This window comes from Streptomyces sp. NBC_01689, assembly GCF_036250675.1.
In the GTDB taxonomy this organism is placed as follows: domain Bacteria; phylum Actinomycetota; class Actinomycetes; order Streptomycetales; family Streptomycetaceae; genus Streptomyces.
This window is the reverse complement of record NZ_CP109592.1, coordinates 518,160-1,440,905: the sequence shown is the minus strand read 5'-3', so window position 1 is coordinate 1,440,905 and position 922,746 is coordinate 518,160. Positions and strand designations below refer to the sequence as shown.

Genomic DNA, 922,746 nt, shown 5'->3' with positions numbered 1-922,746 from the left:
CCGCCGAGCAGTCGTACACCGTCGTGCCGTACGAGAACGTCAACGTCCGCCAACTGCCGACCAAGGACAGCGCCTATCTGGCCACCTTGACCGCGGGCCACTCCTACCAGGCGTACTGCTGGACGCACGGCCAGACCGTGACGGACCACGGCTACACGAACGACATCTGGATCGGGTTCGCCGACGGCTACAGCAGCGCGGTCTACTTCAAGGGCGACCAGTACGCCGGCCTGCCCGCCTCCGCCCAGTGCTGAGCCGGGAGATCCTCATGCCGAACAGCCGGCCCATGGCCCGCGCCGCCCTCGCCGCAGCAGCCCTCGCGCTCGGACTGCTGACCGCTCCCGCCGCGTCGGCGGCACCGGCCGGGACCGGCACCGCCGTTCCCACCGCCGCTTACACCGTCACGGCCCGCACGGACACGTACGTCCACGCGGGTCCCTCCGGCTCGTCCCCGCGCCGGGGCCTGCTGCGCGCCGGACACGCGTACGCCGCGGACTGCTGGCTCATGGGCGAGGCCGTGACCGCCGACGGGCGGACGAGCGCCGTGTGGGTCCATGTGCTGGGCGACAGGGACACCGCCGCAGGCTTCGTCGACGTGGTGTTCCTTCTGGGGGACGACCGCGCGGGGCTGCCCGCCTCGGCCGGGTGCTGACCTCACGCGCACGGGCCGGGACGAACGGCCCCTGAAGCGGGGTGCCCGCGCGGCTCAGCCCTTGTCGGCGCGGAGTGCGGCGAGGGCCCGGTCGGCGTGGGCGCTCATGCGCAGTTCGCTGCGGACGACCTCCACGACCGTGCGGTCCCGGCCGATGACGAAGGTGACGCGTTTCGTGGGGGCCAGCGAGAAGCCGCGCTTGACGCCGAACCGTTCGCGGACCGCCCCGTCGACGTCGGACAGCAGGGGGAAGCCCAGGCTGTTGCGCCCGGCGAACTCCTGCTGCCGGTCGACGGGGTCACCGCTGATGCCCACCGGCCGGGCCCCGGCGGCGGCGAACTCGGCGGCCAGGTCGCGGAAGTGGCATGCCTCGGCGGTGCAGCCGGCGGTGAGGGCGGCGGGGTAGAAGAACACCACCACCGGTCCGTCGTCGAGCAGTTCGGACAGACTCCGCTCCGTGCCCGTCTCGTCCGGGAGGACGAAGTCCTCCACTTTGTCGCCCACTTCCACCGCACGGCTCATGACCGGCCCTTCCCACTCCTGGCGACGCCGCGTGCCCACAGCACCAGCGGTACCTGCAACGGAAGCCGGGCGAGCGCCGCGGCCTTGAGCGGCGCGGGACGGTGACGCCAGTCCACGGCCATCTGCACATTGGCGGGGAACACCCCGACGAAGAATGCCGCCGTGGCCAGCGCGGCGGCGCGCCGGGTACGGGGCAGCGCCACCCCCGCGGCCAGCGCCAGTTCGGCGGCCCCGCTGACGTAGGTCCAGGCGCGGGGAGCTCCCGGCAGCACGCGGGGAACCGTCGCGTCGAACCGCTCGGGCGCCGCGAAGTGACCGACCCCCGCGGTCGCCAGCAGACCGGCGAGCAACAGGGCTGAGCGTTCCGACCGTGGCACGGTTCCTCCTCCTGGAGTCTCCGCGAGATATTACTGGACGGTAGGCGGAAGCGTGACGGGTGGTTCCGTATCCGTCGTCGAGGAGGAGGGCACGGCCGGCGCTCCGGGGAATCGCTCGCATCGCTCGACGTGGGCCGGTGCGACCCCCGGTCGAGGTGCGGGGTTGGAGTGCGCGGTCGAGGTGTGCGGTCGAGGGGCGTCGCGGGACCCGCGGCGGTGGCGCTCAGAGGAGGCTGCCGCTGCCGTGGGGGGCGTAGAGGTCGAGCAGGCGGGTGCGGGCGCAGCGCAGACGGTGGGCGAGGATGCCGCCCACCCATTCGGCGACCGCGAGACCCAGGGCGGGGTCGTCGTGGCACATCGCCCGCACGGCGGTGGCGTCGAACTCGTGGGCGCGGACCGGCGTCGTCGCCTCGGCGCCCAGGTGGTACGCGTGCGGCGCGAACAGCCAGGACCAGCCGACGAGTTCGTTGTGGCGGAGGGACTCGATGACGGCGGCCCGGCGGCCGGGCACACGCATGTCCAGGTCGACCGTGCCGGTGCGGACGATCCAGAACCGGTCGGCGGTTCCGCCCTCCTCGAAGAGGCGGGCGCCCTGGGGGAAGGACACCTCGCGGGCGATGCGCATCAGCCGCTGCCGGTGCTCGGCGGGCAGGGCCCGCAGCATGCTGGACGTGGGGGAAGCGTTCATGCCGGCCTCCAGGACGGGCGGACGGACCTGTCGCCTCCAGCATGTGCCTCTGTCCCGTTCCCCACCAAGGGCCTGTCGGCCCCGGCTTCGGGACGTCCGGAACCGTGCCGTCAACGGCCCCGCCCCGAAGCCGAATCGGCCGGGGCGCCGATCGGTCGGTGCGCCGCCCGGACGCCGTCGAGCGCGACGGTGAGGACGCGGTCGCGCTGGGCGTCGTCGAGGAAATTGGTCGAGGTGATCCCGGCGACCATGCGCAGGAGATCGTCGAAGTCCATGTCCGTGCGTGCCTCGCCGGCTTTCTGGGCCCGCTCGAACAGCGGGCCGCCCGCCTGGTACATCGAGTCCCGGCAGGCGAGGAAGATCTCCGACTCGTTGTTGAGCGCCTCGCGGATGGCCCGCTTCGTCACGGTGTAGTCCACGAACCGGCGCAGCCACGAGGTCAGCGCCGCCCAGGGCTCCTCGCCGGCGACGTCCTGGGCCACCCGGCACAGGGCGTCCACCTCGTCCGCGTAGACGCTCTCGAAGAGATGGCGGCGGGTGGGGAAGTTCCGGTAGAGCGTGCCGATGCCGACCCCCGCACGGCGGGCGATGTCCTCCAGTGAGGCCTCCGCGCCGTTCTCCGCGAACGCCTCGCGCGCGGCCGCCAGCAGGGCGTCGTAGTTGCGCGCGGCGTCCTTCCGGTGCGGGCGCTGGGACGCCACGATTCCGCTGATGGAGAGCGGCTGGGCCGTCACGAGTGCCTCCCGGCAGCGAAGTGGTTGAACCGGAGGTTGGCCTCCGGTACAGTGGAGGTATACCTCCACTTTAGCAGTCGGGGCTAGCTTCCCGTCGATGCGTGCGGCCGCGCGCACCGACGACCTGTCCGCGCCCTCCCTGCCGACGAGCGGCGGGCCCTGTCCCGTGCCGCCCGTCCCGGATGCCCTGTTCCGTCCTCTTCCCCCTGGCGACCGCTCCGTGCGGACGCGCCTTGTCCACGGCCGCCCGTCGGCCCTCCCCGTCGTACGACCGCGGCCGGCCGATCCGGCCGCATCCCGTTCCGAGAGGCCTTTCCATGCCCAGGAAGTCCACCCGCCTCACCTTCGCGGTCCTTGCGACCGGCGCGGGGGTGTTCTCCATGCTCCAGTCGCTGATCGCGCCGGCCCTGCCGACCGTGCAGCACGCGATGCACACCTCGCAGTCCACCGTGACCTGGGTGATGACGGCGTACCTGCTCTCCGCGTCGGTCTTCACCCCGATCCTCGGCCGGGTCGGCGACCTCGTCGGCAAGAAGCGCACGCTCGTCGCCGTCCTCGTGACCGTGACGCTCGGGTGCCTCCTCGCCGCGCTCGCGCCCTCCATCGGCGTACTGATCGTCGCCCGGGTCGTCCAGGGCATAGGCGGCGCGCTGTTCCCCCTGTCCTTCGGGATCATCCGCGACGAGTTCGCCGCGGCCGAGGTCGGCCCGAGCATCAGCAACCTGTCCGCCGTGATCGCGGCGGGCGGCGGTGTCGGCCTGGTGGCGGCCGGGCCCATCGTGTCGGCCCTCGACTACAAGTGGCTGTTCTGGCTGCCGGTGGGCGTCGTCGCGGTGACCACCGTGATCGCGCTGCGCTGTGTCCCCGAGTCCCCGAAGCGCGCCGAGGGGCGGGTCAGCTGGCTCGGTGCCGTACTGCTCTCGGGCTGGCTGGTCGCGCTGCTGCTCCCGCTCAGCCAGGCGACCCGGTGGGGCTGGGGATCGGGCCGGGTGATCGGCCTGTTCGTCGCCGCCGTGGCGCTCTTCGCGCTGTGGCTGTACGCCGAGGCCCGCTCCACCAGCCCGCTGATCGACCTGAACGTCATGCGTCTGCCCGCGGTGTGGACCACCAACGCCGCCGCCCTCCTGTTCGGCGCGGGCATGTACGCGATCTGGTCCTTCCTCCCCGGCTTCGTGCAGACCCCCCGCTCCGCGGGATACGGCTTCGGGGCCAGTGTCACCGGGGCCGGGCTGCTCATGCTGCCCATGCTGATCGCGATGTTCTGCTCGGGAGTGCTCAGCGGCCGGCTGGAGCCGGTGCTGGGGGCCAAGAGGCTGCTCACGACCGGTGCCGCGCTCGGCGCCGTGGCCTGCGGCTCCCTCGCGCTCTGGCACGACCGCCAGTGGCAGGTGGCCTTCGCCGCGGGTGTCTTCGGCCTCGGCATCGGACTGGCCTTCGCCTCGATGGCCAACCTGATCGTCGGCAGCGTCCCGGCCGAGCAGACCGGCGCCGCGACCGGCATGAACGCCAACATCCGCACGATCGGGGGCTCGATCGGCGCGGCCGTCACCAGCGTCCTGGTGACCGGCCGACTGCAGCCCTCGGGCCTGCCCTACGGGTCCGGCTACACCCACGGGTTCAGCCTGCTCGCGTTGCTCTGCCTCGGCGCGGCGCTGGCCGCACTCCTCGTACCGGCCCGCCGGACGGGCCGTATCCCCGCCGCCCGTGCCGCCTCCGACCTGCCGAGCCCGGAGACCGAGGCCGTCGCCTCCGGCGCGCGGAACTGAGACGCGGGGACCCGTGGAACGCCGTGGGACGACGAGCGGTGACCGCGCGGGGCGGCGGAATGCTTGTCCTACGGTGATACCGGGCCATGACTCCGAACGGGCGGCGCCCTCACCCGACCCGGTGAGTGGCCGCACCGGCGCGTACCACCGGCGTACGCGTCGCCGTTGCTCCGTCATGGACAGCACACACACGGCCCGGCGGCGCCGTCCGGAGGAGGGCAGCGCGGGCCGGCCTCACGCGGAGCCGGCGGCCGCCCACCAGGCGCAGCCGCCGATCTACGCCCAACTGGTCGCGGAATGGCGGGCGAAGGGCCGTACGGTCCCGGGGAACCGCGAGGTCTTCGAGGTGCTGTGGGCCACCTTCGCCGCCCCCGACCCGCTGGGGAGCGAGCCGTGGCCGGCCGTCTCCCGGGCGGACCGCCGGCCGGCGGGACCGCAGCCCCGGCCGTCGGCCATCCGGACGGAGCGGACTTCGCGTGAGACGGAGTCGCGCGAGACGGATCCGGCGCCGGGCAGCGGCGCGGGTGATGCCGGGGGTGAGGCGGAGGCCGCCGTCGAGGGCAAGGCCGAGCACGTGCCCGCCGTGCCCGTACCGCGTGGCCTGCCGGGCGACTGACCCCCTGCCCGGGACGGCCCCGTCGAGATCGTCCGGGTGGTCGCCCGCGCTGTTCGGCGCCGTGCCCCAGGGGGTGTTCCCTCCGGTGTCCCCGATGCCTCAGCACTCCTCCGAGGGAGCCAGGACGGCGAGAGTCCCGTTGGCCTGCTGCAGGGCCAGTTCCAGTCTGGTGGCGGAGTGGAGGTCGCCGGTCCCGTCGGGCGGGATGAGCCACTCCAGGGCCCGCGCGGAGCGGTAGGGCGGTGGGACGGCGACCCACGACCCCCTGCCGACGTACCGGATGCCGGATCCGACCCAGCGGCTCTCGGGGTCCGGTGCCAGGAAGAAGCCGACGCGACGGGCGGCGGTGTCCACCAGGGTCGGGCCCGGGGAGTCCAGGGGGTCGTGCCACAGGATGTCCAGGGCGAGCAGCCCGAGTTGCTCGGGAACGCTCAGGACGTCCCAGAAACGGCCGGCCTCCATCAGTGCCGTCCCCGGCTCCTGGTCCCACGCCCGCTTGCAGGCCCTGGGGTCCGAGGCCGCGGCCGCGAGCCACTCGACGGCTTGCCTCCATGCTGCATCCGGCATGACCAACTCCCGTGTCTTCACAGGCTGTTCGAGCGTGTGCGAAGTGCCGCCCGGCTGCGGGCCCGCACCCGGGCGGCGACCCGGCGTGCTCATGCTGGTAGATATTTCTATTCTTCGGAAGGGGTGGCGCGCGCCGGCGTTCACCGTGGGTCGGCCTGGACGTCGTTCAGGCGCCCCGGCCCCGGCCCTGCGACCTGCGCGAACGGGGTCCGCGACGCCCCGCGCAACAGCCGTGCCGGGAAGCCGGGTTCGGGGCCGGCGAGCCCCGCGGTCCGGCGAAGTCTGTTCGGCTCGGCGACGTCTGTTCGGTGCCCCGCCCCGGCGCGTCCACGGTCCCGCGACACGGAGATGACGCGTCCCCGGTTCCGTCCGAGCGAAGTCGACGCGTCCTCAGTCCCGCGCCACGGCGATGCTGAGCGCGTTGGCGGCGACGACGGCGCCGATGCCCGCCCATTCCGCCGGGCCCAGCCCCTGGCCGAGCACGAGCCACCCGACCAGTCCGGCGAGCACGGGATTGACACTCATGAAGAGACCGAAGGCCGGAGCCGCCACCCGGCGCAGGGTGAACAGGTCGGCGAGGCAGGGCACCGCCGAGGACAGCACCCCTGCGGCGACCGCGTAACCGACCGCGGCGGGCGTCGGCGGATGCCGCAGTGCCACGGTGAGCCCGACGGGCAGGAACACCAGGGCCGACGCCGCCGCGGCGGCAGCGGGCCCACCGGCTCCGGGGACGCGGCGCCCGACCGTACGGTTCAGCAGGATGTACGCCGCCCAGCACCCGGCGGCGAGCAGCGCCAGACCCATCCCCGGGAAATCGGCGGAAGGCCGCGGGCGCATCAGCGTGACGACGCCCGCCACCGCGACCGCCGCACAGCACGCGTCCACCCGGCGGCGCGAGGCGGCCAGCGCGATCCCCAGCGGGCCCAGGAACTCGAGGGTCACCGCGAGGCCCAGCCCGATGCGGTCGACGGCGGTGTACAAGGACAGGTTCATCGTCCCGAACACCAGCGCCAGCAGCAGGACCGGCCACCACTGCCGCCGGGTGAAGGTCCGCAGCCCGGGCCGGCCGACGGCGAGGAGGACGACCGCCGCGACGTACTGCCGTACGGCGACCACACCGACAGAACCGAGCACGGGGAACGCCAGCGAGCCGATGGCGGCACCCGTCTGGTTGGACAGGGCGCTGCCGACCATGGTGGCGACGCCGGACAGCCGCGTGCCGCCGTACGGCCGGACGACGGGGGACACGGGCCCGGGGTGAGTGCGCCGGGCGACGGCTTCCGGGTGTGCGGAGGGTACGCGCATGCCCCGATCGTCGGACCGGGCCTCCCATGCGCACAATGCATCCGCCCGCACCTGCATACGCTGGACTCATGGATGTCGAACTGCGGCAGCTGCGCTGTCTCGTCGCGATCGTCGACGAGGGCACCTTCACCGATGCCGCCATCGCGCTCGGTGTCTCCCAGGCGGCGGTCTCCCGCACCCTGGCTTCGCTCGAACGGGCCCTGGGCGTAAGGCTGCTGAGGCGCACCTCGCGCGAGGTCACGCCGACGGCGACCGGACTGCGCGTGCTGGCGCACGCCCGGCGGGTCCTGGGCGAGGTGGCCGATCTTGTCCAGGAGGCCACCACGGGACGTGCCTCGCTGCGGATCGGGTACGCGTGGTCGGCGCTGGGCCGTCACACGCTCGCCTTCCAGCGCGAGTGGGCGCGTGCGCACCCCGGGACGGAACTGCGGCTCGTACGGGTCAACTCCCCGACCGCCGGGCTCGCTGAGGGGGCCTGTGACATGGCCGTGCTGCGCAGGGTGCCGGACGACCGCCGTCTCGACACGGTCATCGTGGGACTGGAACGGAGGCTGTGCGCCCTGGCCGCGGACGATCCGCTCGCCCGGCGCCGTTCGGTGCGGCTCGCCGACCTCGCCGGCCGGGTCCTGCTCGTCGACCGCAGGACGGGCACGACCACGACGGATCTGTTCCCTCCGGACGCCCGCCCCGCCACCAAGGAGACCCACGACGTCGACGAATGGCTGACCGCGATCTCCACGGGCCGGTGCGTGGGCATGACCGCCGAGTCGACCGCGCACCAGTATCCGCGCCCCGGCGTCGTCTACCGTCCGGTGCGCGACGCCGAACCCCTCGCCGTACGCCTCGCCTGGTGGCGCGACGACCCGCACCCCTCGGCCCGGACGGCCGTCGAACTGGTCTCGGAGCTGTATCGCGCCGGCTGAGCCCGCTCGGGACGTCCCGGAGCCGGGCGGCGACAAATCTGTTGAGAGCGCCGCTCCTGCCGGAGATGATCTCCGGCATGTTCTCTCGCAAGCTCCGCCGACCGAAGTCCGCCGACCCGCTGAAGGCATGGGAGTGCCTGGACGCCGGAGACATACCCGGCGCCCTGCGGCTGCTGAAACCGGGCGCCGGGACCCAGCCGCTCGCGGAGACGGCACTCGTGGTCGGCCGCGCCGCGGAGATGGCCGGGTTCGACGACCTCCGCGAGGCCGCGGCCGCGCTGGTCGCCGATCCCGGGAGGGGACAGGCGCTCTACGACTTCGGATACGCCTGCGTCGAACGGGGACTCCCCGCGCTCGCGATCCCCGCGCTGCGCGAGGCGCTGCTCGGAAACCCGGGCGCGCTGACGGTGATGCGTGAGCTCGTGTCCGCGTACGAGCGCGAGGGCCGGCACGGCGACGCCGTCGAGGTGCTGACCCGGCACGAGAACGACTTCGCGGCGTGGCCGGACCGCTACCTCCTGGTCCACAACGCGATCATGTCGGGTGACCTCCCGCTGGCCCGGAGCCGGCACGGGCTGCTGCCCGACCCGGCGGACGCCCTGTGGGAGCCCCCGCGCGACCGGCAGAACCGCATGCTGGAGCGAGCCGCGAGCGCGGAGCCGGTGAGCGGGCTCGGCCCGACGGACCTGCGCGGCTGGCAGTTCGTGCTGGGCGGCACGGTCCTCGGCACCCTGTCGCCGTTCGGCTTCGGCGCCGGGATGACCGGCCGGTACGCATGGCTGCAGGACTCCTACGCACTGTGCCTGGAGGGTCTGCTGCGGCTGAGGGCGCTGCTGGACGCCGCGGAGGTGTGCCCCCGGTCGGTGTCGCTGCTGCCCGACCGCGACAGCCGGATCCTCGGACTGGCCGCCGCCGAGGTGCTCGGCCTCCCCGCGGAGGCGTTCGCCCCCGGCCGGGAGGACACCGTGGTGGTCGCGTACGACCTGAACGGGGTGGCCGAGACCGATGAGGGCCCGCAGATCCTGAAACAGCTTTTCGCCCGCGTACCGGGACAGGTGCTCCATGAACACGCGAGCAACTGGACCGACGCCCCGGTGATCACCGCCGACAGCGTGACGCTGCTGCACCAGTCGGCCGTGACGCCCTGGGGCGAGCAGATGCGGGTGGGCGACGACGGCGACGTGGAGCGCGGGCCCGCCGACGGCCGGCCGGCCGAGCGGATCGCCGCCGGGATCGTGGGCGCCGATCCGTCGCCGGAGGCGGGGGACGGCGGGACGCCCGCGGACCCGCTCTCGTCCCTCACCGACTTCGCCGCCGCGGTCCGCGGCTCCTGGCTCCGCGGCGACCGGGCCCGGCTGACCTCCACCGGACCCGTTCCGAGCGCACGTTTCGCCTGACCGCGACCGGTTCCCGGTACGCCCGGCACGGCGGGAATGCGACGCGGGGGTCCGCTGTTACACCCCACGTAGCTGACATGCGCGAGTCAAGATCCTCGCGGTGTGGGCGGAAGGAGGACCTCATGGCACGCAGCAGCGCGCGTCCCGTCGTCACGCTCAGGTCGACCGCCGGGACCGGCGTCACCTACGTGACGCGCAAGAACCGTCTCAGCGACCCCGACCGGCTCGTCCTGCGCAAGTACGACCCGGTGGTCGGCGAGCACGTTCCGTTCCGCGAGGAGCGCTGAATCGACCCCGGCCCGGCCGGGAGGACAGTGGCAAGGAGGGAACACGCATGAGGCCCCGTATTCATCCCGAGTCCAGGCCGGTCGTCTTCCGCGACCGGTCGGCGGACGTCGCGTTCCTGACGCGTTCGACGGCGAACTCGTCGAGGACGATCGAGTGGGAGGACGGCAACACCTACCCGCTGATCGACGTCGAGATCTCGTCGGCCAGTCATCCGTTCCACACCGGGAAGTCGCGGGTCGTGGACAGTGCGGGCCGGGTGGAGCGCTTCGAGCGCCGCTACGGCCGCGCGGCCTCGCCGCGCCACTGAACGCGGCGTGTCCGGCAGAAGGAGAGCAGAGCTGTGAAGGTACGTAATTCCCTGCGTTCGATGAAGTCGAAGCCCGGCGCCCAGGTGGTGCGCCGGCGTGGTGTGACCTTCGTCGTCAACAAGAAGAACCCGCGCTTCAAGGCCCGCCAGGGCTGACGGAGCGCACGGGGGCGGACATCGAGTCAGGCGGCCGGCCCGGTCCTCGCGCGAGGACCGGGCCGGCCGTTCGCGTACGGCCGCGGCGACCGCGCGGCACGGAACCCGCCCGCCCGTCGGGAGCCCGCAGTCCCGTCGGGAGCCCGCGGCCCTCTCGGGAGCCCGCTGCCGCGGACGGGAGCCCGCCGGATTCCCGGGAGCCGCCGGGTACTCACCGGAGCCGTACCGAGGCGGGTTGAGTAGGGGTACTCATGTCCGGCGGTCGCGGCGGGCCACACCATGGACGTCACACGGCACGACAAGCATCCACTGACTGATGGACCGTCAGCCACCTTTCGGTCACGAGGATTTGTCGTGCTCCGTGCCGAACCGACGCCGCGTGTGCGGTGGTCGGGCCGCGACCGACTCCTCCTGGGGGAACCACATGTCCAAGCGCCTCGCCGTCTCCGTGCTCGCCGGTGCCGTCGTCCTGGGTGGCGGCGCCGCTGCCACCGTCGCCCTCGTCGGGACCGCCGACGCGGCCGGCCCGACGGGGAAGCCGGTGATCGGGAAGTCCTCCTCGGACCCGGTGGTCCTGGGAGACGGCGGGAGCGACGCCCTCACGTTCACCACGACCGTGTCCGACGACTCGGGCATCAGGAGCGTGAAGGTGCTGGCCTGGCCGAAGAGTTCGCACCTGGCCCCCAGGGCGTCGGAGATGGTGTCCGTGGAGAGCGCCACCTGCGAGGCGTCCTCGGCGACCACGTCGGTGTGCGCCTACCGGACCCCGGTCGCCGGCCGGAAGGACGTCGCCGACATCCCCACCGGCACCTGGTACATGGCGGTCCTCGTCACCGCCGAGGACCACGGCGCGACCTTCTCCGCCAAGGCGTCGACCTTCACCGTCACGCGTCACGCGGGTTGAACGCCCCGGGGGCGCCCGGCGACGGGTCCTGAGCGGGGAACGGGCCCTCCTCCCCTTCGAGTTGTGAACCGCGGCGCCTCTCGGCTATGGTCGATCTTGAGCACGCCGCCGGATCTCCGGCAGCGGGCCCGGCGTTGGTGGTCCAAGGAAAGACGCCCCGCTTCCTGCGGGGAAATGCAGGTGCAAGGCCTGCCCGGCGCTCCACACAGCCCCGTCCTCCCATCCCGAGGGCGGGGCTCAGTCGTTTTCCGCAGCCTTCGCGGATTCCCGTGCCCGGCGCATTCCCGCCACATCGATCGTGCCAGTCCGGTGCGAATCCGCACGAACACCCGTGGGACGCTTGGCCGGTTCGGCACCCTCGTCACCGACGCCGTCCTGCCGGCGCGCATGTCGGCAACATACCGGACAAAATTGTTGACAATCTTCGCGGCCTGGTTCTACGTTCGACAGGCACTCACATCAGGGAGGGCACGATGCCGAAGGAAGCCCGTCCGGGCACCGGCGAGCAGGCCAGGAAGCACGCACTGGCCCAGCTGCGGCAGGCGATCCTGCTGGGCGAGATGGTGCCGGCCCAACGGCTGGTGGAGAACGAACTCGCCGAGCGGTTCGATGTCACCCGTGCCAGCGTCCGGGCGGCCCTGATCGAGCTGGAATCGGAGGGGCTGGTCGAGCGGATCCGCAACCGCGGCTCGCGGGTGCGGGTGGTGACCGTCGAGGAGGCGGTGGCCATCACCGAATGCCGTATGGCTCTCGAAGGCCTGTGCGCGGCCAAGGCCGCCGTCGCCGCCACCGAGGACCAGCTCACCGAACTGGCCGAGCTGGGAGCCGCGATGTCGAAGGCGGTCGCCGAGGGCGAGCCGCTGGTCTACTCCGGGCTCAACCACGAACTGCACGGCCGGATCCGGGAGTTCTCCGGCCAGCAGGTCGCGGTCGAACTGCTGGAGCGGCTCAACGGACAACTCGTGCGTCATCGTTTCCAGCTCGCGCTGAGGCCCGGACGTCCCCAGCAGTCCCTGAGTGAGCACCTGGCCATGATCGACGCGATCAGGGCCCGGGACCCGCAGGCGGCCGAGGCGGCCGTCCGCGGCCACCTCGCGGGGGTCATCGACGCACTGCGCCGATGACCCCCGCGAGGTGGGCCGACCGGTCCGTCCACCAAGGAGCTGTGAGCCATGACGCACGGCAAGGCGCCCATCGCACGATCGACTCTCGTCATCACCGCACACGCGGGGGACTTCGTCTGGCGGGCCGGAGGGGCCGTCGCCCTGGCCGCCTCCCGCGGAGAGAAGGTGACCATCGCCTGCCTCACCTACGGGGAGCGGGGTGAGTCCGCCCGAGCCTGGCGCGAGGGACGGAAGCTGGCGGAGATCAAGGAGATACGCCGGGCCGAGGCCGAGGCGGCGGCACAGGTCCTCGGGGCCGAGGTCCGTTTCCTCGACGCGGGCGACTACCCCCTGCCCGTGACACCGGAGTTGACCGACCGTCTCGTCCGGATCTACCGCGACACCCGGCCCGACGTGGTGCTGACCCACCCCCCGGACGACCCGTACAACGGCGACCACCCCGCCGCCGCACGGATGGCGCTCGACGCGCGCGTCCTCGCCCAGGCCGTCGGCTATCCGTCCGACGGCGAGGTCATCGGCGCCCCTCCCGTGTTCCTCTTCGAACCGCACCAGCCGGAGATGTGCGGCTTCAGGCCGGAGGTCCTCCTCGACATCACCCCGGTGTGGGACACCAAACGCGCGGCCATGGAACGCCTGACCACCCAGCAGCACCTGTGGGAGTACTACACGGACCTGGGAAAACGGCGCGGCGTCCAGCTCAGGCGGAACGCGGGCCCCAACCTCGGTCTGCCCCACACCGCTTACGCCGAGGCCTACATGCGCCCCTACCCGCAGGTCACGGAGGTACTGGCGTGAGCGGTCTCATCATCACCGACCCGCCCCGCGCGCACGCCGAGGACGTCGAGGCGCTGGCCGGCCACGGGGTGGCCACCGTGCACGAGGGCATGGGCCGCCGGGGCAGCCTCGGCCCCGGGTTCCGGCCCGTCCAGCAGGACGTACGCGTCGCGGGCACCGCGGTGACCGCGCTCTGCGCCCCCGGCGACAACCTCATGATCCACGCGGCGGTCGAGCAGTGCGCGCCGGGGGACATCCTCGTCGTCGCCACCTCCTCGCCCTCCACCGACGGGATGTTCGGCGACCTGTTCGCCACCGCGCTCAGCCATCGCGGGGTGCGCGGTCTGGTCATCGACGCGGGCGTACGCGACACGGCCGGGCTGCGCGCGATGGGCTTCCCCGTGTGGTCGACGGCGGTCTGCGCGCGAGGCACCGTCAAGGCCACGGCGGGCTCGGTGAACCTGCCCGTGGTGCTCGGCGGCCAGATCGTGCGGCCCGGGGACGTGATCGTCGCCGACGACGACGGAGTGGTGTGCGTGCCCCGCGAACGGTCCGGTGCGGCGGTCAGAGCGGCCGAGGCACGCGCCGCCAAGGAGGAAGCCACCCGGATCGCCTTCGCCGGGGGACAGTTGGGCCTGGACCGCTACGGCCTGCGGGAGACCCTCGAACGGCTCGGCGTGCGGTACCGCTCCTACGAGGAGTGCGCCCCCGACGTCCGCGACGGCACCGTGTCATGAGCGCCGGCGAGGAAGTGCGCTGCATGCTCATGCGCGGAGGCACCTCGAAGGGCGCCTACTTCCTGGCGGACGACCTCCCGGCCGCCCCCGGCGCACGCGACGACCTGCTGCTACGGGTCATGGGCAGCCCCGACCCGCGCCAGCTCGACGGCCTCGGCGGAGCGCACCCGCTGACCAGCAAGGTGGCCGTGATCTCCGCGTCGGCCGCCCCCGGGACGGACGTCGACTACCTGTTCCTCCAGGTCGGAGTCGACCGGCCCGAGGTCTCCGGCAGGCAGAACTGCGGCAACCTGCTCGCCGGGGTCGGCCCGTTCGCCGTCGAACGCGGACTGGTGGGAGCGGGGCCGGAGCGGACCTCCGTACGGATCCGGATGGTCAACTCCGACGACCTGGCCGTCGCCACCTTCGCCACGCCGGGCGGGCGCGTCGACTACGGCGGTACGGCCGAGATCTCCGGTGTACCCGGGACGGCCGCGCCCGTGCTCATCGAGTTCCCGCCGGGCCCCCGTCCGCTGCTGCCCACCGGTCACGCCCGCGACACCGTGGCGGGCACCCCGGTGACCTGCGTGGACAACGGGATGCCGACCGTACTGATCGCCGCGTCCGCCCTTCAGGTCACCGGCTACGAGGAACCCGGGGACCTGGAGGAGGACCGCGCGCTCGCCGACCGGCTGCGCGCGATCCGGGGTGAGGCGGGGAAGCTGATGGGCCTCGGTGACACGACGGCGGCCACCGTGCCCAAACTCAGCCTGCTCGCCCCGCCGTTGCACGGAGGCGCCGTGATGACCCGTACCTTCATCCCGGTGCGCTGCCACCCCTCGATCGGTGTGCTCGGCGCGGCCGGCGTCGCCGCGGGCCTGCGCGTCGCGGGCGGCGTCGGTGAGGGACTCGCCCGGCTTCCCGCGCACGGGGACCTGCTGCGCATCGAACACCCCACGGGATTCCTCGACATCGAGGCCGCCATCGATCAACGACCGGACGGAGCAGGCCCGGTGGCCCGGCGCACCACCGTCGTCCGCACGGCACGAAAGATCTTCGACGGCACGGTCTTCCCCCGGCCCGCCGCGACCGCAGCCCACCCGTGAGGAGTCCTGGATGGCCCCGCCCCTCGGCGACATCGCCCACCTCGGGCACGTCGAACTGCTCACCCCGGAACCGGACGCGAGTCTGCGGTTCTTCACCGACTTCCTCGGCCTGACGGTCAACGGCAGCCGCGGCGACTCGGTCTACCTGCGGACCTGGGACGACTACGAGCACCACAGCCTGGTCCTCACCGCGCACGGGACCTCGGGCCTGCGCCGCACGGCACTGCGGGCCTCCAGCGAGGAGGCACTGCGACGCAGGATCGAGGAGTTGACTTCGGCGGGCCACGAGGGTCGCTGGACCGACGACGAACCGGGCCTCGGCCCCGTGTACGTCACCGCCGATCCCGACGGCCACGAGACCGCGCTGTACTGGGAGTCGGAGTGGTACCGCGCCCCGGACACACTCAGGCCCGGCCTGAAGAACCAGCCCCAGGCCAAGCCGGCCCACGGCGTGGGCGTACGCCGTCTGGACCACGTCAACTACCTCGCGGCCGATGTCGCCGCCAACGCCGACTTCCACGAACATCTGCTCGGCGCCCGGCCGACCGAACAGATCCGGCTCGACGTCGGCAGGATCGCCGCGAAGTGGCTGACGTTCACGAACAAGTCGTACGACGTCGTCTATACCGAGGACCGGACGGGGTCGCACGGGCGCCTGCACCACATCGCGTTCGCCACCGACACCCGCGAGGACATCCTGCGCGCCGCCGATCTGGCCCTCGACACCGGGGTGTTCATCGAGACCGGCCCGCACAAGCACGCCATCCAGCAGACGTTCTTCCTGTACGTCTACGAGCCCGGCGGCAACCGCGTCGAACTGTGCAACCCGCTCACCCGCCTCGTCCTGGCCCCCGACTGGCCACTGATCACCTGGACGGAGGCCGAACGGGCCAAGGGCCAGGCATGGGGCCTCAAGACCATCGAGTCCTTCCACACGCACGGCACTCCGCCGGTGGATCAGTCCGGGAACACATGACACCTCGATCGGGTCCGATCGGAGCGGGGTGGATCCTGATCGTTTGTCGTTGAAGTGTGATCACGGGCCCGGCGTTGCGGGTGAGACGGTCCGCGGGTGGGGAGACTGGGGGCGCCGGCGCCTCGCAGGGCTCCGGCCGGCACCGCTCGGTGCCGTGGCACGTCAAGAAGGATCAGGATCGATGGCAACTGGCACCGTGAAGTGGTTCAACGCCGAGAAGGGCTTCGGCTTCATCGAGCAGGAGGGTGGCGGACCGGACGTGTTCGTCCACTACTCGGCGATCAACGCCAATGGCTTCAGGTCGCTGGAGGAGAACCAGGCGGTCGCGTTCGATGTCACCCAGGGGCCCAAGGGGCCGCAGGCGGAGAACGTCACACCGAGGTGACCACCGGTTGAACACCCGTCCCGCCGGCCGCGTCCGGCGGGACGCTCCGCTCCGGTGATCGCGAGTGGGCGCCAGGTGGACGGTGGCGGCGGACGCAGTGGGACGACGACAGCCGCTCCGGGCCCGCGACACCCGCCGACGGCACGGGGCGCCCGCTGTCCGCCGCGCCGGACCAGGAGTTCCGGAGCGCGCCGGACCAGGAGTTCCGGAGCGCTTCCCGTCGTCCGCTCGCGGTCAGACGGTCCTGCGCGGGACGACCAGCCCGCAGTCGTAGGCCAGGATGACGGCCTGGACCCGGTCGCGCAGTCCGTACTTCTCCAGGATGTGGGCGACGTGCGTCTTGACGGTGGTCTCTCCCACGCCGAGTTCGAGCGCGATCTCCGCGTTGGACAGCCCCCGGGTCAGGGCGCGGAGCACGTCGAGCTCGCGGCCGGTCAAGGCCTCCAGCCCCGACGGCACCTGAGGTGTCTCCGGCGCGGCGAGTCGGGCGAAGCGGTCCAGCAGCCGGTGGGTGACGCGAGGCGAGAGGACGGCCTCACCGGAGGCCACCGTGCGGATCGCCCCGACCAGGGAGTCGGCGGGACCGTCCTTCACCAGGAATCCGCTGGCCCCGGCCCGCAGGGCGTCGACCACGTGCGCGTCCAGGTCGAACGTGGTGAGGATGACGACACGGCTCGGTGACCCCGGACGCGCGATGAGACGGGTGGCCTCCACACCGTCCCGGTGCGGCATCCGGATGTCCATGAGGACCACGTCGGGTCTGAGGGCCTCGGCGCTCTCGACGGCGCCGATGCCGTCCGAGGCCTCGCCGACGACGGTGATGTCCGGTTCGGCCTCCAGGATGAGCCGGAATCCGGTCCGGATCATGGGCTGGTCATCGACCAGCAGGACGCGGATGGGTGTCATGCGGGGAGTGCCCTTCGTGCGGATGGGGATCGGGGGAGGGGACGGGGACGACGGCGTGGACGCAGTAGCCGCCTCCGGGCCGGCCGCCGGTGTGCAGGGAGCCGCCGACGGCGCCGACGCGCTCCCGCATGCCGACCAGCCCGTGCCCCGTGCCCCGCGCCGGGGCGGGCGGACGCGTGGACGTGCCTCCCGGCGGCGGACCGTCGTCGCAGAGCCGGACGGTGAGCCGGTGCCGGTCGGGCTCCCAGGCCACGCTGAGGGCGGTGCGGGTGCGGCCGGCGTGCTTGAGCGTGTTGGTGAACGCCTCCTGCACGACGCGGTACACGGCGAGTTGTGATCCGGCCGGGAGGTCGGCGGGGGTACCCGTGGTGCTGAACTCGACCCGCAGGCCGGCGGCGCGCACCGAGTCGACCAGTGTGGGCAGGGCGCCGATGGTGGGCTGCGGCGGTTCCTTGTTCGGGTCGGTCTCCGCGTCCTCGTCGGTGCGCAGCACGTCGAGAAGCCGGCGCAGCTCGGTCACGGTGGCCCGGCCGGTCTCCTCGATGGTGCCGTGCAGTTCGTGGGCCTTGTGCCCGTCACGGTCCTGGACCCGGTCGGCGGCGATGGTCTGCACGACCATGAGACTGACGTTGTGGGCGACGATGTCGTGCAGCTCCCGGGCGATCCGGGCGCGCTCCGCCATGACGGCGGCCCGCGCGTCGGCGGCCTGTTCGCGTTCGAGCGCCGCGGCCCGCTCCAGAGCCTCGTCCCGGATCGCGGTACGGGCCCGTGCGAGCCGTCCCAGCGCCCACGCCGCGACCAGCAGCACGGCGTCGGTGAGCAGCGTGGTGATGCGGTGCCCGTCCGGCGCGAGGACCGCTTCGGCGACGGCCGCCGCCGGGACGAACCCCGTCACGACCCAGGTGCCCGTCCGCGGAGCGCACCGCACCGCGGTGAGGAAGACCCCCGTGGCCACGGCCGTGTAGGTCGGGCCGATGGACATCCCGCCGTCCCCGGAGAGCGGTGGCACGTAGTGGCGGCCCTGAAGCGTGGCGGCCGCCGCGGACATCACCAGCAGCGCGGGCACCGGGAACCGGCGGTGGACGGCGAACGGCACCGCGGACACCAGGACGAGCGGCAGCCACCAGCCGTCCGGCGCGCGCAGCTCGGGCCCGTCGGGCGGTATCGCCAGGGGCAGTACGACGCACGCGGCGGTGAACAGCAGGGCCAGACCCGCGTCGACGACGGCCGGCGGCACGCGACGCCCGGCGAACGAGTCCATCAGGTCCATGGCCCCCACGGTAGACGCCCGCCCGACGACGTCGCCCTGCCCAGGGGTTGAGACCGTGCGGCCGGTCTCCTCCCTGACGGCATCGTCCGGAAGGAGGAGACGCCCCACGGGACCGGCGGTACCGGGGGCCGCGGTCTCCTTCGTACGGCGGAGCCCGGACCGCGACCTCACCCGGCCGGCGGAGCCAAGGGTTCGACGGTCCGGCGGAGGCCCTGCCCGGTCGCCGCCGATGCACTGGAGACAGCACACGAGGGCAACGGAAGAACTCGTACGAGGAGTCACAGTGCGGTCTTGGGACCAACAACCGGCGGACCCCGCCGACGGGCGGTACGCGGTGCGACTGAAGGACGTGACCAAACGGTTCGGACAGGGACCGACGGCCGTACTCGCGCTGGACCGGGTCGGCGCGGACATCGCGCCGGGTACGTTCACCGCGGTGATGGGACCCTCGGGCTCCGGCAAGAGCACGTTCCTGCACTGCGCGGCGGGCCTGGACCGCCCCACCTCGGGAGTGGTCCGCCTCGGCCCGCACGATCTGTCACTGCTCAGGGAGCGGCGGCTGACCGAGCTGCGGCGCACCCGCGTCGGCTTCGTGTTCCAGGCTTTCAACCTCCTTCCCTCGCTGACCGTCGAACAGAACATCAGGCTGCCGCTCGGACTGGCCGGGCGGCAGGCGGAGGCCGACTGGTTCGACCACATCGTCACGGCCGTCGGCCTGGCCGGACGGCTGACCCGGCGGCCCGCCCAGCTGTCCGGCGGCCAGCAGCAGCGGGTGGCGATCGCCCGCGCCCTGGTCACCCGCCCGGAGGTGGTCTTCGCCGACGAGCCGACCGGCGCACTCGACCCGGAGACCGCGCGGGACATCCTGGACCTGCTGCGGCAGGCGGTCACCGACCTGCACCAGACGGTGGTGATGGTCACCCACGACCCGACGGCCGCCGCGCACACCGACCACGCCGTCTTCCTCAGCGGCGGACGGATCGTCGACGGTATGGACGCGCCCAGCGCGGACCGCGTCGCCCACGTCATGTCCGGCCTGCGGAGGGCCGCCTGATGCTGCGTCTCGCCCTGCTCACGCTCAAGGCCCGCAAGGGCGGCTTCGCCGGCACCTTCGTCGCCCTGCTCCTGGGAGCCGCCGTCCTCAGCGCCTGCGGCATCCTGCTGGAGTCCGGCATCCGGGCCGGTTCCTCCCCCGAGCGGTACGCGGCCGCGGACGTCGTCGTCGCGGGACGTCAGGAGGTCGAACTCACCCTCCAGGACATCGACGGGACGACCGTCAGGGAGACGCAGCCACTGCCCGAGCGGGTCCCGCTGCGCCCCGCGACCGCCGACCGGCTCACCGCCGTCGACGGAGTGCGGTCCGTGATCACGGACCGGGCCGCCACCGTACGGCTGGTGACCGCCGCGGGCCGGCCGGTACCGGGACGCCACGGCGCGCCGGTCGAGGCGCACAACTGGTCGACGCTGCGCCTGGGAGACCTCCGGCTGACCGCCGGTCACGCGCCGCGGAGGGCCGGGCAGATCGTCCTGGACACCGACACCGCGGCCCGGGCCGGCGTCCGCCCCGGCGACGGAATCCGCCTGATGAGCGCCTCGGTGCCGCGCGCCTTCGAGGTGAGCGGACTCGTCGCGCCGCGGGGCGGGCGGTCACCGCGCCGGTCGGTGGTCCTCCTGGGCGACGACGACCTGCTCCGCTCCCTCCCCGGTGCCTCCGTCGAGGCCTTCGGCGTCCTCGCCTCCCCGGGCACCCCGCCACAACGGCTCGCCGACGCCGTCACGACCGCGCTGCACGACGACACCCTCGCGGTGCACACGGGCCGGGACCGCGGGAGGGCGGAGTTCCTCGACGTCACCCTCGGCGGCTCCGACCTCGTCGTGCTGGCCGCCGCGGTCGGCGGCAACGTCCTGCTCGTCGCCGTCTTCGTGCTGTACGCCACGACCTCGCTGTCGATCCGGCACCGCCGCCGGGAGATCGCCCTGCTGCGCGCGATCGGCACCACACCCGGCCAGATCCGGCGCATGGTCGCCGCCGAGGCCGCGGCCACGGGCCTGGCCGCCGGTGTGCTGGGCTGCCCGGCGGGGCTGCTCCTCGTCCACTGGCTCCGTGACCGGTTCGCCGGACACGGCATCGTGCCGCCCGACTTCGGTCTCGTCGTCAGCCCGCTGCCGTTTCTCGCGGCGGCGCTCGTGACCGTCCTGACCGCCCTGGTCGCGGTGGTGTCCGCGTCCCACCGGGCGACCCGGATCCGGCCCACGGAGGCGTTGGGCGAGGCCGCCGTGGAGACACCCGGTCTCGGCCGCGGACGCCTGATCACCGGCTTCGTGCTGCTGGCGCTGTCGGCGAGCCTCTTCGTCACCGGCACCGTCCAGGACACCGACTTCTTCACCCTCGTGGGCCTTGCCAACTCGCTCGTGCTCCTCCTCGTGATCACCGTCGCGGTCCTCGGGCCGCTGGTCGCCCGTACCGCCGTACGCCTGCTCGGTCCGCTGGTCGCAAGGACCGGTGTCACCGGCCGTCTCGCCGCTGCCAACACCCGGGCCAACGCCGTCAGGCTGGCCGGGGCGATCACCCCGCTGGTGCTGGCCGTGTCCTTCGCGTCGACCGTCGTCTTCGCGCAGACCACCGGACTCCGGGAGTCCGCCGAGCAGGTGCGGTCGGGGCTCCTCGCCGACCACGTCCTGACCGCGCCCGCCGGGGTGTCGCCCGAACTGGCCCGCAAGGTGCGCGGTATGAAGGGAGTGGCGTCGGCCACCGGGCTGGTGACCTCGAAGGCCGTCGGCGCGGGCAGTCTGATGGGCGCCGACGAGGCCGTCTCGTTCAGCGTGCAGGGCGTCGAACCCGGGGCACTCGGCACGGTCCTCGACCTGCGGCGGGAGAAGGGGGACATCGGGGCCCTGTCCCGCGACACCGTGGCGATCAGCACCACCGCGGCCTCCTGGCTCGGTCTCGGGGTCGGGGACACCGCCCGTCTCCATCTGGGGGACGGCACCCCGTTCCGTGGGAAGGTCGTCGCCGTCTACGCACGGGGCTTCGGGTTCGCCGACCTGACGATGGACCACGATCTGCTGCTCGCCCACACCACCGGGAAGGCCGACGGGTCGGTACTGGTCCGCTCGGCCCCCTCGGCGCCCGGGCTGACGCGGGAGCTGTCGCACGCGGCGAAGGAGTATCCCGGCACCGTGGTCGAGGACGGTCTCGCCGTCGACGACCAGCTGGCCGGGCAACGGGCGAACGCCTGGGTCAACTACCTGGTCGTCGGCGTGATCATCGCGTACACGGCGATCACCGTGGTGAACACGCTGGCGATGAGCACCGCCGCGCGCCGGCGCGAGTTCGCCCTGCTGCGGCTGTCCGGCACGACCCACCGACAGGTCCTGGGCATGATGCGACGGGAGGGCGTCGTCGTCATCGGGACCGGAGTGGGCGTCGGGCTACTGGTTGCCGTGTTCCCGCTGGTCCTCGTCGCCCTGGCGATGACCGGCTCGCCGTTCCCGGCCGTGCCGGCGCTCGGCCTCCTGGCGATCTCCGGCACGGTGGCCGTCCTCGCGGCGGCCGGCACGATGGTCCCCACCCGACTGCTGCTGAGGATCAGACCGGTGGAGGCGATCAGCGCGAGGGAGTGACGGGGGAGCGCGGCCGTGGACGCCGACGACGGGAGGGGCGAGGCCCGCTGGGGCTGGGGCTGGGCGTGACGTCGCCGTCGCGCCCCAGCCCAGCCCAGCCCAGCCCCGCCGGTCAGTCCTTGAGCCGGTCGATCTGGCGGATCTTGTTGGTCGCGTCCAGGGCGGCGACCTTGTAGGACTCCGCGAGCGTCGGGTAGTTGAACACCGCGTCGACCAGGTAGTCGACCGTGCCGCCGCAGCCCATCACCGACTGGCCGATGTGGATCAGCTCGGTGGCACCGGTGCCGAAGCAGTGCACGCCGAGCAGCTTGCGGTCGTCGGGGGAGACGAGGAGCTTGAGCATGCCGTGCGAGTCGCCGATGATCTGGCCCCGGGCCAGTTCCCGGTAGCGCGAGACGCCGACCTCGAAGGGCACGCAGTCCTCGGTGAGCTGGTCCTCGGTGCGCCCGATGAAACTGATCTCCGGGATGGTGTAGATGCCGATCGGCTGGAGGTCGTGCATCGGGTGCACCGGTTCGCCGAACGCGTGGTACGCCGCCGTACGTCCCTGCTCCATCGAGGTCGCGGCCAGGGCCGGGAAGCCGATGACGTCGCCCACGGCGTAGATGTGCGGGACCTCGGTGCGGTAGTTCTCGTCAACCTTGATCCGGCCGCGCGGGTCGGCGGACAACCCCGCCTTGTCCAGGTCGAGTTCGTCGGTGAGACCCTGTCGGCCCGCGGAGTACATCACGGTGTCCGCGGGGATCTTCTTGCCGCTCTCCAGGACGGTGAGCGTGCCCCGGGGGTGACGCTCGACCGCGGCGACCGTCTCACCGAAGCGGAAGGTGACGGCCAGGTCGCGCAGGTGGTACTTCAGCGACTCGATGACCTCGACGTCGCAGAAGTCGAGCATGGAGGCCCGCTTCTCGACCACCGTGATCTTGCTGCCGAGGGCGGCGAACATGGAGGCGTACTCCATGCCGATCACACCGGCGCCGACGATGACCATGGAGCGCGGCACCCGCTCCAGGTTGAGAACGTTGTCCGAGTCCATGATCGTGCGTCCGTCGAACTCGACGGAGGCGGGCCGGGCCGGCCGGGTGCCGGTGGCGATCACGATGTGCTCGGCGGTCAGCAGTTGTTCGTTGCCGTTGGCCTCGGTCAGGGCGACGGTGTGGTCGTCCACGAAGCGCCCGGTGCCGGCGAAGAGGGAGACGTGGTTGCGGGAGAGCTGGCTGCGGATGACGTCGACCTCGCGGCTGACCACGTGCTGGGTGCGCGCGGTCAGGTCGGCGACGGTGATGTCCTCCTTGAGCCGGTAGCTCTGCCCGTACATGTCGCGCTGGGTGAGGCCGGTGAGGTAGAGGACCGCCTCGCGCAGGGTCTTGGAGGGGATGGTCCCGGTGTGGATGGACACCCCGCCGACCATGTCGGGCCGGTCGACGACGGCGACCCGGCGGCCGAGCTTCGCCGCGGCGATGGCGGCCTTCTGCCCACCGGGGCCGGATCCTATGACAAGCATGTCGAAGTCGCGCACTCTCCGGAGTCTGTCAGGCCGACGTCCTTCCCCGGAAGGGCGCAGGGGCAACGGACCACGTCGCGCGGGGAAAAATACGGTGGTCAACGCCGCCCACGGCGGCGGACGCCGGACGCGCGACGCCCGCCCCGCCGAACGCCGACACCCCGACGATCGCCCCCCGACGGCCGACCGCCGGAGGTCACCGCACCAGACACGGACGCTTGCCGTCGAACTCCCAGCCAGGGATGAGGAACTGCATTCCGGCGGCGTCGTCGCGCGCCCCGAGTGCCTTCTCCCGGTAGAGCTCGTGGGCCGCGAGGAGCCGGTCCATGTCGACGCGGACCCCGAGCCCGGGGGCGTCCGGGACGGCGATCTCCCCGTCGACGATGCGCGGCGGCTCGACGGTGAGCCGCTCCAGCCCCTCCTGCCAGATCCAGTGCGTGTCCAGGGCGTTGTACGCACCCGGTGCCGCCGCGCCGCAGTGGGTCACCATGGCGAGCGAGATGTCGAAGTGGTTGTTGGAGTGGCAGCCCCAGGTCAGTCCCGTCGCGTGGCAGAGCTGGGCGACCCGTACGGAGCCGCGCATCGTCCAGAAGTGCGGGTCGGCCAGCGGGATGGAGACCGACTGCAGGGCCAGGGCGTGGGTCAACTGCCGCCAGTCGGTGGCGATCATGTTGGTCGCCGTCGGCAGACCGGTGGCGCGCCGGAACTCCGCCAGGATCTCCCGCCCCGAGTAGCCGTCCTCGGCCCCGCAGGGATCCTCGGCGTAGGCGAGGGTGCCGACCAGGGGCGCGCACAGCTCGACGGCCTCGCGCAGCGACCACGCTCCGTTCGGGTCGAGGGTGATCCGCGCCTCGGGAAAGCGGTCCTTCAGCGCGCGAACGGCCTCGACCTCCTCGGTGCCCGCCAGCACACCGCCCTTGAGCTTGAAGTCCCGGAAGCCGTAGAGGTCGTACGCGGCCTCCGCCTGGCGCACGATCGCCCCGGGGGAGAGGGCCTCCTCGTGGCGGATCCGGTACCAGTCCACGGAGGCGTCCGGTTCGCGGACGTACTCCAGGCCGGTGCGGTCGGGGTCACCGACGTAGAACAGATAGCCGAGGACCCGTACGGAAGCGCGCTGTTGGCCGTCGCCGAGGAGGGCCGCCACGGGTACGTCGAGGTGCTGTCCGAGGAGGTCGAGCAGCGCCGACTCGACGGCGGTGACGGCGTGGACGGTGGTCCGCAGGTCGAAGGTCTGGGCGCCGCGTCCGCCGGAGTCCCGGTCGGCGAACTCGGCCCCGATCTCCCGCAGCACGCGCTGGTAGTCGCCCACCTTCGCGCCGACGACCAGTGGCCCGGCGTCCCGCAGGGTCCGGGTGATCCTCTCCCCGCCCGGGACCTCGCCGAGCCCCGTGCGGCCCTCCGAGTCCGTCAGGACGACCACGTTGCGGGTGAAGTAGGGGCCGTGCGCGCCGGAGAGGTTCAGTTCCATGGAGTCCCGCCCCGCGACCGGATAGACGTCGAAGGCGGTGACGGTCGGCTGGCTGATGCCCATGTCTTCGGGGTCCTTGTGTACGCGGTGGGTGGGGGCGCGGGGAGGAGGGGAGGCGGAGAGGAGGGGAGCGCCGGGGGTCAGCGTCGGCCGGGCGCGGCTTCGGTCAGGAGCTGTCCGGCGTCGAGGATCTTCGCGAGGAGGGCGAGGTCGTCCGGGCCGGGGTCGGTGAGCGGTGCCCGGACCGGGCCGACGGGCAGGCCGCGCAGCCGGGCGGCTGCCTTGACCAGCGAGACGGCGTAGCCCGGCACCCGGTCGCGCAGTTCGACGAGCGGGACGTAGAAGTCCCGCAGCAGAGCGGTCGTGCGCTCCTGGTCGTCGTCGCGCAGCGCGGTGAAGAAGGCGTTCGCGATGTCCGGTGCGAAGGCGTGGACCGCGGAGGAGTAGGCGGGCACGCCCACGGTGGCGTAGGCGCGGGCCTGGACCTCCGCGGTCGAGGCGCCGTTGAAGAACAGGAAGCCGTCGGGGGCGGCGAGCGTGAGCCGCTGGAGCCGGTCGAGGTCGCTGTGGCCGTCCTTGAGGCCGACGACCGTGGGGATGTCCGCGATCCTGCGCAGACTGTCTGCGCTGAAGGCGACCTGTCCGCGCTGGTAGGCGATGAGGGGCAGGGAGGTGCCGGCCGCGATCCGGCGCAGCTGCTCCACCAGGCCGTCCTGCGGGGCGGCGACCAGGTAGTGCGGCATCACCAGGAGGGCGTCCGCGCCGGCCTCCTCGGCGATCCGGGCGAACCGCAGCGCCTGTGCCCAGCCGTAGCCGATGCCCGCGACCACCGGCAGCCGCCCGTCGGCGATCTCGGCCGTGGCCGTGACGACCGCGCGGTACTCGTCCTCGTCCAGGGAGAAGAACTCACCGGTTCCGCAGGCGGGGAAGACCGCGCCCGGCGCGGTCGCGAGCTGGGCGGTCAGATAGGCGCGGTACGAGTCCAGGTCGAGGCCGCCGTCGTCCCGGAAGCTCGTGAGAGGGAAGGACAGCACGCCGCCCGCCATGCCGTCCCGCAGTCGCCGTGCCACGTCCTCGGCCTCCGTGCTGAACCGCTCCATGATGCGCATCCCCATATGCAGATGGTGTTTATGTATGCAGATGAAGGTTAGGTGGGTGAACCATCGCGGGTCAATGGGGGGAGGCTCGGCGGTTTTACGATGGGGCCCATGTCCGAGAGCAGAGGCGTGCGCGCCGTGAAGTCGGCGTCCCGCACCGTCGCCCTGCTGGAACTGCTCGCCGGGCGCGGCGACCGGCCGGCCCGTCTGGACGAGCTCGCGGCGGAGCTGGAGGTGCCGCGCAGCAGCATGTACCAACTGCTGCGGACCCTCGTCGACTGCGGCTGGGTCCGCACCGACACCACCGGCTCGCTCTACGGGATCGGGATCCGCGCCCTGCTCACGGGCACCGGCTATCTCGACGCGGACGCCCATGTCCGCGCGGTGCGCCCCCGCCTCGACGAGGTCTCGGACACGCTCGGCGAGACGATCCACCTCGCGCGGCTCGACGGGCCGGACGTCGTCTACCTCGCGACCCGGGAGTCCCACGAGTACCCGCGTACCCTCAGCCGGGTCGGCCGCCGGGTCCCGGCCCATGCGGGCGCCCTCGGCAAGGCGCTGCTCGCCGAACGCCCCGACGACGGACTCCCGCTCCCCGCCGGCCCGTTGGCGGCCCTCACCGGGAACACCCACACCGACCGGGCCGCGCTGCTCGCGGACCTCGCCGGGGTGCGCGAGCGCGGCTACTCCGTCGACCGGGAGGAGACGGTGCCCGGCATCGCGGGATTCGGCTTCGCCCTGCGCTACGACACACCGGCCGTCGACGCCGTCAGCTGCTCGGTGCCCGTCGCCCGGCTCACGGACGAGCACGAGGCGCGGATCGTCTCCGTCATGCGGGAACTGCGGACGACGATCGAGACCCTCGCCGCCCCGGCGCCGGGCGCCCCCGACTGGCGCTGACCGGGGAACTCCGGCCCGGCGCCCGCGCACCTCAGACCAGGGCCTGGTCGAGATAGCACCAGCGCCAGTCCTCACCCGGTTCGAACGACTGCACGATGGGGTGACCCGCCGTGGCGGCGTGCGCCCGCGCGTGCTGGAGCTTCGAGGAGTCACAGCACCCGATGTGTCCGCAGGTCAGGCACATTCTCAGATGCAGCCACTCGGACCCGATGTGCAGGCACTCGTCGCACCCGTCCGGGGTGCGCGGTGTCACGGAGCGGATGTACGGCAGATGCGGGTCGGGCAGCGCCTCGGCCATGGCGGGTCTCCTTCCTCCCCCTTCACGGGGGCCGGGCTTCACGGGGCCCGGTTCATCGGCGGACGGCCAGGCTCTCCTCGACCCACCCCCTCAGCGCCGGCGCGGGAGCCGCCCCGGTCCTGCGGGAGATCACCTCACCCCCGTCGAGCAGCAACAGGGTCGGCACGGCCTGCACCTGGAACCGCTGGGCGAGCCGCGGGCTCCGGTCGATGTCCACCTTGACCAGCTTCACCCGTCCGGCGAGTTCGTGGGCGACCCGCTCCAGCGCGGGGCTGACCGTCCGGCAGGGCCCGCACCAGGTGGCCCACAGGTCGACGAGGACGAACGGCTTCGCCTGTTCGGCGACCTCGGCGAAGTCCGCGTCACCGGCCTCGGTGATCCACGCCAGGGGGGAGTGGCAGTTCCCGCACCGCGGGGTGCCCGCGGCGGCCGCCGGCACCCGGTTGCCGCGGCCGCAGTGGTCGCAGGTGACCGTCCCGGCCGATGTCGCGCCCATCGCGCTCACGCCGCCTTCCGGACGTCCGGCACCGCCGGTTCGCCGTAGGTGACGACCAGTTCGCCGTGCTGCGCGTCGACCCGGATCGTCGACCCGTCCTGCACGTCACCACGGATCAGGGCCCGGCCCACGAGGGTCTCGACCTCGTGCGAGATGTACCGGCGCAGCGGGCGCGCCCCGTACACCGGATCGAAGCCCTGCCGGGCGATGAGTTCGAGCGCCGCGGGCGTCAGCTCGACGCTGATCTGCCGCTCGGCCAGACGCCTGCGCAGGTCGCTGAACTGAAGCTCCACGATGCGCTCGATCTGCGGCAGCCCCAGCGGCTTGAACAGCACGATGTCGTCGATCCGGTTGAGGAACTCGGGCCGGAAGTGGCTCTGCAGCTCGCCCAGCACCAGGGCCCGCGCCTCCGGCTCGATCTCGCCGTCGGCGGTCACCCCGTCCAGCAGGTGCGCCGATCCGATGTTCGACGTCATGATCACCACGGTGTTGCGGAAGTCGACCGTGCGGCCCTGCGAGTCGGTGATCCGGCCGTCGTCGAGGACCTGCAGCAACGTGTTGAACACATCGGCGTGAGCCTTCTCCACCTCGTCGAACAGGACCACGGAGTACGGCTTGCGGCGCACCGCCTCGGTGAGCTGGCCGCCCTCCTCGTACCCGACGTAGCCGGGAGGGGCTCCGACCAGTCTGCTGACGGTGTGCCGCTCCTGGTACTCGCTCATGTCCAGCCGGACGATGTTCTCCTCGGAGTCGAAGAGCGCCGCGGCGAGCGTCTTGGCGAGTTCGGTCTTCCCGACGCCGGTGGGGCCGAGGAAGAGGAACGAGCCGATGGGCCGGCGCGGGTCACGGATGCCGGAACGGGCGCGGATGATGGCGTCGGCGACCAGTTTGACCGCCTCGTCCTGGCCGATCACCCGCTCGGTGAGGATCTCGTCGAGCCGCAGCAGCTTCTCGCGCTCGCCCTCCTGGAGCCGGGTGACCGGGATGCCCGTCCAGGCCGCCACGATCTCCGCGATCTCGTCCTCCGTCACCACCTCGCGCAGCAACCGGTTGTCGCCCTGCTTGGAGTCGAGCCGCTCCTCCTCGGAGGCCAGCCGGCGTTCCAGCTCGGTGAGCCTGCCGTAGCGCAGTTCGGCGGCGCGGTCGAGGTCGTAACTGCGTTCGGCCTCCTCGGCCTCCTGCCGCACCTGTTCCAGTTCCTGGCGCAGTTCCTGCACCCGGCGGATGGCCTGGCGCTCCGCGTCCCACTGGGCGTGCATCGCGTCGGACTCGGCGCGCAGATCGGACAGTTCGCGGCGCAGCTCCTCCAGACGCTTCGCGCTGGCCGGATCGCTCTCCTTCGCGAGCGCCGCGTCCTCGATCTCCAGACGGGTCACCCGGCGGGTGATCCCGTCCAGCTCGGCGGGCATGGAGTCGATCTCCGTCCGCAGCCGGGCACAGGCCTCGTCGACCAGGTCGATGGCCTTGTCCGGCAGGAACCGGTCGGTGATGTACCGATGGCTGAGGGTGGCCGCCGCGACCAGGGCCGTGTCCTGGATCTTCACCCCGTGGAAGACCTCCAGCCGCTCGCGCAGCCCGCGCAGGATGGAGACCGTGTCCTCGACGCTCGGCTCGTCCACCAGCACCTGCTGGAAGCGGCGTTCGAGAGCCGCGTCGGACTCGACGTACTTGCGGTACTCCTCCAGGGTCGTCGCCCCGATCATGTGGAGTTCGCCGCGGGCCAGCATCGGCTTGAGCATGTTCCCGGCGTCCATGGCCCCTTCGGCACCGCCGCCCGCGCCGACGACCGTGTGCAGTTCGTCGACGAAGAGCAGGATGCGCCCCTCGGCCGCCTTGACCTCGCTCAGCACGGCCTGCAGCCGTTCCTCGAACTCGCCGCGGTACTTGGCGCCCGCCACGAGGGCGCTCATGTCGAGCGAGAAGATCGTCCGGTCGCGCAGCCCGTCCGGCACGTCACCGCGCACGATGCGCTGCGCCAGACCCTCCACGATGGCCGTCTTGCCCACGCCCGGGTCGCCGATGAGCACCGGGTTGTTCTTGGTCTTGCGGCTCAGGATCTGGATCACCCGGCGGATCTCCGCGTCCCGGCCGATCACCGGGTCCATCCGGCCGCCGCGCGCCTCGGCCACCAGATCACGGCCGTACTTCTCCAGGGCCTCGTACGACGCCTCGGGGGTCGCCGAGGTGACGCGCTGGTTGCCGCGGATCCGGGTCAGCGCGGCCAGGAACGCGTCCTCGGTGACGCCGAACTTCTTGAGCAGGCGCCCCGCGGCCGTCCGGGACCCCTCCTCCGCCAGCGCCAGCAGAAGGTGCTCGACCGACACGTACTCGTCCTTCAGTCGCTTGGCCTCCTGCTCGGCGGCGTCCAGCACCCGGGCCAGCCGCTGGGTGACGTACACCTGTCCGGGCGTGGCGCCGGGCCCGGTCACCTTCGGCCGGCGGGCCAGTTCCTCGGAGACGGCGGCGCGCAGGGCCTGGGTGTCCGCACCGGTCTGGTCCGCCAGCCGCGCGATCAGACCGTCCGGCTGGTCGAGCAGGGCGAGCAGCAGATGTTCACCGTCGACCTCGGACTGGTTCAGCCGGCCGGCGATCGTCTGCGCCTCCTGCACCGCTTGCTGGGACTTCTGGGTGAGCCGGTTCATATCCACGATTCATCACTCCTGGAGCCGGCGTCGCTGCGCCTCAGCGCGTCCTCCAGCTCACTGATCCGGTCGAGCAGGTCGACCACCAGACCCAGGGAGGCGTAGTTGAGGGGGAGCGCGGCCCGTAGACGTTGGATGCGGGCGAGGGCGGCGGGGGCGGACGGCGCGAACCACAGCCGGCCCGTCGCGTCCCGGGTGGCCTCGACCAGGCCGAGGGCGACGAACCGCCGGACGAGATCCGGGTGGATGCCGGAGCGGAGGGCCACGGCGTCCAGACCGAGCCGCAGCGGTGGACCGAGGCCGGCGGCGCGCACCCGGACGGTGAGAACCGGCGGCGCGTCCGGTGCGGCGGTGCGGCGGGCCGCGCCGCCGGGACGGGGGGCGGTGGTCATCGGGGCCTCCTCGGGTCGAACGAGGACACGGCGGCCAGCTCCTCGAAGAGCTCGCGCTCGCGGGCGGTGGGCTCGGGCGGCACCATGATGCGGATCTCCGCGTAGAGGTCGCCGTCCTGGCCGCGCGGGTTGGGCATGCCCTCGCCGCGCAGCCGCAGCCGGCGGCCGCTGGAGGAGTTCGCGGGGACGGTGACCTTTACCGTGCCGCCGGGGGTCGGCACCGGCACGGTCGCGCCGAGGGCCGCCTCCCACGGCGTCACCGGGACGACCACATGGATGTCCCGCCCCTCCAGTCGGAACCGTCCGTCGGGCTTGATGCGCACCCGCAGGTACAGGTCGCCCGGTGGGCCGTCACCACTGCCGTGGCCACCCTCTCCCGCCAGCCGGATGCGCTGGCCGTCCACCACACCCCGGGGGACGGTGACGTCGTAGCCGCGCTGTCCGGCCGGGCCGCCCAGCGTGATGCTGCGCCTGCCGCCCCGGTACGCCTCCTCGACGCCGAGCTGGATCTCCGCCTCCTGGTCGGCGCCGGGCACCGGACCCCAGCCGCCGCCTCCTCCGCCCCGTCCGAACATCCCGCCGAACAGGTCTTCGAAGTCGACACCGGAGCCGTCGAAGCCGGCGCCGTCGGCGGTCCGGAAACGGACACCGCCGCCTCCGCCGCCGCCCGCCCAGGCAGCCCGTCCGCCCCGGGCCCCGGCCGCCGCGGCCACCCGCTCGTCGTAGTCCTCCGGGATCTGCCGGAAGTCCTCGCCGAAGCGGTCGTAGCGCTGCCGGGTCTTGGGGTCGGAGAGCACGCTGTAGGCGTCGTTGAGCTCCTTGAAGCGCTCCTCGGCGCCCGGATCCTTGTTGACGTCGGGGTGGTGCTTGCGCGCCAGCGTGCGGAAGGCCTGCTGGATCTCCTCGGCGCTCGCGGAGCGCGGCACCCCGAGCACGTCGTAGTAGTCGCGTGCCATGTGGCGTCACTCCTGCCGCTTGCTGACCATGACGAACGCGGGGCGCAACTGGCTGCCGTCCGACCCGTAGCCCGGACTCACCACCTGGGCCACGGTGTTGGGCTCGGCGCCGGGATCGTCGACGACCCCGACGACCTCGTGTCTGGTCGGGTCGAAGGGCACCCCGGTCTCCTCGTGGCGCGGGTAGCCGAGGCCGCGCAGCACCTCGACCGCCTGGTCGCGCACGGTCTCGACGCCCTTCAGCACGGCCGACGGGTCGGCGTCGGCGTGCGCCAGGGCCCGTTCCAGGTTGTCGAGGACCGGCAGCCAGGCCGCCGCGGTGCGGGCGCGCTCCTCGCCGCGCACGCGCTCCAGCTCCTTCGCGTGACGCTTGCGCAGGTTGTCCAGATCGGCGAGGGCGCGCCGCCAGCTGTCCCGCAGCTCGTCGAGCTCCGCGGACCGGTCGGCCGCCTCCGGCCGCGCCGCGGCGGCCGGAGGGGGCGGTCCGTCGGCAGCCGGGTCCTCGACGCGCCGCTCCTGTTCGGGAGGCGTCACAGGCTCCTGTCCGGTGGCCATGACCGCACCTCAGCTCTTGTCGAATTCGGCGTCTATCACGTCGTCGGAACCGGTCGGGGCGCCCGTGGTGCCCGGTGCGCCGGGCGCGGCCTCGGAGGTCGTGCCCGCGCCCGCCTGGTGGGTGGCGAGCGAGGCCAGCATCTGCTGCAGCTCGGAGGTCATGGGCCGGACCTTGTCCGGCGGCGCGTCCTGCCGCACGGCCTCGCGGGCGTCGGAGACGAGCATGTCCGCACGGGCCCGCTCGTGTTCCGGCGCGGCCTCGCCCAGCTCGCTCAGACGGCGCTCGACCTGGTAGGCGACCGCGTCCAGCTCGTTGCGGGCGTCGACGGCGTCGCGCAGTGCCTGGTCCTCGCCGCGGTGCTGCTCGGCCTCCTGGACCATCCGCTCGACCTCGCCCTGGTCGAGGTTGGAGCCCTCGCTGATGGTGATGCTCTGTTCCTTGCTGGTGTCCTTGTCCCGCGCGGTCACGTTCAGGATGCCGTTCGCGTCGATGTCGAAGGTGACCTCCACCTGCGGCTCGCCGCGCGGTGCCGGACGGATGTCCTTGAGCTGGAAGCGGCCCAGCACCCGGTTGTCCGCGGCGAGTTCGCGCTCACCCTGCAGCACGACGACGTCGACGGCCTCCTGCCTGTCCTCGGCCGTGGAGAACGTCTCGGAGCGGCGCACCGGGATCGTGGTGTTCCGCTCGATGAGCTTCGTCATGACCCCGCCGCGGGTCTCCACGCCCAGCGACAGCGGGGTGACATCGAGCAGCAGTACGTCCTTGACCTCACCCTTGAGCACGCCCGCCTGGATCGCCGCGCCCAGCGCCACGACCTCGTCGGGGTTCACGCTCATGTTCGGGTCCTTGCCGCCGGTCAGCCGCCGGACCAGGCTCTGCACCGCCGGGATGCGCGTCGAGCCGCCCACGAGAATGACCTCGTCGATGTCGTTCTCGCTGACCTTGGCGTCGCTCATCGCCTGCTTGACCGGCTCCAGGGTCCGTTCCACCAGGTCGGCGGTGATCTGGTCGAACTTGGACCGCATGATCGTCTCGGTCAGGTGCTTGGGCCCGGACGCGTCCGCCGTGATGAACGGCAGGCTCACCTGGGTCTGGGTCACCGAACTCAGCTCGGTCTTGGCCTTCTCCGCGGCCTCGAACAGCCGCTGCAGGGCCTGCGGGTCCTTGCGCAGATCGATGCCGTTCTCCTGCTGGAAGGTGTCGGCGAGCAGGTCGACGATCCGGCGGTCGAAGTCGTCACCGCCGAGGTGGCTGTCGCCCGCGGTCGAACGGACCTCCACCACGCCGTCGCCGACGTCCAGGATGCTCACGTCGAAGGTGCCGCCGCCCAGGTCGAAGACGAGCACCGTCTCGTGCTGCTTCTTCTCCATGCCGTACGCCAGCGCCGCCGCCGTCGGCTCGTTGATGATGCGCAGCACCTCCAGGCCCGCGATCCGGCCGGCGTCCTTGGTCGCCTGGCGCTGCGCGTCGTTGAAGTACGCCGGTACGGTGATGACCGCTTCGGTGACCCGCTCGCCCAGCTGCTTCCCCGCGTCGTCGGCGAGCTTGCGCAGCACCTGTGCGCTGATCTCCTCGGGCGAGTACAGCTTGTCGCGCACCTTGAAACGGGCGACGCCGCCCTCGCCCTCGACGACGTCGTAGGCCACCGCCTTGGCCTCGGCGGACACCTCGTCGTAGTGCCGGCCGATGAACCGCTTCGCCGAATAGATGGTGCCCTTGGGATTGAGGATCGCCTGCCGCCTGGCGAGCTGGCCCACCAGGCGTTCGCCCCCTTCGGCGAAGGCGACGATGGAGGGCGTCGTCCGCGAGCCCTCGGCGTTCGGTATGACAGTGGGTTCACCGCCCTCCCACACGGCGATCACCGAGTTGGTGGTGCCCAGATCGATTCCGACTGCCTTGCCCATGAGGAACTCCTTCGCCTGCCGCCCCGGCGTCCGCCCCTGTCCGGTGACGGCGGTCGTGTTCAGGTCGGGTCCGCCCGGCCGTGGGCGCCCCGACGCGCGTCGGGCGCCCGGAGCGCACCCACGTCGTGGCTTCCGTCCCTGCCAGACTGTTACGGGGCGCGGGGCGGCGCCTGCGCCCGGCGGGGTGAAATTCGGGCTCCGGCCTCGACCTGTCAGGACAGGGTTGGCCGGCCCGCACGGCAGGCGGCCGAAAGGTGCGAACGGTACGATTGACGCATGCCTGGCATGGCCGACGACGCCTCCGGTGCGGGGCACCAGCGCCTCGGACCGCGCGGCTCACCCAGCCAGGTGCCCTCCACCGCTCCGGCCTCCTGGGGCCGCAGACAGCTGGCGAGCCTGTACGACGTGTTCGTGCTGGTCGTGACGATGCTGGACGCCCCCGAAGCACAGGAGATCCTGCGGCTGGCCATGGACGCGGTGCCGCGCCTCACCGGATGCCGGCCCGAGGGCTGCTACCTCCTCAGGGACGGACGCTTCGAGCTCGACGCCACACCGGGCGCCTCCGCGCTCGACGGCCGCGCCACCAAGGAGCTGCCCGCGGCGATCCGCCAGCTGAGCGCGCTGGACGGGGAGGACGGCACCCTCCGGTTCCGGGAGGGCGGCTGGGGATGGGCGGCGGGGCTGCGCAGCTCCCGCGGACTCCTCGGCTATCTCGTCGTCAGCGCCCCCGAGCCACCGTCCGACGACGAACGCTTCCTGCTGTACGCCCTCGCGCGGCCGACCGCAGCCGCGCTCTACAACGCCGACGCACGCAGCCGTGACCGTGAGTACGCCCGGCAGCTGTTCCGGGCGATCGAGGAACGGGACACGGTCAACGAACGGCTGACCGCGCTGGTCGCGGAGCTGGAGGCGCAGCACACCGTGCACGACGTCCTCGCCCGCGCCCACGACGGCGACGCGGGGGAGCGCGGTATCGCCGAGGCGGTGTACGAGCTGACCGGGCTCGCCACCTGCATCGAGGACCGCTTCGGCAACCCGCTGGCCCGGGCGGGACCCTGTGTGGACACCAGCCACGAAAAACCGGACCCGACGCTGCGCGAACAGCTCCTGCACCGCGCGATGCGGACCCCGGACCCGGTCCGCCACGAGGGACGCCTCATCGGGGTGGCGCGCCACCACGGCGAGATCCTCGGCACGATCGAACTCGTCGACCCGGCCTGCGCGGCGGGCGACGCGGAGGCGTTCGCGCTCGGCCACGCGTGCACCGCGCTGGCCCTGGAGCTGGCCCACCGCCGCAGCCTTGCGGAGGCCGAACTGCGCATGAGCCGCGATCTCGTGGAGGACCTGCTCACCGGAGCGGACGAGGGCGGCGCGTACGCCCGGGCCGAGGCGGTCGGGCACGACCTGCACGGACCGCACCATGTCGTGGTCGCGCAGTGGCAGGCGACGGCCGCCGACGACCGGTTCCTGGCCGTGGTCGACCGCTCCGCACGGGGACTGGGGATGCGGTCACTGCTCGCCCGCCGCTCGGACCTGGCGGTGCTGGTCGTCCAGGGGGAACCGCGCGACCCCGGGCTGTACGGCGCGGTCGCCGGCGAGCTGGGCTCGTGGCGGGGCGTGGTGGGCGTCGGGAGCCTGTGCGAGACGACGGCGGGCCTCCCGCACTCCTACGAACAGGCCGTCAGCGCGCTGCACGTGCGCCGGCAGTCGCAACCGCCGTACGGCACCGCGGTCTACGAGGAACTCGGCCTCTACCGCATCCTGGCCAGGGGAACCGACGCCCGGGACGTCACCTTCTTCGTCCGGGAGTGGCTCGGCCCGCTCCTCGACTACGACGCCACCCACGGTACTGACCTGGTACACACCCTCACCCGGTACTTCGACCACGGCGGCAACTACGACGAGACGGCGCGGGCCCTCGCCGTCCACCGCAGCACCCTGCGGTACCGGTTGCAGCGTATCCGGGAGGTCGGCGGACGGCGGCTGGACGACGTCGACAGCCGCTTCAACCTCCAAGTGGCCACGCGGATCTGGAAGGTGAGCGGTCCGGCGTCCGGGGGAGGCGCGCGCTCCGACTCCCTTCCCGGCGGGGAGACCCGGTGACGACCGTGCGTACGGGCGGACGTTCGACGCCAACGGCTTCGTCCGGCAAGAAGGTTCACCCTCGTCGCTCGTGACGGGGCGACACCTGCGACACCGGAGTGCCCCTAACGCCGAGGCCTCTACGGGGAGTTCGGCCGGGTGCCAGGCTCGCGGAGGCTACTCGAACCGTGCCGGATCGCCCGCACCGCGGCGTACGATCTCGGGCTCTCCCTGCGAGAAGTCGATGACCGTCGTCGGCTCGACGCCGCAGTCACCGGAGTCGAGGACCGCGTCCACCACGTGATCGAGCTCGTCCTTGATCTCCCATCCCTGGGTGAGCGGCTTCTCCTGGTCGGGCAGGAGGAGCGTGCTCGACAGCAGTGGCTCACCGAGTTCGGCGAGGAGCGCCTGGGCGACGGCGTGGTCGGGAATCCGGACGCCTACCGTCTTCTTCTTCGGGTGCAGCAGTCTGCGCGGGGCCTCCTTCGTCGCCGGGAGGATGAAGGTGTAACTGCCCGGGGTCGAGGCCTTGACCGTGCGGAACACCGAGTTGTCGATGTGCACGAAGTGGCCCAGCTGCGCGAAGTCCTGGCACATGAGGGTGAAGTGATGCCGGTCGTCGAGCCGGCGGATCGAGCGGATGCGGTCGAGTCCCTCCCGGTTGCCGAGCTGGCATCCCAGCGCGAAGCAGGAGTCGGTCGGGTAGATGACGAGACCGCCGCCGCGGATGATCTCGGCCACCTGGCTGATGATCCGCGGCTGGGGGTTCTCCGGATGAACGTCGAAGTACTTGGCCATGGACCGAGCTTAGATCGCCGGGGCGAGGCGCTCAGGCCCGCCGGGCGGACGGTCGCGGCTCTCCCGGCCGCTCCCTCCCGCGGTGGCGCCTCCTGGCAGCCGTCGACACGGCTCTCGCGGACAGTCGCCCGGGAGGCGAGCGGCGAGGGGCTGTCGGCGTGCGCGGTCGCCCCCCATGGCTGTCCCGTGATCCCCGGCGGGCGCACGACCACAGCCACGCCACCGCGCCGCGTCGTCGCACCGCCCGCATACGCCCGGTACGAGGACGGCCCGCCGGTGTGCGGCGCACCGTGTCCGACGCCGCGCGCCGATCCGCCGGGGATCACGGGACAGCCCCCAGTCCGTCCGGCGGCGGCCGAAAAGAGCCCCGGGCAGCGGTGAACGTCCAGCAAGCAATGGTCAATTTCAGCCTTAGCTTTGTCATCGCCATGACAAAGACCGGGTCGTGATGCCAATCTCTTCATGAACGTTCACCGTTCCTTCACCTCCCCCCACCTCTCGCGCGCCGCCGAGTTCGAGAACGCCTCCGTGCGTCACCTCGTGCGGCGCCCTTTCCTGCTCAGCGCGCTGCCCGCCGGCCCCACCCCGCCGGCCCGCTCCGTCGGCCCCGACCACAGGCCGATCGTCGCCAGAAGGAGAAGCCCTTGTCACGGCCACGCCACCCCTCGAACCGCCGCAGATACACCGCGGTCCTGGCGCTCACCACCGCGAGCGCCCTGCTCGCGGCCGGTTTCCAGGCCGGCGCCGCGTCCGCCGCCCCCCGGGGCAACGGTCACGCGAAGATCACCGCCACCCCCCGGGCCGGTGCGGCACCGGCGAAGCTGTCCCCCGCCCAGCACGCCTCGCTGCTGAAGAGCGCGACCGCCGCGGTCGGCGACACCGCGAAGACCCTCGGCCTCGGCGCCAAGGAGAAGCTGATCGTCAAGGACGTCGCGAAGGACGCGGACGGCACCACGCACACCCGCTACGAGCGCACCTACGCGGGACTTCCGGTCCTCGGCGGCGACCTCGTGGTGCACACCAGGAGCGGCCGCAGCACCATGTCGGAGGCCACCAGGGCCACCATCAAGGTGCCCACGCTCACCGCCGGGGTCGCGTCGGGCACCGCCGCGCGGCAGGCGCTCGCGGTCGCCAAGAAGGCCGACGCCACCCGTCCCGAGGTCGACGGCACCCCCCGGCTGGTCGTCTGGGCCGCCGGGGCCGAACCGACGCTGGCCTGGGAGTCACTGGTCGAGGGCACCCAGGACGACGGCACCCCGAGCGAACTGCACGTCATCACCGACGCCGCCTCGGGCAAGGCCCTCTCCCACTACGAGGGCGTGCACACCGGGACGGGCACGGGCCAGTTCAGCGGGACGGTGCCGGTCGGCTCCACGCTCTCCGGCTCCACCTACCAGCTGGTCGACGGCGACCGCGCGGGTCACCGCACGTACGACCTGAACCAGGGCACCTCGGGCACCGGGACCCTGTTCACGGATGACAACGATGTCTGGGGCGACGGCACCCAGAGCAACCGCCAGACGGCCGGAGTGGACGTGGCCTTCGGAGCCGCGGCCACCTGGGACTACTACAAGGACGTCTTCGGCCGCAACGGCATCCGCAACGACGGGGTGGCCGCCTACAGCCGGGCCCACTACGGCAACGGGTACGTCAACGCCTTCTGGTCCGACACCTGCTTCTGCATGACGTACGGGGACGGCGCCGGCAACACCCACCCGCTGACCGCCCTCGACGTCGCCGCGCACGAGATGAGTCACGGCGTCACCGCCGCCACCGCCAATCTCACCTACTCGGGGGAGTCGGGCGGCCTCAACGAAGCCACTTCGGACATCTTCGCCGCGGCGGTGGAGTTCCACGCGAACCTGGCCGCGGACGTCCCCGACTACCTCGTCGGCGAGAAGATCGACATCAACGGTAACGGCACCCCGCTGCGCTACATGGACAAGCCCTCCAAGGACGGGGCGTCCCGCGACTACTGGGACTCCTCGCTGGGCGGCGTCGACGTCCACTACTCCTCGGGACCGGCCAACCACTTCTTCTACCTGCTCTCCGAGGGCAGCGGCGCCAAGACCGTCAACGGGGTCTCGTACAACAGCCCGACCTACGACGGTGTACCCGTGACCGGCATCGGCATCGAGAACGCGCAGCGGATCTGGTACCGGGCCCTCAGCACCTACATGACCTCCAGCACCAACTACGCCGGCGCCCGCGTCGCGACGCTGCAGGCCGCCGCCGACCTCTTCGGCGCCTACAGCGACACCTACCTCGCGGTGGCGGCCGCCTGGGCAGGCATCCACGTCGGTGACCGGATCGCCCTCGGCGTCAACGTCTCCCCGATCGGCGACCAGATCAGCGGCGTCGGCCAGCAGGTCTCGCTGCAGACCAGCGCCTACACCACCAACTCCGGCGCCGGTCTCTCGTACGAGGCCACCGGGCTGCCGGACGGCCTCTCCATCAGCGACACCGGACTGATCTCGGGCGTCCCGACCACGACCGGGACCAGCGCCGTCACCGTCACGGTCACCGACAGCACGGGGGCGTCCGTCTCCACCGACTTCTCCTGGCGGATCGCGAACATCTACGTCAACGGGGCCCGCGTCGACATCCCCGACAACGGGCCCGCGGTCGAGTCGCCGATCACCGTCACCGGCCGCGACGGCAACGCCTCGGCCACCACTCAGGTCTATGTCAAGATCATCCACACCTACCGTGGTGACCTGACGGTGGACCTCGTCGGTCCGAACGGCACCGTCTACTCGCTGCTGAACCACAGCGGCGGATCCGCCGACAACGTCGACCAGACCTTCACGGTCGACGCCTCCGCCCAGCCCGTCGACGGCACCTGGATCCTCAGGGTCCGGGACACCGCCTCCATCGACGTCGGCTACATCCAGCAGTGGCAGCTCACCCCCTGACCCCGGCCGGCCCGCACCGGGCCCGCTCCCGCTGACCCGACCCGCCCGTCCGGACCCGCCCTGCGCGGACCGGTCGGGCGGGCTCGTCGGCCCCCGCGCCGGTTCAGCCGGTGACGTGCTCGGTCCGGGGGGTGAGGACCAGCATCGTGACGTCGTCACGCACCGCCCCGCAGAACCCCAGAAGGTCCTCCCAGAGGTGGGTGGTGAGCTCGGACGGCGACTCCTGCGCGAACCGGGTCAGCCGTTCGGCCAGGGGATAGAACGCACCGGAGGCGTCCCTGCTCTCGGACATGCCGTCGGACCCCAGGAAGAGCCGGTCGCCGGGTTCGAGCAGGACCGTGCGGACCCGGGGCGGCGAGAGCCCGAAGAACCCGAGGCCCAGCGGGGCACCGGGTTCGAGGTCCAGTTCGAACGCCTTCCCGCCGCGCAGCAGATACGGATGCGGGTGCCCGCACGAGGTCATGCGTACGGTCTCCGCGGCCGCGGAGAACTCCAAAACCAGCGCGGTGGCGAACAACTCGGCGTGCTCGGTCCGCGACGAGTCGACGATGAGCCGGCGGTCCAGACGGGCCGCCACCTCGGTCAGATCGCGCTGGTCGAGCACCGACTCGTGGAACGCGCCGAGGAGCGAGGCGACCGTACCGACGGCCGACAGACCGTGCCCCTGCACGTCCCCCATCACGGCCCGCACCCCGAAGGGGCCGTCCCGCACGTCGAAGAAATCGCCGCCGACCAGGGTCTCGCGTTGCGCCGCGCGGTACAGCCCCACGCAGCGCACCAGACCCACGGACTCGGGAAGCGGTGGCAGCACGGCGAGCTGGGCCGCCTCGGCGACGGTGCGCACCGTGACCAGGTCGGCGTCGCGACGACTGCGTACCAGGGACAGGATCACGCTGAGTCCCGCGATGAACACGATGGTCAGCAGGTCGGTGTTGCCCGGATGGTTCAGCTGGAACACCGGAACGACCAGCAGGGCGACGACGACGACGCCGTACAGCGCCGTCACCAGCGGCCCGTAGGAGAGCACCGCCAGGGACGGGATGACGCCCAGCAGGAATCCGATGTCCACCGGACGCTTGCTCGCCAGTTCCGTGCCGCAGACCACCACCAGCAGGACCGGCGGCAGCACCCGCACCCAGCGCGGCGGTGGTGCTCCGCGCAGCCAGCCTCGCTTCCCGTTCTCGCGTAGCCGCGGGACGGCCGCGCCCATAGGCACTCCTCCCTCCTCCACCACGCTCCTACGTCATGCGCCCGGGCGCATCACGGTGGCCGATTTCATGAGGCCGAACGGAGTGGGTGAGGCCGAACGGAGTGGGCCCAGGAGGTGGTTGACATGCAGAATTTCCCGTCCGCGTTCCGTCCGCGCCGAAAGTGCGGCGGGGACGGAGGTGTCGCGGCCGGATCAGCGGACACCCGGTTCCCCGAAAGCGCACTAGCACCGACGCGGACCGCCACGGGACGCGTACCCGCGCAGAACGTGGTTCCACGGAGAACGGGACCCGCGGGGACCAAGGGAAGGAATGCTGCGTGAACGAGAACCTGTGGGCCTACGCGCCGACCGCCGGTCACACCCCGGACGCCGATCTGACCGGGTACCGGGTGGACGCGAGCGACGGCCACATCGGCAAGGTCGACAAGCACTCGGGAGAGGTCGGTTCTCAGTACGTCGTCGTCGACACCGGCGTCTGGATCTTCGGGAAGCGGGTCCTGCTCCCCGCCGGGACGATCACCGCCATCAGCCACGACGAACGGACCGTGCACGTCTCCCGGACCAAGGAGGAGATCAAGGCGGCGCCCGAGTTCGACGAGGAGAAGCACCTCGGCGACCCGCGCTACCGCGACCAGCTGGGCGGACACTACGGGTCCGGTCACTGACACCGCCCCAGGAGGCCGCCTCCCCGACGCGGACGCCGGTGCCACCCCCGGGACGGCACCGGCGTCCGTGCGGTCGCGGAGTCCCCCGGTCGGCCGCGCGAAAGGGTGATCCACGCGCCGGCGCATCCGGGCGGCCGGTACGACGGGTAGACCGGTTCAGGAGAGTGACGTGCGGCCCGGTCCGGGAGCGTGCGGGCTCGTGCCGTCAGGGCCGAGTGCCCCGGCGCCCCGTGCCGACGGAGCCGCCCAGCGAAGGAGAGCCCCATGGCCGCCACCCGCGGTGAACCCGATGTGCTGGTGGTCGGCGCCGGTCTCGCCGGCCTCGCCTGCGCCCACGACCTCGTACGGGCCGGACTCGGCGTCCGCGTCCTGGAGGCGTCGGACGGCGTCGGCGGGCGCATGCGGACGGACCGCCACGAGGGGTTCCTGCTCGACCGCGGCTTCCAGGTGTTCAACACCTCCTACCCCCAGGTCCGGCGCCGCCTTCCGCTGCGGGAGCTGCGGCTGCGGCCCTTCACCCCCGGCATCCTCGTCCACACCGACGAGGGTGTGCTGCGCTTCGGCGACCCGACCCGGAAGCCGCACCGGCTCGGTGATCTGCGCCCCGGCCGGTTCGCCGGCGGCCGGGACCTGCTCGCCCTGGGAGTCCTGTCGGCCCGCGACCTGCTCGCCCCGGTCCGCTCACCGGCGACCGGCGACGACCGCACGACGCGCACCGCCCTGGCGGAGGCCGGATTCTCCGAGGAGTTCGTCGAGAACTTCTTCCGTCCGTTCCTCTCCGGGGTCTTCCTGGAGGACGAGCTGGAGACCTCCAGCAGGGTCTTCCACCTGGTCTGGCGCAGCATGCTGCGGGGCACCCTCTGTCTGCCGTCCGCGGGCATCGGGGCGGTGCCGGAGCTCCTGGCCGCCGCGCTGCCGCCGGGAACGGTGAGCCTCGGCGCCCCGGTGGCCCGGCTCACGGACACCGGGGTCGCGCCGGCCGACGGCGGTGAACTGCCCGCGCGGGCCGTGGTGGTGGCGACCGGACCGGTCCCGGCCGCCGCTCTGCTGCCGGGGCTGGACGTACCGGAGTACCGAGTGGTGACGACGTACTATCACGCCGCCGAGCGCTCTCCCCTGGCCGAACCCACCCTCCTGACGGACGTGCGCCGGAGGTTCCTCAACACCTGCGTCCTGAGCGAGGTGGTGCCCGGCTACGCTCCGGCCGGCCGCGCGCTGATCGCCACGTCCGTGCTGGGCGACGACCACGGGGACCGCGAGAAGGAGACGCGCGCGGCACTCACCGAGGTGTACGGGACCGATGCCGGCGCGTGGCAGCTCCTGCGCGCCACCACCGTGCCCGACGCGCTGCCCGCCATGCCGCCGCCGCACCCGCTGAGCCGCACCACCCGGTTCGCTCCCGGCCGGTACGTGTGCGGTGACCACCGGGCCACCGGCTCCGTGCAGGGGGCGCTGGCCTCGGGGGCCCGTGCGGCCCGCGCGGTGGCGCGGGACCTCGCGTCGTGACCGTGCGGCAGGACCCGGGGCGGGGCCGCTCATGAGAGAGCCCCGGCTGGACGGGGGAGACCAGCCGGGGCCGTACGAGGTGGCCGGCGGAGGGCGGTCGCCTCTCGGCGGGGGGCTCCATGGGGCTTCAGCCGGACGATCGTCCCCATGGCCTTCGGTCGGGCCCGGGGACACTGTCCCCTCCGCAGCCACACCTCTTCCAACGGCCGGGCGGCGGCGGTTGTTCCCGTCCCGCGCCCGCCGCCGGTGTGAGGTGCGGAACAGGCCCGGACGGGCCCGCTCAGCCGAGGAAGTCGGCGACGAGCGCGGCGAACTCCTCGGGGCCGGCGAGCCGGATGCCGAGGTCCTCGGCCTTGGCGCGCTTGGATCCCGCGTTGGCTCCTGCGACGACCAGGGTGGTCTTCCTGGAGACGCTGGAGGAGGAGCGGCCGCCCGCGCGCTCGATGAGCTCGTTCATCTGGTTGCGGCTGAGCTTCTCCAGGGCGCCGGTCATGGCGCCGGTGACGACGACCGTCATCCCGGCCAGGGGACCGCCGCCCGCGGCGCCCTCGCCCGCGGCGTCCGCGTCGCCGTCGGTCGCGTCCCCGGTGGCGGCCACGGGGGAGGGCGGGGTGGCGCCCGGTTCGGTCATGTTGACCCCGGCGTCCACGAGTCTGTCGATGAGCGGTGCCAGCTCGGCCAGCTCGGCGACGATGGAGGGGGCCTTCTCGGTACCGATCCCCTCGACCCGCTGCAGCTCTTCGGCGTCGGCGGCGCGGATGAGGTCCATGGTGGCGAAGTACCGGGCGATACGACGGGACATGGAGCGCCCGGTGCCGCGCACACCCAGCGCGCACAGCACCCGTGACAGCGGCTGAGCCCTGGCCGCGGCGATCGCGGCCAGCAGGTTGTCGGTGCTGGTCTCGCCCATCCGCTCCAGGCCCAGGAGCTGCTCGCGGGTGAGGGCGAACAGATCGGCGAGGTCGGCGACCAGGCCTGCCTCGACGAGCTGCACGACACGCGTGGAGCCGAGGCCCTCGATGTCGAGCTGGTCGCGTCCGGCGGCGTACGAGAGGGCCGCCACCAGGTGGCAGTTGCGGCCGTTGGCGCAACGCCAGCGCTGCTCACCGGTGTCGATGGCCGATCCGCACCGCGGGCACACCTCGGGGAAGACGATCGGCTCCTCCTCACCGGTGCGCAGGTGGGCGACCGGCGCCTCGACACGGGGGATGACGTCACCGGCGCGGTGCACCATGACGTGGTCGCCCAGGCGCAGGTCCCGGCGGGTGATGTCCGCCGGGTTGTGAAGCGTGGCGTAGGTGATGGTGGAGCCGTCGATCTCGACCGGCTCCAGGACGGCGCGCGGGGCGATGATGCCGGTACGGCCCACGTTCCACTCGACGCCCACCAGCCGGGTGATCTTCTCGACCGCGGGCAGTTTGTAGGCGATGGCCCAGCGCGGGGCACGCGAGCCCGATCCGGCGGCCCGCTGGTCGTCGGCCAGGTCGGCCTTGACCACGATTCCGTCGATCCCGAAGGGCAGTTCGGCCCGCAGCGCCGCGATCTCCTTGACGCGGGCCAGGACCTGCTCGGTGGTCTCGGCGGTGATGCCGGGCACGGCGGTGGTCGCGGTGGTGCTCACCCCGTACGCTCCGGCAAGCGCCATGAGGTCGCTGTGCGCCGGCCCGGCCAGGCGCTCGGCGAGCGCGCTGTCCGTGTCGGGCAGCGGCAGCAGTCCGTACCCGAAGAAGGTCATCGGCACGGTGTAGGCGCGGTCCTTGGCCCGCAGGGTGCCCGCCGCGGCGTTGCGCGGGTTCGCGAACGGCTGCCCGCCGTGCTCGGTACGCACCTCGTTGGCGTACTCGAACTGCGCGGTGGACATCAGGACCTCACCGCGCACCTCCAGCGTGACCGGCTCCGCGAGCCTGAGCGGGAGTCCCTCGATGGTCCCGATGGCGTGCGAGACGTCCTCCCCGGCCGTCCCGTCGCCCCGGGTGACGAGTCTCTCCAGACGGCCGCGGGTGTACCGGGCGGCGATCGCGAGGCCGTCGAGCTTCGGCTCGACGCTGAACCGGGTCGCCTCGTGGCCGATCCGGCGGGCCAGGGACGCGGTCCACGCGGTGAACTCCTCGGCGGAGAAGACGTTGTCCAGGCTCAGCATCGCCACCGTGTGCGGGACGTCGCCCTCCACGGCGCCGCCGGCGACCTTGCCCGACGGCGAGTCGGGCAGCACCTCCTCGGGGTGCTCCGCCTCCCATGCCGCGATACCGCGCACCAACCGGTCGTAGGCGTCGTCGTCCAGGACGGATGTGCCGCCTGTGTAGTAGGCCGCCGACGCCCGCACCGCGTCCTCGACCGCCTGTGCGTAGGCGACGGCATCCACGATCACTGCAGCTGGTGTTGTCATACCCGTCATCCTGCACGCCACCACTGACAACGCCCTGGTGCGGGCGCCGTCGACCGGGCAGGGCACGGGGCCCGTGGCCGGGAGAGGGGGCGTCAGGCAGCCGGGGCGACGGGTGTCACGAGGGCCGGGGGCGGGCGTCACCGACGCCGGACGGCGGGCGTCACGAGGTCGGCGGGCAATTCTCACCGGGCCCCGGGGTCAGGAGGTCACGTCGGCTTCGAGATGCGCGGTGAGTTCCTCCACGACGGCGGGGATCTCGCGGCGGAACGCTGCGAGATCGAGTCCCTCGTCGGCCACGACGACGAGCAGCGCGCGACTGCCGACCGCCGTGACGATGACGTGCCCGGTGCCGCAGCGGGCGCTCATCTCGCGCAGGGCGCCGGTGCCGCCCTGTTCGGCGAGACGGTGTCCCAGCGAGAGGGCCGCCGCGGCGACGGCCGCCATCGACTCCGGGTGCGTCTTCTCGGCGTCGGCCGCGACGAGCAGTCCGTCCGCCGTCGCCAGGACGCTCTCGGTGACGCCCATCACGGTGTCCCGCAGGGCGGCCAGGACGCCGTGGACCGGGTCTGCTGTGGCTTCACTCATGGCTTGACCTGTTTCCTTCTGCATGGAGGACCCGTCGCCCGCCCTCATGTGGCCGAGGGCGGAGTGACGGTCGTACGAGGCGTGGCTCAGTGTGCTGCCGACGGAGGTTCCGACGACGGTTGGAGGGAGTTGCCGCCGGGGACACGCCGGGGAAGCGCGCCCGTCGCGGGAGTCTCCGGGAAGGGCGTGCGCGCGGGCAGCGAACGCGGCGCGGTGCTGGGGCGCCTGGGGACGGGCACGCGGATCTCCCGCTCGACGAGCCCGTCGTCCTCCAGTCGCCTCAGGTCGAGCAGGACGGGATACAGGCCGCGGCCGAGCGCGAACGCGATGTCGCGGGAGGTGCGCCGCCCGTCCGCCGCGTCCAGGACCGCCCGCACGCGCGCCGGGAGACGGCGCGGAACGACCGTGCCCTCCGTACCGTGCTCGGCGGCCGAGGTGCGGCGGACCCGGGAGCGCGCCCGTTCACCGGCCGAACCCCGCGCGTCGGAGAGCACGGCGAGACGGTTCGAGGACTCGCGTATCAGCCGCTCGGGCCGGACGGTCCGTCCGGACCGGACGACGGGCGTGGCCTCCGCCACCTCCCAACTTCCCGGCGTGGTGAGGGAGAGGGCGAAGGCCCCGTCGAACACCGCCGCGGTGCAGACGACTTCGAACTCTCCCGCGCCGACGAGTCCGCGACCGGCCAGTTCCGCGGCCGTCCGCTCGTGGTGGGGGTCGGCCGCGCAGACGGCGGCCCACGCCTCCTCCGTGACACGGCCGGAGCGCAGGAGCAGGCCCTCCACCGTGGGCGCACCCGGCGTCTCCACGGCGACCACCAGGCCGTCACGCAGATGGATCGCCCCACCGGGCGAACCCGCGACCAGGACGGTGCAGTTACGTTTCTGCTCCCCCAGGGAGTTCAGCAGGGACGAGACGTTGCGGGGAGCGGCCGACTGTCCGGTGTGCAGATCGGTCATGTCAGAAGAGCGTCGGCGCGCTGGGTCAGGTCCTGCAGCGCCCAGGCCACACTCGTACGGGAGCGGTCGACCGTCGCCGTCAGCAGCAGGGGGTCGCCCTGCCGCCCGAGACGCAGGACCACTTGGTGTTCCCGTTGCGTGGACACGATCACGCTCTCCACTTCACCTTCGAAACCCGCCCTGTTGAGACGGTCGCCGGCCAGAACGGCGAGGTCGTGCGAGTCCTCGCCCGTGTGCGTGTCACCGGCCGCCGCGTAGACGAGACCCGTCACCGCGTCCACGAGTGCGGCACCCGTGACGCCGGGCGCCGCGAGGAGACCGCTGAGTCCTTCTTCGAGCGTCGGCATCGGCTCCCCCCTTCACTGATCGCTCCATGCGCAGTACTTTAAGGGATAACTAGCGCACCAGTGAACGAATGTGACGTTCCTTGGCCTCTTGCGCAACTCCCCCAGATCGACGTCTTCGACGGTTCTGACACCCCGAAGGCCAGGAAACGAGGGCAACCAGGTGAACATCGAGACCACTCTCAAGGAAGCCATGGCCATCGACGGGGCTCTCGGAGTCGCACTGGTGGACTACGACAGCGGTATGGCCCTCGGAGTGCTCGGCGGCGGCCCCGGTCTCGACCTGGAGCTCGCCGCCGCGGGCAACACCGAGGTCGTCCGGGCGAAGCAGCGCACCCTCGCCTCCCTGAACATGACGGACTCGATCGAGGACATCCTGATCACCCTCGGTGAGCAGTACCATCTCATCAGGCCGCTGACCAGCGCGAACGGCACCCTCTTCCTGTATCTGGCGCTCGACAGGGGCCGCAGCAACCTGGCCCTGGCCCGACACAACCTCAAGCGACTGGAAGCGGACCTCGACGTCTGATCCCACGCCCCCCTTCCTCATCTCGCGCCTGCCCACGGAACGTCGGCAGGCCCCACACCCGGCCCGGACCCCCGCCGCAGGACCGGCGGGCGGTCCCGCGGGGCGACCAATCCGTACGGCGCGCGGCGACGGATGACGTGGGGGCGGCGGGACACGGCGTCCCCACGACCGAGCCGGGCCCGAGGAAGAGGTGCGATGGACAGCCGTACGCGCAGGACTCCCCAGACCACGCCGGGTCACCGGCCGGCCGGAGACCGACCGGCCCTGGTGCCGCTGAGGCCCCGGGGGCCGGCGAGCGCGGCCGTGCTCTTCCTGCACGGAGGCAGGGCCGACGGCCTGGAGCCTTCACGGCCCTGGCACGTCGCGGCACTGCGCATGCGGCCGGTCGCCCGAGCCGTCGCCGCGGCGGTGCCGGACGGAGGGGTCTTCCTCGGCAAGGTCCGCTACCGGCACCGGGGATGGAACGGTTCCCGGGCCGATCCGGTCCAGGACGCCCGGCGGGCTCTCGCGGAACTCACCCGGCTGATCGGCGAGGTGCCCGTGATCCTCGTCGGGCACTCGATGGGAGGCCGCACGGCGCTGCGCGTCGCCGACGCACCACAGGTCGGGGGAGTGGTGGCGCTCGCCCCGTGGTGCCCGGACAGCGAACCCGTGACCCAACTGCGGGACCGCCGTGTGCTCGTGCTCCACGGCGACCGGGACCGGATCACCGACCCCCGGGCCTCCGTCGCGTTCGTCGACCGTGCGCGGGAGGCCGGTGCGCACGCCGGGGTCCTGCTGGTGAAGACCGGCGGCCACGCCATGCTCCGCCGGGCCGGCACCTGGCATCGGTCCACTGCCGTGGCGGTCGCGGAACTCCTGACGTCCGGCGCCCCGACGGGACCGCCCGGCGGCCTGCTCGCCACGGCTCTGGCGACGCGCGGGGCCGGCGTGCTGTGACGTTCGCGGGGGATCGGGCCACCCGGGTGCGTGAACTATGACGAAGGACGAGCGTCCGCGGGGGCAACGACCCGCATGCCCCCGGCCCGGCGTCAGCGCCTCGTTCGGTCCGTATCCGTGCACGGCCACGAAAGCAGCGGCCTCACCACGCGCAGGGTTCGAGGCCTGCTGGAGTCCCACGGACGAACCGAACGGGCGAGCGGCCGGTCCCACCGGCCTCACGTCGGGCGGGCTCTGTTCATTCGTGTGCAGGGAGGATCTCGGCAAGGTAGCGGGAGGTGAGGTGACCCGCAGCGAACATCCCGGAGGACGCTTTTATCCTGCCCGCCCCTGGCGACGGGATGAATGGGAGGGGGCGTGGACTCTGCCCGCCCCTGGTCGGGCCTGCCAGCTCTGTGGTGGGGAGCGACCCGGCCATGGACGGAGTCTCACTGCCGGGTATCGAGTCTGCCATGGCTCTTTCCTGAGGTGACATGTGTCCTGCTGCTGTTTTCTCTCGTGCGCCGGCGGGCCTGTCGGATCGGGCCTCTACCGCTGTGCCGCCCATGACCGGTGCCGACGGCGCCGCGTGGTACAGCATGGCGGCGATTTGAGCCCGTCAGGGGCGTTACCGCATGGAGCGCCGCAGGGCGATCACCCGAGAGGGCAGACGACATGAGTCCGGCTAGTATGCAGCATCCTGGCAGCCGTTCAATCTGCAACCTAGCTCAAGTCCCTTGTAACGTAGCCAAATTGACGTGCGGTTCCTTTCGCGACGCTGTCTCGGCGTCGAGGCTGGGTCGGGGACCTTGCGGTGGACGTCGTTGACGCCGACGTGGTGGCGTCCGGCAACCGCACTGCGGCCACGATCTCGCGACACGCTGGCGGCGGTCGGACTGCGAAAGGACAGAACCCGGCACGCCGGACTCGGTGGACCAGGAGTGGTGCGTGCTCCACGGTTTGGTGGAGGACGACACCCGGGCAAGAAGACACACTCAAGGTAGTGACAGGGCGGCATGACATCGTTCCGCCACGGCCCGTGCGGAAGAGAGCACACCGTGGAACAGCAACTCGCCCCCGGAGCAATCGTGTTCGATCAGCCGCGGGTCACCGTCGGGTGCGGGCGTCGGCGGCCGCCAGCAGTTCGTGGGCGGCCGCGTTGACCGGCTCGGGAGAGCCCTGGTAGTCGAAGCGGAACAGCACGGTCCCGCTGGTCTCCGCCCAGGTGCGGGCCTGCGAGGTGTAGCCGGCGAGGGAGAAGAAGACACCGGTCTTGCCCTCGTGGACACAGACGCCGTGAAGCTGTTGCACGACGGGTCTGCCCGTGGGCCTGGCCTCCATCTTGACCTGTGCCACGGCGCGCGAGCTGGTCACGTCGATGCCGCCGTCCGCGCCGACCGGGGTGGCCACCGCGTCCTCGAAGCCGAGGTAGCGCATCCACTCCACGGCCACCAGCTCGGCGTCCCGGGCCTCGCGGATCAGACGCCCCGGCGGCCGCGCCGCCGACACCGCCTTCCTGGAGCGGGAGGAGGAACGCGAGGAGGCGGCGAGCGCACGGGCGGCCACAGCCACCTCCAGACCGTTGTGGTCCTTGAAGAAGAACAGACGCGGGCCGGAGGCGAGGTACCCGTACCCGCCGGGTCCGAGGCGCGGCTCCTCGTCCCGGTAGGCGACGCCGCCCTCCTTCACCACGAGCGCGCGGTCGGTGAGGATCGCCAGCAGCGGGACACCGCGAGCAGTGGAGCCCTCCGCGACGACCAGCGCGAGGATCCGCTCGTCGGCGGCGACGTGAGCACGGGCCAGCTTGGTGAACCGCACGGACAGGGCCTGCGGGTCCGCGTGGCCGAGCCGCACCATGCACGCCGCGATCGCGTCCTCGGTCGTCGAACCCAGCGCGGGCAGCTCTTCGAGAAGCCTCCGCGCCTCCTGCCCGACGTCCCGCGCGACAGGCTCCACCACGGGGTCGGGCGTGGTTTCGGACTCCCGCTGGACGGCCTCGATCGCGCGCCGGTCGGCGACGGCCACCCGGGCGGCGGGAGTGCTGGCCCTGACGGCGTAGACGGCCACCGCGACGAGCAGACACAGCCAGAACACCGGCCAGGAACTGAAGGTGACGCCCGCCACCGCACCCACGGCCAGCGCCGCACAGCCGAACGCGCCCGGCTTCAGCTCACTGCGCTCCTCGGGCAGACACCGACCGCCACCCGCCCGCTCGTGCTGGGCCAGACCCTGCCGCGTCGCCGATACCTGCTGCCCGCACAGCGGACAGGCCAGCCTGGCCATCCGTCCCCCCGATGACATGGTGCCCGTAACCCGTCTTCTCCCCGGTCCGGAGGCTAACAGCGGACAGCACACCGAAAAAGCCGAGATGAGCGAACCGACAGCAAGACGACACCGGGCCGGGGTTCATGCCCCGTCGCGGACACGGGGCCTGTACAGAGCCCCGGGAGCGGCCAGGTACGTTCGCCGCATCACCCGATCCGGTGTTCAGCGAAGTGGGGAGTTCCAGGAAGCGCCGGGCGTGCTGTCGACTGGGGCCGGCCCCTTGTGGAGTGCGCGAGACGAAACCTCCGGCAGGTTCCGCGTGCCGTGCTGACTCGTGAGGAATCGTCCAGAGCGCTGGTCAGGCTTCAGTACGGCCGATCGGCCGTGCCCAGGGCAACGAGGTCGGTGCTGTCCAGAACCTCCGCGAGCGTCCGCGGTGCGCCGCGCATGTGGCAGTAGTCCCACTGTGCGCGGCGGATCACCTGGTCCGGGTGGTTGAGAGCAGCCAGCACGTCCCAGTGCAGCGCTTGGGCCCAGACGTACCCCGGCTCGCCGTCGACGTCCATGTCTTCCGCGTCGATCGGGGTGTCCGCGAGCGCGGAGGCCAAGCGGTGGCTGTCCACCGGCCCGGTGGCGAAGTCCAGGAAGGCAGTGGGATCCGCGCCCACGGGTGCCCGGTTGGGGTTCTCCTCGTCACGGTCCGGCCAGGAGTCGTACCGGTGAGCGCGGACTCCGTCCCGCCAGACCTCCAACTCCAGTCGGTCGCCGTCGTACTGGAAGGCAGCCAGCGCCGGCACGCCCAACTCGGCACTGACCGGCCCGGCGAGCGCGAAGGCACCATTGCCGTCGACGAACCGGTCCGGATGGGCGAGGCAGAATCCCGGCCCGGCAGGGGTGGCATAGCCGGCCTTGCAGACCTTGCGCAGGACGGCGGCCGCCTGTCCGAGCGGCACGGGAATCAAGATTGTGCCGTACGTGGTCACGGCCTCACCTCCTGGGACGCAGTGACCGTATGAGGCGGCCACGCCGCACGGCAAACGAAATTCGCCCACTTCAGTAGTGCGCCTCACGCCCGTCCGACGGCCTTTCCAGGCGGGGAGATCCATCGCGCCGGTCGGGGGATCCTCGTTCAGGAAGTGGCCGCCTTCAAGGCTCTGTCCGCAGTTTCGTGGCGGCGAAGAGCCGACACATACCCCACGCTGGGCAGGCTTTGTCGGACCGGTTGGGAGGCATGGGGAGAGCCCCGCAGCTTTCTCCGCACAGGTACGTACCGCGACGGCGGCAGCAGCGAAGACTGGTAGGAGCGATCCCACCATGCACGGGAGCGGCCGGGCCCCCGAGAGGGGCTGCTCCCCGCCTCCGCGAGGATGACACCACGGAGGCGATGAAACCGACGCAAGCCGGATCTGCCCCACGCGTCCGCAGAGACAGTCCCGACGTGCTCCGCGGGGGCCGCGGTCGCGCTGGCCCGTAGTGCTTCGTAATTCTGCGGGCCGGCCGGACCGGATGGGGGCGGCGTACGGTCCCTGGCGCCTCGGGCACGGCCGCAACGTGGTCTGACGTTGCCTCTGGGGAGCCGGACACTGTGGTGAACGGGCTTTGCCGGTCGCCATCGGGTCCCACTGCCGCACCGGGGCCTACTGCGCCAGAGGCGTCGGCATCGAACCGCCTCGGCCGGCTGGCGGGGGTGAAGTCCAGAGGTGGCCGACGATCTTCCCGCAGGTGCGCCTGAGCCTGCGGCGCCCGCAGGGAGCGCCATGTTCCACGTGCTCCCACTCCGCTCCCAAAGGTGTGCGGCGTCGTGCATCCCGGCGGCGCGACCGAGGTGGCCGCGCGTGTGGGTGGCACCCACCGGCGGTTATCGCCCCCTATGCCCTGTGTTCAACCCATCGTGGAGTTTGGGCGGTTATCGCTTTTGCTGGCTGTTCGCCGCCGTGACCGTAGCCAACCGAGAGGCTCCGCTTCGCCGGAGCTCACGGAACGAGAGGACATGCGTATGCGAGGCAAGCAGGCGATCGGCGCGGGCGCTCTGGCACTGGCCCTGGTGTCGGGACTCGGCTGGGCCGCCCAGGCGACCACCAGCGAAACCGCCACCGGTCAGGCCGTTGCGGCCCAGGCGCCGGCACGGGCCGCGGCCGTGGACGGCTATCAGATCGTCCAGCTCCCCAACGCCGGCGTGCCCAACTTCCAGCGCCGCACGGTGTACTGCCCGGCGGGCAAGAAGGTCATCGGGGGCGGCGCCGAGGCCCAGGGCAACGGGGCGGTCCTGGTCGGCAGCTTCCCCACCCCGGACGGCACCGGCTGGATCGCGCTGGGCCGCCAGGACGGCTACTCCACCGTCGGCATCAGCGTGTACGCCATCTGCGCCACACCCTGACCGGCCAACAGGCCCTGACCCGGGGGTGCTTCCTGTCGGCCGGCAGGAAGCGCCCCCGCGTCCTGACGATCCGCCGTCCTCGTCGGCTGCCGGCCGCAGTGCACGGCCCGGACACCGGCGCCCTCGTGACAAGACGGTCCCGCCCGCTCCGGACCTGGTGATGCGTGACTCAACGGCGGACACGCTCAACACCGGGGGGTGCCGCAGCATCACGTACGCCACCGTCGGACCGGACTGGCTGCATCCCGCCACGATCATCGACATCCGCCCGTGGCGCGTGATCGGCCCCCGTGATCGTGATCCTCGCGCTGCGGACCGCGACCCCGAGCCCTTCGAGCGGCGCGACGCGCTCGATCTCGCGCGACGTGATCTTCGGCACTCGGGCTACCGCCGCAGCGTCCGTCGGCGCCTGGGCGTGCCGCTCACCGGCTGGAGGGGCGAACTGTGCTCGGTGCGCTCTTCAGCTGCCTTCCCGGCCCTCAAGTAGCCCGGAAATCGGCTGATTTGAGCTAGTATGCAGGGCCAATAATGTATGGAGTACGTCCACTTCCAGTGGAGTTCGCCCCGGTCAAACGGGGCACGATCGGCGCATTGGTGACCCTTCGGCGGTCGCGCCGAAGCGGTGATTCCGTGTACCGGAAGGGCGCCCTTGGGACGACAGCGAGGTGACGCTCCGTCAGGTCTGTGATCTTCGCGTGATCGGTACTGCATCGACTTGTAACCAGCGTTCGTGTGTGACTACCTTCACCCATCAGCACGGCACCTGCGCACTCACTCGGCAGGAGCCGCGGTGCTCCCTGCTGTCGCTCGAAAGGCTCCTGAATGCTCTCCGGGAACGGCCGTCACCGTCGCCCTCGCCAGGCTCCGGCTCTCATCGTCGCCGCAGGAGTGACCGGATCGGCGATCGTCATCCCGCTGCTCGCCGCCGCAAGCGCGAACGCGGCCGACGGGACCACCTGGGACCGGGTGGCACAGTGCGAGAGCGGTGGCGCCTGGAGCGCCAACGAAGGCAATGGGTACTACGGCGGCCTCCAGCTCGACCAGGACAACTGGGAGGCGCACGGCGGCCTTGAATACGCTCCGACGGCCGACCAGGCCAGCCGCTCGCAGCAAATAGCCGTCGCCGAGAAGGTGCTCGCCGACAAGGGCCTCGCGGCCTGGCCGGCGTGCGGGCCGCTCTCGGGGCTCACCAAGGACTCCGGCGGGGTCAGTGTCGATACGGGCCTGGCCGGCGACTCGTCGAGCGCCGGCGGCGACTCCGATCCGTACATCCCGTCCGGCCTGGCGACCTCGCCCAGCGCATCTCCTGATTCGTCCGGCTCGAGCGACTCGTCCGACGCAGCCGGGAGTTCCGGCACGTCCAGCGGTTCGCAGGGCTCCGACGGCTCGGGCACAGCGACCGACAACGAGTCACCCAAGTCGGGTCAGGAGAAGGCCACTTCGACGCCCTCCGAATCGCCGAGTTCTGGGGTCGGGCGACACCGCGGTGGGAGCGTGGTGGAGGGTACGGCCGACAGTCGGACCGGCAACTCCACCGGGCGTCATGCCGCGAGCCCCGAGGCTGACGCCTCCGACGACCAGTACGTCGCACAGGTCAGAGGGAACGATGCCTTTGGCTTCGGAAGTGGATGGGGTGACCTGCCCCAGGTGGACACGGGCTCGGTCGACACTGGTTTCGGCCTCCTCATTCCGGGTCGGAGTATCGCAGACACGGCCGAAATGGCCCAACAGTAGGAGAAGTTCGGTTCGTCACCGCGCCCGCAGGACACCGTCACTGTCGGGCAGGACCGCGGTGAACAGAGGGAGACGTTCGCCAAGAGCCAGGGACAAGGCTATGCGGCACGGACGCCGGCTACTCGATGGCAGGGCCGGCCGGGGCGGGCGAGAGCCGGTACGCGCCCTCGTGAGCGACGCCTGGCCGGCTGTGGGCAGTGCGAAGTGGGTACCCAGGACGAGGGAATCTGTGTCAGCGAGTGAGCCGAGCAGAGTTCGGCGTCAGACTTCCGACTGGCGAGGGTCGATGCAGGTGTCGGAGCCGGGTAGGCGAACTGAGCGGGACGGTGGACGCAGTCGCCGTTGATCACCAGGTCGGCCGACTCTGGGGAGAAGCCGGCGGCAGTATGGTCCCGGTGGTGAACACGCCGGGCGCGAAGGGTCTCTGGAGTGGGCGAGGGCCGATACGCCCGCCTCCTGTCAGGATGGAAGGGCGGTCGGTGAAGGTTTCACCGGGGGTGGCCGCACGCACCGCCGTCACCCCGTCTCGTCGATGCGGTGCACGACGACGTTCCGGAGGGCCCGAGATGCTGGATCATGGCCGGCAGTCGGGGGGCAGGGCTTTCGAGAATGCACTGCCGCCGTGCGTCGTCAGGGCGCGAGCTGGGTGTCGAGCCAGTCGAAGGTGCGCTGGTGGAAGAGGGAAATGGCGCCTTCGTGGCAGTGTTCGCCTGCGCCTTCGTCCTCGCGGAAGAGGATCAGTTCCTTCTGGCAGGTCATCTCGTCGAACAGGCGCTGTGGCTGGCCCTTGAAGAACTGGTCATTCTCAGCGTCGAGGACGAGGGTCGGGCAGGTGATCCGGTCGGCGATGCCGGCCATGGTGTAACCCTCGACGGCCTCGACCATCTCCTCGAGGCCGGAGAAGCCCAGGGTCCACTCGCCATTGCGCACCACCCAGCGCACCTGGGTGTCCCGCGCCATCATCTCTTCGATGCCGCCGGGCGTCTCAGCGGCGCGGTCGGCCAGCTCCGCGACGACTTCGTGGAAGTCGTAGACACCGTCGTGCAGCACACACGCCGCGATGCGGTGTTCGAAGGCGGCCGCTCTGGCGGCCAGGTACCCCCCGAGACTCGTGCCGATCAGAACGAGCTTATTGGCGTCGAGTTCGGACACGGTGAGCGCGAAGTCGACGGCCGGGGTGACCACGGCTTCCCAGTCGGGCCGGAAGTGCAGGCCTTGCTCCCGGACATTGCTGCCCTGGCCGGGTCCGTCGAAGGTGAGGACGTTGTAACCCCGCCGCAGGGCGCCTGCGGCCAGGGCCAGGTAGTTCTCCTCCAGGGTGGAGTCGTACCCGCCGTGGTGGACCACGGTCGGACGGGAGGCACCTGAGTCGTCGACGAAGAACAGGTAGCCGGGCAGCGTGGTGTCCTCGTACGGAATGCGCACGGCGCGGGCCGGGGTGTCGAGCAAGGCGGCCGCATCGGCGAACGCCTGCTGCGAGGCCTTGGCCAGCCGCGCGGACTCGGTGTCGGCGGCAGGGTTCTCGCGGCGGTAGAAGTCGGCACACCGGTAGTAGTTGGATGCGCGCAGCAGCGCCTCGCGCGCGCTGATCCTGTGGCCTGCGGTCAGCGCGTCCCGGCCGATGTGCTCGACGCGCGAGGCGGTCGCACTCCATCTGGCCGACCAGGCTTCCTCGTCGCCCTCGGGGATCTCCCGGCAGGTGACCAGGACCTCGCCCAGGTCGGCGCCGCCGTAGGCGGCATAGCCCGCAGCCCGCAGGGCCTCGAAGGAGAAGGACTCGTCGTCGTAGAGAAACTTCATCACGGCTCCCTTCGATGTTTGGAACGGAACGAGACCGTTCCGTTCCAATATAACATGCGGAACGGTACCGTTCCGTTCGATATGCTCGGGGGCATGACAGGGCAGCAGAAGAAGGGCCGGGCGGCGACCGGTGGGGCGGTCCTGCGGGAGCGGGTGACCGAGGCGATCACGGAGGCGGCCTTCGCCGAACTCGCGGAGGCCGGTTACGCACGGTTGTCGATGGAGGCGGTGGCCCGGCGTGCCGGGGTGGGCAAGGCCGCGCTCTACCGGCGCTGGGCCTCCAAGCCGGAGATGATCATGGATCTGGTCCGCGGCAGAGTCGCCGACTCGCTACCCTGCATACCGGCCACCGGTGACCTGCACGCCGATCTGCGTGCGCTCCTCGCCTCCTACCGCAGCCAGCTGGCCAACCCACTGCTCGCCCTGATCGGGGCTGAACTGCTTGCGGAGTCCCGCCGGGACAGCACCCTCGCACAGATGCTGCACACGGAAGTGGCCGCGCCACGGCGGCTCGCGGCACTTGCGATTCTGCAGGTCGCGATCGATCAGGGCGAACTACCTCCCACGTTGGACGTGGAACTCGCCACCGATCTCCTTATCGCGCCGCTCGCCTTCCGCATGGTGATCCTGGACGAGCACGGTGACAACGACTACCTGGAGACACTGACCACCGCGACACTCGCGGCACTGAAGGCGGCCGTCCGACGGCCCTGATCACGGGGAGGGTGGGCGACGGGCCCGCAAGCGGCGTTTACGAGCGGAATTGACCGTCACCGGACTCAGCGCCGGGCCGCGGCGCAGCACGGGCAACCGCCCGGGACAAACGCCAGTCAAGGAGCCTCGTGGTGCCCGTACCAAGGGCCGGGGGACCTGGACGCCGGAAGCCGCTGGGACATGGCCGGCCGCCAAGCCCATCGAGGCTAGGGTTTCCGCGGCATCACCACCAGACACGACTGACCGCCATCTCCTACGAGGCGGCGGTCAGTCTCGTGTCATTCCTGCTCAGGGCGAGATCAGCTTGAAGACGAACCCTGGTGCGAGGTCACCTTGAAGGTGCCATGGCGGTTCACCTTCAGATAGACATAGCCCGATGCAAAATGTCCTTGGGTGACTCCCGCCGCCGCGGCGAAGGACCCGTGGCGCCAGATCAGCTGACCGTTGACCCTCACGGTGCCGGTCCGGCCGGACACCGGGACGGCGATGGTGCCGGTGGTCCCCTTGGGGGCGTTGACGGTCAGGCTGAACTGGTTCTTGTCCCTGTTCGCGGTCCAGTTGACGCTGAGGTCTCCGTGCGGGGTGGGAACACTTCCGCGGGTCCAGGTGAGGTCTCCGGGGTGGGGCTGCACCGTCCAGGTGCTGTAGCCCGCCGTGTCCGGACGTACGCCCAGGACGTAGCTGGACAGGGCGGACGTCGGGGCCGTGGACCAACCGTGGGACAGGCTCGCTCCCGACCCGAGGCCGGGTGTGCCATCGTGGCCGGAGATGTTCTCCCACATGGTCCCGGTCTGATTCGGGCCGGGAGCGATCATATGACCCCACACGTTGTGCAGGAGCTCTTGTGCGTTGGCGGTATCCCCGGTAGCCAGACGCGCCTGGAGTTCGAACCCGCTGATGAAGGGGCTGACCAGTTCCCTGTTGCCGGCGTCGGAGGAGAAGGGAAGCGGTCCGTAAGGGGTGCTCCACAGCGACGACTTGAGCTTGGACAGGATCTCCGCCTGCTTCGCGGCCGGGGCAACTCCGTACAGGACCGCCAGTGCGTTGGCGTCCTGCGCGACTCCGGACCGGGTGTCGCTGATCTTGTAGAGGCCGCTCGTCGGGTCGTAGAGACGCTCGTTGATCCGCTTCCGCAGCGCTTCGGCGTCGGCCCGGTAGGCAGCGGCTTGTGAGGCGTCTCCGGCCGCTGTGGCCAGTGCCGCACCGTCCAACAGCGCCTTGTAGTAGAGGATGTTGTAGGCCGAGACCTCGCCGCCCTTGTCGCCGTCGTAGAAGTCCCAGTCCGCTCCGTCGACCCCGGCGCGGGTCGAGAACAGGCCGTTCCCGTCCACCCTGGTCGCGTTCCATGCGAGTTCACGCTTGACGACGGGCCATTCCTTGGTGACGAATTCCTTGTCGCCGGTGTGGAGGTAGTAACTTGCCAGATCCGCAACGAAGTACATGGAATACGTGGCGGAGTAGCTGGCCGTCTCGCCCGGGGTGAGCGGGCCGAGGTGCGTCACGCTTGCCGGGTGGAGAGCGCCGGGTACGAATCCGCTGGAAAGCTGCCGGCTGCCGAGCAGGTCCAGCGACTGTTTGATGTACTCCGGATTGTTCACGGAGTAGTAGTCGGTGAGGCCCTCCACCAGGATGTCGCCGCTCCAGATCGCGCGATCGCGCCGGGCGCCGTCGAGAACCGATGCCACCGCATTGGATCCCGGCGGAGTGAAGGCGGCGAGGGAGGCGGACGCGGTCAGCGGATTGCTGTAGAGCGCCTTGCCTTGACTGCTGACGACGGTGAGGTCCTTGAAGGACGCCTCTTCGTCGCCGAATTCACGAAAGCCGATGGTTCCGGTCGGATAGGCCACTGCGTCGGAAGGCAGCGACGAGGTGTCGACATGATCGATCGGCTGGCCGTCCAGCAGGATTGTGATGCTGGTTCCGGACACCGTGGTGGCCACGGTATGCCAGGTGCCCTCGGTCAGGGGCGACGGCAGAGCCACGGACCCGAGGTTCGTGTAGGCGCCGTCGTGGACGTCGAGTTTCTGCAGGGTGTTCGGGGCGCCGCCTGTGTCAGTGCTGTCATCGAGGATGAACAGGTAGCCGTTCTGCGAGTTCTGCGCGCGTACCATCCACCCGGCCTGGTTGTGGAGAATCCTGGTCCGGAAGGTCGTCGTGTAGTCGCTCCAGGACGAGCCGCGATTCAGGACGCCGGCTCCGTCATTCACCCTCGAACCGCCGGCACTCAAAACACCGTCCTGGATCGACCAGCTCCCGGGAAGCGAGTTGGCCGGGACGAGATCGGTCTGCAAGGTGTAGGCACCGGCGTACCAGATCTTGTTCAGCTCGTCCGAACTCGACAGGAAGTGACCCTGGTATCCGCTCGCCTGAGTACGGTCGGCGATGTACTTGATTCCGACCTTGCTGAGCGTGACCCGACCCGGGTCGGAGAGCGTTATCTGCTCGTACCGCTCGCCTCCTTGCGCGGCGCGGTTGGTGATCGTGCCCGGACCGGAGACCTGGTAGGTGTCGAACCGTGAACTGTCACCGTCCGCCCAGGGTGCGGCCCCGTCACCGGACGGGCTCATGTACTCCAGGCCCTCGCTGTACGCGGCCTTCAGAGTGGGGGACCCGGACTTGGTGGAGACGGTGAAGTAGGGCTGGCCGCCCGTCTCTTGGCCGTAGTCGAGAAGAATGGTGGGCGCTTCTCCGCCGACGGTGTAGGTCAGTGTCGTGCTGCCGGTGCCGCCGCACAAAAGGTTCCGGGCGCCTTCAACCGACCCTGTCGTGCTGACCACGGAAACGGGGCAGACGTCGGAGCGCTTCGGGGCCTGGACATACTGCCGCCAGTCACTCGAGGTCCGGGGTGTTTCGGTCTGTGTGGCGTGTCCCGTGGCGGACACGGCCACAGGCTGGGTGAGCATGGCCACGATGAGGGCAAGGCCCAGAGTGAATGTCGCGCCGGCCCACCTGCGTGTGCGTGACGGACGCCTTCTGCCGGAAATGATCATAGGAACTCCGAGGGTGCGAGTGCTGCTTTGACGGCTCTCAGGTCAGCGGCGATCACCGAAGAACGCGCAGGCCAGGGGTGGCGATGACGGCCCGAACTTGTTTGAAACGTTTCAATTCCCTTCCGCAGAAGGCAAGGTATGCAGTAGCCATGAGCGCGTCAACCCATGGCGCACAACTTGGCATTCGCCCTACGCATGCGCTCCTCGCGGCATGGCACGTTCGCGGCGGCCCCACTCGCCGTCACCACCACCATCGCCCACGCCTCCGACACCGCGAGCAGGGCGACCCCGGCCGCAGTGAAACTTCAGACCGGCCAAGGCCGGCGCGGGCAGCGGCAGTGGGACTTCCGCCCGGGCGACTCGTGACCCATGAGTTCACGGTGTGGGCCGACCCGGTCGTCCCCGACGCGAGCGGTAGCGTGCGAGCGGTGGAGAACCCCAGGTACCCGACGACGCCGTGGCGAACGCTCGGCGGTCGCGGTGCGGGGCACCGGCTCGCCGACGTCCAGCCCGTCCGGCTCCGGGGCGTGAACCAGCAGCGGGGCGACGACTGGAGGCGGGCTCGCCGCCACGGGCGCGGACAGGGTCCTGCCGAGGGCGGCCACCGCCGTCCTGCCGGTGGCAGGCGGTGCGTTGGTGTTCCTGACGGCGCGGAGGCTGCGGCCTCGCCGTGGCCGATGAGGCATGCCGGCACCCCGCGAACCGCATTCCGTCCGTGACCCGTCCATGCCGCCGGGCGCCAGGGTCACACGGCCGGGTCGGGCAACTGGCCGGGAGAGAGGTGCGCGCTCCGCGGTGTGGGCAGCTCGCTCCGCGGTGGACACGCCTGCGTTGGTGCACGGTCGGGGCATCTGGTGCCTCACGCTTGACGGGTCCGCGAATATGACATTTCAGATGGCGTGATCTCGCGGCAGTCTGGGGTGATGACTGCTGTGCCTGTCGAGCGAGTGGCGCCGGAAGAGCTGTGGACGTCGTTCCAGCGGGTGGTGCCGCCGGCACCGGTTCGTCCGCAGGGTGGAGGGCACCGTCGGCGAGGGGACCGTGAGGTGCTGGCCGCGATCGTGTTCGTGGCCACCTCGGGCTGCTCGTGGAACCAACTCCCGCCGGGGTTCGGGCTGTCGGGGGTCACTGCTTTCCGGCGGTTCACCGAGTGGACCGAGGTCATGGTGTCGGCCAAGCTCCACCGTCTGGTCCTGGACGAACTCGGCGCCCGGGGCGAGCTCGACTGGTCCCGGTGCGCGATCGACTCCGTCAGAGTCCGGGCTCTCAAGAGGAGCAGCTGACAGGACCGAATTCGAGCGACCCTGGCAAGAAGGGCTCGAAAATCCACCTCATCGTGGACCGCAAGCAGGTCAGGAGCCAGACAGCGGCCGAGCGGAGTGAGGTGCGGCATGACGTTGCGCCACAGGTATGAGGAGGTCGGGTTGCCGTGGAGAAAGACGATCGGATCGCCCTGCCCCGCCTCGACGTACGCGATCTCGGCGCGCCCGACTTCGATGTACCGCTGTCGCCGGTCTCGGTGGTCATCTCGACTCCGTCCCGGCGACCTGTCAGTGGCACATATTCAATCTGCCGTTATGTCAATATGAGGCACTTGTGTGGCATAACGCCGGACCCTCTGACCTTCTCTGCTGGGGTGGCGGGTTGCGGTCCTCAGGCCCCGCAGGTCTATCCGCCTGCCGGGTCGCTCGAAGCCATTTGAGTCACGTTGCGGTTGAGGGAGGCGTGAGGGCGTCTCGGGTCGCCGCTCAGCCGTAGGCGGAGATGGTCGGCGCGTCGTCGGGTTCCTGACGGGACCATTCGTGAGGGCCGTGTCTGTGTGCGGATGCGGGGAACAAACCCGCCTCTCTGGCCGCATAGCGCTTCTATCATCACTTATGGTTGCTTTTCGCGTACCGGCGCGCGGTGCGGCGATTCTCGGGATGCCAGGCGGGACGGGTGGGACTGTGGTCGTGAGTGGTGGGCCGAGTGGGCTTCCCCGGTTGCTGACGGCCGCGGAGACGGCGGCGCCGGTGGACGCGGTTGATGTGATCGCGGAGGACCTACGGCGGCGTTTCGAGGCCACGAAGGTCTGTTTCCTCATCGTGGACCTGACGGGGAGGGCGGTGGCGCGGCTGTCGACCGCCCCTGCGGAGGAGGGGCGGGGGGTGGAGCGGATTCCTTTGTTCGGCAGTGTCTACGAGGAGGTGATCCGTACGCAGCGGTTGTACCGGGAGGCGGCCGGACAGAGTCAGCGGGTGATCGTGCCGGTCACCAACCGGGGGGACGCGATCGGGCTGCTGGAACTGCTCGTGCCGGACGATCCCGGCGAGGACGTCCTCGACGAGGTCCGGGAGGCGGCCCATGTCCTGGCCTACATCGTGATCGCCAACGGGCGTTTCACCGACTTCTACACCTGGGGCAAACGCTCCAGACCACCCACCCTGGCAGCGGAGATCCAGTATCAGCTGCTTCCTTCGTCGCTGTCGTGCGAGGCCGCGCAGTTCACGCTGTGCGGCAGCCTGGAGCCCTCCGAAGACCTCAGCGGCGACACTTTCGACTACACCCTGGACCGGGACACACTGCACGTGTCGGTGACCGATCCGATGGGTCACAACCTCAATGCCGCACTCGCTGCCACGGTCCTGGTCAGCGCCCTGCGCGGCGCCCGTCGTGCAGGAGCAGGCCTGGCCGAACAAGCCCACCGCGCCGACCAGGCACTCGTCCAACACGACCACGGACACGCCACTGGGCAACTGCTGCGCATCGATCTCCACACCGGCCGGGCCCATCTCGTCAACGCCGGACACCCCTGGCCACTGCGCATGCGCGAGGGAGCTGTGGAGGTGATCACCTGCGAAGTGGATCACCCCTTCGGACTGTCCGAGTTCGCCACCCTTCCCTACCGTGTTCAGGAGATCGACCTGCGCCCTGGCGACCGTCTGCTCATGTTCACCGACGGCATGGTCGAACGGCATGGGGAGAGGGTCGACGTTCCCGCCCTGCTGGAGCGCACTCGGGGGCTGCATCCACGGGAGACGGCGTTGATGCTGACATCCGCGGTCCGGGAGGCTGCAGAGGGTCGGCTCGACGACGATGCCACCGTCATGTGCCTGGACTGGCACGGCCCTCAGGTGACCCAACGGCGCGTCAGCTCCGGCGCGGACACCCAGCAGGCCTCGGCAGGCCGCGCGAAGGAACAGCCGTGAGCAGAGTGGCTTCCTTGGGCGCAACCCGCCGGGCCGCCGCTGGCTCCCCCTGGTCTCGTGCCTCTTCGGTATCACCATGATCCCGCGCTGGACAGATGACGGATAGCAGAGGCTGGCAGAGTTCAGGAGGACGGTTCCGATCCGGACAGCGAGGCGGCCCGCGGCCGGCTCCTCGGCTGTGGCCCGCCCGCTCGATCTGCTGGAGTGCGGCCCGAACCGCGGTGCCGAACGCATCCGAGCGGGTCGGCGGCTCAGAGGTTCAGCGCATCCTTGAAGGCTAACGAAGGGGAGAGCGAGAGGAAGGGCGGAGACTGGGATGGAGCGTCTCGGGAAATGAGCGCAGGTGGGCGTGATGGTGCGTCCGGCGTCAGTGCGGTGCACGGCGACCGCGAGGATTCCCGATCCGGGCGAGGCGACTGACGACCCCGTGCGTGAGTTCATCCCGCCGGCAGTCCAGGCCCGGTCTCAGGGGAGGGGAGAAGCGAGTGACGTGCAGTCGCGTGCGTCGCGCGCTTCGCTGGGTGCATTCTCCGTGCCAGCATCCTGGCAGACACCCTGCCACGCACTGCACTGCAGGGCATGTCCAGCCACGCGCGGTCTCAACTCGCTCTAGTGGGCCGCGCACGGCGCCTGTCACGGGACCGCCTGCTCGCTGGAGGGTGCGTGCGGTGCGTGCCGGGTGAGCTGTTGTTCGAGCTCGGTGCGGATGCCGGAGCACAGCTGCCCAGTGCGGGCCCACTCGATGGTCAGTTCTGACACTGCCGGATTTTGATGTTGGTCGCCATGGAGACGCTTCCCAGCACCCCCCACCGCTGGTCGGGTGTCAGGCCCCGACGGCGAGGATGACGCCCGATGGCCCGGTCCACCACAGCGGGGGAACGCACCGCGTCTTGAAGCTGCGCGCTTTCGCCCTGCAACTCATCCACGCGGTGCTCCGCGCGTCCCGGGCTGCCGACTCCGATACACGTGGGACCGTCACCGTGCCTCCCCAGTCCGCTTTCCGGCTGACCACCAACTGTGTCACCCCTGCTGCTCCGGTGGGCGGGTTGGACCGCCTGCGCCGCAGTGTCCAGAGCTCTGGATCATCACTTCGGAGCAGAGGGGCGAAGGGAAACGGAAGGTGCCTGACCGTTGTTTCTCATCCCGTGCGGGGATCAGGTTCCGGCCGATGGCGACTTGAGGCTTCCGGTCGTGGGCCGGACCTGCGCGGGTACCGATCCGGCCCGGGCCGCCGGAGAGGGTTCCGGCTGGCCTACCCCTGCCCGCAGGGCCACGCGTTGCCACAGGTACGGCAGGGAGGTGTAGAAGCGGTCGGGGAGGAACGCGGCGTCCGCGATGATCATCGCGCCGGAGAAGAGGGGCAGTCCCATGAGCACCGCGATGCCGAGGTGCATGCCCAGCAGCATGGCGAGAACGGGGTACTTCAGCCTGCCGAACAGCACGAACGGGAAGGCCACTTGCAGGAGCACCGTCATGTAGCCGGCGACCGCGATCAGGATCGTGTGCTGGTCCACGAGGTGGGACAGCGCGGGCCAGGGCTGGAAGAGCCGGAGGTTCAGGACGAAGTGGAGAGCCGTGCCGGCGCCCCAGGAAGCGCCCTGGACCTTGAACAGGCCGGCTGACCCGTAGAGGAAGCAGACCTGGACCGCGATGACGAACATCCCGCAGTTGTGGACCACCGTGGTCAAGGTCGCCCGGGACTCGCGGAGTTGCCGGAGAACGGGGCGCTTCACCAGCTGCGCCGGGGCCTCGGTACGAGCCGCTCTCAGCCGGACCCTCCGTGCGTCCAGGGACCAGCGCCGGCCGCACGCGGTGAAGGCGAGGTAGATGGCCATCAGCAGGACGAGGTTGTCGCCCCCGTCCGTCATGAAGATCGCCCGGGCGTGGAAGGAGATCACCACGACGGCGAAGAGCACGGACAGGACGCGGGTCCGCCACCCCAGCGCGAACAGCGCGGACGTGGCGAGGGCGAGCGCGTAGCAGAGCTCGAAGTAGGCGCGGCTGTCGGACAGGGTCAGGATGCTGTTCCACCCTGTCTGGTCGAAAAGCTCTCGCGCCAGCGCGGGCGTCCACGGGGAGCCGGGGCCCCAGATCTCGTCACGGTGCGGGAACTCGCGCAGCAGAAAGACCAGGTAGAGCAGTCCGTAGCCGATGCGCAGCATCGACGCCGCGTACAGGGACACAGGCCGGCCGGTCAGCAGCTCCCCCGCGGCCACGGCCCGGTCGACGAGCCATCCGACGGGGCCGCAGCCCTCGGTCTGCTGGTCTCCCGAGCGGCCGGGTGCGGGTGCTTGGGGGGCGATCCGGGGGATCTGCTCAGTTCCCATGGGGGGTCACCTTCCACCAGGGCAGGAGCCGGTTCTCGGTCGGTGCCGGCGGCCGGCTCCCGACCGGGGTCCCGGGCGCGGCGATGGGCCGTGTGACGACCCGGAGCTGAATGAAGTCGAACGTGCCGCCGTTGTGGGCCGCGACGCGGTCCGCGGCGATGTTGCTCAGATACTTCTGCATCATCACGGCGCGCTCCGTGTGGGCCCTGTCGTCGCCACCGTGTGTCTCGACGTAAGAGGTCCAGGAGCGCCGCAACAGGTTCTGCGCCGTGTGACTCGGGAACGGGTCGCGCTCGACGGCAGAGTTGTCCACGGCTGTCAGATCGAACCAGGAACTCACATGAGCCGACTTTCCGGTCCCGCCCGCGGTGCGCACAAGGATCTGCCGGTTCACCGCGTCGGGGTCCGGGGCGAACAACCGCCAGTTCTGCTCGAAGAACGGGTACACCCACGAGTTGATCACTGGGCTGTACCGCTTGGAGACGGTGTTGGCCGGAGCGACCTGAAGGAACACCAGAATGACATGGACGAGAGCCGTCGCCACACACAGGATCACTGCCGTGGACAGCACTGTTCTCAGTGCCCGAGCGCCCTTCGGCAGCTCGACGGGCGTCGGCACGTCGTCGGCACAGTCCTGTGCGGCCGGACCGGAACCGGGGTGCGGGACTTCCTTCACGCCCGCTGAATCACTTCCGCTCGACACCGCCCACCCTGTCTTTCTCATATCAGCTACTCATGTCTGGCCGTATTCTCGGACTGCCACCGGCTGGGCGCGGCGGAATCGGTGAGGATTCCGCCGCGCGCTGTCAGCCGACGAGCCGAGTCACTGCGGGTGCTGTTCAGCCCTGGTAGTTCTTGGCGTATTCGAGGGCGGCGTCGCGGCTGCGGGGGACGTCGGCGTAGCCGTAGTTCTCCTCGGGCTTCTCGCCGTAGGAGGGCTTGCCGTGGTCCACGTCGTGCCCGTGATGGGGCTTCTCGCCGTGGTGAGGCTTCTGACCGTGGTGGGGCTTGTGGCCGTGGTGGTGGCCCGGCTTGTTGTCGTGGTGGTGCGGCTTTCCGGGCTTCCCGCCGTGTCCGGAGCCACCGGTGGTCCCGCCGACGGTGTTCCCGCCGACCGTGTTTCCGGCGGTGCCGTTCCCGGCCGTGTTGCCCTGCGTGTTCCCGGACGTGCTGTTGCCGGCGGTGTTGCCCACGGTGTTCCCGGACGTGTTGCCGGCGACGTTGCCCGAGGTGTCACCACTGGTGACGCTGACGATGGGGCCGCCCAGGAGGCCGCCACTGACCAGGCCACCCGTGACCAGACCACCGGTGAGCAGTCCCCCGCTGGTGGTCGTTCCGGTGGTCGTTCCGGTGGTCGTCCCGGTGGTTGTGCCTGACGTCGTCCCACCGGTGGTGGTCGTCGAGCAGCTGTTGAGGAAGATCCTGTTGTTGTCGAGCGTGACGGAGCCGTTACGGGCCAGGGCGCGGCCCTCGATGTTCGTGCCCGTGGTCACGCTGATCGAGGTCAGGGCCATGATGGTGCCGACGAAGGTGGAGTTGGTGCCGAGGGTGGCCGAACTTCCGACCTGCCAGTACACGTTGCACGCCGAAGCGCCGTTCGTCAGCAGCACCCGGCTGGACGACGCCGTCGTCAGGGCCTCGGGGATCTGGAAGACCCAGACGGCGTTCGGGTTTCCTCCGGCGTCCAGGATCAGGTCGCCGGTGAGTCCGACGCCGGCCGTAGCGGTGTACACGCCCGGGTTCAGCGTGGTGCCCGTGGTGATACCCGCGGGCAGCGCGAAGTCGGTGGCCTGGCCGGCCGCCTGGTTGTAGGCCGTCACCAGGTCGGACTTGGCCTGCAGCGCGACGGCGTCGGCGGCGTGCACGGTGCCGAGCACCTGACCGGGCGGGAACCCGGAGATGGCCGGGTTCGGGCTCGTCCCGAGGTCATGGCTGATCACCGACGGGCCGGTGTTCGTTACTCCCTGACCGGACAGAACCGAGAAACTCGCGGCAGTGGCCAGAGGCACGGGCGTGGCGATGGCGAGCGCCTGCGTCGGGGTCAGGGCGACCATCGTGGTGGCGACCGTGGCGGCAAGAGCCGAGGCCATCAGGCCGGACAAACCGCGGCCGCGAGCCGCGTGGGGGAACTTCAGCTTCATCTAGAGGCCAATTTCTGTGGGGGCCGGGGCATACCCTTACCGATTACCCGGGTAGCCCTGTTGCTGTTTCGGCATATTACGCACGAAAAAACACCCCCAAGCAAGTGCGGGAGAGAGAAACTGAATTATCCCTCTGTATGGCGCAACGGGCATTAGAAGAACCTATTTTTCATTCCCGGTCATCTGATATTTTTGCCGAGTGAGTCAGGTGAGAGCAGGAATTCGTTGCTGAATCCATTCTGCGCCCAGCCGCGGAGGTTCCCCTCAGTCGCCGCGGCGGGCGCCGGGGACACGGAAGGGGGTGTACACGTGGACACTGCGGCCTAATCCTCAGGCTCAAATCCAAGTGCATGCAGGTAATTTGATGAGTGCATAGCATGCACTTGTTGTTAATGGTGAGGCGGCCTACCTTCGGAGTGCGGGCGCAAGACAGCCGCTCGCAGTCGGCCTAACCCCAGGGAGTCTTCGTGAGTGCAGCCATGCCCTTCGAGGGCGGCAAGCTGCTCACCACCTGCTTAGGCATAACCCCTTTGAACGGGCAGGGAACACCTCGCATGAGTTCCATCAGTATCGACGGCGTCCGGATGAAGTACCACGTGGCGGGAAGCGGACCTGTGCTCGTCGCCCATCCGGGAGGCCCCGGCTTCGGCTACGCCTACCTGCGCTCTCCCGAGCTGGAGAAGCACTTCACCGTGGTCTACCCGGAGCCCGTCGGCACGGGATCGTCAGACAGCCCGACGGCCTACGGCCTGGACACCTACGTTCACTTCCTGGCCGCCCTCATCGACCACCTCGGCGAGCCGCGGGTGCACCTGCTTGGCCACTCGCACGGGGGCTTTATCGCCCAGCAATACGCCCTGGATCACCCGGACCGGCTGGCCGGCCTGGTTCTGTACCACACCTCACCGGTCGCGGGCCCAGACTGGTGGACGGCCGCGATGGCAGGGCTGAACGCCTATCCGGATCTCTACCCCGACCAGCCCGAGGCGGCCGGCGTTCCCCGAGCCTTCCAGAGCGCGCTCGACGCAGCCGACGACGAGCAGGTCAGCAGGAGACTGCGCGAAGCACTGCCGGTCTACTTCGCCGACTTCTGGGCCCGACGGGAGGAGTTCGCCGACTTCGTGTCTGGCATACGTATTGCCGCCGAGCCGGCCACCGCGCCCAGCTCGGAGCCGTTCGACGTCCGCGACCGGCTGGGCGCGGTCACCACGCCGACCGTCGTGATCGCCGGACGGCGGGACTTCATCTGCGGCCCGCGCTGGGCCGTGATGCTCCGGGACGCCATTCCCGGGGCTCGGTTGACAGTGCTCGAACACAGTGGCCACTTCGGCCACGTCGAGCAGCCGGCCGAGTTCACCCGCGCGATCACCAGCATGCTTCAGAACCGGTCCTGAGGCAGAGGGCCCGTTGCGGGCCGGCGTTCTGAACATGCCGCGTGGCGTGTGGCACCCGGTGTACACCGGCCGGAAACCCTCTCCCCGTAAGTTGCTCTCGGAGCGCAGGCCCACCTCGCCACCGACCAGGCGCAGTACCCGAGCAGCTTTCGCGGACTCTGGCAGGCGCGATATGCCCCTCAAGCACAAGCCGCGGGAGACATTGAACGAGGTGACCTCCGCGCGTCGCCCAAGCACCCGCCGCCCGCGCTCTTCACGGTCACTGGACGAATTCCCGCAGACCGCGCCCTCGCCGCCACCCGGCCCGGGGCGGCGGAGCGGCAAGCACCGGGAGCGTCGGTGTGCACAAGCGCGGCGCGCTTCGACTGGTGCGCCCTTCGCATCAGCATCCTGCTACGTACGCATTGCAGGGGTGCCCAGCCGTGCGCGGCCGCCAAGTCGGCCTGGCGGTCCGCGCATGGCGCCTCGCTGAGCGACGGGTCGGTTACACGCTGGCGGACTGCTGAGTGAGCTGGTGCCGAGCAGATGGGGGAGCAGCGACCGAGTCGGGGAGCCAGGCCCTTCTCCCACACGACGAGCTCGCCGTCGAGCGCGGTGGCGTCCCGTGGCTGCGCCGCGGCCGCCGCGATGTCCGGGAACACCGGCCTCACTGCGGTGCCGCGGCGGGAACGCAGCACCGCCCGGCCTGCTTTGGTGTGGAGCAGCGCGCGAATGCCGTCCCATTTCGGTTCGCCGACCCGTCCCGGCGGCAGGTCCGGTGTGGGTATGGGTGGTGAGCATCATGAGCAGCCTGCACCTGACCGAGGAACAGGCATTCGCTGCACTGCGCCGCTACTCGCAGGACAACGACGTCAAGCTTCGGGAGGTGGCCCGGCAGGTGTGCGAGAAGGGCAACCTGCCCTGACCTGGCACTGCCCGGCCGTGGCGGGGGCGGTTCCCCTGGCACGTGGCCGGACCATGGGCACCTGGACCGGGGCAGGCCGTCGCGGGGAGCGCTGCACACAGATGGCCCTGCTCTACGAAAGTCCCCTGTCCCGGAGCGTTCACACGCTGTGCCGGACCACGACGCGGGTCGGCGACGCCTGAGCCTGCGGGCCCCTGTCATGGCGCACGGTGTGGCCTGTCCGCCGCCCACACGGTGCGGTCGCTCCGCCGGCTGCGCAGGGGAGAGCATTTCGTGCGGCTGGTGGGGGCGGTGGTGTGGACCCAGCACCGCCCCCACCAGTGCGGTCCTTCCGCCTGCGTCCGGTCGTTACGCAGTCTCACCGGTCGGGCTGTGCGTGGTGCGCACCGGCGGTGCAACGCTGCTGCCTGCTGCAGTCGGGCCTGTGGTCGGGCCTCGGCGGCGCCGGGCTGTTGCGCAACGGGGCGGTTCACGAGCAGGGTTGCAGGTGGGCGGCCGACTGCGTAGCTGGTCCTCGCTCACCGGCTGCTCCGCGTCTACAGGAGCTTCATCCCCTTCGGCGCTCTCCTTTGCCGTCTCTCCCGGATGGTCAGGACGGGAAAGGAGAGCGCCTCGGGGGATCGAGGGCCTGACGAGGTGAGGCTGCGTGTCGGCCGGCGGCCTCCGCGCTGCGGCGGGTCGGTGCCCGGGCTCGTGTACGGGCGGCAGACTCCCGCCATAAGCACCAAGCGACGCCGACTCGGCACGGGCCCGACGACCATCAGGAGCACGCCGATCCCGGGGCGGGCCCCACGGCTTTTGCCTGTCGGCACCGCTGGCCGCCTTCCCCTGCAGGTTGGGGCAGCTTCGGCGCCGGCCGGGGCCATCTGGCCCCTTCGAGCCCCAGGACCGAACAGGTCCCTGGAAGGGCATCCGCCGACTCGGCACCTGGCAACAGCTCCCCCGAGGGGTCCCGCAGCTCCAGAAGGTGTTCGTCTCCGGGCCGGATATCGTGATCCGCCCGGCGCCCAGGGCGGAGAGAGGGAGTCACTTCAGCCGGGGAAGCGCCCCGTGGAGCGTAGGAGCCAGCGACGTTCGGCGTACGCGAGGTCATCGCGCCACAGCCTGCCGGCCGCGGCTCGCATGAGCGGCCTCAGGACGGTGGCCACCGAGCGCGCCGCGGCGAACCCGCAGCGGTCCGAGGTCGCCACGATCGCCTCGATGACAGCCGTCCGCGGCCTGTCCAGAGAGTCAGGGCCCAGCGGCGTTGCATGGGTCTCGACGACGGAGCCCTGCCCCTCGCCCCCCGTGATGCGCATGACGACCGTACGCGGCTCGGGGGCGGTGAACACAGCTCGTACGGGGACGACGAACCGTCCGGCGAGCTTGAAGGAGACATTGACGGTGAAACCGTCTTCGGCATGTCCTGGCCTGCTGGCGTCCGGCACTTCGGTGACGGTCAGATCCACGAAGGAGTAGGGGTGCAGCCAGGCGCCGTGCCAGGGATCCAGCCGGTTGGCGACGATGTCCTGGGGGTCGCAGGTCCCCACCCCCACATACACGGTTGACAGCGCATCCGGGACCTTCGGCCTGATGGGTACCACTGGTGTGTCGAGGGGCGGCTCGCCGCCGATGCTGTCGAGGCGCACCCACGTGAGGACGCCGTCGTCGTGCACGGGAAGGGGTTCCCAGCCCGCGAACGGTGCGCCTTCGAGGCTGAGTCCGTGCCATCGGCACACGAGTACTCCGCAGCGCACGGGGCTTTCTCGGAGGGGTGCGCCGAGATGAGGGCAGGCGCCGGGCCCGGCGACGAGCCGGCCGTCCGCCCCGCGCCACACGACCACCTCCAGGCCCGCGACGGTCCGAGCCAGGGGGCGATCGCCACGAACATCCTGGGTGGCCCCCACGACGTACCAGTTTCCCGAGGGGCGTGCTTGCGCCCGCTTCAGCGCTTGGGCGATGACGGCAGGTCGGGCTTCGCGCCAGGTCGGGCGCTGGCGGTCCCACGCCACCGGGCCCCTGCGGAAAGACAGCGGAAAGAATCTGCGTGGTGGGATGCGGTCGGAATTCATGCGACCACCTGAGGTGCCGGTTTGGACGAAGGCTGGGCAATTTCGGCGACGGGCAACCGCTGTCGATCCGAAGTCGTGGCCCGCCAGGCCCCCGTTCGGGCAGCCGCGAGGCGCACCAGCCCGTCCAGAGCCACAGCGGCTCGTCGTCGGCGAGGAACGACGGCGCGGTGGTGCACAACCGTGTAGCCGCTCTCGGCGATGGTGTCCAGAATTGCGCCGTAGAGAACGAAGGCAGTGCGGATGCACGGGCGGGACGCCGGGTCGAGCATTGTCAGTCCCGGCGCCGCCTCGCGGTAGACCTTGCGGGTAAGGTCTTCGGCTGCCCTCAGGGCCTGGGTGATGCGCTGGTCATGGCGGCCGGTTCTCCTGCTCCAGTACAGCAGTTCCCGGTCGGCGCCGTGCGCCTGCAGCAGATCTGCGGGCAGGTAGACCCGGCCTCGGTCGAGGTCCTCGCCCACGTCCCGCAGGAAGTTGGTCAATTGAAAGGCGATGCCGAGGGCGGCCGCGTGGGGTGCGGCCTCATCACGGGGGACCACGGTGCCGAGGACCGGCAGCATCTGTAGCCCGATGACCGCAGCGGAGCCGTGCATGTACTTTTGCAGGTCGTTGTATGTCGTGTAGTTGGTGACGGTCAGGTCGCTGCGCATGGAGGCCAGGAAGTCGCTGAAGTGCCGGTGATCGATGGCGTACCGGCGAGCTGTGTCGGCGAGCGCGAGGACGAGCCCCTGGGCACCGTCGGCATGCAGCAGTCCCTGCTCCAGGGCCGCTTGGAGACGGTCAAGCTCTGCCGGGCGGTCGTCCTTGGCGACCGGGGTGTCCGGGGAGTCGACGATGTCGTCGGCCCATCGGGCGAAGCCGTACAACGCGTGGACGGCTGGGCGGCGCGCGATCGGCAGGAGCCGGGTGGCGAGGAAGTACGTTTTGCCGTGCCGGGCGTTGAGCTGTCGGCAGTGGGAGTAGGCGTCGCGCAGAGCCTGGTCGGTGATGCCGGCCGCATCGAGTTCGCGGCCGGTCATGCGGGCATCCCTTCCGCTACGGGCTGTCGGCTGCGTCTGGTGCGGTTCGTCCGACCGGTGATGCGGGCCGCGGCGAGTTTGCCGGACAGCAGCACAGTCGGTACGCCGACACCTGGCGTGGTCCCGCAGCCCGCAAGTACGGCGTTCTCGGTGCCGTGGACCAGGTTGCGCGGGCGGAACGGGCCGGTCTGCGTAAAGGTGTGGGCCACTGAGAAGGGTGTGCCCGATGCATGTCCTTGGGCTTGCCAGTCGGCCGGGGTGACGAGGCATTGTTCCTTGATGGCGGAGCCGATGCCGTCCAGGCCGCGCTGTTCCAGTTCCTTGAGGATGCTGTCGCGATACCGCGGCGCCAGTGCTCCCCACTCGGTTGCGGCCGGCCCGATGTCCGTGTTGGGGCAGGGGGCGAGGATGTAGTGCAGGTGGTGGCCGGGCGGGGCGAGGCCGGGGTCCGTGGTGGTGGGGCGGGAGATGAGAAATGACGGATCGCTCATGAGTTCGCCGGTCTTGGTCAGTTCCTCGAACGTACGGTGCCAGGCCCCGCCGAACGAGAGGGTGTGGTGGGCCAGCTCAGGCCAGGTCCGGTCGGTACCGACGTGCAGGACGACGGCTGACGGAGAATGTTTGATCCGCAGCGGTCGGCGTGGTCGGCGGCCGAGGAGGAGGTAGGCGACGGGCAAGTCCGGTGTGAGGACGATGGCGTCGCACGGGATGCGGTCCTGGGCGGTCACGACCGCGGTGACCCGGCCGCCGGAGCGTTCCAGCCGCGTGACGTTCTGTCCGAAACGCAGGTCGGCGCCGGCTTCGGCGGCGGCATCAGCCATGGCCCGCGGTACGGCGTGCATGCCGCCCCGGGGGAAGTACACGCCGGCGACGGTGTCCATGTACGCGATGACGGCGTAGGCGGCAAGGGCTCGCGCCGGTGATACGCCCGCGTACAGGGCCTGGAAGGTGAAGACGCGCCGCAGACGCTCGTCGTGGAGGTAGCGGGCGACGTGGGCGTCCAGCCGGCCGAACCCGCCGAGAGCCGCGAGCCGGGTCAGGTCGGGGGTCAGCAGCCGGAGCGGGGAGTCGAAGTTGACGTCGATGAACTGGCGCATTTGCATCCGGTACATCTGCTCGAGCCAGTCGCGCAGGCGACGATAGCCGGCTGCCTCAGCTGCGCCGGCGAAGCGCTCGATCTCCTCTTCCATGGCGTCGGGACCGGTGTGTACGTCGAGGCTGCTTCCGTCGGCGAAGCGCGCCCGGTAGGCCGGGTGGAGGGGGATGAGGTCGACACGGTCACGCAGGCTCTCGCCGACCGCGGCGAACGCTTCCTCGGCGAGGTCGGGCATGGTCAGCACCGTGGGACCGGTGTCGATGTGATACCCACCGCGCACCAGGCGCCCGGCGCGCCCGCCGGGCAGCGGGTCGCGCTCGACCACGGTCACGCGGCGTCCGGCGCCGAGCAGGTGGAGGGCGGCCGAAAGCCCGGAGAGGCCGGCGCCGATGACCACGATGTGGTCCGTGCGTCCTCGGATCGTCCTGGTCATCGGGGGGCCCTCTCGGCTACGGCGGTGAGCAGGTGTGACACAGGCATGCCGACCTCGCTGCCGGGTGATCCGGACGGGTGCGGTGGGGTGGCCGACGTGACGACGGAATGCATGAGGTCGCGCAGGCGTCGGAGGCCGTCAGGGTGCAGTCCCGCCGTGTCGAGGTGGCGTATGGCCTGGGCGGCCAGCCGGTCGATTTTCGTCTCTACCCTGTCGCGCGCACCGGTCGACACCAGGACGTCCCGCACTGTGGAGAGGCCGGACTCGGACAGGTCGGTGCAGCCGAGCGAGTGCCGCAGGACCGCGAGCGCACGGTGGTCGTCTTCGGCCTCGGCCCGTGCTTGCGCGACGGCGACGAGGTAGGTGGGTTTGCCGAGGCGAATATCGCTGCCCGAGTGTTTGCCGGTCCGCTGCGGAGCGCCGAATACGTCGTGGAGGTCATCGCGCAGCTGGAAGGCGATCCCCACACACCGGCCGGCCGCGCACAGGCTCGCGGTCGTGGCCGTGTCCGCGCCCGCGAGGGCGGCCCCGAGCGCCAGCGGTCGCTCGACCGAGTACAGGGCGCTCTTGAGGCAGGCGGCGCGGATGGCCCGCGCCGAGGAGCGCGACGAGGTGGTCTGTCCATGGATGTCCATGTACTGCCCGGCGACCATCTCCATGCGCATGGAACTCCACAGGCCCCGCACCCGCCGCCCGGTGTCCGCCGTGAACTCCGTGTCGGCGAGCACGTCGTCCGCCCAGGCCAACGCCAGGTCCCCGGCGAGGATCGCTGACGCCTCGCCGAAGCGCGTGCCATGTGGGGGAGGGGTCGCGTCTGCGTACTGGGCTTCAACGTCCGCGTGCAGAGCGAGCCGCCCGCGGCGCAGCCGGGAGCCGTCCATCACATCGTCGTGGACCAGTGCACACGTCTGGATCAGTTCCAGGGCCGCGCCGATCCGCAGTGCGGCCTCCGTGTCGCGGGCCTCCCCGCCACCTGCGCGCAACGCCCACCACGCGAACTGGGACCGGATGCGCTTGCCGCCGTTCAGGGTGAAGCGTGCGACCCGTGCGGCCAGGTCATGGGCGAAGACCGGGTCGAGAAGGGTGGCCTGTGCGGTGCGCTGGGCCAGGAGGTGGCCGAGAAGGCGTCCTACAGCCCCAGGGACATCATCGTCGATGATGGAAACATCGTGCACGTCCGTGGGAGCGCGCACGTCGTCGTGTCGGCGGGCCGGAGTTTCCGCGGTACTTGCGAGGTACGTGTGTCCCGCGGTGGGGGACGCGGAGGAAGGGTGGCGCGCCGGCTCAGCCGCATGCTGCTTCTCCGCCCTGTTGGAGCGCATCCCGGTGCCTCTCGACGTGATCGGATCTGCCTTCTGTCTGAACGCATTCCGCGTCGGCGGCGGACTCTGATGCGCCATACGGGGGAAAGTGGGGCGACTCGATGCCGGGCGCAGGGGGACCGAGGTCGTGGGACTCCGGGAACGGGCACCACGGGGTCCCACGACCTCGGTCCTGGTGATTGCCGTGGCCGGGCGCGGGACTCCTCCGCTCGGTCTACTCGCCGGCGTGGCCTGCATCCGGAGGGTGACGTGAGGAGGGAAGCTTGCGACAGCGCCTGTGGGGACGCGCCGGAGGAGGGAGCACTCGTGCTCGAGGCGGACATCGCCATCGTGGGCGCAGGAGCCGCGGGTCTGTCCCTGGCGCACCGGCTGTCGTGTCCCGCGCCTGGATCACGTCGGCTGTCGGTGGTCCTGGTCAACGCTCCGCCGGGGCCACTGCGTCCGCCCAGCCGTACGTGGTGCTTCTGGGAGCCGGACCGTGGACTGTACGACGCGGCCGTGACCGCCTCGTGGCAGCAGCTGCGGGTGCGCACACCGAGTGGTCAGGCGATCGTGGGCGGCATCGCGCCCTTGCGGTACAAGATGATCCGCTCGGACGACTTCGAGGGCCTGATCGCTCGTGACCTCGCGGAGAGCGGCGATGTCCAGCGCATCGAGGCGTCCGTGGAGGCTGTGGAGGGTATCGCCGGCGGCGCGCACGTCCACGCCCGTACCGCTGACGGACGTCCACTCACCGTGCGCGCCAGCTGGGTCTTCGACTCCCGCCCACTCGGTAGCCTCCCGGCGGCCCGTACGACACTGCTGCAGCACTTCCATGGCTGCTTTGTCCGCTCCGACAGGCCGATCTTCGACGTCGGCACCGTGGAGCTCATGGACTTCCGGACGCCGCAGCCCCCGCGAGGCCTGTCGTTCGGCTACGTCCTGCCCACCTGCCGCCGCGAGGCCCTTGTGGAATACACGGAGTTCTCTTCCGCCGTTCTTTCGCAGCCTGCTTACCAGAGCGCGCTGCGGCACTACACCGAGGTGGTTCTCGGTCTGACCGGGCTCGAGGTCGTCTCGGCCGAGACGGGCGTCATCCCCATGACCGACGCGCCGTTCGCCCGGCAGACCGCGCCGACCGTCTTTCGTATCGGCACCGCTGGAGGCGCGACCCGGCCGTCGACCGGCTACACCTTCACGGCCGTGCAACGTCAGACCCAGGCTGTCGCCGGTGCTCTGCTGGCAGGACGGCATCCGCTGCCGCCGCCCGCCCATTCCGCGCGCTCCCGCGCCATGGACGCTGTCATGCTGCGTGCCCTGGCGAGCGGCCGGGTCGAGGGCGCCGCCTTCTTCGCGCGCTTGTTCTCGCAGGTGCCGATGGAGCGGCTACTGCGCTTCCTCGACGGTCGCACCCGCCTCCACGAGGACCTTCTTGTGGGGATGCGCACTCCCCTGCTGCCCATGCTCCGCTCTGCCGCAGAACTCCTCTACCTGCCCCGCCGCCCCTTTCCCGAGCCGTGAGCGCGCCGACCGGCCCGCCCGTGCACCCGTTCAGGGAGACCGCATGACCTTGCTGCGCGACGAGGATTTGGCCTCCGCGTTCAACCACGCCTCTCGCAGATACGACATGCTGGTGGCCTTCAACCCGGGATACCACCGTGACCTGCGCCGCTCCGCGCGCCGGCTCGCTCTGCCGGACTGTGGCCGGGGTATGCGCGTGCTGGATCTCGGCTGCGGTACCGGCGCCTCGACTGCGGCCCTCGCAACCGTGTTTCCCGCCGCGCAGATCACGGCGGTCGACGCTTCCGCCGGCATGCTGAAGCGGGCAGTCACGAAGCCGTGGACCGGCGGTGTCACCTTCGTGCACACGCCGGCGGAACGGCTGGCGGAGGCAGGGGTCGAGGGACCGTTCGACGCAGTGTTCGCCGCTTACCTCGTCCGTAACGCGGCCAACCCGGACGGTGTCCTCGCTACCGTGCACGACGTACTGGCACCACACGGGCGACTGGCGGTGCACGAATACATGCTCAGTGGCCGGGCTCCCCACCTGTGGGCGTGGACCCTGGTGTGCGGCGGCATCGTGCTGCCTGTGGCCACCGCCCTCGGAGACGGACAGCTGTACCGCCATCTCTGGCGCAGCGTGGTCGACTTCGACACGTCCGGCCAGTTCGCTGCCCGCGTCAGTTCGGCCGGCTTCGACCACGTCCGTGTCCTGCCCCTGCCGGGCTGGCAGACCGGCATCACGCACACCATCGTGGCCAGGCGTGCGGTCGACGGCACGGCCGGTGACCGGTGAGGACCCCGCAGCCCCAGGACGCGGAGCGTCCTGGCAAGGACCGACGGGCCCGGATGCTGGCTCCCCGGCCCGGGGCGCCGCGGGTCGACGGTGAACGACGGCCGACAACCGCTGTCGTGGGCGGCGGGATCGCCGGCCTGGCAGCCGCGACCGTCCTGGCCGAACGCGGTGTGGGCGTCACGCTCTACGAGCGTGAACCGGTCCTCGGGGGGCGCCTCGCCGGCTGGCCGGTCCGCCTCCGCGACGGCAGCACGGCGACGATGAGCCGCGGCTTTCATGCCTTCTTCCGCCAGTACTACAACCTGCGCGCATTGTTGCGGCGCACCGATCCCGGCCTGGAGCGCCTGACCCGCCTCACCGACTATCCGCTGCGCCACAGGGGAGGACTGGAGGAGAGCTTTCGCCGCGTGCCGAGGACCCCGCCCTGGAGCGCGCTCGGATTCGTTGCCCTCAGTCCCACTTTCGGTATCCGCGATCTCGCCCGCATGAACCCGGTCGCGGCACTTCCCCTGCTCGACGTCCGCGTCCCCGACGTGTACGAGCGCCTCGACGCCCTCAGCGCCCAGGAGTTCCTGGAATCAGTCCGTTTCCCGGAAGCTGCGCACCATTTGGCATTCGAGGTGTTCTCCCGCAGCTTCTTCGCCGATCCCCGGGAGCTGTCGGCGGCGGAGATGGTGCTGATGTTCCACATCTACTTCCTCGGTTCCGCCGAGGGACTCCTCTTCGACGTGCCCGACGAGCCCTTCCCCGAAGCCCTCTGGGGACCGCTTGGCGACTATCTGCGGAGCCATGGCGTAGACGTACGCACCTCCACAGCCGTTGACACCATCGAGCCCACACCAGACGGCTGCTTCGACGTCATCACCGGCGACGAAGAGCAACGTCACGACACAGTCGTGTTGGCCGTGGACACGGCCGGCCTGCGATCCGTCGTCAGTCGCTCCCCGCGCCTTGCCGATGCCCCGTGGCGCGACCGAGTGGCCCGACTGCGCAACGCGCCGCCGTTCCTGGTCTCTCGGCTCTGGCTCGACCGGCCCGTGGCCCGTGACCGGCCCGGCTTCCTGGGCACGAGCGGCTACGGGACACTGGACAACGTCAGCGTCATGGAGAGATGGGAGGGCGAGGCGTCCCGCTGGGCCGCCCGCACCGGAGGATCAGTGGTGGAGCTGCACGCCTATGCGCAGTCCAGGGGCGCGGCCCGGGATGTGGAGCAGAAGCGCCTGCTGGCGCAGTTGCACACCGTGTATCCGGAGACCAGTGCGGCAACGGTCGTCGACGAGCGGCACGAGTGGCGGGCCGACTGCCCGCTGTTTTCGGTCGCGGCGTACACCGACCGTCCGGCCGTCCGAACTTCCGACCCAGGCCTGATGGTTGCCGGTGACTTGGTCCGCACGGAATTGCCGGTGGCGCTGATGGAGCGCGCGGCGACGAGCGGCTTCATGGCTGCCAACGCCCTGTTGGAACGCTGGGGGGTGAGGGGCCAGACTCTGTGGACCGTCCCCGATCGAGGAAGCAACGCGGCTCTGCGAGGGCTGGCTCGATGGGGGCAGCACCGACGGACCCGTGCGCGTCGATCTTCACCACAAGACGGTGTTGTCCTTCCGCCGTGAACTGGCACCGGCTTCGAGGGGAGGGCACGACTTGCGTGCAGCGTCCGGCTGCGGATCCGGGAGAAGCCCAGGGCGTTCACACTACGGAGCTCGGCGAGGAGGTCCTCTCACACCCGACGCCTGACCCGGGCAACACGACAGCAGCTGCCTCAAGTTGACGCACCCGGGCAGCACCCGGCTTTCTCGGGAGCAGCCCTCGGTTCCGACTTGTGCGGGGCACCGCGGCCGACGGATTTGCGTGACCGCAGGCCGGCGGATAGCCGGTCGCCAGAGCTGAATCGAGGTCTTGGTGCTTTCGACGTCCGACTTCCGAAGGGGGGAACAACGTGCGGAGGGTTCCGTGCGCCGCCCGCCTCAGAATGCCCTTGGCCTGTCGTGACGGTCGCTGCTGCTCACCATGAAGTGCGTTGATCGTGACGATTCCCTCGGTCAGCGTCCACTTGTCCCAGCCGGAACTGGCGATCCCTGCCGTCGTGAGCTCGGTTGTGCCGTGGCCGCAACGGCGTCGCGCATCCTCCGCAGGTGTGCGCGGCTGCGCCGAAGCCGTCCAGCGGTGCGGACAGGGGCCACGGTACCGCTCATCCTGCCGCTACGCCGAGCACGGCTGCCGTAGCCGGGGGGCCCGAGCAGGCCGGCGGGTGGGTGGTGCGACCGTCTGCACACGGACGCGAGCCGCTGCGGGCCAGATGCCGGCCCATCCTTGCCCGTGTACACGGGACCACCGCTCGGCCGGTTTCGCCGCGACAGTGCAGGCGATGGCTTTCGTCTGGTTGACCACTTCCATCACGGGTAGTCGAAGGGGGCAAAATGCATAAGACAGGAGAAATTGCCATGGGTATCGAAGGCACCCCCCACTACACCGTCCCGGGCCTCGCGGCGCAGGACGCCGGCTCGGTGATCGAGCTGTTGCAGCAGCGCCTGCACGCGCTCAACGATCTCCACCTCACGCTGAAGCACGTCCACTGGAATGTAGTGGGCCCGCACTTCATCGCCGTGCACGAGATGCTTGACCCGCAGGTCGACCGCGTCCGTGACATGGCCGACGACGTCGCCGAACGGATGGCTGCACTCGGAGGCGTTGCCTATGGCACGCCGGGTGTACTGGTCGAACAGCGAACGTGGAAGGACTACAGCGTGGGCCGCGCCGATGCCATCGCACACCTCGGCGCGCTCAATCTCGTGTACACCGGCGTGCTCGAGGATCTGCGCGCACTGATCAAGACCGTGGCGGAGATCGACCCGGTCACTGAGGACTTGTTGATTGAACAACTCCGTGACCTGGAGCAGTTCCAGTGGTTCGTTCGTGCCCACCTGGAAACCGCGAGTGGCAATCTCACCACGGCCGGTGCCACCACCGAGACCGAAGCCGCCCGACAGTCCGTCCAGTGAGGCCTGAATCCCAAGCACCGGCCATGACCCCTGCAGCCGAGATCTCAGCGCTGTTCGCCACGCGAACACCACCCCACCGTCACCGCCGGTCCCGCACGCTCGTGAACGGCGACCGAGACGGCACGCGGCGCGGCCGGAGGATCAAGGAACGCTGAGCGCTCACCATGCGTCTGCGGCGGAGACTGCGCGTATCTCGCGGTCCATGGATGCGGTGAGTTCCGTCCACCCGGCCTCGAACTCGGCCAGCCCCTCGCGTCCAGAGCAGGCGCTGGTACCGGTCGTGGTCGTAGCCGGTCAGCGGGCAACGCGTCGGGGGGGCCTGCGCGGCCTGCCGACGCGGCCCGCGACGGGCGGGATCTTGCAGTAGCAGTAGCAGTAGCAGGTGCTGGGTGAGGTCGTTGCGGTTCCCGTCGGTCAGTGACACCGCGAGCGGGATGCCCTGCCCGTCGACGATGAGGTGGTGCTCGCTGCCCGGCCGCGCTCGGTCGACCGGGCTCGGCCTGCTTCGGGCCCCGGCCGGCGGCCCTGACACGGGAGGGACCGATCACCGCCCGGGACCAGTCCAACTGGTCCTTCGACCGCAGCTTCTCCAGCAGCAGCACGTGCAGTTGGTCCCGGACGCCGGCCTCGTTCCAGGCGGCCGGGCTCCGCCGGCACGTCATGCCCGACCCGAAGCCCAGCTCCTGACGCAAGTTCTCCCATTCGAGGTGTGAGGCGGCATCGGCAGGTAAGGAGAGAGGGAGGAGCAAAGACGGGACAGTGCCTTCAGCTGACCTGCGACAACAGAGGGGGTCCCGTGTTCGAGGCCGAAGACATCAGGGAATGGCGAGGCCACGACGTGATCGACCACGACCGGCACAAGATCGGCGTTCTGGAAGCGCTCTACGTCGACACGGCTACGGACCAGCCTGTTTTCGCGACTGTCACGGTCGGCCTGCCGACCCGGCACCGGCTGGTGTTCGTCCCACTGCGCGCCGCGGCGGTCGGTCCCGGGTATCTGAAGATTGCCTACGGCAAAAAGCAGGTCAAAGAAGCCCCCTCGATCGGCACGGACGGCGAACTGCTCGCAGAGGACGAAAAGGCGGTCTTCGCGCACTACGGGCTCGCCTACCAGATGGGTGCGGGCGGCGAACGTCGGCTCGCCCGCCGCTGATGCTCCGTCAACTTTTCCCGCCACGAGGTGACACGGATGGCGCTCTTTCTCCTGATGGTCATTGTGGCCATCGTGCTCGGCATCATTGGAGTGGTCGCGAAGGGCCTGTTCTACCTGTTGGTTCTCGGCGTGGTGGTCCTGGTCGCTGACTTGGTCATCCTCGGGCTGCGCCTCGGCCGCGGCCGAAAGCGCCTGCCCCGGTGAGGTGTTACGCGGGATATGGCGCCCGCTCCGTTCTCCCGATGACCGTTCAGAGGTGGATCGAGGCGGAGGACAGGAGCAGTCCTCGAGACGTCGCTCTTGGGTGGTCTGCTCGGTCAGCGACGATGTGAAGGCTTCGATAATGGTCGCGTCGGCCTCCAGGCGGCCGAACCGCAGGTGAAGTGGCCAAACGCGTCCGGAAAAGGACGAGGTGCCATGGAGATTCGCCCGCTTCGGACCCCTGCTCGCCGGTACCGATCGAGGGCACGCCTGCCGCGCAGGTCGTTGCGAGTTGCCTACCCGTGGCCTGTCCGGGTCCGGATCGGCCTCTTCACATGCAGATCACGATCTTTCCCCGGGTGCGCCCGTACTCGGCGTGTGCGTGGGCTCCGGTGATCCGCTCGATCTCCGGGCCGTGCTCGCCGAGGTGAGCGGGATCCGGGGCTCTGGCGGTCGGCGCTGCGGGGTTGCTTTCGTGCGTCGATGACGAATTCGCTGACGATCATCTGGACGATCTGTACGCCTACGCAGAATTCCAGGCCAAGGAAGACGTCAGGGTCAAAACACTGCTGCTCCGCCCGTGATCCGCATCGGCGAAGAGACGACGCCGAAGGAGGCGGTCCCGCCGCCGCTGAGTGGCATCCACCACCCGCCCTGGTCCGCCTCGCCCTCGGAAGCACCTCAATTGCTGGCGTTCCGCGCGCACGAAAGCGCGTCACCTACGAGTACGACGGCGTGCACGGGACAACCGCCGTATACCGCTATGCCCCACGGCTGAGCCCTGACGCGGTGGCCGAGCGGTCGCGCGAGCATGCCGCTCACCAGGCGGCGAAGAAAGGAGTTCCCGTGCGCCTGAACGTCATGATGATCGAGTGCCCGTACTGCCACGTGCAGTTGCCTGCCCGAATAACCACGGTGGCGGACGTCGACCTTGCCCGGGACGACCTGCCGAACGCGGTGCCCGTCACGCAGACCGTAGACCTGAGGCCCGCAAAGACGCACGCCGAGACCTGCAGGAGCAGGACGACCCGGTAGTGGAGAGCGAGTCCATCCGCGTCGAAGACAGGCAACAGCGAGTCGAGGGCAGGCGCCGGTGGCACGTTTTCGTTTCGCGACAGCGCAGTGAAGGGCCATCTGAGTGGGCGCACGGAAGGACGGAGCGGGCGCGAAACTCGTTCAGGCGGCGGCTGACGTTGAGCGCATCCTCCACGTTCATACCCGCCCACAAGCGACGTGGAGGCTCTCTGGCATGCCGTCGCCGTCACGCGGACGTGGAAGTGGATTTCCTGTCTTTGACGAAGGTGTACAGCGGCTTGCCGTCGTAGGCCCACTGCATGGTGCCGTCGTCCCGCGTGATGTGGATCCACTTCTTCATCAGCTCGCCGGGGTGTGGTCCGGCAGGGAACGACGCCCGTTGGAGGACGGCCTCGCCGGTGTACAGACTCCTGCCGTCGTGGTGCCTGCCGACCGTGTTCAGGTTCATCCCGTCATGGTCGCCCGACAGGCTCACCCTCTCCACCGTGATTGCGAACCCGTCCTGCAGTCTGCGCCGCATCGGGTGGGCCGACGGACGGGCCGGGCACGCCTCGTTTGCCGCTGGACGTGTGCGCCGAGACCCTGTGATCGGCTCGTGGAAGTTCCCGCTCGAGGGGAGTGGCCAGCACCTGGGGACAGGTTCTCATCAGGGCATCTTCAGCGAACGGGTGCACGCGCAGGCCCATCGGGCCAGTCAGGCGATCGGACGCGCTTCGACTCTCACGGCGCGCCCTGCCGCCAACGGCTGCAGAAACCGGGGTCGGGCGCCGTCCAGGTGACATTCCGTGCAAGGATGCCGAGACAGCCAGACGGGTGCCGCAGGATCGCTGTGGAGCAGATCGACCCTGGGGACGTGCGATTTCCGACCGGTGGTGAGCCGGGCCCCGGGGCCGGCCCAGGAGCCGGGGCCCGGGGTCGTGCGCCTCGAAAGGACGAAAATGGCGCTGCCGTCCCCAACGCGGTGACGGATCACCGCGTCACGGCCGGGCGAGGGTAATCCTGGACATGGAGTCCCCCTCTCACCCGGCTTGCTCCTCTACACGGCAGTGGGTCTGTCGGGTCTGTGCGTGACGGTGATGGATGCCGGCGCAGGCTTCTTACTGGATGCAGGGTGGGGCCTGGGCGCCGGGCTGACCTGGGCGTGGGCCTGTTCCTGGTGATCGTGAAGGCGACGGTCCTGCTGTGCAGCCTGCGGACTCGGAGACCCCGCGCAGCCTCACGCAGGACGACCCCGAGGGGGAGGCGGCCGCGCCCATCGTCCTCCACGCGGTCGCCCTCTACGAGGCCGCGGCGTTCCCGCCGGAGTTGACGGAGTTCTGCAGGTCATCAGAGGCGCCCCAGCCGGGCGGATGAGCGGATCCGCAACACCTCGGCCAGCGTGCTGGGACGCTGGCCACGGGCAGGGGATCGCCTAGTGGTGGATTCCGCAAATTCTGTAACCATATCGGCGTCGTAGTCATCGGGTCGGGGGTGTCGGTCTGCCCCAGATCCATGGCTTCGCGCGGGAGTTGAGTTGGCTGGTCGCGAGGGTGGTGGCGTATGCGATGTCGTCGGGGTTGGCGAAGGATCGGCCGGCGAGGGCGGCCTTGCGGAAGATGCGCCACCAGCCTTCCTGCAGGTTGAGCCAGCACGCTCCGACGGGGATGGATGCGTGGTGGATGCGGGGGTGGTCCTCGAGCGGTCCGGGTGGACAGGCTGTTGTGGCTGGACAGGTTGTCGGTGACGATCCAGATCTGGCCGGTCGGGTTGGCATCCTCGACCTGCTGCAGAGACCGCTGGTGGAAGTCGCTGTTGCGGGAGGACGCGGTCATGGTGAGGGCCTGGCCGTCGGCCGGTCGCAGGCCGCCTTAGACCCAGGTCTTCTCCGGTCCGCGGCTGTAGTCGAGCTCCGCTTTGATCCGGTGCCCCTCGGGTGACCAGGCGGGTGTAGGCGAGAACGTTCGTGGGATCACAGGCCCCAGCTCGTCGGCGCAGATCACCGTCACGTCGTCGGGCGGCTGGGTGCAGAGGCCGATGATCCTTGTCCTTTTGGGACGAAGTCCGGGTCCTTCGACCGCATCCACGACCTGGTGCGACGCCATCTCACCCCCTCGGCAGGCAAGATGCGGCGCACCTGCGAGCGACCCACCTCAATCCCTTCATCCTGTGCTGCCGCGGCCAGAGAGTCCAGCGTCCACTCGGCCGGCCCGGACTCGTCAAAGGCCCACAGTTCCCCGACGGGCTCCCACCGCAGCCGCCCCGGCGGCACGGTCTTGACCAGGGAAATGATCCGGGACCGCTCCTGCTCGGTGATCCGCCTCTTGCAGCCCTGCCCGCCCAGATCCTCCAGCCCCAGCAGGCCGGCGCCGTTGAAGCGGTGTAGCCCACAGCGAACTGTTTTCTGGCTACAGCCCAGCTCCGCAGCGATCGCCGGCACCCGCTGCCCCGACCAGCTCAACCCGATCATCCGGGCCCGCATCACCACATCCCGCGGCGCCTTCCGTGCCCGCGCCAGCCGGCGGACGACAGCCCGCTCATCCCCGTCACGTTCCGGCCGTGCCCACAAAACCATCGCCCAGCACCCGCCCCCGAGCACCCGCAACTACCCCGCCACCAGGACATATACCCAGCCAAAGAGGAATCCAGCACTAAAGCCTGTCCGGTGGATCACGAGAGTTCGGCCTGCCCTGCCGTGTAGTTGGTCATGGGTCGTGGTGATCTGACGAACGAGGAATGGCACCGGCGCAGGGGCAGGCCGAAGCGCTGGCTGTGCGGGCCGCCGCCCACGCGCCCCGCACGAACGGCTTTCTACAGCTCGTCGGCGAACGCCGCGGCAAGCTCACGCCATTCGGCCCGCGGCAGACCGGCTCCGCTCTCGTCGGCGGTCAGCACCTGGAGAGCGATGTGGTCGGCGCCTGCGTCGAAGTACTCCCGGGTCCGGGCGCGCACCCGCTCGGTGTCGCCCAGGGCGAAGAGGGCGTCCAGGAGACGTGCGCTGCCGCCGTCCTCGAAGTCGCTCTCCGTGAAGCCCAGGCGCAGCAGATTGTTGGTGTAGTTGGGCAGTTGGAGGTACCGGCTCAGCATGTTCCGCGCGGTGGTACGGCCCCGGTCGAGATCGGTGTCGAGTACGACGGACAGCTCGGGGGCGAGCAGTGCGTCCGGACCGAGTGCCTCGCGTGCCTCCGCCGTGTGCTCGGTGGTGACGAGGTAGGGGTGTGCGCCGAGCGCCCGGTCCGTCGCGAGCCTCAGCATCTTCGGGCCGAGCGCCGCCAGGACCCGACGACCCCGATCCGCGGACGGGGCGACGGCGTCGAGGGCGTCGAGGTAGGCCACCATCGCGCTGTACGGCTTCGCGTACCGCGGCGCCAACTGACCGTGGCTGACACCCAGGCCGAGGACGAATCGTCCATGCGCGCTCGCGTCGAGCCCCGCGAGCCGCGCCGTCACCTCCTCAGCCGTGTGCTCCCAGATGCTCAGGATGCCGGTGGCCACGGTGACGGTACGGGTGGCGTCGACGACCGCCGCGGCGTCGTCGGGTGAGGGGCTGCCCCCGAGCCAGAGCGTGCCGTATCCCAGATCTTCGAGCTCGGCGACCGCTTCCTCGATCGCTTCCCTGCCCGCGTCGTCGACCCGCGATCGGTGCAGCGCACCGCTCCAGATGCCGATCCGCCCGAATTCCTCGCGTGTCTCAGAAGCCATGGACCGATCAACCGCGATTCCGTCCCTGATGTTCCCGGCCGGCCGGCGGTTCGTTCGTATGGGCGCACCGTGCCCGGACGGCGTTTCGGATGCGCCGGCCCACCTTCCGTCGCTCGGTCGCCGGATGACCGGAGCAGGGGTGGCCCTTGAGCTGGATGGGCGCACCGTGCCCGGACGGCGTTTCGGATGCGCCGGCCCACCTTCCGTCGCTCGGTCGCCGGATGACCGGAGCAGGGGTGGCCCTTGAGCTGGATCGGGGTGTGGGCGTCAACCCCGTCGATCACGCGGTCGATCGTCGCACCCGTAGCGCTCCGCCGACACCGCACACCAAGGAGCCCCTGTTCGCGAGGGTGCGAACAGGGGCTCACAGGTCGAGCCGAGGCCCGACTCGCCTACTTGAGACCGAAGGCGCGGATCACGGTCTGGCTGACGCTGTTGCCATGGGTGTCCCGTGCGGTCGTCCGCAGGCTCGCGAACCTCGCCTTGGAGGGGGCGTCGAGCGACGTCTTCCAGTCCGTCCCCGAGTGGCGCAGGGTCGTCCGGTGCCAGGTGGCGCCGTCGTCGTAGGAAACCTCAAGGCCCACGGTGCGGACCGAGGCGGCACCCGTCGCGCCCTTGAAGTGCGAGGGAGTGACGGTCAGCGCGCCGTGCCGGCTCGCCCGGCCGGAGAGGTCGGTGTCCACCGCGTAGTCCAGCTGGATGAGCGGCAGAGGGCTGAGGACCCTGTAGTCCGTGGTGCCGGAGGTGAATCCCCATTCGGTACGGGTCCGGGTCGAGTACGGCCGGCCCGGCAGATCACGCTTACCCTCCACCACGATCCGGTACGGCAGCGGATCCGTCGGTAGGCCTTCGACGGTGACGATCCGTTCGTTGACTTCTTCGCCGAGCAGCTGGTCACCCTGGTAGAGGGAGATCGTCGAGGTGTCGCCGTCGGCGTAGGCGACACCCGCGTGGCTGTCGGAGTCCCCCCACGCGGAGATCGATGACGTGCTGATGATGTCGCCGATCCTGAAGGGGGCGCGGTGGGCGCTGTCGTCGAGGAGCCGCGGATGCTGGACGGGAGAGAACCAGACCTCGCCGGAAGTGCCGCGCCCCTTGTACGAGTGTGGAGAGCCCTGCTGGCTGAGGTCGCTGACGGCGGCCTGGGTCACCCATGAGACGCCGGGATCGGCTGTCACCCACGAGGTGAGGGTGCCCTGGGCCGGGACGGGGGTGGCGTTGCTGTTCAGCGGCCGACCGGAGTCGACGGTGAGGTCGTACCGTATCTGTACGGCCTTGCCCTGCTTGGTGTCGCGGAACGACTCGTCGATCCTGGCGAGATCGCCCGGACCGGGCCGGTACGTCAGGCTCCGGGGAACCGCGCCGTCGTAGTGCCGCACCAGGTCGTACAGATAATGCGGCTGGGGGTGCGAGACCACCTTCAGCAGTCCTGCTCCGGGCCAGTGAAGGCCGCTGCGCAGACGGACGCTGTCGTCGGTGCCGAGCGAGGCCACCGGCAGTGGTGCGGCGTCTGGCAGGTCGGCCCAGGGATCCAGCTTTCCGTAGCCGTCGTTGAGGATCAGGAGCAGCTTGGCGCCGGCCTTCGCCGCGGCCGTGGCCTGGTCAGGGGCGGACACGGAGTCGCTGCGGCGGACGACCGCCACCTGGCCACGGATCTTGAGCCTGCCGAAGTCCGCGGCCGAACCGTCCCCGGCCCAGACGGCCCGGTACCGGTTGCTGCCCTCGGGCAGCATGGGGGACAGGCTCTGCACGACGGCGCTCTCGTACGTCTGGGAGCCCAGTGAGAAGGTCAGTGGCCGCTCGATCTGCCGCCAGCGCGTCGCGAAGGTGTACGAGCCCCGTGTCACCTTGGGTGTCGCGGCCGCCCAGAGGCTGTCGTAGCGCCAGTACTCGGGCATGTAGCTGTCCAGGAACGGGAGCATGCCGCCGTTCGACCGGTACTGGTCCACCCGCATGAAGCTGTTGGCGGTCGGCTGCGGCGTGAGTGCCGCGGCCTGGTGGAGGTCGGCTGCGTCGAAGTGGAGCGCCCGGTCGTCGGCGAGGTCGACCTCCGGTGCGGAGAACAGGCCCAGGCCCAGGGTGTGCGTGCCGTCGATGCCGGGGACGTCGGCGTACATCCAGGCCGCGTAGGTGCTCGGCACCAGGCTGAGGTCGAGGGTGCCGGAGGAGTCGACGGTGTACACCTTGGGAACGGTGTTCCGGTCGATGTCCTTGAGCACGAGGGAGCCCGGCAGCCCCCCGCCCTTGCGGTCCTTCGCGGTGACCGACAGCTTGACGCGCCGGCCCTCCTTGTTCACACCGACCGGGGTACGGGCGCGAATCGTGCCGTCGGGGCCGGTGGCGGTGAGCTGACTGGTGTAGGCGGCGTTGTCCGCGGCCCGGTCGAGGTGGGTGATCACACCGACGGTCGCGGTGCCGTGGGCGGGGACGGTCGGACGGGGGTCGGTGAGGGTGAACAGCCCGTCGGGGATGTTGTCCGCGACGAGACCCAGGTCCAGGGTGACCGGCTCGGCCGCGAAGTTGCTGTAGGTGACGTCCTTGCGAACCGTCTGTCCGGGTGGATACGGGTAGTGGACCTGGGCGAACGCGGAACCGGAGGCGACCACGGTGGCCTTCACGGCCGCGGCGATGTCGAGCCGCCCGCTACCGCCCTGGTACGGGCTGGACTGCCGCGTACTGGCGGTGGTGCCGACCAGCGCGTCCTTGAGCTGCCGTCCGTTCCAGTCCGGATGCTTCTGCGCCAAGAGGGCTGCGGCGCCCGCGACATGGGGCGTCGCCATCGACGTGCCGCTCATGGTCTGGTACGCGCCCTCGCCCTCGGGCGCGTACTGCGACCGGGCAGCGAGAATGTCGACGCCGGGAGCGGTCAGGTCGGGCTTGACGGCGTTGTCGCCGACGCGCGGCCCGCGGCTGGAGAACTCCGCCAGCTGGTCCACGCCCTTGCCCGGACCGTTCACCGCGCCGACCGTCAGCGCGGCGTCCGCCGCACCCGGCGCGCCGATGCTGTACGCCTCCGGGCCGGAGTTGCCCGCGGCGATGACGAACAGCGCCCCGGTCTCCTCGCTGAGCCGGTTGACGGCCTGGCTCAGTGGGTCGGTGCCGTCGGTGGGGTCACCGCCCAGGCTCATGCTGACGATCTTCGCGTGCTGGTCGCGGGCGGCCCACTCCATGCCGGCCAGGATCCAGGAGTCCTGGCCGCTGCCATCGTTGTTCAGGACCTTGCCGATGTGCAGCGAAGCGCCCGGAGCCACCCCCTTCTCCTTGCCGTCGGACGCTGCGCCCGTGCCGGCGACGGTCGAGGCGACATGCGTGCCGTGGCCGTGCCGGTCGGTGACGTCCTGTCCCGGCACGAAGCTCTCCGACGCGGCGATCCGCCCCGCGAAGTCCGGGTGCGCCGCGTCGATTCCCGTGTCCAGCACGGCGACGTCCACGCCTTGGCCGGTGTCCCCGCCCGCCCAGACCTCAGGTGCGCCGATCTGCGCGGTGGTGTCGGACAGCGTCGCCTTGGCCTTGCCGTCCAGCCACACCTTGGCGATCCCGCCCGTCAGCCGCCCGGACGGGTGCGCGTTCGCGGTCGAGCGCGCTCCCGCCCCGGCCCCCGCGCTGCCGGTGAGGGAGGTCCAGAAGTCCGTCGTCCGCGCGTGTTCGGTGGATATCGCGGCGCCCTGGATGCTGCTGAGTGTCAGGGTCCTGCGCGCACCGTCCGGGGTCTTCGCGCTACGGGAACGGGCGGCGGCATCGGTGTAGGTGACGATCAGCGGCAGTCGGTCGCTGTGGCTGTCGTCGTAGCCGTCATCGAGCAGTTCGTTGACGTTGAACAGCCGCTCGTCGAGTGCTCCTGACGCGATGTAGGGCAGTGCCGCGTCCGGGTACACGTAGGTGTCGGGGCCGACCGTCATGACATGGGCGCCGCCGGGCCTGCCGTGCGGATCCGTGACGCTGGCGCTGGTACGGCCGTTGCTGACGGTCACCGCGACCTTGTCACCGGTGATCAGCGTGACGGTACCCGTGGCCTGCGGACGTCCGGCGGCGGATGTGGTGGAGGAGAGGGGAGTTCCGGCCGAAACGGCCGGTCCGGTGGTCGTCAGTGCCACGAGCACGGCGACCGCGACAGTCAGCCCGCGTCTGGGCGACGGAGGTATGCGCAAGGGAACCTCAAGAGCTAGGCGTGCGAAAGATGTCCGTAGTCAGTCAGTCTTTTGCTTCGCTGTAAAGAACTCGTCATGTCCCTTGAGTGCCATTGTCCTCAAGTGGACAAGTGGCGGTGGGATCACAGGAATTCCCTGGGTGGACACGTCGCGCCACCCGCTCCCACGTGGGCGGGAGTACCTCTCTTTCGCCCGAATTGATGTGACGTCAGTTCCCTTTGATTATGCGTCGGTTGAGTTATCACGCGGAGTGTCGCACCTGCGTTCGGTGCGAAGCCGGACGCGTGCTCAGACCCAGCCGCGGCGCGCCGCCGCGACGCCGGCGCCGAACCGACTGGTCGTCCCCAGTTCCGCGTAGAGGTCCTGGATGCGCCTACGCAGGGTCCGTGACGAAATCCCGAACTGGCGGGCGATCGCCTCATCCTTGACACCGGCCGCGAACAGGGCCAGGAGATTGCGTTCCTCGTCCGTGGGCTTGCGGTCTTCCTCCGGGAGAACGGCCGGCGGCGGCACCCGGGCATCGGGACCGGGGTCGCGTGCCAGCGGGGACGCGACCGCCCAATAGCGTTCGAAGAGTTCCGCGAGAGCCTCCAGCAGCGGCGGCGCCTCGGTGTAGAGGCACTCGGTGTTCCCGGCGGAAAGACTCAGGGACACCATCGCGGCCGAGCGGTCGGCCATGGAGAGCTTGACCGGCAGCGTCGGCGTGATCCTGGCCTCTTCCCCCCTCGACACCAGACTGCCCAGTTCCGGCCATCCGCCGTCGGCGACGAAGCTGGAGGCCGCGTAGACGGCGCGGACCCGGACACCACGGCCCACCACCGCCTCGTCGAGCGGCGCGTTCGGGGCCAGCAGGAACGGGGGACGGTCGAGGGAACAGATCTCGGCGCGCGCGGCCTGCTTCAACCGGTAGTAGCGGTCGCCGACCACCTCCGGCCCGCTGATCACGATGGTTCCGTGGCCACCGTTCCTGGCCCGTTTGGCGGTGTCGAAGATCGCCCCGAGAGAGCCCGCCGCATCACGCACGGAGGCGAGTTGGCGTTCGCGTGACTCCACCAGCGCCCGCAGCGCGTGCCGCGGATCCACGGTGAGGAACTCTCCCGAGGTACGCCGGGTGACCAGGCCGAAGCGGTGCAGCCGTTCGACCAGCGCCAGCCCTTCCTGGTACGTCACGTCGAGCGCCGCCATCACGTCGTCGACGGTCCCGCCACCGCGCGCCAGCAGATGGCGATAGGCCCTCTCCGCCTCGGCGTCCACCCCGACCAGCTCCAACGGCGCAGCATCCTCCATCGAAACCCTCCAACTCACCGACGACCGCATTCGAAAGCCGATCAAGAACGTAGCAAGCCTGTGTGTCGGCCAGTGACCGATTCCCGCTCCTCTGTCGCTCGTGCGTCGGACGCCGCCTCTCAGCGGCTAAGGACCGTCTCTCGCTGCATGTGCGACAGCTGCTCGGGATTGCGGACGACGTAGAGCCCGGTGATGAGGGCGCCTCGATGCCTACCGCCAAGACCGTGTCGATCGCGTCGTCGAGCCGGAGGATCAGCACCGGGCAGGCGTTGACCTGCGCGGGCCGCAGTGAGGCCGCGGTGGTCCTGCCGCCTGCGGCGGTCAGTAGGCGGGCCACCTTCTCGGCTCCGAGGCCGGGTCGCAGGAGGGCTTGCTTGAATCCGCCGCCGTCACCAAAGAAGAGGACCACGTGCTACCTGAATTCCCGCTTGAGCCGGCTGAGGGCGTTGGCAACCGCTTCCGGCGGGCGGTGCTGGGCCGCAACACGGTGTACCGCCGCCCGAGTTCGAGCCAGGACACCCGGTGTCGACGGGGCGGCCGCTGTGGCTCGGTGCAGGCGGCGGTGGGACGCTTACCCGGCATCGCCCTTTCGGACCAGAAGCCCGCAGTGAACGTGCCGGGTCCGCCGGGGGAGGCCGACGTTGCGGAAGACGCCCTCACACTGTGCCGTGTGGGGGGTGTGTGACGGCGCGGGTCAGGGCCGTTGTTCGCGGCAGTCCTCTTCGTTGCACTTGAGCGCGATGAGGGTCTCGTCAGCCTGCTCGCTGGTCAGAGGAGGTTCGGGAAGGGGGTGGGCGCCTTGGGCTCGGAAGCCGTCGAGCATCAGGTAGAGGTGACGGCGCCAGGCCCGGGGGGCGACGGTGCGGGTGGCCTGGATGATCCCGGCCTGGGACCAGATCACGAAGGCGATGTCCTGCGGAGTGACGTCGTCGCGCAGGACGCCCTGTTCCTGGGCGCTGCGCATGACCTGGGTGCAGATCTCCTTGGCGCGTTCGTGCATCTCGCGGCCGGCCGCGTGCAGGGGCAGCCGCGCCGAGACCAGGTCGTTGAAGGCGCGGTCGCAGGCCTGCAGCTGGCAGAGTTTCTCCATGTAGCGGCAGAACCCCTCCCAGGCGTCGTCCAGGACCGCGGCCTCTTCCGCAGTGGCGAGCAGTTCCGTGTACTTCGCGTTGAAGAGCGTCTCGACCAGGTCGAGCCGGGTGGGGAAGTGGCGGTAGAGGGTGCCGATCGCGACCCCGGCCTCGCGCGCGACGCCCTCCAGGGACGCCCCGAGGCCCTGCTCGGCGAAGGCTGTGCGGGCGGCGGCCACGATCGCCTCCCTGTTGCGCTGTGCGTCACGGCGCAGGGGTTTCGCCGGAGGCTCGCTCAGGGACGGGGCGTGGTGGTGGCTCATGTGCTCGACAGTAACATGAGGCACCCCTCCAATTGGAGCAATTTCGTGTTTCCGATCGCAATCTCACGCCGTTGACGTGCTGTGACGATGCTCACCGCAAACATGAGGCATCCCTCGGGTACGGTGGCGGAGTCAAACGTGAGGTACCCCTCCGGATGACCTTGAAGCCAGCCGACCGACCCGGGATTTCCGGATCTCGGTTCACATGCAAGCGGCGCCCGCCGGATCGGCGGAGCCGCGGCAGTTTGTAAGGGAAATGACCATGAGCAGCATGACGAAGCGCCTCTCGATCGCACTCGCCACCACGGCGCTGGCCGGCGGAGCGCTTCTCGGGGCCGGCTCGGCGTCGGCCACCACCGCTATGGTGCCCGCACAGCACATGCAGCACGTGTCCGTGCAGGCCGCGGACCACCAGGGCGAAGCGACCTCGTTCCACGGCGTCACCGCCGCCCGCTGGTACCAGGACCAGGTCGACGAAGCGACCTCGTCGGACAGCGTCATCACTCCCGCCCGCTGGTACCAGGACCAGGTCGACGAAGCGACCTCGTCGGACAGCGTCATCACTCCCGTCCGCTGGTACCAGGACCAGGTCGAGTGGTCCCTGAACCACAGCTGAAACGGCCCGGACCGCCGCAATACCGTTGTCCTGGCCGCGCAACGCGGTAACCGGCCTTCGGAGTTGGCCCGACTACCTCCCCTTGTCGAGTGCATGGCCCGGGAGGGGTGTCACCCAACTCCGAAGGCACACTGACAGACCGCATCGGGGGCATGACCGCAGGGCCGGGCTCACCCACCGTTCCTCGTGGCTCGAACCGCGACGGCGAACCACCCGCGGTGGAAAGGCCGTTGATCCGGCTGAAGGCAAGGCCGAGTGTCTGTCGCCGTACGAGCTCTTGTCAGGCGACGTTTCTCCGCTCATGCCAGGCCGTGGGGAGATGGGTCCGCCCGGCTGCTGAGTGAATGGTCGGCGGCCGGGCGGTGGGGTGGTGTGGGGGTCAGGCGCGGGTGCCCGTGGGGTGGTCACCGATCTTGTTCACGACGGCGCGGGAGAGGACTGCGCTGGTGCCGGTGAGCATGCCGGCCTTGCCTTCGGGGGTGTCCTTGATGAGGTAGCTGCGCTCGCCGAGGAACAGGTGGGTGTTGCGGTCGAAGATGTATTCGGTGCGTTCGCCGCCTGCGACGTGGGCGATGGCTTCGCCGTGGCGGCCGGCCGCGTCGGTGGCGTCCTTGACGAGGACGACGCCGGGGATCTTCGCGGCGGCCCGCCAGATGGAGGAGGCGACGTCACCGGGGACGATCGATTCGGACACGGTCTCGCCGACCCAGTTGAACGCGGCGGCGTCCTTGCCGGGGGCCTGGCCGCGGGTGGCGGTGTAGATCTGCTTCAGCAGTGTGTCGGGGTCGGTGGACAGTGACGCGATCTGGGGGACGGTGCCGGGCCTGGGGGGCTGGGACGCTTCGTCGGGGTTGACCACGCCCGGGCCGCTGTTGTGGATGGTGATGTTCTGGCCGCCCTCGTGGATGAGGCCGTTCTTGGAGGGGTCTGCTGCGAGCCATACTTCGCGCTGGTGGACGGCGTCGAGCTTGGCCGGGCCGCCGATGGTGCGCTGTTTGACCTGGTGGGTGAAGCCGACCTTGCTCTTGATGTAGATGAACTGGTGGGCGCCCACGGCGGGTGTCTTCTGCTTGCTCGCCGCGTCCGCGACCTGGCTCAGGAAAGCCGTGGCGCCGTGGGCCGAGGCGGGCTGCACCGTGATGACCGACGCCATGGCCACACTGTCGTCGGGGCTCATGCCGTCGCCGGAGCCGGTGACGCTGACCGCGACCGCCGCGGCGACGGCCAGGGCTGCGGCCGGTGCGGCGATCAGGCTCCAGCGCGGCATACCACGCTTCACAGCGGCGGCGGGGGCCGCCTGTGCCTGGGTGCCGGCCTGGGTGACTTCCTGCATCAGATATTCCTCAAGACGTTGAGACCGGGCGGGAGAGAGACCTGGTGTGCCGGGGCGCGGCAGCAGGTGGGACAGCTCCTGGCGCTCGACCTCGTCACCGTGTTTCGGAGCGTTCATCGGGCTTTCTCCTGTATCGACCGGACCGCGGGTGTGCGGTCGCCCTGTATCTGTCGGACGGGCGCAGGGGGTTCCACTCTTTTTTTCGCGCGCTTCAGTTCCTGCTCGGTGAGTTTGAGCAGACGTCCTCGTGCGCGAGACAGGCGGGAGCGGACGGTACCGACCGGGATGCCCAGGGCCTGGGCGGCCGCGGGGTAGCTGAGGTCGGACCAGACGCACAGCATGAACACGTCGCGGTCCGCGCGGCGCAGTCTGCCCACCGCGGCTCTGGCGGCCGCGAGCCTTTCGGTGTCGTCGATGCGCTCGGCGACCTCGTCGGCGAAGTCCGGGACCGTCTCGGGTGCGGGGAAGCGGGTGAGGGTCTGCTGGTGTTTGCGCGCTGCGCGGCCGCGGTTGCGCAGGACGTTGGTGGCGATGCCGTAGACCCAGGGGCGGACGCTCTCGTCGCTGTCCTCCAGCCGTGCGCGCAGGCGCCACACTTCCAGGAAGGTCAGTGACACGGTGTCCTCGGCGGACGACCAGTCGCCCGTGGCGCGGTAGGCGTGCGCGTAGATCGCCTGGCCCAGTTCCTGGTACAGCTCGCGGAAGGCTTCTGGATCGCCGGCTCGCAGACGAGCTCGCAAGGATTGCTTCACGCAGGTACCTGTCGAATACACGGGGGCAGTTCCCGTGAGGTGGATCACAGCCGGATCGGGCGCAGCAGGACTCGGCAGCCACTGGTTCTTCCCGATCAGGGGCCCCTCGCGGGGTCAACCTTCCCGCGACGAGGTCCGGGCGCTCTCGTCGATGAAACGACAGTCCCGTTGCTGTCGACCGTGGTGGCACCGCCACAGTGTGTCGTTAAATTATAAACTGTCTTGCTGGATGCCTGATAGCGGCACCCTCGGCGCGACTGCACCCGGTAGCGACGTTGGCAGGCGCTACCAGCGACCCAGGGGTCAGGGAAGTGACCTGCGCAACGAGTAAGATCCCGATCTGCCCATGGTGCATCAGGCATGACTCTGAAGTCGGTACGTCTCGAGCAGGCGCAGCCAGACCTCGCTGGCGGTGGGGTAGCTGGGCACCACGTGCCACAGCACGGGAAGCGGGACCCTTGCGACAATGGCCGTCGTGGCGGAGTGGACGAGATCCGCGACGCCCGAACCGACGAACGTCGCGCCCACAACCGTGTCGGTTGCTCGATCAATGACGAGTTTGGCGCGCCCGAGGTAGTCATCACGCATGACATACGTGCCAGCGAGGGCAGCCATGTCGTACTCGGCCGTTGCCACGTCGAGTCCCGCTTCGCGGGCCCGCCGCTCGGTCATACCGGCTGATCCGACCTCCGGGTCGGTGAACGTCACCTGCGGGTTGCCGCGATGGCCGTCGGCAGCGCCCCGCACACCGCTCTGAGCCCCGGCCACGGAGTGGCCCGTGGCACGAGCAGCGATGACCTCGCCGGCGACCCGCGCCTGATACTTGCCCATGTGAGTCAGCAACGCGCGCCCGCAGACATCACCGACCGCGTACAGCCAATGCCCCCTCACCGCCCGTACGACTTGCTCGTCGTCCACCTCGAGGAAGCCGTCGTCGGGGCATCCGACGGACGACAGGCCGATGTCCTGAGTGTTGGGCGTACGACCGGTGGCGAGCACCAGTTCGTCGCAGACGAGTGTGCTGCCGTCGTCCAGCCAGACGGTTACCTCTCCGCCATGGGGCAGCCCGACCCCCATCTCCCGCGGGTCGTCGCGTCCCACCTTGGTGATCGACCGCCCGGGAAGCAGACGTACCCCTGCCTCCCTGAGCCGGTCGCCGACCATACGCCCGGCAAACGGTTCCTCTCGCGGCAGCAACTCGGTCCGCCGGTACACGACGCTCAATTCGGCCACGCCCAGCGCCCTCAGCCAGGTCGCCGCCTCGCACGCGACCACCCCGCCGCCCAGGACGACGACCCGGCGCGGTACCTCGTGCAGGTTGGTGACATCGCGGGAGGTCCACGGGCGGGCCTTTGCCATGCCCTCGATCGGCGGCACGGTGGTGCAGGACCCTGTGTCGATCACCACCGCGTGCCTCGCGGTGAGCACACGGGTGCCGCCCGCTGCCATGTCCACCGCCACTGAGCGCTCCCCGTCGAGACGCCCGTATCCCCGGACCACATCGATGCCGGCACCGAGCGCCCATCCGATCTGTGAGGAGTCGTCGAGGCCGTTCACGACAGTGTCCCGGCGAGCCAGCGCCGCCGGCACGTCCAGCACGTGACCAGTCAACAGCGACGCCACACCGGGCACATGCCGCGCGTTGCCCAGTACGTCAGCGGGGCGCAGCAGGACCTTGCTGGGCATGCAGGCCCAGTACGAGCACTCGCCACCCAGCAGTTCGGCTTCCACGAGCACCGCGTCCAAACCCGAGAACTGTGTGGCGTATTGAGCCGCGTTCTCGCCCGCTGCGGCGCCACCCAGCACGATGACGTCCCACTCGGAGCGATCAGGATCCACGCGTCCAGCCATAATCGCGCCTCTCTCTTTCGTTGCGAAGAAATCGGGAAGGACGAACTGCTGGAAGAATTGCCTTTCGCGGGAAATGTGTGAGGCACGGCATGTGCAAGCGTTCCGCACTGGGCGTTTTTGCGGGCAGACGCCTCCACATGTCATGGGAGGAAATCCTGGGCCTCCGGCCCGGTTCGGGAAACTGTTGGCGAATGGCCCCGGAGGCATCACCACCGCCCCGACCGCCTACCGCTTCCAGGAGATGACTCAGGTGTACGACACCACACTCAAGGCTCTGATCCATAAGCGGTTCCGACTGGGTGGGGCGGGATTCCGCTGCCCGAGGGTGCGATGTGCCCCCACGAAACCGACGGATACCTGCCCCCACAATGGCCGCCGTCGCGGTCCTGCACGGATTGAACTGCCAGCGGGAGAGCGAGGCGAGCCCTCGCCAAGCGCCGGAGAGATCACGGGCGAAAGACATCGGGCGACCGGATGCCCGCATGTCCCCGTTCAGGAGCTACTGGTCCGGCGAGAAATTGTAACGGCCGCCGTGCGTCAGATAGTGGAATCTGACGGGTGTTGAGGACTTGGCGGCGGCGGTCTTGAAGTCGTCGAGCCCGGAGCGGAACACCGAGAAGTCGTTGTAGTGGATCGGGATCGCGGTGTGCGGCCTGACGATCTCCGCACAGCGGACAGCCTGTGCCCCGGTCATAGTTACCGTAGTCAAGAAGAGCGTCGTCCCACCTGCGTGGAAGAGCCCCAGACTGATGTCGGGATAGTTCCGGGGGATGTCATGCAGGCGGTTGTGCAGCATGGTGTCACCGCTGATGTAGAGCCGGAAAAGCCGTTGTTCGCCGTTGTAGAAGTCCAGCAGACTGCCGTTGACGGGCATCAGCAGGTCCGCCATCTCGAAGTCGCTGGTGTGTTCGGCCGGCATGGCCGTCACTACGAGTCGGGCATCGCCCTTTCGGACGGTCTGGCTCTCCCACGTGTCCAGCGCGCTACCGTTGCTGAAGCCAAGCGATCGCAGCTCCTCGATTGCGTGCTTCGTGCTGACTACCGGTATCTCTCTGTTCAGGTCCCGAGCCGCGACGTGATCGAAGTGATCGGCATGGTAGTGGGACAAGACGATCAGATCCAGTGCGGGCAAGTCGGCTACCTGGCAATCTGGCTCCATCTCGCGCCGAGCATAGATACCGTGCCCGAGATGGACATGGTCCCCCTTATGCAGGAACGCAGGATCCGTCAGAATGGCGAACCCTGCAAAACGGATCAACGTTGTCGCGTTCCCAATGAAGTAGACCTCACCCGAGTGGAAGTCCGGCTCCTCCCCTCGCGGGAGCGTGAGCGTTGCGTTCATCAGAACCTCGCTTCCACAGGACACGCCGACCAGCATGAGCGCGCGGTATCAGGTGCGGTCATACGCATGGATGAAGGCCGCCCTCATGGTGGGCATATTTTTAGGCAGCCCGAGGACGCGTCTAGGAGCCGTACACCGAGAATGTCGATGCGACCTTTGGGCCGACGGACACCTCCCTGGCCAACTCCGCCGCGCCCGACGTGCCCCGTCTCTCAGTATCTCGCGGTCCTTCGGTTGATGCACCCCCTCTTCGGCGCAGGAGCATTTGCCGGGATCACGACGACTCAGCCGCCCGGCTCGTACAGCGCGGCCTGGTCGTCGAAGAGCAAGAGGAGGGCGGACGCCGCCGCCGAGCGCTGTCTCTCACGGAGGAAGGGCGCCAAGAGTTGCGCCAGTGGCTCACCGCCCCGACGCGGGCGATCACTGGGATCCACGACGAGGGCCTGCTGCGTCTGTACGTCCAGCCCGTCGGCCCCGGGGACGTGAGCGGCACCGGCGATGATGCGAACAGCACGATCGTCCGGCTTGCCGCGGAACAGTTTGAAGCCCACGAAACTCGTCTCGCCGAGTACAAGCGGCTGGTGGAGTCCGGAGAGCTGCTGCCCGGCTCTGCTGGTGGCCGGGTTGGCAACGGTTGGGGACCGGGGCGGCGAAGTCGCGTCCACCAGGTCCGGGGCACGTTCCGCGCTCGCGTCGGCCACGGTGGTGATCCATTTCCGGCCGCGGACCGCACCGTTGATCCCGAGGTCGCGCATGAGGCGCTCGACGGTGCAGCGGGCCACCGTGACGCCCTGACGGTTCAGATGCCGGCAGATCTTCCGGGCGCCGTAGCCGCGGTGGTTGGCTTCGAATGCCTGGGTGATCAGGGTCTTCAGCCCGGCGTCGCGCAGGGTGCGGGCCCCGGGCGGGCAGGCGCCTTTGGTGGGCGTAGTAGGTGGGTCGTCCCCGGACGCTGCCCGGAGTCGATGTCGTCCCGCCTGACCCAGCTCCGCAGCGTCCCGGCGGAACCGATGCCGAGCTTCTGAGCGACCGCCTTCAACGCTGCCGACTGGTTCGGATAGTCATCGCGGACCTCGGCGACCATACGGACCGCTCGTTTACGCAGCTCAGCAGGGTAGGAAGAGGGACGTGTCATGACTCGAACCTTTGATGGAATCGAGTCTCTACCGAACCCTACCGAACCCGGAACGGTTCAAGGGCCATGCCCAGGACGGGACGAGCTGGAGCAGGTTCTGCGCTGCCAGCGGCGAAGCGCTGCGTGTTCGGCTCACGCGGTCGAACCTGGGGAAATCCGCAGCTGACCTCAGTACGCTGCCAGTTGACCAGGCACGAACATTGGCCGAGTGCTGCAGAAGTTGGATCACGGTTGCGAGTTCTGCGGGCTGTCGGCGTGGACGCATTCCTGCCTGCCTGTCGGGGGTGTGAAACAGGCTCGCAGGCCGGTCAGGTCGCCGGCGTCGGTCATGGGCGTGAAGAGGGCATCCTCCGCGTCAAGGGTGTCGGCCACCCTGACCTGTTCCACTGCACCCCCGGGGACCGACAGCTCGAACGCGTCACCGGCGCGGGTGTTCCATCCCAGCGCCCACGCGGCGTGGCACCGTGAGCTGAAGACAACCACCAGGTGGGCCCCGGTGCTGGACCGGTACGGCGGGCCCAGGCGCCGGGTCTGCCCCGGTGCCGCGCAGCCCATTGTCTGCGGGTCCGCGCCCGTGCACGTCTGGGCGCGGCACGCCGGTGCGGGCGCACGGGAGGGTGCGGTTCGCTGTCCGGCGTCCTCGGCGTGCGTGCCGGGGGAAGTCGTCATCCAGATGGCAGCCACCACCGTGATCGCGGATGCCGCCGCGGCGAGCGCCCATCGTCGCCGCCGAGTGTTCCAGCGCACTGCGGGGCCGTCGGCGGGCGCTGCGCCACCCGCAGGCCGGCCGGGGGGCGGTGGCGGCGCGGCCGACGTTTGGTTGCGGCCGCTCCACTCCAGCTCGGCCAGTTCCCACAGCGCCTCCAGACGTCCCGGTGGCTGCCCTGCCATGGTGCACAGCGCCTCTACCGCCTCGCGGGGCGGGAGTTGCCTGCCGTTGAGGTATCGCGCCCAGGAGGACTTGCTGTACGTGGTGTGCTCGGCCAGAGCGGCCAGGCTCAGTCCGGTCCGGGACCTGAGGTCTTGAAGCGCCTGCGCCAGCCGCGTGCACGCGGGTCTGGCGGCCGGGGGTGCCGTGCCCGTCATTTCCGCAGTACCTGCCAGGTCTGTGGGCCCACGACTCCGTCGGGCGGCAGGTCGGCCTTCTGCTGCAGGCGCTTGACGGCCCGTGTGGTTTTGGGGCCGACGACGCCGTCGACGTCGCCCGGGTCGAAACCGTGATAGCCCAGCAGGCACTGTGCTTCCACGACGTCCCAGTCCGGACCGGACAGCAATGCAGTGCGGGTGTCGTTGTAGCCGGCGGACAGCCGGCCGTCCTCCCGGCGCACCGTGCAGGGATAGGTCTTCCCCGCCTTGTACGCGAAAGCGCCACGGGACGCCGGTGCCGAGTTGTACCGGGCCGCAGTGGAGCCGTTCTTGCCGTGTCCGCCGTCTTTCCACGGCGCCGCGAGCAGCGCGCCGACGAGGATCGCGCCGACAGCGACGACCGCGCAGACACCGATCAGTACCACTCGCCGCCGCGCGTTCGGCGGTTCCGGTGTGTCTGAGACCGGCGCCGCTGCGGTTTCCTGGCTCCACGCCTCCTCGGCGAGTTCGTGGAGCACCAGGAGCCGTTCAGGGTCCAGGCCGCTCACCCGCGCCAGTCCCTCCACCGCCTCGCGCGGCGGCAGGGCCCGCCCACTGAGGTAGCGCTCCCAGGACGAGCTGCTGTAACCGGTTTTGGTCTGGAGCGACGCCAGGCTCAGCCCGCTGCGGTCCTTCAGCCGGCGCATCTGGACGACCAGGTTCCGCACCCGTTCGTCGAGCGAACTCGGTAATTCCTTCCAGCGCGGCATGTTCCACCCCACACCCGTTGCGCCCCGCGGAGGCGTGCCTTTCGCCTCCTGGCCAGTTGTTATACGACTGTTCGCGCCGCGGCAGGTGATCGGCGCGCCCCGCAGAGCGCGTTTCGGCCAGCTCACCGCCGCCCGACGTGCGACGCCGCGTCCCACGGCTTCGTCATTCACCACGGCATTTGCACAGGTCAGGGAGTGGGACGGTCCACAAGTTCATCAACCGGCGGCAGATGCTGTGAGGGCCCGGGAATGTCCGGCAACGTCGGTGGTGCAAGCCGGGCGGCGCGGTCCACCCCGCGCCGCTCCCACCACAGGACAGCAAACCTCGGCAGGAGAAGAGGACATGACGACACTCAAGCACAGGGCCGCATGGGCGGCGATCGGCACTCTCGCCCTGGCGTGCGGGACGCTCATCATCGGCCCCGCGCAGAGCGCGTCCGCCGCGAACTGCAGGAGCTGGGGTACCACCGACACGGCCGCGGACATCGTAGGGGCCTACACACACGGGGAGGGATGCACCCTGGACAGCGGCAGGGTCCAGATCGATGTCACCATCGAGGACACCAGGGCCGACGGCAAGGGGGCCTGCGCGCAGCTCCACGCCACGTACGCCGATGGCGGCACCAGGGACGAGTGGGTGTACGTCGCGGGGGCCGGCAACACGCTGGACAGGTCCTTCAACTATGCCTCCAGCGTGCGCAACATCTGGGTTCGCGAGGGTCTGGGCAACAATGGTGTGTGCACCGAGATGGCCGGGGGCACTCACAAGGTCTGGCCTAAATAGCCGGGGCCTGTATCCCCGCGCGTGGCCTTCCGGCCGCCCGACGCCATCTCCCGGTGTCGGGCTCGGAGGTTCCCGAGCAGGTGGAGTTCGCCACCAAGCCCCGCCCGGCCCAGGGGAGGCAACGGCCAAATTCTTTCACCCGGTCGTGCGCGGTATCCCGCCGCCGAACGAGGGGAGATGCACCGCCACATCACCCTGTTCATGCTCGCGCAACCAGGTCAGGGACCGGCTCCGGGGGTTCGAGGACGGCTGCAGGTCAGTGACGGTCCTCTTGCCGCGCAGGGCATCCCCGCCGGCTGGCGAGAGGCCACTCCGGAAGAGTACGAGCAGGCGTCGAGGCCGTCCGCCAGGCCGCCGACGAGTAGGCCGCCGCGTTCATCGCCGGCGACGGGGATGTCCCCGCGCGGGAGAGCAGCGAGGGGCCTCCTCCCGCCACGATGCCGATCGCTGATGCACGCGCGGCTCTGGCCGCCGTGAACCCGAACCGGGAAGATGACAACGGCCTGATGGAAGGCCAGGCCGCACGCCGAGTTTCGCCTGGGGGAAGGTTCGATGAGCGAAGTGGACAAGACCAGGGCCGTCAGGTTCTATGTCATCGCCGGTATGGCCACCGTGGTCATAGGGCGGATAGCCCTGTTCAGCCACAGTGTCATCAACCGTGCCGGCGCCATCGTGATGCTGATCGTGGTGGCGCTGTGCACGGTGAACATGATCTCTCTCCACCGGCGCAGCAGGGGATAGAGCTTCTCCGACCGGTTGCGGGTCGAGCTCGTGGAACTGGCGCTGTGGCTGGCTGTGCTGGTCACAGCCGCTGGGAAGTGCTGCCGCCCGCCATCAGAAGTGCTGGGTTCACAAAATCCGGAACGTGATGAACGCACTGCCGACCGGTGTCGCGGGCGACGTCGGCGCTGACTTCTACCACGAGGTCGGGTTCGACAAGGGTGACGTCGACGGTTTCCCGGCCACCTCATCTCGTGGAGAACGAATCGCCTGTCCACGGGCGCCCGGGCCGCGCGAAGGTGAGGAGCTCGCTGACGTGGCTGCCGGCGCTGCGGGGCACAGTGCCCATGGAGCGTTCAGGCGCCGGGCGGTGATGACGGCCTCGAGCGCGCCTCTGCGCCGATGGTACGGCCAGCCGGTGGTGCCGGTACCGTTCGGGCGCGGGAGACCGAAGGCGACGAAGCGCGCCCGCCACGCGTCCTCTGCCGCCTGCCGGGTGCTGGTGCCGCGTCGCTGCACACGGCGCTGGCGCGCTGGAAGGCCGGCCGTCCTCCCACACGACTCTCTCGCCGTCGACCGCGGTGCCGTCGGACAGCTGCGCGGCTCCCGCCACGATCTCCGGGAACGCCGTCGGCTCACCCTCGGCGATCGACCGGCGGCCCGTCAAAGACTTCTCCGCGCGGCCCGGCCGGGCGGTCGAGGAACCGGCGCAGGCCCCTCTGTACCCCGTCGGTGGGCACGGTGGCCGCGAACCACGCCGCCTCGACCGCGAGTCCCTCGTCGATGGACAGGTTGACACCGCGGGTGACCGCGCGCAGGCAGGCCTCCACGGCAGTCGGCGCGTGCCGGGTGATGCGCCTCGCCAACTCCACTGCGGTGGGCAAGAGTTCGTCTGCGGGGACGACGGCGTTGACGAGGCCGGTGCGCTCGGCACACCGGGCGGAGACGGCGTCGCCCGTCAGGATCATCTCGAGGGCGCGCTTGCGGCCGACGTGCCTCGGCAGCCGCTGCGAGCCACCGAAGGGCGGCGGGAACCCGAGGGAGACCTCGGGTTTGGCGAAGGTGGCGTGCTCCGCGGCGATCGCCAGCGGGGCCGCCTCCGTGATCTCGCAACCCCCGCCGTAGGCAAGCCCGTTGACGGCGACGATCACCGGCTTGGGGAATTCCTCGATGCGTCGGGTCAGACCCTGACCCCGTCGTACGATCTCGCGCAGCGCGCGTTCGGGGCCGCCCGCGATGCTGTCCGCCAGGGCCGGGATGTCCGCGCCCGCGCTGAACGCCCGGTGTCCGGCGCCGGTCAGGACGACCGCGCGCACGGAGTCGTCGGCCTCGACGCGGTCGAGGGTCGCGAGCAGCGCGTCGATCGTGGGGTAGTCGAGCGCGTTGAGCTTGTGTTCCCGGTCGAGGGTGATCGTGACGACACTCTCGTCCCGGTCGATCCGCAGGGTCATCGTCCCGCTCCGTTCCGTCTGTGCCCGGACGGGTCGAGGCTAGGAGTCGTAACCTGTGACGATCCACTCATCGTCCTAGATACAGTTTGGTGCGGGTCACCGGTGCGGCCACCCTCCTACAAAGCCGTCGTCGACGAGTTCGCCGCGTCCATCCGGTCCGGAAGGCTCCCCGCGGGCACCCGCCTCCCGACGCACCGCGCGCTCGCGCGCGAGCGCCGGATAGCGCTGGCCACGGCCACCCGGGTCTATGCCGAACTCGCGGCCATGGGGCTGGTGGTGGGGGAACCCGGACGCGGGACGTTCGTGCGGGTGCGGGCGGACTACGACGGCCTGGAGCCCTCCCGTGCCCTGCCCGTGCCGAGGGTCGCCGACCTGTCGTTCAACCAGCCGCTGTCCGAGGGCCAGGCGGGTCTTCTGCGGCGGGCTCTGCGGGCGCTCTCCGTCGCGGGCGAGGCCGAGGCGCTGCTCCGGCAGGACCCGCCGGGCGGTCGCCCGCACGACCGGGCCGTCGTGGCCACCTATCTGCTGGACCGGGGAATCGACACGCCGCCGGCGAACGTCCTGCTCACCAGTGGCACCCAGCAGGCGCTCGACTGCGTGCTGCGTTCCCTCACCCGGCCCGGTGACGTCATCGCGGTCGACGCGGTCAGCTACCCAGGCATCAGGGTGCTCGCCTCGGCCCATGGTCTCGAACTGGCCCCGGTCCCGGTCACGGCGACCGGGCCCGACCTTGCCGCGCTCGACCGGCTGTGCCGCACGCGCCCCGTCCGGGCGGTCTACGCGATGCCCACCCTGCACAACCCGCTCGGATGGGTCCTCGACCGGGAACGGCGTGACCGGTTGGTCGCCGTCGCCCGCGCCCATGACGTCCTGATCGTCGAGGACGGCACCTACGCCTTCCTCGATCCGTCGGCGCCCCCGCCCCTCCAGTCCCTGGCCCCCGAGCGGACCTGCTACGTCGCCGGTCTGTCCAAGAACGCGGCTCCCGGACTGCGGTTCGGTTTCGCCGTCGTGCCGGGCGGTCGGGTGGAATCGGTAGCCAGGGGCCTTCGGGTGGCGGCCTGGGGCGCACCGGGTCTGATCACCGCGCTCGCCACGGGCTGGCTGGCCGACGGCACGGTCGCCCGGTGGGAGGAGGACCGGCGGGCCGACGCCGCCGCCCGGCAGCACGTGGCCCGCTCCGCGCTGGCGGGGATGTCCCTCACGGCGCATCCCGTCTCCTACATGGTGTGGCTCGGTCTGGAGCCGCACCAGCGTCCGGACGAGGTGGCGGCGCGACTCGCAGCGGCGGGCATCCTCGTGTCCACCGGCGACGCCTTCGCCACGGGTCCGTACCGCCCCCGCGCGCTCCGCCTGGCCCTCGCCACCCCTCCCCGGGACGCACTCGCGGGCGCGCTGCGGCGCCTGCGGGACGTGTTGGACGCCATTCCTCCGTGAGCGGCGCCGCGGGGGCCGGAGGGGGCACCCCCGGCGGTGGACGGACGCCTCGACCGCCGAGCCCGGCCCACTGGCACGGCGGTTGCTTGCGCTCCCGTGCCCGCTCGCGTGCTCTTCCTCCTCGCTCTCGCCGGACACCCGGACCGGGCTCCGGGAACCCGCCAGGAGCCCACCGTCCCCCGAACTCCTGCGATCCCACGGGCGATTCAGCAGCCGGTGGGCGTGAGCCGCGGCCGATTCCGACCATGCGGAGCTATCCCTCGGGTGGGATCCGGTAGACGGAGACGTGAGAACGCGAGTCGGCGGTGAATCGGGCACCGGCCCAGTCCGCATGCCTGGTTTCCAGTTCGAATCCGGCCAGCCGGGCCATGAGGTCGAGCTCGGCCGGCCAGACGTAGCGATGAGGGCTGCGGAACAACCGCGCCTGCTGGGTCTCGTCGAAACGGAAGTGGTGCGATACGACGTGCTGGTGGAGGACGTCGTAGGTGTCCAGCCCGATGTAGCCGGGTTCGGACTGCCAGACGGTGGCCGTCCGGCCCGGCGGGAGCTGGCGCAATTCGGGTACCCAGAGCTCGATGACGAACCGGCCGCCCGGTGCGAGGTGGCTGGCCGCGTTGCGGAAGCACTGCACCTGCTCATCCTGGGTGAGCAGGTTGGAGATCGTGTTGTACACGAGGTAGACGAGGGCGTACTTCCCAGGAGCGACGGTCCTCGCCATGTCACCGATGATCACAGGGATCGTTGCTTCATCGGCCTTGGTTCGCAGTTGCTCCACCATCGGGAGCGACAGCTCGATGCCGGTGACAGAGACTCCTCGCCCGGCGAGCGGGACGGCCACCCGGCCTGTCCCGATGGCGAACTCAAGCGCTTCTCCGCCACCTGCGAGCTGGGCGAGACGGTCCACGGCCGGTTCCAGGACCTCGGGCGCGAACATTCCGGAACCGGGCGTGTCATAGCGCTGGGCGGTATCGGCGTCCCAGATTTCCTGCTGCTGCATTCCGCCAACGCTTGCCGCCGGCCCATGCGATGTCCACCGAGTTTTTCAAAGCGCTTGTCATGAAGGCATCAGGAACAGGCACTGACCATGTCTCATATTGTCTGAGCCACGGGAGGATGCCCAGCCGGGCCGACGCACTGGGCGTCATCCTGCTCCGGCCGGAGATGAAACGCGGGCATCGACGTCACCACCGGACGTCAGTGCTCGGCGAAACGGAAGTGCCGTGAGCAGGACCAAGATGCCGAAGAGCGTGATCGAAACCAGGTCTGTCGGACGGAGAAACGCGGTGGGACGCGCCATGACCGCGCTCCAGGTAACGCTCCCGGTGCCGATCACGTCCGCGAGCACGACCGTGGCAGCCAACAGCGGCCCACCGGGGCGGGCACGGATGATCATTAGTGCGGCCAGAGGATCCAGCAGCAAGAGCACGTGGAAGAGCAGTCGGACGAGTATCGGCGCGTAGTTGTAGGCGTTCAGCCCGTCCGTCAGCAGAAAGTATCCGTGCGCTCCCGTTTTTTCGAGGAACCCGACCACGTACACCGTGGCCGTGCACCGGATCCAAGCCGGGCGGTTCCCCCATTACTGGTGGCGACGTACTGGCGCACGTACTTGACGTTGCGGCAGGTGGCGCCGTTGTTCGGAGTCTCGAAGCGTGCGGCGGACCGCATCCTCGATCACCTGGGCGCCCTTGTTGGCCCTCTCGCCGGCCCGTCGGCCGCGTAAGGACACCGTCGACATCGTCGACGGCGCTCTCGTGCCGACGCGTGATCGCGGCGTGAACCGCCTCCGGCAAGAACTGTCGGTACTCGACGAACTTGCAGGTCGTGATCGACGCCAACAGCCGCCTGGTGGTGGCGATCGGCCTGCCGCTGCCCTGCGGCCGCAACGACTGCCGGGCGTTCACGGAGTCCGGAGTGGACCGGGTCTGCCGCGGCGTCTCCACCATCGCCGACGGCGGACACCAAGGCACCGGCCTGCTTGTCCCGCACCGCAAACGACCAGGTCAGACGCGTCTCAGCCCAGACCGCGAAGCGGCGAACGCCGTCCACCGCCGGGCGCGAGTCCGGGTGGAACACGCCCTGTCGCGGTTGAAGAACTGGAGAATACTGCGTGACCGCCGACTCAAGGGCGATGACGTTCACCAGGCCATGCTCAGCATCGCCCGACTCGACAACCCTGGCCCTCACCCCGTAACTCACACCCCATACGGGACATCCTCCGGGGCCACGCTCCCGCCCGCCTGCCACTGGGCAAGTGACGTGAAGTCACCCGCCGCGCTTCCTGCGGAAACAGTCCGGCTAATGTGTCGCGACAATCGGCGACGCGAGGGGTGGTACGGCATTGTGGACAGAGGGCAACGGGAATACCGGAAACGCAGGAGCATGCCACGGGCAACCAAGGTGATCTTGGTCTGTTGGATGCTGTTGACGGCAGTCAAACTGATCGGACTCGACAGCGACCACCCTTGGCCGGCGTGGTTCGAGGCAGGCATGGTTTTCGCCCTGCTCGTGCTCTTCATCTGGCTGCTGGTACGTCTGCGGGTCGGGCGCACCCTCGTCGGGCCGGCCGGGGTGACCACTCGGGGAGCCGTGATCAGCCGCCACCGGGCCTGGCCCGACCTCTACGACATCAGGATCGAGCCGAACCCGGCCGGGCTGCGCAGTCCCGCTCACTTGACATCGGCCTACTGCATGGACGGGCGCCGCTTGCCGCTCTTCTTCCTGGACAGCCGGCAGTGTGACGACCTCCCCGCGGAGGTGGAAGCCATCCGCACCGGTGGTGCCGCGTGGCGCGGCATGCCCTGGACCCGCCTGCCGGAGGTGGAGGAGAGGATCCGCCGCCGAGCGATGCGGTGGATCATTTGGAACAGGGCCTTCATCTGCATGCTGTACTCATACTTGCCTGCGCTCTTCGTCGTCTTGTGGCGTGTCTCCCATGGAGAGGACAGCCATCCGGCCCTGTGCCTCGTATGGGGGCCGCTCGTGGTCCTGCTCGCTTGCCTGTCACTGTTCGTGGTGAGGGAGTCCCGGCGACCGTCCCGTCCGGAATGAAAGGCTCGTACGAAGAGTTGCCGAGGCCGGCGGGGCCAGTCGTCGTGGGTCCGGGGCCAGGAGAAGCCGATCACGGTCGCGGGAGTCGCTGTACTTCGTCGCTGTGGTGATTGCGAGCTCACTCGGCAGGTACTCGGTTCCCCGCCGAGGTGGAACGCTTGCCCGGATTGCGCCAGGCGATGGCGCCCGCAATCGGGAACAGGACCATGATGATCGACCGTCCGGCCTTCCGCATCATCTGCGCGATCACCGACAGCGTCATGCTCTTGTGAAACCTGCGACCCATCAGCGTCTTGATGCGCGCCAGTGTCCACGTCGGGTCCGGCCAGCCGTGCGCGACCGGCCCCTTGGCGAGCCTGCTCGAGCACCGTGAACGGGGCCTCACTCAGCTTGGGCCGTGAGACGGGCCCGGCAGACCGCAGCCCCTGGGTGCCGGCGTCCTGCCAGGCTCGGCGCCAGCGCCGCCCGGGCGCACGCTCACCCGTACGTCCTTGGCGACCTCGACGTTGGCGGCACCCGCAGCAAATCGCTCCGCGGCCTCCGGCCGGATCCGCTCGCGTAACGCCTGCCGTTCAGGGGTCAGTCCACCACCCTGCGGACATCTCGCACAACTGGCTCACCGCGACGATCACACATCATCAGCCCCCAACGGCATCACGTCGAAGAGCTCAGTAACGGTCGATCTTCCTCTTTTTTTAACAATCTCTCTCAAGTCCGGCTTGTTGTCACTACAGCCTCTTCGAGAGTAATGGGCGGAAAGTAAGATTTCCGCCTCATGTCCGCATTGGCTTCGCTACGCTCCACATCTCATCGCCCAGGAGTGGACGGGAGGGTCCGTTGGCGGCCCAAGTAACAATCAATGAGAGTGTGTTGTGGGTAGGTGGCGAGGCCTATCCGCTGCGCAACATCTCCCATGTCGGTCAGAGGAAACTGACGGTCGACAAGGGTGCCGCATGGAAGAAGTTCATCCTCCAGAGCCTGGGCTGGTTCATCCTGGGCGGCATATTTGCCTCTGCCGTCGGCACCGTGGGAACGATCCTCTTCCTCGCCGTCGAGGCACTTCTTGTCTGGAGACTGGTCTCGGCCCTGCAGAAGCCCCCGGTGTACGGCCTGATCCTCAACACCTCCGGCACCCAGCGTGAGGCCATCTGGTCCACGCGGCAGGAGGAGATCCAGCAGCTGGTCTACGAGATCACCAGGGCGATCGGCAACCCGGACATCGCACAGACGGTTATCAACGTCGCCCACGCGGTTCAGGGTGACGTCATCCACCAATACGGCCAGGGCAGCATCGGCAAGGCCCAGCACAGCGGCAGCGGGAACATCGGGGGATCATGAGCAGCGACCAGTTTCATCAGTACGGCTCGGGCAGCATCGGCAAGGCCGAGCACACCGGTTCCGGTGACATCGTGGCCGGTGGCAAGACCGTCGGCCTGACTGAAGGGGGGCCTGCGGTGGAGGCCCTCCTGCGGGAGATCGAGAAGCTGCGCCCGCACCTGGACGAGAAGGACCAGGCAGAGATGGATGGGGCGGCCGACTCGATCGCCGAGGAAACGTCTGCTGAGCGCCGGCGTGGCTTGGTACAGCGCATTTCCGGAATCGCGGCGCTGGTCGGCGAGGTGGGCGTGCCGGTGATCGCGGCCGCGAAGGCGCTGTTGGCGGGCTAACAGCGGCTGACACAATGACGTGGATCGGCGCTGCCGGCCGTGTCCGGTCGACGCGTTGGGCGTTGTCCGGGTCATGGGGGCTTCGCCGGGGATCGTGCCGGACGACTTGTGGGAGCGGATCGCGCCGCCCCAGGAGCTCGGATTCGGCTCGGGCATGACGTGTTGGAGACGGCCGCGGGACCGGAACGAGGCCGGCGTCCGGCAACAACTGCACGGGGTACTGCCGGCCGAGCTGACCTCAGCCTCCAGGGCAGGCCAACATTCGCCTCGCACCCTCGCGGACGATGCCGTCGATCAGCGAGCCGGTCTCGGTCGCTGCATCGGCATTGACTAGGCTCAGCACGGGGCGTGCCTTCCCGACCGACGGTGCAACGTCGGCCTACTCGATGACCAGAAGTCGATCATCTGGACGGTACGCCCTTCGCGTCCAGCCCGAGACCGGTCCACAGGTCGTGAGCATTACTCACGGCCCCACGGAGACTGGCACGCTGCCGCACAGAGGAACCCCTTCAACCGCATGCTCGGCCAGCTCTACCACTGCCTTCAGCACGGACACTTTTCGGGGAGGCCGTTCCCTTCCCCCTCGCAACCGAGGCTCTCGCAGCATGAGATACCTCAGCCACCGGTCGCGAGGGACCAGCGCTCTTGGATGACGGCCTGCTTCCGCTCAAGTTCCGCATCCATCACGCGATTGGTGAGGGTCCCCGGAATCGTGAGCGAGCGCCCATGGGTCCTGATGACATGAAGGTCCGACCTGGTTCTGCTCCGTGACACCCGCTGCCGCTCCTCGATGCGCGCGACCTCGCTCCAGGGAACCACTCGCCTGCTGACGAAAGCACTAGCGAGATCCACGCCCGCCCCGCTTCACATCGCCGCCCAGCGGCGGAACAGGTGGGCCCGCAGGTGAACGATGGATCCTCTGGACGCTGCCTACTACAGCGCTGGCAGCGTCCATCAGGTGCTCAGGTGCTCAGGTGCTCAGGTGCTCAGGTGCTCAGGTGGTCGGATGCTCAGTCGTTCAAGCAGGAACCGCCTGGTCCAGGAGGGTCTGGAGGTACAGGCCGCGGTGGGCGTCGAGTTCCGCGGGGACGCCGGTGCGGACCGCGGTGGCGAACTCGCGGCGCAGGATCGGCCAGCACTCCTCGTGGTCGATGCCGGTCGTGTCGTAGGACAACGGCTGTTGCGCGCCGAAGAGTTCGACCCGGGTGAGGGCCTTGGGGACCTGGACCGCGCCGGACAGGGACGCCTGGCTGACCGCGCCGTTGGCGTGCTCGCAGGTCAGTTCGATCCAGCGGCGGGGATCGCCGGTGCCGCGGATCGAGGTAATGGGGCCGACGGCGGCGTCCAGGAGGTCCAGCAGATGCGGGCCGAGGTCGAGCAGCGCGCCGTGTTCCAGGCGCCAGCCGGTGGCGAACTCCCCACCCAGGAAAGCACCGTGGAGGTAGTGAGAGCGGGCACCGGAGATGTCGAGCCCGCGGGCCGCGTCCAGGAAGGCCCGGGTGGTGGGGTGGTAGCGTTTGGTGAGGACGAGCTGTGAGACGACACCTGCCTCGGCGATCGCGTCGGCCACACGCCGGGCCGCGGTGATGGCGGGGCCGAGCGGTTTCTCCAGAAGCAGGGCCTTGCCTCGCTTCGCGGCCAGCGGGGCGAGTTCGGCCTGGACCGCCGGCGGGACGGCGAAGGCCACCGCCTCGCAGTGGTCGAGCAGTTCCTCGAACTCGGCGGCAGCGTACGCGCCGTAGGGGGCGGCGGTCTCGCGGGCCGCCTCGTGGCGGCGGGCCCATACGGCGGTCAGGCGGGTCTCGGGTCCGGCGGCCAGGACGCGGGCGTGCATGGCGCGGGCCCAGGGGCCGGCGCCGACGAGCCCGACGGCGACGGGTTCATCGCTCCAACTGGTTGCTGTGGCGGTCATGATGGGCGGCTTCCTGTCTGTGCGGAGTTCGGCGGGCGCCGGCGAGGACCGGTCGGCGAGGGCCGGTCGGCAGGTCCGGTCGGGGAGGACCCGCCGGGGTGGCGGTTCGGTCTCGGCGGGGACGTCACCGTGTCAGGTGGGCCAGCCGGGCGTCCGCGCTCGCCGGGGAGTAGAGGCATTCGACGACCATCGCTCCGGCCCCGAGCAGGCCGGCGTGGTCGCCGAGGTGGGAGGTGAGGACCTGGAGGTTGGCTGTGGCGCGGGGCATGGCGCGCTGGTAGAGCAGTTCGCGCACCCCGGTCATGAAGGGGACGCTGGACAGGTCGCCGGCGAGCATGAGTACGCCGGGGTTGAGCAGCGTGACGACGGTGACGAGTACCTCGCCGACCCGGCGTCCGGCCTCCCTGGTGAGGCGGATGGCGTCGGGGTGGCCCTCGCCGAGGAGTTGCCTGACGTCCTGGCCGGAGGTGGTGTCCAGGCCGAGCACGGACAGTTCATGGGCGATGGCCCGGCCGCTGGCCACGGCGGCGAGGCAGCCGTAGCCGCCGCACATGCACAGGGCGTCCGGGCGGTCGTGCAGCCGGATGTGCCCGATGTCGCCGGCACCGCCGTCGACGCCGCGGAACACCTCGCCGCCGATGACGACGCCTGCGCCGATGCCGGTGGACACCTTGACCAGGACGAAGGCCGAGCAGTCGCGGTGGCCGGCCTGCTGCTCGGAGAGTGCCATCAGGTTGGCGTCGTTGTCGACGAAGACGGGCACAGGCCCGCCGTCGGCGCGTTCGGCGTGCACGTGTTCGGCGTAGGCGTGCTGGAGCCGTTCCCGTACGGGGTAGCGGTCCCAGCCCGGCATGATGGGGGGTTCGATCACGCGGCCCGACTCCCAGTCGACCGGCCCCGGCACGGACAGGCCGATGCCGGCCACCCGGGCCGGGGTGGTTCCGGCCCGGGTGATCAGATCGGGGAGCCAGGTGGCGAGCCGGTCCAGGACCGGCTCGGGGCCGTCGGTGATGTCCAGTGGTGCGGTGGTCTCGGCCAGGACGGTGCCGGCCAGGTCGAGCACGGCGACGCGGGCGTGCCGGGTGTCGAGGTCGACGGCGATGACCGAGGCGTGCCCCGGGTCGAACTCGATCCGGCTGGAAGGCCTGCCTCCGGTGGAGGTTCCGGAGACATGCCGCAGCCAGCCGACGCCGCCCAGCAGGTCGAGCCGCGCTCCGATGGTCGAGCGGGACAGCCCGGTGACCCGTTGCAGGTCCGCACGGGTGTTGGCCCGGCCGCTGCGGATGATCTGGAGCAGTCCGCCCGCGCTGACCTGGCTCGGCGTGATCATGGTGTCTCCCCCTGAACTCAGCTTTTGTCCGCGCCGCTGGTCAGGCCCTCGGTGAGCATGCGTTCGGCGGCGAAGAACAGGACTACCACGGGGATGGTGAGGACCACCGATCCGGCCATGAGAATGGTCTTGGGTACCTCGACGCCGTTGGACAGCTGGGACAGTCCGAGGGACACGGTCCACCGGTCGGGGTTGGCTGCCAGGAACAGCAGAGCGAACAGGAACTCGTTCCAGGCGATCATGAAGACGTACAGTCCGGTCGCCATCAGGGACGGCAGGGCGAGCGGCAGGATGACCTTGCGGACGGTCTGGAGTCTGCTGGCTCCGTCGATGGCGGCCGCCTCCTCGATGGAGGCGGGGATGGTCACCAGGTAGTTGCGCAGCATGTAGATCGACACCGGTACGGTCTGCGCGATGTAGACGACGGCCAGGCCTATGAGGCTGGAGGACAGGCCGATCTTGGCGAAGATCACGAAGAGCGGGACGGCGAGCAGGGTCGAGGGGAAGAGGTAGACGGCGAGGAAGAGCGCGCTGATCTGGCGGTGGCCGAAGAACTTCAGCCGGCTGACGGCGTAGGCGCCGGGCACCGCGGCCAGCAGTGTCAGCACGACCGTGCCGAACGACACGAGCGCGGAGTTGATCAGGAACTTCAGGAAGCCCTGGCCGCCGTCGGAGGTGGGGCGCAGCACGTCCCGGTAGGTGGTGAGTGTGAAGTCCTTCGTCGAGACCCACAGCGAGCCCGGGTCGAGGAGCAGCGAGTCGATGGGCTTCAGGGACAGCAGCACCATGTAGTAGAAGGGCAGGATGGTGATCACCGCGAGGAACGCGATGACGACCCAGCGCAGGACCCCGAAGAACTTGTCCTCGAAGCGGGCCCGGGTCAGGGCGGGCCTTGCGGCCGCGGGCTTGGTGGTCACGATTCCTCCTGCACCTTGTTGCCGAAGAACTTGAAGTAGAGGCCGAGGAGGATCATGAGCGCGACGGCCAGCACCATGGCCTGGGCCGCGGCTGCTCCCACGTCGTAGCGGGCGGTGAGGAAGTCGTAGACGCGGACGGCGGCGACATCCGTGCCCGCTCCTCCACCGGTGAGCAGGTAGACGTCGTCGAACTTGTTGAACGTCAGGATGAAGCGGAGCACGCACAGCAGCGCGATGACCGGCATGAGCTGCGGCAGCAGGATGTGCCGGAAGCGCTGGGTGAGGGTGGCGCCGTCGACCAGCGCGGCCTCCTCCAGCCCGTCCGGGACCGCCTGGAGGCGGGCCAGGATGAACAGGAACGCGAAGGGGAAGTACCGCCAGCATTCGAAGGCGATGACGGTCAGCAGGGCGAGCGGTATGTCGAAGTGCATGCCGAGGAGGTGGACTTCGTACGCGCGGGTGGAGAGGAAGGCGATCGGGTCGTCCCAGCCGAACAGCTTGTGGCCCCAGTTGTTGACGATGCCGTACTGCGGGCTGAGCGCGACCTCCCAGACGAACGAGACGGCGACCACCGGCGCGACGTAGGGGAGCAGCATCGCGGCGCGCAGCAGGCCCCGGCCGCGGAACGGCCTGCGCAGGGCGAGCGCGGCGACGAGGCCGAGGGCGACGGAGCCCAGGGTCCCGCCCGCGGTGTAGAGGAGGGTGGTGCCGAGGCTGGACCAGAATCCGGCGGAGCCGAAGACCTGGTCGAAGTTGCGCAAGGACCAGTTGCCGAACAGGCCCATGCCCTGAATGTCGACGAGCCTGGCCTTCTGGAAGGCCAGCAGCACCGTCCACAGGATGGGCAGGATCACCACGACGAGGACGACGATGAAGGTGGGCGTGACGAAGGCGAGGCCCGCGCGGTTGGCGCGCCGGCTCGCGGTCATCGGGCGGCGGGTCCGTGCGGGGGAGCGGTGAGCGTCCCGGTCGCCGGTCCGCGGGCGCTCGGGCGCGCGGGTTGGAGCTGTAGTCATGAGGGACCTTCGGTACGTGCGGCGGGCGGCTACTGCAGGGACTTCTTCAGGGCGGCGACGTCGTCCTGGGCTTCGCTTGCCGCGTCGGCGGGGGAGATCTGGCCGCTGGTCATGGCGCTGATCGCCTTCGGCACCGGCAGTTCACCGTTGGTGGCGCCGACGAGGGCGCCCTCGCCCTGGGTGATGCCCCAGCGGCGCATGTTGCTGACGCCGGCGACGAGCTGGTCGAGGAGGCTTTCGGGGTACACCTGGTCGAAGGGCTTGCGGGTGTCCACGCCGATGTCGGCGTGGCGCCAGGCGTCGATGTACTCCTGAGGCGAGGCCGCGGTGCCGTCCCGGACGGGGATCTTGCCTTCGGGGGCCATGCCGATCCACGCCTTGTAGCCGGGACCCATCATGTACTCGATGAACTCGCGGGAGGCCGCGGTCTCGGCCGTCTTGGTGGTCACCCAGGAGGTGACCTCGCCGAACTGGGCGGGCTGTGCCGCGTCGGGGCCCTTCATCGCGGTGACGATGCCGGTGTGGGCCGCCAGCCAGGCGCGGTCCTTGTGGCACTGCGGGCAGCTGGGCAGCGCGTCCGACCGCAGTCCGGCCAGCTCGTCCAGGAGGAACGTCGACCAGATGATCTGCGAGGACTGCCCCGCGAAATAGGTGGCGCGGGTCGAGTCGACGGTCTGGGTGCCGGGTGCGCCGTAGAGGTGGGCGAGGGCGTCGTAGGCCCTGAACGTCTGCGCGCACTGCGGTGAGTCGAGGGCGACCCGGTGCTTGTCGTTCACGAGCTGGCAGTCGTTGGCCAGTGCCGTGCTCTCGAAGCTCTGCGAGGTGAAGGCGTCGTTGGGGTCGGTCGCGGCGGCCATGCCGTAATTGCCCCGGCCGGTGAGCGCCTTGGCGGCGTTCACGGCGTTCGCGTAGGTGTCCGGGACGGGCAGGTGCTTCGCGTCGAACTCGTCCTTGCGGTACAGAAGCAGCTGGAGCCAGGCGTCGGAGGGCACCCCTAGCGTGGTCTTCCCGTCCGCGGTCAGGCGCAGCGCGTTGGCGTTGAACGTCCCCGGGCCCAGCTCGGAGACGATCTGCCGGGGGATGCTCGTGTTGAGCATCCCGTTGGAGTACATCTGCCAGACCTGGCCCATCGGGGCCGCGCCTATCACGTCCGGCAGCGTGCCCGAGGCCGCCGCGGACATGATGAGCTGTGGCATCTGGCCTTCGTCCACGCCTACGAGGTGGACCTTGATCCCCGTCTTCTTCTCGAACCCGTTCACGACCTTCTGCGTCACGGCCATGCGGTCGGGCAGGTTCTCCTGCGACCAGACGGTGATCTCGCGGTCCGGCTTCCCGGGCCCGGTACTGCTCGCGCAGCCCGTGAGCAGCCCGAGCCCCAAAGCGGCCGAGACGCCCACCGCGGTCATCGTCGACCGCCGGCTCCTGGTGTGCATGCTGTGTCCTCGTGTCGGCTTACGTCTACTGGTCACGCATCTCAGCATCACTTTTGCTTGTTGACAAGACATAAGTTGCGGATATCGTCGTCACAACCCGATCGAACATCCCCCATCCGGAGTCATCCGTGGAACGCGTCGTCCAATTCACCGGCCCCCGCCAAGTAGAGGTCGCCGAGCACGTCAGGGCCGAACTGCCCGCGGGTCACCTGAGGGTCCGCACCCGCTACTCGGGCATCTCCGCCGGCACCGAGCTCACCGCCTACCGCGGCACCAACCCGTACCTCACCCGCACCTGGGACCCCGAGGCGCGCCTTTTCCGCGACGGCGCTCCCGGCATGGAGTACCCGGTCGCCGGCTGGGGCTACTCGGAGGTCGGAGAAGTCTCCGAGGTCTCTCCCGAACTGGCCGCGACCCCGGGCGTACCGGCCGTCGGCGACCTGGTGTGGGGCATCTGGGGCCACCGCAGCGAGGGCATCGTCCCCGTCGAGCGGATGATCGGCCACACCCTCCCTGCCGGACTGGAGCCGCTGGCCGGAGCCTTCGCCCGCGTCGGCGCCATCGCCTACAACGCCGTGCTCGCGGGAGACATCCACGTCGGCGAGGACGTCACCGTCTTCGGCCAGGGCGTCATCGGCCTGATCACCACGCGCCTCGCCCAGCTCAACGGCGCCCGCGTCACCGCGGTCGACGCACTCGACGGCCGCCTGAAGACCGCCAGGCAGTATGGCGCTTCTCACACCCTCAACGCCCGCACGGACTCCGTCGCCGAACGTGTCCGCGAGGCCACCCATGGTCTCGGTGCCGACCTCGCCATCGAGATCAGCGGCGCCTACCCGGCCCTGCACGAGGCGGTCCGCTCGGTCGCTGTCGGCGGCCGCGTTGTCGCCTCCGGCTTCTACCAGGGCGACGGCATCGGACTCCGCCTCGGCGACGAGTTCCACCACAACCGGGTGCAGCTCATCGTCTCCCAGATCGGCGGCGTCCCCCCGCAGCTGTCGAACCGCTGGACCGTCGAGCGCCTCCAGCAGACCTTCCTGCGGCTGGTCGCCGAGGGTCAGGTCGACGTCGCCTCCCTCGTGAGCCACGTCGTCCCCGTGGCCGACGCCGCCGACGCCTACACACTGCTGGACGAGCGCCCCGCCGACGCGCTCCAGGTTGTCCTGGAATTCTGAAAGGCTCCCGATGATGCTCAAGACCGCCGCCCAGGAGCAACTCCTGCCCGGAGAGACCCTGCAGGCCAAATGGGAGTTCGCACAGGACGCCGGCTACGACGCGATCGAGCTGCGCGCCAAGGGGGACTTCCACTTCGCCTCCCGCCTTGACGAGCTGAAGCAGGCGCAGAAGGACGGCGTCGTCATGCCGACCGTGTGCGTCGAGATGCTGCACTTCTTCGGCGCCTTCGACGACGACCTGCGCCGCGACGCCATCGCCCAGATGAAGTCCCAGCTCACCGTGATCGGCGAGTTGGGCGGGCTCGGCGCGCAGACGCCCGCGTCCTACGGCATGTTCTCGCGCCGCCTGCCTCCCTTCGAGCCGCCACGCACCGAGGAGGAGGACCGCCAGGTGCTCCTGGCGGGGCTCACCGAACTCGGCGAGCACGCCCGCAAGGAGGGCGTCACCCTTTTCCTCGAACCGCTCAACCGCTACGAGGACCACATGGTCAACCGGCTGGAACAGGCCGCTGACCTGATCCGCGAAGTCGGCCTCGACTCGGTCAGGATCGGCATCGACAGCTACCACATGAACATCGAGGAGAGCGACCCCGCCGCCGCCGTCGTCGCCCACGCCGACGTCATCGGGCACGCCCAGGTCTCGGACTCCAACCGCTTCCAGCCCGGCGCCGGACACCTCGACTGGGCCGCCTGGCTCGGCGCCCTGCACACCATCGGCTACGACGGCTACCTCGCCGCCGAATGCCGCCTCACCGGCGACCCCGTCGCCGCCGTCCGCTCGGTCCCCGCGTTCCTCAAGAGGTCCGGCGCGTGAAGACCCTTCTGGACCGGCCCGCGCCCACCGCTGCCGCCGACCTGACACTCCGGCGCGGTGCGGCGCGGGTCCTGCTGGACAACTGGACCGGCACCTCCACCGTCCCCTCCCGCACCCTCTACCCCCACCAGTGGAGCTGGGACTCCGCCTTCATCTCCATCGGGCTGCGCCACCTCTCCGTGCGCCGGGCCCAGCAGGAACTGGAGTCGCTCTTCGCGGCGCAGTGGGCGGACGGCCGCATCCCGCACATCGTCTTCAACCCCGCACTGCCGCACGACGCCTACTTCCCGAGCCCCGCATTCTGGCGCTCCTCCACGGCCGGCCGCACCGCCGGGGCACCGGCCGCCACCGAGACCTCCGGCATCGTGCAGCCACCGGTGCACGCCCTGGCCGCGCTGCTCGTCCACCGCGCCGACCCCGACGAGTCCCGCCGCCGCGGCTTCCTCGCCCGCGTCCACCCGCACCTGACCGCGTGGCACGACTACCTCCTCGTCCACCGCGACCTCGGCGGCGCGGGCCTGGCCGCCGTCGTCCACCCCTGGGAAGCGGGTACCGACAACAGTCCCTCCTGGGACACCGCGCTGACCCGTGTCGAACCCATCGCCCCGGACACCTTCCGGCGCGCGGACCTGAACCACGGGCAACCCACCGACCGTCCCACCGATCTCGACTACGGCCGCTACGTCCGACTCGCCACCGACTACCGCACGGCCGGCTACGACGACCGCGCCACGCGGTTCGCCTTCGCCGTCGAGGACCCCTGCTTCAACGCCCTCCTCATCGCCAGCGAGTACGCACTCGCCGAACTGACCGCGGAACTCGGCGGCGACGGCGGCCACCACCTGCACCGCGCCGCCACCCTCACCGAACAGCTGCTCACGCGGCTCTGGGACGAGAACGCCGGCCTGTTCAAGGCCCGCGACCTCACCAGCGGCGAACTCGTCGACGAGCGCACGATCAGCGGCCTGGTCCCGCTGATCGTGCCGCACCTCCCGCAGAACGCCGTACGGCACCTGGAACAGGCGCTGCGCGGACCGCACTTCGCCGCCCCCGGCACCTGTCTCGTCCCCAGCTACGACCTGACCGGCCACGCCTTCGACCCGCAGCGGTACTGGCGCGGACCGGCCTGGTTCAACACCGCCTGGCTCGTCCACCACGGCCTGCGCACCCACGGCCTGCACTCCACCGCCGCCCGCCTGCGCGAAGGCATCCTCACCGAGGCGGCGCGCTCGGGATTCGCCGAATACATCGATCCCGTCACCGGCGACGCGCGCGGCGCACGGAACTTCTCCTGGACCGCCGCCCTGGCCCTGGACCTGCTCAGCTCCACCGGGGCCGGGGCCGGGCTGGAAGAATCCGCCGCGCTGCGGGAAGCGGCCGTGCTGCCCGCTCTGCGGACCGTCGTCAAGGAGTCCCCGGCATGACCACCACAGGCACCCTGATCCAGCTCGTCCGCGACGCCACCTTCGCCCACCTCGGGCCGCAGGGCAGCATCAGCGGAACCCGCGGCACCACACCCGACGGGATGTTCGCCCGCGACGCCCGGCATCTCAGCCGCTGGCAGCTGGCCGTCGACGGCGACGCACCAGTCGTCCTCAGTCCCGCCGTGCAGGAGTCCGACGCCACCCTGACCTGCGTCCTCACCCCCCAGGGCACCCGGGACGAACCCCCCGCCTACACCGTCTTCCGACGCCAGAGCGTCAGCGCCGGCGCCTTCACCGAACACCTCCGGCTGGTCAACAACCGCCCAGGACCGGTCACCGCCCACGTGACGCTGACCGTCGACTGCGACTTCGCCGACCTCTTCGAACTCCGCTCCGACGGCCGCCACTACGACAAGGGCGACGCCCGCCACACCACCCACAGCACCCCCGCCGGCGTCCGCTTCACATACCGGCGTGCCGACTGGCACTCCACCACCGACCTCACCTGCCGGCCCGCACCCGACACTTCGGAGATTCCCGTCGGCACACAGGACGACCCGACCGGGCGCGTCCTCGGCTGGAGCCTGCGTCTGGACGGCCACGGCGAGGCCGAACTCCACCTGACCGCGCACGCCCGCCCCAACGGCCGGCCTCTCACGGAGACCGCCCGCCCCGCCCCCGGAACCGCCGACAGCCGAGTCGGCGACGACCTCGACCGGGCCTGCGCCCGGGGCCTCGCCGACATCGACCTGCTGACCGTCGCAGCCCCCGGCGTCGACGGCGATGACGTGTACGTCCCCGCGGCCGGCATCCCCTGGTTCCTCACCCTGTTCGGCCGGGATTCCCTGCTCACCTCCTACTTCCTGCTGCCCTACCGGCCAGAGGCAGCCGCCGCCACCCTCAGCGCGCTCGCCGCGGTGCAGGGACAGCACCACGACGCATTCAGCGGGGAACAGCCGGGCCGCATCGTCCACGAGACACGCCACGGCGAACTGGCCCACTTCCGCCAGATCCCCTACGGCCGCTACTACGGCTCCGTGGACGCCACCCCCCTCTTCCTCGTCCTGCTCCATGCCCACCACCAAGCGACCGGCGACCCGTCGTCCGCTCTCCGCCTCGAACACCATGCCCGGCGCGCGGTCGACTGGATGCTCACCGACGGCGGCATCGGCGAACACGGCTACCTCGTGTACCGGCCCGACCCCGGCGGCCTGGTCAACCAGAACTGGAAGGACTCCGCCGGAGCCGTCTGCTTCGCGGACGGCACCCAGGCCGAAGGCCCCATCGCCGTCTGCGAGGCCCAGGGATACGCCTACGACGCCCTCGTGCGCACCGCCGAGCTCGCCGAACTCGTCTGGCAGGACCGGGCGTACGCCCAGCAACTGCGCAAGCACGCCGACGCGTTGCGCTCGCGCTTCCTGACCGACTTCTGGATGGAGGAAGCCGGCTTCCCGGCGCTCGCCCTGGACGGCAGCGGCCGTCAGGCCGACGCCCTCGCCTCCGACGCCGGACACCTGCTCTGGTCCGGCATCCTCGACACCGAGCACGCACACCGGGTCGGGAAGCGCCTGCTGCGGCCGGACTTCTTCTCCGGCTGGGCCGTCCGCACCCTGGCCGCGGGCCAGAAGCCGTACCACCCGCTCTCGTACCACCGCGGCAGTGCCTGGCCGCACGACAACGCGCTCATCGTCCTCGGTCTCGCCCGCCACGGCCTGACCGAGCAGGCGGAAACCGTCACCGAGGGCCTGATCACGGCGGCGGCCCACCACGGCGACCGGCTGCCCGAGGTCATGGCCGGCTACGCCCGGACGGACACCGGGCGCCCCGTCCCGTACCCGCACTCCTGCTCACCGCAGGCATGGGCGGCGGCGACACCGCTGGCCCTGCGTTCGGCCCGAGAGGGCCGGATCCAGTGACGAACCGGTGACGGTCGCGCGGCAGGTGACGGCCGCCCCGGCGGCCCTGGCAGCCGTTTGGTTCCTTCACCCGTTCGGACGACGGGGGCTGTTACACACTTCCGCGGACCCGACCTCCGCCGTCCAGGCTGCTGGCGGCCTGGAGGGCGTCGATGCGGGTTTCGATGCCGGCGGGGCCGGTGTCGGCGAGGGCGAACAGCAGTGGGGGAAGACGGGGTAGCGCTTGTGCCACTCCTCGGGCGGGGGTTCCTGGCCGATTACATGAGCGCATCGGGGATGACGGCTTCTCCGCTGCCGAGGGAGTGGTGGACTTCGGGTATCCGGTCCAGCGGGCGGAAGAGGTCGCCGCGTGCACCTGCTCGGTCGTCGCCATCTGGTACGCCCGAAACGCCACCGCCGCGCCCCGAGTGGCCTGGCACCTGTGGGAGAGCCCCGGCCCGGGGGACCGGCCCTCGTGCGCGGGCTCATCGCCCGCCCGGACCCTGAACGCCGCAGCCGCAGGCGGCTTGCACCGCGACAGCTCCACCCCACACCGGTCCCTACACCGCCCTGCACCAGGGCCCCGACCACCACGGCGACCTGCGACAACGCGGAACAGGGTGGGGGAGGGCGGGGACCCTGAAAGCGGGGTTGGCGACCAGTGGTGACACCGGTCCGGGACGGAGTTGTCGGAACGTGACCGTGGTCGGCTCTTCGTGGTCGCCAAACCGGTCGGGGGCGGCTGCTGCCCTGTCCCGACGCGGCGGCGCCGCATCAGGTGCGGAGGCAGGCCGACGATGACGCACGTGAACCCCGACGCGGGCGTAGCAGACCGGCTCGCACTTGTGGTGCCGGCACGGGCGCGTTCCTCGTGTCAGCATCCTTCGGGGTGCTCTGTGCACGGGGTGCTCAGCCGTGCGCGGCCGCTTCAACTCGCTCTAGTAGGCCACGCACGGCGCCCGGCAGGGCAACCGGCTATTCATTCGTCCGCGGGTGCGGGTGGTGCGTGCTGGGTGAGCTGGTTCTCCAGGGCGGTGCGGATGTCGGAGCAGAGCTGTCCGGTGCGGGCCCAGTCGACGATCAGTTCCGACACGTGCCGCAGCTTGATACCGGTCGCCGTCGAGACGCCGTGGAGCACATCCCGGCCCTGCTGCGGGGTCAGACGACCCGTGGCAACGATGACTCCGATGGCCTGGTCGACGACGGCGTGGGAGCGCATGTCTTCTTCGAGCTGCGCGTTTTCGTTCTGGAGTTCTTCCGTATGACGCTTGGTGTGTGACGTCAGTGCGTCGCGTCGTGCTGGTTGCGCATGGTCGGCCTGGACCCTCACCGTGCCTCCACATCTGGTCCCTGGGCGTACACCTGTTCCATGATTTGTGCTGCCCTCAGGGGGCGGGAAGCACCCCTGTCGGGCAGCGTTCAGAGACCTAGATCACCACGTCGGAGCAAGGGCGGCGACCCGGACAACGGTGTGCCGCGGAGTGATGAGAAAGAGAAGGAGCGCTCACCGGGCCCTCGCCGATACCGGGCGTGGGGTGAGGGCCCGGAGTCAGGGCGGAGCCCGGGCCCTCAGTCCCGCCCAGCGGCAGTGGTGGTACCTGCGTGCGTTATCCGATCAACGACCGCCGCAGGCGCCAGACACGCCGCGCCCCTCCTTCCCCTGACGGCAGGAGGGGTATCCCCGCTCCGGACGGGGCCGACCACCGCGTCGACAACCCCGCCCGTAACGGTCCGCGCCCTCCAGCACTTTGCATTGCGTCGCTGCAGGGCACTGCCATGGTCGGGCTGGCCTGGCGAGCCCGACATCCCTCCCTGGACTCCCGACTGGCCCCACTGCCTGGGCCCGGAGCGGTGGTGAGCCTCCCTCATCTGCCGACGGGTACTCGCCAGGAGGTGAGGTGCCCACGGCCGACCACCGCATGCCACTACTCGGCGTGGCGTCCTGTCCAACCCGGGGCGCCCGCCCGTATGCAGCCCGTCGTCGTCCGCTCTGGAGCTGCGCGCGGCACCCGGGCAAAGCCTTGTGAGCCGGGCCCGGGGCAGGGTCCCGTGGCCCGGCTCGCCCGCCGCACGGCGGGCGGTGGTCCGGAGCTGCCGTGGACAACCCGGCAATCAGGCTTTGAGCCACGGCCGACCAAGCCGTCATCCGGTCGCCGTGTTCACCGCGGCACGATCCGCGGACCGGTGCCACGATGCTGGCGGGAGCCCTGCCACGCACTGGACAGTCACCAGGGGCGCCCTTCACGCGCCGTGCGCGGCCGTCAACCCCTCGTGCGGCCGCGCACGGCGTTCCCGCTCTCCACCCTGCGCCCCTGCGACATCATCGTCAAGATCACCACTACCAATATCTGTGGTTCGGACCTGCACATGTACGAGGGCCGCACCTCGTTCGAGACTGGTCGCACCCTGGGACACGAGAACCTGGGGCAGGTCGTGGAGGTCGGCCCGGCCGTCCGCAAGGTCCAGGTCGGCCAGTACGTGGTCCTGCCCTTCAACATCGCCTGCGGCTTCTGCAAGCAGTGCGAGCGGGGTCTCACCAATTACTGTCTGACCATGCAGCCGGAACCGGCCCTCGCCGGAGCCGCCTACGGATTCGCCGACATGGGCCCCTACCAGGGCGGCCAGGCAGAACTGCTGCGCGTGCCCTACGGCGACTTCAACGCGCTGCGTCTGGGCGAGGACGCCGCCGAGCGGCAGACCGACTACGTGATGCTCGCCGACATCTTCCCCACCGGCTATCACGCCACCGAGATGGCCCACGTCAAACCGGGCGACCAGACCATCGTCTACGGGGCCGGTCCCGTCGGGCTCATGGCGGCCTACTCCGCCCTCCTCAAGGGCGCCGGCCGCGTCTGGGTGGCCGACCACCAGCCCGACCGGCTGGGCAAGGCGGAGGAGATCGGGGCCATCCCGATAAAACGAGGTCTGACCGATCATCCGCCCCCGCCACGGACAGACGGGCAGCGCACGGGACCGTTCCCCGCCCCGCGCGGTGGCGTTCGCAGCCGTACTGCGCGGCCGCGATGTCCGAGTTTGATGTTGGTGTTCTGACAGGCAGCTCCAACAGCTGAGGAGCGCAGCCCGGCCGCCCTGTGGGGCATGGGCGCCGCTGGCCCGACCACGCCTGCTTCCGGGCGCCAGCGCCTCTTTCAACGGGTACTCGCGTGCACCTCGTCACGTATGGCGACCCCAATAGAAGGTCAATACCAGGTCAAGTAGGGGGTGCACGAACGCAGAGATCGGGGGTACATGCCGACACGGACGACGACATCGGGAGGGGCCATGGCAGACGACAGAGTTGCGGAAGCGATACCAGGGGCAAGGCGCGCAGCAGGAGTTGAGCAGGCGCGACGGCAGGAGTCCGAGGCTGAGCGCGCCGACAGGCAGTGGAACGAACTGATGCAGGAGATTCGTGTAGCGCAGACAGGTGTCCAGATCCTCTTCGGATTCCTGTTGAGCGTGGCCTTCACTCCGGCTTTCGGGCACCTGTCCGACACGGACCGGATCATCTACATCACCACCGTCGTCCTCGGCTCGACCGCGACCGGCGCACTCATCGCACCGGTCCCGTTCCACCGGTGGGTGTCCGGCCGCAGTATCAAGGCGCAAGCGGTGCGGTGGGCCGCGCGGCTCACCTTCCTCGGCCTGACACTGCTGGTTGCCACGCTCACCTCGGCTCTGTTCCTGATCCTGCGGGTGGCCACGCATGACGCCTTCGTACCGTGGCTGGTGGGCGGGGTAGTGGCCTGGTACGGCGCGTGCTGGATGGTGCTGCCGCTGTGGGCGCGGCAGCGGTACACCTCCCGGACAGTGGATGCCAACTGACGACGTACTGCCGCTACAGGCACCCGCACAACAGGGCGGCCCTTCGCCGCCGACACGTGCCGAAACCCAGGCCTGTCAGACGACCCAGCCTCGCCGCATCGTCAGCGACCCAAGGCGAGGACGTGTCCAGATCGTCGGCGGACGGGGTGGCCGGTCAGTGACCACGGTGGGGCGCTTCCCGGGCCTCAGTCGAAGTCGGTGATGCAGCGATGGGTCGACGTGTTGCAGACCCTGGCCTCGCTCGGTATCTCCGGGCCGTAGTAGCCCCACTCAACGAACGTCACCGTGCGGTCCGGCACGAGTCGGGCCGCCGCCTGGTGGATGACGCCCCGGTGGTGGCCGGCCCCCGTGAGACGGAAGGGGCCGGCGTCGTCCACGATGACGGCGAGCGAGTAGTAGTACTGGTGGCGTGAGTTCGTCGACCGCAGCAGATCGTTGAACCCCTGGATCCGGCCGATCTGCGTCGCGGGCTCGTAGCCCGCCCGGGACACGGGCACGGTGGCGCTGCCCGTGTCCGGGCCACAGGTGAGGGACATCGCATTCTGGAGGGAGTGCCCCAGGCAGTAACGGTCGCCGGAGATCCATCCGAAGGCCCTGGCGCCCTCGCTGTTCCGCCGGACCACCACCACCGCCTCCTGGGGTGGTCGGAGGGCGTCGGCGGGGAGGGTCGCGGCGCTGAGAGCCCTGGCCAGGACCTCATCCGCCGGTCCGAGCCCCGCCGCCGCGTCCACCGGGCGAGCCGGGCCCGCGACGGCCGCCGGCTTCGCGGCAGCCGACGCACGGGCCGTGGTGGCGGGCGGGCGTGCGTCCTGTCGTCGGTGTCCGTCGCCGTCGGTGCATCCGGGGAGGGCGAGCAGGAGCACGCCGCACACCGCCGACCGTCTCATCGATCCAGCTCTCACTGGTGCCCCCTGGGTAGTTCTCCCCTGCGGGTAGTAGGGGGCATGTACATGCGTGGTTCGAGGGGGCGCGACGGCTCACGCCCCGACGTGGGTGTGCGAGGTGGCCGCCCTCGGAGTGGTCGCACGGGAACACCGACGACTGCACCCAGTTCACCGCCGTGATGGAGGCGATACGGGTGCCCCGCCTCGGCCCCGCGTGCGGCCCTCCCATGTCCTGGGCGGCAAGGGCTACAGCTCGGAGGGCCATCCGTACTTGGCAGCGACGCCGGGGTATCAGCCACACCATCCCCGAGCGGGCCGACCCCAGGTCCGCAACCGGCACCGACGCGGCAGCCGGGGCGGTCGCCCGCCCGCCGCTCTTCGACAGGCAGCTCGGCAAGCGGCGCAACGTGGTGGAACGGTGCTTCAACCGCCTAGAACAGGGGCGCGGTATCGCGACCCGCTACGACAAGACCGCCGAGTCCTACCAAGTAGCCGTCAGCCTCGCATCGCTGTTGATGTGGGCGTGACATTTGAAGAGAACTCCTAAGGGAGCTCGAAGCAGTAGACCCACCCTCCCGGCCTTCGCCTTGATCGGTGCCCCTTGGGCGGGGCACATGATCAGACGAAGGCCGGGCTCACGTCCCGGAAACCCCCGGCACGGCGATCATGTTCGATACACAGTTCGAGGCCAGCTGTACTCGGCGATCCCGGGGCAGAATGAGGTCGCTATGGATACGGATACCTTTCAACTCACCGCTCATGGCCTGGTACTTCGCCAATGGACGAGTGACGACCTCAATGTCATGCAAGAGCTGTTCGACGACCCCGATGTCGCTTATCGGACGCCCTTGGAGTCGCCGTTCGACCAGACCGCCGCGATGCGATACCTGCACAGCGCGCAACAAGCCCGACGTGGGAACGAGCGGATCCACCTGGCCATCACCACCGACGGGCAACAGGCCCTGGGGGAAGTCCTCCTCAACCAGGTCACCGGCAGCATCGGCTACATCGTGGGCGCCGCCCACCGGGGACAGCGGCTGGCAGTGCGCGCTGTCCAGGCGGTGACCGAGTACGCGCACACCAGCGCCGCCCTGCCGCGGGTGATCCTGGAGATCGAACCCGACAACCACCCCAGCATCGCGGTCGCGCGGTCCGTCGGCTTCCACCCCGCCAACTCGGCACCCGAGACCGTCACCGACAAGGGCCGGACCTACGAACTACTCGCCTGGGAACACCACCCGACAGCCAGCCGAGGTTGAAAGACATGCTGAGCGGCGGGACGTACTGGCCCGAGGTCGGCGACTTCAAGCGCGTTGCCGGCGATCTGGCGGCCCTCGCGCGGCGCGAGCTCTGCGACGGGCTGAGCCTGACGCCGCCGGAGCCCGACCGGGCCCTCCTTTGGATGGGACCTGCTGCCGGCCAGGATGTGCGGATCTTCGACACCGTCGTCGGAGACTTCGTCGCCTACGGGCAGGGCGATCGCGCCGCGGTCATCGCCGGAGTCCGCCGGATCCTCAGCTCCATCAAGGCAGAAGGGCCTCTGTGGCCCGATGATGACTTCCTGCCGCCCTTCGGCGGTCGTGCCTGAGGCTCCCAGCACATCTGCCGGCGACGGCGTCGACGTGTACGGAAATTCAGTGCGAGCGGGTACGCGGACACGGGCGCGGCAGCGGCTGCTCTCGTCAGGTCACCGCGAGACCTGTCGCCGTAGGCCCTGCGCCGGTCGGGGACGGCGAATCGATCACACGCCATCCGACCGTCGAGCAGGTCCCAGCGACGCGCACGTAACGTGTGAAACCCACCACTATCCACCCATCAAAACCGTCGAATAGGTAAAAGTGGCCTGTTGGAGACGATTGCCCCCTCTGTGAATCGGCTGTGGGCTTCAAATACCGACGGCATGGGAGAAGCGTTTGATCACCGCACGCAAGCGACGCATCGTACTGATGGCTTCGGCCGGGGCGCTGACGCTCACGGCCCTGGCCGGTACCAGCTACGCCGCCACCGGCGACACCGCGGCTCGCCCGGCAACGCGGGCACAGGCGGATCAGGCGGACACCCAGGACGCTTCCGATGCCCGAATAAAGATCACGCCTGGTGGGGCCTACGGCATCGGAATCAACTACCCCGTGAATGTCACCGTCAGTGACGGCGTGCTCACCAAGGTGACCATGACCGCCGTCGCGACCGGCACCGAGGTTCCGGGCACCCTGTCCGCGGACGGCACGTCCTGGAAGCCGAACGGCCTACTGAAACAGGCCACCCGGTATCAGGTCGCCGCGGAGGCCGAGGATGCAAAGGGCCGCTCTGCCAACGAAAACGCCGCGATCTCCACAGACTCCCCGGCCAACGACTTCCTCGGACACCTTTCACCCGAGAACGGCTCGACCGTCGGTGTGGGTATGCCCGTGACCTTCAACTTCGACAAGGCGATCGGCGACAAGGCCGCCGTCAAGTCGATGATCCAGGTCAGCTCCAGCAGCGGCGAGCAGATTGTCGGTCACTGGCTCAACAACAGCCGGCTGGACTTCCGTCCCGAGCACTACTGGAAGCCCGGCTCCACCGTCACCGTCAAGATGAACCTCGACGGTGTCCAGGAGACGGCCGCGTTCAAGATCGGCCGGAGCCAGATCAGCACCGTCGACGCCAAAACGAAGCATATGTCCGTCGTGCGGGACGGCAAGACGATCAAGACCATCCCTGTCTCGTCCGGCAGCGCCGAGCACCCGACGTACAACGGCCAGATGGTCATCTCCGAGAAGTACCGGCAGATCCACATGAACGGTGCGACTGTCGGCCTCACGGAGAAGAACGGCAAGCCCTCATACGACATCGAAGCCGTGCCACACGCCATGCGCCTGACCGCCTCGGGCACGTTCATCCACGGCAACTACTGGGGAGGCGACGCCGTCTTCGGCAAGGTCAACACCAGCCACGGCTGCGTCGGCCTGAAGGACGTCAGGAACACAGGCGAAGGAAAGCAGCCTGCCGCATGGTTCTTCGACAACTCGATGACCGGTGACGTCGTGATCGTCAAGAACTCCGCGGACAAGGCCACCCTGGCCCCGGACAACGGCCTCAGCGACTGGAACATGCCGTGGAGCACGTGGGTCTCGGGCAGCGCGTCGAACTGACGCCGCGTCGCTCACGCACGCGAACCTGAACCTCCCATCAGGAGGCGGCCGACACATCACCGCCTGCCTCGGTCCTGACGACGTCGCTTGTGAAGGGCACTTGCATGCGACGGGTGGAGCCCCGCCCGGTCTTCGGGCGGGGCTCCATGAGCGATGACCGGCCCGCGCTGGGTCAAAGTCCATTACGGGCGCGGCGGCGGACCGCGTCATACCGGCCATCGTGCAGTCTTCGGGCCCGAGGGGGCAACGAGCTCACGCAGTGCGCAGGGCGCCGACTGCTTCATCCGAGGGCCGGCGCGAAGCCGCCCAGAAGGAAACATGCGAGGGAAGCGACGGGCCCCAACCACTCCGGGAGTCCAAGCGCGCTGCGCTTTTCGAAGCCATGTCCGGCCCTTGGGACGGCGGCGTCGCGGCGGCGCAGCAACTCCTCTGCAACGGCGTCCCGCTTGGCCTTGCCCGTGAGAGGAGCGGCATCGAGTGCGGCCACCGGCAGGCGGCCGTATCCCGATACGACAAGGATGAGGGCAGTCCGTCCCTCCAGTGCCGTGATCGAGTGGTAGGGGACGAGGTAGCGCGTGAACAGGTTGTTCACGCGGAAGCGTTCCTGCCCGAACGATACGTATGGGGTCAGGAACAGCCGCCACGTCACGTACAGGCCGAGCAACGTGGGAGACAGCAGCATCAGCCGAGAAGGGCCGACAGTAGTGAAGGCCGCGGAAAGCGGCGTGATTCGGTTGTCGTCACCGAGACGGCCCGTCCGCTGTCTCCTCACGGGAGTGGCGCCGTGCCTGTCCCCATCCTGACGTCCGGTCCGGTCGTACGGCCACGGCATCGGATCGCCGGGAGAGCCAGGAACAGGACGGGCTCTTCATGGGGCAGGTGGTCGTGCACGACGTCGAGGACCGTCACCGCGGCGTCGAGCAGCCCGGCGCGACGCGCCGCCTCATCCGTGGGACGCCGCACCGTTGCGAGCCCCGCTGCCGGCTGTCGCGAGCGGATCATCGCGGGCGTCTTCGCCGGTGCGGACGGCGACTCCGGCCAGTAGGTCGAGTGCCGCGCCCAGTTGCCTGCTCGTCGGTCAGTGAGTCCAGGGCGTTGACGGCGGCCGACGCTTTCGCGGATCAGCCGTGCATGATAGCAAAAACAACGGCGAATCCCCGGTCTGCCGGAGCTGTCAGCCGCGACTTGGGTCGTGGGCAGTCTGGAGGGGTGAGACCGAGTCGACTCGGTCTCACCCCTCCAGACACTCGTGTGGCGCGCTGTAGGCGGCGGCCCATCGTCCTCCCGGTTGTTCCAGGCAATCTGAGCTCGGTGTCGCGGCGTGGGCGGGATTACCAGGCGCTGGCTCCGCCGTCGACAGGGTAGTTGGCGCCGGTGATGAAGGACGCCCGGTCGGAGGCGAGGAAGGCAGCGAGTTCGACGATCTCCTCGGGTTGCGCGAAGCGCTTGAGGAGCGTCTTGCTGGTGATGGCATCCCTCATGGCCTGGTTGTCGCCGAGGTCGCGGTCGCTCGCCGGGGTCAGAACGGGACCGGGGCTGATCGCGACCGCGCGGATTCCGTGAGGCGCGCCTTCGAGGGCGAGCTGTCGTGTCATTCCGATGACGCCTGCGTTGGCCGCCGTGTGGGCGACCATCGGGGGAGTGGAGCCAGCTATCAGGCCGGCCTCCGACGCGACGTTGATGATGACTCCGCCACCGCGTCGGACGAGGTGCGGCCATGTGTACTTCGACACGAAGAAGGGGATGTCGAGTTCGCCGGCTTCCGTCGCGCGCCAGTCTTCGACGGAGAAGTCGGGCATGGCCCCGAAGCGCTGCATGGCTGCGTTGTTGTAGACGACGTCGAGCCCGCCGTAGGCGTCGGCGGCCGCGTCGGCCATCTGATGGACCTGGTCCGGGTCGGTGAGGTCGACTGGTGCGATGCTTGTCATCTCGCCCCCGGCGCGACGTACGAGGTCGGCCGTTTCAGCGTTGCCGCGGGCCTGGATGTCCACGCCGACGATCCTCGCGCCTTCCCGGGCGAAGATCAGCGCGGCGACGCGCCCCATCCCTCCACCGGTGCCGGTGACGAGCACTACCTTCTCGTCGAGAGTTCCCATGGTCTTCTCCTGCTTTCGATACCTGTTCCGTCAGGTCTGTGCGGGTGGGATCAAGATGCGAACGCGCCGGGCGGGTCCGTCCTCGGCAGAGCCATCGCCGAGGACGGGCCGCCGCGGAGCGTTACCTGGTGCTGGTACTGGGGGTGGCGGAGCCGGGGTCGGACACGCCGCGGAGCGCGTCGAGGAACCGGCCGAAGTTGCCTTCGGACCAGTGCTCGACGGACTGGCCGTGTATCACGCGGTCGATGGAAATGCCGCTGAGCGTCACAGATCGCCCGGATGCGGGAATCCCGAAGACAGTGCCGGTGTGGACACCTTCGAAGCTCCAGCGGGTGACGACCTTGTCGCCTTCGACGATCTGGTCGAGGACGGTCATCTTGAAGCCCTTGAGTCCGGCCTTGATGTTGAGATCGCCCTTGATCCAGTCCTCGCGCTGCTCAGGTCCGTTGAACCCGTGCAGGACCAGGTCCTTGGAGATGTAGCGGTCGAAGCCGGCGGCCAGGTCGCCGTTGTAGCTGGCGTAGTAGGCCGAAGTGACCTGCAGTGGCGACAGGTAGTGATGCTGCGCCGAGTGTCCTGAAGAGGCCTTGTCCGAGTCCTGGCCCTGGGCCACGGCCGGAACGGCTGCGGCGGTCAGGGCGGCCGCGACGACGAGACCGGTGACCAGACCCGTCACCTTGCGCCGCCCGGTTGCTGCGGTGGAAAGGGCGGAGACTGCTCGGTCATTCTTGGTGGTCATGGCGCTCCCCTGAGAGATGAGTCGGCGGCTGTGAGCACCACCGAAACTTACTTGACGCGTCAAGCATGTTCCTCGATCTGACAACTGTCAAGCGGGTCGTCCGCGCTTTCCCGGCGGCCCGCGACGGGCACGTAGGATCTGCCTGACACGAGTCCATCGCCGGCCCGACTCGACACCCTTGTGTCGGGGCCGGAAACCAGGACGACAGGAAGCGAGAACAACCCGGACAGCGGGCTGCGGCTAGGAATGGCGGAATGACCGACAGGAACCGGAAGGCGGCGAAGCTGCCCACGCGGGGCAGATATGCCCCTACGCAACTGGACGAGAGTGAAATCCTTCGGCGGGGCCTGGAGACTTTCGCGGAGCTCGGATATGCCGCGACCACGGTGCGCGAGCTCGCACGGCGCCTAGAGGTCAGTCACAACTTCATCAATGACCGCTACGGGTCGAAAGGTGAGTTCTGGCGTGCGGTCGTGGACTTCGCGCTGCTGGATGACCAGAAGGAGTTCGATCACCGGCTGGCGGAGTCCCGCGATGACGGCGAACGCCTCAGCAGCGTGATCGTTCAGCTCTACCGGCGATCGGCTAGCGCCTCAGCCATGAACCGTCTGCTGGCTGATGAGTCGACCCGCGACTCCGAGCGCCTGGACTACCTGCACGAACGGTTCATCAAGCCGTTCTGGGACAGTATCGAGCCGGCCATCGACAGCCTCACGGCCGCCGGTCGCATCCCGCGGGTGCCGCCGCACGTCCTGTACACGGCCATCACCGGTCCAGCGCTGGCCCTCGCGCACGATCCGATCGCCGACCGACTGGATCCGGCTGCCGCACCAGCGGCAAAACAGGACAGAGACATCCTGGCTGATGCACTCTCCGGCCTCGTCCTCCACGGATTGCTCCGTCCACCTGCGAAGTGACTGGCGCACGTGGCCACGGAGCCGGACGGAGGGCACAGACGTCGGGCAAGCAGCCCAGCGTGTCACGGCCCGCTCCGGTACGCGGTGATGGCGGTCGGCGGCCGCGCCGGCTGCGGGTCACCCGCAGCGTCAGATGGGGGGGGACCCGCTGCGCGTTGTGCGCGGCGAGTTCTCGTGCGGGCCTGCAGCACTTGGACCTCTGCGTCCCCCCGTGCGGAGGCGATTCGCTTGCGGATGCAGGAGGGTGCCGACATCCCGAGGCGTTCCTCAGGTGGCGACGCTTCCCAGAGCGGCCGCGAGCTTCTTCAGGTCCACATCCTTCAGGTGGTCCAGGAAGTGTCGGCGCACCGCGGCCAAGTTGCTGGGCCAGGCCCCCTCCAGGCGGACAAGGCCCTCGTCGGTCAGGAAGGCGTGCCAGCTACGACCGTCCGTGCCGCACTGCCTTCGCTCGATGTACCCCTCACTCTCCAGTCGGTGCACGATGCGGGATGTGCCGCTGAGGGACAGCTCGATCGCGCGGGCGAGCTCGTGCATGCGCAGACGTCGGTCGGGTGCCTCGGACAGGTGCATCAGCGTCAGGTACTCCGTGTTCGACATCCTCTGCTCCCGCTCCATGTCGGCGTCGATGGCACGCGGCAGGGCGTAGAGGAGCAGAGGGAGAGCCCGGACGACGGCTTCCTCGTCGGGAGTGAGTGGCTGCGGCGCCTCGGTGGGCGGTGCGGGCTTCGGTGTCATGGGAAAACCTCGCCGTTGTGTGAGGGCCGGGGGTGCCGCCGGCGGGGGCGTGAAACGTCACACGCGGACCCGTCACGTGCGGTTACTTGCTTGACGTAACAACCTCTTGCTAACTTGCTTGATGCAGCAAGTGTATCTCTCGACCGACTGTCAGGTCCACATGCTGCCCAAAACGGGCACATGGCCACCTTCACGAAGGGTTCTTGACGTGACCAAGATCGGAATCATCCTCGGCAGCACCCGGCCCGGACGTAACGGCGAGGCTGTCGCCCACTGGGTGCACGACATCGCCTCGAAGCGGACCGACGCGGAGTTCGAGCTGGTCGACCTCCTCGACTACAAGCTCCCGCACCTCGACGAGGCACTCCCGCCGTCGCTGGGCCAGTACTCCCAGCCGCACACGCAGGAGTGGGCGAGCAAGATCGCCTCGTTCGACGGCTTCATCATGGTCACGCCCGAGTACAACCACTCGACGTCCGGCGCCCTGAAGAACGCCATCGACTACCTCTACGCGGAGTGGAACAACAAGGCGGTCGCCTTCGTCGGCTACGGCGGCCTGGGCGGCGCCCGCGCGGTCGAGCACCTTCGCCTGATCGCGGGTGAGCTGCAGATGGCGGACGTGCGTTCCCAGGTCTCGCTGTCGCTGTTCCATGACTTCGAGAACTTCAGCGTGTTCAAGCCCGGCGACTTCCAGCTCGAGGCCCTTAACGCCACCCTGGACCAGGTCCTGGCCTGGAGCAAGGCGCTCGCCCCGCTGCGCGCCGCGTAACGCACGCACCTCACGCGCCTCCTTCGGGCGGTGGCGAAGCCCATGGCGGGCGCACGCCGCGTCAGTGCGGCCAGGCGCCGCGACTGCCGCGCGGACAGCGCCCCAGGAGTCCGCCGGGCCGATCCGTCATCCTCGACAGGACTCGGCGGTGGCCCGGCGGGACGCCCCCACCCAGACGCCATCCTCGCCGGACACCGGCACGTGTCGGCACGTCCAAGGCGGTTACGGCGGAGGCACGTTAGGACAGTTCACGGCCCGCCGCCCCGGGGGTGAAAGCAACAACCGTGGCCGGAGCAGCCACATCCCGCACGGCGCAACCCCAAGCCGCCGCGGGAACGGGGGCCGCACCCGTTCGCGGGGGCCCGCACCACTTCCTGCCCCGCGGTCCCCGCAGGGCAGACAGGTGAGCCCTCCCCTACCCATCCATCTCCATCCAAGGAACCCTCGTGTACATCGCTGCAGTCATCCTCAGCGCTCTCCTTGCCCTCGTCTCCCTCGCTGCCGGCGCACCCAAGGCGCAGCTCAAGGGCGACGTCCCGGACGGTCTCGTCGCGAAGGGCCTCAGCTCCGCACAGGTCCGTCTCATCGGACTCGCCGAGGTGGCCGCCGCAGCGGGGCTCGTGGCGGGCATCTGGTGGCAACCGCTGGGTATCGCCGCTGCCGTCGGAATGGCCGTACTGTTCCTCGGCGCCATCGGCTACCACGTGAAGTGGGGCGACTACCGAGACAGTGCCGCGCGCGGCGGGGCCATGGCTCCCGTCGTGCTCGTCCTCGCGACGGTGGCGACGGCTGTCACACTCGCCGCGTCACAGTGACCGACGCCGTCGCTGCACTCCTTCATACCGACGTGCCGCATGCACTGTTGGCACAGCGCCGCCTCGCTGGGAGAGGACGTCAGAGCTAGAGGTTGTCCCGTAACCCGTGGGTCCGTTGGTGCGTTGGCTGGGCATGGGTGGGGTGATCTCAGCAGATGATCCGAAGTGGATCCCGCGCCGTGTTTGTGTCCCCAGTGCATCGCCGCGCACGACAGGGGCCGCCCCTAGCCCCGCCCGCGGTGCTGCGAGAGCACGCCGAAGAACTGCGGCAGGAGGCGGACCATCCCGGCAGCGTCGGACATGCTCTCCATCGGACCAATGGCGCCAGCCACTCGACCGGCACGCAGCACAGTGAGGGCCGGCCCGACCTTCCCGGCGCGCACCTGCGCGTTCAGGAAGGCGAACCCGTCTGCGAGTGGCACGTCGGCGAAGTCGCCGAACCCGGACCCGCCCCGGAGCAGGTGGTGCTCCCGGGCCGGGCCGGCGGCGAAGCCTTTGCGTTGCACGCGGATTCCGCCCTTGGCGACTACCTCGGGGCGGTCGGGCTCACAAGAGCTTCCTCAGACCTCCGCGACTTCCAGGTCATGGCATCGGTCAACTTCGACCACCGCGATCCTTCGCTTCTGACAGCACTCACCTCGACGACATCCACGCCGGGCCTGAACAATATCGACTTCTGCGCCGTGCCACCGGAGTGAGTCGTCACGGACGCCTTCCGCCCGCCCTACTACAACCGCAACGTGAGCGCCGACTTCGTCGGCGTGATCGAACAGGCCCAGCACGTCACCGCGGGTCTCGGTTGGCCCTCTGCCGCGGACGGCTACGTCCAGGGCATGGCTGCCATCGTCAACCTGATGAATCCCCACGGTCCTGGGGCGGATGCCTGGGACGCCGGGACCAACGGCGACCTCTCGCCGATGCAGACAGACGGACTGCTGTTCGTGGTCGAGACCCAGTGGCCGATGAGCGTCACCGCGCAGGCCAGTCAGACGACCGGGAGACCGCTGACGAGACACTGAGCGGCAATTCGACCCTCCGGTGTGGCGGTGAGGTCGGGTGCCCTGGACTGGTGACCGGCCGATGGCACAGCCGGCATCGGCCGAACCGGTCGCCGAAGACGGCCTGAAGCATGAACGCACCAGTGATCAGTAGGCGGGCGCTCCTTTCCCGCTCGAAACGAGCCACTGGCTGGGGGCGGGCTTGCTGCCGATGGTCGGCAGGCACACATCAGCTAGAAGCGGCCGTCCGTACACGGCTTCGCTCGTCGGTGCTGATTCGAGCGATGAACGGCATCACGCGGCGCCTCCAGGTCTCAGCGCAGCAGGCTTCGCCTCACGGCCTACTGTGCGACGTGAGGTGCGGCTGTGCGGCCGGGACTGCCAAGGGCACGGACCTCGGGTTCGTGCCCGCAGGCACAGAGGAAGGTAAAAAGGCCTTCTGGGGACACCGCAGTCGTCGCGTCGTTGCGCAGCGGATGGAAAAGCAGCAGGTTTTGCTCAGTCAACCTGGCGTCTATGACGACCCTGAGCATCCCTGGAGCGGCGTTCATCAAGGCGAACGGTGTCACCGCCCCGGGTGTCACGCCGAGAACATCCTTGAGAGCCTCCGGTCGGGCGAAAGACAGCCGGCCCACGCCCCAGTCCGCAGCCAGAGCCTTCAGATCTACGGGGGTGTCCTCGTCCGCGATGAGCAGAATGAAGCGTTTGCGGCGGTCCCGAAGAAAGAGGTTCTTCGTACCCCTGCCACCGAGTCCCGTCACCAGACTTCGCGCCTGCTCGACTGTGAACACAGGAGCGTGCCGCTCATTCGTCCAGGCAATCCCCAGTTCGTCCAACCGCGCCAAAAGTCCAACTTCGGCCTGGTCCAGGTCGCGCATCGTCATCCCGTCAGTGTCGTTCATGCCACTTCACTGACGCCAGCACGGCCTCTGCTCTTCGACCAGGCCGGCCCGTTCCCGGTTGTCAGCAGTCAGCTGCATGCAGAGCATCCATGCGTCAAGTCGCAGCGACCAGCCGCCCCCGTCAAACGGGCAGCGCAACAGGCGCAGGACGCACCTCTACAGCCTGTCCCGTGACCTTCGTACTGACTCGACGGGATGGGGCAGTTCGCACCCCCGCCCCGCTTGCTTCAGGGCAGTGACAGCGTTTCCGCGTCAACTTGGGCGAGCTGGGCGGCGAAGATCCGAGCGCCGCCCTGGGCGGGACGGCGTACTCGTATCGCTGCGACGCTGTTGCGGGCGAGGGCCCCTGGGCCTTGCGGCCGACTCCAACGATGGTCCTGATCTGGAAGGCGGCCGTCAGTGCGACGGCGATGGGCGTGCCGCCGCGATCTCGGCGGCACGCGGGGGGCGTTTGGTGGCAGGGCGGCCGGGCTCGTGCGGGTGATTCGGGTACACGGGCCAGAACATCGGCAGCGCGCCGCGCAGTGCGGCCACGGTGCGCCACACCACAGTCGAGGAGGCTTTCCACAGGGCCGGCGGGTAGGCGGGGATCTCGAAGCCGTCTCCGTCCGGGTCGCCGGTGATCAGCTCAACCTCGGGTCGCTGCCGCGCGGCCACCCGCCGGTCTCCCGGAACCACTCACGAAGGCGCTCCAGGAGTTTCTCAGGCTGCTCCTCGGCCATCCAGTGACCTGAATCCTCGACCGGTCGCACCGTGACGTTCTCAGCAACCTCCGACAACGCGAGCCGCCAGTCACTGTCGGCCCTCCTATCGCGTCGGGGCAGCCACCTGTGACCAGCCCTTGGCCGGACTTCGCGCCGGGGCCGGCTCTCGTGCGAGGTTGTGGGCGGGATGTCGACGGGGGTGAACCGGTGCGGGGGTGATGCCGGGGGCGCCGCCACGGGGCGTGGCGGGCGACATCGGCGTCGGCTTACGCCACCAGCCGACGTCGCGTGACGTCCAGGATCTCCCGGCCGCCCCTGCCGGTGGAGCGCGAGCAATGCGCCGGAGCAGCAGTCTGCGGGGAGCACCAGGGAGCCTGTGTTGGCACCGGCGGTCACCCTGGTCGTCTCACGGGACGTGTACTTGGATCAGTCCCTACAGCCGCCTGGCAGGGAGCGTCCACCCGTTGCGGGCGACGCATCCGGTACCTCGGACGCTCAGGTCAACCATTCGCGTGGGGGTGCCCGTGCTGGCGGCCGACGAGCGCGGTGTCCGTGACGCGGTCAGCGGAAGGGGGGGCTTGCGCTGTGCCCCGGCGAGGCATGCCGCGGAGAACGGCGTCGGGCCGGGCAGGATGTCCTGCCCGGCCCGACCGAACGGCGGTTCGGCACCATTCAGGCCTGCGCCCGGAAAGCGGTGGGGGCCAGCCTCGAAGCCTGATCCCCCTAGAGGCGGCGGATGGCGGTGGCCTCCTGGTGGCTCAGCCGGAGTTACCGCGGGCCTGAGACGAACGCTGTCGCGATGATGAGAAGCGTCATGCCGATGGCTACGAGTCTCGCGGATTTGCCCTGGCTCAAGGCCTGGGCTCGAGGTGGACTGAGAGGCACTCTGCCACTCCTTGATTTCGGGGACCGAGACGGCTTCCGCTTCATTCCCTCCTGCACAGAGGGGGCGACAAGACTTAAACGGTCGGTCGTCTTACGGTGCAAAATGAGCTTAACGGGCAATTTGACTAGTCAAGTGGATTTGTCTGGGGTCCTCAGGAGCGGGGGCAGCCCGGGGGCGGCCCTTGAGTACTGTCTGGCGCACGGGCCTGCCGGGGGATCACTCAGGCCTGACGTCACCCAGGAGTCAACATGTCTGAGGACCCCGGGCCCCTCAGCTGCCGGGAGCGCTCGGGCGGGGGTCCGGTGCGGTGTCGGTCGTGGAGGCGTTCCAGCTGCTGAGGATGCGAAGGGATTCGGCTGTGGCGGAGTCCGGCTCGGGCAGGTAGACGCACAGCGTCTGGTTGTCATCGCCGGGCAGGTGCATGAACTCGTAGGAGAAGTGCAGGTCGCCGACGAGGGGGTGCCAGTAGTGCGCGGCCCCGTGGGTGTGGCGCAGGACGCGGTGGTCGTTCCACCAGGTGCTGAACTCCGGCGAGTTGAGGGTCAGTTCGCCGATCAGGTCGGCGAGCCGGCGGTCTCCGGGACAGCGGCCCGCTTCCAGGCGCAGCATGGCCACGGTCTCGCACGCGACCTGCTCCCAGTCGCCGGTGCGCTCGCGGGCCTTGGGGTCGAGGAGGTAGTAGCGGGCGAGGTTGCGGCGGGGGACGGGCAGTGTGTCGAAGTCGGTGAGGACGGCGCGTGCGAGGCGGTTGGACGCAAGGACGTCGGTGCGGCGGCCGATGACGAAGGCGGGCACATGGTCGAGGGTCCGCAGCATCAGGTGCAGGCCCTGGCGGACCCGCTGTGGGTTGACCGGGGCGCGTCGCGAGCCGGGGCGGGCGAGGAGGTCGGTGAGGTGCTCGCGCTCGGCGGCGTCCAGGCGCAGGGCGCGGGCCAGGGCGTCGACCACCTCGGGTGAGGGGCGGGCGGCCCTGCCCTGCTCGAGGCGGGTGTAGTACTCGGTGCTCACGCCCGCGAGGCGGGCGGCTTCCTCGCGGCGCAGGCCGGGGACGCGGCGAGCGCGTCCGTCCGCGGGCAGTCCCGCCGACTCGGGGGTGATCCGCGCACGGCGGGTGCGCAGGAAGTCGGCGATCTCGCGGCTGCGGTCCATACCTCCAGTCTGGACCGGCCGCACACCGCCGACATCCTGCTGGGTGGTACTGGCGGTACCTGTCTGACCAGGGCCATCTCCAGGCCGTTCCAGCCCTTCCTCCGGTGGTCAGCTTGAAGCCGAGGAGCCGCCGCAGACGTCGGAGGCCCCGCTTGGAAACCCACTGATCTTCCGGAAGGTGTCATCCCATGACCATCGAGACTTCTGCCCAGGCCCCCACCAACCCCCTCGATGGCCGGGTGGCTGTGGTCACCGGCGCGTCGAGCGGTATCGGTGAGGCGTCGGCCGAGCACCTGGCATCGCTGGGCGCCAAGGTCGCCGTGCTGGCCCGCCGCGCGGACCGCCTCGACGACCTCGTCGCCCGCATCGTCAAGAACGGCGGCACCGCGCTCGCGATCACCGTCGACGTCACCGACGCCGCCGCCGTCCAGGCCGCCGCGGACCGCGTGGAGGCGGAGCTGGGCGGTGCGGACCTGCTCTTCAACAACGCCGGCGTCATGCTCCCCGCACCCGTCGAGGAACTGCGCGCCGACCAGTGGCAGCGCCAGATCGACCTGAACATCTCCGGCCTGATGCACGTCATCGGAGCCTTCACCCCGCAACTGGTGCGGGCCGCCGCGGAGCGCGGCGTCGCCGACCTGATCAACACGTCGTCGAGTGCTGCGCGGAACCTCTACCCCACCTTCGCCGTCTACGCCGCCACCAAGGCGTTCGTCTCGCACCTGTCGAAGCACCTGCGGGTCGAGCTGGGCCCGAAGAAGGTGCGGGTCTCGGCGATCGAGCCGGGCATCGTGGGCACGGAGCTGCAGTCCCATGTCACCGACGAGGGCGCGAGCGCGTGGCTCGAGGGGTCGAAGGAGACCATCGACTGGCTCCGGTCGGAGGACATCGCGCAGACGGTCGGCTTCATCGCCTCCCTGCCGCTGCGGGTCAACCTCCCGCAGGTCTTCATCATGCCGACCGCCCAGCCCAGCTGACCGGGCAGGTCGACGCCGCACAGGACACAGAAGCGGCAAATCTTTACAGATGCCCGTAAGCGCTCCCAGAAGGGGTGAGGGTGGTCGCGACTGTCCCTCACCCCTCACAGCAAATCACCTCACACGAATCCATGGGACGGCCTCGGCAGTGCCGTCGAAGCCGTCCCGAGGAGCACGGCCTGTCACAAGACCGGAAGACCATCGGCAAGGCCCCGCCCTCGAAAGGCAGTTGATCCGCACCACTCGCCCGCCCACGGACCAGTCGGAAACGGAGCATCACCGATGCGCGCAGCTCTCATGTACGGCGCCGGCGACGTCCGCGTCGAGAACGTCGCCGACTCCGTCATCAAGTACCCGACCGACGCCCTCGTGCGGATCACCGACTTCGTCTCCGCCCGCGGCGCGAACGGCGTCGAAGCCGTCCGCGACCTCACCGGCGGAGAGGGCACGCATGTGGTCGTGGAGGCCGTCGGCACCAAGCCCCCCTACGAGCAGGCCCTCGGCATCATCCGCCCGGGCGGAACCATCAGCCGGCTCGGGGCGCCGCAGTACGAGGAGGCACCCGTCGGCTTCGGCAGCCTCTTCCGCCACAACATCCGGCTCGCCGGCGGCCCTTCGCCGGTCCGCGCCTACATCGAGGAACTGATGCCCGACATCCTCGACGGCACGATCCAGCCCGGAAAGGTCCTCGACGCCACCACCGACCTCGACGGCGTCCCCGCCGGCTACCAGGACATGGCCGACCGCAAGAGCCTGAAGGTCCTCGTCAAGCCGTAACCGGAGAACTCAGGTGGGGGTGCGGCATAGGCCGCCGCACCCCCAACCTGACAGCCGACCTCGGGGACATACTGCCTCCCACCACAGGACACAACGTGAAGAACATCGGATTCCTCTCCTTCGGCCACTGGTCCCCCAACGCGCATTCCCGGGCCCGGTCGGCCGCGGACATGCTGCACCAGTCCATCGACCTCGCCGTCGCCGCCGAGGAACTCGGCGTGGACGGCGCGTACTTCCGGGTGCACCACTTCGCCCGGCAGGCGGCCAGCCCCTTCCCGCTGCTTGCAGCCGTCGCCGCACGGACCTCGAAGATCGAGATCGGCACCGGCGTGATCGACATGCGCTACGAGAACCCGCTCTACATGGCCGAGAACGCGGGCGCCGCGGACCTCATATCGGACGGCCGGCTGCAGCTGGGCATCAGCCGCGGCTCACCGGAGCAGGTGATCGACGGCTGGCGCCTGTTCGGCCACCACCCCGCACCGGGCGAGACGGACGCCGACATGGCCCGCCGCCACACCGAGGCGTTCCTCACGGTCCTCGCCGGCAAGGGCTTCGCCCGCCCCAACCCACGGCCGATGTTCCCCAACCCGCCCGGACTGCTGCGCCTCGAACCGCACTCCGAAGGACTGCGGGAGAGGATCTGGTGGGGCTCCGCGTCGAACGCGACCGCCGTCTGGGCCGCGGAACTGGGCCTGAACCTGCAGAGCTCGACACTGAAAGTCGACGAGAGCGGCGAGCCGCTCCACGTCCAGCAGCGCAAACAGATCGAGGCCTACCGCGAGGCCTACAAGAACGCCGGTCACACCCGCGAGCCGCGGGTCTCGGTCGCCCGCAGCGTCTTCGCCCTGACCAACGACCTCGACCGCGCCTACTTCGGCCACGACCGCAACTCCCGCGACCAGGTCGGCACCCACGACGACGTCACCCGGTCCGTCTTCGGACGCTCCTACGCCGCCGAGCCGGACAGACTGGTCGAACTGCTCCGGGACGACGAGGCGATCCAGGCCGCGGACACCCTGCTCCTCACCATTCCGAACCAGCTCGGAGTCGACTACAACACCCACGTACTGGAGAGCATCCTCACCCACGTGGCACCGGAACTCGGCCGGCGCTGACCATCCGTCGACTGACGACCTCAACCGGCGGGCCGGCGCGCTCCGCAGCCAGAGGGCCAGCCTGCCGCTGCCCCCTTTGAGTCGCCCGATCTCCACCGTCTCCATACCGGTGCGCAGGCGGGCGTAGAGATACCTGCAGCAGGCCGTCGCGCTTCAGGTGCTGGACTGGCTGTCATCCCGGAACAGGGAAGGAAGATTCACCACGACCGGCTCCTGGGTACTGCGCCAGGGCTTCGGCGTAGTCCAGTCTCGCCCTTTTTGATCATGTGAGGTCGAGAAGGGTGAGGGGTCGGGTTTGGTCCCGGGCTGCCTGGCGGAGGCCGGAGGCGATGTTGCGGACGCCGGCCGGGCGGAGAGCACCGATCGCGAGGTTGCTGCAGGCCGCCATCGCGCGACGAGCGTTCCCTATCTGCAGTTGGGAGGCGTCCTCGGCGAAGGTCACGTCTCTCACGTGTGGTGCAGGGCCTCCATGGTCCAGTGCCGCCGGATCAGTGTGGCGAGTTGAGCGGGGGTGGCCTGTTCGGCGGTGAGGCTGGTGACCGCGTAGACAGGCTTGAGGTTGATCTTCCCGGTCTTGCGGCTGACGCGGCGGCGGACGATCTGGATGGCCTGGCGGGCGCTGGGGAAGAGCAGGTTGCTCACCGTGCAGACCTTCAGCCGCCGGATCTCGTGGCGGCCGTGACCGGTGGTCCGAGTTCAGTCCTGAAGCGGGATCCGCTCCCAGGGAAGAGACCTGAGCTGCTTGCGAAGCTTTTTCCGGTTGCCCTTCGCGATCACGATGTAATGGGCGTCCCGCTTGAGCAGGTAGGTGGCGTGGTCGTCCTGGGTGTGCATCGCGTCGCTGGTCACGACCGTGCCCGCCAGGTCCGGGAGTGTGTCCAGCAACGGTTGGAAGCAGGTGATCTCGTTGGTCTTCTCGCCGACGTCCAGCTGGGCGAGGACCAGGCCGTTCCCGTGGTCGGACGCGGCCAGGAGGTGGATCTTCCGTCCCTTCGCGCGGGCCGCACCACGCGGCGACTTCCCGTCGACGGCCGGCCCGCGCAGCCCATCGCTCTTGGCCTGCCGGTCGGCGAGTCAGGCGCCGACCGCGTGGTCCAGGGTGTCCGCGTCGACCCTCGCGAGCAGGCGCCGGATCATGGATTCCGCGGGCCAGGCCCGTTTCGGAAACAGCGGGTCGACCCTGCCGCCGAGCCGCTCGAGCAGGGTGGGCGGCGCGTCGGCGACCCATTCGCCCACGGCCAGCAGGGATCTCGCCCCGGCGAGGACCGCGCACGCGGTCAGGGCGAGCACCGTCACCAGTGGGTGCCGCACTCCGCGTGGATCACGTGGGTCGGGGACCTGGGCGAGGCGTTCCAGCAGGCCCGGGACCTCGGTGTCGGTGGCTGCCGGGTGCGGGCCGAGCTGGTCAAGGGCAGGAATGATCAGGGATGATGCGTCGGCAGGCACGGGCCTTCCAGGGTCACAGAGCGTAGAGAACTCCATGATCACGGACGCCCGTGCCTGTCTTGCGTTCGGCCGAGTGAGCCCGCCCCTGCGCACGCCGGGGGCCGTCGCCGGCACACGACCCGGGCGCTTCGCTCTCCCGCACGACACCCACTCAGACGAGGAACTCGGCGAGCGGGAAGGAGCGGTGGCGGCGTGGTGGAACCAGATAGTTCTGCCGGTGGGTCGTGTACAGGACCGAGTTGATGCCGGCGTGGGGACTGCGCGGTTCCATGGGGAGTGTCCTGTCGGGATAGTAGCCGTCCATCGCGAGCCGAACGCGATTGAAGATTCCAATGGTCGGCTGGAACGCAATGAAGTGCAACCCGGCCGCTTTCTTGTTGCTGTAGTGGTCTCCCGCCGGATCAGATGTGTAGTGGAACGGATTGTCCAGCGTGTCGAAATCTCCGCGTACGGGGATGGTCGTCCCCGCGGGATATTTCTTCTTGTAATTGCTGGTCGTCGGTGATGTGGTGCTGTCCACCTGCGACATGCTCCCCGTGTGGCCGTAGGCGTGGTACCGCTTGACCCCTTGCTCCACTTCGGCCTCAGTTTGACCTGGTGGTTGGAAGGCATACGTCCCCGGCGCAGGCGAGAGGCCGGGCTGGAGCATCGCCTGGACGCGATCCGCGTACGTGGTGTACTTCTGTTCGTACCAGGCCACCAGGTCCTGAAACAGGTGCGAGAGATGCATGGTGGTCCCCTGTTTGAAGTAACCCTTGGGCCACTGATCGGTGAGGCCGGGCAGTGTCTCCAGGCTCACGATGTTGCCGGGTCCCATGTTCGAGTCCAGGGTCGTGGCGAAGCCGAGGAAGCCCTGCGCCTGTCGAGGGATATGGTGTGCGCCGGGGATATTGGCCCTCAGTGCCAGCTTGCTCGGCAGGCCCTGTTGCCCGTAGAAACCGCCCCCGGAGAATCCCTGGCGGATACTCGTGACCTTGAACAGGCTGCCGGCCTGGTTGCTTCCAAGCCCGAAGAGGGCCTTTTGGACATCCTTGATTCGGTCGATCGAGTCACTGCGGAGGAGCACGGCCACGTCGTTCTGTTCCAAGCGGACCGGCCCGAAGCCGGGCGGGGGCTGGTCGCTGGGAAACGTCCTTGCCTCCTGCAGCGCATATACGGTGCGGTGCTCCGTCTTGGAGGTCTGCAAATCGACCGGCAGATACGCTGGGTAACGTGTTCCCGCCTTGAAGAAGTCTGACGTCTTGCCCAGGACTGGGATGTAGTGGTGGAAGTAGGGGAGTCCCCAGGCTACCGTGATGGCCACTCCTGACGGAGTGGGTGGAAAATGGCGTTCCAGATCCAGGAGGGCGGACTCGAGGTGGTGCGCCGCCTCCTGCAACGCTTTGGCTTTCGCCGGTACATTCAGCTTTGCGGTGATGACATGATCGTGCAGGGCCGGCACCCGGGCCGCGATCGTGCCCTTGCTGCTCTTCACGCCCGAGCCGTCGATGTTGATCACTTGCTCGTTCTGCAGGATGTATTGTTCCTGGATGTTGTCGGCGGCAGTGGCCCGGTCCGGTGGTGTCACAATGCTGTCGATCATCTCGTAGATGCCGGCGGATGCCAGAGCGGCGCCGAAGGTGCCCGCTGTCCCTTGAAGAAGGAGTCGCCTGCTCAAGTTCCCGCGTGATCGTTCCGCGCGCGCATTTTCGTTGTCATCTGTCATGGAATGAATTCCTCTCACTCATGCGCATCGGGGGGCAGAGGAAATGGAAAGCGAGGACCCTTCGCTGTGGCGATATGATCACACGTGGCCTGGGTGCCTTGAAGTCAACACGCTCAGGGCTTCGGCGTAGTCCAGCCTCGCCCTTCGTGATCATGCGAGGCCGAGGAGTGCGAGGGGGCGGTGAGGGTCGCGGGCGTTGTGGCGGAGGCTGGCGGCGATGTTCTTGGTGCCGTGCGCTCGTAGGGCTCCGATGGCGAGGTTGCGCCAAGTGGCCATGACCCGGGGTGCGTTGCCGGTCCGGAGCTGGGAGGCGTCCTCGGCGAAGGTCGTGTCTCTCACGTGGTGCAGGGCCTCGACCTGCCAGTGGTCTTTGACCAGCTTCGCGAGTTGGGCGGGACCGGCCTGCTCGGCGGTCAGGCTGGTGACCGCGTAGATGGTCTTGATCGTGGTCTTGCCGGTCTTGCGGTCGGTGCGGCGGCGCTTGATCTGGACGGCCTGACGGGCTCCGGGGAAGAGCAGGTTGTTCACGGTCGCGACCTTGCTCCGGCGGATCTCGGAGCGTCCGTGTCCGACTCCCCTGGTGCCGCCCTGGAGTGGGATGTCCTTCAAGGGAGGGGACTTCAGCTGCCGGTGCAGCTTCTTCTGGTTGCCTTTTGCGATCACGACGTAGTGGGCCTGCCAGCCCCGGAGGTACTCGGCGTGCTCGCGCTGGGTGTGGAGCGCATCGACGGTGACCACCACTCCGGCGAGGTCTGTGACCGTGTCCAGCAGTGGCTGGAAGCGCGTGACCTCGTTTGTCTTCTCGCCCACGTCCAGCTGGGCCAGGACGGCGCCGGTGCCGTGCTCCAGCGCGGCCAGAAGGTGGATTTTCCGGCCCTTGGCTCTGGCGGCACCGCGCAGGCTCTTACCGTCCACGGCCAGCCCCCGGAGGCCGTGTGCCGGTGGGCGGCGGTCGGCGAGCCAGCTGCCGACCGCCCGGTCCAGCGCGTCGCCGTCGATGCGGGCCAGCAGCCGGCGGGCCGTGGTCTCCGAGGGAAGCGACCACCGGGGCTGGAGCGGATCGGGACGGACGCCGAGCCGGTCGAGCACGTGCGCGGGAGCGTCGGCGATCCACTCGCCGACCGCTAGGAGCGAGGTCGCCCCGGCCAGTACGGCGCACGCGGTGAGGGCCAGTACGACGGCGAGCGCATGACGCACGCCGCGCGGATCACGCGGGTCCGGCACCTCGGCCAGACGTTCCAGCAGGTCCGGAACCTCCTCGGAAGCGACCCCGGGCTGCTGCCGGAGCTGGTCAAGAGCAGGCGGGATCAGGGATGATGCGTCGGCAGGCACGGTCTTCCAGTCGGATCACGGGGCGTCGAGAACTCCATGATCTTGGAAGCCCGTGCCTGTCACGTTCCCCGGCCGCCACCGCGCCAGCGGATCACCACGAACCGGACATCACCCGACTACGCCGAAGCCTTGGGTACTGCGCGCGATCACCACGACGGCTTCCTCGTCCGAATCGGGGTTCTCCTCCCGGTGCGCAGCATGGAGTTCTATAGCGACCGTTTCGTTCATCGCGGCGGAAACAACGGGGCGATCACCGGCGGACTCACGCTGCATGTCGCATTCGGCGACCGTGCCGTCGAGCAAGGTGTACCGCGCGCCGGAGGTTCTCAAAAATCCGGTCAGCGGGCGCCCGGCCGGCTAGAAGTTTCACGCCGATGCTGACGTAGGCGTGGGAGAGTTGTTTGAGGTCGTGATAAATCTTGCCCTCGTTTCGCAGACGGCAACGCCCGGCGGGGTTTATGTCGCCTGAGGGGGAGTGGTGAACTCGGGACCGACCCGGCTTCCGTACGTGCCCCGCGAGGGATTGAACGAAGTATTCATGGTGGCGAGCAGTCGCAGGCGCTCCTCGGATTCGCTTCCGGGGTCCGCGTGATAGGTGATCAGCGCCTGCATGTCGGTCCCGGGAATCAGAAGTTTTTCGTAGTGCAATTCGAGGGAACCTACTTGCGGGTGGTTGAACGGGCTGGTTCCGGTGGTTTTGTGTGTGACGTCCTGGCGTGCCCAGAGCTTTCGGAATCGTTCGCTGCGCAAGGAAAGTTCCCCGACGAGTTCGACCAGACGGGACTCTTCCATATCCGCACCGACGATGGAGCGAAGGTAGGGCACGACACGTGCCGTCATCTCATCCCAGTCGCTGTGTAGCTCGCGCATCTCCGGTTCGAGGAAGGCGGCGAGAATACCGTTCTGGCCGGGAGCGTTATAGGGAGAGAGGGCGATGGCAAGACTATTGGCCGCGAGCACGTCCATGTACCTGCCGTGCACGTAGGCAGCGGTCAGAGGCCAGCTGTTGATCAGAGTGTGAATCCCGTCACTGACCCTTTCGGGCTTACGGGGCCGCTTACGCCCGGATGCTTTGGGTTTCGCGATTTTGATCAGGTACCGGGTGGCTTCCTCATCCAGTTGAAGAGCGCGCGCGATGCTGCGCAATACCTGCTCGGAGGGGTGACGGTCCCGGCCCTGTTCCAGCCGTACGTAATAGTCCGAACTGATCCCCGCGATGAAGGCGACCTCCTCGCGACGCAGACCCGGGACACGGCGGTTTCCCATGTCGGACAGTCCGACCGCGTCGGGCGTCACGAGGGACCTGCGGGTCCGCAAGTACCGCCCCAGGGGATTGGCGTCGTCAACGTTCGGCATAGGTCCAATTTAACTTCGTCCTCGGGGGTGTGGGTGGACCTGCCAGTCCCAGTCTCAAGGGAGCCTGGTCGGTCCGTGGCAGCCACCGCATGGTGGAGGCACGAGCGACATTGACGTATGACGGACATCGGAGAATTTCATGTCTCAGCTTTTCCAGAGCCCCTTCGACCGCAACTCCACCGCGAATGATGTGACCAAGGGCGTCGACCTGTCCGGCAAGCGTGTGATCGTCACCGGTGCCACCTCCGGAATCGGGGTGGAGACCGCGCGGGCACTGCTGGCCGCTGGGGCAGAGGTGACTCTGGCGGTGCGGCGTCCGGAGGCGGGCGAGCAGGTAGCGGCCGACCTGCGGGCACAGACCGGAAACGACGCGGTCCGGGTCGGCCGTCTCGACGTGGCGGATCTCGACTCGGTGAACGCCTTCACCGCCTCGTGGCGTGGCGCACTGCACATCCTGGTCAACAACGCCGGCATCATGATGCCGCCCGAGCTCGAGCGCGGCATCCGCGGCCACGAGCAGCAGTTCGCGACGAACTACCTGGGCCACTTCGCGCTCACCCTCGGCCTGCACTCCGCGCTCGCCGAGGCCCAGGGCGCGCGTGTGGTGTCCGTGTCCTCGGGCGGCCACCTCTTCTCGCCGGTCGTTTTCGACGACCTCGACTTCCGCTTCCGGCCCTACGACGCTCTGACCGCGTACGGGCAGTCCAAGACGGCGGAGGCGCTGCTCGCCGTCGAGGCCGACCGCCGCTGGGCCGGTGACGGCATCAGGGCCAATGCGCTGAACCCCGGCGCCATCGCAACAGGGCTGCAGAAGCACACCGGTGGCCTGCGGACCCCCGAGCGGTACCGCAAGACGATCGAGCAGGGCGCGGCGACCTCGGTGTTCCTTGGCGCTTCCCCGCTGGTTGACGGCATCGGCGGCCGCTACTTCGAAGACGTCAACGAAGCCCCCCAGGTCGATGCCCGGCCCACCGAGCTCGGCGTGACGGCGGTGGCCGCCTACGCCGTCGACCCGGCCAACGCCGAGCGCCTGTGGAACGTCGCCTCCGGCATTCTGCGCTGAAGGACCTCTAATCCGCCCTGTGAAGAAGGACAGCCCCATGCACAAGCAAATCAGTAAGGTCGGCTTCATCGGTCTCGGCGACCAGGGCGGTCCGATGGCGGAAGCGATCGGAGAACGCGGCTTCCAGCTCCACGTGTGGGCCCGCCGCCCCGCCTCGCTCGCCGCGGTGGAGAAGGTTCCCCACCAGGTCCACGAGAGCGTGGCCAGCCTCGCGGGATCGGTGGAACTCCTCGCACTGTGCCTACGCGACGACACCGATATCTGGGACGTCCTGGACAACCAGGGCCTCCTGGCGAACATCGCACCGGGCACGATCATCGTCAATCACGGCACCGGTGACCCCGTCGAAGCGGCCCGGATCGCAGCGCACATCGCCGAAGCGGGAGGCGTTTACCTCGACGCCCCGGTCAGCGGCGGCAGCCCTGGTGCCCGCACCCGTACGCTCACCACCTTCGTCAGCGGCACCCCGGACGTATTCGAGGCCGCTCGCGCCGTCTTCGAGACGTTCAGCGACACCGTGAAGCTGATGGGAGCCGTCGGTGCCGGACAGTTCACCAAGCTGTTCAACAACGCACTGACGATCACTAACATGAAGAACGTGGAGGACGTTCTCGGCCTGGCCCACCAGGTCGGTCTCGACGTCCCCGCTCTCATCGACGTCATCAGCACGAGCAGCGGCGGCAGCGCTGCACTGCGTGCCCTAGGCCATGACATTTCGCCGGAACTGGCTGAGCACGTCCACACCCTCATGCAGAAGGACATGCATCATTTCGCGGACGCCGTGCGCGCCCGCGGCGGGAACCCCGAGCAGCTCCTCGAGCGCGGCATCGCCGGTGCCCTCGGACTGGTCGCAGCCGCACAACTCGTCGCCGCCTCCCGCGACGACGCCGAATCCAGGGCCCGCTGATGTCAGCCATACCCGCAACCAGCCGCGCCGCCGCCCTCGTTCAGCCTGGCCAGCCGCTGGAAATCATCGACGCCCAGATACCTTCCGTGATCGAACCCTCCGCACTGCTCGTGCGTATGACGGCGGCCACCCTGTGCGGCACGGACATCCATGTCGCACAGGGCACCGCCGGTATCATCGGAACAGGCCTGCCCTTGATCCTCGGACACGAGATGGTCGGGCAGATCGTCGCCTTCGGGGACGGTCCACGCACCGACTCCGTCGGCCAACCCCTTGCCGAAGGGGACAGGATCATCTGGACCCATGGCATGTGTGGCCGCTGCCAGGCCTGCGTCATCAACCAGGAACCCAGCCTGTGTGAGAACAGGCGCCGCTACATGACGGAGAGCGCGAACTCCTACCCGTTCCTGCACGGAGGCTTCTCCGAGTACGGCTACGTCTATCCCACGGCAGGCCGTGTCCGCGTCCCCGAGGACGTACCGGACGCCCTGGCTTCGGCCGCAGCGTGTTCGCTGCGCACCGTCATGCACGGCTTCGAGCGACTGGGCAGGATCGCTGCCACCGACACGGTAGTAGTCCAGGGAGCTGGCCCCGTCGGCCTGTTCGCGGTTGCCAAGGCCGTAGCCGAGGGGGCCGGCCGCGTCATAGTGATCGGCGGCCCCGCGGACAGGCTGGAAGTGGCCAAGCGCTGGGGTGCAGACCTGTGCATCGACATAAACGATGTCACTACAAACCTAGAACGCCTCTCACTGGTGCGGGAGTTGACACGCGGCCACGGGGCGGAAGTCGTACTGGAGATGTCCGGGATACCGGCAGCCTTCTCCGAGGGCGTCGACATCCTGCGCCCCGGCGGGCGCTACCTCATCGTCGGCCAGGCCCATGAGCGCACGGTGCCGTTCAACCCAAGCGTGATCATGCACAAGCAGGTCATGTTCATCGGCTCCCGCTCAGCGGGAGTCGACCACTACTGGAAGGCGCTTGAGTTCCTGCGCGCTTACGCCGACCGGTTCACCTGGGACGACTTGATTTCCCGTCACTACGAGCTTGACGAGATCAACGAAGCGTTCGAGCAGATGCGTTCCTGGAACGAGATCAAGCCTGTCATCGATTTCACCCAGGACTGACCTTCGGAGGATTCTCATCGACACCGTGACACGACCGCGCACGGTGCCGGGCCCCGCCCTGGGCGGGGCCCGCCAGACTGCCGGTCTTTTGACCATCACCCTCGTGGGCGCCGTCGTCAGCAGCCTCGGCGCCCCCCTCATCCCGGCGATCGCCACCTCCACCTCCGTCTCCCTTGCCTCCGCGCAGTGGACACTCACGATCACCGTGCTCGTCGCGGTAGTAGCGACACCCCTCATGGGTGCGCTCGGCGACGGCCGCCACCGACGCCCTGCGGTACTGACGGCACTGGCTCTCGTCGCCGCAGGTTCCGTCATCGCAGCGCTGGGCACCACCAGTTTCCCAGCTCTCTTGCTGGGACGAGCCCTCCAAGGCGTCGGCCTGGGCCTGGCGCCCGTGACCATTGCGGTAGCCGGCGACGTCTTCAGCGGGGAACGTCGCACCCGGACCGTTGCCACGCTGTCCATCGTCAATGCCGCCGGCGTCGGGCTCGGCTACCCGCTCACCGGCGCACTCGCGCAACTCGCCGGCATCTCGGGGGCCTACTGGTTCGGTGCAGCGGCTGCTCTGATCGCCCTGGCCGCCGCCTGGATAGCAGTACCCTCCACCCGCAGCCGACCTCGGAAGCGCATCGACCTGCCCGGCGCCCTCCTGTTCGCCCTCTCCATCACCGCCCTCCTCGTCGCAACATCACAGGGTGCAACCTGGGGGTGGACCACGCAGCGCACCATAACCCTCACCGCCTTCGCGCTGATCATCGGAGCGTTCTGGATCTGGCTCGAGTCCCGCACCACGCACCCACTCGTCGATCTCAAACAGCTGCGCCTGCCGCCTGTACTCACTGCTCACGCCACCGTTCTTCTCGGCGGCATCGGCATGTACCTGCTGCTGTCTCTGAGCACTCGCCTCGTACAGGCTCCAGCAAGCAGCGGTGGCCTCGGCAAGACGGCGACAGTGGCCGGCCTCATGATGGTGCCGCAGTCCATCGGCAGTTTCACCGCCCCGTGGTTCAGCCGCCGGGCGAGCGGCTTCCTGCCTCGGCGCTTCCGGCTGCCGGCGGCCGGGTTCGTCATGATGCTCGCCATGGGACTGTTCACGCTGTGGAGTCACAGCATCCCCGGACTCGTCGCATCCATGCTGCTGGCAGGCACCGGCATCGGCATGGTTTTTTCCACCGTGCCGAGCCTGATCGTCGACAGCGTCAACAGCGACCAGCGTGGAAGCACACTCGGCTTCAACCAGATCTTCCGCTACGTCGGCTACAGCATCGGCAGCGTTCTGACCTCGATCATCCTGACTGCTCACACACCCGCCCGCTCGCCCTATCCCACCAGCAGCGGCTACGTCGTCGCCGCGCTGACCGGCGTCGCCATCTGGGGAGTCGTCGCCCTCACCAGCGCGGCCACCGGAAGCCTGCGCTCCGCCTCCAACTCCGAAGGGCAGAACTCAGCATGACTGCACAGCCCGCGGCCGCCGAACTGAAGCGGTTGGGATCCCTGACCATCGGCTACCTTCCCGACGGCGTCATCCACGCTCATCCCGGCCACGCCTACCCTCAGCACGCACACCTTGCCCAGGCACCCGAGCTGGATTTGCTCGACGACCGCGGTCAACTGCTGCTGAGTGTCGGTGCCCTTTTTGTGGAGAGCCCGGACTTCCGAGTCCTCATCGACGCAGGTATCGGTCCGCGGACGATCGCCACACCCTCGCCCGACCCCTCGACCCCTGCCGGTGCCATGACCGGTGGGCAACTGCTGGAAAGCCTCGCCACAGTCGGCATGGTCCCCAGCGACATCGATGCTGTTCTCCTCTCGCACTTGCACGCCGATCACGTCGGATGGATCACCCCTGGCGACGCACAGACGCAGGCGACCTTCCCGAACGCCGAATACCTTCTGGGGGAAAACGAGTTTGCTTTCTGGGGACGAACAGAGAACGCCTCTCGCCTGACGGCGCCCACAAGGCAGCAGTACGCCGTCATAGGCTCACGCAGGCGCGATCTTCGAAACGGCGACAGCCCCCTGCCGGGCATCACCGCCCTACTCACCCCCGGCCACACACCAGGACACACGAGCTTCATCCTGGACGGTGGCAACGGCGAGCGCGCCGTCGTCATCGGCGACGCCATGCACACAACAGCCGAGATGGCGCATCCGGAGATGTGTTGGACCGGAGACCTCGATCCCCAGACTGCCATCGCATCACGCCACGCCCTGGTCGCCGAGCTCGCCAAGCCGGGCACGTATGCCATCGGTCCGCACTTCACCGGAACTGTCTTCCCTGACGCATGACTCGTTGCCCGGCTCCAAGTGCTGGCCCATCCGACCACGTCGTCTTTCCGGCTCATCGTAGGGCCGCCCTTCATCGCCTGAACGACGTCCCGGCCGAGGATTGCTGCAGATGGCCACGCCGAAGGGGCGTCCAGCGGACAGGGGCGGATCACGATGGCGCAGTCGGTTGTTCGCGGCTACGGGAGGCGCCAGCGGATGAGCCGCAGAACCAGCCCGCGGTCGTCGTCCAGTGCAGCGAGGCTCCGGGTGTCAGGTGCGGCGCGGCCCGCAGCCACCGGCTGGGAGCAAGTGCGAAGCGGGCAGCTTCGGGCCTTGCGCTGGGTCTGCGGCCGCAGCTACAGCGCAGTCGAGGCCGATTCAGCCGAGGCATCGTCACGTAGGCGGGCTGGCGTTGATCAAGCCTGTACACGACCGAGAAAGCCGCGGATGTAGTCCGTGATCTCGGGTCCGTGTGTTTCCAGGGTGAAGTGGCCTCCGTCGAGGAGGTGTATTTCTGCCTCGGGCAGATCCCGGGCGTAGGCGTGTGCGTCTTCTGCGCCGAAGATCTCGTCGTTCTCGCCCCAGGTGATCAGTGTCGGCGGCTGACGCTGGCGGAATTACTCCTGGAATTCAGGGTGGGCGGGCAGGTTGAACTGGTAGTCCGGAAGGGCTGCAATTGCACTTCCTTGCTGCCCGGTCTATCCGTCAGGGTCTGGTCACGCGTCCATGTGCTCGGATCGACACGGTCGAGTCGATCGGCTCGGACGCCATGTGTGTACGGTCAGTGTGTCTTCTCTGGTGTCAGGTGGGCGCGCTTCTTCCTTGCAGCCGCAGCCCGGTCCTCGGCGTGAGCGAATCATATATCCCATAATGGGGCGAAACCCTCCATGTAGGCGTTGTCCGACTGTACAAGCAATGCGGTAACGCGGCCCGGGTGGCGGCTGGCTGTGCGCAATCCTATTGGCGCTCCGTAGTCGTGAATGTAAACAGCGAATGACCTGATCCCGAGTTTGTCGAGTAGCACGAGGGTGGCAGCGGTGAGGTTCTCGAACGAGTACTCGTATTCATTCACGGGTGGTCCATCGGAGAACCCGTAGCCGATATGGCCGGATGCTATGACGTGGCAGCGGTCAGCCAGCTCCGGAATGAGTTTGCGGACATGTGGGATGACGTGGGGAAGCCGTGAAGGAGTCAACGCGCGACGAGGGGCCGGGCTTGCCCAGGCCCTTGATGTTCGAGGCAGCCTTGAGGGAGATCACTGGCAGGATGCGACGCCTGGGCAGCTCGCGCCGATTGGGGTTGCTGTCATATCCCTTGTCGCCGAGCAGGCGTCGGGCCGGCGGCGGGGCCGACCGGGCTTCCCAGCGACCGGCGGGACGCCGTCGATCAGGGCTGGGTCAGCTGGGCATGGAGTGGTGCGCCCGGGCGAACTGTTCCACGATGGCGGCGCAGAAGGCGGGCAGGTCGGCCGGGCTGCGGCTGGTGACCAACTGTCCGTCGTCGACCACCTCCTGGTCGACGACCTCCGCGCCGGCGTTGCGCAGGTCGGTGCGGATGCTGGGCCAGGACGTCAGACGGCGGCCGCGCACGGCGTCGGCTTCCACCAGGGTCCACGGGCCGTGGCAGATCGATGCGACCGGTTTCCCGCTGGCCATGAAGTCCTTGACGAACTGCACCGCGTCGCGGTCCATGCGCAGTTGGTCGGGGTTCATGGTGCCGCCGGGCAGGAGAAGGGCGTGGTAGTCGTCGACGGAGGCGTCGGCGACCAGGCGGTCCACGGGGAAGGTTCCGGCCGCGTTGAGGTCGAACTGGCGGGCCTGGATCTCGCCGGGGTGGAGCGAGACGATCTCCGTCTTCGCGCCTGCGCCCTGCAGCGCACCGCGCGGTTGGTCGAGTTCCACGCGCTCGACGCCGTCGGTGGCCAGAATCCCCACCCGCATCCCCCGGAGTTCCTGTGTCATGGCAAAGTTCCCTTCACGAGTCGCTGATTGTGACGTTGCCGGTAGGGACACCCGGCAGGGCGAAGTCCCCACCTTCCGCCCCCGTCCGGCATCGCGGTGCAGTCCGGCGACACGCTCCGGATCGCGACTGCTACAGCAGCCGGTCGAACACCGCGGTCACGTGAGACCGCCGATGATCTCGGGGTAACGCTCTTCGGTCTCCTCGGTGGGTGTTCTGTCGAGGGGAGGATGCCCGGCGAGCTGTTCCAGGATCGGCTTCAGTTCGACCTCCTCGTCGAGCCGCCGGAACCGGTGGATGCTCTCCTGCAGGCCCTTGGTGATCGGTAGATCCCACGGTTCGACGGTATCCCTGCCGTTGGCCTTGGCCGACGCCTGGCCGGCGACCAGGAGGTCGTAGAGCTTGGCGTCGACGAAGTCGCCGTACCGCTTCAGGTCGTTCCTGTCCACGTCGAGGCTTGCGGCGGCGCGGAAGAACCTCTCGAATTTCGACACACCCGTCACGGTCATGCCTTCTCGCCTCCTCACCGGAACGGACGGCGTCTCTCCTGCCCGCGCCGCCATCGGCGGTTACCCGGTCGAGAATCGCAGAGCCCCCTGCTGAGTGCCTCGGCACCCCAGGCCGAAAAGGGGCGCCCCCTCTTCCTCCGGCAGAGCAGCATGAAGTGCGCGGCACTCGTCGGCCGGCCATGCGTCTGTCCGTCCCTCCGCAGGAGGCTGCACGGCGTTGCGATGCCTCGGACGAGAATTGCTGACCGGACGACACGACCAGCTCCGGGGAGCGGGTCTGTAGGGGGGCACCCAGCCGAGACGGGAACAGGGCTGGGCTCGGCGCAGGGGGTCGCTCTGAAGAGTAGGCAGCGGCAGCCGTTCCTTTCCGGACTGCGAGGTGTCTCCCGAGGCACCGGCGACTGAGCTGCCCCTCTTGCCGCCAGGCCATTGGCGTATGTCCGGTGAGGCGATCTACGCGAAGCTCGGTGAGCCACCCCTTGCATGAGCAGACAAGGTATGACGCCGGCCTCTTGGGGCCGAAAACTCCAGGACGGCCGGAACGAAGGCGTGACGACCGTGCGCGAGGCCCTGGTTATGCATGGCACACGAGGACCGGTCACGGTGCGTCGCGGCCGGTCAGCAAGAGGCGGCGGTGTTGCGGACGAGAGCCGGCGGGAGCGTGCGGGGGCGCGACATCCTGTCAACTTCTTCAGAGCATCTCCAGGGGCGTGGGCCCGCTGGGCGGCGGGAACGCCTCGTTGAGGGCGTCGAGCGCGTCGGTGGGAAGGTGGAGGTCCACCGCACCGCGGTTCTCCCGAACGTGGTCGGGTGATCCGGAACGCGGGATCGCGGCCGCCCCCTGTGCCAGCACCCAGGCGAGTGCCACCTGGGCCGGTGTGGCTCCGAGGGCCCGGGCCACAGCACTCAGAGCCTCGACGTTCAGCAGCCGCCCCTGCTCGATCGGGGAGTAGGCCATGACCGTCACCCCAGCCTCGCGGCACCAGGGAAGCAGATTCCACTCGACGCCGCGCCGGGAGAGGTTGTACAGCACCTGGTCGACTGCCCCCGCGTCGCCGCCGGGAAGGGCGGTCAGCTCGACCATGTCGGCGACGTCCAGATTGCTCACGCCCCAGTAACGGATCTTCTCCGCCTCCATCAGGTCGGTGAATCCCGCAAGGGTCTCCTCGAGTGGCCACCGTCCCCGCCAGTGAAGCAGGTAGAGGTCCAGCCGTTCCGTACGGAGCCGCCGCAGGCTGCCCTCGCAGGCCGCGACGGTACCCTTCCGGTCGGCGTGGCCGGGCAGCACCTTGCTGACGAGGAAGACATCCTCCCGGTGTCCCCTGAGGGCCTCCCCGACGAGTTCCTCGGCTGCGCCGTCGCCGTACATCTCCGCCGTGTCCACGACGGTCATGCCCAGGTCCACGCCCAGCCGCAGCGCGGCGATCTCCTGTTCACGCCGGGCCGGTTCCTCGCCCAGGTACCAGGTGCCCTGCCCGAGCGCCGCGATCTCCTCGCCGGAGGGGAGCGCGATCATTCTGGCCGATTCCGCAGACATCTCGGGCCTCCCGTCTGCCGCGGATCCGAGTCACGCGCGCCCGAGGCGAGTACCCGGGTCCGCGCCTCCCAGACAACCGGTGCCGCGTGCGCCGCAGGGAGGTCAGGAGGGGCGAGCGGACTGCGCCGAGAGCGTGCCGGGAGCAGGTGCGCGGTCGCGCAACGCGACGGCTCGTTCATCTTCCTCGGGCCCACCGGCGTCGGGAAGACCGAGCTGGCCAAGACCCTCGCCCGGACCCTGTTCGACACCGAGGAGAACATGGTCCGCCTCGACATGAGTGGGTACCAGGAGCGACACACCGTCAGCCGGCTCATGGGCGCACCGCCCGGATACGTGGGCTACGAGGAAGGCGGCCAGCTCACCGAGGCCGTACGCCGCAAGCCGTACTCGGTCGTGCTGTTCGATGAGATCGAGAAGGCGCACCCCGATGTCTTCAACACCCTGCTGCGGATCCTCGATGACGGCCGCATCACCGATGCGCAGGGCCGGACCGTCGACTTCCGCAACACCGTGATCATCATGACGTCCAACATCGGCTCCGAACACCTCCTCGACGGCGCCACCGCCGAGGGTGAGATCAAGCCCGACGCCCGAGCCCTGGTGATGGGCGAACTGCGCGGGCACTTCCGCCCGGAGTTCCTCAACCGCGTCGACGACATCGTGCTGTTCAAGCCGCTCGGTGAGCGGCAGATCGAGCGGATCGTCGAGCTGCAGTTCGACGAACTGCGGCAGCGGCTCGCCGAACGCCGCATCGCCGTCGAACTCACCGACGCGGCCCGGGAAGCGATCGCTCACCAGGGCTACGACCCGGTGTACGGGGCCCGGCCACTGCGCCGCTACATCTCCCACGAGGTCGAGACACTGGTCGGCCGCGCCCTGCTGCGTGGCGACGTCCAGGACGGCGCGACGGTCCGCGTCGACGCCGAACACGGGGAGCTGGTGGTCACCTACGACCAGTCCGAGGACGTGAAGGGAGCGCGGGTGGCATGAGCATGATGCAGGCGACGACCGTTAATTGTCCCAACTGCGGGGGCACCAATCGAGTGCCCGTGGCCGCGGAGGGCCGCCCCAAGTGCGGCCACTGCGAGCAACCCCTACCGTGGATGGTGGACGCGGGCGACGACGACTTCACCGAGGTCGCCGAGCGGGCCGACGTCCCCGTCGTGGTCGACCTGTGGGCCACCTGGTGCGGCCCCTGCCGCATGGTCAGCCCGGCGCTGGAGAAGGTCGCCACCGACCTCGCCGGCCGCATCAAACTCGTCAAGGTCGACATCGACAAGAACCCTCGGCTGTCGCAGCGTTTCAAGGTCCAGGCCGTACCGACACTGCTCGTCCTCGACCAGGGCGAGACGGTCGCCCGGCAGACGGGGGCCGCGCCCGCCCCCGCGCTGCGCCCGTGGGTGGAACAGTCGATCCCCGCCCGGGAAGGGTGATCCGGATGACCCTGCACGCTGACCCCCACCTCGCACTTGTCCGACCGGTCCAGCCGCTGACCCCAGAAGGGTGTCAGGAGTGCCTTCTGCTCGGCTCCCCGTGGGTCCACCTGAGGCTCTGCCTGACCTGCGGGCACGTCGGCTGTTGTGACTCCTCGCCGAACAAGCACGCGCGCATACACGCCGCTGCCGACGGCCATCCGATCGTGCAGTCGTTCCAGCCCGGCGAGGAATGGCGCTGGTGCTACGTTCACGAGGCGTTCGTCTGATGTCCGGCGACCAGTCGCTGCCGGCCGGAGAACCGGTGCGGGAGGAAGCGTCCCAGGCCGTCTTCCGGGAGACCCCGGACGCCTGCGGCGCGTATCCGCGCCTTACGGAGGACCAGATAGCACGTCTGGCGGAGCATGGGCAACGACGGAGCATGGCTCCGAACGACGTGCTGCTCCGGGAGGGGGAGCGCTGCGAGACGTTCTTTGTCGTCCTCAGCGGTACCGTCGCCGTCGTCGAGGACCACGGCACTCCGGAAGAGCGCCTGCTGCGCGTGCACGGCCCCGGTCGTTTCATCGGCGAACTCGGGCTGCTGCACGGCCAGGTGGCCTTCTACACCGCTGTCGCCAGGGAGCCGGGCGAGGTCCTCGTCGTCTCCCTGGACCAATTGCGGCACCTCGTGGCCCAGGACTCCTCCATCGGGGACGTCGTGCTGCGCGCCTGTCTGGGCCGTCGCGCGCTGCTCGTCGGACAGGGCGCCGGCTTCCGCATCATCGGCTCGCGCTACTCACCCGACACCCGGCGACTGCGCGAGTTCGCCATCCGCAACCGGCTGCCGCACCGATGGATCGACCTGGAGACCGACGAGGAGGCCGAGGAGTTGCTGCGCCGCTTCGGCGTCGGCCCGGAGGAGACACCGCTCGTCATCTGGCGGGACACCACCCTGTTGCGCAACCCCGGCAACGCGGAACTGGCCCGGCTCATCGGCCTGCCGTCACTGCCCGCCGGACACCGTCACGGCGACGTCCTCATCGTCGGCTCCGGACCCGCCGGCCTGGCTGCCGCGGTGTACGCCGCCTCCGAGGGCCTGAGCACCACCGTGGTGGAGGCGATGGCCACCGGCGGCCAGGCCGGCACGTCGTCCCGCATCGAGAATCTGCTCGGCTTCCCCGCCGGCATCTCCGGCGCCGAACTGACCGAACGCGCCGTGCTCCAGGCCGGCAAATTCGGCGCCGGGATCAGCATTCCGGTGGAGGCGACCGGTCTTCACCCCAAGGACGAGGACCACTACGTGGTGGCATTCGCCGATGGCAGCGAGATCGCCGCCCGCGCCGTCGTCCTGGCCACGGGGGCCCGCTACCGCCGGCTCCAGGTGCCCGGTATCGAACGTCTGGAGGGAACGAGCGTCCACTACTCGGCGACCTTCTACGAGGCCAAGCAGTGCCGCACCGACCCGGTGGCCGTCGTCGGCGGAGGCAACTCCGCGGGCCAGGCTGTGCTGTTCCTCGCCGGGTACGCGCCGAAGGTGCACCTGCTGGTCCGAGGCCCCAGCCTTGAGGCCAGCATGTCCCGCTACCTGATCGACCAGGTCGAGCGCCATCCGCGGGTGGAGGTCATGCTGCACACCGAGGTCGCCGAGGTCATCGGCCAGGAGGCGCTGGAGGAACTGGACCTGGTCGACAACCGCACGGGCGGACACCACCGACTCGCAGTAAGGGGCCTGTTCGTCTTCACCGGCGCCGACCCCCACACCGAGTGGCTGGCCGGCATCACCGCCCTCGACTCCCGCGGCTTCGTCCTCACTGGCCCGGAGGCCCGGGAAGCCGGCGCCCACCTCGAGGTGTGGCACAGCCGCGGGCGCTCGTGCATGCCCCTGGAGACCAGCCTGCCCGGGGTCTTCGCGGTAGGAGACGTCCGCAGCGGCTCGGTGAAGCGGGTGGCCTCGGCGGCCGGTGAGGGCGCGATGGCCATCCACTTCGTGCACCGGCACCTGGAACACTCGGCCGCAGCCGGGACCACGGGCACGTCCGCCGCCGCGGGCAGCTCGGACGTCTCCCCACACCTGCGCCACAAGGAGTCCGCATGGCTCGCATGACGAATGGCGGGCGCTGCGGGCCGGGGAACCCCTGGTACTTCCCGCTCAAGGAAGCGCGGCGCTCCCCGTCGCCGGCGCCGTCACTCACCCCGGGGCGCGGTTCCTGACCCGTCACCTTCCGCCGCAACGGCCGCCCGCACCCGCTGCTCCTCGCGAGCGCAGCCGACGTCCCGTTCCAGGGGTGTGCAGCTCACGGCTGTGGCGAGGTCCTCCAAGGCCCGCTTCTGCAGTTCCGCCCCGCGCACCACCGGGCTCCGGTCCCCGGCGGCGGCGCCCTCCCACGCGTGGAGCGCCTCCTCCACGCGCCCCCAGTCCGGATTTCTGCGCTCGCGCACGTCGACTGCCGCCTGCTCGGTGTCGGCCTCCAGGGCATCGGCGAAGCGCTCCGCCTCGGGGACGAAACGGCTGTCCGCCCGGGGGAAGCTCTCCATGAGCATCGCCGCCCGGCCGAACTTCTTGAGCGCCTCCTGTGCCTCCTGCGCCTCGCGCGACGTCAGGCCCCTGGGGCGGACCGGTTCCTGTCTTGCCCGGTCGTATGCCTCCTGCCAGGCTGCACGTGCCTCCCTGCTCGCCAGCAGTGCGCTGCGCAGGTCGGCGTGATGCTCCCGGGTCGGTTCGGCATGGCTGCGGAGCACCGCGGCCGCATAGCGGCCGTTCGCCGCGAGCCAGTCCGCGAGCCGGCCCGGCAGCCGGGGCGTCTCCCATGCGGGGAACACCACGTACGCCAGCATGGCCAGGGCCCCGCCGAGCACGGTGAGCACCACCCGCTCCGGGACCGTCTGCTCCCATGCCTGGCCGCCCATGCCGAGCAGGAAGACGACGTACGCGGCAGTGAAGCACTGGGAGTAGGCGTAGCCGGTACGGATCAGCGTGTACGACAGACCTGCCGAGACCACCGCCAGCGCGCCGGACACATGGGCGTCCGGGCCCAGGGCCCGCACCATCCCGGTGGCCAGCGCTACCCCCGCCAGGGTCCCGGCGAGACGGGCCACCGCACGCGCGTACGTCCGGTGGAAGTCCGGCCGCATCACCATCACGGAGGCGATGGGCGCCCAGTAGCCGTGGCCCAGGGGTAGCTGGGCGGCGATGACATAGCCGAGCGTGGCCACTGCCGCCAGACGGACGGCGTGCCGGAACACGGGCGAGTCCCGGCGGAGCTCAAGGCGGACCGCCCGGACGACGACCGGGACCAGCCGGAACATTGTCGGGCGCACCAGGAACTGGGCGTCCGCGGGGCCGGGCGGCGTGGGCGCCTTCCCGCGCGCGCCGCCGCTCCCGGCGATCTCCAACGCTTCGCCGAGCAGTTCCACGAGCCGCTCGGCGGCTTGCCGCGCGGGCTCCTCCAGCACCTCGTGCTCCTCGTCGACGCGCAGGACGTCCGTACTCCCGGGCGGCACCTCGGCCGGGGTGCCGCGGCGGATCGAACGTGCCGCCGCATCCAGGACACCGGCGGCCGCGTCGAGCAACTCCCGCGCGCGGTCCCGCCCGGGGCCTTCCTCCGGGGCGCCGACGTACGGGTCGGCGAGCGCGGCGACAACCGGCCGAATACGCTCGGCGAGCCCCCGGGGGCCGTGGAGGACGGGGGGCCGGGTGCGGGCCTGTGACGGCGTCACGGAGGCCGCGTCCCGGGCCGTCATCAACGGCTCCGGGTCAAACGGGGCGGTCGGGTCGTGCCGCAACCGGCGGGCGTAGTCCGCCACGGCGGCCAGGGCGTCGGCCAGCGCGTCACGATGCGCCCCCCAACGGCGGATCGGGAACAGCAAGATCAGCACGGCCTGCGCCACGCCCCCGAGTGCGATGACCCCTGCGTGTTCCAGGGCTCGCTCGACGCTCGTGGGAAGGGTGATGGTCACCAGCATGCTGCCGACCGTCGTTGCTGCGACGATGCCGGCGGTCGATCCGAGGGCCCACGCCATCCCCGCGGCAAAGGCCCATACGGCGAGCAGTGGGAGGAACGTCACGAGTCGCCCCGCCGCCAGGTAGCCCACGAAGGTGCTGATCGCCAGACCCGCGCCCGCGGCGAGCGCGATCACCTTGCGCGGACGCCAGGTGCGCTGGAAGGTGGCCCCGCCCGCGGAGAAGGCGCCTAGGGCGGCGGACGCGGCATACGCGGGGGAGACCAGCCACAGAGTAGGCCCGACGACGATCGCCACCCCAACTGCCGTGCGCAGCGCGAGCAGGGGTTCCAGCCGCGTCTCCTCGATCGTGAGCCCGGAGCGCACGACCTCCCTGAAGGCTCGCGGCCACGTCACGGGCGTGAGCCTGGTCGGAACACCCTGCCGGGTCGCGTCGGCCCGGTCGAGGTGCGGCAGCCGTCGGGCAAGGAAGCCTCCCACACGCCCCGGGACAGACTGACGGCCGCGGCCGGTGGACGGGGCGCGGCCACTGCGGACACTGCTGAGCGTCCGCCGTCCGTCCTCCTGGCCGGAGGACGGGCAAGCCGTTGGCTCAGGTCCGACCGGAGGGCGGGCGTTTGCCCCCAACCCCGGCCGGACGACGGGCAGATGGCCACCCGTCCCCGGACCGGTCCGGGTGAACCGGCGGGACGGCGGCCTCGGGTTTCTTACGGCTTGTGGCCGTTGCCGTGTCCGTTGGGATGCAGGACCACCTTGGTCCAGCCTTCGTCCCGGGCGTCGAAGTGCTCGTAGGCGGTGGGGGCCTCGTCCAGGCTGAGTTCGTGGGAGACGACGAAGCTCGGCTTCGCCTTCTCGCCGGCGATCAGGTCCCGCAGCGCCCGGTTGTACCTCTTCACCGGTGCCTGCCCGGTGCCCATGTGCTGTCCCTTGAACCACATCGTGCCGAAGTCGATCGGGACCTTGCCGTGTGCCTCCAGTTGTCCCTGGGCCTCCGCGCCGCCGGGGTCCTCGGGCAGGAACACGCCCACCACGCCGATGTCGCCCGTGAACCTGACCGAGTCGATCAGTCCGTTGAGCGTGAGACTGGCGTCCTCGTGGCCCGCGGGGTCGTGTGCCTGGTAGCCGACGCACTCGCAGCCGTTGTCGGCGCCCAGACCGAGGGTGGCCTCCTTGACGACCTCCGCGGGCTCCTGCTCGGCGCTGTTGATCGGGATGGCCCCGATCTCCTCCGCCTTGCGCAGCCGGTCGGGCTGGTGGTCGGCCACCCAGACGCGGCCGGCGCCCTTGAGGAGGGCGGAGTAGGCCGCCATGAGCCCGACGGGACCGGCCCCGTAGACGATGGTCTGGTCGCCCGGTTTGACGTGGGCCATCTCGGTGGCGTGATAGCCGGTGGGGAAGATGTCGGCGAGCATCACGTAGTCGGTCTGCCGCTCGGCGGCGTCCTCGCCCAGACGCAGCGCGTTGAAGTCGCCGTAGGGCACGCGCAGCAGTTCTGCCTGGCCGCCCTGGTAGGGGCCCATGTCGGCGAATCCGTAGGCGGCTCCGGCGAGGGCCGGTTCCGGCTGCATGGTCAGACAGTAATTGGTGAGACCCCGCTCGCACTGCTTGCAGAAGCCGCAGGCGATGTTGAAGGGCAGGACCACGTACTGGCCGACCTGGACCTTGCGGACGGCCGGGCCGACCTCCACGACCTGCCCCAGGTTCTCGTGTCCCAGGGTGCGGCCAGTCTCGAACGAGGTGCGGCCCTCGTACATGTGCAGGTCCGAACCACAGATATTGGTAGTGGTGATCTTGACGATGATGTCGCAGGGGTGTTCGATCTTCGCGTCCGGTACGTCCTGCACGGTGACCGTTCGCGGGCCTTCGTATACCGCTGCTTTCATGATGGCTTCCTTTGGCGCCGCGGCATGACCGCAGCACGGCAGGGGAATGGAGACGGCGCAAAGGACCTGACTCCAGGGAGTGGGTGCGACGGGCTCCGTGGCTCCGGCATGCCTCTGGGGGATTCACCCGGTTCAGGCGGAAAGGCGGTGCCACCGCCGGCAGGCGGAGTCCCGGCGCTCCGGTGGCGTACCGTCCGAGTCCCCGTGGGCCCTCGATGTGAGTCGGCTACGCACGCTTCGGGCTCGGACGACCACCAATCAACGACGCATCTCCAACTCACCTTACCAGCTAGTCATCGTGGTCGCCCTGGAGCATGTGGCGGCGTTCCTGTTCGCGCTTGGAGTAGGCGGCCGCCCGGATCGCCTCGTCGCTCTCCAGGCCCGATCCCAGCGCGCCGCCCACCGTGGCGACCGAAGCCACGAACCATGACAACGTCAAGTATTCCGCCGCGTGCAGCGGGGTTCGTGTCACGGAAGCGAACACTCGGCCGTTGATGATGAACAGAGCCCACACCAAATTGATGACGATCAGACCGCCGTAGCAGACGAGCACCCCGATACCCACCGTCACGACCGTCGAGGCGTTGTAGAGCCTCGCCCGCTGCCTCGCCTCCGGCGAGCCCTCTGCTGAGCGATGCCAGAGCTCCGCGTCGATGATCAGCCAGCCGACCATGAGCGCGACAGACCCGACCGTGGCGATCACGAGGCGTGGCGCGCTCAGGGTCTCGGCCAGGCTCCAGATGGTGGAGTTCACGGTGGCGACTGCTCCCGTGGCGAGCGCGGCCGCCAGGGCTTTCGACAAGCCCGGCACCAAGCGCCACGGCCGGTTGGCGCGGACCATGCCGACGAGCACCCTCAGGTGACCGCGCGGTCCGCTGACGACGTACCGAAGGTCAGCGGTCTCCTCCTCACCGACCTGGCCCGGGTGAACAGGCGCGAGACGACTGCCGAAAGGCCCCAAGAACGGCTGACTCCGCGGAGGTCCCTCGGCCCCGAAGGCCCGCAGGCCCGCCAAGCTGAGCACGGCTTCCTCCACGGCCCGCCGGGCCCTCGTCTGCAGACGCAAGCCCCCCAGGGGAGGAAGAGACAGCAGCGCCAAACCGTGCTCGTGACTCAGATCCACCACGAGCTTGCGCCCGTGTGAGTGCAGCGGAAGGTCGGTGAGGGCCACGACGATGTCCCAATTCTCCGCTCTTCCACGGTCCATGATCCGGCGCATCAGGGTGGGCGGGTCATCGGTCCCTGCGGTGAAGGGCTCACTGACCACCTCGACGTGGAACTTCCGCCTCTGGCCCGACTTGTCGGCGAGCCGAGTGGGAAGTATCCGGGCCATGCGCTGCGCGATCTCCGTGGGCGCGTCGGGATCCGCCAGGAGAGCCACGACCGTTACGCCCTGAGACGACACCCGCATGGCTCCTTCTCGTCGGCTGCCCCCAGACCGCCCGTGCCCACAGGATGCCCGCGAGGTATCGCCCACGCCGCGCGACACGCTGGCCCCAGCCGGCAGTGCGGGCGGTACGGCCAGATCTCCTCGTCCTCCCCGCGCAGGGCCTGCTCCACCACCGGACCACGGTTGTGTACGCCACCACGAACACCAGCTCCGCGCCACCCCGGGCACCGCGACGAGCGAGGCCCGGTGACGGCGCCTGTCGCGCGGTTCCCGGCGCGATCGGGTAGTCAGGAACGGTGGACAAGGACGCGACCGACCCCTTCGTGCATGTCCGGGGCGCCAGTGAGAACAACCTGCGGAACATCGATGTCGACGTTCCGCGGGACGCGATGGTCGCCTTCACCGGCGTCTCCGGTTCGGGCAAGTCCTCGCTCGCGTTCGGCACGCTCTACGCGGAGGCCCAGCGGCGCTACTTCGAGTCCGTGGCACCGTACGCCCGAAGGCTGTTGCAACAGGTCGGCGCACCACACGTGCAGGAAATCACCGGACTGCCACCGGCCGTGGCCCTGCAGCAGCGACGCGGGTCGCCCAGCTCGCGCTCGACGGTCGGCACCATCACCACGCTGTCCAATCTGCTGCGCATGCTGTACTCCCGCGCCGGCACCTATCCGCCCCGGGCAGTACGGCTGGAGGCCGAGTCGTTCTCACCCAACACCGCGGCCGGCGCCTGCCCGGAGTGCCACGGACTGGGCGTCGTGCACGACGTCGCCGAGGACCTGCTCGTCCCGGACCCCTCGCTGAGCATCCGCGAGGGGGCGATCGCCGCCTGGCCGGGCGCATGGCAGGGCGCCAACCTGCGCAGTGTCGTGAGCGGCCTGGGGATCGACATCGACCGGCCGTGGCGCAGGCTCAGAAAGAAGGACAGGGACTGGCTGCTGTACACGGACGAGCAGCCCTCCGTGTACATCGAGCCGGAGGAGGACCGCGTCGACTACGGCTACCAGGGAAAGTTCTGGAGCGCCCGCAAGCACGTCATGCACGTCCTCGCCGATTCCAAGAGCGAGAAGATGCGCGAACGGGCGCTCCGGTTCGTCAGGAGTGTGCCCTGCCCCGAGTGCCACGGCAGCGGACTGCGGCCTGAGGCGCTCGCCGTGACCTTCACGGGACGTTCCATCGCCGAGATCAACGCGATGCCGCTCACCGAGGTCGTGGCGCTGCTGCGGCCCGTCGCAGGGCGGTCCGAGGCCGACGCCACCACGTCGACCGCCCGATCCGGGGAGACGACCGAGGTCGCGGTCCGGATCTGCGGCGATCTGGTCGCGCGGGTCGACGTACTGCTCGACCTGGGCCTCGGCTATCTCAGCCTCGGGCGCCGCTCGACGACCCTGTCGCCCGGTGAGGCGCAGCGCCTGCGGATCGCCACACAGCTGCGCTCGGGGCTGTTCGGCGTCGTCTACGTCCTCGACGAACCCTCTGCGGGCCTGCACCCGGCTGACGCGGAACCGCTGCTGGACGTGCTGGACCGCCTCAAGGCGGCGGGCAACTCACTGTTCGTCGTGGAGCACGACATGGACGTCGTACGGCGGGCGGACTGGGTGGTCGACATCGGCCCCGGTGCGGGTGAGGGCGGCGGGCGTGTGCTGTACAGCGGCCCGGTCGCCGGTCTTGAGCGGGTCGGGGAGTCGGCTACGAGCCAGTATCTGTTCGGGCGTGCCCAGCCGCTCGATCACCGCCCGCGCACGCCGCACGGATGGCTGCACCTGAGCGGTGTTTCCCGGCACAATCTGCACGACGTGTCCGTCGACGTACCGCTCTGTGTACTGACGGCGGTGACGGGCGTGTCCGGTTCCGGGAAGTCGACGCTGGTGACGCAGGTGCTCGCCGAGGTCGTCCGCGGCCACCTCGGACTCGCACCCGAGGAGCCCGACGAGGCACAGTTGGAGGTCGACGTCCAGGACGCGTCGGGGGTCGAGTCGTTCGACCGGCTGGTCCTGGTCGACCAGCGGCCCATCGGCCGGACTCCCCGGTCCAACCTGGCCACGTACACGGGGATGTTCGACGCGGTGCGCAAGCTGTACGCGGCGACGGACGAGGCCAGGGCGCGCGGCTACTCGGCCGGGCGGTTCTCCTTCAACGTGCCCGAAGGGCGGTGCGAGACCTGCCAGGGCGAAGGATTCGTCGCGGTCGAACTGCTGTTCCTGCCCGGCACCTACGCGCCGTGCCCGACCTGCCAGGGCGCCCGGTACAACGCCGAAACGCTGGAAGTCACCTACCGCGGCAAGAACATCGCGGACGTGCTGGAGCTGTCCGTCGACGCCGCCGCCACGTTCCTGTCCACCGTCCCGGCCGCCTCCCGCAGTCTGGAGACGCTGCGCGAGGTGGGACTGGGATACCTGCGGCTGGGTCAGCCCGCGACGGAACTCAGCGGCGGTGAGGCGCAACGCATCAAACTGGCGACCGAACTCCAGCGTGCCCGCCGCGGGCACGCGCTCTACCTGCTCGACGAGCCGACGGCGGGGCTGCACCCCTCGGACATCGCGCTGCTCCTGCGACAGCTGCACCGGCTCGTCGACGCAGGCAACACGGTCGTCCTCGTCGAGCACGACCTGGACACGATCGCCACCGCCGACTGGGTCATCGACCTCGGGCCCGGCGGTGGCGACGCGGGCGGGCGGGTGGTCGCGGCGGGCCCGCCGGCCAAGGTGGCGAGGGCCCGCCGCAGCGCCACCGCGCCCTATCTCGCAGCCCGGCTCGCGCGCTCCTGACGACGGCGCGAGGGGCTGCCCCCAGTCAGCCGCGTTCGGGGCGCAGGGTCGTCACCTGCCCCTGCTGCGGCGAGGGTTGGGCCCGGGACAAGCTGCAAGACGCTCTGTGCATGCTTCCGCCAAGGGCCGCCGGCGAACTCCGGGAGCAGGTCGAGCGTCTGGACGCGGTGCTCCTCGGGCGAACGCATCACGAGCCGACGAAAGACCCGGGGCTAGCGTGGTGGCATCGCAGATGCTGACCGTACCCATGTCACTCACTGGTTCGTCGGCTCTTGCGTGACTGGTCGGGGGGATCTGACCGAGGCGGAGTGGCGACGTCTGGAGCCGCTCCTGCCCCCGGACAACAATCGCTGCGGGCGGTGGCGCGATCACCGTCAGGTGATCAACGGCATCCTGCACCGGGTGCGGACCGGTGTGCAGTGGCGTGACCTGCCTGAACGCTACGGGCCATGGAAGACCGTCTACGAGCGCCACCGACGCTGGTCAGCCGGCGGAACCTGGGGACCGCTACTCCAGCAGAGGTGCAAGCCCAGGCCGATGCCGCCGGTGAGATCGACTGGGACGTCTCGGTTGATTCCACCTCGATCCGTGCCCACCAGCATGCGGCCGGCGCGCGGAAAGCTCCGCCGCCCGCCGCGTCAAAAGGGGCGGCCGCGATGGCAAACCAGAGCGGAAGACCGTGGGCGAGAGTGTGCGCCCGCCTGGCGGAGGTGGTGCAGGAGGTGAGACGCTCGGCCGCTCCCGAGGAGGCTTCACCACCAAGACCCACCTGAGTGCCGACGGGCGTTGCCGTGAGCTCTCACTGTTGCTGACGGGCGGACTGCACACAGTTCGGGCCAGTCATGGAACGCATTCGAGTGCCTCGACTCGGGCCAGGCCGCCCGCGCACCACGCCAGACAGCGTGAGCGCCGATAAGGCATACAGCAATCGCCGGACCTGCCGCTACCTGGGGCGGCGCGGCATCCGCCACGTCATCCCCGAGAAAAGCGACCAGGCCGTGAACCGCGTACGCCGGGGCCGGGCAGGAGGTCGCCCACCCGGCTTCGACAAGGAGCGGTACAAGAAGCGCAACACCGTGGAACGGGCGATCAACAAGGTCAAGAACTACCGAGCCGTGTCCACCCGGTACGACAAGCGCGCATACGTCCAAGCGGCGCACGATGTCTCGCACGCCTGCCGGCCATGATCAGCGCCCTCCACGGGATGCGGAGTGAGATAGGACCGGCCGGACGAAGAATCAGGAGCGGCGGCTCCAGCGTCGCCGTGTTCCGATCGCAAGCCAGGCAAGAAATACTGCCAGCCCGGCGCCCTTCCCGCAGACGATCAGTACACGCCGGGCCTCTCCATGCACCATGCTGAAGATCAGAGCAGGACACGTCACCACCGCGAAGACGGTCCCGGCCATGCACAACGCACAGATAAGGGCGAACATGGCCTCGACGGTCGCGGCATCCCTCTGCTCCTGCGTCCGAGGTTCCCCCATGTGCGCTCTATACCCGGGCAGAAAGGCACTCAGTCGCGTCGTCGGCGAAACCCATACCCCGTTAAAACGTCAGAAGGTACTACTGGGGGGTCTATCAATCGAACGGCCCTGTCTCACATTCGGTGCTGACGGAGAGTTGTCAGGGTCGTTGACCTTCATGTGATGAGTGTCAACGAGCTTGTGCCGACGGTGTTTTCGGGTCTGTCCCCGCTGGTCATCGAGGACGTTGCCGACGAGGGTGAGCGGATCGTGGTGCGGGCCCGGACGCTGCTGGACACCGCGGTCTGCCCGGTGTGCGGGGCCTCGTCGGGACGGGTGCACGGCACTCGTCGGGACGGGTGCACGGCTATCACTGGCGGACGGTGGCCGACGTTCCGGTCGACGGACGACGGGTGGTGGTCCGTGTGCGGGTGCGGCGTCTGGTGTGCCCCACGCGAGGCTGCCGCCACACCTTCCGCGAACAGGTGCCCGGGGTGCTGGAGCGATACCAGCGACGCACCGCTCGTCTGACCAGGCAGGTCAAGGCCATGGTCAAAGAGTTAGCGGGCCGGGCGGGATCACGTTTGCTGGCGATACTCGCGGTGGTCCTGTCCCGTCACACGGCCCTGCGCACCCTGCTGCGCATCCCGTTGCCCACCGGGCGGGTGCCCCGCGTGATCGGCGTCGACGACTTCGCCCTGCGCCGGCGCGACCGCTATGCCACCGTGGTGATCGACGCCGAAACCCATGAACGGATCGACGTACTGCCCGACCGCACGGCCGACACGCTGGAAGCCTGGCTGCGCGAGCATCCGGGCATCGAGGTCGTGTGCCGCGACGGCTCAACCACCTACGCCGAGGCCATCCGCCGCGCTCTGCCTGACGCGGTGCAAGTCGGTGACCGCTGGCACTTATGGAAGAACCTGTGCGAAGCCGCCCTGAGCGAGGTGAAGGCACACAGCACCTGCTGGGCTACCGTACTGGACGCGCCGATCTACGACGGGCCCCGCGCCCAGACCACCCTCGAACGCTGGCACCAAGTCCATGGCCCGCTCGGGAAGGGCGTGGGCCTGCTCGAATGCGCCCGCCGCCTCCAACTGGCCCTGAACACCGTCAAACGCTACGCCCGAGCAGACCGGCCCGAGCGCATGCTCCGCGTCCCCAAGTACCGTGCCAGCCTGGTCGATCCCTACCGCGAGCACCTGCGCAAACGCGGAAGTGAAGAGCCCGGCGTCCCCGTCCAGCACCTCTTCGAAGAGATCAAGACCCTCGGCTTCACGGGCTGCCTGAACCTTCTGCACAAGTACATCAACCAAGGCCGCACGGGCGCCGACCGCAGCCATATCTCGCCACGCCGGCTCGCCCGGATGCTGCTGACCAGACCCGACAACCTCAAGCCCGAGCAGCACAAACTCCTGGCCAAGCTCACCGCCGCCTGCCCCGAGATGACCCAACTGGCCTCAGACATCGGAGAGTTCGCCCCGCTCCTTACCCCACACACCCACAACGCCCATGCGCTCACGCACTGGATCGCCCAAGTCCGAACAGCCGACCTCCCCCACCTACACGCCTTCACCCGGGGCCTGGACCGGGACATCGACGCCGTGATCGCCGGGCTCACGCTTCCGTACAGCAACGGCCCCACCGAGGGCGTCAACACCAAGACCAAACGGATCGCGCGCCAGATGCACGGACGAGCAGGCTTCACCCTGCTCCGGCACCGCATCCTCCTCGGATAACAGCACGCTCCGTCACCACCGAAGGCGAGACAGGGCCAATCGAACAGTGTAACCAGGGTGTTCAGGATTATTGGTGGGCTGCGGAGAGTCGTCCGTCGAAGGTGGTGTCGAAGGCGTTCAGGGCGCTTCCAGCGCAGGGTCCAGCGGGCCTGACCTCGGCCGGTGGGGTCGAGTGACGTGATCGCCATATAGACGCGCTTCAGTGCGGGCCTGCTCTTTGGGGGAGTTCCCGCGGGACTTGACCGCCCGTCGGATTCGCGCGTTCACGGACGCGATCGCATTGGTGGTGCAGACGATCCGGCGGATCTCGGTGTCGAACCGCAGGAACGGGGTGAACTCCTCCCAGGCGTTCTCCCGCAGCTTCACGATCGCCGGATACTTCCTGCCCCAGGCGTCGGCGAACTCGGCGAGCCGTTCCAGGGCGGCATCCTCGGTCGCAGCGGTGTAGACGGGCTTGAGAACCTTGGCGATCTTGTCCCAGTCCTGGCGGGCGGCATAGCGGAAAGAGTTCCGCAGCAGGTGGACCGGGCAGGTCTACACGACCGTCCTCGGCCAGACGGACTCGACCGCGTCGGGCAGGCCCTTCAGGCCGTCGCAGACCAGGATCAGCACGTCGCTCACGCCGCGGTTCTTGATCTCGGTGAGGATGTGCAGCCGGTGCCTGGCGCCCTCACCGCCGTCGTCGGCCCACAAACCGAGGATCTCGCGCCGGCCCTCAACGGTGACGGCCAGTGCCACGTAGACGGGCCGGTTGGCGACGGCGCCGTCGCGGATCTTCACGTGGATCGCGTCTCTGAAGACCACTGGATAGACGGCGTCCAGCGGCCGGTTCTGCCATTCGGCCATGCCGTCGAGGACCTTGTCGGTGATCGTGGAGATCGTCTGGCGCGAGACGTCGGCACCGTAGACCTCCGCGAGGTAGGCCTGGACCTCACCAGTCGTCAGTCCTTCGCGGACAGGGAGATGACCATCTCGTCCACGCCGGGCAGGCGCTTCTGCCGCTTCTTGACGAGCTTCGTCTCGAAGCTGCCGTCGCGGTCGCGGGGCACGGATATCTCCACTGGACCAACGTCGGTCAGCACGGTCTTCGCGCGGGCCCCGTTGCGGGAGTTGCCGCCGTTCTTCCCGGCCGGATCGTGCTTGTCATAACCGAGGTGGTCGGTGATCTCGCTCTCCAGGGCGGACTCCAGCAGCCGCTTCGTCAGCTGCTGCAGCAGCCCGCCCTCGCCGGTCAGTTGCAGGCCCTCGGCGGGAAGGGGGATGGGTGCTCACAGACTTCCGCCTCACGGCGCAGGCTGCGCAAGCCGCCCGTGCGGGTTGTCCACTGTCGTCACTCCGAAGCGGCCGGAGCCCGGTGTTGTCGGGCCTGGACTCCGGCCGCTTGCGGGGGCTACTTGAGGCCGAAGGCCCGGTGGACGGTCTGGCTGATGCCGCCGCCGTTGCGCTGCTCGACGGTGACCCGAAGGGATACGTAGTCCGCCCGGGCAGGCGCATGGAGCCGCGTCTGCCAGCTGCCCTTGTCCTCCTTCAGCGACTGCCTGTGCCAGGAGGCGCCGTCGTCGTAGGACACTTCCAGCTTGACCGAGCCGGCCGCGTCCCGAGCGGCATCGCTGCCGACGACGACGGGCTTGACCGAGAAGCCTGACGCGCGTTCTGCCCGCCCGGCGAGGTCCAGGTCGGTTCCGTAGTCGAGTTGGACCAGCGGTATGGCCTCGTCCTCGACGTTGCCGGAGCTGAATCTCCACTCGGTGTGTGTGGTGGTGGAGTAGGGGGTGAGGTCGGTGTTGCCCTTCGTGTCGGCGACGAGTCGGTAGGGGAGTTTCTGCGGGGCCAGGTCCCCGACACCGAAGTCGGGTCGCGGGCCGTTCTGCATCAGCAGTCGATCCCCCTGGTAGAGGGAGAAGCTCCGGGACATGAGGCCGGTGTCACCGCTGTGCGCGGATCCTCCGTCGCCGAACCCCGCGAGTATTCCGCCCATGGCGTTGCCGACACGGTGCGGGACCTCGAAGCTGACCATGCGCGGGCGGGTGATGGGGCCGAACCAGTGTTCGCTCTGCACGCTGCGCGGCGGGTGACTCGCGATGTCGGTGAAGGTCGACCATCCGTCGATGGTCGCGTACTGCTGCCACTTGATGCCGTTCCCGGCGGAGACCCAGTCGGTGCGGTGCCCAGGGGCGACGGGCTCTCTCGGGAACGGGGGGACGCGCGTCCCCCCGTACACGGAGTAGGGATAGGCGGCCGGCCAGTACTCGTACGACGGGCTGTCCTCCCGGCTTTCGAGGATCTGCTTGCCGGCGGGCGGGGCGAAGGTGTTGTCGATACGGGCGAGGCTTCCGGGACCGGTCGCGGCGGACGGGTCGTCCGGCACACCTCCCTGGTGGTAGTCGGCAAGGTCGTACAAGTACTCCGGCGCGGGATGGGCCTCGACCGTCAACTTGACCTTGGTCTTTCCCGCGGCTGCGAGGGTCTTGATCAGTGCCTCGCCGTCGTCCTTGGTGACCGTCGCGACCGGGAGGGGGCCGGTCGTCTTCTCGTCCGGGTCGCCGTACCAGTCGTTCTTGCGGCCGTCGCCGTCGTTGACGACCAGGAGCATGGCCGCCGACGCGGCGTGCGCCGCGGCCGCCTGGTCCGTCGGGGCCACGGCCGCAGTGCTACGGACGATCACGGCCTTGCCCCGTGCGTTCAGGCCCGCGTAGTCGGCCGGCGCGCCGCTTCCGGCGAATACTGCGTCGACGCGTGTGCTGCCGCCGTGGAACCGAGCAGATCCTGGTTGCACCAGCAGTGTGTCGTCGAGGACGTGCCCCCTGTAGGTGATCATCAGTGGGGTCTGCTTGGCACGGATCCGGGTGGTGAAGACGAAGCTGCCCTTGGTCACCTTGCCCCTGGTGGGAAGGGCCCAGAGGCTGTCGTAGGCGGCGGAGGGCATGAGGATCTCGTGCAGTGCCTGCCCGTCGGCGGGCGTGGGCTCGCTGGAGGTGAAGGAACGGAAGAGGTCGATCCTGCTGGTGGAGACGGACGTGGGCTTGGGCGTCGCCACCTTGACCTGGCGTATGCGCGAGGCGTCCAGATCGACATCCTTGTCGGACGTCAGTTTGAGCTCGGGGACGGTGAGGACGGCGAAGCCCAGGGAGTGCGGTCCGTGGCGGCCTTCCACGTCCAGCGTGGAGACGACGGTGTAAGAACCGGGTGCCCAGCGGCTGGTGAGTGTGCCGTCCGGGACCCACATCACGGTGGTCCTCCCGTCGGCACCGGTGATCTCGACCTCACCACTGACAGGCTTGCCCGCCCGGTCCTTCAGGTGGACTGTCAGAGAGTACTTCTCCGACTCCACGGACAGGCCCACGGCAGTGTGCACGGCGCCGGCTGCGGAGCGGGCGGTGACCTGAGCGGCGTACTGGCCCGGGGCCAGGCTCTTCGGGTCGGCTACGACTCCGATCGACGAGGTTCCGCGCGCGGGTACTGTGACGTGGTCGGCCGCAAGGGCGAACACTCCCGCGGGCGAGTTGCCGTGGTCCACCGTGAGGCGCAACGTGATCGGGTGGCCGGTCGTGTTGGTGTAGACGATCCGCCGGTCGACCGGTTTCGGCTTCTGACCGCTGGACCACGGGACGAGTCCCGCGTCCACGGATCCGCTCGCGACGACCTGGTCCTGAAGGTAGGCGGTGCCCACGTCCAGCCGGCCGGCTCCGGCCTGGTACGGACTGTAGTCAGGGGTCAGGGCGCTGGTGCTCATCAGGGCGTCCTTGATGCGCTGCCCGGTCCACGTCGGGTGCTTCTGCGCCAGGAGCACCGCCGCTCCCGCGACATGTGGCGCAGCCATCGAAGTACCGCTGTCCGAACGGTAGTAGCCCTCGCCCCAACTCATCTGCTGCGAGCGTGCGGCCAGTACGTCCACGCCCGGGGCGGTGAGGTCGGGCTTGAGGGCGTCGTCGTTCATCCGCGGCCCCGCGCTGGAGAAGTCGGCGAGACGGTCGGAGGCGTCCACCGCACCCACGGTGAGAGCGGCGTCCGCGGTTCCCGGCGCACTGACGCTGTACGGGTTGTTGCCCGAGTTGCCCGCGGCGATGACGAAGAGTGCGCCCGTCTCCGCACTCAGCTGGTTGACCGCCTGGCTCAGCGGATCGTCCTGAGTGTGCCAAGCCGGCGTACCCAGGCTCATGTTGATCACCTTGGCGTGCTCGGTCCGAGCCGCCCACTCCATGCCCGCGATGATCCCGGATATCGGACCGGACCCGTTGTCGCCGAGGACCTTGCCCACGAGCAGATCGGCGCCGGGGGCGACACCCCGTTCCTTTCCGTCGGAGGCGGCCCCGGTCCCGGCCACGGTGGAGGCGGTGTGCGTTCCATGTCCGTTGTGGTCGACGACGTCCTCACCCGCGACGAAGCTGCGGGTTCCCACAACGCGGTCGACCAGATCCGGATGAGTGGTGTCCGCTCCGGAATCGAGGACCGCGACCCGGACACCTGCGCCGGTGCCCCCTGCTTCCCAGGCTTTGGGGGCACCGATCTGCGCCGTGGTGTCGGCAAGGTCCGCCTGCGCCTTGGCGTCGAGCCAGACCTTGTCGACACCAGCGGCGAACGACGGTGCCTTCACCTCGTCCGGGCTCACGCCGGTGGCCCCGGTGGGCCGCAGTACGTCCTTCCCGCCGGTGCCGGTCAGGGCGGACCAGAAGGCGGAGGCCTTCGACCGCCGGGCTTCGACGGCTTCACCGTTGACGGACGGAAGACCCATCGTTGTCTTCGACCCCGGCAGCGGTACGTCGGGCAGTTGCCCCTCGCCGGAAGCGCCGCTCTTGAGAGCGGACGCGCCTTGTGAGCGAGTGATGATCAAAGGGAGCGCGCTCGCGTGGGTGTCGTCGTACCCCTGGGCCATCAACTGGGTGATGTTGAAGAGCTGTTTGTCGAGCCGGCCGGACGCGATGTAGGGCAGGGCGACATCGGGGTACACGAAAGTGTCCCTGCCCTCAGTGGCGACGCGTACCGATCCTTCGGCTCCCGGCGCGTGCACGACCTCGTCCACCGACACCGTTCCGCCCGGCTCCTGAGTTGCCGTCACCTTGTCGCCAGTGATCAGCGTCACCGGGACCGGCGAGCTCCGTGCACCGCTGTGTTCGCCCGAAGTGGCGTGCGGGGACGGGGAAAACGCGGTGGCATGGGCCGTTGCAGGGGCCGCCATGGTGCCAACAAGAACTGCGGCGACGGACGCCGCGGCTCTTCGGGCAAATGGGAGCAGCACATTCCCTCCAGAGTCAGTGATCGACTGATCCGACCACCTCTGCAGAAGAAATGTAAGTACTTGAATTCCTGACTATCTGCCTGTAGATGCGAACGGCTCCGCCGTCACTGCGTGGACCGCCTGCTGAACAACAGCCATGAAGCCGAACTTAAGGCTCTCGTCATGGAGTTGTCGGGTGGTGATGTCGGCCGTATGGGAGGCGGTTCGCGGCGGGGGCATGGTCGTACGAGGCTGCAATCACGAGACGCGGCCGTATCTCGGAGACTCTGCCGCGCAGTTACCCGGCGTGATGTCACCGTGCCGCCACGGCCCCCGAGCGCGCCGCAAAAGCGGCAGGCCGGGCGCGGCCGGGCCCTGGAGGTCCGGTGCGTGATGATCTGTTCGGCGCGGCACAACTGGCAGCAACGGCTCGATCCGCGCCCACAGCCCGCCGGCACGATCCACGGCGGATCGGCGTCTTCGTAGCCATGCCGTTGTGGAAGGAGAACCAGACCCGCTCGTACTGGGACCACCCGGAGTTGGTCGCGAGGCCGTTGTCGTCGCCGCATCCCCGCTCGGCCACAAGGGCCCGTACGTCCTTCTCGGCGAACTGCTTGTTCTTTCGCATCATCTCCAGAGCGGGACGGAGCAGACGCACGCTGGCCTCCCCTGCTGCCCGGTTGGCGGGGGCGGGTTCCCCGGCCAGGCGGTACGCGTGGTTCTCGTCGTAGTGCGGATTCTCCGGAAGTGCGCTGCTGCCCGGAGCCGTCGTCACGGCCTCCGACGATGATGATGCCGACGGCGCGCGCTGCTGGTGGTTCCCGTCTCCGGCACGAGCGCCTGAGGCGGCCGCTGGAACTGATGGCGAGGCGGGTCAGAGGAAAAGCGGATGCCGACTCATGGGTCGTGCGGGCAGCATGCCCGCATGTCCACCGAAGTCAGCGGGATGATCGAGTGTCGACCGGGTGCCCGCCTCTGGGGCCCCGACGACGAGGACTCCGTGTGGCACGCTGCCATCGACCTCTCCCTGCTCAACAACGGCAACGCCTACGACGCCCTCGCCTGCATCTTCGGCATCCGGAACTCCTTCGGCTTCCGCCCTCTGACCGAAGGCCGCGGCTTTCCGAGCGACGCGTCTGAGGATCTGCAGACCGGATACGCCGCGTACGGCGGACCTCCTGACGTCCACGGCACCACATGGATCACCTGGGCCGAGCTTGCCTCCACCGACTGGCAGGAGACGGAGAGTTCCGGCACGCGAAGCCGAGAATCGGTCGCCGGAGACACAACCCACTGGGGGCCGGTCCGGAGCGTGATGCGGACACTCAGCGAACTCCACGGAGCAGACAATGTGCGACTCGTTGCCTGGTTCCACTGACCCGGGCTCCGCGGCGAAGCGCCGCTTGACCGATGGGAGACAGCCGTGACCGAACGCGACGTCATACTCAACGAACTTGCCCAGGGGCTCCGCCCGATGTCACAGGGCATGGCATGGTTCGACGCACTCGATCCGGAGGGGCGATCCGCGGCGCTGCTGTTTCTGCGCCACCACTGTGTCCAGGCACGCGCCGTCGTCGAGGACGGAGCGGAGAGCATCCGCCGTGCCGGTCTGCGCCCCACGCACACACCGGCGGTCCTGATCACACGCGGTCGGATCGACGATCAACTGGGGAAGATCGCTTCCCTCACTCCGCGCGACGAACGCCGTAAGGCGTTCCGACTGCTGGTTGCGGTGCTCGCGATCGCCGACGGACGACGTCGCGAACGCACTTGCGCGAGCGGGTGCGGTCACTGGTGGCACAGGCTGACCACCGCTGACTGATCCCTCCGTCGGCACCTGTGCACGACGCCGCTCGTGCGATCAGGCTCGTACCTGGCCAGGTCGGCAGCGGCATCGAGACATTGCCGCGGTGGCACGGTGGGATGCCGGTTCACGTGAAGGTGGCCTGCATCCCGCCCTCGGTCAGGACTTCGAGCACCAGGGCGACCAGGTCGTACTGTTCGCCCTCCGGCGCCAGGAGGCAGGACAGGTGCCTGCGCGCGGTCGCGGCGTCCCGCCAGATCAGGGGTGCGGGGGCGGTATAGCCGAGTCGCCGGGCAGACAGTCCACAAGGGCGACCGGGCAGCGGCCGAAGTAGCCGCCCGGCCCGTTGGCGGCCTCGCCGAGTGCCAGGTAGAAACCCGGTCCGTCGGTGATGTGCCGGCCGCCCAGCTCGTACGCGCGTCCAACCGGCCGGCCGCTCCTGGTGCCTGAGCCGGCAGCCCCGCTCCCGGACGAGATCGAGCCAGGCTCCGTGCTGGCGGGTGCCGAGGCCCGCCCAGGCGCCGGCGGCAGCCGGCGGGCCAGCGTTCCCAGACAGGCCGGGCGTATCCCGGTACGGGTGCGAGGTAGCCGTCGAGTTCCGGATCTTCACCGGGCCCGGATCAGCCGACGGCTCCCTTGAACGTCTTCGTTACGGCCCGCACCAGCCGGTCCGCGTACTCTCGCTCGGCTTCCCTGAATTGCGGGTACTCGGTGACGAAGTGGTTCCACTCCACGTACCCGACTGCCTCCGCCACGTCCTCGAGCAGGATCTTTTCGCGGTACGGATACGGCCACTCGCCCGACAGCCGGAATACCTCGTGCAGCAGCTCGTAGCGGAGCGGATGGCGCTCGGCCAGCAGCACGGCGTCGTACAGATCCTTGCCCTGCGCGTGCGTGTCGTTGATCAGCCACATCAACTTCCAGGCCAGGGACAGTTCCGGCGTGGCCGCCTGCACGACCGTACTGCCCGGCAGCTGTGCCGGCTCGGGCCCTTCGGGCAACTGCTCGTTGAATACGAAGTCGAGCTGGACATGGCCGCCCGGCAGTCCGGGCGAGACCCACGGCAGCACCATGCGGCAGCCCGGTACCCGGTCGTAGGTCCAGATGTCCTCCACCACCGCGCCTCGCGCCGAGATTCCCACCTCGCCTCCGCGGGCGTCGGCCAGCGTCTGAGCCGCCGCGGCGATCCCGCGCAGCATCCGGTCCGTACGGCCGTCGTCGATCCGCCAGGTGTGAGGGACGACGACGAAGTCCAGGTCACCGGGCTCGCGGGCGGCGTCCGGGAACCACACCGACATCAGCACGCTGCCCCTCAGCACCAGCGCGTCCACCCACTGCGACGCGGCGATCGCGTCCAGCACCAGATGCAGGGCCCGGCGCCGGGCCGCCCGCCACGTCTCGCCGCGCGCCGGATCTCCGAACCGCGGGTCGGTCGCGCGGTAGGCGTTCTGGTGGTGCTTCAGCGACGGGTCGAAGACGGGACGCTGCACCACGTCGTCCCCCGGCACCCACTGCAGCGTCTTCGGCAGGTCCTCGGCCATGAGGGTGGCCTCGTCCAGCGGTTCCCGAGGCAGCTCGGTGCTCCGCCAGCAGAACCCGTCCCACGCCGTACCGCTCATGTCCGTACCCCCACAGGCTCCTCGATCCAACCGTCGTCCACGGACAGGTCACTGTCATAGAGCACGAACTCCCGCTCCACGCCCAGCACCACGAACCCGCCCAGCTCCGTCAGCAACCGCTCCAGTGCCCGCCCCGCGCCGCCGGCTCCCACCTCGCGGCACCGCTGCGTCACGACCCGCTCGTGCCGTGCGCTGCCCCGCACCCGCAAGGCGTTCGACGACAGATGGGCGCCGTGCGGCACCACCCGGGCAGCGAGCGCGGCCAGGTCCGTGTCCGCGTCGAGCAGCAGCTTCACATGGTGCTCGAAGTACCGTTCGTCGTCCCCGTCTAGCCGAGCTGGGGGAGGTGGACGAGTTCGCGGACGGCCTGCTCGGGTTCGGTGATCTCGGTGAGTGCGCGGTGGATGGCATGAGCCGGCACGACGGTCGACAGGCCGTCGGAGCAGAGCACGTACTCCCTGGACTTACCAGCGCCCGGTCCTGCTGACCGACATCGATGTCGGCGTCCTCCAACTCGACCTGGCCGAACCCCGCCTGGTCCGCGGCACCGACGGGGGCCTTGAAGGCAGGTGGTGTCGCCGCCCCGTGGACAGGCGGTCAACCGGATGTGTCGTGCTCGGTAGCCGGCGCTGGGGGCAGCCTGCGTACGGCGTTGTCGCGGAAGGACGCGTGGATTGGCACGAGGTCTGAGCTGCTGGTGTCGCCGAGGGTGGTGACGTTGATGGCAATCTCCGGGATGTCGCTGTCGATCGCCGCGAGGTGGCTGCCGCAGGTCGGGCAGAAGCCGCGCTTCGCCTCGCCCTCGAAGGTCTCGTGCAAGGTCAGCGTCTCGTACCAGGTCAGCTCGCCGCCCTCGCCGGTCCAGGTGACCGACCCGAATCCCGCCGCACAGGCAACCGCCGGTACGTTCGCGAGCTGTTCCGGCTCCTTGGGCGTCGGCGGCGGGGGAGTCGTTTTGGTGATCTCTCCTGCTTTATGGGCGAGTTGGACCTATGAGTGTGCATCGCTTCCATGATCGGCAGGACGTTGTTGGCGGCTCTGACGGTGCCGTGTCCTCGAACGATTACGAGTGGGTGCGGTTACCGTGCCGGGCGCGGGTCTGGGCAGCGGTCGGCCCCGGCGGCGCTCCACGGGGGAGGGCGGCGCGGGACCGAGCGCGGCCACCTTAACGTGGGGTCAGGTTAGGGGGATGACGTAGGCGCGGGCGAAGTGGGTGCCGATGTGTGCTTCGTGGAGGTGCCCGGCGACGGCACGGTCGACTTCGGTGCCCATGACGACGTGGATGTGGGCGAGGCCGTTGCGGATTTCGCCGGTGCCGGTCATCTCGCCGGGCAGGTCGTACTTGGTGATGTTGTCTTCGAGCGCGTCGCCTTCGGGCATGGTCGAGACGGTGAAGGAGTCGGCGGCCCCGATCAGGGAGACGATCGCCGCGTCGGTGATGCCGCCTGCGGCGGCCTGGCGGTTCAGCTCGTCGACGAGCTCGCCGGAGGGGACTTCAAAGACGATCATGCAGGACTCCGTCCGATCATGGGGCTCAGCTCCCGCAGCATGACCGAGGAGCACCAGCGGGCGCCGGGGTCTCGGGGGTTGAGGGCCTCTCTGGCGAAGCGGGTGGCGAGGAAGTGCGCGCGGTGGGCGTAGGCGGCGGGCTGGGAGGCGAGCCGGCCGGCGGTCGTCCAGTCCACTGCGCACACGCGGGAGGTGACGGCCGTCATGTGGAGGTTGCGGACTTCCTCGTCGTGGGACAGGCTCTTCAAAGCTGGACTGGCAGCGGCTACAGAAGCTCCCTCGTAGAACTGGTCCGCAAGGCCCGGATGACACGGCCCGATAGTCACAAGACGATAACTCGCCGCAACCCTCGACTAGTTGGCGTGTCTAGCAGATCATGAAAATATCTTTCCTGATTCATAACGCTTACGGGATAGGAGGTACGATCACCACCACCTTCAACCTCGCTCAGGCACTGGGAGAGCGACACTCAGTGGAGATCGTCTCTGTGCTACAGCACAGGGAGCAGCCCAATTCTGCATTAGACGGCCGAGTTTCACTGCGCCCGCTGGTGGACCTGAGAACTGAAAAGGAACACCCTCTACACCTCAGACCAGCCCGGGTCTTCCCCTCCTACGAGTATCGCTATCACCAATACAGCGAGCTGACCGACCAGCGTATCGGCACGTATCTGGAGTCGACCGACGCCGACGTGGTCATCGGCACCCGCCCTGGACTGAATGTGCACCTGGCGCTCCAGGCCCCGGACGGTGTCGCCCGCATCGGACAAGAACACCTCACCCTCGACAACCATCCGCCGGGACTACGTAGAACTCTGCGCCGCGCCTACCGCCATCTCGACACAGTGACCACAGTCACGGATGCGGACGCCGCGTCCTACCGACGCAAGATGCGCCTGCCAGGAGTCCGGGTGGAGGCACTACCCAACTCCGTTCCAGATCCCGGCCTGCCGCCCGCGGACGGCAAAGCAAAAGTGGTGGTCGCCGCCGGCCGCCTGGTTACGGTGAAGCGCTACGACTTGCTCATCGAAGCGTTCGCCCAGGTCGCCGCCGCTTACCCCGACTGGCAGCTGCGCATCTACGGCAAGGGAGTCGAGCAGGAGCGGCTGCGGCAGATCATCATGGAGCTCGGCCTCAGCAACAATGTCTTCCTCATGGGAGCAGCAGCCCATATGGAGGCGGAGTGGGTGAAGGGATCGATCGGGGCGGCGGCGTCGAACTTCGAGCCGTTCGGCATGACCATCGTCGAGGCGATGCGGTGTGGGCTGCCGGTTGTGAGTACAGACTGCGCGTATGGCCCTGGAGAGATCATCCAGCACGGGGTCGACGGTAACCTCGTCCCGGTCGGAGACCGCGACGCACTGGCAACGGCCCTCATGGAACTCGTTCGTGACGACGAACGGCGTCGCCGTATGGGCCGTTCCGCTCTGCACAACGCCCGCCGGTTCGCTCCGGGTCCCGTGACAGAGCAGGCCGAGCGCCTTTTCGCCGAGGCGATCGAGGCCAGACGCTCCGGACACCGCACAAATCCGGGCCGCGCCAGGACGAACCAGAATCTACTCGATCGCAGCTTTGCCGCTCGCGACACCCTCTACACCGCGGGGAGCAGGGTTTTGCGCACCATACGGAGGGCGCGATGAGCTCGGCAAACCACACTGAGCCTCGTGCCGGCTGCACGGTGGATGCCGGCGGCCGGATCACCTTCGGTCTCCGACCAACCTCGGTTCCCCGCCCACAACTGCTCCTGCGGTTGCGCCCCAAGAAGGGGCAGCCGGAAGAGGTCACACACTTACTCGACGTGGAGGCCGGTGACGACGGCCGCCTGATAGCCGTTCTGCCGGCCGGGCTGACGCTCTGCGAAGGGCGATGGGACGCCTACGTACTTCGGGAGCCTGACGGTCAACGAGTCAGGGTACGCCCCGGGGCACGTGACCTTCGAGCCCTCGTTGACGGAAGCAGCCGTGACCGATCCTCGCCCATCGCCGTCCGGGTCCCGTATGTGACCAAAGACGGGTACCTCGCAGTGCGATCGTGGCTCCGGACCGTGCACGCAGAGGTCGAACGTATCCAGGCCGCCGACCACTCCATGACAGTCACCGCCCGACTACACGGTAGGTCACTCCGCCGAGGGGCCGCCGTACGTCTGCGTTTGCGCGGCACCAGCACGGCTCGGACCCTCGAGCCCGAGGTGGAGGACGACCGGAGGGGTTTCTCCTTCACCGTCGGCAGCAGTGAGCCGGTGGACGTGGGGCGAGACAGCGGCGTCTGGGATGTCTTCGTCCAAGCCGAGGAGAACGCACCTTTGGCTCGGATCGGCCGCCTGCTGGATGACGTGGCGGACCGCAAGGAGATCTTCGTCTACCCGTCGATCACCCTCGGCGCCACGCAGGTCAGGCCCTATTACACGGTGGACAACGACCTGTCCTTGGAGGTAGCCCGACAGAACTGACATTCCTACGAGCCATCACGTAATGAAGTGATGCCAGCCGGTGCCTTTACGGGGCCGGCATGCCTGGTTGGGGTACCAGCTCCGCGCAGCCGGCTGCTCCGATGGGGGCCTTGTGCCGCTCGTTCGCGGGTCGGGTCTCATTCGGGGTAAGTCAGGTAGCGGGTGGTGGGGCCTTGACCCTTGATCTTGTACACACGAGACACTGGATCCTGAGGATGAGGACGGACATCTCGTGGTCATGAGGAAAGGCCGTGGTCGAGAAGTTCCCGGGTGGATGGGCGGCGGTGAGGGGGGGCCGGAGCGTTCGCTGCAGCGGTCCACCGGAGCGTTCGCTGCAGCGGTCCAATGGACGCGAGGGGGATGAAGCCTGGGCCCGGCAACCGTCCCAAGGTCAATGTCGCCGAACGCGTGGCCCGCGTAGGCATCGACGTCAAATCGATTCCACCGCCGAAACGAAACGGGCCTCGGTGGACCGACTCGACGATGGCGTGGTCGGGTGGACGTACTCCTACGCGCGACGACCGCGCAGCATCTATTACCGGTGCTTCACCGATCCGGATGAGCGCGGCCTGTACCCGGCGGACGATACTGCGACGGACCGCCGGACGTCGTGATGCAGCAGATTCATTCCCGCACGGCCTTCGTACTGGTCAAGTGTCCCTTTCGTCGGAGCACAGGATCAGACGAAGGCCGTGTTCACGTCCCCGGAATCCTCGTACGAGCGAGCACGTTCGGCACCTCGTTCGAGGGCAGACCGTAAAGAACGGGATCAGCGGAAGGTGACTGTCAGTGGGGTGTGGACGGAGTGGTGGGGAAGGGTGATCGTCAGTGTGTCTGTGGCGGCATCCCAGGTGTAGGCGTGGGCGGACAGGGTGGTGCCGGCGGCCGTGACGCGGGTCGGTGCCTTCGTCCCGCGGACCGACACGGTCCAGGTGCGCTGTCGGGGCTGGCCGTGGAACGTTCCCTTGGCCCCGCCGATGGACAGGGTGCGGACACCACCGGACTCCTTGTAACGGATGGCGGTGGTGGCACTGCGGGCTCTGCCGACGGCCTTGCCATCGTCCTCGTAGAGGCTGGTGGAGCCCGAGGCCCCGGCGGCGACGGTGAGGGTGACGTCGGTCAGAGGGCTGAGATCGTCCGCGGCCACGTCGTGGGTCCGGGTGGGCAGGATGCCGCCGGCCTTGACGAAGACGGGCATCGAGTCGAGACCGCTCGTAACGTCCTGGGTCGTACCGCCGGTGTAGGTCTTGCCGGTGAAGTAGTCCGTCCACTGGCCCGGCGGGAACCACACCGAGGTGGTGGCCGAGGTACCGGCGGCGGTGACGGGAGCGACGAGGACGTCGGAGCCGTAGAGGTACTCGCTGTCGGCGGTCGTGTACGCCTTCGCCTCCTCCGGGTATTCCAGGTACATGGGGCGGACGATCGGCAGGCCTGTGCTGTTCGCCTGCTCGGCGAGTGTGTACGTGTACGGGACCAGCGCCTCACGCAGGTTGAGGAACTTGTCCGCTGACTTCCGGGCCGCCGTGCCGTACTGCCAGGGCAGCCGGTCGCTGTGGTTGCTGTGCAGGCGGTCGATCGGCTGGAAGGTGCCCAGCTGGACCCAGCGGGCGTAGAGGTCGTCGGGGAGCTTGTGCGTGGTGTAGGTCCTGCCGTCCGACGTGTAGGTCTCCGAGCCGGTCAGGCCCGTGGTGTCGTTGTGGCCGCCGATGTCGTGGGTGATGGCCGCCATGCCGGTCGCCGCCGATTCCCCCGGCGTGTAGCCGACTTCGAGCTTCAGCGTGCCCCAGGTGGACGACGTGTCGCCGGTGAAGTGGACCGTCGTGCGTTTGTCCGCCCACGGTCCGGTGGGCAGCCCCTGCTGACCGCTGTAGCCGCCTGCCTGGAGCGATCCGTAGGCCCGGGAGAGGACGAACCCGCGCCCGATCCGCTGCGCGGTGGCGGTGGCGTACTGCTGGTTGATCCACGCGTCCGGGGTGACACCGGGCAGGGACGAACGGGCAGCGTCGCAGCACCAGTCGAGCCACCAGAAGTCATTGCCCTGGTCGTCCATCGTGCGATGCAGGTCCATGTACGCCTTGAGCTGGTCGGGGTCGCCGAAGTCGAAGGTGTAGCAGTCGTCGCCGGCGCCCGAGGCGCAACCGCCCTTCGTCAGCTTGCCCTTGGCCGTGGCCTGCGCCTTGGCGAACTGCGGGTCGGACGCGAGGATACTGGGGTGCACGTTGAGCGTGTTGTGCAGGCCCTCGGCGGCGGACCAGTCGAAGAAGCCCTTGGGGTCCGGGAACTTCGCCGGATCCATCTCCCAGCCGCTCCAACTGTTGACCGCCTTGAAGTCCGTGTCGGTGACCAGTACGTCGAGTGGGACTCCCTCGGAGCGGAACGCCGGCAGGATCGTGTTCCGGTAGTCGGTCGCGGTGCGGTCGATGTACTCCGAGTACCAGACTCCGTAGGCCCATTGGGGAAGGAGGGCGGGGGGCCCGGTGAGCGTGGCCAGGTCGGCGAAGCCCTGCTTGTAGTCGTGCCCGTACGCGAAGAGGTAACCGTCCTGGTACGGGGCCCCACTGTGTCCGGGACGCGGGGTCACCTTCTGCGTGCTGGTGTCGTAGAGCGCCGAGGACGTGTCGTCGAGCAGGTACCAGCCGTCGCGGTTGAGCAGACCCGGTGTGGTGACGAGGGGGCCGCCGTTACCGGTCACGCCGTCGAGCCCGCGGCGGTAGCCGCCGAGGGCGATGTGTGGGGGCGGGGCGGCGCCGGTGGACGTGGTGACCGCGAGGGTGTCCGCGTTCACGTGGCAGCTCGTGGCCTCGGGGCAGCTGAGCGTGATGTCGTCGGCTCCGGCCTTCAGGGTGACGGGGACTGCGGCGGTGTCCCACGTGTCCCAGTCCGCGGTGGCGGGAAGCGACAGCGTGCGGCTCGCGCCGCTCGCGGAGACCGTGGCGGTACGTGTCCGGTGCGCGCCGTCGCCGCCGGTGCCGTTGGCATAGCGCACGTGCAGGGTGTAGTTGCCGTCGGCGGGGACGCCCACCACGTGGGTGGTCAGGGTCGATCCCTGGTTCAGCTCGGCGACGAAACCGCCGCCGGCGTACCCCTTGTGGTCGGTGGCGCTGACGGCGGTGCCGCCGGTACGAGCGGCCTCCGCCTCGCAGCTCACGGCGAACCGGCAGTCGGCCGCGGCCGTGTTGGATGCGGGCGGGTACGGGTCGCCGGGGCGTACGACGGCGACGCTGTCGACGTTGACGTTCCCGGAGTCCGTGGCGGTCCGGGTGAGGGCGAGCGTGTGATGTCCGGCCTCGAGGTGCAGGGACGCGGTTGCGAGCTTCCAGGTGTCCCAGTCCGCGGTGGCCGGCAGGCTGGCGGTCTGCGGGCTACCGCCGTCAACGGTGACGGACAGCGTGCGGGACTGCGTCTGCCCGTCGCCGCCGCGGGAGTTGGCGTAACGCAGGCCGAACTGGTAGTTCCCCGTGGTGCTGACATCGATGTCAGAAGTGATGGAGCCGCCGGTGCTCTGGAATCCCGCGGCGAAGCCCGTCCCCGTGTAGCCGGTGTGGTCGTTGGCGACGGAGACGCCGTCGAGCCGGAGGTTCTCCGCCTCGCACAACTCGCCGGTTCCGCAGGTGAGATGCTGCCAGGGACTAGCGGTCACCGGGACGCTGCCCGCTGTGGTCGCGACGGAGAGGTTTCCGGTGTCGAACTGCCCCGAGCCGAGCCGATAGCGCAGGGTCATTGCGCTGGTCCGGACGGTCAGCCAGCCGTCGGACCTGTCCGTCGTGTAGGCGGTAGGGGTGAATCCGGCGCGTCCGATGGCGTTGAAGGTCGGGGCGTCGGTGAACTTGCCGTCGCCCGCGTACTCGGTGCGGATCAGCGTCGGCGAGAGTATCTCGAAGCGCGCGTCCCCGGCGGTGACGGACGGGATCCGCAGATGGGGGCTGCCGGCCGTGCCCGTAGCGCCCTGGGCCGACGCGGCCGACGTACCGGAGAGGGTGACGACGGCGGCCGTGCCCAGAGCAGCGGTGATCCCGGTCCACCGACGTAGGGATCTCGGCCGCCGTCTTCTCTGAAGGGACCTCATGAGCGACTCCGTTCTCAGTGCGACCGGTGAAGGGCCCCCACAGCACCCGTACGGGTGCGTCCCCTTTGGTTACAACGATGCAAAAGTGCAGAGGCATCACAACACACCTCCCGTTGATACATCTAGTGCTGCGTCAGCCAACGCTCGCCCCGGGTTGTCCCCGTCTCCGCACCGTTCTGTGCGCCGGCAAGCTACCGGTGTCTGCTGGGAGTTGGAGGGAGGGCTCGGAAGGCTTCGGCTTAGATCCTGATCCCACATCTACCAGGTCAGGAAAGACGCTGGATCGTGGAGCACGTGAGTGATCACCCGGAAGCGGCTGTCCCGCCTGTCGAAGCCTATGAACCCCCTTACTACGTAGCTGTCTTCGCTACAGTGCGAGGTCATGGAAAGAGCGGCTCCAATGAGACCAACGCCCGCCTGGACGACCTGGTGAAGGCGGTTCCGGGGTCCTGGAGTTGGGCCCGCGCAGACTCCTGGTGGGCTGGGCATCACCGTCGGGGCGGGTGACGTCCGGGCTGGAACGGTCGGTGAATTCCTTGACCGAGAAGACCGGTAGGTTGCCGCGTGCGCTGTCGCGCTCGTTCTGCAGCCTGCAGCGGTTCCAGGACCTGGTCGAACGGTGACTTCTTGTTGTCGTCTGTCGCGCTGAGCAGCGTGTAAGGGGTGACTCCGCTGTGGCGGGCGAGGGTGGCGTACAAGACGCGTCCGAGGGTCTTCCCGGCGCCCCCGAGGGCGAGGGCCCAGGCGGCTCGGGAATTGGTGAAGCCGCGTTCGAGCAGGAGGGGGACCAGGTCGACGACGACCGCGTACACGGTGAATGCGGAGAGGGCCAGGGCGCAGGCCGGTGGTCGGTGAGGGCTGCGGTGGTGGGGGCGAAGCGGTGGAGGCGAGGCCGCCGGCGAGGGTGACGACGGTCAGGGCGCGGACGTGGTCAGGGGCGTACCAGCGGGTGAGGGCGGCGAAGGCGGGCGGGTGGAAGGTGGCGACCATCGCGGCTCCGGCGAGCAGCCAACCCGCAGTGAAGACGGGCAGGTCGGGTGCGGCGGCCACAAGGAGGAGGCTGAGTGCACCGAGGAGGGAGTCGGCTGTCATCACGGTGCGCGGTCCGTGGCGGTCGATGATCCGGCCGACCCGGATTCCGGCGAGGGCGGAGACCGGCAGCGCGGCGGAGAACGATGCGGTGGTGGCGCCGGTGGGCCAGCCGGTGGTGGCGGTGATCTGGGGGTTCAGTACGGGGAAAGCGTCGTAGAGGATGCCCCATGGTGATCTGGGTGGCGCACAGGGCAGGCGGCGCGGCGCGGGGCCGCGACCGGACCCCCGTTCCGGTCGCGGCCCCGCTGGTGTGGAGTTCGGTCATCGGCGGATCAGCAGCAGCCGCCCGCGGGGACCGCTGTCGTATCGGTTGCGGCGGGGGCCGCGCAGCGGGTGCTGCCGTGCTGTCTGGCGAGGGAGCCGGCGTCGGCCTTGACGACGTAGACCTCCCACGGTTCCTGGCCGGGGCCGTGGACCCAGACCTTGTCCTGCACGGCGTAGCAGCAGGTGGTGTCGTTCTCCACGTCCGTCGCGAGGCCCTGGTCTGCCAGGCGGGTGGTGGCCGCGTGGACGGCTTCGGTGGATTCGACTTCGACGCCGAGGTGGTCCATCCGTGTGGCCTCGCCCGCGGTGCCTTCGATCAGGACGAGCTTCAGTGGGGGTTCTGAGATAGCGAAGTTGGCGTAGCCGTCGCGGAGTTTGGCGGGCTCGGTACCGAACAGCTTGCTGTAGAAGGCGATGGACGCGGCGAGGTCGGGGACGCGGAGGGCGAGCTGTACGCGGGACATGACGATCCTCCTGCGGTAGGGGTGGTGGCGCCCCGGCCCGTGGAAGCCGGGGCGCCGGTGCGGGCGCGGTTCAGCAGCACCCGCCGGACGAGGACCCCTCGCCGGCGGCGGGGGTGGTGATGCCGATCTGGACGAGCTGGGGCGCCGGAGCGCAGCAGCCTCCCTCATGCGCTCCGGCGGCCGGGGCGCCCGTCAGGCCGCTGCCTCTGCATACTCCGGTCTCCGGCAGGATGAGTTCTACGCGGTCGGCGACATCGAGGTCGCCGGCGATGGCGGCGGTGACGGAGCGGACCTGCTCGTAGCCGGTCATGGCGAGGAAGGTGGGGGCACGGCCGTAGGACTTCATGCCGACCAGGTAGATGTCCTGTTCGGGGTGGGACAGTTCGCGGTGGCCGTGCGGGTAGACGGTGCCGCAGGAGTGCTGGTTGGGGTCGATGAGCGGGGCCAGCGCGAGAGGTGCCTGGAGACGTTCGTCCAGGCCGAGGCGGATCTCGGAGAGGAAGGACAGGTCGGGCCGAAGGCCGGTCAGCACGATCACCTCGTCGACCGGGTCGAGACGGCGGCCGTCCTCACCGGTCAGCACGAGGCGGCCGTCGGTGTCGCGGTCGATGGATTCGGTGCGGAACGCGGTGACCGCGTCCGCGTACCCGTTGTCCACGGTGGCCTTCGCGGCGAGCCCGAGGGCGCCGCGGGCGGGGAGTTCGTCGGCTGCACCTCCGCCGAAGGTCGAGGCGCTGATGCCGCGGCGCAGGATCCACACGGCATGCGTTCCGGGTTCGTCGCCTGCGAGGTCGGCGAGGCCGGCGAGCGTGGTGAAGGCGGAGGCGCCGGAGCCGATGACGGCGGTGCGCCTGCCCGCGTAGCGGGCCCGTACGGCGGGGTCCCCCAGGTCGGGCAGGCGGTAGGTGATGCGGTCGGCTGCTGCCCTCTCGCCGAGCGCGGGCAGGCCGCCGGCTCCGGCTGGGCTGGGCGTCGTCCAGGTGCCGGAGGCGTCGATGACCGAGCGGGCGATCACGCGCTGCTCGGCACCGTCGGCGGTGATGAAGTGCACGGCGAAGGGCTGCCTTTCCCGGTCGGCGTCGACGACTCGATCACGTCCGGCGCGCGAGACGCCGGTGACCCTCGCGCCGAAACGCACGCGGTCGCCCAGAACGTCGGCCAGGGGCTTGAGGTAGAGCGCGGCCCAGTCGGCGCCTGAGGGGTAGGTGGTCGCGTCGGGCTTGATCCAGCCGGTCGGCGCGAGGAGCTTTTCCGCAGCCGGGTCGGTGACCTCGCCCCAGGTGGAGAACAGCCGGACGTGGCCCCACTCCCGTACCGCGGCCGCCGCTGCCGGTCCGGCTTCCAGAACCAGGGGTTCGATACCGTGCTCGACGAGGTGTGCCGCGGCGGCCAGTCCGACCGGTCCCGCTCCGATGACAACGACGGGAAGCTGGTCGCTCATGGCGCAAGGTCTCCTCAGACGCAGAGTGTTGGCAGGTGGTGCAGGGGTATCGGCCGCGGGGCGCAGGCAGGAACGCTCGCCGGGACCGTTGCCGAGTGGTGGCACGTGAGACATGACCGGGGTCACGCAGGAGCGGATCACGGGGCTCGTTGTCCGCAAGCCGCCCTCTTGTATCGACGTTTATCGATGTCTTTCGATACGCGAAGCTTGCCACTGGTATCGATGAGTGTCAACATAGACGCATGTCGAATTCTCAGGTGGTGGAGCTCTCGGTGCTGCCGGCCGAGCCGGTCGTCCCGTGCTGCCCGCCGATCACGTCGGCCGAGCTGTCCCAGGCGGACGCGGAGAAGATGGCCGTCATGTTCAAGGCACTCTCCGACCCGGTGCGGCTGCGCCTGTTCTCCAAGGTCGCCTCGCATGAAGGCGGCGAGGCGTGCGTGTGCGACATCCAGGACGTCGGCGTCTCGCAGCCAACCGTCTCCCACCACCTGAAGAAGCTGCGCGAGGCTGGCCTGCTGACGTCCGAGCGGCGCGGCACCTGGGTCTATTACCAGGTAGCGCCGTCCGTGGTGGCGGCCATGTCCGCCATGCTCGACCTGCGCTCCTGACTTCCGCCTCACCGGGGCGTGCGGCGGTTCCGTTCGCGCTGGCCGGTGGCGACGGGCCCGCGGATGCTGCGCAGAGGGCTTATCCCGGATCATGTGCGGAGCCAGATCACGAGTGCTGCGAGGGTGACGGTGCCGAGGTAGATGTGTCTACCGGCGGCGGAACGTCGTCGAGCGCCGCTTCAACCGGGACCTCTTAACCGACGCGCGCGAGGGGTGCCACGGGCCCGTGGCACCCCTCGCGCGCGTCCAGCGCCCGGCAGGCCGGGCTTACTTGTGGATGCGCGTCACGTTGTGGCCGCTGACGTTGACCTCGTTGTGGATGTCCCCGACGTGGAAGTCGATGAGGCCGCACAGCAGGCAGCCCGGGTTGTTGGCCGGGGGAACCGGGGTTTGGGACACGGTGACGGTGGTGGTGTCACTCGAAGCGCCGCAACTGTCGTCGCCGTTGTAGGCGGCGGTGATGGTGTGTGTTCCGGTGGTCGTGAAACCGGTGGTCAGTGAGGAGTGTCCGTCGGCGGAGACGGGTGCGGTCGCGAGGAGGTCCGGGCCGTCGAAGAACGACACGCCGAGGCCGCCGCTCGGGTCCGAGCTGCAGGTCACTGTCGCGTCGAGGGTCACCAGTTGCCCGGTCGTCGCCGAGGAGGGCGTTGCCTGGACCGTGGTCGACGACGGATCGGCGGCGGCAGCCGACGGAGCGATGAACAGCACTGTGGCCGCTGCCGCTACAACGACCATGACTCCGGCTTTGCGCGCACGACACGCTTTCACTGAGGGGCCTCCTCGGTCTGATCGGCAGGCGGGGATTCGCCGTAACCGTTCGGTGCGTGACCTTAGGCCGCTTTTGATGGCATATGCGGGAGGCGCGGGTCCCGGCGGCCCCACCTGAGTCATCGGCTCGCTCGAATGGGCTGGAGCGGGCCGATGGCGCGGGGTAGGCGCGGGCCAGTGGCGCCGATGCCGAGGTACTGGCTAGATCGCGGGAGGCGCGACCCGTTGGTAGGCGAGCGAGTTGCTGGTGCCGCCCGACGTCGTGACGCTCACCAGCACCGGACCCGCCGGACCTGCCGGGGCGATCGCGATCGCTGTCGTGTCCGACACCACGGTAAAGGCCGCCGGTGCGGCGCCGAAGTGGACCGCGAAGGTCGTGGTCAGCCCGGTGCCTGTCAGGGTCACGGCGGCGCCCGCGCCCGTCGGCCCCTGCGCGGGCGACAGCGTGGTGAGTGCCGGCGCTGCGAGGTAGGCGTAGGTGACGGAGTTGCTGGTGCCGCCGGGACCGGTGACGGTGACCGCCACCGTGCCGGTGCCGGCCGGGGCGACTGCGGTGATCTGGGTGGCGGAGTTGACGGTGTAGGAGGTCGCGGGGGTGCTGCCGAAGGTGACGGCGGTGGTCCCGGTGAGGCCGGTTCCGGTGAGGACCACGCTCGTCCCGCCGGTCGCCGGGCCCTGGGCAGGCGAGACGGACAGCAGCGAGGGCGCGTTGAGGTAGTAGAAGAACACCGGCCCCGAGGTGCCGCCTACGGTGGTCGCGGTGACCGCCACCGCGCCGGTGCCGGCCGGGGCGACTGCGGTGATCTGGGTGGCGGAGTTGACGGTGTAGGAGGTCGCGGGGGTGCTGCCGAAGGTGACGGCGGTGGTCCCGGTGAGGCCGGTTCCGGTGAGGACCACGCTCGTCCCGCCGGACGTCGGGCCCTGGTTCGGCGCGATCGCGCTGAGGGTCGGCGTGGGCGCGTAGGTGTAGGCAACCGTATTGCTGAGCCCAGCGGGTGTGCGCACGGTGACGTTCACCGTGCCGGTTCCGGGCGGGACGGTCGCCGTGATCGTCGAGGGGGTGTTGACCGTGTACGAAAGTGCGGCCGCGGAGCCGAACATGACAGCGGTGGCGCCGGTGAACTGGCTTCCGTTCAGGGTCACGGGATTGGTGCCCGCCGCCGGACCCGTGTTGGGTACGACCGAGGTGAGGACGGGAGGGGCCACGGTGACTCCAAGGGGTGTGGTCGGCCTCGCTGGGCCGCGAGCTGGGCGGTCACGGAAGCGGTTCGGGCGGGCGTACGCGAGTTCGCACCGCTTCCGCTGGGCACGGGCCGGTGGACCGGAGCGGACCTGAACCGTGCGCAGCCGTGCGTCCGGGACACCGTCAGATGCCGGGACCGGACACGTAGGTGAATCCGCCGCTGGCGGTGGCGCTACCGCCCTCGGTGGTCACGACGACATCGACGGACCCAGCGGCGCCCGGCGGTGTGACGGCCACCAGCGTGGCGTTGTTCAGCACTGCGAAGGACGCGCTGGTACCGCCGAAGGTGACGGCCGTGGTGGACGCCAGGCCGGTGCCGGTGACGGTCACCGAGGTACCGCCGGACGTCGACCCCGAGGCGGGTGTGAGCGAGTCCAGCGTCGGCGTGTCGACGTAGGCGTAGGTGAGCGGAGCGGTCGTGCCCCCGGTGGTGGTGACGGTGACGTCGACCGAGCCGCTGAAACTGCCGGCCGGAACGACCACCGACAGCTGGCTGTCCGAGATGACCGTCGGCGTCGCGCTGTTGGAGCCGAAGGACACGGCGGTGGCCGTGGAGAGTCCGTAGCCGTTGACGGTGACCGTGTTGCCGCCCGCAGTGGGACCGGAGCCCGGGCCCACGGACACCGCGATCGGTGGGCTGATGTAGAAGAAGGAGATCGAGTTGCTGGTCCCTCCCGGGGTCGTCACGTTGACATCGACGACGCCGCAGCCCGCGGGGTCGATGACGGTGATCGAGGTCGGCGTGTTCGCGGTGATCGTGGCCGTCTGGGACCCGAAGTGGACGGCGGTGGCACCGGACAGGTTCACGCCGGTGATGGTGACGGTTGTTCCGCCGCTGGTGGAGCCTTGGTTGGGACTGATGGGCATGAGGGGGTTCCTCCTCACTCGGAAGTCTCTCCGAGCAGCGACTGGGTGTCCCGATCCACGGACGTCCCGAACCGGCCCAGGCCGACGCGTCCGGCCGCTGGCGGATGGGGATGTGCGGAGGCCCGTCCGGACGGGATGAGTTCAGTCCCGGGAGGGAGGCTTGTCCGCGGCGACTCGATGGACCATCGCCCATTGATGCAGACACCTGAATTAACCCATCCGAGTGATCGCCCCGCCAAGAGAATTGGCACGGTATCAACCGTTTGGCGGAGCGCGTTTGGCGTGCGACGGCGCGTTCCGGTGGTACACGGTGACCTGTCGGGCCATCACGACCACGGAGGATTCCACGACGTGCGCGCCACCCGCACCGGTGTGCGGGCATAGACGGTGTAGAGCAGGGCAACGGCGACGTCGACTCCGAAGACGGCCCGAATGTCGACGGCCGCGGCGGTCTTGGCGACCGCACGGCCCCGGCGACGGTGTTGCGGTTGGTCAGCGCGGGCGCGCCTTCATCCCACGTGCGCGCTGCCTGGCGGCGCCCTGCCCGTTCTTGGAACATCGAACATGCCCCCGGTGCACGGCGCCTGGAACAGGGACAAAGATCGTGTCGACCATGCGTCTGCAGCGATCCGCGCACCGAGGCCAGTGCGGTCCAGGCAGCGCGTCAGCTCGCCTGCGGTGCCCGTGTCAGCTGCTGTGCGGCGCTGAACTTCCGCCGCCAGGCCAGGGAGACGTAGACGAGCGCGACCAGGACCGGGACCTCGATGAGGGGGCCGACGACTCCGGAGAGAGCCTGGCCGCTGGTGACTCCGAAGGTGGCGATGGCGACCGCGATGGCCAGCTCGAAGTTGTTGCCCGCGGCGGTGAAGGCGAGGGTGGCGGTGCGGTCGTAGGCGAGGCCGATGACCTTGCCGAGGGTGAAAGTCCCGAACCACATGACCGCGAAGTACACCAGTAGCGGCAGGGCGATGCGGGCCACGTCCAGCGGCTGCGAGGTGATGGTCTCGCCCTGCAGGGCGAAGAGGATGACGATCGTGAAGAGCAGGCCGTACAGGGCCCACGGGCCGATCTTCGGAAGGAAGCCGGTCTCGTACTTCTCGCGGCCGAGCTTGCGTTCGCCGATGCGGCGGGTGAGGAAGCCGGCCAGCAGCGGGACGCCGAGGAAGATGACGACGTTCAGGGCGATCTTCCACATGGAGATGTCCAGGTGCTGGCCGTTGTCCAGGCCGAGCCAGTTCGGCAGCAGGGCGAGGTAGAACCAGCCGAGCAGGCCGAAGGCCAGGACCTGGAAGACCGAGTTGAGGGCGACGAGGACGGCGGCGGCCTCGCGGTCGCCGCAGGCCAGGTCGTTCCAGATGATGACCATGGCGATGCAGCGGGCCAGGCCGACGATGATCAGGCCGGTGCGGTACTCGGGCAGGTCCGGCAGGAAGATCCAGGCCAGCGCGAACATGACCGCCGGGCCGACGAGCCAGTTGATGACCAGCGAGGAGACCATGAGCTTGCGGTCGCCGGTGACTGCGTCGAGTTTGTCGTAGCGGACCTTGGCCAGGACCGGGTACATCATGATCAGCAGGCCGACGGCGATCGGCAGGGAGATACCGCCGATCTCCACCTTCGCCGTGGCGTCGTCGAGGCCGGGGATGAGCCGGCCGAGGCCGAGGCCGACGGCCATCGCGGCGAGGATCCACACGGCGAGGAACCGGTCGAGCGTCGACAGCTTCGCGACGACCGACGAGTCCTCGGTGGTCGCGGGTGCTTCGGAGGGGGTCACGGGCAGGCCCTCTTGTTGTCGGCGGCGTTGCGGGCGGACTCGGCCAGGTCGGCGAACTGTCCGGCGAGGCGGGCGATGACGTCGGCGCGCAGTTTGTAGTACGTGAAGCGGCCGCACGGCTCGGTCTCCACCACTCCGGCCTCGCGCAGCACTCTCATGTGGTTGGAGAGGTTGGTCTGCTTCGCCCCTGTCTCCTCGATGAGGTGCGTGGTGCAGAGCGTCTCCTCGGCCAGGAGGGAGACGATCTGGAGACGGAGCGGGTCGGCCAGAACCCGCATCAGATCAGTGTCGACTGACATCAGCATGGACTGATATTCTCACAGCATTCCCGACCGATACCAGTCCGGGGTGATCTTCGGGACCCGCATCCCCACACCCGTGGGAGACCCACACCCCGAAGGGGCGTCCCGTGACCCCATCCCCACCGCCCGTGCTGCCTGACGACCGGCCGGCCTCCGGCATCACCCGCCTCGCCCTGCGCTACCGCGGACGCTTCTCTCCCGAGACCATCCAGCGCCTGGTCACCGACTCCTACGAGCGCCTGGCCGAACACGCCCGCGTCCGCACCCACCTGGTGCTGCTGGCCGAGCACCTGGTCGTTGAACGCCTCGAGGCGCTTGCGCACATCGGGGGCGCCCCGGGCGTGGGCCTGCCCCGAGTGCTGTTCGTGTGCGGCCACAACGCCGGCCGCTCCCAGATGGCAGCCGCCCTACTCGCGCATCGCGCGGGCGGCCACGTGACCGTCTTCTCTGCCGGGACTCTCCCGGCCGCCGACGTCGAGCCGGTCGTCGTGCAGGTGCTGACCGAGGCCGGAGTGGACATAGCCGGCGCGTTCCCCAAGCCGCTGACGAACGAGGTCGTACAGGCGGCGGACATCGTCATCACGATGGGCTGCTGGGACGCCTGCCCCGTGCTGCCCTGCCGCCGCTACCTGGACTGGCCGGTCACCGACCCCGAGGGCGCCCCGATCGCGACCGTCCGTGGCATCCGCGACGAGATCGACGCGCACATCACCGAACTGCTCGACTCCCTGCCGGGCGCCTGAACTTCACCTCTGCACCACCCGTACCACCGCTCCATCACTGACGAAGGAAGAACCGATGTCCTCCAGCCCGCTCGCCTCCGTGCTGTTCGTCTGCGTCCACAACGCCGGACGCTCGCAGATGGCCTCCGGATTCCTCAACCACCTAGCGGGCGACCGGATCGAGGTCCGCTCCGCCGGCTCCATCCCGGGCGACCAGGTCAACCCCTCCGCCGTCGAGGCGATGAAGGAGGTCGGCATCGACATCTCCGGCCAGAAGCCGAAGATCCTCACCACCGAGGCCGTCCAGGCGTCCGACTACGTCATCACCATGGGCTGCGGCGACGCCTGCCCCATCTTCCCCGGCAAGGAGTACCTTGACTGGGACCTGGAGGACCCGGCCGGCAAGGGCGTCGAGGCCGTCCGCCCGATCCGCGACGAGATCAAGACTCACATCGAGGCCCTGATCGCCGAGATCGACGCCCGGCAGGAGGCGTGACCTCCGTGACCGACACCGGCATACGCGAGGTCATCGGCTCCGGCCCCGCCGGGTACACCGCCGCCCCCAACACCGCCCGCGCCGACCTCAAGCCGCTCGTCTTCGGCGGCGTCATCTTCGTCGGTGGCGCACTGACCACGACCTCCGATGTCGAGAACTTCCACGGCTTCCCCGACGGCATCGAAGACCCCGACCTGATGGCATATGCGGGCCCAGGCCGAGAAGTTCGGCGCCGAGACGGTCGACGACGACATCGTCGAGGTCGACCTCACCGGTGACATCGAGACCGTCACCGACACCGCGGGCACCGTGCACCGCGCGAAGACAGTGATCGTGGCCACCGGCTCCGCCGACGTCATCCTCACCCTCACCGCACACACCGACAGTGGCGAAGCCGACGTCACGGTCGCCGAACGCGACCTGGGCGTCATCGGCCACGCCCGCCTGCGCCCCGACCTCGCCCGCGCCCGATTCCTCGACACCGACACCCCGGCGCGTGCCACCACCTCGACGCCCAGCACCAGCTCGACCGTCGGTGCAGCGGCGGCTGATGGTCAGGTGGCCGGGGACGTCATTGGCGCTGGAGCCGACCACGTACTAGCCGCGGCCGCCTTGCCTCTCGCCTCCGGCGCCCTGCAGGGTCATCGAGCGCGGCGCGTTCATCCCGGAAGGTGACGACTGATGGCCGGCCCCACCGGGCACGGCGCCTCCCTCGACGACCTCCTGCGCGAGCAGGTCACGCCCCGCCACGCCTTGCCTCCTACAGCGCGAAGCACTGGCACGCCCAGCTCAGTCAGCTCACCGGCACCCGCCGCGGCTACGAAGCCCTCGACACTGCCGGCCTCGACGTCCGCCCCGACACCCTCATCAAGTGGCTGTCCGACCCTGAGTGCAACGTCCGCCGCAGCTACCGCGACCTCATCCACACCGCGTACGAGAACGTCGCCATCGTCCCCGCCGACCCCCTCCCCGACACCGTCAAGGACGGCCAGTTCGAGATCAGCGGCCTCGTCAAGACCGGCAACGACGAACGCGAACGCGGAACCCGCCGCGCCGCACCCCCCCTGCGCATCGACGCGAGCCGCGGCGACTGGAGCGACATCGAAGCCCTCTGGCAGGCAGGCGACCTGCGAGACGACGACTTCGAGGACCGCTTCATCGACGACATCATCGTCGCCGACATCGGCGAAGGCACCGACGGCTGGGAGTTCAGCGGAAGCTCGTATTCGGTCGAGCTCGGGTGACATACAACCCGGAAGCACGACATACACCGGCCATCAACGGATCTGGGCGCCGCCGTCAGTCTGTGGGACGGTCGCGATTGGCACCTTGATCTGTGGAGCGCCAAGTGGTTGCTCACCTGTACAGCTCACACCGATTGTTCCCGAAGGCGTCGAGACCGAACATGGCCTTCGCCGATCCCCGAACGGTGTGAGCTCGTGAAGCCCATGCGCGGCCTCGGCCTCATCGGTAGTCCTCCTGATGGCCCTGCATCCAGGTATTGATCTTGTCTCGCGTTCCGGTGAGCAGGTCCAGGTGTCTCCTGGGCTTCTCGAAGGAACTGTCGTCGCCCAGCACGGCCCGCAGATTCACGATCCAGGCGAGGGGTTCCTTGGAGAGCCCAGGGCCCTGGGGGTCCGCTTCCATCGCCTTGTCGAGACTGTTGAGCTCATCGAGCACCCGCCCAGGGTGTACTCGCAGTTACCCGGGGTAGTGCACGCGTCGTCGTAGGTGGCCTGTAAGGGCCGAATGCATCGCGGACCTTCTCGCTTCCGGTTCCGCCGCGCTCGGGGCGGCCGGCTCCTCGGTCGCGGGGGCCGATACTGCCTTGAGGCGCGTCGACTGGCCGTCTCTAGGAGGCGAGCAGCCTGACGAGCGTCAACGCTGTCGCACAGACGACCCGCGGCTTCCTCCAGCCCGGTCCCGAAGCCAGGCGGTTCAGCTTTCTCAAGCACACCAGGCCGCCGACAAGGCCCGCGCGCTCCGCAGCAGGAAGACGACGGTGTGCACTGGGTGCCTGCAGGCGCCTTCGAACGGAAGGGAAGGTTAGCCCTGGTAGAGGTCGCGTGGCCGGTCGGCCCTGCACCGCCCTCCTCGCTGACCACGGCCTCGACCCTTGGGTACTGGGGCACGGCACCTGCACGACATGCCCTCAGCACTCCCGTGGCACGGGATCCGTGCCGTGGTCGAACTGCCCTGGAACTGACAACTGCTCTGGAACTGCTACCCACCACCTCGTTGTCCGGCCGGAGGGTCTGTGCGGCTCGTCAGTCGAGAAAGCCCTGCCGACGTGCGGCATCGGTGAGGATGCGAATCAAGCGGTGTCGCCCGTAGAACAAGCGGAACGCCGCGATTTCATGGGGTATGTCGAGGATTTCCGCGACCTGGCTCGGGGAGAAGTCCTCGACGTCCGCGAGATGGACAACGATCGCCAGCCTTCGGGGAAGTCTCCCGAGCACCGTCCTCACCTCGCGGACGGACAGCCGTTCCAAGGCCTGGGATTGAGGCATCTGAGGGGCACTGAGCCTCGGAGGGCGTTCCACCGTCCACCAGCGGCAGGGACATTCTGCCGAGGATCTCGAACGTGTCGAGCGTTCCCGTCCACCAGGGGCGTGGAGCGCCGCGGTGTCGGCCAGCAGGTGGAACAGCCAGAGCTTCAGGCTCGTGCCGCCGGTGAACGCCCCGAACGCGCTGAAAGCTCGGACATACGTCTCTTGCACCCGTCTTCGGCGTGAGCGCGGTCGTGGGTCAAGTGCGTCGCGGCCGCGTACAAGCGGCTGAGGAACGGCATGGCCTCGCGTTCGAAACGTACGAGGAGCGGGTCTTGATCCGGCGCCGCTGCGTGAAGACCGTCCGAGGCGCGGGGGTCCCGTGGAGTCAGGATCCGCGTGCCGGGGTCACTGCCGGAAGGGATGGATCGCCGCTGGAGCGGATGAGGGCTGTTCATCGTCGCAATCTCGTAGACCAGCTGAGCACCCACTCGTGGAGCAGCAAAGTCCGTCTGGGGAAAGGGCCGGGGAAAGGGCCACAGAGACATGGGGCGGCCGAGTGGGCCTGGAGCCGGTTCGCTCGGCCGCCCCGTCGTGCCGGCGTCTGTTCAGGCGTCGGTCGCGGTCGGCTAGCGCATGGAGCGGAAGCCCGTGCGGAGCTCGTTCACGAGGAGCTCCGGCTGCTCCCAGGCGGCGAAGTGCCCGCCCTTGGGGAGCCGGTTGTAGTGGACGAGGTTCGGATAGGCCTGCCTGGTCCAGCTCTTGGGGGCCTCGTAGAGCTCGTCGGGGAAGACGCTCACGGCGACCGGGAGCTTGACCCCGTTGACCCCGAAGAACGGAGTCGTGTTCTCCGCGTAGAGACGGGCCGCGGAGACCGCGGTGTTCGTCAGCCAGAACAGCGTGACGTTGTCCAGGACGTCATCACGGGACAGACCCTCGCTCACACCGTGGAAAGCACGGGTGATCATGGCCAGGCTCTTCGCGTCGTGGTCGAGCAGGAAGGACGCCAGACCCACCGGGGAGTCCGCCAGCCCGGTCAGGGACTGCGGCCGCGAGCCCATCATGTACGCGTAGTAGACATGCCGGTACACGAAGTCCAGCTGGTCCACCGCGGTCCGTTCCTCGTCGGACAGCGTCAGGCCCTCGGGCAGCGGGTTGCCCTTGGCGAGCGCGGCGTCGATGTCGGTCGGAATCACCTTCGGCATGTTGGTGTGGATGCCGACGAGGCCCTCGGGCTCCTGTGAACCCATCAGGTCGGTGACGATCGCACCCCAGTCGCCGCCCTGCGCGACGTATTTGGTGTAGCCCAGGCGCTTCATCAGCTCGCCCCATGCGGCAGCGATGCGCTCCGGGCTCCAGCCCTTCTTCGCGGGCTTGCCGGAGAACCCGTAGCCGGGCATCGACGGAATCACCACATGGAAGGCGTCCGAGGCGTCGCCGCCATGAGCCGTCGGGTTGGTGAGCGGCTCGATGATCTTCAGCTGCTCGACGACCGAACCCGGCCACCCGTGCGTCACGATCACCGGCAGGGCGTTTGCGTGCTGGGAGCGGACGTGAAGGAAGTGGATGTCCAGCCCGTCGATCTCGGTGATGAACTGCGGGTAGGAGTTCAGTTTCGCCTCGACCTTGCGCCAGTCGTACTCCTTGGCCCAGTACCGGGCAAGTTCCTGAACAGTGGAGAGCTGTGTGCCCTGGGACTGGTCGGCGACGGTCTCCTTCTCGGGGAAACGTGTCGCCTCGATGCGCGCGCGAAGGTCCTGGAGCTCCGCCTCGGGGAATGCGAAGGTGAAGGGGCGGATGGCCGTCGATGCGGCAGTGTCAGACATGTGGGGAGGTTCTCCTTGCAGTGGTCAGCGGCTTCGCGCCGCGGGACTCGTCCACAGTGGATGCCGTTGGCGCGCGTCGCCCCAGGGGAACCCCCGGGGTCCACCCCCGGGTCCGGCCCCGGGGTCTTCCCTGCCCGGGGGCCGGTTCCGAGCCCCCCACGCCTTACTAAAATCAACAGAAGGGGAATAAGGTCATATGGCGGGGTAATCGGCGTATCAGGGAGCGATCCATGGGAGTGCCCGCCGTCGATTCACCGGTCACACTCCGTGGCCGGATCCAGGAGAAGGCCGCATTGGAGCGGGTGCTGGACAGGGCGCGCGCGGGGAGCAGCGCTGTCCTGGTGCTTCGCGGTGAGGCGGGGATCGGGAAGACCGCCTTGTTGGGCTATGCGGCCGGCCGGGCCGATGGGTTCCGTACCGCCGCCGTCGCGGGCGTCGAGTCGGAGATGGAGCTCCCGTTCGCGAGCCTTCAGCAGTTGTGTGCTCCCCATCTGGGCTGGCTCGAAGGGCTGCCCGGACCGCAGAGGGACGCGTTGTCCGTCGCGTTCGGGCTGCGGGAGGGGGAGGCGCCCAACCAGTTCCTGGTGGGCCTGGCCGTGCTTGGTCTGCTGGCCGGCGCCGCCGAGGACCGGCCACTGGCCTGCCTTGTCGATGACGCGCAATGGCTCGACGACGGTTCCCGGCAGGTGCTCGCATTCGTCGCTCGGCGATTGCTGGCCGAACCAGTGGCTTTGATTTTCGCCCTGCGGGATTCTGCCCATGCTCGTGAACTGGCGGGTCTGCCGGAAATGCTCGTCTTGGGCATGAGGGAGCCCGAGGCGCGAGCCCTGCTGGCATCGGCTGTAGGGGTACCGTTCGATCCCCTGGTACGGGAGCGGATCCTGGCTGAAGCACGTGGAAACCCGATGGCTCTGCTGCAGCTGCCGCGCGCGCTCGATCCCGTCGAGCTGGCGGGCGGCTTCGGATTCCCCGGCAATGGCCCCGTGGTCGGCAGCATCGAGACTGCACTCCGCCGGCGCTTCCGTACGCTGCCCGATGAGAGTCGACGGCTGTTGATGACTGGCGCGGCCGAGCCGACCGGCGATGTGGACCTCCTGTGGCGTGCGGCCGGCCTGCAGGGGATACCCGGGGACGCCGCCGCGGCGGCTGAAGCCACCGGTCTGGTCACATTCGGCGCCGGGGTCCGCTTCCAGCATCCCTTGGTGCGCTCGGCCGTGTACCAGACGACATCCGCCCCGGAGCGCAGGGCGGCCCACCAGGCACTGGCGGAAGCCACCGACCCGCACCACGACCCCGACCGCAGGGCCTGGCATCGCGGTCACGCCGCGGCCCGGCCGGACGAGGATGTCGCCTTCGATCTGGAACGCTCCGCCTGCCGGGCGGAGCGCAGAGGTGGCGTCGCCGCGGCAGCGGCCTTCCTACGGCGGGCCGCCGAGCTCACGCCCGACCCCGAGCGCCGCGTCAGCCGCGCGCTGGCCGCTGCCCAGGCCGCGATCGACGCCGGCGGAGGCGACCACGCCCACAACATGCTGGCGATGGCCGAGGCCGGCCCCCTCGACGACCTGCAGAGCGCCCGCTTGGAGCGACTGCGGGCGCGGCTGGTGTTCTCCGAAGTGCGCGGCAGCGAGGCGCCCGGGCTCCTGCTCGACGCCGCGAATCGGCTGGTGCCCCTGGATGGGGTCCTCGCCCGCGACACCCTGCTGGAGGCGACCGGCGCGGCGATCTTCGCGGGCCAGTTGAACGGGGGACCGGGACTGCGCGAGGTGGCGGAGGCGGCCCGCGCCGGACCACCGCCTTCGACACCGCCCAGGATGGTGGATGTCCTTCTGGACAGCTACACCAGCTTGATCATCGACGGGTACACGACTGGCGTCGGCGCTCTGAGGCGTGCACTGCACGTCGTGCTGCAGCAACAGAGATCCTGCGCGGCTGATGCCGACGGGCGATGGCTGTGGTTGGCCTTTCGGGTCTCGCCCGAGGCCCTCGCACCGGAGCTGTGGGACGACGAGGCGTGGTACGAGTTGGCGGGCGGCGCCGTTGCCGCCGCGCGCGGGACGGGAGCGCTCGGTGTCCTCCCGATGGCACTGAGCTACCAGGCATGCCTCAACGTGCACACCGGCCGGTTCGACACCGCGGCAGTCCTGATCGACGAAGGGACGGCCATCTCGGAGGCGATCGGCGGCGCGCCCATGATGTACTCGGAACTCGTGCTCGGCGCCTGGCGAGGCAGGGAAACCGAGGCGCTGGACGGCATCGAGAAGACCATCGAAGAAGTGCGCGCCCGAGGTGAGGGTCGCGTTCTCAGCCTGGCCGAGTACGCGACCGCCGTGCTCTACAACGGCCTCGGCCGTTACGAGGACGCGCTCGCGGCCGCGACACGTGCCTGCCGGTTCGAAGACCTGGGATTCTTCGGCTGGACTCTGACCGAACTCATCGAGGCAGGCGCCCGCAGCGGGCAGCCGGAGGCCGCCGTTCCCGCGCTGGCCAGGCTCAGCGAACGCACTCGTGCCTGCGGCACCGAATGGGCCTTGGGCGCGGAGGCCTGCTCGCGCGCGCTGCTGAGCGACGACCGGGCCGCCGAGGCGCTCTACCAGGAGGCGATCGAGCGTCTCGAGCGTTGCCGGGTCACCGTCCACCTGGCCCGCGCCCGGCTGCTGTACGGCGAATGGCTGCGCCGCCGGAACCGCCGCCATGACAGCCGCACTCAGCTCCGTACCGCCTACGAGACGTTCAGCCGGGTCGGCGCCGAAGGATTCGCCGAGCGCGCCCGCCGGGAACTCCTCGCCACCGGGGAGACTGCCCGTAAACGGACCTTCGGCACCGACTCCGAACTCACCGGCCAGGAAGCCCAGATCGCCGGGCTCGCCAGGGAGGGGCTCACCAACACCGAGATAGCCGCAGAGCTCTTCATCAGCTCACGCACAGTGGAATGGCACCTCGGCAACGTCTTCGCCAAGCTCGGGCTCAGCTCCCGCAGGCAACTGCGCTCCGCGTTGCCTGCGCCGTGTCGGGGGACATAGGCGCTGAGCCTTGAGCTGGCCTCCGAGGGGGCAGCCCTCGGAGGCCGGCTCAAGGTGAACACGGCGAAGGATCGAGGCCGATGCTGCGTGCGAGCTGTTTGGCCGTGGCTGCGTTTTTCAGCAGCCTGACAGGCAGCTGCCCGGTACGGAGGCTTACGGGGTGGAGGAGGTGTCTACTCGAAGGCGTCTTCGATGACGTGGGAGTAGAGCGCGGTGTTGTGGGTGTAGTCGACCATGACGTCCACGATGGAGGGGCCGGGTTCCGCGAGTGCTGCCTGCAGCGCGGGGGCGAACTCCGCGGGCGTGCGCACGCGGTGGCCGTGTGCTCCGAACGAGGCGGCGTACTGGACGATGTCCAGGTCGCCGAGTTCGCACCCGAAGTCCCGGCCGAACTTGAGGATCTGCTGGAACTTCACCATGTCGTAGGAGTTGTCGCGCATGATGACGTGGGTGAAGTTCGATCCGAGCCGTACGGCGGTGTCCAGTTCCATGGACGAGAAGAGGAAGCCGCCGTCACCGGAGATCGAGACGATCTGCTTGCCCGGGTGGGCCAGGCCCGCGGCGATCGCCCACGGCAGGCCGACGCCAAGGCTCTGCTGTCCGTTGCTGATCAGCAGGTGGCGTGGCTGCCAGACACGGAAGTGCCGGCACACGTAGATGTAGTTGGAGCCGACGTCGCTGGTGATCAGGGCGTCGTCGTCGAGAAGCTCTCGGAGCTGGAGGACGAGGGCTGCCGGATTCATGCCGGACGGCCCGTGCTCTCCCCTCTTGGCCACGTCGTCGATCTCTTCGAGCGCGTGGCGCTGGGTGGCGAGCTCCGAGGTGTACGCGGCCTGGAGGGTCAGGCCCTGGAGTGATCCGGCCAGCGCCTCGACCGTCGATGCGACGTCACCGCGCAGTTCGAGAGCCGGGTGGTAGTGGTTGTCGATCTGTGCCGGCAGGGCATCGATGTGCACGATCTTCGGGCTGTTCACGTTCCACAGCTGCGGGTCGTACTCCACCGGGTCGTAGCCGATGGTCACGACGACGTCGGCGCCACCGAGGACCTCGTCGCCGGGCTGGTTGCGGAACAGTCCCACCCTGCCCAGGTAGTGATCTTCGAGTTCCCGGGACACGATCCCCGCTGCCTGGAACGTCTCCACGACAGGGAGACCTTCCACCGCGGTCAGTAGCTTGCGCACAGCAGCGCACGCCGCGGGGTCGGCGCCGCGCACACCTGCCAGGATCACCGGCCGTCGCGCCGAGCGGATCAGCTCTGCGGCCCGCTCGACGGCAGCGGCCGGCGCCGCCCCCAGCTCACCGACGGTCAGCGCCTGGGTCGCCGTCTTCGCGGTCGGAGCCGCCATGACGTCGTTGGGCAGGACGATCGCGGCTGCTCCGCGAGGCTCCGTTGCGGCAGCGCGCAGAGCGTTGGCCACGACTTCCGGCACGTTGTCCGGATCGTTGACCATGCCGGTGAACTTGGTGACCGAGCCAAGGAGAGCTTCCGCATTCATGGACTGGTGAGTCCGCTTGAGGAGGTCAGCCCGGGGCACTGCGCCGCACAGGGCCACGACCGGGTCGCCCTCGGTGTTCGCGGTGACGAGGCCCGTGGCGAGGTTCGAGGTTCCGGGCCCTGAGGTGGCGAGCACAACGCCGGGAATTCCCGTCAGTCGCCCCATGGCTGCAGCCATGAAAGCGGCGTTCTGTTCGTGACGACACAGGACGACCTGGATACTGCTGTCGGCGAGGGCATTGTAGACCTGATCGATCTTGCCGCCGGGAACGGCGAAAATGTACTTCACGCCCGTCTCTTCGAGCGCCTCAATAACACGTTCGGCGCTGCGCACTGCCTCTTTTTCTGCTGTAGCCATTCCGTTGCCTCACTCGACGTGTGAACAGGTGGGGGTTCCCCAGACTTGACGAAACTGAGTCTCAGTGGGGGGATATCCGGTAGGTTCAGCGTAACCGTCTCGGTCATTGTCTCCGCTGCTGGACACTGCAGTTGGACACCATGTCGGATCAGAGCTGCCTGGAATTTCTTCTACCGCTGACGGATGTCGTATCCGACATAGACAGGGGGCATAGGGTTTGGTGTTAATCCGCTACACCGTCCGTGCATATGTAATCCTAGAGCTGGGCCGTGGTTGCTCCTCAGCCGCCTTCTGCCTGCCGGATTTGGCTCTCCAGATTGGTGGGCGTCAGATCGGAGTTCAGGAACTGGTCTGTCGTGGGAAGAATCAACTGCAGTTCCGCCCGCTCAGCGAGTTCGATCTTTCCGTGCTCGAGCGTGAAGTCCAGGTCGTGGCCTCCGCGGCTGTGGGATGAGTCGATGAAGTGCAGGTGGTATCCGGCTACGGAGATGCCCTGCTCGTAGTCGGGTGTGCGGTAGCCGACGAGGGTTCCCTCCACATCCGTGAACGTTGTCTCGGCCTGCCCCGCGGCTGCCTCGGTCAGGGGCGGGTACGGAGGCTTCTGCTCCTTGACGGTGCGCGTGGCGACATGGCTGAATCGGCCGGTGATCTTGACGGCGTAGACCAGGTTGCTGCTGCGGATCGCGCTGTCGATCAGTGCCGTGACCTCCGGGCGTGTCATCGGAGATGACACTTCCTTGGTGGTGTCGGCGCTGAAGCGCGTCAGTGCCGCGAACGGCGACAGATCGCCGGCAGAGGCGACCTCCACCGAGCCGTCGGCGTGCAGGTGGTAGCACACGCCGTCCAGGATCAGCATTTCTCCGTCGAGGTGGTTGAAGGTGCCCAGCCCGAAGTCGCCGTGCTTGAGCAGCTCCCCGATCGTGACGTCGCCGTCGTACACGCCTTGGAGGAGCGCGCCCATGGTGGAGCTCTGGTAGACCGCCCGGGCCCGCTCAGGGTCGTGCTGGTCACCCTGGCCGCCGTTCCAGTGCGCGAGGACGGTACGGACGAACCGCCTGAACCGTTCCACCGGGTGTTCTTCAGTAGCCATCTTCATCTCCCTTGCTGTGACGAGTGGTGGAGTGACCGGACAGGGCATCCGGCGCCGGGCCGGACAGCGTCCCGGCTGTGTGAGCCGCGGGCCGGCGGCATCACATGGGCTCGGCGTAGCCGTCCGGCCGGTGCGGAAATCACGGTCCGCGGGGGCCGTGGCCGGGCGGCGGACCACCGCCCGGCCACGGCCGAGAAGAGCGCGGGCAGTGCGTTCAGGTGGAGTAGAGCGTCTCGATGTTGTTGTGCAGTTGCTCGGCCATCGGGGGAGCTTCGTACGTGGCGGTGACGACCTCGATGTAGCAGCCGGAGTTGGCCTTCGCCGCGGCCTCCATGGCCTGGTCGAGTTCGGCGGTGGTGGTCACGCGAGCGGTGAACCAGCCGTCGCAGCCCAGGACTTCCGGCAGCTCGGAGTACCGCCAGTTGGCGAGGTCGTTGTAGGAGATGTCCGGGTGCGCGCACAGAAGGCGCTCGATCAGGTAGCCGTTGTTGTTGAGGACGAACACCACCGGCCGCAGGCCATTGCGGCCGAACTGGCTGATCTCCTGCGCGGTGAGCTGGTGAGATCCTTCGCCGGTGATCAGCACCACGCGCCGGCCGTCCTCTGCGGCGACAGCGGCGCCCACCGCTGCGGGGGTGGCCCAGCCGATCGATCCCCACAGGGTCTGATTCTGGAAGGTGGCGTTCCGGGGAAGCCGGGTGAACGCCATGCCCATGGAAACGGTGCCGGTTTCGGCGACCAAGATGTCGTTGGGCTTGAGGAAGCTCTCCCAGCGGGGGTACAGATTCTCCGCGGTGATGGGATTGTCGCCACTGCCGCCGGCCGCGGGCATGCGCACCACTTCTGCCGACGGACGGGGCCACTGCTTCCGGGGGAGCTTGTCGGCGAGAGCGTCGAGGAGGTCCTTCATCTCTACGCTCTGATAGGTCATGCCGTCGACCCGCACGTGGTGGTGCCGGATGTCGATCGTACGGCCGGGGTCGAGGTTCGAGGTGAACGCTCCGGTGTTGAAGTCGTTCATCAGCGTCCCGGCCATGATGACGACGTCACCGTCCTCGACGAAGCGGCGCACACCCTCGTTCATGAGCTTTCCGTCGTACATCCCGACGAACGAGGACTGCTCCTCGTCCAGGACCCCCTTGTCCGAGATCATCGTCGCGAAGGGCAGCCCCGTTGCGTCGAGGAACCGCTGGAGATCCTGATTGAGACCGGCGCGTGAGACCAGGATCCCGGGCAGGACACAGGCGCTCTTGGCCTTGCCGAGCATGTCACTGATGGCCTGCACGGCAGCGTTCACCTGCGCGGGGTCACTGGCCGGGGCGGGGATCGGCTGGGCCTCACCGACCACGGGCATGGTCGCCAGGTCGGAGGGAAAGGCCATGTAGACCGGGCGCCGGTGGTAGAGCGCCGCCGCGATGAGACGCTCGGTCTCAGCGGCCACATTCTGCGGAGTCATGATCGCGCTGGCGCAGACGGCCGGCTGCGCCATCTGATGGAACAGGTTGAACTCGCCGTTGCCCAGGGTGTGGTGAACGGTCGTGTGGTGCGCCTGGACCGGCATCGCGGGCATGCCGACGAGGTGGAACAGGGGGAGGTGCTCGGTGTAGGCGCCGGCGATACCGCACAGGGCGCTGAGCTCTCCGACACCGTAGGTGGTGCATACCGCCCCCACACCGTGAACGCGAGCGTAGCCGTCAGCGCTGTACGCCGCGTTGAGCTCGTTGCAGCTGCCGACCCACGCGACGTCCGGGTGCTCGGCGATGGCGTCATTGAGGGGGAAGGCGTAGTCGCCCGGAACCCCGAACACGTGTTGCACACCGATGTCCCTCAGCCGGTTCAAGACGTGCTGGACCACAGATGTCACGGGAAAGCTCCTTCTGTCGCGGGCAGCCACCGCTGGAGAACCCAACGCGGATGTCGTGGGACACGAACAGCAGGCGTCGACGGCCCTGTTCGAATGGTCGTCAGACGGGCCGCGCCGGGAAGACCACGGCAGTAGCCGGTCGCATCCACGCGCATCACTCTTGGCCGCGCGTGGCCGAGCACGCACCCGTCACTTTTCGCGCCCTTCCGGTTCGGCCTCGGGCTCTGCGCACATCACCTGACCCAGACAGCTGCACGAAAAGCTCCATAGCGGACATATCCGTGTATTACATCACAAGGTGGTTTCGCCAGAAACCCGTCCACCGAACACGCTGCGAAGCGCAACCCGAACGGTGCGGCCCACGGTCACGCATCAACCGTGTACGGCGACTCAGCGCTAGGGACTGAAGCACCGCACCACCACGTTGCGCCGCTTGTACAGCTCCCGATCGAATGTCGGTGGGCGTCCGCCGCCGCTTCCCCGTCGGTGGCGGTTTGCGACCTGCTCTGCCCGCTCAGGGATGGTGTGGGCGATGCCTTGTCTTTGCAGCCAGGCGCGGATCGCTTTCGAGCTGTAGCCCTTGTCACCCAGGACGTGATCGGACCGGACTCGGAGCCGTCCGGGGCCGATCCGGGGCACCCGGATCGCTTCCATGACAGCGGTGAACTGGGTGAAGCAGTTGGTGTTCCCGCTTGGATCATGTGAGAAGGGCGAGTCACCGAAAGCGGAACGAACCAATTCGCCTCGAGCTCCGTCATGTTCATGAATTGATCGGGGACGCCCCCGGGGGTCCGAACCTCCATGAGCTACGCGGCACCCGGTGAGACGGAGCGCGCACGCTCCGGAAGGAGCCCACTGATGCGAATCAGAACTTCACCCCGACGCGACGCCGACATGTCCAGGCGGTCACGGCGGCTGCCGTTGTACTCGGGCATGATCATGGCCGTGGCCGCGTTGACGACCGCCTGTTCAGCGCAGGGCAGTGGCGGGGAGGCCGAAGGGTCATGCGTGATCGCTGCCATGTACGGGGGCCGCACCTATAAGCAGGTGGCCAACGTCGGGTTCACCGTAGGCAGAGCACTCGGCCCCGCCGAGTTCCCGCCCTGTGGTGACACACCGGGCCACAACGACGATGCAGGGCCTGAACCGACGACGGCCTATGCCGTCGACGGCTTGAATCCACGCATCGCCATCGCGGTGCGGTACACCTCGGACGAGGTCATGCTCCTCGCCGTCCAACCGGGTGGCAGCCTCCCTCCGGAGGTCAAGGCCCTGGCACGAGGCTAGCGGCCATGACGCGATCACCGCAGCGGCGAGATGTGCCCGCTGGCCTTGCGCCGAGGGGCCGCGGGCAACGGGCTGACCGCGCAGGCACGGGTGACCACCGCGTTCCTCATCACCTCGACGATCGCCACCCCGATGTACGGCAAGCTGTCCGACCAGTACGGACGGAGAGCGTCGACGGTCTGGTAGAGGGTGGGGCTGGTTGTGGTGCTTTTGGGGCGAGGCGCTGTTCGGTGAGGAAGGCGTGGGCGGCGGTCACGAGGGTGACGTGGTGGTGCCAGCCGGGCCAGGATCGGCCTTCGAAGTGGTCCAGGCCCAGGCCGTGCTTGAGCTCTCGGTAGTCGTGCTCGATGCGCCAGCGGACCTTGGCCAGGCGGACCAGATCGGCGATCGGGGTGTCCGGCGGGAGGTTGGACAGCCAGTATTCGCTGGGAGCTTCGGCGTCGACGGGCCATCCGGCCAGGAGCCAGCAGTCGGGCAGGACCCCGTCCCACCAGCCCCGCTCGGCCGAGGCCTGCTTTGACCGGCCGTTCGACGGCTTTGCCGGCCGGCCGCACGCGCACGGCCGCGAAGCGGGAACGCAACTCCCCTTTCGAGCCTTGCCGCCATGTGAGCGTGGTGAACGCTTCCGGTCCGAAGCCTGTGGCGAGGACTGCCACTGATGGTGCCTTCTGGCGGTAGCGCGGCTGGGGCCAACAGCCCACATCTCCCTTGCGGACCGGAGCCACGGGCTGTGCGTCGAAGGGGTGGGCGCTCACGTCCGACCGGATGGGCAGGACATAGGTGAGTCCTCGCGCCGACAGACCGGCCCGCAGGTGCGCGTTGGTGCCATAAGCGGCGTCGGCCACCACCGCCGGCGGTGTCATCCCCCAGAACGCGAGAAACAGCGCCTGAGGTTTAACTGAGTTGACCCTTGGGATTGTTGTGCCTTGTGATGCGGGTGGGATTTCCTTACCTACGCTCGTCTACCGCGCGCGCTACCAACCGGCCGTGTTCTTCGAGCTCGCCGGGCGCGACTACGCGATCACCGTGGCGACCGCAGGGGGCAAGGATGCGGTCACCACGACCGCCGCACACCCCGCTGCACGAACTCCTGACGCAAGAGCCCTCGGAGGCCGCGCCAGCGCTGACCCTGACGGCCCGGCTGAGCCGATCCCATCCAGCACGATTCCCCTCACGATCGTTCGAAGGCGCTCGTCCGCAGGTCGTTGCGCATGCTGCGTCCTGCCCGTGCGCCGTCGACTACCTGTTGCATGTGCTGGGGGAGGCCGGAGCGGCGTCGGGGGAGGCCCCGACCACGAGCCCTGTTTGTGGCGCGCCGATGACCGTTCGGGCCACCGCTGCGCGCAGTCGGACCGCCTCGGCCGGTTCCTCCGGTCCGGCTGTCAGCTGCGGTGCGAGCGGCGGTGGCGCGCGTCGCGTAGTTTCCTGGTCACCAGTCCTACCTCGTCACGCATGTGCGGCGGGACCAGCGCTTTGGGCACGTTGAACCACGTGATCAGCAGCCCCAGCAGCACGGAGGTGAGCGTCAGGCCGACAGAGGCCATGAAGGCCCACAACAGGTTGGCGTCGTTGGCCGTTGTTTGCTGTTGCCACAGTGCGCCGCAGATCAGGCCGCCGCCGAGCAGGAACATGTTGGTGGTCATCAGGACGGTGCCTCTGACCAGCCCCCGGCGCACCTCCGGTCCGAAGGGAAAGCCCGTCAGGTTCTCCGTTATACGGCGGGCCTGCTCGGGATCCCGCCAGATCCGCGGGGTGCCCCGGAAGGCGTGGTATACGCCCGCGATCAGGAAAACCGCCCCGAGAATCAATGCAAGCATGTCTGAGCTCCTCGCGTGGGCCGTCTCACCGGGATCATCCGAACACCCTGTGCCATGCGTAGTCCAGCTCCGGGTGCGGTGTAGGTCCAAGACCGAGACCGCACCCGGCCGGCCGACAGCCCGCCGGGCCGACTCGTTCGGATAGTCATCGCGGACCTCGGCGACCACGGACCGCTCGTTTGCGCACCTCAGCGGGGTAGGAAGAGGGACGTGCCATGACTCGACCCCTTCATGGAATCAGGCGGGCCAACGAGATCCTGAAGGCTGCTGCGTCTTGCTTCGCGGCCGACGTCGACCGGCGGTCGAGGGAGCGGGCCAAGGAACCCTGACGTCGGGGGCGCCCTTCCCGATGTGGACGATCCCGCTGGTCGGCCACGTGCGCATGGCCGGCTTCGTTCCGCCCGCGCTACCCCGAGCCCTGAGCGCGTCAGTGACCAGTGAAGTCCGCAACTTCCTCACCCGGCGGGTGCTCGATCACCGCGCGGTCCCGGCCCTGCGACGCATGGCAGGGCTCGCAGTGCGATGCCAACTACCGCGGCTACGGCGCCCGGAAAATCTGGCGGCACATGAACCGTCAGGACGTCACGGTGGCTCGGTGAACCGTCGAGCGCCTCATGCGCGACCTCGGGATCAACGGTGCGGTCCGCGGCCGGAGAAGGATCACCACCGTGGCCGACGCGAGCGCGAAACGGGCCTCGGACCTGCTGGACCGCGACGTCGTCGCCCGGCCCCCAACCGTTGCTGGGTAGCCGACTTCACCGACGTCACCACGTTCGCCGGCGTCGTCTACGTCGCCTTCGTCGTGGACACCTCCCCCCGAGAGGGCCCTGTGGTAACGCGAACGCGACCAACACCCCCATGAGGAAGGCGAGTTACTACATCACGGTGATGCCGAGTCGCAGTCTGGAGGACGCTGTCCCAGGTCGCACTCGCGACGGCCGCGTGGGTCGACTGGTACTGCCACCGCAGACTCCACGGTGAAATAGGGCACATTTTACTCGCTGAATACGAGACCAACTATTACCTCACCAACGTGAAACCGCAGGTTACAAACACAATCTGAAGTCTCTACCGAACCCGGAACGGTACTGAGGTGCTGAACCGGGATCAGTGCCAGCTGACAGCAATCACTTCCCACCAAATCCCGCACAATAACAAGATCAAGAAAGACCCAACGGAGGCCCATTAGTATCACCTTGAACCGGCCAATGCGGTCCCGCGCATCGTTTATACGCCGCGCGGAACGTCGCACACATTTCCGGCCGGGGCGATCAGCGAACAGCGGGCCGACTCCACGCAAAAGGTGTCACTTGAATTCCAGCTCGGTGCCCCTGGGGACGATCTGGACGTTGAGTTCGATATTGATGTTGGAGCCAACGACTGCGATGCCGCGGGCCAGCATCGACTGCCAGTTGATCGTGTAGTCCTCGCGGTGCAGCTCGGTGGTGGCCCGGATTGCCGCACGGGTCTCACCTTCCATGCCGACGCGCAGACCGCCGTATGTAGCGTCAAGGGTTACCGTGCGCGTGACTCCGTGCAGCGTGAGTCCGCCGGTGATCGCCCAGTTGTTTCCGCCGCGATGAACGAAACGGTCGCTGTAGAAATCCATGGTCGGATACTGGTCCACGTCCAGGAAATCCGCGGACCGCAGGTGCTCGTCACGCATCTTTACATTGGTGTCGATCGAGGCGGCGTCGATAACGACATGCATGGCCGTCTCTTCCATCGACTCCCCGACCCGAATCGCCCCGGAGAAGTTGTTGAAATGGCCGAAGACGCGGCCCAGTCCGATGTGCCGGGCTGCGAAGGAAATTCGGGTATGAGCTCGTTCGATTTCCCATTCGCCGGGGGTTGGCAAGGGGATCGACGGTGCTGCCTGGAGCAGAATATCTTTCACCCCGGTGCACTTTCCCTCTTCTATGACAGACTCGTTTCCCCGGTACGGGCTGAAAGTTTCTGACGAGACAGCCAGCCGGTATTCCCCAACGGGAACCATCGCCAAGATCATGCCGAAGGGGTCGGTCTCCCCACCCACAACCCGATGACCGTTTCTGTCGCTCACAGTGAATTCGGCGTGCCTGACCGGCCGAGTCGCAGAATCGAGAACGCGGCACGCGAGAAGACCTGCACCGGACGGCACGGAAAGTCCAGATATGGAGTTTTGCGCGTTCGCGGTTATCGGGCGAACCAGAAAACGACGGATCATAGTGCATGTACCCCTGTGTAATGAAGTTTCGCGGCCCTTACGGTTCGACCAGTCGTCGAAGGGCCGCTGTTTGAGACGTTATTCGATCACTTGGCGCCGGTCGATGCAAACGGGTCGACAGAGAGAGGTGCTCATGCATGCAACCTGCACGCAGCCTGACGTTCGTGACACTCACACCTGGTGTCCGCAGCCCGAACAGACGTTACCGACCAATGCTCCGCGCAGCGACCCACATCTCGGTGCGTGGGTGCGCGTTGGCTGCTCTCCGGACGAGGTCCTCCGCGGCAGCGGTTGCTGACGCCGGCGAATCTGGACGGCGGCAAATGAACTAAATCCGTTTTGCCCTTGAAGTTTGAGGATCGGAGTGACTGACGCCATCCGGAACTCTTGACAATCCCTGCACATACTTCTCGATGACCGAGCGAAATGGCATTTCATGGAACCCCCCGCCTGCGGCTCGCGGAGAACTGGGCGCAGGCTGTCACCCCCCTCGGCGGCGAGCCCCGCAGGTGACAGTTATTCAGGGAGCCTTGGTACGCAGATGTCCGCTACGTGGGTGTCTGACCTGAGCCTGGCCGCCGTCGGCAAACAGTCGGCGCTGTTGACGAAGCTGGAAGCGTCGGAAGTGTCCCCGAGCCGAGCGAGGAGGTGATCCTTGCCTGGCCCACCATTGCGGGATTTCTGGCGAAAGGCTCTTCGGCTCCCCGGAGCATATTGCCCAGCCCGGCTCACTTCTGAGCTCGGAGATGCTTCTTCGCCCAGCTGCCCAGTTCCTTGAGCGCGGGCTCCAGGGCGGCGCCGGCCGGTGTCAGACCGTACGAGACCCGCAGCGGCGGTCCTTCGTCGACGTCGCGCACGACGAGTCCCGCGGCGCCGAGTTCCATGAGCCGGTCGGAGAGCATCCGTTCGCTGATGCCGGGGATCGCCCGGCGCAGGTCGGCGAAGTGGACGGGGTGCGGCAGCAGCACGGCCACGATCAGGCCCGTCCAGCGCTTTCCGAACAGCTCGAAGACCCGGGCCATGCCGTCGTCGACCTTCTGGCACGGCCCTGCGTCCTGTGCTCCCGGCTCTGGCATGTGCGTACTGCATTCCTTTCGCGGACAGAAAATCAGGTAGCCAAGCCAGCTGTCGGGCATGGACAAGGATCCTTTGCGCTAGCGCATCGGACATGTTGTTTGCGTCAAACTCCAGCCTGAGCCTGTGACATGGATTCTCATCCGCTTCTTCACTTCTCCTGGTCGGTGGTTCATCGTGCGCTCGCGAGTCCGGGGTGCATGGGTGTCTTCCTCTGCGCGCGCCGCGGTGCATATCAGTTGGTCCATGGCAGCGTGACTCAAAGGAACGGACAGTTCAGGCAGGGCGATCGTCACGGAGTCGTGGCTCGACGAGACCAGAGGATCGGCCGCCAGTCGAGGAAGCTCTGTGGAGACCCGGGCCGCTTCGTTTTCGGTCGGCCCAGCGAACAACAAGTCGACCGCAGTCTGTATGTTTGCTGCGATATCGACGAGTCGCGGCAGTGATGTCAGGTTCCCGCCGGACCAGAAGTAGACACGAATCTTCCGCAAATCCATCCCGGTCGCAGGCTCACCCACCTGAACCACACTGGTGGAGGGGATCCCACATGCCGATATCGCAAGAGAAATGAGCAGGGCAATGAGAGCCATCGGGTGAGAGTGGAGCTTTCGTGCCGGGGTTCCTCGGTATCGCATCAAGTGGTACTGGGGATGTTTCCGTTCGATCGGTGGACTCCTGCGGCGGTCAGGACGTCTTCGGCGAGACGGTAGGCGACGGCCAGGGAGGTTGTTTCCTCATTCGCGCTGTCCTCCAGTATCCGTGTGGTGGCTTCCTCGATCGAGGCGAGCCGCTGCAGGGACTGAGCCGGGGTGAGTTGGTGAAGCTCCAGGCCGGACGCATACATGACCCCGCCGGCGTTTGCCACGAAGTCCGGCGCCCAGGTGATCCGTGCCTTGGCCAGGTCCTGTGCCACCGTGTCGTGGGCCAGCTGGTTGTTGGCCGAGCCGACGATCGCCCGGCACCGCAGTGAGTCGACCAGCTCGGAGGTGAGAACGCCGCCCAGGGCGCAGGGCGCCAGAATGTCGGTCTGAAGGGTGTAGGCGCCGTCCAGTTCTACCCACTGCGCTCCGGACGTTTCTACGGCCGAGCGTCGCTCGGGGTCGACGTCGGCCGCCCGTACGTGGGCGCCCTGTGCGAGCAGGCGCTTGGTGAGCTCCTGTCCGACGCCGCCGAATCCGATCACCACTGCGTCACGCCCCCGCAGATGGGGCGCTCCCCACAGGTGTGCGGCGGTTGCGTTCATCGCGTGCTCGACGCCGGCGGCGGTTCCGAAGGTGGTGGCGCCGAGTCCGTCGGCTGTGGCGGAATAGCCGCCCACGTAGGGCGTACGGCGGCGCATGAGCTGGATGTCGGCGGAGCTGGTGCCGACATCGGGGGCCACGTAGTAGGCGCCGTTCAGCTCGTGGACAAGTTCGGCGACATCGAGCAGCAGGGCTTCCCGGAGTTGGCCGTCCAGTCGCTGAGGGCCCCCGGGCAGGAGCGGGACGACGGTCTTTCCTCCGCCCGTGCCGTTGCGGACCGCGGCGGCCTTGTAGGTCATCCCGCGGCTCAGTCGGAGACAGTCCACCAGTGCGTCGGCGGGGGAGTCGTATCGGGCGATCCGCATCCCACCGACGGCAGGACCGAGGCGGGTGGAGTGAATGGCGATGATCACTGGCAGCCCGGAGCGGCGTCCCTGCCTGACCAGGAACCCCTCATGATCGAGCGTGGTCTCCAGAGTGCGTGACGGCATGGCCAGTCCCTCCAGCTCAGATACGGGCTGACTTAGCAGTAGGTAAGTCAGGGCTGGCTTAAGCTAGCATAAGTCTGCTGCTGCGCTAGACGGGATGGTGTGATGTCGGCACTCATTGGCTCGCTGACAGACCGGGACAGCTGGAGCGAACACCGCTGCTCCGCGGCTCGGGCCCTGGAAGTACTCGGAACGCCCTCGAATCTGTTCGTGCTGCGCGAGGCCTTCTACGGCACGACCTACTTCAACGACTTCGTCCGCCACACCCCTCTGAGTGCACCCGCCACGGCTAAGCGGCTGAGAGAGCTCGTCGAGGTCGGACTGCTGCGACGGACCCCCTACCGGGCTCCGGGACAGCGAACACGCGACCGCTACGAACTGACCGGACCTGGCCAGGAGCTCCTGATCGCCTACTTCGCGCTGATGGAGTGGGGCGATCGCCACGCCACCCCGGGAACGGAGGGCGGGCCGGTTCGCTTGCGACACCGGGACTGCGATGCCCCCGTGCACGTGGAACTTTCCTGCTCCGACGGCCATACGCTCGTTCCCAGCGAACTCGAGGTCGTTCCAGCCCCCGGACTGTCGCAGAGTGAGACGGCAGACTGATCCCACCGCCGGACGGCCCCGGGTACGCAACTCATCCCGGCAGAGCCCTGGCGACGTTGATCGGCTCCAGTCGTAGCGGGATCAGCTCAGCTTCTGGACCGCCGCGGCCGGCCCTCGCGCGCCGCGGGACACTCCGATGACTTCACGCATGGATGCCTCAAGACCGGCCGCATCTCAGTCGAGGACGCGGCCCAGGAACCCGTGGATGTAGCCGCTGATGGCGTCGAGGCGCGTCTCCAAGGCGAAGTGCTCAGCCGGCAGCAGGTGAACTTCCCAGTCCGGCAGATCGCGGGTGAAAGCCCGGGCCCCGTCCGGTCCGAAGATCTCGTCGCCCGCACCCCAGACCGCAAGCAGCGGGACCTGACTGGGGGTCTGTCGAACGAGCAATGTAACCGGGGTTATTGGGGTTACTGACGTGCTGCGGAGAGCCGGCCGTGGAAGGTGATGTCGAAGGCGTTGAGTGCGGTCTTCCAGCGCATGGTCCAGCAGGCCTGGCCCTTGCCGGTGGGGTCCAGAGACATGATCGCCATGTAGACGCACTTCAACCCGGCCTGCTCGGTGGGGAAGTGACCGCGGGCTTTGACCGCCCGCCGGATCCTGGCGTTGACGGACTCGATCGCGTTGGTGGTGCAGACGACGCGGCGGATCTCGGTGTCGAAGCGGAGGAACGGGGTGAACTCCTCCCACGCGTTCTCCAGCAGGCGCACGATTGGCGGATACTTTCGGCCTCAGGAGTCGGCGCACTCGGCGAACCGCTCGAGTGAGCCGTCTTCGGTCGCCGCGGTGTAGACGGGCTTGAGTGCATTCGCGATCTTGTCCCAGTCCTGGCGGGCGGCATAGCGGAAGGAGTTCCGCAGCAGGTGGACCGCACAGGTCTGGACGGTGGTGCGGGGCCAGATGGCCTCGACCCCTTCGGGCAGACCCTTGAGCCCGTCGCAGACCAGCATCAGCACGTCGCCCACGCCACGATTCTTGATCTCGGTGAGGATGTACATCCAGTGCTCGGCGCCCGGCGGGTGTCAGCCCGGGAAGTCGAGGCTCTGGTAGCTGAACAGTTGGCCGTCGAGTGTGCCGGCGGTCCACCACTCCATGTGCCGGCGTTCGAGCACGGCCTGCGCCGTCTCCCGTGTAACTGCGGCGTCGCGGCGGTCCCGTAGGAGCTGCCTTGGTCGGGGGAGCTCGGGACGAAGAGGTGGCTGGACGCGGTCCGCATGGCCTCCTCCACGTGCGGCGTGCGCGCATGCCCTTCCGAGACCAGGTGGTTGGTCGGTTTGGAGCGTAGGCGGTCGGCGGAAGGGGCATCGGTGGTGTCACTGAGCATTTTCAGCGTCGCTTCTCCAGGGTGAGGACGGCTTTGGTGATGACGCTCATGCGGTTGGGGCTGACGCGGGATCTGCGGAAGATCTGCCCGGACTTCAGCCGTGCCATGCCTCGTTCGACGGGTGCCCGGCCCGCGGACACGGCCCGGTTCATGGCCCGCTCGGTGAGGGTGAGTTCGCCGCCTGGTGGGCGGCGCTCGGCGGTGGTGGCCCGGTCGCCCGCACCGATGTAAGCCATGTCGGCGAGGATCGGGACGCCTTGGCGCGCGCATATCCGGAGGATCTTGTGGGTGCGGGCGGCCGTCAGATCGTGGGTCCGGCCCGGCAGTCTCCAGGACCTTCCGGCGGCGTTGTCCAAGCGCCACACCTGAGCACCCTACGGATACCCCGACCACGGCCCCGACCACGATTTTCAGGCGGATGACAGCGGGCCCCGGAGGTCCGCTTAGGTGTCCCGGGCCCCGGTTCGGGGGGTGCACTATCCGATGATGCCCGGGGTGGGGCGCGCCCCTGGTGAGGGTCGTCACTCTGGATGATGATCATAATCTAGATGTGTACACTCGCTGCTGTGGGCCTGCGCAAGTCCGCGACGAGTCTCGTGGTGCCCTTCGAGGCGGCCATTTCTCTGACACGGACACGATCCATCAGGCGCCTGGAGAATTATCCGGAAGGAATCCATGGCACTGCCTCGCCTGGCTTACTTCCATCTGATGAAAAGGAGTAACATGCTAACCCAATCGCCACTCCCAGTGCTGGGTCACGGCAGAACCAACAGGCTGCTCACTTCGATTGTGGCCCTCATTTTGGCTGCAACAGCCTTTGCCTTTTCGGCGGGGCCGGCCAAAGCGGACACGCCAGGTGGTCAAATCTCTCACCTGTGGATAGATATTAGCGGAGGGCCCAGCAGCAACGCTGTCATCCAGTACTCTACGTTTCTGGCCAGCATTCGGAATGCTGCGGGTCATGGTCTGGGCTCGGTGTACACAACGCAGAATGCGTCGACCTCGCTCATCCGGGCGGACATCAACGTGAATGGGAACAGTCTGAGGCTTTGGATTTCCCCCCACAACCTGTATCTTCGCGGATTCACCAATGAGGCCAACGAAACGTACTACTTCAGGCCGGATTCCACGGAGCAGTACAACCTGGCAGAGGTCATGCAAAACCTGAGCCACACGGCAGGCTCGGGCACTGGTCTGCTCCCTCCTCTGGGTTCGATGCACCAACTTCCTTACGGTGGCGACTACAACGATCTGCTGTCGTACACCGGGAAGGTCAATAACAACCCGTACGACAGGTCGCAGATGGATGAGAGCTTCTATGGCTCATACGGACTGAATAACTCGGTCTGGAACCTCTTGTACGTGAATTCAGGAGACATCTACGGATCGACCATGGCTCGTTCACTGCTTTTCATGATCCAATACACTTCCGAAGCGTCCCGCTTCAACGATGTGGAAGGTGGCATGAGAGGCGTGATGGCTGGTACTCAAAATGTGGGAATCCCGGCGGCTCAGCAGGAACTTGAAAACCACTGGAGGGCGATTTCACAGTCCCTGAACCAGGCGTACGCCAACCAGGGGTTCTCACCGGTTTACGTCGGCCCCCACGTCGGCACCCTGAACAATGCCAGTGACGCGACACGCTATCTCAGGATGGGCCTGGGGAATGTTCTCTACGTCAATCCGACCGAGGACTGGTGGCACACAGAACTGTAACCCGGTTCCGTGCCCGCCCAGTAGCACTGAGCGTTTTCAGCGGGGCCACTGACGGGTGACGGGGCGGTGTGAGGTCGGGATGCGCAACGGATAGGGCTCCCGTGCCGTTGAGGGAGGTGTTCGACGTCTCAACTCAGCAGCACAGGAGTCCTGTTGGTTCCGTATCCTGCCGTACTCGACCTGCCTCACGCCCTGGTCGAGTGGGTCACGATGCTCATCGTCGCCCGTGAGGGTGACCGGCGGTGCAAACTCCCGCCGCACCGCCGTGCGCTGGTCGCACTCGTGTATCTGCGTCGCCACCACACACTCGCCCGTATCGCCGCGGCCTTCGGGATATCCGTCGGCACCGCCCACGCCTGCGTCACCGCGGTCACCGGTCTGCTCGCCGAGCAGGCGCCGGGCCTGCTGAAGACGCTGCGCGTGCACGAACCGGACTTCGTCCTCCCGGACGGCACACTCGCAGAGTGTGACCGCGTCGGCGACGGCAGGGCCGACTACTCCTCGAAACACAAGCGGCACGGGGTGAACGTGCAGTTCGTCACGGACCCGGCCGGCGAGATTCTGTGGCTGTCGCCGGCACTGCCGGGCCGGACCCACGATCTGACGGCCGCCCGCACCCACAAGATCCTCCGGATCTGCGCGCCAAGGCGTCCCGATCCTCGCCGACATGGCCTACATCGGTGCGGGCGAAAGCCGGGGCAGGTCTGGTACGACACGCTGACCGGCAGCCGCTTGTCGGCTCAGGCGCAGTTCGCCAATGTCGCGGCGGGCACCGTCGCCGCGGCGACGGTGTGCTAGGGGAAGGGCGAGAAGGGCCGCGCGGTACAGGCCGCCTGGCAGGAGGTCAGTGTGACGCGAGCGGGGGCCGCAGGCCTGCTCCGGCAGCAGTCGGGCCAGCCACAGGAGGTGTGAGCAGCAGCCATGTGTATCGAGGTGACTCGGTCCGGCAGCTTCGCGGGGCTGGCCCGGCAGGCCGTCCTGGACACCGCCACGCTGCCGGACGCGGAGCACCTGGAGGCGCTGGCCGAGGCCGGGCTGTGCGCCCCGCCGAGCGTCTCGGACCCCGTACGGGACGGCTACCCCGGCGCCGTGGACGGCCGCACGATCGAGTGCGTCGATCCGGTCCTGAGGCCTGCGCGGCGTGAGCTGGTCACGGAGTTGCTGAGCGAGGGGCGTAAGAGCAGGTCGGACGCGTGTCCCGCCCCGGTCTGCGGGGCGGGACACGCACCGCCGGGCGGACCGGGATCTTGGGTTTCCGGCTACTTGCGCGTCGGGTCCCGGACTCCTTCTGGCAGCAAAGCCGGATCACTGTCGGGATGGCCCCCGACACGAAGGAACCGAGAATGTCCGCTCTTTCCCGCAGAAAACTCCTGGGCGCCGCCGTCACCGTCACCGGTGCGGCCGCCCTGGGTGCCGCCACCCCCGGCGTCGCCGGTGCGGCGTCCGAGGAGGGCCTCAAGCCGGGCAAGGGCCACGAGCCCGAGCACGGCCACGGCGGCCACACGTACGGCGACCTCCGCGACATCAAACACGTCGTGGTGATCATGCAGGAGAACCGCAGCTTCGACCACTACTTCGGCTCCATGAAGGGCGTGCGCGGCTTCGGTGACCGCGCCACGATCCAGTTGCCCGGTGGCAAGTCCGTCTGGGAGCAGCCGAAGACGATCGCGGTGGGCGCGGAGACGCAGTTCCCGTGGCGGCTGAGCGGCGCCAAGTCCTGGAGCGGCAACACACCGCCGAGCGCAGAGCTCGGCGCGGCCAACTACCCCGGCACCAGCCACGGCTGGACCGACCAGCACGGCGCCTGGTACGGCGGCCTGATGAACGGCTGGTACTACGCCAAGGGCGGCCCGACCACTCTCGGTTACCTGGACCGCAAGGACCTGCCGTTCCACTCCGCCCTCGCCGACGCCTACACGGTCGGCGACGCCTACCACTGCTCCGTGCTCAGCGCGACGGGCCCGAACCGCACCTTCCTGTGGGGCGGCACGATCAACGCGGACAAGAAGCACGGCACGTTCACGGCCAACGACGGCGGTGACGAGCGCGGCAAGTTCCTGCCGTGGGAGTCCTACGCCGAGACGCTGCAGAAGGCGGGCGTCAGCTGGCGCGTCTACCAGTGCGACGACGACTACGGCGACAACGGCGCGGAGTACTTCGACACCTTCGCCAAGCTCGACCCGTCACAGGGCGGCACGGCAGCCCCGGGCAACGTCTACTACGACAACGGTGTCAAGAACGTCCCCGAGCCGGCCACCGGCCTCGCCGGCAACGCCGACAACATCAACGCCGCGATCCGCGCCGACGTACTGAACGGCACGCTGCCCGAGGTCAGCTGGGTCGTCAACAACCAGTTCTTCTCGGAGCACCCGGTCACCGCCCCGAGCAACGGCGCATACTTCCTGCGTGGCGTCCTGGAGGCCCTCAACGCCGACCCCGAGGTCTTCAACTCGACGCTGGTGATCCTCAACTACGACGAGAACGACGGCCAGTTCGACCACGTCGCCCCGCCGGTCCCGGCGCCGGGCGAGGGCGACGAGTTCGTCGCGGGCACCATGGCCGAGTACGGCGTGACCGAGCCGTTGCCGGTCGGCCTCGGCTTCCGGGTGCCCCTCATCCTCATCTCGCCCTGGACCCGCGGCGGCTGGGTGACCTCGGAGGTCTCCGACCATACGTCGGTCATCCAGTTCGTGGAGAAGTGGACCGGCGCGCTCGGCAAGCCCGCCGTCTCCCCCAACATCAGCGCGTGGCGCCGCAAGGTGTGCGGTGACCTCACCGGCGCCTTCGACTTCGCCAAGCCCGTCTACGGGATGCCCGAGCTGCCCAAGACCGGGGACCTGATCCCGGAGACCCGCTACACCCCGCTACCGGGCGACAACACGATGCCCGCCCAGGAGAAGGGAAGCAAGCCGGCCCGCCCGCTGCCCTACCAGCCCAACGCCAACCTGACCGGTTTCGCAGGCGGTGCGGCGATGCTGGAGTTCGCCAACGAGGCGCCGTTCGCCACCAAGGCGGCCCACTTCGCCGTCTACGACAACACGCTGACGGCCGTCCCGACGCTCGCCCAGTACCCGGCCGCCTTTCCGGGCCAGTACACCGTGGCCGCCAAGCACACGGGCACCGGCACCGGCCCCGTCGGCGCCGGCGCCGGCGACACCGCCTACGACCTGACGGTCACGGGCCCGAACCGTTTCCTGCGCCGCTTCGCCGGCGACACCGCCGCCGCGGGCAGGGACCTGGTCGTCGAGGCGGCCTACTACGCGGGTAAGGCCAACGGCCACCCGAAGTTGCTCCTCACCCTGCGCAACGACGGCAAGAAACCGGTGACCTTCACCGTCCGCCACAACCACTACATCTCCGGCGCCCCGCACCGGGCGCACGTCGCCCCGCACGACAAGGAGACCTGGACGGTCGACGCGGTGAAGCTCAGCGAGGGCTGGTACGACGTGACCGTCACGGTCGACAGCGACTCCTCGTGGTCCCAGCGCTTTACCGGCCACCTCGAGACTGGCAAGCCCAGCATCACCGGCTGACCCCCGAGCCGACGGCAGCTGAACCGCCCGCCGGGCCGTCGCGCCCTTGCGGGCTCAACTCCGAGGGGAGGGCCGTCCCTGCGCCCTGTTCAGGGCGCAGGGACGGCCACTCAGCCCGAAACCGGCGCTGCTACGAACCAGACCCCGCCGTGAACCACAGCAGCGGCTTCGTCGGATCGGCGAGGCGTGCAGCGAGGGTCGCCTGGGCAAGGCGTGGGCAGGGGGAGTTCAAATATACCGGTAGTTCGTTAATCCGGTGGTGAGGTGGGTTGACGGTAGTTCGGGTCGGTCGTAGGCCGGTCGGAGGAGTCAACTGTTCCGTCGGGGCTGAAGATGACTGCTCACTGTCCGTGTCCGCCCGCGCCGGTCCATTGGAGGGGTACGCGGCTGACGCAGTCACCACCGGACAGGGCATTGACCTCTACCTCCGGATTTAACGAACTACCGGTAACGAGCTGGCCTGGCGGACACGAGACGGCCGTGCTTCTTCGCTGTTCACGCCAAAGCCCGCGAAGATGCGGTGCCGTGGACATCTTGCTCGTAGCCAGCGCGTTCAACAGCCTTTCGCAGCGTCTGTACGTCGAATTGTCAGGGCACGGACACCGTGTGGAGGTCGTGCTCGCCACTCATGGCCCGGCCCCGGTCCGCGCTGCTCTACACGTTATGCGGCCCGGGCTGATCGTCGCGCCGATGCTGAAGACGGCGCTTCCCGAGGACGTATGGCAGGAGCACACGTGTTTGATCGTCCACCCGGGTCCGCCCGGCGACCGGGGTCCGTCCGCGCTGGACTGGGCCGTGGACGCGCGAACGCCGTACTCGGGTGTGACTGTGCTGCAGGCGGGAGCGGCGATGGATGCGGGCGCGATCTGGGCCGCCGAGCGCTTCCGAGTGCCACCCGTCGGCAAGAGCGACCTGTACCGGGGTGAGGTCACTGACGCTGCGGTAAGAGCCGTCCTTGTGGCGGTACGACGCTTCACAGAAGGCACTTACAAGCCCCTGCCGCAGACAGACGCCTCGGTGAACGTTGTCTGGCGCGATGCCTTCCGGCAGGAGCGGCGCCGTATCGACTGGCATCATGATGACACCGAGACGGTGGTGCACAAGCTTCGCGCCGCCGATTCGCAGCCGGGCGTGCTGGATCAACTCGTCGGCCGGGAGGTGTTCCTCCACGGAGGGTATCCGGAAGACCAGCTGCGCGGTCGCCCTGGTGCACTTCTCGCCCAGCGCGCCGGTGCCATCTGCCGGGCCACCAGGGACGGCGCGGTCTGGATCCCCGAGCTCCGGCCTCGCAAGAACTCGGGCGATCCCGCTCCCTTTCGCCGTCCGGCCACGTCTGTTCTGGCCAGCTTCACCGCAGGCACCCGGACCGCACTGCCGCAAGCCGTCCTTCCCTTCGACGTGCCGGCCAGCCGGCGCACATGGAGCGACATCCGTTACAACCAACACGGCGGTGTCGGCTTCCTGACCTTCTCCTTTCCCGGCGGCGCAATGAGCACCCAGCAGTGCCGGCGACTGCTCGCCGCTTACCGGTTTGCGCTCTCCCGCCCGACCCGCGTCCTCGTCCTCGGCGGCAAGCGAGACTTCTTCTCCAACGGCATCCATCTGAATGTCATCGAAGCCGCCCCCGATCCAGGCCGAGAGTCCTGGGCCAACCTCAACGCCATGGACGACCTCGTCGAACAGATCCTGCTCACCACCGACCGGCTCGTGGTTGCCGCCGTCGGCGGGAACGCTGCTGCCGGCGGCGCCATGCTCGCCCTCGCCGCAGACGAGGTCTGGTGCCGCACCGGCATCGTCCTGAACCCGCACTATCGACGCATGGGCCTGTACGGCTCCGAGTACTGGACGTACACACTGCCCCGGCGGGTCGGCCCCGGACACGCAGAGCGACTCACCGCCGAGGCCCTGCCGGTCAGCGCGGTCGACGCCGAACGGCTCGGCCTTGTGGACCGGCTTGTACCAGCCGCACCGCAGGAGTTCACTGCCGAGATCGAGCGACTCGCCGTCGAGATCGTCGCCGATCCTGGACTGGACCGGCGAATCGCCGCCAAGGCCGTCGCACACTGCGCGAGGGAACGCACACGTTCCCTCTCAGATCATCGAAATGCCGAACTTGCCCGTATGCACGCCATTTTCTTCAACCCCCGCGCGCCCTACCATGACTTGCGCTCCGCCTTCGTTCGCAAGACCCCAAGCCATTCGCCCTTCCCACTCACCAGGCCCGCCGATCTTGGATGACACCTCATCCGCCGACGACCACCGCCAGAAAACCTCTCCGCAACGTCCTCACCCGCGCGACCTCAATAGGACCGCCCGCCTCGACATCAGTATTGGACTCGTTCGTCGCCGTCGCAGAACGAGCCTCGATCGCCCGTCGTTCGCTCAGCAAATCCGAAGAGAACTGTCAGACTCCGTGCGGTCATTCCCGGCGCCTTGCAGTGTCGTCTTCTGCGACACCACCGTCGAAGCGGGCGAGACCGAGGTGAACGGAGAGCACGAACCAGTACAGCGGTTCTCCAGCCGCCTTCACAGACCGCCCCCTCCCGGCCCGGCACCGGCCGTGCAGGGCAGCTGCTGCACGTGTGTGCTGCCCGTCCAAGAGACTCTGCGGGCGCGCAGCACCCGTTCTCTGCGCCCTGCACCGCGGCGAGAGCCTGCCCTCGTCCGCCTGCAGGCGCCGGCACCGGCCCCACACGACGATCTCCAGGGATCCCGCGCTGCTAGTGCTCTGACCGCATAGGTTCACCGGGTCGGTGGTCGTGGCGGTTGGATGGGGGGTGATGTCCAATCCGACCGCTGGAGGCGCGGTGGCCGAGCCCGTCCGTGTGCGCAGACTGACCGGTCAGGAGGGGCAGAAGCTGCGGCAGATCGTGCGCCGGGGAAGCACCAACTCAGTGCGCTATCGGCGCGCGATGATGCTGCTGGCCTCGGCCGGTGGGAACCGGGTACCGGTGATCGCCCAGCTGGTGCAGGCCGACGAGGACACCGTCCGAGATGTGGTCCACTGCTTCAACGAGATCGGCCTGGCCTGCCTGGACCCTCGGTGGGCGGGAGGCCGTCCCCGCCGACTCAGCCCTGACGACGAGGACTTCGTCATCCGGACGGCCACCACCCGCCCCACCAAACTCGGCCAGCCCTTCACCCGCTGGTCACTGCGCAAACTCGTCGCCTACCTACGGAAAATCCACGGCCGGGTGATTTACATCGGCCGTGAGGCGTTACGCGGCCTGCTCGCCCGCCGCGGTGTCACCTTTCAGCGCACCAGGACATGGAAGGAATCCCCGGACCCCGAGCGCGAGGCGAAGCTGGACCGGATCGAGGAGGTCCTTGACCGCTTCCCGGACCGGGTCTTCGCCTTCGACGAGTCGGGCCCCCTCGGGATCCGACCCACCGGCGGCAGCTGCTGGGCCACGCAGACCAGGCCCGACCGGGTGCCGGCCACCTACCACCGCACCCACGGAGTGCGGTACTTCCACGGCTGCTACTCGGTCGGCGACGACACCCTGTGGGGCGTCAACCGCCGCAGGAAGGGCGCCGCCAACACGCTGGCCGCACTGAAGTCGATCCGCGCCGCCCGACCCGACGGCGCCCCGATCTACGTGATCCTGGACAACCTGTCCGCCCACAAAGGCGCCGACATCCGCCGCTGGGCCAGGAAACACAAGGCCGAACTGTGCTTCACCCCGACCTACGCCTCCTGGGCCAACCCGATCGAAGCCCACTTCGGACCACTGCGGCAGTTCACCCTCGCCAACTCCCACCACCCCAACCACACCGTGCAGACCCGGGCCCTGCACGCCTACCTGCGGTGGCGCAACGCCAACGCACGCCACCGCGACGTCCTGGCCGCAGAACGCAAGGAACGCGCCCGCGTCCGCAGCGAGAAGGGCGTCCGCTGGGGCGGACGCCCCCTCGCCGCCGCGGCCTGACACCGCCCAACGGCCAGTGACTCAGAAGCCCCGAAAGACGCCGTCCTCGTCGACGGCGCCGGCGAACTCCTCGAAGTCCATGTTCGCGCCCGAGAGGTTGTTCTCAATGCTCCACAGCTGGGCTGCCACAACGCGGACACCACACCCACGCTCACCCTGCAGGTCCAGCACGAGGAGCGGCCGTTCAGCCGAGGCGAGGGCTACACAGTCCGCTAAGACAAGAAGCGGATGCTGGTACTCCGCGGGGATCAGGTCGAGGGCCTGGTCGGACGTCAAACCCTCGTACCTCCGGTCATCGACGACTGCGACGTTGGCCAAGAAGCCGTCCTTGCTGGGCGAAAACAGCGCCACCCGCAGAGCGTCCCAGGCACCGTCTGCCGAGAAATCGGTGCGCACAACGAGGGCTTCCAGAGTGCAGGGGAGCTGATTCATGCGCGGACAGTACCGCCAACCCGGTGAACCAATCCGGTCACAGCACTAGCGTGACATCTCCGACAGCCCCCGCCGCCCGTCTCGCGGCCGCTCTGCTGGGCCTCTCCATAGTGATCGCCATGCCGAACGAATTGCAAACAGCGTGCCCGGGCCACGGGTCGATGTGGCCCGGGAATGGTTCGACGCATACCGCCAGGACTGGAAACAAGAGAAGGGCGGCCACTGGGCGATCACCCGCGACGGTGACGAGGTACTCGGCCGGATTGCACTACGCGGACTGGATTTAGACGACGGCGTAGCCGGCGCGGCCTACTGGGTGCTCCCGGCCGCCCGCGGGGCCAAAGTGGCCTCGTACGGCCTCGGGGCGCTCACGGCCTGGGCCCTGAACGAGATCGGCTTCCACCGGCTGGAGCTGGACCACTCCACCCGCAACCACGCCTCCTGCAGGGTCGCTACCAAGTCCGGCTACCTCCTGGAAGGCACCAAGCGAAGCGCCGCCGTGCATGACGACGGCCGACACGACATGCATCTGCACGCCCGCATCCGAAGCGACTGAGCCTTCCCAGTCTCGCGGCGAGCGCCGCCATTGAGCGCTCAGTTCTGATCAACCGCCTGCCGGGACACCCCACCGACACCGTCCTGCGGTCTCAGATCAAACCGCTCTGTGGAGCCACTTCACATCGCCTGATTTTCACGAATCAATCGTGCACTGATAACAGTTGGGGTCGGGACTCGCGCAGCTTGTGGCTCGGCACGGTCGCGGCGACGAGGCGATCGCCGTGATGCGCGCACAGACTGAGGCCCGGAACGATGACGAATTTGTGATCCACACTCTGTCCGAATTGTGCCCCGACCAGGATCGGCCTGCCGAAGGCCTGGCACACCTCGACGCCCTCGCCGCCCAGCGCGAGCGGAAAGAAGAATGGGAATTGTCGCGGATGCGGCTGCCGCTGACGGCAGCCTGCGGCGGGGTCGATGAGGCGGTCAGGCGGGCCCGAGCCCACCCCGAAGGCACCACCTGGCACGCGGCGGGGCACATCGCCCATCTCCTTGCTGGCGCCGGCCACACCGAGGAAGCCGTGGCCCGTCCTCCAGCAGTACGATGGTAAGAACCTTTACGACCTTGCTCGCTATCTCATCGACCTCGCACGCGTCTGGGAGGCCTTGGCCGTGTACCAACCTTCGAGCCTCCCGGCACCGCTGGTAGCGACGACACGCCTGCGGTCGGAGGATCCACTGTTCTGAGACCCTGACTCCGACCTATTTCGGAGAGCGACGTTCCGTCAGGTGAGACCAACGGTGCGCCGTGCTCGCTCGATCTCGACCCGCGTGAACGTAGCCACCATCTGCTGCGGGGCGACGCGGGCAAAGCTTTCGGCGTGGTAGTGGAACATACTCTCAACGATCTTCCATAGGTGTGTTGTTGAAGGTGCACCTGGTGGAAGCGCACCGAGTGGTCCCGGTGGCGGGCGTGGGTCGGCACGTTGACATTCTCCGAACCTGAGGGTGCGTGATGCGGAATGCTCTGGCCATGAGCGATGAATCCGAGCGGCTGGCGAAAGCTCTCATGGAGTTCCGGGAAGCCCGGGGCATTTCCGTGAGCGAGCTCGCACGTCGCACACAGTTGAGTCAGGCGACCATCAGGCTTCACGAGAGTGATCGCGGACGCCCGCCCGTTCCCTTCGCGGCCCGCCGTTTCGAGGAGGTTCTCGGCTGGGTACCGGGCAGCATCCCGAGCACTGCGCACGAGCCGACGGATCGCGAGCCGCCGCCGGACTCCAGTCCTGTCACTGGACAGGTCGAGCAGTCAGGACTGCTGGCGGCGCGCCGCTTGATCGACGAAGGCGAACAGTCCTTGCTCGGGTCTCGGCCAGGATTCCCCGCCACCGAGGCGGACGATCAGAGGGTATTGGACCGCCCGGCGATCTGACCGAAGGTGGGCAGGCCCAGGTGGACTACCGAGGGTTTGAGTGCGGCATCGAGCTGGGTCAGCTCTCCTCTGCGTCGGCCAGGCTGATCTCCAGGCCGTCGACCTCGCCATGCCGGCCTTCTCGCTGGGCTTCGGCGATCCGATCGAGCATGTGGTCGCGGATCTCGAGCTGGCGACCTCGCTGGGACGGCTCGGCGCGGAGGAGTGAGCATCGGACGCACGCTTCTCTGAACCATCGCTTGCTTCCCTCCGAATGAGCTGTCGGGGCTCAGCCATGCCGGTGGGCGCGGGCCTCACGACTTCAGCACATCTTCCCGATCCCCAAGGCCCGAGCTCGCTCTCCACACTTCTCCGGGCGGATCCGCTCGGCCAGGCAGTGCCGGTGGGAGATGTCGGTGTGATCAGGGTGTGCCGGGGGAACGGTGCGTTGATTCAGCCGGAGGGTCGGTGACATCCACTCGGACGGACAACTGACAACCGACAAAAACCGTCAGAGCCATCCTTGCGAAAACCATTGGTGCCCGGCTTGCTCCGCTGTTGGACTGACGTCCTACCGTGAGTCTGCCGCGTGACGGAGGTAGTGGATGTGACAGGTTATGACGTGCTCGCCGAGGTGTACGAATGGCTCATCTCGGATGCAAAGTTGCCTCCAGCCGAGTTCGCTGCGTCGTTCGACGACGTCCTCGATCTCCTGCCGTCGCACGCTCGCGTCCTCGACTGTTCGTGCGGAACCGGACAGTTGGCGGTTGGCCTTGCCGGTCGTGGCATGCAGGTTGTCGCAACTGACGCCAGCGAGGCGATGGTTCGTCGGACTGCGGAGTTGTCTGAGGAGTTCGGGGCGTCCGTGCGGGCCGTACGGGCGAACTGGGAAGAGTTGCCCGACCATTTCCAGGACAACACGTTCGACATGGTGTTCTGCGTTGGTAACTCGCTTCACCATGCCAGGGGCGCGACAGGCAGGGGTGTTGCTCTGGAGTCGATGTCACGGCTCCTGCGTCCCGGCGGGCGCTTGGTACTCACGTCCCGCACTTGGGAACTCGTGAGGGCCAGAGGTTCCCGGCTGGAGATCAGTGACCGACTCGTCCGCCGGAACGGTCGCGATGCCGTCGTGGTCTACCGCTGGGAGATTGCGCCGCATTGGGAGGAGGAGCACCACATCGAGATTGCGATCGCGCAAGTTGATGGGACCGGGTTGGTTCTTGTCCGCTCGGAACTGCTGTCCTGCTGGCCCTACCGGTACGAGGAACTCGAGGTCGAGTTGCACCGGGTCGGACTCCAGACGGAACTGAGCACGTTCGATCTTGAGGCCGAGAACTACATGGTGGTCGCGAGCAAGGTATGAGCACCGGACTCTCAGCCTCTGGCCGGACCGCGCGGTTGCTCGCAGGACGCCGGCGTTCTCTCATCGGTGCGGGTGGCATCGGTTCGGGCAGGGAATGGCGACGATGGCGCGTGATCTGCCGGCGCAGCCGTCGGTGGATGCGACGCTGGAGCACATCACGGGCAGCGCGGTGGAATTGGTGGCGGGCTGTGATGCCGCGGGGATCCTCATCGTCAGTGGTGGGGAGGTGGAGACGCTGGCTCCGACCGAGCACCTCGTGACGGGTCTGGACGGCCTCCAACAGCGACTGGGGCAGGGGCCTGTTTGGACGCGGCTCGTCATGGTGTGCGCGAACGGGTTTTCCGGATCGGGGACTTCACGGAGGAGGAGTCGCGGTGGCCGGCGTTCGTGCCGGAGGCGCTGGAGCGCGGGATGGGCAGCACGTTGGGGTTTCTGCTGCTCACCGATGATGAGGACTTCGGTGCGCGCCTGGCGTTGTAGACGATGGCGGTTTCCAGGCTGCAGGCCTCCTGGGCCAAGCGGAATGGTTTGGGTGCACCGGTCGGGGAACCGGTCTTCGCGTGCAGGTTGATCAACACTCTACGACGCGGGCGGGCGTGAGCTCGTTCGGTTCGGTGGGCGTCCCCAGAGCCTGCGAAGGTCGGTGGCCGGTGGTGGGGCAAGTCGGCACTGGGCGTTCTTGCCGACTCTTTTGGCATGGGCGGGCTAATGGCAGGCCAGGGCATGTCCGCCGGGCGGGGAACGTGGCGGATCCGGTGGCTGAGATACTCGATGATTCTGCGGGGTATGCATGGGTGAACGACGATTGCACGGATGTCTCGGCACGATGGCGGGGCTTGCTCTCGCCCTGCTCGCCGCACTGCTTCTCGGTAGAGCACTGGGCGCCTGTGGCGGTGGCATCAACTATGCGGCTAACAGTACCTTCCTCATCGTCCTCTTCGTTCCTCTCCTTTGGGTTCTGCTGGTCCTGAGTTGGGTGCTGCTGGGCGTTCTTCTGGGGAAACGGCCTCGTCTTCACGCACTCGCTCTCGCGGTGGTCCTTCTTGGCCTGTGCTGGTGTGCCGTCTCCCTTTTCTGGAGCGGTGACACGTATGAATGCCCCAGCGGCGTACCCCCGTGGTGGCCGGGGTTTCTCCCCGCTCCCGGATTCTGAGTGGAGCTCAATTCCGCACAGTGGAGGGCGCGCCGGCCTTCCTCCTCGCTCGGGACGGGGAAGGGCTGTTGCTCCCCGCGGGCGAGGGAGCAGTCGCTTCGCGCGGGCCGTACTCCGCCACGCGTTGTCAGAGCACATCTCAGCTTGTCGTTTTGCGTCCGGCTTCGAACGGGAGGGTCTGACGATCACGGGTCCGTCTTCTGCGCCAGAAGGGCAGGTCTTGTGCTCGCCACACGGTACGAGGGCAGTCCGTCGGTACAGCTGTCGGTCCGCTCGGGCGTGATCGGGTCAGTTCTGGCGCAGCGGTGAGGTGGTGTGTCGTGGGCGACTGGCGGACCGATCCGACCTCCGCGATGTGTCTGGCGCCGGTGGTCGGGGCGGGACCGGTCTCGTTCGCGGGCGGTCCGTTCTACGTGCGCGCGGTGGTGGCCGGGATCAGGCACGAGACCGAGTCGGCCGTCGCGGGTGCCGTCCCGCACGCGGCCGCGTAGGAAGGCAAACCACTGCGGGGCGTCGCCGAAGTCGTCGGAGACGCCTCGACGCACCGGTGGTTTTGCTCGGCGAGGAAGAGGCCGCGGCCACTGCTGATGGATCCTGCGATTCGCCCGCCGGGAGAACCCGGCTTCGAGGGCGTTGTTGTCGATCGGAAAACGGTGACCGAGCGGACCGGCACCACACCATCGCCCGCTTCACACCCCCCGTCTCAAACAGCTGTCGCGCCAGGCCGGGGGCCTGGTGGTGTGGGTGCTGTACTCCGGGCCCGGCACCGGCACCGGCGACGTCTTCGACCCGGCCCTCGGCCATCTCCGGCTCATGGAGGAGCTGAAGCGAGCGGACGGGGTGCAGATATACCACCACCCGGTCAGCCGGGGCCCGTACTGCACCGGTGCGTCACCCCGGCGGGAGCATTTGCGCAGGTCGTCGTCGCGCATCCGCACCGCCGCGCCACGAGCCGGTGCTCGACAACCCGGGAAGTTGCCCATCACGCTGCCGAGAGATGATCACCCGCCAGGCCGACACGGCACGGCCCCCCCCCGCCGCCAATGCGGTGTCAGGACAGGGGCCAGTGGCGCAAGGCTGCGTCGGCCAGCTCCTGCAAGTCGTCGCGGGCGACGCCGCTCGCGGCTTGGACGGCGATGCCGTAGGCGAGGGTGGTGAGGTAGCGGGCCAGGAGGCCGGGGTCGGTCTGCGGGGGCAGATCGCCGTCATCGACCGCGCGCCGGAACCGCTCGCGGATGCGGGCGTATCCGGCACTGCGCCAGTCGACGAGGAGGGCGCGGACATCCTGGCCGGAGTCGCTGGTGGTCAGGGCGCTCTGGACGCCCAGGCAGCCGTGGGGGTGGGCCGCGCGGGTGGTGGTGCGCACGGTGCCGGCCAGGATGGCGGTGGCGACGCCAAGGGCAGTCGGCTGCTCCAGGGCCTGGGTCAGGTAGGCGCTCGGGCCGTCGGTGTAGCGCTCCAGCACCTTGCGGAAGAGCTGCTCCTTGTTGCCGAACGCGGCGTACATGCTGGTGGTGGAGATCCCCATCGCATGCGTCAGGCCGGCGGTGCTGGCCCCCTCGTAGCCATGCTGCCAGAACACCAGCATGGCGCGCTCAAGGGCGGCGTCGGCGTCGAATCCTCGCGGTCGGCCGATCGGGCCGGTCGGTTTCGTCTCCACCCCCACACCCTACCCCTTCCGCAGTGTTCGCTGCGGAAGTGCTACGGTCCACTTCTGTAGTGACTGCTGCAGAAGTGGAAGGGGCGGCACACATGGGACTACTCGACGGAAAGAGCGCTCTCGTCACCGGGGGCAGCGCCGGCATCGGCCTGGCGAGTGCGGTCCGGCTGGCAGCTGAAGGCGCGCACGTCTTCATCACCGGCCGGCGCGCGACTGAACTCGACGCGGCCGTCGACCTGATCGGTCCTGCGGCCACTGCGGTGACCGGCGACATCGCGAACCTGGACGACCTGGATCGGCTCTACGCCACCATCCGCAGCCGGGGCGGGGGCCTGGACGTGCTGTTCGCGAATGCCGCCATCGCCGCGCTCGCTCCGCTGGAGCAGGTCACCGAGGAGCACTTCGACACCCTGTTCGGCATCAATGTGCGCGGTCTGCTGTTCACCGTCCAAAAGGCCCTGCCGCTGCTCAACGACGGCGCCTCGGTGATCGTGAACGGCTCGACCAACGGGGACGTCGGCGATGCGGAGCTCGGCGTGTACGCGGCGACCAAGGCCGCCACGCGCTCGTTCGCGCGGACCTGGGCAAACGAACTCAAGGGACGCGGTATCCGGGTCAACACCCTCACCCCCGGCCCGACCGACACCCCCGCCCTGGCGGGGCTGACCCCCGACCCGGAACGGTTCAAGCAGCACCTGATGACGCGGGTGCCGCTGGGCCGGCTCGGGCGCCCGGAGGAGGTGGCCGCCGCCGTGGCCTTCCTGGCATCCGAGCAGAGCAGCTTCATCACCGGTTCGAGCCTGTACGTCGACGGCGGCCTGAACCAGATCTGAGAGGCGGACCCCATGCCCACCATCGGGATCATCGGCGCCGGCGAGGTCGGCAGCCAGATCGCTCGGGCGGCCCTGGCCCACGGCTACAGCATCGTGATCGCCAACTCGCGAGGACCGGAAACCCTGCAGCATCTGGTCGCGGAACTCGGCCCGTCCGCGCGGGCCGCCCGCGCCGCGGACGCTGCAGCCGCCGGCGATTTCGCCGTCGTGGCCGTCCCGTTGAAAACGGTCAACAACCTGCCGGTCGACGCCCTCGCCGGCAAGATCGTATTGGATACGAACAACTACATGATCTGGCGCGACGGTCACTTCGCCCGCATCGACTCCGGCGAGACGACCGTACTCGAGCTGCGCCAGGAGCACCTGCCCGCCTCCCGGGTCGTCCAGGCGTTCACCCATATCCAAGCTCCCCGCATCACCACCGCCGGCCGCCCCGCGGGCGCCCCTGACCGGCTGGCACTTCCGACCTCCAGCAACTTCCCCGACGCCGCGGACCTCGTGACCCGGCTCTACGACCAGTTCGGCTTCGACACCGTCAACAACAGTCCATTGAGCGCCTCGTGGCGCACGGCCCCCGGTCAACCCGCCTGGACCGCGCTGGCGCACCAAACGCGCGACGAGCTCATCGCCAACCTGAGCCGAGCACAGCGCCTTGGTCCGACGTGACCATGACCGGCGGCCCCCCTCCGCAGTCGCGGTCGTCCGGCGCGGCCGCAGCGGCATTCCCGCTCCGACCCTCCACGCGCGGCCCCGATCCGGAGCCACCCCACAGAAAGGCCCCTCACATGTCCGACAGTGATCTGCGCACGTTCTACCGGCGCTACCTCGAAGCGCTCAACGCCCACCAATTCGATGGCATGGACGCATTCATCAACGACCGGACCACGTTGAACGGGGAGCCCGCCACCCGAGACGACCTCCTGGCCGTGCAACGGCAGGACGTGGACGCGGTACCGGACCTGCACTGGGAGTTGCAGGAGCTGCTCTTCGACGGTGACCGTCTGGCTGCGCGCCTGGTCAACACCGGCACCCCCGTGAAGCCCTGGCTCGGCGTGGCTCCCACCGGCGCCTCGTTCGAGATCACCGAGTACGCCATCTACCAGGTCCGCGACGGGCGGTTCGTGCACATGACAGCCCTGCACGACGCCGGTGAACTGCGCCGGCAGCTGACCGGCTGACCCGCAAGTTCGCGCCTGCCCCACTGAGACATGTCCGCATACCGAGAACGGCCCGCTCGGGCACTTCACTTGCGAGGATCTGCATGACCATCACACTGATCACCGGGGCCAACAAGGGCATCGGCTTCGAGACCGCCCGACAGTTGCTGGCGGTGGGCCACGTGGTCTACCTCGGCGCGCGGGACGTCGAGCGCGGACAGCAGGCCGCGGCGGCGTTGGACGCGAAATTCGTGCAGCTCGACGTGACCGATGACGCCTCCGTGCACAGCGCGCTGGCGGCCATCGACGCGGCCGAGGGCGGGCTCGACGTCCTGGTGAACAACGCAGGCATCTTGGGGGACGGAGCCCTCGACGGCCCCACCGCCCTGCGCGCCTTCGACACCAACGCGGTCGGCCTCGTGCGGGTCACGGAAGCGGCGCTGCCTCTGCTGCGCAAGTCCGCGAACCCCACCGTGGTGACCGTCTCCAGCAGCGCCGGATCCTTCTGGGCCGTGACCAACCCGGACCGCCCGGAGTACGCCTTGCCGCTGGCGCTGTACTCGGCGTCCAAGGCCGCCGCCACCATGCTCACCGTCCAGTACGCCAAGGCCCATCCGGGCATCAAGTTCAATGCAGTCGAACCCGGCACCACCGCGACGGACCTGACAGCGGCCTTCGGTGTCGGCAGGACGCCGGAGGAGAGTGCGAGGGTCGTCGTACGTCTCGCCACACTCGACGCGGACGGCCCGACCGGCACCTTCCAGGACGAAAACGGGAAGGTGCCCTGGTAGGCAGGCCAGCGCGGCTGGGAGGGCCCAGCCGCGCCCAGGCCGGCGGGTCACCGGCCAGATCCATGCGGTGTCCCGTCCCTGCGGGCGAGCAGCGCCGGACACATCCTCGACGTCGTGCACGCCGACCGCCTCGCCCCCGCGCATCCACGACAGCGCTCTTCGCCATGGACCTCATCGCCCGCCACGCACAGCGAGCTCTGCACGTGGTTCTGCTGACCCTGCCCGATGACACGGACGTCTGGGATGCGGCGCCCGCCCTCGTTGGGGGTCGACTCCTCAGACGACGCGTACCCGGGTAACTGGCAGCTGCCGGTCTGATCGAGACCGGTCCGTTTCGGCTGCCTGCGATCGCGGCGGCATGGCACGTGATCAGCAACCGCTGCCCCATGGCAACCTTCGGTCCAGCACAGTGACTTGGAACCGGAGGTACTCCGCGCGTGGCGTCGAAGACCAATCCCACCATCAAGAGGCGCCGTCTGGGGGCTGAGCTGCGTCGGCTGCGCATGGACAGCGGGCTGGAGAGCAGGGAAGTCGCCGAGAGGCTCATGGTCTCCCAGCCCAAGATCAGCCATCTGGAGAACGGCAACCGTGCCATCAGCCCCCGCGACGTGCGCGACCTGTGCGCGCTCTACGGAGTGACGGACCCCCAGGTCTCGACTCGCTGACCGAGATGGCCAGGGAATCCGGCCAGCGGGGCTGGTGGCACCCCTACGGCGACATCCCGAACAGCGTCTACATCGGCATGGAGACAGACGCCGCCTCCCTCCATGCCTACGAGCCCATGGTGATTCCCGGTCTGCTGCAAACCCCCGCCTACGCCCAAGCGGTCATCGAAGAAGCCATCCCCCAGATCACTGTCGAACAGGCCGCCGCACGCCTCAAGGTACGGCTGCGCCGCCAGCACCGGATCTACAACCCGGGCTGCCCATTGCGCCTGTGGGTCATCCTGGACGAATCAGCGCTGCACCGCGTTGTCGGCAGCCCCGACATCATGCGCGACCAACTGGAGCACCTGAAGGCCCTCAGCACTGAGCCGCACATCACCGTGCAGGTCATCCCCTACGCGGCAGGCGCCCACCCGGGCCTGTCCGGACAGTTCTCCATCCTGACGTTCGCCGACAGCGCCGAGACAGGAGTGGTGCACCTGGAACGGTTCACCAGCGACCTCTACCTGGAGAAACCCTCCGACGTGCAGTACTACAGCGTGATGCACGACAAGCTCCAGGCCCAGGCCCTCGACCCCGGCGCCAGCCGCGACTTCATCACCGACGCCATCAAGGCGTTCATCGACGCGGCGAGCCGCCCTCAGTGCTGGCCGCAGGAACTGGTGGCTGCCGGACCCCTCCTGTTGACGCGGGCCTGTCCGCCTTACTGATCGTTTCAGAATGAAGTTCTGAGTCTTCTCAAGCAGATGATGCTGCAGGCGAGTTGGAGTAGTCCGAGGTGGAGGTCGGCACGTATCTCGTAGCTGATTCGGAGTCGTTTGAACTGGTGGAGCCAGGCGAAGGTTCGCTCGACGACCCAGCGGGTTTTGCCCAGGCCGGAGCCGTGGGAAGTGTCTTTGCGAGCGATCTTCGGCGTGATGCCGCGGGCCCGGATCAGTCGGCGGTACTTGTCATAGTCGTAGCCGCGGTCGGCGAACAGCCGACGTGGCCGGTTGCGAGGCCGGCCTCGAACACCGCGGACGCGGGGTATCGCGTTCAGCAACGGCATCAACTGGGTCACGTCGTGACGGTTTCCGCCGGTCGGCGAGACAGCCAAGGGGGTGCCGTGCCGGTCGACGATCAGGTGGTGCTTGCTGCCGGGCCGGGCCCGGTCGACCGGCGAAGGTCCGGTGTGAGCCCCCCTTTGAGAGCCCTGACATGCGAGCCGTCGATCGCCGCGTCATCCATGTCCAGCAAGCCCGCCGCACGCAACTCTGCCAACAGCACCTCGTGCAGTTGCGGCCAGACACCCGCCTCGGTCCAGTCCCGCAGACGCCGCCAGGCCGTCACACCACTGCAGCCGACCTGATCAGCCGGCACGTCCCGCCGGCTCACACTCTTGCACAGCACATAAACGATGCCCCGCAGCGCAGCCCGGTCATCCGCCGGCAACCGCCCGGGGTACCGATACCGCCTCGCCGGACGAGCCGGCAGCAGCGGAGCCACACGCTCCCACAGATCATCGGGCACAAGATCAGCAGACACCCAACAGATCCTGCCGACATGACACCCAACTGCCAAGCCCCATAACGAACTTCATCCTGAAACGATCAGTTAGTCCGGTGCCTTTCGGACTTTCACCGGCTGGGCGCGGCGGAATCGGTGAGGATTCCGCCGCGCGCTGTCAGCCGACGAGCCGAGTCACTGCGGGTGCTGTTCAGCCCTGGTAGTTCTTGGCGTATTCGAGGGCGGCGTCGCGGCTGCGGGGGACGTCGGCGTAGCCGTAGTTCTCCTCGGGCTTCTCGCCGTAGGAGGGCTTGCCGTGGTCCACGTCGTGCCCGTGATGGGGCTTCTCGCCGTGGTGAGGCTTCTGACCGTGGTGGGGCTTGTGGCCGTGGTGGTGGCCCGGCTTGTTGTCGTGGTGGTGCGGCTTTCCGGGCTTCCCGCCGTGTCCGGAGCCACCGGTGGTCCCGCCGACGGTGTTCCCGCCGACCGTGTTTCCGGCGGTGCCGTTCCCGGCCGTGTTGCCCTGCGTGTTCCCGGACGTGCTGTTGCCGGCGGTGTTGCCCACGGTGTTCCCGGACGTGTTGCCGGCGACGTTGCCCGAGGTGTCACCACTGGTCACACCGCCCGTGACCAGACCACCGGTGACCAGGCCACCGCTAGTGGTCGTCCCACCGGTGGTGGTCGAGCAACTGTTGAGGAAGATCCTGTTGTTGTCGAGCGTCACGGCACCGTTACGGGCCAGGGCGCGGCCCTCGATGTTCGTGCCCGTGGTCACGCTGATCGAGGTCAGGGCCATGATGGTGCCGACGAAGGTGGAGTTGGTGCCGAGGGTGGCCGAACTCCCGATCTGCCAGTACACGTTGCAGGCCGAAGCGCCGTTCGTCAGCAGCACCCGGCTGGACGTCGCCGTCGTCAGGGCCTCGGGGATCTGGAACACCCAGACGGCGTTCGGGTTCCCTTGGGCGTCCAGGATCAGGTCGCCGGTGAGTCCGACGCCGGCCGTAGCGGTGTAGACACCCGGACTCAACGTGGTGCCCGTGGTGATGGCCGCCGGCAGCGCGAAGTCGGTGGCCTGGCCGGCCGCCTGGTTGTAGGCCGTCACCAGGTCGGACTTGGCCTGCAGTGCGACGGCGTCGGCGGCGTGCACGGCGCCGAGCACCTGACCGGGCGGGAATCCGGAGATCGCCGGGTTCGGGCTCGTCCCGAGGTCGTGACTGATCAGGGACGGGCCGGTGTTGGTGACTCCCTGACCGGACAGAACCGAGAAACTCGCGGCAGTGGCCAGAGGCACGGGCGTGGCGATGGCAAGCGCCTGCGTCGGGGTCAGGGCGACCATCGTGCCGGCAACCGTCGCGGCAAGAGCCGAGGCCAGCAAGCCGGACAAACCGCGGCCGCGAGCCGCGTGGGGGAACTTCAGCTTCATCTAGAGGCCATTTCCTGTGGGGGGCCGGGGCATACCCGGGCCCTACCGATCGCCCGGGAAGCCATGTTGCTGTTGCGGCATATTACGCACGGAAATGCACCCGTCGGCACACATAGCAGAAGGAAACTCAATTGTCCCTCTATGTGGCGCAATGGGCATCAGAGGAAACCAATCTATGATCCCGATCATCGGATTTTTCTGCTGGGCGGTCATTTGAAAATCGAATCCCCGGCGCCCCTCGCGTTGGAGGGCTGCGCAAGGCGCCTCGGCTCACTGGGCTGGTTGGTAGCGAGGGCTGTGCTCGCAAGCAGACCCTGAGGTGACAGCGCCTCTCACTCCGGACGAAGAGGTCGTCACCCGCTTCCTGTATCGCGCCCTCCACGCCCTGCCCCGCGCTCTGGAATTCGATCTGCTCAACGAACAGGGCTCCCGCTGACCGAGACCATCGCCTTGATGCGCCTGTCAGAGGCGCCCGGACATCCGAGCCACCGCCCTGAACAACGCCGTCCGCCTCCTCGGTCCCGCCGGCGAACCCGTTCTGATCCAGGCCGCAGACGACTCCCAGCCAGCTGTCCACGGACCCGCACGAAACACCCTCACCAACGGGAACGGACCAGACAGTCGGGAGAAGGCTGTTCCGGCAAAAAATCTTCGCCGATCCAATGTGACCTGCAACATCCTGATGTCGTATCGGCGCTGTGGGCCCTCGGCGTCCCAGCCAGAGGAGTTCCGGCATCGAAGCGGGCGAACCGAGTCTCCGCACGACCGTGCCCTGCAGTTTCCCCGCCGAGTACTGGATGCAGCTGCGGGCCACGAATCCGGTTCCTGCGACGGGATCGGGGCGACGTCGGCGCCGACCTCTACCGCCAGTTCGGCATCGTTCACGGTGTGACGTCCGAGGCGCCGGGTTGGCCGCCGCGGGAGGCCGTGTACAGGCAGCCGGTGGGGCGGTTGTCAGGGAGTGGGGTGCGCGGTGAGCCAGTCCTGGAGTTCCCGGTGGCGGAACTGGTAGGCCACGCCGGAGATCCGCAGGAGTCCTGCCTCGTAAGCCCAGTTCAGGAACGTGCCGAGACGCCAGGGCAATCGGCCCCGTATACAGAGCAGGAAGACCAGGTAACGACGGCCAGCCCCAGAGAGCCCGTACAGACCGATCGTAGGCCCGATCACAAGCCCGCCCAAGAGCCCGCCCAAGAGCCCGATCCCGATCACGAGCCCGCTCGTGAGCCCGACCACGAGCCCGCTCGTGAGCCCGATCATGAGCCCGAACGCGAGCCCGAGCACGAGCCCGACCGTGAGATCGTCCCGCACCGGATGACGCGGGTCTGTCGGCGGAGCATCTTTCAGGCGCTTGACGAGCCCGACCGCGAGCCCGACCGCGAGCCCGAACGCAGGCCCGACCACGAGCCCGATCACGAGCCCGATCACGAGCCCGATCACGAGCCCGAACGCGAGCCAGACCGCTACCCCGATCACGAGCCCGAACGCGAGCCCGACCTCTAGCCCGCCCACAAGCCCGAACGCGAGAGTTCCGGCGAGCTGGCGGAGGCGGGTTGGGCTGCGCAGCCGCTGGAGCTGGAACGTTTGAGGCTCGGGGACGAGAGGACGACTGGCCTGCCAGATAGATCCCAGGGACATGCCCACTGGAAGGGCGAACAGTTGGGGGGCGGGAAGCCCATGTAGACCAGGGACAGGAGCAGGGTGGTGAAGGCGAGAGGGAGGAGGACGCAGAGCAGGGTGTCGGCGGTGCGGACGCGACGGGGCCCGGCCATGGGCCAGAGCTGGTGGAGGACGATGTCGGTGCTGCTGGCGGTGGTCATGGGTGTGGTGGTGGCGAGGTGGGCGGCGAGCGCGGCGAGCCAGCGGTGGGCCTGATCGGGGCGGTAGTGGTTGGGGCGGGTGGGGTGCTGGTGGGCGGCTGCGGGGAGGTAGAGGGCGAGGAGGTGGTCGCGGACCGCGCTGGGGGAGGCCAGAGTGAGCAGGTGGTCCGGTTCACGGAGGTAGGCCAGGGTGTCGGTGTGGCGTTCTTCGTAGGTGGTGGCGGCCAGATTGAGGCGCCAGGGGGTGGCGAGCGAGCGGGCCAGAGTGCCGCCGGGCGCGGCCGTGAACGTGTCGATGACCGGCCTCCAACGGTCGGGGCTGGTGCTGCGGGCGGTGAGATACGCGGCGGCCTGGCCGGGGCTGACGTCGTCGAGCTGGATGCGGGCCGCCTCACGCATCCGCAAGTCCAGGCCGCCCAGATCCTCGTACTGGGTGGTACGGCAGGTCAGGACGACCGGGGCGATGCCGGTGGGGTCCTGGTAGGCGTTGAGCTCCTGCAGGGCGCGTGCGGCGCGGCGGCGGCCGGCCGGTGTGGCGTCGGTGTCCATCTCGTCCAGGCCGTCCAGGACCGGCACGACGCGGTATCCGTTCACCAGTGTGCTGGCGTCGGCGAGGGTGATGCCCTGGTCCCGGAACTGCTGGTGGACCTGGTGGGCGAGCCATTCCTGAAGAGGTTGCTCGGTGTTCCAGTCGGCCAGGGAGAAGCGGACCGGGACGGGGTCGGTGTCGATGCGACCGGGGTGGGTCAGCAGTCCGAGGATGAGGTCCAGGGCGAGCAGGGTCTTGCCGGCGCCCGGTTCACCGGTGATGGCCAGGCGGCCGGGGCGCAGGTTCAGGTAGTAGGACACGATGTCGGTGAGGCGGCCGTGAGCTGCGGGGCCGGTCGCGTTGTTGGCGGGCTCGGTGCGCTGGTGGAAGGTCACGTCGATGCGAGGGGCGCCGGACCCGATCAGCTGGGCGCGCTGCCGGGTCTCGGCCGCGGCCACGACGCCGGCCAGCGTCTTCACCTTCGCATCGGTGTCCGCCGCGGCCTCGCGGCGGTCGTCACGGAAGGCGGCCCAGGCCAGATAGGCGCCGGGCAGGGTGGGGGCCAGGGCGACGAGCGTGGCGGCCAGCCGCGCCACCTGGAAGTGCTTGGACAGCCACAGAGCCAGCAGCACGGTCACGGCCTGAAGGACGGCATAGATGGCGGCTGGCCGGCGGGTCCGTGATCGTGTCATGCGACGTATGGTCGCCAAGCCGCTCCGTAGCGGGCGGACGATCGCCACCTTCGATTCTTGACTGTGACACGGCATCACATATCGGCGCCGCACCGGACCTGAGTCAGTGACAGGGCATTTCAACGGCGCGGGAGCGCGAGAACTTGACGCACTGAGCTCCCGATCCCGCGTCCGAGGATCGAGTTCCACTACAGCTAGAGTGCCGCAATGAAGTTACGCGGAGTGTTCGTCACGCTATTCCTGGTCCCGCTGGTGTGGGGGGCGATCACCCTGCTGAGGGCCGGTGCGGCCCACGGCATCCCGGTCTGCCCGGGATACCAGCTGAACTCGGAGGGCGAGGACGAAACCGGCCCGATGCGGTCGAACTCTACCTGCGCGCTCGGTTACAGCACCCACGGCGGCGATTCGACCGGCACGGCCACGTACGAGCAGGTCAAGTACGGTCAGAAGGTAAAGCGCGGCGAACTCCTGGGCAGCGGCCTGCTGTACATGCTGTACGGAACAGCGGGCATGACCGCTACCGTGATGGCCACCCGGAACCGCGCCGCCGGACGCTAGGTCGGCTGCCGGCCAGGCGCTGCCCTGCACCACGCGGGTCTGTGAACGGGGAAGCCGTCCCCTGTAGGAGGGCATGTCGGTGCGGTGTGCGGCCCGTCTGCCCTCGTACGGACACGACCCTCGATTACGGTCGGCTCCGCCCCCGCGCCGATCCGACGCTCCCCGAACCGGGTGCCGTACGTCGGGTGGAACTCATCCTGGCCCGGATGACAACCCTGCACATTCCCTCGGCGAGGCGCTGCAGGAGAAGGCCGGCCGCCAGTCGCGCACTGCACAGGGTGTGGACGGGTCTGGGCAGAGGGAGTGATCGCGGCGTAGCCTCGAAGATCCGATCATCCGGAGGGCGCACGTGGACGACCTGTGGGCAGCGCTGATTGCGGGCGCGACCGGACTTTTCGGTGCTGCCATCGGCGGCTACTTCGCGAAGTCGGGTGCCATCAAGGGTGCCGAGACCGCAGCAGCAGCGCAGCAACGCCAGGTCGTCCAGCAGTAGGAGCACGAGAGAAGGCAGTGGACGCGGCAGGAGCGAAAGGCGGACTACGACGCCGTGATTCGGTCTTAGACCGTGTCCTACGTGGTGAGGCGAACGAGCTTTTTGTAGCAGCAGAGGGCGGCAGCAAGGCCGAGAAAGGCCAGGTAGTTGCGGGGGTGGCGTTCGTAACGGTGGTTGAGTCTGCGGTAGCCGGTCAGCCAGGACATGGTCCGTTCGATGACCCAGCGTCGGCGCCCCAATCGTTCGCTGGACTCGACTCCCTTGCGGGCGATACGGACACCGATGTGCTTTCCCCACAGCCATTTTCGCAGGTGGGGGATGTCGTAGGCCTTGTCTGCGTGGAGACGTCGGGACTTGAAGTACCGGCCACGGTGGGGGTCGTGTCTCGTTTGGTGACCCATGATCATGGGCTTGAGGGCGAGGCTGTCGTGGGTGTTGGCTGCCGAGAGGCCGACGACGGTGGGCAGTCCGTTCGCGTCCGACAGAACGTGCATCTTGGAACCCGGCTTGCCCCGGTCCACGGGACTCGGACCTGTGAGTTCGCCCCCTTTTTCGCCCGCACATGAGCTGAGTCGAGGACAGCTCGGGAGAGGTCGAGCAGGCCGGCATCGTCCAGGCGGTGCAGGATCTCCTCGTGCAGCCGGCCCCACACACCCGCCCGCGACCAGATCAGGAACCGACGGTGCGCGGTCGACTTCGATATCCCGAAGCACGGCGGCAGAGCCCGCCAGGCGCACCCGCTGACCAGCACATAGATGATCGCCGCGAACAGCGTCTCATCAGGCGTGTCCTGCGTACCGCCGCCCTGCGGCCGCACCTTCGACGGCGGGATCAGCGGCTCCGCGATCTCCCACAACCCGTCCGGAACAATCCAACTCCACGTACCCCGCCCCATAACCAAGCCCAACGACCCAACCCCACGTAGGACACGGGCTTACGACCAGTTCGCTGCCCTCCTGGCAAAGTTCCGCACGGCCCTGAAGACTGGTCAGGACCTGGTAGCTCTCAACGCGCAGTTGGACGACGCGTACATCGATCTCCCGCTCGCCGCTGACGGGGTGCACCTCCTTGGACCCGAGGAGGTGTGGGATGCGGCCAGACAGCTCGCAGCGAGGAGCCGGGAAACGCTGGTCGTCCACCGCGATTTCGCTGAAGCGTTGCGCACCAGGAACGACCACTCGCTGGGTATCCCGTGGCTCGATCTTCAGCCAGCACGGAACGCGAGCGGAGACGCGCTGGCCGAGTTCTCGACCGCCTGTCGATCAGTACTTGGGGGAGAGAGGTAGGGCAGTTCGTGGTGACGGCGCGAGCCGGGCGGCTGCCGGTGGGCTGACCTAGACGACCTGCGAAGCGTCGAGTTACCGTTGCAGTGGCCCGCGCCGGACCACGAGTGCAACGCGCTCTCGACGAAAGGTTCGGCCATGCCCATCACTCTCACCACTGCACGAACCGCGCGCCACTTCGCAGACATCGAAGCGCAGCAGCAGACCCTCCTCGCGACCTGCCAGCCGGCCCCGCTGCCGCACTGCCCGCAGTGCGCGCACCGGCTCTCCGCGATCGGCCTCGACCCGGACGGGACACGGATCGACTTCGACTCCTGCGGTCACCGGTTCATCCTCGGCCGCGCGGCGTCGACCGCCGGACTCGCGGCGCACCGCACGGCCCACGTGGGCCTCCCCCGTCCGATAGTGAACGATCAGCCTACTCGTCGCGGGCCGGCAGACCACGCCACGGAGCATCCCCCAGCAGCGGCACAGCTCGTAGAGGTCGTCCCACCATCGGCGTCTTCGATTGCCATCCGGTAGCCGCCCGGCACGCCTCAGGCTACAAACCGGCGTCTACTCATGGCTGCTCCCCCGGCCGTGGCAGCCGCAGGGTTTCGTCACGGCCTCCCTTGTCCTGGTCGGCGGTCAGTCCCCGTTTCCTGTGTGTCTGCGTTGTCGTGGCTGTCCCAAAGGAGCCGCTCAATAATTGGGCCGACCTCTTCATGCTCGACCCACGCCTGCGAGTTGCCGGCCGGCTGCGGCACTTCGAGACCACGACTCCGATTGCGAGCCACGAAGGCGCTGCCGCCCTTCGGTCCTAGAGCTCACAGACATACTGCCTGTGGTGAGGTCGTGCAGGAAGAGGTCAGATCACAGCTCGGGGGGAGACACAACAGCAACACCCGACAGGGGAGTTAAGTTTCACCTCCCAGGCCGCCGAAAAGTCCGGGAGGCGCGCAGCAGATGCCGCGTGCGCGTTCACCTCGGTCCCGTCAGCCTCGCAGACCCGTCCGCCTGAGCGCGACCTTCGACAGGTCAGCGATGACGTCCTGGTCCCCACGACGCCAGGCGTCGGCGAGTCCGCCGGGCGGAACAGGCACCGCGGACAGCGCGCGCTGCGGTCCGGCCAGGACGCGCAGGGCGAGCAGGTCGGCGCCGCCGGGGGCGTCGAGCAGACGGCGGGTGGCGGAGCTGCGCCGGACCCAGAGCAGGCGCGGGGGGAGCCACAGCAGCAGCACCAGGACCACGGAGAAGACGATCAGCGCGACTGTGGTCAGCGTGGCCACGTGGCCGACGGTGGATTGAAGGGACTGTCCCGCATCGGACAGACCGGTGCCGGCCTCGGCAGCGGACCGCAGTGGCTTGCGCAGGGAGTCCCCGACGAACGGCACCTTCGAGGCCGCGTCCCCGGCGTCACCGAGGCCACTGGCGAGAGTGTCGCCGGCGCTCTGCGCCTTGCGGCCCGGTTCGGCCAGCAACATGATCGCGTGATGGACGGCCAGGGCGAACTTCACCGCGGCCGCGATCACGACGACAGCGACCAGGTCCGCGACGATCTGACGGCTTCGGCGTCCAGGGGTCTGGGCGTATAGACGCATGAGCGTGCTCCTGTTCCAGCGATGCCATCGAAGCGGGACCGGCTCGGCCGCACGAGGCGCGCCACCCCCCGGCTCGGGGAGAATCCGCTCCCGCTGTTCCCGTCAGATCTCCGTACTTCCCCGAAGCCTTACCCCCGAAGACAGGGGTCACGGCAGAAAATCTCCTTGGGTCACGTCTCCCTGCCGCAGGGTCAGGCGAGTTGTGTCTCCGTGCGGCTTTCGTGAACGACTCGTCCGGCACCCGTGCGGGCCGCTCTACCCGATTATCTCTGACGGAACCGCCGAGGGCCGCTCACCGCCCATCGCGGTCGCTGCCGATCGCACGTATCGGGGGCGTATCGGAAAGCGCAAAGGTCACCGCAACGGACCCCCACTCCCACGGGGGCAGGAACCAGGATCAGTCCCCGATCGCCCCGCCGCAAGGTGACCTTCGGCCTCTGGGTCCTCGGCGCGGCGGGCGTCCGGGTCGTTCTGAGGCGGCCGCTCATAATGTCCGCCCCGATGTGCATGACCGGGCGCAGGCACCGTTGATCAAGCTAGCGTGCGGGCCGGCATCCCGGATCGTCGACGACGACGGCGTTCGACGGGATGACCACTGTGTCGTCGTCCTCCTGGTGTACGGACTTGGTGGTGACGTAGCCGCGCCGACCGGGGCCGATGCACTTGGTTGCGAGGTTGCCGAACCCGTCCGGGAAGTTGTAGACCTCGGCCGGAGTGTCCTCGCCCGCTCGCCCGGTCACCGGTGCGTCAGCCTTGCCCCGCTTGTCCTGGTACTCCCGTGAGCATCCGGCGACCATGGCGAGGAGCAGTACCGCGAGCAGAGCGGCCGTCGTCCCCCGTCTCAACTCGCGCATGTCTTGTCCGGCACGATCTCGACGTTGGACGGCCCGCTGGCGTTCGTCGTCACGTAGGCGCGGAATCCGTGGCCCACGCATTTCGTGGCCAAGTTGCCGAACCCGTCCGGCATGTTGAAAACCTCGGCAGCTGTGTTGTCTCCCATGCGCCCCTGCACGGGCGCGTCGCCCTTACCTCGCTTGTCGTTGTACTCCTTGGAGCACCCGCTAAGGATCCCCCCGACTATCAGCACAGCTACCAGTGACGCGACCGCGCGTCCTTTTCTTCCCGCCATCGAGACACCCTTTTCACGGAAACGGATGGACATCAGGGAGGACTGCCGGACCGCCGTCGCCGGTTCCACGCTCTGCGCTTCAGCGCGGACCGACTCGAACAGGGCTGCCTGCTCGGCCTGTAGCGGCAGCAGGGCACGCATTTCCGACAGTGTGCCGCCCTACTGAGATTTCTCATGGGAGACGGAGTCAACGTCATCGTGGTCCGCTGGTGCGGCGTACATGAGCTTTACCGGATCGGCTTGTCGGTCGGCGTCGACCTGGGCCCGCTGGAAGGGCCGAGGCAGGTTCTGGCCATGCTTCCCGGACTCCGTCAAGACGGCTGGTGCTTGGACGACACCATGGCCCAGGGCGGATACTGCTCGACCTCGGCCGGAAGGTACTCCTGTTCTGAGCTGCCCCGAGTACCGTAGCGGCCAGTTTGCATGGTTTCAGGCGGCTTTCAGTGCTGCCTGGGATCGGTAGTGCTGGGTCTCGAGTTCCTCGGGTGGGAGGTAACCGCGTGCTGAGTGCAGGCGCTCGCTGTCGTACCAGCCGACCCATCGAACGACAGCACGTTCGACCTGATCAGCGTCCCGCCAGGGCCCTTGATGCTCGACCAGCTCGGCCTTGAAGGAACCGTTGAGGGCCTCGGCCATCGCGTCTTCATAGCTGTCCGCAACGGAACGGACGGAGGCGGTCGCGTCGGCCTCAATGAGCCGCTCAACGCACCGAATTGATGCATATTACGGGCCTCGCAGTTGGCGGCCGCCCTGGCAGGGCGCGATCCACACGGAGGCTCCCTGGCCTGTGCGACGATGCTCCGGGTGCCCCACCCACCCGCGGGGCGCCTTCCTGTGCAGCCTGCAGACGCGCCAGAATCTCCGATCCCTGACAAGGGGCGATCCGGCGGGGGAGGCGGCCGCACACATGCTCCTGCACGCCGTCTCCTGTACCAGGCGGCGGTGTTCCCGCTGCGCCCTGGTGGAGTGAGCGCGGAGGAGCGTGATCTCAGGCGCCTGATCGCGTACCGGCTGCGGCCCGGGAGAGTCTGCCGCAGCAGGTGAGAGTGGCCGCAGCGGAGGCACTGGGAGTGATCGAACAGAGCCAGGACACCCAGCAGGCGCAGGCGACGGTGTGGACCGTGAACGAAGCAGTCCGCGACTGCCGCCCCGGCTACATCTCCCTCCACGACGACCACACCCCCTGAAACCACCCGTCATCCGGACGCCGTGTCCAACGCGGCACGAACCCACGGCCCCTGCCACGATGCCGGTGGGTGTCCTGCTACGCACTGCACAGCACGGGACGCCCCTTCTCTCCGTGCGCGGCCGCCACTGCCCCGAGCTGGCCGCGCACGGTGCCACCCGCACCCGGCGCGAGCCCCGCCGGCCGCGGAACCGGGCGTTGTTTGAGCGTGATGTTCAACCGCGGAGCCAGGCCCGCGGGTGCCGTGGAGTCTGCCGCTGGTCGCTGGCTGCCCCGCTTCGGGAAGCCGGCTTGGCTTTCCTGGCTTGTAGGGGGAGCCGGTGTTCGTCGGCTTCGTGGATGAGTTCTTGGGAGCGGATCTGGTGCAACTCGAAGTGCATGCCGCTCGCCTCTACTGCTGGAGTTCTGTGACGTCGGCGATCACGCAGCTGACGTTGTCGGGGCCGCCGGAGTCGTTGGCGAGGTGGACGAGTTCGCGGACGGCCTGCTCGGGTTCGGTGATCTCGGTGAGTGCGCGGTGGATGGCAAGGGCCGGCACGACGGTCGACAGGCCGTCGGAGCAGAGCAGGTATCGGTCTTCCCGCTGGGCGTCGTAGAGGCGTATGTCGGGGGTGGTGTCGGCTCCCTGGCCAAGGGCCCGGATCAGCAGGGATCGCTGAGGGTGGGATGCGGCTTCTTCCGGGCTGAGGCGTCCGTCGTCGATCATCGACTGGACCACGGTGTGGTCGTGGGTGATCTGGAACAGTTCTCCATCGCGCAGGAGGTAGATGCGGGAGTCGCCGATGTGGACGAGGGCGAGCTGTGATCCTGTCCAGAGCATCGCGGTGAGTGTCGTGCCGGTGTCCTCGGGCGAAGTGCCGTTTTCGGCGATGTCACGCACGGCTTGCGTGGCCTGTTCGATGACGTCTTCGAGGACGTTGAGGAGATCGCCGGCAGGGATGCTGTCGGTTTCGAGGTGCTTGAGCGCGTCGACGGCGGCTGCGCCGGCGGGGGCTCCCAGGCTGCCGCAGCCGTCGGCGACGGCGAGCAGCCGGGGGCCGGCGTAAGCGGTGTCCTGGTTGCTCGCGCGGACGAGGCCGGTGTCGGAGAGAGCGGCGTAACGGATTCCCAGGGGTTTGGCGGTCGGGGACATGGCGGGGTCCTTCCGTGACAGGTGGTCGATGAGGAAGGTGGCCAGGTCCCGCCGTGCCGCGGTGTCGGCCTCGACCTGGGACCAGAACGTGCGGACTTCCTGGGCTGCCGCGGCCGCATCCATCCTGCGGACGTGCTGGATGCGGGCCAGGGGCATTCCCAGGCGGCGGAGCCAGGCGACAAGTCGGGCCTGTTCCAGCTGCTCTGTCGCGTAGAGGCGGTAGCCGGTCACCGGGTCGACGCGGGCGGGGGTCAGCAGGCCGAGCTCGTCGTAGAGACGCAGTGCCTTCGGCGACAGCCGGGACGCCTTCGCGAACGCCCCGATGGTCAGCAACCCCATACCCATCCGTTCCTCCTCATGCCGAGCGTGTCGCCCGGCCCCACTGATGCTGCGGGCTCACCCAGGGTGAAGGTCAACCACAGCGGGCTCAGAGCCCCGTGTGATGGTCTCCCAACAAGCCCAGGTCGGGTTCGGCCAGGGCCTTGGCGTGGACCACAGGAGGCAAAGCTCGGTGCGGGTCTGGCTGAGGACGAACCCTCCGACCGGTTGGGCGGAATCGTCGGCCCTGACGGAAAGCCAGTACGACCGCTGGCACCTGCGGCACAACCTCGCCGAGGCCGTCCGCAAAGAAGTCGCCGCGCACAGCACCTGCTGGGCGAAAGCAGGCCCGCCCCCGGCTGAAGGGAGACAGGCCGCCACCACCGGGGAGCGCTGGCACCAGGTCCACGCGCGCGAGCGTGGAGTCGGGCTTCTGGAGTGCGCGCGCCGCCTGAACCTGGCTCTCAACACCGTCAACCGCTACGACCGCGTCACCGAACCCGCGCGCCTCATCCGTGCCCCCAAGTACCGGCCCACTCTCGTGGATCCCTACCGCGATCACCTGCGCCGACGTCGGCTGGAGAACCCGGCCGTCCCTGTCACCCATCTCCTCGAGGAGATCAGGGAGCTGGGCTACACCGGCAGCTCGAACCTGCTGGTCCGCTTCATCAACCAGGGCCGTGTCGAGGCCGACCGGCCCGCCCTCTCGCCCCGCTACCTGCTCACCCGCCCCGGCCGCCTCAAGGACCACCAGCGAGAACGCATCGAGGCCGCCCGCACCGCCTGCCACGAGATGACCGCTCTGGCCGGCCTCATCCACCGCTTCGCCGTGCTGCTGGATCCCGCCGACAACAATGCCGCCCTGCTGAGCACCCGGATCACCTCGGTCCAGGCCGAGGACCTGCCCCACCTCCATGCCTTCACCCGGGGCCTCGAGAAGGACCGTGGATCAGGCCGCCCAGGCGCAGGAGGAACTCGCCCGCAAGGCTCACGTGGGAAACCTGGGCGTGCGCATCGCGGAGCCGATGACCTGTGCGTTGTGCAGGTCTCCCTGGCGGGCCAGGTGCATGAGGAGCTCGAAGTGAGATCGTCCTGCGCCCATAGAGCCTCCGGAGCTGCACCGCAGTGTCAGCTCCGGTGATGCGTATGCGTGCGCTCGACTCGTGGCCCCGACCTGCTTGCGCAGCGCCGCGATCCCCACCGGCAGCCTCCACCACGGCGTTCGAATCGGTCAGGCGGCCGGCTGCCCGGTGGATGGGGCCGAGAGACGGTACGTAGGGTCCGGGCGGTCGGCCTCGGTCGCGAGACGGCCGGGGTGAACACAACGGAGGCGGAGCTGATGCCGAGGGGCGGCCAGAGGCTTCGAGTGTGTCGTTGAGCACGGCAAGCTCGGTGCGCAGAGCGCCAGCCTGAAGGCCACGGTGATCTGCGCAGCCTGTAGACGCGAGAGACGGAGTGTTGCCCTGGCGGCTCACTTGTCCCCGACTGCACGCTTCAACCAGGCAGCGCTGTACCCTTTTCGGCCCGGCCGTTGAGGGAGGGCCAGGAACAATTGCGCCCAGGTCGGGGGAGATGTCGACATCTGCTGAGTGGCGATCCGGCGGGGGCGCCGTGAGTTGCGCCTGGCCGTATGCCGACGGCACAGCGGCGGGGGCGCGGTCTCATCCGGCCCTGTGCCATCGGGTCACACGTCGTCACCGGTCGGCGGAGCAGACGCGACGCCTGGCCAAGGGCCCCGCTCACCGTTGATGATAATGCGGGCGACACGGCCCGTGCCGCCAATATTCCGCGCCGGGACGGCACGACCGACCAGGGACGGCCGAAACCCCGTCGACACAATTCCGCGCGGTCCCGGACGCACAGCCCTGATCGCGTGGATGTGGTCCTCACCAAGGCTGAAGCTGTGCGCGGAAGCCCCGCGCATCTCAGCTCGACGAGGGGACTCCTGGTGACTGACCTACGGACACACGCGGCATGGCCCGGACCGGCACGGACCGGGGTGGCGTGCGCCGTCGCCGTGGTCGTGGCCGCCGCCGGAGGCTGGTTCGGCTCGTGGGGCGACGGCCCGGAGAGGCACGCGTACAAGAGGGCGACGGTCGTCGGCCGCCTGCACCTGCCGTGGCCCGACGAGGGCCAGGCGAGCATCGAGGCGGAGGGGCTCGGCACGCTGGGCTCCACCACCGGGCAGCGTCCTCTGCCGATCGCCAGTGTCACCAAGGTGATGACCGCGTATGTGATCCTCAAGGAGCACCCGCTGGCCCGTGGCGAGCAGGGCCCCGCCGTCGGGGTGGACGCGACCGCCGCGCAGGAGTCGCACTCGCTGACCGAGTCCACCGCACCGCTGCGCGAGGGGCAGCCGCTCTCCGAGCGCCGGATGCTGGAGCTCCTGCTGCTCCCGTCGGGCAACAACGTAGCCCGGCTGCTGGCTCGTTGGGACGCGGGCAGCCAAGCCGCGTTCGTGGCCAAGATGAACCGGGCCGCGCGCGACCTCGGGATGCACCACACCACGTACACGGGTGCGAGCGGGCTCGAGGCCACCACCGAGAGCACCGCCGACGACCAGCTCAAGCTGGCCCGGGAGGCCATGAAGGAGCCGACGCTGCGCGCCGTCGTCGCCATGCGGAGCGCGACCGTGCCAGGCGCGCCCGACCTCGTCGTCAACACCAACCGGCTCCTCGGCCGGCCCGGTGTCGTCGGCCTCAAGACGGGGTCGAGCACTCCGGCGGGCGGAGCTCTGATGTGGGCCGCCAAGACGGGTACTGGCGGCACGCGCCATCTCGTACTCGGTGTGGTGCTCGGCCAGCGGACAGGGACCACCCCCGCCGAGGGGCTCGAAGCGGCCTTCGAGAAGAGCGCCGCGTTGATAGAGGCCGTGCAGAAGGAACTTCCGGCGGCGCTCGGTGGACGGGCGGACCGGACGTGATTACGACCATGGGCCCCCAGGGGCCGGCAGACGCGACAGCCGACCGCACCGACGACTTCCCGGGCGGCAGTGGCTCCCGGCCACCCCGCACCAGGTCCCGGCTGTTCCGGCGCGGCCATCTCGTCGCGTCCGTGGCCGTGCTCTGCGGCATCGGCATGGTCGTGGCCGCACGGCTCCCCACCTCGGTGGGGGGCATCGGGAGCCTGCTGCAGACGTTCCTGCCCTGGTCGGGTGCGGGTACGCTCGCGCTCCTCACCGTGGCCGCCGTGCGACGGTCGGTGGTTGCCGCCGTCGCCGTACTGCTCCCGGCCGCGGTTTGGTGCTCCCTGTTCGGCGGGAAGCTCCTCGACAAGCGAGGCGGGGCCGGGGATCTCACCGTCGTCAGCCACAACGTGCACGACGGAAACCCCGACCCGACGGGCACCGCCCGCTCCCTCGCCGCCTCCGGCGCCCGGCTGATCGCGTTGGAGGAGCTGTCGCCGCGCACGGCCCCGGCCTACGAACGGGCGCTGGCCGACTCCTATCCCTACCACTCGGTGCAGGGCACGGTCGGACTGTGGAGCGTCTACCCCCTGCACGACGTGCGGCCCGTCGCGATCATGCCGTGGACCCGCGCCCTGCGGGCCAGGGTCGACACCCCGAAGGGTCCGCTCGCCGTGTACACCGCCCATCTCGCCTCGGTGCGGGCCGACCTCACCAAGGGCTTCGTCACCGCGCGCCGCAACGAGGCGGCCGCCCGGCTCGCCGACGCCGCACGGGCCGAGCCGCTGGACCGGGTCGTCGTGGTCGGCGACTTCAACGGCACCACCGACGACACCGCCCTCGACCCGGTCACCACGGGACTCCGCTCGGCGCAGGACGAGGCCGGGGCGGGTTTCGGCTTCAGCTGGCCCGCGTCGTTCCCTGTGGCCAGGATCGATCAGATCCTGGTGAAGGGCGTCACCCCGGTCTCCGCGTGGACGCTGCCCCGCACGGGGAGCGACCATCTGCCGGTCGCGGCCTCCCTGCGATTGTGAGGAAGGCGAACGGCGCGGGCGGGACGGGATGGTGGACGCGGCCCCGCCCGGTCAGCGGATACCGTTGGAAGCAGCAGCACGGCCCTCAGACGAACATCGACAGACACCTACAAACACTCACGAAACGACCTCAGGCGACCACATGCGTGACCAGCCCGCCCCGGTGCACATCCTCCTTGTCGAGGACGACGAAACGATCCGCAGATCCGTGGGCCTGTCCCTGGAGCGCTACGGCTACCGGGTCTCGGCCGCCCCCGACGGCCTGACCGGCCTGGAGATGTTCAGGGAGACGGAGTACGACCTGCTGCTCCTCGACATCATGCTGCCGCACCTCGACGGGATCGGACTGTGCCGCAGGGTCCGCGAGACCAGCCAGGCTCCGATCCTGATGATGTCGGCCCGCGGCGACTCCCCGGACGTGGTCGCGGGCCTGGAGGCGGGCGCCGACGACTACGTCGTCAAACCGGTCGACACCACTGTGCTGCTGGCCCGCATCCGCACCCTTTTGCGCCGCGCCACCTTCACCGCCCTCGCCGAGCCCGCCCCCGCGGACAGCACGGGTCTACTCGCCTTCCGCGGCCTGACCGTCGACACCCGCGGCCTCGAAGTCCGCAAGGACGGCAGGCCGCTCGCCCTTACCCCCACCGAACTGCGTCTGCTCCTGGAGTTCGTAGTCGCGCCCGGGATCGCCCTGCAGCGCGCGACCCTGCTGCGCAATGTGTGGGACTACGGCTGGGACGGAGACATCCGGGTCGTCGACCTGGCGGTGCAGCGGCTGCGCAAGAAGATCGGCGCCGACCACATCGAGACCGTGCGCGGCTTCGGTTACAAGTTCCGCCGCTGAATGCCCGGTGGGCCGAGAGAGACGTGAGCGAGTAATGGACCCCGCGATCCCGCCCGGAGACACCGGCCGGTCCCTTTGGCGTCTGGCCGACCCTAGATCCCTGCGGTGGAAGATTGCCTCGGGGGTCGCCGCCGCAGCGTGCGCGATGGCCCTGGGCATCGGCCTCCTGGTCCACCGCAGCACCGAGACCCGTTCGATGAACATCGGACGGGTCGACGCCCTGCGCGAACTGGATGTCGCCGAGGCCGAGTTCAGCGGTACCCGGCCCAGCAGCTCGCCGCCGTCCGGGTACCGCACCGGCGACGAGGTACCGGGCCATCTCCTCGCCCTGCTCGCTGCCGGACCGGCGCCGGTCACCTGGTACGACGTCAGCAAGCCGGCCCGCGGCCCGTCCATGTGGGCGGCCACGAAGGTCGACGGCACCCCGATCGCCGTCGACGTCAACATGATCTCCGACCTGCTCAGCCGCCAGGCCCTCGACCGGCACATGCGCTACGCGGCGATCGCCACCCTCGCCGTCGTCGTCCCCCTCACCCTGCTCGCCGCCGAACTGGTGGTGCGCCGGCTGCGCCGGGTTGCCGGCACTGCCCGTCGCATCCGCCACGGCGACCTCGACGCGCGGACCACCGGCCGGGGGCACGACGAGATCAGCGAGATCTCCTCGGCCGTCGACCACATGGCCGACGCGCTCCAGGGCCGCCTCCACGCGGAGCAGCGCTTCACCGCCGACGTCGCCCACGAATTGCGCACCCCGCTCGCGGGGTTGGTCACCTCCGCCGCGCTGCTCCCGGAGAGCGAGGCCAGCGATCTCGTGCGCGACCGGGTGAAGGTGCTGCGCGCCCTGGTCGACGATCTGCTGGAGATCTCCCGCCTCGACGCGGGCGCGGAACGGGCAGAGCTGCAGCCGGTACCGCTGGACGAACTAGTCGAGGAGTCCGTACGGCGCACAGGGCTCGATCCCCGCCTCAACGTCACCGGTCACTCGGTCGTCGTGACCGACCCCCGCCGCGTCGACCGCATCGTCAGCAACCTGGTCGTCAACGCGCATGTCCACGGCGGCCCGCCGGTCGAGATCACGGTCGAGGCCGCCACCGTCGTCGTCCGCGACCACGGCTCCGGCTTTCCTGCCGAGCTGCTCGCCGAAGGCCCGCAGCGTTTCCGCACCGGCACCGCTGAACGCGGCCGCGGGCACGGCCTGGGCCTGACCATCGCCGCTGGCCAGGCCCAGGTGATCGGCGCCCGGCTGACGCTCACGAACGACGGCACCGGCGCGGTCGCCACCCTCGACCTGCGGCCGGGGCAGCCGTGAAGAAGCAGCCGACACACGTGACACTCATGTGACGGGGGGTGCTCCTATGTCTTTGGTCAAGGTGGTCCGGTGTCACCCTGTCCGCCATGAGCGATGAAACGTGTGTGGAGGAGCAGGTCGGTGAGGGCATGCGGCCGTGCGTCTTTTGTCATCACCCTGTCGTGATGGACTCGCTCGACGAATGGGACTGCCCTGTGTGCGGCGACGCTGGTGGGGGTCAGACAGCTGTGGCTGGCCGGGATTCGTAGAAGGTTCCGTCGCGGAGTATCGCGAAGAGGACGTCGGCTCGTCGTCTGGCGAGGCAGAGGCGGGCCTGGACGTGGTGCTTTCCCTGGGCGATCTTTTTGTTGTAGTAGGCCCTCGATCGTGGATCGGTCAGAGCGGCGAACGCGGACAGGAAGAAGGCCCGCTTGAGCTGTTTGTTTCCTCGCCGGGAGTGCTGTTCGCCCCGGATCGAGGAGCCCGAGTTGCGGGTTGCCGGGGCGAGTCCCTGCGTAGGCGGCGAGGTGGGTGGCGGTGGGGAAGCTGCTGCCGTCGCCGACCTCGATGGTCGACAGATTACAGCCTCCAGGCCCCCTCGTACGACCCGGACGGCCTCGTCTGCGGCCGAGAGGGAAGCCCCGGACCCGGGCCCCACAGACTCGACTCCTCTGGCGCGTGCGCTCGGCCTGGACCGCAACGTCGCCATTACGCCCGACCTGCGAGTTGCCCCCGCCGTATTCGGGCGGCGGGTGCTCTTTCGTAGCCCTGCGGTCTCCTGGTATCAGTCGGTTCCTCCGGAGCGGTCCCCAGGGGCCGGATCGGCGATATCGTGGGAGCAGACGCCAGTTCTGCCTCTGGAGCCGTCGATGAGCGAACAGCCGGTCCCCGCCGACCACGGCCGGCAGCAGCTGGAGCCCGCGGCTGCCGACGCGGTCCGCGCGTACGCGGCCAGGACCCGCGAGAGCGCCGACCGGCTCGCCGCCGTCCTGGAGGACATCGCCGCCAACGGCCTGCCCGCAGCGGAGGACTGCACGCCCTGGGAGGAGCTGCGCGAGGCACACCTGGCCCGGCTCTCAGCCCAGCGCCCGGCCGTCGCCTGATGGCCCACGGACCAAGCCGCGTCGGCGCCGACGTCGCCCGCCATCCCGCCGCAGGAAACTCGAGAACCACAACCGGAACGGAAACGCCGTAGGACGGCGGGCGTCACTGCGTTGCCCCATCATGGGCTGGCACACTGGATGCCGTGATACACACCGGCTTCTTCGGTACCGGGCCGGACGGCAGCCCGATCCACTCCTTCCACCAAGAGCCCGCTGGTGGTGCTGCGCGAACCACGTCCTCGCCCTGACGTTGGAAGCAGACAGGCAAGGCGCCGCGGTGCACGAAGCCGGCCACCTGGTGACCGCCCTCCTCGTCGGTATCCACGTCATTGACGTCACCCTCACGCCCGAGAACGCTCAACACCCCTGCGGCCCGACCTCCGGTGTCTCAGGTGACACCCAGATCGGCCGCGTCGCCGTCCCGCCGCCCGACTACCTGACGATGCCGGCCGCCGGAGAACTCGCCCACCAGCGCTGGCTACGAGAAGCCGGCCTGTACACGCCGGCCAGAGCGTGGGCGGTGGAACGCGGCGCGCTGGACGACACGACCAAGGCCATCGGCGTTCTACGCACGTACTACCCCGGCGTCGAAGACAACGGCTACCGCCAGGTCTTCTGGCAGTACCGCCCCGGCGCCCAGGACCTCCTGGACGCCGACTGGCAGCGCGTGCTGGAAATGGCCGCACCCCTCGCGGCCCACGGGCACTTGAGCGGTGACGAGGCATCATTCAGCCTTGCAGAACCGGGCTTCACTCACCGCGGTGTCGCCGGTACGGGTGGCCTGTACATACATGTTCAGACCATCCAGCCCCAGATCGCCGCGACAGCCCACCACCGAGCCCCGGTCCTGCCTTTCCGCGAGGTGGATCAACGCCGTGTCAACGGTCGTGACGTTTGTGCCGATCAACGGGATGTTCTCGAATTCGACCTGGGGGCCGGTGCGGCCGTGGACGGTGACAGCACCGAGAGTGGGGGACCAGCTGTGGCTGCTGGAGTAGTGGGCGGTCACGCCCACGCGGTCGAAGCGCTCCTCCTCCGGGATCCACTGCCCCATGCCCTCCCATGACGTTCCGAAGGGGTAGCGGCCGTACCGGGTGGTGGGCTCTTCGCTCAGCGCGTCAGCCACCTCCTGCGGGCTCATGCCGAATCGGAGAGGACCCACCCCCGTACTCGAACAGCCCGCTGGAGCGACAACCGCTCTGTGTGGGGTGCTGAGAACGAATTAGGCTTCGTGGATGTCGTCGCGTATCTCCCAGCGGATCCGCAGGCGGCGGAACCAGTGCAGGTGGGCGAACGCACGCTCCACGACCCAGCGTTGAGCGCCGAGTCCCGATCCGTACTCGGTGCCGCGGCGGGCGATCTTCGGTTTCACGCCCAGCGCCCACACCAGGCGGCGGTACTTGTCGTGGTCGTAGCCGCGGTCGCCCAGCGCCACGTCCGGGCGGCGCCGGGGCCGGCCGCGCTTGCCCCGCACCGGCGGAACCGCTTGAAGGAGTGGGATGAGCTGGGTGACATCGTTGCGGTTTCCGCCGGTCAAAGTGGCCGCGAGCGGGATGACGGTGGCATCGGTGATCAGGTGATGCCTGCTGCCGGTTCTGGCCCGGTCGAGGGGGCCCCGTCCCGTCTTGGAGCCCCCTTATAACGCTCGGATATGGGAGCCGTCGACCGCCGCCCGGGAGAAGTCCAGGGCGTTCGCGCTGCGGAGCCTGGTGAGCAGGACCTCGTGCAGCCGGGGCCGGACACCAGCCTCGGCCCACCCGGCCAGACGACGCCAGCAGGTCATGCCCGAGCCGAAACCAAGCTCCTGCGGCAGGTGTTCGCAGGCAATCCCGGCACGCAGCACGAACAGGATGCCCTGGAACACCAGCCGGTCCGGATGCCGCTTGCGCCCCGGGTGCCGAACCCCACGCTCAACCTTCGGCACCAGCGGTTCGATCACCGCCCACAGATCGGCATCGACATCCCACGGCTTCGGCCGAGCCACCCCGCACCCCCAGATCAACAGCCCCGGGGTGATCCAACCACCTCGAAGATCATTTCCTTGGGGGTTGTAAAGGCTTGCCCCGGGATCGCCGTCTCAGGACTCGTCGGCGAGGAAGTGCTCAGCGAGGGGGGTGTTGGCGAACTTCTTGTTCATCTCGCGGGAGAAGAGCAGCAGCGTGTTGCGCGGCCGATGGAGCACCGCGAGTTCCTGGGCCTGTCCGGCGGCGTTGCGGGTGACTGTGACGACGACCTTCATGGGTTCGCCGAGGACCGAAGCGTCGTAGATCTCGAGGAAGCCGCTGTCGCCGAAGTCTCCGGTGAAGCTGAAGTCCTGGAACTCGTACAGTTCACGGGCCTTGACCACGATGGCGCGGACCGCCTCCGCGCCACGCGCGGTGCCGTTCATGGCGGCGCCTTCCAGAGTGACGTCGTCGGCCAGGCTGTCCAGCCACCATGGGTAGTAGCTGAGTCCCTGGCGACCGCTGTCGCTGTTTTCCGCGTTCGTCATGTCGTATCTCTTTCGGAGATCCGGCGCCGGCCGCTCACGTATGGACCGGCTGCCGGTGATTCCAGTGAATAAATATGAGCATATGCTCCTATGTTTCCGACGGCAAGTCTGCGAGTCGGCCGACGTGGCGCCACCAGGGCTGGCCGACCCCGGCACAGCCGCAAGCCGCGAGTACATGGGAGCAGGGGCTCCAGGACGGGCTGCCGGCTAGCCTGGCTTCGGTCGATGTGCGCCCATGTGCCCCCGGCCGGGTCGAGGTCGGGCACACGCCCGGGCCCGTCACCTGCAGTACCCACACTGTGTACGGCCTCACTGCATGAACACGTATGCAGCCCTCACACACCCGGAACCGTGAGCTCGCATCCGGGCGTCCACAACGCCCTCGGGCCTTGCTACTCACAGTCGGCACGCCGCGGACCAGCCGGACGACGCCGACCCGGCGACCGCCACCCCACCACCTGGCGCGCCGCCGGCCCCCCTAGGCAGTCAGGATCCATCCGGAAGGCCGCACGACCGCTCACCCCCGGTCGGCGGGGCCGGCACGGAAAGCCGCCGTCGTGTGCGTTGAGGACGGCTGCCCGGGATGGTGTTGACGAGCTTGAGCACGTGGGTATGGAGTGGGCTCTTCGCGCCATGCCGGTGCCGGTCCACGGGATCCACAACATGGTCATGGCGATGAACAGTTAAATGGGCTCGCATCACAGGACGCGGAAGTACCACTGCTCGAGAAGCAGCTATCCTCACGCACCGACCTCGCGACCGAACGCGGGCCGGATCCGGGGGCGACACGACCAGGCATGACAGTGGCGTCACGAGGTATGGACCTCCCCCCTTCACTCCGGTGTGACGCTGCTTCCGGGATCGGCGCTGTCAGGCGTGGTCTGCAAGGTTCTTTGCTGGCCTGGCCCGGACGAGCTCCTTGACGCGGCCTTCGCCGGATGGTGGTCCATGCCTGTGAAGGGGCCGAGACGGCGTTCGTTGAGCCCGCAGACCCTGAGTAGCGGGAGGCGCCGGTGCCGGTGCCGGCCTCTAGGCCTTCGCCGGCGGTCAGATGACCTGGGTAAAGCAGCTCAGGGTGACAGCTATCGAGAGCACTGCCAGCGAGACCGCCATGAGGGGCTTGGGCACGTGCATGGGAATCCTCCATTTCTGATGTAGCTCACAGGCAGTTCCGAACGAGCCACTCGTCGGCGTTGTATGTGCTCATCGCCGGGTTCGGCATCGTGGCCGCTCGTTCTTCGATCATCTCCTCGGGGAGGATTCGCTTCGGCAGCTTGCCAAACCGGGCGGGCGCATCGGGCGGGCGGCGGCTGGTGAGGTGGGGCTTCGGAGAGAGTGTCGGCTTACGTACGGGCGCGGATCTGATGGGGGTTTCCATGACAAGGCTTTCGGGTGGAGGCGTGCGAGACTCGCTGGAGGGGCCAGGAGGAGGCATCACTCGATAAGTGTGAGCCTTTGCTCGCATTTATCTTGATGGGGAGAGCGGGCGGTTCGGGGTGAATTCGGTGACCGTTGACGTCAGAGTGACTGGTCGCATTTGAGAGTACTGCTCATATCGCGGGTGGGTGAAGCTCCGGAGGAGACAATGACCATTGCGCCGACAGATCCAGGCGACTCGTGCAACAACCTCGCCCTGCGCAAGGCGGCCCGGTACCTTGGTGCGACCCTACGACAAAGCCCTGGCCCCGGTCGATCTTCCTGCGACGCAGCTCAGGACCCTGTGGGAGCTGAGTGTGCGCGGAGAAATAGCGATCACCGGCCGACGTGATCGCCATGGACCGCACGACGATGGCCTCAAACCGCAAGCGGCTTGTCCGCGAGGGTCTGGTGACCGTCGAGTCATCGGCGGCCGACTGCCGCGCACGGATCGCTGCCATCACGCCGGACGACCTGATCCGACTGAAGGCGGGCGCCACCACTGTGGAATGCCGTGCAGGCGCAGTTCGACGAGAACTTCGGCGCCGACGGGGCAGCCCATCTGCGCGCGTACCTCGAAGCCGTCCTTCACACCGGATTCGAGCCCTGTGTCGAGTAGGAGACGATGCTTCTGGCGCTGCTGAGGGCTGACGCCGGTCGCGCTGACGTCACCGAAGTGCCCGTGAACACGCCGGGCGTGATGGACCCCTGCCCTCTTGACGCGGCTGCTTCCCTGAGCGGGCGCATGGGGGCGGGGGTGTGTGAGATCGGGCGTCGACGGCAGGGGTTCGCTGTGCCGCCTGGACAGGCAAGGTCATCACGGACCGACTCTGTCGGCCGCGACGCAGGAACTGATGAAGATCCGGGCGGCCAGGTCAACGGCTGATGCTTCTGCACCGACATGCACACCAAGGGACGTCCCGCACGGCGGGGAGACCTGGGTGCGTCTCAACCTGATCGCGACTGAGGCCACGGTGTTCACCGAGGTCGAGCGGGCGCCCTTGGAGCTGGCGGAACAGGGCACGCGCATCGCCGACGCAGCCAGTGGCGTCACCGACAAGGCCTGGGTGAACGTGGCCAACCGCTACGACGAGGACCAGTTGGCCGGGTTGGTGTCTCTCATCGGCGTGATCAACGCTGCGACCGCACCGCATGAACGTCATCATCCAGCGGCCGGTCCAGCGTCGACGACGCCTCCACCGTCAATTTTCCAGCCGGCGGCAGCCACGGCATCACGCCCTGCATCGCGGCCTTCGCTTCCTTGTTCCCCAACCCCATCCACACCCGATTGCGGAATCGATCTGAACGCCGAGGGCAAGGTCCGCCGTTCCGCAGGTCACCCCCTCGGTACCCGGCGCCCCGGAACCGGCGTGTCACTACGAACAAGTATCCCGTGGCGTTCTACGACCACTCGCGCAACCAAGCGGGATCTGGTAGGACGCACACATCTGCGGCAATGCTGTCAATCTGCGGCCTCCCGGGTTCGTCGTAAGCAACTGCCTTGGCCGCCGACGGTCAGCCGCTCCTTGAGAAGGGGTTCGTCAGAGTCAGCTGACGGAGATGTCAGCGGGGGCGTCGAGGGGGGCCGGGGTGAGGCCGAGAGGGGACGCCTCGCTGTCCGGGCTTCCGCCTGGACCGCTGGTGCCGGTGCGCTGCCGGCGGCGGTCGTTGTACCAGGCGATCGCGCACGCCGCGAGGTACAGCAGGCTGATGGGGGTGGCGAGCAGCAGCATGCTGAGCGGGTCGGTGCTGGGGGTGGCGAGCGCCGCGAAGGCGGCGATGGCCATGAACATGCCGCGCCACCAGTCGGCCATTCGGCGTGCGCTGATCACGCCGCCGAGGTTCAGCAGCACGAGGAGGACGGGGAGTTCGAAGGAGAGTCCGAAGACGAGGACCATGCGGGTGGCCAGGTCGAGGAAGTCGTCGACGGGCAGGAGGCTGGTGGCGTTGTCCGGGGTGAAGGAGATAAGTACCCGCGCCGTGGTGGGCAGGGTCCAGTACGCCACGGCGGCACCGGTCGGGAACAGGGGGATGCCCGCCCCGAGAAAGGCCAGAGTGTATTTCCTCTCGTTGCGGTGCAGTCCTGGTGCGACGAAGGCCCACAGCTGATAAAGCCACAGCGGGCTCGCGGCGACCACCCCCGCGGTGATCGACACCTTCAGCGCGAGGGTGAAGGGTGACAGGAGGCCGTTGAGGGAGATCACGCCGCATCGGCCCGTGTCGTCCGCGGCGGCCGGTTGGCCAGGAGCGCAGCCGGGCAGGGGATCGATGAGGAATCCGATCAGCTGCTTGTAGAACAGAGCCGCAGCGACGGTGATGAGCAGGATCGCCCCGACGGCCTTGAGCAGGCGGTTGCGCAGCTCGCGCAAGTGCTCCCCCAGGGACATAGGTGCGGCGTCATGTGCTGGTTGGATCGGCATGGGCGGTCCCGGTCCCTTCAAGTGCAGCACCGGCTGGATGCTGGTCGGTGGCTTCGGCGGTTCAGCGCCGGTGGGAGGTGTCTGCCTCGGTCGCGTCCGGGGCCGTGTGTCGGCTCTCGGCCGCGAACTGGTGGGCTGCGGTGCCGTGAACGGTCGGGGGTTCGTCTGCGTCGTCCTTCTGCATGGCCTTGGTCTCGCTCTTGAGGATCCGCAGCGACTGCCCGAAGGCGCGGGCCATGTCGGGGAGCCGCTTGGCGCCGAACAGGAGCACGACGACGAGGATGATGAGGAGGATCTCGGGTGCTCCGAGCCTGCCGAACATGGGAGTTTCCTCTCCGAGGGTCTGAAAGCGCAGGGGCGGTGCTCCTGCGTTGTGGCCTGGCTGCGGACGGATGTTGCAGCCAGCCCCTGCGTGCCGGTCGGTGCGTTGACGGGCCGGGCCGACGGCGAGGCTCCCGTGGTCCTTTCCGGTTACAGGCCGTCCCTGTCGAGGCTGTATCGCCCCGCGCTGGTGGCTTCCCGAGGCCCGTGGCCGGTGCCCGCGGGGAGCGGGCCGGGTGCGGCGGCCTTTGCGAGGCCCTTTGAGGTGTTGGTTCCGGCGCTGTAAGGCGGTTCGTCCTCCAGGCCGAGGTCGGCGGTCAGGTCGCCCAGGCCCTGGCTCTGGTCGCCCAGCAGTTTCTTGGCCACAAAGGTCGTCGGGTTGAGGTCATCGAGATTCAGGTCCTTGAGTTCGGTGGGGAGTTCGTCTCGAATGCTCGCCTGAGCGCTCTGCGAGAACTCGCGGAGCTTGCGCAGGGTCCGCATGGTGTCGGACACCGTCTTGGGGAGCTTGTCGGGCCCGACAAGAATGACGGCCAGTACTATCAGCGTCACAACTTCGAGTGGGCCGATGTCGGAAAACATCCATGCCTCCCGTCGGGGATGGTGAAGGTTCCGCCGCTCCTGGAAGGAGGCGAAGCGTGGCGTGCCAGTCGTCCGAGGGGGCGCCTGCGAACGAAGGCAGGCCGCACGACGGCGTGCGGCTGTCGGGGGCTGACCATCTCGGGTACAACTACGCAAGAGCGTTCGCTCTGGTCCTGCCCGCCGGGACACCCGGCGGGCAGGACGACCTCGGTCGAAGGCCCCTGCGGTGGGATCAGCGCAGGAGCCGGGCGAACGTACGGGGCTCTTCGCCAGTGAGCTCGGGCTGCTCGATAGCGGTGACACTGCCGCCCGGTCGAGCGCGTGGCGTCATGCCCGGGGCATGCCCGGACGTCTGGCCGTCCGATAGCGGGATGGGTCGGCGCCGCGGTACGGGGTCAGGAAACGGGTCAGCTCCGTGAGCAGTTCCGTGGGGGCCTGCTCGGCGACCCAGTGGCCGGCGCCGGGGACGACCACGCCCTGCACGTCGTTCGCGAGGGGCTTCATCGCTCCCGCGACAAACTCGTGCCAGCTTTCCTTTCCGCCGATCGCCAGGACCGGCATGGTCAGTTTCGTCTGGGCGCGTTTGTCGTTCTGGTCGAGGGTGGCGTCCCACGCTCGGTAAAGGCCGAAGCTGCCGCGCAGAGTCTCAGGATCGGAGAACATGCGGTAGTAGTACTCACGGGTGCGGTCGGGGAGCCTCTTTCCTCCCTGGATGTCGAACTCGTATCCGAAGAAGACCTCTTCCCGGCCCCGGACCAGCTTCTCGGTCGCCGGGTGGTTTACCCGGTTGAAGGCGATGTGCCAAAGCCGGTCGTTGTCGGCGGCGGCGCTGAACAGCGACGGCGAGGGGTTGTGCATCGGCGGCCCGGGGACCTCCAGGAGGGCCACCCGAGCGACCCGCTCGGGGTGGTCCGCTGCCAGGGCGTAGCTGATGACCATGCCGGTGTCGTGGCCGACCACGGCGAACCGGTCGTGTCCCAGGGCATCCATGAGGGCCGCCAGGTCATTGGCGAGGGTAGCGGTGTCGTAGCCGCCCATGGGCTTGTCGGTCAGACCGATGCCGCGCTGGTCGACGGCGATGACCGTGTAGTGCCGGGCGAGCTCCGGCATCACCATGCGCCAGGCGTACCAGTTCTGCGGCCAGCCGTGTACCAGCAGCAGCGGCGGCCCGTCGCCTCCGATGACCGCGTGCTGGCGCAGTCCGCCGGCCTGGATGAACCGGCTGGTGAACGTTTTGGTGAACCCGGCCGGAAGTCCCGGAGCCGTGGAGACTGAACCGAAACCCCTCGGCCCGCGCACGGCGGGGGAGGCAATGGCGGACGGAGTCAATCCGCCTACCAGCGAGAGACCGGCTGCGGCAGCGGCAGAAGCAGCCGCGCCGCCGACGAAGCCGCGTCGGGACAACCCGCGCCGGGCACGGTGTGACACCGGCTTTGATCCGGGGCCTTCCTGCGCGGGCGGCTCCATGGGAGACATGGTCATGAAAATTTTTCCTTCGAACGTTGCTCGAGCGTCAGGGCGGAACCAGGACCTCAAGACTAAGGAGCATATACTCGTATATATGTCGGGTTCGGGATCCGACTGTTGGTGTGCAGGGGCTGTGTTCCCGGGCTGATCGGGGTCGGCCGCCCTGCGGGCCGGTCGGCGCCCGTCATTCCCGGGTGGCTGACGAGATGTCAGCGACCGGGGAACCGCTCCATGATCTCCTGGAGCACCCAGCCGTTGCCGTCCGGGTCGCTGAAGGTGGCGAAGGAGCCGTAGGAGGCGCGGTCGGGGTGCAGGCCAGCCAGGCGCGCCTGTCCCTCGACCCGGTGGGTGACCTCTCCGGCCTCATGGCCGTGGTAAAGCAGTCCTGCGGCGTCGTGGAAGACTTCGCCCACCTCGATGCCGCGACCGACGAGTTCCGTGCGGGCCTCCTCGATGTCGGAGACAGCGAGGTACAGGCCTTGGGCCGATCCGGGTGCGGCGGAGGTGATCCCCGTGCCGAACATGATCGAGCACTCGGAACCGGGCGGCGTGAAGTGCACCGCGCGCCAGTTCTCGCTGGCGGGCATGTCGATGTCCAGACGGAATCCCACCTGCTCATAGAAGGCCTTGGCTCGATCGACATCGGAAACAGGCAGCACGGTGACTTCGAGTTTCATGTACATGTAGGGAACTTTCTCTCTAGATGTCGGTGAATCTCACACCTGCGAGTCACCAGTTCATAGGGGTGGGGGCGGCGGAGCAGTGCGAGCTGCACACCGGCTCGGGGATTGCGATCCGGAGGGTGGACGATCGGGTTCCAGGTGGCGCACGCCTGCTCGAAGCCGCCGCTCTTGAGGTGCTCCCCGGCCAGGTCGAGCGCGACCCTCCGACCTGCAGAAGCGTCAGATGGGCGCGCTGTGGCGGCGAGGGCGTAGGACAGCCGACCGTCAGCGATTCAGGTGGACGGTGAAGTGCCTCTCGGCGTCACCGGCAGGAACAGTGCGAACAAAGCCCCGGGCGTTGCGGTAGTCGCCTGATCCGCCGGTGATGCCGACGTCAACGTAGGACGGGGCGGGCAGGTGGAGCAGCGCCTGCGCGGCGAACTGTCCTTCAGGCAGAGAGAAGGTGCCCAGGCACTGGAGCGCGGCCGGATTGACGCGGGTATAGGTGCAGACGACGCTGTGATCGCCGACCTTTTCACCGTCGCGGTAGAGGTTTTCGTGGATGACGCGCTGGTCACCCGGGCTGATTCCCGCCCGGCCCAGATCGAGGTCTTCGAGCGAGGTCTGTTTGCCGACCAGTTCGAAACTTTTCGCGCGCTGGTCAACGGCGTGCGCACTGGTGGAAGTTGTCATCTCGGCCGAGGCCATCGGGGCGATGGCGAGGCCACCGGCGACGACAGTGGCGATGCCGGCGGCTGCGTACAGGTAACGCCGCTTGTTGATCTTCGATGCAGTCGGCAACTTGCCGCTCCGTTCTGTGGTGTGTCGATTCGGTGGCGCCAGGACCTCGGCCTGGATGCGCGGGGCTGCCGCCTGCTCCGATCGACTTGTGAACTACCTATGTGGGGTGGCATTTCGGCACTCGCACGACCTATGTCACCTGTCAAAGAGGTGACGGATGGTCCGGTCGTGACTGCCCTGGATACCGAGCTGCACATCTTGCCGATGTGGACCGTGTGCGGCGCCGCGTTGTTTGCGCTTGTTGACGAGGTCCGCCCGTGTCGGGGCTATTTCGTCATGACAGGGCCTGTCGGTATGGACAGTAAGAGCATATGCTCCTACTTCTGGAATGGCAAGGGATGGGTCTTGAGTGACACCTGTCGTGACCCCCGGTCCATTGCCGGGGGTACGGGCGCGTGACGGTCGAGTCGCCCCCGTTATGTTTTCCGCGGTCCTGCAAGAGGGCCGCTGGCCTCCGGGTCCGGCATGACTGTGTCCCCCTGTCGAACGGATGACCTGGGGGTGTCACAGGGCTCGGGTGGTGCCGTCGGAGACGTTGATGAGAGGTCCGGCCACCACCCGGTCCGGCGCAACGCCGGACAGCTCGCGGGCGGCAGGTCTGCATAACGTGGATGCGCGCGTACGGCACCACTGCCGGGGCCGGCACGTTCAACTCTCCTGGAAGGGGGCGATGTTCGACACCGAAGATGTGGGCGTGTTCCTCGGCCTGGACGTCGGCAAGAGCTCTCATCACGGGCACGGGCTGACTCCGGCCGGCAAGAAGGTCTTCGACAAGCAGCTGCCCAACAGCGAGCCGAAAACTTCGGGCCGTCTTCGACAAACTGGCCGCAAAGTTCGGTGCTGTCCTGGTGATCGTGGACCAGCCCGCATCCATCGGAGCCCTCCCGCTCACGGTCGCCCGGGACGCGCGCTGCAAGGTTGCCTACCTGCCCGGACTCGCGATGCGGCGGATCGCCGACCTGTATCCGGGCGAGGCCAAGACCGATGCGAAGGACCTGCGGTCATCGCGGATGTGGCCCGCACCATGCCGCACACCCTGCGCTGGAACTCACCGACGCGATCACCGCCGAACTCGCGGTCCGCGTCGGCTTCGACCAGGACCTCGCGGCCGAGGCCACCCGCACTTCCGACCGGATACGCGGATTGCTACCCAGTTCCACCCGTCGCTGGGGCGCGTGCTGGGCCCCCGCCTGGACCGCCAGGCCGTCACCTGGCTGCTGGAGCGCTACGGATCCCCGGCCGCACTGCGTAAAGCCGGACGCCGCAAGCTCGTCGAGCTCATCCGGCCCAAGGCCCCGCGCATGGCCCACCGGCTGATCGACGATGTCTTCGAAGCGTTGGACGAGCAAACCGTCGTGGTCCCGGGGACCGGCACCCTCGACGTTGTCGTGCCCTGCCTGGCCTGCTCTCTCGCGCTGTCCACGTACAGCGCCGAGCCCTGGAAGCCTGGTCAACGCCCTGCTGGAGGCCCACCCTCCTTCCCGGGTCCTGACGTCGATGCCCGGCGTCGGCGTCAGGACCGCCGCCGTCCTGCTGGTCACCGTCGGCGACGGCACCAGCTTCCCCACCGCCGCCCACCTCACCTCCTACGCCGGACTCGCCCCGACCACGAAATCGTCGGGGACCTCGATCCACGGCGAACACGCGCCCGAGGCGGCAACCGCCGGCTCAAACGCGCCATGTTCCTGTCCGCCTTCGCTTGCATGAACGCCGATCCCGCCTCCCGCGCCTACTACGACAGGCAACCCGCCCGCGGCAAAACCCACACCCAGGCCTCCTCCGCCTCGCCCGCCAACGCACATCAGCGTCCTGTTCGCCATGCTCCGAGAAGGCACGTTCTACGAGTCACGCGTCTTCGAAGCAGCCATCGCATGACCGACCCCGGTCTTGAGATGGCTGAGCGTTCATTCGGCCGCAGAGCGTTGCACTGGTCGGCTGAGCCCATGGAGCCAAACGGCCTCACAGGCAGTCGCAGCCTGTGGCGTAGAGCAGCAGGAAGAGGGCCGTCATGGCGGCCACAGTGAAGCCGCCAGCGGTCAGGGCGGCGAGGCCCCGACGGGCGACCCTTCTAGGGAGTGCGGAAGGTCTGCAGGCACCGTGGGCGAGGAAGAAGCTGAGCAGCCCGACCCCCGCGACGGTGAAGCGTGGGCTGAAGGACCAGCTCAGGTAGGCGATCAGAGCCAGGCAGCCGAGCAGGGCGCACGCGAGCAGGCTGAGGATCACCTCGGCGACGGCTTCTCCCACCATCTCGATCAGGAAGTCGCCAACGTCTTTCGCTGCCCTGCGGACCCTCACGGCGCTCCTCCACCCTCCCGTCCCGTCCGATGGCCCCGAGCGGGGTCTGGTAAGGATGACTCCCGCCGAGCCGAAGTGGTTGCCGAGGTGCTCAGGAGCTGCCAGCTACGGCAGGGCGCCGCGATGTGCGCCCGGGCGACTCGGCGTCGCCGAGTCGCGAAAGGCTTCGGAAGGATCCGCTCCTTGCCGACTAGCCGATAGGAGCATATACTCCTATTGGTTGGCGGGTCGCCGCGGTTCGCGTTAGCCGCAAGTAATCACATAGCGGCAGCTGGAGTTGTCCGCTCGGCCGGGCCCCATCCCTCCTGGACCGCCCCTATATCGCGCGCCTGTACGGGCACGCGCGGCATCGCCAGGCCGTACCGACGGAACATTTGCAAGGAGTATCACCATGACTGTCGTAAAAGCCGCTGCAGTCCAGATCAGTCCCGTGCTCTACAGCCGCGCGGGCACCGTCCAGAAGGTCGTGAAGAAGATCCGCGACCTGGGTGAGCAGGGTGTCCAGTTCGCGGTCTTCCCTGAGACCGTCGTTCCCTACTACCCCTACTTCTCCTTCGTGCAGCCGCCCTACATGATGTCCAAGGAGCACCTGCGCCTACTTGATCAGGCGGTGACCATACCGTCCGCCGAGACCGACGCGATCGCCGAAGCTGCCCGGGAGGCCCACATGGCCGTCTCGATCGGCGTCAACGAGCGTGACGGCGGCACAATTTACAACACGCAGCTGCTATTCGATGCGGACGGTACGCTGATCCAGCGCCGCCGTAAGATCACACCGACCTATCACGAGCGGATGGTCTGGGGCCAGGGCGACGGATCGGGCCTGCGTGCGGTCGACAGCGCCGTCGGTCGCATCGGCCAGCTCGCATGCTGGGAGCACTACCTGCCGCTGGCGCGCTATGCCCTGATCGCCGATGGCGAGCAGATCCACGCCGCGATGTATCCCGGCGCCTTCGGCGGCCAGCAGTTCGCCGAGCAGATGGAGGTCAGCATCCGCCAGCATGCGCTGGAATCGGCGTGCTTCGTGGTCAACGCCACCGCCTGGCTCGATGCCGACCAGCAGGCGCAGATCGCCAAGGACACCGGCGGCCCCGTCAGTGCGGTCTCCGGTGGCTTCTTCACCGCCATCGTCGATCCCGAGGGCCGTATCGTCGGCGAGCCGCTGACATCCGGCGAAGGTGAAGTGATCGCCGATCTGGACTTCGCGCAGATCGACGTGCGCAAGCGCCTAATGGATGCGCGCGGTCACTACAGCCGCCCGGAACTGCTCAGCCTGCAGATCGCACGCACGCCGGCGCCTCACGTCCATGAGCGCAGCACTCGCGTGCCGGTGCAGACCGCCCGGGCGGCTGAAGAAGGCCGCCCCGTCGAGGCCCGGTAATCTGTTTGCTGAGCCTGGAGGTCCTGCACGGGGCTTGAACCAGACAGTGACTCATGTCGCCCATTGTCAATCTGAGACAAGAGGAGATGAGCGGCATAGACGCTGAGGCTTTCCATTAATGGCATATATTCCTAATGCGTCGCGATGTCGCGAATCCGTTTCCTGTTTTTCCTGCCGTACCTGGGAAGTGCCCGGATGAACGGCTGAGCGACAAGTGCCGGATCAGTGCCGAAGGGATATGGTCCCGGTCAACGACGCCGAGGCCAACCTCGGGCTCGCTGACTGCCAGGGCTGCTGGTCCATGGAGGAGTTCCACGTTTGACCGGATGCCCGAGGCCGGCCGAAGGCCGCCCCGCGCACAGGAGAGGACCGGGCGCCTGGTCGGCGCCGGACGGGAATAAATGTGCGGCGACAAGCTTTGGGTCGAAATTCCCATTGCGCATCACCGCCGCTCGTAACGATGGCACGGATCAAGCGAGGCTGAGGGCGGCCCTGTGATTCGTCCGGCCATGCGAAGAGGAGGAACCCATGACTGAGTCAGAAACTGAGAAGCAGCGCGTTGACATCGGAAAGCAGCACCCGGCCAATTACAAGGCTCTTGTCGTCCTGTCCTCGACAGTGGAAGGCACCGCCACCGCGGCAGGCCTTGACCCGCTTCTGGTCGAGCTTTTGAAGATCCGCACGTCCCAAATGAACGGCTGCGCGTTCTGTCTTAAAATGCACACCCGCGACGCGCTGAAGAAGGGCGAGAACCCGGACCGGATCGCAGTGCTGCCCGCGTGGGAAGAGACTGGTTACTTCTCCGAGACCGACCGCGCGGCCCTACGTCTGACAGAGGCGATCGCGCGCGTGTCCGAGGGGCACGTGAGCGACGACGACTACAACGCGGCAGCAGCCGTGCTCTCCGCGGACCAGGTCTCGGCGGTCGCCTGGCTGTCAACGCTGATGAACGCCTTCAACCGCGTCGCGATCACAAGCCGATACCCGGTCACAAGCGACTGAACCAGCTTGCAGTCCGTGCGGGCACATGGGTGCCGTCGCCCCAGGACGAGTCCTTCAAGTTCGGACAGTCCCATTCGCCACGTCAGCCCTCGCCCGTCGGCTCAGACTCCCGCGTCGTTTCAGTCACGCCGGCGCCGCCAGCGCCAGCCGGAGCCGAAGCCCAGCTCCTGGGGCAGGAACTCCCACGGAATGCCGGTGTACAGCACGAACAGGATGCCCGACAGCGCCTTCCGGTCGTCCAGACGCGCGCGCCCGGGATAATCCGTTCGGCGCGGCACAGTCGGCAGCAACGGCTGATCCGCGCCCACCGCCGATCCGGCACGATTCACGACGGTTGCTCACCCCTTCTCATGTGCAGAACACTAGGGACTTAGGGCCTGCCGGAAATTAACGTGTCGGTTTGATCTTTGTGGGGACGCCGTTCGCGAGGAACGCTGTGACGTCGGTGGGTGTGCGGAACCTGGCTGTTGAGGGTGAGATGGTGCGGCTGTGTTCGGCCAGGAGGGGCTGGACTTGGTGAATGGCCCTGGTGAGGGTGCTGCCGCTGACTTTGAAGAGTTGGGCCAGGAGGTCACGGGTGCCGATTTTGCGCAGGTAGAGCACGGTGGCCAGCACCCTGGCGGGGTTGGTCAGCTTGTCCTGGCCTCCTGCTCCTCGAGCACGCAGTCGCTCGCCTCCTCGTTGTTGGGATCGGGCTCGCTCACGTAACTCCTCGAGTGGCTGGGACAGTTGGTTGATGAGTTCGTCCAAGGCGGGTTCGGGCATGCCGGTGAGTTCTGGACTGCGCAGATATCCGGTGCAAGGCTGCGGGCAGGGGAGGCTGGTCGACTGTGGGGCTTGGACCGCGGTGGTGCTGTCGGGCCGAGGTTGCAGGGTGTAGTTCCAGTCGCCGTGGAAGCGGTGCCGGTGTATAGGCAGGGCGCCGATGTCACTGTCGGTGACCTTGATGCCGGTGTCGTAGGTGCGGGTGTCGAGCTCGGCGTGGACGGTCAGCCCGGTGCGGGTGGTGGTCGCTGCGATGCTGTCGATGATGACGTCGTGGCTGGTCAGAGGGCGTCCGCGCCAGTTCATGGAGATGTGTGAGAACAGCCGGTGCTCGATCTTGTTCCACTTCGAGGTGCCCGGCGGCATGTGGCAGACGGTGATCTCGAGGTTGGTCTGGGCGGCCAGGGCGGCGAGTTCGGTCTTCCAGGTGCGGGTGCGGTAGCCGTTGGAGCCACCCGCGTCCGCGGTGATCAGCAGGCGTGCGGCGGCCGGGTAGTCGTGCCGGCCTCGGGCCTGCCACCAGCGGCGGATGGAGGCGACGGCGAAGGCGGCGGTGTCGTGATCGGTGCCGACGCTGACCCAGCCGGTGTTCGCTGTGAGGTCGTAGATTCCATACGGGATCGCCTTTCCCGGTCCTTGCCGGTCCAGGAAATCGTGTGTCTTGACCCGCGCCGGCTCTCCGGCTGGCCGCCACTGGCGGCCTGTGTTCTTGTAGTCGCCGATCAGTTCCTTCTTCTTCGCATCCACGCTGATCACCGGCTGGCCGTCGGCCATGTGTTCTTTGGCCTGTTCGTTGATGTACCGGAACTGGGTGTCGCGGTCCGGGTGTTGCTTGCCCTCGAGGGTTTTTGCGCCGGCCTGCAGGCTGAAGCCCTCATCGCGCAGCAGGACCCCGACCGTGTCCGCACCGACTCGGTGTCCTTGCCGGGTGAGCTCCGCTGCCAGACTCCTGGTCGACTTCACCGTCCAGCGCAGCGGCGACATCGGATCACCGCGCTCGTCGGCCAGTGCCAGCAGCGCGTGCCGCAGCCCGGGGTCAAGATCCGCAGCCCTCTTGCGACCGCCGCCGGACTTGCGTACCCGGCCCAAAGGGCCTTCGCCGGATTCCAGCTCGGCCACACCTTTACGAACCGTTGTCTCGCTGACCTTGGCCGCCCGTGCCACCGCCCGAACGCCTCCGTGGCCCAGTATCCGGGCCTCGGCTCCCATCAGCAGCCGCCGCTGCCGCTCGTCCAGATGCGGAAACAACACCTCGAACTTCACGGCAAGTTGATCGCGAACTCCACCAGTCACACCCATACCAGGTCAACGACCTGAACGGCGCGAAGCAACATGTTAATTTCCGGCAGGCCCTTAGGGCTCGCAGAGAATCAAGGTGTTGCTTCCCGTGATGCGGCTCGTTGTTGTGGTATGAGCGTCTCCGATGAGGTCCGAAGTCAACTCGCTGTGAAGTTCGGGGTGTTGTTCCCGCACCTTGATGAGCGGCAGCGGCGGCTGCTGATGGGGGCCGAGGCCCGGGTCCTGGGGCACGGTGGTATCCGGGCGGTTGCCCGGGCGGCCGAGGTCAGTGAGACGACGGTCCGCAAGGGCGTGAGCGAGCTGGAGGCCGGCGACGAGCCTCTGGGCCGGGTACGCAGGCCCGGTGGTGGGCGCAAGAAGGCCGTGGACCTTGATCCGGGGTTGCGGCTCGCACTGCTGGCACTGGTGGAACCCGATGAACGAGGCGATCCGATGTCGCCGTTGCGTTGGACGGTGAAGTCGACCAGGAATCTCGCGGCTGAGCTCTCCCGCGAGGGGCACAGGGTGAGTGCGGACACGGTCGGGGACCTGCTGCGTGAGGAGGGCTTCAGCCTGCAGGCTGGTGCCAAGACCCTCGAGGGCAAGCAACACCCGGACCGGGACGCCCAGTTCCGCTACATCAACGAGCGGGCCAGGCAGCACATTGACGGCGGACAGCCGGTGATCAGCGTGGACACCAAGAAGAAGGAGCTGGTAGGCGACTACAAGAACGCGGGCCACCAATGGCGGCCTGCCGGTGAGCCGGTGCTGGTCAAGACGCACGATTTCCTGGACCGGCGGGGACCGGGAAAGGCGATCCCGTACGGGATCTACGACATCGCCGCGAACACCGGCTGGGTCAGTGTCGGCACCGATCATGACACCGCAGCGTTCGCTGTTGCCTCCATCCGCCGTTGGTGGCAGGCCCGCGGTCGGCACGACTACCCTGCCGCCACCCGTTTGCTGATCACCGCGGACGCCGGCGGGTCCAACGGATACCGCACCCGCGCTTGGAAGACCGAGCTCTCAGCCCTTGCCGCCGAGACGGGCCTGGACATCACGGTCTGCCACATGCCGCCGGGCACCTCGAAGTGGAACAAGATCGAGCACCGGCTGTTCTCCCACATCAGCATGAACTGGCGAGGCCGCCCGCTGACCAGCCACGACGTCATCGTGAACAGCATCGCGGCGACCACCACCCGCACCGGGCTGAGAGTCCACGCCGAACTCGACCCGGGCACCTACGACACTGGCATCAAGGTCACCGACAGCGATATCGATGCTCTGCCCTTGCACCGGCATCGCTTCCACGGCGACTGGAATTACACCCTCCACCCACAGCCTCGCGACAACGCCAACGCATCAGCCGGATGCTCGCCCCCGGGGCCCTGCAGGGGATGTCTGCGCAACCCGGAGCTGACCGGCATGCCCGAACCAGCGCTGGACGAGCTCGTCAACCAACTAGCCGAGAAGCTGGAGGAGTTACGTGAGCAGGCACGGCTCCAGCAAAGAGGAGGCGAACGCATCCGCGCTCGCGGTGCGGGGGCCCAGGACAGGCTGACCACCGCCGACAGGGTGCTGGCCACCGTGCTCTACCTGCGCAAACTTGGCACCCGAGACCTGCTCGCCCAGCTTTTCGGAGTCAACGGCAGCACCCTTACCAGGGCCGTGCGCCAAGTCCAGCCCCTCCTCTCCGAGCACGGTTACACCGTTCCATCCTCGACAGCCAGGTTCCGGACACCCGCTGACGTCACCGCGTTCCTCGCAAACAGCAGCCCCACGGAGACCAAATCAGCATGTTGATTCTCTGCGGGCCCTTAGAGGTCCTAACAAAGGCGTTGGACGTGGCGGTGGGTGATGAGGCAGGTGGCGAGGCCGAGGAAGGCTTCGTGGATGTCGTCTCGTCGTTCCCAGCGGACGCGTAGGCGGCGGAAGCCGTGCAGCCAGGCGATGGTCCTCTCGACGACCCAGCGGAAAACGCCCAGGCCGGAGCCGTGTTCCACACCTCGTTCGGCGATGACCGGGCGAATGCCGCGGTCCCATAGCAGGCGGCGGTACTTGTCGTGGTCGTAGCCGCGGTCGGCGAGTAGTGCGTCGGGGCGGCGTCTGGGCCGGCCGACGCGTCCGGCCACGGCCGGAACCTTGTCCACCAACGGGAGCAACTGCGTGACGTCGTTGCGGTTTCCGCCGGTCAGCGACACGGCGAGGGGGATGCCTTGGGCGTCGGTCAGGACGTGGTGCTTGCTGCCTGGTCGTGCGCGGTCGACCGGGCTGGGTCCGCTTTTGGGCCGCGTCGGGCTGCCCTGACATGGGAGGAGTCGATCACCGCCCGCGACCAGTCCAGCTTGTCCTTCGACCGCAGCTTCTTCAGCAGCACAAGATGCAGCGCGTCCCAGACTCCGGCCTCGTTCCAGGCGGCCAGACGCCGCCAGCAGGTCATGCCCGAGCCGAAGCCCAACTCCTGCGGCAGGTACTCCCATTGGATCCCGGTGTGCAGGACGAACAGGATCCCGCACAGGGCCTGCCGGTCCGGCACACGCGGTCTGCCCTCCGCCAGCTTCGGTGCCGGCACGGGCAACAACGGTTCGATGAGCGACCACAGTTCATCCGACACGATCCACGGTCGCGACTGACGCTTTCCCACGACCAGACCAACGACCATCCCAACCGAAAGTCACATGATCAACAGCTTCTGTTAGGGCCTCTTAGTGCGGCCAGATCGCCTACGAGCGTGGCGGTGTCGTAGCCGTCGCGGGGCTTGTCGGTCAGGCCGATATACGTTGGTCGACGGCGATGACCGTGTATTGCCGTGCGAGCACCGGAATGACCATGTGCTAGTAGGACTCCGTTAGGTCTTTCGGTTTGCGCTGATCAAGAGCATGTTGGGTGTGTGGACTTGCGTGAAGTGAGGCGTGTTCGGGCGACGTTGGCGTTGTTCGTGGCCGATGTGTTTGCTTCGGTGCCGCGGAAGGACCAGCGGGCCAAGGGTGACTGTTATCTGCGGGGACTGATGCTGGACGGCCGTCGCAAGTCGATCCAGGCGATGGCGGAGCGGCTGCCGGACGGCAATGAGCAGAATCTGCAGCAGTTTGTGAACCAGTCGACGTGGGATCCGGTGCCTGTGCAGCGGCGGATCAATGAACGGCTGCTGCCGCTGGTCGACCCGGTGGCGTGGGTGATCGACGATGTGTCGATGCCGAAGGACGGGCGGATGTCGGTCGGTGTGGCTCCGCAGTACTGCGGAGCTCTGGGCAAACGGGCGAACTGCCAGGTCGCCGTCCGTGTCCATGCCGCCAGTGACACTGCCTCGTGCCCCCTGCAGTGGAGGCTGTTCCTGCCCGAGGACTGGGCCGCGGACAGCCACCGCCGCACCAGGACCCAGATTCCGCCCGAGGTCACGCACCGGGAGAAATGGCGGCTGGCACTCGACATGCTCGACACTCTCGCGGACTGGGGAATGACACCGCCGGCGGTGGTGGCCGACGCCGCTTACGGCACCAACGCACACCTACGAGCCGCCCTCTCAGAACGAGGACTCACCTACGTCCTGTCCATCCGGTCGGACGTGAGCGCCCACCCGCTCGACGCGGAACCCATCGCCCCGGATCGCAAGGGAGATATCGGCTGCTGGCCCCAGCCGCGATACCGCCAGAAGGCGCCGTCAGTGGCGGCTCTTGCCACGGCTCTGGGGCAGGAGGCATTCACCCCGCTCACGTGGCGCAAGGGTACGAAAGGGGAGTTACGTTCCCGCTTCGCGGCGGTGCGCGTGCGTCCTGCCGGCAAGGCCGTCGAACGACCGATCAAAGCATCGGCCTCGGCCGGACAGGGCTGGTGGGACGGGGTCCTGCCCGACTGCTGGCTCCTGGCCGAATGGCCCGCCGGAGCCGAAGCCCCCAGCGAATACTGGCTGTCCAACCTCCCGCCCGACACCCCGATCGCCGATCTGGTCCGCCTGGCCAAGGTCCGCTGGCGCATCGAGCACGACTACCGAGAGCTCAAGCACGGCCTGGGCCTGGACCACTTCGAAGGCCGATCCTGGCCCGGCTGGCACCACCACGTCACCCTCGTGACCGCCGCCCAGGCCTTCCTCACCGAACAGCGCCTCGCCCCAAAAGCACCACAACCAGCCCCACCCTCTACCAGACCGTCGACGCTCTCCAAGACACCCTGAGGTGCTGGACCGGGATCTGCAGCAGCTGCCAACAACCCCTCCCCGCCAGAGCCCGCACGACAACAAGATCAAGAAGGACCTAACGGAGTCCTACTAGGCCGTACCAGTTCTGAGGCCAGGCGTTTATCAGGAGCAGGGGAGGCCCGTCACCGCCGATGATGGCGTGCTCACGTATTCCGCCGGCGTGCATGAGCTGGTTGGTGAATGTCTGCCGAAACCCTGCGGGGAGCCATGGGACGCCGGATACCGAGCCGAATAGCTTCGGTGTCTGCCGGGGAGTGGCCGCGGCGGGCAGCGCTGCAACTCCGGTGAGTGCGGCACCAGCGGCGACCGCGGCCGCGCCGCCGACAAACCCGCGGCGGGAGACCCGTGGTGAGGGCTGGCCCATGCGACGGCGGCGTCGCGCCAGTTCTGCCTGGTTGTGCGATTCGAATGTCGACGGGTTGATGCTGGTTCCTTTCACGGAGTTGCTCAGGTTCAGCAGCGCAGCGCTCAGGCTCAGCGCTCGGATCGGTGTTGCTGCGCGGAAGCCGCGTAGTGTTCCGACTCCGGTATAGGTGGACCACGCAGGTTGTCTTGCGCGCGTGACCTCCTGTGCACGTCTGGCGGCTCTTGGTACAGGCGTCGAGACGATGACGAAAATTAGGGATATATACTCGTATTGCGGAAGGGGTAAGAGCTGCGCGCCTGAGGCTCTCCGCCTCTGCGGTGCGCGGGGGCACCTTGCACTTAAGAGTAATTGCTCGTATAGTGCAGATGAGCTCTGGAGGAGACGATGAATGCTGTAGCGTCGAAGGCTGATGAGTGCAACAACCTCGCGCTGCGAAAGGCATCGAGATATCTCGGCGCGACCTACGACAAGGCGTTGGCGCCGCTAGGCCTGCGGGCCACGCAGTTCAGCATCCTGCAACAGCTCAGCGTGCGCGAAGAAATGACGATCAGCGGTCTCGCCGACGTGATCGCCATGGACCGTACGACGATGGCGTCCAACCTCAAGCCGCTCGCGCGTGAGGGGCTGGTCACCATCGAGACGGCGGCCGCCGATCGCCGAGCGCGGAGCGTGATGATCACGCCGGAGGGTCTGGCGCGGATGAAGGCGGCACTTCCCCATTGGGAGGGCGTGCAAGCCGAGTTCGAGGGAAAGTTCGGCGCTGAGCCGGCGGCTCAGATGCGCACTCTTCTCGAGAATGTCCTCGGCACTGGCTTCGATCCCTGGGCCGAGTGAGTGTTTGCGGCTGCCTGGGAACGCGCACTGCTGGCTGGGCGGCACCCTTGTGGAATGTGGACGCCCTGGGTGCGTAACGCCACCGGATCGTATCCATTGGCGGAGTGCCTCGTCCGTGCTGACGTCCGGGATCACGCACCGTGTTGCATGTATCCAGATAGCAGCATTGAATGACGGCCTGCGTAGGTGGCTGGGCACCCCGCGAGCGAGGAATAGACGGGGCCGTCGTTGCTGCTCGCGCTGAGACTTCCGCTCTGAGTGCCACGGAGAATGTGACGCAGATCGACTGGCTCAACCGGCTGTGGACGTGACCGGACCTGCTGAATCGTTCGGAGCTTGCAGCGGCGGTCACCCTCACGGGTGACGATCAGCATGGTGACCCACTCCACGAGGGGTCTGTAAAGCGAGCGGGTCTGGCCCGTAGTCGGCGGTGACGCCGAGTAGCCATCCGCGATCATGATCTTGTGATGGATGTCAACTGGGACGGGCCATCCCCCTGCTGGAAGCCACCCTCGCCCAATGCGAGCAGGTCCTGGGCGACACCCACCCGACACGCTGAACAGCCGCAACAACCTCGCTAGTGCTTATGAGTCGGCGGGGAATCCGGGACAGGCCATCCCCCTTTACGAAGCTACCCTCGCCCAGCGCGAGAAGGTCTTGGGTGACACCCACCCCCACACTCTGTCCAGCCGCAACAACCTCGCCCACGCCCGTCAGAAGGCCGAAGCAGTACAGCGCGGAATACAGCAACCTCAGCAACCGAAGCTGTACCTCTAAAGCCGTCCACGACTGATTGAGCAATCCGAGAACCACCAATGGCCTTCCCGCCGTTTTCGGGACGAAGAGGTCATCACTTATGTCTCGGCGTCGTGACTGGCCCGGGGTACGCGATGCTTGGGGTATGGCCCCTGAAGCTAGCGCTACTCCGTCGATGAACACTCGCGTGAGCGCGGCGACCGATGGAATCACCAGAGTTTCCACGTGGGAGGAAGGCGCGCGCATCGAGGTCCGCAACCTGGGTGGCGAGATCGTCATTGAGGCAAACGCTGCCGGGTTGAAGACTCTGGCCGGCCACCTCCTCACTCTCGCTCAGGACGGCACGCCGGACGGCACTCACCTCCACCTGGAGGAGAACAACGGGCTCGAACAAGGCTCCGTGGGAATGGTCTTGGAGAGATACGACGACGAATGACGCGTGCCAGATCGTGCGGGGAACCACGAGGAACAGCGGGCAACCGATCGACCGCCTACCGCGTGCTCCCGCCTCTCCGCCGCAGGTCAGGCCGGGAGTAAGCCCTAGATGCCCTTAGCTTCCCAAGTTGAGGACTCTGACCACCGGAGCCAAGGGGGTACGTTGCAGGGATGTCGACCGAGTCCGTACCGACCTGTCCCCAGTGCGGTGGCCCGTTGAAGGCCGGCGCGATGGCACTTTGTCACCGCGAGGAGGACGACCGCCGCACCTGCCGTCTGGTCTGGGGGTGCTCCAACCAACACGTCTGGTGGAAGTGGGCTGACCGTCCGACCGCCGAGCTGGAACTCTGCCCTTACCCGGATCTGATGGACAGCTGACATCCACGGCTGACATCAACGACGCCGAACGAGGGCGTACGCCAGCGACTCTGTCCGGCCGCCGCACCAGTCGTCGGCCGCATCCGGAGCGGGCTCGCATCGAACTTACAAGGCGGCGCTCACCGGTCCCAGGGCCGGCGTGCCAAGTAGGGTCCGCGCGTGACTACTTCTCCTGAGCACGTCGACACCAGAGAAGACCTGGCCGCCTTCGTTCGTTCGCTGCATCGCAGCCACGCCGAGGACGGAAGCGCGTGGGAGAACGCGGACCTCCCGAGCTTCCTGGAGGCCTTGGCGGCATGGATCGACGACGCGGACGGCTGGTACAGCACCACCGGCCGCGAGGTGCCGGCCAGCGGTGACTGGAGGTTCTTCGCACGAGCCCTGCAAGCGGCGACGATCTACGAGTGATCTGGGCCGCGTCGAATGCGTGTCGAAGTCGAGTGGCAGCCCGTCCTCGGCGCGCGTGATTGCCCAGGCGACGGGCCGATTCCAGGTGAACGCACCAAGCGCCTTCTAAGAGGTCGTTTTCATCTGTTTCGAATAGGTATGGGGCGAATCTTGGAGTGCGGGATGGTGGTGCGGAAGGGGCGGTGCGTGTGGTCGGGCCCTGTGTGCCCAGAGGGGTGACGGGCGGGGTGGGATGCGACTCGTTTCTGTCTCATCCCAGAACGCCCGGTTCTCGAGATTGTTTGCTTCGGGCGCCGATTCGGTGCGACTGGGCGCATTCACTTCGGGGCAGTACGCCGGAAGCATGGCCAGGCGACACCCTTACCCAAGTGATCTGTCCGATGCCCGCTGGGAGTTGGTCGAGCCGGTCCTGGCGGCGTGGCGTTTCGAGCGCCGCGGCAGGGCCCTCGACTTCGGCCGGCCGCCCGAGCACGACCTGCGCGACATCGTGGACGCGATCTTGTATGTGGACCGGACCGGCGTCCAGTGGCGCTACCTCCCGCACGACTTCCCGCACTGGAACACGGTCTACGGCTACTTTGCCCGCTGGCAGCAGGAAGGCGTGTTCGCCCAGCTCAACGGCCTGCTCAGGCAACTCTTACGACAGAAGGAAGGGCGGGAGGCCGAACCGTCGGCCTGCGTGATCGACGCGCAGAGCGTGAAAACCTCCACCAGCGTGCCCGCCTCATGCCAGGGCATCGACGCCGGGAAGAGGATCGTCGGGCGGAAGCGGAACATCGTCACCGACACCATCGGCCTCCTGCTCGCCGTGCTGGTGACCGCGGCGAGCGTGCAGGACTCCATCGCCGGCACCCAGCTCCTGGACCAGGTCGCCGCCGAACATCCCCGCGTCCGCAAAGTGTGGGTCGACGGCGGCTACCGCCAGCACCTCGTCGAGCACGCAGCCGCCCTCGGCATCGACATGGAAATCAGCCAACGCAAGCCCGGGACCAGAGGCTTCACTCCCATCCCGAAACGCTGGGCGTTTGAGCGGACCTACGGCTGGCTCATGCTCCACCGCCGCCTGGCCCGCGACTACGAAACCCACCCGCACCGCTCCGAAGCCATGATCCACATCGCCATGACCGACCTCATGGCCCGACGCCTCACCGACCATCTCCTGGCGCAACTCGACACCACTGAATCAAAGCCGCAATCCGGGATAAAACAACGGGAGAAAACGACCTCTCAGTCGTTCCATCGGCATTCACTACGCTCAGAACGGGGCGTGCTTTCCCGACCGACGGTGCAACCCCGGCGTACTCGATGAACAGAAGTCGATCAACCGGGGAGGGTACGCCCTCGCGTCCAGCCCGAGACCGATCCACAGGTCGTGAGCATTGCTCGCCATCGAGTCGTCTGTGGACGAAGCTGCCTGCCACGGAGGCTCGGCAAAGAGGCTCTTGTCGGTTCTCACGTGGGGTGATGTTCGCTATTTTGCGTGACGCCAGGGGGTGCAGCAAATTCCGGTTCCCGTCAGCTGGCCATTCACACGAGGGAGCATCTTGAGTTCCTCGGCGTGAATCGCTTCGCACGGGTTTGTAGTGAGGACAGTGACTGAGTAGTGGGCTCTACTCAGTCATGCGGAACTACTGCAACCGAGCACGATGCATGGTGAAGCACTGCGTGGGCGATGGCCCCGAGATGGTGCGGGCCGACGGCGCGTCGACGCCCCACAACGACAAGGTCTGCGCTCTGGGTGGCATCGACCAGTACCTCATCCGCATGTCCGACAGTGATGGCGGCGTCGACCCGAAGCTCCGGGAACTTCTCAGACCAGCCCTTGAGTATTCGTTCAAGCGCTGGGCGTTCGCGACTCTCCAACTGCACTCTCTCCTCGGGACTCACCGGTACGAAATGGTGCAGTGGGAAGACCGGCGGAGCTGCGGCGACAACGATGCGGAGGCTGGCCCCGGCCGCTTGCGCTGTACGGAAGGAGAAATCAACCAACTCGTCTGCCTGACTTTCCGGATCGAGGCCCAACACCACGGTGGAGGCACGCGCGGAGCCTCCCGCAGCGGTCTCCTCAGGTTTCCGAACGATGATCACAGGCCGGTCCGAGTGAGCAGCCAGGTACAGCCCCAGACTCCCTGGAAGGAAGCCTTTCGTACTAGTGAGGGGTCGTGAGCCGAGTACAAGCATCTCAGCATCAGCAGCCTCATGGAGAAGCACCCTGCGCGGATTTCCTGCCAACTGGACAGTCAAGACATCCAGATCGATGTGGATCATGTCTCGATGAGTCTTCTCCGAGATCAGCCGGGATACTTCGCCCTCAGGTGAAGAGGTTGAGACCGGTATCGCTTCTCGCGGTGGCTGTGCGCAACTCACGTGCACCAGGGACAAGGGCACCCTGCGGTACAAAGCTTGCCGCGCTGCCCAGTCCGCCGCTGCCAGGCCAGCCTGCGAACCGTCGATTGCTGCAATGATGCGCCGATTCATGTCACCTTCTCCTCTCAGCGGGAGGACCTGGGCGCCGACTGCGTCCGCACATCGAGGTGGGATCAAGTCGGACGACCGACATCGCGATGCCGACGCTCGCACCAACAGCAACAGCCTCCCTGCACCAGGCCTGCGACAACAGGGCCAACCGGACCTATCGTCGTGACAAGCGGCCAAACACTTCGGCAACGACGTCCAGCTGAATCCGTCGTAACGACCCGGCCGCGTAAGCCGTGGCGGACCAGCCGCGGCAGACAGCCGCAATGGTGGCACGCGTGATCGCGACGCCCTCGATGCCCCCCGCGTCGCAGGTCAGGCCGCGCCAGCTGCGTCGGCGAAGGTCGGCGAGGCCCTGGAAGAGGCCGCAGTCGATCAGGACCCGGGCATGGCCGCTCTCTGGATGTGGCCGGGGTTCCCCGGTCGGGTGCGCGCCGACTCCCGGACGACGGTCAGGCTGTGTGGTCCCAAAGCCGGATCAGCCGTCCCGGATCGAGGTCGCACTCCGCGAGTACGGTGCCCGGCGGGAAGGGCCTCTCCAGCGTCCGCTCGCGCAGGCGGGACAGCACCGCCCGGCCGACCCCTTCGTCGTGCCGGGACGGGTCACCGACCGCGATGACGGCGATGCGCGTGGAGACGCTCATGATCGTTCTCCCTCCACTGCGGGTGTGTCCAGCGTGCGTGGACCAGCGGGCGGGGCGCACGGGGCCGAAGACTCCCGACAAGGGGGCGGGGCGGCCCATTCGAGTGAGCGGCACCGGCTCGGGTCGGGTGTATGGGGGCCGACCCGGCGACGCACCGCGCGGTATGAGCCGAAGGGCCCACGGCCCGGTCCGGGCGGCCCGTGGCGTCGGCGGCCGAGGTCGCGCAGGCTGGGATCGACAGCCCAGGAAGGGAGCCGGTGCGATGACCTCCGCGACCACCATGAGCACGGCGCTCGAGCCCGTGCACCGCGAACGGCTGATGCGCCTCGCCCGCGAGGTCTCCTTCGAGGCCGGGACGCGCCTGTTCGAGGAGGGCCGGCACGCCGACCGCTTCTGGATCGTCCGCACCGGAACCGTCGCCCTCGATCTGCATGTGCCCGGTCGCCGCCCGGCCGTGGTCGAGTCACTCGGGCACGGCGAACTGGTCGGCTGGTCCTGGCACTTCCCGCCACATCTCTGGCACCTGGGCGCCGAGGCGATGACCCCGGTGCGGGCCTGGGAGTTCGACGCCGAGGCGGTGCGCGCGATGTGCACCGCGGATCCGGCGTTCGGGCGGGCCGTAGCGGTGTGGGTGGGACGCGTGGTCGCCCAGCGGCTGCACGCCACCCGGGTCCGGCTGCTCGACCTCTACGCGCCCTACGGCAGCGGTGACCTATCGTGACCGCGCGCACGCTCCGTCCGGCCAAACGGCCATGGGAGGACAGCATGGACAGCAGCCCCCACCGGGTGAGCGACGTGATGACTCATGCCGTCCTCGCGATCGGCCGCAAGGTTCTGTTCAAGGACATCGTCGAACGCATGGAGCAGTGGAGGGTCAGTGCCCTTCCAGTGCTGGTGGGTGACGGGCGGGTGATCGGGGTGGTCTCCGAGGCCGATCTGCTGCTCAAGGAGGAGTTCCGGGACAGCGATCCTGATTTCACTCAGCTGCGCCGGATGCCCGACCTGGCCAAGGCCGGGGCGGTGTCCGCCGAGGAGCTGATGAGCAGCCCGGCCGTCACCATTCATGGAGACGCCACACTCGCCGAAGCGGCACGGATCATGGCGCTGCGGCATGTCAAGCGGCTGCCCGTGGTGAATGCCGAGGGCGTCCTCGAAGGCGTGGTCAGTCGCGGGGATCTACTGAAGGTGTTCCTGCGTCCCGACAACGATCTGGCGGACGAGATCCGACGCGACATCGTCGATGTTCTCTTCCCGGCCCCGGTCGAGCCCGTCCACATCGTCGTCAGCGACGGCGTCGCGACCTTGACGGGACGCATCGGGGACGCCGCGCGGATTCCACTGGCCGAGCGCCTGGTTCGGGGCGTGGAAGGGGTCGTTGGCGTGGACTGCCGACTTACCGCCGCCGACTCCGACGCCGGGTGACGCCCTCGGCGAAGCCGATCGGCATGCGCCGATGCGTCCGGCCGTCCAGCTCAGTCGACCGTGGGGCTGAGCCTTCGCTGCGTCGGTACCGTGGGACTGCGCCTTGGGCCATGGTCCCGTGCCTGCTGATGCCGGGCGCGCCGCGGCCGGCGTTTCACGGTCATGGGAGAGGTCCGTGTCATCGGCGTGCCCCTCCTTCGGCTTGCGATCTGCCTCCGTCAGTCAGGTGCCGACCGTTGCGGGTCCGGCAGGTCCGGGTCGAGGTCCGGATGGCGGGGCGTGCCGCTGAGCGCACAGTGCACGTCCACCACGCCCGCGACGGATCGCGCAAGGGGGGCGGCGAGCGGAATCAGAGCGGTTTCGCGGACCCGGCCGGTGAGGGTCACGACACCGTTGCGCACCTCGATCCGGATCGCACCGGCGTGTGCACCGAAGAGCCGTGCGACGACCTCGTGCCGGACGTCCTCGGCGATTTCCGAGTCGTCCCGCAGGAAGACGCTCAGCAGGTCGGACCGGCTGACGATGCCCTGGAGAGTCCCGTCGGAGCCGACCACCGGTAGCCGCTTGACCCTTTTGCGAGCCATGACGCGCGCGGCGTGGGCGACGGTGGCGTCGAGTGTCACAGTGACAGCCGGAGCGGTCATCAGCTCGCCGGCGGTCACCGCGTCCGCCTTGCGGCCCTCCTGCCCGTACCGGCCCGTGGCGCCCTCGATGTACTCCTCCTTGGGCAGCAAATCGGCCTCGGAGACGACACCGACGACGTGTCCACGGTCGTCCAGCACGGGGAGGGCGCTGACCCTCCACTCCTGCATGGTCCGCACGATGTCTTTGAAGACCGCGCCCGTGCGCAGGGCGACGACCGTGCGGGTCATCACGTCACTCACGTCGGTGGGAGTGCCCTTCATGGCGTCCTCCAGGGAGCCGAGGTGCCGTCTCACGACGCCTTCAGGCTGCACCGGCGAGCGGTCGCGGAACATGGGCCGAGTGGGCCGTCCCTGGGCCCCTTGCCCGTGTGGTGCGCCAACACGGCCTGCCGGACTCCGCCCCCGCGCCAGGGAAGTGTCCGCTTCCTACGTGGGGGGCAGGGGCACCCGCCAGCGCAGTGTGGCACCTCCTCCGTCGGGGCCAGCCACGTCGAGGTGCCCGCCCAGTTGCTCGGCGCGCTCGGCCATGTTGCGCAGCCCGCTGCGCCGTCCGCCAGGCGGGATGCCCACACCGTTGTCAGCGACCGTGAGAGTGACCTCCCGGCCGTCGGTCGTCAGTACCACCTGTGCCCGCTCGGCGCGGGCGTGACGGGCGATGTTGGTGAGGGCCTCGGAGAGGACGACCACGAGGTGGTCGGCAATTTCCTGCGGGACATCGGTGTCGAGCAGACCCTCGATGCGAACGCTGGGTGTGAAACCCAGGAGCGGGATTTTCTCGCCGACGACGTCTACGACCCGGGCTCGCAACCCGGCGTCGACGGCGGCCGCACGGGCGCGCAGCCCGAAGATGGTCGAGCGGATGATCTTGATGGTCTCGTCCAGGTCGTCCACGGCCCGCAGCACCCGCTCGGCGGCCTCGGGATGCTCGATGAAGCGGCCCGCGCTCTGCAGCGTCATGCCCGTCGCGAAGAGCCGCTGGATGGCCAGGTCGTGCAGGTCCCGGGCGATCCGGTCGCGGTCCTGGAGAACCGCGATCTGTTCTGCGTCCTTGCGGCGCTCGGCCAGCTCCATCGCGATCGCGGCCTGCGCGGCGAAGCCCTGCAGCTTCTGGGTCTCCTCGCCATAGAAGACCGGCGCGCCGGTGTTGCGCGCCACCAGCACCACGCCGCGCACGCCCTCATCCCTGGTGCCGATGGGGACGGCCACAGCGGGGCCCAGCCCGTGGAAACGCGGCGGATCTGGGGAGATCCTCTCGTCCTGGTGCACGTCGTCGCTGGTGACGGACGCGGCAGCGGAGAAGGCAAGGCCCATCAATGTTCCGGACAGGGGTAGCACCAGCCCCCGGTGTGCCGCCGCGTCCACGCCCACGGCGATCTCCACGGTGAGGGACTCGGTGGCCGCCATAGGCATCGCCACCGCCGCCAGGGCCGACCCCATGATCTCTCGTGCCCGCTCTGCGATCAGTTTCAGGGTGGCGGCGTGTTCGCTGCCGGACATCAGACTGTGGGTGATCTCGGCGTTCGCCAGCAGCCAGCGCTCGCGCAGCCGGGACTCCTCGTACAGCCGGGCGTTGTCGATCGCCACACCGGCCGCCACGGCCAGCGTGGACAGCACCGACTCGTCCTCCTCGTCGAACTGCGCACCCCCGCGCTTCTCCGTCAGGTACAGATTGCCGAAGACCTGATCCCGGACCCGGATCGGCACACCCAGGAAGCTGTTCATCGGCGGGTGGTGGGCCGGGAGGCCGTACGAGGCCGGGTGCTGGGAGATCTTCTCCAGTCGGAGCGGCTCCGGGTGACGGATCACTTCTCCGAGGATGCCGTGGCCCTCCGGGAAGGGGCCGATCTCGGCGATCTGCTCCTCGGTCACCCCGACGGTGTGCAAGGCCGAGAGGGATTTGCCGTCGGGGCCGATGACGCCGAGGGCGGCGTATTCGGCGTCCACGAGCACGGCGGCTGCCTCCACGATGGAGTGCAGTGCCTGTTCGAGGTCCAGTTCGCGGCCGACGGAGAGCACCGCCTCCAACAAGCTGTGAACCCGGTCCCGGGTGCCGCGGGCCGCGTCGATCCGGGCCTCCAGTTCCTCCAGCAGCTCGTCCAGCTTAAGCTGGGGCAGTCGTACACCAGGCTCTTCTCCGCTTGCCACGCCGCTCCTCCAAGCCCCTCGCACACGAGTCCGGACTGTCGCGGTCACTGCCCACGCTACCCGTCCTCTGCCGATGCGAGCAGCACGGCCGTACCAGTGGCCGAGGACCGCCTCGCGGCGTCCGAACGGGCCGCGTCCCCGGCGCTCAGGGCCGGTCGGCCCACGCCATGGGACGGAGGGCACCTGCCCCGGCGCGGCACTTTCTTCCAGGCTGGAAAGCACAAGACCTCGGAGCCGAGGAGTGGCGTCATGGTCCGCTATGTGTACGACTTCCAGGACGGTGGCCGTGACCTGGCCGGCCTCCTCGGAGGCAAGGGCGCGAACCTGGCCGAGATGACCCGGCTGGGACTGCCCGTACCGCCGGGATTCATCGTCTCCACTGAGGCCTGCCGCGCGTTCCTGGCCAGCGGCGAGGAACCCGAGGGCATGTCGGCGGAGGTCTACCGACACCTTGCGGCGCTGGAGACGGGCGCCGGGCGGCAGCTCGGGCAGGGTGACGACCCGCTGCTGGTGTCCGTCCGCTCCGGGGCACGCTTCTCGATGCCCGGCATGATGGAGACGGTCCTCGACATCGGCCTCAACGACGACTCCGTGCTCGGCCTGGCCAAGGTGTCTGGCAGCGAGCGCTTCGCCTGGGACTCCTACCGCCGGCTCGTCCACATGTACGGCAGCACAGTGCTGGGAGTCGATCCGGTCCTGTTCGAGGAGGCCATGACCCTACTGAAAGACGCCCGCGAGGCCCCCGACGACCTCCATCTCGACGCGAGCGACCTCGCATGGCTCGTGGAGACGTACAAGAGCCTGATCCGGGACGAGACCGGCCGCGACTTCCCGCAGTCCCCCGCCCAGCAGCTCCAGCAGGCGATCCTCGCCGTCTTCCGGTCCTGGAACGTCGAACGCGCCGCGCTGTACCGACGGCGCGAGCGCATCCCGGACGACCTGGGAACGGCCGTCACCGTGCAGCGCATGGTGTTCGGCAACCTCGGCCCCGACTCGGGCAGCGGCGTCGCCTTCACCCGCGACCCGGCCACCGGGCGCCCCGGCCTGTACGGCGACTACCTGCCGGACGCCCAGGGCGAGGACGTCGTGTCGGGTGTACGGGACGCAGTACCGCTGGCCGAGCTGGAACGGTTGGACCGACGCTCGTACCGGCAACTGCGCGATCACGCACAGACGCTGGAACGGCACTACCGCGACCTGTGCGACATCGAGTTCACCATCGAGCGCGGAACGCTGTGGATGCTGCAGACCCGGGTGGGCAAGCGCACCGCCGAGGCCGCCTTCGCCATCGCCACCGAGCTGGTGCAGGAAGGTCTCATCAGTTCCGACGAGGGCCTGGCGCGGGTGAGCGGCGAAGGGCTGGCCCGGCTGATGTTCCCGCGCTTCGACACCACCGCCGCGGGCGAGACGCTCGCCCGCGGTGTGCCGGCCTCGCCGGGCGCTGCGGTGGGCGCGGCCGTGTTCGACTCCGCGGAGGCCGTACGACGTGCCGCGGCCGACGAGAAGGTGATCCTCGTCCGCGAGGAGACGACGCCCGACGACCTGCCCGGGATGGTGGCCGCGCAGGCGGTGCTGACCGGCCGCGGCGGCAAGACCAGCCACGCGGCCGTCATCGCCCGGGGCATGGGCAAGGTGTGCGTGTGCGGGGCGCAGGACATCACCGTCAACGCGGAGGCGCGGCGTTTCACCGCCCGTGGCGGCATGCTCGTCGAGGAGGGCACCGTCATCTCGGTCGACGGTTCCACCGGTGACGTGTACCTCGAGGCAGTCCCGTTGGTCGCGTCGGCGACCATGCGCTACTTGGAGAGCGGTGAGCAGGCCGACAGCGTGGTCTGCGCGGTGGCCCGAGCGCTGGACCACGCCGACTCGGTACGGCGGTTGGACGTGCGCGCCAACGCCGACACTCCTGAAGACGCTGCCCGGGCCCGGAGGTTCGGAGCCAGGGGCATCGGACTGTGCCGCACCGAGCACATGTTCCTCGGCGAGCGGCGCAAGCTGGTCGAGGAGATGATCCTCGCCCGTACGGATGCCGACCGCGCCCGCGCGCTGGAGGCTCTGCTGCCGCTCCAGCGGCGGGACTTCACGGGCATCCTGGAGGCGATGGACGGCCTCCCGGTCACCATCCGGCTGCTGGACCCGCCGCTGCACGAGTTTCTGCCCGACCGCACCGACCTGGCCGTCCGCATCGCCACCGCCATGGCCACGGAGCAGCAACCGGACGCGCACCATGTGGAGTTGCTGGCAGCGGTGAACCGGATGCACGAGGAGAATCCGATGCTCGGCCTGCGTGGCGTGCGGCTCGGCCTGGTGGTTCCGGGCCTGGTCGCGATGCAGGTCCGGGCGATCGCCGAAGCGGTCGTAGAGCGCACACGAGCGGGTGGATCTCCGCATGCGGAGATCATGGTGCCGCTCGTCGGCGCCGTCGAGGAACTGCGGCTCGCCCGCGAGGAGGTGGCCCGCGTTCTGACCGAGGTCGGCGAGCAGACCGGCACCCCTGTCCACTGCCCTGTCGGCACGATGATCGAACTGCCCCGGGCGGCGCTCACGGCCGGCCGGATCGCCGAGGAGGCGGCGTTCTTCTCCTTCGGCACCAACGACCTCACCCAGACCACCTGGGGCTTCTCCCGGGACGACGTGGAGGCCGCGTTCTTCTCGGCCTACCTGGACAAGGGCGTCTTCGCCGCATCTCCCTTCGAGACGCTCGACCGGGAGGGCGTGGGCCGACTGGTCCGGATCGCCGTCGAGGAGGGTCGTGCGGCCCGCCCGGACCTCGAGACCGGCGTCTGCGGTGAGCACGGCGGTGACCCGGAGTCGATCCACTTCTTCCATGAGGTGGGCCTGGACTACGTCTCCTGCTCGCCGTTCCGGGTCCCGGTGGCCCGTCTCGAGGCGGGCAGGGCAGCGCTGGCGGGCATGGACACGAGTGACAGCAGGTGAGGGCGACGCACGGTCGCTTCACCGGTGCGGGCCCGACTGGCAGCGGAAGGAGGCACGTCAGCGGATCAACCTCGACCGTGCCGAGGCGCTGCGGTTGCTGGGCAGCGTGTCCCTGGGCAGGATCGTCTTCACCCGGCGAGCCCCGCCCACCGTACGCCCGGGCAACCACGTCCTGGACAACGGGGACATCGTCATCCGTACCCACGAGGGCGCCGCGCTGACGTCTCACGCGCAGCCAGCCGACAGCACGGGCGTCGTCGTCGCGTATGAGGCCGATGCCATCGACCCGGACACCCACCGCGACGGGCGGAGCGGCGAACACAACCGGCTGACGGCTGACGTGCAGGTGTATACGCGGCGGCGGAGGAGGTAGGAGTGTCGAGCCACTCCTACCTCCTCCGCCATGCTGAAACAGCAGACGCTCACACGGTGATCCGGCGTCCCGTGACCACAAGAACCACATCTCACGGCCGCTGGCCAAACTGGGCGTGCAGCGCCGTGTCCAGGCTGCGGTCCTCGCCTCCCACTTGGATCAGCACGAATCCGGCCCGCAGCACTTCCAGTACTAAGTCAAGGATCGTTCCTCCTGCTGAGGGCGGCCGGAATCAGGCGGCTGTGAGCAGGTTCTTCACCTCGACGACATCGGTGAGCTCCTCCACCTCCGCCACGAGCCGGGCCAGTGTCGTCGAGGGCAGTCGCCCGGTCAGCTCCACGATGCCGTCGTGCACGGCCACCTCCACGTTCTCTCGGTCATCCGGTGGGCAGCACGCCGCGATCGTTGCGTCCACCTCCGTCCGGATACCGGCGTCGTCCCTGATGAGCGATTGCAGCAGCGTTTCGCGGCGCACGACGCCCACCAGGCGACCTTCGCGGTCGGCGACAGGCATCCGCTTCAGCCGGGACAGCGCGGCGAGCCAGGCCGCCTCGGCAACAGTCGCGTCCGGCAGCACCGTGATCGCGGGACTTGTCATCAGGTCGGCGGCCAGGTCACCACGGGCCTTGCCATGGATCCGGCGCTCACGCAGCCTGCCGATGGGGCCGGGCCGGTGACCGGATGCCTCGAAGGCGACCTTGGCCAGCAGGTCGGACTCCGAGACGACGCCGACCACATGGTCCTCGGCGTCCACGACGGGGAGCGCCCCCGCGTGCTCGCGCGTCAGCGAGCGGGCGATGTCGCGGTACGGCATGTCTTCGCGCAGGGAGGCTGCTGGCACGTCCATGACGTCCCGCACCAGGGGGAGTCCCGGTTCGGGCGGGGACGTGGACTGTGGCATGAGCGGGGCGGACGGAGTCGCTGGGCGTGCCGTAGCGCTCGGCAGAGTCGTCGGAGCCTGCGCTTCCGTACCCGCGTGCTTGGCGGCGGCGCTGGCCGCGGCACCCAGGTAGCGGAGCAGCGTGTCCTGCCGTGCTGTTTCGCCGGGGCTCCAGGGGCGAGAGGGCACATCCCGCCGGACTTCGGCCCCTGCGGAGAAGTTCTCGTGCTCGTTCACGGCCGCCTCCTGATTCCGTCGAGTTGCCTGTCGTCCCAGTCTTTCGCCCTCACTGCCCGTGCCTAGAGCCGAACGGCCCTGGTGGAAGGGCGTGACGGCACTATCCGGTGCGGGCCGGGGCGGCAACGGTGAGACTGAAGGGGCAGCCGATCGTCAGGAGGCCGGCGATGAGCTTGCGGGACTTCCTGGAGCGGTTCCGTCCGGCGGGCACGCCGGGAGCAGCCGCCACCGGCGTGCCCGCCGACCGTACGGCGGAACGCGCCGCGGAGCTGGAGCCCGCCCTCACCCGGCTGGCAGACGTTCAGCAGGAGGCGGCACGGATCCGGGCAGCCGCTGAGCAGGAGGCCGAGGCCTTGCGGCAGAACGCCGCGCGAGAGGCGGCACGCATGGTGGATGCCGCGCGCGAGCACGCCCCCGAGGTTCGCCGGCAGGCCGTGGAACCCCTCCTGCGGGAGGCGCGGCAAGAGGCGGACGCCCTCCGCGCCGCCGGAGACCGCACTGCTTCGGCGATCCGCGAGCGGGCCTTTCAACGTATGCCCCACCTGGTGGATCTCTCTGTGGCGGACGCCCTGCGCCTGACGGGCGGGAAGCGGGATGAGCCATGAGTGCCGGGTGGGTCGCCGGCGCGGTGCGGGCGAAGGCCCTTGTCGGCAGGTGCCCGGGAACCGTCGGGGCGCGGGAGGTCGCGGGTGGGCCGACGCTCGACGACGCCCTGCAACGCCTGGCGCCCACGCCCTACGCGAGATACACGCGGTCGGCGGGGGACCTGCGCCAGGCCCAGCGGGCGGTGTCCGCCACCCTGCTGTGGCATCTGCGGGTACTGGCCGGCTGGCTGCCCCGTGGCGGTGCCCGCCTGCTGGTTCCGCTCGCCGCCGGGTTCGAGATCGCCAACGTGGCCTCTCGGCTCACCGCATCTGATGGTCGCCGCGCGGAGGCGGCGCCGGAGCCTTATCGGCTCGGGGCGCTGGAGACCGCCTGGCGAAGCTTGGAACGCGCCGCGACACCCGCTGAGACACGGGCGGCGCTCACGGCGTCGCCTTGGGGCGACCCGGGCGGCGACACGCCGTGGGTCCTGGTCACCGGCATGCGGATGGCCGCCGCGCGCCGCACCGCCATCGCCGTACTGCCCGCGTGCCGCTGGGCACAGGGACGCGCTGTCCTGCTGGCGACTCGTGAACTGTTCGTACATCACCGCTCTCTTCCGGAGCCCGTACTGCGCGATGCGGCACGGCTGCTCGGGAGGCGGGCGACAGCCGCCGCCACGTACCAGGAGTTCCGCGAGCGTCTGCCCTCGTCCGCGGGTTGGGCGCTGGAGGGCATCGACGAACCGGGTGAGCTATGGCGGGCGGAGGCCCGCTGGTGGCGGACGGTGGAAGCGGACGGTGCGGCGCTGCTGCGTGTGGGCCGGTACGGGCCCCCAGTAGTCGTTGGTGCGGTGGCGCTGCTGTCCGTGGACGCCTGGCGGGTGCGGGCGGCCCTGGAGTCGGCGGCTCTCGGGGGACGGCTCAGGGAAGTGTTCGATGCCCTGGTCTGAAGCGGTGACGCCGGTCCGGATGCGCCGTGTGGCGGTGGTCGTCCCGCAGGCGGCCCTGCGGGACGCTCTGGTACGGATAGCCGAGCAGGGCTGCGTAGAGCTGGACCGCGCCGAGGAAGTGGCTCCCGGGGCAGCGGCCGTGCGACTGCAGCGGCTGCGGGGACGGGGCGCGAAAGCCGGGACCGAAAGCGCCGCGACAGCAGTCCTGGCCACCGCCGCGCCCGACCTCGACCTGCTCGAACGCGGTGGAAACGCCGCGCTGTTGGCGGGCGAGGCCCAGCTGGAGGAGCGCGCGGAGGGTGCGGTACGACAGGGAGAGGTGGCCGCGCTGGCCGGGTGGTGCCCGGCCGGCGAGGTATCCCGCGTCGCGGGACGCCTGGCCGCTGCGGGAGGCGCGCTGCTGCCGCTGCCGTCCCCGCGCGGAACCGATCCGCCGACGCTGCTGCGGCCGGGCCGGGCCGCCTCCTTCACGCCGCTGGTGACGACGTACGGGACACCCGCCTACGCAGACGTCGATCCCTCGTGGCCGGCGGGCCTTGCCTACGTCGCGATGTTCGGGATCATGTTCGGCGACGTCGGGCACGGGGCGCTGCTGGTACTCGGCGCGGTCGCGTTGCGCCTCGGGTGGCCGCGCCGGTTTGCCGGGCTGGGCCGGTTGTGGCCGTTCCTCGCGGGTGCGGGCGTCGCCTCCATGGCGGCGGGTGCCGCCTACGGCGAGTTCTTCGGGCCGACGGGCCTGCTGCCGGTGCTGTGGCTGAGCCCGCTGGAGAGTCCTGCCCGTCTGCTGGCCGCCGCCGTGGTGTTCGGTGCCGGTCTGCTGGCCCTCGCACACGCTGCCGGAGCGGTGAACCGGGTGCGTGAGGGCGGCTGGAGCTCGGGGCTGTACGCGGCAACGGGCTGTGCCGGGCTGTTGTTCTATTTGGGCCTCTCTCTGGCCGCGGCGGGCCCGGTGCTGCACCGGCAGGCTCCGGCCGTCACCGGAGCCGCTCTCGCCGTCACTGGGCTGGCGCTGGTGGGGTTCGGCCTGTTCCGGACCAGTGCGGGCGGCGGCGCGGGACTCGCCGAGACGGTGGTGCGGCTGTTCGACGTCGTCGTGCGGACCGGCACCAACACCCTGTCGTTCGCCCGGCTGGCCGCCTTCGGCCTGACCCATGCCGCTCTCGCGGATCTTGTGTGGCGCGGTACCACCGGCCTGGCCGGGCGTGGCGCCGCTGGGGTCGCGGGCGCCGCCCTGCTGTTCGTCGTGGGCACGGCCGTCTCCTTCGGCCTGGAAGCCCTGGTGGCCGGTGTGCAGGCGCTGCGGCTGGAGTTCTACGAACTCTTCTCCCGGCTCTTCGAGACGGAGGGCCGACCGTTCCGTCCCTGGCACGTTCCCCCGGCGGAGCCTGCCGATCCCGCTACGAAGGTGATCCCATGCTCACCTGGCTGATCGTCCTACCGGTCCTGGTCGCGATGCTCGGCGCCGTCCGGCTGCTGCGGCGGCGCCGCACCAGGCATGCCTTCCGCTGGCTCCTGGCCACGAACGTCGCCCTGCTGGGCGGCGCTGTCGTCGTCCTCGCCACGGCGTTGGCAGGTCCGGCGCAGGCCTCGGCGCAGGCCGCCGCGTCCGGTGGGGTCAACGGATCCGCCTTGATCGGGGCGGCCATCGCAGTGGCGGGCGCGTCGATAGGGGCCGCGATCGCCGTCGCCTACACGGGTGCCGCGGCGCTGGCCGCGCTGAGTGAACGGCCGGAGATGTTCGGCCGGGCCATGGTGATCGTCGGTCTGGCGGAGGGCATCGCGGTGTACGGGCTGGTGGTCGCGATCCTGCTGATCGGAAAGGCCTGACGATGGGCACCGTGGCCGCCATCGGCGCACGGACAAGGGTGTCCGGTCTGGCCCTGGCGGGGGTCGACGTCCTCGTCGCGGAGGATCCGGACGCCGTCCGCAGCGCCTGGCGGACGCTGCCCGGAACGGTCGGTCTGGTGATCCTCACGGCCGTGGCCGCCGAAGCGCTGGGCAGCGCGGCGACGGGGCCTGACCCGTCCCGGCCGCTGACGGTGGTGATGCCCGGATGACTGCGCCTGTGGACGCACTGAGCCCCGTCCGCACAGAGTTGCTGCGCGCGGCACGGGCCTCGGCCGACGCGGTCGGGGACCGTGCGCGCGCCGACGCGGAGGAATCCTTGCGCTCAGCCCGCGCCGCGGCCGAGGCAGTGCTCGCCCAGGCCCGGGACCTCGGCAGGGCCGACGGTGCCGCCGAGGCGGCTCGGGAACGGGCGCGGGCGGTCCAGGACGCCTGGGCGGCGGAACTCGCGGCCCGCGCCGAGGTCTACGCGGCCCTGAGGGCGTCGGTTCGCGCGGGTGTGCGAAAGGCGTTCTCGGAGGACGCGTCTCTGCAGTCGCGCTGCGCGGAGGCGGCGCGAGAGCTCGTCGGTCCGCAGGCGAGGGTCACTGCAGCCTCGGGGGGCGGGGTGACGGCCGAGGTGCCCGGCCGCCGCGTCGTCCTGGCGGCGGACGCCCTTGCCGATCGCGCCCTGGACCGGCTGGGTGTCCTGGCCGAGACGTTGTGGGAGCCGGCGTGACCACCGTCGGCCCTCCGTCGGACTCGTTGGAAGGGCCCACGCTTCCGCAGATCACGCCCGGCACTCCGCCGGACGGCGCGGACCGCCCACGGATCCTCCGTGTCGCCGGGCCCCTCGTGGAGATCACCTGCCCGCCCACGGTGGCCATGCACGACCTGGTCGTGCTGGGTGCTGCCCGGCTGCCGGGCGAGGTGGTCGCCATCCACGGCGACACCGCCACCATCGAGGCGTACGAGTACACCGGCGGACTCGCACCCGGGCACCCCGCAGAGCCCCAGGGGCGCCCCCTGTCGGTGCAGCTGGCACCGGATCTGCTCGGCGGCGTGTTCGACGGACTGCTGCGCCCTCTGGCCGGCATCGGCGACCTTCTCACGGCAGGCGGACCGACGACCGTTGAACCGGACCGGCGCACCTGGTCGTTCACACCACAGGTGGCTGAGGGAGCAACGGTCGCGGCCGGTGCCGTCCTCGGTGAGATCGGCGCGGGTGTGCAGCTGCGGGTCCTGGTGCCCCCGAACCTGTCGGGGGAGGTGACTTGGGTTGCGGCGGCCGGCGATCACCCCTCGGACATCGCGCTCGCCGTGGTGGACGGTCAGGAAGTGTGTATGGAGCAGTCCTGGCCGGTACGGAGACCGCGACCCGTCGCGCGGCGGTTGCCGGCGGACGTGCCCGTGAACACCGGGCAGCGTGCCGTCGACCTGCTCTTCCCGGTGGCACGTGGCAGCACCGTCGCCGTGCCCGGTGGCTTCGGCACCGGCAAGACCATGCTGCTGCAGCAGATCGCCAAGTGGTGCGACGCCGATGTCATCGTCTACGTCGGCTGCGGTGAGCGCGGCAACGAGATGGCAGACGTCATCGAGGAGTTGGCGGAGCTGACCGATCCGCGGACCGGGGGTCGTCTGGCGGAGCGGACTGTGACGATCGCGAACACTTCCAACATGCCGATGATGGCCCGCGAGGCCGGCGTGCACACGGGCGCGACGGTCGCCGAGTACTTCCGCGACATGGGCCTCGGCGTCGTTCTGATCGCCGACTCGACCTCCCGCTGGGCGGAAGCGCTGCGCGAGTTCGCCTCCCGCATGGGCGAACTCCCCGCCGAGGAGGGCTACCCGGCGGGGCTCGCCTCGCAACTGGCCGCGTTCTACGAGCGGGCCGCCGCCGTGCGCACCCTCGGCGGCGTGACCGGCTCGGTCACGGTGATCGGCGCGGTGTCTCCCCCGGGTGGTGACCGCACCGAGCCCGTCACCGCACACACCGAGCGCTTCGTGCGCTGCTTGTGGAGCCTGGACCGCGATCTCGCCTACGCGCGCCACTATCCCGCGGTGTCCTGGTCGGAGTCCTTCTCCCGGGACGCCGCCACACTGGCCACCGCCCATGCGCGGGCCGGTGACGTCGGGTGGGCCGAACGGCGTGGACGTGTCGCGCGGCAGCTCGCGGAGGCGGACCGGCTGGCCGACCTGGTCGAACTGGTCGGGATCACGGCTCTGCCACCCCGTGAACGGATCAGTGTGCTCGCCGGACGGCTGCTGCGCGAAGCCGCGATCCAGCAGAACGCGCTGTCTCCCGAGGACGCCTATTGCGCGCCCCAGAAGACGGCAGCCCTCGTGGAGGCCGTACTGGCGGTCATCGACCGGTGCCTGGAACTGGTGGATTCCGGAATCCCTGCGGACGTCGTCGAAGGGGTCGACTTCACCCCGCTGCTGCGGGCGCGCGAGACGGCGGGCCCCGCCGAGACCGCTCCGGTCGCCGTGGCCCGCGACACCGTGCTGGCCCGGCTCGAGGAGGCGGAATGACCGGCGCCGTGCGCATCGAGTACACGGGGGTGCGGGATCTGCGCGGTCCCCTCCTGTTCGTCGAGGGGGTGAGCGGGGTTGGGTGGGACGAGTTCGCCACGATCGTCCTCGACTCGGGTGAACGACGGCACGGCCTGGTCCTGGAAGTGGACCGGGACATCGCGGTGGTGCAGGTCCTTCAGGACACCGCCGGCATGAACCGCATCGGCACCCGCGTCGCCTTCTCCGGCACACCACTGCGGATCCCGGTCGGGACGGGCTGGCTGGGGCGGGTGTGCAACGGCCGGGGCGAACCGGCCGACGGTGGGCCACCGGTGCTGGGCGGGGCGTACGCGGAGGTCGTCGGCACACCGATCAACCCGGTACGCCGGGAACCGCCGAGCGAGGCGGTACTCACCGGCGTGGGCGCCGTGGACGTGCTCACCACACTGGTGCGGGGCCAGAAGCTGCCGGTGTTCTCGGCGGCCGGGCTACCACACTTGGAACTGGCCGTGCAGATCACCGCCCAGGCGACGTGCGGGGGTGAGCCGTTCGCCGTCGTGTTCGCCGGCATGGGGCTCACCCACGCCGACACGGCGTTCGTCCGCGAAGGGCTGGCGGCCCGCTCGGCCGCGAGGGAACTGGTCCTGTTCCTCAACACCGCCGACGACCCGGTGATCGAACGGTTGCTCACCCCGCGACTCGCCCTGACCGTCGCCGAGCATTTGGCCTTCATCGAGGGCCGTCACGTCCTGGCGGTCATGACGGACATGACGGCCTACTCGGAGGCGCTGCGCGAGGTGTCCGCCGCGCGTGGCGAGATTCCGGCCCGCCGGGCCTATCCCGGTTACCTCTACAGCGACCTCGCGTCCCTCTACGAACGCTGTGGCCGCATCAGGGGGCGGTCGGGGTCGGTGACCATCCTGCCCGTTCTCACCATGCCCGCCGGCGACATCACCCACCCCGTCCCGGACCTCACCGGCTACATCACGGAAGGTCAGATCGTGCTCTCCGGCGAGGTACAGGCGGCAGGTACGTATCCGCCCGTGGATCCGCTGGCTTCGCTGTCGCGACTGATGCGCAAGGGAACCGGAGCGGGACGCACCCGCGCGGACCATCCCGCCGTCGCGGCGCAGTTGATCGCCGCGCTGGCACGGTCCCGGCGGGTGCGAGAACTCGCCGACCTGATCGGACGCTCGGCGCTCAGCCCGACCGATCTGCACCATCTGGAGCTGGAGGACGCCTTCCGGCACCGGTTCCTGGCGCAGGGCACCGACGAGAACCGGTCGCTGGACGACGCCCTGGACCGGGCCTGGGAGGTGCTGCTGACCCTGCCGCGCAGCCAGCTCGGCATGCTTCCGGCCAACCTGCTCGACGCCCACGCTCCGCCGCAGGACCAGGAGGCACGATGAGTCCGCGGGCGCGCCGGGTCCCGGCGGGACGCGCCGGGCGCCTGCGACTGCGTCGCAGTCTCGCCACGGCGGTTCGCGGAGCGGACCTCCTGGAACGCAAACTCCGGCTCCTGCTGGACCGGGAGCGCACGGCACGGCAAGCGACCGAGGACGCGGACCGGGTGTGGCGACAGAGGCTGGCCGAGGCGGAATCATGGCTCGTGCGAGGAGTGCTGCTCGGCGGCGAAAGCGCACTGGCCGAGGCGGCACCGGCCGGGCGGGCGCGTGTCGACGTCCAGTGGGGCGCGCTGATGGGCGTGCGCCACCCGGCGGTGGTCACCTTAACGGACCCCGTCCGCTCTCTGGGAGAACAGACACCGCCCAACACCGCCCTCGCGCACGCCGAGACGGCCTATCGTGCAGCCGCCCGTGCCGCGGCGGAACTCGCCGCCCACCAGGCGGCCGCCGAGCTTCTGGCCGCCGAGGCAGTACGGACCCGACAGCGGGTCCGCGCCCTGCGCCGGCATTGGATCCCTCGGCTGCAGGACGAACTGGCCGAAGCAGAGTTGGCGTTGGAGGAGGCGGAGCACGAAGAAGCGGTACGGCGCCGCTGGGCCGCTGGGCACGGCGGCACCTGAGCATTCCTCGCGACCGGCCGCGGATGGCGGGCCCAAGGGCCCGCCGTCCGCGGCCGGTTCGGCATCAGTTCCCGTGCCGGATCTCCACGTGCTTCGCCTCCGCCTTCTCGGCGCCCAGACTCACGCTGACGGTCAGCATGCCGTCTGTGTAGTCGGCCTTGACGCCGTCCTCGTCGGCGCCCGGCGGCAACGTGACGCTGCGGCTCATCGCGCCGTACCGGATCTCGCCGTGGTTCTTCGTGACGTCCTTCTCAGTGCGTTCGGCCTGGACGGTGAGGATGCCGTCGCCGATGAAGACATCGATGTCCTCGGGCGACATCCCCGGCAGCTCCGCCCGCATCACATAGCGGCCGTCCTCCGTGTCGTCCTCGATCCGGACCGTGTATAGGTCACCCATCAGGGGCATCGCGAACCGGGCCGGAAGGTTCTCGCAGCAGTCCGACATCTCCGGGAACGCGAACCTCTGCTTACGTGCCACCGTGGTCATCGCCGTACCTCCTCGGCTGTTGTGCGGCCTGCCGACACCTCCGGTCCAGCGCGCACGAACCCGTACCGCCGAGGTCGAAGAACCCTTCCCTCGGGACCTGAGGTCTCTTTCGTGCTAGGGCGTGTGTCGGAAGTGCTCTAGGTTGGCTGACGTGAACGCGCGGGGGCGGAGTTACCGATATGTCGGACCGGCTGAGTTGAAGGCTGCGGTGCGGCCCGGTGACGGCGGCCGTCGGATCGGCTCGGCGGCTGACTTCGGTGGCTGGATCGTGGAGCAATCGGCGGCGGAACTGACCGAACCGTTCACCTTCGTGATCGATGTGGACGGTGTGCTCCGGCTGGCCCCGCGGCGAAGTGAGCACGTGGCCTGTGCCGGCGGAGACATGGTTCTGAGTGCCGGCGAGATCAGCTTCATGCGCGAGGCGGACCGATGGACCGTGAGCGAGGTCAGCAACCAGTCCACCGGGTACTGCCCGGACGTCAACTCCTGGGCGGAGGTCGCCCAGGCTCTGGACGCTGTAGAGCTCCGGCGGCCTTCCGGCTTCACTCACGAGGTTGTATTCCGGCGGTGCCCCGACTGCCAGGAGCACAGCATCGTGCGTGAGGACGACTTTATCTGCGTCTTCTGCGGCAGCGATCTGCCCGCGACGTGGAACGTGGATCCCACCGCGTGACGGCCGGGGGTCAGAGCCACTCGTTGATGGCAGCGACGAGCACGATCGCCTCGTAGCGGACGGCGAGCTTGTCGTAGCGTGTGGCGACAGCGCGGTGTCTCTTGAGCCGGTTGATCCCGCACTCGACCGCATGGCGCTCGCGGTAGTCGGCCGGGTCGAAGCGCGGAGGTCGGCCGCCGCGGGAGCCGAGCTTTTGGCGGTTGCGTGCCTGGTCAGCCTTGTCCGGGATGGTGCACCGGATCCCGCGGCGGCGCAGATAGGCACGGTTCTTGCGGGACGCGTACGCCTTGTCGGCCCGCACGCGATCGGGGCGGACGCGCGGCCGGCCCAGTCCGATGCGAGGCACACGAACCTTCTCCAGCACGGGTTCGAATTGCGGTGAGTCTCCGCGCTGTCCTGCCGTCACCACAATCGACATGGGCTTCTGACCTTGCTCGACGGCGAGGTGCAGCTTGGTGGTGAACCCGTCGCGTGACCTTCCTAGCCCGTGATCATGGGGCTCGGTGAACACGCCACCTGGTGGTTCCTTCTGCAGATCGCCCTGGTTGCGGGCCCCGGCCGCGTGCTGATGGGCGCGGCAGACCGTGGAGTCGACGTTCAGGTCCCACGTGATCTCGCCCTTCGCGTTGGCCAGAGACTGCAGCCGGGTGAGGATCCGGTGCCAAGTGCCGTTCCGCTGCCATCGGCGGAACAGGTCGTAGACCCGGCCCCACGGCCCGTACTCGACGGGCATGTCCCGCCACGGGACACCGGTACGGACCCGGAACCGTATGCCGTCGATCAACTGCCGCCGAGGCCAGACGGGCGGCCGCCCCGCCCTGCCCCCCTTCGACAACAACGGCTCCAGCACCGCCCACTGCTCGTCCGTGAGATCTCCCCGCCCCATGAACCGTGATCATTCACAGTCCAAGATCGAGTTTCGATACACGGCCTAGGCGGTCGCGGCCAGACTGGGAACCAAGGAACCAAGACACCCGGCGGCGATCACCATGTCCGACGTCACCACCACCGACCTCTACGAAGTGACCATGGCCATGTCCTACCTCCGGGAGGACATGCGGGCCCCAGCTACCTTCAGCCTCTTCGTCCGCGACCTCCCGTCCGGCCGGGGCATCCTGGTTGCCGCGGGTCTGTAGTCCGCCCTGGACTTCCTGGCCCGCTACCGCGTGGAGCAGGACGATATCGAGGAGTTCGCGGACGCCCTGCACCGGCCTGCCCAGGATCTCGAACCGCTCCTCGTACTCTCCTTCGAGGGTGTTGTGCTCGCCGTGCCGGAGGGCCGTGTGGTGTTCGCCGGAGAGCCGCTGCTGGAGGTGACCGCCCCGCTCCCACAGGCCTAGCTCGTCGAGGCGTACCTGCTGAACCAGCTGTGCCACCAGACGGTGGTCGCATCGAAGGCGGCGCGCTGTGTCCTGGCTGCGGCCGGACGACCGGTCGTGGACTTCTCCCTGCGCCGCGCGCACGGCCCGTGGGCGGGTCTGCAGGCCGCTCGTCTGGGCGCCCTGGTGGGGTTCGCGGGTCCGAGCAACGTGGCCGCGGCAGCGGCCCTCGTCATCCCGGCCTCGGGCACCATGGCGCATTCCTACATAGAGGCGTTCCCCGGCGAGGAGGAGGCGTTTCGTGCGTTCGCGTACGCCCACCCCGGCCCCGTCATCTTCCTCGTCGACACCTACGACACCGAGGAGGGCCGTACGCATCGCCACCCGGGTCCTGGCCGAGCCGCTGCGCGGGCCCGGCTGCGCGATCCGCCTGGACTGCGGTGACCTCGACGCACTCGCGCGCCGGTCACGCGCCATACCCGGGTCCTGGCCGAGCCGCTGCGCGGGCCCGGCTGCGCGATCCGCCTGGACTGCGGTGACCTCGACGCACTCGCGCGCCGGTCACGCGCCATCCTGGACGCCGCCGGACCGGCCGACGTGCGGATCGTGGCCAGCGGCGGGCTCGACGAGTACGGCGTGGACCGCCTGGTACGCGCCGGCGCCCCGATCGATGTCGCGGTGGGCACGACGGTGGGGGTGGCAGCGGACGCCCCCTCCCGGGACGCCGCCTACAAGCTCGTCGAGTACGACGGCGGGCCCGTGATGAAGCTGTCCTCGGCGAAGGTCACGGCCCCGGGCCGCAAGCAGGTCTTCCGCCGCACCGGGCGGCCCGACGTGATCGCCCTGGCCGGGGGAGAGCCTCCGGATTCCGCTCAGCCGGTGGTGTGCACGGTCATGCGCGGCGGGCGGCGGACCTGGTCGCCGGACCACTGGCACGACGCCCGCAAGCGATTCCGTGAGGACGTCGCCGCTCTGCCCGGCCCGGCACTCCGGATCAAGGACCCCGAACGGTCCTGCCGGTATGGTCCGACGCTCTTGCGCGGCTCACCGCCTCGGTGCGTGCCGACATCGAAGCCCGACTGGGCCCACAGGCGCACGTCGTACCCCCGGACACAGCGATCTCCCGCTCTGTCCCCCTGTCGGCGCACACACACTGACCGGTCCCCGCGCGAGGGGAGGGCCAGCAGGGCCGCCATCGGGACCATTGGCCCCTGGCAGGCCGACAGCGCCGAAGCCTTCCATGGAATCGGCGGCGGCATCGCTCCGCGCCACCGCAGGGAGGAGGCGAGGACGATGTCCGTTCCCCCACCACTGAAGAAGAACGACCAGGCCGTACCGGTGTCGGGCCCCGAGGCGACAGGCGCCTCGGCGCTCGCCCGCGTCGGCGACGAGGTCGTCGTACGGGGGACCACGGCCGGAGTCATCGCACGAGACGGCGAGATCGTCGGCCTCCATCACCCGGACGGCAGCCCGCCCTACGACGTGCGCTGGGCCGACAGCGGACGGGTGACCCTGTACTTCCCGGGCCCTGACTCCTACATCCGCCATCTGGTGACCGGGGGCGACCATGTCCCGACCCGTTGACCGTCGGCCGATCGTGGTGGGTCTCGATCCTGAGCCCGGCCATCGGATGGCACTGGCCTGGGCGGCCGACGAGGCCGCCCGGCGGCGGTTGCCGTTGCGCCTGGTCCACGTCGAGGGCGTACCCACCAGCGGCTACCGCGGGCAGGAGGTCCCACCGTCGTGGGAGGAGTGGAACGAGGCGCTGCACAAAGCCGGCCAGCGGGTGCTGGAGGAGGCAGCGGCCTTCGTCGCGGCCCGGCAACCGCAGCTCGAGGTGGACGTCCTGCTCGCGGAGGGCGACCCGGTGTGGGTGCTGCGCGAGCAGAGTCGCGGCGCCGCCGCCGTCGTGCTGGGATCACGGCACCTGAGCCGCAGGAAGGAGGTCTTCGGCGCGCACTCGGTGGCCCTGCCGGTCATGGCCCATACTCGCTGTCCCATGGTGGTCGTTCCCGAGCCGGAACACATCACCCAGGAGCCGGCGTACTTCGTCGTCGGCGTCGACGGCAGCGAACACTCCGCCGCGGCGGTCGACATGGCGTTCGAGGAGGCGGCCCTGCGTGGCGCCGAGCTGCGGGCCCTGCTGGTCTGGGAGCCCGGACCGCTCCGGATCTTCGACGAGCACGAGCCGCAGCAGGAGTGCCGCCGCCTGCTCTCCGAGATCGTGGCAGGCCGCCATGCCCGCTACCCCGAGGTCGACCTGCGGCACGAAGTGGCCCTCGGGCATCCCGTCAAAGTTCTCACCGATGCGTCGGCGCATGCGCTGGGCCTCGTGGTGGGAACCCGGGGCCGTGGGGGCTTCGCCGGCCTGTTGCTGGGGTCGGTCAGCCAAGGCGTGCTGCACCACGCCACTTGCCCTGTCATCGCCGTCCCGACACCTGGGTGAGTCCCAGGACCCTCACGAAGGGGAGCCGCCGTGACCGCAGAACCTCTCGACGTGAACGTCGTCACCGCACTCGTGGCGGACGCCGCCGCGGCGCCCTCGCTGCACAACGCGCAGCCCTGGACCTTCCGCTACATGCGAGACATCGGAGTCCTCCGTCTGTACGCCGACCTGGAGCGCACCCTGCCGCGAACCGACCCGGACAATCGGGGCCTGCACATCGGTTGCGGCGCCGCACTGCTGAATCTGCGCGTGGCCGCCGCTGCGGCGGGCCTGGCGCCACTCGTCCGCCTGCTGCCCGACCCGGCCTACCCGGAGTTCCTCGCCGAAGTGCATCTGTGCGGCATCGGACCACCTGACAGGGCGCTCGCCCAGCTGGGCCCTGCCATCCGGCGCCGCCACTCCAGCCGACTGCCCTTCCGCGACGAGGAAATCCCCGCCGCCGTGCGGCGGAGGCTTTACGACGCGGCCGGGGCCGAGGGCGCACAGTTGCTGTTCCCCGGCGGCTGGCACGTGCAGACCATCCTGGACCTGGTTCGGGACGCCGAGGGCAGGGAGGCCGTGGACCCTGATATACGGGGGGAAACACTACAGTGGACGCGCACGGAGCCGTCGGCTGTTGCCGGGGCGGCCGACGGCATCCCCGGCGATGCGTTCGGTCCTCGGCAACGCGGTACCTCGGTCCCCGTGCGTGACTTCGCCGTCGGCCGCCCGATGACCGAGCGCGGCTGCGCGCCCTTCGAGAAGCATCCGAACATCGCCCTGCTGGGTACGGCCCACGACGAACCCGCGGACTGGCTCTGCGCCGGTCAGGCGCTGGAACGGGTCCTGCTCCGGGCCACAGCGGACGGGCTCGCCGCCTCGGTCACCTCCCAGCCCCTGGAGTGGCCGGAAATCCGGTGGACCGTCCGTGACCCCGTCTCGTCCATGGCGCACGTCCAGATGGTGATCCGGCTGGGCTACGGCCCCGAGAGCCCGGCGAGTCCACGGCGGCCGGTGGCCGATGTGCTCGATGTCCTCTGACCGGACCCATCGGACAGCGAGGAGGGGACACGTGGAGGTCTCCGAGGTGATGACCGCTCCTCCGGTGTGCGTCGCACCAGACGCCTCCCTGGTCGAGGTGACCCGGCGGATGGCCGAATGCGCCGTCGGTTCGGTCCTCGTGGTCGATGACGGAACGCTGCACGGCATCGTCACCGACCGCGACCTCGCCGTACGCGGCATGGGCGGCGGCCTGGATCCGGAGGCCCGGGTGGACGCGGTCATGTCTCCCGGTGTCGTCCGGGTGGAAGCGACCGATGATGTGGAGGTGGCTTATCGGACGTTCCGCCGTACGGGGGTCCGCCGGCTTCCGGTTCTCGACGCAGGCCGGGTGGTGGGCGTGCTGACGATCGACGACCTCTTCCTCGAAGTCTTGCGGCGGCTTGCCGACCTGCTGGGCCCGGTCGCCTGGAGCATCATGCAGGAGCCGCCCGGCCCGCCTTCGCAGACCGGAGCCCCGCATGAGCCCTGAACCGGCTCGGCAGGCGACGGCCGCTCTCCGCGAGGGCGGACCACCGACCGGCGTCACGACGACGGCGCCACCGGATCGGCGAAACACCTCCGCCTCGTCGATCCCCGCAGTACCGGTCTCCGACGTCCTTGCCGCCCTGGAAAGTTCTCCGCGCGGTCTCACGTCGGCCGAGGCAGCTACACGCCGGGACTGTTATGGCCCCAACGAGCTGCCCGGCGTGCGGCGGGGCCAGGTGTGGCGTCGCCTGGTGGCGCAGTTCACCGACCTCTTCGCGGTGGTTCTGCTCGTCTCCTCGGCGATCACGTTTCTCGCGTACTGGCTGGGGCAGCCCCGGGATCCGTCCACCCTTCAACTTGCCCTGGCGATCCTCGGCGTGGTGCTGCTGAACGCCGGCATCGGTTTCGCGCAGGAGTACTCCGCCGAACGCACGGCCGAGTCCCTGCAGGCGATGGTGCCGCGCACCTGCCGCGTGCTGCGCGATCGCGAGCGGCGCGAGCTGCCCGCGCGGGACCTGGTGCCCGGCGATGTGGTGATCCTTGAGGCCGGGGACGCGGTGCCTGCCGACTGCCGGCTGGTCGAGGTCCAGGAAGCCGCCGTCAACAACGCTGCGCTCACCGGCGAGAGCGATCCGGTCGCGCGGGTCGCGGCACCCGTAGCGCCGGGACCGCCGCTGCAGGCCCGCAACTGCGTGTTCATGGGCACCGACCTGGTCGCGGGCACCGCGAAGGCCGTCGTGTTCGCCACGGGTACGGCCACCGAGTTCGGGCGGATCTTCCGGCTCACCGCCGCCGCCCCGAGGCAGCGGACCCCGCTGCAACGGCAGGTCGCCGTCATGGCCCGCCGGGTCGCGGGCGTGGCGCTCGCGACCGGCGCTGCCCTGTTCGCTGTGCGCCTGCCCAGCGGGCAGCCGTTCGTCGACACGTTCGTCTTCTCGCTCGGTGTGATGGTCGCTCTGGTGCCGGAGGGCTTGCCAGCCACGCTCTCCGTCTCACTGGCGATCGGTGTACGCCGCATGGCTCGCCGGCACGCGCTCGTCAAGCAACTGCTGGCCGTGGAGGCGCTGGGTTCGACAAGCGTGATCTGCACCGACAAGACGGGCACCCTCACGCAGGCCGAGATGACCGTCGTCCAGGTGTGGGCGGACGGTGCGTCGCACGCCGCGTCCGGAGTGGGGTACGCACCGGTCGGTGAGATCACCGACGCGGGGCCCGTACGGGAGCTGCTTCGAGCGGCTGCTCTGTGCAGCAACGCCCGGCTGGTGCCGCCGACCGGGCGGGACTCCTGGCGCGTGCTCGGAGACACCACCGAGGGGGCCCTGCTGGTGGCCGCCCGGAAAGCCGGCTTGGATCCGGCGCGGGAAGAGGCCGGTACACCCCGGGTGGCGGAGCATCCCTTCGACTCCGCGCGCAAGCTCATGAGCACCGTGCACCGCGACAGCGACGGCCGGTTCTTCGCTTACGTCAAAGGCGCCCCGTTCGAACTGCTCGCCCACTGCGATGCCATCGACCGCAGCGGCACGACGGCACCGCTGTCCGATGCGGCCCGCACCCAAGTGGCGGCGGCCGCGGACGGCATGGCCGGACAGGGCCTGCGCGTACTGGCGGTCGCCCGGCGGCCGGTCTCCGGTCCACGGCCCTCGCTCGGAGACGTCGAGTCGGAGCTGACGCTGCTGGGGCTGGCCGGGATGTACGACCCGCCCCGGCCGGAGGTGCGGGACGCGGTGGACGCGTGCCGGCGGGCCGGGATCCGCATCATCATGGTCACCGGAGACCATCCCCTCACCGCGGAGGCCGTCGCCCGCCGTGTCGGCATCGTGCGCGAGACGGGTCCGGCCGTGGCGACGGGCACCCAGCTCGACGCGCTGGACGACAGCGGCCTGGACGCCCTGCTGGCGAACTCCAGCGAACTGCTGCTGTGCCGGGTCAGCCCCGAGCACAAGATGCGGGTGGTCACGGCACTGCAGCGGCGTGGCGAGGTCGTCGCCGTCACTGGCGACGGGGCCAACGACGCCCCGGCCCTCAAGCACGCCGACATCGGCGTCGCCATGGGTGCCTCGGGCACCGACGTCGCCCGTGAGGCGGCGGTGATGGTGCTGCTCGACGACTCCTTCGCCTCGATCACCACCGCGGTGGGACTGGGTCGCTCGGTCTACCGCAACATCCGCAAGTTCCTGATCTACCTCTTCAGCCACAACATCGCCGAACTCGTACCGATCCTCGCCGCGACCTCCGCCGGCTTCCCGCTGGTGCCGATCACAGCGGTACAGATCCTGGCCATCGACCTCGGCTCGGACGTGCTGCCCGCCCTCGCGCTCGGTGCGGAGCCGATGGAGCCCGACGTCATGAGCATCCCGCCGAGGCCCCGACAGGAGCGACTCTTCTCGACTGCGGTCATGGGCCGCATCCTCTTCCTCGGCGGCATCCAGGCCCTCGGCGTGTGCGCCGTCTTCTTCTGGCACATCCACGCCTCCGGCATCCCCTACGCGGACTTCACCAAGGACAATCCCGTCTACCGCGAGGCGATCACCATGGTTCAGGCCGGCATCGTCGTCAGCCAGTTCTTCAACGCCCTCGCCGTGCGCACCGACCGGCAGAGCGTCTTCCGGGCTGGCCTGCTGACCAATCCCTGGCTGCTGGTCGCTGGCTGCTTCGGCATCGGGCTGATGGCCGCCATCAGCTACGCGCCACTGCTCCAGGCGGTCTTCCACACCGCGCCGCTGGCCCCCGCCGACTGGGCGGTTCTGGCCGCATTCGGAGCGCTGCTGCTGGCCGCCGAGGAACTCAGGAAATGGGCGCTGCGGCATCGGAGGACATCCTCGAAGGGAGGAAGGTGAATGAGAGTGATCATCGCGGGTTGTGGCCGGGTCGGGGCCACCCTGGGCGCACAGCTCGTCGCCGAGGGCCACGATGTTCGGCTCGTCGACCGGCAGCCGAAAGCGCAGAAGAGGCTGGCACCGGGCTTCCCCGGCACCTTCCACATCGGCAACGGCTTCAGCCGCTCCGCGCTGGAGACGGCCGGAATCGCCCACGCGGACGCCTTCGTCGCGGTCACGTCCGGGGACAACAGCAACATCGTCAGCGCGCGGACCGCCAAGGAGGCGTACCGGGTCCCGATCGTCCTCGCCCGCATCCATGATCCGCGCAGCGCCGACATTTACCGGGAACTGGGCATCCCGACCATCTCCAGCGTCCGCTGGGCTGTCAACCGCATCCACCAGATGCTGCTGCACCGGCACCTCACACCCGAGGTCTCCTTCGGCAACGGCGAGACACTCCTCGTCCGCTCCCAGCTGCCGTCTTACGTCTCCGGACGACAGATCACCGAGTTCGACATCGACGGCGAGATCCGCGTCGTGGAGATCACCCGTGCCGGTCGGTCACTGCTCCCCGCCCATGGTGTCCTCGCCGAGCCCGGTGACCTGGTCACCTTCAGTGTGGCCGCCACGGCGCTGGGCCGGCTGAGCGGCTTCCTCGACAAGGAGCTGGGAACGTGAAGGTCCTGATCGCGGGCGCGGGCCGACTCGGCACCCAGATCGCCCAGGTGCTGTCCGCCGCCCGCAACGATGTCACCCTCGTCGAGTACGACGACGACCGCGTGGCCGAACTCGAAGACCTTCCGCACGTGCGCGTCGTAGCCGGGGACGCCTGCGAGCCGGCGCTCCTCGAGCATGCGGGAGCCCTCGCCTGCGACCTGGTCATCGCCGCCACCGGCCGCGACGAGGACAACCTCGTCATCAGTCTGCTCTGCAAGAGGCAGCTCGGAGTGGGGCGGGTGGCCGCGCGCGTCAACGAGGAGGAGAACGCCTGGCTCTTCGACGGGCGGTGGGGCGTGGACGTGGCCGTGCCCGCTGCCACGCCCCTGATCTCCCTCATCGAGGAGGCCACCGGTGCCACGGACACGGTGGCGCTGCTGAGGCTGAGCAAGGCGGGCGTCGAGGTCATCGAGACCGCGATCACCGAGGAGTCCCGGGCAGCGGGACGCCGGCTGGCCGAGATCGAGCTGCCCGTCGGCACCGTGGTCGCCACCGTCGTACGCGAAGGCCGGCCCACGGTCCCGGGCCCCGAGGTGCGGCTGCTCCCGGGCGACGAGCTCCTGCTCGTGTCACACGAGGCGACCGAGCAGGAGATTCACGCGGCATTCCAGTGAAGTGGCCCCACACTGGCCCCGGCCTCGGGTCACTGCTTCTGGGAACGCACGATCACGACCGGGCAGCTCGCATGCTGCGACACATGCTGACTGACGGAGCCGAGAAGGGCACGAGCGAACCCGCCCCTGCCCCGGCTGCCCACCACTAGGACCTCGGCTCCCTCGGCGGCCCGCAGCAGGACGTCGGCGGCGTTGCCGTGCACCACGTGGCTCCGCACCGAGCCCGCGGCCTCCGCGCCGAGCACGTCGGCCAGCTCCTGGCTCATCTTCTGCAGGGTCTCTTCCTCGTCGACGTCCATGTCCACGGCGGGCCCCGACCAGCCGTACAGGCCCGGCAGCTCCCACACCGCGACCGCTTCCACGGTGCCGCCGACCAGCCCGGCGTAGCGCACGGCCCAGCGCAGGGCCTCGTACGAGGACTGCGACCCGTCGACGCCGACCACCACCCGCGGCTCCGAGACATCCGTGTCCATGCGTCCCACTCTCCTTCGGTGTCTGAGCCCACGGGGCCGGCCCGCCCCTGCTCTCCACGCTGCGGGACCCATCGCCGCACCGCTACAGATGAGCAGCCGGCGGCATGACGGGGCGACGGGGGCGGCGTGCCGTCAGCAACCGTGGCGCGTGACCCAGCCAGGGCTCCACGCGTTCCCACGGATGCTGGTGCCCGACGGCACGTGGCGACACGTCGAGACCATCAGGGTGCGCGATCTGTTCGGCTGAGAGCCTGGCGCAGATGGCGCCCCCCGACAACTGTGGACCGGCAGGCATGCCTAGGAGCACAGTCACTGCCGTTCGGGCACGACCGCGACCGGACACTGAGCATGGTGCAGCAGCGCATGGCTCACGCAGCCGAGCTGGAATCCGAAGTGACCCGTCCTACGGTGTGCCCCGACGATCACGAGATCCGCGGCCGCCGACCGGTCCACGAGGATCTTGCCGGCCGGTCCTTCGACGGCCGACGGGCGCGTCCGGACATGCGGATGCTCGGCGCTCGCCGCCTTGAGAAGAGCGTCGAGCACGACGGAGGCGTTCTCCTCGTACGTGTCCGCCTGTCCGCCGCGCTGCAACCGGTCACCGTGTCTGTCGTAGGCAGGCCTGCGCCAGGCCCGTACGACGTCGAGGACGCACCCTCGCACCTCGGCCTCGCGGAAGGCGAAACGCACAGCCTCCGCAGTCGTGTCCGATTCGCCCAGGCCGAGCAGGATCCGCTCGTGCTCACCCGCCAGGCCCACGCCATCACCCCGGACCACGAAGACCGGACAGTGCGCCCGGGCGGACACGCCGAGACCGACCGACCCGAGCAGCAGCCCCTCGAGCTCACCACGGCCACGCGAACCCGTCACCAGCGCGAACGCACGGTCGCCCGCGCTCACGAGAGCGGCCGCAGCGTCCTCCGGAACGATGTCGGTGGTGACCTTCACATCCGGGTTGCGCCGTTCGGCCCGATCGGCCGCAGCGGCCACGATGTGCTCGGCCAGCACCTGCTCGGAGGGTCGCCTCAGGTCCACCGAGGGAAGATCCGCCTCGTAGCGCGCCCACAAGGAGGCGTACACCAGCCTGAGCGAAACACCATGACGCGCGGCTTCGTCCACGGCCCAGTCGACCGCCAGCAGGGACGAGTCCGATCCGTCCACCCCCACCACCATGGGAAGTGTCATTGTCCCCACTGCCTTTCATGGAGCCGCCGACAGTGTGCGGCATTGGGGGTGAACTTCACCTTCCCACTCCGTGTCGGTAGTCGCGAGGGCGCTTCGGCTCGCGCAGAAGGACCATCGGCCCCCTACTGCTCGTGGTTCGCTCCGTGTCCCTGCCGAACGGACGCGGCGACCCGGTCGATCAGTTCAGGGAGCGCCGACCGCACTGCTTCACTCAGGGGCGCACCGAGTTCGACGTCCGCCACCTCCACGGCGTGCACCACGAGCCTCTGCGGCAGCTGCCCGAGTGCCTCCGCCAGGGCAAGGCACTCCCCGAGGCCGAGCGCATGGGTGCTCGCAGTAGCTGCTGTCTGGGAGGCCGCGTCCGCCGCCGTGAGGGTGTGCAACTCCCCGGGCCGGGCCGGCCGTGCGCGGAGGGCTTCCACCACGACCACCGTGTCCGCGCCGCGCCACACATCGAGCATGCGTGCAGGTTCGCCGTCACTGACCGTGAGGACGGTTCCGTCCGGGACACGGCCCCGCAACGCCTCCACCGCAGCCGGGCCGACGCCGTCGTCGCCGCGTAGGGGATTGCCCACGCCGATCACCACGACCCGGCGGCTCATGTGTGCTCCACGGTCACGTCGAGGAAGTGGGCGGCGCAGGAGATACAGGGGTCGTGGTTGCGGATGGCCCGTTCGCACAGATGGGTGAGCTCCTCGTCGTCAGCGGCGGGCCCGGCTGTCTCCAGGCGCGCCTGGACCGCCTTGCGCACGTCTTCCTCAATGGCCGTCTGGTTCTGGGCCGTGGGCGGGACGATACGGGCCTCGGTGATCGTGCCGTCCTCGGTGAGGGCATAGCGGTGGTACAGCAGGCCCCGGGGCGCCTCGGTGGCCCCGGTGCCGGAAGCCTGGCGCGGCGGCACCTCGACGGCCGGTCGGGGAGGTCGTTCGTATCCGCCGATGATCCGCAGGGCTTCCTCGATGGCCTGCACCACTTCCACGGCGCGTACGACGATGCTGCGGAAGGGGTTGTCGCAGACGGCACCGGTCAACGGGTCGCCCAGGCCGGCGTCGCGCGCCGCCTCGGCGGCCACGGGGTGGAGCCAACGGCCGTTGATCGCGTAGCGGGCCAGCGGCCCGGTCAGGTAGCGGCGGCCGTCGAGTGCGGCCGTGCGAGCCGTGGAGTGCGGTACCTGCCCTTCCTGGACGTGCTGTTCGAAGTCGGCCAGGGGGAACTCGCGCAGCGCCGGGTCTTGGCCTTGAGCGGCCATGACCGCCGGTGTTCCGGAGTCGATCGCGTAGCGGCCGGGGTCGCGCAGTGCTAACAGGTCGTGGTCGCACACGGCGTCGGGGAAGTCGAACGCGGCCGCCCAGCGGACGGATTCCAGCGCGTCCTCCCGGGCCTGCCGCAGCCGTTCGGCCAACGGACGCAGCTCCTCCCGCCCCGGAGTCCGGTAGAAGCCGCCCACCCTGACGTTGACCGGATGGACGGGGCGGCCGCCAAGCTGTTCGACGATCGCGTTGCCGGCCTGTTTGAGCCTCAGACCGCGTTCGACGGCGGCTCGCTGGTCGCGGGCGAGCTCCACGACGTCGGCACGCCCCAGGAAGTCCGGGGCATGCAGCAGGTAGATGTGCAGAGTGTGGCTCTCGATCCACTCGCCGCAGTACAGCAGGCGCCGGAGTTCCGCGAGGGGGCCGTCCACCGTGACCCCGCAGGCGTTCTCGATCGCCCGGCAGGCGCTCATCTGATAGGCGACCGGGCAGATACCGCAAATCCGGGCGGTGATGTCGGGAGGCTCGGTGTGGCCGCGGCCGGTCAGGAAAGCCTCGAAGAAGCGGGGCGGTTCATAGATGCGCAGCCGCGTCTCGGCGACCGTGTCACCCTTGACGCGAAGGTGGAGGGCGGCCTCGCCTTCCACCCTGGCCAGCGCGTCCAGTCGCAGGACGCGTGTTCCGCGATCGTTCATGCGCGCCTTCCGGGCGGGGGGCCTTCAGGCCGGAGGGCTCTGCTGCTCCTCGGCCGCGAGGTCGGGTACGGGGGCATATTCCGGCGACGCGGCGTTGAAGGTGCGGAAGACACGCTGGATGTCCCGCTCACTCATCCCGTCGTGGCGCAGTTGCGCGATCATGGAGCGCAGATTGGGCTTGCTCGACGGTCCGAAGCAGCCGTAGCAGCCTCGTCCGTAGGCGGGGCAGATGGCACCGCAGCCGGCGTGTGTGACCGGGCCGAGACAGGGGGTGCCGTGGGCCACGGTGATGCAGGTGGTGCCGCGCCTTTTGCACTCGAAGCAGACACTGTGGTTCGAGATCTGGGGTTTGCGACCGGCCAGGTAGGCGTTGATGACTTCGAGAAGCTGGCGGCGGTCGATGGGGCACCCCCGCAGTTCGAAGTCGACCGGCACGTGGGCCGAGATCGGTGTCGAGGTCTCCAGGGTGGCGATGTACTGCGGCTGGGCGTAGACGGCGGCGAGGAAGTCGTCGACGTCGGCGAAGTTGCGCAGTGCCTGAATGCCGCCCGCAGTGGCGCAGGCTCCGATCGTCACCAGGTACCGGGAGATGCGGCGGACGTGCTGGATCCGCACGGCGTCCTCGGCGGTGGTGATCGACCCCTCGACCAGGGACAGGTCGTAGGGCCCTCGGCCCGCCGGCCGGGCACGCTCCCGGTCTGCGCCCTCGGCCGGTGTCATCTCCACGAAGTGGTCGATCCGGACGCGTTCGGTGAGGCCGAGGAGTTCGTCCTCACAGTCCAGGAGGGTCAGCTGACAGCCGTCGCACGAAGCGAACTTCCACACCGCGAGTGTCGGCCGTGTACGAATGACCGGGCCGAGGTCGGTGACCATGTCACAACTCCCTCACGAGGAGCAGATCTACCACACGGACGTAGCCGACGACCGGGCCGTCCCGGCACAGCAGGAGCGGGCCGAGCTGGCAGTGGCCGCAGTGGCCGGTGGCGCAGTGCATGTTCCGTTCCAGGGACACCTGGACGCGGTGCGGGACCAGCCCGCGGGTCACGAGATCGCGTGCGGTGTGCCGCATCATCACCTCGGGTCCGCACACCAGTGCGCACGTCCGTTCGGGACGCAGGGCGAGACGGTCCAGAAGCGTGGTGACGACGCCCACCGCGCGCTGCCAGCCCGGACCGGGGCGGTCGACGGTCACCTCGACCTGGGCCGGGCCGCGCCAGCTCTCGATCTCGTCCTGGAAGACAATGTCGGCGGGGGTGCGGGCGCCCACCAGGACGGTGAGCCGGCCGTAGTCCGCCGGCCGATCCAGGACCGTGTGCACGACCGGCCGCAGCGGAGCCAGGCCGATGCCGCCGGCGACCACCAGAACGTCGTGTCCGGCTGCCGCTTCGAGGTCCCAGCCGGTGCCGTACGGCCCGCTGAGTCCGACGCTGTCACCCGGGCGCAGCCGGTACAGCGCGGTCGAGACCGCGCCCACCGCGCGCACGGTGTGCACAAGACCCCCGTGGCGGCCGCGCAGGGCACTGGCGGAGATGGGCACCTCGCCGACCCCGAACGCGTAGATCATCGCGAATTGTCCCGGTGCGAAGGGGGCGAGTGCCTCCCCGGTCGGTACCAGCTCGATCGACCGGGTGTCGGCGGTCTCGGCCCAGGTGGCGGCGACGCGATAGGGCAGCGGGGGCGGCACGGTGGTCATCCCCCCCGAGGCTCCGCTGCCGTCCATTCGTGCAGGGCAGCCGCTTCCTCTGTGATGTCGATACCGACCGGGCACCACACGATGCAGCGCCCGCAGCCCACGCAGCCCGACGAGCCGAACTGGTCGTACCAGGTACCGAGTTTGTGGGTCATCCACTGCCGATAGCGGCTGCGCGAGGAGGCGCGGACCGGACCGCCGTGCAGCTGGGAGAAGTCCAGGTCGAAGCAGGAGTCCCACAACCGCCACCGCTCGGCGTGGTCGCCGGTGAGGTCCGTGACGTCCTCGGTGGTGGTGCAGAAGCAGGTGGGGCACACCATGGTGCAGTTGCCGCACGTCAGGCACCGCCCGGCGACATCGTCCCAGCGGGGCGCGTCGAGCGTGCCGGCCATCAGCTCCCGCAGATCCGCCTCAGGCATGGTCCGTCCCATGCGGTCCGCGGCGGCTGTGACGGCTGCGCGAGCCGTCTCCCGGGTTTCCGGGTCGGCCGGACGGGCGGGCAGTTCGGCCAGGATCTCCGCGCCTTCCGGGCTGCCGCTGCGAATCCAGAAGCGGTGGCCGTCCTCGTCAACCACCTCGGTCATCACCAGGTCGTAGCCGGGACCGGCAGCGGGCCCGGTGCCCATGGAGACGCAGAAGCACGTGGCGCCGGGCTCCGTGCACTCGACCACGATCAGCAGGGCCCCGGAGCGCCGCCCCTGGTAGGTGGCGTCGCGGTACGCGCCGCCGGTCAGTACCTGGTCCTGGATGGCGATGGCCCGCAGATCGCAGGGGCGCACACCCAGGAAGGCGTACCGCGGGGGCGGGGCCTGGTCGGCGGTGAGGACCAGCTCCCCCTCCACCCGGTCGGCGCTCCACTCCCGTATGCGCGCCGGATGCAGGAAGGACTTCCAGGACTGGGGACCCGCCGCGTTCGCGAAGGCCGCGCCATCCGACCGCTCCCGCAGGCGGTACCGCCCGGCCTCCAGCTCCACGCCCCATCCGTACGGCAGCTCGTCGGCCGACAGCAGCTCCGCCAGCACGATCGCGCCGTCCCGCACAGTGGGTCCGACCACGGTGAATCCGCGCCGGACCAGCACGTCCACGAGCGCGCCCATGCCGTCCTTGCCCATGACGAGCTCGTCGGATGCGGGTGGCCGGGGGGTGTTCACCTCGGCGTCGGCGCTCATGACCGACCTCCTTTATCGCAGCGGACGGCACATCGAACCACGCCGTCCCCACAAGCCCACGATGTCAGCATTTCCGGCATGGTGCCGCGCCGACAGAGCCACCCGGGCCCGTACGCGGGATCCATTGGTTCCGTTGCCCCGAGCCACCGCAGCGCCGGGTGGCGGGAGGTGGATCACGGCCGACGGCCACACGACGTGCCGATCGGCTCGGGAGCGAGGCCGAATGGCCCGTGGTGACGCAGCCCGGCGGAGGCTCACCATGACCACAAGGGACGCTGTTCGAAATCACGCAGGGGAGGTGGCCCGGATGTACTGGTACGGCGGCTGGGCCTGGATGACGTTCATGCCTCTGCTGTGGATCGCACTGATCGTCCTCGCCGTGTGGGCCGTGATCCGTCTGACGCACGCCATGACCGATGGCGCCTCTCATCGCAGCCACAGCTTGGCGGACGACGAGCCCCGGGAGACCCCGGAGGAGATCCTCGACCGGCGCTATGCCTCGGGAGAGATCGACACGGACGCCTATACCGAAGCCCGCGAGCGCCTCGCTGCCCATAGGCCGAGGCCTCGCTGATCGGACTCTGCAGGTGCCGGCGGCCACTGGCTGTGCTGTGGTAGGAGCAGGCCCGAAGGAAGGAGGGCCGCCATGCCCTGGGAGACCATCCGTAAGGATGCCCCGCCGCGTGTCGCCCCCAATCTGCGCGACTACGACAAGGAGTGCGCGGACTTCTCGTGGCAGGCGGCGCGGAGCAGGCTGGAGGGGCTGCCCGGCGGGCGGGGACTGAATATCGCGCACGAAGCCGTTGACCGGCACGTGGCATCCGGCCATGCAACGGCGGTCGCGCTGCGCTGCGTCGGTCGGGACGACTCCGTCACCTCGGTGACTTATGGTGAGTTGGCCCGTTCGACGGCACGTTTCGCCAACGTGCTCCGCGGCCTCGGGGTCGGTCACGGCGACCGGGTGGTGACGCTGCTGGGGCGCTGTCTCCAGCTGTACACCGTGGTACTCGGCACCCTGAAGAACACCGGTGTGCTGTGCCCGCTGTTCTCGGCGTTCGGGCCGGACCCGGTGTTCCAGCGGATGACGCTGGGCGACGCGCAGGTGCTGGTGACCACGGCGGACCTGTTCCGCAGGAAGGTCGCCGCGCGACACCGCGGCCTCGCCACCCTGCGCTACGTGCTGATCGTCGGTGACGGGGCGGACGAGCTGCCTGGCACCCTGTCCCTCGACACGCTCATGGCCGACGCGGCCGACCACCTTCACCATCCCGCCGACATCGCCCCACGACATGGCCCTGTTGCACTTCACGAGCGGCACGACGGGGGTCCCCAAGGGCGCGGTGCACGTGCACGAGGCGGCCGTAGCCCACTACACGACCGCGCTGTACGCCCTCGACCTCCATGAGGACGACGTGTTCTGGTGCACGGCCGATCCGGGGTGGGTCACCGGAATGTCCTACGGGGTCATCGCCCCGCTCATGCACGGCGTGACGGTCGTGGTGGACGAAGGCGACTACGACGCCCGCCGCTGGTACCGGATCCTCGCCGAGCAGCGGGTGAGTGTCTGGTACGCGGCGCCGACGGCCCTGCGCATGCTGATGCGGACCACACCGAGGACCGGTCCGTACGACCTGTGGCTTTGTTCATGAGAACGGGTTCTTGTCCAACTTCTGTGGTGTGCCTACTCCCTGTGACTGTTGATCTTGCTGGTAGATCTCGCGGGATCGTCTGGAAACTGCTGGTGCCGACGACATCCGGGCTGATGGTTCTGGGCTGTGCGCGAGGTACTACTCCGGCTGGAAGAGCTGCTCTTCCTGGCGGATCCGGGGATCAGGGTGGAGTCGGTGCAGGACGATGGCGAGGTGATTCGGGTCGGTGTCAGATGTCGGACGGCTGGGGCTCGGTGCCCGGGTTGTGGGAGCTGGTCAGGGCAAGTGCACGGCTCTTACCTGCGGTTTCCTGCTGACCTCCCCGTAGCGGGACGGCGGGTGGTGCTGCGACTTCGTGTCCGGCGCTTCACGTGCAAGGACGTCTCCTGCGTGCGCCGGACGTTCGTCGAACAGGTCGCGGGCCTGACCCGGCGGTACAGCCAGCGGACCGAACGCATGCGGTCAGTCCTGGCCGAGATCGGCCTCGCATTAGCCGGCCGTGCCGGTGCCAGGCTGGCCGACATCTTCGGGGCGAAGATCAGCCGGAATACGGTCCTGCGGCTGGTCGATGCCCTCCCGGAACCCCAGCCACAGGTCCCACGGGTGGTCGGTGTCGACGAGTACGCGATGCGAAAGGGCCGTGTCTACGGGACTGTGCTGGTCGACGTCGAGACTCGCAGGCCGGTTGACCTGCTGCCGGATCGTGAGGCGGGCACTGTCGCGGCCTGGCTGGCCGAACGCCGGGGGATCGAGGTCGTCTGCCGTGACCGTGCTCCGTTCTTCGCCGAGGGGGCCAGGATCGGGGCGCCCACTGCGGTCCAGGTCGCCGACCGGTTCCACCTGTGGCGCAACCTCGGCGAAGCGGCCGAGCGGTGTGTCTCCCACCACCGCCGGTGCCTCCGTGTGACCTTCGTAGAGTCGGTGCCGGAGAAGGCGCCGGCCCCGGTCGAGAGCGGGTCGCCATGGCCAACCGGGCACCGTTTCGCCGATCGGACCCGGGCCAAGCACGCCACCGTCCACGCGCTGCTGGTTGCAGGCCACAGCCGACGCTCGATCCAGCGCCAGCTCGGCATGACCTACCGAACCGTCCAACGGCTGGCCGACGCCGCCAGGCCGGAAGACCTCTTCCAAGGGCAGTGGCAGAACCGCCCGACCAAGCTCGACGACTTCAAGCCCTACCTGCACGAGCGATGGGCCGAAGGCTGCACGAACGCCTGGACCCTCTGGGAAGAGCTCAAGGCTCACGGCTACACCGGCGGCTACGGAGCCGTCCGCGCGCACCTCCAACCGTTCCGCACAACCCCAACTGCACCAGCATCCCGCCCACCGTCCCCACGCACGGTCACCAGCTGGATCCTGACCCACCCCGATACCCTGCCGGAGAGCGAGCGCCTGAAGCTCAAAGCCGTCCTCGCCGGCTGCCCCGAACTGGATGCACTCACCTGGCACGTCCGCGCGTTCGGAAAGATGCTCACCCAGCTCCAGGGCGACCAGCTGCCTCAGTGGATCAAGGCGGTCCGCGCCGACGACCTACCCAGCCTCCACACCTTCGTCAACGGCCTCGAACGCGATCTCGCCGCCGTCACCGCCGGCCTCACACTGCCGTGGAGCTCCGGCGTCGTCGAAGGCCACGTCAACCGGATCAAAATGATCAAGCGCCAGATGTACGGTCGGGCCGGGTTCGGCCTCTTGCGGAAACGAGTCTTGCTAGCGTCCTGACGGGCCTGTCACGAGCTCTGTTGGAGTCGCTCCGCGGCCTGAGCAGGGGTGTCGTAGTAGCCAGGCCGTGCCAGCAGGACCGAGCTGAAGTGGTAGCCCTGCTCTTCCTCGGGCTCATCGTCGGCTGCGAATGGACGCCAGAAGCTCAGCAGCAAGTCCGGGGCAATGAATGAAGCAACGTCGTCAGGGTCTTCCTCGATCGAGGTGAACTCGCCCATGCGCTGGACAACCTCACGGGCCGGAAGCGCGAACACGTCCACACCCTGAAACAACACTCGGTCCGTCTGGGATGACGGCCTTCCCAACTCGATGGCCTCAAGCATGTCTCGCATGCAGTCGATGCTGATCATCAGCCCGCTGGGACGGAAGACGTGCTGCCCCGGCCGATCAGACTCCGAGATCGCAGAGAGATCGCGGAGCGAGTCCAGCGCCGCGTTGGCCGCGTGCCGAGTCATACCGATCTGCAACGGGCCAACGCCAGTCGGTGGGGCGAGGTCGAAGTCCATGTGGGCATGATCCCAAACAGGTCTGTCAACGAGTCACGAAGGGCCATCCAGTCCCGGCAGGTTACAGAGCGTGAGAGCTCCACAGAAGTTGGACCAGAACCTGAGAACGGGCAGCAGATGTTCACCACTTTGGGAGGCACCGCTGTCCGGCGCTGTTCGATTGCGGAGCAAGTCAGAGACCGACTACCGGCACCTTGTGGGCAGTCCGCTAGAAGAGGCCAGCGTGCATGTGCTGCGTAAGGTTCTCGAGGATCTCCCGAAACCACGAGCTGCGGACGGCCGGTAGCCGGACCAGGGTGTGCTGAAACGCGCCAGGATCGGCCCGGAACAAGTACCGGGGACGCGGTGCGGGCGGGTCGTCGCGGAGGACGCCGTCGGGCATGCCGCCCGACGCGGGAACTGGCAGGTGCGGCTTGGGGAAGGCCAGCCACAGCCACACCCCGAACGGCACAGGCACCGGGTACGCCTTAGGGGCAGGGTCTGCCAGCTTCCAAGTCTCTCCGGTCTGCGGATGGGTCGGCACGAGGACGATGTCAGGGTCCGCGTGGGGGGTGGGCTGTCCTGGTCCGGCCAGGACAGCGCGCCGTGCCGGCGGACCCGCGGGCAACAAGGCGTCGAGGGCGCGTTGGAACACCTCCTTGCTCAGACCGTCCGGGACGGTTACCCGCCGGCCCTCCGAGGCCGCTAGCAGGTGAGCAAGTGCCCGACCGGCCGCGGCCTCCCACTGCGGACTCCACGACCAGAAGTGGTTCGGCCCGAGCCGCGACCCCCATGTGGCGACCGGCTCGAACGGAGGAGTGCACATCCCCTCCTCCAACAGCTCTGCCCGGGAGAGTGGTGCGGAGTCGCCGCCGTCGACGCGGATGCGGCGCACGGCTTTGGGGGCAAGCCATACCGCCTGCCAGAGTGAGCAGTCGTCGATTCGGCTCGCCACGGGCAGGCCGCACTTCTCACATGCCATGTTGGGACCGTCTGCCCCGTCGAGGCCGCAACAGTAGCCGCCGGCCCGCTCCGGGATCAGCAGGGTGCCGCAGGCGTCGCCAGGTGCGATGACGATCGAGCCGGGGGCGCCGTCGGAGAGGACGTGTACCGGCGCATAGATGCCGCGGGCCACCGCCTCGTCCGGATGGATCTCCTCCCATCTCCGCCACGGCGGTCCCCAAGGCTCCGGCTCCACGGCGAACGTGCCCGATTCCATCAGCACTGGGAGCTGAATTCCGTTCCCGTACTTCTGATGAGCGTGGGCCGGCAGGGCGACCCGGGACAGTGGGTTGGTCACCTCAGCGCCGCACCCCGCACACACGAAAACGAACAAATGCCCTCCGCGAGAAGCAGATGGCATCGTCGCAGCTTCGTGGCAGACAGGCCAAACTTCATCAGCTCCAGCAACCACGGGGTGGACGAAACGAGCGCTCGCACCGACTTCACTCCTCGCTCCACCCACTCCACGGTCACCCCCCACTGTGTCCACGGGCAACATGGCCGCCCGTGCACCTCAGTCCGGCTCCATGTACGGGCGACGGAAGACCGGGGCCTGAGCGTTGCGCCACGGGCGTACCGCCGTCAGAGCCCGGGCGACGGCAGATTCCAGCGCGCCACTCGTGTCGACCGGGACGGCTGCAGGCCACGGCGGTTCCTTCGCAGCCATGGCGCCGGCGATCCCGGCGTCGGCGTCGGAGGCGCCGGGAGCGCGCGTGCTCAGGCGGGCTGCGGACACGTCGGTCGGCACATGGCAGTGCAGGGCCACCAGGTCGGCGCTGGCGCGTTCGGCCACCTGCACCGCTGCCTCACGCTGGAGGGGATCGGACCAGGTGGCGTCGAGGACGACGGACTCGCCGGAGGACAGCAGCAGGGCTGCGCGGTCGAGCAGGGCGGCGTACGTCCTGGCCGTCCACTCGGGCCTGTACAGCCCTTCCCCATAGCTGGCTGCGGCGGACTGCTCCGCCGGGATGCCCGCGAGTTCTTTGCGGATGCGGTCGCTGCTGAGCAGGGTCACCCCCAGCCGGTCGGCCAGCGCTCCGGAGAGCGTGGACTTCCCGCTGCCCGGCAGTCCGCCGACGAGCGTGAGGCCGACGGTGGAGGTGCGCAGGTGGCACAGTGCCATGGCGGCAAGGCTCCGGGACGATGCGTCCGCGCCGGGCGCTCCCTGGCGGCCCTGGATCACCGAGACTTTGGCACGGACGAAGGCTCGGTAGGCGATGTAGTGGTGCCACAGGGAAGGGGGCGCGGGATCCGCGGAGTACTCGCCGTACCTGGCCAGGAAGTACGCCGCGGCGTCCGGGAAGCCGAGCCGTTCCAGGTCCATGGCCAGGAAGGCGGTGTCGTCCAGGCCGTCGACGTAGCGGAGACGGTCGTCGAACTCCAGGCAGTCCAGGACCCGGGGGCCGTCATCGAGGCAGAACACGTCCTCAGCGAGAAGGTCGCCGTGGCCGTCGACCACCCGCCCCTGCTCGATACGGCTGTCGAACAGCCGCTTACGGCCGCCGAGATAGCGGTGCACCAGCCGCTCGATCTCCGTCACGTGCTCCGGCACTGCTCCCTCCGCGGCCAGCGCGTGCAGCTGTGCGAAGCTCGCCTCCCATCGTGCCAACAGCGCGTCTCGCGTGCCCTGTTCGTCCACGTCGCGACCTCGGGGTGCGGCGGCATGCCACGCCGCCAGGTGCCGGGCGAGAGTCCGAAGGACGTCGTCCACGGGAACACCTGCTCGTACGAGACGGGAGAGGCGGCGGTCCTCCGGCATGCGGCGCATGACCACGACCGGTTCAGGCGCCTCCGCATCCGGGCCACGGAACTCGCCCAGGCCTACGTAGACGTCGGGAGCGAACCGGCGGTTGAGGGTTACTTCGCGCTCACACGCGGCCCGGCGCGCCTCGACCGTGGTGTAGTCCAGAAATCCCAGGTCAACCGGCTTCTTGGCCTTGTAGGCCCGATCGCCGACGAAGAACAACGTCGCGGTGTGGGTCTCGCACACCCCGGCGCGCCGGGGCGGCTCGCTGTCGTGCCTGGCGGCCGACTGCAGCGCCGACGCGTCGGCCGGAGACGCGCGGAGGCCGGACTCGGTCATGAGGAACGGCGGCGACTGGGAAGCGCCCGTGGTGTGCGGCGTCCTCGTCCGTGCGGTGGCGGCCCAGCGGGCATCGGCCAGGCTCGCCGACGTGCCATGAGGCCTGCGGTGACGACTGCTGGTGGCATGGCGACGGCCTCCGTCTCGTAAGAAGCTGGAGGGGGCGGCGGACGAGTCCGGCCAGATGCATGGATCGTGCGTCACCTGCATACCGGGCGCGAGGCCTCTCTCCCTTCGAGGATCCCTTGTGCTTCACCGTGGCGCATGCGGGGGCCGCGGTGGAGCGGCGAGATCGTGGAATCCGGCACGAGAGGAGACGGGCGGTGACGATTCCCCTGGTGGTGGGCGTCGACGGATCCGAGGCGAGTCTGGAGGCGGTCGAATGGGCCGCTGCCGAGGCGGCCCGGCACGGGGTCCCGCTCCATCTGCTGCACGCGGCGGCCGGAGAGCTGGAAGCGTCCCACGTGATCAGCGCCGCCTCCGCGCGCGCTCAGAAGTGCGCTCCAGTGGTCCGGTTGTCCAGCGAGGTCTCGAACGAGGACGCGGCTTCGGCTCTGGTCGGCAAAGGCCGCAATGCCTTCGCGCTGGTGCTGGGGTCCAGGGGACTCGGAGATCTCGACGGCATGCTCCTGGGTTCGGTCAGCCTCGCCGTCGCGGCATGTGCCGATTGTCCGGTCGTCGTGGTGCGCGGATCCCCGGAGCATCGAGCTGCCCGGTTCGGAAACGTGGTCGTGGGCATCGAGGACGGGGAAGGCAGCGGTACGGCCGTCGACTTCGCGTTGCGCGAGGCGCATGTACGAGGCTGCCCACTCGTCGCGGTGCATGCCTGGAGTGCACCGTCCGGTGCTTGTACGACCCCACAGGCCCCGTCGTGGTTCCTGGAGGCCCACCGGCGCCCGCCGGCGCAGGTCCTCGACGATGCTCTGCGCCACCCTGCTCAGCGTTACCGAGACTCGGCGGTGAGCAGGAGGCTCATCGAGAAACCGGCTCGCTCAGCGCTGCTGGAAGCCGCGTCGGCGGCGGATCTGTTGGTCGTCGGCGCCCGTCGACGACTTGGACACACAGGCCTGCAGCTCGGCCTGATCAACCACGCGCTACTGCATCACGCACCGTGTCCCGTCGCCGTCGTCCCTCAGCTGTGAACCCCCCTACCGCGGGGGGAACGGGACGCAGTCGGCTTCCGGAGTCGGTCGCCGGTTGGTTGGGGACTTTCGGCCCTGTGGCCGATGCGCGCTGGAGTCTGGTCGCGGAAAGACCGGGGGCCGCCCAGTGGCCGACTGGATGCCACCCACCCCCAGTTTCCAGACGTCCCACCCGTCCGTTGCGGTCGCCTGGAGCGCCGCTGCTCCACTCGAGCCGCTCGCGAACACGCAGGTAAAGGAGAGAACGATGTCGCACACCGGACAGTGGAGCGTGCGTCTCCACCTCTTCGAAGACGACCACGGACGACGAAGGCACAGATCACGCTGGCACCGGCACACGGCGCTCACCGGGCACGGAACCGCGCAATGCAGTCCGGCGGACACGAACGTGCCGGGGATCGGCGACGAATTGGCGGCAGGGAGGGCTGTGCACGACCTCTCGCCCACCAACTGCTGAACGCCACCGAACGCGACGTCCAAGGCATGACGGCGGCCCGTCCCAGCATTCCTCAGACCGTTGGGCGCCCCGCTTGAACTCGGGGACTGAAGGCGGCCCGACTCAAGTGTCGGTGGATGCCTTCCGGGAGTCGTCCTTCTTGTAGGAGAGATTCCCCGAGACCGACACCACGCCGTCGACGCCACGGCACAACTGGTCGACTACGGGGATCAGACTCCGGTAGCCGACGGTGCCGGCGAGGGTCACCCGCCCGTCGCGCACCTCCGCGCTCACGTCCCGTGGATCGAGTCCCAAGGTTCGCCGCAACAGGTCGCCGGTGATCTCCTCACGGATGGCCTCGTCACGGCGGAGGAAGACCCGCAGCAGATCGCCGCGGCTGACGATGCCGAGGAGCCGGTCCGTCTCGTCCACCACGGGCAGTCGTTTGACGTTCTGGGTCTCCATGAGGCGGGCGGCCTCGACCACGGTCCACTCCGGACGTGCGCACACCGGGGGAGCGGACATCAGTTCCTCGGCGCGGGAGCCCTCGGCCTTGGCCTGTTCCCAGGCCTCCAGGTGCGGGATGGGTGTCCTGCCCGAGGGGTCGGCCTGGTCGGCGCTCTTGCGCAGCAGGTCGGCCTCGGACACCACGCCCAGAGGACGGTCCAGCTCGTCCACCACGGGCACGGCGGTGACGCCGTTTTCCTCCAGCAGTCTGACGAGCTCCTTGAAGGGCGTGTCACGCCGCGCCCGGACGACGTCCCGGCTCATCAGCTCCTCGACCGTTCGGTGGTGCATGTCGCCTCCCGGAAACGGGCCCGCCCACCTCGCGGAGACGCGGCCGCCGCCGCCTCGTGCGGCGGTTTGGTCCGCGTGGCAGGTTGGATACAGCACCATTCTGAGGAGAGGGCGGCGATCATGCGAGCTCACCTTGGCGATCAACTCGTCGTCGAAAGTCCGGCGACCGGCGCAGCCAGCCGCGATGGCGAGATCGTCGGACTCCACCACGAGGACGGAACACCTCCCTACGATGTGCGTTGGTCGGACACGGATGAAGTGACGCTCGTGTTTCCCGGGCCCGACGCCCACATTCACCATCTCGGACATGAACACTCAGGGGCCGGGCCTGAGCCGCTGCCAGACACACACGAGACGGAGAGCGTGTTCACCGCCCCGTGGTCGGCCAGAGCGGCCAATCCCGGCGACATCGGACGGCGTGTGGGGGTCGAACGCCGACGGCAGGGGCTGAGCCTTGTAGAAGCGGCACGCCGTGCCATGATGTCGCCCGACTACCTCGCCTACCTGGAGGAGCAGCCCTCTGACCCGAGTCTGGCGACTCTCATCCGGCTGGCCGACGCGCTGGGCACGACGGTCGCCGCACTCCGTGGCGGAAGCATGGATCTTCCACCCGGTCAGGGACATGCATTGCTCCACCCCCGGCTGCGGAGCCTGGCCCCGGAGGAGTGCCGGACCCTGCTGTCCACGCACGGCGTGGGGCGCGTCGCGATGTCGGCATCCGACGGCCGCCCAGTGGTCGTCCCGGTCAACTACGAGATGGTCGACGACGCCATCGTCTTCCGGACCGCGCCCGACTCCGTGGCGGCCCCGGCAGCGGGGACGGAGGTCGCCTTCGAGGTCGACCACGTGGACGACGCCATGAGCCAGGGCTGGAGCGTGCTCGCCGTCGGCCCCGCGAGCGTGGTGACGAAGCCGGAGGCCGTGCGCAAGCTCACCCAGCATGCGCACACCACCCCCTGGGCCGGCGGTGAGCGCGAGACGTGGGTGTCGATCCGGCCCACGAGCATGACGGGCCGTCGCATCACGCCGGCTGATCAGTAGACAGCCACCCAGGTGAACCGGAGTGTGCCCCCCCGTGCCCGCGGGGCGGGGGGGGTGCCTCTATGTCTTTGGTCAAGCGAGGCGTGGGGTTCTGGGTTCGTAGAAGGTGCCGTCGCGGAGCATGGCGAAGAGCACGTTGATGCGTTGTCGGGCGAGCCGGAGGAGGGCTTGCGTGTGGGTCTTTCCTCTGGTGCGGCATTTGTCGTAGTAGGTGCGGGAGGCGGGATCGTGCAGAGCGGCGAACGCGGACAGGAACATCGCGCGTTTGAGCTGCCGGTTGCCGCCTCTGGGCGCGTGTTCGCCGTGGATCGAGGTCCCCGACGACTTTGTTGTCGGGGCGAGGCCGGCGTAGGAGGCCAGATGGGCGGCGGTGGGGAAGCTGGTTCCGTCGCCGACGGTGACCAGCAATGCAGCGGCGGTCCTGACGCCGACGCCGGGCAGCGACGTCAGGACCTTGGAAAGAGGGTGATCCTCCAGCAGGGCTGTGATCTGGGCTTGTGCCGCCCGTCTTTGTTCGTGAACGGCGCCGAGCGAGCGGGCCAGGGATGGGATCACGATGTCGAGGGTGCCGGTGCCCGGGACCACGACGGTCTGCTCGTCGAGTGCGTCGAAGACGTCGTCGATCAGGCGTGTCGCCATGCGCGGGGCCTTGGGCCGGATCACTTCAACAAGCTTGCGTCGCCCAGCTTTCCGCAGGGCCGCCGGAGATCCGTAGCGTTCCAGCAGCCAGGTCACGGCGCTGTGGTCCAGGCGTGGGCCGAGGACCCGCTCGAGGCTGGGGTGGAACTGGGTGAGCAGGCCGCGGATCCTGTTGGATGTGCGGGTGGCCTCGGCGGCGAGGTCCTGGTCGAAGCCGACGAGCACGGTCAGCTCGGCTGTGATCTCGTCGGTGAGTTCCAGCGAGCGCAGGGTGTGCGGCATGGTGCGGGCCGCGTCCGCAATCACCGCGGCGTCCTTCGCGTCGGTTTTCGCCTCGCCGGGGTAGAGGTCGGCGATCCGCCGCATGGCCAGGCCGGGCAGATAGGCGACCTTGCAGCCGGTGTCCCGGGCGACCGTCAGCGGGAGGGCGCCGATGGAGGCGGGCTGGTCGACGATCACCAGGACGGTGCCGAACTTGGTCTTCAGCTTCTCGAAGACGTCCCGCAGCTTCGGTTCGGTGTTGGGCAGCTGCTTGTCGAAGACCTTCTTGCCGGCCGGGGTGAGCCCGTGCCCGTGGTGGGTGGTCTTGCCGACGTCCAAACCGAGGAAGACGTCTGTCTCGTCGCTGTCGTTCAAGCCGTCCTCCCGAACGGATGTCGTGTGTGCTGGCCGGGGCGTTGGCGTCGTGCGCGCATCCACGTTATGCAGACCTGCCGCCCGCGAACTGCCCGGCATTGCGCCGGACCGGACGGTGGCCGGACCTCTGATCAGCGTCTCCAACGGCGCCTCTCGGGCCCGGTGGCACCACCCCCCAGGTCATCGGTTCGACAGGGGGGAACAGCCATGCCGGGCCCGGAGGCCAGCGGCCCTCTTGCAGGACCGCGGAAAACATAACGGGGGGGGGAGGGAGGGAGGGGGCACTCCGCCGGGCAGGGGCCGACCGGGCTCGGTTCCTCTCCACTCAGTAGCGGCTCGACACCCACCGCGCCCTCCAGCCCGCGGACGAGGCGCTCGGCGACCCAGATGAGCGAAGCGTCGTGGACGGGCCTGCGGAGCGTGACGATCCCGTCCCGCACGGACACGTGGATGGCTTGAGCGTGCAGGGGGAACAGGTGGGCACCACCGTGCGGCGGACCTCCTCGTCGCCGTGGCTGACGACCCCGCACAGCCTATCCGCGTCGTCGACCACCGGCAGGCGCTTGACGTGCTGCACGGCCATCAGGCGAGCCGCCTGGGCGAGGGTATCGTCCGGTCGGACCGTGACGGCGGGCGTGCTCATCACCTCCCGGCGGTCATGCCCTCCGTCTTGGTCAGGTCGGACCGGCGTCGGATCCGCTCGAAGCGGGTCGGCTCGCGGTTCCGGAATTCCTCCTTGGGCAGCAGATCGGCCTCGGACACCACACCGACGACCTTCCCTTCACCGCTGACGACCGGCACGGCACTCACGTGGCGCTCGTCCGTGACCTGCACGATCTCCTTGAAGTGCGCGTCGCGCCCGACGGCGACAGGCATGTCCTGAGTCCTCGGCGGGTTTCGGAGGTGGTTGGCTCGGCCACCCCTCCAGCATCACGGCCGGCGCACACGCCGCAAACCGGCCGGGGACCGACCAGTCCGCCTGGTGGCGTGTCGCGGCGCCGAGCAGGCAGTGCGACGGTATTCACAGGGGGCTCTCGGCTACCGGGCGGCGAAGGCGGTGACGGCGATGGACCTCCCACTGGTCGTGGGTGTCGACGGATCGGACTCCAGTCTGACGGCTGTCGACTGGGCCGTGGACGAGGCGGTACGGCACGGGCTGCCCCTTCACCTCGTCCATGCCTCCCTCTGGGAGATGTACGAGGGAGCCCAGCCGTCCTTCACTACGGACCGCCCGGCCGAGGAGGTCATGGCCGAGCACATCGTCGCCTCCTGCGTGGAACGGGCCCGCCGCCGCCACCCCGAGCTGAAGGTCTCGGGTGAGGCACTGGCCCAGGACGCCGTGTCCGTGCTGCTGCGGGCGGGCCCTGAGGCGTTCGCTCTGGTCACGGGCTCACGCGGGCGAGGCGGGATCGCCGGGATGCTCCTGGGGTCCGTAAGCCTTGCGGTTGCGGCACGCGCCGTCTGCCCGGTCGTCGTGGTCCGAGGCGCGGAACCCAACCGCCGGGGAGCCTTTGGCCGCGTCGTCGTGGGTGTCGGTGACGCGACCGGCAGCGCGGCGGCGGTACGGTTCGCCGTCCGTGAGGCGGAGGTGCGAGGCTGCGACCTGACGGCCGTACGGGCCTGGCGCAATCCGTCGCAGGAACCCGTGGACCACATGCTGATCGCCGACGACGCTGCCAGGCTGCGCGAGGAGCGGGCTGCCAACGTCCTCGACGACGCACTGCGTGAGGCCGTACGAGAGCACCCACGGGTCGATGTCCGACGTCAGCCGCTCGAAGGCCCCGCCCACCGGATTCTCCTGAAAGCGTCGGCAGAGGCCGACATGATCGTCGTCGGCGCCCAGCGGCGACACGGACACTTCGGTCTGCAGCTCGGGAGGGTGGCTCACACGCTCCTGCACCACTCGGACTGCCCGGTCGCCGTCGTTCCGCAACCGGTCTGAGACACGCCGCGCATACCTGAGCTTCCAGAGCCTCGGGAGGAGAGGGAAAGGTTCCTCGGCCGTGACGACCGTGCGCAGCGCTGCCAGATGCGGATCCCACATGTGCACCAAGTGGATTTGTTCGGCCCTGAGTACTGGGGATGTTCCCGTTCGATCGGTGGGCTCCCGGTCAGGCCTCCCTCGCGCTCGGCCCGCCAGCGGCGGACCCACTTGTGGGCCGTTGCTCTCGAGACGCCCGTTTCGGCGGCCACATGAGCGACCGGGCGGCCCGCGCAGACGCGTTCGACCAGCAGCCGCCTGCCCTGAACGGTCAGCCGGGCACTACGGTGGGACACGAAGACCTCCGTGCGTGGTGTGGAGCCTGGACACCTCCACCACACCGGAGGTCTTCGCCATACCGGCGAGTGCCAACAACGCTCGTGATCAATACAGCTAGGGCGTGTGGCCGGGGACCGTTCGCCTCCGCCTGCCCTGATAACGACCCGGGTCAGACCGCGATCCGGCGTCCCGTGACGGCGAACGGATCGATGCGTACCCACAGATCGCGTCGGCCGCCCGCCCATGGCGCGCTGTGGGCCTGGTCAGCGACCCGGAGCCGCTCACCGAGATCCGTCACCCGATGTGCGTGTCCGCGTACCAGAACGCTCCACCCCTGACTGAACGCGTCGTCGATTCGGTCGACCTCGAAGGCTACTAGGCAGCCGGAGGCCAACGAGGGTGTCGCTCCGCGGGCGGTCCGGAAGACTATCGTGCCGTCTACAACGCTGTAGTTGACCGGCACGATAACCGGCCCCGTGGCCGTGGGCAGCGCGAGCCTTCCCACCCCATGTGTCGAGAGCAGGTCGCCGCACTCGGTCCTGCTGAGTTCGGTGAACTTGGGAGCGTACCCAGCCTGCCCGAAACCGGGTGGCAAATCGACGTCGCCTCCGGCGAGCGCCGAGGCAGTGGTCTTCAGCGCAGCCGCCAGTTTGAGTAGCGCACCACGGCTCGGCGCGGCACCGGGATGCTGTTCAAGGTAGCGAAGATAGCCAGTGGCCATGTGGGCCCGGGCGGCGGTCTCCCCCCGAGACAGCCCGAGTTCGACACGGCGCGCGGCAATTCGGCGGCCCAGGTCGCCCGCTGGCGGGGCGTCTATCTCCTTCGTCTGTGCCTGTTTGGTCATAGCTCGTCATCTCCTCTGGTCAGGCCGCGCGAGCGGCGACAACGACGTGCAGCTTCTCGCTGAGCACCACCTCGAACACGCCAGGCCGGCGTCCCGGCCGAAGGCGTCGTACGCCCCCGCCAGCTTGGTCCCGCTGGAAGGTGGGGATCATCAACTGTGTGTGGGCAGCCGGCCAGTTGCTGGCAGGCGACAGCAGCAAGAGGGTGGAGTGGGTCTCCTCGAGACCGGCGGTGATGGTCACGTTCTTGATCCACAAATCTTTCAGGCGGAGCGTGACGGGCTTGGCCTGGACGCCGATGTCGGCTACATGGCCACCGAGTCGCACCACGCACCTGCCCAGCTCGGAGCTATCCGGCACGCCGACTGCTTCGACGACCACGTCCGCGCCGAGCCCGGCTGCGGGATCAGCGATCTGCTGTTCGGGATTCCTGCCCGCGTCGGTACCCACCCGCCGCGCCGCCCCCAACCGGGCCTCGAACAGATCTACGGCGACCATCCGCTCGGACGCGAACAGTCGCGCTGAGGCGATCGCCACGAGACCGATGAGCCCCGATCCGACGACTGCCGCGGTGTCGCCCGGGCGAGCGCACCCATTGGGCACGCCCACCCCATACGAGGACGGGAATATGTCCGCTAGCGGGATGACGTCCTTGCTCTCCACCACGCATGGCAGCGCGTACACGGACTGGTCAGCGAAGAAGACGGGGAGATACCCGACCTGGGTACCGTCGACCAGAAGGCCCAGGTTCCAGCCGCCACCGTCCATGCACCGGCGGCATGCGCCCTCGCGGCAGTAGCGGCAGCGGCCGCAAGCGCCAATGCGGGAGACCAGCACTCGGTCGCGCGGTCGTAGCGCCTGCACGTCACTGCCGACCCCGACGATCTCACCGACGGCCTCGTGGCCCCCGACGGTGCCCAGCTGCACCCCGGGCACATCGTCCTCAAGGGTATGCAGGACCGTTCCGTAGATCGTGACAAGGTCCACGCGTACGGCGGCTTCGGAGGGCTTCCCGACGGCGAGGTCCGGGACCTCCTCCCAGGCCGTCTGCCTGAGGTCGTGGACGACGTGGCCCTTCATGACGCTCCTGAGCCTCCTCAGACCGGGTGCCGTGCTGCCCCACAGAACCAGCTTGTCCAGCGATCGTCGGCATCGCTTGGGCCGTCCAGCCCCCGTCACCCCGCCGGACGGCCCTTACGCTGCGGCCGACGACGGAGCGGGCGCCGGGCATGTCGCGCCGACCAGTTTGAAGCCGTTGCGGCGTTCCGTCTCCGGGATCAGACGCAGCAGGCGGCGTCTTGGAGAAGCGCAGCGCGACGCCTTCCGTGCCGGCCGCTTCGCGCACCGCCAGAGTGAGCGGCCGAAGCGAGTACGGAAAGCAGCTGCTGTGCTGCGCCAGCAAGCGGCTGTGCGGCATCCTCACCGCTGAGGACCTGGTCAATCGCAAGTTCCATCGACTGCGCCCCGACGAGTTGTGGGTCACCGACATCACGCGGCATCGGGCCAGAGAGGGATAGGTCTACTGCGCGGCGGTTCCGGATGCGTTCAGCCGCAGGATTGTGGGCTGGTCCATCGACTCACGGCAGGACTCCACCCTCGTCGTCAACGCGCTGGACATGGCCATCCGCAACCGCCGCCCCGAGCCGGGCGGGATCGTTCACGCCGATCACGGCACCCAGTTCACCTCCTGGGTCTTCGGGGAACGGATCCGCTCCGCCGGCCTCCTGCCGTCGTTCGGCACCGTCGGGGGCTGGCCCTCGGCTGCCTCGCCGAGGTCCTCGCCCTGGACATCCTGTACGGGGTAATCGTGGTCGACGGCCTGTCGGTGGCCGAGCTGCTGACATGCAGGCAGAAGACAGTGCGCTGCTGGCTGCATCGCTTCGACCACTCGGGACTACAGGGGCTGGGTGATTGCATCGTGCCGCCGGGGGTCTGCGCTGGGAGCCCTTCAAAGAACTGTAGGCCTTCGACGATTCCGGACCGGCCAAGTGGACGCTGGACTCCCGCGCCGCGGCAGCGCGGGCGGAAGGGATCGAGGGGGGCCGCTCCCAAGTACCCGCACTCTGATCGCGGAAGGTATGTCCTGACGTCGCACTCCGTCGTGGATCTGGTCGAAAGAACCAGACTTGCCCCAAAAGGACAAGGACCGTCTCCTCTTTGACCACCCGTTAATCGGAGCGACGGCAATTTCGTGCACCGATACCAGAACTTTTCCTCTTCCAGCGGACATGCCCACAGACTCTCCGGCTGTAGACGAGCACCATCCTAAAAGATCAAGATAAAGCGCGTTGCAGAATGCCGTGGTTTTGCAGGTCAGGGTGCGACTCCGGCTGTTCTGATCATGCGGTCATGGCGAGGTTGTGCATGTGGGCGACGGCCTGGACCGCGTGGTGGAGGCCGTCTCCGTGCTGCCGGCAGTCACGGAGGATCTTGTAGTTCTTCAATCGGCCGATCGCGTGTTCGACCCGCGCACGGGCACGGCGATGCTCCTTGTTGTCGGCTTCTTCGCCGGGCAGCAGAGGCCGGCCTGGTCGTTTGCGGTGCGGGACGACCAGGCCGGTGTTGAGGTAGGCGCCGTCGCCGAGCATGGTGACGCCCTGACACTGCTCCGGCAGGCCGGAACCGCGCCAGACATGGGCATCGGCTTTGTTGCCCGGGGCCCGGCGGGCGGTGGCCACGACCAGACGGGTGTCGGCGTCGATGATGACCTGCACGTTCGCCGAGAACCGGCAGTTGCGGCTCGATGCGCCGACCTTGCGGTCCCGGACCGGGACCAGTCTGCCGTCCACGATCCACAGCCGGTCCGCAGCATCGACGGGGCGGGCGACCGGCCCGAGCGCGAGGAGCGGCCGCAGCCGCTGGATGACCCGGCACACCGTGGCCGGCGAGACACCGAACAGCGGCGCAAGCTGCCGCATGGTCAGGTTGGTCCGGTAGTAGACCGCCACCATCAGCACCCGATCGGCGAGCGGCAGCCACCATGGCCGCCCGATGCGCGGGCCATCGCCACCCCGCTCCCGCACCGCCTTCAACAGTCCCTCGAACTGCTTCATCCGCAGCCCCGTGAACGTCTCCACCCACAACGGCTCAACCTTCAACCCACGCATACAGAGAAAATGCCCAGATCACGGCATTCCGCAACGCGCTTTAGGCTCGTGGATCCGCTATCGGTTCAACCGCGCAGAGATCCGGGCACGGTTATCACTGGGCATTCCGCTCGGTGCAGGAGGCCATGCACCACCGATCCAATTCTCATTCCCGAGTATCCTCCGCTCCCGTGTCTGCCTACGACTACCGCAAAAGCCCCGAGCGAAGCGAGAGCGAGTTGTTCCACCGGGTTGCCCCGGATTACCTCGCAAGAGATCTCCACATCCGGGTATTTATTCGCCCACCCTGACACAGTCTCAGACAAGATCCCGCGCCGTTCCTCAAGCCCCACCGCTTCGTCACCGAGGGACACCACCGGCCGCCGCCACACCCATAGGGCGCGCAAGGCGACACCATGCAGTGCTGCCTCGTCTGCAGCGAACCCCACGGCGATCCTGGATGACTCGCTGCCATCAACGCCAACGACGAGATGTGGATCCCGCTCCCACGCATGCTCCGCCTCCCTGACCACAACGGCCGGGCAGTCCGTCCGGGCGCTGACTGGAACAGCCACTGAATCCCAGCGCACGAGCTCCTCCGGCCGACTGAGACGACGAGAACCGACAACGACCATCCTGGCCTGCCGCGCCCGCTGGCATAGCACCACTGGTGGCATGCCGTCTACCAGCTCAGTCATTACAGGTACTTCAGAGTGCAAGCTTCGGGCTGTGGCAGCCGCCTCGGCGAGCGCCGTCTCGCCCTCGACCCTCAGCATCGTGCGACGCCAGGGTGCGTCTACGTGCTGGCCGCCTGGTAGAGGCGGTACGGCCACGACCAGACGCAAGCACGCCCCCCTATAGGCCGCCTCCTCGACGGCCCATGCGAGTGCAGGAAGAGATTGCTGGCGCGGATCGATCCCGACCATCACCTCATTGCCTACTACGCCGTTCTTCATGGCTCCTCCTGCCGCCTCGTACCGTGTGGCGGGGTGGTGGATGCCCCGCCCGGTTCGGCATCGCAGTGAATGCCCTCGGTCATGTCCTATCCAGTCTCGCCTGGACGCGGCGTTCGTTCACGCTGTCACTACGACCACCGGAGAACCAGAGCCCTGGGGGCCACACCCATGGGGCCGAAAGTCCTGGGCTAGCCGGCCCTCTATCTTCTAGCGGTGGTTTGTTAGACCGGGCAGTAGAGATCAAGAGGTCTGCCGCTGCCGACGGTGTTGATCAGTTCCTGGAGTGCTGTGGGCGGGGGCTTCGTCGACCATGCCCGCCAGTAGCGTTGCAGCGTGGCCCAGGGCGTCAGCCAGCCACGGACGGCCCGCAGTGCCTGGGGCCAGCAGGCCGGCTGGGGCTGGTGGGACCCCGGTTCTCCCCCTCTCTAACGGGCCTGGCAGTGCGTCAGGCCCGGATGGCTGATCGGCTTGAACGGGCGGGGGCGGAGCGAACCAGGTGTTCCAGCAGAAGCTGAAAGCGCAGTTCACGAGGGTCTGGTGGCGCCGGATGGCGGCATCGGAGCGGACCTGGAAGTCGGCCCAGCCGAGTTCGTCCTTGACCTGTTTGTAGCTCTGTTCGACCCAGTGCCGCAGCCCGTAGATCCGCACGATTTCGGCGAGGGCGGCGGGCGGGTAGGGCGATTCGGTGACGCGTGGGGAGCCCGGGCGGGGCAGGTCGGTGGCCAGGTACCAGGTCGCCTTCGCCGGCAGGGTGGCCGGGTCGGCGGTGGCCACCACCAGGCGGACGTTCCCGTCCGGGCCCCACCAGCCCAGCCGGGCCTCGGCGGCCCACCACGTGGCGGTGTGCCCGTCGCGGAACGTGCGCTCGATGCGCGACCAGTCCCCGGGATGTTCGGGGTCCCGCCAGGCCAGGAGGCGGGCGGCGTCGACGGGTGTGTGGACGTCGGGGCCGTAGGCCCAGGTGCCGTGCCGGGGCTTGAGCGCCATCACGAACGGCAGGCCCGCGTCGTGCAGGCTTGAGCGGAAGCTGTCCTGGTCGCCGCAGGCGCAGTCGGCGGCCACCGCGCGGAAGACCAGCCCGGCCGCCTTGGCCTGAGCGGCCAGGTCGGCCGCGATCTGCAGTTTGGTGCGGAAGCCCGGGTCGTTCTTACCGCGGGGGAAGTGATGGGCCGGGGTATAGGGGCTGGCGTGCACCGGGTAGTAGACGCGCTCGTCCGCCCAGCAGGTGGTCACGGTGACCACACCGCGGTCGATCTTCCCGACCGAGCCGAGATACTGCTTGCCCACGTGTGCGGTCGCTGTCCCGTCCTTGCGGTCGCCGGAGTCATCGACCACCAGTACCCCGCCCGGGTGCGGGGCGGTGGCCGGGTCAGCCATGAGCAGTTCCAGGCGGCGGGCGTTGACCGCTTCCTGGCTCCAGGTCGACTCGGACAGGAAGAACTGCAGCCGCTGCACCGCTGCATGCTGGGCACCGGCCACCGGTTCAGCGCCGGCCAGACAGGTCAGCGTCTTGTTACGATCGCGGGGCAGCAGCAGCCCGGCCAGGTACTCACGAACCCCCCGCCGCTGGGCCAGCGTCCCGAAGAGATCATCAAACCGGACAGCGTACGCTTCCAGCGGACCTGGTGCGGGTGGACACGGCAGCCGCTTCGTCATCTCGGGCTCCCCAGACCGTAGTTGACGCCTTCACCTCACGGCCTACTCCCACACAGACCCGCCGTCAACAAACCACCGCTAGAGCCAATGCCGTTGCTTTTGCTGTCGGCGTAGGCTGGTTGGGAGTGGGTCCCGGGGGTGGGTGGGGTGGCTTCGAGCGCGTCGGATTTATCGGGTCTTGGTCTGCTGACGTGGGTGTATCCGCCGGGGTTGGTGGACCGGGTGGTGGCCGCGTGTGGTCGTGCGGAGCAACGCAGACGGCTGCTTCCTGCGCGGTTGGTGGTGTATTTCGTTCTCGGGCTGGCGCTGTTTTCGCCTGCTCCGTATCTCGAAGTCATGCGGCATCTGGTCGCGGGGCTGCGAGGGCTGGGACTGCTGGGCGACTGGCATGTCCCGGCGAAGTCTTCGCTGTTCAGAGCCCGGCAACCGCTCGGCTTTGAACCGCTTCAGGTGTTGTTCGCGGCGACTGCGAAGCCGATGGCTGACGAGGGGACGTCGGGCGCGTTCTGGCGGGGTCTGCGGGTGCTGGCGGTCGACGGAACCTGCTGGGACGTCGCCGACACGGAAGCCAACCAGGCCGCTTTCGGGCGTCCCGGCAGTGGCCGCGGGGCAATGCGCAGTGCGTTTGTCCAGGTGCGGATGGCGGCGCTGGTGGAAGTGGGCAGCCATGCCGTGCTGGATGCGGAACTCGCCGGCTGCCCCAGGACTTTGAATCAGCCCTGCATCACGTACGGGAAGTCCAGCCCGAGACCGGTGACGGTGAGCGTGCGCACCGAACGGGTCTCGCGCCGCCCGTGTCCCGCCTCGCGGTCGTAGCGGCGTGCGGTCACCTCCTTCCACGGCAACGAGCGCAATGCGTCGTGCAGCGTCGGCTGGTTCCGCTTGACGACGAGCAGGTAGTGCGCCTTCTTCGCCTCCACCAGCCATCTGGCGTGGTCACGGTGGGTGTGCAGGGCGTCGGCGGTCACCACGACCCCGGCCAGGTCGAAGGGGGCCAGCAGCTTCGTGAAGCCGGTGACCTCGGTGGTTTTGTTCGGCACCCGTAGCTGGCTGACGGTGCGTCCGCCTTCCAGGACGGCGGAGAGCAGATGGGCGGCCGGGCCGGTGTCCGTGCGCGAGCCGCGGGCGGCCTTGCCGTCCACGGCCAGGTGCCGGGCGCCCGCGGGATCGCATCCGAGCAGGTCGGCAAGCCCGCCAGGACATACCAGGGTCAGGAGGCGGCGGATGGTCGAGCTCGACGGCGCGCGGCGCACGCCCAGCGGGCCGGCGGCGTGCACGCCGAGGCGGGCGAGTGCATCCAGGGGCGCGTGGCGGGCCCACTGGCCCACGGCCAGATAGGAGCGAGCCCCGGCGAGCACCGCGCAGCAGGCGGTGAGCAGGACCGATACCAGCGAATGGCGCCGTCCCCGCCGATCCCGCGGATCGCGAAGAACGGCCAGCCGTTCGGCGACACCGCTCAGGCCGCGCTGGGCGGCAGTGGGCGACTTGGTCAGGCAGACAGTGGCAGACTGGCGGCACATCGAAGCTCCGGACGGGCAGGGCGACTTGGCAAGGTCACCCCGTCAACCGGAGCTTCGTTGTGTCCGTGACGGTCTTCCGCCGGATCGTCACACCTCAGCCACCTGCACGTTTACATGATCCACAGGACTTTGAATCAGCCCTGGGCCTGGCGCAGACAGCTTCAAGCGACAGCCCGGCGAAGCCACTACCGAAGACGGCTCGCCGCATCCTTGAACACCTAGATCACAAAGTCGCACTGGAGTATTAGCCGCTCCGAACGCCCGCAAACAGTTCAGCTCGGCCGAGCGTGCTACTCAATTCAACAAGCTATATTCCGCAAGAAGGCGTCAGTAGTTCCGTATCATAAAAGCCGAGAAGTGCCCCAGTCCACCCGGCACGGTCGGACACACCAATAAGATTATCTCCACAGATGTCCCCGTGGCTAAACCAGAGGTAGCGTAGCGGCCGACTTTCAGAGATCGCATCAACTTCCGCTCAACGCAGACACTCGATGCGCTCCGCAGCGAACACGACGCTAGCCCTTACAATTTCACCGCTACATAACGTTAGGAACGGTGTGAGAAGCGTGATTAATCTGCCAGGCAGCCCACGGCGCCATCTTGCGCTCGGTGCAGTCCTAGCCGTCGCACTCGTCGCGCAGTCGATTGCACTGATTGCCCAGCAGATCCAGATCGAAGGCCTACAGACACAACCCATCGGCTTCAAGGAGCACCTCGAGCCCGGCCCCTCTGGGCCGTCTGGCCCGTCTGGCCCTCCTGGTCCGGACGGAGAAATCGGCCCACCAGGAAAGGACGGGGCCGACGGCCAGGACGGGCAGGACGGGCAGGACGGGCACGAGGGGAAGGACGGGACCGACGGCCAGGACGCGATGGCCCAGCCAGAACCAAGCTGCCCTTCCTCAGATTCCAAAAGATAGTCGATCCCCATATGGCGAGCCCAATCTAATCGTAACGACAGATAGTCCCCGCGGCGACCCGAATCCCGCAAGATGCAATACGACGCGCCAAACTTAAAGGCGGACGTGCTAGCCGAACACACCGGTTATGTCATCAGTTGACCATTCCGGGTTGCCCTTTTCTCGAATCAGGACGATGCATGCCGAGCGGAGCCCCTCCGCAGATCGAGACCAGCAAGCGCTCACCATCCTCCCATTGAACCGTCAATTAGGCAGGTCAATATCGCATTATTCACTCACCCGAATTCACGAATGCCAGAAAAAGCCTGCAAAATCGGGACTCTCGGCGCAAGCTTATGGTGAAAGTGAACGCCTATGATTTGCCGCCTATTGCAGCCCCATTGTCACACGGCGTGAGGAGTATTGTGAGAAGCGTAGGAGAAATGTGGCAAAGCCCGCGGTGCCGGTTGGTAATTAGCGCCCTATTGACCAGCATCGTCGTTGCGCAGTCAGCGGTAACCGTCGCCCACCAAGGGTAGATCGACGAACTCCGAGAGCGGCGCATCGAATTCCAGGGAAATGGCACTGAGCTTGGCCCTCCAGGACCACCGGGCCCATCAGGCCCGTCGGGTCCGCCTGGCGCAACCGGTCCGACTGGCAGAGCAGGACTACGCGGGAAGGATGGCCACCACGGCAAGAGGGGCCACCATGGAAGAAAAGGGAAAAATGGCAGGAACGGGCGTGTGATTTTTATTGAATCATAACCGTCTCCGTATGAGAAAAATTGTTCTCAGGAGGCATATACACGCGACCTGCCAATTGGTAGATCCCAACTCTAATACCCGGTAGGTTCCACGTCGAGTCGGCCTCTGACACCGAAGCGGCTATCCGGCCGCCCCAGGCCACTCGAACCAACCGCTGCTGCCGCGACCCGGCCCGCCCAAGTGACATCGAGCCCGAAACAACTGGGGCCATCCCACCAGGCTCCGCGACCGTGTGGGAAGAGGCAACGCAACTACCACCCGGTTATCTGCACACGGCAGTGTTTCGGTCTCCGTGTCCCCCATTACCTTCTTTAGACCGTGTCCTATGTGGGGTTGGGTCGTTGGGCTTGGTTATGGGGCGGGGTACGTGGAGTTGGATTGTTCCGGACGGGCTGTGGGAGATCGCGGAACCGCTGATCCCGCCGTCGAAGGTGCGGCCGCAGGGCGGCGGGACGCAGGACACGCCTGATGAGACGCTGTTCGCGGCGATCATCTATGTGCTGGTCAGTGGGTGCGCCTGGCGGGCTCTGCCGCCGTGCTTCGGGATATCGAAGTCGACCGCGCACCGCCGGTTCCTGATCTGGTCGCGGGCGGGTGTGTGGGGCCGGCTGCACGAGGAGATCCTGCACCGCCTGGACGACGCCGGCCTGCTCGACCTCTCCCGAGTCGTCCTCGACTCCGCCCACGTGCGGGCGAAAAAAGGGGCGAACTCACAGGTCCGAGCCCCGTGGACCGGGGTAAGCCGGGTTCCAAGATGCACGTTCTGTCGGACGCGAACGGACTGCCCACCGTCGTCGGACTCTCGGCAGCCAACACCCACGACAGCCTCGCCCTCAAGCCCATGATCATGGGTCACCAAACGAGACACGACCCCCACCGCGGCCGGTACTTCAAACCCCGACGTCTCCACGCAGACAAGGCCTACGACATTCCCCACCTGCGAAAATGGCTGTGGGGAAAGCACATCGGTGTCCGTATCGCCCGCAAAGGGATCGAGTCCAGCGAACGATTGGGGCGCCGACGATGGGTCATCGAACGGACCATGTCCTGGCTCACCGGCTACCGCAGACTCAACCACCGATACGAACGCCACCCCCGCAACTACCTGGCCTTCCTCGGCCTTGCTGCCGCCCTCTGCTGCTACAAAAAGCTCGTTCGCCTCACCACGTAGGACACGGTCTTAGTACTCATAGAACCGCAACTGTGGGCTGGTTGGCTCGGCTATGCATCCACGATACCTCCCACGACCCTGGCGAAAATGCGTAGCGCGCTGGACTGCACCGGTATAGAAACGGCAATAGGAAGATCCTACCGCGGCGTGCGGGGTTTTCGTCGTTCATACTTCGAGCATGCCGTGTGGAGAGGCTACGAGAAGCTCTAGCTGTTGGCTCTCCCAGCCTCTCTTACGGCGAAATGACTGCCGAGTCTCTTCTCCTTCAGAAGGTCGCCCACGGTAGTTCGTATGCCCACGATCAGCTCGCATACCTCGCTGAGGATACGCGTCGAGCAGCAGACATTCGAGAGACTCTTTATGTGGGGCTACTGACCGGGTCACAGATAAAAGCCTCTGTCGAGCTCGGCATTCACGAGAATACGGTCAGATTGTGCCTAACTGCTATAGCCGGAATTCTCGGCGAAGATTACCTCAACCGGCGCACCGAACTCCTAATGGCTCTTCGGATAATTCGCTCCCTAGGTGCTGCGAAGATCGATCAGCAGACCGCAAGCGGAGTGGATTCTTGGTGAAAGCAAGTGGAAGTATCCACTGTAAGTGCGGCAGGTCCCTGTCGATACGAGGGGATCGAAGTGAGGCGCACGCAGGGCAACGCCTGGGGCCAATCGCTCGCTCAGCGCCGGAGCCCATAAGCTGAGAGTGAAACGATGACGAGAACACCGCAGAAGCCGCGGTGCGTCTCCGCGCAAGCATCGTGCGCTGCAGCGAAAGACACTGCACGCGCGAAGCGAGAAGGTCGTCGTAATGGCAGCATGACTGTCAAAAGAAGCATTGTCTTTATGACGATCGCCAAGAATGCTCGCCGCGTGCAACCGCATGGGCGAGTCACACAGCTGGGAGCACCTAATGAAGCAACTCGAGGGCAAAGTAGCGGTCGTGACCGGCGGCTCGCTGGGGATCGGGCTGGCCAGTGCCCGCCGGTTCGGTGAGGAAGGCGCCCACGTCTATCTGATGGGACGGCGGCAAGCGGAGCTCGACGCGGCGGTCACCTCCATCGGGCCGAGTGCGACTGGTGTCTGTGGCGATGTCGCCGAGCCGTCCGATCTCGACCGTCTCTACAACCGAATCTCGACGGACGGACGCTGCGTGGACGTTCTCTTCGCAAACGCCGGAGTTGGGGAAGCGTCTCCTCTTGCGGACGTCACAGAGAGGCACCTGAACCTGCTCCTCGACGTGAACGTAAAGGGCACCGTGTACACAGTGCAGAAGGCACTGCCTCTGCTCAGTGAGGGCGCGTCCATCATCCTGTCGGCCTCGATCTGGACTGTGGAGGGGCCTGAGGGATTCGGAATTTACTCAGCCACGAAGGCGGTTGCGCGATCTTTCGCTCGCACCTGGGCAAACGAGCTCAGGGATCGGGGAATCCGGGTCAACGCCATCAGTCCGGGGACGATCGACACCCCTGGGCTCGACGGAGCGATCGGCGGTGGCGATACAGATCAGGGCCGACAGGTGAAGAGTTTTCTCATTTCCCGGATTCCCCTCGGCCGGATCGGTGTTCCTGAGGACGTGGCCGATGTAGCTCTCTTTCTCGCGTCCACTCAGAGCCGCTTCATCACTGGCTCTGAGATCTTCGTCGATGGTGGCACCGTTCAGGTCTGACAACCTGTCGTCACTTCGAGTAGTTGGGCTGGACCGGATCTCGGCCACTCTCCTGTCAGGCCCAGGACGTTGGGGCAGAGGCCAACGCGCCTTCTGCCCCGACGTATTCGTACTTGCCTCAGCGATGAGACATCGAGGGCGGGTGTTGATCACGGTCGTGGCGCGACGCACGATGTGTAGTAATAGGCAACCGCGGTCACACCCGGGCGGGAAAGGATCAGGAACTTACCGCGTCTACCCCCACGAGTTCTGCTGAGCGATTCCAGAGCTGGCGGGCGAGACTGGCGTCCCTGGCTTGCGGGTTGTTGCGCCGCGCGGGCTTTCCGTTCTCGTAGTAGGTGCCAGATTGCCAGTCAGTGCCGGGTGTGGTTGCGGCCAACCACACCAGCTGGCTGGCTCCCTTTTCGGGGCTAATCATGAAGAGCCTGCTGAGCGGATTGCCATAGATCCGGCGCATGAAACTCTTGCTGCCAGCGGCAAAATTGCTGGCAACAGCACCTGGGTGGAAGGCGGCTGCAGACACGCCGCGAGAGGCGTATCGGGCGTGAATTTCTTTGGTAAAGAGAATGTTCTCCAGCTTCGCTGTACCGTATGCCCGATGAGCAGTGAAACCGTTGTCGGTTTCGAGGTCGTCAATGTCGAGCTTACCGAAGAGGCGAGCTCCGACGCTAGAGGTCTGGATAACCGAAGCCTTGCTGGAGATGAGCTTGTCCATGAGCAAATTGGTCAGGAGGAACGGTGCCAGGTGGTTGACCTGAAGGGTTTTCTCGAAGCCGTCGCGAGTCTTATCACGATCGCCGAAGATGCCTCCAGCATTGTTGACCAGGACGTCGATTCGCGGGTATGTGGCATTGAGTTCCGCAGCAACTTTCCTGACGTCGGCCAAGGACGTGAAGTCGGCGAGGAAATGATCGGCATTGAGTTCCGCAGCAACATTAGAGGTCTTCTGTTGCGACCGGCCGACGATGACAACTTGATGCCCCTCTTGGTGCAGTAGACGGGCGCCGGCCGCGCCGATACCGTCGCTGGCGCCGGTAATAATGATCGTCTTCGGCATAGTGATGGATATCCGTTCTCTAGGGGGCACCACGGGGCGCCATATAGGGGTACTGCTTCCTGATCTGGCGTTTATGCGAGAGGGTCAGTCCCTTATCAGCGAAGACAGGGGAGACGCCGCGGCATGTGGCCCTCAGATGAAACCCGCATATAGAGGGGCCATTAGGTCCCCAGGTGCTGGAGCGAGCAGGGATGCCGTCCCGCCCCACTATGGTGGTGGTGGCCGCCCAGAGGGTCATGCCGGGCGGTGTCAGGGAGAAGTGTTGTCAGCCAAGGCGGGTAGATGCGGGACGAGTACCAGTGGACGTCGGCTACGGCGGTGCCATCCGTAACTGACTGGATTCATGCGTTCACTGCTTTGCATGGTGCGAGCGAGATCACGGTGCCGGATCGCACTACGCCGTGGACAGGGCAGCTTGACTCTCAGCAGTCTGCGAGGTACGCCATCGCCCTGTGCCGCGGCGGTCAGGAGACCGTTACCCGGAACGCTCGGCACATCTCTTCTGACCCTCGTGGCAACTGCGAGCTACTCATTCCCTTGGCGGGTGCCGCGTGGGTGGAGCAGGGGTCTTCGTCCGGAGAGATCAGTGCCGGCGCCATGGCGTTCTGCGACATGGACCGGCCGCTGACTTTTGCCCACGATGACGACTTTCTGTCGATCGCTCTGATCGTTCCTGCTCGAGAGGTGGCTCATCGCAGTCCTGTCGCCGTCCGTGAGCCTCAGATGCTCAGGGCAGACAGCGGTTTGGGACGGGTCATCCGAACCATGGTGACCACCCTGCAGGAGGAGCGTGAGTTGCTGTCCGAGGCGACCTTTGATCTCGCTTGCGAACGCCTCCTCGACCTCGTATGCCTGGCTGTGGAAGGTGCGAGCGATACCGCGCCGGCAGGGCAGCGGGCGACGGTCGAGGTCGAGATTCGTCGCTACATCCGACGTCATGCGTCTGATGAGGACCTCGACACCACCGTCATCGCACGCGCTCTCGGCTGGTCTGCCCGCTACATTCAGCACGTGTTGCAGGCTGCGGGCACGACTTCGCGCGAGCTCATCCGCCGTGAACGGTTGGAACTGGCCCGGGCGCGATTGGCGAGCGCTCATTGGGCAGGGCACTCGGTCGCTCACATCGCGTATTCCTGCGGATTCGGCAGTCATGCGTCCTTCAGCACCGCTTTCCGTCTCGAATTCGGCATGACTCCTCGGGAAGCCCGATCTAATGCGCTTCCTCAATCGGATTTAGGCTAAGATGCTTCGGCTCTAGCACGGATATTCATCCCGTGAATATCCGCTCCGCAGTGTCCCGCTCGGTGTGCAGGTCCCAATAAATGGGAGAGATCTGATCGGGCGTAGCTCGTGGCTGGCCGTAGAAGGTCGACTGGCCTATATTTACATCCAGGGCAACGTGGCCAGCGTAAACCCCTGTGCCTGTAAGCTCCTGATGCAGGCCCAGCACCCAGTTTCTCAACGCGGCTGCCGCGGCGCTGACGTCGGCGGCGGCCGGAGTCGCGAGGCGATCGGTACCCATTCCAGTGGTGTAGAGCAGGGTCCCCGTCTTCGCCGCGCGCATTGCGGGCAGCACCACCTTGGTGGCGGCGATGGCCCCGTAGAGCTGCATTCCCATCTGGTGGTGCACGTGGGACTCGTATATTTCTGAAGGCAACGGCGAGACGTGTGCGTCCGATACGGAATACTCCAGGACGTCGATGCCGCCCAGACTTGTGGCAGCGCTCTTGAGGGCTTGGGTGAGTCCAACACCATCGCGCACATCTGCGGGAAACGCAGCGGCGGCCATGCCCTCGCGAGTGAGTTCGATGACAAGATCGTCGAGCTGGTAACGATCAGAGTCGATCAAGGCCACGTCGAAGCCGCGGGCTCCGAAGTGGCGAGCGATAGCCAAGCCAAGTTCGGTGCTGGCTCCGATGACGGCAATGCTCGTCACAGCAGTTCCTTCATGGGTTGAGAGAAGAATTGGTGGTGGCTAAGCATCCGCGTGGGGCGGTGCATATCGTCGCATCGAAATGGGCTTTGGTTACCAACGACCGTGGTTGCAACTGCCGAAGACGACGCCTCGCGCCGCACCTGGCCTGCGTCATATCGACGGGACTCGGATGCCACGGCTTCCAGTCTCTGCCGAGGCGCACGCAATGTCTTTCGCCAAGGCGCGCGGTTCTTTGCCTGTAGGCGCAGCCCCCTTCATGCTGCGAAAGACATACTCGCCTCGATCAGACGTTTCGCCTGCGCTGCGGGCGCGCACTGTCGACCTTTGATCCGAAGCAGCCAGGACCAGGGGCGTACGGCGTGGCAGGAGGAGGCCTGCTGTGAGGCACGTCGCTCATAGCACCTGGCCGAACGAGGTCGCTGACAACGTGGAGGCGAGAGGGCAGGTGAGGTGTTCCATGAGGAAGACGGTGAACCGTCAATACGAGCCGGTGATAGCCGCCGGGCGGACCCGAGCTGTCCCCGCGGCACGGGATCTCGCGGCCGGGATTGAGGGGTATCCCGGTGATGAGCTTGGCCTGAGGCCCTGCCGGGACCAGACGTCCTGGGATTGCCTTGCGTAGGCCGGCCTGCCTACACGAGCACGAAGTCACAGCCTGCGTGGAGCTCGGCCGGCGCAATGAGGAGTCGACCCCAACGGACCATTCCGTTAGGTGTGTGCGTACCTGCAGCGTTCGTCCCGCGGAGCGGTGGGCGAACGCCGACATTAGACTGGCCCGAACAGGTCGCCTCGACCACGGGTCAGTTTGAAGACAAGCGTCAACTGTCGCCATTGTGGTCCAAGCCAGTGAATTCGACATACAGCAGTAGCCGTACGCATCTGCAAGAGCCGGTGCGGTGACGGAGAGGCTGTCGGCGTGAAGAAGCTTCTGGGCCCGAACGTCCCCGCTATCGGGCGCCCGCCGGGCCTCCCTCAGCCGGACGCCATCAGCGCGGCGCATGCGGGTGGTACGCCTGGAGAACTGAAGCGCGATCTTGTGGGGCTGCTCGGCGAAAGCCAGGTGCTCCACCGCATCTCGGACCTCGTCAGGTACGCCTCCGACGCCAGTCCATACCGCTACCTGCCTCAGGTCGTCGTCCAGCCACGCAACGTCTACGACCTGCAGAAGCTATTCGGATACTGCCGCCGGAGCGGCCGGCATGCCACTTTCCGTGCTGGAGGGACAAGCCTCAACGGCCAAGCTCAATCCGATGACATCCTGATCGACGTCCGCGAACACTGGAGCGGCATGGTCGTGGAGGGTGACGGCGCGCGCCTGCGGGTACGACCGGGTACGATCCTCGGGCACGCTGCGGCAGCACTTCGTCGGCACGGTCGGCGCCTTGGGCCGGATCCTGCCTCGTCAGACGTTGCCACGATCGGTGGGGTTCTTGCCAACAACGCTGGCGGCATGCGCTGCACACTGGAGCGCAACGCCTACCACACGGTGGCGTCGCTGACCTTTGTTCTGCCGTCCGGTACGGTCATTGACACTGCGGCACCTGATGCTGAGGCACGATTCGCTTCGGCGGAACCCGAACTGGCCTCCGGTCTTACCGAATTGCGCAATCAACTGCTTGCCGACTGCGAGCTCACCGGGCGCGTGCGCCACAAGTTCTCCATCCGCAACACCACTGGGTACACCCTGGCGGCCCTACTCGACAGCGACACACCGCTCGAGATCTTCCGACGGCTACTCATTGGCTCAGAGGGGACCCTTGCCTTTATCGCTGAGGCAGTGATCAACACCCTGCCAGCGCCCACTACGGCCACAGTCACCTGGATCTCGCTTCCCTCTGTGAATGAAGCTGTCGCCCTGGTGCCGGGGCTCGTGAACCTCGGCGCCGAAGCCGTCGAACTCATGGTGGCGCCTGCCCTTACCGCTGCGGCTCAGGCTTTCCCCCACACTCCCGAGTACTGGAAGACCCTTGACCCAGAGTCGGCGGCCTTGCTGGTCGAGTTCACCGGCAACAGCACCGCTGACCTTGACCAAGCGGAAGCACGCGTCGCGGAACTTGTCGATGGTGCCAATCTGCTCGCTCCGTTGGCCTTCACCCGAGACCAGGAGCTCATCGAGCTCGACTGGCGAATCCGCGAGGGCTTGCTCGGCCTAGTCAGTCAACTGCGCCCGAAAGGCACCGCCGTGGTTAACGAGGACGTTTGCTTTCCCCCTGCCCGCGTGGCCGAGGGCGCGAGCGACCTGCACGGCCTTCTGACCAAGCACGGCTTCCTGCCAGGAGTCGCCGGGCATGCCGCATACGGAAATCTTCATTTCACCCTCACTCCGAAGCTGGCCGACCCTGCCGACCGTGACAGATATGCCGCCTTCATGTCCGACCTCGTAGAGCTTGTTATCGACAAGTACGACGGATCACTCAAAGCCGAGCATGGAACCGGTATCAACATGGCCCCGTTCGTGCGTCACGAATGGGGCGACAAGGCGACCGAGATTATGTGGCGCATCAAAGAGCTCGCTGATCCAAAAGGAGTTCTTGCACCCAACGTCATCCTCACCGAAGATAATGATATTCATCTAAAGTCTTTCAAGTCGACGCCTGACATCGAAGACGTCGCGACGCATTGCATCGAATGCGGCTACTGTGAAGCCGTTTGTCCGAGTCGTAACGTCACCACCACTCCACGTCAGCGCATCGCGCTGCGCCGAGAAATGGCACGACAACCGGGGGGATCGGCGCTGCTCGTGCAACTGCTGGCCGAGTACCAGTACGACGGAATCGAGACCTGCGCCGTCGACGGCACTTGCGCCATCCCGTGCCCTGTCAACATCAACACCGGGGCGCTGATCAAGGAGTTCCGGTGCACTGAGGCGACAGAACAGCGCGAGAGGATCGCGCTGAGAATCGCCGAACTATGGAGAACAGTAGAGGAACTTGCCCGCGCAGCCATGAGCGCAGCCGACATTATCCAACGGACGGTCGGCTCGAAGGTACTCACGGAGCTGACAGCCGGGGTACGGCTCGCGATCAGCAATGACCTCATGCCGGCGGTGCCAGGCCCTATGCCACGTGCCGCGATGGGCAAACTGCCCAAGACGCAGCGTGAGGGGGCAGCAGCCGTATACTTCCCGGCCTGTGTCAATCGTATATTCGGTCGTGACCCTGGAATGCCTCGACATCCCCCTTTGCCGCAGGCCCTGATCGACGTCTCGGCACGAGCGGGCAAGCAGTTGTGGATTCCTGACGACGTGACCGGTAAATGCTGCTCCACGCCGTGGAGCAGCAAGGGCTACACCCGTGGGCACAAGTGGATGGCGGCTACTACCTGCGATGCTCTTTGGGCGTGGAGCGGACAGGGCACGCTGCCCGTGGTGATTGATGCCGCCTCATGCACCAATGGCCTGCTCGACGACGTGAAGAACTACCTTGACGACGAGCGTCGATGGCGACTGGACCAAATCCACCTTCTTGATTCGATTCAGTGGTGCTCCGACCTGCTCCCGCAATTGACTGTCGTCAGGCGCGTTAACCGGGCGGCTGTGCATCCGACCTGCTCGACGCAGCATCTGGGCCTCAATGAGGCCCTGGTGGCCATCGTCGAGCAACTTGCTGAGGAGGTCCTCGTGCCAATCGGCGCCACCTGCTGTGGCACAGCTGGCGACCGCGGACTCCTCCATCCTGAGCTCGTCGTGTCCGCAACACGGGACGAGAAGGTCGTACTAGACCAGTGTCCGGCGGATGCCTATCTCTCGGCGAACCGCACCTGCGAGATGGGAATGCGTCACGCTACCGGCCGTCCCTACGAGTCGTTCATCTTTCTTCTTGAAGAGCTCACCCGCCCATCAGTCAACCAGTAGAGCGCAATGTAATTGACTCAGGTCGACTGGCGTATTGTTTTGAGTTGTCCGAACGATCCACTGATAGGTAAAGCATGCAAACACAATTACTGCGGCGCCGGGCCGTGAGGCATCCCTGCTTCCTGAGAGGATATGTGCGACCTCGTACATGCAAGTTGCCCACTCCGCGCAGAGAAACACTATTCATGGCTCACTGAAACTGCTGTCCTGCACTGCTAAATTCTCAACGCGAGTACTGGGGTCAGTGCCGCATCGACCGCAGCCCTAGTGCCGGCGGCCGGCCAACTGGGTGCACAAACGTACCAGTCACTCGTCGGTACATGTATAGGCTCATCATGCGATGAAGGGATAATTCTGTGCCGACGGTACGTCAAGCTACCATCGATCTCCTCAGGCAGCACGGCTTGAACACATGGTTCGGCAATCCCGGTTCGTCAGAGCTGAGCCTATTGGAGGATTTTCCGAGCGACTTTCGTTATGTTCTCGGCCTGCAGGAAATGGTCCCTGTGGGTATGGCCGACGGGTTTGCACAGGTCACTGGGCGTCCCGCCTTGGCCAATGTGCACACCGCACCGGGTCTAGGTAATGCAATGGGCGCCCTCTACAACGCCTATTTGAACAAGACACCGCTCATCGTCACTGCTGGCAACCAACGTCGCATCATACAGAATCAGAAAAGCCTCCTGACTAACGAAGACGCCATTCTGGTTCCGCGTCCCTTCGTCAAATGGTCCGCCGAACCGGCCACGGCCAGTGAAGTGCCAGCAGTTCTCGCACATGCCATCCACGTGGCAGTGTCCCCGCCTACGGGGCCAGTCTTCGTCTCTCTGCCGATGGATGACATGGCTTACGAACTGAACGATGCCCAGGTCGCTGACATCGAGGTGATCCGGAAGCGCCAGGTCACTCAGGCCGGAGGGTTTCGGCGGGACCTGGCGAAGGAGATCGCCGGCCGTCTCACCGCCGCGAAATCGCCTGCCTTCGTCGTCGGCGGTGACCTGGAACATTCCGGCGCCTGGGACCAGGTAGTACAGCTGGCAGAGCGCAGCAGGGTAGCCGTGTGGACGACGCCGCTGCCCGGTCTGTCCGGCTTCCCTGAGAACCATCCGCTCTATCAGGGGCTACTCCCGCCCGGTGCTGGTTGGGTCTCCGAGGCTCTCAAAGGACATGACCTCGTCCTCGTCCTCGGGGGACCTGTTTTCCGCTACTACCCCTACATCCCTGGCCCGTACCTGGGTGCTGATACAGCTCTGATCCACATCACGAGCGATCCTGACGAGGCTGCTCGCGCCCCTGTCGGCGATGCCTACGTGGCGGACGTTCGGGCTGCCGTGGAGGCTCTCCTGGAGGAGGTCTCCGAAGACTCTCGCGAAAGCCCCGAAGCGCGCCCAGGGGTACCACGTCCGGAGCGCACCGCAGCACCGCTGCAGGCTTCCGACTTGTGGTCGGCCGTCGGTCACGCTGCACCGGAGAACTCGTTGTTCGTGAGCGAGGCGGGTTCCAACGAGGTTGCGATCACCAGGTACGTGCGTCCCAGCAAACCCCTCTCTCATATGTCCGCGGTCGGAGGCGGCCTGGGATTCGGACTGCCAGCTGCTATCGGCGCACAGCTCGCTGCTCCCCAGCGCCCAGTGATCGCTCTCATGGGCGACGGTTCGATGCAGTACGCGATTACCTCGCTGTGGAGCGCAGCACAGTACAAGGTTCCGCTGACGATCGTGGTTGCTTCCAATGGAGAATATGGCGTACTCAAGCAATTTGGTGACATCGAGGGCGCTAATGGCGTTCCGGGGCTGGATCTTCCGGGCCTAGACATCAAGGCGACGGCGGCAAGCTATGGCGTAAATACCTACGAGGCCACCGATACCGATCAGGTCGCCGAACTACTCCGCGCGGGAGTAGCGGACCGGGAGCGCCCCACACTTATCAATGTCGTCATGGAGAGGGTGAAGAAGGTGAGTTCTCGCCTGACATGACCGGCCTGATCACCATGACACCTGTCGGCCCACGTCGGCAGGTGTTTCCAGAGGCGACGCAATCCCCTCTCCTCGTCGATCGCTTCGGCATCCCTGCGTCTTCCGGGTCGGGCCGCAGAGGGATCTCAGCCGCGTCTGCTACGAAGGCCGAAGGCCGCGGGGAGCCTGGACGCCCGCGTGATCGCCGCCTCGTTCTATGCCAGTACCAACCTCCCCGGCAGCGGGTCGATCCGGCAGCGGTGTCCCAGAACTGCTCCCTCACCAGCGGTACGCCTGCCAGCTCCAGCGCGTAGGGAAGGTCGCGCGCGGTGCTCAGTTGCCCGGTGAATGGCCTGGAGGCAGTCTCTGGTTGCTCGGAGATCAGGCAGGAGGCAAGCTGAATGAGGTGAGCAGTGCGCCGATCGTCGTGCATCCGCCCTCCGTTGAAGGGGGCAGCCAATGGTGATGCGTGGATACGACCTCCACAAGATGCTCGGCACTGCACACAGCGAGCACGACTGGTAGTGGTCCTCGAAGGCGTCCGGCATTTCCGACTCGGGGCTCATTCTGATGATCAGCAGCAGGTCGAATGGCACGGCGGCCGCCCGCATAATTTTTCGGGACTGTCCGAAACGGCCTCAGCCCGGAGGTTATCGCTGCGTCGCAATCCGGTTCAAGTGGCCGAAGTGGAGGCGTGGTGCAAATGTCCAGCGACGATCTACTGATGCGAATTGATGGCGACGGTCGCATCGTCAGTTGGTCCCTCGCAGCCGCGAGACTATTCGGGCGGCCTCAATCACGGGTAATCGGATCTGACGTAACTCGACTACTGAGAGGGACGAATGATGAAGAGCCGGTGATTCCTCTTGCGGCCTGCGACTCGCTGACGGTAAGACCGGTTCTTTCCGGTGCAGCGCTTACCTGGGAGGTGAGAATAGCAGAGTCCGACCTTATATCCGCTGGCGATCTTTCCATCTTGCGAGCATTGTTCACCCACTCCCCGCTTGGTCTATATCTGCTTGACCAGGAGTTGCGCATCGTCCGGGTCAATGACGCCGTACGTCGATCTCCTGTCTATGAAAGCGGCTCTTCGATCGGTGAAACCTTCCCCACTATTGGACTAGAGGACCCGGCAGGGGAGCGGAAAATAGCACACCAGGTTCTCACCACAGGAGTGCCAGTGCTCAATCGCGTCGTGCGGACGGCACACAGGAATGGTGTCAGGAGAAGGTCCCTCGCTCTCTCGTATGTGCGTCTTGAAGGAGAGAATGGCGAGATCCTCGGCATCGTCGCTTCCGCCGTTGATGTGACGGCTCGTGAACGAGCGCTCCAGTCCATCTTTGTCCTCGAGCAGCTGAGGAGCGTTGCTGGCGAGCAACTCGAAGTCACAGCTGTTTGCAGGGAACTTGCCAACGCTGTAGTGCCTGCATTTGCGGGAATCGTGGTGATCGAGGTTATCGACGACGTCATACGCGGCGATGAGCCGCCTGTCGCCCCGGTAGATCAGGACGTGCCGCTGCGGCGTACCGCATTCCAAGGCTTGGTGTCGGCGTACTCAGTGGGCGACGTGCGCCAGTTGCCAGCGGGCACCCCTTTCTCGCTGGTTCTCATCGACTTGCGGGCGCGGCTAGTTCGCGTGGAGAAGGACAGCCCGTGGCTGCCTGCTGATCCGGCTCGCGCCAACGCCATCGCAAGGTCAAATGCTCATTCTCTGATTGTCGCTCCGCTAGCTATTCGAGGGCAGGCTCTGGGATTGGTCAGCTTCTACCGACACAGAGATGAAGAGCCTTTTGACGAGGAAGATATTGCAGTGGCGGAAGACATCTGTTGCCATGCGGCTGTTCACATCGACAATGCAAGGCGCTACACGCGGGAGCGGACTATTGCTGCTACTTTGAAGCGGCGACTGCTACCGCAGAGACCGGTAGCACCGTCCACCGCGGCTGTCTCTCACCTCCACGTTCCAGGCCAAGGAGGCGGCGGCGCCTGGTTTGATGTCATCGAGTTGGCAGGTGGTAGGACAGCTCTAATTCTCGGTGACGTAGCCGGGCGGGGTATTTCTACTGCCACGACTATGGGCCAGTTGCGTACAGTAATCCACTCACTAGCGGCGATGGATCTCGAACCAGACGAGCTTATGGCTCGGCTTAACGACACCGCCACTCGCTTGGCCACCGAGCGTGCAGCCCTTCCGGCCGGGGATCCGCAACACCGGGAACCGCTGACCGCAGGATGCCTTATTGCAGTCTACGACGCGGTCGATCAAACGTGCACGTTTGTCCGGGCTGGCCTGACGCAACCGTATCTAACGCTGCCGAACGGCGATTCGGGCGACATTGCGGTTCCAGCAGGACCGTTGCTCGCGGGAAACGATCATTCCCCTTTCCCTGCCGCCACAATCGAGCTTCCCGCCGGCAGCACCCTGGCAATAGGAAACGAAGATATACTAGAGACTTCAGACCAGATACGCGGGCTCGTCCGTACCAGCACAGATCGGCGCTTGGAGGAGGTGTGCGACGAGCTTTCCTACATTCTGGGAGACAAGGCCGACACCGAGAAGCTCCTGTTGCTGGCTCGAGCAAAAGGACTGCCTGCCGATCGAGTACTCACCCTGGGATTCGATGATGAATTTGCGGCTGCTCCGAAGGCGCGCGACGCGACGCGCAGAAAGCTCGAGGATTGGAACGTCGACCAGGATGCGGCTTTCACCACGGAACTCATCGTCAGTGAGCTCGTCGGGAATGCAGTCCGCTATGGGACGCCGCCCTATCGATTGCGCCTCATTCTGGACAACCGTCTGACGTGCGAGGTCCGTGACGCCGGCAACAATGCACCTCACCTCAAACACGCACGTACGATAGATGAGGGTGGTCGAGGTCTTTTCATTATTGCAACTATTGCTGACAGCTGGGGTACCAGGTATCACGAGGTAGGGAAAACAATCTGGGCGCAGCAGGACATCGGCTCGGCACTCGGACCCCCTGCTAGCTCCCCATGAAGATTCTCCGCACGGTCCGGCCTTCTGGCGGGAGTCGCGCACGCATGAGGGCACCGCGTCGTTTTGTGCATTTGTGAAGCGATCGGGAAAGTAGCCTCGATATTGCAGCCCAGGCGGCGTCTCGGACGTCGGCCTCGACAGCCGGTGTGCATGCCGTGAGCAGCGTTACGAGTACGCGCAAGGTGTTGGTGATAGTAATGCCGACGGAGCAGGAGAGCCATCGGCGAGCCAGCTCACGAAGCCGTGGGTGCCGTCGGCGCAGTCGTTGCCGATGCGCGTCCGGTTCGCGTTGGTAGGACCCGAGCAGTTGAGTCAGAGCCGGTTGGGTGGTGGTGATGTGGACGGCGGCCGTGTTGCTGCCTGCGTTGCCGGGCCCGAGCAGAGCGGAGACTGAGCCTTTTCCACCCTCACTCTGAGCTGGTCAGATGAAGGGTCAGGACGGCCTGGACGAGTTTGGTGATCCGGGTGGTCGAGCACCGGAGTTTGCGGAGGAGCCGCCAGGACTTGAGGGTGGCGACGGCCTGCTCGACGAGGGCCCGGATCTTTGCGTGGGACCGGTTCACCGCCTTCTGGCCTGCGGAGAGGGTCTCCCACCGTCCCCAGCACGGGATGCGGACCGCGCCGCCGGCACCTCGGTAACCCTTGTCGGCCCAGCATGGGATGTCGGCTTGGGCGAGGGCGTCGACGATGCCGTGTTCGCGAGCCGCGCGGATGTCGTGGACGGCGCCGGGCAGGGCCGGTGAGGCCCACCGCAGTCGGCCGAAAGGGTCGGCGATGACCTGCACGTTCATCCCATGCTTCTTGTGTTTGCCGGAGTAGAACGGCCGGTCTGCAGCCATGCGGTCGATCGGCAGGAGCGTGCCGTCCAGGATCAGATACGCCTTCACCGATGCGGTCCTCACCGCGTCGGCCAGGCCGGAGGCGAGAGCGGCCAGGAGCTCGACAGCCTCGGTGACATAGCGGTAGGCCGTCGTGGTGCCGACGCCGAACCCGGCCGCAAGCTGGGCATACGTGTGCCCCATCCGCAGGTGGGCGAGTGTGAGCAGAGCCTGGCGGCCGGCGCTCAGGCGCCGCCGGCGGGAGCCGATCGTACGGCGGTGCTGCCGGAACTGCTGCGTGAGGAAGCGGAGGGCGGAGCTGGACACGTCGACGCCCGACGGGTAGACAAGCACGTGAAGCCTCTGGTGGAGACGGTTCTCTTGGTCGAAAACCCATCTACCAGGGGCTTCACCACGTTGTCAGCCCAACTACCGGACCAGGGCGTCAGGTTGGAAAGGGCTCACTGACCAGCTTTACCGGGATGGTCACCAGGCCGAAGCTGATGGCACCGCTCCACAAGGGTCGGGGCATGACGGACCTCCATGACGGCCCCGAGCCCCACCAGCGTAGGAGCCGGGCCGCGAGTCTGCTTCCCGGAGCGCCCTGCGAGCAGCACGGCTGCGGTCGTCGCAGGCTGGACGGGTGGACTGGCCCGTGTCCGTTGCCCTCGCCCAGCCTGTTCCGGCACTGCCGACCGGGGCGGGGTGGGTGTTCGAGATGAAGGTCGACGGGCATCGCACGGTCATGTGGCGGACCGATGGCGGGGTGCGGCTGCAGGCCCGCTCGGGACGTGACGTCACCGCGGTGTGGGGCGACCTCGCCCTCGCCAGCCTGGCGCTCCCGCCCGGGACCGTCCTCGACGGGGAAGCCGTCATCGTCACCGAGGACGGCCGGATCAGCTTCGAGGCCGCGCAGGGCCGGGCCGCATCCTCACCATCCCGAGCCCGCCTCCTGGCCAGCCGGCGCCCCGCGCACTACATAGTCTGGGACGCCCTGCAGCTGCCCCTGCCCTTCGGAGACGTTCGTGCGCGCCCGTACCGCGAGAGGCGCGCCGCCCTCCTCGATGTCCTGTCCGCACTGCCCGCCAACTCGCCGATCCAGGCCGTGTCCGCCACCAACGACCGGCACATGGCGCTCACCTGGTACAACACCCTCCAGGGCCAGGGAGTCGACGGGCTTGTCGCGAAACGCGCCGCCTCCCCATACCGCGCCGGCCGCAGCAGCGCGTGGCAGAAGATCCGGCACGCGGAAACCGTCGACGCCGAGGTCGTCGGCTATACCGGCCCAGCCGCACGGCCCCGCGCCCTGGCCGTCCAACTCCCCGACGGACGAACCGCACTGACCCAGAGACTCGCCACGCCACTCGCCGCGCGGATCGGCCGGCTCCTGGCGGCCGCCGGGCCGGGACCGACAGGGCGCACCAGCGCCGGTCTGCCCTACACCGCCGTTCCCCACGGAACGGCGGTCGTCGAAATCGCGGCGGGAACCACCCGGCACGCCGTCGTGACCGCTACCCGGCTACGCGGCCCGTGACGCCGGGCTAGGGTGCCGGTTCGTACTCCACCGGCTGCTGGCCGCACCCTTCGGCCAGGGCCAGGGCGGCGCGTTCCCGGTCGTCGACGGTCAGCTGCCAGCGGAGCCTCGCCCGATACTCCGCACCAAGCCGACGAGCACGCGTGGGATGTGGTCCCCCTGCCCTCAGACGCTTCGAGGTGCACGCTCATCGACGACCCGTCCCCTTATAGGTCGCGGGTCTCCGGCTGCAAGCGCGCGAGAACGGGCTGGTCAGCTCACCGTGTCACGCGCATTATCATGGCCAGGAAGAGAGTGGGGCCAGTCAGTGCCGCACACACGCGGGCAGGCGCCCCAGGCACAGCAAGGCATCCAATGACCTCAGTACTGGTCTATGCAATCTACCTAATAGTTGCAGCGTTGTACGTTTACGCCCTAATTGATTGCTTCAGGACACCTACGGCGAACATCCGCTTGCTACCCAAGGCCGGATGGCTGATCATCATGGTCCTATTCCCGATTTTGGGCGCAATCACTTGGCGCAATCTGGGCACGCGCTCCGTCTCGGTGAGGAACTGAGTATCTACCGTGTGAGCCCGGGCTCACCGATCCCTGTGGCGTTTACTTCCATTGCTTTGTGGCGACAACTCCATTCCATTTAAAGCAATTCGGGTCCGTCTTCCAAGACCTTCAGCAGATGGCCATAGCCGGATCCTATGGCGTCATGAACTCCCCTAGAGGCCCCTATGGCGGCCGTGGTGGCTTATGCCGCGAGCGCGTGTTCGCGGTAGTGCTTGAGCTGACTGCGTGCGGTGGACCGCTCGGCCGGCTCGACCGTCGCCCAGAAGGCATGACAGACGATCAAGGCGGCCAATTCGACTTCCCTCGCCCGCAGTACGCCGTAATCCCGCTGGTCCGCAGCTACCCAGCCCGGCGAATCAGGGCGGGAAGACAGCCGCCACGAGTTCTCGTGCGAGCTCCAGGCCGGCAGCGGCTCGACAGACCACGGCTGCCGTTGCAACAGGCGCTGCAGGTCTCCGCCACCAGCTCGACGTCCCCGCCTCGTTCGGCGACGGTCTGATGTGCCTGATCGACCGCAACGGCTCCTTCCCCTCCGCCTGCTCCGCGGTCCCGCTCGCCCCGAACAGGCTCCTGCACACCGGTCCGCTGGAGGCGTTCGACAAGACCAAGGCCGGCATCTACCTCATCGAGATCCCCGCCTGGACGCGCACGGACATGCCGCACCCGTTGGGCCGGATCATCGAGCGGCCCGACAAGCAGGGACGGGTGTGGGTGACCACCCCCCACCTCAAGCAGCTCGAACGCCTCTACCGCGACGGCCACCTCGCCGAAGCGGTCGTCATCCACGACTCGTGGACGGGCAAGATCAACGAGTCGCTGTTCAAGCCGTTCTACGAAGCTGCCAGGTCCGCCCGCACCGACCTGATCAAAGTCGGCGGCGAACCGTACAAGAACTACAAGACCCGCCTGTCGATCGCACTGCGCCTGCTGTGGCCCAAACGGCCCGACTCGCGCTCCCCGTTCTGGCGGCCGGACTGGCGCATGAGCATGGTCGCCGAAGCCTCGGTCCGCCACTGGACCGTCGCCTTCAAGGCCGTTCAGGCAGGTAACCGGCTCATCGCCCTGCGCAATGTGGATGCCGCGATCTTCTGGGTCCCCGACGAGACGGCGCCCGACACGTACCGGATCGGGACCGGGTTCGGCGAGGTAAAGGCCAAGTTCATCCAGCCCGGCACGTTCATCCCGGAAGGTGACGACTGATGGCCGGACCCACCGGACACGGCGCCGCCCTCAACGACCTGCTACGCGCGCAGGTCACCCCCCGCCACCGCCTCGCCTCCTACAGCGCCAAGCACTGGCACGCCCAGCTGAGTCAGCTCACCGGTACTCGCCGCGGCTACGAAGCCCTCGACGCCGCCGGTCTCGACGTCCGGCCCGAGACCTTGTTCAAGTGGCTGTCGGACGCCGAGTACAACGTCCGCCGCTCCTACCGGGACCTCATCCATACTGCGTACGAGAACGTCGCCATCGTCCCCGCCGACCCCATCCCTGACGTGGTGAAGGACGGTCAGTTCGAGATCAGCGGCCTCGTCAAGACCGGCGCCGACGAACGCGAACGCGGCACCCGCCGAGCCGCACCCCTCCGCATCGACGCAAGCCGCGGAGACTGGAGCGACATCGAAGCCCTCTGGCTCGCAGGCGACCTGCGCGACGACGACTTCGAAGACCGCTTCATCGACGACATCATCGTCGCCGACATCGGCGAAGGCACCGACGGCTGGGAATTCTCCGGAAGCAACTACTCCGTCGAGCTCCGCTGACAGACGTGTGGTCTGAAGGCCTCTTGGGGTGGTCAGGCCACAGCGCGAACCGATCCGGCCGCGCCGCGCACTGCATGTTCAACTCTGCGGCCGAATCGTGCCTGGCTCAGCAAAGGTGTCAACCGCGCTGACGCAGTCGGTTCCGGGCCTGCGGAGCGGTGCAGGCCCTGCGTCGGGATTCAGGTTCGAGGCTGGACTGAACGCACTCATGGCGGCTTCTGGGTCCGAGACGTCAGTGCAGGGGCTTCGTCTGCGGTAGGGAACCGGCGTCGAGGCGATGTATCTCCAGTCCATGGCTGTGCTGGTCGGCATGACGACGATGCGAGCGGGCGAGGTGCCGAACAATTAAGTTGTGCGCAACTGAGTTGCACACGACGAACATCGTGGCTAGATTTCTCTCTGTGGGCAGCGCCCACGGCGAACCGGCAGAGAATCTCGACTTTCAGGGAGAACGACATGAACGACGTCACTGTCCGTCCCGCCGCGAACCGACCCACGATCGTGCTCGTGCACGGCGCGTTCGCGGACTCTTCCAGTTGGAACGGTGTCATAGGGCACCTGCGGAAGGCGGGGTATCCGGTGCTGGCACCGGCCAACCCACTGCGAGGCCTGGCCAGTGATGCCGCGTACATCGCCAGCGTGGTGGACAGCGTGGAAGGCCCCGTCGTGCTCGCTGGCCACTCCTACGGCGGCGCCGTGATCAGCGAGGCTGCTGCAGGGCAGACAAGGGTCAAGGCACTCGTGTTCATCGCTGCTTTCATTCCTGAGAGGGGCGAGAGCGCCCTGGAACTGTCGAACAGGTTCCCCGGGAGCACGCTCGCCTCGGCGCTCAACGCCGTTCCTTTCCCGACGCCTGACGGCGGAACCGGGACCGACCTCTACATCAAGACCGACAAGTTCCACGACCAGTTCGCCGCAGACGTGCCGCACACCGCCACCGACCTGATGGCGACCACGCAGCGGCCGATCGCCGCCGCAGCCCTGGAGGAGGGAGCCAACGCGACCGCCTGGCAATCGATCCCCACCTGGAGCCTGGTCGCCACCGCGGACTACAACATCCCGCCGGCCTCTCAGCGGTTCATGTCCGAGCGCGCCAACGCCAGCACCGTGGAACTCGATGCCTCCCACGCCGTCTCGGTCTCCAAGCCCTTGGCGGTCGCCCGCCTCATCGAGGACGCGGCCGAGAGCACCCGATAGCAGCTCCCCGCAGGCAACGCGACGCGGGCACGGCAGCCTGCGGCAGCCCGTGCCCGCGCCACACCAAAGCATCCGGTGCTCTATGCGGGTGAGGGGATCAGCCCGGGATGATCTCGTACATTCCCGCGCCGTCCAGGAAGCGCAGGGTGTTCAGGTCACGCCCCAGCACGGCGTCCACAGAGTGACGCAACGTCAGGGTGACGGGGTACTCCAGATCCCACGTGGTCGCAGTGATGACTTCCCCCGGTTTGACGATCACGGTCAGATCATCGAAGCTCTCAAGACGCCTGACCTCGTCGAGGGCGCAGTACCGCACCAGGCGACCGGAGACAGGGGAGGCCAGGGCCGCCCAGGCGAACGCGCTGCGCCGCTGATATGCCCTGCCGACGCGGGCCCGAAAGCGGTCGGGCCGGACGAAAGCATCGACCGACCACTCGAGTTGGCCCTCACCTATGACGTCCGCAACGAAGTAGGGGAGCCCGGAGGGGCGGGCGCCGGCTTCGACCAATCGCGGACCGTCGGGCGTCAACTTGATCTCAAGATGCGCCGCACCGTAGCGAATCCCCAGCGCGTCCAGCACCTGGTGGGCGAAGGGCACCAATTCGCCGGTCACGGAATCGTCGGCCGGGAGCAGGACCTGCGCGACCACCAGGTCTCTGACGCCGTTCGCGGTGATGCGGTCGGTACTCCACACGTCGGTGACCTGGTGCTGGCCTTCGCAGCTGACGGTGTTCACGATGTACTCCGCACCGACCAGGTACTCCTGGGCGACCACGTGGCTGATCGGTTCGCCGAGGGAGGATGTGCGGTTCCTGACCTGGGCCAGGGCGATAGCCGACTCCTCGGGAGAGTCGCAGAATCGCACCCCGTCGCCGCCGCCGCTACGGAGCGGCTTGACCACGACCGGACCCCCCACCTGCCGGTGCCATGCCTGTAGCTCGGTTTCGTCGTCGGTTCGGATCTGCCGCATGGCGGGAAGACCGCAGGATCTGATGCGTTCGATCTGCGTGAATTTGTCCCGCCGAGCCGTGCTGAGCTCGGTGCCGTTGGACGGCAGACCCAGCCGCTCGGAGAGCAGATCGGCGAGTTCCACCCCCGATTCGCGGCCTGCGAGCACAGCGCGCGGCCGCAGGGCCGCGATCTTCTCGGTAAGGGCATCGGTATCTCCGTCGTGGACGACGGTGTGGCTGAACTTCGCCGGGTCGACGGGAGTGACGCCGGGAAGCAGATCAACCGTGCTCTGCACCTGGATCACGCCTCCGCCGACTGCACCGAAGGCGGCCGCGAAGCCGGAGGTAGCCCCGAAAGCGTCAACGACAGCCACCTGGAACTCAGGCACGTCACTTCCTCCGCTCGTCAGCCGCGGCCTCCGCATGCGAAGCGATGCTCCGACGGGCTGCCAGCAACCTGTACACGGAGTTGGTGAGCACGTTGCGGACGCTGAACCCTGAGGTACCCAGGTTGTCCTCGTTGAGGATGTCGGCCTCGCCCGCCTGCTGGGCAATCCCCCGCCGCGTGACGGTGCTCCCCGGCGGAAACGCTTCCGGGATCGCCTTCCTGGTGACTCCGAGGTGAACCATGCGAAAGTCTGCGAACTTGTCGATCACCGCGAGCAGCGCAGAGATGCCTTCATGGTCGAGCTTCAAACGGCCGTCAAGAACAGACTGGACAACGTTGTCACCCCGCGTGGACGTCTCGCGCGCCTCCGCGATGAGCGAGCGGGACCACAGGGGGAAGTAGGGCATCGACTGATCGAGGTAGACGCCGTGCTCCGCGGTCGGTGACAGAAGGGCGAGCTCCAGCAGCTGGACACTGGGCATGAACGCGCCGCTGGCTCCGCGGGGACCTCCGGGATGCCCCATGTGGTACCGGCGGAAGGAGTTGAAAGCGTCGCTCGGGAGCCGGTTGTACTGCGCCATGTAGAGCCTGAAGTCGTCCAGGTCCCGCACGGCACCTTCGAGGACTTCGGTCTTGTCGACCGCGTCCGGCTCATGGATCAGCGTCAGTATGGAATCGGCAGCGGCCCTGATGGTCGGCTCGGCCAGATGGTGGCCGAGGTAAAAGTCTCTTTCAAGCAGGCCGAGCTCCCCCTCGGTGAAGACCCGCATATTTCCGCTGCGGTTCCATTCGGTGCTGTTGACGTCTATCAGGAGTTCATAGCTCATGTGTGGGTCAAGGCTCGGGAACCTCGCACACTGGGCGCGTATGGCATCCATCACGGCGCGGGGGGCTATGTGGGGCCCGGCCGGCAGGAAGCCCCCACGCATGAACAGGAGGTCGAGCTGGATCGCGCACGCTTGCGGCAGGTCGTCCACGACGAGGGCATCCGCACCAAGAGCGCTCAGAACCCCGTCGTGCTTCTCGGCTAGCTGTCCGTACGTCATGCGCCCGTCCTCAACGGCCGTCAGGTCTATCGGCAGGGTGTCGAGCACGTACGAGCCGAGCGGAGACGACCAGGCGAACTCAGCCACCTCCGTGACGCCCTTCGACGAAGCCTTCGAGCCGGTGAACAGCTGTTCCTTCTTCACTTCCACTCCAGAGTTGCGGGTGAAGCCCGCAGGGCGGGAGGAGGCCCTCAGCGCGTGGTCCCTCCGCGTTCAAGCGGCGTGAGCTCCTACTGCATCTGCTCCGCGCCGTGCGATGCGTCACTCGGGCAGGTAAGTCCTCGCTCCCGGGAGGGAGTTCGAGACAGACCCGGACATGTACTTGCTACAGCAAGTAGATGGAAAACTAATTGCCCAGTCAAGTTGGCGGATCGCCGTGCCGCCGATGTCACTGCATGATGCAACGGGTCCGATATGCCCTACCCTTGGGCATCTGGCAGGCGAGCTTCCTTGAATTCACAGAGTGCTGACAGGAAGATTCAGCCGCCGGCCAGGAGCCGCCGCGGGATGTACATCACGACCGGCCACCACCGATCACTGCGGACCGTTAGCACTAAGACCGTGTCCTACGTGGTGAGGCGAACGAGCTTTTTGTAGCAGCAGAGGGCGGCAGCAAGGCCGAGAAAGGCCAGGTAGTTGCGGGGGTGGCGTTCGTAACGGTGGTTGAGTCTGCGGTAGCCGGTCAGCCAGGACATGGTCCGTTCGATGACCCAGCGTCGGCGCCCCAATCGTTCGCTGGACTCGACTCCCTTGCGGGCGATACGGACACCGATGTGCTTTCCCCACAGCCATTTTCGCAGGTGGGGGATGTCGTAGGCCTTGTCTGCGTGGAGACGTCGGGGCTTGAAGTACCGGCCACGGTGGGGGTCGTGTCTCGTTTGGTGACCCATGATCATGGGCTTGAGGGCGAGGCTGTCGTGGGTGTTGGCTGCCGAGAGGCCGACGACGGTGGGCAGTCCGTTCGCGTCCGACAGAACGTGCATCTTGGAACCCGGCTTGCCCCGGTCCACGGGACTCGGACCTGTGAGTTCGCCCCTTTTTTCGCCCGCACATGAGCGGAGTCGAGGACGACTCGGGAGAGGTCGAGCAGACCGGCGTCGTCCAGGCGGTGCAGGATCTCCTCGTGCAGCCGGCCCCACACACCCGCCCGCGACCAGATCAGGAACCGACGGTGCGCGGTCGACTTCGATATCCCGAAGCACGGCGGCAGAGCCCGCCAGGCGCACCCGCTGACCAGCACATAGATGATCGCCGCGAACAGCGTCTCATCAGGCGTGTCCTGCGTACCGCCGCCCTGCGGCCGCACCTTCGACGGCGGGATCAGCGGCTCCGCGATCTCCCACAACCCGTCCGGAACAATCCAACTCCACGTACCCCGCCCCATAACCAAGCCCAACGACCCAACCCCACATAGGACACGGTCTAAGTAGTGAGCGTGCAGCGCATGCTCCGATCAGCTTGATGAGCGAGAGGCCACCCCAGGCCTGAAGTCATGCGCAGGAGAGGATGCGGCCGAGACCGGCATAACCGGACACGAGGGTGGACTGCCGACAGTGAAGGCTGAATGTCGCGAAAAGTAGGTCGCCTACCCCGGCACCCCGCGTTCAGTGCGTCCAACTGCTATAGAAGAGATGACTTCAGCACCCCGACTGGCCAAATCAAACGCACTCCTAGCGGATGGGCAAGAAAACTTAGTGAATGGCGCGTGAACAAATCAAGCTGACTACCAGCGTAGTAACTCTGACGTGGCACACGAGGAGCAAGCGCGCATAACGCACCGCACACCGCCTCAACTGCGCACAGTGGCACGTTGCGGTCAACTAAAACAAAAATGGATGATCTGAATAATGCCCAGGAATCCCGCCTTCTCAGGTCAAAAATTGACGGATCAAGTAGTGCTAGCATCCATTCAGTCGGCGGAGCAGGTGGCGCTTGACCGCGAACTGCTACGCGTAATGGGTAGACGCTGGCGACTCGCTATTTGATGCACCACGCGGTAGGTGTCGTCGGCGACGTAGTCGACGTCGAGACGAAAGCCCGCCTGCTCGTAGAAGGCCTTGGCCCGGTCGACGTCGGAGACGGGCAGCACCACAACTTCGAGTTTCAGATCCATGTTTGCTTCTTCTATTCGCGGGTGGGAGGTTTCGCGATGTGTGCGTCACCGGTTCAACCGGTGAGATCATGGCATCATCATGCGTAACCGGTCAAGCAGGTGACGCAGGAAGGTCGCCCGGCCGCCGACGAGGAGGGTGGCGGCGAAGGCCGGCGGGGGTCGTGCGGGAGGCGGCCGTCAGGGATGCGGCCGAGCGGCGGCATGTGACGAGAAGTCATCTCGGCGCCCACTGGGGCGAGTCCGCTCGGGGGGCTCGCCCCAAACGTATATGAATGCTTGACCATGCAATGGAATGTGTTGGCCAATTCACTTGCTGATCATTCTGTGCGAGGAGTATGGCACTCCCTGCCCGGCATTCCCATCGCTTGCGAGGTGTGTCGGCGGCCTCCGGGCCGATGCTCCTGGGTGACCGAGATCGCACCTGTGCGGGTTGCCGCGCTGTCGGCTCCTGGACCGCGCACGCAGCCGGAGGGCGCCGTCGCGGCCCTTGCGCACGGCCTTGGCGGACGGAACGGCCTGCCGCACAGGCCGCTCTCGCGGAATGCCGGGCGATCTGCGCCGACGTCCGCGGGGAGGCCGGGCCGGCGTTACCGGCAAGGGGTGAGACGGCACGGGCGGCCCGGCCTCCGCTTCCTGGCCACGAGGCACGGGCCGCGGAAGGTGCCGAGCGGTGTGCTCGCGCGGTGCGCGGCGAACGCCGGCGTAGCGGTCGCCGCTGATACGGGAACCGGCTCACGCCCCGCGAGTGCGAAGTGGTGCGACTGCTCGTACGGGGTATGTCGAATCGTCAGGCAGCCGGTGACCAGGCGAGGTCCTGCACCGTCGGCGCGCAGCCGAAGTCGGCGATGGGCGAGTACGGAGTGACCACGGGGACGGTGTGGGCCGTGATCGTCAGCCGGTCGGATCGCGACTGAGGTCTACCTGTCCCCGCCTGCGCCCTCGGCGCCGGGCGCAGGTAGGTCACGGAGTGCCCGCGGCCGGTTGTGCCGCGTCGATCAGGACGGCCGCCGCGGCGCGGGCGGTCGTGGCGGCGGACAGGTCGCGGTCCATCCGGGCCGACTGTCCCGCCCCGTCGTACAGCAAGTGCAGCTGCCGGCCCAGTACCTCGGGGGCGGCGTAGCCGGATGCCGCGGCGAGTTCGGTGAACAGGCCGCGGATCCAGAGGCGGTAGTCGTCCGCGACCCGGCGAATGAAACTGTCCTCGGCGGTCTCGGCGGTGGCCCGTACGAAGGCGCAGCCGTTGTATGAGGGGTCGTTGATCGCCTCGTCCAGGGCGTCGAAGACACCGAGCAACTGCTCGCGCGGGGTGCGGAAGCGGTTCAGGGCCGTGGTGATCCGGTCCCTCATCCGCGCGAAGCGCAGCTCGAGGTAGGCGCAGACCAGCCCTTCCTTGCTTCCGAAGGTGTTGTAGAGGGATGCCTTGGCCACCCCGGCGTGCTCGATGACGCGGTCGATGCCGACGGTCTGCACGCCTTCACCGTAGAAGAGCTCGTTGGCCGCTTCGAGGAGCCGCTCGCGTGCGGACGGCTTGGTCGCGGTTCTGGTCGCCATGGCCACACCTTTCAGACAGACCTGTTCATTGTAGTGCCGGAGGTTTCCGTCATACCTCTGAGGGCTGGGCCACCGGGGCCGCCTCGGACGGGATGTCCTGGGAACGCACCACCGTCACCCGCTGCACCGTGTCGACCTGGCAGCCGCGGGTCAGCAGTCCCGCCAGGGCAGCCAGAGCCAGCACGATGACGGCGATGCCGTACTCCCGGGAGGTCTGGACCAGTCCGCCGCCGTGCACGACCAGGACGCCGGCGATCACGGCCGGCACGCCCAGGCCCACGTAGCACACGACATACAGCAGGGACAGGACACCGGCGCGCTCATGCGGCTCCACCTGCGGAATGACCAGCCGGATGCCGCCCTGGAACCCGCTTCCGAAGCCGACGCCGGAGATCGCGCCGCCCACGAAGAAGCCGATCACGGAGAGCGAGCCGCCGGTGCCCGAGCCGATCGAAACGAGGGTGATCGTCACGCCGACGACCAGGGTGCCGATGCTGATGAGCATCATGGTCCGGGTCGCCGCGCTGCGCATCGCGATGACCGAAAGGCCGGCGCAGCCCGCGATGACGAACAGCGGCAGTCCGCCCCAGACGACGGAGTCGGAGTGCACCAGGGTCCGGGTGATGGCCGGGCCGAGTGCGCCGTACAGGCCGGCCAGAGCCCATACCGCGAAGATCACAGGTGCGGCGATGGCCACCGACGCGCGGGCGGACCTGGGCAGCTTGAACTCGGGAACCATGCTGGCCAGTGCGCCCGGCTTGCGGGTCACCGTCTCGTTCAGAGCGAGTACGCCCAGCCCCTGTACGACGAAGACACCGAGGAGCACCACGTAGACGAGATGGGTGGGGGCGGGCAGGTACTGCACGATCAGTCCCGAGGCGAAGGCTCCGCTCGCAGTTCCCATCGTGGGGGCGAAGGAGTTCAGGAAGCTGCCCTTGCGTGCGTCAATGTCCAGCATTCCGGCGCCGAGCGCGCCGACTGCCGCGCCGGTGCTCAGACCTTGCAGGACTCGGCCGACCAGCAACGTCGCCACGTCCCCGGCGGTGATGAACACGACCATCCCCAGGATCTGCACGAGGAGGGCCATCAGCAGCACCGGGCGCCGGCCCACCTGGTCGGAGACCCTGCCGAAGACCAGGAGGGCGGCCAGGACGGCCACCGCGTAGGTGCCGAAGACGATGGTGATGGTGATGGGGGAGAAGCCCCAGTGCTGCTGGTAGATCGCGTAGAGCGGGGTGGGGGCGCTGGACGACGCCAGCAGCGATATGAGGATCGATGCCAGCAGTCCGATGGAGGCCTTGGGCCCGAGACCGAGGACCCGGCGCCGCGGCGCCGCGTGCGCGCCGGACGCCTTGGCCGGAGTACTCGGCGAGGTGGGCGGACGCGTGGAGGATGCGTGGCTCATGGGTCTCTTTCCGGATACGGCTGAGCGGACGTCATCATGTTAGACAGACCTGTCTGTCTAATGCGGCCCGGGAAAGGGTGATGTGTGTCGCAGCGACCTCATGTGCGCGGTCCGTTGCCGTGTGTGCCGGGGAGCCGGCGCCGCCTCCCCGCTCCCCCCGCCCAGCAGTTGCTCGAACGGCACGGGATGGCGGCACGGGTCCACGAGTGCGGGCGGCTCCCTGCCGGCGGCCGCGACGGCGATTTCCCGGGCCGCTCGTGCCACGCGCTCGAGCAGCGCTCCCTCGGTGGTGGTCAGTGAGCGCGGTGCTTCGCGCGTCGCCGCAGGCGCGGTGATGATCAGTGATTTGAGCTGGTTGATGGTCTGGGTGCGGGCCTTGATGGCGCTGCCACATACCACGCGGAGTGTGCGGATTGCCTCGACCGTGCCGTCGCGGTCCTTCGGGGTGCCGTTGGCGCGGCCGGAGAGCACCGCGGTGGCGGCGGCGTAGGCGTCGACATAGGCGATGGGGCGGGGTGTCCCCGCTCACGTCCACGCCGAAGCGATCCTCAGCGCCCTGCAGGAGGCCCGCCCCGCCGGACTGACCGTCACCCAGCTGATGGCCGCCACCGAACGCACCCGCGCGCAGATCCACACCGGGCTCGCGCACCTGCGCCAGGTCGCCGCCGCGCGTGGTCTGCCGCCCGTGACCTGGGACAGGAAGTGGGGATATCGGCTGCTGGACGACGCGCCGGAGGTGTGGATCGGCTACGAGCGGGCTTTCTTCGGCACCGTGCACCACCGCGTCGCCAACTTCATCGCCGGGATCCTCCTACCGCACCAGACCAAGACCCCCGACGACCCCTATATCCGCACCGTCATGGCGCAGATGGGCGCGATCGAGTCCACCCTTCAGCTGCTGGCCAACCTGGAGTGAACCAGAGCAGGAAGGCAGGCAACAGGCCGCGACCGCACCGCAGTTGGCTCCTGACCCTCAGATCGCGGCCCCACCCTCGTGATGCTGCCGAACTACCGCTACCCCTCCGACACCAGTGACGTGGAATGGTTCCTGCTGGAGCCCCTTCTCCCCGTTCCCGCATGCCAGACCCCCAAGGGTGGCGCCCCGGAGAAGTGGCCCCGGCGCCGTGTGGTCGACGCGATGGGCTCCTGTGCTGCTGAGTTGAGACGTCGAACACCTCACTCAACGGCACGGGAGCCCTGCTCGTTGCGCACCTCGACCCCGCACCACCCCGTCACCCGATCAGGCACCACGCTGAAAACGCTCAGTGTTTTGTCCCGGCGAGGTTGTTTGGTTCGAGGTTCAGGTGTCGCGCCAGTTGGGGGTGGATTCGCGGGTGAGTCTGCGGCTCATCAGGTCGGTCATGGCGATGTGGATCATGGCTTCGGAGCGGTGCGGGTGGGTTTCGTAGTCGCGGGCCAGGCGGCGGTGATGCATGAGCCAGCCGAAGGTGCGCTCGACGATCCAGCGCCGCGGGATCACCTTGAAGCCTTTGACGCCCGGCTTGCGTTGGACAACTTCGACGTCGATGCCGAGTCGGACGCCGTGGTCGATGGCTTTGGTGCGGTAGCCGGTGTCGGCCCATGCTTTCGTCACGCGTGGATGAGTGGCGGCCATGTGGGACATCAGGTGTATGCCGCCGACGTTGTCGGAGACGCTCGCCGCGGTGACCCAGACCGCCAGCAGCAGGCCGAGGGTATCGACCCCGATGTGGCGCTTGCGGCCTGCGATTTTCTTGCCGGCGTCGGGCAACACCTCGACGTGCTCGAGGATCATGTATCCCGACAAGGAAGTCCCGGCAGCGGCGCACGAAGTCGTGCGGATCCGGGACGGCGCCGGACGCGGCGGTGACGAACACGGCCAGGCAGTCGCCCCCCCTCTGGATCCCTGGTGATAACGCGCACGGGGTCCGCGACGTCACTCCGACAGGCCAGGATCGCCTCGATCTCCCCGAGTTCGAAGCGGTGACCCTTGACCTTGAACGGCGCTGGCGCCTGTGTCTCAAGCCACACGCGGCGCACGACGATCCCAGGAAGATCCTGGTACGTGGTGCTCGCGGGCACCATCGGCCAGCACCGCCTTGCCGATGCCGGAATGTTGCGCGCCGACCGAGCCGCCTCGCTTCCCGCAGCCGCACCACCATGTGGTCCGTGTCAGCCATCGTCAATATGCCCCGACAGGGATCAGCTTCCGCTGGCAATCTTCTCCGCGTCCTTGTCCGCCTTCGCCAACGCCGCTCGCGCGTCGGCTGCGTCCTTCCGTGTCGTCGCGTCGGGGGCGGACGGGCTCGTGCCGTCCATGGCGTACTGCGTGATCTTCGCGTTGGCTTCCCCGTTATTCGAACGCCACTGTTCGAGGAGCTTGGTCGGTTCGTTGTCGGCGGTGAAGTAGGCATCCGCTTTGTCGAAAGCTGTCTGCTTCATGTCCAGACCGACGGTCGCCTTCTGGTACCAAACAGTGAACTCTGGTGTGCCGGTGACGTCTTCGCCCTTGGCGAGGAAGGTGCGGAAGTCCTGGTCCTCTTTCTCCAGGACAGCTGCGGCCTTCTTCCGGGCCTGCGTCGTGGGCAGCTTCTTGGCCGCAGGCTTGGCTGGTTGGCTGCTCGCAGCAACCGCGTGGGAAGCCGGGGCTTTCGGCTTGTCGTTGGTGATCGCGGGGCTGCTGCTGGAGCAGGCAGAGAGACAGGCGGTGAGTAGCAGGGCGGCGGCGCTGGCGGCGAGGTGTCGTTTCATGGTGTGCCTCAGCTCAGCCTGTTGGCGGCGGACTCGTACGCGCCGGCCTGCTTCGGCGTGAGGTAGTGCGACACGCGGACTACGACGGTGCCGTGGACGTAGTCGTACTCGGAGAGCGCAGGCATGCCCTTGGTCACGGCCTGGATGTACTTGGCCCGGGCCGCAGCATCGGCGGGCGAGTCGAAGGCCTCGATGGCGCCGCCGCGGCTCACGTCGCCCTTGTCGGTGCCCGTGACGTCGTCGGCGGAGATCTGGCTGTCAGTGAAGGTGATCTTCGACGTGTACTGGTTCGGGCGGCCGAGGAGTTCGTTCGGGTCGTTCTCCGCCGTCACTGTGCCGGACAGCTTCGCCGTGCTGATCTTGCTGGACAGCTGAGAGAAGGCACCGGCGGCGTCGAGGGGCTTCGTGTCGGCGCCGCCGCCCTTGTCGTCGGAGTCGTGGCCGGTGGCGATGCTGCACGCGGTGAGCGCACCAAGGAGGAGCGCGGAGGCCGCAGTGGCGATGAGCGTTCTGTTCATCGCGCGATCATGACTTATGTGAGGTCCGAGTGGTGATGATGTGACTGTTCTGTGACGGCATGTTCGGATCTGGAAGTCAACCGGCAGCCTGAACTGCCGCCGCAGGCACACCAGAAGGCGGTAGCATCCCGCACCGCATGCGACGTTTTCGGGTCACCTGGGTAGTTTGTGATGGGAGTTCGGCTGTCAGGCGGTCTCGGTCCATGGAGGCTGTCGGCGCCGCTGCTCCCGGCAACAGGCGGCCTCGTCAGCGGGATCTCGTCCCTGCTCAAGGGGCTGATCTACCTGATTTGGTTCGAAGTGATGCTCTGCTACTGGCTGTTCATCGGCGGCTGGTGGCTGCTGTGCACTGTGTACTGGGAGGCGCCGCGAGCCGGGTACCGGTGGTGGCAGAGGCGCCGGGCAGCCGCGCTGGGTGTGCATTGACCTGACACGGAGGAGCGCGCCCCGTGGATCCTTTCGGTGCGGCGGGTGGCCGTACGGTCAGGCGCTGGCCCGGTACGGTCCCCACCCGGCACACATCATGGGATTGGTCGGGCGGTCCTCCACTTCCACGGGCAGGTCGGACCAACGAGATGTGTGATGCCGAGGTCCAAGCGGCAGCGACGCGGTAGTGGCCGTCGCGGAACCGCGGCCGTCCGTTGCAAGTGCAGATTGTGGTGGGGAAGGGCGATGCGGTCACGGCGGATCTTTTCCAGCAGTGCCGCGCAGTACTTGGAGCGGCGCGCTTGTCGTCGAGGACGATGCGGATGGACCCGCCGTGCTGCCGGGTCTCGCCGGCAGAGCACGATGCAGTCGGCATCGTCATCGTTGACGTGGTGGAGTATGCCGGCGAAGGTCCTCGTTTTGAGATCTTCGAGCCTGTTAGGGCGGAGCGCTGGTGACCGAGGCCCTGTGACCGGGGTCCTGCCTGACCGTGGCGCCCCGTATGTCCTTGTTCGCCTGATGTGTGAGACGGGTCGGGTGCGAGAAGCTTCAACCCGACGCGACAGCCGGGCGCTCAACCTGCCCAGACTCCGCCCCCTCAAGGGGTCCGTCAGCAAGTTGACGGGCCCTCATGAACGATCGAGTCTAGAACCCGCAGGTGAGGACGAGCCTAGCGGAGTCCTATCAGGACTTCGCTAGGAATGCGTCGATGGCCGCCCAGGTCGCGTCCGGGGCCTCGAGGTGCGGGAGGTGTCCGGCTTCCGGGATCTCGACGAACTGCGCGCCGGGCACCGCATGCGCGACGGCCCGCCCGTATGCCGGGGTGACAATCCGGTCGCTCTCGCCCCACACCACCAGCGTCGGGACGTTCACCGCACCGAGCCGACCGAGTAGCGTCGGGTCGCTCATGCTCGTGCCGGCGACGGCGGCCATCGTGCGTCCGTTCGCCTGCTGGATCGCGCGCTGCTCATCGGTGAAGCCGCCTGGGTCGACGTATCCGCGCGCCGGGTCGTGCCAGGCGGCCTCGGCGAGCCCGCGGGCGTCGAGGGCGAAGAAGTCTGCGACGGGCTCGCCTTCCACTTCCGCTCCGACGCCGTCGATGTCGACCACGGCTCCGATCAGTCCTGCGTAGCGTTCGTCGTGGGCGGCCTGCGCCACCATCTCGAGTGCAATCCACCCGCCGATTGAGGATCCGATCAGGACGACGTCATGCTCTTTGTGCTCAAGCAAACGCGTGAGGTAGGCGGCCGCGAGCTGTGCAACCGAGGTGAGGGAGTCGGGGCGCGTTGTGCCGTCCCAGCCGGGATGTGTCGGCGCGAAGGCGTGCATTCTGGCGGCGAGGTGCCCCACGACGGGCGCGACGGTCCGGGGCCCGCCCCCGCCGTGCAGCACGAGTGCTGTGCGTGACTCGGGCGGGCCGGCCTGGATGACGGGAAGGTTCTCGGGCAGGGCGATGCGCATGATGCTCCTTGGTAAATAAGCATGTTGATATAAACCTGTTGATACAGTAGCAGGATGACGACCGACCTGGAAGCTCTCGGATTGGCGATCAAGCGGGCGCAGTACCGCAATCACCGCACGATGGATGCCGCGCTGAGCGAGATCGGGGTCAGCCTCGTCCAGTGGGATGCTCTGCGCGCCATCGAGCGGATGCCAGGGGCCTCCGGGCATGAACTCGCCGTCGCGACGTTCCAGAGCGATCAGGCGTTCGGCACCCTGGCGAGCCGACTGGTGGAGCGTGGATTCATCGTCCGCTCCGCAGGCCAAGGGCGACGCGTCGCGCACACCCTCACCGAGGCGGGGCACACCGCACTCGTCGAGGGCCGACAGTTGTCGATCGGCGTACTGCAGGACCTCTTCGCACCCCTCGACGACGCGCAACGCACCGAATTGCTTCGATCGCTGCGGAAACTCACCGAGGGCATGTGATCCGGCATCACGCGGCCCTAAAGCCAACGCCAATTTGCTTTCGGATCATGAGGGAGCGCCAGCATCAGCATGGCAGCAACCCAACCCGGTCCGCAGGTCGACAACCAACGCACTCGAACACAACCCGCACCTGCAAATCGGAGACCGGCAGTTGGAGAAGCGACTCAGCGGATGGTCGCGGGCAAGGATCGGTCCTGACAGCCCGCCCCAGTTCTTCGATGGCGTCCCGCTGTGTGGTGTAGGGGATCTCCGCGGTTGAGTGCGCGGGTTCTGGGCACCGCGAGAAGACGATGACCACGCAGGCTGGCGACCTGGAACTCGCCATCCCGAAACTGCGGGCCGGAGGCTTCTTCCCCAGCCTCCTCGAGCGTCGGCGGCGCATCGACCAGGCTCTCTACGCGGTCATCATGGAGGCATACGTCCACGGCGTCTCCACCCGCTCCGTCGACGACCTCGTCAAAGCCCTCGGCTCTGACACCGGGATATCCAAGAGCGAGGTCTCCCGGATCTGCGCGGACCTCGACGCTCTGGACCCGCCCGCTGGACCACATCCGGTTCCCCTACCTGTTTCTCGACGCCACCTACGTCAAGGCCCGCGTCGACCACCGCATCGTCTCCCAGGCGATCGTCATCGCCACCGGCGTGAGTGTCGGCAGTTGGCTCCGCTCCGAGGCATGGCGCAGATCCAGCGGACCCGGTACCCGGTGGAGCGAATTGCGCCGTAGACCCGCACGTGCTCGTGACGGGCGGCCCGCGTCGCCGCCGTCGCTCGGCATACTCCCCGGGGAGTACCAGGGCCCGTTCCGCACCCCTGGCAGTAACTCCGGGCTCCGCCCCGGGTCCGACGAAAAGCCGTGCCTGCCCCGGAAGTCTGGAAGTGATCAGACCGCCGGCCCGGAGGGAGGCCCACCATGGGGGCCCCGAGCACTGAGACCACATCTACCGCCGCGCCGCCGCCGACGCGAGGGCGGGGGAGGAGCCGGGGTGTCCGCGCGATCCCCTGGGCGGTGCTCGCGCTGTGGATCGCCGTACTGGCGCTGGCGGGCCCCCTGGCCGGCAAGCTCGCGGATGACCAGCAGAACCGGGCAGTGGACTACCTTCCGGCGAGCGCAGACTCCACACTGGTGGCCCGGCTCCAGGACGCGCTGCCTGGCGGCGAGGCCACCGAACTCGTGGTTGTCTACCACCGCGACGGCGGGCTGACCGCCGCAGACCGGGACAAGGCCGCCGCTCAGATCGCCGGTGTCGCGCGGGCGCACCAACTCACCGGCGGCGCGCCGCACGCCGCCCTGTTGCACGGGGACACGCTGACGTACTCCGTGGCGAGCACCGAGCCCGGCCAGGACGACGGGGCCAAGGACGCCTTCGTCGCCGACGTCCGCGACCGTGCCGAGGGCGGTGGCGGGCTGACCGTCCGTGTGGGCGGACCCGGCGCGCTCGGCACCGACATGCAGGAGGTCTACTCCTCGCTCGACGGGCCGTTGCTGTGGACCACGGTGGCCGTCGTCGCCGTCCTGTTGATCCTCATCTACCGCAGCCCCCTGCTGTGGCTGCTGCCTCTGCTCGTCGCGGGCGTCGCCGACGCCGCCGCGATGGCCGGCGTCCACGGACTCCACCAAACTCTCGGGATCACCGTCACCGGCCAGAGCCAGGGCGTGATGACCATCCTCGTCTTCGGCGCCGGCACCGACTACGCCCTGCTGCTTGTCTCCCGCTACCGCGAGGAACTCCGGCGCGTGCCGCGCCCGTACGACGCCATGCGCGCCGCCCTGCGCGGTTGCGGGCCCGCGGTCCTGGCCTCCTCCGGGACGGTGGCCGCGGGCCTGCTGTGCCTGCTTGCCGCCGACCTCAACAGCAGCCGGGGCATGGGCCCGATCGCCGCGGTCGGGGTGCTGTGCGCGCTGGTGGCGATGACCACCCTGCTGCCCGCGCTGCTGGTGCTGCTGGGACGCCGGGTCTTCTGGCCGCTGGTACCTGCCTACGGCAGCGAAGTGCCGCGTCCGCGCGGCCTGTTCGCGGCGATGGGCGGCTCGGCCGCACGCCGCCCGCTGGCCGTGCTCACAGGCGGCGCGGTGCTGCTCGGCGCGCTGGCGCTCGGGACCCTGGCGCTGCCCGGCAGCCTGAAGAACGACGACGCCTTCACGAGCGTGCCGGAGTCGGTCGCCGCCATGCGCACCCTCGCCGAGGCCGACCCCGCTCGCTCCGCCCAACCGATCACCGTCATGGCGCCCACCGGCCGGGCGACCGAGGTACTGGCCGCGGCCCGCGGCACCGAGGGCGTCGCCTCCGCCGAACGCGGGCGCAGCGGCGGCGGCTGGACGGAGGTGTCGGTGACCGCCGAGGCGCCGCCCGAGTCGCCTGGCGAGACCGCGACCATCCACGCCCTGCGCGCGGAACTTGATGGCCTCTACGGTGCCCACGTCGGCGGGCCGGGTGCCCAGCAGGCCGACCTGGCCGACACCAGTTCGCGCGACCGGTGGGTCGTCGTCCCGCTCGTCCTTGCGGCCGTGCTGCTGATCCTTGTCGTGCTGCTGCGCAGCCTCCTCGCGCCGCTGCTGCTCGTGGCGGCCGTGATCGCGGTGTGGGGTGCCGCCCTGGGGATCGGTGGGCTGGTCTTCGGGCCGCTGTTCGGCTTCGAGGGCACGGACCCGGGGCTGCCGTTGCTGTCGTTCGTCTTCCTCGTGGCGCTCGGCGTCGACTACGGCATCTTCCTCATGCACCGAATGCGCGAGGAGTCGCTGGCGGGAGCAGCGCCGACCGCCGCGGCCGTCACCGCACTGCGCACCACGGGAGGGGTGATCGCCTCGGCGGGGCTGGTACTGGCCGCCACCTTCTCGGTACTGGTCAACATGCCGTTGGTGTCGCTGGTCGAGATGGGCTTCGTCATCGCCGTGGGCGTCCTCCTGGACACCTTCCTCGTGCGCACCTACCTGGTCACCGCCGCGAGTGTCGCGCTGCGCGAGCGGGTCTGGTGGCCCGGGCGGCTGAGCCGGCCGCGCACGGGCCCGTGAACCTGTCTGTCCCGGTGCCGACCCCGTAACGGAAGATGGAGCCGTGTCGAAGCCGTCACCCCTTCCGCCCGCCGTCCACGCGCACAAGGACGCCGCCCTCGCCCTGGGCGTGCTCGTGCTGCAGAGCGCCATGGGCGCCCTCCTGCCGTCCGGACAGGGGCACCGCCCGGACGCGGCGGGATGGGCGCTGCTGGTGGTCACCGCGCTCGTACTGGCGGCCCGGCGGCGGTGGCCGATGACTGTGATGCTCGTGATGGTCGCGGCCGTCGCCCCCTACCACGCCATGGATAACCTCCACCTGGCCGTGGTTCCGGCCAGCATGGCGGCGGTCTACGCGCTGGCGGTCGCCGGGCCACCGCCGCGGACGTACCTCACCGTGGCAGCGGTCGTCGCGATCATGGCCGGGGTGATGTCGGCGACCCCTGACAGGCACGCGGCGACCGACATGCTGCGTAGCGGCGGCTGGGTGGTGGCGGTGGCACTGACCGGCGAGGCGGTCCGCATCCACCGTAAGTACGTGGCCGCCATCGTCGAGCGCGCCCAACGCGCCGAACGCACCCGCGAGGAGGAGGCAGCCCGGCGCGTCGCCGAGGAGCGGCTACGGATCGCCCGCGACCTGCACGACCTGCTGGCCCACAGCATCACCGTGATCGGCGTGCAGACCTCGGTCGCCGCCCACGTGCTGCTCGCCGACCCGGACCGACTGGACCGCACGGCCGTCGCCGGGGCCCTGGACAACATCGCTGGCACCTGCCGCGACGCCCGGGCGGAGCTGCGGGCCACCCTGCAGGTACTGCGCGGCGACGACGAGCGCGGCCCGCTGCCGGGCCTGGACGGGGTCGGCGACCTGGCCCGGTCGGCGGAGGCCGCCGGGGTGCGGGTGGAACTGGAGGTCGCGCCCGGTGCGGACGGGGTGCCCAAGGCCATCGGCGCGGCGGCATACCGAATCGTGCAGGAGGCCCTGACCAACGCGGTGCGGCACGCGGGCGGCGGCACCCGGGTCCGGGTCGGCCTCGCCCTCGACGCCGAAGCGGCGGCGTTGCACATCGCCGTGACCGACGACGGCCCCTGCACCGGGACACAGGCGCAGGCCCCGGAGCAGGACGGCAGGTGGCGGCCCTGGCGGGCCATGACCCCCGCCCTGCCGCGAGCGGAGGAGCCGGCCCCGGCCGGCTACGGCCTCATCGGGATGCGGGAGCGGGCCCGCAGCGTCGGCGGCACTCTGACCGTCGGACCCTGCCCGGAAGGCGGCTTCGCCGTCGCGGCCGTCCTCCCGCTCGCGGGCGACGGCGCGCTCGCGGGGAGCCCGGCGTGATCCGCGTCCTGCTCGCCGACGACCAGACCTTGGTCCGTGAGGCCTTCGCGATGCTGGTCGAGTCCGCCCCCGACATGCGGGTCGTCGGGCAGGCGGCCACCGGGCGGGAAGCCGTGGAGGCGACCCGCGCCGCCCGCCCCGACGTGGTGATCATGGACATTCGCATGCCTGACCTGGACGGCATCGAGGCCACCCGGCTCATCGCCGCCGACGACGACATGGCCGGGGTCCGGGTGCTGGTACTCACCACATACGACAGCGACGACCACGTCGTGCCCGCGCTGCAGGCCGGCGCCAGCGGCTTCCTCGTCAAGGACACCCGACCTGCCGACCTCCTCGACGCCGTACGCACGATCGCCACGGGCGAGGCACTCCTATCACCAGGGCCGACCGCACGGCTCATCGCCCGGGTCCTGCGCCTCCCGGAGGGCCCGCCGCCGGCCGGCCCGGCCCCGGAACGCCTCGCCACACTGTCCGCACGGGAGCGGCAGGTGCTCACCCTCGTCGCGCGAGGCCTGAACAACATGGAAGTTGCCGGGACGCTGGACCTCAGCCCGCTCACCGCCAAGACCCACGTCAGCCGGATCATGGGTAAGCTAGGAGCCCGTGACCGCGCCCAACTGGTGATCGCAGGGTACGAGTCGGGACTGGTCGCGCCCGGCGGGACGGCAGGGCGCAGCGGCTGACAGCCCAGACCAGGTCCGCGGCGACGGGCGAATGGTTCCGAGAGGCCGTCCGCCAAGTGCGTCAGAGGCCTCTCCCCGAGCACGCTGGATGGTCCCGGGTTCGTCGCTGTGTTCACCGCGGCACGGGCCGGCGAGCGGTGTCATGATGCTGCTGGGTGCCGGTCCTGCACTGCACACGGCACCCCGCGCCGTGCGCGGCTTCCCCCGAGGCTGCTATGTCGTGTCAAGCTGCTTGAGTAGGTTCCTCGATACTCCCCCTCTTGGTGCGGTCAGTTCGTTCGAGAGCCTTGAAGATCGAGCGGCAGATAACTCGCCTGAGGCCTCTCTGTGCGTCGCGAGGGGTCTTCCCCTCGGTGATTCTGCGGGCGATGTACGCCTTCGTGGCGGGGTCAAGCCGCATGCGGATCAAGGTGATCGTATGCATGGCACGGTTGAGTCTCCACTCCGGTTGAGGCGGTGTCGGTCGGTGAGCCCGGAGGAGGCAGGGATCGGCGAGACGCCGGCGAAGGACGCGAAGGCAGCTTCCGAGCGGAACCGGCCGTGGTGGGACCAGCTGACCAGGATCTGAGCTGCGGTGATCGGCCCGACGCCGAGCAGGCCGATGAGCTCTGGGGCGACCCCCGGACCAAGGTAAGGATCTCCTTCTCAAGGTCCTTGGCCTCAATCTGCAGGGCCTGGACTTGCTGGGCGGTGGATCGAAGGGCCCGTGCTGTCATCCGGTGCTCAAGGTCCTGGGCCGGGCGGTCCCGGAGCTGGGCACAGTGGGTGACCTGGGCCGAGCGTTTGAGTTTCCGCAGCTCGGCGCGGAGGTCGTCGGGCGCGGAGACGATCAGGGCCTTGTGAACCGTTCCGGGTTCGGTAGGGACTCGATCCTCTCAAATGATCGAGTCCCTACCGAACCCGGAACGGTTTAGTGCCGCTGGTCCGCAATCCACGCCCCCAGCGGATTCAACCGGGGTCAGGTTGGCTTGATCATGTCCGTGTGATCACAGACTTCGGGGGAACTATCCGGACTTTTATACGAATGCTGTGGCAACGTGCGGTGTTCCGGTGGTCGATGGGGCTGCCGTGATTTTCCTGTGGGGGGAATGTGCGCACGCGTGCTTCCGGCATGCCGATTCGGCGTGCCCGTAAAAAGTCCTCAGTTGTCGCTGTCGTGACGGCCGCTGCTCTTGCTACGGCTGCCCTGCCGGCAGCGACCGCTGTCGCCGCTGATGGCAAGGGCGGTTCGGTGTGGGGTAGGCACAGCCCGCGCTTCACGATGCCCGCGGTGAAGGTCGGTGCGAACCGGCCGGTGAAGTCGAAGCCGTCGAAGACTCCGACCGACGCGGCGTATCTGCCGTGGCTGCGCGAACAGCGCGCCCGCGCTGACGTCTTGGCCTCCGGCAAGGAGAAGACCGCGGCGTCGGCGGCCGGTGCGGCGGTCATGAACCTTGTGCCCGAGGGACAGGGCGATGTCCCCTGGCACCGCACCACCAGCTTTGCGATCACCGACGCGCTGGCAGCGAAGATCGACTACTCGACCGGTGACCTGATGCTGACCGGCACCGACTTCGACGTCGCCGGTGTGGGACAGCATCTGCGCCTGGCGCGGACTTACAACTCGCTGGACGCGCCCTATGGCAGCGTCTCGCAGCGCTGGTGGCAGCAGTACGAGCGCTACCTCTCGCTCTCCTCCAGTGAAGCGATCCTCTACGACGACTCGGGCGCGACCGTCCGCTTCAAAAAGAACAGCGACGGCACCTACACCACGCCGACCGGCTACTCGCAGGACCTGAAGAAGAACAGCGACAACACCTTCACGCTCACCCGATGGAAGTCGGGGTCCACGGAGACCTACGACACCAGCGGGAAGCTGACGAAGGTCACCGACCGCAACCACGGCACTATCACGGTCGCCCAGCACACCGGCGGCGGATTCAAGCTGACCGAGACCCGCTCGGGACGCTGGATCGACCTGACCAAGACCAGCGCCACGCTCTGGCAGGCCAAGGACAACACGGGGCGCGCCGCCTCCTACACCCTGGACGCGAGCGGCAACCTGACCGCCACCACGGACACTGAGGGCAAGACGGTCACCTTCGGCTACGACACCTCCAACCGGGTCACCAAGATCACCACAGCCGAGGGCCGCATCACCGCCTTCACCTACGACGACGTCAACCGCGTCACCTCCATGCTGCGCGCGACAACATTCAACGGTTCCGCCGATACCGGCCCGACGTGGACCTACAGCTACAGCTCGGCGTCCGCCACGGCCGCGGGCACGACGACGGCCAAGGACCCCGAGTTCCACTCCACCACGTACAAGCACGACGGCGACGGACAGGTCACTGACGTCACGGACGCCAAGGGCCACAAGCGGTCCACGAAGTTCGACGCCAACCACAACATCGACACCGCCACCGACGCGATGGGCTCGGGCACCACGCCGGGCAACGTCGTTGACTACGGCTTCAACTCCCGCAACAACCTCGACACCGTCACGATGCCCACCGGCGGCACCACCACCAACCACTGGCAGACCATCGCCGGCGGCGACGTCCCCAAGGACTCCACCAACCCGGACGGCGAGAAGACGGACTTCGGCTACGACACGGTCGGCAACACCACATCGGTGGCCCAGACCGGCACCGGCGGCGGCAGCGTCACCTACACCTACAACAAGTCGACCCCCACCTGCGGCGGCTTCGAGGGTCAGCGCTGCACCCAGCAGACGAAGATGTCGTCGACGAAGACGGTCACCACCGACTTCCACTACGACGCACAGGGCAATCTCGACACCGTCACCCCGCCCGCCCCGCTGGCCAAGACCACCTACACCTACGACGGCCTTGGCCGCACCAAGACCGTCACCGACGCCCGCGGCGAGACCGTCTCATACACCTACGACAACCGCGACCGCATCCGCATCGTCGACACCACCAACCACGCACGCGTCGAGTACTGGTACGACGGCGACGGCAACCTCCGCCAGCGCACCGATAGCACGGGCACGCTCTCCTACGAGTTCGACCCGCTGCAGCGTGAGACGGTCCGCCACCTTCAGGACGGTTCGCAGACTCTGCTCGCCTACACGCCAGCGGGCAACGTCGACTACTACACGGACCCGTCCGGCACGATCGACTACACCTGGAACGAAGTCAACAACCTCCGCCAGCTCAAGGACCAGCAGGGCCGGATCACAACGTACGACTACAACAACAACGACGTCCGTACCACCACCACCTACCCCGGCGGCACGGTGCAAACGGTCGACCCGGACAAGTCCAACCGGCCCACGAGCATCAAGGTGACCTCCGACCAGGGCACGCTGGTCGACCTCGCCTACACCTACGGGTATGGCACGAATGCGGCCACGGACGGCAGCAAGATCCGCACCTCCACCGACAACGTCTCCGGCCTCAAGCGCACCTACAGCTACGACAGCGCAGGACGCTTCTCCTACGCCAAGGAAGAGCAGAACGGCACGATCGCCGACTCCTGGCAGTACTGCTACGACCTCGCCGGCAACCTTACCTCCCAGGGCACCGACCCCGGCTGCCCGCGCGGCACCACGTACACGATTAATGACGCCCAGCAGATGACCGGCAAGTCCACCTCGACCGGCACCTGGTCCTACGACAAGATCGGCAACGAGACCGCCGCCGACTCGACCCCGGACTACACCCGCATTGGCGAGACACCGACCAGAGCGAACGCATCAAGCTCGGCGACACCGTCTTCCACAACGGCCCACTCGGCCTGTCCGCGAAGACCACCGCCGGGGCGGACATGGGATTCAACCGGGAACCCGGGGGCACCTTGAATTCCATGACGACCGGGGGCAAGACGTACTTCTACCTCACCGACGCGCTCGGCTCGGTCGTCGCCCTCGCCGACACTGACGGCAACAAGGTCGACTCCTACACCTACAGCCCCCGCGGCGTCCGCATCCTGGCCCAGTCCACCGAACCGGTCGCCCAGCCCTACCGCTTCGCCGGCAACTACCAGGACCCCACCGGCCTCTACCACGTCCAGGCCCGCTACTACGACGCCAACATCGGCCGCTTCACCCAGCCCGACCCCTCCGGCAAGGAACAGAACCCCTACCTCTACGCCGAAGGCGACCCCGTCAACCGCATCGACCCCAACGGCCTACTCAGCCTGGGCAGCATCGGGGACGGACTCGGCATCGCGACCATCCTCTACGAGGGATTCACCGGCGGAACAGGAGCGGCCGAGAAGGCAACCGCAGGCATGATCGCCGACATCGGCATCACAGGTCTCTGTGAAGCTGGAGCCGCGGTGTTTACCGGACCGGGTGCCGTCCCCGCCCTGCCCTACTGCATGACTATCGGCGCGGCCGCAGGCGGCTACATCGGTGCCACCTACAAAAGCTGACGGGTCAATCTCGGGTGCTGGAGCCTGTATTGCCCTGCGCCAGCACCCCGAGCTATCGAACGGAGAGAATGAGTGATCAGACCAGGAAGAGGGGCTCAGATCCTGCTCTTCGGCACGCTGGCTCTCGTCTGCGGTGCACTTCTTCTGGCCATCTCTTCCGGCGGCCCGGCAGGAGCGCTCGGGTGGCTGCTCATTGCGGGGGGTGCCCTCTGTCTGCCTGCGGGGCTGATCAGCAACAAGAAGGGGCGAGATTGATGTGGTCTCTTTCTGCCCCGCCGTTGCTGCAGGATGGACAATCAGCGCTCTTCTTCACCCTCGGATTCATCGTACTGGTAGGGGTCGCTCTGTTCCTCTTCGGCAAGAGGAACCGATGAGATCTCTCTGAGGCCATAGCGCAATCGCCGCCAGCGCGGCCAACCCAAAGGTACTCGCACACCAAGACACGTAACGCGGGAGCGAGCGATATATGCAGCGCTTCGGCTGGGAACTGCCAGCCGAAGCGCTGCTGCGAGTGGACCGCCTCCCATACGCCGAAGGCGACCCCGTCAACCGCATCGACCCCACTGGACTCTTCAGTTGGTCTGACGCGCTCGACATCGGTAGTGACATTTTCGGTGTGGTCACAGGATGCCTATCCGGAATTGCCGCAGCGTCCACGTCCGGAGTCACCGAATTTGCAAGCATTTTCGGACCAGCTGGCACTGTGGCGGCGGTTATAGGTAGCTGCGCTGTCGGAGGAGTCGCCGATCACTACGGGGCGGACATAATAGCCTACGGTTAACCGACGCCGCGATGGCTGGCGAGTCGGAAGTCATCTGAATCGTCGGCGGTTACGACCAGTGGCACGAAACTGCTTAGCAGCCTCCGCTGGAGATGAAAAGGAAAAGGATTGATCAATGCTGAGATTGAAGGTTGCAATCGCGGTGATGTTCCTGGTCGGGGCTGCTGCGATCGTACTGAGTGTGACCGGGAGTGGTGGTCACATACCGGTTATTCCACTCGTCCTGGGAATCGCTGCCGTGATCTGTGGAGCCATTCTGGCGGCGCTTATGATCCGCGGCCCCCGCAACTCATCGCCTAGATGAGATCAGGCAGTAGCCAGTCATGACGCCTAAGCGCTGTCCGGTAATCCCCAGTGGATCAGCGCGCGGCGTCAGATACTCGCCAACTACGACCTGGGCGAATTCCAGAAGTTGGCTGAGACGGCGGCAGCACACGGATCCGGTAGGCGCCGCCGGGTCGTGCTGGGAACCGCGGACCATGACCTCTCAAGATATCTTCCCGGAGACGAGACCTCGTCCTCGTGCCTTGCTGAACGGGGATTCGTAAATCGCCCAGCAGCGCTGCTTGCGGCCCGGGACCGCCTGCGGTTGCGGGATCCTGAACCGCGGAGTGTCCGCCAGCGGAGACCGGTCGGCAGGGGATCGCGGCTCGGGCCCTGCGATCTAGACAGTAACGCAATTTCGGGGTGACTCAGATCCGGGGTACGGCAGCAGTCGTACCCCGGACCCCCTATTCATTAGGGAGAAATCATGTCCGGCCTTGAGTCAAATGTAGGGCAAAAAGCCGCAATCCGACGCTACTTCCAATTCGCAACCGGACTGCTGCTCGTCGGAATCATTATCGGCATCGCGGCAACTTTCAGCGGTTTTCCGCGGGCATGGATCGGTGTTGCAATTATTTTTCTGATATGGGCGATGTTGGCTTCATGGTATAGGTCCCAAAAGAGCAAGTGAATGCGAGGGGCATCCCGGCGAGGCGGTCTACTTCGTCGGCAGGACACGAATGTCGCATAACTTCGACCGAGGAACTGGTAGCGGTGAGCTGAACCGGATCCTGTAGTGGCCCTGAAGCCCGGCATGTCCGCCTCGCTAGATCGGAGCGGACCCCGCGGCAGCTTGAGCTGAGCACGTCGGTTGGGCCTGTTGCACGCCACCCGCCCGTGCCGGGTGCGGGCCGCCACCGTGCGGGCCACGGGCGCCTCGCAGTTGGCCCTGGAGGCGGCAGGGAAGTTCGCGGAGTTCTGCCCTCGCCGGGTGGTCCTCACCAGGTGCGGGATCGACATGGTGTGGCTCGATGCGGCCGTGGCAGGGTGTGTGTCCACCTGGCTGAGCAGCGGTGGCTCGCCAGATGCGGGGAGCATGCAGATCCTGCGCGAGGGTGTCGCGGACCTGGACCACGTCGTGCGGGTGATCACCAGGGCAGAGGAACTGCGGTATACCCGGCGCTTGCGGGAGTTGGCCGTGCTCATCGTCGGCGACGAAGCTCCTCCGGCCGGCTGACGCGGGCCTGCGCAGGGGCCGCAAGCTCGTGCACGCTGCGCTGGATGCTTTTCCAGGGGTGGTGAATCGTCCCAGACACAGCACCAGGGCCCCTCTCACGCCGGCGCGATATGGGCACCCGGAGGCCGGCGGAGCAGGTGCAAACAGACGACCGAGGCGACGACGGTCCGCCGTTCGGAGGCGTCCAGGCGAGGGTCCATTTCGACAACGTACTGCTGCAACCCCATCCACGAGTCGATGGTGCTCACCGTGACCCGGCCGAGAATCTCCGGCGCTGGGCCCCCTTCCGGATCGGTCTCCGTGAGATGCCATTCGGCGAACAGGAGACCCGGCCGTGTGAGGAGTAGTTGGCGTCCCTGCTCCGACTGGAGGCCCAGCTGCCGGGTCTTGATGAGTCCAGAGGCACCGGCGGTGCCGACCTCCCGGTCCGCGGCGTCGGTGAAGCGGAATTCCACCGGCCCGAGCTGCTCGATGCCGACAATGAACTCACCGGACGTTTTCGTGAGGAGGGAGTACGTGTCGTCGGAGTACGTGACCCAGGCGAGCGGAGTCCCCTTCACGGTGGACACGGCCAAGGCGGGGCCCGCATACCTACGCCACCGTGAACGCTTCGGCTGCCGCACCACAACGGCTTCCAGCTCGAACAGACCGGGTTCCGTCATCGGTCCTCCTTCCCCCGCCACGGCTTCCCCTCGGTCGAGTACGTTCACTGTGACGGAGAACCTGCCCGACTCCCATCTCTCGGGCGGACATCGACGCCAACGGTTATGGCGCAGTCGACCTGGGGACTTGCACACACACTCTTCCCTGCCTGGGGCAGATCGCCCTGGGCTTGTGCCACCCGTCGTTGTGCGGTCTGAAGGGCTGTGCACGGCTCGGGGCGAAGCCGTCCGTCATCCGGCCGCTCTGTTCAGCGCGGCGCGCTCACATGGCCGGTGTCACGATGCTGATGGGTGTCCCGGTACGCACCGGACCGGGACACCCGATGCCGGGCGCGGCCTTCCCGCTCGAGCGCAAGCCCGCGCCCGCCCGACGCAGACCCCCGCCAGCGTCACGGATCGGGTCATCATCCCAAGCTCGTCGAGTTCCGCACACACGTTCCGCGGTGAGTTCGCTGGCCCTGCGGCGGGTGTTGTCGAGGGACGCTCCGAATTTGATCCGTTCGCCCGCGACGTCTTTCACCGTCTTCCTGGGAACTTTAGGTGGCCTTCGCGGGCGTGGAACTGGCGGGCGGCGGCGAGGTTGGCTGCCCACCGGTCGTCCTGGGTCCGCCGAACCGGGGCGAAGGCCGGTGTCAACGCCGTTCAGACTGGCAGCTTGGGCGAAGGGCTCCAGCACGTGTGACGCGCCGGAGCCTCTCGCGGACAGCAGCACGAGTCAGGTCAGTAAGCGATCGATCCCTTGGTGCTGAACTGGAATTGCACTATGAATCTGGTGCCGTCCTTGACGTCGGTGGCTGCCAGACTCCAGGTTCCGACCGTGATGTCGCGGTAGGCATTGCAGTAGGAGCTGCCGCTCGTGGGGTAGAAACAGGTGCGCACGGGCACGAAGTCGAACCCGCCGCCGGCTGCGATGGACGGCTTGACGTTGATGTCGTTGCAGTTGGACGTGGCGTAGGCATAACCGGATGCGGGCCACACGTATTCGTTCCCGTTGTCAACGGGATTGAAGCTCTTGGCAGTACCCAGGCATGTTGCTGCGCTGGCTGGCGTGGTGGTCATGGCAGTGAGCCCACCAGCCGCCAGAGTCGCGGCCGCCATGGTTGCGAGGATCCGACGTGCTGACATGTGCGTTCCCTTCTCGATTCGTGTCCGGCGCACCCGTTCCGCCGGCACCTCGAAGATCAGGCGGCATTATGTCGTGGACACGATCGTTTGGAGAAGAGTTAGATTCAGCCGCTGTCGACGGGTCGGCTCTCGGAAGTCGGCGCGACCTCCGGCGCTGCTCTTGCCACAGGTGCAAGGCGCTGACCTTGGGTTTCTTGTTCCTCCAGCTCGACTTTCGACGTTTTCGTCGATCGTCGTGTCGGTTGCTCGGGCGGGTGATGCAGCACCGACCTCGGGCCTCCCTGACCCGCTACGAAGCGTCCTCTGTGTTCCCGTCGCTCGGCGGCATCGGGACCAGTGGAGATCCCTTGCCCGCGGTGACGAAGGCAGTCGATCATGAGGTGTCCCCCGGAGTGTGGACACAGGGGTTCATGCGGCGAGTGTGAGTTTACGTCCTCGCTGGTGCTGCTGTTCGAACTCGGCTGGCGAGAGGTAGTTGAGGGCGCTGTGGCGCCGTCGGGCGTTGTAGTAGGTCAGCCACTGGAAGATCTCCAGCCTCGCCTGACGCACCGTCGAGAACATCCGCTGGTGCATCGTCTCCCTCTTGAGCCCCTGCCAGAACGACTTGGGTTCTAGGGTCCGTCTTCAAACTGATCTTGCCCAGAGCAGGAATGATGCGAGATTGACCGCTGCCTCGTAGGAGGTGGCGGTCTTGTCGTATCTGGTGGCGATGCCGCGGAAGCCTTTGAGGCGGTTGAAGCAGCGCTCAACTACGTTGCGGCGGCGATAGATCTGTCGGTCGAATGCCGGTGGCCGGCCGCCGCGACGGCCGCGGCCCAGCCGGTGTCGCTGCTGGTCGGCTTTCTCCGGGATGGTGCACGCGATGCCGCGTTTGCGCAGGTAGGCGCGGAATCCTCGTGAGCTGTAGGCCTTGTCGGCGATGACCTGGTCGGGTTTGGAGCGGGGCCGGCCAAGGCCGGTCCGCGGGACGCGGATGCGTTCCAGGAGGGGACGCGCGCAGATGCTGTCGTGGCGTTGGCCGGGTGTCAGCAGGATCGCGAGCGGGCGGCCCTTGCCGTCGCAGGCGAGATGGATTTTGGTGGTCAGGCCTCCTCGCGATCGGCCGAGGGCGTGATCGTCCGGTTCGTCCGGTGGGTGGTTCCCCCTTTTCGGCCGGTGGCGGCGGCGTGCTGGTGGGCGCGGACGATGGTGGAGTCGATCTGGACGAGCCAGTCGATGTCGCCGGCCGCGTCCGCGTGTGCCTGGATCTGCTGGAGGGCCCGGGTGAACACGCCGTCCAGCGCATAGCGGCGGAAGCGGGTGTAGACCGTCTTCCATGGCCCGTAGCGATCCGGCAGGTCACGCCAGGAGATCCCGGTCCGGATCTTGTAGACCATCCCGTTGATGACCTGTCGATCCTCCACACGCGGACGGCCCGTCGCGGCCCGCGGTATCAACGGAGCGAGTAACTCCCACTCCTGATCGGTGAGTTCATGGCGACGTATCACCCCACCATGATCCACTATCCGATGATCTTTGAAGACGGACCCTAGTAGTCGTTGCAACACCCCAGCTCAAGGGGTGCGATGGACTTCGAGATCCGTGAGGACAGAAGCCCGGGGCTACGGCAACGCGGAAGCGTGCAGAATCGTCGGGGTCAACCGTCGGACCGGCAAGAGATGGCGCAACGGGTACCACTCGCCGACCTTCGGCAAGCCGAGGCCACCGATCACGGCCGGCCCTCCGGCTACCGGCCCCTCCCGCTACCTCCGGGAAGCAGACCGCATCCACATCGCCGACCGGCTGCGGGAGAAGGCGTCCATCCGGCAGATAGCCGCCGAGCTGGGCCGCAGTCCCTCCACCATCAGCAGGGAGATACGCCGCAACGGTGCGCTCTGGCGCGGCAAGGACTGGGTCTACCGGCCGCACGCCGCACACCGACGGGCGGAGGAGCGCCGTCCACGGCCCAAGACAGGAAAGATCGGCCAGAACTCCGAGCTGCGGGAATTCATCCAGCACCACCTCTCCCTGCGCTGGAGCCCGGAACAGATCTGCCAGGCTCTGCGGACCGCCTTCCCCGACCGGCCGGAGATGCACGTGGTCCACGAGACGATCTACCAGGCCCTCTACGTCCAGGGCCGCGGAGAACTCCGCCGCGAGCTGGCCAAAGCCCTGCGGACAGGCCGCACGATGCGCCGGCCGCACCGCCAGTCCTACAAGCGCAGGCCCCGCAATATCCCGGACAAGGTGATGATCAGCGAACGGCCTGCCGAGGCCGCCGCCCGCGCCGTCCCCGGCCACTGGGAGGGCGACCTCATCATCGGCAAGGACCACAAGTCGGCCATCGCCACACTCGTCGAGCGCAGCACCCGCTACGTGATGCTCGCCCATCTCCCTGACGGCTACTCCGCCGCCAGCACGCGGGACGCGCTGGTCCAGACCGTGCAGACGCTCCCGCCGCATTTGCTCAGGTCCCTGACCTGGGACCAAGGGTCTGAGATGTCCCGGCACAAGGAGTTCACCATCGCCACGGACATCCCCGTCTTCTTCTGCGATCCCGGCAGTCCCTGGCAGCGCGGCTCGAACGAGAACACGAACGGCCTGTTGAGGCAGTACTTCCCCAAAGGCACTGACCTCTCCCGCCACAGCCGCGAGCACCTGGACGCCGTTGCCGCCGAGCTGAACAGCAGGCCACGCAAAACGCTCGGCTGGGAAACCCCAGCCGAGCGCCTCGCTAAGCTCCTGGCAACAGCCAGTTGATCACTCGTGTTGCAACGACTCCTGGAATGCGCCTTTCCGGGCGGGGGCGGCGTCCTGTGCGATGGGGCTGCGGGCACCTCGTGGTGCGGATCTGCGGATATGCGCAGGATCGGCTGGTGCTACGAGCCGTCGGGATCGTTGATGGGCGACCGGTTGATGTTTCTGCTCAGTTGTTTGAGGAAGACGTCGATCTCTTCTGAGAAGTCGATCCAGTTATCGGCGAGGGGGTATGGCCCGTTGAGCTGGCTATGGAGGGCTTGCTCGCATTCGCGCTTGTGGGTGGTGTAGAGCGGGGTCTGCTGCCGTGGCTCGTCTTTCACGCGGAGCTTGATTCGCCAGACGGCGAGGCCTTCGCCGACGATCTGCTCGCGGCACGTGTCGCAGATGACGGCGGGGGAGTAGGCTCCTGGCTCGCCGCTGTAGGGCACGTATTCGATCATGATCTATCCCAGGTAGTTGATCTGCGGCACGGTGATCGTCTCCGAGTGTGTTTCCGAGGAGCGGTACAGCGAAAGCCTGCTCCGTGACGATCATGCGCACCATGCCGTCACCCTCGCCGTAGGGCTCGGTGGCGCCACGCGGCTCGTGACAGGCGTGGGCTAACGCAAGGGTAAGGGTTTCACTGGCGGCTGGCGGCATCGCTTCGTGGACGGCTTCGGCGGCCGGGTCGTACTTGGGGCGGTAGGTCATGCGTCCTCTACGACGGGGCGCCAAAGGGCGCACAGGGCTGGTATCAACCCCAGAACGTGACGTCCGTGAGCAGGCCTGGCACGGAGCGGAGCAAGCATGAAGGCCTCGCCGGCGCGCGACCACAGACCAGACCGAGCCGATCCTCCGATGCACCGGTCCGGTGAAACCAGGCGCTGTGCCTCGACCCGCCCCCCGATCGTGGTCGAGGCACAGGAGTACCGGTGACGCTCAGGATTTTTCTGTCGACCACACGATCCAGGCGCGCCGGTTTCACCGCCGCCACGCTCCCGCAGCTCGCCGCGTTCGTCTGGGCTGCATGACCCGCGGCGGGGAAGTTGGTGGCCGCGTTCCGCGGCGACGGGCTCGCCCGGTGCGGGGCCGTGCGCGGCCTGTTCGGGGGCGTCGGCCGCGCACGGCGTGGGGCGCCGTGTGTAGTGCAGGGCGGCCGCCCCGTCAGCATCGTGACACCGGCCAGCGGACCGTGCTGTGGTGAACACGGCAACTGGATGACGCTTGCCCCGGGCGTTGACCAGCTTCGTTGCCAGGACGTACTTGACCCGGTAGCCGGCCACCGCGGCCTCCGTGCCGAGCGCGATCAGCAGGTGAGACTTGCCGGCACCGGTGCCGGTGCCGGTGTCGGTGCCGGACGGGCGCCGCAAGTCGATTCAGGCGATGGCTGCGCGACTGCCGGACGGCACGCGGAAGGCCCCGCCGGAGTGGGGCCTTCGCTGCGCCGTCAGGCCCGGTGACCGTAGTTCGGGTCCTCAGGTCACGTCGACGTAGTCACCGGAGGAGTTGCTGGCACCGGTGGTGGTGTTGCCTCCGTAACTCCAGCGCCAGGTGCCGTCCTGAGAGGCTGTCACGGTGGTTTTCAGGGAGCCCGTGCTGCCGGCGGTCACTGTCTTGACCGTCGCGTAGGTGCTGGAACCGGCGGGCTTGAACTGCAGCTTCACCAGGCGCCCGCCGTAGTTGTCGTAGCGGTGCTGACTCCAGTTGGCGTGCTGCACAGTACCGGTCACCGTGATCTGCTTACCCTTGGCGACGGGCTCCGGGGACGCGTTCGTGTTCTGGATGCGCGAGGCACGCAGGAGACGGGTCGTCGCAGACAGGAGGTCGGTGTCGTAACCGCCGTTCTTCTTGATGCCGGTGCCGAGGGTCTTCCATTCGGCGGCGTCACTGTTGACCAAGTGGTTGCCATTGCCGCCCGGCATGGCGTCCGGGTCGATCGACATCGTCTCGTCGCAGTCGCGGAAGGTGTAGCCCCCCGCCGAGGACGACTTGCAGGTCCACCGGGTCGTGGAGATCGCGAGCAGGTACTTGGTGGAGTTGTTGCTGCGGTACGCCTCGACCCACCAGTCGTCGAGCGACACACTGCTCTTCACCGTGTAGGTCATCGGGACCTCGACCTCGGCACTGATGCCGACGACGATGGGCTTGCCGTTGTTGATGACGACCTTCGAGAACGAGATGTCGCCCTCGGCCGCGTGGGCGGTCGGCGCCGTGAGCCCCACGCCCACCAGCGCCATACCCCCGGCCACCGCCGCGGCGGCGACGCGCCGCCCGGCCTGTCCACTCCGCTGCAGCGCAGCAGATCGTGCAGTGATCAATACCCACCCCTGAGTCGAGACCTGTGCGGCGGGTCGACTGCCCGCCCGCCGGAACTCTAGATCATCCAGGGGTGGCACCCGGCGCCGCTCCGCAACCACGGCGGGGCTGCACACGAACGGGGCCTTCGCAGCGCGAGGTGGGACATTCTGAAGTCGGCTGCCAGGCCTTTGCTGAAACGGCACTCGCAAAGGACTGCGGCACCGGTGGTCTGGTCACCCTGCACCACCTGGCTGTCGCAGCCGACTACGAATGGCTCACCATCATCCAACTCCTCTCCTGCAGCCCGGACCTGAACCCCGTCGAAGGCATCTGGTCCCTACTGCGGTGAGGGCGGATGGCCAACACCACCTTCACCGACCCCGACCACCTCACCCGGACCCTCCGCCGAAGACTCGCCCACACCCAGCGCCATCCCGAACTCATCGACGGCTGCCTCACCGAACCTGGGACTGACCCTCACCCCGCACCACCCGAAGGCAATCCGAAAGGGTCAGTAGGCTCCCGACCATGACTAACGATCACGGTTTCAGCTGCTCGTGCTGCGGGGCGCACCACACGGAGCTCCCGATGAACTACTCGGCAACCGCTCCCTACGTGTGGGACGAGAGTTTCTCTGATCGTTCGGCCAGCATGCTGTCCTCAGATCAGTGCGTCATCCAGGCCCAGCACTACTTCGTCAAGGGTCTGATCGAGATACCGGTCATCGGCAGCGACGACGAGTTCTCCTGGGGTGTCTGGGTCTCGCTGAGCCGCGAGAGCTTCACGCGCGCCGCGGACAGGTGGGACACCCCCGGCCGCGAGGCAGAGGAGCCGTCAGCGTCCGGACCTGCTACGACCGTGCCGTCAGCGAGTCGTACGGTGCCTTCCAGGCGCTGTCGGACGTACTCGCGCAGACGGTCGTTGGTGACGCGTTTCGCGACCTTGGGACGCTTGGCCGCCTGCTGAGCCTTCCACTGCGCGACCGTCGCGCGGTACTTTGCCCCCGCCCCCGGGCGGGCCTGCTGGCCGCTGCCGTCCAGCTTGGCCTGTGCGGCGTCGCTCTGGGCCCCGCCGCAGGCCGCAAGGGTTATGGCCGCCAAGCATGCGATCGCTACCGCTCCCGCCTCGCGCATGTTCCCCACCTGGGTTCTCGTAGATGTCAGGGCGGGTTCTGACACAGATTGATCACCGACCCGATCGAGTTGGCGGGCTATGGGGGGGCGAGGGCGGGAGGAGGGGGAGCGGCAGGCGGTGCGCGGGTCCTGACTTTCTGTCAGGCGGTTCGGGGAAGCCGGGACACGAGAGCGGAAGTCCGCGTAGGACAGAAGGGGTACGGGTTTCCTTGTCGGAGGCATCGGCTAACTTGCGGGACATGGGAAATTCAGGCGGATCATTGACAACCCGGTCCACGGGGGAACTGCACCAGTTCATGCGGGTAGCCGGGTTCACAGGCATCGACGCCACGAGCGCGATGGCGGAGGGTTGGCAGGTCGCGGACTTCGCTGACGCCGGACGACGCAGCCTGGCGAACCTCGTCCAGCGAACGGGGGAACCGGCCGTTATGGTGTCCTTCCTCGACAGCGATGTGGGCTTCATCGAGGCCCTCACGCCTGAGGGCAACAGCTGGGAGGGCCTGCTCAACCGGGAGATGGCGAAGAGCTACGAGATACCTCTGGAGCACTTCCCTATCGAACCCGCTGTAGCCGGCGCTCTCGCCTGGTCGGCCGCCGCGGGACTGACACCCGACGAGGAAGCCATCCGGCAGACACTCACCGTGTCGGCCCTCTTCGCGGAAGAGCTTTCCTCAGCCCTCATGGTCGCCTTGGGCTTGCCGGACGCAACCTAGGGTCCGTCTTCAAACTGATCTTGCCCAGAGCAGGAATGATGCGAGATTGACCGCTGCCTCGTAGGAGGTGGCGGTCTTGTCGTATCTGGTGGCGATGCCGCGGAAGCCTTTGAGGCGGTTGAAGCAGCGCTCAACTACGTTGCGGCGGCGATAGATCTGTCGGTCGAATGCCGGTGGCCGGCCGCCGCGACGGCCGCGGCCCAGCCGGTGTCGCTGCTGGTCGGCTTTCTCCGGGATGGTGCACGCGATGCCGCGTTTGCGCAGGTAGGCGCGGAATCCTCGTGAGCTGTAGGCCTTGTCGGCGATGACCTGGTCGGGTTTGGAGCGGGGCCGGCCAAGGCCGGTCCGCGGGACGCGGATGCGTTCCAGGAGGGGACGCGCGCAGATGCTGTCGTGGCGTTGGCCGGGTGTCAGCAGGATCGCGAGCGGGCGGCCCTTGCCGTCGCAGGCGAGATGGATTTTGGTGGTCAGGCCTCCTCGCGATCGGCCGAGGGCGTGATCGTCCGGTTCGTCCGGTGGGTGGTTCCCCCTTTTCGGCCGGTGGCGGCGGCGTGCTGGTGGGCGCGGACGATGGTGGAGTCGATCTGGACGAGCCAGTCGATGTCGCCGGCCGCGTCCGCGTGTGCCTGGATCTGCTGGAGGGCCCGGGTGAACACGCCGTCCAGCGCATAGCGGCGGAAGCGGGTGTAGACCGTCTTCCATGGCCCGTAGCGATCCGGCAGGTCACGCCAGGAGATCCCGGTCCGGATCTTGTAGACCATCCCGTTGATGACCTGTCGATCCTCCACACGCGGACGGCCCGTCGCGGCCCGCGGTATCAACGGAGCGAGTAACTCCCACTCCTGATCGGTGAGTTCATGGCGACGTATCACCCCACCATGATCCACCATCCGATGATCTTTGAAGACGGACCCTAATGTTCGGTGCCGGGTTCAGGTCCATGGCCTCACACACGCCCGCGCCCGTAGCGGGCCGTCTACCTGAGCGAAGACCGCCATGATCCTTTGGTGGGCCGCCCCGTCCGGCAGCTCTGGGGCGGAGTCGTCCGATGCGGGCCGGGGATCTATGCAAGGCACTCGACCTGCCGATCCTGCCGAAGAACACCGAAGGCATCCGGTCTAAGCCGAAACGCCTGGTCACAGGGGGCATTCCCACCGAATCCGAACCCGCCTGCCCGCTCAACCTCGCACCTGGGTACCAGTCCGCCCCGCCGGCCGGGACCCCTCGCCCAACCCCAACCGTCAAACCGACATCAGGCCACGTACCGCACTCTCACGCGAGCGCTGCACGGCGATCAGTGGTCAGGCCCCTGTCCGGACGCCTCAGTGACGCGGTGCGTCAGCTCGGACCGAGTCCGGCGTTCTCGAGTTTGGCCCATATGCGGATGAGGGCGGCGATGTCCTCGTTGTCGAGAGGATCGACGAAGTACTTCTTGACCGTTCCTTCGAAGGTTCGCTTGATCGTCTCGGCGTAGAGCCGTCCGCTCTCTGTGAAGCGGATGAGCGATACCCGCCCGTCGCCCTGATCGGCGCCGCGCTGGAGGTGCCCGGCGTCGATGAGGTCCTGGACCAGCCGTGATGCTCTGGTGGGGCTGACGCTGACGAGCTGGCCGGACAGGGCTCGGACCGACTGGGGCTCGGTCTCCAGGAGCCAGCACAGGATCTCGACGGTGCTGAAGGAGATCTTGTGCCGTTCCATCAGCGCCGCATGGATCCGCCCGGTAACCGTGGCATGGGTGAGCAGGAGGGCAAACCATCCCCTGACCTGGTCCGGGGAGATGACTTGCAGGTTCGATGCGGGAGCCTTCACATCCGTCAGCATACCGCTAGCAGAGCGCTCACAACTAAGTGCGAGCACATTTGCATGCGTGCGCACCTACATGTTAGCGTCGTTTCGTAGCTTGAAGAGTTCCTCTAGTGAAGTCCGACCTCATTGAGGAGTGCGCTTCCGGCCACTGGCGCTGTCCCGCCGGCCGTGCATGCCCCGGAGGCCCGCTTCAGCGGCTCCTGGCTTCGGGCTGAGGCGTCCTCGCGGACGGAGCCCGCATCCCCGATCGACCCCGGGTCGACAGAAAGGCAAGTTCACCATGTCCAAGTTGGATGGCAAGATCGCAGTGATCACCGGAGCCACGTCCGGGATGGCGCTGGCAACGGCCAAGCTGTTCGTGGCTGAAGGCGCCCACGTCTTCATCACCGGGCGGGACAAGGACCGACTGGACGAGGCGGTAGCCGCCATCGGCCACGACGTGACGGGCGTGCAGGCGGACTCAGGAAATCTGGACGACCTCGCCCGCTTGGCCCAGACCGTGCGAGAGCAGCACGGACGCGTCGATGTCCTGTTCGCCAGTGCTGGCCTCGGCTCGGTGTCCGACCCGCTGGGCAGCATCACCCCGGAGTCGTTCGACGCGATCGTGGGCGTCAACTTCCGGGGCACCGTGTTCACCGTTCAGTCCTTGCTGCCGCTGATGAGCGACGGTGCGTCGATCATCCTGAATGGCTCCACCAGCGCGACCAAGGGCGTCCCCGGCGCCGGCGTGTACTCAGCCAGCAAGGCGGCCGTTCGCTCACTCGCGCGCACCTGGGCGGCGGAGCTGAAGGACCGGGGCATCCGGGTGAACGTCGTCAGTCCCGGCTCGATCGACACCGCGCTCTTCAGCACCGTCACTCCCGAATTCCGGGAGCAGATCACTTCCCTCATCCCCCTGGGACGGCTGGGAACCAGCGAGGAGATCGCAGCTGCCGCGCTGTACTTCGCCTCCCCGGACGCCGGCTTCATCACCGGCGCAAACCTGGTCGTCGACGGCGGGTTCAGCCAGATCTGACGCCCAGCGGCTGGGCGATCGGCCCCGGCCCGCCCCGCCAACGGAAAGCAGAACCCAGACCACCGAAAGAGAAGGACTCTTCCATGAGCAACGTCAGCTTGATCGGACTCGGAGGCATGGCCCGCGCCATCGCCACCCGCGCGGTTGAGGGCGGCAACGCCGTCGAGGTCATCGGCCGCGACGCGGCCAAGGCCAAGGAACTGGCCGCCACGCTCGGCGGCGGCGCAACGGCCGGGACATTCGCAACGGCCCCGGCCGGCGACCTCGTCGTCCTCGCCGTGCCCTACGCCAGCGCCGCGCAGGTCGTCGCCCAGTACGGGGAGGCGCTGGCCGGTAAAGTCGTCATCGACATCTCGAACACCTTCAACGCCGATGCCACCGCGCTGGTCACCCCGGACGGCACGTCCGGTGCGCAGGAGATCGCCAAGGCCGCCCCGGCAGGCGTGCACATCGTGAAGGCGTTCAACACCGTCTTCGGCCACGTCCTGGCGAAGGGTGGACCGCTGGACGTGTTCATCGCCGGCGACGACCCGCACGCCAAGGCGAGCGTGTCGGCATTCATCGAGAGCCTTGGACTGCGCCCGCTGGATGCCGGCGGCCTCGCGATGGCGCACTGGCTGGAGGCCGCGGGTCCGCTCCTGATGGGCGTGGCCGGCCATGGCGCGGGATTCGACATCAGCCTCGGCATCAACGCCTCGGGCTGAAGGTACCCCGGCCTCCGGGGCAAGCTGCGCGCACCGGCGACCCTCTCGGGCAGGCGCGGGTTCGGCCTGCCCGAGACACCGGTCGGCCGATGCGCCATCCGACGTGCAGGCAAGCAATCGGCCCTGAACTGCTACGGCCCGCGTCCAGCAGCGGCGAAGGCGCCATCGTGCAGGTCGGCGACGCCTCTCATCGAACGGCTGGCCACATACGACTGGCGGAAGAAGACACCCATGCCTGACTACGGTCATCCTCTGCGTTTCGCAACGTTCATCGCACCCACCAACTCTCCGGCGCATCGCCCGGTCGAGTTGGCCCAGCTCAGTGAGCGGCTCGGTTTCGACTTCGTCACCTTCCAGGACCACCCCTACCAGTCGAGCTTCCTCGATACCTGGACTCTGCTGAGCTGGGTGGCAGCGCGGACCGAGCGCATCGGCGTGTCCGGCAACGTGCTGAACCTGCCGCTGCGCCAGCCCCCTGCCGTGCTCGCCCGCGCGGCTGCCAGCCTCGACCTGCTCTCCAATGGCCGGATGAACCTCGGGATCGGGGCCGGCTACTTCTGGGACGCCGTGCACGCGGTCGGCGGGCGCCGGCTGACGCCACTTCAGGGCTTGGCGGCGCTTGACGAGGCGATCGACGTGATCCGCGGAATCTGGGACGCCGACGCGTCCGGCCCCCTGACTGCCGACGGCGAGTTCTACAAGGTCGACGGCGCCGAGCGCGGACCCGCGCCCGCACACACAATTCCGATCTGGCTCGGCGCCCACAAGCCGAAGATGCAGGACCTCGTCGGACGCAAGGCCGACGGGTGGCTGGCGTCGCTGCCGGTCATGAAGCCCGGCGCCCTGCCGAGGGGAAACGCGATCATCGACGACGCCGCACGGGCAGCGGCACGTGACCCCCGCGAGATCACCCGTCTGCTCAACATCGTCCCGGGCCAGCAGACCCCCGAAGCACTGGCCCACATGGCCCTCGAGGATGGTGTCAGCGTCTTCCTCTTGATCAGCGACGACCCATACGTGCTCGAACGCTTCGCCGCCGAAACAGCACCCGCCGTACGCGAACACGTCGCCCGCGGTCGCACGTAGCGCGCGTACCTCTCCGTCCAGTAGAGGGCCCTGTCTCCCTCCAGACGGTGGCAGAGAGTGCCTGCTACCCAAGGAGTGCGGACGGACGAGGGCGAAGTCTGCTCCTCCGTCCGCCTGGCGGACGATCCGTTTGGTCTTGGTGCTGACGCACGCGGCGGCCGCAGAGCCCGCGGAGACGACGGGACGCGAACAAGAAAGTGCCCGGCCGCAAGCGGGGACTCGCCGTGGACGTGCTGGGCCAGGTGATCGCTGTGGTCGTGCTGGCCGCCTTCGGGACAGCACCATGGCCGCTAACTTCGCCCCGGCCGTCCTCGACGAAAAGCTGCACCTGCTCTACCCCGCGGGCCCCAGCTCCACCACCCTGCTCCACTCCAACTTCGACGGCACCTACTGGAGCGACCCCGCCCACCTCGGCGACAGCCACGCATCCCGCCGCAGCGCAGCCCTGGCCTCCTACGACGGCAAACTCCACGCCGTCTACCCCTCCAGCCAGGACGACACCCTGCGCCGACCGGCTCGACGCCGAATCCCGATTCCGGACCACGACCGGTCTGTCGTCGGATGGCAATGCGGGATGCGCGGGGACAGTGCCAACCAAACGGTCCACGTCCCTGACGTGCCTGCAAGCTTGGCTCCCCCCTACTTGGAGATTTGCTTGACAGGTGCAGATAAACCCGGTCTCGACGGTCCAGTTCGGGCTCTACGACGTCTCCGGCCGAGTGCACCAGCTCACCGGCGTTGCCGTGTTCGGCGTTCCAGTCAACACCGCCGTGCTGACCCGACCCTTCCCTGACCTGCGGCCTTTCACCGAGTCCGTCGAATGCCAGCGCTTCGTGCTCCTCGATGAGTGCCCCGGAAATTCCGAGAGCTGGTTCCTCGCGCGCTGCCACGCCGAACTGCACGCCCGCGGAGTGCGAGGGGTCGTCTCCTTCGCCGACCCGGTACCACGGCGCACCGCTTCCGGAACTCTGGTGATGCCCGGGCACGTCGGGACCATCTATGCCGCGACGAACGCCGTGTACGCCGGCCGGGCCACCCCCCGCACCGTGAAACTCCTTCCCGACGGCACCGTCTTCCACGAGCGGGCCGCACAGAAGATCCGCCGCCAGGAGCAGGGCTACCGGTACGCGGGGGAGCAGCTCATCGCGCTCGGGGCGCCGCGACCGCGGCCCGGCACCGATCCGGTTGTGTGGCTGCGCGAGGCCCTGGCCGCCGTCGGCGCCCGCAACGTCCGCCACCGCGGCACCCACCGCTGGCTTTTCCGTCTCGGCCGCACCCGCCGCGAACGCGACGAGATCCGCCTCGGCCTCCCCGCCGTGCACCCCTTCCCGAAACAGCCCGACCCCGTCCCCGCCTCTCTCTGACATCGGCCTCCGCGGCGACGGACCCCACGCGCCGCCGGTCACAGCTCAGGCCCTGCCTCTCTCACCCCCATCACCTTCTGGAGACGTCATGCCTTCCTCTACCGCCCACCGCCCCGCCTGCGAACCCGATCTGGCCTCCTACGACCTGCTCGCCCCACAGCTGTCCGGCGGGAAGGACTCCGCGGTCATGAACTGCGTGTTCATGGACGCCGCCGAGCGCGCAGGGGTCGCGGACCGGGTGATCTCCTACCACGCCAGTCTCGGCGTGCTGGAGTGGCCGGCCGTGGTCTTCGACGGCGTCCGCTACCCGGGAGTGTCCGAGCTCGCCGCCCTGCAGAGCACTGCGTTCGGCATACCCGCCAACCGGCACGTCGAGGTCACCCGCACCCTGCCCGCCCCCGACGGCACGCGGATGGTCCACAGCCTGCTCACCGAGATGGCCGCCTACGGCCGTTTCCCCCGCATGGGCAGCCCCTACTGCCGCAAGGCCGCCAAGGAGTCCGTCGTCTCCGCGGCCTGGACGCCGATAGTCACCCGCATGAAACGCGAACTCGGCCGCCCCGTACGGATCCTGAAGGTCATGGGCCTGCGCAGCGACGAAGGCCCCGACCGCAAGAACCGGGCCGCTTTCCGCAACATCCAGACCAACAGCGCCCGCATCGTCGACGAGTGGCTGCCCATCAAGGAATGGTCCACCGCGGACGTGAAAGCCTGGCACGCGACAGCACCGGTCCCCTACAGCTGGACGTACGACTCCGCGCCCGGCGCCGGCGACTGGGCCGGCACCTCCCGACACGTTGACCGGACTACGGGCCGACACAAGGGCGTGTTGCGGCGTGTCGTTCGTGCCGCGTCGGTAGGAAGTCACGCAACCCGAACGGAGGGATCTGCGTGGCAATACCGAATGAGGGGGAGCGTGACGTCGATGCGATTCGGCTCCCGCGGTGGGGCCGGGTCGTCGAGACCGGCGGCGTCGTGCCGTACGAGGTACAGGACAGCTTTGGGCGCCCCATCGAGCCGATCCGCCGGTACCTGCGTGACTTCGTCGCGCAAGGCCGGCGCACCGGAAGCGTCCGAAGCTACGCCCACGACCTGCTGCGGTGGTGGCGATGGCTCCTGGTCGTCAATGTCGAGTGGGACAAGGTGACTTCGGCTGAGGTGCGTGAGTTTGTGCTGTGGCTGCAACGCACGACGAAGCCGCGCAACACACCCAGGAGGAAGACAGCGTCCACCGTCGGCACGATCAACCCGATCACGCGCAAGCAGCACCCGGGAGACCAGTACGCCGTCCGCACAATCCGGCACAGCAACGCGGTGATCCGCAGCTTCTACGAGTTCTGGATCGAGCGGGGAGCCGGTCCGCTGGTCAACCCGGTGCCCCAAGAACGCCGCAGGGGACGACGCCCAAACGCGCACCACAACCCCCTGGAGCCGTTCAGGCCCGAAGGGCGACTGCGCTACAACCCGCCCCTGCCCAAACGCCGCCCGCGAGCAATGCCCGATGCGCAGTGGGACGCCTTGTTCGCGGCCCTGCGCTCGGACCGTGACCGGGCCCTGGCCTCGCTGGTCATCAGCAACGCCAGCCGCGCCGCCGAGGTCCTCGGCATCCGTTGCGGTGACCTCGACTGGGGTGACCAGCTCGTCCGGGTCCATCGCAAGGGAACCGATGCCGAACAGTGGTTGCCGGCGAGCAGCGACGCCTTCGTCTGGCTGCGGCTCTACCTTGACGGCGTCGGCCCTCTGTCTCCGAGTGATCCGGTCTGGTGGACCTTGCGGCGACGGCGCCACGGTGATGGACCACTGGCCCGTCAGCCGCTGAACTACGACGCCCTTCGGGCCGTCCTGCGCCGCGTCAACGATGTTCTCGGCACGAACTGGACGACGAATGACCTCCGGCACACCTGCGCCCGCAGGATGCTGCGGGATCGCAATCTCTCGCTTCGCGACATCCAGATCATCCTCGGCCACGCACACCTCTCCACCACACAGCTCTACCTCGAAGAGGAACCCGAGGAAGTCATCCGCCGGGTGCACCAACACCTGTTGGACCTCAAGCAGGCCGAACAGGCCGTCCCGCAAACCGTTCCATCCCCGGCCCGCGGTTACGACGCCGCGGACCTGGCCGTGCTCTTCGGAGGGGCACCGCGATGACTGCCACGACCAGCACGCCCGCCCAACCCGTGCGGGAAGAGCGTTTCCCAGCCTTTATCGGCGCCCAACAGGCAAGTCCAACTGTCCGTCGCGTCGGACCGATCGACACCCTTTCCAGCCGCGAGGTGATCCAGAAACTGCCCCAGCTGCGAACCTGGGCCGAGCTGCCCGCTGTTGAAGTGCGCGCAAGACTGCGCGCCGCCGAACGGATGCTGGAGTGGCTAACGCAGCGGCCCGGTGACGGGTGGCAGGAGCGATGGGAGTCCTGCGAAGCCGACCCAGGGCCGTTGAGCTGGGTCGCCAGCGCCGCCGAGGCCGAAGGACGCGCACCGAGGAACTTCCGCAATGAAGTCACCGACGGCTTGGCCGGCCTCTTACTCAGCCGCCTCGTGCTGCCCAGTTACGACTTCCTGGTCGGCTACGGCGCAGTCCGCCTGTTCGCCGACGTGCGCACCGAGTTGTCCGTCGAGACGTTCACCCGCGCAGAGGAAGCTGCTCGCGCACGTGGCATGGCCGGACGCCAGGTTGCGGAAGTCCTCACCATCCTGTCCAAGATCGTGCTCCATACCGGCAAAGAGCTCCCCCGCATCACCACGGAGGATGTGCTTGAGTTCCGCGCCTGGAACATCAGCCGCTACTCCCGCCACAAAAGCGGCCTGCACGGAGCCTGGGACGTACTGCGCGACATCGGCATCCTCGATACGGACAAGAGCCTTCGCGCCGCCATCCGGCTGGGCCAGCTCACGACCGAGGAACTGATCAGCCAGCACAAGATCCAGTCCGCTCCGGTCCGTGACATGCTGATTCGCTACCTCAACGAGCGGCGCCCCGGCATGGACTTCAGCAGCTTCCGTCAGCTCACCAGCACCCTGGCCGGCACCTTCTGGGCCGACATCGAGCAGCATCACCCCGGCATCGACACCCTCGACCTTCCTTCCGACGTTGCTGACGCCTGGAAAGCCCGGCTCGCCTTCACCTCCGGCAAGCGAGGACCGAAACGGCCCCGCAAGGGACGCCTGGAAATCCTCGGCCGCGTCCGGACTCTGTATCTCGACATCCAAGAGTGGGCGCACGAAGACCCCTCCTGGGCACCATGGGCAGTCCGCTGCCCGATCCGCCGCAGCGAACTCGAAGGCGTCTCCAAGCGCAACCGCGCGCGGAAAGCGGAAGTGCACCAACGGATCCGCGAGCGCCTGCCCCACCTGCCCGTGCTGGTCGACACCGCGGAGAAGCACCGCGACGACCAGACCGTCCTGCTCGCTGCCGCGCGCCAGACTCCCGTCGGCGAGACCTTCGAACACGCCGGGAGAACCTACCGCCGAGCCCAATACCGGTGGGACACCCGCAGCGAGACCCAGCACGGCCCGGACGCAGTCCTGGTCACCGATGAGGAAAGCGGCGAACGGATCGAGCTGCTCCGCAAAGAAGAGGACGCGTTCTGGGCTTGGGCGATCATCGAGACGCTGAGGCACACCGGCGTCCGCGTCGAGGAGCTGCTGGAACTTACCCACCTGGCATTGATCTCCTACCGTCTGCCCGACAACGGCGAGGTCGTTCCCCTGCTGCAGATCGTGCCGTCCAAGAGCAACGAGGAGCGACTGCTCCTGGTCACCCCCGAATTGGCCAGCGTCCTCGCCACCGTGGTCTGCCGGATCAGGAGTGACGACGGCCGCGTCCCTCTGGCTGCCCGCTATGACCCACACGAACGCGTCACCGGCCCGATGTTGCCGCACCTGTTCCAGCGCAAGATCGGATGGCGCCGAGAGATCATCAGCACCCGCGTCGTCCTCCGACTCCTCAACGAAACCCTGGAACGAGCCGGGCTTACCGACCGGGCCGGCCAGCCTCTGCGCTACACCCCGCACGACTTCCGCCGGATGTTCATCACGGACGCCGTCACCGGCGGCCTGCCCGTCCACATCGCAGCGAAGATTCTCGGCCACCACAGCCTCAACACCACCCAGGCATACCTCGCGGTCTTCCAGGAGGAGTTGATCAAGTCCTACCGGGCGTTCCTCGACACCCGGCGCGCTGACCGCCCAGCCGCGGAATACCGGGAACCCACCGAACAGGAGTGGGAGGAGTTCCAGAAGCACTTCGAGCTGCGCAAGGTCGAACTGGGCACCTGCGGGCGCCCCTACGGCACCCCCTGCGCACACGAGCATGCCTGCGTTCGATGTCCGATGCTCCGCGTCGACCCACATCAGCGGCGACGCCTAGAAGAGATCATCCGCAACCTCGGTGACCGCATCGAGGAAGCCCGCGCCAACGGCTGGCTCGGCGAGGTCCACGGACTCCAGATCAGCCTGGACGCCGCGCGAAACAAGCTCGCCTCGCTCGACCGCCTCACCCGGAACCGAACCGCACCCCGGTCACCCTGGGCATGCCGATCATCCCCGGAGAACCCTCATGAGCCCTGCTCTTCCCCAGAGAATGTCGGCGTCAAGCCGATGTGGAGTCGCCAGGGTCGACACCGAAGGCGCTGCCTGCAGTGAGGTTCTCGACGAACACCCTGAAGTCACTCGCAAGTGCGAGTTCGGTGCCGAGGTCGGTATCGAACCAGGTGACCGATGGCTCACCGTTCGGGCCGCAGTCTCGGTAGTCGAGACTGATCCAGCAGTGCCCGTCGCCAGAGAGAAGCACGATCGACGATGGCAGCTCCCATTCTTCGACCAAGTAGGGGGTGTCGAGCAACGATGTCATCCGCTCGCGTCGCCCGATGCCCATCAGATCTTCGAAAGGGACGTGGTCTTCACTCCACGAAGTGGGCCGGTTGGTCGGGAACGCGTTTAGACCAGGGGCAACGCTGCCACCGTTTTGGACACGGAGGAGGTCGAGCAGCACGGCGGGCAGCGTCACGCCGAGCACGCGCTCAGCCTCCCGCACTGCTTCCTCGGTGAGCGGTAGTTGGACGCCGTAGTCGCCGTCACTCCAGAATGCCGCCCTGACCTCGTCAAATCTCGCCATGTCAAGCAGCCTAGGCCCGGCCGATCTGGTTCGATCATTCGCTCCCTCACTAGTGCCGCATCAGGCAACGTTCGCCCTGTCGACCACCTCGCGGAGGCGTGCGTCGGCGGCGTGCTTGTTCCGCCAGAGGATGTAGCGGCGGATCATGCTGCCCTGCTCCTTGTGACTGGCGTGGTCCGTCCCGTCCAGTGCGAAGTAGCGCAGGGCGGTGAACTGGGCCTCGATACGGTTGAGCCAGGAACTGATGGTCGGCGTGCAGGCGAATTCGACGTTGTTGGCCGCGGCCCAATCGCCGACTCGGGTGTCCTTCTTCGTGGTCAGGTGCGGGGAGAAGTTGTCGAGCACGATCGCGATGCGGATTTCCGGCGGGTAGAGGCTGCGTAGGTAGCGGCAGAACTCCAGGAACCTCGTCCGGTTCTTCCTCGGCTTGATGTGGCCGTAAAGCTTGTCCTTGCCGAGGTCCAGAGCGGCGAACAGGTGCCGGACCCCGTGCGGGCGGGTGTAGGTTGCCCGCCTGCGGCGCCTCGGCTCCCGGTCGGGGTCCCTGTGCCGTCCGCCGCGCTCGGCCCACTGCCGCCCGGGGTGGGGTTGGAGGTTGAGCGGGCCGAACTCGTCGAGGCATAAGACGACCTCGGGTTCGCCGTCCTCGGGTATGACCTCGCCGTCGGCGATCGCGTAGAGATGCTCGACGCGGGCCTTTTTGGCGGCATAGTCGGGATCGCGGGAGGTCTTCCAGGTCTTTATGCGTTGAAAGGACACGCCCTCCTCACGGAGCAGGACCCGAAGGCCCTCGTGGCTGATGTCGTCGACCACCCCCTCGGCGACCAGGAAGTCGGCCAGCTTGGCCAGGCTCCAGGTCGAAAACGGCAGGTCGTGCTCGGCTGGCTGGGACTTGACGATCTTCTTGATCTCACGTCGTTCGGGCAGCGTGAACTTCTTGGGCCGGCCTCCCTTGTACTTCGGGTAAAGGGTGTCGAAGCCGTCAGCGTTGAAGTTGTGGATGACATCCCGGACCCGGTCTTCACTGGTGAACGTCACCTCAACGATCTTCGCCACGGTCATGCGCTGCGCGGACAGCAGCACCATCTGAGCCCGCCGCCAGGTCACCACCGACCCGGTGCCCCTGCGGACGATACGCAGCAAGCGCCGCCCCTCGCCGTCATCGAATCCGCGAACCTGTACCTGCTCTGCCATCCGCACATGATCTCGTTCAGCGCACGGTCATGCGGGTATTCCGGGCGGCGCGTAGTGGCGCAAGTAGTCACGCAACTGAGGCTCGAGCCCGGACAGGTCATTTCCGTTGAGGGCATGCCACAGACGGTTCTCGATCCAGAACCGATGGGCGAACTCCTCGAACGAAGGTGCACACCAGAGGATTGCGGCCCTTTGCTCCTCCGGATCGTCGAGATTGGTCTCCGTCTCTTCCCCATCGCGCCGTGCCTCGTACTCGTATTCGTAGTCGAGATAGGAGTGCACCACGAACGCCTCACCCGAAGAACGGAGGTAGAGGTACCAGATGACGCAGTCCTGTTGATCCCGCAGGAATCGCACGAGGAAGGCTCCAGGATCGACCGGACTAGGCAAGGGCTCTGAAATATCGGTCCAGCAGCCGGTCACCGAGACCTCGTCCAGCGAGTAGTGCAGCTTCGAGTCGGCCTGGAAGGTGGCGAAGTCCCGCGGCAGCGTCAAGCCTCTGGCCGACACGTCCTCTGCCAAGCGATTGAGCGCCGTGACCTGTTCGGGAACAGGTTCGCCGGTACCACCGAGCCATTGAAAGACGCCCGTGAACTGGGTGGAGTCGAGAGGTGGCAGACTCTCGTACGGGTAGTACTCGTAGGTGTAGCGGCAGGTCCTGTATGCACCCAGGTCCGTGGCACACCACTCAGAGTCGAAGCCGACCGAGGACAAGTCAGGCCCTGATCGTTCACCAGGCATCGGCCCCCCCTTTGATCATCGTGAGCGGAGTTGTCGGCGTCAGCATCGCACCGCCCACTGACACCCCTTGCAACGGGTGGGCGAAGCCAGCTCTCACTGGTGAGGGCGAACGTTGCCTGATGCGGCACTAGGGTCCGTCTTCAAAGATCATCGGATGGTGGATCATGGTGGGGTGATACGTCGCCATGAACTCACCGATCAGGAGTGGGAGTTACTCGCTCCGTTGATACCGCGGGCCGCGACGGGCCGTCCGCGTGTGGAGGATCGACAGGTCATCAACGGGATGGTCTACAAGATCCGGACCGGGATCTCCTGGCGTGACCTGCCGGATCGCTACGGGCCATGGAAGACGGTCTACACCCGCTTCCGCCGCTATGCGCTGGACGGCGTGTTCACCCGGGCCCTCCAGCAGATCCAGGCACACGCGGACGCGGCCGGCGACATCGACTGGCTCGTCCAGATCGACTCCACCATCGTCCGCGCCCACCAGCACGCCGCCGCCACCGGCCGAAAAGGGGGAACCACCCACCGGACGAACCGGACGATCACGCCCTCGGCCGATCGCGAGGAGGCCTGACCACCAAAATCCATCTCGCCTGCGACGGCAAGGGCCGCCCGCTCGCGATCCTGCTGACACCCGGCCAACGCCACGACAGCATCTGCGCGCGTCCCCTCCTGGAACGCATCCGCGTCCCGCGGACCGGCCTTGGCCGGCCCCGCTCCAAACCCGACCAGGTCATCGCCGACAAGGCCTACAGCTCACGAGGATTCCGCGCCTACCTGCGCAAACGCGGCATCGCGTGCACCATCCCGGAGAAAGCCGACCAGCAGCGACACCGGCTGGGCCGCGGCCGTCGCGGCGGCCGGCCACCGGCATTCGACCGACAGATCTATCGCCGCCGCAACGTAGTTGAGCGCTGCTTCAACCGCCTCAAAGGCTTCCGCGGCATCGCCACCAGATACGACAAGACCGCCACCTCCTACGAGGCAGCGGTCAATCTCGCATCATTCCTGCTCTGGGCAAGATCAGTTTGAAGACGGACCCTAGTACAGGGCCAGTGCTTACCCTGAGTATTGGGCAGACATCATGGACTGTGGCACCTCACCCAAGGGTCGATACGTGCGGCTGGTGATCCGTATGTGATCCGGTCCGGTCGGCTCAGCCGATAACAGCTGGCTTGCGCCCCGCCCCTGACCTCAGAATGCTCGGCGTGACAGACACGGGACCCACCGAAGAAGAGACGCCGGACGGACTCCTGGGCTGGTGTCTGGTGGCCAACGTGGCACGGGAGACCTCGCACGGCGAGAGCGGCCTCGACATCCAGCACGGCACGAAGCACTTCCGCGCCGGCACCCTGCTGTGGATCCCGCCCGCCATCTGGGACCCCGGCGACCCACGTCGACACGCGGTCGGCCGGCACCGGGGCAACAGCCGCCGGTACGTCAACATGGTCGTCCACCTGGAGGACCTGGAGAACTTCCGGGTCAAGGGTGTCTACGGCGAAGCCCTGGTGCGCAGCCTCAACAGCTACGGCCACGACCCGGCCGCCCCACGGACCCTGCAGAACCCGTGGACCCGCGAGCACGCCCAGAGCTGGGCGGACAGCTGGAACCGGCACCTGGAGCCCCTCTTCATCGAAGGCCACCCCTACGCCCACCCGCGGATCTCCGTCCCCAACCCCCCACCGGCCGAGATCCAGCTCGACGGCGAAACCCTCCACCTCGCCCGCTACGGCACCACAGGAGCCCACTACAGCCGCACCCCTCCACCCGCGGAATGGATCCCCGAGCCGTGATCCGCGTATTCGAACGACAGTGCGGGGAAGTTGGCGCCGCGGGTGGGTAATCACGTGACGCTCCCCACGGGGACGCGGACCACGTGCGCGGTGTGGTCCAGACGCTGCACCGCGAGGTCCGCGCGTGCCGCCCGGTGTACATCCACGTCTCCAGCGGCCAGACCTTCTAGAAGACCAGGTCCGCCGCCCGCCGTCGGGCTCACCGCGACGGGCCCGAGCCCGGGCCCTGACACTCCCGGGTAGGCGTTCTACGTAATCGGTCCAGGCCGCTCCGGTGCGGTCGATGCTGGACCAGGCATGGCACAGCAGGTCAGCGAAGCGGTCGCTTCTTCAGCATCTGCGAAGTCTCCTCAAGATCCGTGCGGGCAGGGATTCACGCTGACTGGATGAGTGCCGATCTGCAAGCGGACGGAACCTCCGCTCACAGCCCGCGCCAGAAACAACGGCACCTCTGTCGCGTCCATCGGTACTGGAATGCGCACGGCCAGCAAACCCCGCACCGTCCACAGCCGGCTCGGGCCGCTGCGCCTGGCGCCCATGGCTATCGTTCCAGCCGGGCCGCCTGGCGGGCGCCGGGCGGAGCCCACGGAGGACCAGCCCACTCGCCCAGCGGCGGCCGCCTTGTCGCCGGGCGTAGATGCCCTGCGAATACGGACCGCCACTGCGCCGCGTCCGTGAGCAGCGGAGCCGCCACCGAGGATCATTGCTCCGCCACAGGTAGTCAGCCGGTTCGGGCTTCGGCCCTCTGCTGCGCGGTCTGGCAGGTCATAATCGAGGCATGGCCTTGAGCTCGTCCCGTTTCCCGGTGCCGAACGCGTTTGAGCTGCTCCGCGAGCAGTACGCCAAGCGGCTGCCCGCCCGCCTTCAGGATCTGACGGGCCCCACTCGCGGCTCGGTCGACCTGCCGCTGCACGTGTCGTGGTCAGGACGCCGCTCCTACGAGGTGGAGCAGCCGCGCTCGCGGATGAGTCTCTACCGCACCGTCCTGGCCGAAGGGCAGCGCCAAGACCTGGTCGCCTTTTTGAACCGGGATCTGCTGCTCGAGCAGTGGCCGGTCCTGCGTACCCTGATCAGCAGGCCGCTGCGGGAGGCATGGGAGGCCGCCTTCCCTGAGCTGGCCGCCGTCCGGAGCATGCCGGCCGCGTGAATCTGACCGACCTGCACCGCCGGCTCCTTGCCGATGTACTCGCGATCGGCACCCCCTACCCCTTGGTGATCACAGGCGGCTATGCCGTCCAGGCCCACGGCCTGGTCGACCGCCTCAGCCAGGACCTCGATGTAGCCACCGACAACCCCGCCCCGATCGCCGAGATCGTCGCTGTGGTCAGCGACGGCCTAGCCACCCGCGGCTGGAGCATCCGCCAGATCGAGACCAGCGCCCTCTCCGGCCGTCTGATCGCAACCGACCCGAAATCCGGAGAGGAATGCGAGGTGGACGTCCTCAAAGAGGCATTCTGGAATCCGCCCACGCAAACCGAATACGGACCGGTCCTGGCCCTCGACGACGTGATCGGCACCAAGGTCCGCGCGCTCGCGGACCGCGGAGCAGTCCGCGACCTCATCGACGTCCACGCCGCCTCCCAGCACCGCACCACCGCCGACCTCGAAACGCTCGGCCGCCGCCACGCACGCTACGAGTTCAGCCTCGAAGACCTGCGCGACCGCCTCAACGGTGCCGAATGGTGGGACGACAAGGATTTCACCGACTACGGCCTCAATCCCGGCCAACTGACCGACCTGCGCGCCTGGGCCCTTGCCTGGGCAGCCGAGCTCGACGCCCGCCTATACGCCCAGGAGAACCCGGACGAGGTCTGAAGACCGGCGCTGCACCGAGGCTCGGCCCGGGGGCAGCACCACTGGAGGTCCCACGGACGCTCAGCCGGCTGCGGGTTCCTGGGTGGCCGGGGCGGTGTAGACGTTCTCGTGGGAGACCAGACCTCGAAGTTCCGCACGATCTAAGCGATCTCGGCCCCGACCACCGCATCATCGCCGTCGCCGCAGACACCGCACCAGTTCTCGGGAGGACCGACGAGAAGATCCTCGACAGCCCGCAGGTGGCGGCGGAAGGACACCGGCCCCCCGCAGGCAGGCGAGGAGGAGCCTCAGACGTCGTAGCGCTCTGACTTCGGCGTCCGGGACATCAACGCCGCGGCGGCGTCCGGGACAGACACGGCCCCTGCGATGACCGCGGAGACCACCTCGGTGATCGGCATCTCCACACGGTGTGCGGCCGCCAGGTCGAGGACCGCGCGGCAGGACATCACGCCCTCCGCGGTCTGCTTCGTCGCCACCGTCGCCTCGTCCACGGTCAACCCCCTGCCGAGGTGTTCGCCGAACGTCCGATTCCGGGAGAGCGGGGACGAGCAGGTCGCGATGAGGTCCCCGGCGCCGGCGAGCCCGGCGAACGTCAACGGGTCCGCGCCCATCGCCGCGCCCAGCCGCGCGGTCTCCGCGAGCCCCCGAGTGATGAGCAGCGCGCGGGCGTTGTCGCCGAGGCCGAGGCCGGTCGCGAGGCCGACCGCGAGCGCGATCACGTTCTTCACCGCGCCGCCGAGCTCGCACCCCACCACGTCCGTGCCCGTGTACGGACGGAAGTAGTGCGTGTGGCACGCCTGCTGCAACGCGGCCGCGGCGCTCTCGTCGGGGCACGCGATGACGGCCGCCGCCGGCTGCTGGGCGGCGACCTCCCGGGCGAGGTTCGGGCCGGACAGGATCGCGACCCGCTCCGGGCCGATGCCGGTGACATCGTGGATCACCTGCGTCATCCGCAGACCGCTGTGGGTCTCAACGCCCTTCATCAGGCTGACAACCACCGCGTCCGCACCGATGTGCGGAGTCCACGCGGCCAGGTTCGTCCGGAGCGTCTGCGCCGGGATCGACAGGACCACGTGCGCCGCACCCTCCAGGGCCTCCGGTGCGCTGGTCGTCGCGCGCAGCCGGTCCGGGAGCGTCACACCGGGCAGATAAGCGGGGTTCTCGCACTGATGGTTGATTGCGTCGGCGACTTCCGGCCGCCGCGCGTGGACCGTCACGTCGCTGCCGGCGTCCGCGAACACCTTGGCCATGGCCGTGCCCCACGACCCCGCGGAGAGCACCGCAACCCGAACCATTCCCAGAACCCCGCCTCATACCATCGCTGTTCTGCGGACCCTACCCGGGCCTGGCCGGTCAGGGCCTGCGGAGCGTCACCACCGGAGCGACGCGTCCCGGCAGACGCGACGTCATCCCCTCCGCCTGCTCCTTACCGACCTCGTGGCGGAGATCCGCGGCCCGGGCTTGCCACCACAGGCGTTACAGCCGCCCCCACAAGGCTGGTTCCTTCGGCCGGACCTCCACGTCCGGCGGACGCGGCCTGGCCTGCTACACGTTCACGCAGGCCGCCCCTCCCGGCCCGAGTCATCACAGCACGGCCACCAGGTTGCGGGCCGAGAGGGCGTCCGCGTCGGTGTAGGTCGACAGCCCAGGCCGCAGGCTCCCCGACAGCGGGCACCGCCAGGGCGGCACGTTCGGCCTGCCTGGGTCGCCATCAGGTCGCGGTTGACCACAGCCAGTGCAAGCTCCAGCTCCCACCGCATCCACCATCTTGATCATTTGGGGACCATCCTCGCCTGCGCGGAGAGCAGCTAGCGTTGTAGCTAGTTGTCCCCGTCCCCGCGTGCACGGGGAACAGAAGAACTCCAAGACCGAACCGTTGGCCTAGTAGAGACCATCCCCGCGTGCGCAGGGAGCAGGCCATCAGTGCGACGGCGTCGGCGGCGTTGTCGGGACCATCCCGGCGTGCGCGGGGAGCAGACCGGACGGCCGTTAGGCTGGAATACGTGCCCGGGACCATCCCCGCGTGCGCGGGGAGCAGCGCTTCTGGCCTCGAGACCGTGAAGTCCCTCTGGGACCATCCCCGCGTGCGCGGGGAGCAGGTCTCGTCCCATGTGGACAGGTGCAGAAGCCAGGGACCATCCGCGCGTACGCGGGAGCAGGGCTGGGCCGCATCGTTCATCGGCCTCCACAAGGGACTATCCCCGCGTGCGCGGGGAGCAGAAGGTGTCCGCGTTCCCGGCCGTGGGCACGCCGGGACCATCCCCGCGTGCGCGGGGAGCAGCGAGTGATCGACGGAACGGCGATCTCGTTGTTGGGATCATCCCTGCGTGCGCGGGAGGAGCCAATCAGCCGGATCGGTTTTCACTCCTTGGTGTTGGCTGGATTGTTAGGTGTGGCGGTCTACGGCTGAACCTTCCCCTTGATCGTGGACACCTGGAGACTGGGACCTGAGGTTCCAGAGGAAGTAGCGCCAGGTGGGAAGCAAATACACGAAGCGGTACACCGAGGAGTTCAAGCGGGACGCGATCGCGCTCGTCGACTCTTCGGGCAAGACGGTCACGGCGGTCGCCCGGGATCTCGGCATCAGCTCCGAGTCCCTGCGCGGCTGGTACCGCCAGGCCAAGGCAGACCAGGGCGAGGGAGCCCCGGGTGATCTCACCACGGCCGAGCGTGAGGAGCTCAGGCGACTGCGTCGGCAGAACATCGAACAGGCCAAGACGATCGAGGTGCTGCGAAAAGCCGCGGTCTTCTTCGCGAAGGAGAGCGATCGGTGAACGACACGTACGCGTTCATCGAGGCGGAGAAGACCACCCACGGCGTCGCTTTCCTCTGCAGGCTGCTGAAGGTTGCCCGCTCCTCCTTCTACGTCTGGCTCGCCGCGGCCAGGACCCGAACGGTCCGCAAGGCCGCCGACGAGGCCCTGGTACACGAGATCACCGTCATCCACGTCGGCTCACGCCAGACCTACAGCGTCCCGCGCATCCATGCCGAACTCCGGCGTTTGGGGCGGCGCGTGAACCGCAAGCGGGTCGCCCGCCTGATGCGCGAGCACGGTATCCAGGGAGCCCATCGCCGCAGGCAGCGGTCGCTGACCCGGCCGGACAAGAAGGCGAAGCCGGCGCCGGACCTGATCGGCCGCGATTTCCATGCCGAGATCCCCGGCACGAAGCTGGTCGGCGACATCACCTGCCTCCCAACCGCCGAGGGCTGGCTCTACCTCGCCTGCCGGCTGGACCTGGCCACCCGCGAGGTCGTCGGCTACTCGATGGCCGACCACCACCGCGCAGACCTGGTCGTGGATGCCCTGAAGATGGCCGCCGGCCGTGGGCGGCTCCGGCCCGGCTGCATAGCGCATTCGGACCGCGGCAGCGAATACACCAGCAGCCAATTCCGCAATGAAATAAGCGAGTTGAACCTCCGGCAAAGCTGCGGACGCACCGGATCATGCTTCGACAACGCCGCCGCGGAGAGTTTCTGGGCCCTGCTCAAGGAAGAGATCGGCACCAGAGTCTGGCCCGACCGGGCCACCGCCCGCGCCGACGTTTTCGACTTCATCGAGACGTTCTACAACCGCCGCCGACTGCGCAAGCACAAGGTCTTCGGCTACCTCACCCCAGCCGAGACCCGGCAACGGCACCAACACGGCCTCGCAGCATAGAGATCAAGTGTCCAAGAACACGGGGAAGCTTCAGTCCCGCACCCCGTCACCCGCTGGGCCTTTCCCGCCCCTACCGAACGGACACCATGCCGACGCCGCCGACTTCTCGCACGCACAAGCGCATTCCAGCCCTCAGCGCACCGGCTGCGGGGCTCGCCGCAGGCCTCGTCCTCGGCCTGCTCACCAACCTCGCTCAGGGCTGGCTGCCCGGCTCCTTCAACCAGATACCGAACTCGGGGGCTGTCTGGTCCGCCGCCGCTTTTGCCGCCGGCGTGATCCTGGCCCACCGGGCCACCCCCGTTCTCGCCGCAGGAACAGGGCTGCTCACCGAACTCGGACTGGTCATCGGCTACTACGGCTACGCAGCCTGCGGGCGAGACGGCATCGGCGCCCTCACCATGCCGCTCCTCTGGGCGGCCGCGGCCTGCGTCGCAGGTCCTCTTTTCGGTGTCGCAGGTTTTTTGTCCCGCAACGGGTCGAGCGCTGCGCGACGCATCGCCGGGACCGCGGCTCTCGCCGGCGTCTTCGGGGGAGAGGGCTTCTACTACGCGCGGGTGCTGCACCACTCGACCGAAGCGACGGCCTGCATCCTCGTTCTCGTGGTCCTCTCGCTGCTGCTGCCCCGCACCCTCAGGGACCGCACCCTGACCCTGGCGGCCGCGGTGGGGCTGTCCCTGCTGTCCTTCGTTGTCGTCGGTGCGGCCGGGACCGCGATCAGCAGCGCGCCGGCATTCGACCCTGCAGTCGTTCCAGACCGCGAGAGTGTCCTGCGGGTGGACGCGGCGGTGCAGCAGACAGAGATGTTCTCGGCGGAGACTCAGCTGTTCCGCGGCTCCCCGACGCTGCCGGGCGACATGCTGCCCGGTACCTCTGCGGGTGGCGGCCTGCACAGCAGAAATGCGGACAGAGCGTAAGCGGACGACTACCGTCCTCTTGTGCTAGTCTGCGGACGGGGAATTCCCACCCGCTTGCTCGAAGCAGGCGCTGTGCACGCACGAAAAGGCCACATGGTGAGTGATCGCAAGGAGATAGTCCGTCGATCCGGCCGGTTGAAGACCGAGATCCAGGTGCCACCCAGTCTGGGCGCTGCACCGGTCGCTCGGGCAGATGCGCAGCGTAACCGGTGTGCGCTGATCGTTGCGACGCGGGAGGCGATCGCCGCTCGCGGGCTCGAGGTTTCGGCCCTGGACATCGCGAAGGCGGCCGGCCTGGGTGTCGGCACCCTCTACCGGCGTTTCGGCACCAAGGAGGCGCTGCTGGGCGCCGTGGTACTCAGCTTCTACGACGAACTGTGCGTTCTCGCGCGGGAATGCATGGAACGAGAGGACCCGTGGGACGGGCTGGTCGAGTTCGTGATGCAGCTCGCAGGCGCGCACCGCGACAACATCGGCCTGGCCGAGGTCACCGCAGCATGCGAGGGGCCGCCCTCGCCCGAGCTCGCGGAGCGAACCGCCGCGGTACAGGAAGCCGTCATCCAGCTGACGGACCGGGTGCGTGCTACAGGTGTCCTGCGTGACGATGTGACCTGGCAGGACATCATGATCTGTTCACGCGCCTCGCTGGATACCGATCATTGCCTCGGTGTCGACGCAGGCCCTGACGGATGGCGCAGGGTCATCACACTACTGCTCGACGGGATGCGCGCCCCCGCACACACTCCGCTCACAGGGCCGGGCCCCCAGGTCCGCCCCTGACGCGCGCAAGAGCGCTGACGACGATTCTCGGTCTCGGACACGACTTCACACTGGCCGTCGGTGCATTGTTGTGAGCACCCCGTTCTCCAGGGGAGGACGGCGAGGAGTGACATGTCGGGGTGCATCGGCGGCCGCCCCCGTCGTCAGCGTGACGTTCCCGAGCGGTCACGGCTGCGGCGCGGGGTGTCGTGGCGCAGCGTGATCCGCACGAAGACCGTCGGCGACATGACGGCGTGCGGGGCGATGATGACGGGCTTGCCGTAGCGGAGGGCGCCCGGCCGTCCTGAACACAGGATTGCCATCGCCGCTACGCGCTTCGCCCGGCTGCACGGCCATCGCATCCCGTACTGCGCTCAGCGCACGGGGCCTGCGACCGAAGCGTGCCCCGAGGGCGGGGGAGCCGATGATCCCCCGGCGCGAGCCGTACAACGACACCCCACGCCGGCCACCGGCGACGGCGCAGCCAGGGCCATCGGACAGCAGGCTCATTCGTGCGCCGCGCATCAAGCTGGCCGCGCGGTGCCGGCTGCGCAGTCGCACCAGTGTCAGCGACAGCGCCATCCCGCAGCATTCGAGGCTGTCCCGGCGCCAGTCAAGGCTCGTATCACTGCGGGGCCACAGCGGCTTCCGTACCGGGTGGCCGAGGTTCTATGCGCCCCGTTTTTTCGGGGGGTCGCCAGCAGGCTGCCGGAGTGGCGGACGGATGCAGATCCGCTCGGCTGCAGTTCCGAATCGACGTCGTTGGCCATCGCCGGACATTAAACGGACGATGACTGTCCTCTTGTGGTACATTCGCAGAAGCGGATGGATATCGTCCGCTTGGCGGGTGGTCTTCTGCACAGAGGCGCGGTGCGTCCCCTGAGCGAGTCGGCCCCTGGTCATCCCCAATCTCATGACCGGCCCGACCGCCAGGCCACCGTCCGCCGGGGCCGAGGCCGTCTGCGGCTGCATCGTCTGGGAGCTCCGATCTCCCCCGTCCGTTTCCGAGGAGCCACCTTTCCCATGGCCGCAACCCCACACCCGCATCCCCGGCGCTGGGCCGCGCTTGCGTTCATCTCCATTGCCCAACTGATGGTCTTTTTGGACAGCGCGATCATGAACATCGCACTGCCGTCCGCCCAGCAGGCCCTGCACTTCTCCGACGGCGGCCGCCAATGGGTCATCACCGCTTACGGCCTGGCGTTCGGCGGGCTGCTGATCCTCGGCGGGCGCCTGGGCGACCTGCTCGGCCGCAAGAGGGCCTTCACCATCGGGCTGATCGGCTTCGCCCTGGCCTCCGCGCTCGGCGGAGCCGCGAGCAACCTAGGCGTTCTTCTGGTGGCCCGAGCCGGGCAGGGCGTCTTCGGAGCGCTCCTGGCTCCTGTCGCTCTCGCCCTGATCTCACTGACCTTCACCGACGCCAGGGAACGGGCCAAGGCCTTCGGCATCTACGGTGCCATCGCCACCGCCGGGGGCGTACTGGGCCTGCTGCTGGGCGGCCTGCTCACTGAATACCTGAACTGGCGCTGGTCGATGCTCGTCAACATCCCCATTGCCGTCATCGGGATCATCGGCGCGATGACTGTCGTGCAGGACATTCCCACCCAGGGCAAGCGCACCCGCATCGACATACCCGGCGCGATCCTGGCCACTTTCGGGCTGGTGGCTCTGGTCTTCGGCTTCTCCGAGGCCGAAAGCCGCGGCTGGGGCTCCAGCCTCACCATCACCCTGCTCGTCGCAGCCGTGGCTCTGATCCTGGCCTTCTTGATCACAGAGAAGAAGATCACGTCACCCCTGCTCCCGCTGCACGTTCTCACTGAACGCAACCGGGCCGGCGCCTACCTCTCGGTGGGACTCGCAGTGATGAGCATGTTCGGGATGTTCTTGTTCCTCAGCTACTACCTGCAGTTGGTCAAGGGCTACTCCCCAGTGATCACCGGCGTCGCGTTCGTACCTCTGGGCGCCGCGCAGGCCTTCGGTTCCATGGTGCTTGGCACCCGCCTGTCAGGCAGGGTGCGCCCCGGTCTGCTGATGGCCGGCGGCTACCTCGTGACAGCGGTCGGCGTCGTCCTGCTCGCCCTGCTGCGGGCTGACAGCTCCTACGCCCTGCTGGCCGTCGCCGAGATCATCACAGGCCTCGGCATCGGTACCGCTTTCATGCCCGCCATGAGCCTGGGCACCCACGGCGTCGACCCCCAGGACGCCGGTGTCGCCTCCGCGATGGTCGGCACCTCCCAGCAGGTCGGCGGCTCCGTCGGCACCGCCCTCCTCAACACCATCGCCGCCAGTTCCACCACCACCTACCTTGCCACTCACGGGCACAGCCAGGCAGTTGCCGACGTCGCACTGGTCCACGGATTCACCGCGGCGTACTGGTGGGCCTTCGGATTCCTGCTTCTGTCAGCGCTGATCTCCCTCTTCGCGGTCAACGCTCCACGCCCGGACCACAGCGTGGCTGCCAGTGGAGCGACAGCCGCGCAAGAGCCTGTCCTAGCGCACTGACCTTCCCCGAGCGACCGCATCAGGCTCTCAACCTCCCCTGCACACTCCCCAGTCACGCCCGAAAGCAGTACCAGCAACGCAGAACCGCAAGGGTCGGCACGGCCCTTCCGATCACCGAACACACGTTGATCGTCCCGGCGTAGTAGTCACTTCCACGCCGGGCAACGAAAGGAAATCCCATGTCCAACCGTCTGCAGTCCAAGGTCATCGTCGTCACCGGAGGTACCTCCGGAATGGGTTCGGCCTTCGCCAAGCGAGCCGTCTCCGAGGGAGCGACTGTGCTCATCGGCGCCCGCGACAAGGCACGGGGCGAGGCCACGGTGGCCGACATCACCGCAGAGGGCGGCACGGCCCTGTTCGTCCCCACCGACGTGACCGTCGAGGAAGAGGTCGCCCACCTGGTCGATGTCGCCGTCAAGGAGTTCGGAGGCCTGCACGGTGCCTTCAACAACGCCGGCGGCGGCAACAGCCAGGGAGCAATCCGTGACATCGACAAGGCCTTCTGGGACGGTGTCATCGCGCTCAACCTGACCAGCGTGTTCTACAGCCTCAAGCACCAGATCCCCGCGATCGTGGCCAGCGGCGGCGGCTCCATCGTCAACAATGCGTCCGTGGTCGGCGTGGTCGGCGATCCCGGTGCCGCCGCCTACGCGGCCGCCAAGCACGGCGTCGTGGGCCTCACCCGCTCCACGGCACTCGACGCAGCCAAGGAAGGCGTGCGCGTCAATGCCCTGGTGACGGGGCTGGTCAACACCCCCCTGTGGCAGGGCTTCACCGCCAGCAACCCGGAAGCCGCAAGCGCCCTCCTCAACCAGCAGCCGACCGGGCGGGCCGCCGACGAAGCGGAGATCGCCGCCTTCGCCACCTTCCTGCTCAGCGACGAAAGCCCGTTCATCACCGGTGCGGCTCTCGCCATCGACGGCGCACTCACCGCCGGCTACTAGGCCTTCCAGCGCCACGCAGTCGCGCTCGCACTGTGCCTTCGCCGCGCGACGGCCATGCGCCCCGCCCGCCACTGCACGGCGAAGGGACAGGCCCCGCCGAATCCGCAACCAACTGATCCTCACACCATGTGCACCGTTCGCCATCGCTCCAGCCCTGCGAGACACCCGCACCTGCGGCAACGAAAAGGAACCACATCATGAACGAGCAGAGGACCCGCACATCCGCCGTCTGGCGCTCGCGGATCACCGGATCCGCACTGGCGGCCGGACTCCTGATCGGCGGCGGCGCCGCCACCGTAGCGTTCACTTCCTCGTCCGCCAGCGCGACCGACCAGTCGCGGACCTCCTACCCGCAACTCGAGGCCAAGGTCCAGCGCCTGGACGACATCGAGGACATCCGTCAGCTCAAGTCCCGCTACTTCCGCTTCGTGGACGAGAAGAACACCGACCAGCTGGCATCGCTGTTCACCCCCCACGCAAAGATCGTCACAGATGGCACCGCGTTCAAGTCGCCGCGAGACTTCGCGAAGGTGATCCATGACATCATCGGTGCTGCACCGACGGCCCACTCGGGCTACATGCCAGAGATCACCATAGCGGGACCCCACACAGCGACCGGTATCTGGTCCATGCAGGACGTCATGAACATTCCGGCGGGCACCAAGGGCATCGAAGGCCACCACGGATACGGCCAATACCGAGAGACCTACGAGAAAGTCCACGGCACGTGGCTGATCAGCTCGGTGAAGCTGACCCGCTTCTGGATGGAACCGCTGCCCGCCTGGACCCCTCCCGCTGACCAGTCCGCCAAATAGCGACGAACTCCCGTTCATCGTCAAGGCCCCCTGCCCATGCGGCATGCACCTGCATGAACGCCTGCTCCGCGGACTGAAATGACACGGACGTCCGCACACAACGGGATCATGCCGGGCCGCCGGCTCGAGATCGGCGAAGCCGGGAAATCAAGGGCGTCCCCACCACCGCTCCTCGAGATCTCCGAGCGCCGCCCTCATCCGCCGCGGCTACCCGCAGACACGCTGGAGCGGGACGCCGAACGCTATGGCCGGCGGTGATGCCCCACCACACAATTCAGAGCGTCGCCGCCGGCGTAAAGCCAGCGCAGGCCTGCAGGCAGCGCCACGCTGCCACGTCGACCAGGCCATGCAGCCACAGTCCCGCAGCCAGCACAGCGGGGCCCTCGCAAAGCAGCGAGGCAGATCACAGCGGCATCCCGTGCCCAGCGGTACGGCTGACCGCGCGCATCCCTACAGAGACGAGAAGAAACAACAATGAAGGCTGTAGGAGTTTTCCGCTACGGCGGCCCCGAAGTACTCGAGGCCGTCGAGCTCCCGATCCCAGAGGTCGGACCGGGTCAGATCCGCATACGTGTACATGCAGCGGCCGTCAACCCCGCCGATGTACTGCTGCGCATGGGATACACCGACCAGATGCTTGCCGGCCGCCTGACCCCGCCCTACCGGCCGGGCATGGATGCAGCGGGCGTGGTGGACGCCATCGGCCCGGACACAATCACTGGTCTCAGGGTCGGCGACCGCGTGATGGCCATGGTCATCCCCATCGACTCCTCCGGCGGCGCATACGCGCAGTTCCTCGTCCTGGATCCCCGGCAGATCGTCCGGGCCCCCCGCGGATCCACCCACGCCGAGGCGGCCACGCTTCCGATGAACGGGCTCACCGCACGCCGCGCCCTCGACATCCTCGGCCTGGCCCCCGGCAGCTGGATAGCGGTCACGGGCGCTGCAGGCGCTCTGGGCGGATACACCGTCCAACTGGCCAAGGCCGATGGCCTGCGCGTCGTGGCTGACGCAGCTCCCACCGACGAGGAGCTGGTACGCACGCTGGGTGCCGATCTGCTCGTCGACCGAGGACCAGGGGTCGGCGAGTGCATCCGCCACGTCGTTCCCCACGGCGTGGATGCCGCCGTGGATGCCGCGATCATGGGCCCCGAGATACTGCCCGCTGTCCGGGCCGGCGGCCAGATCGCCCTGGTGCGCAGCGACGGGGAACCCGGAGTCACCCCTGTGGACGGCCAGGAGAACGTGATGACGCACAACATATTCGTACCGGAGTACCGCTATGCCCACGACAAGCTCGATGCTCTGCGCGCACTGGCGGAGGACGGCCAGATCTCGCTGCGGGTCGCGGAGGAGTTCCCGGCCCACCGGGCAGCCGAGGCGCATCGCCGATTCGAAGCGGGCGGCGTTCGCGGCCGGCTCGTTCTCACCTTCTGAGCCGTCCAGCCAGGGTGGTGGTCGCCCGTCCTTTGTCGGCGGCCCCACTTGTTCAATCAGCTTGTCGATTCCGCAGCGCCCCCGCGCTCGGACCCTCACGAGATCTGCCGGGCCGCAGCCGGAACAATGGCAATGAACACAGGCATCGGGGAGGGGCGCAAATCCCGTCCCAGGGCCGACGCGCTGCTCAACCGTGAACGCATCCGGGCCGCTGCCTGCGAGGCATTCGCCCAACAGGGCCCGGATGTCTCGCTGGACGAGATCGCACGCAGGGCGGGCATCGGCAATGCCACGCTCTACCGGCACTTCACGAACCGGCGCGAACTCGTCCGTACGACCGTGCTGTCGCTGCTCTCGCATACAGCAGATCGGGCAGAGGACGCACTCGCCACGGAGCTGCCCCCGATGACGGCCCTACGACACTTCGTACACCGCGCGCTGGACGAGCACTTCGGCGCGCTGTGTCCGATGCTCGCCGATTGTTTTGATGCCCGGGACCGGGAGCTCTGCCGGGCACGCTCACGGGTTGTGCGTGCGATATCGAACCTCGTCCAGGCTGCTCAGCACTCGGGCAGGCTTCGCCCCGATGTCACCGTGACAGATCTGACCACGGCCGTCGCCAGATTGGCACGGCCTCTGGCTGGTCCGGTTCCCGAGGGGAGCGACCACTGCGTTCATCGCCATGTAGAGGTGCTGCTGGACGGCTTCAGCACATGACGTCCCTCCGAGCCGTCGTACACCAGAGCCAGGGAGTAACGGCCGTTTCAAAGGGGCGCCACCATGCTGTCCGAGGCGTCGCCTGGGATGGTGCCCAGGCGATCGCGCTCGACATCCGGGTCGCCGACCACCAGCGGCAACGCGAGGTTTTCCACGTACTCGCCCGGCGCCGGTGGCACGGCGCCTACCGCGGCCCTCCGTGACCCGGCAGCGCACACAGCCGTCCGTTCAACTCCTCCTCAGCTTTTCAGGTCGCGACGAGCGAGGTTTGCGGTGCGGCCGACTGCATACGCATACGTAGCCAGTTGATCTGTGCGGTGGTTTGCGCGGAACACTCTTCGATGACGCGGATGAGTTCGCGATCACGGATAGCGCGGGCTGCCTGCCCGACGAGAGTCCACGTGATGTCGAGGAGATTCGCGAGTTGGTGGAGGTCCTGAGGCACTCGCCAAACAGGCAGACCCGAAAGTCGCGGCGCACGTGCACGACACCACGTCGTCGCTGGAAGATGCCCTCTGCGAAGTGATCGCCGAAGCGCAGGAGCAGGGGCAGCTCGCCGCGGAGCGCGATGCCCGCGACTTGGCCCGTTTTCTGATGATGTTCATGCAGGGGCTTCACGTCCCGGGCACCATCGACGGCGACTGCAGCGCCCTGATGGCCACAGTGGAGGCCGCGCTCGCCCTCGTCGGCAAACCCTGAGCCCTGCGGACGTCCCCGTCACTTCCAGGGAAACCCGCGCTTCAGGAGTGGAACCTGTCCTCCAAGGCCATCCGCGGGTAGTACTGACGCCGGGTTGCGGTGCGCAGCGGTCTCCGGCCGGCCGCGGCCCTTCCCAGGGCGCTCGGGTTCAGAACGCTGGATTGACGCCGCCATGGTGCGGGTCGGCGAGGTGTGCGGACAGGAGTACACCGGGCCAGCTGGCCGAAGGCGCCTTTCCGGGAGAGCGCATCGCCTGCTCCACCACGGCGTCGCCGAGCACGGTTTCGATGCTCAGGCGGGGAAGCTCGTCGAGTGACGCTAGCAGCTGCTCGCCGGCGGACTCGATCAGGTCGGAGCGGCCGAAGTCTGCCAATACGCCCAGGCGGACGAGCCTCGTCAGGCCTCCCATACGCTCCGCGATGCCGGGGGAGGTGTGCAGTGCGATGGCCTGCCATACGTCCTGCAGCAAAGGCTCTGGCCACGCCGCGCCGTGCTCGGCCAGGAACATGCGGGCCGCGTCGGCCCCTTCCACCTCGAACCGTTGCGGTCCGTCGTAGCGTTGTGCTGTGCCGGCGTCGTGGAACAGGCAGGCCACTGCCAGCGCTTCGCTTTCGAGCCCGTGGAGTCCCTCTCGGCGGGCGAGATGATCAGCCAGGAGCCAGACCCGGACGCTGTGATTGAAGATCGCCGGTTCGAGCGCGGACCGCACATGGCCGTACGCGCGCTCCACGAGCGGCCCACCTGGAACCATCACGTCACCACACCTCTCACCGCCGGCCGGCCACATTGGGTCTGGCCGGCGTTCTCCGTACGGCGGAAACAGAGCCGCGCGACAACCGGACATCGTGCGAACACCTCCGCGTCGAGCCCGTCAATCCCCCCGCTGAAACCGCCTGGTGAGCCGCAGCGACCGCCTTCTCCGACCGCGCGCATCGTCGGCGGCACCCCCATTAGACAGTACGTTGGACACTGTGTCCGGCAGGGTCTAATGTCGCAGACACGCCGGATCGGGCAGCGCTGGGGAGGCATGGGCAGTCGCGTGGGTGGCATCGCGGCCCTCGCCGCGTGCTTGATTCCGCGGCCCCGGCAGGACTGCTCGTCCCAGCCCCCCGGACCGGACACCGGCCAGGGCCATGCCCGGTCGCCCCGCACCTCCACCCAGCCGGAAGCCTTGTGCCCGGCGGCGGAGAGGGAGCGGCCACATCGTCCGCCGCTCCTACCGCGACCTCATCCACACCGCCTACGAGAACGTCGTCATCGTCCCCGCCGCCCCCCTCCCCGACACGATCAAGGACGGCCAGTTCGAGATCAGCGGCCTCGTCAAAACCGGCAACGAGAACGCGAACGCGGCACCCGCCGCGCCGCCCCCCTCCGCATCGACGCGAGCCGCGGCGACTGGAGCGACATCGAAGCCCTCTGGCTCGCCGGTGACCTGCGCGACGACGACTTCGAGGACCGCTTCATCGACGACATCATCGTCGCCGACATCGACGAAGGCACCGACGGCTGGGAATTCTCTGGCAGCTCCTACGCCGTCGAACTCAGGTGACACATGGTCCGTAAGGAGCCGTGCTGCTCACCTGAGTGATCGTGGGGAGGGAGGGGAAGCCGGCCGTTCTGTGGCGAGGCCTGCAGTTGACGAAGCGGCCGTGGTCAGGCGGATGCGCCGGGGCCTTGGCTGTTCTGCTTCTGCCACTGCGCGAGGTTGTCGCGGACGACGAGGGTATGGGGGTGGTCGGGGCCGAGCAGGCGCACCATGTCGTCCAGTACGTCTGCGAAGGTGGCCGCTTCTCCCTGCTGTGCGCGCCACCGTGCAAGGTTGCCGCGCGCGACGAGCGTCTGTGGGTGATCGGGTCCAAGTACTCGGGTCACATCGCCGAGGAGGTCGGCGAACGCGGATGCGGCTTCAGCCGCAGCCCCGGCTTCCCCGCGCCAGTGCGCGAGGTTGCTGCGAGTGGCGAGAGTGTCAGGGTGATCGGGCCCCAGGATCCGCAGATGGTCGTCCAGCACCGCGGCGCACGCCACTGCGGCGCCGTTCGCGTCGCCCGCCCGGCCATGCCATCCGGCAAGGCTGCTGCGCGTGGCGAGGGTGTTCGGGTGGTCGGACCCCAGCACTCGGATGGTGTCGTTCAGTAACTGGGCGAAGGCGGCTGCGGCACCGGGTGCGTCCCCGGCCGCTCCGCGGTTTTCGGCGAGGTTGCCTCGCACGGCCAGAGTGTTCGGGTGATCAGGGCCCAGCACCCGCACCATGTGGTCCAGCAGGCGCGCGAACTCGGACACTGCTCCGGCCGCGTCTCCTCCTTGCGCCCGCAAGTGAGCGAGGCTGCCGCGGGTAGCGAGGGTGTGGGGGTGGTTGGGACCCAGGACCCGCAAGCGATCCTCCAGCAGGTCGGCGCACGCTGGCGTGGCACTTGCCGCGTCGCCTGCCTTCCCGCGCCAGTAGACAGCGTCGTGACGGAGGGAGAGGACGTAGGGGTGGTCTGCTCCGAGATGCGTCGTGCTGGCGGCCCGCTGGCGCTGGAAGTAGTCGGCCGCCGCCGACGCCTGGCCGAAGTTGCCCAGGCTGTTGCCGGCCCGGAACAGAACGTGATGGGTGTGCGGCCGGTCGAGGCAGCCGGTGGACGAGGCGTGGGCGGCCAGGGCCGCGGTGTTGGCGCGCAACGCCTGGGCGAGATCGGTGTCGCGTTCGACCTTGGGCCAGACGCAGAGCAGGGCGTCGGCGGCCGCGTGGGCGCCCTCCTCGTAGTCGCAGGAGGCCAGAGATTCGCGGGTCGTTCGCTGGACCAAGGCGTGCACGCGAACGGACTGGTGAGGCGACTGGGGAGTGTGGTCGATCAGGTTGAGGCGGTGCAGGAGTCGTGCGGACTGGTGGACCTCCTGCCCGGTCACCGCTCTCGGAGGTGAGGCCCACCGCCACCACTTCCGGCGCGGCGGCGTGCGGGTGCTGTTGGCGGCGAGGTAGTCGCGGGCGGGCCGGGATGTCAGGACGGATTCGGGGATACCGTGGGCGTCGAGCATGGATGCGAGGGCGAGCAGGGGCCGAGCAACGCCTGCAGGGTCCTGTCGGTCTGCGAGGTCGACCGACAGTGTCCAGGTGGCCGTCAACGGACCGCGTTGGTCGTCCGGGAGCGCCCCGGGCCCGGGTAGGGAAGGCGCGAGCGCGCGGTCGGAGAGCAGGCTTCGGTACGCAGCGACATCCAGCGCCTGATCGGTGACGTAGGCCGCTGCCTGGGACAGAGCGAGCGGCAGGTGTCCGAGGTCCTCGGCCAGCCCGACCAACTCATCGACCGGCTCGCTGCGCCCGTGCGCGGCCAGTGTGGCCGCCAGATACCGGGTGGCATCGCCCGTCGTGAACAGCCCGACGTCGATCCGCTTCCGCCTGGTGCCGGTCAACACCGCATCACGGCGCCGGGTCGTCACCAGCGTGCGGCCCTCGGGTCTGTCCGGCGGCCACAGTCCCCTGAGATCCGCGGGGTCCGTAAGGTCGTCCAGCACGATCAGCCACCTGTGGTTCTTCGCCTGCAGCCACGCCAGGAACGCCTCCGCGGCCTGTTCCGGGTCGCCGAGGTCGGCACCGCACAGGTCCGCCGCGGCATGCGCGTAGGCATCCACGATCGCGGTACGGGCAGTCGCCGTGACCCACATCAGCACTTCCAGCCCACCCTCACTCCACGCGCGGAGCGCGTGGTCTGCGGCGAGCTGTGTCTTACCGGCCCCGCCCATCCCGGCCAGGACCTGACACGACACCGCGCTGCCACCGCTCGAGAACGCCTCCCTCAGCGCCCCCGCCTCCGCCCGCTCCAGAAAGGACTGCGCACGCGAGGGGACCACTCCCACCTGGTGCGGCAGCGACACCGGTGCCCGCGGCGCAGTGTGGAAGTGGCTGTGCTGCGTGTTGTGATCGCCGACCTGGAACGCCGTCGGGCCGTGGAAGGTGCCCCCAGCCACGGGTCACGACCCGAACGTGTTGGTCTGCGTGTTGTGGTCGCCGACCTGGAGCGCTGCTGGACCATGGAACACGGGCCCGTAGACCGCCCTCGCCCGGGCGCCCGCGGTCTGCGCAGCCTGCCCCACCTTCATCACCGCCTGCTCCACCGACCGGGCGAACACGACGTCCTGCCCGGCAGCCTCCTCCACAGCCAGCCGCAGCCGCGCCAAGGTAGGCTCCGATACCCCGTCCGGACCCGCGGCCGCCTCCACCGCGGCCTGCTCCAGCACCGGGTTCCCGCCCAACCGGGCCGCCACGACATCGTGCAGGCGGTCCATCCCGGCATCCAGCAGCGTGTCCACCTCGGCGTCCGCTCGGCCCGCCACCCGCCGCGCCTTGCCCACTGCCCACGCGATCAGATACCCGACCGCCAACTCCACACCCACCACGAAGCCCCCAGCGTCCGCAGCCAGTCATCCACCAACGACCGTACGCCCGATGCCCTGCCCGCGGGCACCGATCTCAGCCGCCGGCTTCATCCGGCCGCCAACCGCCGACTCCACGGATGGACAGAGAAGTACGCCACCGTCTGGTGCTCCTCCCGCGCGCTGGTCCCGGCCGTACGTGCAGAGACGGCTTCCGCCAGGCCGCCAAGCCAGCTGACTGTACGTTGAGATCCACCGGAGCGAGGGACGGAGAGGGGCGACTCGCTTCTTCTCGCTGAGTGCAATGGACCGTCGAGCCTCAGCACAACGAACAGGTCCGGGCACTCACCACCCTGCAAATCGGTACTGCAGGGGTCAGCCAAGGCTCCTGGGTTCAGGTGGGTTTCGCGTTCAGTGCGGACGGTGACCTTGCTGATTCGGGGAAAGCGTGGGACGTGAAGATCTAGGCAGGCCGGGGAAGCGTGAGGTTCGCTTTCTCACCGGCGCCTCATAGTTGGAGCGCCCGCAGGGGGAGAGGGAAGCCATGACGAGTGCCAGGGCCGAGTGGCGGGAGAACGCCGCGTGCGGCAGTTCCGACGCGGACGACCTGTTCGCGGACAGTGCACGTCAAAGGCAGGCCAAGGTGGTCTGCGCAGGGTGTCCCGTGCGCACTGAATGTCTCGCCGAAGCGCTTGATGAGCGGATCGAGTTCGGGGTGTGGGGAGGGATGACGGAGCGGGATCGCAGAGCTCTCCTTCGGCGTAAGCCGAACGTGGTCTCCTGGCTCTCCGTCCTGGAAACAGCCCAGGGCAGGATGGCGACCCGTGCCGGCTAAGACCGTGTCCTATGTGGGGTTGGGTCGTTGGGCTTGGTTATGGGGCGGGGTACGTGGAGTTGGATCGTTCCGGACGGGCTGTGGGAGATCGCGGAGCCGTTGATCCCGCCGTCGAAGGTGCGGCGGCAGGGTGGCGGGACGCAGGACACGCCTGATGAGACGCTGTTCGCGGCGATCATCTATGTGCTGGTCAGTGGATGTGCCTGGCGGGCTCTGCCGCCGTGCTTCGGGATATCGAAGTCGACCGCGCATCGCCGGTTCCTGATCTGGTCGCGGGCGGGTGTGTGGGGCCGGTTGCACGAGGAGATCCTGCACCGCTTGGACGATGCCGGCTTGCTCGACCTCTCCCGAGTCGTCCTCGACTCAGCTCATGTGCGGGCGAAAAAGGGGGCGAACTCACAGGTCCGAGTCCCGTGGACCGGGGCAAGCCGGGTTCCAAGATGCACGTTCTGTCGGACGCGAACGGACTGCCCACCGTCGTCGGCGTCTCCGCGGCCAACACCCACGACAGCCTCGCCCTGAAGCCCATGACCATGGGTCACCAAACGAGACACGACCCCCAGCGCGGCCGGTACTTCAAAACCCGACGTCTCCACGCAGACAAGGCCTACGACATCCCTCACCTGCGAAAATGGCTGTGGGGCAAGCACATCGGTGTCCGTATCGCCCGCAAAGGGATCGAGTCCGGTGAACGGCTGGGGCGCCGACGATGGGTCATCGAGCGGACCATGTCCTGGCTCACCGGCTACCGCAGACTCAACCACCGTTACGAACGCCACCCCCGCAACTACCTGGCCTTCCTCGGCCTTGCTGCCGCCCTCTGCTGCTACAAACGACTCATCCGCCTCACCACATAGGACACGGTCTAAGTCGGACCCGGGGCTGCCTGGTGAGCCGCAGCCGCAGGGTTCATCCCTCGGACAGGCGGTGCAAGGCGTGAGCGGTCGGTGTGTGGGGATCGGCAGTCATGAAAAGCACTTGCTGGTCGTCCTCGGGGAGGGTGAGCACGTCGCAGTTGATGCGGAGTTCCCCGAGTTCGGGATGGACCATGGTCTTCCTGCGATGCCCGGGGATGCGCAAAGCGGGCGAGGCCCAGATCTCGCGGAACTCCCCGCTGCCTGCTTCGAGGTCTGCCAGGAGGCCGGACAGATCCTTGTCATGGGGATAGCGGTCGGCAGCAGTGCGCAGACGGGAGACCGCGATCTCGGCGAAGTCCTCGTGGCCGGTGGTCAAGATCTGTTCGCGGAGCAGGAAACGGCGGCGTGCCAGGTTCGGACGGGAGTCGAGGTCGCCGAGCAGTGCCTGGGCCAGCGGGTTCCAGGCGAGGACATCGTAGTTCGCAGCGGTGACCAGGGCGGCCGTGTCCGGCAGTCGATGGATCAGGTCGGTGATGTGACTGCGTACCTGCCGCGGGGGTGTCGTGGGCGGACGGGGCGTCTGGCCGGCCAACTGGAACATGTGGTTGCGTTCGGCCGGAGCCAGGCGGAAGGCCATGGCAAGACCGTCCAGAATCCGCGGGGAGGGGCGTGGCCCGCGTGCCTGCTCAAGGCGCACGTAGTAGTCGACCGACATGTGCGCGAGGTCTGCGATCTCTTCCCGTCGCAGCCCGCCGGTTCGGCGGCGTGATCCCGGCGGCAGGGCCACGTCCTCGGGGCGCAGCCCCGCGCGGCGGACACGCAGGAAACGGGCCAGTTCCTCTCGGGCCACCTGTACCTCTACCTCCTCGGCTGTGTCTGGCTGGTATCGATTGTCCCTGGTTGCGTGCCGGGCCGGCCCGGACACTGACAGCATGGATATCTCGACAGCGCTTGTCACGGGCGCCAACAAGGGCATCGGCAAGGAAATTGCCCGGCAGCTGGTCCAGGCGGGACTGACCGTCTATGTGGGCTCGCGGGATGCGGAGCGCGCGGAACGTGCCGTCGCCGACATAGGCGGCGATGCGAAGCCACTGGTCATCGACGTCACCGATCCGGTGAGTGTCGGTGCGGCTGCGGAGCGCATCCAAACCTTGGACGCCCTGATCAACAACGCGGGCGTCTCCCCGTCGGAGGGCAAGGGAGCACAGGACGAGGACGTCGACACCTTCCGCCGTGTCTTTGAGACGAACGTGTTCGGCGTGGTCGCGGTGACCAACGCCTTTCTGCCGGTCCTCCGGCGCTCGGCTCACCCCCGGATCGTGAACATCTCCAGCGGGACCGGATCGCTGGACGCCGCGGTCACCGAGCACGCCGGCTATCGGGGTCGCTTCGCCTCCTACCGTTCGTCGAAAGTGACCCTGAACGCGCTGACCGTGTTCTACGCCCAGAGCCTCGCCGAGGACGGCTTCAAGATCAACGCCCTGGCACCCGGACTGCGGCGGACCTCTCTGAATGCCGCCGCGGCCGCCGCGGGCGGAGACCCGGCCGAGGCAGCCGCCGGCGCCGTCCGGCTCGCTTTGCTGTCCGACGACGGACCCACAGGCGCATTCTTCTCCTGGGACGGGACACCCGTCGCCTGGTAGCTTTCGGGCTCCGTGGCTGTCCGACCTGTGTTCTCAGGGTGGACCTGTCCCAGGCCAGCGTCGACTCCACCACCGCACGCGCTCACCACGACGCCGCCGGAATGCACCTGAGCCAGGACGTGCTCACCGCCCTGGAGAGCCGCCACCGAAGAGGACAAGGCTAGGTCAAAGAGGGCGGCCCGGAAGGACAAAACGGGCAGGATGGAAACGACCCCGGGCGATGGTGCGCGGCCACCAGTTCGGCGGGGCGGCCGACGGTTGCCACGCGGATCCGCCCACTATGCCCAGGTCAGTTCGCCCATGGTGGGGACGAGTGAGTCGAGCTCGTTGAAGACAGGATTGGCAGGTCGAAAGATGTGCTGGTGAGCGCAGCAAAGACTGAGACGCAGCAGCCGGTGCCGGGTCTGCAGAGTTCAGATATCGCACAACCATTCGATTGAGAATCCGCCAGTTGGATCGGCGCTTTGGCCAGGCACCAGGGAGTGGAGGTCAAGACGCTGCTGGGCGAGTTTCACCTGAACAAACTGGGCGGCCTGTCGATGGTCCAGACTCGGCTCTCGGATCCGGTGACCCGTTGGATCCACCGGATGACCGGGATCGACGAGCCTGCGCTGCATTCGATGACCTTCGCCCGATACGCAGGCAATGCCTTGCCGCACCTGCCGGTCCACCCGTGGACGGACACAGCTATGGACATCCCGCATCCGCGCCTGACCCGGCTCGCCCTCGTCGCGCTGGTGGACCTCTGCCGGCTCACTGTCCTTCTCACCAACCAGCGCCATCGTCGGGCACCTGGGCCCCGCCAAGCTCGCCGGGCTCGGCGCAGCCGGAGCCCCTGAACACGCTCGTCAACGTGTGCAGCTTCCTCGCCTACAACACCACCGCGGTGTGGGCTGCGGGCCGGCCAGGCACCGACGCGCTGGCCGCGAACATCATCGCCGCGAACCTGTGGATCACGCTCGCTCTCGCGCTCGACGTCCTCGCGATCGCCGCGCAGGCACTGGTCGGGCACGAGCTGGGCGCGCCCGGCGGATCGGGCAGACGAGGCGGGTGGTCGCACAGATGAACTGGTGGGGGCTCTGGTTCGGGGTGGTCACCGGCGTCGGATTGGCGGCGCTGGGCCCGGTGCTAGCCGGGGCATTCACCAGCGATCAGGCGGTGGCGCGCGTGCTGATGCTGGGTTCGATCGTCGCCGCGGTCTTCCAGCCGGCTGCCGGGGTCGTGTCCGTGCTCGACGGCGTGCTCATCGGCGCGGGCGACGCGGTGTTCCTGGCGTGGGCGTCGCTGGCGTGCACGGCCGTGTTCCTGGGACTGAGCGTTTTCAGTGTTGGCTCTCCGGGGTGAGGACGGTTTTGGCGATGGCGGTCATGTGGTTGGGGCTGATGCGGGATCTGTGGAAGATCTGCCAGGCCTTCAGTCGTGCCATGCCTCGCTCGACAGGTGCCCGTATTGCGGACAAGGCCCGGTTTCCGGTTCGCTCGGTGGGCGTGAGGTCGCCGCCTGGCGGGCGGCGCTTGGCGGTGGTGAGCCAGGCGCCAGCACCGATGGAGGCCATGTCGGCGAGGATGGGGACGCCCTGGCGGGCGCTGCCGGCGAGCCCCCGGATGTGACGCAGGGGTCGGCATTGATGCACACAGCGTGATGTTGACGCGCTTGGCTACTCCGATTAGCTTATGGCTAACGCTTCTAGCCATTGGAGAACGGCCATGACTGAGTACCTCACCATCGACGACGGCGAGATCGCCTACGAGGTCACCGGAGAGGGGCCGCTGGTCGTCCTCGTCCCGGGCATAGGGAACAGCCGCAACGCATACCGGTTCGTGACGCCGCGGCTGGTCGAGGCTGGCTACCGGGTCGCGGTCGTCGACCTGCGCGGTTGCGGTGAATCAAGCGCGCAGTGGCCCTCCTACACCCGCACCGACATCGCCGGCGACCTGATCGCGCTGATCCACCGGCTCGGCGGTCCGGCGGTGCTGGTGGGTCACTCGATCTCCGGCGGTGCCGCCACCATCGCGGCCGCCCAGGCACCCGATCTGGTCACCGGCATCATCGAACTGGCACCTTTCACTCGCAAGCAGACGTTCACGCTGGGCGATCTGCGGGTCAGCAGCTACCGCAAGGGCATGCTCCGGATGCTCGGCACCATGCTCGGCTCTCTGACGTCCTGGAAGAGCTACCTCGCCCTCGCCTACCCCGGGAGGAAGCCGGCCGACTGGACCGCCGACCTGGCCCGGACGGATGCCATGCTGCGCGAGCCCGGCCGGATGAAGGCACTGCAGAAGATGGCGCAGGCCGCACCGACCGACGCCGGCGCTCAGCTGGCGAACGTGCACTGCCCGGCTCTTATCGTCGAAGGCTCGCTCGACCCCGACTGGGCCGACCCGCGAGCCGAGGGCGAGGCGATCGTGGCCGCCATGCCGGCCGGAACGGCCCGCCTCGCGATGATCGAGGGAGCCGGTCACTACCCGCACGTGCAGCACCCCGACGAAGTGGTTTCCCTCGTGATCGACTTCCTGCAGGTCAGCGCCCGTGCCTAGGGCAGGACTCACTCCAGCCACGGTCATCGAGGCCGGGGCGGCGCTCGCCGACGAGGTCGGCTTCACCAACCTGACCATGGGCCTGGTGGCTGAGCGGCTCGGCGTGCGCACACCATCGCTCTACAAGCACGTCGATTCTCTCGACGCCCTTCGTCGCGGCATCGCCATCCAGGCCAAGCGCGAACTCACGCACGTCCTGGCCCGGGCGGCAGTCGGCAAGTTCGGCCCCGATGCGGTCCGCGCGTTCGCCGACGCCTACCGCCGTTGGGCCCTCGACCATCCGGGCCGCTACGCCGCGACCATTCGGGCCCCCGCAGCCGATGACGAGGAGGACAAGCACGTGAGCAACGAAGCGGTGCGGGTCCTGTACGACGTCCTTGCGGGCTTCAAGCTGCCCGACACCCGTTTCGTCGACGCCGCCCGATCACTGCGGGCAGCGATCCACGGCTTCGCCGCTCTTGAAACCGCCGACGGCTTCGGTCTGAATCGCGACGTCACCGGCAGCTACCACTTCCTCATCGACAGCCTGGTCGCCGGTCTGCAGGCCGACCAGCTCGGTCGCGCCGCACCCCCAGAGGACGACCAATACCCCTCCAAGCACCGCTATCACGAAACTGGGACGCCGCCCCCCAGCTGAGAGCGACCGCCCGGTGCCCACGGCGGGACCCTGCGGTCTCATCCGGTGACTTGCGGTTCGGCCGTCCTGTTCGAGGTGAATTCCCTCGGACCGATCGGCTCCGATTCACGATCACGGATCGGGCATACCCGTAGGCATCCACCGCGCCGCACCGCATCGAGACGCTTGAAGCAGCCGCCGGCGTCCAACTCGGCACCCACATCGACGCCGGCTTCACCCGGCGATCGCCTTCGGTCACGGCCTGCGGGCCGCCACCGATCCCCTCGACTCCAGACCGGACCCTCAGCGCCCGGTCGCGCTGATCAACGACAGGCGGACATCATGATCGACACAAACACCACCACGAGACAACCCGGGCACGACTACCTCCGAGGCGGCCTGCGTTTCACCACCGAGCTGATCGCCTGGGTGGCCACCCCCTGGGCCCTTTGGCCATACTCCATCCCGCTGGCGATCGGCGCCGTCGTGCTGCTCATCGGCCTGCCCACCCTCTTCAGCACCCCGGGCGACCGGCCCGGCGGTGACTCACCCGTCGCCGTGCCCGGCACCGTCACCATCCTCTTGGTCCTGATCCAGCTGGTGGCGGCGACAGCGGCCGCATGGGCGCTGTGGCCCACCTGGACCGCCGCAACAGTGACCTTGCTGTGCCTGATCGTGCCGTTCTCCGAACTACCGCGCTGGCGCCACCTGATGAGCGCGACCGGTCAGTGAGCCGTTTCAGGATGGCCACTGATCGGGTGACGGCACAGGGTGAGTGTCGGGGTGCGCAACGGACTGAGCTCCCCTGCCGTTGAGGGAGGTGTTCGACGCCTCCACTCAGCATCACAGGAGCCTTCTTGGTTCCGTATCCCGCCGCGCTGGACCTGCCCCCCCGCTCTGGTCGAGTGGGTCACGAAGCTCATCGTCACCCGTGAAGGTGACCGGCGGTGCAAACTCATGCCGCACCGGCGTGCGCTGGTCGCATTGGTATACCTGCGCCGCGACGACACTCTCGCCCGCATCGCGGCGGGCTTCGGGATATCCGTCGGCACCGCACACCCCTACGTCACCGCGGTCACCGAGCTGCTCGCCGAAAAGGCGCCGGGCCTGCTGAAGACGCTGCGCTCGCACGACCCGGACTTCGTCCTCCTCGACGGCACGCTCGCCGAATGCGACCGCGTCGGCGACGGCAAAGCCGACTACTCCGCGAAGCGCAAGAGGCACGGGGTGAACCTGCAGGTCGACCCGGTCGGAGAGATCTGTGGCTGTCCCCGGCCCTGCCGGGCCGTACCCACGACCTGACGGCCGCCCGCACCCACAAGATCCTCCGGATCTGCGCCCACCAGGGCGTCCCCGTCCTCGCCGATATGGCCTACGTCGGTGCTGGCGCCTGGCTCGCCACCGCCAGGCGCCGCGCGCCAGGCGGCGAGGTCACGCCCACCGAGCGAACCGGAAACCGGGCTTTGTCCGCAGGACGGGCACCTGTCGAGCGAGGCATGGCACGACTGAAGGCCTGGCAGATTTTCCACAGATCCCGCATCAGCCCCAACCACATGACCGTCATCGCCAAAGCCGTCCTCACCCTGGAGAGCCAACGCTGAAAACGCTCACTGCTCGCGATCCTGTTCGCGGCGCACGGCGATCTGACCTGGCTGTGGATCGCGGTCGGTGTCTCACCCTGGCGCGGCTCGCATGCCTGTGGTTCCGGGCGCGGGGCACTGCGTGGATGCGCGTCGGCGCGCAGCCGGAGCCCTAGGGCGTGTGTCGGAAGTGCTCTAGGTTGGCTGACGTGAACGCGCGGGGGCGGAGTTACCGATATGTCGGACCGGCTGAGTTGAAGGCTGCGGTGCGGCCCGGTGACGGCGGCCGTCGGATCGGCTCGGCGGCTGACTTCGGTGGCTGGATCGTGGAGCAATCGGCGGCGGAACTGACCGAACCGTTCACCTTCGTGATCGATGTGGACGGTGTGCTCCGGCTGGCCCCGCGGCGAAGTGAGCACGTGGCCTGTGCCGGCGGAGACATGGTTCTGAGTGCCGGCGAGATCAGCTTCATGCGCGAGGCGGACCGATGGACCGTGAGCGAGGTCAGCAACCAGTCCACCGGGTACTGCCCGGACGTCAACTCCTGGGCGGAGGTCGCCCAGGCTCTGGACGCTGTAGAGCTCCGGCGGCCTTCCGGCTTCACTCACGAGGTTGTATTCCGGCGGTGCCCCGACTGCCAGGAGCACAGCATCGTGCGTGAGGACGACTTTATCTGCGTCTTCTGCGGCAGCGATCTGCCCGCGACGTGGAACGTGGATCCCACCGCGTGACGGCCGGGGGTCAGAGCCACTCGTTGATGGCAGCGACGAGCACGATCGCCTCGTAGCGGACGGCGAGCTTGTCGTAGCGTGTGGCGACAGCGCGGTGTCTCTTGAGCCGGTTGATCCCGCACTCGACCGCATGGCGCTCGCGGTAGTCGGCCGGGTCGAAGCGCGGAGGTCGGCCGCCGCGGGAGCCGAGCTTTTGGCGGTTGCGTGCCTGGTCAGCCTTGTCCGGGATGGTGCACCGGATCCCGCGGCGGCGCAGATAGGCACGGTTCTTGCGGGACGCGTACGCCTTGTCGGCCCGCACGCGATCGGGGCGGACGCGCGGCCGGCCCAGTCCGATGCGAGGCACACGAACCTTCTCCAGCACGGGTTCGAATTGCGGTGAGTCTCCGCGCTGTCCTGCCGTCACCACAATCGACATGGGCTTCTGACCTTGCTCGACGGCGAGGTGCAGCTTGGTGGTGAACCCGTCGCGTGACCTTCCTAGCCCGTGATCATGGGGCTCGGTGAACACGCCACCTGGTGGTTCCTTCTGCAGATCGCCCTGGTTGCGGGCCCCGGCCGCGTGCTGATGGGCGCGGCAGACCGTGGAGTCGACGTTCAGGTCCCACGTGATCTCGCCCTTCGCGTCGGCCAGAGACTGCAGCCGGGTGAGGATCCGGTGCCAAGTGCCGTTCCGCTGCCATCGGCGGAACAGGTCGTAGACCCGGCCCCACGGCCCGTACTCGACGGGCATGTCCCGCCACGGGACACCGGTACGGACCCGGAACCGTATGCCGTCGATCAACTGCCGCCGAGGCCAGACGGGCGGCCGCCCCGCCCTGCCCCCCTTCGACAACAACGGCTCCAGCACCGCCCACTGCTCGTCCGTGAGATCTCCCCGCCCCATGAACCGTGATCATTCACAGTCCAAGATCGAGTTTCGATACACGGCCTAGTCAGCGGGACGTCGGTGGCTCTATGCGTGCCGTCACTGCCATGTCTCCACGAATACCGCGAACCCTCGATCGGTCAACGGGAAGGGCTGCGGGCGTCACGCGGTCGGGCCTGCGGCGGGCAACTCGCTGTTGCGGTTTGCGCTGCTTCCGTCCCCGGGACTTGGCCATGCCCGGGAGCCTAGGTGTTCTATCCACGGAGGTTGGTGACAGCACCTGGTCGATGGGCGCTCCGATGAAGCGGCGATGTCGACCGGACCGCAGTACGACAAGGGCGGACGCGGCGATCGACCGGCTTCGCGACGAGGGCAACATGTACCCTCACGGCAATGTAGTTTGCGTCGCGCACTAATCGGTACAGTGGTCGCATGACCAGCAGGCAAGCGGCGGCGCACGCGACCGACGTCATTCCCGCGAACGCCATAGTCGACGCCCTCGTTCAGCTGTCCTTCCGGGTGCACCAGGTCCTCGGAAAGGTCGGCGCGGAGCGGGACCTATCCGTGGTGCAGATCCGGATGTTGGGTGTGCTGCGCGACCGCGAGCCGAGCATGCTTGCCCTGGCTGACCACCTCGGGCTGGACAAGTCGTCCACCACGGGGCTCGTCTCCCGCGCGGAGAAGCGCGACCTTGTCCAACGGGCCCGGGATCCTCGTGATGGGCGGTCCTTCACCGTCAGTCTCACCACCCGCGGCCGAGCCCTCGTCAATGCTTGCGCGCGCGACGTCGAGCGGGAGATCAACGGGCTCGTTGCCCCGCTGTCAGACCACGCCCGCCAGCAGTTCGTGGGTCACATTTCCGAGATTCTCACCCCTCGCGACGCCGACTGACTCGCTCGCTGCCTGCGGCGTCGGATATCCGCACGTAGACGCGCTCGGCAGCCAGCGCAGTCCACAAGGATCAGGCAAAACACCCATTTGACTTAGTGCGTGCCGCAAACTATCTTCGAAATTAGTTTGTGGCACGTACTGAATGGCGTGCCTGATCCGCTGCCGGCTCACATGCCGGACCCCAGATGGGAGACGCGTATGCACGCGGCCGTTGTCAGGTCCTTCGATGCTCCGCCTCGTTATGAGACATTCCCAACCCCCTCCCCGCGGGGCGAGCACGAGGTCCTCGTCGATGTCGTGGCCGCCGGACTGCACCCGCGTGTGCGGTCCGCAGCCGACGGCTCTCACTACACCTCCGACGGCTTGCTGCCCATGGTCCCGGGCATCGATGCCGTGGGCCGCACCAGCGATGGGGAGCTGCTGTACTTCGTCGTCTCGGACGACGCCGTGGGCACCATGGCCGAGCAGGCCGTCGTCGACCGGCGGCGCGCCATCACCCTGCCCGCCGACACCGATCCGCTCGCGGTCGCGGCGGCAATGAACCCCGGCATGTCGTCCTGGGTGGCCCTGCGCAGCAGGCTGAGCTTCCAGCCCGGCGCCAGCGTGCTCGTCCTGGGCGCCACCGGCAACGCCGGACGCCTTGCCGTGCAGATCGCCAAACTCGTGGGCGCCGAACGCGTCGTGGGAGCGGGCCGCTCACCCGAGCGCCTGCAGCTTCTCAAGAACCTCGGCGCCGACGCGGTTGTCTCCCTCAACGGCAGTGACGAGGAGATCGCGAACGTGCTCGGACGCGAAGCGGGCGACGTCGACATCGTCCTCGACTACCTGTGGGGCAGGCCCACCGAACAGGCCATCCCGGCGCTCCTCAAGGCACGCACCGACCGATCAAAGGCGCTGCACTGGGTCCAGATCGGTTCCATGGCCGGCCAGGACATCTCTCTCCCCTCCGCATTCCTCCGTGCAGGCAACCTCAACCTTCTCGGCAGCGGTCAGGGATCCATCGGCATCCACGCCATCCTGGCCGAACTGCCCACGCTCGCCCATGAAATCAGCACCGGCGCACTGACCGGCGAGTCGGTGGCCATTCCGCTGCAGCAAGTACACAAAGCCTGGGACATGCACATCTCGCCCAGCCAGCGCATAGTCCTGACCAACAACTGAGGGCGCACCTCCGTACGCACCACCCCCAAGAGCTGCAAGCTGCTTCACCCAAAGCCACGCAAACGCGGACAGCGCCCACCTCGCGGCCGGGTGCACGAGACACCACTCGTGCACCCAGCCGTCGTCATCCTCCGAGCCGGATAGACCCACATGGCCCACCGCAACGCACCCCTGACCGCAACCGGCCGCCTGCGCCTGGCGCAGTGCCTGGTCGATGATCAATGGCCGCTCCGTCGCGCGGCTGAACGATTCCAAGTATCACCCCCCACGGCGAAGCGGTGGGCCGACCGCTACCGCGAGCAGGGGCCTCCGGGATGACGGATCGCGCCAGCCGCCCACATCACAGTCCGAGTCGCACGCCGACCCGGACCGAGAGGCGCATCATCAAAGTCCGTGTACTGCGCCGCTGAGGCCCAGCCCGCATCGCCTACCTGCTCGGGCTCAACCCTTCCACCGTGCACCGCATACTCAGTCGCTACAGCATCGCCCGGCTGTCCCAAGAAGGCGCCGATGCTGCGCCAGCCCGGCAGGACCGGGAAGACACCCCCGCTGCATGAGGGCCGCGCCCCGCGGAGTCGACGGACAGGGCCGGGCCTGCTCGGTTCCGACCGGGGCATCCGCAGGGCCGGCAACGCCGCGCGCCAAGAGCCGCGCCCGGGATTCCGGGCGCGATGGCGCTGACGGACTTCGATCCTCCCGACGGTCAAGAACCGGACCGCTGCGACGAGGGCAGAAACGCGGCCCGGTCGAACGCGTGCGAGCCCGGGAGATCCGGGTGTGTGACTCGGGACTGGTCGTGTCAGGCGAAGCGTTTCCACGCGGACTGACGGCGCATCCCGAGGGCTGCGCCGATACGGTCCCAGGACATGCCGCGGCGGCGGACCTCGCCGACCCAGGAGCGCAGGTCGTCGTCGATTTGATGGCGGATGGCCTCGATGCGTGGTAGCTGGGCAAGAAGGGCATCGTCATCGACGCCTTCGAAGGCTTGGATGGTGCGCTTCGGCCCGGGCCCGGAAGCATTCGGTCACGGTACCTCGCATTGAGGTGCGGGGGCCGACGCAGACCCGGGTCAGACCACGTAGTCGAACCACTTGCAGGTGTCTTCATTGAACGTGGTGACGGTATAGATGGCGGAACCGACGCCGGAGAAACTGAGGTACGAGTGGTTCTGGTTCTGCATGAACTTGCCGTCAGCCGTCCAGAACTGTCCGCTTCGACCGTTGCCGCACGGTGCCACGTAGACGTCGTTCTTCGAAGCACCGGAGTCAGCCGTGAGGCAGCCACCGTTGGCGTTGCTCACGAGCCGTTTCATCGTGTGCCCGTCCCACTGGTTCGACTCCGTCCCCCAGTGCCAGAGCGGGCCGGCGCCGCAGTCGGTGTCCACCCACGCCCTGTTGCTTGCGGTCGACCCGAGGAGACACTTCTGGTTGTCGGCGTCGCTGAAGAACACCCAATCGGCTCCTGCCGCGGATGCAGGCGTCAGAGCGCCGGCGATGCTCAGCATGAAGGCGGCGGTTCCCATGGACAGAGCCAGCCTCCTCGAGGCGTTACGAAAAATCATGATCGACAGAGTCCATGGATCCCACGAACTACCTGTATGGACCCGCATCGTTGTTGACAGGTCGGCGGGAACCGCTTTCGTGGTGGGCGGGGATACGGTGTGGCACCCCTTCATTTCGCCTGCCAAGCTCCTGGGCCCTGGCCTTGGAGGGCGAATTCCTTGACGTGCGCGAAGGGCAAGGATGGGGTGTGGCCTTGGCGTGGCTACTGCAGCGATTGTCCAACATCCTGCTCATCCCCGGCACCTCGTCCGCCGCCCACCTGCAGCAGAACATCGCCGCAGCCCGCCTCATGCTGCCCACCGACGCTCTGGCCGAACTCGACGCTCTGACCGCCCTGTAGACCAAGGAGCGCCCCAGGCCGGGGCTGCCGCCTCCACCGGCCTGGGGCGCGCATGCAGCCCTTTCGGGCGCACGGTGTCGAGTGAGCGCCAGGTTGAGTGACTGGTCACTCTCTTATATGGTGGGGGTATGGCCAGACCACGCAGTGAGGAACGGCGCCAGGCGATCCTGTCAGCTGCCGCGCGCGTCATCGCCTCCCAGGGGATTGGCGCAGCGTCTACAGCGGTGATCGCGAAGGAGGCTGGTGTCTCCAACGGCTCACTGTTCACCTACTTCGACACCAAGACGCAGCTGCTCAACGAGTTGTTCATCGCGCTCAAGACCGAGATGGCCCAGGCGTCACTGGCTGGCCTTCCGCCCAGGGGTGAGCCACGCGAGCAGGTGCGTCACATGTGGGAGCACTGGGCGCGCTGGGCGACCGGCAATCCCAACAAGCGCCGGGTCCTGGCCCAGCTCCAGGTCGCCGACGAGATCACCGACGAGAGTCACCAGCAAGTGGGCCTGGTCTCGGTAGGGATCGCCGATCTGCTGGAGCGCGCCCGGGCCGGCGGGCCGGTGCGGGACGTGCCGCTCGGCTTCGTCCTCACCCTCGCCAACGCCCTGGCCGAGGCCGCGATCGACGAGATGATCCGGGATCCCGACCGGGCCGCGGCCAACGCCGAGACCGCGTTCGAAGCCCTGTGGCGCGTCCTGGCCGGAACAGGCATACCGGGCCGGACCTGACCCGCTCTCACAGCATCCTTCGACAAAGGACCTTCAGCCATGAACGCTCAGCCCCGCAAGGCATGGATCATCACCGGCCCCACCTCGGGCATCGGACAGCGCACCGCGCTTGACCTCGCCGCCCACGGCACCCTCGTGCTCGTCGGGCGCAGCCCGGCCAAGCTCAAGGAGGTCGAGGCCGAGATCAACGCCCGGCCCGGTGGCCACGCCGTCTCGGTCGTCTGCGACTTCGCCGACCTGGCGAGTGTGCGCCGCGCCGCGGAGGAAATCGCCGGGCTCGGTCTGCCGATCGCGGGCCTGCTCAACAACGCGGGCATCATGCCCACCGCCATAACTACCACCGCCCAGGGCTGGGACCTGGCCTTCACCACCAATCACCTCGGCCCGTTCGCCTTCACCGAGGCCCTGATCCCGCACCTGCCCGACGGTGCGAACGTCGTCTTCACCTGCTCGGCCGTCGAAGACCCCCAGCGCGGCCCCGCCGTCAAGGCCGGATTCCGCGGCGCCCGCTACCTCACCGCCAAAGACAGCCTGCACGGCCACTGGGAGCCCGGCGGCTCGGCCAAACCCAGCTACGACGCCTACGCCACCTCCAAGCAGGCCAACCTCGCCACCGTCCTCGCCTTCGCCCGAGAGACCCCCCGTCTGCGGTTCAACGCCGTCGAACCCGGCTTCAACCCGAGCACCGGCCTGGCCCGCGACGCCAACCCCGTCCTGAAACTGCTCGCCACCTACGTCATCGGCCCGCTCGCCCCGCTCATGCCCGGCGGTAGCACCCCCAAGCGCGCTGCCCGAATGATCACTGGCGTTCTCACCGACACCTCCAAGGACACGGGCGTCTACCACGACGAGAAGGGCCACCCCATGCGCGGCTCCGCCCAGGTCCAGGACCCCGCATTCCAGGACCGCATCGTCGCCGAGACCCGCGCCCTACTCAAGGACCTTTCCTACTGATTCCTTGAATGCGTGATGTCGTTATGGTGGCTGGCGTCGGAGCCCGGTGCCGGTGAGGCAGCCGTCGAGGACATCGGGACGGTACTGGAGCTGGCGTAATCCGCGCCGGACGGCAGTGATCAGGTCATCGGGGTCGGCGAAGGCGCGGTTGGCCGTGGTGGTGCGTCGCAGGACGGACCAGATGTTCTCGACCGGGTTGAGGTCGGGTGCGTAGGGCGGCAGTTGGAAGACGGTGAGCCAGTCGCGGTCGGCGATGTAGCGCCGCATGCCGGCGGTGAGGTGGGTGTTGAGGTTGTCCCAGACCAGCACGATCGGGCCGCCCAGCTGCTGGTGGGCGGTCTGGATCAAGTCGCGGTAGTCCTTCCAGGAGAAGCTTTTGCGCCCGTCGGGCCGGGCGTCCGGGCAGGGCCGGTAGATAAGCCGCGAGGGTTCACCGGTCTTGTAGCAGGCCAGAGCGGCCACGATAAGCGGCGACGGGAACGGCCCCGGACGCGGACCACCGGAGTGTGGCCGCGGCGGGACCAGGTGCGGGTGGTCGGCGGCGTCATCGAGAATCCGGCTTCGTCCTCGAAGACAAGCCAGGCGTCGAGCGCCGCCACGGTCCTTCCACCTGGGGCCAGGTCTCCTTCATCCAGCCGGCCACGGCCGCCTCGTCTCGCTCGATAGCACGACGAGCGGGAACCTGGCAGGTCCAGCCATGCCGTTTGAGCAGCGCGGCGACACCCTGGACGGTGTAGCTCTTGTGGAACCGGCGCCCGATCAGGGTCTTGATCCGCGACAGCGTCCAGGTCTGGTCCGGCCAGCCATGCGCGACCGGTCCCTTCAGCAGCTCTCGCTCGAGGACGGCGAAGAGTTCGTCGCTGAGCAACGGCAAGGACGCCGGCCCCTTCGAGGCCAGGGCTCTCGGCCCCTCCTGCGACCAGGCCCTGCGCCACCGTTGTACCGACCGGACACTGACCCGCAGGTCGTGAGCGATGACCGCGTTCTCGTCGCCCTGCTGGAAGCGCTCAGCCGCCTCCAGCCGCAACTTCTCGCGAAAGGCCCGCCGTTCGTCGGTCAGCCCGCCCCCTTGCGCATACCTCATGCACTTGGCGTACCGCAGGGATCATGACCCGTCAGCCCCACCGACACCACGCTTTGAAGGTCAGTAACTGCCGCTCCTCTGCGCCTGTCCTGTATCCCGACGCATCGTTCCGCCGGACAGGCGCCCGAAACCTGGATGGCTGGACCCTGTCCGACGAGGACGGCCACACCTACACCTTCCGCCACTACCGCCTCGACGGCCGCTCCACGGTCCGCGTCCACGTCGGTGTCGGCCGCGACACCTACCGCGACGTCTGCCAGGACCGCCGCAACTACGTCTGGGACAACCGCTCCGACACCGCCACCCTCCGCAACGACCACGGCCGGTTCATCGACGACGCCTCCTGGGGCCGCCATCACCGCGGCGGCTACAACAGCAACTACCACGACCGCCGCCTCTGACCCCCGTCCATCCGTGACCATTGGGCCGGTCACCAACACAAGCACCGAACGGCGGTGCGTGGCGGCCCATCACGGCCGCCACGCACCGTGGACTCCGCCCTGCCGCAGGGCTCTTCCCGAGGCGGATGGCGACGGGACGCCACCCGAAGACCGCGACTTCCTGACCCGTACGGGCACCACCCCCGGAACCCGTCCGGTCCTGGACCCACCCACGGTCCCCTCCACTTCGCTATGTCAGGTGGTGATGAGGGCGCCCGCGGTGAGTGGTGTCGCTCCAGTTGTATCCCTGTCGGATGACTCCTCTGGCACCGTACCGATGCGATCCGTAGTACCGTGTGCATCGGTAGTATCGAAAGCTACCGATAGGAGTGCAACATGCCCGCAGCAGGAGAGGTGGAACGTGCACCCAATGTTGCGCAGCCGGTGTGGGAGGCTGCCGGAGCACGGGCTCAGTCAGAGGGCCTGACCCTCACATGGATCATGCGTCGCGCTCTTACCGAGTACGCCGCCGGAACATTGCCTCTACCACGCGTCACCCCCGATTCCGGCGCGGGGAATCGTCGTGGTCGAAGTGTCTTCGCGACTAACGATTTGTGGTCTCGTGTCGACGAGCGACGCACACAGGATGCGGTCCGCTCCATGTCCGCTCTCTGCGAGATTCTGCTGGATGCGTACGCCCGCGGCGACATTCATGCCTACGCCCGCATGATCACTACCGCTCAGCGTGACGCCCTGACCGCACAGCCCCCATCTGACAGCAACGGAGCCGACGGCGTGACAGCCGAACCTCTAGTTGCCTGATCTCATGGCCTTGAAGGAGCATGCACAGTGACCGCTTCCACCGTGGGCATGCAGGGACCAATTCCCCGCATGCCCGAACGCACACCTAAGGCACTGCGGGCCGCTATCGCACAGCACACGCCCAAGCTCCTTCCTGACTTCGACAATAACTGGCGTGAGAAGATCGCCGACACTTACGACCTGGCCCCCGTGCCGGCCTTCATGGCCCGCTGGTGGGCAGAGTTCGCCCTTGCCCGGGACCCGCAACTCGAGAACAGAGTCCACAGCCTGGAGGACGAGGCTTCCCAAGCCACGGATAGCGCCCGAGCTAAGAGCCTCGTAGAGCAAGCGGGACGACTGCGCCGCGAAGCCAGTGGGGTGGAACCCGGCCAGTGACAGACGGATTTATGGGACCGCCCTGGCAGGCAGACTGGACGAAGGAAGCCGAAGACAACAGAAACGCCCTCCCAGCATCGGCGCGCACCCTGGTTGACGCTGCTCGGGCTGAGTTGGTCATAGCCAAAGACCCGTACTTCCGGGGCCTCGATGTAGCTGCAGATCTTCCCGCTGGCATGAGCGTCGAACCCGTCCAGTCCACGCGCCCCAGCGGCGCTCACGTCCTGTACTTCGATCATGGACGGGGATGGCTACGGTATGTTTTCACTCCTCGCACGACCGACCCGCAAATCGTCATCGACGAGTGCATCTGGCTGTAGATCCGAAAGTATTGCCGGTAGTTTGTTATCTATGTCCTGCCACGGAACACCTGTCCGGCCCCGGAACCGTATGCGGCGATCAGTTGCCGTCGAGGGCAGACGAGCGGACGAGTTGCTCTACCATCCTTTGGTAGTAGCTGTTCCAGTACCGTTGGCCCGCGGCGCTGCCGCGCACGCTGTGCTCGATGACTCTTTGCGCCGCCGAGTTGCGGGATGGGCTGTTGCAGTCTGGGGCCGACGACCAGGTCACGGCGTTGGAGTAGCACCTCGATGCGGACGAAGGTACCCAAGATTATTGTCTCTTGGCGGTCATGCGCAGTGGTCGACGGCGTCGGGCTGCAGCCTCAGCTCTTGGACTTGATAGCAGTCTGAGTAGAGGGTGGCGATGATCTCGCCGCAGGTGCATGCGAGGTTGGGCCCCCACTCACCGTCCATGCCACAGCAGTAGCCGCGGCGCATCACGATGTCGGGGTGTGCCTCCAGGCCGAGACTGTCGCTGGGGTTGAGCACGATGGTGCCATGGGGGCCGGCTTCGACCAGGAAGCCGGACAACTCGACCAGTACGTAGGGCGGTCCGGAGGGGTCGGGATCGATGGCAAAGGTTCCCGGGGGCATCCGGACGATAGGGAGTGCTGAATGCCCGCCCGCGTCCGGGGGCGATGCCTCCGGTCGGTACCACCCTTCATCCACGTCTTCGGCCGGCAGGGGCCGCTCAGCGACCGTCCGCGTTACCGCACGGTGGCAGCTACGGCACTGGAATGCGGTCATCAGGGAGCTCTTTTCCTCGTTCACCGTCGGCGAAGGTACCGCCGGTCGGCGGGGTCCAAAGGCCGAGTCTGCCCGGCGGACGCCTTGGCTGTCGCCGGATTTCGACCTGTGACCTCAGCAGGTCGGTCACGAGGGGCCGTGGATCTTGGCCGAACCGTTCTGGTCCTCGGCCTGCCGTCTGCCGGCGTTCGGGGTCGACCGCCCGAGCCCGCCCCTGTTGGTGTGCGGTGTTCGTGTCCGCGGTCGAGGGTGACGCTGATGAGGGAGGCCCGTCAGTCAGTGACCTTGTGATGAACGGCCTGCTGTCCGGTCGCGTCACCAAGCTGCTGTGCGACCTTGGCAGCGATCAGATCCGCCAGTCCGGACGATTCGGCGCCTTCGACGGAGACGTACCAGGTACCCGCGAGTTCCCAAGAGACGCTGGCGACGGCCTTGCCAGCGCGAAAGGTCAACACATCCGTGTCGTCCACGATCTTGCATTGCAGCGACTTTGGCACAAGGTGATGGGAGAGGTTCCCAGCGGGCAAGGCGACCCAGTCGCTTCCGCTCTGTGTGCTGATCGTGTACTCGGGCATGGCTGCATCCTGCCAATTTGGCGTTGCTGACGACCCACCCTGACCGGGAAACGATTCAACAGCGAGAGCGACGCGGATGAAGATCTCTACCAACGGCTCCGCCGGAACCTGTCGAGGGTCTGCGCTGGCGCGGCGGCCGAGTCGACACCCTCTGCGACCGGAACCTATGGTCAGGGCTCGCCCGGCAGGGACTACTCCGGCGACAGCTGTCGTTCTCGGCGGGAGCGTGTCGGTCTTCTCGACGTCGGCGCTTCAGGGTGATGGTGGGGGGTGGGGGAGAGGACGGTTCTCGCGAGGAATCCGCCTCTTGGAGGGCTGTTTGCCGCGAATCGAGGACCCGGAGCTGCGGGTCGCCGGGGCGAGTCCGGCATAGGCGGAGAGGTGGTCGGCGGTTGGGAGGGCGCTGCCGTCACCGACCTCGGTGAGGGTACGGCTCCGGTCCTGACGCCGATTCCCGGCATCGAGATCAGGACCTTGGAAAGAGGGTGGGCCTAGGCGCGCGCGAATACGACCCCACAGCATCGGTAGCTGACCACCGGCCAAGGCACGTGGAGCGCCCGTTGCGTGGAGACACGCACGGGCACGCGGCGGGCGGGTCGGGGAAACGGACTGGTCGCAAGGCCAGTAACGCGCCCCGGCCCGACCCAGCCGCAAACGGGCGGTGTCGCGTCCCGCGACGTGCGGCGGGGTTCTCACCCTCGTCGCCCTGATCACCACGGCTCTGACGACTCCGCTGCTGCGCGCCATCGGCTTCGCCCCCGCCGATGGCCGCTCCGCGCTACTGAGCACCGCCCGGCAGGACGACGCCCACCTGCCCGCGTCGGCGCCCGAACCGCCGGGCGCAGTGCCGACGCCGTCAGGCACGCCCGGGGCGCCGCAAGACGGTGGTCACGAGGCCGGCGATCACCGGGCCGACGGCTGCTGAGGGTCCGCTGGGGACGGACGCTCCAGCTCCCCGGCCGCGCGGTGCCGACCGGGGTGCTGCCCACCAGCGGAGACGAGGCGGAAGAACTCCAGCGTCCACGCGCGCTGCTCCTCGGTGTCCGGCACCCTCGTCCCCCTGGCTCGTTCCATGGCCGTCCAGGCGGCCTCCGGCGCGATGTCCAAGAGGATCATCAGGGAGACCGCGATCAGGGAGGACCGTCCGATGGCGCAGCGGCAGTGCGCCACGACATGGGCGCCGGCCCGCAGCTCCGCGGCGAGCTCCCGCAGCGCCGGCAGCACGACGGGGATTGACGGGACCGTGAAGTCGGGGATGGGCAGGGCGACGAACCGCAGCCCGGCGGCCACGGCGAGGCGGGGCTCGTCGGTGAGCCCGAGTTCGGCGCGCTCAGCGTCGGGGAGGGCGCAGACGAGGATGTCGGCGCCGGCGCCGCGCAGGGCCGCCATGTCGGCGGCCAGGAGCCCGTGACCGCGGGGCCGGACCATGGTGCTCAGGCGCCCCGGTCCCCGCGGACCGGCGACAGTGAACAGGACGGGGGCGGACGACTCGGTCATCGGGCGGACGAGCCTGGCGGGAGCCAGCGGTAGCAGTCGCCACACTCGTCGGCGAGCCAGCCGTTGAGGCTGCCCAGGCCCCGCTCGTTGATCTGCCCGTCGTGGATGCCGTAGGCCCGTTCCGGCTGGACGGCGCGGACGAAGTCGATGGCCTCGTCCGTCTTCATCCATGACCCCTGCAGGGGAACCAGCAGGGTCTCCACCGGTCGGTCGGGAGGGTACAGGGAGTCCCCGGGGTGGTAGACGCGGTCCTCGACGAGGTAGCCGAGATTGGCGCAGTCCGGGAGGTCGCCGTAGATGCGCGCGTGCCGCCCGCCCTGGGCGGTCACCCGGAAGCTTGCCGCGGTGAACTCCTCGCCGGGGACGACGCCGGTGAAGTCCAGGCCCGGGATCCGCGCCGACTTGGGGGCGTAGACGGGCACGCCCAGCCCCTTCAGCCGCAACAGGTCGACGTGATCGTTGTGCTCGTGGGTCACCAGGACCGCGTCCGCGCCGGCGAGTGCCTCGGTCTCGCTCCAGACGCCGGGATCGATGACCAGCGTGCCACCGCCGTCGTGCTCCAACCGGACACAGGAATGGGTGTACTTGGTAATCCGCACCCGCGTGAGCATAGTCCGGAGGCTTTGCGAATTCCTTCGGCGAATGGCTGGAAAATGTCGGCCGGACGCATCCGGGGGTGTTCCTGGGTGAGCAGCGACGACCAGACGTCCCGTGCGTTCCGTGGAGTCGATTCTCGTCAACTTCCCTGTGGACACCAGGAGTTCACCTTGTGGTCAGAAGTGCTCGCTGTTAGCGTCGGAGCATGGACATAACAAACTCGAATGTCGAGGAGCTCGCCGACCTGGCCGAGCTGGAGTTCTCTCCGATCGCCCCGGAGGATGCCGCTGACCTGGACGACCGTGTGTACCTGCTCGGTGTCCGCCCGGAGTTCGTGAGCCGGTAAAGTCCGCTCGTCAACCCGCCCCCCGCCTGTGCCGGGGGCCTGTTGTCACCAGAGGTTCACCACCGGAAACGGTGCCGGGCCTCGGCCCTTGGGGATGGGGATTCAGCGCGTGGTCATGGATCGTCTGCCGGTCGTCTTTTCTACTGATTCAGTGCTGTGGCTGCCGGTCGACGCCGCTGACGACACCATTCATGAGGCGATCGTCACGCTCGATCCCGACCGTCGTCTCGGGAGTGCGAAGCGCCCCGTCTTCCTGACAGCATGGCTTCCCTGCCTGAAGGGAAGCTGTCTGTCGTTTCTCGGTCTGAGCCCTGCCAGTTACCAGTGGCTGGTAGGGCTCGCCGGTGACGGCTTTGCCGCGGCACGCCGGGCCGAACTGACCGCCGCGCTGGCCGTCGCGGACCCCGGTGCCGCGTTGCCGGACCACCCGCTCGAGCAAGTAACCGCCTTGGTGCGGGCGTTGACCAGGGCCGAGACCGGTCCGGCCCAGTTCGGGCTCGGGCGACAGCCGCTGTGGTGCGGCCCTGACGGAGGCAGTGGACTCGCCTGCTCCTGCGATCCGTCGACCGGCCGGCCCGGCGTGACGGGCTCCTTTCTTGCCGGGGGATCAGGAGCCCAGCTGCTGACAGCGGGCGGCGCGGATCTCGCCGAACTGATCGACACGCAGCCCTGGGGCCCGCAGGTACGGGAGGCGGTCCAGGCCGCCGAGGCCGAACTCGACTGGCCGGCGAGGGTGGAGTTCCTCGTCGAGGAGGGCAGGTCCCACATCGTCACAAGCACCCGAGCATCCCTGCGCGGTGCCGCTCTCCTGCACGCTGTGGCCACCCGGTACGAACGCGGCCGGCTGACCCCCGCGCAGGCGGTGTCGCTGGTGGAGCCGCTGGACGTCGAACAAGCGCGTTCTGGGGTGGCGCAATCCCTCGATCTGCCCGTGGCGGCGCGCGGCCTCGGCGTGTCGCCCGGCATCGCCTCCGGCACCGTCGTTTTCAGCGCGACCGACGCCGTTGCCGCGCAGGCGAACGGCGGGCAGCCGGTGCTGGTCCTCACCGAGTCGAGGCCGGAGGATCTTCCGGGTCTGCTGGCCGCGACGGCCGTCGTCACCGAGCGGGGCGGACAGACGTCGCACGCCGCGGTCGTGGCGCGCGGACTGGGACTGCCGGCCGTCGCCGCCCTCGTCGACGGTGTCCTGGACGCCGACGCCAAGGTCCTGCGCACCAGGCACGGCGACACCGTCCGCGCCGGCGACCTGGTCACGGTGGACGGCCACGCCGGAGTGATCCACCTCGGCGGCCGCACGGGGCCCACCGCCGAAGGGCAGGTCGCTCCGGAGCTGCCCGGCTGGCTGGACGAGGCGCTGTCGGGGCTGCCCGGCATCGCCGTGCGGGTGAACGCCGACACCGGCGCGGACGCCGCCGCCGGGCGGGCACTGGGCGCCGACGGCGTGGGACTGTGCCGGCTCGAGCACATGTTCCTCGGCGAGCGCCATCAGATGCTCCAACGGGTCCTGATGGCCCGGCCCGGTCCCGACATGTCGGAGGACCTCGCCACCGTGCACGCCCTCCTGCGGGCGGAGATCACGGACATACTTGCCGCGATGGACGGACGGCCTGTCACGATCCGTCTGCTCGACCCCCCGCGCCACGAGTTCCTCCCCGACCTGACCGAACTCTCCCTGACCACGGCGGCGACGGGCGCCCCCGCCGACCGGGACCGCCTCGACATAACCCGCCGCCTGCACGAGCACAACCCCATGCTGGGAGTGCGCGGCGTGCGGATGGGAGTCCTGCTCCCGGCGCTGACGGCCGTACAGATCAAGGCGCTGGTGGAAGCGACCCTCGCGTTGCGCCGCGCCGGCCGGGACCCGCGGCCCGAACTCCTGGTCCCCATGGTCAGCGCGCCGGCGGAACTGGACTTCGTCCGGGGCATGCTCGACGACGTCTGCGCCCACCTGGGAACCTCCCGGGCCCAGGCGGGCATCTCGCTGGGCGCCATGATCGAGACCCCGCGGGCCGCGCTGCTGGCCGGGTCGATCGCCCGCCGTGCGGACTCCCTGTCTCTGGGCACCAACGACCTCACCGCACTTGTCTGGGGCCTGTCCCGCGACGACGCCGAACAGCACCTGCTGCCCGCCTACCAGGACGTGGGCCTCCTCGCCGAATCCCCCTTCGCCCGGCTGGACGTCGAGGCGGTCGGGACCCTGGCACGCCAGGTCGCTGCCGAGGCACGGGCCGTACGCCCCGACATCACGCTCGGCGTCTGCGGCGAGCAGGCGGCCGATGCGGCGGCCGTGCGGTTCTTCGCCGAGGCGGGCTTCGACCACGTCTCGTGCGCGCCGCCACGGATCCCGCTGGCCAGACTCGCCGCCGCGCGGGCCGCCGTCGCACAAGGAGCGACGGACGTTCATCCGACGGGGGCGGGGCGTTGAGCGAGCCGGCGATCGTCGTGGAACGGCTCGGCCGTATCTTCATCGACCGCGGCCGCGAACTCGTGGCCCTGCGGGACGTCAGCTTCCAGGTCGGGGCTGGCGAGATCGTGGGCCTGCTGGGCAGCAACGGCGCGGGCAAGACCACCCTCACCAAGATCCTCGCCACCCTGCTGCTGCCCACGGCCGGTGCCGCCCGGATCTTCGGCCACGACGTCACCCGCGATCTGCGCGAGGTGCGCCGTATGACCGGCGTCGTGCTGGGCGGCGACCGTGGCCTCTACGCCAAGCTGAACGGCCGCGACAACCTGCGGTTCTTCGCCATGCTCGCCGGCGTGGGCCGGCGCGGCCTGAGCGCGAAGCTGGACGCCGCGCTGGAGGAGGTCGGCCTGGTCGGCGCGGCAGACCGCGCGGTGGAGACGTACTCCAAGGGCATGCGCCAGCGCCTCCACATCGCCATCGGCATGATCGCCGAGCCGCGCGTCCTGCTGCTCGACGAACCGACCGTGGGCCTCGACCCGGTCGAGGCCGAACGGCTGCGCGGCACCGTCGCCCGCCTGCGCGACACCGGAGTCTCGGTCCTGCTCACGAGCCACTATCTGCTCGACATCGAACGCCTCGCCAGCCGGGTGATCATCCTCGCGGACGGCACATTGGCGGCGGACCTACCAGTCGAGGAGTTCGCCCGGCAGGCCGGCTACACCGCCACGGTGACCGTGCGCGGCACCGGCAGCCCGCCCGACGGCGGCGCCCTGTCGTCCCCCGACATCGCCGTCGGCGGCGTCGAGGTGGCCGACGAGTCGTGGACCCTCCGGCTGCACGTCCGCGACTGGAGTGTCGGCTCGTTCGGCCTGCTGGAGCAGGCGTTGGTGCACGTCAGCGTGCTGGACGTGCGCATCGACCCGGTGCGGCTGGAGGACGTCTACTCGCACGTGGCCGCGCGCCTGGCCGACGGCCGCCAGGTCGGTGGAGTGAAGTGAGGGGCGCCGCGTGGATGTTCCTGACCGCGTTCCGCATGGAGCAGCGGGCCATGCAACGCAATCCGCTGCTGCTGGTCAACTCCGGGATGCTGCCCGCCGTGTTCCTGGTCATCGCGGTGGAGACCGGCCGCCCCGGCTCCGACGGCGCGGCCGAACTCATCGTGGCCGTGATGCTGACCGCGCTGTGGGGCTCCACGGTGTGGATGAGCGGAGGAGTCCTGCGCCGCGAGCGCACCTTCGGCACCCTGGCCCGCTGTGTCTCCGGAGTCTGGTCGCCCTACCTGGTGCTGCTGGGCAAGAGCCTGGGCGCCACCGTCACCAGCGTCGGCGCGATCCTCGTCAGCACCGGCGTCACCGCGGCGGCGCTGGAGCTGCCGCTGAGCGTGTCGCACCCGGCGTGGGCCGTCGTGTCGCTCGTGGTGCTGGTGTGCTCGGGCACCGCTCTGGGGGCGCTGGTGTCCTGCCTCTTCCTGGTGACCCGCAACGGGCTGGTGTGGTCCCACGCGCTGATGTACCCGGTCTTCGCCCTGGGCGGACTGCTCATCCCCACGGACGCGCTGCCCGAGTGGCTGCGCTGGGCGCCCGAACTGCTCAGCCTGCACTGGATCAAGGACTGTCTGGTCGATGCGAGCACCGGGGGCGTCACGCTCGCCCCGCTGGGCGTCGCGATGCTGTTGACCCTCGCCTACTTCTCCGCCGCGGGCTTCGCCTACCGCCGGTCCGTCGAGAGGTCCCGGAAGGAGGGGACGCTTGACCTCGCATGACATCGCCCCCTCGCACGCCGCAGCCCCGGCCCGCGCCTCCCTGGCCTGGCGGTCGGCCGAGGCGGCCCGCATGGGCTGGCTGGAGTACCGGGTGCTCCAGACGCCCGCCGGTCTGCTCGGCGCGACCCTGCCGCGCGGGGTCCTGCAGATCTTGTTCTTCACGACGCTCGCGGGCGTCCTCGCGGGTCCCGGACATCGCGAGTACGCCTTCGCCGGATCGTTGGTGCTGGCGCTGAGCAGCACCAACGTCAACGGCGTGGTCGCCGTGCCCGTCCTGGACAAGCAGTACGCCACCTTCGCGCGGGTCCGCACCGGCGCGCTGTCGCCCACCGTCACCCAGATCGCCCGGGTGCTGCCCTACCCCGTCATGGGCTGGGTCCTCCTGGTCGTCCAGGGCGCAATCGCGGCGCCCCTGCTCGGCATGACGGACTTCGCCCTGCGACTGCTGCCCTGGGCGTGGGTGTACGCGCTGATCGCGTTCACGCTCAGCGTGCTGGGGCTCGCCGGGGCGACGATGACGGTCGGCAAACGGGCCGACGTGGTGGCCCCGAACGTCCTGTCCTACCTGGTCATGCTGTGCAGCGGCGCGATCGTCCCGCCCGGCCGGGTGGGATGGGTGGACGCGATCGGCCAGGTGCTGCCGGCGCGGCACGGCCTGGACGCCGTCCGCGCGGGGATGGAGGGCAGGCCGTGGCTCGGCGACCTGGGCCTGGAGGTCGCCGCCGGTCTCGGGTTCACCGTCCTCGCCGCGCTGTCGATCCTCCTCCAGGCCCGGCGCGCGAGCAGATACGGCCACGACGACTTCGAGTGACTGATGCTGCCCAGACCCGAGGGGAAACCGATGAGCATCATCCGCCTGCCCCTGGCCGTGCGGACCGAAGCGGACCACGCGGCGTCCGCTTCACCGCCCGGCAAGGCTCTGCGTGTCGCCCTGATCAACATGCCTTGGGCGCGCATCCATGCGCCCTCCATCCAGTGCGGACTGTTGCAGTCGATCACCCGCGAGGCCGGGCACGAGTGCGACAGCCACTACCTCAACATCGAGTTCGCCTCCTTCTTCGGCAGCAAGGCCTACGACACCATCGCCAACGTCGCCTCGGAACGGCTGCACCTGATGGGGGAGTGGCTCTTTTCCTACGCCGCGTTCGGCGAAGTGACCCCGGACGACGACTACTTCGCCGAATATCCGGAAGTGAAGTCCATCTGGGACGAGCTCACCGGAAAAGGCCTCGAGGACCTCGTGGAGATGCGCCGCAAGACGCTGCCGGACTGGATCGCCGCATGCGCGGCCAAACCGGTGTGGGGAGAGTACGACGTCATCGGGTTCACCTCCACGTTCATGCAGAACACGGCGTCCCTCGCACTGGGGAGGAAGATCAAGGAATTCCACCCCGGTGTGACCCTGGTCTACGGAGGCGCCAACTTCGACGGGGAGATGGGCGCCGAGTACGCGAGGAAGCTGCCCTGGCTCGACTACGTGGTGGCCGGCGAGGGCGACATCGTGTTCCCCGCCCTGCTGAAGAACATCGCCGACGGCACGGACACCCCGATTACCGGCGTCCTGCGGCATGCCACCACGCACGCGCCGCAGGCCGCCGACGCGCAGCGTCCGCAGGCCCTCGACGACCTTCCCACCCCGGACTATCGGGACTACTTCGCCTGGCTGGAGCGCTTCGACCGCGCCCGGCTGCTCGGCCGGGCGCCCGTACGACTGCCGGTCGAGTTCTCCCGGGGATGCTGGTGGGGCCAGAAACACCACTGCACCTTCTGCGGTCTCAACGCGCTCGGCATGGCGTACCGCTCCAAGTCCGGCGAGCGCGCGTTCACCGAGCTCAGCGCGCTGCTGCGCGACTACCCGGTGGTGCATGTCGACACCGTCGACAACATCCTGGACATGGGGTACTTCTCGTCGCTCTGCACGCTGCTGGCCCGAGAGCACTGGGACGTGAACCTCTTCTTCGAGGTGAAGGCCAATCTCACCCGGGAGCAGCTTGCGACCCTGAAAAGCGTCGGGATCCTCCGCATCCAGCCCGGCATCGAGAGCCTCAGCACCCATGTGCTGCAACTGATGCGCAAGGGCGCGAGCAAGCTGATCAACATCCGGCTCCTGAAATGGGCCGGTTACTACGGGATCGACGTGGCCTGGAACATCCTGGCGGGATTCCCGGGGGAGACCGAGGAAGACTACGCCGAGCAGCTGCGCCTGCTCCCGCTTCTGCACCATCTGCAGCCGCCCGGGGGCTGCGGAAGGATCTGGCTGGAACGCTTCAGCCCCTATTTCACCGACCCGTCCTTCCCCATCGACAAGGTCCGGCCCCGGGCCAGCTACGGCCATGTCTACCCGGCCTCGTTGGACCCCGAGAAGATCGCGTACTTCTTCGACTACGAGGCGTCCGGCACCGTGTCCCACGAGACGGTCACCGCGTTAAACGCCGCCGTCTCCACATGGCAGACCCGCTTCGCCGAGTCGAAGCCCAGCCTCGTCTACCAGCGGCTGCCCGGGAAGCTGACGCTGATCGACCGCAGGACCGACCAGCCCAAGCGGGCCGTCCTCGCGGGCTGGAAGGCGGAAGCCTACGAAGCCTGCGGAGACGCGCCCCGTTCAGCGGCGGCGATCGCCCGCCTGCTGGCGGCACATGACGTGTCAGTCTCCGAGGACGAGGTGACGGCCTTCCTCGAACAGTGCTGTCGCGCCGACGTGATGGTGTCGGACGACAGCAAGTACCTCGGGCTCGCACTGCCGGAGAACCCCGGCTGGTAGCCGTCGTGGCCCCGTGCCAAGGAGGGATGAGCGCATGACAGCAGTTGCATCGGCCCAAGACCGAGTGCGCCTAGGCAGGAGCATCGTGTCCCGCCTGGCCGCGTCGACACACGCGGACGCCGCGTTCCTCGCCGGCAGTTCGGCAGTCGGGCTGGGCAGCGCCACCAGCGACATCGACGTCTATCTGGTCGGCGCCCCGGCGGGAGAGAAACGGCAGCAGATGTTCGCCGACGACATCCGTGTCGACGTACAGCATCTCTCCCTGGACACCCTGGAGTCGCTCGTCGACCGAGTCCTTGGCACGGGACTGCACTCGGACCCGGCGGGGGAGACGCTGTCGGACCGTGAGATCGCGCTGACCGTCCGGCTGCGCACCGGTGACATCGTGACCGACTCGGGCACGCTGGCCGCGCTGCGTAAACGACTCGACGAGCATCCTCTGCGGCTCTCCCGACTGGTCATGAACAACTGGATGCTCGCCGCGTTCTTCGCGGCCGAGGACTGCCTCGGACTGCGCCAGTCGGACGACCCGTCCGACCTGGACGCGGCCGCGCTCGCCGGTCGGCGCGCCCTCGTGTGCGCGGGGAAGGCGCTGGCCGCGGCAGGCGGGGACCTCTACTTCGGCGAGAAATGGGTGTGGCGGCAGCTCGCCCGCAGCGGCCCCGACGGGTTCCCTTTCCCGGAGTTCCAACGGCTCTTGCGGGACGACCCCCTGGCCGTCGACCCCTATGCAGGCCTGACCGCGCTGACGTCGTTCGCCCAGACCTGCCTGATCGCCACGGCCACCCTCGGCTGGCAGGGCGTCGACGTCTCCCGCTGGCCCGCCTGGCCCGCGGGGAGCGGTCCGCTGCGCAGGTCCCCAGCGTTTCTCCCGCGCGCCTACGACGACATGGTGACGCTGGTCCAGCCCGCTGGCCGGCACTTCCGCCTGCCGCCCGACGCGGCGCTGGTCTGGGGCCTGAGCGACGGGCGTTCTGCGCAGACCGTCACCGAGCACTCGCTGCGACTGTCGAAGGAGGCGCCCGCGTTCGCCGGACTGACCGACGAGCGGTGCCGGCGCATCACGACCGAGTTGCGGGAAGCGGGTCTGCTCACCGAGACGGGCGGACATTGGGGAGCGATGTGAAGTTCCGTCAGAAGCGCAGCACCACCCTCGACCTCGCACTCGCCCTGCAGCGCGAGCTGATCGGCCGCACCGGCTCCTGGGAGCCCAACTTCCTGCCCCGGCCGGTCACCCCGGAGACGGACCCGTTCCTTGACGGACTGCGGTCATGGGCGCGGACCGTCGGCTCCGGCCTGCCCGCGTTCCTGGCCGCCGCCCGCCAACCGGAGGACCTCATAGCCCTCGTCGACGACGACCGCCTTCGTCCCGGAACGGAACTCGTCACCACCGCGCTGACCGCCGCGGCGCCGACCCTCGCCGAGGCGCTCCACCGGTTCGAGGACGTCCGCAAGCAGGCGACTGCGGAGATCAACGACTTCCTCCCGCCCGAGCGTTACCTGGCTCCCCTCTGCGCGGCGCTGGGCACCAACGAGACTGAGCGGACGCTGGACCTCCACCTCGTGCCGCTCGCGCCCGCCCCGCCAGCCACGGGCTTCCTGGTCGACGCGGGCAAAGCCACGGGCGTCTACGTTGACTGCCGCCGCTTCCGTGGATCGACGCTCGCGGACGCCGTCCTGACCATGCTGGGCTGGGCGCAGCTGAAATCCGGGGCCGTCCCCGACTGCCACCTGTCCACCGAGTTGGTCCGCCGCATGCCCGGTAGCTCTCCATACCAGCGCCGGCTGCGGGTTCTCCTCACCAAGATCCTCGTGGAAATGACCGCCGGCCATTTGGTACGGGCGGTGGACTTTGCCCACCGTCCCTGTGCCGACGTACTCGGCACCAAGTGGCGCTACGCGCGCCTGTACTCCGTAGCCGAACGGCACTGGCCCCGATACCTCGACGGCGACGTCGACCGCGCCGAAGCCCTGACCCTGATGGCCGAGAACCTCGCCGCACACAGCCCGCGCTGGTTCGTCGACTCCGTCGACCCCTCCTCGCTCGCCGCCGACTTCTACCTGCTGGAATGGCTGACCGCGGCGGGCGACCGCACGGCCAGAGCACGACTGTTCCGCTGGCTGCCCCATCTGTGCGCTGAACTGGCGGGGCATCTGGACAACGTGATCGGCAACGAGCTCGGACACTACGAACGAGCCAGAACGCACCACCATCCGCAGGAACTGGCGGACTTCATCACGGAGATCAACCAGGGCGACAGCCGTGTCACATGGCAACGGCTGCGCCGCGAGATGGGCCACGGTCGGGCGCTGCAGCTCGCCACGGAGGCATTCGCCGGTCCGGGCGTCGAGTTCGGCGGAGAAGCGTGGGCACCGGTGGCCGCCATGGTCCGGCGCTACGTCCGGCACGAGCTGCCCGACCGGGTCTTCGTCGACCAGTGCTTCACCCTGGAGCACAACAACGGCTCGCTCTTCGACAAGTACCACGACACAACGACCATGCGTGAGGTGCTGGACGCCCAAGCGGCGACCGATCTCGACACCCTGCTGACCCACGCCTCGGCCGAAGTAGGGGAACTGTGGCAGGCACAGCGCCTCGACTCGGCGGAGGGCCATCCGATGTGGCTCGGGTCGCGCCCGGCCGCGCCGGCTGAGGTCCGTACCGACCCATCGGGATGGAGCGCAACCGGCCTGTACGCAAACGCACCGGGCACGGTCGGATGCGGCGACCGCAGCGACCGGGGCGTGTTCGCCCCCCTGAGTGACCCGCTGCGCGACTCCCCAGTACGGATTCGCCAGACGCCTGCCCGCCGTCCCTTCTCCTCCTCCTTGAGGACCTACCGATCCCTTGCCGCGGTCCTGCGCACCGAGCTCGGCGACATCCACCTCGAACTGCGCCCCGACGAAGCCCCCTACACCGCGGACAACTTCGTGGGCCTGGCTACCGGAAGCCGCACCTGGACCGACCCCCTGACCGGGGCCACCGGAGAGGGCGGTTTCTACAACGGCACGGTCTTCCACCGCCGTGTGCCGGGCTTTGTCGTCCAGGGCGGCGATCGGCTGGGCACTGGGCAAGGCAGCGCCGGATACCGGATACCCGACGAAATCCATCCGGACCGTTCATTTGAGCGGCCGTTCCAACTGGCCATGGCGAATCTGGGCCGGGACAGCACCGGCTCCCAGTTCTTCATCACCCTTGCTCCGGCGCCCCATCTGAACGGGCAGTACACGATCTTCGGAGAGGTGGCGGACGACCGGTCGAAGGACGCGGTCGGCGCCATCGCCTCGTCGCCGACGGCTGTCCAGCTCGACCGCGTGACGATCTTGGCCACCTGAAAGCGTCTCTTGTGCCAAGCGGCTCTCCGATGCCCCGATCCGAGCACGTCCCGAACGCTTACGTGACGCGTTAGACCAGGTCAGCATCGATACCGCCAGTCGCCCGGGAACCTTCCCCTTGATCGTGGACACCTGGAGACTGGGACATGAGGTTCCAGAGGAAGTAGTGCCAGGTGGGAAGTAAGAGCAACCGCAGCAGGCAGTACACGGAGGAGGTCAAACGGGACGCGGTCGCGCTCGTGCACTCGTCCGGGAAGACCGTGACCGAGGTGGCCCGCCGGCCCGGGGTCTGCGCCGAGGGACTGCGGAACTGGGTCAAGCAGGATGCGACCGACCGCGGGCAGGGGGCGCCGGGAGAACTGACGACGGCCGAGCGCGAAGAGCTGCGCCGGCTGCGGAGGGTGGCCGCCGAGCAGGCGGAGACAATCGAGGTACTGCGAAAAGCGGCGGTCTTCTTCGCGAAGGAGAGCGATCGGTGAGCGAGGTGTACGCGTTCATCGAGGCGGAGAAGACCACCCACGATGTTGCTCTGTCGTGCCGACTGTTGAAGGTGGTCCGCTCCTCCTTCTACGCGTGGCTGGCCGGCGGGCGAAGCAGGCCGCCGACGACGCCCTGGCCCACGAGATCACCGTGCTGCATCGCGCCTCCCGCGGTGCCTATGGGGTGCCGCGGATCCATGCCGGGCTGCGGCGGCTCGGACACCGGATCAACCGCAAGCGCATAGAGCGCGTCATGCGTGAACGCGGCATCAGCGGCGTCACACGGCGCAAGCGCCGCAGCCTGACCCGCCCGGCGAAAAGGGCGGTGCCCGCCCCGGACCTGCTCGGCCGCGACTTCACCGCGAGTGCGCCGGGGATGAAGGTGGTCGGCGACATCACCTACATCCCCACCGACGAGGGCCGGCTGTATCTGGCGACCTGGCTGGACCTCGCCACCCGCGAGATCGTCGGCTACTCGATGGCCGACCACCACCGCGCATCCCTGATTGTGGATGCGCTGAGGATGGCCGCCGGACGCAGTCGGCTCCAGCCCGGATGCATCGCCCACTCGGACCGCGGCAGTGAATACACCTCCGACGAACTCCGCCGTGAGATAAGCCGGCTTAGGCTCCGGCAGAGCATGGGGCGCACCGGCTTGTGCTTCGACAACGCCGCCGCCGAGTCGTTCTTCGCACTGTTGAAGGAGGAGATCGGAACCCGCCGCTGGCCCGACCGGGCCAGTGCCCGCGCGGAGATCTTCGCCTTCATCGAGACCTTCTATAACCGCAAGCGTCTGCGCAGGCATCCGGTCTGGGGTTACCTCACCCTGCTGGAGACCCGACAGCGACACGAGCAAGGACGCGCCCTCGCAGCGTAAGCATCGAGTGTCCAAGATCACGGGGAAGCTTCACTTGGCCGTACCACCGAGACCCGACAGTATGACAGCGGCAGCCCGTCGGGCTCCTACACGTCCATCAAGTACAACTACGACCAGAAGAGCCGTCTCAAAGAGGTCGTCGACAATGACGGCAACACCTGGTCCTACGGCTACGACCTGATGGGCCGCAACACCTCCTCCAGTGACCCGGACACCGGCACGACCAACACCGTCTACAACGACGTCGATCAGGTCGCCTCGACCACCACCGCCGTCGGCACCAAAGACGCGAAGACCCTCAGTTACACCTACGACGTCCTTGGCCGAAAGACCGGCCTGTACGACGGCACCGTCCAGGACGCCGACCACCAGCTCGCCAGGTGGACCTATGACTCCCTGATGAAGGGGAAGCCGACCTCAGCGATCCGCTACGTCGGCGGATCCGGCACCGCCGGCAAGTCGTACATCAGCCAGATCGGCTCCTACGACGCCCTGTACCGGCCGACCGCTACCCGGGTCACCATCCCCTCGGTCACCGGTGAGAAGCTGTTTCACATCCTCTTTTCGCAGGTCGCAGCGTGTGAAGGGTGGTAGTGATCCCACTTGCCGTTCGGTTGGGCGTCGATGGTCGCCGCTCCGAACGGCAGCAGCAGCGCGCTGGTCTTCATGCGGCTGCGAGGGTGACCGTCGGTGCCTCGGTCTGGCGGCGGGGACGGGCCAGGCGCCGGGTCATGAGAGTGGTGAATGCCCATTGGATGTGGGCCTTCGGCGTGGGACATCAGACGTTCGTAGTCTCTCGCGTTGCGCCGGGCCCGCATGGTCCACGAGTTGCTCCGTTCCACCACCCACCGCTTCGGCAGCAGAACGAAGCCCTTGGCGTCCTTGGGGCGGGGAACGACCTTGATCGTGATGCCCAGGGTGTCCCGGGCCCAGGTGCTGAACTCCTCGCCCCCGTAGCCGTTGTCCGCCCAGACCAGGACGATTTCGGGGTGCTCGGCGTGGAGGCGGGTGAGCAGGATGCGGGCCGCGTCGCGGTCCTGAACGTCGGCGGGGGTGACGAGCAGGTCGACGAGCAGGCCGTCCTGGTCAACCAGGAGATGCCGCTTCCGCCCATTTATATGCTTGTTCGCGTCGTATCCGCGCGTCGCGTTCGACACCGTCTCCGCGCCTTTGACGGACTGGGAGTCCACGATCACCCGGACCGGCCAGGGACAGCGTCGACGGCGCAGCCGCTGCCGTCGGCGGAGCTGGTCGAGGATCCGCTTGAGAGCGCCGGCCTTCGCCCAGCGAGCGAAGTACCCGAACACGGTGCGCCAGGGGATGCCGAAGTCGGCAGGCAGCGCCCTCCACTTCGCCCCGTTGTCGGTGATGTAGCGGATCGCGTCGACCACACGGCGCCGGGGCCACTTCTCCGGGGCGCCGCCCTTGGGGGTCTGGCATGCGGGAACGGGGAGAAGGGGCTCCAGCAGGAACCATTCCACGTCACTGGTGTCGGAGGGGTAGCGGTAGTTCGGCAGCATCACGAGGGTGGGGCCGCGATCTGAGGGTCAGGAGCCAACTGCGGTGCGGTCGCGGCCTGTTGCCTGCCTTCCTGCTCTGGTTCACTCCAGGTTGGCCAGCAGCTGAAGGGTGGACTCGATCGCGCCCATCTGCGCCATGACGGTGCGGATATAGGGGTCGTCGGGGGTCTTGGTCTGGTGCGGTAGGAGGATCCCGGCGATGAAGTTGGCGACGCGGTGGTGCACGGTGCCGAAGAAAGCCCGCTCGTAGCCGATCCACACCTCCGGCGCGTCGTCCAGCAGCCGATATCCCCACTTCCTGTCCCAGGTCACGGGCGGCAGACCACGCGCGGCGGCGACCTGGCGCAGGTGCGCGAGCCCGGTGTGGATCTGCGCGCGGGTGCGTTCGGTGGCGGCCATCAGCTGGGTGACGGTCAGTCCGGCGGGGCGGGCCTCCTGCAGGGCGCTGTGCTCCATGCGCTGGAGCTGCGGGGCAGCCTCCTCGTGAACGAACTGGGCCTGCTGACGGAAACGGTCGAACTGGGCTTCGTTGACCGCGTGCCGGGCCGTGTCATCGGCCATGGCCTTGTCGGCGACTGCCGGACGGCGCAGGAAGTCGGTGGTCACCACGGCCGCGACCGCGTCGTCGGTGGCCAGGTCGTGGATCGCTTCGACCTTCTCCTGGACGCTCTCCGGGGAGTCGACCTTCGCGCGCCGCCTGTGCCAGGCCCGTTTGCGGCAGCCGGGAGAGCAGTACACTGCCGAGGCAGGACGTTCGACCCCGACCGTCCACGACGCCCCGCACTCCGGACACCTGGATGTCACACCAGCCTGGACCGCCTCGGTGCTCGCCCGAGCCCGCCGCATCCGCCGCCAATGCCGCGACCGGCAGGCCGACGAGCAGAACACCGCCGTCACCTTCGCCGACGGCATCAGCGGACCACCGCACCCCCGACACAACCGCGGCCGCGCATCGTCGTCCGTGACCACGACCAGCCGCAGCCGGGGCATCCCGTCCCTGCCCATACGAGCACCGTGTGAACCGAGAGCGACCGCTGGGAATCCCCGACTGGGCAGCCGGTCTGCATTCCCAGCAAGGACATCAAGCTCAAGGGCCAGATTGGGATCCACGCTGTTGCCGGGCGAGATGTCGTTGCAGGTCGATGTGGCGAAACTGGTAGACCGTACCGACTTGGCGCAGAACGCCGCGATGCTCATGGGCGTCCTGGAGAAACGCCATCAACGACCAAGGCCCCATCAACGACCATGGGAGTCGGCTCGACACCGTGAGGCAGGCCGTTGCTACAGCGAACGCCGCCCATGCCGTCTCCCTGCATCCGGCAGCGAATCCGTACGCGAATCCAGCAGTGAGCCCGACGGCCAGCCCTCCACCGATCCCGAACGCCGGTATGCCCGGAAATGGGCCCGTCAGCCCGCACAGAAACACGCCTAGGAGCCCGAAGCCGAGAGAGTATATCAGCACGATCTGGAAGAAGCTACGGCGATCTTGTGCAATCAGGACCTCCGGACCGACCCTCTCGGCCAGGTCAGCCCTTCCCAAGGTCAACTCTCCTGCCAAGGCCGCGAACGCGGCTCCGACGATCACGCCGACGTACTGGGCAGCCCGGCCACCAACGAACACATACGCAAGAAGCGCTGTTACGAGAGCCGCCATGAGCCCAAGCATTAGGCCGGAGCGGTATCGGCGGCTTGGGTATTGCCCCGGTAGTGCGCTGTCGAACCCGTAGAGGGAGGCGCACGCGGCCACGATGCCACCGGCCAGCATCCCAACAAGCCCCAGCACGAACCCGAAACTGACGCCCACAACGAGACCGACCGTGACAGCACCGATGAGGCCGGGCACAAGCGCCGCAGTGAGGAACTGAGGCGCTGAAGGGGCCGTGGAACCGAGTTCCCACCAGGCCAGATCGGTACTGCCTCCCCGGTGTGCTTCCAGATGCCGGGCAAGGACAGCGAGGGCCTGCTGAGCCTGGCCAACAGACCAGCGGGGTGGCCGGCGATGGTCGGGGCCATAGGCAGCAGGGATAAAGGCGTTGAACAGGCGGGTGTATACGGCGGCGCGGGTGGGGAACACCCTGGTGTTGCACAGTTCGTCCGGATGCGGGGGTTCGAGTACGGATGCGGCTTGTGGGGTAGGGGCGTAGATCGTACGAGCCAGGAACAAGCCCAGCGGGGTGCTCAATGCCTGCCCAACTGGGGTATCGGTGCCCAGGCAGGCGATCACCCTGTCCCACCGGCGAGCGGCGCGCGCGTCGGCGCCCCGGCGCAGATAGGCCGCTGCGTGCGGCGGCTCCAGGGGGAGCAACTGGATGGCAGCAGCACCTTTGATACCCATCCAGGTATCAGGGTGGGCGGCCACGGCAGTCCGGTAGGCAGCGGTTCGGCTGGCTAGGACCAGGGGCTGATCGGTGGGCAGCGCCCAGTTGAGGGCCTTGAGCGCTACCGGGTGCAGGTCGGGGGGAAGTTCGTCGAAGCCGTCGAGCAGAGGCAGGATCCGGCCGTGGTCGACCAGTGCCTGTGCCAGGTCACCGGGACCCTCTCGGGGAGTGGTGAGCAGAGTTGGCGCGGTGTTACTCAGGCGCTCATACTCCCGCCGCAACTGTTCGGCCAGCCAATCCTTCAACGGCTGGCGGGGGTTCCAGGAGGCGATGGAGAACAGAACGGGCACCGGGTCGCCGTCGCTGCGGCGTCCCATGAGGTCTTGGAGCAACCGGACCAGCAACACGCTCTTGCCTGCGCCAGGCTCCCCGAGGATCACCAGTCGGCGGGTGGGCACCTTTCCAAAGAAAATGTCGCCGATTTCGGCATCCTGCCCAGATAGCCCTGCAGCGTCCTGCGCCCACTGGGCCTGGTCGCCGGGCCCTCCCCCCGGCCAGGACCGAGCCAAATCCGCCACATCCGGCCAGTGCTCCGTCAAGTCCTCGGCCGCTGCCCGCCAGGCCACCGGCAACGGCCGAGATTCGTAGATGCGGCGAAAGCGCGCCTCCTCGTTCAACCACTTCGTGACCGCCTCGGCCAGCTTCACGGCGGCCGTGTCTTCGTCGATGGCGGCCGCTTCCACCCGGTCGGCACGGAAGGCTGCCCAGGCGAGGTAGACCGCAGGCAGGCCCAGCACCACTCCAACGGCAATCGCGGGTGTTTCCAGTTCGTAGATCTCAGACAGTCCCAGCGCCACGGCCGAGCCCGACACGAACAACACCAGGTACCACACACTCACACGTCTTGGTCTGCCGCCAGCCCCCCCATGTCCCATAGCGGCCATTGTGCCGGGAACTGGCGAAAGATCACGGCATAAATAGGGAAGACCCGCTTGGCATGCCAGGCTCAGACACAGGCTCTCAGCTTGTTCTTTTTCTTCTGGCCTCGAACGGTGGCTCGTACTAGGGTCCGTCTTCAAAGATCATCGGATGGTGGATCATGGTGGGGTGATACGTCGCCATGAACTCACCGATCAGGAGTGGGTGAGGTGTCCCCCGGAGTGTGGACACAGGGGTTCATGCGGCGAGTGTGAGTTTACGTCCTCGCTGGTGCTGCTGTTCGAACTCGGCTGGCGAGAGGTAGTTGAGGGCGCTGTGGCGCCGTCGGGCGTTGTAGTAGGTCAGCCACTGGAAGATCTCCAGCCTCGCCTGACGCACCGTCGAGAACATCCGCTGGTGCATCGTCTCCCTCTTGAGCCCCTGCCAGAACGACTCGGCGAGGGCGTTGTCGTAGCTCGAGCCGACCCGGCCCATGCTCCTGCGGATCCCGAAACGGTCACAGACCTGCGCGAACGCCGCCGACGTGTACTGGGCTCCCCTGTCCGCGTGGAAGATCACTCCGGTGACGTTGCCGCCGCGGGTTGCGACCGCCATCGTCAGAGCGTCGATGACCAGTTCGGCGCGCATGTGGGTGGCCCATCGAGTAGCCGAGCACCCGGCGTGAGCAGATGTCGATGACGCAGGCGAGATACAGCCATGTCCCGCCGACTTGCACGTATGTGATGTCGCCGCACCACTTCTCGTCCAGCCGGGCGGCGGTGAACCGGCGTTGGACGAGGTCCGGGGCGGGCGGTGCGAGCCGGTCCGGGACGGTGGTGCGCTTGCGGCGCCGCAGGTGCCGTCCCTCGACGCCGTGCCGTCGCATCAGCCGCTCGATGCGCTTGCGGTTGACGGTGCGCCCGAAGCCGCGCAGTTCGGCATGGACGCGCCGGACACCATAGGTTCCCTTGTGCTCGGTGTGGACCTCACGGATCTCCACGAGCAGGGCGTCGTCGGCGGCCTGCCGCTCCTGGCGGGTCTTCGCACCGGCGATCCACCGGTAGTAGCCCGAGCGCGAGACCCGAAGGACCCGGCATATCCGCTGGACGCCGAAGGTCTCGGCATGGGCGGAGACGAAGTCCCAGCGGCGGGTCTTCACTTCATCTCCTTGGCGAAATAGGCCGCCGCCCGGCGCAGGATCTCCCGCTCGAGCTCCCACTCCTTCTCGGCCTTGCGCAGTCGGCCGTTCTCCGCCCGCAGCCGGGCCAGTTCCTCCTCCCGGCCCTCCACGCTCTGCTCGCCACAACCGTGATCGCGGCCGGCGTGTTCGTCGGCTTGGCGCACCCAGCTCCGCAGCGTCTCGCCGGTCACCCCGACGTCCGCCGCGACCGCCGCATACGTGCGCTTCCCGCCCGCCGAGCGGTACAGCGCGACGGCATCGTTCCTGAACTCCTCCGGATACGGAGACTTCCGTCCCACCAGGACACCCTTCCTCGGATCTGCAAGATCCATTGTCGGTGTGTCCACACCGCCGGGGTCACCTCAGGTCCGTCAGTTCCATCAGACCGAGGCATGGATCGATGAGCTCGAGGCCCTGCTCGACCGCTACCTCCCGAACAGGTGAGAGCTGCGGAATCACCGCCACGGAGGGCATGGGGGTCGCGAAGCCGTCGCGCCGTCACACTCGCGGCAACCAGTCTCACCCGGCGACGCGATTTCTGGAGGAGCCCGCTCGTCGTCGCGGTGCCCGAGCGCGTCTGATCGTGTCGAGGGCGCGTGACGGCATCCGATGGCGGCTGACGTTCGTACGCGAAGCGCGGCTGAGGCCTGAGGGTGCGGTGGTCCCTCCGAGATCGTTCCCGCGGACACGATCGTCGCCGGGGGCGTGATCACCGCCTGTTGCGGCACTGCACCCGCGTCCAGGTCCGCTGGTTCCAGGGGCACATCGGACACGAACTCGACGAGACCGCCGACGACCTGGCCGGTCTCGCCCTCCGTCGCGCGGGTGGCCGTATCGCCCCTGCCTCGGCGCGCAAGGAGGAGGCGCGGATCCCGCGCTCGCTCGACTCAGGGGGCGGTCCGCTGTCGATCGCCGCCTGAGTCCGCGGCTCGTGGCGGCGGGCGCCAGGCCTCGGAACCGGGTCGGGGGCGCGGGGGCGCGGGGCACAGTCTCGCGCTCTCGATCCGTGTTCCGTTCGTTTCACTTGGTCAAGTGAAGTCAAAAAAGCAGTAGTTCTTGCGAACTTTTCTGGATGTATCTGCAACTCACTGATCTAGTTCGGTGGCTGGAAAAGGTCATCGGGGCGCCGCGTCGTACGCGTCGGGCTCCCGGCAGGCCGGACCGGTCACCGCATCAGGCACGGAGTGTGCTGCTGCAGGCAAGACGTTAAGAGGAGTTGACTTGTTCATATCCCGGAGATCCGAGCCTCGCGGGCGAAGATGGCCGAAGGCCGCCGCGGCGGTCCTGAGCACCGCCGCTCTGGCTGCGCTCTGCGTGCAGGTCCCCGCTCAGGCCGACGCCCCCGAGAAGACGGCGAAGCCCTTCACGGTCACACGTGAACTGCCCGGCCATGCCGAGCCGTTGTGCGGTCCGCCCAAGCCGCACGAGTTCACCTGCTTCGGCCTGCGGCGCACCGACATCACCCCGCACAAGGGTCTGCGGACGGCCGGCGCGGCCCCTCGGGGATTCGGCCCGGCCGATCTGCGCGGCGCCTACGACCTGCCCTCGGACGGCGGCGCGGGCAAGACCATCGCCATCGTCGACGCCTTCGACAACCCCAACGCCGAGGCCGACCTCGCCGTCTACCGCGCGCAGTACGGGCTGCCGGCCTGCACCAAGGCCAACGGCTGCTTCACCAAGGTGGACCAGCGCGGCGGCACCGACTACCCGGATCCCGACCCGGGTTGGGCCGGTGAGATCTCGCTCGACCTGGACATGGTCTCCGCCGTCGCCCCCAACGCGCGGATCGTGCTGGTCGAGGCGGACCGGGCCTCTTCCGAGGACCTGGGCACCGCTGTCGACCAGGCGGTCGCACTCGGCGCCGGGTACGTCTCCAACTCCTACGGCTCCAACTACGCGTTCTTCCCCGAGGACCCCGCGGAGTCGGCGGGGGACGTGCACTTCGACCACCCGGGCGTCGCGATCGTCGCCTCCGCCGGTGACAGCGACTACGGCGTCGCCTACCCCGCCGCGTCGCCGCACGTCACCGCGGTCGGCGGCACGACCCTCACCAAGGATTCGGGTACCGCGCGCGGCTGGTCCGAGTCCGTGTGGAGCCACGACGGCGCCGGCACCGGTTCCGGCTGCTCCCTCTACGAGCCCAAGCCGGCCTTCCAGAAGGACACCGGCTGCGCGGGCCGCAGCGTCGCGGACGTCTCCGCCGTGGCCGACCCGGCCACCGGCGTCGCCGTCTACGACACCTACGGGCAGTCCGGGGGCTGGGGCGTCATCGGCGGCACGAGCGCCTCGGCCCCGATCATCGCGGGCGTGTACGCGAACGCCGGCACCCCGGTCGCCGGGACGTACCCCAACGCCTACCCGTACGCCGGTTCCGGCGCCGGGCTGCACGACGTGACGAAGGGGTCGAACGGCAAGTGCTCCCCGGCGTACCTGTGCACCGCGGGCACCGGCTATGACGGCCCGACCGGCCTCGGCACCCCTGACGGCCTTTCGGCGTTCCGCATGGGCGCGCACGGCACGCTCTCCGGCAAGGTCACCGACACGGCGACCGGCGCACCCCTCGCCGCGGCCAAGGTGACCTCCGGCGTCTACACCGCCACCACCGACAGCGCGGGCCGCTACACCCTGCCGCTTCCGGTCGGCCGCCACCAGGTCCAGGTCGCCGCCTACGGCTACGCCTCCGGCAAGGCGGCCGACGTCCAGGTTGGCGACAACACCGCCGTGACCGCGGACTTCGCCCTGCGCAAGCTCGCCACCCACCGGGTCTCCGGCACCGTCACCGACGGCTCGGGCCACGGCTGGCCGCTGCACGCGAGGATCAGCGTCGACGGCGTGCCGGGCGCACCCGTCTGGTCGGACGCCTACACCGGCGCCTACCGGCTCGACCTGCCCGAGAGGCAGACGTACACGCTGCGGGTCGTCAGCGACGACAGCGACTACCGGTCCCTGGTGAAGAAGGTGGCCGTGGGCACCGCCGACCAGCGTGTCGGCGTGGCGCTGCCGGCCGACACCTGGGCCGAGGGCAACCCGGCGTACAGCCTCCGCGTGGACACCGTCGACACCCAGACCTTCGACGCCACCGACGGCGCGCCGCAGGGCTGGAGCGTCGTCGACGCGCCCGCCACGGCCAAGGGCTGGTCCTTCGACGATCCGGGCGGCCGGGGCAACAACACCGGCGGCACCGGCGGTTTCGCGGTCGCGGACAACGACCACGCCGGCTGGGACACCGCGCTCGACACCCAGCTGATCAGCCCGGTCCACGACCTGCGCCGCACCGGCGACCCCGAACTCGCCTTCGACACCGACTACGAGGGCTCCGGGGACCAGGTCGGTGACGTGGACGTCACCACCGACGGCGGCCGGACCTGGACCACGGTGTGGCACCAGACGCAGCTGTGGGGAACCGGCCGGGTGGAGATCCCGCTGACCGAGTACGCGGGCGAGCGTGCGGTACAGGTGCGCTTCCACTTCACCGGCCCCGGCATGCTCTGGGCCGTCGACGACGTCACGGTCGCCGAGCGGGTCCTGAAGCCCGTCCCCGGCGGCGTGCTCAGCGGTACCGTCACCGACGCGAACACCCGACGGGGTCTGATCGGCGCCACGGTGAGCGGCGGCGGGGCCTCGGCGCCGACCCTGGCGACCACCGGCGACCCGCGGGTCGGCGACGGCCTCTACCGGCTCTTCGTCCCGGGCGGCGGCCGGCACGCCTTCACGGCGGCCAAACCCTCCTACCGCGACGCGTCCGGCAAGGCCACCGTGGCCCGGGACGCCGTCGCGAAGACCTCGTTCGTGCTCGACGCCGGACGCCTGGCGGTCGGCGCCGGACGGATCGACGCGACGACCACCCCGCACGGCACGGTGACGCGGAAGGTGACCGTACGCAACACCGGCACCGCCACCGCGACCGTCCGCATCGGCGAGCGCACCGGAACCGGTCCCGGCACCTCCGGTCCGGGCACGTCCTGGCAGCATCTGCCGGACCTCCCCGCCCCCGTGATGGACAACGCGGTGGAGAGCCTCGGCGGCAAGGTCTACTCCGCCCTCGGCACGTCGGACGGCTTCACCCCCTCCGCCGAGCTCTATGTGTACGACCCGTCGGCGGGCGCCTGGACGCGGGGCGCCGACGCCCCGGAGCCCCGGCAGGCCACCGCGCACGGCCTCATCGACGGACGGCTGTACACCGCGGGCGGCTGGGGCCCCGACGAGGTCGTCAGCCGCACCACACAGGTGTACGACACGGTCCACGGCACCTGGACGAAGGGCCCCGACATGCCCGAGGGCCGGTTCGGGTCCGCGAGCGCGGTGCTCGACGGGCGGCTCTACGTGGTCGGCGGCTGCGACAACACCGACTGTTTCGGCAGCGTGTACGTCCTCGACCCGCGCTTCGGCGTCTGGTCCGAGGCGGCCGACTACCCGCAGTCCATCGGCTGGGGCGCGTGCGGCGCTGTCAACGGCAAGCTGTACTGCGCGGGAGGCACCCACGACTACGTCGAGACCGGCGCCGGCTACGTCTACGACCCGGCGTCCGACAGCTGGCAGCCCATCGCCGACATGCCCGTCGGCCTGGCGGCGGGCGTCCACGCCGCCGCCGACGGACAGCTCCTGGTGTCCGGCGGCTTCAAGCGCGTCGGCGTGAACCGGGTGCTCACCGCCGAGGGTTACGCCTACGACCCCGGCACGGACACCTGGCGCAGGCTGCCCGACGCGCCCACCGCCGTCTACCGGGGCGGAGCCGCGCCCGGCATGTACCGGGTGGGCGGCAGCGCCCAGTCCCGCTTCCCGATCCCGGTGGCCACGGCGGACCTGCTCCCTGGCTACGACCAGACCGAGTCGGACGTGCCGTGGCTGTCGGAGAGCGTGCACCAGCTCAGGCTGCGGCCCGGGCAGAGCACGTCGTTCACGGTGACGCTGGACGCGCGCGAGCTCGGCCGACCCGGTGACTGGACGGCGTCCGTGATCCTGCGCGGCGACATCCCGTACTGGGTGGCACCGGTCCCGGTGTCCCTGCACATCGTCAAAAGCCACACCGAGTAGGACTGTTCACCCCGCACGCCGCGCCCCCGGGAAGCCGCCACGGCCGCCCGGGGCGCGGCGCCGCCGGCTGCTGATTCGTCCCGCCCTCCGCGCAGCGCAGCACGATCCTGGCCCGCAACGCGAGGAACTGCGCGGTCTGCCGATCGGTACGGAGTCCGGCTTCACCGGCGTGGAGGACCTGCCGCGCATGCGGGCGTCCGTCTGGACCGACGGCCGCGACACACCCGAGGAAGGCCCGGTGCCCGAGACGCTGCGCGCCGAGGCCGAGCGCCGACGACGACTGCTGGAGGAGGCGGTGGCGGAACTCCACCCCGCCGCGCTGGAGGAGTTCTGCGCCGAGGGAAGTGTCACCGTGCCGACCCTGGTCGCCGCCCTGCGCGATCTGACCCGGTCCGGTGACGGCGTCGTGGTGCTGTGCGGCTCGGCCTACCGCAACCGCGGAGTCGAACCGTTGCTGGACGCGGTGGTGGCCTATCTGCCCTCGCCGCTGGACGTCCCCGCGGTGCGCGGCACCCGCGACGGCGCGGAACGGGAACGGGCCGCCGACCCGCGGGCGCCGTTCACGGCACTGGTGTTCAAGGTCAGCGCCACCGGCACGGGACGGCTGACGTACCTGCGGGTCTATTCGGGAACGGTCGGGAAGGGGGAGACGGTGTGGGAGTCGGGCGCCGGGCGCGTCGAGCGGATCGGACGGATCCTGCGGGTCCAGGCCGACCGGCACGCCCCGCTGGAACGGGCGGTGGCCGGGGACATCGTCGCGGTCGTCGGGCTGAAGTCGGCCCGCGCCGGGTCGACGCTGACCGCACCCGGGTCCCCCTTGGTACTCGAACCGCCGACGGTCGCCGAACCGGTCGTCTCGGTGGCCGTCGAGGCCGGCGGGACCACCGAGGCGGACCGCCTGATGCCGGCGCTGGCCCGCCTGGCCGAGGAGGACCCGTCGCTGGTCGTCCGTACCGATCCCGTGACCGGTCAGACGGTGCTGTCGGGTCTGGGGGAACTGCATCTGGAGGTGGCGGTGGAGAAGATCCGGCGGGCCCACGGGCTGGAGATCCGTGTCGGCAGGCCGCGGGTGGCCTACCTGGAGACCGTCGTGCGCGGGGTGTCCGGGCTGGTCCACCGGCACGTCAAGCAGGACGGCGGCGCGGGCCAGTTCGCCCATGTCGTCATCGATGTGGAACCGCTGGAGGCCGGCCGGGACACCCCCGGCGACGTGGCCGACGACGGCGCGGCACGGTTCGCGTTCCGCTCGGCCGTGGTCGGCGGGCGGGTACCTCAGGAGTACGTCCGCGCCGTGGAGGCCGGATGCCGGGACGCGCTCGCCGAGGGTCCGCTCGGCGGCAACCCGGTGACCGGGGTGCGCGTCGTACTGACCGACGGATCGACCCATCCGAAGGACTCCTCGGAGATGGCGTTCCGCACGGCCGGACGGAACGGGCTGCGGGAGGCGCTGCGGGCCTGCTCGATGGTGCTGCTGGAACCGGTGGTGGATCTCACGGTCACCGTGCCCGACGACGCCGTGGGCGCGGTGCTCGGCGACCTCGCGGCACGCCGCGGGCAGGTCTCCGGCTCCGTACCGCGTGGGGGCGCCGTGGTGATCAGCGCCGTCGTGCCGCTGGCCGAGCTCTTCGGCTACGCGACGCGGTTGCGCAGCCGGACCCGGGGCCGCGGGGTCTTCACCACCCGGCCCGCCGGTCACGCCCCGGCGTCGGGCACGGCGCCCCACGGCACACCGATGCGCTGACCCACCGAGCGGCGGTTCGCCGACGGATACGCGGACCGCTCCGCGCCGGGGATGCGACGGCGCCTGGTTCGTACGGCTCCGGAGCCGGAGCGCTCCTGCCGGTCCCGCCCCCGCCCGGGCGGAACCGGCGGGAGCGCCACCGCGGACCCAGGTGCCCGGCCGGCGCTCCGCGCCGCCTGCTCCGAGTCCTGCGGTCCGGACTTCTTTGAATTGCCGCGCATGCTTCGCTTCGGGCGGGGCACCCGCAATCACAGACCGCTCGAGGAAGCCACCCCCCCCAGGCGACCCCGAGCCCCCGGCCCCGTCCTCAGCCACCCCCCGGCTGCGGGCGGGGCCGCGCTCTGTGCTGGGCGGGCGCACGGGCGAAGGCGGCGCGACATCTCCGGTGACATGTCCCGTAGGCGCGGGCTGATCAGAAACGCGTCGTGCCGTGGCTGTTGCCCGCACCGGAATTCCGGTGCGGGCAACAGCCACGGCACGAGGGCCCCTGGAGGGAGCCCGGGGTGTCAGGCGACCGACGGGTCGAGCAGCCCGCTGCGCAGCCGCTTGAGGATGCGGGTGATCAGGCGCGAGACGTGCATCTGCGAGATGCCGAGCTCCTCGCCGATCTGGGCCTGGGTGCGCTCCTCGACGAACCGCATGTGGATGATGCGACGCTGCCGCTCGTCGAGACCGGCGATCAGCGGCGCCAGGGAGTTGAAGTCCTCGACCAGTTCGAGCGCCGGGTCGTCCTCGCCGATGAAGTCCGCCAGGACGCTCTCGCCGTCCGCGCCGTTGTCGGCCGTGAGCGCGGCGTCCAGGGACGAGGAGTTGTAGCCGTTGGACGCCTTGCGGGCCTCGATGACCTCCTCCTCGGAGAGGGACATCAGCTCGGACAGCTCACGCGTGGTCGGGGTCCGGCCCAGGCGCGTGCGCAGCTCCTCCGTCGCCTTGGCCAGCTCGATACGGGCCTCCTGCAGACGCCGGGGCACGTGGACGGCCCAACTGGTGTCGCGGAAGAAGCGCTTGATCTCACCGACGATGTAGGGCACGGCGAAGGAGGTGAACTCGACCTCGCGGGTCAGCTCGAACCGGTCGATGGCCTTGATGAGGCCGATCGTGCCGACCTGGACGATGTCCTCCATCTCGTCCTGGTTACGGCTGCGGAAGCGTGCCGCCGCGTACCGCACCAAGGAGAGGTTCATCTCTATGAGGGTGTTGCGCGCGTACTGGTATTCGTGGGTGCCTTCCTCCAGCACGGCCAGCCGGTCGAAGAACTGACGCGACAGGGTGCGCGCGTCCTTCGGGCTCACCTTCAGAGGCTCGTCGATGAGAGGGAGCGACTCCCCCTCGGTCGTCACCGCGTGCCGCGCCGTGTCCGTTGCCATCGCTGCCGTCACGGCTGCCATGCGATCCACCCCACATCGTCCGAAGGAACTGAAGACACGGCTCGTCTGCCCTGCCTTATGCGAGTCATGCCGGCCGACACCACGAAATTCTGGAACTTGTTCGTCCGGGGTGCGCCCGCATGTCTCCCAGCACCCCTTCCGGCCTCACTGGCCCGCCGGATGCACCCGGTTCCGGCGGGTGACCGTGCCGGGGGAGCGCGTCCGACCCGTGGCCGGCGGTCGGGCGGTGCGCCGGGAACGAGCTCCCGGCCGCGTGGTCGGGGAGCGGGTCCGGCACCGCCACCGTACGCGGCCGGGCCGGCCCCGCGCGGGGCCGCCGGCACCCGGCGCCCCGCGCCGGGATGGGGCGAGGGCCCGGACCCGTCGCACGGGTCCGGGCCCTCGCCCGGGGGAGCGTCCCCTCCCTACTGCTGCCCTTCACCGCTGCGGCCGGCCAGCTCAGCCGCCTGACCCTCCGTCCGGGCGGTGGCGTTCGAAAGGGTTCCGCCGGAGCTCTCGAGATGGGCGCGCACGAACCACTGGAACTGCTCCAGCGCGCGCAGCTGTCCGATGAGCAGGTCCTCGGTCACCGGATCGATCTTGCCGATCTCGGCGACGGCCGCGCGGTGTTCCTCGACGATCCCCGTGTAGACCAGGTCGAGGGCGCCGAGATGGGCGATCGCGTCCGCCCGGCCGACGCTGTAGTCGTCCCAGGTGCGCTCGGCCACCAGCGCCCCCGGTGTGCCCTGCGGCACGCCGCCGAGGGCGGAGACGCGCTCGGCGGTGTCGTCGGCCATGCCCCGTACGGCCTCCACCTGCGGGTCGAGCATCTCGTGCACGGCGATGAAGTGCGGGCCCACGACATTCCAGTGAATGTGCTTCAGGGTGAGGGAGAGGTCGTTGAGAGCGTGCAGCCGGGTACGGAGCAGATCGATGATCCTGCCGCCGTCACTCGTGCTGATCCCGGGAATCGTGTAGTTCGGGGTCGTGACAGAGGCCATGATGTCCCTCTTTCCTTCTTTCGTATCGTATGTCCCTGCGGGAGGTTCGCGGATGCCGTGCCGGCGGCGTGGCCACCAGTGGTATCGGCGACCACGGCGGCCGCCGGGCGCCCCGGGTCGTCCCACGAAACCGAGCAGCCATACGGCCGGCACGATGACGGCGATCCGCCACAGCGGCTGAACGGCGAGGTCGGCGCCGAACAGCGGAAGGGCGAGCGGAAGAACCACGATCAGGGGAGCCGATCGGTATCAACCTCCAGGACCGCGAGTGCCCCGGTTGCTGTGGGTCACACCTTTCCCTGGAGACGCCGCTGCCGGTCCGTGCCGAGCCGCCGCGAGCGACCGCAAGTGTCATTCGAACGGCTGAACGGCTTTCTGCCGACTGGCTCGTTGTCCATGCGTGAGCATCGTCGATGCGGAGATGAGGAACCGATGAGCCGACATCGCAAGGGGCGCAGGCACCGCACGGTGAACATGACGCCGCGTCCGGTCGGACGGGCCGGGGCGCCGCGAGCCGTGCCACCGGCGACGGCCGGTCGTGAGGAGATGGCGGCGGGCCGGGTGACGTCGCCGGCCGGCCGTGAGCAGAAGGCGGCGGGCCGTGGGGAGCCGGCGGCCGGACGTGCGGAGGCGCGCGCCGGCCACGAGACCTCGCGTCACGGGGACGAGGGCGTGTCGACGCCCGCCCACGCGCCGCTTCCCGGGCAGAGCCAGGGGGGCGAGGAGTACCCCGCGGTCCTGCGGAGGGTGCGGGAGAGCGGGCTGAGCCGTCACGCGGTACGTACGTGGGAGCAGTTGGCGAGCGCGGGTGTGAAGGGGTCCGGTCTGGACGAACTCTGTGCGGCCGTCGGCTTCCAGGAGGCCACCGTCCTGCGGCACCTGAAGGGGCTGGCGGACCAGGGGCTCGTCGTCCGGGAGGAGGACCGCTGGCGGGCGACCGGCGCGGGCGGGGAGCCGGGAGCCCCGGAGCGCGAGGGGACGGCTGAACCCGCCGTCTCCTAGCGGCGCGCCGGGGTGCGCCCGGCGGGGATGTCTCCGTCGCCGGGCGCGCCTCCGGTCTCCCGTGGTCCGAAATGACCGCATTGCTCGCAGGCCGCGGCAAGGGCGGCGGCGAAGTTGTGTCGGCCGGCGTGTTGGGGGCATCCGGACGTCATCATCACTTCGGAAGAGGAGACATCATGCTCGGCATCGTCGCGGCGGTCCTGCTGTTCATCGCTTTCCTGATCAACGCCGCGGACATCTCTACGAATGACGTGTTCACGTCAACGAATGTCATGCTCATAGGACTGGCCCTGCTCGCCCTGCACGTGGCCGGGATCGGCAGCGGCTGGGCGGCCCGCGGTCGCAGGCGCTGACACCGGTGGGGCCGGAGGGGCGGGGGAGCGGAGGATACGCCGAACGGGGTGCGCCCGTGGGGCTTGACGAGACTTGTGGTGGGCGACTTGCAGTGATGCGGCCCGGCACGAGATGGTTGCCGCAAGGAAACTGTTCTCGTTCTCGGAAAGAAGGTTGTGGGCACGCAGTCACGCGCCCTCGCTCGTGGACACTTCCCAGCAGCCTCCCGCCGGCCCGCGCGGTATCACCTCCGATACGGCGTGGGGCGCCGCCCCCTACCCCGTCCTGATCGCCGACCCGTCCGGTGATGTCGTCGAAGTGAACGCCGCGGCGGCCGCCCTGTTCCCGGCCGCCGTTCCCGGCGCCTGGCTGCGCTGTGTGGTCCCGGAGTGGATCGCGGACGCGCACGCCGGAGCCGGCTCGCCCGACGAGGAGAGCGGGGACGCGGAGTCCGGACCCCCCGCGTCCCCCGCCCACGGAGCAGTCGGCGACCGGACCTTCGAAGCCCGTCCTACCCGCACGGACAGCGGTGACGTGATGTGGTGGCTGGTCGACGACACCGACCGGCGCCTTGCCGAGGACGCCCTCGCGAGCGAGCGCCGGCGCACCGCCTTTCTGGCCGGAGCCTCCAGCGCGCTGCTGTCGTCACTGAACGCCGAACGCTGCATGGAGATCACCGCTCGCCTGGCCGCCGAGCACCTCGCCGACGCCGCCGTGATCGTGGCACCACCGCGCGGGCGGAAGGCGCAGTTGACGTACTGCGGACCCGACGGCGACGTGGTGCACCGGCAGGTCCAGGCAGACCTGGAACAACTGCCCGGTCTGACCGACGCCCTGCGCGGGTTCCCGCCCGTGCCGTCACGCTGGATCGATCCCGCCGCCGTTCCCGAGTGGGCCGTCCCGGACGGGTTCACCGGCCCGGTCCGTTCCGCCGTCGTGACACCCCTGCCCGGCCACGGAGTCCCGGCGGGTGCGCTCGTCCTGCTGCGCTCCGGGCGCCGGTCGGCGTTCACCGAGAGCGAGGAGGTCTTCGCCCGCCTCTTCGCCTCCCGGGCGGGGGCCGCCATGTCCGCGGCGCGCATGTACGCGGAGCAGGCGGCCATCACGACCACCCTGATGCGTGAACTGCTGCCGCCCCAGCTCCGCAGCGTGCACGGCGTGGAGTTCGCCGGGAAGTACCTCCCCTCCGGCCAGGCGGACCGCGTGGGGGGCGATTTCTACGACGTCCACCCCGGCACCGACGAGGGGCAGGAGGCCCTCGTCGTCCTCGGGGACGTGTGCGGCAAGGGACTGGACGCGGCGGTGCTCACCGGCAAGGTCCGCAACACGGTCCAGGCGCTCCTGCCGCTGGCCGACGACCACCAGCGGCTGCTCGGACTGCTCAACGGGGCGCTGATGAACTCGCATCACACCCGCTTCGTCACCCTGGCCCTGGCCTCCGTCGTGCGCAGCGGCGGTACGGTGCGGCTGCGCGTCACCAGTGCCGGTCACCCCGCGCCCCTGATCGTCCGGGCCGACGGCACGGTCGAGACGGTGGGGACACGGGGGACCCTGGTCGGCGCCTTCTGGGACATCAGCTCGACCACCGCGCGGGTCGAACTGGCCCCGGGGGAGACCTGCCTGTTCTTCACCGACGGCATCACCGAAGGCCGGGGCGGGCCGCTCGGCGACGAGCTGTTCGGTGTCGAGCGGCTCGAGTCCGCGCTGGCCCGGTGCGCCGGCCTGCCCGCCGAGGCCGTCGTCGAGCACGTCCAGATGCTCGCCGCGCAGTGGGTCGGGCGCGGCGCCCACGACGACATGGCGACCGTGGCGGTCACGGCGCCGCACCACGCGCACCTGAGCGCGGTGAACGGGCACACCCGGGGCAGGTACACCGCATGACGCGTCTGTCCCTCCCCGGCGAACAGCAGGGCGGCACCCTGCTCGAACACGTCCGGGAACGCCGGTGGACGGCGGTCCGCCCGGGAGACGAGCACGGTGCCACCACCACGGTCTCCGACACCCAAGGACCCGCCACCGGCGCCGAGTCCGTCCTCCTCGACGCGATCGCCCCCGCACAGGTGAGGTCCGGCGCGACATGGCCGGCGAACCGGCTCACCCTTGCACAGGAACACACCGCCATCGCGATCCACGAGGCGGTCGTCGCCGCGCCGGCCCCCCGCCCCGGCCGACGGAACGAGACCTCGCGAGGCCTCCTCACCCCGGCCCGGGCGCGTGAGGCGCTCGCCGGCCGAGCCCCGACACCCCGACTCCCCGGCCCCGGAAAGCCCGCATGACCCCTTCGCATCCCACACCGCTCACGCTCACCGTCGAGGCCGAGGCCGGCACCGTCCTGGTCCACGTCGCCGGAGACCTCGACTTCGAGTCGTCCGACGAACTGCTGAAGACCGTCGAGCGGTGGCTCGGCGAGCACCGTGACACCGGCGGAGAACCGGCCGACCTGCGTATCGAGTTCTCCGCACTCGACACCATCGACACCATGGGCCTGTCGACCCTGCTGATGATCCGTCGGATGACGGACCTGGGAGGCGTCCGCCTCCATCTGGACGAGCGTCCCCCCGTCCTGGAACGGCTCCTGAACGTCACCGGGACGCTCCACCACCTCACCGCCCCCCGCGCGCGGATCCCCGGTGAGCAAGGCCCCGTCGAGCAGCAGCCCGCGGACCGGCCGGCAGGTGAGCAGCGGCCCGGTACGGGCTGATCCATCGAACAGCCGTACGCGGCGGTCACGCGCCACGGCGAATACGCCCGCGCACCGGGATTTCCGCCGAATGCGATCCGGATAGCAGGGTAACTGCAGCTCTGGAGCACGCTGGAGAGGTTTTCCCCCTCCCGCGTGCTCTCTCCGCCGGGTGTCCCCACGGGTGAGGTTCCGGCCGAGCGAACCGGCCACGCAGGAGGAAGAAAAGATGACGATCGAGAGAATCTGGTCGTACGCGCCGCATTTCCGCAGCCCGGAGGCGCAGGACCTCACGGGCTACGCCGTCGAGGCGACGGACGGGACCATAGGGCATGTGGACCGGCAGGCCGACGACTCCGGGATGCGCCATCTCGTCGTCGACACGGGGGTGTGGGTGTTCGGGAAGAGCGTCCTCGTACCCGTGGGCGTCGTCGCGGACATCGACTCGCAGGCGCAGAAGGTGACGATGGCATGCACCAGGGACGAGATCAAGTCGGCTCCGCGCTTCCGGACCGACAGCGAGACGCTGGACCCCGAATACCTCGCCCGTGTCGGCACCTACTACCGGAGCCTGCCGCCGAGGCAGCCCGCCTGATGGCGGCCGCCGAGAGCAACCCCCGGGCCCGGCGCCGCCGGCGGTACGCGGCGCGGCCGCCGCACGGCCCGGTCCCACGGACTGGACGTCGTGTCCCAAGGCGTGCATCCGGATACTTTTCCCGTGCCGAAGCGCACAGGGGACATGTGATGCCCGTGATGCGCGGCCGGAAGGATGCCGTCGCACCACCAGACCAGAAAGAGTGTTCAGATGCCCGACGAGTTGGAGGCCACCGTCACGTACGCGGAGGCCCAAGACGCGTTCGTGGTACGAGTCGGCGGCGACATCGACCACGAGAGCGCGCCCCAACTGGAGGAAACCCTTGATCTCGCACGACGGGTGGGCGCCGCGCGCACGGTCGTCGACCTGTCGGGGACCCTCTTCGCGGACTCGTCGATCCTGCACGTCCTCCTGGAAGCGCAGCGCGCCCATCGGGCCTGCGGCACGTTCATGGTGGTGTGCGGGCCCTTCAGAGACATCGTCCGGAGGCTGTTCGACGTGACCGGTACGGAGGGCTTCTTCGTCCTCGCCGACAGCGTGGAGACGGCGATGAGCGTGCCGGACCCGACGGCCGGGCGATGAGGACCGCCGACCTCCCGTGGCAGGGCGCGACCCGCGAGGAAACCGTATGAGAGCAGCCGAACGCAGGGACATCACCATCACGGACCAGAACGACGCACTCCAGCGGGCCACTCTCACCGGGCCGCCCGCCTCGCCGCCGGCCTCCTTCGAGGCCCGGGCGGCCGAGGTGACGAGCCCCGCGGCGGCACGCCGGTACGTGCGGGACCTCGTGGACGAGTACGGGAGACCTGGAGCCGGGGTGCGCCAGGAAGCCGTCGTGGACCTGCTCCTGGTCGTCTCGGAACTGGTCACGAACGCCATCCGGCACGGTGGGGGACTGGCCGGATTCCGGGCCACACCGACCGACGGGGGCATCCGGCTGGCCGTGCGCGACAACAGCGACATCGTGCCGGCCGGAGCCTTCGGCTTCGCGTCGATTCCCGAGGGGCACCGGCCGAACGGGTACGGCTGGCCGCTGATCTTCCGGCTCGCCCGCGAGGTCACCGTCGAACCGTCCCCCGGCGGCGGCAAGACCATCCGGGTCCTCGTCCCCCTGACGTGACGGACCGTCGTCGGGCTTCCCCGGGGCACGGGCGGCCCTCCCGGTCCATCGGCACTCCGGAGGCCTGCCGGCACGGCGTCCGCCCGCGGGACCGGGCGGGTCCCCGCGGGCCGGGAACGCGGTCCCGTCTTCCCGGGCACGCGACGGCCTGCGATGATCGTCGCCGACGGTGCCCGCGCCCGCGGGCGGTCGCCTCCCGGACGTGTCCGTGCGGACGGGGCGGGAGCCGACGTCGCCGAGGAGGAGCCCGAGTTGACCTTTGACGTCGGTGCGCTGCGCGCCCAGATCCCCGCCCTGCGGGCCGGACTCGCCCACTTCGACGGCCCCGGCGGCACCCAGATGCCCGCCCCCGTCGTCGCGGCGATCGCCGGCGCGCTCGAAAGCCCCCTCTCGGTCCGGGGCAGCGTCGCCCCGGGAGAGGTGAACGCGGAGACCCTCGTCAGGGAATTCCGGCGGGCCATGGCCGACCTGCTCGGCGCGCACCCCTCCGGGATCGTCTTCGGCCGCAGCGCCACCCAGCTCACGTACGACTTCTCCCGCACGCTGGCGAAGGACTGGGCGCCCGGCGACGAGATCGTGGTCAGCCGTCTCGACCACGATGCCAACATCCGCCCCTGGCTGCAGGCCGCGCAGAGTGCCGGTGCCGTGGTCCGGTGGGCCGACTTCGATCCGGAGACGGGCGAACTCCCCCCGTCGGCCGTGGGCGACCTGCTCACCGAGCGGACCCGGCTGGTCGCTGTGACCGCCGCGTCCAACCTCATCGGGACGATCCCCGACGTCCCCGCGATCGCCCGGCTGGTCCACCGCGCGGGCGCCCTGCTCCACGTCGACGGGGTGCACTACGCCGCGCACGCCTTCGTGGACCTCGCGGAGCTCGGCGCCGACCTCTTCGTCTGCTCGCCCTACAAGTTCCTCGGCCCGCACCACGGAGTGCTCGCGGCCTCCACGGATCTGCTGGAGACACTGCGGCCGGACAAGCTGCTGCCGTCCACCGACCTGGTCCCGGAGCGTTTCGAACTGGGGACGCTGCCCTACGAACTCCTCGCCGGCACCCGGGCCGCCGTGGACCTGCTCGCCGGTCTCGGCAGCGGCCCGGCGGAGGGACGCCGGGCGCGCCTCCGCTCCGCGCTCGAGTCGATCGACCGGCACGAGCGCGAGCTGCGGGACCTGACGGAATCCGGACTGGCGGCACTCGACGGCGTCACGGTCCACTCCCGGGCCGGCCAACGCACGCCCACCCTGCTCCTGACCTTCGACGGGCGCGACGCGGCGGAGGCCTACCACTTCCTGGCGGAGCGCGGCGTCCACGCGCCCGCGGGCTCCTTCTACGCCCTGGAGGCGTCGCGGCACCTCGGACTGGGCGACACCGGCGGCCTGCGCGTCGGGCTCGCGCCCTACAACGACCAGGGCGACGTGGCACGGCTCCTGGACGGACTGGCGGAGTTCCTCAAGTCGTGACCCGCCCCGGACACGCACGGGACAGCTGTGAGCGGGTCCGGCAAGCCTTCGGCCGGGGTTCCGGCAGGTCCTGAACCGTCCACGACGAGGCCCGTTGAACCAGGGCCGCGGTACCCGTGACAGGCTGCCGGACGAGGGGAGGGCCGGCCGACGCGACCGCCGCCAACCGTGCCGGGCGGCTAACGCTCCGGCGCGACGAGCATCCGCAGCGCCTCGTCCAGCAGACCCGGCCGCAGCAGTCCGGGCCCCGGGTCCGCGTCCCAGCCGGGACCGGCGAGCAGGACCCGGCTGTGCGTCCGCGCTCCCCGTACACCCCATCGTGTCCCGGCGACATGCCGGGCGAGGGGCAGGTTCGCCGTGGAGCGCGACTGCGACCACAGCACCACCGCCGAGGGACCGACCCGCCGTACCGCCGCGATCAGTGCCTCGGCGGGCACGGCACCGCCGAGCATCAGGGCCGGTGCCCCGCGCTCGGTGAGCACCGCGCCGAGCGCTTCGAGGGGCAGCGTGTGCGGTTCGTCCGGAAGGCAGGCCAGCAGGACGGGCGGCGCCCCCGGCGATGCCGTCCGGGCCGCCGACACGTACAGATGGCGGAGGGTGGCGGAGACGTGCCAGGTGAGCAGGTGCTCGACCTCGACGTACCGGTCGCCCGAGGACTCCCACTTCCTGCCGACCGCACGGAGCGTGGGCACCATCACCTCGGTCCAGGCCGTCGCGAGCCCGTGCGCCTGGACCGCGGCCGTCAGCAGGCCCTGGACGGCCGCCGCGTCCAGTCGTACGGCGGCGCGCGCGAGGCCCCGGCACTCCTGCCACGCGTCCCCGAGCGGCAGTCCGGTGCCCGACCGCGAGGCCATGGCGCCCGGCGGGCAGGCCGGCCTCACGGGAGGCGCGGGGGGAGCCGGCGATCCGGCGGGGAGCCCCGGGAGCGTGAGCGCCGGGGAGCGCGCGCGGCCGCGCGCCCGTTCCTTCGCGGCGCGGGCGGCCTCGGCGGGCGGCAGTCCCGCGGCCGTGAGGCGGCACATCTCCTGGAGCATGGCCACGTCCTCGGGCGTCCACCGCCGATGGCGGCCGTCGGTCCGCAGCGCGGGTCCGATCCCGTAGCGGCGGTCCCAGGACCGCAGCGTCGTCGGCGACACGCCGAGCTTCCGGGCCAGGGAACCGGTGGTCACCCCCGCCTCCGTCCCGTGCGGCGGGGCCTGCGCGCTCACGTCCACGGCGCGGCCCCCAGGGGGACGACGCCGGGCGGCGCCTGGGTCCGGGAGCACGGCGTCGTGAGGCGCCCCGGTGGGCGGAGACAGCGGATCGTCACCAGTGGTTCGCCTCGATTCGAGCACCGTCCGGGAGCGGCGGTCCGCCCGGTTCACCGGTACTTCGCCGCCCGGGGCCCGCGCGGATGCACGAAGACGGCCGCTCCCGACCGGAGTCGGTTCAGGAGTCCCGGACGGGGCCGTCGAGCAGCGCCCGCACCACCACCTCGGGGTCGCAGAGCACCGACCGCAGGCTGGCCTCCTGGTACGCGTCGCCCAGGAGCGAGCGGGCGGTGTCCTCGTACCGCTCACGCACCGGGCCCAGCTCCGGCGTTCCGCGCTGCGGATGTCCCACGGCGGACCAGTACACCTCCCCGGCCCCGTACGCGGCGACCGCCGTCTCCGCGTCGCCCCGGGCGGCGAGTGCCGACGCCAGCAGGTCCAGGCCGAGGGCGAGGCCGAAGCTGTCGCCGATGTGCCGCTTCCCGTCCAGCATCGACAGCGCGTGGCGGGTGGCGTCCTCGGGCCGGTCCTCGAAGAGGGAGATCAGCGCCAGCTGGTAGTCCGTGTACGAACGGGTCCACCACTCGCCGAACTCGGCACAGTCGGCCCGCAGTCTCTCAGCCTCCGTGCGCGCCTCCTTGAGCAGTCCTTCCGCGGTCAGGGCGAACACGCGCACCAGCCGGCACATCGCGCGCCCCATCGAGGAGAACGGCGGCCCGCCCATGGTCGCCAGCGCCCGGTCCACCTCGCTCCGCGCCGTCATCGGAAGACCCTGGAGCAGATGGGTCAGCCCCAGCAGATACGCGGCCAGCAGGAGGCCCTCGTCGTCATCCTGGGCCTGCGCGCGCCGGTGGCAGTGTCCGGCGAGGGTGCGCGAGGGGTCACGCTCGCCGCGCAGGACACGGGTGATGCCGAGCGCCCACATGGCCCTGGTCCTGGCCGGCCCGGACTCGTCGGACAGGGCGAGCGCGTCCTCCAAGTACGAGGCGGCCTCCCGCAGATGTCCGCAGCAGCTCCAGAAGAAGCCGACCAGACCGGCGAGTTCGAGCGCGGCGTTCGGCCGGACGGCCAGCAGATGGTCGAGCGCTGCGCACAGATCGGCGTTCGCCCGGTCGATCCGCCCGTACCAGCGGGCCTGTTCCGGCCCCGGCCAGCCCGCGTCGGCGTGCCGGGCCAGCTCGAGGAAGTGCCGGGCGTGCCGGTCCGACAGCTCTGCGCTCTCGCCGAGTTCGTCGAGCCACATGCGTCCGTACTCCCGGACGGTGTCGAGCATCCGGTGGAGGCCGCCGTGGCGCGACAGCACCGACTTCCGTACGAGCCCGGCCAGGGCCCGGTCCACGTCCGAGGCGAGGAGCGGGCCCCCGGCACACACGGCGCGTACCGTGTCCGCGTCGACCACGTCACGGAACACGGACAGACGGGCCCACAGCAGACGCTCCTGGGGCGTGCAGAGTTCGTGACTCCAGCCGACCGAGGTCCGCACCGCCCGGTGCCGCGCGGGACCGGACGGCAGGGCGTTCCCGTCGTCCACCGCGATGTCCAGCCGGGACCCGAGCTCCCGCTCGACCTCCCCGAGCGTGCGGTGCGAGAGCTGTCCCGCGGTCAACTCCAGCGCGAGCGGCATCCCTTCAAGACGTCGGCACAGCCGGGCGACGGTCACCAGGTCAGCCGGGGCCGTCAACGCCGTTCCCGCGTCGGAGGCCCGGCGGCAGAAGAGTTCCACGGCGTCGGTGGCCGGGGGCAACGGCCCCACCGGGACGACGTGTTCGTCGGGCAGGCCGAGCGGCTCCCGGCTGGTCACGAGCACGCTCAGCGCGGGGCAGGCGGCGAGCAGACCGGTGATCACCGGACGGCAGGCCGCGATCAGGTGTTCGCAGGAGTCCAGCACCAGCAGGACGTCCTTGTCCGCCAGCCAGGTGCCCAATGCGTCCAGCGGCACGGTGGTCGTGTGGTCGGAGAAGTCCAGCGCGTCGGCCAGGGTGGCGACGAGCAGCCGGTCGTCCTGGAGGGGCCACAGGTCGGCCCAGGCCACCCCGCGGGCGCCGGTGCGCAGGACGTGTTCCGCCGTGTGCAGCGCCAGACGGCTCTTGCCCACACCGCCGATCCCGGTCAGGGTGACCACCCGGTGCCGGCCCAGGGCCTCGGTGAGGTGGGTGAGTTCGTCGCGGCGTCCGACGAAACCGGGCGGAGCTTCGGGCAGATTTCTCAACACGCCGGACAGTCTGACGCCCTTCGCGCTCCGGCGCCGGGGGGTTGACCCGCCCGGTACCCGGACTTGAGGAGTTCGGCCGCCTCGACGTACGGATCCGGCCACGTCACGTACCGGTGGGTCCGTCACTCGACGGCGGAGTGCAGCCTGCTCCGTGACGGCGCGAGCGCCCACCGCACCACCGAGGTGACCGCCCCGCCGAGGGGACGTACGAACAGCCCGTCCACCAACGGGAGCCGGGGCAGGCGGAGTTCCGCGGCGGCCCAGGAGGGCAGCAGGGAGACGGCGTTGGCGGCGAGAACCCCGTACGGCACCCGGGCGACGAGGGGCACGGGCGGTTCGAGCAGCAGGAACCGCGCCGTGGCCCGCGCCTCCGCGGTGGCCCGCAACTCGCCCCGGTACGCGTTCAGTCCCGCCGCCAGCTCCGCGCGGTCGGTCGGCGGGTCGGGGACGCCGAGCGCGACGGCGACCCGGGCGGTGTCCGCGACGTACGCGTCGCACTCGGCGCCGGACAGGGGCCGGGCGCCGTAACGCTGGTGCGCGCGCAGGAAGCTGTCCGTCTCCGCGAGGTGGACCCAGCCGAGCAGTCGCGGGTCCGAGGCGTGGTACGGCGTGCCGTCGCCGGTGATCCCGCGCACCCGCTCGTGGACCGCGCGCACCCGGTCGCAGGCCTCCCGCGCGCTGTCGGCGGTGCCGTACGTCGTCACCGCCAGGAACGTGCTGGTGCGCTGCAGCCTGCCCCAGGGGTCGCCCCGGAAGCCCGAGTGGGCGGACACGGCGGCCATGGCGAGCGGGTGGAGCGACTGGAGCAGCAGGGCCGAGAGTCCGCCGATGAACATCGACGCGTCCCCGTGCACCCTGCGGACGGGACGGTCCGGGCCGAACCACCGGGGTCCGGGTGTGCCGTGGATCCGGGCGCGGTTCTGCGGGCCATCGGGTCCCGCCACCCGGGCGAAGAGGCTGTCGCCCAGGCGTTCGCGCAGGCTGGAGCCATGCGCTCCGGTCGGTCTCGTCATGGTGGCCTTCCGTCGGGCGGTGTTCCCGTCGGTCCCGCCGTGCGGGCCTTCCGCCGTCGACGGCGGAAGGCCCGGGGACCACGGTCCATTGTCCCGTCGAGCGGGGACGCAGCACCGTCCCGTGACGCATTCCGTGCCCCGCACGCCCTTGGATGCGAGTTAGTCGATGCAGAGTCGATGCAAGTTGCCGCCGTGCATCGAATCTCAGCATGGTGGCCGGGACGGAACGGCTCCGAACGACTGGGGCCCCCGACACCTCCGGGACGGCAAGCCCTGACGGCGGGGCGGACCGTCCCGGAGTCGGGGCTGATTCCGCCCGGCACGAGGAGCAGTCACCATGACCGCACAGCAGACCACCGAGCGGACCGAGCGGACCGAGCTGTCCGGGTCTGCCGAGCCGACCGCCGGCGCCGCGGGGGAGAGGTCCGGGTCCCGGCAGTCGCCCGGCGCGGGTGGCGAGCAGCCGGGTGACGAGGAGCTCGCCGCCGGATTCGCCGCCGGCGACGAGGAGTGCCTCGCCGCGGCGTACCACCGCTGGGGCCGCCTCGTGTACACCCTGGCCCGGCGTTCCCTCGGGGACGCCGCGGAGGCGGAGGACGTCACCCAGCTGGTCTTCCTCGCCGCGTGGCGGGGACGGACCGGGTTCTCGCCCGAGCGCGGCGCCCTCGCCGCCTGGCTCGTCGGGATCACCCGCCGAAAGATCGCCGACGCGCTGACGGCCCGTACCCGGCGCGCCGACCTCGTGGCGGCGGCGGGCGCGGCGATGACCGTGAGCGCCCACGACTCCGTGTCCCCGGCCGACAGGGCACTCGACCGGGTCCTCCTCCGCCGCGAACTGGCCCGGCTGCCCGCCCCGCAGCGCCGGGCACTCAGCCTCGCCTTCTACGACGACCTCACGCACACCCAGATCGCGCAGCTCACCGGGTGGCCCCTCGGGACGGTCAAGAGCCACGCCCGGCGCGGGCTGCACCGGCTCGGCAGCCGGCTGCGGGAGGAAGCGGGCACCGGCGGCCGGCACGCCTGACCCGCACACGCGGCGGGACGTCCGGACGCCTCGGGGAGCGGGCGGCCCCCCGGCTCCTGTCTCCGTTACGCCGCGGGCCCTCCGGACGACGTGGTCTGCCGGGACGACGCGGTTCCCGGCGCGGCGACGGCCTCGCCGGTCGAGACGGGGACGCCGAGCGGTCGGGCCAGGCCGACCACGCCCTCGTCCAGCCGCTGCAGATGCCGGATGACCCGGGTGGTGACCCGGTCGTGGCGCGGGCCGTCCGTCCCGTCCGGCTCCAGCAGGGCGGCGAGACTGGCGCCGGTCTCGGCCACCCCCTCCGTGTCGTCGTCCTCCACGCGGGCGACGAGGACCTCGATGTTGTGCGCGATGCGCCGGCCCGCCCTCCTCAGCCGCGGATCGGCGGCGACGGACTTGCTGTGGGGGAGAAGTTCCGCCGTCGCCGCGAGGGACCGCGCGTGATAGGCGCACGTCTCCAGGAGGGCCACCAGATAGCGCGCCGTCTGGCGGCGGGACCGCAGCGGGGTGATCGGATGGGTCAGGGGCTGCACGGAGGACCGCAGATCGTCCAGCGCCTTGTCGAGGTCACGCGCCCGGTCCAGCAGGTCGAGCGAGGGGCCGCCGCTGAGCTGGTCCACCGCCGCGCCGGTGACGTCACCGAGCCGGCGCAACACCGTGGCCAGCAGCTCGTCGGTCCGGCGGTCGGTGTGCACCGGCAGGATCAGCGCCGCCGCGATGACCCCGCAGACGGCACCCAGCGCGGTCTCCTCGATGCGCAGCACCAGCACCGCGGTGCTGTAGGTGTCGAGCAGGGTGTACAGCAGACCCAGCATCGCCGTGACGAAGAACGACATCAGGGCGTAGGACAGCGGCGCGGTGAAGAACATGGCGAAGATGAACAGCAGGACGAGCCCGAACGCCGTCCAGGTGTGGGTGCCGACCAGTCCCGCCAGCAGGGCCCCGGCGACGACCCCGAGGACGGTGCCGATCAGCCTGCGGTAGCCCTTGACGAGGATCTCCCCGGTGGAGGCCGTGTTCAGGAACACGACCCAGCAGGTCAGCACCGCCCAGTACCAGCGCTGACTGGAGAGGAACTCGCCGCCGACGATGGCCAGCGCCGAGCCGACCGCCACCTGGACCGCGGTCCGCGTCGTCGGACGCTCCCAGCCCCTCGGCCCGCCGTCCCCCCGTTCGCTCTCCTCCCGCTCGGCCTCCTCCGACCCGGCGATGGACAGGTTCTCGGCGTCCAGTTCCTCGCGGGAACGAGTAGTCGAGGGCGTGTCGTCGGACTCGTCCTGAGGCCCGTCGAGAGCCAGCCGCAGACCCATCACGGAGCGCGCCGTCTCACCGATGCCGCGGAACACGTCCTGGACAGCCGTGGAGGCCTGCGGCAGGTTCTCCTCCTCGCGGTAGCCGAGGAGCCGGTTGCGGAGATGGGCCAGCGCGGTGCCGCGGTCGTCGGTGATCGGGCGCTGGACCAGCAGGCGCAGCGCGTCGAGGTCGCGGCGCAGGGTGGCGGTGACGGAGTCCTGGGCCCGGAGGCGGTTGCCGGGCTCCGGCACCGGGGCGTGCGGCAGATGCAGGGTGAGCGTGTCGGCCCGTCGCGCGCTGCGGGCGGTCAGCAGGAGCACGCCGAGGCGCTCGGCGGCGATCTCGGCGTCGGCGACCCGGCGCTGCACCAGCGAGGCGGTGGCGCTGTCGCTGGTCCCCTCGGCCAGCCGGCCCTGGATCATCATGGCGCTCTCGTGGAGCCGGGCCGTGTGACGCCGCAGATCCTCCAGGGCCTTCTCGGCACGGTCGGGCCCGGCGTCGAGCAGGTCGATCTGCGCGGACACGAGCTGGGCCAGGCGAGCACGGAACGCCTTGCGCAGCCGGTGCAGGACGCGTTCGGGCGTCTCCGGCACGACGACGAACCGCACCAGCGCGCTGCACACGAACGCCACGGCGAGCGTGACGCACAGGCCGGGCAGCGCGGAGAAGGTGGCCCGGACGAAGAGCGAGACGAAGTAGACCTGGAACCCGATGAGGCCGAGGGCCGTCCCGCGGTCGCCGAACCGGCGGCTGTACACGGCGGCGAAGATCAGCGCGATGAAGAAGAGGTCGCCCACCACGACGGTCTTGTTGAGCAGGGCACCGAGCGTCATCGCGGCCAGGGCCACGGGCAGTCCGAGCAGGAGCGTCAGTGCCTGGCCGCGGCGTTGTGTGTCCTTGACGGCGAAGGTGCCGACCATGGCCGCCATGGCTCCGGCCACCATGTGCGTCACATTCGCGCTCAGGACGGCCAGGACGGCGAGCGTGAGTGCGATGGCGCCCACGGTCCGCAGCCCCGCCATGAGCCTCAGCAGCCCGGGATCCGATGCCTCGAATCGGTCCCAGATCCTTGTCCGGCGCGGCCGTGTCGCTGTCCTCACGCTGCCTTCCGTCCCCGCTCTCCGCCATGATCAGCGTCTCCCAGCATGGCACGGGTCGGCCACCTCGCCGCCGCGCGGGGCTCCGGGCCGCCGGTCCGCGACGGTGTCCCGGGAGCGGTGCCGAGGGGCGGGGACCGGATCGATGGCGGTGCCCGCGGTGGCGGGTGGCGCCGGCCGTCTCAGCGGTGTTCGAGGAAGACCTCGTCGCTGTAGCACCACGCCCAGGTCTCGCCGTACTCCGCCGACCGGGCGATCGGATGCCCGGTCCGTTCGTAGTGCGCCGTGGCGTGCTGCCCGCGGGAACTGTCGCAGCAGCCCAGGTGACCACAGGTGAGGCACAGCCGCAGGTGCACCCACCGCTGCCCCCGGGCGACGCACTCCGCGCAGCCCGCCGGGGTGCCAGCGGGTCCGCCCCTCCCGGGTGACGCCTCGATGGCCGGCACCACCCACTCCAGGTGGGAGCAGCTCCTGCCGTCGGGGCGGCCCCCGTCGGCGGCGACCGACCATGTCTCCATCGCTTCTCCTCGGCACGCGGTGTGCGGAAACTCCCGCCGGGCGACGGTGCCCGGCCCCGCCCGCTCAGAAAATCACGGTGGCCCATCGGTTGGCCCACCCGGAGTGCTCGCCGGCGGGGCCGCGCCCGGCCGCGTCCCGGCGTTCCGGAATCCCGCTCGTGACGTCCTTGCCGCGCCTCGCCACCGGTCCCGCGGACGCCGTCGGCGCCGAGGTCGATGCCCTGCGCCGCGAACCCTGAACTGGTGATTCGTTGATCGGATCAGCTGGTGACATGCCCGGACAACGAGTGAGCGCGAGGGAAGGAAACGCCTCCCGGGCCCCGGGGGCCCTTCCCGTGAAGCGGAGCGGCGGCCTGTCCGGCCCGTCCGAGCTGCCCCTGTCAGACCTCTGTTCCAGCGCCCTACCGGCCGGTATACAAGCGATGTTGAATCCGCAAGGGCAGCGTTCTCCTGGCCGTGGTGGCGCCCGGCGTGGCCGGAGCGTCGGCGAGGGCCCTGACCGGGCTTTGCTGTGTCAGCGACGACGGAGGAGAGTTGATGAACCATCACATGGTCCCGAGCGGCACGGCCCCACGACGACGGCACGCCCTCGCGGTGGGAGCGGCCCTCGGCTGCGGCGTCCTGCTCCTGGGGGCCGTCGCCGCGTCCCCCGCCGCGGCCGACGGAGGGCACGGACACCGGGGCGAGAAGTACGTGGCGCTCGGCGACTCCTACACCTCCGGTCCGCTGATACCCCGTCAGGTCGACGCGAACTGCGCCCGGTCCGACCAGAATTACCCCTCGCTGGTCGCGGCCGCGCGGAAGCCGGGCACCTTCACGGACGTCAGCTGCAGCGGGGCGACGACCGAGAACATGTGGAAGGCCCAGGGGACCAACGGCCCCCAGCTCAACGCGCTGGGACGCTCCACGGACCTGGTGACGGTGCAGATCGGCGGCAACGACGTCGGCTTCAGTTCCATCATCGGCACCTGTGCCGCCCTGAGCGCGAAGGACCTGACGGGCGCCCCCTGCCGCCAGTACTACAACGCGACGGGTGTCGACCAGCTGACCCTGAGCATCCTGCAGACGGCTCCCAAGCTGGCGCGGGTGCTGCGCGCCGTCCACGACCGGGCCCCGCACGCCCGTGTCCTCGTGGTCGGCTATCCGGACCTCCTGCCGGACGACGGCAGCGGCTGCTACCCGTCCGTCCCGTTCGCCGCGGGAGACTTCCCCTACCTGCGTGACGTGGGCAAGCGGCTCAACCTGGTGATGCGCGCCGTGGCGCTGTTCCACCACGCCGGCTACGTCGACACCTACAAGCCCACGGTCGGACACGACATGTGCAAGGCGCCCGCCGACCGCTGGATCGAGCCGCTGAAGCCCGCCTCACCCGCGGCCCCCGCGCACCCCAACGCCAAGGGCGAGGCGGCCATGGCCAGGGCGGTTCTCGCGCAGCTGTCCAAGGGCGGCGGGCACCGGCACTGAGTCCGCACCGCCGCGGCGTCACGGGCGCCGGCCGAACGCCCCCCGCGCCCCGTCCGGCGCGGGGGGCGTCGTCGTGTCGTCCGCCCTCCCGGACTGCCCCGGACGGGCGGGGACGCTAGAGTCCGAGTGCTGGAGGCCACCACGGCCGGACCCGACGCCCGTCGGCCCGGCGGTCCGATCCGTGGCCGCGGCGGCCGACGACGACGTCGGAGCGTGCCGTGCGGCCGTACACCGGATGCCCGTCCGTTGTCCGTGCGGTACCAGGACACCTGCTCAGCGACCTGTCGCCGGCGACGACCCTGTGGGAGATCCCTTCATGACCACGGCCAAGGACCTCTTGATCATCGCCATCGAAGTGGACCCGAGCGGGCCGGTGGGGCAGGGCGACCTGTCCCTCGCGCTGGCCGGCGCCGAACTGATCGATCTCCTGGGCACGCGGGCCGTCACCCTGACGGGCGACCGGGTGGTGCCGGCCGGGGACGCCGTGCCGGAGGACCGGCTCCTGGCCGAGGCCGTGGCCTCGCTCGACCGGGAAGCTCCGTACGAGACGGTCGACGACTGGCTGTGGCGCAGGGGACGCGACCTGTTCGCGGCTTACACGGCCGTCCTGGAGGAGGACGGGCAGCTGACGCGGGAACGCCGCCGCCGGATGTCGTTCGCGGCCCCCCGGACGACGGTGGCCGAATCGGCGGCCCGCCGCCGTGCCCTGCACCGCTGGGCGGCGGACGAGCCGGTGATCCTCGCCCTCGCCGCGGCCGTCGGCATCGAGAGCGAGCAGACCGAGGAGGAGGCGGTGGTCACCAATGACGCGGTGACGACCGTACTGGCCGCCGTCCACGACGCGGTCATGGAACTGGAGGCCGTACGGCGACGCCGGTCCTTCGAGAACGCGGCGTTCGCCAACGTGTGGCGCGGAGCCTGAGCTCCGCGGGCGTCCGGGGACGGCCCGCACGGTCGTACGTCTACCCGGCCGTGCCGTGCTCGTCACCGGACGTGCTCGGTCCGTCCCCGGACGTGCGGAGCCGGTCCGCGGCCGCGCCCGGTCCGGCCCCGGGGGTGAGGGACCCGTCCCCGGACGTGTCGAGACCGTCCCCGGACGGGTGGGGCCCGTCCCCGGGCGTGCCCGCAGCCGGGGCGGCGACCTCGCCGCGCGCACGGCGGGGGCGGATGGCCCCGGTGAACCGCTGGAACGTCCGGGTCAGCTGCTGCGGCAGCCCACCCCCGTCCATGTCGCCGGACGAAGCCTGGGCACGGGACGCCGCCCCGCGGAATTCCTTGATCTCGGCGAGTGCCGCATGCGCGAGTTCGGTCGCCTCGCGGTACTGGTCACGAGACCTGGTCATCGCCTCGAGCGCTTCGGCGTAGGCGGCCACCAGCGCGCGGGCGCGCTCCAGCTCCTCCTCCATCGTCAGCAGCTGCCACTTCTCCCGGAGCGCGGTCACGGCCTCGTCCGCCTCGCCGTTCAACGGCCGGGGCAGAGCGGCGAACCCAACGACCTTCTCCAGCAGCTCCGTCGGCTCCGACCCGTCGAGGAAGACACTGCGCACGGTGAAGTCCCCTTCCGTGTAACCGGTCCGGGCGGGTGAACCGGGCAGGATCACGGCACCGCCGCGCGGCACCCGTACGCCCAGGTCGTACAGGGCCCAGTTGACGGCCTGGAACTGGTCGGGCGCGGCGCGGTGTTCGACCACGCGGTGACGCAGAGCGGGCGGCAGCAGGCGCACCAGGGGCAGGCGGCCGCGCTCGTCGGTCGTCATCGCCTCGTGGACGACCACGTTGATGCTCCAGCTGTGCTGGGCGGCCTCGCGCAGCAGCCGGCGCAGCGCCTTGTCCTCCTGGGGAAGGGGGTTGATGTCCTGGAGGGCGAGATCGCCGACCACGTCACGGTCCCAGCGGACGACCTCGCCGTCCGCGGGCCAGAACATCGTCGCGGGGGAGGACCAGGAGAGGTCCCAGGGCCGCTCCGCCTCGGCGGCCAGCGTCCAGCGCCGCTCCTCGTCCACGTGCGGGCGTCCGTCGGTCGTGAGGCGGGCCCGTACGGTGACGGTGTCGTCGACGACCCAGCGTGCCTCGAAGACGTGCGCGTCGGGTTCCGTGGTGTTCCCGGTCTCCGCGTAGTCGAAGATCGTCCCGTCGGCCTTCAGTCTCCGCAGGTTCTCCCGGAGGATCTCCTGCGGCGCGGGCCCGGCCTGGCGTCCTCGGGCCAGCCAGACGGTGTCCGGAGCGGTGGGGCGGGCGGTGCTGGACTTGGGCATGAGTCACTTTGCGGGTGGGAGGCGGCGTGCGCTCCCAGTATGGTCGCTGCGCGCCGCGAGCGGCGACGCGAGGGCCGTGTGGATCACCGACCTCCGCTCCCGTCACCCTATGACCGTTTTCCGCATTCCGTGCACCCTTGGGCGCACGGAGCGTGATATGGACGCTTGTGGTCCGCTAAACGTGTATTTCGCGGGCGGGTGTCCGCGAAAACGAGAAGCGGCGGAAAAATAGATCGCTCCCCTTTTCCCGACGTGGTCAAACCATGGATTTCCGAGGGGGTTCACCGCGACCAATGGGCGACCCGGCCGGCCGTGCCGCGAAGTCCGTCCAATGGGTGCGTCGCACTCGCAATCCGCGAGGGCGGGGGAGAGGTGTCCGGGGCCGGCGAGGGCGGTCCCGGGCACCCGGACGCGATCGCTCCGTAGTAGCCGAGCTGGTACTCCGACGGCGCTAACGAACTGGTGAACCCGTGTCACGAGGACCGGCCGGACCCCGTCCGCGGGCCTGTCGGCTTCCGGCGCCGAAAGCCCCCGGCGCGGATCCCGGGCCCGCGAAATCACATCTGTTAATTCGGCCCCGCCGGGGAAGACGGTCGATACGGAGAGGCGCCTCCCGTGACTTGACGCTTATTTGGTGAACCGGCGGAGAATCCGCGACCCGCATGCGCACGCGGCGGCTCGGGGATTTCGGCGACCCTGAAATAGGGGCCATTGACAGGCTCTCGTGAGCTGATCAATTATCGCCGTGCATCCCGGTGGCCGGTTTCGGCCCCGTGGTCGGACGGCGTGCCGGTGTTCGAGCGGCGCCCTGAGCGAGAAGGCTGGTACGGAACATGCCGGATGGCGGTGATACGGGCAGGGGTCCGTTACCCCCTGGCAACGTTGTCCCCCCGGCGGCGGCATCCGGGCTCCCGGCCCGCCGCACCCGGCATCTCCCTTCGTTCCCCTTCCGCGCGGCGGGGCGGCGACCGCCGCACCACCCGTCGCTCCCCCGAGGAGCCGTCCGAGGCCGGGGCATCCCCCGGCGACGCTCCTTCCGAACGGTACGCAGGGCACGACAGTGACGTCTCCCTGACGCGCGTACCGACCGAACAGCATCCGTGACTCTCGAAACCAGTACCCCTGCAGACGGGAAGAGCCAGCTTTGTCGGTGCAACAGCCCCCCCACGTCCCCACGCCCCACCGACTCGTGGACCCAGTGTCCCAGGACGGCCCCGTGTCCGAGGACGGTCCCGTGTCCGAGCGGCCGGACCCCTCCGACCTCGCCCCGGCCTCCTTCGCCCAGCAACGACTCTGGTTCCTCTGCCAGTTGCCGGGCGCGAACGAGGCGTACAACGAGCCGATCGCCTTCACGCTGCGCGGCCCTCTGGACCGTGCCGTCCTCGCCCGGGCCCTCGACGCTGTGGTGGACCGCCATCAGGTGCTGCGCACCCGCCTCACGGCCGTCGACGGAGAGGTCTACCAGCGGATCGGCCCGCCGGGCGCGGGGTTCCCGCTCACCACCGACGACCTCTCCGGCGTGGCAGACGCCGAGGCCCGGCTCGACGCGCTCCGGCTGGAGGAGGTCTCGGCCCCCTTCGACCTCGCGCGGGGCCCGCTCGGCCGCGGCCGGCTCGTCATCCTCGCCCCCGGACACCACGTCCTGCTGCTGACGATGCACCACACCGTCTTCGACGGCCGGTCGATGAACGTGATGATGCGCGAACTCGGCACGCTCTACACCGCATTGGCCGAAGGCGACCCCGACCCGCTGCCCGCACTCCCGATCCAGTACGCGGACCACGCCCGCGCCCAGCGCGCCCGCGTCCTCGGCGGCGAGCTCGCCGCCGAGGCGGACCACTGGCGCGAGACCCTGCGTGGAGCGCCGCCGCTGACCGGACCTCCCACCGACCGGCCGCGCCCGGCGGAACAGGATCTGCGCGGCGGACGCGTCGAGTTCACCCTCGACGCCGACCTGACCGCCGCCCTGCGCGCACTCGCACGACGCCACGGCGGCACCCTCTTCGTCGCCGTCCTGACCGGATGGACCCTCCTGATGGCGCGGCTGAGCGGCCGCGACGACGTCGTCGTGGGCACGCCGACGGCCAATCGCCCGCGCGGGGACGCCGCCGGACTCATCGGCTTCTTCGTCAACTCCCTCCCGCTGCGCGTCGATCTCTCCGACACCCCCGATGCCGCCGAGGCCCTGCTCCGGGTCAGGGCCGTCCTGCGCGCCGCCCTCGACCACCAGGACCTGCCGCTCGAACGCATCGTGGAACTGGTCAACCCGCCGAGGAGTGTCTCCCACACCCCCCTCTTCCAGACGATGTGCGCCTGGGTGCCCGAACGCGGCGGCCTGCTGAGCCTGCCGGGCGTCGACACCGAACCGCTCGACATCTCCTACGCACCGGCGAAGTTCGACCTCGCCCTGTCCGTCACCGAGTCGGACGGGCGCACGGTCGGGCATCTCGACTACGCCCGGGCGCTGTTCGACCACGACACCGCGGAGCGCTACGTACGCCAACTGCGCCACCTGCTGGCCGACATGGCCGAACGGCCGGACGCACCGGTCGACACGCTGGACCTGATGGACGGGCGGGAGCGGCGGGAACTGCTCGCCGACTGGGACGCCGCCGAGGGAACGGACCCGGTGCCCGCGACGCCCGGCCTCCTCGCCCGCTTCGACGAGCAGGTGCGGCTCCGTCCGGCGCGGACGGCGCTGGTGTGCGAGGACGAGGTGCTCGACTACGCCACCCTGGACCGGCGGAGCGACCGCCTCGCCCGGGCCCTCGCGGCGCGCGGGGTGCGATCCGGCCAGGTCGTCGGCCTCCACACCGGACGCTCCACGGGATACGTCGTCGGAGCTCTCGCCATCCTGAAGGCGGGCGCCGCCTATCTGCCACTGGACCCCGCGCAGCCACGGCTGCGGCTCGCCGCCATGGTGCGGGACGCGCGGCCCGCCCTGGTCCTCAGCGACCGGCCGGAGGCGGACCGGCCCGCCGACTGGTGCGCCCTCACGGAGGTCGAGGCCGCCGCCGACGACCTGGCACCGCCCCGGCCGGACCACGATCCGGAGCGGCTGGCGTACGTGATCTACACCTCCGGCTCGACCGGCAGCCCCAAGGGCGTGGCGGTGACCCACGGCAGTGTCATCAACCTGTTCGACAACTGGCTGACCCGGATGGGCTCCGCGCCGGGTGAAGCCGCCTCCGCGTGGTCGAGCATCGGCTTCGACGCCTCCGTGCACGAGCTGCTGATGCCGCTCACCACCGGCGGCGAACTCCATCTCGTCCCGGACGACCTGCGCGGCGACCCCGAAGCGCTGCTGCACTGGATGCGCGAACACCGCGTCGTGCAGGCCTTCCTGCCCCCGTCCTACATCAGGTGGATCGACGAGGATCCCGGAAAGCGGCTGCACGGACTCGCGTTGCGTCAGGTGCTGACCGGCGTGGAGTCCCTGCCCGAGGCGGCGCTGCACCGCATGCGGCAGCATCTGCCCGGACTGCGGATCTGCTTCGGCTACGGGCCGACCGAGGCCACCCTCTACAGCACGGCCCACTACGACCCGCAGCCGCTCGACCGGCCCTGCCCCATCGGCCGGCCCCTCGCGGGAACCCGGCTGTACCTGCTCGACCACCGGATGCAGCCCGTGCCGGTGGGCGTCGCCGGAGAGGTGTACCTCGGTGGCGCGAGCCTCGCCGCGGGCTATCTGCACCGGCCCGACCTGACCGACGAGCGGTTCCTGCCCGACCCGTTCGTCCCCGGTGAGCGTGTCTACCGGACCGGGGACCTCGCCCGACGGCTGCCCGACGGGACCGCCGTGTACCTCGGACGCGCGGACGACCAGGTCAAACTGCGCGGCTTCCGCATCGAACCGGCCGAGGTCGAGGCCGCCCTGCTCGACGTGCCGGGAGTGCGTGAGGCCGCCGTGCTGCTGGACCGGGAGTCGGCCGCCGAGCCCCGGCTCGTCGCGGGCGTCGGCCGCGGCGACACTCCCGCCCGCGCACCGCACGAGTGGCGCGCGGCCCTGGCCGACCGACTGCCCGACTACATGATCCCGGCGGTCGTCGTCGAGATGCCGTCCCTGCCGCTGAGCCGCAACGGCAAGCTCGACCGGGAGGCCCTGCTGCGCCAGGCGGGGGAGACCGTCCTCGGCCAGGTCAACACGGCCAGCCCGCGCGACCACATTGAGTTGACGCTGTATCAGATATGGCGGGAGATCCTGCTGTTCCCCGACATCGGCATCAGCGACAGCTTCTTCGACATCGGCGGCACCAGTCTCTCGGCCATCAAGATGGCCCACCGCGTACGCGACCGCCTCGGCGCCACGATCCCGGTCCGCGACCTGATGCTCCACCCGACCATCGAAGCGCTCGGCGGACTCGTCCGGCAGGAGCGGTCGGGCCCCCCGCCCAGCAACCTCATCGAGTTCAGGGCCGGTTCCGGCCAGGGGAACGTCATCTGCGTCCACCCCGCCGGCGGTACCGCGTTCTGCTACCTCTCCCTGGCCGCGACCCTGCCCGAACAGGTCGGCCTGTACGGCATCCAGTCCCCGGGGGTGAACCCGGGGGAGGAGTTCCTGCCCAGCGTCGAAGCCATGGCCGAGGCCTACCTCCGGCTCGTCGCCCCGCTCGGCGACGGTCCCCTCGTCCTCACCGGGCTCTCGTACGGCGGTCTCGTCGCGCACGAGATGGGACGCCGTCTGGCACGGGCCGGCCGCCGCGGCGTCGGTGTGGTGCTCCTCGACACCCAGGCCACCGACGATCCCGCGGCACGCGCGGCGGTCGAGCCCGTGGACCTGGCCGAGTTCAAGGACAAGCTCGTGAAGTTCAACGGCATGTACCCGGGCATCGACGACGAACAGATCGACCAGTACTTCCGCATCTACAACCACAACCGGATGACCGCCCGCGACCACGTCCCGGCCCCGTCGGCGGCGCGGCTGGTCCTGGTCCAGGCGGTCGGCGGCGAGCCCGATCCGGTGTACGTCTCGGACGTCCGCGCCTTCTGGCAACGGCGTGCCGAGGGCGACTTCCGCGTCGAGCCACTGGACTGTGACCACTGGGAAGTCCTGGAGAACACCGAGGTCCCGCACGTGGCCCGGCAGATCGAGACGGAACTCGCCGCGCTCGGCGCGGTGTTCGCCACCCCCGGGGAGGAGGCGTGATGAACGACCAGGACCCCGGCGCCGCGCAGCCGCCGACGCTCGCCGACGCCGTCCTCGCGCAGGCCCGCCGCCGTCCCGCCGCCACCGCCGTGATCGACGGCGAGCGCGCCCTCGACTACGCGGAACTGGACCGCCGCAGCCTGGCCATGGCCCGAGGTCTGCGCGCGCACGGCGTCCGCCCGGGGCAAGCGGTCGCGGTGCGGCTGCCCCGCTCCTGGCAACTGGTGTGCGTGATGCTCGGCATCCGCCGGGCCGGTGCCACCGTGGTGCCGCTCGACGCGCAGAGCCCGGCCGGGCGCCGACGCCACATTCTCGACGACTCCGGAGCCCGCGTCCTCGTGCTGGACACCGACACGGAGGACCCGGAGGTCCCCGCGGCGGTGCGGCACCTGCACGCCGCGGACCTCCTCGACACGACCGGCGCGGGCCCCTCGGCGGAGCCCGTGGCGGACGTCGGCCGGGGTGACCGGCTCGCGGACCGCCTCGGCAACGAGCCGGCCACCGGCACCCGTACCGGTGGCCGTACCGGTACGGGTTCCGTCTCGGGCGGCGACGACCCCGTGGCCTTCCTCTTCTACACCTCGGGCACCACGGGCCGCCCCAAGGGCGTCGAGGTACGGGACGCCGGCGTGCTGCGCCTGGCTCGTCCCGGCCCGATCCGCCTGGCTGAGGACGCGCGGTGCGCGAGTCTGTCCAACCCGGCCTTCGACGCGCTCAGTTTCGAGGTCTGGGTGCCGCTGCTGAGCGGCGCGACCTGTGTGATCCTCGACGACGCGCAGGCCCGTGACCCGCACCTGCTCGCGGACGGCCTGCGCCGGGCCCGTATCGACGCCGTGTTCGTCACGACCGCCCTGTTCAACGCCGTCGTCGACAAGGTGCCCACCTGCTTCGACACCGTCGGACGTGTCCTCGTCGGCGGCGAGCAGCTCAACGCCGTCCGCATCCGGCAGTGGTACCGCGACAACCCGGACGCCCCGACCCGTCTCGTCAACGTCTACGGCCCGACCGAGTGCACCACCTTCGCGCTGGCCCACCCGATCCCCCGCGACTTCGACGGGGACGTGGTCCCCGTGGGACGCCCCCTGCCGGCCACCGGAGCCCTGCTGGCCGTCGACGGCTCCCGCCCGGCGGAGACCGGGGAGGTCGGCGAACTCCTCCTGTCGGGCGAGGGTTTGGCGATCGGCTACCGCTCGCTGCCCGAGGAGACCGCGCGCCGCTTCGTCCGGCTGCCCTGGCACGACGGCGGCCGGGACCTCTGGTACCGCACCGGCGACCTCGTCCGCCGCGACACCTCCGACGACATCACCTACGTCGGCCGCACCGACCGACAGGTCAAGGTCCGCGGCTTCCGCATCGAACCGGGCGAGGTGGAACGGCAGCTCACCGCCCATCCCGCCGTCCGCCAGGCCCATGTCTGCACCCTCCGTGACGTCGACGGCGCCCACGAACTACTGGCCTACCTGGTCCTCGGCTCCACGATGACGTTCGAGGAGTACGACCGTCATCTGGCCGCCGTCCTCCCGGCGTACATGCGTCCGCACCGCACCCACCTCGTGGACGCCCTGCCCCGCAACCCCAACGGCAAGATCGACGAAGCCGCGTTGCTGAACTCACCGGCCGAGCCGTGGCGGCGCGTCCGCACCGACGACCCCGAGGTGACCGAGGACCAGCGGCAACTGCTGGAGCTGGCCGGGACCATGCTCGGCATGTCCGGCCTGCGGCCCGACGACCGCTGGATCCCCAACGGCGGTGACTCGCTGAAGGCGCTCCGGCTGTGCTTCGAGATCCGTGACCGCTGGCACGTCGACCTGCCCCAGTCCCTCGTCCTGCAGGCCGACTTCGCCGCACTGAGCGACGCGATAGCCGACGGTGGCGAGCGATCACTCCCGCACCCGCCGCCGGTGGCGGCACCGAGCGGGCTGCGCACCGCACCGGCCACCTCGGAACAGCAGCGCCTGTGGCTGCTGCACCGGCGTGACCCGCACAGCCGGGCCTACGACGTTCCGCTCGCCTTCCACCTGGAAGGCCCCGTCGACGAGGACGCCCTGCGCGCCGCCCTGCGCCGACTCGTCGAGCGGCACCCCGCGTTGCGGACCTCCTTCCGTGCCGCGCCGGATGGCCTGCTCCAGGAGATCGGGGATCCGTACGACCCCTGGCAGCCGCCGGACGGGCTCCGGACGCCGACCGCGTCCGCCGTCCCCGACCCGCCCGCCGTGTCCGGCGCGCCGCACCCGTCCCATGCGCCCGCCGAGTCCGTCGTCCCTCACCCGCTCGCCGTGTCCGCCACGCCGCGCCTGTCCGTAGCGCCCGTAGCGCCCGCCGAGTCCGCCGCGTCCGCCGTGCCGACCGCCGCAGAGGCGGCGACGGCGTCGGACAGGCCCGCCGTGACCGGCTGGCGGGAAGCGGCCCGTCACTTCTTCGCCCCACCCTTCGACCTGGGCACACCGCGCATGCTCCGGGCGGCCCTCGTCCAGGACACCGAGGGCTCCGTCCTGCTGCTGCACCTGCACCACATCGCCGTCGACGGCTGGTCCCTCAGCACCCTCTTCCGCGACCTGTCGGCCGACTGCGCCGAGCCGGCGGACGGCACGCGCGACACCCGGTCCGAGGACAGCACGGCCGTCACCACGGCTGCCACCGCGTCCGTCACCCCGGTGGACTTCGCGCTGTGGCAACGGGACTGGCACGGCAGCCCCGCCTACCGTCACCAGCGTGACACGCTCCGCCGCCACTACGCCGCCCTGGAAGCCCCCGCTCCCGTCCCGCCGACGGAGGCCGGTACTCCCCGCGCGCGCCTGCTGCGCACCTCGCTCGACCTCGTCCGTCGCTCCCGGCTCGACCGGCTGGGCGCCGACCTCGGGCTCACCCGCTTCCAACTCCTGCTGGCGGCCTACTCCTGGAGCCTGTACGGAGTGACCGGCGCCACCCGTCCGCTCGTCGCCGCGCCCGTCGCGGGCCGGCCCCGAGCCGAATTCGACTCCACCGTCGGCATGTTCGCCAACACCGTGCTGCTCCCCACGGAACTCGCCCCCGGCCGTCCGCTGCGCGAGCAGCTCGCCGCGCAGGCCGCCGGGGCCCAGGAGGTCCTGCGACGCCAGGACGTGGCACTCTCGGATGTCCTCACCGACCACCGTTTCGGCGGCGACGGACCGCCGTTCGACTTCATGTTCGTCCTGGAGAACACCGACTTCGACGCGTTCTCCCTGCCGGGCTGCCGCGTGCGCCCCCTCTGGGTGGAGGCCACCGAGGCGAAATGCGCGCTCACCCTTTCCGTGGTGGAGCGCGAGGACGGCTTCGACTGCCTTTGGGAGTACGCCGAGGAGCGGATCGACACCGAACGCGTCACCGCCGCCGCGCGGTTGTTCCGGCGAGCGGTGGACCTGCTCACCGAGGACCGCGCCGACACCCTCACCGACCTCGTGGCCCCCTACCGGCGCGCCCTGCCCGAACCAGGGCGCGGCGCCGAGACGACGCCCGCCTTCACCACGGTGGCGGAGGGATTCGCGCGCCAGGTCCGCCGCACCCCCGACGCACCCGCCGTCACCTCCGGGGACCGCACCCTCACGTACACCGAACTCGACGCCCGTGCGGCCGCCTTGGCGGCCGAACTGCTCCGCGGTCACCCGGTTCCCGCCGACCCGCGGACGCCTGCCCGGATCGCGCTCCACCTGCCTCCCTCGGTCGAGCACGTGGTCGCCCTCCTGGCCGCGGCACGCCTCAACCTCACCGTCGTCCCCCTGGACCCCGCCTACCCTCCCGCCCTGCTGCGCGAGGTGCTGCGGCAGATCGACCCGGTCTGCGTCCTCGTGGCACCCGGTGGGGACGGGAACCTCGCCGCGATCGCGCCGCCGGACCTCCACCGGCACACCGTCGACCTCGGGGACCTCGGGGCCCTCGCGGCCCGCGACCTGTCCGCCGGACCGAACGAGCCCGGACCGGCCGAGCCCGGACCGACCCCGCACCCGGGACTCCGGCCGCTGTACACGCTGTTCACCTCCGGTTCCACCGGCACCCCCAAGGGGGTCGACGTCCCGGACCGCACCCTGTGCAATCTGCTGCACTGGCAGGCCGGCGCGGGCGGCCTGCCCGGCGCGGCGGTCACCCAGCAGTTCTCGATGCTCTCCTTCGACGTGTCGTTCCAGGAGGTCTTCACCACGCTCTGCTCGGGCGGCCGGCTGCAGCTGGTGCGCCCCGAGTGGCGACAGGATCTGCCCGCCCTGCTCGACCAGTTGGAGAGCGCCGGGGTGGAGCGGCTGTTCCTGCCCTGCGTGGCACTGCAGCTCCTCGCCGAACACGCGGTCCACAGCGGCCGGTTCCCCTCCCGGCTGCGTGAGGTGATCGCCGCGGGGGAGCAACTTATGTGCACCGACGCCGTCCGCGCCTGGTTCGCCGGCATGCCCGGCGCCCGGCTGTTCAACCACTACGGACCCACCGAGACGCATGTCGTCAGCGCCCTCTGCCTCGACGGCGATCCCGCGGAGTGGCCGTCGCGTCCGGCCGTCGGACGGCCCGTGGACAACGCCGTCCTGCGGGTGGTCGACGAGAGCGGCGAGCCGGTGCCGCCGGGGGCCACCGGAGACCTGCTGATCGGCGGTGCCATGGCAGCGCCCTGCTATCTGGGCGACAACGACCTCAACCGCATCCGCTTCGTCGAGCTGCCCGGCGCCGGTACCTTCTACCGCAGCGGCGACCACGCGCACTTCGACGGCGACGGACTGCTCCACTACGACGGACGCGCCGACGATCAGATCAAACTCAGCGGTCACCGGCTGGAGTTGGGCCAGGTCGAAGCCGCGCTGCTGAGCCACCCGGCCGTCCTCGGCGCCCTGGTGGTCCAGGACGGTGAAGGACTCGTGGCCCTCCTGCAGTGCCGGGGCGACGACGACCCGGACCCCGCGGAACTCACCCGTCATCTGGCCGGACTGCTGCCCCCGCACGTACGCGTCCGTGACTTCCGCCGCGTCGACGCGCTGCCCCGCACCCCGAGCGGCAAGCTCGACCGGCGGACGGCGCCCACGACCGGAAGGGAACTGCGAGCCACCGGCGCGGCCCCCGAACACGCCACGGAACGGGAGGCCCGGCTCTGCGCGCTGTTCCTGCGCGTCACCGGCAAGGCCGTCGCACCCGACCAGCGCTTCTTCGACGCCGGGGCCAGCAGCCTGGACCTGATGCGCTTCCACCTGCGCTGCGGTGCCGACCTGGGCCTCGTGTTCACCGTCGCCGACCTCTTCGAACACGTCACCGTCCGCAGCCTGAGCCGCCATCTGGACACGGTGAACGGCGCGGCGCCCCCGACCGGCCCCGGCCACGACACGGCCGGCGGACCCGGGGCCCGCCCCGGGGCCCCGACGCCGGCCGGGACGGCACACGGGCAGGAGACGACCGAGCCCGTCGCCGTCATCGGCATGGCGGTCCGCCTCCCCGGCGCCCCCGACCTGGCCGCCTTCTGGCGCATGGTGGAATCGGGCGGCCGAGGCATCACGTACTTCCCCGCGGCCGAGGGCCGCGTGGGCGCGCGCAGCCAGCTGGACGGCCCGCTCGCCTTCGACCCGGAACGCTTCGGCATCAGCCGCCAGGAAGCCCGGCTGATGGACCCCCAGCAGCGGCACCTGCTGATGAGCTGTGTCGAGGCACTCGCCCACGCCGGCATCGCGGACCCCGGCACGTCGCGCACCGGTCTGATCGCCGGCTGCGGCGAGAACACCTACTTCCAGTCGATGCTCCGCGAGGCCGACCCCGCCGAACTGCCCGACAGCTTCCGCATGGCCCTGCACCACGACAAGGACTTCCTGGCCACCAAGGCGGCCTACCACCTGGGCCTGACCGGGCCCGCCTTCACCGTGCAGGCCGCCTGCGCCAGTTCGCTGGTCGGAGTCCATGTCGCGGCCGGACTGCTGCGCCAGGGGGACGCCGACATCATGCTCGCCGGGGGCGTCCTCGTCGACCCGCTGCTGACGGACGGCTACACCTACCGGCCCCAGCACATCTTCTCCCCGGACGGTCACTGCCGCCCCTTCAGCGACGACGCGGGGGGCACGGTCGGCGCCAGCGGCGTGGGCGTCGTCGTACTGAAGACCCTGAGCCGGGCACGGCTAGACGGCGACACCGTGTACGCCGTCATCACCGGCTCGGCCGTGAACAACGACGGCTCCGAGAAGCTCGGTTACAGTGCCCCGTCGGTGACGGGCCAGCGCGAGGTCATCCGGACCGCCCTGCGCCGCAGCGGCCGCACCGGCTCCGACGTCGGATACGTCGAGGCGCACGGCACCGGCACCCGCCTCGGTGACCCCGTCGAGGTCGGCGCGCTGCGCCAGGCCTTCGACCTGGCGGACTCAGCGCACTGCGCACTGTCGTCCGTGAAGAGCCAGATCGGTCATCTGGGCGCGGCGGCGGGCGTAGTGGGCCTGGTCCGCGCCGCTCTCTCGGTCCACCACGGACTGATCCCGCCGAACATCGACTTCCGGCGGCTCAACCCGGAGATCGGGTCGGATCCGACGCCGTTCCACGTACCCGCCACCGCCCGCGCGTGGCCGGACGGGCGGCCGCGCGTCGCCGGGGTGAGCAGTTTCGGCATCGGCGGCACCAACGCCCATCTGATCCTCGAACACCCCGACACCCCGCCGTCGGAGCGCGCACCCGGCACGATCCCGTGTCTCGTGCTGTCGGGCGGGAGCGAGCGAGCGCTGCGCGCGGACGCCGGACGCGTCGCCGAGTACCTGACCGGCAGGCCGGAGACGTACGCGCAGGTGCTGCGACACCTCCAGGCGGGCCGCCCGGCACTCGCGTACCGGGCGGCGACCGTCGCCCACAGCCCCCAGAGCGCGATCAGTTGGCTGCGCGGGCTGGCCGACGGCGACGTACCCCTGACCCCCGACGAGGACACCACGCCGCCTTCCCACCCGGACCAGCGGCGGGCGAGCGGCCCCGGCGGAGCGCCGGACCTCCGCAAGGCGGAGCCGTCCGACCACGGCCTCCGCCCTCGGCCCGACGCCGACGACTCACGGGCCCGGGAGACGTCGCGCGCCTGGGCGGGAGGTGAGACCCCCGCCTGGCCCGAGGGCCCCGCGCCGGCCCCCTGGGACTTCCCGCCCCCGTCCTTCGACCTGACCGACCACGACTTCCCACGCGCCACCCCCGCACCCCGCACCGCGCCCGAGCCACCACCGGCGCTCTCCGGCACGGGGGCGCCGGACAGGGCACCCGAGGAGCAGTGGCTCCACCAGACCATCTGGGCACGGTCCCGGCGGGCCGTCCCGGCCGACGGGCCGCCCTCGCACCGGGTCGTGGTCGTCGTCGCCGACGGGTCCACGGCACCGGAGGACTGGCGAGGTCTCGAAACGGGCCACACCCGCGTCGTGCACGTCACCGCCGCGTCCGCCTACGCCCGGGTCGCGGACGACCGCTACGAGGTCGACCCGGCCGATCCACAGGCACTCACCCACCTGCTGAAAGTGCTGACACGGGACGCCGACGACGGGGTGGAGTGGCTGCACGCACTGCCCCTCGCCGTCCGGGGACCGGTCGACGAAGACTCCCTCGAACACGCCCGGCACGCCTGCCTCGACGCCCCCGCCGCGCTGTGCCAGGCCCTCGCCGGGCTGCCGGCCCACCTGCGGCCGCGCGTGTGGTGGCTGTCCCACCGGGCCCAACCGGTCACCGGCCCGGTCGACCGTCCCGAACTCGCGCTGCTGGCCGGGGCGGTCGACGTGCCGCGCCAGGAGATCGGCCTCGACACCCGCTGGCTCGACCTGCCCGGCGGCGAACCCGCCGACTGGGCCCATCTGTTGCCCCTGGTCCTCACCGACGAACCCGCGGCCAGCCGACCGGAACCGCGGCTGGCGCTGCGCGGCGGCTACTGGTGGCGTCCCGCGCGGCAGCCCGTACCCCGGCCGCTCCCGCACGGTGGCGCCGCCCTCGCCCGCGGCACCGGCACCCACCTGATCCTCGGCGGGACCGGAGGCATCGGCGCGAGCATCGCGGCCTGGCTGCTCGAACACACCGAAGGCCGCGTCGTCCTGCTGGCCCGCCGCCCCCACCTGCCGCCCGCGCTGAGCGCGCACTCGGCGCGGGTCACCCTCGTCGAGGCCGACCTCGCCGAAGGGAACCGCGACGCCGTACTGGACCTGCTCGCCCCCCACCTCGGACGGCTCGACGGCATCGTGCACGCGGTGGGCACCGCGGCCGGAGCGCTCCTCGCCCGCCGGGACGGCCACGCCCTGCGCCACGCGACGGAGGCCAAACTGCGCGCTGCGCTGCTCACCGAGCGGCTGATCGCCCTGCACCGTCCCCGCTACGCGGCCTACTGCTCATCGCTGTCCGCCCAGTTCGGAGGCGTCGGCCAGTTCGACTACGCCGCCGCGGGCGGAGTCCTGGACGCCTTCGCGCACCACGATCCGGACCCCTCGGACTCCGCCACCGTACGGCTGGGCATCGGCTGGGACGTGTGGCGGGAGACCGGCATGGCCCTCGACTCGCTCACCACCGACGCACGCCACCAGGAACACCTGGCGGTGGGACTCTCCTCGGCCGAGGGACTGCGCGCCTTCGCCGACGCCCTGGAGGCACAACTGCCGCACCTCCTCGTGTCCACCACTCCGCTCGAAGCCTCCCGGTACTTCTACGAACCCCCGCCACGGACCGGCACGGACCCGGCGACGGCCCGGACGACGCCCACCGCATTCGACGAACTGACCCAAGCGGTATGCCAGTTGCTCGGCGTGGACAGCTTCGACCCGGAGACCTCGCTGTACGATCTCGGAGCCGACTCGCTCACCCTGCTGGACCTGCTCTCCGAGGTGAAACGGCTGTACGGCGTCGACCTCGACCTCGCCCGCCTCGGCCACCGGGCCAGCCTGAACGAGATCCTGGCCCAACTCGGCCCGCCCGCAACGCCGGACACCCCCGACGACCCCGTCTCCGTGGAGATCTGGCAGCGGGGCGACGGCGCGGACGTGCTGTGCCTGATCCATCCGGTCGGCGGCGACATCCAGGCCTACCGGCCCCTGGTGTCGGCGCTCGACCCGCACACCACGGTCTGCCTGATCCCCGACCCCGCGCTGCGCGACCCCGGCCTCCCCGGCTGGTCGGTCGACGAACGCGCCGCCCGCTACCACGCGGCGCTGCGCGCCCGCTTCCCCGACCGGGACACCCGACTCCGGCTCGCCGGATGGTCGTTCGGCGCCCTCGTCGCCCTGTCCATGGCCGCCGAGGCGGAGACGACCGGCCGTACCGTCGCAGGGCTTTACCTCCTCGACCCGCCACCCGCCCACGGCCCGGCACGCACCCACGGCTACGACGACCACGACCTCCGTACCGTCTTCGAACACGAACTGCGCGGCAACGGCGCCCAGTCGCCCCTCGCCGGAGCCGGACAGGCCTACGCCGAACGGCTCGCCCACTGCTGCCGGGCGAACCTCGACGCGATGAGCACCCACACCCCGCCCCGGCTCACCCGCACCCCGAGCACCCTGTGGCTGGCGACCAACGCAGTCACCGACCTCCCCCCGGCCCCGGACGCCCGGTCGACGGCCGGGGAATGGCGCGCTCTCCTGCCCGACGGCTCGGCCGTGCACCGACTGCGCGTCTCGCACTACGAGATCGTCACCGGCCCGCACATCGAACGCGTCGCCCGCACGATCAACGACGGGGCGCCGACGCGACACCGCCCCGGCGGCGGAGCAAGGCACCCCCGGCCGTCCACCGCCGCTCCCACACCGCCCCCGCCGGCGAACCACTCCTGAACTCCCCGTACCAGGAAGAGAACCCATCGTGCACCCCTACGAGTCCCTCCCGGAGCGCTCCTTCTGGCGCACCGCGGTCGCCGAGCGGGCCGCTCCCGCCATCACCGACCTGTGGACACCCGCCTTCGCCCTCGACCCCGACGAACCCGTCCTCACCGCGGGCTCCTGCTTCGCCCGGCACCTCGGCCCCGCGCTGCTGCTGGAGGGCATGAACTGGTACGAGGCCGAACCCGCGCCGCCCGGGCTGACCGCGGACGAACGCGAAGCCCGCGGCTACGGCCGCTTCTCCTTCCGCACCGGCAACATCTACACGGCCGCGACCCTGCGGCAGTGGCTCAGCTGGGCGTTCGAGGAGTCGGCACCCCCGGACGAGGTGTGGGAGGAGGACGGCCGCTTCCACGACCCGTACCGGCCGGCCCTGGAACCCGGCGGCCACGCCACCCCCGACGCCGTAGGGGACGCCCGGCAGCGCACGCTCGCGGCCATCCGCACGGCCGTCTCCTCGGCGGGCTGCCTGATCTTCACCCTGGGCCTGACCGAGACCTGGACCGACACCGTCACCGGCACCGTGCACCCGGTCTGCCCCGGCACCGTCCGCGGCTCGTTCGACGCCGGGCGGCACGTCTTCCGCAACGCCACGGTCGCGGAGGTGCACCGGGAGCTGACCGAGTCCGTGGCCCTCGCCCGGCGCGCCAACCCCGCCCTGAAGATCCTGCTGACCGTCTCACCGGTGCCACTGACCGCGACCGCCACGGGAGGCCACGCCCTCGTCGCCACGACCTACTCCAAGTCCGTGCTGCGCGCGGCCGCCGGTCAACTCGCCCAGGAACTCGGCCACGTCGACTACTTCCCGTCGTACGAGATCATCACCGGCCACCCTTTCCAGGGAGCCTTCTACGAGTCGAACCGACGCACCGTGAGCGAAGACGGAGTCGCCTTCGTGATGCGGCACTTCTTCGACGCGCTGCACGGCCGCCACCGGCCGAACCGTCCGGACGTCCCCCGAACCGCCCGCCCCGACACCGGAGAGGAGCAATGGTGTGACGACGCCGTCCTCGACTACTACAGCCACGGCCCGGTTCCTCCTGCTCGGTGACTCCCACGCTGGCCCCCTCGGACGAGCCGCCCGGGCCGCCGGACTGCCGTTCCTCGGCGGTCCGGTCGGCGCGGGGCGGGAGTTCAACGCGGACTTCTTCGACGTGCGGGGCGACGACGTGGTCTTCCGTAAGGAAGAGGCCGAACGCCTGTACAGGGGTTTCCTCCAGGACCTCGGGGCGCCCGGCCTCGACCGGCTCACGGTTCCCCTCGTCGCCACCTTCGGACTCAGCGCGCACACCCTCGCGACGACGGAGAACTGGCGGGTCTACCGGGACCACACCGGTGGCCTCGCCCCCGGCTTCCTCACGAGCGCGCTCTTCGCGGACATCGTCCTCGCGATGGTCCGCGGCGCCCTCGCCTTCTACCGGCACGCGCTCGGACTGGGCCTGCGCGTCCTGGCCGTGATGCCGCCCCAGCGTGTGCCCGGCATGTCCGACCAGGACGTCTTCCTCGCCGCGCAGGAGGTGGTCCGCGCCGAACTGGACCGCCTCGGCGTCGAGATCGTCGACCTGCGCCCGCGGGTCACCGACGACTCGGGCCTGCAGCGCGCCGCCTTCTGCGAGGCCGACGACACCATCCACGGAAACCTCGCCTTCGGCCGTCTGATCCTCGCCGACCTCCTCGCCCGCGGCCTCTGAACCCACCCGCCGCACGACCCTTCCGCCACCCGACAGGAGACCCCCATGGAACAGTTCGCCCTGGACGCCGTCGAGCGCCTCACCACCCGGCCGAAGGTGCCGTACGAGACCCTCGCCGTCGAGCAGTTGACCCCCGTCATCGGCGCCGAGATCACGGGCATCGATCTCTCCCGGGAACTGACACCCCGACAGGAGAAGGAGGTCAAGGAGGCTTTCCTCGCCCATCATGTGCTCGTCTTCCGCGACCAGCATCCGACGCCCGAGGACCACAAGCGGTTCGCCGCGCTCTTCGGCCCGCTGCATCCCGACTCGCTGCCGGTGGAAGGCTCCGACCCCTACATCCTGGAGATCAGCGCGGACAGGAACTCCCGCGACGTGGCGGGCAACGGATGGCACGCCGACGGGACTGCGGACCCCGAACCGTCCCTCGGCTCGATGCTCCACATCACCCGGATCCCGGAGACCGGCAGCGGCGGCGACACCCTGTTCGCCAACATGCACCTGGCCTACGACATGCTGTCTCCGGCGATGAAGAGCCTCCTGGACGGCCTGACCGCCGTCCACGACGGAGCCCGGCCCTGGCTGACCCAGGGGCTGACCCCGCCGGCCGAGTACGACGTCCCGCGCAGCGAACACCCCGTCGTGGTCCGGCACCCCGACACCGGCCGCAAGCTCCTCTTCGTCAACGCGCCCTACACCTCGCACATCCCGCAGCTCTCACGCTCCGAGAGCGCGGCCGTCCTCGGCATGCTGTACGAACACATCGCCCGTACACCGCTGTTGCAGTGCCGGGTCCGCTGGCAGGAGAACACCCTGGTGTTCTGGGACAACCGCTGCGTCCAGCACCATGCCGTCTGGGACTACTACCCGCACGCACGCCACGGCCGCCGCGTGGCCATCGACGGCACCAAGCCCCACGCATGACCGGGCTGCCGTCCTGGATCACGGAACTGACGGACGTGCTCCGCACGGACCGGGCCACCCTCTCCGGTGCCGACGAGTCCCGTCCGGCACGCTCCTCCGTTGCCGCGGCGCGGTGGCCCGGCCCGGCCGCGGAGGGCCGTCCCGACGCCGGAGCCGTCACGCTGGACGTGGTCCACGAGTGGCATCTGCGCACGGTGCTCCCGCTGTTGAGCGAGGCCACCGCGCTCTCCGGACGCGCCACGGCGCCCATCGCCCGGCTGGCCGCCGCCCACGAACGGGCCCGGGAGACGGAAGCGGTCGGCGAGGAGGAGTGGTTCGAGGTGCTCGAACCGGTGCTCCGGCAGGTCTACCGGGACGCCTACGGCTTCCAGCGGGCCTTCGCGGCGGCGTACGAGAACGCCCGTGCCTACGCGCTCGCGAACGGCCACGGTGCGGCCGGGGCGCACCGGTACGCCACCGACTACGCCGAGCTGACCACCGAGCCCAACACCCGTGCCTTCGCCGAGGCCAACGCCCTGGCGAACGCGCGGGCGGTGGCGGCGGCGTACGCGACCGGCGACGCCGAGGCCTTCGCGCGGACGTATCCCGCCGCCCGCACCCGTGCGTACGCGCGGGCGCTGGCCACCGGGACGACGCGGGAACCACGTGCCGACGACGCCCTGTTCGCGTCGGCGTACACGGAACTCGTGGAGGGCCTGCGGTCGGCCCTGCACAGGGCGCCGGTCGGACCGCCGCCCTGACGCGCGGAACGGGGACGGGCGGTCGTGGTGGGGCAGAGCCCTACGTGTGACCCCCGTTGTTCGGGGCGGGACCCTCTCGGTCGCGCCCCGAAGAGCGCCGCCCCGAAGAGCCCTTCCTTCGGGGAGACACGGTCCTTCGCCCGGGAGGTCCGGACGGCCGGGAACCCGGGCCGTCCGTGACGGGAAGCGGGCTCCCGAGGGGGAACCGGACGCGTGCGAGCACGTGGCACGCGGCCGAGTCCGAGGGATCACATGGTCAAGTCGGTCCGCCCTCAACGGAGTCGGGCGCCCTGACCGCGGGTGAGACGGCGCGTGCGCCGGAATCGCACGTGAGCCCCTGCACGGCGAGTGCGTCGGGTGGCGGCTGAACGGGGACCAGCTGAGCGACCGGCCCGTTGCCGAGGGCCGCCGTGGCGGTCGGCCGAGGCGGCCGCCCGAAGGCCTGCGCTTTCAGGAGGCCGGGCTCGCGCTGCCCTGGGTGAGGGCCGGCCGGACGTCGGCCTGGCGGAGCTCGGCCAGCAGTTCGCTCTGGCCGACGAGGAGTTCGGTGAGGATGCGGCGGGCGGCCCGCAGGAGTTCGGCGACATCACCGCCGGCCAGCGCGTAACTGACGGTGGAGCCTTCCCGGATGGACACCACGATCCCGGAGCGGCGCAGCACGGCCAGTTGCTGGGAGAGGCTGGAGGGTTCGATCTCGATCTCGTCGAGGAGGTCGCGCACGGGGACGGGGCCGTTCTGCAGCAGTTCCAGAACGCGGATGCGCACGGGGTGCCCGAGCATGCGGAAGAACTCGGCCTTGGCCTGGTAGAGGGGGACCTGCATGGTGATCGTTCGCTCCCTACCGCGGTGGACGGACGGTGCCCGGGCCGGCGCGGCGGCCGCTACGGGCCGCCGCGGGCGCGGGCTTGGCTGACCGATGACCGATCCTCGCGTCTCCCGCCCCGCACACCCATCGGATTGGCCTGATCTGGATGTGCCCAGATGAAGAATTCTTCAATTCGTGGGCGTGCGGAGGCAGGGAGAACGCGAGGCGCTACACCTCCAGTTCGGACTCGATCCGCTTGAGCTGGTGGCGGGCCATGGCCAGGTTGGACTTGCCCTTGTCGAGCACGAGATAGAGGAACAGCCCGTTCCCGTCCTTGCCCTTGAGGGGCCGGATGAGGTGGTACTGGTGCGAGAGGGTGATCAGCATGTCCTCGATGTCGCTCTTGATGCCCAGGTGTTCCATGGTGCGGGTCTTGGCACGGATGACGTCCGTGTTGCCCGCGGCGGCGATCGCCAGGTCGAGGTCCTTGCCACCGCCTAAGGTGCCCAGCGCCATGCCGCTGGTGTAGTCGACGAGAGCGGCTCCGAGGGCGCCCTCGATCGACGTCATGGTCTCCTTCAGAGAGATGTCCACACTTGCCATACCGGTGTCTCCTCGCAACGCGCGGCCCGGATGCCCCGGGCGGCTCCGTGTGCCGGACCCTACGGACCGTGCGGTGCGGTCGGCCGAGTTGTTCCGGGACTGACGGAAGGTGCGTCAAAGAGGTCAACACCCTGATCTCTTCCGACCGGTTCAACGGCTGGGACCGTTCATATCCCGGGGTCATATCCCGGAGGTCAGCTCTGACCGGTCGGCCGACCGCCGGGGAACGAGGGCCGGATCGCGACCGGTGGCGGGCTTTGGAACCGCGGGGGCCGGAACAACGGCCGGCCCTCGCGTGACGCACCCGATCGCCGTCCTCCAGCTGACCCGGTCGCCCGGGCCGGCCGGCGGCCCGAGGGGCCACCGGCCGGCTGTCACCGTCGGCGTCGGTCGCTGATCACCGGGCGATTCCCGCGGCGCGGACGACGGTCTGCGTCACCGAGTTGCCGAGGCTGTCACCTGCCCGCACCCGCAGCGAGACGAAGCGGGCGGAGGCGGGGGCGTGCAGGGAGAAGCTCACCGCGCCGTCACCGAGGCCGCTGAGACGGGCCGTCGACCACGTGACCCCGTCGTCGTAGGACAACTCCACCTTGCTGGTCCGCAGGGCCGCGTCCGGGCCGCCGTCGAGATGAACCGGCGTCACGGTCAGCCTGGCGCCGGAGGCGGCCTTGCCGTCGTCGGCGGTCGGCACCGTGTAGTCGACCTGGACGAGCGGCAGTTGGCGGCTGCCGTCCGCCCCGCCGGGTGCCGCGGAGCTGAACGTCCACTCGGTGCGTGTCGCGGTCGAGTACGGGAAGGCGGCCGTGGCGGTGCGGGTCGCCTTGTGCACCAGGCGGTAGGTGTCCCTTTTCGCGGGCACGGTCGCACTCACCCCGTCACCGCCCGTGGCCACCAGGGTGCGGCCCCGGTACAGCGATGTCTCCTGTGTGGTCTCCTCGCTCGCGAACGCCGAGTAGTTGGCGTGGTCGCCGCCGGAGTCGCCCCACGACGGTACGGCGACGTCGATCCGGTCCGCGGTCCGCAGGGGAGCCGTCACACTGCCGTTGATCCGGGGCCGTACGACGGGTCCGAACCACTCCACGTCCGTGGTCCGGCCCGCCTGGTAGCGGACCGATCCGGAGACGCTGGAGGCCAGGGACTGGAGTTCTCCTTCCTCGGTCCAGGTGAAGCCGCCGTCGGCGGTGACGTAGTCGGTGCGGTGCGCGCCCGCCGTGCTGAGCCGGTTGCTGCCGACCCGGTATGTGGTCCAGGGGTGGATGTCGTAGCGGTTCTCGTAGACCTCGCGTCCCGTGGGGTTGTGGAACGAGGTCTCGACCCGGGCCAGTCGGGAGTCGCCCGGCGCGTAGACGGGGTTCGCCGGTATCCGGCCCTTCCACGTGCGGACCAGGTCGTACAGATAGTCGGTGTCGGGCCGCGAGACGGCCCGTAGGGCGACACCCGCGGCCCCAGCGGCGTCCGCGCGGGAGATCAGCTTCTCGCCCGTCGTGCGGGAGAGGCCGGCCACCTCGACGGACGTCCTGATGACGGGCTGGCGGAGCCGGCCGTCGAGGTCGTTGACGAACAACAGCAGTTTCACGCCCGCGGCCTGAGCGGCCCGGATCTGCTCGTCCGAGACGTCCTCGTCATCGGAGTTCCACCGCAGCACGGCGGCCTTGCCGACGGCGTCGACGCCTTCGTAGTCCTCGGCGAGGCCGTCGCCGGGGTGGATCACCTTGAGGTCGTACGTGTCCTCGGGCAGTTTCGTCGAACCCGGCATGATCCACAGGTCGTCGAACTTCTGTCCCCCCGAGGTGGCCGTCAGGAGCGGTTCCTGATCACGCCAGCGGGCGGTGAAGTACTGCTCGCCGTCGCGGACCGCCGTGGTGGGTGACGTCCAGACGCTGTCGTAGCCGTCCGGGACCAGGGTGCTGTCGGTGACCGAGGAACCGTCGCCGAACTCGCGGTGGTAGTCGAGGCGTCGGGAGAAGTTCTCCGTCGTCCGCGGTGTCACCTCCTTGACCTCGCGCAGGGTGGTGCCGTCCAGGACGAGGTCGGTCGGGCCGGTGACGTCCACCTGCGGAAGGACAAGGCGCGCGTAGCCCGCCGACGCGGCGCCGTGCGTGCCTTCCACCCGGAAGTCGGCGTAGACGCTGTACCGCCCCGGCGGAAGCATCTGGTCGGACCCGCCACCGCCGTAGAGGTAGGTCCCGGCGTACTCGTCACCCCTGCGGTAGAAGGTGAGGACACCGTCGGTGTCCTCACCGGCCCGGCCGGTGATCCTGGTGCGCACGTGGAAGAGGCGCTGGCGGGTGCTGACCCCGAGGAGGGTGCGGGTCAGCACCTTCCCGTCCGCGCTCGCGGTGAGGCGGCCCGTCCATCGCTGTCCGGCCCCGGCCTTGTCGAGGTCGGTGGTGACCGTGGTGGTCACGGTGCCGTGCGCGGGAACCACGACATGGTCCGCGCCGAGGGAGAACACGCCGTCGGGGACACCGGGCGCGTCCACGGCGAGGGTCGCGGTGACCGGCCGGTCGCCGGTGTTGGTCCAGGTCGCCGGGGAGGTGACGGCGCCGTCGTCCGTGCCCGGGGAGTGGATGCCCGCGTCGATCGTGCCGGTGGCGGTGAGGGACGCCGTCGCCGCCGCGGCGGCATCCACCCGGCCGTTGCCCCCGTCGTCCGCGCCGATGTCCGGCGTGGCCTCGGCGGTACTGACCAGTGCGTCCTTGATCCGGCTTCCGGTCCAGTCCGGGTGGGCGGCGGCGACCAACGCCGCCACGCCGGCCACGTGCGGTGTCGCCATGGAGGTGCCGCTGGCGCTCATGTAGAAGCCGGAACCGTCGCCGATGTACTGGGATCTGGCGGCCAGGATACCGACGCCCGGCGCGGTGATCTCGGGCTTGATGGCGTCGTCGCCGTAGCGCGGGCCGCGGCTGGAGAAGTCCGCGATGGCGTCGGAGGAGTCGACGGCACCGACGGTCAGGGCCGCGTCGGCGGTGCCGGGCGACCGGACGGTCTGGGCCCCGGGACCGTCGTTGCCCGCGGCGATGGTGAACAGGGCGCCGGTCTCCGAGCTGAGCTCGTCCACGGCCTGGGCGAGGACGGTCTCGCCGTCGGCGTTCTCGGCGCTGCCCAGGCTCATGCTGATGACCCGGGCGTGCACGTCGCGGGCCGCCCACTCCATGCCGGCGAGGATCCAGGAGTCGTAGCCGTATCCCTCGTCGGCGAGGACCTTGCCGACGTGGAGGCGGACACCGGGAGCGACTCCCCTCTCCTTGCCGCCGGAGGCGGCACCACTGCCGGCGATGGTGGACGCGACGTGCGTGCCGTGCCCGTTGCGGTCGGTGACGCTCTCGCCGGGGACGAAGCTGTCGCTGTCCCGGACCACGTCCCTCAGGTCCGGGTGTCCCTCGTCGTAGCCGGTGTCCAGGACGGCCACGTCGACACCTTCACCGGTGTTGCCGCCCGCCCACACCCCGGGCGCGCCGATCTGGGCGACCGAGTCGCTCAGGGTCGCCCGGGCCCGGCCGTCGAGCCATACCTTGGCGACGCCGCCGGTGAAGGCTCCCGCCCTGAACGGTGCCCCGCCGACAGCCGCCCTGGTCCCGCTCGCCCGCACACCGTCCGTGTGACGTCCGGTGAGCTTGCCCCACAGGCCCCTCGTCTCCGCACGGTCCGCGGCGAGAGCCACGCCGTTGACACTGGTGAGGGGCCGTACGCCGGTGAGGTCACCACCGGGCACGGCGACGGCGCGCTTGCGCAGAGCGGACGCGGAGGCGTCCTTCCCGCCGTAGGTGACGATGAGGGGCAGACGCGGCAGTGAGGCGTCGTCGTACCCGTCGGCGATCAGCCGGGTGACGTCGAAGAGCTGGTCGTCCAGGGCACCGGACGCCGTGTAGGGCAGGGCGGATTCGGGATAGACGTAGGTGTCCCCGCCCACGGTCAGCACCCGCGCGGCGGCAGGTCCGCCGTCGGGCGCCTGCACGGTGACCGAACCCGGCCCACCGGGCGTGGCGGGGGTGACGGTGACCTTGTCACCGGTGATCAGGGTGACGACGGAGGCGGCAACGTTGTCAGCGCCGTGGGTCGCGCCGGCCGTGCCGCTGGTCCGCGAGGTGGCTGCGACGGCGGTCACCTGCGGGGTCGCCGCCGTGACCAGGAGGGCTGCCGCCAGGACCAGCAGGCGGTGCCCTCTTCCGGACAGATGGAGTGTCAAAGGATTCCCTCGACTTGAATGGTTGTTCCGGCCGACGGGAATCTATGGCGTGATCGGTGATCTCGGGAAGAGGTCGACGCCACTCGCCTCTCATTGGCAACAGGCAAGTAACGCAAGGGAGTTGAAGGGACAGGAGAGGGGAGCGGTCAGGCGTGCGCGGTGGGCGCGAGGACGCCTGACCGCCGGTGCCGGCCCGTCCCCCGTGTACCTTTCGCCCACCACCCCACGGCCGGGGACGAAGCGGCTGGTAGCGTGACGCGAAGATCGACTCGACGGATCCGGACGCTCGGTCGGGTACCACGACCGGCGGGTGTCCTACGCGCCGTCCGCACCCGGCCGACGCGGATCCACGGCTCGGACCGCTCTCCCCGATCGACATGAACCCCGGCCCTCCTGGAGTTTCCGTATGTCCCACCGCATCGGCCTCGTCCTCGACTTCGGCGGAGTGCTCACCACGCCCCTGCTTCCGGCGGTGCTCGCCTTCGAGAAGCGTGAGGGGCTGGCCGAAGGCGCGTGCCTCACCGCCCTGTACCTGGACGAGGAGGGAACCCGGCTCACCCACGCGCTGGAACGGGGGGAGATCACCCAGGACCGGTGGAACCGGGCCGCGGCGATACGGCTCGGGGTGGCCCCGGAGAACCTGATGGGCCGGATCTTCGCCGACCTGCGCCCCGAGCCGCTGGTGATCGACGCGGTCGCGGCGATACGACGAGCCGGGATCAAGGTCGGCATCCTGTCGAACTCCGTCGGACTCGCGCCCTGGAACCTCTACGACGGATACGACCTCGACGCGCTGTCCGACGCCGTGGTGATCTCCGAGCACCACGGGGTGCGGAAGCCCGACCCGGAGATCTTCGAGGCCGTGCTGAGGCTTCTGGAACTGCCCGCCGATCAGTGTGTCTTCGTGGACGACACCGCCGAATACCTCCCGGCGGCCGAGAGTCTCGGCTTCGCGACGGTCCACGCGCAGGCACCCGAGCGGACGATCGCCCGGCTCGAGGACCTGCTCTCGCTCTCCCTGGCCGACGAGGTCCGGACGGCGCCCCGGGGATGACGCCTCGAAGCGGGCACCCGGACGACGCGTCCCGGTGAACTCGGCCGGTTCGCCCGACCAGCCACCGTCGCGCTTCGCGACCTCCCTCGCCCTGGTGGCGGCGCACGATCAACTGAGGTCCGCCACCGTGAGGTTGATCTCATGACACGGCGCCACGACGGCCGTCCGGGGCTGCTCCCCGGACAGGGCCGCGAGGCCGGCCGGACGGCCGACGCGCCGGCCGACCCGACGGGCTCGCGCCCTACGGTCGGGCCGACCGCCCCGGCCGCGTCCGCTCGCGGCGGCCGTCGTCACGACCCCGTGGAATCCCCGGCCGGCTCCGCGTCGTCCTCGCCCTCCTCCAGTAGGTTCGCCGCCGCGCCCACGATGCTGGGGTCGGGGCTGCCGACGACCTCCTCGTCCTTGTCGGTGTAGGCGAAGCGGGCCAGGACGCTGCGCATCGCCTCGACGCGGGCCCGCTTCTTGTCGTTGCTCTTCACCACGGTCCAGGGCGCCTGTTCGGTGTCCGTCTCGCGGAACATGGCGACCTTGGCCGCCGTGTAGTCGTCCCAGAGGTCCAGCGAGGCCAGGTCCATGGGGCTCAGCTTCCACTGCCGGACCGGGTCGACCTGACGGATCGTGAAGCGGGTGCGCTGTTCGCTCTGGGAGACCGAGAACCAGAACTTGACCAGGTCCACGCCGTCGTCGACGAGCATCCGCTCGAAGGCGGGAGCCTGCCGCATGAAGCGCCGGTACTCGTCGTCACCGCAGAAGCCCATCACGCGTTCCACACCGGCCCTGTTGTACCAGGACCTGTCGAACAGCACGATCTCGCCCGCGGTAGGGAGGTGTTCCACGTACCGCTGGAAGTACCACTGTCCGCGTTCCCGCTCCGTCGGCTTCTCCAGCGCCACCACCCGGGCGCCACGCGGGTTGAGATGCTCGGTGAAGCGCTTGATCGTGCCGCCCTTGCCTGCGGCGTCGCGTCCCTCGAAGACGACGACGAGCCGGCGGCCGGTCTCCTTGATCCAGCTCTGCAGCTTCAGCAACTCGATCTGCTGGAGCCGCTTGTGCCAGTCGTACTCCTTGCGCTCCATGCGCTGCTCGTACGGGTAGTTCTCCCGCCAGGTGTCCACCGGGCTGCCGTCCGGACGGATCAGTACGGGGTCGTCGTGGTCCGAGTAGTCGACCCGCATGCCAGTCAGCAGTTCCGTCATCCGGCCCTCCCGGTTCCGTGCTCCGCGTTTCCCGTCACCGAAGTCCTTCCCTTCGAGTCAGTGGAACTGCGGCACGATCAGATAGATGCCGTACGCCACCACGGCCGCGCAGGCCAGGAAGCAGAGCCCGGCCTGGGCGAACCCCAAGGCGTCACCGCTGCCGTCGTCGCGCGCGGTCTCGACCCGGGCGACCCCGAGCACACCGAGGGCGAAGACGACGACCACTGCCACGGTGACTCCGACGCTCACCGCGGCGACCTCACCGAGTGTGTTCCAGTCGAGATGCATGTCGGGAACTCTCCCTGTTTCAGGCGGGCGTACCGACGCCGGCCGGCGTCGCGGTACGGACGGAGACCTCGTGGTGGTCGTTGACGTTCGAGGCGTGCACCGGGTTGCGGCGCGAGGCGGCGACGATGAAGGCGGCGACGGCCACCGCGACGAGCGCGATCACCACGGTGCCGAAGGTCCCGCCGTGCTTCACGACGCTCGCCGACACCCCGCCGACCAGCGCGGCGGCCGGCAGCGTCACCAGCCAGGCGACCGCCATCCGGCCCGCGGTGCCCCAGCGGACCTCGGCCAGCCGCCTGCCGAGTCCCGCGCCGAGGATGCCTCCGGAGCAGACCTGCGTGGTGGAGAGCGCGAAACCCAGGTGGGCGGAGGTCAGGATGACCGTCGTGGAGGCGGCCTCGGCCGCGAAACCCTGCGGGGACTGGATGTCCGTGAGCCCCTTGCCCATGGTCCGGATGATCCGCCAGCCGCCCAGGTAGGTGCCGAGCCCGATGGCGAGACCCGCGGACGCGATGACCCACACCGGGGGACCCGCGTCATGACCCAGCGCGCCCGCCGAGATCAGCGTCAGCGTGATGACGCCCATGGTCTTCTGCGCGTCGTTCGTGCCGTGGGCCAGCGACACCAGGGAGGCCGAGGCGATCTGCCCGAGCCGGAAGCCCTTCGTCACCGACTTCTCACGGGCCCGTGCGGTGATCCGGTACGCGAGGTACGTGGCCAGCAGCGCGGCGAGACCGGCCACGACGGGCGAGGCCACCGCGGGGATGAGGATCTTCTCGAGCACCTTGTCGAAGTGCACGCCGTGCGCACCCGCTCCGACCCACACCGCGCCGATGAGGCCGCCGAACAGGGCGTGCGAGGAACTGGAGGGCAGTCCGAGCAGCCAGGTCAGCAGGTTCCACAGGATCGCCCCGACCAGGCCCGCGAAGATCATGCCCGGGGTGACGAGCGTGTCGTCGACGATGCCGCCGGAGATCGTCTTGGCGACCTCGGTGGACAGGAAGGCACCGCCCACGTTCAGCACGCCGCTGATGAGGACCGCTGTTTTCGGTTTGAGCGCGCCGGTCGCGATGGACGTGGCCATCGCGTTCGCCGTGTCGTGGAATCCGTTGGTGAAATCGAAGGCCAGAGCCGTGACGATGACGACCGCCACGAGGAACGTGATGTGGTCCATTCCTCGATGGAAGCAATCGGAGGCGTACGCAGGGAGAACCGGAGGCAAAGCCCGTGCATGGGCGAAGGGAGGTGAGCGTGTGTTCGGGGGCGTATCGGACGGCCTCCGTGCGCGGGACGGTCACAGCGCGGGCCGTCGGCGGGGGGATCAACTCGCGCGCTCGATGCCATGATTGGGACACGCGTGTGAATTGGTGCAGGGGAGTGAGTCGTGTCCTACGAACTTGCGAACCGCCTGGTCATCGGCATCGCCTCCAGTGCGCTGTTCGACCTGGCGGAGGCGGACGCAGTCTTCCGTGAGCAGGGGGAGGAGTCCTACCGCTCGTACCAGGAGGAGCATCTGGACGAGACCCTGGGACGGGGGGTCGCCTTCCCCTTCATCCGCAGACTGCTGTCGCTGAACGACCTGAGTTCCCCCGACGATCCCCTGGTCGAGGTCATCGTCCTGTCCCGCAACGACCCCGACAGCGGGCTGCGGGTCATGCGCTCCATCCAGTCCCACGGTCTGCCGATCAGCCGGGCCATCTTCATGCAGGGCCGCTCGCCGTACCACTTCATGCCCGCCCTGAACATGTCGCTGTTCCTGTCGGCGAACGAGACCGACGTCCGGGAGGCCGTGGCCCTCGGGCTCCCCGCGGGCCGGGTGCTCGGCGCCGCGACGGCCGACGAGACCGACGACCAGGACCTGCGGATCGCCTTCGACTTCGACGGGGTGCTCGCCGACGACGCCTCGGAGCAGGTCTACCAGGCCGACGGTATCGAGGTGTTCCGCTCGCACGAGACGACGAACGCCGCCACCCCGCACGACCCGGGGCCGCTGCGGGACTTCCTGGCCAGTCTCAACCGGCTCCAGCAGCGCGAGGAGGTGGAGCGGGCCGAAGACCCCGCCTACAAGATCCGCGTCCATGTCTCGCTCGTCACCGCCCGCAACGCCCCCGCTCACGAACGCGCGGTACGCAGCCTGAAGGGCTGGGGTGTCACCGTCAACGACGCCTTCTTCCTCGGCGGCATAGACAAGAGCACGATCATGAACGTGCTCAAGCCCCACATCTTCTTCGACGACCAGGTCGGTCATCTGGCCGGAACATCCCTCAACACGCCCAGCGTGCACGTCCCGTTCGGGAAGATGAACGAACCGGGCCGCGAGGTGCCCACCGCCGCGAGCGGCTGAGTCGTGCGGCGAAGACGGCCGATGCGAGGCCCGGCCCTCCGCTCCACCGGGGGAGGTGACGTCGACCGCTCCGCCGGCTCACGGCGGGGTGTCGCCGCGGCGGGCCGCCGCGTCCAGGAGTTCGGGCAGGTCCTTGAGACGGTCGAGGCCCTTGACGGCCTGCGCGGTACGGTGGTTGGCGGCGAGCCGGGCACGGTGGCGGTGCAGGAAGGCCCAGTAGCCGGCGGTGTAGGGACAGGCGCGTTCGCCGGTCCGGTCGGTGGGGCGGTAGGCGCAGGGGCCGCAGAGATCGCTCATCCGGTGGATGTACGCGCCGCCGGAGGTGTAGGGCTTGCTGGTCATGAGGCCGCCGTCGGCGTACTGGGACATGCCGACGACGTTGGGGAGCATGACCCAGTCGTAGCCGTCGACGAAGCAGCGGTGGAACCAGTCGGTGACCGCCGCCGGGTCCCAGCCGTCCTGGAGCGCGCGACTGCCGAGGACCATGAGCCGGGGAATGTGGTGGGTCCAGCCGGTGTCCCGCACCTGGGCGAGGACCGTGGAGAGACAGCGCGCGGTGACCGCGTCGGCGTCCAGGCCGAGGAACCAGTCGGGCAGGGGAGCCGTGTGGCGCAGCGCGTTGCGGTGGCGGTAGTCCTCACCGAAGTGCCAGTAGAGATGCCAGACGTACTCGCGCCAGCCGGCGATCTGCCTCACGAAGCCCTCGACGCTGTTGAGCGGCGCGTCGCCGGCCCGGTAGGCCTGTTCGGCGCGCTCGACGCACTCCGCGGGATCGAGCAGACCGAGGTTGAGCGGCGCGGACAGCAGGCTGTGGCTCATCACCGGGTCGGCGGTGAGCATGGCGTCCTCGTAGCGGCCGAAGTCGGGGAGGCGGTGGGTGACGAAGTGGCGCAGCGCGGACAGTGCCTCACGGCGGGTGGCGGGGAAGAGTCGCGGGCCGTCGCGGCCGACGAAGGACACCTCGCCGTCGCGCTCCCAGCGGTCGAGGTCGTGGCGGACCTCCTCGTCGATGGAGTCCTCGCGCGGTCGCCAGGGAGCCCGCACGTCGAGGGTGTCGTGTCCGCGCGGCGGGGGTTCACGGTTGTCCTGGTCGAGGTTCCACCTCCCGCCCGTGGGCCCGTCGCCGTCCATCAGCAGGTCGTGCCGTTCACGCACCCAGCGGTAGAACCCCTCCAGCCGCAGACCGCGCCCGGTGCCGCGGTCCGCCCAGGCGGCGAACTCGTCGTGCGGCATGAGGAATCCCCGCGCCGGAAGGATCTCCACTCCGTCGAGCGCGCCGACGAAGTCCAGGGCCCGGCGCGAGGTCGGGTGACAGACCGTCAGACGGGGACTGCCATCGGGTCGTCGGGCGGGCTTGGGGCTTCCGTGGTGAGCATCGGACCGGTGTGACACCCGGCGTCCGAGAGCCTGTTCCAGGCCCTCGGCGTACGTCCTCGACCGGACGTACGTGACCCGGTCGCCGAGTTCGGCGGCGCGGTGCCGCATGGCGGACAGGACGAGATGGGCTTTGGCGCGGTGGAAGCGGCGACGGCTCAGCACCGAGCGCGCCTCGATCATGACCACCGGCGCCTGGGCATCGGGGCCACCGTGTGGAGGGCTGAGGAAGTGCGGACCGAGCTGGTCCCCGAAGAGCCAGTGGGGTCGTGGCGTCATACGGTCTGCCTCTCGCGGTCGTTGCCCCGCGCGCGGACGGGCCGATGGGACTGGGGTCCCACCGGGCGTAGGGCCAGGGGAAGTCGACGCTCCGGGCCGGTTGCCGCCGTCCGGTCGCGGCGGGTGGTCCGGTGGCCGCCTCCGGAGACGGCCGGTACGCCGCGGCGGGCGGGACGCCGCGGGGCGCCCGCCCGGACAGATGCTGTCAGGACCGGTCCGCGCACGCGTGCCGACGCTCCGGCGGACGGTCGGGCGAGTTCGCCGGAGCTGTACGCGTGCCGACGATCCGCGTGACGGTGTGACGGTGTGACGGTGTGACGGCGTGGCCGTGCGGGTGGTCGTGCCGCGGCCTGACAACTTCCTGATATCCGCACGTCATGGTGGCTTCGTGTCCCGTCGAGGAGTCGCACGCCGTCGCGACCGTGCGTGCCTGGCGCACGGCCGCGGGTCGCGCGTCGGCACACCGCGCCGCGTCGGCACCGCGCCGTTCGCACCGGGCCGCCGACCGGTCCCGGTGGGACACACCACCCGACGCGAAAGACGGAGCCTTCATGCACCACACCCGCCCGGCCGCGGCCCTCGCCGTCCTGTCGATCTCGGTCTGCCTGCTGGCCGGCTGCAGCGCCGGACACGGACCCGGAGCCGGGGGAGACGGCGACCGCCCGAAGGCGTCCTCCGTCGCGGCCGGGGCCGCGGACACCCCGCGCATACGACTTGACGCCGCCGACGGGCAGAAGCACGTCTCCGTCAAGCGCGGCGGCCTGGTCACCGTGGAGGGCGGGAAGATCACCAAGGTGACGCTGGCCACCACGAAGGGTGGTGTCGTCCACGGCGCGCTCTCCTCAACCGGCCGTGCCTGGGCGCCCGATGCGGACCTCGACCACGACACCGCCTACCGGATGACGGTGGTCGCCGCGGCGGGCGGCGGCCGTACGACGACGAAGAGGATCGGGTTCACCACGGTCGCCGCGTCCGAAGGGTTCACCGGGACCTTCACCCCCGCCGACGGGTCCACGGTCGGAGTGGGGATGCCCGTCTCGTTCACCTTCGACAAGGCGATCACCGACAGGAAGGCCGTGGAGTCGGCCATCGAGGTCGCCTCCAGCAGCGGACAGCCCGTCGTCGGCCACTGGTTCGGCGCCCGGCGTCTGGACTTCCGTCCGCGGGAGTACTGGAAGGCCCACTCCGTCATCACCGTCAGGATCCGCCTCGACGGGGTCAGGGGCGCGGACGGCGCGTACGGGCGGCAGGACAGGACGGTCCGCTTCACGGTCGGCCGCCGGCAGGTCTCCACCGTGGACGCCGCCACGCACCGCATGACGGTCGTCCGGGACGGCAGGACGCTCAGGACGGTTCCCATCACGGCGGGCGCCCCGAGCTCGACCACCTGGAACGGCCAGATGGTGATATCGGAGAAGCTGACCAGCACCCGGATGGACGGCACCACGGTCGGGTTCGCCGGCCAGTACGACATCCCCGACGTCCCGCACGCCATGCGCCTGTCCACCTCGGGCACGTTCGTCCACGGCAACTACTGGGGCGCCGACTCGGTCTTCGGCCACTCCAACATCAGCCACGGCTGCGTGGGACTCAACGACGTCAAGGGCGGCCACGACTCCCACCAGGACGGCGCCTGGTTCTTCGCCAACTCCCTGATCGGCGACGTGGTGGTGGTGCGGAACTCCGACGACCGGACGATCGCCCCCGACAACGGCCTCAACGGCTGGAACATGGCGTGGGAGCAGTGGAAGGCGGGGTCCGCACGCTGACCCGTGACCCGGCCCGGTCCCGCCGAGGACCCCGCCGGCGTCGCCACTCCGATGCCGGGGCTCCGGACCCCGTACAGGGTCGCGGCCGGCCGTGTCCTGATCGCCATGTGGCGGACGGACGGCCTCCGCGCGAAGCCGGGCCGAGTCCGGCCGAGTCCGGCTGTCCCCGGGGCGGCCACCCCCGAGGCGGCCACCCCGGGCCGCGATCCCGGGCGGCCCGCCCCGGGCCGGGCTCCCGGGCGTGAAGATCGCCCGAAAGGCCCGGAAAGGCTGTTCGGGCGCCGTTCACCGCGATGCCACGCCCATGTCCCCGCGGCCTGAATGAGTGGTTCCGCTCAGTGAGTCACTCGGAGGCACCGGAGGGCTGCCCCATGACCGGGAACGAACCCGAGTCCACCATCAACCGCCGTCGTCTTCTGATCGCCTCGGGCGCCGTCGTGGCGGCCGGCGCGGCCGGATCGGCCGGGGCGTTCCTGCCCCGGCCACGCCGCGCCCAGGCGGCGGAGCCGGTCGTACCCGCCGCCGCCCCGCGGCCCGCGCCGCACGCGACGACCACCCTGGAGACGACGGCCCGCCTCGGCGGAGCCCCGCACACCGGCACCTACCGGCGGCTGGAGTCCGGCCCGGGCTGGCCCGTCGTCGTACGGCAGGACATCGCCCCGTCGCGGGCCGGGCGCGCCGACCGCCGGACCCCGCTCGCGTGCTTCGTGCAGTTCACCGACCTGCACATCGCCGACGTGCAGAATCCGCTGCGCACCGAGTTCCTGCGCTCCCACACGCCCACCGCGTGGCGCGCCCAGGAGGCGCTGACCGTCGCGGGGGCCGTCGCGCTCGTGGAGAAGGTCAACGCGCTCGGCGACGGCCCGCACTCGGGACTGCCGCCGGCGTTCGTGATGACCACCGGTGACAACGTGGACAACAACTCCGCCATCGAGCTGGAGTGGTTCCTCACCGTGATGAACGGCGGCCGGATCACCCCCGGCACCGGGGACCCGAAGACGTACGAAGGCGTCCAGAACTCCGGACTCCCGCTGTACTGGCACCCGGGCGACCCGGCGCTGCGCGATGTCGACAAACGGCGCGGGCTGCCGCTGATCCCCGGTTTCCTGGACGCGGCCACCCGCCCCCTCACCAGCCCGGGCCTGCGGATCCCCTGGTACTCCACCGTCGGCAACCACGACGACCTGCCCGGGGGCTGTCTGTCGCCCGCGCTCGGGGAGATCGCCGTCGGTTCCCGTAAGCTGCTGTCGGTCCCCGACACGGACGCGGCCGCCTACGCCAGGGCGCTCGGTTCCGGCGACGACCCGAAGAGCGAGGTGCTCACGGCGATCCTGAAGAGGCACGCCGCCTCCGCGCGGACGGTCACGCCGGACGAGCGGCGCCGCCTGATCACCCCGCACGACTACCTGACCGCCCATCTCGATCCCGCGCACGCCGGTGCCGGACCGGCCGGCCACGGCTACACCCCGGACCACCTCGACGGCGACCGCATGTACTACGCCTTCCAGGTCGCGGAGAACGTCATCGGGATCAGCATCGACACGACGTACCGCAGCGGCCACTACGAGGGGTCGCTCGGCGACGACCAGATGCGCTGGCTGGAGAAGACCCTGGCGGCGCACAGCTCCCGGTCCTACGACGAGGATGGCCGTCTCGTCCGGCGTCCGGGGGCCGACGACGCCCACATCCTGGTCTTCAGCCACCACCACGGTCCGAGCATGACCCGCCGGCCCGACGCGGCCCGTTCGGACGAACCGCGTCACGACGGAGCCGAGCTCGTCGCCCTGCTCGGCCGTTTCCCGAACGTGGTCGCGTGGATCAACGGCCACAGCCACGTCAACCGGATCACCCCCCATCCGCACGCGACGGCCGCCCGCTCCTTCTGGGAGGTCAACACAGCCTCGCACGTGGACTATCCGCACCACGCCCGGCTGTTCGAACTGGTCGACAACGAGGACGGGACACTGTCCCTGTTCACCACACTCGTGGAGTCCGCCGCTCCGCACCGCACGGCTCCGGACTTCGACGACCTCTCGGCGGTCGGCCTCGCGTCGCTGTACCGGGAACTCGCCTACAACGCCCCCGGACTCGCCGACAGCATGCGGGCGGGCGTCCAGGAGGGATGGGCCGGCGGCGCGGGCGACCGCAACACCGAGCTGCTGAAGACCGTCTCGTGACACCCGCCCGACGGCTCCCCGTGCCTCCGCCGGAAAGAGCGCGCGGGGATGTGCGACCGGCGGGGGCGGGCGCCGGCGGAGACCGTGGCTTGTCTGAAGAATCGCCTGTTGGCGTACAGATTTCTCAAGCTTGTTTGTTCGGTAACCGATGGAAGCGCGGAAAGGACTCCTCCACGAAAGGTTGATGGTCGTGACGTCAGCATCGGTGCGACAACCGCTGGATCTGCTCTCGGTCGCCGTCGACGATCTCCGGGCCGGGCGGCCGGTCGTCGTGGTCGACGACGCGGACCGGGAGAACGAAGGCGATCTGGTCATGGCCGCCGAGTTCGCGACCGCCGAGACCCTGGGCTTCTTCGTCCGCTGGACCAGCGGACTGATCTGCGCGCCGATGGCGCCCGAGGTCGCCGACCGACTGGACCTGCCCCTCATGGTCCCGCCCGTTCCCGGCACCGGCACGGCGTCCACCGACACGACCGCGTACACCGTGTCGGTGGACGCCGTCGGGGTCGGCTCGGGGATCTCCGCCGCCGATCGGGCCCTGACCGCGCGGACGCTGGCGGATCCCGGCACCCGCCCCGACCGGCTGTCCCGCCCCGGGCACGTGTTCCCCCTGCGGGCCCGTCCCGGCGGGGTCGCCGAGCGCCGTGGTCACACCGAGGCGAGCGTCGACCTGCTGCGGCTGGCGGGCCTGTCGCCGGTCGCGGTGATCAGCGAGATCTGCGAGGACGACGGCTCGGTCGCCGGCTCCGAGCGGCTGCGCGCCTTCGCCGACGAGCACGGTCTCACGCTGGTCTCGGTCGAGCAGTTGGCGAACCGGCTACGGCTCTCCGGCACGGCGACGACGTGACCCGTGTGCTCCGGGCGACGGTCTTCGACCTGGACGACACCCTGATCGACACCGGTGACGCCTGGGCGCGGGTGTGCGCGGACTTCGTCGCCTGCCACGGACACCACTGGCGCGCCGAGGACACCGCCGCGCTGCACGGGAACGGCGGCTGGGCGTCGTACGTCGCGGGCCTGTGCGGTGGTGCGGCGGGTCCCGCCGAAGTGGTCGAGGCCTGCGGGGCCGCGATGGCCGCCGCCTGCGCGGCGGGACGGGTGCGGGCGCTGCCCGGCGCACTGGACCTGGTCCGCGAGGCCGGACGGCACGGACCGGTGGGCGTGGCCACGGCCAGCCCCCGCCGCTTCGTCCTGGCGGCCCTCGAAGGGCTGGGTCTGTCGACGATGCTGCGCACCGTCGTGTGCGGCGAGGACGTGGTCCGGGTCAAACCCGCGCCCGAGCCCTACCTGCGGGCGGCCGCCGGGATCGGCGTCCCGCCGTCCGGGTGTCTGGCCGTCGAGGACTCGGCGAACGGCATCCGGTCGGCGGCCGGCGCCGGAATGAGCGTCCTGGCCGTCCTGCGCGCCGGCACGACGCTCCCGCCGGAGGTCGACCTTCTGCCCGTGGCACGGACCCACGGCGCGGCGGAGGCCCTGCCGGTGCTGACCCGGCTGCTCGCGCCCCAGCCCGAGCTCGTGGCCGGGCCGGGCTCCTGATTCCTGACGTTCACCGGGGTGCCCGGCCGGACCGTTCCCGTCCGGCCGGGCACCCCGGCGTCGTCCCGCGACCGACCGTCAGCCCAGGGCGAACTTCTGGGCGGCGGCTCCGTTGCAGTCCCAGATCCGCAGCCGGGTGCCGTTGGCGGTGGCGCCGTCAGGAGAGTCCAGGCAGCGCCCCGACTGCGGGTTGAGCAGCGAGCCGTCGGCCTGTTGCTGCCAGACCTGGCCGCCGGCTCCGTTGCAGTCCCAGAGTTCGACCTGGGTGCCGCTCGCGGTGCCGTTGCCGACGATGTCGAGGCAGCGGCCGAGGGCGTGCAGCCTGCCGTCCGAACTGTGGAACCAGTGCTGGTCCACCGCATAGGACTGGCAGCCCCACAGCTGTACGGCGGTGGCGTTGGACCCGTTGTCGTCCCCCGCCACGTCGACGCAGGTACCGCCCGGACCCACCACGGGGGCACCGCCGTTGACGGCGAACTTCTGGGCGGCCGACCCGTTGCAGTCCCAGATCCGCAGGCGGGTGCCGTTGGCCGTGGCACCGTTCGGTGAGTCCAGGCACCGTCCCGACTGCGGGTTGAACAGCGAACCGTCCGCGCGCTGCACCCACTTCTGGCCGCCGACCCCGTTGCAGTCCCACAACTCGACCTGGGTGCCGTTGGCGGTGCCGTTGCCGATGATGTCGAGGCAGCGGCCGATCGTGCCGAGGGAACCGCCCGCGTTGTGCGTCCAGTGCTGGTCCTCGGCGTAGGACTGGCAGTTCCACAGCTGTACGCCGGTGCCGTTCACCCCGGTGTCGTCCGCGGCCACGTCGACGCACTGGTTCCCGGGTCCGGTGACGGTCCCCTGGGGGCCGTTCGGCACGTCGGTCCGGCCCGCGTATCCGACCGAGACGATGTTCGCCTGCACGGCGTTCTCGGCCGCGTCGGTGGGATAGCCGGAGACCATGACGCCCTCGAAGAAACTGCCCATGTTCCAGTTGCTGTTGTCGCCGCCCGTGCCCAGGATGATGCCGCCCTCCTGCTGCATGGGCCGGTATCCGCCCCGGGAGGGCAGGGCCCCGTCCCACCAGGTCGTCAGGCCGCCGGACTGGGAGTTGCCTCCCTTCAGGGCGTAGGCCGTCTGCCCGTTGTTCTTCAGGACCGCCGTCACGTACGTGCTGTTGTTGCCCTTGTTCGCGGTGTTGGAGCCGTTGTCACCCTGGAACATCCCGTTCTCCAAGTCGGCCTCGACCCAGGGGCCGGAGCCGCTGCACGGCGCGAAGTAGCAGGTGGTGGCGATGGATACGGCGTCCATGTGGCCGTTGCCCGTATCGGCGGGCGTGGACTCGGCGTTGCCGTAGTCGAAGCAGCAGGCGGAGCCGACATGGGTGCCGCTCGCGACCATGTAGGCGCCCTCCGGCTGCCCGTTGACGGCGACACCCGACGCGGCGCCGTGCGACCGGTAGCCGACGCCGGGGGAGATCCAGATCCCGTACACCTTGTGGCCGCCCGCGGTCACCGAGAGCTCACTCGCGTCCGCGCCCCGGTCGGCGCCCATCCCCGCCGTGCCCGCCGGGCCGGGGAACAGGTCGTTGTGGCGGGACGTCTGGTCGTAGACCTTGGAGATGCTGCACGTGGTGTCCGCGCAGAAGGTGTCCTGCCGGCCCGCGTCGGCGTAACCGCCGGCCGACAGCGGTCCGATGTCGGTGCTCGCGCCGTCGGAGACGCGGGTGACCTGATAGAGCGGTCCGCCGTACGCGCCGAACAGCGCGCGGGTGGTGCTGTGCGCGGCGACGCAGGGGGTACCGGCACCGGCGTAGATGTCGCACGGCTGCGAGCCCGCGGCCTGGGCGACGCCGGGGAGGCCGACCAGGGCGGTGACCAGCAGGCCGATGGCGGCGGCGACCGACATCAGGGCCTGCGCCAGTCGGCGCGCCGGCCCGGCGGTGCGCGGGGGGCGGAGACGCGAAGGGGCAGATCTTCTGCTGCGCATATGTGCTCCCAGTGGGGTGATGGAGCTACAACTCGCCCTTCGGACAGCCGAGTTCGCGCGCTGCCTGGCGACTGAGTCGGAAGCTACGCGCGCTGGTCGATTGCGTCAATATTTGTCGCTTTTCATTTTTTCCCTGCTCTCCACCGTGTCCGAACGTGTTGCTTTGCGGCGGCCCTCGGGCGGGAGGGGCGCGGGCCGCGGGCAACCCGCCCCGGCCCGCGGCGGAGACGCTCCCGTGGACGGCCACGAGAGAGGGGGCGAGACCCCGTCGTGCGGGTCTCGCCCCCGTCACCCGGGCGTGGACGCTCAGGTCACTTCAGGCCGAAGGCCCGGGTGACGCGCTGGTCCACACTGTTGCCCCGGGCGTCGCGCGCGGTGGTCCGCAGGGTGACGAACCGTGCCGTGCGTGGCGCGTCGAGACTCGTGCGCCAGCCGTCCCCGACGTGCCGGAGCGGAGCGGCGCGCCAGGTCGCGCCGTCGTCGTAGGAGACCTCCAGACCCACCGTGCGGATCGCCGCGGTGCCCGAGGACGCGGACAGGTGCGACGCGGTGACCGTCAGATCCGAGTGCCGCCCCGCCCTGCCCGAGACATCCGTGCCGACCGCGTAGTCCAGCTGGATCAGGGGCATTTGAACCAGCTCGCCCGCCCCGCCCGCGCGGGAGGTGAAACCCCACTCGGTGCGGGTGGACGTGGAGTAGGGCCCCGCCCACGCGTCACGGTCGTTCTCCGACACCAGCCGGTAGGGCAGCGGTTCGGGCGCGAGGCCCGCGACCGTCATGCTGAGCTGATACCTGCTGGTCTCCTGCACGAGCCGGTCGCCCTGGTACAGCTTGAGGAGGTTGCTGACGCCGAAGTTGCCGTAGGTCGCCCCGAGATGCCCGTTCCCGGAGTCACCCCACGCGGGGATGCCCACGTACAGCGTGTCGTCCTGCCGGACCGGCGCGTCACCGTCGCCCAGACGCGGCCGCTGGACGGGCCCGAACCACCGCACGACGCTCGTCGTCCCCGCGCGGTAGGACTCCGGCTGCGCGTACTGCTGCTGCTCGCCGGGGATCTGGGCCCTGGCCGCCCACCGCTCGCCCGCGGTCACGTAGTCCGTGCGCTCGCCGAGCGCCGGGGCGATCGACGGGTTGAGCGCGCTCGGCCCGGACCGTGCGACGTCCTCACGGTAGTCGAGTGCCCGGCCGGCCCGGAAGTTGCGGAAGGACACGTCGACGCGGGCCAGTTCACGCTGTTCGACCCGGTGGACGGGTTCCGCCGGGACGGCCCCCTTGTAGTCGTGGACCAGTTCGTAGACGTAGTCGGTGGTGGGGCTGGAGCTGACGTCGAGCCGGGTGCGGTTCCTGCCCAGCCCGGCGATGAGCTGTTCGCCCTCGTCGCGGGTCAGGCTCGCGACCGTCAGCGGTGGCGGGTTCGGCGTCCCGTAGGGGGAGTCGTTCCACGGGTCCAGGCGGCCCGTTCCGTCGTTGACGACCAGGAGCAGTCCGGCGCCCGCGGAGACCGCCGCGGCGGCCTGTTCCTCCACCGGCACGGTGTCGTTGCGGCGCACCACGACGGCCCTGCCCCGGGCGTCGAGGGAGCGGTACGCGGAGGCGCCGCCGTCCCCCGCGAACACCGCGTCGAGCCGGTGGCCGCCCCGCGCCAGCGGGGTCGCGCCTCGGTGCACGAGCAGATCGCCGAAGGTCCGGTCCCCCGAGGCCACCGTGAGCGCGGGCTCCTCCGTCCGCCACCGGGTGCCGAGGACGAACTCACCCTCCGCGACCTTCTTGGTGGGCAGGGCCCACACGCTGTCGTACGCGGTGCCGGGCCAGCGCGAGGAGGACGACCAGTCGTCGTCGGCGAACCCGCGGTAGTACTCGATGCGGGAACCGTCGACCGTGCTGGGCCTGGGGGTCACTGTCCTGACCTGGCGGGCCCGGGTCGCGTCGAAGACGGCGGTGCGGTCCTGGTCGAGGACGACGTCCGAGACGGCCATCAGGCCCAGCCCCAGCGAGTGCGGGCCGTGGGAACCCTCCAGGTCGGCCTCCATCCACGCGGTGTACGAACCCGGTGGCAGCCGCAGATCGAGGGTGCCGGACTCGTCGATGCGCACCGGCAGCCACAGCTTCTTCGCGGTGAGGATGACGGTGCCGCCGACCGGCTTGCCGCCGCGGTCCTTCGCCTTCAGCGTCAGCTGGTGGCGTTCGCCCTCCTTGCCGGCGCTGAGCGACGTGCGGGTGAGCACCGTGCCCGACGGACCGGTGGCCGTCAGGAATCCGGCCACCACCTGGTCCTTCGCTATCGCGTCGTAGTGCGCCGTCACCGTCACGGAGGCGGTGCCGTGCGCGGGGACGGTGACCCGCGAGGCCGACAGGGTGAACGGGGCGGCGTCCGTGCCCGAGGCGCGCGCCGTGAGATCGAGAGCGACCGGGTCGCCGGAGGTGTTGGTGTAGGTCACCTCCCGGTCGGTGGACGTCCCCGCGGGCGTCGGCCAGGTGCGGAAACCGAAGTCGGCGCTCCCGGTGGCGAACGTGGTCGCGGTCGTGGTCGTGGCGATGTCCAGACGCCCCGTGCCGCCCTCGAACGGGCTGTACTTCGGCGTCGCCTCGGTCGTGCTCACGAGCGCGTTCTTGAGCTGACGGCCCGTCCAGTCCGGGTGCGCGGCGGCCAGCAGCGCGGCGGCACCCGCGACGTGCGGGGTGGCCATCGAGGTGCCGCTCATGGTCTGGTACGAGCCCGAACCCTCGGGGGAGTACTGGGAGCGCGCCGCCAGGATGTCCACACCGGGAGCGGTCAGGTCCGGCTTGACGGCGCCGTCGCCCGCCCGGGGACCGCGGCTGGAGAAGTCGGCCAGGGAGTCGGAACCGTCCACGGCGCCCACGGTCAGCGCGGCGTCCGCGGCGCCCGGCGCGCCCACCGAGTACCGGTCGGGACCGGCGTTGCCGGCGGCGATGGTGAACAGCGCCCCGGTCTCCTCGCTGAGGCTGTCGACCGCCTGGCTCAGCGGGTCGGTGCCGTCGGTGGGGCCGCCGCCCAGACTCATGCTGATGATCTTGGCGTGCTGGTCGCGCGCGGCCCATTCCATTCCGGCGAGCACCCACGAGTCCTGCCCGTAGCCGTCGTCGGAGAGGACCTTGCCGATGTGCAGCTTCGCGCCGGGCGCGACACCCCGCTCCTTGCCGTCGGAGGCGGCGCCGGTACCGGCGATGGTGGAGGCCACGTGGGTGCCGTGGCCGTTGCGGTCCACGACCGACTCGCCGGGCACGAAGTCCTCGCTCGCGGCGACCTGGCCGGACAGGTCGGGATGGTCCGCGTCCACGCCGGTGTCGAGGACGGCGACATCCACCCCCTTGCCGGTGTTGCCCGAGGCCCATACCTGCGGGGCGCCGATCTGCCGGGTGCTGTCGGCGAGGTCCGCCTTGACCCTGCCGTCCAGCCACACCTTGGCGATACCGGCCTTGAGGGCGGGCCGTGCGCCCGTGTCCCGGGCGGCCGCTTCGGCGCCGCCCCCGGTGACCGACGTCCAGAAGGCGTCCGACCGGTCGGCTCCGAGCGCGGCGCCCTGGATGCTGTCGAGCGCGCGGACCTTGTGGGCGCCCTTCGGTACCGCCAGGGTGCGGGAGCGCGCGGCCGCGTCGGTGTAGGTGACGATCAGCGGCAACCGGTCGCTGTGCGCGTCGTCGTAGTCGTCCGCCAGCAGCCGTGTGACGTTGAACAGTTCCTTGTCCAGGAGTCCGGCGGCGACGTACGGCAGGGCGCTGTGCGGGTAGACGTACGTGTCCTTGCCGGCCTGGTTGGTCTCGAAGCCGGTGTACCGGCCGTCGGGGTCCCTCACGGTCCGGCTCGACGTGCCGTCGGCGGCCCGGGTGACGGTGACCTTGTCACCGGTCACCAGGGTGACGCTGCGGGCGGTTCCGAGTGCCGTGGGCACGTCCGCCGCCGATGCGGTCGAGCGTGCGGGCGAGGGAGGCGCGGGGGCCGCGGAGGCCAGGGCGGGCGTGACGGCCAGCACCGCGGTGGCGGTGCACAGCGCCATCAGCCGGCGTCTGCGGAAGGGCGGAAACGACAAGAGGAACCTCATCATCGTGCGTCGGGACGGGATGCCGAGGATTATGCGATCGCTCCCGACCGCCCGAACTGCCCGCCGCGTGACACAGTTGGGCCATGTCACAGAGCGGACACGCGGGACCGGGGCAAACCGGTGCCATACCCGCCGGTGACGCCGCCAGGGCGCCGGCCCCGCGATCCGGTGCGATTGCGGTCGTATCCGCACGATGACGGCGTGATCGCTCACGGCCCGTCAGAAAGCCCTCGAACAGGGGGATTTCGCCGCCATGGACGTGAGGGTCAGGTCGCCCGGGCGGCCGAGTCGCCGACCCGGAAGGTGTCCTGCGGGACCGTTCGTCCGAAGCCGCGCGCTCGCGTCGGACGCCCCCGATCCGTGGCCGCCGCGCTGTCCGCGCCGGCCCGGGGGCGACCCGCGCGCAGGCATCATCGGCGGCCGCAGGGGTACCTGCGTCCCATGCCACCCCTGTGCATGGAAACGAGGACGTCATGAGTGAACGTCGTGCGGCAGCCCCTGGGGACGGCGGGGGAGCGACGCCGAAGCCGATCCCCAGGGACCTGCCGGATCAGCAGGCGGGGGCCGACGAGGACCCGTGGGACGTCGTCGGTACCCCGGCGCGGGTCGCGGACCAGCGACCGGACCCGGAGATTCCCGACACGGACGAGGCGGGTACCGGCCGTAGGGGCGCGCCGCACTCCGGCAGTCCGCGCCCGGCGTCTCCCGTGCCCGACGAACCGTCGGCCTGACCGTCCGGCGCGCGGCGGGAGTTCCCGCTGTACGACCGCCACGGGGTCCGCGCGGAGCGCGTCCGCTCCGGGGACCACGAGCGGGCTGTCGTGCCCCAGCCGAAAGGAGTGTGACCCGATGGTCACCGTGTCCCTCTCCGGAGCGTCCCAGGAGGACGCGTCCACCGTCTTCGACGTCCTGAGGACGGCGTTCCCCGTCGACCGCCCCGCGGACCCGGTGCCGCAGGAGCAGCCGGGGGATCGCCCCGCCGTGTGGACCGCGGAGTTCGTGCCGACGCAGGAGCGCATCCCCACCGGGCCGACCCCGCTGGCGGGCTCGCTCACCGCCACACTCCAAGGGGGTTACGTCGCCGTGGACCAGCTCCGCGAAGCCCTCAGGGCCGCTTTCGCCGTGGACGAGGAGGGCACGGCGTCGGGGGACCAGGAGAAGGAGGTCGACCTGGTGCTCCGCACGAAGCGGTCGTGACCCTGGGCCGGCACGGCCCGCTCATGCCACGACACGACACGACACCGCACAGCACGACACCGCACCGCGTGCCACGGCACCGGTGTGGACGCGGCACCGGACGAGGCCTCCGTGACGCGCGGAGTGCGCCGTGGGTCCCGCGGGCCTGAAGCGTGTCGACGGCGGACGCCGGCGGTGGGGGTCACGTCTCCTGGACGGTGGTCAGGTCGGCGAGGCCGGAGAACTTCAGGACGGGAGTGAGCAGCGGGGCGCTGATGAGCTCGATGCGGTCCGCGTGCGCGAACAGGACGCTCAGCCCCGCACTGTCGAGATATCCGATGCCCGTGAGATCGACGACGACGTGCCCCGGCAGGTCCTCCAGAGCGGCGGACAGCGCGGCGGTGTTGCTCATGTCGATCTCACCGGTGGCTTTGAGGAACGCGGTTCCGTCCGGCCGGTGCCCCGGGGTGAGGGTGAGCGGTGTGGTCATCAGGAGATCCTCGTGTGCATGTCGACGGTGGTGCCCACCGGTCCGGGGGTGATGGTGACCTGTTGCATCATCGCGCGCATCAGGGCCAGCCCACGGCCGCGATGCGCGTTGGCCTCGGGCCGCGGGGTCTTCCAGCGGCCGGTGTCGGCGACGGTCAGCCGGAGGTCGCCCACGAGGGCCTCGGCGCGCAGTCGCACGGTCTGGCCCGGGGCGTGACGGTGACCGTGCTCGATGGCGTTGGCACAGGCTTCCCCCACGGCGACCAGTACCCGCTGCGCGGTGTGCGGCGGAAGGTCGCACTTGGCCAGCCAGCCGCGCAAGGCCTGCCGCACCGGGGCGAGTTGCTCGGACTCGGCCGGGAACGTCAGCTCCAGGGGCGCGGGATGACGGTAGAGGAGGAGCGCCACGTCGTCGTCGTAGCCGTTCACCGGGGCGAGGCGCGTCATGACCTGGGTGGCGAGCTCGTCGACCGCGGTCTCGCGGCCGTCCTGGACGGCCTCTCCCGCCTGGTCGATGCCGGTGGTCAGCGGGCGTCGGCGGCGCTCGACCAGCCCGTCGGTGTACAGCAGCAGGGTGGCACGGGCGGGCACCGTGCACTCCGCCTGCGGGCGCCGGGCGCCTGGGCGTACGGCCAGCGGCGCGTACCGGCCGCCGTCGAGGAGCTGGGTGGTGCCGTCGGGATGGGCGAGGATGCCGGGCGGATGGCCGGCGCTGGAGTAGGTGAGATGACCGGTCTCGGGGTCGAGCACCCCACAGAAGACGGTGGTGCACACGGCACCCGGCACCCCGGCCGCGAAGTGGTCCAGGGCCATCAGCGTCCGGCCCGGGTCGGAGTCCTGGAGCAGCAGCGCCCGGCAGGCGCTGCGCAGTTGGCCCATCACGGTGGCGGCTTCCAGGCCGCGGCCCACGCAGTCGCCGACCACGATGCCGATCCGGCCGTCGCGCAGGGCGACGGTGTCGTACCAGTCGCCGCCGACCTCCAGCGGGCGGGCGGCGGGCTCGTAGCGGACGGCGAAGCCCTCGGGCAGCTCGGCCGGGCCGAGGATGGCCCGTTGCAAAGCCAGAGCGGTCTCCCGCTGCTGATCGATCTGATGTGCCCGGGCGAGACTCTGCGAGAGGTGGCCGCCGAGCAAGGCAAGCAGGAGCTGGTCCTGGTCCGTGAACGGCCGCCGCCGGTCCAGGTCGAGCCGGACGACCAGGGGGCCGTCGGGGTGTTCCAGGGTGATGCCGGCACCGGTGGCGTCGGCCAGCGGCGTCAGCGTGGGGCCGTCCCGCAGCGTGATGAGCGCCGCCCGTGTGGGCTCGTCCAGCGTGCCCCAGGCCGTCGACGTGGCCGGGCCGGTGAGCCGGGGTTCCTGGTGCGGGGGGAACACGGCGGCGACGACACGGTGGGCGTGCCACAGCGTCTGGAACTCCTCCAGTGCTCCCGCCAGGGTCTGGGGCAGACTGGTGGCCCGGGAGAGACGCATGCCGAGTGCGGCCAGAGCGGTCTCCCGCTGGATCGCGTAGTGCTCCGCGGTGACGTCCCTGAAGGTCCCCACGGTGACCGTGCGTCCGGTGTCCGGGTCCTGTGCCCGGTTGAAGGAGGCACTCGCCCACAGCCGGTGTCCGTCGCGGTGCGTGACGGGGACGACGCGGTTGCCCCGGTCCTCGGCCAGGAAACCCGCGAAGGCCTCCGCGACCTGCCGGTGCGCGTCGGCGTCCACCTCGGCGTCCGGCCACCAGGGGTGGACGGGCGCGTAGGGCAGCCCCTCGGGTCCGTAGCCGAGGATGTCGGTGAACGCGCTGTTGATCTCGATGACCGCGCCGTGCTCGTCGCAGACGAAGAACGCCTCCTGCAGGGAGTCGACGAGCGCGGTCCGCCAGCGGGCGTGGTGGTTGCGCAGCCGCGCAAGGTCCAGGTTGCCCCGTACACGGGCGAGCAGTTCGGCCGCGGCGAAGGGCTTGACGAGATAGTCGTCGGCGCCCGCCCGCAGTCCCTCGACGGACGCCTCCTCGCCCGCGCGGGCGGAGAGCAGCAGGACCGGGACGGCCGCGGTGCGCGCCTCGGCACGCACCGCCGCGACCAGGGCGAGTCCGTCCATCCGGGGCATCATCACATCGCTGACGACCAGGTCCGGCGGCCGGGCGCGTACGGACTCCAGTGCCGCCACGCCGTCGTCGACCGTGGCCACCTCGTATCCCGCTCCGGTCAGCAGCCGGGTGAGGTACTCCCGCATGTCGGCGTTGTCGTCGGCGACCAGGACTCTGGCGGCCGAGTCCGGTCCGGCCACGGACGCGCCGACGGACATCCCCTCGATCCCCTCGGCTCCGTCGGCTCCGTCGGGGACGGTGTCCGTCCGCTTTCCGGGCAGCCAGCGCAGGGCCTCGGCCACGAAGGGGGCCGCCGTGGCGGAGGCCGTCTCGCGTCGGGTGCCGGAGACCAGGCTGTCCGGCGGCAGGTGCGCCGTGCCGAAGGGCAGCCGGATGACGAAACGTGTGCCCTCGTCCACGGCGCTGGACGCGGTGATGGTGCCGCCGTGCAGGGTGACGAGTTCCTGTACGAGGGCGAGACCGATGCCGCTGCCCTCGTCGGAGCGGGAGCGGGCGTTCTCTATGCGGTGGAACCGCTCGAACAGGCGCGGCATCTCGTGGGCCGGGACACCGACTCCGGTGTCCGTGACGGTCACCACCGCCTCCCGGCCGTCGGCACGCAGGGAGACTCCGATGGAACCGTTGAAGGTGAACTTCAGCGCGTTGCTCAGGAGGTTGAGGACCACCTTCTCCCACAGCCCGCGGTCGACGTGCACCGGGTCGTCGAGCGTCGGGCAGTCGACCGTGAAGGTCAGCCCGGCCTTCTCGACCGCCGAGCGGAAGACGCTGGAGAGTTCGGCCGTGAGAGCGGCCAGGTCCACCGGCTCGTACCGGGCCTGCATCCGGCCCGCCTCGATACGGGAGAAGTCCAGCAGACTGTTGACCAGCTTGCCGAGCCGCAGCCCGTTGCGGTGGATGACCTCCAACTCCTCGCGGACCTGGGGGTCGGACGTGGCCAGCCTGCCGCGCAGTTCCTCCACCGGGCCCATGATCAGCGTGAGCGGGGTGCGGAACTCGTGGCTGATGTTGGAGAAGAACGCGGTCTTCGCCCGGTCCAGTTCGGCGAGCACCTCCGCACGCCGCTGCTGTGCCTGGAAACTGCGCGCACCCGCGATGCCCGCCGTGATGTGCCCCGCGGCGAGCTCGACGAAGCCCCGGTAGCCCTCGTCCAGCGGCCGGTAGCGGTTGAGGGCCGACACGAGGAACCCGTAGGGGGCGCTGCCCGGCTGCACCAGCGGTACGGCCAGGGCCTGTTTCGGGGGCTCCGGCCAGTTCCCGGTCGGCAGCCCGGACGACGGGACGCCGTCGAGGTCCGTCAACACCGTGTCGCCCCGCAGGAGTTCGGCGACGGGCCAGACCGCCCGGGGATCGTCCGCGGACAACGTCGGCGGAGCCACGGGATCTTCCGAGCCCACACCGGTCGAGGCCGCCAGCCGGGCGGAGCCGTCGTCCTCGAAGAGATAGGTCAGGGTGAAGGGAAGGTCCTGCGGGTTGTGCTCCAACTGCCGCCCGGCGAAAGCCAGCATCTCCCGCTCGGTCCGGACCGCGCTGGGATCGGAGCCCAGATCGCGCAGGGTGCTCATCCGGCGCTCGCCGATGACCCGCTCGGTGTCCTCGCTCACCACGCAGAGCATGCCGACCACCCGGCCGTCGTCGTCGTGCAAGGGGCTGTAGGAGAAGGTGTGGTACGACTCCTCGGGGAAACCGGAGCGCTCCACGAACAGCAGGAGCGCCTCGTCCCAGGTCGCCCGGCCCGTGGTCATCACCGTGTCGATCCGCGGCCCGATGTCCGGCCAGATCTCCGCCCACACCTCGCGCGCCGAACGCCCCAGGGCCCACGGGTACTTCCCGCCCAGGGTGTCGCTCCGGTAGGCGGCGTTGCAGAAGAACGTCAGTTCCGGACCCCACGCCATCCACATCGGGAAGCGTGAGGACAGGAGGATACTCACCGCGGTCTGCAGACTCTGCGGCCAGCCGGACGGTGAACCGAGCGGCGTCGCCTCCCAGTCCACCGAGGCGAGGTCACGTCCGACCTCGCGGTCGGCGGCGAAGACGTCGGCACCCGTGGCCGGTCGTGTTCCGCGCCCGAGATTCTCGGTGCCCACTCGGCATCCCTTCGTAGCTGTCTGCCGACACCGTCGAGCGCGTGCGCGTCCCGACGACCGGTACGACCCGTACGCACGACCGTCTCGCCCTCGAGGCGCCCAACCGCTCGGCGTCACCCGGGAGTCGCCGCCACGGCCGTGGCGGCGTGGCGCAATCCGTAGGATAGGACAGCCACTCTCACCACGGGCGTGGGGCGAAGGACAGGAGCCGACGGTGGCTGTGCGGGACGAGGCCCGTTCTCCTCACGCGACGACCTCTCTCCGCCGACGGCTGCCTCCAACAGGCCGGGCGGCCGCGTGCCGTCGGACCGGCACGCCGCGGCCGACGGCCCTTTCGACGCCTTCGACCACCGGTCGCCCGGTCCGCGGCGGACCGGCCGCGCAGACTTCCGCCGCGTCCCTCCGGGGCCGGCGTGGGACGGCCGGTCCGGTCGCCACCGTGGGGCGCCCGGCCTCCTCCCTTCGCGCACGCGCCGTCCAGCAGGCCTCCACCGGTGTCCGCGACGGCACCGCGTTCCCCCCGGACCTTCTCCGTCCCGCCTCCCCACGACGAACCGATGCCCAGGAGCTCCAGTGACCCAGCGCACCCTTGTCGCCGCCTCGACGGCTCATTCCTCCGGTGTCACCGTGCTCACGGCGACCGGTGAACTCGACTACCACACCGCGGGGGAGCTGCGCGCGGCGGTGGACGACGCCGCGTTCACGGCCGACGGCACGGTGCTCGACCTGAGCGGGCTCACCTACTGCGACTCCACCGGCCTGACCGTCCTCGTCACCGCGTACCAGCGGGCGGAGGCCGCCGGATCGCCCCTGGCCCTGGCCGGACTGAGCGCGGATCTCACCCATGTGTTCGAGATCGTCGGACTCGACCAGCTCTTCACCCTCTCCCCGACGGTCGAGGAGGCCATCGCGTCGCTGCGGCCCTGACACAGGGGCGCGGCGGCCTTGGCCGGACTCCGGCGTCCTGTGCCCGGGGCACGCTCAGCCGGCCAGGGCCTCTTCGATCGTGGGGTGGCAGGCGATGACCGAGTCGAGTCCGACGAGCTCGATGACGCGCAGGACGGGTCCCTGGGCTCCGGCGATGCGCAGCCAGCCGTGGGCGTCGTGGGCGGCCTGGTGGGCGGAGACGAGGACGTTGATCCCGCTGGAGTCCATGAAGGTCACGGCACTGAGGTCCAGCGCGGTACGGGGCGGGACCTGGCCGTCGGCCGGCAGTACGACGCCGCGGAGGGCGTCCGTGACATCGTGGTCGATCTCACCGCCCAGCGTGACGACACGGATTCCGTCCACCGTGTGCTCTTCGACGGACAGCCGGTCCGGCCTGTCCGTTCCCTGGGTGCTGGTCACTGTCTCCTCGTTCGCGCTCAAGGCCTGCCGGGTCCACCGCGTGGAGATTGTGCCCCAATGCCGTGCGCGGATGCAGCCGAACGGCTGTGTCGAAGAGCACGTTGTGATTACGTGATTGAGTGACGGGTACACGAGGGCTGTAACAGACGGGGAACGAGGGAGTCGGGATGGGAGCCCGGACCGGCGACGAGCACGGTGTGGGGCATGGCACCCCGATCCAGGCGAGTTACGCCCTGGGCGACGACGACGGCAGCATCGCGGACGCCCGCCATCTCGCAACGGCCTTCCTGGAACAGGCGCGTACCGCGCACGGCTTGGCCGTGTCCGCCCGGGTCATGGATCTGACGCAGCTGGTCGTGAGCGAGTTGGTCACCAACGCCCGCAAATACGCCCCGGGTCCGACGCTGATGCACCTCCGGATCGCCGACGGCATCGTGGACGTCGCCGTCTGGGACAGCGACCCCACCGTCCCGAACGCCCGGACCGCCGACCCCGGCAGGATCGGCCAGCACGGCCTGGAGATCGTCAAGGCCGTGGCCTGGCATCTCGATATCGCGCAGGAGTCGGTCGGCAAGCGCATCACCGCCCGGCTGCCGCTGGCCGACACACCCCGGACCGGGGCCACCGCGCTCCGTCTGCCGTGAGGATCCGTCAGGCGGGTTTCTGAGAAACCGGGTTCCCTGCCTCAGTCATCGGTGCGGTGCGGTGCGGTGCGGTGCGGTGTGGTGCGTGACGTGGCGTTCGGAGCGGCACGAGGAGCGAGGCGGGCCCCGTGCCGCGAGCCCCGCCCCCACAGGCAGGGAGCCCTCCCCCCCCCACGGAGAGAAGTTGCCTCGCGCACGCAGCGAGAAGCGGGGGCCGGCCGAAGGCAGTTCGGCCGGCCCCCGTCCATGGGGCGCTGCGGTGGGATCAGGCGCGGCGGTGCTGCTGGTAGTACGTGCCGACCTGCTCGTGATAACCGGCGTCGCCGATGTGCTTGTCCTTGTCGAACTCGGGGGAGTCCTTGATCTGGTCCTTGGTGAGAGCGACGTAGATCTTCTTCTCGGCCTGGTCGATCGTGGTCACGGTGCCGGCCGGCAGCAGGACGTGCTTGCCGAAGATCCACACACCGGTGTCGACCACGAGGTAGGAGGAGTGGACCTCGTCGGAGTGCTTGTCGACCTTGCCGATGCTGCCGTCGGTGGCCTCGACCTTGTAGCCGATCAGGTCGGTACCCGCGGCGTGGCCGGTGGTGGGCTGGTAGCCCCAGATGCTGTCGCTCATAAAACGGCTCCTTCTTCGATATTTTTCGCTTCCCCGCGGTCAGGAATTGCGAGGTCGTACAGGCGTCATCGAATTCGGTGACGTTTTCTCGGAACGGCGGGTGCCCGGTCCTCCGGGCGCTACACATCGAATGTTCAGGAGATTCTGGAGCGACGTGACCGATGTTTGCCCTGTGGAAACTTTCCTGGTTTGGGAGCCGTGAACCGGGTGAGACGGGGGGTGAAATCGTGTGCCGATGACGACAGGGAGTGAGTGACTGTGGCTGCGGACGAGAAGGCGCAGGCCAAGGGCGAGCAGGCCGAGGGCAAGGTCAAGAAGGTCGTCGGCGGTGCCGTGGGGAACGAGTCCCTGCGGGCCGAAGGACGTACCGAGGAGACCAAGGGTGAACTGCGGGAAGCCAAGGAGAAGGCGAAGGACGCCATCAAGCCCGAGTAGGAGCTGGTGCCACGGCGCAATCCGCGGCGCCGCCCTCCGTGCCGGGTCCCGGCAGCCCCCGTCTCCACCGGGCTGCCGGGATCACCGGCGTCCGGGCACGGGAAGGCGTCGGTCCCGGCCCCGGAAAGCTTCTGTCCGTCCCGCGAATGTTTGAGCGGCGCTGAGACGTGCACGCGTCTCGTATGACCCGTACGAAGCGAGACACAGAGAGAAAGTACGAGGCTCCCTCGGCCGATGACACCACATGGCTTCCCGATCTTGAGGTGGACGGCGTCGCGTCGGTCGTGGGAAATGACCTCGAGGAACGGGACGCGGTGTATTACGACACCGCCGATCTACGGCTGGCCGGGGCGTCGGCGACCCTTCGGCGACGGACCGGCGGCGGTGACGCGGGCTGGCACCTCGAACTGCCCCTGACCGGGGACAGCCGGGAGGAGGTGCGGGCGCCGCTCTCCGACACCGTCCCGGCCGCTCTGCGTGACCTGACCCTCTCCCGCAGCCGTGGGGAGCAACTGAGACCGGTCGTCCGTATCCGGTCCCGCCGCAACACGCGGCATCTCCTCGATCCCGAGGGCGCCGTCCTCGCGGAACTGAGATTCGACCGGGTGCGTGCCCAGTCGCTGTCCGCGGGAAGGACACGGGCCGCGCACACCTCATGGACCGAGCTGGACGTCGAGCTCGCCGAGGAGACGGATCCCGCCCTGCTCGACGCCGTGGACAGGACCCTGCGCGAGAGCGGCATCGGGCGTGCGGGAAGTCCGTCCACACTGGACCGGGCCCTGGCGGAGACCGGAGCGCGGGAGCCGCGGCCGCCGCGGGAGCGCGCCGAGAACGCCCAGAGCGCTGTCCCCGGCTCGGCCGCCGAAGAGGTCCTCCGTTACGTGGACGGCCAGGTGCGCGGGATGGTGGACCTCGATCCCGCGGTACGCCGCGGGCTGCCCGACGCGGTGCACCGCATGCGTGTCCACTGCCGTCGGCTGCGCAGCGTCCTGCGCACCTCTCGCGCCGTGCTTGCGCGCGGCGTGACCGATCCGATCCGCGACGAACTCAAGTGGCTGGGCAACGAGTTGGGTGCCGAACGCGATCAGGAGGTCCTGATGGAGCGGTTCGGCACGCGCATCGGGGACCTGCCGCGCGAGCTGGTCCTCGGGCCCGTGGACGCCCGGTTGCGGGTGTGGGACGTGTCGCGTTCCTCCGCGGCACGGCAGCGTACCCTCGACGCCCTGCGCTCCCCGCGGTACCTGACGCTGCTGGACTCCCTCACCGGACTCACGGAGCAGCCGCCGTTGGGTCGCAAGGCCGCGCACGAGCCCGGGAAGGTGCTGGGCAAGGCGGTCCTCAAGGAGTTCGGCCGGCTGGCCGGCCGGATGGAGCACGCGCTGGAGCCGGCTCCGGGGACGGACCCGGACATCGCCCTCCACCAGGCCCGGAAGGCGGCCAAGAAGACGCGGTACGCCACCGAGCCGGCGCGTGCCTCGCTCGGCGAACCCGCCAAGCGGCTCGGCAGGCGCGTCAAGGACGTGCAGAAGGTGCTCGGGGAGCACCAGGACAGTGTCGTCGCGCGCGCCACCCTGCGCGACCTGGCCCTGGCCGCGCACGCGGCGGGCGAGACCGGCTTCACCTGGGGCCTGCTGTACGGGCAGGAGAAGGCCGTGGCCGAACGGTGCGAACGGGAACTGCCGGCCGTGTGGGCCGCGGCGTCGAAGCCGGGACCGCGCGAGGCGCTCACCCGTTGAACGGTGGCCGCCCCTCTCCTGTCCGGCCGACGGTGCTGCGCCATGCTCGCGCGCCCCTCGGCGGACCCGTGGCGGACCGTGCTCCTTCGCGGCTGCCCCGCCGCCACCTCGTCATAGGGCACCTGCCGCAGCCCGCCCGGCGCCCGACGCGCGCACAGTCGTGCAACGTTCACCTAATTCTCGCGGTAACACCTTGTCCCACTCTTCGGTGATCGCATATATCTGAGCGTCCGTATGGCGATGAACACGGATGGTTCTGGAGAGATGCATATATGAACGGCACCGTCGACGGCTTCAGCTACGGACTCGTCACGCCCGTGGCCGCCTACGTCATGGCCTGCCTGGGGGCGGCGCTGGGGCTGCGCTGTGTGGCCCGAACCCTCCACTACGAGCAGGGGCGAAGGGCCGCCTGGCTGGCGCTGGGCGCCGCGTGCCTGGGCTGCGGCATCTGGACCATGCACTTCATCGGGATGATCGGCTTCCAGGTCGTGCAGACCTCCATCACCTACAACGTCCCGCTGACGGTGCTGAGTCTGGTGGTCGCGATCGTCGTGGTCAGCGTCGGTGTGTTCATCGTCGGCCACCGCGGCGCGACCCCGGTACCGCTGACCGCCGCCGGTGTGGTGACGGGCCTCGGAGTCGCGGCCATGCACTACCTGGGGATGGCCGCCATGCACCTCGACGGCGAACTGCACTACAGCGCGCCCGTGGTCGCGCTGTCCGTGCTGATCGCCGTCGCCGCGGCGACCGCCGCTCTGTGGGCCGCCGTCACGATCCGCGGCTTCCTGCCCTCCCTCGGCGCCAGCCTGGTCATGGGCATCGCCGTCTCCGGCATGCACTACACCGGTATGGCGGCCGTGAGCGTCCACCTCGACGCCACCGCCGGGCACACGTCGCAGGGACGCACCCCCACCTCGCTGCTGCTGCCGATGCTCATCGTCCCCGTGGTCTTCCTGCTCGTGGCGGCGGTCATCGTCATGTTCGACCCGGTACTCATCCTCGGCGACGGCGAGTGGAGCCGCGGCAGTCGCGCGGGCCGGCGGGAACAGCCCGCGCCCGTGGAGCCGAGCGCCTTCGAACCGCGCTCCGCGGCTCCGTCCCGGCCGCAGCCGCACCGGCGTTGACGGACCCGGGCACGTCCCGGTGACGGGGCGAAGTGCCGGGGAATCCGTCGTGAGCCCTCGAACCGCGCCCCGTTCGACGGGAGATGAAGGTGAACACGGGCTGGCCGGAACCGGAGCGAGACGCCCCTGATGGTCATCCGGCCCATCCGGGGGAGAAACCTGTGATCCGCCGCGACGGCGTTCGCCGGTGCCGCGACCGGTGCGGGAACGGCCTTCGGTTCCACCGACGCCGTGGCCCCGCACGGCCGACCGGCGGACCGGAACTGGCTCCCGGCCACACCGGAGAACTGGCCGCTGGTCGTCGACCATACCCGTACACCCGCCGAGACCGTCACCCGCGGTCCGCGGCACTACGGCGAGACCTACGACACCGTGGGCGGCCGCCGGCACATCCAGGTGCTCGAGGCGGATCTCTCCGACCCGAACCTGAGGGTCGGTGCGGTGGAAGCCGGTGACACCTTCACCGACCCGGAGGACGAGACCCCGTCCTCGACGGCCCGGCGCAGGCACGCGGTGGCCGGTGTGAACGGCGACTACTTCGAGATCCACGCGGGCGGACGCCCGCTCGGCGGTGTCGTCTCCGACGGCCGCCTGCTCAACAGCCCCAAGCCGGGTCTCGCCTCCCAGTTGGGCGTCAAGCCCGACGGCACCATGTGCGGGCCTGAGGTGATCCGAAGGCGGCGTCGGTGGATCCGTCCACCGGAGCCCTGACCGCCCACCGCCACGGCACGGTCACCGTCTCGGTGACCTCCGGCGGCGTCACGGGCAGCACCCAGGTCGTCGTCAAGTGACCTGATCCGTCACGGGAAGCCGGGCCCCGCCCGCGCGGCCCACGACACACGTGCGGGGAAGGAGACGACTCCTTCCCCGCACTGCTTTCCCAACGTCTTTTCCACGAAGGGTCGTTGACCACGCTGCGGCGCTGACGGCCGTCCGGTCGGGTGGCGTCCTCCTGCGTCACCGCCCACGACCGCCCGGATCCGGCGTCTCTCACGGACGGGTACAACCATCCGAACGCGTCGTGGGTCACACAGGGCAGGAGCAACCAACTCCAACGACAACAAGGGGGAAATATGCGATTCAACCGATCTGTCATGACCGGCGCCGTGTTGGCGGCGCTGTCGGTGGGTGCCGCGACCGCGATGACGGCACCCGCCTCCGCCGCGGCCAACACCACTCCGCAGAAGGTCTGTGGGAGCAGCTACCGGACCGTGAACTCCGCGCCCGTCGGGTCGCTGGGCACGGTCTACCTGACGTACAACGCCTCGAACGGCAGGAACTGCGTAGCGACCATCCGCAGCACCCCTGGCGCCCTGAAGGACATGTCGGCATGGATCTACGTGTCCGCCACCGACGAGGGAGCCCAGGACTACGGCCGGTACACGTCGTACGCCGGTCCGGCCTCCGTCTACGGCAAGGCCTACTGCGTCGACTGGGGCGGCAACATCGCCAACGTCTACGTGCAGGTCACCGGCTCCAACTGCAGCGCCCTCAAGGAGCACCGGGTCACCACGACCCGCTGACCCGCTCCCGTCCGGCCACCGGATCCGGTGCGCCGCCGTCACCGGGGGCCCGGCTCTCAGGACGTACGGGCTGACCCCCGTCCGGTGACGAGGTCCTCGCGGCGGGCCGCGCGGGAACCCGCACCATCCCACTCGCCCCGGCGGAACCTGCCCGGTTCCGCCGGGGCGAGGTCCGTCGTCCCCGGCCGCGGGACGGCGCGGCCGGGACCTGGCCGCCCGGTGACCCCGCCCCTCCGGTGTGCCGGCTGACCGGCACGGGTCCGTCCCGGTCAGCCGGCCGTCCCGGTCATTCGGCCGTACCGGTCAGTCGGGCATCGCGGTCATTCGACCGTGCCGGTGAGCGGACCGCCGGGGGCGAAGGCCAGCGCGGCAAAGCGTTCGCCCATGCGGCGGTGGGTCGCCGCGTCGGGGTGGAGCCCGTCGGGGAGCGGCAGTCCGGTGGCGTCCGCCTCGCCGTACAACTCACGGCCGTCGAGATGGTGCAGACGCGGGTCCTCCGCGGCCCGCTGCCGGACGATGCGGTCGAGTTCGGCCCTGATGATCCGCAGGGTGAGCTTTCCGGCGGCGGTTTCCGCCGGATCGCCGACGGCGCGGAAACGGAGTCGTCCGGTGCTCAGCGCGCTGAGGTCCGGGGCGCTCGGGCCCGGCGTGTCCTCGTGGAGCAGACACAGGATGGGGGAGACGACCAGCAGGGGAGTGTCGGGGTGGCCCTCACGGATGGTGTCGAGGAAGCCGTGGACGGCCGGAGCGAACGCGCGCAGCCGCATCAGGTCCGTGTTGACGAGGTTGATGCCGATCTTGACGCTGATCAGGTCCGCGGGGGTGTCGCGCAGCACGCGCGCGGTGAACGGGTCGAGCAGGGCGCTGCCGCCCAGCCCGAGGTTGATCAGTTCCACGCCACCGAGGGCCGCTGCCAGCGCCGGCCAGGTGGTGGTGGGGCTCGCCGCGTCGGAACCATGGCTGATCGAACTGCCGTGGTGCAGCCACACCGGGCGGCCCCGGTCGGGCACCGGCTCGACGGGCGCGTCGGACCGCAGGTCGGCCAGTTCCGTCGTCTCGTTGTGCGGCAGCCAGATCTCGACGTCCTTCGTGCCGGCCGGCAGACCGTCGAAACGGACGGTGCCGACCGGTCCGGGTGTGGCCGTCGTGGATCCGGTGGTCATGTCGACGGTGAGGACGTTGCCGCCCGTCACGCTCGCGCGGCCGGACAGCCGGCCGTCGACGAGCAGGTCGTACACGCCGTCCGGACGCGCGGGAGCACCCACGTAGGCGCGCTTGGTGGGCAGCGTGTCCAGTTCGACGACGGTGGCCCGGGTCCGCAGCGCCAGCCGTACGCCGGACGGCTGGGACTCCGCGAGGGCCAGCTGGCCGTCGTCGCACTGGGCGCGTGCGCGGGCGGGCAGCCGGTGCGGCAGCACACCGTGCTCGGTCCGCTCCAGTTCCAGGGCGCCCCGCAGGAGGTCCGCGGTGAGGGGCGTGGAGATCAGGGTGTCGTCGCTCATGGTCGGTGCCTGTGCCTGTTCGCGTCGGTGCGTGTGGTGTGTCCGGTCGTTCCGGTGCGGCCGGGTGCCGGTGCCGGTGCTGGATGTGTCGGTGCCGGATGTCGGGCGTGGGACGAGCGGCGCCGGAGGTTCCTGGCGGGTCGGACGGGTCGCGGGAAGGCGCTGCGCGGGTCCGTACGGCGGCAGCGGGAATGCCTACCGGCCCTGACGTCAGGCCGGTGGGTCCGGCGGGCCCTCCGCGGGTGCGGACCAGGTGCGGAGCAGGGCGTCGAGCGCGTCCACGACCCATGTCCAGGATTCCTGGGAGCCGGGGGCGCTGTGACTGAAGCCTCCGCTCATCTCCAGGGTGACGTAGCCGTGGAAGGTGCTGCCCAGCAGTCGGACCGCGTGCGTCTGGTCCGGTTCCGTCAGGTCGTAGCCGCGCAGGATCGCCCGCGTCATCTGCGCGTGCCTGACTCCGGCACTGGCCGCCGCGGTCTCCGGGTCGAGCCTCAGCTGCGCCGCGGCGTAGCGGCCGGGGTGCTCGCGCGCGTAGTCCCGGTAGGCGTTCGCGAAGGCCGCGAGGGCGTCCTTGCCGGCCCTCCCGGCCAGGGCGGCGGCGACCCGGTCGGCCAGTTCCGCCAGGGCCAGCAGGGCGATCCTGACCTTCAGGTCGTGCGAGTTCCTCAGGTGCGAGTAGAGGCTCGCGTCCTTGACGCCGAAGCGGCGGGCGAGCGCCGCGACGGTCACCTTGTCGAAGCCGACCTCGTCGGCCAGCTCCGCGCCCGCCAGCGTCAGACGTTCCGCGGACAGCCCGGCTCTTGCCATGGCCACTCACCCATCAGTCGGAGTCATTTAATGATTTGCCTAGGTCTCCTAGGCAATTTACCTTACTCCCATGGAACCGCTGACCGAGCAAGAGATCCGTACCGCGTTCGTGAACTGCAGCAAGGGCGAGGCCAAGCGCCTGTCCGTCCCGCGCGACCTGGCCGACCGTCCCTGGGACGACCTGGACTACCTCGGCTGGCGTGACCCCCAGGCGCCCGACCGTGCCTACCTCGTCAGTCCGTCCGACGGCGGGCTCCGGGCCCTCGCGATGCGCTGTCCGAGCCCCGGCGCCCAGCACATGCGCCGCAGCATGTGCTCGATGTGCCTGACCACGCACACCGGAGGCGTGTCCCTCATGGTCGCGCCGAAAGCGGGCAAGGCCGGGCAGCAGGGGAACTCGGTGGGTGCCTACATCTGCAGCGACCTGGCCTGCTCGCTGTACGTGCGCGGCAAGAAGGACGCGGGAGTCGGCGCCCGCCTCCAGGAGTCGCTCACCCTGGAGGAGAAGGTCCGGCGGACCGTGTCCCACCTCGCCGCGTTCATCGACAAGGTGACGGCGTGACCGCGGGGGGTGAGCCGTCTCCGGCGGGCGCCCCCGTCACCGACCTGCCGTGCGGGCGCGCCGTGACCTTCCGCGGGGCTGTGCCCGCGGCCCGCTGTTCACGTTCCGTTATGGGCGGACTCACCCGGAAGTCATTTCCCTTTTCCCTCTGATTTCCCTCTGACTCATGGCCGAATATCGGGATGGCTTCGGCATTTTTTTTCGCGCGGTACAGAGGGCAACCAATTATTTGTTCCGGGGGTCACACGAGTGTTCTCAAGAACTCACTTCCGCTCTCGGAGGCCATGCAATGCCCTCTTACCTCATGAACCGCCGGACTTTACGGGCCGCGGCGCAGACGCTGGTCGTCGGTGCGGGGCTGACCGGTCCGCTCGCCCTGGCCACCGCGGCCGGAGCAGCGGTGCCGTCGGTCATGGCCACGGCCGCCGTCAACGACTTCGACTGGCAACTCACGTACACGGCCGCGGCCCATCAGACCAACAAGGTGACCATCGCCGAGTCGTACACCGGCGGGTACGAGGCCATCACCTACGTGATCGACGACGACGTCCCGATCCGGGCCGGCCACGGCTGCTCCCACCCGGTCGGCACGGACCGCACCAAGGTCTCCTGCACGGTCACCACGCTGGAGAGCCAAGACCCGTACGCCGCCCTGGAGATGAGCCTCGGCGACGGCCGTGACACCGTCACCTCCGACAACACCACAGGTCAGATCTACTACTTCAACAGGATCGACCTCGGCTCCGGCGACGACAGACTGACCGACAACACCGGAGTCGACGGCAACGAGGTCGTCGGGGGGACCGGTGACGACACCCTCAGGGTCGGCAGGCTGGCGACGGTCGCCGCGGGGGACGGCAACGACACGGTCGACGCGGCCGGCGGGTACAACATCGTGAACGGCGGCAAGGGCGACGACCTGCTCCGTGGCGGCGCGGCCGACCAGATCCTCAACGGGGACGACGGCAACGACACGCTCTACGGCGGGACCGGCGCCGACCTGCTGTACGGCGGAAAGGGCAATGACGTCCTGTACGGCAACAGCGGAGACGACAAACTGTACGGGAACAGCGGCGACGACAAACTGTACGGCGGTCCCGGCCGCGACACGCTTTCCGGTGGTCCGGGCCGGAATGTCGTCCGTCAGGACTGACGGTTTCCGTCGCGCGGGGAATTGCGCGGTGTCCGCGCAATTCCCCGGACGCGCGCCGCGGTCACGCGGTCGGCTCCCGTCGAGCTCCGCCTCCGGGAGCGAGCGGTCAGTCGGAGACGGACTCGGACACCTCGCGCCACTTCTCGTCGGACTCGGCGATCGCCCGGGCGGCGGCCTGGGCGATCCCGTAGGCCTGGGCGCCGAGCACGATCCGGACCGGGGCGTCCTGCCGTCCGGCCAGATCGCGCACCACCCGGGCGACCTTGACGGGGTCGGACTCCGCGGAGCCGGACGCCGCACTGCTCCTGATCATGTCGGCGAAGCCGCCCACCGTCCGCCGGTAGGGCTCGCTGACCGGCGGGATCGTCATCGACGATCCGGCCCAGTCGGTGCGCATCCCGCCCGGCTCCAGCACGGTGACCTGGATGCCGAGCGGGGCCACCTCCTGGGCGAGGACGGTGGAGAATCCGCCGACCGCCCACTTCGCGCTCTGATAGGCGCTCAGGCCCGCCGAACCGACCCTGCCGCCGACCGACGAGACCTGGAAGATGTGTCCGGCCCCCTGCTCGCGGAGGACGGGCAGCACGGCCTTGGTGACCTGCACGACGCCGTAGAAGTTGGTGTCGATCTGGGCACGGAAGGCTTCCGGTGTGACGTCCTCGACGGAGGCGATGTCGCCGTAACCGGCGTTGTTGACGACGACGTCGTAGCGGCCGAAGGCGTCGAGGCCCTCCCGGACGGCCCGGCGGACGTCGTCGTCGCGGGCGACGTCGAGGGCCAGGGGGAGGATCCGGTCGCCGTGGCGGACCACGAGGTCGTCGAGCTGGGCGGGCTTGCGGGCGGTGGCCACCACCCGGTCGCCGGCCTCCAGTGCCGCCTCGACGATGGCGCGGCCCAGGCCGCGGGAGCTTCCGGTGACGAACCAGACCTTGGACATGGACGTTCTCTTCTCTTCCAGGAGGTGGGGTGCGGGGATGTTCCGCCCCGGCCGGAGCGGAGCCGGTGGCTCCGTCGGCTTTCCAGGGGGCGGCGGGGCCCGCGGGGTCTGCGGAGACGGCGAGGGGGCATATTGCAGACCGCCGGTCTCTTCCGTGGATACCGTAAGGGACCGCCGGTCTGATGTCAAAAGACCGACAGTCTGTAATATGGCGGCATGACGACCTTCCAGCGTGCGCGCAGCGAGGAGCAGCGCGAGATCCGTCGACAGGCGATCCTCGACACCGCCGCCGCGATGCTCGACGAGATGTCGGTCGGCGAGGTCAGCCTCAACGAGCTGAGCCGTCGTGTCGGGCTGGCCAAGTCGAACGTCCTGCGGTACTTCGAGTCCCGCGAGGCGATCCTGCTGGAACTGCTGGACAGCGGCTGGAAGCGGCTGATGGGCGACCTGCCCGGTCTGCTCGCGGCCGGCGTCCGTCCGGAACACGGTGTACGGCAGCGGGGGGACGCGTTCGCCGCGGTGTTCACCCGCTCGCTCGCGGAGCGCCGCGTGCTGTGCGACCTGCTCAGCGCACAGGCCGGGGTCCTGGAGCACAACGTGTCCGCGGTGGTCGCCGCCCGGTACAAGCGTGCGGCCATCGGCAACGTCGACGCACTCGCCGCTCTCGCGCGTCAGTACCTGCCCGAACTGGGCCAAGGCGCAAGGTTGTTCAGCGCCCAGGCCTTCATGATGGCCGGTGCCGTCTGGACCCACGCCCGGCCGTCGCCCGGCATGCTCGCCGCCTATGACGCGGACCCGTCGCTCGCGGCCCTGCGGATGGACTTCGCCGCCACCCTGCAGGAGATGGTGGCCACTCTCCTCGCCGGCATCCTCACCCGTACGGCGAACTGACCGCCGTCCCACCCCCCCGGGAGCATTCATGCGCGTGGCCCTGTTCGGAGCGTCCGGAATGGTGGGGCAGGGCGTCCTGCACGCCTGTCTTCAGGACGCGGAGGTCGAGGAGGTGGTCCTCGTCGTGCGCACGCCCCTGTCGGTGGAGCACCCGAAGGTGCGGGAGGTCGTCCACACGGACTTCACCGACTTCGGCGCCGTCCGGGGCGAGTTGGAGGGACTGGACGCCTGCTTCTTCTGCCTGGGCGTCTCCTCCGCCGGCCGGAGCGAGGCGGAGTACACCCGGATCACCTACGACGTCACGCTGGCCGCCGCCCGCGCCGTGAGCGCGGACAACCCGTCCCTGACGTTCACCTATGTGTCCGGCGAGGGGACCGACCCTACGGAGTCCGGCCGTTCGATGTGGGCACGGGTCAAGGGCCGCACGGAGAACGCGTTGTCGGCGATGCCGTTCCACGCCTACCTGTTCCGTCCCGGGTACATCCAGCCGCGCAACGGAGCCGTCTCCAAGACGCCCGCCTACCGTCTGCTGTACCGGCTGACCTCGTGGCTCCACCCCGTCCTGCGCAGGCTGGCTCCCGGCCACGTGACCACGACCGAGCACCTGGGCCGCGCGATGATCGCCGTCGTCGCCCTGAAGGGCGGGGGCCCGTCGGTGCTGCACAGCCCCGAGATCAACCGGCTCGGCGCGGTGTGACACCGGCGGGACGACGACGCGACCGCGGGGGTGGGGACGCCTGCCCCGCCCAGGCCTCGACCGGACGGAACCAGGCCGGACGAGCCGAACCGGACCGGGCAGACCGAACCTGGATGAGCCGAACCCGGACGCGCGGAACCGGACCGGGGCACGGGACGGCCGGACCCGGCCGGGTCCGGTGCCGTAGCCTCGCGGTGACGTGTCGTGACGGCGGGAGGCGCGGTGATCGAATGTGTCCGGGCGGTGCTGATCACGCCCGAGGACCGGCTCCTGTTGATCAGACGGACTTGGCCGGGCGGGACGCCCCACTGGGTCTTCCCCGGCGGTCACGTCGAACCGGACGACCCGGGCCTGCGAGCCGCCCTCACGCGTGAGATACGTGAGGAGACCGGCGGAGAGCCGCGGATCACGGGACTGCTGCACGTCCTGGACGACGGGCACCGGCGTCAGCACTTCTACCTGGCCCGCATCCGGACCTGGTCGGAGGCCGACCGCACGGGTCCGGAGTTCGACGACCCCGACCGCGGCGAATTCCACCTGGAGGACGTCCCGTTGACCTCCCAGGCGCTCGACGTCCTGCGTCCCGATCCGGAAGAGATCGCCGCGCTGCTGCGCGACGCGCTGGCCGCCGGGACCGAACTGAGCAGCCTGGCCGACCCCGCGCGGTGAGGGCCGCAGGGCCCGGATTCCATCAGGATCGAATCGATCGACCCGGGGTGTGCGCGCTCGCCATAGTGGTCGCGTGCGTCGGCGTCGGCGCACCCGACCGTTCACCCCTCGGTGGACGCCGACTACGGGGGAACCTATGCGTGTTCACAAGAAGCTCGGTACGGCGCTGGCGACCGCGGCGCTGGCCGTCGGGTTCGGTGCGGCGGCGGCCCCGTCCGCGCACGCCGCCGCCGGCTGCTGGACCACCGACGGCGGCATCAGGTGGTACTGCAACAACGTCTCGGGCGCACCCGTCTACGGGATCATCGGCAACAACCACTCCTACCCGGACCCCGGCACGATCGTCGGCCACATGTACTCCAACCCGAGCTGGTTCTACTGCAAGGAGGACGGTCAGGCATGGGTCGGCGGGCCGCACCCGACCCGCTGGCTGATGACCGTGGCCGACAACGGACAGCTGGGGTTCATGAAGGACACCGCCGTCTACAGCGAGACCGACCCGGTGCGCGACTGCTGAGCAGGCCTCCAGGCGGTCCCCGGGCGTTGACAGGGGTCCGTCCCTCGGGCCCGGCGGGCGGCGCGGACCGCGACAGCCGGAACCGCGACGGCGCGAGGGCGAGGGGCGCGACCGATGGTGGTGTGCTGGACCGGAACACGGAACTTCCGGTCCAGCACACCACCGTCGTAAGGCTCGCCGCACCGGTCCGGTCTCCGGGGCTCTGGCTGCCCGGGGGCGCGAGGACATCGCCCGCGGCCGGGCTCCTTCCCGACCGCCCGCGCTCGGGGCATGATCGTGGCGACGGAGGACGCAGGTCCTCGTCGCTCGCGGATCCCCTGAGAGGAGGCGCTCGTGACGACGTCGTCCGAGCCACGGGTAACGGGTCTGGAGATCCGTTCCATCGACTACGTCCCGCTGGACGAGCGGCACGGAAAGCTGTGGCACCTGGGGCCCCTGTGGTTCATGTCCAACGCGCAGATCGCCACCCTGGCGGTGGGCCTCATCAGCATCACCGGCGGCGGCAACCTCGTCTGGTCCCTGATCGCGATCGCCGCGGGCACCGTCCTCGGCACCTTCTTCATGGCCTTCCACTCCGCGCAGGGCCCGCAACTGGGACTCCCGCAGATGATCCAGTCCCGGCCGCAGTTCGGCTACGTCGGGGCGCTGCTGGTGTGGCTGTTCGCCTACGTGCAGTACGCCGGGTTCAACGTGTTCAACACGATCCTGGCCGGTGAGGCCCTGCACAGCACGGTGCACGGCGGGGTCAAGCCCTGGGTCGTCGTGGTCACCCTCGTCGGGTTCGTCGTCGCGCTGGTCGGCTACGACGTCATCCACCGCGCCGAGCAGTTCCTCACCTACGCCTTCCTCGTCATCTTCGGCGTCTTCACGGTGGGCATCCTGGTCACCCTGCACTACCCGGCGGGCTCCTTCGACCTCGGCGGCTTCAAGTGGACGCCGTTCCTCGCACAGTTCGGCGTGGTCGCCGGCTACCAGATCAGCTGGGCCATCTACGTCTCGGACTACTCCCGGTATCTCCCGCCCGACGTGACCGTCCGCAAGACGTTCTACTGGACGTACTTCGGCTCGGCGCTCGGCGGCATCTGGCTGATGACCCTCGGCGCGCTGCTCGCCGGCTGGGCGGGCAAGGACTTCGAGACGATCCGCTCCATCAACGCGGCGGGCGACAAGGTCTTCAGCGGGTTCGGTGCGATCGTGCTGCTGTTCGCGGCCCTCGGCCTGGTCTCGGTGACCGCGCTGAACATGTACGGCGGCTCCCTCACCCTCATCAGCGCGATCGACTCGTTCAGAAGAGTCCGGCCGACCGTCGGCGTGCGGCTCCTGACGATCGGTCTCACCGCCGTGCTCTCCGTGGTGGGCGCGCTGGCCGCGACCGCCCATTTCCTGGAGAACTTCAACGACTTCCTGCTGCTGGTGCTCTATCTGTTCATCCCGTGGACCTCCGTGAACCTCATGGACTACTACGTGGTGCGCCGCGGCCACTACGCGGTCGCCGAGATCTTCAACCCCCGTGGGATCTACGGCCGTTGGGGTTGGCACGGCATCGTCGCCTACCTCGTCGGCTTCGCCGTCATGGTGCCGTTCTTCTCGGTCGGCACGCTCTACGTGGGGCCCGCCGCGCACGCGCTCGGCGGGGCGGACATCTCGCTGTTCATCGGGCTGCCCGTCGCCGCGGTGCTCTACTGGCTGTTCACCCGCTCGATCGACGTCGAGGCCGAGACCCGGCTGGCCGAAGCGGAGCTCACGGATCTGGAATCGGCGGCCCACGACCACCGGGAGCCGTGACCTCCGCCCGCGACCGCCGCCGGCGCACCCGCTCCCCACGGCGCCACCCCCCCATCCGGTCGCGGACGGGGGGTGCGCTATGCTCGATTCAGAGCTCACCGGACGAACTCCGGTCGCCGCTCGATGCGTTGGTGGTCCAAGGAAAGACGTCCCGCTTCCTGCGGGGAGATGCAGGTGCAAGGCCTGCCCGGCGCTCCACTCGACCCCGTCTCCGATATTCCGGAGACGGGGTTCTTGCTGTCTCCCTGATCACCGGGACCGTGCGCCATGAGGTCCGGGCGCGCCGGTGGTCACGTGGATCCACGTCGACGCGGCGCCGCGCGAGCTCACAACACGGTCCTGCGGGCCGTTCGGGTGGGGATGCGCGGGAGTCCGGACACGCTCGCGCAGACTGACCGCGCCGACCGCGACCGTGCGGCATACGAGAACCCCGAAGGAGTCCCCGTGTCGAACGTCCCGAACGAGCTGAAGTACACCAAGGACCACGAATGGGTGCGGGTGACACGTGAGGGCGTGGTGCGGGTCGGCATCACCCACCACGCCCAGAAGGAACTCGGCGACATCGTCTTCGCGGAGCTTCCCGCCAAGGGCACGGCCGTCTCCGCGGGGGACCCGTTCGGCACGCTCGAGTCGGTCAAAGCGGTGACCGAGGTCTACGCGCCGGTGTCGGGCGAGGTGACCGCCCTCAACGACGAGCTCGACGACAGCCCCGAGACGGTCAACGAGGATCCCTACGGCGACGGCTGGCTGATCGAGATCACGTTCACCGACCGGACCGAACTCGACCGGCTGCTCAGTGACGACATGTACGAGAGCTACATCCGCGAAGGCGCTGAATAGCTCCCGGCGGGCACGTCGGCGCGGCGACGCGGGGCTCCGCGTACGGGCCGGCCCCCGCCGTCCCTCCGCTCGACGCCGGGCCCCCGGGACCCCACGCGGACGGTCCGGTTTCGCCGGTCACCGCGAGGGGTCCCGCCCTCGTCCGTCCGTCAGGACGCCTCGACCGCGGCCTTGATCCGTCGGCCGAACGCGTCCGCGTCCTTGCGTGCCGCGCTCAGCGCGAAGCCCACCAGGAGCTTTCCGATGCCGTGGCCCTCGAGCACGTTGAAGATCCTCACGTGGGTCGTGCCCGCACCGGTGGACTCGAGGTCGTAACCGCCCTGGTCGGCCGTCACGACGTTCTTCGAGACCTCCGTCCAGCGGATCCGCCGCGGCGGGTCGAACTCGGTGATCCGGAACTGCCGGCCCGTCTTCATGCCCGCGTCCTTGACCGTGCTCGTGAAGACGGTGCCCACGGCCGTCGGGCCCTCCGGCGTTTTCTTGATCTCCTGCACCCTGGGGCTGAACTTCGGGTCGTTCGTGCCCTCGGCCAGGAAGGCGAAGACCTCCTCGACGGGGCGGTTGATCTCGGCTGTCGCCTCGAACTGACCGGCCACGGTTCCTCCTGATGCTGCGATCGCCGGGCTCCGGCCGAGTGCACGCGAGTCTGCCGACAGCCTCAGCGTACGGGCCCGGTCCCACCTGCGCGTCCTGTTGCCCGGAGCGGATCCGCCCCGCGGGGACGGCCGGCGCCCGACACACCCGAGAGAGCCCGGTTTGACCCCGGCCGGTCCACAAAGGGTAGTAATGGCTGGATGCACGTATGTGGCTTCGATCCCCTGGGCCGAGCGGATCCCTCCGGGCGCACGGAGGCTGGTGTGAGGCTCCCCACGAGGCCGGAATGAACCAGGACGAACAGGTAACGCTCCCCTTCATGCCTTCCACGAACACCCCTCGGCAGGTGACGCGATGACATCGGCGACCGGGACGACCCGGGCGCCGGCCCCGACAGCGACCACGGCCGAGGCCACTCCCGCGCCCCGGCCGTCCTCACTGCCTTCGCTCACCGGACTGCGCTGGGTGGCGGCGGTGCTGGTCTTCGGGCTGCACGTGCACAACTTCGGCTACTTCGGGGGCACCGGCGGCCGGATCATGGCGTGGGGGTTCGGGGCGGGTGCCAACGGTGTCTCGTTCTTCTTCGTCCTCTCCGGCTTCGTGCTGATGTGGTCGGCACGGCCGCGCGACCGCGCCATGGCCTTCTGGCGACGGCGCGTCGCCCGGATCTATCCGGTCCACCTCGTCACCGCCGCGATCGCGCTGGTCATGGGGTTCACACTGTCCCGCCAGATGAGACCCACCCCGACCTCGGCCCTGGCCAACCTGCTGCTGACACACTCCTGGTGGCGCCCGTGGTGGCAGACCCTCGACCCGGTCAGCTGGTCGCTCGCCTGCGAGGCCTTCTTCTACGCGGTCTTCCCGCTGCTGGCCCTCGGGCTGCGCCGACTCGGGGCGCGCGGGCTGACCGCCGTCGCCGGACTCTCCGTGCTGACGGTGGCCGCCCTGGCCTGGTCGGACGCGCACCACTGGCTCAGCCAGCCGGTGTACTCCTTTCCCGCGGCCCGCCTCCCCGAATTCGTGCTCGGCGCCGCGGTCGCCCGGCTGGTCTCCCTGGGGCGCTGGCGCGGGCCCGGCACGGAGGCCGCACTGGGGCTGACGATCATCGGGTACTTCCTCGTCCCCCAGGTCACCCCCGGCTACGCGGCCACCGTCTGCACCATCGTCGGCTTCGCCCTGCTGATCCCGGCGGCCGCCGTCGCCGACCTGCGGGACCTTCCCTCGCTGTGGCGGCACCGGCGGCTGGTGCGGCTCGGAGAGCTCTCCTTCGCCTTCTACATGATCCATCTGCTCGTCCTGCGGGCCGGTGTCAACCTGCTCGGGAAGTCCCCGCACTTCGGCGTGGCGGCCGGACTGACCGCCACCGCCGTGGCGTTCACCGTGGCTCTCGGACTGGCCTGGCTCCTGTACGAGGGCGTCGAGCGCCCGGCCCGGGACCTGCTGCTGCGCCGCCGGAGCGGGAAGCCCCGGGCACGCGTCACCGCGCGGGCCGGAGGCGTCGTCCACCGAGGGCAGGGGCGGTAGACGAGGCCGACCGGGCGAGGGACCGGCTAGGCCGGCTGGGTGAACCTGATGTTGTTGCCGAAGGGGTCACGCAGGCCGCAGTCGATGCCGTACGGACGCTCCGTCGGTTCCTCGGTGAACTCGACGCCCCGGGCGAGCAGCGTCTCGTACGTCTTGCGGCAGTCGTCCGTGCTGAAGATGAGCGAGCCGCCGGTGGCGCCCTTGGTGACCAGCTCGCGGACCTGCCGCGCCGTCTCCTCGGACAGTGCGGGGGGACCCGGCTTCTCCAGCAGGATCTGCCGGTCGGGGTGTCCCGGGACGTTGACGGTCAACCAGCGCATGAAGCCGAGGTCGACATCGGCGTTGACCTCCAGGCCGAGCTTTCCCACGTAGAAGTCGAGGGCCTCGTCCTGGTCGAGGACGTAGATCTGTGAGTGCGTGATGGCGTTGAACATGTACGTCACGCTACCGGCCGGGCCGGACGGAAACTTGTCCAAAACTGCTCAGTCGGCGGGCCGCCCCTGTGGTTCCCGAGCTCTGCCCGCCGAGCCTGCTGTGCGTCGTGCGTCGTGCGTCGTGTGCCCGTGCCGGTGGCCGCGGCGGGGCCGGGTCAGCCGGCCGGCCGCAGCCACGCCTTGGCGAAGCAGGTCGGCACGTTCGCGGGGACCGCCTCCTTGCGGTAGGTCCGCGGAGACCGGCCGACGATGCCGTGGAAGGTGCGGCTGAAGGTTCCCGGGCTGCCGAAGCCGACCGCGAAGCAGATGTCCGTCACGCTGCGGTCGGTCTCCCGCAGCAGGAACATCGCGCGCTCGACACGGCGGCGCTGCAGATAGCGGTGCGGTGTCTCGCCGAAGGTGGCCCGGAAGGTGCGGGTGAAGTGGGCCGGGGACACATGCGCGATCCGGGCGAGCGCCGGGACGTCCAGCGGCTCCGCGTACGCGCGGTCCATCGCGTCGCGGGCCCGCAGCATGCGGCGGTTGGTGTCTTCGGTGGCGCGGCTCACCGCGTCATCACACCACGGATCCGGAGTCCCTCATCCGCCCGGACCGTCCCCACCCTGGGCCGACCCGGCGGTGGCTCCGGGCCCCGGAGACGAGCCCCTGAGACTGGCCCCGTGGGCGGGTCCCGAGGACGGGTCCGGGCCGGCCGGCACAGGGCCGGCCGGCCCGGACGTCAGGCGTCAGGTGCAGTCAGGACTCAGACCAGGTCGAACCGGTCGAGGTCCATCACCTTGCTCCACGCCGCGACGAAGTCGTTCACGAACTTCTCCTTCGCGTCGTCGCTCGCGTAGACCTCGGCGAGCGCGCGCAGCTCCGAGTTCGACCCGAAGACGAGGTCGGCGCGGCTTCCGGTCCACTTGACCTCGCCCGTGGCGGAGTCGCGGCCCTCGAACGTGTTGGCGTCCTCGGAGACCGCCTTCCACGTCGTGCCCAGGTCCAGCAGGTTGGCGAAGAAGTCGTTGGTCAGCGTTCCCGGGGTGGTGGTGAGGACGCCGAGCGACGACTGCTGGTGGTTCGCGCCCAGTACGCGGAGACCGCCGACGAGGACCGTCATCTCGGGAGCGCTCAGGGTGAGCAGGTTCGCGCGGTCGATCAGCAGGTACTCGGCCGGGAGCCGGTTGCCCTTGCCGAGGTAGTTGCGGAACCCGTCGGCGGCCGGCTCGAGCGGGGCGAACGCCTCGACGTCCGTCTGCTCCTGCGAGGCGTCCGCGCGGCCCGGGGAGAACGGGACCTCGATGTCGAAGCCGGCGTCCTTGGCGGCCTGCTCGACGGCGGCACCGCCCGCCAGCACGACCAGGTCGGCGATCGAGATCCGCTTGCCACCGGTCTGGGCGGAGTTGAAGGCGCTCTGGATGCCCTCCAGGGTGCGCAGCACGGTCGCCAGCTGGTCCGGGTCGTTCACCTCCCAGCCGCTCTGCGGCTGCAGGCGGATGCGGCCGCCGTTGGCGCCGCCGCGCTTGTCGCTGCCGCGGAAGGAGGACGCCGACGCCCAGGCGGCGGAGACGAGCTGCGCCACCGAGAGGTCCGAGGCGAGGACCTGGCTCTTGAGGGCGGCGATGTCCGCGGCGTCGACGAGCTCGTGCGTGACGGCGGGCAGCGGGTCCTGCCAGAGCAGCTCCTCGGCCGGGACCTCCGGGCCGAGGTAGCGCACGACCGGGCCCATGTCGCGGTGGGTGAGCTTGAACCACGCACGGGCGAAGGCGTCGGCGAACGCGTCGGGGTTCTCGAGGAAGCGCCGCGAGATCTGCTCGTACGCCGGGTCGACGCGGAGCGACAGGTCGGTCGTCAGCATCGTCGGGGCGTGGGTCTTCGACGGGTCGTGGGCGTCGGGGACGGTGGTCGCGCCGGCGCCGTCCTTCGGCCGCCACTGGTTCGCGCCCGCGGGGCTCTGGAACAGCTCCCACTCGTAGCCGAAGAGGATCTCGAAGAAGCTGTTGTCCCAGGTGACGGGGGTGTTCGTCCAGATGCCCTCGAGGCCGCTGGTGATCGCGTCGCCACCCTTGCCGGTGCCGAAGGAGTTCTTCCAGCCGAGGCCCTGCTCCTCCAGCGGGGCGGCCTCGGGGTCGGCGCCGACGCTGTCCGCCGGGCCGGCGCCGTGGGTCTTGCCGAAGGTGTGGCCACCGGCGATGAGCGCGACGGTCTCCTCGTCGTTCATGGCCATCCGGCGGAACGTCTCACGGATGTCGCGGGCCGCGGCGAGCGGGTCCGGAGTGCCGTTCGGGCCCTCGGGGTTCACGTAGATGAGGCCCATCTGGACCGCGCCGAGCGGGTTCTCCAGCTCGCGGTCGCCGGTGTAGCGCTCGTCGCCCAGCCAGGTGGTCTCGGGACCCCAGTAGACGTCCTCGTCGGGCTCCCACACGTCGGCGCGGCCGCCGGCGAAGCCGAACGTCTTGAAGCCCATCGTCTCCAGGGCTACGTTGCCGGTGAGGATCATGAGGTCGGCCCAGGAGATGCTCTGGCCGTACTTCTTCTTGACGGGCCACAGCAGCCGGCGGGCCTTGTCGAGGTTGCCGTTGTCCGGCCAGCTGTTGAGCGGGGCGAACCGCTGCTGCCCGGCACCGGCGCCGCCGCGACCGTCGCTGATGCGGTAGGTGCCCGCGCTGTGCCAGGCCATCCGGATCATGAACGGGCCGTAGTTGCCGAAGTCGGCCGGCCACCAGTCCTGCGAGTCCGTGAGCAGCTCGGCGATGTCACGCTTGACGGCGGCGAGGTCGAGACCGTTGAACGCCTCGGCGTAGTCGAACTCCTCGCCGAGCGGGTTGGCGACGGCCGGGTTCTTGGCGAGGATCTTCAGGTTGAGGCGATCGGGCCACCACTGGCCGTTCCCGCCTCCCTGCGTCGGGTGCGCGGCACGCCCGTGCGCGACGGGGCATCCACCGCCCTCACCCTCCGACTTCGCGTCTACGACGATTGCATCGTGGTTCTCAGACATGGGAATCCTTCCGGACCAGGCGGATCGTGGTGCTCGGGTACTGCGGGTGGGTGAACAGCGGGGGCAGGAGCCCCGGGGGACGGCTCCCGGACTCGTCGGCCCGGGAACCGGGAGGGTCGTACCGGTTCTGGTGGGGCGCCGCGGTGCCGGCCGGTCCGGGGCGAGCGGACCCGGTCGCGCGGACGGCGCGGTGACGACCGCCGAAGGCCCTGGGGGAGACGCGCTTCAGGCGACGGCCTGTCCCGGACGGGCCTCCAGCGATGCCGGGGCGGTCGTTCCGCAGGATGGTCGCGAGCCGTGCGACGCGGGGGGCCGCCGCCGTCGGGCCGCTACCGCGCGGCATCCCGGCGGTGTTCCCGTCACGTCTCTGTCTCATGCCGTTCTGGAGTCTTCCTGTCCCTTGGCCAGCGCCAGAACCGATCCTACGATGGACAGTGTCTTAGTCAAGAAGCGCGCCAAACCCGTATCCAATAGGAGCCCGGACGTTCACTGGTAAAATTCGGGTATCCCGCCGAACCTGAATAGGTGAACCGATATGAGTGACCTGCTGGAGCGACTGCGAGCGCGTGGCTGGCGGATGACCTCGCAGCGACGTGTCGTCGCGGAGGTCCTCGACGGCGACCACGTCCATTTCACGGCCGACGAGGTGCACGCCCGCGCCGCGCAGCGACTGCCCGAGATCTCCCGGGCGACCGTCTACAACACCCTGGGCGAGATGGTCTCCCTCGGTGAGGTCATAGAGGTCTCGACGGACGGCCGCGCCAAGCGCTACGACCCCAACGCCCACCACGCCCACCAGCACCTGGTGTGCTCCAACTGCGGCACCATCCGGGACGTCCATCCGACCGGCGACCCGCTGGCGGACCTCCCCGCGGTGGAGCGGTTCGGCTTCCAGGTGTCCGAGGTCGAGGTCACCTACCGCGGACTCTGCCCCTCCTGCTCCTGAGAGCCCTGGTTCCTGCTCCGAAAGCCCCGGTCCGCGGCGTGTGCGCCGTGACCGCCGCCGCCCGCGGTCGTGCTCCCGCGAGAGCCGTGAGCGGCCCGGGTGTGTTGCCCGCGCCGCGCGGTCGGCGCACGCTGTTCCTATGGGTGCGCAAGACGGCCCCACGCTCATCGCCTCCGTGCAGCGGGCCTTCCGTCTGCTGGAGGCCGTGAGCGCGCACGAGAACGGCGCGCCGGCGAAACAGCTGGCTCGGGAGACCGAACTGCCGCTGGCCACCGCGTACCACCTGCTGCGGACGCTGGTGCACGACGGTTATCTGCGGAAGCTGGACGACGGCGGCTTCATCCTCGGGGACAAGCTGCAGGCCCTGCACAGCACCGCCCGCGGACAGACCCTGCTCAGCCGGATCCGCCCCACGCTCGCCGCGCTGCGGGACGAGCTCACGTCCCCCGCCTACCTCACTTTCTACGAGGAGGGCGAGATCCGGGTCGCCGAGATCGTCGACGGTCCCCGGGCACCCCGGGTCGACCTCTGGGTGGGGTTCGAGGACGCCGGTCACGCCACCGCGCTGGGCAAGTGCGTCCTGCGGGAACTGGACGACGAGGCCCGCAACGACTATCTCTCGCGGCACGCCCTCGCCGATCTCACCCCACGGACCGTGACCAGTTCCTCGGAGCTGCTCCGGCGGCTCGACTCCTCGTCGGTGGCCCCGGCCGTCACGGACCTGGAGGAGTACGCCCTCGGCACGGTCTGCGTCGCGGTGCCCGTCTACTGCGGGGAGACGCTGGGCGCACTCGGCGTCTCGCTGCCGGCGGAACGCGTCTCCCGGCTGGAGGACGTCGTGACCCGGCTGATCCCCACCGCGGACCGCGTCACGAGAAGTCTCTCGCTCACTATCTGAAATCCGTCTCCTTGTGGGTCCCCGGCAGAGCGCGTTTCCTGGATGAAACGGACAAACCGGGAATATGACCGGTGTACAGGTGAGGACTGCGGACGAAACATGAGTCAGGCCCGAGCCCATGGCGACGCCCACACGCCGTCGCACCCGATCCGGAGTCGAGTGGCGCCCCTCAGGGACTTCGCGCAGCGGCGCGCCGGCGCCCAGCTCGCCGCCGGAGTACCCGACTGCCGCTGCTGTTCATCTCCGTCATCGCGCTCGTCGACCTCGTCGTCGGGGCCGGCATGGTGTGGCTGTCCCTGCTGGCGGCCGCGCCCGCGCTGGCCGCCACGACCAACGGCCCGCGCGGAGTGTTCTGTACGGGTCTCCTCGGCGCCGTGCTGGGGACGAGGCTCGGCATCAGGGACGGTGTGCCCGTCTCCGAGCTGGCGGCCGTCCTGTCCGCGCTGGCGGCCGTCACCGTGGCGAGCGGCCTGGCCAGCTCGCTGCGCGGCCGCCGGGAGCGGGTGCTCGCCGCCGTCCGCTCGGTCGCGGAGGCCGCCCAGCACGCGCTGCTCACCCCGATCCCCGAGACGGTCGGCCCCCTCCGGGTGGCCGTCCGCTACAGTGCCGCCGCGGCGGAGGCCAGGATCGGCGGGGACCTCTACGCCCTGGTGTCCACCCCGTACGGCATCCGGCTGATCGTCGGCGACGTGCGCGGCAAGGGACTGCCGGCCGTGGGGACCGCCGCGCTCGTGCTCGGGGTCTTCCGCGAGGCCGCCTACGACGAGCCCGATCTGCTGGCTGTCGTCGGCAGGATCGAGCGGAGCCTGGCGCGGAACCTCGGCGGCGACGACTTCGTCACCGCGGTGGTCGCCGGATACGGGCGGGCCGGGCATCTGGAGGTCGTCAACTGCGGCCACGCCCCGCCGCTGCTGGTGCGTGCGTCCGGAGGTGTCGTGGCGGTGGACCCCGTCCACCCGGCCCCGCCACTCGGGCTGCGCGCCCTGTCGGGGGAGGTCCCGAGCCTCCAGGTGCTGCCCTTCGCCGACGGCGATCAGCTGCTGCTCTACACCGACGGGGTCACCGAGGCCCGTAACCACGACCGCGAGTTCTATCCGCTGGCCGAGGGGCTGGCGCGCCATGTGACCGAAGAACCGGCGGGCACCCTCGACGCGCTCCACGACGAACTGCTGGCCTACGTGGGCGGCCGGCTGCACGACGATGCCGCGCTGCTCCTGCTGAGCAAGCCGGCCGCTTCCCGGGCGACGGCGGCAGCTCAGGCCGGTTCGGGTCCGGACGCCGCTGGTTCCGCGGCGGTCGATTCGGTCGATGCGGTCGATTCGCGCGAGTCCGCCCCGGTCGTGTCCGACCCGGGCGTCTCGGGTCCGGTCGCGTTCGAGCCGGCCGGGGCACGTCCGCGGGTGACCGAGCGGACCGCCTCGGATCTGGTGGTCTCCCGTCCGTCGGGTGCGGAACCCTTCTGACCCCTTCTCCGGCCCCTTCGAGCGGCCGTACGACGACGGTCCTCGCGCCTTCGTCTCCGTACGCGGTAAGGCGGAAGGCGTGGCGCCCGAACGCCCGAACCGTCGAAGCGTGTGTCCGCCGGTTGCGGACACGCCGAGAGCGCGGGCCCTCGGCCGCGCGCTCTCACATGTCGCCGTCCGATGGTCCCGCCGGCCCTCACGCCGCCACGAGATCGGCCCACCTGGTCACCCCGCCGGGGTGGAACCGTATGCCGTACCGGGTCGCCAGGACCTTGACGATCTCCTCGCCGCGGCCGTGTTCGTCGGGATCGATCCCTTCCAGGTCCTCTCCGTCGGCACGCGCGGGTCCCGCGTCGGTCACCTCGACCCGCAGGGTGTCGAAGCCGTTCTCGCGGACCCAGGACAGGCGCAGCTCGGCCGGGGGGAGGGCGTGCACGATCGCGTTGGTGAGGAGTTCCGACACCACGAGCAGCGCGTCCTCGAAGATTCCCGGAGACACGTTCCAGTCGGTGAGGACCGTGCCCGCGCGTCGGCGGACGGCCGAGACGGCCCCGGCGACCGGCGGCAGCGGGAAGACGTATTCGACTGCCTCCCGAAGCTTCGGGTCACGAAGCCTCGTGTTGAGCTGTAGCGCCATCTCTTCTCCTCCGGAGTGAGCGCTGTCGGCCGGTGGCCGGAACCTCAGCGCGTTGCCGGGCCTCATCGCACGTTAAGGACCGAAATGGGGTGGGTCAATGAACGGGGGTCGGCATTACCGAACGCCGCATTCCGGGCGCCCGTGAACCGCCCCCGCACACGTCAAGCGGACCGTCCCCAGCGGTAATAGGCTCGGATCATGGCCGGCCCAGTCCAGTCGATCGAACGGGCGGCCGCGATCTTGCGTCTGCTCGCCGGCGAGCCTCGCCGGCTCGGGCTGGGCGAGGTGGCGGCCTCGCTGGGGCTGGCCAAGGGCACCGCCCACGGCATCCTGCGCACGCTCCAGCACGTGGACTTCGTGGAGCAGGACCCCGAGACCGGGAAGTACCAGCTCGGCGCCGCCCTGCTGCACCTCGGTACCAGTTACCTCGACATCAACGAGCTGAGGTCGCGCTCCATCAACTGGGCCGACGCGCTGGCCGCCCGCAGTGGGGAATCGGTTCGCCTGGGCACGCCCCTGGAGGGGATGGTCCTCGTGGTCCACCACGTGTTCCGGCCGGACGACACGCTCCAGACGCTGGACGTCGGCTCGCTGCTGCCGCTGCACGCCTCCTCGCTGGGCAAGGTGCTGCTGGCCTTCGGGGCGGTGACCGTCGAGTCGGTCCTCGAAGCCGGTCCCGAGGCGTACACCCGGCACACCCTGGTCACCCCCGAGCGGCTCACCCGGGCGCTGGCCGAGATCCGCGACCTCGGCTGGGGCGCCGAGGTCCAGGAGATGAGCATGGGCGAGGCCGGCATCGCGGCACCGATCCGGGGCCATGGCGGGCTGGTGGTGGGGGCGATCGGCCTGTCCGGTCCGGTCGAGAGGATCTGTGACGGTCACGGCCGTCCCCGGCCGAAGCTGGTCACTCTCCTCCGGGAGGCCGCACGGGCCGTCTCCAGGGAGCTGGGGGCGGCCCGCTGGTGACGCCACCGCCTCACCGACCCATCGGAAGGCAGAACCCGATCATGGTTGAACGGTATGTAATGTCCATCGATCAGGGCACCAACTCCACCCGATGCATCCTGTTCGACCACCACGGCCGGATGGTGTCGGTCGCCCAGCGTGAGCACCAGCAGCACTTCCCCCGTCCCGGCTGGGTCGAGCACGACGCGGTCGAGATCTGGCGCAACCTGCAGCGGATCGTCCCGGAGGCGCTGTCCGACGAAGGGGTCGGCGCGGCGGAGGTGGCCGCCATCGGCCTCGCGAACCAGCGGGAGACGACGGTGGTCTGGGACCGGCGCACGGGCGCCCCGCTGGGCCGGGCGATCGTCTGGCAGGACACCCGTACGGCTTCGCTCGTCGACGACCTCAGGCGGGATCCCGGCGACGACTTCTTCCTGGAGCGCTGCGGCCTGCCCCCCTCCACCTATTTCTCCGCCCTGCGGATCCGCTGGCTGTTCGACCACGTCAACGGGCTGGAACGGCGTGCCGAGGACGGTGAGGTGCTCTTCGGCACGATGGAGAGCTGGCTGATCTGGAACCTCACCGGCGGGGTGGACGGCGGGCTGCACATCACCGACGCGACGAACGCCAGCCGCACCATGCTGATGAACATCCGCACACTGGAGTGGGACCACGAGCTGCTGGAGTTCTTCGGTGTCCCGCGCGCGATGCTGCCGCGGATCCGCTCGTCCGCCGAGAGCTACGGCGAGGCCCGCTCACTGCTCCCCGGTGTGCGCATCACGGCCGCCCTCGGGGACCAGCAGGCGGCGCTGTTCGGCCAGACCTGCTTCTCCCCGGGCGAGGCGAAGTGCACCTACGGAACGGGCAGCTTCCTGCTGCTCAACACGGGTACGGACGTCGTGCGCTCCCGGCACGGGCTGCTCACGACCGTCGCCTACAAGATCGGCGACGAGCCTCCGGTCTACGCGCTGGAGGGTTCGATCGCCGTGACCGGCTCGCTGGTCCAGTGGTTCCGCGACCGGCTGGGGCTGATCAACAGCGCGCCGGAGATCGAGACCCTCGCCCGGACGGTCGAGGACAACGGCGGCTGCTACATCGTCCCCGCCTTCTCCGGGCTCTTCGCGCCCCGCTGGCGCAGCGACGCGCGCGGGGTCATCGTCGGCCTCACCTCGTACATCACGAGGGGCCATCTGGCCCGCGCCGTCCTGGAGGCCACCGGCTGGCAGACCCGCGAGGTCGTGGACGCCATGAACGCCGACTCCTCGGTGGCCCTGAAGCAGCTCAAGGTCGACGGCGGCATGACGGCCGACAACCTGCTCATGCAGTTCGTGGCCGACGTGCTCGACGTTCCCGTGGTGCGGCCCATGGTCGCCGAGACGGTCTCCCTGGGCGCGGCCTACGCCGCCGGTCTCGCCGCCGGGTACTGGCCGGACCTGGAGATCCTGCGGCGCAACTGGCACCGGGCGGGCCAGTGGCTGCCGGACATGGACCCCGTACGCCGCGCGGCGGAGTACGACAACTGGCAGCGTGCCGTCGAACGGTCGCTGGGGTGGATCAAACCACCGGGGTCCACTTGACCGGGAATCGCGAGCACCGCGACGCCGGCGGCCGGCAGGGAACCCACCGGCCGCCGGTCCGCATCCTTCACCGATCAGCCGACACGTCGTGCCGTCGGCGTGCCGGGCCCGACGGTCACGCGGTCTTCGGCGCGGCCTGCTGCACGACGTCGAAGGACCACAGCGTGGACCCGGCGGCAGCGGGCCTGGGTCGCTCGCCGCCCTCGCCGCCGCCCTGGTGGGCCGCCTTCATGGGACCCTCCATCCACGCCTGGAAGGACGCCTCGTCGCGCCACCGGGTGTAGACGAGATAGCTGTCGGTGCCCTCGACCGGGCGGAGGAGTTCGAACCACTCGAAGCCGTCGGAGTTCTCCACGGCGTGGGCCCGGGAGGCGAAGCGCTTCTCCAGCGTCTCCCGCTGCTCGGCGGGGACGCTCAGTACGTTGATCTTGACTACGCTCATGGCCTCATCCTGCCGTATCCCGCGGGCGGCTCCGCCGTCGCCGTCCGCTGCCTCACCCGGCCGAGGGGCCGCGGGACGGCAGCCGCTCGTCGGCTCCGGTTGGGCTCGGGTTCGGCTCCGGGGCGGCGGCGTTCGGCGGCGTACGGGTCAGCGGCCTCCGGCGCGCTCGCCCGGCTGACCGGCCCCGGCCGCCGCCTCGGCCGCACGCGTGGTGATGTCGGCGGCCGCGCGGGCGGCGCGGCCGGTCACCTTCCAGCCGACCATGCGCAGGGCGGTCGGAGGGGCCGGCGGGAACACGCCGAGCTGGCCGAGCATCGTGATGTCGTCCCGTACCGCCTCGTGTCCGACGACCTTGCCGTCCCGCAGATCCAGCACGTGGATCTGCTCGAAGTCGATCTCACGGCCGGTGGGGGGTATGGCCTGGTCGAGGGCGCCGTCGCGGAAACGGACGAACGGGCCGGTGTGGCGCCCCTGCATCCGCAGCCGTACCCACACCTGCTCGTCGTTCCCGGCGATGCCGAGGACGGGGAAGCGCAGGTCGCTGAAGGCGGACCGCATCCACGCGCTCGACGCGAGGACGCCCGCCGGTCCCGGGATCGAGCAGGCGGAGGGCGCCACGGCCGCTTCGCGGTTGTGGAAGTCCTCGCCCACCACCTCGGCGGCCAGTGCCGCGTCCCCGGTCTCGAGGATCCGGAAGAGCCCGTGGGCCAGGCCCGTGGTGTCCATGCCCATGGTGTGTCCGTACCTTTCACCGGCTCTCACCGGCTGTTCGATCTGTGCAGTGACGTCGGCCGGTCCGGGGTGGAGGCAGCGCGCGTTCCACGCCGGGTGTGCCCGCCGAGATGATTGAGGTTACAGGGCGCCTATTGAATAGGGAAACGGTGTGCTGACAGTGACTAGGATGTCCGGATGCCGTCGAAACGCCCCTACGTCTCCCCGCTGCGCGAGCAGGCCGCCGCACGGACGCGCGTGCTGATCCTGCGGTGCGCCGCCGAACTGTTCGCCGGACGCGGCTACGGGCGGGTCACCGTCGCCGACATCGCCGCGGCCGCCGGTGTCGCGGCGAAGACCGTCTTCGCGAGCGTCGGCAGCAAGAGCGACATCCTCGACCGGATCGTCGACCAGGGAGTGGCCGACTCGGGCTACGAGCAGGCCATGAGGCAGGTGCTCGCCCCGCGGAACCCCGAGGAGGTCCTGGCGGCCCTGGCGCGCGGGACGCGGCTCGGCAACGAGGAGCAGTTCACGGTGCACGAGGCGATCCTCAAGGCGCTGCCCGTCCACGAGAACGGCGAGGCGCTGTGGGAGCGCGCCACCGCGGACTACCGGCTCGCGCTCGACGCCGCCGCGCGCCACCTGCACACCCTCGATCCGCCGCCCCCCGGCCCCGTCGACGAGACGGCCGGTCTCCTGTGGTTCTGGTTCGGCCCCACCGGCTGGCGCACGCTCGTGGTCGAGAACGGCTGGTCCTGGGACCGGGCCGAGGACGCGTTGCGCCGGATCGCGGTCTCCAGCCTGTGCCCGAGCTGACCGACCGGCGGCACCGCGGCTGAGAGTGGGGCGCACCGGGCGCCCGGGGCGAAAGGCCGGGGCGGGTCGCTCCCGCGGACCGCACGGCACCCCGGCACGGCCGTGCCGTTCGCGCCCGGGTGCGCCGGTCGTCAGGACGGGCGGCGGGGGCTCGCCGCGGCCGCCAGGTTCGGCTGGAGCCGGCGGGCGACATCGAGGTGGTCGGCGGTCCAGATGATGCGGACGGCCGTCGCGGCGGACTGCCGCTGCTCGTCACCGAGGTCGCGGCGCAGGGACTCGACGAGCCGTCCCTCGGCCGTGGGGTTGCGGGGCAGCGGTTCGGGGACGGGAGCCGCCCGGCCCAGGGCGGCGCCCAGATCCCGGTACCAGCCGGTCACACGGCCGGCGGCGCCCAGGATCACCAGACGTGCCTCCACCCGGTCGGTGTTCTCGTCCTCCTCGTCGGCGCGCTGCCACAGCTCCAGGACGGCGTCCCCCGCGAGGCGCAGTCCTACGATGCCGGTGACCAGCGTGCTCATGTCGGCGAGCGGGACCGGCTTGGCACCGCGTTCGGCGAGATAGCTGCGGAAGGCGTCGTCGAGCCGCCGCGCGGCGGCGGCCGCGGCACGGCCCTCGTCGAGGGGAGGACGGACCGTCGGCGCGGGGCCGGACCCGCACCGGCCCACGGCGTACGCCACCGTTCCGGCCAGATAGCGGGCGCTGTCCGCGTACGCCTCCGCGAGGGCGCGGTTGACGGCGGCCGTGGCGCCGCGTGGCCACAGGAAGAGGGCCATCAGCACGCTCACGACGCAGCCGATGCCGACGTCCTGGATCCGCATCAGGACGATGTGCCAGTCCGGATTCTGGCCGATGTTGAACAGGACCACGACGGTGACGGTGAAGGCGGCCTGGCCCGCGGCGAAGGAGATCGCGGCGGGAGCGATGCCGGCGACCAGCACGGCGAGCGGCAGCAGGATCCACAGCGCGGTGCTGTGGTCGCCGATCAGCTGGAGCATCCCGGCTCCGATGACCGAACCCGCGAGGGTGCCCAGCACGGCACGGATCGCGTTCTGGCCGGTGTTGAGCGCGTTCGAGCGCAGCACCGACAGGGTTCCCAGCAGGACCCAGAACGAGTGCTGGAGCGTGGTCACGTGGACCAGGGCGACCGCGATGCCGAGGCCGAGCGCGCCCCGGAGGCTGTTGTGCAGCCAGACGGACTGCGGGCGGAGATGCGCGGCGGCCCGTTCCCGGGCGGAGACCAGCGGTTCCGTGAGGGTGCCGGGCTCGCGGCCGAGCAGTCGCTCGTGCCAGCTGCGCCGTTCGGCGGACGCGGCCAGGTCCACGTTGTGCGCGATCTGCAGGGTGGCGTACCCCAGCTCCTGCGCCCGGAACGACAGGTCCAGCATGCCGATGACCGGATGCACCCGGGAGGAAGTCGCCGTTCCCGTCCGCCGCGTGCTCAGCCTGCCGGTGGCGTCGCGCTCCATGGCGGCCATGGCCGCGGTGAGATCCTCCGAGGCGGTGCGGAGCGGGCCCCGGGAGGTCATCAGGGCGTCGAGCAGCCCGGCCGCCTCCTCAAGGACGCGCGCGGCGGCCCGTCGTACGGCGTGGGCGTCGGCGTCGCACTCCGGGTGTTCGTCGAGAGGGGGCGCGCTGTCGGCGAGGATGTCGCAGAGCCAGGTCAGTTCGTCGACCAGACGGACGATGGCGCGCGAGCTCGTGGACAGCCCGGTGGGCCGGTAGGGCGTGGTGTCGAAGACCTCGCGCAGGTCGGCGGCTGCTTCGGCGGCCCGGTGGGCGCTGATCCGGCACCGGCCCACGCCCGGCGTGCCGGGAGCGCCGGCGCCGGCCAGCCAGGACGCGTCGGCCCGCAGCTGGCCCGCGGCGGCGCGGCAGACCCGTGCCGCGGGCGCGCTGAGCGGGTCCGTGGTGGGACGGGGCCACAGCAGGGAGACGGCGAGCATGGCCGCGAGCGTGGCCAGTCCGGCGCCCGCGAGCCGGTCGGGGAGCTGGGACAGCGGCGCGGGCGAGGTCACCGGGAGGACGAACGCCAGCAGCAGCGCCGTGGACGCCCCCGCGAGGACGGAGCTGATGGCGCCCGCGAAGAGGACCACGAAGCCGATCACGACCATGACGGCGACCGCGAGCCAGACCTGGTGGGCGACGAGCGTGCCCAGACAGATGAGGACGGCCCAGGCCACCGCGAGCCCCGCGTGCGCATGCAGCCGCTGCACCATGGGCCCGGTGAAGTCCACCAGCAGGAGCATCGAGAACGATCCGAAGGCCGCGTAGGTCGCCGTCGTGGGTGAGTCGAACACCTGGCCGCACAGGGCGAAGAGGGTGGGCATCACGATCGCCGCCCGTACGGCGCGGCGGGTGGCCGCCAGCTCGGGATCGTGGGCCCGCAGCCACGAAAGGGCGCGCCCGAGGGTGACACGGCCCGGTTCTCGCACGCGCCCCACCTCCTGTCGCCGAGGCGGCTCCGCCTCAGCAAGTCTGACCGCTGCACGGGGCGGAACGCCACGGGAACGGGGAGGCGGCCCCGGACCATGATCACTCCCGGGGCTGTCGTGGAGCGCCTGCGGGGGATCCCGGGACAGCCCTCGGGGAAAGGGGGGACGGGCGGGGCGTCGTCGGTCTCGGGCGGGCCCCGGAAGCCGTACCGCGGCCCTTGTGGGCCCCGGACGCCGGAAGCCGGACGCCGGTCCTCGCGGATCCCGGGAACCGGACGTCAGTGTGCGGGCCGCCTTACGGAGGTCAGTGTGCGGCCCGCCCCCGGACATCAGTCCGTGCGGGCGCCCCCGAGGCGTTCCAGAAGCAGCCCCTCCCGGGTGGACCAGGGGCAGATGGTGACGCTCTCGACCCCACAGGTCTCCATCAGGGCCTCGGCGATCAGGGCCCCGGCCAGTGACTGCTCGGCGCGGTGCGGGGAGATGCCGGGCAGCCGGCCGCGCCGCTTCGGGGTCGAGGCGGCCAGCAGCGGGACCGTCGTCCGCAGCGCGGGCAGCGTCAGGCGCTGCGGTGTGCGGGGCGCCCGGTTCTTCCCGGCGGCGGCGAGCCGGGACAGCTGGGTGAAGGTCTTGGAACACGCCAGCACCTGCCCGTCGGGCTCCGCCCGGGGCAGGTCCGGGAGCGCGCTGAGGGAGTGGCGCAGATGCTCTCGCAGTTCGGCCAGCCGGCGCTTGGAGGGGACGGTGCCGCCGGGGAGCCACTCCCGGGTGACCGTGCGGGCCCCCAGCGGTAGCGACAGCACGGTGCGGGGCCGGGCCGCGGTCCCGGAGGCGATCTCCAGCGTGCCGCCGCCGATGTCCAGGACGAGCAGGGGGCCGCCCGCCGGCGCCGCCCATCTGCGGGCCGCCGCGTACGCCAGCCGCGCTTCCTCCTCGCCGGGAAGCACCCGCAGACGGATACCGGTGGCGTGCGCCACCCGGTCGATGACCTCGTCGCGGTTGGGGGCGTCCCGGATGACGGAGGTGGCGAACGCGAACACCTCGGGCAGCCGCAGCCCCGGGTCCGCCGAGGCGGCCTCCGTCACCGCCTGCTGCACACTCCTGACCCCCGACTCGCGCAGCCGCCCGTCCGGGCCCAGGCTCTGATGGAGCCGCAGCCGCACCTTCCGGGAGAGGACGGGCTCCAGCGTCCCGCCCTTCGGCCGCCGGGCCACCGTCAGGAGCGCGCTGTGGCACCCCACGTCGAGGACCCCTGCCTGCCGCATACGCCTGCCTTCCCGCATCGTGAACTCTCCCCTCCCCGGACCGCTTCCCGGCGGCCGTGACCGGGCCGGACAGCGGTGCGTGGCGCCACGCGGACACGGACGCCACCTGGACATCTTGTCACTGCCGGAGTTCTCCATGATCCGGAGCGCCCTTTCCGTTCCTCGTTCGTACCTCCCGTGCCTCGTTCGCACTCCCTCCGCTCCTCGTTCGCACCCTGTCTCCGCGGCCCGGACGGAGAGACGTCCGACCCCTTGAGCGGGTGTCGCCCGGCCGTGCCGACCGCCCTTCACCGACCGGGAGGGGTCCTCGACGGCGAGGGCCGTCGGCCGCGCGACCCTCGCTCCGACGGACGAGCGGACGCACGCGCGACGGCCCGGGTTCCGCGACGCCACGGCCACCGGTGCGGGCCGGACGCGGGGCGGGCACCGGTTCGACGGTCGTCGGGCCGACCCGCCTCCGGCGTGACGGCTGTCGACGGGAAGCACACGGGACGGCGCTTCCCCGGCGGGGACCCGCACCGCACCCGGTCGTGCCGTACCTCCTTGTGATGCCCCCAGCACGACGTCGGAATGCCGCCGGACTCCCCGCGGTCGGCGCGGGAGCATCGGCAAGTCGGAGAAAGCAAAGGACAGTTGGAAGGGAGCTGGACGAAGACATGACGGCGATGCTGGACGGCAGGGTGGCCATCGTGACGGGCGGCAGCCGGGGTATAGGGGAGGCGGTGGCGCTCAGGCTGGCCGAGGACGGGGCCGACGTCGCGGTGACCTACCGGGACGGCGCCGACCGCGCGGCCGGGGTGGTCGGCCGGATCAGGGCCCTGGGCCGCCGTGCCGAGGCCATCCGGGCCGACGGCGCCGACCCGGCGGCGGTACGCGCGGCGGTGGACCGGGTCGCGGCCGAGTTCGGACGGCTCGACATCGTCGTCAACAACGCGGGGATCGGGGTGCTCGGCCCGGTCGAGGACCTGTCGGCGGCCGACATCGACCGGGTCCTGCACATCAACGTGCGGGCCCCGTTCGTCGCCTCCCAGGCGGCGGTCCGCCACATGACCGGAGGAGGGCGGATCATCAACATCGGCAGCTGCATGGCCGAGCGGGCCGCGTTCCCCGGCGGATCCCTGTACGCGACCAGCAAGACCGCGTTGACCGGCCTCACCAGATGGCTGGCCCGTGAGCTGGGCGCGCGGGGCATCACCGCCAACCTGGTCCACCCCGGCCCGACGGAGACGGACATGAACCCCTCCGACGGGCCGGGCGCCGACGCGCAGCGGGGCTTCACCGCGCTCGGCCGCTACGGGCAGCCGTCGGACGTCGCCGCCACGGTCTCCCATCTCGCGGGTGACGCGGGCCGGTACATCACCGGCGCCACCATCGCCGTGGACGGCGGGTTCGCGGCCTGAGCCCAGGGGTGGCCGCCGGCACGCGGATCACACCAGGGGATGCGCCGAGGCGAACGACCCGTTGTGGTGCACGAGTGCCGTGGCCTGCGCGGCCGTCGCGCCCGAGTCGACCTCGCCGACGACCAGCAGGTGGTCACCGACGGTCTGACGGAGGGTGATCCGGGCGGAGAGCCAGGCGGCGACACCGTCGAGCACGGGCAGACCGTCCGGCTGCGCCCGCCAGGGGACACCGGCGAAGCGGTCCACGCCACTGCGCGCGAACCGGCTCGCCAGACCGGCGTTGGCCGTGCCGAGCACATGGACGGCGAACCGGTCCGCGCGGCGGGCGGCGGGGGCGCTGGAGGCGTCGACACCGACGCAGAAGGACACCAGGGCGGGGCGCAGCGAGACGGAGGTGAACGACGTGGCGGTGAAGCCGACAGGGCCGGGGAAAGTGATCACCGTGACCCCGGCCGCGTGCCGGCGCAGCGTGTCGCGGAGCAGGTCCGCGCTGTCGGGAGCCGGCGGCGACGGCGGCGCGTCGGGGTGGAGAGGGGCGGTCATGCCGTTTCCTTCCGGTGGGTCGGGGTGGGGGTCACCGTCCGCCCGGCGGGGTGGCGGGGCCGGGACGCACCACGCGCGGGCGCGGCACCGGGCCGTCGTGGGCGGCCGGTCGCGCGGCCGGTGCTCACCACGCGCTCGCCTCCACCGTGACGAGCGGCACCAGCCCGTTGCGGACCGTCTCCAGGAACGTGACGACCTCGGCCGCCACCGAGCGGTGCTGCAGGTCGTTGAGGACGTCGTGGTGGGCGTCGCGGACCACCGCCAGGCGGGCGCGCGGCAAGGACTTCGCGGTGCGGGTGAGGGCGTCGCGGTCGGCGAGCGGATCGGCGTCGCCCAGGAGGATCAGCGTGGGGACCGGGATGTCACTTCGGTGGGCCGCGTCGAGCAGCGCTTCCGGCACCGGGGTTGCGAGCGAGCCCCGCCGCGTCCCGGAGTCGTCGGACAGGACGGCCCGGTGGGCCGGGCAGAAGGTACGGATGTCGAGCTCGTCCTGCCACGGTTCCGCCTCGTCTCCTGCCGCGTCCGTGCTCACCGGGCCGCCGTCCGCCCCGGGCCCCGGCGGACCCGCGAGGACGACGGCGTCCGGCAGCCGGGCGGCGGACGATCCCTCCAGGCCGAGGAGCGCGGCGACGGCGAGGGCGCCGGTGTCGGCTCCGACCAGGACGACGGGCCGGGCCACCCCGTCCTCGGCGGCGGTACCTCCTACGGCCGCGACGAGTTCGTCACCGAACCGCGTCAGTGAACCGGTCAGGTCCTCCGGGTCGGTCCGCGGGGCGTCGACGACGCGGACGCGGTAGGCGTCGGCCGCCAGCCTCCTGCCGAACCGGGCGTAGGCGGCCCGGCCCTCTCCGCGGCCGGGCACCACGACGATCGTGCCGCGGGTCAGGAGGCCTTCCGGGCCGTGGTGGTCGGTGTACTGGGTCATCTCACGCTCCTGCGAGGTCGGGCACGGTCGCGGGCTTCCAGCCCAGGGCGGGCGCCACTTCGGTCGCGATCAGCTCCAGCGCACGGATCGCGGCGTCGTGGTCGGGGACGGCGGGGTTGAACTGGGTGATCAGATCGGTCGCGACCGGCAGCACCTTCTCCTCGCGGAGCGCGGCGGTGATCTCGTCGGGATGGCCGTGGAACGAGTGGAAGCGCCGCAGTGCCTCCTCCAGGCTCAGGTCCTTCGGGAAGGCACCGCTCTCCGCCTGGCGAAGAGCCGCCCGGTGGACGTCGTCGCCGATCTGCCGGAGCGCCGTACGCCGGTCCTTCGCCGGGAACACGAACCGGGACAGTCCGATCCGCGGCCGGCGGGGCCGGTCCCAGGCGTCGAGGAACGCGTCCGCCCAGGGGCGCTGCACCTCGTCGGTGGGGGCGTCGTGGCCGTAGGCCGCACGGTTGATCAGGAGGTTCGACCCGCCGTCGGCGGCGTGCCGTGCGCCGGGGCCGCTGAAGACCCCCTGCCAGATCCGGTCCGTGAAGTCGCCGGGCGTCGGCTGGACGCGAAATCCGGGCGCACGCACCTCCTCACCGGCCAGCGCCCGGCGCAGCACGGTCAGCTTCTCGCTGGTCAGCTCGCGTTTGCGGGTGACGTCCTGGCCGAACGCGGCGTACTCCGTGTCGTTGTAACCGCTGCCCACGCCGATCTCGACCCGTCCGCCGCTGAGCGTGTCGACGACGGCGACGTCCTCCGCGAGCCGGACCGGGTCCTCCAGCGGGAGGACGGTGATGGCGGTGCCGAGCCGGATCCGGGTGGTCCGCGCGGCGGCGTGCGCCAGGAACGTCCACGGCGAGGAGAGACCTCCGCCGCCGGCCGGTACGTGGTGCTGGGCCACCCACCCGGTGTCGAAGCCGAGTTCGTCGGCGACGACGAAGAGTTCCTGCGCGTTGCGGTACGTCCGGGCCAGGTCGTCGCCGCGGCCCTGGACGTGGGTGAGGAAACCGAGTCTGAGGCGCGGTGTCGGGGAGGTCATGATGTGCTCGCCTTTCGGGGATCGGACCGAGTCGTCCTCCGGTCGCGGGGGCGGGAAGTGGTCTCAGCCGTTCACGAGGTGGGGTTCGCGGGTGTGGCGGTTGGCCGGGACCGGCAGCCCGAGATTCCCGCGCAGGGTGTCGGCCGCGTACTCGGTACGGAACAGCCCCCGCCTCTGCAGGATCGGTACGACACCGTCGACGAACAGTTCCAGGTCGTCGTTGTTGCGGAAGGCGAGGTTGATGCCGTCGAAGGTGCCCGCGGCGAACCACCGCTCGATGGTGTCGGCGACGGTCGTCGGCGCCCCGACAAACGGCGACCTGCGGAACTCACTGATGGACTCTGCTACTTGACGCAACGTCAGGTTCTCCGTCCGGGCTCGCTCGATGAGCTTGGCGGCACCGGTGCGGCCGCCCTTCTCCGCGAGGTGCGCGACGTCGGGGAACGGCGCGTCCAGGTCGTGCGCGCTGAAGTCGTAGGCCCCGAAGGAGCGTCCGAGGAGCGCGAGGTTGCGGTCGAAGTCGTTGTCCTCCTCGAAGATCTCCCGCTCGCGGCGGGTGGCCGCCTCGTCGGTGGCCGCGACGACCGGCCCGCCGTGGATGAAGATCTTGATGTGCTCCGGGTCGCGGCCGTACGACGCCGTGCGGGCCTTGATGTCGGCGTAGTACTCCTGCGCCTGTCGCAGGGTGCCGCCCGGTGCGTAGATGCCCTCGGCGACCCGGGCCGCGAGATCGCGCCCCTCCTCGGAGACCCCCGCCTGGAAGATCACCGGCTGGCCCTGCGGCGACCGGGAGAGGTTGAGCGGTCCGGCGACCCTGAAGTGTTCGCCCTCGTGGTCGAGCGTGTGCAGCTTGGCCGGGTCGAGGAAGACGTCGCATGCCACGTCGGCGGGGAACGCGTCGTCCTCGTAGGAGTCCCACAGGCCCCGGGCGACCTGGACGAACTCCAGCGCCCGGCCGTACCGGGCGGTGTAGTCGAGGTGTTCGTCGAGCCCGAAGTTCCTGGACGTCCCGGTGTCGAAACTGGTGACCACGTTCCAGCCGGCGCGCCCGCCGCTGATGTGGTCGAGCGAGGCGAACCGGCGGGCGAGGTTGAAGGGCGAGTTGTACGTCGAACTGGCCGTGCCCACCAGTCCGATGTGCCGGGTGTGGGTGGCGACCGCCGACAGCAGCGTGAGCGGCTCCAGCCGGTTCAGGTAGTGCGCCGGGTAGGTGGAGTTGATGAACTGGCTGTCGACGATGAACAGGGCGTCGAAGAGGGCGTGTTCGGCCGCCTTGGCCTGCGCGATGTAGTAGTTGATGTCGATGCTCGCGTTCTTCGCGACGCGCGGGTCCTTCCACAGACCGTGCTGGCCGGGGCCGCCGACGCCGTAGGGGTGCAGCGCGAGGTGAAGGGTGCGGGACATGGGTGTTCCTCTCCGTGCTTCTCAGGTAACTGGGTTCTGTGGAGCGCTGGTCCGGGGCGCCGTGCCGTGCTCAGGCACGCAGCAGGGCGCGCAGCGCTTCGCGTTCGGCGCGGTCGGCCGAGGTGGAGCGCAGGGTGGGCGCCGAGCCGACCAGCAGGCGGGTGTAGTCGTGCCGTGGACGGGTGATGACGTCCCGGGCGGTGCCGACCTCGACCAGTTCGCCCTGGTAGAGGACCGCGACCCGGTCGGCGATCCCGGCGACGGACCCCAGGTCGTGCGAGATGAAGATCAGGGCCACGCCGGCGGCGCGGAGTTCCTTGAGGATCTGCAGGATCTGGACGCGATTCGCCGAGTCCAGCGCGCTGACGGGCTCGTCGAGGATGACCAGCCGCGGCTCGGTGACCAGTGCCCGGGCCACCGCGACCCGCTGTCGCTGGCCTCCGGAGAGCTCGCCCGGCAACCGGTCGAGCAGGTCCTCCGAGAGCCGCACGCGAGCGAGGAACGTCCGGGCCCGGTCGGCCGCCTCCGTCCGCGCGACGTCCTGCACGAGCAGCGGCTCGACCAGCGATTCCTCGACGGTGAGGTCGGGGTCGAGGCTGCGCAGCGGGTCCTGGAAGACGTACTGGACGACACCGCGGCGGCGCAGGCCGCGCCACTGGCGCGGACCGTACGCGCTGACGTCCTCGCCGTCGATGACGATCCGGCCCGCCGAGGCGCGCACCAGGCCGAGCACGGTACGGGCGAAGGTGGACTTGCCCGACCCCGTCTCGCCGATGACCCCGACGGTCTCGCCCGGCGCGACGCTCAGCGAGACACCGTGCAGCGCACGGCGCCGGCGGCGCCGCGTGCCGTAGTGCACATCCAGGCCGGTCACTTCGAGGACGGCGTCCGGGAGGGCGTCGGCGGACGCGCCTCGGGGGAGTGGGGCGGTCATGAGGCCTCCGTCGGCGCGAGGAACTTCTCCAGGCCGTACTGCTCGTGCTCGGCGATGAGCAGGCGGGTGTATTCGTGCCGAGGCCGGTGGAGCACTGCCTCGGTCGGGCCGTGCTCCACGACCTCGCCCTCCCGCATGACGAGCACCTCGTCGCACAACTGGGCGACGACGGCGAGGTCGTGGGAGACGACCACCAGGGCGAGCCCGGCCCGCCGGCGCAGTTCGGCGAGCAGGTCGAGGATCTCGGCCTGCACGGTGACGTCGAGCGCCGTCGTGGCCTCGTCGGCGATGAGGATCCGCGGATCGGCGGCGATCGCCACCGCGATCAGCACCCGCTGGAGCATGCCTCCCGAGAGTTCGTGGGGGTACTGGCCGTAGACCAGCTCGGGGTCGCGCAACCGCACCGCGGCCAGCAGCTCGACGGCACGGCGGCGGGCCTCGCGCCGCTTCAGCGCCTTCTTGACCCGGACCACCTCGGCGATCTGTGCTCCCACCCGGATCGACGGGTTGAGGTAGGACGCGGGGTCCTGGAAGACCGCGCTGATCGTCGCCCCGCGCAGCGCCGTCCACTGCCGCGCGGTCAGGGTCGCGATGTCGGTGCCGCCGATCTCGACCGAGCCGCCGGTGACCTCGAAGTGCGGGGGCAGGATGCCGAGCGCGGCCCGGCAGGTGAGGGTCTTCCCGCTGCCGGACTCGCCGACGATGCCGACGGCCTTGCCGGGGGTGAGTTCGAAGCTCACCCCGTGCACGATCTCGCGGCCGCCGGCCAGGTCGCCGATGCGCATCCCGCGGACGGCGAGGACGGGCACGGCGGCCGCACCGGCCGTACTGGTCGTGTCGGCCGGACCGGCCGCACCGGTCGTGTCGGCCACACCCGTCGCGGCGGTCGTCGTGGGCGCGCCCTCCGTTCCGCTCGCGGCGGCGGGGGTCCTCTCGCGGGCGGCGTCGTGGGACAGGGTCGTCATCGCGCACCTCCGGTGGGAACGGCAGCGGTCTGGTCGAGACGGTTGGCACGGGCCTTGCGGTTGTTGACGAACGCCCGCCCGGCCTCGCCGGAGACGTCCCGGACGGCGTCGGCGAGCAGGTTGGCGGCCCAGACCGTGATCATGATCAGCAGCGCGGGGACGAGGGGCGCCCACGGCTGGTAGCTCAGATAGCCGAGGTCCGAGGCGAGCAGGCCGCCCCAGGTGGGCGCGGGCGGCTGGACCCCGATGCCGAGGAACGTCAGGCTCGACACGATGATGAAGCCGACTCCGACGGTCTGGGCGAGCGCGACGGCGATCGGCGGAAGCACCTTGGCCCACACATGACGCCGTACGATCCAGCCGATCGAGGCACCGGAGATCAGCGCGGCCTCCACGTACTGCGAGCGGGCGACGGTCAGGGTGGCGGCGCGGGCCACCCGGTAGAAGAGCGGGGAGACCAACGCGCCCGTGACGAACATGGCCTGGGTGATGCCGTTGCCCAGCAGCGCGATCACCGCGACCGCGAACAGCAGGAACGGGAGCGCGACCAGGGTGTCGGCCAGGCGGAGGGTGACCCACTCGAAGACCCGGCCCAGACAGACCGAGAGGATGCCCGGCACCGCGCCGACCACCAGCGCCATCAGGGCGACTTCGAGAGAGCCGAGCACGCTGACCCGGGAGCCGTCGAGCAGTCGGCTCAGCACGTCGCGGCCGAGGTAGTCGGTGCCGAGCCAGTGGGCGCCCGACGCCGCCGCGAGCGTGTGGTCGCTGGTGGCGAGGGGGTCCTGCGGGGCGAGCAGTGGTCCGAGGACCGCGAGCAGGGCGATCAGGGTGAGGACCGCGACGGCGATCCGGCCGGACGTGAGGGACAGGACGCGGCGCACCATGGTCATACCCCCCGCTGTGACGCCGGCGTCACACGCGCCAGCACCAGGTTGACGATCAGGTTGAACAGGACGACGAGCACGATCGACACGACCAGCACGCCCTGCACCGCCGGTACGTCACCGGCCTGCGCGGAGTCGTTGGCGAACCTGCCGAAGCCCTGCAGGCCGAAGATCCACTCGGTGACGACGGAGGCGCCGACGAGCGCGGGGAACTTCAGACCGAGCGTGGCGAGCGCCGGCCCGAGGCCGTTCCGCAGCACATGCACGAGGAAGATCCGGCGCGCCCCGAGACCGCGGACCACCGCGCCCGTCACGTAGTTCTCCCGGTAGGCCGCGACGAGACTGCCGCGCAGCTGGCGGGCGACATCCGCGACGACGTCGAAGCTCAGCGCGATCGCCGGGAGGGTGATGTGCGCGAGCCACGGGCCGATGCCCTGCCGTGCCGGGACGTAGCCGGCCGAGGGGAACACATGGAGCCCCACCGCGAAGACCGCGACGAGCACGATGCCGACGACGAAGGCCGGCATCACCGAGACGACGGTGACGAAGCCCGTGATCGCACGGTCCACCCAGGTGGTGCGCCGCAGCGCGGCCACCGTGCCGAGGGTGAAGCCGACGACCACACCGATGACGAGCGCGAACGTCGCGACGGACAGGCTCACTTCGAGGCCCAGGCCGATGAGCGTGGAGATGTCGGCGCCGTTGGTCCAGCTGGCACCGAGCCGTCCGTGCAGGACGCCACTGAACCAGTCCCAGTACTGGACCAGGAAGGGCCGGTCGAGCCCCCACTGGGACTCGACGCGGTGGATCGCCTCGGGAGTCGCCTCTTCGCCCAGTTGGATGCGCGCCGGGCTGAGTCCGCTCAGCGACCGAAGCGCGAACGTCACGAACGTCGCGACCACGAAGACGGGCACGAAGATCGCGACGGACCGGGCGAGGGTGGCCAGGACCCGGCCCAGCGTGTGCCGCGCCCTGGTCACGGCGACCCCGCGACGGCGGGCGGACACGCCCCGCAGCGCTGTCGTCGTCATGGAGTTGCCCCCTCTCTGTGATGGACGGTTGTCAGTTGCCGCTGGAGATGGTCACGCCGGTCCAGTCGATGTGGGCCGGGTTCTTGGGGAGGCCCGAGATCGACTTGCTCTTGGCGATGAGGTTCGGCTGCGAGTAGGTGAAGACGAGGGCCTTGCTCTTCAGCCCCGCGCGCGTCGCCGCCTGCAGCACCGTGGCGTAGTCGGGCGCGTCCAGCGGGGTCTGGCGGACCTTGGCGACGGCGGCCTCGAAACCGGCGGGCTCGTAGGGCGAACTGAGGTTCAGCGGGCCGTTGGGACCGAAATGGGCGGTGAGGGTTTGCAGGGCGGAGTCACGGCCGGTGGTCCCGTACAGCGAGAACGTCAGGTTCTTGGCGAAGAACGGGGTGGCCCAGTTCTTGTCGACCTTGATGGTGACGGTGATGCCGACCTTGGCCAGCTGCGACTGGACGATCTCGGCCTGGGGGTCGTCCGCGGGGATGACCAGGTCGAGTTTGATGGCGCCCGCCTTGTAACCCGCCTCGGAGAGCAGCTTCCTCGACTTCGCCGGGTCGTAGGGGTGATCGGCCTCGGACTTCGGGTCGTAGGCCACGTACCCCTTGGGGAACGGCTGGTCGGTGACCTCGCCGTAGCCGAACGTCAGCTTGTCCACGAACTCCTGACGGTTGATCGCGTACCGGACGGCGTCGACGACCTTGTCGTTGTCGAACGGCGCCTTGTTGATGTTCAGGCTGAGATTCGAGGCGTTGAAGCCCGGCTGGACGAAGACGTCGAGGCCGGCCTTCTTGGCGGCCGACGCCTGACTCGGGTCCAGATCGGCGAAGTTGTAGACGCCGGTCTGAAGGCCCGAGACCACCGTGGAGGCGTCCGGTGCGGAGGTCAGCTCGACGTTGTCGATGTGGATGTTCTTCGCGTCCCAGTAGTCCGGGTTCTTCTTGAGTACCGCCTTGGTGCCGGGGACCAGCTGGGTGACGGTGAACGGACCGGCGCCGACCGGGTTCTGGTCCAGCTTCGCCGGGTTCTTCGCCGCTTTCGGACTGGCGATCTGCAGGACGCGTTCGCCGAGCAGCTGAGGGATCTGGTAGTCGACCTGGGTCAGGTGCAGGACCGCGTCCAGCCCTTCGGCGTCCACCGACTCGATGGAGGTCAGGTCGCCGAAGAGCGCCGAGTTCTTCTGCTTCTGGGCCCGTTCGATCGCAGCCTTGACCGCCGCGGCGTCGACCGGCTGACCGTCGCTGAACTTCAGGCCGGGGCGCAGATGGAAGGTGATCCGGTCTCCCTTCTTGTTGTACTCCCAGCTCTTCGCGAGGTCCGGAACGGCCTTGCCCGTCTCGTCCGTGCGCGTCAACGAGGCGTAGGTCAGGGCAAGTTCGCGGAACTGTGCGCCACTGCCACCGACCACCGGGTCCCAGTGGGTCGGGAAGTAGGACGACGTCCACTTGAGGGTGGCGCCGCCCCCTGCCGCAGCGGAATCACCGCCGCAGGCGCTGAGAGCGGGTGCGGCCAGGGCGACGAGGGCGGTCGCGAGGACGACGGCTCGCCGGCCGCCGGGCCGTCGGGAGGAGGACAGGGCCGGTCCGCGGTGCTGGGTGGTGAGGTGGGCGGGCATCGTTTTCTTCCTGTGGTGGGCCCCGGCCCGGATCGCGGCGGGGCGAGCGGAACGCGAGGGCGGAACGGGGGCAGCGTGGGAGAGGGGGACAGGGAGAGCAGGGGATCGGGCGAGCGACGACAAGGAGAGGGAGCGACAAAGCGACGGAGAGACAAGACGACGGAGCAAGAGGGCGTGGGGACGGAAGGCCAGGAGCACGTGGCGGCTTTCCGTCCGTACGTGCGGTCGGCCGGTACCCGGACGGACACACCGGAGGAAGCGACCGCGCACGCTCGGGGTGCGGGGGCGCTCAGGACAGGGAAGGACCGGGCCCAGGACGGCGGGCCGGACGGATGAGGAGGATGTGCGACACCGCGTGGAGGCGGGAGGCGCTGCGGTGGCGGCGCGGACGCGGGACGGCGGACGCGGCTCGGGCGAGGGGCGGGCGGCCGATGCCGGGAGCGGCGGTCAGGCGCCCGCGGGCCGGGGGCGGCGGAAGGTCAGCGACAGAGTGCGCTGCTGGTGCGCCGCAGGTCCACGTAGCGGCACACCACACCGGGGTGCGTCGTGAGCATGCTGCACATCCTGGGGGCAGCTTCGACCGGCTGTCAATGGACACCAATTGGTGTCTCATTCGGCGGGACAGGTCACTGATCGCAGATCAGAGACCTGCCGACCGGCGGGAGGTGCTCAGCGGGCGGTCGCGGGGTGCACCGCGGCCTCGTCGGGGTGCAGCCACAGGGGGCCGTTGCCGGTGTCGACCCGTACGGCGTGTGCCGGCGGCCACGCCCCCTTCGTGAGCAGCCGCCTCTCGGGGTCGCTGAGGCTCCGGTAGCGCTCCAGCGCCCGCGCGGGGCGGAGCGGCGCGGCGGCTCCCAACAGCCCCGGGCGCAGCGCGTCGACGGCGGCGGCGTACTCCTCGAAGGGCCGCCAGCCGGGCACTGCGCGGCACCCCTCGGGCGACCGGAAGAGCAGGGTGGGCAGCGCGTACCGGCGCCCGCCGTCGGCGGTCTCCTTCGCCGCCCCGGGATGCGGCGACCCGCCTCCCGGCGCCAGCACCTCGGGGACCGGCCGCCGCGCCTCCGCCCGGTCGGCACGCACCTGTCGCAGCACCGCCTCGGACGCGGCATCGGCCGCCAGCCGCTCCGGGGTGAGCCCCGGCGTGCCGCGTGCGGCGGACAGGGCCAGCGCCACGGTGTCCGCCGGTTCCCCCAGGACGAAGACGGACTCCCGCAGCCGGCGCAGCACCCGGTCGGCCACCTCGGCGCCCTGTCGTTCGGCGGCCTTGGCGACCAGGGAGGCGGGCCAGGAACTGGCCGCCACCCGGCTGAGCCGCAGGGCACGCGGAGCCTCGCTGTGCGCGCTGATCTCCTCGACGTAACGCGCGTACCAGGCGGTCTCCGCCGTCGGGTCGGGCGGTGGGTCGTCGTCCTCGTCGAAGAGGATCGCGTACGCCCGGCGCCACCGCACCCGGCCGCCGAGCGCGGCGCGCAACGCGCGGAAGACGGGCTCGGATCCCCAGGCCCAGGGACACAACGGGTCGGTGAACTCGACCACTTCGACCGGCGGCGGCCCCGCAGAGCCGGTCACGCCGCGCCCGTCCGGGCCAGTCCTCCCGGCGCCGCCCCGGACAGCAAGGACCTCAGGGTCACCCCGCCCAGGACCGCGGCCGCGCCCGCTTCGACCTCGCGCCACACGCCCGGCAGTCCCGCCGCCGGACCGGGATAGTCGAGACCGTCCAGCGGAGCGCCGCGCAGGGTGATCAACTCGCCGTCGACCGCACGCGCGACGTCCAGCAAAGTGATCTCCTCAGCGGGTCTGCCGAGCCAGTAACCGCCCTCGCAGCCCCGCTGACTGCGCACCAGACCCGCTCTGCGCAGTTCGCCCACCACGGACTTCAGGAACCGGAACGGGATCTCCTGCGACGAGGCGATCGCCTCGCAGGTGAGGGGGCGGGCGGGTTCACGGGCGAGCTCCAGAAGTGCCCGCATGGCGTAGTCCGCCTTCGCGGAAATATGCATGCGCACATCATGCCCGAGGAGCCCGCCGCGCGAGCGGGCCGAACGGCTTCCGCCCCACATTGCGGCAACATTGCCGCAGGTGAACGGCAATGGACACCTCTTGACATCCATTTCGGGCCCGCTCTAGCGTCCCGGCCATGAGCGAGCCGACGACGACCCCTGGTGAAGGCTTTCACCCTCATCTCCACGACACGGCGGACCGCCCGGCGACATCGCTGCGCACCCGTCTGCACCACATCCGCGCCGACGCCCTGGACGGTGACACCGCGCAGAGCGGTGGCATGCGCAGGTTCGCCGCCGTGAGCGGGAGGAACGTCGGCTCCGAGAAGCTGTGGATGGGCCAGACCCACGTGGCACCCGCCACCGCCTCCTCCGACCACCATCACGGGGAGTCCGAGACCGCCATCTACGTGGTGAGCGGACACCCGGAGTTCGTCTTCCTCGACGACTCGGGGAGCGAGCCGGAGGAGGTACGGCTGCGCACCTCCCCGGGCGACTACATCTTCGTCCCGCCGTTCGTGCCGCACCGGGAGGAGAACCCGGACCCCGACGACGAGGCGGTGGTCGTCATCGCCCGGAGCACCCAGGAGGCGATCGTGGTCAACCTCCCGGGGTTGTACGCGCTTCCGGCCGACGAGGGGTGAACTCCGCGCGGTTCAAAGGCGGTTCGCGGCCTCACTTCATCCGTCGGTGACACGCGCCAGGATCGCGGTGACCTGCTCGCGCACCGACTCGGAGGCCGTGGAGTGCAGCCCGCCGAGGTCGGTGGCGTCCAGCGCGTCGAGCACCCGCGCGGTGTCCGTGTCGCAGTCGACGCTCTCGCAGAGGACGTCGTAGCCGTCCCGGACCGCGACCCGCAGGCGGTGGCGCCCTTCGTCGTCGGCGTGCACGGCGGTGGCGACGACGAGGGGTGGCGGTCCGCCCGCGTCGCCGGCCGCCTTGAGGTAGCCGCTGACCCTGGGTTCACGCCAGTGGAGGGCGAGCAGGAGGTGGCGCTTGGCGATCACCTCGGCGAGGTCGGTCTCGTAGACCCGGTCCGGTTCCAGCACCGTGGCACCGGCGTCCAGGACGAGCGCCGCGGGCAGCAGACAGCGCAGGGTGCTGCCGACGAGGTTGCCGCCGACCGTGGCCGTCCGGCGGACCGCCCCGGTCCCGACCGAACCCGCTGCCCGCCGCAGCACCTCGGGCACACGGTCGTCGACGCGGTTCAGCACCACGGCGGAGCCCAGTGATCCCGACCCGATCGCGTTGGCCTCCGGCAAGTCGCGCAAGGACATGGCCCGTTCGGGGAACCCGTCCCGCTGCCAGGTCGCCCAGACCAGTGTCGCGCCGCCTATCGGCTCCGCCCCCTCGGCCATGCACTCCTGTGCTTCGGACACGGACGTGGGCAGACGCAGCAGCATGGCAGCCGACCCTGCTTTCCTGGGAGTTGGCGACGGTGGAACGCGACGGCTCAGCCGCTCGAGCGCCGGCACTTGCGCATTCTCCCCACGGACGCGGGGGCGCATGCAGGGCTCATCGTTTCACCTCTCGCGCTCCTCGCGCGCAGGAATTCGGCAGTCCTGTCCGCCCTTCGGGACGGCCGGTGCAGGGTGCCGCACGCGGCGGCCGCGTGCGGCACGGGCGGAGGCCGGAGCCGCCTCACCCTCTGCGGCTCCGGCCTCCGGGTCTTTCCCTGCGGAAGTGTCCTGGGTCCTCGTTCCCCGTCGGACCCGCGGGCGGGTGATCCTGTTCCCGCCGGTCCCGGCCGGGTCCTGGTTCCCTTCGTTCCCGCTGACGCGTCCTGTCCGTTCCGTGGACGGTTGCCGCGGGTAGGCACGGCTACGGGTGCAGCACGACCTTCGTGTAGCCCTCGATCCGCTTGTCGAACTTGTCGTACGCCGAGGGCGCCTGGTCCAGGGGCATCTCATGGGAGACGACGAAGCTCGGCTTCGCCCGGCCCTCGATGATCATGTCGCGCAGGAAGCGGTTGTAGCGCTTGACGTTGCACTGACCGGTCCCGATCCTCAGGCCCTTCTCGAAGAGCTTGCCGATCGCCACGAGGAGCATGCCGTGCTTGGCCTGCTCGTCCGGTCCACCCGGGTCGGAGGGGACGTAGAGCCCGGGCACACCGACCGCGCCGGTCGCCCGGACCGTCCCCACGAGCGAGTTGAGGACCGTCGCCGGCTCCTCGCGTTCCGTGCCGTGCGCCGTGGCCTGGTAACCGACGGCGTCCACGCCCTTGTCCGTGCCGATGCCGTCGGTCCGGTCCTTGATCTGCTCGACCGGGTCGCCCTCGGCGAAGTTGATCGGTACCGCGCCTATCTCCTCGGCCTTCTGCAGGCGTTCGGCGATGCGGTCCACGACGAACACCTTCTTCGCGCCGCGTATCAGCGCCGAGTAGGCGGCCATGAGTCCGACCGGTCCGCCGCCGTACACCGCGACGCTCTCGCCGGGCCGGACCTGTGCGAGTTCGCAACCGTGGTAGCCGGTGGGGAAGATGTCGGCGAGCAGGATGAAGTCGTTCTCGTGTTCCTGTCCTGGCGGGAGTTTCAGGCAGTTGAAGTCGGCGTAGGGGACGCGGAGGTAATCGGCCTGGCCGCCCTTGTACGGTCCCATGGCGACATAGCCGTAAGCACCGCCCGCGAAGCCGGGATTGACGGTGAGACAGTACCCCGTGAATCCCTCGACGCAGTTGGTGCAGAAACCGCAGGCGACGTTGAAGGGCATGACCACGCGGTCGCCCTTCTTGAGCGCGGTGACGCCCTGGCCGGTCTCCTCGATGATTCCCATGTTCTCGTGGCCGAAGACGATTCCGGGCTCGGCGGCGGTGCGACCCTCGTACATGTGCAGGTCCGAACCGCAGATCGCGGTGGAGGTGATGCGTACGATCGCGTCGTTGGGGTGCTGGATGCTGGGCCTTTCAACCTCTTCGACCGCCACGGTGAACGGTCCCTTGTACACAACGGCCTTCATGGCTGGTACCTCCGTAGGGAAATACGCGTCCGGATGTCACCCCCGCCGCATTCATCGCGTGACCCATCTCTCATGATTGTCCGGTCTGCCCGATCGGACAAGCCGGTAATGTCGGCACGAATGGCATTCCGGTGCCGCGACGAGAGAATGGAAAGGGAGAGCGAAAGGTGTCAGCACAGCGACTCGGAACCCTGCTTGTCCCCGTACCGGGACTGTCCGGCACCACGTACCCGCCCGGGACGACCGTCACTGTCCGCGGTCGCGGCGCCACGGTCGACGCGTTCGTGAACGGTGACTGGCTCCCCCTGTCGTGGTGGGAGTTCTCCGACGGCCTCCGCGAGGACATCGCCGACCGCTGACAGCGCCACGCCGCCCCTCCCCTCCCCTCCCGCCCCTCCCGTCTCGTCGACGGCCGGTCCGCGCGCGGGCCCACCGGGCCCACCGGGCCCGCCGGACCGGCCGTGGCGTGCGTACGGCCGGAGTGCCGGTGACCGGCGTTCGCGAGAGGGCCACCGAAGAGCTTCGGCGACGATCCGTGCACGGGTGAGGACTCGGCGTGACCGGTACGGGTCCGGAAAGGCCGGTGACCGGCGCCTTCGCCGTTGACGCCCCGGACGTCGCCGGACCGGCCCCGCCGATCGGCCGTGCCACCCGGACACCAGGAGCCCGTGGCCCGCCCCCCTGGGCGGACCACGGGCCTGTGGTCAGGTGCTCAGCGTTCCCGGTGGTCGGTCAGGGGAACTGGGTGATCTTCGACGGAACGGTGTCCGTGCCCGAGGTGGGTGAGCCCGTGTTGTTGACGACATGGGCGTACTGCCCCTTGCCGCCGAGCGAGATCACCAGGATGTCGTGCATCTTGATGCCCGTCTTGACGGGGACCTGGAACCCGTGTTGCTGGACGATCGTCGGATCGGACGTGAAGTTGCAGTAACTGCCGAGACCCCACGCTTCGTGGACGTTGACACTGTCGGCGACCTTGTAGGCGGCGTAGCCGACGATGCCGTCATGGGTGATGGCGGCCGCGTTCGGCACGTCGTAGGCCTTCTCGTTCTGGAAGAAGATCGTCCGGCCGCGTTCGCCGTTCCAGAGCACGTCGTACTTGTTGAAGTGCTCCACGAACAGACCGGTGGTGAGGACGTCGTCGCCGTTCACCACCAGACCGTAGTCGGCGCGGTTCGTCTCCCAGCCGACGCCGGTGCCGTGGTCGGCGCGCCAGATCCAGGTGTGGTCGACGATGGCGTCGTCGCTGTTGACCACCACGGAGTTGGTGGCCAGGCCGGGTCCGGCGCCGCCGATACGGACGAACACGTCCTGCATGGTGGTGGGGTTGGCGGCGTGGTCGGCCGAGCTGCCCGCCGGGCCGATCTGCAGCAGGGTGTCGGACTTGGCGGAGCCCGCGTCGATGAGGAAACCGGCGAGCCGGACACCGTCGACATCGGCGACGTGCATGGCGTCGACGCCGTTGTCGGGAACGATGGTGGCCAGCCCCAGCCCGAGCACGACGGTGTTGGCGCGGTTCACGTTGATGGTCTGGTCGAGGTGGTACACGCCCGGGGTGAAGAGGAGGTTGAGTCCCTGGGCGAGTGCGGCGTTGATGGTCGCCGCGGTCGCGCCGGGCTTGACGACGTAGAACTGGTCCAGCGACAGCGAGGTGCCGCCGGCGTTGGCGGGCCAGGACACACCGCGGGCGTTGGTCCGCTTCCCGGGCACGAACACCTTGTAGGTGCTGCCGTCCAGGTACAGGAACGGCTTCTCGCGGGAGACGGGAGTGTTGTCCAGGGTGGTGTACGGGCCGCTGTCGAAGTTGGTCGCGGGTGCGCCCTGCACTCCGGAGAACGTCATGTTCCACACGCCGTTGGTCCAGCCGCCGACCGAGCTGTCACGGGTGTACCACTGCTGCTGCGAGTACGGGCCGACCGTGCCGTCGATCTTCGAGTCGGCGATGTAGCCGCCGGACGCCCAGCCGTAGCCGTTCGGGGCGAGGTTGAGACCGCCCTGGACGTGGATCCGGCGGAACGGCGCGGCCTGGGCGACGGCCCAGCGGTCCGTGCCGTTGACGGGCCGGATGGCGAGGTTCTCCGCCGAACGCCAGAAGTTCTGGGTGGCGTTGCCGTTGAACCAGCCGGCGTCCACGGTGATGTCACCGTTGATCTGCGTGTCGTCGGGGTTGAGCCCGAGCCCGGAGATCGAGGTGTAGAAGCCGAGTTGGGCGTTGATGCCGTTGTAGGTGCCCGGCTTCAGCAGGAACTGGTAGCGGCCGGAACCGAACTGGCTGGACTCCTGCTGGGCGAAGACCTGGTCGAACTTGGCCTGGAGGTTGGGGGTGCTGGGGTCCACCACGATGACGTTGGGACCGAGGTCCCCGCCGCCCTCGACCGGCGGAGTGCCGGTGGAGCCGGTGTGGACGGCGACCTCCCAGAGCGAGTAGCCGTAACCGGTCCCGCGGGCCGTTCCGTTGATCCGGACGTAGCGGCCCGAGCCGGAGACGGCGTACGAGGCCGTGCCGCCGGTCCCGTCGGTGACGGACTTCAGCGTCGTCCAGTCCTGGCCGTTGGCCGAGGCCTGGATCGTGAACGCCTTGCCGTAGGCGGCCTCCCAGTTGAGGTCGACCTTGCAGATGTCCTGGACCGAGCCCAGGTCGACCTGGACCCACTGCGGGTCGGACGCCTGGCTCGACCAGCGGGTCGCGGTGTTGTCGTCGAAGGCGCTCGACGCCGGGGTGCCCGCGTTCTCGGTGGACGACGCGGTGGCCGGCCTGCCCTTGGCGGCGTTGGCGGTGTTGCAGTTCCCGCTCGGGGGAGTGCCGGTGTCGCTGGTGCCGAAGACCTGGAACTCCCAGAGCGAGTAGCCGTACTGGGTGCCCCGGGCGACGCCGCTCATCCGGACGTAGCGGCCGTGGCCGGTCACGTCGAGGGTGTCGGTGCCGCCGTCCCCGCCGGTGACGGACTTGACGTCGGTCCAGGAACTCCCGTTGTCCGAGACCTGGATCTTGTAGTCCTTGCCGTACGCGGTCTCCCAGTTGAGGACGACCTTGCTCAGCGTCGCGGCCGTCCCGAGGTCGACCTGCAGCCACTGGGCGTCGGTGGCGGCCGAGGACCAGCGGGTGGCGGTGTTGCCGTCGACGGCGTAGGCGGCGGGTGTGCCGGCGTTCTCGTCGGAGGAGGAGGTGGTCGTCCGGCCTTGGGAGAGGGGGGTCTCCGCCGCGACGGCGGGCGAATGGGCGGGGAGGGTGATGAGCGCCGCCGCTGCGGCGAGCGCGATCCCCAAGGATCTGAGTCTCATGCGTTCACTCCGTTCGAAGGAGGGGACGGGCCGTGCGGGCCTCCCGAGGCCGCGCACGATCCGTGACGGGGCACGCCAGGGTGACCTCCGTGCCGAGATCCGTACTGCGGCCGAAGGGACCCGGAGGAGACGAAATGGCTTACAGGGCTGCTTAGTTCAGGCTTTGATTTAAGTCATGAGGCAATGCCTGGGCAACCCCTTGGACGCGTCTTCTTCACAGACTCCGACGGCACGCGAGGCGCCCGTGGGCCGGTCCGCACCGGGTGAGCTGCCCGGACGCGCCCGGCGTGGCCCGAAAGCGGGCGGGGCCGCGGCCGGAGGTTGGAGGCGATGGCGACGCGCCGGAAGGCGCACACCGCCCCGGGCCCGGACCCCGTCGTGACAGAGGGTGCGGGAAGACGCCCCCCGGCACCGTCCCGCGGGTGCAGAAGATGAACACAAGCGGGGGAGCGGGCGGTTGCCCGCCCCGTCACTTTCCGCGCGGACCGTTCGCCGCCGCTTCGCGGAGGGCCAGCCACACCCGGTCGCGGGTGCGGGAGTTCGGTGAAGCGGACCCCCGCCGCGTCCCGCAGCGCGCCGGCGACGGCGGGCGCGACCGGGTTGAAGGGGGCTCTCGCTCATCGACTTGGCCCCCAGGGGCCGAGGGCGTACGAGGACTTGGCCTTCCCCGCGACCACGGTACCGGTGGAGGCGAAGGCGCCCGTGTCATGACCTACGACATCGGTGTCCGCGAGCCCCACCCCGTCGATCACCCGGTTGCCCGACCCGTCCCGGCCCATGGGCAGCCGGCCCCGTCGGCCGGCGCACCGTCTCCGGACTCACCCTCAGCAGGCGCGCGGCCTGGCCGATGCTGCACGTCGGCACCCCGGAACCCTCACGCCGCCGGAGAGGGCACCGACCGACCGCCGGACGCGGCCCGGCGGAGCGGGTAGGGCCGGGTGAACGGCGCGGCGGGGAGAGCGACACCCGTGCGGTGGGCGGCGAAACCGGCGCGGTGTGACGTGAGGTCGGCGCGGCGGAGCAGGGAGGCGGCGCGGCTGACGGGGTGGGAAGCGCGTGGCGGGCGGGTCCCGTCAGGCCGTTTCCGCGTAGCGCGAGCCCGCGAAGTACCGGGCCGTGGGCTCCACCGCGTCGCCGTCGCGCAGTCGGCGCAACTCGACCAGGGTGTAGACCTGATGGCCGTCGGTGATGTCGTGGGGCAGATCGAAGCCGTGCCCGGGGACCGGCCACAGCAGCAGCCACGGATGCTTCTCCACCGCGCCCGGCCTGCGGCCGACGGCGACAGCCACCGCCTGGTCCCAGCGGATCATCACCTCGGGCGCGGCGAAATTCTGTACGGCGATGCCGTCCGTCCCGATCCGCACGCGCAACGGCCGCCGCCACTCGCGGAACGAGCCCACACTCAGGGACCATCCCAGCACCGCGCCCAACGGCCCGAACGCGGACAGGGGTTCGGGCCCCCACGGGAGACCGCCGGTGAACAGCGACATCGTCGCGGTCGTCCCCGCCACCGCGAGGGCGAGCGTGAGCACCAGCCGGAGGCCGGAGTTGCGCCGTGCGGTGAAGGTGCGCGCCGCGCCGGCGGGGGCCTTCGCGGCCCGCAGAGTCCCGGCCGTGTCGGTCAGCGGCCCGAAGCCGGGGCCCTGCAACGTCACGGGCCCGGGTGCCGCCGCCCGGCGCAGCCCGTGCGGGGCTCCTTCGAGACGCGGACCCGCGTACCGGGTCAGGGCCTTGATCAACTCGTCGGTTCCCTGGTCGAGTTCGGCGGAGTCGGCCACGTCCTGGACACGGCGGCCGTTCCTGACGGACACGCGCGGACCGGGCAGTTGAGCCCCCTCGACGGGAAAGACGTGCAGATGCGGGGGCGCCGGGGCGGTGGTGTGGTCGTCGCTGTCCACCTGGCCCGCCGGTGCGTAGTACAGGGCCACGCCCTCGATCTGCCCCCAGCCGAGCCCTCCTTCGGCCAGCGCGACGCCGTGCTCGTCGATGCGCAGACCGAACGGACGATCCGCGCGGCGCAGGTCCCGGATCCCCGCGAGGACGCCGAGGGCCGCCAGCGCGGCGAGGATGCAGGCCGACTCGCGGCCCTGTCCGTCCGCCGGCACCGCCCAGACGATCGCCCCCGCCTCGACGGCGAGACCCCACCCCGTCCAGCGCCTGCCGCTCGCCCGCAGCCGCCCGCTTCTCGTGAACTCCATCGCTCCGCCCCCTCGCCGCCCTCGCGGCCCTCGGTGTCCCCTCCGCCGCGTTGCGCCGGACACCGTCCGGCCGCGCGCGGTTGCGCCTGCTCTGCCCTCAAGGACGCCGCCGTACGCCCCGCGGGAGGGAACGAGGGATGAACAGACGGCGACCGTCCGGTCCGGTGCCGGTTTCCCGCCGGCCCGGTGCCGCCGGAGGGCGCCGGGATCGTTTCGCCGTCGGGTGCCCCTGGCCGGGCGCGGGAGGCTCCGTGCGCCGACGCGGGCGTGCTCGTCCGCCGACGCAGGTGACGATCGGGGTAAGGGTGTTCAATGGGAGGGCGGGGGTCGGACGTTCTCTCCCTCAGCGGGCTCGGCGCCATCCGCGGGCCCGGCGGGAAGGTGCCTCATGACGAGCCTGACACGCGGACTGATGTACGGTGCCGCAGCCGGTGCCGCGGGCACCACGGCGCTCGACACGGTGAGTTACTGCGACATCGCGCTGCGCGGCCGCCCCGCCAGTTCCACCCCGGAGGTGACGGTGCGCAGGCTCTCGCAGCGGCTGCACGTCCCGATCCCGGGGGAGGGGGACAAGCAGGACAACCGGGTGGCCGGCCTCGGCCCGCTGACCGGTTACGCCGCCGGGCTCGGCATGGGTGCGGTCCTCGGGGCCGCCCGGGCCGCCGGATGGTGTCCCGGGCGACCGGCCCACTACGCGGTGGCCGCCGCCGGAGCCCTCGTCGGTACCAACGGGCCCATGACGGTGCTGCGGGTCACCGACCCCCGTACCTGGTCAGCCGTCGACTGGGTCTCCGACATCGTCCCGCACCTCGCCTACGCCGTGGTGACCGTGGCGGTCCTGGAACGGATGATGCCCGCCGGCCGACGCCGGGGTGTCTGAGGGGCCTCGCGGCCGTATCGCGGCGTCCAGCGTCCGGCGTTCAGCGGGCAGGAAGCCGTACGGGGGCGCGACGCACGTGAGCCCGCGCGATGCGCGGGGTGCTGTCCAGCCCCCGGCCCGGGTGTGGTTCGGACCGGCGCGCCTTCCCGGGCGCGCCGTCCTGTCCGGCCGGGAGGACTCAGTCCTCCTGGCCGGTCGTCCGGCTCGGCGAGATCGTCACCTTGAGGCTCTTCATCAGCGGCTGGTCACTCTGCACGCTGTAGTCGCACGCCGCGATCAGGGCGTTCATCTCCGGCATGTAACCGGCCGCGCAGCTCCGGGGCACGTCGTAGGGCAGGGCGTGGTACTGGCGGAGCGTGCGCCGGGTACCGTCCTTGGCTGTCGCGGTGATGTCGACGAGACTGCCGTCCTTGATGTGCCGGGCGCGCATGTCGGCCCGGTTCATGAAGACCAGCGTGCGCAGGTTCTTGATGCCGCGGTAGCGGTCGTCGTCGGAGTAGATCGTCGTGTTCCACTGGTCGTGGGAGCGCATGGTCTGCAGGATCAGGGTGCCGTCCTCGGGGACGACGTCCGGCAGCGGTGCCGCCGAGAACTCCGCGCGTCCGGTGGGGGTGAGGAAGACGAGTTCGCGGGCGGGCTGCCGGATGCGGAAGCCCAGCGGGAGCCGGACCCGGCGGTTGAAGTCCTCGAATCCGTCCAGCACTTGGGCCATGGTGTCGCGAATACGGTCGTAGTCCTCGATGTAGTGCTCCCACGGGGTGCTGCTGTCGGGGAGGGTCGCGCGGGCCATGCCGGCGATGATGGCCGGTTCGGACAACAGGTCGCGCGAGGCGGGCCGCTTCATGCCCAGCGAGAGGTGCACCATGCTCATCGAGTCCTCGACCGAGGTGGCCTGCACACCGTGGCGCTGGTGGTCCTTCTCGGTGCGGCCCAGACAGGGCAGGATGAGGGCCTTCTTCCCGTGGACGAGATGGCTGCGGTTGAGTTTGGTGCTGACGTGCACGGTGAGTTCACAGCGCGCGAGGCCCTCGGCGGTGTAGGGGGTGTCCGGCGCGGCCAGGGCGAAGTTGCCTCCCATGCCGACGAACACCTTCACCTTTCCTTCGTGCATGGCCGCGACCGTCGCGACCGTGTCCATACCGTGCGGACGCGGTGATTCGATCCCGCAGACGTCGTCGAGGCGCCGGAGGAACGCCTCGGTGGGCCGGTGGTCGATCCCGCACGTGCGGTTGCCCTGGACGTTGCTGTGGCCGCGCACGGGGGAGGGGCCGGCACCTTCCCGGCCCAGATTGCCCCTCAGCAGCAGGAGGTTGACGATCTCGCGGATGGTGTCGACGCCGTGTTCGTGCTGCGAGACGCCCAGGCACCAGCTGATCAGGGTGCGGTCGGAGCGCGAGTAGATGTCCGCGGCCTTCAGGATCTCGGCCCGGGTCAGCCCCGACTGGAGTTCCAGCTCCTTCCACGGCGTGGCCTCGCAGACGGCTCGGTACGCGTCGAAGCCATGCGTGTGACGGTCGATGAACTCACGGTCCAGGGCCTTGGGATCGTGCTCCGACTCCTCCAGCACGGCCTTGGCGATGCCACGCATCAGCGCCATGTCGCCGCCCGCGCGGACCTGGAGGTTGAGCGTGCTCGTCCGTGTGGACTTGAACAGGGCCATGTCCGTGATGTCGTGCGGCACGATCGTGCGCGTGGCGGCCGCCTCCACCAGCGGGTTGATGTGGACGATCTGCGCACCGCGCCGATAGGCCTCGGCCAGCGCGGTCAGCATGCGGGGGGCGTTCGAGGCCGCGTTGACCCCCATGATGAACAGGGCGTCGGCGGTCTCCCAGTCCTTGAGGTCGGCGGTGCCCTTTCCGGTGCCGAGGGCGGCCTGCAGAGCGCGCCCGGAGGCCTCGTGGCACATGTTCGAGCAGTCGGGGAGATTGTTGGTGCCGAATTCGCGTGCCATGAGCTGGTACAGGAACGTGGCCTCGTTGCCCAGGCGGCCGGAGGTGTAGAAGGCCGCCTGGTTCGGGCTGTCCAGGGCCCGCAGCTCGGCGCCGATCAGGTCGAAGGCCTCCTGCCAGTCGATCGGCAGGTACCGGTCGGAGGCGGCGTCGTAGGCGAGGGGCTCGGTGAGGCGTCCCTGGTCCTCCAGCGCGAAGTCCGTCCAGGTGGAGAGCTCGGAGACGGTGTGGGCCGCGAAGAAGTCCGCGCCGACCCGCTTCGGGGTCATCTCCCAGGTGACGTGCTTGATGCCGTTCTCGCAGATGTCGAGCTTGAGCCCCTTGGTGTCGTCGGGCCAGGCGCAGCCCGGGCAGTCGAAGCCGGTGTTCTCGTGGTTCATCCTGAAGATCGCGCGCGGCCCGTCGACCAGCGCTCGTTCCTTCAGGAGGACGTGGGTGACGCTCTTGGCGGCGCCCCATCCGGCCGCGGGATGGTGGTAGTGCACCTGCGACGGCTTCTTGTCCGTGGTCGGGCCCATGCCGCCGTCCGGCGTCCGGGGTGGTTCCGCGTGTTCGGCAGGCGCCGACTCGTTCACATCCGAGGCAGTCATATCCATCACCCTGCGATAGGTGGAACAGAGGAAAGGGGGAAAGGGGGAAGGGGCTTCATTTCACATCGGCGTCAGGAGGCTTCAGGCGACTTCAGAGGGCTTCACAAGCTCAGACATTTCATGCTATGGGGGTATCGTCTGATTGTCCTGCCTGACCAGGCGCGACGGTCTCCCGATCCGGCGGGCCCGGCTCCGCCGGGTCACGCGTCGGGGACGGGCCCGTCGCCGGGTGCCGGCCGACGCCGTACCACCGTCACCGCGAGGGCCGCGGTCACCAGCACGGCGGGAACCCCCGGTGCGACGAGCGGGGCCCAGCGCACCGCGGCGCCGCCCGCCGCGGCGCCGACCGGGAGCGACAGGATGACCAGCCCGTTGTGCCGCTGCAGCTTCCTCTCCACCGTCGCCTGTGCGACGAGTCCCGTCAGCGCACCCGTGATGTACGCGGTCGTCACACTGCTGCCGGCCACCACACGGACGCTGCCGCTCTGGCAGCCCATCGCCCCGGCTCCCACCGCGAGCAGCGCCGCACGGGCCGTCGTCCCGGGCGCGCCGTCCAGGACCAGCCAGACGGCGAACAGCGCCCACAGCAGCGCGCTCTCCGCGAGCAGGGCGCCCGTCACCCCGGTGAGCGGTGCCGGGCCCGTCGCGGCCGTGAGCCAGCTCCCCGCGACGGCACCCACCAGGTACGCAGCGATGGCGAGTGCCGCGAGGTTGGCCAGCGACAGGTGTCCGTTGCCCAGCGCCAGTCCCAGCAAAGCGGAATTCGCCGTCATGACGCTCGTGAACACCCCGCCCAGCGTGAGGAAGCTGACGGCGTTGACGGCACCACTGGCCAGCGTCAGCAGGAACTGGGCCGTCCGCGCGTGGCCTGACCATCCCCGTCCACCGGGGCCGCCCGGTCTCAGCGCCATGGCGGTGGGAGTCCTCCACGGCCCCGGCCGGCAGCCGGCCCCGACGCGAGCCCTGTCGACAACGGGCGCGGGCGAGGAGAAGCGGGGTCGAGTGGTCCCCCGCCGTCCAGGTCCATGCCCCTCGCCCGCCCTCCTCGGATGGTGCCGCGTCGTCACAGAGCCGATGCGATCAATCTAGGGCGACGCACCGTCGTACGCATGCGCCGACGACCCGCGCGGGTGGCCGACGTATGCGTACGCGGCGCGGGCCCCGGCCGGCCCGCGGGGCCGAGCAGCCCCGTGACTGAGTTGCCGGTGCCGTCCCCCGACGGCATTCTGGAAGGTAGTCGTCCTGCGGCCCTCAAGGAGTCGCGTGGGCAAGGGAATGGAGGGGCCGGCCCTCTTCTCGGCCACGCGGTCGATGCCGTTCGCAACGGACTGTCTGCCCTGGGGAGCTGGAGGAGGCGGGCATGCAGGCGCACGAGACGTGGTTCACGCTCACCGAGGACGGCGCCGTCACCGACTGGACCCGGACGGCCACCGAGGCGACGGGGATCGCGGCGTCCGACGCGGAGGAGCTCTCGGCGGGACAACTCCTCGGCCGGCTGCTCGGACCTGACGCGGACTGCGCCTTCACCCTCGAAGCGGGACGCGACGCCCAGGACGGCCGTATCCACGTGCGGGCCGCCCTCCGGCGGGCCGAGGACACACTCGGTTCCATCTTCGAGCAGTCCGTCGCGGGCCTCGAGATCTACGACCTGAACCTCCGCGTCCTGAGGTCCAACCCCGCCGCCCTGGCGATCCGGGGTCTGCCCGCCGACCAGGTCCTCCACCGGCCGGTCGCGGACCTGGGCCCCGACCTCCCGCTGGCCCCGCTCCTCGACCAGGTGATCACCGGCTGTCTGCCCGCGCTCAGCCGGGAGCTCCGGGGACGTGACAGCGAGGGCGGCGCGCGCACGTACCACGTGACCGCCTACCTCCTCCACGGGGTCTGCCAGGAACCCGTCGGGATCGCCACCGTCATCCACGACGTCACCGAGCGGGCCCGGACACAGGCGGCGGCCGAGCTCCTCGCCCTGGCCCGTGGGAAGATCGGGACCACCCTCGACGCCACCCGTACCGCCCAGGAGCTCGCCGCGGTCGCCGTCCGGGACTTCGCGGACGTGGCCTCCGTCGACCTCCTCGACGCCGTGCTGCGGGGCGACGAACCTCCCGAGCCGCCCGTCGACGCCGATGTGCCCCTGCGCCGGGCGGCGTTCGAGGGAACCGAGCAGATGAGAAGCGTGTACGCGGTCGGGGAGCCCAGCCGCTTCGTGTACCCCACCCCGTATACACAGGTGCTCGCCGACCTCGCGCCGCGCCTGGTCGACCCGCACGCCACCCCGTCCGACTGGCTGATGCACGACGGCGCCCGCGCCGGCGAGTTGCAACGCGCCGGCATCCACTCGATGATCATCACGCCGCTGTCCGTCCACGGCCGGGTCCTGGGGCTCGCCTGCTTCTACCGCGGCCCCCGGCATCCGGAACCCTTCACGACCGACGACGTGCCCCTGGCGGCCGAGTTGGGCAACAACGCGGCCATCCACATCGAGAACGCCCGTCGCTACGTCCGTGAGCACACCCTCGCCATCACCCTGCAGCGGAGCCTGCTGCCCAGGGTGCTGCCCACCGTCAGCGCGGTCAGCACGTGCCACTTCCACCTCCCGGGAGTCGGCCAGGCGCTCTGGTTCGACCTCGTCGAACTGTCCAGCGCCCGCATCGGTATCGTGATCGGGCGGATTCCCGATCAGGGACTCGCCGCGGCGGCCACCGTGGGACGGTTCCGTACGGCCGTGTCGACGCTCGCGGTACTGGACCTGCCGCCTGACGAACTGCTGGTCCACCTGGACGACGCCGCCCAGCGCATCGCCCGCGAGGGGGCCTCGTCCCAGTCCTCCGGAGCGGCGCACGCATGGTGTCAGTACGCCGTCTACGACCCCGTGGACGGACACCTCACCCTGGCCAGCGCCGGCTGGCCGCCACCGTTGATCACCCCCGCGGACGGGGTGACCCCGGACAGCCTCGAACGGATCGTCGGACCGCCCCTGGGCAACCACGCCAGCTACGAGTGCGTCCACGTCCCGCTGGCTTCCGAGAGCCTGCTCACCTTCTACTCCCCCTCGCTGCTGGGCACCTTCCCCCAGGCCGACCGGCGGTTCTCCCGGCTGCGCGAGATCAGCGAGCGCCCGGCCAACGACCCCAAGGCCGTCTGCGACGCCATCGTGTACAGCCTGCTGCGCGAGCCTCCCGCGGACGGGGTCGCCCTGCTCGCCGTCCGTACCCATCGCCTCGCCCGCGACCAGGTCGCCGCGTGGCGGTTCCCCCCGGAGCCGTCGGCCGTCGCGGACTGCCGGCACAAGGTCCGCGGGCAACTGGAAAGCTGGGGACTGGACTCGCACGCGTTCACGGCGGAGACGGTCGCCAGTGAACTCGTCACCAATGTCATCCGGCACGCCGGCGGCGCCGCCACCGTGCGGCTGATCCGCGACCAGTCGCTGACCCTGGAGGTCTCCGACGAGGCCTCCACGGCCCCCCACCTCCGGCACGCCCGCATCCAGGACGAGGACGGCAGGGGCCTGCTCATCGTCGCCGCCCTCACCGACCGCTGGGGCACCCGCTACACCGAGGAGGGCAAGACGGTGTGGACGGAGGAGCCGCTGCCCTGACGCCTGGTGCCGAGGGGCAAGAAGCACGCGGGCTTCCGCCCGGCGCGCGCGGACTCCTCGCGGTTCGAGGTTGTCCTGGGCCGTACGAGGGTGCCCCGGCCGGGAGCCGCTGTCAAAAGCGGCTGTGACCGGCAGGTTCGATACGCGGCCTTCAGGACCGCATCCCGAACAGGAAGCGGGTCACCCGAGTGCGGCGGACCAGCAGCTCGTAGGAGGTGAGGGTGAGGACGAGGGCGATCACCACCAGCACGGCGTACTCGACCAGGATCGGCGCGGACCAGCCGGTCACGAAGTAGGCGACGGCGACCACGATCGGCTGGTGCAGGACGTACAGCGGCAGCACGGCTGTGGCGAGATAGCCGTAGAGGCGCCCACGCTTGGTAGGGGTCGGGGTCGGCGCCGTACGCGATTTTCCCGGCCGCCGACGGTCGAGGAGGCCCGGGATGGCGATTACCAGGCACCAACCGGCCGCACCGAACAGCGCCCGTGAGGCCGCGGCCAGGGCGGTCGTCTCCGTGAAGGGCTCGTCGGCCAGGGCGAAGCCGGGGCCGGAAGCCGCGAACAGCAGGACGCCGAGCCAGGCCGCGGTCCCGGCGTCACGCCGCATCACGGTGCGGAAGCGGTCGTCGGCGGCGAGCGCGAAGCCGGCGACGAAGAACAGCAGGTACGACCACCGGTGCCAGCCCGCGTAGTCCTCCTCCATCCGTGCGAAGGCGCAGATCGCCGCGAAGGCGAGGGCGGGCAGGAACACGGCGCCCCGCCGGCGCAGGGCCGCCTCCGCCACCCGGTCGCCGACGCGGCGGACGCGCTCGCGCGGCAGCCACCGGTGGAACGGCGCCAGCATCAGGGAGAACGTCAGGAGGAGCACGACGAACCAGAGATGGCCGGTCTCGAAGTGCTCGCTCTGGACGAGGAAGGGGAACTCTGCCGGCTCCAGGCGCACGTCGTAGAAGCGGGGCAGGAAGCCGAGGTACGACGCGTGGTAGCCGGCGTCGGCCGAGCGCAGCCGCAGCCACTGCGGCAGCGGGTTCAGCGCGAGGGTCGCGAAGACCAGTGGAACGCCGAGCCGCAGCAGCCGCTCTGCGGCGAAGCCGCCCGCGCCGCGGCGCTGGAGCGAGTGCCAGGCACCGAGGCCGGAGATGAGGAACAGCAGCGGCATGGCCCAGACGACCCCGAACCCGGCGATGATCAGCACGGCTTCGGTGGTCTCGGCGTTCTTGACGTAGAAATCGTCGTCGGTGGCGAACACCAGCGCCGAGTGGAAGAAGACCAGCCCGATCACGACCAGCATCCGGATCGCGTCCAGCTCCGGCCGTCGCGCCGGTGGCGGTGCCTGCGCCGGTTCCGTACCCGTCACCATGTCCGAGCCCCCGTCACCCGTAGGCCACCAGTGTTGGGAAGGCGGCCGCCGGACGCCACCCCCGCGACGGACCCCGCTCACCCCGACGATCAGCCTCCGGTGCACGGCCTGGGCGGGGCACCGCGGACGAGCCGCCGCCGGGCAAGCGACGTGAGGACACCGCGCCCCGACGGCCACGCGGCGTGAGGACACGGCGTCCGACGGCCACGCCGTGTGCGGGGCGGCTAGCCCGTCCGGGTGGCACCCCGCGCCGCGCCGCACCGCGGGCGTCCCGGATGAGCCGTCATCACGCGAGCATGGACCGGGTGTTGCATCCAGTGAGCAAGGCCCTGGCGGCCGTCGGAGATCCCCCGCAGCTGCTCCCGGCCCGGGAGCAGATGGCGTTCACCCTCGGCTTCCACATCATCCTGGTGCCGTTCGGCGTCGCCCTGACCGCGCTCATGCTCATCGCCCACTACCGCGGCCTGCGCCACGGCGACGACGACGCCCTGCGGCTCGCCCGGCGCTGGTCGAAGGTGGCCGCCGTGCTCTTCGCGATGGGGGCGATCACCGGTACGGTCCTCTCGTTCGAACTCGGCATCCTGTGGCCCGGTCTGATGGGCGACTACGGCGCCGCCTTCGGGATGCCGTTCGCGGTGGAGGGACTCTTCTTCTTCCTCGAGGCCATCTTCGTCTCGATCTACCTGTACGGCTGGAACCGGCTCCCGCCCTGGGCGCACTTCTGGACCGGGGTTCCGGTCGTGCTGGCCAGCCTCGGCGGGGCGGCTGCCGTCATCGCCGCCAACAGCTGGATGAACCAGCCCGGCGGGATCACCCTGCGGGACGGACATGTCACCGCCGTACGCCCGCTGGGCGTGTTCTTCAACGGAGCGTTCTGGTTCGAGACCGTGCACATGCTCCTCGCCGCCTACATCGTGGCCGGTTTCACGGTCGCCGGCGTGTACGCGGCCGGCATGCTCAAAGGACGTCAGGACCGCCACCACCGGCTAGGGTTCCTCATCGGTTTCCTCGTCGCGGCGGCGGCCGTTCCGGTGCAGGTCGTCGTCGGCGACACGGTGGCCCGCGAGGTGTTCCAGGAGGAGCCCGCCAAGTTCGCGGCGATCGAGCTCCTGCCCACGACAGGCGATCACGTGCCGGAGAACCTCGGCGGGTTCCTGATCGACGGCAAGGTCAGATACGGCCTTCCGATCCCGGACATGGCGTCGATCCTGGCCGGCTTCACCCCCTCCACGGAGATCAAGGGCCTGGAGGAGATCCCGCCGGAGGTACGGCCCACCGACCGCAGCGTCACCCTCGTGCACCTGGCCTTCGACGTGATGGTCGGCACCACCTTCCTCATGCTCGGCCTCGTCCTCTGGTTCGCCTGGTTGTGGTGGCGGGGACGGACGGTGCCCACCAACCGCTGGTTCCTGCGGGGCGCCGCGCTGAGCGGTGTCGTCGCCGTCGTCTGCCTGGAGAGCGGCTGGGTCGTCACCGAGGTCGGGCGGCAGCCCTGGACCGTCGTCGGACTGCTGCTGACGAGGCAGGCCGTGACCACACAGGGCAACCTGTGGCCGCTGTTCGGCGCGACCCTCGCCCTGTACGCGGCGGTCGGCACCGGTGGCGTCCTGGTCCTGCGCGCCATGGCCCGGCGCTGGCGGACCGCGGGCGACGCGACGGTCTACGTCCCCTACGGACCCGAGCAGCCCTATGCCACGTCCCGCACGGCAGGAGACGAGCGATGAACCTCAGTGACGTGGTCGCCCTGGTCATGTTCGTCGGCGTCGTCGCGTACGCGCTGTTCGGCGGGGCCGACTTCGGAGCCGGCTTCTGGGACCTGACGGCCGGGGGAGCCGAACGCGGCAAGAAACCCCGCCACCTGGTCGACCTGTCGATCGGTCCGGTCTGGGAGGCCAACCACACCTGGCTCATCTACTGCCTGGTCATGTTGTGGAGCGGCTTCCCCACGGCCTTCGCCGCGATCACCACGACCCTGTACGTGCCCCTGCTGCTGGCCGCCCTCGGCATCGTCCTTCGCGGAGCGGGCTTCGCCTTCCGCAAGGTCTCCGTGCGGACACCCCAACAGCGCCTCAACGGAACCCTGTTCGCGGCCTCCTCCGTCTTGACCCCCTACTGCTTCGGCTCCATCGCAGGCGGCATCGCCTCGGGCCGGGTGCCCACCGGGGGCAACGGCGACGCCTTCACCAGCTGGCTCAATCCGACCTCCGTCCTCGGTGGCGTCCTCGCTGTCGTCAGCTGTGCCTACCTCGCCGCCTTCTACCTGGCCGCGGCGGCCCACCGGCTCGACGACGCGGGCCTCGAACGGTACTTCCGTGACCGCGCCCTGCTCGCCGGAGCCGTGGCGGGGGCCGTCAGCGTCGCCGGGATCTTCGTGCTCAGGACGGACGCACCCCGGCTGTTCCACCAGCTCAGTCACCGGGGGCTGCCGCTGATGGTGCTCGCGGCGCTCTGCGGAGTCGCCGGCATGGCGGGTGCGGGCCTGGGCCGCCGCGCCGGCCGCCGCGAGATCGCCGCGCTGGCCATCGCCGCCGTGGTCGTCGGCTGGGGAGTGGCCCAGTACCCCTTCCTGCTCGGCACGCATCTGCGCATCCACGCGGCCGCGGCCCCCGACACCACGCTGGCCGTCCTCCTCGGCGTCGCCTGCGTCGCCGCGCTGATCATCCTGCCGTCGCTGATCCTGCTGTTCCGCCTCTCCGGCCAGGGCAGGCTCCGCGCCCGCGTCTGACCGTCCGAGACCCCGGGACATCCGGGGCCGACGGTCCGGGGCCTCCCGGGTCAGAAGCCGAAGTCGCTGAGGCTGGGGTAGTCGGCCGGGCGCGGCCCCGAACGGTCCCAGTCGAAGGCGCGCTCGGATGCGGTGATCGGTACGTCGTTGATGCTCGCGTGGCGCACGCTCATCAGCCCGTCGTCGGCGAACTCCCAGTTCTCGTTGCCGTAGGCGCGGAACCAGTCCCCGGTGACCGTGTGGTACTCGTAGGCGAACCGGACGGCGATCCGGTTCCCGCCGAACGCCCACAGCTCCTTGATCAGCCGGTATTCGAGCTCGTGCTCCCACTTGCGGGTGAGGAAGGCGACGATCTCCTCGCGTCCGTTGATGAAGAGTGAACGATTCCGCCAGCGGCTGTCCTCGGTGTAGGCCAGCGAGACCTTCCCGGGGTCGCGGGTGTTCCAGGCGTCCTCGCCCGCCCGGACCTTCTGCACGGAACTCTCGGCGTCGAACGGCGGATAAGGCGGCTTCCCGGCCATCGTCAGTTCCTCCGGCTCGTGGGCGACAGGGGGGTGGTGGGGGATGCAGTACGCCCAGTGTCCCCAGGAGTGACCTGCCCCGCATCCGCGCGTCCGCGGCGGCCCGGAAGCCCAGGTCCAGGACATTTGACTTGAAGCGCTTGAAGGGCCGGAGGCTTCTTCACGACGGACACGACGGAGGACGAACGGTGAGTCTGACCATTCAGGAGATGGCGCGACGCTCGGGCTTCAGCGAGCCCACGCTCCGCTACTACGAGAAGGTCGGCCTGCTGGGAGTGGTGGGCCGCGACGAGTCCAGCGGCCATCGGCGCTACGGGGCGGCGACGGCCGACCGGGTCGTGGCGCTGGCCTGTCTGCGCTCGGCTGGCATGACCGTCGCCGGGATGCGCCGCTACGTGGACCTGCTCCCGCTGGGCAACGCCGCGGCGGAGGAACAGCGGGACCTGTTCGCCGACCAGGCGGAGAAGCTGGCCGACGACATCGAACGGCTGAAGTCCCGCCTCGCCTACCTCCGGGGGAAGACCCGGATGTGGGACGCCCGCGTGCGCGGCGACGCCGCCGCCGAGCGCCGGGCCGTCGAGACCGTCACGGCGATCCTCGAACAATTCGAACCCTGAGGGACTGAGCGACATGCGTGTGGAGAACAACCCTGCTTTCGGCGCTTCCGAGGCTCCTGACGCCTCCGGCGTGGGAACGGTGCTGGTGACCGGCGCGACCGGATACGTCGGCGGTCACCTGGTCGCCCGGCTGCTGCGTGACGGGTACCGGACCAGGGTGACGATCCGGGAACCCGGCCGTGAGGCCGAGGTGCTGGACCTCGTGCGGCAGGCCGGAGCGGACCGGCGGGACCTGCTGGAGTTCGCCGTGGCGGATCTGTCCGCCGACGCGGGCTGGCCCGCCGCGGTGGACGGCGTGAGCCAGGTGCTGCACGTGGCGTCGCCCTTTCCCGCCACGCCCCCGGAGCACGAGGACGAACTCGTCCGCCCGGCACGCGACGGCGCGCTGCGGGTCCTCTCCGCCGCGCGTGCGGCGGGCGTGCGGCGCGTGGTCATGACGTCCTCCTTCGCGGCGGTCGGCTACACCGTGAAGCCCGACGACCGGTACACGGAGGAGGACTGGACCGACCCCGACACCGTCGGTCTCCCCGCCTACCACAAGTCCAAGGTCCTCGCGGAGCGCGCGGCCTGGGACTTCGTGGACGCCGACGGGGAGATCGAGCTGACGGTCGTCAACCCCGTGGGCATCTTCGGGCCCGTGCTCGGACCGCGCCTCGCCGCGTCGACCGACATCGTCCGGTCCATGATGACCGGCCGGATCCCGGCGGTACCACTCATGTACTTCGGCGTCGTCGACGTCCGCGACGTCGTGGACCTGCACCTGCGCGCCATGCTCCATCCCCAGGCGGCCGGGGAACGCTTCCTCGCGGTGGGCGGACCGTCGGTCAGCTTCCTCGGCATGGCCCGGACCCTCCGGGCGCACCTGCCGGCGGCCGCCGACGCCCTGCCGTCCGCGGAGCTCACCCTCGAAGAGATGCGCGAAGCGGCGAAGACTCAGCCGGCGCTCCGGGACGCCGTGGGACTGGGCGGCCGGATTCCCGTCATCAGCAATGCCAAGGCACGTTCCGTGCTCGGCTGGGAACCCCGCGACGTCACCAGGACGGTCCTCGACACCGCCGACAGCCTCATCGAGCTGGGGCTGGTGAAGCTGCCGGAGGACCGGGTCGGCCGCTGACCACCGGGAGGAGCGGGCGCGGCGGCAGCGCCTGCGCGCGGGGGACGCGTTCGAGGACCCCGCCCGCGAAGACGTCGTACAACGGCAGGGTCTCCAGATGGACGTACCCGATGTGACAGTCGCACGCGGTGAGCGGGCACGGCCTCGGGGCGAGCGCGGAGCGGTAGGAGCCGTCGTAGAGGTTGCCGAGCTCCGTCCGGACGAAGTGACAGCGCCGGACGGTGCCCTCTCCGTCGACCGAGACGACGCTCCGGCCGGTCCGGCACGGCAGCCCCGCCGAGCGGTGCGGACGCCGGCTGTACGGGAAGAGCGGATCCAGCGCGGTCCACTCGTCGGCCTGCTCGTCGGTGTAGGTGTGGCCCTCGGCGGCGTTGATCCACAGATAGACGTGCGAGGGCAGGTCGGCACGCAACCGCCGTGCGTCGTCCAGATGCTCGGGGAGGCCCACCACACCCACGCTGTACCGGATCCCCAGGCCGGACAGGCGGTGCGTCTTGGCGAGGAACCGCCCGTAGGGTGTCTGCCCCGGGTGATACGTGCACCAGAGGGCGACCGTGTCGGCCGCCGCCTCCGTGAGCCAGTCGGTGCGGCAGCTCAGGTTGGTCTGGGTGGCGACCCGCTCGACGCGCGGTTCGTGGGACAGGTCCACCAGAGCCCGGCGGTACCAGGAGCGGGTCAGTCCCTCGCCCCACGGTGTGAACAGCACCGACAGCCGGTGGTCGTGCGGACCACGCGCCCAGGCCACGAACCGTTCGAGCGCGGCACGGTCGGCGCGCAGCTGGGCCGCGCTGTCCCGGCGCTTGGCGAACGGGCAGTACGGGCAGTCGTAGTCGCAGGAGGCCAGGGGCCCGCGATAGAGGACGGTGAGGTTTGTCAGGTCTGTTGGGTCTGTCAGGTCCATGGTCGTCACCTCGTCTCGTAGGCGGCCATGGCGTCCCGGACGGCCGGGGAGAAGAACTCGGGTCCGATGGCGTCCGAATGGGCCAGCCCCTCGGGCGAGAGCACCAGCCGCTCGGTCCCCGCGTCCTGGAGCCAGCCACGCCGGCCGAGGACGTCCAGTTCGGCGGCGAAGTCGTCGGCGGGGTCGGTGCCGAACCGACTCCGGTAGTCACCGCGGACCAGACCCCCGGCCTGCAGCAGCGACTGCAACAGGTGCCGGCGGCGGGCCTCGTCCTCGTCCACCCAACGGCCGTGCAGGGCACGGGAGAAGTCCTCGGTGGCGCTGTAGTCGTCGATGATGGCGCGCACTTCGCGCATCGACACGGCGTAGTCGAAGGAGTAGTGCAGAGCGGAGGTGTACGACCGTGCCCCGCAGCCCAGTCCGATCATGCCGTCCGTCTGGCACGCGTAGTCGTCGGGCCCCTGCGGAGGCGCGTCGGCACGGCGGAACATGCGCATCGACACCTGCTCGTAGCCCTCGGACAGCAGATGGTCTCGGCCCTCGCGGTACAGGCGCAGCCGCTGCTCGTCCCACTCCCGGTCGGCGGTCCGCGCGTCCGCGTGGCGGCCGAGGCCCGTGAGCGGACGGATGTAGAGCGGGTAGAGGTAGATCTCCTCCGGCCGCCAGGCCAGGGCCGCGTCGAGGGAGTAGCGCCAACTGGCCGTGGTCTGACCGTCGATGCCGTAGATCAGGTCGATGTTGAGGACCGCGACGGCCGACTCCCGGATCCGGCTGAGCGCGGACTCGACGTCGGAGCGACGTTGCGGGCGTACCGCGGCGCGGGCCTCGTCCTCGACGAAGCTCTGCACCCCGAGACTGATCCGGGTGGCGCCGCGCCGGACCAGGACGGCGAGGCGGTCGGCGGTCGCCGTCGCGGGCGACGCCTCCACGGACAGCGGGACCGACCGCAGGTCCGCGCCCATGTCACGTTCCGCGATGTCGCAGAGGCGCTCCAGTTCCGCGGCCTCCAGGAAGGTGGGCGTGCCGCCCCCGAAGGCCGCGTTGGCGAACCGCGGTGACGAGGCGTCGCCGAGCGCCTCGCGCACGGCGACGGCCTGCCGGCTCAGGGCGTCGAGGTAACGGCCGGTCAGCCCGTCGGGGGCGCCGACGCGGGTGAACAGGTTGCAGAAGCCGCAGCGCACCTCGCAGAACGGGATGTGCAGGTACAGGGAGAGCGCCTGTCGGGACTCGTCCGCCCACAACCGCTCCAGCTCGGGGCGCGGCGCGAGCGGCCGGTAGGCGGTCTTGTGCGGATAGGCGTACAGATAGCTCTGGTACGGGCGGGGCACGGAGTGCGCCGCGGCCACGGGGGCGATGGTCATGCGGAGGGCTCCAGGAAGAAGTGACTGTAGGGGACGGTCCACACGGACTCGTGGCCCAGCCGGTGGCCGGTGTAACCGTCGTCCCCGTACGCCGTGCCGTGGTCGGAGCAGACGATGGCGAAGCAGCGACGGCGCGCGGACATGGCCGCGAACAGCCGCCCGACATGGCGGTCGACGTACTCCAGCGCGGCGGCGTGGGTGTTCCGGCTGTCCCCGGCCTCCCGGGTGGCGCCTTCCAGGTGGAACCAGTTCGGCTGGTGCAGCGCGGAGACATTGAGGAAGAGGAACAGCTTCTGGTGCGCGGGCAGTTCGGCCACGATCCGCTCGGCCCGCGCCACCTGCGCCGCGAAGGACGTCGGCGAGGCCACGGAGAACTCCGGTTCCCAGTGGCTCTCCTGGAAGAGACCGGGGAGGACGTCGCCCAGGGCCCCCTGCCTGTTGAAGAAGCCGACGCCGCCGACGCACACGGTGCGGTAGTCACGGGCGGCCAGCGCCGACACGATGTCCGGGGTGTCGAAGACGAACGTACGGCCCTCGGTGGACTCGCTGCCGGCGAACCGGGCGGCGAACAGCCGTGGATGGGGCCCCTGGGAGGCCGGGGTGGGCAGGAACCCCGCGAACATCGCCTGATGGGACGCGTAGGTGAAGCTGCCCGGGGCGTGCCGCTTCTCCCAGGTGCCGCCCGGGAGATGCGCCGCCAGGTTCGGCAGGCGGCCGGCTGCCGCGAGATCGACGGCGACGTCGTACCGCAGGGTGTCGAGTGTGAGCAGCAGCAGGTCGTCCCGGCCCACCACCTCGTTCATGTCGGGTGTCGGGAGCGGGCCCGCGGTCGCCGCGGGCGCCGTGCCGGTGGGCGGGTCAGAGTGAGGCATGGAGTGTCCTTGAACCGTGGTGCGGGGAGGGCGTGGGCCGCGCCACGAACCGGGCGGGCGGGCGCGGACCGAGGGCCGCGATCTGGGCGGCGTAGGTGTCGAGTCCTTCCGCGGGGCCGCCCGGCAGGCCGGTGAGCCGGGGCAGCAGATCACCGAACGCGTTGACCTCCCCGACGGCGAACCGGCGCCAGCCGACGGCGGGCAGCAGGTCGACACCCACGCACAGGGTCTCCGGGAAGCAGGCCGCGGCCCGTTCGCAGATGCCGAGCGCCTGGGCCCACCGGTCGCCGGCCAGCGCCCGGACGGCCGACAGGTCACCGCGGGTGCCGCCGAGATGGAGGTTGGTGAGGGGGAAGCGGCTGGTACGGACGACGGCGTGGGTGGCCCGGCCGGCCACGACGAGGACGCGCAGGTCCGCCGACCGGCCGCCCAGCGACGCCTTGGGCAGCCAGCGCTCGATGTGCAGCCCGTCCGGCGCGAGCCGGTCCACGATCGCGGCGACCTCGGACTCGTCGGTGTAGTGGCGCACACGCAGCGAGTTGTGCAGCCGGCCGTCCGCGAGCTCCACCGAGGTCGTGGCCCGGACGCGTCCCGCCGTCGTCGTCTCGACCGCGAGCACACCGGAGGCGGACGAGCCGTGCGCGAGCTTCACGAACGCCCGCCGCAGGCCCGCCTCCGCCATCCGGGCCCGCACCGCGGGCCAGTCCCCGGCCGCAGCGGTGCCGCCCGTGGTCGGGGAGACCGGCACGGGTACCCCCGCCTCCCGCAGCCGGGCGTGGCAGAGCCGCTTGTCGAAGAGGACGGCCAGGTCCGCCGGGGCGTCGAGCCGACGTCCGCCGCGCAGGGAGGCCACGCCGTCGAGGAAGCGCGCGTACCAGCGGGCCGAACCCTCCACCCGGGTCGGATCGTCGACCCCGCGCAGCAGGCGGTCCACCCGCGCGTCCTCCCCCGGGGAGTCCAGGCGGACGATCTCGTCGTCGGCGAAGTCGTGACCGCCCTCGCACAGCACGTCACGCCACTCGACCACACGGGGCGTGCCGTGACCGGCGGCGACGGCCGCCGCGGTGAACAGGGCGACCCTCCGGTTCTCCCCGTTGGCGACGACCGCCCACCGGGTCGGGCCGCGGCGCGTGTCCACGCCGTCCACTCCTGACACCTTTCCGTCCTCCGTCCGCCCGGACCCGTAGCGCTACTCGCCCACCGCCACGAAACGCCAGACGGTCCCGTCCTCCTCCTCGTCGGCATCGGCGTCGTCCTGATCTGCGCGGACCTCCACGCCGTGCGGCTCGAGCGTCTCCAGCAGACGCGAACGGACGCCCGCGCTGAGGTAGTTGTGGTGCAGGTCGAGGGATTTCAGGTGAGTCAGCGGCTGTCCCGACAGCAGTGCCGTCGCGCCGTCGTCGGTGAGGACGCCCATGGACACGTCGAGGGCGTCGAGCCGGGCCACCACGGGTGCCGAGGCCAGCGCGGAACAGATGGCGTCCTGGATCTCGCTGTTGCGCAGGGCCAGGTGCTTCAGTGCGGGAAGGCGGGTCCCGGCGAAGAACGGCTCCAGGTCGCCGAGTTCACTGTCGCCGCCGTACTCGGACGTGCCCAGCCACAGGTCGAGATGGACGAGCGACGGCAGGTCGCTGCCCGCGACACCTCGCACGGCCTCGACGGGCATACCGCCGGTCTCCACCGTCAGCCTGCGCAGCCGCTCGTGACGGACCGTGGGGAAGACCAGCTGGTTGCCGCCGCGGACACCGAACTCCTCCAGCAGGGGAAAGGCCTCCAGCACGGGAGAGACGTCCCCCTGGACGATCCAGGAGATCTCGCACTCCTCCATCACGATGTCCGCGAGGAATATCGCGCGCAGCTCGGGCAGCCGGTCCCGGGCCGCCACGAGCGCCTCGATCACCTCGGCCGGACCGTTGTCGTAGGCGTCGCTCCAGGCGCCCACGACCAGGGCCCGCACGGCCTTGGTGTCGACGGCGGCGAGGAACCGGGCGAACGCCTCCGGCCACGACTCCTGGCTCTCGTAGGAGTCCACTGCCACCCGCCAGGCGACGGTCTCCGGGGACGGGAGAGCGGTGACGTCGAGGGGGCCGTCCGCCGCGTCCGGGAAGGTGAACGCGGGCAGTCCGTGGAATTCCTGCAGGTGGCTACCGATGGTCATGCGCGCCCGCTCCTTCGTGCATCTGGTCGGTGGTGGGTCGGTCGTGGGGTGCCTGGTGCGCGCGGACCGCATTCCCAGGTACCGGAGTTCTACCAAGACCCACTGACAACCCCGTGCGGCGGGGGAGTGTCAGTGGCCGCCCCTACGGTTCTGGCACGGCACGCGAGGTGCCCGGCGGAGGGAGACGCATGTACCGGCAAGGAGATGTCCTGATGGTGTCGTTGGCACCGGAGGCGGTACCGAAGGGCGCGGCCGACGCGCCGTCCGAGCCGCGTGACGGCCGGGGCCGGCTCGTCCTCGCGCTCGGTGAGGTCACCGGCCACGCCCATGCGGTGGTGGGCCCCGGTCGGCTGGTCAGGGAGGCCGGCGTCTTCGGGCCCATGCTGCTGCACGTCCCGGACGGAGCGCGGGTCGTCCACGAGGAACACGCGGCCATATCCCTCCCGAAGGGGTGGTACCGGGTCGTCCGGCAGCGGGAGTACGTGCCGGGTTCGGTGCGGATCGTCGCCGACTGACCACGGGGGCGCGAGCACCCTCGCGCGGCACCGAGGCGGATGCCGCGGATGCCGGTCGCCACGCAACCGTTCGGCGGCGCGGCACGAGGAGCACGACGCGCGCGAAGAACACGAAGAGCACGGCGGGCACGACCAGAGGACGGCGGGCCGAGCGGGCGGAACGCGGCGCTTCCGCACCCGCGCCGGACGACATGGGGAGAGAACGAACATGACGGACATGGCTGTTTGGCGTGCGGTGGCGGCGGCCACGGGACCCGCGGATCGTGCCGCGGCCGAGGAGGGGATCCGGCTCGCCTACCGGCGCGCGGGTCTGACGGGGCCCGAGCGCGTGGTGTGGGTGCGCTCTCCCCGCGAGGCGGTTCACGTACTCATGGGCGCGCAGGGTCCCGACGGCGTGGCGCCGACGGAGGACGAGACCGGCGCGAGCGTGCGCCACGCGGTACTGAGCGGACCCTGGGCAGCCGAACGCGAGCGGCTCCACGGGCTTCTGGGGCCGCAGGGATGGAGCGGCCACTGGAACGCGACGGGGGCCGGCCTGTGGGAATCGACCCGGATCCTGGTCGACCGGATCCGCGCGGGAGTCGTCGAGCAGACGGCCACCGGCGGCAAGGAGGAGACCCGGGTCCGGCTCCTGTTGCTCGACGCGGCGCTCGGTCAGCACGACGCGGCCTGGCTGTCCGCGTTCGACACGGACCCCTCGGGTCCGCTGGGCGGTCCGGCTCTGGTGGCCCGCGCGGCCGGCTGGTGGTGGCCCTACGAGCGGGTGGCGGTCGTCTGCGAGCGGCCCACCGAGCTCCACCGCGACGAGGCGGGCCGTCTGGACCGTGGCGACGGACCGGCGCTCGGATACGCGGACGGATTCGAGCTGTACGCCTGGCGCGGCATGCCGGTGCCGGGTGATTTCCTCGCCGAGCTGGCCTCCCTCGACCCGAAGCGCATCCGTGAGGAGGAGAACGCCGAACTCCGCCGTGTGATGCTGGAGTTCTACGGCTACGACCGGTACCTCGCAGAGTCGGGGGCGGTGCCCGTGCACCGGGACGAGACGGGCGTCCTGTGGCGCGTCGAACTCGTCGGGGACGAGGACGTGGTGATGGTGGAGGTCGTCAACTCCACGCCGGAGCCGGACGGTACGAGCCGCACGTACTGGCTGCGCGTCCCGCCGACCACACGCACGGCCCGTGAGGGGGTGGCCTGGACGTTCGGTGTCGCGGCCGAGGCCTACCAGCCGCTCCGGCAGACGTGAGCCACACGCCCACCGGCCCGCGTCGCGTCCACCTCCGGCGTCCCGCCACCTCTCTTCCCCGCGCACGCCGGCGCCGGTGTCCACGCCCGTGCTCGTGACCGGCCCGTCCGCGGCGGCCCTCTCCGGTGCCGGGCCCGGTCAGCCGTCCGGGTCCGCGCGACGGCGGGACGGCTCGTCGCCGGTGGCGCGCGGCGGCCGGGTGCGCAGGCGGCGCAGCATCCGGGCGTCCTCGAACCCCACCTGCCGGGCCGCGGATTCGACCGTGGCGCCGTGGTCGATCAGATGCTCGGCCCGTTCGACCCGCAGCGTCTGCTGATAGCGCAGCGGGGTCAGACCGCCGGTGGCGCGATGGAAGAGCCGGGTCAGGGTGCGTGCGCTGACGCCCGCGCCCGCGGCCAGGTGGGCGAGCGGCAGCGGTTCGGTGAACCGCGCGTCGATGAGGTCCTGGACGCGGTGGACGGCGTCGTCCAGGTGGGACCGGTGCCGCAGCATGGCGCTGGACTGGGGTTCGTGGCCGTTGCGACGGGCGTACACGACCATGTCGCGGGCCACCTGGGCGGCGAAGGCGGGACCGTGGCGGACCGCCAGCAGGTGAAGGGCCAGGTCGATGCCGCTGGCGATGCCCGCCGAGGTCACCACCCGCTCGTCCGCCGTGAACAGCACGTCCCGCACCACGTGGGCCCGTGGATGACGGGTAGCCAGCTCGTCCTGGTGGTCGTGGTGCGTGGTGCATCTGCGCCCGTCGAGCAGTCCGGCCCGGCCCAGCGCCTCCGCCCCGGCACACACGCTGGCGACGGTGCCTCCGGCGGCATGGTGGCCGCGCAGCCATTCCGTTCCGGCGTCGCCCAGCGCAGGCCCGCCGCCCAGGGTCCGCGTCCGCCAGCCGGGCACCACCGCCAGGTCCCTCTCGCTCATGCCGGGCCAACGGGTCCGCGCGATCAGGGGGAGGCCCTGCGCGCTGAGCACCCGCTCGCGCTCGGCGACGTACTCGATGCGGTAGGGCTGCCCGAAGTCCGCCGCGGTGCTGAAGACCTGCGCGGGTCCGGCCAGGTCGAGGAGGTGGACGCCGGGCAGCAGGACGAAGACGACGAGACTCACGCCTGCGAGGGTGCCAGTTCCGACTCCAGCTCGGCCACCGTCGCGATCCGTGCGAACCTGTCGCGCAGGACCGCTTCGGTGCGTTCGATGATCGCCTCGGCGCTGAGAGCGCCGATGGGGTCGGTGGTGGTGGCGTCGGTGACGAAGACCATCCGGTACCCGAGGTCACTGCCGACCCGGGTCGTGGTCTCCACGCACTGCTCGGTCCGGATGCCGCAGACCACCAGTTCGCGCACGCCCGCCCCGGTCAGCAACTGCTGCAGGTTCGTGGTGGTGAAGGCGTTGTGCGAGGTCTTGTACAGGACCGGCTCGCCCGGCTCCGGGCGGTCGAGCTCCTCCAGCGGACGGACGTGTCCCTGGGCGGGGTCGAACACGTCGCCGCTGCCCGGCTCCGAGTGCAGGACCCAGACCACGAGGTCGCCGGCCGCCCGGGCGAGGCGGACCAGCCGGTTGATCGGTCCGGCGATCCCCGGATGGGCGATCTGCTTCCACAGCGGGCGAGCCCGGAAGGACTCCTGGACATCGACGACGATCAGCGCTCTGCTCATGCCACCCATCATGAACTGGGCCGATAGGCACGGCGTAGGCCCGATCCGGGCCGGTGGCGGAACGATCCGGTCATGCCGCCCGGTCCGCCCGCCCCGAGCTCCGTCAGGTGCCGTTCCTCAGCGGGCGCAGTACGGCGGCGCCGACGCGCAGCAGCGCGGAGACGGGTGGGACCACCCAGCGGTTGAACTCACGGGGCACGGCGGGGTCGACCTCGATGGTCAGCCGGACGTAACGGGCGTCCAGCCGGGTGATCTTGAGGGGACGGGGGGAGGGGGCGCCGGGTTCGCGCTGGAGCGCGGCCCGGTAGGTGTCCTTGCGCTGGTTCACGCCGTGTCCTGACGTTTGATGAGTTCGTCCGCGAGGTCCATGTAGGCCGAGCCCTTGACGTCGACGGCGCTGCCGAAGGACTGGGAGTACAGGTCGAGCCGTGGAATATGGGTGGCCAGTACGTCGAAGCCCCGCTCGGTGAGCGCTTCGCGGGCGTCGGCGTCCGGTCCGGTGCGCGTGGCGTCGGGGCGGTTGGTGCGGTTCAGCAGGACGGCGGCGCGGGCCGGCCTGGAGCGCAGCGACTGCACGTCGCGCATCTCTCCGCCGATGGGCGCCATGCGGTCCAGTTCGATGGGCGCCGGGGTGAGAGGCACGATCCAGTCGCTCGCGTACCTCATGATGCTGCGGGCGATGTGGGCGTGGTCCTCCAGTTGGGGGGCGTCGAAGACCACGGCCTGCCGGCTGCCGAGGAAGTCGTTCACCCGCCGGTGGACGTCACCGACCGGAAAGGCGATCACGGGGAACGGGAAGCCCCCGGCCAGTTCGCTCCAGCGCAGGGCGGAGGAGGCGGGGTCGCTGTCGACCAGCAGCGGGGAGACGCCCAGCTCGTGCAGCGCGTGGGCCAGCCAGACCGCACTGGTCGTCTTTCCCACCCCGGGTTTGAGATTCACAAAGGCGTAGCTCAGCGTCACAGGACGCAACGCTAGTGGCCGCGGACGGCGGACCGCCGTCGGCGCGGCGCATATCGGCTTCTTTCACCCGGTGACGGCATGAATCATTCGGAGGGCCTAACGCGGAGTCCGGGCGGCGAAGGGCTCTTCTCCGGACTGCGGACGCCGCCGCGGGCGACCGTCACAGCCCGGTGTCCCTTCGGTAACCCCCTTCACAGGACACACATATGGCGTGCGAGGATGCGGATTCCGGTAGAGCGTACCGGCGTAGAGGGGAACATCATTGAAATCTAGGAAACTGAGTCGTAAGCGGAGACGCGCGACGATAGTCACGGCGGCGGCCGCCTCGGTCGTCGCCGGTGCGGCTCTGCTCCCCAACTGGAGCGCGGGCGCGGCGAGTGTCGCCGACGACCCGACGGTCGACGCGTCGACCAAGGCCACCTTCCAGCGGCTGGCGGACGCGGTCTTCACCGACCGTACGGACGCCCTGGTCGACAACGGGAAGAGTGGACAGGGCAAGTCGAAGGCGTCCCGGTTCTCCGGTGACGTACGGCTGTCCTCCACGCAGTCGCGTGACGAGAACGCCGCGCTGTCGCAGCTGCGGGGCCGCAAGTCCCGTCTGGCGTCGCTCGGTGAGAAGTACAGCTCGGCCAACACGACCGTGTCGCTGGACCGTACGCAGGTGAAGGGCCGCCACGCGACGGTCGCCGTCACCGAGACCACGACCCTGACGTACAAGAAGGTGAAGGGCGGGGAGCCGAAGACCACCGGCTTCCAGGCCCACCACCAGCTGACGTTCAAGGCGGACCGCAAGGGCGACTGGCAGCTGACCAAGGTCCGTGACACCGATGACGGCGTCGCGGTCAACCAGGTCGCCAGCCCCCAGGTCGCCAAGCCGGCCACCGCGGCGGACGATTCTCCGCCGGAGGCGACCCGCTCGGCCATCACGTTGCCGGCACCGGCCAAGGCGAAGAACTTCTCCGCCACCGGTTACGACTACAAGGCCATGGCGGCGTACGCGGCGAAGTACTGGAACAAGTACAACCCGGACTACCCCGACTTCAACGGTCACGGTGCCGGCGGTGACTGCACCAACTTCGTCAGCCAGTCGCTGAAGGCCGGTGGCTGGAAGCACGTTCCCGGCTACACGAACGACTTCCACAAGTGGTTCGGCAACGCCGACATCCAGTCGGACTCGTTCGTCGGTGTCAACGAGTTCTCGTGGTTCGCACTGTCGTCCAAGCGGGTCACCAGCCTTGCCAACGTCTACCAGCTGGACGTCGGTGACGTCCTGCAGATGGACTTCAACAAGGACGGCGAGAAGGACCACAGCATGATCGTGACCTCTCGAAGCGCCCAGGGCGTGCCGTACGTGTCGTACCACTCCACCAACACCTACAACAGGTCGGTGGCGAGCATCATCGCGTCGTACCCGAACGCCGCGTACTACGCGTACCGCACCTGAGCGGTCTGAACGCGGAGCGGGAGCCGGCCCCAGGGGCCGGCTCCTTGCTTTTCCGGCGGCCGTCCGGCTCGGCGCGCTCCGGGCCGTGCCGTGGTCAGTACCGGCCGGGCCGTGCGCCGGTGGGCGGGAACGCGAGGCCGGTCGGCGTGTCGAGGCCGGTGGACGGCAGCGTGACCTGTCCGCCGCCCGTCTCCCTCACCCGTACCACCCGGTTGCCGAGACCGTCCGCCACGTAGAGGTCGCCGCAGTCGAGCGCGAGCCCGAGCGGATCGTCGAGGCCGGTGACCGGGACCGTGCTCTGCCCGCCGCCGCGCGCGGAGACCCTGACCACTCGGTCGTTGCCGCTGTCGGAGATGTAGAGGTCTCCCGCGGAGTTCACCGCGAGGCCGGTCGGCTGGGAGAGGCCGACGGTGGGCACCGTGGTCTGACCGCCCCCGTGGGTGGACACCTTGACCACCCGGTCGTTGACGAAGTCGGAGACGTACAGGTCCCCGTGGGGGGACAGCGCGAGTCCCCAGGGGTGCAGCAGTCCCGTGGTGGGGACGGTCGTCTGGCCGCCGCCGTCGGCGGGGACCTTCACCACCCGGTCGTTGAAGCTGTCCGCGATGTAGAGGTCGCCGGCCGTGTCGGTGACGAGTCCTAGCGGGCGGGACAGGCCGGTGGTGGGGACGGTGGACTGCGGTCCGCCCTTCCGCGGCAGCTTCACCACCCGGTTGTTGCCGGTGTCGGAGACATAGAGGGTGCCGGCCGTGTCCCAGGTCAGGCCGGTAGGACGTACCAGTCCCTCGACCGGCAGGGTCGTCCGGCCGCTCCGGTCCGCGGGGAGCCTCACCACCCGGTTGTTGCCGTAGTCGGACACGTACAGCGGCGGGCGGACGCGCGGGTGCGGGCCGCCGGCGGGCGCCGCGTCCGCCGGTCCGGCCGACAGGGCGCAGAGCATCAGGAGGCCTGCGGCGGCGGCCAGTTGCCGGGTCCTTCTCCGCTGGGCGCGGGTCGCCGAGGCCGGGGGGCGCTCGCGCGTCTGTGATCCTTCCGTGGTGCGTTCCACGACTCAGCCACCTGTTCCGGCCGGCCGGCCGTCGCCGTACCGGCCCGCGGGGACGGCCGGCGCCGAGCCGGGTGCGGAGCGGCGCCGCTGATCGGACGGGCGGGCCCGCGCGGGCGGCACCGCCGTCCGCCGTCGGGTCCGTCCGTCAACCGCAGACCCTAGGAAGGGCCGGGGCGGGCGCCGGGTGAGCCACGCCACCGGTCGGCGGCGCGGCCACTCCAATGCCCGTGTCCGCGGACCTCACGGCGGCCCCGGTCCGCGACCGCCGCGGACCGGGGCCGGCGCGGTGATCTCCCCTGACCGCCGCCCGATTCGGGGCAATTACACTGTGCCCATGACTGACGCGACGACGCCTGAGCCCCTTGACCCCGACGAGGAGGCGTTCATCCGGGCTCTCGGGCGGGTGATGGCCTACCTGCCGCGTGTCGTCGATGCGGACATGCTGGCGGAGCAGCAGATCACCACGTCCGAGTACATGGTGATGGTGCACCTCTCCGAGGCACCGGACAGTCAGTTGCGGATGAGTGAGCTGGCCAACGAGTGCGGGCTGTCCCTCAGCGGGATGACAAGGATCGTGAACCGTCTGGAGGCCCAGTCGCTCGTCCTGCGGGTGAAGTCCCCCGAGGACGGCCGGGCATGGCTCGCCGTCCTCACCGCTTCCGGCTGGACACGGCTGAAGCAGACGTGGCCGACGAACCTCGCCAGTGTGCGGCGCCACGTCTTCTCCCGGCTGGAGGGCTGCGACGTGGCCGCGGCGACCCGTGTGCTGGACCGCATCACGTCGGACCGCTGAGGCGGCGGCGCCCCGCGTGGTCCGCGGCGGTCCCGCGCGCGAGCTCGCCGGCCGGCGGCTCCTCGAACGGGTTCGGCGACAGGTACGGAACCCGACGACGGGGGTGTCCCGGCGGTGCACCGCCCGGGCCGGCTCACCGGTGGCCCGTTGCGTCCGGTCGGCGAGCCAGAACGCGGAGCCGTGGGCGCGGCCTGAGTCCTGCCGATACCACCGCGACGAGACGCCTCACGGCCTGGCCTGCCGGGCCGCCTTCAGTGAGGCGTGGGTCGGGGCCTCCGGTGTCCGTGCGGGACGGCCCACCGCGAATTCCTTCCGCAGTACCTGCACGACCTCGCCCAGCGTCTCGATCTGTTCGAGCACCGTCCTGCGGGGCAGTCCCAGGGCGTCGACGACGAACAGCTGGCGTTGGTAGTCGCCCTCGGCGTGCTCCCGGAACTCCAGGGTGCGTTCGATGATCTGCTGCGGGCTGCCCACCAGAAGGGCGGTTCTGGCCGTGGTCTCCTCCAGGGAGGGACCGTTTCCCCACGCGGGAGAGTGGTCGAAGTAGGGCCGGAACTCCCTGATCGCGTCCTGCGAGTTCCTCCGCATGAAGAGCTGCGCGCCCAGCCCGACGACGGCCTGGTCCGCCGGTCCGTGTCCGTGGTGCTCGTAGCGTGTGCGGTAGAGCCCGACCATGCGCCGGACGTGCTCCTTCGGCCACAGCACGTTGTTCTGGAAGAAGCCGTCGCCGTAGTACGCGGCCTGCTCGGCGATCTCCGGACTGCGGATGGAGCCGTGCCACACGAAGGGCGGTATGCCGTCCAGGGGGCGCGGAGTCGAGGTGAAGGACCGCAGCGGGGTACGGAACCGGCCTTCCCAGTCGACGGCTTCCTCGCGCCACAGGCGGTGCAGCAGCGCGTAGTTCTCCACGGCCAGGGCGATTCCGTCGCGGATGTCCTTGCCGAACCAGGGGTAGACCGGTCCGGTGTTCCCGCGGCCCATCATGAGGTCGACCCGGCCGTCCGCGACGTGCTGCAGCATCGCGTAGTCCTCGGCGATCTTCACCGGGTCGTTGGTGGTGATCAGGGTCGTCGAGGTGGACAGCACGATGCGGTTCGTCCGTGCCGCGACGTGCCCGAGCAGGGTCGTCGGGGACGACGGCATGAAGGGCGGGTTGTGGTGCTCGCCGATCGCGAAGACGTCGAGTCCCACCTGCTCGGCCAGTTCTGCGTACTCCAGGACCGCCTTGATCCGCTCGTACTCGGTGTCCTGCCGGCCGGTCGTGGGGTCGAGGGTGACGTCTCCCACGCCGAAGATCCCGAACTGCATTCCGGTCCTGCCTCCGCCTCGAAAAAATGTGCGCGCATCACGAAATTCGTCAGGGGAGGCGTCCGGAGGGAAGGGAACGCGTCGGTCGCCGTCGTACCCCTGGACACCTCAGGCCGCTCCGCGCCGGCATGGGGTTCGGTCGGATCCGCCGAATGCGGTGGACGGCCGCGTTCACGGCCGTCCACCGCACGGACCCGCTGCTCGCCGGGTAGCCGGCGAGCGGACCCGGCGCTCGTCGGGTGACTAGCGCAGGGACTCGAGGGCGTTCGACCAGCTGACGACCTGGTCGAGCATCGTGTTGAGCCCGTCGAGGTGGATGTCGCTGGGCTTGAAGACGCTGAAGTTCTCGAAGTCGGTGAACAGGGAGAGCGCCACCTGCGAACGGACGTCGGCCATCTGCAGCTCACCGGCGATGAGACGCAGGTGCTCGACCGCGCGGGCGCCGCCCAGCGAGCCGTAGCTGACGAAACCGATCGCCTTGTTGTTCCACTCGGCGTACAGGTAGTCGATGGCGTTCTTCAGTACGCCGGACGTGGAGTGGTTGTACTCCGGCGTCACCATGACGAACCCGTCGAACGAGGCGATCTTGGCGGCCCACTCCTGGGTGTGCGGCTGGCTGTACTGGCCCAGCGACGGGGGCATCGCCTCGTCCAGGTGCGGCAGCTTGTAGTCGAGCAGGTCGACCAGCTCGAATGCGACGTCGGTGCGCTGCGACGCGATCTCGTGAACCCACTTCGCCACAGCCTCGCCGTTACGGCCCGGGCGGGTGCTGCCGATGATGATTCCGATTCTCGTCATGTCGTCGATCCTTAATCGTGCATGCGCGAATGCGCCGGATTTGTTTGACGAGTCAAGCATATGTTGATTGATGCGACAAGTAAATTTGGGTCCTCGGGAGCTTGGAGGAGGTGTGAGCCGCGGCACCCCGCGGGACCGCGTTCCGCGGCGGTCGCCGCGTCGGCCCTTCGGGGGGAGCGCTCCGGAGCCTCTCAGGAGCGAGGGCCCTGCAGTCGATGGAGCAGGCGGTAGGCCCGTTGTTCGGCCGCGGCGAGTTCGGTCGGGTCGATCTCGGCCGGCCACAGCTCACCGGCCGCGGTGTCGTCGGCTTCGCGGAGTTCCACGACCGACAGCGCCAGACGCACCTGGACGACGGGGAGCGCCGACGCCGCCGGCCCGCCTACCGGATCGCGCAGGGCCAGCTCCGCCTGCTCGGCGGCGCCCCTGCACGCGGCCAGCGCGCGCTCCACCCGTACCGCGGCGCGGTCGTCGACGATCAGCAGTGCGCACGCCAGTCCCACCACCATCCCCACGACGCTGCCCAGCACCCGGTCGAGGACCAGCTCTCCAGCGGGGGAGGGGGTGGCGAGATCACTCAGCAGCAGGGCGAGCGGGGTGAGGAAGACGACGGCGAGGGCGTAGTTGCGCGCCGCGCCGTACTCCAGCAGGAATTCCAGCACCACGATCACCAGCGCGAGCTGCACCGGCTCGAAGTGGGCGGCCAGCACGCCCAGTGCGAGCAGCAGTCCCAAGGCCGTGCCCAGCGTCCGTTGGACGGCGCGTTGGGCCGTGATGCGCAGGTTGACCGAATGCAGAACGGCGGCCGCGGAGATCGCCGCCCAGTATCCGTGCTCCAGATCCAGAACGGCGGCGACGCCCCCCGCCACGCCGGTCCCCAGTGCCATGCGCAGGGCGGGAACGGCCAATGCCGCCGGACGGTCCCGGCCGCCGGGGCGTCCGACGAGGAGTTCCGTCGCGCGCAGGACGGCGGCATCGCCCGGAGCCGCGGACACCCCCGCCGACGCGGTCGGCCGTTCGTTCCGTCCCTCGGCGGACGCCGCGGGTGACTCGTACCGGCGGAGCAGTTCGTGCACCACGAAGGGGACGCGGCGGCGCCGGTCGGTGAGCAGCCGGGCCTGCAGCCGCAGCTGCCGAGCAGCGGCGGCGGGGTCCGAAGGCGGCCGCCGTGACGAGCCGGTCAGCAGGGTCCACGACAGATCGGTCAGCCGCACGAAGAACGCGTCGCGGCCCGCCGGGGCCCGTCGCTCGCGCGCCGGAGGCGGCACCCCGAGGCAATGGTAGGCGTGGAGGACGGCCACCGTGGCCGCGTGCCGGGTCCGCCCGGGCGCGTCCGTGCCGACGGACGCCTCCAGGAGCGCGGCGAGTCCGCGCAGAGCCGTGGCCACCGCGAGGCGCTGCGGCCGGTCCGGATGGATCAGCCGGCCGGACACGGCCAGCAGCCAGGCGAACGCGGCGCCGGCCGCCGCGAGAGCGGTGTGGGGAAGGATCTCGGCGGCGGTGGTCGCGCCGTTGGCCGCCACCGCGAACGCGAACAGCAGCAGCACCGCGCCAAGACCGCTCAGCCGGGTGGCGTCGCAGACGAACTTCGCGAGCCCCGCGACGACGGCCGTCGCCGTGACGACCACCGCGGCGCCGGCTCCTCCGGCGCCGTCCGTACGCGCCCACGCCGCGAGCGCGGAACCGCACCCCACGCACGCCGTCATGGCCACGGCGACCAGCGCGAGGACGCGGGCGCGGCGGCCGTAGGGCAGATTGCGGCCGAACGTGGTGGTGAAGGAGCCCAGCATGGCGTAGACGGCGAGGTCGGGCCGGCCCGCCTGCACGATCGGCACACCGACCAGACCCATGGCCAGGCCCGCCCGCACGGCGAAGACGAGCGCCCCGTCCACGTCGTGCACGGTCAGGGCGCCGTGCGGGGAGAGCGCACGCCGGGCGCCCGCGGCCGCGTGCCGCCAGCCGCGCCAGGGCACACGAGGAGCGAATCGGCGCAGAAGCAACATAGGGCGTGTATACCCGCTCGGGCGGCTTCGCTCCGGTGAGGCTCGATTCCGCTCGAACGGTCCTCGCGCTCTTTCGCCCGGGACGCAGCAGGATGGGAAGAGGGTCCGATCGCTCCATAGGGAACGGGCCTTTCCGATTCACGTGAGCCGTATCGTTCGAGGAGGCCGCTCGTGGTGGAGTCGCAAGCCGTGATCGTCCCGCCGGCCAGGGCCGCCGTGTTCCTCGTGGCCGTGATCGCGCCGGGTCACGAGGACACCGTCCGTGACCTGCTGGAGGACGTCTCCGGGCTGCGCCGTTCGGTCGCCTTCCGCGCGCCTCACGACGAGCTGAGCTGCGTCGTCGGTATCGGATCGGCCGCCTGGGACCGACTGTTCGCCGGACCCCGTCCGCAGGGCCTCCACCCCTTCGTGGAACTGGCCGGTGAACACCACCGGGCCCCGGCCACCGCGGGAGACCTCCTCTTCCATCTGCGTGCCCGGCGCATGGACCTGTGTTTCGAACTGGCCCGCCTGATCACGGAGCGGCTGCGCGGTGCGGTCATGGTGGTCGACGAGGTCCACGCCTTCAAGTACTTCGACGAGCGGGACCTGCTCGGGTTCGTCGACGGAAGCGAGAACCCCGAAGGGCAGCTCGCGGCCGACTCGGTGTTCGTGGGCGACGAGGACCCCGACTTCACGGGGGGCAGCTACGTGATCGTGCAGAAGTATCTGCACGACCTGACGGCGTGGAACGTCCTGTCGTCGCAGGAACAGGAGCTGGTGATCGGGCGGACGAAGCTGGCCAACGTGGAGCTCTCCGACGACGCCAAACCCGCCGACTCCCACGTGGCGCTCAACACCATCACCGACGAGGAGGGCGACGAGCGCAAGATCGTGCGGGAGAACATGCCGTTCGGCAGCCTCGGGGAGGCCGAGTTCGGCACGTACTTCATCGGCTACGCACGCACACCGGACGTGACCGAGCAGATGCTGAGGAACATGTTCCTCGGCGACGCCCCGGCCGCCCACGACCGCATCCTCGACTTCTCGACCGCGATCACCGGGTGCCTGTTCCACGTGCCGACCGCCACCTTCCTCGACGACCTGCCCGACGCGCCCGGCGGCCCCGCGCCGTCGGACGGGTCGCTGGGGATCGGCAGCCTCAAAGGAGTCCGAACATGACCACGCCCGAGCGCGTCACCAACCTGCATCGCGAACTCGCCCCGATCACCCCCGCCGCGTGGGCCGAGATCGAGGACGAGGCCCGCCGCACGTTCCGCCGCAACCTCGCCGGCCGCCGGGTCGTGGACGTCTCCGGACCCGACGGGCCCGGGCTCGCGGCCGTGGGCACGGGCCATCTGTCCGGCATCGAGCGGCCGGCGGCCGGCGTCGACGCACGGCTGCGTGAGGCCCAGCCCCTGGTCGAACTGCGGGTGCCGTTCAGGGTGAGCCGCTCCGCGGTCGACGACATCGACCGCGGGTCCAAGGACTCCGACTGGCAGCCGGTCAAGGACGCGGCGCGCATCATGGCGTTCGCCGAGGACGCGGCCGTCTTCGACGGATACGCGGCCGCCCGGATCGACGGGCTGCGCGGGCGCACCTCCAACCCCGTCCTGCGGCTGCCCGCGGAACCGCGCGACTTCCCGGACACCGTCAGCAGCGCCGTCACCGCGCTCCGTCTGGCCGGTGTCCAGGGCCCCTACTCCCTGCTGCTGGGCGCCGAGCCCTACACGGCGGTCACCGAGACCTCCGACCACGGCTATCCCGTCGCCAGTCATATCGGACGCATCCTCGACGGTGAGCTGATCTGGGCGCCGGCCATCGAAGGGGGCTTCCTGGTGACCACGCGGGGCGGGGACTACGAGCTGCGGCTCGGCGAGGATCTCGCCGTGGGGTACACGGATCACGATGCCACCGACATCGAGCTGTACTTCCGCCAGACCCTGACCTTCCTGGTCTACACGGACGAAGCCGTGGTCGCCCTGGACCCGCCCGCGTCCGGGGGCACCGGGACGGTCTGACCCGGCCGGTCAGTCCGACAGCCGGCCGGGCACCCGGTCGGACGGCCGGTCCGAGCCGAGGGCGATCGTCCGGCGCGTCGACACCCCCGTCTTCGGCAGCCGGACGGTCAGCACCCCGTCGCAGAGATCGGCCCGGACCGCCTCGACATCCACGTCACCGGGAATCCGGATGCCGTAGGAGAACGAACCGGACCGGCGGCGCAGCGCGTGCCCGCGCGTCGATTCGTCGAGCGTTCCCTGGATGTGCAGTTCCCGCCCGTCGATCTCCACGCTCACGCACGCCCGCGCCACGCCGGGCAGTTCCGCGCGGACCTGGTAGGCGTCGCCCGCGTCCTCCTCCTCGGTCAGGGGCATCCAGTGGCGCGAGGATCCGGGCGAGGGCGCCGACCGTTCGAGCAGACGGCTGACCTCGCCCCACAGGTGCTCCAGTTCGGCCACCGGGTCGTGGCCGGTCGACCAGGCCGCCCGTACCGGACCTGATCGGGTGGTGTCCGTTCGTTCACTCATCACCATGTCTCCGGTCGTCGAGGGGCCCGGACCCCGGATACACCGACGGCGGTCGACCGCGCACGGCTCCCGGTCCGCGGATCGATCCTCTCCGGGGTGCCGGTGACGGGCAACTCGTCGCGTCCACGCCGGTCGCCGCCCGGTCTACGCCCTGTCTCCACGTGGTCTCCGTCCCGCCCGCGGCCGCCGTCGGAGCCCGGCGCCCACCCTCCGGTTGCGGTGCGGTGGGCATCGCGCTTGGGTGAGAAGGACCTGTCGCACCACCAGGACCTGCCATGCCGATGTCGTCGACCCCTCCCGACCCGTCCGATCCGTTCGGCGGAGCCCCGGACCGGTCCCACGGCATGCCGTCCGAGCCGGTGCACCGGCGGACGGAAGAGCCCCGACCGCACAGTACGTCGCGGCCGCACAGGCACTCCATGGCCCCGGTCGGCGGGGCGGGCACCCGTACGGCAGGGCGATGCCGTTTCCCGACACCCCGACATGGACGGTGCGCACGGGCGTACGGGCCCGGGCACCCTCCAGAGGAGGACCGACGCATGGCACACCACCACAAGTCCAATCGAGCGGTCGAGGGGAACCCGGATGACGGCCACAGCAGAGGGCTGCCCCGGCGCCCCGACCAGGACGATCTCGCCCAGCGGACACAGCGCGACCGCGAGGACGTCGATCTGCGGACGCGGAGGACACCGAGCCCGGAGGCCGATTACCGCGCCGAGCGGGACGAGATCGACCGTGAGGCGGGTACGGGCGAGATCCAGACGGGCCCGGGCCCCAGGAAGTCACGGCCGCCCTTCCCGCCGACTCGCTATCAGGGCTGAACCCCGCCCCCCTGATCACTCACTCCTGTCCTTCGGGCGCCTTCCCGAGGGACACCACCACCGCCGAGACCTTTCCGTCAGGTGTCTCGTACCGCAACGGGTCTCCGGCACGGCGGCCGAGGAGCGCGCGCCCGAACGGGCTGTCGGCCGTGACCAGCGTCTGGTCCAACTCCTCGGCCACGTCGCCGATCTGGAAGGTCTCCACCGTGGAGTCGGCGAACCGCACCGTGACCGTACTGCCCACACCGACCACATCGGTGGAGGGACGGCCCGCGTCGGCGGCCTGACCGAGTCGCGTGGTGATCTCCGAGATGCGGGCGTCGAGATGTTCGAGGTCGTTGGCGCGCTGCAACTCGTCGGCCTGGTCGGCGTGGTCACCGACCGTGTCGGTGCTCCGCAGGGTCGCGGCGACCGTCTGCCGTTCGACGCGGATGTCGGCCAGTTCCTGTTCGAGGGCGCGACGGGCGGCTTCGCTGATCGGCGCGGGTTCGCTGGTCATTGCTGCTCCTGAGGGATGGGCAGGGGAGGGTCGAGGTCGAGAACCGTCCGTCGTCCCCGACGTGGCCGTCCTTGCCGACGGCACCGTTCCTTCGGCCAGTGGTGTCGGTAGTGGTGGCGGTGGGCGGCGGGTGGGCCCGCGCGTGGTCACCGGAGGCGCGGGCGGCGCGCACGTCGGGCCGGGCGCGTGGCCGGGACGAGCCGTGTCTCAGGACCCGGACCCGGCCTCGGCGGCCGCCTCCCGGATGTCCTGACCACTGTGCTCCATCACCTCACCGAGGTCACCGATACCGGGGTCCAACTCCTCGGCGCGCGGCGCGATCCGCCGCAGACAGTCCGTCGTGGCCAGCGCGAGATCGACGGCCTTGTCCTTGTCGCCGTCACCGAGCAGTTCCTCGATCCTGAAGGCGATGCCGGCGAGCGTCTCGTCATCGGTCTCCGGTACGAGATAACCCTTGAGACCGGCCGGATAGGGCGTCTCCTCACGGTGTTCGCGCAGCGCGGTGACCACGGCGGTGCTCTCGCTGTACCGGTCGAGGAGGCCCATCAGGACGTAGAGACGGGCCACCAGGCGGGGCCGGCCGGGAAAGCGGTCGAGCCACGCCATGAGCTCCCGCTGTCCGCCGAGATGATCCGTGACCTGCGACATGATCGAGGCGAAGCTGTTCGGCTGCGACCAGTGGAAGGGCATCAACCCCGCCATCTGACCAGCGAGTTCCGCCTCGTCCTGCGGGGAGAGCGCGCCCTCGACGAAACCGCTGACCAGCGAGCGGTCGACACCGAATCCGGTGGGTGGTGTCCGGTGCTCCGAGGTGCCCGACAAGCCGTGGCGCAGGCGCAACAGTTCGTCGCCGATCTTGCTCAGCGGCTTCTCCCGCATGGATCCTCCCGGCCGTAGGCGCTCGTCGTCCGCGGGGGTGCTCCGCAGCCCGCACCAACACCCTGCCGCCCGGGACCGCGGCTCGCGCGTCCGTTGGCCCATGCGGGCTAGGGCTTTCTTCCGGAGCAGGCCGGCCCTCGGCTCGTCGCGTGGCCACAGGGACCTGACCACTCCGGTGACAGGGCGCTGACCTGGGGTGGAGCCGCTAGAGTGAGGATGTATGAGTATCTGGTCGCCGGTCTCAGCCCTGCCACGGCTCGCCTGCGCGGTGGTCGCCGGGGCGGCGACCGGTGCGGTGGTGGGCGTCACCGTCGACACCCCGCTGGGTGTTCTGGCGGGCATCGCCGCGACCGAAGCGCTCTTCGTGGTGGCGGGCTGGATCGTCCTGTGGCCGATGGACGCGGCGGCGACCCGGCGCCATGCACGACGTGAGGATCTGCGCCCCGTCGCCGAGGAGCTGGTGGTGATCGCGGCCGCGGTCTGCGGCCTGGTCGGCATCGTGGTGCTCCTGGTCGGCGACTCCGACCCCGTCCACGCCGCCACGGCCCTCGCCGGAGTGTTCACGGCCTGGGCCGCGCTCCACCTGATGTACGCCACCCGGTACGCCTACCTGTACTACCCGGAGTCCGTGGGCGGGATCGACTTCAACTCCGAACAGCCCCCGGCGTACCGGGACTTCCTCTACTTCAGTTACAACCTGGGGATGACCTACCAGGTCTCGGACACCAGCGTCTCGAGTCCGGCGATCCGGGCCATGGTGCTACGGCACTGTCTCCTGTCGTACGTCTTCGGCACCAGCATCCTCGCCACCGCCATCAACCTCGTCGTGGGCATCGTCACGCACTGAGCACTGTGTGACGAGCGGGGGATGGCCGCACGACGGACAGGTCCGTACGCGCGGACACCTCCTCTGCCGGAGGCGGCCGCGGGCGCCAGACATCCGGACGCGACAGGAAAAACGTGATGCCTCAACTCGTTGATGAAGATGTGCCGTTGGGCAGGTACCTCTGGTCAACTGCCGTACCGTACCCGCCTGTATCAGAGGTCCACCGTGATCCCCGACCAGACGTCGAGCCGAGGTGTCGTCCCTGATTCGTCCGGTCTGCGACCGCCGGAGGGTTTCCGCGGCCGTGTGCTGGACCAGGTTGTCCCCGAACGCGTTGCGCCGGGCGTCGAGCCGGCCGCACCGGCGGATCGCCGGGTCGGGCGCCCTGTGAAATGATGGTTGGCCGAAATGCCCCGAGCGTGTCAGGAGGCTGTCCATGTCCTCGAAGCGACGCCGGAAGAAGAAGGCCCGCCGTAAGCACGCGGCCAATCACGGGCGACGTCCGCAGTCCTGAATCCCCCGGAGCGGACCGACACGTGTGCCGGCGTGATGTCCCGGGCCCGGCGTCGACGGGCTCGGGACATCACAGTCGGACCACCACCAGGGCGATGTCGTCATGGGCTCCGTGGGCGAGACCGAGATCCGCGAGCAGGGTGTCCGCGAGGTGGTCCGGGCTCAGGGAACTGTGGCGCCCGAGCGCCTCGGTCAGCCGGGAGAGCCCCGCGTCGATGTCCTCGTCGCGGCGCTCGATGAGCCCGTCGGTGTAGAGGACGAGGGTGTCGCCGGGATTGTAGGGCTGGCCCGCCTGAGGGCGGGGAACGTGCTGGGGGCGTGCTCCGAGCGGCGGGTCCACGGCATCGTCCAGCAGCATGCAGGTACCGTCCGGGTGCACCAGGACGGGGGGCGGGTGCCCCGCGTTGCTGTAGATGATCAAGTGACTGCGAGGATCCACCATCGCCTTGACGACGGTGGTGTTCAGTGCGCCCTCCAGCGAGCGGGCGTACAGACCCAGCACCTCGAGTGCCTGGGCGGGCCGCTCCAGTGCGCGGATCGCCGCGCTCAGGGCGCTGCGCAGCATTCCCATGACCGCGGCCGCCTCCAGCCCGTGGCCCACGACGTCGCCGACCGCCACCGCGAAGCGGCCGTCCGCCAGGTCGACCACGTCGTACCAGTCACCGCACACGTTGAGCGAGCCGGCCGCGGGCAGGTAGCGCACCGCGACGTTCTGGTGCCGGGCGAGGTCCGGCGACTGCAGCATGGCCTCCTGCAGCGTGACGGCGACCTGCCGCTCGCGGGTGTGGGCGTTGCGCAGTTCGTCGTTGAGCCGTTGGAGTTCGCGCGCCCGGCCGTACAGTTCGGCCTCCAGGGCGTCGCGCTCCGTCAGACGCTTCTCGAAGCCCTTACCGGCGGCGCGGGCCCGGACGAACGCGGTCACGTCCTCCGCCCGGTGGATGATCCAGGCCACCTGGCCGTCCTGTCCGACGACCGGGGTGTTGATCGGCGACCACCACCGCTCCTCGAAGGTCCCCGGTCTGCCCGCGACCGCGATGTCATAGCGCTGCAGCGCCATCGTGTCCGGCGCGCGTGTGGTCAGTACCCGGTCGAGCGAGGCGCTCAGATTCCGCACGCCGTCGGCCTCGGGATCGTCGGGGTTGTCCGGGAAGGCGTCGAAGATGTGCCGCCCGAGCAGGTCCTCCCTGCCGCGGCCCGTCGCCTCCAGATAGGCCTGGTTGACCTCCACGATCACCAGGTCCCGGCCCACTACCAGATACGGACTCGGCATGGCGGCGAACAGGGACTCGTAGTCCATCCCCTGCATGTTCACCTCCTGCCTGCCCGTGCTCCGCTGCCCGACGTGCCCTTTCACGCTACGGTCCGCCCGCCCGGGGCGCTTCTCAGCCCCGCACCGGTCAGCGCGGCCCCGGGCGGGAGCGGGGCGATGGCGAGGGAGCGATCTCTCGCCGAGCTCGTCGCAAATTTGCGTCGGGTCATTCGGATTTTGCGCACACTCATAGACTTCCTACGTCCGCGCTTCTAGCCTTCTCGCGTCCGCGCACCCCCACGAACCCCGAAGGACGCATGACGGTGACTCCTTCCTCCAGACGCAGAACGCTGCAACGCGGCCTCTCGGCCTCGGTGTCGCTCGCTCTGGCCGCGGCCGGCGCGATCGCCGCCGTGGCACTCTCCGCTCCTGCCGCCTCCGCGGCCGGTGTCCCCGCCCCCTCACCGGTCGGTGTCTCCGGCCGGGGTGCCACTGTGCCGTTCAAGGAACAGGAGGCCGAGTACGCCGCGACGAACGGCACCCTGATCGGCCCGGACCGGCTGTACGGCCGACTGCCCTCCGAGGCCTCGGGCCGCCAGGCGGTGACGCTCGACGCGACCGGCGAGTACGTCGAGTTCACCCTGACGGCTCCCGCCAACGCCATGTCGTTCCGCTACTCGCTGCCCGACAACTCCGCCGGCACCGGCCGCAGCGCCACGATGGACCTCAAGGTCGACGGCAACCAGCTCAAGACCGTGCCGGTGACATCCAAGTACGGCTGGTACTACGGCGGTTACCCCTTCAACAACAACCCCGGCGACACCAACCCGCACCACTTCTACGACGAGACCAGGACCATGTTCGGCTCCACGCTGCCGGCGGGCAGCAAGGTGCGGCTGCAGGTCTCCTCCACCAGCGACTCACCGACGTTCACCATCGACCTCGCCGACTTCGAGCAGGTGGCCGCTCCCCTCGGCAAGCCGTCCGGAGCTCTCGACGTCGTCAGTGACTTCGGCGCCGACCCCACCGGCGCCTCGGACTCGACCGCCAAGATCCAGGCCGCGGTGGACGCCGGCAAGGCGCAGGGCCGGACGGTCTACATCCCGCAGGGCACCTACGACGTGCGTGACCACATCGTCGTGGACCAGGTGACCCTGGCGGGGGCGGGGCCCTGGTACAGCGTGCTGACCGGCCGTGACCCGTCGAACAGGGCCAAGGCCGTCGGTGTCTACGGCAAGTACGCCAACCAGGGCGGCAGCAAGAACGTCACCCTCAAGGACTTCGCCATCATCGGTGACATCCGCGAGCGGGTGGACGACGACCAGGTCAACGCCATCGGTGGCGCCCTGTCGAACTCGACCGTCGACGACGTGTGGATGCAGCACACGAAGTGCGGGGCCTGGATGGACGGCCCGATGGACAACTTCACCATCAAGAACAGCCGCATCCTCGATCAGACGGCCGACGGCGTCAACTTCCACATGGGCGTCACCAATTCGACGGTCACCAACACCTTCGTACGCAACTCCGGTGACGACGGACTGGCGATGTGGGCGGAGAGCGTGCCCAACGTCAAGAACAAGTTCACCTTCAACACCGTGGTCCTGCCGATCCTGGCCAACAACATCGTGACGTACGGCGGCAAGGACATCACGATCTCCGACAACGTCATGGCGGACACCGTCACCAACGGCGGCGGCCTGCACATCGCCAACCGCTATCCAGGCGTCAACTCCGGTCAGGGCACCGCCGTCTCGGGGACCATCACGGCGGCCCGCAACACCCTGATCAGAACCGGAAACAACGACTACAACTGGCAGTTCGGCGTCGGAGCCGTCTGGTTCAGCGGTCTCAACGAACCCGTCGACGCGACCATCAACATCACCGAAAGCGAGATCCTCGACAGCTCGTACGCCGCGATCATGCTGATCGAAGGGGCGACACGGGGGCTCCACTTCGATCACGTACGGATCGACGGAGCCGGTACCTACGCCCTGCAGATCCAGGCTCCCGGCACGGCGTCGTTCAGCGACGTCACCGCGACCCACATCGGCCAGCCCAACCCGATCCACAACTGCATCGGATCCGGGTTCGCGATCACCCGCGGCGCGGGCAACAGCGGCTGGTACGCCGATCCGCCGGTCTGTACCGGCACCTGGCCCGATCCGAAGTGGACCAACGGGGGAGTACCGGGCGGGGGCACACCGCCGCCGACGGACCCGCCCACCGACCCGCCGACCGAGCCGCCCACGGACGACACCGTCAACCTCGCCGAGAACCGGCCCGTCACCGAGACCAGTCACACCGACGTCTACCGTGCCGCCAACGCCGTCGACGGCAACGCCGACACCTACTGGGAGAGCGCGAACAACTCCTTCCCCCAGTCGGCCACGGTCGACCTGGGTGCCTCGAAGGCGGTGAAGCGTGTCGTCCTCAAGCTCCCCCCGGCGGCCGCCTGGGCCGCCCGCACCCAGACGCTCAGCATCCTGGGCAGCGCCGACAACAGCACCTGGACCACGCTCAAGGCTTCGGCGGGCTACACCTTCAGTCCGGGCAGCGGGAACACCGTGACCATCACCCTGCCCGGCTCCGCCTCCACCCGCTACCTTAGGGTCACCGTCACGGGCAACACCGGTTGGCCGGCCGCGCAGTTGTCGGAACTGGAGGCCTACACCGGCTAGTTCAACCACACCCTCGCCGAACCCGGGCCCGTCGGGGCGACGGGCGACCCACGGCCGAGCGGGGAGAGTGCCGGTCCTCGGCGCGGAGCGGCACTCTCCCATCTGCTCGAACTGTCCGACCCGTCCGACCCGTTCGGCCGGTCGGCCCCGGGTCAGGTCACCCGGCACTCCTGCGAGCCACGTAGACCGTGTTGGCCGCGGTCCCGCCCTGGAGCGGATTGTCGAAGTCGACCACGTGCGCGGAGGTCTCCACGAAGACCTCCGCGAGCACCGAAGCGAACTCGGCGTCCGGCGGGTCGTTCGACCACAGCGCGAACACGCCTCCTGGGAGGAGGAGTTCCGCCAGGGCCGCCAGCCCCTCCCGGCGGTAGAGCGCGGCGTGGCCGGGGTGCAGCACATGGCGCGGTGAGTGGTCGACGTCCAGCAGGATCGCGTGGAAACGGCGCCCGGGAGTCTCCGGGTCGAGCCCGCGCACCGCCCCGCCCGCCACGCCGTGCGCGTTCTCATCCGGCGGACCGTCCGCGGGTACCGGACCACCAGCCTCCGCGCTTCCCGCGGCCATGGCGAAGAAGTCCCCGCGCACCAGCCTGCACCGGGGGTCCGACACCAGGCCGGCGCCCAGCGGCACGAGCCCGCGGCGATGCCAGTCGATCACCTCGGCCAGCGCGTCGACCACGATCAGCGAACCCACTCGGGGGTCGTCCAGCGCGGCCCTCGCCGTGTACCCGAGCCCGAGTCCGCCCACGGCGACGTCGAGCGGGCCGTCGGGCAGTTCCGCCAGACCCAGCCGGGCGAGCTCGACCTCCCCTTCGGTGAAGAGGCTCGACATCAGGTACTCGTCGCCGAGTTTGACCTCGTACACATCCTCTCCCGACACCGGATGCCGGCGGCGACGCAGACTGATCTCGCCCATGGGCGTCGGCCGCCAGTCGATCTCCTCGAAACGTGCGCTCATCCGGTGTTCTTCTCCGCTTCCTGGTCCGCCGGCAGCGGGCCGTGGGGCCACGCCGCAGATACGTACCGTACTGGCCGGAACAGGATGCCCGCGCACGCCGGACACCGCCCGGGAGCGGGCCCGCCCAGGGGACGAGTCCACACAGGAGAGAGGCTCGTTCGCGGGACAGCGCCGTTCGCGGTGCGCGGGAGCCGTCGGAAGGAAGGACGCGGGGTGTCTCCTCCCACGCGTACGCCGGAGTTCCCTACCGCCCGCGCCGCGCGGAGACCGAGGCGACGAGCCACTCGGCCACCTGGACGGCCGACGGCATGGCGGCGATCTCGTCCCGTACCCGGTGCGCGGCGACGGTGAAGCCGGGGTCGGCGAGCAGGCGCCCGACCGCGGTGGTGACCGACGCGGGGTCCTGCCGCCCGGGAGGCAGGACGAGTCCGGCTCCCGCCGCCGCGAGGGGTTCCGCCTGCCGCTGCTGGGCCTCCGATCCGGGTACGACGACGGCCGGGATGCCTCTGGCCGCCGCGGCGAACGTGCTGCCCGAGCCTCCGTGGTGGACCACGGCCGAGACGTTCTCCAGCAGCTCCGCCGCAGGGGTGAAGGGGAGCAGTTCGACGCGGCCCGGTTCGAGGCCGGGGCCCTCGCCGGGATCGCCCGGCGTCGTGGCCACCAGATCGACGTCGAGGGTGCCCAGCGAACGAAGGACCGGGCCCAGGCCCGCCGTTGCCCCGGCAGCGTGAGGGAGTCCGACCAGCACCCGCGGGCGGTCACCCACCGGTGCGCGGCGTGCTCGCGTCGGGCCCGCCGGGCCTTCGTGAGGTTCGGGCCGCAGCGCGATCCGCTCGCGTGGCGATAGCGCACCGCGGCGCTGCAGACTCGGCGGGCAGAGGTCCAGCAGCCAGCGGCCGGACGGCACACGGGACGGGAGTTCGAGACCGCGTTCGAGGCAGCGCGTGCGCGCCGCTGCCGTGAGGGCTTCCGTGACGTCCGGCTCCAGCGCGGGGTCGGTGGCTACTGCGGCTGACGGCAGCTTGAGCACGGCCGCGACGAGCGGCCCCACGAAGTCCAGGTGCTCATGGAGGATCAGGTCGGGCTCCCAGTACCGCGCGGCCGCCAGCGCCTCGTCGAGGGAGAGGTCGACACGTGCTCCGGCGAAGTACGCGCCGACCAGCTGGGACGTCGGGCTGAACAGGATGTCGGCGCCGGTTCTGCGGGCGACTTCGCCGGTCACCTCCTCCGCGGAGGGTCCGGACAGCAGCAGCTCGAAATCCTCCGGCGCGAGCCACGGGGCCATGACCTCGGCGGTGGAGAATGCGACGGTGTGCCCCTGTCCGCGCAGTGCTCGCGCCAGCGGGAACTGGGGGAGGAGATGGGCGACCAACGGATTGCTGAAGAAGAGAACGCGCACGGTGGAAAACCTTCCTACGTGACTCGGTCCTGGGCCGGGTCCGCCGTGGCCGGCCCGCTGTTCCCCCGCCCCAGCGGGCCGGCCCGTCCGGCGCCGCCGTCCCGTCGCCCCAGCGGGCCGGCCCGTCGCCCGCTGACCCGAGGCAAGCGACGCGGACCGGGTGCCGGTCCGCCTCGGTGAACGGCGGTGACGTCGCCCGGAGGCACCGGGCGGATCGGTGGTGGTCGGCATCCCCGCCGGGTGCGCGAGGACGCCCGGACGCCTGAAGACCGTCGTCGGCGGCCTTGGCGTCGAGTTCGCCGGACCTTGACGGGAACCCCCGGATTCCCTGCCGCGTGCGCGGCCGATCGGGCTGTCGCACGTGACACGACGGGTGAGGATCCGCCGGAACCGGCGGGCCGTACCGAAGGGATCGAGGAGCGAAGTCACACATGTACTTGTCGATGCAAGTAAGTACACCAGAGGATCGCCGTGTGACGCAAACAGGCCGTCGCGACGTCGGGGCACCCTGGCGGATGTACAGCTCCTCCGTGTCGCGGCGGCCTCGATGGGGCTTCGGGGCGGCGGGTGTGTCGCGGTGTGGGCCGTCGCCGTCGGCGCCTCCGACAGTAGATACGTGTCGAAACGTATGAGCAGAATCGCCGCCGTCCGCTCACACAACTTGCACGGTCAACCTTCGAATGATCTACTTAGTTGCCGAAGCAAGGATCTTGGGCGCGGTGCGGGAAAACGTCAGGTTCCTGACGTGGCGGTATCCGCCCCACGTGACCTTTCGGCCGTCCGCACGACCCTCGTGGACCGGATTCCGCGCCGGAACCGGTCCGTCGACCCCGCCGTCCCACGAGCACGGGCAGACCCACCTACCGTCTGTCCCGTTCGTCCGTCCGCCTGCCTGTCGATCGATCATCGGTACGAGCGGGGACGCACCGCGGGGAGCAGTACGAAACGAGCCGCCAAGGCCTTGCGGCACCTCGCCCCCCTCAGCCCGGGCCATGCCGCGCACGCATGGCCGGGCATGTCCCCACCCGGGAGCCTTCACGGCTCCGACGGGCGCCTCGTCGCGCCCTCACACCGAAACAGGACACGCATTCCCATGGCAGACACGACCAGGCGGTCGCTCCTCGGCATGGCCGGCTTCACCACGGCGGCCGTCGCCGTCGGCGGTGCCGGCCTCCTCAAGGGCAACAACTCGACGAACGAGAAGCCGGTGGCGGCCGACATCCTCGAGGGAGCCGGAGAACCGACCTCCACCCATCTGACACCGTTCAAGGACCCACTGCGCATTCCCCCGACGCTGCGGCTCCGCGGCGACGACATCACGGAGATCGATCTCGTCAGCGCACGTGTGCGTCTGCACTCCCAGATGCCGTCCACTCGTCTGTGGACCTACGCGGGCCACTTCCCCGGCCCCACCCTCGAGGCCCGCGGCGGACAGAAGGCGCGCGTCGCCTGGAACAACAAGCTGACGGGCACCACACCCGTCAAGGCGGTATGGGTGCACCCGGAAGGCCCCGGACCAGGACTGCTTCCCTACAACCGTCCCGGCTCCGAGGGCGGGTTCGCCCGGCCCGAGGTCGACGCCCTGACGGCGTGGACGACGGTCCACGTGCACGGCGGACACCAGAACGCCCTCAGTGACGGCGCCGCCGAATACGGAGTGACCGCGGGCGACGGGCAGTTGGCCGAGTACGCCAACGACCAGGAGGCGGCGCACCTCTTCTACCACGACCACGCCATGTCCGTGACCTCGTTGAATGTCGCCGCCGGACTCATCGGCAACTACATGGTGCGCGACAAGGAGGAGGCCCGTCTCGACCTGCCGCGGGGCGACCACGAGATTCCCCTCACCCTCCAGGACGTCAACTTCGAGACGGACGCCAAGGGGCGGCTCACCGGGCAGATCCTCGTCAAGCGCATCATCGGCGGCCCCGACGCGCCGATGCCCGGCGCGATCCCCCCGGCGCTCGCCACGCTCAACCCCTTCACGATGGTCAACGGGGTCGTCTGGCCGTATCTCGACGTGGAGGCACGAGCCTACCGGCTGCGTCTGGTGAACGTCTCCGGCGCTCGTGTCTACCGCCTGGCCGTCGTCGACGAGGACACCGGCAAGCTCGTCCGGGGCGTCATGAAGCTGGTCGGCACCGACCTGGGTCTGCTGGGCAGGCCGCAGACGATCGCCGAGACACTGTCGCTCTCCCCGGCGGAACGCGCCGACGTCGTCATCGACTTTGCCGCTTTCGCCGGCAGGCGGCTCAAGCTCGTCAACACGATCGAGGGCCAGGCCGTGGGCGCGGCGCTTCCCGACTTCATGATCCCGTTCCCGGAGGTCATGCAGTTCCGTGTCGAGAACCGGCTTCGCGCCGCGTACACGGTGCCGACAACGTTGTCACCCACCTTCCGGAAGATCACCGCGGCCGATGTGCCGCACGGCGCCACCGAGCGCTTCGTCGTGCTCTCCTTCGACAGGACCGGTGCCATGCCGCAGCTGTGGGAGATGCGGGAGGTCGCGGCCGACACGGCATCCGGCAGCGGGATCGTGAAGATCGACATGCCCGGCGGGACCAGGACGCTGCGGCGGACGGGGACCATGTTCGAGGACACCACGTCGTTCTTCGCGGCGTCCGGTACCTGGGAGAAGTGGCACTTCGTCAGCGTCGCGCCGGCCGGGGTGCCCATCTATCATCCGATGCACATCCACCTGATGAACTTCCAGGTCGTGGACCGGAGAACGGTGGACGGCTCCGGCATGGACTTCGCCGCCGGGCGGACGACGAAGCCGATCACCCTGGGTGCGGCCGTGCCGGTCGCACCCGAGGAGTCCGGCTGGAAGGACACCATCACGGTCAACGCCAACACCCTGGTCACGGTCGCCGGACGGCTGGCGAGGCAGACCGGCAAGGTGATGTACCACTGCCACATCCTCGACCACGAGGACGAGGGCATGATGCGTCCCTTCGTGATCATGCCTCCGGCCGTCCACGGCATCCACGACATGTTGATGGGGATGAACGGTGACATGGGGATGAGCGCGAAGGAGCCGGGGCACTCCGGCATGAAGATGTAGAGGGCCGGGTGGACAGGGCCGCTCCACAGGTTCTCGTGACGGGGCGGCCTGCTCCCGGTCGTCCGGCCGGGAGCAGGGTCCGGGACATGCCGACACCGGCATACGTATCCGCGCGGAGGGCGGAGACATGTGCGCATGCCATGGCCGCGGACACGGAAACCCTGCCCGCCGTGGCGGCGGACGCCGGGACCGTGCCGTGGCCGCCTCGGTCCGAGCTGTTGTCCATGCGGCCCGGGGCCGGGGCCGAACGTGACCGCGGCCTCCTCGGTCCCGACGCGGCGGAACGCGGTCCGCGCCTGCTCGTAGGCTGAACGTCGACGTCCCCGGATCCTGGAAGGAACCATCGAGATCATGCGCGTTATCGCGGCCCGCGGCCCGGCGGAGGTCTTCGGATGACCGGCACCCAGGACGCCCGGGCGGCCACCGGCACCGACGACTCCGTCCTCCTGCGCACCGAGGGACGCGCGGCGTACCTCACGCTCAACCGGCCCCGGGCGATCAACGCCCTCACCCACACCATGGTGCGCCACATCGACTCCGCGCTCACCGCCTGGGAACACGACCCGGCCGTGCGGGCCGTCGTGGTGACCGGTGCGGGGGAGCGGGGTCTGTGCGCGGGCGGCGACATCCGGGCCATCCACGACGACGCCCGGCACGGGGACGGCACGGCCTCGACGGCCTTCTGGCGGGACGAGTACCGGCTCAACGCCCGTATCGCGCGCTACCCGAAACCGTATGTCGCCGTGATGGACGGCATCGTCATGGGCGGCGGTGTCGGGGTCTCCGCCCACGGCGGCGTACGGATCACCACCGAGCGTTCCCGGATCGCGATGCCCGAGACGGGCATCGGCTTCGTTCCGGACGTGGGCGGCACCTTTCTCCTCGCCCGCGCGCCCGGCGAACTCGGCACCCATCTGGCACTGACCGGAAACGCGGTCGGCGCGGGTGACGCCCTGCTGTGCGGACTGGCCGACCACTTCGTGCCGTCCGACTCCCTGCCGCGGCTGCTCCAGGAGCTCGCGCACGCGCCGGTACGGGAGGTGCTGGACCGTCACGCCGGGGCCGCGCCGGCCGGAGTGCTCGCGGAGGCACGGCACTGGATCGACGCCTGCTACTCCGCCGACACCGTCGAGGAGATCGTCGCCCGCCTGCAGGACCACGGGGACGGCGCGGCCAAGGAGGCGGCCGAGACCCTGCTCACCAGGTCACCCACCGCGCTCAAGGTCACTCTCGCCGCGATGCGCGCGGCCCGCGGCGCCAGTTCCCTGGAGAAGGTGCTCGACCAGGAGTACCGCGTCTCCTGCGCGGCACTCACCCGGCCCGACTTCGTCGAGGGGGTCCGCGCCCAGCTCATCGACAAGGACCGCGACCCCCGCTGGTCACCGGCGACGCTCGCCGAGGTCACCGACGCGGACGTAGCCGGCTTCCTCGCGCCGATCGGCGCGCGTGAACTCGGCCTCTCCCGCGCCGACTTCCCGGGTGAGGCACCTCGGTGACCGAGCCGCCGGGTGCGACAGACCGGGGCAGGGCATGCTCCGCGCCGACCGTCCCGCCGACCGGCGTGGGGTGACCATGCCGCCCCACGCCGACGGGGCTCGTCCCGAACGGCGCACCCCCGGCGTGGAGTTCACGGCCACCGGACGGAGACAGGCATTCAGCTCCGCGACGGAGGGGCGGGCGGCCCGCTCCGCCGACCGCTGACCCACAGGTCACGGCGGTCCGCGCCGCCCGGCGAGACGAAGATCACGGCATAGGGGACGGTCTTGGCCGTGAACCCGGCACGCGGTACGGTCAGTGCGATATCGACGACGGCATGGCGGAAGCCGGTGGAAATCCGGCACGGTCGCGCCACTGTGAACGAGGTCCCCGTTCCATGGGGATCTCTCAAGTCAGACCCGCAGCTGTCGTCCTGTGCACCACCGAGATGGGACGCGAACTCCCGAGGAGGTCCTGCCATGGCGCAGACCGTCGCTCCGCCGACAGCCACCCCGATCCCCGCCAAACTGCCGATCGGCACGATCGTGCCCTGGGCGGTCTTCTTCGGCATCCTGATGCTGGTCCTGCTCTACTTCGTCGGCGCCGAACAGGGCGCCACCGCCGTCGTCTCCGGCGAGGACGTTCACGAGTGGGTGCACGACGCCCGCCACCTTCTCGGCTTCCCCTGCCACTGACGAGGGACACCGCGCACCCATGAACTCCGCAACCGTCAGAAACCTTCTGGTGCGGGGCATGCTCGCCGGCCTCGCCGCCGGTGTGCTGGCCCTCGTCGTCGCCTACTTCCTGGGTGAGCCCAGCGTCGACGACGCCATCGGATTCGAAGAGGCCCATGCCCCGGCACACGGCCACGAGGTCGAGATCGTCAGCCGTAGCCTGCAGTCCACCGGTGGTCTCGCCACCGGTGTGCTGATCTACGGGGTCGCCTTCGGTGGCATCGCCGCCCTCGCGTACTGCTTCGCGCTCGGCCGCGTGGGCCGTTTCAGCCCGCGCGCGACGGCGCTGCTGCTGTCCGGCTGCGCGCTCGTCGCCGTGTACGTCGTGCCGTTCCTGAAGTACCCGGCCAATCCGCCGTCCGTCGGCGACCCCGACACCATCGGCAAGCGCACGACGCTGTACTTCCTGATGATGGTGCTCAGTGTCCTGCTCGCGATCGCCGCGGTGATCCTCGGCAAGCGACTCGCACCCCGATGGGGCAACTGGCACGCGACCGTCGCCGCGGTCGTCTTCTTCGCGCTCGTGATCGGGATCGCCTTCGCGGTCCTTCCGGTCATCAACGAGGTGCCGAAGGACTTCCCGGCCACCCTGCTGTGGCGGTTCCGTACCTCGGCTCTCGCCATCCAGATCACGCTGTGGACCGGATTCGGCCTGGTCTTCGGCGAGTTGGCGCAGCGTCTGCTGGTCCCGCGGCCGGCGGCCGTTCCGGCGGGGGCAACTCCCGTACCGCACTGACACCTTCGACCCGAGTCGACGCACCGGGAGGACCGCCGAGGCATCGGCGGACGACCCCGCGCGGAGGGCCCCCGGTACCGTCCGGGGGCCCTCCGGCGTTGTTGCCGAGCGTCTCCGCGCAGTCCGGCGAGAGGGTGCGGATGGGTGGGCACTCGCGACAGCGGACGACCCGTGACCGGCTCACGGGTCCCAGTGGGCCCCGGTCCATGAGGTGCCGGGGCGGGGCCTGTTGGTCCCCCGGACGGCGTCCGCGGCGGTTCTCACACCTCACCAGCGGGTCGTGGTGCGGAGCGCGAACCCGCCCTTTGCGGCGGTCGCACCATCGTCACGGCTCGATCGTGCCGACGCCGGGCGGCAGCGGCGCGTCGTCACGCGGTGTGGAGTGCGGGGGGCAGCGGGGACGTGGCGCACCCGCCGAACCGCCTCGGACGCGTGTGCCTGCTCGACGGGCCGTTCCTGTGGGCTCCTGTTCGGCTCCTGTGGTGACGAGCGACTGCTCGGGACGACGGACGTCGACGAACAAACCTGAGCCCGTGGGCAGTTGGGTCGCACCACTGTCCACGAGGGTCTTGGCGACCAGAGCCCGCCGTCCTCGTCAGGTCGGGTCTGCGGGCGGCGACACGGCCGTCGGTCGGAGACGACGACTTAGAGGTCCTAACAAAGGCGTTGGACGTGGCGGTGGGTGATGAGGCAGGTGGCGAGGCCGAGGAAGGCTTCGTGGATGTCGTCTCGTCGTTCCCAGCGGACGCGTAGGCGGCGGAAGCCGTGCAGCCAGGCGATGGTCCTCTCGACGACCCAGCGGAAAACGCCCAGGCCGGAGCCGTGTTCCACACCTCGTTCGGCGATGACCGGGCGAATGCCGCGGTCCCATAGCAGGCGGCGGTACTTGTCGTGGTCGTAGCCGCGGTCGGCGAGTAGTGCGTCGGGGCGGCGTCTGGGCCGGCCGACGCGTCCGGCCACGGCCGGAACCTTGTCCACCAACGGGAGCAACTGCGTGACGTCGTTGCGGTTTCCGCCGGTCAGCGACACGGCGAGGGGGATGCCTTGGGCGTCGGTCAGGACGTGGTGCTTGCTGCCTGGTCGTGCGCGGTCGACCGGGCTGGGTCCGCTTTTGGGCCGCGTCGGGCTGCCCTGACATGGGAGGAGTCGATCACCGCCCGCGACCAGTCCAGCTTGTCCTTCGACCGCAGCTTCTTCAGCAGCACAAGATGCAGCGCGTCCCAGACTCCGGCCTCGTTCCAGGCGGCCAGACGCCGCCAGCAGGTCATGCCCGAGCCGAAGCCCAACTCCTGCGGCAGGTACTCCCATTGGATCCCGGTGTGCAGGACGAACAGGATCCCGCACAGGGCCTGCCGGTCCGGCACACGCGGTCTGCCCTCCGCCAGCTTCGGTGCCGGCACGGGCAACAACGGTTCGATGAGCGACCACAGTTCATCCGACACGATCCACGGTCGCGACTGACGCTTTCCCACGACCAGACCAACGACCATCCCAACCGAAAGTCACATGATCAACAGCTTCTGTTAGGGCCTCTTACGCGGATGCGGCACCCCGGTCGACACGGGGGCGGGAACCGCCGGGCCCCGAGCGGCGACACGGTGGAGGGACAGCGGTTCCGCGACGGCACCTCGGCGCAGCTGTGCGGCGATCCGTGTGGATGTCGGCAGTGGGGCTCGGTACGGCGGCAGGCAGTCCGTGCGGTGGCCGAAAGACCGGCCGACGGGGGCAGCCGGCGTCGGTCCGGTGTGGGACGCCGCCGACTGGCCGCCTTGTGCCGCGCCTCCTCCCGGCTGCCGTTCGAGGAGCGACGAGAACGGGGGTCCGTTCGGCCGCCTGTACCCGGTGGCCTGTCGCGTGCCGTGAGCACACGCCACGGACACAGTCGATGTGCCGACAGCCGAACTCGGCCTGTGGGCCGGGGATGTCGCCCGGTGGGCCGAGGGGCGGGCGGCTCGGGAATCGTCGTCGAGCGGTCGGGCGGGTGCCCGCACCGCCGGTGATGTCGCCGGTCGTCACCTGTCGCACGGATGCTCCCTCCCCAGGATCAGGCGGCGACGCGGCGCGCAGCGCGCAGGCCGGAGCGGCGCGCCGTACCGATGTCCGACGCGGATCGTGTTCGCGTGATCACGGATCATAGCGTCCGCCGCGTGTCTTCCGGACAACGAAGCGGATGATCGCGCGAACGCGCCCGCCGAGGAGGCGGCGTCACCCCGTCGGCGGTGGAGCGGCGGCCGCGGAGGTGTCGTGCCACGCGGCCGGGCCGGGCCGGACGCCCGCCGAATTCCGCTACTCCTGCCGGGAGGGGGCCCGGCCGGCGTCACCACAAAGGTTCCGCCCGAGGTCAAAGGTGATCTCCACAGCCTTACCGGGATCGTTACCTGTTTGCCCCGTTGACACTCCGCATCCTCGCTACCTAGTGTCACGCCAACGTTCCGAATGCGTGGCGATATTTCGAACGGTGAAGGGCAACAGGCCTGCGCATCAATGAAGTTGGCGCACGTCTGGCTGGGGTGTGCCGTGGCGCGGGCCGACATGCGCCGAGGTGCACGCCGGTAGGGGGATCGTCGGGGCCGAGGCCTCCGGCGGTGCCGGGCGCCGTCGGCGCACCGAGCGGCAATCTGCGAGACACGGAGGCTTCTGAGCACCAATCCCGTTCAAGCCGAGCGACCCGGCCACCGGTCATCTCGCGGGGAATCCCCGGTAGTCCACGCCCGTGGTGATGAACCAAGGGTTGTGGCGCCCTCGGCGGCCGTGGGCCGAACCGCGAGGCCGCCGAGCCGACGTACCGCGGTGTATGCCGCTCCATGTGAGGTTCGGCCCGTGTCCGCCTCCACGGATCTCCCTCCGTCCGTTCCGAGGGTCGCGCTCGGAACCCGTCGGTGGCGGTCGCCTCCGTCCGGCCTCATACCTTTCCGCAGTCACCTGATATGCCGTCATCTCCTCAACGACGAGAAGAACAAGGATCGATCATCATGCGCAACCGAAGAGCCGGCCTCGCCGCCCTCGCCGGAACCGTCTCCGTCGCTCTCACCCTGTCCGCCTGTGGCAAGGACAGCGAGGACAGCCCGGAGGGCGGCACCATCGGCATCGCGATGCCCACCCAGGCCTCCGAGCGCTGGATCGCCGACGGCAAGAACGTCGTCAAGGACCTTCAGGCCAAGGGGTACAAGACGAAGCTGGTCTACGGCGACGACGACCCGAAGAACCAGGTGTCGCAGATCCAGGAGCTGATCACCCAGCACGTCAGCGCCCTGATCGTCGCGGCCATCGACAACAAGTCGCTGAACAACGTGCTCCAGCAGGCCGCCGACGCCAAGATCCCGGTGATCTCCTACGACCGGCTCATTCTCGGCACCAAGAACGTCGACTACTACGCCTCGTTCGACAACGAGCAGGTGGGCCGGCTCCAGGCGCGTTACATAGTGGAGAAGCTCGGTCTGGAGGACGGCAAGGGGCCGTTCAACATCGAGCTCTTCGCGGGTTCGCCCGACGACAACAACACCAAGTACTTCTTCGACGGCGCCATGCACCTTCTGAAGCCGTACCTCGACAGCAAGCGGCTGATCGTCCAGTCCGGCGAGACCGAGCTCAGCGACGTGACGACCCTGCGCTGGGACGGCCCCACCGCCAAGAAGCGCATGACCGGCATCCTCGCCAATTCGTACGGCACCAAGCAGGTCGACGCGGTCCTGTCGCCCTACGACGGCATCTCCATGGGCATCCTGGGCGCGCTCAAGGCCGACGGCTACGGGACCGCCGCCAAACCGCTGCCGGTCATCACCGGCCAGGACGCCGAACTCGCCTCGGTGAAGTCGATCATCGAGGGCGGACAGGCGCAGACCGTGTACAAGGACACCCGGGAGCTCGCGGACATCACCGCGACCATGGTCGACGCGGTGCTCACCCACCAGCAGGTGAGGGTCAACGACACCCGGACGTACGACAACGGCGCCAAGGCCGTGCCCGCCTATCTGCTGCAGCCGAAGAGCGTCGACAAGTCCAACTACGAGGTCGCCCTGGTCGCGACCGGCTACTACACCGACGCCGAGCTCAAGTAGCCCCGCACGGCCGCGGCTTCGCCCTTGTTCCGGTGTCCGCGCCGATACCGCTCACCGGCCGGTGCCCGGACCGGGCGGGGCGGGGCCGGCCGTCCCGGTCGGGACGGCCGGCCCCGTCGCGTGCGGGGGTGTCCTACGGCGCGGAGAGTTCGGCGGTGAGGCGTCCGGTCCAGGGGCACCAGTAGAGGCCCGGCAGGAAGGCGCCGCCGGCCTCGTCCAGGTGGTCCTCGACATAGGGGACGGTGGCGTCGCAGACCTCGATGGCCGCGTCGGCGAAGCTGACCGTGTCGGGGTTGTAGTGGAAGTCCCACTGGGGGTTGTAGCGGGCCTGGGTCTTGATGATCCGGCCGATGACGACCTTGCGGTCCCCGTTCCTGACGATGTCACGGGCTTCCTGGATCAGGCCCGGCCTGGTGATCTCGACGACGAAGTTGTGGCCGGTGACGTCCCGCAGGTTGAAGTACGCGGCGTCCGAGGCGGCGCCGGCCGGTCCGGCCTGGCCGACGGTCACCGCGAGCAGCGTGGCGGCCGCGAGGGTGCAGATCCTGGAAGTGATGCGTCGCATGAAGGCAGCTCCGTGCCTCGGGCCGTGATCATCACGGCCGGTCGTCGCTGAATGTAGCGACTTCGTCACGCAAAGTGAACAATCCCGGATGTCGGGTCGCCGGGTCCGGGATCCGGTCGGTCCGCTCGCGGGCCGGGGCACCACCGCCCCGCCCGCGTCATCCGTCCGTGCCGTCGGCCTCCGTCCGGCGTACGAGATCGAGTGCCCGTCCCAGCGTGGTGAGCCGGGCGTCGAGCGTGTCGCCCGCGGGATAGAAGCGGATGGTGTCGACACCGGCGGCGCGCCAGACGCGCAGCCGCTCGCGCACCATGTCCTCCGTACCGATCAGTGTCGTCCCGAGCACCATCTCGTCCGTGACGAGACCCGCCGCCCCGTCCCGGTCCCCGGCCTGCCAGCGTTCGTGGACCTCGGCGGCGATCTCCGCCCAACCCTGCCTGCTGTAGGCGTCGTTGTAGAAGTTCGTGGTGGCGGAGCCCATTCCGCCGAGGCTGAAGGCGAGCTCCTTCTTGCGGCCGGCCACCATCGCGCGCAGGGCGTCCTCGTCCTCGGCGAAGGCCACTTCGGCGCCCTGGCACACGTCGAGGCTCGCACGTGTACGGCCGGCGGCGGCGAGGCCCGCGTCCAGGTGGTCGAAGTACGCCTCCTTGGCGCCCTCCGGCACGAAGCTCGTGCCCAGCCAGCCGTCCGCCACTTCGCCGGTGAGACGCAGCATCTTGGGGGACAGGGTGGCCAGATAGACGGGCAGGTCGTACTCGGCGCGCATCGACATCCGCATCGGCCGTGCCCGGCCGCCCGGCAGCGGGATCGTGAACTCCCGCCCCTCGTAGGCGATCTTCTCGCCCGCGACCGCCTGGCGGACGATGTCCACGGTCTCCCGCATCCGTGACAGCGGGCGGGCGAAGGGCACCCCGTGCAGGCCCTCGATCACCTGGGGGCCCGAGGAGCCGAGGCCGAGGAGGAAGCGACCTTCGGAGAGGGTGGAGAGGGTCAGGGCCGCGCGCGCGATGGCGGTCGGGGTGCGGGTCGCGAGCTGGATGATCCCGGAGCCCAGCAGCATCCGCTCGGTCCGCGCCGCCAAGTAGCCGAGAGGGGAGGGAGCTTCGGAACCCCAGGCCTCCGCGACCCAGCAGATGTCCATCCCGAGTTTCTCGGCCTCCACCACGAAGTCGACGGTCTCGCTCCAGCGTCCCGTCGACGCCTCGATCGTCGTGGCTGTACGCATCACGCACCGGCCCCTTCCGTGTCCTCGGCCATCTTCTTGATGGCGTCGACCGTGCCGGCCATGCTCCGCTCGAACTCCCGCAGCCGGACGAACACGATCTTCTGTTCCTTGTCCGGCATCCGGTCGATGGCGAAGGAGAGCCCCGAACGGCCGGGGCCCATCTGCATCCACTGGGTCAGTTCCGTGCCTGCGTCCGTGACGTCGAGGGTGAATCTCCATACGGCGCTGGGGAGTTCGGGGTCCGAGACCGCCCAGGCGAACACCTGGTCCTTCTCGCACCGCACGACGTAGGAGGTCGTCTCCCACTCACCGAGCGACTCGTGCCTGCTCCGGCCGACGAACCGGGCGCCGACCGCGGGAGCCGTGACCTGGTCGAGCCATCGGACCGACTGGAGTTCGGTGCTGAGTCTCGGCATGAGGTGGATGTCGGACACCAGCTCCCACACCCGTGCGGGCGGGGCGTCGATCCGGATCCTCGCCTCGACCGTCGGTCTGTCCGCGTAGCGCGCGCCCGTCCACTCCATGGCTCGCCCGGCCTTCCTCTCGACTGCTCCCGGAATCCGCCCTCGGAACTGCTCTGAGCTTGAGAGTTGCGTAGATGGACTTACCTGTCAAGGAAGAGTGACCCACCCGCTGGACCGATGGTGCGAGGTGGGTGAGGGCCGGGCGTCGGTGCGCGCGGTGTGACGGTCAGCCGGTGAAACGCCGCCGGACGGCCGGGCGTTCGGCCAGGTGGCGGGGGTATCCCGGTCCGAGACGGGGACGGGTGTCCTCGGCCGTCATGGGTTCGCCGCAGTCGGCGCAGACGACCTCGGCGGCACTCTCGTGTCCGCAGGGGTCGTGGTGGAAGACGACCGGCGGTCCCTGCTCACCGCTGAGCCAGCGGTTGCCCCAGCTGTTCATGGCCGCCAGCACACCGAAGAAGTCGCGGCCCATGTCGGTGAGGACGTAGTCGTAGCGCACCGGTTCGTGCTGGTAGGCCCGCTTCTCCAGCAGGCCTTCGTCCACCAGTCGCCGCAGCCGCGCGGTCAGGGTGGTGCGGGCGATCCCCAACTCCTGCTGGAAATCGTCGAAGCGCTTGATCCCGTAGAACGCCTCCCGCAGGACCAGGGGCGTCCACCAGTCGCCGAGCAGATCCATCGTGCGTGCGATGGAGCACGGCCAGTTCGCGAAGGAGGTCCGCCTCATGCGCCCAGCATACGAGGGTCTCACCAGGGGACCCAGCAGTTCGGAGCGGGAGGCGGGGTGGCGCACGTCCGAGGTCAGCACCCCGGGCGGCGTGCGTCCGCGCGGTTCGTGTGCGGACGCTCGACCCGCGCGTCGGGCGATGACACCGCGGCGCGCGGGTCCGTACGGACGACCGTCGGCCGGCCACGGGCCGTGAGCCCGCCGGCGTATCCGGCCGAGGTCATCGGACGCAGGCGGTCCGGCTGACCCACTGGGCCAGCGTCAGGCGCCTGGCCGAGGCGGCACGGGCGGGGTTGCGCCGGCGGATCGGCACGTGGGCGCACTCGCGACGGTCGGCGACGCGCGTCCGCCGTTCCGCGTCCCGCTCACAGAGCAGGGCCTCACGCAGCAGGGTCAGGTGGTCCGGCACGGCCGCGAGACGGTCGTACTCGTCGCGGCAGGAGCCGCCGCAGTTCGTCACGTGCGTGGCGACCGCGCTCGAGTCGTCCGGGCCGAGCGTCTGGAGCGCGTGGCCGGCGAGGAGGTCACGGATCGTGCCGCATTCCTTGAGGGAGGTGAGCATGATCGGGTGTCCTTTCTGTACGGGTGGTGCGCCGCTCTGTGCGGGCGGCCGGCCACCCATGGGGTTCACGGTCCCCACTCTCGCCCACGGACACCCCCCGGCACATCGTCCCCGCGCAGCGAATCCCGGGTACCACGGGCGTGGTAGCCGGGATGCCGCGCTACGGCCGGCGCAGAACGCGTCGTAGCAGGTCGGACCGCAGAAGCGGCCCGGTCACGGGGGTGCGTATGTCGTCGGGCGGTGACCGGACGGGAACGCCTCGCGGGCCGGTACCGCGCCAGGAGCATGCCCTCCCACGGACCCGTGGCGGCCCGGAGCCGGGGGCGCAGCGGGAGTGGGCGTCACGCGGACAGATGTCCGGAAGGCGGCGGTGACGCGGGCGCGCGCCAGCCGGCGTCGTGGGCGCGGTCGGGTGGAGACGCCGGGGGCGGGCCCCTCAGGAGGCCGGCTGGGTCGCCGGGCCCACCAGCCCGCACTGGTAGGCGATGACCACGAGCTGCGCCCGGTCCCGGGCCGCCAGCTTCGTCATGGCCCGGTTGACATGGGTCTTGGCCGTCAGCGGGCTGACGAACAGGCGCTCCGCGATCTCGTCGTTGGAAAGACCCAGCGCGACCAGACCGACGACATCGCGTTCCCGCGGGGTCAGGTCCTCCAGCCGTTCGTGGACGGCGGTCGGGCACGGGTCCGGCTGGGCCAGGAACCGTCCGATCAGCGCCCGGGTCGCCGACGGGGAGAGCAGTGCCTCGCCGTCCGCGACCGTGCGGACGGCTTCGATGAGTTCCTCGGGCCGGGCCCCCTTGCCCAGAAAGCCGCTCGCCCCCGCGCGCAGCGCGTCGGTGACGTGTTCGTCGTCCTCGAAGGTGGTCAGGATGAGCACCTTGACCCCGGCCAGGTCCTCCGACTCGCAGATGATCCGGGTCGCGTCGATACCGTCCATCTCCGGCATGCGGATGTCCATCAGGACCACGTCGGGGTGGTGGGAGCGCGCCAGCTCCACGGCCTCGCGGCCGTTGGCCGCCTCACCCACCGTCTCCATGTCGTCGGTCGAGTCGAACAGCATCCGGAAGGTGCCACGCAGCAGCGCCTGGTCGTCGGCGAGCAGTACTCGGATCGTCATGGGTGTTCCTCCGACAGTTCGTCCGGGGACGGGCCGGTCCGCAGCGGCAGTTCGGCGGTCACGGTGAAGCCGCCCTCGGGGCGCGCTCCCGCGTGCAGCCTGCCGCCGACCGTGGCGGCGCGTTCGCGCATGCCGATCAGTCCGTGACCGGCTCCCGGCTGCGGGTCGTGGGGTCCGGCGCCCCCGTCGTCCTCGACCGTGATCGTCAGCCAGGCGAGGTCGTAGTGCAGGAACACCCGGGCCTGATCCGCGCCGGAGTGCTTGCGGACATTGGTCAGGGACTCCTGCACGATGCGGAACGCGGCGAGGTCGACCGACGGTTCCAGCGGCTCGGCGTCGCCCTGCCGTGTGTGCTTCACCGCCAGTCCGGCCCGTTCGAACGAGGACAGGAGGGCCGGCACCTGCGCCAGGCCCGGCAAGGGGTCGCGGGGCGCCACCGGATCGTCGGACTGCCGTAACAGGCTCACGGTGACGCGCAGTTCGTCGAGCGCCGAGCGGCTGGCGTCCCGGATCTCCTCCAACGCCGTCAGGATGCGCTCGGGCCGCCGCTCCACGAGATGGGCGGCCACGCCCGCCTGGGCGTTGATCAGGGCGATGTGGTGGGCGACGATGTCGTGCAGCTCCCGGGCGATCCTGACGCGCTCGGCCGCCACCCGGTGCTGAGCCTCCTGCTCACGGGTGCGCTCCGCGTGCTCGGCCCGTTCCTCCACCGCCGCCACGTAGGCGCGCCGGGAGCGGACCCCGTCCCCGACGGCGGCGGGCAGCGCCATCCACGCCAGCGTCGCCGCCTTGTCCGGGTCCAGCCACGACCTCGACCCCCAGATCACGGCCGCTCCGATCAGGACGACGACGGAGACGGAGGCGACGAGGCAGGCGGTGCGCCGGTCGGTCATCAGGGCCACGGTGTAGACGCACACCAGGACGGGACTCATCACCACGGGGCTTTCGCGGAACCCGAGCATCTCGAAGGCGACCCCGCAGCACAGGGTGAGAGCCAGTACGCCGAAGGGGTGCCGCCGCCGGAACACCAGCGCGGAGCAGCCGATCGCGGCCAGCAGTACGGCGGGCCAGTGCACCATGAAGGCGTGCCGGTGCGGTTCGATCGACGAGGCGAGGACCGACATCACGAACAGGGCCGCCGCCCCCAGGGCGTCGCCTGCGCGCACCCGGAAGCCCCCTGCCCGTCTCCAGCCGATGATCGCCGCCATGGCACCACCGTAGGGTTCGTGGCCGGATGGGGCACTGTCTCGCTGGGCCGACAGTGCTCGGGGCGGGGCCGGACGACGGTGCGTGGGGCGGCCGGCAGCGGTGCGCGCGTCATGGCCGGACCGCTCGGCCGTCCGCGGGGTCGGCCCTGTTTGTGCGCCGGGAGGGAATCTGATCTGCTGCGCTCTGGAGTGCCTTGGGGAGAGGGAGGGCCATGACGGCCACCGATGGAGAACGCCGACCCGCCGGCGAGCTGGAGGCGAGCGTGCTCGCGGCGCTGTGGGCGGCGGGGAAGCCGCAGTCGGCGGCGCAGGTGAGGTCCGCGATGCCGCAGCCGCTGGCCCGTACGACGGTGGCGACCCTGCTGGCCAGGCTCCACGAGAAGGGCGTCGTCGGCCGCGGTCCCGGCTCGCGGGGCTTCGTGTACTTCCCGGTGGAGGACGCGCACGGACTCACCGCGCGCCGTATGCACCGCGAACTCGACCGGGACGGTGACCGCGGTACCGTACTGGCCCGGTTCGTGGAGGGGCTCAGCCCGGAGGACGAGACGGAACTGCGGCGCCTGCTGGGGGAGAGCGGGCAGTGACCGCGCGGTTCGCGGGGAGCGCCGGCCCGGCGGCCTGAGATCCCCGCGCGCATCCCCGTGCGCGAGTGGTGGCCGGGAACACCTCGGCCCGCTCCCGCCCGGGTCGGGCCGTGGCCGGACGCGGTGGGACCGTGCGGTCAGGCGAAGTCCGCCGAGGCGTCGACACCGCAGACCCGCAGCAGCTCGATCACATGGCGGTCCAGATCCTCGCCGACCTTCGTGACCTCGGGAATGCCGAGACTGCCCATCTCGTCGCTCGGCCGGTGCATCGTGAACACCGCGTCACCGGCCTCGTCGGTGTGCACCAGGACGCGCAGGGGCGCGTACAGCAACGCCCTCGGGTCATGGCGGAACATGCTCTCGGCGATGACGTGGTTGCCGATCAGGTACTCCATCGACCGGGTGCGGTGGCCCGCGACTTTCAGCGCCTGGGTGCCGTTGAGCCGGAAATAGACGACCAGATGATGGGGAGCGTTCTTCGCCATGGCGGCACGGACGTCGTCCCAGGTGCCCCCGGTCTCCTCGATGAGTTCGTACATCCCTCGGTCCAGCGGCGGTGCCGCCTTCTCCAGCGCGGTCACGAACTCGTCGTAGGGGATGCCCGTACGGACCTCCACGCGGGTCACGGTGTGGCTCTGGCTGGGCATGCGGAGACTCCCTCTTGCCGTTGATCTCTTGCCGTTGATCGGTCGACGCGTGGGCGTCTGTGTGCTCCGAGGCGCGGGCCGCCCGTCGGGACCGGGCGGCGACGTTCATGCGAGGGGAGGGGCCGCCCGGTCCCGTCTGCCGCGGTGCGTCCCTCGCTCGGAGCGACCCTATGACCGGCCGCCTGTGCGGGCAAACGGGGGGAAAGAGGAACATCTCCCGCTTCGGTTGGGGCTTTCGAGCCGTCGCCGGGGGTGCCGAGGGAGCGGGCCGGATCACTCCGGGTGCGCCGCGACCGCTCGCTCCGGTCCGGGACGGGGGCGCCCGAGAAGGCAGAAGACCATCGTCGAGACGAGCGCCCAGCCGGTGAGGACCAGGAACGGGAAGGCGTGCTGATCGCCGGGGAAGTAGACCTCGGTATGGATCGCGCCGATGGCCGCGCCCGTCGGCAGCCAGCGGCCGACCAGGCCGAGGAACGTGGGGAGCAGGGGCCAGGAGACCGCGCCACCGGAGGAGGGGTTCCCGATCAGCACCATCAGACCCCAGGTGGGGATGAGGGCCCACCGTCCGATCAGGACCATGAACATGAGGTAGACCGTGCTGGAGGCGTACATGGTCAGGGCCAGCGTCAGCCAGACCGCCACGAACGGGAGGCGGAGCGCACCGAGGAACCAGTCCACCACAGCGGCGATGGCGAAGGCGCCGAGCAGGGAGTAGGTGATCGTGACGGCGATGCGCGCACGGGCGCCGAGTCCCTTCGCGTGCACGTGGAGCTGGATGGCACCGACGAAGCTGACGACCACGGCTGCCAGCGCGATGTAGAAGATCGCCAGACCGCGGGGATCACCCCGCTGGTTCGGTTTGATGTCCCGGACCACGACGTCCGTTCCCGCGGCCCTTCCCGCGACGGGCGCCGCCTGTTCGATGACCTGTGCCACGGACGCGCCCGACGCGGACGAGACGTCCACCGTCACCGCGTGTTCCTTCCGCAGGTCGAAGACGGCGAAGACCGTCTGGCTCTCGACCGCTCTTCTGGCCTGTGCGTAGCCGGGGTACGCGTGGACGACCAGCGACCCGTCCAGCGCGTCCTCCATGCCCGTGAGGAAGGCGCCGTGGGCCGCGCCGGGCGGGCCGACCACCGCGGTCGGCACCCGGTGCGGGGTGGGATTGGCGAACGCGTAGGTGTACGACCACGCGAAGACGCCCGCGACGATCGAGACGAGGAACACGAGGACCGTCGCCGGGAGGAAGGGGGAACGCGCGAAGACCTCCCACCGCCGCGCCCACGTCGGAGGCCGCCGGGCGGCCCGGTCGCCCTGTCCGTCCGGCTCTGCCATGGCGCCGACGCTAGGTCGGACTGACCCACCGCGCATCCGGAAGGGGGCCTTGTGGAAGAGGGTGCGCGGAGGGAAGGCCCGCGCGGGCGGTGGTGCCGTCTGCGCGTACGAGGGAACTCCACGGGTCCCGACCCCTCGCGCGGCGGGGCCGGTCCCGGGCAGAGGGTTCCGCCGGTGAAGGCGGACCCGATCACGCACTGCCCACCCTGACCCTGACGGGACGGACACGCATCTTGTGCCGGTCCGCACGGGGATCGCCCCGGCGCCCTGGTGCCAGGAACGGGCGCCGCGGGCACTCGGGCATCCCGGAAGGCGGGACCCGGGCGGACCTCGCCGGGGGCGGCTCGGAGGGAGCGGGAACGCCGTGCCGTACGACGGAGGCGACGCGTGGCGTCCGGGGGGGCGACGCCGATGCCGCCAACCGGTCCTGCCGTACGCGGAGTCGGGGTGTCAGCGCGCCCCGAGGTCCCGGTCCGACACGAACCGCGCGACGGTGTCGGGCAGCCCGACGTCGTGTCCTTCGGCGCACCGCACCACCGCGCCGACCGGGCTGCCGCAGTCGGCGTGGAGGAGTTCGACGCCGCCTTCGTTGCCGAGTCGCGCTCCCCATTCCATCAGGGCGACGAACACGGGGAACAGCGATCTGCCCAGATCGGTGAGGACGTACTCGTACCGGGTCCGCCGGCCGGGTTCCTGGTAGGGCTGCCGGCCCAGCAGCCCCGCGTCGACCAGCCGCTTGAGCCGCTGGGCGGTGACCGCCTCGGTCAGACCGGTGTGCCGCGCGAGCTCGTCGAAGCGGCGTGCGCCGTAGTACATCTCGCGCAGGAGGACCATCGCGGACCGAGTGCCGACCAGTTCCAGGGCCTGCTCCATGTGGCACCAGCCGGCCACGCTCTCGTCGTGGTCGGAGAACCGGCCGGTCCTGGTGATCACCGGCTCGGTACCGGCCTCCGGCGCCCCGCTGGACTCCGTCATGTCCCCACGCTCTTCCTGGCTATGAATGTGCATAGCCAGCCTGCTACCGTCTGGCTATGGTTTCCACTAGTCAGCCTAGCATCCAGGCGGCCGCGACCCCTGTGTCCAACACTCCGGACAGGCGGAGGTGGTGGGCCCTGCTGGTCCTCTGCCTGGGTGTGATGATGTCCTTCGTCAACGTGTCCTCGACGATCTCGGCACTCTCACCGCTTCAGGACGCCCTGCACCTGTCCGCGAGCACCACGGTCTGGGTGAGCAGTGCCTTCAGCCTCGCGCTGGTGAGCCTCGTGCTGTCGGCGGGCACCCTGAGCGACATCCTCGGACGGCGCCGGATTCTCGTGGCGGGCGTCGCGCTCTTCACGGCCGGCAGCCTCGTCGCCTTCCTCGCGGATGACGCGGGCCCGCTCATCGGGGCACAGGCGCTGATGGGCGTCGGGGCGGCGGCCGTCCTGCCGGCCAGCCTGGCCATAGTGAGCCACACCTTCACCGACCCGCACGAGCGCACCGGCGCCATCAGCGTCTGGGCCAGTTGCGCGGGTCTCGGGCTGGCGGTCGGGCCGCTGGTGGCGGGTGTGCTGCTCTACCGCGTGTCGTGGCACGCCGTCTTCCTCACCAACGTGGTCATCGGCGTACTCGCCCTGGTCCTCACTCCGCTGCTGGTGTCCGAGAGCAGGCATCCGACGCGGCGGTTCGACCCGGCGGGTGTCGTGCTCGGCACCCTCGCCGTCGCGTCCGCCACGTACGCGATCATCGAGGGCGGCTCCACCGGCTACGGCAGGCCCCTCATCATCGCCGCGTACGCGGTCTTCGCCGTCTCGACGGCGGCCTTCGTGCGGGTCGAACTCCGGCACGACGACCCCATGCTGCAGCTGCGGCTGTTCAAGAACGCCTCGTTCACGACGGTGATGGGCATCGGCGCCGTCACCATGTTCGGCTTCGTCGGCATCTCGCTGCTCACGGTCCTGCATCTGGAGCGGGTCGCCCACGACGACGCGCTGACCACCGGCGTGAAGCTGCTCCCGATGTTCGCCACCTACATCGTCGTCAGTGCCGTCGCCGGGCGTCTGGTGCGCAGGATCGGCATCGCCGCCACGCTCAGCGCCGGTCTCGTGCTGATGGGCGCGGGAGCCTTCGCGCTCCTGGCGGCCGGCCCCTCCAGCGGGTACGGGGCCATGTGGCCGGGTCTGTTCACGGCGGGCGCGGGTTCCGCCGTCCTGGTGGCGCCGGCGACCGCCGCGGCCGTCAACAGCGTGCCCCCGCTCCAGGCCGGCATGGCGGCCGCGTCGGTCAACATGTTCCGCCAGCTCGGCAGCGTGCTCGGTCCCAGCATCCTGGGCACCCTGGTCACCACCCGCTTCCCGGCGTACCTGCACGACCGGCTGACCTCGTCCGGCGTCCCGGGCGACCGTGTCGACGGCGTGGTCGCGGGAATCACCCACGGCGGTGCGGGCACCCCTCCGGCCGCACAGGCGCACGTGATATCCGTCGCCGTCCCGCAGGCCTTCAGCGAAGCCCTCCACCTGGGCTGGCTGGTCGCCGGGATCGTGCTCCTCGTGATGGCCGTTCCGACGGCGCTCCTCCTCCGGCGTCCGTCGGCGGGGTAGCCGGGCGTCCGCCGGTGGCCGGGGCGTCAACGGCCGGGCGTCCGCGGCCCGGTCTGGTGGCGGATCCAGTCCACGAGGGCCGAGACCCGGGCGAAGTAGTTCTCCTCTCCCTCCGCGCCGCAGGGGTGATCGCCGACCATGCCGCTGGCCACCCCCACGAGGACGAGGCCCCTCCGGCGGTCCCGGTGCATCAGGGGCGCTCCGCTGTCTCCGTAACACGTCGCCCGGTGGTTCCGGATGAGCGTGCACAGGTGCACCTCGTGCCGGAATCCCTGCCGGAAGCACCGGCCGCTCTCGGTCAGGTCCGTCTCCCGCAGCGAGCGCGACGCGGGTCCGTCCTCACGGGTGTGGCCCCAGCCGGCGACCACGAGCGGTCCCGGATACGAGGTGAGCCGTGCGGAGGGCGGCAGCGCCAGGGGCGCCACGGTGCGGGAGAAGCTCACGGGCGGGTCCAGCCGCAGGAGCGCCGCGTCGTAGCGGAGCCGGCCGCCCGTCGCGTACCGAGGGTGTCTGATCACGCGGGCCACCCGCAGCGAGGCGTCCGTCCCCGTCCGCAGCACGGTGGTGCCCAGGACCACCATGATGTCCGGGCTGTCGGCGCAGTGGCCCGCGGTGAGCACCCAGCTCCGGCTCACCAGCGTGCCCGTGCAGAGGCTCTGGGGACGGCCGTCCCGCAGGATCTGGATCTGCGCCATCCAGGGGTACTTGGCCGGTGACGTCACCCGGTGGCCGTTGACGATGCCCCGGGCCGTCGCCGACAGGCCGATCACCAGGGTGAGTGCTGTCAGCACGGCCGTCACCGTCCGTCGGGACTTCCCTGTCATGCACCACTCCCCGGGCCGATCGAGCAATGGTCGGTGATCGTAAAGGGCGGTGGCGCGGTTGCCGGAAAGGCGCGGCGACGTGTGCTCCGTCCACCGCCGAAGGGGTGGCCCGTGACCGTCGGGCAGCGGAGGGACGGCCCGTGACCTTCGGTCTGGTTTCGGAGCGGTGGCCGGTGACCGTCCGGCTCGGGCTGGAACGTTCGGGAGGGCCGGCTCGCGGGACCGTGACTCAGGGCGCGATGTCGAGGGTTTCCAGGGGGCGTGCCCGCCACAGTGCCCAGTCGCCACTGATGGCGCTCGCCGCACGCAGCAGCAGGGGCAGATGGTGGTCGGCCAGAGTCTCCACCGAGGTCTCGGCGGCGTGGGCGTTGACGTTCACGGCCGCCACGGTCCTGCCGTCCCCGTCGCGCACGGGCGCGGCGACCGAGCGGATGCCCGGCGCGAGTTCCTGGTCCGTGACCGCCCATCCCTTGGCCCGCACCTCGCGCAGGACGGCGTCGATCTCCTCCCGGTCCGGGGTCCGGCGTGGGGTGAGGCCCGAACGGCTCGGTTCGGCCAGGGACTTGTCCAGTTCCTCGGCGGACAGGCTGGCCAGCAGGACCTTGCCGAGCGAGGTCTGCAGGGCGGGGAACCTCGTGCCGACGGTGACGGCGAGGGTGACCAGTTTCGGCACGGCGACCCTGGCCACGTAGACGATGTCGGAGCCGTCGAGCTGGGCCACCGAGCAGGACTCGCCGGTCTGCCGGACCAGCTCGCGGAGGTGGGGCCGGGCGAGATCCCAGAGGTTCATCGAACCGACGTACGCGCTGCCGAGGTCGAGCACCCGGGGGGTGAGGGAGAATCCGCGCTCCTGCGAACGGACGTAGCCGAGCTGCTCCAGGGTGATGAGGATCCTGCGGGCCGTGGGGCGGGCGAGGCCCGTGGCGCCGGCGATCTCGCTGAGGGACATCGCGTCGCTGCCCGGGCGGAAGCAGCGCAACACGTCCAGCCCTCGGGCGAGGGCTTCGATGAACTCGGGATTTCCTTCTCGGCGCATACGGCCAGGCTAACCGAGCGGACAGTGGTCCGGCAGATGTGAGTCCCCTTGGTCGGTGCAGAGGTCTTGTTTCATGCTCAACCATGCGGCAGATTGACCGCTGTGCGGACGGTCGTCCGCAGAACGTCGGGCAGGCCGGACCAAGGAGGATTCCATGGCCTTCGTGACGGAGGAGAATCTCACCGACCTCGCGGAGAAGCGCTGGGCCACCGCCCATTCGCCCCGGGTCGCCGAGCTGACGACGGCGCTGGTGCGGCACCTGCACGCGTTCGCCCGCGAGGTCCGGCTCACCGAGGACGAGTGGATGGCGGCCGTGGAGTGGCTCACGGCCACCGGGCGGATCAGCGACGACAAACGGCAGGAGTTCATCCTCGCCTCCGACGTGCTCGGCCTGAGCACGCTCGTCGTGCAGCTCAACCACCGGTTCGCACCCGCCGCGACGCCGGCCACGGTCCTCGGCCCGTTCCACATCGACGGCTCGCCGCCGGCCCCGTACGGCTTCGACATGTCCGACGGTGTCGAGGGGACCCCGCTGTTCGTCACCGGCCGGGTGCTCGGACTCGACGGTGCCCCGCTGCCGGACGTCGTCCTGGACGTGTGGCAGGCCGACGCGGACGGTACCTACGAGGCGCAGCTCGCGGAGGTCGACGAGGCGCGGCTGCGCGCGAAGTACCGGACGCGGTCCGACGGGACGTACTGCGTGCGCACGATCGCGCCGCTCGGTTACGCCATCCCGATGGACGGACCGGTCGGGGCGCTCGTGGGCCGCACCCGGATCAGTCACTTCAGGCCCGCGCACATCCACTTCCTCATCGACCACCCCGGCCACGACCGGCTGATCACCCATCTGTTCCGGAGCGGCTCCCCCTATCTGGACAGCGACGTCGTCTTCGGGACCAAGGACGAACTGGTGGTGGACTTCGGGGAACGCCCGGCCGGAACCGCCCCCGACGGGAGCACGGTCGACGCGCCCTATCTGCACGCCGAGTTCGACTTCGTGCTGCAGCCCTCGGCCCCGGACGGGACACGTCCGTGAACCTCGGCCTCCTGCTGCTGCGGCTGCTGCTCGCGGTGCTCCTGTGCGGACACGGCGCGCAGAAGCTGTTCGGCCGGTTCGGCGGCGCCGGACCCGACGGAACGGCCGTCGTCTTCGAGCGATGGGGCTTCGTGCCCGGCCGGCCGATGGTCCTGCTCGCGGGGCTGGCCGAGCTGACCGGCGCGGTGTCGCTCGCGGCCGGCCTGCTCACCCCCGGCGGGAGCGCCGTCGTCGTCGGCACGATGACCGTGGCGTCCGCGGCGACCGCCCCGAACGGGTTCTGGGCCCAACAGGGCGGCTGCGAGGTCCCCTTCTGGTACGGCGCCACGGCCGCCGTCCTCGGTTTCACCGGCCCGGGCGCCTGGTCCCTCGACCACGCGACCGGACTCGGCGCACTCCACGGCCCCGGGTGGGGAACCGCCGCCCTCGCGGTCGGCGTGGCCACCGCCGCCGTGCCTCTCGTCCTCCGGTCGCGGGTCCTGCGTACCCGCGCACAGCAGCACAACGAGGTGACTCCATGACGATCGACACCCCGCACTCCGACACCCCCCGGCCCGACGACCTCGACTCCGGGCGTCCGCTGCTCTTCCGTAACGCCACCGTGCTGTCCATGGACCCCGCGATCGGCCTCCTGGAGGGCGGCGACGTCCTGGTGCGCGCGGGGCTGATCGAGCGGGTCGGGCACGCGCTGACGGCGCCCGAGGACGCGGTCGTGATCGACGCCACCGGGGGCATTCTGATGCCCGGCATGGTCGACACACACCGGCACATGTGGCAGACGGCGCTGCGCGGTTTCGGCGCGGACTGGACGCTGTCGCAGTACTTCGTCTTCTACTACCTGAACTGGGGCAAGATCTTCCGCCCCGAGGACATCCACGCGGGCAACCTGCTGTCCGCCGTCGAGGCGCTCGACGGGGGCGTGACCACGACGGTGGACTGGTCGCACGGCCTGCGGACGCCCGAGCACGGGGACGCGGCCGTCGAGGCGCTGCGGTCCGTGCCCGGCCGCTTCGTCCTGGCCTACGGGAACCTGCTGGGCGCGCCCTGGGAGTGGGCCACGGCACCCGAGATGCGCGGGTTCGTGGACCGGCACTTCTCCGCGCGGGACGACATGCTGGGGCTCCAGCTGGCGTTCGACGTCACGGGCGACGCGGCGTTCCCGGAGAAGGCCGCGTTCGAGGCGGCCCGTGACCTCGGTCTGCCCGTCACCACGCACGCCGGGGTCTGGGGCGCGACCGGCGACGACGGCATCCGGCTGATGTGGGACCACGGGTTCATGACCCCGGACGTGACCTATGTGCACTCCGCGACGCTCAGCGAGGACTCCTACCAGCGGATCGCCGCCTCCGGCGGCCGGGTGTCGGTGTCCGCGGAGAGCGAGCAGAACGCCGGTCAGGGTTACCCGCCCACCTGGAGACTGCGCCGGCACGGCATCCCGGTGTCGCTGTCGATGGACACCAGCGTGTGGTTCAGCGGCGACCTCTTCTCCGCGATGCGGGCCACGCTCTCCGCCGACCGTGCCCGCGAGCACCTGGAGGCCCACGCGGCCGGCGAGACGGTGGTCCACCACACGCTGCGGGCGCAGGACGTCGTCGAGTGGGCCACCCTCGGCGGCGCGCGCGTCCTCGGCCTCGACGACCGGATCGGCTCACTGACCCCGGGCAAGAAGGCGGACCTCGTCCTGATCAGGAACGACCGTGATCCGGCCATGTTCCCGCTCCTGCACCCCTACGGGCATGTGGTCTACCAGGCCCAGCGGGCCGACGTGGACACGGTCGTCGTCGACGGCAGGGTCGTGAAGTACCGGCACGAACTGGTCGGCGTCGACCTGCGCGGGGCGCGCGAGGCGGTGGGCGCCACGGTCGAGCACGCCCGCGCGACGCTGGGCGAGGAGGCGTGGCGGGAGGCCCTGGAGCCGGAGATCCCGCGCACCGAGCCGGTGTCGAACCCCTACACGTACAGCACGTATCGCGGCGAGGGCGTCGCGGTGCGGCAGGAGGAGTCGTAACCCATGACCGACGGTGTGCGCGGGCCGCTCGACGGTCTGCTGGTGGCGGATTTCTCGCGGATCCTGGCGGGTCCGTACGCGACGATGCTGCTGGCGGACCTCGGGGCCGACGTGATCAAGGTCGAGGGCCCGGCGGGGGACGACACCCGTACCTGGACGCCACCCGTGCGGGACGGGGTGGCGACGTACTACCTGGGCGTCAACCGGGGGAAGCGGTCGGTGGTCCTCGACTTCCGTGAGCCCCGGGACGCCCGGCTCGCCAGGGAACTCGCCCGGCGGGCGGACGTGGTGATCGAGAACTTCAAGCCGGGCGGCCTGGCCCGCTACGGTCTGGACCACACCTCGGTGAGCGCGGTGAACCCGGGCGTGGTGTACGCCTCGATCAGCGGATTCGGCACGGGCCCGGGGCGGGACGTTCCCGGGTACGACCTGATGGTCCAGGCGATCTCCGGACTGATGAGCCTCACCGGCGACCCCGAGGGGCCCGCGTACCGGGCCGGCATCTCGGTGTTCGACGTGATGGCCGGGAACCACGCGGCCATCGGCATCCTGGCCGCGCTGCGGCACCGCGACAGCACCGGACGGGGTCAGCTGGTGGAGGTCAATCTGCTCTCCTCGGCGCTGACCGGGCTGGTCAACCACAGTTCCGCGTACGCCGCGGGCGGCACCGTGCCGTACCGGATGGGCAATGCCCACCCCAGTGTCTTCCCCTACGAGCCGCTGCCGACCGCCGACCGGGACCTGATCGTCACCGCGGCCAACGACGGACAGTTCCGCAGACTGTGCGAGGTGCTCGGCATCCCGGAGACGGCCGACGACCCCCGTTTCCGCCACAACGCGGACCGCACCGGGCGGCGGGAGGAACTGCGGCCGATCCTGGTGGAGCGGCTGCGGGCGCGCGGCGCGCTGGAGTGGTTCGATCTGCTGGTCGCCGCGGGCGTGCCGTGCGGGCCGATCAACACGATCGACGGCGGGTTCGCCATGGCCGAGCGCTTCGGCCTCGACCCGGTGGTCGAGGCCGGCGAGGGCGAGCGGGCGGTGCCGACGACCCGGCACCCGATCCGGTTCTCCGAGACACCGGCCGCCTACCGGCTGCCGCCGCCCGTCCTCGACGAGCACGGCGAGGACGTACGCGCCTGGCTGGAGGGCGGCCCGGACCCGCGCGAACGGACGGCGAACGGGGAGGGCGCGCGCGCTCGGAAGGAGAACGGCGAGGGCCCACGGGTGCGGACGGAGAACGGCGAGGACCCGCGGATACGGACGGAGAACGGTGATGCCTGAGTACCCGACGGCGCTCGGCGCCTCGACCCCCGACCGCATCACCCTGCTCGGCCACGACCTCGCCGAGGAGGTCATGGGCGAGGTGGGCTTCGGCGAGCTGGCGTTCTGGCTCGCGACACAGCGACGGCCGGCGAAGGGCGAGATCCGGGTCTTCGAGGCGGTGCTGGCCGCGCTCGCCGACCACGGGTTCACGCCGACCGCCATCACGGCGCGACTGACGTTCCTGTCCGCCCCCGACTCCGTCCAGGGAGCGCTCGCGGCCGGTCTGCTCGGTGGCGGTTCGCGCTTCCTGGGCGTCACCGAGGACTGCGGCAGATTCCTGCACGACGTCCTGGCCGGGGGGGAGGGCGGCCCTCCGGCCGACGACACGGAATGGGACGCGCTCGCGCTCGGCGCGGTGCGGTCCGCGCGGGAGGCGGGCCGGCTGGTTCCCGGGCTCGGGCACCACGTGCACAAACAGGGCGACCCGCGCACGCCCCGGCTGTTCCGCATCGCCGAGGAGGAGGGGCTCACCGGCCCGCACCTCTCCCTGTTCGCCGCCATCGGCCGTGTGCATCCGCAGGTGTTGGGCCGGACCCTGCCGCTCAACGGCGCCGGGGTGTGCGGGGCGGCGCTCGCGGATCTCGGCCTGCCCCTGGAGCTCCTTCGTGCCTTCGCGCTGCTCGCCCGGACCGCCGGACTCATCGGCCAGCTCGCCGAGGAACTCCGCGCTCCGGTCGCGAAGGACATCTTCCTGTCCGTGGACCTCAACAACCGGTCCGTTCCGCCGCGTCCCTACGAAGACCAGGGGAGTAGGGGGGTAGGGGAGTGAAGCAGTAGGGGAGCAGGGGCTTCGCGCGGTGCCGCGCGACCACGTCACGGCCTGGCACCACGTGATGGTCCGGCACCACGTCATCGCGCGGCATCACTCCCCGCTTGTCACATATCGGTCTTTCTTCTGGTCAATTGCCTGAAAGGTGCAAATCGAGCCGGTTCGCCGGCCCGAGCGCATCTGGAACCGAGCGCGGAGCCGGAGCGGACATCGCTCCGGCCGGCCCCTTCGGGTGGCCGCGGCGGCGCCGGCCCACCGGCCTCCCGTCTCCGTTCCGCCTTCCCCGGCTACCTGAGGATTTCGGCGATGACCAGCACGGACATGGTGACCCAAGGTGATCGGACGAGCGCGATCGAGAGGTCGGACTCGGCGATCGCGATGCTCGACGACCAGGGAACGGTGGTGGGATGGACGCGAGCCGCGGAGGGGCTGGTCGGATACTCCGCCGGTGACGTGGTGGGCCGGTCCGCGGCACTCGTCCTCCCCTCAGCCGGCAAGGCGCCGACCATTTCGGCGTTCGTCGAGCGGTGCCGTGCCCAGAACGGCTGGTCGGGGACCACGTCGGTGTGCCACAAGGACGGCCGTGTGCTCAGCGTCAGCCTCCGGATCTCGATGCTGCGGGGGCACCACGGGGCGGTCGGCTGGCTCGTGTCCCTGACCGACATCGGCAAGGTGTCCTGGGGCGCCATGAGCGAGTCCGTGCGGGAGTCGCTGCTCGCCCGCACCCCCATCGGCGTCGTCGTGCGCGACCCGGACCTGCGGTGCACCTGGGTGGACGACACGATGGAGCGCCACGACGGCGTCCCACGGGACCGGCGTCTCGGCCGCCGGTTCAACGAGGTGCTGTCCGGCGCCCAGGCGGACGTGCTCGAGACGATGATGCGGCAGGTCCTCAAGACCGGCGTCACCGGCTTCCACGAGTACCGGCTGCGCCTTCCGGCGGATCCGCGCAGGGAACACTCGTTCGCGGTGTCGATCTTCTGTCTGCTGGACGCCGACGGCCAGGTGCTGGGCGTGTGCATCATCAGCATCGATGTCACCGAGAGCCGCCGGGCGCGCGAGCGGCTCACCATTCTCAGCGAGGCGGGCACCCGTCTGGGCCGCACCCTCGACGTGATGCAGACCAGCCAGGAACTGGCCGACCTCGCCGTACCCCTGCTGGCCGACTACGTCGCCGTCGACCTGGAGCAGTCGGTCCCCTACGGTGAAGGACCGCCGGTCCGCCTCGGCTCGACCGGTGAGCGTCTCGTCTTCCGCCGCGCCGGACTCGCCTCGATCCACCGGGGGATACCGGAGTCACCCTTCGTACGCGGTGAACCGGTTCTCGTCCAGCAGGCCTCACCCTTCATGGACGTCCTGCGCACCGGGCGCTCCCACCTGGAGCCGTTCCTGGGCGACGCTCCGCACAGCTGGATCGACGAGGACCCGGTGCGGGCACGGAAGATCCGGGAGAACGGCATGCACTCCCTGATGGTGGTGCCCATCCGCGCACGGCGCGCCCTGCTCGGGGTGGTGCTGTTCATCCGGACCGAGGACCCGGGGCCGTTCCAGGACGTCGATCTGCTGCTCGCCGAGGAACTCGTCGGCCGCGCCGCGCTGTCCCTGGACAACGCCCGCCAGTACGCCCGCGAGCACACCGCTGCGCTTGCTCTCCAACGCACCCTGCTCCCGCACCGGTTGAGGGGAGGCACGGCGGTCGAGGCGGCTTCCCGCTACCTGCCCGCGGACATGGAGAACGGTGTCGGGGGCGACTGGTTCGACGTGATCCCGCTGTCCGGCGCCCGGGTCGCCCTCGTCGTCGGCGACGTCGTCGGACACGGCATCAACGCCGCCGCGAACATGGGCCGCCTCCGCACCGCCGTACACACGCTCGCCGACATGGAGCTGCCGCCGGGCGAACTGCTCGCCCACCTCGACGACACCGTCCAGCGACTGGCCGAGGAGGACGCCGACGCCTCGGACCAGCCACCCGCCGTGGTGGGCGCCACCTGTCTCTACGCCGTCTACGACCCGGTGACCCGCCGGTGTGTCATGGCTCGGGCCGGACACCCCCCGCCGGTGATCATCGACCCGCGGGGCGAGGTCACCGTCCCCGACCTGCCCACCGGAACGCCCCTCGGCACCGGGCTGGGCGTCCCCTTCGAGTCCGTGGAGCTGGAACTGCCCGAGGGGAGCCTCCTCGCGCTCTACACGGACGGCCTGGTCGAGAGCCGCGACCGGGACATCGACGTGGGCATACGGCGCCTGGGCACGGCCCTCTCACAGCCCGGCCGGTCCCTGGAGGACCTCTGCACCGGGGCTACGGAGACCCTGCGCGGGGAGACGCCGTCGGACGACGTCACGCTGCTGCTCGTCAGGACCCGCGTGCTGAGCCCCGCCCGGGTCGCCTCCTGGACCCTGCCGAGCGGCCAGAGTTCCGTCCGCGACGCCCGGCAGCTGGCGGCCCGCCAGCTGACCGAATGGGGCCTGGAACGCCTGGCGGACCCCACGAAGCTGATCGTCAGCGAACTGGTCACCAACGCCGTGCGCCACGCCACCGGCCCGGTCGGTCTGCGACTCATCCAGCACCACGTCCTGACCTGCGAAGTGACCGACGCGAGCGTCTGCTCACCGCAGCTGCTGCGCGCGGACTCCGCGGACGAGAACGGCCGCGGCCTGTTCCTGGTCGCCCAGCTGTCCCGCAGGTGGGGGACCCGCTCGGTGGCGGGCGGTAAGGTCGTCTGGGCCGAGGAGGACCTGACCGCGGGCGCTCCGCCCGCGCGGACGGGTGGCGGGCCGCCCCGACCGGGGGAGCGCCCGGAGCGCGTATCCGCGGAACGACCGGTGCGCCCGGCGCCGTCGCGAGCGTCCCGGGTACGTGTCCCCCAGCGCGAATGAGCGGGCGCGTCCGGTGACCGGCCGGATCTGGGCCGGGCGACACGCGACCACTGCTGGGACGGAGCGTCCGGCTCGTCCGGGACATGGCCGTCCGGGGGCGTCCGTCCGCGGCGACTCGGTGGCGGCCGCCGGAGTGGGGCGGCGGCCCGGCGGGGCCGTTCCGGACCGTCCGCGGTCGCCCCGGCACCGTTCGTGGTTCGCAGGGGCGAACGCCTAGCATGAGACAGAGGTACGGAAGACATGAGCCCCTGTCCCTGTCCGCGGGGTGCGCCGTGAAGGATCCGGAGATCGACTACCAGGGCATCTTCGACGCGTCACCCAGCGCGATGCTGGTGCTCACGCCCGATCTTGTCATCGTGGACGCCAACACGTCCTACCAGCGGCTGGTCGGCCGCGCACGTCACCAACTCGTTGACCGGCACGTGTTCGACGCCTTCCCGAAGGACCCGGAGGGGCCCGACGACCTCCGGGCGTCGCTGGGGCGGGTGCTGGAGACCGGCGTCCAGGACGTCGCGGGGCCGATGCGGCACGACGTCGAGGACCGCACCCGGCCCGGGGTGTTCGAGGAGCGCTACTGGAGCCCGATCAACGCCCCCGTGGTGGACGCCGAAGGAAAGATCGTGCTGGTCGTCCACCGGCTGGAGGAGATCACCGAGGTCGTGCGCGCCTGTGGTCCGGAGTCCGACGAACGGCGCCTGCGGACGCAGTTCGAGCTGTACGCGCGCTCCCGCGAGCTGCAGCAGGTCAACGACCGGCTGCGGCAGGCCAACGCGCGCGAACGCCAGGTCGCCCTGGCGCTGCAGGAGGCGATGCTCCCCGCTCCCGAGCGGCTCGACCGGCACCGCGCGGCGGTCCGCTACCGGCCGGCCGAGGACACCCTCAACGTCTGCGGGGACTGGTACGAGGTGACACAGCTCGCCTGCGGGGCGGCGGCCGTCGCGGTGGGTGACGTGGTCGGGCACGGCCTGGCGGCGGCGGGAATCATGGGCCAGCTGCGCAGCGCCCTGAGCGCCGCCATGCGCGTCGTCGACGGGCCCGCCACCGCACTCGACGGGCTCGACCTGTACGCGCGTTCCGTCGACGGCGCCCTCGCCAGTACCGCCGTGCAGACCGTCATCGACGAGGACGACCACCGGATCACGTACAGCAGCGCCGGCCACCCGCCGCCGGCCCTGGTCCACCCGGACGGCACGGTGGAGTTCCTGGACCGGGCGACGGATCCGCCCCTCGGGGCCGACCCCGAACACCGCCCCCGCCCGCAGGCCACGACCACCTACGCGGACGGCGCCGCGCTCGTCCTGTACAGCGACGGGCTGATCGAGCGCCGCCGTGAGGACATCGACCTGGGCCTGCGCCGTCTCGCCGACCATCTCGCCCGTCACCACAAGGGCGACGTCGAGGAACTGGCCGAGGAACTGACGACGTTGAGCGTCGCGACGGACGACACGGTCGTGATCGTCGTCCGACTCTGACCCGGGCTGCGACGACCCTGGCGCGGCGGTGGCCGAGAACCCCCCGTCCGGGACCGGCCGCCCGCGTCAGGGACCCGGCGACCTTGCCGGGCTGCGGCACAATGACGAGAGGCGTCCGCCGAGGCAGGTCAGGACGAGAGAGGCAGCGACGTGGTGCAGTGGCAGGGGACCAACTTCACCGTGGACGGACACGAGCCGACCAGCGCCGAGGAGTACTACCGGATCGGTCTGCACTGCTGGGACAGCGCGGAGCACCGGAACGCGGCCACCGCCTTCCTGGAGACCGCGGCGGCGGCCGGTCACAGCGCCGCCATCGAACTGCTCGGACACATCGACTACGTACAGGGACGCTACGCCAGCGCGCTGCCGCGGCTGCGGCAGAGCACCGGTTCACCGCGAGCGGCGTACTACCTCGCCACGCTGTACCACCAGGGCTGCCCCCCGGCGGGCGTCCCGCAGTCGTTCGACGAGGCGGCCCGCTGGTACCGCTCGGCGGCCCAACTGGGCGAACCCGAAGCCATGCTGGCCCTGGGGGACCTGTACCTGGAGCGGCTGCTGCCCGTGGCCCGCACGCCCGCCGAACACGCGCTGGAGCACTTCCTGGCGGCCGCCGCACGCAACCACCCGTACGGCCAGTACCGTGCGGCCGAGGTCTACCGGACCCTGTACCAGGACCCCCAGAGCGCCGCCGCGCTGTACCAGGCCTGTGTGGACAACCCGCTGACCGTACGCCACGCGCTGGGGTCGATGATGATGCTGCAGAGCCAGGCCCACCTGCGGGAGATCGCGGCGAACGGAGCGGCGGGCCTGCTGCGGCAGCGGCGCGACGCCGTCAACCCCCCGCACCACCGGGGCGACTTCTACTGAGCGCCGCACTCCATGGTGGTCAGATCCGCCAGGAGCGCAGGACCTCCGCGACGGCGTAGATCGGCAGGCGGGTCTCCCGGACCTTTCTGATCAGGTCGGACAGGCTGCCGTAGGGAGGATCGATCCCCTCGCCGGACTGGTCCATGTACTGCGCGGCGACGAAGGCGGCGAAGAGGCTGTTGCGATGGGGCAGCGGTTCGAGACGTACGACGGTGTGCAGCAGCGCCGCCGCGCGCCACGCCGTGTCGGGGTTGGACGTCTGCAGGGTCGGCATGCGCGTCTTGTGCCGCGCGACGGCCGCTACCAGGGCCGAGTAGTCGGTGACCGACACGTCCTCGGTTCCCAGGGCGGCTTCCTGGACGTCCAGCAGCCAGGAGACATCGATGTACAGGATCTCGGTCATCAGGCGGCGGCGACCCCGTCGCCACGCTGCGAGGGTGGGACCTCGTCAGGGAAGGCCTCGTCGAACTCGGCGTGCAGCTTGTCCGCCCACGAGGTGGCGCCCGCGACGAACCGCTTGCGGTGCATCTCCCGTACGCCGAGATCGTGCATGTACTGCTTCAGGCTCTTGCCCTCCGCCGAGGCGGCCGCGCGCACACCTTCCATTTCCTCGTCCGTGAACGTCACATTCAGTGATGGCATGCCCAGCATGGTACCTACCTGGTACCAGCCAGGCCAGACGAGGGGTGAAAGTCGGCCGTCCCGGGCGCCCGCCGCGGCTCCGGTGCGAGCGTCTTCAGGCCCTCGGATGCAACCGGCAGGTTGCTTGTGGCGGATCAATGTGCAACCCTGGAGTTGCATCAGAAACCAGTACGGACGGAGATTCCCCATGAGCGAGGACCGCATCGAACGCGAGACCCTGATCGAGGCATCCCTGGAACGGGTCTGGGAACTGGTGGCCCAGCCCGGGTTCTGGGTGGCCGACAAGGCGAGCCTTCCCGGCACCGTCGCCAGGGAAGGGGAGTCGCTGATCGCGAAGAACGCCGAGCACGGGGACTTCCCGGTACGTGTGGAGAAGGTCGATCCGCCGACGTATCTGGCGTACCGCTGGACCAGCGCGTTCCCCGGGCAGGAGCTGCGCGAGGACAACAGCACCCTCGTGGAGTTCACGTTGACCCGGGAAGGGGACCGGACGCGGCTGCGGGTCGTGGAGAGCGGATTCGCGACGCTGGCCGGATCCGAGGAACTGCGCGCCCAGAACCTGAAGGACCACACCGAGGGCTGGCCCCTGGAACTCGGCGCGCTCAAGACGCGTGCCGAACAGCCCTCCGCGTGACCCAGGAACGTCCCGGCGCGGCAGGGAACGTCGACAGCGTCTTCGTCGCGCTCGCCGACCCGACACGGCGCCACCTGCTCGAACTGCTCGCCGCGCGGGGCGAGGCCACCGCGACGACCCTCGCCGAGGAGCTTCCCGTCTCGCGCCAGGCGGTGGTCAAGCACCTGTCCGTCCTGGACGCCGCGGGACTGGTCACCGGTGGCAGGGTCGGACGCGAGGTGCGCTACGCGGTACGGCCCGCGGCGCTGAGCACCACGGCCCGCTGGATGGCGGCGCTCGCCGCCGACTGGGACCGGAGGCTGGCCGACATCAAGCACCGTGCCGAGGCGGCGGAGCGGGCGGCGGGGGAGGGGGCGGGCGGCGGAGCCGTCCCGCCACCCGACGCCCGGGACACGCCCTGACCGGTCGTCGGACCGGGACAGGTGCCCGGCGGTCCTCGGACCGGAGGTGTCCCGGACGAGGCCGGGGCCGGAGCCGGGACACGCGAGGAGGGCTCGACGGCCGAAGGGTCACCCCGTCCGACGGGGTGACCCTTCGGCCATATGTGCTCCTGGGGCCGTGGGCGCGTTTCGATCTACGCTGTCCGTGGCGACTGCGAACGGGGAAGCACGCGTCCGGCGGTCGCGATCTGCTGTTCGGTGGTCCGTGCGCCCGTGGTCCGCGCGCCCGCGGGTGTGTGCCCGCGGCCCGTGGGCGTGCGGTCCATGTGCGTGCGGTCCGTGGTTCGGTTCGGCGTCGAGGGAGGCCGCTCGTGGCCAGCGCGTTTCAGGAGCGCAAGCTCAAGGGGATGTTCGCCGCGTTCGACGCGGACGGGGACGGCTACCTGCGCGAGGACGACTTCACGGCGCTCGTCGCCCGCTGGAGCCGACTCCCGGCGGTGGGGCCCGGAACGCCCCTGCGGGCGCGCGTCGAGACGTTGCTGATGGGCTGGTGGGACGCGCTCCTGGAGGCCGGGAACGCCCACGGGGACGGCACCGTCGACCTGGGTGAACTGCTCACCCTCGTCGACCGGTTGCCCACCCTGTCCGACGCCGTCACCGCGACCGCGGACACCGTGTTCGACGCCGTCGACGCCAATGGTGACGGCCGTATCTCCCCGGAGGAGCACCGCAGGCTCGTCGAGACCTGGAACGGACGGCCCGTCGACATGACCGGCGTCTTCGAACGGCTCGACCGGAACGGCGACGGCCATCTCGACCGCGAGGAGTTCGCGTCCCTCTGGCACCAGTTCTGGACCAGCGACGACCCGACGGAGCCGGGCAACTGGCTCTGCGGCCGCTTCCCCGGCTAGCGGCTGTTCCGGATATCCGTACCGCGCCGCCCCGCGCCGCCCGGGGCAGGTCGGCCCTGATCCGGCCCGGCGTCGAGGGGCACGGACGACGGCAGGCAGCCAAGTGCGCCCCACGCGGCGGACGTTGCGGCCCGGCTCTACGATCCGGTGATGACGCACGTCCGTGGCCCCGCCCGCATTCCGGGGCGGGGCCTGTCGACGTGCTCCGGCGGGTGAGGAACCGGGACCGCCGCTGACCGGCGCCCGCGGGGGATGCGGCGTCGGCGCAGCCTCCGGTGTGAGCGGCTTCGGCGCCGATGCCGGAGGCGACCCGCGCCACCGGCGGCAGCGTCCGCGTCGGCTCCGGCACGGGCGCGTCCGCACCGGAACGGCCCGGTGCGTCACACCCGCACGGTGTTCCGGCTGCGGCCGTCGGACGCGCGGAGCCGCCGCCGCCGGCGGCGGCGATCTCGCCCGCCCGAACTCTTCCCGGATTCAAGGGTATTGACGTGAAGCTGGTCTAGTCCATACCGTCATCGCTCGTCGGATGTTCACGTGGCGGAATCGATGACAACCACGTGAACCGCCTTCGCGTCCCCGATGCTCCACTCACGGCACCCCCCCCGCATCATCGCGCCCCCTCGCGCTCATGACAGGAGCCGTCTTGTGATCAGATCCGCCGTCCGAGCCCTCGCCACCGCCCCCGCCGTCCTCGCCCTGGCCGCCACCGCCGTCGTCGCCGCCGGCGGCTCCGCGAGCGCCGCCGCCAACCCCGGGCCCGGCTTCCCCGCGCACTACGCCGCGCCGTACGTCGAGACCTGGAACTCGCCCTCGGCCATGACCAACGCCCGCAACGCGACGGGCCTCAAGTACTTCACGCTCGCCTTCGTGATCGACGGCGGCGGCTGCAACGCCATGTTCAACGGGGACACGCCGGTCACCGACTCCGGCTGGACCTCCGCGATCAACTCGCTACGGAGCGCGGGCGGCGACGTGATCGCCTCCTTCGGTGGCGCCTCAGGCGTCGAAGAGGCCCAGGCCTGTACCAGCGTGGCCTCGCTCAAGGCCCAGTACAAGAAGGTCATCGACACCCTCAACCTCACCCGTGTCGACTTCGACATCGAGGGCGGCGCGATCGCCGACACCGCCGCCAACGACCGCCGCAACAAGGCGCTCGCGCAGCTCCAGCAGGAGTACGCCGCCGCGGGGCGCAAGCTCGACGTCCAGTACACCCTGCCGGCCATGCCGAACGGGCTGGACGGCAACGGGACGAAGCTGCTGTCCAACGCCAAGAGCAACGGGCTCGACGTCAACCTCGTCAACATCATGACGATGGACTACTACGACGGAACCCGGGACATGGGCAAGGCGGCCACCGACGCGGCGACGGCCCTGCGCGGTCAACTCGGCGCCATCTGGCCGGAGAAGTCCGACGCGCAGCTGTGGGCGATGGAGGGCAACACCCCGATGATCGGGGTCAACGACGACACCAGCGAGATCTTCACCACCGGGAACGCCACGACGCTCGCCAACTTCGCCAAGTCCAAGGGCATCCAGGAACTCGCGTTCTGGGCACTCGGCCGCGACAAGGCGTGCGCCACGAACGGGCAGCTCTCCGACACCTGCAGCGGCACGCCGCAGAGCGCCTGGCAGTTCTCCAGCACGTTCAACTCCGTGACCGGCGGGACCACCCCGCCGCCGCCCACCGGTTCCACCGGACAGATCACCGGCCTCGGCGGCAAGTGCGTGGACGTCGCCTCGGCGAGCAGCGCGAACGGCACCGCCGTCCAGATGTACGACTGCAACGGCACCACCGCGCAGCAGTGGACGGTCGGTTCCGACAACACCGTCCGCAGCCTCGGCAAGTGCATGGACCTCACCGCGGCGGGCACCGCCAACGGCACCAAGGTCCAGCTCTACGACTGCAACGGCACCGGTGCTCAGGTCTGGCAGCGCGGCAGCGGTGACACCCTGGTGAACCCCGTGTCCGGCAAGTGCCTGGACGTCACCGACAAGTCGACGGCGAACGGGGCCCGGCTGCAGATCTGGACCTGCGCCGGTGGCACCAACCAGCAGTTCCACCTCCCCGCCTGACGGGAGGGGCAGGCCCGTCGCCGCCCGGCACACCACGTGTGTGCCGGGCGGCGGCGTCCCGGGACCCGTTCCCGCAGGGCCGGACGGGGTGTCAGGGTGGGACAGGGCGGTGACCCGGAGGTGCGTAGGCCGCAGACCGGCTGCTGTGCGTCGGGCCCGGCGTACAGCCCGCGTCGGGCTCGCCACCGGCGGCCGTCGGGCGGTGCGGGCGTCAGCTCCGCGGGTGCTCGTGGAGCAGCGCGTCGATGGAGACGGTCAGGTCCTCCGTGAAGCGCTCCACACTCATCTCCGCCAGCGACCCGGCCTTGATCACATACCGGCTGAAGGTCACGCCGACCAGCAGGGCGGCCATGAACGGGACCCGGTGCTCCAGCGCGTGCGCGCCGAGCAGCCGACGGTAGGTCTCGTCGGTGCGCTGCTGCATGGCGATGTACAGCTTCGCGGCGGCGTGCTCGTCGTCCGTGGCGCTGCGCATCAGGGCGACGAAGGTGTCGGTGTCCTCGGGGTCCTCCAGGCGGCGGACGAACTCCCGGGCGATGCGGGCGGCCAGGGGCTCGCCGGAGTCCTCCGCGAGGTCCTCGACGGAGCGGGTGCCCGGAACCGCCGCGAGAAACAGCTTCTCCTTGCTGCCGAAGTGCCGCAGCACCAGTCCGTGGGTGACTCCGGCCCGCCGGGCGATGTCACGCAGCGTGGCACGGTTGTAGCCGCGCTCGGCGAAGGCGCGGGCCGCGGCGTCGAGGATGACGCGACGGTGCAGTTCCGGGTCGCGGACGCGACGGGGGCGGGCGGGCGGAGTCTGTGCGGTGGCCATACGGGGAATCTACCGCCGCACCCCCGGACCTCTGGTGACCGCTTGGTCATTTGTGTGGCATCAGGCTACCCTCTCTAATGACCGTGTGGTCAATAGAGACTCGCGCGCCGCACACAAGGAGACCGATCGCTGTGACCGTCACCCCTCCGTCGCCTTCACCGGGGCGCTCCGACCGGCAGGTCGTGATCGTGGGAGGCGGCCCGGTGGGGCTCTGGCTCGCCCACGAACTCGCCGTGGCCGGTGTGAACCCCCTCGTCCTCGAACGCGCGCCTCGGCGCAGTCCCCACTCCAAGGCGCTCGGACTCCAGCCGCGCACCATCGAAGTGCTGGCGCTGCGCGACCGGCACCGGGACGTGATCGCCGGCGGCCGCCCGCTGCCGAACTGGCATTTCGGCATGCTCGAGTCACGTGTGGACTTCCGTGACCTGCCGACCGCCTTCCCGTATCTGCTGGCCCAGCCGCAGTCGGTCACCGAGCGGCTGCTGGAGGGTTACGCCACCCAACTGGGCGTGGAGATCAGGCGCGGCCACGACGTCGTCTCGCTGACGCAGGACGACGGATCGGTGACCGTGGGGGTGCACGGGCCCGACGGCGCCTACACGGTCGACGCCGAGTACGCCGTCGGCGCGGACGGCGCCCGCAGTGTGGTGCGCCAGGAGGCCGGCATCGACTTCCCGGGCTCCGGCACGACCGCGTACGGCTTCCTCGGCGAGGTGATCCTCGACCGACCGCCGCTGACCCCCGGATTCACCGCCCTCAACGAAGCGGGACGCCTCCTCGTCGTGCCCCTGCCCGACGGACGGTTCCGTGTCACCGGATACGACCCGCGCCACCAGACCCGTGAACCGATGACGCTGGACGAGCTGCGAGACGCCTCGACACGCATCGCGGGCACCGACTTCGGGATGCGCGACCCGTCGTGGCTGTCCCGTTTCGGCAACGCGACGCGCCTGGCGGCCGGTTACCGCGCCGGCCGGGTCCTGCTGGCCGGGGACGCCGCGCACATCCACTGGCCGGCCGGCGGCGTCGGTCTCAACGTGGGCCTCCAGGACGCCATGAACCTCGGCTGGAAGCTGGCCGCGGTGGTACAGGGCCGCGCCGGCGAGCACCTCCTGGACACCTACCACGCGGAACGCCATCCGATCGGCAGGGAGCTCGCCGAGCACACCCTCGCGCAGACCGCCCTCATCGTCGGTCTGAACCCCGAGGTCACGGCACTGCGCGCCCTGTTGAGCGAGGCTCTCGCGGGCGTCCGCGCCTTGTCCGACCTGCTCGCCGGCAAGCTCTCCGGGCTCGACATCGCCTACCCGCCCGCCGACGCCGGAGCACACCCCCTGACCGGTGTCCGCGCCTACGATCCCGAGGGCGAAGGGGTGTTCCCGCTGCTGTACGACGGTCGCGCCGTGCTGCTGACGACAGGGGAGGGGCCGGTGCACGCGGGCGTGGCCGAGCGGGCGAGGAGGGCCGGTGTCTCCGTCCACCCCAGCCGTCTCGCCGCGACCGGCGGCCCGGCCTGGTCCCAGGTCACCGGGGCCCTCGTCCGGCCCGACGGTCACGTGTGGTGGGCGACCGGGACACACGGTTCGACCGCGGAGTTCACGGCGGAGGTCGGCAAGGCACTCGACGAGCTGGGCGTGGTCTTCTAGGGAAGCCGGCACGGTCCGTGTTCCCTTCCTCGTGCTGACCGCGACGACGGCTCTGGCCCGGTTCCTCCGCGGCGCCCTCACCGCGGCCACCACCGCGTCCCGGCGATCGTCGCCGGAGGAGGACGCTTCGGGCGGGCGCACCGGGACCCCGTGAGGTCGGGTGGAGTGACGGATCCCCTCGCCTATGGCAAGCACCCGATCGAATAGTGGCCACACCTGACCGTTTATGACCGCTTCCGTTAAGACGGTTTGGGTCCGTGCGCGAGCCATGCAGGATAGGGGCGTGGTAGGCAACCTCCCGGTCATGACGACCAGCTTCGTCGGGCGCGACAGTGAACTCGACACGGTCAGAACGGCGTTGACCCGGCATCGAGCGGTCACCCTCACCGGCGGCGGCGGTGTGGGCAAGAGCCGACTGGCGCTGCGTGTCGCGGAGCAGGTGCGGGATCTGTACGCCGACGGCGTCTGGTGGATCGACCTGTCCAATCTCTACGACGACCGGTTGTTCACCGCCACGGTCTGCGACGCCGTCGACCTCCTCGACCACAATCCGCGCACCCCGATCGAGGCGCTGCGCGAATGGCTGACGGGACAGCAGGTCCTGCTCGTCTTCGACTGCTGTGAACGGGTGCTGGCCTCCTGCCGGTCCCTGGTGAGTGAACTCCTGCTGGTGGCACCGCGGTCGACCGTGCTCGCCACCAGCAGGAAGCCCCTCGGTGTCCAGGACGAGCAGCGGATCGACGTGGCTCCGCTCTCCACCGAGGACGGCGGCGGAGACGCGGTGCGGCTGTTCCGTGAGCGCTGTGCCACGGCCGCGCCCGAACTGGCCCTCGACACCCCCGCCTCCATCGCGGCCGTGGCCGCCATCTGCCGTCGCCTGGAAGGAATCCCGCTCGCCGTCGAACTCGCCTGCGCGCGCCTGCGGGAGAGCAGCCTCACGGAGATCGCCGAACGCCTCGGCTCACGGCTCGACACCCTCGTGGACGAGACGGCGTGGCCCAAGCGTCACCGGGCCCTGCGCACGGCGATCGGCTGGAGCCACGAACTGTGCTCCCCGCTCGAGCGCCTGCTGTGGGCCAGACTCTCCGTCTTCCGCGGCCCTGTCGAGGTCGCTGACGCCGAGTCGGTCTGCGCGGGCGGCCCGCTCGCCGCCCACGACATCCCCCGGCTCCTGGACCGGCTGGCCGACCAGTCCGTCCTGCAACGGGTGGACACGCGTTACCGCATGCTGGACACGCTGTGCGAGTACGGTGCCATGTGGCTGACGGAACTCGGCGAGGAGACCACCCTCGTCCGCCTCCACGCCGCGCACTTCGCGACGATGCTGGCCGAGGCCGAAGCGGGCTGGCTCAGCGGCCAGCAGGTCGCCTGGTACGCGCGGATCTCCGCCGGCCACGCCGACATCCGCGCCGCACTCGACCACCTCATCGAGGAGGACGGGGAGGCGGCCGTCGAAATGGCCGGCCGGACCGGGCTGTTCTGGCCCTGCTGCGGACACCTTCACGAATCCCGCGACTATCTCGAACGGGCCCTGGCCCTCGACACGCCCAAGGGGCCGTCCCGCACTCGCGCACTCTGGGCCCTGGGCATCACCCTCACCCTCCAGGGCGACCACGCGACGGCCCTGCGCGTCGGAGAGGACTGCGCCGAGGCCGCACGTGAGGACGGCACCCCGCAGTCCGCGCTCTTCGCCGCCCACACCCTCGGACTCACCCACCTGATGGCGGGCCGCCCCCAGGCGGCGTACGACGTGAGCGACCACGCCCTGATCACCCGCGGTACATCGCCCCCGTCAGGGGCGCCGCAGCTCTGCTGCATGGTGATCCGGACGTTCGCCCACTCCGCGCTGGGCCGACTGGCCGAGGCCTACGAGGCGGCCATCGGCCTGCGCCGCCTCAGCGTCCGCTACGGCGAGCACTGGGCGCGGTCGTACGCGTTCCACCAACTCGCCTACATAGACCTCCTCCAAGGGCGCGCGCACGACGCCGAACTGCACGCCAGAGCCATGCTCACCAGCAAGCACAACCTCAACGACAACCTCGGCATCGCGCTGGCCCTCGACCTCCTCACCGGGGCCAACGCGGCTCAGGGCAACGGCATCGGGGCGGCCCGTACCTCCGGCACCGGGAACTCGTACTGGCGGATGCTCGGCCACCCGAACCGCGGCACACCCGAACTCGCCGAGGTCCGTGACCAATGGGAGCTGCAGGCCCGTACGGCCGCCGGGGACGACGCCTACGACCGGGCATTCCGCGACGCGTTGAACCGCGATGCCGAACTGGGCCTCGCCCTCGTGCTGCAGGGGCCGGCACCCTCCTGACCCTGGCGTTCGCCGTACGGGGAGCCGTGCGGCCCGCCGGTGAACCCGGGTCGGGCCGGCGGGGGGACCGGAAGGGCGACGCGTCGGCCGGCGGTGTCGACGGCCTCTTGACCTTGGCGTGGGCATGCCCGAGGGTGTGGTGGCCGGGACGCCATCGCACAGGAGCCGCATGTGAGACGTTTCAGAACACAAGTCGCCGTCGTCGCAACGGTCATGGCCGCACTGGCCGCACTGGCCGACGGATCGGGAGCCGCGGCCGCGGCCGCTAAGACAACGTTGTCCACGCCGGAAAGCGCCCAACTGGTCGACGACCCGACCGAGTTCGTCGATCCGCTCATCGGAACCGGCAACGGCGGGGCGTCCGTCGGGGAGATCAACAACTTCCCCGGCCCGTCCACCCCGTTCGGCATGATGCAGTTCTCGCCCGACACCGAGGGCTCGTACGCCGGTTACCAGTACCACAGCAGCAGGATCAAGGGATTCAGCCTCGACCACGCGTCGGTCGGCTGCACCGCGTTCGGCGACGTGCCGCTGCTGCCGGTCGCCGGCGACGTGGGCGGCGCACCGTGGGACCGCACGGAGCCGTTCACGCACCTGGACGAGAAGGCCGAGGCCGGCTACTACGCCGTCACCACCGGCGACGACGCGAAGGTCCGTACCGAGCTCACGGCCACCACCCGCACCGGCCTCGCCTCGTTCACCTTCCCCGCCGACACCGGGAGGAAGGCGCAGGTCCTGGTCAAGGGCGGCGGCAGCCTGGCCGGCGACAAGAAGGCCGATCTGACGATCTCGGGCGACCGGGAACTCACCGGATCCGCGACCACGGGGAACTTCTGCGGCAAGGGCAACGAGTACACCGTGCACTACGCGATCACCTTCGACCGTCCCTTCGTCGCCCACGGCACCTGGGACGGCAAGGCGGTGACCGAGGGCGGCGACTCGGTGGACGCTCCCAGGGCGGGCGCCTATCTGACCTTCGACGCCGGTGCGGACCGCACGGTCCGCGCGAAGGTCTCCATGTCGTACGTGTCGGTCGCCGGTGCCCGTGCCAACATGGCCGCGGAGGTACCGGGCTGGAGCCTGGACGACGTGCGCGCGCGGACCCGGGACCAGTGGAAGCAGGCCCTGCGCAAGATACGTGTCGGGGGCGGCGAGACCGGCGAGAGGAAGATGTTCTACACGTTCCTCTACCACTCGCTGATGCACCCGAACACCTTCGACGACGCCGACGGCCGCTACATCGGTTTCGACGACAAGGTCCGCACGCTGCCCGAGGGACGCACGCAGTACGCCAACTTCTCCGACTGGGACACCTACCGCTCGCTCGCCCCGTTGCAGGCGATGCTGTTCCCGGAACAGGCCAGTGACATGGCGCAGTCGCTCGTCCACGACGCCGAACAGGGCGGGTGGTGGCCCCGGTGGCCGCTCGCGAACGACTACACGGGCCAGATGACCGGCGACAACTCCGTCCCGCTGATCGCGAACCTGTACGCCTACGGCGCACGCGACTTCGACCTCAAGAGCGCGCTGGCCCACCTCGTCAAGGGCGCCACCTCGGTGGACCACACGCCGGGCGCCTATCAGGAGCGGCCGGGCGTCGAGGACTACATGGAGCGCGGCTACGCGAACAACAGCACCGTACGCGGGGACCACGCCCGCGTGGGCGCCTCGGTCACCCTCGAATGGGCGATCGACGACTTCGCCATCGCGCGACTGGCGCACGCCGCCGGTGACCACGACACGGCCCGCACCTTCACCCGTCGCGGCCAGAACTGGCAGAACATCCTCAACCCGGCGACCGGCTACCTGTCTCCGCGCGGAGAGGACGGCCTCTTCCCGGACGGGCCCGGTTATCAGCCCCCGCCACCGGGCCGGTTCGGTCAGGACGGGTTCGACGAGGGCAACGCCGCGCAGTACAACTGGCTGGTCCCGCAGAACACCGCCGGTCTGATTCAGGCGATGGGCGGCCGCGAGGCCACGGCAAAGCGGCTCGACGCCTTCTTCGGAAAGCTCAACGCCGGGCCCAACGAGCCCTACATGTGGGCCGGGAACGAGGTCGACTTCGGGGTGCCGTGGGTCTACAACCACCTGGGCCGGCCGTGGCGGACGCAGGAGGAGGTCCGGTCGATCGCGACAGGCCTCTTCAGCCCGACCCCTGACGGCGAGCCGGGCAACGACGACCTGGGAGCCCAGTCCTCCTGGTACGTCTGGGCCGCCGTCGGCCTCTACCCGGCCACACCGGGCACCGCCGACCTGTCGGTGCACAGCCCGCTCTTCCCGCGCGTGGTCATCGATCTGCCGGGCCGCGGAAGGGACTTGGACATCCGCGCGCCCCGCGCGGCGGCGAACACGCTCTACGTGCACGGGCTGCGCCTGGACGGCCGCGACCACGAGTTCACGTATCTGCCGGAGTCGGTGGTGACGCGGGGCGGCCGACTGGACTTCGACCTGTCCGCCGTACCGGACAGGACCTGGGCCACCTCCGCGAAGGCGGCGCCGCCCTCCTACCGCGACGGTGAGCAGGACTTCCTGGCGTACCCGGCCCGGAACCAGGTGACCGCGGAGCCGGGCGGTGCCGGTACGAAGCTCACAGTGCACGGGCAGCGACTGGCCGGACACGACCGCGCCCTGACGGTCGCCGCGGACGCTCCGGCGGGCCTTACCGTCACCGGGGGCAGGATGAACCTGGATCCGCACACGGGTTCCGGCAGTGCCGAGCTGACGGTGAGGGCCGCGGCCGCGACCGCACCGGGTTACTACCAGGTCCCGTTCACGGTCCGTGGCCGCGGGGGCGACACCGTGCACCGCACGGCGATCGTCCTGGTGGCCGAGGAGGGAGGCGTCACCGCGGCCCTCGGCGACGCGTTCACGACCGTGGGTGTGTCGAGCGACGGGACACCGGTCGAGGCCGACTTCGACGGCGCGGGCAACAGCTACTCGCGGCAGGCGCTGGCCGCGGCCGGCCTCGAGGGCGGTGCGAGCGTGGAGGTCTCCGGAACGAGGTTCGTCTGGCCCGGCGCTCCCGCGGGCCGCCCGGACAGCGTCACGGCGGACGGCCAGCGGCTCGACCTCGCCGGCGGCAGCCAGGGCGCCGACCGGCTGGTCTTCGTCGGCTCGGCGACGAACGGGGACCGCAGGGCGAGTGCGACGGTCACCTTCACCGACGGCAGCACCGCACCGGCGGATCTGTCCTTCGGCGACTGGACCCGGCCGGGCGGCGGCACCGAACCTGTCTTCGGCAACTCCGTGGTGGCGAGGACGGGGTACCGCAACACCCCGAACGGCAAGGGCGACCCGGTGTTCGTCTTCGCCACCCGGCCGTACGAGGTGCCGGAGGGCAAGCAGATCAAGTTCGTGACCCTGCCGAAGGAGGGGGACCTGCACCTCTTCGCGCTGGGTCTCGGCTGAACCCCGCCCGCGGGCCGGAGAGCGACCACCTCCGGCCCGCGGGCGTTCCACCGCGCGCCCGCGCGGCGCCGGCCGTGGCCGTGCCTCCTCGTGCGCGGCCGTCGAGCGCAGGGTGACGAACGGACCCTCCCGGCGCGACCACCTCGGTGAGGTCGTCGCGGCACGAACCGCGCCGGAGTCCCGTCGACCCCGCCACCGTCCGTGGAGTGCCCGGTGGTGCCGGTGGACGGGCAGGCGATCAGATGGCGGTTGCTGTCACTTTTTACCGGTATTTCTTTGACTTCCCCGGGCTGTCCTCCTAGGTTGGTACGTACAGGTTATTTGTCCTGTTTGTGAGCAAAAAATACGGTCTGGCATCCGCGCCCCGGAAGGTAAGAATTCCCGGCGGCGGACCCCGCACACGGGCTGTGCGTCGGCCCGGGTGTGCATGGGCGCTCGCTTCCGCGCCCGGCAGCGACATCAACCCTCAGGAGAGGGGATCATCATGCGAGCGAACACCTCACGCATCAGGCGAGTGGCCCTTGCCGTCTGCACGGCGCCCATCATCGCCATCGCGGCCGGAGTCGGAGCGGCCAGCGCGGCCAGCGCTCCGGCATCAGCCCCTGCGGCAACCTCCTCCGTCCACGAAGACGGCTGGGGTGGTGGCCACGGTCACGGCGGCGGCTGGGGCTGGGGCAACGACAGCGGCTGGCGTTGGGGCGGCGGCTGGGGTGGGGGCGGCTGGGGCGGCGGCTGGGGTGGGGGCGGCTGGGGTGGGGGCGGCTGGGGCGGCGGCGGCTGGGGCGGCGGCGGTTGGGGTGGCGGCGGTTGGGGCTGGTGACCAGCCATCCGCTACGGCCATCCGTATGACCGGCATCGACTGATGGATCCGGGCGTCCGAGCCCGCGGGACGCCCGGATCCATGCCGTACACGGAGCGGAGCACGTGCGCCGCGAAGGTGTGGAGGCTGTGAGGCGGGATGAAGATCGTCTGCGTGGGTGGCGGCCCGGCGGGACTCTACTTCGCCATCTCGGCGAAGCTCCGCGACGCCGGACACGAAATCACCGTTCTCGAACGTGATCCGCCCTCGGCCACCTACGGCTGGGGCGTCGTCTACTGGAACGACCTGCTGGACATCCTGCACCACAACGACCCGGAGAGCGCACGGCAGATCGGCGCGAGATCCGTTCTGTGGCAGGGCCAGGAGATCCTCCTGCACGGTGACCGCCACGACGGATCGGCCTACTTCGGCGGTTACGGCTACAGCATGGGCCGTGCCGCCCTGCTGGACGTGCTGACCCGGCGGGCGTCGAACCTCGGGGTGGACGTCCAGTACGGGCAGCAGGCCACGGACTCCGCCCAACTCCCGGAAGCCGACCTCGTGGTGGCCGCGGACGGTTCCCACAGCCGGATCCGGCAGGCCCACTCGGCGCACTTCGCACCCCGGGTGGAGGTCGGTCGCAATCCCTACATCTGGCTCGGCACGGACAAGGAGTTCGACACCTTCGTCTTCTGTTTCGAGCAGACCCCAGCCGGCTGGATCTGGTTCCACGCCTACCCGTCGGTCAAGGGAATCAGTACCTGCATCGTGGAGTGCTCCCCCCGGACCTGGTACGGCCTGGGGCTCGACTCCCTCGGTGCCGAGGAGAGCGTGCCCCTGCTGGAGGAGATCTTCCGGAAGGCCCTCGGCGGCCACTCGTTGATCAGCAAGTCACGTGGCGAACCGGCGAGTTGGCAGCGCTTTCCCCACATCAGCAACCGGACGTGGTTCCTGGACGACACGGTCCTGATGGGCGACGCCGCGCACACCACCCATTTCACGCTCGGGTCCGGGACCCGGCTGGCGATGATCGACGCGATCGTCCTCGCCCACAGCCTCGCACAGTACCCGGACAGGGACGTGGCACTGCGCGAGTACGACCAGCACCGGCGCGCCGAACTGCACTCGGTACAGGCGGGCGCCCGCACCAGCATGGCCTGGTTCGAGCAGCTCGACGACTACCTCGACCGCGACCCGGTGTCCTTCGCGTACGCCATGGCCGTGCGCCAGGGCAACCAGACCCCCTGGCGCTACCAGATGCACCTCGCCACCCAGATCGCCGCGATCCGCAGGGCACGAAAGGCCTACGACACCGGCAGGCGCTGGTATCTCACCTGTCGGCGAGGCGAGGCTCCGCTGCCCGCGCTCGGCCGACGCAGGTCAGCCGGGCGCCAGGACGGCGAGATGAGGACATCGCTGCGCATCTGACCGCGGGCGCGTCCTCGCGGCCGGGCGCGGACGCCTCGGTACGTCCGGATGCGAGGGGTCGGGGCGCGCGCGATGCTTGCCGCATGACCGAGCGTTCCGTAGTCGTGAGAGAACTCGTCAAGGGGGAGGGGCGCCAGGTGTGCGTGGACGGCGAGGACATGGGGGCGGCCTTCAGCCTGCGTGGCCTGGCCGAGATCATGCGACGGGCCGGATGGACGGACGTGGACGAGATCGACGTCGCCGACTCGCCGGTCATCGAGTGGCACGGCGGCGGCCCCGAGGTGTGGTCACGGGGAGGCTGACGGAAGGCGGACCCCACCGTGCGAGGTGCGAGGTGCCAGGTGTCCGCGCGGCCAAGTGTCTCCGCGCGCGCACGTGTCTGCGAGCGGAGGGCCTCTACCGATAGTTCTTGCGTCCGCCGACGCCGTGGCCCGGAGAGCCCGCGACCCACAGAACCGCACCGACGACCAGGAGGACGACTCCCAGGGTCCACAGGATGCTGATGCCGGCGACGAAGCCGATGACGAGCAGGACAACGCCGAGGACGATCATGGAGTCCTCCGATTTCGCTGTGGTGGATCTTCCAGACCCGGAGTAGGCACCTTCGCGGCCTCCCGCGCACCGGTGGTGTGCGACCGGTCGCACACCACGACATGCGCGCCGTGCCGCTCTGGCGGATGATGTTCCCATTGCCGGTTCTGTGCCCGGAGGCCGAGAGCCGCGTCTCATGCGCGTTTGCTCGCCGCCGGGGACGGGCACCCGGCTCAGGTATCCGAGACATGTCGGGTATCCGAAGGACGACGGTATGAGAGCCGGGCCCGACCGGGCTGGGCGCAGGAAGAAGATGAAGTGTCGTGAGCACTGAGGTCAGCAGGAAGATCGTCACGCGTCGGCCGGAGACCGGCTGGGCGGAAGCGCGTCGTCGGCACGGGAGCGGTGTACGTACCTGCGTTCCTGCCACGGCCACCGCTTCCGTCGCGCGGCGGGACCAGGCGGACAGCCCCGAGGGGAACATCGTCAGAGGTGAGGACTGAACCCTCGTTCCGGGAACGGTGCGACGGGCCGGTGAGGAAGGCGACTTCCTCACCGGCCCTTCTTCGTGTGTCCCCACGGCCGACGGTCCGCTCCTGAGGGCCGCTGTGCCGCGCACGGCCCAGGCCCTTCCCCACCCGACGCTGAGCGCCGCCCCCGTTCCCGACCCGCAGGGCCTGGGCGGGCCCGACCCGCACGACGACACCCCGCCCGGCGACCGACCAGGGCCCGCCTCCCGGCCGGTCCGAGGGCGGCGCGGCGCCGTCACCCGAAGAGATCAGCCGAAGTCACTGTCACCCGTACGGCAGGCCCGACGTGCAGCGCGACGGCGACCCCGCGAGCCTAGGATCCGACACCGGAACATGCGCGCGACGTCCGCCCTGCCCCGGCCAGGGCGGGACCAGGCCCACCAGCGAAGGAGACGGGATGTCGCATCGCGTCGGCGGAACCAGTTGGCGGCGCTTCGCGGCAGTCCTGGTCCCCAGCGTCGCGGCCTGTACCGCCCTCGGCATCGCCATGGCGCAGGGAGCGCTCGCCGCCTCGTTCCTCATCTCCGGCCAGCGCTTCACGGTCACCGCGGACACGCTCACCGCCCGTGGCGTCAGCATCTACAGCATGGTCGACCTGACCAAGAACCACGAACCGGTGCCCGTCGTGGTGACCGGGCTCCGGCACGCCACCATCCGCGGGCTGTGCCAGTCCGTCGCCGTCGACGTCCCGGTCCTGGGGACGTACACACTCAGGCTCACCGGCGGTGAAGGACGCCCCGCGGAAGCCACCAACCTGTTCCTCGACGCGACCCTGGAGACCGCCGGCCAGGCGAATTTCCGGGACATCGACATCGGCATCGCCCAAGGGACCATCACCAAGGGACCGGTCGACCCAGGGGACCGCAACTCGCAGTTCTTCGACCCCAGTGGCTTCGGACAACAGGCCTCGTCCCTCACCGTCAACGACCTCAGCGTCACCGTGGTCGCGGTCTCCGCCGCCACCTTCGACATCCCCGGCCTGCGTCTGGCGGTCGAGAAAGGCTCGCACGAATGCCCCTGACCACTCCGGGCGCGGACCGCGTGCTCCCGCCCCAGCCCACCGACGACCCGCGCTCCCACCGCGTTCCCGACCAGGACCGCACGTGATGCCCCGTCCCTTCGGCAGGCTCGTGCCCCCGGGCACCACCGCGGCGGGCCTCTGGCGCCGATTCAGGATCTGGCGCGGCGAACGCCCCTTCTGGGCGGGCTACTTCACCTCCCACGCCGCCGTGCCGATCCTGTACCTGCCCTACGCCCACCTGGATCCCGCGGGCATCCCGCTGGCCCTGTCGACCACCTCCGGTGCCGGGTCGCTCGTCATCGGGGTACTCCTCCTCACCCTGGGGTTCACCCTCTGGTGGCGCCCGCACCTCCGTGTGTCGTCCGGGATCGCCACCCTGCTCCTCGGGCTCATCTCCCTGCCGGTCGCGAACTTCGGCGGGCTCTTCGTCGGCCTGGCCTGCGCCCTGGTGGGCGGCTGCCTGGCCTGCTCCTGGGTACCGCCGACCGCCGCGCCGGAACGGACGGCGGAGGAGCCCGCGCCCACCGCCGTCGCGGTGGGTGAGGGCGCGCATGGCGACTGAGGAGGCGCCGTACGGGGACACGATCCCCGTACGGTCCGGGCCGCGAGGGCCGATCCGCACGCGCGGAGCGCGCCTCGTCCCGGGCCGGAGCCCGCAGCCTCTCGCCCGCGCGCTGGCCGTGGCGACCGTGCCCCTCGTCCTGCAGTTCCCGGCACCCCGGCCGGTGTCCTCCCTCCTCACCCCCGACCGGGCGCAGAGCCGCACGGAGAGTACGAGCATTCCCGCGCCGTCCCCGGACAGGGGCGAGGCGACGTCCGGTACCGGTTCGCGTACGGCCGGCCGGATGCCGGTCCTGCCTCCTCCCCGGGCCAGACCCGCCGACGCCGTACCGACGGCCACGAGCGCCCCGTCGGGCTCCGCCCGGGCATCTGTGCCGTCGTCCGAGCCGGGCGGTGAGGTCTCGTCGACCCTCCGTGCGGAACGGCTCGTGCTGCGGGGCCTCCGATTCCACGGCGTGGTCACCGTGCACACCGCGGCGGGTGACACCCGGGTTCTGGAGTTCACCGCACGATCGGCCGACGCCGTCGGCCTCGACGTGACCGTCGTGCAGGGCGCGACGACGATGCGGCTCCGTGCCAGGGCCGCGTCCACGTCCCTGCGCAAGGGCGTCGGCGGCGCACCCGCGATGACCTTCCGTCTCCGCGAGCTGTCCGGCAGGCTCTCCTCCCTCGGGGGCGCTCCGCTTCCCGCGGACCACACCCTCGCCCTCACTCCTGACGCGGTCCCCGACTGGCTGGCCCATTCCTCGACCCCGACGCGCACGGTCACTCTCACGAGCGCGACCGTCAGCCGGTTCACACAGTCGGGCGGTGAACTCTCCCTCGTCGGAACGCACCTGCGCGTGAGCACCAAGTGAGGTGCGGGGCACGTCGATTCCGTGCGCCGGTCCCGAACCACCGGCCGCGGACGACCGACCGCTGACCGGCGCCACCAGTCCGGGAGCCCGTACGACGGCTGAACGGTCCTGCCCCTGCGCCGAGTTGTTGCACAACTGCCCTGCCTGCGACGGCGCGACGCCGGATGTCGCTCGCCGGCGCGGGGTGTGCGCGGGCCGGCGAGGGGTCAAAGCGGTGCCGTGGTCAAGCGGAACACCAGGCCCGCCAGGCCTGTTCGACGCTGGGATGAGGAGTCACCCGGCGGTCGGTCGCGAGAAGCGAGTGGAATGCCTCGTCGGCCAGGACATGGAAGGCTCGCGGGCCGTCGGGCAGAAACAGGCCCCCTGAGCGCTCACCGACGGGGAGCCGCGCATGCCGCAGATCCACGAACACCACGGAACTCGGCCCGCACCGCGCCCGAAGCAGATCGTGGAGACAGGGTGCGACGGGACGGGGCATGAGTCCGGCCACCACGATCCATCTCCGGTCGCCCGCCAGCGCGAGGACCCGCGCGTGCACCGATGCGGCCACGGTCTGCCTCCTCCTGACGGCTCCGGAGGTGATCCGGAGCCGGACGTCCCGCGGATTGGCCTCCGGGTCGTCGAGTCGTGGCCGTGCGGCCGTGGCTCTCGTGTCCCGCGGCCGGCCGGGGCCGCGGGACGGCGCGGACACGATCCCGATGGGTCGCGTCGGGTCGGGCGCCCGTCCTGCCGGTGGGCGGCGCACCGGGACCGGGGCATCTGTCAGGAGTCGGCGATGTCGCTGAGCAGCGCCGCGGCACGGGCGATCATCGCGCGGTCCTCGGGACTGAGCGAGCGGAGCCGTTCGTCGAGCCAGGCGTTGCGCTGTGCCCGGGCGGCACCGGCGAGCGCGTCGCCCTCGGCGGTGGCGCTGAAGAGCACTTTGCGCCGGTCGTCCGGGTCGCGGCCGCGTACGGCGTAGCCGCCCGAGGTGAGGCGGTTCACGGTCTGGCTCATGGAGGCGGGGGAGACCCGGTCGTGCTCGCTGAGCTCGGTGAGGGTCTGCGGTCCGTGCTTGTGGAGGCGGGTGAGCACCTCCAGTGCCACGTCGCCCAGGCCGCCTTCGGGACGCTCGCTGCGGAAGCGGCGGTAGAGGCGTCCGACGGCGGATCGCACCTGCCCGCCGAGGTCGGCCTCGTCGCCCTTGCCGGAGTGCTCGTCGGTTGCACGCTTCTGCATGGCTCGTTAGTATACCTAAAAAGATCTTTCTTGTACCTAATCAATGGCTCCGGGAAGCGCAACGGGACCGTCACCCGGGCCCACCGCAGCCGGGTTCCCTCCAGGAGGAGTCGAAGTCATGCCCGCACATCCCCTCGGCGTCGCTCTGCGCAACCGGCGTGCCGGTCACCACACCCTCGTCTGGGCCCGCCCCGAGCTGCAGGCCGCGGAGAACTTCGCCCTGACCAGCCCCGCCTTCGATCACGGGGCACCCATACCGGAGAAGTTCCGTGGGAGGCTGTTCGGCGCGAACATCTCTCCCGCCCTCGGCTGGTCGCGCCCGCCGGCCGGCACCGTCGCGTTCGCGCTCGTCGTGCAGGACCCCGACGTCCCTCTCGGCAAACCGGCCACCCACGCGCTCACGCTGGGCATCGACCCCACGCTGGACGGTATCCCGGAGAACGCCCTCGCCCACCCCAGCCCGACTCTCGGCATCCGGCACGGGAAGGGCGCGCTCGGCCGACGCGGCTGGGCCGGACCCATGCCGATCCGGTCGCACGGCCCCCACGCGTACGTCTTCCAGTTGTTCGCCCTCGACCGGGCACCGGAACTGCCGGACGGCTTCACCCTCGCCGACGTGACCGCCGCCATGGCGGGCCATGTCCGCGGTCGTGCCCGGCTCGACGGGACGTACGAGATCCGCTGAGAGTCGTCACGTAATGAGGTGATGTCCACCCGGTGCCTGTACGGGGCCGGCATGCCTGGTCGGCGTACCAGCTCCGGGCAGCCGGCTGCTCCGACGTGGGCCTTTGGAGCAGGCGGCGCGGCAGGGGCGCCTCGCATCCCGGGCGCTCGCCGCCACCGGTACGCCGGCGGTCACGAGCGTCGTCCGGTAGGTCTGGTCGTCCCGCGGGCCCGGTCCTCCCGCGAGAGTCGTCGGCGGGGTGGTCAGTTCCGGCCCGTGCGGCGTGTGAGGCTCGTCGGGGGCGACGGTGGGTCCTCGGGCGCGGCGTCCGGTGACGGGTCCGGTCCGGCGTCGAGTCCCGTGGTGCGGCGGGGGAGCAGCAGCGGGGTCGTCAGCAGGAGCACGCCGGCCAGGCCGATGGCCGTACGTGGGTCGATCAGTGACCCGAGTACGCCCCAGACGGCCGTCAGGAGCGCGGTCGAGGCCTTGGTCGTCACGGCCCAGGCGGACAGCGTCCGGGTGACCCGGTCGGTCGGGGTGCGCTCGAGCCGATAGGTGGCGTAGACGGGGTTGAAGACCCCGCAGCTGAAGATGAGCCCCAGTTCGACGCCCATCACCAGCAGGAGGCCGCCGGTGCCCCGCCCGAGGAACGCCAGACCGACGGGCCACAGCGCGCGGAGCGTGCCGGCCACGACCAGGACCTGATGCTGTCCGAACCGGTTCACGAGCGGGCGGGCCAGTCGCGAACCGAGCAGACCGCCGATCGAGGGTGCGGCGAAGGCGAGGCCGTACTGCCACGGGGCGAACCCGAGCGGGCCGAGCATCAGGACGGCCAGCAGGGGCTGGGTCGCCATCACCAGCCCGTTGAACAACGCGGTGTTGAGGAAGAGCGGACGCAGGGTCGCGTCGGCGAGGATGAAGCGCCAGCCGTCGAGCAGGTCCCGGGCCCTTGTCCGGGGCGCCTCCCGGTGTGCGGGCGGCGGCTCGGACCCGCCCGCCGCGCGGATGCCGAGGGCCGAGAGCAGGTAGCTGACCGCGTCGGCCATCACCGTGGCCACCGGACCGAGGAGCCCGGTCATGGCGCCGCCCAGCGGTGGCCCGACGATCGTGGTCGTCCAGGCCGTCGACTCGAACCTGGCGTTGGCGGTGAGCAGGTCCTCGGCCGGCAGCAGCGTCTTCAGATACGCCCCGGAGGCGGCCCGGAAGGTGATGTCGGCCGACGCGACGACGACGGAGACCAGCAGGAGCTGGACGAAGGTGAGCGCGCCGAGCGCGTACGCGGCCGGTACGGTCAGCAGCGCCGCGCACCGCGCCAGGTCCGTCCCGATCAGCACCGACCGCTTGCGGCGGAACTCCACCCATGGACCGAGCGGCACCGCCACGGCCGCGCCCACCGCCGCCCCCACGGAGGAGAGCGCGGCCACCTGGGCCGGCCCGGCGTGCAGCACCTGGACGGCGATCAGCGGGAACGCGCCGAAGGCGAGCCATGTGCCGAGCGCGCTGGTTCCGTACGCTCCCCAGAACCAGCCGAACCGCCGTCCCAGCCGCTGTCCTCGCGGACGCCTCGACCGCTGCCCGCCTTCCATGCCCGCCGCCCCTTCGCTCCCGCCCGCACAACCGATCCGTGACCGAGAGCATCAAAGCGAGAGCCCTGTGCAGGGGTCAAACAACCGTGAGGCCGTCCGGCCACAACCATTGGTTGTGACCCTAGAGTGTCGCCATGGACCTCGACACCGTCCGGACCTTCGTCGTCGCCGCTGACGCGGGGCAGTTCCAGGAGGCCGCCACCGAGCTGGCGGTCACCCAGCAGGCGGTCTCCAAGCGCATCGCCGCGCTGGAGCGCACCCTGGGCGTGCGGCTGTTCACGCGCACCGCGCGCGGCGCCGAGCTCACCATCGACGGGCAGGCGTTCCTGCCGCACGCCCGGGACCTGCTACGCGTCGCCGAGCGCGCGGTCGCCTCCGTGCACACGGGCCGCCGTCCACTGCGCGTCGACGTGATCGCCTCACGCGGCGCGGCGGCGGGCCTGCTGCGCGGCTTCCACCGAGCCCACCCCGAGATCGATCTCGACGTGGTGATGCTGTTCGACATCGAGACGGCCGTCACCGCCATCCGCTCCGGGACGATCGACGCGTCCTTCCGCGCCGTCGCCGTGCCCGGCCGGCCGCTTCCCCCGGACATCGAGTCCGTACGAGTGAGCGATGAGCCGCTCGAGCTTCTCACCGGCCCCGCCCACGCACTGGCGGGCGCCCGCTCGGTGACCGTCCCCCAGCTCGTCGGACACCGGATCTGGATGCCCGGCATCGTCCCGGGTACCGAGTGGGCCGCCTACTACGACGACCTCGTCGCCCAGTTCGGCCTCACCATCGAGGCGACCGGCCCCAACTTCGGCTCCGACGCACTGCTCGACACCATCGCCGACACCCCGGCCCTGGCCACCTTCATGGGCGGGCAGACCCGTCTCGTCTGGCCCGCCGGGCACGGCCTGCGCCGCATCCCGGTGACCGACCCGAAGCCCGTCTACCCGCACTCGCTGCTCTGGCACCGCGACAACCCGCACCCGGCGCTGGCCACTCTGCGCGCCCACCTCGCCACCACGACGGCCGGCCACGACGCCGCCGGGACGTGGAGGCCGGACTGGGTGCTCCCGCGCTGAATCCCGTACCGCGACCGTGCTTGAGCCAGTCATCACCCCCCTGCCCGGTACGTCATCACCCCGTGCCGGTCCGTCCTCAGCCCGTGCCCGGCCGTGCGTGGGCCGGTGGCCGGCGTCGTGCGGCGGCCGGAGACGGCCGATCCGGGCCCGACGGGGGCGTGCGTTTGGCGGTGCGGCCGACGACGGCCGTCTCGACCCGGGTGATCCCCAGGCCGACCAGGTCGCGGGAGAGGAAGCCGTAGAGGGCGGGCAGACCGGGGAAGTACGCAGCCGCGTGCAGGTTCGATGGACCCGAGGTGGCGAACGCGCCGTGCACCGCGGGATGGTCGGCCAACGCCCGCCCCGCTGCGGCCAGATGATCGGGGGCCACCCGCAGCAGGAGCTTGGCCTCGATGGGCAGTCCGATCCTGCGGGGGTCCACCAGGACCTGGGTCACCAGCCGTCCCTGGGCGGCGATTCGGGCGATCCGACGGCGGACCGTCGTCTCCGGGTGACCGGTGTGCGCGGCCAGCGCCGCGGCGGAGAGACGTGCGTCGGGGGCCAGGGCGTCGATGAGTGACTGTTCCAAGGGGTCGGTGTCGACGCCGTACGGGCCCGCCGACCCGGAGGGCACCGGCTCGGATTCCGCGGCGGTTCGCCCGACAGGCGCCGGACCGGGCTCCGGTGCGGCCGGGCTCAGGGCCGCGCGTTCGTCCGGCGTCAGGACGGCGTGACGCCACTCCGAGGTGACCCGGAAGACATGCAGGACGGTGGCGCTCTCCAGGGACGTGACCGCCTGTGTGGAGGGCAGTTGGCGGAAGACGAGCGGGTCGCGCGAACCCGGCTCCGTACGGGCCACCGCGAAGATCTCGTCCCCGGAGGTGGTGACGTCGATGAACGGGATGTCCTCGCGTGCCGCGAGCGCGGCCACGAGGGTGTCGAGCTTTCCCCGCAACACCCGGATGCGCAGGAAGAGCGCCCCCGCCGAACCCCCGTCGCGGGGTCGCGCGACGGGTGAGATCACCACGCGCACGGTCCCGTCGGCGCCGAGCGCTCGCAGACGGCGGCGCACGGTGGCGGGGCTGAGGTCAAGCACCCGGGCCGCCCGTTCCGCGGTGAGACGGCCGTCGCACTGCAGAGCGGCCACCAGCCGCTGATCGGTGAGGCTCAGTACGGAATCCGCCGACACCATGGCCATGACGGCAAGTTTCGCTCATTCCGGCGCCTGGCGCGGGCCGTCCCGCGGACCGTGCCCCGACCATGGATGTCACGCGGGCGTCACGCACTCCTCGCCGTCCCCGAGCCGCGTCGGCGGCCCCGGGACACGGAAGGAGCGGGTGATCGCGGGGCCTCGCGTGGCCGGATGCCGGTCCGGAACGGCTGACGGCCGGCGATCGCCGGGGCTCACCGGGCCCGTACCGACAGCGGTCCCGCGTGCCGGTCGGTCCCGGCGCGAGCGTCAAGTCGGCGAGCCGGCCGGGCGCGAGAGCCGAGCGTGCCCGCGCACCGAGCGCGAGTCCTGGAACCGAGCGAGCCCGACAGCGGGCGCCGATCCCCTCACCACCGACGGAGGACCCCATGTCCCTGCCCGGCCGACACCGAGAGAAAGTACGTTTCTTCAGCGGCGACACCACGTGCTCCGCCTGGCACTATCCGGGCACCAACGGCGGCTGCGTGATCATGGCCGGAGGGATTGCGGTGACGAAGGAGCCTGCCTCGGATCTCTTCGGACCGCGGTTCAACGACGCCGGATTCGCCGTACTCGCCTTCGACCACCGGCGGTTCGGGGAGAGCGGGGGCGAGCCGCGCCAGGTCGTCCGTCTCGACGACCAACTCGCCGACTGGCAGGCCGCGATCGACTTCGCGGCCGGACTGCCCGACGTCGACCCCGACGGGATCTCGCTCTGGGGTTTCTCGCTCGCGGGCGGCCACGTCTTCCGCGTCGCCGCCGACAATCCGCGGCCGGCGTCCGTGATCGCGCAGTCACCGCTCGTGGACGGTCGGGCGGTGGCCACCGACGCGCTGCGCGCCATGACACCCCTCGCGCTGCTCCGGCTCCTCGGCCGCGGCGTCGCGGACGCGGTCGGCGGTCTCCTCGGACGTCCGCCGTTGCTGGTCCCCACCGCGGGAGTACGGGGTGCCGTCGCCTCCCTCACCACTCCCGACGCGATGGACGGCGAGCGGGCCCTGGATCCGGACCGTCGTCACCCGGACTGGGAGCGGACGGTCGCCGCCCGGATCGTCCTGCGGCTCGGCGGATACCGGCCGGGCCTCCACGCCCCCCGGATCAGGTGGCCCCTGCTCGTGGTCGTCTGCGACCAGGACCTGAGCGCGCTGCCCGGGCCCGCCGTCGAAGCGGCCCACCACGCCCCGGACGCCGAGGTGTTGCACCTGGCGGGCCGCCATTACGCGCCCTTCCTCGAGGCGCACGAGGAGGCCGTGGAAGCGGAGATCGCCTTCCTCCAGAAGCAGAGTTGACCCGCGCGAAGGCCGCGCCCGGAGGCAGGGACCATGCCTGAGCCGCGGACGCGGACGGCACCGACATCCGGCAGCGCGACGGCCGTGCATCGGCTCCCGGGCGCACCGGGTGCCGGGCGGCGCCGGCCCTGTCATGTCCTTGCGGGCGGGGAAGTCACGGCCACAGCAAGTGGCGTCGCCAAGCGCTCGTGGGATCGGGGCGCTCGTAGCGCAGCCGGTTGTGCAGACGGCCCTTGTCCGCCTGCCAGAACTCGACGTGGACCGGGACCAGGGTGTAGAGCGTCCACTCGGGACTGACCAGCCGGGGGTCGGACTCGACGCGGGCCAGCGCGTCCTGGAAGGCGCGCTCGCGCTCCTCGGCGCTTTCCAGGTGGCCGCTCTGGCGGCCGAGCAGCACCTCGGCGCGGGCCGACTCGGAGCGGGCCAGCAGGTCCGCGGCGCTCTGCTCGGCGGAGGCGGGCTCGACGGCACCGCGCAGTCGCACCTGACGGCCCTGGAGGGGCCAGTAGAAGGTGAGGGCGGCACGGGGGTGGCCGGACAGCTGGCGGCCCTTGGGGCTGCCGGCGTGCGCGGCGAACTGCCATCCGGTGCGGTCGACGTTCTTGAGAATGAGGACCCGTGCGTCGGGGTTGCCGTCCTCCGCGACGGTCGACACCGTCATCGCGTGCGCGTCGGGCACCCCCGCCGCGACCGCCGCCCGCAGCCAGTCCAGGAAGAGTTCGACCGGGTCGGCCGGGGCGGCGTCCGGATCGAAGTCCGCCGACGGCCCGGCGAACACCTCCAGTCCCCGCAGCCACGACCGCACGTCCTGGACCCGGTCCGTCCCGCCCTCGGCCTCCATGGTGCTCCTTTGATCAGTTCCCCGTCCGTGGTGCCCACGAGCTTATCGGCGCCGCTGAGGGCCTGCCTCGGGGGATTCCAGCCGGGACCAGGACGGTGACTCCTCCCGGGCTCGCAGCCAGGCCGCGGGCAGCGCACCCGTGCCGGTGCGCGCCCCCACCACGCCACCGGCGATGGCGCAGGTGGTGTCGCGGTCCCCCCATCCGGCGACGGTCTGCCACAACGCCTCGGCGAGATCGTCCAGATGGCCCGCGGCGGACCACAGGGCGTACGGCACCGTGTCCGGAGCCGAGATGAGGGTCCCCGAGCCCAGTACGGACGCCGCGTGACGCACCGACGTGCGCGGCGAGAAGCCCGCGGCCACCAGCAGTCCCGAGCGGACGGCGCTGTCCGGAACGTGCGAGGCGGTCTCGCGAAGGAACCCCGACCGTGACGCGGTGCCCCGGTCCCCCTCGGCGGACGCCAGTGCCGCGGCGACCGCCACGGCGATCGCTCCCGCGACGGCCTCAGGGTGGGAATGGGTGGCCAAGGCGGACAGCCGTGCCTGCTCACGGACGACGGCCAAGTCGTCCCGGAACCAGGCTCCGAGCGGAGCGACGCGCATCGCGGCGCCGTTGCCGTGGGAGCCCTGCCCGCCGAACTGCGTCGTGGTGACGGACTGCCAGTCCTCGCCCGCGCCGATCCGCCGCAGCACCCCGTGCATCGACGGGCCGTACTTGCGTCCGGGGTCCCGGTCGTACTCGGCCGCGAACTCCTCGGCCAGCTCGCCCGGTCGGACCTCACCGTGGGCCACGAGATGGGCGATCAGGACGAAAGCCATGGCGGAGTCGTCCGTCCACGGCCACGGCGCCGGACGCAACCGCCGTGCCGCCCACAGGTGCTCCGCGTCCTCATCGGAACGCGTGAACCAACTGTCTCCGAAGGCGTCGCCCATCACCAGGCCGTCAAGGCTGTCACGGGCGTACTGCGGGCCGGTCATGGCAGGGTTCCTCCGGGTCGCTGTCGGCCCCGCATTCTCCTCGTACGCGAGCCGGGCGGCGAGTGAATTTCCCCGTCGTGCCTGTTCACGCGCGCACGACGGCGACGAAGCGTGGTCCACGGGAGTATTCCCGGGGCGTCGGGGACAGGGGCACCGGCCCCTGTCAGGTGAAGTGGATGTCGCTGAGGTCGATGGAGACCATCACCTGCTCCAGGAGGGGGCGGCCGTCGGTGCCGCGGCGGTAGGCCCGACGTCTGGTGGGGAGCGTGATGCCGTCCGCTTCGGTGTGGTCGTGGACGTACTGGGCGGCGGCGAACCCACCGGCCACGTCGACGTGGTAGTCGTGGCGCCGAAGGAGCCGGTCGGGGCCGAAATAGAAGTCCTGGAGGGTGCTGTGGCTCGCGATCCCGGGCGGGAAGGCGGCCCGCAGCCCCGGCCAGACCTCGTCACCCTCCCGCCACGGCTCGATGTCGGCGACGCTGAAGCCGGGCATGGCCAGCAGGAAGGGCGTGGTGAGGTACGTCCACAACGCGTAGCCGTTGAAGTAGGCGCGGTCCAGCGGGTCCCAGGGCGTTTCGAGCGTGTGTCCGGAGAAGGACGCCCGAGGGTTCGCGCGTTCGGCGACCACGCGTCCGTCCACCTTCTCGATGCCGACCCGTCCCGGCGTGAAGTCGGTCCTCTGGTCGCGTGCGCCGAAGGGGTGTACCGACGCGTGCTCCTCGTGCAGGCTGACGGTCATCACGCGGGGCGTGGCGTCCTGCGGCAGACCCTTGAGCGCGAACAGGTCGCCACCGCTGACCAGGGTGGCGCGCGCCCGGGTCAGTTCGCGCCAGCGGTCGATCCCGCCATGAGCCTCGACGACCTCGGTGAGCAGATCATTCACAGGTGTTTTCCTACCGTACTTCCGGTTCGTCCGTACGGGAGGAGTGCCGCCGACAGGGCCGGACGGGTCAGCGCCGGGCCGTCTCACCCGGAACGGGAGCCGGCCGGACCGCCGCTGGGCTCGCGAGAACCGATGCCGACCACGGGAGCCCGTCCCCGGGTACCTCTTCGGCCGCGCCCGGGCCGAACGGCGCCGGTCGGGGACGGATCACGGCAACCGGGCCGAGCAACGCGCCCTGGAGAAGGCGGGCCTCGTGCGGGAGGGGGGGTGCTGCGCTCCGGGCGGAGGCGCGGCGGGAAACGGGGCGGGACCGCGGGAGGGACCGCCCGGCCGACGCCCCGACGGGCGGGCCGGGCAGCAGGAGGACCACCTCACACGCCGAGCAGGTCCACCACGAAGATCAGCGTCGAGCCCGCCGGAATCAGCGGGGACGGTGACTGGTCACCGTAGGCGAGGTGCGGCGGAATGGTGATCTCGCGGCGACCACCGACCCGCATGCCCTCGACGCCCTGGTCCCAGCCCTTGATGACCCGGCCGGCTCCCAGGGGGAACCGGAAGGTCTGGCCTCGGTTCCAGGAGGCGTCGAACTCCTCTCCGGTCGCGAAGGTCACCCCGACGTAGTGCACCTCGACGACGGCACCGGCTTTCGCCTCGGCCCCGTCCCCGACGCGGATGTCCTTGATCTGCAGGTCGGCGGGAGCCTCGCCCCCGGGGAAGTCGATCTCGGGCTTCGCCAGTTCGCTCATTGCAGCCTCGTCCTTCTCCGCCGGATGTCGCCGTGCGGTTCTGCCGGCGCATGGTCACTCCATGCCGCTCGGTGGTCACGCTACCTAGCCGCGGGGCGCGGCAGGTGCGCGCATCGCGTCCATGCGACCGCCTGTCACACCAACGTGGGCGCGGGCGCCGGATACCCCCTCTGCTCCCCGCCGGTCCCATGAGAAGGTCAAAAACGCCTGGGCGGTACAACTTCAGTGGTCCTGAAGGTGTCCAGAGAGTGAACCGGCTCCCCGGAGGAGCCACCGTCGTCCCGTCCTTCAAGGAGATCCAGTGGTGCGCGCACGATTCCGCCGAACGGCGACCCTGGCCACCGCCGTGCTCGGCATGACCGCCCCGGCGCTGTCCGTATCCGTCGCACACGCCGACGACGCCGGTGCGCATCTGGTGGTCTCGACGCTCCGGGCCCCCGCTCCCGAGCCCGGAGAGACGTACGACAAGAGCGTCACCGTCACCAACACGGGTACGGAGGCCGCGCACGGCTTCGTCTTCCGGACCCGGCTGACGCGCGGACTCGGTTTCCCCGGCACCGCCGAAGGGTGCACCTACTCGACCGACGCCGACCAGGTGGGCCAGGCGGACTGCAGATTCGACACCGTCGTCGAGCCGGGAGCCTCCGTCACCGTGCCCGTGCGCTTCAAGGTGCTCGCCAAGGCGCTCATGGAGTCCGTCGAATACGGCACCGGGCCCACGGGGGAGGCCCCGGCCGGGGAGGGGTACGACGACAGCTATCACCGTACGGCGTTCACCGCCGACAGCACGGCCGACCTCGTGGCGACAGGGGACCGGGCGAAGGGGAGCCGCGGGCAGAACGTCACCGTCACGGCGACCCTGCGCAACGACGGACCCGGCTGGATCCACAACACGGAGAGCGACGACCAGCCGGGCCTGATGGTCCACATACCGGCCGGCACCACCGCCGTCCAGGTCCCGAAGGAGTGCGCACCGTTCGGCATCGACGCGCCGACCGGCCCGTCCGAGCCCGGACACCCCGTCTACGTCTGCTGGCACGACGACAACCTCATCGAGGTCGGCCAGACCCTCACCTACGCCTTCGTCCTGAAGATCGGCAGCAAGGCGCACGACACCAAGGGCGAGGTCAAGGCGAGTTCCGTCTACGGCATTCATCAGGACTACGACAAGAACGCGGCGAACGACACGGCGTATCTCCAGGTCGACGTGACCGATGACGACGGCACGGGAACGGGCGGCTCGGGCGGGTCCACGTCCGGTGGCGGGGCAGGGACCGGCGGTCAGGGCACCAGCGGCGGCCACGGCGGCGAGAGCCCCTCGACCGGCGGCTCCCACCCCATGACGGGGTCGACGCCCGTCGCGGCCACCGACGGCGGCACCGGCGACACGTCCACCCCGGTCCCGCAGGGCGGTCTCGCCGCCACGGGCAGCAACGGCACCGCGATATGGGCCGGTTCGGCCGCGGCGACGCTCGCCGCCGGCGGCTCCCTCGTGCTGCTCGCCCGACGGCGCCGCGCTTCCGGGACGCGCTGACACGAGCGCGTCCTCTGCCGCAAGGCCCCTCGGTGGGGCCTCGGCCCGCGCCACACGCCCAGCGCCGAACATGGCCGGGGAACCGTCACGCCAGGGAACCGTCACGAGGTGCCCCGGTGGGGGAGGTGCCCGTACGAACCCCCGTACGGGCACCTCCCCCACGCGAAGACGAGGCCTGGCCGGAAACCATGTCGCGATATAGCGTTGGCCCGGCACGCGCGCCGCTGCCGTGTCGCGCGGACGCCTTCGCCACGGACCCAGGACGGAAGCATGTCGGGAGAGATCTCACCCACCGGGAGGAGTTCCGGCCCCGGCTCGTCGCCCGGGCTGCGCGCCTCTCACGCGGACCGGGACCGGGCGGTGGACGTGCTGCGTATCGCGGCGGGGGACGGCAGGCTGACCGCGGACGAGCTGGACGAGCGTCTGGAAGCCGCCCTGTCGGCTCGGACGCTCGGTGAACTGGCGGTCCTGACCGCCGACCTGCCGCCCGGACCGGGCACGGCCGGAGCTGAGGTCAAGGACACGGTACGGATCACGCAGGTCTACAGCGGGGCGGTCGAACGGGTGGGGCGCTGGGTGGTGCCGCGCAGGATGGAACTCGCGCTGACCTTCTGCGACGCGACGCTCGACTTCACCGACGCGGTCATCACCCACGACACCCTGCGGATCGACCTGGCGATGACGGGGAAGACCCTGACCCTGATCGCGAGGCCGGGTGTCGTGGTCGACACCGACGGGCTGCAGCTGGTGCACAGCAGGGTCAAGTACGCGCGGTCACCGGTGCGTTCGGACGCATCGCTCACCCTGCGCGTGGAGCTGACGGGGCAGAAGGCGTACGGCCGCGTGGTGGTGCGGCCCCCGCGACGGACCTTGGGACAGTGGCTGCTGCGCCGCTCCGTCTCCCGGCCGGAAGGAATCTGACCGCTTCCGGCGGTCGGTGGCATAGGACTCCCGACCCGGGGCACACGAAGACCTGCCTGACGTCGGCTCGGTGCTGAGTGCGGCGGCGGATGCCATGTGTGCGACCTGTTTCTCGCGGTGCCGGTCAGCTGTCACGCGAGCTGTGTTTCTGGGGAGAGGAACGATCATGATCCTTCCGGCGGAGAGGGAACTGCGCGCGGTACTGGCCCGGTTCGCGGACACCCGTATCGAGCACGACGTCCGCCCCACCGGCCGTACCAGCCGTGAGCTGGACGACGTGACGTACACGCTGTGCGTGATGACCGGGGCCCGGACGGTCGAGGAGGCGCTCCTCGCGGCGGACACAATGCTGGAGGAGTACGGCGCGGGCTGCGGGGACGCCACGCAGGCCGACGAGACGCTGGCCGCCTGACGGCGACCGCCCGGTACGGCGTGCGGCGCGGTGCCGCGTCGCACGCCAGTGCCCGGGGTCGGCGGGTTCAGTAGGAGGGTTTTTCCCAGACCGAGACGTGCCGGGTGCTCTCGCCCGTGAACGGGGTCCGTGTCCACCCCTCCCACCGGGCGCTCAGCCGCAGTCCGGCGAGCCGGGCCATCAGGTCCAGTTCGGACGGCCATACGTACCGGAACGGGAGCGACTGGTGCTCGGCCCGGCCGTCGACGATCGTCACGTAGTGCGAACTCATCGCCTGGGTCGCGACGTCGAACGTGTCGAACGCCCAGCGTGTCGAACTGATGTGGAACGGCACGGCGTTCTGTCCCGGCGGCAGCCGGCGCAGGTCCGGCACGCCGACCTCGACCACGAAACGGCCCCCGGGGTCCAGGTGGGCGGCGGCGTTGCGGAAGCAGGCCACCTGGGCGTCCTGCGTCGTGAGGTTGTTGATCGTGTTGAAGACGAGGTACGCCACCGCGAAGGTACCCGGTACCTTCGACGTCGCGAAGTCGCCGATGGTCACCCCGACGGCGTCGCCGCCCGGTTTCGCGCGCAGCCGGGCGACCATGGCCCGGGACATGTCGATCCCGTGCACCGGGACTCCGCGGCGGGCCAGGGGGAGCGCGATCCGGCCGGTACCGATGCCGAATTCGAGAGCCCGCCCGCCGGCGGCGAGTTCGGCCAGCAGATCGACCGCTGGATCGACCGTGTCCGGCCGGAACATGTCCGCGGCCGACTCGTCGTAGCCGGCCGCGATGGATTCTCCGAAGTAGCCGTCGTCATCGAGCATTTCGGGACCGTACCGCCCGGGGACCGGTCCGCGCGCGCCGTTTTCTCCGGGGCGCTCGGCCGGGTGTCCCGCGGAGTACCGCGGGGCGGGGGTGCCCCGGAAGGCTCCCGCGGGAGCGGGCGGGCGGGACCGGGCGGCCTGTGCCGCGTGCCTACTTGAGCCAGTCGACGTAGCGGGTGGGGGCGATGCGGGCGCCTTCGCTGGTGGTCAGGACGTCACCCTGGGGGACCGCGAACATGCCGGCTGAGTCGTCGACGGTGACCGTACGCTTGTCGCCCTTGGCGGCCAGGGTGATCCGGCCGATCTCGTCGAGCGGGTAGGTGTCGGGTCCGCCCAGTTCGAGAGTGCCCTCGAGCGGGGTTCCGGCGGCGACCTCGGCGACGGTGGCCGCGACCTCGGCGGCGGCGACGGGCTGGATCAGGGTGCGGGGCAGGCGGACGGTCTCCTCGTCGGCGGTCCAGGACAGGGTGGCGTCCATGAACTCCATGAACTGGGTGGCGCGCACGATGGAGTAGGGGATCGGCCCGGCCTTCAGCAGGTCCTCCTGGAGCGTCTTGGCGCGGTAGTAGTCGAGCTCCGGGACCTGGTCGACGCCCACGATGGACAGGACGACGAAGTGCCCGGCGCCCGCCCGCTCGGACGCGGCCAGGAGGTTGTCCATCGAGATCTGGAAGAACGCGGGGGACGCGTCGTCGAAGGTCGGGGAGTTGGTCAGGTTGACGACCACGTCGGCCCCGTTCAGCGCCTCGTCCAGTCCCTTGCCGGTGAGGATGTCGACGCCGGTGGACAGCGAGTGCGGGACCGCCTCGTGTCCGGCCGCGTTCAGATCCCGTACGACCTGCGAGCCGATGAGTCCGGTCCCGCCGATGACTGCGATCTTCATGTCACGTCCTGCCCTTCTTGAATGGCTTATGTCCGCTATATAACCAAAGAGGTGTACAGCCAAAGAGGCGCGCATGGAGTCCGGCCCCTTACTCGGACACTTGATATCCGGGATATTACTCGGACGAATGATGTCTGAGTCAAGCGGAGGGTGGATTAGAGTGACCCCGTGAAGATGTCTGGTGGGGTCGAGTGGGCGCTGCACTGCTGTGTCGTGCTCACCTCGGTGGAGGACCCGGTACCTGCCGCGCGGCTGGCCGAGCTGCACGACGTCTCGCCGAGCTACCTCGCCAAACAGCTCCAGGCCCTCTCGCGCGCCGACCTCGTCCGGTCGGTCCAGGGAAAGGCGGGCGGCTACGTCCTCACCCGTTCCCCCGCGGAGATCACCGTCCTCGACGTCGTCGAGGCCGTCGACGGACCCGGCCCGGCCTTCGTCTGTACCGAGATCCGCCAGCGCGGTCCGCTGGCCGCCCCGCCGGAGTCCTGCCCCGCTCCCTGCGCCGTCAGCCGAGCCATGGCCCATGCCGAGACCGCCTGGCGCGACGCCCTGAGATCCGTCTCCGTGGCCGACCTCGCCCGCAACGTGGGCGCCGACTCCGGCCCGGAGGCGCTGCAACGCGTCAGTACCTGGCTGAGCACGCCGGAGGGGTAGGGCCGGCGTGTCAGGGTCCCGCGGCACGGGTGCCGGGTGACCCTCGTGTGCGGTGCGCGGCCGTCGACTGCGTGCCGGGCGGGCGTGGTCGCGGGTCGGTCGGCCGCGTTCCCGGTCGTGGTCCTGGTCCGGCGGAGCTCCCGGGCAGGGCTCCGCGGGACTCCAGTGTCAGCGGCCCTTGCGTACCCGGGCCGCCGCGCGGGCCTCCGCGACCTTGCGGGCCTCGGTGGCCTTGCGGGACTCCCTGGCCGGCCGGCCCGCACGGGTACCGAGGCCGCCGAAGGGGACATGGCCGCCGCCCTTCGCGCCGGCCGGCGGCCGCTTCGCCCCGGTGATGGCCGTCAGTGACTGCTCGCCCGATCGCACCTGTGTGACGGTCGGCCGGATACCGGCCTCGGACATCAGACGGTTCACCTCGCGCCGCTCGCCGTGGGTGACCAGGGTGACCACCTTCCCGGACTCCCCGGCGCGCGCCGTGCGTCCGCCACGGTGCAGGTAGTCCTTGGCGTCGGCGGGCGGATCGACGTTGACCACCAGGTCGAGCGCGTCGATGTGAATGCCGCGTGCGGCGACGTTGGTGGCCACCAGCACGGTGACCTCACCGGCCTTGAACTGGGCCAGCGTGTGCGTCCGCTGCGGCTGCGACTTCCCGCTGTGCAGGGCGGCGGCCCGGACCCCGCTGGCCCGCAGATGGCGGGTGAACTGGTCCACGGCCGCCTTGGTGTCGAGGAACATCAGCACCCGGCCGTCCCGCGCGGCGATCTCGGTCGCCGTCGCGTACTTGTCGGCGCCGTGCACGTTCAGCAGATGGTGTTCCATCGTGGCGACCGAGCCGGCCACCTGGTCCACCGAGACGACGACCGGATCGTGCAGGTGTTCCCGTACCAGCTGGTCGACGTTCCGGTCCAGCGTGGCGGAGAAGAGCAGCCGCTGGCCGTCGCCGCGCACCTGGGCCACGATCTCCGACACCTGGGGCAGGAACCCCAGGTCGCACATCTGGTCCGCCTCGTCCAGCACGGTGATCCGCACCTGACCCAGGTGGCAGTCCCGCCGCGAGACCAGGTCGGCCAGCCGTCCCGGCGTCGCGACGACGACCTCGGCGCCGGTGCGCAGCTGCGCCGTCTGCCGGTTGATCGACAGTCCACCGACCACCGTCGCGAGACGCACGTTCAACGTCCGCGCGTACGGTGCCAGCGCGTCGCTCACCTGCTGCGCGAGCTCCCGGGTCGGCACCAGGACCAGCGCGAGCGGCCGCTTCGGCTCCGCGCGCAGCCCCGCCGTCCGGACCAGCAGCGCGAGCCCGAAGGCCAGCGTCTTGCCGGAACCGGTCCGGGCCCGGCCCAGGACGTCCCGGCCGGCCAGCGCGTTGGGCAGGGTCGCCGCCTGGATCGGGAAGGGCTCCGTCACCCCGAGGCCGCTCATCGTTCCCAGCAGCTCCGCGGGCAGCCCGAGCGCGTCGAAGGACGCGGCGGGCGGCAGTCCGGCGGAGACCGCCCGAGGGGCGGGGAGCCCGTCCTGCGGCGGCGTCGCCGACGGGTGCTCGCCGGCGGGGGAGAGTCCGGAAACCGGCGGCTTCGCGTTCATGGGGAACCTTCCTGAGGGTGACGCCGGAAACGCGCCGGGGCCCGTACCCCATCGGTACGGGCCCCGGCGACGTCAAAGCGTGCTCCTATTTTAGCAGCGGGGGACCGGCCGCCCGCCGCACCAGGGACAGGTCCCGGTCCGATGAGTCCGGGCGTCGGATCCGGTCTTCCCTGGTATGACGCGCATCATCGCCGACATCTCGATCTCCCTCGACGGGTTCGTCACCGGCCCGGACCCCGGCCCCGGCAGCGGGCTGGGTACCGGTGGCGAGGCCCTGCACACCTGGGCGTTCTCCGACGACCCGGACGAGCGCCGGTTCCTGCGCGAGGCGACCGCCCGCTCCGGCGCCGTCGTCCTCGGCCGCAGGCTCTTCGACATGGTCGACGCGCCGGGCGGCTGGGACGACGAGACCGGATACGGAGCCCGCGAGGTCGGCAGACCCGCGTTCGTCGTCGTGACGAGCCGTCCACCGAGGTCGGTGCGGCTGACCGGGCTCGACTGGACGTTCGTCACCACCGGCCTGCCCGACGCCGTCACCGTCGCACGCGAACGGGCCGAGGCGGCGGCGTCGGCCCGTGGCCAGGACCTCGACGTGGTCCTCATGGGCGGTGGTGCGACGGTCGGCTCGGCACTCGACGCCGGACTGGTCGACACGCTGTCCCTGCACCTCGCGCCCGTCGTCCTGGCCGCCGGCACGCCGCTGTTCACCGGCAAGGTGCCACTGAGACTGGTCCGGCGGAGCGTGACCGCCACAACGAACGCGACGCACTTCACGTACGACGTCCTCTGACGCTCCGGGAACCGGGACCGGGGATCGGGGATCGGGGACCGGTGGCCCCGCGATCCCGTCCGCGGGCGTGGGGGCGGTTCAGGCGGCGCGCGTGGCGGTCATGCCGCCGTCGACGTACAGCGTGATGCCGTGGACCATGGCCGCGTCGTCCCCGGCGAGGTACAGGACGCCCTTGGCGATGTCGTCCGGCCGGACGACGACACCCGCCGGGGTGGTGGCGGTCATCGCGTCGAGCTCGGCGCGGGCCTGCTCGTTGCCGGGCGTGAGCGTGGCTCCGGGCGCGACGGCGTTGACCCGCACCCCGCGCGGTCCGTACTCCGCGGCCCAGCTGCGGGTGAGCTGCTCGTCGGCGGCCTTGGTCGCGCTGTACATCGCCGCGTAGGAGGTGCCGAGACGGGCCATCCAGGAGCCGATGGTGACGATGGCACCACCGCCGCGCTCGGCCATGGCCGGAGCCAGCGCGGCGACCAGGACGTGCGGCGCGCGGATGTTGACCGCGAGCATGGTGTCGAGGTCGGAGTCCGCCAGGTCCTCGGTCGACGTCGCGGGGTAGACGCCCGCGTTGTTCACGAGGATGTCGACCCGGCCGCCGAGCACCTCCGTGACCTGGGCGGCGAACGCGCGCAACTCCTCGTAGCCGCCGGACAGGTCCGCCGGAACGAAGTCGGCGCGCCCGCCGGCCCGCTCGATCTCCTCGACGATCCGCAGGCCACGGCTCTCCTGCCGCCCGCTGACGATCACCTGCGCGCCCTCACCCCCTCCCGGGCGGGCATCGAGGCCTTCCCCGGGGCCCGGCGGGTACCGGGACTGCGGCGGGAGGAACTGGCCGTGCTGGCCGGACTGAGCCCGGACTACTACAGCCGCGTCGAACAGGGACGCCAGGCCAACATCTCCACCGAGGTGCTCGACGCGCTGGCCCGCGCACGACGTCTCGACGAGGTCGAACACGCGCATCTCCACGACCTCGCCGCACCCGCGGCACCGCACCGCGCCGCGCAGCCGCAGGTGGCCCAGCGCCCGGACCCCGGGCTGCTGCGGATCATGCGTACGCTCGACCACGTCCCGGTACTGCTGCTGGGCCGTCGCGGCGAAGTGCTGGCCCGCAATCTCCTGCTGACGGAGGTGCTGGGCCGCCCACTGGAACCGGGGACGTCGTTCGCGCGCTTCATGTTCCAGGACCCGGTGGCCCGCGAGCGCATCGTGAACTGGGCCGACTTCGCCTCGGCCACCGTCGCCACGATGCGCCGGGAGACGGCCCGCCGTCCTCACGACAAGCGCCTGACCGCCCTCGTCGACGAACTGCGCGCGAGCGACGACGACGTGGCGCGATGGCGGGACGACCACACCGTCCGCGACTACGCCTCGGTCGCCAAGCGCGTCGACCACCCCGTCGCCGGACCGATGGCCTTCGACATCGAGATCGTCGGCGCCCCGCACGACCCCGACCAGCGGCTTGTCGTCTATACGACCGAGCCCGACTCGCCCACCGCCCGGGTGCTGCCGATCCTCGCCGGGTGGAACGCTCTGGCGCCTTGGTGAGGGCCGGACGCTCTCCGTACCCCGGACCCGGACATGTTCCGGCGATGAGCCGACAGCCGCGACGCGCGGGGCGCGGGCGGAAGGGGAGCGGCCGTGACCGCTGACACCGGGGCATCCGTCGGCGGCGCCCGAGCGTCCGGATAGGGTGCGGTGGCCGCGGCGGCGGTGCCCCGGGGAGCCGGGCCGGTACAGGAAGCGAGATGTGGTGAGAGGCCGTACTCAAACTCTCCTGTGGGCCGTGACCGTGGTCCTGTCGGCCGGCGCCTGCGGTGGCGCCCCGAAGGCGCTGCCGCACATGACAGCGGCGGACGTGGTGGGCGACTGGACGAGCGATTGCGGATCCACGCTCACGGTCGCACCCGACCGCACCTTCACCGTCCGGGACTTCCCGGTCGACCACGCCCTGGCGTCCGGCGCCGTGAAGCGGCCGGCGGCCGGCCACGGGACCTGGTACCTCTTCGCGGGCGTCGAGGGAGTGTCCCCGCAGACGTTCGATCTGAAGATCGGCAACGAGTTCTACTCGCTGGACTACGTCCGCGAGGGGAACGCGACAGACCTGCGCACGGATCTCGGCGACCCCGACGACAACCGGTGGTGCGCGTTCTCCCGCCGGCCTCGCGCCTGACGGGGCGGCCCGGGGAGCGCTGCCGCGCGGAATCACCTGTTCGGCCTATATCGTAGGAAAAGTTCATCAAGTAGCGCATATCAGTCGAACCAACCCACCGGGCCCGCCCCACGAGGGGCTCGAGTCGTTCGCGGCTCGTCCGGAGGAGGACGCTATGACGGACGTGGCGAGCAGGCGGGACGTGGACGGACGTCCCGCGATCATCGAACGGGTCGTGACACTCGACGTGAACGGCCGCCCCTACACGCTCCGCCTGGACACCCGGGTCACCCTGCTGGACGCCCTGCGTGACCGGCTGGGTCTCGTCGGCACGAAGAAGGGCTGTGACCAGGGAGCCTGCGGCGCGTGCACGGTTCACGTGGACGGCCGGAGAGTGCTGTCCTGTCTGACCCTGGCGGCACAGGCCGAGGGCCGGGCGATCACCACCGTCGAGGGCGTCTCCGGGCCCGACGGGCCGCATCCGGTGCAGCGGGCGTTCATGGAGCACGACGGCTTGCAGTGCGGCTTCTGCACACCCGGGCAGATCATGTCCGCGGTGGCCCTGCTGGCCGAGGGCCGGGCAGGCTCCGACGAGGAGATCCGGGAGTACATGAGCGGCAACCTGTGCCGCTGCGGCGCCTACCCCAACATCGTGGCCGCCGTACGCGATGCGGCGTCCGGAGGAGGCCGCAATGCGGACCTTTGACTACGTGCGGGCCGTCGACACCCGGGAAGCGGTGCGACTGCTGGCGGACGACCCGGACGCGTCCTGCCTGGCGGGCGGCACCACACAACTGGACCTGATGAAGGACGGGGTCCTGGAGCCGCCGACGCTGATCGACATCACCCGTCTCCCGCTCCACGGCATCGAGCGGCGGGGCGAATCCCTCCACGTGGGGGCGCTGGTGACCATGGAGGAACTGGCCGCCGACCCCACCGTGACCGAACGGCTGCCGATGGTGCGCGAGGCGCTGCTGCTCGGCGCCTCGGTGCAGCTGCGGAACATGGCGACCATCGCGGGCAACCTGCTGCAGCGCACCCGCTGCCGCTACTTCCGCGACCCGACGGTGCAGGCGTGCAACAAGCGGGCCCCGGGCTCCGGTTGCTCCGCTGTCGAGGGCGTGGCCCGTATGCACGCCGTGCTCGGGGCGAGCGAACGGTGCATCGCGCTGCACGCCTCCGACCTGGCCGTCGCCCTCGTGGCGCTGGACGCGCTCGTGCACATCCAGGGACTGTCGGAGCGGCGCACCGTGCCCCTGACGGAGTTCTACCTGACGGCGGACGAGAGCCCGCAGCGCGAGAACGTCCTGGAACACGCCGAGTTGATCACCGAGGTCGAGATCCCGCTTCCCCCGGCGGCCGCGCGGTCGGGCTACCTCAAGGTGCGCGACCGCGCGTCGTACGAGTTCGCCCTCACCTCCGCCGCTGTGCTGCTCCTCATGGAGGGGGGCGAGATCCGGCGCGCCCGGGTCGGTCTCGGCGGGGTGGGGACGAAGCCCTGGCGGGCCTACGAGGCCGAGCACGTGCTGACGGGCGCGCCGGTCACGACCGCCACGTTCACGGACGCGGCCGAGGCGACGATGCGTGATGCGTTCACCGTCCCCGGCACGGCGTTCAAGGTGCCACTGGCCCGTCGCACGCTGGTGCGCGAGCTGCAGACAGTCTCAGGAGTCGCCGCATGAGCACCGTCGAGAGCAGGCCGCTGGTCGGCGCGGGCGTCAGCAGGGTCGACGGCCCGCGCAAGGTCACCGGAACCGCCCCGTACCCCATGGACTTCGGCATCCCCGGACAGGCCTACGGCACCGTGGTGCAGTCGACCGTCGCCGCGGGCCGCATCGTACGGATGCACACACGGGCCGCCGAAGGCGCTCCCGGCGTCCTGGCCGTGATCACCCATGAGAACATCCCCTCGGTCGGCACCGGCCCGATGACCGCGCTCGGACCGTCATCCCCACCACCGCTCAGGAACGACCGGATCCTGCACCACGGCCAGCACATCGCCTTCGTGGTGGCCGAGACCCCCGAACAGGCCGCGGCGGCGGCGCGGTTGGTACGGGTGGACTACGAGGTGGAGGAGCCGCTCCTCGACCTCCAGGACCCGCGGGCCCAACAGGTCGTCGATCCTTGGGAGATGGACACCGCGCGCGGCGACTCCGACGCGGCGCTCGAGTCCGCCGAGGTGATCCTCCGGAACACGTACCGGACGGCCGACAACACCAACAACCCGCTCGGACTGTTCGCGACGGTCGCCGTGTGGGAGGGCAACACCCTCACCGTCCACGACACCAGTCAGTGGCCGTCGATGGTGCGTACCACCCTGGCCATGGTCTTCGGTATCCCGGAAAGCTCCGTACGGGTCCTGGCGCCGTACGTCGGCGGAGGCTTCGGCGCCGGACTGCGCGCGTGGCCGCATGTGATCCTGACCGCCCTCGCGGCCAGGATGCTCAAGCGCCCGGTGAAGCTGGTGCTGACCCGTCCGCAGATGTTCACCTCCGTCGGGCACCGCCCCCACGGGGTGCAGTGGCTGAGTGTCGGAGCCACCCGCGACGGTGAACTGGTCGCCCTCGACCACCGCAGCCTCAGCTCCCTGAGCATCGAGGACACCGACTTCGAGCCGTTCTCGTCGGGGACCGCCTTCGCCTACCGGTGTCCGAACGTGATCACACGGGACCGGCAGGCGCGGATCAACATCGCCGTGCCGACCTCCATGCGCGCCCCCGCCGAGGCGCAGGGCAACTTCGCGCTGGAGTCGGCGCTCGACGAACTGGCCTGCACCATCGGCATGGATCCGGTGGACCTACGGGTGCGCAACCACACCGACGTCGACCCGCGCAACGGACTGCCCTGGACCGGCAAGGCGATCCTGGAGTGCTACGAGGTCGGCGCACGGCGCTTCGGCTGGTACGACCGCAACCCCGAGCCGCGCTCGATGCGCGACGGGAACTGGCTGGTCGGCTACGGGATGGCCAGCGCGATGTTCCCCTACTTCGCGCAGCCCTGCTCGGCGCAGGCCACGCTCAACAGCGACGGCAGCGCGCTGGTGCGCAGCGCGGCCACGGACATCGGCACCGGGACGTACACCGTCATGGCCCAACTCGCCGCGGAGGAAGTGGGTCTGCCTCTGGACCAGGTCCGATTCGACCTGGGCGACTCCGACATGCCCAACTCGATGATGGCGGGCGGCTCCGGTCTGACCGGCGCGCTGGGCAACGCCGTGCACGACGCCTGCCGACGGCTGGTGGGCTCCTTCGCCGAACTCGCCCGCGGTGACGGCGGGTCGCCGCTGCGGGGAGTGTCCCCCGACGACGTGGAGTGCGCCGGGGGCGGGATCCACGTGGCCGGCCGGCCGGACCTCGGGGAGTCGTACGTCGACATCCTCGCCCGGCACGGGATGTCCGAACTCACCGCGTACGGGCACAGCACCCCACCGGTCCCCACCGAGATCGGCATGTCCCCGGCGGGCGCGTACGGCGCGAAGTTCGTCGAGGTCCGGGTGGACGCGGATCTCGGGCTCATCCGGGTCGCACGGGTGGTCTCCGTGATCGACGGCGGCCGCATCCTGAACGCCAAGACGGCCCGGAGCCAGATCATCGGCGGTACGGTCGGCGGCATCGGCATGGCCCTGTACGAGGACACCGCCACCGACCCGCACACCGGCCGTATCACCAACGGCACCTTCGGCGACTACCTCGTCGCCGTGAACGCCGACGTCCCGGACCTGGACGTGGTCTTCGTCGGCGAGCCCGACCGCGGTACCCCCACGGGCACCAAGGGCGTCGGAGAGGTCGGCCTGGTCGGCATCGCGGCGGCGATCTCCAACGCCGTTCACCACGCCACGGGAAGGCGCCTGCGTGATCTGCCGATCACGCTCGACGCCCTGCTGTGACCGTCCCCGGCCAGGTCGCCGCCGGACAACCCTCCAGCGCAACAGGGCTGGTGTCCGCGTCCGGCCGCGCACCGGCTCATGACGCCTGTGCGCGGAGGCGGCCTTCGGCGTGGGAGGCGTGCCCGGCGCGCTCGGAGACCAAGGAGAAATACACGGAGGCCGTCCAGGTCATGCTGCGGTCGCGGAGGCCGGCCCCGGTCAGCGCGTCGAAGTTCTCGGCCATCCCCGCCCCGCCGCAGGTCGCCAGGAACCGGTCCGCGATGTCGTCGGCGAGCGCGGGCCGGCCACTGCGGCGGAGTCCGTCGACGAGCAGCAGCGTCGACGGGGCCCAGATCGGACCGCGCCAGTAGCCGTCCGGCTCGTAATGCGGGCTGTCCGGTGGCTCGGTGGCGGGGCCGTGGGGGGTGAGATAGCCGCCGTCGAGGAGCCGGCGCACGGTGGCCTCCCGCGTCGAGAGCGGCAGGCGGTCACCGAGGACCAGGGGCATGAAGTCTTCGCCAAGTTCCGGTTCCGGGGCCGCGACGCCATGTTCACCGTGATCATCGCCTCGCTCGCCCTGCCCGGCCAGGTGACGCTCGTGCCGCTGTTCAAGATGATGGTGGCCCTCGGCTGGCTCAACTCCCACCAGGGGCTCATCCTTCCGAATCTCGCACTGCCGTTCGGGATCTTCCTCATGCGTCAGGCGATGCAGTCCGTGCCCGACGAACTGATCCAGGCGGCGCGGGTCGACGGCGCCGGCGAGATCCGCACGTTCTTCCAGATCGTCATGCCCGCGATGCGGCCGGCACTGGCGGCCCTCGCCATCTTCCTGTTCCTCGGTCAGTGGAACGACTTCGTCTACCCGCTGATCGTCCAACGTACGCCGGAGGCCTACACGTTGCCCGTCTCGCTCGGGACCCTGCACGGTGTGCAGTCCACGGATTATGGGCAGTTGCGCACCGGCACCCTCATCTCGATCGTGCTCGTCCTCGTGCTGTTCTTGTTCCTGCAGCGGTACTTCGTGGCAGGGCTTCTCGCCGGCTCCGTGAAACAGTGAACACCCGGCGGCACAGCGCTCGGAACGGCGGAGGATCTCGCACGGAGTGGCGAGCGAAAGGCTGGAGATGACGACACCGAAAGGCTCGAACCGCCGAAGCGGCGGAGGGGACCTCGTACGCCCGTCGGTACGACGACACTCGCGCAGGTCGCGCAGGCCGCGGACGTGAGCGAAGCCACCGTCAGCCGGGTCATCAACCGCAAATAGGGGGTTTCCCCGGCCACCCGGCAGGCGGTGGAGGAGGCGCTCAAGCAGGTCGGATACGAGCGCCCCCTCGACAACCGGCTCGTCCTCATGCTCACCCCCAACCTGAAGAACCCGATCTTCGCCCAGCAGGCCGAGCGCGTCGAGAACGAACTGAACCCGTACGGGCTGACGTCGATCATCTGCCCCGTGTACCCGGGCACGCCGCGCGAGCGGGACTACGTCGAGTCGCTCGTCGACGCGGGCGTCGCGGCGATCGCCTTCCTGTCGTCGAGCAACACCCTCCGGGACGAGGACCACCGGGTGGTGCAGTTCGTCGAGTCGCGGGGCATCCCGTACGTCAGCATCAACGGCGGATTCCCCGAGTCGGACGCCCCGGTCGTCTCCACCGACGACTGGCGCGCCGCCCAGCTGGCTGTGGGACACCTGCACGACCTGGGCCACCGGAAGATCGGTCTCCTCGCCGGGCCGACCGCCCGGCGCGCCACGGACGGGCCGAGCCGGCGGCAGTCAGCCCCGTCTGGCGGTGGAGCGGCCGATGGCACGGCATGCTTCCCCGCGGCCCCTTCGCGTCCCCATCGCCCGGGGACACGGGGACACGGGTGCATGGGGACATGGGGACATGACAGGGCGATCCTGATCGGGTCCCCGGGGGTGGACGGCGGCGCGTGAGAACGGGCGCGGGCGCCCTGCTCGCAGCGGGCGGCGGTTGTCGGTGGGCCACCGCGCGTCCCATGCGTCCGCCACACAAGACTTGTTTGACTGTGCAATCACTTGTGCCTAGTGTGCCCGTGACGCCGACCGGCAGGCGGAACCACAGGGGTCGGCCGGTTAGCGATGTATATGCGATGCCGTATTTCCGAGCGGGAACAGGTGTGAGGAAAGGTGCCCCGGAGTTCGCTCGGGATCACATGCTTCCGGGGGTGACCGTACATGCCTTACACGAGGAGAAGTGTGCCGCGCCGTGAGGTCGGGATGACCTATCGGGTGATGGCCGCGATCGCGCGGCCCGTCGTGCGGCTGCTGTTCAGGCGGGACTGGGTGGGCGTCGAGCACATCCCCGCCGACGGAGGCTTCATAGCGGCCGTCAACCACAATTCGTACGTCGATCCGTTGGCCTACGGGTATTTCCAGTACGCCATGGGACGGCCACCCCGCTTCTTCGCGAAGCAGGGGCTGTTCACCGGTGTCTTCGGGCGGCTGATGCGCGCCATGAAACACATTCCCGTCGCCCGTGGCGGGGCCGGTGCCCTGGCGGCCCTGGCGTCGGCGGCGACCGCGGTCCGGGCGGGGGAGGGTGTGGTTTTTTATCCGGAGGGCACGCTCACCCGTGATCCGGAGATGTGGCCGATGAGGGGCAGGACGGGAGTCGCGCGGGTCGCGCTGGAGACCGGCTGCCCGGTGATTCCGGTCGCGCAGTGGGGCGCCAACCTGCTGATGCCGCCGTACGGGAAAATGGGCAGGGTGTTTCCCCGAAGGACCCACCGCGTGCTGGTCGGACCGCCCGTGGACCTCTCCCGTTTCGAGGGAAGGCGGCCGACTCCGGAGGTCTGCCGGGAGGCGACGGACGACATCATGGCCGCGATAGCGAGCCTGCTGGGCGAGATACGCGGACTCCCCGTGCCGACGGCCCCGCGGGAGCGACGGACGGCGGAGGGCTCCGAGGACAACCGGGCCTCCACCGCCTGAAGCGCGGAGTACGCCGCGGGTGGCCGGCGAGCGTCGAGCGGCGAGTGGCCTGACCTCCGTCCCGTGCGGCCACGCGTAAATCGGGGTGCCCGGCGGGCGACGGGCCCCTACGGTGGAGCCGTTCAGGTGCGCAGGTCGCGGCTACTTCTCCTGTCAAGAGAGCAACGCGGGTTCGAATCCCGTCGCCGGCCCGTCCGGTGTCGTCCAGTGGCCCAGGGCGCTTACGTCGCCGCAGCCGACTCGGATCTCTGAACACCGAGAAGCGAACCGTCCACCCCGGCCGGCCCGGGGTGGACGGTTCGTCCGCGCGGCGGCATCCGGACCGGCTCGCCCTCCGTGTCGCCCGCGTCGTCCACGGGTCCCGCGCGGCACGGTCGGCCCTCCGTGAGGGCGTCCGGCCTCGACCGCGGCCACGGTTCGGGACCGTACTTGAACCTGTTCAAAAACCTGCCTAGAGTCACGGCGAAGGCAGGTTTGAACACGTTCGAACTCTCTGGGGGGGAGTGGCATGCGCCGACTGTGGCCCACTGGTACCGGACCGCGTCGCCCGGCGGTGGACGTCGGGCGGACCGCGCGATGCCGGCCCTCGGCTCCTGGTGAGAGGACCGGTGGATGTCCGTGACCGGCAGGAACCTGAGGGCGCGAGCGGGGTGGGTCCCGGTACCACCGCGGGTGGCGGGAACGGCGCCGCCCGAGTCCCGGGCGATGACGGCCCGGCTCCTCGCGTGGGTGTGGCTGACCGGCCTGGTGTCGGCCGCGGGCATCGGTGCCGTTCGGGCCGCGTTCGGGAATCTGGACCCGGACGGCGGCGGTCCCGCGGGCATCGTCGTCCTCATCGCGCTCGGGTTCGGCTCCTGCTGCCAGCCGGCCGCCGCCGTTCTGCTGCGCCGGTCCGTCCGCCGGGCCCGGCCAGCCGACGCCCGGCCGTTGCGTACGGCGGTGGTCGTCCTGGCCCTGGCCGGCGCGGCCATGATCGCCCTCAACACGGTGCTGTGCTCGGGACCCGGGCTCCTCCGTCCGTTCGGCCCGCTCTCGCTCCTGCTGCTCTGCCTCCCGTATCCCCTGGTCTTCGTGGTGATCGCCACCCGCAGCCGCCGCGTCGGCCTCGTGGTGGCGGTGCTCGTCGTCGCGATGGCGGGAAGCGTGACCCCGCTGCGCGCGGCGCAGGAACACCTGGCGGCCGACGCCTGGCGCGACCACCACTCCGGTATCGATCCCCTCCTGCTTCAGGCGGTCGACTGGCCGGGCGGCCGGCAGGGCACCTTCGTGGCGGGCAGCGATGGCGTCCGGGCCGATGTGTACTTCGCGGACACCGGCACCGACGGTTTCGCGGAAGGTGTCGTCACGGTGTCCGGGTCCGGTACGGACCCGTGCGGTGGCATCGGGGTCGTCGCCAACTATCAGAGCGTTCCTGATGACGACCTCATGGCGGACGGACGGATCATCACCCTGCCGGTCGCCGCTTGCGCCCCGGCCGGCCCGCATCGGTGGACGCTGAGCGGTCGCGGCTTCACCGGGTACGCGGAGCGCCGGGACGGGGTCCTGGTCCGGCTCTCGGTGACCTCCTGGCGGACGAAGGACGACCTGTCCGCCGTCGCGGGCACCCTGCACGCCTTGGACGACCATCAGCTCTGGAGCCGTCTGAACACCCCCTTCGGCTTCTCCTGGCTGGTGAGTTGACCCGTCCGGACGGGAGGGACGCCCGCCTCCGCCCGGAGCGCGCGCCTACGGCAGACCGGGAAGCCGCACCGTGACGAGGAGACCGCCCGCGGGGCGGGCGACGAGGTCGAGCGTCCCGTCGTGGGCGCGGACGACGCTGTGCACGATGGCGAGGCCGAGGCCGACACCGGCGTGCTCGTCGGTGCGCGCGCGTTCCGCTCCGCGCCGGAAGGGTTCGACGAGGGTCGGTACCAGCTCGGGTGGGAGCGGCTGTCCCGTGTTCTCCACCCGTACGACGCTCGCGTCGCCCCGGGCTTCGGTGTGGACCGTCACGGTGCCGCCGACGGGCAGGTTGTGGACGATGGCGTTCTGGACGAGGTTCGTCACCATCCGCAGCAGGAGCTCCGCGGAGCCCCTGGTGCGTGCCGTTCCGCCGGTGACGTCGAGCTTGATCCCGCGCCGTTCGGCGAGGTGCAGCAGAGTCTCGGCGGCGTCCTCGGCGACGAGGGAGAGGTCGACGTCCTCGCGGCCGAAGGTTCCGCGGTCGCTGCGGCTGAGCAGCAGGAGAGCCTCGGTGAGGCCGATCGCCCGGGTGTTGACGACCCGCAGCCGTGCGAGGACTTCGTCCCGGTCCCGCGTCGGATCCTCGCGGGCGACGTCGAGCAGCGTCTGCGAGATGGCCAGCGGAGTGCGCAGCTCGTGGGAGGCGTTCGCGGCGAACCTCCGCTGCTCGGCGACGTGCGACTCGAGTCGTTCCAGCATCGTGTCGAACGCGTCGGAGAGCTCGCGGAACTCGTCCCGGCGGCCTTCCATGCCGATCCGGTGGGACAGCGATCCGGTCCCGGCCCTGCGCGCCGCGGCCGTGATACGTGTGAGCGGTGCGAGCATCCGGCCGGCGAGGAGCCATCCCCCGACGAGGCCGAACACGAGCAGGAAGGCCATCGCCACGGCCGCAGCGGGAGCGAAGGTGTGCACGAGGAGGTAGCGGTTGGGCGAGATCCCGAGGAGACCCCTGGACGTGTTGGGCACGTAACGCAGCAGGTAGACCCAGACCACGGCGAGCAGCAGGGCCCCGGCGACGGCGAGGAACCCGGCGTAGCTGAGGGCGAGTTTCATCCGGGCGCTGAGCCCTGGCGGTCTACGCACGCGCACGTCCCGGGCCGGTGGTGCCGGGGGTGGCGTCGATGCGGTAGCCGACCCCCGCCACGGTGGCGATGATCCATGGTTCGCCGAGCCGTTTGCGCAGTGCGGAGACGGTGATGCGGACGGCGTTGGTGAAGGGGTGGGCGTTCTCGTCCCAGGCCCGTTCCAGCAGGTCCTCGGCGCTGACGACACCGCCTTCGGCGGCGACGAGGACCTCCAGCACGGCGAACTGCTTGCGGGTGAGCGCGACGTAGCGTCCGTCGCGGAACACCTCACGGCGGAAGGGGTCGAGGCGCAGACCCGCCAGCTCGCGGACCGGAGGGCGGGCGTACGCGCGCCTGCGGTCGAGCGCCCTCAGCCGCAGGACGAGCTCGCGCAGTTCGAACGGCTTGGTCAGATAGTCGTCGGCGCCCAGCTCGAACCCGGAGGCCTTGTCGTCGATCCGGTCGGCGGCGGTGAGCATGAGGATCGGGATGCCACTGCCGGAGGAGACGATGCTGCGGGCGACCTCGTCGCCGGAGGGGCCGGGGATGTCCCGGTCGAGGACCGCGAGGTCGTAGGAGTTGACGCCGAGCAGTTCCAGGGCGGAGTCGCCGTCGCCCGCGATGTCGGCGGCGATCGCCTCCAGCCGCAGACCGTCACGGACGGCCTCGGCGAGGTAGGGCTCGTCCTCCACGATCAGTACACGCATGCCGGAAGCCTAGGCATCACGACATATCGCCGACGTATGCAAGGCCACAGGACGTGACGCGGGCGGGCCCCCGGCACGCGGCTCAGCCCCCCGATGCCGTCGTCGATGCCGGACGCCCGTGGGCCGAGGGAGAATGCGTCGTGGAGCGCCACCAGCGACGCGACGCCAGAGCGGCCAGTACGGCACCGACGGCGTTGACCAGTACGTCGTCCACGGAGGACACCCGGTCCAGCCGCAGCACGTACTGGGCCGTCTCGACCAGGGCCGAGCAGCCGGTGCCGAGCAGCAGGATCCGTGGCACCGACGCCAGCGCCGCGAACCGCATCGGGGCGAAGAACCCCAGCGACGCGAAGACCAGCAGGTTGCCGACGATCCCGCCGGTCCCCATGGTGACCAGGTCGCGCAGCGGAACCAGACTGACCCGTTCGGGGACGACGCCCGCCCCGGCGCCCGGCATCATGGTCATCCACAGGAACGGCGCCGTCCCGAGGACCAAGCCCACCTCGGCCAGCGAGGTCCGCCACGCCGACGGGGCGCCTGCGGCCCGCCGGCGATGGGCCAGCGCCCACACCACCAGCAGGGCCGGTGGAACGGCGGCCAACGTCATGAGCACCACGCCGTTGAACGTGTCGAAGCATCCGTGCCACCGCCCGGCCGCGCACATCGGAGCCGACATGGTGAGCGGCCGTCGCAGGACGAATCCCGCACCTGCCAGACCGAGGACCGCCAGGGTGAGCAGCACGATCCCGCGTGTGCGGTGGGGCAGTGCCGACGGGGACGCGTTGTGGTTCATGCCCCTATTGGAGACCGGCGGCCGTCGCGGGGGCGTATGCGATTTTCGATACGTCCGCGACACCCGGGGTCCTCGACGTGGGCGCACCGGGGTGAGCCGAGGGCGCGACGAGCCACCGGGAGCCCGCCGGGCCGACCGCTCCGGCGGCCGAGGCGGTCGCTTCGGTGCGACGGCGTGGTGAGGTCCGTCCCGGCCCGTTCACCGGTCCGGCACCCCCGACGCCGTACGGGTGAGGCCTCACGGGCCGTCACGCCGATCCGGAACGCTTCGCAGGGCCAGGGCTGACCTCGTCGGCCCAGGTGTCCGTCCGGGGGCCGGGGGTTCCCGTGGACTGTCCGCGAACCGCCTTGTCCTGCCGTCCACTTGGTCGCTCTACAGACTGGGCGTCAGGTTCTGCAGACCGACGACGCGGAGCAACTCCAGCCGTTCGTACGTCGGTGTGCCGGGCCGCGCGGAGTGCACGATGAGCTGCTGGCTGTGCCCGTCGCTGAGCAGTACCTCGCAGTCGAGGTCGAGTGCGCCGACGACGGGGTGCAGGAACCGCTTCGGCGACGGGCGGCGCACCACGACATCATGCTCCGCCCACAGGGCCTCGAACTCCCGTGATCTGGAACGGAGTTCGCGGACGAGGGTGGTCGGCCCGGGGTCGTCGGGGCGGGCCGTGGTGACCGTCCGCAGACTCGCCACGTGCGCGCGGCCGTGCTGCTCGTGGTTCTCCGGCGGAGCGAGGTTCCGCGCGCCCGGCACGAGGAACCACCGGCGGATGATGTTCGACCCCGTGTGATCTCCGGTCAGGGCCACCGACATCGTGTTCTGCGCGAGCATCTCGCCCCAGTCGCTCAGCACGGAGGCCGGAAGATCGTGCAGTCGGTCCAGGATCAGCAGCAGTCCCGGGCGTACGTGGTCCGAGGAGCCCCCGGGCCGGGGCGGTTCCTCACCCGCCAGACGGAACAGGTGGTCGCGTTCGGCGTCCGTGAGCCGCAGGGCGCGGGCCAGCGCGGTGAGCATCTGCCGCGACGGGTGCGAGCCGCGGCGCTGTTCCAGGCGCGCGTAGTAGTCCGTGGACATCCCGGCGAGCTGCGCCACCTCCTCGCGGCGCAGGCCGGGTGTACGGCGTCGCGGGCCCGCGTTCAGGCCCACGTCGCCGGGGGTGAGGCGGGCGCGGGCGCGGCGCAGGTAGTCGGCCAGTCCGGTGCGGTCCATGGACCAAGGATCCCCCGGGACCCGACACGTATCCAGGGAGAGCCGGTCCCTGGACAACCGCGTCTCTCCCGTCCCCGCCGTCGCCCGCGCACGCTGCGGACATGGCTACGACGACGAGGAGGCGGCCATGCTGACATTGGTGACAGGTGCGACGGGCCAGGTCGGCCGGCGGTTCGTACCGAGGCTGCTGCGGAGTGCGGCGCCCGGTGACGAGGTGCGGGTCCTGGTGCGGGACGCGGAGCGCGGTGAACCGTTCGCCGGGCTCGGCGCCCAGGTGGTGGTGGGTGATCTGCGGGACGTGGAGGTGCTCGGCAAGGCGACGGCCGGTGCGGACGCGGTGGTGAACGTGGCCGCCGCGTTCCGCGGGGTGACGGACGAGGAGGCACGGGCGGTCAACCGGGACGCGGCCGTCGAGCTGGGGCGGGCCGCCGTGGCCTCCGGCGTACGGCGGTTCGTGCAGGTCAGCACCGGACTCGTGTACGGCGCGGGGCGAGGCCGGGCGCTGCTGGAGAGCGACGAGACGGTTCCGGGCACGCACCTGTGGGGCGCCTACCCCGAGTCCAAGGGGGAGGCGGAGCGCGCGCTCGGGGAGCTGGACGGGCTGGACGACCTCCGTATCGGACGGCTGCCGTTCGTGTACGGCGACGGGGATCCGCACCTGACCGACGTGATGGAGTGGGCGCCGAACTGGCCCGCCCTGCAGCGCCTGCACATGGGCCATCACGTGGATGTGGCGCAGGGCCTGCGGCGGCTGCTGTACTCGCCCGGGGCGCACGGCGTCTACAACATCGCCGACGACGCTCCGGTGACCACGGTCGACCTCTTCACGGTCCATGGCCTGCCGGTGCCGCGGGAGGCGTACGACAAGGAGGCGGCGGATCCCTGGCACAGCGTGATGTCGACGGCCCGCATCCGTCGCGAACTGGGCTACCGTCCGCTGGTCCCGTCGGTGTGGACGGCGCAGGAGGCGGGGTTGCTGTGACCGGGGAGCGCGGAGCCGGAGTGAACCCCGGACCGTGAACCCCGGACCGGTTCCGTTCCGTGATGAGGGGTGCGGGGCCCCGCGTCATCCCTCATCACGGAGGACGCGGGGTGGGGCGGCCGTCCACCAGGCCCCTGGGAGCGGCCGCCCACCTGCTTCGCAGGACAGGACGTGGCTCCGGCGCCCGTCCGCCCGGGGCCACGACGGTGTCGCGGCGGGCTCAGCCCCGCGCGAGTTCGGCACGGTCGCGGGCCTTCAGCACCTCGTCGGCGTGCGCCTCGCCCACTCCCGTACCGCCGTGAGGGATTCCAGCAGGCTCCGGCCGAGCTCCGTGAAGCGGTACTCCACCTCGGGCGGGACCACCGGATAGACCGTCCGCTCCGCCAGGCCGTCCCGCTCCAGTGCGCGGAGGGTGAGGACCTTCCGGGTGATGACCGCGATCCGGTCACGCAGTTCGGAGAAGCGGTGCACGCCCGGGCCCGGAGCGAAGATGACCAGCATCATCCACTTGTTCCCCAGGATGCCGAGGGCCCTCGGAGGAGACCGTCCGGCGGCGGGGTGAGCCCGCGGAGGGACTGCTGCGCAGTCAATCCGCCACCGGGTACAGAGCCCGCTCGGAACTCGGTGGGAAGTCCACCCGGTCGTCCCTCGCCGAGGAACTGGAGCACGGCAGCGACACCCCGGCCGGGAAGGCCTGACAGGGCACCTCCAGGGGGCCCGGTCCCGCGGCCGGACGCGGCCTCGGAAGCGTGGCCCGGACGGGCGTCCACCTCGTCCTCCGGGCCTCGCGGCCGCACGCAGAACTGATGTCTGAACATGCTGTATGGTTTTTCTCGTTCGATGTCGTGGCTGAGGGGATGTGAGGGACCTCGCCGGCCACATGACGCACCACTCCCTCTGAAGGGCATGGCCATGACACTGACAACCACACCGTTCGGGAAGCGCGCCACCGCCGCGGAGGTGCTCGACGGTGTCGATCTGAGCGGGCGCCGGATGATCGTCACCGGAGGCTCCTCCGGGCTGGGCGTCGAGACGGTGCGGGCCCTCGCCGGGGCGGGAGCGCGGGTGACCGTCGCCACCCGCGATCCCGCCGCCGCGGAGCCGCTGGTCAAGGAGCTCCCGGGAACGGAGGCTGTCGCCCTGGACCTCGGCGACCTGGCCTCCGTCCGTTCGTTCTGCGACGCGTGGAGCGGGCCCCTGGACGGCCTGGTCGCCAACGCCGGCGTGATGATGCTCCCGACCCGCCAAGTCAACGCACAGGGCTGGGAGATGCAGCTCGCCACCAACTATCTGGGTCACTTCGCGCTGGCGGTAGGCCTGGAGGACGCGCTGCGGCAGACCGAGAAGCCGCGTGTGGTCGTGGTGAGTTCAGGTGCCCAGTTGCGGGCGGGCTTCGACTTCGACGACCCGCAGTTCGAGCGCCGTCCCTACGATCCGTTCGTCGCCTACGCGCAGTCGAAGACCGCCGACGTGCTGCTCGCCGTCGGCATCAGCCGCCGGTGGGCCGAACACGGCATCACCGCCAACGCCTGCGCGCCGGGGTGGATCCACACCAATCTGGCACGTCACCTCGACCGGGAGACTCTGCAGGCGCTCGGCGCTCTGGACGCGGACGGCAACCTCGTCACGCCCGACTACTTCAAGAATCCGGCCCAAGGGGCGGCCACTTCGGTGCTGCTGGCCGCGTCGCCGCTCCTCGACGGCGTGAGCGGGCGGTACTTCGAGGACAACCAGGAATCGGAGGTCGTCGACGGCGGTCCCGACGTGCCGGCGGGCGTGGCGAAGTGGTCCGTCGATCCCGGTGCCGCCGACCGGCTGTGGGACCATGCCCTTCCGGTGGTGCGCTGACTCAGAGCTCTCCGTACGTGCCGGGGGGCCGGTCCGACCTCCGTACGGAGCCGTAGCCGTGCCCCCTGTCGTGTACGTGGCCGTCTCTCCCTGAGCGGGACTGGGGATTGCCGGAGTTTCGCGGAGGAGGGACGCGGCCGGGACCGACCGATGCCGTGACCGGGATGCCCCCGCCGGGAACGGGTCGGTCCGAGCACAGGAACAGACTGGAAGGTGCCCCATGAGACCCGTGACCCGACGCCAGGCCGGACATCACTCAGCGCGTTCGGCCGCGACCCGGGCGCAGGTGATGTCCACACTGGAGCGCCTGCTCGATTCGGGCGAGGCCTTCTCGGAGATCAGCGTCCAGCAGATCCTTGAGGAGGCGGGGGTGTCCCGGGCCACCTTCTACGCGCACTTCCAGGGAAAGTCGGACGTCCTGGTACGGCTCACCGACGATCTGCGGGAAGCACTGCTGGCGCTGGCACGGCAGTGGGACCCGGCCCCGGGAGAGGGCGGGCCCGACCGGCTCACCCGGTTCTTCGAGGAAGTGATGGCCATCCACCGTGCCCACCAGAGTGTGCTCACGGCGGTCAGGGAAGCCGCGTCCTACGACTCGGCGGTCGGCGACTTCTACACCGCCGACCTGGAGAGTTTCGAGGAGGCGACGCTGCGGACCGTGCTTTCCGAGCAGGCCGCCGGCTCCACGGGGGCCGACGTCGACGCCGTTGCCGCCAGCCGGATCATCGTCTGGGGCGGCGCCCAGGCGATCGCCCACCACATCCAGGTCGACGACGGTGGCGGCGACGCCGCCTTCGCCCGTGAACTCGCCCTGATCTGGTGGCACGGCGCCTACCGTCGTCCGACCGGAGCGCGGCCCGAGTGAACACCCCTTTCTTCGAGGGGCGGTTCGAGCCCATCGGGGGACGGGTGTCCGGAGCCCGGGTCAGGGGCCAAGGACCGACGCGGACTTGACGGCCTGAAGGGCTCCGGCGCCGCCCACCGACCGAAGTGGGGAGCTTCACTCCTGGCCAAGGCGTATCCCATGGTGATGTTGAGGCTCCGGTGTCCTAAGATACGGCTTGCACACGCCCGGGGGGGCTGGTCGTCTTTTGGCGACCGACACTGTGACAAGTGCGCATCACCCACGCCATCTCGACTCGAGCTCCGGCATGCCGTCAGGCTTCCACGCCTGCGCATGGCCGTGGTCCGAGCCTGCCCGCAAGGGGCCGGGGGTCGGGGTGATTCCCCGGATCCACATGGTTATCGGAAGGCAGAGAACGTCATGGCGGAACGGCAGTACCTCGGTCAGGGCACCAACACGTCCTGGGAGAAGTTCTGGTACGTCCTGGGTTGTATCTACTTCGGCGCGGCCTACTTCCAGAAGGTCCCGGTGAAGAAGGCGCTGAGCGAGTACGGACTGGTCGAGATGACCGGCGCGGAGAAGTTCTGGTACGTGGTCCAGTGCATCTTCTTCGGTGCCGGCTACTTCGCGAAGGTCACCATCAAGCGGGCGCTGTCCGAGGTGCGGAACTCCGGCGGAGTCCCCACCGTCTGATGTCGTCCCGGCGGTGAACACCGTCGCGCCTGCCGGAGGCCCGGACCGTGGGGAGCGGTCCGGGCCTCCGGCATGACGTCATCGGTCTCTCCGCCACGATCCGTATCGCTTCCGGTTATGGTCGATCAGCAGGGCCGCCCTTCCACGCGGAGGGGATACGGCCCGGCGGAGGGCGGGAGGGAACGGAGCGACGAGGCATGGGCCTGACCGATCGCCTGAATCCCGAAGGGCTCCGGTACGCGCGGGCGGTCGCCGAGACCAAGTCCTTCAGTGCGGCCGCGCGCGTACGGCGTCACACAGCCGGCCCTCTCCAACGGCGTCGCCAAGCTGGAGGAGCGCCTGGGCGGCCGGCTCTTCGACCGGCCGCCGCGTGGCGTGACCCAGACGGCCTTCGGTGCCCGGATCCTGCCTCTGATCGACCGTGCCCTGATAGCGCTCGACGCCGTCGCGGCGGAGGCCAGGCGGCTGACCGAACCCGGTGAGCGGACGATCCGCACGGGTGTGTCCCCGCTGATCGGCACCCACCTGATCGCCGGACGTTCGGCGAGGTCCGTGACCTGCCCGTCGCCCGCGACCTCGTGCTGCGCGAGGCGAACATGCAGGACCTGCGGGCATCGCTGCTGGCGGGGGAGCTGGACATCATCCTCATCCCGGCGGTGACCGCGATGCCGCGCTTCGAGCACCGGGTCAACGATGTCGAGCCGATCGTCGTCGTCAGCCCGGACGCGGGGGAGGGCGCTCCGCTCGAACTCGAACAAGCCGGCAAGGAGCGGTTCATCCTCGTGCCGGACACCTGCGGACCGACCACCTTCACCACACAGCTCTTCCAGGCGCACGAGGTGCCCCTGCGCACCTATCCGGGAGAGGCCGCGGTGGTCACCTGTGGTCGCCCGCCGCGCCCGCGCGAGGAAGCCCTCGCGAGGAAGCGGCGGAGAAGTAGGCCGCCCCGATCTTTCCGGGGCATGCCCCTCGCTCCCCGACCCGGACAGGTGGACGTCATGCACGATCTCAGTGCCGGAGGGCGCGGTGACCAGCCGCGCGCTCCGGGCGTTCGCACACACCTGAGGCCGGATCTCGGCCTCCGCGCCGACCGTGGGACGCCCTGGGCCGGTGACGGTCGTACCGTCACACGTGTCGACGGCGTCGCTCCCGGCCGCTCCGCGGTCAGAGGGAGCCGGGAGCTCGGGACAGCGCCGGGACCCCCGGCGTTCCGGAGGTGACCGACCGGGCCGGTCGTGCCGGGAAACACATCACATCCACGGGCGCTCGCTAGTAGACGTCCGGTCGTCTATATTTACGGGACCCATCCGGTCCGTGCCGATCGCAGTGGTCGCAGGTGTTCATGGACCGGCCCCCGAGCAAGCCCGACAGGGAGATTCTCTACATGCGTGTCGAAATATGGACGGACATCGCCTGCCCGTGGTGCTACGTGGGGAGGGCGGGCTTCGACCGTGGCCTGGCCGCCTTCGCGCATCGCGACCAGGTGGAGGTGGTGCACCGGTCGTACGAACTCAATCCGCAGGCGGAGCAGGGATCCGTACCGATCATCGATGCCGTCGCCGCGCAGTACGGACGCACCCGTGACCAGCAGGTCGCGAGGGAGGAGCAGGCCGCGGCCATGGCGAGGTCGGTGGGGCTGGACTTCCGCATCGGAGGACGCGTCTTCGGGAACACCTTCGACGTGCATCGGCTGCTCCAGTTCGCCAAGGCGCGTGGCCGACAGGCCGAGTTGATGGACCTCGCCTTCCGGGTGAACTTCGCGGACGAGCGCTCGGTCTACGACCGGGAGACCCAGCTGGCCATCGCCGTCGAGGCCGGGCTGGACGAGGCGGAGGCACGCGAAGTGCTCGACGACCCGCGGGCGTTCGCCGAGGAGGTGCGGGCCGACGAGCGACTGGCGGCCGAACTGGGTGCCGGCGGCGTGCCCTTCTTCGTGCTGGACAGGCGCTACGGAGTGAGCGGTGGCCAGTCCGCCGAGACGTTCACCCGGGCACTCGAGCAGGCCTGGGCGGACCGCCCGGCGGCATGACGACCGCACCCCGGGAAACACTCTGGGGGCAGGCCTCACACGTGTGAGGGGGAGTCTCGCGCCGGAGGCAAGGGCAGTCATATGAGCCGGGCCGTTCTCGGCGCGGCGGGTGGAACAGCGTCAGGAGAAGCTCGCCCGGAACGAACGGACAGGCTCCGCCCGGTCGGGTTCCGCACTGCCTCCGGCGGTCCATGACGCATGTCACAGGCCGGCGCAGAACCTTGGGGCCCCCGCAACTCCGTGTTGATGTCGGAAGCAGGACCACACGCCACGGAGGTCCCATGGACACCCCGACCGTCTGCCCGGTCGCCCGCCCACCCGATGACGAGCCGCTCTCGCCGGGCACACACTCCTTCCGGCTCGGAGGGATCGTCCAGCGGTACCACGTGCACGGCAGCGGCCCGGTCTGTGTGGCGCACCCCGGGGGCCCGGGACTCTTCTGGGACTACCTCCGCGTGCCGGCCCTGGAGACGCACCTGACCATGGTCTACGTCGAACCCATCGGAACGGGGGAGTCGGGGTGCCTCCCCTCTCATCCGCACGGGTACACCCGGGACCGCTACAGCCACTTTCTCCAGGTGCTGATCAACCGTTTGCGGTGCTCCCGCGTGTACCTGCTCGGCCACGCGCACGGCGCCCTCGTCGCGGCCCATCACGCGCTGCACCGCTCGGAGAGCCTGGCCGGGGTGATTCTGTACGACGCCGAGCCGTCCTCCGGGCGGGCGGACCGGGCGCCGGCCCCGCCGGCCGGTGACAGCGACGTCGACGGCGGCGGGTGGTCGTCGGCCACGGCGGGCGTCCACCACCGAGCCGCGTACATCTCGGGGCTGGACGAGAACCTGTGCCGGACCACCGGGGTGGACCGGGCGGACCTGGCGCGGGTGGATGTCCGGACGCTGGTGATCTCGGGCCGGGACGACCCTGTTCGCGGGCCCGCGCGAGGAGGGGGACTTCACGAGGTGATCCCCGGAGCGCGGCTGTCCGTCCTCGAACACGACGGATGCATGGGACACGTCCAGGAGCCCGAAGGATTCGCGCACGCGGTCCGTGAGTTCGTCCTCGACCCGGAGGTGTGCGGTCCTGCGCGGTGACCCGGACCACCGGCTGCCCGTCCGCGCAGGTCCGGTCCGGCCCCGATGCCACCCCGGTGGGTCGCGACGACGGAGGTCAGTCGGTGTCCGTCCCGGCTGTGGAGGGGTCCGGAACGACGGGCCGGCGCACGGTGTACATCACCGACCGCTGCTGGCGATGACGCTGGACACGTCCCTTGGCGACCAGGGACTCCAGGGTGTTGCGGACGACCTGAGGCGTCGGCGTCCTGTCCGGGTGCTTCTCCAGGAGCTCGTCCCGCAGCTCCTTGGCGAGGCGAGGTTCGTCGCCCGCCCGCAGCAGGTCCATCAGGACCTCTCCGAGCAGGGGCGCACGCGAACTTCCCTTCGTGCCCGCTGTCGGCCTTCCGGCACGTGGGGACCGGGAGGTGGGCGACGTCACCCGCGAGGGTGACACTCCGGACGAGGACGAGGTGCCCCCCCGCTCCGGGCCGAGCGCGGGTTCGGCGTGTGCCTGTTCGGGCAGGTGTGACGGATCGGACAAGCCCCGGTACCGCTCGGCGAGGGTCATGATGTCGATCAGCAGGGCCTCCTCCTGCTTCAACATCGCGATTTTCTCGCTCAGTTCCTTCTGCCGACGGCGATTTTCCTCCAGGTCCGACGCGGCCTGCTCCACGTACCGCGATCGGAGCGTGGCGGCTGACTGGCTGGTCACAACCGTTCACTCCCTCTCATCAATGACGCTGGGCATGCTACCCAGGCCGGTGCGCCGGTGGGTGGTTCAGCGTCACGACGGATCGGTCATGCGGCTGATGACAGGGGTACCGGGTGGATGCGAGGGGTGGCAGGGGGGAGGGGGTTTCTGAGGTGCGGTCCCGTGTGACGTGATGGGGGGGTGCGCGGTGGCCGCGCGTCCCCGCTGATCAGGACGCAGCCGGGCCGACCGACCGCCGAGGGTCCTCGCGTGCTCTCACCCGTCCCGGCGGGAGGCTCACACGTATTCCGACGTCTCCAGGGCCCGGCCGGTCGGTCCGGTGCGACAGGACATCGTTCCGACTGCCTGTCGGGAGTGAGGGTTTGACGGAAGTAGACCGGTCGTCTAGCTTGAACATCGATAGACGACCGGTCGGTTATCGATCGCAACCCCCATTGAACGGAGCACTTCCATGACCACGACTCCCGTCAAGCTCGCCGTCATCTACTACTCGTCCACCGGCACGATCGCAGAGATCGCCAAGGAGCTTCACGACGCGGGGCTGAAGGCCGGCGCCGAAGTCCGCCTCCTCAGGGTCGCCGAGCTGGCTCCGCAGTCGGCCATCGACTCCAACCCCGCGTGGGCCGCCAACCACGCCGCGACCGCGGGCATCCCCGAGGCCACCCCCGCCGACGTGGAGTGGGCCGACGCCGTGCTCTTCGGCACGCCGACCCGCTTCGGCAACGTCTCCGCGCAGCTCAAGCAGTTCATCGACACCCTGGGCGGCCTGTGGGCCGAGGGCAAGCTCGTGGACAAGGTCTACAGCGGCTTCGTCTCCACCGCCACGGCGCACGCCGGTCAGGAGGCGACCCTCCTCGCCCTGTACGCCTCGGTCCACCACTTCGGCGGAATCACCATCACTCCCGGTTTCACCGACCCGAACAAGTTCGTGGACGGCAACCCCTACGGCACCTCGCACGTGGACGGCCAGGGTGCCAACCCCGTCGACGACATCACGCGTACCGCCGCCCGGATCCAGGTCGAGCGGGCCGTCAGGATCGCCGGTGCGCTCAAGGCCGCCGCCTGACGGTTCGCGGCGCCGATCGCCGGCCGGGTCCCGTCCGGCCCGCGGCGGGGTGAGGGCGCGCAGCGCCCGACATGAACACCCAGCCGTGAGAGCGCGGGTTTTGGCGGTGTCGGACCGATACGGGTGCTGCCCGGTGGACGACGGCCGAGGCCGTCGTCCACCGGGCAGGCCGGAGAGGAAGAGATCATGAAGGAATACCTGGTCGAGCTCACCACGACGGTGCCCGAGGGCACCGAACAGACGGAGGTCGACGGACGCCGTGCCGCGGAATCCGCACGGGCTCGGGAACTCGCCGCCCAAGGACGGCTGTTCCGGCTCTGGCGTCCGGTGGGCGAGCTTCGCAGCATCGGGATCTGGCGGGCCGAGGACGAGACGGAGCTGCGTGAGGAGGTCCTCGGGAGCCTTCCCCTGTGGCCCTGGATGACCGCGGTGGTCACCCCTCTGCAGTCGCACCCCAACGATCCGGGGCGGACCGGCTGAACGACCCGCCTGCCGATCTCGCGAAGGCGGCGCGGCGGTGCCCCCGGTTCCCCTCGCTCGCCAGGGACATGGAGAAGTATCGGTTCCCCGGGCGAGGTTGGGGCCGTGCTCCCGTAAGTGACCGTCTACAGGGCGGCAGATGACACCCTCTCCCGGGAAGGAGGACGACGACGGGGGTCTCGCGGCCTCAGGGACGAGACCCCCGTGACTTGGGCGGGCTCTCGAAGTGGTCGACGTCGACGACGGCCTGGGCGAAGGCGGTCGGCGCTTCCTGGGGGAGGTTGTGGCCGATGTCGGTGAGGGTGCGGTGGCTGTAGGGGCCGGTGAAGCGGTCGCGGTAGGTGCTGCCGTCGCCGGGTGCGGTGAAGGGGTCGCGTCCGGGGTCGAGGGTGATGGTGGGGACGGTGATGAGGGGGCGGGTGGCGAGTTGTTTCTCGTAGCGGTCGTAGCGGCGTTCGCCGTCCGCGAGGCCCAGGCGCCAGCGGTAGTTGTGGATGACGATGGCGGGGTAGTCGGGGTTGTCGAAGGCGGTGGCGGTGCGTTCGAAGGTGGCGTCGTCGAAGTGCCAGGTGGGGGAGACGGTGTCCCAGACGAGGCGGCAGAGGTCGTGACGGTCGGTCTTGTCCTGCATGGCGAGGCGGCCGCGTTCGGTGGCGAAGTAGTACTGGTACCACCAGGTGTGCTCGGCCGCGGGCGCCAAGGGCTTCTTCTGGGCCTCGACGTTGGTGATGAGGTAGCCGCTGACGGAGACGAGGCCGGTGACGCGGTGGGGCCAGAGGGCGGCGATGATGTCGGCGGTGCGGGAGCCCCAGTCGAAGCCGGCGAGGAGCGCCTTGTCGATTTTGAGGGCGTCCATGAGGGCGATGATGTCGAGGGCGACGGCGGACTGCTGGGCGTTGCGCTCGGTCCTGGAGGACAGGAACGTGGTCGTGCCGTGTCCGCGGAGGTAGGGGACGATCACGCGGTAGCCCTGGGCGGCGAGGAGGGGGGCGACATCGGCGTAGCTGTGGATGTCGTAGGGCCAGCCGTGCAGGCAGATGACGACGGGTCCGTGTGCGGGGCCGTCCTCCGCGTAACCGATGTCCAGGACGCCGGCGCGGACCTGCTTGAGCCGGGCGAAGGACGTGTGCGTACCCGGAACCACCGCGGGCACCGTCGGTGCGGACGTACCGGCCCTGGCGCCAGGTGCGGACATCGCCGTCGCGCTGTTCTGCAAGCCGACCGCCGCGACCGCCGCCGCGCCCGTGCCGATGCCGACGGCCTTGTTGAAGGTACGCCTGTCGATCATGAGAACCCCTCCGTCGTGCGGGTGTGAAGACATGTGTCGGTCGGACACGGCTACGAGAAACGTATCTCGTGCGACCGGGAAGCCGGTGAGCGAGACTGTTCCACAGCTTGCGTCACCAGTCAAACAGGTGACGAGCCAGGGGCCGCTCCGCCGGGCGTCGTCATGCCCGGGAGGGGGTGGTGGCGGTCGGCTCGCCGTCCGCGCTCGCCGGTCCGCCCGCCTGTGGACGGGTGTGTCGGCCGACGGCGGGAGGGCCTGAGCGGGCGGGCGCGTGCCACGAATGGGTCGATCCGGCCCGCGGCAGAGGGCGCGCCCGGCCTGTGGCGGAGGAGGGTGGGCCTCGGAGGCGAGGGCCGGGCCGTCCTCGCCGTTGTGGAGCGGACGCGGCCGTGAGTGCTGCCCGGTGCGGGGAACACCGGTCCCGCGACCGTGACGCGGCCATGGGACCGGGAACGATGTGCTCGGTCGCGGCAGTCGGAGCCATACTTCACTGCATGCGCTTCGCCGGTGGAACCCCGCCGTACTCCAGCGAGGCCCTTACGTGAAAGGCTCACAACGGTGACGACCGTCGCTTATCAGGGCGAACCCGGCTCGAACTCCTCGACCGTCTCCCGGACGCTGTATCCGGCGGGCGAAGAGCTGCCCTTCACGAGCTTCGAACAGGCTCTCGACGCCGTCACGCTGGGGGCCGCCGACGTCGCGGTGATCCCGGTGGACAACTCCGCGGCCGGACGCGTGGCCGATGTGCACCATCTGCTGCCGGAGTCGGGCCTGTTCATCGTCGCCGAGTACTTCCTGCCCATCCGCTTCGACCTGATGGCCGTGCCCGGTGCGACGCTCGACCAGGTGGAGTGCGTACGCAGCCACGTGCACGCCCTGGGCCAGTGCCGGAAGCTGCTGCGGGAGGGCGGCTGGCGCACCCTGGTCAGCGACGACACGGCGGGAGCCGCTCGCGAGGTGGCGGAACTGGGCGACCCGCGGCACGCCGCTCTGGCCCCGCCGGCCGCCGCCGGCCTGTTCGGCCTGGACGTGCTCCGGGCCGAGGTCGAGGACGATCCCGACAACACCACGCGGTTCGTCGTGCTCTCGCGCGAGAGCACGACGCCGCCGCACGCGGGCGGGCCGACGATGACCAGCCTGTTCTTCTGCGTACGGAACATCCCGAGCGCCCTGTACAAGGCGCTCGGCGGCTTCGCGAGCAGCGCCGTCAACCTCACCAAGATCGAGAGCTACCAGATGGGCGCCGGACTGAACGCGAGCGGCTTCTACGCTGAGATCGAGGGGCACCCGGACGAGCCCCGCGTCGAACTCGCCCTCCAGGAACTGCGTTTCTTCTCGTCCGAGGTGCGCGTCCTCGGCGTGTACCCGGCCCACACCCACCGGCTGAGCGAACGCTCCGGCTGAACGATCGGCCGCGTGGCGGGGCGTCCCGTACCGGCGCCGTAAGGTCCCGGGCGGGTCGTCGCCGGAGCGGCGCGCGGGCACTCGGCCGCCGTGCCCTCCGCGTCAGGCGGCCAGGGACTCCTGGAAGGCGGGGTCGGCCAGCAGTGCCCGGCAACTCGGCCAGAGTGTGCTCAGCCGGGAGGGATCGTTGTACAGCTTGGCGAAGAGCACCAGACCCTCCATCTGCGCCACCATCGAGCGGGCCGTGTCGCGAGCGTCGGGCGTCGTCGCGTCACCACGGTCGTGCGCCTCGGTGACGACTGCCTCGACCATGTCCACCTGGGCCTCGAAGATCTCCTGCAGTCGCTCGCGGAGGGCGGCGGCCTGATTGCTCATCTCCAGGGAGAGGTTGCCGAACATGCACCCCAGGACCGTTCCGCAGTGGTCCTGACCGGCCCGCTGCTCCGCTTCCGTCGCCTCGCACAGGTGCCGCAGCCGCCGCAGGGGATCGGCGTCGCCGCCCAGGATCCGTGCCCACTCGCTCCGCTCGGTCGCCCAGTGCTGGTCGATCACGGCGAGCGCGAGGGATTCCTTGGAGTCGAAGAAGTAGTAGAAACTCCCCCTGGGGACGCCCGCCGCCTTGCAGATCTCGGCGACGCCCAGGGCCGAGTACCCCCGCTGCTCGAAGAGGGAATGAGCAGCGGTAAGGATCTTGCTCTCGGCATCGCTCGTCCGTCCCATGGCGGAAGTATACGACCGATCGTCTAGTCCGGGTGCCGCCGTCCGTTCGTCGGTCCACCGTGCCCGGCGACACCACGACCTCCGCGCCTCCGGACCCCCGGCCTGCGAGAGGACGAACGCCTCCGAGAGCGCTGCCGCCGGGGCCCGGACCCGGCATCGGGGTGCTGGAAGGCAGAGGTTCCCAGCAGGGAGGAAGCCGGTCGTGGATTTCGCCGTGGTGGCGGGCGCAGCCTTTCCGTATGGTCAGCAGGCGAAACATCTTGTCGGTGGCTCCCCCTGGCGGGGAGCCGGTCACCGTGCGTCGGGCGGACCGGCTCGCGGGAGCGGAATACGCGCGGAGCTCACCATGGGGGCACGTCCTCCGGGCCGCCGCCGCGCTCGCCGCCGGGATGGGCGTCGGACGGTTCGTCTACACCCCGATCCTCCCGTTGATGCACGCCCAGGCGGGTCTGTCGGCCGGAGTCGGCGCGCACCTCGCCACCGCCAACTACGTGGGGTACCTGGTCGGCGCGCTGGCCGGCACCCTCGTCCCGCGGCTGGTGCGCTCCTCGGCCGTCCTGCGGGGCTGTCTGGTCGCGCTGGTGGCCACCCTCGCCGGCATGCCGCTGACCCACAGTTCCACGGTCTGGCTGCTGCTGCGGTCCGGCGCCGGAGTCTTCAGCGCGATGATCTTCGTGATCGCCGCGAGCTCGCTCCTCAGCCATCTGCGCGACCACCCGTCCCATCTGCCCGGCTGGGCGTTCGGGGGCGTGGGAGCCGGTATCGCGCTGTCGGGTCTGCTCGTCCTGGTGCTGCGTTCGGTCGGCGACTGGCAGGCCGCGTGGTGGGCCTCCGCCGCCCTCGCGGCGGCTCTGACCTGCGCGGCCTGGGGGCTGCGTCCGGAGCCGGCCGCGCGGAAGGTCCCCGCGGCCGGTGCTCCGGGAGTGCGTGCCGGAGGCCCACGCACCCATCGGTGGTTCAGCGCCCTCTTCGCGTCCTACACGCTGGAGGGGATCGGCTACATCATCGCGGGCACGTTCCTGGTGGCGGCGATCAACCAGACGTCCCCGGGGTGGATCGGCAGCGGCGCGTGGGTGGTCGTGGGCCTGGCGGCCATTCCCTCGTCCGCGATGTGGGCGGGGCTCGGGCGCCGTTGGTCACGGCCGGACCTGCTGCTGGCCGCGCTCGCCGTCCAGGCCGTGGGCATCGCGCTGCCCGCGCTGGTCGGTGGAGTCGCGGCCGCTCTGATCTCCGCGGTGCTGTTCGGCTCCACCTTCATCGGCGTGAGCACGCTGGCCCTGGCGACGGGCACGCATCTGCGGTTCCCGCGCGCCGTGGCCCTGCTGACCGCCGGATACTCGGTCGGCCAGATCCTCGGACCGCTCGCGGCCACTCCTCTCCTGCGTCACGGCTACCACCAGGCCCTGCTCCTGGCGGCGGCCGTCGTGATGGCTTCCGCGGTGACGGCCTTCGTACTCCGCTTCGGATTCCCGCACACCCTTCCGGCACCGGACACCCCGCTCGGCGCCGGGAACCAGGCCGACCGCGATCCGGCCGGGGCCTAGCGCCGCACCGTGATCGGGCACCTCAAGGGGGCGTCCCGGCGTCCGCGAGACCCGGCGGCGCCACACATGCGTCACGCACCATGAGATACGTCCGGCGCGAAGGTGTGAACCTTCGGGGAGGCGAAGAACGTGATGGACGTGACGGGCTCCCCACCGAGGAGATCGGTGGCACGGTGTGGTGGGGCAGGATCGACGGTCGCTCACGCGGCTCGCTCCATAAGAAGCCCGTCGGCTCCCGCCCGGGATTCTCGGCCGGTCGGGGAGCACAGGAGTGGGGACCCGGCTCGTCAACGGAGTCGCGCCGGGTCCCCACCCGCATCGACCGGGGGAGTCTCGCGACGTACTGCGCCCACGGTGCCGGGACGGCCACAGACCCTTCTCACGCCGACCGTACGGCCCCGAGCCGCGCACCCGCTCGCGGACGTCGCCGGAGCGCCCGCTCCCTGGTCCGCATGCGCCCGGCCGGAGTGCTCTCTACGCTGGAAGGCGTTCCGCACGCCCGACATGGCCATGGGGGACGAGGAGGCGCCGCTGCGCATCACGAAGCCACGTGCCGTGGAAACCGTCGAGTGCCGAGGACCCCGCGCGGGACCGATCTCCTCCGGAAGGAGTCGGGACCCCATGATGCGCCCCCGTTCCGGCGAGCCCGGAGTCACCCTTCGGCGCTGTCCGGAGCTGATGTGTCCGACGATCCCCCGAGACCTTGGCGATCTCAGCACCTGCCACGGCCCTTGACGTGTCTGCCGGCGATCCGTGGCTTCCCTCCCGAGGCAGCGACCTCGTCCTCTCCACGCCGGTGGCCGAACTGCTCGCCGCGGCGCGGGACATCGAGGCTTCCGGTCCGCTCGTGGTCGTCGGGACGCCGCCCTGTCTGGAGGGCGCGGTGAGGAGCCGGCGGGTTCGTTCGAGCCGGTGTCCACCTCGGTCGGTGGCCGACCGGGCCACGCGGCAGTGAAGGAGACGGAGCGACATGGCGAACGTACTTTTCATCGTGACGGGGGCCACCTACTGGGTCCTCAAGGACGGCACCAGGCACGCGACGGGCTATTGGGCGGAGGAGTTCGCGATGCCCTACAAGCAGGTCACGGAGGCCGGTCACACCGTGGTGGTCGCGACTCCCGGCGGCGTCGTCCCGAACGTCGACATGATGAGCCTGCGTCCCTCCATGGCCGGAGGCGAGGACGGCGCGCTGGAACTGGAGAACATCATCCGTTCCGCCGAGGTGATGCGGCGTCCGCTCAAGCTGTCGGACGTGCGCCTGGAGGACTACGACGCCGTGTATCTCCCCGGCGGCCACGGGCCGATGGCGGACCTGGCGTTCGACGCCGACGTCGGCCGGTTGCTCACGGCACAGCTCGCCTCGGGGAAGCCGCTGGCGATCGTGTGCCACGCCCCGGCTTCGATGCTGGCCACGAGGATCCACGGTGAGTCACCGTTCAGGGGCTACCGGGTCACGGGCTTCACCAACGAGGAGGAGGAGGCCGTGGGGCTGGCGCCCATGGCGACGTGGCTGTTGGAGACCGAACTGAAGGAGAAGGTCGGGGTGGACTTCAGCCGGGGTCCGATCTGGGAGCCGTACATGGTCGAGGACCGCAACCTCGTCACCGGGCAGAATCCGCACTCGGCCGCGGTCCTCGGGACCCGGCTGCTGGAGATCCTCGGATGAGCGGACGCCGAGCCGGTTCGCCGCCACGGTGAGGAATACGGTCCCGCCGACCCGGCCCGGGGGCCGGCGGGAAGCGACCCGGGTTCCGGACCGGTGAGGAGTCTGGACCGGTGAGAGGTCTGGGCCGACCGTCGCGCGGCGTCACGCGGGCGGCCCGGCGTGCGTCGGGCCGTCGTCCGGCGTGTACGGGCCCGTGTCTCGTGGCTCCCGGCGCATCAGGGCGAGAGCGGTTCCGTCGCACGGAGGACACCCGCGAACGGGTACGACGACCGGACGGGCCGATCTTTGACACGTGCCCATCGAGCGGCCTATCTTGATAGTCGACCGGTCGGTTATATTTCTTTCCCCGGGTCCCACGCCCCGTCCTGCAACGGACGGCGGGTTGCCGTGAGGCGGGGCACGGGACCCCTGCCGGACGGAGGCGGATTCCCCGACCCGCCGATCCGGCATCCGCCGACCGGGCCCGTCGGGCCGCGCAACCCACACAGCGTCAATCGGAGTCTCCCGTGCATACATCGACCTCCCCCGCGACATCCGTCGACATCTGGATCGACCCCGTGTGTCCCTGGACCTGGCTGACCTCCCGCTGGTTGCTCGAGGTCCGGGAGCACCGGCCCGTCGAGGTGTCCTGGCACGTCATGAGCCTGTCGGTCCTGAACGAGAACAGGCTGGACGAACTGCCCGAGCGCATACGGGTCCTGATGGGGCAGGCGTGGGCGCCGGTACGTGTCCTGACCGCGGCACGCCTTCTGCACGGCCCGGAGACGGTCGCACCTCTCTACACGGCCCTCGGCACCCGGTACCACCTGGAGCAGCGGCCCAAGGACCGGGCCACCCTGGAAGCCGCCCTCCGGGAGACCGGGCTCCCCGTGGACCTGGCCGACGCCGGTGACACGGACCGGTACGACGAGGAACTGCGGGCGTCCCACCGCCGGGGGATCACCCTGGTCGGCGAGGACGTCGGTAGCCCCGTCATCTCCGTTCCGGGTGAGGGCGAGGGAAGCGCGCCCGTGGCCTTCTTCGGGCCCGTGGTGAATCCGACTCCCAAGGGCGAGGCGGCCGCCCGGCTGTGGGACGGTGTGCTCGCCGTCGCGTCCTCGCCGAACTTCTTCGAGCTGAAGCGCACGCGCACCGGCGGTCCCGATTTCGGCTGAGCCCGGCCCGCGTCACGTCCGAGTCGGCCCTGCCCCGACCGCGGTGTTCCCACCGTTCGGTCAGGGCCCGGGCGTCGGAAGCGGGCTCATCCGGCCGGAGGCGTACGGGCCCGGTGCAGGGACCCCGTCGTCAGCTGGTGACGGCGGCCGCCGTCGTCACCAGGTGACGGGCAGGGCCTCCAGGCCGTAGACGTTCGCCCCGTCCTGGTGGAAGACCAACTCGTCCGCCGGGACGGCCAGTTCGAGACCGGGGAATCGGCGGAACAGGGCTGGCAGGGCCAACTGGAGCTCCAGGCGTGCCAGATGCTGTCCCGGGCACTGGTGGGGTCCGAATCCGAACGCCAGGTGCGCGGCCGGTTCGCGGGAGAGGTCCAGCCGGTCCGGCTCAGGCACCAGTTCGGGGTCACGGTTGGCGTTCAGCAGCGAGACCAGGACCCGTTCGCCGGCCTTCACCTGCCAAGAACCGATGGTCACGTCCTCGGTCGCGGCGCGGGGGAAGACGCCGGAGACGCTCATGTACCGGAGGAGTTCCTCCACCGCGTTCTTCGTGGGGACGGCGTCGTCGAGGAGCAGTGCCCGCTGATCGGGCCGCTGGATGAGCGCCAGCGCGCTCACCCCCAGCATCGACGCGGTCGTCTCGTGTCCCGCCACGACCAGAGCGCTGGTCAGACCGATGATCTCCGCGTCGGTGATCTTCTCGTCGCCCTGCGCCAGCAGGGAGCTGATCAGACCCTCGCCGGGATTCCGGCGGATCTCGTCGACCATGTTCGTCACGTAGGCACCGAACGTGGCGAGGTGGGAGAAGTACACCGCAGGGGAGTTGGCGAAATTGACGATCCCGGCGCTGAGGCGGTGGAAGTCGCCGCGCAGTGCGGTCGGCACGCCGAGAATCTCGCCGATCACGTCGGAGGGAATCGTGAGGGCGAACGCCTCGACGAGGTCGGTGCCCGGTCCGGCCTCCTCCAGCGCGTCCAGGCGCTCGGCCACGATCCGCTCGATCATCGGCCGGAGGGCCTGCACCCGCTTGGGCGTGAAGATCCCGGAGACCATGCGTCGCAGTCGCGTGTGTTCCGCACCGTCGAAATCGGGAAGGAAGCCCGGCAGGTACGTCCGGGGGCCGCCGTCGGCGAGGGGCAGGCGGCTGTAGCGCAGGCGCGTGTCGCCCAGCGCGGCACGGACGTCCGCGTAGCGGGACACGAGAAGTACGTCCGCGTCGCCGAACCGCGGCTCATACATGGGGACCCGCGTCGGTTCCTCTTCACCGGCCATCGCGGCGAGGCGGGCCGACGGGTCGAACGGGCAGCGTGGCTCACGGTCCGTCACGGCGAATCCGCGCGTCAGGCGTTCGGTCATGATCCAGTCCTCAAGTTGGCTCCGGAAGGCGGTGGTTGCCGTGGCGAGGGGGCGAGCCGGATCAACGGCTCCGTGGTCGCACGCGAATCGACGGTTTTCCGGATGCGGCTGCCCCCCGCCCGTGCGGATGTGGCCGGCCGTCGCGTCGGCCACCCTCGTCAGGCAGCCGTCGACCCGCGCGAGATCCCGCTCGACTCAAGCATCAGATACTTGACCCGTCAAGTTGGGTGGCTGATGTCTCGCGTCGTGGCATCCGGTCGTCGCGCGCGTCGTAGGTACGAGGGTCGTGGTCGGGGCGCCCCCGTCGCGGTCGCGACCGACGTCTCGCGGGCCGGACCGTGTGACGGCCGGAGCCCGATCGGGTGTCCGGTGTCCTGATCGGCACATGTGATGCGTGTGTCAGGTGTCGTGCCGCGTGCGGCGAATGCCCGCGAGGGGGTGTCGATACGTTGCTGAGCCGCACCGGTTCAGGGGCGGGTCGGGCTCGACCACCCCCGAGTTTGCGATCGGCGTCCGACGCGTAACATACTTGCTGCGTCAAGCAGACGGGTGCGGTGTGTGCCGAACCCGGCTCGCCGCGGGCCGGTTGTTCGCGCCGTGAGGTGGACTGCCGCCGAGGCCGACGGACTTGTCCGGCGAACATCGTCCTCCCGCCTCCCGCGGGAGGCCACGGGGGCCGGTACGCGCTTCGTGTGCCGGTCCCGGACACACGTGGCCGGTCGTGCGGCATGACGGCCGGTCAGGGCATCCGTGTCCCGGGTGGCCGTCCGATGACTCCCGGCTCCGGAACGCTTGACGATCCCACCTCTCGACTTCCGTAAAGGATCAGCATCTTGCACAAGAGGAAAATGCCGCGGCGACACCTGTCGCTCGCGGCTGCCGTGGGCGCGCTGGCCGCGGGATCCCTCGCGGTCCTGCCGGTCACCGCCCAAGCGGACACCACGAGCGACACACAGACCTCGCGCCAGCAGGACTTCGCCGCGGCGGCCGCGGAATACCACATACCCGAGAACGTGCTGCTCGGCCTGGCGTACCAGGAGTCGGCCTGGGAGTCGCACGGCGCGCAGGCCAGCGCCGACGGCGGCTACGGACCCATGCACCTCACCGACGTGACCCCGGCCATGATGGCCTCCGGCGGCGCGGGCGCCGTCGGGCGCAGCGATCTGAAGTCGATGGCCGCGAACCCCGCGCTGCACACCCTGCAGGCGGCCGCGAAACTGACCGGCCTGTCCGAGGACGCGCTGCGCGAGGACCCCGCGACGAACATCCGAGGTGGCGCGGCCCTGCTGGCCTCCTACGAGAAGCAGGTCGCCGGCGGCGTGCCGTCGGACGCGGCCCAGTGGTACGGCGCGGTCGCCCGCTACAGCCAGTCGACGCAGAAGCGGGAGGCGGCGGCCTTCGCGGACCGTGTCTTCGCCACCGTCCGCGGCGGCGCCGGTGTCACCACCAAGGACGGCCAGCGGGTCCGGCTCGACGCCGCCCCCGCGGTGCGCCCCGCCACCGGTCAGGTGGACCGGCTGCACCTGAAGGCCGCGGCGGCCACCGACACCGAGTGCCCGCCGGCCGTACCGTGCACCTTCGTGCCCGGTTCCCCGGCCGGTATGCAGGTGTCGAACCGCCCCGCCAACGGCATCAAGATCGACACCATCGTCATCCACGACCTGGAGGGCACGTACGACTCCGGGGTGGCCGGTCTCGCCAACCCGTCCAACGGCGTGTCGACCAACTACGTCATGCGGTCCTCGGACGGCGCGGTGACGCAGATGGTGGCCACGAAGGACATCGCGTTCCACGCGGGCAACTACTCGTCGAACCTGCACTCCGTCGGCATCGAGCACGAGGGCTTCGCCGCGCAGGGCGCCACCTGGTACACCGAGGCGCAGTACCAGTCCACGGCCTACCTCGTGCAGTACCTGGCCCACCGGTTCGGGATACCGCTGGACCGCCAGCACATCCTGGGCCACGACGACGTCGCCGGGGCGAGCGCGTCCGGCGTCCGAGGGCAGCACTGGGACCCGGGACCGAGCTGGGACTGGGACCACTTCATGCGTCTGCTCGGAGCTCCGCTCAGCGGACTGCGCGGCACCGCGCCCGTGGGCTCGGTCGTGACCATCGATCCGGTCTTCGACACCAACCTGCAGACCGTCCAGGTGTGCCCGATCGACGATCCGACCGGTGCGACGCCCGCATGCACGGACCGGGAGCAGGCGTCGAACTTCGTCTTCCTGCACACCGCGCCCGACGCGTCCGCGCCGCTCTTCGGCGACCAGTTGATCCACGGGACGGCCGCGGGCACGGACGAGATCAGTGACTGGGGCAGCACCGCCCAGACCGGCCAGCAGTTCGTCGTCGCCGACCAGCAGGGCGAGTGGACCGCGATCTGGTTCAGCGGCGCGAAGGTGTGGTTCTACAACCCGGGCGGCCAGAACACCAAGCAGGCCTACGGCGTGAAGACCATCTCCGCCGCGGGCAGCACCCCGGTGGCCGTCTACGGGTCCAGCTACCCGGACGCGTCGGAGTACCCGGCCGGCCTGGGCGCCTCGACGCAGGCGCCGATCAGCGGGTACAGCCTCCCCGCCGGCCAGGCGTACGTCGCCACCCAGGCGCCGAACGCGACGGTGGACTACTTCAAGTCCAGCGGAACGGTCGTCACCGGTGCGAGGACGCAGTACACGATCCAGTACAACCACCGCGTCGCGCTGGTGTATTCGGGCGACGTCACCGCGACTCCCGTGACCAAGCACTGGGAGGACGGCTCCGCCGGCTGACGCGGGCGGTGGTCCAGACATGACGGTGCGAAGGCCGGGGCGGGAGTGATCCCGCCCCGGCCTTCCGCTCGGCGGAGCGGGAATGGTCCCGCCCGGCGTCCGTACGGCGGAGCGGGCCCCCGCAGTGCCTCGCGAGACCGGGGCCCTGCGGCGCCGATTGCTTTCGCGCCCCACGGGCGCGCCCCCGGTCCCGGAACCACGAGGAACCCGATCAAGGATGGAACCTCGGACATCTGTTCGCCATCAAGCAGGGGGAACGGACTCAGGTCACGGACGACAAGAGGTGGCACGCGGTGGACAGGCGGATCATGAGGGCGGCCCTGGGCTGCCTTCTTCTGGTGATGGGCTCGGGAGTGGGATGCTCGCCCGGAGCCACCCGTTCGCACGCTGCTTCCGTGCGCCCGCACGCGCCCGCCGCGAAGCCCTCCGACGGCCGTGCCGACGCGCGGGCGGCCACCGCGGCGGCCTTCCGCACGTGGGGTCTGGAGCCGCCGGCGCCGCCGCCCGCCCCGCCGTCGAGGAAGCCCGCGGGCCGGCGGGCCGCTGACGGCGGGGTGCCGGTGATCAGTGAGATACCCACGGACCAGAAGATCGTCTTCCTGACGTTCGACGACGGCGCCGAGAAGGATCCGGAGTTCGTGAAGATGATGCGGGAGTTGAGGATCCCCTTCACGATGTTCCTCACGGACTCCGCCATCCGCAGCGACTACGGCTACTTCAAGCAGCTGCAGAGCCTCGGCAACAGCGTTCAGAACCACACCCTGACGCATCCGAACCTCCGCACCCTCGGCGCCGCCGCTCAGCGCCAGGAGATATGCGGCCAGGAGGAGAAACTGAAGACGGAGTACGGCTCCGCGCCCCGGCTGATGCGTCCGCCCTACGGGAACTGGAACGAGAACACCCGGGCCGCGGCCGCTTCCTGCGGTATCGAGGCGATCGTCCTGTGGCGCGAGTCCATGCAGATCAAGAACATGCAGTACCAGGACGCCGACAAGAAGCTCCACCCCGGTGACATCATCCTCGCCCACTTCCGCGGACCCGCTGAACTCAAGGGCACGACGATGACCAGGATGACGGCGAACCTGCTGCGCCACATCCACGAACAGGGCTTCACGGTGGCCCGCTTGGAGAACTACCTGTAGGCGCGGCGTGGGCTGTCGCACCCGGCGGTCCCGAACGTCCGGCGGCGGGTCCGGCGGAGTTCGTCAACGGGGACGGGTTCACACCCGCGCGGCGTCCGGCCGTGTCGCCGACGAGGAACAGAGCGGCGGTCGCTCCCGCACGCGCGAAGGCGCGGGAGCGACCGCCGTACCCGCGACCGAGGCCAGCCAGTGAATTCCTCGGCGGCGGGAGTCCTCGTCCGGGTGACGGACCGAAGACCGGCGGAGGTTCACGAATCCCCGCGGCATCGAGGCGTACGACCGCGCGCGGGGGTCCGGCGGAACCGGTCCGTGAACGGGGGTGTACGTCAGGCGCCGCGCAGGAGGTCGGCCGCCTTCTCCGCGATCGCGTAGACGGTGGCGTTGGTGTTGTTCGAGGGGATCGACGGGATGACGGAGGCGTCGGCGATCCGCAGGCCGTCCAGTCCTCGGACGCGCAACGCGGAGTCGACGACGGACGATTCGTCCTCGCCCATCATGCAGGTGCCGACGGGGTGGCAGTACGAGCCGAAGTTCCTGCGGGCGTGCTCGCCGATCGACCGTGCGTCCACAGCGTCGAGTCCGGGGCTGACCTCTTCGATGCCCCATGCGCTGAGTGCGGACGACCAGGCGATCCCGCGGGCGGTGGCGATGCCGGACACGACCGCATCGACGTCCTGCTGCTCGGCGAAGTAGTTGGGGTCGATGACGGGGGGCGCGGCGGGGTCCGCCGAGGTGATGCGGAGCGTGCCCCGGCTTGCCGGGCGCATGGGGGAGACCCCGATGGTGAAACCGTTGTCCACGGGGGCCACCGGATTGGGCACCGGGATGTCGATGAAGATGATCTGCAGGTCCGGCCCGTCCGACTCGGGTGTGCTGCGCAGCAGACCGAGGATCTCGCCGTGGTTGTTGAGCGCGGTGGGTACCTTGCGCTGCGCACGGTAGACGAGGTTGGCCCGCGGGTGGTCGTGCAGGTTCCGTCCCACACCGGGGAGTTCGTGGAAGACGTCGACCTGGGCCCGTCGGAGGTCGTCCCCGGGGCCGATGCCGGAGCGCAGCAGCAGCTGTGCCGAGCCGATGGTCCCCGCGGTGAGCACCACTTCGCCGGCCGTCGTCGCCGTATGGACCGCGCCTGCCGTGCCGTACTCGACTCCGGTGCAGCGGGTGCCGTCGAAGAGGAGACGGTGGACGACGGCGTCCGTGACGACGTCCAGGTTGGGGCGGTTCGCCGCCGGTGCGAGATAGGCGTCGGCGGCGCTCTGGCGTCGTCCGGCGACGATGTTGAGATCGACCGGGGCGAAGCCCTCCTCGAGCCCGCCGCTGATGTCGAAGGCGCGGCGGTGGCCGGCTTCGACCGCGCCGGACAGGCAGGCGAGCAGGACCTCGTTGGGCTCCTCGGCCGGTCCGACGAACAGAGGACCGTTCGTGCCACGGCCCGGGGCGCCGCCGGCCGCGGTCTCGCTGCGCCGGAAGTAGGGCAGCAGGTCGTCGTACGTCCATCCCTTGGCGCCGTGGTCGCTCCAGGCCGCGTAACTGGTGTGGTGGCCGCGCGCGAACACCATGGCGTTGATCGAGGACGATCCGCCCAGGCCCTTGCCGCGGGGCAGTGCGACGGGGGCTCCGGAGGCGCGCTGGGCCACGGTCGTCTCGCCCCAGGCGGCCTCCGAGGCGGCGAGCCGCGGCCAGGACGGAGGGTTTCCGACGGCGGTGGGGAGGCCGGCGGGGCCCGCCTCCAGGAGCAGGACGCGGACGTTCTCCTCCTGTGTGAGCCGGGAGGCGAGCACGCACCCGGCTGTCCCGGCGCCCACGAGTATGTAGTCGTACGCGGAGTGTGAAGGCATCGGCGGGTCCGTCCCTGTCTGAATCAGTGGTCGCAGTTCGAGCGTAACACTGGTTCGGATCGATGGGTCGTCCTGCTTGATACCGTTGATTCATGACTGCTGAAACCGAGGACGGCCGGCCGGCCGGAGCGCTCCACCACAAGATCGTTCGCGCCGCCGCCGACGTGCTGGAGAGCGAAGGTCTGGACGCTCTGTCCACGCGCGCGGTGGCCGCGCGGGCCGGCGTGTTCCCGCCGACGATCTTCAGGCTCTTCGGGGACAAGGACGGTCTCCTGGAGGCCCTGGGGGAGCACGGATTCGACACCTATCTCGAGGCCAAGAGCCGGCTGCCGCGGAGCGACGACCCGGTGGCGGACCTCCGTCTCGCCTGGGATCTGCACGTCCGGTTCGGGCTCGAGCAGCCCGCCTACTACGCCCTGGTCTTCGGCCCGTCACGCTCCGGCCGTCCCTCGCAGGCCGGCCGCAGAGCCCTCGTGGAGCTCCAGCGCATGCTCACCCGGGTCGCGGCGGCGGGCCGCCTGCGCATGAGCGTCGAACGGGCCACGGCCCTCATGCACGCGGCGGGCGTCGGCGTGGTCACGACGATGATCAGCACGCCACCGGATACCCGTGACCCCGAACTGGCCCGGGTGGCCCGTGACGTGGTCTTCGATGCCATGATCGCGCCGCCCGGAGCCGAACCCGGGGGCGGAGCACCCGGCGCCGGTCCGGCGGGCCCGGCCATGGCGCTGCGCGCCGCACTTGCCGCGGAGGGGGAGCTGCCCCTCAGCCCGGGGGAGGAACTGCTGCTCCTGGAACTGCTCAACCGCCTGGCCGATGTGCGGCGGAGCGGTGAGGGGTGACGCGAGGCGGAAAGGGCGTCGGTGTCACCGGGGTCGGTTGCTTCCTATGACGCCGGGGGACGCCCTCACCGGCGGCGCCGACACCGGCCCTTCGGGGCGTCCGGTGAGGGGCAGGTGCCCGCGGTACTACTCATCGTCCGCGAGACGTCCGCGACCTGGGGTCGCAGGATTCGGTTGGCTGAGTCACGTCGGAGAGCGGACAGGCCTGTTGGCCTCGGGACCTGGCGGCGGGAATCCCGCTAGGGTGTGACCTTCCGCAACGTGGCGCCCAGTTCGTCCACCTCGCGATGGTCCAGGTGGTCGAAGATGTGCCGGCGCACGCTGGCGAGATGTGTCGGCCAGGCCTGGCGCACGCAGTCGAGTCCGAAGTCGGTCAGCACGGCGTTGCACCCGCGCGCGTCCTCGTCGCACCGGACCCGTTGGACCAGTCCCCGTCTCTCCAGCCGCGTGACGAGCCGGGTCATGCCACTCAGGGAGATGGTGCAGGCCGCGGCGAGGTCACTCATGCGCATACGACGGTCCGGCGCCTCGGACAGACACATCAGCGGCCGGTATTCGGACAACGGGAGCTGTCCGTCGTGGACCATGTCGGCGTCGATCAGCCGGGGCAGACTGACCAGCATGCGTCCCAGGGCGCGCAGGACGGCCTCCTCGTTCGCCCGGAGGGGCTGAGGGGGATGGTTCGGTGGCGGCATGCGGCCACTGTATATGTTTGACGAGTCAAGTAGATAGAGGTGTGCCGAGCGAATCGAACGTGGGAGTGCGGCGCCGCGCTGTGGTGCGACGTGCCCGTAGGGAGCGGTCTTGGAGCCCTGGAGGTGTCGGCCGCGCGGGGTGGGGGCGAGTGTGATGCGGGGGGCGGACTACGGCCGGAAACCGTCGATCGCCAGTTCCAGCAGGCGGTTGGCCTGCGCGGCGCCGTCGGGGCTGTCGGGAGTGCGCCACAGGCAGCTGATGAGCATGATGACGTCGGTGGGGTCGAGGCCGGCCCGCACCGCGCCGGCGTGTGCGCACGCGTCGAGGAGTCGGCCGACGGCGGCGGTGACGGAAGCGGAGGTCGCGTCGACGACCTCCTGGGCGGCGGCGCTGTTCAGCGCGTCTCCGAGGCCGTGCTTGAGGCGTACGTAGGCGGCGAGGGTGAGGAACCAGTGCCGCAGCGCGTCCAGCGGTGCGTGGTCCGTGAGGACGTCGGGGACGGAGTCCACGAGACGGTCGACATCACGCCGGTAGACCTCCAGGATCAGCGCCTCGCGGGTGGGGAAGTGCCGATAGAGCGTGCCGGGGCCGACGCCCGCGCGCTTGGCGATCGAGTTGAGCGAGGCGTCCGGGGCGCCGGCGAGCACGTCGTGGGCGACCTGGAGGATCGCCTCCCGGTTCTTCAGTGCGTCGGAGCGCTGCGGCGAGGCGTCGGGCACGGTTCCTCCTGGCGGGCGAGCGGTCGTCCGATTGCGAAGCGGAGAGTTCTCCGCTAGCGTCGCGGAAGTCAAGCGGAGAGTTCTCCGCTTGCTCTCCTTCCATATTGTAGGAGCTCTCCCGTGCGTTACATCAAACTCGGCCGCACCGGCCTCGACGTCTCACCGGTCGCCATCGGCGCCATGACCTACGGCGAGCCCGACCGCGGCCACCCCGTCTGGTCGCTGGACGAGGAGGCCAGCCGGCCCCTGATCAAGCACGCCCTCGAAGCGGGCATCAACTTCTTCGACACCGCCAACCTCTACTCGTACGGGTCCAGCGAGGAGATCCTCGGGCGCGCCCTCAAGGACTTCGCGAACCGCGACGACGTCGTCATCACCACGAAGCTCCGCCACGTCATGCGCCCCGGCAGCCCCAACGGCGGCGGCCTGTCCCGCAAGGCGATCCTGAGCGAGATCGACCACAGCCTGCACCGCCTGGGCACCGACCACGTCGACGTCCTCATGATCCACCGCCTCGACAACGAGACGCCGTTGGAGGAGACCCTCGAGGCCCTGCACGACGTGGTGAAGTCGGGAAAGGCCCGCTACCTCGGCGCGTCCTCCATGCACGCCTGGCAGTTCGCCAAGCTCCTCCACCTCCAGGAACGCCACGGCTGGACCCGGTTCGTCACCTTGCAGGACCACTACAACCTCCTCGCCCGCGAGGAGGAGCGCGAAATGCTCCCGCTCTGTGCCGACGAGGGCATCGCCACCATGGTCTGGAGCCCCCTGGCCCGCGGCCGCCTCGCCCGCGCCTTCGACGAGGCGAACACGGGGGCGCGCTCCGCGACCGACAGCGCCTACGCGGACATGCTCTACACCGGCTCCGACGGCGACCGGCGGATCATCGACGAGGTCGGCGCCGTCGCCGACGCGCACGGTGTCACCCGCGCCCAGGTCGCCCTCGCCTGGCTGCGCCGCAACCCTGTCGTCGCGGCCCCCGTCGTCGGCGCCCGGACGATCCGGCAGATCGACGAGGCCGTCGCCTCCCTCGACCTCGACCTCACCGACGACGAGGCCCGCCGGATGGAGATCCCCTACACCCCGCGCCACGACCTCCAGGGCATCTCCGACGTACGCGAACTCGAACGCATCAAGGCGGCGATCCCCGGCTACGCCAACGCCTGACGGCGGTCGGGCGTTGGCGGTCGGAGGAAGGAGGAGAGACCACCGGTGAGGGCGGCCGGCACGGCCCCGGTCCCGGGACCGGGCCACCGACTCCGTCCGTCAGCCACTGCCCGACGGGCCGCCCGGGGTGGTCCTGGTCCTGCTGATGGCGCTGTCCCCGCGCTACGGCTTCCACATCGACGAGTTGTACTTCCTCGACTGCGCCCGGCATCTCCAGGCGAGTTATGTGGACCAGCCGGCGCTGGCGCCGCTGCTGGCCCGGGCCTCGCTGTCGCTGTTCGGGGTCTCGGAGGCGGGACTGCGGCTGTGGCCGGCGCTCGCCGCCGCCGGCACGGTGGTCGTGGGCGGCATGACCGCGAGGGAGTTCGGAGGTGCGCGGCGGGCCCAGCTGCTCGCCGCGGTCGCGACCGCCACCATGCCCGTGTTGCTGGGTGGCGCGCACATCGCCAACACCACGTCCTACGAAGTGCTGGCGTGGGCGTCGATCGCGTTCGTGGTCGTACGGATCGGCCGCACCGGCGACACTCGGTGGTGGCTCGCCGCGGGAGCGCTGGTCGGTGTCGGCGCGGAGTTCAACCACCTCGCGGCGGTTTTCGGGGTCACCCTCCTGGCCGCCGTGCTCCTCGGCCCGGCTCGCCGCACCGCTGCCGACCGCCGACTGCTCGCGGGTGCCGGGGTCGCCGTACTGCTCGTGCTGCCCGATCTGTGGTGGCAGGCGCGGCACGGGTGGGCGATGTTCGCGATGGCACGGGCCCTGAACGGGGAGAACGGTGGCCCGGGGAACATCGTCACCTGGATCGTGGGGCAGTTCGGCATGTCCTGTCTGGCGATGGCGGTGCTGTGGGCGGTGGGTCTGCGGTTCCTGTGGCGGTCCCGACGGCCGCTGTGGCGGTGCCTGGTGGTCTCGTACGGCGTGCTGTTCGTGCTGTTCGTGCTGTTCGCCGTGACGACCGGAGCACAGGTCTACTACCTGGCGGGCCTGTACGTATGCCTGTTGGCGGCGGGGGCGGTGGGACTCGACGGCTGGTTGCACTCCCGCCCGGACCGGGCGCGCGGCCTGATGGTCGCCACGGCCGTCTCGACCGCGGTGTTCGCCGTGATCGTGCTGCCGGTGCTGCCGTCCTCCGACGTGGGCTGGACGTACGGTGTCAGCACGAATTCGGGGGAGTCCCTGGGCTGGCCCCAACTGGTCGGCACCGTACGACAGGTGTGGACCGGGCTTCCGGCCGGGCAGCGCGCGAACGCGGTGATTTTCACCGCGGACTACGGTGAGGCCGGAGCCCTCAACGAACTCGGCCGCGGTACCGGCCTGCCCACCGCGGTGAGTTCCCACAACACCGATTGGTGGTGGGGCCCCGGCAACCCGCACGCCACGACGGTGGTGGCCGTCGCGCCGGGTCCCGGCCGGATGCCGGGATACGAGGACGATCTGCGCCGGAACTTCCTGCGCGTCCGCGTGGCCGCCACACTTCTGAACCCCGACGGTGTGCACAACGTCGAATGGGGCGGTCATGTCTATGTCTGCACGGGACAGCGTCGTCCCTGGGGCGAGATGTGGCGCGACCTGCGCAACTACGCCTGAGGCGGGTGCGGTTGGGCCGGTCCGGGGCCGGCCCTCAGGAGAGGGGCGGGTTGATCTCCTGTTCGGCCCAGACCGTCTTGCCCGCGGGGGAGTTGCGGGTGCCCCGCCGACTGGCGAGTTGCGCGACGAGGAAGAGGCCGCGCCCGCCCTCGTCCGTCGGGCGGGCATGGCGCAGCCGGGGGACGGAGTCACTGGTGTCGGTCACCTCGCACACCAGCACCTCGTGACGGATGAGGCGAAGGGTGATGGGTCCGGCACCGTGGCGTACGGCGTTGGTGACCAACTCGCTGACGATGAGCTCCGTGGTGGCGACCAGTGCCTCCAGTCCCCATCCGGTCAACTGTGCCGTGGCCAGGGCGCGGGCGTGCGCGACGACGACCGGATCGTTCGGCAGGTCCCAGGTGGCGATCTGCGACGGCAGGAGGGAACGGGGCCGCGCGAGGAGCAGTGTGGCGTCGTCCTCCAGCGCCCTGGCCGGCAGGGTGTCGAACGCGGCCGCGCAGAGTTCGTCCAGAGGGCGGTCGGGGCGCGCGAGGACGGCCCCGAGCCGCTGGATCCCCGCGTCGATGTCCTGATGCCGGGTCTCCACGAGTCCGTCGGTGTAGAAGGCGACCACACAGCCCTCGGGCAGTTCGACGTCCACGGCTTCGAAGGAGGCCGGTCCGACGCCGAGCGGCAGTCCGGCGGGCAGGTCGGGGATGGAGACGTCGCCCTCCGGCGAGATGATCACGGGCGGCGGATGGCCCGCCCGGGCCATCGTGCAGCGTCGGGTGGCCGGGTCGTAGACGGCGTACAGGCAGGTGGCGCCGGATTCCGCGGCGGCGCGTTCCGGTAGGCCGCTGTCCTCCACGCCCAGGCGGGAGATGGTGTCGTCGAGGTGGGCCAGCAGGTCGTCAGGGCACAGGTCCATGTTGGCGAGCGTGTGCACCGCGGCCCGGAGCCGGCCCATGGTCGCCGCGGCGTTGATGCCGTGCCCGACCACGTCGCCCACAACCAGGGCCACCCGGGCGCCGGACAGCGGGATGACGTCGAACCAGTCGCCGCCCACGCCGCGCTGCGTGTCGGCCGGCACGTAGTGGGACGCCACCTCGACCGCCACCCCGCCGACGAGCCTCCCCGGCAGCAGGTTGCGCTGGAGGGCGAGCGCGGCGGCGCGCTCGCGCACGTAGCGGCGGGCGTTGTCGAGGGACAGGGCGGCACGGGCGACAAGTTCCTCGGCCAGGCGCAGGTCGTCCGCCTCGAAGGGCACGGAGTCGCCCATGCGGACGAAGACCGCGACGCCGAGCACCGCACCGCGCGCGTGGATCGGCACGATCATCAGCGAGTGCATGCCGTACCTGCGGATCCTGTCCAGCCGTTCCTGGTCGCGGTCGAGCCAGGTGCCCAGGGAGGTGTTCAGCACCGGTTCGAGATGCGACGCGCCCGAGGCGAGGACCTCCGTGAAGGGGGAGGGGACGGGCACGGACACGGTCTCGCCGCGTGACCAGAGCGACTCCGGAACGCCCTCGTGGATCGAGGCCGCCCCCGCCCGGCGGAACGCGGGTACGCGGCCGTTCGTCGAGCCGAGCCGGGCCAGGGAGTCCTCGCCCTCCTCGACCGACTCCGCCAGGTCCACGGTGGCGTAGTCCGCGATGCGGGCCACGGCCAGATCGGCGAGCTCCTGCCCGGTTCGCATCACCTCCAGTGTGGTGCCGATCCGGGTACTGGCCTCGCTGAGCACGGCCAGGCGCTCGCGTGCGCGCTGCCGGTCCGTCACGTCGACGCTCATGGCGCACACCCCCAGGGTGCGCCCGTCGGCGTCGTCGAGACGGAAGAACGAGGTGGAGAAGGCGTGTTCCTGCTGCGGCTTCGTCGGCATCCACGCGCGGTACTCGTGATCGACCTCCGGCTTCCCGCTCCGCAGGACCTCCCGCATCACGGCCTCGACCGACTCGGCGTCGGGTCCCGGCAGCACCTCCGTCAGCCGCCGTCCGAGCCTCTTCTCGCGCGGGATGCCGTCCTGCAGCGCGAGGGCGTCGTTGACCCAGGTGCACCGCAGGTCGGTGTCGCGTACGGCGATGCCGATCGGTGCCCCGGTGAGAAGCGCCTGCACCCCGGCCCCGTTCATCGGCCACGACGGGACCGCCGTCATCTCGGTCGCGCCGACCAGCCAGCGCACTCCTCCGTCCCGCTCCGTGAGGGGGCGGACCCGCAGGTACACGTCCAGCGGTGTGCCGTCGCCGCGGCGGAGCGCGACGATCCCGGACCAGCCGCTCCCCCAGCGGCTGCTGTCCGTGAAGGCGGGCGCCCCCAGGGCCACTTCCGGGTCCGCCAGCAGCCGCCCCGCGAAGAGCCCGATGGCGTCGGCGGTCATGATGCCGCTGAGCAGTTCGGCCTCCCGGCTCCAGGCCCGCACCACTCCGTGCGCGTCCAACGCCGCCATGGCCGTGCCGGCCCGGTGCTCGGCTCCTCGCCCGGTGTCGTCCGCCGTACTCTCGCTGGCTCCGCCCATCGGCGCTGCACCTCCTTCAGGGTGTCCTCCGCGCGGTGGGACTCCCGTCGGCGAGACGGTCGAGCCAGTCCGCCAGGAGTGAGCTCTCGGACGGTGTCATCGCGGTGGTACCGCTCCGGGACAGCGCCTCACGCAGGGCGACGGCCCGGCATGCCACGTCCGCGGTCCGGTCCTGGCCCGTGGTCCGCTCCTCGGCGGTGCCCGTAGTGGTGATCATGCGCAGTGCCTGTTCACGAGCTGTCGCGGGCAGGCTCCCGTCGCGTTCGCACGGGGGTGTGGCGATGAGGGACAGCACGACGCCCAGACCCATGGCATGGACGAGTTGAGTGGCCCGTTCCACGCTCATACGGAGCCGGCCGGCCTCGGCCACCCGGGCAAGGGTCCGGCGCAGGATGGCGATCGTCTCGAGTCCGCCCGGTATGCCGCCGCGATAGCGGCCCTCGCCGTACATCAGCACGTAGAAACCCGGGCGCGACAGTCCGAACTCGACGTGCAGGTCCCAGGACCGGCGGAGATCGGCGATCGGGTCGTCGGTCAGTTCGAGGGCCTGCTTGTCACGCAGATACTGCTGGAAGCCGTAGGCCGCGAGGGCGTCGAGCAGCCCGTCCTTGTCCCCGAACAGCCGGTACAGGGTCGGCGGCTGCACTCCGGCCGCCGCGCTCACGGCACGCGTCGAGATGCCCGCACGTCCTTGAGAGCTCAGGAGCTCCGCGGCGGCGCGCAGAACCCGTTGCTGAGTGCGTACGGCCCGCTCTTGCATTCGTCCAATTTATCACTGTTGTGATTATTTTACGTAACATTGGTATGGTGCGCGTGCGGGGGACCCGCGTCGGTGTTCGGTCCCGTGTCGCCTGACGCCGCCTCGCGACAACGGCCGTGGGGGGAAGAGCAGGTACGGCGGGGTCATCTCGTGGCCGGGCGGGGGATCGCAGTCCGGGTCATGGTCGTCGTGGCGCGGCGGGTTCAGGCGTGTGCGTCGGCACGGGTCCCGGGCGGCCGCACCATGAAGACGTCGATCGCGTCCCGGGATTCCAGGACGAATCCGTGACGTGCGTAGAGCCGTCGGGCGGCACTGCCTCGCAGGACGTTCAGAGCTACGGTCATGCCCTGCGCGTCCGTCCGTTCCAGCACCGCGCGCAGGACGGCGGACCCGAGGCCTTGGCCCTGCAGGTGCGGAGCGAGGTAGAAGTGCTCCAGCCACTGCCGGCCTTCGGAGGGCCGGACCGTGAGGCATCCCGCGAGTTCGCCGTCGGTCATGATGATCGACGTGTGCCGCGTGGAGAACGAGTCCCGTAGCCGCTGGCGCACGCGGTGTTCGTCGTAGCGGCCGAGGCGTTCGAGGTCCGCACGCATGACCGCGGCCCGCAGCTCGGCGATCACCTCGATGTCCCCGGGCGTCGCGGGACGCAGCAGCGGAACCTCGCCGCGGGCCACCGGGACCCGCACGCCGACCACGTCCCGTGCAGCGACGCACTCCCTCGCCCCGGTATCCATGCCCCGATGATCCCAGCCCGTCGACCCGCGTCGGCGCGGCGGGGGGCGCGGAACCTCGAGCTCGGCCTGAGTACGGTCGCTCACGGGGGATTTCGATGCGGAGAGCCGTCTCGGTGACCTCTTCGAAGGTCAGATCCAGGACGCAGCGCCTTCGGGAGTCGCGCTCCAGAGTCCTTCAGTTCTTCTTCAGCTCCTCGGCGAGCATGACGAGGATGCCGCTGGGGCCGCGGAGGTACGTGAGTTTGTAGACGTCCTCATAGGTCGCCACCCCGCGAAGCGGACGGCATCCGTGCTTCGCGGCCGTCTCGAGGGCCTTGTCGATGTCGTCGACCGAGAACGCGACGCGATGCATGCCGATCTCGTGCGGACGCGTGGGCTCCGACTCGATCGCTTCGGGGTGGACGTACTCGAAGAGCTCAAGGCGACCGTGCCCGTCCGGCGTCTGGAGCATCGCGATGTGGGCGTGATTGCCGTCGAGGCCGACGGCGGTGTCGGTCCACTCACCCCTGACCGTGTCACGGCCGATGACCGTCAGACCGAGGTCGGTGAAGAAGGAGATGGCTGCTTCGAGGTCGCGAACAGCGATGCCGACGTTCTCAAGTTTGATGGCCATGCGCGGCATGCTATCGAGGCCCGCCGACCGGGTACTTCCGGCGCGGGCGACGGCGGGTACCGAGGCGCCGTCGAGGTCGGCCGCGGCACGTCGGGCGGCGATCCCGGTCCGGTTCGTGTGGGTAGTGGACCACCCCGGACGACGGGGTCGCCGCCCGCCGCCCCACCGGCGGACATGGTCGTGGTGACGTGATCGTCTCCGCCGTCGCCGCCCGGACCGGAGCCGCGCCCGAGGCGGACGACCTCTTCGACCTTCGGCTACCGCCGCACTCCGTGCGCGCGCGGACCGCCGCGGGACCGCGCGGAGCATGCGGCTGCTCTCGGTGACCGTTTCGGGCGGAGGAAGGCCCTCCGGGGCGGGCTCGGGCTGGTCGTCGATCACGACATGACGGACCGTCATACGTCGCTCAGGCGGCAGAAGTTCCGTCGGCGGACGGTTCAGGCGTGCGCAACTGGTCGGCCGGAGCCGCGGAACCGAGGAAGCCGAGCAGTTGGGAGCGGGTGGGCGCGGTGGCGGGGCCCCGGCGGGAGACGGCGTAGGCGGCGGCCGCGTTGGCGCCCTGGGCGGCGGTGAGGGGGTTCCTGCCCTCTCCGAGAAGCGCCAGGAACGCGCCGACGTGCGCGTCGCCCGCGCCGTTGCTGTCCACGGCCGTCACCGGGAAGCCGGGGACGTGAACCGGTTCGGATCCTGGCGCGGCCAGCCAGCAGCCGTCGCTGTCGGCGCGGACCAGGACGCCGGCGCCGTCGCGCAGGCGCCGCCGCAGGGATACGGCGGCGTCGGCGCCCACCGTTCCGCCGAGCAGGCGGGCCTCCCGGGTGTTGCAGCTGAGCCAGTCGACCCGCGCGAGGACGGGGGAGAGCACCTCGTCGGGGATGTCGGCGACCAGCGGGCCGGGATCGAGACTGAGGCCGACGCCGTCGGGCAGACCGGTCGCGAACTCGGCGAGCAGGGGGCCGTTGGAAGGGAGGGCGAGGGCGTAGCCGGAGAGCTGGACCAGGTCTCCGGTGCGCAACTCGGCCCGTACCCGAGCCGTGTCCTCGCGGGTGAGGCGGCCCTCGATGCCGAAGCTGGTGACAAAGGTGCGTTCCCCGTCGTCGACGAGGGCGACGGTGAAGCCGGTGTCCCCGTCGGTGCGCGGCGGGAGCAGGGCGTGGATGTCCTCCCGTGCCAGTGCCGAGCGGACCAGGTCTCCGTACGGGCCCGTTCCGTGGAGTCCGGCGTACACGGTCTCGATGCCGAGTCTGCGGGCCGCGACCAGGGTGTTGAAGCCGCCGCCCGCGGTGAGCTCGGTCCGGGTGGCGAGCACGTCGCCGCCGCGTTCGGGGAGGGCCGGGACGTCGAGGACGAGGTCCGCGACGACGTTGCCCACGAGGACGATCCTGCGGTTCATCGGAGCGCCTCCCGAACCTGCGCGGAGCGGTCGGCCTCGGCGGAGGGACCGTCGGCCGGGCGAGTTCGCGATCCGAGGGCGTAGACGGCGGCGCCGGCGGCCATGGCGAGGGCCCAGCCCAGTCCGTTGGTCCCCGCCCAGGTGTGGGCGAGCGGCCCCGCGAACCACACGTTGTCGGCGCTCGTGGACGCCTCGGTGAACAGCAGTCCCACGACGATGGCGACCACCCAGGCGAGCACGGCGGGGACGCGGAATCCGGCGCTGTACCAGTAGCGGCTGGTCCGGGTGCGGTCCATCAGCGCGTCGGGGTCGTAGTCACGCCCGCGCGCCGAGTCGACGAGGACGATGCCCACCCAGGCGGAGATGGGCACGGCGAGCAGGGTGAGGAAGGTGGAGAACGGGCCGTAGAAGTCGTCGGCGACGAGCATGAAGTAGATGCCGCCGAGGAACATCAGCAGCACGTCCAGCCCGACGGCCAGCGGACGCGGCACGCGCAGGCCGAGGGTGATCATGGTGAGGCCGGCGGAATAGGTGGACAGGTGGTTGGACATGAGCAGGCCGCCGAAGGCCGCGATGAGGTAGGGCACCGCCATCCACGAAGGCAGCAGGCTGTTGATGGCGCCGACGGGGTTGGACGACTCGGCGAGCGTGGTGTCACCCGCGGACAGCAGCGAGCCGAGCGAGACGAGCACGACGAGCGGTATGCCGGCGCCGAAGGCCGACGCGGTCACGAGCCGTCGCCCGGGCAGGGAGCGCGGCAGGTAGCGGGCGTAGTCGGCACCGGCGTTGGCCCAGCCGATACCGGTCCCGGCCGCGATGAAACCGATGCCTGCGATCACGCCGCTGAGTGGTCCGGCCTGCGCATGCACCACGTCCGCCCAGTCGATCGTGTCGACCAGGAAACCGATCACCACGAGGTTCAGCACGCCGAAGACCACGGTGGCCCACTTGTTGATCCACATGATGGTCGCGTGTCCGAGTCCGCTGATCAGAAGCGTGCACGCGATGAACACCAGGAGGCAGACCAGGGTGAGGACGTCGTTCTGCCGGAGGCCGAAGACGTGGTTCAACAGGGCGAGGAGCGCGTAGGCGGCCGTCGTCGTGGTGATCGTCTCCCAGCCGACCCGGCTGAGCCAGGTGATGAGGGTCGGGCCGGCGTTGCCGCGCTGGCCGAAGACCGCCCGCGAGAGCGTGAGCGCGGGAGCGCCGCCCTTCTTCCCGGCCAGGCTGAGGACACCGACGAGCGCGAACGATCCCACCGAACCCACGACGGCCACCGCGAGGGCCTGCCAGATGTTGAGGCCGCGGAAGGCGACCAGGGTGGCACCGAGGGGCAGACCGAGGATGCTGATGTTGGCGGCGAACCAGGTCCAGAACATCTGACCGGCGTTGCCATGGCGTTCGTCGTCGGGGACGGGCTCGATGCCCCTGGTCTCGACGGTACCGACGCGATCGCTCGTCCTTGAGACGGCCATGACGGACCTCCTTGTCTGTCGAGCTGGTGTGTCGTGCGGTGGGTTGGTGGTACGGGCCCTGGGGAGGGTGTCGAACGGCCGACGCCGCCGCTCGGTGCGGGCGGGGTGCCGTCGGACGACTTTCGGCCGTGCCGTCAGCGCAGGGCGAGCAGCCGGGCCGTGAGGGGTTCGAGGTCCAGCCCGTTGACTTCACGCAGGGTCGTGACGGCGTCCTCGGGCAGCGCGGACAGGCCGTGCACGGCGCCCGCGATCGCACCGGCGATCGCCGCGATGGTGTCGCTGTCCCCGCCGAGGTTGGCGGCCATGACGCCGGCGCGCCAGGGGTCGCCCGCGCTGAGCGCGAGGACGGCGAAGGCGGCGGGGACGGATTCCTGGCTGGCGACGCTGGTGCCGACGAGGGCGCAGATCTGGTCGAGGGCCTCGTCGTGCGGGAGGCCGCCAACGAGCTGCGTCGCCCACTCGATGCGGGCGGCGATGTCGGCTCCCGCGACCCAGTGACCGCGCCGCGCGCCCGCACGGGCCGCGTCGACCGCGCTGCCGATGGCGTCGTCGAGACCACCGCCCTCGATCCCGGTGCTGACGGCCGCCGCGACGGCGGCGGCCCCGGCGATACCGAGGGTGGTGTCGTGGGTGACCTGGCACGATTCCACGACCCGGTCGAGGAAACGGTCGAGGGGCTGGGCGCGGAAGGCGATACCGACGGGTGTGACGCGCATCGCCGCACCGTTGGTGGTGCCGTGGCGGCCGGCTTCCCTGGGCGGCACGCCGCGGGCGACGGCGTCCAGGGCCGCTTTGGTGGAGGGCCCCAGGAGGTCGAGAGAGCCCTTGGCCCGCATCGCCTTCTCCCAGCGGATGAGTTCCTCGGCCAGACGCAGGGGATCGACGGAGCCGTTGCCCTCGACGAGGAGGTGGCCGACGATGACGGCCTGGTCCGTGTCGTCGGTCACCGAACCGGCCGGCATACCCGCACTGACCGGGTTGTCGGGGCGGGCCGGTTCGAACCCGTCGAGGTGCCCGTAGACCTGTGCGACGGCCTCCCGGGACATCACCTGGGTGGGCATGCCCAGGGCATCGCCGAGGGCCAGTCCGTAGTAGGCGCCGAGAGCGCGGTCGAGCTGTGGGGGGTGGGCGGTGGTCACTGTGGGCCTCCCGGGCCGGAGCGTATGTGCAGTTCGAAGTGGGCGGGGTCCAGGAGACTGGTGATCTGTTCGACGACGGAGTCGTCCGGCGCGCGGTAGACCTGCGAGAGACGGAGGAACGGTGCTCCGGACGGGCGGCGCAGGATCTCGGCCTCGGCGGCGTCGAGCCCGCGTACGGCGACCCGGCCTTCGCCGGACTGTGAGATACGGCCCAGTCCGATCAGGGTCGTGCTGAGCGAGCCGTTCCGCAGACCTGTGCGGGGCAGGTCGGCCACGGCGCCGAGCGCGGGGACGCGACTGCGCTCCAGCGACACCCCGGCTCCGTCGTCGAGGCGGCGCACGCGGTCGAGCGCCACGAAGGTGTCGGTCTCGAGTTCCAGTTCCGTGGCCAGGTCCGTGTCGACGACGGTCTCGAAACGCAGGACCTCGGTGGTCAGCGTGGTCGCCTGCCCGGCCAGCGCGTGGGTCCAGCCGAGTCTGTTGTCCAGAGGCGTACCGTCGAAGGTGATGATCGAGCCGATACCGGCGTGTGTGCTGATCAGTCCCGCTTCGCCGAGCACTCCCAGTGCCTGCCGCACCGTGGTGCGACTGGTGCCGAAACGCTTGGTGAGGGCGTGCTCTCCGGGCAGGCGGCTGCCGCGCGAGTGGACACCGGCACGAATCTCCGCGGCGAGAACCTCGGCGATGCGATCATGTTTGTAGACCTGTCCAGGCATGTCTAGAAGATAGGCCGAAGAAGCCTCCGCGTCCAGAGCCTTCCGGCAGTCGTCCCGTCGGGGACATCCGTTGTCCTGCATCCTGGACAGCCCGAGCACGGCGCCGCGCATTCCGCCTCGGTAAAGCGCTGCCGACCGGGACCTCATTCCCCCATGGACCGCTCGCCCGGATCGAAGGCCGCCACGATCACCGAGGCCCCGTCCGACAGCAAGGGGAGTGCCTTCTGGACGGTAGAGATCGTCCCCTTGACGATAGGTACACGATGGCGCCCTCGGCGGCGAACCGACGGGCTATGGCCAGACCGATCCCCTGGATCAGTCAGGGGGTGGGTTCCGGCAGCCGTTTCGCACCGCTCCTGGAGCGACTCCTCGTCATGGCACCATGCACGGTCGGCGGCATCGAGCGAGGCGCGGATGCGGCAGCACACCGATCACCGACGAAGCTGAGGAACATCGTGGGACTCAAGGACATCGTGGCACCCCACCTGGACGTCCTGTTCTGTGGGATCAACCCGGGCCTGTCTTCGGCCGCGGCCGGCCTGCCCTTCGCCAGGCCCGGCAGCCGATGGTGGCCCGCCCTCCACCAATCCGGCTTCACTCCCCACACACTGCGACCCCAAGAAGCACCCTCACTGACCACATGGGGTCTGGGACTGACCACCATGGCCAGACGACCGACGGCTCGCGCGGCCGATCTGAGCCCGGCCGATCTGACTCTCGGCGCGGAACTTCTCACCGAACGGGTGGAGACCTGGCAGCCGCGGTGGCTGGCCATTCTCGGAGTCACGGCATTCCGCGCCGGCTACCGGCAGCCCGGCGCGGTCATCGGTGAACAGAGCCTACGTATCGGTGCCACGCGCGTGTGGGTCCTCCCGAATCCGAGCGGACTCAACGCCCACTTTCCTCCCGTGGCGCTCGCTCGGGAATTCACTCGTCTCCGCGTGGCCGCCGACCTTCCCGACCGCAGGATCTGACGTACCGGAGACAGCGGTGCGTGGCGCGCGTGCGCTGATGCGTCAAGCGTCCGAGCCCGCAGGTCGCTCAATTCAAGAATCCTCATCGCCGACGGGGCGGTGAACGACGTATCCAGCGGACCCCCGTGCCCGCGACCGAACGATCAGTCCAACACCGCTCGTTCGAGCAACAACTGACGACGCACCAGGTCACGACCCGTCGAAAGGGGTGACGGCACGTGTGAGAAGTCGTCACTTGGCCGAGGGCGGCGCCGGAGTCGGAGTGGCGCTCGAAGCAGGAGCCGAGCCCGAACCCGACGTCGACGGCGACGTCGACGTCGGTGCCGGGAACTCGTCCGGCTCCGTCCTCGCCTGCGGAACCACCAGGAAGGCGAGAACCGCCATCGCGGTCGCGCCCGCCGCGATGGACCCGACCAGGTCCCCGGACGTCGCGGGGCCGGGGTGGGACCGGCGTGTGTACTTGAAGACGAAATACATCACCACGCAACCGGCGGCGAAGATCATCACCTTCGTCGAGTCGATCTGCAGCGTCATGAGCGGACCCTCCATCGGAATCGGCCAGGACGCCTACGAGTGACGTCTGCAGCCATGCTCGCGGGGCCCCTGAGCCGATCCGTGGTACTTCTGCTCGCCTTCCGCACGGTCCGGGTTACCTCATGCGGGGCCCCGTTCGGGAGCACAAGTGACACGCTTGGGATGGGGAGTTGGTGTCGACTGGCTCAGGGCCCGACCGGCACCCACCTTGGAGGATCTGATGAGCCCTTGGCACCCCGTACACCTCGTGCGTCACCTGTGGGAACTCCTGCACGACCCGAAGCTGCGCGACCGCGCTCCGTACGAGATCGCCTGCCGCAACACGACGGCGAGTGGCCGCGCGACCTCGGTCGTCCGCATGCTCTGCTCCCTGCTCGTCGCCGCGATCACCTGGACGACACTCGGCCCGACGGATTCGCCCTGGTGGCCGGCGGTCACCGCCCTGTCCTTCGTCGGCTCGGTCCTGGCCGTCATCCACACGCGTGAGGACATCATCGGGGACATGGCGCAGTCCCGCTTCCTCCCCGTGCGGCTGATCGGCGTCGAACTCGAGCGGGGCGGATGGAAGCGACTGAACCTCCCCGCCGTCCTGGAGACCTTCGGTCCCCTCGCGATGGCCTGGATGATCGGAGCGCCCTCGGGGCCCTTCACCGGCGATTCCGATGCCCGGCTCCTTGCCGCCTCGGCCACCCTGCTCTACAGCGGGACGGGAACCCTGCACTGGATCATCGAATCCGTCTTCTACCAGCCCAACGTCCTGCAGGCATGGTCGGTGGGTTTCGCGCGGACGGCCCGAGCGGTGGTTCCCGTACTCCTCGCCGGGGTGTACGCGGCGCTTCTGTCGCGCAACTCCGACGGAACCCTCACGGCCCTGCCGTGGCTGGCCGCGTGCTTCCTGCTGCTGTACCCGGCCACGGTCTTCTACGAAAAGGCGCTCAGGAGCGCCGTCGCGGAGATCGCACCATCGGTGATGGCGCAGCGGCTGAAGGACGCCACCGTCGTCCACTCCAGCATCAGCAACCCCCTGCACTACGTACTGATGGCCGCTCGTCATCAGCCGGCCGGCGATGCCGAGAACCTCATCATCTACCTGCGCGGTGAACTCGGGCGCTGCCTGGACGAACTCGACCACGAGCACCCCACGGCCACGGTCGGGGAGATCGTGGCGGGTGTCCGCGACAGCCTTCTGCCGGGAGACCGCGCCCGGTTGATGGCCGACGAGCGGCAGGCATCGACCGTACTCGGCCCGATCGACGCCTCCTTGGCGCGCAGCGTCCTGGCGGACCTGTGCTGCAACGCGCTCAAGTCCGGCGACGACGGCCGGCGGCCGCGAGCCGCCGTGACCACCACCTGCACAGAGGGAAGGCTGACGATCCAGGTCACCGACGACGGCCCCGGTACGCGGGACGACTGGCAGCCCGGAGACTCGCTCCACCGGCTGGGACAGCTCCTGGCCCAGCTCGACGGCAGGCTCGACTTCCGACCCGGCCCCGGGACGGGAACGCTCGTGATCGCCACCTGGGCCGTGGCGCGGACGGAGAAGGCGCGATGACCCGACAGCCACTGAACGTCCTGGTGCTCGACGACAGCCCCAAACCCGTCCTCGGCACGCTCAACCTGTACCTGGACGAGATGCCGGGAGACCCGGGGCGCTTCAACCTGGAACACCTGGCGGATCCGGCGCTGCTGGGCGGCTTCCTCGACGCGCACCCCGGCGCGATCGACGTGGTCCTGGTCGACGTCGACTTCGAGCTGGCCGCCACCTCCCGCACATGCCTGACGGCCTTCCAGACGCTGATCAGCCGCAACGGCCCCAAGGCCATCGGGCTGTCCACCTCCCACCACGGACGGACGCTCTTCCCGTTCGCCGTCTGCCAGCTCCTTCCCCCGCCGGCCGGGCAGACCGTCGTGGGATGGACGTACAAGGACGATCACGCCGAGCGCGGCTATCCCGCACTCGTCCGGATCCTCGACACGATCGCCTCGGGACGCCCCCTGGCCAAACCGTCGTCGCTCATTCCCTGCATCCCCGACCCCGATCCCGCATCGGATTCCCCGACGAGTCTGTTCATGGGCAGGATCCTGCCCACGCTGGGTGACGCACGCCTGTGGTCCCTCATGTCGTCGACGTACTACGACCGGACCCAACTGGCCGACGGCACGTCCTTCTCGAGGTCCGCGATCACCAACCGCTTCAAGGTGTACGTCAAGGCCATCCAAGCGTTCGAGAAGGAACTGGCCAAGACCGCGACGCATCCGGCCTCCTTCGGTGCCCGACCCCGCCCCGGCGTTCCGGACGAGACCCGGTCCCTTCCGGCGGAGGGTGGCCACTCCGGAAAGATCGATCCGAACCAGCGCATCGTCGCGGCGTTCGCGCAGGCCCACCGCATCTTCTTCCAGGCACCCGAACTCCGCGACATCGTGCAGGCGCACGCGGTCCGCCAGAGAAGACTGACGACCCGTCGGGCCCTGCGCCGCCCGCCGGAGGAGTGGTGGAAGCCGCACACCCCGACCCGCGAAAGATGAACGGCTGCGCCCGGGCCACGGCCAGGACGCAGCCGTGGAGCCGATGAGGGCCTGCCCAAGGAATCGGGGGGGGCAGGCCCGTAGCGTCAACTCGCCGACGGCGGAGGTGAGATGCGCATACCGTCTGTGGAACCCGGCACTACGCGTCCGGCACCGGGTCGCTGCCGGTCGTACCGCCGTCGCCCTCCTGGGAGCTGCAACCGGTTGAGGGGAAGCCGGGAGACGTACGCTCGACCGCGCCGAGGAAGTCGAGGAAGTCGCGGAAGGCCTGGTCGGTGCGGGCGGTGTCGCCGGTGGCGTCGAGGTCCATGAGGAGACCGCGGATGACAGCGAGAACCAGCGTCGCGAGATCCGGCCGGCCGATGCTGCGCAGCCCGTCCTCGAGCGGCCCGAGCCAGTCGGTTGTCGCCGTGCGCCGGAAGTCGGGCCACAACTGCTGCTCCGCACTCACGCGCAACTGGCTGAACATCCGCAGGTACGGCTGCCCGTCCGCACCGGTGATGGAGGTCCAGGCGCGGCCCAGTGTGGCCGTGTAGGGCTCGTCGGATCGTGCCCGCAGGAGGGCGCCGAAGGTGTCGAGCTGACGTTGCCGCGCGTACTCCAGGACGGCCCGCAGCAGGGCGTCGCGCGTGCCGAAGTGATAGATCAGCATGCGGGCCGAGGTGCCGGTGGCGGTGGCCAACGGATCGAGCCTGCCAGGGAGACCGTGCGCCAGGGCGTAGTCGGCGCAGGCCTCGAGCAGCCTCTGTCGGATCTGCGGTTGCGGTCGTCTGCCCACGACTCGACTTTTTCACGTAATGACCACTACGTCTATCGTTGCCGGAGGGCGGTCGGTCCAGATGTGGAGGCAGCGATGAGGGTCGTGTTCGTGCATGGGGCGTGCGTGCGGGACGGGTCGTGGTGGTGGCACCGCACAGCCGGATTGCTGCGGGAGCGCGGGGTGTCGAGTGTGACCCCGGCGCTGCCGAGCTGCGGTGAGACGGGCCTGCCCGGCGGCGTCGGCGGCCCTGGGCTGACCGAGGATGTCGCCGCGGTACGGCAGGTGTTGCGGAACAGCGACGAGCGGACCGTCGTGGTCGCCCACAGCTACGGCGGCATCGTCACCGCGGAAGCGGCCGCGGGGATCGCGTCGGTACGTCACCTGGTGCTGATCTCCAGCTACCTGCCCGAGATCGGGCAGAGTCTGTCGGAGTTCGGGGACGGCGGCCCCGCCCCGTTCCTCGACATCGCCCCCGAAGCCGGGACGTTCGGAGTCCGCCCCGAACTGCTCGTGGAGACGTTCCTGCAGGACTGCGACCCCGAGGTCCAGGCGCAGGCGGCGGACCACCTTGCCCGGCAGAGCGTGCGGGTGACCGGGCAACCGATCGGGGCGGCCGCATGGCAGCAGGTGCCCTCGACCTACCTGGTCTGTACGCAGGACCGGGGCACCCCGCCACGGCTGCAGCGCGAGTTCGCCCGACGGGCCGACAGCGTCGTCGAACTCGACGCAGGCCACCACCCGTTCCTGTCCCGACCCACCGCGGTGCGCGACCTCCTGCTGAGCCTGTGAGGGCAGCGGCGGGTGAGTCGGACGGGTGATACGAGGGCCAGGGGTCGCCGTGAGCGAGTCGCTGCATGCCCTGCGAAGTGGTCGGCTCCGGAAATCCTTCGGGGGTTGACGTGCGGGTCCAAGCGGTGCCGGGCAGCTGTCAGGGCTCAACCGGCATCGTCTCAATGGGCGGCCGAACAGGTCTGACGTCTCGGAGAGGTTGGACTCGGCGCAGGGGTCACGCCTCAGAATGCTGCAGGTACGCTCCGCTGGTGTCCAAGAAGCAGAAGAAGTACCGCTCTGCGGCCCGCGCCGCTGGCGCGGGCATCGTTGTGGAGAAGGCGCCACGGGCGGCGGTTCCGGCCGAGACCGCCCGTCGTCGCCTACACGGGGGTTCTGCAGTTCTCGGCGGGGTCGTGGGGGCGCCATCGTTGTACCCGCGCTCTTGGAGCGATTCGGGGCAATGCGCGCGGCCGAGCCCTGGCCTACTTGGCCGCCTACGACGTCCACCGGGCCGAGATCCACGGCGGCTGCGAGCCGACCACCGGAATCGTGGCGTTCACGGCCCTGGTCGAACAGGTCATGACGAAGGAGCCCTACGCCAGCGCGGAACGCGTCTTCTGGATCGTCGACAACGGCTCCTCGCACCGCAGCCGCAGGTCCATCGACCGCATGGCCGCCCGTTTCCCGAACGCATCCTGGTCCACACCCCGGTCCACGCGTCCTGGCTCAACCAGAGCGAGATCTTCTTCTCCGTCGTGCAGCGCAAGGCCGTCTCGCCCAACGACTTCACAGACCTCGCCGAGGTCCGGGAACGACTCCGAGGGGTCGAAGACCGCTACAACGCCACGGCACAGCCGTACCAGTGGAGGTTCACCACCTCCTGGACGATCTGCCGGCCCGACGAGACCGGCACACACCCGCCGACCGACAAGGAGAATCCTCCGCCACACCGGCAACCTGATCAATCCCCGAAGGATTTCCGGAGCCGAGCACCAAGGAGTCTCCAGCCAAAACCCCGTCACGCCGACAGTGACCCGTGAACGCGCGCGGGCGAGAGAGCTGTCCTGTTCCACTCGACGAACCGTCACAAGACGTTACCGCGAGGGTTCAATCGCTGGGCGGCGAACAGTTCCAGGTGTGCGCAGTTCGGGCAGCGGAAGGCGTCGATCTGCCATTGCGGCAGGCCCCGCGTCTTGACTATGCCCCATATGCCCCGCTCAAGGAGGCCTCCGAACCATCGCGCGAACCCGAGGGCGCCGCTGCCGCTGTCACTCACAAAGCCCTGCTCAAGCCCGACCTGACCGCATTGAGTGCACCGCATGTTGTTCATCGAGGGAGTGTAGGCGAGGGCCGCGGGTTGTTGCTGCCGAGTGACGCATCGGCGACGGAGGAACACGCGAACTCACCAGTGTTCGTAGTGGCGGCCGGGACGATCGCGGCCCGACGAGCTCCCGGCGGGTGGTGGCCAGGCGTCATCACCTACTGCCCGGCGGTCTCCCCTCAGTATCTGCCGCTCCTGTCCGGCGAGCAGTTCTCAAGCGGGTTGCGGGAGAGGCCTTGGCGCAGACTGCTCTTCTGCCTCACGTGGCCGTCGCGGTGAGGAAGTGGGTCTGGATCTGGACCGGTTCGTCGTCCGGCAGTTCGAAGTGGTTGACGGCCGTCGCCACGGAGGCGTTCTCGACCTGCCAGTTGTGCTGCTTGAGCAGGGCCAGCCAGGTGTCGCGGGCCCTGATGCTGTGCAGGGGGCTCGCACCGTCGAACATCACCTCGTCCACCGTCGCGGTGACGAGCGCGGAATCGAGGCCCACAGGGTGTACCTCGGTGGTGAGTGCCAGGACGCTGCCCGGCGCGCTGCGGATGGAGACGCCGGCCAGGAGCCGTTCCACGTCACGCGGCTGAAGGAACAGGACGAGGTGCTCGGCGATGAAGAGAGTCGGCCGGTCGGCGTCGTGCCCGGCGCGGGCCAAGACGTCGCCGACGTGGTCGGTGGCGAAGTCCGCCGCGGCCAGGGTGACGTGGCTGATGTCGGTGTCCAGGGCTTGGAGGCGACGGGACTTGTCGGCGATGACGTCCGGCAGATCCAGATCGAAGAACCGCACACCGGAATGCCGGAACCGCAGAGCACGATCGTCGTAACCGGCGCCGAGGTTGACGACCTGTCGGGTGCCGACGGCGATGGCGTCCAAAACCAGTCGGTCGAAGTACGGTGCGCGCGGCGCCAGCAGCTCCAGGGACAGAGCGATGTCGCTGGGCTCGCCGGCGGGGTCGATGGCCCGTAAGCCGTGGACGAGCGCACGAGCGGCGGCGGTGTCCCCTTCCGTGGTGTGCGGGCGGTCCAACTCGACGCGTCCGAGGGCGCACACCTCGCGGATCATGGTCAGGGTCCGTGCTGCTTGCGTCCTCATGAGTGGTGCTCCTTTGCCTAGCACTCACGCTTGTGCGGGCGCGAGCGCGCGTCGGTTCCGGCCGACACGGGCGGGTGGTGCGGTGTGGTTCCGACGGCTTCGGGCCGTGGGTCAGGACTTTCCGAGGTGGGGCAGGCCAACGGTGATCTTGTCGAGCAGCGCCTGCAGGGCGATCCGCTCGTCTGTCGTCAGGGGCGCGAGGATCGACTCGTCCGCGGCGATCATCGCCTCTTCGTGACCGGAGATGAGCTGGATCCCGGCGTCGGTGGCGAAGACGCGCTTGCTGCGCTCGTCTCCACCTTCGAAGCGACGCTCGATGAGGTGTCGGGCTTCGAGGCCGCGCAGGACCCCGGAGACGTTCGCGGCGGTCGTTCGTGTCGCCTCCGCGATGTCGCGCTGGATGGCCCCGGGGTGGCCGGCGAGGTGGTCGAGGACGAACGCCTGTTGCGGGCTGAGCCCTCGTGATCGGATCCAGTCCTGTCCCGCCTGCATCTGAGCCTTGTTGATCACCTTGAGCTGTTCGAGTGGACCGGTGGAGACACTTCTTCCTCTGTCCATGCTCCCAACCTATTAATCAAGAGGTTAACAGTCAAGTCATTAACTATTTGGTGGAGGTGATTCACGCCTGGATGATCTGTGGGATCCCTGACGTGCAAGCACCGGGAGCCGGACGGGGGGTCTCTCGGCATCCGTAGCCCCCCGCCCGGACGCGCCTCACTCCGGCGTCCGTCCCGGAGCCAGGGGGAAGTCGCACAAGGTGGAGGACCCGTCTCCCTTCGATCTCATCCGGCCCTGGGTCAGAGCCTGCGGATGTGTCGGTCCAGCAGAGTCCGGACGCCGTCCACGCTCCCCGGCTCTCGCACGCCGCGCTTGGGAAGCACGGTCAGGCACGAGACGTTCTTGTCCCCGCTGAGCAGGACGAAGGTGTCGGGAGTCTCCGCGTAATGCGGGGCGGCAAGCCAGTTCAGGCGGCTGGAGCCACCCGTGTTGCTGACAGTGACGCCGAAGTCGTCGACCGTGCCGCTGTAGGCCCCTTTCCGGGACGCGATGTTGTGGAACTGGCGGGCCATCAGCCAGGGCTGCAGCACGAACATCAGCACGACGATCAGTCCGGCGATCACCAGCGACTGCGTGTCGGGGGCCTCACCCTTCGTCAGTGGCACCGTCGACGCTCCGACGAACGCGGCCACGCCGATCAGGGCGAACCGCTGCGCCCGCCGGGCCCGGCCCGATGCCCTGGCCCGTGCCTTGAGCGCCTGTCTCATGTCCTCGCGCGTCACCTGGTACTCCAGTCCCACGCATTCCCCCACCGTGGTTTCCGCACGCTCTTCCATGAGCCCTCCCCTGGGACCTTTTCCGACCTCTTAGTGATCGAACCAGGGGAGAATAGCCTGCGATCAGGCCGGTGGCGCGCGCTAATTTCGGGTCCTGGCCTACCGCGAAGAGCTGCCAGAACGGCACGTCGGCAGAGCGCCGTGATGGAGGCCGGACACGCGGGCGAGGCGCGGGCCGCAAGTCTCGTCGATGCCTCCGCACCGCGCGTACGGGTGTAGTACCGCGTCCGCGGCCCCGCGCTGCGCGTGTCCGACTCGCCGCGCGCTCCGCCGGGCCGGGACTCGGACTCCGACACTCTCGTGCGGTCCCGCTCCCGCGCGCTCGTAGTACCGCCCTGCTCCCGCACAGGGTCGACGCGCCTGATCGGTGCCTACGCGAAAACGCTCCGCGACCTGTGCGGGTCATGCGGGCGCACGGGGCGCGGCGCTGTTGTCGGCGCCCCGCCCCGCCTCGTCCCGGTCCGATCCGGTCAAACCGTGTGCTGCGACGGGCCGGTGAGAGATGGCAGCCCTCGGCGTGCGGTCCGCGGACTGCTGTCGGTTCAGATCGTCGGTGTGTCGTCGATGGGCTCGTGGTGCGGCTCGACGATGAACTTCCAGCCGGTGCTGGGCTCCATGAACCGGACTCGGGTGGGGTAGATGTCCAAGGCGCGGCGGTCCCGGTTCTGGCCGTTCGTGCCCTTCCGGCCGCGGGCCGGTTCTTCGAACAGGTCGACCTTGACGTCCGGCACGGCCACGACTTCTTCGTTCCAGCGCTGGACGATTCCCGCGCCGAACGCTTCCCTGGCGGCGGCGTAGAGCGCCTCCAGGGATTCCTTGTTTCCATCGGGCACGTAGAGCGCGAGGTTCAGGAGGACGCCGGCACTCTGGAGTACCTCGATCTCCTCCCCGGTTTCGTCGGCAACCCAGATCCCGCGCTCTTCGTCATTGTTCGGAAGGATGTGAATCTCCTTGCCGAATATCGTCCTCGCGATGAAGGACCCTCCGTCGAAATACTTTCCGGGCTTCGTGAGGAAAGCGGGGGCGAAGCAGTCGAGGGAAAGGTCGTCCAGCTCGGCCGAGACGAAAATCTCCTCCTGGAGGCCCAATTCTGAGACCTCTTCACTCGTAAGACGTCGAGCTGCAACCTTTGCGGTGTTCACGCTGTTTCTCCTTCTGTGTAGGGCCGCGGACGGTCCGAGGATCCGTGGGAACCGTAGGATCCGATGCTCGTGGCTCGGCCAAGGCTCCACCAGCAGGCCTGGGTTGGGTCCGGGGTGAGTAGTGCCGACGGCTGAGTGTGTTGCACGGGATCGTCGCTCCGGACAAGATCGCAGACGGGGGCCCGAGCGGCAAATCTTCGACGGAAAGGCGGAGGCGACAGCATCGCCTCCGGACCCTTCGGACTTCCCGAGCCAGCCCCTGCTCAGGACGCACGGCCGCGGAGCCCCGTTGAGCTGTATCGGTGTGCCGGTATTGGTATTTCGATGGAGATGTGTCAGCACCTGCGGTTCTGGTGACGGCCGGTCGGCTCGCGTGAACCGTCGGCGGGTTCGGCCGTGGCTGATGGAACGCCTCTCGAATTCTTGACCATTCGCGGTCCGTTCTCGGGATCCGGCTCCCCTTCCGCGCGGAGTGACGCTTCGTCATGGCTGGACCTCGAAGAGAGCGATGGAGGGCGGCGGGCACCGCCTCGCCGCTTCACCGAGACCGCCCGTGGCGACGACCGTCCGGACGAGGACGCCTCGGATCAGAGCTTCGCGAGCCCGGGGTTCGGCGTCGTCGGGAGCGTCGGCGAAGTCCGTGGCCGTGCCGTTGCCGAAGGGGCCGATGTCCCAGGTGCCCATACCGATCTCCTTGCGTAAGGTCATCCGGATCCTCGCATCCGGCACTGACAACGTGACTACGGAGCGAGCGGGACCGGGCGACGTACCTGTTCCGCCTGTCGGTGTTGCGGGCAGCGGCCAGGGACGGCGAAGACGCCCGGACGAAGGGACGGCCGGCGCGGACTCGGCGGCGCGCAGTGCCCGGTCCCCGTCGTGCGCGGCGTCGGAGTGCTGGGGCGGAAGACCAAGGAACCGGCGGCGCGCTCCTGTCGCGGTTGCGTGGTCGGTGACTTGGCGGTGAAGCGTGGGGTTCGCGGACCGGCCGGGTGGGTCAGGCTGCCGGGGCAGGCCGGGCGGCCTCGACCGCCGGCCGGAGACTCCTGATCATCGGATTCGGGTCGTTCCTCCGGCTGACCAGGACGACCTGGCTCGGGGGAGCACCCTCGATCGGGACGGTGACGAGGCCGGGACGCAACGAGCTGCGCCGGTCGCCGACCGGTAGCACGGCGATCGCCCTGCCGCTCGCGACGAGTTCGAGCTTGTCCTCGTAGCTTTCGACCGGCGGTACATCGGCCCCGAGGATCCGGTAGGAAGTCCAGTCCGTGGTCTCGAACGCGCAGGGCGCCGTTTCCTCACCGGCCAGTTCTTCGGCGGTCACCGACGCGCGGTCGGCCAGGGGGTGGCCGCGCGGGACCACGAGCATCCGGGGCTCCTCGTAGAGCGGGATGGTGTCCACGTCGTCGGCGGCGAGCGGCAGTGGGGCTCGCGCGATCAGGGCGTCGACACCTTTGTCGGACAGTGTCCCGACGTCGCGGCAGCTCAGGTACCGGGTGGCGATCTCGGCGTCCGGATGACGGCGGCGCAGCTCCCGTACGACGTCAGTGATCACCAGGTCCTCGACGTAGCCGATGGTGATGCGCTCGGTCTCGGCTTGTTCACGAACGGCCAACTCGGCCTGGCGGGCCGCCCGCAGCAGGGCCCGGGCCTGTGGGAGGAACTGCCGGCCGGCCGCGGTGAGCCGGGTGCCCTGGGGCACACGGTCGAGCAGCCGTACGCCGAGATACTTCTCGAGCCGCTGGATCTGGCGGCTCAGCGCGGGCTGGGCCACGTGCAGGTCGGCGGCGGCCCGGCCGAAGTGCTGGTGCGCCGCCACCACGGTGAAGTAGCGCACGAGCCGCAGTTCCAGGTCCTGCCCGAGATCGTTCACTCTGCCACGGTAACGCGTCATGCGTTTTCGGAATGATCAGGTTGCCGAACCGGTCTTGGACGGCGGAGCCGTCGTGAGCCTTGACTGAGGGAGCAACCTTTTCCGAGGAGAGAGACAGACGCGATGAAGGCGATCCAGTTCCACGAAGCGGGTGGGCCGGAGGTTCTGCGGTATGACGAGGTGCCGGTTCCAAGGATCGGTCCGGGTGAGGTGCTCGTCCGGGTGCACGCGGTGGGCGTCAACCCGCCGGACTGGTATCTGCGTGAGGGGATGAAGGTCATGCCTGCCGAGATGAGGCCGGCACTGGAGTATCCCCTGATCCCGGGAACGGACATGTCGGGCGTGGTCGCGGCGGTCGCTCCGGACGTGCTGGGGTTCGCCGTCGGGGACGTGGTCTTCGGCATGCTGCGGTTCCCCGGATTCGACGGACGGACGTACGCCGAGTACGTGGCGGCACCGGCTTCGGACCTGGCCCACAAGCCGGCCGCTGTCGGACACGTGCAGGCGGCCGGTGCGCCGATGGCCGCGCTCACGGCCTGGCAGTACCTGGTTGATCTCGGCCATGACGTGCCGTCTCCCTTCACCGGCCAGGTGCACCAGCCGGTGCCGCTCACGCCGGGCATGACCGTGCTGGTCAACGGGGCCGCCGGGGGAGTGGGTCACTTCGCGGTGCAATTGGCGAAGTGGAAGGGCGCACACGTCGTCGCGGTGGCCTCGGGCCGGCACGAGCAGTTCCTGCGCAGACTCGGCGCCGACGAGTTCGTCGACTACACCAGGACCCAGGTCGCGGACGTGGTCAGTGGTGTCGACCTGCTGATCGACACCGTCGGTGGCCCGGACAGCCCACGACTCCTGACCGTGCTCAAGCGCGGTGGCACCATGCTTCCGGTGTTCTTCGCACAGTACGACGCGGAAGAGACGGCGAGGCGGGGCATCACGGTCTCGAACATTCAGGTGCGCTCCAACGGTCCCCAACTCGCCGAGATCGGGCGCTTGCTCGACGACGGGACGCTCCAGGTCGGGGTGGACAGCACCTACCCGCTGCACGAGGCGGCCGACGCACACACGCGGGCCGCGCAGGGTCACATCCAAGGCAAGATCGTACTGACGGTGCCCTCGTGATCGCCGAACTCCGGCAGAGGGCGGTTCCGGTAGCGCCGGGGCAGCGATGGGGCACACCTCTCTGACGGCAGCCGCATGCGCCCGGATCTGGTGCGGTGCCCGGGTGAACGCCCCGGAGGGAACAGGGTCGTCACCCCGTGGATAGCATCCGGCGCATGCCTTGGATACGACGTCGTGCGCGCAGAGCCCAGCCGTCCGAAGAACGCCTGTCCGACCTCGAGTTCCTCGCCCTGGTCAAGGAGAGTCTGGAGGAGTACGCGCCCGGTGTCACACGGGGCGCCGAATTCAAGGGCAATTCGCTGAGCAGCCCGAGTGGATGGGCGTTGGGCGTGGCGCCACCCCACCACGGGGGTGGGCGCCACTACGACCTCGTCGCCCTGCCCGACGTGAGTCTGCAGCCTGACGTGCCGTGCTTCACGGACTGTGTCGTGGCGATGTCCGGCGACCCCCGCCGGGCGGCCGACGTGTGGGTGCAGACCGCCGGCGCGTGCATGCTCGAACTCCTCGACCCACGCTCACGCTTCGCCGACCATCTGGAGCCCGATCACGTGCGCGGTGTTCCCGGTTGGCACTCGATCGTCTCCGGCGCGGTCGCCTTCGGGCTCGACGGCGCCGAGAACCGGCGGTTGCAGGCCGCCCTGCTCGACGCCAACGTGCTGCACCGCATCGCGGACACCTTCACCGCGGACCTGGAATCGCCGCACTTCAACGGCGTCAAGGTCTTTTACGGCGGCCGTCCCGGCGCGATGCAGGCCGAGATCCGGGTCAACGGGGAGCATCACGAGACCGCCTCGGCCGCCATGGCAGGGCTGAACCTCCCCGAACCGAAGGTGTTCACAGCCGTTCGCTCCTACGCGCTGCTCTCACCCCTCGGACCATAGGCTCCGAGCCCTCTCAGGCGCGGGCGGTGGTGGTTCTCACCTCTGGGCAACCCGGACGCCTCGCGGGTGGACGCAGGGATACGTCCACGATCACACACCGACTGCGAGTTCTCCGCCTAGGCGGGGTCCAGCGGTGCCGTGACGGTGGTGATGAGACGAGCGTCGATGGTCACGGTTCCAGCCACGGACGACGGACGGCACCAGGGCGTGACAGCCCAACCCTTCGGGCAGCACCCACCTCGCCGGGCGATCGTGCGCCGCGTCTCCGAGTTGGCCTCCGGCCGCCCGACATCACCCTTTCAGGTTCAGTGGTCGCCCGGCGGCCGCCCGCGGGGACGGGCGTCAAGGTGTGGGCCGTAGCGCTTCATGCGGGTCGGGACGGTGACCCGTCGAGGTGTGCGTGGTCTCGGTGTGCTGTCTGCCGAGGCGGTCGATGAGGAGCTGAGCGGCCTGCCGGCCGATCTCGTCGGCGTCGTACGGGACGAGTGTCAAGCGGGAGACCGAGGACGTCCGAGAGGTCGAAGTCGTCGAAGCCCGCCAGGGGGGCGGGTGCTGCCGGCTCGGTGGAGGGCTCGTATCGGCCCTTGGCCGATGCGGTTGGTCGTGCAGAACACCCCCGTGGGTCCGGCAGGCAGTCCGAGGAGGTCGAGGGTCGCCCCGTCCCGCCGACGGTCTCGTCGACCACCGGGTCGAAGGCCTGATCGTCGTCCCCGCGAGCAGCCGACGGTGGCCCCACCGGTCCGGGCCGGCCCGGCGGAGAGCGCGGGGTGGATCAGGTCCCAGGAGCGCGAAGCCGCCTTCGGCACCACCGCCGCGCACTGGTACGGCCCCGATCTCGGCGCCTCGCGGGCTGACCGGGTCCGGGAGCACGCGTCCCGCCGCCCGGACAACCAGCCGAAGCCCAGGGTGCTGACGTGCACGTGCGTACGGCCCGGCCGCGTGATGTTCTTGCCGGTGGCCAAACCTGTCGTCGGACTGGTCGCCTTCTTCAGCTTCGTCGGCAACTGGAACAACTTCTTCCTGCCCTACCTCGTCCGCCCGACAGCGAGCAGTTCCCGCTCCAGGTCGGCCTGAACCAACTCCTCACCTCCCGGTCGCCGGTGCCGGCCTGAACGTCACCATGCCGGAACCGGCACTGGCGATCACCTCGGCGTCCCTGCCGTTCCTCGCCCTGCTCCTTGTCTCACAGCGCACCCTGGTGGCCGGCATGCTCGCGGCCGCGACCAGGGAATGACGGCGAGCGGAGCGTTCCGCCATGCGCGGGGCCCACGCCGACAGCGATCACGGATGTCCTTCCGCCACCGGGCGGCACCTTGGCGGCACGTTGTCTGTGGCAGTCCATGGGTAGTGTCCTCGACATGGACTTTCGGACCACCGTTGCGCGCGCCCAACGCCTCAAGCAACTGCACGTCGAGTACAAGCCGATCGTGCTGCCGACCGTCTGGGACGTGTGGTCAGCGCGGACGGCAGCCGACGCCGGGTTCCCCGCGCTGACCATCGGCAGTCATCCACTCGCCGACTCCCGCGGGGCCGCGGACCACGAAGGGCAGACCTTCGAGGAGGTGCTCGCCGCCGTCAGGCCGATCATCGCGGCGGTCGACGTCCCCGTCTCCGTAGATCTGGAAGCCGGGTACGGCCGGGAGCCCGCGCATCTCATCGCCGGTCTGACCGAGGTCGGCGGCGTCGGTCTCAACATCGAGGACACCGTCCACTCGGATGGTGGGCGCGTCCGCAGCACGCAGGAGCACGCGGCCTACATCGCGGGCCTGCGCGCGGCCGCCGACGACGCGGGGATCCCGGTCTGGGTCAACGGCCGCACCGACCTCTTCCTGCACGCGGAGGATCCCTCCGCCGTTCTCGACGAAACGGTGGAACGCCTGCGGGCCATGGAGCAGGCCGGAGCCGACAGCGTCTACCCGGTGCGTATCCAGGACGACGACGACCTGCTCACCGCAGTGACCGGCGCTGTCACCGTTCCCGTGAACTCGACGGCCCATCCCGCCAAGCACGACCTGGACCGCTTCCGTCGCCTCGGCGTCGGCCGGATCACCTACGGCCCACTGCTGCAACTGGCGATGACGGACGCGATGAAGGGCGTCCTCGCACCGTGGGCGCCCCAGTGAGTCGGGGACGATCCTGATCAGTTGGACGTCTGAGACGCCAAGGCCGGGCCGGGGTCGTTCGAGTCGTACGGGCTGCCGACCCCGGCCGCCCGCCTCCGAGGAGATGCCGACGCGTCACGGTGCTGAGCGCCGGTGGCACGCCCCAGGGAGAGGTCGGTGCGCGCGGTACCAGCGTGCCGGGTGGCGCAGGCGGCCGGCCAGTCGCTTCGCCCGGCGGGACGCGTTGTCAGTGGCCGATGGCAGCATGGTTGGCTCGTCCCGCCTGCACGCCGCAGACCGGGCTGATCCAGGAATATGGAGCACAACGATGAACCGGAGCGAACTGGTGGCCGCGCTGGCGGAGCGCGCCCAGGTGACCCGCAAGGACGCCGACGCCGTACTGACCGCCCTCGCCGAAAGCGTCGGCGATGTCGTCGCCAAGGGCGACGAGAAAGTGACGATCCCGGGCTTCCTCAGCTTCGAGCGCACACACCGGGCCGCGCGCACCGCGCGCAACCCTCAGACCGGCGAGCCGCTGGAGATCCCGGCCGGATACGGCGTCAAGGTGTCCGCCGGCTCCAAGCTCAAGGAAGCCGCCAAGGGCAAGTGAACCCCGGATCCCGGCCCCCGCCGGTCGCCGGGGAGAGACCGGGCCGGGACCGCGGCGTGCTACCGCCACACGAAAAGCCTGGTACTTGAGCCGCCGACGGGGTAGAACGGACGCCAGGCACTGTCCGCTCGCGGACGGGCCTGCATCTGCACGAGCCGGGAACTCCGGCAGGATTTGAAGGACAACAGCATGGCCAGCGGCACCGTGAAGTGGTTCAACTCCGAAAAGGGCTTCGGCTTCATCGAGCAGGACGGCGGCGGACCTGACGTCTTCGCCCACTATTCGAACATCTCCGGCAACGGCTACCGCGAACTGGTCGAGGGCGAGAAGGTCACGTTCGACGTCACCCAGGGCCAGAAGGGTCCCCAGGCCGAGAACATCGTCCGCGGCTGACGCGAACGTCCGGAGGAGAGGTCCGAGGTCTCTGAGAGCCTCGGGGTGAATCCCGCAGTGTGAGGAGGGGCCCGGCGCAGCCGGGCCCCTCCGCTCTCTCTTCCGTGAACCCGGCCGCCCCCCGGCGCCGACAAGCGGTCAGCCCGGCCCGCCCTGCCGCCGCCGGCCCCGTCTACCTGTCTGCGCTTTCGGGTTTCCCTCGCCCTGTCGCCGCGATACCGGTTCCAGGCCCCTTCGCAGGCGCTCCGACCACTGCTCGGCCGTACCCCGCACCTGTCGGTGGTGCGCGCGAAAGTCCTACCGGGCCGGTCGCCGTGCTCCCGGTCCACGGACCGCACGGATGTCCCGTCCAGGCACAGGGCTCCGCGGCCGTCGTACCGCCCGGTTCGTGCCGGAATGCCTCGTGGCACAGCCGTGGCGACAAGCGGGTGGCTTTCGCCGCGGGGTATCGCGGTGAGGACGGGGGGAGACGGCGGCGGTCCGGTGACCCGGTCACGGGACGAACGGCGTCGACGAGCCGCGCACCGGGCTGTGCTCGACGGATCACCTTTCGTAACGCCGGCGGCACGCCCCCGTACGGCTCGGATAGCGTGTCGGCTGACGATCACCTGGGGGGCAGATGCCGGCATCGCGGCACGGGTTGACCGACCGGCTCGTGGCAGCCGTGACCTCCAAGGACTCCGACGCGGTCGGCACCCTTCTTCGAGAGGGCGCCGATCCGCGGACGGCGGGCCCGGACGGCCTCCCGTTGCTCTGCACCGCCGTGACCGGGTTCGATCACGAGAGCGCCGGGGCACTGACCGACGGCGGCGCCGATCCCGACCACGCGCTGCCGGACGGCACCACCCCGCTCCTGCGGGCCGTCGACCTCGGGTCTCCCGCGCTGGTGGAGGCGGTGCTCGGCGACGACCCACGAACACGGCTGACCGAGGGAGGCCGCAAACGGCTGCTCGACCTCGCCCGGCACTGGATCGACACGGGCGAGGAGGAGGAACTCCGCCGACGGACGGGAGCATCAGGCCCGGCCCGCCGTCGCCTCGTCACGGAAAACGACACGGACATCGAGGAGGTCACCCTCGGGGGGCTCACCGTCCGCGCCGGCCACACCGGCATCCTCACCTGGCTGGAGTGGAACTTCGGCATCCCAGCCGCCGTGGCGGACCTGGTGGCACGAGCCGTCACGCACGCGGACGCGCTGCACGCCAACTGGGCTCAGGCTCGCTTCGTCCTCGGTGACCGCCAGGGACCGCAGGTCTGGAACGAACTGACGGCCCTTCGGCACCACCCCGACCCCGTGCACCGCCTCTTCCTCGCCGACGTCGTGTGGTCCCGGAACTTCCTCACCTGGTTCAACCACCGCCAGGACGTGGCCGAGGACGCCGACTTCCTCGCCTCCTGGGCCCGCGACGAACCGGACGGCATGGTGCTCGCCAGGGTCCTGGACGTCTACTTCGACCAGGAGCACCCCGACCAGGAAGCCATCGGCCTCCGACACGCCGACCACCCCGACCCGCGGGTGCGCGGCGAGGTGCCCTGTCTGCTCCGGCGAGAGTCCCCGCCCACCAAGGTCGCCACCGACGCACTGCTCGCCCTGTCACGGGATCCGGACCCCGACGTCCGACGTTCCGTCGCCGGCGCCATGGCCGTCCCCGGCCTCACCCCGGAGTTCCGCGAGGCGCTGCTCACCCTCATCCGGGACACCGATGCCCAGGTCCGGGCCGGTGCCGCCGTCTCCCTCGGCAACTCCGACGACCGGACGGCCGCCGTCGCGGACGCCCTCGTCGCCCTGCTCGACGAACAGGACCAGGACCAGTTGCTGCGTCTGGAGATCGTCTACGCGCTCGCGCGCCGTGACGATCCCCGCACCGAGTACGCCTGGGAACGCGTGGGCGAACTTCCCGCCGGCTTCGGCGAGATGCCCCAGCAGGAGGACCACCGCATCCTCGCCTACTGGAACTACCGATCGCGCCACCGCCCGACCGAACCCCACAGGCCGTCCACCTGAGCGCACCGAACTTCGACACATGCTCCGGCCGGCCGCAGCAGGAGGGGCCCACCTTTCAGGCTGCGGCTCGCCCTGCCGGTGACCGATGGCAGGCGTGAGCCCGCGGCCACCTCCTGCCGCGTCAGGCGTCGGCGAACACGGGACCATGTCTCCCTGACCTTCGACTGACAGCCTCATGACAATGACTTGAGACGGTCAGGTCATGCCCACGAACGCAGACAGAGAACGACACCCGGGCCCGGGGCCGTTCACCCGAACAGGTACCTCGCGCGGCGCTCGGATGCGGCGCCGCACGGCATGGCCGCACCCGAACCCGCGAGCGCTCCCGGGGACGTGCCATGCCTGAGCACGCCACGTCCCGTGGTCCTCGCGATCGCCGCCGTGCCGGCCTGGCAGCGGCGCTGGTGACGGCGGTCGCGGGCGGTGTGGTCGGTGTTGCCGCCGTGGCGGAACGCTCCTCCGGCACGACCGATCCCCACGCCACCGCCGCACCTTCCGTGCAGTCGGCCGAGGTGGTGCGCCGGGACCTGAGCAACAGCTTCACCGCGCAGGGTCACTTGGGGTTCGGGCCGGTGAAGCAGCTCAAGGGCAAGGGGACGGGAACGCTGACCAAGCTCCCGGCGAACGGCACGGCGACAGAGCGCGGCAAGGCGCTGTACCGCGTCGACGACAAGCCCGTACCGGTGTTCTACGGAGACACCCCCTTCTTCCGTGACCTGAAGAAGACCGGCCTGGTCGGCAACGACGTGAGCGTGCTGCGCGGCAACCTCGCCGCCCTCGGCTACGACGTGGGTGACGAGCCGGCCGTGCGACGTTCGGCCGGCCAGGGCCGTGTGCAGGGGGCGACCTTCACCGCGCCCCTCGCCGCGGCGCTGAAGAGATGGCAGCAGCACGTGGGGATCGAGGCGACCGGCACGCTCAAGGTGGGCGCAGTGCTCGTCCTTCCGGGGCCGGTGCGGGTGAGCGAGCTGAAGGCGCAGGCCGGTGACCCGGTCGCCGAGGACATCCTCAGCTACGTGTCGCTGAAGAAGGTGATCACCGTACCCGTCGACGCGCAACAGGTGTCCTCGATCCGGCCCGGCGACGCCGTGACGATCACACTGTCCGGCGCGAAGTCCCCTGGAATGGTGACGGCGATCAGCCATGCGCCGTCGGACGAGCCCGGTCAGTCCGACGCGGGCGACTCCTCCAAGACCGATGTGACGGTCCTCCCGAAGCGCCCGTCGGACGTCGCGGCCCTCGAAGAGGCCGACCTGCCGGTCGAGTTCGTCTCCGAGATCCACAAGAACGTCCTCACCGCGCCCATCGGCGCTCTGGTCGCCCTCAGCGGCGGCGGATTCGCCGTCCAGCGCGCGAACGGAGAACTCCTGCGGGTGCAGACCGGCATGTTCGCCACCGGCCTGGTCGAGATCAGCGGTCAGGGTCTCACCGAAGGACTCGCCGTGGTGGTCGCCTCGTGAACTCCCCACCGGCGTACGGGGAGGCCCCCCGGCCGGTCCTGCTCGTGGAGCGGGTCAGCCGCGTCTTTCCCGGCGGCGTCACCGCGCTCCAAGACGTGTCCCTGTCGATCGGGACAGGTGAACTCCTCGCCATCGTCGGACCGTCGGGGTCCGGAAAGTCCACCCTGCTCAACCTCATGGGCACGCTGGACCTGCCCACCAGCGGCCGGGTGGAGATCGGCGGCACCGACGTCACCTCGCTGAACGACAAGCAACTCTCCACGCTACGGGGCCGCATGCTCGGTTTCGTCTTCCAGCGGTTCCACCTCACCGACGGACTGACCGCGGTGCAGAACGTGTCGACCGGACTGCTGTACGCCGGTGTCCCGCGCCGCGACCGGCGGGCCCTGGCCGAGGAAGCGCTGGGCCGGGTCGGGCTGGCGCACCGCCTGAGTCATCTGCCGGCGCAACTCTCCGGCGGCGAGCGGCAACGCGTCGCCATCGCACGCGCCCTCGTCCACGATCCGGCACTGATCCTGGCCGACGAACCGACGGGCGCCCTCGACACGGCCACCGGGACGTCCGTGATGGAGCTCCTGACCGATCTCAACCAGGAGGGGACGACCATCGCCGTCATCACCCACGACCGTGACGTCGCCGCCCGGCTCCCGCGCCGTGTGGAGATCCGCGACGGACACCTGACCAGCGACACGCGAAGTGGAGCGGCCAGTGCGCTCGGGTAGAGAAGGAACGGCGGTTCGGCGCGCGAGCGGCGAACGGGACGACGCGAGGAGCGGCCGGATCGTCCGCCTGGGCCCCGCCGACCTGATCGGGGTCGGCATCATGGGACTGCGCATGCGTAAGGTCCGTGCGGTCCTGTCGGCCCTCGGCATCTCCGTGGGCATCGCCACGATGGTCCTCGTCACCGGCATACCCGCCTCCAGCCAGCAGGCACTCCTCGACCGGCTGACCGCACTGGGCACGGACCGGCTCAAGGCCCAGCCGCTCGTCCCGGAGGGCCAGAAACCCATCAAACTCCCGCCGCAGGCCGCCGACATGGCCGCGAGGATCGGTCCCGTCACCGCCACCAGCGAAGTCGCCAACACCCACCAGCCGATCCGCCGCACCCAGGGCGGCGACCCCGATGACACCGCCGCGCTGACCGTACTGGCGACCCGGCCCAATCTGCTCCGGCTCGTCGGAGGCTCCGTTCACACCGGACGCTTCATCGACGCGAGGACCGCCGGCCTTCCCACCGTGGTACTCGGGTACAAGGCCGCCGGAACCCTCGGCTTCAGCCGCCTGCCCGCGGGCAGGGACGCACCGCTGCTCCGGCTGGGAGACCGCTGGTTCACGATCACGGGCATCCTCGACCCGATGCCCCTGGACCCCGACCTCGAACTGTCCGTGTTCGTCGGGTGGGACGCGGCCCGGCACTACCTGGGCTTCGACGGGCATCCCACGGTGATCTACGCCAAGGCGCCGGACCAGGCGATCGACACCGTCAAGCCGGTCCTCGCCGCGACGGTCTACCCTCCGCTGCCGAGCTTCGTACGGGTCACCAACCCTTCCGACGTCCTCACGGCCAAACGCGCCACCCAGAGCGCGTACTCGACCCTGTTCGTCGCACTGGCCGGCATCGCCCTCGCGGTCGGCGGGATCGGCGTGGCCAACACCATGTACATCTCGGTTCTCGAACGGCGCCGGGAGATCGGTCTGCGCCGTGCCCTGGGCGCGAGCCGCGGGCACATCAGAGGCCAGTTCCTCACCGAGTCGGTCGTGCTGTCGCTCCTGGGCGCCTGTGCGGGCGCCGTCATCGGGGCGCTGTCCACCGCCGGTTACGCGGTGACCCAGAACTGGCCCGTCATCATCCCGTTCGACACCATCTGCGCGGGTATCACGGCATCCGTCGTGCTCGGCGTGCTGGCGGGCGTCTATCCGTCCGTGAGGGCGTCACGGCTGACCCCCACCGAAGCCCTCGCCACGACATGAGCCACCGGCCGGACCACCCGCGCGGTTCCCCACCCGTTCCCGAAGGCACCCACCGCAGAGAAGGAAGCACGAAGATGTCCCTGCACACGAAGCGAACCAGGCCGGCGCTGTCGCATCTCGCCATCGCCGCGGTCACCGCGGGCCTGCTGCTCCTGAGCGGATGCTCCGGGCAGGAGCCGCGGGCCGAGGAGAGGCAGGACGTGGCGTCCCTGCCGCCGTCCACAGGTTCCCCGGACTCTCCGTCAGCGTCCAGGACGGGAAAACCAAGCCCCGCGGATACCTCCGAAGGCTCACCGGGTGTGCAACTCCGGCTCGACGACACCTCCGAGAAGCGTCTGCAGATCCGCAAGACCTACGCCGGCTGCCTGGCCGACAACGGAATGGGAGAGAACGCCAACGGCCAGGTGAGCGACGACGTACGCAGGAAGGCGGAGGAGGCCTGCAAGGACAAGGCGCCGATCAATCCGCCCGAGCTCGACCCCGCCAAGAACCCGCATTACGGCGAGGACGTGGTGGCCGTCGTGAAATGCCTGACCAGCCACGGCGTCCCGGCCGTGATCGAACCGGCCACCGACACCCGGCCGGTGGGGTGGAAGCTGACGTCGGCCGATGTGCCCGACGACTACGAACAGGTCAACACGGCATGCATGGTGAAGGCGTTCGGCTCGCACTCCTGACCGCGCTGCTCAGTGCCGGCCGGTGCCTGCCTCCTCGTGTGTACATGCGACGCGGCCTTCCGACGTCACGCGAGGGGGCGGCCCGCAGCGGTGAGGCATCCGGATACGGCCGTTGAAGATTCCCGCCGCCCCCCCCCGCGCGAAGCCCCCCGCGCGAACAGGCATGGGCCGCACGGCGAGCACGGCAGGACGCGGCCGACGTGCGCGACACCGCCGTCCGGTGACCGCGACGGGGGAGACGCGAACGATGCCACCGCGCTTCCCCAGGCCAGGAGCGCCAATGTCGTTGTCAGCACAATGTCAGGAACTGATGGCCGACTCGTCGTCGGACGCCGAACCGGCCCTCGCCATTCCTAGAATCGAGCGCATGTGCGCACATGTAGTGGTGGCGGAGGACGACGCCGACCAGGCCGAACTGATACGCCGGTATCTCGAACACGAAGGCCATACCGTGACGGTGACCGGCGACGGCCGCTCCGCTCTTGATCAGCTGCGCCATCGCTCGCCCGACCTCGTGATCCTCGACGTGATGATGCCGGGCGTCGACGGACTCGACGTGTGCCGCGTCATCCGAGCGGACTCCGCTCTCGCGCATGTGCCGGTACTCGTGCTGACAGCGCGTTCCTCGGAAGACGATCTCCTGCTGGGCCTCGATGTCGGGGCCGACGACTACATGACGAAACCGTTCAGCCCGCGCGAGCTGATGGCACGTACCCGCTCACTGCTACGGCGTGCCCGGCGGGACCATCCGCCGGCGCCCGAGACCGATCACTCCGCTCCTGTGCTGCGCGCGGGCCCCGTCTCGGTCGATCCCGCACGGCACGAGGTCCGGGCCTACGGGCAGCAGATCACCTGCACACCCGGCGAATTCAAGGTCATGGAGATGCTGACCGAACACCCCGGCCATGTCCTCTCCCGCGCCCAGCTGCTCGAACGACTGCATGGTCATGAGCCCTTCATCACGCCCAGGACCGTCGACGTCCATGTGATGAACCTCCGTCGCAAGATCAAACGGGCGGCCGGCGCCGCGGCAGGGCCGATGCCGCTGGTGACGGTGTACGGCGTGGGCTACAAACTCGTGGACGACCGATTCCGAGAAGCGTGCAGTGACTAGCACAGTGCCCTGCGCCGAGTCCGCTCCGGACACCGGGAGGCAGCCGCCACGACGATCCCGCTTCACCGCCACGCTGCGGCAGCGAAGTCTGCTGATCCGGCTGCTCGCGGTGTCCGCGCTGGTGTCCGTCTGCTCGATCACCGCAACCGCGTGGGTCGTGCTCAACACCACCGCCGTCGTGCTCGGCAAGGAACGGGGCCAGGCCCTCGCCGACGACGCGCGGATCTACGACACCCTCATGGGCTGGGCCGCGACGCACCCCGACTGGAGCGCCGTCGGCCCCACCGTCGAACAGCTCGGCCGGAGAGCGGGGCACCGTGTGGTCCTGACGACCGGGGACGGACGGATGCTCGCGGACTCCGACGGCGACACCGCACACCCGTTTCAACCCCCGCACGACGCCACCGCGACGGTGAATCCGCTCGCCACCGACATCGGACTGAGCGGAGGCACCACCAGCGATACACAGGCCACCACCACCGATGCACAGGCCACCACCACGACAGCCATCGACCCCCGAGCCGTCGGCCCCTTCAGACTCTCCGCCAAGGACGGCCAGTATCTGAACGGCATCGCCCACAGGCTGACCCGCTGCCTCCAGCAGGAGGGCATCCCCTCGCACGTCGAGGTGCTGCCCAGCGGACGGCCACGCGTCGTCGCGGCCGGCGCGGACAACGGGGGAGCCCTCCGCGCTTCCCTGTGCCCGGTGGAGGTCCTCGACGCTCCGGTGGCGTCGGAGAGCGCCGCGCTGTCCACCCTCAACGGCCTCGTCGACTCCTGCCTGCGCGGCCGCGGCGTCGGCGCCGTCAGACTGACGATCACCGGGGCCTGGACCCAGCGCACCCGGACCCCGCCCCCGGCCTCCTCCGTCGCCTCGTGTCTCGCGACGAGCCGCGCCCAGCAACTGGCCCCCTATGTGGCACCGGCGGCCGTCCTGTTCGTCGCGAGCCACGGACGCACCGCCACGACCTTCTTCGACCTCTCCGCCGCCAACCGCCTCCGCATCGCCGGGTGGGCGGCGGCCGTCCTCGTGATCACGGTGACCGTCACCAGTCTGGCGGGGTTCCGCCTGGTGAAGCCGCTGCGCGTGCTCACCACCGCCGCGATACGGATGGAGGGCGGCGAGCTGTCCACCCGGGTGCCGGTACGGGGACAGGACGAGATCGCCCGACTGTCAGCGGCTTTCAACGCCATGTCGGAGCGACGCGAGCAACTGGAGACGGTGCGCCGTGCCATGACCAACGACATCGCACATGAACTCCGCACCCCCGTCAGCAACTTGCGAGGCTGGCTGGAAGCGGTGGAGGACGGCATCGCCCGGCCCGACGCCGACCTGGTGGCCTCGTTGCTGGGACAGGCGCTGCAGTTGCAGCACATCATCGACGACCTGCGCGACCTCGCGGCCGCCGAGGCCGGAGAGTTGCGGCTCTCCCCGGTCCCGGTCCAGGTCGACGACCTGCTGTCGACCGTCGTGCGTGCCGCGAAGGCGACGGCCGACGCGCAGGGGGTGACCCTGCGCCTGACGGGGGATCCTTCGACCGTGGTCGACGCCGACCCCGTCCGGCTGCGGCAGATGGTGGACAACCTGGTGTCGAACGCCGTGCGCCACACGCCGGCCGGCGGAACGGTCACCCTGGGCGCGAGCGTCGAACGTCGGGAGGAGTCCCCGGCAAATGACCTGCGGGCGGCGCCCGACGGACGGCGGCGGAGCGGCTTCGTTCTCCTGACCGTCTCGGACACGGGGTGCGGAATTCCCGCCGAGGAGCTTCCCCATGTCTTCGACCGCTTCTGGCGATCGGAGAAGTCGCGCAATCGTCAGAGCGGTGGCAGCGGCCTCGGGCTGGCCATCGTACGGCGCCTGGCCGAGGCACACGGGGGCACGGTCACGGTGCTCAGTACGCCGCGCGAGGGGACCGCTGTCACTCTTCGTCTGCCGTCGGAGGCGGGGCGAGCGAAGTGAAGCGGTTCGTCACCGGCCATGGGGGCAGGTCGGGATCGCCGTCGGCCCGCGATGACCGGTCGCGCCCCTGACCGCGGCTCCGACGACCGAAGGAGGGGACGCATGGAGCGCCGAGTGGGGCCGGATGCGGTGTCCTCGCGTTCATTCCCAGCAGTCGGTCCTCGCTCCGTCGATCGCCGACTCGGCGGATAGCACGTAACCGGTTCCGGTCCCGAAATCGGTGGGGGCGGGTCCGAGGGACTCGGTCCGGAAGTCGACCGTCAGCAGGACCGCGTCGCCGTCACCGCCCTTGGTGAAGCAGATGCCTTCCACCTCGGGGGGTGCGGCGAAGGGGGTGGTGTCCTCCTGCTCGGTCCAGTGGTCCGCTGCCGCGACCCTTCGGTAGTAGCCGAACAGATCCGTTGCGGATCCGGGGGTGGAATACACCCGATAAGCACGGAGCCAGGCGTCGCTGCCGCTGCCGTCGTCGCACCCGGTCGTGACGCTGCCGAAGTCCTTCGGCACCGCGGTTCCGGGTGGGCGGCTGTCGAGGACCGGGAGGGAGGCCAGCTTCCTCAGTCGCTGCTCGGATCCGTCGCAGTTCTTGCTCAGGACGCCGCAGCCGGTGAGTCCCGTGGAGAGCGGGGCCAGCAGCGCGGCCGCCAGGGCGGAGGCCAGCGTGCGGCGGCGGCGGAGGAGGCGGAAGGGCACGAGGGCTCCGGTGCGTGTCTCGATGGGGTGGAGGGGTGACCTCCGGCCCGTGTCGGATCAGCGGCGCGGGCCGCCGGGGGCAGGCTGGTGCGGGGTCAGGTTAGGCTGTGCTGTCGATCAACGTCACTGCGGGCAGCGGCGGTTGACGTGGTGGTCGGCACAGAGGTACGCAGTACCAGGCCCTTCGGACGATCACGGTACGGGCATCGGGGCACGGGGCGGACGACCAGGGGTGGGGGCACGGGATCTCGATGAGTGACACACCTCCGCCACGAAACCGCAGACCAGGCCTCTCGGCGGGCGCGCGCATCGTCGCCTTGGTCGTCCTCGTCGCGTTCGGGGCCGTCAGCGCCTGGCTCCAGCACGACGCTCCCGGCCGGAGTACGGAGCCGCGTACGGAGCTCACCGCGAACAACCCGCCCGCCGGTCTGCCCACCACGCTCACCACGGGCCAGCACCTCCACTGGTCCCGCTGCACCTCGCCGTCCACCGCGCGCACGGGCTACGACTGCGCCACCATGAAGGCCCCCCTCGACTACCGCAAGCCGGAGGGCAGGACGATCGATGTCGCCCTGATCCGCCGCAAGGCCACCGGCCCGAACGCCCGGCGCATCGGCTCACTGGTCCTCAACTTCGGCGGCCCCGGCGTGTCCGGCGTGAGCGGACTGCCCGACCTCCTCAACCAGTACGAGCCGCTCCTCGACCGCTACGACCTGGTCTCCTTCGACCCGCGGGGTGTCGGCGCGACCATCCCCGTGCGATGCGGGAAGACCGTGGACGACACCGGTTACGACGGGGCCGACGCCTGCGCCAGGTACTCCGGGGCGCTCCTCCCGTACATCGGCACCTCGCACACCGCGCGCGACCTCGACCTGATGCGCTACCTCCTCGGCGACGAGCGGCTGCACTACTTCGGTGTCTCGTACGGAACGGCGCTCGGCGCGGTCTACGCCCACCTGTACCCGTCGCACGTCGGACGGCTCGTCCTCGAGGCGTCCGTCGATCCGACGGAGGACCACGACGAGGAGCAGATGTCGCAGGTCAAGGCGGTCCAAGCGGCGTTCGACCGGTTCGCCGCGCACTGCGCGGCCCGTATCCGCCCCTGCCCGACCGGCGACGGGCCGAAGGAGGCCGCACGGCGCATGGCACGCCTGGCCGGCCGTCTGGCGAAGAAGCCCGCCCCGGCCGGCCCCGGAAGGACCCTGGACGCTCACGACCTCGCGTACGCCGTCAGTGACCATCTCGACCTGGGCACGGACGGCTGGGCGCCGCTCGCCAAGGCCCTCACCGCGCTGATCGACCACAACGACGGCCGTCCGCTGAGCGAGGGCGCGGACGACATCGGCTCCGCCGACCGCTCGGCGGCCCCGCCCGACAACAGCCGCGCCGCCCGGACCGCGATCACCTGCGCGGACTCCAGTCTGCGCCCCGGTTTCGAACGCCTCGACCGGGACGAGGCCCGCGTCAAGGCCGCCTCGCCCGTCTTCGGCCCGGCCTGGTCCAGCGGCGTCTACCTCTGCTACGGCTGGCCGTTCCACGGCGAGAGCGCCACCCTCCAGGTGAACGCCGACGGCGCGGCCCCCGTCCTCGTGGTCGGCGGCACCGGCGACCCGACCACGCCCTACTCCGGCGCCCGCCACATGGCCCGCGCCCTCGGCGACGGCGTCGGCGTCCTCCTGACGGCGGAGGAGGAGGGCCACGGCACGTACCCGCAGAACCGCTGCGTCACGGAGGCGGTCGACCACTACCTCCGCACGGGCGGTACCCCGGTTCCCGGGAAGGTGTGCCGGGGCAGCATGTCCTGAGGCCCGTACGGATCAGCCGGGCGGCCCCCGGCACACCCATTCGCTCACCATGGGCCACGGGCGGTCGTGTACGACCGGCTGCACGCGGAACCTCGCACGGCTTCCGCTGCCGTTCGCCACCCCTCGCACCAGCGGTGAAGTCCTGCCGCACGCTCGGGGGAGGATGGGGGCGACCCGACGGAACGAGAGATCAGGAGCTTCGATGGCGAAGCGGGTTCACCAACCGCGTGAGGACGCGGAGTTCGACTTCATCCTCAAGATGAGCGCGGTCCCGGTCCTCGCGTACTTCATCGGGACCTGGCCCAAGGCGATCGAACCCTGTCGGGCGATGGACCCCGTCGTGAGTGGCATCGCCGACGAGTACACCGGCCGCCTCACGGCGGTCCGCGCCGACATGACGCGCTGTCCGTCCGCGACCAAGCGGTACGAGATCACCGCGGCTCCGTGCTGCGTCCTGCTGAAGAAGGGAGAGGCAGTGGCGCGCATCACGGGGACCATGACCCCGGCCGAGGTACGACAGCTCCTGGACGGCCACCTCTGAGCAGAGCCGCGACTGGCACCGTTCATCCAGGCTGCGCGAACGGATCGCGGCAGCTTCGGTCACCTCCGGACACCACAGCGCGCGGGTGGGGCAACGCGGCGCGGTCAGCGGAAGGTGAGGACCAACTCGCCGCTCCTGGCCTCCATATTGGTGATCTCCTTGCGCGCGTGCCAACCGACGCGCACCGCGTACGACGCGGAGTCGTCCGGCACATCGCGCACCAGGATGGGAAACACACACGCAGCCGAGTCGTTGTAGGCACCCGAGCCGATCGATCCGGTCGCGACGACCAGGCCCTCGGAGTCGTAGACCGTGACGAGCGCCCCCTTGTCGATGTCGCTCAGCGGGCCGCCGCCACTGCATGTCCCCACTTCACCGCCTTGGGCTGTGATACGCGCCTGCCCCACCAGAGTGAACGTCCCCGCCTGGTTGCCCTCCGACCGGGACAGCCCCCAGGCCAGTGCGACAGCACCGGCGCCGGCCGCCAGTCCGATGACGGCTGCCACCACCAAAGCCCCCCGGAATCCGGGGACTCCACGCTTCGACCGAGCCCCGGATTCCTCCGACACCTCGGACTCCCGGACCGCTCCCTCACCGGATTCCACGCGCGTCTCCTCAGGCATGACCGAAGCATGCCAGCGGAGCGAACCGTTCCCCGTCGCTGTTCGTCACAGTCACGTCACAGCGACAGCGCCCCGCGGCCGTCCGACCCTGAGCGACTCCGCAAGTGCCGGGAACAACCAGGTCTGATCCCTGGGCCCCCGCTCAACCCCGCTCATGGTGAATCGGTGAGGAGGGATCCCCTCGTGACAACCAGCTGCGATCCCTCTCCGCCACGATGATGCGGAACGCCACCTCGCGGAGGACGCGCTCCCAGTGAGGTGTGGGCGACGTCTGACGGCACGGGTCAGGAGGCCTCGCGGCAGCCTTCGTCGGTGCATTCGAGGGTGGTGAGGGTCTGGTCGACTTGTTCGGTGGTGAGTGGGGGTGCGGGGAGGGGGTGGGCGCCTTGGGGGCGGAAGGCGTCGAGCATGAGGTGGAGGTGGCGTCGCCAGGCTTGGGGGGCGACGGTGCGGGTGGCTTGGATGATGCCGGCTTGGGACCAGATGACGAAGGCGATGTCCTGGGGGGTGACGTCGTCGCGGAGGACGCCTTGTCGCTGGGCGTTGTGCATGATCTGGGTGCAGAGCTGTTTGGCGCGTTCGTATCGTTCGCGGCCGGCGGCGTGCAGGGGCAGGCGGGCGGAGACGAGGCCGTTGAAGGCGCGGTCGCAGGCCTGTAGTTCGCAGAGTTTTTCCAGGTAGCGGGTGAATCCTTGCCAGGCGTCGTCCATGGCGGCGGCGTGTTCGGCGGTGGTGAGGAGTTCGGTGTATTTGGCGTCGAAGAGGGTCTCGACGAGGGCGAGGCGGGTGGGGAAGTGGCGGTAGAGGGTGCCGATGGCGACTCCGGCCTCGCGGGCGATGCCTTCGAGGGAGGCGTCGAGGCCTTGTTCGGAGAAGGCGGTGCGGGCGGCGGCCACGATGGCGTCCCTGTTGCGCTGCGCGTCGCGGCGCAGTGGTCTGGCGGGGGTGCCGCTCGCGGTGGGGGTGGGGTGGCTCATGGCTGGAGGGTAACATGAGGGTCCCCTCGAATTCCCTTTCCGGTGTGTTTCCGATCGCAATCTCACGTCTGTGACGTGGCGTGATGAGCGTCACTGCAAAGATGAGGCGTGCCTCGGGTACGGTGGCGGAGTCGAACGTGAGGCACCCCTCCGGATGACCTTGGAAGCGACCGCCCGACCCGGGATCACCGGATCGCGGTTCATATCGAAGCGGTACCCGCCCAACCGGCGAGACCGCGGCAGTTCTGCAAGGGAAATGACCATGAGCAGCATGACGAAGCGCCTCTCGATCGCACTCGCCTCCACGGCACTGGCCGGCGGAGCGCTTCTGGGAGCCGGCGGCCCGGCCTCGGCCGCCCCGGCTTCGGCACCCGTGCAGCACACCTCGTACGCGTCCCTGCAGCAGACCACGCACCGCCAGGAAGCAGCGGCCACGCCGCAGGGTGTCACCGCGGCCCGCTGGTACCAGGACCAGATCGACGAAGCCACCTCCTCCTCGCAGCGTGTCGGCGCGGCCCGCTGGTACCAGGACCAGGTCGAGGGAGCCGTCCTGCCGCACGGCGTCAGCGCCGCCCGCTGGCACCAGGACCAGGTCGACGAAGCCACCTCCTCGTACCGCGTCACCCCCGCCCGCTGGTACCAGGACCAGGTCGCCTGGTCCCTGACCCACAACTGACACGAACCACCCCCGACACGGCCGAGCCCGCCCACCCCACGACACCCGGCACCCGCCCCGACGACAGGGGCCACAGCCCGCCAGTCCCGGCCGACCCGGACCCCGGCTCACACACCTCACACCGAGCCGCACCCGCACCAGCATCGACGTCCGCACCGCGGCGAACGCCAGGCGAAGGCACCCGGGACTCCAGCGCCCGCCACCGCGACCACGCCGACCACGGCCAGGGGCCCACTGCCGGCTGAACCGACCGGACTCCCGCTCACGCAACCCCCTTCGACGCACCGGCGTCCCACTCCACGACAGACGGTCGCCGATCACCCGGGAGCGCACGTGGCGAAGAAGGACGTGACGACGGATGCGGCGGAGGAGAAAGACCGCGAGAAGTGGATGGCGCGTTTCCAGGTGCGGCTGGCCATGCAGCCGGGCGTGGACCGGGCGGTCGTGCTCCAGGCGGTCAAGGACGTCACGGTGAGCTGCGCGGAGACGGGAGCGCACCCGCGGACCGCCTTCGGCGACCCGGACGCCCACGCCGTACGCACCGCCGCACGACTGGTGCCGGTGGACCGGGCGGCGCGCGCGAGGCGGCGCGACGCCGTCGTGGACGCGTTCGACTCCGTCGTGAAGAGGGTAGGGGACGTCACCGCTCCCTGAACGCCACGGCCTTCCTCGGCCTTCGCGCGGGGTGCGTACGGACAGTCCGTGGCCGCCCACTGCGGCGATACCGCATCCTCCTTATGCCGCTCGCTGGTTGTCGCCGATATCCGGCGTGCCGGCGAGCGGGGTGCACCGCCCTGTCATAGCTGTCAGCGGTGTGATCGCCGTAGGCGAGGGCGCTGCGCATGTTCTGATGCCGGCGAACGAGCCTGCCACCGGTTGTCAAACGAGCCTGCCACCGGTTGTCATCTGTCCGAGCATCGAGCTTTTTTGTGGGGCGGGGCGCCTGCTCCGAAGCCGGGGCGAAGGCGTGACGCGACCGCGGAGTTCCGGCTCCGACCCGGGCGGAGCCGCCGACCGGCTGCCGTCATGTCGGCAGCTCAGGGCGGTCGACGGCGGGTGAGCCGTCGACAAGGCTCTCCAGGGCGGCCCCGAGATACGGATCGAGGTCTCCCGCGTCACCGTTGAGGGCGCCGACGCCGAGAACATCCCGCATGAGCAGGAAGCCGATGTTCACGGACATGATCAGCGCGGCCCGCTCACGGCGCCGCTCTCCCGTCAGTCCTTCGGCCAGGCCCTCCTCGAACCTCAGCTCGATCAATTCCCTCATGATCTGCACGGCCTCCGGGCTGGACGTCGAGCGGATCGTCATGAGCAGGCCGTCCATGCTGCGCCCGGGTGGCGAGGCGAGGAACGCGACGGTCGACTCCCTGATGTCCGTAAACGGCATGTCCATGGTGAATTCGAGGGCTTGGGTGAAGAGGCCCTCCTTGGAGCCGAAGTAGTGGCCGACGAGTCGGGGGTCGACGCCGGCCCTTCTGGCGATCTCGCGCAGGCCCACGCCGTCGTAGCCGCGTTCCGCGAAGGCAGCGACCGCGGCGTCGCGGATCCGGTCGCGGGTCTCGCTCGCGGCGGGGACCGTCCGGTCGGTCGGGGTGTCGCGTCCAGTCATGTCCGCAGTATAGGTTCGCCGATATTCCACGGGTGTGGAAAAGGCGGCACCCACCTCTCCCGACTTGCCATCTTCCGGCCTGCGTGACATATGGTTGCCGCGTCAAGTAAACGTTTCTGACGCCATGCTTGACGGCGCAAGTATTGGTTCTATATATTCCCGAAAAGAGGATTGCATGGCCGTCTCCACGGGCCACGAGGGCACGAGCGAAGCGCGCAAGATCGCCGAAGGGCTGACGTACCTGCACGGCTTCGGCAACCTGCACTCCAGCGAGGCCCTGCCCGGCGCCCTGCCGGTCGGCAACAACGCTCCCCAGCGTCCGCCGTACGGGCTCTACACCGAGCAGATCAGCGGCAGCGCCTTCACCGAGCCGCGAGCCAGCAACCGCCACTCGTGGATGTACCGCATCCGTCCCTCCGCCCAGCACAAGGCGTTCCGCCGGATCGAGGGGGGAACCTTCCGCGGCATCTCGGACGCCCGGATCGAGATGAACCGCTCCTACTGGAGCCCCCTGCCCGACCCGGCGCCCGGGACCGACTTCGTCACCGGCATGTGGACACTCGGCGGCAACGGCGACCCGGCCGCGCGCACCGGCATGGCCATCCATCTGTATGCCGCCAACACCTCCATGACGGACAAGGTGTTCAGCAACTCCGACGGCGAACTGCTGATCACCCCGCAGGTGGGCGAGCTGCTGGTGCGCACCGAGTTCGGGCTGCTGCACGTCAAGCCCGGAGACGTCGCGCTGATCCCGCGCGGCGTGCGCTTCCGGGTGGAACTGCTGGACGCGGCCGCGCGCGGCTACGTCGCCGAGAACTTCGGCCGGCCGGTGATCATCCCCGAACTCGGCCCCCTCGGTGCCAACGGCATGGCCAACCCCCAGCACTTCCGCGCCCCGGTCGCCGCCTACGAGGACATCGAGCGACCGGTCGAGGTGGTCGTCAAGTACAGCGGAGAGCTGTGGAGTTCGGTGTACGACCACTCACCGCTGGACGTCGTGGCCTGGCACGGCAGCCACGTGCCGTACGTCTACGACCTCTACTCCTTCCAGAACGTCGGCACCCTCACCCACGACCACACCGACCCGTCGATCTACACGATCCTCACCTCGCCGACCGACACCCCCGGCGTGCCCAACCTCGACTTCCTAGCCCCCACCGGGCGTTGGGAGGTGTCCGAGGACAGCTTCCGGCCGGCCTACTACCACCGCAACATCAGTACCGAGTTCTACGGCGTGATCGAGGCCCCGGAGACCGGCCCGACCAGCATGTACGGCGAGCCGGGAGCCAGCTCCCTGCAGAACATGATGACGCCGCACGGTGTCGTCCCGGAGATGGACCGCGCCGCCACCACCATGCAGCTCGGTCCCCAGCGGCTCAACTGGGGCCTCATGGTCGTCTGGGAGTCGCGGGACCCGTTCAGGCTCACCCGCCAGGCCCTCGACTCGCCGCGCCGCCACCAGGACTTCGACGCCCTCTGGCAGGGCTACGAGCGCCGTTTCACGGCCTGACGCACCAAGGAGACATCGATGCACGACAGATTCGACATTCAGGACGTCCTTTCCCGGTACGTCCGTGCCACCGACGAGCGAGACGTCACAGCACTCGCCGGACTGTTCGCCGAAGGCGGTGTGTTCCGCTTCTTCAGTCGCTCCGGTACGGGGAGATACCGGCCCATCGGAAAGTCGTTCACCGGCCCGAAGGAGATCAGGGACTTCGTCGCGAGCTGGCCCCCGCTCCCGGAGCGGGTGTACCTCCATCACCTGACCACCGACCACATGATCGAGGTCGACGGCGACGAGGCGATCATGAACGCGCAGTTCATGGTGGTACCCGCGGTCGCCGCGGCGGAGCCCGAGGGCGGCTGGCCGCAGGAGCTTCGCGGAGTGCAGGGAAGCGCCACGCCGACCATGATCGGCATCTACGACGCACACCTCAGCAGGATCGACGGGGCCTGGAAGCTCACCCGCTTCGACGTCCTGCACAGCCTGCCGGACCCCGGGAACTGACTCCTGAGCCGTAACCCCCGAGCGGCCCGGGCCGCCCGACGGCCCTGAGCGGCCCGGGCAGCCCGATGGCCCCGAGCGGCCCGCCGGGCCCGGACCGGGACACGTCCGAAGCGGGCCGATCGCGGCGGACGGGACCCGCAAGGGGCGGAGCGCGCCCGGAACGCCCGCCCTCCGCGAGCACGTCGCCACTGCCGCCGCCCGACCCCACTCCACCAGGACGGGACGGGCGGCGGCACCCCGCGCACCACACCGGAGCCCGCGGTACACCCGGCCGCCGAGACGGCCGGACGGCCCCCCCACGGCACGGTCGCTCTCCTTCGCCGAGCACCTTCCCCCGTAATTCGCCCTACGCGACGGCCCGGCCCGGGCAGGCCGCGGAGCCTCCGTGCCCGTCCTCCCCGGGTACCGCCGCCGATCCGACACGCATCCGGGGGATCACACAGACCCGCGCCGCAGGCCCGCCGCGCCCCTCATCCTTTCCCACCTGGAAGTCACGAGAGTGCCGAAGACGACGAATGAGACCCGCACGGGGACCCGCCCGGCCCCCGGAGAGCACCGCACCGCAACGATCGTTTCCAGTCTCGCCGTCACCGGAATCACCGTCGCCGTCATGCAGACGCTGCTGATTCCGGTCCTGGCCGACCTCCCGGCCCTCCTGGCCACCACCCCGGCCGACGCCACCTGGCTTCTGACCGCGACCCTCCTCGCCAGCGCAGTCTCCACACCCGTCATGGGACGCCTCGGCGACCTCTTCGGCAAACGCCGGATGCTGCTCACCAGCCTCGCCGTGATGATCGCGGGTTCACTGCTCTGCGCCTTCACCGACGACCTGACCACCATGATCGCGGGCAGGGCCCTCCAGGGCTTCGCCACCAGCGCCGTTCCCCTCGGTATCGGCATCATGCGCGACAAGCTGCCGCGCGAGAAGCTCGGAACGGCCATGGCACTCATGAGCTCCTCCATCGGCATGGGCAGCGCACTCGGACTGCCCGCCGCGGCCCTGGTCGCCCAACACGCCGACTGGCACCTCCTGTTCTTCGGCTCGGCCGGAATCGGCCTGCTCTCGATGGCGCTCACCTTCTTCCTCGTACCCGAGTCACCGGTACGTGCCGTGGGACGGTTCGACTGGCCGGGCGCGATCGGCCTCGGTGCCGGGCTCGTCGCCCTGCTGCTCGCCATCACGAAGGGCGGTGTCTGGGGCTGGGGTTCGGCGACCACCCTGGGACTCTTCGCCCTCGCGTTCGTCATCCTGTTCCTGTGGGGCATGGCCGAACTCAGGATCGCCGCACCGCTGGTCGACCTGCGGACAACGGCCCGCCGCGAAGTGCTGCTCACCAACCTCGCGGCGTTCATGCTGGGAATCGCGTTCTACGTCATCACGCTCGTCCTGCCTCAACTGCTGCAGCTGCCCACCTCCACCGGACACGGGCTCGGCCAGTCCATGGTCGTAGCCGGTCTGTGCGTGGCGCCGATCGGCCTCATGATGATCCTCGTCACCCCGGTGTACGCCCGCATCCTGGCCACATGGGGGCCCAAGACGGCGATGATCATCGGCATGATCGTCATGGTGATCGGCTACGGCGCGGGCATCGGCCTGATGAACGCCGTCTGGCAGACGGTCGCCGTCGCGGTGGTGGTCGGCGCCGGCATCGGTCTCGCCTACTCCTCGCTCCCGGCCCTCATCGTCAGGGCCGTCGACCAGACCCAGACAGGCGCTGCCAACGGGATGAACACCCTCACCCGGTCCGTCGGCACATCGATGTCCAGCGCCCTCACCGGCATGGTTCTGGCCCACACCTCCCAACGGTCCGGCAGCCTGATCGTGCCCTCCATCAGCGGATTCCGTATCGCGTTCGGCATCGCCATCGGCGCGCTGCTCGGCGGCCTGCTCCTGGCGGGGTTCCTGCCCTCAGCGCGGGCGGCGGACCACGCGCCCGGGGCCCGGGACGACCAGGACGGCCCGGAAACGCGCGATCCGGCACCGGCCAAAGAACCGCGCTGATCGCACAGTTCGTCCCGCGGAGGGCCCGTGATGCGGAGTCGGGCGGGTCGGGAACATCCGGGCCCGCACGGTGGTTGAGGGAGACGTGGTGGTGAAGGGGACAGTGTCCCCGGGCCTCACCCATAGCCCATGAGGACGATCGTTCGGCTGAAGCCTCATGGAGCCTTTCGCCGCGTAGGCGACCGCCCTTCACGACCACGCATGCCGACAGCCCCGGCCGGGACCGACACCGGCCGGGGCTGCTCGTATGCCGGTCGGCCCGGTCGGCCCGGTCGGCGCGGGTGTGGACGAGGCCGTCGTGTCGCCACGACGGCAGGCCGAGAAGACCTGGCGGGGCGATTCACCATGCGCCGGTGTCGGGGCGGGCCGTGAGTCCGGGGACGCCGCCGAGCTCGGGGCCGGTGACTCGGTGCGCACACGATTCCGGGGCTTGCCCGGACTGGTCCGGGGCGGTGGTGAGGGCGGAGGCGTTCGATGACGCTGCCGCCGAGTGCGATGACGTCGGTGAGGGCGGTGTGCGCGGCCGTGGACACGCGGCGACCGGGACAACAGGCCTCGGGTCGCTGCCTGTTGGCGGAATCCGCCGTCGGCGAGGGGGACGGCGAAGGTCTCAGGCCCCGCCGCCATTCACCGGCCGTCGCTGGTCAGCCGCACGGACAGGTCCCAGAGGCGGCGGGCGTTGTCGGGGTCGAGGGCGTAGTCGGCGACGCCGCGGCGGACGCCGGGGGTGAAGGGGCCGGCTTCCTGGCAGTCCTCGAAGTAGGTGCCGGTGACCCCCTCGACCAGGGGGGATGCCGCCAGGAGGACGGATGTCGCGGCGCCCTGGGCGATGGTCTTCTCCGTGACGCCGGTCTTGCCGGAGGGGTCGAACGAGGCGGGCGGGGCGTCCATGTGGCGGCCGAGCCCCGTTCCCCAGATGCGTCCGGGGTTGAGCGCGTTGACCGTGATGCCGTCGGCCGCCCAGCGCTTGGCGGCCTCCACGGCGAAGAGGATGTTCGCGGTCTTGGACTGGGCGTAGGCCAGCCAGGGGTCGTAGGGCTCCGCGGTGAAGTCGGGGTCGTCGAAACGGACCGGTCCGTTGACGTGCCCGACCGAGCTGAGCACCGCCACCCGGGCGCCGCGGGCGGCGGCGAGGGCGTCATGGAGACCGACGGTCAGGGCGAAGTGGCCCAGATGGTTGGTGGCGAACTGCAGCTCCCGGCCGGCCGGGGTGCGCAGTTCAGGGGTGGCCATGATGCCGGCGTTGTCGACCAGGATGTGCAGCGGGCCGGTCCAGTCGGACACGAAGGACGCGACGGACTCCGGGTCCGCCAGGTCGAGCCGGGCGGCCCGGGTGTGGGCGTTGCCGGTCTCCGCGGCGATCTCCCGCGCGACGGCGGTGCCGGTCTCCAGAGTCCGTGCCGCGAGGGTGACCTCGGCGCCGGCCGAGGCGAGCGCGCGGGCGGTCTCGCGGCCGAGACCTCCCGCGCCGCCGGTCACGACGGCGCTGCGCCCGGTGAGGTCGACGCCGGCGAGGACCTCGGAGGCGGTCGACTGCGGACCGAACGGGGTGGTGACGAGCTGAGTCATGGTGCTTTTCCTGTTTCTCCCGCCGGACCGTGCCGGGGAGGGGTGTCAGTGGAGCGACCGCCTACACTGGCCGTAAGCGGATGCAAGTCCGCTTCCTGGTCGCTACAAGCGGAGCCGAGTCCGCTTCTGGTCTCAACCGTAAGCGGACCCGGCTCCGTATGCAAGGAGATGTGATGCCCCGCTCACTGCGCGCGGACGCCCGGGCGAACCACGAGCGCCTGCTGGAGGTCGCGGCCCGCGCTTTCGCCCAGGAGGGCACCGAGGCGTCGATGAAGGCGATCGCGGCCGAGGCCGGCGTCGGCATCGGGACGCTCTACCGCCGGTTCCCGACGCGCGAGGACCTCATCGAGGCGACCTACCGCAACGAGACCGACCGGCTGTGCGCCTCGGCGCGCCGGCTGCTGGACGAGGAGGCTCCGCGGGCCGCGCTGCGTGCCTGGATGGAGGCTTTCGTCGACTACATGCTCACCAAGCGGGGCATGGCGGACGCCCTGCCGGTGATCCTCGCCTCCCGCGAAGGCCTGCGGCTGCACAGCCGCGACGCCCTCGGGGTGGCCGTGACGACGCTTCTCGAGGCCGGCATCGCCGCCGGGCAGGTACGCCGGGACGCGGCACCGAACGACGTCCTCATGGCGCTCGGCGGCATCACGCTCATCAGCGGACACGAACACGAGCGCGCACTCGCGTCCCGGCTCATCGCCCTCCTCCTCGACGGCCTCACCCCCGGCCACCCGGCCGATCCGGCGGCCACCGCCTAGCCGCCGCATTCCACAGTGGGCTGTCGGCCCGTGCCTCGCGTCCTGGCAGCCGGACCATGGCCGGCCCATCGGCCGGGCTTCGCGTCGGGGCCGGCCGGCGTTCGTGTGTGTGGGCCGCTCAGCTGCCGGGAGCGCTCGGGCGGGGGTCCGGTGCGGTGTCGGTCGTGGAGGCGTTCCAGCTGCTGAGGATGCGAAGGGATTCGGCTGTGGCGGAGTCCGGCTCGGGCAGGTAGACGCACAGCGTCTGGTTGTCATCGCCGGGCAGGTGCATGAACTCGTAGGAGAAGTGCAGGTCGCCGACGAGGGGGTGCCAGTAGTGCGCGGCCCCGTGGGTGTGGCGCAGGACGCGGTGGTCGTTCCACCAGGTGCTGAACTCCGGCGAGTTGAGGGTCAGTTCGCCGATCAGGTCGGCGAGCCGGCGGTCTCCGGGACAGCGGCCCGCTTCCAGGCGCAGCATGGCCACGGTCTCGCACGCGACCTGCTCCCAGTCGCCGGTGCGCTCGCGGGCCTCGGGGTCGAGGAGGTAGTAGCGGGCGAGGTTGCGGCGGGGGACGGGCAGTGTGTCGAAGTCGGTGAGGACGGCGCGTGCGAGGCGGTTGGACGCAAGGACGTCGGTGCGGCGGCCGATGACGAAGGCGGGCACATGGTCGAGGGTCCGCAGCATCAGGTGCAGGCCCTGGCGGACCCGCTGTGGGTTGACCGGGGCGCGTCGCGAGCCGGGGCGGGCGAGGAGGTCGGTGAGGTGCTCGCGCTCGGCGGCGTCCAGGCGCAGGGCGCGGGCCAGGGCGTCGACCACCTCGGGTGAGGGGCGGGCGGCCCTGCCCTGCTCGAGGCGGGTGTAGTACTCGGTGCTCACGCCCGCGAGGCGGGCGGCTTCCTCGCGGCGCAGGCCGGGGACGCGGCGAGCGCGTCCGTCCGCGGGCAGTCCCGCCGACTCGGGGGTGATCCGCGCACGGCGGGTGCGCAGGAAGTCGGCGATCTCGCGGCTGCGGTCCATACCTCCAGTCTGGACCGGCCGCACACCGTCCGCGCCGCGCTGGGTGGTCCTGCCAGTACCTGTCCGGCCAGGGCCATCGCGGGGCCGTTCGGGCCCTTCTCGCGGTGGTCAGCTTGATGCGGAGGCGCCGCGGACATCGCACGCCCCTCCGAAATCTGTCGCTCTTCCCGGAAGGTGCCGTTCCATGACTACCGAGACTTCTGCCACGACCTCCACCAAACCCCTGGCCGGCCGGGTGGCTGTGGTCACCGGCGCGTCGAGCGGTATCGGTGAGGCGTCGGCCGAGCACCTGGCATCGCTGGGCGCCAAGGTCGCCGTACTGGCCCGGCGCGCAGACCGCCTCGACGACCTCGTCGCCCGCATCACGAAGAGCGGCGGCACCGCGCTCGCGGTCACCGTCGACGTGACCGACGCCGCCGCCGTCCAGGCCGCCGCGGACCGCGTGGAGGCGGAGCTGGGGGACGCGGACCTGCTCTTCAACAACGCCGGCGTCATGCTCCCCGCACCCGTCGAGGAACTGCGCGCCGACCAGTGGCAGCGCCAGATCGACCTGAACATCTCCGGCCTGATGCACGTCATCGGAGCCTTCACCCCGCAACTGGTGCGGGCCGCCGCGGAGCGCGGCGTCGCCGACCTGATCAACACGTCGTCGAGTGCTGCGCGGAACCTCTACCCCACCTTCGCCGTCTACGCCGCCACCAAGGCGTTCGTCTCGCACCTGTCGAAGCACCTGCGGGTCGAGCTGGGCCCGAAGAAGGTGCGGGTCTCGGCGATCGAGCCGGGCATCGTGGGCACGGAGCTGCAGTCCCATGTCACCGACGAGGGCGCGAGCGCGTGGCTCGAGGGGTCGAAGGAGACCATCGACTGGCTCCGGTCGGAGGACATCGCGCAGACGGTCGGCTTCATCGCCTCCCTGCCGCTGCGGGTCAACCTCCCGCAGGTCTTCATCATGCCGACCGCCCAGCCCAGCTGAGATCGGAACGGCGTGGCCCGGCACACACGCCCGGCCACGCGGGCGCCGCGACACGCGTCCACGCGTCGCGAGGGAGCAACACCCGTGCGGGCCGCCCTCGCGCACGGGTCGCGTCCTGCGCCTTCTGCCTGCCGGACTTTTTCCACATGGCCTCGACGACCGGCCCGTGCACACGCGGTCCGCGTCCGTACGGGTGGTCCTGTCACCACCAGTTCGCGCACGGTCATCTCGGGGCCGTCCGGACCGGCCCCGTGGTGGTCTGCTGGATGCCGGGGGGCCGCCACGGATCGGAAGCCCCCGACCGCCAGTCCACCGGCAACTGTTCTCGACAGGCAGCCGATACACAGCAACCCTCAGGCACCACCGGAAACGGAGCATCACCGATGCGCGCAGCTCTCATGTACGGCGCCGGCGACGTCCGCGTCGAGAACGTCCCCGACTCCGCCATCAAGTACCCGACCGACGCCCTCGTCCGGATCACCGCATCCTGTATCTGCGGCACCGACCTGTGGCCGTATGCCTCGATGAAGCCCGAGAACGGTCCCGCCCGAATGGGACACGAGTTCATCGGTATCGTCGAGGACACCGGCTCGGAGGTGACCACCGTCAAGCGCGGCGACCTGGTCGTCTCCCCCTGGGCCATCTCCGACAACACCTGCGCCTTCTGCCGCGAGGGCCTGCACACCTCCTGTTCGCACCCTCAGGCGAACTTCTGGGACGAGGTGGCGGAGGAGGGCGGCCAGGCCGAGGCCATCCGTGTCCCGCTGGCCGACGGCACCCTCGTCAAGCTGCCCGTCGCCGCGGACTCGGCCCTCATCCCCTCCCTGCTGACGCTCTCCGACGTCTTCGCGACCGGATACCACGGTGCCGTGTCAGGCGGTGTCAGCGAGCGCACCCGCGTCACCGTGATCGGTGACGGAGCAGTCGGCCTCATGGCGGTCCTGTCCGCCAAGCGGCTGGGCGCCGAACAGATCATCCTCATGGGCCGCCACCAGGGCCGCACTGACCTGGGCCGCGAGTTCGGTGCCACCGACATCGTCTCCGCCCGGGACGAGGAAGGCGTCGAAGCGGTCCGCGAGCTGACCGGCGGGCACGGAGCGCATGTGGTCGTGGAGGCCGTCGGCACCAAGCCCGCCTACGAGCAGGCCCTCGGCATCATCCGCCCGGGCGGAACCATCAGCCGGCTCGGGGCGCCGCAGTACGAGGAGGCACCCGTCGGCTTCGGCAGCCTCTTCCGCCACAACATCCGGCTCGCCGGCGGCCCTTCGCCGGTCCGCGCCTACATCGAGGAACTGATGCCCGACGTCCTCGACGGCACGATCCAGCCCGGAAAGGTCCTCGACGCCACCACCGACCTCGACGGCGTCCCCGCCGGCTACCAGGACATGGCCGACCGCAAGAGCCTGAAGGTCCTCATCAAGCCCTGACCCCGATCCACCGGCAGGGGTGCCGCCCGCGCCGCACCCCTGCCTCACCGTCGAACCCCGGCGGACACGGACAGCCTCCCACCACAGGACATGACGTGAAGAACATCGGATTCCTCTCCTTCGGCCACCACCCCGCACCGGGCGAGACGGACGCCGACATGGCCCGCCGCCACACCGAGGCGTTCCTCACGGTCCTCGCCGGCAAGGGCTTCGCCCGCCCCAACCCACGGCCGATGTTCCCCAACCCGCCCGGACTGCTGCGCCTCGAACCGCACTCCGAGGGACTGCGGGAGAGGATCTGGTGGGGCTCCGCGTCGAACGCGACCGCCGTCTGGGCCGCGGAACTGGGCCTGAACCTGCAGAGCTCGACACTGAAGGCCGACGAGAGCGGCGAGCCGCTCCACGTCCAGCAGCGCAAACAGATCGAGGCCTACCGCGAGGCCTACAAGAACGCCGGTCACACCCGCGAGCCGCGGGTCTCGGTCGCCCGCAGCGTCTTCGCCCTGACCAACGACCTCGACCGCGCCTACTTCGGCCACGACCGCAACTCCCGCGACCAGGTCGGCACCCACGACGACGTCACCCGGTCCGTCTTCGGACGCTCCTACGCCGCCGAGCCGGACAGACTGGTCGAACTGCTCCGGGACGACGAGGCGATCCAGGCCGCGGACACCCTGCTCCTCACCGTCCCGAACCAGCTCGGAGTCGACTACAACACCCACGTACTGGAGAGCATCCTCACCCACGTGGCACCGGAACTCGGCCGGCACTGACCATCCGCCCACCGGCGACCCGGCCGACAGCCCCCGTGGCCCTCCGCGGAGCGAAGACCCCGGGGGCCGGCGCCCCAGGAGCCTCCCGATCCACGCCGCGCCGAACTCCGTTCCTCAACGGCTCAGTTCAGGGGCAGCCACTGGTGGACTGGGCCTGTACGTGCGCGTCCGCGTTGTCGGAGACCTTGACGTACGCGGCCGAGGTGCCGCGCCGGTCGTAGGTCTTGGTGAAGTCGGATCCGAAGTCGACGATGAAGTGGACCTTGTAGCACCAGCCGGCATCGATCTGGAGGACGTCCCAGTCCTCCTTGTAGGGCGTGTGACCGCCGCCGGAGGAGAGGAAATAGGTCGTCTGCTGCACGTTGTCGACGGTGCACGTGGGCTTGGTCGCGGTGAGGTCTCCCGTGCCGCCGCCGCTGGTACACCAGTTCTTCAGGGCGGTCGCCGAGTAGGCGCTGTCGTTCACCTCGGACGAGCACCCCGTGATTCCGCAGCTTGCGCCGGCGTAGGCGGGAGTTCCACTGGCCACGGCGGCGAGTGTCAGGGCACCCACTACGCAGGCGGCTCTGACGCGGCCTGGATTCTTTCGCGAGCCCATGCTGGTCTCCTCACATCATTTTGACATGGCCCCGGCAAAGTAGGGGTCGGGGTCGGGCTGCGTCAACGGAGTTGCCGAGACGCGTTTTCCGGCCGACACGCACCGGTCGCGTCCGTCATGGAGGTTGTGCTATGTGCCACACCGCGACCGCCCGGTAGAACCCGCGCGGGGGTCCGACCCGTTCAAGGATCGGTGGGATGAACGTTCTCGCATCGGGCCACCTGAACGGTCGCCCGGGATTGCCTTTATTCAGGGGAGGAACCAATGACCAACGTATCGGCAGCAGTCGTGGTCCGGGATTTCTGGGAGAATTTCGGACCCACCTGCGATGAAGCTGTGGCCACCTGCAAAAGACTCGTTCACGACGTCGTGGCGTGGGAGTCGGTTCTCGCCGAGGCCAGACCCGTCAATTCCCTCGATGACTTGGTGGCCGACCTCGAGCGAGCCCGCGTGGAGCTGGGTGCAGAGGGTTACCACTTCGAGGTCAAGTACCTCGTCGAGCAGGAGGACATCGTCCTCAGCCAGCGGATCGAGAAGATCCTGGACAAGGACGGCAAGATCCTCCTTGTCTTCGACGTGATGGCGATCACGCGGGTGGTGGACGGCAAGATCAGCTGGAACCGCGACTACTTCTACAACACTCAGCCCGGTGAATGGGGCCGCGGCGAAGTCGCCTGACGGCGTGTGGAACGACAACACGCTCATGTCCGGTTCGAGCGTGCCGCTATGGGGAATGTGGCGCGCGCCGAGCCACAGGATCTGTCCGACCGTGTCCATGGGCGCACCGCTCTACGGCGACGGTCGAGGGTGTATCTCACCTGGCCGTTGAGACCTGTCAACGAGCGGGCCTCGGAGGCGGAACCGGCGCGTTCTCAGTGAACTCCCGGTGCGGTGGCTGGTGTCACCACCGGCCACCGGTCTGGGCGCCCGGTCGCTGGGAGCCGTCTTCGCCTTCCAGGAGGTTCTGCCCGTGGTGCGGTGATCCCCGCACCGCCTGGTGGTGGACGGGTACTCGGTGACGCTGGTCCTGCCGATCGCACGTTCCTCTCCGATGTGGGCGGGTCAGGGCCGCAGATACCCTTCGAGCGGAATCAGCCGAACGGGTGGTGGTGCGTGAACGCGCCGCGGGGTGTGGCGGTGGCGGATCGATTCGCCTTGTGGCGTTGCTCCTAGGGTCGGGCCCGCAGCAACCGTTGATCATCTTCGGAAGGGATCTCCCCGCCATCAAGCTCCGCCATACCGTCGCCGCGGCCCTCGGCTCCTTCGCCCTGGCCCGACGCCCCGAACAGCTAGCCACGCAAGGCTGAGTGAGCAAGACGGGTGCTGGCCGTCCACCTTACGGTCAACACCCGTCAGGTGCGTAGAACAAGGCCAGAACCGTCGCCGTCACCGACGCACACGGACTGCGGCCGGTCGCAGCCCGTGCCGGCGGTGCTTCCGCCGTCATTCGTAGGTCGTCGGTCCAAGGTCGTCGGTCCAAGGGCTGTCCCGTGATCCCCGGTGGATCAGCGCGCGGCGTCAGATGCGGTGCGTCGCAAGGCGGAGGGTCGTCCTCATGCTGGGTGTGTTCGGGCGATCCGACGACGCGGCGAGGTGCCGTAGCTGTCGTCGTGCGCCCGCCGGGCATCACGGGACAGCCCTTAGGGACGACTGCTTTCCAGCCAGGACCGTGCAGGCTCCGCAGTGCGGGTCGTGTCCACGGTGAGTTCGAGGCGGGTGCCTCCGTCGAGCCCCGCGGGGTAGCTGCGCTGCTCGGTGGCGGCGAAGCATCTCCGCAGGACCTCGGCGATTCGGCGGGCGGCAGCGGGGGACCCGGCAACGATTCGCACTTCGGCCTGGCCGTCGGACGAAGTCCCCAGTGGGTCCACGCTGCTCGCCATCTGGTGTGAGCCTTCCTGCTCGTTCACGTGTCTTCCTCGCCGGTCACACGCCGTCGGTCGGCCTCGGCACGAAGCCGGTGGTGGTCGGTACGAGGCCGAAAGCCTGGTGGGCCTCGTGTCCACCCTCGTTCTCCCAGACCTTCTCTCCCGTCATGTCCCGCGCGGCTTCGGCTTCGGCGGCCACCAGGAGGTCGTCCTCCAGGAGGAGGGCGCTCGCCGTGAGGTGCCGTGTGGGGTCTGCGGCCGCAGCCATGAGGCGGGCGGCCGTGACGCTGTCGGTCTCGGGCGGAACCACCAGCAGATCCCAGCGCCCCGCGGTGTAGGAGAGCAGGAGCAGTGCGTGCGGGTCCTGCTCGGCCTCGAACCAGCCCACCTTCACCACGTGCCCCTGCACAGGAACCTTGCGGGGGATGACCGGCCAGAGCGCGGGATTGACGGTGACGCGCGTGATGCGCCCCCACAGCGGATCCAGCAGAGCCACAAGCGCGGGGAGTTCTGCCGTCAGATCTCGGGAGTGTGGCCACCACGCGCCGTCGATCAGGGCGGGGGAGGTGCCGGGTGGCGCGAGGCGCAGGCGGAGGGACCCGGGTGAGGCGGAGGAGTTCGGGATGTCGACTGCGGGCTTGTCGACAGTGGTTGCGATCATCGTGCGAACCTTGCCCCGGACCGGTCTTTGGACCGGCCTGGCGTAGTCGATCCCCGGGGACGGCACCGGCATCGAAGCCGGTGTGCGGAATATCCTCAGTATTTAAAGGATACTCCTGGGAAGGGTCGGGCCGCTGGTGGCAACGCCATGGATGCCCGCGGTGGCCGGCGGTACGCGGCTCTCGTCGGCGCTCAGCGTCCCGCGTGGCGGGCGGTGCGCCGGGACCATCGCGCGGCAGCGATGGCGATGTCTGCCACGAGTACGACGATGCCGATGATCAGCAGATATCCCAGGCCGTGGGCCGCGACACCGATGATTCCGAGCGCGACGGCCACGAGAAGGAGGAGAAGGAAGATCACCATCAGCTGGATGCCTTCCGTGAACTGAGGCGGATCCGGCGACCGGCTCCGCTCGGGTGGCTGGATCGCGCCGGTACGGATCGGGGCCAGGGGCCTGCCGTACGGGGCGGACACTCAGCGGCGCGCGAGGTGCCGTTCGCCCTGGCTGCCCGGCTGATACGACATGTCGTAGTGCTGGAAAATGGCCGCTTCCTCTTCGGCGGGCAGGACGCCGTCCGTGCCGATCGAAGGAGCCTTCCGCACCTGTTTCTTGGGGTAGGAGACCTTCAGGTAGCCGGGTCCCAGGAGCGAGTCGTCGAGAGGGACGAAGACCAGGCGCTGCCGGGTCGGCAGCCCGGTGCGTACGGTGGCCACAGCGGGCTTGTCGGTGGTGGTGTCCACGTAGATCGCTTCGAGCACGCCGATCTTGTGGCCCTTCGTGTCCACCACGTCATGATCGCGCCACTCACGGATGTCGGCTGCCTGGATCATGCTCTCTCCCTCCCGGGCATCGCACTCTCGCGAGGTGCCCGCACGGGCCGCAGGCCACCGGCGCACCGCCGAAGCCGCTCTTCCGGGCGACAACCCGGGGGCGAGCCGTCTCCCTTCCAATGTACTGCGCGCGTTGTGTGGTCAGGGGCGGGCGGAGTGCATGTGCACGCGGGCTGACGGCGAGTCTCGTGCCGGCACAGGGGTGAGCAGACCCCACATGCTCTCGACGCATCCGAGAGCGTGCGACAGCATCACCGCCGGGCCGCCGCCCTGCCCGGTCACGCGCGCATGGCGCCTGCTTCGCACCTCTCCTCAGCGGGCCGCCGGAGCCCGCGGTGGCAGACCCACTCCGCCGAGGATCACTCGCGCAGGGCACGAGGTCGTCGGCCCGCGCGGCAGCACGTTCACCCGCCGTCGACGCTGTCCCCGCCGAGGGACGTACAGCTGCACGCCCTGTACTCCAGTGCGACTTCGTGATCTATGGGTTTGAGGAGTCGTCGTCGGTAGTGGCTGCGGCGTGCAGTTGCTTGATGCTGTCTCCGCCAGGCCGACCAGTGCGGCAGGAGACCGGCTGAGGGCAGTAGTGGCCTGAAGATCGCTGCGAGTAGGTGGCGGATCTCCGGGCCGGTCAGGCTGATCGGCTCGCTGTTGCGGGCGTGGCGGTTGGCGTCGGCAGGGCGACGTGGAGCGGCGAGGGAGGCGAGGGCGAGCATGCCGAGGGTGATGTGCCGGTGCCAGGCGGTCCACTGCCTGACCTGGTAGTGGTCCAGGCCGATCTGGCCTGTGGCGGCCTGGAAGCATTCCTCTATGCTGCAGCGGATGCCGGCGACGCGGACCAGCTCGGACTGCGCCACCGGGGTCCGTGACCAGCATCGGTGGAAGGCCAGTTCACGGGTGCTGGGGTTGCGGCGGATGAGCAGGTAGCGGTGATCGTCCTTGCCGATGTGGATCCAGGCCCAGTCGTAGGAGCGCGCGCCTTTCGCGCCTGCTCCCGCGGATTGCCGGTGCCAGGCAGAGGCAGGCAGCCGATCGGCAACGACCTGTGCCTGGACCGGAGTGCGGCCGTGGTTGATGCGTACCCTCGTGGTGCATGCGACCGCGAGGACGTAGCCGACCTTGCGGGCCTCCAGGGCCGCGCGCAGGTGCGGGTCCTGGTCGTAGGCCTCGTCGCCGGTGACCCAGGAGGCGGTGACCCCGGCGTCGAGAGCCCCGGCGATCGTCTGGGCGCCCAGGCGGGGCTTGGCCGCGAACTCCAGCTCGTCGCGGATGCCGGCCTGGGTCCGGCGTTCCTGGTCGTGGCACCAGGTGTGTTCGGGCAGGAGAGGCGACGGTCGAACAGGGCCCGTCCGTGGCCGGAGGCGTAGGCGAGGAAGACGCCGACCTGGCTGTTCTCGATCCGTCCTGCCGTGCCGGTGTACTGCCGCTGCACTCCCGCGGAGGCGCGGCCCTTCTTCAGGAAGCCGGTTTCGTCGACGATGAGTACGCCTTCTCCGGCGCCGAGGTGTTCCTGGACGTAGGTGCGGACGTCGTCGCGCATCGCGGCGGCGTCCCAGCGGGCGCTTCGCAGCAGGCGTTGCATCGGTCCCGGGCGGGCGTGGCCGGCATGTTCGGCCAGGCGCCAGCAGTTTTTGCGCTCGATGCCGGAGAGCAGTCCAAGGAGCTAGGCGCGGGCGGTGGCGCGAGGTTCGACTCTCCGGAAGTGGCCCGTGATTCTGGCCGTGATCTGGTCGAACATCGCCCGCCAGCGGGCAGGGTCTACGCTCACCGCACGATCTTCAGGAGTCCACACAACCCCCGATCATCACGTGGTGGCCGTTCCTGTTGCCACCGGGCCCAGTGCAGACGGCGACCCTGGAATTAGGCTGCCGCCATGTTGCTGGACCTTGTACTCGGTGACCGAAAAGTCCAAATCAGAGATCTGGAAGCGGCTGACGAGCAGGACGTGCTCGCACTGTTCGACGGGGCTGAAGACTGGTTCAGGGCCACCACGAGCCAACCTGCCGCGCCCGGCGATGTCCAAAGCCTGTACTACGCCTTGCCTGAGGGTGCGGCCTTCCAGGACAAGGCTCTCCTCGTCATCACCGTCGACGGCCGAATCGTCGGCGTGATCGATGCCGTGCTCCGGTATCCGACGCCAGACGGTTGCTCGCTCGGCCTGTTCCTCATCCACCCTGCATATCGGCGCCAGGGGCTGGGCCGTCTGGTGGCCTCCGCCCTCCTCCGTGAACTCGCCGCACAGGACTACACCCAAGTGGTTGCTTCGGCAGTTGAAGGCTGGCAGCCAGGCACAGGGTTCCTGGCCGAACTCGGGTTCTCCTTCGAAGGGCCCCGGACCCCAGGGAACGCCAATCGCAACCCCGGACCCGGCGAGCGCCCCGTCATCCCCGCACGGCTTCGTCTCGACGCAACGGCTCACTGATCAGCACGATCCTCCCTCAACCACGAAGTCGCACTGGAGTACTAGGCGTGCGCGCTGCCACGCCGGAGGGGCGCCCCTGCCTGATGGAGGCTGCTGAGCGCCTGTCGGTAGGAGACGATCAGCCCGGTCTCGAGGTAGTCCACGCCGAGCTCCTCGCAATGGCGCCGGACGAGGACCCGGGCCTTGCGCAGGTTGGGACTGGGCATGCTGGGGAAAAGGTGATGCTCGATCTGGTGGTTCAGCCCGCCCAGGGCGATGTCGGTGAACCAGCCACCGTTCACATTGCGTGAGGTGAGAACCTGGCGGCGGAGGAAGTCCGGGCGGTCGCCGGCCTTCAGGATCGGCATGCCCTTGTGGTTGGGAGCGAAGAGGGAGCCTAGGTAGAGGCCGAACAGACCCTGGTGAACAGCGAGGAACGCTAGGGCCATGCCGGGCTGCAGGAACCAGAAAAGGACAGTCAGGTAGACGGCGCAGTGGGCGAACAGCAGGGCGCCGTCGAGGGGCCGGTGCTTGAGCGAGCGGTTGGCCAGCGCCCTCCCGCTCGACACGTGCAGGTTGAAGCCCTCCAGCGTGAGGAGCGGGAAGAACAGGAAAGCCTGCCACCGGCCGAGCAGGCGAGGCAGTCCCGAGGCGACCCGGGCCTGATCTTGTGACCAGACCAGCAGGTCGGGGTCGAGGTCCGGGTCCAGGTCTTCGTTGTTGGGGTTGGCGTGATGACGGGTGTGCTTGTCCTGCCACCAGCCGTACCCCATGCCGATACTCGCTGCGGCTGTCCGCCCGGATGCGTCGCTGACCCGGCGCCGCCGGAACACCTGGCGGTGAGCCACGTCGTGGGCGACCAGCGCGACTTGGCCGAAGACGACGGCCAGCAGGGCGGCGACTGTCAATGTCCACCAGCTGCTGCCCACGAGGACGAAGGCGGTCCATCCGCCGGCATAGAGCGCGGCGACCGTGATGATCCGAAGCGTGTAGTAGCCGGGCCGGCGCCCCAGCAGTCCCGCATCCGTGATCTTCCTCGACAAACGAGCGAAGTCACTGCCGGCGATGTCGGAGCCAAGAGGAGAAAGCGTGGTACTCGTCATGAGGGCAAGGCTCTCTGCAAAGTCGACAGGTGACGTGAAGCCGCCCTGGGAGCCGCCCAGACCGGTCCGCGCGCACACGCATCCCCTACCGGTGGCACAAGCCCTCTGATGAAGCGGGTTCCCCGTCACGCGGATCTCACACCGGCGAAGGGACTTCTGGATCCGGGACGCCCCACCTGCCCCCGCCGACTTCTGGCTTCAAGGAGTTCGCGCACGGTGACTCCGTTCGCCGAGCGTCCTCGGCACGTTCCGGGCGGGCACCGTGTGCCGACCGGCTCCGTCGGCATTCGTCCGGGCACGCCGTCTCCGCACCACAGTCTGTGAAGTAACGGCAGAACTTGAAATCCACCGATGATCCCCAGGCGCCGGCCCGCTGGGGCGTCTTCGAAACGTCACCTCTGCCGTGCCGCAGTCTCTGCAGATCGCATTCCTTCATCACGGCTTCACGGTCCGGCCTGGAGCCGTCGGCGAGGCGGAAGGCGAGAGGTCGCGCAACCCGCTGCCGGCGAGCCGTATGCGCGCACAGCGGGTGTGCCGGTCCCCGTGACGCCGGTGACGGAACCGCGAGCGAACACCTCACCAGGCCGCGCGCTCCGGTGCGGAACGCGCGCGAGCTCCGTCAAGCGGCGTGGTGCGGGATGTCCTGCTCGGTCCAGATGCACTTGCCCTCGTGGTGGTACCGGGTGCCCCAGCGCTTGGAGAGGGCGGCGATGAGCTGCAGGCCCCGGCCGCCCTCGTCGGTGTGGGCGGCGTGGCGGATACGCGGAGTGCTGAGGCTTCCGTCGTAGACCTCGCAGGTCAGGGAGCGGCTGCGGAGCAGGCGCAGCTGGATGGGGCCCTTGGCGTGCCGGATCACGTTGCCGACCAGTTCGCTGGCGAGCAACTCGGTGGTGACCGCCAGCTCGTCGAGGTCCCAGGCCGCCAGTTGGGTGTGGACGTGTTCGCGGGCCTGTTTGGCCGCGCGGGGATTGTCGGGAAGGAGCCAGGAGGCGACGTCACCGGGGCCGATCGCCCGGACGCGGGCGATCAGCAGCGCCGCGTCGTCGTTCGTCCGGTCGTGGTCGGGAAGCAGGGCCGAGATCACCGTCTCGCACAGGTCGTCCAGGCGCCGGACGTCGTCGTCCTCGTCGCACGACGTGAAGGCGGAGGCCGCGTGCTGGGCGAGCACCTGTCGCAGTCGGTCCAGTCCTTGATCGATGAAGCGGGTGGCGGATTCGACCAGTCCGTCTGTGTACAGGACCAGCAGGCTCTCCTCGGGCAGGACGATCTGGTGCGTCTCGAACGGTGGCTCCGCGGCTCCCAGCGGCGGATCGGCGGCCAGGTCGGGCTTGTGGACGGTGCCGTCGGGGTGGACGACGACCGGTGGGGGATGACCCGCCAGGGAGAGCGTGCAGACCCGCGTGATCGGGTCGAAGACGGCGTACAGACACGTGGCGTAGGAGTCCTCGCTCAGTTCCCTGACCAGGTCGTTGAGCCGGCTGAGCAGCTCGGCAGGGGGGATGTCCAGGTCGGCGAGGGTGCGTACGGCGGTGCGCAGCTGACCCATGGTGGCGGCTTCGGGGGTGCCGTGCCCCATGACGTCGCCGATCACCAGGGCGACCCTGTCCGCGGACAGCGGGAGCACGTCGTACCAGTCGCCGCCCACCTGCTGGCCCCTGCCCGCGGGCAGGTAGCGTGCGGCAGCGCAGGCGGCGGGCAGGCGGGGCAGTGTCCGCGGCAGCAGCCCGCGCTGCAGGTCCTGGGCCTGGGCGTGTTCCACGTCGTACAACCGGGCCCGCGCCAGCGACTGGCCGACCAGACCGCTCAGAGCGGTCAGCAGCGTGCGCTCCTCGTCGGAGAAGGAGCGCTGCCGGGTGAAGGACACCAAGCACATGCCGATGGCCTTCCCGGAGGCGATCATGGGCAGGAAGGCCCACGCATTCTTCCGGGACGCCGCCGGTATCGGTTTGAGCGCTGGGTAGCGGCGGCGGTACTCGGCGGCCGATTCGATGAACCGGGGGGTGCACGTGCCGAAGACGTCGGCGGCCACGGGGTAGTCGGTGACCGCGAGCCCGTCGAGCCGGGTGAGGAATTCCTTCGTGTAGCCGGCGGAGTCGACCACATGCTGTCGGCCGCTTTCGAAGACCCACACGATGAGCCCGTCGGCGCCGAACGGAGGCATGACATGGGCTGCGACGGCCTGGACGACCTCCCGTGAGGTGACCGCCTCGGCGAGCGCCGAGGTCAGCTTGCCCATCTGGACCATGCGCTCGGAGCCGGCCGTCGAAGGACGGGCGGGCGGCGTGCCGGGCGCGTCGTCCAGGCGCGCGGCGGCCCATCCCGCCACCGATCGCAGAAAGGAACGCTGTGCCTCTTCCGGCTCGCCGGGCCCCGCTGTGATCACGGACAGCACACCGATGGGCCCCTCGGCGCCCAGGAGCGGTACCGCTGCCACGCCGCCGCCCCCTGTGCCCAGGCTGTCCCCGGCGACCCAGGTGTAGTGACCGCGCCGCAGGGCGCGTACGGGCGCCACGTCCAGCCCGTCGGAGAGCTCCGTCCAGGCCTGGACGCTCTCCGTGGCCAACCCGCTGGACGCGAGGAGATGCAGCCGACGGGCAGCGGGGTCCCACCGGTGCAGCAGGGCGCCCCGCGCGTCCAGGCACTCGGTGGCCTTGAGGGCGATGGCCAGCGTCTCCGCGCCGTGCCGCGTCGTGTGCGAGGCGGCCGGAAAGCTCAGCCCCGGCGGCTGGGGGTGACTCCCGGCTCGGGCTGCGGTAGATGCCAACTCGCCTCCTGGTCACTCTGAGCGGCAGGACGTGCGATGGTGGTGACGTTCCGCTCTGCAAATAGGGCGAATGCATCTAAATATTACCCTGAGGTTCCTCTGCGGCAGCTCCGCGGCCACGGCGGCTCCTCGGCGCGGACGGGTACGCGACGGTCACTCCGGTGTGCCCGCCGGCTCCACCGCTCCGCGGCGCAGGAAGAGAGCGACCGGAGTGATCGAAGAGACCACGGCGAGCGCGGCGCAGGCGCCCACAGCCGCCGAGAGCGCCGCCCACGGGATCTCGATGGACGTCCACACCGAGAGCAGGCCCAGCGCGGTCCACATGCCCAGCAGGTTGACCACGGCGACCAGCGCGCCCAGCAGACCGCCGACCGTGACCACCAGCAGTGCCTCGGCGCCCACCAACCGCAGCACCTGCAGGCCGGTGGCGCCGGCCAGCCGTAGCGCGGCCAGCTCGCGCCCCCGGTCGGAGGTCGCCATGACCATCGTGTTGGCCAGTGAGATGCCGGTGTAGACGAGAGCGATCCCGAGGACCAGGAAGAAGCCCGTCCGGGTCGTCCGGTCGGTCTCGGGGTACGCCGCGCGCACCCAGGCGTTCCTGGTGAGGACGGCCCCGCCCGACGCACGCACCGCCTGACGCAGACCGGCGGCCACGATGTCCGCGTCGGCCCCGCCCGCGAGGCGTACGTCGACCCGGTCGACGGGCGCCTCGGCGGCGTTGACCGGGGTGACGTAGACGCCGTTGTCGCCGGTGCCGACGGTCATCACCGCGGCGATCCTCAAGGACTTCCTCGTCCCGTCACCGAGCCACACGTCGACCCGCTCGCCCACCGTGTGCTTCCCCCACTCCTCGTTGACGATGATCGAGCCGTCGTCCAGATCGCTCACCTTCCCCGCGGCGAGCGGGAGACGGGCCGTCGCCGCGAGCGGTTCCGGTTCGACGCCCCGGGCCTCGGACCTGATGAGCGCGACGCCGTCCTCCAGTACGTACACGGCGCTCGACGAACTCGCCGAGACCTCGGCGCCCGACACGGCCCGGAGCCGCCGCACCGTCGCCTCGTCGAAACCGGTGTCGCCCGCCGCGGTGATCACGAAGTCGGCGGCCGTCCGCTGGCGCGCCTCGGTTGCCCTCGCCGCGCCGAGGGTGGCGGTGGCGCCCAGCAGCGAACCGGCGAGCGCGACCGTGACCAGTACCGGCGCCGCGACGGCGGCGGTACGGCGCACCCCGGCCGCGGCGTTCTCCCGCATCAGCATCCCGACGGCGCCGGGCAGCCGGGCCGGAAGCCAGGCGACCAGCCGGACCAGTGGCCGCACCACCACCGGCGCGAGCAGCGCGACCGCGGTGATCAGCAGCATGGGGCGGCTCACATAGGTCTTGCGCTGGAGCAGGTCGCCCGGGTTCGTCAGCAGGGCCAGGACGAGGGTCACCATGGCGGTGATCAGCAGGATCGCGCCGGACAGCCAACGGCCGTACGTCATCGGCCTGGTGTCCACGGACGCCTCGCGCAGCGCCTCGGCGGGACCGGTACGGCCCGCCCGCCAGGACGCGGCCAGCACACCGCACAGCGCCACGAACAGGCCCGTCCAGAACGCCATGTGGTACGGCCAGGTGTAGTCACCGAGGGTGAACCAGCGGGGCGCGAGGCTCTCGTCGACCGCCCACTCGACGAGCCTCGGAGCACCGTAGGAGCCGAGCACGCAGCCGGCGGCCGAGGCGAGCACACCGACCACGAGTGCCTCGGAGACGACCATGCGACGGATCTGCCCCGGGATCGCCCCGGCGGTGCGCAGCAGCCCGAACTCACGGCGCCGCTGCGCCACCGCGAACGCGAAGGTCGAGGCGACCACGAACACCGACACGAACCCGGTGACACCGCCGGCCGTGCCGAACATGGCGTTCATCGCGGTGAGGGCCTCGCCGTCCCGGCCGGGATCGGCGTCGGCGTACCGGCGCGCGTCCCCGGTGAGCACCTGGACGCCCTCGCTGCCACGCACCGCCTCGCGCACGGCCGCGGCATCGGCGTCGACCACGAACTGCGGGCTGTGCGGCGACAGTTCGGCGGCGCGTGCGTCGGTGTAGAACACGGCGTTCTCGAAGCCGAGCCCGGCGACGGTGCCGACGACGCGCACGGTGCCGCGGCCGGTCCGCACCCGGGTGCCCGGTCGGGCCCAACCACCGCTGACGACGACCTCGTCGGAGGCCTCGGGCGGGCGTCCCGCGTCGAGCGCGTACGGTGCGAAGGCCGCGGTGGACCAGGGGTGGCCCACCAGATCCGCGGGCCCGCCCTCGGCCCGCACGGCGAACGACCGGTCCTCGACGACGGTCCCGAGGCCGCGCAGCTTCGCGACCGCGTCGGCGGGTACGGCACGTGGCCGCGCGAGCTCCTGCCTGCGGTCGCCCCGAGAAGTGGGCACTTCGAGGGTGTCCTGGCCCTTGACGACGACCGGCGCGGCGGCGAACCGCTCGGGCCGCCGGTCGGGTGCGTCCAGCGAGGACGCCAGGGCCAGTCCCATCACGGCGATCAGCGCCACACCCAGGCAGAGAGCGAGGAAACTGCCGACGAAGGTGACCCAGCGAGTGCGCAGGGTACGCAGCGCGACGCTCAACACGGCGCCGCCTCAAGGTCGGTCATGCGCGCCGCGATGTCCCCGGCCGACGCGCCGATCAGCTCCCCGCTGACACGGCCGTCGACGAGGAAGACGACGCGATCGGCACAGGAAGCGGCCACCGGGTCGTGCGTGACCATGACGACCGTCCGGCCGTCCCGGTCCACCATTCCGCGCAGCAGCGCCAGCACCGCACGACCGGTCCGCGAGTCGAGCGCGCCGGTCGGCTCGTCGCCGAACAGCACTTCGGGACGGGTGATCAGGGCACGGGCCAGGGCAACCCGCTGCTGCTGGCCGCCGGACAGCTCCGTCGGCCGGTGCCGCGCCCGGTCCACGAGTCCGACCTCTTCGAGCACCTCCCGCACCCGGGCCTTCTTCGGCCGGCGGCCGGCCAGCCGCAGCGGCAGGGCCACGTTCTGCTCGGCGGTCAACGCGGGCAGCAGGTTGAACGCCTGGAACACGAAACCGACGCGCGCACGGCGCAGCAGGGTCAGCTCGGTCTCGCTCAGCCCGGTCAGCTCCGTGTCGCCCAAGGTGACCGAACCGGACGTGGGCCGGTCCAGACCCGCGGCGCACTGCAGCAGGGTCGACTTGCCGGACCCGGAAGGGCCCATCACGGCGGTGAACGTCCCCCTGGGGAAGGTGAGCGACACCTGGTCGAGGGCGGTGACGGACGCGCCGCCCGAGCCGTGACGCCGGGTCACGGAGCGCAATCGGACCGCGTCGTTGTTCACATGTTCTCCCACCGGTACCTGCTCCTCGGCTCGTCGATGCCTCCACGAAACCGCGGAAGACCCTCGCCCCGCAGTACGGCCCGGACGAGACTTGGGGTAGTGCGGGCCCTACCCCCGCTACGCACCCTGGCCCGATGGCACCGCACCGGTGCGGCCGCCTACGGTCGTCCCCATGCACCCTCGCAATGTGTGGCAGGCCATGTCCCGGCCGGGCTTCCTGCTGTCGGCCTGGCCCTGGCGCTCCGCCGCGTATCTGCTCAGCGGCGCGGTCACCGGCGCCGTCACCCTGGTGGGGATCGTGACGCCGGCAGTGGTCGGCGGTGCGCTCGCCGTCGTCCTGGTGGGGCTTCCGCTGCTCGTCATGGCCGCTCTCACCGGGATCCCGGTGGCCTGGGCGGAGCGGCGCAGGGTGCGCCTGGTCGACCGCGACCCGATGCCGGGCCGGCACCAGGTGCCGACCGCGCCGGGACTCTGGGCCTGGCTGAGGACCCGGCTGCGGGAACAGACGACCTGGCGGGAGCTCGGGTACGCGCTGCTGTTCGCCGTACTGCTGTGGCCGGTGGACGCGCTGGCCGTCACGGTCGCCCTGGTCTTCCCCCTGTCCATGGTCGTCACTCCGCTGGTGATGGCCACGGTCGGCGACGGCCACGAGGCGAAGGTGCTCAAGGAGTGGACGGTCACCACCTGGCCGACCGCTTTCGGTGTCGCCCTGCTGGGCCTGCTCCTGATGGGCTTGTGTGCCTACGTACTCGGCGTCGCGGCGGGCGCCCGCGCCGGACTGGCCCGGCTGCTGATCGCCTCCCGGGAGGGCGAGCTCGACGCCAAGGTGGTCGAACTGGCCCGATCCCGGGTCCGGTTGGTCGACGCCTTCGAGGCCGAGCGGCGCCGGATCGAGCGCGATCTGCATGACGGAGCCCAACAGCGCCTCGTGGCCCTGACGATGGCGCTCGGCCTTGCCCGCCTCGACGCCCGGCCCGGCGCGCTGGCCGACCAACTCACCAGAGCTCATGAGGAGGCGGGGAAGGCGCTCGCGGAGCTGCGCGAGCTCATCCACGGCATCCACCCCAAGGTCCTCACGGACTACGGCCTTCGAGCCGCGGTCAGTGACGCCGCCGACCGCTGCGCGGTCCCCGTCGACGTCGACCTCGAACTACCGGGACGGCCACCCCAGGCGGTGGAGTCCGCGGCGTACTTCGTGGTCTGCGAGGCGCTGGCCAACGTCGACCGGCACAGCGGGGCCGGCGGCTCCCGGGTGAGCGGCGGCCATCACGGCGGACGCCTCGTCCTGGAGGTGCGCGACGACGGCTGCGGCGGCGCGGACCCCTCGGCGGGCAGCGGCCTCACCGGTCTCGCGGACCGGGTGTCGGTCCTGGATGGCAGACTTGCCCTGACCAGTCCGCCGGGTGGACCGACCTTGCTGCGTGTGGAGTTTCCTTGCGAGTTGACCAAGGCGGCCGATCGCTCCGCGTAGTGCTGGCCGAGGACAGCGTGCTGTTGCGGGAAGGACTCATCGGCCTCCTCAGCCGCTTCGGCCACGAGGTGGTCTCGGCCGTCGGGGACGCGCAGGCCCTGGTCGCCGCGGTCGAGGACCATGCCCCCGACATCGTCGTGACCGACGTACGCATGCCGCCTGGCTTTCAGGACGAGGGCCTGAACGCGGCGGTGCGGCTTCGCCAGAAGCACCCCGCACTCCCCGTCCTGGTCCTCAGCCAGTACGTGCAACGGACGTACGCCGCCGAACTCCTGGACTCCGGTGACGGATCAGGCGTCGGCTATCTCCTCAAGGACCGCGTCGGCAAGGTCGAGGAGTTCGTGGCAGCGCTGCACGAGGTGGCGGACGGCGGGACGGTCGTCGACCCCGAGGTGGTACGCCAGTTGCTGCGCCGGCGCCGCGACCCACTGGAGCGGCTCACCCCGCGCGAACGCGAGGTGCTGGCTCTGATCGCCGAAGGAAAGTCCAACGGCGCGATCGCCAGGGAGCTGGTCGTTTCCGAAGCGGCGATCGGAAAGCACGTCGGCAACATCCTCACCAAGCTGGACCTGCCGCTGACGGACGGGACCCACCGCAGGGTCCTGGCGGTCCTCACCTACCTGCGGGCCTGAGCCACCGGGGGAGCGGGCCGCCCTCCCCGGCTCGGCATGAGCCGTACGGCGAAAGGGACCCGCCCGTCCGGCGGCGCTCGGACGTGTTCTTCCGGGCTGGAATCCATCCGGGCCTCGCCCGCGACGCTGCTGATTCCGCGCACCGCGCGGGGAGGGCAGGGACCCGGGAGCCGTACCGGCTGGTCTCAGCCGGATTCGTGCGCCGCGTCGTGCTGTGCCGGACGTGCGGCGGGCGCGGTCATGTCGAGCAGGAGCACCGCGTCGTGATCGGGGGTTCCGGGTTCGGCGGTGTAGACGCCGATGCGCTGACCCGGGGTGCCTTCCACGTGCAGGGACTGCGCGGTGAGCGTGACCGTGCCGACGCGGGGGTGCCGGAACGTCTTCTGCGCGGCCTTGCGGCCGGTCACCTCGTAGCGTTCCCAGAGCCCCGCGAAATCGGGGCTCTTCAGGAGGAGTTCACCGACCAGACCGGTCAGGTCGGGAGCGTCCGGGGCCGTCCCGGCCATGGCGCGCAGGCGTGCGACGCATGCCGTGATCTGCCGGTCCCAGTCGCCGAAGAGCTCGGGGGCGGCGGGGTGGAGGAAGAGGTAACGGGCCAGGTTGCGCTGTTTCGCCGGCCAGTCGTCCAGGCCCGCGTAGAGAGCCAGGCCGCCGGGATTCCAGGCGAGCACGTCCATGCTGCGGCTGATGACGTAGGCCGGGTGGGGACGGAGCGACTCGAGCAGCAGCCTGAGGTGGGGGCGCACCGTACGGCTCGGGGCGGGCGGTGGCTCCGGGGTGTAGCGGGCGGCGCGGGCGGCGAGCTCACGCAGGTGCTGGTGTTCCTGGTCGTCCATGTGCAGGGCGCGGGCGAGGGAGTCGAGGACGGCGGGGCTGGGACGGGTCTCCTTGCCGCGTTCCAGGCGTACGTAGTAGTCGATACTGATGCCGGCGAGGGTCGCCAGCTCCTCGCGGCGCAGGCCCGGGGTGCGGCGGATACCGGCCCCGACGGTGAGGCCGACGTGGCCGGGGCTGGTCTGGGTGCGGCGGGCGCGCAGGTAGCGGCCCAGCTCCGCGCCCTCGCTGTGCGCGCTCTCGGGTGCCATGACCCCAGTCTCGCCCGTCCGGGCCCCGCCGTGCGGACGGGAGGGGGGCCCTGTCGTTACCCCTGAAGAGCCCGCCCTGCCACGTCGGCGTGATCCGGGCGAAGCTGGATGCGCAAGATGCCGGTACGCCGGCCGGCGCCGGAGTCACCGCAAGGTCGACCCGGCGGGCCCTGCAGGCGTGCCGCGCGCCTTCCACGATGTGAAGAGGACGAAATGCGCTACATCAAGCTGCGTGACCTGGAGGTCTCCCGGATCGGCCTCGGTGCGATGGGCATGTCCCACGGCTACACCGGCTCCGGCACCGACGACGCGGAGTCGATCAGGACCGTCCACCGGGCGCTGGACCTGGGTGTCACGCTCATCGACACCGCCGAGATCTACGGCCCCTACACCAACGAGGAACTGCTCGGCCGGGCGCTGAAGGGGCGCCGGGAGAAGGTGGTGCTGGCCACCAAGTTCGGGCTGGTCTCCCACGGCGGAGCGGGCGCCTGGAACCTGGATTCCGGTCCGGCCAACGTCCGTGCCGCCGTCGAGGGCTCCCTGAAGCGGCTGGGCACCGATCACATCGACCTGTACTACCAGCACCGGGTCGACCCGAACACGCCGATCGAGGAGACCGCCGGAGCCGTCAAGGAGCTGATCGCCGAGGGCAAGGTCCGCGCCTTCGGCCTCTCCGAGGCGGGCCCGGACACCATCCGCCGCGCGCACGCCGTCCAACCGGTCACCGCGGTGCAGTCGGAGTACTCCCTGTTCACCCGCGGCATCGAGGAGCGCGTCCTGCCCGTCCTGCGGGAGCTGAACATCGGCCTCGTCCCGTTCTCGCCGCTCGGGCGCGGCGTCCTGACCGGCACCGTACGCTCCACCGACCAGTTCGACGAGGGCGACTTCCGTCGCGACAATCCGCGTTTCACGGGCGAGAACTTCCCGCACAACCTCGCGCTCGCCGACCAGGTCGAGGCCCTGGCCACCGAAGTCGGCGCCACACCCGCGCAGGTCGCACTGGCCTGGCTGCTCGCCCAGGGCGACGACATCGCCCCGATCCCCGGCACCAAGCGCGTCAGCCGCGTCGAGGAGAACACCGCCGCCGACGCCGTCACCCTGACCGTCGGGCAGCTCGACACGCTCAGCAGCCTTCCGCCCGCCGCCGGCGACACCCACACCGAAGCACAGGCCCGGATGCTCGAACGCTGATCCCGAGCCGCCCAGCGATCCCCCGTTCTGGAGTACACCCCTCATGCGTGCAGCAGTGATGTACCAAGCCGGAGACGTCCGCGTCGAGGACCGGCCCGATCCGAAGATCACCCAGCCCGCCGACGCCGTCGTCCGCGTGCTCGCCGCGTGCGTCTGCGGCAGCGACCTGTGGCCCTACCGGGCGATGCCCGCCACCGGGACGGGCCGTCCCATGGGCCACGAGTTCCTCGGAATCATCGAGGAGACCGGCGACGACGTGACGAGCCTGAAGGCGGGCGACCTGGTCGTCGCCCCGTTCACCTACAGCGACAACACCTGCGACTACTGCGCGAAGGGTCTGCAGATCTCCTGCCGCAACGGCGGCCGCTACGGCTTCGACGGCGTCGACGGCGGTCAGGGCGAAGCCGTCCGCGTCCCCTACGCGGACGGCACCCTGGTACGGCTTCCGGTGGCCGCCGACTCGGTGCTGCTCCCTTCGCTGCTGGCGCTGTCGGACGTGATGACCACCGGCCATCACGGCGCCGTCACCGCAGGCGTCGCCCCCGGGGACACGGTCCTCGTGGTCGGCGACGGCGCGGTCGGGCTGTGCGCGGTCATCGCCGCCAGACGGCTCGGTGCCGAGCGCATCCTGCTCGCCGGCCGTCATGAGACACGCACCGACCTGGGCCGCCGCTTCGGTGCCACCGACGTGGTCGCCGAACGCGGCGACGAAGGCATCGCCCGCGTCCGGGAACTGACCGGCGGCGTGGGCAAGGTCATCGAGGCCGTCGGCACCCGCTCAGCCCTGGACACGGCGCTCGGCTCGGTCCTGGACGGCGGGACCGTCAGCCGCCTCGGTGTCCCCCAGTACGAGCAGGGGCCGATCGGGCCGGCCGAGTTCATGCGCAACATCACTCTGACCGGTGGCGCGAGCCCCGCCCGCGCCTACATCGGGCAACTGCTGCCCGACGTCCTGGACGGCACCATCGAGCCCGGCCGCGTCTTCGACCGCGCCTTCCCCCTCGACCAGGTACCGGACGCCTATCGGGCCATGGCCGACCGGCAGGTCCTCAAGGCCCTCGTCCGCCCCTGACCTCCCTTCCCTCCCGCAGGGCGCGAAGGACATTCCACGCACGCTGACCGTCACCCTGGACACCGGCGGCTACCCCGTTCTTCGACCCTCAGGGCCCCGGGATCGTCACCTGGCTCACCGAGCGCCGCCTGGCCGGACACCCCGAACCCGCCGCCCCGAGGTCGAGCAGCCACGACGCGGGCCGCTCGCGCGGCGGGTGCCAGGGTCATCGGACCCTGGCACCCGCCGCGCTCCGGCCGGGACGGTTCACGTCACCGGTTACTGCCCGCGGCTCACTTGGGCCCGCGCTGCAGGAACGCGCGGACCACGGTCTGCCGGACGCTGTCGCCGGCCGCGTCCGTCGCGGTCACGCGCAGTGTCACGTACGCGTCGCCGTGGATGTAGGACGGCCGGGCCAGGGTGGCGATGAACTGTCCGTCGCCGCGGTACCGGGCCGTGTGCACCGTCATCCAGTTCTTCCCGTCCTCGTAGGACGCCTCGACCTTCAGCTTCACCCCGCGCGGTGCGGGCATGCCGTCCTGCATACGGACGTTGAAGCCGACGGTGTGCACGCGGTCCCGGCCCATCCGGTTCTGGGTGTCGACCGGGACGTTGTAGTCGACCTGCAGCAGCGGCAGCATGGTCGCGCCGGTCGTGGTGTCCGACCGGAACGTCCACGACGTGTGCGTGCCGGTGGCGAAGCTCCAGTCGTCCGAATCGCGGGCCGTCGTCAGATCCAGCGTGTAGCCGGCCTTGCCCGGGGGCACCTCCAGGTTGCCCCAGGCGCCGTTGTCGGACGCGGCGATCTGCTTGCCGTCGCGGTACAGCACCGCTGTGGCCGTGTCCGGCACGGGAAAGGGCCCGCTGTCCCGCGCGGAGGTGCCACCGACACCGCCGCCGAAGGACGGCAGTTCGGAGAACGACCAGTGGCCGGTGCCGGAGTCGTTGAACTCCGGGACGTACACCGACAGGGTGTCGCCGTTGCGTACCGACTTCTTGGCGAAGCCGCGTGGGATCGAGGGCCGGACCACTGCTTTGAACCACTGCTCCGTGGCGTGCTGGCCGGGCCGGTAGGTGTGCGGGGCGTCCTGCGAGCCGGCCTGCAGGGGGTAGTCGGCGATCCAGACGACGTTGTGGTGCACGAAGTGGTTCCACAGGGTGTCCTCGGCACTGCTCACGTACTCGACGCGTTCCCGGCCCACCGGCACGTACCGGCTGTACTGGTTCCACGCCGTGTCCTCGTAGGGCCGCCAGGCGAACCGCTGTTCGCTGGCCCAGGTGGAGGCTCCGGTCCGTGTGTACGTGGCGTCGACCCGCGCGGTGTTGCGGTCCGAGACGGTGTAGACCATCTGTCGGGGGATGGAACCCTTCGAGACCGGCATCACGTCGTACAGGTACGGGCTGTCGACCGTGCCGGAGAACTCCAGCGTCGTGGTGCCCTTGTCGATGCGGTCCAGCAGCGGGCCCCCGTTCTTCCAGTTGGTCCGCATCGACGGCAGCGCCAGCCGGTCGCCGTCCGGCTGCCACCGGGTCCAGGCGGCGCCCCCGCCCGGCTCCCAGGCGAAGAGCACGGCCTTGGCCCCGGCCGCCGCGGCGAGCCGTGAGAAGCCGGCGTAGTCACCGGTGGGCCAGGCGTAGCGGGCGACGGCCAACTTGCCGCGCACCTTGCCCAGTTCCGGCTTCGTCACGGACCCGGCGTCCACCGCGGTCAGCCGTGCGCCCTGGTCCCCGAAGACCGGGGAGAGCGGTTCGTAGTACGGGGTGAACGCCTGCGAGGTGCCGGAGACCTTCGCGCGCAGTTGCGGGGCCACCATCTGCCAGCGCGAGTGGTATTCGAAGGAGCCGTCGGTGACCGGAGCGGTGGGGCTGATGTAGAGATGATTGACGGTGTCGAAGTACAGGGCGCCCTGGAGCAGACCGTGGCCGTCGATCTCGCGGTGCAGCATGGTGCTGATGACGCCGTGCTGCTCGGCGGGCCGGGGTGTGCGGATCTTCACCTCGGTGACCCGCGAGGCGTCGAGCGTGACCGTCGTGTCCTTGGTGACCTTCACCTCCGGGACGACGATGTCACCGACCTGGTCCCCGTCCGACGTGGTGTCGTAGAAGCCGGAGTTGAGGTAGTACGTGCCTTCCTCCACGACGGCGACGGCCGCGTCCCGGTCCGTGTACTGCACCCAGCCGTCGGCGCCCCAGATGTTCGGCAGTGAGCCGGGCACGACCTGGCCGTCGCGGTCTCGGTAGACGACGGTCAGCCGGTGCTGCGGGGCGTGTACGACGAGGGAGACCGTGGTGTGCGCGACCACGGTGCCGGCCGCGGACTTCGCGGTGACGTACCCGTAGAAGTTGCCGCGGAAGGCCTTCGTCGCGTCGGTGCGCAGCGGCACGTCGGCGGTGGCTCCGGCGGCCAGTCGCACGGTGTCGGAGGCCGGGCTGACCACTCCGGCCGGGAGCGCCTTGCCCGTGTCGGTGGCCAGGCCGGCCGTCAGGGAGAGGGTGATCGGGCGGTCACCCGTGTTGGTGTAATGGACGGTGGCCGTCTGCCGCTGTCCCGCGGCCCCGCCGATCTGGAGCGGGGCGAGGGCGACGGAGCCGGTGGCCGTGACCGGGCCGGTGGCGGTGGCCAGGTCGATGCGGCCGCCGCCCTGCTCGGTCACCCTCGTTCCGGGCACCGTGTGCGCGGTGCTGGTCAGGGCGTCCTTGAGCTGCTGGGCCTGCCAGTCGGGGTGCTGCTGGGCCAGCAGGGCGGCCGCTCCGGCGACGTGCGGGGTGGCCATGGAGGTCCCGGACAGGGAGATGTAGTGGGCGTCGACCGGGTCGCCCAGGGTGGTACCGGCCGCGCGCGCGGCGACGATGCCGACCCCCGGGGCCGTCACGTCGGGCTTGACCGCCCCGTCCCCGAAGCGCGGGCCGCGGCTGGAGAAGGGAGCGAGGGAGTCGTCGCGGTCGACGGCCCCCACGGTCAGTGCGGCATCGGCCGCTCCGGGCGTGCCGATGGTGGAGGTGCCCGGGCCGTCGTTGCCCGCCGCGACGACGAACAGCGTGCCGGTGGAGGCGGTCAGGGTGTTGACGGCCTCGCTCAGCGGGTCGGTGCCGTCGGTCTCGATGGACGCGCCGAGGCTCATGTTGACGACCTTGGCGTGCTCGCCGGTGGCCCACTCCATGCCGGCGATGATGCCCGACTCGTCGCCATAACCACTGTCGTCCAGCACCTTGCCGATCAGCAGGTCGGCCTTCGGCGCGACACCGCGGCGGGTCCCGCCGGACGCCGCGCCGCTGCCGCCGACGATCGAGGCGACATGCGTGCCGTGTCCGAAGTGGTCACCGGTGTTCCCGCTGCCGGAGAAGTCCTTGGCCTCCGCGATGCGCCCGGCGAGGTCGGGATGGCTCGCGTCGGCACCGGTGTCCAGCACGGCCACCTTGACGCCCTGACCCTCGTAGCCCGCCTTCCACGCGGTGGGGGCGTTGATCTGGGCGGTGCTGCGGTCCAGCAGGGCCTTGACCTTGCCGTCGAGTGAGATCCTCGGGGTGACCGCCGCGCGCGCGGCGTCCGACGACGTGCCGGGGGCGAGTGTCTTCCAGAACGTCCCGAGGTCGTGGTCGGCGACACGCATCGACTGCGCGTGGATGCTCTTCAGTTCACGGGAGGGGGTCCGGGCCGCCTTGAGTGCCACGAGCCGGTCGGCGGTGACCGCGGCGGCCTTCGACGCCTGCGCCGTGACCTTGGCTCCGGCCCGTGCGGGCACCGGCTGCGAGGAGACGATCAGCGGCAGCGCGGAGGTGTGGGCCTCGTCGTAGCCGTCGGCGATCAGCGCCGTCACGTCGAACAGCCGCCGGTCCAGGGTGCCGGCGGACACCAGCCCCTGGGCGTCGAACGGCATCACGGTCAGTGCCTTGTCGTCGCCCTCCAGCGTCCGGAAGGGAATGTGCTCGCGTCCGGGGGCGGGCTGAACCGACGCGGTGTGGCGGCCGCCGGGCAGCGTCGTCACCGTCACCTGATCACCGGTGACGAGCCGTACGGTCGCGGAGTGGGCCGGGGGAGCGGCGGCGGGCTTGCCGACGGGCTCGGTGCGGGCCGGCTGGGCCGCGAACGCGGCGGGCACGGCTACGGCAACCAGCATCAAGCCCGCGGTTATCGCCGCCGCGGGGCGGATGGTGGACATCAGTCGGATACCTCTCGTAGGGCTGGCGTGGCCGGGCCGCGATCGCGCGCGCTGTCCGGCCGGGACAGGCATCGGTCAGAAGGTGAGCTTCCAGCTGTTGATGTGGCCGCTGTCCAGGTGGTATGCGTCCCGGACCTTCAACTTCCAGGTGCCACCGGCGGTTTCACCGGAGGCGTCGACGGTGTAGGTGTGGATGACGTCGGCCGCCGAGTCGAAGCCGTCGGACTTCTTCAGGTGGTAGAGGGTGCCGTCCGGGGCGACGAGATCGACGACCAGGTCACCGCGGTAGGGATGAACGATGTTGACGCCGACCGCCAGGGTGCTGGGCGCGTTGCCCGCACGACCGGTGACCTTGATGGGGGAGTACACGGCCGCGCCTGCGTCCGGCACGGGCACGTCGGCGGTGTTGGTGAAGACGTTGCCGCCGGCCTTGGTGACGCCCCAGCCGAAGGTCGCCGAACCGGTCACCTTGGATGAGTCCTTGGCCCTGACCGTCACGGTGCTGAGACCGACGGTGGTCGGGGTGCCGGAGATCAGCCCCGTGGTCGCGTTGATCGACAGACCCGCGGGCAGGCCGGTGGCGGAGTAGGTCAGCGCTCCCGGGTTGTTGCTCCCGGCCTGGACCTGCAGGCGTACGGGAGTCCTGACGACCGTGTTCTGGTCAGCCGGTCTGGTGACCGTGACGCGCGCGACGACGCCGATGGCGGCCCAGGTCTTGGCGACCGTGGCGTAGGTGGCACTGCCGGCGCCCCAGAGGTCGGCGGCGGCCTCAAGGGTCTGGGTCCGGGCGCTCTGGTAGTCGGTGGTGGAGGTGAAGCGCTCGGTCAGGGCCTTGTACCAGAGCTTGGCGGCGTTCTCCCGGCCGATGCCGGGTACCGCCACACCGGCGGCGGTGGGGCTGTTGTAGCCGACGCCGTTGATCACCTTCGCGCCGCTGCCCTCGGACAGCAGGTAGAAGAAGTGGTTCGCCGGGCCGGAGGAGTAGTGCACGTCCAGATTGCCCAGGCCGGGGGACCAGTTGTCGGGTGAGAGGCCGTCCCGCGAGGGCTTGTCCTGGTAGCGCAGCGGGGTGCCGTCACCGTAGAGGTCGATCTTCTCGCCGATGAGGTAGTCGCCGACGTCGCTCGCGTTATCGGCGTAGAACTCGACCGATGTGCCGAAGATGTCCGAGGTCGCTTCGTTGAGGCCGCCGGACTCGTCTCCGTAGACCAGACCCGCGGTGGCGGCGGTGACGCCGTGACTCATCTCGTGGCCGGCCACGTCGACGGAGGTCAGCGGGTGCTTGTCGCCCTCACCGTCGCCGTAGGTCATGCAGAAGCACTCGTCGTCCCAGAAGGCGTTGTCGTAGGCGACGCCGTAGTGGGTGCGGGAGTAGGCGGCGGCGCCGTCGTTGCGGATTCCGTTGCGTCCCATGACGTTCTTGTAGAAGTCCCAGGTGACCTGGGCGCCGTAGGCGGCGTCCACACCGGCGGTCTCGGCGTGGGACGGCGAGCCGTCGCCCCAGGTGTCGGTGGAGTTGGTGAACAGGGTGCCGGTACCCGAGTCACCGTGGTTCAGGTCGTACGTCCTGTGGCCGCCGCGGGTGTTGTCCGTCATCGTGTACGTCGAGCCGGACGACGTTGTTCCCAGGGTGACCCTGCCGCTGTACTCGCTGTTCCCTACGCCGGTCTCGATCCCCTGGTACTCGAACAGCCGGGCGCCGGTCCTCGCGTCCGAGATGACGTGCAGCCGGCTCGGGGTGCCGTCGTCCTGTAGGCCGCCGACCACGGACTCCCAGGCCAGGACCGGGGTTCCGGAGGCCGCCCAGACCACCTTGCGGGAGCCGGACACTGTCGGGCTGACGGCTCCTCTCGCCTTGGCACGGCCGATCGCGAGGGTTCTCGCCGAGGCCGCCGAGCGGGTCGCGGTGGTGCTCGGCACGGTGACACGCGCGGTCGTGGCCTTGTCGGTCCCTGTCGAGACCCCGTCGGCAGCGGTGTGTACGACCAAGTCGCCACCGAGGACGGGCAGTCCCGCGAAGGTGCGCTCGTAGCGGGTGTGCACGGAGCCGTCGGCGTCCTTGGCGACCGACTTGGGGACCAACTGCTCCTGGGCTCCCAGCCGCAGGGACCGGGCGGTGTCGGCTCGGCCCGCCAGAGCCGCCTTGAGGAGCTTCGCCTGCTCCGCCCCGGAGAGCTGGACGGGCAGAGCGCCCGCCCGCGGCTGCGTCTGGACCGCGCGGGCGTGCGCCGGGGACGTACGGGCCATCGCGGTGCCGGACGACGCGGTGACCGCGAGCACCGTGGCGCCGGCTATCAGCACGCCTGCGACCGACCTGCGGGGGGATCGTCTCACTCGGACTCCTTCTGCGGCTGCCGGTGGATGACGGCCGACGAACAACCCGGGCAGGCGGGGCTCGGCGCCGCCCGGTCGGAACTGGCGGCGTGGATACGCCGTCTGTGGCCGCTGTGGAGGCGATTACTGCGCTGTAAAACACCGTGCGCACAGCTGGAGGTGAAACCCTCCGAAAGGATTGGCTAATAAAGCCTGAAGCGTCACTAGCGTCAGCTGTCGTACCTGCGACATGTCTCATTGGCGACACGCGTCACCCGCGCCGCGGCGTCGCCGCCCACAGGACGCGGATCCGTCGGGACCAGGTGCGGCGCATCCCGGAGGAAGCCGTCCCGCGCACCGGGCTCGAATCGCTCGCCGTTACGGACGCACCGTCGCCCTCTCCTGGCCGACAACCGGATCCGACCTGGTCCGGGTCGCGGGCGTGCTCTCGTACGTCCCGATGCCCCGATGCCCCGATGCCCCGATGCCCCGATGCCTCGTTGACGGAGATGCTCTGTCCGGCGGGAGCGCAGTCCTGCACCCGCCGCACGGATATGGGCTGTTGGCACAGCGCGCCGATCGGCCTGGCGCCGGTGTCAGGAATACCCGTACTTGTTATTCCGTGAGTTGGCCAGGATTCCACCACTCCAGGAATGACCCGACCTGACTGTGCGCCAACTCCTTATTTTTGTAGAGCAGTTGCTCGGCCTGTCGCATGGCCCGCGGGACACCACTCAGCCCGGGCGACACCACGGGACCCGGTGGGAGGAGAGCGGGATCACCGTGGGGCCGGCCGGGTCGGTTCCGGCGCGGTGTGCGGCGAGAGCGGTCGCGTCGGTGTCAGGGAGCGGCCTGGAGACGGAGACCCGCGAGGGTCAGTTCCAGGGCGGCGAGGAACTGCTCCTTGTCGTCGTGTCCGTCGAACTCGTCGACGATCTCGTGCATGAAGGGGAACTTCTCGGTGTCCAGCCCGCGCCATGTCTCGGTGTAGCGGCTGAGGAACTCGTCGCGGTCCACGACGCCGTCGAGTACCTCCTGGGGCGGTTCCTGCCCCATGTCGGCGGCGTTGCCGACCACGACGCCCACGACCGCCGACACGGCGTGGAACCGCTGGCGGGGCGTGAGGTCGAGCCGAAGGGTCTGTTGTCCCAGCAGTTCATAGAGTCGCAAGGCGTTGCCCTGGAGGTCGATGTTGCGCATGAAGTGCACCCCCAGCCACGGGCGGTCCACGATCGCGTCGAACAGGGTGACGGCCATGTCGCGCAGGTCGTCGATCGGGTCGCTGCTGTCCGCCCGCCCTTCGACGGCGGTCAGCACCCCGCCGAGCACGTGGTCGATGGCGCGGTCGAGCAGGTCGTCCTTGCCCGACACGTACCAGTAGATGCTGCCGACGCCGGTGCCGAGTCGGGTGGCGAGCGCGCGGAGCGTCAGCGCGGATTCGCCCGCTTCGTCGAGCAGGGCCACAGCCGCGGTGAGAACGGCCTCGATGGAGTGCGACGCGCGCTGACGTCCTCGGGAAGGGCGATCGGCGGGTCGTGGTCGCGGGCCAGTCATGGTCCACATCCAATCACAGCTTGCGCAATTATCGAACGAGGTTCTACTCTCGAACCTCGTTCCATTGTCGAACGTCGTTCTATGGATCGACGGCGTTCTGAGAGGAGACCCGCCATGGCCACGACCGCTCCCGCGCCCACCGCGTCGCGCACCTATCCGTCCTTGCGCGCGGCATGGATCCCCCTGACCGCGCTCTGCCTGGCCTTCTTCGTCGAGATGGTCGACAACACGCTGCTCTCGATCGCGTTGCCCACGATCGGCCGGGACCTCGGCAGCGGCACGACCGCGCTGCAGTGGGTCACCGGCGCGTACTCGCTGACCTTCGGCGGCCTGCTGCTGACGGCGGGATCCATGGCCGACCGGATCGGGCGCAGGCGCGTTCTGCTCGTCGGACTGGCGGTGTTCGGGACGCTGAGCCTGGGCGTCCTCGCCGTCACCACCGCGGGGCAGCTCATCACCCTGCGGGCCGGCCTGGGCATCGCCGCGGCCGCGATGGCTCCCATCACCAATTCGCTGGTCTTCCGGCTGTTCGACGACAAGGCACTGCGCATGCGTGCGATGACCTTGATGATCATCGTCGGCATGTCCGGCTTCGTCCTCGGCCCGCTGCTGGGCGGCACCGCCCTGGCTCACGCACGGTGGCAGTGGCTCCTGGTCGTCAACGCCCCGATCGCCCTGATCGCGGGCATCGGAGTCCGTCTCGGAGTCCCGGCCGACCGGGCCCAGGACCTGACCCGCGACAAGCTCGACCTGCCGGGCGCCGGTCTGAGCGTCACCACCATCGGGCTCGCCTGCTATGCGCTGACCAGCGGTGTCGAGCACGGCTGGCTCTCCGCGATCACCCTCACCTCGACAGCCGGTGCGATCGTCGCGGGGGTCGTGTTCGTGTGGCACGAGCGTCGCAGCGCGGCGCCCATGCTGGACCTGCGCCTGTTCTCGCACGGGACCGTCCGTGGCGCCGCCATCGCGCAGATCGGCACCGCCATCGCGATGGCCGCCGTGATGTTCGGCCTGATCCTCCACTTCCAGTACGCCTATGGCTGGAGCCCCGTGCGGGCGGGCCTGGCGAACCTGCCGCTCATCGTGACCATGATCGCCGCGACCCCCCTGTCCGAGTGGCTCGCGGGGCGGTTCGGCCACCGCGTCGCGTGCCTGGTCGGCGCGGCCTGCCTGACCGCTTCACTGGCGGGCCTGTCCTGGGGCGTCGACCACGGATACGGCACGATCGCTCTCTGCATGGTCGTGATGACCATCGGACTGCGCACCGTCATGACCATCTGCGCCATCGCGCTCGTGGACGCGATGCCGGACAACCGCACGTCCATCGGCACGGCGCTCAACGACACCGCCCAGGAGATCGGAAGCAGCATAGGGACCGCCGTGGTCGGTACCCTCATCGCCGCACTGGTCACCACCCGGCTGCCCGCGGGTGTCTGGAGCGACACGCTGGTGGCGTCGTTCTTCCACGGCGAGCGGGTCACCTACGGTGTGCTGGCCGTCATCGTCGGCCTCATCGCCGCGGGCGGTGCGCTCACCCTCACCAACTCCCACAAGACGGAAGAGCACGCCTGAGGCTCCCGAGCCGCCGGAGCCAGAGGGCGCCCGGCAGGCGAAGCGTCGGTGGCCACGGTCCTGGCCGCCGACGACAACCCTTCGGATCCGCCCCGCCCAGCCGGCCGCACCCGCCGGACCTGCCGAGCGAAGAGGTGAGGGCATGGCCACGATCCTGGTCACGACGGCGAACGGAGACACCGGCCGGCCGATGGTCGATCACCTGGTCGAGAACGGTTTTCCTGTCCGGGCCATGGTCCGCACGGACGACGAGCGGGCGCAGCGGCTGCGGTACAAGGGCGCGCGGTCGTCTTCGGAACCCTCCTGGATTTCCGCGCGGTGCGTGCCGCTCTGAAGGGTCTGCGGCGCGCGTACTTCACCTACCCGGTCGGGGAGGGCCTGGTGGAAGCCGCGGTGATGTTTCCAGATCCTGCTCCTTGGCGGCCTGCGCGAACACCCTCACGGGTCCGGTCGAGTACAGCCAGGAGGAACTGGCGGCAGAGGTCAGCCGAGTCCTCGGTCGCGGCCTTCCCTACGAGCAGGTGACCGTGACGACGTTCCTGGAGCTCATCGGCGAGGCCGATGACACAGCGAAACTCAAGCACTTCGAGGCGGTCACCATCGACCAGCAGGAAGGCAGCCTGGCCGGCGTCACCGGCACCGCCGCCCGCATCACCGGACGGCTCCCTCAGACGGTTGAGGACTTCATCGACGAGCACCGCTCCCGCTTCGAGCTTCCCTACGCGGTGAAGGCGGCCCGAGTCTCTGCGACGCATCGCCTGCAACTGATCAACACCTTCCGCCGAGTCGATCCCCTTTCTCGTCGGAACATGTGCTCTCGGCCCTCCTCGCCTGGAGGGTCTGCGCAACCTGGTCCGTCCCTACGAGCTTCCCGGCTCGCCGCATTCCGTTTGCTCCCCGTCGGCAAGGCGCACGCCCACCCGATGCGGGCGGATCACCGGGTACGTCTCTCCGTTCGCCGGCGGCCGCTTCCACGAACGGGCGGTGAAGGTGCGCAGCTGCCCGTTCACGATGGCATGACGCGGTAGACGGACACCGAACTCCCCGGTCACCGCCTCCAACATCGACCGTTCAGCCCCGACAGCAACCTCCAGGTCACCGAAGAGCCGACCGGGGTCGAGCGCCCGTGGTATCTCCCCGGTCGACCGGATCTCTCCGGCCGCATACGTGAATGCGTACTGCTCCGTACCGTCATGGGCCACGGACAGGTGGAAGAACGGCTTCCCGTGACGTGCCCTCAGGCCGCTCCACACCACCACCGCGCGGGTGGCGCCCGCGCCGGCGGCTGCGGCCGGGGAGACGAACCGCCGCTGGTCGAACGGGGTGGGATCGCCGTCGAAGGCGAAGCTCCAACCGGTGCCGGCCCGGCCGACCACCATGGAAGGGGTGTCGTCGTGGGACGAGTACTCCCTTCGACCGTGGAGCGACCTTCGACGCGCCTCCCAGAGGGTCATGGGTTCGTTCAGCACGGTGGCGATCCCGTCCGTGTCCGTGAGCCTTCCGGCCAACTCCTCCGGCTCCACGCCTTCCACCAGAACGAACCGGTAGGACGTGCGACGGTTGCCCGGGTCCGGCTCCGCAAGCCACGCCAGGCCGCCCGGGTCGAGCCAGGCCGTCGGCCTCGGAGCCTCACCCGGCTGCCCTCCCCTCGGCGTGGACAACAGCTCGCGGCCCCGCTCCGGGGTCAGCAGCGGCCCGAGGACCGGATCGGCCACCCACCCCAGCGGTACCAGGTGGTCCGGTCCCAGCGGCTCCCACAGGGGCAGTGCGTCTGTCAGCGTCCGCCACGCGGTGTCGGTGTCTCCCCACCGCGCCAGCTCCCGAGCCCGCTCGACCGCTGCTCCGAAGGCTCCGGTCGCCGTGTACCGGTACGTGCCGTCGCGCACCTGATCCAGCGTCGCGTAGGCCAGTGACACCAGAGCGTCGTCGGCGCCCCGCAGGTGGAACGTCAGCGTGGAGTCGTCCCGATACGAGTGCGCCGCGTGCTCGGCGACCAGCGGCGGCAGCAACTCGGGCGCGTACCGCGGGTCCGTCACCAGTCCGTCGTAGTAGACCATGTGGGTCTGCCCGAGCAGGCGACGAATCTGGTCACCCAGTCCGGCGGCCCGTGGTCGCCCGTACCCCCTGGCCTCGTCCAGCGTCGTCACGGCCCGCTCCCAGCCGCCGCGCAGCGCCTCCAGCCGAGCCTCCTCCACCCGGGTGTCCTGCCGCTGCGTCGTGTCGTCGACGAACACCGGCTCCCCGTCGCTCCTGTGTGCCTGCAAGCTGTGGAACTCCCGGTGCATGTCCCGCATGAACTCAACGAAGTTCGTGTGGCGTTCGGGCGGCTCGGCTCGCCAGCTCGCCCATGTGTAGACGGCCCACTCGCCTCGTTCATCGACGTCCTCAGGGTCCATGAGGACGTGGGTGATGTCGGACACGACGTCGAGCTGCAGCCCGCGCCGCCAGATGTCCGCCTCCCGTCGTTCCTCGGACCCGGCGTCCTCGTCCAGGTACTCCTCGAACACGTCCGCGAGTCCGGACTCGTTGTCGTGCCAGCGCGCCTCCTCGGCTCCCGCCAGCAAGGAGACGAACCCGCCCGCGTGCCGCCACCCGTCACTGACCTTGAGGAACTCGCGGTAGGACGGCGGCACGCGCCGGCCGAGACGCTCCTCCAAAGCCGCGACCCGCTCCTCAGAGGTGGCGGGGAACCCCAGCCACCGTGCTCTTCGCGCGGTCTCGTCGTCCGCGCCCAACGTCTCGCCGTCCGGCAGGGAATCCGCCCACTCCCCACTCCACTTGAGAAGGAAGGTCCGCCAGTCGAATGTGGTGGTGTCTGCCATACGCCCGATGCTGCCACTCACCACTGACAGTCCCCCCAGGCACCCAGGGCCGGCTGGAGGCCTTCGTCATGGCTCTGTCTCGCGGACACGCGAGGTGCCGAAGTATCGATCAGGCCGCCCGTCGCACTCCAGCCGGCGGAGCGGGCCGTCGAGGCGCCAAGTGGCACGAGAGGGCCGCTCGTTCGGGCCCTTGGCAACAGGCTCCGCGAGCGGGCGGTACCAGGCCCGCCAGGCGCTCCCGATGCCCCTGCCGGATCCTTCGCCCCCCTTGAGGAGCGTTTCGCCCACGAGGAGTTCAAGCCGAGACCAGCAGCACATCGTGCGCCGGAATCACCGAACCGGTGCTGCCCCGACGCACGATCTGCTGGGACCTCCATCCGTCCCGGTCGGCGAGAAATCGTTCGCTGCCCGACGCGGACGTCTCTAACCTGCGTCGGGTGATGACAGCTGACGACGTGTTGCTCGTCCTGACCCTGTTGCGGCGGACGGAGGCCGACGTCTGGCTCGCCGGGGGATGGGGGATCGACGCTCTGATCGGCGAGCAGACCCGAGACCACCGCGACCTGGACTTGATGCACCGGCAGGACCAGGAAGCGGCCGTGCTGACGGTCCTCTCCGCGGCAGGATTCGTGGAGAGCCTGGACTGGAGACCCGTCCGATTCGTCATGACGGCTCCGGACAGCCGGGAGATCGACCTTCATCCGCTGGTCTTCAGCGACGACGGCTCAGCAGTCCAGGCGGCACCCGAACCGCAACGTCCCTTCGTCTGTCCCTCTTCCTGCTTCGTGACGGGCATCATCCAGGGGACTGCCGTCCCGTGCCTGTCCGCCGAGCAGCAGGTCTACTTCCACCAGGGATACGAACCGACGGAACGCGACCGGCACGACATGGCGGCACTTCGCCGCGTCTTCGGGATCGCCACGTACTTTTGACCCGCGCCGAAGCGGTTCGAAATGCACCGGCATCCTCGCTCCCCACGACATGACCCGTCCGTCTCTCACGAATTCCTGGCAGCGAGTTCCTCAGCGCATTCGATCGAGTACTTCGTCGGTGGACAGCAACTCGTGTGCGAAGAAGCGGTAGTTGATGATCGCCGCCTGGTAGCCGTCACCCCAGTCCGGGTGCCGGGGTCCGGCTGTCGCATCCCTGACCAAGGTGACCTCGAAGCCCTCCTCGATGAGGTGGCGCATATGGGACTCGACGCACATGTTCGCCAGCATCCCGCCAAGGATGATATTCTGTATCCCCCGCTTACGCAGTTGCAGTACCAGGTCATTGGTCTCCGGACCGAATACCTTGTGCGGGCTGGCGACGACCGTTTTGCCGTCTTCGATATAGGGCTTGAAGCGGTCCAGCCAGTCTGCCCCGGAGTTGCGGAATCCAGTCAGGTCGAGCTGTCCAGTCCGTGCGAAGGTGTGGCTCTCAAGCTCACTCGTCTCGAGCGGCCCGTTCATTCGCCACCCGTTGTCGGTCGGGTAGAAATAGTGCGGAGATATGAACACCTCGTACTCGCCCGATTTAGCAGCCTCGAATATTCTCTCCATGTTCTGGACGGTCTTGTTCTCCGTGACGCTCGCGCCCACCACGTCCCAGTTCGCCCCGTCCTCGCTCAGGACGTCGTTCTGCGGGTCGATGAAAACAATCGCCGTGTCGCTCTTGTTGATTTCCATCGGGCGCTCCTCATGCGAAAACGAGTCACCGGTTCGCAGGTAATAGGTAATCGGTGGGGCGGGCTCTTTTGGAGGAATTTCTGGTTCCTGAGACCTGCAGTCTCTCCAGGGGCTGGTGTGAATTTTTCGGAGGTGGTGGAATGAGTGGATGTCACGGTCATTTCCGGGGAGAGGCCGGCGGGGGCCACTACCGCGGCCATTAGGCTGTCCGTTTCATTCTGACCCAGCCTGGGGCGTTCCGCATGAGTAATCTCTCCGCCTCGGTCCGCAGTCGCGGCCGCGCTGCCGCCCCTGCCAGGGAGGGAGCAGGCCGGATCGACACGCATCCCACGCAGCTGTCGGATCAAGCAGTCTCCGGCGGGGCGGTGGGGGCGGCACCGGGGGTCCACCGGCGAATCCGCAGGAAGGCGCTTCTGCGAGGCTGTCACTTGTCGGCCCGAAGGACAGACGCCCGCCGCCCTCTAGCTTGTTTTCCGTCTTCCGTCCGCGTCGTAGGGCGGGGACGGAAGATCGCGGAAAGTTCGAACAGGCGAAAGGGCGAGCGGGCCGCCGACCGAGAGGGGGGCGTCAGCCTTCGCGGCCGGGAAGCATGGCCAGCGCCTGGGAACGCCGTGCGACGAGATCGGCGTACGTGCCCTCGCGCTCGGCCCAGCGGTGCGTGAGAACACCGTTCACGAGGATCTCGTCGGGGGTGGGCTCCTGCGAGAGGAGCTGCATGACCTCGGTGGCGAAGTCGTCGAGCGGCAGCGCGTGCGGGTTCACCTCCGCCTGACCCGCTGTGGCGACGGCCGGGGGGACGAGTTCGACGACGCCGACGCCGGTGCCGTCCAGCTGTGCGCGCAGGGCCTCGGAGTAGGCGTGCACCGCGGCCTTCGACGCGGCGTAGCTGGGCATGGGCGGGAACGGCAGGAAGGCGATGCCGGAGGTGACGGTGACGAAGGTGCCGGCGCCGCGTCCGACCAGGTGCGGGGTGAAGGCGTCGATGACCCGGACGGTCCCGACAAGGTTGGTGTCGATCGTCGTCCGTGCCGCCGCGAAGTGCGCGGGGTCGCGCAGGTCCTCCAGGAGCATGACGCCCGCCATCGTCACCACGGTGTCCAGGTCCGGGTACCGGGCGAGCACGGCGTCACGGACGGACGCGACGGAGGAACCGTCGGTGACGTCGACCGGGAAGGTGCCGAAACCCTCTCCGGCGAGTGCCGAGAGCGCCTCCGGGCTGCGGCCGCCCACCGCGACGGTGCTGCCCGCGGCGGCGAACCGGCGGGCCAGTTCCCGCCCGATGCCCGAGGTTCCGCCGACGACGAGAACGGTGCGGTTGGAGAGATCCACGGGATCTTCCCTTCAGTCAGGTCAGCGGACGTTTTCAGGGTCCGCGACGCGGGCAGCGGGGTCCGCTGCCTCATTCGAAACGGTGCTTCCGCAGTCTCGACGGCACGCGCCGCATGCGGCAGGGCCCCGGTCTTCCCTGGTCCTGCCAGGGCCCCCGCACGGACAAGCGCACCGCATTACGGTTGCCGGTATGAAGGACGAGGAATCCGGCAACCGGCTCGGCGGCTATCTGAGGGCCCGGCGGGACCTGGTCACCCCGGCGCAGGCGGGACTCCCGCCCGGCGGCAACCGCCGCGTGCCCGGCCTGCGCCGCGAGGAGGTCGCCCTGCTCGCCGGCATCAGCCCCGACTACTACCTGCGTCTGGAACGCGGCCGCGACAGCAATCCCTCACCGCAGGTCCTCGAGTCCCTCGCCCGCGTCCTGCGGCTCGACGACATCGAGCGGACGTATCTGTTCGGTCTCGCGACGGCACACCCCAAAGCGCCGCGCCGTAAGCGGCCCGAGCACGTACCGGCGCGGGTGCACCAGCTCCTCGCCCACCTGCAGATCCCCGCCTTCGTCGAGGGGCGCGCGTTCGACGTCCTGGCCTCCAACGCCACGGCCGTCGCACTGTCCCCCCGGCTGCGGCCCGGACACAACCGGCTGCGTTCCCTCCTCCTCGATCCCGAGGAACAGGCCTTCCAGCAGGACTGGCCGAGAGCCACCGCCGACTTCGTCGCCGCCCTCCGCACCACCATCGGGGACGACACCGACAACCCCCGGTTCGTCGAACTCGTCGGAGAACTCGCCCTGTCCAGCGCGCGGTTCCGTACCCTGTGGGCCCGCCACGATGTCCGCCGCCTCGACGGAGGTACCGCCACGCTCCACCACCCCGTCGTCGGCGAACTTCAACTGCACCGCGACAAACTCCCCGTCGACGACGTCATCCTCGTCCTCTACTACCCCGACAAGGGCACCGACAGCGACGAGAAGCTACGCCTCCTGGCCGCCCTCGCAGCCACCGAGCATGCGGCCACGCCGCACGACACACAGGCGGACGCCCCGCCCCGGCAGACCCCCTGACGAAGACGTACGGCCCCGGTGACGACCGCGGCCGCCGTACCGGGACCTGTAAAAACCGTGGCGGAGTGCGGACTCCGGTGTGGCCTCCCATGGGCCGCGTCCACCGACCCAGTCCACCGGCCCACGGGCCGCCCCGACGTCGGCGCTGATCAGGCGGACACGACGGCCGTGCAGATCGACAGAATCCTGCCCCGCCCCCGGTCCCGCGACTGCCACGTGGAGGTGGCGGTTGCCAATCTGTGCACCCAACTAGGCGTACATTCCTGTGAGTTGTAAAATTTTCCAATCACCGGAGATTGATGCAACGAACGGGGTCGGCCGATGAGCACACAGGGATCCGACGTGTCGTCTCCCCGGTGGCGTGGTGTGCACAAGGCGCTCGCCGACCCCTTGCGTATCCGGCTTCTGGAGGCGCTGTGGGAGACGCCCCAATCCGCACGTGAGCTGGCTGATCGTGCCGACCTGCCGGCCGATCGGCTCTACTACCACCTGGGACAGCTCGAGCGGGCAGGGCTGATCGAGATCGCCGACTACCGGCCGCTGGCCCGCGGCAAAGTCGAGCGGGTCTACGGACCCGCGGTCACAGAGCCCCCAGGCGATGCCGCGAGTCCGGAGGAGATGGCCGAGTTCCTCGGCGCCATGCTGGACGCCACGCGGGCCGACATCAACTCCGCCTACCGTTCCCGACAGGCCGGTGCTCGCCGAGAGGTCGACGTTCACCGCGGAGCACTGCGGTTGACCGACGAGGCGCTCGCCGAACTCCGCGCACATGTCGCCCGCCTCGCCGACCAGTTCGGGGACCGCGACACCCCTGGGGTCTGGACACGCGTGGTCGTCGCACTCGTAGACCTGCAGGACCGCCCGTTCCCCGACCCCACGGCCCCGCCCGAGAGGACGTCATGAGCGACAGCGAGGAGCACGCCCCCAGCACGTCGATACGGGCCTCGGACGCCGATCGCGACCGGACCGAGGCACGGTTGCAACACCACTACGCGGTCGGGCGGCTGACACTTCCCGAACTCGAAGAACGTGTGGCGGTCGCCTACCACGCGCGCACCCGAGAACAACTCGAAGCCCTCATGCGGGACTTGCCGGCCGAACGGGAAGAACCCGCCCGGCCCGCGGACGCGATCGACACCCGCCTGCTGATCATCCTGCTGTGCTGCTCACCACCGGCGGCACTCGCCTACTGGCTCATCTCCCGGCGCGCGGCACGGCGAACAGCCCCGCAGCGGCGGTCCCTGGAAAGCGGCGACGAGACGTGACCCGGCCTGACGGACGGTCCAGCCGTACGCACGGACTCCGCTGAAGCAGGCTCCACATCGGACGTCGAGTACCCGGGGGGCGGATGCCCGCCCAGGCATCGGTTTCGCCGCGCTCCGACAGTCAACTCAGTCTGCTGCCGCTGTCCCACTCGCGCCCGGAACCTTCCGGACGCTCGCACAACCCGGGACCGATGCCGCAGCGGGCCCCGCCGCTGCGCGCGAACAGCGTCGCCCACAGCTGGTGGACTCTGGTCCGCGGTTCACCAACTAACCTCAAGGCAGCGGCAGTCGACCACTGACTTCACCGCTTGTCCATGAAAGGACCCACGTGCGTCAGCAAGCCCCCCACCTCACCGCCCCCCGCCCGCCGATCGTCGTCCTGTGCGGGTCGACCGCGTACTGGGACCAGCTCACCGAAGCCGCCCTCTACGAGACCGCGGCCGGCCGCATCGTCCTCGCGCCCGGCTGCAACATGAAGCAGCCGCATCCACTCTGGTCGGACCTGAAGCGCGCCGACCGGCTCAAGGCGAAGCTGGGCGAACTGCACCTGCGGAAAATCGACCTCGCGGACGAAGTTCTCGTCGTCAACCCGGGCGGCTATATCGGCCGCAGCACCCAACGCGAGATCGACTACGCCCGAAGCCTGGGTAAGCCCATCCGCTTCACCGACCCGGCCTGACGCCGGGACGGCGCCCCGGTCCCGCGCCGGGGCGGCCATGCGGTCCGGTCCGTCCGTCAGGCCAGACGGTGGGCCAAACACTGCGGCCGCACCGTCGCGGATGCGGGGGCCTCTTTACGCTGCCGTGTCTCTCTCTGTGGCTGCGAAGTGATGGCAGGACGGGAAATTCGCCGTGGAATCCCAGACGTCGGGGCGCGTCGTCGCAGCGCGAAGCTCGGCAGGCCGCCTGCGTGACTCCGTCATTCGGCGTTGCTCGGAGTGGGGGCGCGGTGGCCCGTGCGGGCGCAGGCGCCTTGTGTCGCGGCTCCGTAACGGGCGATCTCGGCTTCGATGTCGAGCTTTCCGTGCCGGGAGCGCGCCTCGTCGTCGAGGAGGTCATGAGGTACCAGCCAACAGACCTCGAACTCCAGTCCGTCCGGATCCTTGGCGTAGACGCCCTTGGTGGTGCCGTGGTCGGTCGCGCCGACCAGAGCCCCGCGGTGTGCCAAGCGCTCGGCGACGGTGCGCAGATCGCTCAGCGTGGGTACCTCCCAGGCGAGGTGGTAGAGCCCGGTCTCGCCGTGCCCGGCCTTCGTCTCGCCGGCCTGCTCGCCGATGCCGAACAAGCCGAGATCGTGGTCGTTGTCGGATTCCGGCGCCTGGAGGAAGACCGCCTTCCGAGGTGCCTCACCGGATTCGGCGACCACCCGGAATCCGAGGGTCTCCGTGTAGAAACGGGTACTGGTGTCCGCGTCGCGCACCCACAGTACGGCGTGATTGAGTCCTCGGACCGGCACTGGATTTCCTCCGAAATATTTCTACGGCGCAGCGAATTCGGCTCCGCCTCGTCGCCACCATTGTGCATAGACGTCGTCGGCCTCAACAAGGGCGAGGTATCCCCGCGCAATATGCGCGCACAGCGCGTCCGCGACTGCGATGACCTGGGAGTCGCTGCGCCAGGCGAGGACAACGTCCCGGAACAGTGGGTTGCCTCTCAGCGTGAGGGTGGCCAGCGACTCGCGTGCGTTGCCCAGAGGATAGAGCACGCACACCGCGGCATCGACGGCGGTGAGCGCGAAGGCGACGTGCGCCTCGTCGGTGACGTGCGTGACGCGTTGTTCGAACCCGGTGCGTCGGCAGGTGTCGGCTATGTGGTCGTTCATTCGGCTGTCGTCGGCGTGGGGCATCACCCAGTTCTCGTCCGCCAGGTCGTCGAGGGCGATCTGCCCGGCGTCGGACAGGCGGTGGTTCAGGGACACCCCGATGAAGATGGGCTCGGTGAGCAGGACCCGGTGTTCCACTCCAGGTGGCAGGGCGACGGGTGTGCCGGGGAATCGGCGCATCACCGCCACGTCGAGCTGCCCGGAGGCCAGCAGGGCGGTGACCGTGTCGGTGCGGCGCACCGTGCGGCTGGTCGTGCCGCGTTCGGGCAGCAGGGCGCCCAGTGCCCTGATCAGCAGACTGAAGTGCTGCGCGGGTACCCCGCCGACGCGGACCGGCGCCGCCGCGTCGGCGTGGAGGGCGCGGCGGGTGATGCGGGTCAGGTTCTCCAGGTCCGCTCTGATGCGGGTGGCGTCGCGGACGAAGACAGTGCCCGCGGGGGTGGGCATCACGCCGTCCGGGAGGCGGACGAAGAGTTCGCCACCTAGGTGTTGTTCGATTCGTTTGAGCTGCGTGGTCACCGCGGGCTGGGTGAGGTGCAGTCGGGCGGCGGCGCGCCGCAGACTGCCTTCCCCGGCGATCGTGAGGACCAGATCGAGATGCCGTATGTCCAGGCGCATGGCCGGATCGTACGGGCGGTGCGAGACGTGGAACAGAAGTGTTGTCGCCGAATGCGATAGGGCCGCGAAGCGGGACAGCGGTCGACAATTCCGGTCCGTCGGGAGTGCTCCGGACCGGCTGACGGTTGCCGTTCCTTCGCGCCCGGTGGCACGGTCGGACGTCAGCCTTCCGAGGGCCGGTTTCCGAACAGGTGGGTTACGTGCTGACACATACCAGGGCCGCGAGCGAGCACGGCGTCGGCTTACCTGAGGGTTCCTCCGTGCTGTTTTCCGAGTCCGCGCTGGACCGTTTTCTCGGGGCGGCCGTTCGCGAATACGCGGCCATCACCGAGAACGATCCCGTGCCGTGCTTCGCCGTGTTGCTGGGAACGGCCGAAGACGGTGACTGGCTGGTGCGCGACGTGGCGTTCGGGCGCAACGCCCGTACGACCGACCCAAGCGCGTGTGAGGAATTCAGGACGACGATCGTGCCGCGCCTCGGCGCGGATTGCGAGAACCCGGTCCGGGCATGGTGGCTGGACACGTCGGACCTCCTGCGAGCCCCAACTCCGTTTCACCGCCTCCATGCTCTCGTTCCAGGGCGGGATCAACGTGCCGGGTCATGCGGCGGCCGAGTCCGGCGTGGCGGGACTGATCCGGGCCCTCTCGAAGGAGTGGGCTGGACGCGGTGTGACCGTCAACGGCGTCGCCCCGGGCTACATCGCGACCGGCAACACCCATGCACTTCAGGACGACCCTGACCGGTCACGCGTGATCCTCGAGTGGACACCGGCGGGGCGGTGGGGAACGGCCGAGGACCTCGCGGGCGCGGCCGTGTTCCTGGCATCGGACGCAGCGCGCTACGTCTCCGGGACGATCCTGCCGGTCGACGGTGGCTGGCTCGGCCGATGAGGCTCTTCGGACGCTGGTCGGTGGTGGCGCCGCTTCGGCAAGAAGCGTGGAGGGCAGCCTGACGGGCGAAGGGATGCCGCCCCCTGCCGACTGCACCGAGGTGGCCGATGAGACGGACCCGCCTCGCACGGAGGGCGCCCCGGACGGGCCGACTGCGGGCGGGCCGCGAGGCAGTGGCGTCGAAGGGCCGGGCCAGGTTGTGCGAGGGCGGGCAGCCGAGTCGGGCGGGCCTCCGTATCGGTGGACCATACAATCGCGCGCCAATGCCGCCGAATTGAACTCCACCGAACGGAGCGGTGCGGCAACAGGGCTTCCAGGATCTCGGTCGACGTCGTGACCTCTGGCTGCGAAGAGGCCCCGCTTCCACGCCGCAGTTGACGCCGATCAAACGTACGAGACCACCGTCAACTCGTCGTCCCCCCAAGGGAAATGCCTCTCAAGGTGCTGCGTCTCCAGCTCGTGACAAACATCATACGTATGCTCTAAAGTCCAGGCGCGGAGTCGTCAACGAAGTCGACAAGACAAGGACATCCCATGGCCGGAATCCACGCTGTGGTGCGCTCGCGCCGTAAGGCATCGACCGTCGCCGTCATATGCACCGCAACGACACTCCTGGCCCTCGCCGGCTGCGGCGGTCAAGGCACCTCGGCGAAGGGGGCGTACGGGTTTCCCCAGGCCAAGCAGGAAGCTTCCTCGACGATCACGGTCTGGGTGGACGCGGACCGGCAGGCGGCAGCGAAGGCGTTCCAGGCGGAGAACCCGGACACCAAGATCAAGGTCGTCGCCTACGACGGATCGGCCAACGGGTCCAACTCCTTCCGGACAAAGATGCAGCTCTTCGACCGCGCGGGCAGTGGCTGGCCCGATGTCGTCTTCTCCAGCCAGAACAACGACGCGGCATGGGCCGGCCAGAAGAACGGCGGCAAGCAGGCGTTCGCGGCCGTGTTGGACAAGGGCCTGGTCCCGAAGGACATTCTCAGCAACTTCACCGCAGGCTCGCTCAACCCGTGCACGGTCGACGGCCGTGTCTACTGCCTGCGCAACGACCTCGCCCAGGCGGTGCTCTGGTACGACAAGTCCCTGCTGGAGCAGTTCGGCTACGCCCTCCCGACCACGTGGGAGGAGTATCAGGCGCTCGGGGAGAAGGTGGCCAAGGAGCACCCCGGCTACATCATCGGGACGGCCGGAGACGCCTGGACGCCCGAGGTGTTCATGTGGGGGAGCAGATGCCGGGCCAATGACGTCACCGGTCCCAAGTCGGTCATCGTGAAGACCGACTCGACCGAGTGCAAGCGGGCGGCCTCGATGCTCGACACCCTCCGTCAGAACGGAACCGCGCCGGTGGTCAGCGTGTTCACGCCGGAGTTCCTGAAGAAGTACTCAGGCAAAGTGCTGATGATGCCGGGTCCGGCCTGGTACGCCGGCGCGATCTTCAACAACCCCGATTCGCTCAACGTGCCGGCCGGTCGGCTGGGCGTCGCCGCGCCGTTGCCGTGGAAAGGCGAGAACAAGGCCGCGACGGGCAACGTGGGTGGCGGAACCTGGTTCGTCTCCAGCCATTCGAAGAACCTCAAAGCCGCCGAGAAATTCGTCCAGTTCGTCACCACGGCCGACAAGTACCAGGTCGACGTCGCACCGGGCTACCCGGCGTACGCACCCGCCGCACAGAAGTGGATCGCCAAGAAGGAGGCGAGCAAGTACTACGCCACCTCGCTGCAGCCGGTGGTGACCGCGGCGTCGCAGGTGTGGGACGGCTGGGATTACCCCGTCTTCAGCCAGGAGGCGATCTGGGCGAAGACGGTGACCCCGGGGATCACGGGCGGTAAATCGATCGTGGACCTGCTGCCGGCCTGGCAGAAGGCGATCGAGAACCAGGCCGAGGTCAACGGATACAAGGTGAACTGACATGACCGTCGCTCCACCGGGCGGCCGGCCGGCCGTGGACGCCTCGGGTCGGCGGTCAGACGGGGGCAGCGGCCGGCCCGCCGGCCGCACCTTCACCCGCAACCCGATCGGCTGTCTCTTCATCTCGCCCTACGCGTTGCTCGCCATCGTCTTCGGGATCGTCCCTTCGCTTTACGCGGTGACACTCGCCTTCACGAACGCCGACGGTGGATTCGCAGGCTTCGACAACTTCACCGAGGTCGTCGGCGACTTCCGGTTCTGGCCGGCCGTGTTCCACGTGACCGGCTATCTCCTCATCTGGCTCCTCGGACTGCTCGTCTTCGTCGTCGGCCTGGCGCTGGTGGTGCACACCGTCAGTGTGCGGTGGGTGAGTACAACCCTACGGTTCGTCTACTACCTGCCAGGTGCGCTCGCCGGTGCGTCCAGCGTCCTGCTGTGGCTCTTCGTCCTCGATCCGACCGCGAGCCCGGTCAGCGGTCTGCTCAGGACGATGGGGTTCGAGAGCTTCGTACAAGTGATCCAGCCCGGCCACCTTCCGGCGATCTTCGCGATCATCGCCTTCTGGACGGGAGCCGGCGGATGGATCCTCATCATGTACGGCGCCCTCAACAACATCAGCGCCGACGTGATCGAGGCCGCCCGCATCGACGGCGCGAACGCCGTCCAGATCGCGATCCGGATCCAACTGCCGATGCTGCGCAAGTGGATTGCGTACATGGGAGTCATGTCACTCGCCGCCGGCACCCAGCTGTTCGTGGAGCCACAGTTGCTCAGCCAGGCCAGTAACGCCGTAGTGCCCAACGACTACTCGCTCAACCAACTGGCCTACCAGTACGCCTTCCAGCAGAACGACTTCAACGGCGCGGCCGCGATCTCGCTGATCCTGCTGGTCGTCGCACTCCTGCTGTCCTGGGTGTTCGTGACCCGCGGCGGCCTCTTCGAGAAGGAATGACCATGGCAGCAGTCTCGGACGGACGCCGCCGACAGAGCCTCAGCGGCTGGAGCGCGCGGTCCGTCACCGGCGTCCTGCTCATCGTTTTCGTCCTGTTCTTCGCCGTCCCGATCGTCTGGCTGCTCCTCGCGGTCACGAAGTCCTCGAAAGCGCTCGTCGTGGACGACCCGTTCTCCTTCGGGTCGTGGTCGGACATCGTCGCCAACTGGCATCAGCTGTTCGACTTCCAGGACGGTGCGGTGACGACCTGGATCGGGAACTCCGCGCTGTACGCGATCGGTGCCTTGGTGATCACACTCCTCGTGAGCATCCCCGCCGGCTACGCGCTCGCGCTCACGGAGTTCAGGCTTCGGCAGGCGATGCTCGTGCTGACGCTCGTCGTCATGCTGATCCCCAACACCGCACTGGTACTGCCGATCTTCCTCGAGCTGAACAGCGTCCAACTGATCGGGAGCCCGCTGTCGGTGATCCTGCCCATGTCGTTCTTCCCGTTCGGTGTCTATCTCGCCTACATCTACTTCTCGACCAGCATTCCCCGTGACATCCTCGCCGCCGCGCGCATCGACGGCTGCAATGGTTTCCAGCTCTTCACCCGGGTCGCCCTTCCACTGGCCGCCCCGATCGTCGCCCTGGTGGCGTTCTTCAGCTTTGTGCAGAACTGGAACAACTTCTTCCTGCCGTTCGTGATGCTGCCCTCGAGCGACGGCTACCCGATCCAGGTAGGGCTCACCTCGCTTCTGGCCTCGACCCCGGCTTTCAATCCCAGTTCCGCGGGATCCGGCTCCGTCCAGCTGCCCACTTTGGCGCTGGGGACGATCGTGTCGATCCTGCCCGTCCTGGTCGTCTTCCTTTTCTCCCAGCGATTCTTGGTCGCGGGCATGACAGCGGGGGGAACCAAGGAATGACCACTCGCACCCGCAAGGAGAACCACTCCCGATGAAGATCACCGGTTTCCGCAGTCTGAGCACCGTTCACGACTGGGGCAGAATCACGGGGGACGTCAACGGTGTCCAGCCCGGCCACGTCACTCCGGTCCCTGTGCTCATCATCGAGACCGACACCGGCATCGAAGGAGTGGGCCTCGGCTCCCACGCCGACATCGCCCGTGTCTTCCCCGCGATCGAAGGAGACGACCCGCGCTCGGTCGCGGCGCTCTACGACCGGATGCTCGACCGGGTGTTCAAGGCCGGTCACTCGGGATCCACCTTCGGCACCATCGGCGCCGTCGACATGGCCCTCTGGGACATCAAGGCCAAGGCCGCCGACGAGCCGCTCTGGCGGACCCTCGGTGCCCGCGAGCGCTTCGTCCCCGGCTATGCGTCCGGTCTCGAGTACGGCCTGACCGAGGACGAACTCGCAGACCTCTACCGCCGCTTCGCGGACCGCGGGTTCAAGGCCGGCAAGCTGAAAGGCGGTCGCGACCTCGACCGAGACCTGCCCCGGCTGGAGATCATGCACGCGGTCCTCAGCAGCAACACGCGCCGGCCGGCGCTCATGTTCGACGCCAACGAGTCGTGGAACCACGCCCAGGCCGCCCGCTATGTCGCGGCCATCGAGCAGCGCCTGGACCTCACCTGGGTGGAAGAACCGCTCCGTCGGTGGGACGCGGCCGGAATGGCCACGCTGCGCGGAAAGGTGCGTGCGGCGATAGCGAGCGGTGAGAACCTCACCGGGCTCGAGCAGTACCGCCCCCTGCTGGACGCCAAGGCGGTCGACATCGTGCAGGTCGGCAACGTGTGGGGGATCACCCACTTCCTCCGGGTCGCGACGCTCGCACACGCCCACGATCTGCCGGTGAGCCCCGTCGCGTACCACGCGAACCCGGTGGCACACGCTGCCGCCGCCGTGCCGAACCACCTGGCCTTCGAAGTCCAGGATCTCGGCTTCCCGGTCGGTCTCGATGTCGACCAGCAGTTCGACGACGGAGGCATCGTCCTGGGCGATCGCCCCGGCATCGGGATCGTGGTCGACGAGTCCAAGATGTCACCGGACGGCGCCGCGATGCCCCCGCCCGCGGCTGCCGGACCGCACATCCGGCCCGAACGGGCTGCCCTGCGACTCGTGGACGAGCCGTACGTGACGGATGACCCGTCGTACCGCGGAGGCCGGCCCGCGTGATGCGTCGACCTGAGCGCGGAGCCTTCGTCGTCGGTGTGCGGCCGGAGAAGCGCGAGGAGTACCTGGCACTGCACCGTGCCGTGTGGCCGGACGTCGAGCGAAGGGTCACCGAATGCAACATACGCAACTACAGCATTTTCATCTTCGGCGACGTCCTGTTCGCCTACGACGAGTACGTCGGCGAGGACCACGAGGCGGACATGCGAAGGATCGCGGACGACCCGACTTCGCAGGAATGATGGACGCACACCGATCCGTGCCAGGTCAGGATCGCCGAGGAGCGTGATCCCGGGGCGCTGTGGCAACCTGTCGAGGAAGTGTGGCACCTCTCGTGAACGCAGGCATCGACGCCCACGTGCACCTGTGGAATCGAGCCGTGGACCCGCAGGACTGGATCGACCCGAAGACCATGGCGCCGATCGCCCGCGACTTCGACGCCTCCGATCTGGGCGAGATGTTGGCCGCGACCGGACTCGACGGCGCCGTGCTCGTGCAGTCGGGCAACAGCCTCGAAGAGAGCATCCGGCTCGCCGGGCTGAACTCCTCGGCCGTCGTCGGCCTCGTCGCGTGGGTCGACCTGGCGGCGGAGGTTGGACCTCAGCTCGACCGTATCCGCGAGAACGCCGTCGTTCCCGTCGTCGGGGTGCGGCATCTCGTCCACATCGACCGGGACCCGGAGTGGCTGATGCGTGAGGAGGTCGGCGTCGGCCTCGCCGTACTCGAGCGTGAGGGCCTCTGCTTCGACCTCGTCGTGCGTGAGTGGCAGCTCCCTCAGGCGAGCCGCCTGGCCGCGCGCCACGGCGAACTCCGCTTCGTGCTCGACCACCTGGGAGGCCCGCCCGAGCCCGGGAGGGCAGGAGCAGGTGGGCAATGCGGCTGCGGGAACTCGCGCGGCAACCGAACGTCGTCGCGAAGGTCTCAGGACTCACGTCGGGCCACGCCCCCGGATCATGGGGGCCGGCGGATCTCACCGACCCGGTGAGGATCGCCCTGGGATCCTTCGGTCCCGAGCGTCTGCTCTACGGCTCGGATTGGCCCTCGGCCGAACTCGGCGGGGGAGCGGTGCCCTGGAAATCTGCTCTGGAAACCCTGCTCGACGGGCTTTCCGCCTCCGAAAGCGCACGTGTATTCGGCGGCAACGCCGCCGACGTCTACTCGCTCTTCTGATCGGCTGCCCGGCCGCGCGCCCGCGGCGCGTGGTCGGGCAGCCGACGACGCTCCCACGAGATGTGTATGTGATCATGCATCGCCTTCTGGGCCGCGGCGACGTCCTTCCGCGAGATGGCATCCACGATCGCCGCGTGTTCGTCCAGCGTCAGGGCGACCGCGTCCGGGGGGTCGATGCCCTGGTAGCGGCTGGACTCCACAGCTCGCTTGTACAGATGCTTGGCGATGTTCTCCGCCAGCCGGTTGCCGGAGATTTCCATCAGGGCGTAGTGGAACACCACATCCGCCTGTCGGAAGGAGTCCGTCTCGGACTCGCTTTCACGCATCGTGGTCAGCGCGTGCTCCAGTCTCCTCAAGCCATCCGCGTTGCGAGAAGCGGCCACCGCGCCCGCCATCGCCGACTCCAGGCTGGCCCGCACGATGGTCAGTTCGTCAAGGACACCGAGCGTCGCGTCGTTGTCGATCAATGCGGACAGCACCACCGGATCGAGCATGTTCCAGTACCCAGGTGCGCGCACCTGGGTACCGCGCCCCTGGGAGACGATCACCAGGCCCTTCTCCTCGAGCCGCTTCACCGACTCACGCAGCACCGTGCGGCTCACGCCGAAGTGCTCGCTCAACGGACCCTCCGGAGGCAGCAACGCGCCTTCGTGCAACTGGCCGGTCACGATGAGGTCGACGAGCTCGGCAACCACTGCGACACCCAAGCGGCCGGCGGGCAGGCGGGGCGGGAACAGACGATTGGAGGGCTGCGACTCGGATGGCATACGTATGACCTTATCGCTCAATCAATCCGCGGTCGAAGACGTGCATCGTTCACGAGTTCGCGCACAGTGTCCGCCGCGCCCCTCTCGCACGGCACGCCGAAGAACGGTGGCCCGACGGGATGGAGTTGGTGACCGAGGAGCCGTTGGTCGGTCCTGGGAGCTGCATCGCGGGAAAGGCACTCGCGGAACGAACTGCGGGCCGCCGATCGCGTCGGTCAGTGAGCCAGCACGGTGAGCATGCCGTGGACCGTGCTCGCTATGGCGTCGCGCGCCGGGCCCAGGTACTTGCGGGGGTCGGTCAGCGCGGGTAGCGCGTCCAGCGTGTCGCGTACGGCGCGGGTCATGGATATGTTGAGCGCCGTCCCGATGTTGATCTTCACGATGCCGGCGCGGACCGCGGAGCGGAGTTCGCCGTCGGGAACTCCCGAGGAGCCGTGCAGCACCAGGGGGACCGGAACCGCTTCCCGAAGCCGTTCGATCAGTGCGTGATCCAGCGTCGCCGACCGCTGGGTCATGGCGTGACTGCTGCCCACCGCGACCGCGAGCGCGTCCACGCCGGTACGCGCGACGTAGTCGGCGGCCTCCGCGGGGTCGGTGCGCACTCCTGCGGCGTGTGCGCTCGCGGGAGAGTCCGGTTTGCCGCCCACGTACCCCAGTTCGGCCTCCAGCCATAGTCCCGCCTTGTGGGCCCGGCGGGCCGCCGAAGCGGTGGCGGAGACGTTCTCGGCGTAGGGCAGTGCCCCGGCGTCGAACATCACCGAGGAGAAACCGGAGTCGGCCGCCTGGTCCAGCAGGTCCACGTCGGTGACGTGGTCGAGGTGCAGAGCGATCTCGGCCGTGCTCGACCGGGCCATCGCGGCCGCCGCCAGGGCGAGCGGAAGGAGCTGCCCTCTGTGGTACCGCACGGCGTTCTCGCTGATCTGCAGGATCACGGGCCGTTCCGCCGCCTCGGCGCCCGCGATGATGCCCTCGGCGTGTTCCAGCGTGATGACGTTGAAGGCGGCGACGCTGCGGTGGTCGGTCGCGGCGTGGGCGACCAGGTCGCCGGTGGGGGCCAAAGGCATGTGCGTGCTCCTCGCGCGGGGAGAGTCTGAACCTGCGGTGTCCGTGCGGCGGTTCGGACCCGGCCGGGCCTGATGGCCTGCCGTGGTCCGAGCCGCCGGAGAGCCGGGGGCCTATGCGCCCGCGACGGGTGTCGAGGGATCCCGGGTCTCGGGTTCCTCTTCGCGCTTCTCGTCGGCGTAGACCATCAGCGTGGATCCGCCGAGGGCGAGGACGATGCCGATCGTCCCCCAGATCGTCGGCAGCGTCTGATAGACGACCAGCGACAGCACGATGGTGAGGACGGGTGCCAGGGCGTTGGTGACCGGTGCGACGACGCTGGCCTTGCCGCGGCTGAGCGCCATGACGAGGAACAGCGCGCCCACGGCGTTGAGGACCTGGGTTCCGGCGGTGAGCGCCGGAGCCTGCCACGGGGCATCGGGCAGACCGCCCATCATGAGGATGGCCACGGGGACGAGCAGCAGACCGCTGATGGTCATCCAGCCGAACGTGGTGGCGTCGTTGACGTCAGCGAGGGCGGCCTTGCGCATGAAGAACGCCTGGGCTCCCCAGGCCACGCAGATGAGGATGGACAGCAGCAGCCAGGACCCGGTGCCGGCCGAGCCGTGGTCGCCTGCGGGGATGCTGATGAGCACGATGGCGATCAGTGCGGCGACCACTCCGATGACGGCGAGTCTCCCGATCCGTTCCCTGAGCAGGGCCACGGCCATCAGGACCGTGATCACCGGGGAGAGCGAGACCACCGGGAAGATCAGATAGGCGGGACCGTTGGACAGCGCCTGGAACAGGAGGAGTTGACCACCCGCACCGGTGAGTCCCGCCGCGAGTCCGTACACCGCGGCGATGGGCCGACGGTCGAACCGCTGCCGCCGCAGCGCGAACGCCGCAGGCAGGAGCATGGTGAACGCCCAGATGACATAGATCATCTCGTTCGGGTAGCCGTACCGTTCGGTGGGCTGGCTCGAGAACGCCCCCCAGACACCCCAGAACAGCACCAGCAGACCCGCGTACAGGATCCAGGTTCTTTTGTCACGCATGGCGGTTCTCCGTGGTGGTGATCTCCGAGGTGGAACGCAGAGCGGCGAGCGCCGCGGCGTCGAGAGGGGTTCCGGCGAGCTTTGCCGCGTAGAGGGCCGCGCCGACCATCGGCTCGAACAGCGGGTGACGCAGTTCGTAGCGGGCGGAGCTGTCGCGGAGTTCGGTGGTGAACGCGTCGAGTACGGCGGCCGACTGGAAGACGCCGCCCGAGTAGGACACGGGGACGGGCTCGGTGGCGGAGAAGCCCAGCCGGCGTCGCGCGCTGTCCACCAGCAGGGCCAGTTCGCGTCCGGCCTGGGTGAGGACGGCGGCGGCCTGCGGGTCGCCCAGCCCGGCGGCCTCGACCACGAGAGGGCTCAGCGAGGCGATCTCGCTGCGGTGTCCCTGCCACCTGTTGAGTACGACGTCGATCACCTCGAGGTCGGTGGTCAGACCGAGATGGCGGCGCAGGACTTCCGCGAGCGGGCCCTCGGGCAGCCGGCCGTCGCTCATCCGGGAGAACACGTTCAACCCATGGGCGGCGATCCAGTACGCCGACCCCTCGTCGCTGAACAGTTCGCTCCACCCGCCGGTGCGAACGCCTTGGCCGTGCCGCTCGCCGTAGGTCATCGATCCGGTGCCGCTGATGACGTTGATGCCGTCCACCGCGCCGAGCGATCCGGCCCAGCCACAGATCATGTCGTTGTCGCACGCGTAGCGCTGGTGTCCCAGCACCTGGCCGGGGACGGCGTCCAGCGCGGCGATGTCGCCGGGTACCTCCCCGTACCCGGGCAGGCCCAGGAACGCGTAGTCGATGTCCGCGCGCGTGATGCCCGCGCCCTCCGTCACGGCCCGGATTCCCTCTTCCAGGACCTGTGTGACATGCCCGACGCCGCCGGTGGCGTTGTCCGCAAAGTAGTAGGCCCCCGCCGCGACGGCTCGGGCCCTGATGGAGCCCGCACCGTCGATGAGGCAGAAGGCCGTCTTGGTGCCTCCGCCGTCCACACCCAGAAACATCGTTGTTCCTCCGCTCGGCTCTGTCTGAACGCTGTTACGCGACGTCGTCGTGTCGCTGGGGGAGCGGATGCACGGTCACGCCCTGCACCACGCGGTTCACCTCTCCGGAGGGGAACGGGTTGTCGGGCCGTATGCCTTGGGCCAGGGAAGAGCGCAGCGCGATGAGCTGCGCACACACCACCGCCGGAAGGGCGAGGACCGCGTCGTCGGCGTCCGCGAGCCCAGGGAGCAGCCAGGTGCCGTCGCCCGGCAGTCCGTCCGGTGAGGCGGTGACGGCGACGACGCTGCCCTGGGGAAGTCCCGCGCGCAGTTCGGCCAGGATGTCGAGGTCGTAGCGGCGTGTGTAGGGGTCGTTGGACACGTAGACGACGACGGCGGTGCGGTCGTTCAGCACGGACTTCGGACCGTGGCGAAAGCCGAGGGAGGACTCGGAGGACGCGACGAGCGCGCCTCCGGTGAGCTCCAGCAGCTTCAGTGCGGACTCCTGGGCCAGCCCCTTGAGGGCGCTGCTGCTGCCGAGGTAGACCAGACGCTCGGGTTCGCGGGCCAGCAACTCCTCGATGTGCGGGCTGAGGCCGCCCGCGGTGATGTGCTCGGCCGCCGCGGCGGGGGCGTCGATGGCGTCCGCGGTGAGCGCGCCCAGCGCGAGCAGCGACGCCAGGAGCATGCTGGTGAAGCTCGACGTCATGGCGAAGCCCTGGTCGTTCGCCGCCGCGGGCATGAGCAGGACGCGGGAGGAGGCGCTCCCGCCGTGGAGGCGGGCCAACTGCCCGGCGCTGTTGCAGGTGATGACCAGGTGGTGCACCTGCGTCAGGACCTGGTCGGCCAGTCGGGTCGCCGCGACGCTCTCGGGACTGTCCCCGGAGCGGGCGAACGAGACGAGCAGCGTGGGGACGTCGTCCGGGAAGGACGCGTGGGGGTCGGCCACGATGTCGGTGGTGGAGACGGCATCGGTGCGCCGGCCCGTGGCGCGGGCGACCGAGGCGCGGACGACGTCTCCGGCGAAGGCCGAGGTACCGGCTCCGGTGAGGACGATCCGCAGGTTCCCGTCGGCGAGGAGGGGTTCGAGGAAGGCGTCCAGAGCGCCGCGTTCGGCGGCGACGACGGCACCGACCTCGCGCCACACTCCGGGCTGTTGGACGATCTCCGCGGTGGTGTGGTCGGCCCCGCTGTCCCGCGGCACCAGGTTCTGGTCGGTGGTCTTCACACGTACTCCTTGTCATGGGTGCGGCACGCACGGTCGTAGTCGCGCAGGACGTCACGGATCCGGTCGACGACGAGGTCCCTCGGCGTCGCGGGAAGTGCTCCGGTGCGGACGCGTCGGTACTGGTCGGGCAGGTGGGCGCTCAGCAGGGGAAGCGGAATGCGGAGCCCTGAGAGGTTGGTGAACAGGCGGTCCTGCGCGGCGGCGATCTCGGGGTCGGGCCAGTAGTAGCGCATGCGGTCGCTGTAGCTGTAGCGCCTGGCCAGCCGCTGAGCGTCGGAGTCGCCCTCGTAGTAGCCCTCCCACCAGGAGGGGTTGTCGCGCATACGGGCCTCGACCACCTCGCTCAGCCGCGACCGGGATCCGGCCGCGACGAGTTCGTCCTCGATGGCGGCCAGGGCGAACAGCGCCTCGCGCAGCGCGAACGTGAGTCCGGGTCCGACCTTGAGCACGGCCCAGTGGTCCTCCACCAGGCCGGCCAGTCCCTCCACCGTCTGGTAGTCGGTCGAGTGCGCCTCGAAGACCATGGCGGGTTCGTCGGCCAGGACCGTGCGCAGCTCGGTCGTCCGCTCACGCCGGTAGTCGAACACCTGGAGGTGATCGAACTCCACGCCGGGCTGTACGACCAGGGCCATGACGCGAGGCCATGCTCCGGCCACGCCATGCCTCTCGAAGGCGCGCCGGTTGTGCTCCAGGGTCAGGCGCGCTGATCGCGGGCGTGTGGCGACCATGCCGTCCAGCGTTTCGTGCGCCCCTCCCGGCACCGGAACCTCGGTTCCGATGACGTACCGGAGGGTGTCGGCGGAACCGCCTGCCGCGGTCTCGGCCACGCGGACCAGGCGCGCGGTGCGCTCGGCGACCAGGTCGTCGGTCAGCGGGGCGTCGTCGTCGGCGCAGGAGAAGCTGCAGTCCAGGTGGATCTTCGTGAAGCCCGCCCGGACGTAGGCCGCGACAAGATCGTCCGCCTCGGCCATGGCTTCTCGCGAGGGCCGTGAACGCCACCGGTTGGGTCCCAGGTGGTCTCCGCCCAGCACGACCCGGTCCAGCGGCAACCCGTGCTCGGCGGCGATGCCGTGCACCAGTTCGCGGAAGTCTTCGGGCCGCATACCGGTGTAGCCGCCGTACTGGTCCACCTGGTTCGAGGTGGCCTCGACGAGGACGGTGCCTCCCGAGTCGAGGGCCTGTCGGACCGCTGCCTCGATGACGAGGGGATGGGCCGAGCAGACGGAGGTGATGCCGTGCGGTTCGCCCGCCTTCTGGCGGCGCACTACTTCATCCAGGGGGTTCCACATGATCGCTCCAGGGTTCACCGAAGTGCGTCGGCCGCATCTGTCGGCGCGCCTTCGGAAACGTGACTGGAACGGTACTGGTCTCACTCATGGCCGTCAATGGTCTGTTAGTGGTATGCAACTGGTCTGCCTGGAACTGGTATACATCTGGTATGTCTTCTTCGGATCGTGGTCTCCCGCAAGGGCTGCTGAGCGGAGACGCTCTGCCCCTCTACACCCAGATCGCCGGCCGTCTTCTCGACGACATCGCCGAGAAGGGCGCCCGGCCGGGAGACCGGCTGCCGTCCGAGCGGGCACTCGCCACCCGGTACGGCGTCTCGCGGGTCACCCTTCGCTCCGCCCTGAACGAACTCGCGGAACGCGAGGTCATCGAGTCCTCGCCCGCCCGCGGATGGTTCCTCGCCGAGGGATACGAGCAAGTCGCCCCGCCGACGCTGCCGCCGTCCTCGGGCTCCGCCGTGGCCCAGTCGGTACAAGGCTTCGCCGACTACGCGGAGCAGCAAGGACTGCGGCTGCGCGACTCGGTCCTGGAGACCAGGGTCCGACCCGCAACGGTTCAGGAGTCCGAACTGCTGCGGGTCGGCCCGGGGGCGGCGCTCTTCGAGATGCGCCGGCTGCGCTACCTGGACGACATCGTCGTGGTCCTTGAGCACAACCGTCTGCCTCTCGGCCTGTGCCCGCAGTTGGCGGATACGGACTTCACCAAGGACACGCTCTTCGCCACACTTCGCCGCGCCGACCCGCCACAACTGCCCAAGGTCGCCGACTACTCCGTGGAAGCCCGGCATCCGACGGAGGAGGAACGGCGGCTGCTGGAAATCGCCGACGCGACTCCCGTGCTCGTCGCCACCCAGCTCGCCTTCAACCAGAACGGCCAGCCCCTCGAGCTCACCGCGGCTGCGTTCCGCGGCGACCGGTACCACTTCCGGGCTTCCATCACGGGGTGATCGTGGCCGGGCCGACCGTTGGGGGTGCGTGTCCGGCCAGGGGTCCCGACACCCGGGGTGGGAACGCCCACCCCGGTGGTCGTCAGCCCTTCCTCGCCGGTGACGGCACCGGCGTCAGCAGGCCCCGTGCCCGGACCGCGGGGAGGGACAGCGTGCGATAGCCCACGCTCTCGAACAGGACGGTGATCCTGTTCCCCTCCTCGCTCATCACCTCGCCCTCGCCCCACGTGGTGTGGCCCACCCGTGTTCCGGGCGGGAAGGCGCCGTCGGCCGCCACGGGATCCACCGGGTCGGGGCCCGTGCCGGAAAGGATGTCCCCGGTCCGGGCGGGGGTCTCCTTCAGTTCCCGCGCACGGGCGCAGAGGTCGCAGCCCGCGCAGTCTCCTTCCGCCAGGCTCTCCCCGAAGTACCCGAGCAGATGGCGCCGACGACAGCCGTTCGTCTCCGCGTACGCCCGCATCATCTCCACCCGGGACCGCTCCAGGTCGACACGGGCGGCGGCGATCCGCATCGCCTCGCGGACGCACGCGTCGCGCTCCGCCCCGGGCACGGCCCGGACGCCGCCGCGCTTCTCCGTGGTCACCGCCCCGGCATCCTCCAGCAGGTGCAGCATCGACGTCAGTGCCGTCTGGGACAACTCGGTGCGTTCGCGCAGGCCGGTCGGCGTGACCGGTTCCGGCTGTCCGCGCACCGCGTCGATCAACCCGCCCAGGACTTCCGGGTCGGGGCGGGCACCCGCCCGGAAACGCTGCACTCCGAGGTCCTCGGGACGGTACGCGAGGATCGCCGCCGACGGTTGTCCGTCCCGTCCGGCCCGGCCGATCTCCTGGTAGTAGGTGTCGAGGGAACCCGGCACCGAGGCGTGCAGCACGAAGCGGATGTCCGGCTTGTCGATACCCATCCCGAACGCGGAGGTGGCGACGACCACGTCGAGTTCACCGTCCTGGAAGCGGTCGTGCGTCCGGGAGCGCTCGGCCGCCGACAGCCCCGCGTGATAGGCGGCGCTGTCGAATCCGAGCGCCGACAGCTCCTGCGCGTACTCCTCGGCCTCCCGCCGCGTTCCCGCGTAGACGATGCCCGGTTTGGCCTCGGCCGCGGCCCGTTCCACCACCCACCGCCGCTTGTGGACGTTCTCCTTGTGCCGTACGACCTCCAGCGTGATGTTGCGGCGGTCGAACCCCGCGACCACCTCCCGGGGTTCACGCATACCGAGCCGTTCCACGATGTCGGCCCGTACGGGGGCCGCCGCGCTGGCGGTCAGCGCGAGGAGCGGGGGCCGGCCGATGCGTTCGCGCACATGGCACAGGGACAGGTAGTCGGGGCGGAAGTCGTATCCCCACGAGGACACGCAGTGCGCCTCGTCGACCACCATCAGCGCGGGCGAGGCCGCGGCGATCTGCGCCACCACCTCGTCCTTCGCGAGCTGTTCGGGAGAGACGAAGAGGAAGTCCAGATCGCCCTCGCGCACGCGCTCCCACACGGCTTCGTTGTCCCGCGCCCGCTGGGCGGAGTTGACGGCCGAGGCCCCGGATCCCTTGATGCCGGCGAGGTGCGCGACCTGGTCCCGCTGCAGCGCTATCAGGGGCGAGACCACGACCGTCGGCCCCTCCAGCAGCACACCCGGCACCTGGTACACGGCGGACTTCCCCGCACCCGTCGGCATCACCACGATGGTGTCGCGGCCCTCCATCACGGCCGTCATGGCGGCGAGTTGGGCCGGGCGCAGTTCCTCCCAGCCGAACACCTCACGGGCACAGCGGTGCAGACGCCTCCTGAGTGACCTGGTCTTGAAGTATCCGACCTTGACGCGCATGACCCTCACACTCCGGACGCCGCTCTTCAGTGGGTTCGGCGCCCGTGTACCCCTTGCGAGGACGGAAAACAGTCCGGGGGCCAGGAGTTGTCGTTCCGTGTCCTCGGAGCGTGGGAGACGGCGCGCCCCCGCCCCGCGCGGAGCGTCGCCGCTCCCGGAGGACTGGGCCGGACTCGTACGGCGCCGGGCCGTGCCCGCGGCCGTTCGGCGGGTGGGGCGAGGCACCGGAGGTGTTCGGTGAGCCCGTCATGGATGAGGCTGAGAGACTCAGACGGGGAGCAGTGCCAGGGCCTGTTCGAGGTTGTGCTCGGCGATGGCCGCCATGAACGTCCGGTCGGGGAAGTCCCCGTCCAGGAGCCGCAGCGGGCCCGCCGTCAACGAGAGACGCTGGGCGAGCAGGTAGAGCGCGAGCCGGTCCTCGTCCAACCCGCCTGACGCCAGCGGCCGGTAGGCGTCGTGGAAGCGGATGCGCAGGAACACGTGCTCCCACTCGACGTCGAAGTACATCAACCCCTCGATGTCGATGACGGCGGGCCTTCCGTCCTGGTCCACCAGCACGTGATCGGGGCCCAGTTCGCCGTGGACGACCGAGTGCTCCGCGCGCGGCCGTACCGCCGCCGCCAGGTCCAGCAGCCGTTCCTCCAGCCGGTCGCGGACGCCCGCGATCCGCGGATCGCGCGAGGCCGCCTCGGCGAGGTCCCGCAGAGCGCGGTCGAGAACCACCTCTTCGCACGACGTGCCGCGCGAGGTTCCCCCACCGTCGACCACGGCCACTTTCCCGTAGGCCGGCGCCCGGTGGCTCCGCATCGCCTCCAGGGACTCCGCGAGGCGGGCCATGACCGGGGCCGCCGCACGCGGATCGCGCGCGAGCAGTTCTTCCAGGTTCTCGCCCCGGAGGTCCTCGACGATCGCCAGGTCGGCACGATCACCGGCGCCGTCGCGGTCGACGAGACGGACCGCCGGAACGCGGACGCCGAGCCGGTCCAGGCGCGTGTGCGCGGCCTGGAAGAGCGCGAGTCCGAGGCCGGGCGAGAACGGGTCGGTGAGGTCGTCGTCGCCCTCGGCGGCGGGCCAGTAGTTCTCGGCGTCGGCCCACAGGTACGCGACCGCTGTCGAAGCGTCGTCCATCACCAGGCGGTACACGCCCTTCTTGCTGCCGCCCGCGATCCGCTCGACCGCCACCAGCCGCCGTCCGCCGCCCAGCGCGGACCGCGCCGCGCCCGCCAGCCACTCCCGCGTCACCGCGTCGGGTGCCACGTCCCGAACCGCCTTTCCGTCACGACCAGATGCGAGCCGGTCTCTCGGTCCGCGCGTCCGTCCGACCCGTCCGCAGACGTCAGCGGCTCTCCGCGACGGCCACGCGGCCCGACCGCAGGGAGGAACGTCCTTCCGCCGGGGCGCCGAGAGCGTGTGCGAGGGCGAGGAGACTGTCGTCCGACACCACGCGCAGGCCGTACTCGGCGAGCAGTGCGGCCATCCGCTCTGGTTTCCACAGCGAACGCCACGGCTCACCCGCCGTGACGGAACTGCCGAGCACGCGTGTGAGCAGCCGACCCGCCTTTGCTCTCGCCGACGGCGCCTGGTAGTTGACGACGAGCGCACTGCCCGGGACCGTCCGGGCGGCGAGGGCGCCCACCGTGGCGCGTACCTCGGCTCGCGTCAGGTACGGGACGACGCCCTCCCACAACCATGTCGTCGGCGAGGACGGGTCGTGGCCGGCGGCGTCCAACGCCGCACCGAGATCGTCGGCGGCGAAATCGACCGACGTGAAGCGGACGGAACGCGCGACGGCCGTCAGCTCCTCGGCGGGGCGAGCGCTCCTGTCCGGTCCGCCGGGCTCGGACGCGGCCTCGGCGAGCCGGGCGCGCTTGTCCTGTTGGGAGGCGGGATGATCGACCTCCCACACGTCGGTCCGCGCGAGCTCGGGCAGCCGCCACGCGCGGGTGTCCAGACCGGCGCCGAGGATCACGAGCTGGTCGGTGAGACGGGCGCGCAGGGCCTCGTCGATCGCGACCGTCCGCGGCACGACCACCTCGGCGCACGCGCGGACACTCTCGTACCCGGTGCGCTCCCGCCAGCCGGAGGGTGGGGTGTTCGCGCGCACCTCGTCCACGGGCCGCCGTTCCTCGGCGCGCAGCAGCCGTACGGCCACAGGATCGGCGAACTGCCCCGGGGCGGCACGCCCGTTCGCGGCGGCCCGCCCCTGACAGACCAGCACGGCCGTCCGGCTCGCGCCCCTCCCACTCTCGCTCATGGAGCCTCATTCAACACCACTTCGACTCCGTCCCGGCCCCGGTCAAGAAGGTCTCCGGGCCGCGGGCGGCCGCCTCGCCCGCGGTCGCGGCGTAGGCGCCCGCCGCGGTCCGTGGTCCGCGCGCCGGTGTCCGTACGGGGCGGGAACGTCGCCGCGGTCCGTAGTCCGCGCGACGGTCTCCGTACACGGCGGCACCGGCGACCCGTCCCGCCCGGACCGGTGAGGGACTGATGCTCCGCGGCATCCTCGGCGAAGCGGATCGGGCGGACCCGCCTCGGAGCACAGCACCGTGAGATCCTCAGGCGCCCGAAGTCCGCGCCGATCCGCCGTCGAGCGCTCAGGGCTTGGTCTCGTACCTGGTCAGGACCACGCCGTCGGGAAACGTTCGGGTCTCCATCAGCGTCAGGTTCACCCAGTTGTCCAGGGCGGTGAAGAACGGCGTGCCGCCGCCCACCAGGACCGGATGGGTGACGATCGCGTACTCGTCGATCAGCCCGGCCCGCATGGCGGCCGCGGCGAGTGTGGCGCCGCCGATGTCCATGGGGTCACCGTCGCCGGCCTTGAGCCTGGTGATCTCGGTGACCGCGTCGCCGGTGACCAGACGGGTGTTCCCGTCGACCGTGCCGGTCGTGCCGGAGAACACCACCTTCGGCATGTCCCTCCAGCGGCCGGCGTACTCGATCGCCTCCGGTGTGGCAGCCGGCTGCTGGTCGGCGGTCGGCCAGTGGGAGCTCATCGTCTCCCACAGCCTGCGCCCGTACAGCGCCAGGCCCGTCGCGGCCACCCGGTCGGACCACCACTGGAACAGCTCGTCGCTCGGCACGCTCCAGCCGAGGTCGTCGCCGGGCGCGGCGATGTAGCCGTCCAGGCTCATGTTCATGGCAAAGGTCAGTTTCCGCATGGCGTCAGCCTCCCGTGAGTCGGTGTTCGGCGTACAGACCGGCACGGCGCGGGAAAATCATCGTCGGACGACACTGCCGCGGTGGTTACCGGGTTCACCGCGACGGAGAGCCCCCGCCTTGGCCATCGCGGGCGAGGTGTGCGCGTCCACTGAGGCGGTGCCGGATGCTCGGCGGGCGAACCGGCGCCGCCCTGGACCGCCCGCTGGAGCGGGAAGCCGGCCGTCTTCCCCGTCGCCGCGCTCGACGACCCGGCGCTGCCGGGGGCGCCGGCCGAGCCGGCGGCGCGGGCGGACGCGACGGACGCCGATACCGTCGACCGGGCGTTGTCCGTCGCGATGCCGTCGCCCGTCATGTCGCCGACGTGACCCCACCGCACGTCGCCGGATGTGACGCCACTCGTCTGCCGCTGGTGACAGCGTTCTTACCGGCACCCCGTATTCTCGCCGCCCCCGAGGCGACCGTGCGGACCTCCCACGGTCGCCTCGTCCAGGGGCGGTGGTCACAAGGAGGGCGTGTCCCTCACCTTGGCCATGCGGTGAACCGCGTCGGTGAGGATCTCGGGCGACGTCGCGAAGTTGAGCCGCACGTGTCCTTCCCCGCCGCGTCCGAACTCCGGTCCCGGGGTGAGCGCGACCCGGGACCGTTCGAGGAAGGCCGCGGCGGGGTCGTCCCCCAGGTTCAGTTCCCGGCAGTCCAGCCATGCCAGGTAGGTGCCCTCGGGCTGCCGGTGGCGGATCTCGGGGAGGCGGTCCGCGAGGAGTTCGGCCAGGAGGCGGCGGTTCTCGTCGAGGCCGACAAGCAGGTGGTTCAGCCAGCCGATCCCGTGGTTCAGTGCCGCCGTCTGCGCGATGACGCCGATGCCGCTCAGCTCGTGCAGCATGTCCATCGGGATGCGCCGCATGTCCGGGCCGGAGTCCGCGCCCCACGCGAGCAACCCGCCGCGGAAGCCGGACAGATGCCATCCCTTGGAGGCCGAGAAGACGGACACCGCGTCGTCGGAGCCCGGGACACTGAGATACGGGACATGCCGGGCTCCGGCGGGGACGAGGGGTGCGTGGATCTCGTTGGTCAGCACCCGCACGCCGAACTCACCCGCCAGCTCCGCAACCGCCGTGAGTTCCGCGGCGGTGTGTACCGTGCCGGTGGGGTTGTGCGGGCTGCACAGGAGCAGAGCCCCGGGCCGTCCTCCTCCCGCTCCGTCGCTGAACGCGGCACGCAGTGCGTCCAGGTCGATGCGGTGACCGGGCCCGAGGGGGACCTCCACCGGGCGCCGTCCCAGACCGCGGATGATGCTCAGATGCGGGCCGTAACCGGGAGAGTTGACGACCACCGCGTCGCCGGGTGCCGTGATCACCTTGAGCGTCTCGGTGATGCCCGTCAGAACGGACGGCACGACCAGGGTCCGATCCGGGTCCACCCGCCAGCCCCAGCGAAGGGAGGCGAAGTGGTCCCAGGCGTGCGCGAACGCCGGGTCGAAGGGCGGATATCCGGTGTCTCCACGCCCGAGCGCCTCGTTCACCGCGTCCACCACGGCCGTCGGCGGAACGGCGTCCATGTCCGCTATCCACAGCGGCAGGACATCCTCCGGGTAGCGACGCCACTTGATCCCCTGCTTGCTTCGCAGGTCGGCGAGGGTGAGCCGGCGAAGCGGGTTGTGACCGTCCGCAGCGGGGGTGTTCATCGAATTGCCTTTCTGTATACCTGGCACAGGACGACATACGACAGCGGAGCCCGGATCGCCCCGGAGTTCCGACAGGACTCGGGATTCGACGGAGTCGACCCCGACCGATCCGGTGACCTGCGGGTGGCTCCGCACGCAGGACTTCGGCTACGACCGCGCCCGACGCGCGCACGTCTCCGGCCCGCTGCCGTCAACTAATCGTGCTCCGAGGGGAGTTCAGCGCACCCGCACACCGGCGCGGAAGACCGCCCGGACATCGCGCAGTGCGGCGGGGGCGGTCACGGGATTGCCGCCCACCGCGAGGAGATCGGCGTCGGCGCCGACCGCGATCCGTCCCTTCCGGCCTTCGACCCCGCACGCACGAGCCGCGACGCTCGTGACGGACGCGAGTGCGTCGAGCGGGGAGAAGCCCAGATCGACCGCGTCCGACACGGCGTAGGGCAGCACGTCGTGGGGCTTGAAGGGACCGATGCCGGCATCCGAGCCCAGCACCACCTTGGCGCCCATCTTGTAGAGGTCGCGGAAGGCGCCGAGGATGATTCGCGCCTGCGAGATCATGGCGGGATGGTCGGGGAGGGGCCGGCCGGGGTCACGCCCCAAGGTGAGACTGACGAAGCTCCCGCTCTCGGCGACGGCGGCGAGCGCCTCCGGATCGGGTCTGCTTCCGGCCTCCGTCAGGAAGCTCACGTGCTCGAGTGTGTCGACGCCGGCCTCGACGGCCTCCATGATCGCCGTCACACCGTGGGCGTGGGCCGCCACGGGCAGGCCCAGACGGTGCGCCTCGTCCACCACGACGCGAAGGTCGTCGAGGCCGTACTGCGAGACATGGGGCGCGACCGATTCCGAAGTCATGTTCCCGCCGCTCGCCATGATCTTGACGACGGCAGAGCCGCGGGCGTGGCGCTCGCGCACCGCCTGGCGAAGCCCCTCGGCGCCCTCCACCTCGCCGCCGAAGAAGTGGCAGTGGCCGAGCGGCGTGGTGAGCGGGGGGCCGGCGGAAAGGATCTCGGGCCCGAGGTGGGAATGCCGCCGGAACTCCTCACCGAGCGCCACCGCGAGGTAACCGCGGTCGCCGAGGTCCCTGACGGTGGTGATTCCCGCCCGCAGCATCGAGTCGGCGGCCGTCCTCATCCCCGCCAGCAACTCGGTGTCGTCGATCCGCTGAAGCGACGAGACGGGATCGGGTCCGGCGTCGAAGGCGAGATGGACGTGACTGTCGATGAGGCCCGGCAGGAGGCAGGAGTCGGGACCGAGGTCGACAACGTTGTCGGCGGATGATTCGCCGAGCTCCGTGCTCGCGGGTTCCACGCCGGTGATGACGCCGTCGGTGACGGTGACCGCCGAGGGCCCGGACAGCTCGTGACCGTCGAACAGTGAGGCCGTGCGTATGGTGTATGAGTTCACGCTGGTCGTGTTCCTCTTAGAGAAAAATACTTGACGCGACAACATTCTACGTGGCTGTGCCACGGATTCCGGACCGGCTGTCCGCCATGTGGACCGGTCGGGTCCTGCGGGACCTGGGACCGGGGTGGCAGCCCGGGGCGCGGGCGCCCGGGTACTGGGGCGAGCGTCCGCGGGCGGGCGCCCGGACGTGCGTACTGGACGTAGGCACTGGACGTAGGCACTGGACATGGGCACTGGACATGGGCACTGGACGTGAACCCACCGACATGGGTGCCCGATCTGAAACACCTGGACGTCGACGCCGGGAGAGGTGGGCGGCTACTGGTCCCCGACGAACGTGACCGTCTCGCCGAGCGGTGCGCGGCCCGTGCGGGAGACCTCCGCCGTCGGGTCCTCGAACCCGACCGACATGCCGCAGAACAGGATGAGGCCGTCCGGTGGCGAAAGGATCTCCGCCACGGTCGTGCGGTATTTCGCCCAGGCCATCTGGGCGCAGCTGTGCAGGCCTTCGGCGCGGAGCAGCAGCATGACGGTCTGCAGATACATGCCGACGTCGGACCACTGGGGCCGGCCCATGTCGCGATCGATGTAGCAGAACAGCGCGGCGGGTGCGCCGAAGCAGTCCCAGTTCGCGGCGGCGGCCCTCTGACGAGCTTCCAGGTCCTCGCGCGGGATGCCGAGCGCGCCGTAACGCTGCTCACCGAAGGCGGACCGGCGCTCCCGGTAGGGGGACTTCAACGTCGGCGGGTACTGCTCGTACTCGGGTTCGTCCCACGGGTCGCCCGAGGCCACGCGTTCGCCCGCGCGTTTCTTGAGCTCGGCCAGCGGCCGGCCGGTGAGCACATAGACGTGCCACGGCTGGAGGTTGGACGCGGACGGGGCTTGGGCCGCGGCCGACAGTACGCGCTCCAGCACCTCGCCCGGCACCGGCCGGCCGGTGAACCCGCGCACCGCGCGTCGGCCGGCGACCGCTTCGTAGACGTCCATGCCCACTCACCTCCGTGCGCGACCCCGCAGGGATGACCGCGGAGGTCCGGGGAATGTGACAGGACGCCCCTTCGACCACGTCAAGGGCGTGATCCGTGCCGACGCAGGTGAAGGTCCGTGGAAGCATTGAGGGCCGCACGGAAGGCCGCGATACTGATGCCCGGCCCACGGAGGATCAAGGGAGTACATATGAGCCAGGTCGTCACAGGGGCCATGGTGCGTGTCGAGGACATCCACAAGTCGTACGGTCACGGCGCCGCCGCCGTCCATGCCCTGCGCGGTGTCTCCTTCGACATCCCCCGCGGTGAACTCATCGCGCTCAAGGGCCGGTCGGGCTCCGGGAAGACCACCCTCCTGAACATCGTCGGAGGGCTGGACACACCCGACCGGGGGCGGGTCATCGTGGACGGCACGGATCTGTCGGAGCTCGGTGAGGACGGCCTGCTGGCGATGCGCCGGGACCGGATCGGCTTCGTCTTCCAGTCCTTCGGCCTCATACCGATCCTGACGGCCGCGGAGAACGTGGGTGTGCCGATGCGCATGCGCCGGGCCGGCGTACGGGAGCGGGAGGAGCGCGTCGAGCTGCTGCTGTCCCTGGTGGGTCTCGCGGACCACGCGGCGCAGCGGCCCGGCGAGCTCTCCGGCGGCCAGCAGCAGCGGGTCGCCATCGCCCGCGCGCTGGCCAACAACCCGTCGTTGCTGATCGCCGACGAGCCCACCGGACAGCTGGACGCGGAGACCGGCCATGCCGTGATGGAACTGCTGCGGGCGGTGGTGCGCAGCGAGCAGGTCACCGCCCTGGTGGCCACGCACGACGCGACCCTGCTCGACCTCGCCGACCGGGTGCTGGAAATGCGCGACGGGGAGATACGGGACGTGACGGGGGGGTAGGCCGGGTCGTCGCCGACGGATGTGTTCCCCGATTTTCGGGCCGGTGCCGGGGCCGGGGCCGTGGGCCGCCGTCCCGGCACCGGCCCGGGTGTCGGGACGGAGGGAGACCGGGTCGGGACGGCGCCGGGGTGGTCGGCGTGGGGGGACTGGATCGGGCCGGGTCCCCCGACGCGTGGGACCCGGCCCGATCCCCGGCGCGTGCCGACGTGACGTGCGGTCCGCGCACCGGCCGCCCGGTGAAGGCGGACGGTCAGCCGTGCCCGCTGTCGTCCGGCCATACGGTGATGTGGTCCTCCTCCAGACCCAGCGCCACCCGGTCGCGCATGCCCAGTGTCTCCGTGTACTCGGCGGGCAGCTGGAGGCGGCCGGCCCGGTCGAGCATCGCGTACTCGCGGGCCACCAGGGTCTCGTGGCCGGTGGTCTCGTCGACCTCGCTGCGGCGCAGGACCTCCGTGGAGGTGCGGCCGTCACGGATGGCGACCGTGCGCCGCACCTCGCCGGCCACGGCGCGGTCATGGGTGACGATGACGATGGTGGTGCCGAGCTCCTCGTTCGCCGTGCGGAAGGCGGCGAAGACCTGTTGGGCGGTCTGGGAGTCGAGTTCGCCGGTGGGTTCGTCGGCGAGCAGTACCGCCGGGTCGCAGGCGAGGGCCACGGCGATCGCGACCCGCTGCTGCTGACCGCCGGACATCTCGTGCGGACGGCGGTCCCGGCAGTCGGCGACCTGCAGCAACTCCATGAGTTCCTGGGCGCGTTCGGCGCGTGCCCTGGACCGGCGCCGTACGCCCGCCAGTTGGAGGGGAAGGGCGACGTTCTGGGCCGCGGTGAGATACGGCAGCAGGTTGCGGGAGGTCTGCTGCCAGATGAAGCCGACCACCTGGCGCCGGTAGTGCAGGCGGTCCTTCGCGGTCATGGCCAGCAGGTTGTGACCGGCCACCTGAGCCGCCCCGGCGGTGGGGGTGTCCAGGCCGGCCAGGATGTTCATCAGGGTGGACTTGCCGCTGCCCGACGCTCCCACCAGGGCCATGAGTTCGCCCTGGCGGACGAGCAGATCGAGGCCTTGGAGGGCCTGCACCTCCACGCCGTCCGCGGAGAAGACACGGACCAGCCGGTCGCAGGCGATGAGGGCGTCGTGGCCGTACGCGGGCCGGGCGCGGGAGGCGGTCGCCCTGTCGGCCAGTTCGGCGAGGGTGGGACTCGTCGTCATCGGACTCCTTGGTCGGTGAGGGGCGCGGACGGCCGGCGGCGGGTCGGGGCTGCCGGGTCCGGCAGGGGGCCGCCGGACCGGAGGCCGGGCGCGAGGTGTGCTGTCCTTCTCACCGCGTGTCACCCGCTCTCAACTCCCGTACCGCGCCCTTCCTGCCCGCCCACCACGCCTGCAGCGCGGCGATGCCCACCGTGACCGCCACCACGGCCAGCGCCGGAATCGTCAGCGACCAGGCGTCGATGTGCAGCGGGATGCGGTCGAGAGGGGCGTCCGAGGGAGGGAGTGCCACCGCGGTGAGGTCCATGCCGGGGGAGAGCAGGCTGATCGCGGCCCAGCCGGTGAGTACGCCGCCGGCCGCGGCGAGGACGGCCTGCGGCAGGGACTCCAGGACGAGCAGGCGGCGGCCCTGGGGCCGGGTGAGGCCCATGGTGCGGAGGCGGGCGAGCAGCGCGATGCGTTCGGGGGCGGCGCGCAGCAGGGACAGGAGCAGCGCGAGCACCGCGTAGCCGGCGCCGGCCGCCACCGCCGCGGTGTAGAGACGCTCCACACCGGTCTGGAGCGGGGAGTCGACGTACTGGGCCCGCTGTTCGGCGCGGAGGCTGACCGCCGCGGCGTCCCCGGCCGCCTCGCGCAGGGCACGGCCGTCCGCGTCAGGGCCCGTGACCAGGAGGGTCGTCGGCCTGGCCGCGGCGGCGCCGAGACCGGCGCGGTCCACCACCAGGAAGTCGTCGCCCAGGACGGCCGGGGTGAGGTGACGGACGGCGACGACGCGGACGGTGATCCTGCCGCCGTCCTCCATGCTGACGGGGAACGGGGCCGAGCCGTAGGTGTGTGCCACGCTCGGGGAGGCCACGACGGGCAGTACGGCTCCCGGACCGCCCCGAGCCACCTTCAGCGCTCCGGCGGGGAAGGCGCCGATGCCCGTCCGCGCCGTCAGCTCAGCGTAGTCGCCGGGATCGACGCCCACCACCGGCACCGTCTGGCGTCCGTCCTTCGGCCTCGCCCGGTACGTGACGCTCACCGCCGTCACGTCCCGCACGCCGGAGACCCGCCGCACCCGGTCGGTCAGTCCGGCGGGCAGGGGCTCCATCGCCGATTCCACTCGGGCGTCGGCCCGGACGGCCAGCAGCGCCGAGTGGTCCCGCGCGTCGCCGACGCCCGCCAGGACCGAGCCGCCGAACGACGCCGTGGTCAGTGCGGTGAGCAGGGCGAGCAACGGCAGTACCGCCGACGCCGAACTGCGGCCGGCCCGGGCCAGCGAGAGATGGGTGACCACACCGCGCAGCCGCCCGGCCGGACGGGCCAGCCCGCGCAGGGGAAGGGGGTAGAGGCGGACCAGCAGCAGCGCGGCGATCACCCCTACCAGGACGGGGGCCGCCGAGATCAGCTGATTGCCGGTCCCGGCGGACGTGCCCTGCCGGCGCAGGCTCACGACCGCGCCGACGGCCAGCGCCATCAGCGTCAGTTCCGCCACCGTCCGGCGCCGGGAAGGACGTACGGACGTCACGTCGTGGCGGAGCGCGGGGACCCGGACGAGCCGGTGGGCGGCCGCCGCGCGCAGCGGGAGGGCCGCGCAGGCGACGACCGTCACCGCGAGGGCGGCCAGCACGGCGGGCAGGGCCCTGGCACCGGGGAGGAACCGCACCGCCACGGCCAGGCCGAGCGCCCCGGCCGGAACGGCGATCACCGCCGTCTCAGCGAACAGGCGGCCGACGAGGCCCCGTAGCGACGCGCCGCGGGCCCGCAGCAGCGCCATCTCGGTGCGGCGGCGGTCGGCGGTGAGACCGGCCGCCATCGCCAGGACGACGAGGGCGACCGTACCGCTGCCGAGGGCGGCGACGGCGATCAGCGTGGCGACGCCGGAGTGCAGCTGCGCGTAGGCGGCGAGCACGTCGTCGAGATCGGTGTCGGCGTCCGTGAGCGGGCCGGTGACCGTGCTCACCTCGTGCAGACCGGGTCCGGACACCAGGGAGGCGAGCGAGGACCGGAGCCCGCCCAGGTCGCGGTGGTGCAGGCCGGCGGAGGAGGGGGCCAGCCACCAGTAGCGGTACGGCCGTCCCTGCGTGCCCAGGAGAACGGGCGCCGCGTCGGGCGGCAGCAGCACGGCGCCGAGCCAGTACCGGGGCGAGTACGGGTCGGAGGGGTCCGTGAGCTTCAGGACGGGCGTGCGGAACAGGGGTTCCGTCGCCCAGTAGACGCCGTCACGGTCGCGCGGGGCGACGATGCCGGTGATCCGGACGGTGAGCGCGCCCCGGCCCGCACCGGGGACGTGCAGGACGGAACCCACCCGGGCGTGCAGGGTCTTGGCGGTGTCCGTGCTGACCGCCGCCTCCACCTCGGGCGTCCTGGCGGTGACCGCGCCGGACGCGCGGGGCAGCCGGCCCTCCGTCAGCCGGGCGTGCCCGGCCAGGTCCGCCGGCGCCACGAGAGCGATCTTGGCGGGCCGCGCGTCCGGCCGGGGCAGCCAGGCGTCGGGCACCTGCTGGTTGACCGTCGTGGTCACACCGTACGACGACAGGCCGGGGTCGGGGACGAGGGGACGCCGGACCTTGCCGACGACGCTGTCGTACTGGCCCTTCAAGGTGGCGGGGCGCAGTGCCTGCTCGCGCCGGTCCTGTGGCAGGTCCGGCAGGTTGGGGAGGTCCGTCAGGGGTCCGGGGGAGGTCAGACGGACGACGCTCCGGGACGGCGGCGCCTGTTCGACGGCGTGGCGCAGGCCCCCGTCCTCGTACCGCTCCAGCGCGCGCGGGAACGCGGCGGCCAGGCAGGCGGTCACCGCGACCAGCAGCGCGAGGGAGAGCGCGGCACCGGGAGCCGACCGCAGACGGGTGCGCACCCAGGGGGCGACGGCGCGGTCCACGCGCCGGAACGGGATCACCATGTCACTGCCCCTCCCGCAGTACCCGCACCGGATCGCTCCGCCGCACCGCCAGCAGCGCCACGACGGCGACCGGGACGGCGGCCACGGCCGCGAGCAGGACGGCCACCCGCAGCGGTGGCAGTTCCACCAGCAGATCCGGCACGGGGCGGGTGGCCTGGCCGGTGAGGACGATGAGGGGCAGCACCGCGCGGGTCAGGGCGACCCCCAGGCCGGTGCCCACGGCCAGCGCCAGCGCGACCAGCACGCCGTGCTCGGCGGCGACGGCACGGGCCAGCCGCCGCCGGGGCGCGCCCAGGGCACGCAGGATCGCGAACTCGGCGTTCCGCTCCCGCATCGCGCCGGTCGCGCTGACCGCGAATCCGAGCGCGGCCAGCACCGTCGCCGCGACGGCCGCCGCGGTGAACGCGGCCTCCGGGGCCGCCCCGAACGGATCGTCGCGCAGCTCGGCGGCGATCTCGTCCCGCACGACGACCTGCCCCGGATCGAGGTCGGGCCGGGCGCGCAGGGCGGTGGCGATGCCCGCGTCGGCCGAGGGCGAGTCCGGTCGCAGCCACCACTCGGTGGGGCCGACGGCAGCCCCGTAGCGTGCCTGGAGGACGCGGTTCACGGCGTCCAGGTCGACGAGCACGGCGCCGCCGTCCGCCTCCTCGCCGTCGGCCGTCGGCAGCTGCCGCACGGCGCGCACGATCCGAACGGGCACGCTCTGTCCCTCGAAGGTGAGGTCCAGCGTCTGACCGGCATGTGCACCGCCGGAGGCGAGGAAACGGTCGGTGGCGAGGGCGGCCACCGTGGTGGTCCGGGGCTGCGTCACCTGCATCCGCAGCGCCAGGGACGGCGTGAGCCACGCCTGTTCGGCCGGGACGTAACCCGTGTCGTACGTCAGGGTCGGATGTCCGGCGGCCCGTACGCGCGGCCGGGTCGGGGCGGTCCGGGGGTCCGAGGCGCCCTCCCCGTAGGTGTCGGAGGCCGCGGTCCAGGACGTCGGCAGTGACACCCGCTGGGCCCTGCCGGCGGCGGTGGTCGCGGTGAGGGCGTCGAGGGTCAGGGTGTGCCGTTCGGCGTGGAGGGGCGGCATGGGCAGCACGAGCTGTACCCCGGTGAGGGTCAACGGCCCCTGGTCGCCCGGCAGATCGATGGTCAGCGGGTGCGGGTGGCCGTCGACGGGGAGGCTCCCGGACGGCAGCGGGTACGGGACGCCGTGACCGTCCTTCAGCGTCTGCATCACCGTCGCGGTGCTCGTCGTGCCTCGCTGCGAACTGCGCAGGGTGGCCGTCAGCGTCAGCCGTGTGGTTCCCGCGGGCACGTGCGCTCCCGCCGTTCCGCCGGACGGTCCCAGCTCCGCCAGCAGTCGTTTCGCCGGGGCGGACGCCAGGTCGGGGCGCATCAGGACGGTGTCCGTGGCGTGCGTGGTGTCCAGGGCCAGCACCGTCGCCGTGCGGTCCCCGGACAGGGGCAGGGTCGTCCGTACCGCGGGGACGGCCGTGCGCACATGGGGCACGGACGCGTAGTCCTGTGTGCTGCCGAGCTCGCCGGGCCCGTTGCCGAGGACCCGGACCGGAGCGCCCGCCGCGAAGTCGGCCTGGTCGTCCTGCGAGCGCTCCCAGGAGGAGCCCTGGCCGATGGCCAGGATGCCGAGCGCGACGGCCAGGACGAGCAGGAGGACGGGCCCGGCGCCGCGACCCGGGCGGCGGCTGAGCTGCCAGCCGGCCAGCGCGGCGGCCAGTCCCCGCCCGCCCGTCGAACGGCGTTCGACGAGCCGGGCGGCCACCGGGAGCAGCCGCAGGGTCAGGACCGCGCCGGCGAGCAGCGCGAGGGCGGGCGCGGCGACCAGCAGTGGATCGATGCCCCAGGCGCCGCCCTTGTCCGCGCTCACGGCTCCCGACGTGCGGCTGTTCAGCTGCCAGTAGGCGACCCCGGCCACCGCCACCAGCCCCAGGTCCGCGCCGGCCCGCAGGGGAGCGGGCAGGGCGCGGGCGCGGGACGTACGGAACCCGGTCGACGCGACCGCCGGGATGGTCACCGCCAGCGCACATCCCAGCGCCACTCCGGCCGCGGTCAGCCAGACCGCGGGCCCGCCGCCGGCGGGCACCTCCAAACGCAGTCCGAGCCGGGCCAGCGCCCCCCGCCCGGCGAGCAGCCGGACCAGCGGGCCGGCCAGCAGCGGGGCGATCAGCAGCGCGGGCCCGGCCAGCAGCAGGGCCTCCCGGGCGGCGAGGCCGGCGAGGGCGGAGCGGGAGGCGCCGCGAGCGCGCAGCAGCCGGGTCTCGCCGGTGCGTTCGGCGGCGAGCAGCCGGGACACTAGCAGCAGTGCGCAGGCCGCGAGCAGGGCGAGCTGAAGGGCGACGATCAGGAGGGTGGAGCGGGAGACGAGCAGTGAGCGGTCGATCCGGTCGAGGGCCTCGGGGAGCGCGGTCGTCGCGGTCGCCCGGCCCGCCGTACCGCCCATGGTGGCGTCCCCGGTGGACAGCTTGCGCAGGGCGGCCGGACCGGTGCGCGCGGAGGCACGCAGGGAGTCGATGCGGTCGGCGGTGAGACGGGCGAAGTCGGCGGTGGCGAGCCACGCCGTCGTCCCGTCGCTCAGCCTGCCGCCGGTGACGACGGAGGGCGCCGTCAAGAGGGGACCGTACGTGGTGAAGGCGGACGTCCGTACGCCCCGGCCGCCCAGCTCGTCCAGGAGCCAGTAGGGGGAGGCGGGTTCGGCGGGCCGGTACAAGCCGGTGACGAGGATCCGTACGGAGGGTCCGTCGAGCCGGTCGGTGACGGTGAGGCGGGCGCCCGGCGCCAGCCTCAGCCGCCGCGCGGCGGTCTCGGGCAGCGCGACCTCGACGTCCGACGTGCCCGCGCGGGGCAGACGCCCCTTGCCGAGCCGCACCTGGGCGGGGTCGAGTGCGGCGAAGTGGGTGAGGTCCGGGTCGCCGCCGGAGCGGGCGCCTTCGGCCCGGGTGCTCGCGGGCAGGGAGTACGGGCCGGAGCGCACCAGCGTCCGCACGGTGACCGGCAACCCGTCGAAGGTACGGCGCGCTCCGGCTCGCACGGCCGTGTCGGCGGCCCGGCGACGGTCGGCCGCCACCTCGGCCTTGACGACGAGCGCGGCGTCGGCCGCGTTGCGCGGTTCGGCGAGGGAGTGGCGCAGCGCCGCGTCGCCTATCGCGGTCGAGTAGGCGGCCAGGGACGCCAGCACGGACGTGGTCAGCAACACCGTGACCAGGGCGGCGGCGATCAGGGTGCGATGCGCCCGGGCTCTCGCCAGGACGAGCGCGGTACGCCCCGAACGCACCTTCGTGCTCCCCCCGTACGCCGTCACCCGGCTTCCCCCCGTAACTCCGATGTGTCCACTTCCTCAGATCTCCGGTGATCTTTTCAGACCGCGCGCGGCGAGGTAAGCGAGGGAGGAGCGGGCTTGGCCGAATTGTGACCGGAAATCGACGTTCCATGAACAGAATCCGGACTGCGGAGCGCGGTATCCGGTCCGTCGTTCCTCGGCGCCTCCGCGGGAGAGGGGGTGTGCGGTGCTCGTATCGAGGGGATGCGAGCACCGGGTCATTCGGCCTCCGGCGTCCCCGCCGGCGGCTGAGGGTCGTCACGCCGGACGAGACGATAGCTCTTCCGGTCGGTGGACGCGGGCCACATCCGCCGGCGTGCGGGAGGCGCGAGGTGCCTGAGCTTCCGCGGCCGTACGGCGCGAGCGGCGTTCACCAGGGCGACCACGGCCGGCGAGGAGCCCCACAGCGTGCGGTACCGGTGCGTCGAGATGCCCGCGAGCCGGGCGGCCGACGGCCAGGTCTCGCCCCGGCTGATGGCGACCAGTACCACCCGCAGCTGCGCGGCCGTCACCTTGCCCTGGAGGCCGGACCCGTGGGCGGCCGCCAGCTCGCCGGCCGACTTCACCGCCGCGGCGAACACGGTGTCCCTCTCCAGCCAGCCGTGCAGCACGCGGTCGGAGACCCCGGCCCATACCGCCGCCGCGTCGGGACCGAGCCCCAGCGCGGTGGCCTGCAGTACGCCGGCCATCCGGGACGCGGTCTCGTCCTGCTGGCTCGGCAGATCACCGAGAGGCTCGCGCAACGCGGCCTCGATCTCCTCGCGCGCGCTGAGCCACGCCACGACATGGGCCGCGCGCCGACCGATCTCCGGCTCCTCCGGTTCGTACACCGCCCGCCCCTGCTCCACGACCTGAAGTGAGTGACCGCCCGACAGCGACCGACGCCGATTGAAATCGACCGACACCTACCGGCACCGACCGACACCGATCGACTACGTCGACGTAGACGGTCTACTGAACTGTAGGCGATGGGTGGGGCGGGGTGACCCGGAGGGCATGGAACGGGGGATGCCTTCTCGTCCCGGCTGGTCGAGCGACGGGGGCGGGGCAGCCGGTGAGCGCCGATCGCTGGAACCCCGAGGTGCGGCGGCGTGCTGCTGCGGGCCGCGGGCCCATCATCAGCCGGGGCGAGCAATAGGTCCGCGGCTGCACGCCGACTTCAGGCGCTACGGGCAGTGATCCGGGACAAGGTACGGCGCACCTTCCGGAACGCGCGGCGGCCCAACGAGCCGACGGTGTGTTCACGGTAGCCGTGAAAGGCGCGGGCCTCGGAGGGCTCGGCCCGGTAGACCTCGTCCGGGATGCCGGACGCCCGGTCACGGAAGTGCGGATAGGCCAAGTACACCTGGGACCCGTTGCGTTCCAGGACGGCCGCCGCCTGCTTCTTCGACCGCGCGAACGCGGCCACGTCCAGGAGCAGGTCGGCGCGCTCCTCCGCCACGAGGTGGAGGCGCAGCCGCTCCCCGACCTTGAGTCGACGGGCGACTCCCTCGTGCCAGTACCTCTCCATCAACGGCTTCGCCAGAGCGAACTTGTGGCGCCTTATATCCTCGTCGTCCTTTGTGAAAACCGCGCCGAACTGCGGCGCCAGGGTGATGAGGAAGGGGCGCACCATCAGGGAGTCCCGCCGCTCTCCCGCGGGGACCATATCGGCGATGAGATGCATGAGGGCACGCGCCGAGTCGAAGCGGCGGGTGTAACTCCCGCTTTTCGTGACGTGTTTGCCGTCCTCCCGCCCCACCAGGTAATAGCAGGTGTAGTCGGCGAGCACGGAGACCCCGTCGGCCCGCAGATAGGCCTCCATCGTGAACAGCGCGTCCTCGCCGGTCCACAAGGACTCGTCGAAACGCATGGCATGCCGTTCGAGGAACGCTCGGCGGAACAGTTTCTGCGCGCTGAGCGCGAACTTGATACTGGACGTGAAGACGTCCGTGCGGCCCAGCGTCGCGTCCCACATCGTCCGGGGTGCCGTGCGGTTGACCCCTTCGACGCGACCGAGGACCACGTCGGTGCCATGGCGGTCGGCCATCGCGACCATGCGCTCCAGCGCCTCGTGACCGAGCCTGTCGTCCGCGTCGAGGAAGAAGACGTAGCGGCCCGCGGCCTTGGAGAGTCCGATGTTCCGCGGGCCGCTGGGGCCACCGGAGTTGTCCTGCCGGACCACCGTGACCGGGAAGGCCGCGCGCTCCGCGAACTCCTCCAGATACTCGCCCGTTCCGTCGGTGGACCCGTCGTCCACCACGATGACCTCGACACGGTCCGGCTCGATGGTCTGCGCCTCCACGGACGCCAGGCAGTCGACGAGGTAGGGCATCGCCTCGTACGCCCCGATGACGACGGTCACATCAGGCTGGGACACGGTCACAACTCCCCCTTGTGCAACGGGTGTGGTCCCGACCGTAGTGGATACGGCAGATGGACGGCGTGTGAAGCAGGTACGTCGGATTCATGGCGGCGGCGCGGGAACGGACGTGTGTCCGAAGGGAAATCCGCGATGAGCGTGGAGGGTAGGACACGTCGGTAAGAGGCCGGGTAAGCATCGTCACTGCCGAGCCCTGGCGAGGAGGTACGCCATGCGAAGGCATCCCCTCCCGACTGCCGCGCCCGGCACGGCGGTCGGCGCGGATCGACAGCGGACGGCCGACGACGGTGGCCGGAGTTCATCGGCATGACATCGCCGCGGCGGCGGTTCCGGGAGGCGACGGGGTCCGTGGAGAGGCGCACCGGGGAGCCGTACGAGAGGCGGGAGGCCCCCATGCCCGGCCGGGGATCAGCCCGCGCGTACGGCCACGGCCGCGTACTCCACGTACTCGTGCAGTCCGTAGGCCAGCGCGATCGCGGCCAGTGCCGAGACCGTCACGGCGACCGCCAGGGCGACGGCGCCGGCCCGGCGGGCGCCGCCGCGCGGCGCCACGGGCTCCGGCAGGAGCAGCGCCTCGACCCGCTGCGGTACGGGTCCGGTCGCCACCGACAGCAGGGGGTGCCCGGCGTCGGCGTCCCGCTTCGGAGAGCCGGCCAGGGCCGCCCTGGCGATGGCGGCGGCCGCGACTTTGCGGTTGCCGACGGCCGCGGCCGCCGTTTCGTCCGCCCAGCGTTCGAGGTGGAACCCGAGCGACTCCCGCAGGCTCCGCAGCGCGGGGTGGACCGCCGTGGAGAGGTCCGCCGCCACGGAGAAGAGGTGGTGGCGGGCGGACAGATGGGCGCGCTCGTGGGCCAGCAGCACCTCGCGCTCGCCTGGCTTGAGGGCGTTCAGCATGCCGGAGGTCACCACGATCCGCCCCCGGCGGCCCCGGTGGCCGGGAAGCGCGAAGGCGTCCACCTCGTCCTCCGCCACCACCAACAGGTCGCCGTCGGCCGTCCCTCGGGCTGCCAGCCGCCAGGCGTGCCCGAGCACGGCCCGGTGCGTGAACCAGCGCCGGACCAGCAGAACCGTCTGCACGAGCAGGACCGAACCGGCCGCGCCCGCCGCCGGAACCACCGCCGGCCAGACCTCCAGCACCCGCCGGAGGGGGACCTGTTCGAGCGAGGCGAGGAACGGGACGTGGAACAGCCCGACGAGCGCCGCGATCGTGCCGGCGGCGGCCAGGACCGCCGTGGCCGCCAGTGTCCAGGACGCCTCCCGGGGCGGGAGGAGCCCGGCCAGGCGACGGGCCACCGCTGCGGCGCCCCACGGGAAGGCGAGGGCCGGCACGACCATGACCAGGACGAACGTCACTCGGAGTCGTCCTCGGCGTCGAGGAGCAGACGGCGCAGGGTCTCCTCGTCGTCGTCCGACAGGGAGGACACGAACCGCCGCAGCACCAGGTCCCGCCGCGGCTCGCTCTCCAGCTCACGGCGCATACGGCCGGCGACGAGCCCGGGTGCGTCCTCCACCGGCTCGTAGGCGAAGCCGCGGCCCGACGGGGTCCGGCGCAGGGTGCCCTTGTCGTAGAGGCGGGTCAGGATGGTGGCCGTCGTCGTTCTCGCCAGCCCCTTGTCGAGCACCGCGTTGACCTGCTGCGCGGTCATCGGCCTGCCCGCGTCCCACAGCACCGCGAGCACGTCCGCGACGAGCTCACCGTGCGGACGTCTGTCGTCTCGGCCCTTGCCCGGCATCTCTCTCCCGTTCCTCGGCGGCCGCACAGGGTGCGGTGCGCACACCCGGCCCATCGAAGGGGTGTGGACGTTCTTAGGCATGCCTAATCTACCGCTCGTGGTGATCGGCCGTGTGCGGCAGCGGCGGGACGCGTACCCGGCTCGCGGCCGAAGCGCCGATCCCCGGGCGCCGACGACCGCAGATCCCCGCGCACGGACGATCGCGCATCCTCCGTACGCCCGCGACCGCCGAGCCTCCGTACGTCCACGTCAGCCGGACCCGACGGACGCTCGCCCCGCGTGGTCGCGGTCCCCCCCGTACGACGGGCACTCCCACCCTCCACGCATGTCCCGGGAATCACACCGCTTCACCCGTTCCAGGGATGACCCGCCGGTAACGCAACTCGCCCCGCACCCCGGCGAGTCGTACCGCACACGCCACTCGAATCCGGGGGAGACCATGCACGACCAGTACCCGCCACAGCCACCCGTCCAGCCGGCGGAGCCCGCCGCCGGAAAGCCCTCGGGCGGCAGGGCCGCGGGCCTGGGCTGCCTCGGCGTCCTCGCGTTCCTGATCGTCTGTGGTGTCATCGGCGCGGCATCCGGCTCCGACCCGGACCAGGGCCAGGGCCGGGCGGACGGACCTCGGGGCGACAGGAGCACCAGCGCGAGCGACACCCGGTCCGACGAGGCAGGGGCGACCGACGGAGACCCGGCCGTCGACGCGACGCCGACGTCGAGCCGGCACGCGCTCACGAAGCTCAGCGTCACCCTCGCCTGGCAGGGTTTCGCCGAATCCCGCAAGGACATGATGTGCGCGGGCATCGACCTCTACGGCCGGCACTGGGCCGCCGAGCAGATGGCGGCGGGCAGCCGTGCCGGCGAAGCGCAGCTCGACTGGGACTACGCCGCCGAGCTCGTCGGGAACAAGTGCGCCGAGCGGTGACCGCGCGGCGCGGTTCCGCACGTCGTACTTCCTGCTTCCTGACGCGAGCGTCGTAGGCCCGTCGGCCGCGGGCCCTCCGGCCGTCGGCTGAGCGAACGATTGCTCCCGGGAGGGCCGGTCAGGGTCACGCGGCGCGGCCGGAGTTCTCACCGGGGTCGGGAACGTCCCGGCGCCATCCGTGTGCGAGGGCGGCCGCCGCGACCTGGCGGCCTCGCTCGCCGGAGTGCGCGCCACCGGGCGGGGCGGCGGGTCCTCGCGGCGCCCATAGCGGCGAACGATGGCCCGCACCAGGCAAGTTGGCGATTTCACGTCGGCGACGGCACCCGTTTATGATCTTGTTCATGACTGTGCAGAACTCTGACAAGACCGTCTCCCGCAAGCAGCGGCTGCAGGAGAAGCAGCGCCGCCAGCTCGCGGTGGTCGACACCGTGGACAAGGCCGAACTCAAGGTCCGGAAGGCGGAGACCGAACTGGCCGTGGCCGTCACCGAGGCGGTCCAGGTCTTCGGTGACGAGCAGTCCGCGTCCGAGGGCCTCGACATGCCGGTCGAGACGATTCGACGCTTCCTGGGCATGGCGGAGGACGAGGCAGCGCGGTCCGACGGGGACGCGGACGCCGCTGAGAAGTCCTGAACCCTCGACTCCTCCCGGCCGCGGCCGCACCTTGACCGGCTCCTGGGAAGGCAAGGTCCGGCCCACCGACGACGTCGGCGTCCACCCGGACCCCTGCCGGGCGCGGCCGGCCACCCGGAGTGGGGGCGCCGCTGAGTGGCCGTCGGCGGCCCTGGCTCCGCGCGGCCGATCGCGGCACGGCCAAGGGCCGGGGAGCGCGAGGGGGCTGACCGCCGACCACGGAACACGGTGCGTCGCGCGAAGCGTCGGGCCCGACTTTCGGGCGATGAAGTCCGCGCCGCCGCACGGGACTTGCGCGCCGCCCCACGGTCCCGTGCCGTCCGGCGTGCCGCGCCGATGGACGCTGCCGCACACCGTGGAGGCAACGATCTTTCCTGACGCACCCCTTGACGCGCGGACGATTTCGGACGAACAATTTCAGTCAGCCGTATGACAACGTTGTCTTTGTGGAAGGCGTCAAGCGTGTCCGATGCGTCCGTGTATGTCGACCGCCGTCGTTTCGTCCAACTCCTGGGCGCCGCCGCGCTCGTGGCGACCGTCCCCGTCACGCTCGGAAGCGGCAGCGCGCATGCCCAAGGGCGGCCGGGCGCGGCTCCCGACGCCATCGCGGACACGTACTACCGTGTCCTGCTGAACCACACCCACTGGTCGGAGACGCAGTGGGACCAGGCGCGCGGCTACTACACGGACAAGGACTTCGGCTTCGCCGTGGTGCTCGGCAACGCCGTCCTGCTCACCCACGGCGCTTTCGACAGCGACCGCGCCGGGATCGACGAGAAGACCCTGAAGGCCAGGACGATCGCCACGATCCAGCACTTCGCCGCGTCGAACCGGCTCGCCGGCGGCACCCAGTGGGGCCGGACGCTCTTCTTCGACACCACCTTCCAGCTCTACTTCGTGCTGGCCGCACGGCTGTTGTGGGACGAGCTGGACGAGGCCACGCGGGCCGACGTCGACACGATCGCCCGCGAACAGGCCGCCTACACCACGGGACTGGGCACGGGCGACGACCCGAACTCGGGCAGCTGGACCCCGGACGGCCTGCTCGGCGGCCACGTGGGTGACACCAAGCTGGAGGAGATGGGTGTCTACGCGCAGTCCCTGGCCCCCGGGCTGGCCTGGGCCACGGACGACGCGCGGCACGCCGACTGGGACAAGGCCTTCGGCAAGTGGTCGCGCAACGAGGCGGGGCTGCCCCAGGCGGACCTGGCCAACCCGGCCCGGGTCGACGGCGTCCGCGTCTCCGACAACACCGCCCGCAATCTGTACGACACCTTCATCGTCGAGAACCACGGCTCCTTCGGCCCGCACTATCAGGAGGAGCTGTGGCGCACGTCCGGCCGCAACGCCGCTCACTTCATCGCCGCCGGGCGCCCGTTGCCCGAGGTGCTCACCAACCAGCCGAACGGGGACGAGCTGTGGCGCACCCTGCTCGGGGTGATGAGCGATGCCGGCGAGCCGCTGATGCCGATGGTAAACGACCGGGAGCACCTCTACGGCCGTGACGTCATCCCCCTCGCCTTCCTCGCCCAGGTGGCCGGCGACCGCGCGGCGGCCCGGGCGGAAGCGGCGCTCGCGGAGCGACTGGAGGCGTATCAGAAGTACCCGCCCGAGTACCGGCTGGCGAAGTTCTCGGGTGAGCCGAAGTACGAGCCGGAGGCACGCGCCGAGGTGGCCATCAGCTATCTCCTGCACCTGTGGGCCGCGGGTCAGGGCCGCACGGTGCGCCCCCTGACCGACCGGGAACTCTTCGAACAGGCCTCGGGGGTCACCGACTTCGGCACCGGCCCCGGACTGGTGTCCCACCAGACCGCCGGCGCGTGGGCGGGAGCCGTGACCAAGCCGGGCTTCGTGAAGTTCGCCTGGCAACCGGCGCACGACGACTGGCTGTTCAAGCTCAGCGGCGCCAACCCCATGTTCCTGCCCAGCACGGCGGCACAGGTGACCGGCCGCCAGGTGCGGACGTACAGCAGACTCCGCGACGGGTTCGACGGCAGTGCCACCCTGCTGAGCCTGACCTCCGGTCGCGCCGGCCTCACCACCTTGCCCTCGGGCGCCGTCGTCTACGCGACGACCGGGGTGGCGGCGGGGGAAGGGCACCTGGAGATCCACAACCTCACCATGCCCGGCATGCCGGGCCTGACGGGTGCGCGTACCTACCGCTTCGAGGAGGGCAGCGCCACGGTGACCGCGCAGGACGCCCGGCCGGCGGCCGGCGGCGCGCGTGTGGACGAGGTGACCTTCGCCAGGACGGAGGTGCGGCACCTTCGTATGCGGGGCGTGCTCCCCGATCCGACGTACGGCTACTCCCTCTACGCCTTCGAGGCCCGCGACGGTTCGGGCGGCGCCGACCTCGCCCAGGGCGGTACGGCGACCGCGTCCTCGTACGACACCGGTAAGGAGCCGGCGCTGGCGGTGGACGGCAACGCCACGAGCCGGTGGGCGGTGTCGAGGGCCGACCGGCCCCGCGCCGACAGCTGGCTCGCCGTCGACCTCGGAGCGGCGCACACGGTGGACCGGGTCACCCTCCGCTGGGAGGCCGCCGCCGGTCGCGCGTACACCGTGCAGGGTTCGGCCGACGGACAGCAGTGGAGCGACCTCGTCTCCTGGCCCGAGCCGGACGTCTCCAGCAAGGGCGGCTGGCTCGACGTCGACGGCCGGGCCGGCCTCGTCGTGAGGGGAACCGAGCGACCGCTCGCGGTGTACGGCGACACGGTCGTCCTCGCCGACGGTCCGGCGTCGGCCCTGCTGGCCGAGGGGTACCCGAGCATGTCTCCCGACAAGCTCCGCGAACTCGCCCGCGGGACCGCTCCGCAGACGCAGGACGCGGGTGTCCGCGCGGCTCTCACCGAGGATCACCTCAGCTTGTTCAACCTGTCCGACCGGCAGGTGACGACTCGCGTCGACCTTCCTCGATCCGGTTCGCACGCCGTGCTGTTCGAGGGACGCCAGACCCTCACCGCCCAAGGCACGGCCTACGAGGCCCGTCTCGACGCCGCCACGGCCGAACTGCTGCCGCCCCGCATGGTGGTCGACGCGCTGTTCGGAGGGCGGCTGCCCGCCGGGCTCCGGGCGGAGGTCGTCGACGCGGCCACCGTGCGCTTCAGCGGCGCGTCCTGCCGCCTCCGGGTGACCGGCCAGGGCCACAGCGAGGTGACCGAGGTCCGCGCCGGCCGTACCACCACCGTCACCCTGCGGGGCGCCCGGGCCTATCCGTCGGACGATCTCGCCCTGGCCCGCACGGTCTTCCCGACCAACCCGCTCCCGCCCGGCATGTCGGACCCCTCGGCGGCGGTGGACGGCGACCCGCACACGGCCTGGAAGCCCGGCCCCGACGGCCGCATGGTCGTCGACCTCGGTGCCGAGCATCCTGTACGGGAGATCAGTACCGAGTGGACCGGCGGTCACGTCCCCGGCCTCGCGGTGGAACTCAGCAGCGACGGTCTGACCTACACCCGGGCCGGCCGGCTCACGGGACACGGCAGAAGCCGCGGGCTCACCACCGACGCCACCGCCCGTTACGTGGCTCTGGCGACCGAAGCGGGTCAGCGCGACGCCGCCCGGCTGACGAGCTTCTCCGTACGCTGACCGGCCTCCCCACCTCCTGATCGCCTTCCGAGGGTGGAACTCCCCCTGCCTGCAGGGGGAGTTCCACCCTCGGCAGGCGCAGGTCATGGGACACGCCTTTCTCCGGGCCACTCGCGGGGGACCTGCCTCGCTTTCCGCCGGTAGCGATCAGCGCGCCCGAACGCTGTCCCGATCGGCCCGTCCTTGCCAGGGTGAGGTCCATGACTCCGGGTTTCAGTGGTGAGGTCGCCGAGTACTACGCCAAGTACCGTCCCGGGTACCCGCCTCCGGTCATCGAGGCCCTGCGTGTGGTCTTCGCACTCGACATCGAGGACATCGTGCTGGACCTCGGCTGCGGCACCGGTCAACTCGCTCTCCCTCTCGCCTCCCGGGTCCGTTCCGTCATCGGGATGGACCCGGAACCGGACATGTTGCGGCTCGCGGGGGAATCAGCCGCGCGACAGGGTGTGCGCAACGTGACCTGGGTGTTGGGCGCCGACACCGACGTTCCCGCGGTGGGAGCGGCGGTCGGGCGGAGATCCCTGGCCATGACGGTGATCAGCCAGGCACTTCACTGGATGCGGCACGAGGAACTCTTCCGCACGCTGGCGCCCCTGTTCCGCGCGGGCGGAGGCATCGCGGTGGTGGCCAATGGCACACCGTTGTGGCTGCAGGACCGGGCGTGGTCACGTGCTTTGCGCGCCTTTATGGAAGCCCACTTCGGTACGACGCTGCAGGCGACCTGCGGAAGCGGCGCAGAGGACCGGCGCCGTTACGCGAAGGCGCTCCGGACCACGGGGTTCACCGATGTAAGGGAAACGTTGATCGAGTACGACACGGAGATGACCCTCGACCAGCTCATCGGCAGCGTGTTCTCGGCGATCCCGGCGAACGAACTTCCGCGGCGGGATGATCGGCCTGCGTTCGCCGAGCGGATGCGCAGGGCGCTCCCGCCGGGCCCGTATCCCGAAAGCGTCCGGGTCTCCGTGCTCACGGCCCTGATGACCTGATCGGCGCCAGGCCGCGTGAGGCAGATCTGCGCGCGGTGCGGGGCGAGGCCGCCCGGGCGATCCGGCGGAGCTGGGACGGAGCAGCGTGCGCGGCGACGGTGAACCGCGCGGTCGCCGGTCACACGACGACCAGGTTCTTGGCCATCACCCGCTCCCGGCCCGTGCCGTCGGGCAGGAGGTCGCCCGGTTCGCCGGTGTCCGTGTAGCCGTGGCGTTCGTAGAGCGCGACCGCGGTGTGGTTGTCCGGCATCACGGACAGCCGAAGCGTTCTCGCACCGCGCTCCGCCGCCCAGCGTTCGACCGCCTGGACCAGACGGTCACCGACGCCCCGGCCCCGAGCCCGGGGGCCGACCCACAGGGAGATCAGCTCCACGCTCTGTCCGTCCTCGTCCGGCACCCCGCTGGCCATGCCCACCGGGAGCCCGTCGAGGAGTGCGACGAGGTCCCGCGCGCCGGGGATCGACAGACGGCCACGCCAGCGCTCCTCCCGGTCACCCGGCCCCTGCCAGTCGGCCAGTGTCGATCCGAAGGCGTGGGGTGCCTCGGCGAGCGCCGCGAGGCGCAGCTCGCGCCAGAGGGGCCAGTCGTCCGATTCCACGGTGCGCAGTTCGAGCATGATCCGGACGATGCCCGATCACCGGGGTGACGGCAACCCGATTACGGTCCGTGGTCAAGATCGACGCCAGTGGGCCAGAACCTCTCGGGGAGCGGGTTCGTTGAGCCGCTCGGCATGGTCTCCCCGTGATCGGAAGGACTCCTCGTGAGCGGACATATCCCAGTGGACGACAGCTGTCTCGACGCCTTCCAGGAGCTGAAAGGGCGCCGGGACGTCAACACGGTGGTCTGCCGGCTCAGCGACAGCCTGGAGTCTGTCGTCCTGGAGTCCGTGGGCAACCTGACGCACGACGAACTGCTGAAGACCCTCCCGGCCGACGAGCCCCGGCACGTCGTTCACGACCTGCTGTTCGCGTCACCGGACGGGGCCCGGCAGGAGAAGGTCGTGCTGATCTCCTGGTGCCCGGCGCGGGCGACGGCCGAGGAGAAGACCGCGGCTTCGTCCGGGTACGCCTCACTGCGGGACCTGCTGGAGGGCGTCCAGGTCTACGTACCGGCCACGGAGATGTCCGACGTGCAGTACAAGGCGCTCGTGTCCCGGTCCTCGTGACCCACCGGTCCTGCCCGGCGGTGCGGAGTGATCGCGCTCGGTCGGGCCACCGCCCGGCGTGGCGGACTCACGCCGGGCCGTGGCGCTCTCGTGCCCCCGCCGGAGCCTGCCCCGTCCGCCGTCGAACCGTAGAGCCGTCGCGTCCTGGGCGCGGTCTCACGCACCAGCCTGTGGAGAAGTCGATGACCACACCGCCACATGACCCCGATCGTCCCTCCCCGGAGCAGGACTTCCACGGGGGAGGGGGCGCGGTGCCCCGGGTGATGCTGAGGCCCGTCGCCACCAGCCTTCCCCTCGGGTACCTGGCGTTCGGTCTGGGGATGATCGTCCTGGCCGCAGACAGTCTCGGCTGGGTGGAGGGCGAACAGGTGCTGGTCGGGGTCCTGTTGGCGGCCTATGCCTTCCCGCTGCAACTCGTCGCCACCGTCATGGCGTACCTCGGGCGGGACACCGTGGGAGCCACCACCCTCGGTCTGTTCACCACGAGCTGGCTGGCGTTCGGCCTCGTGGACATCCTCAGCCGTCCAGGGTCCACGCCGACGGTGCTCGGGGTGTTCTCCCTCTCCTTCGGTCTCGTCGTCGCGGGGCTGGCGGTCGTCTCCTCGCGTGCCAAGCCCCTGATCTCCGCGGTCCTCGTCCTGTGTTCCCTGCGAGCCGTGCTCGACGGGCTCCACGTCCTGACGGGCTCCTCCGGACTCCAACGCGCCGCCGGATGCGTAGCGGTGGCCGCCGCTCTGGGGGCCGCCTACCTCGGTTTCGCCCTGCTCATCGAGAATGCCTGGCCCCGCGCAGTCCTCCCCCTTCTTCGGCGCGGCGAGGCCGTGGCCGCCATGGAAGGCAGGCTCAGCGCCTCCCCGGCCGGACTCCACGGCGAACCCGGCGTACGTGAGCAGCTGTGAGCCGAAGTCGCACTCCCTGCGGACCAGTTGGGAGAGCCCGCCGCCGTACGGGTGTCCGGACACCGGGCGTTGCGCACGCCGGTCGTCACCCCGTGGTCCGCGTCGGACGCCCCTAGCAGGTCAGTCCGTCCGTGGCGAAGAGGCGCAGGCGTCGCGTGCAGAGTCTGCGCTGCGCCACGGCCACACCGGCGACCGCCGTTCCGAACACCAGCCACCCCGCCGGCCCGGCAGCCATCACCACGCCGGTCAGCAGTGGCGGGCCCAGTGACTTCTGGATGGACTGGGACATGCCCGCCACCCCCAGATAGGTGGCCCGTGCGTCGTCGGGTGCGAGCAGCACGGCCAGTTCCCACGAGCTCACGGAGCGCATGAGCTCAGCCAGGGTGACTCCGGCCGCCACGGCGAGCAGGACCGCCGCCGCCCAGGAGCCGGAGCTGCCCGCCAGGGCCAGCAGGGCACAGCAGACGAACATCAGCAATCCGCCTGCCAGGACGGCCGAGGTCACGCGTCGTGGGCCTTCCACCCTTCTGGAGACGGACAGTTGCAGGGCCACGACGAGCGTCGTGTTGATGACGAGGAACGCCGGGACAAGGGCGTGGGGCGCGGACGTGCGGCTCACCAGCCACAGGGGCAGGCCGACGCCGAGGACCGAGTCGTCGAGGTTCATCGGTATGTCGAGCAGGACGAAGCGGAGATAACCCGGGTCCCGCCACGGGCTGTTCGTGGTCCGGGGGCGTACGGCGGCGGTCGGGGAGGCATTGGGCGCCGTACCCGCCGATCGGGATCCGGCGTCGGTCGGCTCGCCCGTACGCCACACCAGCAGCGCGGCGACGGCGAACGACAGGGAGTTGCCCAGAAGCAGGACCCGGTAGGCGTCCGTGGTGCCGACCGCGAGGCCGATGGCGGCGAGCCCCGCACCGACTCCGTACCCCGCGTTGGCCGCACTGCGGGACAACGCCTGGTAGATCACACGGCGTTCGCCCGCCGTGCGTGTCGCGAACACCATCTCCAGGGTCTTGGCCGCACGGTCGGCCGACGCGGTGACCGCGATGACCGGGAGCAGGGTCACGAAGCCGTGGCAGCAGAGGACGAGGGCCAGGGTCACCAGGCGCAGCAGGTGGCAGCCGATGAGGAGGCCGCGTACCGGGAAGCGGTCCGCGAGGCGTCCCGCCGCGGGCGATCCGGCGATGCCCACGGCCCCGGCCGCGCCCAGAAGCGCACCGATCCGCCCGGGAGCCAGATGTTCCACGTAGGTGAGGTACAGGACCGAGGACGCGGCCCACAGTCCGGTGCCGATGCGGTCGATCGCCAGCGCGAGCAGCATGACCCGGGCGTCCCGCCCGCCCGGCGGGTGACGGAACTGCCCCAGGAGCCCCCTCCCGCTCTCCCGTTCCTCGGTGCCTGCGCCCGGTCCGGCACGACGCACTTCGTCCCCCTCGCTCGTCGACGTCCTGGAGTACTGCGACCCGAGGAGCCTGCAAGGTGGGCATCTTGATGTCAAGATACTTGATGGCGAGATAGTTTTCTGGTTTCCTCGGGAGGGACTCCGCCGCGCGGGCAGGACGACCCTGCTGGCCCGCTCCGGCACCGCGGGTCTCGGTTCGAAGGCGCCCGTGCCCGACGATCCGCGGTTCCGTGTGGCCAGTACGACGAAGACGTTCACGGCCGTCGTCCTGCAACTCGCTGCCGAGCAGGTCCTGTCGCTGGACGACACCGTCGAGCACTGGCTGCCCGGCGTCGTATCGGGCCACGGGAACGACGGCTCGCGTGTCATGCTGCGCGATCTGCTGCGCCACACCAGCGGCCTGTACGACTACGTCGACGATCCGCGCGTGCGGAGCGAACTGACCGAGCACTTCGAGGAGAGCCGCTACGACGACACCCCGGCCCAGAACCTCGTGGCCGTCGCGATGCGGCACCGTCCCCTCGTCGTGCCCGGAGACGGGCCGCGCCGGTGGGCCTACTCGAACACGGACTATCTCCTGGCCGCCATGATCGCCGAGAAGGCGTCCGGACTCGACTGGCGCGAACTGGTGGAGCACCGCGTGATCGCACCACTGGGCCTGCGGCACACCTACATCCCCGGCGCGAATCCCTTTCTGACGGGCCCCCACGAGCGGGTGGCGGTCAAGGACGCGAACGGCGCCGTCCTGGACCTCACCGAGCAGAGCCTCCAGCACACCGCCGACTCCGGCGGCGTGAGCACGCCCTCGGATCTCGACACCTTCTTCCGCGCGCTGGCCGGCAACCGTCTCCTGCCGGCCGCCCTGTCGGAAGAGATGCGCCGGACCGTGCCCTGCGACGACCTGCCCGTACCGCCGTCCGGCCGGGCGGCTACGGACTCGGGCTGCGCGTCGTCCCGCTGACCTGCGGATCGGTGTACTACGCCCATGAAGGCGACGGTCTCGGCGTGTACGGACGCCCCGCGGTCTCGGAGGACGGACGGCGTGCCGTCACGATCGCGATGACGACGACCACCGCCCGGATCGACCAGGACAGGGTGAACCGGTCCGTCCAGGCGCTGATCGACCACGCGTTGTGCGACCGACCCGGTCGAGCTCCCGCGAACGACTGACGGCGCGGAGGCGGGCGCGCCTGTCGGACACGCACCTGGCCGGTGGCCGGGGTCGACTTCGCCGTGTGGCCGCGCACCGTGGGCCGGTCCGGTTCCACGAGTTCGCGTTCGGCTCCCCGCGCGGCGGCCCCCCCTACAGGGCGCGCAGGCCGCGGTCGGCGAAGGCGATCAGCCACTCGAAGCTCTCGTCGACGTCGACGCTCCACTGAAAGGCGTTGTCCGCCTGCAAGGTGGCGAAGCCGTGGCAGAGGCTGCGCAGCATGCGCAGGGCGTGATCCACGTCGGACTCCGCGATCTCGTAGTCGCGCAGCACCGTCACGAAGGCATCGAGCAGCCGCTGACCCGCGGTCGCCAGGGGATCGTCCGCGCCGGACGGTTCCGCCCCGATCGTCGCGGCATATCGGCCCGGGTGCTCCAGGACGAAGGCCCGGAAGGCGCGTGCGGCAGACGCCAGGGCGTCGCGGCCGGCATACCCCTGGACCGCGCTCCCCACGGCGTCGGCGGCCTCGCTCAACGCGAGGACCGCGATCCGCCTGTTGAGGTCTTCCTGCCCGCCCACGTGCTTGTACAGGGACGGGGTCCGTACGCCGACCCGCTCGGCCAGCAGACCCATCGTCAGGTTGGCGAAGCCCACCTCGTCGGCGAGGGCGGCACCGGCCTCCACGACGGCCGCGGGGTCCAGACCGGCCCTAGGCACGATTGGCCACCGAACGGAAGAAGGAGAGCATGAGGGCGACCACCTGATCCGAGAACTGGTCGTGCGGGTAGTGTCCGGCGCCCTCGATCATCTCCAGGCGGCCGAGGCCGGACGGCAGGGCGTCGACGACCGCTGAACCCTCCGCGTGCGGATCGGCCCAGTCGGGGTCGAGCGTGCCCATGACGACCAGCACCGGGCAGCGGACGTTGCCGAGCTGTGCGCCGGCGTCGGTCGGTGCGGTGCGGCCCATGCCCTTCAACGCCTTCATCCGGCCCGGCTCGTGCAGCAGCGCGTCGATGCGGCCGAGCCGCTCGGCCCAGTCGTCCGGCTTCACGCCCGGGTAGGCGACGTCGAGGTACGAACGCCACAGTGCCGCGCTGCCGAACACGCCCACGCCGAGGAGGCGCAGCATGCCCTGCCGGAAGCGCTTGACCCGCAGGTCGCCGAGCCGGACCGACTGCTTGCGGGTGAACGGCGCCAGCTCCACGACCGCGGTGACGAGCGAGGGCTCCAGGGCCGTGGCGATGGTGGCGGCTCCGCCGGAGATCGAGTGGCCGACGAGCAGGGCCGGGCCTCCCAGGTGCCGGATCACGGCGAGCAGGTCGGTGGCGATGGCCGTGCGGCTCCAGACCGGCCAGCCGGCACTGGAGTCGCCGCAACCGCGCAGATCGACCGCTGCGACGCGGTAACCGGCCGCCACCAGCCGCGGGGTCACCGCCCGGTACGCGGCGCGGCTGTCACCCATGCCGTGCGCCAGAACGATCAACGGTCCGTCTCCCGTCACGTCGTAGGCGATCGTTCCGCCGTCGACGGCAAGGTGTTCGGTCATGACTTCCTCCCGAGAAGTTAACGTCATTAGCTAAAAGCTAAGGCTATTAGCCTCCGCTGTCAATCGTGCGGGATCCCGGCGCGGCCGAAGGGCGAGTAGGAGTGCTGCGGAAGGGGCTGGGCTCACCCCCTGTCCGTGCGAGCACCCGCGGCCGGTACACGGCGCTCGTGGGTGCGGTCTGCGGACCTGTGGGAGTACGGGTGCGCGGCCCGACACGCGTGCGCCACCACTCCTTCGCGCCAGGGTGGCGTGGAAGGATCTCAGCGGGCCGACGGCCGAGCAGACCGGATCGAGAGCGGTGCGTGGGAGAAAAGATGTCCCTTCCGGACCCGGAGCGGGAGGCCGCGGCCGCGGCGGCGATGGGCTTCGACCTCAGCGAGTGTGTCCAGGAGCCCATCCAGCTGCTGGGCAGGATCCAGTCCCATGGCACCCTGCTCGCGGTGGAGGCCGGTACCGGCATCGTGGACACCGCGGCTCTGAACACCTGTTCCCTGCTGGGGGTCGAGGCCAGGGAGCTGGTCGGTGGACACATCACGCGGGTGATGCGCCCAGGGGACTGGGCCGATGCTGTCGAAGCCGGCGCTCGCCCCGAAGCGGTAAGCCTGGTCCTCCCTTTCGCCATCGGCGCGGCGGGCGCCGCCCGGACCTTCGACGTGAGCGCACACCGGCAGGGGACCCTCCTGATCCTGGAGTGCGAACCACGAACTGTCGCCCTGCCGCATTTCGCGCGTTACTACCAGGGGGTTCGGCGAGCGCTGACACGACTGCGGTCGTCGATGACGGCAGCCGAGTGCTGCCAGGCGGCGGCCCATGAGATCCGGGCACTGACCGGCTTCGACCGCGTCGTCGTCTACCGCTTCGAGGGCGTGGACGGGCCGGGGGAGGTGGTCGCGGAGGAAGTCGCCGACGGCCACGAGCCCTGGCTGGGACTCTGGTTCCCCGCCAGTGACATCCCGCCCCAGGCGAGGCGGCTCTACCGCGACAACTGGATCCGCGTGATCGTCGACGTGGACGACGCCAGTGTGGGCTTGCACCCCCCGCTACGTGCCGATACGGGGCTCCCGCTGGACCTGTCGAATTCGGTCCTGCGTACCGTGTCCGGCTTTCATCTGGAGTACCTGCGGAACATCGGTGTGAGGTCGTCCATGTCGGTGAGTGTCCTCCGGGAAGGAGAGCTGTGGGGGCTGATCGCCTGTCACGGCGACACCGCCACGGCGGTCCCCCCGGAGCTGCGGGCGGCTTGCGAGTTCTTCGGCGTCGCCTTCTCCCTGCAACTCGCGGTCATCCAGGAACGAGAGCAGGCCGAGGCGCTCGCCGCGTCCCGTGAGCGGCTCGATCGGATCGTTTCCCTGGTCGGCTCCGGCCTGGAGGCGCCGCTTCTCGAGGGCGGTGACGCTTTGAGAACGTTGCTGGACGCGGATGGGGCGACGCTCTGCCGCAACGGGTGCAGCCACTCCGCCGGGATGAGTGTCGCGCCCGCTCTGCTGGAGGCACTCCAGGTACGTGCGGCAGAGCTGTCACCGGGCACCGTGTGGAGTACGGACCGTGTGTCCGAGGAACCGGACCGGCCCGGAGGCGACGTGACGAGCGGTCCGGCGGGCGTGCTGATGGTGACGCTGAGCCGGTCGGGCGACTTCCTCGCCTGGTTCCGCCGGGAGCGGCCCGTCGTCCGGCAGTGGGCCGCCGACCCTTCCCGGCCCGTCCAGGCCGGCCCGCGGGGCGAGCGTCTCACGCCTCGTGGGTCAGGTGCCGTCTTCCAGGCGCTGGTACGCGGGCAGAGCCTGCCCTGGACGTCGGCCGACCGCGCCGCCGCACAGGAGTTCTGGCGCACGCTGACCGGTCTCGTGCTGCGGAACGAGGCCGAACTGACCGCACTCAACGAACGACTGCGCGTCGCGAACTCCGACCTCGATTCGTTCGCCCATGCGGCAGCGCATGACCTGAAGGAACCACTGCGGGGCATCTCCAATGCCGTGACCTTCGCCATCGAGGACGCGGCGGCGGACCTCGACGCGGGGACCCTCCGTCGGATGCACACCATGCGGCGACTGGCCGTCCGGATGGACGACCTGCTCGACTCGCTGCTGTACTTCAGCCGGCTGGGCCGAGGCGGACTCCAGCGCATCCTCGTACCACTCGACCGGGTGCTCGACTCCGCACTCGAGGTGGCCGGAGAACGTCTGGCCGAGGCCCGCGTGCGGGTCGTCCGGACAGATCTGCCCGAGGTCCGCGCCGATGAACACCGGCTCCACGAAATCCTGGTCAACCTCTTGGTGAACGCCGCCAAGTACGCCGCGGACGAGGGAGACCGCACGGTCGAGGTCTTCGTCGACACACTCCGCACGCCGACGGGCGGGAGACCGCAGCAGACGATCGTGGTCCGCGACAACGGCATCGGCATTCCGGCCGATCACCAGGGAGAGGTCTTCGAGCTCTTCCGCAGACTGCACGGGCCGGACGAGCGTGGCGGAGGCACCGGAGTGGGCCTCGCGATCGTCAAACGGATCGTCGAACGGCACGGCGGCGAGCTGTGGGTCGACAGCGAGCCGGGCCGGGGGACCAGCTTCTGCTTCACGCTGGGTCAAGCAGACGGCGACTGAGCGGCAGGGCCCTCGTCCTCACCGTTCGCTCTCCGCTGCCAGTAGTCCACAGCACCCTTCAGAACGGTGCGGAACAGTTCGAAGTTCACCGGCTTGTAGATGTAACTGTCGGCCCCTGCCGCGTAGGTCGCGTCGACGTCCTCCGGCGCCGTGGACGCGGTGAAGACGACCACGGTCACCTGGTCCAGTTCCGGCATGGAGCGGATCGACCGGAGCACCTCGCTCCCACTGAGGCCGGGCAGGCGCAGATCGAGGATGACGAGCCCCGGCCGGCGTCCGGCATTCAGCAACCGTTCGGCGACTCCGGCCCCTCTTTCGGTGAACTCCAGCCTCAGACCCGGATGCGTGCGCCCGAGCGCCCGCTGAATGGCCTCGGCGTCCTCCGCCGAATCCTCGACCACCCAGACGAAGTCGCGATCGATTCTCGGATCCGCGGCCGACCCACTCATGGGTACTTCTCCACTTGCGCGACGAGCACGGCGATGTCGTCCGTACCCGCCGCCCGGAAATCCACGACGGCAGCCGCCAGCCGCCCTGCGAACGTCTGGGCCTCACTGCTCCCCTGCTGGGTCACAGCGTCCTGCAGGCGGGTTTCGAAGAAGGTTCCGTCGGCCGCTCGCGCCTCGGTCACCCCGTCGGTGAACAGCACCAGCGCGTCGCCGGGCGCCAGGTAGGTTCCGCCGGAGCCGTACTCGATCTCCTCCAGCACACCCAGCAGATCCCCGTGCGGAGCGAGTTCCTCCACCGTGCCACCCTCGCGCCGGACCAGGGGCGCCGGATGTCCGGCACTCCAGCAGCGCAGACCGAACCCTTTCCCGTCCGGCACCAGCACCGCGACGAGTGCTGTCACGAAGCGGGAGGTGTGCTCCCTGAGCAGTGCCTGGTTCAGTCGTCCCAGCGCGTGTTCGGGCGTGCTGCCGTCCTCGAGCAGGGTTCTCAAGGTGTGGCGGGCCAGACCGGTGAGTGCGGCGGCCTCCGCGCCGCGACCGCAGACGTCACCCACGAGGAGTGTGACACCGCCGCGTGAACGCGGGACGACGTCATAGAAGTCACCGCCCACGTCGAGCGAGACGTCGCCCACTTCGTATGCCGAACTGAGAACCAGACCCGAAATGCGGGGCAGCTCTCTCGGAATCAGATATCGCTGCAGGGAGATCACGTGCTGACGCCGCTGTTCGTACAGGGTGGTGGTGTCGATGGCCAATGCGGCCCGGTCCGCGAGATCGGCGAGGAACCGAGAGGTCACCTCGGCGATGTCCACCCGGTGGTAGAGGAACGTCAGGGTGCCCAGAGACCGCCCCCGAGCCCTGAGCGGATTCACACTGAGCGCACGTACAGCCCGCCCCGTGCCGGACGAGGTGGGCCCGAAGGGTCCTCCGGCCAGCTCGCCACCTTGCAACACCAGTCCCTGCCCGCGGGCGACGACCTGCCGCAGCACGTCCCTGAGCCAGCGGTCCTCGGCCGCGATCACACCGAGCCACTGCTGTTCGCCCGCATCCACGTGGGTGAAGGCCACGGGACTCAGTCTGCCGGAAAGCTGCAGATGGAGAAGGCAGCCCTCGGCGACGGCGGGAACCGCTGTCCGAGCCACCCGGCTCACCGTCTTCTCGACATCGAGGCTCGAATCCATCTGCAACGACGCCTCCGCCAGGAAGGCGTCACTCACCTGGCGCAGCTCATCCCGCCGCCGCGACGTGATGCGCCTGTCGGTGATCATGGTCACCTCGGCGACCTGCTTCAACCGTGCCCGTAGGGTCACACCCACCGTGTTCCGGTCCGCGGTGCCGACCATGAAGGACGCCCAGCCGCCCTGCCCCAGCGGCACGGCGCACACGGCCACGATCCGCGCGCCCGCGGCGGTCAGAATCTGGACGTGCGGCATGGCGGCGTCCAGGTCCGACACCTCGTGAACCGTGACCGTCGTATCACCGTCCGGCGCTTCGGCAGCGGCAGATGCGCCGAAATCCTGTTCGAATTCTTGGAATGACGGGGTCGGCTCCGCCCGGGTGACGCCGCGCACATAGTGCAGCAGCCCACCGCTCCACCGGGCGCCGACGACGGCCAGCACGCCGGGCATGCGGAGCAGCAGGCCGTAGAGCGGGTCGGCCAGCCCCATCACGTCCTGGGCCCCGTCGGCGATACACCAGAGCTCATGCAGGCGGCCGGACCACCATGCGTCATCCGCCTGACAGGAGGCATCGTCCTCGTGCTGCTCCACCGCTGATCCGCCGTCCCGTATCGCCGCTGTCGGCTCCGGACCGTCAATGCCACGCTATGTCACGCCGCGGCCGAACGCCTCCAGGCGCCCTCCGCCCCGGTGCGGACCGCAGGTGGGCCGTGGCCCGGTGTCACCACCGAGACAGAGGCCGCCCGGCAGTCGCTCGGTGCCGCGAGGCGGCTGCCGGTCCCGCCCCGCACCGGCGCCTCGCTTCGGCGAGGCGGCGGGAACCGGGGGAGGAGGTGACCTGCACGCAGCCGGACCGTAGCCGTCACACGTTGTGCGACAGCCGGCAGGCGGACATCACTCGGTGTGACAGGAGGCCATGACCTGACCTGATCGGAGTTTCGGTGAACGTCGCGTTCCTCGACGTCGACCCCTGGTGTGGCCCGTTCCACCCCGTGTGCCCGCCGCTCGCGAGGGACCTGTCAGTCCTGCGGTGGGCTGACGGGCGGCATCGGAGGCTCCGGCCGGTGGGCCACCCAGTCCGCGAGGCCGCCCGGTCCCAGGACACCCGTGGTGCGGTGCAGATCCGCGGCGGAGAGTTCGGCGAGGGAGTTGCGGGCGATGCGGGAGACGAGCAGCGGCAACAGGGGGCGCAGGGGTTGGACGAGACGCAGCCAGGGTGGCGCGTAGATGCTGGTGGCGCGGTGTTCGATGCCGCGGGTCAGCCAGGCGGCGACCTGGTCGGGCGTGTGGACCCGGCGGACGGGCGCGGGCTGGTGCGAGCGCAGGGCGCGTAGGACGGGGTGGTCATCGCGGGCGTTGATCATGTCGGTGCCGGTCCAGTGGAGGTAGGCGATGCCGACGCCGACGCCCTCGGGCCGCAGTTCGGTGCGCAGGGCCTGGGCGAAGGACTCCACTCCCGCTTTGGAGGCGCAGTAGGCGCTCATGAGGGGGGCCGAGCCGAAGGCGGCGGTGGAGGCGATCTGCAGGAAGTAGCCGTGTGTGACCAGGAGCTGGGCGAGGAAGACACGGGCCGTGTTCGCGCTGCCGATGAGGTTGACGTCGATGACCCGGTTGAACAGCGCCGCTTCACTGGAGGCGAACGGGCCCGCGGCGGCGATCCCGGCGTTCGCCACGACCACCGACGCGGGCCCCAGCCGCGCCTGGACATCGCGCGCCGCGCCCTGCATGGCGGCCTCGTCGGTGACGTCCACCTCGAAACAGCACGTGACGGTGGGCAGACTGTCGGCCACCCGCCGCAGGGACTCCAGCTCCCGCCCCAGCAGCGCCACCCGCATTCCGCGTCGCGCGAGGTCGCGCGATGTCGCCTCGCCCACTCCCCGTGCCGCGCCGGTGACCACCGCAACCCGCCCACAGAGCCGGCCATGCATCAATGCAGCCTCCTGACGGACGGCGGCCCCCTCGCCCCGGCCGGTCGATCATGCTTAAACTCGCACCACCTGCCACGATGACCCCACGGGGTGGCTCGCGCACCTCAAAGCGCGCACGGGCCGCATGGTGGGGCACTTGAACGGCGGGCTCAGTGCCGGCCCCCATCGGGACTTCCCGGTCGCCCCGGTCCGCGAACGGCCGTGCCAGGAGATCGACGACCGCGCGACACCCCTGGCCCGTCCGGAGCCGCGCGGATCCGGTCGGCGAGCACACGGTCGGAGTCCAGGCGGCGCATGTCCGCGCCGTCCGGCAGACCCCTTCGTCGTCGGCGCCCACTGCGCCGATCGACAGGGCGGATGCCCCGCCGGTCACGGACCGTTGCCCTCTGGCACGGTCAACTCCCGTACGCACAGAGAAGGTTGTGCAGATCGTTGTCAGTGGCCGCCGGTAGGTTCTGTACGCGTAAGCGGGCCGCAAGGCCAACCAGACACTTCGCTGCCGGATTGCCCGGTACGCCACGGACGACGTAGGGACACGCATGGAACCCGTATTCGCCGACTTCTCCACCACCCCGGCCCAACTGTCCAACGCCGTGGTCACCCACCACCGTTGCGGGATCGCCCCCTCGCACGTCGCGCTGGGCGCGGGCGGGCACATCGGGGTGGACTTCACGGTGGGGGAGCGGGAGGAGATCGTCGAAGCCGTCGTCACGGTGACCCTTCTGGACGCGGGCGCCCCGATGGACGTCCTGCTCAACGGCAAGGCCCTCGCCGAGCGGCTGGCGATCCCGGGCGACGGCGGACAGGGAGATCCGCTGGTCACCCTCGTCAGTGTGCCCGGGGAAACCCTGGCCACGGGTGACAACCTTCTCGAGGTGCGCAATCCCGAGGGCGCGGACGGTCTGCTGCGTGTGTGTGCCGTCACCGTGGACCCCGCGCACGACCGGGACCGGTCGGAGCGCGCCAGGGCCGCCCGGACGGCCAGACGGTCCGTCGTCGCCTTCACCACTGAGGTCCGCGCCCCCGGATCCACCGCCTGGCAGAGCGCTCCCCGGTTGCTTCTGCATGTCGACTGCGGCGAGCGGGCCGTGCCCGCCCACCTCGCCTGGGGCGCGGCGGACGGGTCGGAGGCAGCGATCGGGCTGCGCGCGGACCTCTCCGGCTTCCTCGGACACCGGAGGACGGCCGACGGAACGGCCACCGAGTACCGCGGTACGCTCGCCGACCGCTGGGCCTACCCCGAGGGCACGACCGGAGCCCCGCTGCACCGGTTCTCGACCGAGGAGGGACATGACGGTGCATGGTCCCCCTCCGGCGAACTGCGCCTGCTGCTCGACGACGGAGGAGCTCCCGTCGAGCGCGTGTCCTGGACCGACCGGCGAGGAACCACCGCCTCCGTGGTTCTGGGCGGCACCGGCAGGACGGACCCGCGGGAATCCGCGGGCGCATTGCGGGACATCACCGGTGCCGTGAGCGGTATCGAGGCGAGCGACGAGTTCGACATGGCCGGGGAGGTGGCGGAGAACCTGCTGAGCAAGTCGCGGAGCAAGTGGCTGGCGAACGACGACACCGCCGAGCTCGACTTCACCCTGGAACATCCCGCCACGGTCTCCGTCTACCGGCTGACCTCGGCGAACGACGCACCCGACCGGGACCCGGAGGACTGGAGGCTCGAGGGTTCCCACGACGGCGATCACTGGACGACCGTGGACTCCCGCACCGGCCAACGCTTCAGGCGGCGCCACGAGACCAAGGAGTACGCCGTCGTGTCTCCCGCCGCCTACCCTCGCTATCGCCTGAGCATCACCGGCAATCACGGGTCCGACCAGACCCAGCTCTCCCGGGTCGAGTTCCTCGCCCGCGAGGTCACCGTCGACGGACCGGCGCGCGGTGCGGCCGACTTCATCGGCTACCGCGCGCCGCGTGGGGGCGACCCTGTCGGGTACCGGGGAACGGCCGTCCCCGGACCATGGTCCGACGTCGCGGGCCGGGAGGAGGGGCGGGAAGCGGCGCACACCCTGCAGAATCTGCTCGCCGGCGACCTGGGCGACACAGCCCGCGGCTTGGACGACGCCGCCCGGCTCATCGGGAAATTGGCGGCGTACCTGAAGCAGTGAAGTCCTCTCCCCCGCAGGGAAGTCCTGTCCCCCGCAGCGAAGTCCTTACCGCACGGGGACGTTCGAGAACTCCTTGCTCCGTCGTGATCGGTCGGCCGGGTGGCCGGTCCCTCCTGACCTGCCGGCCCTCGCCGAGAGAACCAGCAGGTCGCCGGAGCGTGGCCCGGCACGCCGGGCCCGCCCGGCGGTCGGTCCCGCGGTGATGCTCACAGCCCGTACGGGCTCGTGGCGCGCGACCCCTCCCGGAGGTCGTGCGGCGGGGGCGGCGGCACCCGGTCGCGCGGCGCGGCGAACAGCAGGGGACTCGAGCCGGTCCGCAGGAGGAGTCGCTCGGTCTGCGCGGAAGGATGGTGGAGGCGCAGCGAGGAGTGCGTGGTGGTCGCGCGCTTCGCTGCCTCCAGGAACACCCGCAGACCGGTGATGTCGCAGGAGCCGAGGGTGGTCAGATCGATGTCGATGGTACTGATGCCGTCGTCCAGGCACTCCGCCAGGACGGCGCGCACCTGGGGGGCGGTGCCGGGGTCGATGTCACCGGCCAGGGTGATCAGCGCCCGGCTCCTGACGTCGTGCCGGTAGATGTTCAGGCGGGGAAGGGACATGAGGCCTCGGATCCTGGGGCTCGTCTGCCGTGGTGCCGCACAGGAGCCGAGGTGCCTGTCGGCGTGGGCGGTGCGCCTGCCCTGAGGCGCGGGCGCGACCACATGGTGCTGTCCGGTGCGCGGCCGGAGGGGGCGGCGGTCGACGCGAGGCGGACCGGCGGGGCCGCGACGGGTCCGGACCGCGGCAGGTCTGCTTCGAAGGGCGCGAACATCACGCGGACCTGTTCTCCGGGTCGCCCCTGGGGCAGCGGCCCGGGATTCTTCGTTCACCGGGAACGACCCGGCGTGGAAGCCGGCGTGCGAAATACTCTCGGTACTGGTCAGGGTACTCCTCCGGGTCATCTCCTCTGCGCCGTCGCCTTGCCGTCGCCTTGCCGGCGCCGCCGACGAGAGGCGCAGGAGTGCGGTGGAGGCACCGAGGGCTCTTCGTTTTGCGGTGTCCATACCGGTCCCGTCCTCGTCGCGCCGCAGGCACGGGCTCCTTCGGTCCGGGACAGGTTCCTCCCACGGGCAGCCGACGTGACGTCCCGCACCGGGACGTCGAACGTCGCGGAGACCCGTGCCGGGGAGACGGCGCGCGGGCCTCGCGGCGCCGGCTTCTTCACGATTGACGGGAGTACGCCCGAACACCCCCATCGCTCCTCGGGGTTGGCCAAGACAGGCCATGAGGCCGGGAATCGCCGTCCGTTGCGGTGACCGCCATCTGGCGTTCACACCTGTCCCACTGCTCCGGTCGACCGTGCTTCCTAGCGTTCGTGAGTGCGCGCACCGCTGACCTGCCGCAGCCCCTGTCAGGTTCGGAGCGCTGCGGTCCGGTCGGTGTGCGACCGCACCCGACGACGCGAAAGGCCCCTGGAATGTCCGAAGAACCCAAGCAAACCAGAATCTCCCGTCGCAACGCGCTCGGCCTGTTCGGCGCGACGGTGTCCGGCGCGGCCGCCGGACCACTGGTCCTCGGCGCCGGAACCGCCGAGGCGATGCCGGCGAACTCGGAGGTCACCGGTCTCCGTACCGGCTCGGCCACCACCCCCGTCCAGGGCCTGCACCTGACCTTCGGCGCCGACCCGCGCAGCCAGATGGTCGTCTCGTGGGTCACCGACGCGGCCGTCAAGAACCCCCGGGTGGTCTACGGCACGCTGAGTGGCGGCTTCGGTTCCACCGTGCACGCGACGACGAAGACCTACGTGGACGGCGCCTCCGGGCGGACCGTCTGGGTCCATCACGCGCTGATCAGCAGGCTCAGGGCCGACACCGACTACCTGTACGCGGCCCAGCACGACGGCGCCACCCCCGACGCCGGCACCTTCCACACGGCGCCGTCCGGCAGAGCTCCGTTCACCTTCACCAGCTTCGGTGACCAGGGTGCGCCCAGTGTGACGTGGAAGACCGGAGCGAACCCGGCCGACGCCTCGGGCCGGGACTTCGAGCCCAACGCCACGCCGGCCGCTGCCGACATCGTCACCGGCATCGAGAAGGTCGGCCCGCTGTTCAACCTCCTCAACGGCGACCTCTGCTACGCCAACACCGGGCCGGACCGCGTCCGCGTCTGGCGCGACTTCCTCACCAACAACAGCCGCTCGGCGCGATTCCGCCCGTGGATGCCGGCCGCCGGCAACCACGAGATCGAGCTCGGCAACGGCAAGCTCGGTCTCGACGCGTACCAGACCTACTTCGAGCTGCCCTCGACCGAGACCCAGCCCGAACTCGACAACCTCTGGTACTCCTTCGCCGTCGGCTCGGTGAAGGTGATCGTCCTGCAGAACGACGAGATCGCCCTGCAGGAGGGCGGCGACATCTACATCAAGGGCTACTCGGGCGGTCGGCAGCTCGTCTGGCTGGAGAAGGAGCTCAAGTCGGCACGGGCTTCGAAGGACATCGACTGGATCGTCATCTGCATGCACCAGGTGATGATCAGCTCGGCGACCGCCGCGAACGGCGCCGACCTCGCGCTGCGCGCGGCGTACGGCCCGCTGTTCGACAAGTATGGCGTCGACCTGGTGCTCTGTGGCCACGAGCACGACTACGAGCGCTCGTTGGCGGTGCGCGGCGTGGTCCCCGGCAGCGTCACCCTCACGCCCAACCCGAGTCAGGCCGCGCTCGACGTGATCGAGAGCGAGCACGGCACCACGCACATGATCCTCGGCGGTGGCGGCGTGTCCGGCGTCACCAACAACAGCTTCACCAACGACGACGCGGACGGTCACGGGCACCACTCGGCCTACGTCCAGACGGAGCACGTCGGCAAGTTCAACTCGGTCAAGGAGAAGGAGACGGCGGTCTGGATCGGCGTCCGCGACGCGGAGCACCCGTACGGCTTCGCCGAGTTCTCCGTCGACCCGGGCCGTCACCCCGGTGACATGACCCGCATCCACGTCACCTACTACAACATCATCACGCCCACGGGTGAGCTGTCGGTCTTCGAGAAGTTCACGCTCCAACGCCGTCGCAGCGACGGCGGTCACGGTCACCACTGACCGACCGCGACCAGCGGCCACGGTCGGCGACGCCTGGGGCCGGGACGACGTCCCGGCCCCAGGCGTCGCCGACCAGGAGCCCATGACGTGTGGTGGCAAGCAGTCGGTCAGGGCGGGCCGGCCGGAGCGGCAGGCCGCCGCAGGGCCCGCCTGACATCGGTCACCCCCGCTCCGCTCCTGGGGCGGGCGTGACATGTGACGGCACCACGTGCGGCCGGTGCCCGGAATCCGTGGACGCGGCCCGGCGGACGTGCAGCACGCTCCCGTCCAGGGGCAGCGGCGTCCGGTCCACCAGAGTGAGACCCGCGTCGGCGAACAGGCGGGCGTAGTGGTCGGCACGACGCTCGCGGCCGCCGACATTGCACATCATGTGCAGGTCCCAGGCCGTGGCCAGCGAGGCCGAGCCGTCGGAGGGCAGGACGCGCTCGACGACGAGCAGGTCGGCGGTCTCGTGCATGGCGCGGGCGCAGTGGCGCAGGATCTCGCGGCAGCGGTCGTCGTCCCAGTCGTGCAGGACGCGGGACAGGACGTAGACGTCGCCACCCGGGGGCACGTCCGCGAAGTCGCCCGCGTGGAGCGTGCAACGCTCGCCGTGACCGGCCGCCCCGAGGAGGCGGCGCGCGGTCTCGACGGTGTGCGGGCGTTCCAGCAGGATGCCGTGCAGACGGGGGTGCGCGGAAAGGATTCGGCTGAGCAGTTCGCCGTTGCCTCCCGCGATGTCGACCACCGTGGCGCCCTCGGCCGCCGCCGTGAGGACGGGGTGGGCGGGCAGCGGGTCGAACATCCGCGCACCGGCCGCCATCGACAGGTCGAAGAGTCCGGCGAGTTCGGGGTCGCGGGCGAAGTGGTCGAAGTGGTTCTCGCCGAAGCGCCGTTCGAAGGCGACCTGGCCGGTGGGCACGGTGTGGTCGAGGCCCGCGAACGACTCGTAGAACGGTCCGCCGTACATCAGCGCCAGGGGCCGCATCGACCCCTCGGCGTCCGCGCGCAGCAGCCCGCCGGTCTCCGTGAGCCGGAACCCGTCGTGGTGCTCGCTCACCAGGCCGAGCATGGCGAGGTAGCGCAGCAACGTGGCCAGGTTGGGCGGGAAGGCACCGGCGGCACGGGCCAGTTGCGCGACCGGGACGCTCCGTTCGCCGTCCATCGCGTCGGCCACCTCCAGCCGTGCGAACGCGGCGAGAGCCTGTGTCGTCCACGCTCCGGTCAGCAGACGCAGCAGGCTCTCGGCGGGCTGACGCCTGCGGTGCTCGTCGAGATGCGCGGCGAGGACGTCGCGGTGGTCCCCGGGCACGTACAACTCCACGCGCCGGTACCCGGCCTTGGCTTCGGCGGACGCGGTGAAGTAGAAGACCGTGCCGTTCTCGTGGGGGTTGTAGCCGCCCCCGTCGGGGGCGGCGCCGTACCGTCGGAAGGCCGCGCACAGTCCGCGCAGCACCAGGGGGTCCGGTGCCTCGACCTCGAAGGCGACATGTGTCTCGTGCTGTCGCTCGCGCTCGTGCGCGGCGACGGCGGCGAGGTCCGAACCCGGTGGCACGGTCAGCGCGAACACCTCGACCGTCCGCCGCGCTCCGTCCGTGCACTCCACCGCCAGGCGGAGGATGCCGACGTCGAGTTCGGCCGCGCTTCGCCGGTGCCGTGCGGAGAGACGTTCCCGCACGACGACGCTGGGCTGCGGCGGTGCGTCCGCGACGATCCCGCAGCCGGCGAGCGTGGCATCCAGCGCCGCCGCGTCGGGCGGGAAGACGAGCAGCGCCGCGTGCGAGAACGCGCAGCGCTCCACCAGGGTCCGCAGCTCCGGGCCGTCGAGCCCGGGAAGCAGGAGCGGGAGCAGCGTGGCGGTGTCCTGCTCCTTGACGAAGTCGACCGTCGCGCGCAGGCGGGACGTGTCGCCCGACAATGCCGTGATCATCGCGGGGAGATCCTCATTCCGGGGTTCGGATGTACGCATGCGGTTGTCCGCACACGGATGTACGCGGTGCGGGGTTCGGGGAGAGGGGTTCGGGGGAGGGGCTATACGCCGACGTAGTGCTCGGCGAACCAGTCCTGCTGACTGCGCGAGGTGCGCAGCGAGGTGAGGCGGGCACGGCGCAGGGAGTTGTGGAACAGCGATTCGCCGTCCGCCCCGGACGGTCCGTGCAGCAGCCCGATCATCCAGTGCGAGAACTCCTGTGCGCGCCAGATGTGTGGCAGGCAACGGGCCGAGTACGTGTCGACCCCCTCGGAGTCGCCGGCGGTGAGGTCGTCGATCAGGGCGTGGGCCAGGACCGACGCTTCGAGGACCGCGAGATTGGCTCCCTTCGCGGCGGACGGGCTGATCAGGCCGGCGGCGTCACCCACGAGGAACAGCGCGCCGTGGCGCAGCGGTTCGAGCACGTCGGACTCCAGGTCCACGACGGAACGCTGCACGACGCGCCCGCGGCGCAGCGGGCCGTACTCCCGGGCCCGCATCCGCAGCTCCAGTTCGTCCCAGATGTACTCCTCGGACCACGCGTCGGCCGGAGTACCCCGCTCGCACTGGAGGTAGTAGCGGGTGATGTCGCTGGTGCGCGCCATGTGCCCGGCGAACCCGTGCTCGTGCGTCGCGTACCCGACGGCGTCCAGACTGGGCGGTGCCTCGGCGAGCAGGCCGAGCCAGGTCACGCCGTGATCGCGGTGGTGGCGGACCGTACCGGCCGGCAGGGAACGCCGGGCCGCGCCATGGCGCCCGTCGCAGCCGGCCACGTATCGCGCACGCCACAGGCCGGACCGCCCGTCGGCCTCCCGCACGTCCACCTCGGGCCGGTCGCTGTCGGCCGCGCGCACGGCCACGGCCTCGGTGCCGAAACGGATCCGGCCGCCGCGTTCCAGGTATCGCGCCAACAGGTCGGTCACCAGGTCCTGTTGGGGATACACGGTGTGTGGGTCGCCCTGGCCGAGTCCGCTGTAGTCCAGCCGGAACCGGCCGTCCTCGGTACGGAACTCACAGGTGCCGTGGGTCCGCCCGTGCCGGCGCAGCCCCTCGTCGAGACCGTGCCGTGCCAGGATCCGCACGGTGCCGGCCGCCAGGAATCCGGCACGGGCACGTGTCTGCACATGTGTGCGCTCGGCCCGCTCCAGGACGACGCAGTCGATACCCCGGTCCACGAGGATGTTGCCGAGCACGAGCCCCGCCGGCCCTGCTCCGAGGACGACCACATCGGTCGCGTGGTCGGCCCGCCGCCGACGGTTCGTGTCTGTCACGGAAACAGATACTAGGGAGGCCAAATTGCCTGGTCGCACCGAAATCACCTGAATGCGCGGCCCGAACGGCAAAGAGATCATCGCGCCTCGGGACACCGGGTTCGCGAGGGGGCCGACCGGGTCCACGGCCCTCGGGCGGGCGGGGAGAGAGGTGACACGTGTGAGCGCGGGTCGCCCGACGACGACTTCCTGGGTGTGTTCTTACGGCCCGGCGACGACGCGTCAGGCACCAAATACGCGGGCCGGTACCGAGCGCGCGGGCCGGTGTGGCACGCGAGAACCCGCGGTGTGTCGGGCCACGGTCCCTTTCAGGGCGGGTGTCGCCGCGATGCTCACCCGCAGGGTGCACGGACGCGGGGACTCTGTGCGGCCCGAACCGGGTTCACTCGCGGCGGAGTTGCGGTCGGCGACGGCGGACAGCGGGGTCCTCGTCGGCCCGCCCGGGACATGGGGGAGTGGCGTGACCTGCGTCCTGCCGTGGCCCCGGAGCACGAGGAGGCATCGGGACGGCCGGGTCACTTGTCTGTCAGTGCGACTCCGGATAGCGGGCGCGGCCGTTGGGCAGTTCACCCGCCGTGGAGTCCTCCAGCAGGGCGGTGTACTTCCGTGAGAGCTCCTCGTAGCGGTCGTCGGCGACCTCGGGCCGGCGCTTGCTCCGGGTCATGAGGTACAGAGCGACGGGCCCGGTGATCATCGAGACGACCGGGATCAGCCCCCACCACGGCATGAATCCTCCCCTGAGTGCGGCGCACGGAGATCGTCCGGCACTTCTCCCGGAGCGTATGCCCTGCCGGACCACCTGCCAAAACCACACACCCGTCGCCGGGTGTCTCCGGCCCGGGTATCCGCATCCGTAACGAGTTGTTTCATGCCAACCACTGGACGTGGTGTCCTGATCGAATCTAAGTTCCCCACTCGGCACCGCACTTGTACCCGCCACACATCCCCGGCGTGGGCCAAGTGCGTTGCTCTGCGATGCCTTTGGTGGACCACCCCACCCACCGTGCGACGTGAAAGGCTGTGGTGAAGACCGGTGCCCCCGCGCCCGACGGCGCCCTCCCTGAGCTGACGACCACCGCGGCAGCGGCCGGCGACCGACCCCGGTTCCTGGTGCTCGGCCTCCTGGCCATCACCGACGGCCATGAGACGGTCGTGCTGCAACCCTCCAAACCCGGTTCGCTGCTCGCCGCGTTACTCCTGCATCCCGGCGCCGTCGTCTCCGCCGACCTGCTCCAACGGGTGGTCTGGGGCACCCGGCCACCCGCGGGCGGCCGGTCGGCGCTGCACACCTGCGTGCTGCGGCTGCGCCGGCTGTTCGCGAAGTACGGCGTGGCCGACCACGCGATCGAGGCCGTCCCCGGCGGCTACCGGCTGCACGCCGACGCCGACACCCTCGACCTGCTCCGGTTCCGCGAGTTGCTGCAACGCGCCCGTGCCACCGACGATCCCGAGACCGCGCTGCTCCTCGCCCGGACCGCCCTGCGGCTCTGGAAGGGCCCGGTCCTCGGCAACGTCCACTCGGACGAACTCCATCGCGACCTG

Annotated in this window: 792 protein-coding genes, 56 pseudogenes and 1 riboswitch (2 of these 849 running past the window's edge); of the genes and pseudogenes, 437 read left to right on the top strand and 411 right to left on the bottom strand. The window is 69.9% G+C overall.

Annotated elements, in window-relative coordinates:
* Positions 1–254 carry the 3' portion of an SH3 domain-containing protein gene (locus OG776_RS06135; protein ID WP_148014384.1) on the top strand. It extends 91 nt beyond the left edge of the window, so the window shows 254 of its 345 coding nt (coding positions 92–345); its start codon lies off the left edge, out of view; it ends in the stop codon at positions 252–254.
* Between the two features lie 14 nt (positions 255–268).
* Positions 269–652, top strand: a complete 384-nt coding sequence (locus tag OG776_RS06130; RefSeq protein WP_148014383.1) for a hypothetical protein — start codon at positions 269–271, stop codon at positions 650–652.
* Between the two features lie 54 nt (positions 653–706).
* Here OG776_RS06130 and OG776_RS06125 read toward each other — a convergent pair whose 3' ends face one another.
* The 4 genes from OG776_RS06125 to OG776_RS06110 form a co-directional block, all read right to left on the bottom strand.
* Positions 707–1,174, bottom strand: coding sequence for a peroxiredoxin (locus OG776_RS06125; protein WP_148014382.1), 468 nt, complete (start codon positions 1,172–1,174; stop codon positions 707–709).
* A complete protein-coding gene (locus tag OG776_RS06120) occupies positions 1,171–1,551 on the bottom strand; it encodes a MauE/DoxX family redox-associated membrane protein (protein ID WP_148014381.1) in 381 nt (126 codons plus the stop codon). Before OG776_RS06120 ends, OG776_RS06125 begins: the two co-directional genes overlap by 4 nt.
* A gap of 223 nt (positions 1,552–1,774) precedes the next feature.
* Positions 1,775–2,239 (bottom strand): cyclic nucleotide-binding domain-containing protein, encoded by a 465-nt coding sequence (locus tag OG776_RS06115; RefSeq protein ID WP_148014380.1) that lies wholly within the window; start codon positions 2,237–2,239, stop codon positions 1,775–1,777.
* 110 nt (positions 2,240–2,349) lie between these two features.
* Complete coding sequence (locus tag OG776_RS06110; RefSeq protein ID WP_329319394.1) at positions 2,350–2,973, bottom strand: TetR/AcrR family transcriptional regulator; 624 nt, start codon at positions 2,971–2,973, stop codon at positions 2,350–2,352.
* 317 nt (positions 2,974–3,290) lie between these two features.
* On the opposite strand from OG776_RS06110, the gene OG776_RS06105 reads away from it, so the two are divergent.
* On the top strand, positions 3,291–4,739 hold the full coding sequence (locus tag OG776_RS06105) for an MFS transporter (protein WP_329319392.1): 1,449 nt from the start codon (positions 3,291–3,293) through the stop codon (positions 4,737–4,739).
* A 175-nt stretch (positions 4,740–4,914) separates the two neighbouring features.
* Positions 4,915–5,355, top strand: a complete 441-nt coding sequence (locus OG776_RS06100) for a hypothetical protein (protein ID WP_329319389.1) — start codon at positions 4,915–4,917, stop codon at positions 5,353–5,355.
* Between the two features lie 99 nt (positions 5,356–5,454).
* Here the strand turns inward: OG776_RS06100 and OG776_RS06095 are convergent, their stop codons facing one another.
* Together OG776_RS06095 and OG776_RS06090 are read right to left on the bottom strand one after the other, a co-directional pair.
* A complete protein-coding gene (locus OG776_RS06095) occupies positions 5,455–5,922 on the bottom strand; it encodes a hypothetical protein (protein WP_148014377.1) in 468 nt (155 codons plus the stop codon).
* Positions 5,923–6,312: 390 nt separating this feature from the next.
* A complete protein-coding gene (locus OG776_RS06090; protein WP_148014376.1) occupies positions 6,313–7,227 on the bottom strand; it encodes an EamA family transporter in 915 nt (304 codons plus the stop codon).
* A gap of 68 nt (positions 7,228–7,295) precedes the next feature.
* On the opposite strand from OG776_RS06090, the gene OG776_RS06085 reads away from it, so the two are divergent.
* From OG776_RS06085 to OG776_RS06030, 12 genes are all read left to right on the top strand, one after another.
* Entirely contained in the window at positions 7,296–8,150 is an 855-nt protein-coding gene (locus OG776_RS06085; protein WP_148014375.1) for a LysR family transcriptional regulator, read from the top strand.
* Between the two features lie 77 nt (positions 8,151–8,227).
* On the top strand, positions 8,228–9,547 hold the full coding sequence (locus OG776_RS06080) for a tetratricopeptide repeat protein (RefSeq protein ID WP_148014374.1): 1,320 nt from the start codon (positions 8,228–8,230) through the stop codon (positions 9,545–9,547).
* Positions 9,548–9,669: 122 nt separating this feature from the next.
* Positions 9,670–9,834 (top strand): 50S ribosomal protein L33, encoded by a 165-nt coding sequence (gene rpmG, locus OG776_RS06075; RefSeq protein WP_148014373.1) that lies wholly within the window; start codon positions 9,670–9,672, stop codon positions 9,832–9,834.
* Positions 9,835–9,881: 47 nt separating this feature from the next.
* The gene (locus OG776_RS06070; protein WP_148014372.1) at positions 9,882–10,142 is read left to right on the top strand and encodes a type B 50S ribosomal protein L31; all 261 of its coding nucleotides are present in this window, start codon (positions 9,882–9,884) and stop codon (positions 10,140–10,142) included.
* A gap of 33 nt (positions 10,143–10,175) precedes the next feature.
* Complete coding sequence (gene ykgO, locus OG776_RS06065; protein ID WP_148014371.1) at positions 10,176–10,298, top strand: type B 50S ribosomal protein L36; 123 nt, start codon at positions 10,176–10,178, stop codon at positions 10,296–10,298.
* 424 nt (positions 10,299–10,722) lie between these two features.
* Positions 10,723–11,202 carry a DUF5707 domain-containing protein gene (locus OG776_RS06060; RefSeq protein ID WP_148014370.1) on the top strand — a complete coding sequence of 160 codons (480 nt, stop codon included), beginning with the start codon at positions 10,723–10,725 and terminating at the stop codon, positions 11,200–11,202.
* A 473-nt stretch (positions 11,203–11,675) separates the two neighbouring features.
* Positions 11,676–12,326, top strand: coding sequence for a GntR family transcriptional regulator (locus OG776_RS06055; protein WP_148014369.1), 651 nt, complete (start codon positions 11,676–11,678; stop codon positions 12,324–12,326).
* A gap of 48 nt (positions 12,327–12,374) precedes the next feature.
* Entirely contained in the window at positions 12,375–13,121 is a 747-nt protein-coding gene (locus OG776_RS06050) for a PIG-L deacetylase family protein (RefSeq protein WP_329319382.1), read from the top strand.
* Positions 13,118–13,837: a 4-carboxy-4-hydroxy-2-oxoadipate aldolase/oxaloacetate decarboxylase gene (locus tag OG776_RS06045; protein WP_329319380.1), complete on the top strand. Its 720-nt coding sequence runs from the start codon at positions 13,118–13,120 to the stop codon at positions 13,835–13,837. Before OG776_RS06050 ends, OG776_RS06045 begins: the two co-directional genes overlap by 4 nt.
* Positions 13,834–14,922: a 4-oxalomesaconate tautomerase gene (locus OG776_RS06040; protein ID WP_329319378.1), complete on the top strand. Its 1,089-nt coding sequence runs from the start codon at positions 13,834–13,836 to the stop codon at positions 14,920–14,922. The genes OG776_RS06045 and OG776_RS06040 overlap by 4 nt, the downstream gene beginning before the upstream one ends.
* Before the next feature lie 10 nt (positions 14,923–14,932).
* Positions 14,933–15,898 carry a catechol 2,3-dioxygenase gene (locus tag OG776_RS06035; protein WP_329319376.1) on the top strand — a complete coding sequence of 322 codons (966 nt, stop codon included), beginning with the start codon at positions 14,933–14,935 and terminating at the stop codon, positions 15,896–15,898.
* A gap of 181 nt (positions 15,899–16,079) precedes the next feature.
* A complete protein-coding gene (locus OG776_RS06030) occupies positions 16,080–16,283 on the top strand; it encodes a cold-shock protein (protein WP_148014364.1) in 204 nt (67 codons plus the stop codon).
* Between the two features lie 234 nt (positions 16,284–16,517).
* Here OG776_RS06030 and OG776_RS06025 read toward each other — a convergent pair whose 3' ends face one another.
* A complete protein-coding gene (locus OG776_RS06025) occupies positions 16,518–17,189 on the bottom strand; it encodes a response regulator (RefSeq protein WP_148014363.1) in 672 nt (223 codons plus the stop codon).
* Complete coding sequence (locus tag OG776_RS06020) at positions 17,158–18,459, bottom strand: sensor histidine kinase (RefSeq protein ID WP_187286063.1); 1,302 nt, start codon at positions 18,457–18,459, stop codon at positions 17,158–17,160. The genes OG776_RS06025 and OG776_RS06020 overlap by 32 nt, the downstream gene beginning before the upstream one ends.
* Before the next feature lie 283 nt (positions 18,460–18,742).
* Between OG776_RS06020 and OG776_RS06015 the strand changes: the two genes are divergently transcribed.
* Together OG776_RS06015 and OG776_RS06010 are read left to right on the top strand one after the other, a co-directional pair.
* Positions 18,743–19,513: an ABC transporter ATP-binding protein gene (locus OG776_RS06015; protein ID WP_329319372.1), complete on the top strand. Its 771-nt coding sequence runs from the start codon at positions 18,743–18,745 to the stop codon at positions 19,511–19,513.
* Positions 19,513–22,083, top strand: coding sequence for an FtsX-like permease family protein (locus OG776_RS06010; protein WP_329319370.1), 2,571 nt, complete (start codon positions 19,513–19,515; stop codon positions 22,081–22,083). Before OG776_RS06015 ends, OG776_RS06010 begins: the two co-directional genes overlap by 1 nt.
* Positions 22,084–22,195: 112 nt before the next feature.
* Here the strand turns inward: OG776_RS06010 and sthA are convergent, their stop codons facing one another.
* The 3 genes from sthA to OG776_RS05995 all read right to left on the bottom strand — a co-directional run bounded on the left by sthA (position 22,196) and on the right by OG776_RS05995 (position 26,167).
* Entirely contained in the window at positions 22,196–23,599 is a 1,404-nt protein-coding gene (gene sthA / locus OG776_RS06005; RefSeq protein ID WP_148012051.1) for a Si-specific NAD(P)(+) transhydrogenase, read from the bottom strand.
* A gap of 181 nt (positions 23,600–23,780) precedes the next feature.
* Entirely contained in the window at positions 23,781–25,109 is a 1,329-nt protein-coding gene (locus OG776_RS06000) for an enolase C-terminal domain-like protein (RefSeq protein WP_148012124.1), read from the bottom strand.
* Between the two features lie 83 nt (positions 25,110–25,192).
* Positions 25,193–26,167 carry a 5-dehydro-4-deoxyglucarate dehydratase gene (locus tag OG776_RS05995; RefSeq protein ID WP_329319368.1) on the bottom strand — a complete coding sequence of 325 codons (975 nt, stop codon included), beginning with the start codon at positions 26,165–26,167 and terminating at the stop codon, positions 25,193–25,195.
* A gap of 93 nt (positions 26,168–26,260) precedes the next feature.
* Here OG776_RS05995 and OG776_RS05990 point away from each other — a divergent pair, with 93 nt between their 5' ends.
* Positions 26,261–27,049 carry an IclR family transcriptional regulator gene (locus OG776_RS05990; RefSeq protein WP_148012052.1) on the top strand — a complete coding sequence of 263 codons (789 nt, stop codon included), beginning with the start codon at positions 26,261–26,263 and terminating at the stop codon, positions 27,047–27,049.
* A 31-nt stretch (positions 27,050–27,080) separates the two neighbouring features.
* On the opposite strand, the gene OG776_RS05985 is transcribed toward OG776_RS05990, so the two are convergent.
* Genes OG776_RS05985 through dnaK form a run of 7 tightly spaced genes read right to left on the bottom strand, consistent with a single transcriptional unit; the run spans position 27,081 to position 34,293 of the window.
* Complete coding sequence (locus OG776_RS05985) at positions 27,081–27,347, bottom strand: UBP-type zinc finger domain-containing protein (RefSeq protein WP_148012053.1); 267 nt, start codon at positions 27,345–27,347, stop codon at positions 27,081–27,083.
* A 52-nt stretch (positions 27,348–27,399) separates the two neighbouring features.
* The gene (trxA, locus tag OG776_RS05980) at positions 27,400–27,843 is read right to left on the bottom strand and encodes a thioredoxin (RefSeq protein ID WP_148012054.1); all 444 of its coding nucleotides are present in this window, start codon (positions 27,841–27,843) and stop codon (positions 27,400–27,402) included.
* Positions 27,844–27,848: 5 nt separating this feature from the next.
* Positions 27,849–30,491 carry an ATP-dependent chaperone ClpB gene (clpB, locus tag OG776_RS05975; RefSeq protein WP_148012055.1) on the bottom strand — a complete coding sequence of 881 codons (2,643 nt, stop codon included), beginning with the start codon at positions 30,489–30,491 and terminating at the stop codon, positions 27,849–27,851.
* Positions 30,482–30,877: a chaperone modulator CbpM gene (locus OG776_RS05970; protein ID WP_148012056.1), complete on the bottom strand. Its 396-nt coding sequence runs from the start codon at positions 30,875–30,877 to the stop codon at positions 30,482–30,484. The genes clpB and OG776_RS05970 overlap by 10 nt, the downstream gene beginning before the upstream one ends.
* A complete protein-coding gene (locus tag OG776_RS05965; protein ID WP_329319363.1) occupies positions 30,874–31,833 on the bottom strand; it encodes a DnaJ C-terminal domain-containing protein in 960 nt (319 codons plus the stop codon). Before OG776_RS05965 ends, OG776_RS05970 begins: the two co-directional genes overlap by 4 nt.
* Positions 31,834–31,839: 6 nt before the next feature.
* The gene (locus OG776_RS05960) at positions 31,840–32,388 is read right to left on the bottom strand and encodes a nucleotide exchange factor GrpE (protein ID WP_148012058.1); all 549 of its coding nucleotides are present in this window, start codon (positions 32,386–32,388) and stop codon (positions 31,840–31,842) included.
* Positions 32,389–32,397: 9 nt separating this feature from the next.
* On the bottom strand, positions 32,398–34,293 hold the full coding sequence (gene dnaK / locus OG776_RS05955; RefSeq protein ID WP_148012059.1) for a molecular chaperone DnaK: 1,896 nt from the start codon (positions 34,291–34,293) through the stop codon (positions 32,398–32,400).
* 276 nt (positions 34,294–34,569) lie between these two features.
* Between dnaK and OG776_RS05950 the strand changes: the two genes are divergently transcribed.
* Entirely contained in the window at positions 34,570–36,396 is a 1,827-nt protein-coding gene (locus tag OG776_RS05950; protein WP_329319360.1) for a PucR family transcriptional regulator, read from the top strand.
* Between the two features lie 156 nt (positions 36,397–36,552).
* On the opposite strand, the gene OG776_RS05945 is transcribed toward OG776_RS05950, so the two are convergent.
* Positions 36,553–37,173, bottom strand: coding sequence for an L-threonylcarbamoyladenylate synthase (locus tag OG776_RS05945; protein ID WP_148010540.1), 621 nt, complete (start codon positions 37,171–37,173; stop codon positions 36,553–36,555).
* 644 nt (positions 37,174–37,817) lie between these two features.
* Between OG776_RS05945 and OG776_RS05940 the strand changes: the two genes are divergently transcribed.
* The gene (locus tag OG776_RS05940; RefSeq protein ID WP_329319358.1) at positions 37,818–40,088 is read left to right on the top strand and encodes a M4 family metallopeptidase; all 2,271 of its coding nucleotides are present in this window, start codon (positions 37,818–37,820) and stop codon (positions 40,086–40,088) included.
* A 103-nt stretch (positions 40,089–40,191) separates the two neighbouring features.
* Here the strand turns inward: OG776_RS05940 and OG776_RS05935 are convergent, their stop codons facing one another.
* Positions 40,192–41,298 carry a PP2C family protein-serine/threonine phosphatase gene (locus OG776_RS05935; RefSeq protein WP_148009768.1) on the bottom strand — a complete coding sequence of 369 codons (1,107 nt, stop codon included), beginning with the start codon at positions 41,296–41,298 and terminating at the stop codon, positions 40,192–40,194.
* Positions 41,299–41,615: 317 nt separating this feature from the next.
* Between OG776_RS05935 and OG776_RS05930 the strand changes: the two genes are divergently transcribed.
* Positions 41,616–41,963, top strand: coding sequence for a PRC-barrel domain containing protein (locus OG776_RS05930; protein ID WP_329319354.1), 348 nt, complete (start codon positions 41,616–41,618; stop codon positions 41,961–41,963).
* A 264-nt stretch (positions 41,964–42,227) separates the two neighbouring features.
* Positions 42,228–43,469 carry an NAD(P)/FAD-dependent oxidoreductase gene (locus OG776_RS05925; protein WP_148009770.1) on the top strand — a complete coding sequence of 414 codons (1,242 nt, stop codon included), beginning with the start codon at positions 42,228–42,230 and terminating at the stop codon, positions 43,467–43,469.
* Positions 43,470–43,749: 280 nt separating this feature from the next.
* Here OG776_RS05925 and ligA read toward each other — a convergent pair whose 3' ends face one another.
* The 4 genes from ligA to OG776_RS05905 all read right to left on the bottom strand — a co-directional run bounded on the left by ligA (position 43,750) and on the right by OG776_RS05905 (position 47,743).
* Positions 43,750–45,864 carry an NAD-dependent DNA ligase LigA gene (gene ligA / locus OG776_RS05920; RefSeq protein ID WP_329319351.1) on the bottom strand — a complete coding sequence of 705 codons (2,115 nt, stop codon included), beginning with the start codon at positions 45,862–45,864 and terminating at the stop codon, positions 43,750–43,752.
* Positions 45,865–46,053: 189 nt separating this feature from the next.
* Entirely contained in the window at positions 46,054–46,440 is a 387-nt protein-coding gene (locus OG776_RS05915) for a roadblock/LC7 domain-containing protein (protein WP_329319349.1), read from the bottom strand.
* Positions 46,441–46,526: 86 nt separating this feature from the next.
* Positions 46,527–47,396: a hypothetical protein gene (locus OG776_RS05910; RefSeq protein ID WP_148014525.1), complete on the bottom strand. Its 870-nt coding sequence runs from the start codon at positions 47,394–47,396 to the stop codon at positions 46,527–46,529.
* Complete coding sequence (locus tag OG776_RS05905) at positions 47,393–47,743, bottom strand: hypothetical protein (protein WP_148014524.1); 351 nt, start codon at positions 47,741–47,743, stop codon at positions 47,393–47,395. Before OG776_RS05905 ends, OG776_RS05910 begins: the two co-directional genes overlap by 4 nt.
* Before the next feature lie 160 nt (positions 47,744–47,903).
* Here OG776_RS05905 and OG776_RS05900 point away from each other — a divergent pair, with 160 nt between their 5' ends.
* Together OG776_RS05900 and OG776_RS05895 are read left to right on the top strand one after the other, a co-directional pair.
* Positions 47,904–48,269 (top strand): hypothetical protein, encoded by a 366-nt coding sequence (locus tag OG776_RS05900; protein ID WP_148014523.1) that lies wholly within the window; start codon positions 47,904–47,906, stop codon positions 48,267–48,269.
* A gap of 195 nt (positions 48,270–48,464) precedes the next feature.
* Positions 48,465–49,208: an alpha/beta hydrolase gene (locus OG776_RS05895; protein ID WP_148014522.1), complete on the top strand. Its 744-nt coding sequence runs from the start codon at positions 48,465–48,467 to the stop codon at positions 49,206–49,208.
* 1,086 nt (positions 49,209–50,294) lie between these two features.
* Here OG776_RS05895 and OG776_RS05890 read toward each other — a convergent pair.
* Both OG776_RS05890 and OG776_RS05885 read right to left on the bottom strand, forming a co-directional pair.
* Complete coding sequence (locus tag OG776_RS05890; protein WP_329319345.1) at positions 50,295–51,470, bottom strand: restriction endonuclease; 1,176 nt, start codon at positions 51,468–51,470, stop codon at positions 50,295–50,297.
* A 347-nt stretch (positions 51,471–51,817) separates the two neighbouring features.
* A complete protein-coding gene (locus tag OG776_RS05885; RefSeq protein ID WP_148014521.1) occupies positions 51,818–52,405 on the bottom strand; it encodes a hypothetical protein in 588 nt (195 codons plus the stop codon).
* Between the two features lie 1,043 nt (positions 52,406–53,448).
* Here OG776_RS05885 and OG776_RS05880 point away from each other — a divergent pair.
* From OG776_RS05880 to OG776_RS05870, 3 genes are all read left to right on the top strand, one after another.
* Positions 53,449–53,829 (top strand): hypothetical protein, encoded by a 381-nt coding sequence (locus tag OG776_RS05880; protein WP_148014520.1) that lies wholly within the window; start codon positions 53,449–53,451, stop codon positions 53,827–53,829.
* A 160-nt stretch (positions 53,830–53,989) separates the two neighbouring features.
* A complete protein-coding gene (locus OG776_RS05875; RefSeq protein WP_148014519.1) occupies positions 53,990–54,316 on the top strand; it encodes a hypothetical protein in 327 nt (108 codons plus the stop codon).
* Positions 54,317–54,717: 401 nt separating this feature from the next.
* Entirely contained in the window at positions 54,718–55,563 is an 846-nt protein-coding gene (locus tag OG776_RS05870) for a transglycosylase family protein (RefSeq protein ID WP_315986964.1), read from the top strand.
* A gap of 630 nt (positions 55,564–56,193) precedes the next feature.
* Here OG776_RS05870 and OG776_RS05865 read toward each other — a convergent pair.
* A complete protein-coding gene (locus tag OG776_RS05865; protein ID WP_148014517.1) occupies positions 56,194–57,363 on the bottom strand; it encodes an alpha/beta hydrolase family protein in 1,170 nt (389 codons plus the stop codon).
* Positions 57,364–57,456: 93 nt separating this feature from the next.
* On the opposite strand from OG776_RS05865, the gene OG776_RS05860 reads away from it, so the two are divergent.
* Positions 57,457–58,077, top strand: a complete 621-nt coding sequence (locus OG776_RS05860; protein ID WP_148014516.1) for a TetR/AcrR family transcriptional regulator — start codon at positions 57,457–57,459, stop codon at positions 58,075–58,077.
* A 299-nt stretch (positions 58,078–58,376) separates the two neighbouring features.
* Here OG776_RS05860 and OG776_RS05855 read toward each other — a convergent pair whose 3' ends face one another.
* Positions 58,377–61,067, bottom strand: a complete 2,691-nt coding sequence (locus tag OG776_RS05855) for an alpha-L-rhamnosidase-related protein (protein WP_329326373.1) — start codon at positions 61,065–61,067, stop codon at positions 58,377–58,379.
* A gap of 165 nt (positions 61,068–61,232) precedes the next feature.
* On the opposite strand from OG776_RS05855, the gene OG776_RS05850 reads away from it, so the two are divergent.
* From OG776_RS05850 to OG776_RS05840, 3 genes and pseudogenes are all read left to right on the top strand, one after another.
* The gene (locus OG776_RS05850; RefSeq protein ID WP_329319337.1) at positions 61,233–61,433 is read left to right on the top strand and encodes a hypothetical protein; all 201 of its coding nucleotides are present in this window, start codon (positions 61,233–61,235) and stop codon (positions 61,431–61,433) included.
* 557 nt (positions 61,434–61,990) lie between these two features.
* A pseudogene (locus OG776_RS05845) lies at positions 61,991–62,415 on the top strand (transposase); the annotation flags it as partial.
* A 664-nt stretch (positions 62,416–63,079) separates the two neighbouring features.
* Positions 63,080–64,255 (top strand): PP2C family protein-serine/threonine phosphatase, encoded by a 1,176-nt coding sequence (locus tag OG776_RS05840; RefSeq protein ID WP_329319335.1) that lies wholly within the window; start codon positions 63,080–63,082, stop codon positions 64,253–64,255.
* 633 nt (positions 64,256–64,888) lie between these two features.
* Here OG776_RS05840 and OG776_RS05835 read toward each other — a convergent pair.
* The 5 genes from OG776_RS05835 to OG776_RS05820 all read right to left on the bottom strand — a co-directional run bounded on the left by OG776_RS05835 (position 64,889) and on the right by OG776_RS05820 (position 68,723).
* The gene (locus OG776_RS05835) at positions 64,889–65,014 is read right to left on the bottom strand and encodes a hypothetical protein (RefSeq protein WP_329319333.1); all 126 of its coding nucleotides are present in this window, start codon (positions 65,012–65,014) and stop codon (positions 64,889–64,891) included.
* Positions 65,002–65,121, bottom strand: a complete 120-nt coding sequence (locus OG776_RS42385; RefSeq protein WP_443077352.1) for a hypothetical protein — start codon at positions 65,119–65,121, stop codon at positions 65,002–65,004. Before OG776_RS42385 ends, OG776_RS05835 begins: the two co-directional genes overlap by 13 nt.
* Before the next feature lie 288 nt (positions 65,122–65,409).
* The gene (locus OG776_RS05830; protein WP_443077210.1) at positions 65,410–66,582 is read right to left on the bottom strand and encodes an HTTM domain-containing protein; all 1,173 of its coding nucleotides are present in this window, start codon (positions 66,580–66,582) and stop codon (positions 65,410–65,412) included.
* Positions 66,572–67,306, bottom strand: coding sequence for a DUF5819 family protein (locus OG776_RS05825; RefSeq protein WP_443077209.1), 735 nt, complete (start codon positions 67,304–67,306; stop codon positions 66,572–66,574). Before OG776_RS05825 ends, OG776_RS05830 begins: the two co-directional genes overlap by 11 nt.
* 115 nt (positions 67,307–67,421) lie before the next feature.
* Positions 67,422–68,723, bottom strand: coding sequence for an ice-binding family protein (locus tag OG776_RS05820; RefSeq protein ID WP_329319329.1), 1,302 nt, complete (start codon positions 68,721–68,723; stop codon positions 67,422–67,424).
* A 554-nt stretch (positions 68,724–69,277) separates the two neighbouring features.
* Here OG776_RS05820 and OG776_RS05815 point away from each other — a divergent pair.
* On the top strand, positions 69,278–70,117 hold the full coding sequence (locus OG776_RS05815; RefSeq protein WP_329319327.1) for an alpha/beta hydrolase: 840 nt from the start codon (positions 69,278–69,280) through the stop codon (positions 70,115–70,117).
* Between the two features lie 179 nt (positions 70,118–70,296).
* Here OG776_RS05815 and OG776_RS05810 read toward each other — a convergent pair whose 3' ends face one another.
* Complete coding sequence (locus OG776_RS05810; RefSeq protein WP_329323664.1) at positions 70,297–70,869, bottom strand: ATP-dependent DNA ligase; 573 nt, start codon at positions 70,867–70,869, stop codon at positions 70,297–70,299.
* Positions 70,870–70,907: 38 nt separating this feature from the next.
* On the opposite strand from OG776_RS05810, the pseudogene OG776_RS05805 reads away from it, so the two are divergent.
* Positions 70,908–71,021 (top strand): annotated as a pseudogene (locus OG776_RS05805) (ANTAR domain-containing protein); the annotation flags it as partial.
* 1,031 nt (positions 71,022–72,052) lie between these two features.
* On the opposite strand, the gene OG776_RS05800 reads toward OG776_RS05805, so the two are convergent.
* From OG776_RS05800 to OG776_RS05785, 4 genes are read right to left on the bottom strand one after another with little or no spacing between them, the layout of a single operon-like run.
* The gene (locus OG776_RS05800) at positions 72,053–73,072 is read right to left on the bottom strand and encodes a DUF5914 domain-containing protein (protein WP_329319325.1); all 1,020 of its coding nucleotides are present in this window, start codon (positions 73,070–73,072) and stop codon (positions 72,053–72,055) included.
* The gene (locus OG776_RS05795) at positions 73,069–74,088 is read right to left on the bottom strand and encodes a phytoene/squalene synthase family protein (protein ID WP_329319322.1); all 1,020 of its coding nucleotides are present in this window, start codon (positions 74,086–74,088) and stop codon (positions 73,069–73,071) included. Before OG776_RS05795 ends, OG776_RS05800 begins: the two co-directional genes overlap by 4 nt.
* The gene (locus OG776_RS05790; RefSeq protein WP_329319320.1) at positions 74,085–75,617 is read right to left on the bottom strand and encodes a phytoene desaturase; all 1,533 of its coding nucleotides are present in this window, start codon (positions 75,615–75,617) and stop codon (positions 74,085–74,087) included. Before OG776_RS05790 ends, OG776_RS05795 begins: the two co-directional genes overlap by 4 nt.
* Positions 75,614–76,810 (bottom strand): polyprenyl synthetase family protein, encoded by a 1,197-nt coding sequence (locus tag OG776_RS05785; RefSeq protein ID WP_329326372.1) that lies wholly within the window; start codon positions 76,808–76,810, stop codon positions 75,614–75,616. The genes OG776_RS05790 and OG776_RS05785 overlap by 4 nt, the downstream gene beginning before the upstream one ends.
* Positions 76,811–77,245: 435 nt before the next feature.
* Here OG776_RS05785 and OG776_RS05780 point away from each other — a divergent pair, with 435 nt between their 5' ends.
* From OG776_RS05780 to OG776_RS05750, 7 genes are all read left to right on the top strand, one after another.
* On the top strand, positions 77,246–78,439 hold the full coding sequence (locus OG776_RS05780) for a lycopene cyclase family protein (protein ID WP_329319317.1): 1,194 nt from the start codon (positions 77,246–77,248) through the stop codon (positions 78,437–78,439).
* Between the two features lie 43 nt (positions 78,440–78,482).
* The gene (locus OG776_RS05775) at positions 78,483–79,214 is read left to right on the top strand and encodes a class I SAM-dependent methyltransferase (protein WP_148011583.1); all 732 of its coding nucleotides are present in this window, start codon (positions 78,483–78,485) and stop codon (positions 79,212–79,214) included.
* A gap of 53 nt (positions 79,215–79,267) precedes the next feature.
* Positions 79,268–80,824, top strand: coding sequence for an NAD(P)/FAD-dependent oxidoreductase (locus OG776_RS05770; protein ID WP_329319315.1), 1,557 nt, complete (start codon positions 79,268–79,270; stop codon positions 80,822–80,824).
* A gap of 831 nt (positions 80,825–81,655) precedes the next feature.
* The gene (gene dps, locus OG776_RS05765; RefSeq protein ID WP_148011581.1) at positions 81,656–82,213 is read left to right on the top strand and encodes a DNA starvation/stationary phase protection protein Dps; all 558 of its coding nucleotides are present in this window, start codon (positions 81,656–81,658) and stop codon (positions 82,211–82,213) included.
* A 796-nt stretch (positions 82,214–83,009) separates the two neighbouring features.
* Positions 83,010–83,366 (top strand): PRC-barrel domain-containing protein, encoded by a 357-nt coding sequence (locus tag OG776_RS05760; protein ID WP_329319312.1) that lies wholly within the window; start codon positions 83,010–83,012, stop codon positions 83,364–83,366.
* A 36-nt stretch (positions 83,367–83,402) separates the two neighbouring features.
* Positions 83,403–83,570, top strand: coding sequence for a hypothetical protein (locus tag OG776_RS05755; protein WP_187285796.1), 168 nt, complete (start codon positions 83,403–83,405; stop codon positions 83,568–83,570).
* A gap of 843 nt (positions 83,571–84,413) precedes the next feature.
* Entirely contained in the window at positions 84,414–84,602 is a 189-nt protein-coding gene (locus OG776_RS05750; RefSeq protein ID WP_148011579.1) for a hypothetical protein, read from the top strand.
* Positions 84,603–84,828: 226 nt separating this feature from the next.
* Here OG776_RS05750 and OG776_RS05745 read toward each other — a convergent pair whose 3' ends face one another.
* On the bottom strand, positions 84,829–85,050 hold the full coding sequence (locus OG776_RS05745) for a hypothetical protein (protein ID WP_222723829.1): 222 nt from the start codon (positions 85,048–85,050) through the stop codon (positions 84,829–84,831).
* Positions 85,051–85,784: 734 nt separating this feature from the next.
* Here OG776_RS05745 and OG776_RS05740 point away from each other — a divergent pair.
* Entirely contained in the window at positions 85,785–85,955 is a 171-nt protein-coding gene (locus OG776_RS05740) for a hypothetical protein (RefSeq protein ID WP_187285795.1), read from the top strand.
* Positions 85,956–86,583: 628 nt separating this feature from the next.
* Here OG776_RS05740 and OG776_RS05735 read toward each other — a convergent pair.
* From OG776_RS05735 to OG776_RS05715, 5 genes are all read right to left on the bottom strand, one after another.
* Positions 86,584–87,153: a helix-turn-helix domain-containing protein gene (locus OG776_RS05735; RefSeq protein WP_148011577.1), complete on the bottom strand. Its 570-nt coding sequence runs from the start codon at positions 87,151–87,153 to the stop codon at positions 86,584–86,586.
* 236 nt (positions 87,154–87,389) lie between these two features.
* Positions 87,390–88,280, bottom strand: a complete 891-nt coding sequence (locus tag OG776_RS05730; protein WP_148011511.1) for an LLM class F420-dependent oxidoreductase — start codon at positions 88,278–88,280, stop codon at positions 87,390–87,392.
* A gap of 392 nt (positions 88,281–88,672) precedes the next feature.
* A complete protein-coding gene (locus OG776_RS05725; protein WP_329319306.1) occupies positions 88,673–92,380 on the bottom strand; it encodes a S8 family serine peptidase in 3,708 nt (1,235 codons plus the stop codon).
* Positions 92,381–92,716: 336 nt separating this feature from the next.
* The gene (locus OG776_RS05720; RefSeq protein WP_148011510.1) at positions 92,717–93,715 is read right to left on the bottom strand and encodes a LuxR family transcriptional regulator; all 999 of its coding nucleotides are present in this window, start codon (positions 93,713–93,715) and stop codon (positions 92,717–92,719) included.
* A 694-nt stretch (positions 93,716–94,409) separates the two neighbouring features.
* The gene (locus tag OG776_RS05715; RefSeq protein ID WP_148011509.1) at positions 94,410–95,108 is read right to left on the bottom strand and encodes a TetR/AcrR family transcriptional regulator; all 699 of its coding nucleotides are present in this window, start codon (positions 95,106–95,108) and stop codon (positions 94,410–94,412) included.
* A gap of 262 nt (positions 95,109–95,370) precedes the next feature.
* Here OG776_RS05715 and OG776_RS05710 point away from each other — a divergent pair, with 262 nt between their 5' ends.
* The gene (locus OG776_RS05710; RefSeq protein ID WP_329319303.1) at positions 95,371–95,724 is read left to right on the top strand and encodes a hypothetical protein; all 354 of its coding nucleotides are present in this window, start codon (positions 95,371–95,373) and stop codon (positions 95,722–95,724) included.
* A 379-nt stretch (positions 95,725–96,103) separates the two neighbouring features.
* On the opposite strand, the gene OG776_RS05705 is transcribed toward OG776_RS05710, so the two are convergent.
* From OG776_RS05705 to OG776_RS05670, 7 genes are all read right to left on the bottom strand, one after another.
* Positions 96,104–97,174, bottom strand: coding sequence for a CU044_5270 family protein (locus OG776_RS05705; RefSeq protein ID WP_148011507.1), 1,071 nt, complete (start codon positions 97,172–97,174; stop codon positions 96,104–96,106).
* Positions 97,171–97,797: an RNA polymerase sigma factor gene (locus OG776_RS05700; RefSeq protein ID WP_329319300.1), complete on the bottom strand. Its 627-nt coding sequence runs from the start codon at positions 97,795–97,797 to the stop codon at positions 97,171–97,173. The genes OG776_RS05705 and OG776_RS05700 overlap by 4 nt, the downstream gene beginning before the upstream one ends.
* 366 nt (positions 97,798–98,163) lie before the next feature.
* Entirely contained in the window at positions 98,164–99,648 is a 1,485-nt protein-coding gene (locus tag OG776_RS05695) for a dihydrolipoyl dehydrogenase family protein (protein ID WP_329319298.1), read from the bottom strand.
* Positions 99,649–100,159: 511 nt separating this feature from the next.
* Complete coding sequence (locus OG776_RS05685) at positions 100,160–101,038, bottom strand: MBL fold metallo-hydrolase (RefSeq protein WP_222723827.1); 879 nt, start codon at positions 101,036–101,038, stop codon at positions 100,160–100,162.
* Between the two features lie 248 nt (positions 101,039–101,286).
* Positions 101,287–101,877, bottom strand: coding sequence for an IS3 family transposase (locus OG776_RS05680; RefSeq protein ID WP_329323663.1), 591 nt, complete (start codon positions 101,875–101,877; stop codon positions 101,287–101,289).
* Positions 101,878–102,362: 485 nt separating this feature from the next.
* Entirely contained in the window at positions 102,363–103,223 is an 861-nt protein-coding gene (locus OG776_RS05675) for a helix-turn-helix domain-containing protein (protein ID WP_329319295.1), read from the bottom strand.
* On the bottom strand, positions 103,220–103,972 hold the full coding sequence (locus tag OG776_RS05670) for a peptidoglycan-binding protein (protein ID WP_148011552.1): 753 nt from the start codon (positions 103,970–103,972) through the stop codon (positions 103,220–103,222). The genes OG776_RS05675 and OG776_RS05670 overlap by 4 nt, the downstream gene beginning before the upstream one ends.
* Positions 103,973–104,315: 343 nt before the next feature.
* On the opposite strand from OG776_RS05670, the gene OG776_RS05665 reads away from it, so the two are divergent.
* Both OG776_RS05665 and OG776_RS05660 read left to right on the top strand, forming a co-directional pair.
* On the top strand, positions 104,316–104,756 hold the full coding sequence (locus OG776_RS05665) for a hypothetical protein (protein WP_148011502.1): 441 nt from the start codon (positions 104,316–104,318) through the stop codon (positions 104,754–104,756).
* A 552-nt stretch (positions 104,757–105,308) separates the two neighbouring features.
* Positions 105,309–105,497 (top strand): hypothetical protein, encoded by a 189-nt coding sequence (locus OG776_RS05660; protein WP_148011501.1) that lies wholly within the window; start codon positions 105,309–105,311, stop codon positions 105,495–105,497.
* Between the two features lie 614 nt (positions 105,498–106,111).
* Here OG776_RS05660 and OG776_RS05655 read toward each other — a convergent pair.
* Complete coding sequence (locus tag OG776_RS05655; RefSeq protein ID WP_148011500.1) at positions 106,112–106,927, bottom strand: enoyl-CoA hydratase-related protein; 816 nt, start codon at positions 106,925–106,927, stop codon at positions 106,112–106,114.
* Positions 106,928–107,029: 102 nt separating this feature from the next.
* Between OG776_RS05655 and OG776_RS05650 the strand changes: the two genes are divergently transcribed.
* Positions 107,030–108,364: an aminotransferase-like domain-containing protein gene (locus OG776_RS05650; protein ID WP_329319291.1), complete on the top strand. Its 1,335-nt coding sequence runs from the start codon at positions 107,030–107,032 to the stop codon at positions 108,362–108,364.
* Positions 108,365–108,617: 253 nt separating this feature from the next.
* Here the strand turns inward: OG776_RS05650 and OG776_RS05645 are convergent, their stop codons facing one another.
* Together OG776_RS05645 and OG776_RS05640 are read right to left on the bottom strand one after the other, a co-directional pair.
* The gene (locus OG776_RS05645; protein WP_148011498.1) at positions 108,618–109,361 is read right to left on the bottom strand and encodes a class I SAM-dependent methyltransferase; all 744 of its coding nucleotides are present in this window, start codon (positions 109,359–109,361) and stop codon (positions 108,618–108,620) included.
* Positions 109,362–109,505: 144 nt separating this feature from the next.
* Positions 109,506–109,895 carry a hypothetical protein gene (locus OG776_RS05640; RefSeq protein WP_187285792.1) on the bottom strand — a complete coding sequence of 130 codons (390 nt, stop codon included), beginning with the start codon at positions 109,893–109,895 and terminating at the stop codon, positions 109,506–109,508.
* Here OG776_RS05640 and OG776_RS05635 point away from each other — a divergent pair.
* Positions 109,863–110,536, top strand: a pseudogene (locus tag OG776_RS05635) (transposase); the annotation flags it as partial. The gene OG776_RS05640 and the pseudogene OG776_RS05635 sit on opposite strands and share 33 nt — an antisense overlap.
* A 1,090-nt stretch (positions 110,537–111,626) precedes the next feature.
* On the opposite strand, the pseudogene OG776_RS42380 reads toward OG776_RS05635, so the two are convergent.
* Positions 111,627–111,995: pseudogene (locus OG776_RS42380) on the bottom strand (IS630 family transposase); the annotation flags it as partial.
* A gap of 254 nt (positions 111,996–112,249) precedes the next feature.
* Between OG776_RS42380 and OG776_RS05625 the strand changes: the two are divergent.
* On the top strand, positions 112,250–112,750 hold the full coding sequence (locus OG776_RS05625; protein WP_329319286.1) for a DUF6232 family protein: 501 nt from the start codon (positions 112,250–112,252) through the stop codon (positions 112,748–112,750).
* The gene (locus OG776_RS05620) at positions 112,747–113,079 is read left to right on the top strand and encodes a hypothetical protein (RefSeq protein ID WP_148011494.1); all 333 of its coding nucleotides are present in this window, start codon (positions 112,747–112,749) and stop codon (positions 113,077–113,079) included. Before OG776_RS05625 ends, OG776_RS05620 begins: the two co-directional genes overlap by 4 nt.
* A 1,018-nt stretch (positions 113,080–114,097) precedes the next feature.
* Here the strand turns inward: OG776_RS05620 and OG776_RS05610 are convergent.
* From OG776_RS05610 to OG776_RS05590, 5 genes are all read right to left on the bottom strand, one after another.
* Positions 114,098–114,991, bottom strand: coding sequence for a Gfo/Idh/MocA family protein (locus OG776_RS05610; protein ID WP_148011493.1), 894 nt, complete (start codon positions 114,989–114,991; stop codon positions 114,098–114,100).
* A 124-nt stretch (positions 114,992–115,115) separates the two neighbouring features.
* Complete coding sequence (locus tag OG776_RS05605) at positions 115,116–116,321, bottom strand: ROK family protein (protein ID WP_148011492.1); 1,206 nt, start codon at positions 116,319–116,321, stop codon at positions 115,116–115,118.
* Positions 116,322–116,338: 17 nt separating this feature from the next.
* Positions 116,339–117,205 (bottom strand): carbohydrate ABC transporter permease, encoded by an 867-nt coding sequence (locus OG776_RS05600; protein WP_148011551.1) that lies wholly within the window; start codon positions 117,203–117,205, stop codon positions 116,339–116,341.
* Between the two features lie 29 nt (positions 117,206–117,234).
* Positions 117,235–118,254 carry a carbohydrate ABC transporter permease gene (locus OG776_RS05595; protein ID WP_148011491.1) on the bottom strand — a complete coding sequence of 340 codons (1,020 nt, stop codon included), beginning with the start codon at positions 118,252–118,254 and terminating at the stop codon, positions 117,235–117,237.
* Between the two features lie 29 nt (positions 118,255–118,283).
* On the bottom strand, positions 118,284–119,687 hold the full coding sequence (locus tag OG776_RS05590) for an ABC transporter substrate-binding protein (RefSeq protein ID WP_148011490.1): 1,404 nt from the start codon (positions 119,685–119,687) through the stop codon (positions 118,284–118,286).
* A 128-nt stretch (positions 119,688–119,815) separates the two neighbouring features.
* Here OG776_RS05590 and OG776_RS05585 point away from each other — a divergent pair, with 128 nt between their 5' ends.
* Genes OG776_RS05585 through OG776_RS05570 form a run of 4 tightly spaced genes read left to right on the top strand, consistent with a single transcriptional unit; the run spans position 119,816 to position 125,016 of the window.
* Entirely contained in the window at positions 119,816–120,862 is a 1,047-nt protein-coding gene (locus OG776_RS05585; protein ID WP_148011489.1) for a zinc-dependent alcohol dehydrogenase, read from the top strand.
* A 13-nt stretch (positions 120,863–120,875) separates the two neighbouring features.
* The gene (locus OG776_RS05580; protein WP_148011550.1) at positions 120,876–121,676 is read left to right on the top strand and encodes a sugar phosphate isomerase/epimerase family protein; all 801 of its coding nucleotides are present in this window, start codon (positions 120,876–120,878) and stop codon (positions 121,674–121,676) included.
* Positions 121,673–123,100 (top strand): MGH1-like glycoside hydrolase domain-containing protein, encoded by a 1,428-nt coding sequence (locus OG776_RS05575; RefSeq protein ID WP_329319279.1) that lies wholly within the window; start codon positions 121,673–121,675, stop codon positions 123,098–123,100. Before OG776_RS05580 ends, OG776_RS05575 begins: the two co-directional genes overlap by 4 nt.
* Entirely contained in the window at positions 123,097–125,016 is a 1,920-nt protein-coding gene (locus tag OG776_RS05570; RefSeq protein ID WP_329319277.1) for an amylo-alpha-1,6-glucosidase, read from the top strand. Before OG776_RS05575 ends, OG776_RS05570 begins: the two co-directional genes overlap by 4 nt.
* Before the next feature lie 958 nt (positions 125,017–125,974).
* On the opposite strand, the gene OG776_RS05565 is transcribed toward OG776_RS05570, so the two are convergent.
* Positions 125,975–126,280 carry an ANTAR domain-containing protein gene (locus tag OG776_RS05565; protein ID WP_329323662.1) on the bottom strand — a complete coding sequence of 102 codons (306 nt, stop codon included), beginning with the start codon at positions 126,278–126,280 and terminating at the stop codon, positions 125,975–125,977.
* Positions 126,281–127,245: 965 nt separating this feature from the next.
* On the opposite strand from OG776_RS05565, the pseudogene OG776_RS05560 reads away from it, so the two are divergent.
* A pseudogene (locus OG776_RS05560) lies at positions 127,246–127,911 on the top strand (alcohol dehydrogenase catalytic domain-containing protein); the annotation flags it as partial.
* Positions 127,912–128,277: 366 nt separating this feature from the next.
* Entirely contained in the window at positions 128,278–128,820 is a 543-nt protein-coding gene (locus OG776_RS05555; protein WP_329319275.1) for a DUF6328 family protein, read from the top strand.
* Positions 128,821–129,005: 185 nt separating this feature from the next.
* On the opposite strand, the gene OG776_RS05550 is transcribed toward OG776_RS05555, so the two are convergent.
* Positions 129,006–129,707, bottom strand: coding sequence for a hypothetical protein (locus OG776_RS05550; RefSeq protein WP_329319273.1), 702 nt, complete (start codon positions 129,705–129,707; stop codon positions 129,006–129,008).
* Positions 129,708–129,931: 224 nt separating this feature from the next.
* Here OG776_RS05550 and OG776_RS42375 point away from each other — a divergent pair, with 224 nt between their 5' ends.
* From OG776_RS42375 to OG776_RS05530, 4 genes are all read left to right on the top strand, one after another.
* On the top strand, positions 129,932–130,231 hold the full coding sequence (locus OG776_RS42375) for a transposase (RefSeq protein ID WP_410093246.1): 300 nt from the start codon (positions 129,932–129,934) through the stop codon (positions 130,229–130,231).
* Between the two features lie 87 nt (positions 130,232–130,318).
* Entirely contained in the window at positions 130,319–130,963 is a 645-nt protein-coding gene (locus tag OG776_RS05540) for a GNAT family N-acetyltransferase (protein ID WP_443077206.1), read from the top strand.
* Between the two features lie 5 nt (positions 130,964–130,968).
* Positions 130,969–131,292, top strand: a complete 324-nt coding sequence (locus tag OG776_RS05535; RefSeq protein WP_329319269.1) for a hypothetical protein — start codon at positions 130,969–130,971, stop codon at positions 131,290–131,292.
* A gap of 325 nt (positions 131,293–131,617) precedes the next feature.
* Positions 131,618–132,838 (top strand): L,D-transpeptidase, encoded by a 1,221-nt coding sequence (locus OG776_RS05530; protein WP_329319268.1) that lies wholly within the window; start codon positions 131,618–131,620, stop codon positions 132,836–132,838.
* 280 nt (positions 132,839–133,118) lie between these two features.
* Here the strand turns inward: OG776_RS05530 and OG776_RS05525 are convergent, their stop codons facing one another.
* The 3 genes from OG776_RS05525 to OG776_RS05515 form a co-directional block, all read right to left on the bottom strand.
* On the bottom strand, positions 133,119–133,520 hold the full coding sequence (locus tag OG776_RS05525) for a hypothetical protein (RefSeq protein WP_329319266.1): 402 nt from the start codon (positions 133,518–133,520) through the stop codon (positions 133,119–133,121).
* Positions 133,521–134,169: 649 nt separating this feature from the next.
* A complete protein-coding gene (locus OG776_RS05520) occupies positions 134,170–134,934 on the bottom strand; it encodes an SDR family NAD(P)-dependent oxidoreductase (RefSeq protein ID WP_148011479.1) in 765 nt (254 codons plus the stop codon).
* 121 nt (positions 134,935–135,055) lie between these two features.
* On the bottom strand, positions 135,056–135,673 hold the full coding sequence (locus OG776_RS05515; protein WP_329319264.1) for an ester cyclase: 618 nt from the start codon (positions 135,671–135,673) through the stop codon (positions 135,056–135,058).
* A gap of 254 nt (positions 135,674–135,927) precedes the next feature.
* Here OG776_RS05515 and OG776_RS05510 point away from each other — a divergent pair, with 254 nt between their 5' ends.
* Positions 135,928–136,590, top strand: coding sequence for a TetR/AcrR family transcriptional regulator (locus tag OG776_RS05510; RefSeq protein WP_148011477.1), 663 nt, complete (start codon positions 135,928–135,930; stop codon positions 136,588–136,590).
* Between the two features lie 267 nt (positions 136,591–136,857).
* Here the strand turns inward: OG776_RS05510 and OG776_RS05505 are convergent, their stop codons facing one another.
* A complete protein-coding gene (locus OG776_RS05505) occupies positions 136,858–137,325 on the bottom strand; it encodes a MarR family winged helix-turn-helix transcriptional regulator (RefSeq protein ID WP_148011476.1) in 468 nt (155 codons plus the stop codon).
* Between the two features lie 208 nt (positions 137,326–137,533).
* Between OG776_RS05505 and OG776_RS05500 the strand changes: the two genes are divergently transcribed.
* From OG776_RS05500 to OG776_RS05490, 3 genes and pseudogenes are all read left to right on the top strand, one after another.
* Complete coding sequence (locus OG776_RS05500; RefSeq protein WP_329319261.1) at positions 137,534–138,094, top strand: NADPH-dependent FMN reductase; 561 nt, start codon at positions 137,534–137,536, stop codon at positions 138,092–138,094.
* A gap of 446 nt (positions 138,095–138,540) precedes the next feature.
* Positions 138,541–138,909 carry a DoxX family protein gene (locus OG776_RS05495; RefSeq protein WP_329319259.1) on the top strand — a complete coding sequence of 123 codons (369 nt, stop codon included), beginning with the start codon at positions 138,541–138,543 and terminating at the stop codon, positions 138,907–138,909.
* Positions 138,910–139,064: 155 nt separating this feature from the next.
* A pseudogene (locus tag OG776_RS05490) lies at positions 139,065–139,928 on the top strand (homogentisate 1,2-dioxygenase domain-containing protein).
* Between the two features lie 320 nt (positions 139,929–140,248).
* On the opposite strand, the gene OG776_RS05485 reads toward OG776_RS05490, so the two are convergent.
* From OG776_RS05485 to OG776_RS05475, 3 genes are all read right to left on the bottom strand, one after another.
* Entirely contained in the window at positions 140,249–140,809 is a 561-nt protein-coding gene (locus OG776_RS05485) for a prolyl-tRNA synthetase associated domain-containing protein (protein WP_148011471.1), read from the bottom strand.
* A 396-nt stretch (positions 140,810–141,205) separates the two neighbouring features.
* Positions 141,206–141,466, bottom strand: coding sequence for a hypothetical protein (locus OG776_RS05480; protein WP_329319256.1), 261 nt, complete (start codon positions 141,464–141,466; stop codon positions 141,206–141,208).
* A 1,203-nt stretch (positions 141,467–142,669) separates the two neighbouring features.
* The gene (locus tag OG776_RS05475) at positions 142,670–143,548 is read right to left on the bottom strand and encodes a helix-turn-helix transcriptional regulator (protein ID WP_329319254.1); all 879 of its coding nucleotides are present in this window, start codon (positions 143,546–143,548) and stop codon (positions 142,670–142,672) included.
* A 188-nt stretch (positions 143,549–143,736) separates the two neighbouring features.
* Between OG776_RS05475 and OG776_RS05470 the strand changes: the two genes are divergently transcribed.
* The 3 genes from OG776_RS05470 (at position 143,737) to OG776_RS05460 (ending at position 146,420) form a co-directional block, all read left to right on the top strand.
* Positions 143,737–144,525, top strand: a complete 789-nt coding sequence (locus OG776_RS05470) for an SDR family oxidoreductase (RefSeq protein ID WP_329319252.1) — start codon at positions 143,737–143,739, stop codon at positions 144,523–144,525.
* Between the two features lie 282 nt (positions 144,526–144,807).
* Complete coding sequence (locus OG776_RS05465) at positions 144,808–145,302, top strand: zinc-binding dehydrogenase (protein WP_329319250.1); 495 nt, start codon at positions 144,808–144,810, stop codon at positions 145,300–145,302.
* A 95-nt stretch (positions 145,303–145,397) separates the two neighbouring features.
* Positions 145,398–146,420: an LLM class flavin-dependent oxidoreductase gene (locus tag OG776_RS05460; protein ID WP_329319248.1), complete on the top strand. Its 1,023-nt coding sequence runs from the start codon at positions 145,398–145,400 to the stop codon at positions 146,418–146,420.
* A gap of 262 nt (positions 146,421–146,682) precedes the next feature.
* Here the strand turns inward: OG776_RS05460 and OG776_RS05455 are convergent, their stop codons facing one another.
* The 8 genes from OG776_RS05455 to OG776_RS05420 form a co-directional block, all read right to left on the bottom strand.
* Complete coding sequence (locus tag OG776_RS05455) at positions 146,683–146,871, bottom strand: hypothetical protein (protein WP_261994827.1); 189 nt, start codon at positions 146,869–146,871, stop codon at positions 146,683–146,685.
* Positions 146,868–147,062, bottom strand: a complete 195-nt coding sequence (locus OG776_RS05450; RefSeq protein WP_261994826.1) for a hypothetical protein — start codon at positions 147,060–147,062, stop codon at positions 146,868–146,870. The genes OG776_RS05455 and OG776_RS05450 overlap by 4 nt, the downstream gene beginning before the upstream one ends.
* A 54-nt stretch (positions 147,063–147,116) precedes the next feature.
* On the bottom strand, positions 147,117–147,392 hold the full coding sequence (locus tag OG776_RS05445) for a transposase (RefSeq protein WP_329323661.1): 276 nt from the start codon (positions 147,390–147,392) through the stop codon (positions 147,117–147,119).
* Between the two features lie 102 nt (positions 147,393–147,494).
* On the bottom strand, positions 147,495–147,866 hold the full coding sequence (locus OG776_RS05440; protein ID WP_261994825.1) for a transposase family protein: 372 nt from the start codon (positions 147,864–147,866) through the stop codon (positions 147,495–147,497).
* A gap of 151 nt (positions 147,867–148,017) precedes the next feature.
* Positions 148,018–149,571, bottom strand: a complete 1,554-nt coding sequence (locus tag OG776_RS05435) for a DUF7405 family protein (RefSeq protein WP_148012087.1) — start codon at positions 149,569–149,571, stop codon at positions 148,018–148,020.
* Between the two features lie 150 nt (positions 149,572–149,721).
* On the bottom strand, positions 149,722–150,903 hold the full coding sequence (locus OG776_RS05430; protein WP_329319244.1) for an ISAs1 family transposase: 1,182 nt from the start codon (positions 150,901–150,903) through the stop codon (positions 149,722–149,724).
* A gap of 108 nt (positions 150,904–151,011) precedes the next feature.
* Positions 151,012–151,206: a hypothetical protein gene (locus OG776_RS05425; protein ID WP_222723842.1), complete on the bottom strand. Its 195-nt coding sequence runs from the start codon at positions 151,204–151,206 to the stop codon at positions 151,012–151,014.
* 153 nt (positions 151,207–151,359) lie between these two features.
* Positions 151,360–152,259, bottom strand: a complete 900-nt coding sequence (locus tag OG776_RS05420) for a helix-turn-helix transcriptional regulator (RefSeq protein WP_329319241.1) — start codon at positions 152,257–152,259, stop codon at positions 151,360–151,362.
* Between the two features lie 139 nt (positions 152,260–152,398).
* On the opposite strand from OG776_RS05420, the gene OG776_RS05415 reads away from it, so the two are divergent.
* From OG776_RS05415 to OG776_RS05395, 5 genes are all read left to right on the top strand, one after another.
* Entirely contained in the window at positions 152,399–153,322 is a 924-nt protein-coding gene (locus tag OG776_RS05415; protein ID WP_148012083.1) for an SDR family NAD(P)-dependent oxidoreductase, read from the top strand.
* A gap of 37 nt (positions 153,323–153,359) precedes the next feature.
* The gene (locus OG776_RS05410) at positions 153,360–154,229 is read left to right on the top strand and encodes an NAD(P)-dependent oxidoreductase (protein WP_329319239.1); all 870 of its coding nucleotides are present in this window, start codon (positions 153,360–153,362) and stop codon (positions 154,227–154,229) included.
* Positions 154,229–155,353 (top strand): zinc-binding dehydrogenase, encoded by a 1,125-nt coding sequence (locus tag OG776_RS05405; protein WP_329319237.1) that lies wholly within the window; start codon positions 154,229–154,231, stop codon positions 155,351–155,353. The genes OG776_RS05410 and OG776_RS05405 overlap by 1 nt, the downstream gene beginning before the upstream one ends.
* Before the next feature lie 103 nt (positions 155,354–155,456).
* Entirely contained in the window at positions 155,457–156,806 is a 1,350-nt protein-coding gene (locus OG776_RS05400; protein ID WP_329326371.1) for an MFS transporter, read from the top strand.
* The gene (locus tag OG776_RS05395; RefSeq protein WP_329319233.1) at positions 156,803–157,642 is read left to right on the top strand and encodes an MBL fold metallo-hydrolase; all 840 of its coding nucleotides are present in this window, start codon (positions 156,803–156,805) and stop codon (positions 157,640–157,642) included. Before OG776_RS05400 ends, OG776_RS05395 begins: the two co-directional genes overlap by 4 nt.
* A 395-nt stretch (positions 157,643–158,037) precedes the next feature.
* On the opposite strand, the gene OG776_RS05390 is transcribed toward OG776_RS05395, so the two are convergent.
* The 5 genes from OG776_RS05390 to OG776_RS05370 form a co-directional block, all read right to left on the bottom strand.
* On the bottom strand, positions 158,038–158,187 hold the full coding sequence (locus OG776_RS05390; protein WP_329323660.1) for a hypothetical protein: 150 nt from the start codon (positions 158,185–158,187) through the stop codon (positions 158,038–158,040).
* Positions 158,188–158,477: 290 nt separating this feature from the next.
* Positions 158,478–158,816 carry an alpha/beta fold hydrolase gene (locus OG776_RS05385; RefSeq protein WP_329319230.1) on the bottom strand — a complete coding sequence of 113 codons (339 nt, stop codon included), beginning with the start codon at positions 158,814–158,816 and terminating at the stop codon, positions 158,478–158,480.
* 202 nt (positions 158,817–159,018) lie between these two features.
* The gene (locus tag OG776_RS05380) at positions 159,019–159,582 is read right to left on the bottom strand and encodes a type 1 glutamine amidotransferase domain-containing protein (protein ID WP_148012078.1); all 564 of its coding nucleotides are present in this window, start codon (positions 159,580–159,582) and stop codon (positions 159,019–159,021) included.
* A gap of 156 nt (positions 159,583–159,738) precedes the next feature.
* Positions 159,739–160,089 (bottom strand): DUF1931 family protein, encoded by a 351-nt coding sequence (locus OG776_RS05375; protein ID WP_148012077.1) that lies wholly within the window; start codon positions 160,087–160,089, stop codon positions 159,739–159,741.
* A 691-nt stretch (positions 160,090–160,780) separates the two neighbouring features.
* A complete protein-coding gene (locus OG776_RS05370) occupies positions 160,781–161,626 on the bottom strand; it encodes an aldo/keto reductase (protein ID WP_148012076.1) in 846 nt (281 codons plus the stop codon).
* Positions 161,627–161,737: 111 nt separating this feature from the next.
* On the opposite strand from OG776_RS05370, the pseudogene OG776_RS05365 reads away from it, so the two are divergent.
* The 4 genes and pseudogenes from OG776_RS05365 to OG776_RS05350 form a co-directional block, all read left to right on the top strand.
* Positions 161,738–162,616: pseudogene (locus OG776_RS05365) on the top strand (AAA family ATPase); the annotation flags it as partial.
* Entirely contained in the window at positions 162,613–163,059 is a 447-nt protein-coding gene (gene trxA / locus OG776_RS05360; protein WP_148012075.1) for a thioredoxin, read from the top strand. The pseudogene OG776_RS05365 and the gene trxA (OG776_RS05360), both read left to right, overlap by 4 nt.
* Before the next feature lie 5 nt (positions 163,060–163,064).
* Positions 163,065–163,328, top strand: coding sequence for a UBP-type zinc finger domain-containing protein (locus tag OG776_RS05355; RefSeq protein WP_148012074.1), 264 nt, complete (start codon positions 163,065–163,067; stop codon positions 163,326–163,328).
* Entirely contained in the window at positions 163,328–165,142 is a 1,815-nt protein-coding gene (locus tag OG776_RS05350) for an FAD-dependent oxidoreductase (protein WP_329319226.1), read from the top strand. Before OG776_RS05355 ends, OG776_RS05350 begins: the two co-directional genes overlap by 1 nt.
* An 80-nt stretch (positions 165,143–165,222) precedes the next feature.
* Here OG776_RS05350 and OG776_RS05345 read toward each other — a convergent pair whose 3' ends face one another.
* From OG776_RS05345 to OG776_RS05335, 3 genes are all read right to left on the bottom strand, one after another.
* Positions 165,223–167,394 (bottom strand): FUSC family protein, encoded by a 2,172-nt coding sequence (locus OG776_RS05345; RefSeq protein WP_329319224.1) that lies wholly within the window; start codon positions 167,392–167,394, stop codon positions 165,223–165,225.
* Positions 167,395–167,705: 311 nt separating this feature from the next.
* Positions 167,706–168,881, bottom strand: a complete 1,176-nt coding sequence (locus OG776_RS05340) for a glutathione-independent formaldehyde dehydrogenase (protein ID WP_148012071.1) — start codon at positions 168,879–168,881, stop codon at positions 167,706–167,708.
* A 289-nt stretch (positions 168,882–169,170) separates the two neighbouring features.
* Positions 169,171–170,292, bottom strand: coding sequence for a hypothetical protein (locus OG776_RS05335; protein ID WP_187285847.1), 1,122 nt, complete (start codon positions 170,290–170,292; stop codon positions 169,171–169,173).
* A gap of 275 nt (positions 170,293–170,567) precedes the next feature.
* Between OG776_RS05335 and uvrA the strand changes: the two genes are divergently transcribed.
* Positions 170,568–173,036 (top strand): excinuclease ABC subunit UvrA, encoded by a 2,469-nt coding sequence (gene uvrA / locus OG776_RS05330; protein ID WP_329319221.1) that lies wholly within the window; start codon positions 170,568–170,570, stop codon positions 173,034–173,036.
* 276 nt (positions 173,037–173,312) lie between these two features.
* Positions 173,313–174,223 (top strand): annotated as a pseudogene (locus OG776_RS05325) (IS5 family transposase).
* Positions 174,224–174,274: 51 nt separating this feature from the next.
* On the opposite strand, the gene OG776_RS42370 reads toward OG776_RS05325, so the two are convergent.
* Positions 174,275–174,520 (bottom strand): DUF6332 family protein, encoded by a 246-nt coding sequence (locus OG776_RS42370; RefSeq protein WP_358751414.1) that lies wholly within the window; start codon positions 174,518–174,520, stop codon positions 174,275–174,277.
* Positions 174,521–174,682: 162 nt separating this feature from the next.
* Between OG776_RS42370 and OG776_RS05320 the strand changes: the two are divergent.
* Positions 174,683–176,238, top strand: a pseudogene (locus tag OG776_RS05320) (ISL3 family transposase).
* A 117-nt stretch (positions 176,239–176,355) separates the two neighbouring features.
* Here OG776_RS05320 and OG776_RS05315 read toward each other — a convergent pair.
* From OG776_RS05315 to OG776_RS05310, 3 genes and pseudogenes are all read right to left on the bottom strand, one after another.
* Positions 176,356–177,306, bottom strand: a pseudogene (locus OG776_RS05315) (IS256 family transposase); the annotation flags it as partial.
* Positions 177,255–177,416: pseudogene (locus OG776_RS42365) on the bottom strand (transposase); the annotation flags it as partial. The pseudogenes OG776_RS42365 and OG776_RS05315, both read right to left, overlap by 52 nt.
* A 212-nt stretch (positions 177,417–177,628) precedes the next feature.
* Complete coding sequence (locus OG776_RS05310; protein WP_329319219.1) at positions 177,629–181,318, bottom strand: S8 family serine peptidase; 3,690 nt, start codon at positions 181,316–181,318, stop codon at positions 177,629–177,631.
* Between the two features lie 1,060 nt (positions 181,319–182,378).
* Between OG776_RS05310 and OG776_RS05305 the strand changes: the two genes are divergently transcribed.
* Together OG776_RS05305 and OG776_RS05300 are read left to right on the top strand one after the other, a co-directional pair.
* Positions 182,379–182,831: a hypothetical protein gene (locus OG776_RS05305; protein WP_329319217.1), complete on the top strand. Its 453-nt coding sequence runs from the start codon at positions 182,379–182,381 to the stop codon at positions 182,829–182,831.
* A gap of 45 nt (positions 182,832–182,876) precedes the next feature.
* Positions 182,877–183,275, top strand: coding sequence for a DUF5958 family protein (locus tag OG776_RS05300; protein ID WP_329319215.1), 399 nt, complete (start codon positions 182,877–182,879; stop codon positions 183,273–183,275).
* Positions 183,276–183,877: 602 nt separating this feature from the next.
* Here the strand turns inward: OG776_RS05300 and OG776_RS05295 are convergent.
* The 6 genes from OG776_RS05295 to OG776_RS05270 form a co-directional block, all read right to left on the bottom strand.
* The gene (locus OG776_RS05295) at positions 183,878–184,876 is read right to left on the bottom strand and encodes a nucleotidyl transferase AbiEii/AbiGii toxin family protein (RefSeq protein WP_329319213.1); all 999 of its coding nucleotides are present in this window, start codon (positions 184,874–184,876) and stop codon (positions 183,878–183,880) included.
* Positions 184,873–185,172, bottom strand: a complete 300-nt coding sequence (locus tag OG776_RS05290) for a hypothetical protein (protein ID WP_410093255.1) — start codon at positions 185,170–185,172, stop codon at positions 184,873–184,875. The genes OG776_RS05295 and OG776_RS05290 overlap by 4 nt, the downstream gene beginning before the upstream one ends.
* A 32-nt stretch (positions 185,173–185,204) precedes the next feature.
* Entirely contained in the window at positions 185,205–185,327 is a 123-nt protein-coding gene (locus OG776_RS05285) for a hypothetical protein (RefSeq protein ID WP_261994831.1), read from the bottom strand.
* Between the two features lie 146 nt (positions 185,328–185,473).
* Positions 185,474–185,695, bottom strand: a complete 222-nt coding sequence (locus tag OG776_RS05280; RefSeq protein ID WP_261994822.1) for an aldehyde-activating protein — start codon at positions 185,693–185,695, stop codon at positions 185,474–185,476.
* A gap of 357 nt (positions 185,696–186,052) precedes the next feature.
* Positions 186,053–186,385 (bottom strand): PCC domain-containing protein, encoded by a 333-nt coding sequence (locus OG776_RS05275; RefSeq protein ID WP_148012063.1) that lies wholly within the window; start codon positions 186,383–186,385, stop codon positions 186,053–186,055.
* Positions 186,382–186,633: a hypothetical protein gene (locus tag OG776_RS05270; protein ID WP_148012062.1), complete on the bottom strand. Its 252-nt coding sequence runs from the start codon at positions 186,631–186,633 to the stop codon at positions 186,382–186,384. Before OG776_RS05270 ends, OG776_RS05275 begins: the two co-directional genes overlap by 4 nt.
* A 128-nt stretch (positions 186,634–186,761) precedes the next feature.
* Between OG776_RS05270 and OG776_RS05265 the strand changes: the two genes are divergently transcribed.
* Complete coding sequence (locus tag OG776_RS05265; protein WP_148012061.1) at positions 186,762–188,024, top strand: glycosyltransferase family 4 protein; 1,263 nt, start codon at positions 186,762–186,764, stop codon at positions 188,022–188,024.
* A 548-nt stretch (positions 188,025–188,572) separates the two neighbouring features.
* Positions 188,573–188,833 (top strand): hypothetical protein, encoded by a 261-nt coding sequence (locus OG776_RS05260; protein ID WP_315986940.1) that lies wholly within the window; start codon positions 188,573–188,575, stop codon positions 188,831–188,833.
* A 769-nt stretch (positions 188,834–189,602) separates the two neighbouring features.
* Here the strand turns inward: OG776_RS05260 and OG776_RS05255 are convergent.
* The 4 genes and pseudogenes from OG776_RS05255 to OG776_RS05240 form a co-directional block, all read right to left on the bottom strand.
* Positions 189,603–192,899, bottom strand: a complete 3,297-nt coding sequence (locus tag OG776_RS05255) for a TIM-barrel domain-containing protein (protein ID WP_329319208.1) — start codon at positions 192,897–192,899, stop codon at positions 189,603–189,605.
* A 671-nt stretch (positions 192,900–193,570) separates the two neighbouring features.
* A pseudogene (locus OG776_RS05250) lies at positions 193,571–194,256 on the bottom strand (MFS transporter); the annotation flags it as partial.
* A 7-nt stretch (positions 194,257–194,263) separates the two neighbouring features.
* Positions 194,264–194,719, bottom strand: coding sequence for an ArsI/CadI family heavy metal resistance metalloenzyme (locus OG776_RS05245; protein ID WP_148012121.1), 456 nt, complete (start codon positions 194,717–194,719; stop codon positions 194,264–194,266).
* Positions 194,720–194,789: 70 nt separating this feature from the next.
* On the bottom strand, positions 194,790–196,160 hold the full coding sequence (locus tag OG776_RS05240) for an NAD(P)-binding domain-containing protein (RefSeq protein ID WP_329319205.1): 1,371 nt from the start codon (positions 196,158–196,160) through the stop codon (positions 194,790–194,792).
* 242 nt (positions 196,161–196,402) lie between these two features.
* Between OG776_RS05240 and OG776_RS05235 the strand changes: the two genes are divergently transcribed.
* Complete coding sequence (locus OG776_RS05235; protein ID WP_329319203.1) at positions 196,403–196,768, top strand: ArsR/SmtB family transcription factor; 366 nt, start codon at positions 196,403–196,405, stop codon at positions 196,766–196,768.
* Positions 196,769–197,035: 267 nt separating this feature from the next.
* On the opposite strand, the gene OG776_RS05230 is transcribed toward OG776_RS05235, so the two are convergent.
* From OG776_RS05230 to OG776_RS05210, 5 genes are all read right to left on the bottom strand, one after another.
* The gene (locus tag OG776_RS05230; protein WP_329319201.1) at positions 197,036–197,503 is read right to left on the bottom strand and encodes an Ig-like domain-containing protein; all 468 of its coding nucleotides are present in this window, start codon (positions 197,501–197,503) and stop codon (positions 197,036–197,038) included.
* 234 nt (positions 197,504–197,737) lie between these two features.
* Entirely contained in the window at positions 197,738–198,742 is a 1,005-nt protein-coding gene (locus OG776_RS05225; protein ID WP_148012118.1) for an IPT/TIG domain-containing protein, read from the bottom strand.
* 160 nt (positions 198,743–198,902) lie between these two features.
* Positions 198,903–199,646 (bottom strand): IPT/TIG domain-containing protein, encoded by a 744-nt coding sequence (locus tag OG776_RS05220; RefSeq protein WP_148012117.1) that lies wholly within the window; start codon positions 199,644–199,646, stop codon positions 198,903–198,905.
* A gap of 664 nt (positions 199,647–200,310) precedes the next feature.
* Positions 200,311–201,420, bottom strand: a complete 1,110-nt coding sequence (gene arsB / locus OG776_RS05215) for an ACR3 family arsenite efflux transporter (RefSeq protein WP_148012116.1) — start codon at positions 201,418–201,420, stop codon at positions 200,311–200,313.
* Complete coding sequence (locus OG776_RS05210; RefSeq protein WP_148012115.1) at positions 201,417–201,725, bottom strand: ArsR/SmtB family transcription factor; 309 nt, start codon at positions 201,723–201,725, stop codon at positions 201,417–201,419. Before OG776_RS05210 ends, arsB begins: the two co-directional genes overlap by 4 nt.
* Positions 201,726–201,829: 104 nt before the next feature.
* On the opposite strand from OG776_RS05210, the gene OG776_RS05205 reads away from it, so the two are divergent.
* The 4 genes and pseudogenes from OG776_RS05205 (at position 201,830) to OG776_RS05190 (ending at position 204,184) form a co-directional block, all read left to right on the top strand.
* Positions 201,830–202,465 (top strand): arsenate reductase ArsC, encoded by a 636-nt coding sequence (locus tag OG776_RS05205; RefSeq protein WP_329319197.1) that lies wholly within the window; start codon positions 201,830–201,832, stop codon positions 202,463–202,465.
* 55 nt (positions 202,466–202,520) lie between these two features.
* Positions 202,521–202,940 carry an arsenate reductase ArsC gene (locus tag OG776_RS05200; RefSeq protein ID WP_148012113.1) on the top strand — a complete coding sequence of 140 codons (420 nt, stop codon included), beginning with the start codon at positions 202,521–202,523 and terminating at the stop codon, positions 202,938–202,940.
* A 5-nt stretch (positions 202,941–202,945) separates the two neighbouring features.
* Positions 202,946–203,288: pseudogene (locus OG776_RS05195) on the top strand (NAD(P)/FAD-dependent oxidoreductase); the annotation flags it as partial.
* Positions 203,289–203,611: 323 nt separating this feature from the next.
* The gene (locus OG776_RS05190) at positions 203,612–204,184 is read left to right on the top strand and encodes a hypothetical protein (protein ID WP_329319194.1); all 573 of its coding nucleotides are present in this window, start codon (positions 203,612–203,614) and stop codon (positions 204,182–204,184) included.
* Between the two features lie 220 nt (positions 204,185–204,404).
* Here the strand turns inward: OG776_RS05190 and OG776_RS05185 are convergent, their stop codons facing one another.
* From OG776_RS05185 to OG776_RS05175, 3 genes are all read right to left on the bottom strand, one after another.
* Positions 204,405–204,620, bottom strand: coding sequence for a hypothetical protein (locus OG776_RS05185; protein WP_329319192.1), 216 nt, complete (start codon positions 204,618–204,620; stop codon positions 204,405–204,407).
* Between the two features lie 587 nt (positions 204,621–205,207).
* The gene (locus OG776_RS05180; protein ID WP_329319190.1) at positions 205,208–205,432 is read right to left on the bottom strand and encodes a hypothetical protein; all 225 of its coding nucleotides are present in this window, start codon (positions 205,430–205,432) and stop codon (positions 205,208–205,210) included.
* A 626-nt stretch (positions 205,433–206,058) separates the two neighbouring features.
* Positions 206,059–207,255 carry an epoxide hydrolase family protein gene (locus tag OG776_RS05175; RefSeq protein WP_329319188.1) on the bottom strand — a complete coding sequence of 399 codons (1,197 nt, stop codon included), beginning with the start codon at positions 207,253–207,255 and terminating at the stop codon, positions 206,059–206,061.
* A 230-nt stretch (positions 207,256–207,485) separates the two neighbouring features.
* On the opposite strand from OG776_RS05175, the gene OG776_RS05170 reads away from it, so the two are divergent.
* Complete coding sequence (locus OG776_RS05170; RefSeq protein WP_329319186.1) at positions 207,486–210,275, top strand: AAA family ATPase; 2,790 nt, start codon at positions 207,486–207,488, stop codon at positions 210,273–210,275.
* Positions 210,276–210,448: 173 nt separating this feature from the next.
* On the opposite strand, the gene alsS is transcribed toward OG776_RS05170, so the two are convergent.
* From alsS to OG776_RS05150, 4 genes and pseudogenes are all read right to left on the bottom strand, one after another.
* Positions 210,449–212,128 carry an acetolactate synthase AlsS gene (gene alsS, locus OG776_RS05165; RefSeq protein ID WP_329319184.1) on the bottom strand — a complete coding sequence of 560 codons (1,680 nt, stop codon included), beginning with the start codon at positions 212,126–212,128 and terminating at the stop codon, positions 210,449–210,451.
* A 280-nt stretch (positions 212,129–212,408) separates the two neighbouring features.
* The gene (gene budA / locus OG776_RS05160) at positions 212,409–213,218 is read right to left on the bottom strand and encodes an acetolactate decarboxylase (RefSeq protein ID WP_148012106.1); all 810 of its coding nucleotides are present in this window, start codon (positions 213,216–213,218) and stop codon (positions 212,409–212,411) included.
* A gap of 214 nt (positions 213,219–213,432) precedes the next feature.
* Complete coding sequence (locus OG776_RS05155; RefSeq protein ID WP_329326370.1) at positions 213,433–215,082, bottom strand: alpha-keto acid decarboxylase family protein; 1,650 nt, start codon at positions 215,080–215,082, stop codon at positions 213,433–213,435.
* A 402-nt stretch (positions 215,083–215,484) separates the two neighbouring features.
* Positions 215,485–215,772: pseudogene (locus tag OG776_RS05150) on the bottom strand (transposase); the annotation flags it as partial.
* Between the two features lie 168 nt (positions 215,773–215,940).
* On the opposite strand from OG776_RS05150, the gene OG776_RS05145 reads away from it, so the two are divergent.
* The gene (locus OG776_RS05145; RefSeq protein ID WP_329319179.1) at positions 215,941–216,369 is read left to right on the top strand and encodes a DUF6281 family protein; all 429 of its coding nucleotides are present in this window, start codon (positions 215,941–215,943) and stop codon (positions 216,367–216,369) included.
* A 45-nt stretch (positions 216,370–216,414) separates the two neighbouring features.
* Positions 216,415–216,555, top strand: coding sequence for a hypothetical protein (locus OG776_RS05140; protein ID WP_329323830.1), 141 nt, complete (start codon positions 216,415–216,417; stop codon positions 216,553–216,555).
* Here the strand turns inward: OG776_RS05140 and OG776_RS05135 are convergent.
* The 6 genes and pseudogenes from OG776_RS05135 to OG776_RS05110 all read right to left on the bottom strand — a co-directional run.
* A pseudogene (locus OG776_RS05135) lies at positions 216,533–217,247 on the bottom strand (IS701 family transposase); the annotation flags it as partial. The gene OG776_RS05140 and the pseudogene OG776_RS05135 sit on opposite strands and share 23 nt — an antisense overlap.
* A gap of 504 nt (positions 217,248–217,751) precedes the next feature.
* Positions 217,752–218,186: a hypothetical protein gene (locus tag OG776_RS05130; protein WP_148012103.1), complete on the bottom strand. Its 435-nt coding sequence runs from the start codon at positions 218,184–218,186 to the stop codon at positions 217,752–217,754.
* Positions 218,187–219,492: 1,306 nt separating this feature from the next.
* Positions 219,493–220,392, bottom strand: a complete 900-nt coding sequence (locus tag OG776_RS05125; RefSeq protein ID WP_148012102.1) for a YceI family protein — start codon at positions 220,390–220,392, stop codon at positions 219,493–219,495.
* A 728-nt stretch (positions 220,393–221,120) separates the two neighbouring features.
* The gene (locus OG776_RS05120) at positions 221,121–221,468 is read right to left on the bottom strand and encodes a winged helix-turn-helix transcriptional regulator (RefSeq protein ID WP_329319176.1); all 348 of its coding nucleotides are present in this window, start codon (positions 221,466–221,468) and stop codon (positions 221,121–221,123) included.
* Between the two features lie 78 nt (positions 221,469–221,546).
* Positions 221,547–222,056 (bottom strand): hypothetical protein, encoded by a 510-nt coding sequence (locus OG776_RS05115; protein WP_329319173.1) that lies wholly within the window; start codon positions 222,054–222,056, stop codon positions 221,547–221,549.
* A gap of 44 nt (positions 222,057–222,100) precedes the next feature.
* Positions 222,101–223,198 (bottom strand): Glu/Leu/Phe/Val dehydrogenase dimerization domain-containing protein, encoded by a 1,098-nt coding sequence (locus tag OG776_RS05110; protein ID WP_148012099.1) that lies wholly within the window; start codon positions 223,196–223,198, stop codon positions 222,101–222,103.
* 102 nt (positions 223,199–223,300) lie between these two features.
* Here OG776_RS05110 and OG776_RS05105 point away from each other — a divergent pair, with 102 nt between their 5' ends.
* A complete protein-coding gene (locus OG776_RS05105; protein ID WP_148012098.1) occupies positions 223,301–223,801 on the top strand; it encodes a winged helix-turn-helix transcriptional regulator in 501 nt (166 codons plus the stop codon).
* A 174-nt stretch (positions 223,802–223,975) separates the two neighbouring features.
* On the opposite strand, the pseudogene OG776_RS05100 reads toward OG776_RS05105, so the two are convergent.
* The 3 pseudogenes from OG776_RS05100 to OG776_RS05090 form a co-directional block, all read right to left on the bottom strand.
* A pseudogene (locus OG776_RS05100) lies at positions 223,976–224,167 on the bottom strand (alpha/beta fold hydrolase); the annotation flags it as partial.
* A gap of 41 nt (positions 224,168–224,208) precedes the next feature.
* Positions 224,209–224,811: pseudogene (locus tag OG776_RS05095) on the bottom strand (IS256 family transposase); the annotation flags it as partial.
* A 313-nt stretch (positions 224,812–225,124) separates the two neighbouring features.
* Positions 225,125–225,448, bottom strand: a pseudogene (locus OG776_RS05090) (transposase family protein); the annotation flags it as partial.
* Positions 225,449–225,797: 349 nt separating this feature from the next.
* Here OG776_RS05090 and OG776_RS05085 point away from each other — a divergent pair.
* The 5 genes and pseudogenes from OG776_RS05085 (at position 225,798) to OG776_RS05065 (ending at position 234,300) form a co-directional block, all read left to right on the top strand.
* A complete protein-coding gene (locus tag OG776_RS05085; RefSeq protein ID WP_148012095.1) occupies positions 225,798–226,838 on the top strand; it encodes a ribosome-inactivating family protein in 1,041 nt (346 codons plus the stop codon).
* A gap of 153 nt (positions 226,839–226,991) precedes the next feature.
* Positions 226,992–227,526 (top strand): annotated as a pseudogene (locus tag OG776_RS05080) (transposase family protein); the annotation flags it as partial.
* 655 nt (positions 227,527–228,181) lie between these two features.
* Positions 228,182–230,371 carry a phosphocholine-specific phospholipase C gene (locus OG776_RS05075; protein WP_329319169.1) on the top strand — a complete coding sequence of 730 codons (2,190 nt, stop codon included), beginning with the start codon at positions 228,182–228,184 and terminating at the stop codon, positions 230,369–230,371.
* 525 nt (positions 230,372–230,896) lie between these two features.
* Positions 230,897–232,609, top strand: a complete 1,713-nt coding sequence (locus OG776_RS05070; protein ID WP_329319167.1) for an enoyl-CoA hydratase-related protein — start codon at positions 230,897–230,899, stop codon at positions 232,607–232,609.
* Between the two features lie 569 nt (positions 232,610–233,178).
* Positions 233,179–234,300 (top strand): IS630 family transposase, encoded by a 1,122-nt coding sequence (locus tag OG776_RS05065; protein WP_329323659.1) that lies wholly within the window; start codon positions 233,179–233,181, stop codon positions 234,298–234,300.
* 21 nt (positions 234,301–234,321) lie between these two features.
* Here the strand turns inward: OG776_RS05065 and OG776_RS05060 are convergent, their stop codons facing one another.
* Positions 234,322–234,732: a DUF6924 domain-containing protein gene (locus OG776_RS05060; protein WP_329319165.1), complete on the bottom strand. Its 411-nt coding sequence runs from the start codon at positions 234,730–234,732 to the stop codon at positions 234,322–234,324.
* Between the two features lie 55 nt (positions 234,733–234,787).
* Between OG776_RS05060 and OG776_RS05055 the strand changes: the two genes are divergently transcribed.
* Entirely contained in the window at positions 234,788–235,288 is a 501-nt protein-coding gene (locus OG776_RS05055) for a GNAT family N-acetyltransferase (RefSeq protein WP_329323658.1), read from the top strand.
* Between the two features lie 142 nt (positions 235,289–235,430).
* Here the strand turns inward: OG776_RS05055 and OG776_RS05050 are convergent, their stop codons facing one another.
* Entirely contained in the window at positions 235,431–235,778 is a 348-nt protein-coding gene (locus OG776_RS05050) for a hypothetical protein (RefSeq protein WP_329326369.1), read from the bottom strand.
* 485 nt (positions 235,779–236,263) lie between these two features.
* Here OG776_RS05050 and OG776_RS05045 point away from each other — a divergent pair, with 485 nt between their 5' ends.
* The 5 genes from OG776_RS05045 (at position 236,264) to OG776_RS05025 (ending at position 239,648) form a co-directional block, all read left to right on the top strand.
* Complete coding sequence (locus tag OG776_RS05045) at positions 236,264–236,662, top strand: helix-turn-helix domain-containing protein (RefSeq protein ID WP_329319162.1); 399 nt, start codon at positions 236,264–236,266, stop codon at positions 236,660–236,662.
* A 40-nt stretch (positions 236,663–236,702) separates the two neighbouring features.
* Entirely contained in the window at positions 236,703–236,870 is a 168-nt protein-coding gene (locus OG776_RS05040; RefSeq protein ID WP_329319160.1) for a hypothetical protein, read from the top strand.
* A gap of 378 nt (positions 236,871–237,248) precedes the next feature.
* Positions 237,249–238,004, top strand: a complete 756-nt coding sequence (locus OG776_RS05035) for a class I SAM-dependent methyltransferase (protein WP_148012129.1) — start codon at positions 237,249–237,251, stop codon at positions 238,002–238,004.
* Positions 238,005–238,328: 324 nt separating this feature from the next.
* On the top strand, positions 238,329–238,484 hold the full coding sequence (locus tag OG776_RS05030; RefSeq protein WP_329319158.1) for a hypothetical protein: 156 nt from the start codon (positions 238,329–238,331) through the stop codon (positions 238,482–238,484).
* A 993-nt stretch (positions 238,485–239,477) separates the two neighbouring features.
* Positions 239,478–239,648: a hypothetical protein gene (locus tag OG776_RS05025; protein WP_187285850.1), complete on the top strand. Its 171-nt coding sequence runs from the start codon at positions 239,478–239,480 to the stop codon at positions 239,646–239,648.
* Positions 239,649–240,208: 560 nt separating this feature from the next.
* Here the strand turns inward: OG776_RS05025 and OG776_RS05015 are convergent.
* A complete protein-coding gene (locus tag OG776_RS05015; protein WP_187285849.1) occupies positions 240,209–240,817 on the bottom strand; it encodes a TetR/AcrR family transcriptional regulator in 609 nt (202 codons plus the stop codon).
* A gap of 92 nt (positions 240,818–240,909) precedes the next feature.
* Between OG776_RS05015 and OG776_RS05010 the strand changes: the two genes are divergently transcribed.
* From OG776_RS05010 to OG776_RS04990, 5 genes and pseudogenes are all read left to right on the top strand, one after another.
* Positions 240,910–241,650 (top strand): SDR family NAD(P)-dependent oxidoreductase, encoded by a 741-nt coding sequence (locus OG776_RS05010; RefSeq protein WP_329319155.1) that lies wholly within the window; start codon positions 240,910–240,912, stop codon positions 241,648–241,650.
* 12 nt (positions 241,651–241,662) lie between these two features.
* Positions 241,663–242,316 (top strand): NADPH-dependent F420 reductase, encoded by a 654-nt coding sequence (locus tag OG776_RS05005; protein WP_148014799.1) that lies wholly within the window; start codon positions 241,663–241,665, stop codon positions 242,314–242,316.
* 119 nt (positions 242,317–242,435) lie between these two features.
* Positions 242,436–242,828, top strand: a complete 393-nt coding sequence (locus OG776_RS05000) for an ester cyclase (protein ID WP_095853779.1) — start codon at positions 242,436–242,438, stop codon at positions 242,826–242,828.
* Positions 242,829–242,911: 83 nt separating this feature from the next.
* Positions 242,912–243,598, top strand: coding sequence for an SDR family NAD(P)-dependent oxidoreductase (locus tag OG776_RS04995; RefSeq protein ID WP_148014798.1), 687 nt, complete (start codon positions 242,912–242,914; stop codon positions 243,596–243,598).
* Between the two features lie 437 nt (positions 243,599–244,035).
* A pseudogene (locus OG776_RS04990) lies at positions 244,036–244,973 on the top strand (helix-turn-helix domain-containing protein).
* A 5-nt stretch (positions 244,974–244,978) separates the two neighbouring features.
* On the opposite strand, the gene OG776_RS04985 reads toward OG776_RS04990, so the two are convergent.
* The 4 genes from OG776_RS04985 to OG776_RS04970 all read right to left on the bottom strand — a co-directional run bounded on the left by OG776_RS04985 (position 244,979) and on the right by OG776_RS04970 (position 250,209).
* Positions 244,979–245,787 (bottom strand): IS5 family transposase gene (locus tag OG776_RS04985; RefSeq protein ID WP_329319152.1). Its coding sequence is split into 2 segments (ribosomal slippage): positions 244,979–245,448 and positions 245,448–245,787, totalling 810 coding nucleotides; the frame shifts between segments, so codons are not numbered across the junction.
* Positions 245,788–245,959: 172 nt separating this feature from the next.
* A complete protein-coding gene (locus OG776_RS04980; protein WP_329319150.1) occupies positions 245,960–247,171 on the bottom strand; it encodes an ice-binding family protein in 1,212 nt (403 codons plus the stop codon).
* Between the two features lie 954 nt (positions 247,172–248,125).
* The gene (locus tag OG776_RS04975; RefSeq protein ID WP_329326368.1) at positions 248,126–248,644 is read right to left on the bottom strand and encodes a hypothetical protein; all 519 of its coding nucleotides are present in this window, start codon (positions 248,642–248,644) and stop codon (positions 248,126–248,128) included.
* 23 nt (positions 248,645–248,667) lie between these two features.
* Entirely contained in the window at positions 248,668–250,209 is a 1,542-nt protein-coding gene (locus OG776_RS04970; RefSeq protein WP_329319146.1) for an NACHT domain-containing protein, read from the bottom strand.
* 207 nt (positions 250,210–250,416) lie between these two features.
* Between OG776_RS04970 and OG776_RS04965 the strand changes: the two genes are divergently transcribed.
* Together OG776_RS04965 and OG776_RS04960 are read left to right on the top strand one after the other, a co-directional pair.
* Complete coding sequence (locus tag OG776_RS04965) at positions 250,417–250,767, top strand: hypothetical protein (RefSeq protein WP_261994441.1); 351 nt, start codon at positions 250,417–250,419, stop codon at positions 250,765–250,767.
* Between the two features lie 349 nt (positions 250,768–251,116).
* Positions 251,117–251,260: a hypothetical protein gene (locus OG776_RS04960; protein WP_187285532.1), complete on the top strand. Its 144-nt coding sequence runs from the start codon at positions 251,117–251,119 to the stop codon at positions 251,258–251,260.
* Positions 251,261–251,337: 77 nt separating this feature from the next.
* Here the strand turns inward: OG776_RS04960 and OG776_RS04955 are convergent.
* Positions 251,338–252,116, bottom strand: a protein-coding gene (locus OG776_RS04955; protein ID WP_329319143.1) for an IS5 family transposase whose coding sequence is annotated in 2 segments (ribosomal slippage) — positions 251,338–251,813 and positions 251,813–252,116 — 780 coding nt in all. Because the reading frame shifts where the segments join, the coding sequence is not laid out codon by codon here.
* On the opposite strand from OG776_RS04955, the gene OG776_RS04950 reads away from it, so the two are divergent.
* A complete protein-coding gene (locus OG776_RS04950; RefSeq protein ID WP_329323829.1) occupies positions 252,016–252,546 on the top strand; it encodes a hypothetical protein in 531 nt (176 codons plus the stop codon). The two genes, OG776_RS04955 and OG776_RS04950, sit on opposite strands and share 101 nt — an antisense overlap.
* A 971-nt stretch (positions 252,547–253,517) precedes the next feature.
* Here the strand turns inward: OG776_RS04950 and OG776_RS04945 are convergent.
* The 4 genes from OG776_RS04945 to OG776_RS04930 form a co-directional block, all read right to left on the bottom strand.
* Positions 253,518–254,123, bottom strand: coding sequence for a hypothetical protein (locus OG776_RS04945; protein ID WP_148008193.1), 606 nt, complete (start codon positions 254,121–254,123; stop codon positions 253,518–253,520).
* A gap of 536 nt (positions 254,124–254,659) precedes the next feature.
* A complete protein-coding gene (locus OG776_RS04940) occupies positions 254,660–254,977 on the bottom strand; it encodes a hypothetical protein (RefSeq protein ID WP_222723775.1) in 318 nt (105 codons plus the stop codon).
* Entirely contained in the window at positions 254,965–255,393 is a 429-nt protein-coding gene (locus OG776_RS04935) for a hypothetical protein (protein WP_329319140.1), read from the bottom strand. The genes OG776_RS04940 and OG776_RS04935 overlap by 13 nt, the downstream gene beginning before the upstream one ends.
* Positions 255,394–255,681: 288 nt before the next feature.
* On the bottom strand, positions 255,682–255,945 hold the full coding sequence (locus OG776_RS04930; protein ID WP_329323657.1) for an integrase core domain-containing protein: 264 nt from the start codon (positions 255,943–255,945) through the stop codon (positions 255,682–255,684).
* Between the two features lie 353 nt (positions 255,946–256,298).
* Between OG776_RS04930 and OG776_RS04925 the strand changes: the two genes are divergently transcribed.
* The gene (locus OG776_RS04925) at positions 256,299–256,439 is read left to right on the top strand and encodes a hypothetical protein (protein ID WP_329319139.1); all 141 of its coding nucleotides are present in this window, start codon (positions 256,299–256,301) and stop codon (positions 256,437–256,439) included.
* Between the two features lie 390 nt (positions 256,440–256,829).
* Here OG776_RS04925 and OG776_RS04920 read toward each other — a convergent pair whose 3' ends face one another.
* Positions 256,830–257,909: a MerR family transcriptional regulator gene (locus tag OG776_RS04920; RefSeq protein ID WP_329323656.1), complete on the bottom strand. Its 1,080-nt coding sequence runs from the start codon at positions 257,907–257,909 to the stop codon at positions 256,830–256,832.
* 172 nt (positions 257,910–258,081) lie between these two features.
* Here OG776_RS04920 and OG776_RS04915 point away from each other — a divergent pair, with 172 nt between their 5' ends.
* The 5 genes from OG776_RS04915 to OG776_RS04895 all read left to right on the top strand — a co-directional run bounded on the left by OG776_RS04915 (position 258,082) and on the right by OG776_RS04895 (position 263,980).
* Positions 258,082–259,029 (top strand): hypothetical protein, encoded by a 948-nt coding sequence (locus tag OG776_RS04915; RefSeq protein WP_329319138.1) that lies wholly within the window; start codon positions 258,082–258,084, stop codon positions 259,027–259,029.
* An 807-nt stretch (positions 259,030–259,836) separates the two neighbouring features.
* A complete protein-coding gene (locus OG776_RS04910; RefSeq protein WP_329319136.1) occupies positions 259,837–260,811 on the top strand; it encodes a D-alanyl-D-alanine carboxypeptidase family protein in 975 nt (324 codons plus the stop codon).
* An 8-nt stretch (positions 260,812–260,819) separates the two neighbouring features.
* Positions 260,820–261,827 (top strand): endonuclease/exonuclease/phosphatase family protein, encoded by a 1,008-nt coding sequence (locus tag OG776_RS04905; protein ID WP_443077350.1) that lies wholly within the window; start codon positions 260,820–260,822, stop codon positions 261,825–261,827.
* Between the two features lie 142 nt (positions 261,828–261,969).
* Entirely contained in the window at positions 261,970–262,671 is a 702-nt protein-coding gene (gene cseB / locus OG776_RS04900; RefSeq protein ID WP_329326367.1) for a two-component system response regulator CseB, read from the top strand.
* A 145-nt stretch (positions 262,672–262,816) separates the two neighbouring features.
* Positions 262,817–263,980, top strand: coding sequence for a HAMP domain-containing sensor histidine kinase (locus OG776_RS04895; RefSeq protein WP_315986881.1), 1,164 nt, complete (start codon positions 262,817–262,819; stop codon positions 263,978–263,980).
* A 217-nt stretch (positions 263,981–264,197) separates the two neighbouring features.
* On the opposite strand, the pseudogene OG776_RS04890 reads toward OG776_RS04895, so the two are convergent.
* Positions 264,198–264,507: pseudogene (locus tag OG776_RS04890) on the bottom strand (transposase); the annotation flags it as partial.
* Positions 264,508–264,828: 321 nt separating this feature from the next.
* Here OG776_RS04890 and OG776_RS04885 point away from each other — a divergent pair.
* Together OG776_RS04885 and OG776_RS04880 are read left to right on the top strand one after the other, a co-directional pair.
* Positions 264,829–265,062, top strand: coding sequence for a hypothetical protein (locus OG776_RS04885; RefSeq protein ID WP_148008189.1), 234 nt, complete (start codon positions 264,829–264,831; stop codon positions 265,060–265,062).
* Positions 265,063–265,339: 277 nt separating this feature from the next.
* Positions 265,340–266,128, top strand: coding sequence for a hypothetical protein (locus OG776_RS04880; protein ID WP_329319130.1), 789 nt, complete (start codon positions 265,340–265,342; stop codon positions 266,126–266,128).
* Between the two features lie 156 nt (positions 266,129–266,284).
* On the opposite strand, the pseudogene OG776_RS04875 reads toward OG776_RS04880, so the two are convergent.
* The 3 genes and pseudogenes from OG776_RS04875 to OG776_RS04865 all read right to left on the bottom strand — a co-directional run bounded on the left by OG776_RS04875 (position 266,285) and on the right by OG776_RS04865 (position 268,931).
* Positions 266,285–267,046, bottom strand: a pseudogene (locus tag OG776_RS04875) (IS5 family transposase).
* Positions 267,047–267,139: 93 nt separating this feature from the next.
* Complete coding sequence (locus OG776_RS04870; protein ID WP_148008187.1) at positions 267,140–267,553, bottom strand: hypothetical protein; 414 nt, start codon at positions 267,551–267,553, stop codon at positions 267,140–267,142.
* A gap of 1,159 nt (positions 267,554–268,712) precedes the next feature.
* A complete protein-coding gene (locus OG776_RS04865; RefSeq protein ID WP_148008186.1) occupies positions 268,713–268,931 on the bottom strand; it encodes a hypothetical protein in 219 nt (72 codons plus the stop codon).
* Between the two features lie 865 nt (positions 268,932–269,796).
* Between OG776_RS04865 and OG776_RS04860 the strand changes: the two are divergent.
* A pseudogene (locus OG776_RS04860) lies at positions 269,797–270,145 on the top strand (carboxymuconolactone decarboxylase family protein); the annotation flags it as partial.
* 371 nt (positions 270,146–270,516) lie between these two features.
* On the opposite strand, the gene tatC reads toward OG776_RS04860, so the two are convergent.
* The 6 genes from tatC to OG776_RS04830 form a co-directional block, all read right to left on the bottom strand.
* Positions 270,517–271,389, bottom strand: coding sequence for a twin-arginine translocase subunit TatC (gene tatC, locus OG776_RS04855; RefSeq protein ID WP_329326366.1), 873 nt, complete (start codon positions 271,387–271,389; stop codon positions 270,517–270,519).
* 61 nt (positions 271,390–271,450) lie between these two features.
* Positions 271,451–271,711, bottom strand: a complete 261-nt coding sequence (gene tatA, locus OG776_RS04850; RefSeq protein WP_329326365.1) for a Sec-independent protein translocase subunit TatA — start codon at positions 271,709–271,711, stop codon at positions 271,451–271,453.
* A 149-nt stretch (positions 271,712–271,860) separates the two neighbouring features.
* On the bottom strand, positions 271,861–272,292 hold the full coding sequence (locus OG776_RS04845) for a Sec-independent protein translocase TatB (protein WP_329319123.1): 432 nt from the start codon (positions 272,290–272,292) through the stop codon (positions 271,861–271,863).
* 327 nt (positions 272,293–272,619) lie between these two features.
* The gene (locus OG776_RS04840; RefSeq protein ID WP_329319121.1) at positions 272,620–273,591 is read right to left on the bottom strand and encodes an alpha/beta fold hydrolase; all 972 of its coding nucleotides are present in this window, start codon (positions 273,589–273,591) and stop codon (positions 272,620–272,622) included.
* Between the two features lie 377 nt (positions 273,592–273,968).
* A complete protein-coding gene (locus OG776_RS04835; protein WP_148008183.1) occupies positions 273,969–274,442 on the bottom strand; it encodes a VOC family protein in 474 nt (157 codons plus the stop codon).
* 264 nt (positions 274,443–274,706) lie between these two features.
* On the bottom strand, positions 274,707–275,114 hold the full coding sequence (locus OG776_RS04830; protein ID WP_410093156.1) for an allene oxide cyclase barrel-like domain-containing protein: 408 nt from the start codon (positions 275,112–275,114) through the stop codon (positions 274,707–274,709).
* Between the two features lie 778 nt (positions 275,115–275,892).
* Between OG776_RS04830 and OG776_RS04825 the strand changes: the two are divergent.
* Positions 275,893–277,097, top strand: a pseudogene (locus OG776_RS04825) (IS110 family transposase).
* A gap of 84 nt (positions 277,098–277,181) precedes the next feature.
* On the opposite strand, the gene OG776_RS04820 reads toward OG776_RS04825, so the two are convergent.
* Positions 277,182–277,517: a lysine transporter LysE gene (locus OG776_RS04820; RefSeq protein WP_148008181.1), complete on the bottom strand. Its 336-nt coding sequence runs from the start codon at positions 277,515–277,517 to the stop codon at positions 277,182–277,184.
* A gap of 391 nt (positions 277,518–277,908) precedes the next feature.
* Between OG776_RS04820 and OG776_RS04815 the strand changes: the two genes are divergently transcribed.
* Positions 277,909–278,898 carry a nitrilase-related carbon-nitrogen hydrolase gene (locus OG776_RS04815; RefSeq protein ID WP_148008180.1) on the top strand — a complete coding sequence of 330 codons (990 nt, stop codon included), beginning with the start codon at positions 277,909–277,911 and terminating at the stop codon, positions 278,896–278,898.
* Positions 278,899–279,426: 528 nt separating this feature from the next.
* On the top strand, positions 279,427–279,900 hold the full coding sequence (locus tag OG776_RS04810) for a carboxymuconolactone decarboxylase family protein (RefSeq protein WP_148008179.1): 474 nt from the start codon (positions 279,427–279,429) through the stop codon (positions 279,898–279,900).
* Between the two features lie 131 nt (positions 279,901–280,031).
* Here the strand turns inward: OG776_RS04810 and OG776_RS04805 are convergent.
* Together OG776_RS04805 and OG776_RS04800 are read right to left on the bottom strand one after the other, a co-directional pair.
* A pseudogene (locus OG776_RS04805) lies at positions 280,032–280,229 on the bottom strand (transposase); the annotation flags it as partial.
* Between the two features lie 58 nt (positions 280,230–280,287).
* Positions 280,288–281,964, bottom strand: a complete 1,677-nt coding sequence (locus tag OG776_RS04800) for an ISAzo13 family transposase (RefSeq protein WP_329319116.1) — start codon at positions 281,962–281,964, stop codon at positions 280,288–280,290.
* A 111-nt stretch (positions 281,965–282,075) separates the two neighbouring features.
* Between OG776_RS04800 and OG776_RS04795 the strand changes: the two genes are divergently transcribed.
* Entirely contained in the window at positions 282,076–283,746 is a 1,671-nt protein-coding gene (locus OG776_RS04795; protein ID WP_329319114.1) for an ISAzo13 family transposase, read from the top strand.
* 23 nt (positions 283,747–283,769) lie between these two features.
* Here OG776_RS04795 and OG776_RS04790 read toward each other — a convergent pair.
* Positions 283,770–284,605, bottom strand: a protein-coding gene (locus tag OG776_RS04790; protein ID WP_329318703.1) for an IS5 family transposase whose coding sequence is annotated in 2 segments (ribosomal slippage) — positions 283,770–284,227 and positions 284,227–284,605 — 837 coding nt in all. Because the reading frame shifts where the segments join, the coding sequence is not laid out codon by codon here.
* Positions 284,606–284,833: 228 nt separating this feature from the next.
* On the opposite strand from OG776_RS04790, the gene OG776_RS04785 reads away from it, so the two are divergent.
* The 6 genes and pseudogenes from OG776_RS04785 to OG776_RS04760 form a co-directional block, all read left to right on the top strand.
* Positions 284,834–286,114, top strand: a complete 1,281-nt coding sequence (locus OG776_RS04785; RefSeq protein ID WP_329319112.1) for an IS701 family transposase — start codon at positions 284,834–284,836, stop codon at positions 286,112–286,114.
* Positions 286,115–286,889: 775 nt separating this feature from the next.
* Positions 286,890–287,339 (top strand): MarR family winged helix-turn-helix transcriptional regulator, encoded by a 450-nt coding sequence (locus tag OG776_RS04780; protein WP_329319110.1) that lies wholly within the window; start codon positions 286,890–286,892, stop codon positions 287,337–287,339.
* A 471-nt stretch (positions 287,340–287,810) separates the two neighbouring features.
* Positions 287,811–288,116, top strand: coding sequence for a tetratricopeptide repeat protein (locus OG776_RS04775; protein WP_329319108.1), 306 nt, complete (start codon positions 287,811–287,813; stop codon positions 288,114–288,116).
* 166 nt (positions 288,117–288,282) lie between these two features.
* Positions 288,283–288,531 carry an Imm32 family immunity protein gene (locus tag OG776_RS04770; protein ID WP_261995110.1) on the top strand — a complete coding sequence of 83 codons (249 nt, stop codon included), beginning with the start codon at positions 288,283–288,285 and terminating at the stop codon, positions 288,529–288,531.
* 536 nt (positions 288,532–289,067) lie between these two features.
* Positions 289,068–289,316, top strand: a complete 249-nt coding sequence (locus tag OG776_RS04765) for a DUF7660 family protein (RefSeq protein ID WP_148014867.1) — start codon at positions 289,068–289,070, stop codon at positions 289,314–289,316.
* 343 nt (positions 289,317–289,659) lie between these two features.
* A pseudogene (locus tag OG776_RS04760) lies at positions 289,660–290,469 on the top strand (IS5 family transposase); the annotation flags it as partial.
* Between the two features lie 461 nt (positions 290,470–290,930).
* Here the strand turns inward: OG776_RS04760 and OG776_RS04755 are convergent.
* Both OG776_RS04755 and OG776_RS04750 read right to left on the bottom strand, forming a co-directional pair.
* The gene (locus OG776_RS04755) at positions 290,931–291,794 is read right to left on the bottom strand and encodes a universal stress protein (RefSeq protein ID WP_329319105.1); all 864 of its coding nucleotides are present in this window, start codon (positions 291,792–291,794) and stop codon (positions 290,931–290,933) included.
* Between the two features lie 449 nt (positions 291,795–292,243).
* The gene (locus tag OG776_RS04750; RefSeq protein ID WP_148009783.1) at positions 292,244–292,435 is read right to left on the bottom strand and encodes a hypothetical protein; all 192 of its coding nucleotides are present in this window, start codon (positions 292,433–292,435) and stop codon (positions 292,244–292,246) included.
* Positions 292,436–292,697: 262 nt separating this feature from the next.
* Between OG776_RS04750 and OG776_RS04745 the strand changes: the two genes are divergently transcribed.
* Complete coding sequence (locus tag OG776_RS04745; protein ID WP_148008226.1) at positions 292,698–293,156, top strand: Crp/Fnr family transcriptional regulator; 459 nt, start codon at positions 292,698–292,700, stop codon at positions 293,154–293,156.
* A 44-nt stretch (positions 293,157–293,200) separates the two neighbouring features.
* Entirely contained in the window at positions 293,201–293,857 is a 657-nt protein-coding gene (locus tag OG776_RS04740; RefSeq protein ID WP_329319102.1) for a CBS domain-containing protein, read from the top strand.
* A gap of 218 nt (positions 293,858–294,075) precedes the next feature.
* Here OG776_RS04740 and OG776_RS04735 read toward each other — a convergent pair whose 3' ends face one another.
* Both OG776_RS04735 and OG776_RS04730 read right to left on the bottom strand, forming a co-directional pair.
* Positions 294,076–294,762: a CBS domain-containing protein gene (locus OG776_RS04735; RefSeq protein ID WP_329323655.1), complete on the bottom strand. Its 687-nt coding sequence runs from the start codon at positions 294,760–294,762 to the stop codon at positions 294,076–294,078.
* Positions 294,763–294,927: 165 nt separating this feature from the next.
* Positions 294,928–296,646, bottom strand: coding sequence for a GAF domain-containing sensor histidine kinase (locus OG776_RS04730; RefSeq protein WP_329319100.1), 1,719 nt, complete (start codon positions 296,644–296,646; stop codon positions 294,928–294,930).
* A 249-nt stretch (positions 296,647–296,895) separates the two neighbouring features.
* Here OG776_RS04730 and ppdK point away from each other — a divergent pair, with 249 nt between their 5' ends.
* The 3 genes and pseudogenes from ppdK to OG776_RS04715 form a co-directional block, all read left to right on the top strand.
* Positions 296,896–299,583, top strand: coding sequence for a pyruvate, phosphate dikinase (ppdK, locus tag OG776_RS04725; RefSeq protein WP_329319098.1), 2,688 nt, complete (start codon positions 296,896–296,898; stop codon positions 299,581–299,583).
* A 64-nt stretch (positions 299,584–299,647) separates the two neighbouring features.
* A pseudogene (locus OG776_RS04720) lies at positions 299,648–299,881 on the top strand (pyridoxamine 5'-phosphate oxidase family protein); the annotation flags it as partial.
* A gap of 154 nt (positions 299,882–300,035) precedes the next feature.
* A pseudogene (locus OG776_RS04715) lies at positions 300,036–300,152 on the top strand (DNA-binding response regulator); the annotation flags it as partial.
* Between the two features lie 36 nt (positions 300,153–300,188).
* On the opposite strand, the gene OG776_RS04710 reads toward OG776_RS04715, so the two are convergent.
* Positions 300,189–300,803, bottom strand: coding sequence for a CBS domain-containing protein (locus OG776_RS04710; protein WP_261994449.1), 615 nt, complete (start codon positions 300,801–300,803; stop codon positions 300,189–300,191).
* A 437-nt stretch (positions 300,804–301,240) separates the two neighbouring features.
* Here OG776_RS04710 and OG776_RS04705 point away from each other — a divergent pair, with 437 nt between their 5' ends.
* The 9 genes from OG776_RS04705 to OG776_RS04665 are packed head-to-tail and all read left to right on the top strand — an operon-like array spanning position 301,241 to position 308,971.
* Positions 301,241–301,678: a hypothetical protein gene (locus OG776_RS04705; protein ID WP_329319096.1), complete on the top strand. Its 438-nt coding sequence runs from the start codon at positions 301,241–301,243 to the stop codon at positions 301,676–301,678.
* A complete protein-coding gene (locus tag OG776_RS04700) occupies positions 301,675–302,607 on the top strand; it encodes a hypothetical protein (protein WP_329319095.1) in 933 nt (310 codons plus the stop codon). The genes OG776_RS04705 and OG776_RS04700 overlap by 4 nt, the downstream gene beginning before the upstream one ends.
* Complete coding sequence (locus OG776_RS04695) at positions 302,594–304,036, top strand: V-type ATPase 116kDa subunit family protein (RefSeq protein WP_329319093.1); 1,443 nt, start codon at positions 302,594–302,596, stop codon at positions 304,034–304,036. The genes OG776_RS04700 and OG776_RS04695 overlap by 14 nt, the downstream gene beginning before the upstream one ends.
* A complete protein-coding gene (locus tag OG776_RS04690) occupies positions 304,021–304,434 on the top strand; it encodes an ATP synthase subunit C (RefSeq protein WP_148008234.1) in 414 nt (137 codons plus the stop codon). Before OG776_RS04695 ends, OG776_RS04690 begins: the two co-directional genes overlap by 16 nt.
* A gap of 2 nt (positions 304,435–304,436) precedes the next feature.
* Positions 304,437–304,664 carry a V-type ATP synthase subunit F gene (locus OG776_RS04685; RefSeq protein WP_261994451.1) on the top strand — a complete coding sequence of 76 codons (228 nt, stop codon included), beginning with the start codon at positions 304,437–304,439 and terminating at the stop codon, positions 304,662–304,664.
* The gene (locus OG776_RS04680; protein WP_261994452.1) at positions 304,661–305,170 is read left to right on the top strand and encodes a hypothetical protein; all 510 of its coding nucleotides are present in this window, start codon (positions 304,661–304,663) and stop codon (positions 305,168–305,170) included. Before OG776_RS04685 ends, OG776_RS04680 begins: the two co-directional genes overlap by 4 nt.
* A complete protein-coding gene (locus OG776_RS04675; protein WP_329319090.1) occupies positions 305,167–306,963 on the top strand; it encodes a V-type ATP synthase subunit A in 1,797 nt (598 codons plus the stop codon). The genes OG776_RS04680 and OG776_RS04675 overlap by 4 nt, the downstream gene beginning before the upstream one ends.
* Positions 306,960–308,354: a V-type ATP synthase subunit B gene (locus OG776_RS04670; RefSeq protein WP_329319088.1), complete on the top strand. Its 1,395-nt coding sequence runs from the start codon at positions 306,960–306,962 to the stop codon at positions 308,352–308,354. Before OG776_RS04675 ends, OG776_RS04670 begins: the two co-directional genes overlap by 4 nt.
* Positions 308,351–308,971, top strand: a complete 621-nt coding sequence (locus OG776_RS04665; protein ID WP_148008238.1) for a V-type ATP synthase subunit D — start codon at positions 308,351–308,353, stop codon at positions 308,969–308,971. Before OG776_RS04670 ends, OG776_RS04665 begins: the two co-directional genes overlap by 4 nt.
* A gap of 64 nt (positions 308,972–309,035) precedes the next feature.
* Here the strand turns inward: OG776_RS04665 and OG776_RS04660 are convergent, their stop codons facing one another.
* Positions 309,036–309,458, bottom strand: a complete 423-nt coding sequence (locus OG776_RS04660) for an Hsp20/alpha crystallin family protein (RefSeq protein WP_329319086.1) — start codon at positions 309,456–309,458, stop codon at positions 309,036–309,038.
* A 151-nt stretch (positions 309,459–309,609) separates the two neighbouring features.
* Here OG776_RS04660 and OG776_RS04655 point away from each other — a divergent pair, with 151 nt between their 5' ends.
* Complete coding sequence (locus OG776_RS04655; RefSeq protein ID WP_329318929.1) at positions 309,610–310,131, top strand: hypothetical protein; 522 nt, start codon at positions 309,610–309,612, stop codon at positions 310,129–310,131.
* A gap of 10 nt (positions 310,132–310,141) precedes the next feature.
* Here OG776_RS04655 and OG776_RS04650 read toward each other — a convergent pair whose 3' ends face one another.
* Entirely contained in the window at positions 310,142–311,017 is an 876-nt protein-coding gene (locus OG776_RS04650) for an IS5 family transposase (protein WP_329319084.1), read from the bottom strand.
* A gap of 103 nt (positions 311,018–311,120) precedes the next feature.
* On the opposite strand from OG776_RS04650, the pseudogene OG776_RS04645 reads away from it, so the two are divergent.
* The 8 genes and pseudogenes from OG776_RS04645 to OG776_RS04610 all read left to right on the top strand — a co-directional run bounded on the left by OG776_RS04645 (position 311,121) and on the right by OG776_RS04610 (position 319,552).
* Positions 311,121–312,607, top strand: a pseudogene (locus OG776_RS04645) (nicotinate phosphoribosyltransferase).
* Between the two features lie 136 nt (positions 312,608–312,743).
* On the top strand, positions 312,744–313,034 hold the full coding sequence (locus OG776_RS04640) for a DUF1918 domain-containing protein (RefSeq protein ID WP_148008240.1): 291 nt from the start codon (positions 312,744–312,746) through the stop codon (positions 313,032–313,034).
* Positions 313,018–313,896 (top strand): universal stress protein, encoded by an 879-nt coding sequence (locus tag OG776_RS04635; RefSeq protein ID WP_148008241.1) that lies wholly within the window; start codon positions 313,018–313,020, stop codon positions 313,894–313,896. The genes OG776_RS04640 and OG776_RS04635 overlap by 17 nt, the downstream gene beginning before the upstream one ends.
* Before the next feature lie 30 nt (positions 313,897–313,926).
* Positions 313,927–314,916, top strand: a complete 990-nt coding sequence (locus OG776_RS04630) for an Acg family FMN-binding oxidoreductase (RefSeq protein WP_148008242.1) — start codon at positions 313,927–313,929, stop codon at positions 314,914–314,916.
* Entirely contained in the window at positions 314,897–315,406 is a 510-nt protein-coding gene (locus OG776_RS04625) for a CBS domain-containing protein (RefSeq protein ID WP_329319079.1), read from the top strand. The genes OG776_RS04630 and OG776_RS04625 overlap by 20 nt, the downstream gene beginning before the upstream one ends.
* Positions 315,396–318,239, top strand: a complete 2,844-nt coding sequence (locus OG776_RS04620) for a cation-translocating P-type ATPase (protein ID WP_329319077.1) — start codon at positions 315,396–315,398, stop codon at positions 318,237–318,239. The genes OG776_RS04625 and OG776_RS04620 overlap by 11 nt, the downstream gene beginning before the upstream one ends.
* Positions 318,240–318,899 carry a potassium channel family protein gene (locus OG776_RS04615; protein ID WP_148008244.1) on the top strand — a complete coding sequence of 220 codons (660 nt, stop codon included), beginning with the start codon at positions 318,240–318,242 and terminating at the stop codon, positions 318,897–318,899. It begins immediately after the preceding gene.
* Positions 318,896–319,552, top strand: a complete 657-nt coding sequence (locus OG776_RS04610; protein WP_329319075.1) for a potassium channel family protein — start codon at positions 318,896–318,898, stop codon at positions 319,550–319,552. Before OG776_RS04615 ends, OG776_RS04610 begins: the two co-directional genes overlap by 4 nt.
* Before the next feature lie 29 nt (positions 319,553–319,581).
* Here OG776_RS04610 and OG776_RS04605 read toward each other — a convergent pair whose 3' ends face one another.
* The 7 genes from OG776_RS04605 to OG776_RS04575 all read right to left on the bottom strand — a co-directional run bounded on the left by OG776_RS04605 (position 319,582) and on the right by OG776_RS04575 (position 326,014).
* Entirely contained in the window at positions 319,582–320,025 is a 444-nt protein-coding gene (locus OG776_RS04605) for a universal stress protein (protein WP_148008246.1), read from the bottom strand.
* A gap of 309 nt (positions 320,026–320,334) precedes the next feature.
* Complete coding sequence (locus OG776_RS04600; protein ID WP_261994454.1) at positions 320,335–321,210, bottom strand: universal stress protein; 876 nt, start codon at positions 321,208–321,210, stop codon at positions 320,335–320,337.
* Between the two features lie 122 nt (positions 321,211–321,332).
* Positions 321,333–321,812, bottom strand: coding sequence for a hydrogenase maturation protease (locus OG776_RS04595; protein ID WP_329319072.1), 480 nt, complete (start codon positions 321,810–321,812; stop codon positions 321,333–321,335).
* On the bottom strand, positions 321,809–323,155 hold the full coding sequence (locus tag OG776_RS04590) for a Ni/Fe hydrogenase subunit alpha (RefSeq protein WP_329319070.1): 1,347 nt from the start codon (positions 323,153–323,155) through the stop codon (positions 321,809–321,811). The genes OG776_RS04595 and OG776_RS04590 overlap by 4 nt, the downstream gene beginning before the upstream one ends.
* Before the next feature lie 24 nt (positions 323,156–323,179).
* Entirely contained in the window at positions 323,180–324,028 is an 849-nt protein-coding gene (locus OG776_RS04585; RefSeq protein WP_148008249.1) for an oxidoreductase, read from the bottom strand.
* 1 nt (position 324,029) lies between these two features.
* Positions 324,030–324,848, bottom strand: coding sequence for an FAD/NAD(P)-binding protein (locus OG776_RS04580; RefSeq protein ID WP_148008250.1), 819 nt, complete (start codon positions 324,846–324,848; stop codon positions 324,030–324,032).
* The gene (locus OG776_RS04575) at positions 324,845–326,014 is read right to left on the bottom strand and encodes a 4Fe-4S dicluster domain-containing protein (RefSeq protein WP_329319067.1); all 1,170 of its coding nucleotides are present in this window, start codon (positions 326,012–326,014) and stop codon (positions 324,845–324,847) included. Before OG776_RS04575 ends, OG776_RS04580 begins: the two co-directional genes overlap by 4 nt.
* Before the next feature lie 307 nt (positions 326,015–326,321).
* Between OG776_RS04575 and OG776_RS04570 the strand changes: the two genes are divergently transcribed.
* From OG776_RS04570 to OG776_RS04555, 4 genes are all read left to right on the top strand, one after another.
* Complete coding sequence (locus tag OG776_RS04570; RefSeq protein ID WP_329319065.1) at positions 326,322–326,588, top strand: SHOCT domain-containing protein; 267 nt, start codon at positions 326,322–326,324, stop codon at positions 326,586–326,588.
* 72 nt (positions 326,589–326,660) lie between these two features.
* The gene (locus tag OG776_RS04565) at positions 326,661–327,419 is read left to right on the top strand and encodes an AMP-binding protein (protein WP_329326363.1); all 759 of its coding nucleotides are present in this window, start codon (positions 326,661–326,663) and stop codon (positions 327,417–327,419) included.
* Positions 327,304–327,663: an AMP-binding protein gene (locus tag OG776_RS04560; RefSeq protein ID WP_329319061.1), complete on the top strand. Its 360-nt coding sequence runs from the start codon at positions 327,304–327,306 to the stop codon at positions 327,661–327,663. Before OG776_RS04565 ends, OG776_RS04560 begins: the two co-directional genes overlap by 116 nt.
* A 126-nt stretch (positions 327,664–327,789) precedes the next feature.
* Positions 327,790–329,382, top strand: a complete 1,593-nt coding sequence (locus OG776_RS04555; RefSeq protein WP_222723778.1) for an ISL3 family transposase — start codon at positions 327,790–327,792, stop codon at positions 329,380–329,382.
* Between the two features lie 8 nt (positions 329,383–329,390).
* Here OG776_RS04555 and OG776_RS04550 read toward each other — a convergent pair whose 3' ends face one another.
* From OG776_RS04550 to OG776_RS04540, 3 genes are all read right to left on the bottom strand, one after another.
* The gene (locus tag OG776_RS04550) at positions 329,391–329,888 is read right to left on the bottom strand and encodes a hypothetical protein (protein ID WP_329319058.1); all 498 of its coding nucleotides are present in this window, start codon (positions 329,886–329,888) and stop codon (positions 329,391–329,393) included.
* A gap of 208 nt (positions 329,889–330,096) precedes the next feature.
* On the bottom strand, positions 330,097–331,203 hold the full coding sequence (locus tag OG776_RS04545; protein WP_329319056.1) for a hypothetical protein: 1,107 nt from the start codon (positions 331,201–331,203) through the stop codon (positions 330,097–330,099).
* A 180-nt stretch (positions 331,204–331,383) separates the two neighbouring features.
* Positions 331,384–332,859: a bifunctional aminoglycoside phosphotransferase/ATP-binding protein gene (locus OG776_RS04540; RefSeq protein WP_329323654.1), complete on the bottom strand. Its 1,476-nt coding sequence runs from the start codon at positions 332,857–332,859 to the stop codon at positions 331,384–331,386.
* 416 nt (positions 332,860–333,275) lie between these two features.
* Between OG776_RS04540 and OG776_RS04535 the strand changes: the two genes are divergently transcribed.
* The gene (locus tag OG776_RS04535; protein WP_329319054.1) at positions 333,276–334,094 is read left to right on the top strand and encodes a universal stress protein; all 819 of its coding nucleotides are present in this window, start codon (positions 333,276–333,278) and stop codon (positions 334,092–334,094) included.
* 139 nt (positions 334,095–334,233) lie between these two features.
* Entirely contained in the window at positions 334,234–334,551 is a 318-nt protein-coding gene (locus OG776_RS04530; protein ID WP_329323653.1) for a dsRBD fold-containing protein, read from the top strand.
* Positions 334,552–334,653: 102 nt separating this feature from the next.
* On the opposite strand, the gene OG776_RS04525 is transcribed toward OG776_RS04530, so the two are convergent.
* Positions 334,654–335,328 (bottom strand): CBS domain-containing protein, encoded by a 675-nt coding sequence (locus tag OG776_RS04525; RefSeq protein WP_329319052.1) that lies wholly within the window; start codon positions 335,326–335,328, stop codon positions 334,654–334,656.
* Positions 335,329–335,448: 120 nt separating this feature from the next.
* Here OG776_RS04525 and OG776_RS04520 point away from each other — a divergent pair, with 120 nt between their 5' ends.
* A complete protein-coding gene (locus OG776_RS04520; protein WP_329323652.1) occupies positions 335,449–336,369 on the top strand; it encodes a DUF1918 domain-containing protein in 921 nt (306 codons plus the stop codon).
* A gap of 72 nt (positions 336,370–336,441) precedes the next feature.
* Here the strand turns inward: OG776_RS04520 and OG776_RS04515 are convergent, their stop codons facing one another.
* Positions 336,442–337,644: an IS110 family transposase gene (locus OG776_RS04515; protein ID WP_329317956.1), complete on the bottom strand. Its 1,203-nt coding sequence runs from the start codon at positions 337,642–337,644 to the stop codon at positions 336,442–336,444.
* 296 nt (positions 337,645–337,940) lie between these two features.
* Positions 337,941–338,520, bottom strand: a pseudogene (locus OG776_RS04510) (CBS domain-containing protein); the annotation flags it as partial.
* Between the two features lie 190 nt (positions 338,521–338,710).
* On the opposite strand from OG776_RS04510, the gene OG776_RS04505 reads away from it, so the two are divergent.
* Positions 338,711–339,586: a universal stress protein gene (locus OG776_RS04505; protein WP_329319050.1), complete on the top strand. Its 876-nt coding sequence runs from the start codon at positions 338,711–338,713 to the stop codon at positions 339,584–339,586.
* Between the two features lie 140 nt (positions 339,587–339,726).
* Here the strand turns inward: OG776_RS04505 and OG776_RS04500 are convergent.
* The 3 genes and pseudogenes from OG776_RS04500 to OG776_RS04490 all read right to left on the bottom strand — a co-directional run.
* A pseudogene (locus OG776_RS04500) lies at positions 339,727–339,921 on the bottom strand (helix-turn-helix domain-containing protein); the annotation flags it as partial.
* A 152-nt stretch (positions 339,922–340,073) separates the two neighbouring features.
* Complete coding sequence (locus OG776_RS04495; protein WP_329319048.1) at positions 340,074–340,748, bottom strand: pyridoxamine 5'-phosphate oxidase family protein; 675 nt, start codon at positions 340,746–340,748, stop codon at positions 340,074–340,076.
* 19 nt (positions 340,749–340,767) lie between these two features.
* Positions 340,768–341,826, bottom strand: a complete 1,059-nt coding sequence (locus OG776_RS04490) for an alcohol dehydrogenase catalytic domain-containing protein (RefSeq protein ID WP_329319046.1) — start codon at positions 341,824–341,826, stop codon at positions 340,768–340,770.
* Positions 341,827–342,146: 320 nt separating this feature from the next.
* Between OG776_RS04490 and OG776_RS04485 the strand changes: the two are divergent.
* Positions 342,147–342,494, top strand: a pseudogene (locus OG776_RS04485) (transposase); the annotation flags it as partial.
* A 591-nt stretch (positions 342,495–343,085) separates the two neighbouring features.
* Here the strand turns inward: OG776_RS04485 and OG776_RS04480 are convergent.
* The 3 genes from OG776_RS04480 to OG776_RS04470 form a co-directional block, all read right to left on the bottom strand.
* Entirely contained in the window at positions 343,086–343,853 is a 768-nt protein-coding gene (locus OG776_RS04480; RefSeq protein ID WP_329319044.1) for a transposase family protein, read from the bottom strand.
* Positions 343,854–343,918: 65 nt separating this feature from the next.
* Complete coding sequence (locus OG776_RS04475; protein ID WP_329326362.1) at positions 343,919–344,788, bottom strand: universal stress protein; 870 nt, start codon at positions 344,786–344,788, stop codon at positions 343,919–343,921.
* Positions 344,789–345,028: 240 nt separating this feature from the next.
* The gene (locus OG776_RS04470) at positions 345,029–346,444 is read right to left on the bottom strand and encodes an IS701 family transposase (protein WP_329326360.1); all 1,416 of its coding nucleotides are present in this window, start codon (positions 346,442–346,444) and stop codon (positions 345,029–345,031) included.
* Between the two features lie 147 nt (positions 346,445–346,591).
* Here OG776_RS04470 and OG776_RS04465 point away from each other — a divergent pair, with 147 nt between their 5' ends.
* Complete coding sequence (locus OG776_RS04465) at positions 346,592–347,260, top strand: transposase domain-containing protein (RefSeq protein ID WP_329326359.1); 669 nt, start codon at positions 346,592–346,594, stop codon at positions 347,258–347,260.
* On the opposite strand, the gene OG776_RS04460 is transcribed toward OG776_RS04465, so the two are convergent.
* The gene (locus OG776_RS04460) at positions 347,158–347,964 is read right to left on the bottom strand and encodes an ISAs1 family transposase (RefSeq protein ID WP_329326358.1); all 807 of its coding nucleotides are present in this window, start codon (positions 347,962–347,964) and stop codon (positions 347,158–347,160) included. The genes OG776_RS04465 and OG776_RS04460 overlap by 103 nt on opposite strands.
* Positions 347,965–349,977: 2,013 nt before the next feature.
* Here OG776_RS04460 and OG776_RS04455 point away from each other — a divergent pair.
* A protein-coding gene (locus tag OG776_RS04455; RefSeq protein ID WP_329326356.1) for an IS5 family transposase occupies positions 349,978–350,795 on the top strand; the annotation gives its coding sequence in 2 pieces (ribosomal slippage) (positions 349,978–350,326 and positions 350,326–350,795; 819 coding nt in all).
* A gap of 909 nt (positions 350,796–351,704) precedes the next feature.
* Complete coding sequence (locus tag OG776_RS04450; RefSeq protein ID WP_329326355.1) at positions 351,705–352,460, top strand: SDR family NAD(P)-dependent oxidoreductase; 756 nt, start codon at positions 351,705–351,707, stop codon at positions 352,458–352,460.
* A gap of 217 nt (positions 352,461–352,677) precedes the next feature.
* On the opposite strand, the gene OG776_RS04445 is transcribed toward OG776_RS04450, so the two are convergent.
* Positions 352,678–353,517 (bottom strand): SDR family NAD(P)-dependent oxidoreductase, encoded by an 840-nt coding sequence (locus OG776_RS04445; RefSeq protein WP_329326353.1) that lies wholly within the window; start codon positions 353,515–353,517, stop codon positions 352,678–352,680.
* A 282-nt stretch (positions 353,518–353,799) separates the two neighbouring features.
* On the opposite strand from OG776_RS04445, the gene OG776_RS04440 reads away from it, so the two are divergent.
* The gene (locus OG776_RS04440; RefSeq protein WP_329326352.1) at positions 353,800–354,759 is read left to right on the top strand and encodes a helix-turn-helix domain-containing protein; all 960 of its coding nucleotides are present in this window, start codon (positions 353,800–353,802) and stop codon (positions 354,757–354,759) included.
* Between the two features lie 25 nt (positions 354,760–354,784).
* Here OG776_RS04440 and OG776_RS04435 read toward each other — a convergent pair whose 3' ends face one another.
* On the bottom strand, positions 354,785–355,453 hold the full coding sequence (locus OG776_RS04435) for an SDR family NAD(P)-dependent oxidoreductase (RefSeq protein ID WP_329326351.1): 669 nt from the start codon (positions 355,451–355,453) through the stop codon (positions 354,785–354,787).
* 916 nt (positions 355,454–356,369) lie between these two features.
* Between OG776_RS04435 and OG776_RS04430 the strand changes: the two genes are divergently transcribed.
* From OG776_RS04430 to OG776_RS04420, 4 genes and pseudogenes are all read left to right on the top strand, one after another.
* On the top strand, positions 356,370–359,306 hold the full coding sequence (locus tag OG776_RS04430) for an FAD-binding and (Fe-S)-binding domain-containing protein (RefSeq protein WP_329326349.1): 2,937 nt from the start codon (positions 356,370–356,372) through the stop codon (positions 359,304–359,306).
* 356 nt (positions 359,307–359,662) lie between these two features.
* Entirely contained in the window at positions 359,663–361,282 is a 1,620-nt protein-coding gene (mdlC, locus tag OG776_RS04425) for a benzoylformate decarboxylase (protein ID WP_329326347.1), read from the top strand.
* 682 nt (positions 361,283–361,964) lie between these two features.
* Positions 361,965–362,102 (top strand): annotated as a pseudogene (locus OG776_RS42360) (PAS domain-containing protein); the annotation flags it as partial.
* 144 nt (positions 362,103–362,246) lie between these two features.
* The gene (locus tag OG776_RS04420; RefSeq protein WP_329326344.1) at positions 362,247–364,259 is read left to right on the top strand and encodes an ATP-binding SpoIIE family protein phosphatase; all 2,013 of its coding nucleotides are present in this window, start codon (positions 362,247–362,249) and stop codon (positions 364,257–364,259) included.
* A gap of 407 nt (positions 364,260–364,666) precedes the next feature.
* Here the strand turns inward: OG776_RS04420 and OG776_RS04415 are convergent, their stop codons facing one another.
* Positions 364,667–365,431 (bottom strand): transposase family protein, encoded by a 765-nt coding sequence (locus tag OG776_RS04415; protein ID WP_329326343.1) that lies wholly within the window; start codon positions 365,429–365,431, stop codon positions 364,667–364,669.
* Between the two features lie 301 nt (positions 365,432–365,732).
* Here OG776_RS04415 and OG776_RS04410 point away from each other — a divergent pair, with 301 nt between their 5' ends.
* From OG776_RS04410 to OG776_RS04395, 5 genes are all read left to right on the top strand, one after another.
* Positions 365,733–366,611 (top strand): ATP-dependent DNA ligase, encoded by an 879-nt coding sequence (locus OG776_RS04410; RefSeq protein ID WP_329326341.1) that lies wholly within the window; start codon positions 365,733–365,735, stop codon positions 366,609–366,611.
* A 279-nt stretch (positions 366,612–366,890) separates the two neighbouring features.
* Positions 366,891–367,169 carry a PLD nuclease N-terminal domain-containing protein gene (locus tag OG776_RS42355; protein WP_443077199.1) on the top strand — a complete coding sequence of 93 codons (279 nt, stop codon included), beginning with the start codon at positions 366,891–366,893 and terminating at the stop codon, positions 367,167–367,169.
* Positions 367,170–367,670: 501 nt separating this feature from the next.
* Positions 367,671–368,372 carry a hypothetical protein gene (locus OG776_RS04405; protein ID WP_329326340.1) on the top strand — a complete coding sequence of 234 codons (702 nt, stop codon included), beginning with the start codon at positions 367,671–367,673 and terminating at the stop codon, positions 368,370–368,372.
* Complete coding sequence (locus OG776_RS04400) at positions 368,372–368,932, top strand: hypothetical protein (protein ID WP_329326338.1); 561 nt, start codon at positions 368,372–368,374, stop codon at positions 368,930–368,932. The genes OG776_RS04405 and OG776_RS04400 overlap by 1 nt, the downstream gene beginning before the upstream one ends.
* Before the next feature lie 456 nt (positions 368,933–369,388).
* Positions 369,389–370,129, top strand: a complete 741-nt coding sequence (locus tag OG776_RS04395; RefSeq protein ID WP_329326337.1) for an alpha/beta fold hydrolase — start codon at positions 369,389–369,391, stop codon at positions 370,127–370,129.
* A gap of 97 nt (positions 370,130–370,226) precedes the next feature.
* Here OG776_RS04395 and OG776_RS04390 read toward each other — a convergent pair whose 3' ends face one another.
* The 4 genes and pseudogenes from OG776_RS04390 to OG776_RS04375 form a co-directional block, all read right to left on the bottom strand.
* Positions 370,227–371,468, bottom strand: coding sequence for an ATP-grasp domain-containing protein (locus OG776_RS04390; protein WP_329326335.1), 1,242 nt, complete (start codon positions 371,466–371,468; stop codon positions 370,227–370,229).
* A 1-nt stretch (position 371,469) separates the two neighbouring features.
* On the bottom strand, positions 371,470–372,657 hold the full coding sequence (locus OG776_RS04385; protein WP_329326333.1) for a hypothetical protein: 1,188 nt from the start codon (positions 372,655–372,657) through the stop codon (positions 371,470–371,472).
* A gap of 422 nt (positions 372,658–373,079) precedes the next feature.
* Positions 373,080–373,897, bottom strand: a protein-coding gene (locus OG776_RS04380; RefSeq protein WP_329319040.1) for an IS5 family transposase whose coding sequence is annotated in 2 segments (ribosomal slippage) — positions 373,080–373,549 and positions 373,549–373,897 — 819 coding nt in all. Because the reading frame shifts where the segments join, the coding sequence is not laid out codon by codon here.
* Between the two features lie 600 nt (positions 373,898–374,497).
* Positions 374,498–374,626 (bottom strand): annotated as a pseudogene (locus tag OG776_RS04375) (VOC family protein); the annotation flags it as partial.
* 776 nt (positions 374,627–375,402) lie between these two features.
* Between OG776_RS04375 and OG776_RS04370 the strand changes: the two are divergent.
* Complete coding sequence (locus OG776_RS04370) at positions 375,403–375,540, top strand: hypothetical protein (protein WP_329319038.1); 138 nt, start codon at positions 375,403–375,405, stop codon at positions 375,538–375,540.
* A gap of 46 nt (positions 375,541–375,586) precedes the next feature.
* Here the strand turns inward: OG776_RS04370 and OG776_RS04365 are convergent, their stop codons facing one another.
* Genes OG776_RS04365 through OG776_RS04355 form a run of 3 tightly spaced genes read right to left on the bottom strand, consistent with a single transcriptional unit; the run spans position 375,587 to position 378,053 of the window.
* The gene (locus OG776_RS04365) at positions 375,587–376,177 is read right to left on the bottom strand and encodes a TetR/AcrR family transcriptional regulator (RefSeq protein ID WP_329319036.1); all 591 of its coding nucleotides are present in this window, start codon (positions 376,175–376,177) and stop codon (positions 375,587–375,589) included.
* Between the two features lie 49 nt (positions 376,178–376,226).
* Complete coding sequence (locus tag OG776_RS04360; protein WP_329319034.1) at positions 376,227–377,582, bottom strand: MFS transporter; 1,356 nt, start codon at positions 377,580–377,582, stop codon at positions 376,227–376,229.
* 57 nt (positions 377,583–377,639) lie between these two features.
* Positions 377,640–378,053: a hypothetical protein gene (locus tag OG776_RS04355; RefSeq protein WP_329319032.1), complete on the bottom strand. Its 414-nt coding sequence runs from the start codon at positions 378,051–378,053 to the stop codon at positions 377,640–377,642.
* Between the two features lie 34 nt (positions 378,054–378,087).
* Between OG776_RS04355 and OG776_RS04350 the strand changes: the two genes are divergently transcribed.
* A complete protein-coding gene (locus OG776_RS04350; RefSeq protein ID WP_329319030.1) occupies positions 378,088–378,498 on the top strand; it encodes a RacP protein in 411 nt (136 codons plus the stop codon).
* Positions 378,499–378,882: 384 nt separating this feature from the next.
* Here the strand turns inward: OG776_RS04350 and OG776_RS04345 are convergent.
* The 4 genes and pseudogenes from OG776_RS04345 to OG776_RS04330 form a co-directional block, all read right to left on the bottom strand.
* Positions 378,883–379,326 (bottom strand): annotated as a pseudogene (locus tag OG776_RS04345) (transposase); the annotation flags it as partial.
* A 437-nt stretch (positions 379,327–379,763) separates the two neighbouring features.
* Positions 379,764–380,312: a hypothetical protein gene (locus OG776_RS04340; RefSeq protein WP_329319029.1), complete on the bottom strand. Its 549-nt coding sequence runs from the start codon at positions 380,310–380,312 to the stop codon at positions 379,764–379,766.
* Between the two features lie 8 nt (positions 380,313–380,320).
* Positions 380,321–380,830 carry a hypothetical protein gene (locus OG776_RS04335; protein WP_329319027.1) on the bottom strand — a complete coding sequence of 170 codons (510 nt, stop codon included), beginning with the start codon at positions 380,828–380,830 and terminating at the stop codon, positions 380,321–380,323.
* A 1,110-nt stretch (positions 380,831–381,940) separates the two neighbouring features.
* Positions 381,941–382,717, bottom strand: coding sequence for an alpha/beta fold hydrolase (locus tag OG776_RS04330; protein WP_329319025.1), 777 nt, complete (start codon positions 382,715–382,717; stop codon positions 381,941–381,943).
* 54 nt (positions 382,718–382,771) lie between these two features.
* Between OG776_RS04330 and OG776_RS04325 the strand changes: the two genes are divergently transcribed.
* From OG776_RS04325 to OG776_RS04305, 5 genes and pseudogenes are all read left to right on the top strand, one after another.
* Positions 382,772–383,185 (top strand): MarR family winged helix-turn-helix transcriptional regulator, encoded by a 414-nt coding sequence (locus OG776_RS04325; protein ID WP_329319023.1) that lies wholly within the window; start codon positions 382,772–382,774, stop codon positions 383,183–383,185.
* A 269-nt stretch (positions 383,186–383,454) separates the two neighbouring features.
* A pseudogene (locus OG776_RS04320) lies at positions 383,455–383,833 on the top strand (transposase); the annotation flags it as partial.
* 263 nt (positions 383,834–384,096) lie between these two features.
* Positions 384,097–386,196: an MMPL family transporter gene (locus tag OG776_RS04315; RefSeq protein WP_329319021.1), complete on the top strand. Its 2,100-nt coding sequence runs from the start codon at positions 384,097–384,099 to the stop codon at positions 386,194–386,196.
* Positions 386,197–386,239: 43 nt separating this feature from the next.
* The gene (locus OG776_RS04310) at positions 386,240–387,511 is read left to right on the top strand and encodes a sensor histidine kinase (protein ID WP_443077197.1); all 1,272 of its coding nucleotides are present in this window, start codon (positions 386,240–386,242) and stop codon (positions 387,509–387,511) included.
* A 50-nt stretch (positions 387,512–387,561) separates the two neighbouring features.
* Positions 387,562–388,197 (top strand): response regulator transcription factor, encoded by a 636-nt coding sequence (locus tag OG776_RS04305; RefSeq protein WP_329323650.1) that lies wholly within the window; start codon positions 387,562–387,564, stop codon positions 388,195–388,197.
* A gap of 405 nt (positions 388,198–388,602) precedes the next feature.
* Here the strand turns inward: OG776_RS04305 and OG776_RS04300 are convergent, their stop codons facing one another.
* Positions 388,603–388,758 (bottom strand): transposase, encoded by a 156-nt coding sequence (locus tag OG776_RS04300; RefSeq protein WP_329323648.1) that lies wholly within the window; start codon positions 388,756–388,758, stop codon positions 388,603–388,605.
* A 709-nt stretch (positions 388,759–389,467) separates the two neighbouring features.
* Between OG776_RS04300 and OG776_RS04295 the strand changes: the two genes are divergently transcribed.
* From OG776_RS04295 to OG776_RS04285, 4 genes are all read left to right on the top strand, one after another.
* The gene (locus OG776_RS04295) at positions 389,468–392,005 is read left to right on the top strand and encodes a DUF6531 domain-containing protein (protein WP_443077195.1); all 2,538 of its coding nucleotides are present in this window, start codon (positions 389,468–389,470) and stop codon (positions 392,003–392,005) included.
* Between the two features lie 5 nt (positions 392,006–392,010).
* Complete coding sequence (locus tag OG776_RS42350; RefSeq protein ID WP_443077194.1) at positions 392,011–392,580, top strand: RHS repeat-associated core domain-containing protein; 570 nt, start codon at positions 392,011–392,013, stop codon at positions 392,578–392,580.
* 1,532 nt (positions 392,581–394,112) lie between these two features.
* Positions 394,113–394,316 carry a hypothetical protein gene (locus OG776_RS04290; RefSeq protein WP_329319019.1) on the top strand — a complete coding sequence of 68 codons (204 nt, stop codon included), beginning with the start codon at positions 394,113–394,115 and terminating at the stop codon, positions 394,314–394,316.
* Between the two features lie 189 nt (positions 394,317–394,505).
* Entirely contained in the window at positions 394,506–394,862 is a 357-nt protein-coding gene (locus tag OG776_RS04285) for a hypothetical protein (RefSeq protein WP_329319018.1), read from the top strand.
* Positions 394,863–394,957: 95 nt separating this feature from the next.
* Here OG776_RS04285 and OG776_RS04280 read toward each other — a convergent pair whose 3' ends face one another.
* The 4 genes and pseudogenes from OG776_RS04280 to OG776_RS04265 all read right to left on the bottom strand — a co-directional run bounded on the left by OG776_RS04280 (position 394,958) and on the right by OG776_RS04265 (position 398,133).
* A complete protein-coding gene (locus tag OG776_RS04280) occupies positions 394,958–395,524 on the bottom strand; it encodes a hypothetical protein (RefSeq protein WP_329319015.1) in 567 nt (188 codons plus the stop codon).
* Between the two features lie 720 nt (positions 395,525–396,244).
* Complete coding sequence (locus tag OG776_RS04275; RefSeq protein WP_329319013.1) at positions 396,245–396,622, bottom strand: hypothetical protein; 378 nt, start codon at positions 396,620–396,622, stop codon at positions 396,245–396,247.
* Positions 396,623–397,057: 435 nt separating this feature from the next.
* Positions 397,058–397,240, bottom strand: a pseudogene (locus OG776_RS04270) (IS3 family transposase); the annotation flags it as partial.
* Between the two features lie 33 nt (positions 397,241–397,273).
* Positions 397,274–398,133 (bottom strand): IS5 family transposase gene (locus OG776_RS04265; protein WP_443077347.1). Its coding sequence is split into 2 segments (ribosomal slippage): positions 397,274–397,780 and positions 397,783–398,133, totalling 858 coding nucleotides; the frame shifts between segments, so codons are not numbered across the junction.
* Between the two features lie 97 nt (positions 398,134–398,230).
* On the opposite strand from OG776_RS04265, the gene OG776_RS04260 reads away from it, so the two are divergent.
* Complete coding sequence (locus OG776_RS04260; RefSeq protein WP_443077193.1) at positions 398,231–399,388, top strand: IS30 family transposase; 1,158 nt, start codon at positions 398,231–398,233, stop codon at positions 399,386–399,388.
* A 119-nt stretch (positions 399,389–399,507) separates the two neighbouring features.
* On the opposite strand, the gene OG776_RS04255 is transcribed toward OG776_RS04260, so the two are convergent.
* From OG776_RS04255 to OG776_RS04245, 3 genes and pseudogenes are all read right to left on the bottom strand, one after another.
* Positions 399,508–399,828: a hypothetical protein gene (locus tag OG776_RS04255; protein ID WP_329319011.1), complete on the bottom strand. Its 321-nt coding sequence runs from the start codon at positions 399,826–399,828 to the stop codon at positions 399,508–399,510.
* A gap of 774 nt (positions 399,829–400,602) precedes the next feature.
* Positions 400,603–400,701: pseudogene (locus OG776_RS04250) on the bottom strand (ATP-binding protein); the annotation flags it as partial.
* 141 nt (positions 400,702–400,842) lie between these two features.
* A complete protein-coding gene (locus OG776_RS04245) occupies positions 400,843–401,604 on the bottom strand; it encodes a hypothetical protein (RefSeq protein WP_329319009.1) in 762 nt (253 codons plus the stop codon).
* Positions 401,605–401,822: 218 nt separating this feature from the next.
* Here OG776_RS04245 and OG776_RS04240 point away from each other — a divergent pair, with 218 nt between their 5' ends.
* Positions 401,823–402,014 (top strand): hypothetical protein, encoded by a 192-nt coding sequence (locus OG776_RS04240; RefSeq protein ID WP_187286147.1) that lies wholly within the window; start codon positions 401,823–401,825, stop codon positions 402,012–402,014.
* 239 nt (positions 402,015–402,253) lie between these two features.
* A pseudogene (locus OG776_RS04235) lies at positions 402,254–402,500 on the top strand (DUF2199 domain-containing protein); the annotation flags it as partial.
* Between the two features lie 7 nt (positions 402,501–402,507).
* On the opposite strand, the pseudogene OG776_RS04230 reads toward OG776_RS04235, so the two are convergent.
* A pseudogene (locus OG776_RS04230) lies at positions 402,508–402,663 on the bottom strand (IS30 family transposase); the annotation flags it as partial.
* A 374-nt stretch (positions 402,664–403,037) separates the two neighbouring features.
* Here OG776_RS04230 and OG776_RS04225 point away from each other — a divergent pair.
* Entirely contained in the window at positions 403,038–403,511 is a 474-nt protein-coding gene (locus tag OG776_RS04225; RefSeq protein ID WP_222723902.1) for a hypothetical protein, read from the top strand.
* A 9-nt stretch (positions 403,512–403,520) separates the two neighbouring features.
* On the opposite strand, the gene OG776_RS04220 is transcribed toward OG776_RS04225, so the two are convergent.
* Both OG776_RS04220 and OG776_RS04215 read right to left on the bottom strand, forming a co-directional pair.
* Positions 403,521–404,380 (bottom strand): IS5 family transposase gene (locus OG776_RS04220; protein ID WP_443077347.1). Its coding sequence is split into 2 segments (ribosomal slippage): positions 403,521–404,027 and positions 404,030–404,380, totalling 858 coding nucleotides; the frame shifts between segments, so codons are not numbered across the junction.
* A gap of 469 nt (positions 404,381–404,849) precedes the next feature.
* On the bottom strand, positions 404,850–405,320 hold the full coding sequence (locus OG776_RS04215) for a MarR family winged helix-turn-helix transcriptional regulator (protein ID WP_329319006.1): 471 nt from the start codon (positions 405,318–405,320) through the stop codon (positions 404,850–404,852).
* Between the two features lie 277 nt (positions 405,321–405,597).
* Between OG776_RS04215 and OG776_RS04210 the strand changes: the two genes are divergently transcribed.
* The 7 genes from OG776_RS04210 (at position 405,598) to OG776_RS04175 (ending at position 414,132) form a co-directional block, all read left to right on the top strand.
* Positions 405,598–406,332, top strand: a complete 735-nt coding sequence (locus OG776_RS04210) for an SDR family oxidoreductase (protein WP_329319004.1) — start codon at positions 405,598–405,600, stop codon at positions 406,330–406,332.
* A gap of 83 nt (positions 406,333–406,415) precedes the next feature.
* Complete coding sequence (locus OG776_RS04205; RefSeq protein WP_329319002.1) at positions 406,416–407,036, top strand: NADPH-dependent F420 reductase; 621 nt, start codon at positions 406,416–406,418, stop codon at positions 407,034–407,036.
* A gap of 231 nt (positions 407,037–407,267) precedes the next feature.
* The gene (locus OG776_RS04200; protein WP_329319000.1) at positions 407,268–408,122 is read left to right on the top strand and encodes an LLM class flavin-dependent oxidoreductase; all 855 of its coding nucleotides are present in this window, start codon (positions 407,268–407,270) and stop codon (positions 408,120–408,122) included.
* A gap of 662 nt (positions 408,123–408,784) precedes the next feature.
* Positions 408,785–409,486: a Mom family adenine methylcarbamoylation protein gene (locus OG776_RS04190; RefSeq protein WP_329318998.1), complete on the top strand. Its 702-nt coding sequence runs from the start codon at positions 408,785–408,787 to the stop codon at positions 409,484–409,486.
* 88 nt (positions 409,487–409,574) lie between these two features.
* Positions 409,575–410,633 carry a hypothetical protein gene (locus OG776_RS04185; protein WP_329318997.1) on the top strand — a complete coding sequence of 353 codons (1,059 nt, stop codon included), beginning with the start codon at positions 409,575–409,577 and terminating at the stop codon, positions 410,631–410,633.
* A complete protein-coding gene (locus OG776_RS04180) occupies positions 410,519–411,637 on the top strand; it encodes a tyrosine-type recombinase/integrase (protein ID WP_329323646.1) in 1,119 nt (372 codons plus the stop codon). Before OG776_RS04185 ends, OG776_RS04180 begins: the two co-directional genes overlap by 115 nt.
* Positions 411,634–414,132, top strand: coding sequence for a tyrosine-type recombinase/integrase (locus OG776_RS04175; protein WP_329318996.1), 2,499 nt, complete (start codon positions 411,634–411,636; stop codon positions 414,130–414,132). The genes OG776_RS04180 and OG776_RS04175 overlap by 4 nt, the downstream gene beginning before the upstream one ends.
* On the opposite strand, the gene OG776_RS04170 is transcribed toward OG776_RS04175, so the two are convergent.
* Genes OG776_RS04170 through OG776_RS04160 form a run of 3 tightly spaced genes read right to left on the bottom strand, consistent with a single transcriptional unit; the run spans position 414,080 to position 416,539 of the window.
* On the bottom strand, positions 414,080–414,604 hold the full coding sequence (locus tag OG776_RS04170; protein WP_329318994.1) for an SMI1/KNR4 family protein: 525 nt from the start codon (positions 414,602–414,604) through the stop codon (positions 414,080–414,082). The two genes, OG776_RS04175 and OG776_RS04170, sit on opposite strands and share 53 nt — an antisense overlap.
* Positions 414,605–414,664: 60 nt before the next feature.
* Positions 414,665–415,798 carry an IS630 family transposase gene (locus OG776_RS04165; protein ID WP_329318992.1) on the bottom strand — a complete coding sequence of 378 codons (1,134 nt, stop codon included), beginning with the start codon at positions 415,796–415,798 and terminating at the stop codon, positions 414,665–414,667.
* Positions 415,799–415,825: 27 nt separating this feature from the next.
* Complete coding sequence (locus tag OG776_RS04160; RefSeq protein WP_329318990.1) at positions 415,826–416,539, bottom strand: hypothetical protein; 714 nt, start codon at positions 416,537–416,539, stop codon at positions 415,826–415,828.
* 175 nt (positions 416,540–416,714) lie between these two features.
* Between OG776_RS04160 and OG776_RS04155 the strand changes: the two genes are divergently transcribed.
* From OG776_RS04155 to OG776_RS04140, 4 genes are all read left to right on the top strand, one after another.
* A protein-coding gene (locus OG776_RS04155; protein WP_443077347.1) for an IS5 family transposase occupies positions 416,715–417,574 on the top strand; the annotation gives its coding sequence in 2 pieces (ribosomal slippage) (positions 416,715–417,065 and positions 417,068–417,574; 858 coding nt in all).
* 176 nt (positions 417,575–417,750) lie between these two features.
* Positions 417,751–418,335 (top strand): hypothetical protein, encoded by a 585-nt coding sequence (locus OG776_RS04150; RefSeq protein WP_329318988.1) that lies wholly within the window; start codon positions 417,751–417,753, stop codon positions 418,333–418,335.
* A 778-nt stretch (positions 418,336–419,113) separates the two neighbouring features.
* Positions 419,114–419,482 carry a hypothetical protein gene (locus OG776_RS04145; protein WP_329318985.1) on the top strand — a complete coding sequence of 123 codons (369 nt, stop codon included), beginning with the start codon at positions 419,114–419,116 and terminating at the stop codon, positions 419,480–419,482.
* On the top strand, positions 419,479–420,150 hold the full coding sequence (locus tag OG776_RS04140; protein ID WP_148014623.1) for a nucleotidyl transferase AbiEii/AbiGii toxin family protein: 672 nt from the start codon (positions 419,479–419,481) through the stop codon (positions 420,148–420,150). Before OG776_RS04145 ends, OG776_RS04140 begins: the two co-directional genes overlap by 4 nt.
* Positions 420,151–420,437: 287 nt before the next feature.
* On the opposite strand, the gene OG776_RS04135 is transcribed toward OG776_RS04140, so the two are convergent.
* A complete protein-coding gene (locus tag OG776_RS04135) occupies positions 420,438–421,445 on the bottom strand; it encodes an NAD(P)H-dependent glycerol-3-phosphate dehydrogenase (protein ID WP_329318982.1) in 1,008 nt (335 codons plus the stop codon).
* Between the two features lie 1,179 nt (positions 421,446–422,624).
* Between OG776_RS04135 and OG776_RS04130 the strand changes: the two genes are divergently transcribed.
* The 4 genes from OG776_RS04130 (at position 422,625) to OG776_RS04115 (ending at position 425,502) form a co-directional block, all read left to right on the top strand.
* A complete protein-coding gene (locus OG776_RS04130; RefSeq protein ID WP_148011135.1) occupies positions 422,625–422,924 on the top strand; it encodes a transposase in 300 nt (99 codons plus the stop codon).
* Positions 422,921–423,808, top strand: a complete 888-nt coding sequence (locus tag OG776_RS04125) for an IS3 family transposase (protein WP_329318979.1) — start codon at positions 422,921–422,923, stop codon at positions 423,806–423,808. Before OG776_RS04130 ends, OG776_RS04125 begins: the two co-directional genes overlap by 4 nt.
* An 86-nt stretch (positions 423,809–423,894) precedes the next feature.
* Entirely contained in the window at positions 423,895–424,722 is an 828-nt protein-coding gene (locus OG776_RS04120; RefSeq protein ID WP_329318976.1) for a DUF6518 family protein, read from the top strand.
* Positions 424,723–424,776: 54 nt separating this feature from the next.
* On the top strand, positions 424,777–425,502 hold the full coding sequence (locus OG776_RS04115) for a TetR/AcrR family transcriptional regulator (protein ID WP_329318974.1): 726 nt from the start codon (positions 424,777–424,779) through the stop codon (positions 425,500–425,502).
* Positions 425,503–425,645: 143 nt separating this feature from the next.
* On the opposite strand, the gene OG776_RS04110 is transcribed toward OG776_RS04115, so the two are convergent.
* A complete protein-coding gene (locus OG776_RS04110) occupies positions 425,646–425,804 on the bottom strand; it encodes a hypothetical protein (RefSeq protein ID WP_329318972.1) in 159 nt (52 codons plus the stop codon).
* A 700-nt stretch (positions 425,805–426,504) separates the two neighbouring features.
* On the opposite strand from OG776_RS04110, the gene OG776_RS04105 reads away from it, so the two are divergent.
* The 6 genes and pseudogenes from OG776_RS04105 to OG776_RS04080 all read left to right on the top strand — a co-directional run.
* The gene (locus tag OG776_RS04105; protein ID WP_329318970.1) at positions 426,505–427,983 is read left to right on the top strand and encodes an MFS transporter; all 1,479 of its coding nucleotides are present in this window, start codon (positions 426,505–426,507) and stop codon (positions 427,981–427,983) included.
* 179 nt (positions 427,984–428,162) lie between these two features.
* Positions 428,163–428,927 carry an SDR family NAD(P)-dependent oxidoreductase gene (locus tag OG776_RS04100; RefSeq protein WP_329318968.1) on the top strand — a complete coding sequence of 255 codons (765 nt, stop codon included), beginning with the start codon at positions 428,163–428,165 and terminating at the stop codon, positions 428,925–428,927.
* A 197-nt stretch (positions 428,928–429,124) separates the two neighbouring features.
* On the top strand, positions 429,125–429,742 hold the full coding sequence (locus tag OG776_RS04095) for a nuclear transport factor 2 family protein (RefSeq protein WP_329318966.1): 618 nt from the start codon (positions 429,125–429,127) through the stop codon (positions 429,740–429,742).
* 474 nt (positions 429,743–430,216) lie between these two features.
* Complete coding sequence (locus OG776_RS04090; protein WP_329318964.1) at positions 430,217–431,179, top strand: NADP-dependent oxidoreductase; 963 nt, start codon at positions 430,217–430,219, stop codon at positions 431,177–431,179.
* Between the two features lie 132 nt (positions 431,180–431,311).
* Positions 431,312–431,896, top strand: coding sequence for a TetR/AcrR family transcriptional regulator (locus tag OG776_RS04085; RefSeq protein WP_329318962.1), 585 nt, complete (start codon positions 431,312–431,314; stop codon positions 431,894–431,896).
* 468 nt (positions 431,897–432,364) lie between these two features.
* Positions 432,365–432,595 (top strand): annotated as a pseudogene (locus OG776_RS04080) (TetR family transcriptional regulator C-terminal domain-containing protein); the annotation flags it as partial.
* Between the two features lie 148 nt (positions 432,596–432,743).
* Here OG776_RS04080 and OG776_RS04075 read toward each other — a convergent pair.
* From OG776_RS04075 to OG776_RS04060, 4 genes are all read right to left on the bottom strand, one after another.
* On the bottom strand, positions 432,744–433,325 hold the full coding sequence (locus tag OG776_RS04075) for an HD domain-containing protein (RefSeq protein ID WP_329318959.1): 582 nt from the start codon (positions 433,323–433,325) through the stop codon (positions 432,744–432,746).
* Between the two features lie 510 nt (positions 433,326–433,835).
* The gene (locus OG776_RS04070) at positions 433,836–434,147 is read right to left on the bottom strand and encodes a hypothetical protein (RefSeq protein ID WP_329318957.1); all 312 of its coding nucleotides are present in this window, start codon (positions 434,145–434,147) and stop codon (positions 433,836–433,838) included.
* A 101-nt stretch (positions 434,148–434,248) separates the two neighbouring features.
* Complete coding sequence (gene fxsT, locus OG776_RS04065) at positions 434,249–436,543, bottom strand: FxSxx-COOH system tetratricopeptide repeat protein (RefSeq protein WP_329318955.1); 2,295 nt, start codon at positions 436,541–436,543, stop codon at positions 434,249–434,251.
* Between the two features lie 3 nt (positions 436,544–436,546).
* Positions 436,547–436,972 (bottom strand): hypothetical protein, encoded by a 426-nt coding sequence (locus tag OG776_RS04060; RefSeq protein WP_329326330.1) that lies wholly within the window; start codon positions 436,970–436,972, stop codon positions 436,547–436,549.
* A gap of 520 nt (positions 436,973–437,492) precedes the next feature.
* Between OG776_RS04060 and OG776_RS04055 the strand changes: the two genes are divergently transcribed.
* Both OG776_RS04055 and OG776_RS04050 read left to right on the top strand, forming a co-directional pair.
* The gene (locus OG776_RS04055) at positions 437,493–437,783 is read left to right on the top strand and encodes a WhiB family transcriptional regulator (protein WP_329318951.1); all 291 of its coding nucleotides are present in this window, start codon (positions 437,493–437,495) and stop codon (positions 437,781–437,783) included.
* Positions 437,784–437,822: 39 nt separating this feature from the next.
* Positions 437,823–438,640, top strand: a protein-coding gene (locus OG776_RS04050; protein WP_329318948.1) for an IS5 family transposase whose coding sequence is annotated in 2 segments (ribosomal slippage) — positions 437,823–438,165 and positions 438,165–438,640 — 819 coding nt in all. Because the reading frame shifts where the segments join, the coding sequence is not laid out codon by codon here.
* Positions 438,641–438,692: 52 nt separating this feature from the next.
* On the opposite strand, the gene OG776_RS04045 is transcribed toward OG776_RS04050, so the two are convergent.
* On the bottom strand, positions 438,693–439,490 hold the full coding sequence (locus OG776_RS04045; RefSeq protein WP_329318946.1) for a helix-turn-helix transcriptional regulator: 798 nt from the start codon (positions 439,488–439,490) through the stop codon (positions 438,693–438,695).
* An 82-nt stretch (positions 439,491–439,572) separates the two neighbouring features.
* On the opposite strand from OG776_RS04045, the gene OG776_RS04040 reads away from it, so the two are divergent.
* From OG776_RS04040 to OG776_RS04025, 4 genes are all read left to right on the top strand, one after another.
* Positions 439,573–440,283 (top strand): SDR family NAD(P)-dependent oxidoreductase, encoded by a 711-nt coding sequence (locus tag OG776_RS04040; protein ID WP_329323645.1) that lies wholly within the window; start codon positions 439,573–439,575, stop codon positions 440,281–440,283.
* Positions 440,284–440,765: 482 nt separating this feature from the next.
* A complete protein-coding gene (locus OG776_RS04035; RefSeq protein ID WP_329318941.1) occupies positions 440,766–441,122 on the top strand; it encodes a hypothetical protein in 357 nt (118 codons plus the stop codon).
* Positions 441,123–441,136: 14 nt separating this feature from the next.
* Positions 441,137–441,349: a hypothetical protein gene (locus OG776_RS04030; RefSeq protein ID WP_329318939.1), complete on the top strand. Its 213-nt coding sequence runs from the start codon at positions 441,137–441,139 to the stop codon at positions 441,347–441,349.
* Complete coding sequence (locus tag OG776_RS04025) at positions 441,346–441,627, top strand: hypothetical protein (RefSeq protein WP_329318937.1); 282 nt, start codon at positions 441,346–441,348, stop codon at positions 441,625–441,627. Before OG776_RS04030 ends, OG776_RS04025 begins: the two co-directional genes overlap by 4 nt.
* On the opposite strand, the pseudogene OG776_RS04020 reads toward OG776_RS04025, so the two are convergent.
* A pseudogene (locus OG776_RS04020) lies at positions 441,605–441,925 on the bottom strand (transposase family protein); the annotation flags it as partial. The gene OG776_RS04025 and the pseudogene OG776_RS04020 overlap by 23 nt on opposite strands.
* A gap of 64 nt (positions 441,926–441,989) precedes the next feature.
* On the opposite strand from OG776_RS04020, the gene OG776_RS04015 reads away from it, so the two are divergent.
* From OG776_RS04015 to OG776_RS03995, 5 genes and pseudogenes are all read left to right on the top strand, one after another.
* Positions 441,990–442,820, top strand: coding sequence for an alpha/beta fold hydrolase (locus tag OG776_RS04015; protein ID WP_329318935.1), 831 nt, complete (start codon positions 441,990–441,992; stop codon positions 442,818–442,820).
* A complete protein-coding gene (locus OG776_RS04010; RefSeq protein ID WP_329318933.1) occupies positions 442,813–443,457 on the top strand; it encodes a TetR/AcrR family transcriptional regulator in 645 nt (214 codons plus the stop codon). Before OG776_RS04015 ends, OG776_RS04010 begins: the two co-directional genes overlap by 8 nt.
* Before the next feature lie 321 nt (positions 443,458–443,778).
* A complete protein-coding gene (locus OG776_RS04005; protein ID WP_329318931.1) occupies positions 443,779–444,168 on the top strand; it encodes a hypothetical protein in 390 nt (129 codons plus the stop codon).
* A 125-nt stretch (positions 444,169–444,293) separates the two neighbouring features.
* A pseudogene (locus OG776_RS04000) lies at positions 444,294–445,037 on the top strand (transposase family protein).
* 188 nt (positions 445,038–445,225) lie between these two features.
* On the top strand, positions 445,226–445,747 hold the full coding sequence (locus tag OG776_RS03995; protein ID WP_329318929.1) for a hypothetical protein: 522 nt from the start codon (positions 445,226–445,228) through the stop codon (positions 445,745–445,747).
* A gap of 10 nt (positions 445,748–445,757) precedes the next feature.
* Here OG776_RS03995 and OG776_RS03990 read toward each other — a convergent pair whose 3' ends face one another.
* Positions 445,758–446,633, bottom strand: a complete 876-nt coding sequence (locus OG776_RS03990) for an IS5 family transposase (protein WP_329318927.1) — start codon at positions 446,631–446,633, stop codon at positions 445,758–445,760.
* A gap of 414 nt (positions 446,634–447,047) precedes the next feature.
* Here OG776_RS03990 and OG776_RS03985 point away from each other — a divergent pair, with 414 nt between their 5' ends.
* The 3 genes and pseudogenes from OG776_RS03985 to OG776_RS03975 form a co-directional block, all read left to right on the top strand.
* Positions 447,048–447,506, top strand: a complete 459-nt coding sequence (locus OG776_RS03985) for a MarR family winged helix-turn-helix transcriptional regulator (RefSeq protein ID WP_329318925.1) — start codon at positions 447,048–447,050, stop codon at positions 447,504–447,506.
* 372 nt (positions 447,507–447,878) lie between these two features.
* Positions 447,879–448,667 carry a zinc-binding alcohol dehydrogenase family protein gene (locus tag OG776_RS03980; protein ID WP_329323644.1) on the top strand — a complete coding sequence of 263 codons (789 nt, stop codon included), beginning with the start codon at positions 447,879–447,881 and terminating at the stop codon, positions 448,665–448,667.
* Positions 448,668–448,817: 150 nt separating this feature from the next.
* Positions 448,818–449,161 (top strand): annotated as a pseudogene (locus OG776_RS03975) (helix-turn-helix domain-containing protein); the annotation flags it as partial.
* 575 nt (positions 449,162–449,736) lie between these two features.
* Here OG776_RS03975 and OG776_RS03970 read toward each other — a convergent pair.
* Entirely contained in the window at positions 449,737–450,189 is a 453-nt protein-coding gene (locus tag OG776_RS03970) for a hypothetical protein (RefSeq protein WP_329318922.1), read from the bottom strand.
* A 227-nt stretch (positions 450,190–450,416) separates the two neighbouring features.
* Here OG776_RS03970 and OG776_RS03965 point away from each other — a divergent pair.
* The 3 genes and pseudogenes from OG776_RS03965 to OG776_RS03955 all read left to right on the top strand — a co-directional run.
* Positions 450,417–450,569: pseudogene (locus tag OG776_RS03965) on the top strand (aldo/keto reductase); the annotation flags it as partial.
* Between the two features lie 128 nt (positions 450,570–450,697).
* The gene (locus OG776_RS03960) at positions 450,698–451,291 is read left to right on the top strand and encodes a TetR/AcrR family transcriptional regulator (protein WP_148012895.1); all 594 of its coding nucleotides are present in this window, start codon (positions 450,698–450,700) and stop codon (positions 451,289–451,291) included.
* 39 nt (positions 451,292–451,330) lie between these two features.
* Complete coding sequence (locus tag OG776_RS03955; protein ID WP_148012896.1) at positions 451,331–452,245, top strand: SDR family NAD(P)-dependent oxidoreductase; 915 nt, start codon at positions 451,331–451,333, stop codon at positions 452,243–452,245.
* A 21-nt stretch (positions 452,246–452,266) separates the two neighbouring features.
* Here OG776_RS03955 and OG776_RS42345 read toward each other — a convergent pair.
* A pseudogene (locus tag OG776_RS42345) lies at positions 452,267–453,329 on the bottom strand (IS630 family transposase).
* A 23-nt stretch (positions 453,330–453,352) separates the two neighbouring features.
* On the opposite strand from OG776_RS42345, the gene OG776_RS03940 reads away from it, so the two are divergent.
* Both OG776_RS03940 and OG776_RS03935 read left to right on the top strand, forming a co-directional pair.
* Positions 453,353–453,730 (top strand): lamin tail domain-containing protein, encoded by a 378-nt coding sequence (locus OG776_RS03940; RefSeq protein ID WP_329318918.1) that lies wholly within the window; start codon positions 453,353–453,355, stop codon positions 453,728–453,730.
* A gap of 828 nt (positions 453,731–454,558) precedes the next feature.
* Positions 454,559–454,906: a DUF6247 family protein gene (locus OG776_RS03935; protein WP_410093285.1), complete on the top strand. Its 348-nt coding sequence runs from the start codon at positions 454,559–454,561 to the stop codon at positions 454,904–454,906.
* A gap of 629 nt (positions 454,907–455,535) precedes the next feature.
* Here OG776_RS03935 and OG776_RS03930 read toward each other — a convergent pair.
* The 5 genes and pseudogenes from OG776_RS03930 to OG776_RS03910 all read right to left on the bottom strand — a co-directional run bounded on the left by OG776_RS03930 (position 455,536) and on the right by OG776_RS03910 (position 458,677).
* On the bottom strand, positions 455,536–456,018 hold the full coding sequence (locus OG776_RS03930) for a hypothetical protein (protein ID WP_329326329.1): 483 nt from the start codon (positions 456,016–456,018) through the stop codon (positions 455,536–455,538).
* A gap of 248 nt (positions 456,019–456,266) precedes the next feature.
* Positions 456,267–456,569: a hypothetical protein gene (locus tag OG776_RS03925; RefSeq protein WP_148012900.1), complete on the bottom strand. Its 303-nt coding sequence runs from the start codon at positions 456,567–456,569 to the stop codon at positions 456,267–456,269.
* A 306-nt stretch (positions 456,570–456,875) separates the two neighbouring features.
* Positions 456,876–457,060: pseudogene (locus tag OG776_RS03920) on the bottom strand (IS110 family transposase); the annotation flags it as partial.
* A gap of 412 nt (positions 457,061–457,472) precedes the next feature.
* Positions 457,473–458,066 (bottom strand): phosphatase domain-containing putative toxin, encoded by a 594-nt coding sequence (locus tag OG776_RS03915; protein WP_261994915.1) that lies wholly within the window; start codon positions 458,064–458,066, stop codon positions 457,473–457,475.
* Positions 458,063–458,677 carry an MBL fold metallo-hydrolase gene (locus OG776_RS03910; protein ID WP_148012901.1) on the bottom strand — a complete coding sequence of 205 codons (615 nt, stop codon included), beginning with the start codon at positions 458,675–458,677 and terminating at the stop codon, positions 458,063–458,065. Before OG776_RS03910 ends, OG776_RS03915 begins: the two co-directional genes overlap by 4 nt.
* Before the next feature lie 191 nt (positions 458,678–458,868).
* Here OG776_RS03910 and OG776_RS03905 point away from each other — a divergent pair, with 191 nt between their 5' ends.
* From OG776_RS03905 to OG776_RS03855, 11 genes are all read left to right on the top strand, one after another.
* The gene (locus OG776_RS03905; protein ID WP_187285936.1) at positions 458,869–459,009 is read left to right on the top strand and encodes a hypothetical protein; all 141 of its coding nucleotides are present in this window, start codon (positions 458,869–458,871) and stop codon (positions 459,007–459,009) included.
* Between the two features lie 115 nt (positions 459,010–459,124).
* Positions 459,125–461,434 (top strand): putative PEP-binding protein, encoded by a 2,310-nt coding sequence (locus OG776_RS03900; protein ID WP_329318911.1) that lies wholly within the window; start codon positions 459,125–459,127, stop codon positions 461,432–461,434.
* Positions 461,431–462,411, top strand: coding sequence for an ABC transporter ATP-binding protein (locus OG776_RS03895; protein ID WP_261994916.1), 981 nt, complete (start codon positions 461,431–461,433; stop codon positions 462,409–462,411). Before OG776_RS03900 ends, OG776_RS03895 begins: the two co-directional genes overlap by 4 nt.
* Positions 462,412–462,425: 14 nt before the next feature.
* Positions 462,426–463,175: an ABC transporter permease gene (locus OG776_RS03890; protein WP_329318908.1), complete on the top strand. Its 750-nt coding sequence runs from the start codon at positions 462,426–462,428 to the stop codon at positions 463,173–463,175.
* Positions 463,162–463,986, top strand: a complete 825-nt coding sequence (locus OG776_RS03885) for an ABC transporter permease (protein WP_329318906.1) — start codon at positions 463,162–463,164, stop codon at positions 463,984–463,986. Before OG776_RS03890 ends, OG776_RS03885 begins: the two co-directional genes overlap by 14 nt.
* 30 nt (positions 463,987–464,016) lie before the next feature.
* Positions 464,017–465,936 (top strand): RiPP maturation radical SAM C-methyltransferase, encoded by a 1,920-nt coding sequence (locus tag OG776_RS03880; protein WP_329318904.1) that lies wholly within the window; start codon positions 464,017–464,019, stop codon positions 465,934–465,936.
* A gap of 34 nt (positions 465,937–465,970) precedes the next feature.
* Complete coding sequence (locus OG776_RS03875) at positions 465,971–467,062, top strand: hypothetical protein (RefSeq protein WP_329318903.1); 1,092 nt, start codon at positions 465,971–465,973, stop codon at positions 467,060–467,062.
* Complete coding sequence (locus tag OG776_RS42340; RefSeq protein WP_443077191.1) at positions 467,059–469,272, top strand: peptidylprolyl isomerase; 2,214 nt, start codon at positions 467,059–467,061, stop codon at positions 469,270–469,272. Before OG776_RS03875 ends, OG776_RS42340 begins: the two co-directional genes overlap by 4 nt.
* Before the next feature lie 173 nt (positions 469,273–469,445).
* Entirely contained in the window at positions 469,446–469,751 is a 306-nt protein-coding gene (locus OG776_RS03865; protein ID WP_329318901.1) for a transposase, read from the top strand.
* Between the two features lie 94 nt (positions 469,752–469,845).
* A complete protein-coding gene (locus OG776_RS03860) occupies positions 469,846–470,628 on the top strand; it encodes an IS3 family transposase (protein ID WP_329318899.1) in 783 nt (260 codons plus the stop codon).
* A 180-nt stretch (positions 470,629–470,808) separates the two neighbouring features.
* Positions 470,809–471,222 carry a hypothetical protein gene (locus tag OG776_RS03855; protein WP_443077190.1) on the top strand — a complete coding sequence of 138 codons (414 nt, stop codon included), beginning with the start codon at positions 470,809–470,811 and terminating at the stop codon, positions 471,220–471,222.
* On the opposite strand, the gene OG776_RS03850 is transcribed toward OG776_RS03855, so the two are convergent.
* The 4 genes and pseudogenes from OG776_RS03850 to OG776_RS03835 form a co-directional block, all read right to left on the bottom strand.
* Entirely contained in the window at positions 471,180–472,148 is a 969-nt protein-coding gene (locus OG776_RS03850) for an IS5 family transposase (protein WP_329318897.1), read from the bottom strand. The two genes, OG776_RS03855 and OG776_RS03850, sit on opposite strands and share 43 nt — an antisense overlap.
* Positions 472,149–472,229: 81 nt before the next feature.
* The gene (locus OG776_RS03845; RefSeq protein ID WP_329318895.1) at positions 472,230–472,886 is read right to left on the bottom strand and encodes a DUF6192 family protein; all 657 of its coding nucleotides are present in this window, start codon (positions 472,884–472,886) and stop codon (positions 472,230–472,232) included.
* A 349-nt stretch (positions 472,887–473,235) separates the two neighbouring features.
* Positions 473,236–475,365: an NACHT domain-containing protein gene (locus OG776_RS03840; protein ID WP_329326327.1), complete on the bottom strand. Its 2,130-nt coding sequence runs from the start codon at positions 475,363–475,365 to the stop codon at positions 473,236–473,238.
* A 277-nt stretch (positions 475,366–475,642) separates the two neighbouring features.
* Positions 475,643–476,863: pseudogene (locus OG776_RS03835) on the bottom strand (IS3 family transposase).
* Between the two features lie 420 nt (positions 476,864–477,283).
* Between OG776_RS03835 and OG776_RS03830 the strand changes: the two are divergent.
* The 3 genes from OG776_RS03830 (at position 477,284) to OG776_RS03820 (ending at position 483,339) form a co-directional block, all read left to right on the top strand.
* The gene (locus tag OG776_RS03830) at positions 477,284–477,484 is read left to right on the top strand and encodes a hypothetical protein (protein WP_148012498.1); all 201 of its coding nucleotides are present in this window, start codon (positions 477,284–477,286) and stop codon (positions 477,482–477,484) included.
* A gap of 394 nt (positions 477,485–477,878) precedes the next feature.
* The gene (locus tag OG776_RS03825) at positions 477,879–481,598 is read left to right on the top strand and encodes a carboxypeptidase regulatory-like domain-containing protein (RefSeq protein WP_329318891.1); all 3,720 of its coding nucleotides are present in this window, start codon (positions 477,879–477,881) and stop codon (positions 481,596–481,598) included.
* Positions 481,599–481,785: 187 nt separating this feature from the next.
* Positions 481,786–483,339, top strand: a complete 1,554-nt coding sequence (locus OG776_RS03820) for an elongation factor G (RefSeq protein ID WP_329318889.1) — start codon at positions 481,786–481,788, stop codon at positions 483,337–483,339.
* Positions 483,340–483,845: 506 nt separating this feature from the next.
* On the opposite strand, the gene OG776_RS03815 is transcribed toward OG776_RS03820, so the two are convergent.
* Positions 483,846–484,727: an RNA polymerase sigma factor SigF gene (locus tag OG776_RS03815; RefSeq protein WP_148014569.1), complete on the bottom strand. Its 882-nt coding sequence runs from the start codon at positions 484,725–484,727 to the stop codon at positions 483,846–483,848.
* A gap of 404 nt (positions 484,728–485,131) precedes the next feature.
* Positions 485,132–485,707, bottom strand: coding sequence for a Dps family protein (locus OG776_RS03810; RefSeq protein ID WP_148014568.1), 576 nt, complete (start codon positions 485,705–485,707; stop codon positions 485,132–485,134).
* 432 nt (positions 485,708–486,139) lie between these two features.
* On the opposite strand from OG776_RS03810, the gene OG776_RS03805 reads away from it, so the two are divergent.
* The 9 genes from OG776_RS03805 to OG776_RS03765 all read left to right on the top strand — a co-directional run bounded on the left by OG776_RS03805 (position 486,140) and on the right by OG776_RS03765 (position 492,898).
* A complete protein-coding gene (locus OG776_RS03805) occupies positions 486,140–486,709 on the top strand; it encodes a hypothetical protein (RefSeq protein ID WP_148014567.1) in 570 nt (189 codons plus the stop codon).
* Positions 486,710–486,780: 71 nt separating this feature from the next.
* On the top strand, positions 486,781–487,062 hold the full coding sequence (locus tag OG776_RS03800) for a hypothetical protein (protein WP_329323827.1): 282 nt from the start codon (positions 486,781–486,783) through the stop codon (positions 487,060–487,062).
* Positions 487,063–487,246: 184 nt separating this feature from the next.
* Positions 487,247–488,923, top strand: a complete 1,677-nt coding sequence (locus OG776_RS03795) for a PP2C family protein-serine/threonine phosphatase (RefSeq protein WP_329318885.1) — start codon at positions 487,247–487,249, stop codon at positions 488,921–488,923.
* Positions 488,920–489,318: a B12-binding domain-containing protein gene (locus tag OG776_RS03790; protein WP_329318883.1), complete on the top strand. Its 399-nt coding sequence runs from the start codon at positions 488,920–488,922 to the stop codon at positions 489,316–489,318. Before OG776_RS03795 ends, OG776_RS03790 begins: the two co-directional genes overlap by 4 nt.
* The gene (locus OG776_RS03785) at positions 489,315–489,743 is read left to right on the top strand and encodes an STAS domain-containing protein (RefSeq protein ID WP_329318881.1); all 429 of its coding nucleotides are present in this window, start codon (positions 489,315–489,317) and stop codon (positions 489,741–489,743) included. Before OG776_RS03790 ends, OG776_RS03785 begins: the two co-directional genes overlap by 4 nt.
* A 208-nt stretch (positions 489,744–489,951) precedes the next feature.
* A complete protein-coding gene (locus OG776_RS03780) occupies positions 489,952–490,317 on the top strand; it encodes a PRC-barrel domain containing protein (RefSeq protein ID WP_148014201.1) in 366 nt (121 codons plus the stop codon).
* A 210-nt stretch (positions 490,318–490,527) separates the two neighbouring features.
* On the top strand, positions 490,528–490,899 hold the full coding sequence (locus tag OG776_RS03775; protein ID WP_329318878.1) for an STAS domain-containing protein: 372 nt from the start codon (positions 490,528–490,530) through the stop codon (positions 490,897–490,899).
* Positions 490,900–490,945: 46 nt separating this feature from the next.
* Complete coding sequence (locus OG776_RS03770) at positions 490,946–491,440, top strand: ATP-binding protein (protein ID WP_148014203.1); 495 nt, start codon at positions 490,946–490,948, stop codon at positions 491,438–491,440.
* A 252-nt stretch (positions 491,441–491,692) separates the two neighbouring features.
* On the top strand, positions 491,693–492,898 hold the full coding sequence (locus OG776_RS03765) for a cysteine desulfurase-like protein (protein WP_329318876.1): 1,206 nt from the start codon (positions 491,693–491,695) through the stop codon (positions 492,896–492,898).
* A gap of 179 nt (positions 492,899–493,077) precedes the next feature.
* Here the strand turns inward: OG776_RS03765 and OG776_RS03760 are convergent, their stop codons facing one another.
* The 3 genes from OG776_RS03760 to OG776_RS03750 form a co-directional block, all read right to left on the bottom strand.
* Positions 493,078–494,067 carry a MerR family transcriptional regulator gene (locus OG776_RS03760; RefSeq protein WP_443077189.1) on the bottom strand — a complete coding sequence of 330 codons (990 nt, stop codon included), beginning with the start codon at positions 494,065–494,067 and terminating at the stop codon, positions 493,078–493,080.
* Between the two features lie 259 nt (positions 494,068–494,326).
* Positions 494,327–496,360 carry an ATP-binding protein gene (locus tag OG776_RS03755; RefSeq protein WP_329318872.1) on the bottom strand — a complete coding sequence of 678 codons (2,034 nt, stop codon included), beginning with the start codon at positions 496,358–496,360 and terminating at the stop codon, positions 494,327–494,329.
* Positions 496,361–496,482: 122 nt separating this feature from the next.
* Positions 496,483–497,373, bottom strand: coding sequence for an oxygenase MpaB family protein (locus OG776_RS03750; protein WP_329318870.1), 891 nt, complete (start codon positions 497,371–497,373; stop codon positions 496,483–496,485).
* 337 nt (positions 497,374–497,710) lie between these two features.
* Here OG776_RS03750 and OG776_RS03745 point away from each other — a divergent pair, with 337 nt between their 5' ends.
* Positions 497,711–498,397, top strand: coding sequence for an RNA polymerase sigma factor (locus tag OG776_RS03745; RefSeq protein ID WP_148014207.1), 687 nt, complete (start codon positions 497,711–497,713; stop codon positions 498,395–498,397).
* A gap of 65 nt (positions 498,398–498,462) precedes the next feature.
* On the opposite strand, the gene OG776_RS03740 is transcribed toward OG776_RS03745, so the two are convergent.
* Positions 498,463–500,712 (bottom strand): FUSC family protein, encoded by a 2,250-nt coding sequence (locus tag OG776_RS03740; RefSeq protein WP_329323640.1) that lies wholly within the window; start codon positions 500,710–500,712, stop codon positions 498,463–498,465.
* A 257-nt stretch (positions 500,713–500,969) separates the two neighbouring features.
* Positions 500,970–501,305 carry a UBP-type zinc finger domain-containing protein gene (locus OG776_RS03735; RefSeq protein WP_329318867.1) on the bottom strand — a complete coding sequence of 112 codons (336 nt, stop codon included), beginning with the start codon at positions 501,303–501,305 and terminating at the stop codon, positions 500,970–500,972.
* Between the two features lie 537 nt (positions 501,306–501,842).
* On the opposite strand from OG776_RS03735, the gene OG776_RS03730 reads away from it, so the two are divergent.
* Positions 501,843–502,769: an SGNH/GDSL hydrolase family protein gene (locus tag OG776_RS03730; protein WP_329318865.1), complete on the top strand. Its 927-nt coding sequence runs from the start codon at positions 501,843–501,845 to the stop codon at positions 502,767–502,769.
* A 316-nt stretch (positions 502,770–503,085) separates the two neighbouring features.
* Positions 503,086–503,691 (top strand): GOLPH3/VPS74 family protein, encoded by a 606-nt coding sequence (locus OG776_RS03725; RefSeq protein ID WP_329318863.1) that lies wholly within the window; start codon positions 503,086–503,088, stop codon positions 503,689–503,691.
* A gap of 40 nt (positions 503,692–503,731) precedes the next feature.
* Here OG776_RS03725 and OG776_RS03720 read toward each other — a convergent pair whose 3' ends face one another.
* The gene (locus OG776_RS03720; RefSeq protein WP_329318861.1) at positions 503,732–505,024 is read right to left on the bottom strand and encodes a hypothetical protein; all 1,293 of its coding nucleotides are present in this window, start codon (positions 505,022–505,024) and stop codon (positions 503,732–503,734) included.
* Between the two features lie 1,234 nt (positions 505,025–506,258).
* On the opposite strand from OG776_RS03720, the gene OG776_RS03715 reads away from it, so the two are divergent.
* From OG776_RS03715 to OG776_RS03690, 6 genes are read left to right on the top strand one after another with little or no spacing between them, the layout of a single operon-like run.
* The gene (locus tag OG776_RS03715; protein ID WP_329318859.1) at positions 506,259–510,170 is read left to right on the top strand and encodes a non-ribosomal peptide synthetase; all 3,912 of its coding nucleotides are present in this window, start codon (positions 506,259–506,261) and stop codon (positions 510,168–510,170) included.
* The gene (locus tag OG776_RS03710; protein ID WP_329318857.1) at positions 510,170–519,910 is read left to right on the top strand and encodes a non-ribosomal peptide synthetase; all 9,741 of its coding nucleotides are present in this window, start codon (positions 510,170–510,172) and stop codon (positions 519,908–519,910) included. The genes OG776_RS03715 and OG776_RS03710 overlap by 1 nt, the downstream gene beginning before the upstream one ends.
* 25 nt (positions 519,911–519,935) lie before the next feature.
* Entirely contained in the window at positions 519,936–521,006 is a 1,071-nt protein-coding gene (locus tag OG776_RS03705; protein WP_329323639.1) for a GSCFA domain-containing protein, read from the top strand.
* Positions 520,951–521,646, top strand: coding sequence for a hypothetical protein (locus tag OG776_RS03700; RefSeq protein WP_329318855.1), 696 nt, complete (start codon positions 520,951–520,953; stop codon positions 521,644–521,646). Before OG776_RS03705 ends, OG776_RS03700 begins: the two co-directional genes overlap by 56 nt.
* A gap of 45 nt (positions 521,647–521,691) precedes the next feature.
* The gene (locus OG776_RS03695) at positions 521,692–522,570 is read left to right on the top strand and encodes a TauD/TfdA dioxygenase family protein (protein WP_329318853.1); all 879 of its coding nucleotides are present in this window, start codon (positions 521,692–521,694) and stop codon (positions 522,568–522,570) included.
* Entirely contained in the window at positions 522,567–523,310 is a 744-nt protein-coding gene (locus tag OG776_RS03690; RefSeq protein ID WP_329318852.1) for a SpcZ, read from the top strand. Before OG776_RS03695 ends, OG776_RS03690 begins: the two co-directional genes overlap by 4 nt.
* Before the next feature lie 450 nt (positions 523,311–523,760).
* Here OG776_RS03690 and OG776_RS03685 read toward each other — a convergent pair whose 3' ends face one another.
* The 3 genes from OG776_RS03685 to OG776_RS03675 form a co-directional block, all read right to left on the bottom strand.
* Entirely contained in the window at positions 523,761–524,132 is a 372-nt protein-coding gene (locus OG776_RS03685; protein WP_148011428.1) for an ArsR/SmtB family transcription factor, read from the bottom strand.
* 211 nt (positions 524,133–524,343) lie between these two features.
* Positions 524,344–524,718, bottom strand: coding sequence for a hypothetical protein (locus tag OG776_RS03680; protein ID WP_329318850.1), 375 nt, complete (start codon positions 524,716–524,718; stop codon positions 524,344–524,346).
* Positions 524,719–525,115: 397 nt separating this feature from the next.
* Positions 525,116–528,907, bottom strand: coding sequence for a S8 family serine peptidase (locus OG776_RS03675; protein ID WP_329318848.1), 3,792 nt, complete (start codon positions 528,905–528,907; stop codon positions 525,116–525,118).
* Between the two features lie 406 nt (positions 528,908–529,313).
* On the opposite strand from OG776_RS03675, the gene OG776_RS03670 reads away from it, so the two are divergent.
* Positions 529,314–529,961: an HAD family hydrolase gene (locus tag OG776_RS03670; RefSeq protein WP_329318846.1), complete on the top strand. Its 648-nt coding sequence runs from the start codon at positions 529,314–529,316 to the stop codon at positions 529,959–529,961.
* Between the two features lie 290 nt (positions 529,962–530,251).
* Here OG776_RS03670 and ppk2 read toward each other — a convergent pair whose 3' ends face one another.
* The 3 genes from ppk2 to OG776_RS03655 are packed head-to-tail and all read right to left on the bottom strand — an operon-like array spanning position 530,252 to position 532,619.
* On the bottom strand, positions 530,252–531,157 hold the full coding sequence (gene ppk2 / locus OG776_RS03665) for a polyphosphate kinase 2 (protein WP_148011432.1): 906 nt from the start codon (positions 531,155–531,157) through the stop codon (positions 530,252–530,254).
* 57 nt (positions 531,158–531,214) lie between these two features.
* The gene (locus tag OG776_RS03660) at positions 531,215–531,445 is read right to left on the bottom strand and encodes a hypothetical protein (RefSeq protein ID WP_329318844.1); all 231 of its coding nucleotides are present in this window, start codon (positions 531,443–531,445) and stop codon (positions 531,215–531,217) included.
* A gap of 19 nt (positions 531,446–531,464) precedes the next feature.
* Entirely contained in the window at positions 531,465–532,619 is a 1,155-nt protein-coding gene (locus OG776_RS03655; RefSeq protein ID WP_329318842.1) for an inorganic phosphate transporter, read from the bottom strand.
* A 210-nt stretch (positions 532,620–532,829) separates the two neighbouring features.
* On the opposite strand from OG776_RS03655, the gene OG776_RS03650 reads away from it, so the two are divergent.
* Entirely contained in the window at positions 532,830–533,789 is a 960-nt protein-coding gene (locus tag OG776_RS03650) for a 5'-nucleotidase (RefSeq protein WP_148011435.1), read from the top strand.
* 78 nt (positions 533,790–533,867) lie between these two features.
* On the opposite strand, the gene OG776_RS03645 is transcribed toward OG776_RS03650, so the two are convergent.
* Positions 533,868–535,442 carry a cryptochrome/photolyase family protein gene (locus tag OG776_RS03645; protein ID WP_329318840.1) on the bottom strand — a complete coding sequence of 525 codons (1,575 nt, stop codon included), beginning with the start codon at positions 535,440–535,442 and terminating at the stop codon, positions 533,868–533,870.
* Positions 535,443–535,993: 551 nt separating this feature from the next.
* Here OG776_RS03645 and OG776_RS03640 point away from each other — a divergent pair.
* The 4 genes from OG776_RS03640 to OG776_RS03625 all read left to right on the top strand — a co-directional run bounded on the left by OG776_RS03640 (position 535,994) and on the right by OG776_RS03625 (position 540,924).
* Positions 535,994–537,211 (top strand): L,D-transpeptidase, encoded by a 1,218-nt coding sequence (locus OG776_RS03640; RefSeq protein WP_329318838.1) that lies wholly within the window; start codon positions 535,994–535,996, stop codon positions 537,209–537,211.
* Positions 537,212–537,582: 371 nt separating this feature from the next.
* On the top strand, positions 537,583–539,388 hold the full coding sequence (locus OG776_RS03635; protein ID WP_329318836.1) for a TIGR03767 family metallophosphoesterase: 1,806 nt from the start codon (positions 537,583–537,585) through the stop codon (positions 539,386–539,388).
* 190 nt (positions 539,389–539,578) lie between these two features.
* Positions 539,579–540,235 (top strand): 3,4-dihydroxy-2-butanone-4-phosphate synthase, encoded by a 657-nt coding sequence (gene ribB / locus OG776_RS03630; RefSeq protein ID WP_329318835.1) that lies wholly within the window; start codon positions 539,579–539,581, stop codon positions 540,233–540,235.
* Positions 540,232–540,924, top strand: coding sequence for an HAD family hydrolase (locus OG776_RS03625; protein WP_329318833.1), 693 nt, complete (start codon positions 540,232–540,234; stop codon positions 540,922–540,924). Before ribB ends, OG776_RS03625 begins: the two co-directional genes overlap by 4 nt.
* A gap of 78 nt (positions 540,925–541,002) precedes the next feature.
* On the opposite strand, the gene OG776_RS03620 is transcribed toward OG776_RS03625, so the two are convergent.
* Both OG776_RS03620 and OG776_RS03615 read right to left on the bottom strand, forming a co-directional pair.
* A complete protein-coding gene (locus OG776_RS03620; protein WP_329326325.1) occupies positions 541,003–542,814 on the bottom strand; it encodes an arabinofuranosidase catalytic domain-containing protein in 1,812 nt (603 codons plus the stop codon).
* A gap of 392 nt (positions 542,815–543,206) precedes the next feature.
* On the bottom strand, positions 543,207–546,944 hold the full coding sequence (locus tag OG776_RS03615; RefSeq protein ID WP_329326324.1) for a S8 family serine peptidase: 3,738 nt from the start codon (positions 546,942–546,944) through the stop codon (positions 543,207–543,209).
* An 861-nt stretch (positions 546,945–547,805) separates the two neighbouring features.
* Here OG776_RS03615 and OG776_RS03610 point away from each other — a divergent pair.
* Positions 547,806–548,153 (top strand): hypothetical protein, encoded by a 348-nt coding sequence (locus OG776_RS03610; protein ID WP_148011442.1) that lies wholly within the window; start codon positions 547,806–547,808, stop codon positions 548,151–548,153.
* A gap of 181 nt (positions 548,154–548,334) precedes the next feature.
* Here the strand turns inward: OG776_RS03610 and OG776_RS03605 are convergent, their stop codons facing one another.
* Both OG776_RS03605 and OG776_RS03600 read right to left on the bottom strand, forming a co-directional pair.
* On the bottom strand, positions 548,335–548,622 hold the full coding sequence (locus tag OG776_RS03605; protein WP_148011443.1) for an STAS domain-containing protein: 288 nt from the start codon (positions 548,620–548,622) through the stop codon (positions 548,335–548,337).
* Entirely contained in the window at positions 548,622–552,800 is a 4,179-nt protein-coding gene (locus tag OG776_RS03600) for a SpoIIE family protein phosphatase (protein WP_443077187.1), read from the bottom strand. The genes OG776_RS03605 and OG776_RS03600 overlap by 1 nt, the downstream gene beginning before the upstream one ends.
* A gap of 573 nt (positions 552,801–553,373) precedes the next feature.
* Between OG776_RS03600 and OG776_RS03595 the strand changes: the two genes are divergently transcribed.
* Complete coding sequence (locus OG776_RS03595; protein ID WP_148011444.1) at positions 553,374–553,727, top strand: STAS domain-containing protein; 354 nt, start codon at positions 553,374–553,376, stop codon at positions 553,725–553,727.
* A gap of 54 nt (positions 553,728–553,781) precedes the next feature.
* Here OG776_RS03595 and OG776_RS03590 read toward each other — a convergent pair whose 3' ends face one another.
* On the bottom strand, positions 553,782–554,147 hold the full coding sequence (locus OG776_RS03590) for an STAS domain-containing protein (RefSeq protein ID WP_329318824.1): 366 nt from the start codon (positions 554,145–554,147) through the stop codon (positions 553,782–553,784).
* Between the two features lie 167 nt (positions 554,148–554,314).
* On the opposite strand from OG776_RS03590, the gene OG776_RS03585 reads away from it, so the two are divergent.
* Positions 554,315–554,791 (top strand): ATP-binding protein, encoded by a 477-nt coding sequence (locus tag OG776_RS03585; RefSeq protein WP_148011446.1) that lies wholly within the window; start codon positions 554,315–554,317, stop codon positions 554,789–554,791.
* A gap of 265 nt (positions 554,792–555,056) precedes the next feature.
* On the opposite strand, the gene OG776_RS03580 is transcribed toward OG776_RS03585, so the two are convergent.
* Positions 555,057–555,410, bottom strand: a complete 354-nt coding sequence (locus OG776_RS03580; protein ID WP_148014452.1) for a PRC-barrel domain-containing protein — start codon at positions 555,408–555,410, stop codon at positions 555,057–555,059.
* A gap of 258 nt (positions 555,411–555,668) precedes the next feature.
* Here OG776_RS03580 and OG776_RS03575 point away from each other — a divergent pair, with 258 nt between their 5' ends.
* From OG776_RS03575 to OG776_RS03550, 6 genes are all read left to right on the top strand, one after another.
* Positions 555,669–555,845: a CsbD family protein gene (locus OG776_RS03575; protein ID WP_329318821.1), complete on the top strand. Its 177-nt coding sequence runs from the start codon at positions 555,669–555,671 to the stop codon at positions 555,843–555,845.
* Between the two features lie 182 nt (positions 555,846–556,027).
* A complete protein-coding gene (locus OG776_RS03570; RefSeq protein WP_329318819.1) occupies positions 556,028–557,581 on the top strand; it encodes a CYTH and CHAD domain-containing protein in 1,554 nt (517 codons plus the stop codon).
* Between the two features lie 272 nt (positions 557,582–557,853).
* Positions 557,854–558,705 carry an MHYT domain-containing protein gene (locus OG776_RS03565; RefSeq protein ID WP_148014449.1) on the top strand — a complete coding sequence of 284 codons (852 nt, stop codon included), beginning with the start codon at positions 557,854–557,856 and terminating at the stop codon, positions 558,703–558,705.
* A gap of 231 nt (positions 558,706–558,936) precedes the next feature.
* On the top strand, positions 558,937–559,416 hold the full coding sequence (locus tag OG776_RS03560) for a phosphodiester glycosidase family protein (protein ID WP_148014448.1): 480 nt from the start codon (positions 558,937–558,939) through the stop codon (positions 559,414–559,416).
* A complete protein-coding gene (locus OG776_RS03555; RefSeq protein WP_148014447.1) occupies positions 559,392–559,496 on the top strand; it encodes a hypothetical protein in 105 nt (34 codons plus the stop codon). Before OG776_RS03560 ends, OG776_RS03555 begins: the two co-directional genes overlap by 25 nt.
* Before the next feature lie 282 nt (positions 559,497–559,778).
* Positions 559,779–560,228, top strand: coding sequence for a spore-associated protein (locus OG776_RS03550; protein WP_148014446.1), 450 nt, complete (start codon positions 559,779–559,781; stop codon positions 560,226–560,228).
* A 320-nt stretch (positions 560,229–560,548) separates the two neighbouring features.
* Here OG776_RS03550 and OG776_RS03545 read toward each other — a convergent pair whose 3' ends face one another.
* Together OG776_RS03545 and OG776_RS03540 are read right to left on the bottom strand one after the other, a co-directional pair.
* Positions 560,549–561,730: a GDSL-type esterase/lipase family protein gene (locus tag OG776_RS03545; protein ID WP_329318815.1), complete on the bottom strand. Its 1,182-nt coding sequence runs from the start codon at positions 561,728–561,730 to the stop codon at positions 560,549–560,551.
* A gap of 210 nt (positions 561,731–561,940) precedes the next feature.
* Positions 561,941–562,537, bottom strand: a complete 597-nt coding sequence (locus tag OG776_RS03540; RefSeq protein ID WP_148014444.1) for a TetR/AcrR family transcriptional regulator — start codon at positions 562,535–562,537, stop codon at positions 561,941–561,943.
* 70 nt (positions 562,538–562,607) lie between these two features.
* On the opposite strand from OG776_RS03540, the gene OG776_RS03535 reads away from it, so the two are divergent.
* Together OG776_RS03535 and OG776_RS03530 are read left to right on the top strand one after the other, a co-directional pair.
* On the top strand, positions 562,608–563,099 hold the full coding sequence (locus OG776_RS03535) for an FBP domain-containing protein (RefSeq protein ID WP_148014443.1): 492 nt from the start codon (positions 562,608–562,610) through the stop codon (positions 563,097–563,099).
* A 289-nt stretch (positions 563,100–563,388) separates the two neighbouring features.
* Positions 563,389–564,252: a calcium-binding protein gene (locus OG776_RS03530; protein ID WP_329318810.1), complete on the top strand. Its 864-nt coding sequence runs from the start codon at positions 563,389–563,391 to the stop codon at positions 564,250–564,252.
* Between the two features lie 106 nt (positions 564,253–564,358).
* On the opposite strand, the gene OG776_RS03525 is transcribed toward OG776_RS03530, so the two are convergent.
* Positions 564,359–565,189 (bottom strand): SDR family NAD(P)-dependent oxidoreductase, encoded by an 831-nt coding sequence (locus tag OG776_RS03525; RefSeq protein WP_148014441.1) that lies wholly within the window; start codon positions 565,187–565,189, stop codon positions 564,359–564,361.
* A gap of 216 nt (positions 565,190–565,405) precedes the next feature.
* Between OG776_RS03525 and OG776_RS03520 the strand changes: the two genes are divergently transcribed.
* The 6 genes from OG776_RS03520 to gcvH all read left to right on the top strand — a co-directional run bounded on the left by OG776_RS03520 (position 565,406) and on the right by gcvH (position 570,588).
* Positions 565,406–566,080 (top strand): TetR/AcrR family transcriptional regulator, encoded by a 675-nt coding sequence (locus OG776_RS03520; protein WP_329318807.1) that lies wholly within the window; start codon positions 565,406–565,408, stop codon positions 566,078–566,080.
* A 28-nt stretch (positions 566,081–566,108) separates the two neighbouring features.
* Positions 566,109–566,777 (top strand): NAD(P)H-binding protein, encoded by a 669-nt coding sequence (locus OG776_RS03515; protein ID WP_329318805.1) that lies wholly within the window; start codon positions 566,109–566,111, stop codon positions 566,775–566,777.
* A gap of 222 nt (positions 566,778–566,999) precedes the next feature.
* Complete coding sequence (locus tag OG776_RS03510) at positions 567,000–567,446, top strand: NUDIX domain-containing protein (protein ID WP_148011714.1); 447 nt, start codon at positions 567,000–567,002, stop codon at positions 567,444–567,446.
* Positions 567,447–567,582: 136 nt separating this feature from the next.
* Positions 567,583–567,963: a hypothetical protein gene (locus OG776_RS03505; protein WP_148011715.1), complete on the top strand. Its 381-nt coding sequence runs from the start codon at positions 567,583–567,585 to the stop codon at positions 567,961–567,963.
* A 333-nt stretch (positions 567,964–568,296) separates the two neighbouring features.
* Entirely contained in the window at positions 568,297–569,748 is a 1,452-nt protein-coding gene (locus tag OG776_RS03500; RefSeq protein ID WP_329318802.1) for a purine-cytosine permease family protein, read from the top strand.
* 444 nt (positions 569,749–570,192) lie between these two features.
* A complete protein-coding gene (gene gcvH, locus OG776_RS03495) occupies positions 570,193–570,588 on the top strand; it encodes a glycine cleavage system protein GcvH (protein ID WP_329318800.1) in 396 nt (131 codons plus the stop codon).
* Between the two features lie 149 nt (positions 570,589–570,737).
* Here the strand turns inward: gcvH and OG776_RS03490 are convergent, their stop codons facing one another.
* Complete coding sequence (locus OG776_RS03490; protein ID WP_148011718.1) at positions 570,738–571,184, bottom strand: SRPBCC family protein; 447 nt, start codon at positions 571,182–571,184, stop codon at positions 570,738–570,740.
* Positions 571,185–571,536: 352 nt separating this feature from the next.
* On the opposite strand from OG776_RS03490, the gene OG776_RS03485 reads away from it, so the two are divergent.
* Positions 571,537–572,706, top strand: a complete 1,170-nt coding sequence (locus tag OG776_RS03485) for an acyltransferase family protein (protein WP_329318798.1) — start codon at positions 571,537–571,539, stop codon at positions 572,704–572,706.
* 26 nt (positions 572,707–572,732) lie between these two features.
* Here the strand turns inward: OG776_RS03485 and OG776_RS03480 are convergent, their stop codons facing one another.
* The 3 genes from OG776_RS03480 to katG all read right to left on the bottom strand — a co-directional run bounded on the left by OG776_RS03480 (position 572,733) and on the right by katG (position 576,117).
* The gene (locus OG776_RS03480; protein ID WP_329318796.1) at positions 572,733–573,140 is read right to left on the bottom strand and encodes a VOC family protein; all 408 of its coding nucleotides are present in this window, start codon (positions 573,138–573,140) and stop codon (positions 572,733–572,735) included.
* 155 nt (positions 573,141–573,295) lie between these two features.
* Positions 573,296–573,688, bottom strand: a complete 393-nt coding sequence (locus tag OG776_RS03475) for a helix-turn-helix domain-containing protein (protein WP_187285807.1) — start codon at positions 573,686–573,688, stop codon at positions 573,296–573,298.
* A 194-nt stretch (positions 573,689–573,882) separates the two neighbouring features.
* Positions 573,883–576,117, bottom strand: a complete 2,235-nt coding sequence (gene katG / locus OG776_RS03470; RefSeq protein ID WP_148011721.1) for a catalase/peroxidase HPI — start codon at positions 576,115–576,117, stop codon at positions 573,883–573,885.
* A gap of 535 nt (positions 576,118–576,652) precedes the next feature.
* On the opposite strand from katG, the gene OG776_RS03465 reads away from it, so the two are divergent.
* The 3 genes and pseudogenes from OG776_RS03465 to OG776_RS03455 form a co-directional block, all read left to right on the top strand.
* Positions 576,653–577,063 (top strand): Fur family transcriptional regulator, encoded by a 411-nt coding sequence (locus tag OG776_RS03465; protein ID WP_148011722.1) that lies wholly within the window; start codon positions 576,653–576,655, stop codon positions 577,061–577,063.
* A 139-nt stretch (positions 577,064–577,202) separates the two neighbouring features.
* On the top strand, positions 577,203–577,961 hold the full coding sequence (locus OG776_RS03460; protein ID WP_148011723.1) for an IclR family transcriptional regulator: 759 nt from the start codon (positions 577,203–577,205) through the stop codon (positions 577,959–577,961).
* A 99-nt stretch (positions 577,962–578,060) separates the two neighbouring features.
* Positions 578,061–579,214, top strand: a pseudogene (locus OG776_RS03455) (PP2C family protein-serine/threonine phosphatase); the annotation flags it as partial.
* A gap of 406 nt (positions 579,215–579,620) precedes the next feature.
* Here the strand turns inward: OG776_RS03455 and OG776_RS03450 are convergent.
* Positions 579,621–580,061 carry an ATP-binding protein gene (locus tag OG776_RS03450; protein WP_148011725.1) on the bottom strand — a complete coding sequence of 147 codons (441 nt, stop codon included), beginning with the start codon at positions 580,059–580,061 and terminating at the stop codon, positions 579,621–579,623.
* Between the two features lie 198 nt (positions 580,062–580,259).
* Here OG776_RS03450 and OG776_RS03445 point away from each other — a divergent pair, with 198 nt between their 5' ends.
* Together OG776_RS03445 and glpK are read left to right on the top strand one after the other, a co-directional pair.
* Positions 580,260–581,027 (top strand): IclR family transcriptional regulator, encoded by a 768-nt coding sequence (locus OG776_RS03445; protein ID WP_329318789.1) that lies wholly within the window; start codon positions 580,260–580,262, stop codon positions 581,025–581,027.
* A 41-nt stretch (positions 581,028–581,068) separates the two neighbouring features.
* Positions 581,069–582,583 carry a glycerol kinase GlpK gene (gene glpK / locus OG776_RS03440; protein WP_148011727.1) on the top strand — a complete coding sequence of 505 codons (1,515 nt, stop codon included), beginning with the start codon at positions 581,069–581,071 and terminating at the stop codon, positions 582,581–582,583.
* Between the two features lie 115 nt (positions 582,584–582,698).
* On the opposite strand, the gene OG776_RS03435 is transcribed toward glpK, so the two are convergent.
* On the bottom strand, positions 582,699–583,025 hold the full coding sequence (locus tag OG776_RS03435; RefSeq protein WP_148011728.1) for an antibiotic biosynthesis monooxygenase family protein: 327 nt from the start codon (positions 583,023–583,025) through the stop codon (positions 582,699–582,701).
* Positions 583,026–583,172: 147 nt separating this feature from the next.
* Complete coding sequence (locus OG776_RS03430) at positions 583,173–583,757, bottom strand: ester cyclase (RefSeq protein ID WP_148011729.1); 585 nt, start codon at positions 583,755–583,757, stop codon at positions 583,173–583,175.
* A 177-nt stretch (positions 583,758–583,934) separates the two neighbouring features.
* Between OG776_RS03430 and OG776_RS03425 the strand changes: the two genes are divergently transcribed.
* The gene (locus OG776_RS03425) at positions 583,935–584,552 is read left to right on the top strand and encodes a TetR/AcrR family transcriptional regulator (RefSeq protein ID WP_329318785.1); all 618 of its coding nucleotides are present in this window, start codon (positions 583,935–583,937) and stop codon (positions 584,550–584,552) included.
* A 131-nt stretch (positions 584,553–584,683) separates the two neighbouring features.
* Here OG776_RS03425 and OG776_RS03420 read toward each other — a convergent pair whose 3' ends face one another.
* Both OG776_RS03420 and OG776_RS03415 read right to left on the bottom strand, forming a co-directional pair.
* Positions 584,684–586,984 (bottom strand): FUSC family protein, encoded by a 2,301-nt coding sequence (locus OG776_RS03420; RefSeq protein ID WP_329318782.1) that lies wholly within the window; start codon positions 586,982–586,984, stop codon positions 584,684–584,686.
* Positions 586,985–587,313: 329 nt separating this feature from the next.
* Positions 587,314–588,246: a Ppx/GppA phosphatase family protein gene (locus tag OG776_RS03415; RefSeq protein ID WP_329318780.1), complete on the bottom strand. Its 933-nt coding sequence runs from the start codon at positions 588,244–588,246 to the stop codon at positions 587,314–587,316.
* A gap of 656 nt (positions 588,247–588,902) precedes the next feature.
* Between OG776_RS03415 and OG776_RS03410 the strand changes: the two genes are divergently transcribed.
* The gene (locus tag OG776_RS03410) at positions 588,903–589,646 is read left to right on the top strand and encodes an SDR family NAD(P)-dependent oxidoreductase (RefSeq protein ID WP_329318778.1); all 744 of its coding nucleotides are present in this window, start codon (positions 588,903–588,905) and stop codon (positions 589,644–589,646) included.
* A 27-nt stretch (positions 589,647–589,673) separates the two neighbouring features.
* Here OG776_RS03410 and OG776_RS03405 read toward each other — a convergent pair whose 3' ends face one another.
* From OG776_RS03405 to OG776_RS03355, 11 genes are all read right to left on the bottom strand, one after another.
* On the bottom strand, positions 589,674–590,189 hold the full coding sequence (locus OG776_RS03405; protein WP_329318776.1) for a flavin reductase family protein: 516 nt from the start codon (positions 590,187–590,189) through the stop codon (positions 589,674–589,676).
* Between the two features lie 124 nt (positions 590,190–590,313).
* Positions 590,314–591,114 (bottom strand): alpha/beta hydrolase, encoded by an 801-nt coding sequence (locus tag OG776_RS03400; RefSeq protein WP_329318774.1) that lies wholly within the window; start codon positions 591,112–591,114, stop codon positions 590,314–590,316.
* Position 591,115: 1 nt separating this feature from the next.
* Positions 591,116–592,144 carry an LLM class flavin-dependent oxidoreductase gene (locus tag OG776_RS03395; RefSeq protein WP_148011243.1) on the bottom strand — a complete coding sequence of 343 codons (1,029 nt, stop codon included), beginning with the start codon at positions 592,142–592,144 and terminating at the stop codon, positions 591,116–591,118.
* A gap of 63 nt (positions 592,145–592,207) precedes the next feature.
* On the bottom strand, positions 592,208–593,548 hold the full coding sequence (locus OG776_RS03390; RefSeq protein WP_329318771.1) for an LLM class flavin-dependent oxidoreductase: 1,341 nt from the start codon (positions 593,546–593,548) through the stop codon (positions 592,208–592,210).
* A 70-nt stretch (positions 593,549–593,618) separates the two neighbouring features.
* On the bottom strand, positions 593,619–594,482 hold the full coding sequence (locus OG776_RS03385) for an ABC transporter ATP-binding protein (RefSeq protein ID WP_329318769.1): 864 nt from the start codon (positions 594,480–594,482) through the stop codon (positions 593,619–593,621).
* Positions 594,479–595,447, bottom strand: a complete 969-nt coding sequence (locus OG776_RS03380; RefSeq protein WP_148011240.1) for an ABC transporter ATP-binding protein — start codon at positions 595,445–595,447, stop codon at positions 594,479–594,481. The genes OG776_RS03385 and OG776_RS03380 overlap by 4 nt, the downstream gene beginning before the upstream one ends.
* Positions 595,444–596,334 carry an ABC transporter permease gene (locus OG776_RS03375; protein ID WP_329323637.1) on the bottom strand — a complete coding sequence of 297 codons (891 nt, stop codon included), beginning with the start codon at positions 596,332–596,334 and terminating at the stop codon, positions 595,444–595,446. Before OG776_RS03375 ends, OG776_RS03380 begins: the two co-directional genes overlap by 4 nt.
* A gap of 2 nt (positions 596,335–596,336) precedes the next feature.
* On the bottom strand, positions 596,337–597,365 hold the full coding sequence (locus OG776_RS03370) for an ABC transporter permease (RefSeq protein ID WP_148011239.1): 1,029 nt from the start codon (positions 597,363–597,365) through the stop codon (positions 596,337–596,339).
* Between the two features lie 31 nt (positions 597,366–597,396).
* Positions 597,397–598,971 carry an ABC transporter substrate-binding protein gene (locus tag OG776_RS03365; protein ID WP_329318765.1) on the bottom strand — a complete coding sequence of 525 codons (1,575 nt, stop codon included), beginning with the start codon at positions 598,969–598,971 and terminating at the stop codon, positions 597,397–597,399.
* A gap of 669 nt (positions 598,972–599,640) precedes the next feature.
* The gene (locus tag OG776_RS03360) at positions 599,641–600,540 is read right to left on the bottom strand and encodes a DsbA family oxidoreductase (RefSeq protein WP_329318763.1); all 900 of its coding nucleotides are present in this window, start codon (positions 600,538–600,540) and stop codon (positions 599,641–599,643) included.
* Positions 600,537–600,971, bottom strand: coding sequence for an RrF2 family transcriptional regulator (locus tag OG776_RS03355; RefSeq protein ID WP_329318761.1), 435 nt, complete (start codon positions 600,969–600,971; stop codon positions 600,537–600,539). The genes OG776_RS03360 and OG776_RS03355 overlap by 4 nt, the downstream gene beginning before the upstream one ends.
* 137 nt (positions 600,972–601,108) lie before the next feature.
* Between OG776_RS03355 and OG776_RS03350 the strand changes: the two genes are divergently transcribed.
* Entirely contained in the window at positions 601,109–601,615 is a 507-nt protein-coding gene (locus tag OG776_RS03350) for a cupin domain-containing protein (RefSeq protein ID WP_329318760.1), read from the top strand.
* A 36-nt stretch (positions 601,616–601,651) separates the two neighbouring features.
* On the opposite strand, the gene OG776_RS03345 is transcribed toward OG776_RS03350, so the two are convergent.
* Entirely contained in the window at positions 601,652–602,374 is a 723-nt protein-coding gene (locus tag OG776_RS03345; RefSeq protein ID WP_148011236.1) for an FAD binding domain-containing protein, read from the bottom strand.
* A gap of 418 nt (positions 602,375–602,792) precedes the next feature.
* Entirely contained in the window at positions 602,793–603,926 is a 1,134-nt protein-coding gene (locus OG776_RS03340) for a glutathione-independent formaldehyde dehydrogenase (RefSeq protein ID WP_148011235.1), read from the bottom strand.
* A gap of 167 nt (positions 603,927–604,093) precedes the next feature.
* Here OG776_RS03340 and OG776_RS03335 point away from each other — a divergent pair, with 167 nt between their 5' ends.
* Positions 604,094–604,285, top strand: coding sequence for a hypothetical protein (locus OG776_RS03335; protein WP_030190387.1), 192 nt, complete (start codon positions 604,094–604,096; stop codon positions 604,283–604,285).
* Positions 604,286–604,658: 373 nt separating this feature from the next.
* Here the strand turns inward: OG776_RS03335 and OG776_RS03330 are convergent, their stop codons facing one another.
* The 3 genes from OG776_RS03330 to OG776_RS03320 form a co-directional block, all read right to left on the bottom strand.
* Positions 604,659–607,208 carry a discoidin domain-containing protein gene (locus tag OG776_RS03330; RefSeq protein WP_329318756.1) on the bottom strand — a complete coding sequence of 850 codons (2,550 nt, stop codon included), beginning with the start codon at positions 607,206–607,208 and terminating at the stop codon, positions 604,659–604,661.
* A 617-nt stretch (positions 607,209–607,825) separates the two neighbouring features.
* Positions 607,826–607,987 (bottom strand): hypothetical protein, encoded by a 162-nt coding sequence (locus tag OG776_RS03325; RefSeq protein WP_187286042.1) that lies wholly within the window; start codon positions 607,985–607,987, stop codon positions 607,826–607,828.
* 294 nt (positions 607,988–608,281) lie between these two features.
* Positions 608,282–609,406, bottom strand: coding sequence for a hypothetical protein (locus tag OG776_RS03320; protein WP_329318753.1), 1,125 nt, complete (start codon positions 609,404–609,406; stop codon positions 608,282–608,284).
* Positions 609,407–609,794: 388 nt separating this feature from the next.
* Between OG776_RS03320 and OG776_RS03315 the strand changes: the two genes are divergently transcribed.
* Positions 609,795–610,286: a hypothetical protein gene (locus OG776_RS03315; RefSeq protein WP_148012489.1), complete on the top strand. Its 492-nt coding sequence runs from the start codon at positions 609,795–609,797 to the stop codon at positions 610,284–610,286.
* Between the two features lie 178 nt (positions 610,287–610,464).
* On the opposite strand, the gene OG776_RS03310 is transcribed toward OG776_RS03315, so the two are convergent.
* A complete protein-coding gene (locus OG776_RS03310; RefSeq protein WP_329318751.1) occupies positions 610,465–612,825 on the bottom strand; it encodes an FdhF/YdeP family oxidoreductase in 2,361 nt (786 codons plus the stop codon).
* A 200-nt stretch (positions 612,826–613,025) separates the two neighbouring features.
* A complete protein-coding gene (locus tag OG776_RS03305; protein ID WP_148012487.1) occupies positions 613,026–613,736 on the bottom strand; it encodes a DUF1275 family protein in 711 nt (236 codons plus the stop codon).
* 449 nt (positions 613,737–614,185) lie between these two features.
* Between OG776_RS03305 and OG776_RS03300 the strand changes: the two genes are divergently transcribed.
* Positions 614,186–616,420, top strand: coding sequence for an ATP-binding SpoIIE family protein phosphatase (locus OG776_RS03300; RefSeq protein ID WP_148012486.1), 2,235 nt, complete (start codon positions 614,186–614,188; stop codon positions 616,418–616,420).
* A 151-nt stretch (positions 616,421–616,571) separates the two neighbouring features.
* Here the strand turns inward: OG776_RS03300 and OG776_RS03295 are convergent, their stop codons facing one another.
* Positions 616,572–617,780 carry an acyltransferase family protein gene (locus tag OG776_RS03295; protein ID WP_329318747.1) on the bottom strand — a complete coding sequence of 403 codons (1,209 nt, stop codon included), beginning with the start codon at positions 617,778–617,780 and terminating at the stop codon, positions 616,572–616,574.
* Positions 617,781–618,085: 305 nt separating this feature from the next.
* Here OG776_RS03295 and OG776_RS03290 point away from each other — a divergent pair, with 305 nt between their 5' ends.
* Together OG776_RS03290 and OG776_RS03285 are read left to right on the top strand one after the other, a co-directional pair.
* Positions 618,086–619,504, top strand: a complete 1,419-nt coding sequence (locus OG776_RS03290; protein ID WP_329318745.1) for a cytochrome ubiquinol oxidase subunit I — start codon at positions 618,086–618,088, stop codon at positions 619,502–619,504.
* The gene (locus tag OG776_RS03285) at positions 619,501–620,505 is read left to right on the top strand and encodes a cytochrome d ubiquinol oxidase subunit II (RefSeq protein ID WP_148012483.1); all 1,005 of its coding nucleotides are present in this window, start codon (positions 619,501–619,503) and stop codon (positions 620,503–620,505) included. Before OG776_RS03290 ends, OG776_RS03285 begins: the two co-directional genes overlap by 4 nt.
* A 50-nt stretch (positions 620,506–620,555) precedes the next feature.
* Here the strand turns inward: OG776_RS03285 and OG776_RS03280 are convergent, their stop codons facing one another.
* The gene (locus OG776_RS03280; protein ID WP_329318743.1) at positions 620,556–621,026 is read right to left on the bottom strand and encodes a nuclear transport factor 2 family protein; all 471 of its coding nucleotides are present in this window, start codon (positions 621,024–621,026) and stop codon (positions 620,556–620,558) included.
* A 188-nt stretch (positions 621,027–621,214) separates the two neighbouring features.
* On the opposite strand from OG776_RS03280, the gene OG776_RS03275 reads away from it, so the two are divergent.
* Entirely contained in the window at positions 621,215–621,643 is a 429-nt protein-coding gene (locus tag OG776_RS03275; protein ID WP_329318741.1) for a MerR family transcriptional regulator, read from the top strand.
* 13 nt (positions 621,644–621,656) lie between these two features.
* Positions 621,657–622,757: an NAD-dependent epimerase/dehydratase family protein gene (locus OG776_RS03270; protein ID WP_329318739.1), complete on the top strand. Its 1,101-nt coding sequence runs from the start codon at positions 621,657–621,659 to the stop codon at positions 622,755–622,757.
* On the opposite strand, the gene OG776_RS03265 is transcribed toward OG776_RS03270, so the two are convergent.
* The 5 genes from OG776_RS03265 to OG776_RS03245 are packed head-to-tail and all read right to left on the bottom strand — an operon-like array spanning position 622,708 to position 628,049.
* On the bottom strand, positions 622,708–623,658 hold the full coding sequence (locus tag OG776_RS03265; RefSeq protein WP_329318737.1) for an STM4011 family radical SAM protein: 951 nt from the start codon (positions 623,656–623,658) through the stop codon (positions 622,708–622,710). The genes OG776_RS03270 and OG776_RS03265 overlap by 50 nt on opposite strands.
* A 5-nt stretch (positions 623,659–623,663) precedes the next feature.
* Positions 623,664–625,019 carry an STM4012 family radical SAM protein gene (locus tag OG776_RS03260; protein WP_148012479.1) on the bottom strand — a complete coding sequence of 452 codons (1,356 nt, stop codon included), beginning with the start codon at positions 625,017–625,019 and terminating at the stop codon, positions 623,664–623,666.
* A complete protein-coding gene (locus OG776_RS03255) occupies positions 625,016–625,822 on the bottom strand; it encodes an STM4013/SEN3800 family hydrolase (protein ID WP_148012503.1) in 807 nt (268 codons plus the stop codon). The genes OG776_RS03260 and OG776_RS03255 overlap by 4 nt, the downstream gene beginning before the upstream one ends.
* 55 nt (positions 625,823–625,877) lie before the next feature.
* Entirely contained in the window at positions 625,878–627,029 is a 1,152-nt protein-coding gene (locus OG776_RS03250; RefSeq protein WP_329318734.1) for an STM4014 family protein, read from the bottom strand.
* Positions 627,030–627,080: 51 nt separating this feature from the next.
* Positions 627,081–628,049 (bottom strand): STM4015 family protein, encoded by a 969-nt coding sequence (locus OG776_RS03245; RefSeq protein WP_148009909.1) that lies wholly within the window; start codon positions 628,047–628,049, stop codon positions 627,081–627,083.
* Between the two features lie 188 nt (positions 628,050–628,237).
* Between OG776_RS03245 and OG776_RS03240 the strand changes: the two genes are divergently transcribed.
* Together OG776_RS03240 and OG776_RS03235 are read left to right on the top strand one after the other, a co-directional pair.
* On the top strand, positions 628,238–628,564 hold the full coding sequence (locus OG776_RS03240) for a hypothetical protein (RefSeq protein WP_148009908.1): 327 nt from the start codon (positions 628,238–628,240) through the stop codon (positions 628,562–628,564).
* A gap of 208 nt (positions 628,565–628,772) precedes the next feature.
* Positions 628,773–629,807 (top strand): DUF6745 domain-containing protein, encoded by a 1,035-nt coding sequence (locus OG776_RS03235; RefSeq protein WP_148009907.1) that lies wholly within the window; start codon positions 628,773–628,775, stop codon positions 629,805–629,807.
* 138 nt (positions 629,808–629,945) lie between these two features.
* Here the strand turns inward: OG776_RS03235 and OG776_RS03230 are convergent, their stop codons facing one another.
* The 4 genes from OG776_RS03230 to OG776_RS03215 all read right to left on the bottom strand — a co-directional run bounded on the left by OG776_RS03230 (position 629,946) and on the right by OG776_RS03215 (position 632,392).
* Positions 629,946–630,905 (bottom strand): GlxA family transcriptional regulator, encoded by a 960-nt coding sequence (locus tag OG776_RS03230; RefSeq protein WP_148009906.1) that lies wholly within the window; start codon positions 630,903–630,905, stop codon positions 629,946–629,948.
* Positions 630,902–631,453: a cysteine hydrolase family protein gene (locus tag OG776_RS03225; protein ID WP_148009905.1), complete on the bottom strand. Its 552-nt coding sequence runs from the start codon at positions 631,451–631,453 to the stop codon at positions 630,902–630,904. The genes OG776_RS03230 and OG776_RS03225 overlap by 4 nt, the downstream gene beginning before the upstream one ends.
* Before the next feature lie 103 nt (positions 631,454–631,556).
* A complete protein-coding gene (locus OG776_RS03220; protein WP_148009904.1) occupies positions 631,557–631,781 on the bottom strand; it encodes a hypothetical protein in 225 nt (74 codons plus the stop codon).
* Complete coding sequence (locus tag OG776_RS03215) at positions 631,778–632,392, bottom strand: ParA family protein (protein WP_148009903.1); 615 nt, start codon at positions 632,390–632,392, stop codon at positions 631,778–631,780. The genes OG776_RS03220 and OG776_RS03215 overlap by 4 nt, the downstream gene beginning before the upstream one ends.
* A 283-nt stretch (positions 632,393–632,675) precedes the next feature.
* Here OG776_RS03215 and OG776_RS03210 point away from each other — a divergent pair, with 283 nt between their 5' ends.
* Positions 632,676–633,857 (top strand): amidase domain-containing protein, encoded by a 1,182-nt coding sequence (locus OG776_RS03210; protein ID WP_329318729.1) that lies wholly within the window; start codon positions 632,676–632,678, stop codon positions 633,855–633,857.
* Between the two features lie 94 nt (positions 633,858–633,951).
* Here OG776_RS03210 and OG776_RS03205 read toward each other — a convergent pair whose 3' ends face one another.
* Positions 633,952–634,905 (bottom strand): SMP-30/gluconolactonase/LRE family protein, encoded by a 954-nt coding sequence (locus OG776_RS03205; protein ID WP_261994602.1) that lies wholly within the window; start codon positions 634,903–634,905, stop codon positions 633,952–633,954.
* A gap of 334 nt (positions 634,906–635,239) precedes the next feature.
* Here OG776_RS03205 and OG776_RS03200 point away from each other — a divergent pair, with 334 nt between their 5' ends.
* Positions 635,240–635,698, top strand: a complete 459-nt coding sequence (locus OG776_RS03200; protein WP_148009901.1) for a MarR family winged helix-turn-helix transcriptional regulator — start codon at positions 635,240–635,242, stop codon at positions 635,696–635,698.
* Between the two features lie 225 nt (positions 635,699–635,923).
* Here the strand turns inward: OG776_RS03200 and OG776_RS03195 are convergent, their stop codons facing one another.
* The 3 genes from OG776_RS03195 to OG776_RS03185 form a co-directional block, all read right to left on the bottom strand.
* Positions 635,924–637,006, bottom strand: coding sequence for a CE1758 family FMN-dependent luciferase-like monooxygenase (locus OG776_RS03195; RefSeq protein ID WP_148009900.1), 1,083 nt, complete (start codon positions 637,004–637,006; stop codon positions 635,924–635,926).
* Between the two features lie 243 nt (positions 637,007–637,249).
* Positions 637,250–637,804, bottom strand: a complete 555-nt coding sequence (locus tag OG776_RS03190) for an NADPH-dependent FMN reductase (RefSeq protein WP_148009899.1) — start codon at positions 637,802–637,804, stop codon at positions 637,250–637,252.
* A 191-nt stretch (positions 637,805–637,995) separates the two neighbouring features.
* Entirely contained in the window at positions 637,996–639,804 is a 1,809-nt protein-coding gene (locus OG776_RS03185; RefSeq protein ID WP_329318724.1) for an FUSC family protein, read from the bottom strand.
* Positions 639,805–639,975: 171 nt separating this feature from the next.
* Here OG776_RS03185 and OG776_RS03180 point away from each other — a divergent pair, with 171 nt between their 5' ends.
* Positions 639,976–640,965: a Dyp-type peroxidase gene (locus OG776_RS03180; protein ID WP_329318722.1), complete on the top strand. Its 990-nt coding sequence runs from the start codon at positions 639,976–639,978 to the stop codon at positions 640,963–640,965.
* Positions 640,962–641,804, top strand: a complete 843-nt coding sequence (locus OG776_RS03175; protein ID WP_329318720.1) for a family 1 encapsulin nanocompartment shell protein — start codon at positions 640,962–640,964, stop codon at positions 641,802–641,804. The genes OG776_RS03180 and OG776_RS03175 overlap by 4 nt, the downstream gene beginning before the upstream one ends.
* 9 nt (positions 641,805–641,813) lie before the next feature.
* Here OG776_RS03175 and OG776_RS03170 read toward each other — a convergent pair whose 3' ends face one another.
* Positions 641,814–642,311, bottom strand: a complete 498-nt coding sequence (locus tag OG776_RS03170; protein WP_148009896.1) for an Hsp20/alpha crystallin family protein — start codon at positions 642,309–642,311, stop codon at positions 641,814–641,816.
* 539 nt (positions 642,312–642,850) lie between these two features.
* Between OG776_RS03170 and OG776_RS03165 the strand changes: the two genes are divergently transcribed.
* On the top strand, positions 642,851–643,132 hold the full coding sequence (locus tag OG776_RS03165; RefSeq protein WP_329318717.1) for a hypothetical protein: 282 nt from the start codon (positions 642,851–642,853) through the stop codon (positions 643,130–643,132).
* Positions 643,133–643,151: 19 nt separating this feature from the next.
* On the opposite strand, the gene OG776_RS03160 is transcribed toward OG776_RS03165, so the two are convergent.
* Together OG776_RS03160 and OG776_RS03155 are read right to left on the bottom strand one after the other, a co-directional pair.
* Positions 643,152–643,631 (bottom strand): GreA/GreB family elongation factor, encoded by a 480-nt coding sequence (locus tag OG776_RS03160; protein WP_148009894.1) that lies wholly within the window; start codon positions 643,629–643,631, stop codon positions 643,152–643,154.
* Between the two features lie 207 nt (positions 643,632–643,838).
* The gene (locus tag OG776_RS03155) at positions 643,839–644,510 is read right to left on the bottom strand and encodes a hypothetical protein (protein WP_148009893.1); all 672 of its coding nucleotides are present in this window, start codon (positions 644,508–644,510) and stop codon (positions 643,839–643,841) included.
* Between the two features lie 220 nt (positions 644,511–644,730).
* On the opposite strand from OG776_RS03155, the gene OG776_RS03150 reads away from it, so the two are divergent.
* Positions 644,731–645,357, top strand: a complete 627-nt coding sequence (locus OG776_RS03150; RefSeq protein WP_148009892.1) for a DUF1345 domain-containing protein — start codon at positions 644,731–644,733, stop codon at positions 645,355–645,357.
* A 562-nt stretch (positions 645,358–645,919) separates the two neighbouring features.
* Here the strand turns inward: OG776_RS03150 and OG776_RS03145 are convergent.
* Entirely contained in the window at positions 645,920–647,155 is a 1,236-nt protein-coding gene (locus OG776_RS03145) for a PP2C family protein-serine/threonine phosphatase (protein ID WP_148009891.1), read from the bottom strand.
* 260 nt (positions 647,156–647,415) lie between these two features.
* Here OG776_RS03145 and OG776_RS03140 point away from each other — a divergent pair, with 260 nt between their 5' ends.
* Positions 647,416–649,779 (top strand): discoidin domain-containing protein, encoded by a 2,364-nt coding sequence (locus tag OG776_RS03140; RefSeq protein WP_329318712.1) that lies wholly within the window; start codon positions 647,416–647,418, stop codon positions 649,777–649,779.
* A gap of 157 nt (positions 649,780–649,936) precedes the next feature.
* Here the strand turns inward: OG776_RS03140 and OG776_RS03135 are convergent, their stop codons facing one another.
* Together OG776_RS03135 and OG776_RS03130 are read right to left on the bottom strand one after the other, a co-directional pair.
* Positions 649,937–650,734: a spermidine synthase gene (locus tag OG776_RS03135; RefSeq protein ID WP_148014962.1), complete on the bottom strand. Its 798-nt coding sequence runs from the start codon at positions 650,732–650,734 to the stop codon at positions 649,937–649,939.
* A gap of 244 nt (positions 650,735–650,978) precedes the next feature.
* Positions 650,979–652,133, bottom strand: a complete 1,155-nt coding sequence (locus tag OG776_RS03130; RefSeq protein ID WP_329318708.1) for a glycosyltransferase — start codon at positions 652,131–652,133, stop codon at positions 650,979–650,981.
* 1,093 nt (positions 652,134–653,226) lie between these two features.
* On the opposite strand from OG776_RS03130, the gene OG776_RS03125 reads away from it, so the two are divergent.
* The 4 genes from OG776_RS03125 to OG776_RS03110 all read left to right on the top strand — a co-directional run bounded on the left by OG776_RS03125 (position 653,227) and on the right by OG776_RS03110 (position 658,143).
* Positions 653,227–655,197, top strand: coding sequence for a multicopper oxidase family protein (locus tag OG776_RS03125; RefSeq protein ID WP_329318707.1), 1,971 nt, complete (start codon positions 653,227–653,229; stop codon positions 655,195–655,197).
* 392 nt (positions 655,198–655,589) lie between these two features.
* Entirely contained in the window at positions 655,590–656,693 is a 1,104-nt protein-coding gene (locus OG776_RS03120) for an enoyl-CoA hydratase/isomerase family protein (protein ID WP_148014964.1), read from the top strand.
* 278 nt (positions 656,694–656,971) lie between these two features.
* A riboswitch (cobalamin riboswitch) is annotated at positions 656,972–657,117 on the top strand.
* A 35-nt stretch (positions 657,118–657,152) separates the two neighbouring features.
* Positions 657,153–657,368: a CbtB domain-containing protein gene (locus OG776_RS03115; protein ID WP_148014965.1), complete on the top strand. Its 216-nt coding sequence runs from the start codon at positions 657,153–657,155 to the stop codon at positions 657,366–657,368.
* A 19-nt stretch (positions 657,369–657,387) separates the two neighbouring features.
* Complete coding sequence (locus OG776_RS03110) at positions 657,388–658,143, top strand: CbtA family protein (protein ID WP_148014966.1); 756 nt, start codon at positions 657,388–657,390, stop codon at positions 658,141–658,143.
* A gap of 654 nt (positions 658,144–658,797) precedes the next feature.
* Here the strand turns inward: OG776_RS03110 and OG776_RS03105 are convergent.
* Positions 658,798–659,633 (bottom strand): IS5 family transposase gene (locus OG776_RS03105; RefSeq protein ID WP_329318703.1). Its coding sequence is split into 2 segments (ribosomal slippage): positions 658,798–659,255 and positions 659,255–659,633, totalling 837 coding nucleotides; the frame shifts between segments, so codons are not numbered across the junction.
* Positions 659,634–661,115: 1,482 nt separating this feature from the next.
* Between OG776_RS03105 and chvE the strand changes: the two genes are divergently transcribed.
* Positions 661,116–662,201, top strand: a complete 1,086-nt coding sequence (gene chvE / locus OG776_RS03100; RefSeq protein ID WP_148014967.1) for a multiple monosaccharide ABC transporter substrate-binding protein — start codon at positions 661,116–661,118, stop codon at positions 662,199–662,201.
* Positions 662,202–662,334: 133 nt separating this feature from the next.
* Here the strand turns inward: chvE and OG776_RS03095 are convergent, their stop codons facing one another.
* The 7 genes from OG776_RS03095 to OG776_RS03065 form a co-directional block, all read right to left on the bottom strand.
* Positions 662,335–662,766, bottom strand: coding sequence for a BP74-related protein (locus OG776_RS03095; RefSeq protein ID WP_329318700.1), 432 nt, complete (start codon positions 662,764–662,766; stop codon positions 662,335–662,337).
* A 157-nt stretch (positions 662,767–662,923) separates the two neighbouring features.
* Entirely contained in the window at positions 662,924–663,988 is a 1,065-nt protein-coding gene (locus OG776_RS03090; RefSeq protein ID WP_148014969.1) for an LLM class flavin-dependent oxidoreductase, read from the bottom strand.
* Positions 663,988–664,512: an SRPBCC family protein gene (locus tag OG776_RS03085; protein ID WP_148014970.1), complete on the bottom strand. Its 525-nt coding sequence runs from the start codon at positions 664,510–664,512 to the stop codon at positions 663,988–663,990. Before OG776_RS03085 ends, OG776_RS03090 begins: the two co-directional genes overlap by 1 nt.
* Before the next feature lie 166 nt (positions 664,513–664,678).
* Positions 664,679–665,176, bottom strand: a complete 498-nt coding sequence (locus OG776_RS03080) for a winged helix-turn-helix transcriptional regulator (protein WP_148014971.1) — start codon at positions 665,174–665,176, stop codon at positions 664,679–664,681.
* A 220-nt stretch (positions 665,177–665,396) separates the two neighbouring features.
* The gene (locus tag OG776_RS03075; protein ID WP_329318697.1) at positions 665,397–665,738 is read right to left on the bottom strand and encodes a zf-HC2 domain-containing protein; all 342 of its coding nucleotides are present in this window, start codon (positions 665,736–665,738) and stop codon (positions 665,397–665,399) included.
* A gap of 436 nt (positions 665,739–666,174) precedes the next feature.
* Positions 666,175–666,855 carry a response regulator transcription factor gene (locus tag OG776_RS03070; RefSeq protein WP_329318694.1) on the bottom strand — a complete coding sequence of 227 codons (681 nt, stop codon included), beginning with the start codon at positions 666,853–666,855 and terminating at the stop codon, positions 666,175–666,177.
* A complete protein-coding gene (locus OG776_RS03065) occupies positions 666,852–668,063 on the bottom strand; it encodes a sensor histidine kinase (protein ID WP_148014974.1) in 1,212 nt (403 codons plus the stop codon). The genes OG776_RS03070 and OG776_RS03065 overlap by 4 nt, the downstream gene beginning before the upstream one ends.
* 212 nt (positions 668,064–668,275) lie before the next feature.
* Between OG776_RS03065 and OG776_RS03060 the strand changes: the two genes are divergently transcribed.
* Positions 668,276–668,647, top strand: coding sequence for a BlaI/MecI/CopY family transcriptional regulator (locus OG776_RS03060; RefSeq protein WP_148014975.1), 372 nt, complete (start codon positions 668,276–668,278; stop codon positions 668,645–668,647).
* A gap of 137 nt (positions 668,648–668,784) precedes the next feature.
* On the opposite strand, the gene OG776_RS03055 is transcribed toward OG776_RS03060, so the two are convergent.
* The 3 genes from OG776_RS03055 to OG776_RS03045 all read right to left on the bottom strand — a co-directional run bounded on the left by OG776_RS03055 (position 668,785) and on the right by OG776_RS03045 (position 671,604).
* Positions 668,785–669,294, bottom strand: coding sequence for a DUF302 domain-containing protein (locus OG776_RS03055; RefSeq protein WP_148014976.1), 510 nt, complete (start codon positions 669,292–669,294; stop codon positions 668,785–668,787).
* Between the two features lie 273 nt (positions 669,295–669,567).
* Positions 669,568–670,629 carry an ABC transporter permease gene (locus OG776_RS03050; protein ID WP_329318690.1) on the bottom strand — a complete coding sequence of 354 codons (1,062 nt, stop codon included), beginning with the start codon at positions 670,627–670,629 and terminating at the stop codon, positions 669,568–669,570.
* A 450-nt stretch (positions 670,630–671,079) separates the two neighbouring features.
* On the bottom strand, positions 671,080–671,604 hold the full coding sequence (locus OG776_RS03045; protein ID WP_148014978.1) for a winged helix-turn-helix transcriptional regulator: 525 nt from the start codon (positions 671,602–671,604) through the stop codon (positions 671,080–671,082).
* A gap of 101 nt (positions 671,605–671,705) precedes the next feature.
* Between OG776_RS03045 and OG776_RS03040 the strand changes: the two genes are divergently transcribed.
* The gene (locus OG776_RS03040; RefSeq protein ID WP_329318688.1) at positions 671,706–673,208 is read left to right on the top strand and encodes an MFS transporter; all 1,503 of its coding nucleotides are present in this window, start codon (positions 671,706–671,708) and stop codon (positions 673,206–673,208) included.
* Between the two features lie 26 nt (positions 673,209–673,234).
* Here the strand turns inward: OG776_RS03040 and OG776_RS03035 are convergent, their stop codons facing one another.
* Both OG776_RS03035 and OG776_RS03030 read right to left on the bottom strand, forming a co-directional pair.
* The gene (locus OG776_RS03035) at positions 673,235–674,032 is read right to left on the bottom strand and encodes a S1 family peptidase (protein WP_148014980.1); all 798 of its coding nucleotides are present in this window, start codon (positions 674,030–674,032) and stop codon (positions 673,235–673,237) included.
* 229 nt (positions 674,033–674,261) lie between these two features.
* Positions 674,262–675,068, bottom strand: coding sequence for an IclR family transcriptional regulator domain-containing protein (locus OG776_RS03030; protein ID WP_148014981.1), 807 nt, complete (start codon positions 675,066–675,068; stop codon positions 674,262–674,264).
* A gap of 154 nt (positions 675,069–675,222) precedes the next feature.
* On the opposite strand from OG776_RS03030, the gene OG776_RS03025 reads away from it, so the two are divergent.
* The 8 genes from OG776_RS03025 to OG776_RS02990 all read left to right on the top strand — a co-directional run bounded on the left by OG776_RS03025 (position 675,223) and on the right by OG776_RS02990 (position 685,420).
* A complete protein-coding gene (locus OG776_RS03025; protein ID WP_148014982.1) occupies positions 675,223–676,104 on the top strand; it encodes a dioxygenase family protein in 882 nt (293 codons plus the stop codon).
* A complete protein-coding gene (locus OG776_RS03020; RefSeq protein WP_148014983.1) occupies positions 676,101–676,625 on the top strand; it encodes a DoxX family protein in 525 nt (174 codons plus the stop codon). Before OG776_RS03025 ends, OG776_RS03020 begins: the two co-directional genes overlap by 4 nt.
* Positions 676,622–678,112: an amidohydrolase family protein gene (locus OG776_RS03015; RefSeq protein WP_148014984.1), complete on the top strand. Its 1,491-nt coding sequence runs from the start codon at positions 676,622–676,624 to the stop codon at positions 678,110–678,112. Before OG776_RS03020 ends, OG776_RS03015 begins: the two co-directional genes overlap by 4 nt.
* Positions 678,113–678,115: 3 nt before the next feature.
* Positions 678,116–679,393 carry a CaiB/BaiF CoA transferase family protein gene (locus OG776_RS03010; protein ID WP_329318684.1) on the top strand — a complete coding sequence of 426 codons (1,278 nt, stop codon included), beginning with the start codon at positions 678,116–678,118 and terminating at the stop codon, positions 679,391–679,393.
* A complete protein-coding gene (locus OG776_RS03005) occupies positions 679,386–680,204 on the top strand; it encodes a citryl-CoA lyase (RefSeq protein ID WP_329318682.1) in 819 nt (272 codons plus the stop codon). The genes OG776_RS03010 and OG776_RS03005 overlap by 8 nt, the downstream gene beginning before the upstream one ends.
* A gap of 306 nt (positions 680,205–680,510) precedes the next feature.
* Positions 680,511–683,081, top strand: coding sequence for a SpoIIE family protein phosphatase (locus OG776_RS03000; protein WP_329318680.1), 2,571 nt, complete (start codon positions 680,511–680,513; stop codon positions 683,079–683,081).
* A gap of 272 nt (positions 683,082–683,353) precedes the next feature.
* Positions 683,354–684,553 (top strand): PP2C family protein-serine/threonine phosphatase, encoded by a 1,200-nt coding sequence (locus OG776_RS02995; RefSeq protein WP_148014988.1) that lies wholly within the window; start codon positions 683,354–683,356, stop codon positions 684,551–684,553.
* 150 nt (positions 684,554–684,703) lie between these two features.
* Complete coding sequence (locus tag OG776_RS02990) at positions 684,704–685,420, top strand: tetratricopeptide repeat protein (protein ID WP_329318678.1); 717 nt, start codon at positions 684,704–684,706, stop codon at positions 685,418–685,420.
* Between the two features lie 19 nt (positions 685,421–685,439).
* Here the strand turns inward: OG776_RS02990 and OG776_RS02985 are convergent, their stop codons facing one another.
* Together OG776_RS02985 and OG776_RS02980 are read right to left on the bottom strand one after the other, a co-directional pair.
* Positions 685,440–685,823 (bottom strand): toxin Doc, encoded by a 384-nt coding sequence (locus OG776_RS02985; protein WP_148014990.1) that lies wholly within the window; start codon positions 685,821–685,823, stop codon positions 685,440–685,442.
* Positions 685,823–686,062: a hypothetical protein gene (locus OG776_RS02980; protein ID WP_168533035.1), complete on the bottom strand. Its 240-nt coding sequence runs from the start codon at positions 686,060–686,062 to the stop codon at positions 685,823–685,825. The genes OG776_RS02985 and OG776_RS02980 overlap by 1 nt, the downstream gene beginning before the upstream one ends.
* A gap of 187 nt (positions 686,063–686,249) precedes the next feature.
* Between OG776_RS02980 and OG776_RS02975 the strand changes: the two genes are divergently transcribed.
* The 4 genes from OG776_RS02975 (at position 686,250) to OG776_RS02960 (ending at position 690,060) form a co-directional block, all read left to right on the top strand.
* Complete coding sequence (locus tag OG776_RS02975; RefSeq protein ID WP_329318674.1) at positions 686,250–686,696, top strand: SRPBCC domain-containing protein; 447 nt, start codon at positions 686,250–686,252, stop codon at positions 686,694–686,696.
* Positions 686,693–687,097, top strand: a complete 405-nt coding sequence (locus OG776_RS02970) for an ArsR/SmtB family transcription factor (RefSeq protein WP_329318672.1) — start codon at positions 686,693–686,695, stop codon at positions 687,095–687,097. Before OG776_RS02975 ends, OG776_RS02970 begins: the two co-directional genes overlap by 4 nt.
* Before the next feature lie 350 nt (positions 687,098–687,447).
* The gene (locus OG776_RS02965) at positions 687,448–687,987 is read left to right on the top strand and encodes an EF-hand domain-containing protein (RefSeq protein WP_148014868.1); all 540 of its coding nucleotides are present in this window, start codon (positions 687,448–687,450) and stop codon (positions 687,985–687,987) included.
* 645 nt (positions 687,988–688,632) lie between these two features.
* On the top strand, positions 688,633–690,060 hold the full coding sequence (locus tag OG776_RS02960; RefSeq protein ID WP_329318669.1) for an RICIN domain-containing protein: 1,428 nt from the start codon (positions 688,633–688,635) through the stop codon (positions 690,058–690,060).
* A gap of 211 nt (positions 690,061–690,271) precedes the next feature.
* Here the strand turns inward: OG776_RS02960 and OG776_RS02955 are convergent, their stop codons facing one another.
* Positions 690,272–690,871: a TetR/AcrR family transcriptional regulator gene (locus OG776_RS02955; protein WP_148007285.1), complete on the bottom strand. Its 600-nt coding sequence runs from the start codon at positions 690,869–690,871 to the stop codon at positions 690,272–690,274.
* Between the two features lie 131 nt (positions 690,872–691,002).
* On the opposite strand from OG776_RS02955, the gene OG776_RS02950 reads away from it, so the two are divergent.
* The 6 genes from OG776_RS02950 to OG776_RS02925 all read left to right on the top strand — a co-directional run bounded on the left by OG776_RS02950 (position 691,003) and on the right by OG776_RS02925 (position 700,774).
* Positions 691,003–692,517, top strand: coding sequence for an FAD-dependent monooxygenase (locus OG776_RS02950; RefSeq protein ID WP_329318667.1), 1,515 nt, complete (start codon positions 691,003–691,005; stop codon positions 692,515–692,517).
* A 304-nt stretch (positions 692,518–692,821) separates the two neighbouring features.
* Positions 692,822–694,837 (top strand): ATP-binding protein, encoded by a 2,016-nt coding sequence (locus tag OG776_RS02945; RefSeq protein WP_329318665.1) that lies wholly within the window; start codon positions 692,822–692,824, stop codon positions 694,835–694,837.
* A 171-nt stretch (positions 694,838–695,008) separates the two neighbouring features.
* Entirely contained in the window at positions 695,009–698,245 is a 3,237-nt protein-coding gene (locus tag OG776_RS02940; RefSeq protein WP_329318663.1) for a GH92 family glycosyl hydrolase, read from the top strand.
* A 484-nt stretch (positions 698,246–698,729) separates the two neighbouring features.
* Positions 698,730–699,065 (top strand): hypothetical protein, encoded by a 336-nt coding sequence (locus OG776_RS02935; RefSeq protein ID WP_329318661.1) that lies wholly within the window; start codon positions 698,730–698,732, stop codon positions 699,063–699,065.
* Between the two features lie 138 nt (positions 699,066–699,203).
* Positions 699,204–700,472, top strand: a complete 1,269-nt coding sequence (locus OG776_RS02930) for an FAD-dependent monooxygenase (protein ID WP_329318659.1) — start codon at positions 699,204–699,206, stop codon at positions 700,470–700,472.
* Between the two features lie 83 nt (positions 700,473–700,555).
* Positions 700,556–700,774 (top strand): hypothetical protein, encoded by a 219-nt coding sequence (locus OG776_RS02925; protein WP_148015073.1) that lies wholly within the window; start codon positions 700,556–700,558, stop codon positions 700,772–700,774.
* Positions 700,775–700,868: 94 nt separating this feature from the next.
* Here the strand turns inward: OG776_RS02925 and OG776_RS02920 are convergent, their stop codons facing one another.
* On the bottom strand, positions 700,869–701,024 hold the full coding sequence (locus OG776_RS02920) for a hypothetical protein (protein WP_329318657.1): 156 nt from the start codon (positions 701,022–701,024) through the stop codon (positions 700,869–700,871).
* 906 nt (positions 701,025–701,930) lie between these two features.
* Between OG776_RS02920 and OG776_RS02915 the strand changes: the two genes are divergently transcribed.
* The 3 genes from OG776_RS02915 to OG776_RS02905 all read left to right on the top strand — a co-directional run bounded on the left by OG776_RS02915 (position 701,931) and on the right by OG776_RS02905 (position 703,972).
* Positions 701,931–702,554 (top strand): DUF6230 family protein, encoded by a 624-nt coding sequence (locus tag OG776_RS02915; protein ID WP_329318655.1) that lies wholly within the window; start codon positions 701,931–701,933, stop codon positions 702,552–702,554.
* 85 nt (positions 702,555–702,639) lie between these two features.
* Positions 702,640–703,116 carry a DUF6114 domain-containing protein gene (locus OG776_RS02910; protein ID WP_329318653.1) on the top strand — a complete coding sequence of 159 codons (477 nt, stop codon included), beginning with the start codon at positions 702,640–702,642 and terminating at the stop codon, positions 703,114–703,116.
* The gene (locus OG776_RS02905) at positions 703,106–703,972 is read left to right on the top strand and encodes a hypothetical protein (protein WP_329318651.1); all 867 of its coding nucleotides are present in this window, start codon (positions 703,106–703,108) and stop codon (positions 703,970–703,972) included. The genes OG776_RS02910 and OG776_RS02905 overlap by 11 nt, the downstream gene beginning before the upstream one ends.
* A gap of 223 nt (positions 703,973–704,195) precedes the next feature.
* Here the strand turns inward: OG776_RS02905 and OG776_RS02900 are convergent, their stop codons facing one another.
* On the bottom strand, positions 704,196–704,522 hold the full coding sequence (locus OG776_RS02900; RefSeq protein ID WP_148011148.1) for a hypothetical protein: 327 nt from the start codon (positions 704,520–704,522) through the stop codon (positions 704,196–704,198).
* Positions 704,523–704,734: 212 nt separating this feature from the next.
* On the bottom strand, positions 704,735–705,190 hold the full coding sequence (locus tag OG776_RS02895; RefSeq protein WP_329318648.1) for a MarR family winged helix-turn-helix transcriptional regulator: 456 nt from the start codon (positions 705,188–705,190) through the stop codon (positions 704,735–704,737).
* A gap of 118 nt (positions 705,191–705,308) precedes the next feature.
* Here OG776_RS02895 and OG776_RS02890 point away from each other — a divergent pair, with 118 nt between their 5' ends.
* On the top strand, positions 705,309–705,875 hold the full coding sequence (locus OG776_RS02890) for a YbhB/YbcL family Raf kinase inhibitor-like protein (protein ID WP_329318646.1): 567 nt from the start codon (positions 705,309–705,311) through the stop codon (positions 705,873–705,875).
* Positions 705,876–706,117: 242 nt separating this feature from the next.
* Here the strand turns inward: OG776_RS02890 and OG776_RS02885 are convergent, their stop codons facing one another.
* On the bottom strand, positions 706,118–707,440 hold the full coding sequence (locus OG776_RS02885; RefSeq protein WP_329318644.1) for an MFS transporter: 1,323 nt from the start codon (positions 707,438–707,440) through the stop codon (positions 706,118–706,120).
* Between the two features lie 134 nt (positions 707,441–707,574).
* Between OG776_RS02885 and OG776_RS02880 the strand changes: the two genes are divergently transcribed.
* The gene (locus tag OG776_RS02880; protein WP_148011144.1) at positions 707,575–708,510 is read left to right on the top strand and encodes a LysR family transcriptional regulator; all 936 of its coding nucleotides are present in this window, start codon (positions 707,575–707,577) and stop codon (positions 708,508–708,510) included.
* Positions 708,511–708,586: 76 nt separating this feature from the next.
* On the opposite strand, the gene OG776_RS02875 is transcribed toward OG776_RS02880, so the two are convergent.
* Positions 708,587–709,687, bottom strand: coding sequence for an Lrp/AsnC family transcriptional regulator (locus OG776_RS02875; RefSeq protein ID WP_329318641.1), 1,101 nt, complete (start codon positions 709,685–709,687; stop codon positions 708,587–708,589).
* A gap of 500 nt (positions 709,688–710,187) precedes the next feature.
* Between OG776_RS02875 and OG776_RS02870 the strand changes: the two genes are divergently transcribed.
* The gene (locus tag OG776_RS02870; RefSeq protein ID WP_329326322.1) at positions 710,188–710,967 is read left to right on the top strand and encodes an alpha/beta hydrolase; all 780 of its coding nucleotides are present in this window, start codon (positions 710,188–710,190) and stop codon (positions 710,965–710,967) included.
* A 154-nt stretch (positions 710,968–711,121) separates the two neighbouring features.
* Here OG776_RS02870 and OG776_RS02865 read toward each other — a convergent pair whose 3' ends face one another.
* The 4 genes from OG776_RS02865 to OG776_RS02850 all read right to left on the bottom strand — a co-directional run bounded on the left by OG776_RS02865 (position 711,122) and on the right by OG776_RS02850 (position 714,415).
* Positions 711,122–711,808: a pyridoxine/pyridoxamine 5'-phosphate oxidase gene (locus OG776_RS02865; protein ID WP_329318636.1), complete on the bottom strand. Its 687-nt coding sequence runs from the start codon at positions 711,806–711,808 to the stop codon at positions 711,122–711,124.
* A 42-nt stretch (positions 711,809–711,850) separates the two neighbouring features.
* Positions 711,851–712,786, bottom strand: a complete 936-nt coding sequence (locus OG776_RS02860; RefSeq protein WP_329318634.1) for an ADP-ribosylglycohydrolase family protein — start codon at positions 712,784–712,786, stop codon at positions 711,851–711,853.
* 163 nt (positions 712,787–712,949) lie between these two features.
* Positions 712,950–713,669, bottom strand: coding sequence for a hypothetical protein (locus tag OG776_RS02855; protein WP_148011139.1), 720 nt, complete (start codon positions 713,667–713,669; stop codon positions 712,950–712,952).
* Between the two features lie 371 nt (positions 713,670–714,040).
* Positions 714,041–714,415: an FKBP-type peptidyl-prolyl cis-trans isomerase gene (locus OG776_RS02850; protein ID WP_148011746.1), complete on the bottom strand. Its 375-nt coding sequence runs from the start codon at positions 714,413–714,415 to the stop codon at positions 714,041–714,043.
* Positions 714,416–714,719: 304 nt separating this feature from the next.
* On the opposite strand from OG776_RS02850, the gene OG776_RS02845 reads away from it, so the two are divergent.
* The 3 genes from OG776_RS02845 (at position 714,720) to OG776_RS02835 (ending at position 717,282) form a co-directional block, all read left to right on the top strand.
* Entirely contained in the window at positions 714,720–715,949 is a 1,230-nt protein-coding gene (locus OG776_RS02845) for a hypothetical protein (protein WP_329318629.1), read from the top strand.
* Positions 715,950–716,219: 270 nt separating this feature from the next.
* Entirely contained in the window at positions 716,220–716,870 is a 651-nt protein-coding gene (locus OG776_RS02840) for a DUF1707 SHOCT-like domain-containing protein (RefSeq protein WP_329318627.1), read from the top strand.
* 166 nt (positions 716,871–717,036) lie between these two features.
* Complete coding sequence (locus OG776_RS02835; protein ID WP_148011748.1) at positions 717,037–717,282, top strand: DUF5133 domain-containing protein; 246 nt, start codon at positions 717,037–717,039, stop codon at positions 717,280–717,282.
* 67 nt (positions 717,283–717,349) lie between these two features.
* Here OG776_RS02835 and OG776_RS02830 read toward each other — a convergent pair whose 3' ends face one another.
* Positions 717,350–718,090: a class I SAM-dependent DNA methyltransferase gene (locus OG776_RS02830; protein ID WP_329318624.1), complete on the bottom strand. Its 741-nt coding sequence runs from the start codon at positions 718,088–718,090 to the stop codon at positions 717,350–717,352.
* A gap of 151 nt (positions 718,091–718,241) precedes the next feature.
* Complete coding sequence (locus OG776_RS02825) at positions 718,242–718,973, bottom strand: SDR family oxidoreductase (RefSeq protein WP_329318622.1); 732 nt, start codon at positions 718,971–718,973, stop codon at positions 718,242–718,244.
* Positions 718,974–719,147: 174 nt separating this feature from the next.
* Between OG776_RS02825 and OG776_RS02820 the strand changes: the two genes are divergently transcribed.
* Positions 719,148–719,624, top strand: a complete 477-nt coding sequence (locus OG776_RS02820) for an RrF2 family transcriptional regulator (protein WP_148011879.1) — start codon at positions 719,148–719,150, stop codon at positions 719,622–719,624.
* A gap of 168 nt (positions 719,625–719,792) precedes the next feature.
* On the opposite strand, the gene OG776_RS02815 is transcribed toward OG776_RS02820, so the two are convergent.
* Entirely contained in the window at positions 719,793–721,208 is a 1,416-nt protein-coding gene (locus OG776_RS02815) for a DEAD/DEAH box helicase (RefSeq protein ID WP_148011751.1), read from the bottom strand.
* 175 nt (positions 721,209–721,383) lie between these two features.
* On the opposite strand from OG776_RS02815, the gene OG776_RS02810 reads away from it, so the two are divergent.
* A complete protein-coding gene (locus tag OG776_RS02810) occupies positions 721,384–721,998 on the top strand; it encodes a dihydrofolate reductase family protein (protein WP_329318620.1) in 615 nt (204 codons plus the stop codon).
* Positions 721,999–722,076: 78 nt separating this feature from the next.
* Here the strand turns inward: OG776_RS02810 and OG776_RS02805 are convergent, their stop codons facing one another.
* The gene (locus OG776_RS02805; protein ID WP_329318618.1) at positions 722,077–722,739 is read right to left on the bottom strand and encodes an SDR family NAD(P)-dependent oxidoreductase; all 663 of its coding nucleotides are present in this window, start codon (positions 722,737–722,739) and stop codon (positions 722,077–722,079) included.
* On the opposite strand from OG776_RS02805, the gene OG776_RS02800 reads away from it, so the two are divergent.
* The 5 genes from OG776_RS02800 to OG776_RS02780 all read left to right on the top strand — a co-directional run bounded on the left by OG776_RS02800 (position 722,719) and on the right by OG776_RS02780 (position 728,027).
* The gene (locus OG776_RS02800; RefSeq protein ID WP_329323636.1) at positions 722,719–723,537 is read left to right on the top strand and encodes a helix-turn-helix transcriptional regulator; all 819 of its coding nucleotides are present in this window, start codon (positions 722,719–722,721) and stop codon (positions 723,535–723,537) included. The genes OG776_RS02805 and OG776_RS02800 overlap by 21 nt on opposite strands.
* A gap of 238 nt (positions 723,538–723,775) precedes the next feature.
* Positions 723,776–724,162 (top strand): hypothetical protein, encoded by a 387-nt coding sequence (locus OG776_RS02795; protein WP_148011754.1) that lies wholly within the window; start codon positions 723,776–723,778, stop codon positions 724,160–724,162.
* 154 nt (positions 724,163–724,316) lie between these two features.
* On the top strand, positions 724,317–724,847 hold the full coding sequence (locus OG776_RS02790) for a (2Fe-2S)-binding protein (RefSeq protein ID WP_148011755.1): 531 nt from the start codon (positions 724,317–724,319) through the stop codon (positions 724,845–724,847).
* Positions 724,834–725,823, top strand: coding sequence for an FAD binding domain-containing protein (locus OG776_RS02785; RefSeq protein WP_148011756.1), 990 nt, complete (start codon positions 724,834–724,836; stop codon positions 725,821–725,823). The genes OG776_RS02790 and OG776_RS02785 overlap by 14 nt, the downstream gene beginning before the upstream one ends.
* Positions 725,820–728,027 (top strand): xanthine dehydrogenase family protein molybdopterin-binding subunit, encoded by a 2,208-nt coding sequence (locus OG776_RS02780; protein WP_329318613.1) that lies wholly within the window; start codon positions 725,820–725,822, stop codon positions 728,025–728,027. The genes OG776_RS02785 and OG776_RS02780 overlap by 4 nt, the downstream gene beginning before the upstream one ends.
* A gap of 76 nt (positions 728,028–728,103) precedes the next feature.
* On the opposite strand, the gene OG776_RS02775 is transcribed toward OG776_RS02780, so the two are convergent.
* A complete protein-coding gene (locus OG776_RS02775) occupies positions 728,104–728,514 on the bottom strand; it encodes an MGH1-like glycoside hydrolase domain-containing protein (RefSeq protein WP_329323825.1) in 411 nt (136 codons plus the stop codon).
* Here OG776_RS02775 and OG776_RS02770 point away from each other — a divergent pair.
* The 5 genes and pseudogenes from OG776_RS02770 to OG776_RS02755 all read left to right on the top strand — a co-directional run bounded on the left by OG776_RS02770 (position 728,425) and on the right by OG776_RS02755 (position 732,636).
* Positions 728,425–729,063, top strand: coding sequence for a carbohydrate ABC transporter permease (locus OG776_RS02770; RefSeq protein ID WP_329318611.1), 639 nt, complete (start codon positions 728,425–728,427; stop codon positions 729,061–729,063). The two genes, OG776_RS02775 and OG776_RS02770, sit on opposite strands and share 90 nt — an antisense overlap.
* A gap of 141 nt (positions 729,064–729,204) precedes the next feature.
* A pseudogene (locus OG776_RS42335) lies at positions 729,205–729,270 on the top strand (LacI family DNA-binding transcriptional regulator); the annotation flags it as partial.
* Positions 729,271–729,297: 27 nt separating this feature from the next.
* Positions 729,298–729,939, top strand: coding sequence for a substrate-binding domain-containing protein (locus OG776_RS02765; RefSeq protein WP_329318609.1), 642 nt, complete (start codon positions 729,298–729,300; stop codon positions 729,937–729,939).
* Positions 729,940–730,221: 282 nt separating this feature from the next.
* Complete coding sequence (locus OG776_RS02760) at positions 730,222–730,956, top strand: lysophospholipid acyltransferase family protein (protein ID WP_148011882.1); 735 nt, start codon at positions 730,222–730,224, stop codon at positions 730,954–730,956.
* Positions 730,957–731,661: 705 nt separating this feature from the next.
* Positions 731,662–732,636 (top strand): hypothetical protein, encoded by a 975-nt coding sequence (locus tag OG776_RS02755; protein ID WP_329318606.1) that lies wholly within the window; start codon positions 731,662–731,664, stop codon positions 732,634–732,636.
* A 45-nt stretch (positions 732,637–732,681) separates the two neighbouring features.
* Here OG776_RS02755 and OG776_RS02750 read toward each other — a convergent pair whose 3' ends face one another.
* From OG776_RS02750 to OG776_RS02735, 4 genes are all read right to left on the bottom strand, one after another.
* Positions 732,682–733,761, bottom strand: a complete 1,080-nt coding sequence (locus OG776_RS02750) for a sensor histidine kinase (protein WP_329318604.1) — start codon at positions 733,759–733,761, stop codon at positions 732,682–732,684.
* The gene (locus OG776_RS02745) at positions 733,754–734,449 is read right to left on the bottom strand and encodes a response regulator transcription factor (protein ID WP_329326321.1); all 696 of its coding nucleotides are present in this window, start codon (positions 734,447–734,449) and stop codon (positions 733,754–733,756) included. The genes OG776_RS02750 and OG776_RS02745 overlap by 8 nt, the downstream gene beginning before the upstream one ends.
* Before the next feature lie 82 nt (positions 734,450–734,531).
* Positions 734,532–735,242, bottom strand: a complete 711-nt coding sequence (locus OG776_RS02740; protein WP_329318599.1) for a VanZ family protein — start codon at positions 735,240–735,242, stop codon at positions 734,532–734,534.
* 372 nt (positions 735,243–735,614) lie between these two features.
* On the bottom strand, positions 735,615–736,445 hold the full coding sequence (locus tag OG776_RS02735; RefSeq protein WP_148011764.1) for a helix-turn-helix transcriptional regulator: 831 nt from the start codon (positions 736,443–736,445) through the stop codon (positions 735,615–735,617).
* A 127-nt stretch (positions 736,446–736,572) separates the two neighbouring features.
* Between OG776_RS02735 and OG776_RS02730 the strand changes: the two genes are divergently transcribed.
* On the top strand, positions 736,573–737,427 hold the full coding sequence (locus OG776_RS02730; RefSeq protein WP_148011765.1) for an NAD-dependent epimerase/dehydratase family protein: 855 nt from the start codon (positions 736,573–736,575) through the stop codon (positions 737,425–737,427).
* A gap of 255 nt (positions 737,428–737,682) precedes the next feature.
* Here the strand turns inward: OG776_RS02730 and OG776_RS02725 are convergent, their stop codons facing one another.
* The gene (locus tag OG776_RS02725) at positions 737,683–738,309 is read right to left on the bottom strand and encodes a winged helix-turn-helix transcriptional regulator (protein WP_329318596.1); all 627 of its coding nucleotides are present in this window, start codon (positions 738,307–738,309) and stop codon (positions 737,683–737,685) included.
* A 30-nt stretch (positions 738,310–738,339) separates the two neighbouring features.
* On the opposite strand from OG776_RS02725, the gene OG776_RS02720 reads away from it, so the two are divergent.
* The 7 genes from OG776_RS02720 to OG776_RS02690 all read left to right on the top strand — a co-directional run bounded on the left by OG776_RS02720 (position 738,340) and on the right by OG776_RS02690 (position 743,932).
* Entirely contained in the window at positions 738,340–739,275 is a 936-nt protein-coding gene (locus OG776_RS02720; RefSeq protein WP_329318594.1) for an SDR family NAD(P)-dependent oxidoreductase, read from the top strand.
* Between the two features lie 220 nt (positions 739,276–739,495).
* Complete coding sequence (locus OG776_RS02715) at positions 739,496–740,140, top strand: TetR/AcrR family transcriptional regulator (protein WP_187285811.1); 645 nt, start codon at positions 739,496–739,498, stop codon at positions 740,138–740,140.
* Between the two features lie 507 nt (positions 740,141–740,647).
* Positions 740,648–740,812 (top strand): hypothetical protein, encoded by a 165-nt coding sequence (locus OG776_RS02710; protein WP_329318591.1) that lies wholly within the window; start codon positions 740,648–740,650, stop codon positions 740,810–740,812.
* A gap of 270 nt (positions 740,813–741,082) precedes the next feature.
* Positions 741,083–741,472, top strand: coding sequence for a LysR family transcriptional regulator (locus OG776_RS02705; RefSeq protein WP_329318589.1), 390 nt, complete (start codon positions 741,083–741,085; stop codon positions 741,470–741,472).
* Complete coding sequence (locus tag OG776_RS02700) at positions 741,391–742,032, top strand: LysR substrate-binding domain-containing protein (protein ID WP_329318587.1); 642 nt, start codon at positions 741,391–741,393, stop codon at positions 742,030–742,032. The genes OG776_RS02705 and OG776_RS02700 overlap by 82 nt, the downstream gene beginning before the upstream one ends.
* Positions 742,033–742,196: 164 nt before the next feature.
* The gene (locus OG776_RS02695) at positions 742,197–742,841 is read left to right on the top strand and encodes a DsbA family oxidoreductase (protein ID WP_329318585.1); all 645 of its coding nucleotides are present in this window, start codon (positions 742,197–742,199) and stop codon (positions 742,839–742,841) included.
* 281 nt (positions 742,842–743,122) lie between these two features.
* Positions 743,123–743,932: an alpha/beta fold hydrolase gene (locus OG776_RS02690; protein WP_329318583.1), complete on the top strand. Its 810-nt coding sequence runs from the start codon at positions 743,123–743,125 to the stop codon at positions 743,930–743,932.
* A gap of 76 nt (positions 743,933–744,008) precedes the next feature.
* Here OG776_RS02690 and OG776_RS02685 read toward each other — a convergent pair whose 3' ends face one another.
* Positions 744,009–744,605, bottom strand: a complete 597-nt coding sequence (locus OG776_RS02685; RefSeq protein WP_329318581.1) for a hypothetical protein — start codon at positions 744,603–744,605, stop codon at positions 744,009–744,011.
* Positions 744,606–745,056: 451 nt separating this feature from the next.
* Here OG776_RS02685 and wrbA point away from each other — a divergent pair, with 451 nt between their 5' ends.
* Both wrbA and OG776_RS02675 read left to right on the top strand, forming a co-directional pair.
* Complete coding sequence (gene wrbA / locus OG776_RS02680) at positions 745,057–745,671, top strand: NAD(P)H:quinone oxidoreductase type IV (RefSeq protein WP_148011771.1); 615 nt, start codon at positions 745,057–745,059, stop codon at positions 745,669–745,671.
* Positions 745,672–745,857: 186 nt separating this feature from the next.
* Complete coding sequence (locus OG776_RS02675) at positions 745,858–746,151, top strand: muconolactone Delta-isomerase family protein (protein WP_148011772.1); 294 nt, start codon at positions 745,858–745,860, stop codon at positions 746,149–746,151.
* 187 nt (positions 746,152–746,338) lie between these two features.
* On the opposite strand, the gene OG776_RS02670 is transcribed toward OG776_RS02675, so the two are convergent.
* On the bottom strand, positions 746,339–747,439 hold the full coding sequence (locus OG776_RS02670) for an alpha/beta fold hydrolase (protein WP_329318576.1): 1,101 nt from the start codon (positions 747,437–747,439) through the stop codon (positions 746,339–746,341).
* Positions 747,440–747,997: 558 nt separating this feature from the next.
* Between OG776_RS02670 and OG776_RS02665 the strand changes: the two genes are divergently transcribed.
* Positions 747,998–748,843 carry a prephenate dehydratase gene (locus OG776_RS02665; RefSeq protein ID WP_148008218.1) on the top strand — a complete coding sequence of 282 codons (846 nt, stop codon included), beginning with the start codon at positions 747,998–748,000 and terminating at the stop codon, positions 748,841–748,843.
* A 102-nt stretch (positions 748,844–748,945) separates the two neighbouring features.
* Here the strand turns inward: OG776_RS02665 and OG776_RS02660 are convergent, their stop codons facing one another.
* Positions 748,946–749,563, bottom strand: a complete 618-nt coding sequence (locus tag OG776_RS02660; RefSeq protein ID WP_148008217.1) for a TetR/AcrR family transcriptional regulator — start codon at positions 749,561–749,563, stop codon at positions 748,946–748,948.
* A 389-nt stretch (positions 749,564–749,952) separates the two neighbouring features.
* On the opposite strand from OG776_RS02660, the gene OG776_RS02655 reads away from it, so the two are divergent.
* From OG776_RS02655 to OG776_RS02645, 3 genes are all read left to right on the top strand, one after another.
* On the top strand, positions 749,953–751,107 hold the full coding sequence (locus tag OG776_RS02655) for a YbfB/YjiJ family MFS transporter (RefSeq protein WP_329323635.1): 1,155 nt from the start codon (positions 749,953–749,955) through the stop codon (positions 751,105–751,107).
* A 970-nt stretch (positions 751,108–752,077) separates the two neighbouring features.
* Entirely contained in the window at positions 752,078–752,773 is a 696-nt protein-coding gene (locus OG776_RS02650) for a type 1 glutamine amidotransferase domain-containing protein (protein ID WP_148008216.1), read from the top strand.
* A 506-nt stretch (positions 752,774–753,279) separates the two neighbouring features.
* Positions 753,280–753,927, top strand: coding sequence for a DsbA family oxidoreductase (locus OG776_RS02645; RefSeq protein WP_148008215.1), 648 nt, complete (start codon positions 753,280–753,282; stop codon positions 753,925–753,927).
* A gap of 156 nt (positions 753,928–754,083) precedes the next feature.
* On the opposite strand, the gene OG776_RS02640 is transcribed toward OG776_RS02645, so the two are convergent.
* On the bottom strand, positions 754,084–755,280 hold the full coding sequence (locus OG776_RS02640; protein ID WP_329318570.1) for a cytochrome P450: 1,197 nt from the start codon (positions 755,278–755,280) through the stop codon (positions 754,084–754,086).
* An 833-nt stretch (positions 755,281–756,113) separates the two neighbouring features.
* On the opposite strand from OG776_RS02640, the gene OG776_RS02635 reads away from it, so the two are divergent.
* Together OG776_RS02635 and OG776_RS02630 are read left to right on the top strand one after the other, a co-directional pair.
* Entirely contained in the window at positions 756,114–758,048 is a 1,935-nt protein-coding gene (locus tag OG776_RS02635) for an N-acetylmuramoyl-L-alanine amidase (RefSeq protein WP_443077180.1), read from the top strand.
* 308 nt (positions 758,049–758,356) lie between these two features.
* Positions 758,357–759,190 (top strand): polysaccharide deacetylase family protein, encoded by an 834-nt coding sequence (locus OG776_RS02630; RefSeq protein ID WP_443077346.1) that lies wholly within the window; start codon positions 758,357–758,359, stop codon positions 759,188–759,190.
* A gap of 326 nt (positions 759,191–759,516) precedes the next feature.
* On the opposite strand, the gene OG776_RS02625 is transcribed toward OG776_RS02630, so the two are convergent.
* A complete protein-coding gene (locus OG776_RS02625) occupies positions 759,517–761,028 on the bottom strand; it encodes a GMC family oxidoreductase (RefSeq protein ID WP_329318566.1) in 1,512 nt (503 codons plus the stop codon).
* A gap of 92 nt (positions 761,029–761,120) precedes the next feature.
* Between OG776_RS02625 and OG776_RS02620 the strand changes: the two genes are divergently transcribed.
* On the top strand, positions 761,121–761,870 hold the full coding sequence (locus OG776_RS02620; protein WP_148008212.1) for a TetR/AcrR family transcriptional regulator: 750 nt from the start codon (positions 761,121–761,123) through the stop codon (positions 761,868–761,870).
* 239 nt (positions 761,871–762,109) lie between these two features.
* On the opposite strand, the gene OG776_RS02615 is transcribed toward OG776_RS02620, so the two are convergent.
* Both OG776_RS02615 and OG776_RS02610 read right to left on the bottom strand, forming a co-directional pair.
* Positions 762,110–762,565, bottom strand: coding sequence for a MarR family winged helix-turn-helix transcriptional regulator (locus OG776_RS02615; protein ID WP_148008211.1), 456 nt, complete (start codon positions 762,563–762,565; stop codon positions 762,110–762,112).
* A gap of 168 nt (positions 762,566–762,733) precedes the next feature.
* Positions 762,734–763,285, bottom strand: a complete 552-nt coding sequence (locus OG776_RS02610; protein ID WP_148008210.1) for a TetR/AcrR family transcriptional regulator — start codon at positions 763,283–763,285, stop codon at positions 762,734–762,736.
* A 120-nt stretch (positions 763,286–763,405) separates the two neighbouring features.
* Here OG776_RS02610 and OG776_RS02605 point away from each other — a divergent pair, with 120 nt between their 5' ends.
* Positions 763,406–764,452, top strand: coding sequence for an aldo/keto reductase (locus OG776_RS02605; protein WP_329318562.1), 1,047 nt, complete (start codon positions 763,406–763,408; stop codon positions 764,450–764,452).
* Positions 764,453–764,579: 127 nt separating this feature from the next.
* Positions 764,580–766,034: an ArnT family glycosyltransferase gene (locus OG776_RS02600; RefSeq protein ID WP_329318560.1), complete on the top strand. Its 1,455-nt coding sequence runs from the start codon at positions 764,580–764,582 to the stop codon at positions 766,032–766,034.
* A 34-nt stretch (positions 766,035–766,068) separates the two neighbouring features.
* On the opposite strand, the gene OG776_RS02595 is transcribed toward OG776_RS02600, so the two are convergent.
* The 8 genes from OG776_RS02595 to OG776_RS02560 form a co-directional block, all read right to left on the bottom strand.
* On the bottom strand, positions 766,069–768,525 hold the full coding sequence (locus OG776_RS02595; protein WP_329318558.1) for a SpoIIE family protein phosphatase: 2,457 nt from the start codon (positions 768,523–768,525) through the stop codon (positions 766,069–766,071).
* Positions 768,526–768,541: 16 nt separating this feature from the next.
* Positions 768,542–769,285, bottom strand: coding sequence for a TetR/AcrR family transcriptional regulator (locus OG776_RS02590; protein ID WP_148008208.1), 744 nt, complete (start codon positions 769,283–769,285; stop codon positions 768,542–768,544).
* Between the two features lie 203 nt (positions 769,286–769,488).
* Complete coding sequence (locus OG776_RS02585; protein WP_261994445.1) at positions 769,489–769,878, bottom strand: GNAT family N-acetyltransferase; 390 nt, start codon at positions 769,876–769,878, stop codon at positions 769,489–769,491.
* 316 nt (positions 769,879–770,194) lie between these two features.
* Positions 770,195–770,632 (bottom strand): VOC family protein, encoded by a 438-nt coding sequence (locus OG776_RS02580; protein ID WP_329318555.1) that lies wholly within the window; start codon positions 770,630–770,632, stop codon positions 770,195–770,197.
* A gap of 406 nt (positions 770,633–771,038) precedes the next feature.
* A complete protein-coding gene (locus OG776_RS02575) occupies positions 771,039–772,022 on the bottom strand; it encodes a PfkB family carbohydrate kinase (RefSeq protein ID WP_329326320.1) in 984 nt (327 codons plus the stop codon).
* The gene (locus OG776_RS02570) at positions 772,019–773,497 is read right to left on the bottom strand and encodes a purine-cytosine permease family protein (RefSeq protein WP_148011537.1); all 1,479 of its coding nucleotides are present in this window, start codon (positions 773,495–773,497) and stop codon (positions 772,019–772,021) included. The genes OG776_RS02575 and OG776_RS02570 overlap by 4 nt, the downstream gene beginning before the upstream one ends.
* Before the next feature lie 134 nt (positions 773,498–773,631).
* Positions 773,632–774,558 (bottom strand): ADP-ribosylglycohydrolase family protein, encoded by a 927-nt coding sequence (locus OG776_RS02565; protein WP_148011559.1) that lies wholly within the window; start codon positions 774,556–774,558, stop codon positions 773,632–773,634.
* 74 nt (positions 774,559–774,632) lie between these two features.
* Complete coding sequence (locus tag OG776_RS02560) at positions 774,633–775,352, bottom strand: GntR family transcriptional regulator (protein WP_148011536.1); 720 nt, start codon at positions 775,350–775,352, stop codon at positions 774,633–774,635.
* A 455-nt stretch (positions 775,353–775,807) separates the two neighbouring features.
* Between OG776_RS02560 and mug the strand changes: the two genes are divergently transcribed.
* The 4 genes from mug to OG776_RS02540 all read left to right on the top strand — a co-directional run bounded on the left by mug (position 775,808) and on the right by OG776_RS02540 (position 779,386).
* On the top strand, positions 775,808–776,326 hold the full coding sequence (mug, locus tag OG776_RS02555) for a G/U mismatch-specific DNA glycosylase (protein WP_329318553.1): 519 nt from the start codon (positions 775,808–775,810) through the stop codon (positions 776,324–776,326).
* A 220-nt stretch (positions 776,327–776,546) separates the two neighbouring features.
* On the top strand, positions 776,547–776,903 hold the full coding sequence (locus tag OG776_RS02550) for a hypothetical protein (protein WP_148011534.1): 357 nt from the start codon (positions 776,547–776,549) through the stop codon (positions 776,901–776,903).
* A 177-nt stretch (positions 776,904–777,080) separates the two neighbouring features.
* Positions 777,081–778,412, top strand: coding sequence for a sensor histidine kinase (locus OG776_RS02545; RefSeq protein ID WP_148011533.1), 1,332 nt, complete (start codon positions 777,081–777,083; stop codon positions 778,410–778,412).
* Positions 778,409–779,386 carry a hypothetical protein gene (locus OG776_RS02540; RefSeq protein WP_329318550.1) on the top strand — a complete coding sequence of 326 codons (978 nt, stop codon included), beginning with the start codon at positions 778,409–778,411 and terminating at the stop codon, positions 779,384–779,386. The genes OG776_RS02545 and OG776_RS02540 overlap by 4 nt, the downstream gene beginning before the upstream one ends.
* 139 nt (positions 779,387–779,525) lie before the next feature.
* Here OG776_RS02540 and OG776_RS02535 read toward each other — a convergent pair whose 3' ends face one another.
* Positions 779,526–780,164: a TetR/AcrR family transcriptional regulator gene (locus OG776_RS02535; RefSeq protein ID WP_148011531.1), complete on the bottom strand. Its 639-nt coding sequence runs from the start codon at positions 780,162–780,164 to the stop codon at positions 779,526–779,528.
* Positions 780,165–780,239: 75 nt separating this feature from the next.
* Here OG776_RS02535 and OG776_RS02530 point away from each other — a divergent pair, with 75 nt between their 5' ends.
* Positions 780,240–780,935, top strand: coding sequence for an alpha/beta hydrolase (locus tag OG776_RS02530; RefSeq protein WP_329318547.1), 696 nt, complete (start codon positions 780,240–780,242; stop codon positions 780,933–780,935).
* Positions 780,936–782,001: 1,066 nt separating this feature from the next.
* Here OG776_RS02530 and OG776_RS02525 read toward each other — a convergent pair.
* From OG776_RS02525 to OG776_RS02495, 7 genes are all read right to left on the bottom strand, one after another.
* Complete coding sequence (locus tag OG776_RS02525; RefSeq protein ID WP_148011529.1) at positions 782,002–782,247, bottom strand: hypothetical protein; 246 nt, start codon at positions 782,245–782,247, stop codon at positions 782,002–782,004.
* A gap of 250 nt (positions 782,248–782,497) precedes the next feature.
* Positions 782,498–783,322 (bottom strand): class I SAM-dependent methyltransferase, encoded by an 825-nt coding sequence (locus OG776_RS02520; RefSeq protein WP_329318543.1) that lies wholly within the window; start codon positions 783,320–783,322, stop codon positions 782,498–782,500.
* A 111-nt stretch (positions 783,323–783,433) separates the two neighbouring features.
* Positions 783,434–783,880: a MarR family winged helix-turn-helix transcriptional regulator gene (locus OG776_RS02515; RefSeq protein ID WP_148011527.1), complete on the bottom strand. Its 447-nt coding sequence runs from the start codon at positions 783,878–783,880 to the stop codon at positions 783,434–783,436.
* 239 nt (positions 783,881–784,119) lie between these two features.
* Positions 784,120–784,656, bottom strand: coding sequence for a YcxB family protein (locus tag OG776_RS02510; protein ID WP_148011526.1), 537 nt, complete (start codon positions 784,654–784,656; stop codon positions 784,120–784,122).
* A 542-nt stretch (positions 784,657–785,198) separates the two neighbouring features.
* Positions 785,199–785,798: a hypothetical protein gene (locus OG776_RS02505; RefSeq protein WP_148011525.1), complete on the bottom strand. Its 600-nt coding sequence runs from the start codon at positions 785,796–785,798 to the stop codon at positions 785,199–785,201.
* A 483-nt stretch (positions 785,799–786,281) separates the two neighbouring features.
* Entirely contained in the window at positions 786,282–786,506 is a 225-nt protein-coding gene (locus tag OG776_RS02500; protein WP_148011524.1) for a DUF4259 domain-containing protein, read from the bottom strand.
* A gap of 286 nt (positions 786,507–786,792) precedes the next feature.
* A complete protein-coding gene (locus tag OG776_RS02495) occupies positions 786,793–787,668 on the bottom strand; it encodes a LysR family transcriptional regulator (RefSeq protein ID WP_329318539.1) in 876 nt (291 codons plus the stop codon).
* 123 nt (positions 787,669–787,791) lie between these two features.
* Between OG776_RS02495 and OG776_RS02490 the strand changes: the two genes are divergently transcribed.
* Both OG776_RS02490 and OG776_RS02485 read left to right on the top strand, forming a co-directional pair.
* A complete protein-coding gene (locus OG776_RS02490) occupies positions 787,792–788,790 on the top strand; it encodes an NADP-dependent oxidoreductase (protein ID WP_329318537.1) in 999 nt (332 codons plus the stop codon).
* Between the two features lie 155 nt (positions 788,791–788,945).
* Positions 788,946–789,671 carry a DUF6348 family protein gene (locus OG776_RS02485; protein WP_329318535.1) on the top strand — a complete coding sequence of 242 codons (726 nt, stop codon included), beginning with the start codon at positions 788,946–788,948 and terminating at the stop codon, positions 789,669–789,671.
* 342 nt (positions 789,672–790,013) lie between these two features.
* Here OG776_RS02485 and OG776_RS02480 read toward each other — a convergent pair whose 3' ends face one another.
* The gene (locus OG776_RS02480) at positions 790,014–790,163 is read right to left on the bottom strand and encodes a hypothetical protein (protein WP_329318533.1); all 150 of its coding nucleotides are present in this window, start codon (positions 790,161–790,163) and stop codon (positions 790,014–790,016) included.
* A gap of 456 nt (positions 790,164–790,619) precedes the next feature.
* Here OG776_RS02480 and OG776_RS02475 point away from each other — a divergent pair.
* Together OG776_RS02475 and OG776_RS02470 are read left to right on the top strand one after the other, a co-directional pair.
* Positions 790,620–790,905 (top strand): annotated as a pseudogene (locus tag OG776_RS02475) (carbohydrate ABC transporter permease); the annotation flags it as partial.
* A 124-nt stretch (positions 790,906–791,029) separates the two neighbouring features.
* Positions 791,030–791,794 (top strand): isocitrate lyase/PEP mutase family protein, encoded by a 765-nt coding sequence (locus tag OG776_RS02470; RefSeq protein ID WP_148011520.1) that lies wholly within the window; start codon positions 791,030–791,032, stop codon positions 791,792–791,794.
* Positions 791,795–791,908: 114 nt separating this feature from the next.
* Here OG776_RS02470 and OG776_RS42330 read toward each other — a convergent pair.
* A pseudogene (locus tag OG776_RS42330) lies at positions 791,909–792,220 on the bottom strand (hypothetical protein); the annotation flags it as partial.
* Between OG776_RS42330 and OG776_RS02465 the strand changes: the two are divergent.
* From OG776_RS02465 to OG776_RS02425, 9 genes are all read left to right on the top strand, one after another.
* Positions 792,102–792,383: an HU family DNA-binding protein gene (locus OG776_RS02465; RefSeq protein WP_148011519.1), complete on the top strand. Its 282-nt coding sequence runs from the start codon at positions 792,102–792,104 to the stop codon at positions 792,381–792,383. The pseudogene OG776_RS42330 and the gene OG776_RS02465 sit on opposite strands and share 119 nt — an antisense overlap.
* Positions 792,384–792,572: 189 nt before the next feature.
* Positions 792,573–792,776, top strand: coding sequence for a cold-shock protein (locus OG776_RS02460; RefSeq protein WP_148011518.1), 204 nt, complete (start codon positions 792,573–792,575; stop codon positions 792,774–792,776).
* Positions 792,777–793,431: 655 nt separating this feature from the next.
* Positions 793,432–794,781, top strand: coding sequence for a HEAT repeat domain-containing protein (locus tag OG776_RS02455; RefSeq protein ID WP_329318530.1), 1,350 nt, complete (start codon positions 793,432–793,434; stop codon positions 794,779–794,781).
* 338 nt (positions 794,782–795,119) lie between these two features.
* Positions 795,120–796,241 carry a peptidoglycan-binding domain-containing protein gene (locus OG776_RS02450; RefSeq protein WP_329318529.1) on the top strand — a complete coding sequence of 374 codons (1,122 nt, stop codon included), beginning with the start codon at positions 795,120–795,122 and terminating at the stop codon, positions 796,239–796,241.
* A complete protein-coding gene (locus tag OG776_RS02445; protein WP_187285788.1) occupies positions 796,238–796,963 on the top strand; it encodes an ABC transporter ATP-binding protein in 726 nt (241 codons plus the stop codon). The genes OG776_RS02450 and OG776_RS02445 overlap by 4 nt, the downstream gene beginning before the upstream one ends.
* Positions 796,950–798,212, top strand: a complete 1,263-nt coding sequence (locus OG776_RS02440; protein ID WP_329318526.1) for an ABC transporter permease — start codon at positions 796,950–796,952, stop codon at positions 798,210–798,212. Before OG776_RS02445 ends, OG776_RS02440 begins: the two co-directional genes overlap by 14 nt.
* A 74-nt stretch (positions 798,213–798,286) precedes the next feature.
* Complete coding sequence (locus OG776_RS02435; RefSeq protein ID WP_148011514.1) at positions 798,287–798,889, top strand: hypothetical protein; 603 nt, start codon at positions 798,287–798,289, stop codon at positions 798,887–798,889.
* A 367-nt stretch (positions 798,890–799,256) separates the two neighbouring features.
* Positions 799,257–800,003, top strand: a complete 747-nt coding sequence (locus tag OG776_RS02430) for a response regulator transcription factor (protein ID WP_329323633.1) — start codon at positions 799,257–799,259, stop codon at positions 800,001–800,003.
* A complete protein-coding gene (locus OG776_RS02425) occupies positions 799,996–801,963 on the top strand; it encodes a sensor histidine kinase (protein ID WP_261994734.1) in 1,968 nt (655 codons plus the stop codon). Before OG776_RS02430 ends, OG776_RS02425 begins: the two co-directional genes overlap by 8 nt.
* 141 nt (positions 801,964–802,104) lie before the next feature.
* Here OG776_RS02425 and OG776_RS02420 read toward each other — a convergent pair whose 3' ends face one another.
* A complete protein-coding gene (locus OG776_RS02420; RefSeq protein WP_148011513.1) occupies positions 802,105–802,653 on the bottom strand; it encodes a hypothetical protein in 549 nt (182 codons plus the stop codon).
* Positions 802,654–802,904: 251 nt separating this feature from the next.
* Here OG776_RS02420 and OG776_RS02415 point away from each other — a divergent pair, with 251 nt between their 5' ends.
* Together OG776_RS02415 and OG776_RS02410 are read left to right on the top strand one after the other, a co-directional pair.
* On the top strand, positions 802,905–804,458 hold the full coding sequence (locus OG776_RS02415; RefSeq protein WP_329318521.1) for an alpha/beta hydrolase: 1,554 nt from the start codon (positions 802,905–802,907) through the stop codon (positions 804,456–804,458).
* Between the two features lie 202 nt (positions 804,459–804,660).
* On the top strand, positions 804,661–804,999 hold the full coding sequence (locus OG776_RS02410; protein WP_329318519.1) for a thioredoxin family protein: 339 nt from the start codon (positions 804,661–804,663) through the stop codon (positions 804,997–804,999).
* A 104-nt stretch (positions 805,000–805,103) separates the two neighbouring features.
* On the opposite strand, the gene OG776_RS02405 is transcribed toward OG776_RS02410, so the two are convergent.
* Positions 805,104–805,505, bottom strand: a complete 402-nt coding sequence (locus OG776_RS02405; RefSeq protein ID WP_148012580.1) for a hypothetical protein — start codon at positions 805,503–805,505, stop codon at positions 805,104–805,106.
* 401 nt (positions 805,506–805,906) lie between these two features.
* Positions 805,907–806,599 carry a TetR/AcrR family transcriptional regulator gene (locus OG776_RS02400; protein ID WP_329318516.1) on the bottom strand — a complete coding sequence of 231 codons (693 nt, stop codon included), beginning with the start codon at positions 806,597–806,599 and terminating at the stop codon, positions 805,907–805,909.
* Positions 806,600–806,861: 262 nt separating this feature from the next.
* Here OG776_RS02400 and OG776_RS02395 point away from each other — a divergent pair, with 262 nt between their 5' ends.
* Entirely contained in the window at positions 806,862–807,275 is a 414-nt protein-coding gene (locus OG776_RS02395) for a hypothetical protein (RefSeq protein ID WP_329326317.1), read from the top strand.
* Positions 807,276–807,608: 333 nt separating this feature from the next.
* A complete protein-coding gene (locus OG776_RS02390) occupies positions 807,609–807,929 on the top strand; it encodes a hypothetical protein (protein ID WP_148009578.1) in 321 nt (106 codons plus the stop codon).
* A 370-nt stretch (positions 807,930–808,299) separates the two neighbouring features.
* Here OG776_RS02390 and OG776_RS02385 read toward each other — a convergent pair whose 3' ends face one another.
* Positions 808,300–808,884: a TetR/AcrR family transcriptional regulator gene (locus OG776_RS02385; RefSeq protein ID WP_329318511.1), complete on the bottom strand. Its 585-nt coding sequence runs from the start codon at positions 808,882–808,884 to the stop codon at positions 808,300–808,302.
* Positions 808,885–809,059: 175 nt separating this feature from the next.
* On the opposite strand from OG776_RS02385, the gene OG776_RS02380 reads away from it, so the two are divergent.
* The 3 genes from OG776_RS02380 (at position 809,060) to OG776_RS02370 (ending at position 812,894) form a co-directional block, all read left to right on the top strand.
* Positions 809,060–810,394: a homogentisate 1,2-dioxygenase gene (locus OG776_RS02380; RefSeq protein WP_329318510.1), complete on the top strand. Its 1,335-nt coding sequence runs from the start codon at positions 809,060–809,062 to the stop codon at positions 810,392–810,394.
* Positions 810,395–810,412: 18 nt separating this feature from the next.
* The gene (locus OG776_RS02375) at positions 810,413–810,892 is read left to right on the top strand and encodes a nuclear transport factor 2 family protein (protein ID WP_148009575.1); all 480 of its coding nucleotides are present in this window, start codon (positions 810,413–810,415) and stop codon (positions 810,890–810,892) included.
* 499 nt (positions 810,893–811,391) lie between these two features.
* A complete protein-coding gene (locus OG776_RS02370) occupies positions 811,392–812,894 on the top strand; it encodes an MFS transporter (protein ID WP_410093189.1) in 1,503 nt (500 codons plus the stop codon).
* 627 nt (positions 812,895–813,521) lie between these two features.
* Here OG776_RS02370 and OG776_RS02365 read toward each other — a convergent pair.
* The gene (locus OG776_RS02365) at positions 813,522–814,463 is read right to left on the bottom strand and encodes an SDR family NAD(P)-dependent oxidoreductase (RefSeq protein ID WP_329318507.1); all 942 of its coding nucleotides are present in this window, start codon (positions 814,461–814,463) and stop codon (positions 813,522–813,524) included.
* Positions 814,464–814,636: 173 nt separating this feature from the next.
* Between OG776_RS02365 and OG776_RS02360 the strand changes: the two genes are divergently transcribed.
* Positions 814,637–815,221, top strand: coding sequence for a TetR/AcrR family transcriptional regulator (locus OG776_RS02360; protein ID WP_148009572.1), 585 nt, complete (start codon positions 814,637–814,639; stop codon positions 815,219–815,221).
* 118 nt (positions 815,222–815,339) lie between these two features.
* Here OG776_RS02360 and OG776_RS02355 read toward each other — a convergent pair whose 3' ends face one another.
* On the bottom strand, positions 815,340–816,218 hold the full coding sequence (locus OG776_RS02355) for a helix-turn-helix transcriptional regulator (RefSeq protein ID WP_329318504.1): 879 nt from the start codon (positions 816,216–816,218) through the stop codon (positions 815,340–815,342).
* Between the two features lie 184 nt (positions 816,219–816,402).
* On the opposite strand from OG776_RS02355, the gene OG776_RS02350 reads away from it, so the two are divergent.
* The 3 genes and pseudogenes from OG776_RS02350 to OG776_RS02340 all read left to right on the top strand — a co-directional run.
* Positions 816,403–817,191 (top strand): SDR family oxidoreductase, encoded by a 789-nt coding sequence (locus OG776_RS02350; RefSeq protein WP_329318502.1) that lies wholly within the window; start codon positions 816,403–816,405, stop codon positions 817,189–817,191.
* A 383-nt stretch (positions 817,192–817,574) separates the two neighbouring features.
* Positions 817,575–818,618, top strand: a complete 1,044-nt coding sequence (locus tag OG776_RS02345) for a zinc-binding dehydrogenase (RefSeq protein WP_148015001.1) — start codon at positions 817,575–817,577, stop codon at positions 818,616–818,618.
* Positions 818,619–818,737: 119 nt separating this feature from the next.
* A pseudogene (locus OG776_RS02340) lies at positions 818,738–819,391 on the top strand (LLM class flavin-dependent oxidoreductase); the annotation flags it as partial.
* A gap of 127 nt (positions 819,392–819,518) precedes the next feature.
* Here OG776_RS02340 and OG776_RS02335 read toward each other — a convergent pair.
* Positions 819,519–819,920, bottom strand: a complete 402-nt coding sequence (locus OG776_RS02335) for a hypothetical protein (protein ID WP_148012724.1) — start codon at positions 819,918–819,920, stop codon at positions 819,519–819,521.
* Between the two features lie 333 nt (positions 819,921–820,253).
* Here OG776_RS02335 and OG776_RS02330 point away from each other — a divergent pair, with 333 nt between their 5' ends.
* Positions 820,254–820,667: a limonene-1,2-epoxide hydrolase family protein gene (locus tag OG776_RS02330; RefSeq protein WP_329326315.1), complete on the top strand. Its 414-nt coding sequence runs from the start codon at positions 820,254–820,256 to the stop codon at positions 820,665–820,667.
* 962 nt (positions 820,668–821,629) lie between these two features.
* On the opposite strand, the gene OG776_RS02325 is transcribed toward OG776_RS02330, so the two are convergent.
* The 5 genes and pseudogenes from OG776_RS02325 to OG776_RS02305 all read right to left on the bottom strand — a co-directional run.
* Positions 821,630–821,869, bottom strand: coding sequence for a hypothetical protein (locus OG776_RS02325; RefSeq protein ID WP_329323632.1), 240 nt, complete (start codon positions 821,867–821,869; stop codon positions 821,630–821,632).
* A gap of 43 nt (positions 821,870–821,912) precedes the next feature.
* On the bottom strand, positions 821,913–822,515 hold the full coding sequence (locus OG776_RS02320) for a DUF5994 family protein (protein WP_222723855.1): 603 nt from the start codon (positions 822,513–822,515) through the stop codon (positions 821,913–821,915).
* Positions 822,516–822,706: 191 nt separating this feature from the next.
* Positions 822,707–822,877, bottom strand: coding sequence for a hypothetical protein (locus tag OG776_RS02315; protein ID WP_187285915.1), 171 nt, complete (start codon positions 822,875–822,877; stop codon positions 822,707–822,709).
* 111 nt (positions 822,878–822,988) lie between these two features.
* Positions 822,989–823,345, bottom strand: coding sequence for a PRC-barrel domain-containing protein (locus tag OG776_RS02310; protein WP_148012726.1), 357 nt, complete (start codon positions 823,343–823,345; stop codon positions 822,989–822,991).
* A gap of 671 nt (positions 823,346–824,016) precedes the next feature.
* A pseudogene (locus OG776_RS02305) lies at positions 824,017–825,080 on the bottom strand (IS701 family transposase); the annotation flags it as partial.
* 135 nt (positions 825,081–825,215) lie between these two features.
* Here OG776_RS02305 and OG776_RS02300 point away from each other — a divergent pair.
* A complete protein-coding gene (locus OG776_RS02300) occupies positions 825,216–825,764 on the top strand; it encodes a GNAT family N-acetyltransferase (protein WP_148012727.1) in 549 nt (182 codons plus the stop codon).
* Between the two features lie 41 nt (positions 825,765–825,805).
* Here OG776_RS02300 and OG776_RS02295 read toward each other — a convergent pair whose 3' ends face one another.
* The 4 genes from OG776_RS02295 to OG776_RS02280 all read right to left on the bottom strand — a co-directional run bounded on the left by OG776_RS02295 (position 825,806) and on the right by OG776_RS02280 (position 832,951).
* On the bottom strand, positions 825,806–826,846 hold the full coding sequence (locus OG776_RS02295) for a fatty acid desaturase family protein (protein ID WP_148012728.1): 1,041 nt from the start codon (positions 826,844–826,846) through the stop codon (positions 825,806–825,808).
* A gap of 619 nt (positions 826,847–827,465) precedes the next feature.
* Complete coding sequence (locus tag OG776_RS02290; protein ID WP_261994897.1) at positions 827,466–829,610, bottom strand: SpoIIE family protein phosphatase; 2,145 nt, start codon at positions 829,608–829,610, stop codon at positions 827,466–827,468.
* A 153-nt stretch (positions 829,611–829,763) separates the two neighbouring features.
* Positions 829,764–832,220, bottom strand: a complete 2,457-nt coding sequence (locus tag OG776_RS02285) for an ABC transporter permease (RefSeq protein WP_329318490.1) — start codon at positions 832,218–832,220, stop codon at positions 829,764–829,766.
* Positions 832,214–832,951, bottom strand: a complete 738-nt coding sequence (locus OG776_RS02280) for an ABC transporter ATP-binding protein (RefSeq protein WP_148012736.1) — start codon at positions 832,949–832,951, stop codon at positions 832,214–832,216. Before OG776_RS02280 ends, OG776_RS02285 begins: the two co-directional genes overlap by 7 nt.
* A gap of 199 nt (positions 832,952–833,150) precedes the next feature.
* On the opposite strand from OG776_RS02280, the gene OG776_RS02275 reads away from it, so the two are divergent.
* Positions 833,151–834,422, top strand: coding sequence for a sensor histidine kinase (locus OG776_RS02275; protein ID WP_148012738.1), 1,272 nt, complete (start codon positions 833,151–833,153; stop codon positions 834,420–834,422).
* Entirely contained in the window at positions 834,422–835,054 is a 633-nt protein-coding gene (locus tag OG776_RS02270) for a response regulator transcription factor (RefSeq protein ID WP_329323631.1), read from the top strand. The genes OG776_RS02275 and OG776_RS02270 overlap by 1 nt, the downstream gene beginning before the upstream one ends.
* 185 nt (positions 835,055–835,239) lie before the next feature.
* Here OG776_RS02270 and OG776_RS02265 read toward each other — a convergent pair whose 3' ends face one another.
* Positions 835,240–836,139 (bottom strand): helix-turn-helix transcriptional regulator, encoded by a 900-nt coding sequence (locus tag OG776_RS02265; RefSeq protein ID WP_329318487.1) that lies wholly within the window; start codon positions 836,137–836,139, stop codon positions 835,240–835,242.
* A gap of 213 nt (positions 836,140–836,352) precedes the next feature.
* Here OG776_RS02265 and OG776_RS02260 point away from each other — a divergent pair, with 213 nt between their 5' ends.
* Positions 836,353–837,330, top strand: coding sequence for an aldo/keto reductase (locus tag OG776_RS02260; protein ID WP_148007231.1), 978 nt, complete (start codon positions 836,353–836,355; stop codon positions 837,328–837,330).
* Between the two features lie 43 nt (positions 837,331–837,373).
* Positions 837,374–838,402 (top strand): alcohol dehydrogenase catalytic domain-containing protein, encoded by a 1,029-nt coding sequence (locus tag OG776_RS02255; RefSeq protein ID WP_329318484.1) that lies wholly within the window; start codon positions 837,374–837,376, stop codon positions 838,400–838,402.
* A 272-nt stretch (positions 838,403–838,674) separates the two neighbouring features.
* Here the strand turns inward: OG776_RS02255 and OG776_RS02250 are convergent, their stop codons facing one another.
* From OG776_RS02250 to OG776_RS02240, 3 genes are all read right to left on the bottom strand, one after another.
* On the bottom strand, positions 838,675–842,541 hold the full coding sequence (locus tag OG776_RS02250; RefSeq protein ID WP_329318481.1) for a S8 family serine peptidase: 3,867 nt from the start codon (positions 842,539–842,541) through the stop codon (positions 838,675–838,677).
* 75 nt (positions 842,542–842,616) lie between these two features.
* Positions 842,617–844,875 carry a M4 family metallopeptidase gene (locus OG776_RS02245; protein ID WP_329318479.1) on the bottom strand — a complete coding sequence of 753 codons (2,259 nt, stop codon included), beginning with the start codon at positions 844,873–844,875 and terminating at the stop codon, positions 842,617–842,619.
* A gap of 819 nt (positions 844,876–845,694) precedes the next feature.
* A complete protein-coding gene (locus OG776_RS02240) occupies positions 845,695–846,342 on the bottom strand; it encodes a TetR/AcrR family transcriptional regulator (RefSeq protein ID WP_148007250.1) in 648 nt (215 codons plus the stop codon).
* 180 nt (positions 846,343–846,522) lie between these two features.
* Here OG776_RS02240 and OG776_RS02235 point away from each other — a divergent pair, with 180 nt between their 5' ends.
* Positions 846,523–847,980 (top strand): MFS transporter, encoded by a 1,458-nt coding sequence (locus OG776_RS02235; RefSeq protein ID WP_329318477.1) that lies wholly within the window; start codon positions 846,523–846,525, stop codon positions 847,978–847,980.
* Between the two features lie 142 nt (positions 847,981–848,122).
* Entirely contained in the window at positions 848,123–848,314 is a 192-nt protein-coding gene (locus OG776_RS02230) for an NmrA family NAD(P)-binding protein (RefSeq protein WP_329318475.1), read from the top strand.
* A gap of 25 nt (positions 848,315–848,339) precedes the next feature.
* On the opposite strand, the gene OG776_RS02225 is transcribed toward OG776_RS02230, so the two are convergent.
* A complete protein-coding gene (locus OG776_RS02225; RefSeq protein ID WP_187285466.1) occupies positions 848,340–848,744 on the bottom strand; it encodes a hypothetical protein in 405 nt (134 codons plus the stop codon).
* 96 nt (positions 848,745–848,840) lie between these two features.
* The gene (locus tag OG776_RS02220; protein WP_148007228.1) at positions 848,841–850,802 is read right to left on the bottom strand and encodes an SMI1/KNR4 family protein; all 1,962 of its coding nucleotides are present in this window, start codon (positions 850,800–850,802) and stop codon (positions 848,841–848,843) included.
* A gap of 440 nt (positions 850,803–851,242) precedes the next feature.
* Between OG776_RS02220 and OG776_RS02215 the strand changes: the two genes are divergently transcribed.
* Entirely contained in the window at positions 851,243–851,734 is a 492-nt protein-coding gene (locus OG776_RS02215; protein WP_187285465.1) for a nucleotidyltransferase domain-containing protein, read from the top strand.
* 90 nt (positions 851,735–851,824) lie between these two features.
* On the opposite strand, the gene OG776_RS02210 is transcribed toward OG776_RS02215, so the two are convergent.
* Complete coding sequence (locus OG776_RS02210; protein ID WP_148007226.1) at positions 851,825–852,472, bottom strand: cysteine hydrolase; 648 nt, start codon at positions 852,470–852,472, stop codon at positions 851,825–851,827.
* Between the two features lie 567 nt (positions 852,473–853,039).
* The gene (locus tag OG776_RS02205; RefSeq protein ID WP_148014285.1) at positions 853,040–853,801 is read right to left on the bottom strand and encodes an SDR family oxidoreductase; all 762 of its coding nucleotides are present in this window, start codon (positions 853,799–853,801) and stop codon (positions 853,040–853,042) included.
* 190 nt (positions 853,802–853,991) lie between these two features.
* Here OG776_RS02205 and OG776_RS02200 point away from each other — a divergent pair, with 190 nt between their 5' ends.
* From OG776_RS02200 to OG776_RS02185, 4 genes are all read left to right on the top strand, one after another.
* Entirely contained in the window at positions 853,992–854,864 is an 873-nt protein-coding gene (locus OG776_RS02200; RefSeq protein ID WP_329318468.1) for a helix-turn-helix domain-containing protein, read from the top strand.
* A gap of 342 nt (positions 854,865–855,206) precedes the next feature.
* A complete protein-coding gene (locus OG776_RS02195) occupies positions 855,207–855,767 on the top strand; it encodes a winged helix-turn-helix domain-containing protein (RefSeq protein ID WP_329318466.1) in 561 nt (186 codons plus the stop codon).
* Positions 855,764–856,129 carry a DUF1707 SHOCT-like domain-containing protein gene (locus OG776_RS02190; protein WP_329318464.1) on the top strand — a complete coding sequence of 122 codons (366 nt, stop codon included), beginning with the start codon at positions 855,764–855,766 and terminating at the stop codon, positions 856,127–856,129. Before OG776_RS02195 ends, OG776_RS02190 begins: the two co-directional genes overlap by 4 nt.
* Positions 856,130–856,457: 328 nt before the next feature.
* The gene (locus tag OG776_RS02185; protein ID WP_329318462.1) at positions 856,458–856,808 is read left to right on the top strand and encodes a hypothetical protein; all 351 of its coding nucleotides are present in this window, start codon (positions 856,458–856,460) and stop codon (positions 856,806–856,808) included.
* 239 nt (positions 856,809–857,047) lie between these two features.
* Here OG776_RS02185 and OG776_RS02180 read toward each other — a convergent pair whose 3' ends face one another.
* Together OG776_RS02180 and OG776_RS02175 are read right to left on the bottom strand one after the other, a co-directional pair.
* The gene (locus OG776_RS02180; RefSeq protein WP_148011777.1) at positions 857,048–857,584 is read right to left on the bottom strand and encodes a VOC family protein; all 537 of its coding nucleotides are present in this window, start codon (positions 857,582–857,584) and stop codon (positions 857,048–857,050) included.
* 21 nt (positions 857,585–857,605) lie between these two features.
* Positions 857,606–858,568 (bottom strand): LysR family transcriptional regulator, encoded by a 963-nt coding sequence (locus OG776_RS02175; RefSeq protein WP_148011778.1) that lies wholly within the window; start codon positions 858,566–858,568, stop codon positions 857,606–857,608.
* 552 nt (positions 858,569–859,120) lie between these two features.
* Here OG776_RS02175 and OG776_RS02170 point away from each other — a divergent pair.
* The 7 genes and pseudogenes from OG776_RS02170 to OG776_RS02140 form a co-directional block, all read left to right on the top strand.
* Positions 859,121–859,459 (top strand): annotated as a pseudogene (locus OG776_RS02170) (SDR family oxidoreductase); the annotation flags it as partial.
* A gap of 534 nt (positions 859,460–859,993) precedes the next feature.
* Positions 859,994–861,364 (top strand): ABC transporter substrate-binding protein, encoded by a 1,371-nt coding sequence (locus OG776_RS02165; RefSeq protein ID WP_329318459.1) that lies wholly within the window; start codon positions 859,994–859,996, stop codon positions 861,362–861,364.
* A gap of 1 nt (position 861,365) precedes the next feature.
* Positions 861,366–862,316 carry a carbohydrate ABC transporter permease gene (locus OG776_RS02160; protein WP_329318457.1) on the top strand — a complete coding sequence of 317 codons (951 nt, stop codon included), beginning with the start codon at positions 861,366–861,368 and terminating at the stop codon, positions 862,314–862,316.
* A gap of 2 nt (positions 862,317–862,318) precedes the next feature.
* On the top strand, positions 862,319–863,221 hold the full coding sequence (locus OG776_RS02155; protein WP_222723831.1) for a carbohydrate ABC transporter permease: 903 nt from the start codon (positions 862,319–862,321) through the stop codon (positions 863,219–863,221).
* Between the two features lie 31 nt (positions 863,222–863,252).
* A complete protein-coding gene (locus OG776_RS02150; RefSeq protein ID WP_329318454.1) occupies positions 863,253–864,434 on the top strand; it encodes a mandelate racemase/muconate lactonizing enzyme family protein in 1,182 nt (393 codons plus the stop codon).
* Positions 864,434–864,673 carry an L-rhamnose mutarotase gene (locus tag OG776_RS02145; protein ID WP_329323630.1) on the top strand — a complete coding sequence of 80 codons (240 nt, stop codon included), beginning with the start codon at positions 864,434–864,436 and terminating at the stop codon, positions 864,671–864,673. The genes OG776_RS02150 and OG776_RS02145 overlap by 1 nt, the downstream gene beginning before the upstream one ends.
* A 59-nt stretch (positions 864,674–864,732) precedes the next feature.
* Positions 864,733–865,601, top strand: a pseudogene (locus OG776_RS02140) (amidohydrolase family protein).
* Here OG776_RS02140 and OG776_RS02130 read toward each other — a convergent pair.
* The 6 genes from OG776_RS02130 to OG776_RS02105 form a co-directional block, all read right to left on the bottom strand.
* A complete protein-coding gene (locus tag OG776_RS02130) occupies positions 865,586–866,368 on the bottom strand; it encodes a FadR/GntR family transcriptional regulator (RefSeq protein ID WP_148011784.1) in 783 nt (260 codons plus the stop codon). The pseudogene OG776_RS02140 and the gene OG776_RS02130 overlap by 16 nt on opposite strands.
* A 215-nt stretch (positions 866,369–866,583) precedes the next feature.
* Positions 866,584–867,432, bottom strand: coding sequence for a class II fructose-bisphosphate aldolase (locus OG776_RS02125; protein ID WP_148011785.1), 849 nt, complete (start codon positions 867,430–867,432; stop codon positions 866,584–866,586).
* 111 nt (positions 867,433–867,543) lie between these two features.
* Entirely contained in the window at positions 867,544–868,467 is a 924-nt protein-coding gene (locus OG776_RS02120; RefSeq protein WP_148011786.1) for a DMT family transporter, read from the bottom strand.
* Positions 868,460–869,464 (bottom strand): N-acetylglucosamine kinase, encoded by a 1,005-nt coding sequence (locus OG776_RS02115; RefSeq protein WP_329318449.1) that lies wholly within the window; start codon positions 869,462–869,464, stop codon positions 868,460–868,462. The genes OG776_RS02120 and OG776_RS02115 overlap by 8 nt, the downstream gene beginning before the upstream one ends.
* A gap of 34 nt (positions 869,465–869,498) precedes the next feature.
* Positions 869,499–870,671: an SIS domain-containing protein gene (locus tag OG776_RS02110; RefSeq protein WP_148011788.1), complete on the bottom strand. Its 1,173-nt coding sequence runs from the start codon at positions 870,669–870,671 to the stop codon at positions 869,499–869,501.
* On the bottom strand, positions 870,668–871,960 hold the full coding sequence (locus OG776_RS02105) for a D-tagatose-bisphosphate aldolase, class II, non-catalytic subunit (protein WP_148011789.1): 1,293 nt from the start codon (positions 871,958–871,960) through the stop codon (positions 870,668–870,670). Before OG776_RS02105 ends, OG776_RS02110 begins: the two co-directional genes overlap by 4 nt.
* Before the next feature lie 149 nt (positions 871,961–872,109).
* On the opposite strand from OG776_RS02105, the gene OG776_RS02100 reads away from it, so the two are divergent.
* Entirely contained in the window at positions 872,110–872,904 is a 795-nt protein-coding gene (locus OG776_RS02100) for a GntR family transcriptional regulator (protein WP_148011790.1), read from the top strand.
* A gap of 82 nt (positions 872,905–872,986) precedes the next feature.
* Here the strand turns inward: OG776_RS02100 and OG776_RS02095 are convergent, their stop codons facing one another.
* The 7 genes from OG776_RS02095 to OG776_RS02065 form a co-directional block, all read right to left on the bottom strand.
* Positions 872,987–874,717 (bottom strand): RecQ family ATP-dependent DNA helicase, encoded by a 1,731-nt coding sequence (locus OG776_RS02095; protein WP_148011791.1) that lies wholly within the window; start codon positions 874,715–874,717, stop codon positions 872,987–872,989.
* A gap of 267 nt (positions 874,718–874,984) precedes the next feature.
* Positions 874,985–875,959: a phosphotransferase family protein gene (locus tag OG776_RS02090; RefSeq protein WP_329323629.1), complete on the bottom strand. Its 975-nt coding sequence runs from the start codon at positions 875,957–875,959 to the stop codon at positions 874,985–874,987.
* 94 nt (positions 875,960–876,053) lie between these two features.
* Positions 876,054–876,971, bottom strand: coding sequence for a class I SAM-dependent methyltransferase (locus OG776_RS02085; RefSeq protein ID WP_329318443.1), 918 nt, complete (start codon positions 876,969–876,971; stop codon positions 876,054–876,056).
* Between the two features lie 337 nt (positions 876,972–877,308).
* The gene (locus OG776_RS02080) at positions 877,309–877,872 is read right to left on the bottom strand and encodes a dihydrofolate reductase family protein (RefSeq protein WP_148011793.1); all 564 of its coding nucleotides are present in this window, start codon (positions 877,870–877,872) and stop codon (positions 877,309–877,311) included.
* Between the two features lie 500 nt (positions 877,873–878,372).
* On the bottom strand, positions 878,373–879,554 hold the full coding sequence (locus OG776_RS02075) for a MalY/PatB family protein (RefSeq protein WP_329318440.1): 1,182 nt from the start codon (positions 879,552–879,554) through the stop codon (positions 878,373–878,375).
* Between the two features lie 216 nt (positions 879,555–879,770).
* A complete protein-coding gene (locus OG776_RS02070) occupies positions 879,771–880,958 on the bottom strand; it encodes a metal-dependent hydrolase family protein (RefSeq protein ID WP_329318438.1) in 1,188 nt (395 codons plus the stop codon).
* A gap of 318 nt (positions 880,959–881,276) precedes the next feature.
* Positions 881,277–881,945, bottom strand: a complete 669-nt coding sequence (locus OG776_RS02065) for a nitroreductase (protein ID WP_329318437.1) — start codon at positions 881,943–881,945, stop codon at positions 881,277–881,279.
* Positions 881,946–882,134: 189 nt separating this feature from the next.
* Between OG776_RS02065 and OG776_RS02060 the strand changes: the two genes are divergently transcribed.
* Positions 882,135–882,836 carry an ABC transporter ATP-binding protein gene (locus OG776_RS02060; RefSeq protein WP_148011797.1) on the top strand — a complete coding sequence of 234 codons (702 nt, stop codon included), beginning with the start codon at positions 882,135–882,137 and terminating at the stop codon, positions 882,834–882,836.
* Between the two features lie 250 nt (positions 882,837–883,086).
* On the opposite strand, the gene OG776_RS02055 is transcribed toward OG776_RS02060, so the two are convergent.
* The 7 genes from OG776_RS02055 to OG776_RS02025 form a co-directional block, all read right to left on the bottom strand.
* A complete protein-coding gene (locus OG776_RS02055) occupies positions 883,087–884,043 on the bottom strand; it encodes an ABC transporter ATP-binding protein (RefSeq protein WP_148011798.1) in 957 nt (318 codons plus the stop codon).
* A 109-nt stretch (positions 884,044–884,152) separates the two neighbouring features.
* Positions 884,153–886,924, bottom strand: a complete 2,772-nt coding sequence (locus tag OG776_RS02050; protein WP_329318434.1) for an FtsX-like permease family protein — start codon at positions 886,922–886,924, stop codon at positions 884,153–884,155.
* Between the two features lies 1 nt (position 886,925).
* Positions 886,926–890,201: an FtsX-like permease family protein gene (locus tag OG776_RS02045; RefSeq protein ID WP_329318432.1), complete on the bottom strand. Its 3,276-nt coding sequence runs from the start codon at positions 890,199–890,201 to the stop codon at positions 886,926–886,928.
* A 263-nt stretch (positions 890,202–890,464) separates the two neighbouring features.
* Entirely contained in the window at positions 890,465–891,076 is a 612-nt protein-coding gene (locus OG776_RS02040) for a hypothetical protein (RefSeq protein WP_329318430.1), read from the bottom strand.
* A gap of 329 nt (positions 891,077–891,405) precedes the next feature.
* The gene (locus tag OG776_RS02035) at positions 891,406–892,611 is read right to left on the bottom strand and encodes a glycosyltransferase family 2 protein (protein WP_329326314.1); all 1,206 of its coding nucleotides are present in this window, start codon (positions 892,609–892,611) and stop codon (positions 891,406–891,408) included.
* 405 nt (positions 892,612–893,016) lie between these two features.
* Positions 893,017–893,961, bottom strand: coding sequence for a M56 family metallopeptidase (locus OG776_RS02030; RefSeq protein ID WP_329318426.1), 945 nt, complete (start codon positions 893,959–893,961; stop codon positions 893,017–893,019).
* The gene (locus OG776_RS02025; RefSeq protein ID WP_148011803.1) at positions 893,958–894,341 is read right to left on the bottom strand and encodes a BlaI/MecI/CopY family transcriptional regulator; all 384 of its coding nucleotides are present in this window, start codon (positions 894,339–894,341) and stop codon (positions 893,958–893,960) included. Before OG776_RS02025 ends, OG776_RS02030 begins: the two co-directional genes overlap by 4 nt.
* Positions 894,342–894,780: 439 nt before the next feature.
* Here OG776_RS02025 and OG776_RS02020 point away from each other — a divergent pair, with 439 nt between their 5' ends.
* The 4 genes from OG776_RS02020 (at position 894,781) to OG776_RS02005 (ending at position 900,475) form a co-directional block, all read left to right on the top strand.
* On the top strand, positions 894,781–895,266 hold the full coding sequence (locus OG776_RS02020) for a hypothetical protein (protein ID WP_329318423.1): 486 nt from the start codon (positions 894,781–894,783) through the stop codon (positions 895,264–895,266).
* Positions 895,267–895,607: 341 nt separating this feature from the next.
* Complete coding sequence (locus tag OG776_RS02015) at positions 895,608–895,898, top strand: hypothetical protein (RefSeq protein ID WP_261994788.1); 291 nt, start codon at positions 895,608–895,610, stop codon at positions 895,896–895,898.
* A 429-nt stretch (positions 895,899–896,327) separates the two neighbouring features.
* Positions 896,328–899,486, top strand: coding sequence for a discoidin domain-containing protein (locus OG776_RS02010; protein WP_443077172.1), 3,159 nt, complete (start codon positions 896,328–896,330; stop codon positions 899,484–899,486).
* 200 nt (positions 899,487–899,686) lie between these two features.
* Complete coding sequence (locus tag OG776_RS02005) at positions 899,687–900,475, top strand: class I SAM-dependent methyltransferase (RefSeq protein WP_329318418.1); 789 nt, start codon at positions 899,687–899,689, stop codon at positions 900,473–900,475.
* Between the two features lie 118 nt (positions 900,476–900,593).
* Here OG776_RS02005 and OG776_RS02000 read toward each other — a convergent pair whose 3' ends face one another.
* Entirely contained in the window at positions 900,594–901,091 is a 498-nt protein-coding gene (locus tag OG776_RS02000) for a GNAT family N-acetyltransferase (protein WP_148011806.1), read from the bottom strand.
* Between the two features lie 144 nt (positions 901,092–901,235).
* Between OG776_RS02000 and OG776_RS01995 the strand changes: the two genes are divergently transcribed.
* Positions 901,236–901,640: an actin-binding ADF family protein gene (locus tag OG776_RS01995; protein WP_148011807.1), complete on the top strand. Its 405-nt coding sequence runs from the start codon at positions 901,236–901,238 to the stop codon at positions 901,638–901,640.
* A gap of 182 nt (positions 901,641–901,822) precedes the next feature.
* A complete protein-coding gene (locus OG776_RS01990) occupies positions 901,823–902,539 on the top strand; it encodes a GPR1/FUN34/YaaH family transporter (RefSeq protein WP_148011808.1) in 717 nt (238 codons plus the stop codon).
* A 112-nt stretch (positions 902,540–902,651) separates the two neighbouring features.
* On the opposite strand, the gene OG776_RS01985 is transcribed toward OG776_RS01990, so the two are convergent.
* Positions 902,652–903,863, bottom strand: a complete 1,212-nt coding sequence (locus tag OG776_RS01985; RefSeq protein WP_148011809.1) for an MFS transporter — start codon at positions 903,861–903,863, stop codon at positions 902,652–902,654.
* Positions 903,864–903,936: 73 nt separating this feature from the next.
* Between OG776_RS01985 and OG776_RS01980 the strand changes: the two genes are divergently transcribed.
* Together OG776_RS01980 and OG776_RS01975 are read left to right on the top strand one after the other, a co-directional pair.
* Positions 903,937–904,905 (top strand): serine hydrolase domain-containing protein, encoded by a 969-nt coding sequence (locus OG776_RS01980; protein ID WP_329318415.1) that lies wholly within the window; start codon positions 903,937–903,939, stop codon positions 904,903–904,905.
* A gap of 44 nt (positions 904,906–904,949) precedes the next feature.
* A complete protein-coding gene (locus OG776_RS01975; protein ID WP_261994791.1) occupies positions 904,950–905,114 on the top strand; it encodes a hypothetical protein in 165 nt (54 codons plus the stop codon).
* 133 nt (positions 905,115–905,247) lie between these two features.
* Here the strand turns inward: OG776_RS01975 and OG776_RS01970 are convergent, their stop codons facing one another.
* Entirely contained in the window at positions 905,248–905,811 is a 564-nt protein-coding gene (locus OG776_RS01970) for a TetR/AcrR family transcriptional regulator (RefSeq protein ID WP_148011810.1), read from the bottom strand.
* Positions 905,804–906,640 (bottom strand): alpha/beta fold hydrolase, encoded by an 837-nt coding sequence (locus OG776_RS01965; RefSeq protein WP_148011811.1) that lies wholly within the window; start codon positions 906,638–906,640, stop codon positions 905,804–905,806. Before OG776_RS01965 ends, OG776_RS01970 begins: the two co-directional genes overlap by 8 nt.
* A 314-nt stretch (positions 906,641–906,954) precedes the next feature.
* Between OG776_RS01965 and OG776_RS01960 the strand changes: the two genes are divergently transcribed.
* Positions 906,955–909,240 (top strand): ATP-binding protein, encoded by a 2,286-nt coding sequence (locus OG776_RS01960; RefSeq protein ID WP_329318411.1) that lies wholly within the window; start codon positions 906,955–906,957, stop codon positions 909,238–909,240.
* Here OG776_RS01960 and OG776_RS01955 read toward each other — a convergent pair.
* From OG776_RS01955 to OG776_RS01945, 3 genes are all read right to left on the bottom strand, one after another.
* A complete protein-coding gene (locus OG776_RS01955) occupies positions 909,222–909,689 on the bottom strand; it encodes a response regulator (RefSeq protein ID WP_148011813.1) in 468 nt (155 codons plus the stop codon). The two genes, OG776_RS01960 and OG776_RS01955, sit on opposite strands and share 19 nt — an antisense overlap.
* The gene (locus OG776_RS01950) at positions 909,686–911,458 is read right to left on the bottom strand and encodes a PP2C family protein-serine/threonine phosphatase (protein ID WP_329318409.1); all 1,773 of its coding nucleotides are present in this window, start codon (positions 911,456–911,458) and stop codon (positions 909,686–909,688) included. The genes OG776_RS01955 and OG776_RS01950 overlap by 4 nt, the downstream gene beginning before the upstream one ends.
* Positions 911,459–911,886: 428 nt before the next feature.
* The gene (locus tag OG776_RS01945) at positions 911,887–912,795 is read right to left on the bottom strand and encodes an SDR family oxidoreductase (protein ID WP_148011815.1); all 909 of its coding nucleotides are present in this window, start codon (positions 912,793–912,795) and stop codon (positions 911,887–911,889) included.
* 539 nt (positions 912,796–913,334) lie between these two features.
* On the opposite strand from OG776_RS01945, the gene OG776_RS01940 reads away from it, so the two are divergent.
* The gene (locus OG776_RS01940; protein ID WP_148011816.1) at positions 913,335–914,912 is read left to right on the top strand and encodes a discoidin domain-containing protein; all 1,578 of its coding nucleotides are present in this window, start codon (positions 913,335–913,337) and stop codon (positions 914,910–914,912) included.
* Positions 914,913–915,118: 206 nt separating this feature from the next.
* Here the strand turns inward: OG776_RS01940 and OG776_RS01935 are convergent, their stop codons facing one another.
* Positions 915,119–915,511: an STAS domain-containing protein gene (locus OG776_RS01935; RefSeq protein WP_329318406.1), complete on the bottom strand. Its 393-nt coding sequence runs from the start codon at positions 915,509–915,511 to the stop codon at positions 915,119–915,121.
* 857 nt (positions 915,512–916,368) lie between these two features.
* Between OG776_RS01935 and OG776_RS01930 the strand changes: the two genes are divergently transcribed.
* Positions 916,369–917,985 carry a purple acid phosphatase family protein gene (locus OG776_RS01930; RefSeq protein WP_329318404.1) on the top strand — a complete coding sequence of 539 codons (1,617 nt, stop codon included), beginning with the start codon at positions 916,369–916,371 and terminating at the stop codon, positions 917,983–917,985.
* Between the two features lie 160 nt (positions 917,986–918,145).
* On the opposite strand, the gene OG776_RS01925 is transcribed toward OG776_RS01930, so the two are convergent.
* The 3 genes from OG776_RS01925 to OG776_RS01915 all read right to left on the bottom strand — a co-directional run bounded on the left by OG776_RS01925 (position 918,146) and on the right by OG776_RS01915 (position 921,931).
* A complete protein-coding gene (locus tag OG776_RS01925; RefSeq protein ID WP_329318402.1) occupies positions 918,146–919,894 on the bottom strand; it encodes a methyltransferase in 1,749 nt (582 codons plus the stop codon).
* A 101-nt stretch (positions 919,895–919,995) separates the two neighbouring features.
* Complete coding sequence (locus OG776_RS01920; RefSeq protein ID WP_329323628.1) at positions 919,996–921,159, bottom strand: 4-hydroxybenzoate 3-monooxygenase; 1,164 nt, start codon at positions 921,157–921,159, stop codon at positions 919,996–919,998.
* 571 nt (positions 921,160–921,730) lie between these two features.
* Positions 921,731–921,931, bottom strand: coding sequence for a hypothetical protein (locus OG776_RS01915; protein ID WP_148014782.1), 201 nt, complete (start codon positions 921,929–921,931; stop codon positions 921,731–921,733).
* 296 nt (positions 921,932–922,227) lie between these two features.
* On the opposite strand from OG776_RS01915, the gene OG776_RS01910 reads away from it, so the two are divergent.
* Positions 922,228–922,746: the 5' end (the start) of an AfsR/SARP family transcriptional regulator gene (locus tag OG776_RS01910; protein ID WP_329326312.1), read on the top strand. 555 nt of this gene lie beyond the right edge of the window; the window shows 519 of its 1,074 coding nt (coding positions 1–519); the start codon lies at positions 922,228–922,230; its stop codon lies beyond the right edge, outside the window.

What these genes read in the sequence shown, in the direction of transcription:
- OG776_RS06130 (WP_148014383.1), top strand. Translation starts at nt 269, where the DNA reads ATGCCGAACAGCCGGCCCATGGCCCGCGCCGCCCTCGCCGCAGCAGCC.
- OG776_RS06125 (WP_148014382.1), bottom strand. Translation starts at nt 1,174, where the DNA reads ATGAGCCGTGCGGTGGAAGTGGGCGACAAAGTGGAGGACTTCGTCCTC.
- OG776_RS06115 (WP_148014380.1), bottom strand. Translation starts at nt 2,239, where the DNA reads ATGAACGCTTCCCCCACGTCCAGCATGCTGCGGGCCCTGCCCGCCGAG.
- OG776_RS06105 (WP_329319392.1), top strand. Translation starts at nt 3,291, where the DNA reads ATGCCCAGGAAGTCCACCCGCCTCACCTTCGCGGTCCTTGCGACCGGC.
- OG776_RS06100 (WP_329319389.1), top strand. Translation starts at nt 4,915, where the DNA reads ATGGACAGCACACACACGGCCCGGCGGCGCCGTCCGGAGGAGGGCAGC.
- OG776_RS06095 (WP_148014377.1), bottom strand. Translation starts at nt 5,922, where the DNA reads ATGCCGGATGCAGCATGGAGGCAAGCCGTCGAGTGGCTCGCGGCCGCG.
- OG776_RS06090 (WP_148014376.1), bottom strand. Translation starts at nt 7,227, where the DNA reads ATGCGCGTACCCTCCGCACACCCGGAAGCCGTCGCCCGGCGCACTCAC.
- OG776_RS06085 (WP_148014375.1), top strand. Translation starts at nt 7,296, where the DNA reads ATGGATGTCGAACTGCGGCAGCTGCGCTGTCTCGTCGCGATCGTCGAC.
- OG776_RS06080 (WP_148014374.1), top strand. Translation starts at nt 8,228, where the DNA reads ATGTTCTCTCGCAAGCTCCGCCGACCGAAGTCCGCCGACCCGCTGAAG.
- rpmG (WP_148014373.1), top strand. Translation starts at nt 9,670, where the DNA reads ATGGCACGCAGCAGCGCGCGTCCCGTCGTCACGCTCAGGTCGACCGCC.
- OG776_RS06070 (WP_148014372.1), top strand. Translation starts at nt 9,882, where the DNA reads ATGAGGCCCCGTATTCATCCCGAGTCCAGGCCGGTCGTCTTCCGCGAC.
- OG776_RS06060 (WP_148014370.1), top strand. Translation starts at nt 10,723, where the DNA reads ATGTCCAAGCGCCTCGCCGTCTCCGTGCTCGCCGGTGCCGTCGTCCTG.
- OG776_RS06055 (WP_148014369.1), top strand. Translation starts at nt 11,676, where the DNA reads ATGCCGAAGGAAGCCCGTCCGGGCACCGGCGAGCAGGCCAGGAAGCAC.
- OG776_RS06050 (WP_329319382.1), top strand. Translation starts at nt 12,375, where the DNA reads ATGACGCACGGCAAGGCGCCCATCGCACGATCGACTCTCGTCATCACC.
- OG776_RS06040 (WP_329319378.1), top strand. Translation starts at nt 13,834, where the DNA reads ATGAGCGCCGGCGAGGAAGTGCGCTGCATGCTCATGCGCGGAGGCACC.
- OG776_RS06035 (WP_329319376.1), top strand. Translation starts at nt 14,933, where the DNA reads ATGGCCCCGCCCCTCGGCGACATCGCCCACCTCGGGCACGTCGAACTG.
- OG776_RS06030 (WP_148014364.1), top strand. Translation starts at nt 16,080, where the DNA reads ATGGCAACTGGCACCGTGAAGTGGTTCAACGCCGAGAAGGGCTTCGGC.
- OG776_RS06025 (WP_148014363.1), bottom strand. Translation starts at nt 17,189, where the DNA reads ATGACACCCATCCGCGTCCTGCTGGTCGATGACCAGCCCATGATCCGG.
- OG776_RS06020 (WP_187286063.1), bottom strand. Translation starts at nt 18,459, where the DNA reads ATGGACCTGATGGACTCGTTCGCCGGGCGTCGCGTGCCGCCGGCCGTC.
- OG776_RS06010 (WP_329319370.1), top strand. Translation starts at nt 19,513, where the DNA reads ATGCTGCGTCTCGCCCTGCTCACGCTCAAGGCCCGCAAGGGCGGCTTC.
- OG776_RS05995 (WP_329319368.1), bottom strand. Translation starts at nt 26,167, where the DNA reads ATGGGGATGCGCATCATGGAGCGGTTCAGCACGGAGGCCGAGGACGTG.
- OG776_RS05990 (WP_148012052.1), top strand. Translation starts at nt 26,261, where the DNA reads ATGTCCGAGAGCAGAGGCGTGCGCGCCGTGAAGTCGGCGTCCCGCACC.
- OG776_RS05985 (WP_148012053.1), bottom strand. Translation starts at nt 27,347, where the DNA reads ATGGCCGAGGCGCTGCCCGACCCGCATCTGCCGTACATCCGCTCCGTG.
- trxA (WP_148012054.1), bottom strand. Translation starts at nt 27,843, where the DNA reads ATGGGCGCGACATCGGCCGGGACGGTCACCTGCGACCACTGCGGCCGC.
- OG776_RS05970 (WP_148012056.1), bottom strand. Translation starts at nt 30,877, where the DNA reads ATGACCACCGCCCCCCGTCCCGGCGGCGCGGCCCGCCGCACCGCCGCA.
- OG776_RS05965 (WP_329319363.1), bottom strand. Translation starts at nt 31,833, where the DNA reads ATGGCACGCGACTACTACGACGTGCTCGGGGTGCCGCGCTCCGCGAGC.
- OG776_RS05960 (WP_148012058.1), bottom strand. Translation starts at nt 32,388, where the DNA reads ATGGCCACCGGACAGGAGCCTGTGACGCCTCCCGAACAGGAGCGGCGC.
- dnaK (WP_148012059.1), bottom strand. Translation starts at nt 34,293, where the DNA reads ATGGGCAAGGCAGTCGGAATCGATCTGGGCACCACCAACTCGGTGATC.
- OG776_RS05950 (WP_329319360.1), top strand. Translation starts at nt 34,570, where the DNA reads ATGCCTGGCATGGCCGACGACGCCTCCGGTGCGGGGCACCAGCGCCTC.
- OG776_RS05945 (WP_148010540.1), bottom strand. Translation starts at nt 37,173, where the DNA reads ATGGCCAAGTACTTCGACGTTCATCCGGAGAACCCCCAGCCGCGGATC.
- OG776_RS05935 (WP_148009768.1), bottom strand. Translation starts at nt 41,298, where the DNA reads ATGGGCGCGGCCGTCCCGCGGCTACGCGAGAACGGGAAGCGAGGCTGG.
- OG776_RS05925 (WP_148009770.1), top strand. Translation starts at nt 42,228, where the DNA reads ATGGCCGCCACCCGCGGTGAACCCGATGTGCTGGTGGTCGGCGCCGGT.
- ligA (WP_329319351.1), bottom strand. Translation starts at nt 45,864, where the DNA reads ATGACGGGTATGACAACACCAGCTGCAGTGATCGTGGATGCCGTCGCC.
- OG776_RS05915 (WP_329319349.1), bottom strand. Translation starts at nt 46,440, where the DNA reads ATGAGTGAAGCCACAGCAGACCCGGTCCACGGCGTCCTGGCCGCCCTG.
- OG776_RS05910 (WP_148014525.1), bottom strand. Translation starts at nt 47,396, where the DNA reads ATGACCGATCTGCACACCGGACAGTCGGCCGCTCCCCGCAACGTCTCG.
- OG776_RS05905 (WP_148014524.1), bottom strand. Translation starts at nt 47,743, where the DNA reads ATGCCGACGCTCGAAGAAGGACTCAGCGGTCTCCTCGCGGCGCCCGGC.
- OG776_RS05895 (WP_148014522.1), top strand. Translation starts at nt 48,465, where the DNA reads ATGGACAGCCGTACGCGCAGGACTCCCCAGACCACGCCGGGTCACCGG.
- OG776_RS05890 (WP_329319345.1), bottom strand. Translation starts at nt 51,470, where the DNA reads ATGGCCAGGCTGGCCTGTCCGCTGTGCGGGCAGCAGGTATCGGCGACG.
- OG776_RS05880 (WP_148014520.1), top strand. Translation starts at nt 53,449, where the DNA reads ATGCGAGGCAAGCAGGCGATCGGCGCGGGCGCTCTGGCACTGGCCCTG.
- OG776_RS05875 (WP_148014519.1), top strand. Translation starts at nt 53,990, where the DNA reads ATGCGTGACTCAACGGCGGACACGCTCAACACCGGGGGGTGCCGCAGC.
- OG776_RS05865 (WP_148014517.1), bottom strand. Translation starts at nt 57,363, where the DNA reads ATGAAGTTTCTCTACGACGACGAGTCCTTCTCCTTCGAGGCCCTGCGG.
- OG776_RS05860 (WP_148014516.1), top strand. Translation starts at nt 57,457, where the DNA reads ATGACAGGGCAGCAGAAGAAGGGCCGGGCGGCGACCGGTGGGGCGGTC.
- OG776_RS05855 (WP_329326373.1), bottom strand. Translation starts at nt 61,067, where the DNA reads ATGATCATTTCCGGCAGAAGGCGTCCGTCACGCACACGCAGGTGGGCC.
- OG776_RS05850 (WP_329319337.1), top strand. Translation starts at nt 61,233, where the DNA reads ATGGCGCACAACTTGGCATTCGCCCTACGCATGCGCTCCTCGCGGCAT.
- OG776_RS05830 (WP_443077210.1), bottom strand. Translation starts at nt 66,582, where the DNA reads ATGGGAACTGAGCAGATCCCCCGGATCGCCCCCCAAGCACCCGCACCC.
- OG776_RS05825 (WP_443077209.1), bottom strand. Translation starts at nt 67,306, where the DNA reads ATGAGAAAGACAGGGTGGGCGGTGTCGAGCGGAAGTGATTCAGCGGGC.
- OG776_RS05820 (WP_329319329.1), bottom strand. Translation starts at nt 68,723, where the DNA reads ATGAAGCTGAAGTTCCCCCACGCGGCTCGCGGCCGCGGTTTGTCCGGC.
- OG776_RS05815 (WP_329319327.1), top strand. Translation starts at nt 69,278, where the DNA reads ATGAGTTCCATCAGTATCGACGGCGTCCGGATGAAGTACCACGTGGCG.
- OG776_RS05800 (WP_329319325.1), bottom strand. Translation starts at nt 73,072, where the DNA reads ATGAATTCCGACCGCATCCCACCACGCAGATTCTTTCCGCTGTCTTTC.
- OG776_RS05795 (WP_329319322.1), bottom strand. Translation starts at nt 74,088, where the DNA reads ATGACCGGCCGCGAACTCGATGCGGCCGGCATCACCGACCAGGCTCTG.
- OG776_RS05790 (WP_329319320.1), bottom strand. Translation starts at nt 75,617, where the DNA reads ATGACCAGGACGATCCGAGGACGCACGGACCACATCGTGGTCATCGGC.
- OG776_RS05775 (WP_148011583.1), top strand. Translation starts at nt 78,483, where the DNA reads ATGACCTTGCTGCGCGACGAGGATTTGGCCTCCGCGTTCAACCACGCC.
- OG776_RS05770 (WP_329319315.1), top strand. Translation starts at nt 79,268, where the DNA reads ATGCTGGCTCCCCGGCCCGGGGCGCCGCGGGTCGACGGTGAACGACGG.
- dps (WP_148011581.1), top strand. Translation starts at nt 81,656, where the DNA reads ATGGGTATCGAAGGCACCCCCCACTACACCGTCCCGGGCCTCGCGGCG.
- OG776_RS05755 (WP_187285796.1), top strand. Translation starts at nt 83,403, where the DNA reads ATGGCGCTCTTTCTCCTGATGGTCATTGTGGCCATCGTGCTCGGCATC.
- OG776_RS05745 (WP_222723829.1), bottom strand. Translation starts at nt 85,050, where the DNA reads ATGAACCTGAACACGGTCGGCAGGCACCACGACGGCAGGAGTCTGTAC.
- OG776_RS05735 (WP_148011577.1), bottom strand. Translation starts at nt 87,153, where the DNA reads ATGGTTTTGTGGGCACGGCCGGAACGTGACGGGGATGAGCGGGCTGTC.
- OG776_RS05730 (WP_148011511.1), bottom strand. Translation starts at nt 88,280, where the DNA reads ATGGCTTCTGAGACACGCGAGGAATTCGGGCGGATCGGCATCTGGAGC.
- OG776_RS05720 (WP_148011510.1), bottom strand. Translation starts at nt 93,715, where the DNA reads ATGGAGGATGCTGCGCCGTTGGAGCTGGTCGGGGTGGACGCCGAGGCG.
- OG776_RS05715 (WP_148011509.1), bottom strand. Translation starts at nt 95,108, where the DNA reads ATGAGCCACCACCACGCCCCGTCCCTGAGCGAGCCTCCGGCGAAACCC.
- OG776_RS05710 (WP_329319303.1), top strand. Translation starts at nt 95,371, where the DNA reads ATGAGCAGCATGACGAAGCGCCTCTCGATCGCACTCGCCACCACGGCG.
- OG776_RS05705 (WP_148011507.1), bottom strand. Translation starts at nt 97,174, where the DNA reads ATGAACGCTCCGAAACACGGTGACGAGGTCGAGCGCCAGGAGCTGTCC.
- OG776_RS05685 (WP_222723827.1), bottom strand. Translation starts at nt 101,038, where the DNA reads ATGCTGGTCGGCGTGTCCTGTGGAAGCGAGGTTCTGATGAACGCAACG.
- OG776_RS05675 (WP_329319295.1), bottom strand. Translation starts at nt 103,223, where the DNA reads ATGACGGGCACGGCACCCCCGGCCGCCAGACCCGCGTGCACGCGGCTG.
- OG776_RS05670 (WP_148011552.1), bottom strand. Translation starts at nt 103,972, where the DNA reads ATGCCGCGCTGGAAGGAATTACCGAGTTCGCTCGACGAACGGGTGCGG.
- OG776_RS05665 (WP_148011502.1), top strand. Translation starts at nt 104,316, where the DNA reads ATGACGACACTCAAGCACAGGGCCGCATGGGCGGCGATCGGCACTCTC.
- OG776_RS05660 (WP_148011501.1), top strand. Translation starts at nt 105,309, where the DNA reads ATGAGCGAAGTGGACAAGACCAGGGCCGTCAGGTTCTATGTCATCGCC.
- OG776_RS05655 (WP_148011500.1), bottom strand. Translation starts at nt 106,927, where the DNA reads ATGACCCTGCGGATCGACCGGGACGAGAGTGTCGTCACGATCACCCTC.
- OG776_RS05645 (WP_148011498.1), bottom strand. Translation starts at nt 109,361, where the DNA reads ATGCAGCAGCAGGAAATCTGGGACGCCGATACCGCCCAGCGCTATGAC.
- OG776_RS05620 (WP_148011494.1), top strand. Translation starts at nt 112,747, where the DNA reads ATGAGCAGCGACCAGTTTCATCAGTACGGCTCGGGCAGCATCGGCAAG.
- OG776_RS05610 (WP_148011493.1), bottom strand. Translation starts at nt 114,991, where the DNA reads ATGACCGCCACAGCAACCAGTTGGAGCGATGAACCCGTCGCCGTCGGG.
- OG776_RS05605 (WP_148011492.1), bottom strand. Translation starts at nt 116,321, where the DNA reads ATGATCACGCCGAGCCAGGTCAGCGCGGGCGGACTGCTCCAGATCATC.
- OG776_RS05595 (WP_148011491.1), bottom strand. Translation starts at nt 118,254, where the DNA reads ATGACTACAGCTCCAACCCGCGCGCCCGAGCGCCCGCGGACCGGCGAC.
- OG776_RS05590 (WP_148011490.1), bottom strand. Translation starts at nt 119,687, where the DNA reads ATGCACACCAGGAGCCGGCGGTCGACGATGACCGCGGTGGGCGTCTCG.
- OG776_RS05580 (WP_148011550.1), top strand. Translation starts at nt 120,876, where the DNA reads ATGCTCAAGACCGCCGCCCAGGAGCAACTCCTGCCCGGAGAGACCCTG.
- OG776_RS05570 (WP_329319277.1), top strand. Translation starts at nt 123,097, where the DNA reads ATGACCACCACAGGCACCCTGATCCAGCTCGTCCGCGACGCCACCTTC.
- OG776_RS05555 (WP_329319275.1), top strand. Translation starts at nt 128,278, where the DNA reads ATGGCAGACGACAGAGTTGCGGAAGCGATACCAGGGGCAAGGCGCGCA.
- OG776_RS05550 (WP_329319273.1), bottom strand. Translation starts at nt 129,707, where the DNA reads ATGAGACGGTCGGCGGTGTGCGGCGTGCTCCTGCTCGCCCTCCCCGGA.
- OG776_RS42375 (WP_410093246.1), top strand. Translation starts at nt 129,932, where the DNA reads ATGTCCTGGGCGGCAAGGGCTACAGCTCGGAGGGCCATCCGTACTTGG.
- OG776_RS05540 (WP_443077206.1), top strand. Translation starts at nt 130,319, where the DNA reads ATGATCAGACGAAGGCCGGGCTCACGTCCCGGAAACCCCCGGCACGGC.
- OG776_RS05535 (WP_329319269.1), top strand. Translation starts at nt 130,969, where the DNA reads ATGCTGAGCGGCGGGACGTACTGGCCCGAGGTCGGCGACTTCAAGCGC.
- OG776_RS05525 (WP_329319266.1), bottom strand. Translation starts at nt 133,520, where the DNA reads ATGCTGCTGTCTCCCACGTTGCTCGGCCTGTACGTGACGTGGCGGCTG.
- OG776_RS05520 (WP_148011479.1), bottom strand. Translation starts at nt 134,934, where the DNA reads ATGGGAACTCTCGACGAGAAGGTAGTGCTCGTCACCGGCACCGGTGGA.
- OG776_RS05515 (WP_329319264.1), bottom strand. Translation starts at nt 135,673, where the DNA reads ATGACCACCAAGAATGACCGAGCAGTCTCCGCCCTTTCCACCGCAGCA.
- OG776_RS05510 (WP_148011477.1), top strand. Translation starts at nt 135,928, where the DNA reads ATGACCGACAGGAACCGGAAGGCGGCGAAGCTGCCCACGCGGGGCAGA.
- OG776_RS05505 (WP_148011476.1), bottom strand. Translation starts at nt 137,325, where the DNA reads ATGACACCGAAGCCCGCACCGCCCACCGAGGCGCCGCAGCCACTCACT.
- OG776_RS05485 (WP_148011471.1), bottom strand. Translation starts at nt 140,809, where the DNA reads ATGAACGACACTGACGGGATGACGATGCGCGACCTGGACCAGGCCGAA.
- OG776_RS05475 (WP_329319254.1), bottom strand. Translation starts at nt 143,548, where the DNA reads ATGGACCGCAGCCGCGAGATCGCCGACTTCCTGCGCACCCGCCGTGCG.
- OG776_RS05470 (WP_329319252.1), top strand. Translation starts at nt 143,737, where the DNA reads ATGACCATCGAGACTTCTGCCCAGGCCCCCACCAACCCCCTCGATGGC.
- OG776_RS05465 (WP_329319250.1), top strand. Translation starts at nt 144,808, where the DNA reads ATGCGCGCAGCTCTCATGTACGGCGCCGGCGACGTCCGCGTCGAGAAC.
- OG776_RS05435 (WP_148012087.1), bottom strand. Translation starts at nt 149,571, where the DNA reads ATGACAGATGACAACGAAAATGCGCGCGCGGAACGATCACGCGGGAAC.
- OG776_RS05420 (WP_329319241.1), bottom strand. Translation starts at nt 152,259, where the DNA reads ATGCCGAACGTTGACGACGCCAATCCCCTGGGGCGGTACTTGCGGACC.
- OG776_RS05415 (WP_148012083.1), top strand. Translation starts at nt 152,399, where the DNA reads ATGTCTCAGCTTTTCCAGAGCCCCTTCGACCGCAACTCCACCGCGAAT.
- OG776_RS05410 (WP_329319239.1), top strand. Translation starts at nt 153,360, where the DNA reads ATGCACAAGCAAATCAGTAAGGTCGGCTTCATCGGTCTCGGCGACCAG.
- OG776_RS05405 (WP_329319237.1), top strand. Translation starts at nt 154,229, where the DNA reads ATGTCAGCCATACCCGCAACCAGCCGCGCCGCCGCCCTCGTTCAGCCT.
- OG776_RS05395 (WP_329319233.1), top strand. Translation starts at nt 156,803, where the DNA reads ATGACTGCACAGCCCGCGGCCGCCGAACTGAAGCGGTTGGGATCCCTG.
- OG776_RS05380 (WP_148012078.1), bottom strand. Translation starts at nt 159,582, where the DNA reads ATGACACAGGAACTCCGGGGGATGCGGGTGGGGATTCTGGCCACCGAC.
- OG776_RS05375 (WP_148012077.1), bottom strand. Translation starts at nt 160,089, where the DNA reads ATGACCGTGACGGGTGTGTCGAAATTCGAGAGGTTCTTCCGCGCCGCC.
- OG776_RS05370 (WP_148012076.1), bottom strand. Translation starts at nt 161,626, where the DNA reads ATGTCTGCGGAATCGGCCAGAATGATCGCGCTCCCCTCCGGCGAGGAG.
- trxA (WP_148012075.1), top strand. Translation starts at nt 162,613, where the DNA reads ATGAGCATGATGCAGGCGACGACCGTTAATTGTCCCAACTGCGGGGGC.
- OG776_RS05355 (WP_148012074.1), top strand. Translation starts at nt 163,065, where the DNA reads ATGACCCTGCACGCTGACCCCCACCTCGCACTTGTCCGACCGGTCCAG.
- OG776_RS05350 (WP_329319226.1), top strand. Translation starts at nt 163,328, where the DNA reads ATGTCCGGCGACCAGTCGCTGCCGGCCGGAGAACCGGTGCGGGAGGAA.
- OG776_RS05340 (WP_148012071.1), bottom strand. Translation starts at nt 168,881, where the DNA reads ATGAAAGCAGCGGTATACGAAGGCCCGCGAACGGTCACCGTGCAGGAC.
- OG776_RS05335 (WP_187285847.1), bottom strand. Translation starts at nt 170,292, where the DNA reads ATGCGGGTGTCGTCTCAGGGCGTAACGGTCGTGGCTCTCCTGGCGGAT.
- OG776_RS42370 (WP_358751414.1), bottom strand. Translation starts at nt 174,520, where the DNA reads ATGGGGGAACCTCGGACGCAGGAGCAGAGGGATGCCGCGACCGTCGAG.
- OG776_RS05305 (WP_329319217.1), top strand. Translation starts at nt 182,379, where the DNA reads ATGTCCACCGAAGTCAGCGGGATGATCGAGTGTCGACCGGGTGCCCGC.
- OG776_RS05295 (WP_329319213.1), bottom strand. Translation starts at nt 184,876, where the DNA reads ATGAGCGGTACGGCGTGGGACGGGTTCTGCTGGCGGAGCACCGAGCTG.
- OG776_RS05275 (WP_148012063.1), bottom strand. Translation starts at nt 186,385, where the DNA reads ATGATCGTCTTTGAAGTCCCCTCCGGCGAGCTCGTCGACGAGCTGAAC.
- OG776_RS05265 (WP_148012061.1), top strand. Translation starts at nt 186,762, where the DNA reads ATGAAAATATCTTTCCTGATTCATAACGCTTACGGGATAGGAGGTACG.
- OG776_RS05255 (WP_329319208.1), bottom strand. Translation starts at nt 192,899, where the DNA reads ATGAGGTCCCTTCAGAGAAGACGGCGGCCGAGATCCCTACGTCGGTGG.
- OG776_RS05245 (WP_148012121.1), bottom strand. Translation starts at nt 194,719, where the DNA reads ATGTCCCGCGTACAGCTCGCCCTCCGCGTCCCCGACCTCGCCGCGTCC.
- OG776_RS05240 (WP_329319205.1), bottom strand. Translation starts at nt 196,160, where the DNA reads ATGAGCGACCAGCTTCCCGTCGTTGTCATCGGAGCGGGACCGGTCGGA.
- OG776_RS05235 (WP_329319203.1), top strand. Translation starts at nt 196,403, where the DNA reads ATGTCGAATTCTCAGGTGGTGGAGCTCTCGGTGCTGCCGGCCGAGCCG.
- OG776_RS05230 (WP_329319201.1), bottom strand. Translation starts at nt 197,503, where the DNA reads ATGGTCGTTGTAGCGGCAGCGGCCACAGTGCTGTTCATCGCTCCGTCG.
- OG776_RS05220 (WP_148012117.1), bottom strand. Translation starts at nt 199,646, where the DNA reads ATGCCCATCAGTCCCAACCAAGGCTCCACCAGCGGCGGAACAACCGTC.
- OG776_RS05210 (WP_148012115.1), bottom strand. Translation starts at nt 201,725, where the DNA reads ATGCTGATGTCAGTCGACACTGATCTGATGCGGGTTCTGGCCGACCCG.
- OG776_RS05200 (WP_148012113.1), top strand. Translation starts at nt 202,521, where the DNA reads ATGTCCTCCAGCCCGCTCGCCTCCGTGCTGTTCGTCTGCGTCCACAAC.
- OG776_RS05175 (WP_329319188.1), bottom strand. Translation starts at nt 207,255, where the DNA reads ATGTCTGACACTGCCGCATCGACGGCCATCCGCCCCTTCACCTTCGCA.
- OG776_RS05170 (WP_329319186.1), top strand. Translation starts at nt 207,486, where the DNA reads ATGGGAGTGCCCGCCGTCGATTCACCGGTCACACTCCGTGGCCGGATC.
- alsS (WP_329319184.1), bottom strand. Translation starts at nt 212,128, where the DNA reads ATGGCTACAGCAGAAAAAGAGGCAGTGCGCAGCGCCGAACGTGTTATT.
- budA (WP_148012106.1), bottom strand. Translation starts at nt 213,218, where the DNA reads ATGGCTACTGAAGAACACCCGGTGGAACGGTTCAGGCGGTTCGTCCGT.
- OG776_RS05145 (WP_329319179.1), top strand. Translation starts at nt 215,941, where the DNA reads ATGCGAATCAGAACTTCACCCCGACGCGACGCCGACATGTCCAGGCGG.
- OG776_RS05130 (WP_148012103.1), bottom strand. Translation starts at nt 218,186, where the DNA reads ATGCTTGCATTGATTCTCGGGGCGGTTTTCCTGATCGCGGGCGTATAC.
- OG776_RS05125 (WP_148012102.1), bottom strand. Translation starts at nt 220,392, where the DNA reads ATGATCCGTCGTTTTCTGGTTCGCCCGATAACCGCGAACGCGCAAAAC.
- OG776_RS05120 (WP_329319176.1), bottom strand. Translation starts at nt 221,468, where the DNA reads ATGCCAGAGCCGGGAGCACAGGACGCAGGGCCGTGCCAGAAGGTCGAC.
- OG776_RS05115 (WP_329319173.1), bottom strand. Translation starts at nt 222,056, where the DNA reads ATGGCTCTCATTGCCCTGCTCATTTCTCTTGCGATATCGGCATGTGGG.
- OG776_RS05110 (WP_148012099.1), bottom strand. Translation starts at nt 223,198, where the DNA reads ATGCCGTCACGCACTCTGGAGACCACGCTCGATCATGAGGGGTTCCTG.
- OG776_RS05105 (WP_148012098.1), top strand. Translation starts at nt 223,301, where the DNA reads ATGTCGGCACTCATTGGCTCGCTGACAGACCGGGACAGCTGGAGCGAA.
- OG776_RS05085 (WP_148012095.1), top strand. Translation starts at nt 225,798, where the DNA reads ATGGCACTGCCTCGCCTGGCTTACTTCCATCTGATGAAAAGGAGTAAC.
- OG776_RS05075 (WP_329319169.1), top strand. Translation starts at nt 228,182, where the DNA reads ATGTCCGCTCTTTCCCGCAGAAAACTCCTGGGCGCCGCCGTCACCGTC.
- OG776_RS05060 (WP_329319165.1), bottom strand. Translation starts at nt 234,732, where the DNA reads ATGAATCAGCTCCCCTGCACTCTGGAAGCCCTCGTTGTGCGCACCGAT.
- OG776_RS05050 (WP_329326369.1), bottom strand. Translation starts at nt 235,778, where the DNA reads ATGGGCGATGTGCCCCGCCGCGTGCCAGGTGGTGCCTTCGGGGTGGGC.
- OG776_RS05045 (WP_329319162.1), top strand. Translation starts at nt 236,264, where the DNA reads ATGAGCGATGAATCCGAGCGGCTGGCGAAAGCTCTCATGGAGTTCCGG.
- OG776_RS05010 (WP_329319155.1), top strand. Translation starts at nt 240,910, where the DNA reads ATGGGACTACTCGACGGAAAGAGCGCTCTCGTCACCGGGGGCAGCGCC.
- OG776_RS05005 (WP_148014799.1), top strand. Translation starts at nt 241,663, where the DNA reads ATGCCCACCATCGGGATCATCGGCGCCGGCGAGGTCGGCAGCCAGATC.
- OG776_RS05000 (WP_095853779.1), top strand. Translation starts at nt 242,436, where the DNA reads ATGTCCGACAGTGATCTGCGCACGTTCTACCGGCGCTACCTCGAAGCG.
- OG776_RS04995 (WP_148014798.1), top strand. Translation starts at nt 242,912, where the DNA reads ATGACCATCACACTGATCACCGGGGCCAACAAGGGCATCGGCTTCGAG.
- OG776_RS04980 (WP_329319150.1), bottom strand. Translation starts at nt 247,171, where the DNA reads ATGAAGCTGAAGTTCCCCCACGCGGCTCGCGGCCGCGGTTTGTCCGGC.
- OG776_RS04970 (WP_329319146.1), bottom strand. Translation starts at nt 250,209, where the DNA reads ATGACACGATCACGGACCCGCCGGCCAGCCGCCATCTATGCCGTCCTT.
- OG776_RS04965 (WP_261994441.1), top strand. Translation starts at nt 250,417, where the DNA reads ATGAAGTTACGCGGAGTGTTCGTCACGCTATTCCTGGTCCCGCTGGTG.
- OG776_RS04950 (WP_329323829.1), top strand. Translation starts at nt 252,016, where the DNA reads ATGATCGCCGCGAACAGCGTCTCATCAGGCGTGTCCTGCGTACCGCCG.
- OG776_RS04945 (WP_148008193.1), bottom strand. Translation starts at nt 254,123, where the DNA reads ATGCGTCTATACGCCCAGACCCCTGGACGCCGAAGCCGTCAGATCGTC.
- OG776_RS04940 (WP_222723775.1), bottom strand. Translation starts at nt 254,977, where the DNA reads ATGCGCGAGTTGAGACGGGGGACGACGGCCGCTCTGCTCGCGGTACTG.
- OG776_RS04935 (WP_329319140.1), bottom strand. Translation starts at nt 255,393, where the DNA reads ATGCGTGCCCTGCTGCCGCTACAGGCCGAGCAGGCAGCCCTGTTCGAG.
- OG776_RS04920 (WP_329323656.1), bottom strand. Translation starts at nt 257,909, where the DNA reads ATGGGGTTGCTGACCATCGGGGCGTTCGCGAAGGCGTCCCGGCTGTCG.
- OG776_RS04905 (WP_443077350.1), top strand. Translation starts at nt 260,820, where the DNA reads ATGGGCCCCCAGGGGCCGGCAGACGCGACAGCCGACCGCACCGACGAC.
- cseB (WP_329326367.1), top strand. Translation starts at nt 261,970, where the DNA reads ATGCGTGACCAGCCCGCCCCGGTGCACATCCTCCTTGTCGAGGACGAC.
- OG776_RS04895 (WP_315986881.1), top strand. Translation starts at nt 262,817, where the DNA reads ATGGCCCTGGGCATCGGCCTCCTGGTCCACCGCAGCACCGAGACCCGT.
- OG776_RS04885 (WP_148008189.1), top strand. Translation starts at nt 264,829, where the DNA reads ATGAGCGAACAGCCGGTCCCCGCCGACCACGGCCGGCAGCAGCTGGAG.
- OG776_RS04870 (WP_148008187.1), bottom strand. Translation starts at nt 267,553, where the DNA reads ATGACGAACGCGGAAAACAGCGACAGCGGTCGCCAGGGACTCAGCTAC.
- OG776_RS04865 (WP_148008186.1), bottom strand. Translation starts at nt 268,931, where the DNA reads ATGGAAACCCCCATCAGATCCGCGCCCGTACGTAAGCCGACACTCTCT.
- tatC (WP_329326366.1), bottom strand. Translation starts at nt 271,389, where the DNA reads ATGCCGATCCAACCAGCACATGACGCCGCACCTATGTCCCTGGGGGAG.
- tatA (WP_329326365.1), bottom strand. Translation starts at nt 271,711, where the DNA reads ATGTTCGGCAGGCTCGGAGCACCCGAGATCCTCCTCATCATCCTCGTC.
- OG776_RS04845 (WP_329319123.1), bottom strand. Translation starts at nt 272,292, where the DNA reads ATGTTTTCCGACATCGGCCCACTCGAAGTTGTGACGCTGATAGTACTG.
- OG776_RS04835 (WP_148008183.1), bottom strand. Translation starts at nt 274,442, where the DNA reads ATGTACATGAAACTCGAAGTCACCGTGCTGCCTGTTTCCGATGTCGAT.
- OG776_RS04830 (WP_410093156.1), bottom strand. Translation starts at nt 275,114, where the DNA reads ATGACAACTTCCACCAGTGCGCACGCCGTTGACCAGCGCGCGAAAAGT.
- OG776_RS04815 (WP_148008180.1), top strand. Translation starts at nt 277,909, where the DNA reads ATGACTGTCGTAAAAGCCGCTGCAGTCCAGATCAGTCCCGTGCTCTAC.
- OG776_RS04810 (WP_148008179.1), top strand. Translation starts at nt 279,427, where the DNA reads ATGACTGAGTCAGAAACTGAGAAGCAGCGCGTTGACATCGGAAAGCAG.
- OG776_RS04800 (WP_329319116.1), bottom strand. Translation starts at nt 281,964, where the DNA reads ATGGGTGTGACTGGTGGAGTTCGCGATCAACTTGCCGTGAAGTTCGAG.
- OG776_RS04795 (WP_329319114.1), top strand. Translation starts at nt 282,076, where the DNA reads ATGAGCGTCTCCGATGAGGTCCGAAGTCAACTCGCTGTGAAGTTCGGG.
- OG776_RS04780 (WP_329319110.1), top strand. Translation starts at nt 286,890, where the DNA reads ATGAATGCTGTAGCGTCGAAGGCTGATGAGTGCAACAACCTCGCGCTG.
- OG776_RS04775 (WP_329319108.1), top strand. Translation starts at nt 287,811, where the DNA reads ATGTCAACTGGGACGGGCCATCCCCCTGCTGGAAGCCACCCTCGCCCA.
- OG776_RS04755 (WP_329319105.1), bottom strand. Translation starts at nt 291,794, where the DNA reads ATGAATCGGCGCATCATTGCAGCAATCGACGGTTCGCAGGCTGGCCTG.
- OG776_RS04750 (WP_148009783.1), bottom strand. Translation starts at nt 292,435, where the DNA reads ATGAGCGTCTCCACGCGCATCGCCGTCATCGCGGTCGGTGACCCGTCC.
- OG776_RS04745 (WP_148008226.1), top strand. Translation starts at nt 292,698, where the DNA reads ATGACCTCCGCGACCACCATGAGCACGGCGCTCGAGCCCGTGCACCGC.
- OG776_RS04740 (WP_329319102.1), top strand. Translation starts at nt 293,201, where the DNA reads ATGGACAGCAGCCCCCACCGGGTGAGCGACGTGATGACTCATGCCGTC.
- OG776_RS04735 (WP_329323655.1), bottom strand. Translation starts at nt 294,762, where the DNA reads ATGAAGGGCACTCCCACCGACGTGAGTGACGTGATGACCCGCACGGTC.
- ppdK (WP_329319098.1), top strand. Translation starts at nt 296,896, where the DNA reads ATGGTCCGCTATGTGTACGACTTCCAGGACGGTGGCCGTGACCTGGCC.
- OG776_RS04710 (WP_261994449.1), bottom strand. Translation starts at nt 300,803, where the DNA reads ATGGACGTGCCAGCAGCCTCCCTGCGCGAAGACATGCCGTACCGCGAC.
- OG776_RS04705 (WP_329319096.1), top strand. Translation starts at nt 301,241, where the DNA reads ATGAGCTTGCGGGACTTCCTGGAGCGGTTCCGTCCGGCGGGCACGCCG.
- OG776_RS04700 (WP_329319095.1), top strand. Translation starts at nt 301,675, where the DNA reads ATGAGTGCCGGGTGGGTCGCCGGCGCGGTGCGGGCGAAGGCCCTTGTC.
- OG776_RS04695 (WP_329319093.1), top strand. Translation starts at nt 302,594, where the DNA reads ATGCCCTGGTCTGAAGCGGTGACGCCGGTCCGGATGCGCCGTGTGGCG.
- OG776_RS04690 (WP_148008234.1), top strand. Translation starts at nt 304,021, where the DNA reads ATGCTCACCTGGCTGATCGTCCTACCGGTCCTGGTCGCGATGCTCGGC.
- OG776_RS04685 (WP_261994451.1), top strand. Translation starts at nt 304,437, where the DNA reads ATGGGCACCGTGGCCGCCATCGGCGCACGGACAAGGGTGTCCGGTCTG.
- OG776_RS04680 (WP_261994452.1), top strand. Translation starts at nt 304,661, where the DNA reads ATGACTGCGCCTGTGGACGCACTGAGCCCCGTCCGCACAGAGTTGCTG.
- OG776_RS04670 (WP_329319088.1), top strand. Translation starts at nt 306,960, where the DNA reads ATGACCGGCGCCGTGCGCATCGAGTACACGGGGGTGCGGGATCTGCGC.
- OG776_RS04665 (WP_148008238.1), top strand. Translation starts at nt 308,351, where the DNA reads ATGAGTCCGCGGGCGCGCCGGGTCCCGGCGGGACGCGCCGGGCGCCTG.
- OG776_RS04660 (WP_329319086.1), bottom strand. Translation starts at nt 309,458, where the DNA reads ATGACCACGGTGGCACGTAAGCAGAGGTTCGCGTTCCCGGAGATGTCG.
- OG776_RS04650 (WP_329319084.1), bottom strand. Translation starts at nt 311,017, where the DNA reads ATGGGGCGGGGAGATCTCACGGACGAGCAGTGGGCGGTGCTGGAGCCG.
- OG776_RS04640 (WP_148008240.1), top strand. Translation starts at nt 312,744, where the DNA reads ATGTCCGTTCCCCCACCACTGAAGAAGAACGACCAGGCCGTACCGGTG.
- OG776_RS04635 (WP_148008241.1), top strand. Translation starts at nt 313,018, where the DNA reads ATGTCCCGACCCGTTGACCGTCGGCCGATCGTGGTGGGTCTCGATCCT.
- OG776_RS04625 (WP_329319079.1), top strand. Translation starts at nt 314,897, where the DNA reads ATGTGCTCGATGTCCTCTGACCGGACCCATCGGACAGCGAGGAGGGGA.
- OG776_RS04620 (WP_329319077.1), top strand. Translation starts at nt 315,396, where the DNA reads ATGAGCCCTGAACCGGCTCGGCAGGCGACGGCCGCTCTCCGCGAGGGC.
- OG776_RS04615 (WP_148008244.1), top strand. Translation starts at nt 318,240, where the DNA reads ATGAGAGTGATCATCGCGGGTTGTGGCCGGGTCGGGGCCACCCTGGGC.
- OG776_RS04605 (WP_148008246.1), bottom strand. Translation starts at nt 320,025, where the DNA reads ATGGACACGGATGTCTCGGAGCCGCGGGTGGTGGTCGGCGTCGACGGG.
- OG776_RS04600 (WP_261994454.1), bottom strand. Translation starts at nt 321,210, where the DNA reads ATGACACTTCCCATGGTGGTGGGGGTGGACGGATCGGACTCGTCCCTG.
- OG776_RS04595 (WP_329319072.1), bottom strand. Translation starts at nt 321,812, where the DNA reads ATGAGCCGCCGGGTCGTGGTGATCGGCGTGGGCAATCCCCTACGCGGC.
- OG776_RS04590 (WP_329319070.1), bottom strand. Translation starts at nt 323,155, where the DNA reads ATGAACGATCGCGGAACACGCGTCCTGCGACTGGACGCGCTGGCCAGG.
- OG776_RS04585 (WP_148008249.1), bottom strand. Translation starts at nt 324,028, where the DNA reads ATGGTCACCGACCTCGGCCCGGTCATTCGTACACGGCCGACACTCGCG.
- OG776_RS04580 (WP_148008250.1), bottom strand. Translation starts at nt 324,848, where the DNA reads ATGACCACCGTGCCGCCCCCGCTGCCCTATCGCGTCGCCGCCACCTGG.
- OG776_RS04575 (WP_329319067.1), bottom strand. Translation starts at nt 326,014, where the DNA reads ATGAGCGCCGACGCCGAGGTGAACACCCCCCGGCCACCCGCATCCGAC.
- OG776_RS04570 (WP_329319065.1), top strand. Translation starts at nt 326,322, where the DNA reads ATGTACTGGTACGGCGGCTGGGCCTGGATGACGTTCATGCCTCTGCTG.
- OG776_RS04565 (WP_329326363.1), top strand. Translation starts at nt 326,661, where the DNA reads ATGCCCTGGGAGACCATCCGTAAGGATGCCCCGCCGCGTGTCGCCCCC.
- OG776_RS04560 (WP_329319061.1), top strand. Translation starts at nt 327,304, where the DNA reads ATGGCCCTGTTGCACTTCACGAGCGGCACGACGGGGGTCCCCAAGGGC.
- OG776_RS04550 (WP_329319058.1), bottom strand. Translation starts at nt 329,888, where the DNA reads ATGGACTTCGACCTCGCCCCACCGACTGGCGTTGGCCCGTTGCAGATC.
- OG776_RS04530 (WP_329323653.1), top strand. Translation starts at nt 334,234, where the DNA reads ATGCCACCCACCCCCAGTTTCCAGACGTCCCACCCGTCCGTTGCGGTC.
- OG776_RS04525 (WP_329319052.1), bottom strand. Translation starts at nt 335,328, where the DNA reads ATGCACCACCGAACGGTCGAGGAGCTGATGAGCCGGGACGTCGTCCGG.
- OG776_RS04520 (WP_329323652.1), top strand. Translation starts at nt 335,449, where the DNA reads ATGCGAGCTCACCTTGGCGATCAACTCGTCGTCGAAAGTCCGGCGACC.
- OG776_RS04505 (WP_329319050.1), top strand. Translation starts at nt 338,711, where the DNA reads ATGGACCTCCCACTGGTCGTGGGTGTCGACGGATCGGACTCCAGTCTG.
- OG776_RS04495 (WP_329319048.1), bottom strand. Translation starts at nt 340,748, where the DNA reads ATGACCAAACAGGCACAGACGAAGGAGATAGACGCCCCGCCAGCGGGC.
- OG776_RS04490 (WP_329319046.1), bottom strand. Translation starts at nt 341,826, where the DNA reads ATGAAGGGCCACGTCGTCCACGACCTCAGGCAGACGGCCTGGGAGGAG.
- OG776_RS04480 (WP_329319044.1), bottom strand. Translation starts at nt 343,853, where the DNA reads ATGCGTGGGTTGAAGGTTGAGCCGTTGTGGGTGGAGACGTTCACGGGG.
- OG776_RS04475 (WP_329326362.1), bottom strand. Translation starts at nt 344,788, where the DNA reads ATGAAGAACGGCGTAGTAGGCAATGAGGTGATGGTCGGGATCGATCCG.
- OG776_RS04470 (WP_329326360.1), bottom strand. Translation starts at nt 346,444, where the DNA reads ATGACGAAGCGGCTGCCGTGTCCACCCGCACCAGGTCCGCTGGAAGCG.
- OG776_RS04460 (WP_329326358.1), bottom strand. Translation starts at nt 347,964, where the DNA reads ATGTGCCGCCAGTCTGCCACTGTCTGCCTGACCAAGTCGCCCACTGCC.
- OG776_RS04450 (WP_329326355.1), top strand. Translation starts at nt 351,705, where the DNA reads ATGAAGCAACTCGAGGGCAAAGTAGCGGTCGTGACCGGCGGCTCGCTG.
- OG776_RS04445 (WP_329326353.1), bottom strand. Translation starts at nt 353,517, where the DNA reads ATGCCGAAGACGATCATTATTACCGGCGCCAGCGACGGTATCGGCGCG.
- OG776_RS04440 (WP_329326352.1), top strand. Translation starts at nt 353,800, where the DNA reads ATGCGGGACGAGTACCAGTGGACGTCGGCTACGGCGGTGCCATCCGTA.
- OG776_RS42355 (WP_443077199.1), top strand. Translation starts at nt 366,891, where the DNA reads ATGGCCAGGAAGAGAGTGGGGCCAGTCAGTGCCGCACACACGCGGGCA.
- OG776_RS04405 (WP_329326340.1), top strand. Translation starts at nt 367,671, where the DNA reads ATGTGCCTGATCGACCGCAACGGCTCCTTCCCCTCCGCCTGCTCCGCG.
- OG776_RS04400 (WP_329326338.1), top strand. Translation starts at nt 368,372, where the DNA reads ATGGCCGGACCCACCGGACACGGCGCCGCCCTCAACGACCTGCTACGC.
- OG776_RS04395 (WP_329326337.1), top strand. Translation starts at nt 369,389, where the DNA reads ATGAACGACGTCACTGTCCGTCCCGCCGCGAACCGACCCACGATCGTG.
- OG776_RS04370 (WP_329319038.1), top strand. Translation starts at nt 375,403, where the DNA reads ATGTCGAATCGTCAGGCAGCCGGTGACCAGGCGAGGTCCTGCACCGTC.
- OG776_RS04365 (WP_329319036.1), bottom strand. Translation starts at nt 376,177, where the DNA reads ATGGCGACCAGAACCGCGACCAAGCCGTCCGCACGCGAGCGGCTCCTC.
- OG776_RS04360 (WP_329319034.1), bottom strand. Translation starts at nt 377,582, where the DNA reads ATGAGCCACGCATCCTCCACGCGTCCGCCCACCTCGCCGAGTACTCCG.
- OG776_RS04350 (WP_329319030.1), top strand. Translation starts at nt 378,088, where the DNA reads ATGGGGCGGGGTGTCCCCGCTCACGTCCACGCCGAAGCGATCCTCAGC.
- OG776_RS04340 (WP_329319029.1), bottom strand. Translation starts at nt 380,312, where the DNA reads ATGAAACGACACCTCGCCGCCAGCGCCGCCGCCCTGCTACTCACCGCC.
- OG776_RS04335 (WP_329319027.1), bottom strand. Translation starts at nt 380,830, where the DNA reads ATGAACAGAACGCTCATCGCCACTGCGGCCTCCGCGCTCCTCCTTGGT.
- OG776_RS04330 (WP_329319025.1), bottom strand. Translation starts at nt 382,717, where the DNA reads ATGCGCATCGCCCTGCCCGAGAACCTTCCCGTCATCCAGGCCGGCCCG.
- OG776_RS04325 (WP_329319023.1), top strand. Translation starts at nt 382,772, where the DNA reads ATGACGACCGACCTGGAAGCTCTCGGATTGGCGATCAAGCGGGCGCAG.
- OG776_RS04315 (WP_329319021.1), top strand. Translation starts at nt 384,097, where the DNA reads ATGGGGGCCCCGAGCACTGAGACCACATCTACCGCCGCGCCGCCGCCG.
- OG776_RS04305 (WP_329323650.1), top strand. Translation starts at nt 387,562, where the DNA reads ATGCTGGTCGAGTCCGCCCCCGACATGCGGGTCGTCGGGCAGGCGGCC.
- OG776_RS42350 (WP_443077194.1), top strand. Translation starts at nt 392,011, where the DNA reads ATGACGACCGGGGGCAAGACGTACTTCTACCTCACCGACGCGCTCGGC.
- OG776_RS04290 (WP_329319019.1), top strand. Translation starts at nt 394,113, where the DNA reads ATGTCCGGCCTTGAGTCAAATGTAGGGCAAAAAGCCGCAATCCGACGC.
- OG776_RS04280 (WP_329319015.1), bottom strand. Translation starts at nt 395,524, where the DNA reads ATGACGGAACCCGGTCTGTTCGAGCTGGAAGCCGTTGTGGTGCGGCAG.
- OG776_RS04275 (WP_329319013.1), bottom strand. Translation starts at nt 396,622, where the DNA reads ATGGCGGCCGCGACTCTGGCGGCTGGTGGGCTCACTGCCATGACCACC.
- OG776_RS04255 (WP_329319011.1), bottom strand. Translation starts at nt 399,828, where the DNA reads ATGATCGAATACGTGCCCTACAGCGGCGAGCCAGGAGCCTACTCCCCC.
- OG776_RS04245 (WP_329319009.1), bottom strand. Translation starts at nt 401,604, where the DNA reads ATGGCGCTGGTGGGCGTGGGGCTCACGGCGCCGACCGCCCACGCGGCC.
- OG776_RS04225 (WP_222723902.1), top strand. Translation starts at nt 403,038, where the DNA reads ATGGGAAATTCAGGCGGATCATTGACAACCCGGTCCACGGGGGAACTG.
- OG776_RS04210 (WP_329319004.1), top strand. Translation starts at nt 405,598, where the DNA reads ATGTCCAAGTTGGATGGCAAGATCGCAGTGATCACCGGAGCCACGTCC.
- OG776_RS04205 (WP_329319002.1), top strand. Translation starts at nt 406,416, where the DNA reads ATGAGCAACGTCAGCTTGATCGGACTCGGAGGCATGGCCCGCGCCATC.
- OG776_RS04200 (WP_329319000.1), top strand. Translation starts at nt 407,268, where the DNA reads ATGCCTGACTACGGTCATCCTCTGCGTTTCGCAACGTTCATCGCACCC.
- OG776_RS04185 (WP_329318997.1), top strand. Translation starts at nt 409,575, where the DNA reads ATGCCTTCCTCTACCGCCCACCGCCCCGCCTGCGAACCCGATCTGGCC.
- OG776_RS04175 (WP_329318996.1), top strand. Translation starts at nt 411,634, where the DNA reads ATGACTGCCACGACCAGCACGCCCGCCCAACCCGTGCGGGAAGAGCGT.
- OG776_RS04170 (WP_329318994.1), bottom strand. Translation starts at nt 414,604, where the DNA reads ATGGCGAGATTTGACGAGGTCAGGGCGGCATTCTGGAGTGACGGCGAC.
- OG776_RS04165 (WP_329318992.1), bottom strand. Translation starts at nt 415,798, where the DNA reads ATGGCAGAGCAGGTACAGGTTCGCGGATTCGATGACGGCGAGGGGCGG.
- OG776_RS04160 (WP_329318990.1), bottom strand. Translation starts at nt 416,539, where the DNA reads ATGCCTGGTGAACGATCAGGGCCTGACTTGTCCTCGGTCGGCTTCGAC.
- OG776_RS04145 (WP_329318985.1), top strand. Translation starts at nt 419,114, where the DNA reads ATGGCCTTGAGCTCGTCCCGTTTCCCGGTGCCGAACGCGTTTGAGCTG.
- OG776_RS04135 (WP_329318982.1), bottom strand. Translation starts at nt 421,445, where the DNA reads ATGGTTCGGGTTGCGGTGCTCTCCGCGGGGTCGTGGGGCACGGCCATG.
- OG776_RS04120 (WP_329318976.1), top strand. Translation starts at nt 423,895, where the DNA reads ATGCCGACGCCGCCGACTTCTCGCACGCACAAGCGCATTCCAGCCCTC.
- OG776_RS04110 (WP_329318972.1), bottom strand. Translation starts at nt 425,804, where the DNA reads ATGGCAATCCTGTGTTCAGGACGGCCGGGCGCCCTCCGCTACGGCAAG.
- OG776_RS04105 (WP_329318970.1), top strand. Translation starts at nt 426,505, where the DNA reads ATGGCCGCAACCCCACACCCGCATCCCCGGCGCTGGGCCGCGCTTGCG.
- OG776_RS04100 (WP_329318968.1), top strand. Translation starts at nt 428,163, where the DNA reads ATGTCCAACCGTCTGCAGTCCAAGGTCATCGTCGTCACCGGAGGTACC.
- OG776_RS04095 (WP_329318966.1), top strand. Translation starts at nt 429,125, where the DNA reads ATGAACGAGCAGAGGACCCGCACATCCGCCGTCTGGCGCTCGCGGATC.
- OG776_RS04090 (WP_329318964.1), top strand. Translation starts at nt 430,217, where the DNA reads ATGAAGGCTGTAGGAGTTTTCCGCTACGGCGGCCCCGAAGTACTCGAG.
- OG776_RS04085 (WP_329318962.1), top strand. Translation starts at nt 431,312, where the DNA reads ATGAACACAGGCATCGGGGAGGGGCGCAAATCCCGTCCCAGGGCCGAC.
- OG776_RS04055 (WP_329318951.1), top strand. Translation starts at nt 437,493, where the DNA reads ATGACGAGTGCCAGGGCCGAGTGGCGGGAGAACGCCGCGTGCGGCAGT.
- OG776_RS04040 (WP_329323645.1), top strand. Translation starts at nt 439,573, where the DNA reads ATGGATATCTCGACAGCGCTTGTCACGGGCGCCAACAAGGGCATCGGC.
- OG776_RS04025 (WP_329318937.1), top strand. Translation starts at nt 441,346, where the DNA reads ATGAACTGGTGGGGGCTCTGGTTCGGGGTGGTCACCGGCGTCGGATTG.
- OG776_RS04015 (WP_329318935.1), top strand. Translation starts at nt 441,990, where the DNA reads ATGACTGAGTACCTCACCATCGACGACGGCGAGATCGCCTACGAGGTC.
- OG776_RS04005 (WP_329318931.1), top strand. Translation starts at nt 443,779, where the DNA reads ATGATCGACACAAACACCACCACGAGACAACCCGGGCACGACTACCTC.
- OG776_RS03990 (WP_329318927.1), bottom strand. Translation starts at nt 446,633, where the DNA reads ATGGGGCGGGGAGATCTCACGGACGAGCAGTGGGCGGTGCTGGAGCCG.
- OG776_RS03985 (WP_329318925.1), top strand. Translation starts at nt 447,048, where the DNA reads ATGACCAGCAGGCAAGCGGCGGCGCACGCGACCGACGTCATTCCCGCG.
- OG776_RS03980 (WP_329323644.1), top strand. Translation starts at nt 447,879, where the DNA reads ATGGTCCCGGGCATCGATGCCGTGGGCCGCACCAGCGATGGGGAGCTG.
- OG776_RS03970 (WP_329318922.1), bottom strand. Translation starts at nt 450,189, where the DNA reads ATGGGAACCGCCGCCTTCATGCTGAGCATCGCCGGCGCTCTGACGCCT.
- OG776_RS03960 (WP_148012895.1), top strand. Translation starts at nt 450,698, where the DNA reads ATGGCCAGACCACGCAGTGAGGAACGGCGCCAGGCGATCCTGTCAGCT.
- OG776_RS03955 (WP_148012896.1), top strand. Translation starts at nt 451,331, where the DNA reads ATGAACGCTCAGCCCCGCAAGGCATGGATCATCACCGGCCCCACCTCG.
- OG776_RS03940 (WP_329318918.1), top strand. Translation starts at nt 453,353, where the DNA reads ATGACCCGTCAGCCCCACCGACACCACGCTTTGAAGGTCAGTAACTGC.
- OG776_RS03925 (WP_148012900.1), bottom strand. Translation starts at nt 456,569, where the DNA reads ATGCCCGAGTACACGATCAGCACACAGAGCGGAAGCGACTGGGTCGCC.
- OG776_RS03915 (WP_261994915.1), bottom strand. Translation starts at nt 458,066, where the DNA reads ATGACCGAGTCGTCCGCCCCCGTCCTGTTCACTGTCGCCGGTCCGCGG.
- OG776_RS03910 (WP_148012901.1), bottom strand. Translation starts at nt 458,677, where the DNA reads ATGCTCACGCGGGTGCGGATTACCAAGTACACCCATTCCTGTGTCCGG.
- OG776_RS03905 (WP_187285936.1), top strand. Translation starts at nt 458,869, where the DNA reads ATGGACATAACAAACTCGAATGTCGAGGAGCTCGCCGACCTGGCCGAG.
- OG776_RS03900 (WP_329318911.1), top strand. Translation starts at nt 459,125, where the DNA reads ATGGATCGTCTGCCGGTCGTCTTTTCTACTGATTCAGTGCTGTGGCTG.
- OG776_RS03890 (WP_329318908.1), top strand. Translation starts at nt 462,426, where the DNA reads ATGTTCCTGACCGCGTTCCGCATGGAGCAGCGGGCCATGCAACGCAAT.
- OG776_RS03880 (WP_329318904.1), top strand. Translation starts at nt 464,017, where the DNA reads ATGAGCATCATCCGCCTGCCCCTGGCCGTGCGGACCGAAGCGGACCAC.
- OG776_RS03875 (WP_329318903.1), top strand. Translation starts at nt 465,971, where the DNA reads ATGACAGCAGTTGCATCGGCCCAAGACCGAGTGCGCCTAGGCAGGAGC.
- OG776_RS03855 (WP_443077190.1), top strand. Translation starts at nt 470,809, where the DNA reads ATGGGCCGCAACACCTCCTCCAGTGACCCGGACACCGGCACGACCAAC.
- OG776_RS03850 (WP_329318897.1), bottom strand. Translation starts at nt 472,148, where the DNA reads ATGCTGCCGAACTACCGCTACCCCTCCGACACCAGTGACGTGGAATGG.
- OG776_RS03820 (WP_329318889.1), top strand. Translation starts at nt 481,786, where the DNA reads ATGCGGGCGTCCGTCTGGACCGACGGCCGCGACACACCCGAGGAAGGC.
- OG776_RS03815 (WP_148014569.1), bottom strand. Translation starts at nt 484,727, where the DNA reads ATGGCAGCCGTGACGGCAGCGATGGCAACGGACACGGCGCGGCACGCG.
- OG776_RS03810 (WP_148014568.1), bottom strand. Translation starts at nt 485,707, where the DNA reads ATGGCCTCTGTCACGACCCCGAACTACACGATTCCCGGGATCAGCACG.
- OG776_RS03805 (WP_148014567.1), top strand. Translation starts at nt 486,140, where the DNA reads ATGAGCCGACATCGCAAGGGGCGCAGGCACCGCACGGTGAACATGACG.
- OG776_RS03800 (WP_329323827.1), top strand. Translation starts at nt 486,781, where the DNA reads ATGACCGCATTGCTCGCAGGCCGCGGCAAGGGCGGCGGCGAAGTTGTG.
- OG776_RS03790 (WP_329318883.1), top strand. Translation starts at nt 488,920, where the DNA reads ATGACGCGTCTGTCCCTCCCCGGCGAACAGCAGGGCGGCACCCTGCTC.
- OG776_RS03785 (WP_329318881.1), top strand. Translation starts at nt 489,315, where the DNA reads ATGACCCCTTCGCATCCCACACCGCTCACGCTCACCGTCGAGGCCGAG.
- OG776_RS03780 (WP_148014201.1), top strand. Translation starts at nt 489,952, where the DNA reads ATGACGATCGAGAGAATCTGGTCGTACGCGCCGCATTTCCGCAGCCCG.
- OG776_RS03775 (WP_329318878.1), top strand. Translation starts at nt 490,528, where the DNA reads ATGCCCGACGAGTTGGAGGCCACCGTCACGTACGCGGAGGCCCAAGAC.
- OG776_RS03770 (WP_148014203.1), top strand. Translation starts at nt 490,946, where the DNA reads ATGAGAGCAGCCGAACGCAGGGACATCACCATCACGGACCAGAACGAC.
- OG776_RS03750 (WP_329318870.1), bottom strand. Translation starts at nt 497,373, where the DNA reads ATGACGAGACCGACCGGAGCGCATGGCTCCAGCCTGCGCGAACGCCTG.
- OG776_RS03745 (WP_148014207.1), top strand. Translation starts at nt 497,711, where the DNA reads ATGACCGCACAGCAGACCACCGAGCGGACCGAGCGGACCGAGCTGTCC.
- OG776_RS03740 (WP_329323640.1), bottom strand. Translation starts at nt 500,712, where the DNA reads ATGGCGGGGCTGCGGACCGTGGGCGCCATCGCACTCACGCTCGCCGTC.
- OG776_RS03735 (WP_329318867.1), bottom strand. Translation starts at nt 501,305, where the DNA reads ATGGAGACATGGTCGGTCGCCGCCGACGGGGGCCGCCCCGACGGCAGG.
- OG776_RS03730 (WP_329318865.1), top strand. Translation starts at nt 501,843, where the DNA reads ATGAACCATCACATGGTCCCGAGCGGCACGGCCCCACGACGACGGCAC.
- OG776_RS03725 (WP_329318863.1), top strand. Translation starts at nt 503,086, where the DNA reads ATGACCACGGCCAAGGACCTCTTGATCATCGCCATCGAAGTGGACCCG.
- OG776_RS03720 (WP_329318861.1), bottom strand. Translation starts at nt 505,024, where the DNA reads ATGCCCAAGTCCAGCACCGCCCGCCCCACCGCTCCGGACACCGTCTGG.
- OG776_RS03710 (WP_329318857.1), top strand. Translation starts at nt 510,170, where the DNA reads ATGAACGACCAGGACCCCGGCGCCGCGCAGCCGCCGACGCTCGCCGAC.
- OG776_RS03695 (WP_329318853.1), top strand. Translation starts at nt 521,692, where the DNA reads ATGGAACAGTTCGCCCTGGACGCCGTCGAGCGCCTCACCACCCGGCCG.
- OG776_RS03690 (WP_329318852.1), top strand. Translation starts at nt 522,567, where the DNA reads ATGACCGGGCTGCCGTCCTGGATCACGGAACTGACGGACGTGCTCCGC.
- OG776_RS03685 (WP_148011428.1), bottom strand. Translation starts at nt 524,132, where the DNA reads ATGCAGGTCCCCCTCTACCAGGCCAAGGCCGAGTTCTTCCGCATGCTC.
- OG776_RS03680 (WP_329318850.1), bottom strand. Translation starts at nt 524,718, where the DNA reads ATGGCAAGTGTGGACATCTCTCTGAAGGAGACCATGACGTCGATCGAG.
- OG776_RS03670 (WP_329318846.1), top strand. Translation starts at nt 529,314, where the DNA reads ATGTCCCACCGCATCGGCCTCGTCCTCGACTTCGGCGGAGTGCTCACC.
- ppk2 (WP_148011432.1), bottom strand. Translation starts at nt 531,157, where the DNA reads ATGACGGAACTGCTGACTGGCATGCGGGTCGACTACTCGGACCACGAC.
- OG776_RS03660 (WP_329318844.1), bottom strand. Translation starts at nt 531,445, where the DNA reads ATGCATCTCGACTGGAACACACTCGGTGAGGTCGCCGCGGTGAGCGTC.
- OG776_RS03655 (WP_329318842.1), bottom strand. Translation starts at nt 532,619, where the DNA reads ATGGACCACATCACGTTCCTCGTGGCGGTCGTCATCGTCACGGCTCTG.
- OG776_RS03645 (WP_329318840.1), bottom strand. Translation starts at nt 535,442, where the DNA reads ATGACGCCACGACCCCACTGGCTCTTCGGGGACCAGCTCGGTCCGCAC.
- OG776_RS03640 (WP_329318838.1), top strand. Translation starts at nt 535,994, where the DNA reads ATGCACCACACCCGCCCGGCCGCGGCCCTCGCCGTCCTGTCGATCTCG.
- OG776_RS03635 (WP_329318836.1), top strand. Translation starts at nt 537,583, where the DNA reads ATGACCGGGAACGAACCCGAGTCCACCATCAACCGCCGTCGTCTTCTG.
- OG776_RS03620 (WP_329326325.1), bottom strand. Translation starts at nt 542,814, where the DNA reads ATGTCGGTCGCCGCCGCCATCGGCCTGCTGGTCACCGCCCTGGTCGGC.
- OG776_RS03610 (WP_148011442.1), top strand. Translation starts at nt 547,806, where the DNA reads ATGGTCACCGTGTCCCTCTCCGGAGCGTCCCAGGAGGACGCGTCCACC.
- OG776_RS03605 (WP_148011443.1), bottom strand. Translation starts at nt 548,622, where the DNA reads ATGACCACACCGCTCACCCTCACCCCGGGGCACCGGCCGGACGGAACC.
- OG776_RS03585 (WP_148011446.1), top strand. Translation starts at nt 554,315, where the DNA reads ATGGGAGCCCGGACCGGCGACGAGCACGGTGTGGGGCATGGCACCCCG.
- OG776_RS03580 (WP_148014452.1), bottom strand. Translation starts at nt 555,410, where the DNA reads ATGAGCGACAGCATCTGGGGCTACCAGCCCACCACCGGCCACGCCGCG.
- OG776_RS03570 (WP_329318819.1), top strand. Translation starts at nt 556,028, where the DNA reads ATGACCCGTACGAAGCGAGACACAGAGAGAAAGTACGAGGCTCCCTCG.
- OG776_RS03565 (WP_148014449.1), top strand. Translation starts at nt 557,854, where the DNA reads ATGAACGGCACCGTCGACGGCTTCAGCTACGGACTCGTCACGCCCGTG.
- OG776_RS03550 (WP_148014446.1), top strand. Translation starts at nt 559,779, where the DNA reads ATGCGATTCAACCGATCTGTCATGACCGGCGCCGTGTTGGCGGCGCTG.
- OG776_RS03545 (WP_329318815.1), bottom strand. Translation starts at nt 561,730, where the DNA reads ATGAGCGACGACACCCTGATCTCCACGCCCCTCACCGCGGACCTCCTG.
- OG776_RS03540 (WP_148014444.1), bottom strand. Translation starts at nt 562,537, where the DNA reads ATGGCAAGAGCCGGGCTGTCCGCGGAACGTCTGACGCTGGCGGGCGCG.
- OG776_RS03535 (WP_148014443.1), top strand. Translation starts at nt 562,608, where the DNA reads ATGGAACCGCTGACCGAGCAAGAGATCCGTACCGCGTTCGTGAACTGC.
- OG776_RS03530 (WP_329318810.1), top strand. Translation starts at nt 563,389, where the DNA reads ATGCCCTCTTACCTCATGAACCGCCGGACTTTACGGGCCGCGGCGCAG.
- OG776_RS03525 (WP_148014441.1), bottom strand. Translation starts at nt 565,189, where the DNA reads ATGTCCAAGGTCTGGTTCGTCACCGGAAGCTCCCGCGGCCTGGGCCGC.
- OG776_RS03520 (WP_329318807.1), top strand. Translation starts at nt 565,406, where the DNA reads ATGACGACCTTCCAGCGTGCGCGCAGCGAGGAGCAGCGCGAGATCCGT.
- OG776_RS03515 (WP_329318805.1), top strand. Translation starts at nt 566,109, where the DNA reads ATGCGCGTGGCCCTGTTCGGAGCGTCCGGAATGGTGGGGCAGGGCGTC.
- OG776_RS03505 (WP_148011715.1), top strand. Translation starts at nt 567,583, where the DNA reads ATGCGTGTTCACAAGAAGCTCGGTACGGCGCTGGCGACCGCGGCGCTG.
- OG776_RS03485 (WP_329318798.1), top strand. Translation starts at nt 571,537, where the DNA reads ATGACATCGGCGACCGGGACGACCCGGGCGCCGGCCCCGACAGCGACC.
- OG776_RS03480 (WP_329318796.1), bottom strand. Translation starts at nt 573,140, where the DNA reads ATGTTCAACGCCATCACGCACTCACAGATCTACGTCCTCGACCAGGAC.
- katG (WP_148011721.1), bottom strand. Translation starts at nt 576,117, where the DNA reads ATGTCTGAGAACCACGATGCAATCGTCGTAGACGCGAAGTCGGAGGGT.
- OG776_RS03465 (WP_148011722.1), top strand. Translation starts at nt 576,653, where the DNA reads ATGAGTGACCTGCTGGAGCGACTGCGAGCGCGTGGCTGGCGGATGACC.
- OG776_RS03460 (WP_148011723.1), top strand. Translation starts at nt 577,203, where the DNA reads ATGGGTGCGCAAGACGGCCCCACGCTCATCGCCTCCGTGCAGCGGGCC.
- OG776_RS03450 (WP_148011725.1), bottom strand. Translation starts at nt 580,061, where the DNA reads ATGGCGCTACAGCTCAACACGAGGCTTCGTGACCCGAAGCTTCGGGAG.
- OG776_RS03445 (WP_329318789.1), top strand. Translation starts at nt 580,260, where the DNA reads ATGGCCGGCCCAGTCCAGTCGATCGAACGGGCGGCCGCGATCTTGCGT.
- glpK (WP_148011727.1), top strand. Translation starts at nt 581,069, where the DNA reads ATGGTTGAACGGTATGTAATGTCCATCGATCAGGGCACCAACTCCACC.
- OG776_RS03435 (WP_148011728.1), bottom strand. Translation starts at nt 583,025, where the DNA reads ATGAGCGTAGTCAAGATCAACGTACTGAGCGTCCCCGCCGAGCAGCGG.
- OG776_RS03430 (WP_148011729.1), bottom strand. Translation starts at nt 583,757, where the DNA reads ATGGGCATGGACACCACGGGCCTGGCCCACGGGCTCTTCCGGATCCTC.
- OG776_RS03425 (WP_329318785.1), top strand. Translation starts at nt 583,935, where the DNA reads ATGCCGTCGAAACGCCCCTACGTCTCCCCGCTGCGCGAGCAGGCCGCC.
- OG776_RS03415 (WP_329318780.1), bottom strand. Translation starts at nt 588,246, where the DNA reads ATGCGGCAGGCAGGGGTCCTCGACGTGGGGTGCCACAGCGCGCTCCTG.
- OG776_RS03410 (WP_329318778.1), top strand. Translation starts at nt 588,903, where the DNA reads ATGACGGCGATGCTGGACGGCAGGGTGGCCATCGTGACGGGCGGCAGC.
- OG776_RS03405 (WP_329318776.1), bottom strand. Translation starts at nt 590,189, where the DNA reads ATGACCGCCCCTCTCCACCCCGACGCGCCGCCGTCGCCGCCGGCTCCC.
- OG776_RS03400 (WP_329318774.1), bottom strand. Translation starts at nt 591,114, where the DNA reads ATGACCCAGTACACCGACCACCACGGCCCGGAAGGCCTCCTGACCCGC.
- OG776_RS03395 (WP_148011243.1), bottom strand. Translation starts at nt 592,144, where the DNA reads ATGACCTCCCCGACACCGCGCCTCAGACTCGGTTTCCTCACCCACGTC.
- OG776_RS03390 (WP_329318771.1), bottom strand. Translation starts at nt 593,548, where the DNA reads ATGTCCCGCACCCTTCACCTCGCGCTGCACCCCTACGGCGTCGGCGGC.
- OG776_RS03385 (WP_329318769.1), bottom strand. Translation starts at nt 594,482, where the DNA reads ATGACCGCCCCACTCCCCCGAGGCGCGTCCGCCGACGCCCTCCCGGAC.
- OG776_RS03380 (WP_148011240.1), bottom strand. Translation starts at nt 595,447, where the DNA reads ATGACGACCCTGTCCCACGACGCCGCCCGCGAGAGGACCCCCGCCGCC.
- OG776_RS03375 (WP_329323637.1), bottom strand. Translation starts at nt 596,334, where the DNA reads ATGGTGCGCCGCGTCCTGTCCCTCACGTCCGGCCGGATCGCCGTCGCG.
- OG776_RS03370 (WP_148011239.1), bottom strand. Translation starts at nt 597,365, where the DNA reads ATGACGACGACAGCGCTGCGGGGCGTGTCCGCCCGCCGTCGCGGGGTC.
- OG776_RS03365 (WP_329318765.1), bottom strand. Translation starts at nt 598,971, where the DNA reads ATGCCCGCCCACCTCACCACCCAGCACCGCGGACCGGCCCTGTCCTCC.
- OG776_RS03355 (WP_329318761.1), bottom strand. Translation starts at nt 600,971, where the DNA reads ATGCATATTTCCGCGAAGGCGGACTACGCCATGCGGGCACTTCTGGAG.
- OG776_RS03350 (WP_329318760.1), top strand. Translation starts at nt 601,109, where the DNA reads ATGAGCGAGCCGACGACGACCCCTGGTGAAGGCTTTCACCCTCATCTC.
- OG776_RS03345 (WP_148011236.1), bottom strand. Translation starts at nt 602,374, where the DNA reads ATGCTGCTGCGTCTGCCCACGTCCGTGTCCGAAGCACAGGAGTGCATG.
- OG776_RS03340 (WP_148011235.1), bottom strand. Translation starts at nt 603,926, where the DNA reads ATGAAGGCCGTTGTGTACAAGGGACCGTTCACCGTGGCGGTCGAAGAG.
- OG776_RS03330 (WP_329318756.1), bottom strand. Translation starts at nt 607,208, where the DNA reads ATGAGACTCAGATCCTTGGGGATCGCGCTCGCCGCAGCGGCGGCGCTC.
- OG776_RS03325 (WP_187286042.1), bottom strand. Translation starts at nt 607,987, where the DNA reads ATGGGCCGGGACGGGTCGGGCAACCGGGTGATCGACGGGGTGGGGCTC.
- OG776_RS03320 (WP_329318753.1), bottom strand. Translation starts at nt 609,406, where the DNA reads ATGGAGTTCACGAGAAGCGGGCGGCTGCGGGCGAGCGGCAGGCGCTGG.
- OG776_RS03315 (WP_148012489.1), top strand. Translation starts at nt 609,795, where the DNA reads ATGACGAGCCTGACACGCGGACTGATGTACGGTGCCGCAGCCGGTGCC.
- OG776_RS03310 (WP_329318751.1), bottom strand. Translation starts at nt 612,825, where the DNA reads ATGACTGCCTCGGATGTGAACGAGTCGGCGCCTGCCGAACACGCGGAA.
- OG776_RS03305 (WP_148012487.1), bottom strand. Translation starts at nt 613,736, where the DNA reads ATGGCGCTGAGACCGGGCGGCCCCGGTGGACGGGGATGGTCAGGCCAC.
- OG776_RS03300 (WP_148012486.1), top strand. Translation starts at nt 614,186, where the DNA reads ATGCAGGCGCACGAGACGTGGTTCACGCTCACCGAGGACGGCGCCGTC.
- OG776_RS03295 (WP_329318747.1), bottom strand. Translation starts at nt 617,780, where the DNA reads ATGGTGACGGGTACGGAACCGGCGCAGGCACCGCCACCGGCGCGACGG.
- OG776_RS03285 (WP_148012483.1), top strand. Translation starts at nt 619,501, where the DNA reads ATGAACCTCAGTGACGTGGTCGCCCTGGTCATGTTCGTCGGCGTCGTC.
- OG776_RS03280 (WP_329318743.1), bottom strand. Translation starts at nt 621,026, where the DNA reads ATGGCCGGGAAGCCGCCTTATCCGCCGTTCGACGCCGAGAGTTCCGTG.
- OG776_RS03270 (WP_329318739.1), top strand. Translation starts at nt 621,657, where the DNA reads ATGCGTGTGGAGAACAACCCTGCTTTCGGCGCTTCCGAGGCTCCTGAC.
- OG776_RS03265 (WP_329318737.1), bottom strand. Translation starts at nt 623,658, where the DNA reads ATGGACCTGACAGACCCAACAGACCTGACAAACCTCACCGTCCTCTAT.
- OG776_RS03260 (WP_148012479.1), bottom strand. Translation starts at nt 625,019, where the DNA reads ATGACCATCGCCCCCGTGGCCGCGGCGCACTCCGTGCCCCGCCCGTAC.
- OG776_RS03255 (WP_148012503.1), bottom strand. Translation starts at nt 625,822, where the DNA reads ATGAACGAGGTGGTGGGCCGGGACGACCTGCTGCTGCTCACACTCGAC.
- OG776_RS03245 (WP_148009909.1), bottom strand. Translation starts at nt 628,049, where the DNA reads ATGACCATCGGTAGCCACCTGCAGGAATTCCACGGACTGCCCGCGTTC.
- OG776_RS03240 (WP_148009908.1), top strand. Translation starts at nt 628,238, where the DNA reads ATGTACCGGCAAGGAGATGTCCTGATGGTGTCGTTGGCACCGGAGGCG.
- OG776_RS03235 (WP_148009907.1), top strand. Translation starts at nt 628,773, where the DNA reads ATGACGGACATGGCTGTTTGGCGTGCGGTGGCGGCGGCCACGGGACCC.
- OG776_RS03225 (WP_148009905.1), bottom strand. Translation starts at nt 631,453, where the DNA reads ATGAGCAGAGCGCTGATCGTCGTCGATGTCCAGGAGTCCTTCCGGGCT.
- OG776_RS03200 (WP_148009901.1), top strand. Translation starts at nt 635,240, where the DNA reads ATGACTGACGCGACGACGCCTGAGCCCCTTGACCCCGACGAGGAGGCG.
- OG776_RS03195 (WP_148009900.1), bottom strand. Translation starts at nt 637,006, where the DNA reads ATGCAGTTCGGGATCTTCGGCGTGGGAGACGTCACCCTCGACCCCACG.
- OG776_RS03190 (WP_148009899.1), bottom strand. Translation starts at nt 637,804, where the DNA reads ATGACGAGAATCGGAATCATCATCGGCAGCACCCGCCCGGGCCGTAAC.
- OG776_RS03185 (WP_329318724.1), bottom strand. Translation starts at nt 639,804, where the DNA reads ATGTTGCTTCTGCGCCGATTCGCTCCTCGTGTGCCCTGGCGCGGCTGG.
- OG776_RS03175 (WP_329318720.1), top strand. Translation starts at nt 640,962, where the DNA reads ATGACCACGCCCGAGCGCGTCACCAACCTGCATCGCGAACTCGCCCCG.
- OG776_RS03170 (WP_148009896.1), bottom strand. Translation starts at nt 642,311, where the DNA reads ATGAGTGAACGAACGGACACCACCCGATCAGGTCCGGTACGGGCGGCC.
- OG776_RS03165 (WP_329318717.1), top strand. Translation starts at nt 642,851, where the DNA reads ATGGCACACCACCACAAGTCCAATCGAGCGGTCGAGGGGAACCCGGAT.
- OG776_RS03160 (WP_148009894.1), bottom strand. Translation starts at nt 643,631, where the DNA reads ATGACCAGCGAACCCGCGCCGATCAGCGAAGCCGCCCGTCGCGCCCTC.
- OG776_RS03155 (WP_148009893.1), bottom strand. Translation starts at nt 644,510, where the DNA reads ATGCGGGAGAAGCCGCTGAGCAAGATCGGCGACGAACTGTTGCGCCTG.
- OG776_RS03150 (WP_148009892.1), top strand. Translation starts at nt 644,731, where the DNA reads ATGAGTATCTGGTCGCCGGTCTCAGCCCTGCCACGGCTCGCCTGCGCG.
- OG776_RS03145 (WP_148009891.1), bottom strand. Translation starts at nt 647,155, where the DNA reads ATGCAGGGGATGGACTACGAGTCCCTGTTCGCCGCCATGCCGAGTCCG.
- OG776_RS03140 (WP_329318712.1), top strand. Translation starts at nt 647,416, where the DNA reads ATGACGGTGACTCCTTCCTCCAGACGCAGAACGCTGCAACGCGGCCTC.
- OG776_RS03135 (WP_148014962.1), bottom strand. Translation starts at nt 650,734, where the DNA reads ATGAGCGCACGTTTCGAGGAGATCGACTGGCGGCCGACGCCCATGGGC.
- OG776_RS03125 (WP_329318707.1), top strand. Translation starts at nt 653,227, where the DNA reads ATGGCAGACACGACCAGGCGGTCGCTCCTCGGCATGGCCGGCTTCACC.
- OG776_RS03120 (WP_148014964.1), top strand. Translation starts at nt 655,590, where the DNA reads ATGACCGGCACCCAGGACGCCCGGGCGGCCACCGGCACCGACGACTCC.
- OG776_RS03115 (WP_148014965.1), top strand. Translation starts at nt 657,153, where the DNA reads ATGGCGCAGACCGTCGCTCCGCCGACAGCCACCCCGATCCCCGCCAAA.
- OG776_RS03110 (WP_148014966.1), top strand. Translation starts at nt 657,388, where the DNA reads ATGAACTCCGCAACCGTCAGAAACCTTCTGGTGCGGGGCATGCTCGCC.
- chvE (WP_148014967.1), top strand. Translation starts at nt 661,116, where the DNA reads ATGCGCAACCGAAGAGCCGGCCTCGCCGCCCTCGCCGGAACCGTCTCC.
- OG776_RS03095 (WP_329318700.1), bottom strand. Translation starts at nt 662,766, where the DNA reads ATGCGACGCATCACTTCCAGGATCTGCACCCTCGCGGCCGCCACGCTG.
- OG776_RS03090 (WP_148014969.1), bottom strand. Translation starts at nt 663,988, where the DNA reads ATGCGTACAGCCACGACGATCGAGGCGTCGACGGGACGCTGGAGCGAG.
- OG776_RS03085 (WP_148014970.1), bottom strand. Translation starts at nt 664,512, where the DNA reads ATGGAGTGGACGGGCGCGCGCTACGCGGACAGACCGACGGTCGAGGCG.
- OG776_RS03080 (WP_148014971.1), bottom strand. Translation starts at nt 665,176, where the DNA reads ATGAGGCGGACCTCCTTCGCGAACTGGCCGTGCTCCATCGCACGCACG.
- OG776_RS03075 (WP_329318697.1), bottom strand. Translation starts at nt 665,738, where the DNA reads ATGCTCACCTCCCTCAAGGAATGCGGCACGATCCGTGACCTCCTCGCC.
- OG776_RS03070 (WP_329318694.1), bottom strand. Translation starts at nt 666,855, where the DNA reads ATGACGATCCGAGTACTGCTCGCCGACGACCAGGCGCTGCTGCGTGGC.
- OG776_RS03065 (WP_148014974.1), bottom strand. Translation starts at nt 668,063, where the DNA reads ATGGCGGCGATCATCGGCTGGAGACGGGCAGGGGGCTTCCGGGTGCGC.
- OG776_RS03060 (WP_148014975.1), top strand. Translation starts at nt 668,276, where the DNA reads ATGACGGCCACCGATGGAGAACGCCGACCCGCCGGCGAGCTGGAGGCG.
- OG776_RS03055 (WP_148014976.1), bottom strand. Translation starts at nt 669,294, where the DNA reads ATGCCCAGCCAGAGCCACACCGTGACCCGCGTGGAGGTCCGTACGGGC.
- OG776_RS03050 (WP_329318690.1), bottom strand. Translation starts at nt 670,629, where the DNA reads ATGGCAGAGCCGGACGGACAGGGCGACCGGGCCGCCCGGCGGCCTCCG.
- OG776_RS03045 (WP_148014978.1), bottom strand. Translation starts at nt 671,604, where the DNA reads ATGACGGAGTCCAGCGGGGCGCCGGAGGCCGGTACCGAGCCGGTGATC.
- OG776_RS03035 (WP_148014980.1), bottom strand. Translation starts at nt 674,032, where the DNA reads ATGACAGGGAAGTCCCGACGGACGGTGACGGCCGTGCTGACAGCACTC.
- OG776_RS03030 (WP_148014981.1), bottom strand. Translation starts at nt 675,068, where the DNA reads ATGCGCCGAGAAGGAAATCCCGAGTTCATCGAAGCCCTCGCCCGAGGG.
- OG776_RS03025 (WP_148014982.1), top strand. Translation starts at nt 675,223, where the DNA reads ATGGCCTTCGTGACGGAGGAGAATCTCACCGACCTCGCGGAGAAGCGC.
- OG776_RS03015 (WP_148014984.1), top strand. Translation starts at nt 676,622, where the DNA reads ATGACGATCGACACCCCGCACTCCGACACCCCCCGGCCCGACGACCTC.
- OG776_RS03010 (WP_329318684.1), top strand. Translation starts at nt 678,116, where the DNA reads ATGACCGACGGTGTGCGCGGGCCGCTCGACGGTCTGCTGGTGGCGGAT.
- OG776_RS03005 (WP_329318682.1), top strand. Translation starts at nt 679,386, where the DNA reads ATGCCTGAGTACCCGACGGCGCTCGGCGCCTCGACCCCCGACCGCATC.
- OG776_RS03000 (WP_329318680.1), top strand. Translation starts at nt 680,511, where the DNA reads ATGACCAGCACGGACATGGTGACCCAAGGTGATCGGACGAGCGCGATC.
- OG776_RS02985 (WP_148014990.1), bottom strand. Translation starts at nt 685,823, where the DNA reads ATGACCGAGATCCTGTACATCGATGTCTCCTGGCTGCTGGACGTCCAG.
- OG776_RS02980 (WP_168533035.1), bottom strand. Translation starts at nt 686,062, where the DNA reads ATGCCATCACTGAATGTGACGTTCACGGACGAGGAAATGGAAGGTGTG.
- OG776_RS02975 (WP_329318674.1), top strand. Translation starts at nt 686,250, where the DNA reads ATGAGCGAGGACCGCATCGAACGCGAGACCCTGATCGAGGCATCCCTG.
- OG776_RS02955 (WP_148007285.1), bottom strand. Translation starts at nt 690,871, where the DNA reads ATGGCCACCGCACAGACTCCGCCCGCCCGCCCCCGTCGCGTCCGCGAC.
- OG776_RS02945 (WP_329318665.1), top strand. Translation starts at nt 692,822, where the DNA reads ATGACGACCAGCTTCGTCGGGCGCGACAGTGAACTCGACACGGTCAGA.
- OG776_RS02935 (WP_329318661.1), top strand. Translation starts at nt 698,730, where the DNA reads ATGCGAGCGAACACCTCACGCATCAGGCGAGTGGCCCTTGCCGTCTGC.
- OG776_RS02930 (WP_329318659.1), top strand. Translation starts at nt 699,204, where the DNA reads ATGAAGATCGTCTGCGTGGGTGGCGGCCCGGCGGGACTCTACTTCGCC.
- OG776_RS02925 (WP_148015073.1), top strand. Translation starts at nt 700,556, where the DNA reads ATGACCGAGCGTTCCGTAGTCGTGAGAGAACTCGTCAAGGGGGAGGGG.
- OG776_RS02920 (WP_329318657.1), bottom strand. Translation starts at nt 701,024, where the DNA reads ATGATCGTCCTCGGCGTTGTCCTGCTCGTCATCGGCTTCGTCGCCGGC.
- OG776_RS02915 (WP_329318655.1), top strand. Translation starts at nt 701,931, where the DNA reads ATGTCGCATCGCGTCGGCGGAACCAGTTGGCGGCGCTTCGCGGCAGTC.
- OG776_RS02910 (WP_329318653.1), top strand. Translation starts at nt 702,640, where the DNA reads ATGCCCCGTCCCTTCGGCAGGCTCGTGCCCCCGGGCACCACCGCGGCG.
- OG776_RS02905 (WP_329318651.1), top strand. Translation starts at nt 703,106, where the DNA reads ATGGCGACTGAGGAGGCGCCGTACGGGGACACGATCCCCGTACGGTCC.
- OG776_RS02895 (WP_329318648.1), bottom strand. Translation starts at nt 705,190, where the DNA reads ATGCAGAAGCGTGCAACCGACGAGCACTCCGGCAAGGGCGACGAGGCC.
- OG776_RS02890 (WP_329318646.1), top strand. Translation starts at nt 705,309, where the DNA reads ATGCCCGCACATCCCCTCGGCGTCGCTCTGCGCAACCGGCGTGCCGGT.
- OG776_RS02885 (WP_329318644.1), bottom strand. Translation starts at nt 707,440, where the DNA reads ATGGAAGGCGGGCAGCGGTCGAGGCGTCCGCGAGGACAGCGGCTGGGA.
- OG776_RS02880 (WP_148011144.1), top strand. Translation starts at nt 707,575, where the DNA reads ATGGACCTCGACACCGTCCGGACCTTCGTCGTCGCCGCTGACGCGGGG.
- OG776_RS02875 (WP_329318641.1), bottom strand. Translation starts at nt 709,687, where the DNA reads ATGGCCATGGTGTCGGCGGATTCCGTACTGAGCCTCACCGATCAGCGG.
- OG776_RS02865 (WP_329318636.1), bottom strand. Translation starts at nt 711,808, where the DNA reads ATGGAGGCCGAGGGCGGGACGGACCGGGTCCAGGACGTGCGGTCGTGG.
- OG776_RS02860 (WP_329318634.1), bottom strand. Translation starts at nt 712,786, where the DNA reads ATGACCGGCCCGCAGTACGCCCGTGACAGCCTTGACGGCCTGGTGATG.
- OG776_RS02850 (WP_148011746.1), bottom strand. Translation starts at nt 714,415, where the DNA reads ATGAGCGAACTGGCGAAGCCCGAGATCGACTTCCCCGGGGGCGAGGCT.
- OG776_RS02840 (WP_329318627.1), top strand. Translation starts at nt 716,220, where the DNA reads ATGTCGGGAGAGATCTCACCCACCGGGAGGAGTTCCGGCCCCGGCTCG.
- OG776_RS02835 (WP_148011748.1), top strand. Translation starts at nt 717,037, where the DNA reads ATGATCCTTCCGGCGGAGAGGGAACTGCGCGCGGTACTGGCCCGGTTC.
- OG776_RS02830 (WP_329318624.1), bottom strand. Translation starts at nt 718,090, where the DNA reads ATGCTCGATGACGACGGCTACTTCGGAGAATCCATCGCGGCCGGCTAC.
- OG776_RS02825 (WP_329318622.1), bottom strand. Translation starts at nt 718,973, where the DNA reads ATGAAGATCGCAGTCATCGGCGGGACCGGACTCATCGGCTCGCAGGTC.
- OG776_RS02820 (WP_148011879.1), top strand. Translation starts at nt 719,148, where the DNA reads ATGTCTGGTGGGGTCGAGTGGGCGCTGCACTGCTGTGTCGTGCTCACC.
- OG776_RS02815 (WP_148011751.1), bottom strand. Translation starts at nt 721,208, where the DNA reads ATGAACGCGAAGCCGCCGGTTTCCGGACTCTCCCCCGCCGGCGAGCAC.
- OG776_RS02810 (WP_329318620.1), top strand. Translation starts at nt 721,384, where the DNA reads ATGACGCGCATCATCGCCGACATCTCGATCTCCCTCGACGGGTTCGTC.
- OG776_RS02790 (WP_148011755.1), top strand. Translation starts at nt 724,317, where the DNA reads ATGACGGACGTGGCGAGCAGGCGGGACGTGGACGGACGTCCCGCGATC.
- OG776_RS02785 (WP_148011756.1), top strand. Translation starts at nt 724,834, where the DNA reads ATGCGGACCTTTGACTACGTGCGGGCCGTCGACACCCGGGAAGCGGTG.
- OG776_RS02780 (WP_329318613.1), top strand. Translation starts at nt 725,820, where the DNA reads ATGAGCACCGTCGAGAGCAGGCCGCTGGTCGGCGCGGGCGTCAGCAGG.
- OG776_RS02775 (WP_329323825.1), bottom strand. Translation starts at nt 728,514, where the DNA reads ATGCCCCTGGTCCTCGGTGACCGCCTGCCGCTCTCGACGCGGGAGGCC.
- OG776_RS02755 (WP_329318606.1), top strand. Translation starts at nt 731,662, where the DNA reads ATGACGGCCCGGCTCCTCGCGTGGGTGTGGCTGACCGGCCTGGTGTCG.
- OG776_RS02745 (WP_329326321.1), bottom strand. Translation starts at nt 734,449, where the DNA reads ATGCGTGTACTGATCGTGGAGGACGAGCCCTACCTCGCCGAGGCCGTC.
- OG776_RS02740 (WP_329318599.1), bottom strand. Translation starts at nt 735,242, where the DNA reads ATGAACCACAACGCGTCCCCGTCGGCACTGCCCCACCGCACACGCGGG.
- OG776_RS02735 (WP_148011764.1), bottom strand. Translation starts at nt 736,445, where the DNA reads ATGGACCGCACCGGACTGGCCGACTACCTGCGCCGCGCCCGCGCCCGC.
- OG776_RS02730 (WP_148011765.1), top strand. Translation starts at nt 736,573, where the DNA reads ATGCTGACATTGGTGACAGGTGCGACGGGCCAGGTCGGCCGGCGGTTC.
- OG776_RS02725 (WP_329318596.1), bottom strand. Translation starts at nt 738,309, where the DNA reads ATGTGGCCGGCGAGGTCCCTCACATCCCCTCAGCCACGACATCGAACG.
- OG776_RS02720 (WP_329318594.1), top strand. Translation starts at nt 738,340, where the DNA reads ATGACACTGACAACCACACCGTTCGGGAAGCGCGCCACCGCCGCGGAG.
- OG776_RS02715 (WP_187285811.1), top strand. Translation starts at nt 739,496, where the DNA reads ATGAGACCCGTGACCCGACGCCAGGCCGGACATCACTCAGCGCGTTCG.
- OG776_RS02695 (WP_329318585.1), top strand. Translation starts at nt 742,197, where the DNA reads ATGCGTGTCGAAATATGGACGGACATCGCCTGCCCGTGGTGCTACGTG.
- OG776_RS02690 (WP_329318583.1), top strand. Translation starts at nt 743,123, where the DNA reads ATGGACACCCCGACCGTCTGCCCGGTCGCCCGCCCACCCGATGACGAG.
- wrbA (WP_148011771.1), top strand. Translation starts at nt 745,057, where the DNA reads ATGACCACGACTCCCGTCAAGCTCGCCGTCATCTACTACTCGTCCACC.
- OG776_RS02675 (WP_148011772.1), top strand. Translation starts at nt 745,858, where the DNA reads ATGAAGGAATACCTGGTCGAGCTCACCACGACGGTGCCCGAGGGCACC.
- OG776_RS02670 (WP_329318576.1), bottom strand. Translation starts at nt 747,439, where the DNA reads ATGATCGACAGGCGTACCTTCAACAAGGCCGTCGGCATCGGCACGGGC.
- OG776_RS02660 (WP_148008217.1), bottom strand. Translation starts at nt 749,563, where the DNA reads ATGGGACGGACGAGCGATGCCGAGAGCAAGATCCTTACCGCTGCTCAT.
- OG776_RS02655 (WP_329323635.1), top strand. Translation starts at nt 749,953, where the DNA reads ATGGGCGTCGGACGGTTCGTCTACACCCCGATCCTCCCGTTGATGCAC.
- OG776_RS02650 (WP_148008216.1), top strand. Translation starts at nt 752,078, where the DNA reads ATGGCGAACGTACTTTTCATCGTGACGGGGGCCACCTACTGGGTCCTC.
- OG776_RS02640 (WP_329318570.1), bottom strand. Translation starts at nt 755,280, where the DNA reads ATGACCGAACGCCTGACGCGCGGATTCGCCGTGACGGACCGTGAGCCA.
- OG776_RS02630 (WP_443077346.1), top strand. Translation starts at nt 758,357, where the DNA reads ATGAGGGCGGCCCTGGGCTGCCTTCTTCTGGTGATGGGCTCGGGAGTG.
- OG776_RS02625 (WP_329318566.1), bottom strand. Translation starts at nt 761,028, where the DNA reads ATGCCTTCACACTCCGCGTACGACTACATACTCGTGGGCGCCGGGACA.
- OG776_RS02620 (WP_148008212.1), top strand. Translation starts at nt 761,121, where the DNA reads ATGACTGCTGAAACCGAGGACGGCCGGCCGGCCGGAGCGCTCCACCAC.
- OG776_RS02615 (WP_148008211.1), bottom strand. Translation starts at nt 762,565, where the DNA reads ATGCCGCCACCGAACCATCCCCCTCAGCCCCTCCGGGCGAACGAGGAG.
- OG776_RS02595 (WP_329318558.1), bottom strand. Translation starts at nt 768,525, where the DNA reads ATGGGCGGAGCCAGCGAGAGTACGGCGGACGACACCGGGCGAGGAGCC.
- OG776_RS02590 (WP_148008208.1), bottom strand. Translation starts at nt 769,285, where the DNA reads ATGCAAGAGCGGGCCGTACGCACTCAGCAACGGGTTCTGCGCGCCGCC.
- OG776_RS02585 (WP_261994445.1), bottom strand. Translation starts at nt 769,878, where the DNA reads ATGCGTGCGGACCTCGAACGCCTCGGCCGCTACGACGAACACCGCGTG.
- OG776_RS02580 (WP_329318555.1), bottom strand. Translation starts at nt 770,632, where the DNA reads ATGGCCATCAAACTTGAGAACGTCGGCATCGCTGTTCGCGACCTCGAA.
- OG776_RS02575 (WP_329326320.1), bottom strand. Translation starts at nt 772,022, where the DNA reads ATGAACCGCAGGATCGTCCTCGTGGGCAACGTCGTCGCGGACCTCGTC.
- OG776_RS02570 (WP_148011537.1), bottom strand. Translation starts at nt 773,497, where the DNA reads ATGGCCGTCTCAAGGACGAGCGATCGCGTCGGTACCGTCGAGACCAGG.
- OG776_RS02565 (WP_148011559.1), bottom strand. Translation starts at nt 774,558, where the DNA reads ATGCCCACCCAGGTGATGTCCCGGGAGGCCGTCGCACAGGTCTACGGG.
- OG776_RS02560 (WP_148011536.1), bottom strand. Translation starts at nt 775,352, where the DNA reads ATGCCTGGACAGGTCTACAAACATGATCGCATCGCCGAGGTTCTCGCC.
- OG776_RS02545 (WP_148011533.1), top strand. Translation starts at nt 777,081, where the DNA reads ATGAGCCCTTGGCACCCCGTACACCTCGTGCGTCACCTGTGGGAACTC.
- OG776_RS02540 (WP_329318550.1), top strand. Translation starts at nt 778,409, where the DNA reads ATGACCCGACAGCCACTGAACGTCCTGGTGCTCGACGACAGCCCCAAA.
- OG776_RS02530 (WP_329318547.1), top strand. Translation starts at nt 780,240, where the DNA reads ATGAGGGTCGTGTTCGTGCATGGGGCGTGCGTGCGGGACGGGTCGTGG.
- OG776_RS02525 (WP_148011529.1), bottom strand. Translation starts at nt 782,247, where the DNA reads ATGAACAACATGCGGTGCACTCAATGCGGTCAGGTCGGGCTTGAGCAG.
- OG776_RS02520 (WP_329318543.1), bottom strand. Translation starts at nt 783,322, where the DNA reads ATGAGGACGCAAGCAGCACGGACCCTGACCATGATCCGCGAGGTGTGC.
- OG776_RS02515 (WP_148011527.1), bottom strand. Translation starts at nt 783,880, where the DNA reads ATGGACAGAGGAAGAAGTGTCTCCACCGGTCCACTCGAACAGCTCAAG.
- OG776_RS02510 (WP_148011526.1), bottom strand. Translation starts at nt 784,656, where the DNA reads ATGGAAGAGCGTGCGGAAACCACGGTGGGGGAATGCGTGGGACTGGAG.
- OG776_RS02500 (WP_148011524.1), bottom strand. Translation starts at nt 786,506, where the DNA reads ATGACCTTACGCAAGGAGATCGGTATGGGCACCTGGGACATCGGCCCC.
- OG776_RS02490 (WP_329318537.1), top strand. Translation starts at nt 787,792, where the DNA reads ATGAAGGCGATCCAGTTCCACGAAGCGGGTGGGCCGGAGGTTCTGCGG.
- OG776_RS02485 (WP_329318535.1), top strand. Translation starts at nt 788,946, where the DNA reads ATGCCTTGGATACGACGTCGTGCGCGCAGAGCCCAGCCGTCCGAAGAA.
- OG776_RS02470 (WP_148011520.1), top strand. Translation starts at nt 791,030, where the DNA reads ATGGACTTTCGGACCACCGTTGCGCGCGCCCAACGCCTCAAGCAACTG.
- OG776_RS02465 (WP_148011519.1), top strand. Translation starts at nt 792,102, where the DNA reads ATGAACCGGAGCGAACTGGTGGCCGCGCTGGCGGAGCGCGCCCAGGTG.
- OG776_RS02460 (WP_148011518.1), top strand. Translation starts at nt 792,573, where the DNA reads ATGGCCAGCGGCACCGTGAAGTGGTTCAACTCCGAAAAGGGCTTCGGC.
- OG776_RS02450 (WP_329318529.1), top strand. Translation starts at nt 795,120, where the DNA reads ATGCCTGAGCACGCCACGTCCCGTGGTCCTCGCGATCGCCGCCGTGCC.
- OG776_RS02435 (WP_148011514.1), top strand. Translation starts at nt 798,287, where the DNA reads ATGTCCCTGCACACGAAGCGAACCAGGCCGGCGCTGTCGCATCTCGCC.
- OG776_RS02430 (WP_329323633.1), top strand. Translation starts at nt 799,257, where the DNA reads ATGTGCGCACATGTAGTGGTGGCGGAGGACGACGCCGACCAGGCCGAA.
- OG776_RS02415 (WP_329318521.1), top strand. Translation starts at nt 802,905, where the DNA reads ATGAGTGACACACCTCCGCCACGAAACCGCAGACCAGGCCTCTCGGCG.
- OG776_RS02410 (WP_329318519.1), top strand. Translation starts at nt 804,661, where the DNA reads ATGGCGAAGCGGGTTCACCAACCGCGTGAGGACGCGGAGTTCGACTTC.
- OG776_RS02400 (WP_329318516.1), bottom strand. Translation starts at nt 806,599, where the DNA reads ATGAGCCACCCCACCCCCACCGCGAGCGGCACCCCCGCCAGACCACTG.
- OG776_RS02395 (WP_329326317.1), top strand. Translation starts at nt 806,862, where the DNA reads ATGAGCAGCATGACGAAGCGCCTCTCGATCGCACTCGCCTCCACGGCA.
- OG776_RS02385 (WP_329318511.1), bottom strand. Translation starts at nt 808,884, where the DNA reads ATGACTGGACGCGACACCCCGACCGACCGGACGGTCCCCGCCGCGAGC.
- OG776_RS02380 (WP_329318510.1), top strand. Translation starts at nt 809,060, where the DNA reads ATGGCCGTCTCCACGGGCCACGAGGGCACGAGCGAAGCGCGCAAGATC.
- OG776_RS02375 (WP_148009575.1), top strand. Translation starts at nt 810,413, where the DNA reads ATGCACGACAGATTCGACATTCAGGACGTCCTTTCCCGGTACGTCCGT.
- OG776_RS02365 (WP_329318507.1), bottom strand. Translation starts at nt 814,463, where the DNA reads ATGACTCAGCTCGTCACCACCCCGTTCGGTCCGCAGTCGACCGCCTCC.
- OG776_RS02360 (WP_148009572.1), top strand. Translation starts at nt 814,637, where the DNA reads ATGCCCCGCTCACTGCGCGCGGACGCCCGGGCGAACCACGAGCGCCTG.
- OG776_RS02355 (WP_329318504.1), bottom strand. Translation starts at nt 816,218, where the DNA reads ATGGACCGCAGCCGCGAGATCGCCGACTTCCTGCGCACCCGCCGTGCG.
- OG776_RS02350 (WP_329318502.1), top strand. Translation starts at nt 816,403, where the DNA reads ATGACTACCGAGACTTCTGCCACGACCTCCACCAAACCCCTGGCCGGC.
- OG776_RS02345 (WP_148015001.1), top strand. Translation starts at nt 817,575, where the DNA reads ATGCGCGCAGCTCTCATGTACGGCGCCGGCGACGTCCGCGTCGAGAAC.
- OG776_RS02330 (WP_329326315.1), top strand. Translation starts at nt 820,254, where the DNA reads ATGACCAACGTATCGGCAGCAGTCGTGGTCCGGGATTTCTGGGAGAAT.
- OG776_RS02325 (WP_329323632.1), bottom strand. Translation starts at nt 821,869, where the DNA reads ATGGCGAGCAGCGTGGACCCACTGGGGACTTCGTCCGACGGCCAGGCC.
- OG776_RS02320 (WP_222723855.1), bottom strand. Translation starts at nt 822,515, where the DNA reads ATGATCGCAACCACTGTCGACAAGCCCGCAGTCGACATCCCGAACTCC.
- OG776_RS02315 (WP_187285915.1), bottom strand. Translation starts at nt 822,877, where the DNA reads ATGGTGATCTTCCTTCTCCTCCTTCTCGTGGCCGTCGCGCTCGGAATC.
- OG776_RS02310 (WP_148012726.1), bottom strand. Translation starts at nt 823,345, where the DNA reads ATGATCCAGGCAGCCGACATCCGTGAGTGGCGCGATCATGACGTGGTG.
- OG776_RS02300 (WP_148012727.1), top strand. Translation starts at nt 825,216, where the DNA reads ATGTTGCTGGACCTTGTACTCGGTGACCGAAAAGTCCAAATCAGAGAT.
- OG776_RS02295 (WP_148012728.1), bottom strand. Translation starts at nt 826,846, where the DNA reads ATGACGAGTACCACGCTTTCTCCTCTTGGCTCCGACATCGCCGGCAGT.
- OG776_RS02275 (WP_148012738.1), top strand. Translation starts at nt 833,151, where the DNA reads ATGTCCCGGCCGGGCTTCCTGCTGTCGGCCTGGCCCTGGCGCTCCGCC.
- OG776_RS02265 (WP_329318487.1), bottom strand. Translation starts at nt 836,139, where the DNA reads ATGGCACCCGAGAGCGCGCACAGCGAGGGCGCGGAGCTGGGCCGCTAC.
- OG776_RS02260 (WP_148007231.1), top strand. Translation starts at nt 836,353, where the DNA reads ATGCGCTACATCAAGCTGCGTGACCTGGAGGTCTCCCGGATCGGCCTC.
- OG776_RS02255 (WP_329318484.1), top strand. Translation starts at nt 837,374, where the DNA reads ATGCGTGCAGCAGTGATGTACCAAGCCGGAGACGTCCGCGTCGAGGAC.
- OG776_RS02250 (WP_329318481.1), bottom strand. Translation starts at nt 842,541, where the DNA reads ATGTCCACCATCCGCCCCGCGGCGGCGATAACCGCGGGCTTGATGCTG.
- OG776_RS02235 (WP_329318477.1), top strand. Translation starts at nt 846,523, where the DNA reads ATGGCCACGACCGCTCCCGCGCCCACCGCGTCGCGCACCTATCCGTCC.
- OG776_RS02230 (WP_329318475.1), top strand. Translation starts at nt 848,123, where the DNA reads ATGGCCACGATCCTGGTCACGACGGCGAACGGAGACACCGGCCGGCCG.
- OG776_RS02220 (WP_148007228.1), bottom strand. Translation starts at nt 850,802, where the DNA reads ATGGCAGACACCACCACATTCGACTGGCGGACCTTCCTTCTCAAGTGG.
- OG776_RS02215 (WP_187285465.1), top strand. Translation starts at nt 851,243, where the DNA reads ATGACAGCTGACGACGTGTTGCTCGTCCTGACCCTGTTGCGGCGGACG.
- OG776_RS02210 (WP_148007226.1), bottom strand. Translation starts at nt 852,472, where the DNA reads ATGGAAATCAACAAGAGCGACACGGCGATTGTTTTCATCGACCCGCAG.
- OG776_RS02200 (WP_329318468.1), top strand. Translation starts at nt 853,992, where the DNA reads ATGAAGGACGAGGAATCCGGCAACCGGCTCGGCGGCTATCTGAGGGCC.
- OG776_RS02190 (WP_329318464.1), top strand. Translation starts at nt 855,764, where the DNA reads ATGAGCGACAGCGAGGAGCACGCCCCCAGCACGTCGATACGGGCCTCG.
- OG776_RS02175 (WP_148011778.1), bottom strand. Translation starts at nt 858,568, where the DNA reads ATGCGCCTGGACATACGGCATCTCGATCTGGTCCTCACGATCGCCGGG.
- OG776_RS02165 (WP_329318459.1), top strand. Translation starts at nt 859,994, where the DNA reads ATGGCCGGAATCCACGCTGTGGTGCGCTCGCGCCGTAAGGCATCGACC.
- OG776_RS02160 (WP_329318457.1), top strand. Translation starts at nt 861,366, where the DNA reads ATGACCGTCGCTCCACCGGGCGGCCGGCCGGCCGTGGACGCCTCGGGT.
- OG776_RS02155 (WP_222723831.1), top strand. Translation starts at nt 862,319, where the DNA reads ATGGCAGCAGTCTCGGACGGACGCCGCCGACAGAGCCTCAGCGGCTGG.
- OG776_RS02150 (WP_329318454.1), top strand. Translation starts at nt 863,253, where the DNA reads ATGAAGATCACCGGTTTCCGCAGTCTGAGCACCGTTCACGACTGGGGC.
- OG776_RS02145 (WP_329323630.1), top strand. Translation starts at nt 864,434, where the DNA reads ATGCGTCGACCTGAGCGCGGAGCCTTCGTCGTCGGTGTGCGGCCGGAG.
- OG776_RS02130 (WP_148011784.1), bottom strand. Translation starts at nt 866,368, where the DNA reads ATGCCATCCGAGTCGCAGCCCTCCAATCGTCTGTTCCCGCCCCGCCTG.
- OG776_RS02125 (WP_148011785.1), bottom strand. Translation starts at nt 867,432, where the DNA reads ATGCCTTTGGCCCCCACCGGCGACCTGGTCGCCCACGCCGCGACCGAC.
- OG776_RS02120 (WP_148011786.1), bottom strand. Translation starts at nt 868,467, where the DNA reads ATGCGTGACAAAAGAACCTGGATCCTGTACGCGGGTCTGCTGGTGCTG.
- OG776_RS02115 (WP_329318449.1), bottom strand. Translation starts at nt 869,464, where the DNA reads ATGTTTCTGGGTGTGGACGGCGGAGGCACCAAGACGGCCTTCTGCCTC.
- OG776_RS02105 (WP_148011789.1), bottom strand. Translation starts at nt 871,960, where the DNA reads ATGTGGAACCCCCTGGATGAAGTAGTGCGCCGCCAGAAGGCGGGCGAA.
- OG776_RS02100 (WP_148011790.1), top strand. Translation starts at nt 872,110, where the DNA reads ATGTCTTCTTCGGATCGTGGTCTCCCGCAAGGGCTGCTGAGCGGAGAC.
- OG776_RS02095 (WP_148011791.1), bottom strand. Translation starts at nt 874,717, where the DNA reads ATGCGCGTCAAGGTCGGATACTTCAAGACCAGGTCACTCAGGAGGCGT.
- OG776_RS02085 (WP_329318443.1), bottom strand. Translation starts at nt 876,971, where the DNA reads ATGAGCGAGAGTGGGAGGGGCGCGAGCCGGACGGCCGTGCTGGTCTGT.
- OG776_RS02080 (WP_148011793.1), bottom strand. Translation starts at nt 877,872, where the DNA reads ATGCGGAAACTGACCTTTGCCATGAACATGAGCCTGGACGGCTACATC.
- OG776_RS02075 (WP_329318440.1), bottom strand. Translation starts at nt 879,554, where the DNA reads ATGAACACCCCCGCTGCGGACGGTCACAACCCGCTTCGCCGGCTCACC.
- OG776_RS02065 (WP_329318437.1), bottom strand. Translation starts at nt 881,945, where the DNA reads ATGGACGTCTACGAAGCGGTCGCCGGCCGACGCGCGGTGCGCGGGTTC.
- OG776_RS02060 (WP_148011797.1), top strand. Translation starts at nt 882,135, where the DNA reads ATGAGCCAGGTCGTCACAGGGGCCATGGTGCGTGTCGAGGACATCCAC.
- OG776_RS02055 (WP_148011798.1), bottom strand. Translation starts at nt 884,043, where the DNA reads ATGACGACGAGTCCCACCCTCGCCGAACTGGCCGACAGGGCGACCGCC.
- OG776_RS02050 (WP_329318434.1), bottom strand. Translation starts at nt 886,924, where the DNA reads ATGGTGATCCCGTTCCGGCGCGTGGACCGCGCCGTCGCCCCCTGGGTG.
- OG776_RS02025 (WP_148011803.1), bottom strand. Translation starts at nt 894,341, where the DNA reads ATGCCGGGCAAGGGCCGAGACGACAGACGTCCGCACGGTGAGCTCGTC.
- OG776_RS02020 (WP_329318423.1), top strand. Translation starts at nt 894,781, where the DNA reads ATGCACGACCAGTACCCGCCACAGCCACCCGTCCAGCCGGCGGAGCCC.
- OG776_RS02015 (WP_261994788.1), top strand. Translation starts at nt 895,608, where the DNA reads ATGACTGTGCAGAACTCTGACAAGACCGTCTCCCGCAAGCAGCGGCTG.
- OG776_RS02010 (WP_443077172.1), top strand. Translation starts at nt 896,328, where the DNA reads ATGACAACGTTGTCTTTGTGGAAGGCGTCAAGCGTGTCCGATGCGTCC.
- OG776_RS02005 (WP_329318418.1), top strand. Translation starts at nt 899,687, where the DNA reads ATGACTCCGGGTTTCAGTGGTGAGGTCGCCGAGTACTACGCCAAGTAC.
- OG776_RS02000 (WP_148011806.1), bottom strand. Translation starts at nt 901,091, where the DNA reads ATGCTCGAACTGCGCACCGTGGAATCGGACGACTGGCCCCTCTGGCGC.
- OG776_RS01990 (WP_148011808.1), top strand. Translation starts at nt 901,823, where the DNA reads ATGACCACACCGCCACATGACCCCGATCGTCCCTCCCCGGAGCAGGAC.
- OG776_RS01985 (WP_148011809.1), bottom strand. Translation starts at nt 903,863, where the DNA reads ATGCTGCTCGCGCTGGCGATCGACCGCATCGGCACCGGACTGTGGGCC.
- OG776_RS01965 (WP_148011811.1), bottom strand. Translation starts at nt 906,640, where the DNA reads ATGACCGAACACCTTGCCGTCGACGGCGGAACGATCGCCTACGACGTG.
- OG776_RS01960 (WP_329318411.1), top strand. Translation starts at nt 906,955, where the DNA reads ATGTCCCTTCCGGACCCGGAGCGGGAGGCCGCGGCCGCGGCGGCGATG.
- OG776_RS01955 (WP_148011813.1), bottom strand. Translation starts at nt 909,689, where the DNA reads ATGAGTGGGTCGGCCGCGGATCCGAGAATCGATCGCGACTTCGTCTGG.
- OG776_RS01945 (WP_148011815.1), bottom strand. Translation starts at nt 912,795, where the DNA reads ATGCATGGCCGGCTCTGTGGGCGGGTTGCGGTGGTCACCGGCGCGGCA.
- OG776_RS01940 (WP_148011816.1), top strand. Translation starts at nt 913,335, where the DNA reads ATGGAACCCGTATTCGCCGACTTCTCCACCACCCCGGCCCAACTGTCC.
- OG776_RS01935 (WP_329318406.1), bottom strand. Translation starts at nt 915,511, where the DNA reads ATGTCCCTTCCCCGCCTGAACATCTACCGGCACGACGTCAGGAGCCGG.
- OG776_RS01930 (WP_329318404.1), top strand. Translation starts at nt 916,369, where the DNA reads ATGTCCGAAGAACCCAAGCAAACCAGAATCTCCCGTCGCAACGCGCTC.
- OG776_RS01925 (WP_329318402.1), bottom strand. Translation starts at nt 919,894, where the DNA reads ATGATCACGGCATTGTCGGGCGACACGTCCCGCCTGCGCGCGACGGTC.
- OG776_RS01915 (WP_148014782.1), bottom strand. Translation starts at nt 921,931, where the DNA reads ATGCCGTGGTGGGGGCTGATCCCGGTCGTCTCGATGATCACCGGGCCC.